The sequence below is a fragment of the Lysobacterales bacterium genome, from assembly GCA_016721845.1.
GTDB lineage: Bacteria > Pseudomonadota > Gammaproteobacteria > Xanthomonadales > Ahniellaceae > JADKHK01.
Genome location: JADKHK010000013.1, coordinates 1,373,280 through 2,268,665 on the forward strand (window position 1 = coordinate 1,373,280; position 895,386 = coordinate 2,268,665).

Sequence of the window (895,386 nt, forward strand, 5' to 3'; positions counted from 1 at the left end):
ACCGGAAGCGCCTTCGCGCATCGTCACCCAGGCGCATTCCGATGCGGTCGCCCGGATCGGCCAGCTTGACCTCGCTGCCTTGCAGCGGCGTCTGCGCGGCGACCTCGACGCGATCGTGCTGAAGGCGCTGCGCAAGCGCCCGGAAGACCGTTATGCCTCGGTCGAGGCCCTGGCGGCCGATCTGCGGCGCTATCTCGCCAAACAACCGGTCGACGCCCGTCGCGGCCGTTGGCGCTATCGCGCGACGCGCTTCCTGCAGCGGCACGCGCTGTCGGCCAGCCTGGCGGCGATCGCGCTGCTATCGCTGCTGATCGGTTTGGCGGCCGCGCTGTGGCAGGCCGAACAGGCGCGCATCGAACGCGATGCCGCACGCCGCGAGGCGATCAAGTCGACGCGCGCGCTCGACTTCATGAAGACGGTGTTCGAGATCGCCGACCCCAGCGAGAACCTGGGTCGCAGCGTCACCGCGGTCGAACTGCTCGCCAAGGGCGCGGCCGACCTCGAATTCCAGTTGAAGGATGAACCGGAAGTGCGCGCGGCGCTGCTGGACACGCTCGGGTCCGCAAACCTCGGCCTGGGCCAGACCGAGACCGCGAAATCGCTGTTCGAGCGCGGCCTTGCCGACGCGCGCCGCAGTGGCGATCCGGTCGCGATTGGGCATGCGCTGCTCGGGCTCGGCTCGGCCTTGACGCGACTGGGCGACATCGCCGCATCGGAGGCACTCGCACGCGAGGCCCGGGCGCTCGCGCTGCCAAGGGACGACCGCGGCGACGAAGTCCGCGCACGCACCGACATCCGGCTGGCCGTACAGGCGCTGACTCGTTCCGACTATGCCGTCTCCGAACCCTTGTTCCGATCCGGCATGGCCACGCTCGAACGCCTCGCCGGCCACCCCGATCCCGAAGTCGCGATCCCGTTCTCGTCGCTGCTGCATGCCACCGGCCGTGCCGCCGAGGCCGAACAGGTCCTGCAGGCGGCGTTGGCCCAGGTGCGCCGTGACTCGCCGCCGATCCATCCCGGCCGTGCCGCGCTGGCCGCACAACTCGGCACCAATTATTCGCGCCAGGGTCGCCCAGCCGAGGCCGAACCGCTGCTGCGCGATGCGCTCGCGATCAAGATCGCGATCTATGGCGAACAGCACGGTTCGGTCGACGTGACCCGCCACAACCTGGCGCGCGTGCTGACCGAACTCGGTCGCTGGGACGAGGCCGAGGCGATCTACCGCGCCGTGCTCGCCGCCGAACGCGCACGCTACAACGGTCCGCACCCCAGCATCGCGGCCAGCGAAGCCGGCCTCGCGCGGGTACTGCTCGACAGCGATCGCGCGGCCGAGTCGGAGCCGTTGTGGCGCTCCGCGCAGGCCACCGCGATCGCGAAATTCGGCGAACTCGATGCGGCGGTCGGCATCACCGCGATCGGGCTCGGTCGCACCCTGCTCGCGCTGCAACGTTTCGATGAAGCCGACGCACAACTCGATCTCGCCCGCCGCGTCTACGAGCGACTGGGCGAGAACGGCACGACCTCACTGGCACGCGTGCAGCTCGAACAGACCCGGCTGGCGCTGCTGCGTTCCGACGCCACGGTGGATTGCCAGGCCGCGGCGGCGGCCGTGACGGCCGCGAGCAAGCCCGATGCAACACGCGGCTATGCACTCGCCGTGCTCGCGGCCTGCCAGCATCGGGGTGGCGCGGCGGCGACCGCCGCGACCACGCTGGCCGAGGCCCTGCAGTTGCTGCGCAGGCATCGCGACGGGCGATTCCCCGAACGTCGCTATGCGGAATCGCTGGCCACGCTCATGCGCTGAACGTGGCTGCGCTGCGGCCTTACTTCGAGTTCGCGACCATGTAGTCGATCGCGGCCTTCACTTCGGTGTCGCTCAGGGTCACGAATCCGCCCTTGGCCGGCATCATGCCCTTCTTGCCGGTAAAGCCCTTGAGCGCATGTTCGAGCAACAGCGCATCGCCCTGTGCGATGCGTGGCCCCCAGTCCGCGGCGTCACCCAGCTTGGGGGCGCCGGCGATGCCGGCGCCGTGGCAGGCCACGCAGGCCTTCTTGAACACCGCGTCGCCATCGACGGCCACTGCGGCGACGGCTGCAGCATCGGTCGGTGCCGAAGTGTCGGTTGGTGACGCCGTTTCGGTGGGCGCCGACTCGGCGACCGGCGCTGCAGGTGCTGGCGCCGGTGCATTGACCTCGGGCGGCAGCGGCGCCGGATCCTGCGGTTTGCAGGCGACCAGGGACAACGCAATCAGGATCGGGACGATGGTCTGCTTCACGGGTGTTTCCCCTCTTCGTTGGGTGTGATGTTGGAATGCTCCGCCACGGCATCGGTGCGGAAGGCCGGCAGGAAGGCATCGGAAAAACAGGCGTTCTCGTCGAGGCCCTGCGCCAGCATCGCCGGAACCGCATTCTCGACCATGCGCACCGAGCCGCAGACATAGACCTCGTGGTCGCGCAGATCCGGGAAGTCGGCGAGCAGTGCTTCGTGCACGAAACCGGTGCGCCCACCCCAGGCATCATTCGCCTCGGGCTCGGACAACACCGGCACGAAGCGGAAGTTCGCGTGCTCGCGCGCCCAGGTCTCGGCCAGCGCCAGCAGATACAAATCGGCCTTCCGACGCACGCCCCAATACAGCCACATCGGCCGCGGCACCCCACGATGAAAGGCGTCTTCGATCAGGCTTTTGATCGGCGCGAAGCCGGTTGCGCCGGCGATGAACAGGATCGGGCGCTGGCCGGCATGCAGGGTGAAGCGTCCGACCGGTCCTTCGAAGCGGATCGTGTCGCCGACCTGCATCGCATCGAACACCGCGGTCGTGAAGCGCCCGCCCGGCACACGGCGCACATGAAGTTCGATCAGGGCATTGTCGTGCGGCGGATTCGCGAACGAGAACGCGCGCTTCTGGCCGTCGTCCAGCAGGATGTTGATGTATTGGCCTGCGGCAAAATCGATGCGCTCGCCGGCGGGCAGCGCCAGGTCCACGCGCATCACGTCGTCGGCGAGGCGCTGCATGCGTTCGACACGCGCGACATGCACTTGCGACGCGGTCGCGGCGCCGGGGCGCAACGAAGCCACGTCGACGTCCAGCTCGACATCTTCCAAGGGCGTCGCGACGCACATCAGCGCCTTGCCGGCCGCACGCATCGCCTCGGTCAGGACACCGGGCTGATAGGCGCCGTGATCGATGCGCCCGTTCAACACGCTGCACTGGCAGACCCCGCAGCCGCCATTGCGGCAGTCGTAGGGCAAGGCCAAACCGGCGCGCAGTCCGGCGTCGAGCAGGGTTTCGCCCGGGCGCGCCGATACGTGCACGGCCCCGGGATGGAAGGCCAGCTGGAATTCCTGCTGCGTCGAGCGATTGCGCCGGCGTTGCAACCACGGCAGCGCCAACAGCAGGACGGTACCGCCGCCGACCACCCACCACGCCGTCGGCGCCGAGCTGGATTCGATCAGCGGCAACACCGGCAGGAAGAACCAGTCGAGACGGACGACCGCGACCGCGCGCGTCAGGTCGGCCATGCCGCCCTGCGTCAACACCGGCATCCACACGGCCAGCGCCAGCAAGGTCGCCAACAGGCTCAGCGCGATCGATCGCGGTGGCTGCGTCTCGGCTTTCGGCACGCGCTGCACGTGTACCCACATCATCAGCAGGAAGATCAGCGACACGCCGATGTGAATGAAGGCCAGCAGCGAGAAGAAGCGATCGGTCATGCTCGCCGGGTAAATGAAGTTGCGCATCGTCGTCGCACCGAACAGCGGCAGCGCACTCATCCATTCGAAGGCCCGCACGGTCACGTACTGCGCGTAGCGATCCCAGGGCAGCATGTAGCCATTGATGCCGACGATGTAGACGAGCCAGATCAAGCCGACGCCGGACACCCACGAGAACCAGCGGAAGCCGCGCAGGCGGTCGAATGCGAACCAGCGCAGCATGTGCAGCAGCATGATCGCGACCATCGCATCGGACGCATAGCGGTGCACGCTGCGCAGGATGCCCCCGGCGAACCATTGGCGGTGCGTGATCGCCTCGACCGACGGGTACGCCGCCGCAACCGCGGTATCGAAGAACGCGTACAGGTAGGTGCCACTGACCGCGACCACCCAGAACAGGAAGAACGCGGTCGCGCCCAGGTGGTACAGCGGGTTGTAGCGGTCGCCGAAGGCACGATTGAACACGCCTTCGACCGCCATGAAGGCCTGTCGCAACAGTCGCTGCAATCCGCCGATCATGCGCCGGACTCCGGCATCGGGCGCGCCCGCATGGCACGCAGCACGACGACCACGAACAGCAAGCCGCCACCGATCGCGATCAACCCGCCAAGTCCCATCACACCCATGCCGGCGATCTCGGACGGCGTGCGCAACACCTGCTCGGCACCCGCGACCTTGCGCTGGACCCCATAGCCCCCGGACCAGACCAGTCCGAGGATGTGCAGGGATTGTCCGACCGCGTAGATCGTCGGCTGCAGGCGCGCGAGGCGAGACTCGGGCGCCACATAACCGAGGCGCGGCAGCAGGAAGTAGACGAGACCCATCAGCGCCAGGGTCACGCCGACGATGCTGCCGTGGTAATGCGCCGGAATGCGCACGTTGTTGCCGGCGATGACGACGCCGATGACGCCGCCGAGCGCGAAGATCGCCATCGACGACCACAATGCCGCACGCAAGGGCCGTTGCGCATCCGACAGCGACCGATGCTGCAACATCGCCTGGATCACGGCCAGCATCACCGGCGCGATCGCGAGGCCGCCGCCGATCCGCATCGCCCAGGTGTGCAGGTTGCGATGTTCGACCGAGGCGATGTCATGCGCGAGATAGGCATAGGGCGTCACGAACACGCTGGCCAGAGCCAGCACGAACATCAGCACCACCAGGCGCGGACTGAGCAGGACCCGACCACCGCAGGCACCGGCCAGCCACAGCCAGGCGAGCAGCATCAGGATCGTCCAGGTGAACTGCAGCGCATGCCCGCCACCCCAGAACAGGACCTCGTAGTAGGCCTTGCCCTCCAGCGACGGCGGCATCACCGCCCAGGACCACGCGAATGCGATCAGCGCCACCGCCATCGCCACGGCGCTGGCATTGCTGCCGAATTGCAGTGCACCGATCGCGGCGGGTGCCTGTCCCGGCCGCGGCGCCGCGATCAGCGCATGCACGACCAGCAACGTGCTGCCGAGGCCGAACAGCACCAGCGCCGCGATGAACACGCGTCCGTCCAGCACCGGGATGTAATTCGCCATCAACGCCTCAGTACTGCCCGCGAACGGCGCGACCAGCATGCCGATCGTGCCGAGTGCGCACAGCGCGATGGCCGACCGCGCCAGCGGCAACGCCATGCTGCGCGCATTCAGGCTCCAGAGCATGCCGGCCATGGCGACAAACCAGACCAATACCGACAGATCGACATGCACGACCAGCGCCAGCCGGAAGAAGTCGGCGACCGGGAACAGCTTCTGCAGGCCCGGCGTTCGCGACACCACCAGCAGGATCGCGAACAGGCCGGAGCCGATCAACGCGGCCATGCCGAGCCACAGCCAGGCGCGCGCAAGACTGCGCTGTGCGGTCGCGATCGGGGCCGGCAGATAGATCGTGCCAGCGCCGGATAATCCGCGCTGACCCGCAAGGTCGGAGGTGGACGCGTTCATTGCAGGGTGATCTCACCGTGTTCGGACGAGAAGTCGATGACGCGTACCTGCAACGGCTCGAACTGCACGACCTCGTCGCGCGCATAGTCGAAGCCGGCGGTGCGCGCACTGTCGCGCAGGCGTACTTGCAGGCGATGCGCACCGGCGGCGACCGGAATGCTGCGATAGACGCTGGCGGCGCCGTCGCGCGACAGTCCCGAAGGTGCGGCGGTCGCTCGATAGAGTGCCTGTCCGTCCAGGTCGACCTCGATCGTGACGGGTGCCCGTTCGCGCGGGCAGCGCGTCGGCGCGCGCATGTTCGGCGGCAGCTTGGCCAGCTCTTCCGGCGTCTGTTCGACGCAGGCCGAGAGGCGCTGCCCATGGTGCAGGAAGCTGATCTTCAGCAGTGCCTGGCCATCCCCCAGCGACCGATACGGCGGCCAGTGCGAGAACAGCGCAATCGTTGCGGCAAACGCGGCATACAGCAGGGCCTGCGCGATCCAGCGGAACGGATGAACCTTCATGCGCAACTCCCGGCTTCGACCACACGTCGACGCAAGCTCGCCAATGCCGCAGGCAGGATCGACGCGTCCGTGCGCCGGCATTCAACCACGTCCCAGCGGGCCGCATCCACCGAACTGCGCAGGATCGGCGCACGCGCACCGGCCAGGCGCTCGACGGTCCAGCGTTGTCCGAGACGGAACGCACATCCGGACTCGGGACAGGTGCCGATGAGCACGCCGCTGGCACCGTCGCGCAGCGCATACTCGATGAAGGAGGGCGGCAATTGGCCGATGCAGGTCAGGCTGAAAGTCGCGACATCGTGCGCTTCGACGGCGTTGACCGGCGTGCCGTGGTCGCAGCCGAACACGACGTAGCGTTGCGCCGCATCCATCGTCGCCAGGCGTGTGCGCAATGCGGTGCGAAGGCCATCGATCGGCTGCTGCGGCATGTCGATGCCGGTGACCAGGGTCGCCATCGACCGAAAGGGCGTCGACGAGGGACACGAACCAACGCAGATGCCGCAGGACGCGCAGGCATCGGCGTCGACCTGGGCCAGGGCGTAGCCGGGTCGCTGCGGGTGCGACACCATCGTGATCGCATCGAACGGACAATCGGCGACACAGCGTCGGCAGCCGCTGCAGTGGCGCGCATGCACCTCGGCCACGGCGGGACGCGCGTGCGCGCGCAACAGCGGCAGTGACAGCAGCACGGCCAACACGGCGAGCACCGCGAGCCAGACCGCAGTCGCCGAAGTTGCGGCGACCAGCGGATGCACGAACAGCAGGATCCAGTCGATCGACAGCACTGCAGGCACCTGCGCCACATCCGCCGGCGCCTGACTGTGCACCGGCACGATCGCAGCCATCGTCAGCAGCGCCAGCAGCAACGACGTCGCGAGCGCACGCGGCGGCCAGACTGCGACATGGGCCAGCCGCCGCAGATGGAACCAGAACCCGAACAGCATCAGCAACGGCACGCCGATATGCACGAACACGAACAATGAGAACAGGCGATCGCTGATCGCCGTCGCGACCAGGAAGTTGCGCGTGAGCGGCGCGCCGAACAGCGGCCACCAGTCCAGCCATTCGGCACTCGCCGTCGCCGAGTACTGACCGAGCTGGTCCCAGTTCAACCAGAAGCCGCCGATGGCACTGACCGCCAGCAAGGGCAGCAAGGCCACGCCGGTCAGCCAGCTCGACGCCGCGAACCCGCGGAATCGCCCCAGCACCCATTCGCGCACCAGATGCGCGAGCGTGATCAACGCGAACAGGTCGGCGGCGTAGCGATGGACGCTGCGCAGCAAGCCGCCGAACCCCCATGGTCCGCGCGACAACCGGTCGATCGATGCGTACGCGCCACCGACCGACGTATCGATCACCACATACAGGTAGATGCCGGTGACAACCAGGATCCAGAACAGCAGGAAGGCGATCGCGCCGAGATGGCGCAAGGGATTCAGCCGCGGCGATACCAGGTCGAGTCGATCTTCCAGGGCACGCCAGGACGTCGCCGCCGGTGTGGATTTCGGCAGCGCGGTCATGCCGGCGTCGCCCGGGCGCGGCGCCGGGCGCGGCGCTGCGTCCACCATTCGCTGATCCCGAACCAGAGCATCGCGACGAAGAACGTCACGCCACCGGCGACCTGCAGGGTCAGGGTGTAGTCGGCCTTGTACTTGCCCGTGGTCGGGTCATAGACCGAACAGAAGATGCGCACGCGTTCGATGAAGTCGGCTGCGGTATGCGTTTCGCCGAGCAACATGCCACGCAGCAGTCGGCGGATCGGCTCGCCGAGGATCTCGGCGCTGAAATCGCCATAGACCTGGCTGCGGATCACGCCCTGCGCGTCCAGCAGCGACACCTGCACGGTGTGATCGAACCCGGCGGGACTCGGACGGAAGCGGAAACCGTAGGCCTCGGTGAGGGCCGGCACGTCTTCCGGACGCGGACTCAGGAACTCCCAGTTCGGTTCGCGGATGCGCAGTTGCGCGGCAAACATCTTCATCGCCAACGGCGAGTCGGTGGGCTGGTTGAAGCCGATGCTGAGGACGTTGAACTGATTCGGTCCGAAGCGGTCGCGCATCGCGCGCACGGCGCCCTGCAAGTCGCGGGTACTGGTCGGACACACCTGGAAGCAGCCGGTGAACACGAAATTGACGATCAGCGGCTTGCCGCGAAAACTGGACAGTGCGACCTCCCTGCCCTCGCGATCACGCAGTACGAAGTCGCCGGGCGTGCTGCCGACCCGGGCACGACTGAAGGCGATGGCCTCGTCGATGTCGAGCGTGGTGCCGGGCGCCCCGAGCACATCCGCCGCGACGACCGCCAGCAGGACCGCAAGCATCCAGTTCGCAAGGTGTCCAGGGCGTCGATGGACGCGGGCAATGCGGGCCGGGGAATCGTCCATGATCGGAACTCAGGCGATGGCCCGGTCAAGGCAGGCCGCGATCAGCAACAGCGACAGCTGCACGATCGACGCGAAAAAGCTGCGCATCGCCTGCGCGCGTTCCGGACGTCGCACCAGCTGCACGGCGCGATGGATGAAATACACGCTGCCGGTCAGCGCGCCGATGACATACACCGGACCCAGGCCGAATGCCGCAGGCAGCAGCGATGCGATGGCCAGCAGCACGGTGCCGACCAGTACGGCGCGTGCGGCGCGCTCGGCACCGACGACGACCGGCAGCATCGGAATGCCGGCATTCGCATACTCCTCGCGATTCGCGATCGCCAAGCTCCAGAAATGCGGCGGTGTCCACAGGAACAGCGCCAGCGCCAGCAGCAGCGGGATCGGCGCGGAGGCCGGCGCCACCGCGGCACCGCCGGCCAGCACCGCGAAGCTGCCGGCCAGTCCGCCGATCACGATGTTCATCGGCGTGCGCCGCTTCAGCCAGACGGTATAGACACCGCCGTAGAACACGGCGCCGAGCAGGACATAGGTCGCCGCAAGCAGATTCGCGGCATACCAGGCGGCAACGAAGGCCAGCAGCAGCATGGCTGCCATCAGCAGCAGCCACCAGGGCGAGCGCGGCAAGGCACCGGTCACGAAGGCGCGTCGCCGCGTACGCACCATGCGCTGGTCCTCGTCGGCTTCGAAGTACTGGTTGAACATGCCGGCACTGGCCGAGGCGACCAGCACCGACAGCGCCAGCATCGCCGTGACCGTGAATCCCGGCAACGGCCCCGGTGCAGCGATCATGCCGACCAATGCGGTGAGCATGATCATCACGCCGATCCGCAACTTCATCAGACCAAGGATGTCGCGCAACACGGTCGGCAGCGAGCGTGCGTGAACCATCGGCACCGTGTTCATCGTCGACCTCCGTTGCTCGCCGCGACCATCGCGGTCTCGCTCAGCTCAGACCCCACAACTGCGACAGGTACTTCCAGTTGATGAAGTAATAGAGGACGAAGGCAGCGAGGAAGATCAGGGCCAGCACGAAGCTGCCGGGCGCGACCATGCCGCTGGAGCCGTAGGTCTGCACCGCAGCGGCGGGCGCAGTCGGCGGTACCGGCGTGGTGCGATCCGACACCGTGCCGATGTCCAGCTTCTTGCCCCACAGCAACGAGCCCACCGTGACATAGATGTAGATCGCGCCACCGAGGATCGCGGCGATGCCGAACACGCCGACCAGGCCCATCATCATGTACGCCGCACCCGGCCATTCGTAGGCCAGCGCCGATCCCTGGAAGGCCATGTCCCAGTGGCGACGCGAAACGCCGAGCGTGCCGGCCCCCATCATCACCAGGCAGAAACCGTACATCGACAGACCGAACAGGTAGGGCTGCCACTGCGCCAGCTTCGGGGCGATCATCTCGCGCTTGAACAACACCGGGATCAGGAAGTAGGTCAGCGCCATGAAGCTGAGCGTGGTGCCGATCACGACCGTGGCATGGAAATGCCCCGGCACGTAAATCGTGTTGTGGATGATCATGTTGAGCTGTTCGGTGCCCATCATCACGCCGGAAATGCCGCCGAGGAAGCCGAATCCGACGATCGAGATGAACACGCCGGAGAACGACGGATTGCCCCAAGGCGCCTTGCGCAGCCATTCGAACAGGCCCTTGTTGTAGCCTTTCTGCCGTTGCGCCACTTCCATCGCGCCCGGCACCGTCAGGCCGTGAATCATCGAGGCCAGCACCGCGAAATACATGAAGTAGCTGGTGTTGACGACCTTCCACTCGGTGCTCATGCCGGGGTCGGCGAGCAGGTGGTGCGCGCTCGCGAGCTGCAGGAACAGGATGTAGAGCAGGAAGGCGCCGCGGCTGACACGCTCGGACATCGGGCGTGCGCCGAACACGATCGCCGCGACCGCGTACCAGATCGAGATGTGTGCGGAGACGTTGATCTGCTGCGAGGAATGGCCGAAGGCCCACCAGATGGTGCGGTAGACCAGCGGATCGACTGCATCGATCACGCCGATCGAGAGCAGGAACGTCGGCACCAGGATGATGGCGCCGGAGACGATCGTGAACACCGCGATGATCGTCGCCGTGATCGCACCGAAGGTCACCAGCGGCACCGAGCCCTGATAGGTCTTTTCGGCCTTCGCCACGACCAGCGTCCCCAGGAACACGAAGCAGGCGATCAATGCGCCGACCGCGAACAGGATCAATCCGAGATAGAACGACGGCGCCGCCATCATCGGCACGTACGACGTCATCATCACGCTCGAACTGCCCTGGTAGACGGCGATGTTGTTCATCACCGCACCGATCACCATCAGCGCGAACGCTGCCCACGCGATCTTGGGCGTCGCGATGCGACAACGCAGCAAGGTCGATGAGCAGAAGTACAGGACCGCGATCTCGAAGAAGATGATCCAGAAGATCAGCATGTCGATGCCGTGGGCGGTGAGCACCATGTAGAAGGTGTCGGCCTCCAGCCAGTGGATCGACGGCCAGCGCGTCAGCACGACGCCGACCGCGAGGATGCCGCCGATCAGCAGGAAGACGACGGCGGCGACGGCATTGGCCAGCATCAGCTTTTCGGCCTGCGATTCGAACTGCAGGCCGGAACGCGGGCAGGTCCGGTAGGTGGTTGCGATGGACATGTCCGGGCTCCTTACTTGACGTAGATGCGACCGACCATCGTGTGATGGCCGATTCCGCAATACTCGTTGCACACCACCGAGTAGGTGCCGCTCTGGTTCGGCGTCACCGTCACCACGTGCTCATAGCCCGGAACGATCTGGATGTTGATGTTCGCCGGCTGCAGCGAGAAGCCGTGGTTGTAGTCCATCGACGTCAGGTGCAGGCGGTAGGTCTGGCCGTTCTCCAGTTGCAGGATCGGCCAGAAGTTCCACAGTCGCGCGATCATGTAGATGTCGCTGCCCGGGGGTGGCGCGACGACGGGATAGGCGCCGTCCAGTTCGCTGCGCACCGTGTACTGGTCGACCATCGCCTGGGTCTTCGCCGTGAACATCTCGGGCGTGGTCTTGTAGGTCTCGGTCGACAGGTTCTGGCTGCCGTACATGTGCCAGTAGACCATCATGAAGAACATCACCATGCACCAGACGAAGGCGATGGAGATCCAGAGTCCCTCGACGCGGTCCAGCGGGTGTTTCCACCAGAGTCGCTCGGAAGGTGGTGAGATGGCAGTCATGGATGCAAACCCCCAAGGATGCAGTGACGTGAAATGCGGAAGGAGCCGGCTCGGCTCACTTGGCCAACGGGATGGTCAGGATGTCGTAGACGCCCCAGGCCGTGTACACGATCATTGGCACCATCACGCCGATGAACAGCAGCACGAACGGGTTGTCCAGCAGCTTCTGCATCATCGGGACGGGTTCTTCATCGTGGCTATCGCTCATTGCCTGACTCCTCACGCGTGTAGCCGGAGCTTAGCGAGGCTTCACCCGATCGTCACACGCACTGCAGCAAAGGCATGACCTAGATCAATCGTCCACGGAATCACGGTGCGGATGCGGCGCGAAGGCCTTGCCGAAATCGTGCTGACGACATCGGCAAGGCCGGATAGGATTTCGTGCTTTCTGCCCTGATGGGAGCGCCGACATGGATCGACCGGAACACCGCCTCGTCACCGTGCGCCGGATGGCGCTCGCCTGCGTCGTACTCATCCTCTGCGTGATCAGCCTCAGCGCTTTCATGCGATTGAGCAATGCCGGGCTTGGCTGCAGCGACTGGCCCGGTTGCTATGGCGCGCAACTGCGGACCGCGACCGCCGCACTGCCCTCGGCCTCCGAACTCGGGATCGCACTGGCGCGCATGCTGCATCGCCTGTCGGCGGTGATCGTGCTGGTACTCGCCCTGACCATGGTCGCGGCAAGCGTGATGTCACGACCGAGGCTGCGACGCGAGGGCGCACTCGCGATCGGATTGGTCCTTCTCGCCCTCGGTCTCGCAGTGCTGGGGCGATTCACACCGGGTGCCAGGCTGCCGATCATCGCGATCGGCAACGTGCTGGGCGGTTTCTCGATGCTGGCCCTCGGTTTCGTACTCTGGCGCGGTGCCACGACCTCCGCCCGCTGGTCGCGATCGGCCATCGTGCTGCTCCTGCTGCTCGTCTTTCAGATTGCTTCCGGCGTGCTTGTCAGTGCCAGTTATTCGGGACTGAGTTGCACCGGTTTTCCCGATTGCGGTCACGCCGTCGACCTGTCCTGGTCCTTGCTGGACCCGAGCCGCGTACCGCAGTTCGACGCCACCCTGCCGATTCATTCGCAAGGTGCATTTGCGCACATGCTGCATCGCGGACTGGCCGTGCTGGTGGCCCTCGCTGCACTGGCCACCAGCATTTCGTCCTTGCATCGCGGCCATCGCACCTCCGCGTGGATGCTCGCAAGCCTGTTGTTGCTGCAGCTTGCGCTGGGCCTGATTCTGGTTTTCGCGTCCCTGCCCTTCGCGGCGGCGCTGCTGCACAACCTCGTCGCTGCGCTGATGCTGCTCGCGGCGGTTGCCTGCCTGCGCGCTTGAAGCAATCATTCCGGCGATGATCAGCCATCGCCACCGTTGCATCTTCGTGCACCAGCGCAAATGCGCCGGCACGTCGATCATTCGCGCCTTCGGGCTGACACCGGAGGATGCCGACTGGCATGTCGCCAACGATGGCGTGCTCAGCCCGGGATTCGCGGAACTGCCGGCCGACTACTTCCGCTTCTCGATCGTGCGCAATCCGTGGGATCGCTTCGTGTCAGGCTGGAAATACTGTGCGAGCACACGCGAACGCAGCTTGCGCGACGTACTTGAACATCCGCCGACCGAAGGCCACGACTATCGGCATGTCACGCGGCCGCAGAGCGCGATCCTGTTTGATGGATCTGGCCGCCTATGCGTCGATGTGGTGCTGCGCTTCGAGCAGATCCAGGCGGACTTCGATCGAATCTGCCGCCGCGTCGGTCTGGCACCGCGGCTCCTGCCAAAAGCCAACACCGGGCAACGTCACCACTATCGCGACTACTTCGACCCCGGCACGCGCGAGCTGCTGGCCCAGCGCTTCGCCGAGGACATCGAACGCTTCGGCTACGGCTATTAGAGATTCAGAACGCGTCGATATCGCCGAGGGCCCGAATCAGGCGCCGCGCCTTCTTGTTCGGCCGCGTGTCCGGCGCCTGATAACCGGCCCGTTCGTCGCGGCGTCGCACGGCTTCCGCGACACGGCGCGTCTTGCCTGCCTCGGTCTCTGCATACAAGGCCAGCGCCGCGCTCGCCGGTCCGCGTACTTCGCTGAGTCCAAGCACGCACAGTTCGAAGCGTTCCTCGCCGCGCTGCACGAGCAGTACGTCATCGAGATGCACCAGCTTCGAGGCCTTGGTGGCCGTGGCACCGCCGATGGCGATCTTGCCGCCTTCGATCGCCTGTTTCGCGAGGCTGCGCGTCTTGAAGAAGCGCGCCGCCCAGAGCCACACGTCGAGGCGGGTGCCAGCAAGCGAATCGATGTCAGGGTTCGAATTCTTCATGATCGGAGGCAGGTTCTTGCATTCGTGCGCGCACTCAACCGTACTTGACCCAGAGGACGACGATGAACGCGACGATCAGCACCACGGTGATCGCCACAGCGATTGCCGGGCCGCGATCGCCCGCCTGCAGTTGCGGTGGTTGTGCGGGCACCCGCGCGCCGGCGCTGAGCATGGCTTGGTACATCGCCTCGTTCGCAGCGAACACGCGACTGGCGCCGAGATAGCCGATCCAGGCGAACGCGGGCACCGCCAGCACGAGCACCGCGGCGCCTTGCTGAAACAGCGCGAGGACGGAGGCGACACTGCCGTTGTCGGCACGGAATCCGCTGCCCAACATCAGCGCGAACACGACACCGCCCACAGCACCGATCAACGCACCGCGCAGCGCGATCGCGGCCGCACCGGGCATGCGCCGGCGCGACCACTGCCACAGGAACAGATCGCGCTGGCGTTCGTTCACGGCCTCAGGCCTGTTTGCCGCGCAGCTTCTGTACGCCCGCGACGCCAGCCAGCACGATGGCGCCGGTGACCACACCGACGACGAGGTCGAACAGCATGCCGAGCAAGGTGCCGAGCGCCTTCGCATGCAGGGATTCAGCGAAGTGATGCAGGATCGCCACACCTTCGACCAGGATGTGGCCACCCACCAGGAACATCGCTGCAGTGCCAGCCACCGACAGGAACTTCATCAGCTTCGGCGCGCCCCACAGCAGGAATCGGCCGAAGCCGCGCTTGATCGTCGCGAACAGCGACGTTGCGACATCCCGCACGCACCAGAGTCCGAGGTCGTCGAGCTTGACGATGGCGCCGACCAATCCGTACACGCCAATCGTCATGATGATGGCGACGCCGACCAGCACGCCGACCTGGACCGCGAACGCCTTCGCAGCCACCGCGCCGAGCGAAATCACGATGATCTCGGCGGACAGGATGAAGTCGGTGCGTACGGCGCCTTTGATCTTGTCCTTCTCCCACCGCACCATGTCGACCGCTTCGTTGTTCACGGCCTTCAACAGATCGGCGTGATGCTGCTCGTCCTCCTTCTTGCTGTGGAAGAACTTGTGGAACAGCTTCTCGACGCCTTCGAAACACAGGAAGGCGCCGCCGATCATCAGCAGCGGCTTGATCGCCCAAGGCGCCAGTGCGCTGATGACCAAGGCCGCCGGCACCAGGATCATCTTGTTGACGGCCGAACCCTTCGCGACCGCCCAGACCACCGGCAACTCGCGATCGGCATTCACACCCGTCACTTGCTGCGCATTCAACGCAAGGTCGTCGCCGAGCACGCCCGCGGTCTTCTGCGTCGCCACCTTCGTCATCACCGCGACGTCGTCGAGCAGGGTCGCGATGTCGTCAAGCAGGGCGAAGAAACTGGAACTGGGCATGGGCGACTACCAAATCGGATGAAGCGCGGATTCTCGCATCGTGCAATGCGAAGCCCAAGCCTTCGTAGCGCCGGGACTCACTGCATCGATGGGCTACGGTGATTCGGTCGGCACTTCGAATGTGCTGTTGTCGGGCGCTTGCACGCCGACCCGCGCGAACCAGTCCGGCCCGAGTTCGGAGCGCGGCAGGTCATCGCAGCGCAGATGGGCAACGGCTTGGCCGCGTCGTTCGACCACGACGCCGGAGCGTTCGACGGTTTCTCCGCCTGCGCCCCAGCGACCGATGCCGGTGTAAACCACGTAGGCATGGTCACCGCGTCGGAATCGCAGCCAGCTCGATCCGCCGCCCGCGTAGGTTTCGACCCGCCCTTCGGCAGCATGCGCGGCCGCTGTCGGCCCCGCCGGCCACACCAGCTCGGGCGCCTGACCGGATCGCCCGAAACGGTATTGAAGCCAGTCCCCGGCTTCCGCCGCGACGAAACAGACGGCCACCTGCTTGGTGCCGACCCGACAGGAGAACGCCGTGTGCTCGCCTTCAGCACAGGCCGGACTTGCCGGCACCGCCATCATCCGGTCGATCAGATTCACGGTGTCGCTGCGCCCGCAATCCACGTCGCCCTCGCAATCCGCCGCGAGCACCTGCGCCTCGGTCCAAGCGAACCGGACCGGCTGGCCGACCAGCCCGGCCTGTTCGCAGATCGGGAAGTCGGCCATCAGATTCTGCGTCTCGCCAGAAACCTCGATCTCGGCGTAACAGGCGACGTCTCCCGCCTGCAGATCGATCAATCGGCCTTGGGTTGGCAAGTCTTCGGCACTCGCCGTTGATCCGAACGCCCACAACAGAATCACCATCGCCCGACGACGCATACGTTTCCCCGATGTCGACGATGTCGACCCAGGCACTGAATGCCATCGATGTCGCGCGCCGGTCAAGCCCACCGCGCACGACACGCGGCAGGCGGATTGACGGAATTACCCCGCGATCAACGCATTCATGCGTTTGACGAAGCCGGCCGGGTCATCGAGTGCGGCGCCTTCGAGCAGCTGCGCCTGTTCGAGCAGCAGGGTTGCGATTTCGCGGGCGCGGTCTTCGTCGGCTTCGTTCGAGGCGCGTTGCACCAGCGCGTGGTTGGCATTGATCTCGAGCGTCGGCGCGGCATCGGGCACGTCCTGGCCGGCGGCCTTGAGCATGCGCTTCAGGTGCGGGGCCATGTCGTATTCGTCGACGACCAGGCAGGAGGCCGATTCGGTCAGGCGCTTGCTGGCGCGGACATCCTTCACCTTGGCGCCGAGCAGCGACTTCAGGCGATCGACGACCGGCTTCGCGGCCGTGTCGGCTTCCTTTTCCTTGGCTTCATCGACGGCGCCGAGCTTCGCGAGATCGAGTTCGCCCTTGGCGACGTTGCGCAGCTTCTTGCCGGCGTACTCGTGCAAGTAACCCATCATCCATTCGTCGATGCGTTCGCCCATCAGCAACACTTCGACGTCGCGCGCCTTCAGCGCCTCGATCTGCGGACTGCCGCTGGCGGCGGCGAAACTGTCGGCGGTGACGTAGTAGATCGTGTCCTGGCCGTCCTTCATGCGACCGATGTAGTCGTCGAGCGACACCTTGGCGGCGCTGCCCTCGCCCTTGGTCGAGGCGAAGCGCAGCAGCTTCGCGATGCGTTCGCGATTGCCATGGTCTTCGGCCGCGCCCTCTTTCAGCACCGCACCGAAGTTCGACCAGAACGTCGCGTACTTCTCCGGCTGGTCGGCCGCGAGCGCATCCAGCAGATCGAGCGTGCGCTTGGTCAGGCCCGAGCGGATCTGCGCGACCAGCTTGTTCTCCTGCAGGATTTCGCGCGACACGTTCAACGGCAAGTCGTCGGAATCGATGACGCCGCGCACGAAACGCAGGTAGGCCGGCAGCAGGTGTTCGCTCGCGTCCATGATGAAGACGCGGCGAATGTAGAGCTTGAGGCCCTTGCGTTCGTCGCGGCCGGAAAACATCAGGTCATACGGCGCCTGGGTCGGCAGGTACAGCAGGCTGGTGTAGCTCTGGTTGCCCTCGACGCGATTGTGGGTCCAGGCCAGCGGTTCGTCGTAGGCATGCGCGGCGTGCTTGTAGAACGCAGTGTAGTCCGCATCCGCCAGTTCATTCTTCGGACGCGCCCACAAGGCCGAGGCATGATTGATCGTCTCGATCTCGGGTTCCGCTTTCTCGCCTTCCTCGCCGAACTTCTCCTTCAGCATGCGGATCGGGAAGGCGATGTGGTCGGAATATTTGCCGACCAGCGAACGCAGCTTCCAGGCATCGAGGAATTCGTCTTCGTCCGGCTTCAGGTGCAGGGTGATGGTGGTGCCGCGACGCGCGTCGGTCACGGTATCGAGTGCATACTCGCTGGTGCCGTTCGAGGTCCAGCGCACGGCCTGTTCGGCCGCCAAGTCTGCGCGGCGCGTGACCAGGGTGACCGAATCGGCGACGACGAAGGTCGAGTAGAAACCGACGCCGAACTGCCCGATCAACTGCGTGTCCTTGCGGGCGTCGCCGGTCAGCGCATCGAGGAAGCGGCGCGTGCCCGAGCGCGCGATGGTGCCGATGTTCTCGATCACTTCCTCGCGGCTCATGCCGATGCCGTTGTCGCGCAGGGTCAGCGTGCGTGCGGTCTTGTCGAACGCGATCTCGACGTGCAGGTCGGCGTCGCCGGCAGTCAGCTCGGGCTTGGCGATGGCCTCGAAACGCAGCTTGTCGAGTGCGTCAGAAGCGTTCGAGACGAGTTCGCGCAGGAAGATTTCCTTGTGCGAATACAGCGAATGCGTGACGAGCTTGAGGACCTGCTCGACTTCGGCTTCGAAGCGACGAGTTTCGGTGGCGGGGGCAGTCGTGGTGGTCATGGCGAATACGTCCGTGCAACGGGGAGACTGCCCGGCGATGGGGGCGTCAGATCACCGTTTCAAGGCGGGACGAGGGACGCGAATCATCCGCCCGCCCCCTACATCGTATGCGTCGGACGCTCGGCGTTGAGGGTGGCGGCGAGGATGGCCTCGATCTTGGACTTCGCGGCTTCGCCATCGGCCGTGTCGTTGAACTGCACGCCGATGCCGGCGGTGCGGTTGCCCTGGGCCCCCGGCGGCGTGATCCAGACGACCTTGCCGGCGACCGGCAGTCGGTCCTTGTCGTCCATCAGCGACAGCAGGATGAAGACTTCGTCGCCGAGGTTGTAGCGCTTGGTCGTCGGCACGAACAGGCCGCCCCCCTTCACGAAGGACATGTAGGCGTTGTACAGCGCGCCCTTGTCCTTGATCGCGAGCGACAGGATCCCCTGTCGCGGCACGCCACCCGTTGCACCCGGTACTGCACCCATCTTCGGCTCCTCAGGCGGCATCCGCATTCATTGCGGCGCGCCATTCGTCCAGCAATTCGATGATCGCGAGGTCCTTGCGCAACGGCGTCGGCAGACGCGCCCGCGCGAGGTTCAGACGATCCCACCACGCCTGCAGCTTGCGGAAATCGGCTTGCGCGGTCAAGCGCGCCATCGCCGCGATGCGCGGCAGGGTCTGCGTCTGCGGCGAGACACGCATCGCCAGCAGGACGAGGCGCGCCAGCAGCGCGAACAGGATGTCGCCATCCTGCTCGCCCCAGCGCGCGGCGATCGCCACCAGTGGCTTGCCCCGCGCGGCATCGCCCATGTCGCTGATCAAGGCATCGATCATGCGCCCGGCATCGGCGTCCAGCAGGGCTTTGGCCGCACCGGGATTGCCATCGGCGAACAGCAGGGCTTCGTCGGCCACGGCTTGCCCGATGCCTTGCGCCGTCAACCAGGCGCTTGCGGAGACAAGATCGGGCGGACGCAATTCGATGCGCTGGCAGCGACTGCGGATCGTCGCCGGCAAACGCGACGGTTCGTCGGCGACCAGGATCAGGGCCGTATTCGCCGACGGCTCCTCGAGCGTCTTCAACAGCGCATTCGCCGCCGCGACATTCATGCGATCGGCAGGATCGACCGAGACCACCTGCCAACCACCGAAGGAGGGTCGCGACGCGAAGCGCGCACCGAGCGCACGAATCTGGTCGATGGTGATCTCGGTGCGCAACTTGCCGTCGTCGCGGGGTTCCAGCGTCACCGTCACCCGGTCCGGGTGCGAACCTGCGGCCCGCAACACGCAGCCGCGGCACAGGCCGCAGGCGTGGCCGTCGGCCCGCGGTGTCGAACACAGCAGGCGCGCGACCAGAGCCGCGACCAGCTCGCGCTTGCCGAGTCCGGACGGACCGGTCAGCAACAGTGCATGCGGAAATCGCTGCGCATCGATGCGTGCGCAAAGCCCGTCCCAGACCGGTTGCAGCCAGGGCTTCATGGGCATGACGTTTCGATCCAGTGCAGCAACTCGGCCTTCACCGCCGCCGCCACATCAGCTTGCGATTGGCCGGCGTCGATCACCCGGAAGCGCGACGGATCCTGCGCAACCCGAGCGTGATATCCCGCGTGCACGCGTTCGTGGAATTCAGCCTGCTCGCACTCCATGCGATCGCGCTCGCCGCGCGAAAACGCGCGTGCAAGGCCTTGTTCGACCGCCACGTCGAGCAGGAACGTCAGGTCCGGCGTCGCCGGCGCAGCCCAGGCCTCGAGCGTGGCGATGCGGTCGATCGGCTGCCCGCGCCCTCCGCCCTGATAGGCAAAACTCGCATCGGTATACCGGTCCGACACCACCCAGCGCCCGGCTTCCAGGGCCGGCAAGACACGTTCGCGCACATGCTGCGCACGCGCCGCGAACACCAGCAGCAGCTCGGTTTCCGGGCGCATCACGCCCGTCCAATGCGGATCCAGTGCCAAGCCGCGGATCGCCTCCGCCAACGGCGTACCGCCGGGTTCGCGCGTCAATTCGTGGACGATGCCACGCTCGGCCAGCGCCGCGGCAATCACGGCCATGACCGTGCTCTTGCCGGCGCCTTCGCCGCCTTCGAGGGTGATGAAGCGACCCGCAGTGCTGCCGATCATCGCAACTGGTACTCGCGCACGGCACGATTGTGCTCGGCCAGTGTGGCCGAAAACGCATGTTCACCATTGCCCTTGGCAACGAAATAGAGCGCGTCACCTTCGGCCGGTTTCGCGACGGCGAGCAAGGCGGCATCACCGGGCAATGCGATCGGCGTCGGCGGCAAACCGAAGCGGGTATAGGTGTTGTAGGGCGTGTCGGTTTCGAGATGCTTGCGCGTCAGGTTGCCGTTGAAACTGTCGCCGATGCCATAGATCACGGTCGGGTCGGTCTGCAGCATCATCGGCAGCTTCAGGCGCCGCACGAACACGCCGGCGATGCGAGGTCGCTCGGCGGCCTGGCCGGTTTCCTTTTCGACGATCGACGCCAGGATCAGCATCTCGTCGGCCGATCCCAGCGGCAATTGCGGATCGCGTTCGGCCCAACGCTTCGCCAGTTGCGTCTGCATCGCACGGTAGGCCCGCTTCAACACGTCGATGTCTTTCTGGCCGCGCACGAAGGAATAGGTTTCGGGAAGGAAACGACCTTCCGGATGCACGCCTTCGGCGCCGATGCGCGCCATCACGTCGGCATCGGCGAGCCCGCCGAGCGTCTGCTCGAGCCTCGGTTCCTTCGCAAGGGCCACACGCAGTTCCTTGAAGCGCCAGCCTTCGATGACGGTGAACTGGTGATGGATGACGTCGCCGTCGGCCATGCGCCGCAGCAGCCGGCGCGGCGACATGTTCTGCGTCAACGCGTACTCGCCGGCGTGCAGGCCATCCAGCACGCCCATTTCGTGTGCGAGCAGGCGCCAGTACCACCATGGTGCATCGTTCCCCGTCGCAGCCTTGATCTTGCGCACGATGCTGCGAAACGACGTACCGAGATTCACGTCCAGTACCAGCTCGTGGACGCCGAGCGCCATCGGCGTGTCGGCGAAGCGGCGATAGTCGCGGTAAAGGTAGACACCGGCCACGATCGCAGCCAGCAACAGCAGCAGGAACAGTCGCTTGATCACGCGCATCTCAGGCGTCCGGGAGTCCGAGTTCGGGATGGAAAGCATGCATCAACGCGACCACGCCTTCGCGCCGCAGATAACGGCGGTCGCCGAGACAGCGTACCGGCATGATGCCGCGCACGGCATTGCACAGGATCAACGCGTCGGCATGATTCAGGGCATCGCGATGCATGGCTTGCACCCTAGCCGAAAATCCCGGCGGCGGCGATTGCAGCAGCATCGATCGCATCACCCCGCTGATCACGCCGCGCCCGGACGGCGGCGTCACCCACGTCGAGCCGAACAAGGCGAACACGTTGGCCGACTGGCCACCGAGCAGGAAGCCGTCGCGATCAAAAGCCAGAAGATCGCGACCGGACACCGCAGGCGCAATCAGCACCTGGTCGAGCCGCGACAGCGACTTGATGCCTGCATCGTGCGTCGACGGAAATTCGACGCGCCGCGCCTCCAGCTGAAGACCTTCGCGATACACCGATGGATCGATCGCCGGCAGGCCGTGAACGAACAGATAGACGTCGCTGACGCTCGGCCAGGCACGTACATAGCCGCGCGCGCCGGCCCGAGGCACCAGTGCAAGTTTGAACACGCTCGCCGCATGGGTCACGCATTCGCGCGCCAGCAAGGCCTCGAGATCCGACCATTCCGGTTCCGACAAATGCAGCGCGCCACACGCATCGCGCAAGCGCTGTCGATGTGCCGGCCAGAACACGACACGGCCGGCGTGCACGCGCATCGTCGTGAAGGCACCGTCGCCATAGTGCGCCGCCCGCGAATCCAGCGACAGTGCATCGATCGGCTCGCCATTGCAGAAGACCGCGATCATCCGGCCTCCTGCACCAGCGCGCGCACCAGACCGCGCGCCTTGGCACGGGTCTCGTCGAGTTCGCGCGCAGCGACCGAGTCGGCGACGATGCCGGCACCGGCGCGGAACTCGATGCTCTCGGGCGTGATGGTCAGGCTGCGTATCAGGATGTTCAGGTCCATGCCGCCATCGACACCGAGGTAGCCGAGCGCGCCGGTATAGAAGCCGCGGCCCTCGCCCTCCAGTTCGGCGATGATTTCCATGCAGCGCACCTTCGGACAGCCGGTGATGGTGCCGCCCGGGAACACGGCGCGAATCGCATCGACCGGACCCAGTTCCGGCCGCAGCCGCGCACGCACGTTCGAGACGATGTGGTGCACGTGCGCATAACTCTCGACCGTCATCAACTCATCGACGACGACCGAGCCGGGCACTGCCACGCGCCCGAGGTCGTTGCGTTCGAGGTCGATCAGCATGATGTGCTCGGCGCGCTCCTTCGGATGACCAACCAGTTCCTGCACGCGCGCGGCATCATCGTCGCCCGGGAAACGCGGGCGAGTGCCGGCGATCGGTCGCGTCTGCAGCAGGCCATCGCGCGCCGACACCAGCCGCTCCGGCGACGAACTCGCCAACGCCCATCCGTGCCATTGCACGAGACCGGCGAACGGCGCCGGATTATTGGCGCGCAACGACGCGTAGATCTCGGCCACGGACAGATCGGCCGGCCGCGTGGCTCGCCAGGCACGCGAGAGGTTGACCTGGAAGACGTCGCCGGCCTCGATGTAGTCGAGCGCCGCGTGCACGGCCCCGTCATAGCGGTTGGCGTCGTCCTCTTCGATGCGCGTGACGCCGCGGCGCGCTGTGACGGGGGCGACGGCGCGCATCGCATCGGATGCGACCAGATCGAACAGCGCCTCGGCGCCGACTTCGCCGATGACGCAGGCATGGCCGTTGTCGCGATCGCTGACGATGGCGACCGGTGCTCGCCAGGCAACGGCGCGAGGGACCGGCAAGGCCGCCGCCGGCAAGCGCAACCGCGGCTCGATCTCGGCGGCCAGTTCATAGCCGAGCAGCACGGCGAACCCGCCGCGAAACGGCACCGCATCGTTCTCGCGCGGCGTCGCGACCGCGTCATGCCAGGCCGCCAACGCGTCGAGGAAACGCCCGCATTCGGCATACGGGCCGGAGAGCTTTCCCTGCGCATCGGCGACCAGGGTTTCGCCGGTCGTCGCGAACAGCAGGTCGTAGCGCGCGCCACCACCGCCGCTGGCGACGGACTCGAGCAGCACCGGATAACGCAGCGGATCGGCCGCGTGCAGCGCGAGCAGGTCGGGCGCACGCGGCAGCTCGCGGGTCAGGCTCATCGCGCGGCAGATCAGAGCTTGCGCATCACCAGTGACGCATTGGTGCCACCGAAGCCGAAGCCGTTGCTGATCGCGACCGAGATCGATTTCTGGCGCGCGACGTTCGGCACGTAGTCGAGATCGCAGCCTTCCCCCGGATTCTCGAGGTTGATGGTCGGCGGAATCACGCCCGTGTGCAGGGCCATCGCAGTGAAAATCGCCTCGACGCCACCCGCGGCACCGAGCAGATGCCCGGTCATCGATTTGGTCGAGCTCACCATGGTCTTGTAGGCATGTGCGCCCAGCGCACGCTTCACCGCCAGCGTCTCGGCCTGATCGCCCAGCGGAGTCGACGTGCCATGGGCATTCAGGTAATCGATCTGATCGGCATTGACGCCCGCATCCTTGAACGCCGCCGTCATGCAACGTGCCGGACCGTCGCCATTCTCGCTCGGCGCGGTCATGTGATACGCATCCGAACTCGCGCCGAAGCCGGCGAGCTCGCAGTAGATGCGCGCACCGCGGGCCTTCGCCGCTTCGTATTCTTCTAGCACGAGAATGCCGGCGCCGTCGCCGAGCACGAAGCCGTCGCGGTCACGGTCCCAGGGACGCGAGGCGCGTGTCGGGTCGTCGTTGCGCGTCGACATCGCGCGCATCGCGCAGAAGCCGGCGACCGAAGTCGAGGCCGAACCGAATTCGGCGCCCCCCGCAACCATCGCATCGGCATCGCCGTACTGGATCAGACGCATCGCCATGCCGATCGAATGGTTCGCGGTTGCGCAGGCCGACACCGCCGAGAAGTTTGGTCCCTTCAAGCCTTTCAGAATGCAGAGCTGGCCGGACACCATGTTGATGATGGTCGAGGGCACGTAGAACGGCGAGACCTTGCGCGGACCACCCTTGTCGAGCGCCAGCGTGGTCTCTTCGATGCCGCGGATGCCGCCGATGCCGGAACCGATGATGGCGCCAATGCGTTCGGCATTGGCATCACTGATCTCAAGACCCGAATCGGCCAGCGCCATCATCGATGCGGCGAGCCCGTAATGGATGAACGGGTCCATTTTCTTCGCATCCTTGGCGGACACGTAGGCGGTCGGGTCGAAATCGCGCACTTCACCGGCGATGCGCGTGTTGTAAGCACTGCAGTCGAAGCTGGTGATCGGACCGATGCCGGAGCGGCCATTCGAGATGCTGTCCCAGGCCTGCGCAATGGAATTGCCGACCGGCGACACGATGCCCATGCCGGTGACGACGACGCGACGCTTCTGACTCATGGCTCACTCCGCAATGCTTGGGACGATGACGCGATCTGCAAAAACGCAAACTGCGCCACGTGGGCGCAGTTCGCATCGAACGATCAAGCCGATCAGGCCTTGACGTGCGCCTTGACGTAATCGATCGCCATCTGGACGCTGGTGATCTTCTCGGCATCTTCATCCGGGATTTCGCACTCGAACTCTTCTTCGAGGGCCATCACGAGTTCAACCGTGTCCAGCGAGTCGGCGCCGAGATCATCGACGAACGAGGCGTTCGCAGTGACTTCGTCTTCCTTCACGCCGAGCTGTTCAACGACGATCTTCTTGACGCGTTCTTCGATGCTGCTCATTGCTTTGAAACCTCCGGGAGAGAAAACCCCGGACGAGGTCCGAGGCTGAAAGCGGCGCGCATTGTAGAGCAAAGATTCGGGTTTGACTCAAACACACGTTGGAGCGAGAGCGTATGGTCGATACCCGAGTCATCGCTTACACCATGTGCATGCCGCCATTCACATGCAGGGTTTCGCCGGTGATGTAGGCGGCCATCGGCGAAGCGAGGAACAACACCGCATTGGCGATGTCTTCCGGCGCGCCGAAGCGGCCCAGCGCGATGGCGTCCATCATCGTCTTCTTGTTGTCCTCGGGCAGGGCCCTGGTCATGTCGGTCTCGATGAATCCGGGCGCGACCACGTTGACGGTGATGCCGCGACTGCCGATTTCCTTCGCCAGCGACTTTGAAAAGCCGATGATGCCGGCCTTGGCCGCGGCATAGTTCGCCTGACCCGCATTGCCCATCACGCCGATGACGGAGGCGATCGAGATGATGCGACCCTTGCGCGCCTTCATCATGCCGCGCATCGCCGCTTTCGACGTGCGATAGATCGAACTGAGATTGGTGTTGAGGATGGCGTCCCAATCCTCGTCCTTCATGCGCATCAACAGACCGTCGCGGGTGATGCCGGCGTTGTTGACAAGAATGCCGATCGCACCGAACTCCTTCGCGATCGATTCGACCAGCGCGTCGACCGATTCGCTGGAACCGACATCGAGCACGCGCCCGACGCCGCCATGCGCGGCCATGCGCGCACTGATCGCGGCGGCACCGGATTCACTGGTCGCGGTCCCGATCACCTTGGCGCCGGCCGCGGCCAGTGCATCGGCGATGGCGGCGCCGATGCCGCGACTGGCACCGGTGACAAGGGCGATCTCGCCCTGGAGATTGATCGGCATGGTTGTGGTCCTCAGGTCCAGTCGGTGCGAGCAGTGTCGAGATCGGTCGCGAGCGCACGACCATCGATCGACTTGTCGATGCGTTTGACGAGTCCGGCCAACACCTTGCCCGGACCGCATTCGCCGATGCGGGTCACGCCGCGTGCGGCGAGTGCCTGCACGCATTCGGTCCAGCGCACCGGCAGATACAGCTGGCGCACCAGCGCATCCTGGATCGCAGCGATCGAATCATGTGCTCGCCCATCGGCGTTCTGCACCACCGGCCGATTCGGCAGCGACCAGGACAGCGTCTGCATCTTCGTCCGCAACGCGTCGGCGGCCGGCTGCATCAAGGCACTGTGCGACGGCACCGAAACCGCGAGCTTGACCGCCTTCTTGACGCCGCGTTCGGCGAGCAGCGCAATCGCGCGATCGACGGCTTCGGCATGACCTGCAATGACGGTCTGGCCGGGACTGTTGAAATTGGCCGGCGCCACGATCTGGCCCTGCGCCGCATCGGTACAGGCTTGCGCGATTACGACGTCATCGGCCATCAGGATCGCGGCCATGGCGCCGACACCGGCCGGCACCGCGTCCTGCATCAGGCGACCCCGTTCGCGCACCAGCGCCGCGCCGTCGGACAGCGACAATGCTCCGGCCGCGACCAGGGCCGAGTATTCGCCGAGACTGTGGCCGGCGAATGCCGCGGGCTGTGCACCGCCACGCTCGTTCCAGACGCGCCACACCGCCACACCCGCGGCGAGCAAGGCCGGTTGCGTGACTTCGGTACGATTCAGTTCCGCCTCGCTGCCGATCTGGCTGATCGACCACAGGTCAAGTCCACAGCCTTGCCCGGCTTCATCGAACGTGGCCCGCACCGTCGCCGACTGCGCCGCAAGATCGGCCAGCATGCCGACTGACTGCGAGCCCTGGCCCGGAAACACGAAAGCAAGATGGGCGGACATCACAGGCGCACCAGCGCCGAACCCCAGGTGAAGCCGCCACCGAAGGCCTCCATCAACACCATCTGGCCAGCCTGGATCTTGCCACTGCGCACAGCATGATCGAGCGCCAGCGGCACCGATGCCGACGAGGTATTGCCATGCTGATCGACGGTCACGATGACGCGGTCCATCGACATGTCGAGGCGTTTCGCGGTCGCGGTGATGATGCGCAGATTCGCCTGGTGCGGCACCAGCCAGTCGATCGCGGATTTTTCCAAATGGTTCGCAGCCAGGGTTTCTTCGACGACAGCGTCGAGCGTCTTGACGGCGACCTTGAACACGTCGTTGCCGGTCATCATCACGCGCACGCCGGCGTTCTTCTCGTCCAGCTTGAAGCCCGCCGAGACACCAACCGGGTTGTACAGCAATTCCTTGTGGGCACCGTCGGCGTGCAGATGCGTCGACAGGATGCCGGGCTCGCTCGACGGCTTCAGCACCACCGCACCGGCCCCGTCGCCGAACAGCACGCAGGTGCCGCGGTCGGACCAGTCGAGCATGCGTGTCAGGGTTTCGGCACCGATCACGAGCGCGCATTTGGAAGCGCCGGTCCGCACGAACTTGTCTGCGGTCGACAACGCGAAGATGAAGCCCGAACAGGCGGCGTTGACGTCGAACGCGGCACAACCATTCGCACCGATGCGGTGCTGCACGAGACAGGCCGTGCTTGGAAAGATGATGTCCGGCGTGGTCGTACCGACGATCAACAGGTCGATGTCGGAGGCGGTGACACCCGCAGCCTCCATCGCGCGCCTGGCGGCCTCGACGGCGAGATCGCTGGTGGTCTGGCCTTCCGCGGCGACATGACGCTGGCGGATGCCGGTGCGTTCGCGGATCCATTCGTCATTGGTGTCGACCAGTTTTTCGAGGTCGGCATTGGTCAGCACTTTCTCCGGCAAGTAGCTGCCGGTTCCCACGATGCGCGAATAGATCACGTTTCCACCCCCGGACAACGGGCGGCGTCACGCGATGCGGTGGCGTCGCCAAAGAAAAACGAACCGGTGCTCGTCACACCGGTTCGGTCTCGATTCGCAGGACTCCTTGCGGAGCCGGCATCAATCTTCGCTGGCGACCTTGTCGGCCTTGGTCGTGATGACCTTCTTGCCGCGATAGAAGCCATCCTTGGTGATGTGATGGCGCAGGTGCAGTTCACCGCTGACCTTGTCGGTCGAGATCTGCTTGGCCGTCAGCGCATCGTGCGAACGACGCATGCCACGGGTCGAGGGGGTCTTGCGGCTTTTCTGAACGGCCATTTCGGATCTCCAACTATTGCTTCTTGAGCGAAGCCAGCGCCGAGAACGGATTGTCCTTGGCACGCGCTTCGGCGTTTTCGGTCGAATAGACGACTTCTTCGGACTCGTCCGCGCCGGGTTTGGTCGGCACGATCGGCAGGGTCAGAATCAGTTCGTCTTCAATCACATCGGACAGGCGCAACTCGCCCTCGCCGCCCACCAGCAAGGCCTCGTAACCCGGCGGCAAGGCCGATTCATCGGCCTCGTTCCGGATCAGTCCCAGACGCGTGCTCAACGACACCGGCCAGGCGAACGCTTCAAGCGTCCGCTGACAGATCAGCGAGAGCGCGCCTTCGACACGCAGCGCGAGGAACGCAACCCCGAGGCCGTCACGCCCGAACTCGAGTTCGTAGCGCAGCTGACCGGAAGGATCGGCGAGACTCTCGCAGAGACGCGGCAATGCGGCGATCGGCAGGCTTCCGTGGAAATGACGCTGGGATGTCACCATCCGCCAGGCGTCGACGGTTTCGGGGAAGGCCGCTGACATAAGGGCGGGGATGTTAGGCAGCGATCCCGTTGAAGTCAATCGGAAATCCGGGTCAGTGACGGATTTCGGTGCAGTCGCTCAGCCTGCCGCTAGACTCGGACGCGATTGAAGAGGTTGCGTCATGTACCTGATTCTCGCACTGATTGCCGTCATCGCCATGGTCGGACTGGGCTTCGCGATCGCTAATTGGCGTCAACACAGCCGCAATGTCGCCATTCAAGCCCTGCTCGACGACGCCGACCGACTGGAAGCCTGCCTGCTGGAAACCCGCACCCGCATGCGCCAACTGGAGGGGATGCTGGGTCGACTGCCGGCCGACATCACCGAGAGCGCCCGTGCCTCGCTGGCCTCGGAGGCCGGTATTCAGGATGCGATGAAGCGCGTGCTCAGCCATCGTCTGTGGATCCGCGAAAACGCCATGTCGGCAACGGTGGCGAAGCTGCGTGAGGTCGGAGAAACCGCGCGCAAGTCATTGGTTCAGCTGCAACAACAGCTTGCGCGACTGGATGGCGCCGGCGTCGAACTGCAGGCCGCCTACGCGCAATCGGACGCGTTGATGGGCGCTACGCAGGCCCAGGAACCAAAGGCCGACGGACTGGCCAAGTGACGCGCCCGCTGGTGCTGTGTTCGACCTCGCGATACCGGCGCGACCTGTTGGCGCGCCTGCACCTGCCGTTCGACTGCGCCGCGCCCGACGTCGACGAGACCCCGTCGCTCGATGAGACCGCCGCGGCGCTCAGCGAACGCCTGGCCGTCGCCAAGGCACGCGTCTTGGCACCCCGCTTCCCCGACGCACTGCTGATCGGCTCGGACCAGGCCGCGAGTTGCGCCGGGCAGTTGCTCGGCAAGCCGGGAACGCGGGCCGCAGCGATCGCGCAACTGCAGTCCGCTGCCGGGCATGAGGTCGAATTCCACACGGCCGTCGCGATCGTCGATGCCCGGACCGGAGAATGTCGCAGCGAACGCGACGTCACCCGCGTGCGCTTTCGCAACCTGTCGAGCCGCGACATCGAGCGCTACCTCGACCTCGAACCCGCGCTCGACTGCGCCGGCAGCTTCAAATGCGAAGGACTGGGCATCGCCTTGTTCGATGCCATCGACAGCCGCGACCCGACTGCACTGGTCGGCCTGCCCTTGATCACGACGGCGCGCCTGCTGCGCGGCTTCGGCCTCGATCCGCTGAGCTGAGTCACTCGACCACGATCTCGCGCAACGCGATGCGCCGCCAGATGCCGTCAGCCTGAACCCGCACCTCGATACGATGTCGTCCCGGCCCAAGATCGCGCCCGACCTCGGCACGCCAGAACCCGATCTTGGGCCAGCGCCGGTCCTGCAGGTCGGGCCAGATGTCCCGCACGTGTTCGGCATCGACGCCATAAGCCGAGCTCATCGCCACATCGTGGCGACCGTCGACCTGCACGTCGAACGCATCGATGCCCTGTGGCTCGCGCAGCACCCACCCGGACAACGCGAAACCCTCGCCCGCACGCACGTGCTGTCCCGACTGAGGCGCATCGAGACGACCGATCGGCGGAAGTCGACACGCGTCCGTGCCGTCGAATCGGAGTTCGAGCCAGACGAAGCGCTTGCCGATGCCGTACAAGGCACGCTCGTCGCGATAATGCGCGGCATCGAAATCGCGGCACAGGCGCCGATAGAACGGCAATGTATCGGCACCGTAGAGCGCATTTTCCTCGACCACCAGCAGCATCCGTGCAGGCGCGAGTGTTCGTAGCGACGCCTGGTCGCGCTGCCAGATCGCGAGTTGCGGCTGACGTCCATGCTTGATGTTGCGCGGATGGTCGAGCACGTAGACCGGACGCGTGCCTTTCAGCGCGAAATCGAGTTGCGCTGCGAGCAGGAAGTTGTCGGCCACGAGGACGGTATCGGCGGGCATCTCCGTCAGACGCTCATCGGTGACTTGCGCCGCCACCTCCCAGCCCAGAAACGGTTCGCCGAGGCGGTGGTCGCCCCCGGGCGGCCACTGTTCATTGGCAAATCGGAAACTGACCAGCATCGCCGCAACGCCCAACCCGACAAGCGCACCTAGCATGCGCGCCAGCGCCGCAAATCGGCGACCGATCGTGGTGTCGGACATCGCCGGAAGCATCATCAGCAAGGACAGATAAGCCGGCAAGGGCCAGTGGAAGCGGGTGCGCTCGGCGTCGGCGAACAGACCTGCAAGAAAGTAGCCGGCGGCAATCGCCCAGGACATCGCGGCGACCACGTCAGTGCCGGGATCGCGCCGCCGCCGCCATGCGCGCGCCATCGCCCAGAGCAACAACGGGTAGAGCAGCAGGCCGACCGTCGCCGCCTGTTCCAGCGGCTGCAGCAGCGACATCGGTTCGAAGGTCCAGTGATGACGTTCGACGGCCTGGAAGCGGAACGCAGCCCAGTCATGCTGCGCGTTGAACCACAGCGTCGGCAAGAGGCCGCACAGCCCGACGATTTGCGCGATCCAGAACTTCGATCCCGTCGCAGCGCGACGCGCCCGCGGGCTGATCGCGAGCAGGAGCAGGCCGACCGGATACAGCATGGCCGCGCGCCAATGCGCCAACCACGCGAACGCGATCGCCGCGCCAAACAGCAGCCAGGGCCGCCACCGGTCTTCATCGAGCGCGCGATCCAGCGCATAAGCGGCCGCAATGAAGGCCAGCGTCAGCGGCGCGTCGGCCGTCGCCAATTGGCCGGACAGCACGAGCAAGGGCAAAGCCAGAACGTACGGCCAGACTTGTCGCGGCGCGATGCCGCGGAAGCGCGCCCAATGCAGGAGCAGCAAGATCGTCGCGAAGCCGCACGCCACGAAGCCCACGCGCAGTCCGAACAAGTGATCACCGAACAGGGCGCAGCCTGCGCGTACCAGCCACGCCGTCAGCAGGGGCAGGTCACTGTATCCGGCGCCGAGATGCCGACCTTCCTGCCAATAGAAGACTTCGTCGCCAAACGGCGGCACCACTGCAGCCAGCAGCAGTTTCGCGGCGAGCAGGAGGATCAGGCCGGTGCGGAACGATGGCGCGACGGATGGGGTCAATGCCCTGCCCCGGCGGTTGTCGCGGCTTCTGCACGTCGCATCGGGCAAGCTAGCATCGGGACAGGGATGAAGGAGTAGAAAACATGAGTGCGGAACCGCTACGCGTCGAACGCCATGATGCCACGCAAGTCGCGTTGCGCGCGGCCATCGAACAGGTGAATCAAGTCGTGTTCGGCAAGCGCGCGCAGATCGACCTGTCCTTCGCCTGCCTGCTCGCCGGCGGCCATCTGCTGATCGAGGACGTGCCCGGCGTCGGCAAGACCACGCTGGCGCATGCGATGGCGACCAGCCTCGGACTGAGCTATCAGCGCATCCAGTTCACTAGCGACCTGCTGCCCTCGGACATCCTCGGCGTCTCGATCTTCGATCGTGATACCGGCCAGTTCCGCTTCCATGCCGGACCGATCTTCGCGCAACTGGTCTTGGCCGACGAGATCAACCGCGCCACGCCGAAGACGCAATCCGCCCTGCTCGAAGCGATGGCCGAGCAGCAAGTCACTGCGGATGGCGAATCGCGTCCGCTGCCGCAGCCCTTCCTGGTCGTCGCGACCCAGAATCCGGTTGATCTGGCCGGCACGTTTCCGTTGCCGGATTCGCAACTCGACCGCTTCCTGATGCGGATTTCGCTGGGGTATCCGGATGCCGAAGGCGAACGCCAGATGCTCGCCGCCAGCGATCGCCGCGAACTGCTGACGCAACTCGGCGCGCGCCTCGACAGCGCGCAGATGCTGGAGATCCGGCATCGCGTTGCCCATGTCACCACCAGTGCCGCCCTGATCGATTATGTGCAGCGGCTGCTCGCGGCGACACGCAGCCATGCGCAAGTCCGTACCGGCTTGTCGCCACGCGCGGGCCTGGCCCTGCTGGCCGCGGCGCGCGCCGTGGCTTTCCTGGCCGGCCGTGCGTTCGTTCTGCCCGAAGATGTGCAGACCGTGTTCGGCGCGGTCGCGGCGCACCGCCTGGTGCCTGCAGCAGAAGCCCTGTTGACGCGCGATACCCTCGCGGCCGACGTGCTGAAGTCGGTTCGCGTCGACTGACATGCTCGCCGCCTGGCGCGACGACCTGATGCGTTTCGCCGAGCGCCGGTTGCCGGCGTTGACGCGTTATCGCCAGCCCGAATCGCTGCCGATTCGCCTGCATCCGCGCCGCGTCTACATTCTCCCGACGCGTTTCGGCCTGGTCTTCGCCGTCCTGCTGGTCGCGATGCTGGTGGGCGCCCTGAACTTCAATAACAACCCGGCCTTGCTGCTGGCCCTGCTGGTCGCGGCGACGACGATGATCGGCTTCCACCACAATGTTGGCCAGTTGAACAAGGTCGAACTGCGCAGCGTCGCGGCCGATCCGGTCCATGCCGGCCAGCCGATCCGGCTGCGTCTGAATTTCCGCACCCTTGGCGGTGCAGAGCGCCCCGAACTCATCCTCGACCAGAGCGAGCTCCGAACTCGTCTGGTGCTGCCGCCCGAGGGCGATGCCGACGCCGTCCTGATGCTGCCGACCGTGCGTCGCGGACGCATGCCGGTCGGGAGATTCCGGATTTGGACCGAATATCCGTTCGGCATCACCTGGGCCTGGTCGGTGCTGCATCCACAGGCACAGGTGCTGATCTATCCGGCACCGGAGCACGGCGCACCGGCCTTGCCGATCGGCGATCCACGTGAACAAGGCCAGCGCCTTCGCTTTCCAGGCGATGACTGGCATGGCCTGCGCGAGCATCGCCCGGGCGATCCGCCCAAACATGTCGCCTGGAAGCCGAGTGCGCGCCAGGAACGTCTGCTGGTCAAGGAGTTCGCCGACCCGCAAAGCCAGGCGGTTCTGCTCGACTGGCACGCCCTGCATCTCGACCGCGAGGCCCGCATTTCGCGGCTGACGCGTTGGGTGATCGATGCGCGTGATCGCCAGATACCGTTTCGTCTGCGTCTGCCGGAAGCGGATCTCGGCCCCGGCAGCGGCCCGGCGTTCGCGGCGCAGTGCCTGCGCGAATTGGCGCTGCTGCCATGACGGCGCCGGTGGATCGCTACCGCTACGGCCTGGTGATCGGGCTGAATGCCCTGATGCTCGGCGGGCATGTCCATTGGATGCCTTCGCTGTATGCCGGCTGGCTGTTCGCGCTGCTGTTATTCGCTGGATGGCGTGCCCGTCATCAAGTGCACGCGGCTTCAGCGCTGATCCGACTGCCCCTGCTGTTCGCGACGCTCGGGCTGCTGATCTACACCGCCGGTTCTCCGATCGGGCGCGAAGGTGGCAGTGCCCTGCTCGGCGGGCTGATCGTGCTCAAGTTGTTCGAATCGACCGGGCGCCGCGACACTCGCGTCGTCACCGCGGCCGCATTGTTCTTCTGCATGATCGGCTTCCTGTTCGGCCAGGGACTCATGCTGACGTTGTATTTCTGCGCCGTCGCCTGGGCCTGCTTCGTGGTCCTGCACGTGGTCAGCAGCGAAGGCGATGGGAGTTGGTCCGGCCTGCAGCGCGATCTGCAGCGTGGACTGCGGGTCGGTGGCCGGGTTGTGGCTGCGTCGATCCCGCTGACGGTGCTGGCTTTCGTCTTCGTCCCGCGGCTGTCGTCGCCGATGTGGGGTGCGCCCTGGGACGCCACGCAGGGCAAGACCGGCATTTCCGACCGCATGCGTCCTGGCGCCCTGAGCCAATTGTGGAACGACGACTCGCCGGCGTTCCGCGTCACTTTTGAGGGTCCGGTACCGCCGCCTGCCGCACGTTACTGGCGCGGCCCCGTGCTGTGGGCCTTCAATGGAGAAGAGTGGTCGCGCGCGGACATGTACCGCGCGACATTACCGCAGGCGCCGACCTACGACCCCGCATCGGTGGTCGACTACGAAGTGCTGATGGAGCCCACCGAACAATCCTGGTGGTTTCCGCTGGACGTGGCATTGAGCGTCGCACCCGATGCCCGGATCACCGGCGATGGACAGGTGGTGTCGCGACGCCCCCTGATCGGACCACGCAAGGCGCGTTTCCAGTCCGCGTGGCGATACACGCTGGATCTACGGGCGGCGTCCGGGCAACGCTGGATGGCGTTGCGGCTGCCGAATTCCGGTAATTTGCGTTCACGCACGCTGGCAGCCGCATGGCGCGAACAGCATGGCCGCAATGACCAGGCAGTGATCGATGAAGCATTGGCCTTGTTCAATCGCGAATTCACTTACACCCTCAGACCACCGCCGCTCGGCCGCGAGACGGTCGACGACTTCCTGTTCAATACCAAGGCCGGCTATTGCGAGTATTTCGCATCGAGCTTCGCCTTCCTGATGCGTGCGGCGAACATTCCCACGCGCATCGTCACCGGCTATCAAGGCGGCATCTACAACGGCATGGGCGGCTACTGGATCGTGCGCAATTCCGATGCGCATGCCTGGACCGAAGTCTGGCTGGACGGCCGAGGCTGGGTGCGGGTTGATCCGACCGCTGCAGTGGCACCAGAACGGATCAACCGCGGCAGCCTCGCCGCCGCGATGCCAGAAGCGGCGTCCTGGTATAGCGAGGGATGGGGTGCGGATTGGCGCAATCGCCTCGACCTGGTCGCGCGCTACTGGCGCCAGGCCGTGATCGAATTCGACGCCATCCGCCAGCAGAATCTGTTGCAGCAGGTCGGACTGGAAGACATGAGCTGGCAGGCACTCGGCGGCGGCCTGCTGATTTTCGGTGGCCTCGGGCTCGCACTCGGTGCCTGGCTCAGCTTGCGCGGACTCGCGCCGCGATCAGGCGACCCGCTGCTGCTCGCCTACCGCCGCTTCAATCAGCGTCTGGCGCGGGCCGGCGTCGCACGCGCCGACAACGAAGGCCCGGTTGCATTCGGCGAACGCGCCGCGACGTCGCTATCGCAGGCAGCCCCGGCCATCCTCGAATTGACGCGCCGTTTCGCCGAGCAACGCTACGGCGAATCCGCGAACGACGCCGACGCCAGCCATCGGCGCCGGCTGGCTCAGGAGCTGCGAGCCTTCCGGGTACCGCGCTGATCAGCCCGGAGGCCAGGTCAGCTGGCGCCCGGCGAGCAAGTGCAAATGGATGTGGTAGACGCTCTGGCCGCCGTCCGGATTGCAGTTGAAGACGGTGCGGTAACCCGCTTCGGCAAATCCTTCGCGTTGCGCATAGGCGGCTGCGGCGAGAACGAGCTTGCCGATCATCACGGCGTCGTCGGCGCCGAGATCGTTCAGGGTCGGCACCGCGCGCTTGGGAATGAACAGCACGTGCACCGGCGCCTGCGGCTGGATGTCGCGGAACGCGAGCACCTCATCGTCCTCGTAGACGATGTGCGCCGGAATCTCGCGGCGAATGATCTTGCTGAAGATGGTGTCGGACATGTGCTGATCCTCAAGTCAGTTCGAGGCGACCGCCGAAGGCATGCGCCAGCGTGCCGCGGTCGATGAATTCGAGTTCCGAGCCAAGCGGTACGCCGTGCGCCAGCCTGCTCGCGCGCACGCCGGCCTGTTTCGCCATCTGCGACAGGTAGTGCGCCGTGGCTTCGCCTTCCACGGTCGGGTTGGTGGCGACGATCAATTCGCGTATCTCCCCTTGCGCGAGCCGGCGCGCCAGCGCGTCGAGACCCAGTTCTTCCGGACCCAGGCCATCGAGCGGCGACAATCGGCCCAGCATCACGAAGTACAGGCCGCGATAACCGGTGGCCTGCTCGATCGCGAGCTGGTCGGTCGGCGACTCGACCACGCAGAGCAGGGTCGCGTCGCGCGACGGACTGCTGCAGACGTGGCACGTCTCGCGCTCGCTGAAGGTGCGGCAGCGGGTGCAATGGCCAATCTTTTCGGCAGCCAACGCAAGCTGGTGCGCAAGCTTCTGTGCACCCGGCCGATCACGTTCCAGCAAATGAAAGGCCATGCGCTGCGCCGACTTCGCGCCGACGCCCGGCAGTACGCGCAAGGCGTCGATCAATGCATCGAGCAGCGGCGAGGCCGTCGTCATCAGAACGGCAGCTTGAATCCGGCCGGCAGGTTCATGCCGCCGGTGACTTCGGCCATGCGAGCGCTCGCCGCCTCGCCGACCTTGTTCACGGCATCGTTGGTTGCCGCGACGATCAGGTCTTCAAGCATTTCGATGTCGTCGCCGAGCAGGGCCTTGTCGATCTTCACGCGACGCGCTTCATGGCGCCCGTTCATGGTGACGCTGACCATGCCGCCACCGGCGCTGCCAGTGACCTCGATATTGGCAAGGTCCTCCTGCGCACGCTTCATGTTTTCCTGCATCTTCTGCGCTTGTTGCATGATGTTGCCGAGGGGTCCGCGCATGGGGCGCTCCTTAGTCGAGAGGTCGTGTGGAATCGGGGATGATGCGTGCGTCGAATTCGGCGATGGCACGGACGACGAAGGGATCGGACGCGATCGCCGCATCGGCGGCCATTTCACGTTCGCTCTTCTCGCGTGCGGCGCGTGTCGCGGCAGTATCGCCCCCGACCTCGGCGGCAAGCTCGACGACGATGCGCGTGCTGCGCCCGTGCGCCGCGAGCAGCGCATCCTGCAGTTTGCGCAGCGCGAATTCGTTGCGCAGGTGATCGAGGCTGGCCGGCAGCGAGACACGAAGTGCTTCGCCGTCGTCGGCGACGAAGCCGAGGTTGCTCGCGAACTCGCGTGCCGGACCGCGCAGGTCGGACTGATCGACGAAGTCGAGCCAGGCCGATGCGTCGAATCGCGGCATCGGCGTCGGCGCCGCAACGGGTGCGATCGAGACTGCCGCCGAAGGCGTCGTCAACGCGGCCCGCGGGGCAGCAGCGGGCTCGGCGACGGGCATCGATGCGATCGGTGCCGACATCGCCGGGCTGCGACCGGACAAGGCCGTCGACGCCGGCGATGAAGCGGGTGTCGTCGATGCAGGTCGCTGTGGCATCGCACGGTGTGCCGGTGCATCGCCCACGGCCGGCGCCGGCTGGAAGGCCAGCATGCGCATCAAGGTCATTTCGAAACCGACGCGCGGACTGGGCGCCAGCGCGAGGTCACGACGACCACTGATCGCCAGCTGATAGAACAACTGCACCGTCTCCGGCGCCATGCGCTGCGCGAAATCGGCGACCGGCCAGGCGGCATCGCTGGCGGCATTCGGGATCAGTTGCTCGACCTGAATCGCATGCATCGCTTCCGCGAAGGCATCGAGGATGGTGGCGTAATCCGGCTGGAAATCGGCCGCCTGCTGGATCAGTACAGCCAGTGCCGCCGCATCGTCGCGCAGGATCGCGTCGAGGAAATCGGTCACCGCGCCGCGATCGATGGTGCCGAGCATGGTCCGCACTTCGGACGCGACCAGCTTGCCGCCGCCGAACGCGATGGCCTGGTCGAGCAGGCTCAACGCATCGCGCAGGCTGCCATTGCCGCCACGCGCGATCTCGCGCACCGATTCCGGATCGTGTTCGACCTGCTCGGCGGCGAGGATGCGATCGACCTGGAACACAATCTGCTCGACGGTCAGCCGCTTGAGGTTGAACTGCAGGCAGCGCGACAGCACGGTCACCGGCAGTTTCTGCGGATCGGTGGTTGCGAGCAGGAACTTGGCGTGACCGGGCGGTTCTTCCAGCGTCTTCAGCAGCGCGTTGAACGCGCTCTTCGACAGCATGTGCACTTCGTCGATCAGATAGACCTTGTAGCGACCGCGCGCGGGCATGTATTGCGCGTTCTCGATCAGTTCGCGCACGTCATCGACGCCGGTGTTGCTGGCGGCGTCGATTTCCAGCAGGTCGAAGAAGCGGCCGCCGTCGACATCGGTGCAGATCGAGCAGACGCCGCAGGGTTCAGCCGAGGTGCCGCGTTCGCAGTTCAGCGACTTCGCGAAGATCCGCGCGATCGTGGTCTTGCCGACGCCGCGGGTGCCGGTGAACAGGAATGCGTGATGGATGCGACCGCTGTCCAGCGCATGGCTGAGCGCGCGGACCACGTGCTCCTGTCCGACCAGCTCGGCAAAACGCTTCGGACGCCATTTGCGGGCGAGAACCTGATACGACATCGCGGCACCGGTGGGGGATGCGCATTGTGCCAACCCCGGCCGCCCGCGACCAGTTGAACTTGAGCCACGCGGCACTTGCGGCTACAGTGCGCGGCCCTTTCCGGCGAGAATGCTTCGGAAAGGTTCCAGTGGAGCGATGTCCGAGCGGTTGAAGGAGCACGCCTGGAAAGTGTGTATACGGCTAAACCCCGTATCGAGGGTTCGAATCCCTCTCGCTCCGCCAGCTTTACCCCGTCTTTCGATGGTGGTCTCCGTCGGTTCCTCGCGACGATAGGTGGAAAATCCCGCCAGGCCCGGAAGGGAGCAACGGTATTCACTGATTCGGGTGCCGAGGGCCAGCCGGCGGAGGCCGCCGCTCTCTGCCCAGTGAGCGCACCTGCGGGTTCGTTCCATCAAGCCCAGGTCACCACTTCGCGCAACACCGTCGTGGCATACGCGCCTGCGGGTAGCGTAAAGCGCGCGATGAGGTCGGGGCCGTCGAAATCGCAGTGGAAATCGCGGGCCATCAGGCGCAGGGAACGGCGTTCCTGATCGAGGCCGGCGGCGACGAGGCCGGCGCAGAGTTCGGGATGGGCGTCGAACACACCGGATTCGAGCGCGCGCACCGCATCGGTCGAGCGCAAGTCGCCGCGGCCGAACATCGGGCCGGTGGGATGGATATCGCCGCGGGCGACGCGATCGCGCAACTCGTCGGTCGTCGACTCGGGGCCGAAGATGGCGGAACGTCCGTCGAGCTGGAACACGTCACCGTCGAGTGCGCGTTGCCACGAGCCATCTGCGACACGCGCCGCCAACACTGCATTGAACAGTTCCGAACGTGCGGCGCTGAGCAGTATCGAGCGCTCGGCGCGTTCAACACGTTTTCCGGCGAACATCGCCAGCGCCTTGTCGACATTGCCGCCGCCTCGCCCGAAGCGTTGTTCTCCGAAATAATTCGGTACGCCAAGGGCCGCGATCGCGGCGATGCATTCGCCGGCGCGAGCGCGATCCCCATCGATCTCGCGCATCCGGATCACGAAGGCATTGCCGCGCAAGGCGCCGCGCTGGATCTTGCGTGCATGCCGCTGCGCGGACAACACCGTCACGCCCTCGATCGCGCACTGCGACCAGTCGCTGTCCCTGCCCTTCTTCGCCAGCACCGAAAACGATTGCCGCGTCACCGCATGGCGGTCCTTCATGCCGGCATAACCGACATCGCGCTCGGTCACGCCCGCGAACGCGGCCAGTTGCTTCGCGACGAATCCGGTATTCGCACCGCGCTTTTCGATATGCACCAGCCAGTGCTCGCCACTGCCAGTAGCTTCGAAGCCGAGCTGTTCGTCAACGAAAAAGTCTTCGGCTTCAGCGCGCAAACGGCCGCGCAGCGGCGCACCGCCATGCGCAAACGGCAACTCGCTCATCGCAGGATCCGGTCGAGCAGGACCACGGCTTCTGCAGCCAAACCTTCGCGGCGGCCGATGTAGCCGAGCTTCTCGGTGGTCGTCGCCTTCACGGAAATGCGCTCGATTTCGATACCGAGTTCGGTCGCGATCGCGGCACGCATGGCATCGCGGTGCGGCCCGATCTTCGGCGCCTCGGCCAGCACGGTGATGTCGGCATTGCTGACGTGCCAGCCGCGTTCGTGCAGCAGTGCCGCGCAATGGCGAACGAACACGCGGCTATCGCAGTCTTTCCAGCGCGGATCGGACGGCGGGAAATGCTGGCCGATATCGCCCAGCGCCAGCGCGCCGAGCAAGGCGTCGCAAAGCGCGTGCAACACCACATCGCCGTCGGAATGGGCATCGATGCCGCGATCGTGCGGCAGGCGAACGCCGCCCAGCATCACGTGGTCGCCGTCCTTGAACGCATGCACGTCGATACCGTGGCCGATGCGATGGGTCATGCCGGCGAGGTCAGAATGAATTCGGCCAGTGCGAGATCGTGCAGCGTCGTGACCTTGATGTTGTCGTCGGCGCCGACCACGAGCAGCGGATGTCCACCCACGCGTTCGATCGCCGAGGCTTCATCGGTCACGGCCGCAGCACTGACGGCGTCGGCGAGTGCACCACGCAGGGCCATGCGCAGACGACCGAAGCGGAACAGTTGCGGCGTCAATGCACGCCACAGTTCGGCGCGGTTTTCGCTGCGTTCGATGCGACCACCTGCAGCACCCCGCTTGATGGTGTCCCGCATCGGTGCCGCGAGAATGGCGCCGTCATCGTGACGCGTGCCCTGCTCGATCAGCGCGTCGATGTCGCCATGACGAATGCACGGGCGCGCGGCATCATGGACCATGACCCAGTCCGAATCGGCGACGGTACCGACCAGCGCATCCAGCGCCGCCAGTACCGATTGCGCGCGCTCCTCGCCACCGATGCAGGTCCGCACCGGCTTGCCTTCGAGTTCGTCGATGCCCGGCCAGTGCGGGTCGTCTTTCGCCAATGCCACCATCAGCCCGGAAACTCGAGGATGCGCGGCGAGGCGATCGAGCGTGCGCACGATCATCGGCTCGGACACGAGCGGTGCATACTGCTTCGGCAAGGCCGCGCCGAAGCGCTGTCCGCGTCCCGCGGCGGGAACCACACACCAGATCATTCGTTCTCCTTGGCCGGTGGTTCCGGCTCGATCACCTGATAAAACACTTCACCGGGCTTGATCATGCCAAGTTCGCTGCGCGCGCGTTCCTCGATCGCCTCGGTACCGGACTTCAAGTCCTCGACCTCGGCCGCGAGCGCATCGTTGCGCTTGTGCAACTCTGCGTTTTCACGCTTTTGCGTCGCGACACGCTCCTGCAGATGCTGCACCTCGGGTCGCCCGCCCTGACCGAACCACAACTTGGCCTGCAGGCCGATCAGCAAGAGGATCAGCCCGACAATCAGCCAGCGATACGGATGGCGCAGCTTCACCGATGCGGATTACTTGAACGCCGGCAGGCTGACGAATGCCGACCGACCCGCATACCGCGCCGTCGCACCGAGCGCTTCTTCGATGCGCAGCAGCTGGTTGTACTTGGCGACACGATCGGTACGGCACAGCGAGCCGGTCTTGATCTGCGTCGCTGTGGTCGCAACGGCGAGATCGGCGATGGTCGTGTCCTCGGTCTCGCCGGAACGATGCGAAATGACGGCGGCATAACGGTTCGCATGCGCCATCGCGATGGCGTCCAGCGTTTCGCTGAGCGTGCCGATCTGGTTGACCTTGATCAGGATGGCGTTGGCGATCCCCTTGTCGATGCCCTCGCGCAGGATCTTCGGATTGGTCACGAACAGGTCGTCGCCGACCAGTTGCACCGTGGCACCCAGGCGTTCGGTCTGGAGTTTCCAGCCGTCCCAATCGCCCTCGGCCATGCCGTCCTCGATCGACACGATCGGGTATTTCGCGCACCAGCCGGCGTAGAACTCGACCATCTGCTCCGACGTGAGCTTCTTGCCTTCGCCGGTCAGGTGGTACTTGCCGTCGTCCTTGTGGAATTCCGACGCGGCGGCATCGAGTGCCAGCCACACGTCCTCGCCAGCCTTGTAGCCGGCCTTCGCGACCGCTTCGAGAATGGTCTCGATCGCTTCCTCGTTTGAGCGCAGGTCCGGCGCGAAGCCGCCTTCGTCGCCGACCGCCGTCGCGAGCCCACGGCCTTTCAGCACCGATTTCAACGCGTGGAAAATTTCGGTGCCGCAGCGCAGCGCTTCGGAGAAGCTCCCGAGGCCGGCCGGCATGACCATGAATTCCTGCAGGTCGACGTTGTTGTCGGCATGCGCACCACCGTTGATGATGTTCATCATCGGCACCGGCAATACCGCTTCACGCGCGCCGGCGAGATGACGCCACAGCGGCAGGCCCTTGGCGGCGGCAACCGCGTGAGCGTTCGCCATCGACACCGCGAGCAGCGCGTTCGCGCCCAACTTTCCCTTGTTCTCGGTGCCGTCGAGCGCGATCAGCGTGTCATCCAGACCGCGCTGGTCGGCGGCATCGCGGCCGGCGATGGCGGCGCGAATCGTGTCGTTGACGTTCGCGACCGCCTTGCGCACGCCCTTGCCGAGGTAACGCGTCTTGTCACCGTCGCGCAGCTCCACGGCCTCGCGCGAACCCGTCGAGGCACCGCTCGGCACCGCAGCGCGGCCGATCTGGCCGGATTCCAGCGTGACTTCGGCTTCCAGGGTCGGGTTGCCGCGCGAATCGAGGATTTCGCGCGCATGCACATGACGAATCTTCATCGGGTCCACGGCCTCAAAAAAGGGCGCGTAGATTAGCAGGGATGTCCCGCCAAGGCCTCGGATTCCCGGCACAATTCAGGTGCTTGCAGCCCTCAGCCCACGTCTGATCATGGCGCTGGCGAACGGAATCGCGACCAGCCAGAGCAACGCCGGCCCGACGGGCGTGCGTGCCCCGAGCAGGTCCGGGGCAGATACCGCGAGCAGCAGGCCGGCAACGGCCCAGGCGCAGAACGGACAGATGGATTGGGACATTGCGGGCTCCTCGATGCGTGGCGAGGAGCTTCGCCGGGCCCCGTCTCAGCGCGCGAGACGGGTCAAGCCGACGCGGGATCGTAGTTCGAGATCGCCAGCTGCAACTGGATCTTGGCCTCTTCGCGCAGCGGAACCGGCGCGACGATCTCGGCATCGGGACCATAGCGCAGCACGTCCATCAGCAATTCGCGCGCATTCGAATACGGCACCCGCAATTCGTAACGTCCATCGTCGAGAAAACGGCCTTCCTGCTTCGAATGCCAGCGTTCGTCGGCGACCCAGCGCGAGGCCTTGGGCGAGAATCGAATCGTCGCCCAGGCCTTGGGCGGGCCGGAGAAGATGCCGTAACTCGATGCCAGATGGCCATCGAGATCGACCTCCTGGACGTCGTCGGCACGCGCGTCCAGCACCTCGGCATCGCGCATGCGGTCGAGCGCAAAACTGCGCAGCGCCTCGCGTTCATGGTCCCAGGCATCGAGGTACCAGTTCTCGCGATAGTGCGTGAGCCGCTGCGGCGACACCCTGCGTTCGGTGACCGCATTGGTCGAACGCGCGCGATAGTCGAACTTCAACCGGCGTCGCTCGAGCACGCTGCTGGCGACGCGCCGGAACACGATCTCGTCGATCACCCGCGACAGTGCCCGTGTCACCCGGATGCGCTCCAGCGGCCAACGCTTGCCGTGCGACTGGTCCGACAGCAGCTTGTCGATGCGCGATTTGAGCGGCGCCAGTGCCCCCGACAACATTTCGCCACCTGTGCGCGCGATCAACTGGTGCATCGCCAGCAACGACTCCAGTTCCGCGCTCGACAGCCACAGGCCTGGCAACTCGAACGCTTCGGCTTCGTCCGGCGCATAGTGGATCGCAGCCTGATCGCGATCGGATTCGATCGGCGCACCGAGCGCGTCGCGCAGAAAGGCGATGTCGCGATAAAGCGTCGCGCGCGAACATTCCAGTTCGTCATACATCGTGGTCAGTGCCACCGGATAACGCGCGGTCTTGAGCAAGCGGTGCAGCTTGAGAATGCGTTCGTAGCGGTCCATGGCATCACGATGCGGGGCGGTGAGGTCGATTGTGCGTTCACGGCCGAGTTTGTGGAAGCCATCGCGATTTAACAGGCATTGAATCCCGGCACCATTACAACGCGCCCCATGATGCATGGAAGCGATGACTGGCCGATTCCGGCCCCAAGAACGCCGGAGGCCACGCACGAGCGCGTCGTGCGAGCGCTGCCGGCCGTGCTCGTCGCGCTGGCCTTGCATGCGATCGTGGCCTGGACCCTGTTGCGCGAAGCGGCCCCCTGGCAGCGCCTACCGGTGACCGTCTCGTCGGCGACGGCCATCGAGATCGAATTCTTCGAACCGACACCACCTGCGCCGGCGATACCGGAGCCGACGGCGACCACCGAACGCGCTGATGCCATTCCGTTCCCGACGACGCGTCCCACAATCGTCGACGCCGCGACCGAAATCCGTGAATCGACGCAACGCGAACCGACCGACACTGCCCCCATCGTGCATGCCGACCGGTTGTTCAGCGACATCGCCGATGCCGCAGCTGACCTGTCGCGGCCGGATACATCGTCGACACCGCGCGGCAATGCACGACTGCCCGGGCGCAGCGACCCGTTCAGCAAGGCACGCATCCGTTTCAAGCCGCCGCCGCTCACGCCTGAACAGATCGCCACCCGAGTCGCGCGCATGCTCGTGAGCACGACGGCCGCCAATTCGACCACCGGCTTGATGGGTACGGTTCCCGGCCGCGATCCAGGACGAGAACTGCAGCGGGGCTCATCACGATGGCATGTATCTGCCGCGCGGCTGCGATGATCCGGACGATCCGAACCTCAGCAACGAATGCATGGGCATTCCCAAGCGCTGACCCGTTCCGATGCCTGCACCCTTCGTGTTGAAATGATGCCATGACCCCAGAAGCCTGGATCACCCTCGCCTTGCTGGCGCTCGCCGTGCTGCTGTTCGTCTCGGAAAAGCTGCCGGTCGACGTCGTCGGCATCGGCGTGCTGTCGGTGCTTCTCCTCGCCGGCATCGTCAGCCCGGCCGAAGGCTTCGCCGGCTTCAGCGGCAGCGCCACGCTCACCGTCGCGGCCATGTTCGTGCTGTCGGCCGGACTGAGCGAGACCGGCGTGCTCGAGCGCGCCGCACGACTGCTCTCGCGCTCGGGCGAATGGCCATGGCTGCTGCTCCTGGTGATGATGTTGCTGGTCGGCGCGATCTCGGCGTTCATGAACAACACCGCTGCGGTGGCGATCTTCCTGCCGCTGGTGCTGGCGTCGGCGCGCCTGCGCAAGATCGCGCCGTCGAAACTGCTGATTCCGCTGTCTTATGCTGCACAGTTCGGCGGTGTGTGCACATTGATCGGCACGTCGACCAACATCCTCGTCAGCCAAATCGCGGAAACCCAGGGCGCACGCGCCTTCACGATGTTCGAACTGGGCCAGGTCGGGTTGCCGCTGACGCTCGCGGGCATCGTGTTCGTGGTCCTGTTCGAACGCTGGCTGCTGCCGAACCATCCTGATCGCAGCCTCGGCGACAGCTACGGCATCGGCGACTACGTGACCGACCTGCGCGTTCGCGCGAGTTCACCGCTGATCGACCTGACCTTGCGCGAATCACGCTTCGCCGAGGACAATGGCGTGACGGTGATCGAACTGCTGCGCGACCGCCGTCGCCTGTGGTCGCGACGCGCCGACGCGATTCGCGCAGGCGACGTGATCCGCGTGGCCGCGCCGCTGGACAAGCTCAACGCGTTGCGCGCGCAGCCAGGGCTGGAGATCGACGCCGAGTTCCAGATGAGCGCCGGCGAGCGTCCGAATGACGGCGTCATGCTGGAAGTGCTGATCGCCCCGCACTCGCGACTGCATGGACGCCCGCTGTCGGCATTGGTCACCGAACTCGGCAGTGGCGCGCTCGTCGTCGCCGTACGTCATCGCGACCAGGTCGCGCGCGGGGCGGCCCTGGACCAGATGCTGCTCGCCTCGGGCGACGCGCTGCTGATGCTGGTGGACGACACCGGACTGGAAACCATCCGCGCCCGCCCGGAATTCATCGTCCTGAAGGAGTGGCAGACGCGCAAGTCGAGCCGGCTGCGCGCACTGTGGTCATTGACGATCATGGTCGCGGTGGTGACGCTGGCGGCGCTCGAATGGGTGCCGATCCAGGTCGGCGCCCTCGCCGGCGCCGCGCTGATGGTGGCGACACGTTGCCTCACGCGCGAACAGGCCTATCGCAGCATCGAGTGGCCGGTGATCATCCTCCTCGCGGCGCTGATTCCGCTCGGCACGGCGATGGAGAAGCATGGCCTCGCCAGCGGCGCCGCGCAGATCGTGATGCAGATGATCGGCGAGCATGGACCTCTGGCGGCACTGGCTGCGGTCTATCTGGCTACCGCTGTCCTGACCGAATTCATGAGCAACAATGCCGCGGCGGTGCTGCTCGCGCCGATCGCGATCTCGACTGCGCAGGCCCTTGGCGTCGACCCGATGCCGTTCCTGATCGCGGTAACGGTCGCGGCGTCCACGGCCTTCGCCACGCCGGTCGGGTACCAGACCAACACCATGGTCTACCAGGCCGGAAACTACCGGTTCGCCGACTTCGCGCGCATCGGCATTCCGCTGAATGTGCTCTTCTTCATGCTCAGCCTATGGCTGATTCCGCGATACTGGCCCTTCTGAACCAACACGAGGAACCCGACCATGCGCCTGATGCTCCTGCCCGCACTCGCCCTCATCGCACTCGGCATCGCCATCCTGCTCGGCAAGATCGAAACGGATCAACGCAAGGACGTCATCAAGATCGGCGAGTTCAAGGCCAGCGTGCAGACCAAGCAACCGCTGGCGCCCTGGATTGGCGGTGTCGCCATCGGCATCGGCGCCGGATTGGCCGTCTTCGCACTGACGCGCAAGCGCTGATGACGCGCGAGGCGATGCATGGCGCCGGCCTTGGCCTGATGGTCTGGCTGGGCTGGCTGATTCCATTTCATCGACTGCCCCTGCCCGAACACTACGCATCGATTGCGCTTGCGCTCGCGCTGACGCTCGCCGTGCCGAGCATATGGCTGCGGCGCGAGCGCAGATTCTGGACCATGAGCGCGATCGTCGCGGCCATGGTGCTCCTCATCCTGTCCTTGAATGCGGCGGCCGCCATGCCGGCTCGCTGGCTCGGACCGGTCATGCTGGTCAGTGCGTTCGCCGGCATCGTGCAAGCCGCAATCGCGCTGACCGGCAACGCGGCATCGCGCGTCGCCCTTGGACTGCGCGACCTTGCTGCAGGCTGCATGGTCGCGGTCGCGCTGCTGATGCTCTTCCTGCCCGTCGCGCGACTGCGAATGCCGATCCTGACGGCGCTGGCGATGTTGCTGATCACGGCCACCGCCCAACGGTTCGCGCGGCGTACGCGACGCTGACTTCATTGTGGGTTCATGCCCCGCGCTTAGGATGGCGCCGGCTTTTGGGTGCCTCGATCTGCAGGCACTTCCCATCCTAGGAGAACAACAATGATGAAGAACATTCTGGGCATCGCCCTGCTTTCAGCGATTTCGCTCGGCGCCCAGGCGCAGGAATGGACTGGCCAGGGCGAATTCGGCCTGGTGCTGTCGAACGGCAATGCCGACAACCTGACCGTGAACGGCAAGCTCGACTTCAAGTACGAGGAAGCCCAGTGGCTGTACAACGTCTATGCGCTGGCGCTGCGCGCCGAGAGCTCGGACGTGAACACCGCGAACCGCTATGAACTCGGTGGCAAGGCCGGGTACAAATTCAGCGAACGCGCCTACATGCTCGCTTCGGCGCGCCACGAAAACGACGACTTCGCGCCCTACGAATACCAGAGCACGGTCGCGGTCGGCTTCGGTTACAAGGCCATCGACAACGACACCACCCAGCTCTCGTTCGAAGCCGGCCCGGGTTATCGTCGGTACCAGCCGGTCGACCTCTTCGTCGCGACGCCGGCACCGGGCCATTTCGTCGAACTCGACAGCGAAGGCGACTTCATCGGCCGCGGCTTCATGGAGTTCAAGCACAAGCTGACCGACAACACGTCGCTCTACGACACGTTGCTGATCGAAGGCGGCAAGGACAACACGTTTGCCCAGAACGACTTCGGCGTGCAGGTCGCGATGAGCGAGAAGTTCGCGATCAAGGCCGGGCTCCAGGTGCGCCACAACACCGACGTGATCGCGCCGATCAAGAAGACCGACACGTTGACCACGGTGAATCTGGTCTACGGCTTCTGATCGAACAACGACAGGCAAAGCGTTGACGAAAGCGGGCTTCGGCCCGCTTTTTTTGGTCAGTGCCCGGGACGCAGCAGTCGATCCGCACCCAGCGCACGCAACTCGGCGGCAACGGCACGACCCAGCGACTCCGGGTCGCCGGCGGATGCGCTCGCTTCGGCGCGCAGGATCTCGCCGCTGGCGGCATCCCCGACCAGGGCGCGCAGATGCAGGTGGTCGTCGGCGAAGGTCGCGAATCCGGCGATCGGCACCTGGCAGGAGCCGTGCAGCGTCAGGTTCATCGCGCGCTCGGCGCGAACGCGCACAGCAGTCGCCGGGTGATGCAGCGGGGCGCAGAGCGCAGCCACGTCAGCGTCGCCATCACGCGCTTCGATCGCGATCGCGCCCTGGGCAACCGCCGGCAGGAATTGCGGTGGTGCCAATTCGGCACGGATGCGCTTGTCGAAGCCGAGCCGTTCGAGTCCGGCACAAGCGAGCACGATCGCCGCGAATTCGCCGGCATCGAGTTTGGCGAGGCGCGTGTTCACGTTGCCGCGCAAATCGCGCAACTGCAGATCGGGGCGCAAGGCCCGGATCTGCGCCTGTCGTCGCAGCGACGAGGTGCCGACCACGGCGCCCTGCGGCAACGCGTCGAAACTCGCGTAGTGATTCGAGACGAAGGCATCGAACGGATTCGCGCGCTCCAGGATCGCCGCCAGCGCGAAGCCGGGATCGAGCTGCATCGGCACGTCTTTCAGCGAATGCACGGCGAGATCGGCACGACCCTCCAGCATCGCCTCCTCCAGTTCCTTCAGGAACAGGCCCTTGCCGCCGATCGCGGCGAGCGAGCGGTCGAGCACGATGTCGCCGCGCGTCGACAGCGGCACCAATTCGATCGCGATCCCGGGATGTGCAGCGCGCAAGCGGGCAGCCACGTGTTCGGTCTGCCAGAGCGCAAGCGGACTCTTGCGCGTGGCGATGCGCAGTGTTCGACCCATGTCGATTCCTCAGAGATGTTTGACCAGTTCGCGCACCGTCGGCAGGCAGCGACGACTGACCTCCAGCGGCTGTTGCGCCCCGCGAATGAGCGCCATCGTACCGCCATCGCCACTGCGCTCCAGCGCCGTAATGCGGTCGATTGCGACCAGGCAATTGCGGTGGATGCGTACGAAGCGCTGACTGAACTCGTCTTCCAGCGACTTCAGCGATTCCTCGATCAGCACTTCGCCGCCCTCATGATGCACGACGACGTATTTGTCTTCGGCGAGGAAATACGCGATCTCGCCCACTGGCACCAGGCGCAGGCTGCCGCGAATCCGTGCGCAGATGTGGCTGCGGCTCATCGGCTTCACTTCGTCGCCAATGCGGCGGATCTGATCGGCCGTGAACTTTCGTGCGCGCTCGATCGCGATGCGGAGGCGCTCGCGCGACACCGGCTTGACCAGATAATCGACCGCATGGGCTTCGAACGCGGCCAACGCGTGTTCGTCGAAGGCAGTGCAGAAGATCACGGCCGGCGGCTGTTCCTGCGCGGCCAGATGGCGCGCCGCCTCAAGGCCGTCCATGCGCGGCATCGCGATGTCGAGCAGGACTACATCGACCGGCGAACTCTCGTGCGCAAGGATGGCATCGACTCCATCGACCGCTTCGCCGGCCACGTCGACGCCGGGCATGCCCAGTTCACCGACCAGGGCACGCAGACGCGTACGCGCCAGGGGTTCGTCGTCCACGATCAGGATTCTCATCGTTCAGGCCCCTCCTGCATCGGCAACCGCATGGTCACGGCATGGTAGTCGGCAGCGGCATCGACCTCCAGCGCCGCCCGTTCGCCATAGCGCATGCGCAGCCGCTCGCGGATGTTGCCGAGCGCGATATGGTTGCCGCCAAGACGGGCAACGGGATGCAGCGGCTTCGGGTTACGCACCGACACGCACAAGTTGCCGCCCTCGCGGTAAGCACTGAGCGCGATGACCCCGCCCTGCGGCAGCGCCTGCACGCCGTGATGGATGGCATTCTCGACCAGGGGTTGCACGCTCAGCGCCGGAATGCGGCAACTGCGCAGCGACGGCTCGATCGCTCGTGTCACCTGCAGGCGCTCACCGAGTCGCAGCGCCTCGATCGCGAGGTAGCGGTCGATCAGTTCGAGTTCGTCGGCGAGCGTGTGGTCGGCGCGTTCCTCGCGCAAGGTCGCACGGAACACGGTGGCGAGATCCTCGACCGCGGTCTCGGCCTTGTCGGCGTCGATGCGGATCAGGCTGGCGATGGCATTGAGGCTGTTGAACAGGAAATGCGGCCGGATGCGAGCCTGCAAGGTCTCGATCCGCGCCGTCGCCTGCGCTTCGACCCCGCGCTGCCATTGCTGCAGGACGAAGATGTAGCGCAAGAGGATCAACCCCACCAAGGCCGCCAGCACCGCGTTCGCGGCAAGAAAAGTCGGCGCCTCGGCGGACGGGATCCAGCCCAGCGCAAGAGAACGGTCGAGTGAACTGGCGATCGCGCTGCAAGCAACGGCCACCAGCGCCGGAATCAGGGTGGCCACCGAACCGCCGACCCAGAAGTCCCTTCGCCCGAGCCAGGGACCAAGCTTGCACAGCAAGGCCGCACTGATCAGCGCGATCCACTGCGCGAGAAAGCTGGCGGCGAACAGGTCGCGCAAGGTCGGCCAACCGCCTTGCCCCGGCGCGATCAAAACGACCAGCACGATCAACTCGACCATCAGCACGACGCTGCCGAGAATGGGCAGGCTGCAGAAATCCGGCATCCAGCCGCGTTCGGACGCAGTGCGGGCGTCGAGTCGGGTCATGCCGATGCGCGCAAACGCTCGTCCAGCCACTGCGTCAGATGGCGGATCTCGTCCATCGACACGCTGTGCGGCATCGGATAGCTGTGCCAGTCGACACGGAAGCCATGACGCGTCAGCCATTCGCGCGACATCAGGCCCAGCCCGATCGGCACCACCGGATCGAGACTGCCATGGGCGAGAAACAGCGGAATGGTGGTCGCGGCGGGCACGAACTCGTGTTCCGTCAAGTCGGCCAACGGCAGATAAGTCGACAGCGCGATCGCGCCGGCCAAGGCCTCGCGCCGGCGGACCAGCACCGACAAGGTGATCGCGCCACCTTGCGAAAAACCCGCGATGAATTGGCGCTCGGGCGGTATGCCCCGCGTCGCCTCGCGGGCCAGCAAGGCGTCGACGTGCTGCATCGACTCGCGAATACCGGTCTCGTCCTGCTTGTTGGCGATCTCGGTGCCCGAAATGTCGTACCAGGCGCGCATGCGCATGCCGCCGTTGACCGTCACCGGTCGCATCGGCGCGTGCGGAAACACGAAACGCAGCGCCGGCCAATCCGGTCGCACCAGCTGCGGCACCACGGATTCGAAGTCATGCCCGTCGGCGCCGAGGCCATGCAGCCACAAGACGCTGAAGCGCGGGCTCGGGCCGGTGTCGATCTCGACGGTTTCGAGCAGATCCATGGGCAGTCCTCGTGTCGGGGCCGGCGATTGTCCCGCGCCGGCCCCGGACTGCCAATCAGGGCGCAGCGCGGGCGTGATCGCCCGCTCCGGCCGTGGTCGCCACGGCGCCGGCCTTGGGCTGGAAGAAAAATTCGCCCGCTTCATGACCGGCGAACTGGATCGGCGCATATTCCGGAATCTGCACCAGCGACGATTCCGCTGCGGCCAGCGCCAGCGACGACGAGACCTCGCGGAACAGGCGCTGGCCTTCCAGCAACTGCGCGTTGTCTTCCAGCGCGGCGATCAGCGCGAGCGCGAAATGCGAGTTGTTGCCGCGACCGGTATCGGGCACCGGCGCCAGACCGCCCGAGGTCAGCGCGGTGCGTGACCGGCTCTGGCTCATCGTCTTCACCCACTGCGACCAGGCCTTGTCCGGCATCGCGCTGCTGAAGGTCGGGACCGCCGCACGCGTCATTGCGCCGGAATAGCAGGAGTCGGCGACCACCAGCACATGCTTCGCGTTCATCGTATTCAAGATGTCGCTGATCGCGCGGTTCGACAGCCACGAGGCCGGCGTGTTCTGGCGGCCATCGGCAGGAATCCAGTAACCCTGTCGGCTCGTGGCATCGACTTCGCCATGACCGGCGAAGTAGACGACCAGGTTGTCCTCCGGACCGAGGGCTTCCCGCTTCGCGTTCAGCGCCGAGAGGATCTCGAAACGGTTCGCGTTCTTCAGCAAGGTCGTGGTGAAGCCATAGCGGCGCGACAACACATCGGCCACCTTGTCGGCATCGTTGGCGGCGCTGCTCAAGGCCGGATAGTCGCTGTACTGGTTGTTGCCGATCACGATCGCGTGATAGCGGCCGAGCGCGACACCACCAGGGACCGCGCGTTGCACGTTGCCAGCCCCGCCGGCCACCACATTCGACGGCAACAGCAGGAATTCGACACCGCTGCGCGAACCGGCACGATCCACTGCGGTGACCGAGACATTGGTGCCGTCGGCATCGACCGGCATCTTGGCGCGGAACAGGCCGTCCGCGCCGACCGGCACCGCCGTGCCATTGATCAGCACCGACTGCAGCCCGCTGCGGGCGATGACCTTGCCGACCACTTCGGTCTGGTCACCCTTCGGCGCCAATGCGGCCGTGCGACCGCGCGTGACGGTCAGTGCCGGTTCGAGGATTTCGACCAGCGGGCCGCTGCCGGCCAGGATCGGCGCACTGCCCGGACCACCGACCCGCTGTTCAAGCGCGCTGATCTGCGCGCGCTGACGCACCACCTCACGTTGCTTCGAGGTCAGCTGTTGTTCGAGCAACAGCAGCAGTTCGCGATCTTCCTTCGATGCGGCGACCGCCGACTGCATCTGCTTGCGCTCGCTGTCGAACTTCTCCAGTTCGGCCTTGATCTGCGCATCCTTCTGCTTGAGTTCGGCTTCCAGCGCCGTCATCCGGCCGATCGCGGCATCGAGTTCCAATGCCAGGTCGGATGCCGCCGCGCGCACGCGCTTCAGTTCTGCGGTGGCCTTTGCGGCCTCGGCGCCGCCGCGTTGCACCTGCGCGTCCAGCGTCGTTTCCTGCGCACGCAGTTCCGTCAGGCGTTTCTGGTCGGCGTCGCGCTGCGCGGCGTGCCGCAGTTGATCCTGTTCGAGCTTGGCGCGCTCGAGTTCGATGCGCTCCTGTTCACCGGCAAGCTTGTCGTTCAAGGCGATCATGTCCGGCGTGGCGGCGCCCAGCTGGGACTGTTTCGCGGCGAGTTCCGCGCGCGCCTTCTGCAGCTCGGCCTGGGCCGACTCCACGGCGCGCTTGCGTTGGCCGAGCTCGCCCTTGAGCTTCTCGTTCTCGGCACGGAGGGCATCGGCAGCGGCCTTCTGTCGTTCGATGTCTTCGCGCAGGCCGGCGATCTCGCCTTCCTTGGCGCTGACCGCGGCGGTCATGGTCGAGGCATAGATCAGGTCATCCCCGGTCAAACCGGACGCTTCGCGATACAGGTTCAGCGCACGGGTCATGTCCTTGGGCACGCCGAGCCCTTGTTCGTAGAGGTAACCGAGATTGATTTTCGCGCGCTTGAGGCCTTGGGCGGCCGCCTTGTCGTACCAGGGCGCGGCACGCGCCGGGTCGGGCGCAGTGCCGAGGCCCTTGTCATAGATTTCGCCGACGTAATTCTGAGCCTCGGCATCACCGGATTCGGCCTGGGCCAGCCACACCTTGAGTGCGGTCTCGTAGTTGGCGCGGTCGTAGGCGACGTATTCGCCGCCGCGGATCTCGCAATCCGACTGGATCGTGCGGATCGGCCGTCGCGCACTCATGTAGGTGCTCATCTTGCCGAGCTTGCGCACGGTGCCTGGCAGCAGGCAATCGACGATCATCATGTCTTCGGCGTTGCGGATGGAGGCACGTGGCGCTTCCACCGGCACCGCGACCAGGACCATCGTCGCCGCGATCGCGACACTCAGTGCATTTGCCTTCAGGGTGTTCGGAACGGCCATGTGCTCGGGCTCCATCGGCTGGGGGAGCGCTGCGCGGCTACCGGCACCGCGTGGCGCTGTAGTAGGCTCGGAGTATAGCCACAGCGTCTGCAGGGAGTCCGTCCGATGACCACGCCCGTCCGCTTCACAGCACCGCGCGTCGCACCTCGTTCCGGACATCGCGTCCTGCGTTCGCTCCTTGCCGCCGCACTCGTCGCCTCGGCATCGCTCACGCAAGCCGTGTGCCTGAATCAGAGCAGCGGCAGTGGCCAGTCGCTGGTGAAAGGTTCCGCGGTGTTCATGCCGCTCACCGCCGGCATCACTACGTCGACGACGCCGGCTCCGGACGAAACCTTCAACTGGATCGCGCCGGCGCCACTGACGTTCACCGGCAACGGCAGCCAGACGCTGTCGGAAACCCTGCCCTGGGTCGTGTCCGGGCCGACCATGTCCGTCGACAGCCTGCAGGGCGTCTACATTCCGCCGTCCGCGCCCACGGGTACTGTCAGCGTGTCGGTGTCGACCACGTCCTGCCCGACGTCGGTGATGAATTACACGATCAATGTCGGCGACCTGCTGAACCCGACCACGACGAAGCTGGCGGGCGACAGTCAGGCCTTGCCGCCGGGCAGTCCCTCCGCATTTCTGGAACTCGGACTGACCCACACCGACCCGGGCGGTGGCCCGACCGTGCTCGGCGCGGTCAATGTGCCGGTGTTCTTCACCACCAACAGCTTGTCGATCGCCAGCCTCGACCCGCTCGTGCCGCTGGGCAACCTCAAGGTGTACACGGACGGCGCCGGCATCGCGCGCATTCCCTTCTTCGTCGATCCTGCGGCACCCGTCGGCTCCAACTTCACGATCGATGCCGTGGCACCCGGCTATCCGCCGCAGACGTTCAACGCCACGGTGATCGCTGCCACCCCGATGATGACCATCGTGTCCGGCAACGCCCAGTCCGGGGAAGCCGGGACGACATCGGCACCGCTGATCGTCGAAACGATGTTGTCGGGAACGCCCTCCAACGTGCCGGTCACCTTCGACGTGGTCGACGGCGACGCCACCTTCGATGAAAACGGCGGCACCAGCTACACGTCGTTTGTCAACGGCAACCGCCAGCAAGCCCACATCCGCTACGGCGACATCATCGGTTCGATCCGGGTCACGGCCAATGCACCCGGATATCCGGGCGTGCAATTCATTCTGAACTCGACACCGCGCGGCGCCGTCGTCGTTACCTCCGGCGACGGCCAGGTATTGGAACCCGGTGCGACCAGCAATCCCGTCGTGGTGGTCGCGCAGAATTCCGATGGCAGCCTCGACGTCGGCCGCACCATCGAATTCTCGGTCGTCGCCGGCGATGCCGTGATCACCGAGAGCGGCACGACCAGCTACACCAGTTTCGATACCATCGAAAACGGATTGCACACGATCTCGCTGACCGCCGGCACGACCCCAGGGCCGATCGTCGTTGCGGCGACTTCGGCCGGTTTCGTGGACGGCAGCATTTCCGCCACGATCCAGTCGGGTGCGCCGCTGGAACCGATCCAGATCGTCGCTGGCGACGGTCAATCGGCCACGATCGGATCGGTCCTGCCGCAAGCACTGAAGGTCCATGTGCCGGTGCCGCTGGGCACAGTCGGCCCGAACGTGACCTTCACCGTCACTTCCGGCGGCGCGCGCTTCGTCGACAACACGCTCGCGACCATCACGGTGCCGCTGGATGCCGCTTCCGATGCGGCGGTGCTACTGCAGTTCGGCAATGTGATCGGCAACGTCGGCGTGCTCGCCAGCGCGCCCGGCTACCAGCCGGTGCAATTCTCGCTGTCAGCACTGGCACCGGGCGGCAGCGGCATCAGCCTGACGCCGGCGTCGACGCCGACGACCGGCACCACCGGCTTCGACAGCGCTCCGCTGATCGTTCTGCTCAGCGATGGCGGCAATGCCGTCTCCGGCGCGACCGTCACCTGGCAAGTCGTGACCGGCGACGCCAGCGTGAACCAGTCGAGCACGACGACCAACGCCAGCGGCCGCGCCCAGACCACCCTGCGTTTCGGTGCCGAACCCGGCGCCGTCGTGGTGCGCGCGACCCATGCGCCGAGCCAAGGCAATGCACCCGTCAGTACCGACTTCAACCTGAGCGTGGGCGATCCCACGCTGGAGATCGTCTCCGGCGACTTGCAGTCCGGCCCGGTCGGCACCGCACTGGACCACCCGATCGTGTTCCGCCTGCGTTATGCCGACGGCAACGGCATCGGCGGACAGCCGCTGTCCTTCATCATCGATGGCGATGCAACGGTGCTGAACCCGACCGTCACGACCGACGCCACTGGCAGCGCCGGCGTGCAGTTGCAGTTCGGCGCAACCGCCGGCCACGTCGGCATCGATGCGATGGCCTTGTCGGGCCGCGTGAAGGTGCTCGCCTCCGCCGTCAGCTTCGTGCCCAGCCTGACCATTCTGTCCGGCAACAACCAAACCGCGACGGCCGGCACCGCCCTGCCTCAGCCACTGGTGGTCAAACTGAGCGGCCCTGCAGCGGCGATGGCGATGGCGAAGGGGCTGGGTGGCCTGACCGTGACCTGGCAAGTGTCCTGCGGCAACGGCAGTCTGGCATCGGCGACCACGACGACCGACCTTGCGGGCGAGAGCCGGAATCAGCTGACCCTTGGCACCTCGCCTGGATGCAACACGGTGCAAGCCAGCATCGCCGGCATCGGCGGCGTCAGCTTCAGTGCGACCGGCACGGTCCCGTCGACCAGCGTGCTCGAGATCCTGTCCGGCAACGGCCAGAACCTGCTGCCTGCAGTCGAGTCGGCCCCCTTGCGCGTGCGCTTGCGCAGTCCCGGTGGCGAGCCGGTTGCGGGTTTGACCATTCGCTTTGCGGCCGATCGCAGTGGCGTCCAGCTCAGTCACGACGAAGTGACGACCGCGGCCGACGGCACCGCCTCGACGACGGCCCGCATGGGCCTGCCGTCCACGTTCAAGGTGATCGCATCGGTACGCGACGTGCCAGCCATCGCCACGGTCGAGTTCACGCTGAATGTCGGCATTGCCAATACGCCCGGGCTGACGCCGCCGCAAGAGCGCCTGGCCGAGATCATCGACACCGCCTGCCCGGCACTCGCTGCGCTGAGCAATCCGACGCCGCGTCAGCTGGATTTGCTGCAGCGCTGTTCGGAGCTGGTGGTCAACGCCCGGAATCACCCCGGTGAAGTGCGCGACGCGCTCGGCAACCTGCTCGCGCGCAAGGGCGACGCACAGAATGCGGCGGCGCTTGCCGCGGCCAACAGCCAGCTCAACAATCTCAAGGCGCGCTTTTCGGCACTGCGCTCCGGCTCGCGCGGTTTCGACCTCGCCGGCCTCAACGTGATGACCGGCAGTGGCGCCCTGCCCTTGAGTCTGTTGCCGAGCGCGATCGCGCTGGCGGTCGGCGAGGAGCCGCCTGCAGAAGTCGGCGATGCGTTCTCGCGCTGGGGCTTCTTCGCGACCGGCACCATCGGCCGCGGCGAACGCGACCCGGACACGCTCGATCCGGGCTTCAAGTACGACAGCTACGACCTCACCGCCGGCGTCGACTACCGCATGAACGACTCGTGGATCCTGGGCGGTGCGCTCGGCTTCAATCGCAACACGACCGATATGCCGGGCGATACGGGCGGCATGGATGCCAGTGGCTGGACCGCATCCGGTTACGCCAGCTGGTTCAACGGTGCGTCGTGGTATGCCGATGCCGTGCTCAGCTACGGCCACAACAGCTACGACCTGGACCGCCAGATTCGCTACAGCGTCGACGGCCTTGCGGGTGGGCGGACCTTGATCGATCAGGTCGCCTCGGCATCGCCGGGTGGAGACCGCCAAGCCCTGTCGTTGTCGCTGGGCCGTGACTTCAGCAAGAACGCGTGGACCTTCGGCCCCTATCTGCGCGCCGCCTATTCGAAGCTGGACTTCGACGCCTACACCGAAACCATGTCGCGTCCCGACGGCCCCGGCGCAGGCTTCGCGCTGTCGGTCGACGGGCGCACGCTGAAGAGCCTGCAAGGCGTGGTGGGCGGCAAGTTCAGCTATGCCGTGAGCACCTCCTGGGGCGTGCTCGTGCCGAACGCCCAGCTCGAATGGGTCAAGGAGTTCGAAGACGACCCTGACCTGTTGGTCACGCGCTTTGCCTTCGACCCGAACCAGACGCCGATCCTGATCGAAAGCGACCGCATCGACACCGACTACGTCAATCTCGGCCTGGGCCTGTCCGGTGTGTTCGCCAGTGGCCGTAGCGCTTACGTGTATTACGAACATGTCGCCGGCCAGGACCGCATGAGTTCGGACAGCCTCGCCATCGGCGTGCGCATCGAATTCTGACGGGGGCTTGGCGGAATGTTCGAATTGGTCATAATCCCAATCCAGATGCGGCAGCAGCCAACATGATCGAATTCGGGCACTCCACCCACGTCGGGCTCCGCCGCGAGCACAACGAGGACACCTATTACGCCGACAGCGAACTCGGCCTGTGGCTGGTCGCCGACGGCATGGGTGGCCACGAGAACGGCGAAGTCGCCAGCGCGCTCGCGCGCGACACCCTCGTGCGCGAAATCAAGGCCGGCGAGGTGCTGTCACGAGCGATCCAGCTCGCCGACGAGGAAATCATCAAGCACTCCAATCGTCGTCCACAGGCCCTGCCGATGGGCACCACGGTCGCGGCAGTGCGCGTGCAGGGCAACACTTACGAAATCGCCTGGGTCGGCGATAGCCGCGTCTACGGCGCCGAAGACGGCGAATTTCGTCAGCTCTCGCAAGACCATTCCTATGTGCGCGAACTGGTCGAGCAAGGTGCGATCAGCCCGGAGCAGGCGCGCACGCATCCGCATCGCAATGTCGTCACGCAGGCGCTCGGCGTCACCGATCCGCAGAGCCTGCGCGTCGAAACCTTGACCGGCACACTGTCGCCCGGCAGTCAGTTATTGCTGTGCAGCGACGGTTTGACCGAAGAAGTCGATGATGGCGACATTGCACGGGTGCTCTCGCGCACCGACCTGTCCACGCAGGAATGCGTCGATCACCTGATCCTGGCGGCGCTGGATGGCGGCGGCTCGGACAATGTCACGGTAATCCTGCTGCGCTGCAAGTGAGTTGTCCGAGCGCTATTGCGCAACGCAATCCTTGTCGCGCAGGACCTGCAATGCGATACGCGCGGGGTCAGCCATCAAACCGCTTTCGGCAAGCAGGTTGCAGCCGGTGATCGAGCCGCGATCCAAGGCGGCGCGCGCCTTCGATTCGTAAAAGTCCGCGATCCGCGCCAACCCCTGGGTGGCTTCGGCATTGCCGGCATCCAGCCGCAACACCTGCTGGTAGATCTCGATGGCATTGTCGCCGGGCGGCGACGACAGCTTGCGTCCGATCACACTCGATTCGTCGCTCGGTGCGATTGCTTCACGCACATACCCGTTCGCCTTCGCCAGCAGACTGCCGACATCGCCCTCGATCACGATCGGTGGCGGCGCATCGGGAACGACGGGATCGGTCACGACGACGGGCGGATCAGGGGCGACCGGGGAATCGACATTCTCCACCGGCTTGCGTCCGAACATCGACCAGGCGAGGACCGCAACGATCAGCGCACCACCGCCCGCCAGTGCCCACAGCCAGGGTTTGGGTTGCGCAACAGTCTCGGCCGTCGACACGCCCTGCGCGATTGCGACGCCGCGCTGGGTCGGCTCGGTGTCGTCGCTCGGTCGCACTGCGGCGCGCGTCGCGGTGCGCTTGCGCGTCGCCATCGCCTCGCGCATCGCCCGGGCCTCGGGCGCGGTGGCGATCAGTTTCTCGCTGGCGATGACGAATTCATCGCCAGTCGCGAAACGCTGGTCCGGCAGCTTGGCCATCAGCCGATTCAGCAGCGGCTGCAGCCACGCCACATTCGGCGGCAGCTTCGGGATCGGGTGCGTCACGTGCATCAGCGCGATCGTGTACGGGTCCGATGAATCGAACGGCGGCGCGCCAGTCAACAACTCGTACATCATCGCACCGAGGCTGTAGAGGTCGGATCGACCATCCACCTTCTCCGCGCGCGCCTGTTCCGGACTCATGTAATGCGGCGTACCGATGGAATTGCCCGCGAGCGTCGCCATCGTGTTCGAGTTCATCGCCTTGGCGATGCCGAAATCGGCCAGCACGGCCGTACCGTTCGCGCGGAACAGCACGTTGGCCGGCTTCACGTCACGATGCACCACGCCCTTCTCGTGCGCATAGGCCAGACCGAGCGCGATGTCGCGCGTGACATCCAGAGTCTCTGGCACCGGCATCACCTTGCCCATGCGTTCGCGCAGCGTGCCACCCGGGATGAACTCCTGGGCGAGGTAGTACACACCGTTGTGCTGGCCAATGTCGTAGACGGTGACGAGATTGGGATGGCTGAGCTTGGCCGTCAGCCGACCTTCCTTGAGGAAGCGGTCGGTGAACTCGACATTCGCCGCAAGTGACGGCGCCATCACCTTCAGGGCCACCTCGCGGTCCAGGGACTCCTGCATCGCCAGATACACCGAGGCCATGCCGCCTTCGCCCAGGCTCCGCAGGATGCGATAGCCGGGGATATCGACACTGTGCATCACCTGGGTCACACTCATTCCGGTCGGCATCCACGCGCGTTCATCACGCAAAGATAGCAAAGCGCGTGCCGGCGCAGGCGGGAAAGTTGCGCTCAGGGTGCTGCGGCACGGGCAGCGCGCAAGGCCTCGGTGAACTTGGTCATCGACCAGGACTCGTCCTTCTCGATGCTCGCATACAGGGCGTCGACCCGCTCCTGCATGCGTTTGGCGGCCGCTTCATCGAGCAGTCCGGCACCTTCGTAGGCGACCACCACCGACTGCACGGCCATCGCGGCCTGCTCGGCGGCAGCGTAATCGCGGAACTCGCCGCGCTCCGCATCGGCCACCAGACTGCCAAGGATCACGCCCAATGATTCCGCGGGAAACTCGGTCGCCTTGGTCGTCTCGCGCAAGGCCATCAGGCGTTCGCGCAGGGCACGCGCAGCGGCGAAGGTCTGCTCGCGATCGACGGTCGTGGCCTGGTGAAGTTTGCGGCTGCTCTCGAACACCTGTTTCGCCGCATTCGCATCGACCGCAGCCAACACGTGACGGAACATCAGCAAGTTGGCATCGTTCAAACGCACGACGCCAGGACCTAGACCCGTACCCTGGCGCGGCCCCCAGGCCTTGCCCGACATCGGGCGATGGCAGGCGTGGCAATCGAACAGCACCAGTTCCGGAAAAATGCCGTGCCATCCGGCCTTCGGGTCGAGCAGGATGTCGAGCGCATTGATCGCCGCCGAGGCCTGGCCCACACCCCAGTCGCGCACGCCGTCGTAGCGGCCCTTGCGCTGCTCGTAATCGTCATCGACGGTGTAATGCGGATGCAGCCAGGTGAAGGTGTCGAGTTCGAACGACAGCCGCGGATGGCCCGCGCCCATGATGCGATGCGTGATCATGCGGTCGCGCGAACCGGCGTGGCAGCTCAGACACAGCGCCGAACGCTGCACCGGATCTTCCGTCGGATAGAGACCGGCGGCGAGATTGTCGGCATGGCTCGCTTCGACATGCGATGCAATCCACGACTCGGCACCGCCATGGCAGGCCTCGCAGCCGACACCGTCCTCGATCTGGAACTTCTCGCCACGCGATGCCGCAGGCACGTGATCGGCGTGGCAATCGAGACAGACGCCCGCCTGCTCGGCCGCGCCCAGTCCGAGCTTCTTCGCGATCGCCTGCGACTCCGCACTCAACAGCGTCTGGTACGACTTGGCATGGGGGTCGAACTCCTGCCAGATGGCGAACTCGTTCATCTGGATCCGGGCTTTCGGTGCCGTCTCGGTCGCCCCGTGACAGACGCTGTTTGCGCAACTCGCGACCCCCAGATGCTGGTGCTCGGCGATCGTCGTACTGACCGGCTGCGCCTGCACCATGGCGACGACTGCGATCAGAGATGCGCCCAAGATCCATGCTTGCTTCACGGAATTCTCCCCAATGTCCGTCGTGCCGACGCATCTTCCACCCGCAGCCCGGCGCTTCGCAAGCGCCTGCGCTCAGGACTGCAATTCGCGCCACAGCGCCGGTTTCTTCGCCGACTTCGCGATCGCATCGAGGCGCGATTCATGCATCGCCAATTCTTCGGCACTGGCACGCAGCACGCGCAGCGCGCCGAGCTTGAGACCGTCGAGCGTCTCGTTCGCGACTGCCGCGGCCACCACCGGCGCTGCGAAACTCATCTCGCCCTGCCCGGCGGTCAAGGCGAGATACACTTCGGACAGCAGGTTCGCGTCGAGCAGGGCGCCATGCAGATCGCGCCCGGAATTGTCGACGCCGAGGCGCTTGCACAGGGCATCCAGCGAATTGCGCTGGCCGGGATAGCGTTCGCGCGCCAGCTTGAGCGTGTCCAGCACCGCACAACGATCACCGATGCGGCCGGCGTCCGGCCCAAGCCGCGACAACTCGGCATCGAGGAAACCGATATCGAACGCGGCGTTGTGGATGATCAGTTCGGCGCCATCGATGAAGGCGATGAAGTCGGCGACGACTTGCGCAAACAGGGGCTTGTCCGCCAGGAAATCATCGGTGAGACCGTGCACTTCCGCGGCGCCGCGATCGACTTCGCGCTGCGGGTTCAGGTACCGATGGAAGACGCGTCCGCTCGGGCGACGCTCGATCAGTTCGACGCAGCCGATCTCGATGACGCGATGGCTGCGTGCGTCGAGGCCGGTGGTCTCGGTATCCAGAATGATCTGGCGCATTCAGCGTTTCTCCAGATTCAGCAGATCGCGGATCGCGGCGCGTGCATGGGCGTCGACCGCTTCGTTCTCGGCGTGGCCATCATGCCCGCGCACCCAGTGGAAATGCACGCGATGCTGGGCCAGCACGGCATCCAGTGCCTCCCAGAGATCGCGGTTCTTCACCGGCTCGCGACCGCTGGTCCGCCAACCGTTGCGCTTCCAGCCCGCCATCCACTTCTCGACGCCGTGTTTGAGATATTGCGAATCGGTGGTCAAGTCGACCTCGCATGGCTTCTTCAACGATTCCAGTGCGCGCAGGGCGGCGATCAACTCCATGCGATTGTTGGTGGTCGCCGGCTCGGCCCCGTTCATCCAGCGCTCGATGCCACGAAAACGCAACAACGCCGCCCAACCACCCGGTCCTGGATTTCCGGAACAGGCGCCGTCGGTAAAGATTTCAACGCGCTCGACCGTCATGCCGCCAACCCGCTGCGCGAAGTCGGCCGGGCAATCCAGCCCGAGGCCGGCGTGACGACGCGACGGCGCGCACGCAACTGACGCACATTCGGCAGTTCACGCCGCTTGCGCGCTTCGATCAGGCACACCCCGGACCACATCCGCGCCGGTGCGAGCACGCGCGCGCCGTCACGGCCGTCGAATTCAATGCGCGATACGCGCAGATCGACGCATCCGCGGGCCGCCAGGGCCTCCAGCAAGGTCCGCGCGGAATGCACCCGCAACCTCGGCGCGCCGCTGTCGCCGAACCACAGCCGGCAACGCGTCCAGCCCCAGGCCCCCACCACCATGAGGGCGATGCTGCGCTCCGGCTTGAGCACGCGCATCGCTTCGTCCAGCAGCGCATCGACGTCACCGACGACTTCGAGTGCATGCTGCAGCACGATGCGATCGACGCTGTCGTCGCGCAATGGCCAAAGCGCGCACTCGGCGCGCAGGTCGCCCTCGAGTGCGCGGACGCCGGCATGCAGGTCGAGTACGCCGATCGCCGCGGCGTCGCTTCGATTCGCCGCCGACGAAATCCAGACTTCCCGTTCATCCGGTGCCGGACTGGCCGCGAGCGCGCGCCGTTCGGCCGCCAGCAATCGCGGCCACCAGCGCGGCGACGCATCGATCGGCATTTCGTTGGACTGGCGCATGGCGCGGCTCGGGTCGGGGGACCGTGATTGTGATACAAGCCGACCTGCATCCGGAAGAATTGCAGTCGATGCCAATCCTTGCGTCCACCCCGCTCGCCCATCTGACCGTGCATACACTGCCCGCGTTCGCCGACAACTACCTGTGGCTGCTTCAGGCCGGAGATGCCGCGGTTGCGGTCGATCCGGGCGATGCCGAGGTGGTCGAGCGCGCGTTGCAGGCACTTGGGCTGAGACTTGCAGCGATCCTGCTCACGCACCATCACCCCGACCACATCGGCGGCGCGGCTGCACTGGCGTCGCGCCGGCCCTGCCCGGTGTTCGGACCGGCGGACGCGCGCATTCCGATGGTGGACCGAATCTGCGTCGATGGCGACCGCGTGCCCGTCACCGGATTGCCGCCGATCACCGCATGGCATCTGCCCGGACACACCCGCACGCACCTGGCCTATCTCGTCGACGGTGCGATCTTCGTGGGCGACACGCTGTTTGGCGCCGGCTGCGGTCGCGTATTCGAAGGCGAGACCGCCGATTTGCATGCGTCGCTGCAGCGCATCGCCGGGCTGCCCGCCGCCACGAAGGTGTTCTGCGCCCACGAATACACGCGCGCAAACCTGGCATTCGGCGCTGCCGTCGAACCACGCAATGCAGCGATCGCGACACGCTTGCAGGCCTTGTCCGATGGCCGCCCGAGCGTGCCCTTCCCGCTGGCCGGCGAATTCGAGAGCAACGTCTTCCTGCGCTGCGACGAAGTCAGCGTGCGCGAGGCGACGTCGCGGCAGTGCGGTCGCGACCTGAACGAACCGGTCGACGTCTTCGTGGCGCTGCGGCAATGGAAGAATGCGTATGCGTGACTGTCGCTCGATCGTTCGCCGACTGGTCGCGTGCTCATGCGCGCTGCTGCTCACCGCCTGTGCGACACCGGTGCGCGAGCCGCGCTCGGTTCCGCCGACCAAGACGGAGCCGCACGTGGCGCCGGCAACCCCGGCCACACCGCCGGTCGCGATCTCATCAAGCCCCGGGAACGACTTGATCCACGCCGACGTCGAAGGCGCCGAAACGGCTGCCACGATTGCACCTGCCACCCTGTGGCAAGCGATCGTCGAACGCCATGCCTTCGTCCAGTGCGACGATCCAGCGCCGGCCGTGCGCCGCTGGCAACGCATCTATACACAGTCGCCCAAGCGTCATGCCGAGGCACTGGCCAACGCAGCGCCATGGATCGGCTATGTCGCAGACGAACTCGCGCGCCGCGGCCTGCCCTCCGAATACGTCTGGCTGCCCTTCGTCGAAAGTCGTTATCAGGCCTTCCGCACCCGCGGCGACCGTCCGGCCGGCGCCTGGCAGTTGATGCCGGCCACGGCGAAATGGCGTGGCCTGCGTATTGCCGACGACTATGACGGGCGCCTCGACTTCGTGGCCGCCACGCGCGCCGCGCTTGATCTTCTGGATTATCTCGGCAACGCGTTCGATCACGACTGGGCGCTGGTGACCATGGCCTACAACGCCGGCGAATATCGCATCAAGGGCGCGCTCGATCGCGCCCGCAAGTCCGGCAAATCGACGCAGGCCGAACATCTCGCGGTAAGCCCGATCACGCATGAACACCTGGTGAAACTGCGCGCACTTGCCTGCGTCGCGGCACGACCGGACACGATGGCCCTGACCCTGCCGGAGGTCGACCGCACCCGGCAACTCGCCCCTGTGGCCGTGCCGCATGCGATGAATGTGGCGCAACTCGCCGCGCTGGCGGGCGTTACGACCCAGCAGTGGATGCAATGGAATCCGGCTTGGCGCCGCGGTCATGTCGATGCCGGCGCCGAGATTCTGCTGCCGCGCGCTTTGGTCGAAACCGGCGCTGGCGCCATTGCGGCGGCAACGCCGGCGCCGATTGAGCCAACGCCGGCGGCATCGCATGCCGATCGCGATCGCGATCGCGTACACGTCGTGCGCAGCGGAGAATCGGCTTGGCAAATCGCGCGACGCCATCGCGTTCCGCTCGCCGCACTGCTGGCGGAAAATGGATTGACGGCGACGTCGGTACTGCGCCCCGGCCAGAAGCTGCGCCTGCCCTGATTCCGCCGCAGAACTCAATACGGCGGCGCATCGTTGCCGCTGCGGAAAGCGCCCGGCTAGACTGCGCGCCCGTTGTCCGTATCGAGAGAATCTCCATGGGTTTCCTGCAAGGCAAGCGTGCACTGATCGTCGGCATCGCCAGCGAACGCTCGATCGCCTCCGGCATCGCCGAAGCGATGCACCGCGAAGGTGCCGAACTCGCCTTCAGTTACCAGAACGACCGCCTCAAATCGCGTGTCGAAGATGCCGCGAAGGAATACGGTTCGTCGATCGTGCTGCCCTGCGACGTTGCCTCGGACACCGAAATCTCGGCGCTGTTCGAATCGCTCGGGCAACACTGGGGGCAACTCGACATCCTCGTGCATTCGGTCGGATACGCACCGCGCGAAGCCATCCAGGGCGATTTCCTCGACAGCATCTCGCGCGAGGCCTTCAGCATCGCGCATGACATTTCGAGCTACAGCCTGGCCGCATTGGCCAAGGCCGCGCGCCCGATGATGCGTGGCCATGACAGCGCAGTGCTGACCCTGAGTTACCTTGGTGCCGTGCGTGCGATGGCGAACTACAATGTGATGGGGCTGGCCAAGGCGTCGCTCGAAGCAAACGTGCGCTACCTCGCACGCTGCCTTGGCCCGGAAGGCATTCGCGTCAATGGCATCTCGGCCGGACCGATCAAGACACTCGCCGCATCCGGCGTCAGCAACTTCCGCAAGATGCTCGACCATGTCGAGGAAGCCGCACCGATGCGCCGTAACGTCACCATCGAGCAGGTCGGCAATGTCGCGGCCTTCCTTTGCTCGGACCTTGCTGCTGGCGTGACCGGTGAAATCACCTACGTCGACTCCGGCTACAACGTGCTTGGCATGACCGGTATCTGACGGCCGGACCGACGCCCGATTCGGCAATGAAAAAGGCGCCTCGCGGCGCCTTTTTCTTTCTCGAATCGCCCCCCTGATTCAGAGGCGGTCTTCGTGGATCACGATGTCGACGCGCTTGCGCAGGGCATCGCGCAACGCAATGTTGTCGCTGGAGGCAAAACCGGACTTCAGGCTGTCGCGGGCGGCGGTCCGCGCGGCTTCATCGAGCGCCTTCGGATCGCCGTCCTTCACTGCGGTCAACTCGATCAACGCATAGCGCTGGTCGCCTCCCTGCACCAGCACCTGGGAGGTCTTGCCTTCGGCCGGACGCGGCAGTTTGAACGCTTCGCTCACGAGCTTGGCATCATGGGTCATGCCGTTGCGGCCCACACCTTCGGCAACCGCGACTTGCACACCCGCAGTAGCCGCCAGCGCATCCAGTGTTTCGCCTGCACGCAGGCGCTTGAACAGCGCATCGGCATCGTCCTTGGCCTGCTTGCCCTGACGTTCCGCTGCAAGCGCGGCCTTCACTTCAGCGATGACTTCGTCGAACTTGCGCGGCGCCGCCGGCTTGTGTTCAAGCAGACGCACGACCACGACATGGTTCTCGCCGATCTCGATGGCCTCGCTGTTGTTGCGCTCAACCAGCACCGGATCCGAAAATGCGGCTTCGCGCACTTTCGGATACACGGCGATGCCGCCACCGAAATCACGGTCGAACAATTCGGTTTTCTGCACCTGTGTTTCCAGCGCCTTCGCCGTCGGCTCAAGCGAGCCCGGGCTGCCGAATGCTTCATCGACCAAGTCGTTGAATTTCTCTCCGAACAGGTGTTCGCGCTCGCTGGTGGCGTATTCGCTCTCCAGTTCAGCACGCACTTCTTCGAAGGATCGGTAGCTGGCCGCACGCGACTCGCGCACGCTGATCAAGTGATATCCCTGATCGGTGCGCACCGGCTCCGACACTGCGCCCACCGCAAGTCCGAACAACGCGTCTTCAAATGACTGCTCGAATGCGCCGGTTTTCTCGATCCAGCCAAGGTCGCCACCGCTGTCCTTCGAGCCCACGTCGTCCGACGACTCGCGCGCGACTGACTCGAAGCTCGCACCGGCGCGAATCTTCGCCAACAGGTCGCCGGCCTTCGCAAGCGCCGCCTTCTGGGCTTCCGCGTCGGCACCCGCAGCCACCGAGACCAGGATATGCGATGCCAGGCGCTGGTCGCCGCTGCCATAGCGCGCCGACTTCTGCTGTTCATATCGATCGCGCAATTCAGCCTCGTCGGCAGGCGGAACGACGATGGTCGCCGCATTCAATTCGACATACTCAAGGGAGACCTGTTCCTTGGTCTCGAATTTCGAGGCATGTTTCTGGAAGTAGTCCTTGGCATCGGCATCGCTGATCTGATCGGCTGTCAGGGTTGCCGGCGTCAGCGTGAGGTAGCGGAAACTGCGGGTCTGGTCGCGCAGACGCACAAAGGCATCGACTTCGGCATCGGTGACCATGGCACTGATCTCGACCTGCGAAGGCAACTCGCGCACGGCGAGATCGCGGCGCATGCGTTGCTCGAATCCCTCGACCGTCATGTTATTGGACTGCCGCACGGCGGTGTATTGGGCGGGATTGAACTTGCCGTCGACCTGGAACGCCTCGAGCTTCATCATCTCGTCGCGCACGCGCGCATCGGACACTGCAACGCCCGCTGCGGCACCGGCTTGAGTCATCAGCTCCTCGTCCACGAGCTGATCGACGACCTGACGCTTGTACTGCGGCGTGCTGAAGAATTCGGCATTGAACGATTCGCCCATCATCGCGCGCATGCGCTGCATCTGCTCGTTCATGCGCTGGCGATACTCGCTGGCCGGGATCTCGGCCTTGCCGACCTTCGCGACACCGTTGTCGCCACCGGCGACGAAGTATCCCTGGATGCCGAAAAACATGAAGGCCGCCATCAACAGCGACAGGATGAAATAGGCGATCTTGGAACCGGACTTGTCGCGAATACTCTGCAGCATGGCTTGCTCTCGATACGGCGCGTGGTCGCGCTTCCCGGGAAAAAACAAAGGCGCCTCGATGGGCGCCCTTGCAGGAGTTGGCGGAGTGGACGGGGCTCGAACCCGCGACCCCCGGCGTGACAGGCCGGTATTCTAACCAACTGAACTACCACTCCGTTTTCTTCTGGTGGGTGCTGAGGGTTTCGAACCCCCGACCCTCGCCTTGTAAGGGCGACGCTCTACCGCTGAGCTAAGCACCCAGCGAAGCGCATTAGTTTATTGCATCCTTGAGCGCTTTGCCAGCCTTGAACGCAGGAATTTTCGACGCCTTGATCTTGATCGTCGCGCCGGTACGCGGATTGCGACCCGTGCGAGCGGCGCGCTTGCGAACGGCAAACGTACCAAAGCCGACGAGCGACACGCTGTCACCCTTCTTCAGCGACTTCTTGACCACTTCGATCATGGCATCCAGCGCGCGACCGGCATCGGCCTTGCTCAGCTCAGCGTGATCTGCAATCGCGCTGACGATATCTGCTTTGTTCATGTGTCACTCCCTCAGGATATCTGGGTAATCGGCTTGGGCTTTATCCCGTCGCGCGTAGCAAGATAGTGCTGCGTCGAATCGGATCCACCACACATGAGTCCGGCGATTCGTTCGCGTCCGTACTCGTGCCATGGGCGCGCTTTTATACCAGTCCAATTCTGGTCACGCAACAAAATAGCGAGGAAAAATGCGCGTTCCGTCAGTGTTTCAAGGGCGCGCCATCACTCTTGACCTCACCTTCGATCTTGGCCGCTGGCACGACTTCCGCCGTCGCTGTGACGACGTCCGCAGTCTGCTTCTGCACCGCCACGAGCGGTCGCTCAAGAGCGATGTCCAGCACTTCATCAATCCAGCGCACCGGACGAATCTCGATGGCTTCGGTGATGTTCTTCGGTATGTCGACGAGATCCTTTCGATTGTCCTCGGGAATGATGACCGTCTTGATGCCACCACGATGTGCAGCCAGCAACTTCTCCTTCAACCCGCCGATCGGCAGCACGCGTCCGCGCAACGTGATCTCCCCGGTCATCGCGAGATCGGAACGCACCGGCACCTTGGTCAGCGCAGAGACCAGCGCCGTGCACATGGCAATGCCTGCACTCGGGCCGTCCTTCGGTGTCGCGCCCTCTGGAACATGAATGTGAATGTCGGACTTCTGGTGGAACTCGGCGTCGATGCCGAAACGATCGGCACGCGCGCGCACGACCGACAGCGCTGCCTGGATCGACTCCTGCATCACGTCGCCCAGCTGTCCGGTGTGGATCAACTTGCCCTTGCCTGCCACGGTGGTGGCTTCGATGCTGAGCAGATCTCCACCGACTTGCGTCCACGCTAGTCCGGTGACCAGTCCGACTTCATTCTGCTGTTCGGCGCGACCAAAATCGAAGCGCCGCACACCGAGATACTTCTCGACCTGCGACGCGCCGACATCGATCATCGTCGACTTGGCCTTGCCGCGCTTTCCCCCGGCCGGATTTTTTTCTCCCGCGAGGAGGATCTCCTTGACCACCTTGCGGCAGATCTTGGCGATCTCGCGATCGAGATTGCGAACGCCGGACTCGCGCGTGTAGTAACGCACGATGTCGCGCAACGCTTCGTCGCGGATGTGCAGTTCGCTGGCCTGCAGTCCTGCCGCCTTCATTTCCTTGGTCACCAGATAGCGCGAAGCGATGCTGATCTTCTCTTCCTCGGTATAGCCGGGAATGCGAATGATCTCCATGCGGTCGAGCAAGGCCGGTGGGATGTTGAGGCTGTTCGCAGTGGCGATGAACATCACTTCGGACAAGTCGAAATCGACTTCGAGATAGTGATCGTTGAAGGTGTGGTTCTGTTCCGGATCGAGCACTTCCAGCAAGGCCGATGAAGGATCGCCACGGAAGTCCGTCGACATCTTGTCGATCTCGTCGAGCATGACCAATGGATTGCGCACGCCGACCTTGGACAGGTTCTGGATCACGCGTCCCGGCATCGATCCGATGTAGGTGCGGCGATGTCCGCGGATCTCGGCTTCGTCGCGCACGCCGCCAAGCGCCATGCGCACGAACTTGCGATTCGTGGCCTTGGCGATCGATTGACCGAGCGAGGTCTTGCCCACGCCAGGGGGGCCGACCAGACACAGGATGGGGCCCTTCAGTTTCTTGACACGCTGCTGGACGGCAAGATATTCGAGGATGCGTTCCTTCACCTTTTCCAGACCGTAGTGATCGGTGTCGAGCACGTGCTCGGCCTGCTTCAGTTCCCGGCGCACCTTGGTGCGCTTCTTCCATGGCGCACCGATCAGCCAGTCGAGATAGTTGCGCACGACCGTGGCTTCCGCCGACATCGGCGACATCTGCTTGAGCTTGTTGAGTTCGTTTCGCGCCTTTGTCGCAACGACCTTCGGCATGCCTGCGGTCGCGATCTTCTTCGCGAGCTCCTCGAGTTCGTTCGGCGCAGCCTCGTCCAGATCGCCCAATTCCTTCTGGATCGCCTTCATCTGCTCGTTGAGGTAGTACTCGCGCTGACTCTTCTCCATCTGCGACTTGACGCGGCCACGGATGCGCTTCTCCATTTGCTGCATGTCGATCTCGCCAGTGACGAAACCGATCAGCAACTCCAGCCGCGCGAAGACGTCGATCGCTTCGAGCACGCGTTGCTTGTCCTGAAGCCGGATCGACAGATGGGCGGCGATGGTGTCGGCAAGGCGACCGGCATCGTCAAGCCCAGCCAGCGTCGTCATCAATTCCGGCGGCACCTTGCGATTGATCTTGATGAACTGCTCGAACATCGACAACAGCGACTTCGACGCAGCCTCGATCTCGCGTTCGTCGCGCTGCGTCGCCAGATCGATCTCTCCGACCGACGCAGTGACGAAACTGCCGGTGTCGACGATCTCCGACACGCGCGCGCGCGCGCCGCCCTCGACCAACACCTTGATGGTGCCATCGGGAAGTTTCAGCAGTTGCAGCACCGTCGCCAGAGTGCCGATGTGATAAAGGTCGTCGGCACCCGGGTCATCGGTGTCTGGACTTTTCTGCGCGAGCAGGACGATCTGCTTGTCGCCCTCCATCGCCGCGTCCAATGCACGAATGGACTTCTCTCGCCCGACAAAGAGCGGAATCACCATGCTCGGGTAAACAACGACATCACGCAGCGGCAAGACCGGCACGTTGGCTTCGTTCGTGGATATGGACTTGAGCGTCATGCGTCTCTCCGGATCAGGAGTGCAAGCGCACCTTGCGCTTGCCGTCATGTTGCGTCAAGTGAGGCCGGCCGTGTCGAATGCAAGCGGGCCGGCAAGACTGGGAGCCGTCAGTCTCCGGAAGCAGCACGCACCGCAGGTTGCGGGATGCTGCTGTAGATCAGGTAAGGCTCGGCCGAACCATTGATCACACCTTCATCGACCACGACCTTGCTGACATTCTCCAGGGACGGAAGGTCATACATGGTTTCCAGCAGTACCTGCTCGATGATCGTGCGCAGGCCGCGCGCGCCAGTGCGGCGCTTGAGCGCCTTCCGGGCAACGGCACGCAGGGCGTCTTCGCGGAACTCGAGCTCGACACCTTCCATCTCGAACAGTTTCCGGAACTGCTTCGCGATCGCGTTCTTGGGCTCGCTGAGGATCTTGATCAAGGCATCCTCGTCCAATTCATCCAGCGTTGCGACAACCGGCAAGCGACCGACAAACTCCGGAATCAATCCGAACTTGATCAGGTCTTCAGGCTCGATGGTCTTCAGCACGTCGCCCACGCTGACACGCTTGTCCTTGCTGCGAATCTCGGCGGAAAAGCCGATCCCGGTCGATTCCGAACGCGACTGGATGATCTTTTCCAGACCGGCAAATGCGCCACCGCAAATGAAAAGAATATTGCGCGTGTCGACCTGCAGGAATTCCTGTTGCGGATGCTTGCGGCCACCCTGCGGCGGAACCGAGGCAATCGTGCCTTCGATCAGCTTCAACAGTGCTTGCTGCACACCTTCACCGGACACGTCGCGAGTGATCGACGGGTTCTCGGACTTGCGTGAAATCTTGTCGATTTCGTCGATGTAGACGATCCCGGTCTGCGCCTTCTCAACGTCGTAATCGCACTTCTGGAGCAGCTTCTGGATGATGTTCTCGACGTCCTCGCCGACATAACCGGCTTCGGTCAGCGTCGTCGCGTCGGCAATCGTGAACGGAACATTGAGCAGACGTGCCAGCGTTTCCGCGAGCAGGGTCTTGCCGGAACCGGTCGGACCGACCAGCAGGATGTTGCTCTTCGACAATTCGATGTCGTCGCTGCGCTGACGCGATTCGAGGCGCTTGTAGTGGTTGTAGACGGCGACGGCAAGCACCTTCTTGGCGCGCGACTGGCCAACCACATACTGGTCCAACGTATCGAGGATCTCGCGCGGCTTCGGCAGGTGGCTGCGCGCCGTCGCCGCCTTCTCTTCCAGTTCTTCGCGGATGATGTCGTTGCAGAGTTCGACGCATTCGTCGCAGATGAACACCGACGGACCGGCAATCAGCTTGCGCACTTCATGCTGGCTCTTGCCGCAGAAGGAGCAATAGAGAACCTTGGTGGATTCGCCGCGGGTGCTTCGATCGTCGCTCATCTTGCGTGTGGTTCCTGACTGCGTCTCGTGTTTCGGAGCGCAGAATAGCACAGCGCATCCTGTGCCCTGTCAGCACCGGATGCGATGATTCGTAAGGGAAATGGTGTCGAGACTCAGCTCGCCTTGACGCTGTCGGTCGGGCGGCTCGCGAGGACCGAATCGACCAGGCCGTAGTCGCGGGCTTCGTCCGCACTCATGAAATAGTCGCGATCGACATCACGCTCGATCTGTTCCAGCGACCGACCGGTGTGCTCCGCCATCATCGCGTTCAACTTCGCCTTGATCGACAGGATCTCCTTGGCGTGGATCGCGATGTCGGACGCTTGACCGGAGAAACCGGCCGAAGGCTGGTGAATCATCACGCGCGAATTCGGCAGGCAGAATCGCTTGCCCTTCGCGCCTGCCGAAAGCAGGAAGGCGCCCATGCTGGCCGCCTGACCAATGCAGATCGTGCTCACGTCCGACTTGATGAACTTCATCGTGTCGTAGATCGCCAAGCCGGCAGTCACCGAACCGCCTGGACTGTTGATGTACAGGCTGATGTCCTTGTCCGGATTCTCGGATTCGAGGAACAGCATCTGCGCCACGATCACGTTGGCCATGTAGTCCTCGACCGGGCCGACGCAGAAGATCACCCGCTCCTTCAGCAGGCGCGAGTAGATGTCATACGCACGCTCGCCGCGCGAGGTCTGTTCGACCACCATCGGTACCAGGTTCAATCCTGTGATCACGTCGATTCTCCTTCAGGTTGCCGGCAGTCGTGGGGGCGAGGCCGCGTCAATTCAACGCGGCGCCTGCATCAGCTGTTGAAAACTCACGAACTGCGGCGCAACCTTGGCATGTTCGAACACCCAGTCGACCACCTCGTCTTCCATCGCACGGATACGCAGGCCAGCCATCAGCTGCTGATCGCGCAGGTACATCTCGATGACCTTCTGCGGTTCTTCATAGGTCGAGGCAATCGTCGCGAGCATCTCCGAAACACGCTGTTGCGTCGGGCGGATCTGATTGCGGATCGACAGCTCTTCCAGCAGCACGCTGGCATGGACGCGATTGCGCGCCACCGTGCGCATCTGCTCGGTCGGTTCCTTCGGCGCTTCCGATTCGCGACCGTTGCGAGCTGCCGCTTCCTGGGTCTGCGCCAGCAATGCCTGTGTCTCTGCCTCGATGCGCGACTGCGGCAAGTCGAAGCCCTTGAAGTTGAACACCAGCGTATCGACCGCGTGAAGCTTGTTGCGGCCATTCAACGTCGTGCGCATTTCCCGTTCGAGGTTGGCGCGGACATCCTGACGGAACTTCTCCAGGCCGCCGGCGATGCCGAAACTCGCTGCAAATGCCTCGTCCACTTCCGGCAGGCTGGCTTCCTGCACACGCACGAGCTTGATCTGCACGTCGGCCGACTTTCCGGCCAGACCGGGATCGCGAAACTCGGCCGGGAAATTGATGCGCGCCTGCTTTTCGTCACCCGCCGACAGGCCGAGCATTGTGTCTTCAAATTCCTTGAACAGGGCACCGGAGCCGATCACGGTCCCAGCGCGTTCAATTCCCGATGCGGGGAAGCGGTAATCGTTGGCCTGTGCCGAGAATTCGAACACGACCATGTCTGCGGCCTGCGCAGGGCGCTCCACCGGCGACCACTGGCGACGCTGCTGGCGCAGGGTCCCGATCATGCGCTCGACATCGGCATCCTCGACCTTCGATTCGAGACGGGTCAGCGCGAGGTTCGCGACATCGACTTCGCCAACTTCCGGCATGACGTCGAAAGTCGCCGTGTAAACCAGCTCTTCCTTTGGTGCGTCGTTGTCGCGGGCGATACGCGGCGACATCGCCGGTCGCAGCTTCTGCTGGGTGATCGCATCCTGGAACGAACCGCCGATCACGTCGCCGAGAATTTCCGAACGAACCTGCTCGCCGAAGCGCTTTTCGATCACGGTCGCCGGCACCTTGCCGGGCCGGAATCCCTTCAACCGAACGTTCTGGCCCAGTTCACGCATGCGATCGCGAACGCGTTCTTCGTAACGTGCTGCGGGAACGCGCACCGTCATCTTGCGCTCGAGCGTGCTGATCTGTTCGACCGAAACTTGCATGAAAACTCCTGAAAGCTGAACGTGGTTGTTTGCGCGCGGCGTCGCTGGTGCGAAAGGAGAGACTCGAACTCTCACGGGTTGCCCCGCTGGAACCTAAATCCAGTGCGTCTACCGATTCCGCCACTTTCGCATGAAGACGCCGACCGCGGTGTGCTGAACCTGAGAGTGAGAGGAGAAGTGGTGGGCCGTCTAGGACTCGAACCTAGAACCTGCGGATTAAGAGTCCGTTGCTCTACCATTGAGCTAACGGCCCACACTGGAAAACTGGGGTGGATAATGGGATTTGAACCCACGACCCTCGGAATCACAATCCGATGCTCTAACCAACTGAGCTATATCCACCATTGCAACAACAATTACTCCGGTGGCGCGCCCGACAGGACTCGAACCTGCAACCGCCGGCTTAGAAGGCCGGTGCTCTATCCGGTTGAGCTACGGGCGCCGAAACCTGGGACCGGTTGGTCGGGGTAGAGGGATTCGAACCCCCGACATCCTGCTCCCAAAGCAGGCGCGCTACCAGACTGCGCTATACCCCGCTGGTTCCAGTCACGTCGCATTCCAGACGATTTCCGAAGCCGCAGCATGGTACGCATCACGCCCACCAACGTCAACGAAGTCCGACTGGAAAACATCCACTCAACCGATATCGTTCAAACGAAGCGGGGCGCTTTCGCGCCCCGCTTCGTCTCAACCATATTGGCGCGCCCGGAGAGATTCGAACTCCCGACCACCAAGTTCGTAGCCTGGTACTCTATCCAACTGAGCTACGGGCGCAAGCAAGGAGCGGAATTATGGATGGCTCCAGCGAACTCGTCAACACTCCGCGCGAATATTTTTCGCACGATGTCGTCACCAGTCACACATAAAACAAATGGCCCACATGGGGCCACTGCATGACTGGCGGAGAGAGAGGGATTCGAACCCTCGATAAGGCTTTTGACCCTATACTCCCTTAGCAGGGGAGCCCCTTCGGCCTCTCGGGCATCTCTCCGGGAATCAATCGTCTTGTGGCACTGCGCCTGCGTCAGTCGGCGCATCCTTGTGCCCTTCCTGCTCGCGACGAATGCGCTGGTAAATCTCCTCGCGATGCACTGCGAGATCTTTCGGGGCATTGATGCCGATCCGTACCTGGTTGCCTTTCACGCCGAGAACGGTGACCGTGACCTGGTCTCCGATCATCAGCGTCTCACCAACACGACGCGTCAGAATCAACATGTCTATCTCCCCCCGGTGCAGACAGAACCGCCGCCTGACCGTGCAGTCCATCGCGAACATCGGCCATTGCCGCCTCGCGATGGATACTACAGACCACATATCCCATCCGCAACGAAAACGAAGGCCGCCCAAAGGCGGCCTCGGAAGTGGCGTCCCCAAGGGGATTCGAACCCCTGTTACAGCCGTGAAAGGGCCGTGTCCTAGGCCTCTAGACGATGGGGACTTGCATTCCTTCGTGGTGGAGCCAGCCGGAGTCGAACCGGCGGCCTCTACAATGCCATTGTAGCGCTCTACCAGCTGAGCTATGGCCCCCGCGAAAGGGCGCGCATAATAACAGTTGATGCCCCGCCGTCAACAGCTGCGGAAGAAATATTTCGGCATTGCACCCTTGCGGTTGCACCTTGCAACTTCATCGCCGACGCAATGTGTTTGCTTGCCCGGATATGACCCCTGTGCTGCAATCCGGACGAATGCCTGCGAGCTGGTGCTTGCGGCCCTGGAATGCGGTAAACGGGAGAAACACGCATGCAGTTCGAGCGCCCCTGGCTGGCCACTTACCCGAAGAACGTGCCGGCGGAAATCGACGTCACCGCTTACGGCTCGATCATCGCCGTGCTTCGCGAGGCCTGCGATACCTATCGCCAGAAACCCGCGTTCACGAACATGGGAAAGACCATCACTTATGACGATCTCGATACGCTGAGCGCGAATTTCGCGTCTTATCTTCTCAATGATCTCAAGCTCAAGAAGGGTGATCGCATCGCGATCATGCTGCCGAATCTGCTGCAGTACCCAGTCGCGATCTTCGGCGCATTGCGGGCCGGCCTGACCGTCGTCAATACCAATCCGATGTACACGGCGCGCGAACTCAAGCATCAGCTCAATGATGCCGGCGCCAGCGCGATCGTGGTGCTCGACAATTTCGCCGCCACACTCAGCGAGGTGTTGAAGGAGACGCAGATCAAGCAGGTGATCACCACCGGGATCGGCGATCTGCTCGGCTTCCCCAAGTCGCTGATCGTGAATTTTGTCGCGAAGCACGTGAAGAAGATCGTGCCCGACTACCAGATCAGTGGTGCCGTGCGTTTCAATGAGGCGTTGGCCGCCGGCGCACGCAAGCCGGCGCCGAAGGTCGACCTCGTGGCCGACGACATCGCCTTCCTGCAATACACCGGTGGCACCACCGGCGTTGCCAAGGGCGCCATGCTCACGCACCGCAACCTGATCTCAAACATGCAGATGGTGTCGGCGTGGTTCGGCGCCAACATCAAGCTCGGCGAAGAAGTGATGATCACTGCGCTGCCGCTCTATCACATCTTCGCGCTGACCTGTAATTGCCTCGTCTTCATCAAGTTCGGCGGCATCAACGTGCTGATCACCAATCCCCGCGACATGCCGGGCTTCGTCAAGGAGCTGTCGAACACGCCCTTCACCGCGATTACCGGCGTGAACACGCTGTTCAACGGACTGCTGAACACGCCCGGCTTTGCCGACGTCGATTTCTCGCACCTGAAGATGAGTTTCGGCGGCGGCATGGCGGTGCAGCGCGCCGTTGCGGAGCGTTGGAAGAAGGTGACTGGTTGCACGCTGATCGAGGGATTCGGCATGACCGAAAGCTCGCCGGTCGCGACCATCAATCCGCTCGAGAATGCCGAATACAGCGGTTCGATCGGACTGCCGGCACCCTCCACGGACCTGTGCGTCCAGGACGAAGACGGCAAGATTCTCGGCATGGGTGACATCGGCGAAATCTGCATTCGCGGCCCGCAGGTGATGAAGGGCTACTGGCAACGTCCGGAGGACACCGCAAAGACCATCGTCGATGGCTGGCTGCGCACCGGCGACATGGGCAAGTTCGACGAAAAGGGATTCTTCTATATCGTCGACCGCAAGAAGGACATGATCCTCGTCTCCGGCTTCAACGTGTACCCGAACGAGATCGAGGATGTCGTCGCGACCATGTCGGGGGTGCTTGAAGTCGCCGCGGTGGGCGTACCGGATGACAAGTCCGGCGAGGCGGTGAAATTGGTGATCGTGCGCAAGGATCCGAGCCTGACCATCGAGCAGATCAAGGCCCACTGCAAGGACAACCTGACCGGCTACAAGCAGCCCAAGATCATCGAATTCCGCGACAGCCTGCCGAAAACCAATGTCGGCAAGATCCTGCGTCGCGAACTGCGCGACGCCGCCAAGCCGAACACCTGAACAGGCAAGCGCTGAATGCCGTCAGCGCTCGACTTCCGGGCGCATGTACGGGAACAGCAGCACATCGCGGATCGAAGGCACGTCCGCGATCAGCATGACCAGGCGGTCGATGCCGACACCGAGGCCTCCGGTGGGTGGCAACCCGTATTCCAGTGCGCGAATGTAGTCGGCGTCGAAATGCATGGCTTCGTCGTCGCCGGCGTCCTTGGCATCGACCTGGGCCTGGAAACGCGCTGCCTGATCTTCAGGATCATTCAATTCCGAAAAACCGTTCGCGAGCTCCTTGCCGCCGATGAACAGTTCGAAGCGGTCGGTGATGCCGGGGTCAAGATCGTTGGCGCGCGCCAGCGGAGAAACTTCGGTCGGATGCGCCGTGATGAAGGTCGGCTGCACCAGATGCTGCTCGACGGTCTTTTCGAAGATTTCGAGCAGGAGTTTGCCCCAGCCGTAGTCCTTCTTGACGTGGATGCCGAGGCGCGCGCAGTGCGCGGCCATGGCTTCACAATCTTGCAGCTCCTCGCGCTTGATTTCAGCATTCGCGGCCAACACGGCATCGTCCATGCGCGTGCGCGCGAAGGCCGGACCGACATCGATCGCACGACCTTCCCAGCTCAACGCGGTCGTTCCGGCGCCGGCAACGGCAGCCGCACGGATCATCGCTTCGGTCATGTCCATGACTTCGTTGAACGTGGCATAGGCCTCGTACGATTCGAGCATCGTGAATTCGGGATTGTGGCGAGTGCTCACGCCTTCGTTGCGGAAATTGCGGTTGATCTCGAAGACGCGGTCCAGGCCGCCGACCACAAGACGCTTCAGGTACAGCTCCGGCGCGACGCGGAGGTACATCTGCAGGTCGAGTGCGTTGTGGTGGGTCACGAACGGCCGCGCCGTCGCACCACCAGGGATCGGATGCATCATCGGCGTCTCGACTTCGACGAAACCGCGCCCCTCCATGAATCCGCGGATCGCGCGAATCGCGCGAGAACGGAGCGCGAACACGCGTCGCGATTCTTCGTTGACGATGAGATCCACGTAGCGCTGGCGATAGCGCTGTTCGACGTTTTCGAGGCCGTGCCACTTGTCCGGCAGCGGGCGCAGCGACTTGGTCAGCAGACGCAGTGCGTCGACCTTGATCGACAGCTCGCCGGTCTTGGTCCGCATGAGCTGCCCTTCGGCCGCAACGATGTCACCGACATCGAATCCCTTGAAGGCTTCGTAGGTATCACCGAGCGTGCTCTGCTGCAGGAACAGCTGGATGCGTCCACTCTGATCCTGGATCTGCGTGAACGCAGCCTTCCCCATCAAGCGTTTCGCGAGCATGCGCCCAGCCACGCGCACGCGGCGCGTGCTGGCGTCGATGGCTTCCGCGGTCCAGCGATCCTTGTCGTTGAATTCGTCCTGCAACGCACCGGCAAACGCGTCCGGATGGAAATCGTTCGGGTACGCATTGCCCTGATCGCGCAGCGCATGCAGCTTGGCGCGACGCTCGGCGATCAGGCGGTTCTCGTCGATGGGCGCGGTAGCGGTCGGATCGGTCATGGCGTTTCCCGTGATCAGGCGTCGGCGCGCTTGGAACCGGCTTCGAGGCCGGATTTGAGACTGGCTTCGACGAACTCATCGAGGTCGCCATCGAGCACTTTCTGCGTGTCGGTACGCTCGACCCCGGTGCGCAAATCCTTGATGCGCGACTGGTCGAGCACATAGGAGCGGATCTGCGAACCCCAGCCGATGTCCGACTTGGTGGCTTCGAGTGCCGCTTTCTCGGTGTTGCGCTTCTGCAGTTCCAGCTCGTACAGCTTTGCTTTCAGCATCTTCATCGCGTTGTCGCGATTCTGATGCTGCGAGCGTCCGGTCTGGCAGGCGACGACGGTATTCGTCGGCACATGCGTGATGCGCACCGCCGATTCGGTCTTGTTGACATGCTGGCCGCCGGCACCGGATGACCGGTATACGTCGGTCCGCAAATCGGCCGGGTTGATCTCGATGTCGATGTCGTCATCGACTTCCGGCGACACGAACACCGAGGTGAACGACGTGTGGCGGCGATTGTCGGAATCGAACGGCGACTTGCGCACCAGGCGATGCACGCCGGTTTCGGTCTTCAGCCAGCCGTAGGCGTAATCGCCTTCGACACGGAAGGTCGCGCTTTTGAGTCCTGCGACTTCGCCGGCAGAGGCCTCGAGCAGTTCAGCTTTCCAGCCGCGCTTTTCGGCGAAGCGCAAATACATGCGCAGGAGCATCTCGGCCCAATCCTGGGCCTCGGTGCCGCCTGCACCCGACTGGATGTCGACGAACGCGGCATGCGCGTCCATCTTGCCCGAGAACATGCGCTGGAACTCGAGCCGCTCGACGCGCGCGGCCTGGGCATCGAGATCGTCGCGCACGGCGATTGCAGTGCTGTCGTCATTCTCGGCAATCGCCATCTCGAGCAATTCGCCCGCCTCAGTCAGGGTATTCGTCAGACCGGAAATTTCGCCGACGATCTTCTCCAGCAAGGCGCGTTCGCGGCCCAACTCCTGGGCACGCGCCGGGTTCTCCCAGATGCTCGGCAACTCGAGCTCGCGGCTTACTTCCTCGAGGCGTTCGCTCTTGATGTCGAAGTCAAAGATACCCCCTGAGCGAGGTGACGCGCTCCAGCAGGTCCGCGATGCGGGCTGCAATCGGATTGGTTTCGATCATGGCGATGGTTCGCTGAAAAACGGCCGGCGAGAATACCAGAGCCGCACTGGAGCCAGCGCACGAATGCCGCCTCAGGCCGGGCTGAAATGCCTGACCAGCAGTTTGACGCGGCGCTCGCCGCGCCACTCGTCCACGATCGGCTGGAACACTGCAACGATGCGTCCTGCAGGCAGCGTGCCGCTGAAGGCACCAAAGGCGATCGCTTCCAGCGTGATTCCCCCGCGATCCGCGAGCCGCATCGCGACATGGCGTTCACCGACGACCCGCGCGGAAACGATGTCGAACTCGCCGTCGAACTGCGGTTCCGGAAATGCCTGACCCCAGGGGCCGCCGTCGCGCAGCGCTTCGGCCAGCGCCAGATCGATGGCGCGACCGTCCAGTTCGCCATCACTCCAGATCTCCGCTGCAAGCGCCGCAGGGTCGACGCGTTCCAGCGCCAGCGCCGCGATCGCCACTCGGAATCGATCGAAATGGGCGACATCGAGACTGAGTCCGGCCGCCATGGCGTGACCACCGAAGCGCAGGATCAGGCCAGGCTCGCGCATGTCGAGTTCCGCGATCAGGTCGCGCAGGTGCACGCCCGGCACCGAACGCGCCGACGCCTTCAGCTCGCTGCTGCCCTCGCCCGCTGACGCGAAAGCAAACACCGGACGATGCACTCGCTCCTTGATCTTCGACGCGACCAGACCGATCACTCCGGGATGCCAATCGGGCTCATGCAGGCACAGCACCGGCGGCAGATCGCCGTCGAGTTGCAGGTGCGCGACTGCCGCCTCGGCCTGATCGACCATGTCCTGCTGCACGCCGCGGCGCTCTGCATTGATCGCGTCCAGTCGCGCGGCCAGCGCACGCGCGGCCGGCGGGTCATCGCTGCACAGACAAGCGATGCCGACGCTCATGTCGTCGAGTCGCCCGGCCGCATTCACCCGTGGACCGATGCTGAAGCCGAGGTCGGTCGCGGTCAGCTCCGCCGCGCGTCGCTTCGCGACCTCGATCAGGGCGGCAATGCCCGCGCTCGCAAGCCCCGCACGAATCCGCTTCAGACCGGCGGACACGAGCACGCGATTATTGTGATCGAGCGGCACCAGATCGGCCACCGTGCCGAGGGCAACGAGATCGAGCAAGCTCGACAGATCCGGTTCGCCGCCGCCCGCATAAACACCGGCATCGCGCAGGGACGCGCGCAAGGCCAGCAGCAGATAGAACATCACACCGACGCCGGCCAGCATCTTGCTCGGAAAACCATCACCGCGCAGATTGGGATTCACGATCGCGTCGGCTTCCGGCAATGCATCCGGCGGCAGATGATGATCGGTGACCAGCACGCGGCATCCGGCCTGCTTCGCCGCACGCACGCCCGGAAGACAGGCAATACCGCTGTCGACGGTGACCAGCAGATCCGGCGCCCCGTCGGCGACGATATCCGCGACCAGTGCCGGCGTCAGACCATATCCGTGGATCACGCGATTCGGAACGCGCACATCGACACGTCGCGCACCGAACATGCGCAGTCCGCGATATGCAACCGCGGCACCGGTCGCACCGTCGCAATCGAAATCGCCGACGATCAGAATTCGGGCATCACGCTCGATCGCGTCGCGCAGCAGCGCGCAGGCCGTACCGAGACCCCCGAGTTGCGAGGGCGCGTGCATGCGTGACAATCGCAGGTCGAGCTGTTCGCGCGACAACACGCCGCGTGCCGCATAAACACGCGCGAGCACCGGATGCAATGCCGCCTCGGCGAGCACGCTCGCATCGGGCACCGCGCGGCGACGCAGGGCCGGTGTCATCGTCATGTCGGCTCGCGTCGCCAGAAGCGCAGCCGATGCCACGATCGCCAGACGAAGCGTTCGCCACTCTCCAATGCGATGTCGAGCGCCGACGACTGCTCGAGCCATCGCGATCGGGCCAATACCGTCGCCACCACATCGTCGCGCGCGTCGACCAGCAGCGCCGGCGTCACATCGGCGAGGTCGTGTCGCACCGGAATACCGGCGACATCGGCACACCCCAGGACCAGCGGATCGCGCGACATCACCGCCGCGACGCGCGTCGACCATGCGTTCGGGGCGACCCCGTCACCGTGCAGCCAAAGGCTGTTGATCTCGGGCAGGCTGCGCTCGCGGCGCGCGCGATTCAGCGCGTGATCATGCAGCGCCATCTGCAACTCATTGAGCCAGCGGCGCGTGACGCGACCGCCATCGCCCGGCGGCAGGGCGTCGTCGATGTAGGCACCAAGCACCTGCTCCGGCGTACCGCCGCCAATGGGCGGATGCAGCGGATCAGGCTGCACGTACCAGCGATCCGGCGTCGCGGCATGGAAACGCCAACCCGCGTCATCGAACAAGGGGCGCAGGGCCGCCTCGAACATCGGCAACTCGTCTTCGGGGATGCGCAGTCCGCCGCAGGCGAGCATGCGCACGCCGGCCGTCTCGACCCGCAGATGACAGGGATCGGCACGCAGCCAGCGCCCGTCGTGATCGTCCGGCGCGTCGACTCGACGCGTCAGTGCCGCGACGGCAGGGAGGTCGGGACATTCGAGAAACACGGTGCTCAGGAGCGCATTCGCGCCGGCCACAGCATCCGGCAGCCGCGTCGCGGTCGACAGCAGCCGCCGCAGCGCCGGCACGCGTCCGACCAGCGCGCCGAGATGGCGTCGCGGCGGCAGCCACAACATCTGCGGCATCGAACTACTCGTAGCGGACCGCCATCACTTCGTATTCGCGACTGCCGTTTGCGGCATGCAGCTCCACGGTATCGCCTTCGCTCTTGCCGACCAGCGCACGCGCCATCGGCGAGGTCACCGAGATCAGCCCCTGCTTGATGTCGGCTTCGAGCTCGCCGACGATCTGATAGGTGACTTCGTTGTTGTTGTGCAGCTCCAGCAGATCGACCGTCGCGCCGAAAACGATGCGCGTGCCGGCATTGAGCTGGCTGATGTCGATCACTTCCGCAAACGACAAGGCAGCCTCGAGCTCGTTGATGCGGCCTTCGGTGAAGCCCTGCTGTTCGCGCGCGGCGTGGTATTCGGCGTTCTCCTTGAGATCGCCATGGGCACGCGCTTCCGCGATCGCCTGGATGATGCGCGGCCGCTCGACCGACTTCAATCGCTCGAGCTCTTCGCGCAAGCGCTCGACGCCGCGCTTGGTCAGGGGAGGTCTTCTCATGCCTGCAGTTCCCGGTGAAGTTCCTGAAGCGCACTGACGCGCTCCGAATTGCGATAGTCCAGCGAATGCAGCAGGGCGCGTGCACCGGCCACGGTCGTCGAATACGTCACGCGCTGCTGCAGCGCATCGCGACGGATCGAGAACGAGTCGGAGATCGCCTGCTTGCCTTCGGTGGTGTTGATGATGAACACGATCTCGCCGTTCTTGATCGCATCGCCAATGTGCGGCCGTCCATCGAGCACCTTGTTGATGCGCTCGCACGGAAAGCCGCGACTGCGCAGATAATCGCAGGTACCGGCGGTCGCCACCATGGAATAGCCGCGCCTCAGCAATTCTTCGGCCACGACCTCGACGCGCGGCTTGTCGGCGTCGCGCACGCTGACGAATACCTTGCCGAGCGGCGGCGCCTTGATGTTGGCGGCTTCGTGCGCCTTCGCGAAGGCCTCGCCGAAGTTGCGCCCCACGCCCATGACTTCACCGGTTGAACGCATCTCCGGACCGAGGATGGGATCGACGCCCTGGAATTTCAGGAACGGGAAGATCGCTTCCTTGACCGAGTAGTAGCCGGGAATGATTTCGCGTGTCGCCCCTTGCGCGGCCAGCGTCTGCCCGGCCATGCAGCGTGCGGCGATCTTGGCCAGCGGCAGACCGGTCGCCTTCGACACGAAGGGCACGGTGCGCGAGGCGCGCGGATTCACTTCGAGCACGAAGATCGTCTCGCCCTGAATCGCAAACTGCGTATTCATCAAGCCCACGACCTTGAGCGCCTTGGCCATCGCCTGCACCTGCTCGCGCAAGCGGTCCTGGATCGATGCCGACAACGAATACGGCGGCAGCGAACACGAACTGTCCCCCGAGTGCACGCCGGCCTCCTCGATGTGCTCCATGATGCCGCCGATCAACGTGTTGCCTTCGGCGTCGGCGATCAGGTCGACATCGACCTCAACGGCATTGTCGAGGAAGCGATCGAGCAGCACCGGCGACTCGTTCGATACGCGCACCGCGTCGGTGATGTAGCGCCTCAGGTCGGCGTCGCCGTGCACGACTTCCATCGCCCGGCCACCCAGCACGTAGCTCGGACGCACGACCAGCGGATAGCCGATCTCCCGGGCCAGGGCGAGCGCTTCATCGGGGTTGCGGGCCGTGCGGTTCGGCGGCTGCAGAAGTCCGAGCTGATTCACCAGCTTCTGGAAGCGTTCGCGGTCCTCGGCGAGATCGATCGAATCCGGCGAGGTGCCGATCACCGGCACGCCGTTCGCCTCAAGTGCGCGCGCCAGCTTGAGCGGCGTCTGGCCGCCGTACTGCACGATCAGCCCCTTGGGCTTCTCCTTGTGCACGATCTCCAGCACGTCCTCCAGCGTGAGCGGCTCGAAGTAAAGTCGATCCGAGGTGTCGTAGTCGGTGGAGACGGTTTCCGGATTGCAGTTGACCATGATGGTTTCATAGCCGTCATCGCGCAGCGCCAGCGCCGCATGCACGCAGCAGTAATCGAACTCGATGCCCTGCCCGATGCGATTCGGGCCGCCGCCAAGCACGATGATCTTGTCGCGATCGCTGGGCGCGGACTCGCACTCTTCCTCGTAGGTCGAATACAGGTACGCCGTATTGGTCGCGAACTCCGCAGCGCAGGAGTCGACGCGCTTGTAGACCGGACGCACGTTTAAGGCGCGGCGCAGATGGCGCACCGCGTCCTCGTTGGTGCCGACCAGTTGTGCGAGCCGCGCGTCCGAAAATCCGACCCGCTTCAACGCCCGCAGGCGATTCGCATCCAGCGCGGCCAGTCCCTGCTGCGCGAGCTTCTGCTCCATGTGCACCAGTTCCTCGATCTGGCGCAGGAACCAATGATCGATGAAACTGAGGTCGTAGATCTGCTGCAGCGTCAAGCCGGCGCGAAAGGCATCGGCGACGTAGAACACGCGATCGGGGCCGGCTTCGCGCACCTGGCGCTTCAGCTCGATCAGCGCATCCTCGCTGGCGAATTCGTCACGCGTGGGATCGAGGCCGACCTTTCCGGTTTCGAGACCGCGCAGGGCCTTCTGCAGCGACTCCTGGAAGTTGCGGCCCATCGCCATCACTTCGCCGACCGATTTCATCTGCGTGGTCAGGCGCGAATCGGCCGCCGGGAATTTCTCGAACGCGAAGCGCGGAATCTTGGTCACGACGTAGTCGATCGCCGGCTCGAACGAAGCCGGCGTCAGCCCGCCGGTGATGTCGTTGCACAGCTCGTCCAGCGTGTAACCGACCGCCAGCTTGGCGGCGATCTTCGCGATCGGGAAACCGGTCGCCTTCGAAGCCAGTGCCGACGACCGCGACACGCGCGGATTCATTTCGATCACGACGACGCGGCCATCGCGCGCGTTCACGCCGAACTGGACGTTAGAGCCGCCGGTGTCGACGCCGATCTTGCGCAGCACCGCGATCGAGGCGTCGCGCAAGCGCTGGTATTCCTTGTCGGTCAGGGTCTGCGCCGGAGCGACGGTGATCGAGTCGCCGGTATGCACGCCCATCGGATCGAAGTTCTCGATCGAGCAGACGATGATGCAGTTGTCCGCCTTGTCGCGGACCACTTCCATCTCGAATTCCTTCCAGCCCAGCACCGACTCCTCGACCAGCACTTCACTGGTCGGCGACAGTTCGAGGCCGCGCTTGATGATCTCGATGAACTCCTCACGGTTGTAAGCAATGCCGCCGCCGGAGCCGCCGAGCGTGAAGCTCGGACGGATGATGGTCGGATAGCCGACGCGGGTCTGGATGTCGAGCGCCTGCTCCAGGGTGCGTGCCACTTCGGCCTTCGGGCATTCGAGACCGATATCGAGCATGGCGCGACGGAACAGTTCGCGGTCCTCGGCCATGCGGATGGCATCGCGCGAGGCGCCGATCATCTCGACGCCGTACTTCTCCAGCACCCCGTGATCGGCGAGATCGAGCGCGGTGTTCAGCGCGGTCTGTCCGCCCATGGTCGGCAGCACGGCGTCCGGACGTTCCTTGGCGATGATGCGTTCGATCGTGCGCCAGTTGATCGGCTCGATGTAGACGGCGTCCGCCATCTCGGGATCGGTCATGATCGTGGCCGGATTCGAATTGACCAGCACGACGCGATAGCCCTCGGCCTTCAGCGCCTTGCAGGCCTGCGCGCCGGAGTAGTCGAACTCGCATGCCTGGCCGATCACAATGGGACCGGCACCGATGATCAGGATGGTCTTCAGGTCGGAACGCTTGGGCATAAGCACCTCGGCCCCGCACTCGCGCGCAGGACGATTCGATGGATGTGGAATGCGGCGAATTCTACCCGGATCGTTGCAACGATTCCCGGCGCCTGCGCGACTGCCCGCGCGCGGCCCGGAAGATGGCCTGGCCTCAGTTCATCACCTTGACTTCGGCCACCGTGCTGCGGGGAATCTCGATATCCATCGCGAAACCGCGACTCATGTCCTGAATCACCAAGACGGCACGATTGAAGCGCTTCAAGGTGCCCTTGCGCGTGGTGTGCAGGTTGGTCCTGACCACGATGGACTTGCCGACCTGGGTCTCGAGTTCGTCATAGGGCACGATTTGTGGCCCCTTGGGCACGACCGGCGCGGCCGGCTCGGGAGCGGGCGTCACCACCATCGGCGGGGCGGGCGCGGCGACGGCCTGCGGCTTGAGTTCCGACTTGGGCTGTGGCTTGGCCGCGGGCACGCTGCGCGCCGTGTCAGGGGGATTCAGCGGGTCGAATACCGGGGCCTTCTGCTGCGCCACGGCAGCCATGGCGAACCCCAACAGTGCAAACAGAATGATTCCAGTCTTCATCTGGGCAAACTCAAGCGACGGCCGCTCGCATGGAAGCAGGATTCGCGCCACGACGCCGATGCATTTCGCGCACGAAGGGATCGAACACGCGCGCGACATCATGCGGACCCGGGCTGGCTTCCGGATGCCCCTGGAAGCTGTAGGCCGGCGCGTCGGTCAGCGCAATACCCTGCAGTGACCCATCGAACAGCGAGCGATGGGTCGCCCGGAGGTTCGCCGGCAGCGATGTCTCGTCGACGGCAAAGCCATGGTTCTGCGAGGAAATCATGACGCGGCCGGATTCGAGCTCGATCACCGGGTGGTTGGCGCCGTGATGGCCGAACTTCATCTTCAGCGTCTTCGCGCCGGCCGCCAGCCCGAGCAATTGATGTCCCAGGCAAATCCCGAACGTGGGCAGGCGCGCCGCGATGAACGCCTTGATCGCGCCGATCGCGTAATCACAGGGTTCGGGATCACCCGGACCGTTGGACAGGAACACGCCATCTGGATTCAAGGCGAAGACATCGGACGCGGACGTCTGCGCCGGCACCACGGTGACGCGGCAACCACGATCGACCAGCATGCGCAGGATGTTGTGCTTGATGCCGAAATCATAGGCGACGACGTGCAATTCGCCGGTCTCGCGCGGCGCGCTGCCGCGATCGAGGTCGAAGCTGCCCTGGTCCCAGACGTAGGACTTCGGCGTCGTCACGACCTTGGCGAGATCCATCCCCTTCAGTCCGGGGAAGGCGCGTGCGGCAGCGAGCGCCGCGTCGATGTCGGTCGCTGCGGCGCCCGCCACGATGCAGCCGTTCTGCGCACCTTTTTCGCGCAGGATACGCGTCAGGCGACGGGTGTCGATGTCGGCGATACCGACAATGCCATGCCGACGCAGGTAGTCCGGCAGGGACACCGTGCTGCGCCAATGATCGCTGTGCTGCGTTGCGCTGCGCACGATCAGGCCGGCCGCGTGCACGCCATCGGACTCGACATCGTCGTCGTTGCAGCCGGTGTTGCCGATGTGCGGATAGGTCAACGTGACGATCTGGCGGCTGTAGGACGGATCGGTGAGGATTTCCTGGTAACCGGTCATCGCGGTGTTGAACACCACCTCGCCGGCAGTCAGGCCGTCGGCACCGATCGAGGTGCCATGGAACAGGCTGCCGTCCGCGAGGGCCAGCAGAGCAGGAAGGGTCGGCATGAAACGCTCCGGGGGCGGCAGAGGCCGCGAGCGGGGGCGGATTCTAGCGCAGGAGCAGGCGCGGAGGCGACGAAAACCTCCGCAGGATCGTCACAGTGCGGCAGCGACCGCCTGGTCAAGCGTGTACCGGCCTGCGGATCGACCCGCCATCCAGCGGGCCGCGACCAGGGCACCGCGCGCGAACACCGCGCGCGTGCTGGCGCGATGGGTGAATTCCAGCCGTTCACCCTCGCCGGCAAACAGAATGGTGTGATCGCCGACGATGTCGCCGCCGCGCACGGTCGCAAAACCGATGTCGCCGCGAACGCGCTCGTCCATGTGCCCGTGGCGGGCGAACACGCCCACCTCGTCCAGCGCGCGCCCGCGCGCCTCGGCGATGGCTCGGCCCAGCGTGAGCGCAGTGCCCGAGGGCGCGTCACGCTTGTGGCGATGATGCGCCTCGATGATCTCGACATCGAATTCGTCACCCAGGACTCGCGCCGCCTCGGCGGCCATGCGTCGCAGCAAGGCCACGCCGATGCTGAAATTCGCCGACCACAGGACCGGAATGCGCAGCGCCGCCTGCTCCAGCGCCTCACGCTGCGCCTCGCTCAGGCCGGTGGTGCCGCTGACAAAGGCCATTTCACGCTGGACGGCGAGCGCCAGCGCCGCATCGAAACTGGCGGCGTTCGAGAAATCGATCAGCACATCGGCGCGCGATTCCGGCTCCAGCGCGCTGGCGTAGGCCAATGCCGCGGCGCTGACGGGCCACACCGGCTCACCCGCCAGGCGTGCACCGGGTCGGACCAGGGCGGCGACAAGGTCGATGTCACGCTGCTGCGGCACCAGCGTGAGGATTTCCTGACCCATGCGCCCGGACGCACCGAACAGGATGACGGGGGTGGCTCGGCTCATGGCCCGATCGTAGTGGCTGCGCGCGCCGACGGGGAAGCAAATGTCTCGACGCGTGACACATTTCGCACTAACGTCGCGCAACTCTGCAGTAGCCCGGGGCGATGGCGCGCATCCCCTGCCCTGCCGCAGATGTCTTGGGGAAGACGATGAAGTCGCGGATTCGCATTATTGGATGGTTTTCGGCGTTCCTGGCGGCCTTGTCGGCTCCGGTATTCGCCGACATACAGATCACGCCGATCGACGCCGCGATGGTGCCGGCGGAAATCAAGGGTGAAGTCGCCGCCCGCCCGAACGTACCCTTCGCATTGCCGAGCGGCTTGCGTTACGCCAAGGCGCCGCTGGGTCAGGGTTATGTCGGCGAAGTGGAGCCGAATGGCACCTTCGGCACGGCGAGTCCGTTGGCCGGCGGCAATCTGGTCGTTCGTGCGCCGCTGTTCCCGAACGGCGACGTCGATTTCTACAGTTTCACCGCCACGGCCGGCGACCGCGTCTATGCCGCGACCATGACCTCGGGTTCCGCGGGTAGTAGTACCGACAGCCAGTTGACGCTGTTGGCGTCGGACGGCACCACGATCGTCGAATTCGACGATGACAACGGCTCTCTCGCCGGTCTCTCTTCGTCGATTGCCGGCGCCATCATCCCGACCACCGGAACCTATTTCCTCAAGGTCAACGACTTCACCGCCGGCACCACGTCCGAGCGGCCGTACGAACTGCATTTCCGCCTCCAGAGCGGCACACCGACGCCGGAAGTGGAAGCCAACGACACGCCGGCGACAGCCAATCCGCTGCCGGCCAATGGTTGGGTCAGCGGTGCACGCGGCGTTGCGTCGGCGACCGAGCAGGACTGGTACAGCCTGACGCTGAACGCCGGCGACACAGTCTTCCTCAGCCTCGATGTCGACCCGGAAGATGACCTGGTGACCTGGAATGGCCGCTTGGGTTTCGCGCTGTTCGGTGATGCCGGCAATCAAATCCTGGTTGTCGACGACGCCGGTACTGGCGATGTCGCACCCAATCCCAACCGTCCTTCCGAAGCCTTCTTCATGACGGTCAAGACCGCCGGCACGTATTTCGCCTTCGTCGATTCGGCCAGTGCCGCAGTCGGCGGTGCGACCGCGACATACAATCTCAGTGTCAGCGTGCATCCTGCCTCCGACGAAGGCGTGAACTGCACGACCTATACCAGCACCAATGTGCCGCAGACGATCGGACCTGCAACCGGACTGGTGTCCTCGACGATCACGATTCCCGGCAGTCCGCGCATCGCCGATGTCGATGTCGATATCGTCCTGAATCACGCTGTCATGGGCCAGATCGACGCACACCTGCGCTCGCCGGCCGGGAACGATATCGGCCTGTTCACCGACATCGGCGCGGCTGCCGCTGGCGGCCAGACGCAGATGGACCTGGTGCTCGATGACGAAGCAGCCGCCCCGCCGTCGTTCACGGTGCTGAAAGGCGTGCGACTGAAACCGGAATTGAACTATCGCCTGTCCTGGCTCGATGGTGAAAATGCCGGTGGCACCTGGACGCTGGATCTGCGCGACGATACCGGCGATGTGAACGGCGGCACGCTGACGTCGTGGAGCATGCGCGTGTGCGAAGCGCCACCGCCGCCGACCTGTGCCCCCGGGTTCACGCCCCAAACCGTTCATGCAGCCGACTTCGAAGCCGGCGCAGCGGGCTATACCCACAGCGGCACGGCCGACGAATGGGCCCTTGGACTGCCGGCCACGGTCGCGACGAATACCGCCAACCCGGTGGCCGGCTTCACCACCTGCAACAGCGGCGTGAACTGCTGGAAGACCGACTTGACCGGCACCTACAACGTCAGCAGCTCCCAGGATCTGTTGTCTCCGAACATCAATCTTGCTGGCCTCAGCGCACCGGTGGTCATCACCTGGGCACAGCAGTATCAGATGGAGTCCGCGACTTTCGACCATCTGTTCGTGGATGCACAGCAGGTGGGCGGTGCTACACCGATCCGCTTGTTCGAGCATCTGGATGCGACGATGACCGATGCGCCGGGTAACCCGGCGGTGAACGTGCCTGCCAGCTCGGGCTGGAGTGTTCGCAGCGCGCGGGCCGACGCCCTCGCCGGTCTCAACTCGGAACTGCGCTTCCATGTCGACGGCGACACCACGGTCAGCTTCGGCGGCCTCGCCATCGATGACGTGACCGTGACCGCCTGCCGTGCGCTGTCTGCGGATCTGTCGATCACCAAGACCGACGGCGTGGCCACGGCGGTTCCCGGCGGCTCGGTGACCTACACGATCACCGCCTCGAATGCCGGCATTGATCCGGTCACCGGCGCCACGGTGGCGGATACCTTTCCGGCCTCGCTGACCTGCAGCACGACCTGCGTCGGCGCCGGTGGCGGTACCTGCGGTGCTGCAGGCCCGTTTGCCGGCAACATCAACGACAGCGGCGTGAATTTGCCGGTCGGCGGCAGCGTGACCTACACGTCGGCCTGCGCGATCTCGGCGTCGGCCACCGGTACGCTGTCGAATACCGCCACGGTCACTGGTTCGATCGCCGATCCGAATCCGGCGAACAACAGCGCCACCGATACCGACACCCTGGTGCCGACGGCGGATCTGGCGATCACCAAGACCGATGGCGTGACCACCGCAGCCCCCGGTGGCTCGGTGACGTACACCATCACCGCCAGCAATCCTGGGCAGAGTGATGCACCGGGCAGCACAGTGGCCGATACCTTCCCGGCCACGCTGACCTGCACGTGGACCTGTGTCGGCGCCGGCGGCGGCACCTGCACGGCGGCCGGCAGCGGCAACATCAGCGATACCGCCAACCTGCCGTCTGGCGGCAGCGTCACCTACACCGCAAGCTGCGCTATTTCCGCCGCAGCGACCGGCACCTTGTCGAACACGGCCACGGTCGCCGCACCTGGCGGCGTGACTGACCCGACCCCGGGCAACAACAGCGCCACCGATTCCGACACCCTGGTGCCGACCGCCGACTTGTCGATCACCAAGACCGATGGCGTGACCTCGGCCGTTCCCGGTGGTTCGGTGACCTACACCATCACGGCCAGCAATGCCGGTCCGAGCAACGCCGCGGGCAGCACGGTCGCCGACACCTTCCCGGCCAGCGAGACCTGCACGTGGACCTGTGCGGGCGCCGGTGGCGGCACCTGCACGGCGGCCGGCAGCGGCAACATCAGCGACAGCGTGAACCTGCCGTCGGGCGGCAGTGTCACTTACACCGCAGCCTGCACCATTTCCGCAGCGGCGACCGGCTCCCTGGTCAACACCGCCACGGTCACGGCCGCGGGCGGCATCACCGATCCGACGCCCGGCAACAACAGCGCCACCGATACCGATGCACTGGGTGCCGAAGCGGACCTGTCGATCACCAAGACCGACGGCGTGACGACGGTCCTGGCCGGTGGCAACCTGGTCTATACCGTGGTGGTCAGCAATCCGGGCCCGAGCAATGTGATCGGCGCTACGGTGGCCGACACGCTCCCGGCCGGCCTGACCTGCACTTGGGCCTGCGTCGGTGCCGGCGGCGGTACCTGCACGGCGGCGGGTAGCGGCAACATCAACGACAGCGTCAACCTGCCGAGTGGCGGCAGCGTCACCTACGCGGCGAACTGTGCGGTTTCCGGCAGCGCGACCGGTGTTCTGTCGAACACCGCGACCGTCACCGCTCCTGGCAGCGTGACCGACCCGACCCCGGGCAACAACAGTGCGACCGACACGACCACCGTGCTGTCGCCTGCGAATGTCAGCGGCAGCAAGACGGTCAGCGGCTTGTTCCAGATCGGCAGCACGGTCACCTACACGATCGTGCTCAACAACACGGGTGCAGGCGCGCAGCAGGACAATGCGGGCAACGAGTTCACCGATATCCTGCCGTTGGGTCTGACCCTGGTCAGCGCCACTGCAAGTTCGGGCACGGCGGTCGCGACCATCGCGACCAACACCGTCACCTGGAACGGCAGCATTGCGGCGGGCGGATCGGTCACCGTGACGATCACGGCCACGATCGCGCCGACTGCCAGCGGCATCATCACCAATCAGGGCTCGATCAGCTATGACGGTGATGGCGATGGGACCAACGAGGCCACCCGTCTCACCGACGATCCGGCGACGACGGCCTCGGGTGACCCGACCGGCTTCGCGGTGCTGTCGCCGGGCGTACCGGTGCCGGCACTGAACTGGTTCGGCATGGCGCTGCTGTCACTGCTGGTCGCGGGCATCGCCCTGCGCCAGCGCCACAGCTGATCGTACGCCGAGTACGGAAATGCAAAACGGCCCGGGCAACCGGGCCGTTTCTTTTTCCATCGATCCGAGTCGCCCTTCGACCGGGCAGTCCTGAGCCTGTCCAAGGACTCAAGAAGAACGGGACATCCTGCTAATCGATATCCGTCGCTTTCACGCTGCGGTCGATCGCCATCAGGGTCTCGAGCAAGCCACGCATCTTGTGCAGCGGCCACGCGTTCGGGCCATCGGACAAGGCCTTGTCCGGATCCGGGTGGGTTTCCATGAACAGGCCGGAGATGCCGACCGCGACAGCCGCACGCGACAAGGCCGGCACGAATTCGCGCTGGCCACCACTGGAGGCACCCTGCCCGCCCGGCAACTGCACCGAATGCGTGGCATCGAACACCACCGGGCAGCGGGTTTCGCGCATCACCACGAGCGAGCGCATGTCGGACACGAGATTGTTGTAGCCGAAGCTGGCGCCACGTTCGCAGACCATGATCTGCTCGTTGCCGACCGCACGCGCCTTCTCGACGACATGCTTCATGTCCCAGGGCGCGAGGAACTGGCCCTTCTTGATGTTGACCGGCTTCATCGTGCGCGCCACGGCCTGGATGAAATCGGTCTGGCGGCACAGGAAGGCCGGCGTCTGCAGTACATCGACGACGGCAGCCACTTCATCGAACGGCGTGTATTCGTGCACGTCGGTCAGCAGCGGCACGCCGAGCTGGCGCTTCACTTCCGACAGGATGCGCAGCCCTTCGGCCATGCCCGGTCCGCGAAAACTCTTGTCCGAGGAGCGATTGGCCTTGTCGAAACTCGACTTGAAGATGAAGGGAATGCCAAGCGCCGAGGTGATTTCCTTGAGCGTACCGGCGGTATCGATCTGCAACTGCTCGCTCTCGACCACGCAGGGTCCGGCGATCAGGAAGAACGGGCGATCGAGGCCGATCTCGAAGTCGAGCAGTTTCATGCCGCGATCTCGCGTGGCTGCCGATTGCGCTGGTGGGCCAGCGCCGCAGTGACAAAGCCGATGAACAGTGGATGTCCCTTGAGCGGCGTCGACAGGAATTCCGGATGCGCCTGGCAAGCCAGGAACCAGGGATGGTCGCGGTACTCGATCATCTCGACCAGGCTGTCATCCATCGACTTGCCGGAAAACACCATGCCGAGTTCGGCGAAACGGTCGAGGTAGCGGTTGTTGAATTCGTAACGATGGCGATGACGCTCGCTGACGACCTCCTTGCCATACAGCTGATAGGCCAGGGTACCCAGCTGCACGCGACAGTCCTGGGCGCCGAGGCGCATCGTGCCACCGAGATCGGAGGACTCACTGCGCTGCTCAACGTCACCGGCACTGGTGCGCCACTCGGTGATCAGGCCGATCACCGGGTTCTGGGTCGAGCGATCGTTTTCGGTGCTGTTGGCATCCTTGAGGCCGGCGACATGGCGGGCGAAATCGACGACCGCCGCGTGCAGTCCGTAGCAGATGCCGAAGTACGGGATCTTGTGGGTGCGGGCATGCCTGGCCGATGCGATCTTGCCCTCGAACCCGCGCTTGCCGAAGCCGCCGGGCACCAGGATCGCATCGACTCCGGCCAGCAGGTCGGTGCCTTCCGATTCGACGCGTTCGCACTCGATCCAGCGCAGGTCAACTTCGACCGACTGCTGCAAACCGCCATGCTTCAAGGCTTCGCCGAGCGACTTGTACGCGTCCTTGTGTTCGACGTACTTGCCGACGATGGCGATCGTGACCTTGCCCTTCGGATGCGCTTCACGCTCACAGATCTCGTGCCAGGCCGGCAACCCCGACAAGGGCTTGGCCGGCAGCTTCAACTGGTCGACGACCAACTGGTCCAGTCCTTGCTGCAGAAACCATTCCGGGATCTGGTAGATCGAAGGCAGGTCGATCGCCGAAAACACGGCTTTCTCCGGCACATTCGTGAACAAGGCGATCTTGCGGCGCTCGGCGTCCGGCAAGGCCTGTTCGCAACGGCACAGCAACACGTCGGCCTGGATGCCGATGTTGCGCAGTTCCTTGACCGAATGCTGGGTCGGTTTGGTTTTGATCTCGCCGGCGGCCTTGATGTATGGCACCAGGGTGAGATGCATGAACAGGGTCTTGTCGATGCCGCGTTCGATCCGCAACTGGCGGATCGCTTCGAGGAACGGCAGCGATTCGATGTCGCCGACCGTGCCGCCAATTTCGACCAGGGCGACGTCGTAGCCCGCAGTCGCTTCCTCTACCGCACGCTTGATCTCGTCGGTGATGTGCGGAATGACCTGCACGGTCGCACCGAGATAATCGCCGCGCCGTTCCTTGCGGATCACGGTCTCGTAGATCTTGCCGGTGGTGATGGCATTGCGCCGGGTCAGACGGGTGTTGACGAAGCGTTCGTAGTGGCCGAGATCGAGGTCGGTCTCGGCACCGTCATCGAGCACGTAGACCTCACCATGCTGATACGGGCTCATCGTGCCCGGGTCGACATTGATGTAGGGATCGAGCTTCATCATGGTGACGCGGAGGCCGCGGGCCTCCAGGATGGCGCCCAGCGACGCCGATGCGATGCCCTTGCCCAACGAGGACACCACACCGCCGGTAACGAAAATCAGGGGAGTCATGAAACACCGGGTCAGCGGAAAGCGGCATTCTACCGGATGACCCTGATCGCCGCCCCGGAACCGCCGTGGCGGAAGCCGGGCAGGCGTCCGCCTTGACCGGAAACGGGTCCGCACCCACCATGCCCGCCCCGCACGCCGTTCCGAGCCCATGATGAGTCGTTACAACGCCGCCGATATCGAAGTCCTGTCGGGCCTGGAGCCGGTCAAGCGCCGCCCTGGCATGTACACGGATACCGCGCGGCCCAATCATCTGGTCCAGGAAGTGGTCGACAACTCGGTCGACGAAGCCTTGGCCGGGCACGCCGACACCATCGAAGTAGCGGTCTTCAACGACGGCTCGGTCGAGGTCATCGACAACGGCCGCGGCATGCCCGTCGACATCCATCCCGAAGAGGGCATCCCGGGCGTCGAACTGATCCTCACGCGGCTGCACGCGGGCGGCAAGTTCTCGAACAAGAACTACCAGTTCTCCGGCGGCCTGCACGGGGTCGGCGTATCGGTAGTGAACGCGCTGTCGAACCTCGTCGAAGTGGTCATCCGTCGCGACGGCAATGTCTACCAGATGGACTTCCGCAATGGCGATCGCGCCACCGACCTCGCCGTCATCGGTTCGGTGCCGAAGAAGCAGACCGGTACGCGCGTGCGCTTCTGGCCGGACCCGAAGTATTTCGACTCGCCGAAGATTTCGCTGTCGCGGCTCAAGCACGTGCTGCGCGCCAAGGCCGTATTGTGCCCGGGCCTGACCGTGAAACTGTTCGACGAGGCCAGCGGCGAACGCGTCGAGTGGCTTTACGAGGATGGCCTGCGCGACTACCTGCGCTCGATGCTCAAGGACCAGGAACTGCTGCCGCCGGAGATCTTCACGGCGGTGCTGAAGAAGGACATCGACGCCGTCGAATTCGCGGTGTGCTGGACGCCCGAGGGCGAACTCACCCAGGAAAGCTACGTCAACCTGATCCCGACCGCCCAGCACGGCACCCATGCGAACGGCCTGCGTTCCGGGCTGACCGAGTCGCTGCGCGAGTTCTGCGATTTCCGCAACCTGCTGCCGCGCGGCGTCAAGATCGCGCCCGAGGACATCTGGGATCGCTTGAGCTTCGTGCTCAGCTACAAGACCGCCGATCCGCAGTTCTCCGGCCAGACCAAGGAACGTCTGTCCTCTCGCAATGCCGCGGCCTTCGTTGAAGGCGCGACGCATGACGCGTTTTCGCTGTGGCTGAACCAGCATGTCGACCTCGGCGAACGCATCGCCATGCTCGCGATCGAACGCGCGCAGGCACGCCTGAAGGCCGACAAGATCGTCGTGCGCAAGAAGATCACGCAGGGCCCGGCCCTGCCCGGCAAGCTCGCCGACTGCATCTCGCAAGACCTGTCGCGCACCGAACTGTTCCTGGTCGAAGGCGATTCCGCCGGCGGTTCGGCCAAGCAGGCCCGTGACAAGGACTTCCAGGCCATCCTGCCGCTGCGCGGCAAGATCCTGAATACCTGGGAAGTCGAATCGAGCGCGGTGCTCGGCTCGCAGGAAGTGCATGATCTCGCGGTCGCCATCGGTTGCGACCCGGGCCACGACAAGATCGACGGATTGCGCTACGGCAAGGTCATCATCCTTGCCGACGCCGACTCCGACGGGCTGCACATCGCGACCTTGTTGAGCGCGCTGTTCCTGCGCCACTTTCCGAGCCTCGTGCGCGCCGGCCACGTCTTCGTCGCGATGCCGCCGCTGTTCCGCATCGACATCGGCAAGCAGGTGTTCTACGCGCTCGACGAGGACGAGAAACGTTCAATGCTCGACAAGATCGAGCGCGAGAAGATCAAGGGCACGGTTTCCGTCACGCGCTTCAAGGGCCTCGGCGAAATGAACCCGCCGCAGCTGCGCGAATCGACCATCCACCCGGATACCCGCCGCCTCGTGCAGTTGATGGTCGAGGAAGACGACGGCACCAGGAAGATCATGGACATGCTGCTCTCGAAGAAGCGCGCCAACGACCGCAAGGAATGGCTCGAAACCAAGGGCGATCTGGCTTCGATCGAGGTGTGACCGCTACAATCGGTCACATGGACTGCGGGGGCGGTCTGTCCTCTCCTAACGGGAAATTCCGATGAAGCTGAACCTCCAGCGCGTCGTCACGGCGACTGCGCTTGCCCTGTCCATGTCCATGTCCCAGACGGCGTTCGCCGAGCGTCTGCCGGCCAAATTGTTTGCCCAGCACGCGCAGTACGCCGATGTGACCTTGTCGCCCGATGGCACCCATCTCGCGATCACGACGCCGGTCGACAACCACACCGACCTCATGATCATCGACCTGAGCGGCAAGGAAGAACCCAGCCGGCTGCGCAGCCTGCCCAAGGAACACGTCGCCGATCCCTTCTGGGCCAACGACAATCGCCTCGTGTTCGGCAAGAACAAGAAGGCCGACTACCTCGAACAGCCCTGGGACCTCGGCGAGCTTTACTCGATCAATCGCGAGATGAAAGAGCAGAAGATCATGTTCGGCTACCAGCCGGACGTAGGCACCCGCCAAGGCCGCAAGAAGGATCAGGGCTGGGCATCGGTGATCGCGCGCCGCGGCGAAGATCGCAGCACGCTGATCGTGCAATTCCAGTCCTGGGATCCGAACGAGAAGAACACCTACATCTATCGCCTGGATCCAAACACCGTCGACCGCAAGCTGATCGAGAAGATTCCACAGGAATCGGCGAACGTCAGCGTGGACCACGACAGCGTGCCGCGTTTCGCAATTTCGGCGGACCTGTACTACAACCCGATTCTCCGCTATCGCCCAACTGCAGACGCCGACTGGCAGCCGGTGCCGAAGTCACTCAGTGGCCGCTGGATGGGCATTTGGGCGTTCGAGAGCGACAACAATACCGCGTGGGCCGAAATTGCCGACGCCGGCGAACCGACTTCCCTGTACAAGGTGAACTTCGCGAAAGGCACTCGCGAGAAAGTGTTGTCGCTGCCTGACCACAACACCGGCGGCCTGATATTTGCGGGCTTCAATCCCGAGCCGTTCGCGATCATCAACTACCTGCCCAAGATCAGCATCCAGTACCTCGATCCGAACTCCGCCTGGGCCAAGCTCCACGCAGGACTGATGAAGCAGTTTCCGGGAAACCTGGTCACACTCGAAGAGTTCAGCCGTGACGACATGAAGGTCCTCGTGAATGTCCAGGGTGACCGAAACCCCGGCCAGTACTACATCGTCGGTCGCGAGAAGAACTCGATCGCGAAGGTTCTCGACAGCACTGAAGGACTGGATTCCGCGAAGCTCGCGCCGATGCGTCCGGTCCAGTTCCAGAACCGAGAGGGCACGACGCTCACCGGCATGCTGACCCTGCCGCTGGAGGGCAAGACGCCTTTTCCGACCGTAGTGATGCCGCATGGCGGGCCGCACGGCGCGTCCGACTATTGGGGCTACGACAACGATGTGCAGTTTCTGGCCAATCGTGGCTACGCCGTGCTTCAGATCAATTTCCAGGGCTCAGGTGGCCGGGGCGAGGACTTCGAGAAGTCGACCCATCGCAAGTGGGGCACCGTCATCATGGATGACATCGCCGATGGACTGAAATGGGCCGTGGCCCAGAACGTCGTCGACGCCAATCGCGTTTGCATCTACGGCGTCAGCTTCGGCGGCTATGCCGCATTGATGAATCCGATCCGACATCCCGACACCTACCGTTGCGCCATCGGATACGCCGGTTTCTATGACATGGAGATGGACTACAAGAAGGGCGACATCAACGATACCCGTCGCGGTCGCAACCAGATCGAGGCCGAACTCGGCACCGACATCGCGGCCATGCGCATGAACTCTCCGGCTCGGCACGCGGACAAGGTCAAGATTCCCGTGATGCTGGTCCACGGCAAGGATGATCATCGTTGCCCCTATGCGCACTACAAGATGATGCTTGATGGCCTGAAAGAAGCGGGCACGCCGGTGACGTCGCTGGTCAAGGATGCCGAAGGCCACGGCTTCTACAAGGAAGAGAACCGCATCGAGCTGTACGAGAAGATGGAAGCCTTCCTCGACGAGCACATCGGCGCGAAGTCGAAGTAAGCGTCGCGGCGCTCGCAGGCTCAATCCTGCGAGCGCTTCACCTTGGTGGCGCCGGACTGTTCCTTGTCGAAGTCGGCGATGCGCCATAGATAGAGACTGGCCGCCGTGCGGTACGGCGCCCACACCTCACCGTGCGCAAACAATTCCTTCGGCTTCAGCATCTCGTCGTGGCCGAGCACGATTTGCGCGCCTTTGCGGATGCCGAGGTCGTCGACCGGCAGGATGTCGGGCCGGCCGAGCCAGAAGATCAGCATCATCTCGACCGTCCAGCGGCCGATGCCGCGTACCTCGGTCAGGCGTTCGACGATCTCGTCGTGATGCAGCCGACGCATCTGCGCGAGCGTCGGCACCACGCCTTGCTCCGCTTTCGCGGCGAGATCCTTCAATGCGGCAATCTTGTTGAACGACACACCACATTCGCGCAGGCCCGTGTCCGGTGCCGACAGCAGTCCGGAGGGCGTGAGCTTCCTGCGCTGGCCGAACCGGTCCAGCACACGACCATGGATCGTCGCGGCGGCCTTGCCCGACAGTTGTTGATAGAGGATCGAACGCGCCAGCGAATCGACCGGGTCGAAACGCTGTTGCCAGCGCGTCTCGAGTTCACCGACGCGCTTCATCCAGCGCCCGAGGGCAGGATCGCGGCGCGCCAGCAGGCGACGCGCCGCGACCAGGTCGAAACCGCGCGCATGATCTGCGCGCGGCGATTTCATTGACTCCGGACTCACGGATTGCCCGCGGGGACGAAGTTGATCGTGCTCACCACCGCCGCCTGGTGCGCGGCCTGATCGATCGGCAAGGGCTTGTACGCATTCACCAGCCAGCGCGGCAATTGCGAGATATAGCCGGGCGAGCCCAGCGCCGCGTTCTGGCCGCCGGGATAGATCTGGTCGGCCACGATCGGCGTGCTCATCTCGCCGACGAAGCGCCGTGCCGGTCCCGATCCGAACATGAATCCGTTCAGCGTGTTTGCGCGCGAACTGTGACTGGATGCATCGACCGCCTCGTAGCCGCCCTGACGCGCGACACCATCCAGCCCGGTGCCGAGATTGGTCAAGCCATACAGGCCCGGTCCCGGAATGTTGAACGGCCCGCCGAGGGCATGCTTGAACACGATGCGATGCAGCTTGCCCCAGCGATAGTCGTTCTGGTTCGTCGAGCGCGCGAACGCCGGTGCGAAACTTTCGCTCGCAGCAAGGTTCAAGGCATCCGACAGCGACTTCAGCAGCACGTAGTCGCGTGCCGCATTGGCGTTCGGCGCACCGGTCACCTGGAAGAAATTCAGGCCGGAAATACCTTTGCCCTGCTGAGTGTCATAACGTTCCAGCAGTCGCTTGAGCGCGATGTAGGACTCGTTGCTACCGGGGAGATAATTGCCCAGCCCGACCCGCGACATCGTCGCATCGATGGTGTTGCGCACGGCCTGGCCGCGCCACAGCGCCCAGATCGTCGCGGCCACCGAATTCGCGACCTCGACATCGCTCGGATCGGCCATCGCTGCGGGATTGTCGCCCGCATCGAAGCCGGCCTTCAGCCCGGTCGGCGAGGAATAGTCCCAGGCGCGCAGACGACCCACGGCCTCGACGATCCGCGCATCCTGCGCCAGCGCCTTCAGTTCCGGCCAACTCGACGCCGCGGCGTTGTCGAAGGCGACGCTGACATGCGGCAGCACGAGTTCGGCATCGAGCAACTGCGTGTTCGCCTGCAGTGTCTTCATCTGCACGGGCGTGACCGGACCTGCGGCAATGGCCGACTGCAGGGCGCGGTCGATGCGACCCACGCGCAGGCTGGAATAACCGAAGCTCAGGTAGTGCAGGCCGCCCCCCGGTCGCAGCTGGTTGAACGCATTGTTGTCGAAGGTGCTGCCGATCGGGTCGTTGTTGGCGTTCGCGATGTAGCCGGAAGCCGGGTTGATCACGTACGGCATTTCGCTTGGCGGCAGGATCTCGTAAGGCACGGCCTGGTTCACCTGCGGGTGCGAGACCGGCAGCCATCCGTTCTTCCGGGCGCCCGATCCGTCGCGGATCAGGAACGGCGGCACGCCATCCACGGTGTTCGACTGCAGATCTTCGCGCACCGGCGCCTCGGCGCTGGTGAAGTAGGCGATCGTGCCGTCGGTGCCGGCGTAACCGAAGTTCTGCGAGCCGACATCGAAGTACGTCAGCGCGGTCCGGAATTCATCGAGGTTGTTGGCGCGATTGATGCGGCGGATCGCTTCCAGTTCGCGCGTCGGACCCCAGCCGGTGTAGGCCACCGAGATGCCGGTGTCATTGGTGATCGACAGCACCGGACCGTGATTGCGGCGCGGAATCGTGATCGTCAAGCCGCCATTGGTGTAGCCGATCGAATTGTCGCGCGCGGCGTTGTCCATCACGCCGTCGAGCTTGTTGACGTAGTAACTCTGGAAGGTCCAGTTCACCGGCTCGGCCACGCCCTTGTACAGCGTGTGCGTCGGCAGGCCGTAGGTATTGAGCAGGAATTTCTCCTGGTAGGTGTCCGACACGTCCATCGGATTGGTCGTCAGACCCCAGCAGAATTGCGGCTTGCAGCCGAGCAGGATCGAGGGGACGCCGGGCGGCGCGAGACCGGACACATTCATCGATTCGGCATAGGCAGGATCGGTCGAGACGATGTGCGCCTCGTGCATGATCGCGGGCAAGTCGAGGCCGAGATGCGGGTCGTTCGACAGGATGGCCTTGCCCGAAGCCGTCTTCGAGCCATGCATGATCCACCAGTTCGAGCCGCCGCGGTTTTCGCGCGGCGCGAGCTTGGGCGCGATCCATTCGTTCGCCAGCAACGAGTCGCGCAGGGCTTCGGTCTGCGCCAGAAACTCCGGCGCGTAGGACGGAATGGCGGAGGCCATCGACTTGCCGTCGTCGGCCAGCGCGCTGGGGTGGAAGTCGGCGGCCGCGATCGAAGCGCGCGTATCGAACGGCTGCACGCGATGGGTGTCTTCGAAGAACAGGGCCTGACCATTGAATCCGGCGGCCGCACCGGCGCTCATGTAGGCGCCCAGCCGCACGGTGTAGTCGATATCGAGATCGAAGCTGAGCTGGAACGCGAGCAACTTGCCGACGATCAGCGAATCGACCGGCGACCAGGGTTCGAACTTGGTGAGTTCGAGCGCGCTGTACTCGGAGGGCAAGGCATGCGTACGCACCCACAAGTTCACGCCCTCTGCGTAGGAACGCAGTTCGCCGCGGGCGATGTCGGGCGTGACCGACCAGCTGGCCTGTGCGGCACGACGCAGGCCCAGCGTGCGCAACTGGATGTCGTTCGCGAGCGCCGGCGCACCCACCAGTTCGGTCAGGGTGCCGCTGGCGGCGCGGCGCAGGTAATCCATCTGCCAGAGGCGGTCACGGGCATGCACGTAGCCCATCAGGAAGGCGGCGTCGTAGTCGTTCGCGGCCTGGATCAAGGGCACGCCTTCGGCGTCGTATCCGATCGATCCCGGCGCACGCAGGCCCGAGGCATTGATGGTTTCTGCGGACGCCAGAGGCGCGATGAAGGCCGACGCCAGCGCGACACACAGCAGACGAAGCGCCGGGCGGCGCGTCGAGGACTTGAACATGATGGATTCCCTCCCGCCCCGGCATGGGGCTTGGGGATTATGCGCTGCGCAGGAATCCCGGCAACTGCAGTGCAGCAATATCGGCATCCGCCAGCACACGCCATTGCGCTTTGGCGAGATCGCCCAAGCGGAGACCGGCAATTGCGACCCGGATCAGGCGCAGCACCGGGAAACCGAGCGCGTCGAGCATGCGCCGGATCTGCCGATTGCGCCCTTCGTCGAGCACGATCTCGAGCCAGCAGTTCTTCGCTCCGCGGCGCAGCACCGTGGCACGCGCCGCACGCCAGAGTTCGCCTTCGACTGCGACGCCGGCCTCAAGCCGCGCCAGGACATCGTGGTCCACCTGCCCTTCCACCTGCACGTGATAGGTCTTCTCGATGCCGTGTTCGGGCTCGGTGATCGCCGCCGCAAAGGCCGGGTCATTGCTGAACAACAACAGGCCCTCGCTGGCCCGATCCAGGCGTCCGACCGGTGCGATCCACGGCAGTTCGGCACCGACGAAGCAGTCGTAGACGGTCGCCCGTCCCTGCTCGTCCGATCGCGTCGTCACCAGGCCGCGCGGCTTGTTCAACATCAGGTGCACCGGCGTCGCCGGTACAGCGCGCACGTCATCGACGACGATCGCGGCGGCCAACACGGTCGGCGATTCCGGGTCGCGCACGATGCGCCCGTCCACGCGCACGCGACCAGCCGCAATCAACCGCCCCGCTTCGGTCCGCGAACACAGGCCTCGCTTCGACAACACACGGGCGAGGCCGTAACGAGCGGTAGGCGCACTCATTCGAAGCTGTCGGCGAAAACGTCTTCGGGTGTGCTCGCATACGCGCCCGCGTCGCAGATGTGGCGCGTGAATCCGCGTTGGTCGATGCGATTGATGGGCGCGCGATTGCAAATGGTGGGATCGCCTACGCCGATGGCACTGCTGCCATCGAGCAAAGCCATGGTACGCGTGAGCCCACCGTTGTCGGTCAGCGGGCCTAGATTGAGATTCGTTGCGCTGGTGATGTTGTCGTGATCCACATTCAATCCAGAGCCTCCGAATGCCGGCAAGGGCGCATTGGCGCCATCGATATTCAGGGCAATGATGTTGTTGGCGATCAGCGCCAGCACAGTTGGCGACTCAGAATAGATGGCGGCAGCGCTGCCGATGTTGTTGATGATGGTGTTGTTGTATGCGGCCAACGTGCTGGTACTGCCTTCGGCAAAAATGGCTGCGCCCAAGCCGCCAGAAGCATTGCCGTAAAACGTGTTGTTTCCGATCTCGGCCTTGATGGCATTTGCCACATGAATCGCCCCGCCGTGATTGAAGGAACTGTTGCCCTCAAAGGTGTTGCCGATAATCGATGGGTTTTGCGCGCGCGTGTAAATGCCGCCCGCGTCGCCTGCGAAACTGTTCTTGAAGCTGGAATTGTTGACGTTGAGTGTTCCAATGTCTTGGCTGATGCCGCCGCCATTCATGAACGACGAGATATTGACGAACTCGCACATCGAGACCGTTAGATTGCCGCTCTGTACCCAAATCGCGGCATCGCTGAAAGGATCGGGGGCGGAGAATCGCACGTCCTCAAAACGTGCGCTCGCACCGCTGCGCACCCAAAAGCCATTGCTGGAATAAAACGTGAGACCGCGAATGTCATAGGCATGCGCAGAACTCGGGTTCACGTCTCGAATGGTTCCGTTGTGCAGGGTCAGCAGGTCACGACCAGGCCCGATCACCGTCAAGGATTTGTCGAACGGGATGGAGAATACGCCGCTGCCGCTGCCTATGATTTGCGGCGTACTGAACACGGACGGGTCGAAGCGCACGACATCTTGTCCCGGTACAGCGGCATCGATGGCATCGCGCAGACTGCAATGGGTGTCACAAACGCCATCTCCAGCGACTTGGGTGTTGTTGACAATTCGGTCGATGGCAAGCGCCGGGGCTATCCACGCGCAGGCCGCCAACGCGAACCCACACACCAGATGGATCGGAGCCAGCGGGTTTGCCATTGAGCCTCCGGGGAGCGACCCGATGCTAACAGCGTGCGAACCGGCATCCAGCGATGTCGGAAAATTTCGTGCGGATGGCCGCTTCCCAGGCGTCAGGGATTTGCACCCTTCACGCTTCACCGGTGTCGCCGGTGCACTCATTCGAAGCCGTCGGCAAACAGCGTCGACACCATAGTCGTACGCACGCAGTCGTAGGTTTCGAGAATCTGCGCGCCGGTATCCAGCACCTCGAAATGATTGAGGTTCACGTCGATCGCACCCGCCGTCAGATCGAACTCGCGCGAGTCGATCTGCAGGTCGGCATCCGCCCATTTCGCCGTCGTGTCGGTGTCGGCCTGGGCCGTCAGCGCGATGTTCCCGCCGTCGGCCAGCACAATGCCGTACTTCTGCATGGTGCGCAGCACGACGCGGGCAGCCGGCGAATAGCCGGTCATGTCGAAGTCGGCGCGCAGACGCAGGCGCGAGCCGTAGGGAATCGCGCCGGTCGGGCCATCCGGACCGCCCGCGTGGGTTGCCGGGCGCACGTAGACCCGATCGCGCAAGCTGCCGCTGTCCGGCCCGTCCGGCAGTGACGCCATGCGGTCGTTGGGCAGGATGAAGCGGATGGCGTGGCCAAGGTGCTGGTCGGCGACATTCAGTCGGGCCAGGGCCGTGCGGATCTCGTCGGCGTTGAACAGCAACGGCGCGATCGGGAAACCGGCGGCATCGGCGCTGGTGCAATGGTCGCCGCGCAACTCGGTCGGATACACCGCATCGAGTTGCCATTTGGCCAGACACAGGGCATCGACCTGAGTCGCCGCGGCGACATCGGCGCCGACATTCGCGGAGTAGGCCTCGAACAGCGTGTTGCCCTGGACGACGATCAGGTGACAGTCGTTGTTTTCGTTGTCGCACTCATAGTTCGTGCTGCCTTCGATGCGGCCACCGGGCGGCAAAGGCATCAAGGTTCCAAGCGGTTCGCAATCCGGCAGGTAGTAGTCCGCGTAGATCGCGTGCTGCGCCATCGGCCGGGTCGGGACACCGGCTGCGGCCTGCATGACCTCGATCGAGAAATCGATCTGCATGCGCCCGCATCCGAACCCGCAGCCAATACCGCAACTGTTGGCTGCATCACCAGCGCAAATCGCCATGTTGGTCGCGATCATGCTCGCCGACTGCGGATGCACGGGCGCCGCACTGATGTCCTGCTGGAACACCGAACCGAACGCGAAGCGCGGCGGCGCCTCGGCACGGACCAGCGCCGCAACCATCATCAAACCCACTACGCCTGCCATTCGCATGATCGACTCCCGAACCCGATGCCGACACTGATGCATGCGGCCACCGCGATCTGCGCGGCGGTTCGCGATTCACATCGCGGACGGATCGGCCATGGCTTCCGCGGCCTCGAACTCACCCGGCTCCAGCAACACCACCAGGCAACGCGGTTCGAGTTCGCCCACCGCTTTGGCGATATCGCTCGCAACGATGCGGAAGTGACCGTCCTGCATGACGATGCCGAGATCGCCGGCATTGATCGCCGCGATCTGGGCCTCGCTGCAATACACCCGCTTGATCTTGCCCTGGTGCTCGAAGTGGCGCGGATGTTCGGCATCGGCCATGTTCTGCGCGCGACCGTCGAGCAACGCAGTCATCTTGATCTTGCGCTCGCGCTTTTCCTGCGCCTTCTTCTCGGCATCGCGTTTCGCCGCTTCGGCCTCCGCGCGCTCGGCCTTCGCGCGCAGCGCGTAGGCCCGGGCCAGGTCGATCTCTTCCTGCGAACGCGCGTCCGCCTTCGGTGCCTGCTGCGGTTTCGCATGCCCATGCGGCCTGCCGTGCGGTTTGCCTTGCGGCTTTCCCTGCCCATGGGGCTTGGCATGGGCCGGACGCGGCTTCGGCGGTTCGGGCTTCGGCGATGCGAAGCCGAGTTTCAACAATTGTTCGCGGAGCGAGTCGGTCATCGGAGCACTGTCGGTTTCGATTCAGTAGTGCGGCGGCGGCGGTTCGTCGCCGATGTCATGTCCGAGCGCAGCGCGCAGCTGCGTCACTTCGCGCCGCAACTGGCGCAGTTCCTCGGCGATGTCGATGATACGCCGCTCCTGAGTCGCGACCTGCGGATTCAGGCTGGTGACGACGTCGTCCTGGAATGCGAAACGCATTTCCAGTTCGGCCAGTCGCTCGTTGATTTCGGATAGCGTCGTGTTCATGCCGCGAAGTCTAGCGGAGCGCGTCGTCTAGGCTTGTGCCAGCGCAGGAAAATGCATCGCGGCGATGCGCGCCGGGCGATGCGCGACCAGTTCCCAGGAGGATGCTTCGCCCAGGATTTCCGCCGCGGCGATGCGCCCGGGTTCGATGCGCGGCGGCTGCCGCACCAGATCATGGGCGTTGCTGGCCAGCACACCGACCCAGCCGCGCTGCAAGAGCGCGCGTGCCGCCTCCTGCGCATACGGACCGCAACCGCCGGCGACGGCATCGGCATCGACCTGCAGCAGCAGCCCCGCTGTCACCAACGGCGCCAGCACCTCGGGCTTGGCCTGCACTTCGCGGATGCGCTCAGGATGCGCCAGCATCGGTCGGATGCGACGCGCACGCATCCATTCGATGGCAGGCACGATCTTCGCCGGCAGCCGCGCGTCGGAAAACTCGATCAACACGACATAGTCATCGTCCCAGCGACCGAGCCAGGGCAGATCGCCGCTCTGGATCGCCTGATGCAGAAAAGCATCGAAGCGGCATTCGCCGGCCAGCGCGACCTCCATCGCCAAGCCGCGATCGACGAGGGCTTCGCGCAACCGGATCAATCGCGAGGACAACCGGGCGATCCGCTCGGCATAGGGCTTGCCGCGAAAATGCGGCGTCAGCACCGCGTGCGCGATGCCGTTGTGGGCTGCCTGCACACACAACTCGACCGCCGCCGACCACGACGCCGGGCCGTTGTCGACGCCCGGCAAGGCGTGCAGATGCAGATCCACGAAGGGATGCTGCGGCGTCACCGCCAGGGCGATTCCGGAGACCGTCGCTGGTCGATGCCGGTCGCGCATGCCCTAGACCGATCCCCCGGCAAGCAACTGGTCGAAATAGGCGATCGTCGATCGCAATCCGGCATCGAGGTCGACCTTCGGCTCCCAGCCGAGCTGCACACGTGCCCGCGTGATGTCCGGCTGGCGCTGCTTCGGATCGTCTGCCGGCAACGGTCGCATCTCGATCGTCGAGCGCGAACCGGTCAATGCGATCACCTTCTCCGCCAATTCGCGGATCGTGAACTCGCCAGGATTGCCGAGATTGATCGGACCCGTGATCGTCGCGTCGGTCGCCATCAAGCGGATGAAGCCTTCGATCAGGTCGTCGACGAAGCAGAACGAGCGGGTCTGCTGGCCTTCGCCATAGAGCGTGATCGGCTGGTGCTTCAAGGCCTGGACGATGAAGTTCGAGACCACGCGGCCATCGTTCGGATGCATGCGCGGCCCGTAGGTATTGAAGATGCGCGCGACCTTGATCTGCAACTGGTGCTGGCGGTGGTAGTCGAAGAACAGGGTTTCGGCGCAACGCTTGCCTTCGTCGTAGCAGGAGCGCGGTCCGATCGGATTGACATGACCCCAGTAGTCCTCGCGCTGCGGATGCTGCACCGGATCGCCATAGACCTCGCTGGTTGAGGCCTGGAAGATCGGCACGCGCAGGCGCTTGGCCAGGCCCAGCATGTTGATCGCGCCATGCACGCTGGTCTTCGTGGTCTGGACCGGATCGTGCTGGTAGTGGATCGGCGATGCCGGGCAGGCCAGGTTCCAGATCTCGTCGACTTCGATGAACAGCGGAAAGGTCACGTCATGGCGCAGGAACTCGAAGCGCGGATGACCGTGCAGGTGCGCGATGTTGCGCTTGGCGCCGGTGAACAGATTGTCGGCGCAGACGACTTCGCGGCCATCGGCGAGCAAGCGATCGCACAGATGCGAACCGAGAAATCCGGCACCGCCGGTGACAGGACACGCTTGGTCGATTCGTAGTTGCGCATGCGCTCAGACCACCTGGGGATGCGACACGGAACGGCCGCGACCGATGCCATAGTAGGCCAAGCCTGCGGCCTCGACCGATTTCGGATCGTAAATATTGCGCCCATCGAAGACGACCGGCGACTTCAGCGCAGCGCGCACGCGTTCGAAGTCCGGGCTCCAGAACTCCTTCCACTCGGTCATGATGACCAGCGCATCGGCACCCTCCAGCGCGGTGAAGGGTTCGTCGCAGATCGCGAGATCCTCGCGCGTGCCGAAGACATGCGCCGCCTCCTTGGCGGCCTCCGGATCGTAGGCGCGTACCGTCGCACCCGCAGCCCACAATTGCGCCAGCAGCACCCGCGCCGGGGCTTCGCGCATGTCATCGGTGTTCGGCTTGAAGGCCAAGCCCCAGACCGCGACGGTCTTGCCGCGCACGTCGCCGAAATGTTGCTGGATCAGGCCGAACACGCGGTGTTTCTGGGCATCGTTCACGGCCTCGACCGCTTCGAGGATACGCGGCGTGTAGCCATGCTGGCGTGCGGTGCGATCAAGCGCCTGCATCCTTCGGAAAACAGGAGCCACCATAGCCGGCGCCCGGATAGATGAACGAATAGCCGATGCGCGGGTCGGAGCCAATGCCGTGACGGACATGCTCGATATCGGCACCGACGCGTTCGGCGATGTTCGCGATCTCGTTCATGAAGCTGATCTTGGTCGCGAGCATCGCGTTGGCGGCATATTTGGTCAGCTCGGCCGAGCGCACGTCCATCAGCACGATGCGTTCGTGGTTGCGGTTGAACGGCGCGTACAGCACTTTCATGCGCTCGACCGCGTGCGTGCTGTCGGAGCCGATGACGATGCGATCGGGACGCATGCAGTCCTTCACGGCATCGCCTTCCTTGAGGAATTCGGGATTCGACAGGACATCGAAGGCGATCGTTGCACCGCGCTTCGCGAGCTCGCCGGCAATCGCTGCACGCACGCGATCCGCAGTGCCGACCGGCACCGTCGACTTGTTGACGATGATGGCGGGCTTGTCGAGATGCTGTCCGATGGTGCGCGCGACTGCTAGCACGTGCGAGAGATCGGCGCTGCCGTCTTCACCGGGCGGCGTGCCGACGGCAATGAAGATGATTTCGGCGCGGCGGATGGCGGCGGCGGCATCGGTGGTGAATTGCAGGCGACCGGATTTGTGGTTCGCCAACACCAGTTCCTCGAGACCCGGTTCGTAGATCGGGATGAGGCCGTTGTTCAGGCCGTCGACCTTGCGCGTGTCGATATCGACGCAATGGATCTTGTTGCCGACTTCGGCGAGGCAGGTGCCGGTAACCAGCCCGACGTAACCGGTACCGAAAATGGTGACATGCATGTCTGCGATTCCACAGGTAGAAAGATGGTGTCGATGTTAGCGGGCGCCCATGGCAGCGACGAGCGCGCGCTGCCGGGTCGGAAAATGGAAACGCCGGCTTGCGCCGGCGTTTCGAGATCGCGGCGCGAGCCTTGATCAGTTCACGATTTCGATCAGTTCGACGTCGAAGATCAGCGTCGAGTTCGGGCCGATCGGACCCGGATTGGCGCGATCGCCATAAGCCAGGTTCGACGGAATGAAGAACTTGTACTTCGAGCCTACCGACATCAGCTGCAGGCCTTCCGTCCAACCGGCGATGACGCCATTCAGCGGGAACTGCGCCGGCTCGCCGCGATCGACCGAGCTGTCGAACTTGGTGCCGTCGAGCAGGGTGCCGGTGTAGTGCACCTTGACCGTCGATTCGGCGGTCGGCTTCTTGCCGGTGCCTTCCTTGACGACCGAGTACTGCAGGCCCGAGGCCGTCGTCTTCACGCCCGGCTTGGTCTTGTTCGCGGCCAGGAACTTGTCGCCCTCGGCCTTGTTCTTCGTCGCCTGTTCGGCCGTCTTGGCCTGCTGAGCGGCCTGCAGCTTGGTCATGAAGGCCTGGCGAACCGTCTGCGATTCTTCCGCCGTCATCAGCGACTTGCCGCCGGCGAGCTGGGTCTTCATCGCATCGATCACGATGTTGAGGTCGATCTCGTCCTTGATCTGGCCGACGCCATTGGCGAGGTCCATGCCGACCATGTAGCTGACTTTTTCTTTTTCGGTGGTCAGCTTGTCGAGCGCACTCGCCGACAGCGGCAGGGCCAGACCGACCGCGACCGCGGCTGCGAGAGTGCTACGAAGGAACTGCTTCATTCTTGTGTGCTCCAGGTTGGAACCGGCAGTCGCCGGGAAAATTGCCGCCAAAAGGCCGCGCATTGTCGTGGCGACTTGGCCTGGACGCAAACGGGCAGGATTTTGAGCCCCGGCAAGCCGCCGAGTTCCCTTGGCCGGGCCGCGTGTTGCCAGCGATTCAACTACGCTGCCTGCACGGAACGATGGGCATGCTCGGTACTCAGGAGAACCACATGGATTATCACGACGCATTGCTGGTGGCACGACGCACCCACCCCCACCCGCCGAAAGAGGCGACCATCGTCGCAGCGATGCAGCGCTTCTCGGACTTCTTCGGGCCACTGACCGAGCAATCGGTGCGCAGCGGCATCCCGCAGGCCTACGCGCCCGCACTTTGGTTCAACGACACGTTGAAAACCATCACCGACCGCGCCGAACTGGAGCGCTACATGGTCGAGACCGCGCACAATGTCGAGCACTGCCGTGCGGTCGTCGATACCTGGTCGCTGAGCCGCGAGGGCGACGTGCTGGTGCGCTGGCACATGCTCATTCGCTTCAAGCGTTTCGCCCGAGGTCGCGATACCGAGTCGATGGGGATCAGCCTCCTGCGTCTTGACGACGAGGGCCGCATCGCATTCCAGCAGGACTTCTGGAACGCCGCCGACGGCCTGTTCCAGCACGTGCCATTGCTGGGCTGGGCGATTCGCGCGATCAAGCGACGCGTCTGAACGCGTCCTTGGATCGCACGCAAAAAAAGAGCCCGCTGGGGTCAGCAGCGGGCTTTGAGTTTCCCTGAAGCAGCACTACCGGCCGAAGAAGCCGGCAGAACAATCGGCCATTAACTCTCGCCGACGACCGACAGCTTGACGTTGCAATGCACATCAGCGTGCAGTGCCACGTGGATGTCGAATTCGCCGGTGCGACGGATCGGGCCTTCCCCGAGGATCACTTCGGCCTTCGAAAGCGGGAAACCCGCGTTCGTGAAAGCTTCTGCGATATCTCGCGGACCGACCGAGCCGTAGAGCTTGCCTTCCGTGCTGGCATTGGCGCGAATCGTGACCGCGGCGGCTTCGAGCTTGTCCTTGCGGGCCGATGCGTCGGACAACAGATTGTTGGCCTTGGCTTCGTATTCCGCACGGCGCTTCTCGAACTCCGCCACGTTGGTCGCAGTGGCCGGAGCGGCCTTGCCCTGCGGGACCAGATAATTACGCCCGTAACCGGGCTTCACATTGACCTTGTCGCCGAGGGCGCCGAGGTTCACAACTTTCTGCAAGAGAATCAGTTCCATGATGATGCGCTCCTCAGTGGCTATCGCAGTACGGCAGCAGCGCGAGGAAACGCGCACGCTTGACGGCAGCCGTCAGCTGACGCTGATAGCGGGCCTTGGTGCCGGTGATGCGGCTGGGAACGATCTTGCCGGTCTCGGTCAGGTACTGGCGCAGGGTGTTGAGATCCTTGTAATCGATCTCCTTCACGCCTTCGGCTGAGAATCGGCAGAACTTCTTGCGGCGGAAAAATTTGGACATGATTGATTCCTCGTGACTCAGGCGGCGTCTTCGAATTCGGCGTCGCTGAAGCCTTCTTCGCTGACGCGACGGCTCGGCTTCTCATCTTTCATCTTGGCGATCGGCGACTGTTCGGTCACCGCGTCGTCGCGGGTGGTGATGAGATGACGCAAGACCGCATCGTTGAAGCGGAACGAGGACTGCAGTTCGTTCAGAACCGGCTGGCTGCACTCGATGTTCATCAGAACATAGTGGGCCTTGCCGAGATCCTGGATCGGATACGCAAGCTGACGACGACCCCAGTCTTCGAGACGGTGGATCGTGCCTTTGTCTCCTTCAATGAGCGACTTGTAACGCTCGATCATCGCGGGTACCTGCTCGCTCTGGTCGGGATGGACCAGGAAAACGATTTCATAGTGACGCATCAAAAACTCCTTGCGGACGTATCGGCCTCCCGAGGTGTTACCGGTGAGGCAAGGTCCTATCGGCCAGCGGCTGACAGGGGTGCGAAGCTTAGCCGAGACGATGCCCATGCCGCAATGCAAAAGTCGTGAAAAATCAGGGGATTAGTTCAGTTTTCCCAAGCCGTATCAGGGACTTAGGTACTCTATCCACAGCTGCAAAATATTTTCCGCCGCAGATTCAGGCAGAAAGCGAGGAACGGCGTACAGCCCACTGTTTTCATGGGATTTTTCTTGCCGCAAGACGGTCGAGTCTCAGACCGTGGTGAAACTTTCCCCGCAGCCGCACTCGGCGGAGACGTTCGGATTCCGGAACACGAACTGGGCGCCGAGCCCCTGCTTGGCGAAGTCGATCTCGGTGCCATCGACCATCGCGAGACTGTCGCTGGCGACGATCACCTTGATGCCTCGCGATTCGAACACCTGATCGTCGGCACCAACCTCGTCGACGAGGTCCACGACATAAGCGAAGCCGGAGCAACCGGTCTTGCGGACGCCAAAACGCAGACCGAGTGCCTCCGGCTTGTCGCGCAGATAGCCGCCGACACGTTCGGCGGCCGATTCGGAAAGTTGGATAGCCATCGCGTTCACTCCATGCCGTCGGGTGCGCGCGCTCGGATATGATCGCGCGCTCTATCGTGACCGATCTGGTCGCGCCCAACGGAGTTTCAAGGCATGAGTGTAGCAAGCGTGCGCGCGGTACTCGCCGGTCGCGTGGCAGTGGGTGACAAAGTCACGGTCCGCGGATGGGTCCGTACCCGTCGCGATTCCAAAGCCGGCATTTCCTTCGTGACCATCAACGACGGTTCGGGCCAGGACTCGATCCAGATCGTCGCGCCGAACACGTTGACGAATTACGACAGCGAAATCGTGCACCTGACCGCCGGCTGCGCCGTCATCGCCACCGGCACGCTGGTCGCATCGCAGGGCAAGGGCCAGAGCTACGAAATCCAGGCCGAGGCGGTCGAAGTCACCGGCATGGTCGACGATCCGGAGACCTATCCGATCCAGCCCAAGCCGCACACGATGGAGTTCCTGCGTGAAGTGGCGCATCTGCGCCCGCGCACCAACACCTTCGGCGCCGTCGCCCGCATTCGCCACAGCATCGCGCAGGCGATCCACCGCTATTTCCACGAGCGCGGCTTCTTCTGGGTGAACACCCCGATCGTGACCGCCAGCGACTGCGAAGGCGCCGGGCAGATGTTCCGCGTCTCGACGCTGGATCTCGCGAACCTGCCGCGCACCGACAAGGGCGCGATCGACTGGAACAAGGACTTCTTCGGCAAGGAGGCCTACCTGACGGTGTCCGGCCAACTCAATGTCGAGGCGTATTGCCTCGCGCTGAGCAAGGTCTACACCTTCGGCCCGACCTTCCGTGCCGAAAACTCGAACACAACGCGGCACCTGGCCGAGTTCTGGATGATCGAGCCGGAAATCGCCTTCGCCGATCTGAACGACGATGCCACGCTGGCCGAAGACTTCCTGAAGTACATCTTCGCGGCAGTGCTGGCCGAGCGCGGCGACGACATGGCCTTCATCAACGATCGCATCGAGAAGACCGCGATTTCGCGTCTCGAAAACTTCATCCGGGCGCCATTCGAACGCATCGACTACACGCAGGCGATCGAGCTGCTGAAGAACTCCGGCGAGAAGTTCGACTATCCGGTCGAATGGGGCCTCGACCTGCAGACCGAACACGAGCGCTGGCTGACCGAGAAGCATGTCGGACGCCCGACGGTGGTGATGAACTACCCGGAGCAGATCAAGTCCTTCTACATGCGCCTGAACGACGATGGTCGCACCGTCGCCGCGATGGACGTGCTCGCGCCCGGCATCGGCGAAATCATCGGCGGCTCGCAGCGCGAGGAACGCCTCGACATGCTCGACCAGCGCATCGCCAAGTTCGGCCTGAATCCCGACAGCTACCAGTGGTATCGCGACCTGCGTCGTTACGGCACGGTCCCGCATGCCGGTTTCGGACTCGGCTTCGAGCGACTGGTCGTCTACGTCGCCGGCCTGACCAATATCCGCGACGCGATTCCGTATCCGCGCGTACCGGGTTCGGCCGAGTTCTGAATCATGGCGACCGATTACTCGCGTCTGCTGCTGTTCGCCGCACTGGGCGATGTCGTGCTCGCGGCCCTGCTCGCGCTGACCGCCGCCTTGCTGCTGCGGCGCTTCATGGGTCAGCTGGTTGAGCGCCATCGCGCCGTGGCACTGCGTCTGATCGAACCGGCCGAAGGCCGCGCCCATCGTCTCTACGCCTACCTGAAAGGCCGCGAATCGCGCCTGCTGAACGACCCACGTGCGCATGCGCTCGCCTTCGGTGCGTATGTCTGCGCCTGGTGCGTGCTGTTCCTGCTGGCCCTCGCACCGCTGACGTTGATCGCCGCCGTGATCCTCTGAATCGCCACAAGGAAATCCGATGTCCGATGAACAATGGTGGATCGTCACGTTTGGCGACATGCTGCACTGGGCCCGCCTGACCATGAACGACGACGGCAATGCCGAAGTCTTCAGCGCCAATGGCGAGACCGAGCGCTTTCCGAATGAGGGCGAAGCCAGGGCTGCATTGCTCGACGCCAACTACCGCGCATTCGACGGCATCGACGACGACGACGCCGAGGAAATGGGCTTCGATCTCGACAGCGTTGCCCCGCCCCGTGCCAACGAGGGCGACGAGGACGACTTGCTCGAACAGATGACGATGAAGTTGCAGCCGCGCTGAGGACGTCACGATGAAACTGGATCTCACCGGCAAGCACGCCCTCGTCTGTGGCGCATCGAAAGGCATTGGTCGTGCGGCGGCAGAAGCCCTGGCAGGACTCGGCGCCGACGTGACGGTACTGGCACGCAACCGCGATGCGCTCGACGCCCTGGCGCGCACGCTGCCGAAGACGCACGGCGCGCAGAAACATGCCTGGCTGAGCGCCGATGTCTCGAACACCGACGGATTGCGCAGCGCGGTCGAGGCCATGGTGTCCGCGCATCCGGTGCAGATTCTCGTGAACAACACGGCCGGGCCGAACCCGGGTTCCGCCATCGCTGCGACCAGCGAACAATTCCTCGACACCTTCCAGCGCCACTTGCTCGCGAATCACACGTTGGTGCAGGCCACGGTCGGTGGCATGAGGTCGGCCGGCTACGGACGCATCATCAACGTGATCTCCACGTCGGTGAAAGAGCCGATCAAGAACCTCGGCGTCTCGAACACCATCCGCGGCGCGGTCGCGAGCTGGGCCAAGACCCTGGCGGGCGAACTCGCCGCACACGGCATCACCGTCAACAACGTATTGCCCGGCTTCACCCGCACGCAGCGCCTCGAACAGATCATCGAGGAACGCGTGGCCGCCACCGGCAAGACGCGCGCCGACATCGAAGCCGGCATGCTCGCCAGCGTTCCCGCCGCCCGCTTTGCCGAAGCCCACGAAGTCGCCGCCGCGATCGCCTTCCTCGCCTCGCCCGCCGCCGGCTACATCAACGGCATCAATATGCCGGTCGATGGCGGGCGCACGCAGTCGCTTTGAATCGCGCGTTTCACCGGCCTTCGGCTAGGCTTCGCGCATGAAACGCATCGCCTACTCCGAATTGAATGCGGTTGAGCATTGGCTGGACGTGGTCGATCCGGCGACGGCCGAGGTGATTGCGCAGGTCAGTGCCGGGACGACGCACGATGTCGAGACCGCGGTGCGGCGCGCGCAAGCGGCGTTTCCGGGGTGGTCGTCGTTGCCGAATTCGGAGCGTGCGCGCTGGCTGGAGAAACTGGCCGATGCGCTTGAAGCGAGGGTGCCGGAGTTTGCCGAAGCGGAAAGCCGCGACACCGGCAAGCCGCTGTGGCTGACGCGCGAGATCGAGATTCCACGGGCAGCCGCGAACTTGCGCTTTTTTGCGCATGCCGCCACCCAGTTCGCTTCCGAATCGCATCATGGCCAGGCCGGATTGAACTACACGCTGCGCCAGCCACATGGCGTCGTCGGGGTGATCTCGCCCTGGAACATGCCGCTGCTGCTGTTCACCTGGAAACTGGCGCCGGCGCTCGCCGCCGGCAATTGCGTGATCGCGAAGCCGTCCGAGGTGACGCCGCTGACCGCACAGTTGCTGGCCGAACTCGCGCGCGACATCGATTTCCCCGAGGGCGTGCTCAACGTCGTGCATGGACTCGGACAGACCGTCGGCCAAGCCATGGTCGACCATCCCGGCATCAAGGCGATCAGCTTCACCGGCAGCACGGCCGTCGGCAAACGCATCGCCGAAAGCTGTGCGCGCGAGTTGAAAAAGTGTTCGCTGGAACTGGGCGGCAAGAATGCCGCGCTGATCTTCGCCGATGCCCCGAAAGACAAGTTGTTCGAACAGATCGTGCGTGCCGCGTTCCAGAACACCGGGCAGATCTGCCTATGCGGATCGCGCCTGCTGATCGAACGCCGTTACTACGACGAATTCCGCGACGCCTTCGTTGCCCGGGCGACGCATCATCTGGTTGGCGATCCGCTGGCGGATGGCACCTTCTCCGGGCCGCTGGTGTCGCGAGCTCACTTCGACAAGGTGATGGCCTATCTCGATCTGGCGCGTGCGGAGGGTGGCCGCGTCATCGCGGGCGGGCATCGCGTCGCGGTGCCCGGTCGATGCACGAACGGCTGGTTCGTCGCACCGACGATCATCGAAGGCCTGGGCCCGCATTGCCGCACGAATCAGGAAGAGATCTTCGGACCGATCGTGACACTGCAAGCTTTCGACGACGAAGACGAAGCGCTCGCGCTCGCGAACGCCACGCCATACGGATTGAGTGCCAGTGTCTGGACCGAGGGCCTGTCGCGCGCACATCGGGTCGCCGCCCGGCTCGACGCCGGTATCATCTGGGTCAACACCTGGATGCAGCGCGACTTGCGCACGCCCTTCGGCGGCGTCAAGCAATCGGGCCTGGGCCGCGAAGGCGGTGCCGAGGCCATGCGCTTCTTCACCGAACCCAAGAACGTCTGCATCGGAGTCTGAGCATGCGCGAAATCGACGAATTGCTGGAACGCAACCGGCAATGGGCCGAATCGATCAAGGCCACCCAGCCCGACTTCTTCCGGCAACTCTCGAAGCAGCAGCATCCGAAATACCTGTGGATCGGCTGTTCCGATTCACGCGTGCCGGCCAACCAGATCCTCGGTCTCGCACCGGGCGAAATCTTCGTGCATCGCAACGTCGCCAACGTCGTCGTGCATGCCGACTTGAACTGCCTGTCGGTACTGCAATTCGCCATCGACGTACTCAAGGTCGAACACATCATGCTGGTCGGCCACTACGGCTGCGGCGGCGTGCGCGCGGTTCTGGATGGCGCCCGTCATGGCCTCGTCGACAACTGGCTGCGCCATGTCGGCGATGTGCTGCAGAAGCATCGCGAAGCCTTCGACGCGATCGACACGACATCGATGAAGCACGCGCGGCTGTGCGAACTCAACGTGATCGAACAGGTCGTCAACATCTGCCAGACCACGATCGTGCAGGACGCCTGGGAACGCGGCCAGAAACTCGAAGTACATGGCCTCGTCTATTCGCTGTTCGACGGTCGCCTGCGCAATCTAGGCATCACCACGCACAGCCACGCCACACTCGCCGAGACCTATGTGCAGTCGCTGGCACGGCTCGGCATCGCCCGCGGGAGCTTCTGATGAGCGACGTGATCCGGGCGGACACGGCACCCCGGGCCGTCGGGTCGTATCCGCATGCACGTCGCGTCGGCCACCTGCTGTTCCTGTCCGGCATCGGCCCGCGGTCCGCGACGGACAACAGCATTCCCGGCAACGCCTACGATGCCGACGGTGGACTTGCCTGTTACGACATCGTCGCGCAATGCCACTCGGTCTTCGCGAACGTGCGCGCGGTACTCGAAGCCAGCGGTGCAGGCTGGAACGACCTGGTCGACGTCACCGTCTATCTCACCGACATGGCCCGCGATTTCAAGGCCTACAACACGGTCTGGGCCGAATATTTTCCCGACCCGGCCCATGCACCCTGCCGCACCACGCTCGGCATTACCGCATTGCCGACGCCGATCGCGATCGAATTGAAGTGCATCGCGGCATTCAAGTCAGCCGTCTGATTCGCGCACCGGGATCTTGCCGCCGTCGCAATTGATGCTCGCATCGACTGCAGCAAACGTCGCCTTGCCCGTGTCGGTCCAATCGCCACTGCGCGGAATGTCGTCGAAGACCAGAAAGCGTGGACCCACACGGGTCGGCGGAAGCTCGAAGGCTTCGTAGATGCGCGGATCGCCGAGAAAATCGAAGCGATACAACCGGCCCGTGATGTCCTGTCCGCACCAGTGCACGCTGCGGCCCTGCAGCGGCCCTTCGACCGGATGGCCCTTGTCGGCAATGATGTCGACCAAGCCGTCGAGGTAATCCTCGGCGTGGATCTCGCTGTCGGGCACGTGCAGTTCCAACTCGAAGTCGCCGCGCTCCAGCGCCCAGGTCGTGTAGTGATCGCGATCGACGCTGAGACGCAGCGGCTTCGGATAGTCGAAGTGGACGCCTGACTGCGAAAATCGGACGCGCTCGGCCAGCGCGGCGGCGCCGGGGGGACCACGCATTTCGTCGAACATCGCGCCGAAAAAGGTGCGGGTCAGCGACGCATCATCGGCGACATTGCTGTCCTGTCCGGAAGAACACGCCGCCAGCCCAAGCAGTAGTGCCATCCACCAACACCGCATCCTGTGCTCCAGGTTCCCGTCGGCGGAAAGGTACACTTGCCGGCATCCCATCGCGAGACCCGCCCATGTCCCTGCCCGGCCCGATCGATTTCCAGCGCTGGATCGATGAGCATCGCCATTTGCTGAAACCGCCCGTGGGCAACAAGTGCATCGTCGACGGCGATTTCATCGTGATGATCGTCGGCGGCCCGAACCAGCGCACCGACTTCCACATCGAGGAAGGGCCAGAGTTCTTCCACCAGATCGAAGGCGACATGGTGCTGCGGATCCAGGAGGGATTTGACGGCGAACGCGGCAGCGTGCGCGATATCCCGATCAAGGCCGGCGAAATCTTCTACCTGCCGCCGCGCGTGCCGCATTCGCCGCAACGCATGCCGAATTCGATCGGCCTCGTCATCGAACGCAAGCGCCTCGCCCACGAGCAGGACGGCCTGATGTGGTTCTGCGAACGCTGCAACCACAAGCTCTACGAGGAATTCTTCGCGCTCGAGAACATCGAAACGCAATTCGGTGCGATTTTCGAGCGCTTCTACCGCTCGCACGCGCACCGCACCTGCACGCAATGCGGTCATCTCAATCCGGCGCCGGCGAAGTACGGCGCGCCAGAGCTGGCCTGATACACCGCTTGTCGATGCCCAGAATGGGCAATATCATGCCCGATATGGGCACCCACTCCCGCCAACATCGCGTCAGCGAAGCCGCCGCGCTCTACGCCAGCGCCAATTTGTCCGATGCGCTGTTCACCACGACCCAGCAGCGGGTGCTTGCCAGCTTGTTCAGTGCGCCGGGGCGCAGCGCGACCGTGAGCGAACTGATCCACAGCACCGGCGCCGGCAGCGGCGCCGTGCAGCGCGAACTGGCACGACTTGCGGGCAGCGGGCTGCTCGTCGTCGAGCAAGTCGGCAACCAGAAGCACTATCGCGCCAATCCCGATTCGCCAATCCATGACGAATTGGCATCCATCGTCCGCAAGACCTTCGGGCTGGCGTCGCCGCTGCGCGCCGCGCTCGCGCCGATGGCGGGTCGCATCCATGCCGCTTTCGTCTACGGTTCGGTCGCCAAGCGCAGCGACAGCGCCGCCAGCGACATCGACCTGATGCTGGTCTCCGACGACCTCACCTATCCCGACGTCATGGCGACATTGCATCCGCTGATGGAACGGCTGGGACGCGAGATCAGTCCCACGATCTTCACCCGCGACGAACTGCGGAAGCGCATCCGCGATGGCGGCAGTTTCGCCGTGCGCATCCTGCAACAGCCCAAGCTCTGGCTCATCGGCAGCGAACATGACCTCGCCGCTTGACGCGCTCTCCGGACCCGGCAAACCGCTGGTGGCAGAGCCGCCGGACGCCACCGAAATCGCAGGTCTGGTTCGCTCCGGCCGCGCCCGCTTGGCCGATGCGGGAATCGCCTCGCTCTCGCTGGAAAGCCGCTTCGACCTGGCCTACAACGCCGCGCACGCGTTCTGCCTTGCGGCCTTGCGCCGCCTCGGCTATCGGCCACGCCATCGCTACATCGTCTTCCAGTCGCTGCCCCACACGCTCGGCCTCGGGCCGGAAGTCTGGCGCGTGCTCGCCAAGGCCCACGACCTGCGCAATCTCGCTGAATACGAAGGCCATATGGACGTCGAAGAACGGCTCGTTCTGGATGTCATTGAAGCGTGTGCGCACGTTTCAACAGTGCTCGCACGGCAGATCTAACGGTACTTTTTCCCCTTCGTCGCCTGTCCCAACCTAGAATCCAGCCATGCTGAAGATCGACACCCATGCGCATCTGCTGCCGAAGCATTGGCCGAATCTCGCCGAGAAGTATGGCGATGCCAGGTTTCCGGTGATCCATCACGCCGAGGGCCGGCACCGGATCTACAAGGATGGCAAGTTCTTCCGCGAGATCTGGCCGAATACCTGGGATGCCGAACTGCGCATCGCCGAGTACGCGAAGTTCGGCGTGTCGGTGCAGGTCGCCTCGACCGTGCCGGTGATGTTCTCGTACTGGGCCAAGGGCCATCAGGCGCTGGAACTGCATCGCGCATTGAACGACCACCTGGCCGAACTCTGTCGCGCGCACCCGGCGCACTTCGCCGGCGTCGGCACGGTGCCGCTGCAGTCGCCACAACTCGCGATCCAGGAAATGGAACGCTGCATCGACCAACTGGGCATTTCCGGCATCCAGATCGGTTCGCACGTGAACGACTGGAACCTCGATGCGCCGGAACTGTTCGAGTTCTTCGAAGCGGCGCAGGAACTGCGTGCCGCCATCCTGATCCATCCCTGGGACATGATGGGCACGGATGCGATGCCGAAATACTGGCTGCCTTGGCTGGTCGGCATGCCCGCCGAACAGACCCGCGCCGCGTGTTCACTGATTTTCGGTGGCGTGCTCGAGCGCCTGCCGAAGCTGCGCGTCTGCTTCGCGCATGGCGGTGGCTCCTTCCCGTACACCATCGGTCGCATCGAACACGGTTACAAGATGCGTCCGGACCTGGTCGCCACCGACAACCACCGCAACCCGCGCGAATATTTCCCGCGCCTGTTCTTCGACTCCTGCGTGCATGATCCGCAAGCCTTGCGCTACCTGCTCGACGTCGTCGGCCACGACCGCGTGATGCTCGGTACCGACTACCCGTTCCCGCTGGGCGAACAGGTGCCGGGCAGCGGCATCGATGCGCTCGGACTGGGCGATGACGCGCGCGCACGCCTGTTCCATGGTGCGGCCCTGGAATGGCTGGGACTGCCCCACGCACGCTTCGCACAGGACTGAACGCGATGATCGAGCCGATTGCCCAGCGCGCCACCGCGCTCGACGCGAATGACGAGCTTGCAGCCTTCCGTGCCGAGTTTCATGTCCCGCAACACGATGGCCGCGATCAGGCTTATTTCTGCGGCAACTCGCTCGGCCTGCAGCCGAAGGCGACGCGCCAGGCCGTGATCGACGAGCTTGACGACTGGGCACGGCTCGGCGTCGAAGGCCACTTCCGTGGTCGCCACCCGTGGATGCCGTATCACGAATTCGTACGCGCAGGCCTCGCGCATGTCGCCGGCGCGATGCCGGCAGAAGTGGTCGCGATGAACACGCTGACCGCGAACCTGCACCTGATGATGGTGAGTTTCTATCGCCCGACCCGCGAGCGACCGGCGATCCTGATCGAACAGGGTGCATTCCCGTCTGATCGATATGCGGTCGAATCGCAGATCCGCTTCCACGGCTTCGACCCGGCCACCGACCTGATCGAGCTCGCACCGGACGAGCCGAACGGCACGATTTCGATCGCGGCCATTGCGCACGCCATCGACCGGCATCGCGATCGCCTCGCGCTGGTGCTGTGGCCGGGCGTGCAATACCGCAGCGGCGAGGTCTATCCGCTCGACGAGATCGCGCGACTGACCCATGCAGCTGGCGCCATCGTCGGCTTTGACCTCGCGCATTCGATCGGCAATGTCCCGGTGAATCTGCACGACAGCCAGGCCGACTTCGCGGTGTGGTGCAGCTACAAGTACTTGAACTCGGGACCGGGCGCAGTCGCCGGCTGCTTCGTGCACGAACGACACGCGAGGACGGATCGTCCCCGCTTTGCAGGCTGGTGGGGCCACGATCAATCGACACGCTTCAAGATGGGCCCGGACTTCGTGCCGACGCCCGGCGCAGAGGGCTGGCAGTTGTCGAATCCGCCAATCCTGGCACTGGCGCCACTGCGGGTGTCGCTGGATCTTTTCCAGCGTGCCGATATCGCGCGTCTGCGCGCGAAGTCGATGCGGATGACCGCGTTCTACGCCGAATCGGTCGACGCCGTGCTGGGCGCGCACATCGCCATCGTCACGCCGAACGATCCCGAGCGTCGTGGCTGTCAGCTGTCCTTGCGCGTGCGGGCTGGACGCGAACACGGCCGCGCCCTGTTCGAACATCTGGAGCAGCACGGCGTGCTTTGCGATTGGCGCGAACCGGACGTGATCCGCGTGTCGCCGACGCCGCTCTACAACCGCTACGGCGACATCGTCCCCCTGCTGCGTTCGGCGTCAGCCTTCCTGGCTTGAGTGTCCGCCGCGCTTGCGCACGATCAGCATCGCGATTTCCAGCGATTGCTCGTAGTTCAGTCGTGGGTCGACGGTGGACTTGTAGGCGCGTTCGAGATCGGTTTCGGTCAAGTCACGCGCGCCGCCCATGCATTCGGTCACGTTCTCGCCGGTGAGTTCGAGATGCGCACCGCCGAGGCGCGTACCGGCTGCGGTGTGGATGTCGAAGGCCTGATCGAGCTCGGATCGGATGTTGTCGAAACGCCGCGTCTTGAAGCCGTTGGCGGTGCTCTCGGTATTGCCGTGCATCGGATCGGCGCACCACAGCACCTGCTTGCCTTCGCGCCGCACCGCCTCCAGCAGTGGCGGCAGAGTCGCCCCGATCTTGGCCGCGCCCATGCGATGGATCAAAGTGAGCTTGCCCGGCTCGTTGAGCGGATTCAGAAAGTCGATGACCGGCAACAACTGGTCCGGCGTCACCGTCGGCCCGACCTTCAACCCGACCGGATTCTGGATGCCGCGGCAATACTGCGCATGCGCGCCGTCCAACGCCGCCGTGCGCATGCCGATCCACGGAAAATGCGTGGACAGATTGAACCACCCTGGATTGCGCGGCACCTGGCGCGTGACCGCCTCCTCGTAATGCAGCAACAGGGCTTCGTGCGACGTGAAGAAGTCGACGCGGGTGAAGCTGCCGAGGGTTTCCCCGGCCAGCGTCTCCATGAATCGGACCGACTCGCCAATCGCTTCGACCATGCGCCGGTACTCGCGCTGCAGCGGAGAATGCTCGACCCAACCCAGGTCCCAGTATTCGGGATGATGCAAATCGGCAAAACCGCCATCGATCAAGGCGCGCACGAAATTCATCGTCATCGCCGAATGCGCATGCGCGTGCAGCAGACGCTCCGGATCCGGCTTGCGCGCCGCCGCGGTGAACTCGGGTGCATTGACGATGTCACCGCGATAACTCGGCAAGGTCACGCCATGGCGCTCCTCGGTGTCGGTGGAACGCGGCTTGGCATATTGGCCGGCAAAGCGCCCCACGCGCACCACCGGCAGCTTGAGTCCATGCACGAGCACGACGCTCATCTGCAGCAGGACCTTCAGACGATTGGTGATCGTCGTCGAGTCGCATTCGGAAAAACTCTCGGCACAGTCGCCCCCTTGAAGGAGGAACCGCTTGCCCTCGGCGGCCTCGGCAAGGTGGCGCTTGAGCGTCAGGATCTCGAGCGACGTGACCAGCGGCGGCAGCTGGCGCAACTGCGCAAGACTACGTTCCAGATGTTCGGCATCGGGATAGGTCGGCTGCTGGGCAGCGGGGCGTTCGCGCCATTGCGCGGGCGTCCAGGGGGTCATCGTTCGTCGCCTGTCGAAGAGGCCGCGCTCAACGCACGCGGCGGAAACCGAAATAGATCGCCGCGACGAAGAACGCGATGAAGAAGAACAGGACCCAATTGGGCATCGAGAGCCCGAGGAAGGTCCAGTCGATCACGCCGCAGTCCTGGTCGCGGATGAAGATCGTCTTCAATACCTTCAATGCATCGAAGTATTCAAGCGCATATTGCAGTGAAGGCGCGCAGCCATCGAGTTCTTCCGGCGACAGGCTCTGCAGATAGACGTGGCGACCCGCGATGTAGACGCCGATGCCGGCCCAGAGCGCGGTGACGGTGCCATAGACTCTCCAGCCCCAGGTCTTCGGGCCGTGAATGGCCGCGACCAGCGCGGTCAGGCCGACGGCACATACAAAGACCCGCTGGACCATGCACAACATGCAGGGCTCGTAGTGCTGCACGTATTGTGCGTAGAACGCATAACCCATCAGGCCACCGCTGATCAGAAAGGCGGCAAGGAACGCGGCGCGGTTGCTCCATGCAAGCGGGTTCAGATTCATGTCGACTCCTCGGGTGTGGATACCGGAAAAACGGAAGGCCCCGGTCTTTCGACCGAGGCCTTCGCGCAGAAGTTCACCAACGAAGCTTAGGCTTCGGCAGCGGCTTCAGTCTGCGGACGATCGACCAGTTCGACGTAGGCCATCGGAGCAGCATCACCATTGCGGAAACCGCACTTGAGGATACGCAGATAGCCGCCCTTGCGCTCGCGGTAACGCGGGCCGAGCTCGGTGAAGAGCACGCCGACGGCCGCCTTGTCGCGCAGGCGATCAAAGGCGAGACGACGGTTGGCGACGCCATCGATCTTGGCGAGCGTGATCAGCGGCTCGGCCACACGACGGAGTTCCTTGGCCTTCGGCAGGGTGGTCTTGATCAGGCCATGCACGAACAGCGAGCTGGCCATGTTCTTGAACATGGCTTCGCGGTGCGAGCTGGTGCGGTTGAACTTGCGACCGGATTTGAGGTGGCGCATAAATAATTTCCTTTGTGCCTCAGCCGAGCATGCCGTGTTGCACGCCGGCCGGGGGCCAGTTTTCGAGCTTCATGCCGAGCGAAAGACCGCGGGCAGCGAGCACTTCCTTGATTTCGGTGAGCGACTTCTTGCCGAGATTCGGCGTCTTCAGCAGCTCGACCTCGGTGCGTTGCACCAGGTCTCCGATGTAGTAGATGCTCTCGGCCTTCAGGCAGTTCGCCGAACGGACGGTGAGTTCGAGATCGTCGATCGGACGCATCAAGAGCGGGTCGATGCCGGTCGCGGCCGGCTTCGCGGCGGCGCTTTCGCGACGCGTGAAGTCACCGAACACGGACAGCTGATCGGCGAGGATGTCGGCCGCGCGACGCACGGCTTCTTCCGCTTCGATGGTGCCGTTGGTCTCGATGTCGAGCACGAGCTTGTCGAGATCGGTGCGCTGTTCGACGCGGGCGTTGTCGACTTCGAAAGCGACGCGGCGGATCGGGCTGAAGCTCGCATCGAGCTGCAGGCGGCCGATCGGACGCGACTCTTCATCGGGGCGACGACGCGAAAGAGCCGGCTGATAGCCGACGCCACGCGAAATGCGCAGACGCATATTGAGCTGCGTGTCCTTGGTCAGGTGGCAGATCACATGTTCCGGATTGATGATCTCGACGCTGTGGTCGACCTTGATGTCGCCGGCGGTGACGACGCCCGGGCCCTTCTTGACGAGGGTCAGGAGCGTTTCGTCGTGACCGTGCATGCGCAGCGCGACGTCCTTGAGGTTGAGCAGGACTTCGATCACGTCCTCCTGCAGGCCTTCAAGGGTCGTGTACTCATGCAACACGTTGTCGATTTCGACTTCAGTGATGGCACAGCCCGGGATCGAGGAAAGCAGCACGCGACGAAGCGCGTTGCCGAGCGTGTGGCCGAAACCGCGTTCAAGCGGTTCGACAGCGACGCGCGCCCGGTTGGGCGAGAGTCGCTCGGCGGTGATGCCGCGGGCGCGCATGACGCTGGTGGCGTTTGCAACCATGGTGATTGGGCTCTCCGATTACTTCGAGTACAGTTCGACGATGAGGTTCTCGTTGATGTCCGACGGCAGGTCCGCGCGATCAGGCGCAGCCTTGTAGGTGCCGGCCATCTTCTTCGCGTCCACTTCGAGCCAACCCGGCGTCAGATCCATTTCCTGCGACAGGGTCAGCGCTTCCTGGATGCGCAGCTGCTTGCGTGCAGCTTCAGCCACCGCGATTTCGTCGCCAGCCTTGACCTGGAAGGAGGCCAGATTGACCTTCTTGCCGTTCACCGTGATCGCCTTGTGGGCCACCAATTGGCGGGCACCGGCACGCGTCACCGCGAAACCCATGCGGAACACGACGTTGTCGAGACGGCTTTCCAGCAGGCGCAGCAGATTTTCACCCGTGGCGCCCTTCTGGTTCGACGCTTTCGCGTAGTACAGACGGAACTGACGTTCGAGCAGACCGTAGATGCGCTTCACCTTCTGCTTCTCGCGAAGCTGGACGGCGTAGTCGGACATCTTGCCCTTCTTGGCAGCACCATGCTGGCCGGGCTTCTGTTCGAGCTTGCACTTCGAATCCAGCGCACGCGCCGGGCTCTTGAGACTGAGGTCGGCGCCTTCACGACGCGCGAGCTTGCAGGTAGGACCGATATAACGAGCCATGGCAATTCTTCCTTAGACGCGACGCTTCTTCGGCGGACGGCAGCCGTTGTGCGGGATCGGCGTGATGTCGATGATGTTCGACACCTTGTAGCCGAGGGCATTGAGAGCACGAACCGCAGATTCGCGGCCCGGGCCGGGGCCCTTGATGCGCACTTCAACGGACTTCAGTCCGTAGTCGAGCGCCGCACGACCGGCCTTCTCGGCGGCAACCTGCGCCGCGAACGGCGTGGACTTGCGCGAACCGCGGAAACCGGCGCCACCGGAGGTCGCCCACGACAAGGCATTGCCCTGGCGATCGGTGATCGTGATGATGGTGTTGTTGAACGAAGCCTGGACATGCGCGATGCCGTCGGTGACGACGCGCTTGACCTTCTTCTTGGGCTTTGCAGCCGCTTGAGTCTTGGCATTCATGATGGGGTCCCGGGTCGATTACTTCTTGATCGCCTTGCGCGGACCCTTGCGCGTGCGCGCATTGGTTCGCGTGCGCTGTCCGCGCACCGGCAGACCACGACGATGACGCAGGCCACGGTAGCAACCGAGATCCTGCAGGCGCTTGATGCTGATGCCGACTTCTCGGCGCAGGTCGCCTTCGACCGTGAACTTGGCGACTTCCTGACGGAGTCGTTCCACCTGGGTGTCCGTCAGATCCTTGACCTTCGTCGTCGGATCCAGGCCAGCGGACGCACAGACCTTCTTCGAACGGGATCGGCCGATCCCGAAAATGCTTTGCAAGCCGATCCACGCATGCTTGTGGACCGGAATATTCACACCGGCGATACGCGCCATCGCGTCTTCTCCAAAACTGTTAGCGCAGGGAACTCAACATTATACATAGATCATCGCCCCACCGGCAGCGCCAGTAGCGACCCGCACATCCTGTGCAGTTGCCTCAGCGGGTAATACCGCTGCGACCGTAGTTCTTGAGGTTGGCCTTCTTCAGCAGACTCTCGTACTGCGACGACACCAGGTGCGCCTGGATCTGTGCGGTGAAATCCATCACCACGACGACCACGATCAGCAGCGAGGTACCGCCGAAATAGAAGGGTACGTTCCAGCTGGTCTGCAGGATCGAGGGCAACAGGCAGACCGAGACCAGATACAGGGCACCGATACCAGTCAGCCGGGTCATCACGCCATCGACGTAGTCCGCCGTGGCCTTGCCGGGACGAATGCCCGGAATCAACGCACCCGACTTCTTCAGGTTTTCGGCGGTTTCCGCCGAATTGAACACCATGGCGGTGTAGAAGAACGAGAACACGATGATCAGGACCGCAAACACGATCATGTACAGCGGTTCGCCGGGGCGCAGCATCATCGACATGTGGTTCAGCCAGCTGACCGACGACAGGCCACCCATCGACGCAATGGTCGCGGGGAACATGATGAAGGACGAGGCGAACACCGCCGGAATGACACCCGACATGTTGATCTTCAGCGGCAAGTGCGAGCTTTGGTTGTTGTAAGCGCGGGACCCACCCATGCGCCGCGCGTAGTTCACCGCGATGCGGCGTTGCGCGCGTTCCATGTAGACGATGAAGGCGACGACCGCAACGACCACGGCCAACACGCCCAAACCGACGAAGATGCTCATCTCGCTCGACGCGAGCTGCTTGAGCATCAGGCCGACCGCACTCGGCAGACCGGCGACAATGCCGGCGAAGATGATCAGCGAGATGCCATTGCCGATGCCGCGCTCGGTGATCTGCTCACCCAGCCACATCAGGAACAAAGTGCCCGCCGTCAGTCCGATCACTGCACTGATGACGAAGGCCGGACCGGGCGCAACGACAACGGGAAAGCCGCCGGCTGCCGTGGTCTGGCTCTGCAACGCGATGGCGACACCAAAAGCCTGGAACGCCGCCAGGCCAACGGCGCCGTAGCGCGTCAACTGGGAAATCTTGCGACGACCCGACTCGCCTTCCTTGCGCCACGCCTGCATCGACGGAACCATCGTCGCAAGCAACTGCACGATGATCGAGGCCGAGATGTAGGGGACGACGTTCAACGCGAAGACCGACAGGCGCTCAAGCGCACCGCCGGAGAACATGTTGAACATGTCGAGGATGGTGCCGCCCTGGCTTTCCATGAGCTGCGTCATCGCTTGCGGATTCACGCCCGGCACCGGCACGAACGTGCCGAGGCGGAACACGATCATCGCGAGGACGACAAAGATCAAGCGATCACGAAGCTCGGTCATGCGACCGAGATTCGCGAGTGGGCCCTGCGCTGGTGCCGAGGGATTCGCCACGCCTTACTCCATTTTGCCGCCGGCCGCTTCGATCGCCGACTTGGCGCCGGCGGTGGCGAGCAGACCCTTGAGCGTGTAGGCACGCTTGATTTCGCCCTTGGCGACGACCTTGCACTTCTTGGCGCGGGCATCGATCAGATTGGCGGCAATCAGCGTAGCCAGATCAACCGTCGTGTCCTTCAGCTGTTCCAGCTGATACAGACGGATCTCGGCAGTGTCGGCCTTGAGCTTCGATCGGAAACCGACCTTGGGCAGACGACGCTGGATCGGCATCTGGCCGCCTTCGAAGCCCGGCTTGATCTTGCCTTTGCCGGTACGGGCATACGAACCCTTGTGACCGCGGCCGGCCGTCTTGCCGAGGCCGGAGCCGATACCGCGACCGACGCGGGTGCGCACGGTGCGCGCGCCGGCGGCGGGTTTGATGGTGTTGAGACGCATGAGATATCTCCTGTGCTACGCGGCGATCAGTTTTCGACGCGGACGAGGTAGTTGACCTTGTTGATCAGGCCACGTACCTGCGGTGAGTCCTTGAGGGTACGAACGCTGTTGAGCTTGCCGAGGCCAAGCGCCTTGACGCTCAGGCGATGGATCCAGGGGCAGCTGTTCGTGCTCTTGACGAGACGGACGGTGACAGTCGATTCGGATTTATTAGTCATGGCTCGGCACCAGGTCTGCAAGCTTCTTGCCGCGCTTCGCCGCGATGTCGGCCGGCGACTGGATCGCCTGCAGGCCCTTGATCGTGGCACGCACGAGATTGATCGGATTGCGCGAACCGACCGCCTTGGCCAGCACGTTGCGCACACCGACGACTTCAAACACGGCGCGCATCGCGCCGCCGGCGATCACGCCGGTACCATCGGAGGCAGGCTGCATGAACACGCGCGCCGCACCATGGTTGGCCTTGACCGCATACTGCAGCGTGCCGTTCTTCAACGACACCTTGACCATCGCCTTGCGGGCGCGGTCCATCGCCTTCGCGATCGCAGCCGGCACTTCACGCGCCTTGCCGTAACCGAGACCGACGCGACCTTCACCATCGCCGACGACGGTCAGCGCCGTAAAGCTCATCTGGCGGCCACCCTTCACGGTCTTGGCCACACGATTCACGGCGATCAGCTTCTCTTGGAGGCCGTCACCCTGTTCACGATCGTTGTTGCTCATATCTCACCTGTGGCTCGCCGCGCACGAGGCGCGGCGGCATGATTTGCGGCTGGGCCGCTTGGAGTTGTGGTTGAAACGTAGTGCTTAGAACTTCAGACCGCCCTCGCGAGCGGCATCAGCGAGCGCCGCAATGCGGCCGTGATACAGGAATCCCGAACGGTCGAAAGCGACCGATTCGATGCCGGCGGCTTTCGCGCGTTCCGCGATGGCCTTGCCGACGGCCGCCGCGGCGGCCTTGTTCTTCGTGCCTTTGACTCCGGCGATGACGTCGTCCTGAAGCGTGTTCGCGACCGCCACCACCTTGCCGTCGGCCGTGAAGACCTGGGCGTAAAGATGCTGGCTGGAGCGATGCACCGACAGGCGCGCGACAGCGAGAGTGCGGATGTGTGCGCGCGTCTTCTTGGCGCGGCGCAGACGGGAAATATTCTTGTCCATGGTGGGTATCCTCAGTCGGCCCGCGATTACGCTTTCTTCGCTTCTTTCAGCGTGATCTTCTCGCCGGAGTAACGAACGCCCTTGCCCTTGTAGGGTTCCGGCGGACGGAAGGCGCGGATCTTTGCTGCAGCCTGGCCCACGACCTGCTTGTCCGCACCCTTGATGACGATTTCCGTCTGGGTCGGCGTTTCGATCGTGATGCCCGCAGGCGCGGTGAACAGCACCGGGTGCGAGAATCCGAGCGAAAGGTTCAGGTCCTTGCCCTGCATCGCAGCGCGGTAACCGACGCCAACCAACTCAAGCTTGCGCTCGAAGCCGTTGGCGACACCGGACACCATGTTGCTCAGCAGCGCACGCAGCGTGCCCGCCATCGCCATATGGTCGCCTTCGGCGGCCAGGGTGACGACACCATTGTCGATCTTGACGTTCACGTTGGCCGGGCGCGCGGTGGTCAGCGTGCCTTTCGGACCCTTGACCGTGACGACGTCACCGGCGACGGAGCATTCGACGCCCTTGGCGAGCGCGATCGGTTTCTTGGCTACTCGTGACATGGGGTTCTCTCCTTAGGCCACGAGGCAGATGACTTCGCCGCCCAGGCCCTTCGCGCGAGCCTGCGCGTCGGTCATGATGCCGGACGAGGTGGAAACGATGGACACACCGAGACCGTTGAGCACGGTCGGCAGTTCGTCCTTGCCGCGGTACTGGCGCAGGCCGGGCTTGCTGACGCGCTGGATGCGGTCGATGGCCGGCTTGCCCAGGTAATAGCGCAGCGCGATGTCGAGTTCTTTCTTGCCACCTTCGAGGTCGCGCACGGCGACGTCGTTGATGTAGCCCTCGTCTTTGAGGACTTTGGCGATTGCCAACTTGACCTTTGAAGCCGGCATTTTCACCGACACCTTGCCGATCGCGAGACCGTTGCGGATGCGGGTGAACATGTCGGCGATAGGATCAGTCATGCTCATGGGATGAAACTCCGTGAGATAGCACCGATATCCGGTACCGATTGTGGAAGGGACTTACCAGCTGGCCTTGCGCAGACCCGGAACGTCGCCACGCATGGTGGCTTCGCGGAGCTTGTTGCGGCCAAGGCCGAACTTGCGATACACGCCGCGCGAACGTCCCGATAGTTCGCAACGATTGCGCTGACGGCACGGACTCGCGTCGCGTGGCAACTTCTGAAGCTTCTGGATCGCATCCATCCGCTCGTCATGCGAGAGCTTCGGATCAATCGACTGACGCTTCAGTTCGGTACGCTTGGCAGCGTACTTCTTAACGGTCTTAGCGCGCTTGATGTCGCGGTTGACCATTGAGGTCTTGGCCATGAATGTCTCTCGGCTCTGATTAGTTGCGGAACGGGAACTTGAAGCCTTCGAGCAGCGCCTTGGCTTCTGCATCGGACTTCGCGGTCGTGGTGATCGCGATGTCCATGCCGCGCAGCGCGTCGATGGCGTCGAAGTTGATTTCCGGGAAAATGATCTGTTCCTTGATGCCGAAGTTGTAGTTGCCGCGGCCATCGAAGGCGCGACCACTGACACCGCGGAAGTCACGGACGCGCGGCAGCGCGATGGTGATCAGACGATCCAGGAATTCGAACATGTGGGCACGACGCAGCGTGACCTTGGCGCCGATCGGCCAACCATCACGGATCTTGAACGTCGCGACCGAAACACGAGCCTTGGTCGAGACCGGCTTCTGGCCCGCGATCTTGGTCATGTCGTCGAGGGCGTTGTCCAACACCTTCTTGTTGGCAGCAGCTTCACCCACGCCCATGTTCAGCGTGATCTTGGTGAGGCGCGGGACCTGCATCGGGTTCTTGTAGCCGAACTTCTCGGTCAGCTGCGGAACGACGACTTCCTTGTAATGCTTTTCAAAGCGAGTGATAGCCATGGTGATTCCTTATGCGTCCACCATTTCGCCGGACTTGCGGAAGACGCGGACCTTGCGGCCATCGTCCAGCGTCTTGAAACCGACGCGTTCGCCCTTTCCGGAGACGGTGTTCAGGAGCATCACGTTCGAGACGTGAATCGGTGCTTCGCGCTCGATGATGCCGCCCGGCTGGTTGAGCTGCGGGTTCGGCTTCGTGTGGCGCTTGATCAGGTTGATGTTCTGGACCACGACCTTGTCTTCGACAACGCGCAGCACTTCACCTTTCTGACCCTTGTTCTTGCCGGTGATCACGAGAACCTGATCACCTTTCTTGATGCGATTCATGGCGAGTCCCTCAGAGCACTTCAGGCGCCAGCGAAACGATCTTCATGAACCGTTCGCTGCGAAGTTCGCGAGTCACGGGTCCGAAGATGCGCGTGCCGATCGGCTCGAGCTTGTTGTTGAGCAGGACGGCGGCATTGCCATCGAAGCGGATCAGCGAACCATCCGGACGGCGCACACCCTTGCGGGTACGCACGACCACGGCGTCATAGACCTCGCCCTTCTTGACCTTGCCACGCGGAATGGCGTCCTTGATCGACACCTTGATGATGTCGCCAATGCCGGCATAACGACGCTTCGAGCCGCCGAGCACCTTGATACACATCAGTTCGCGTGCGCCACTGTTGTCGGCTGCCGCGAGATGGGATTGCATCTGGATCATGGTGTTCTAGCTCCTCAGCCTGCGCGCTCGACGACTTCCACGACACGCCAGTTCTTGGTCTTCGACAGTGGCGCGCATTCTGCAATGCGGACCTTGTCGCCTTCCTGGCACTGGCTGTTCTCGTCGTGGGCATGGACCTTGGTCGTGCGACGCAGGGCCTTGCCGTACAGCGAGTGCGACATCTGGCGTTCGATCACCACCGTCACGGTCTTCTGCATCTTGTTGCTGACCACACGACCTTCGATCGTGCGCAGCGCTTTCTTGGTATCAGTCATGACGTTCGTCTCACTTCTTCTCGCCGAGCACGGTCTTCGTGCGGGCGATCTCTCGACGCACACGCTTGATCTCGTGCGGGTGCGCGAGCTGACCGGTACCGCGCTGCATGCGCAGATTGAACTGTTCCTTGCGCAGATCGCCGACGTGCTTTTCCAGGTCGGCGGCTGATTTATCGCGAAGCTTCTTGATATCCATTAGCGCACCGTACGCGTCACGAAGGTGGTCTGAACGGAAAGCTTGGCCGCGGCCAGACGGAACGCTTCGCGCGCCGTGGCTTCGGGTACACCTTCCATCTCGTAAAGGACGCGACCGGGCGCGATCACCGCGACCCAGAATTCCACGCCGCCCTTGCCGCTGCCCATGCGGACTTCAATCGGTTTGCGCGAGATCGGCTTGTCCGGGAAGATTCGGATCCAGAGCTTTCCGCCACGCTTGACGAAGCGGGAGATTGTACGACGACCGGCCTCGATTTGGCGAGCGGTCAGGTGACCATGAGTCGTCGCCTTCAGACCGTATTCACCGAAACTGACGTTCGCACCATTGTGCGAGAGTCCGCGGTTGCGGCCCTTGAATACCTTGCGGTACTTGGTTCGGGATGGTTGCAGCATGATTAAGCTCCCCGGCCCGAGCGGTCGCCACGGTCACCACGGTCGCCGCGATCCTGACGATCGCCGCGCTCGCGGCTCGGACGCTCCGAACGCTCGTTGCGCTCATTCTTGTCGGCATTGGCTGCTTCAGCCGTCGCCGCGGCGAGGTCAAAGACGTCGCCCTTGTAGATCCAGGTCTTGATGCCGATGATGCCGTAGGTCGTCTTGGCCTGGGCAAAACCGTAATCGATGTCGGCACGCAGCGTGTGCAGCGGCACCCGGCCCTCGCGGTACCACTCGGTCCGGGCGATTTCGGCACCGTTCAAGCGACCCGCGACATTGACCTTGATGCCGAGTGCGCCGAGGCGCATCGCGTTGCCGACCGAACGCTTCATCGCGCGGCGGAACATGATGCGGCGCTCGAGCTGCTGGGCGATCGATTCCGCCACGAGCTGGGCATCGAGTTCCGGCTTACGGACTTCCGACACATTGATGTGCGTCGGAACGCCCATCATGTCGGATACGTCCTTGCGCAGCTTCTCGATGTCCTCGCCCTTCTTGCCGATCACCACACCCGGACGGGCCGTGTGGATGGTGACGCGCGCCGTCTTGGCCGGACGCTCGATCTGGATGCGCGAGATTCCGGCAGCAGCCAGGCGCGTACGCAGCATTTCACGAACTTTCAGGTCGGCAGCAAGGTAGGCGGCGAAGTCTTTCTTGCCCGAATACCAGGTCGAATTCCAGTCCTTGGAGATACCAAGGCGGATGCCGGTGGGATGAACTTTGTGACCCATCGTCGTCCTCGCTTACTTGCCGGAACCCACGACCACAGTGATGTGGCTCGTGCGTTTGATAATGCGCGTACCGCGGCCCTTTGCTCGGGCATGCATGCGCTTCATGGTCGGGCCTTCGTCGACGAAGATCTGGGTGACCTTCAGTTCGTCGATATCGGCGCCCTGGTTGTTTTCTGCGTTCGCAATGGCGGACTGCAGCACCTTCCTGACGATCTGCGCAGCCTTCTTGGTGCTGAACGTCAGGATGTTGGTGGCGCGACCAACCGGCAGGCCACGCACCTGGTCTGCGACCAGGCGCGCCTTCTGCGGCGAAATGCGGGCGGTACGGTGAATGGCTTTGGCTTCCATGATCATCGCTCCTTATTTACCCGACTTCTTGTCGCCGCCGTGGCCCTTGAAGGTGCGGGTCACTGCGAACTCGCCGAGCTTGTGCCCGACCATGTTCTCGTTGACCAACACCGGCACGTGCGCCTTGCCGTTATGAATGGCAATCGTCAGGCCGACCATGTCCGGCAGGATCATCGAGCGACGCGACCAGGTCTTGATCGGACGCTTGCTGCTGGTGGCGACAGCGGTATCAACCTTCTTCGCCAGATGCAGGTCCACGAAGGGACCTTTCTTGAGTGAACGTGGCATGGTCGATTAACCCCTGCGATCGCGGACAATGAAGCGCTGCGTGCGCTTGTTCTTGCGGGTCTTGTAACCCTTGGTCGGCATGCCCCACGGGCTGACCGGATGCGGGTTACCCTGACCGGCGCGGGCCTCACCACCGCCGTGCGGATGGTCGACCGGGTTCATCGCCGCACCGCGAACGGTCGGGCGGATGCCGCGCCAGCGCTGTGCACCGGCCTTGCCGATCTTGCGCAGGTTGTGTTCGTCGTTGCCGACTTCGCCGATCGTTGCGCGGCAGTCCGAAGGAACCTTGCGCATTTCACCGGAACGAAGACGCAGCGTCGCATAACCCTGGTCGCGCGCGATCAGCTGGGCGCCGGCACCGGCCGAACGCGCCAACTGCGCGCCCTTGCCAGGACGCATTTCGATGCAGTGCACCGTGGTACCGACCGGAATGTTGATCAGCGGCAACGAGTTGCCGACCTTGATCGGCGCATCCTTGCCCGCCACCAGTTGGTCGTTCACCTTCAGGCCCTTCGGCGAGATGATGTAGCGACGCTCACCGTCGGCGTAGCAAACCAGCGCGATGTGCGCCGTGCGGTTCGGATCATATTCGATGCGCTCGACGCGGCAGGCGATGCCTTCCTTGTCACGCTTGAAATCGATGACGCGATAATTCTGCTTGTGACCACCACCCTTGTGACGGGTGGTGATGCGGCCGTGGTTGTTGCGGCCGCCAGTCTTGCCCTGCGACTCGGTCAGTGCGGCCAGCGGGCCGCCCTTGTGCAATCCCGGCGTGGACACGCGCACCATTTGGCGGCGGCCTGCCGAAGTCGGCTTGAATGTAATCAGTGCCATGTTCGCTTACCTCAGGCCTTGGCCACGATGTCGATCGTTTGGCCTTCGGCAAGGCTTACGTACGCCTTGCGGAAACCACCGCGACCACCGAGTCGACCCTTGAACGCCTTGGTCTTGCCCTTGACGTTCAAGACGTTGACCGCCTTGACATTGACCTTGAACAATTCTTCAACTGCCATCTTGACGTCGGCCTTGGTTGCGGTGGATGCAACCTCGAAGACGTACTGGTTGGCGCTTTCCTGGATGCGGGCGCTCTTCTCGGAAACGAGCGGCGCGCGCAGCACCTGCAACAGACGTTCGTTGCTCATGCCAGCCACTCCTCGACCTTCTTGACCGTGTCGACGGTCATCACGACGTTGTCGGCGTAAACCAGGTCCACCGGATTCAGGCCAGCGACATCGACCACGCCGACATACGGCAGGTTCTGTGCGGCGAGGAACAGGTTCTGGCTACCGGCCTCGGTAACGATCAGCGTCTTGCCACCACCGAGCGACTCGATCTTGGCGTACAGCTGCTTGGTCTTCGGCGCATCGAGATCGAAATTCTCGACGACCTTGAGACGACCCGTGCGCGCCAGCTCCGACAGAATCGAGGCGATCGCACCGCGGTACATCTTGCGGTTGATCTTCTGCTCGAAGCTGCGCGGACGCGCGGCAAAGGCACGGCCACCGCCCACGAAGATCGGAGCGCGGTAGTCGCCGTGACGCGCACCGCCGCCCTTCTGCTTCTTGAACTTCTTGGTCGTACCCGACAGATCCGAACGCGACTTCTGCGCCTTGGTGCCGGAACGGCCGGCGGCGCGGAACGCGTTCACGACCTGATGGATCAGGTCCTGCTTGTACTCGCGACCGAACACGTCGTCGGAGACGCTCAGCGGCTGCTTGCTGTCAATGATATTCAGTTCCATGTCTGGGCTCCTTACTTCGCGGCCTTGGCCGCGGGACGCACGATCACGTCGCCGCCCGGAGCACCCGGCACCGCACCGCGGATCGCGATCAGACCGCGCTCTGCGTCGATGCGGACCACTTCGAGATTCATCGAAGTCTGGTTGATCGCACCCATGTGGCCGGACATCTTCTTGCCAGGAAACACTCGACCCGGCGTCTGGCGCTGGCCGATGGAGCCCGGCGAACGATGCGACAACGAGTTACCGTGCGTCGCGTCGCCCATCGTGAAGTGGTGGCGCTTGATCGTGCCCTGGAAACCCTTGCCCTTGGTCACGCCGGCGACATCCACCGCCTGGCCGACCTTGAACAACTCGTCCGCCTTGAGCTCTGCGCCGACGGCAAAACTGCCGATCTGCGCATCGTCCACGCGGAATTCCCAGAGACCGCGACCGGCCTCGACCTTGGCCTTGGCGTAATGGCCAGCCAACGGCTTGGTCACAAGCGCAGCGCGCTTCTTGCCAGCCGTCACCTGGATCGCCGAATAGCCATCCGTTTCTTTGGTCTTCACCTGGGTGATGCGGTTCGGTGATGCTTCAATCAGCGTCACCGGTACCGACACACCGTCTTCCGTGAAGACTCGCGTCATGCCGCATTTGCGGCCTACCAAACCGATACTCATGTTCCTGTCCTAATTGCGGCGCTTTAATACAGCTTGATCTGGACGTCCACGCCAGCGGCGAGGTCAAGCTTCATCAGCGCATCTACGGTCTTGTCGTTGGGATCGACAATATCCAGAACGCGTTTGTGGGTACGGGTCTCGTACTGATCACGCGCGTCCTTGTCCACGTGCGGCGAGACCAGCACGGTGTAACGCTCGATCTTCGTCGGAAGCGGAATCGGACCGTGCACTTGCGCGCCGGTACGCTTCGCGGTTTCGACGATTTCGCTCGCGGACTTGTCGATCAAGCGGTGATCGAAAGCCTTGAGACGAATTCGGATTTTCTGGTCTGCCATTGCCGTGTCCTTCTTGTTGACGGACCGCGGGGCGCGCACACCCCGCGATGCTCGTGAATTTCAATCGATGTTTAAACGAGGACCTTGGCGACGACGCCGGCGCCGACGGTACGGCCGCCTTCGCGGATCGCGAAACGCAGGCCTTCTTCCATCGCGATCGGGTGAATCAGCGTCACCACCATCTTGGTGTTGTCGCCCGGCATCACCATCTCCACGCCTTCCGGCAGCTCGCACGCACCCGTCACGTCCGTCGTACGGAAGTAGAACTGCGGACGGTAGCCGCGGAAGAACGGCGTATGACGACCGCCCTCTTCCTTCGACAACACGTACACCTCAGCCTCGAACTTCGTGTGCGGCGTGATCGTGCCCGGCTTGCAGATGACCTGACCGCGCTCGATGTCCTCGCGCTTCGTGCCGCGCAGCAGCAGACCGGCATTGTCGCCCGCCTGACCCTGATCCAGCAGCTTGCGGAACATCTCGACGCCCGTCACCGTCGTCTTCGTCGTCGGACGAATACCGACAATTTCGATTTCCTCGCCCACCTTGATGATGCCGCGCTCGATACGACCCGTCACCACCGTGCCACGACCCGAAATCGAGAACACGTCTTCGACCGGCATCAGGAACGGCTTGTCCACGTCGCGCTTCGGCTCCGGAATGTAGCTGTCCAGCGCTTCCACCAGCTTGATGATCGCCGGCACGCCGATTTCGCTCTGATCACCTTCCAGCGCCTTCAGCGCCGAACCCTTGATGATCGGCGTGTCGTCGCCCGGGAAGTTGTACTTGCTCAGCAGGTCCCGGACTTCCATCTCGACCAGCTCCAGCAACTCGGCGTCGTCCACCATGTCCGCCTTGTTCAGGAAGACCACGATGTACGGCACGCCGACCTGACGCGCCAGCAGAATGTGTTCGCGCGTCTGCGGCATCGGACCATCCGCCGCCGAGCACACCAGGATCGCGCCGTCCATCTGCGCCGCACCCGTGATCATGTTCTTCACGTAGTCCGCATGGCCCGGGCAATCCACGTGCGCGTAATGACGGTTCGGCGATTCATATTCCACGTGCGCCGTCGAGATCGTGATCCCGCGCGCCTTCTCTTCCGGCGCCGCGTCGATCTGGTCGTATGCCTTGAACTCGCCACCAAACGCTCCGCGCCGACCTTCGTCAGCGCCGCCGTCAGCGTCGTCTTGCCGTGATCCACGTGACCAATCGTGCCCACGTTCACGTGCGGCTTGGTGCGTTCGAATTTACCCTTTGCCATGACTGCAAACCCTTAAGAATTGAAAGTCGAAATGAAAGTGGATCAGGCGTTTTTCTTGATCACGGATTCAGCGATGTTGTTCGGCGCTTCGGCGTAGTGATCGAATTCCATCGTGAAAGTGGCGCGACCCTGCGACATCGAACGCATAGAAGTGGCGTAGCCGAACATCTCGCCGAGCGGAACCATCGCGTTGATGACCTTGCCCGACGGCGTGTCATCCGAACCCTGCAGGATGCCGCGTCGACGACTCAGGTCGCCCATCACGTCGCCCATGTAGTCTTCCGGCGTCACCACCTCGACCTTCATGATCGGTTCCAGCAAAGCCGGATTCGCTTTGTGGAACGCTTCCTTGAAGGCCATCGAGCCGGCCACCTTGAATGCCATTTCGTTCGAGTCGACATCGTGGTACGAGCCGTCGACCGCGCGGATCTTGACGTCAACCACCGGGAACCCGGCGAGCACGCCGTTCTTGATGGCTTCCTGGATGCCCTTGTCGGCCGCAGTCACGTACTCCTTCGGAACCACGCCACCGACGATGGCATTTTCGAAGAGGTAACCGCCACCGCGTTCCATCGGCTCCATCTCGATGACAATGTGACCGTATTGGCCACGACCGCCCGACTGGCGCACGAACTTGCCTTCCTGACGCACCGCTTTGCGGATTGCTTCACGATAGGCGACCTGCGGCTTGCCAACATTGGCCTCGACGTTGAATTCGCGCTTCATGCGATCGACGAGGATTTCGAGATGGAGTTCACCCATGCCCGAAATGATCGTCTGAGCCGATTCTTCATCGGTTCGCACGCGGAACGACGGATCTTCCTGAGCGAGACGGCCCAGCGCAATGCCCATCTTTTCCTGATCCGACTTGGTCTTCGGCTCCACCGCCATCGAAATGACGGGTTCCGGGAAGATCATGCGCTCCAGGGTGATGACGTGATCTTGCGCACACAGCGTGTCGCCAGTGGTGACGTCTTTCAGACCCACCGCCGCAGCGATGTCGCCCGCCAGCACTTCCTTGATCTCGTCGCGCTGATTGGCATGCATCTGCAGGATGCGGCCGATGCGCTCCTTCTTCGACTTGACCGGGTTGTACACCTGGTCACCCGCATTCAGCGTGCCCGAATAGACACGGAAGAACGTCAGCGATCCGACGAACGGGTCGGTCATGATCTTGAACGCAAGCGCCGAGAACGGCTCCTTGTCGCCCGGCGTACGGGTCGCTTCCTTGTCGTTCTCGTCGAGACCGCGAACCGGCGGACGGTCGGCGGGTGACGGCAGGAAATGGATGACCGCATCGAGCATGGCCTGCACGCCCTTGTTCTTGAAGGCGGTGCCGCAAAACATCGGGATGATGTCGCAGGTCAAGGTGCGAGCACGAATGCCGCCCATGATCTCTTCCTCGGAGAGGTCACCCTCTTCGAGATACTTGTTCATCAGGACTTCCGACGATTCGGCGGCCGCTTCCATCATGAACTCGCGAGCCTTCTTGGCGTCATCGAGCATGCCGGCGGGCACTTCGCCATAAGTGAAGGTCGTGCCCTGATTCGACATGTCCCAGATGATCGCTTTCATCTTGAGCAGATCGATCACGCCCTCGAAGCTGTCTTCCGCACCGATCGGCAACTGCATCGGAACCGGATACGCGTTCAGGCGCGACTTCAGCTGATCGACGACCTTGGAGAAGTTCGCACCGGTACGGTCCATCTTGTTGACGAACGCAAGACGCGGCACCGAATACTTGTTGGCCTGGCGCCACACCGTTTCCGACTGCGGCTGGACACCACCGACGGCGCACAGCACGAACACCGCACCATCAAGCACGCGCAAGGAACGCTCGACTTCAATGGTGAAGTCGACGTGACCGGGCGTATCGATGATGTTGAACCGGTGCTGCTGCATGGACTTGTCCATGCCCGCCCAGAAGCAGGTCGTCGCAGCGGACGTGATCGTGATGCCGCGTTCCTGCTCTTGCTCCATCCAGTCCATCGTCGCGGCGCCGTCATGGACTTCGCCGATTTTGTGGTTCACCCCGGTGTAGAACAGGATGCGTTCGGTCGTGGTCGTCTTGCCAGCATCGATGTGAGCCATGATGCCGAAGTTGCGATAACGATCGATGGGCGTAATGCGCGCCATTGTCTGAGTCCTGTCCGATTACCAGCGGTAGTGCGCGAAAGCTTTGTTAGCTTCGGCCATACGATGAGTTTCTTCACGCTTCTTGACGGCGCCGCCGCGGCTTTCCGCCGCATCGATCAGCTCGCCTGCAAGCTTGCGCGGCATCGACGTTTCACCACGCTTGCGCGCAGCGTCGATGGTCCAGCGCATGGCCAACGCCATGCGGCGGGCCGGACGGACTTCAACCGGAACCTGATAGGTCGCACCACCGACGCGGCGCGACTTCACTTCGACCGCCGGTGAGACATTGCTCAGCGCCTTGTCGACGAGCGCGAGCGCGTCCGCATTCTTTTCACCGATCACGTCAAGCGCACCATAGACGATGCCTTCGGCGGTCGACTTCTTGCCGCTTTTCATGATCATGTTGATGAAGCGCGCGATCGTCTCGCTCCCGTGCTTGGGATCGGGAAGCAGGGTGCGCTGCGGAGTAGAGCCTTTACGCGACATAAGAATTCAACCCAGACTGGAGTTTAGGATTTCGGGCGCTTGGCGCCGTACTTCGAACGACCCTGGCGACGCTTGGCGACGCCGGAGGCATCGAGCGAGCCGCGCACGGTGTGGTAACGCACACCCGGCAGGTCCTTGACACGACCACCGCGGATCAGAACGACCGAGTGCTCCTGCAGATTGTGGCCTTCGCCACCGATGTAGCTGATCACTTCAAAGCCGTTCGTGAGGCGGACCTTGGCGACCTTGCGAAGTGCCGAATTCGGCTTCTTCGGGGTCGTCGTGTAGACGCGGGTGCAGACGCCACGACGCTGCGGGCAGCTCGCCAGGGCCGGCGATGCGCTCTTGTAGGTTTTCGGACGGCGCGCAGTGCGCACCAACTGGTTGATCGTCGCCATGTGAAAGAGTCCTGAGAAACGAGAGACAGGCCGGCACCAGCCGACCTGTCAGCTTTGAGACTTTAACAGCCAGTTAACCTAGCTGTCAACGACACCACTACCATCCTTGGCCGCGAACACGAGGTGCTTCCTGCACCTCATTTCGTATGTTTAACGGGCCTTAAGCCTCGTCTGAACCGCCGTCTTCCGCGAGGGGTTCCGCAAACGTCACGCTGGACGAACCACGGAACGAATCCAACTCGGCTTCAGTGAGGCCGGCATTCGCCGCGCGACGTTTCGCGTGGTAAGCCAAGCCGGTACCGGCAGGAATCAAGCGCCCAACGATAACGTTTTCCTTCAGCCCGCGCAAGGTGTCTCGCGTACCGCGAACCGCCGCTTCGGTCAGGACACGCGTGGTTTCCTGGAAGGAGGCCGCCGAAATGAAGGATTCCGTCGCCAGAGAGGCCTTGGTGATACCCAGCAACACCGGTTCGTACGTCGCCGTCCGCTCGTTGCGGGTGCGCGCACGGGCGTTCTCGTCGAGCACACGGACACGGTCGGTCTGCTCGTTGCGCAGATAACGGGTATCACCGCCATCCGAGATTTCAACCTTGCGCAACATCTGGCGAATGATCGTCTCGATGTGCTTGTCGTTGATCTTGACGCCCTGCAAACGATAAACGTCCTGGATTTCGCGGGTCAGGTACTCGGCCAGCGGCTCCACGCCCTTGAGGCGCAGGATGTCTTGCGGATTCGGCTCGCCGTCCACGATCGTCTCGCCCTTCTCCACGTGTTCGCCTTCGAACACGATGATCTGGCGGTACTTCGGGATCAGCTCTTCGTGCTCCTCGCCATCGGTCGGTGATGATCAGGCGCTGCTTGCCCTTGGTGTCCTTGCCGAAGCTGATGATGCCGGTGCGCTCCGCGAGGATCGCCGGCTCCTTCGGCTTGCGCGCCTCGAACAAGTCGGCCACACGCGGCAGACCGCCGGTAATGTCGCGCGTCTTCGAGGTTTCCTGCGGGATACGCGCGACGACGTCGCCGACGCCGACCTGGGCGCCATTCTGCAGCGACACGATCGCACCCGGCGGCAGGAAATACTGCGCCGGAATATCGGTGCCGGGCAGCTTGAGCTCCTTGCCCTTCTTGTCTTCGAGGCGAACCAGCGGACGCAAATCCTTCGCCGCGGAACCGCGACGCTTCGGATCGGTCACCACGGCCGACTGCAAGCCGGTGAGCTCGTCGATCTGCTCCTGCACCGTCACACCGTCGACGAAGTCGGAGAAGCGCAACGTACCGGCCACTTCCGACACGATCGGATGGGTATGCGGATCCCAGTTCGCGACGATCTGGCCGGCCTTCACCGCCGCCCCGTCCTTGAGCGCAATGGTCGCGCCGTAGGGAACGCGATAACGCTCGCGCTCGCGACCATGGCCATCCATCACCGACAGTTCGCCCGAACGCGAGACCGCGACCAGGTGGCCTGCGGCGTGCTGCACCGTCTTGACGTTGTTGAACTTGAGCGAGCCATTCGTCTTGACCTGGACGCTGTCGACCGCAGCTGCTCGCGATGCCGCACCACCGATATGGAAGGTACGCATCGTGAGCTGGGTACCCGGCTCGCCGATCGACTGCGCCGCAATCACGCCCACCGCTTCGCCGATATTGACCAGATGGCCGCGCGCAAGATCGCGTCCGTAGCAATGGCCGCAGACGCCGTGGCGCGATTCGCAGGTAATCGTGGAGCGCACCTTGATCGACTGCACGCCAGCCGTTTCCAGCTGCTCGACGCTCTTTTCGTCGAGCAACGAATTGCGCTCGACGATCGGCTTCTCGTCATTGCCCGGCGCGTACACGTCCTCGGCCACGACACGACCGAGCACGCGATCGCGCAACGGTTCGACCACATCGCCACCTTCGACGATCGCCGACATGGTGAAGCCACCGTAGGTACCGCAGTCGATTTCGGTGATGACCACGTCCTGCGCGACGTCGACAAGTCGACGCGTCAGGTAGCCGGAGTTCGCCGTCTTCAGTGCAGTATCCGCGAGGCCCTTGCGGGCGCCGTGGGTCGAGATGAAGTACTGCAGCACGTCGAGGCCTTCGCGGAAGTTCGCCTTGATCGGCGTCTCGATGATCGAGCCGTCCGGACGTGCCATGAGGCCGCGCATGCCGGCCAGCTGGCGGATCTGCGCCGCGCTACCACGCGCGCCGGAGTCGGCCATGATGTAGATCGAGTTCATCGACTTCTGGCTGACCGTCTCGCCCTTGGCGTTGACGACCTTTTCCGTGCCGATGGTGTCCATCATCGCCTTGGCGATGCGCTCGTTCGCACGTGACCAGATGTCGACGACCTTGTTGTAGCGCTCGCCGGCAGTGACGAGACCCGAAGCGAACTGCTCCTGGATGTCCTTCACTTCCTTGTCCGCTTCGCCGACGATGTGCGCCTTTTCCGGCGGGATCGTCATGTCGTCGATGCCGACCGAGACGCCGGCGCGGGTCGCATAAGCGAAGCCGGTGTACATCAGCTGGTCGGCGAACACGACGGTCTGTTTCAGGCCGAGCGTACGATACGACGCATTGATCAGGCGCGAGATGTTCTTCTTCGTCAGATCCTGGTTGATGACCGCGAACGGCATGCCTTCCGGCAGGATTTCCGCCAGCAGCGCACGACCGACCGTGGTTTCCACGATCGACAGCTTGCCGCTGCGGGTGCCTTCCGGGTCCATCAGGCGCACCTTGATCTTGGCGTGCAGCGCGACGGCGCGATTGTCGTAGGCGCGCTTCACTTCGCTGATGTTCGCGAACACCATGCCCTCGCCCTTCGCATTCACGAGTTCGCGGGTCATGTAGTACAGGCCGAGCACGACGTCCTGGGTCGGCACGATGATCGGCTCGCCGTTCGCCGGGCTCAGGATGTTGTTCGACGACATCATCAGTGCGCGCGCTTCGAGCTGGGCTTCGATCGACAGCGGCACATGCACGGCCATCTGGTCACCGTCGAAGTCCGCGTTGAACGCGGTGCAGACCAGCGGATGCAGCTGGATCGCCTTGCCTTCGATCAGCACCGGCTCGAACGCCTGGATACCGAGGCGATGCAGGGTCGGCGCACGATTCAGCATGACCGGATGTTCGCGGATCACCTCTTCGAGGATGTCCCAGACCTCGGCCGATTCGCGCTCGACCAGCTTCTTGGCCGCCTTGATGGTGGTCGCAAGGCCACGCAGCTGCAGCTTCGAGAAGATGAAGGGCTTGAACAGCTCCAGCGCCATCTTCTTCGGCAGGCCGCACTCGTGCAGCTTCAGCTTCGGACCGACCACGATGACCGAGCGGCCGGAGTAGTCGACGCGCTTGCCGAGCAGGTTCTGGCGGAAGCGGCCTTGCTTGCCCTTGATCATGTCGGCCAGCGACTTCAGCGGACGCTTGTTCGTGCCGGTGATCGCACGACCGCGACGACCGTTGTCCATCAGCGCATCGACCGACTCCTGCAGCATGCGTTTTTCGTTGCGCACGATGATGTCCGGCGCATTGAGTTCGAGCAGGCGCTTGAGGCGGTTGTTGCGGTTGATCACGCGGCGGTAGAGATCGTTCAGATCCGAAGTCGCGAAGCGGCCACCGTCCAGCGGCACCAGCGGGCGCAGATCAGGCGGCAGCACCGGCAGCACGGTCATGACCATCCATTCCGGTCGATTGCCGGAATCGATGAAGCTTTCCATCAGCTTGATGCGCTTCGACAGACGCTTGAGCTTGGTCTCCGACGACGTGCTGCCCATCTCCTCGCGCAGGCGCACGAGCTCGGCATTCAGGTCAATCGTCTTCAGCAGCTCGTGCACGGCCTCGGCGCCCATGCGGGCGTCGAACTCGTCACCGTGCTCCTCGACGGACTGGAGGTACTGTTCTTCGGACAGGATCTGGCCGCGATCGAGCGAGGTCAGGCCCGGCTCGGTGACGACGTAGGCTTCGAAGTACAGCACGCGCTCGATGTCGCGCAGGGTCATGTCCAGCATCAGGCCGATGCGCGACGGCAGCGACTTGAGGAACCAGATATGCGCAGTCGGCGAAGCCAGCTCAATGTGGCCCATGCGTTCGCGACGCACCTTGGCCAGCGTCACTTCCGTGCCGCACTTTTCGCAGACCACACCGCGATGCTTCATGCGCTTGTACTTGCCGCAGAGGCACTCGTAGTCCTTGATCGGTCCGAAGATCGCGGCGCAGAAGAGGCCGTCGCGTTCCGGCTTGAAGGTACGGTAGTTGATGGTTTCCGGCTTCTTCACTTCGCCGAACGACCACGAGCGGATCAGGTCCGGCGATGACAAGCCGATGCGGATCGAGTCGAAGTCGAGCGACTGGCGCTGCTGGTTGAACAAGTTGAGCAAATCTTTCATGGCATCAATCTCCTAAAGCTCACTGGCCTTCCAACTCGATATTGATCGCGAGCGAGCGGATTTCCTTCACCAACACGTTGAAGGATTCCGGCATGCCTGCGGTCATCTCGTGATTGCCGTCGACGATGTTTTTGTACATCTGGTTTCGACCGCCGACGTCGTCGGACTTGACCGTGAGCATTTCCTGCAGGGTGTACGCAGCGCCGTAGGCTTCCAGTGCCCAGACTTCCATTTCGCCGAAGCGCTGGCCGCCGAACTGCGCCTTGCCGCCCAGCGGCTGCTGGGTGACGAGCGAGTACGGACCGGTCGAACGGGCATGCATCTTGTCGTCGACGAGATGGTTCAGCTTCAGCATGTACATGTAGCCGACGGTGACCTGGCGATCGAAGGCTTCGCCGGTACGACCGTCGTACAGCGTGGTCTGTCCGGACTCCGGCAGATCCGCGAGCTTCAGCATCGCCTTGATTTCCGACTCGGCCGCACCGTCGAACACCGGCGTCGCCATCGGCACGCCTTCGGTCAACTTGCGCGACAACGCCAGAATCTCGGCGTCGTTCAACTGCGACAGTTTCTCGCGTTCGCCATGTGCTTTCTTGTCGTGGTTGTAGATGGTGTCGAGGAACTTGCGAAGTTCCGCGGCTTTCTCGTTCGCCTCGATCATCCTGCGGATCTTCTCGCCGAGACCTTTCGCGGCCCAGCCGAGATGGGTTTCGAGGATCTGCCCGATGTTCATACGCGACGGCACGCCGAGTGGATTCAGCACGATGTCGACCGGACGACCATCCGCCATGAACGGCATGTCTTCCACCGGCACGATGGTCGAGACCACACCCTTGTTGCCGTGACGGCCGGCCATCTTGTCGCCCGGCTGGATGCGGCGCTTCACGGCCAGATAGACCTTGACCATCTTGAGCACGCCCGGGGCAAGGTCGTCGCCCGCAGTGATCTTGCCCTTCTTCTCGGTGAAGCGCTTGTCGAACTCCGCACGATGCCGCGCAATCTGTTCCTGGGCCTTTTCGATGAACTCGGCGGCGTCCTCGTCCTTCATCCGGATCTGGAACCACTCGTCCTTCTTGAGGCTATCCAGGAAATCGTTCGAGATTTCGGCGCCCTTCTTCAGTCCCTGCGGACCGCCGTTGGCGACGCGACCGAGGATCTGCATGCGCAGACGCGAGAAGATCGCGCCTTCGAGAATGCGGAACTGGTCATCGAAGTCCTTCTTGACGCGCTTGATCTCCATTTCCTCGATCTGGCGCGCACGCTTGTCTTTCTCGATGCCGTCGCGCGTGAAAACCTGCACGTCGATGACGGTGCCGTCCATGCCCGGCGGCACGCGCAGCGAGCTGTCCTTCACGTCGGACGCCTTCTCGCCGAAGATCGCGCGCAGCAGCTTTTCTTCCGGCGTCAGCTGGCTCTCGCCCTTCGGCGTGACCTTGCCGACGAGGATGTCGCCCGCCTTCACTTCCGCACCGATGTAGACGATGCCGCTCTGGTCCAGACGGGTCAGCGCCTGTTCCGAGACGTTCGGAATATCAGCGGTGATTTCTTCCGGACCGAGCTTGGTGTCGCGCGCGACGCAGGCCAGTTCCTCGATGTGGATGGTCGTGTAGCGGTCTTCCTGGACGACGCGTTCCGAGAGCAGGATCGAGTCTTCGAAGTTGTAACCGTTCCACGGCATGAACGCGACCAGCATGTTCTGGCCGAGCGCGAGCTCGCCGATGTCCGTCGACGGACCATCCGCAAGCACGTCGCCCTTCGCGACCATATCGCCAACCTTCACCAAAGGCGTCTGGTTCAAGCAGGTGTTCTGGTTCGAGCGCGTGTACTTGACCAGCGAGTAGATGTCGACGCCGGCATCGTTGTCGCCGATCTCGGCCTCATTGACGCGCACCACGATGCGCGCCGCATCGACCTGTTCGATCTGACCACCGCGGGTGGCGTTGACGACCACGCCGGAGTCTCGCGCAACGACACGCTCGATACCGGTACCGACCAACGGCGTCTGCGCCTTCAGGGTCGGCACGGCCTGGCGCTGCATGTTTGCGCCCATCAGTGCACGGTTCGCGTCGTCGTGCTCGAGGAAGGGCACGAGCGCCGCCGCGACCGAAACCGGCTGCATCGGCGAGACGTCCATGTACTGGATGTCCTTGCGCTGACGCAGTTCCGATTCGCCGCGGTAGCGGGCGGACACGAGGTCTTCGGTCAGGTTGCCCTTTTCGTCGATGTCGGAGTTCGCCTGCGCGATCACCAGCTCGGCTTCCTCGATCGCCGAGAAATATTCGCAGTCGTTGGTGACCTTGCTGTTGATTACCTTGCGGAACGGCGTTTCCAGGAAGCCGTAGCTGTTCGTGCGCGCATAAACCGCGAGCGAATTGATCAGGCCGATGTTCGGACCTTCCGGCGTTTCGATGGTGCAGACGCGACCGTAATGCGTGTTATGCACGTCGCGCACTTCGAAACCGGCGCGTTCGCGGGTCAAACCGCCCGGCCCGAGCGCCGAGACGCGACGCTTGTGCGTCACTTCCGACAGCGGGTTGTTCTGGTCCATGAACTGGCTGAGCTGCGACGAGCCGAAGAATTCCTTGATCGCAGCCGCGACGGGCTTGGCGTTGATCAGGTCCTGCGGCGACAGGTCTTCCGACTCGGCGAGCGAGAGGCGTTCCTTCACGGCGCGCTCGACGCGCACCAGGCCGACGCGGAAGGTGTTTTCCGCCATTTCGCCAACCGAGCGCACACGACGGTTGCCGAGATGGTCGATGTCGTCGACGACACCCTGGCCGTTGCGGATCGAGATCAGCACTTTCAGCGCATCGATGATGTCGGAGAAGTCGGCGCCGTACTCCTTGAACATGCGCTTGCCTTCCTCGTCATTGCGCGTCGAGAAGTACTTCCCGTCGAACAGGACGCCGGTGCCGGTCACTTCCTTGCGGCCGACGCGACGATTGAACTTCATGCGGCCGACGCCCGACAGGTCGTAGCGCTCGAACGTGAAGAACAGGTTCTGGAACAGGTTCTGCGCCGCTTCCTTCGTCGGCGGTTCGCCCGGACGCATCATGCGATAGATTTCGACCAGTGCTTCCAGCGGCGTGCGCGTCGGGTCGATGCGCAGCGTCTGCGAAATGTACGGGCCGCGATCGAGGTCGTTCACGAACAGCGTGCCGATGGTTTCGATGCCGGCCTTGCGGAACTTGGCCAGGTGGTCGTCGTTCAGTTCCTCGTTCGCGGCCGCGAGCAATTCGCCGGTCTTCCTGTCGACGACGTCGTGCGCGAGGATGCGACCAAGCAGGTACTCGTCCGGCACTTCCAGCGCGCCGATCTGGGCCTGCTGCAGGTCGCGCACGTGGCGTGCGGTGATGCGCTTGCCAGCCTCGACGATGAGCTTGTCGCCAATGCGGATGTCGAACGCGGCGGTTTCACCGCGCAGACGCTCCGGGATCAGCAGCAATTCGGCGCCACCCTGCTTGTTCAGGGTGAACTCGTTGCGCTCGAAGAACATGTTGAGCATTTCTTCGTTGTTGTAGCCGAGCGCACGCAGCAGGATCGTCACCGGCAGCTTGCGGCGACGATCGATGCGCGTGAACATGCAATCCTTCGGGTCGAACTCGAAGTCGAGCCACGAGCCGCGATAAGGAATGACGCGCGCCGAATACAACAATTTGCCCGAGCTGTGGGTCTTGCCGCGGTCGTGGTCGAAGAACACGCCCGGGGAACGATGCAACTGCGAGACGATGACGCGCTCGGTGCCATTGATGATGAAGGTGCCGTTGTTGGTCATGAGCGGCAGTTCGCCCATGTAGACCTCCTGCTCCTTCACCTTCTTGATGACCTTCTGGCTGGCCGGGCTCTCGCGGTCGTAGATCACGAGACGCACGTTCACGCGCAGCGGCGCACCGAAAGTCATGCCGCGCGAACGGCATTCCTTTTCGTCGAAGGCCGGTTCTCCGAGGCGATAGTTGACGTACTCCACCGCGGCATTGCCGGAGTAGCTGCTGATCGGGAACACCGACTTCAGGGCAGCGTGCAGACCTTTGTCTTCACGCTTGTTGATGGGGGCGTTTTCCTGCAGGAATTCCTTGTAGGAGTCGGTCTGGATGGACAACAAGTACGGTACTTCGAGTACCGCCTTGCGCTTGCCGAAGTCCTTGCGGATCCGCTTTTTCGCAGTGAACGAGTAGGTCATGGTCGCGCTACCACCCTGGTTGTGCGGGCCGATGTCGGCCCGGAGTAAAGAAACGGGAATTGGAAAAAACGGCGTTGGACTGCCGCGCTTTCCGATGACCGCTCATGACAAGCGGAAAAGGCCGGGGGCTTTCGCCCCCAGCCTTGCGTGCTCGGAAACAGCTCCGAGCGCCAAGTCGGTCTTACTTGAGTTCGACCGCGGCGCCTGCAGCTTCGAGTTCCTTCTTGAACTTCTCGGCGTCGGCCTTGCTGACCGCGTCCTTGACGGTCTGCGGGGCGCCTTCGACGAGGTCCTTCGCTTCCTTGAGGCCCAGGCCAGTGATGGCACGAACGGCCTTGATGACTTCGACCTTCTTCTCGCCGGCGGCCTTGAGGACGACGGTGAATTCGGTCTTCTCTTCGACCGGGGCGGCGGCGGCGGCCGGGCCGGCAGCAGCAACCGGAGCAGCGGCGGAGACGCCGAACTTCTCTTCGATGGCGCGGACCAGTTCCATCACTTCCATCAGGGACTTGCTGGCGATCGCGTCAACGATCTGATCGTTGGAAAGGGACATTGTGATTACCTCTGAATGTTTTCTGGATGATGTGGTTCGAGATGCGAAATCGTTCGATCAGGCTGCGGCGGCTTCTTCGCCACCACCCTGCTTGTCGGCCACTGCCTTGACCGCACGGGCGAACATCGCCGCCGGTTCGGACAGCACGCGCGCCAGCATGGCGAGGGCCTGGTCGCGGGTCGGCAGTGCTGCGAGCACTTCGACATGCGAGGCCGGATACAGCTTGTCGCCGACGACGACGATCTTGGCCTTGAGCTTGTCGTTGGCCTTCGAGAACTCCTTGATCAGACGACCGGCGGCGCCGGGCTCTTCCATGGAGAACGCGTAGAGCAACGGGCCGGTCAGCTCGTCCTTGGCGATCTCGTAGCTCGTGCCGGCCACCGCGCGCGAGGCGAGGGTGTTCTTCACGACCTTGAGAAAGACGCCGGACTCGCGCGCCTTCTTGCGCATCGCCGTCATGCTGCTGACATTGACGCCGGCATACTCGGCGGCAATCAGGGAATGGGCTTTTGCAGCCACGCCCGCGAGTTCAGCAACGACTTCTTGCTTCTGAGACAGATTGAGAGCCATTTCACTCCTCCTGTTGATTTCCGTTCGCGGCTCCTGCCGCCAACGGTCCGAAGCGGCACTGATCCCTCAGCGCCGGGGACGCGGGCGTCCCGGTGGTGGCCGTTCCAGAAAAGCTTGGTTCGGGCGACACCATCTACGCAGGTCGGCTTCCTTCCGATTAAGGCGGCTTCGCGTGGCCATCTTGCGATGGGCGACTCTTGTCGCGCGCGGGCACACCACCTGCGGTCTTTGACGGCCACCCTGCGACGTGAATCGCAGGGAGCCCTCAAAAATCGGCGACCGGTCCCGCCGGTCGCCGTTGAATCGATTACTTCGTGTTGAGCGAGCCCTGATCGACCACGACGCCAACGCCGTGCGTGCTGGTCAGCGAGACCTTGACGAGGTACTGGCCCTTGGCGGTCGACGGCTTGGCCTTGATGACGTCGCCGAGCAGCGCATTGAGGTTGCCCTTCAGCGCTTCGGATTCGAAACTGGCCTTGCCGATCGTGCAGTGGATGATGCCGGCCTTGTCGTTGCGGTAGCGGACCTGGCCCGCCTTCGCGTTGCGCACGGCGCCCGCGACGTCCGGCGTGACCGTGCCGACCTTCGGGTTCGGCATCAGGCCGCGCGGGCCCAGCACCTGACCGAGCTTGCCGACCACGCGCATCGCGTCCGGCGAGGCGATCACGACGCCGTAGTTCAGGTCACCGGCCTGCATCTTCTCGGCCAGATCGTCCATGCCGACGATGTCTGCGCCCGCAGCTTTCGCCGCTTCGGCCTTTTCGCCAGGAGGGCAGAACACGGCGACCTTGACGGTCTTGCCGGTGCCGTTCGGGAGCACGGTCGAACCGCGCACGCCCTGGTCCGACTTCTTCGCGTCGATGCCGAGACGGATCGCGACGTCGACCGATTCATTGAACTTCGACGTCGCGTTGTTCTTGACGATGGCCAAGGCCTCGTCGATGCCATAGGTCTTGCCGGCCACGACGGTGGGGGTCATCTTCTGGATGCGTTTGCTGATCTTTGCCATGTCTTAACCCTCCACCACGAGACCCATGCTGCGCGCGCTACCGGCAATGGTGCGCACCGCGGCGTCCATATCGGCTGCCGTCAGGTCCGGCATCTTCTGGGTCGCGATCGCTTCCAGCTGCGCACGCGTGACCTTGCCGACCTTTTCGGTATTCGGACGCTTCGAGCCCGACTGGATGCCGACCGCCTTCTTCAGGAGAATCGTTGCCGGCGGAGTCTTGGTGATGAACGTGAAGCTGCGATCCGAATAGGCGGTGATGATCACCGGAATCGGAATGCCCGGCTCCATCTTCTGCGTGGCGGCATTGAACGCCTTGCAGAATTCCATGATGTTCAGGCCACGCTGACCGAGCGCGGGACCGACCGGCGGCGAGGGGTTGGCCTGACCGGCCTTCACCTGCAGCTTGATATAACCTACGACCTTCTTTGCCATTGTCTTCTCTCCGGGTAGTAGCGCCTGAACGAATTCGGGCTCCCCATCGGACCAGGGATTGAGCGTGCCCTGGCTTCACGCATTGAATGCTGCTGGTCAGCCCGACTTGGTCAAGCCTTCTCGACCTGACCGAACTCGAGCTCCACCGGCGTCGAACGACCGAAGATCAGCACCGCGACGCGCAGGCGACTCTTCTCGTAGTTCACTTCCTCGACGGTGCCGTTGAAGTCGTTGAACGGACCCTCGGTGACGCGCACCAGTTCGCCCGGCTCGAACAGGACCTTCGGACGCGGCTTCTCGACGCCGTCCTGGACGCGCTGCAGGATCACATCCGCTTCGCTGTCCTTAATAGGCAACGGGCGATCGGCAGTTCCGCCGATGAAGCCCATGACCTTCGCGGTTTCCTTGATCAGATGCCAGGATTCGTCGTCGATGCGGGTTGTCTTCGCATCCTGATGGGTCAGGATCTGGACCAGCACGTAGCCCGGGAAGAACTTGCGTTCCGACTTGCGCTTCTGGCCACCGCGCATTTCCACGACCTCTTCGGTCGGGACCAGCACGTCGCCGAACTTGTCTTCCATGCCGGCGCGCACGATGCGATCGCGCAGCGACTTCGCCACCTGATGCTCGAAGCCGGAATAGGCGTGGACCACGTACCAACGCTTGTTCATGTGGGTCTCTCGCTCAGCCGCCAGCCGTGAACAACCATTCGAAGATCCGCACAAGGATGCTGTCGAACAGGAAGAGAAGCAGGCTCACGATCGCGACGACCACGAAAATGACCAAGGTGGTCTGGCGCGTTTCCGGGCCAGTCGGCCAAACGATCTTGCGCAATTCGAAGTGCGATTCGGTGACGAATTCGCGTACAAATCGGCCAAAGCTGCTGGTGTAGCTGACGCCGAACGCAGCCACGATCGCCGCCAGCAGCCCGACAATGCGGAGCGCCACCGACGTGCGGGAGAAGTAGTAGTACGCGACCAGCCCGCCAACGATCAGCGCAATCGATACGGCCAGACGAACCTTGTCGGTCGCGCCATGTCCGCTGCTTTCGGTATTCGTGCTCATTCAGGATCCAGGCCGCGACAGCGATACATCGCCGCACATACATGAGTGGCACGCCAGGAGGGACTCGAACCCCCAACCTGCGGTTTTGGAGACCGCTGCTCTGCCAATTGAGCTACTGGCGTGTAGTTAACGCACGGAAGCGACGGGCCTCGCGGACCGCCGCTTCGATACAGCACCGCCGGGTTCAACCGGCGGAAAAAAGCTTAAACGAGGACCTTGGCGACGACGCCGGCGCCGACGGTACGGCCGCCTTCGCGGATCGCGAAACGCAGGCCTTCGTCCATCGCCACCGGGTTGATCAGCGTCACCACCATCTTGATGTTGTCGCCCGGCATCACCATCTCCACGCCTTCCGGCAGCTGCATCGCACCGGTGATGTCGGTGGTACGGAAGTAGAACTGCGGACGGTAACCCTTGAAGAACGGCGTGTGACGGCCGCCCTCATCCTTCGACAGCACGTACACCTCGGCCTCGAACTTCGTGTGCGGCGTGATCGTGCCCGGCTTGCAAAGAACCTGGCCGCGCTCAACGTCCTCGCGCTTCGTGCCGCGCAGCAGACAGACCGGCATTGTCGCCCGCCTGACCCTGATCCAGCAGCTTGCGGAACATCTCGACGCCCGTCACCGTCGTCTTCGTCGTCGGACGAATACCGACAATTTCGATTTCCTCGCCCACCTTGATGATGCCGCGCTCGATACGACCCGTCACCACCGTGCCACGACCCGAAATCGAGAACACGTCTTCGACCGGCATCAGGAACGGCTTGTCCACGTCGCGCTTCGGCTCCGGAATCTAGCTGTCCAGCGCTTCCACCAGCTTGATGATCGCCGGCACGCCGATTTCGCTCTGATCACCTTCCAGCGCCTTCAGCGCCGAACCCTTGATGATCGGCGTGTCGTCGCCCGGGAAGTTGTACTTGCTCAGCAGGTCCCGGACTTCCATCTCGACCAGCTCCAGCAACTCGGCGTCGTCCACCATGTCCGCCTTGTTCAGGAAGACCACGATGTACGGCACGCCGACCTGACGCGCCAGCAGAATGTGCTCGCGCGTCTGCGGCATCGGGCCGTCCGCGGCCGAGCACACCAGAATCGCACCGTCCATCTGCGCCGCACCCGTGATCATGTTCTTCACGTAGTCGGCATGGCCCGGGCAATCCACGTGCGCGTAATGGCGGTTCGGCGATTCGTATTCCACGTGCGCCGTCGAGATCGTGATCCCGCGCGCCTTCTCTTCCGGCGCCGCGTCGATCTGGTCGTATGCCTTGAACTCGCCACCAAAACGCTCCGCGCCGATCTTCGTCAGCGCCGCCGTCAGCGTCGTCTTGCCGTGATCCACGTGACCAATCGTCCCCACGTTCACGTGCGGCTTGGTGCGTTCGAATTTACCCTTTGCCATTGCGGACTCCGGTCAATCAGTTTGGTGGTTGGAAGAATGTGGTGCTCACGACGGGAATCGAACCCATGACCTCTTCCTTACCAAGGAAGTGCTCTACCGACTGAGCTACGTGAGCGAAGCAAATTGTGTTCGTGCGAGCAGCCGCCAATGGAGCGGGAGACGGGAATCGAACCCGCGCTAGTAGCTTGGAAGGCTACAGTTCTACCATTGAACTACTCCCGCTTCGGCGCAGTGTTGCCACTGCCCCAGTCGATCCGCCGGTAACGGTCCGACTGGTGGAGGAAGGTGGATTCGAACCACCGAAGGCATGAGCCAACTGATTTACAGTCAGTCCCCTTTGGCCGCTTGGGTATTCCTCCAGCGAACGAGCCCGGCATTCTGACGGCGGGAAGCACCCGCGTCAACGGGGCGCAACGACAAATTATCCGGGCGTCGCGGCTGTCCGTTCAGACATTGAAGCGGAAATGCAGGACATCGCCTTCCTTGACGATGTAATCCTTGCCTTCGAGGCGCAGCTTCCCGACCTGCTTCGCACCCGCCTCGCCCTTGAACTCGATGTAGTCCGAATAGGCAATGGTTTCAGCGCGGATGAAGCCCTTCTCGAAATCGGTGTGGATCACGCCCGCAGCCTGCGGCGCGGTGAATCCCGCCTTGATGGTCCAGGCCCGGACTTCCTTTTCGCCGGCGGTGAAATAGGTTTGCAGACCCAGCAGCTTGTAGCCGGCGCGAATGACGCGGTTCAGGCCCGGCTCGTCCAGACCCATGTCGGCCAGGAAGGCGTGTTTGTCGGCGTCATCGAGTTGCGACAGTTCTTCCTCGATCGCGGCACAGACCGGAACGACCTCCGCACCCTCGGTCGCGGCACGGGCGCGCACGGCGTCGAGGAACGGGTTGTTGCTGAAGCCGTCTTCCTTGACGTTGGCGACATACATCACCGGCTTCAGGGTGAGCAGGAACAGGTCGCGGATGGCGGCTTTGTCTTCGTTCGACAGTCCCGCGCTGCGCGCCGACTTGCCGGTGTTCAGGTGATCACGCACGCGCGTGAGCACCTCCTTTTTCACGATCGCGTCCTTATCGTTGGCTTTTGCCATCTTTTCAGCGCGGTTCAAGGCTTTTTCGACGGAATCGAGATCGGCCAGCGCAAGCTCGGTGTCGATCGTGTCGATGTCGTCCAGCGGATCGATGCGACCGGCAACGTGGACGATGTCGGTGTGCTCGAAACAGCGCACGACATGGGCGATCGCATCGACTTCGCGAATGTGCGCCAGGAATTTGTTGCCCAGACCTTCGCCCGAGGCCGCACCCTTGACCAGTCCGGCGATGTCGACGAATTCGATCAGGGTCGGGATGATCTTGAGTGGCTTGGCGATCGACGACAGCGCCTGCAGACGCTCGTCCGGCACCGGCACGACGCCGATGTTCGGGTCGATGGTGCAGAACGGAAAATTCGCCGCCGGAATGCCGGCCTTGGTCAAGGCATTGAACAGCGTCGATTTTCCGACGTTCGGCAAGCCCACGATGCCGCACTTGATACCCATGGTGATTCCTTGTTGATTCGATTTGATTACTGCGGCGGGCGTGTGCCGGTCGATGGCCGCGCAGCGCCCACGGGCGTATGCAGCAACTTCATCGCACCATTCAGGTCGCCGGCAACCGCCTGCGGCAAAACTTGCAGACCGCGCGCGACGGCGTCGCGGATCGCCAATTCATCATCACGACCAGGACGCCCGAGCACCCAGTTCGTGACTTCGTGCTTGTCGCCGGGATGGCCGATGCCCAATCGCAGTCGGTGGAACTTGCCGTGGCCAAGCGCGGCGATCAAGTCGCGCAGGCCGTTCTGGCCGCCGTGGCCGCCATCGAACTTGAGGCGCGCGGCGCCGGGTGGCAAATCCAGTTCGTCATGCGCGACCAGGCATTCTTCCGGTTCAATTTTGTAGTATCGCAGCGCCGCCGATACCGACTGACCGCTGCGATTCATGAAGGTGGTCGGCTTCAGCAGCCAGACCGACTGCCCCGCCAACTCCGCCTTGGCGGTTTCGGCCAGCAGTTTGCCGTCCACGCCGAAGCGCGCGCCGAGCGACTCCGCCAGCGCGTCCAAAAACCAGAACCCGGCGTTGTGCCGGGTTCGGGAATAGTCGGCCCCGGGGTTGCCGAGACCGACGATCAGGCGCAATGCCGTCATTGGAAGCTCCTTGTGCATCGACGAACGGGCACGACACCCGTTCGCGACGCATCCGGATTACTTCTTCTTCGCCGGAGCCGCCTTGGCCGGGGCTGCGCCCTTGGCCGCAGCGCCACCCTTGGCCGGTGCCGCACCCTTCGCTGCAGCCGCACCCTTGGCCGGGGCTGCGCCCTTGGCCGGAGCCGCGACCTTGCTTGCCGGCACGTCGGCCGCGGCGCCGTCCGCCGTCGCCTCGACTTCGGCCTTCTGCATGCGCGCGATGACCAGCGCCAGATCATGCTCCTTGCCCAGCTTCAACGCCGGAATCTCGATGTCGGCACCGAGCTTCAGGCTCGACATGTGCACGATGTCGCCGACTTCGAGCGTCGACAAGTCGACTTCGATGAACTCCGGGATGTGCTTCGGCAGGCAGTAGATCTCGACTTCGTTCAGTTCGTGGGTAATGACGACACCCACGGTCTTGCCGGCGGGCGACTTTTCCTGGTTCAGGAAGTGCAGCGGCACCGACAGACGCAGCTTCTCGGTTTCCGAGACGCGCTGGAAATCGAGATGCATGAGGATGGTCTTGAACGGATGGCGCTGGATGTCGCGCAGCAGGACCTTCTGGACCTTGCCGTCGAGATTCAGCTGCAGCACCGACGAATAGAACCACTCGTTCTGCGCCAGCAACTGGGTGCTGATCTGTTCGAGCTGGATGTTCTGCGGCGCCTGCTTGGCGCCGTACAGCACCGCGGGGATCTTGCCGGCGTGACGCAGGCGGCGGCTCGCACCCTTGCCCTCGACACCACGCGATTCGGCCTTGATTTCTTGTTTGTTTGCCATGTGATTGACTCTATTGGGAAAAACCCACCTCGCGGTGGAAGGTGCTCCGCCGCGACCAGCGGAGCGGAAACGTCAGTGCGCCTGCATCAATCGATGTAGAGCGAGCTGACCGACTCGCCGAAACTGATGCGTCGCATCGTTTCGGCCAGCAATTCGGCGACGGACAACTGGCGAATGCGCGCGCAGCCCCGGGCCGCCTCGGCGAGCGGGATCGTGTCGGTCACGACCAGCTCGTCCATGGCGGAATTCTGGATGTTCGCGATCGCCGGACCCGACAGCACCGGGTGCGTGCAATACGCGACCACTTTCGATGCGCCGCGCTGCTTCAACGCAGCGGCCGCGGCGCAGAGCGTGCCGGCGGTATCGACGATGTCGTCCACCAGCACGCAGGTCTTGCCTTCGACGTCGCCGATGATGTTCATCACCGTCGCCTCGTTCGGACGCGGGCGGCGCTTGTCGATGATCGCGAGGTCGGCGTCATCGAGGCGCTTCGCGATCGCACGGGCGCGCACCACGCCGCCGACGTCCGGCGAGACCACGACGATGTTCTTCGTGCCGTGGTTGCGCCACACGTCGCCGAGCAGCACCGGCGAGGCGTAGACGTTATCGAGCGGGATGTCGAAGAAACCCTGGATCTGGTCGGCGTGCACGTCCACCGTCAGCACGCGATCGCAACCCACGGCCTGGATCATCTTCGCGGCCACCTTGGCCGTGATCGGCACGCGCGCCGAGCGCGGGCGGCGATCCTGGCGGGCATAGCCGAAATACGGCACGACTGCCGTCACCGACGCCACCGAAGCGCGCTTGAGCGCATCGACCAGCACCAGCAACTCCATGAAATTCTCGGCCGTCGGGGCGCACGTCGGCTGAATGACGAACACCTCCTGGCGACGCACGTTTTCCTCGATCTCGACCTGGACTTCGCCATCCGAGAACTTGCCGACCAGCGCCTTGCCGAGCGGGACGCCGAGCTGCTTGCACACCGACAGCGCCAGCGTACGGTGGGCATTGCCGGCAAATACGAGGATTCCATCGGTCTTCATCGTTCACCCGTCGCGGCGGACCGCGCGTCATGATCAGGAAGCATCCTCGGCCAGCACCACGACGCCCACGCTACGGGGCGAAATGGCTGGGACGGAAGGACTCGAACCTTCGAATGCGGGAATCAAAATCCCGTGCCTTACCGACTTGGCGACGTCCCAACGCGAAACCGAACTCTCAGCCGGCGCGGCCCGCGCGGTAGGCCGAAACGGCATCCGCAAGCGGCGACTGCACCAACCCGCGCACCTTGTAGGCACGCCATTGCACCGGACAACCCGCCACGACCGCGTCGGCCTGCGCCTCGTCGGCCATCGCCGCGAACACGCAGGAACCGCTGCCGCTCATCCGTGCCGGCGCATGACCCGAAAGCCAGCGCAGCGCCGAATCCACCTCACGGTGGCGCGCACGCACGACCGGTTCCAGGTCATTGCGTGTCGGATCATCCGAAACGAAGCGCGCGATTGTGGTTGCCGGCGTGTCCCGTGTCAATTCAGGCGCGGCAAATATCTGCGGCGTTGCAACATGCACCAACGGATGCACGACGACAAAACATTGTTCCGGCAGATCAATCGCTTGCAGCTGTTCGCCAATGCCTTCGGCCCAGGCATTGCGCTGGCGCACAAAGACCGGCACATCAGCACCCAGTTGCAGGCCGATCGCCGCCAATTCGCCGACATTCAATCCTGTTTCCCAGATTTCATTGAGCGCGACCAAGACCGTCGCAGCATCAGAACTGCCGCCGCCCAGTCCGCCACCGATCGGGATGCGCTTGTCGAGCCCGATGTCGGCGCCGAAGCGACTACCCGTCACCCGCTGCAATGTGCGCGCGGCACGCACACCGAGATCGTCTTCGGCAGCAACGCCGGGCAAGGGCGAGACACGGCAAATCTCGCCATCGGCACGCGCCGACAGCGTGATCGTGTCGATCAGGTCGATGAACTGGAACACCGTCTGCAGCAGGTGATAGCCGTCGGTACGGCGACCGACGACGTGCAGGAACAGGTTCAGCTTGGCCGGCGCCGGCCAGAGGCTGGCACCGGTCAGGGTCACGGCAGAACCACCCAGGACTTGATCGCCAGCCGCACTTGGTAAGGCGGCTTGCGGGCACTGATGCGGGTCGGCCGGCCATCGCGAAAGTCGCGATAGCTGATGGCCCAGCCATCTTCACTGAATCCGCTGATCTGGCCGTCTTCGTCGCGTATCACGCTGATATCAGCGCTCATCGGACGACCTTGCAGCCAATCGCGCAGTGCCGCTACTGGCAAGTGCCAGCCGAGCTCGCGTTCAAGCAGCACTTCCGGCGAATCTGCCGTCAACGGATAAGTGCGCAGGCCCTCCAGCGTGCACAAGGCGTCATCGCCGGACAGGCGCCAGCTCTGGCCGCTGATCGGTGCTCGCAGCTGGATCATGTAATACGCGCCATCCTGCTCCCAGGTCACCGTGCCACTGCCGCTGTCGCGCCCGTCCGATACCGCAAGCCGGCCTTCGAGCCGCCAATGGGCGGCGTCGCCCACGCTGTCGATGGTGCCGCGCCGTACGCCGCAGCCGCTCAGCAACAACGCCACCAGGACCAGCACGCCGATTCGCCAGGCCGTCCTCATGGCAGCAACCGGCGCATCGTTTCGCGCAGGGTGCGGTGTTCCGGGTCGCGTGCCGCCGCCTCGGTCCAGATCTTCCGGGCGGCGTCGTGCTCGCCCTTTTTCCACAGCACTTCGCCGAGGTGCGCAGCGACCTCGGGATCGTCGAGCCGGGCATGCGCAGCACGCAGTTTCTCCAGCGCAGCATCGAGATCGCCCCGCCGATACGCGAGCCAGCCGAGACTGTCGAGCAAGGCCGCGCTGTCCGGGCTGATGCGTTCGGCACGCGCCAGCAGCGCGGCAGCTTCGTCGAGCTGACGGTTTGCGTCGACCAGCGAATAACCGAGCGCATTCAGGGCGTCGGCATCGTTCGGATCGAGTTCGATCATGCGCCGCAGGTCGCGCTCCATGTCGTCGTCGCGACCGGCCTCGGCCAGCATCAGCGCACGGGCGTACATCAGTTCGCCATCGTCCGGCAGCATGCGCAGACCGGCATCGAAGACCGCCACCGCCGCCGCGGCATCGTTCGCTTTCTGGCGCACCTCGCCTTCGAGCAGATAGCTGCGCACCAGATCATCGCGACCCAGGGTTCCGCTGGCGCGCAGTTCGGCGATGGTCGCGAGGGCCACGGAGGCGTCACCGGCCGCAAAGCGCAGCGTCGCGATGCGCAACTGCGCCGCAGCATGACTCACGCCTTCGGGCACGTCGCGATACCAGCGCTCGGCCTCGGCATCGAGCTCGACCAGTTCGGCAACGTTGCCCAGCAGCATCAGCCGCTGCGGCGGATGTGGTTCCGGCAAGGCGGCCAGATGCCGATAGGCGGCGCGCATCACGGCCGGATCGTCGGCCCGCGATGCATAGGCGATCTCGGCGGTGACCGACTCATCCGTCGCCGGATCGATCCCGGCCACGACGCCCGCCGCTTTTGCCGCGTCACCGGCAGCGTTGTAGGCATGCGCCAGCGAGAGTCGGATCAGCGCCGACTTCCCGTCCAGCGCCAGCGCCTGCTCGAGATCGGGCACGGCCGCCGCCGGGTCGCGTTCGCGCAACAGTGCGGCGCGCAGGGTGAACACACGGGCATCGCGCGGGAATCGCTGCGTCGCCAGATCCGCCAGTCGCATCGCGACCTCCGGCGCACGGCGGTCGCGGGCGAACGCGGCCCAATGCATCCAGTCTTCGGCATCGGTGCTGCGCGTCACACGCAGCTCGACAAACGGCAGGACGCGCTCGGTCGGCGTGACCCAGCGCAAGGCCTCGGCAAGTCGGCGACGAGCATCCGCAGCATCACCGAGCGCATCGGCGGCCGTGTGCGCCGCCGCGCTGTCGCCGCTGGCGAGCGCCACCGCGGCGACGTAGGCCTGGCCCGCGGGTTCGTTCGGAGCCAATGTCCGCCAACGCGCGAGCAAGGCCTGTGCCGCCACGCGCCGTCCCGCGAACAGGGCCGAGCGCAAGGCGCTCAGGCTCTGCTTCGGGTCGTCGCTGAGCATCGCGGCCTTGGCCAGACGCTCGGCCGCGGCATCGCGGTCGCCGCCCTGCAGCGCATATTCAGCCTGGAACCGCTCGAACAGCGCGAGATCATCGGCCATCAGGTTCGGCGCGGGCGGATGTCCGGGCCGCGCCACGGGCGCGGCAGCACACGCCGCGAGCACCACGCAGATGATTCCCGTCAAGCCGGCGTGCATTGCTGCACGATAGGCTTGTCGCAATCCGTTCTTGCCCATCATGGGCCTGACACCGACAATTCGCATCCGCCAATCTTCGCATGACATGACGCTTCTCGCCCTCGGACTCAACCACCAGACCGCACCGCTCGCACTGCGCGAGCAAGTGGCGTTGGCGCCCGAGCAGACGGGCGCGGCGCTGCGCGAACTGCGGTCCCTCGCGGGCGTGCATGAAGCAGCCCTGGTCTCGACCTGCAACCGCACCGAGTTGTACTGCCGCGTCGCCCCCGGCGCCGAGTCCGTGCCGCAGGACTGGCTGCACCGGCATTTCCAGCTGAGCCCGGGACGCCTCGACAGTTTCCTGTACCAGCACGAGAACGAAGCCGCGGTAAGGCATTTGTTCCGGGTCGCGACCGGGCTGGATTCGATGGTGCTCGGCGAGCCGCAGATCCTCGGCCAGGTCAAGACCGCCTACCACCTTGCGCGCGACGCCGGCGCGCTCGACTCGGCCATGGAGCGGCTGTTCCAGCAGAGCTTCAGCGTCGCCAAGCGCGCCCGCACCGAAACCCGGATCGGTGCCAGCCCGGTGTCGGTGGCCTTCGCGGCAGTACGACTGGCACAGCAGATCTTTGCCGATTTCGCGACCGCCGGCGTCTTGCTGATTGGCGCCGGCGACACCATCGAGCTCTGTGCGCGTCATCTCGCCGAAGCTGGCACCAAGCGGCTGGTGGTTGCGAACCGCACGTTGGCGAACGCACGCGGACTGGCCGACCGCTTCCACGGCCAGGCGATCGCGTTGACCGACTTGCCGGATGCACTGGTGCAAGCCGACATCGTGATCGCCTCGACCGCCGCGCGCGACCCGGTGATCACCAAGGCGATGGCCGCGAAAGCACTGAAGGCGCGCCGCCATCGCCCGCAATTCATGCTCGATCTGGCCGTGCCGCGCGACATCGCCGCCGACGTCGCCGATCTGGAAGATATTTACCTCTACACCGTCGACGACATCGGCCGCTCGATCGACGAAGCGATGCGCTCGCGCCGCGAAGCCGCGAACGAGGCCGAAGAGATCGTGGCGCTCGCCGCCGAACACTTCATGGGCTGGCTGCGCGCCATCGATGGCCCGGGGCCGATCCAGAAGATCCGCAGCGAGGCCGAGCGCCATCGCGACGACGTGCTCGACAAGGCGCGCGCCATGCTGCAGAGCGGCCGCGATCCGGCCGAGGCGCTGAACTTCCTCGCGAATACGCTGACCAACAAGCTGCTGCATGCGCCGTCGAGCAATCTGCGGGCGGCGGCACTGCGCGGCGACGCCGAGCTTCTGCGCAGCGCCGAGCAGCTGTTCATCGCGGACGATCGCAAGCGATGACGCCGTCGATCCGGCGCAAGCTCGAAGCCCTGGCCGAACGCAAGGTCGAAGTCGAACGATTGCTCTCCGAACCCGACGTGCTCGCGAACCAGAAGCGCTTCCGCGATCTGTCGCGCGAGTACGCCCAGCTGGAACCGATCGCCGACCGCCTCGCCGCGATGGACGCGAACGCGAAAGCCATCGATGCCGCGAAACAGATGCAGTTCGACGCCGATGCCGAACTGCGCACGATGGCGGCCGAGGAACTGCAGTCGCTGGAGGCCGAGCGCCAGCACCTGGATGAATCACTCGGCCTGCTGCTGGTGCCACGCGATCCCCGCGACGATGCCCCGGTATTTCTGGAAATCCGCGCCGGCACCGGTGGTGACGAGGCCGCGATCTTCGCCGGCGACCTCTATCGCATGTACTCGCGCTACGCCGAAGCGAAGCGCTGGCGCGTCGAATTGATCTCGGCCAACTCCGGCGAACACGGCGGCTTCAAGGAAGTGGTGGCGCGCGTCGAAGGCGATGGCGTCTACGCCCGGCTGAAGTTCGAATCCGGCACGCATCGCGTGCAGCGCGTGCCGGAGACCGAAGCGCAGGGTCGCATCCACACGTCTGCGGCGACCGTCGCGGTATTGCCGGAAGTGGACGAGATCGAGGACATCGAACTCAATCCGGCGGATTTGAGGATCGACACCTTCCGAGCTTCCGGTGCCGGCGGCCAACACGTGAACAAGACGGATTCGGCGATTCGCGTCACCCATCTGCCGAGCGGCATCGTCGTCGAGTGCCAGGACGAACGCTCGCAACACAAGAATCGGGCGCGCGCGCTCAGCCTGCTCAAGGCGCGGCTGCTCGACGAGCAGCAGCAGAAGCAGCACGCCGCACAGGCCGAACTGCGCCGCGTGCAGGTCGGTTCGGGCGATCGCTCGCAGCGCATCCGCACCTACAATTTTCCGCAGGGCCGCCTCACCGACCACCGCATCGGCCTGACCCTGTATTCGCTCGATGGCATCGTCGAAGGCGACCTCGACCCGGTCATCGATGCGCTGTCTCGCGAGCACCAGGCCGACGAACTCAAACTGATCACCGAGGCCGCATGACCGCACTCGCCCACTTCGTTCCCCTGCGCATCGCCGTACTGACGGTATCGGACACCCGCACCCGCGACAACGACAGTTCGGGCGATTACCTCGAACAGGCGTTGACGGCCGCCGGCCACCGGATCGCGGCACGCGAGATCGTGCGCGACGACATCTACCGGATGCGCGCGACCGTCTCGCACTGGATCGCCGACGCGGCGATCGATGGCGTGCTGATCACCGGCGGCACCGGTTTCACCGGACGCGATTCGACGCCGGAAGCGATCCGACCCCTGCTCGACAAGGAGATGCCGGGCTTCGGCGAACTGTTCCGTGCCATCTCGGTCGACGAGATCGGTACCGCAAGCCTGCAGTCGCGCGCCTTCGCCGGGCTCGCGAACGGCACCTTCCTGTTTGCACTGCCGGGCTCGACCTCGGCTTGCCGCACCGCTTGGGAAAAGATCCTGCAGGCGCAACTGGATGCGCGCACCCGGCCCTGCAATCTGGTCGGCCTGAAACCCCGTTTGCACGAGCACTGAGGAGCACGTCATGGCGATGCTGAAAAAGAAGGACTACGCCGACAAGCTGCAGCCGTTGCATGAGCAACTGTGCGAGATGCAGCGTTGGGTGCAGGCCACCGGCCAGCGCATCGTGGTCGTGTTCGAGGGGCGCGATACCGCCGGCAAGGGCGGCGCGATCACCGCGATCTCGCAGGTGCTCAATCCGCGCGGCTGCCGGATCGTCGCATTGCCGAAACCCAACGAGCGCGAACGCACGCAATGGTATTTCCAGCGCTACGCCGAGCACCTGCCTGCAGCCGGCGAGATCGTGCTGTTCGACCGCAGTTGGTACAACCGCGGCGGCGTCGAGCACGTCATGGGCTTCTGCAACGACGCCGAATACAAGCGCTGGCTCGCGCAGGCGCCGCAATTCGAACAGATGCTGGTCGACGACGGCATCCTGCTGTTCAAGTACTGGTTCTCGGTCGATCAGGTGCAGCAGGAAGAACGCTTCGCCGAACGCCTCGAAGACCCGCTGAAGCGCTGGAAGATCTCGCCGATCGATATCGCGGCACGCACCAAATACGACGACTACACCGTCGCCCGCGATGCCTTCTTCAAGGCCACGCACCGCAAGCATGCGCCGTGGTTCGTGGTCGATGCCAACGACCAGAAGCGCGCGCGCCTCAACATGATCGCGCATCTGCTGGAACAGTTGCCGGACAAGAAAATCGCTGCCGAGCCGTTGAAGCTGCCGCCGTTGCAGCGCAAGCGGCTCGGCAAGGACAAGCTGGGCGCCAAGGCGATCCTGGTGCGCGAACGCTATTGATCAGTTGCAGCGCGACTGGGTCACGCGCTGCAGCGGCGATTCACTGCGCTGGAACGACACGTCGGCATTGCCCGCAGCCAGTGCGAAGGCGGCGCGCAGTTCTGGCTGGGCGCACCAGCCATCGGTGCGCAGCCGCAATTCGCCCAACGCCCGCGCCTGCAGTTTCGCGTCCACGCACCCGATGCACGCCTGCGAATAATCCTGCATCGCCAGCACGGATCCGGCGGCATTGGCACGCGCGGCCCCCATCGCCCAGCGCGGCCAACCTTCGGCATCATGGAAATACAGCACGGCCGACAGCAGCTGTGCATCCCCGTGGCCGGAGGCGACGACCGTCAAGCCCCACCCGGAATCATTGGGGCCGCCGTACCAGGTGCCATTCACATCGGCCTCGGGCACGCCGGCAGACAGCGCCACCGGCTCGATGCACAGGACGCGCGAGCGCCCTCCTTCGTTCACCGTCAGCAAGGCCAGCTGCGTCGCCGCGGCCTTGCGCAGCACGCAGACCGGATGTCCTGCCCCGATGCTGAAATCGATGGAGATGCTGCCGCTTCGCCGCGAGTCGCGTTTCGGTGCCGACAAGGCGGGATCACGGCGCATCAATTGCAGCCCATCCTGGCTCGCGCTGAAGCGGTCGTTCGCGATACGGCCACTGGCGAGATACCAGCGCGACTTTCCGGCATCGTCGAAGGTTGCGAAGACCGCGCTATGCCCGCCTTGAACCGGTTGCAGGTCGAGGGCAAGGCCGGGATGGCTCGGGTCCCACCACAAACCGCGCTGCGGATCGCCTGCTTGCAGCGCAACGCGCAGCACGCGACTGCCGTGCGCGTCGGCACGTTCGGTCAGGACCCACCAGACGCGACCCCGATCACGGGCATCGTCCGAAGCGAGGATCGCGCGAATGCCGCGGTCGTCGTTCAGATCGAGATAGGCGTAGCTGCCGTCGGCGTGGCGCAACATCAGCATGCTGCGGGTCTCGTCCCGCGACGTCAGCATCGTCGGCAACGCCCAGACCGTCGCACCGGTTTCGGGATGCACCAGACTCAGGGCCGCTGCCGGTCCGACGCCAACTTCCGCATCGTCACCGCCATACACCGAACGCAACGCACTGCGCGCATCGAATTCGGCCACGACACCCGCCGCCGACACCCGCACGATCCGGCCTTCGGCGTCGAGCACGAGATCGGCGCCGCCGCCTGAATCCGCATCGGCCAGGCGCGCGATGACCGAGTCGGCACGCGGCCTGGACGCGGCAGCTTCCAGGGCCGCAAGCACAGCATCCAGGCGCGCACCCGCGTAGGGCGCGACCAAGGCATCCTCAAACCGGCGCACCCGCTGCACTTCCAGGGCGGACAGCCACGACCCGAGGCCGGCATCGACGAAAGCCGAATCGGCATCAACGACCGCTTGCAGCCATACCCGAGCACCCGCCGCCCGCGCTTGCCGCGCCAACTCGAAAGCGGCATCGCGCGCCGCACGTCGATCCTGGGGATAGGTCAGCAACATCGCCGGCCAGCGCGGCACGGCCTTCAGTTCCGGCCAGACCGTCGCCGCATCGACATGCAAGGCGATGCCGCGCAGGTCAGGCAGGGTTGCATTCTTCGACGCGAGCAAGGAGATGACCGATTGCACCTGCTCGCCCGTCGCCACCAGCGCGACGCGGGAGCGATCGATCGACGGGCCAGCCGCCAGCAGATCGCGCAGGCCCGCTTCGGTCGGATCCGGGTCGAGCCAGTTCGAATACGCGAATCCCTGGGCGCGCAACAGGCCCGACAGACGCATCGCGGCCTCGTCGTCGGCATCGAATTGCACGACGGCTGGTGCTGCACCGGGCTGCTCGGGAAGGAACCAGGCCGCGGGCGCTGCCCGTGTCGCACAGGCGAGAACGAGCAACAGCGATGCCAGGACGCGGCGCATGCTTCAGCCCGTCACGAAATCACTGAAGGTCGCAGGCACGGGCAGCTCCTCACGGCGCACCTCGGCGACCCGCGCCGTCGGCGGACCTTGCCAGAGCCAGCGCTCGAGTTCGGCCAGCGCATTGCCGGTGCCCACCGCGGTCACTTCGACCGAGCCATCGTCCAGATTCTTCGCCGCGCCCACCAATCCCAGCGCGATCGCGTGATCGCGGGTCGAGGCGCGGTAGTAAACGCCCTGAACCTTGCCACTGACGATGAAGCGGGCCGCGGCCATCATGGCCGCTTCTGGTCGATGCGACGCGCGAGATCGGCACTGGTGATCGGTCCCAGGTATTTCTCGGCGACGGTGCCGTCCGGCGCGATCAGCCAACTGGTCGGCAGGCCGCGCGGCACATCGAAATCCTTGGGCGGATCGAACACGTCGACGCGTGCGATCGGATAGCTGGCCGGATGCTCCTTCAGGAACGCGCGCAGGTCGGCCTCTTCGATTTCCTCGAACGCCAGGCCGACCACGACCACATCATCGCGCGCCTGGTCGAAGGCCGAAAAATCCGGAATTTCCTTCAGGCAGGGCGAGCACCAGGTCGCCCAGAAATTCACCAGCACCCAGTGACCGCGCTGCTTGGCGAGATCGAACTCGCCATGATCCAGGGTCGTCACGATCAGGCTCGGCGACTTCGGCGCGGGAACGACATCGGCCGCTTCCGCGGCTACGGCGAACACGGACGCCAGCAACAGCAACCAGGACTTCATGGGCACTCCCTGCACAAACCGCTACGATGCGGCGCAATTTACCGACAGCGGCATGAACGGAATGTTCCGCTCCCGCAAGTCGCGTTGTTTTCGCGCAACAGGCCATGACCGAAATCCTGATCCTCTATTACTCGCGCCACGGTGCGACCGCCGAACTCGCCCGCCAGATCGCGCGAGGGGTCGGCGAAATCGACGGCGCTTCGGCGCGTCTCCGCACGGTGCCCGCGGTACGCCCGATCCACGATGGCGCGACCGAACCTGCGATTCCGGACGATGGCCCGCCGTTCTGCACGCGCGACGATCTGGCGACCTGCTCGGCGCTGATTCTCGGCAGCCCGACCCGCTTCGGCCAGATGGCCGCGCCGCTCAAGTATTTTCTCGACGGCACCTCGAACGAGTGGTTGTCCGGCACCCTGGCCGGCAAGCCGGGCGCAGCGTTCACGTCGACGTCCACGCTGCATGGCGGTCAGGAATCCACCTTGCTGTCGATGCTGCTGCCGTTGCTGCATCACGGCATGCTGATCGTCGGCTTGCCCTTTACCGAGCCTGCGGTGTCTTCGACTCGCAGTGGCGGCACGCCCTACGGCGCGTCGCACCTCGCCGGCACCCGCGGCGAACGCGAGATCGATGCCGATGAACGCGCACTGGCCCGCGCCTTGGGCAGGCGCGTCGCCGACATCACGTTGCGGCTCGCCCGATGAACCTGCGCGATCGCATTCCGGCACTTGCGCTGTTTGCCCAAGGCTTGCTGCAACTCGTCTGGCATGGCCTGCTGCTGCCCAGCCGGTCGCTGCCCCCCGGGCTGGTGGTGACGGTCGCGCTGCTGCCACTGGTGGCCTTGGCGCCGGCGGCGCGACACAGCCCTCGCCGCGTGTTGTTGGTCGGTGGCATCGTGTCCCTGCTGTATTTCAGCCACGGCGTGATGGAGTTGTGGTCGAATCCCGCCGCTCGCGGCTATGCGGCACTCGAGGTCCTGTTCGCGGTTGCGGCGATTTTCGGTCTGCGCAAGACGCCGAAACCGGCCTGATCCGCGATCCGCGTCGCTTGTCGCGCTGGCGCGCTCCGGCTAAGTTGCTGTCGCTGCACGGGACGCAGCGACGCCCGAGCGTCGGGGAGAATCATGGGTTTCATTCAGACTGCGCCGGTGCTGGCCAACACTTACCTCGACGACCGCGTGCTGCGCTCGTGGTTGCGACGCGTGTTGCCGCCCGCCGTGCTCGCCGATCACGATGGCAAGCTCAGCGAGTTCGGTGAACTGGCCGCGAACGACTGGTATTCGCAGCAATTGGCGCAGCGCCATCTCGAACCGCGGCACGTGCCCTTCGACGCCTTCGGCCAGCGCATCGACCATGTCGAGGTCAGCCCGTTCTGGCGCGATGCACCGGCGATCGCGGCGAAGTGGGGCCTGATCGCGCTCGGCCAGGACGACTGGCTGGCCCAGCACGGCCGGCCGCTGCAATTCGCGTTCAACTACCTGTTCCATCCCTCCAGCGAACTGTTCTCGTGTCCGTTGGCGATGACCGATGGCGCGTTGAAAGTGTTGATGGACAGCGACAACAAGGCGCTGATCGACCGCGCCGTGCCGCATCTCACCAGCCGCGACCCGAAGCAATTCTGGATCAGTGGCCAATGGATGACCGAGACCAGTGGCGGCTCGGATGTCGGCGGCAGCGAGACCATCGCGCGCCAGGACGAACGTGGCCGCTGGCGCCTGTCCGGACGCAAGTGGTTCGCCTCGGCGATCACCAGCGACATCGCCCTGCTGCTGGCGCGACCGGAAAAGAACCCGGCCGGCGCCGATGGTCTCGCGCTGTTCTACATCGAACCGCGCAAGTCTGACGGCCGCCTGCGCAACATCACCATCGACCGACTCAAGGACAAGCTCGGCACACGCAAGCTGCCGACCGCCGAGATCCAACTCGACAACACGCCTGCGGAACTGATCGGCGACAGCAAGCACGGCGTGCGCGCGATCGCGCCGATGCTCAACGTGACACGGCTGTGGAACGCGGTCTGCGCGGTGTCGGCGATGCGGCGCGGGCTGACGCTGGCGCGCGACTACGCGACGCGCCGTGTGGTGTTCGCGCAACCGCTGATCGACCAGCCGCTGCATCAGGAAACCCTGGCCGACCTTCAGGCTGAATTCGAGGGCATGTTCCATCTGACGTTTTACGTGGTCGAACTGATGGGGCGGGTCGAGAACGGCCAGCACGATGATGCCAGCGTGCACCTGCTGCGCCTGATCACGCCGATCGTGAAGCTGGTGACGGCCAAGGTCGCGACGCACAGCCTGAGTGAAGTGATCGAATCGTTCGGCGGGGTCGGCTACTGCGAAGACACCGGCCTGCCCGCTCTGTTGCGGGATACCCAGGTGCTGCCGATCTGGGAAGGCACGACCAATGTGCTGGCGCTCGATGTGGTGAAGGCGCTGAAGCAGATCGGTGGCCTGCAGCACTGGCTGACGGCGATCCGTGCCCTGACCTCGCAGGTCACCCTGCCGGAACTCGAAGGCGTGGTGAAGCAGGTGCGTGAATCCGCGACCGCGGTGGCGGAATGGATCCAGAAGCGTTCGCGCAGCAAGGATGAATTGCCCGCCGGCGCACGCGGCCTCGCGATGACCATGGGTCGCACGCTCGCCCTCGCCCTGCTCGCTCAGCACGCCGAATGGAGCTTCCGCAACGAGCATGACCCGCGCACCTTGCATGCGGCGCGACGCTTTGCGCGCATTGGTTGCGTGCGCCTTGCGGAGACCGTCGCGATCGAAGCGCGCACGCTGTCCAGCGACATCTACGCCTGAGGGGCTGCACCATGGATTACCTGACCATCGTCACGACCGGCGGGACGATCGACAAGATCTACTTCGACGACAAGTCCGATTTCCAGATCGGCGCGCCGCAGATCGGCGACATCCTGACCGCGCTCGGTGTCGGCTTCCGCTTTCTGGTCATTCCGCTGCTGCGCAAGGACAGCCTGCACATCACCGACGACGACCGTGACCTGGTCGCGCGCACGATCGAGGCACAGCCCGGCCGGCACGTGCTGGTCACGCACGGCACCGACACCATGGTCGAGACGGCCCGCGTGCTCACCCGCATCAAGGACAAGGTGATCGTGCTGACCGGCGCGTTGAATCCGGCGCGCTTCCAGGGTTCGGACGCGGTCTTCAACATCGGCTGCGCCGTCGGCGCCGTGCAGACCCTCGACAACGGCGTCTACATCACCATGAACGGCCGCATCTGGGACCCGCTGAAAGTGCGCAAGAACCGCGACGCGAACCGCTTCGAATCGGCTTGATCCCCGCCGCCGTCGGCAATGGCGACATCGAGCCATCTTGCGTCGGGGCCATGATTGTCGCTGCGGGTTCACAGTCGCGAGGACCCTGCGCCGACGCCACGGTGAACGACTTGGGCGTGTTGACGCCCATCGAGGGCGGCAACGGCATCATGACCTTGTTGCCCGCAGCCACGAGCCCGATGATCGACGCGGCAAGCAATTGCCTGGACGCCGATTCCAATGCCGTCACCATCGATGCACGAGGCGCGACGCGCCCGTTCAATGGCGCCTGTGATTTGGGTGCCCACGAATTCGACGGCATCCTCTTCAAGCACGGCTTCGAGTGAGTTCGATGCTGAACGACGTCCCAAAGGGTCTTCGAATAGAACACTGAATATTCGAGTAACGATTCAAGTTGCATTGCAACATCTTCGGAGCGCCCCCCACGGAGACACCCCGATGACCCGAATGAAGTCGGTTCCATCGCTTTGTGCCTTGCTTGGCCTGCCCGCGATCGCGGCGGCCGCGCCACCTGCTCTCGACACCGGCGATACCGCCTGGATGATCGTCGCGACGGCCCTGGTGCTGCTGATGACCATTCCTGGCCTGGCCCTGTTCTACGCCGGGATGGTGCGGTCGAAGAACGTGCTCAGCGTGATGATGCAGTGCTTCGCGATCACCGGCCTCATTACGGTGCTCTGGGTGATCTATGGCTACAGCCTGGTATTCGATACCACCGGCATGGAGAAGGGGGTCGTCAATTTCCACAGCTTCATCGGCGGCTTCGGCAAGGCCATGCTCGCTGGCGTCAAGGCCGACAGCCTGAGTTACGCGATTCCCGAGTCGGTCTTCATTACGTTCCAGATGACCTTCGCGATCATCACTCCGGCGCTGATTGTCGGCGCATTCGCCGAACGCATGAAGTTTTCGGCCCTGCTGGTGTTCATGGCGCTTTGGTTCACCTTCGCTTATGCGCCGGTCGCGCACATGGTCTGGAGCGGCGACGGCGGCCTGATGTGGGATTGGGGCGTGCTCGATTTCGCCGGCGGTACGGTCGTGCACATCAATGCCGGTGTCGCCGGATTGATCGCCGCGCTGGTGCTCGGCAAGCGCAACGGTTACCCGACCACGCCGATGGCGCCTCACAACCTCGGCTACACCCTGATCGGCGCGAGCCTGCTCTGGGTCGGCTGGTTCGGCTTCAATGCCGGCAGCGCTGTCGCGGCCAACGGCACGGCCGGCATGGCGATGCTGGTCACCCAGATCGCAACCGCTGCCGCCGCGCTTGGCTGGATGTCGGTGGAATGGCTGCTGCACAAGAAGCCGAGCGTGCTCGGCATCGCGTCCGGTGCCGTCGCCGGACTGGTCGCGATTACCCCGGCCTCCGGCACCGCAGGACCGGTCGGCGCACTCGCCATCGGCCTGATCGCCGGCGTGTTCTGCTTCTTCACCGCGACCACGGTGAAGCGCAAGTTCGGCTATGACGATTCGCTCGACGTGTTCGGCGTGCATGCGGTCGGCGGCATCATCGGTGCGATTCTCACCGGTGCCTTCGCTGCCCCCGCACTCGGCGGTTTCGGCACCGTCACCGACATCGGCGCGCAACTCTGGATCCAGTGCAAGGGCGTCGGTGCCACCCTCGTCTACACCAGCATCGTGACCTGGCTGATCCTCAAGCTCGTCGACCTCGTGATCGGCTTGCGCGCAGACGCCGAGGACGAAGCCCAGGGCCTCGATCTCGCCCTGCACAACGAACGCGGCTACAACCTCTAAGCGGAGCGCCCAGTCATGAAAATGGTCACAGCCATCATCAAGCCCTTCAAGCTCGACGACGTGCGCGAAGCGCTCAGCGAAGTCAACGTCACCGGCATCACGGTGTCCGAAGTGAAAGGCTTCGGCCGCCAGAAAGGCCACACCGAGCTCTATCGCGGGGCCGAGTACGTGGTCGATTTCCTGCCCAAGATCAAGCTCGAGGTCGCGGTCACGTCCGACCAGGCCGACCGCGTCGTGGAAGCGATCCAGAATGCCGCCAATACCGGCAAGATCGGCGACGGCAAGATCTTCGTCTACGATCTCGATCGCGTCATCCGCATCCGCACCGGCGAAATGGACGGCGACGCGTTGTAGCGCGCAGAGCCGTAGGGGCGTAGCGCGCTACGCCCCTGCCACGCATTCGATCCATTCAGTCGCGGAAATTGTCGTACTGCAATGGCACGTCGAATTCGGACTGGCGCAACAGGGCGATCGCGACCTGCAGGTCATCACGCTTCTTGCCGCTGACGCGCAGCTTGTCGCCGTTGATCTGCGCCTCGACCTTGATCTTGGCCTCTTTCAGCGCCGCGATGATCTTCTTCGACACCGCCTGCTCGATGCCCTGCTTCACGGTGATCTGCTGGCGCGCGCCGGCCAGATTGACCTCCGGATCAGCGATGTCGAGACAGCGCGCGTCGATCTTTCGCGCGACCAGGCGCGCGCGCAGGATGTCCTGCATCTGCTGCAACTGGAACTCGCTCGGCGCCTGCACCTTGACGACGAGCTTGTCGAGCTCGAACGAGGCATCGGTGCCCTTGAAATCGAAGCGATTGGCCAATTCACGGTTGGCCTGGTCGATGGCATTGGTCAACTCGTGCTTGTCGACTTCGGAAATGACATCGAACGACGGCATGACGCACTCCACGGGCTCGGGAAAGCATTCAGCTTAACCGACCGCGGCGAATGCCGGAACTTGCTTCAGCGCAGCTTGCGCGTCGAAATGATCGCTTTCTGGCGCCGCACGTAAGCGATCGCGGCCAGCAGCCACAGCAGTGGCGCGCCCCAATGCGACCACAGCAACAGGCGGTGCTGGAACCCGTAGTGGGCGTGGTGCAGCACGTCCATCGCCAGCGCCGGATTGGCCCGCAAGGTATCCCGCGCCGGGGCGAACATCGACTCGGCATGGGCAGCGGCCGTCGCCTGCCCACCGGTGCGCTCGATCAGCCAACGCCCACCCTGCATGTAGGTCCAGGTCAGTGCGCCTTCGCGCTGGGCGGACGCTTCCGCGATCGGCCCGAGATCGTGCAGCTGAGTGAGCGCGCCCCATCCATACAGGGCGTTGGCGGTCGTCAGCAGGGCCGGCACGGCAATCCACTGGAACATGCGCAATTTCACGGCAATCCTCGTCGATCCCTCGGTCCAGCATAAACGGGAATTCGGCACGATTCCTGCGACATCGGCTGCAGAATCGTTGTTCCAAACCGAACTCGTCGCACTGATAGCATCGCCGCATGACGTCGCCCGCCTTTGCCACCGCCGACGATCCACCCGCCCACGTGCATGCGGAAGCCGTGGTCACGCTGTGGAAGCAGCTGTCGGAACAGTGGTCGCAGGACCAGTCCGAGCAGCTCGCGGAGCATGTCGACGCGTGGCTGGAAGCGGCCGACGGCGCGATGGTGACGCGCCTCGGCGATCTCGCCGCCTATCTCGCCAGCTTCATCGAAACCGGGCGCGCGCCGAACACGGCACAATGCATCCGCATCAACGAGCTGATCGAGCAGCTGGACCAAGCGGTGCCGGCGGTTGCGCAAACGCAACCAGACCGCGGGGAGCCGACCGCCGTCGAGTCGCCCACCGCACGCGACAACATCACGTCGATCCAGGGTGCGCTTGCGGCGGCGAGCCGGCAACGCACCTCTCGCAACACCCTGTGTCTGCTCGGCGTCGGCGACCGACTGGCACCCGGCCTGCAATCCGCGCTTGGCGAACGCGGCTACGAACTGCAGCATTTCGGCGATGCCATCGGCCTGCGCGATTTCCTGAATGTCACCGTGCCCGGTGCCGTGATCATGACGGCGATGCAGTTGCGTGCCCTTCCGGCCCTGATCGCGCGTTGGCGCGATGCACCCTCGCCACCCGCAGTCGTTGTCCTGTCGCCGGACCGCGATCTCACGCATCGCCTGTTGGCGTTGCGGGCGGGCGCGGCTGCGTTCTTCGCCTCGCCGCTCGACAGTTACCGCATTGCCGCGCGCATCGACGAGCTGCTCGGTCGTCAGGATGCACCGCCCTATCGCGTGCTGATCGTCGAAGACGACCGCGAGCTCGCGGTGCAGTGCGGCCAATGGATCGCGGCCGAGGGCATGACGGCGCGCATCGCCCCGCATGGGTCCGCCGCGATGTCGGCACTCGCCGACTTCCAGCCGGATGCGGTGCTGATCGACGACAGTCTGCCCGATGCACGCGGCATCGACCTGGTGCAGGTCATGCGCCAGCAGGCCGAACATGCCACCTTGCCGATCGTGTTGGCAGCGACGGCCGGCGATGCAGCAGAACGTTTCGATGCCATCGCGGCCGGTGCCGACGAGGTGCTGGTGAAGCCGCTCAAGGCGCGCCATGTCGTCGGCGTCATCCGCTCGCGCGTGCAGCGCGCGCAGTGGCTGCGGGCACAGGCAGAAGCCGGGGCGGCGCGAGACCCGAAGTCCGGTCTGTATCCGCGCTCGCTGGTGATCGACCGCATTGCCGGTCGCATCGGCACCCAGGGTTCGGCGCTGATGATGATCCAGTTCGACGACGTCGATGCCCTGCGCGGCCAGATCGGCCTGAGCGCGATGGGAACCATCGACGTCGAGATCGGCACGCGCTTGCGTGATCTGCTGGCGAACCACGACCTGGTCTGCGGCCTGCGTGATTTCGCCTGGCTGGTGCTGCTCACCCGCGACCGTCGCGAACTGCTGACGCAACTCGCCGAACGCCTGCGCTTCGCGATTGTCGAACGTCCCCTGGAGATCCAGAGCAACACGCTGCCGATCAGCGCGAGCATCGGCCTGGTCGCGCTCGACGACGTACCCACCGATGCCGATACCGCCGTGCAGGCAGCCGAGCGCGCCTGTGCCGATGCGCAGGCGCGCGGCGGCAACATCGCGCTGTGGTCGGAACTGGACGACGCCACCCGGACCGACCCGGTACTGGCAGTGCGGGCAGTGCTCAGCCGCCCGCTGGACCAGCGCAACCTGCGCGTGGAATATCGCCCGCTGGTGCCGTTGAAGGGTAGTCTGCACGACCAATTCGACTTCCAGTTCTTCCTCGGCAGTGCGGCAAACAGCGGCACTCGCGGCAGCTATGCCTTGTGCGCCAGCGTCGCCAACGAACTCGGCCAGCGCACGACGCTGGAGCGCTCACGCCTTGAAATCGCGTTCGCAGCGCGCGAGGAGGCGCGGGGCGGTCGCCATGCCCTGCGCTTCCTGATGCCGGTCACCAGCGATTGGCTGCTCGATGGCACCGAAATGGACTGGCTGCTCGCGACCATGGGCAGGCGTCAACTTGCAGGCGGCGGCTTCACGTTCGAACTGACCGGTGCAGAACTGCTCGACCATCGCGAGGCACTGAACGCGCCGATCGCGCGCCTGCGCGATGCCGGCGTGCGTTTCGGCCTCAGCGACTACGGTCGCGACTTCGCCGCAGTCCACGTGCTGACGCAACTGCCGGTCGACGTATTGCGCCTCGATGCCGAATTGCTCGATGCGACCGCTTCGGCCAACAGCACCAGCCCGACCTTGATCGCGCTGGTGCGCAAGGCGCACCAGTTGGGCGCCATGGTCGTCGCGCCCGGCATGAACACGCTGGAACATGCGCACATCTTCATGCGCCTCGGCATCGACTATGGTGTTGGCAACGCCTTCGGGCCGGCATTGGCGCAACCGGAATTCGACTTCAACCGGCCCCTGTGGTGACCGTCAGGCGCGCAGTCGCAGACGTTGGCGCCATTCGTCCGCCCAACCGGCTGCGGCTGTTGTCCACCAGTGGGTCCAGGCCGCTGCGCCGTGGGCAAGCTGCGCAAAACAGCGCCTCGATCCGGCCAGCAAGTCCGCGGGCGCGGGCGTCGACATCGCCGCACGATTGACCGCATCCGCCCGCGCGACGGCGTGAAGCCATTCGGCCGGAGCCTCGCCCGCCGCCAGCTTGACCGATTGCGCCAACGCATCCAGCGCCCCGGCAATCACGCGATTGCGCCACACCGCGACATCGGCCTGCCACTCGGCATCGCTGCACGCGCCCGCGTTTGCAGCCATTGCCGCGATCGCCTGCAGGCGCGCAGCACGGTCGCGTCCGCGCAACTGCGGCGAAGCGTGATGTGCGAAGCCGGATAGATACGTGTTGCCGTCGACCAGCAGTTCGCGAAACATCGCGTCGAGACGATCGCGATGCTCCACCGGCGCATGCCCCATCAGCATCGGCAGCATCGCAAAGCTGCTGTCGGGCGCGATCGCGCTGAGCAGGCCGAGGAAGGCGGTGTCGTCGGCATGCCCTGCGGTGGGCGTGAGTGGCACCAGTTCGCGATTGTCGATCAGGAACGGCGTGTACACGGCCGAGCTCGTCAGGCGCGGCACCGACACCCCTTGCCACAGGTGATCGCCCTGCAATCGATCCAGCACGAACGGCTCACGCAGCAAGTCGCGCAGGCTATGGCTGTCGGTGATGTTCAGATAGAGCGCACTGTTGAACACGTGGCCGCCATGGATGCCGGCGATCACTGCGGCAACACGACGCCCGGCTCTCCAGGACGACAGCTGTTCATGACTCTGCCCGGCGATCTGGCGAATCAGCAGCCCGTCGCGCTGTGCCAGCGCACCCGGCGATTGGCCAAGCACCGTCAGCGCTTCGCGCCAAGGATCTTCGTCCATCTCGGGCAGGTCCGGCATCGCACCGTCGAAAAAGCGGCCCTCGGTGGCCGACGCGTTCTGCATCGACCAATGGCGTTGCCATGCCGGCGGTCTTCGCACCGGCAGAAAACAGTCGTCGTCGATCATCGAGACCGTAGCGCCGGCGGTCAGCAACATCGCCCAATTCCAGGAACGCGCACCACTCGCGGTCGCCAGCACCGCCGGATCCAGCAGGCAGGCAATGCGCGGATCCGCGGTCTCCGGGAGCGTGGCCAGCATTTCGCGACGCTGCACCGGGCCCAGGTACATCACGTCCAGCCCCGCGCGCGCTGCGCGGGCCACCACGTCGACATTGTCGGCGGCATCGACGTCCGTGCGCGCGTCGTCGACCACCAGCCAGGGGCGCGAGACATCGCCGCGTTGCCGACGATCAAGCGCCGAATCGAGAAGTCGCGCCAATGCCTGCGGGCGTCGATAGGTGCGCACCGCAATGACCGGCGCAGGTGCCGGAGGCCGCAATTCGGCATCCCCGATCATCACCGCCGGCGTCACCACCAGGTCCATCGCTTCGAGTCGGACCAGCGCGGCAGTCGCCACGGCGGACGGCATCGACTGTCGCTCCTGTGCTGCGGCGATCAAGGCCGCGCGTGGCTGGAACGGCAACGCCATCTGCCACAGCACCGCTTCGGCGCGACTGAGCAGGGCACTGCGCTGACGATCCGTGGCCACCCACAGGAACTGGTCGCCACCGCTGGGCCAGCAGGCGCCACCGCGGCTCGCAATCCATTGCTGATACTCGGTCATCACGGCGTGCCGCATCGGAAACAGCGGGCATTATAGTGTTGCTCCCAGCCTCGACCGGCGACTGTCACCGTCATGCCCTATACCCCGATCCTCGCCACGCTCGGCTACGTGCTCTCGCCGGACCGCGACCAGGTACTGCTGGTGCATCGCAATGCGCGCGCGCACGACGCCCATCTCGGCAAGTACAACGGCCTCGGCGGCAAGCTCGAAGCCGACGAGGACATCGTCGCCGGCATGCGCCGGGAGATCCGCGAGGAAGCGCAGATCGATTGCAATGAACTGCAGTTGCGCGGCACGATTTCCTGGCCAGGCTTCGGCAAGCACGGCGAGGACTGGTTCGGTTTCGTGTTCCTGATCACGCGTTTCCAGGGCGTGCCGCCGGCCAGCAACCCCGAGGGCGACCTCGAATGGGTGCCGATCGAGCGGATCATGGACTTGCCGCTCTGGGACGGCGACCGCCACTTCCTGCCGCTGGTCTTCGACGCCGACCCGCGCCCTTTCCATGGCGTGATGCCTTATCGCGACGGACGCATGCAGTCGTGGTCGGTGTCGCGCATCTGAGGTAGGCCATGACCGAAGCCCGTCTGCACATCGTCTGTCCGCATTGCGATGCGGTGAATCGGGTGCCCGAGGCACGGCTCGTGGCGCAGCCGCAATGCGGGCGCTGTCATCACGCCCTGTTCGTCGGCCAGCCGCGCGCGGTCGATGGCGCGCAGTTGACGAAGCATCTGGGCCGTGACGAACTGCCGGTCGTGGTCGACTTCTGGGCGCCCTGGTGCGGTCCCTGCAGGCAATTCGCGCCGACGTATGTCGAAGCCGCGCGGCGTCTCGAACCGAAGTTCCGGCTGCTCAAGCTCGATACCGAGGCGCATCCGCAAGCTGCCGCCCCGTTCGGCATTCGCAGCATTCCGACGCTCGTCGCGTTCGGCGGCGGCCGCGAACTCGGCCGCATCTCCGGCGCCTTGCCCTTGTCGCAACTGATGCAGTGGCTGGCGCAACTCACGGCGGACTGAACGATGCAGGGCGCATGACACGTTTTGTTCCCCGGCCGCGTCAGCATCGGCAGGACGACGATCCGCGCCGTCCCAAGCGAGGAACCCACCATGCCCGACGTCCCGAATATCGCCAAGAATCCGCTGCATGACGTGTATGCGCGCTTGTTGTCTGCCGCATCCGCGGGACGCGATGCATCCTGCTCGCGATCGTTGTCCGAACTGCGCGACCGCCTCGGCCTCGCGCAATTTCGCGACGCGACATCGGCTTATTTTGCGGCCCTGTCGCCCTTGGACCAGCGCCGTCTCGCGGTCAGCCTCAGCGTGCACGCCGACAGCACCACGCTTGCGGCCTGAATCCCGGCGATTGCCGCAGGATGCGAGGGCCGGCTAGGCTTCGGGCCCCGCTGCCGGAGGTTCCATGTCACGACTCGCCCTGCCCCTGCTTGCCCTCGCTGCCGTCGTGGCGCATGCCGAAGAAGCGCCGGCCTATCGCACGGTCAACGAGATCGTCGCTGCCTCCGCGCCGGCGGACTGGCGCCAGCCCGACCCGGAGAACACGTTGTATCTGGAACTCGCCAGCGGCCGTGTCGTGATCGAACTCGCGCCCTGGCTGGCACCGAAGCATGCCGTGAACATCCGTGCACTCGCACGCGAAGGCTATTTCGACGGCCTCGCCATCCTCCGTTCGCAAGACAACTATGTCGTGCAGTGGGGCGACCCGGAGGCCGATGACGAAGCGAAGGCGCGTCCGTTCAAGACCGCAAAAGCCAAACTCGAGGGCGAGTTCACGGTGCCCTGGACCGACACGATGTCGTTCACGCGCATCCCCGACGACGACGGCTACGCACCGGTGGTCGGCGTGTCCGATGGATTCTGGGTCGGACGCGATCCGAAGACCCGCGAGATCTGGCTGACGCATTGTTATGGCACGGTCGGCGTGGCCCGCGGCAACGAAACCGATTCCGGCAACGGTGCCCAGCTCTACGTCGTCAGCGGCCACGCACCGCGCCATCTCGATCGCAACATCACCCTGGTCGGACGCGTGCTGAGCGGCATCGAATTGCTGAGCACGATGGCGCGCGGTGCGCCGCCGATGGGCTTCTACGAGAAACCCGAACAACGCGCGCCGATCAAGGCCATGCGCGTTGCCGCCGACGTGCCGGAAGGCGAGCGCAGCGCGCTTGACGTGCTGCGCACCGACACCCCGACCTTCGCCGAGATCGTCGAAGCCAAGCGCAACCGTCGCGATCCCTGGACCAAACTGCCGGCCGGGCATATCGAACTGTGCAACGTGCCACTGCCGGTGCGCGCCACGCCGACGAGCGCGCCGAAATCGTGAGCAAGCATTACGACCAGGCCTATTTCGATCGCTGGTATCGCGACCCGAAGCACCGGGTGAAATCGCCACTGGTGCTCGAACGCAAGGTGGCGATGGCGGTGGCGATGGCCGAGCACTATCTCGGTCGCCCGATCCGTTCGGTCATCGACATCGGTTGCGGTGAAGCGCCGTGGCGCGGCTTCCTGAAACTGTTGCGACCGAAGATCGACTATCTCGGCCTCGACAGCAGCGACTACGTGGTCGAACGCCACGGCCTCGCGCGTGACATTCGACTGTGCCGCTTCGGGGATCTCGAACAACTGCGCTTCGACCGCAGTTTCGACCTGCTGATCTGTTCGGATGTGATGCATTACCTGCCGACGAAGGAGTTGCTGCGCGGCCTCGAAGGCTTCGCCGACCTCTGTCCGGAGGGTTTCGCCTTCATCGAACTGATGTGCCGCGGCGATGAATTCGTCGGCGATCGCGAAGGATTCATCGCGCGCCCGGCCAAGTTCTATCGCAAGGCCTTCGTGCAGGCCGGGTTCACCGCTTGCGGCTCGCATGGCTACCTGAGTCGCGGCTTGCGCGAAGAAGCCAGCGCGCTCGAACTCGGCGCCCGCGATTGAACGTGGTCGACGCGCGATGATTCCGAAGACGATCCACTACTGCTGGTTCGGACGAGGTCCGATGAGCGACTTGAACCGTCGCTGCATCGACAGCTGGCGCCGGATGCTGCCGGACTACGAGATCGTCGAATGGAACGAGGACAATGCCGATCTCGACCACGACTATTGCCGCGCGACCCTCGCTCGAGGTCTTTGGTCCAAAGTCGCGAACTATGTCCGTCTCGACGTGCTGCATCGGCATGGCGGCCTCTATCTGGATACCGATGTGGAAGTCGTGCGCCGCTTCGATGACCTCTTGCCGCTCGAGTGCTTTCTCGGTTTCCAACTGGTGCCGGCGCACGTCGATTGGGTCAACAATGCCGTCATCGGCGCGCGCGCGGGACATCCGTTCCTTGCGCATTGCCTGACGACGCTCCGGCAGACCTATACGCAAAGTCAGTACATCCCGCGCGGCCCTGAATTGTTGACGGCCGTGCTGATGCGTGCCGGGCTGGTGCAGCATGGCCGCCAGGACGTGCGCGGCGTCACCTTGCTGCCCCGTGAATGCTTTTATCCCTATGCCTGGACGGAGACGTACAGCCCGGACTGCATCAGCGCGGAGACCTATGCCGTGCACCATTGGGAGGGCACGTGGTGCGAGCCGAAGCCGGCTTCGCTACCATCGCCGACCGATTCAGGACTGACTGCATGAAAACCCACCCGCACCGCCCTCTTTCTCTGCACCTTGCTGTCGACGTTCGCCCTCGCCGCCGAGAACGCGCCCGCGACCAAATCGAGTTTGCTGAAAAACGGCCAGTTCGAAGAACTGAATGGTCGCGGCGGTGCCGCGAACTGGATCAACAAGCAGCACGCCGGCGTTCGGGCCTACCGCTTCGAAGTGGTCGAGGATCAGGCGCACGGCGGCAAGCGCAGCCTCATGCTGCGCCGAATGACGAAGCAAGTCTGGGGCAAGACCGAACAGTTGCTGCCGGTCACGCCCGATCTGATCGGCAAGACCGTCGAGTTCGAAGTCTGGGTGCGCAGCGACAAGGTCGGCAAGAAAGGCTTTCTGATCTGGCTGGGTGCCTCCGCACGGTCGTTGCTGCTGCAGCATGTGAAGTCGGACCGCATCGGCGGTGACAGCGACTGGACCCGACACGCGTTACGCCTGGACATCCCCGAATACACCACGCAACTCGTCGTCGCTGTGACGCTGGAAGACGAAGGCACGATCTGGATCGACGACGCCAAATTGAGCGTGATCGATCCAGCCGAGTGACTTACGGCGCCGGCACGCGACGGCGCCTGCGGAACCATCCGCTCATGTCGTCGACCACGGTATAGACCGCCGGCACGACGATCAGGCTGAGCAGGGTTGACGTAATCAGGCCACCGATCACGGCGATCGCCATCGGCGCGCGGAAGCTCGAATCGGCGCTGAGTCCGAACACGATCGGCGCCATGCCGGCCGCCATCGCGATGGTCGTCATCACCACCGGCTGCGCACGCTTGCGGCAGGCATCGATCAAGGCATCGTGCTGACTCAGGCCGTGTTCGTCTTCGGCCATCACCGCGTAGTCGACCAGCAAGATCGAATTCTTGCTGGCCACACCGATCAGCATGAGCAATCCGATCAACGCCGGCAACGACAGATAGTTCTGCGTGAGCAGCAACAGACCGAACGCGCCGCCCGCGCACAGAGGTACCGCGGTCAGGATGGTCAGCGGCTGCAGCGCGCTGTTGAACAGCAGCACCAGCACCATGTAGATGCAGATCAGCCCGGCCGCCATCGCCAGCAGGAAGCCGAAGAACAGCTCGACGAACACTTCGGCATCGCCGGTATTGAGGAAGCCGATGCCCGGCGGCAGTTGGGCCACGCTCGGCAAGCGCTCGACTTCGGCCATCACTTCGCCAAGCGGGCGCCCGTTCAATTCTGCAGTGAGGCGTGACGTTGCGGCTGCGCTGGTAACGATCGATCTGCGCCGGGCCGCTGTCGAGACGGATATCGGCGACCGCCGAGAGCGGCACCGGACCCGATTTGCCGGGCACGCGCAGGTCGGCGATCAGCGATTCACTGGCCAGCGCCGACTTCGTCACGCCGACCCGGATCGGCACCTGGCGGTCGGGCAGGTTCAATTTCGCGAGGCGTTGCGAGAAGTCACCGGCCGTGGCGATGCGCGCAGCCTCGGCGATGTCGGCGGTCGCGACGCCCAGATCGGCGGCGCGCGCAGGGTCCGGCACGATCACGATTTCCGGTCGCAGCAAGGCTGCGGTCGAAGTGACGCTGCCCAGTCCCGGCAACGTCCTCAGATCGCGTTCCAGTGCAGCCGCGGCTTCGCCGAGGGCCTTGCCCTCATCGCCCGACAGCACCAGTTGCATCAGCTCGCCCGGCTCGGTGCTGAGGAAACTGATGCGTGCACCGGCGATCCCGGCGAGGCGTGTTCGTACCTCTGCTTCCAACTGCTTCTGGCTACGCCCGCGATGGCGCGCTTCGCCCCAGTCGAGGATCAGGGTTGCCTTGCGAGTTTCGCCGATGCCGGTCTTCGTCGGATCGCCGATGTCGAGCACCGCGCCGATCGACGAGTACACCTGCTTCAGCTCCTTGATCGGCGCGAGCTTCGCACGCGCTGCCTCGGCGACGGCGAACGTTTCCTCGATGCGCGTGCCCGGGGGCAGCTCGATGCTCAGGTTGCTGCGACCCAAATCCGAGGTCGGGATGAAGGTGGCGGGAATGAACGGCACGATCAGCAACGATGCGAAGAACAGGCCGGTCGCGACCACGATGGTCCGCCAGCGATGGCGCAAGGCGGCATCGACCCAGCCGAGATACCAGGTCATGACCTTGCCATCGTTTTCCTGCACCGGCTTCGCACGCATCTGGTAGGCCGCCATCATCGGCGTCAGCAGGCGCGCGACCAGCAGCGAAAACAGCACTGCGGTGGCGGCGGTCCAGCCGAATTCGCGGAAGAACTTGCCCGGGATGCCCGGCATGAACGCGACCGGCACGAACACTGCCGCCAGGGTCAGCGAGGTCGCGATCACGGCGATGCCGATCTCGTCGGCCGCTTCGCGCGCCGCGTCGATCGGTGCCTTGCCCATGCGCAGGTGCCGCACGATGTTCTCGACTTCGACGATGGCATCGTCGACCAGGATGCCGACCACGACCGAGAGCGCCAGCAGCGTGATCAGGTTCAGGCTGAAGCCGAACAGGTACATCACCGCGAAGGTCGGAATGATCGACAACGGCAACGCCACCGCGCTGACCCAGGTCGCACGCCAGTCGCGCAGGAACAGGAACACCACGGCCAGCGCCAGCAATGCGCCTTCCCACAGCATCGTCATCGACGAGGAATACGAGCGCTCGGCTTCCTCGACCGTCGAATTCACCAGCACGAAGTTCACGCCGGGATGCGTCTTCACCAATTGGTCCAGAGCCGCACGCACCTGCTTCGCGACATCGACTTCGCTGCTGCCGCGCGACCGAGAGAGGTCGAAGCCGATCACCGGCTTGCCATTCAGCAACGCGATTTGGCTGGTCTCGGCCGCGCCATCGCGGATGGTCGCGATGCTGTCGAGGCGTACCGAACGACCATCGGGCAGGCTGATCGAATAGGCGCGCAAGGCATCGGCATCGGCGACGGTGCCGACCGTACGCACGACCTGGCGTTCGCCGGCCCATTCCATCTGCCCGCCCGGGCGTTCGACCTGGATGCGCGCAAGTTGCTGCGAGACCTGACCGGCGGTCATGCCGAACGCATTCAATGCCTGCGGATCGAGATCGATGCGGATCTCGCGCTCGATGCCGCCGATGCGCTTCACCGTCGCGATGCCCTTGATGCCGTACATCGCCTTGCTGACCGTGCGATCGACGAACCACGACAGTTCATCCGGCTGCATGCGCTGCGACTCCACCGCGTAGGTCAGCAGGGTGCCGCCGACCACTTCGATCTTGGCGATGATCGGCTCCTGGATGTCGACCGGCAGATCCATGCGGATGCGGCTGACCGCATCGCGCACGTCGTCGAGCGCCACTTGCACGTCGACTTCAAGCTGGAACTCGATGGTCGTGGTCGAGACGCCTTCGTTGACGCTCGACATCACGCGCTTGACGCCACTGATGGTCGCGACGGCGTCCTCGACCTTGCGCGTGACCTCGGCTTCGAGCTGGCTCGGCGCCGCGCCGGGCAGGCTGATCGTGGTCGCCACCATCGGGAAGGCGATGTCCGGGAAACGCGAGATCGGCAGCTTGATGAAACCGTAGATGCCGGCGACGCAGAGCACGAAGAAGATCATCAACGCCGGCAGCGGCCGCCGAATCGCCCAAGCGGAGACGTTGAACATGTCAGCCTCCGCTGCCCACGCGCACCTGGTCGCCGTCGGCGAGAAAAGCGCCGCCGCGACTGACCACGCGCTCGCCGGCCTGCACGCCGGCACGCACCTCGATGCGATCGCCATCGATGCGACCGAGTTCGACGCGACGGCGCTCGACGCGGTCCCTGCCCTTGATCGTGAAGACGTAGGCGTAGCCGTCACGGCGCACGACCGCAGCGACCGGCACGCTCAGCGCATCACCTTCGCCGACGTGAATGCGGCCTTCGGCGAACATGCCCGAACGCAACTGCCCGGGGCCGGGCAGATCGACATGCACGGTACCGGTGCGCGTCGCGGCATCGAGCGCGGGCGACACCGCGCGCACGCGTCCCGGCACGATGCGGCCATCACGCTGGCGCACCTCGACCGCGGCCCCCACCTGCACATCGAGCAGGTCAGCCTCGCTCAATTCGGCACGCCACTCCAGGCGGCCGTCACGGATCATGCTCAGCAATCGCGTCCCCGCCATCACCACCATGCCCGGCTCGGCCGTGCGCGTCGCGATGACGCCATCATCCGGCGCGCGCAAGGTCGCGAAGTCGCGCCGCAGCCGAGCCGCATCGAGTTGCGCCGAGGTCGTCGCTGCCCGCGCCTCGGCTTGCACCATCGCGGCACGCAACAAATCGTGGTCCGACATGCTGATCAGCTTCCGCGATTTCAACGCGTCACCGCGATCAAGCTGACTCGTCGCCAGCAGAATGCCGGCCTGCGCCTCTTGCGCAGCTGCTTCGGCCATTTTCAGCTCGCTGTCGAGCGTGCGCGCATCGAGCGTGACCAGCACATCGCCGCGCTTCACCTCGTCGCCCACTTCGACCTTGACGTCGGCGATGCGCAGTCCGCTCAGTTCGACGCCAAGTTGCATGTCCTGCCAAGCCGCGACCGCGCCCGACACCGTGACTGAACGCACCAGCGGTGCCTGCGTCACTTGCGACAATTCCACCGCCAGCGCAGCGCTTCCGACGGGCATGGCCGTCTTGGCCGAATCCGGTTTGCCGCCACAGCCCGCAAGCGACAACACGACTGCCCAGCCGATGCCGGCAGCGATCGTTCGACGATTCATGATGTGTCCAATGCCAGAGAGAAACCGCTGCGGACCCGACGGCGCCAGCATGCCGCGTCGCCGGTCGAGCCTGCCTATTGACTGCGCATGATAACGTGAGCGGCTGACCCCACCTGTCGTGACTTCCGTCACGGACGGGTTGCCACCGAACCGGAAGACCCATGCCCCTGCTGCAACTGCTCAAGGTCGACCTCGCGGTCGGCGGCCCGAAACTGCTCGACGGCGTCGATTTCACCATCGACAGTCGCGAACGCGTCTGCATCGTCGGCCGCAATGGCATGGGCAAGACCACGCTGATGCGCCTGATCGCCGGCGAGATCCGCGCCGACGACGGCGAAGTCCGCGTCAGCGACGGGGTACGCGTCGCCAAGCTCGACCAGGAAGTGCCACGCGGACTCGACGGCGACGTGTTCGACGTGGTCGCTGCGGCGCTTGGAGATGTCGGCGCACTCGTGGCCGAGTTCCACCATCTGATCGAACACGGCGACACCGCCGGCGCCCGCTTCGGCGAAGTGCAGGCACAGATCGATGCGCGTGGCGGCTGGTCGCTGGACCAGCGCGTGTCGAATCTGCTGGCGCGACTCGAGCTGCCCTCGGACATCGCGTTTTCGTCGCTGTCCGGCGGTATGAAGCGGCGCGTACTGATGGCGCGCGCGCTGGTGGTCGAACCCGATGTGCTGCTGCTCGACGAACCGACCAACCACCTCGATCTCGAAGCCATCGATGCGCTGGAAGCCTCGTTGCTGGCATTCAGCGGCAGCCTGATCTTCGTGACCCATGATCGCCGTTTCCTGCGCAAACTGGCGACGCGCATCGTCGAGATCGATCGCGGCCAGCTCACAAGCTGGCCCGGCGACTACGACAACTACCTGCGTCGCCGCGAGGAACGCCTGCACGCCGAAGCGCAGGCCAATGCGCATTTCGATCGAAAACTGGCCGAAGAGGAAGTCTGGATCCGCCAAGGCATCAAGGCGCGCCGCACCCGCAACGAAGGCCGCGTGCGCGAACTCGAAGCGATGCGCCGCGAGCGCGCGCAGCGACGCGAGCAGCAGGGCAAAGTCAGTCTCTCGGTCAGCCAGGCCGCGCCTTCGGGCAAGCGCGTGGTCGAAGCCCGCGACCTGCGCTTTGCCTACGGCGAACGTGTTCTCGTCGACGGCCTGACGACGATGATCCAGCGCGGCGATCGCGTCGGCATCGTCGGTCCGAACGGCGCCGGCAAGAGCACCTTGATCCGTCTGCTGCTCGGTGATCTGCAGCCGACGTCCGGCGAAGTGATCCGCGGCACCAATCTCGAAGTCGCCTATTTCGACCAGCACCGCATGGCGCTGAACGAATCGCTGAACGCGCTCGACAATGTCGCCGGCGGTTCCGACAGCGTCGAGATCAACGGCCAGCGCAAGCATGTGATTGGCTACCTGCAGGATTTCCTGTTCACCCCTGAGCGCGCACGCGCGCCGATCACCAAGTTGTCCGGCGGCGAACGCAATCGTTTGTTGCTCGCCAAGCTCTTCGCGCGGCCGGCCAACGTGATCGTGATGGACGAGCCCACCAACGACCTCGATATCGAAACGCTGGAACTGCTCGAAGAGCTGCTCGCGAGCTGGCCCGGCACCTTGCTGCTGGTGTCGCATGACCGCGACTTCCTGGATTCGGTCGTGACCAGCACCCTGGTCTTCGAAGGCGATGGCCGCGTCCAGGAATACGTCGGCGGCTACAGCGACTGGTTGCGCCAGCGTGCGGCGGCCGTGCAACGCAAGCTTGAAGCGCCCGCACCGGCAGCGGTGGCCACACCGGCGCCCGCGGCGGCGGCAAAGCGCAAGCTATCGTTCAAGGACCAACGCGAACTTGCCGAGCTGCCCGCGCGTATCGAGCAACTCGAGGCCGAACTCGCCGACTTCGACGCGCGCATGCTCGAACCCGCCTTCTACCAGCAACCCGCAGCGACAATCACCGCAGCGAACAACGAACGCGCGGTCAAACAAGCTGCGCTCGATCTCGCTTATGCGCGATGGCAGGAATTGGACGCCTAGGTCGGGCCACGAGTGGCCCTCCTACAGAGAGCGGGCACCGATGCAATTTGCAGGAGGGCCACTTGTGGCCCGATGGTCGCAAGTAGGCATCATTCCCGTGCGCGGACGTGACCAACCGCCGCTGCATCCAGCCGCAGCACCGGGTACAGCCCCAGGTCCCATTCGCCCCAGGCGGAGCGCAGGTAGAACCAGTTCAAGCGTGCATACGGATTCTTGGCGAAGTCGGGTTCGGCGGCGAGTTTGGCTTCGAACTCGGCCTTGAGCTTCGGGTCCTTCGCCATCAGGTCGCGCGCCAGTTGCTCGGCGACGCGGGCGTCGGCGTATTCGCGCTGTTCGAAAATGATGTTGAAGTCACCCGAGCGCAACGCCGAATCGGGCGCATCCGGTTCGAGGATGTGCAACGCGACATTCGCGAGCGGCTGATCCATCGGCACCAGCCAGTTGCCGGCCCGCACCGGCATCTCGCGCGCCTCGCGACGATGCGTGAATGCGGTGATCGCAACACGGCCTTCGAACGAGGCGGTCGCGTACTGCGGACTTGCCAGCAGTGACACGTCGGCCTTGATGCGCGCGTCACGCTCGACCCGTTCCAAACGCACGCCATGCAGGCGCAAACGATCGATGACATCGGTCCATTGCACCGGGATCACGTAGGCAGCCGGCGGCGTCACCGACTGCGCGACCTTGACCTCGCGATAGAACGGCACCGTGAACGTCTTCGGCTTGCGTGGGTCGTAGCGGATCCAGCGATCGCCGCTGACGTCGCTCTGCGTGAGCGTCCACTCGTAGCCCTTGAACGCATAGTCCTCGGCGATACCGGCATTGACGAGCTGGATCGGATACGTCGCCGTCGTATCGGCTGCGCGCGCGATCGTGTCGGCATCGACCTGTCGGGTCGCGGCCCGCAGCTGGCCCGGATGCGCGGCGATCTCGTCGAGAATGGCGGTGATCACGTCGTAGGTCGCGCGCACCCGAACCGGATACGGTTTCAGCATGTGGGTTTCCAGCAGCAGCCCGACACGGCCGCGTGCCACTGCATAACCGGTCGAATAACGCGGCCCGGCGCCGAAGTTCGTGAAGCCCTTGCTCGGGTCGACCGGATCGTTCAACTCGATGTAGGGCGCGATCAGATGCCCCTCGCGTTCCAGTTGTTTCTGCACCCGCCCGACCAGCACCTGGTTCTGCCATTCGCGCAGGCGCGGGTGCTGAGTCGCATCGTTGTCCATCGACCAGGTCAGGTCGTACTGGTAGTCGGCGCCGTTGGTCGTGTGGCTGTCGATCAGGATGTCCGGGTTCCAAACATTGATCAATCGCAGCAGCGCGCGCATCTCCGGCGCATCGGCCTTGATGTAGTCGCGATTGAGATTCAGTCGCTGACTGGTGGCGCGCCAGCCCATTTCCACCGGTCCGTTCTGGTTGATTCGGTTGAACCTCGAACTGCGTTCGTGGCCGTCGAGATTGAGGATCGGCACGAACACCAGCGTCGCATGGTCCAGCCAGCGCAGCGCCCGCTTTTCGCCCGCCGCGATCTCGGCGAGCAGGATCAGGCCGGCGTCCTTGCCCTCGATTTCGCCGGCGTGGATACCTGCCTGCACGAATACCACTTCGCGATCGGTTCGCGCTTCGCCGGCGATCACGACTTTGAGGGCGCGGCCTTCGGGCGTGGTCCCGAAGTCCTGCACTGCGATGCGATCACTGGCCGCATCGAGCGTGTCGATGAAAGCGAAGGTTGCAGCGGCATCCGGCGTGCGCAGCAGTTTCGCCGCTTCGGCCGGCGTTTCCAGTCGTTTGGCTTGGGCGATGCTGGTCACACAGGCCAGCAAGAGAACGAATTTTCGCATCGTGATCAGCTCCGACGACTTGTTGCGGTTGCAATTCTCAATCGAATCACGGCTCGGCGGCACGGCGTTTCATCGCTTCGGCGACGTCGTGGCCGAGCCAGCCGTCGATCAGCTTGTGGATGCCGTACAGCACCGGCGTCGCGGCCAGCGCGAAGCTCGACTTGTACAGGTAGTTCACCGTGCCGACCGCGAGGAACAGCGACACCGGCCAATGCTGCGGACCAAGCACGAAGGCGATGTAGAGCACGATGAAACTGTCGAAGAATTGCGAGACCAGGGTCGACCCGGTCGCGCGCAGACCGAGCCAGCGTTCGCCAGTCCAGTCGCGGATGCGATGGAACACGGCAACGTCGATCAGCTGCGCGAACAGGAAGGCGGTGACCGATCCGGCAATCGTCCACAGGCCCTGGCCAAACGTCGCGACAAAGGCCGCCTGCATGTCCGGCACGCCCTGGGACTGGCCGGCGCCGATCCAGAAGCCGGCCGGTTCGAGGTGGATGGCGAAATACGCGAACACGAAGCCGTACAGGATCAAGCCCACGGCCAGCCAAGAGATGAAGCGCACGCCGCGGCGTCCGTAGTACTCGTTGATGATGTCGGTCATCACGAACACCACCGGCCACAGCAGCACGCCGGCGGTGAAATTCAGCGTGCCGCTCTGGCCGAACAGCGACCAGTGCACGTCCTCGATGCCGAGGCTCGGTTCCAGCGCGAAGATCTTGACGCCGATGAACTCGGCGAGGATCGCGTTCGCGACGAACACCGCCGACAGGATCAGGAACAGCTTCTGTGCACGCGACAGGTCGGTCATCGCATCGGCTCCTCGTCCTCGCGATAGAAATTCAGGGTCTCCGGCGCCTTGGCACCACCGGAAATGATGAAAGCCATGGCCTGGTCGACGGTCCAGTCGGTCGGCGTCAGCTTCGATACCGGCACCACCTCCAGATAGCCCGATGTCGGGTTCGGCGTCGTCGGCACGTACACCGCGGCGACTTCGATACCGGTACGCGCGTCCTTCAGCACCCGAGTCACCAGACCGATCGTCTTCATTTCCGGCGACGGGAAATCGATCAACACGACGCGCTGCGTTCCATCCGGCTTGGTCTGCAGGGCCTCCAGCAGTTGCTTGGTCCCGCCGTAGATGGTCTTGGCCAGGGGCACCCGTTCCAGGGTCTGTTCGAACAGCAGCAACAAGCGCTTGCCGATCACGCGCCGGCTCAGCCAACCGGTGAACAGGATCAGGGACACGGTGAGCACGACGCCGAGCAGGAATTGCGTGGTCGGCGACGCCAGCCACCCGAACAGTGCCGGATGCGCCCGTGCCAGCGGATTGAACAGTGCCCTGATCCACGGCGCGGAGACCATCGACAGGCCCTGGAACACGAACTTGAAGACGATCCAGGTGAGCCAGATCGGAATCAGCGTCAGCAGACCGGTGACGAAATAGCGTTGCAGCAGACGTCGGATCATGGGCTTCCTCGCAGCCTGCGAGTGTGCCGGTGAAGGCGTGCGCTGACCAGCGCCGCCGCTCGCCGCTATGCTCGCGCCATGACCGCGACCTACCTGCCGCCCGCGCCGAGCGCCCGCCATCCCCACTGGTCGCGCCCGATCGTGGTGGCCTTGATGGGTTTGCCCGGTGCCGGCAAGTCCACGCTTGCGAACACATTGTCCGAACGTCTCGACCTGCGCATTGCCAATCGCGACGTCATTGCGCGCGCCCTGTTCCCGCATTGCAGCTATTCGTTGCCGGAAAAGCGCGCGGCCTTCCATGCCGTGCTGCTCTCGGTCGAGGTGAACGGCGCACTGGGCGAGTCGACGGTGATCGATGGCATGACCTTCTCGAGCCGCGCCGACCTCGACCGCGTCGCTCGCATCGCCGCGAAGTACGACTTGATCCTGATTCCGATCTGGCTGGACCTGCCGCCCGAAGTCGCAAAGGCGAGGATCGGTGCGGATCGCCGTTCCGGTCGTTACCACCCGGCCGACGACCGTACGCCGGCCCTGGTCGATGCAGTGCTGGAACGCTTCGAACGACCGCAACCGACGGTGCCGGTGATCGACGCGATGTTGCCGGCCAATACCGTGCTCGACGTGGCCGAGCAGATCATTGCGCAGCGGGCGCTTCGCGCTCGGTGATGGCTTCGCTGTCACCGCGCTTGCGGCGCACGTAGACCTGCTTGCGCACCTGCGCGACGACAACGCCGGACGCGGTCGTCACATCGATCGTGAACCAGTGCAGGGTCTTGCCCTCGCGATCCGCGCTGGCGCGAATGCTTCCGATCGTCGCGGCATCGAGCGTGAAGTCCGCGTAGACCGGCTCGCGCACCGCCTTCACAAAATCGATCGCCGCTGCCTTGTCCCAGACGATGTAGTCGCCGCCGAGGTTGCGCAGCAGCATGATCATCCACCATGGATCGGTCATCGCGAACAGCGACCCGCCGAAGTGGGTCCCGACATAATTTCGATTGAAGAAGTAGCGCTTGAGCCGTACGACCACACGGCGATAATCCGGATCGATGCGCAGGATGCGGATGCCGGACGCCAGATTCGGCGGCCAAAGATTGATGATCCAGCGCAGTTTCGTCGCGTGTTGCATTCAACGGATCTCGATGTGGGTGTTCAGCCGAGCCAGCGCCACTTCAGCAGCAGCATGCAGACGAAGGAACCGGCGACCGGCACCGCCGCGCACAGCGTCAACACGAGGCGACGCAGCGGACCATGGCCCATGACGGTACTCAAGCGCCAGGTACCGAATGCGGCGATCGCAGCGAATACCAATGCCGTGTACTTGAGCGGCGCACCAGTGACGCTGCCGGCCATCAGCAGCAAGACAAACACCGCCGATGCACCGATCGCGGTCGCCAGCACCGCCAATGCATCTCCGCCAGCAGCGTCTGGCGCGTTGCCCGGCTGAACCACGGGTACGCGTCGCGGTGACGGGGTGGTGGCGCGTGCACCCGATCCATGCAACGACGATGCCGTTCCAGCACCACCGGCGCTCGCGCCGCGTCGTGCAGCCAAGGTGCTCAACAATTTTCCCGGCTGGCTGATTTGCTCCAGCAGATCGACGTACCCGCCGCTGCCGGCCATGATGCCGGCGCGTGCCGCATTGGCGCTGCCCTTGGCGCGACCGAGCAGCAGCAGCGCGTTCGATGCACCGAGGTCCTGCGGCACGCCCGCGCCGTTGCGATACGCCATGCCGAGCATGTACAGACCCTCGGGATGGCCACCGTCGGCGGCCTGGCTGAACCAGTGCAAGGCCTGCGACGCACTTTTCGGCACGCCATCGCCGTTCTGGCAGCAGACACCCAGATTGAACTGCGCATCGATCTGACCGAGCTTCGCGGCTTCGGTGAAGGCCTTCGCGGCCATCGCGAAATCCTGCGCCACGCGCTCGCCGGTGATGTATTCGGCGCCGAGTTCATACCAGGCGTCGCGGTCACCCGACTTCGCGCGTTGCTGCAAATCGTCGAGCGATGGGCGCACATCGGCGTCTGCCGGCGCGGCCATCGGTTCGAGTTCGAGCGTCGGCTTCGTTGCCGCGGGCGCCGCCGGGGCTGCAGGCACGGGCGCTGCGGGTTGCGGGCGCGACTTCTGCCATTGCGCGAATCGCTGATCGAGCACATGAGCCATGCGCTCGAAGTTGGCCCAGGTGTCTGGAATGCTGCAGAGATCATCGGTCGCGTGCCCGGTATCGACGAAGTCGCGCTGGAACACGCGCTCGTAGTCGCGGGTGTAGAACTTTTCGTAATAGGCCGCAGTGAAGGCATTGCCGACGGCGTTGAAATCGTCGTCGGTGAGCTTGCCGTCGCAGCGATCCCACAGCACCTCGGCGCCGGTGATCTCGCGTGCCGTCAGCCGTTGCAGGTGGCCGGCGCCTTCCGGTTCCGAAAAATGTTCACCCCCCAGACCGCGCAGGATCGCCCAGGCGAGGTACATGCCCATGTGCGTACCGGCATCGTCGTTGTCGCGCTCGGTCTCGAAATTCAGGAACAGGTATTCGGCATCGTCGTATTTCATCGTGGTCCTTCACGCACATCGCTTCCGGCCGACCTGCGACTCGGCCACGGCGATCATTCGGGTGATCAATTTCGATTCGCGAGCGCCAGGAAATCCTGACTCACGATCAGGCGCACGGCATCCAGACGGACCCGCGATTCGGGGAGCAGGTCATGCAATTGCTGCTTCTCGTCGGTTGCTGCGGCAACTTCCTCGGCACGCACGCCGGGGTTGACCTGGGCCAGCGCGATCAGGCGCTCGATCTCGGCTTCGAGGCGCTGGTCAGCGGCCAGCATCGCGGCCTCGACCTCTCGTCGCGACAGCCGCTCGACCTTGGCCTGTGCGGTCTTCAGCATCGGTGGCACCAATTGGTTCAGCACCTTGCGCAGCTTGCTCAGGTCGACGCTGATCTCGCCGGACTTGCGCCGTGCTTCTTCGGACGGCTGGAAGTCCGGGCGCTCGGTCAGACGCGAATCGACTACCGCGCGCAACGGCAAGGGCGGCAGAAAGCGGTCGACATGCAGCTTGGCCGGCGCCACGCATTCCAGCAGGAACACCGCTTCGAGCAGGGCGGTGCGCGGCGGCAGCGCCGGATCGACCAGGAAGGCGGCATTGCCGGTTTCGGCGCTGAGCAGCAGATCGAGCGCACCCTGCACCATCGGATGATCGACGCGCAGGAACAGCACGTCTTCGCGGGTCAGTGCAGTGGCGCGATCGAAGGTCGCCTGGCGCGGGCCGTTGTCGAATCCCGGGAAACCTTCCGTGCTGAGGTATTCGGGATCGAGCAGGTGGATGGTGTCGCTGAGATCTTCGGCACTGATGCCGAACTGTTCGAACAGCTTGAGCAGGAACTCGTCGCGCGTGGCATCGCCATCGTCCTCGTGCAAGGCGCGTTGCAGCGTGGCATCGGGCGCCGCGCGCAAGGTGGCGAGTTCGAGCAGCCGATCGCGCCCCTGCTGAATGGCCTTGGCGAGTTCCCGATGTGCGGATTGCGTCCGCTTGATCAGGACATCGAGCGCCTCTTCCGCAGCGGAATGCCCCGCTGCGTATTCACGTGCGACATGCACCAGTTCGGCGCCGAAGCGGCGCAGCAATTCCCGCCCGTCCTGCGGACTGGTGCGGAAGGCGTCGAGACCTTCGTCGAACCAGCGCGCCAGCGCCTCCTGCGCGCTATGCCGGAACTTCGCGACATGCAGGTTCACCTCGCGGCGCTGACCGATTCGGTCAAGTCGACCGATGCGCTGTTCCAATTGATCCGGATCCGGCGGCAGATCCCAGAACACCAGATGATGCGCGAACTGGAAATTGCGCCCTTCCGAACCGATCTCGGCGCACAGCAGCAGGCGCGCACCCTCCGGGCTCTGGAAGAACGCGGCATTGCGGTCACGCTGGACGATGCTCATGCCTTCGTGGAAACGCGCGACCTGCACGCCGCTGGCGGCCCGCAGCGCTTCTTCCAGCGCCAGCACCTTGGCCTGGCTGCGGCAGATCAGCAGGAACTTGTCGGCCGGAAACTCCGCCAGCAACCCGACCAGCCACGCGAGGCGCGGATCCTTCGCGTAATTCAGCGGCAGCGCATGGGCCTGGACGTCGACGTCGCTCTGGAATTCGGCCAGCAAATGGCCGCGCAAGTCGTCGTCGAGTTGTTCGTCGGGCAGCGTGACGATCTGCGGCACGCGCTTCGGAAATCCGCCGACCACGGCACGCCGATTGCGAAACATCACGCGTCCGGTGCCGTGGCGATCGATCAGCGCGGCCAGCATGGCCTCACGCGCCTCCTCGTCCTCGGGCAACTGTGCGGTATCGCCCAGCGTCGCGGTCAGCGTGTGCTGCTCCTCGACGCCGAGCGGACCACCGTCGATCAGGGCCGCCGCCAACGCCGACAGTTTCGCGTACTCGGCGGTTTCGTCCTGGAATGCGGCGAGATCGTGGTAGCGCGCCGGATCAAGCAGGCGCAGGCGCGCGAAATGGCCGGTGCGACCAAGCTGCTCCGGCGTCGCGGTCAACAGCACGACGCCCGGCACACGCTTGGCCAGCGCTTCCGCGAGCACGTATTCGGCACTCTCTTCCTCGGGCGACCAAGACAGATGATGCGCCTCGTCGATCACCAGCAAGTCCCACCCGGCCGTGACCAACTGCTTGGCGCGCTCCGGATTGGCGACGATGAAGGCAGAGTCGGTGATCACCAGTTCATCGTCCTGGAACGGATTGCGCCCGTCAGAATTCAGTTCGATCGCCTCGACGCGCTCGGCGTCGTAAATCGAGAAACTGAGGTTGAAGCGGCGCAGCAGTTCGACGAACCATTGATAGACCAGCGTTTCCGGAACCAGCACCAACACCCGGCCAGCGCGACCGCTGGCGATCTGGCGCGCGATGATCAGGCCCGCCTCGATGGTCTTGCCGAGCCCGACTTCGTCCGCCAGCAACACCCGCGGCGGACGCCGGTCGGCCGCGATCTGCGCGACCTTCAACTGGTGTGGAATCAGGTCGACACGGGCGCTTTGCAATCCGAAGGCGGGGCTGCGACGTGCGCGCGCGCGGTGCATCAGCGCATCGACCCGGAATTCGAACTGGTCGTTGCGATCGACGCGGCCCTGGCTCAGGCGGTCTTCGGCCTTGGAAACATTCTGCAAGTCGTCAAGTGCGGTTTCACGGAAGTCCGAGCCGTGCACGTCGTAGTGGAACAGGCCGTCGCGCAGCTCCACGGCATCGACCCGATGCGGCTTGCCGGACAGCATGATCATGTCGCCGATGCGGAACTGGGCGCGCGTCAGCGGTGCGGAATGGGTGGCGTATTGACGAATGGTGCCGGTGCGGGCGTAGACCAGCTGGACCATGCGACCTTCGACCCGCAAGACGGTGCCGAGGCCGAGCTCGGGCTCGGCATTCGAGATCCAGCGTTGTCCGGGAACGTAATTCGACATGGGGGACAGTGCGTGGCGGCGTTGGATTATGACCGATGCCGCCACGCATCGCGCGCATCGTCATCGCAACATTCGTCACGCGCCCGCCTGCGCCGGTGCCGTTTTCAGTCCGCCGACCGATCGCGCGGTGCGAGGCGCGCCTCGCATTGCACGGCATGGACGCGCGGTTCCGGGCCGAGCTCGAGCGCGGTCAGCTTGCCGCCCCAGACTGCGCCGGTGTCGATGGCGTGAATGCCGAGCCCCTGGAACAAGCCCAGGGTCGACCAGTGCCCGCAGACGATCGGCAGGTCGCGCGGGGCGTGCCCGGGCACTTCGAACCAGGGATACAGGCCGGGCTGCTGCGACCCCGGAGCGCCCTTCGCCTCGAAATCCATGCGTCCGCCGACAGCACAGAATCGCATTCGCGTCATCACGTTGATGATGGCGCGCAGTCGATCGACGCCCTGCAGGCTCTTCGACCAGACCGCCGGACGATCGCCGAACATGTTCTTGAGCAATTTCCGGTAATCGTCGCCCTGCAGCTTGCGCTCGACTTCGGCCGCACGCGCCTTCGCGATGCTGAGGGTCCAGCGCGGCGCGAGCCCGGCGTGCACCATCGCGAAGCCGAGTTCGCGGTCGATGTGCAGCAGGGGGCGATGGCGCAACCAGGCCAGCAACGCATCGCGATCGGCGGCCATCAGCACGCGCGCCAGATCGACATTGGCGCGACGCTGGTCGGATTCCTTGCGCTCGGAGACCGCGAGCAGGCTGAGGTCATGATTGCCGAGCACGACGATCGATTGCGCATCCAGAGATTTGACCAGGCGCAGCACTTCCAGCGAATTGCCGCCGCGATTGACCAGGTCGCCGCAAAACCACAGCCGGTCGCGGGCACTGTCGAAATTCAGGTGCTCGAGTAGACGGGCCAGCGCGTCATAACACCCTTGAACATCGCCGACGGCATAAGTGGCCATCAGTGCAGGGTGCGCGGCACGGACAGCGTGAAGCGCGGGATCAACGCATCGAAGGCGGTGCCGTCGTCGGCGAGCATCTGGTAGCTGCCCTGCATGGTGCCGACCGGCGTCTCCAGGACCGCGCCCGAGGTGTATTCGAACGCCTCGCCAGGCGCCAGATGCGGGTGCTCGCCGACCACGCCGGGACCGCGCACTTCCTCGACCTTGCCGTTCGCATCGGTGATCACCCAATGCCGCGTCAACAGCTTCGCCGGGAGCGCGCCTTCGTTGCGGATGGTGATCGTGTAGGCGAACGCATAACGCCCCTGTGCCGGCTGCGATTGTTCTTCGAGGAAGCGCGGCACGGCAGCGACGCCGATGCGGTAGGACGAAGGAGAGGTCATGCGGCGATTGTCGTGAGCTTGTGCCCGCCGATCAATCACTCCGTCGCGCCCGCTGGCTATGATCGGCCTCCCGACGCCGCGGACCCAGCCATGTCGAAACGCGAATACACCCTGATCGGCGCCGGTCTGGCCGGCAGCCTGCTGGCCTTGTTGCTGGCCCGGCGCGGCGCATCGGTGCGGGTGTTCGAGCGCCGCCCGGATCCGCGCAGCGTCGGCTATCTGGGTGGCCGTTCCATCAACCTCGCGCTGGCCGAGCGCGGCCTGCATGGCCTGCGTCTGGCCGGACTGGAAGGTGCGGTGATGGCCCAGGCGATGATGATGCGTGGGCGCATGGTGCATGAACTGGGTGAAGCCGACCGCTTCATGCGCTACGGCAAGGACGATTCCGAGGTGATCTGGTCGGTCAATCGCGGCCGTCTCAACACCAGCCTGCTGCAGGCCGCCGAGGATGCGGGCGCGCGCTTCCACTTCGACTGCGCGCTGGAATCGGTGGACTTCGAGCGTCGCGAACTGCATTTTGCCAGCAGCGACGGCCTGCGTTGCGAAGCGCGGTTCGACAGCGTGATCGGTGCCGATGGCGCCGGCTCGGCCTTGCGTGCGGCGATGATGAAAGTCGCCGATCTGGGCGAACGCATCGAGTGGCTTGGCCACAGCTACAAGGAACTGGAAATTCCGGCGGCCCCGAAGGGCGGCTTCCTGATCGAACCGAATGCGCTGCATATCTGGCCACGCGGCGGTTACATGCTGATCGCCTTGCCGAACATCGACGGCAGCTTCACCGTCACCCTGTTCCTGGCGAACGAGGGTCGACCGAGTTTCGCCGGTTTGAACTCGGCCGACGCGGCGCGCGATTTCTTCGCCCGCGAGTTCCCGTCCGCAGTGCCGCTGATGCCCGAACACCTGCAGGATTTCGAGCGCAATCCGACCGGCCTGCTCGCCACGCTGCGGCTCGATCAATGGCACATCGACGGTCGCGCGCTGCTGATCGGCGATGCGGCGCACGCCATCGTGCCCTTCCATGGACAGGGCATGAATTGCGCATTCGAGGACTGCGTCGAACTCGACCACCTGCTCGCCGAGCACTCCGACCTGGAGAGCGCATTCGCCGAATTCCACGTGCGCCGCAAGCCGAATGCCGACGCCATTGCCGACATGGCGGTCGAGAACTACGTCGAGATGCGCGACTCGGTCGCCGATGATCGCTTCGTCCTGCTCAAGCAACTCGAACGCAGCCTCGCCGGCCTGCATCCGGAACGCTTCGTGCCGCGTTATTCGCTGGTCATGTTCCGCCGTATCGGCTACGCCGAAGCGCAACGCCGCGGCCGCGTGCAATGGCAGATCCTCGAAGACCTGCTCGGCCCCGCCAGCGATCTCGACGGCATCGACTACGCCGAAGCCGAACGCCGCATCCACGCGGAATTGATGCCGATCGAGTGACGGGATCGGCCTGAGGCCATCGATGGTCTGCCCTGCCTTTGTGTGCTTCAAGCACTTGCTTGAAATTACGAATATCGATAATTTCTCGGAATGAGGGAAGTTCGGTTCCTCGGGTCGTCGCAACAAGACTTGGCAAAGATGCCGGCTTCGGTGCGTTCGCGCGCGGGTCATGAGTTGTTTCTGGTGCAGGTCGGGCGCGAGCCGAGCGACTTCAAGCCGATGGCGAGCGTCGGGAGTGGTGTCTACGAGATTCGCATCCGCGATGTCGCTGGCGCCTTCCGAGTGATGTATGTCGCACGCTTCAAGTTGGCCATCTACGTGCTGCACGTGTTCCAGAAGAAGACCCGGAAGACCCCGCCGCTCGACCTGCAACTGGCGGCGACGCGTTACGCGAAGATCAAGGAGTAGCCATGGCCCGACGCAGCAAACAGAACGTATTCGAAGCGCTCGGTTTTCCGAAGCACGAAGCGGCGGTGATGCTGTTCCGCGCACAGTTGGCGGAAGAAATCCGTGACTGGATCGAACGTGAAGCACTGTCCCAGGTGGCAGCTGCGGAACGCCTTGGCGTCAGCGCGCCGCGCATCAACGAGATCGTGCGCAACCGCATCGACAAGGTGTCCGTGGACTATCTGCTCGGCCTGTGTGCCAAGGCTGGCATCTCGGTGTCACTGAAGCTCGCCGCCTGATCGTTGCCGGCGCCGCCATGATCTCGGTGGCACCGGCGTTCGATCATTACTGGCAGGGCATGTCGACGGTGATCTTCTGCTGGGTGGCATTGCTGCGCGCCCAGGTGCCGGGAACGCCCTGCAACCACCCGATGTTGATGGTCGCGGTGCCGCCGGCCTTGTTCGCGTAATTGCGCGTCAACGTGCCGGCCTGGCTGGTGGTGACGCCGCTGAACGCGCAGGTCGGGCAGAAGCCGCGGTGCTGCAGCAGCGGAATCGTCACGGCCGCGCCCGGCGTCGTCGTGACACCGAGCAACCAGCGCGCCACACCCGCCGAATCGAACACGTAAGCGGCATCGGCTTCCGCCACCGACACCGCGGTGACGCTGAAGCCCCACCCGGATTCGGCCGGATTCGCCCAGGCACCGGAATAACTCACCGGCGCGCCGCCCACCGACGGACAACTCGGGGATGCCGCCATCTGGAACGGCTCGCTGCCGTACTGACCATCGAGCAACCACGAGAACGTGAAGCGCGACGCCGACTCGAACGTCAGCAGCACTTCGCCGACGACATCCGCATAGGACACGCTGCCGTTCCAGGTCAGGCGATACAGCGGTGCGCGCCAGACACCGTCATTGCCGGTCGGCGCCGAGTTCGCGGCCAGGTACCAGGTCGGCGAACCATCTTCGAGATAGGTGTACCAGACCAGGGCCCAGGCACTGTCCGCCTGCGACAGGAACATGCCATGGCCGGAGCGGTTCGGGTTGAAATAGCCCTGCATCACCGGGCGTGCCATGCCCATGCCAAAGTCGAGCTTGCTGGTCAGCGTGAACGTGGCCGCCGTACTGCCGGTGTTGACCGGAGTGACGTACCAGCGCCCCGGCGTCAGCGTGGCGCCCAGCAGATCGACCGCCTCGGTCGCGCCGGCGTGGATCGACGTCCCTGCCGCCGCGCCGCGGGCCGGTGCCGCGGCGAACGTCGGCGGTGTCGGCGCCGCGCTCGCCTTCGCAACATACAGATCGACCTCGCCGCTGCCGCTGGTCGCGACATGCAGGCCGGTGGCGTTCGGCGGCACGTCGATGACGATGCGCTCGTGCGCCACGCCCGCGGCCAGCGTGATCGTCTCGCGATCGCCGAGACCGTTCAGCACCATCGGTGCCGGCGTCGCGTTGCCGGTGCGCTTGATGCGCACGAGCACCTCGCCGAGATTGCCGACGGTGCTGCGGGTGCTGCCGAGCGTGGCGATGGCGTAGGCGGTATCGCCGACATTCAACCAGGGTGCATTCCACGCCACGCGCGCCTTGAACGCAGCCAGTCGCGCAACCACGCGCGGCGCCGTGATCGAGAGATCCGCAGCGCTGTTGGGCGCAGTGGCCAGATGCACGGTCTTGATCGTCACGTTCTCGCTGGCAGTACCGGAGTAGCGCTGCGCATGCACCCAATAACGCTGGCTCGTCGCCGTGAAGCGCGTGTCGATGCGGCATTCCTCGACCGTCCCGGCGCTGGTCGACTTGCACAATTCCTCGCTTTCCTCGGCGGTGCCATCGGCATCGAGATCGATGCCGACGTACAGATCGATGTCGCCGCTGGCGCCGGCATCGGTGGATGCGATCAACACGCCATCGACGCCGACGCCGCCCGCGGTCGGACCGATCAAGGTCGTGAACGTGCCCTGCCCCGTGTTGTACGGGTCATCGGAAGTGGCATCGACGGCGATCGCGCGATCCACCTTCTGTCCGAGCACCAGTTCCGTGTCGGCGAACGTCAGATCGGGCAAATTGACGAGCCCGGAAAGATCGATGTCGCGGAATCCATTGGTCGTGTCGGTCTCGATGTCGATCACTTCCGGCACCGCGCCCGGCGACACGAACACCGACACCGGCAAGACCGTCGTCGCGAGGTTGGCATTGGTCGGCACCAACTTGATCTGGGCATCGATCCAGGAACCGACGAGACTCGCGTTGTCGACATCGACCGTGATGTCGAGGGGACGGGCAACGCCGCTGCCCAGCGAGAATTCAGCGGGTGTGACCGTGATCGCCGCACCTGACGGCACGACCGTCTCGACCCGCCAGGTGCCTTCGACATTCGCCGTGGCCATGCGCGTGAAGCTGCAGCGCTCGAAGCAGTCGTCGGCGTGCACGAAGGGCAGGTTCAACTGTTTCGGCTGGCCACCGCCCAAGGGGTCGGCATCGCGGAACTGCGTCGGCGTGACGTTGAAATAAAGCCCTGCGCGCGCCGCTTGATCCACCTTGGCCCGACCTGCACCGCCCTCGACATAGGCGGCAGCCGAGACGCCGTCCTCGATCTTCAGGGTGTGCGACGCCGTCGTGACCAGGGCCGACTCGACCTGCGCCACGTTCCAGTTCGGATTGCCCGACAGCAGCAGGGCGGCGGCACCGGCGACGTGGGGCGAGGCCATCGACGTGCCATTGAAGACCACGGCACCGTTCGAGCGGTGTGCCGCCGCCGCGATGCTGGTGCCCGGCGCCGCGAGGGTCGGCTTCAGCACGCCGCTGTAAGGCGTCACCGGGCCGCGACTGCTGCTGGCGGCGAGCACGTCGCCAGCGCCGTCGTTGCGCGTGGCGACCGACGAGATCCCCGCCGTGACCTGCGCGCCGGCCACGCGTGCGGATTCGACCAGCGCCTTGAGCGTGCTGCCATCGGCGGCATCGAGGTGCACCGCCGGCAGGAAATGACCGTCCGCCACGAGATTGGCATCGCCACCCGGCAGGTTCGCGAGGATCATGCCGGCGGCGCCCGCAAGCTTGAGGTTGCAGCCCTTTTCGATGCGTGCATATTCACCGCGATCGCAGATCACGATCTTGCCCGCGAGCGAACCCGGTGCGAACGGATTGCTGGCGCTGCTGGTGCAGGTGGTGGTGTTGTTGGTCGCCACGCCGGTGCCGCACAAGGCATTGCCGAAATCCTTGGCGTGCACGATCTGGGCCGTACCGGCACCGGCGGTGATGCCCTCGCCGATCAGGTTGAACGGCGTCGCGATGCCATGACCGCTGATGCCGGTGACTGCGGTCGAAAAGCGACGTCCACTGGACTCGTTCGCGACCGTGATGACCCATGGCGAATTGCCGGGCGACGACACCGTGCTTGCGCCGGGGCCATTGTTGCCCGCCGACACCACCGGCACGATGCCGGCCGCGCGGACATTGAAGAACGCGGCGGCATCGTCGGTGGCGGCATTCGAGCGCACCGACGACCAGGGATCGTAGGCACCGCCGCCGATCGAGAAGTTGATGACGTCGACGGCATCGGTCACGGCCTGGTTCAGCGCCGAAATGATCGCCGAGCCGGAGCAGCCGTCGTCCTGGGCTTCGAAGCAGACCTTGTACGAAATCAGGTTCGCGCGCGGCGCAACACCGGACAGGGTGCGGGTCAGCGTGGTGGTGGGCGCCGACTGGGTCACCACGAACGGATTGCCGACCGCCGTACTCGCGACATGCGTGCCGTGCCCACCGCAGTCCTTGCCGGCCGGCGAACTGCCGGTATCGAAGGTGCAGGTTTCGTTGACGTAGTCGTACAGCCCGATCAGCTTGTCGTTGCAGCGGGTATCGGCGCCCGACGCGCAGGCGCCGTAACGCTGGGCGCGCGGATTGGTGTGGTCGAAGCCATCGATGGCCACGTCCTGAAACGACGGGTGCGAGGCATTGACGCCGCTGTCGACGATGCCGACGACCACGCCCTCACCCTTGGTGCGGATGTTCGACCCCTGCACCGTGCCGTTCCAGACGGCCTCTGCACCGATCCATTGCGGACCGGCATCGGTCAGAAGGTGGCGCTTGAAATCCGGACGCACCGCGACGACGCCATCGATACTCGCCATCGCCCGGGCCTCAGCCGCGCTCAATTCGATCGCGAAGCCGTTCGCGACCATGTCGTAGCGGAATTTCGGCGAAAGCGGCCGCCTGAATGCCGCCGCCGCGGCATCGAGCACCGCATCCTGGCGCTCATGCAGGAATTCGGCGTATCGGCGCACCGGCGCCGCCTTGGCGTCGAACTTGCGCTGCCCGGTCACGGTGATCGCGGTGGGTTCGAGATCCGCGGCGCGCTTGGCATTGCCCAACTGGCCGATGTCCGCGAACACCGTCGCCGGCGGCTCGGCCAATGCGACCAGATAGACCTTGCGTACCTCGGCCGCTTGCGCGGTGCCGACCAAGGCCAGGGAGGCGCACAGGGCAGCGCGAAGGCGAGCGTGGATCATGGCGGATACCTTTCTTTACGATCGTGAGCCGGCGATCATCGCAAATCTTTCTACTCGCCGCATGTGTAGGTCGAATGAAGCCGGACATCGCGCACCTGGACGCCGGCGCGACCGCACGGCTGGCGTTGGCGCGCGATCCTGCGCTTCGATCGCGCCGTCATGGACGCTGCGAACGTCGAATGGGTAGCATAGCGATCCACTTTTCCAGTTCACGATGCCTGATTCCCTTGATGATTCAGTGCCGCTGCTGGCCGCGCGCGGCCTCGCGATGGTGCGCCAGGGCGAACCGATCTTCGGTCCGCTCGACCTTGAACTGCGTGCCGGTGAAGTGTTGCTGGTCGAAGGCGGCAACGGCAGCGGCAAGACCACGCTGTTGCGCGTGCTCGCCGGGTTGCTGAGCGCCAGCCAGGGTCGGATCGAACGGGCCGGCATCGCGTCCGACGAACCGACCACGCCGCTCGGCTTTCTCAGCCATGCGCTCGGCCTGCGCGTCGACCTGTCGCCGCTGGAACAGCTCGACTTCTTCGCCTGCCTGTACGGGATACGCCCGGGCATTTCCGCCGTCGGGGCACTGAAATCGGTGGGCCTCGAAGGGTTCGAGCACATGCCGGTGCGGCGGCTGTCGGCAGGACAGCGCAAGCGCTGTGCGCTGGCGGCCCTGCTGCACACCGCGAACCAGCTATGGCTGCTCGACGAGCCGTACGCCAATCTCGATCGCGACGGCCAGATCCTGGTCGACCGCCTGCTCGAAGCGCACATCGCGCGCGGCGGTGCCGCGCTGATCACCTCGCACGGGCTGATCGAGCCACAGGTGTCGCGGGTGCGGCGCATGCGTCTGGAACTGGCCCATGTCTAAGGGCAGCGTGCTGTCGGCGTTCTTCGGCGTGATGCGCCGCGATGCGCTGTCGCTGTGGCGTCGCCGCGCCGATGCGCTGAATCCGATCTGGTTCGCAGCCATTGTCATCACCCTGTTCCCGCTCGCGCTCGGGCCGGAAGCGGCCAAACTCGCGCGCATCGCCGGCGGCGTGATCTGGGTCATCGTGCTGCTGGCCAGTCTGTTGTCTCTTGACGCCTTGTTCCGCGCCGATCTGGAAGAAGGCTCGCTCGATCTCATGCTGACCAGCGCCCAACCGCTTGCCGTCCTTGCTGCCGCGAAGATCCTGCTGCATTGGCTCGCCACCGGCCTGCCCCTGGTCGCGATCACCCCGATCGCCGCGACCGCGCTCGGGTTATCGCCGAAAGCCTTGCCGACCCTGTTGATCTCGCTTGCACTCGGAACACCGATCATCAGCGTCATCGGCGCCTGCGCCGCGGCGCTGACAGCCGGACTGCGCCGCGCCGGCATGCTGCTGTCGCTGATCGTGCTGCCACTGGTGGTGCCGGTGCTGATTTTCGGCGCAGGTGCGGTCGAGGCCAGTCTCACCGGCACCTCGACGACGCAGCCCCTGTTGCTGCTGGCCGCCGGCCTGGTCGCGTCGATCGCGCTGGGGCCGCTGGTCTGTGCCGCTGCACTCCGACTCGGGAATCATTGATGCCATGAACGCCTTTCTGGTCTGGTTGAACAGCTTCGGCTCCCCCGAGAAATTCCATCGGGTGGCGCTGCGTTTCGAGCGCTGGCTGCTCGGACTTGCGCTCGTCGTCGGCGCCATCGGCCTGTACCTCGGCCTCGTGAAAGCGCCGGGCGACTACTTGCAGGGCGAGTCGGCACGCATCATGTACATCCACATCCCGGCCGCCTGGATGTCGTTGTTCATCTACGTCGTCATGGCGTTTTCCGGGTTCTGCGCGCTGGTCTGGCGCTTCAAGGTCGCGGAACTGATGGCGATGGCGGCGGCACCGGTCGGTGCCGGCTTCACTGCGGTCACGCTGATCACCGGCAGCCTCTGGGGCCGCCCGACCTGGGGCACCTACTGGGTCTGGGATGCCCGGCTCACCTCCGAACTGGTGCTGCTGTTCCTGTTTTTCGGCGTGATCGGGCTCTACAACGCCATCGAAGACCAGCGCAAAGGCGCACGCGCTGCCAGCCTGTTGGCCCTGATCGGGCTGGTGAATCTGCCGATCATCCATTTCTCGGTGAACTGGTGGAACACGCTGCACCAGGGCAATTCGATCAACCTGTTCGCCGGCAAATCGAGCATCCATCCGTCGATGCTTTGGCCGTTGCTGCTGATGGCGCTGGCGACCAAGCTCTGGTTCGGCGCTAGCCTGCTGGCACGGACGCGCGTCGCCCTGATCGAATTCGAATCCGGAAAGGAATGGGCCCAAGTCGCCCTGTTCGGACCGCGGAGACCCACCCCATGAACCACACGCCCTTCATCGTCGCCTCGTACGCGGTATTTGCCGCCTTCCTGGTCTGGGACTTCGTCTCGCCCCGTCTGGCGCTGCGTCGCCTCAAACACGAACTCGGCGCACGTGCGGCACGTGTGGAACGGAGGAAGAGCCAGTGAACCCGATCCGTCGTCGTCGTCTGGTCGCGCTCAGCATCGGTCTGCTCGGCCTCGGCATTGCCGCCGGCTTCGTGGTCTACGCCTTGCGCGAGAACATGCAGCATTTCATCAGTCCTTCCGACATCGCACTCGGCAAGGCGCCGCAGGGCCATCGCTTCCGTCTCGGCGGCGTGGTGCTGGAAGGCAGCGTGAAGCGGTCCGGCACCTCGCTCGACGTCGATTTCATCGTCACCGACCGGTTCAAGGACATTCCGGTGCGCTACACCGGCATCCTGCCCGACCTGTTCCGCGAAGGCCAAAGCGTGGTCGCGACCGGCACGCTCGAAGGCCAGACGCGCTTCCTTGCCGAGGAGGTGCTGGCCAAGCACGACGAGAACTACATGCCGGCCGAAGTCGCGGACGCCATCGCGAAAGCCAAGGCACAGAAGGACGCGACCCGATGATTCCCGAGCTTGGACAATTCGCCCTGATCCTGGCGCTGCTGGTCGCGGTGGTGCAGGCGCTGATCCCGCTGATCGGTGCACAGACCGGGCGCCTGCGCTGGATCGCGGTCGCGCGCCCCGCTGCACTGGCCCAGTTCGCGCTCGTCGGCCTGTCGTTCGCGCTGCTCACGCACGCCTTCGTGGTGCAGGACTTTTCGGTTGCCTACGTTGCGCAAAATTCGAACTCCGACTTGCCGATGCTGTATCGCTATTCGGCCGTCTGGGGCGCGCATGAAGGTTCATTGCTGCTGTGGGCGCTGATCCTCTCGATCTGGACCGCCGTGGTCGCACTGCGCACGCGCGCCCTGCCGGATGCCTTCGTCGCCCGCGTGCTCTCGGTGCTCGGTTTCGTCGCGGTCGGCTTCCTGCTGTTCACGATCCTGACTTCGAACCCGTTCCTGCGTCATGTGCCGGGACTGCCCGACGGCAACGACCTGAATCCGCTGCTGCAGGACCCGGGCCTGATCATCCATCCGCCGATGCTGTACACCGGGTATGTCGGCTTCGCGGTCGCCTTCGCCTTCGCGGTCGCAGCCATGATCGAAGGCCGGGGCGACAACCGCTGGGTGCGCTGGGCACGGCCCTGGACCCTGGTCGCCTGGTCGTTCCTGACCTTCGGCATCGCGCTCGGTTCGTGGTGGGCCTACTACGAACTCGGCTGGGGCGGCTGGTGGTTCTGGGACCCGGTCGAGAATGCGTCCTTCATGCCGTGGCTGGTGGGCACCGCGCTGATCCACAGCATGGTCGTCAGCGACCAGCGCCAGCAGCTGCTGCGCTGGACCTTGCTGCTCGCGATCATGGCGTTTTCGCTGTCCCTGCTCGGCACCTTCCTGGTGCGCTCGGGCGTGCTGACCTCGGTGCATGCCTTCGCCGCCGATCCGACCCGCGGCGTGTTCATTCTCGCCTTCCTCGGATTCGTCACCGGTGGCGCATTGATCCTCTACGCCTGGCGTGCGCAGGGCTTTGCGCACGATGCCGGGTTTGCACCGGTCTCGCGCGAATCGGCGATCCTGCTGAACAACGTGCTGCTCACGTCGGCCGCGGCCATGGTGTTGCTCGGGACGCTGTTCCCGCTGCTGGCCGATGCCTTCGACTGGGGCAAGATTTCGGTCGGCCCGCCGTATTTCGGCACGCTGTTTCCGATCCTGATGGCGCCGGTCGTGTTCCTGGTCGCGTTCGCGCCCTACCTCCGTTGGCGCGGCGACACGCTGGCGCGTTTCGTCGGACAACTGAAACTGCCGCTGATCGTCGCCGTCGTGCTCGCGGCATTCGCGTTCGCGCTGTTCAGTGCGCCCTGGGCGGCGGTGCTCGGCGTGCTCGCCGGTGTCTGGGTGATCACCGCGATGCTGAATTACGTACGCGTGCACCGCGCCGATCCGCAACGCCAGTCGCGTGGCTTCAACCGCGCCACCATCGGCATGCTGCTCGCGCACGCCGGGATCGGCGTGTTCGTGATCGGCGTGTTCGTGACCGAAGCCACCAGCATCGAGAAGGACGTGCGCCTGGTGCCCGGTGAGTCCATCGAGGTGCGCGGCTACCGCTTCGTGTTCGAGAAGCTCGAACATCGCGAAGGCCCGAACTTCGCGGCTGATCGCGGCGTCATCGGCGTGTTCAAGGGCGACCGCCGGGTCGAGACCATGCATCCGGAAAAGCGCCAGTACCGCGGTGGCCAGGTCATGACCGAAGCTGACCTCGATCCCGGTCTGAGTCGCGATCTGTACGTGGCCATGGGCGAGCCGGTCGGAGACAACAACGCCTGGGCGATCCGCATCTATCACAAGCCTTTCATCCGCTGGATCTGGCTGGGCGCGCTGTTCATGATGTTCGGCGGATTCGTCGCGGCACTCGATCCGAAACTGCGCGCGGCGCGTGCCGCCGCACGGCGCCTGTCCTCAGACTCCGCCGGAGCGACCGCCTGATGCGTTACGTCCTGCCGCTGTTGTTGTTCGCCGCACTGGCCATGCTGCTCTTTGCCGGTCTCGGCAAGGACACGCGCTACGTGCCGTCGCCGCTCATCGACAAGCCGGCCGCCGCGTTCACGCTGCCCGAACTGCGCGATGGCACACGCGTGATCGACTCGAAGCAATTCGCCGGCCAGCCTTATCTGCTCAATGTCTGGGGGAGCTGGTGCGTGGCCTGCCAGGAAGAACATCCGGTCCTGCTCGACTACGCGAAGTCGAAGAAGATCCCGCTGGTCGGCCTGAACTGGAAGGACGAGAACGAGACCGCATTGCGCTGGCTCTCCGCCCTCGGCGACCCCTACGACGCCGTGCCGGTCGATGCCGACGGTCGCGTCGCAATCGACTACGGGGTCTACGGCGCGCCGGAAACCTTCCTGATCGACGGCAAGGGCGTGATCCGCTTCAAGCAAGTCGGTCCGCTGACGCCCGACATCATCGCCCGCGAGATCACGCCACGTCTGGCCGGGATGGGAGTGAAATGATGCGTCGCATGGTGATTGCCCTGGCCTTCCTGCTGATCAGCGCGTTGGCGCAGGCCATCGACCCGTTGCCGTTCGCGAACGAGGCCGAGGAACAGCGTTTCCAGCACCTTGCACGCGAGCTGCGCTGCCTGGTCTGCCAGAACCAGAACATCGCCGATTCCGATGCCGGCCTCGCCCGGGATCTGCGCAAGGAAGTCTTCGAGATGATGCGCGCCGGCAAGTCGGACGACGAGATCAAGCGGTTCCTCACCGATCGCTACGGCGACTTCGTGCTGTATCGCCCGCCGTTCAAGGCCACGACGCTGGTGTTGTGGGTCGGCCCGATCCTGATCCTGCTGATCGGCGTCGCGATCGCACGCAACATGATGCTGCGCGCCGGACCGCACCCCGACCTGCCCGGCCCGATCGACGACAAGGTGGAACGATGAGCACTGCATTCCTGGTCTGGGTCGCGCTGATCAGCATCGCGGCCATGACGCCGATCCTGTGGCCGCTGCTGCGCCCGAAGATTGAGGACGAAGACTCGCGCGCGGCCCGCAAGCAGCGCGATGCACTCGCCGCCGCACGTGCGGCCGGCGTGTTGTCCCAGGACGAATACGAGTCCAAGCGGGCCGCATTGCCCTCGCCCGCCGCAGCGCCGGAGCGGCCGTCGCGCCTGCTCGCCCTGCTCCTCGTGGTGTTGGTACCGCTGACGGCGCTTCTGCAATATCGCCAGATCGGGGAGCCGCGCGCGCTCGATCCGAAGGCGCTGGTCTCGGCCGAGGCGGAAATGGCGAGCGCGCCGGACCTGGCTACTGCGGTCTCCGGTCTCGAACAGCGACTGGCAGGACAACCGGACGATGTCGAGGGCCTGCGCCTGCTCGCGAGCGGCTACCAGCAGTTGCAGCAATTCGGCGATGCCCGCGACACGTTGCTGAAGGTGCGCCTGCTGCGACCGGACGATCTCGACGTCCAGGTCGAATATGCCGAAGCGGTGGCCCTGGCGACCGAATCCCGGCGCATCGAGGGCGAGGCGGAGACCCTGCTCGCCGATGCCTTGAGCAAGGACCCGAACCATCAACGCGCCTTGTGGCTGTCCGGCATTGCAGCCGTGCAGCGGGACGACAAGCCCGCCGCACTCGCACACTGGCAACACCTGCTGCCGTTGCTGCCGCCGAACTCGACCGTCTACAACGCCGTCGCCGAACAGATTCGCGGCATTGGCGGCGACGCGCCCGCGGCTGTCGTGCAGGAAGAGGGGCCGGCCGCTTCCGCGGCGCAAGACGATTCGCCCGCCACCGCAAGTGCACCGGCGATCCGCGTCCAGGTCCGCGTCGCGGCCGCATTGCAGGATCGTGTCGCCGCCACCGACACCGTCTACGTGTTCGCGCGTGCGGCCGAGGGTTCGAAGATGCCGCTCGCGATCCAGCGGTTTGCCGCGTCCGAGCTGCCCAGGGAAGTCGTGCTCGATGACAGTTCGGGCATGATGCCGACGCTCAAGCTCTCGCAGACGCCGCGCATCGTGCTCGGCGCGCGAATCTCGAAGTCCGGCAACGCCATCCCGCAATCGGGCGATCTCGAGATCATCGGCCAGGCCATCGAGCAATCCGCGATCTCGACGCCGGTGGTGCTGGAGATCGCCAGCGTCGTGCCCTGAGTCTGCAATGCTTGCCCCCGCGCAATGGCGCGCGTTCGCCCAACGCGATCGCAGCGCAATGAACGCACCGGCAGCGAAACGCACGATCGAACTGCTGGCAGCGATGTCACAGATCGCGCCGGAGTGAGCGCGGATGTCGAGCACTTCGCTTGATGCCGAACGGCTGTGCCAATCCTGCGGCGCCTGCTGCGAATCCTATCGCGTGTCGTTCTACTGGGCGGAAACGCTGGAACTCGGCATTCCCGACGCCATGGTCGAGCAATTGACGCCCTGGAATGCCTGCCTGCGCGGCACCAATTCGGCGATGCCGCGCTGCGCAGCACTGACCGGCACGGTCGGCGAACGCGTCGCCTGCGGCATGTACGCGGCGCGCCCCTCGCCCTGCCGCGAAGTTCAGATTGGTGACGATCGTTGCCGACGCGCGCGCCAGCGCCACGAGTTGCCCGATCTTCCGACGTCCCTGTGGCTCGATGACAAACCTGCACCCTGATCTGCGTACCCGATCGCACCCCCACCACGGAGTGCGCTCATGTCCCGGATCCCGGCCCTGTTGTTCCTGACGATGTCGCTGTTCGCGCTGCCGGCACGCGCCGACTGGGATGCGAAGCTTGAAGCCGAGGAGCAGGCGAAACGCGAAGCCGCCGCGCGCGAGGAACAAGCGCGCAAGGCTGAAGCCGATGCCATGCTGGCGGCCGCACGCGCCAAGGCGGACGCGGCGATGATGGCCGACAAGCGCAAGACGCTTGGCGCCGCGGCGACCGGCAGGTCCGACGCCGAAGTGAACCGCCTCTACGACGCGCACATCGCGCAGAAGACCGCCGAAGCGGACGCCGCGTTCGCGGAAGGTCAGAAAGCCCTCAGCTCGGGCGCCGGCGCCGCCGCGATGAAGCAGGTCACCGGCAAATCGATGCAGGAGCTGCAATCCATGTCCGACGAAGAACTCGAGGCCATGGCCGCGGAAATGGCGGCGAAGTACGGCGGGGAGTGATGCGCTCGACCTTGGGCGTCAGCGCTCAGTGGTGATGACCACCCGCGCCGTGCACGTGACCGTGGGCGACTTCTTCTTCGCTGGCGTCGCGCACTTCGGTGATCTCGATATCGAAGTTGAGCGTCTTGCCTGCGAGCGGATGATTGGCATCGATGTCGACGACCGTCGCACCGACCTTGATCACGGTGACCTGGTGCATGCCTTGTTGTGACTTCAGCACGGTGACCATGCCCGGCTTCAGCTTGTCGCCGTCCTGGAAGTACTTCTTCGGCACGCGCTGGGTGCGATCCTCGTCACGCAGCCCGTAGCCTTCCTCGGGCGGCACGGTGATCACGAACTGGTCACCGGCCGACTTGCCCTCGAGCGCCTTTTCGACACCCGGGATCAGCGAGCCATGGCCGGCGAGGATCGCCAGCGGCTCGCCGCCTTCACGCGACGAGTCGATCTGGTGGCCGGCCGCGTCGGTCAGCGTGTAATGGAACATGACGACTTTGTCTTTCGTGACCTGCATGGCCGACTCCGCAAGCAAAAAATGGGCGCGGATCATAACGGCTGGGCCATCCCGGCGCGAATCGACAACGAATTGTTGACCCCGCGCGCGAACGGCACCGCTACACTCGGCATTCGAACCACCGTTTGAATGGATCGCCATGCGCACCCTCCGACTGTTCACCTTGAGTCTCGCCCTGATTCTGGCGGCCTGCGCCACCGCGCCGCCGAAGCGCATCAATCCGCCCGCGCTGTCGATCCAGCGCCTGGCGATGCCGGATTCCGGCAGCGCGGACGTCGAACTGCGCCTCCAGAATCACAGCGATGTGCCGATGCGCTTCGCCACCATCGACCTGAAACTGCGCTTCGCCGGCGTTGATGCCGGGACGTTGCGGGTCCAGCCCGGCATCGAGGTCGCGCCGCACAATGCCGAAGTCGTGACAGTACCGATCGACCCCACGCACCACGCCGAGATCGCACGGGTGCTGGCGGACCAGCGCGATGGCACCGTGCACTACCAGTTGCGCGGCACGGTCGATATCAGCGAACCCGAACGCCAATACGACATCAACTTCGAAAGTCGCCTGAGCCCGGTGCCGGGCAAGCCCGGCGAGTTCCGCTGAACCCCGCCATTCCGCAACCGACCCCGAAATCCGCAGGAGTCTCCGATGAGCCGCTATGCCGCCCCGCTTCGTGAAATGCGCTACGTGCTGTTCGACGTGCTGCACGGAGAGTCCCACTTCGCCAGCCTGCCCGGCGCCGACAGCGCCAACCGCGAACTGGTCGATGCCGTGCTCGACGAAGCCGCGAAATTCAACGAACAGGTGCTGGCACCGCTGAACAAGACCGGCGACCAGGAAGGCTGCCACTGGAACGCCGGCGTCGTGACCACGCCGAAAGGCTTCAAGGAGGCCTATGCGCAATTTGTCGACGGCGGCTGGAGCGGACTCACCGCGCCGGAAGCCTATGGCGGACAGCATCTGCCGGAAATCGTCGGCGCCATCGTCAAGGAAATGATCGACTCGGCCAACCTGAGTTGGGGCACTTATCCGCTGCTCTCGCACGGCGCCACCGAAGCACTCAAGCACCACGGCGAGGAATGGCAGCGCCAGGTGTTCCTGAAGCCCATCGTCGAAGGCCGCTGGACCGGCACCATGTGCCTGACCGAGCCGCATTGCGGCTCCGACCTCGGCCTGCTCAAGACCAAGGCCGAACCCACGGCCGACGGCATGTATCGCATCAGCGGCACCAAGATCTTCATCACTGCCGGCGAACATGACCTGACCGAGAACATCGTGCACCTCGTGCTCGCGCGCCTGCCCGACGCACCGCCCGGCACCAAGGGCATCTCGCTGTTCATCGTGCCGAAATTCAAGACCGCGCGCGACGGCACCGTGGGCGAGCGCAACTCGTTGTCGTGCGGATCGATCGAGCACAAGATGGGCATCAAGGCCTCGGCCACGTGCGTGATGAACTTCGATGGTGCCGAGGGTTATCTGATCGGCCAGGCCAATCGCGGCCTCAATGCCATGTTCACGATGATGAACACGGCCCGCCTCGCGGTTGGTCTGCAGGGCCTCGGCCTGATCGAGCGCGCCTACCAGAACGCGCTGTTCTATGCGCGTGATCGCCTGCAGATGCGTTCGCTGAGCGGTCCGAAGCGCCCGGACAAACCGGCCGATCCGCTGATCGTCCACCCGGACATCCGGCGCATGCTGCTCACTCAGAAGGCTTTCGTCGAGGCCGGCCGGGCCTTGTCGTATCGCGCCATCATGCTGGTCGACGTGTTCGAGCGCGCCAGCGACGCCGAAGTGAAGAAGAACGCCGACGATCTGCTCGGTTTCCTCACCCCGATCGTCAAGGCAGTGATGACCGAACTCGCCGTCGAATGCACCAACCATGCGCTGCAGATCTACGGTGGCCACGGCTACATCGCCGAGTGGGGCATGGAACAACTCGCCCGCGACGCCCGCATCACCACGATTTACGAAGGCACCACCGGCATCCAGGCGCTGGACCTGCTCGGCCGCAAGACGCTGCAGAGCCAGGGCGCCGGCCTCAAGCTGTTCCTCACCGAAATCGCCGATTTCTGCGCCGCGAACGCCGGCAACGCCGATGTCGCCGAATTCATCCCGGTGCTGACCCAACTCGCGCAACAGTGGCAGGAACTCACGATCCACGTCGGCAAGGCGAGCATGGCCAACCCGGAAGAACTCGGCGCGGCCTCTGTCGACTACCTGTTTTACGCGGGCTACGTCTCGCTCGCGTACTTCTCGGCCAGACTCGTGGCGCACGCTCGCCCGCACGGCGATGCCTTCCTGAAGAACAAGCTCGACACCGCGCGCTTCTATTTCACCCGCATCCTGCCGCGTACCGGTGCGCATGCCCTTGCGATCCGCGCCGGCGCCGCAACGCTGATGGCGATGGACGAGGACGCGTTCGGGTGAGACTGCACCCGGTGCTGGTCGCGATGTTCGTCGCAACAGGCGCGATCGAGGCGGCAAGCTTCGATTGCACCAAGGCGACGACGGAAGTCGAGAAGCTGGTCTGCGCGGACGCTGCGCTGTCGGCGCAGGACGACGCACTTGCGGCGACCTATCGCCAAGCTGCGTCGCTGACGACGCCGGGCGACACTGAGCCGAGGGCGTCGCAACGCGCCTGGTTGAAGCAGCGCAACGCCTGCACCGAGGCCGAGTGCGTGGCGAATGCCTACCGAGCGCGCATCGCCGAACTCAACGATGCGATCGGGCAGGACCTGAACGCGGAGGCCATCGCGGGCAGCTACACCCGTCGCGACCGCAACTACTCCGACGAAGGCGAGCCGTCCGAGATCACCGTGCGTGCCTTGCCCGACGGCCGGGTCACGATCGAAGGCGAAGCGCTGTGGATCGGCAATGCCGACACCGGCAACGTCAATACCGGCACACTCGAAGGCGACCACGAACTGCGCGCCGGCGTCGTCGACTATCGCGATGGCGACGACGAATGGTCCTGCGTGCTGACGTTGCGATTTGGCCGCGACAGCATCGACATCGACGAACCGCGACCCACCTGTGGCGGAAATCACGTCCGCTTCGGTGGTCATTACCGAAAATCGCAGTGATCTCGCAGCGCTGCGCGCTAGGATGGCCGCAGCGTTCGCCGACTCGAGCAGGCTCGCCCGATGGATCCAATCACCGCATTCGCGATTGCGACGTTGATGATGATGCTCAACGGCGCCGTACTCGGCCTGATCCATCGTGATCTGCCGGAGTCCCTGCGTCCGGCCGCGACCAGCTGGCGCTTCGGCACCCTGCTGATGGCCGGCGGTTGTGTCCTGCTCGCGGTCCAGCACGAACTGCCCGCCGGTTTCGTCTTGCCCGCAGCCAACGGCATGCTGTTTCTCGGCTTGACGGCCTATTGGCGCGCATTGCGCCAATTCGACGGCTGGCCGGACCACCCGTTGATCCTGCTGCCCTTCGTGCTGGGCACCGTGGGTGTCGCCTGGTTCGCGATCGTCGACCCGCGACTCGACCGCCGTGTCCTGATCAGCTCGATCGCCTGGACGATCATGTTCGTCTCCAGCGCGCATATCCTGTATGCCGGGCGCCGCCGCGACAACGCGATGAGTCGACGGGTCCTGTTCGTGATCTTCGTGACGCTGGCCCTGTTCATGCTGGTTCGCGCCGGCTACTTCGCGCTGAGCGCCGACCGGGTGACGGATATTCTCGACGGCCGCAGCTGGATGAACATGGCGACGCCGCTGATGGCGTCGGTGCTGCCGGTGGTCGGCACCACGGCCTTCCTGCTGATGTGTTCGGAGCGCATCCGGCGCCAGTGGGAGCATGCGGCCTCGACCGACGCACTGACCGGTCTCGCCAATCGGCGCACGCTCACCCGTGTCGGAGCGGAACGGCTGCAGCGGGCGCGGGCGCAGCGCGATCCGTTCGCGCTTGCCATCGTCGACATCGACCACTTCAAGTCGATTAACGATCGCTTCGGGCACGACATCGGCGACCTCGCGCTGCGCCACGTCGCCGACGCGCTCGCCAAGGCCGCGGCGGCATCGGCATTGCCCGGTCGCCAGGGCGGCGAGGAATTCGTGGTCCTGCTCGCTGCCGACCGCGATCAGGCGCAACAGCAAGCCGAACACCTGCGTGAAGCCGTGCGCAGCGCCCGCTTCCGTTCCGGCGAACAGGAAGTGGCCATCACCGTATCGATCGGCGTCACCAGCACGACCGCCAACGACGATTGCCTCGACGATCTCTTGCGCCGCGCCGATCAGGCACTGTACGCGGCAAAATCCGGTGGCCGCGACTGCGTCGTGCTGGCCTGAAACTCAGGCCACGTAGATCGTCTTGATGTTCATGAATTCGTGGATGCCGTGGCCGGCAAGTTCGCGGCCGAAGCCTGACGATTTGGTACCACCGAAGGGCAGGCGCACATCGCTGCGCACCAGTGCGTTGACGAAGACTGCACCGGCGGCGATGCCACGGGCAACGCGCTCGCCGCGTTCGCGGTCGCGCGTCCAGACGCTGGCGCCGAGACCGAAGCTGGTGTCGTTGGCGACGCGTGCGGCGTCGGCTTCGTCGCGCACGCGCAGGATCGACGCGGCCGGGCCGAACAGTTCCTCGTGATAGGCCGGCATGCCCGGCGCGACATGATCGAGAATCGTCGCCGGATAGGCGGTCGGCAGCGGCAGCGGATCGCCGCCGCACAGCAGCTTCGCACCCGCGGTCACGCTGGCCTGCACCTGTCGATGCACGGCATCACGCAGATCGGCACGCGCCATCGGCGCGAGCGTGGTGGCATCGACGCTCGGGTCGCCGACGGCGAGCATCCGCGCGCTATCGACGAAGCGCTCGATGAACGCATCGGCCACGGCATCGACCACGATGAAACGCTTGGCCGCGATACAGGTCTGCCCGGCATTGCCGAAGCGCGAGGACAGCGCGATCGGCATCGCCGCGTCGAGGTCGGCATCGGCCAGCACCACGAAGGGATCGCTGCCGCCGAGCTCCATCACGCATTTCTTCAGGTGCGCACCCGCCGTCGCCGCGACCGAACGCCCGGCACGCTCGCTGCCGGTCAAGGTCACCGCCCGGATGCGCGCATCGGCGATCAGCGCCGCGGTTTGTGTGTTGTCGACATGCAGCGTCGCGAACACGCCCTCGGGCACGCCCGCCTCGCGCAGGACGCGTTCGATCACGTCGGCGCAACGCGGCACATTGGTCGCGTGTTTCAGCAACGCGACATTGCCGGCCATCAGCGCCGGTGCGAGGAAACGGAACACCTGCCAGATCGGGAAATTCCACGGCATCACGGCCAGCACGCAGCCGATCGGCTCGTAGCTGACGAAGCTGCGCTTCGCCTCGGTCGCGATCATGTCGTCATCGAGATACTGCGCGGCATGCGCTGCGTAGTACTCGCAGCACCCGGCCGATTTCTCGATCTCGGCCAGTGCTTCGCGACGCAGCTTGCCCATCTCCGCCGTGACGAAGCCGGCGATGGCTTCCCGGCCAGCCCGCAAGGCGCGCGCGACCGTGTTCAACACTGCAGCGCGCTCGTCCAGCGTCAGCCCCGACCAGGCCGGGAACGCACGCTCGGCCGCCGCCAGCTTCGCCTCGATGGCGGCGCCATCCATCATCGCGTAGCGATAGTCGACCTGCCCGGTCCAGGGATTCACGATCTCGATGGTCATGGATTCAACCGCCCTGCTGGAGCGCCAGCTGCATGTCGCGCTGACGCTGACGTTCCTCGCGCGCCATCATCCACCAGCCAATGAAGGCGGCGACACTCACGATACCGATCAGCAACGTCGCCAGCGCATTGATTTTCGGACTCACGCCCATGCGCACGGACGAAAACACCTTCATCGGCAGGGTCGTCGACGACGGCCCGGAGACGAAGCTCGAAATCACCAGGTCATCCAGGGACAGCGTGAACGCGAGCAGCCAGCCCGAGGCCAGTGCCGGCGCGATGATCGGCAAGGTGATCAGGAAGAACACCTTGACCCGGTTCGCGCCGAGGTCCATCGCGGCTTCTTCGAGCGACTTGTCGAGTTCGCCCAGACGCGAGGAAATCACCACAGTGACGAAGGCGACGCAGAAGGTCACGTGCGCGATCCAGATCGTCATCACGCCGCGCTCCTGGAACAGGCCGAAGTTCTCGCCCATGGCCACGAACAGCAGCAGGATCGACAGACCGGTGATCACTTCCGGCATCACCAGCGGTGCCGTCATCAGCGCCGAGAACAGCGATTTTCCTGGGAACTGCCGAAAGCGAGTCATCACCATCGCCGCCATCGTGCCGAGCACGACCGAGGCACACGCGGTCATGAACGCGATTTCGAGACTGACCTTGGCGGCGTCGATCATCTGCTTGTCGCGGAACAGCTCGCCATACCACTTCAGCGAAAAGCCGGACCACACCGTCACCAGCCGATTCTCGTTGAACGAGTAGATGATCAGGATGAGCATCGGCAGGTACAGGAACGCGAACCCGAGCAGCAGCGTCGAACGCGTGAACCACGAGGTCTTCGCAACACTCATGTCAGCCGTCCTTCCAGTTCCTTCGACTGGTAGTGGTGGAAGATCATGATCGGCACGATCAGCAGCACCAGCATGACGATCGCCACCGCCGAGGCCACCGGCCAGTCGCGGTTGTTGAAGAATTCCTGCCAGAGCACGCGCCCGATCATCAGGGTGTCGGCGCCGCCCATGAGTTCTGGAATGACGAACTCGCCGACCACCGGGATCATCACCAGCATCGAGCCGGCGATGATGCCGGCCTTGGACAGCGGCAAGGTGATCTTCAGGAAGGCCTGCCATGGCCGGCAGCCCAGGTCGTAAGCCGCTTCGAGCAGGCGATGATCGTGCTTCACCAGATTCGTGTAGAGCGGCAGGATCATGAACGGCAGGTAGGCATAGACGATGCCGATGTAGACCGCGACGGGCGTGTGCAGGATCTTCAGCGGCTCGTCGATCACGCCCAGCCACATCAGGAAGTTGTTGAGCAGGCCGTTGTTCTTGAGGATGCCGATCCAGGCATAGATGCGGATCAGGAACGACGTCCATGACGGCAGCACGACCAGCATCAGTGCCGTATTGCGCGACGCGGTCGGCAGGCGCGAGATCGCGTAGGCGATCGGATAGCCGACCAGCAGGCAGAAGAAGGTCGCAACGACGGCGATCTTCAGCGAGCTCAAATAGGCATTGATGTAGAGCGAGTCGCGCAGCAGAAACAGGTAGTTCGCGATGTTGAACTTGACCGTCAGCGTGTCGCTGGCCCAGCTGGTCAGGCTGGTGTAGGGCGGCATGGCGATCTGGATGTTCGCGAAACTGATCTTCAGCGCGATCGCGAACGGCACCGCGAAAAACAGCAGCATCCAGAAATACGGCGGCGCGATCACCGCCCACTTGCCATCCGGCAGGTAGCGTCGCAGGCGGGCCATCATGAGGTCAGCACCACGCCGGCGTTCTCGCCCCAGCTCAGCCACACCGGATCGTTCCAGGTGAAGCGTTCGGAGGCCCAGCGCTTCGCATTCATGAAATGCACGAGCAGCTTCTTTCCGGTGGCGAGGCGCACGTGATAGACCGAGTGCGTGCCGAAGTAGGCGATGTCCTCGATCGTGCCGCGCGCCTTGTTGCGTTCCTGTGCCGGCTCGTCTTTCTCGATCTTGATCTTCTCCGGGCGCAGCGCATAGGCCACCGCCTGACCTTCGAAGCCGGTCACGCCGTGGCCGACGAAAATCGCATTTTCGAGCACATCGCTGCGGATGGTGACGTGGTCCTTCTCGTCGTCCTCGATCGTGCCTTCGATCAGATTCACCGAACCGATGAACTGCGCGACGAACTTCGACGCTGGCTGTTCGTAGATTTCGTCCGGCGTCCCGATCTGGCGGATCTTGCCGGCATCCATGATCGCGATGCGCGTCGCCATCGTCATCGCCTCTTCCTGGTCGTGCGTGACCATCACGCAGGTGACGCCGAGACGCTCGATGATGTTCACCAGTTCGAGCTGCATCTGGGAACGCAGCTTCTTGTCGAGCGCACCCATCGGCTCGTCCAGCAGCAGCAGTTTCGGACTCAACGCCAGCGAACGCGCCAGCGCCACGCGCTGCTGCTGGCCGCCGGACAGCTGATGCGGCTTGCGCTTCGCGAACTTGCTCATCTGCACCAGGTTCAGCATTTCGTCGACGCGCGTCTTGATCCGGTCTTTCGAGTGGCCGGCCATCTTCAGACCGAAGCCGATGTTCTGTTCGACGGTCATGTGCGGAAACAGCGCATAACTCTGGAACATCATGTTGATCGGGCGATCGAAGGGCGCCAATTCGACGATGCTGCTGCCATCGAGATCGATCTTGCCGTAGGTCGGTTTCTCGAAGCCCGCAAGGCAACGCAACAGGGTCGACTTGCCGCAGCCGGAGGCACCGAGGAGGGCAAAGATCTCGCCCTGGCGGATGGTCAGGCTGACGTCGTCGACGGCACGGAAGCCGTCGTATTCCTTGGTCAGGTCGTCGATGCGAACGTAGTCTTCGCGCAGCGGCTCGGCTTTCGCACTGGCGGTCGAAGCGGCGACGGATGTTGCGGTGGCAGCCATGCACTCTCCCCAAAGAAAGAACCCCTCGCCGTCGGGCGAGGGGTCCGGAGGCTTACTGACCCGTTTTCAGGGTCGTCCAGTGGCGGTTGAACAGACGGTCCACTTCCGGCGGCAGCACCGCCAGCGTGAACAGCTTGCCCATCACTTCTTCGCTCGGATAAACACCCGGATTGCTGCGCACCGACTCATCGATCAGCGGCAACGAGGGCGCCACGCCGTTGGCGTAGGACACGTAGTTCGAGATTCCCGCCATCACTTCCGGGCGCATCAGGTAATCGATGAACTTGTAGGCATTGCCGGGATGCTTGGCGTCCTTCGGGATGGCCATCATGTCAAACCAGACCGGCGCGCCTTCCTTCGGGATCGAATACGCGATCTCGACGCCCTTCGCGGCCTCTGCAGCGCGGTCACGGGCCTGGAAGATATCGCCCGACCAGCCGATCGCGACGCAGATGTCGCCATTCGCGAGGTCGTTGATGTACTGCGAGGAGGGGAAGTAGGTGATGTGCGGCCGCAGCTGCTGGAGGCGATCGACCGCCTTCTGGATCACCGCTTCATCGAAGCTGTTCGGTTCTTCGCCGAGATACTTCAGCACCGGCGGAATCATCTCGGATGGCGTATCGAGCAGGGCAACGCCACAGGCCGAGAGCTTCTTCAGATTCTCCGGCTCGAAGACCATCGCCCAAGTGTCAACCGGCGCATTCTCGCCCAGGATTTCCTTGACCTTGGCGACGTTGTAGCCGATGCCGGTGGTGCCCCACAGATAGGGCACGCTGTAGCTGTTGCCTTCATCCAGCTGGGCGATGGTGCCCATCAGCTTCGGGTCGAGATTGCCGTAGTTCGCGATCTTCGACTTGTCGATCGGCTGGAATACGCCGGCCTGGACCTGACGCGCGAGGAAGGACAACGACGGCACGACGATGTCGTATCCGGTATTGCCGGTGACGAGCTTGGTTTCGAGAATTTCGTTGCTGTCGAACACGTCATAGGTGACCTTGATGCCGGTCTCCTTCTCGAAATTCGCGATCGTGTCCTCGGCGATGTAGTCGGACCAGTTGTAGATGTTCAGGACCTTTTCCTCGGCCGCCGGCTGCGCGGGCGTGGTGGCGGTCGTCGCGGCGTTGTCCGCGGGCTTGTCGCCACCACAACCGGCGAGCGCGCCGGCGATCAGGATGCCGAGCCAATGCTTCTTCATCTGCGATTCCTCCAAGTGAATGACCGAATCCGGGTCGGCCCGATGATACATAGCCATGGCCGCGGTCAGACCGCGGTCGCGACGCCCAATGCCTCGGCGGTGTGATTCAGCGCACGCCACGTCTTCTCGAACAACTCGTCGACCTGCGCCTTGGTGATCACCAGTGGCGGCGACAGCAGCATCGCATCATAGGTCGCGCGCAGGATCAGGCCTTCCTTGAGCGCGAAGTCACGGCAGATCACGCCGACCTTGCCACGCTCGCTGAAGAACTTGCGCTGCGACTTGTCCGGCACCAGTTCCAGCGCGCCGACCAGTCCGGCAATGCGTGCCTCGCCGACCAGCGCATGGGTGCCGAGTTCGGCCCAGCGGCTCGCGAGATAGGGCGCGATCTCGTGCTTCGCGGTCTCGACGATCTTCTCGTCCTGCAACAAGCGAATGTTCTCGAGCGCCACCGCCGCGCAGACCGGGTGCCCGGAATAGGTATAGCCGTGCGCGAGCTCGCCACCCTTCTCGGCCAACACCTTGGCGACGCGATCGTTGAACATCACCGCGCCGATCGGGATATAGCCGGAACTCAGGCCTTTCGCGATCGGCATGATGTCGGCCTGGAAGCCGAAATATTGCTGGCCGAACCATTCGCCGGTGCGGCCGAAACCGCAAATCACTTCGTCCGCGATCAGCAGCACGTCGTACTTGCGGCAGATGCGCTCGATCTCGGGCCAATACGTCATCGGCGGAATGTAGACGCCGATCGCGCCCATGATCGGCTCGCCGATGAAGGCGGCGACGCGCTCCGGCCCGAGTTCAAGGATCTTGGCTTCGAGACGGCGTGCGGCAACGCGTCCGTATTCGTCGGGCGACAGGTCGCCGCCGTCGATGAAGAAGAACGGTTCGTCGATGTGCTGGATGTCGGGAATCGGCAAGCCACCCTGCTTGTGCATGCCCTTCATGCCGCCGAGGCTGGCGCCCGCAACCGTGCTGCCGTGATACCCGTTGTGGCGTCCAATGATGATGTTCTTCTGCGGCTGGTCCTGCACCGCCCAGAAGTGCCGCACCATGCGCAGGATGGTGTCGTTCGCTTCCGAACCCGAGTTGGTGAAGAAGGCGTGGTTCAAGTCGCCCGGAGACAGCTCGGCGAGCTTGGCGGCGAGGCGCACGGTCGGCTCGGTCGTGCACATGAAGAAGCTGTTGTAGTAGGCGAGCTGCTCCATCTGCTTTGCCGCCGCGGCACCGAGCTCCTTGCGCCCATAACCGACATTCACGCACCACAGCCCCGCAAACGCATCGAGCAACTTGTTGCCCTCGGCATCCCAGACATAACAACCCTCGCCCTTGGTCAGGATGCGGGTGCCGCGCTTGGCCAAGGCCGCGTTGTCGTTGAATGGATGCAGGTGGTAGGCGGCATCGAGCTGCTGCAGCTCGCGGATGTTCGGAAGATTCATGGGCACTCCGGATTCAGACATTGAGCAGCAGGAACTCGCGTTCCCACGAGCTGATGACGCGGAAGAAGGTCTCGTATTCCTTCTGCTTCACCGAGATGTAGGCGTTCACGAAGCGCTTGCCGAGCAGGCCTTCAAGCTCCTCGCAGTCACGCAATTGCGACAATGCGGCTTCGAGCGAGCGCGGCAGTTCGTAGCCAAAACTTTGCGCACTGCCGGTCAAGGGTTCGGTCGGCAAGAGTTTTTCCTTGATGCCGAGCCAACCGCAGGCCAGGGTCGCGGCGATGGCGAGATACGGGTTCGCGTCCGACCCGGCGAAACGGCTTTCGACGCGGGTGTTCTCCGGCGTGTCCATCGGCACGCGCAAACCGCAGGTGCGGTTGTCGTAGCCCCATTGCACATTGATCGGCGCGACCTGACCGAGCGCCAGGCGGCGATAGGAGTTCACGTTCGGACCGAAGAATGCCATCGCCATCGGCACGTACTTCTGCAACCCGCCGAGATAATGCATGAACAGTTCGCTGTGCTTGCCGATCTTGCCGCCGGCGAACACGTTCTTGCCGGTCTTCGCATCGATCATCGACTGATGGATGTGCATCGAACTGCCCGGCTCGTTCTCCATCGGTTTCGCAAGAAAAGTCGCATAGATGCCATGGCGCAACGCGCATTCGCGCATGGTGCGCTTGAACAGGAAGACCTGATCGGCGCGCGACATCGGATCGGCATGCTGGAAGTTCACTTCGAGCTGGGCCGCGCCGGATTCGTGGATCAGCGTGTCGACGTCCAGCTCCATGGCCTCGGCGTAGTCGTACATGTCGTCGAGGATCGGATCGAACTCGTTCACTGCGTCGATCGAATACGACTGCCGCGCGGTTTCCGGACGACCGGAACGCCCGGCCGGCGGCGCCAGCGGGAAGTCCGGGTCGGTGTTCTTCTGCACCAGGAAGAACTCGAGCTCGGGCGCGATCACCGGCTGGATGCCGAGTCCCTCGTACAGCGACAACACCCGCCGCAGCACGTTGCGCGGCGCCAGTTCATGCGGGCGGCCATCCTTGGTGTAGCAATCGTGGATGACCTGGGCGGTCGGCGCGCTCGCCCACGGCACCATGCGCACGGTGTCGGCGTCGGGTCGCAGCACCATGTCCGAGTCGGACGGGCTCACGAGATCATCGTAGTTGTCGGGATAGTCGCCGGTGACCGTGGTCGCGAAGATGCCTTCGGGCAGGCGCGTGCCGTAGTCATGCGAGAACTTCGCGGCGGGGATGATCTTGCCGCGGGCGTTGCCGGTGATGTCCGGCACCAGGCACTCGACTTCGGTGATGCGGCGGTCTTTCAACCAGCGCTTGAGCGAGCTTTCGCTCTTCTCTGCCTCGGCGGCCTTGCTGGCCTGTTTTGCTTCGGATCGTTTCTTCGCCATGGGATCAGTTCCGTCTAGCGGCGCGTTCGCGGCAAGCGCTCGCGAAGGCCTGGAAAATGCCCAGATAGAACGGATTCTCGCGAACCTTCCATTCCGGGTGCCATTGCACGGCCAGCAGGAATGGATCGGGTGCATCGAGCCGGATCGCCTCGATCAAGCCGTCACGCGCGCGTGCTTCGACCACGCATCCGGGCGCGAGCTTGTCGATGCCCTGCCCGTGCAGCGAATTGACCTTCTCGACCTCACGCCCGGCAATGCGATGCAGCAGGCCACCCGGCACCAGATCGATCGCGTGCGCCGGCCCGTATTGCACGTCGAGCGGTGCATCCTTGTCTTCACGGTGATCATGGAAGCCCGCCGTCTCGTGCACCTTCTGGTGCAAGGTGCCGCCGAGCGCAACATTCACCTCCTGCAGCCCGCGGCAGACCGCGAGCACGGGAATCTTGATCTCGATCGCGAGTGGAACGATGCGCAGCGTGGTCGCATCGCGCACCGGATCATGCAGGTTGCCTTCCCAACTCGGTTCTTCGCTGTAGTGGTGCGGCTCGATGTTGCTGTAGGCGCCAGTCAGCAGCAGGCCATCGAGTTCGGACAAGACCGTGTGCAGGTCCAGCGCAGGTTCCAGCGACGGAATCAGCAGCGGCAGACACTGCGCGCCATCGACGACGGCGCGAATGTATTTCTCGCCAACCGTCTGGGTCGGATGATGGCCGATCATCCGGCGGTCGGAAGGCAGGCCGACGAGTGGACGCGTACGCATGCTGGGCCTTGCGTGGGGATGGCGAACCCTAGCCGCGCCGTTCGACTTTTTCAACATCAGGGCGGAAATTGGCCGCCGCCGGCCATTTCATGTTGAGTATTTTTTACGGACGCGACATTTCCCGCTAGCATCCAGCGACCTCCACGGCCGGTGCGGCGCATGAAACCGAACGAAATGACCGACGAAGACGATGCCACCCTCGACCTCATCGTCGGCTGCGAACAGATCGACCTGATCCTGCCCGACATGAACGGCCTGCTGCGCGGCAAGCGCGTGACCCGGGACGCGCTCGACAAGGTTTATCAGAACGGCGTGTGCCTGCCGATGTCGCTGATCGGTACCGACGTGACCGGCAATACCGTCGAGGAAACCGGTCTCGGCTACGACATCGGCGACGAAGACCGCATCTGCCGACCGATCCCCGGCACGCTGCGCCCGATCCCCTGGCAGGGCAAGCCGATGGCGCAATGCCTGATCCAGATGGAGGACGGCCAAGGGGGATTGTTCGAAGCGAATCCGCGTGAAGTGCTGAAGCGCGTCGTGGACCGCTACAAGGCCAGAGGATTGACGCCGGTCGTCGCCGTCGAACTGGAGTTCTACCTGCTGGATGCCGAACTGACGATCGAGGGGCGTCCGCAGACCTCGATCAATCCCGCCACCGGGCGTCGCAACACCACGACGCAGGTGTATTCGATGGAAGACCTGAATGACTATCAGGGCTTCACCGATGCCATCAATGATGCCTGCCGCAAGCAGCGCATTCCGGCCGACACCGCGGTCGCCGAATATGCGCCGGGCCAGTTCGAGATCAACCTGAAACATCGCAGCGACGCCGTGCAGGCCTGCGACGACGCGGTGATGCTCAAGCGCGCAATCAAGGCAGTCGCCTCGAAGCAGGGTTTGCTCGCCAGTTTCATGGCCAAGCCCTTTGCCGACCAGGCCGGCAGCGGCACGCATATCCACGTCAGCGTGCTCGACAAGAACGGGCAGAACATCTTCGCTTGCACCCCGGACGCACCTGCGGAAACGCTCAAGCACGCGGTCGCCGGACTGCAGCGCACCTCGACCGACTGCATGCTGATGTTCGCGCCGCATGCGAACAGCTATCGCCGCTTTGTACTGAACGCGTTCGTGCCGCTGAATGACTGCTGGGGCTTCAACAATCGCACAGTCGCGATGCGCATTCCGCACAGCGACCCGGCCAACATCCGCATCGAACACCGCATCGCCGGTGCCGATGCGAATCCGTACCTGGTCACTGCCGCAGTGCTCGCCGGCATGCTCGACGGGCTGGAGAACGGTGGCGATCCCGGCCCGGCCATCGTCGGCAACGCCTACGAACAGACCGAGATGCGCGAGCTGTTCTGGCGCGACACGCTGCGCGACTTCATGAACAGCGACTTCGTCGCGAGCACCTTCGGCGAGAAATTCCGGCATGTGTTCGGGCAACAAAAGCTGAAGGAACTGCGCAGCTTCCAGCGCGAAGTGACGACGCTGGAAATCGACTGGTACCTGCGACTGGTCTGAGCGGAGCCGACCCATGGGCACGATCCGCGACCGCGATGCCGCGCACGACTCCTGGTACGCGACGACGTCCGCTCCCTGGCCATCGCAACCGCGCCTCCAGGGCCGCGAACGCGTCGACGTCGCCATCCTCGGCGGCGGCCTGACCGGGTTGTCGGCGGCGCTGGAACTGACCCAGCGTGGACTCAAGGTCGCGATCATCGAAGCGCATCGCGTCGGCTGGGGCGCGTCCGGTCGCAATGGCGGCCAGGTCATCTTCGGCTATGGCTGCGATCAGGCGAAGATCACCTCGCTCGTCAACATCGACGATTCGCGCAAGCTGTTCGACTGGTCGGTCGAAGGCGTCGATCTGGTGCGCGAACGCATCGCCCGCTACGGCATTGACTGCGACTGGCGCGACGGCCATGCCCATGTCCCGATCAAGCCGCGCCAGGTCGCCGAACTGCGCGCCTGGCAGCAGGACCTGCGGGAGAACTTCGGCTACGCAACCGAGTGGTGGGATCGTGAGCGCCAGCGCGCGGAAATCGCCAGTGATCGCTATCTCGGCGCCCTGTTCGACCCGAAGTCCGGGCACCTGCATCCGCTGAACTACACGCTGGGCCTGGGGCGCGCTGCGCTGGCCGCAGGCGTGTGCATCTACGAACAGTCGCCAGTGATCGAACTGGTGCGCAGTGATGGCGCGACCTCGAAGCCACGCCTGCGCACCGCCGATGGCGAGCTCGAAGCCGACTTCGTCGTGCTCGCGGGCAATGCCTACGTGCACGGCCTCGCGTCCGAACTCGATGCGCGCGTGATGCCGGTCGGCACCTACATCGGCGCGACCGAGCCGATCGGCGCAGCGTGCATGCAGACGCTGATCAAGAACGGCATCGCCGTCGCCGACATCAACTGGGCTCTCGACTATTTTCGTCCGAGCAGCGATCACCGCCTGCTGTTCGGGGGTCGCGCGAGTTATTCGACGCTGCAACCCTTGAACCTGCGCGCAACCATGATCCAGCGCATGACCCGTGTATTCCCGCAGCTCGCCGGCGTGAAGCTCGATCATGTCTGGGGCGGCTACGTCGATATCTCGCTGAATCGCGCCCCGCATTGGGGCCGGCTCACGTCGAACATCTACTTCGCGCAGGGCTTCAGCGGCCACGGCGTCGCGGCCACCGGTCTCGCCGGCCGCGTCATTGCCGAAGCCATCACTGCCCAGACCAGCCGCCTCGACCACTACGCCCGGATCCAGCACCACCCCTTTCCCGGTGGCCGCACCCTGCGCACGCCCCTGCTCGTCGCCGCGATGGCCTGGTACAAGCTGCGGGATGCGTTGTGGTGAACCACGCCGATTCACCGCCCGGAAAATCGCGCCAGCGAGGGAAGACCTCCATCTGGATCCAGCCTCGGGTTCGCAGCAGCGATCCACGCCGACACCTTCATTGCCGATAGTGTTCGCACACCGGCCCTCGGAGTCGCTGACATGCAAAGACTGCACCGCACGATCGCCTTGGCACTGATCGCCGTCAGTCCGATGGCCCATGCGCAGCTCTACGGGACCTCGCCCTTCCAGAACGGTCCGGCGCCCGAGAATGGCAGTCTCTACGTCTTCGACCCGGACACGCTGACCTGGATCGATGGCCAGGAAGTCAGTTTGCCCGGATTCTTCATCACCGGCATTACCGGGCTGACCGTGCATCCCACCCTCGCTCCGCCCAACGACGGCGACAACGGCAAGCTCTATGCCATCCTGAAAGTCAGTGCCGTGAGTGGCCGCGTCTTGGCCACGATCGACTTGGCGACAGGCGTTGCGACCCAGATCGGCAACCTGGGCGACACCTTCTCCTCGCTGTCATTCCGGGAAGACGGCCAACTGTTTGGTGTCACCGACGATGGTGCGTCGATTCCGGAGTCCTTGTTTCTGATCGACAAGGATACCGCCGCCAAGACCATGGCCAGATCGCTCGGCGCAGGAGCGAGCGGCGACATCATCGCCTACAACCCGGTCGACGATTTCTTCTATCACTGGTCAGGCGACGGCACGGTGGTCTATGAGCGGATCATGTCCGAGGCGCCTTACTTGACCACCGATATTCCGGTTGTCCTCGCGACCAGTGGCGAGACGTTGGGCGCCGTCTGGGACCCATGCCAGTCCCGGACGATCGGGGCCGTCACCCGGACAGGCTTCATCGGGTCGAACATCAATTCACGCTTCAACTTCTGGTTCGCCGACGGCACGGTCTCGCCGAGCGTCAGCTTCTCGCCTGACTACGTTCGCGGCGTGGCCTTGCTGGGTGGCTACAGCTGCGATGCCGATCTCGGCATCGGCATCGGCGCGACGGATCCGTCGCCCACCTCGGGCGATCCCGTCACCATCGATATCGTCGTCGACAATGCCGGCGAAGCGCGCGCGATGTCGCCCACCATCCAGATCACGCTGCCGACCAGCATCACCGCCGCGACCACCAATGGCTGCCAGGAAGATCCGAATGGCCTGCCCACCTGCACTCCGAAGATCATGGTGCAGCGCTACGAGACAGGCGCCGCCCTCTACGTGCCCTTCCCGCTGAGCAATCTCTGGAAAGGCCGTTCGGTGACCGTCCGTGTCACGGGCACTTATGACGGCAATGCCGGCGATGTGGTTGCGAGCACCACCTCGAACTCGAACGAGACCCAGGCCGCAGACAATACGAATCGCTTCCGCCTCGGCGATCTGCTGCTGCGAGATTCGTTCGAATAGAGCCAGCACAACATGCCTGCGCCCAGGGGTGCGATCGGCGCCGAGCCCCCACGGTCGGGGCTGACACGATCCAGACACATGGCCATGTCCGGTTTCCGCGGTTTCTCCGTTCCTCCAATCGGGAAGCCACAGATCGGAGACATCGCCATGAACGCAGCAACTGGATCACGCCCTCGCCGCCACCTCGCCGTCGCCCTGATGGGGCTGGCCCTGGGGTGCGGCGCGGCCCAAGCCGCCCAGCACTGCGTCAGCACCGGCACGCAACTGGCCAACGCACTGAATTCCGCCGCCAGCAACAATCAGGACGACGAGATCCGCATCGTTGCGACCACGCTCTCCGGCACCTCCAACCCGGTCGGCAATCCACGCTGGGGATTCACGCCCGGCGCGAATGATCTCGACAAGAACCTGACCATCACCGGTGGCTGGAGCAGCGGCAACAACTGCAACAGCCAGATCTCGACCGATCCCAGTGATACCGTCCTGGACTCGAATTTCAGCGGTCGGGCGCTTCAGTTCCAGGTGCTGACCGGGCCGTTCGAAGGTGATGTCGTCCTCCGCAACTTCACGATTTCACGCGGGTCGTCATCCGTACAGAACTCGGGCACGAGCCTGGAATGGCGCGTCACCGGCTCGGCGGTGTCGTCGCTGCTCGCCGAGAACCTGCTCGTCATCGCGGCCGCCAGCTCGACCGCCTTCACCCAGCCCGTGCTGGTCGAACACAGCGGTTCGGGCAATGCCAAGCTGCGCAACATCATGGTCTTCGGAAACTCGACGCAAGGCACGGGCGGCATCTTCATTCGTGCCAGCGGCACGGCCTTCGCCATCCTCTCGAATGCGAGCATCTTCGACAACCATTGCGCGTGTGCAGCGGCGGGACTGGGTGCCGGCGGCATCGTGACGCTGGCCAACAACGCGGTCGCGGACAACACTTCCAGCGCCGCCAGCAGCTTCCAGTTCCGCTCGGACGCGCCCACCGGCCTCACACTGCGGAACAACCACTTCGGCACGAAGTCGATGGCCGGCAGCCCGAATTCGGAAACCGGCACGACCACGGGTGACGCCCAGTGGACCCAGGTCGGATCGCTGATCATCCCGAACACCATTTCACCCTTGCGCGACAGCGGCATCAACAATCCGACCGGGCAACTGTCGAGCACGGACTTCAAGGGCGATGCGCGCATCGTCAACACCACCGTCGATCGCGGCGCGGTCGAGGCCGAGGCGATCCCTCACATCGGGCCGACGATTTCCGCCGTGGCCCCCACGCCCGGCATCGGCCTGTTCATGCCCGACGGTCTGATCAACACCACGCATACCCGCAGCATCACGTTCGCGGCCACCGGTGGCACCGGCGCCGGCACCACCAGCCTGGTCTGCACCGACAACAACAACGCCGCGACGCTGTCGGCCTCGGCCAGCCAGACGATCGCCGTCGGCGATACCGTCGCGCCGATCGTGGTGACCATGACCTACACGCAAGCGGGCTACAACCTCGGCGTCTTCTGCACCGCGAACACCAATGGCAACACCTACAGCTTCGAATATGCGTTCTTCATGCCCAACGCGAGCCCGCTCGGCCCGCTGGTCCAGCCGGTGTCCCCGCAAGTGGGCAGCACCACCGTGTTGAACGGACAAACCGTCGGCCAACTGGCATCGGGCACCCTGACGTTCACCGCCCAGGGCGGCGCCGTCGGTGGCCAGGCCAGCCTGACCTGTGCGCCGCTCTCGGGTGTCATCGCGGTGACCGGCAACGACAGCCAGACGATCACGGCCGGCGGTACGGTTCTGCCGGTCGAAGTCAGCATGCAGGTGACCGGACAGGCACAGTCCGCGAGTGTGCGTTGCGTGGCCAGTCGCGTCGGTTCGGCACCGGTGAACATGGACTACCTGTTCACGTTGAACTCGCTGGATACGATCCTCGGCAACGGCTTCGAAGACTGATCTCGCCCCATCGGTCCACGCGGGCGGCTGCGAATCGCCGCCCGCAAATCGCCTGATCGGCGTCGTCTGCGCGCCATCGTCGCGCCTCGCGGGGCATCGACAGTCGACACCCCGCCAAGGAGTACACGATGGACGCGACTGCACAGGACACCCTGCCCGCCGACCTGAAACCCTTCGTCTGCGACAGTTGCGACGCGTGGAACGCGGCGCACCCGCCGTTCAAGCTGTTCGGCGGTTCGCACTACATCGGACCGGAAGGACTGAGCGTCGTGGCCATCGATACGGGCGCCGGCGTGATCCTGATCGACGGCGGGCTGCCGCAGTCGATGGACGGCATCATCGCCGGGCTGAAGTCGATCGGTCGCGATGTGCGCGACGTGAAGTACATCGCCGTCTCGCATCCGCATTACGACCACGCCGGTGGCGTGGCCGCGCTCTCGCGGCTAAGCGGTGCCACGGTGCTGTCGACCGACGCCGGCGCCGATGCGTTGCGGAAAGGCGACGTGCCCGATGACGACCCGCAGGCCGGTTACGGCGATTTCATGAAATTTCCGCCCGTCGCGAAGGTGCGCGCGATGGCCGATGGGGAAACCATCACGCTCGCCGACACCACACTGACCGCGCATGCGACGCCGGGCCATACGCCGGGTGGCGCGTCCTGGTCGTGGCGTGACTGCGAAGGGGATCGTTGCATCGACCTGGTGTTCGCCGACAGCCTGAATCCGGTGTCGCACGACGACTTCCAATTCGGCGACGACCCGGAACGGATCGCGACGTTTCGCAGCAGCATCGAGAAGGTGCGCGCACTGCCCTGCGACCTGCTGATCTCGGCACATCCGTCGCAATCGCGCCTGTTCGAACGTCAGGCGAAGGACGCATTGGTCGATGCCGGCGCCTGCCAGACCTATGCCGACGAGGCTTCAGCCCGCTTGGACCAGCGCCTCGCGACGGAGCGCACGCAGGCCCCGATCGACTAGCGCTTCAAGTTCAGGTGGATGACGAAGCGCACGCGCCCGAAGTTCATGTTCATCGTGCTTTCCAGCGTCGCGCCGGCGACCTCGGGTTGCGCCTTGAGGGATGCGAGCAGCACGTCGAGTGCGGCACGATCCGGCAAGGTGCCGGTAAACAGCACGTAGTCGCTTTCGCGACGGAAGTTCAGCAACTGGGCGTCCGCGCCCATCAGCTTCCTGGCGCGGATACGCAGGTCGACGATGCGCGGGTCCTCGTCTTTCTGCAACCAGCCATCGGGATCAGGCGCCGTCTGCGCGCGTTCGTCGAGCGGCAGGTTCTGCACCGTCGGCGTCCAGAACGACGGCACCTCGGCCGGGACGAAGCGCGCCCAGCGGGAGTGCGTGTGGATCGAGTACGGAATGCCGGCACCGGTCTCCGCCCACAGGCTGATGACCTTGCGTTCGGTCTTGTCGAAACGCACCTGCAAGCCGCCACGCACGTCGCGGGTCATCGCGATCTCGGTGTCGTAGTCGCCCTGCTCGACCCACCAGCCGTCGCGACATTCGCCCTTGCGGCCGTGCATGCCCCATTCGGGCACCGGGCCGAGTTGCCTCAGTGTGTCGAACGGCAATTCCCTGCGCACCTTCAACACGCCGCGCATCGGGTCGAACAGCGTCAAGGCCTGCTTTCGCCACGCCGCGTACTCGGCCGGACGTTCCTTGCGAAAACGTTCAATCGCTGCGGCGAACTCGGCCGGGTCGCGATGGAACACCGTGGTCATCGCCGACCCGCCCGAATCGAACAGCGACAGTACCGTCGCCGGCCCGCCCAGCGTGTGCGTGTATGCGGTGTTGCTCCAGTCGACCTGGCTGCCCGCGTCCGCCTGCATCGCGAACGAGCCCGACAGGTCCGGGCAGGTCGTTTCGCTAAGCGGTGTCGGGAAGTCGGGCGCATCGCCGCTGTGGCGGAAGCACCCCGCGGTCAAGCACGCGGTCATCACGACGACGACTCGTGCGAGCGACACGACTCGTCGCACTCGTTCACGCATCGAGATTGATCCAGGTCGCTTTCACTTCGGTGTATTTCTCGAACGCGTGCAGCGACTTGTCGCGGCCATTGCCGCTTTGCTTGTAACCGCCGAAGGGCGCGGTCATGTCGCCGCCGTCCCAGTAGTTCACCCAGACGCTGCCGGCGCGCAGTTTGCGTGCGACGCGATGGGCTTTGCTGATGTCGCGCGTCCACACGCCGGCGGCGAGGCCGAAGTCGCTGTCGTTCGCGTAGCGCAATGCCTGTGCCTCGTCGTCGAACGCAATGACGCTGAGCACCGGCCCGAAGATTTCTTCGCGCGAGATCGTGTGCGTATGCGCGACGTCATCGAAGATCGTCGGTTCGATGTAGCAGCCGCCGGCCACCGGGTGCACACGCTGCCCACCCAGCGCGAGGCGCGCGCCGTCGGCCTGGCCCTGCTCGATGTAGGACAGCACGCGACGCGTCTGGTCTTCGTCGACCATCGCGCCCGTCGCGGCGTCGGGATCGAGCGGATGGCGGGGCTGGTAACGTTTGCCGGCCTCGACCACCATCGCGACGAACTCGTCCTTGATCGAACGCTCAACCAGCAGGCGCGATGCTGCCGTGCAGACTTCGCCCTGGTTGTAGAAGATGCCGCTGGCTGCGGCCTCGGCCGCACGCTGCAGGTCCGGCGCGTCGGCGAAGACCAGGTTCGGACTCTTGCCGCCGCACTCCATGTAGGCACGCTTCATGTTCGAGCGACCGGCGCAGGTCAGCAGATGACGACCCACCGCCGTCGAGCCGGTAAACACGAGACCATCGATGCCCATGTGCAAGGCCATCGGTTCACCGCATTCACGGCCGTAGCCCGGCAAGACGTTCAGCACGCCCGCCGGAATGCCGGCTTCGATCGCGAGTTCGGCCAGACGCAGGGCCGTCAGCGGCGACTTCTCGCTGGGCTTCAGGATGACCGAGTTGCCGGTCGCCAGTGCCGGCGCGATCTTCCACGTCGCCATCAGCATCGGGAAGTTCCACGGCACGATCGCGCCGATCACGCCCAAGGGCTCGCGCGTCACCAGGCCCAGTTCGTCATGTCCGGTGGCTGCAACTTCGCCGTAGACCTTGTCGATCGCCTCGCCGGTCCAACTCATGCAGCGCACGCTGGCGGCGACGTCGACGTTCAACGCATCCATCACCGGCTTGCCCATGTCGAGCGATTCGAGCAGGGCCAGCTCCTCGCGATGGTCGTGAATCAGTTGCGCGAACTTCACCAGCACCTTCTTGCGATGCGTCGGCTTGCTGTTCGACCAGTGGCCCGCTTCGAACGCACGTCGTGCGACCTGCACCGCGCGACCGACATCGGCCTGGTCGCAGCGCGCGACTTTGGCAAGCACGGCGCCGTCGATCGGGCTGAGCGCGTCGAAGGTCGCGCCGCTCAGCGCATCCACGTGTTTCCCGTCGATGAAGGCCTGATACGGAAAGCGCAGCGCGGCGGCCTTGGCCTGCCAGTCGGATTGGGTGGGGATGTTCATGACTCGTTCCCGTTCGTTCGTATTCGGTCTTCCCTCGCTGATTGGACGAGAGGAAGTGCTGATGCTGCTCCCTCGCCCCGCAGCGCGGCGAGAGGGTGGCGCGGAGCGCCGGGTGAGGGGTAAGTCCTTGCCGAAGCGCGCCCCTCATCCGCCTTCGGCACCTTCTCCCCGCTGCGCAGGGAGAAGGAAGAGCTAGAACGTCGGCGGCGTGCTGGCGCTGACGATGATGACGTCGCCCTGGCCGACGTTGCGGAAACGATGCGGGCGCTGGCATTCGAAGTAATAGGCTTCACCGGGACCGAGCACGCGGACGTTGTCGCCGACGGTGATCTCGACCTGCCCCTGCAAGACCACGCCCCCCTCTTCGCCCTCGTGGGTGATCATGGTGTCGCCGGTATCGCTGGCCGGCGGCATCACTTCGCGCAGGATCGTCATCTGGCGGTTGTCGCGGCGCTGCCCGACGAGGAAATAGTGGATGCCGTTGGTGCCGAGATCGGGCATGTCGTCCGGCTGGTAGAACGGACTGTCCGGGCCGCTGACCTCAAAGTCGGCGGTGAAGAATTCGGCCAGCGACATCGGAATGCCGTCGAGCACCTTCTTCAGCGAACTGATCGAGGGGCTGACCTTGTTCTGCTCGATCAGCGAGATCGTGCTGTTGGTCACGCCGACCCGTTTGGCCAGCTCGCGCTGGCTCAGGCCCTTGGCCTTGCGTACCGCCTGCAGTCGCAGCCCGATGTCCACGCCGACGCCTCCGTGATGCGAAATGTTGAACAGTGCGAGCCGTGAGCGTCCAACATCGGCGCGCCGTTGTAAAGTTTATTTGACACTGCTAGCGTGCCCGTTATTTCACGGAGCCTGGACATGCGCAGCGAACTCGCCCCCTTCCACAGCCATTACGCGAACGAAGCGACCTCGTCGCCGGAACAGATGGGGGCGTTCTGGATGCCGTTCTCGGCCAACCGACAGTTCAAGTCGAAGCCGCGCCTGCTCGCATCCGCGAAGGGCATGTTCTACACCTCCGTGGATGGCCGCGAGATTCTCGACGGCACCGGCGGCCTGTGGTGCTGCAATGCCGGCCATGGCCGCGACCGCATCGTCGCTGCCGTGCAACAGCAGATCGCGACGATGGACTTCGCGCCGACCTTCCAGATGGGTCATCCCCTGCCGTTCAAGGTGGCCGAACGCCTGGCCGCGATCTCGCCGGAAGGCATGAGCCGCGTGTTCTTCACCAATTCGGGCTCGGAGTCGGTCGATACCGCACTGAAGATCGCGCTGGCCTATCACCGTGCCCGCGGCGAAGCCTCGCGCACGCGCCTGATCGGTCGCGAAAAGGGCTATCACGGCGTCGGCTTCGGCGGCATCTCGGTCGGCGGCCTGCCGAACAACCGCAAGTTCTTCGGCCCGCTGCTGCCCGGCGTCGACCATCTGCGCCACACGCTCGATATCGGTCGCAATGCGTTCTCGAAGGGCTTGCCACCGAATGGCATCGAACTCGCGGAAGACTTGGAACGGATGGTCGCGCTGCATGACGCCAGCACGATCGCCGCGGTCATCGTCGAGCCGATCGCCGGTTCCGCCGGCGTGGTGATTCCGCCGGACGGTTATCTCAAGCGTCTGCGCGAGATCTGCGACAAGCACGGCATCCTGCTGATCTTCGACGAAGTCATCACCGGCTTCGGTCGCGTCGGCAAGGCCTTCGCGGCGCAGCGCTTCGGGGTGACACCGGACCTCATCACCTGCGCCAAGGGCCTGTCGAATGGTTCGGTGCCGATGGGCGCGGTGATCGCGTCCGACAAGATCCACGACACCTTCATGACCGGACCCGAGGGCGCGATCGAACTCTTCCACGGCTACACCTATTCGGGCCATCCGCTGGCCTGCGCTGCGGCACTGGCGACGCTCGACATCTACGAAGAGGAAAACCTGTTCGAGAAGGCGATCGAACTCGAAGGCTACTGGCAGGACGCGATCCACTCGCTCAAGGGCCTGCCGAACGTCATCGACATCCGCAATTTCGGCCTGATCGGCGCGATCGAACTGGCGCCGCGCGAGGGCAAGATCGGTGCGCGCGCCTATGACATCTTCACGACCTGCTTCCATGACAAGGATCTGCTGATCCGCGTGACCGGCGACGTGATCGCGCTGTCGCCGCCGCTGATTCTCGACAAGTCGCACATCGACAGGATTTTCTCGACGCTCGCGGATACGATTCGCGCCACTGCGTAAGGCGCAGCCGCATTCACGTTTTCGTTCAACGCCCCGGGAGGGCAGTCATGCTGATCGGCGTACCCAAGGAAATCAAGAACCACGAATACCGCATCGGCCTGACGCCGGCCGGCGCCCGCGAACTCACGCATCATGGCCATCAGGTCATCGTGCAGCGCGATGGTGGCAAATCCATCGGCTTGACCAACGAGATGTACGAGAAGGCCGGCGCCCGCATCGTCGATACGGCCGAGGACATCTTCGCCCGCGCCGACATGATCATCAAGGTCAAGGAGCCGCAGCCGGGTGAATGCAAGATGCTGCGTCCGGGCCAGCTGCTCTATACGTACCTGCACCTGGCGCCGGATCCGGACCAGACCGCGGCGCTGGTGAAGTCCGGTTGCACCGCGATTGCCTACGAAACCGTCACCGACCGCAAGGGCGGCCTGCCGCTGCTGGCGCCGATGTCGGAAGTCGCCGGCCGCATGTCGATCCAGGCCGGTGCGCATGCGCTCGAAAAGGCGCAAGGCGGTTCCGGTGTGCTGCTCGGCGGCGTGCCCGGCGTGAAGCCGGCGGAAGTGCTGGTAATCGGCGGCGGCGTGGTCGGCATCAATGCCGCGCGCATGGCCATGGGCCTGAATGCCCGCGTCACCATCCTCGACCGCTCGCTCGATCGCCTGAAGTACCTCGACGAGCTCTACGGCGACAAGATCACGACGCTGTACTCGACCATCGACGCCATCGAAGACCTGCTGCCGATGACCGATCTCGTCATCGGGGCCGTGCTGATTCCGGGTGCCGCAGCGCCGAAGCTGGTGTCGCGCAAGCACCTGTCGCTGATGCGTCCGGGTTCGGTACTGGTCGATGTCGCGATCGACCAGGGCGGCTGCTTCGAGACCTCGAAGGCCACCACGCACCAGCATCCGACCTACGAAGTGGACGGCATCATCCACTACTGCGTCGCGAACATGCCCGGCGGCGTCGCCCGTACCTCGACCTTCGCGCTGACCAACGCCACGCTGCCGTTCGCCGTGCAACTCGCGAACAAGGGCAAGAAGGCGATGCTCGATGACGGCCATTTGCTCAACGGCTTGAACGTGCACGCCGGCAAGATCACCTTCGAAGCAGTGGCGAAGGACCTTGGCTACGACTACGTGCCGGCGGCGGAAGCCTTGAAGTCGTGACCTGGTAGAGCGCCCCTCACCCTGCCCTCTCCCCGCTGCGCGGGGCGAGGGAACGAGAGACGCAATCGATGTCTTTCCTTCGCCCCGCGCAGCGGGGAGAAGGTGCCCGAAGGGCGGATGAGGGGCGCTTTCGCTGATCGTATGTCCAACGACAAATCCCACTTCCCCTCCCGCACCGACCTCGCGTTCACGCGCGAATCGCCCTACGGTACCCAGGCCGAACCGACCTACTCCGGCGCACTCAGCTTCCTGCGCCGGACCTACACGAAAGACCTCGCCGACGTGGATGTCGCCGTGTTCGGCATCCCGTTCGATACCGCCACGACGAATCGACCCGGCACCCGTTTCGGTCCGCGTGCGATCCGCCAAGCGTCCGCATCGTTGGCCTGGTGCCGCCCGTACTCGTGGGATTTCGATCCGCTCGATCGCCTGCACGTCATCGACTTCGGCGATCTCCATTTCGACCATGGCCGCCCCGAGCGCGTACCCGATGCGATTCGCGATCAGGTTGCAGCGATTGTTTCGGCGGGCGTGCTGCCGCTGGCCCTCGGTGGCGATCATTTCGTCAGCTACCCGATCCTCCAGGCGCTCGCCGCGAAACACGGCCCCCTGTCGCTGATCCATTTCGATGCGCACAGCGACACCTGGGAAGACGCCGATGGCCGCATTGACCACGGCACGATGTTCTTCCACGCCGCGAAGCAGGGCCTGGTCGATCCGGCCCGCTCGATCCAGCTCGGCCTGCGCACCTTCAATCCGGAATCGCATGGATACGACGTGCGCGACGCGAACTGGATGCATGCGCATGGCCTCGCCGCGACCCTCGCCGCGATCCGCGAACGCGTCGGCGCGCAGCCCTGCTATGTCAGCTTCGACATCGACTTCCTTGACCCCGCCTACGCGCCCGGCACCGGCACGCCGGTCGTCGGCGGTTTCAGCACGCACGATGCCCTGCACCTGATCCGCGGCCTCGCCGGCCTGAACGTCATCGGCGCCGATGTCGTCGAAGTCAGCCCGCCCTACGACGTCAGCGACATCACCGCGCTGGCCGCCGCCAGCATCGCGCACGAACTGCTCGCAGTCATCGCATCGCGGTATCCGGATCGTCCGGCGCGATGAACTGGTTCATTCTCTTTCTCGCCGGCCTGCTCGAAATCGCGTGGGCGATCGGGTTGAAGTACAGCGAGGGCTTCACGAAGTTGTGGCCGAGTTTCTGGACCGTGATCACGATGGTCGCGAGCATGGTCCTGCTTGCGATCGCGATGAAGTCGCTGCCGGTCGGTACGGCCTATGCGGTCTGGGTCGGCATCGGCGCGGTCGGCACGGTGGTGCTCGGCGTCGTGCTGTTCAACGAATCCGCCGACTTCTGGCGCATGGCCAGCGTCGGATTGATCGTGGCGGGCATCGTCGGGTTGAAGCTGGCAACATCAGATTGACACGGCCGACTGCAGCCCAAACAGCCCCGGCGCTAGACTTCAGCCATGGAGTTCGAATGGGACCCAGCCAAGGCCGCCGCCAATCACCGCAAGCACGGTGTGTCCTTCATCGAGGCTGCGACGGTGTTTGGCGATCCGTTGGCGTACACTTTCCCCGACCCGGATCATTCACGGGGCGAAGCGCGCTGGATCACTTTCGGCATGTCGAAAGGACGACTTCTACTCGTCATCGCCCACGTGGAGCGTGGTTACCGCATCCGCATCATCAGCGCCCGAGAGGCGACCCGGCATGAGCGCAAGATCTACGAGCAAGGCTAAATCGACATCGAACAACAGTCTTCGAGACGAGTACCGGACCGAAGACCTGGGCGTTGGCGTGCGCGGGAAATACCTGCGGCAATTCGAAGCAGGAACGAATCTGGTGTTGCTGGCACCGGACGTCGCCCGTGTCTTCTCCACCGAGCGTGAAGTCAACGATGCGCTTCGATCACTGATCGGTGTCGCCGAGCGCAGCACCCGTCCCACATCGCGACGCACATCATCGGCACCGAAACAATCCAGCAGCAAGAAGTAGGTTCCACGAATCACGCCTGAAGGCGCTCCAACCGTCTCAGCGGCGGAAGCGGACGTAGGCGCGTTTGAGCAGGTACAGCAACTGGCCGGCGAAGCCGCGTTCCTGCGCCTGCAGCAGGCGCGCGTTCTCGGCATAGAGTCTCTGCAACTGACCATCGCGTTGCGCGATCAGGGTGTGCAGGGTCGCGACGTCGATGGCATCGAGCACGCGGCCTTCGACGAAGCGTTCCGGCAACTGCGCATCGACATAGTGTGTGCTGTGCTTGCCCGCGGTTTCCGCAGCCGGTCGATCGTGGCTGTAGAAGTACAGCGCGACCGATTTGCGCGAGCGACCCGATGCCTCCGGCGGCAACGCGATGCGGTCGAAGCCGTGCCAGCTGTGTTCCGTGGTCTCGAAGATCACGCAGCGATTGAAGACCGGCGCGATGCGCTGCATCGGCACGCGGTCGACGTAGGGATCACGGAACAGTTCGAGATGGCCGCCCCAGGCCTCCGACCAAGCTTCGTTCAAGTAGACGATCAGGTTCAATCGCCGATGCCAGCGCTCGCTCGGGTGATAGTTGAAGTCGATGTGCGCCTGCAGACATTGTCCATCGCGGTTCTCGTGGGTGCCGCCACCCAGGTAGAAGGGGTCGTACAACAGGCCGTCGATGCCGGTGATGGCGCCGACGAAGTCGAGGAAGTTGCGGCTGCGGATGACCTCGTCGAGATGCCGGTAAGCGGCACCGATCGACGGCAGGTTCTCCAGCACCGACTTGCCGCCAGGTCGGCCATCGTCGCCGACGCTGTTGCCGGCTTCGAAGCGCGGAAATTCCGTCAGCAGCGCATGCGCGAATTCCGGCACCAGGAAATCGTCGATGACGACGTGGCGGAACGGCTGCGCGGCATCGAACGCGGCACGCCAACACGCGACATCGGACCGCACCGTATCCGAGACGATCGACGCCGGCACCGCGCTCACCAGTCGGTCCGGCCCGGGATCAGTCCGTGCAATTCGGCGTCGGTGAGATTGCGCCACTGGCCGATCTTGAGCGCACCGAGCTTGACGTTGTCGATGCGCACGCGCCGCAGTTGCTTGACGCGATAACCGAAGGCCGCGGCCATCAGGCGGATCTGCCGGTTCAGGCCTTGGGTCAGCACGATGCGGAAGCCGAAGCGGGCGATGCGGGCGGTCTTGCAGGGCTTGGTCATCTGTTCGTGCAGGCGCACGCCCTTGGCCATGCCGCGCAGGAACTCGGGTGTGACCTCGTTGTTCACGCCGACCAAGTATTCCTTCTCGTGGCCGTTCTCGTGACGCAGGATCTCGTTGACGATGTCGCCATTGCTGGTGAGCAGGATCAGTCCCTCGGAGTCCTTGTCGAGGCGCCCGATCGGGAAGACGCGCTTTTCGTGGCCGACGAAGTCGACGATGTTGCCGTTCACCGAAGTATCGGTCGTGCAGGTCACGCCGACCGGCTTGTTCAGCGCGATGTAGACATGCTTGCGCCCGGCCTTCTTGACGCGTGCGCGCAGGCCCTGGCCATCGACCCGCACGTCGTCGCCCTCGGCATACATCGTGCCGACAGCGGCCGGCACGCCGTTGACGGTGACGCGGCGCTCGGACAGCAGCTTGTCGGCCTCGCGGCGCGAACAGAATCCGGTATCGGCGATGTGTTTGCTGATGCGCATGGCGGGGTTTCGATCGAAAACGGGGCGCGATGCTGGCACATCGGCGCCGAGCCGTCACACCGCAGCGTGAAGGCCCGGCACCCCGGACAGGGTCACGGCGCCGGCTTCGCGCCCTTCAGATGCGTGTCGAGGAATTTCAGGATCTCGCCGTAGGCACGGATCTGGTTTTCCTTCTTGGTGAAGCCGTGGCCCTCGTCATCGAACACGACGTATTCGACCGGCACGCCGTTCTTCTTCACCGCCGCCACGATCTCGTCGGATTCCGGCTTGATCACGCGCGGATCGTTCGCGCCCTGCAGCACCATCAGCGGCTTGGTGATCTTGTCGGCATGGAACAACGGCGAGGTGGCGATCAGGAAATCGCGTTGCGTCTCGGGATTGCCGACCTCCTGGTACAACGCCTCGCGGAAACTTTCCCAGTACGGCGGAATGCTCTCGAGCGTGCGCAGCCAGTTGGTGACGCCGAAGATGTCGACGCCCACCTTGAATTCCTCGGGCTGGAAGGCGAGTGCGGCAGCGGTCATGTAGCCGCCGTAACTGCCGCCCATAATGCCGATGCGGTCGGTATCGACGTAGTCAAGCGTCTGCAGGAAGGCCTTGCCATCCACGCAATCCCAGAGCGGTTCACGGCCATGCTTGCCATCGTCCGCGGCAAAGAAGGACTTGCCATAACCTGAACTGCCGCGGTTGTTGATGCCGAGGATGACGTAGCCGTGATTCGCCAGATACTGCGCAGCATAGTTGTAGGCGCGCGTCGTCTGTCCACCGGGTCCGCCATGCACCAGCAACATCGCCGGTGCCTTGTTCGTCGCGGTCGCCTGTTGCGGCTTCCACAGGATGTTCGGGATCTCCAGACCGTCGCGCGCCTTGAAGCGCACCACGCTGGAATCGACCAGATCGGCGGCATCGATGCGCGCGCTCAGCGAGGTGGTCAGGCGCACCGGCTGCGCCTGACCGAAGTCGAGCACGTACAGATCGTTCGGCTGGCGGTCGCCATTCACGTAGAACGCCATGCGCGCTTCCGAACGCGAGATCCGCACATTGCGGATTTCACCTGCGGGCAGGCGCGGCAACGCGACCGGCGTACCGCTGGCGACGTCGAACAGTTCGACGACGGTGGCGCCATCGACGTTGGTCATGTCGATGCGGTACTTGCCGTTGTGCGAAAACGCGACATCGGTGATATCCCAGTTCGCACTGCGCACGTCGCTGTGGGTGCCCGTCGCGAATTCGTAACGGCGGAGGCGCGCGAACTCGCTGCCTTCGTTGCTGGTGTAGTAGAGAAACCGTCCGTCCGGCGCGAAGTCCTGGGCCGAAAACTGCGCATCACCCTGATGTGGCGTCAGGTGCACCACCTTGCCGCTGTCTCGATCGAACAGGTGCAGGTCATTGTCGTTGGTGGTGCGCGTCTTGCCGAGCGCGATGTAGCGGCCGTCGTCGGAAATCTCGCCCAGCTCGTAGCCTGCATCGTTCCGGAACACCAGTTCACGCGCATAGGTCCGGGCGTCGTAGCGATACAGATCGAAGAACTTGGGGTCGCGCTCGTTGCTGCTCAGATAGAAGGCATCGCCCGCATGACTGAACCCGGCGAACGCCGCCTTGAGCTTGTCGCCCGGCGTGAGATCCCGCTCGCGGCCATCCGCCTCGATGACGTAGACATGATTCAGTTCGTTGCCGCCCTGGTCGCGCGTCACCAGCATGCGCGCATCGTCAAAAAAATAGCCGATGGCATAGACGTTGTCGGTCGTCGACTGGGTCACGGCCGTCCACTCGCCGCCTCCGACCGGCATCGTGTAGGCATTCCAGATGCCGCTGCGATTCGACGAGAACAGCAGCCGGCTCTCATCCGGTGCGAACGACGCCCCCGAGACCGAGACGGTATCGATGAAGTCGGCGATGTCGTAAGACTTCGCCGGACGCGCGGGCGCTGCCGCGGCGGCCGATTCGGCGCTCGCCTCGGCGCGCTGCTCGTGCATCGAACAACCGGACGCGAGGAACGCGGCGCAGGCCGCAACGGAAAACAACAGGCGTATGCGATTCGACATGACCATGCTCCGACGGAAAACCAGGGGGACGCTACCACGCGGTTGCGCCGGCGATGAATGCGACACGCCGACGAGGACGATCACGACGAGCCGCCCGACGCCGGCACGCACAACGCCTGCCAGCGCGGATGCGGGCGACCATGCCGGCTCAGCAACAGCGCGCGCGTACCCACCGCGGCGTCGGTGCATTGCTGTCGTGCTTGTGCCTGCAGCAGGTCACGCCAGGCGGTCTGCCAGTCTTCGTTCAAGGCTTCCGGCACGATCGCCTCGATCACGGCCAGCGCTTCGGCATCGGCATGCTGCGCGATCAGGATCCTGGCCTGCACCAGCGCCGCCATGCCGCGCTCGAAATGCCGTGGATCGAGCTTGGAAAGCAGAGGCAGTGCCGCCGCGACGCGGGCTTCAGCCGCATCGGCGCGGTCGGCATACAGATCCAGCTCGGCGAGACCGATCTGGCAGCGCAGCGCCGAAGGATTCGCTTCCAGCGCGCCTTCGGTCGCGCTCCGGGCACAGGCCTCGAACCAGCGCCGGGCCGCAGCGAAGTCCTGTCGCTCCAGGGCCAGCACCCCGGCCACCCGTGCAGCCCGCAGGACCAGCAAACTGTTGGCACCGTACTTCGCGAGCAAGCCGGCATGGGCGGGTTCGATCAGGGCCTGGGCTGCAACGAAATCTCCGGTCGCGGTCAGCACGCCGGCGAGATTGGCCTCGACCACGGCGACCATGTGGCTCTGCGCGCCGTAACGCTCGCGGTTCAAGGCCACCGCCTCCTGCAAATGCAGCAGCGCCTGCGCGGTCTCGCCGGCGCCATATTCGGTCATGCCGAGATTGTTCAGGCGAACCCCGTACTCCGGATGCTCACGGCCCACCACGTCGATGAAGCTCGCGATCGCCAGGCGATGCTGTACCAGGGCTTCGCCGAAACGCCCTTGCATCGCCAACACCCCGGCCAGATTGTTGCGGTCGCGGGAAAGCCGCAGCGGGTCGAACTTGCTGGCCTCGCTGATCCGAACCGCTTCGCGCAAATGTTCCTCGGCCTCGGTCAGTCGTCCGAGGTTTTGCAGGTTCTGGCCCAACTGGCTGTGCACGGACAGGCGCTTGCGCGTCAGTTCCGGACGCGATCCGGCCAGGGCCAGCGCACGCTGCAGCAGGCCCAGACTCTCGTCGCCGCGCCCGAGGAAATTGAGTGCGTTCGCGCGCAGGATCATCACGTCGATGCGGCCATCCGGCGCCAGCGTGCTGGTGCCCAGATCGATGCGATCGAGCAGCGGCCGCGTCAGTTCCTCCGCTTGCGTCTGTTCGCCCGCGGCGTTCGCCACCAGCGCGCGCTTCAGCTCGATCCGCTCGCGCACCACGGCATCGTCGTCGCCGACGAGGCGCTCCGCGAGGCCGAGGTGCGCGAGCGCGGCGTCGCGCAACCCCAGGGTATTTTCGGTGTCGGCGATCTGCGTCAGGAGTTCGGCCCGCAGATCGCCGCTGATGTCGTCCTGCTGCTCGATCCGGCGGGCACCCGCCTCGAGGATCTGGCGCGCGGTCAACTCCTTGCCCTGACTGATCGCCGGATCGGCGCTGGCCAGGACTTCGCTCAACAACTGAAACGACTGTTCGGCGCGGTCGCGCTCGTGCCGCGTCTCTCGCAACTGCATCGCCAGCAGCAGGGTCGCCGCACCCAGCACGGTCAGGACCACCAACGTGCTGGCGACCAGGTAACGATGACGCCCGACGAACTTGCCGAAGGCGTAACGCGCGCTGCCGGCGCGCGCCGCCACGGCGCGGCCATCGAGGAAGGCGTCCAGGTCGTCCGCGAGTTCCGCCGCACCGCGATAACGTGCCAGCGGCGACTTGCGCAGGCATTTCAACAGGATCGCATCGAGGTCGCCGCGCAGCCGGGCACCGGAGGTACCCGAGGTCGCGACGCCGGGATCTCGCGCCACCTGGCTCGGCCGGATCGGGTCGGTGTCGCAGATCGCGCGCAGCTGATCCGGTGTGGCAGACGCGCGTCCGTAAGGTGAACTGCCGGTCAGCAACTCGTACAGGATCACGCCGAGCGCGTAGACGTCGGTCGCGGTCGTGATCGCCTCGCCGCGTACCTGTTCGGGGGCCGCGTAGCGTGGCGTCAGCAGCTGCATGCCGGTCCCGGTCGCGACTTCGGCTTCGACGCTGTCGTCGAGCAATTTGGCGATGCCGAAGTCGAGCAGCTTGGGCGCGCCATAGGCATCGACCAGGATGTTCGCGGGCTTCAGGTCACGGTGCACGACCAGACGCTGGTGCGCCGCATGCACGGCACGACAGATCGCGACGAACAGGCGCAGCAGTTCGCGCAAGTCCGGCCTCGCACGCTCGGCCCAGCCATCGAGCCGCTCGCCCTCGACGAACTCCATCGCCAAGTACGGCGTGCCGTCGGCGAGCGTGCCGCCATCCAGCAGGCGCGCGATATGCGGGTGATCGAGACTGGCGAGGATGCGGCGCTCGGCACGGAAGCGTGCGCGCCGGTCCGGGTCGCGCAAGGCGTCGTGACCGAGCAGCTTCAGCGCCACCTTCTGCTTGAAGTCGCCGGTATCGCGCTCGGCCAGCCAGACCACGCCCATGCCGCCACGACCGAGTTCGCGCAGGATGCGGTAGTCGTCGGGCAACGCGGGCATCACTGGCGCCCCATCGACTCGATCGAGCGGCGCATTGCCGGTGCGGTCGCCCTCCAGCAGGGCTTCGACGTCACGCCTCAGCGCGACGTCGTCCCCGCACGCCTCGGCGAGAAAGGCGGACCGCGCCGATTCGTCGCGCTGCGCCGCGAGCAGGAAGATCGCCTTGGCCTGGCGATAGCGCAGCGCAGCCTCGCTCATGCCGACAGTTCCCGCTTCAGCCAAGCCTTGGCATGTTGCCATTCGCGGTAGGTCGATGACGGATGCTGGCCAAGCACGGCCGCCGCTTCGTCAATGGACAGTCCCGCGAAGTAGCGCAGTTCGACGATGCGCGCCGCCTGCGGATCGAGTGCATCGAGCCGAGCCAGTGCCGCATCGAGTGCGATCAGCTCAGCGCTGTCGTCGATCGCGACACCGACCGCGGCTTCCAGCGCCTCCAGCGTCTGACCACCGCCGCGCTTGTCGGCATGGTGGCGGCGGGCATGGTCGACCAGCACCTGCCGCATCGCACGTGCTGCGGCACCGAAGAAATGCGCCCGGTTCTCGAAGTCCGGTTCGGCGCCGATCAGCTTGATCATCGCTTCGTTGACGAGTGCCGTCGGTTGCAAGGTGCGTGCCGGTGCACCGCCCGAGAGCAGACTGGCCGCCATCTGCCGCAGCTCGCGATAGACCTGATTGAACAGGCGCTCGGCCGCGACGCGATCGCCGCCGTGCCAAGCCGCCAGCCAGCCGGTCAGATCCGCATCGCCGCTGCCGTTCGTCACCGCCCGCCCCTCGCCGCACGACGCCGATTGTGCGCCGGGCGACCCGGGCAGGGAAGTCGCTCGAAGCGGCGAGGGATTCTTGGCGACGACCTCATCCAACTCGTCGGCACCGACGGCTTGGAGTAGCTATTTGCGGCCTGCGCGATGGACAATGACTCCCGATCCACGGAGCCTCCGCATGTCTGCCACGATCAGCAAAGCCACGCCGATCCTGTTCGTCGAACGCATCGAACGCTCGCTGCCGTTCTTCGCGGCGGTCGGCTTTTCCAAGGTCATGGAGGTGCCGCACGGCGACGATCTCGGGTTCTGCATACTCAACGACGGACGGATCGAACTGATGTTGCAATCCTATGGCTCACTCACCGACGACATGCCGCAATTGAACGACGCGGCGCGTGGCAGGAGCTTTCTGTTCGTCGAAGTGCCGGACCTGGCCGCGGTCGAAGCCGCACTGGCCAGGCATACCGTCTACATGCCGCGGCGATCCACCTTCTACGGCTCGGAAGAAACCGGCTATGTCGAACCGGGCGGCCACTACGTCACCTTCGCGCAGTTTGCGAAGGTGCCTTGAGCTCAGCGCTCGCCGTCCTCGTCGTCACGCGCCGATTCGATCGGCACCGCATCGCCATCCTCGATGTCGGGTGATTCGTCACCTGCTGCGGCAGCGGCCTCGGCATTGTTCGGATCGTTCGCCGCCGCCTCGATCATCTGCTGTTCGTCGGTCTGCACGCCGATGTGATACGTCGCGAAGCCGGGCAACACGATCTGGTTCAGGGCCATTCCGATGAGCTTGCCCTGCACCGGCGACACGATCGCGCGTTCGCTGTTCTGCACCGGATCGACGACCTTGCCGAGACGCTGGCCGACACGCACGCGATCACCGAGATTCACCTCGGAGAACAGCATGCCGCCGGCGTCCGAACGCACCCACTTCGCCGAGTAGAACAAGGCTTGCGGCTCCGCCCACATGCGGAAGCTGCGGGTCATGCCCATCTTGTGCAGCAGGGTGTGCAAGGCCTGCACCGCATGATCGATCTCGGCGGGCTCCAGTCGCATTGGTGAGCCCACTTCGAAGGTGATGGCCGGAATTCCCGCTTCGACGGCCGCGCGCCGCAACATGCCGCGCGCACCTGGCGAATGCAGCACGGCGGTGGCGCCGAAGCCGCGCGAGAACTCGAGCACGGCCGGTATGCGCAGATCGCCACGCACCTGCGGCAGGTTCTTGCGATCGAACGAGCCGGTATGGAAATCGACCAATGCCTGGCAATTCACCGCGACTTCGTTGAAAAAACTGTGCGCGATGCGCGAGGCGGCACTGCCGGTGGTCGAGCCCGGGAAGTAGCGATTCAGGTCGCGCCGATCCGGGAGGTAACGCGAACCGCGCGCGTAGCCGAGGAAATTCACGATCGGCACGCCGATGACGGTCCCCGACATTTCCACCGGATCGAGTTCGTTCATCAGTCGGCGAATGATCTCGATGCCATTCAACTCGTCGCCATGCACGGCAGCGGTCAGGCAGATGCGCGGCCCGACCGTCGATCCATGCACGACGATCACCGGCGTGGTCACCACGGTGCCGTCGAAGCTCTGCCCGGAGGCCCAGCGCAACTCTGCGCGCGTGCCCGGCCTGACCGATTGACCCAGCAGTGACAGCGGTGTGGTCTCGGCGCCTTCGGCCAACACCGGCACCGGGGTCACCGCCACGGCATCCATCGTGGGCGAAATCACCGCAGCCGGCGTTCGCGCGACCGGCGATGGCGCGATCGGTGCCTGGTCAGCGGTGTCCGCTGTCGATGGCTTCGCCTTTGCGGGCGCCACCGCTTGCACGGGCTGGGCTGCATCGACGGGAAAGTCTTGGGCCACGACCCCGCTCGCGCCCAGCAGCGCGGCGAGTGCCCACAGCCCCCTCACGTCGCCGCCCCGCGACAGGCGGCGCAGACGCCATGCACTTCCAGCGTCTGCGCCCGCGGCGTGAATCCGAGCGCATGGGCATGCGCGACCAACTGCGTCGCCACTTTCGAATCGCAGAACTCGGTCGCCGCACCGCACTCGTCGCAGATGAAGAACGGTACCGTGTGGCGCTGGTCCGGATGATGGCAACTGGTATAGGCGTTGATCGATTCGAGCTTGTGGATGAAGCCGTGCTCGATCAGGAAATCGAGCGCGCGATAGACCTGGGTCGGGGCCGCGCGCGCCACTTCCGGGCGCAGCTGGTCGAGCAGGTCATAGGCCTTGACCGGCTTGTCGGCGACCGCGATCAGCTCCAGCACGCGCCGACGCATCGGCGTCAGCTTGAGTCCGCGCGCGTCACACGCGGCTTCCACGGCATGCACGAATGTCACCGGCGCATGTGCGTGCTGGTGACCGCCGTGCCGCAGCGGACTCATCTCAGGCAACCTGACGCTGGCAGTGGCGAATCGCGGCATCGATGCGCGCAAGCGCGCGCTTCTGGCCGGTCAGGTAGACCGTCTGGTCGATCGACGGCGATACCTGCGAGCCGGTGATCGCGACACGCAGCGGCTGTGCCACCTTGCCCAAACCGACGCCGACCTGCTCGGCTGCGGCGCGCAGGGCGGCATCGACCGTGGCCGGCGACCACTCGCCCTCGGGAATCGCCGCCAGCGCATCATGCGCCGCCTGCAGCGGCTGCGCAGCGCTGGCGAGCAGGTGCTTCGCGGCCGAATCGGCCTCGTAGCTCTCGAATTCCTCGTACCAGCAGCGCGCCTTCTCGGCCATTTCCTTCAGCGTCTTTACGCGATCGCGCAACGCGATCACGATCTCCGCCGGCTTCGGACCATGCGCCATCGCGTAGTGCAGGTCTTCCAGGTGCGGGATCAGGTGCAGGGCGACTTTTTCGGGCGCATCGGTCTTGAGGTAGTGCTGGTTCAGCCAGGTCAGCTTGTCCATGTCGAAGCGCGCCGGCGCGCGATTCACATCGCGCACGTCGAATTTCTGGACCAGTTCCTCGCGCGAGAACACTTCCTGGTCGCCATGCGACCAGCCGAGGCGCACCAGGTAATTCAGCAACGCGTGCGGCAGGAAACCGTCGTCGCGGTAATTCATCACGTTGACGGCGCCATGGCGCTTGGACAGGCGGGCACCGTCCTGGCCAAGGATCATCGGCAAGTGCGCGAACACCGGCGGTGCGTGTCCCATGGCGTGGTAGATGTTGATCTGGCGCGGCGTGTTGTTGATGTGGTCGTCGCCACGGATCACTTCGGAGATCTTCATGTCGACATCGTCGACCACGACCGCGAAGTTGTAGGTCGGGAAATCGTCCGAGCGCCAGATGATCAGGTCATCGAGTTCCTCGTTCGAAATTTCGATCTTGCCGCGCACCTTGTCGTCGAACACGACGCTGCCGGACTGCGGGTTCTTGAAGCGGATCACCGGCACCACGCCGTCGACCGCCGCGGCACCGTGCCGACACTTGCCGTCGTAACGCGGTTTCTCATTGTTGGCCATCTGTTGCTCGCGCAGCGACTCCAGGCGCTCCTTGCTGCACCAGCATTGATACGCCTTGCCCTCAGCCAGCAGCTGCTGCGCGACATGGCGATATCGATCCATGCGCTCGGTCTGGTAGAACGGACCTTCGTCGTAGTCGAGGCCGAGCCACTCCATCGCATCCAGGATCGCGTTCACCGACTCCTGCGTCGAACGCTCGCGGTCCGTGTCCTCGATGCGCAGGATGAAGGTGCCGTTCTGGCGGCGCGCCTCCAGCCAGCAATACAGCGCCGTGCGGGCGCCGCCCAGGTGCAGCAGGCCGGTGGGACTCGGGGCGAAGCGGGTGCGGTAGGTCATGGATGGAAGCTCGAGAGTAGGCGGCAAGGATAGCAAGGCGAAACCGACGCGCAGGTGACTACGCGGTCTCTCGCCGCGCCGCGTAGAACACCTCGGCAAAGGCCTCGAAACGGTGTTCGGCGATGGCGGCGCGGATGCCCTGCATCAGCTCCTGGTAATAGTGCAGGTTGTGGATGGTGGCCAGCGTCGAGAACAGCATTTCGCCGCACTTGTCGAGATGACGCAGGTAGGCCCGCGTGAAGTTCTGGCAGGTGTAGCAGGTGCAGTCCTTGTCGACCGGCGCGGTGTCGCGTTCGTAGCGGGCATTGCGGATGCGCACGTTGCCGAAGCGCGTGAACAGGTGCCCGTTGCGCGCGTTGCGGGTCGGCATGACGCAGTCGAACATGTCGACGCCGCGGCGCACGCCCTCGACGATGTCTTCGGGCCGGCCGACGCCCATCAGATAACGCGGGCGATCGGTCGGCAGATGCGGCAGGGTCACGTCGAGCACATGCTCGCGCTCGGGCGCCGGTTCGCCCACGGAAAGCCCGCCGATCGCATAGCCATCGAATCCGATCTGTGCAAGACCTTCGGCCGAGCGCTTGCGCAGGGGTTCGTACATCCCGCCCTGGACGATGCCGAACAACGCATTCGGATTCTGCAGCTTGTCGAAGGCGACACGACTGCGCTCGGCCCAGGCCAGCGACAATTCCATCGACTCGCGCGCCTGCATCTCGGTGGCCGGATACGGGGTGCATTCGTCGAAGATCATCACGATGTCCGAATTCAAGGCGCGCTGGATGCGCATCGATTCCTCGGGCGACAGGAACACCTTGCGCCCGTCGACCGGGGATGCGAAATGCACGCCTTCCTTCGTAATCTTGCGCCGCTCGGCCAGCGACCAGACCTGAAAACCGCCGGAGTCGGTCAGGATCGGCTTGTCCCAGCCGATGAAGCCGTGCAGGCCGCCATGCGCCTCGATCACCTCGGTGCCGGGACGCAGCCACAAGTGGAAGGTATTGCCGAGGATGATCTCGGCACCGATGTCGAGCACCTGCTGCGGCGTCATGCCTTTGACGGAGCCATAGGTGCCGACCGGCATGAAGGCCGGCGTCTCGACCGTGCCCTTGTCGAACTGCAGGCGACCGCGGCGAGCGCGGCCGTCGGTGGTATCGAGCGTGAACTGCATCAGGAATCCTTGGGCGGCACGATGAACATCGCGTCACCGTACGAGAAGAATCGGTAGCGCTGGGCCACGGCGTGGGCGTAGGCGGCGAGCACGCGCTCGCGTCCGGCAAAGGCCGAAACCAGCATCAGCAGGGTCGATTCGGGCAAGTGGAAGTTGGTGATCAAGGCATCGACCGAGCGGATGCGATAGCCCGGAAAGATGAAGATCTGCGTCTCGCCCGCGAAAGGCTTGACCTCGCCCTCGCGCGAGGCTGATTCGAGCGCACGCACGACGGTGGTGCCGACCGCGATCACGCGATGTCCGGCCGCACGCGTCGCCCGGATCTGCTCGCACAGCACCGCGCCGACGTTCAACCATTCCGAATGCATCGTGTGCTCGTGCACCGAGTCGACCCGCATCGGCTGGAACGTGCCGGCGCCGACATGCAAGGTCACGTGACCGAACTGCACGCCGCGGGCACGCAGTTCGTCGAGCAGCGGCGCGTCGAAATGCAGACCGGCCGTGGGTGCCGCGACCGCACCCGGTTCGCGCGCGAACACGGTCTGGTAGCGCGCCGCATCTCGCTCGTGGTCGACCTCCTTGATGTAGGGCGGCAGCGGCATCCGCCCGATGCGGTGCAGGACCGACTCCAGCGGTTCCGGCGTCTCGAAGCGGATCCGGAAGAACTCGCCATCGCGGCCGAGCACGGTGGCCGGCACGCCGTCACCGAGTTCCAGCCGCGTCCCTTCCTTGGGTGTCTTGCTGGCGCGCATCTGCGCCCGAACCTCGTGTGTGCCGAGCACGCGCTCGATCAGGACCTCGACTTCACCGCCGGTGCTCTTGCGGCCGAACAGTCGCGCCGGAATGACGCGCGTATCGTTGAACACCAGCAAGTCGCCCGGCTGCAGCAGCGTCAGCAAGTCGCGGAACTGGCCGTCGATCAGACACGAATTCGCCCCGTCGAGCACCAACAGGCGACTGGCCGAACGTTCGGCCAGCGGCGACTGCGCGATCAACTCGGCGGGCAGATCGAAGTGGAAATCGGATTTCTTCACGGAATGGCCCAATCGGGCCGCGCATTATCGCGCAGACGGGCGATTCGCGGGCGAATCCATGCTCAGGCTCGCCGCTTCGTTCATGCGGTGATTCAATACTCGTCCGCCCAGCCCGCCGTGCCGATCCCGTGAGCCTCTATTCCCTCACCCGCCCCTTCCTGTTCGCGCTCGATGCCGAAGCCGCGCATGGCGCCGGCCTGCGCGCCATCGAACTGGCCTATCGCACCGGCCTGAACCCGCTGCTGTCGAGCAGGCCGAAACCGTTGCCGACCCGCGCTTTCGGCATCGAATTCCCGAATCCGGTCGGGCTGGCCGCCGGACTGGACAAGAACGCGGCGCACGTCGATGCATTGGCGTCGCTCGGATTCGGTTTCATCGAGGTCGGCACGATCACGCCCAAACCGCAGCCGGGCAACCCGAAGCCGCGCATGTTCCGCCTGCCCGAGCATCACGCCGTGATCAATCGCCTCGGCTTCAACAATGCCGGCGTCGATGCACTGATGAAGAACCTCGACTGCGCACGCTACACCGGCGTGCTCGGCATCAACATCGGCAAGAACAAGGACACCCCGAACGAGCGTGCCGTCGATGATTATCTGATCGGCCTGCGCGCGGTGCACGAGCGCGCGACCTACGTCACCGTGAACATCTCGTCGCCCAACACCAGCGGCCTGCGCGACCTGCAGGAAGAGGACACGCTGCGCCGTTTCATCGGCCGCTTGCGCGAGGAACAGGAGAAACTCGGCGCGAACGGACGGCGCAAGCCGATGCTGCTGAAGATCGCACCGGACTTGACGGAAGCCGAGATGGACGCGATGGCCGAGGTGCTGCTCGCCGCCGGGATCGATGGATTGATCTGCACGAACACGACGATCGAACGTGATGCAATCAAGGGCCACCGTCATGCCCATGAGGCGGGCGGGCTCAGCGGGGCACCGGTATTCGCGCGCGCCACGGCCGTCCTCGCCGGCATGGCGAATCGCACGAACGGAACACTCCCGATCATCGGTGTCGGCGGCATTCTGGACGGCACCGATGCGCAAGCCAAGATCGCGGCGGGTGCAACCCTGGTGCAGTTCTACACCGGCATGATCTATCGGGGTCCGGCCCTGATCGGCGAATCGGTCGAGGCGATCCGTGCCGGCAGGGGCTTCTGACATGCTTGATCGGACGCTGCGCGAACAGGTGTCGCTGAAGCCGATGAATACCTTCGGCGTCGAAGCCCGAGCGCGCTGGTATGCGGAAGTCGCATCGCCGACCGACCTGTCCGCGCTGCTCGCCGATGAACGCGTCGTGGATCGGCCCGTGCTCGTGCTCGGCGGCGGCAGCAATCTGCTGCTGACGCGCGACCCCGCCGGGCTGGTGGTGCGCTACACCGACGAGCATATTCGCGTCATTGCGCCGGGCCGCGATTCGCACCTGGTCGAAGTCGGCGCCGGCCGGAGTTGGCATGCGTTCGTCGAGTGGTCGTTGGCCAACGGTTATGTCGGCCTGGAGAATCTGGCCTTGATCCCGGGCACGGTGGGTGCTGCACCGATCCAGAACATCGGCGCGTATGGCGTCGAGGTCGAATCGTTCGTCAACGCGGTCGAAGTATTCGATCGCGAGCGCCGCTGCACGACCATCTTCAAACATGACTTCTGCGAATTCGCTTATCGGTTCAGCCGCTTCAAGCGGGACGACGAGCGCGATCGCTACATCGTCGTCAATGTCCGCTTCCGGCTGCCGCGCAGTGGCGGACTGCGGCTCGACTATCCGGGCATCCGCGAAGAACTGGCCACGATGCAGATCGCAGCACCGGGCGCGCAGGATGTCTTCGACGCCGTCGTCCGCCTGCGTCGTCGCAAGCTGCCGGACCCGGCGCAGATCGGCAACGCAGGAAGCTTCTTCAAGAATCCGGTGGTCTCCACCGACGTCGCCCAGGCACTGCTGAGTGCGCACCCATCAGCGCCGAACTTCGACGCCGGTGCGGGCCAGCGCAAACTCAGCGCCGGCTGGCTGATCGACCAGTGCGGGCTCAAGGGCTACCGCGATGGCGATGCCGGCGTTTCGGCGCAACACGCGCTGGTGCTGGTCAATCACGGCAATGCCAGCGGCATCGACATCTGGCGCGTCGCCCAGCATGTTCAGGCCTGCGTGCGCAACCGATTCGCGATCACGCTCGACCCGGAGCCGGTGGTGATCTGAGCTTGTCGGCAGGACGCGGATAGTCGATAACATCGACCCTCGTCCAACCCGACCGAAGGCCGCTCCCATGGCGAACATTCCCGCTGCATCGACCACGCCCACATTGCCGCAACAGGTCTCTCCCGAAGCCCGGCAGGCACGCGCCTTCCAGCTCTCGCTGGCACGAACCGAATACAACTACATGCGCAGTTACCTGGAAGCGGTGCCGATGTCGGCGGACTTGCCCGACGCGGAGAAATTCAGCCTCGATTTCGAAGCCCAGGTCGTCAAGGTCTTCAAGCCGCTGGCCGAGAACTTCAAGAATGCCGTCGAATTCCTGCTCCGGCGCGAACTGGCCAACGACCTGCCGACCGACGCGCTGAAGCGCGTGCATGACGCCTACGAGAAACTGCGCGAAGACTTCAGCCTGCTGCATCCAAAGCGCGACATCGAAGAATTGAAAGCCTTTCTCGAAAGTCTGGCGGCATTGCCGAAGGCGCTGGAAGGCTTGGTCACGTTGCCCAAGGATGTCGAGAAGATGCTCGCCGGCCTGAAGGCGGTGTTCGACGAATTCCTGGCGACCGGGCCGACTGCGTTCCTGAAGTCGACGCTGTTCGACACGCTCAACGCGACCCATGGCCGCGATTACCTGATGCCGCATTCGATCGCCGACTACGAGACGCAGTTCACCGCGATGGCACCACCGATGATGTTGACGCTCGAACGCCAGCCGTGGATGCCGAAGGACGACAAGCCCTGCGAGCAGGACTGGTTCTTCGGACACCTGCAGATCGCCGGTTTCAATACCACCCAATTGCGCGGCGTCGTGCGGGAGGCAGCAGCGGGCAGCCAGGCGATCGTGCTCGCCGACCTGCAGAAGAAGTGCCCGATCAACGATGCGCTGCTGCAGCGCGTACTCAGCGACCCGACGATCACGCTCGACCAAGCGATTTCCACGCGGCGCCTGTACGCCGTCGATTTCTCCCAGTTCGAGGGCGCAAAGGCCGATTGCCTGCACGGCGAGCAGCGCTACCTCTGCGCACCGATCGCACTGTTCTATTGGAATCCGACGCCGCCGCCGGGCTACCCGCCGGGCGGTGCGTTGCAGCCGGTCGCGATCCAGCTGGCGCAGCAGTTCGATGCCGAATCGGCGCCGATCTTCACCCCGAACGACTGCGCCGGCGGCAACGACCCGACGCTGCTGAAGTGGCGCATCGCGAAACTCCTGGTGAATGTCATCAGTGCGATCCAGCACGAGTCGGTGGCCCATCTCGGCGACTGCCACCTGATCATCGAGGCGATGGTGGTCGCCACGCATCGCCAGCTCGCCGACACGCATCCGCTGTTCAAGCTGTTGTGGCCGCATTTCCGCTTCACCATCAACATCAATGATGACGCCATCCACAGCCTGATCGTGCCGGGCGGCGTGGTCGCGACCAATGTCGGTCCGGCCATCGAATCGACCCTCGAACTCGTCGGCAACGCCCACCGGGCCTGGCGCTGGGACGACAATTGCCCCGATCGCGTGTTCGCGTTGCGCGGCGTCGACCAGCTGCCCTCCTTCCCGTTCCGCGACGACACCCTCCTGCTCTGGACTGCGACGCGCAAGTTTGTGGGCGATTACCTGCGCGTCTACTACCGAAATGATCAGGACGTGCGCGATGACAGCGAATTGCAGGGCTGGATCCACGAACTCACGTCACCGCTGTATTGCGGCTTCAAGGGACTCGGCGGACTCGCCACGACCGGCGATCCGCAGCGCCCGTACCGGATCGAACGCCTCGACTACCTGATCGACATGGTCGCGCACATCATCTACACCGCCGGGCCGCAGCACGCTTCGGTGAACTATGCGCAGTATCCGTTGATGTCCTACATGCCGAGCGTCGGCGGCACCATCTACCATGCCCCCCCGACGCGCAGCGACACCTTGAACAGCATCGACGACTGCATGGCCTGGTATCCGCCGCTGGATGTCGCGCTGTACACGTTCTCGTTCGAATACCTGCTGAGCAGCGTGCAATACGACACCTTCGGTCACTACGAGCACAACCCGCGCGATCCGTATTTCGGCGATGCGCGCGTGCAACCGCTGGTCGCCGATTTCCAGGGTGAACTCGCCGCGATCGAAAAGGAGATCCGCCAGCGCAACCGGACGCGGCCGATGCCCTACCCGTTCCAGCTGCCGTCGATGATTCCAAACAGCATCAGCATCTGATCGCTGAAGGCCGTTGACTCAGACCTGGCAGTAGCGATTGCGCCCGCTGCGCTTGGCCTGATAAAGCGCCTGATCGGCACGGGTAATCAGCGATTCGGTGGTCGACTCCGCAGCGACCACCAAGGTGCAGATGCCGATGCTGATGCTGACGTTGGCCCCTACCGGCGACACCGGATGGGGCAGACCGAGCGCCGCGATCGCGGCCAGGCAGGTCTCGGCCAATTGTGCCGCGGATGCGGCATCGGTTTCCGGCAACAGGATCGCGAATTCCTCGCCGCCATAACGCGCGACCAGATCGCTGCTGCGATTGGCCGTGTGCTTCAGCGACTGCGCGACCGCACGGATGCAGCCGTCCCCTTCGTGATGGCCGTAGTGGTCGTTGAACAGCTTGAAGTGATCGATGTCCAGCATCATCAGGGTCAACGGCTGGCCGTTGCGCAGGCTGCGCTGCCACTCGACGCCGAGCCGTTCGTCGAAGCTGCGCCGGTTGGCGATGCCGGTGAGTCCGTCCTTCATCGTCATCTGCCGCAATTCCTCGGTACGCGCCTGCACCTTGCGTTCGAGACTCTCGTACAAGTGCGCATTCACCAGCGAAATCGCGGCCTGCGCGCTGAGCAGCTCCAGCGTCTTCAGGTGCTTGCCGGTGAAGGCGTTCTCCATCAGGTTGTTTTCCAGGTAGATCACCGCGACCAGCTTGCCCTGCGTCACCACGGGAAGGCACAGCACCGACTTCGGGCGATGGTCGTCGAGATAGCGACTCTGTCCGAAGCGCTCGTCGGACGCCGGATCCTTCACCACCAGCGCACTGCGCGACAACTGCACGTACTCGATCAGACCGCTCGGCAGCAATGGATCATGGTCCTTGCGGGTGTCGGCCAGGCGGCGGCCGATGCGACGGCACTCGATCAATCGACCGCCACTCAGCCGGCCCATGACTTCCACCACCAGTTCGTCATCCTCGTCATCGGCGAGGACAATCGCGCCCATCTCCGCGCCTGCATTTTCGAGCAACACGCCGAGCATCTTTTCGAGTAGCGACTCCAAGTGGATTTCCTGCGACAGCAACTGGCTGGCCTTGAGCAGGGACTGGAGATCGAGGAAGCCTGTCTGCTCGGAGCCGTGACGGAAACTGCTGCCGAGATCGGATGCGGAATAACGCAATTCGATCGAACGGAACGGAACCTGTGGCCAGCGTGCCTCGATCTGGCGGCACTTTGCACTCGCGCCCCAGCGTCGATAGTGGAAGTAGGCTTCGCGGATGAAGTTGCTGGCCAACTGTTGCTGATGTTGCGACTGCCAGAACAGGGCATAACGCTCGTTGCACAGGGCTTCGCAATGGACGATGCCGGACTCCGCGGCGGCATCGATGGCCTGCGCGTACAGCTCCATCGCGGCACGATCGTCGCCCCGCACGCGGGCCAATTCCGCGGCAATCAGCAAGGCCTTGTGGCGAAAATTCTCCGGGCAATGATCGGCCCAGGCCTGGAAGCGATGAAGCTGGACCTCGGCGAGCTGCCAATTCGACTCCCGCGTGTCGGCATCGGCAAACGCCGGGTGCAGCAACCCGAGTGCCGTAAAGAAGCTGGCCTCCACCATCGACGGACTGTCCGGCAGGCACAGGCCGATCATCGCCAGTCGCGACGAACTGTCCTGCCATTGTGCGCGATCGTCGAACAGATAGGCATGGCGGGCCATCGCCGTGCTGAAGAAAGCGAGCACGATCGGTGGTGCACTCGCGGCATCGGAAAAATAGCTGCTCACGGCGCATTCCGCGGTGTCGAAACTCGCCGCGTTCAAGGTCTTGCCGAGCAGGGCCAGCGCCGGCTGCATCACCCCGTGGCGCAACATCGCTTCGGTGGCTCGGCTGGTGGCTGCGCTTGAGAAAGGCGAGTCCCTGCTCGCACTCCGCGACCAGTTCGTCGAGCGGCAAGCCGATCGCGAAGCGATTCACCGAACGCAGCAGGGCGCAATAGCCGGCGGCAAGCGGATTGATGCCGGCACGTCCCATCACCATGCCCTGCTCAAGATAGGGAAGGGTTTCGCGCAACGGCTCGCACCAGTGCTGATAGAACCCGCCGAAATACTGGTAGACCGACAGGCGGAAATACGGATTGTCGCGCTGCTCGGAGAGCTTGCGGGCGAGTCGTCCCATGGCGTGCACGGCCGGGTAGGGGCGACCGCTCGCTGCCATCGCCGTCTGGTAGGTCACGTAGGCGATGCAGCTCAGGTCGCACTGACCGTGTGCGAGCGTGGTCTTCACCATCCGGCAGGCGCCCAGCACGTAGCTGATGCCGCGATTGATCTGGTAGGTCGCGTAGGCCAGCCCATAATAGACCTGCATTTCGAGCAGGCGTTCCGGATCGCGCATCTCGGATTGCGTCAGCAAGGCCGCCTCGTCCTGCGCAGCGAGCGTGGCCTCGGTCTCGGCAAACTCGGCGAGATAACACTGCATCGCTTCTTCCTCGCTTTCGGGGAAGTCGCGACCGAGCAAGGCCAGTGCCCGGCACAACACGACGAACGCGTCGGCGAATCGGCCCCGCAAATGCAGCAGCTCGACCAGGGCCAGACACAAGGTCACCTTTGCGGCGACGGCAGGCGCCTGCGCGATCAGGCGCACCAATCGTTGCTCGGCGACATCGAAATGGCCGGCGAGGTATTCGGCCTCGGCAAGATTCTTGTAGACGGTCAACGCGAGCTCGGGCTGCTGCTGCCACGCGTCGGGCGGCAGCAGGCTCTCGCCCTGTCGCAACAGCTCGACCGCCGCCGTGTAGGCCGCCGAAGACTTGGCACGAATCCCGCCGCGCAGGTTGAGTGCGAGCAAGCGGGCGCGCTCGGCAGGGTCGGTCATCAGCTCGATCGCGGCATTGAGCGATTCGAGGATGATGAACAGCCGCTCCTCCAGCTCGGCTTCGTTACACGCCGCGAGCAGCAGCCGTCCGCAGTGCAGCCGCAAGGCCGGGCGCTCGCTGGCCGGCGTCAGTTCGTGGGCGGCCTGCTGCACGCGATCGTGCAGGAATCGGTAGCGGGCCGTCCGCAGCAGCTCGGGGCTGTGCTCGAACTTGTAGCCCTCGTTCAAGGGCACCAACAGATTTTCCTGCAGCGCGGGCCACAGCACCTCGGCGGTGGCAACGGCATCGCGTTCGCCGACCGACATCAGCTGAGCGTGATCGAAGCTGTCGCCCAGATGGGCCGCCAGAGCAAGCAGCGCACGCGTCGCCGGCTCCAGCGCGGCGAGCTTCTGCAGCATCAGGTCGACCACGTTGTCAGTCATGCTGCGCTGGCGGATCAGTGCGAGGTCCCAGCGCCATGCGCCTTCCTTGCGCACGTAGCGGATATCACCCTTGCCATTCAGATTGCGCAGAAACTGGCCGAGAAAGAAGGGATTGCCCTGGGTCTTCTCCAGGCACAGCGCCGCCAGCGGAGCCGCTTCGGCGGGCGCGCAATGCAGGGTGTCGGCGACCAGTTGCTGGACCTCGCGAGCGCCGAGCGGTGCCAGTTGCAGGTGTTCGAGCCGGCCTTGCGCACTCCTGATCGAGGCGATCGTCAGGCTCAGCGGATCGCCCGCGGCGACCTCGTTGTCGCGATAGGCGCCGACGATCAGGGCACTGCATTCGCCGTCATCGCGCACCAGATGTTCGAGCAGGCGCAGCGTCTGCGAATCCGCCCACTGCAGATCATCGAGAAAGACCAGCAGCGGGTGTCCATGCGCAGCCAATGCCTTGACGAAACCGGCGAATGCGATGTGAAAGCGTCGCTCGCTTTCGGCCGCAGGCAACACGGCCAGACTCGGTGGCGAACCAATCAGCAGCGCGAGTTCGGGAATGATCTCGACCACGGCCGCCGCATTGTCCTGCAGCGCCTCGTTCAGGCGCGTCTTCCAGTACTGGCGGCGCTCCGATCCCTCCACGGCAATTTGGCGGATCAGCAGCTGAAACGCCTGGATCAGCGCTGCAAAAGGCTGATTGCGACTGTACTGGTCGCACTTGCCGCGCACGAAATAGCCGCGCCGGGCCACGACCGGACGATGCAACTCGCTGACCAGGGCGGTCTTGCCGATGCCGGAATAACCGCTGATCAGCAACAATTCCACCGCGCCAACGCTGACCCGATCGAATGCTGCGAGGATGGCGCTGCTTTCGGCCTCGCGGCCATAGAGCTTCTGTGCGACACAGAAGCGCTCAGGCACGTCGGCAGTGCCGAGTTCACTCAGCTCGATGCGCCGATACAGGCGCCAGCGTTCGGCGCAGGCCTCGAGATCCTGAAGCAGGCCGAAGCTGCTCTGGTAGCGGTCGTCCGGGTGTTTGGCGAGCAGCTTCTGGACCAGCGCCGAGACCGGCTGCGGGATCGCAGCATCCAGTTCATGCAAGGGCGTCGGCACGGTCGCAATCTGTGCGTGCAGCAGGGTGATCGGATCGCCGGACTGGAAAGGCTTGCGGCCCGCAAACAGCTCGTACAAGCTCACGCCGAGCGAATAGAAGTCGCTGCGGTAGTCGATGTCGAGATTGGTACGACCGGTCTGTTCCGGCGACATGTAATCGAGGGTGCCGCGCAGGAATACATCCTGTGCGTGCCGCTGTTCGGTGTTCAATCGCGTCGACAGACCGAAATCGCAGAGTTTCAGTCCCAGCGTCGCAGCGTCGACCAGCACATTCTTGGGCGCGATGTCGCCATGAATCAGGCGATGGTGATGAACCGCGCTCAAAGCCTTGGTCAGGCGGATCGCCAGCGTCAGCTTGTCGGAAAAATCGAGGGTCTGGCGCGCAATCAGCTGCGCGAGATTGGTCGCGGCGAACGCCTCCAGCACCAGCACCGCACCGCGCCCGACCTGTTCCAGCGCGCGCGCCTTGATGACGAACGGAGAATCGATCGAGCGCAGCACCGCGTACTCATGGCGCCAGCGTGCACTGAATTCGGGCGAGGGGCGGCTGCTGTCGAGGTACTTCAACACGACGCGTTCGCCATTGGCTGACGTTGCCGTGGCCACCACCGTTTCGCCCAATGCATAGATCACGTCATTGACGGTGTAGCCGGCCAGTTGCACTGCGCGTGTTCCTCAATAGTGGTACTGCAATTCGACCGCGACTTCCCTTCCCTTCGCGAGCACGCTCGCGAAAGCGCCACCGGGCGCAAGCGGGATCACCGACGTGAATACATTGTATTTCTCGTTGGTCAAGTTGCTGCCGATCAAGGCCAGGCTCCAGTCGCCCGAATCAGGCGCCCACTGAATCCGGTAGTCGAGCAGTCCGTAGGCCGCCTGACGGGTCTGGCTTTCATTGTCGGAAGCCGTGGCGTGGCTGCCACGATAATTCCATCCCAACGCCTGCCGAATGGTCCAGTCGGTCGCCGAGCGCCAGGTATGTTCCAGCCGCAGGATGCCTTCGACTTCGGGCACGAAGGGCGTGCGATCACCGGACCAGTCGCAGATCGCGGCACCGGTATTCAGACGTTCCGTGGTGCTGCAATTGGCATCGGCAAAACGGTCGTAGTGGAAGTCCAGGTATTCGACGCGGGCGAGCAGACGCAGTTCGTCATCGATGCGCCAGTCGACGTCGACATCGACGCCCCTCGACACCGAACTGGCGGCATTGCCGACCAGGAAACCGATGCCGCCGTCGAAGACCGAGACCTGCAGGTCGTCATAGCGACCATGGAACAGCGCGAGGTTGAGGCGCAGGTCGCGCCAGTCTCTCTTGAACCCGAGTTCGAACACGCTGGCATTCTCGTCGCCGTATTCGACCTGCGCGCGATCATCGCCCTCGTAGAGGAAATCGAAGCCGCCCGCCTTGGCGCCATTCGACCAGTTCGCATAGGTCAGCAGGTCGTCCGACCACTGATAGGCCAGCCCCGCGTGGTACATCGGATGCCGCTCGTCACGCGCGAGCGCATCGAATTCGTGCAGGTCGCCGGTACCCTGCGAGACGATGCTGTAACCGACCAGGTTGTTCGGCGCCAGCACCGGCTGCACTTCGGTACCGTCGGCCAGCACCAGAACGTAGCCGGTCGGATTCGCGAGGTAGCCGTCATTGCCGAGCAACAATGGCGCCAGTGCCGGATCCAGCCAGCGCAGGTCGATCAGATCCCCGGCCGCATCGCGGTGATCGATGTCGGCGACCCGCACGGCCTGCTGCGCATCCTTGCCCAGGCTCAGGTAGCGAAAGCCGAACGTCGCGGTCAGCTGCTCGCTCAGCCCGACATCGACGCTGCCGAACAGGGCCTGCTGGTCGGTGTCCTGATCGAGCAGGATGTGCCGCGAAAACGGCGACAGCAGGCCGCTCACGAGATCGACCGGAGCGCCAAAGGCCGGCGCCAGCAACGCCGGGAGATTGAAGTCGGACAGGTAATCGTTGCGGTAGTTGTCGCGCTGAAGATAAGCACCGAACAGGTAGTCGGTACGATCGGACCAATTTCCGGCGATGCGCAGTTCCTGCGAAAACTGGCTGAAGCGCTCGTCCTGATAGACATTGATAAGCGTTGCCGGAGTGATATCGACGTCTGCCGAGTGACGGAAATCGTAGCTGCCGTAGCCGCTCACGGCGGTCAGTTCGAACGCGTCGAACTGATAACGCAGCTCCAGCATCGACTCGTCCATGTCGGTGCGCAGGAAAGCTTCCGGATATTTGAACGGCGCGCCATTGGCGATGTTCAGGCGGCCATCGTCGATCCCCGTGAACGGCGAGTTCGGCCAGGGGTTGCCGTGGCCGTCGACGTGCTTGTAGACCTCGAAAATATGACCTTCGCGATCGAAACTGCCCTGCTCGTGGCGCATCGACAGCGACAGGCGATCGCTCGGCAGCCAGGACGCACTCCAGCGGAACGCTTCGTGCGCGCTGCTGGGCTCGCTATCGCCGGTGGCATCGTTGGGCGCGATGCCCTCGCCCTGGTCGCGCCAGGTCCCGGCCACCCGCATCGCGAACCGGTCGCTGACCGGCAGGTCGACCGCCGCTTCGATGTTCGGTTCGGCGTATTCGGCGCCGTAACTCAAGCGCACATCGCCGCCGAATTCGAAGCCGGGCCGATGCGTGATCACGCTGATCGCGCCGCCGAGCGAACTGTTGCCGTAGAGCGTGACCTGCGGTCCTTTCAGCACTTCGATGCGTTCGACATCGAACACGCCGATGTACTGCTGATTCATGCGTCCGCGATAGATCCCGTCGACATAGGTACCGACCGATTGTTCGAAGGCATTGTTGTCGCCGGAATTGACGCCGCGCAGGGTCAAGCGGCTGCTGATCGCCAGATCGTTCTGTTGCAAGCCAGGCACTTGCGCGGACAGGTCCTTGAGATCGTGCACACCGAGTTCGACGAGTTCATCGGCGTCGAACACGGCCACACTCATCGGCACGTCCTGCAGCACTTCGGACTTCTTGCGCGCGGTCACCACGACCTCGCCCAGCGTCGATACGGCCGCATTCTTGCCCGCTTCGACATGCGCATCCGCATCGGCCGCGCGCGCGGCCTCGTCAGGTTCGACCAGCCATCGCGCCAGGACCTGATGCGGCAGCACGCACAGCGTGGCTGCAAGCAGCGTTGTGATTCTCATCTGGCTTGCCCCCCGGTGCCGACGTCAACGATCTTACCGCCGCATGACACCGGGACAAGCCTCGACGGCGACGATGGCCGTGGTTGCGAGTGTCAGTTCGCGGCGATCGCAAGCACATCGTCGAGCAGGGCCGCGGCGGTGATGTCGGCGCCCGCACCCGGGCCCTGGATCACCAGCGGACGTTCGCGGTAGCGCGTGCTGTGGATCGTCAGACGATTGTCGGTACCGGCACCGTGCGCGAGTTCGTCGCTCAACGCCAGCGCTTCCAGCCCGACCGTGGCCGCACCATCGCGCCAACGTGCCACCACGCGCAGGCGGGCGTTGCGCGAGCGCGCTGCGTCCAGGCGCAGACGCAGGGGCGCATCCAGCCGCGACAGCGCGGCATCGACCTCGCCACGCTCAAGCTGCGCCAGCGTCGCGTCGAACAGGGGCGTGACCGCGATCTCGTGCTCGTCGAGCGCGATCCCGGCGGCGCGGGCGAGGATCAGCAACTTGCGTCGCACATCGGCGCCGGACAGGTCATCGCGCGGATCCGGCTCGGTATAACCGCGATCGCGCGCTTCCCTCACCAGCTCGGAAAAAGGCCGAGCGCCGTTGTAGTGATCGAACAGCCAGGCCAGCGAACCCGATAGCACGCCGGCGATCGCGGTGATCCGGTCGCCACCCAGGGTGAGTGCGCGCAGCGTGCGCAGCAAGGGCAAGCCGGCACCGACCGTAGCGGCATCGCCATAACGCGCGCGGCCGGACGCTTGCGCCGCCCGAATCGCTTGCCATCGCAACAGGGATCCACCCTGCCCCAGCTTGTTCGCGGTCACGACGTCAATGCCCTGGGCCAGCCAGTGCGCATGGCGCGCCGCGACCGCATCGCTCGCGGTCGCATCGATCACGATGCGCCGCGCCGGCCCCGACGCCGCGAACAGGTCGTCGACCCAGTCGATCGACGTCGCGCGCGACAACGGCGCCACCGGATCGCGCGCCTGCCGCGGCGGCAAGGTCTCGCCGCGCAGGCAGCGGCGGGAATTGGCGACCCCGACCAGCGCAAGGCGCCGACCGATGCCCGCATCCTGCAATTCCGCCAGACGCTGCAACGCCGCCCTGCCGACGCCGCCGGTGCCCAGCAGGCACAAGCGAGCATCAGGCGCGGCGTCGATGGCGTTTGCAAGCACCGCGCTCACACCGCGACCTCGACCGGTTTTCGTGCACTCGCCGTCACGGCAGCGGCGCGATCAAGCGCGGCAGCGAGATCCTGCGTCAGATCGCGCGCATCCTCGATACCGACCGACAGGCGCAGCAAGCCCTCGCCGATGCCGGCCGCGGCGCGCGCTTCCGCACTCATCGAGGCATGCGTCATCGTCGCCGGATGCGCGACCAGGCTCTCGACGCCGCCCAGCGATTCGGCCAAGGTGAAGTGCGCCAGTCCGTCGAGAAACGCGCGCACGGCGTCGACACCGCCCGCCAGTTCGATCGACAGCATCGCACCGAAACCACGCTGCTGACGCAAGGCGAGCTGATGATTCGGGTGCGTGACCAGACCCGGGAAATGCACCGCCGCGACTGCCGGATGCTGTTGCGCCAGCGTCGCGATCTCCAGCGCGTTTTCCTGGTGCACGCGCAGGCGGGCGTCGAGCGTGCGCAGGCCGCGCAAGGTCAGGAAGCTGTCGAAGGGCGAGCCGGTCAGGCCGAGCGCGTTCGCCCACCAGACCAGCTGCTGATGCAGTTCGGCGTCCCGGGCGACGACCGCGCCGCCGACGACATCGCTGTGGCCATTGATGTACTTGGTCGTCGAATGCACGACCAGGTCGGCGCCCAGTGCGATCGGGGTCTGCAGGGCCGGCGACAGGAAGGTGTTGTCGGCGACCACGGTCGCACCGATGCGATGTGCAGCCTCGGCGACGAAGCGCAGGTCGGTCAGCCGCAGCAACGGATTCGACGGCGTCTCGATCCAGACCCACTTTGGCTGTTGCGCCAGCGCTTCAGCCAGCGTGCGCGGATCGGTGAGGTCGGCGGTGATGAGTTCGAACTGGCCCTTTTTCGCCAGCGCATTGAACAATCGCCAGCTGCCGCCGTAACAGTCATGCGGTATGAGCAGGCGCTCGCCGGGCTGGATCAAGGCCAGCACCAACGTGATCGCAGCCATGCCGGTGGCGGTGATGACCGCACCGGCACCGCCTTCAAGCTCGGCCAGGGCCTCGGCGAGCTGGTCGCGGGTCGGGTTGCCGCTGCGCGTGTAGTCGTACTTGCGCTTGCGTTCGAAGCCCTCGAAGCTGAAGTTGCTCGACAACACGATCGGCGGCACGACTGCGCCATGTGCGGTGTCGGAATCAATTCCGGCGCGCACCGCGGCCGTGGCGGTACAACGCGCACTCATGCCGCACCTCCGCAACCGGCCAGCGCATCGACCAGCACCGCCTGCACGCGGGCGTCTTCCTTCAGAAAGGAGTCGTGGCCGAACACCGAGTCGATCTCGTGATAGCGGTGCAGCAACGGCACTGCAACGGCAAAGGCGCGCACATCCTCGACTGGCACGATCTGGTCCGAGCGGGCTGCGAACACGGTCACCGGCACCGGCACGTCGGCGGGGTCGATGTCGTGCAGGTCGATCGATTCCGACAGGCGCAGGAAGGCGGTACCGGCGAATCGGTGGGCGAAGCGCTCGCCCTGGGCGTCGAGATAGGGCTCGGCGGCGCAGCGGGCGACACCGCCATCGAGTGCGACCTTATCGGCAAAGCGCGCGGCAAACTCACCCGGCGTGCGGTAGCTCAGCACGGCGAGTTGCCGTGCCAGTGCAACGGCTTCGTGCGCGGCCTCATGTTCGCTACCGAGACGCACGATGCGGCGCTGGATCGCACGCCAGGCGGACGCGAAAGGATGCGGCCGATGCGCCGCGTTCAACACCACCAGGTGACCGAGTCGCGCCGCAAGCCGCTTGGCCAGATGCAGCCCGACCATCGCGCCGTACGAGGCACCGATGCAGGCCGCCACCTGCTTGATCTGCAGATGCGCCAGCAGGGCAATCAGCGCCTGCGCCTGGTCGTCCGGGTCGATGGCGGCGTCGAGCGCACCGTCGGCACCGATCCAGTCGATCGACAGCAGCTGATAGGCGAACGGGTCCAGCGCGCCGCCACGACGGACCTGCTGCGGCCACCAGCCTTCGGACGCATCGATGGCATTCGCCGCCAACTGGCGATGCGCCGAAATGCCGCCCAGCACGATCAGCAACGGCGCTTCCTGCACACCGAGAATCTGCCAGCGCAGAACCAAGTCATGCGCGCCACCACGGCGAAGGTCCAGACGCAACGGAAACGAGCCGCGCTGCACCGGCACCGGCGCATCGGCGCGGGGCGCGAAAATCGGCGCGGCAAAGGACGCGGTCCGCGGCTCGAAGGTGGGGGTTTCAGCATCGGCAGCGAGCGACATGGCGAACTCCTTCAGGAATCTCGCCCATCCAGCAGCCTGTGAGGATTCGTCGCAACGCCGACCTTGCGGCAACGCTGCGACCCATCTTCCGGAGGACCGAGGTCCGCCGCAGGACTTGGCACCTGGCGCCACGCTTGCGCGTCACGCTGGTTGCCCCGGCATCCAAGGGCCTATCCCTCCGCCGGTCTTGATGGGTATGTGCGGCCAGCATGCCGGCCGCACCCCATGGTGTCAATCTCTTTATCGCGATGAAGAGATATAACTTTTTTTCATCAGCGCGCGGCGCGGTCGTAACTGAGCACGTCGACGCTGAGCGTGTCGTCCGGGTTCTGCGACAGTGACGATTCGCGCGCGATGAACACGTACGACTGCCCCGCTTCCAGCGCGCTGGTCATCAGGCCCTCGGTATGCGGATTCACGTAGACCAGCAGATTGCGACCGTCCGCCGCGACGACGTGCATCGGCGCACCGGCGATCTCGGCATGCGTGTCGTTGATCCACTTGCCCTGCTCGCCTGCCGCGGGATCACGACTGACCAGCTTGCCCTCGAAGCGCACGATCTTGCGCCAGGTCGGGTCTTGCTCCGGCTCGATATCCTGGCCGTTCATGCGCGCCTGCGAGATTTCCTCGAACTTCGCCATCAATTCGGCGAGGCTCTGGTAGCGGATCTGGAAATCCCAGTGGGCGACGTCCTGTGCGATGTGCTCGGCCGCGCCCATCAGCATTTCGGACTGCGCGGCGTTGCAGGTGCCCTTGCAATACGGCAGGCCGATGTCGATGAAGCCCTTGAGGCGATCTTTTTCGAGATCGACGTAGTCGCGCATCTCCAGCATTACGCCCGGCCCCATCGCGACGCCGACCTGTCCTTCGTTCGGGGCCACGACCAGCACCGCGCCGTTGCCGACATCGAGCTTGCCGACGCGAAGCTGGCGCATCATCGCGTAGGCATAGGCGTCGGCGTCGAGGCCGCTCAGGCTCTTGGCAACGATGGTGACGATCTCGACCTGATGCTGCGCAGCGAGGTCATACATCTGCTTCTCGTAGGCGGCGCGCGTGCCGGCATCCAGCACACCGATCTCGTCGATCACGAATCGGCCGAACTTGCTCGGAATCGCATTCGAATCCGGTTTCGGCAACACATCGACCGGACCATGGGCGGTGGCGGTCATCGTCGTCTTCGTCGCCGCCGACTCGGACCGGACCGTGGTGTCGGCCATCGGCACGCGATCCGGCTCCGCCGCCGATGCGACCTTGCCCCCGCAATCTCCGCCTTGCTGCACGCAGGCCTGCTCCCAGCCTTCGGCGATCGCAGTGACGCGCTTGCCGCGACCGGGATGGGTCGGGCCATCGGCTTCCGGCACGAGCGCATTCATCGCTTTCTGCGCGTCGGCCAGCTGCGCGCCCATCTTGTACAGCACGTAGCCGCTGAACTTGTCGGCTTCGAGTTCGGTCGGCGGCTGGCTGCCGCCCGGCTGGATGGTGTGGCCGGACAGATGATGCCCGACCTCGTGCGCCATGATGCTGACCGGCGCCCAGTTGTTGTTCGCGGTCGCCTGCTGCACGTCGGCCATGAACTGCTCGTTGTAGGCAATCACGCGATGCGGCAACTTGTCCTCGCCGACCAGGATGACGGCCGCGGCGTTCGGCACCTGCGGGTGCGGCATCACCTCGAAATTCTGCGGCAACCCGGTGTATTTCATGATTTCGGCGACGACCTGCCGACCGGCATCGTCGTGTCCGGCGGCCATGCCGCGGGCATCGATCGTCACCGGCGAACCGTCGTAGGAACAGGCCTGCAACTGACTGGCGATCGCGTCGACCATCGCCGCCTCGCTCATCGCGCTGCGCGGGGCCGGGTCGTTCGCTGCCAGCGTCTGGCCATTCGGTGCGGCACCATCGCCACTGCCGCAGGCAGCAAGCGCGATCGTCAGGGCGGTGCAGAGCAGCGTGCGTTTCAGGGGAAGGCGCGTGGTCATGACAGGGATTCCGTATCAGTTGGAAGGATTCAGGCGAGTTGGGCGAGCACGATCTTGACCAGCGCATACGAGTACAGGCGCAGGAGCAGAAACTTGAGGGCGACGAACACGACGCCGGCCAACGCCAGGCGCCAGGCATCTCGGCGTGCTTCCAGTTGGAAGAACTGACGGAATGCAACCAGTGCGATCAGGGCCTCGACCCCATCCATGGGCCAGGCCGACCACTGCTGGTGCAGCTTCAGGAACTGCGGATCGCGAAACACGAGGACTGGCAACTGGTTGATGATGTTCGCGACGATGATCAGGAAATGCGCGTAGACACCGAGCACGAGATGCTCGGTCAGATTGAACGGCTGACGCCAGCGCAGCACCAGCATGGACGCGCCGACGATGGCGAAGATGCCGAGTGAGAACGACCAGTTGGCATAGGTCCGGATCAGCGCCATCACCTGATTGAGGTTGGCGTCCTGTGCCTCCAGCCGGCTCGTGTGCGACAACACCAGCACCTGCACGCCAATCGCGATCAGCAGCAATTTCAGCGGATGGACATGGCGGGCGCGCGCGCCGAGCACGAACTCGCGGGCGATCACGCCGGGTGCACGTGCCAGCCGCCAAGCCGCCTGGACGATGCCGAACTCGAACACCCGATAGCTCTGCCAGGCCTCGGCGCGCACGGCACCGAGGTCAAGCCGCGCAGCCCGCTTCTGGCCGCAGCGGCCACAGAACGGCGTGGCCAGTCCGGCCCCGCAGTTGTGGCAGCGCGGCGCGGCGAAATGGTCGGTGCCAGGTCCAGGCAGGGTCATGACGGCGTCGGATGCTTGGCCGCGAGGGCGATCAACGTTCGATCGAACGCAATTCGAAGTCGTCGAACACGGCACTGGTGCCGGCCATCTTCTCGCCCATCACGATCAGGCCGGTGCCCCCGAGCAGATGCGTGCCGTCGTCCGCTTCGGCGACCACGTCGCCATCCAGCATCAACTTCAGCGAGCCACCCTCGCAGCGCGCACCGATGCGCAGATCGGCGATGTTCGGCATCACGCCCTCGAAGCGGCCGCTGGCCAGCGTTTCGGGCTGGCCGGCCTGTACTTTCAGGATGGCGTAGCCATGGCCACCCGAGACCATGAAGGCATAGAAATTGTCGTTGTCGCGATGGCGACAGACCACGCCGGCGGTGCCTTGACCGACGCCGGTATAAAGAAACAATCCGGTTTCGACCTGAACGTCGGCGCCTTTCGCCTGCTTCGGCGCGGGCACGATGCCGAAGGTGGCGTCGTCGATCGGCGTCATCTGGTAGCCGCCCTCACCGTTGTAGAGCGCGATGCCCTTGGCCCGGTGGTCGGCGACTTGAGTATCGATCCAGCCGCTGCCGTTGTCGGAAAAATCGTCCCGGAAGACCGACGTGTCTTTCGCGGCAACCGCCGTCGTCAGGGTGACCAGGGCAAGCGCAGAAACGATGCAGGCAAGGCGGTTCATGGGGAGCTCCGTTCGCGGCAACAGGCCGCGTCTCCCTGCAGTACGCAGGATCGCGACGTTTTCACCGCCGCCTTCGCCGCGTATCCTTCCGCCATGGGGGCAAACTTCGACGACATCACCGGCTGGCTGGTCGACTGGCAACAGGGCGACGCGCTTGCGCGCGACCGTGTCTTCACCCAGCTGTATGCCGAAATGCGCCGTCTCGCCGCCAGCGTGCTGCGTTCGGAATCCGGCCACGACACGCTGCAGCCCACCGCGCTGCTCAACGATGCGCTGATGAAACTGATCCAGGCGCGCGCACCGGAGGTCGAGGATCGCGGCCATTTCATCCGCGTGGTGGCACGCGCGATGCGCCAGATCCTGATCGATCGCGCCCGCCGCAAGCTGGCCGACAAGCGGGGCAGTGGCGCGGTGCCGGAATCGCTGGACGACATCGACGTCGCCGGCATGGGTTCGCCGCACGAACTGGTGGCGCTGGACGACGCCCTGTGCGTGCTCGCGAGGCTCGACCCGCGCGCCGCCGCCGTGGTCGAAATGCGCGTGTTCGCCGGACTCACCATCGAGGAGACGGCGCAGGCGCTGGACATCCATCCGTCCTCGGTCAACCGCGAGTGGACGCAGGCCAGTGCCTGGCTGCGCGAGCAACTCGGCGATGGACGCGACGCCTGACGCGGCGCGTTATGCGCGCCTGAAGGACCTGCACTTCGAACTCGCGGCGTTATCGCTGCCGCAACGGAGCGCCCGACTGTGCGAGATCGAAGCCGCCGAGCCCGAACTCGGCGCAGCACTGCGCAAGCGTTTCGGTGACGGCGCGCGCGACAACGACATCCTCGCTCGCGCCGAACATCGCGAGCGCGACGCTGCGGCGCCGCAACTGCCGCACTACCGCATCGTGCGCGAACTCGGGCGCGGCGGCATGGGCCGCGTCTGGCTGGCCGAACGCGAACTGGACGGCGCGAAGCAACTCGTCGCGCTCAAGCAGATCGCGCAGGCGGGCTGGAGCGACGAGGACGAACGTCGTTTCCAGCGCGAACGGCGCATCCTCGCCACGCTCGACCATCCGAACATCGCTGCACTGGTCGACGGCGGCCGCGACGCCGGCGGTGCGCCCTACCTTGCGACCGCGTTCGTCGACGGGCCGCGTCTCGACCAGTGGTGTCGCGAGCACGCGAGCCCGCGGCGCGAGCGGGTGCGCCTGATCCGCGATCTCGCTGCCGCGATCGGCTACGCGCATCGCAAGCTGGTGGTGCACCGCGACCTCAAGCCGGCCAATATCCTGGTCAGCGCCGACGGGGTGCCGAAGCTGCTCGACTTCGGCATCGCGCGTTTGCTCGACGAGGATGCGATCACCGCCACCGGCCCGAGCCAGATGACCCTGCGTTATGCCGCACCCGAACAGATCCATGGACAGGGGGGCGGCGGGGTCGGCGTCGATGTCTATTCGCTCGGGGTGTTGCTGTACGAACTGCTCGCCGACACATCGCCCTATGGCAAGCCCGAGGGCTCGGCGGCGTTGCTGCGCGCGATCCTCGAGGTCGAGCCATCGGCACCGACGCGCCTGCGCGGAGCGGCCGATGCCGACCTCGACGCGATCTGCCTCAAGGCCCTGCGCAAGCGCGCCGAGGATCGTTACCCGAGTGCCGATGCATTGCTGGCCGACCTGGATCGCTGGCTCGAAGGCGAGCCGGTCGAAGCCCGCCGCGGCGAAAGCGGCTACCGATTGCGGGCCTTCGTCGGACGCCACTGGTTTGCCCTGATCGCGAGCGCCGCAGTCATCGTCGCCGCGATGTCGTTCACCGCCTTCCATGTTGCCTCGCTCGACCGGCAACTCGCCGAAACCGGGCGCGAGCGCGACAAGGCGAAGGCGGTCGCGTCCTATTTTCAGGAACTGTTCGCATCGGCGAATCCGTCCGCGACCCGCGCCGACGAGCTCACCGCCCGGGAACTGCTGGCACGCAGCGTCGAGCGGCTGGAACAGGGCGACACCACCGGCATGGACGATGACGCCCGCGCCTCGATGTTTCACGCCGCGGGTCGCATCATGCGCCAGCAGGGGCTGGCCGAACCCGCGGCGCGCATGTTCGACCGTGCCCTCGAGCTCTGGCTGCGGCAACCGATCGTGCCGGAAGACGATGTCGCCGACGCCTACAACGAGCGCGCGCTGGTGCACTTCGGCCGCGGCGAATATGCGGAAGCGCGCGCCCTGCTGCAGACCGCGCTGGCGCGGCGCGATGCGATCGGCGACCTCGACAGCCTGCCGCGCGGCGGGTTGCTGCAACTGCTGTCGGTGACGCTGCGTTCGCTCGGTCGCAATGCCGAAGCGACCGCGGCGCTGGCGGAATCGGCCGAGGTGCTGGCGAAGCACTTGCCGGACAGTCGCGCGATGTACGCGGTTTCGCTCGGCAATCTCGGCACCTTTCTGGTCACCGAAGGCGATGCCGAGGGCGGCCATGCCAAGCTCACCGAAGCACTGCGGCAACTCGATCTTCTGAAGCCGGAACGCACGCCGACCGTCCTGGCGATGCGGCGCAATCACGCGATGAGTCTGCGCGAACTCGGCCGCTTCGATGAAGCCGATCGCGAATACGCCGCGTTGCTCGCGCGCATGCGCGAATTCTTCGGTGAACACCATGTCGAGATCGCCCGCACCCTGCATTCGCTGGCCCAGACGCGCATGGTCGAGCAACGCTGGGACGAGGCGGAACAGACGCTCGACCAAGCGGAAGCAGTGGAGCACGCGCTGGGCAACGACGACGATCCACGCCTGCTCGCGTATCAAGCCGATCGTGCCCGCATCCACATCGCGCGGGGCGAATTCCAGGCCGCCATCGACCTGCTCGCCCCGGTGCTGGTCGAACGCGATCGCGGCATCTTCAGCGAACGCAGCAATGCCGACGCCGAGCGGGCTGCATCGGCCTACGCGCAGTGCCGGATTGCGCCGAGACCCGAACTGGCCGAGCGCATCCGTGATGCGGTGGCCGCGATGCAACGGACACCGCCGATACCGCGCATGCTGATCGCCCAGGCGCAGGACTGGGCCCGGGCCTGCGGCCAGTCTTGAGGCACGACACGCCGCTCACGGTGCTTCGGGCTAGACTCGGGCCGTGTCCACGCCCCGCCACCCGGTCGCCACCTTTGCGTCGCTGGTCGCCTTGTTCATCGCCGGCGCCTGGCTGGCGACGTGGTTCGTCAGCGGACCCGAGCAAGTCACACTGATCTGGCCGCCGGCCGGCATCGCCATCGGCGCATTGATCGTGCATGGCTGGCGCTGGTGGCCGTTCATTCCGGTGGCCGTCCTCATCTTCCACCTCACGCTCGGCCCGGTGCCGCCGGTGTTCATCCCGTTCTCGATCGCGGCCAACCTGGCATCGGCACTGGTCGCGGCGGCCTGGGTGCAATATCGATCGCCGCGTGCCATCGACCACTTGGCGATGCGCTCGGGCTTCCTGTTCCTCGGTGCGGCGACCATCGCCATCCTGATCGGCGGCGCGATCGGTGCGGCCGGACTGGTCGTGGCCGGCATGGTACCGGCGCGTGATTTCGCCGAAGCGGCGTTTCGCTGGGCGCTCGGGGACCTGTATGGCGTGGTGGCCGTGCTGTCCAGCGTCTTGATCGGCTATCGCTGGCGCGCCTGGAAGAGCGACGGACCGCTGCCCTTCCGCTATGCGGCACGCAGCGAGAAGTGGCTGTGGCTGGCGGTGTTCCTGCTGTCGCTCGTGGTCGTGGCCTGGGTGGCCCGGCGCAGCGGTGCCTATGCACTCGGCTTTGCCAGCCTGCCCTTCGTCTTCGTGATCTGGAGCGCCGTGCGCTTCGAACCGCCGTGGACCGCGTTCGGCACGACCGTCGTCGGCCTGTACCTGGCCACCTTGATCGGCCTCGGCTATGCCGGCCTGGCGCCGCCGCGCGATCTCGGCAGCACCACCATCCTGATCGCCTTCCTGTGCATGATCACGGCCGCACCGCAGATCGTGTCGGCGGCAGCGAACGAGAACCGTGCCGCCAGCGTGCGCGCGTTGCGCCGTGCCACCATCGATCGCTTGACCGGGCTGGTGAATCGTCCGGCCTTCGAGGATCAGGCCAAGCATGCGTTGCAGCGGCATCCCGAGGAAGCGATGGCCATGGCCTATCTCGATCTCGACCAGTTCAAGCTCGTCAACGATACCCTGAGCCACCGCACCGGCGACGAATTGCTGCGCTCACTCGCCGCGGCGCTGGCCAGCGTGATCCGTCCCGGCGACTTGTTCGCGCGTCTCGGCGGCGACGAATTCGCGTTGCTGCTGCGCAAGGTCGAACGGACCGAAGCCCTGCAACTGGCGCAGGAGCTGCGTCGCGTCATTGCCGACTTCCGGTTTGCCCACGAAGGGCGAGTGATTGCGCCGACCACCAGCATCGGCCTGGTGCCTTTTGTCGCGGGCGAATCGGATTTCGCCGGACTGTTCGCACAGGCCGATGCAGCCTGCTTCACCGCGAAGGAACTCGGTGGCAACCGCGTGCAGGTCGCCACGGCGGACGAACGCCATGTCCATGACCGCCGCAATGCCATGGACTGGGCGGTGCGCATCAGTGACGCGATCGAGCAAGGAAGGCTGCGCCTGTTCGCCCAGGGCATCGTGGCGCTGAAGTCCGCGAGCCATTCGGACCTGCGTCATTTCGAGGTGCTGTTGCGCGTCGAAGATCCGACCACCGGCGAATTGCTCGAACCCGGCCCCTACATCGCGGCGGCCGAACGCTTCCGCTTCGCAACCCGCATCGACCGTGCCGTGTTGACCCAGACGCTGGACTGGCTCGACGCCCATCCCGAGCTCGCGACACAGGTCGGCATGGTCGGCATCAACCTGTCCGGCGCTTCGGTCAACGACGACGAATTCGCGCAATTCATCGAAGAACGACTTGCGGCGAGCCGGTTTCCGGCCAGTCGCCTGTGCTTCGAGATCACCGAGACCAGTGCCGTGCGCGACCTTGCCCAGGCACAGCGCTTCATCCAGCGCGTGCGTGCACTGGGCTGCAAGTTCGCGCTGGACGACTTCGGTGCCGGCTTCTGTTCGTTCTCGTACCTGCAATCGCTGGATGTCGACTACTTCAAGATTGACGGCAGCTTCGTGCGCGACGTGCACACGTCGCCGCTGGCGCTGGCCATCGTGCGCTCGATCGCCGAGATCGCCCGCGTGATGCGCAAGCAGACGATCGCCGAATACACCGAGTCCGAGACCATCCGCAGCCACCTGCTGGCGCTCGGAGTGGACTACGCCCAGGGCTTCGCGATCGAACGCCCGACGCCTCTGGCACAGTTGTTCGATCCGTCCGATCCGGCCACAGCCTTGCGTCAGGCGTCCTGAATTTCCAGCAGAAGCGCCAAAAAAAAGGCGCCTCCGGAGAGGCGCCCTTGATATTTCAACATCGACGACCGGATCAGCTGCGGCGTGCGCGCAGTCCGAGCGCGACCATGCCCATCATCAGCGCGGCCAACACCAGCATCAGGCGCGTATCCGAGCCCAGCGCCGGAACCGGCACGCCCGACGCCAAGGCGCTGCCCGCCAGATTGAACACGAACTGCTGTTGACCCGCGCTGCAGTTCAACGTGCCGGTGAAAGCGCCAGTCGTCGTGCTGGTGAACGACACAGTCGTCGAAGCCGAACCACCGGCCGCCACCGGGAAGCTGAGCGGGCTGACCGAGAACGGTGCTGCCGGAGCCACGCAGGTGACCGTCGCACCGACCAGACCCGGATTCTGGAACGCGATCGGTGCCGTCGTCGGTCCGGTGCCGATGACCTGGGCAGGCGTCGTGACCGTGCCACCCGAAGCCGGAGTCGAGGTCAGCGGCACGGCGGTACCGGCCGGGCAAGTGAGGTCGAACGTACGCGTGACCGGCGTGCCGCCCTGGTTCTCGGTACAGGTCATCGACTGCACGACCTGCGATGCACCCAGGACGCAGGAGCCGCTCAGCGGACCGCCCGTGGTCGACACCGCTGCGCCTTCCGCCGTCACCGACTGGCCGAAGCCCGAGAAGCCGACCGGCACCACGCACGTCGTCGTCGTCGTCGCCGACGCACCGGTGCCGAGACCCGGCGTGCCGATCGCGACCGCGATCGAGGCGTTGCCGGTCGAGCCTACGGTCGTGCCACCGGTGAAATTCACCGCACCGCCGGCTGCCGGCGTGTAGGTGAACTGCGGTGCGGCCGTCGAGTTGATCGTGTCCGTGTCCGTCGCCGAGTTGTTGGCCGGATTGACTTCAACGACGCTGCCAATGCCGGTAACCGTGGCGGTATTCGTCAGGCTGCCACTGGCACCCGACGACACCGCGCAGGTCGCGGTATAGGTGACGCTGCCGCCGACCGGCAGGTTCACGGTGTCACTGAGGTTGCCGCTGCCAGCGGCCGTGCAGGTACCGCCGCCGGCACCGACGCAGGTCCAGCCCACGCTGGTGCAGCTGGCCGGGAACGTATCGGCCACGGTCGCGCCGTTCACGACATCCGGGCCGGCATTGCTGGCCGTGATGGTGTAGGTCGCGTTGGAACCGGCATTCACCGAAGCCACGCCATCGGTCTTGGTGATCGACAGGTCGGCCGAGGCCGCGCCCACCAGTTGGCAACCGGTTGCCGTGGTTTCCGTGATCGACAGGGTGAACGGACCGGACGGACCAGGCGGCGTCGCGCCAGTGGAATAGCCATCGGCGACCACGAAATAGTCGGTACCGGCCACGGTGGTCAGCGAAACCGTTTCTGTCGCGCCACCGATGCCGGTGTCGGAGACGCAGCCGCAGTCCGCGAGATTGCTCGAGCACTGGGTCTGGTAGACGATGGCCGCCAGATCCTGCGTGCTCGTCGGATCGATCGTCACATTCAGCGTGCACGCGACATTGGTGCGGATCTTGTACGCGCGGTCCGGCCCGGTGCCGGTACCGGTGTAGATCGCACCGCGCGGCAACGAACCCGCAGGGCCCGCACCGGTGCAGGTCGTGGGTGCTGCACAGGTCGGGTTGGTGGTGTCGGCCGGCAGGTCATAGTTGTCGGTCTGCCCAACCGTCGTGTCCGCGGCCGGATTGAACGGCAGCGTCGACACCTCATTGGTGGCCACGACGCAGGTGTCGCCGGGCGTACGCTGCGGCAACTGGGCCTGCTGTTCCAGCCAGCGTGCCAGACGCTCGCGACGCGCGGCCAGCTGTTCCGGCGTCAGCGAATCGGCGATGGCCTGCTTGATGCGAACCTGATCCAGATAGGCTTCCCAGCTCTCGGCCGCAAAGACCTGCCCGACCATCATCGTGGCGAATACAGTCGCCGAGATCTTCAACAGCCGCTTTCCAATCCTGTTCTTCATGCATATTCCCCCATCACACGACGACGAAGCCACCCCATCACGGGACAGCCACCCAAGCACAAGCGCACGATTGATCCGTGCCAAACGATAGATTAACGAGACACAAGCGTGAATGCCAGCTGTCCGCGTAGCCTGAACGACCCGTCCACCTCGTTGACCCCTTGCGACGACCCATGTCCCGACACCTGCCTGCACTGATCTGGCGCACGACCCTGCTGTCCCTGACGGCTGCAGCCCTCCTGTCGGCCTGCAGCCCGGACGAGACCGCGAAGCCGGACCTGATTCTGGTCAGCCTCGATACCGTACGGGCCGATGTATTCGCCGACGTGGCCGCGACGAACCCGGTCCTGGCACGCGTATTGGCGGCCAGCGTACGCTTCAAGGCGGCAGCGACCTCTGCGCCGCTGACCCTGCCCGCGCACACGTCGCTGCTGACCGGCCTGGATCCGAACCGTCACGGCGTACGCAACAACGGTGACCGCGTCGCGACGACGGTGCCGCTACTCGCAGAACGCCTGCGCGCCCAAGGTTATCGGACGACGGCCGTGGTCAGCGCCTTCCCGCTTGATCGCCAATTCGGACTGGCACGCGGGTTCGATCGTTATGACCAGCCTGCATCTGCTGGCGGACCCGAATCGTCGCTGGCGATCCTCGAACGGCGCGGCGACGCGTCCGTCGATCGTGCGCTGGCCGAGCTCACACCCGCCGCAGCGCCACAATTCCTGTGGCTGCACCTGTTCGACGCGCACGCACCCTATGTCGCCCCGGGCACGCCGGCCGGTGCCGGATTGCGCGAGGCCTATCGTGCCGAGGTCGCCTACGTCGCGCATCAGCTCGGACGTCTGGTGGTCGCGCTGGAGCAACGCCAGCGCCCCTTCGTGCTGGTCGTGGTCGGCGACCATGGCGAGGGTCTGGGCGACCATGATGAACTCGATCACGGCCTGCTGTTGTATGACTCGACCGTGCTGGTACCGATGTTCTGGTATGCGCCCGATCGTTTCCGTCCGGCGATGCCAAAGCAGACGCCGCGCCTGATCGACGTCGCACCGACGCTGGCGGCGATCGCCGGTATCGAGGATGGCGTGCCGACGGATGGCATCGATCTGCAGCCGCTGCTGCTCGCCGCAGGCGACCTGCAAATCCCTCCCGCTTACGCCGAAACCCGCTACCCGGAACTCGCCTATCGCACGCTGCCGCTGCGCAGCCTGCGCGACGGCCGCTGGAAACTCATCGCGACCCGCGACGAGACCGAGTTGTATGACCTCGCCGAGGACGCGGCCGAAACCCGCGATCGATCGGACGAGGAGCGCGCCCGTGCCGATGCCATGCAACTGGACCTGTGGCAACGCCCGGAGACGGCGCCGCAAGAAGCCGTGATGACCCCGGAAGTCGCGCGACAACTGCAAGGCCTCGGCTACGTCAATACGAGTCGCGGTGACGCGATCGTCGCGGGTCATCCGCGCAGCATCGTCGCCTCGCACCGTCGTTTGGTCGAACTGCAGTCGATGCTCGGAAGCGCGGCGCCGGCGCAGGTGCTGGCGCAGGCGCGACAACTCGCGACCGACGAGCCGGGGAACGCGTTCGCCCACGAGTTGCTTGGCAGCCTGTTGCTCGAACAAGGCGATCTCGCGGGCGCCATCGCGGCGCTGGATGCGGCCGCACGCCTCAATCCGGACAACAGCGAGACGCGCTACAAGCTGGCCGAGGCCCTGATGCACGCAGGTCGCCATGTCGACGCGCTCGGGCATTGGCAGATGCTCGAACTGCTGGAGCCGCAGCGTGCCGGCGTGTGGACGAACGAAGCCGCGGCATTGGCGTCACTCGGCAACTGGGCGGAAGCCTGGGCCGCGATTCAACAAGGACTGACACTGGGGGCGAACGACGCGAACACGCTGGACAACGCGGCGCTGATCGCCGAACGCCTGCGCCGATGGGGCGATGCCGCGCGACTGCAGCAGCAACGCGCCGGTCTGGCCGAACCGCCGTTTCGCGACTTCGGCCGACTCGCGCTGAACCAGTTGCGCAGCACCGATACCGAGGGCGCGCGACACAGCCTGTCCGAAGCCCGTGCGCGCGGCATCAATGATCCGTTGCTGGCGCTGGCGAACGTCTTGCTTGCGATTCGCGATGGTGACGGGGTTGCCGCAAAAGCGAATGCCGATGAACTGCAGCGTGCCCAACCACGGCTATGGCAAGCGGCCCAGCGAGAATTTCCGGAGCTCGCGTCGCTGACGCACTGAGCCTATTTCGGAAGACGCGACAAGCGTCCGCGCGCCTGGCGTCCGACCCGCGCCTCGTCGAGCGCCAGCGCCTGTTCGTAGTAGCCGCGGGCGGCGGCGACATCGCCTGCCACGACCGCAAGGTCACCACGCACCACCAGCACGCCACCGTGGCCAGGGTCGCGCTGTGCCGCCAGATCGAGCAGGGGTTGGGCCTCCTCGATGCGCCCCGTCGACACCAGCAACTGCGCCTGGAGCAGGATCGAATCGGCGCTGGGCACGCGGGCATTGACCTGCTCGATGTCCCGCAGCGCCGCATCGCGCCGACCGCTTTGTGCAAGCAGGCGCGCACGCAGATACAGCGCCCCCCGCGCCGAGGGCATCGCGGCGACGGCTTCGTCGAGATGTGCGATGGCTTCGTCGACGCGTCCGGCGGACGCGGCCTCGGCGGCATCCTGATGCGCGCGGACCACGGCCACTGCATCCTTGGGATCGAGGCCTTCCATGCCGAGATCACTGCCGGAGAGATAACCCAGCGAGCGCAAGCGCGCGACCGCATCGGCGTCATCGACGTGCGAAGCGGATTGTCCGACCGCCGGCCAATCCAGCATCAGGTTGTCGAGTCGCTGCACCAATACGTCGGCCTGTGCATCCTCTCCATACACATTTCGAGACTCGTGCGGATCGCGATCCAGCCGGTAGAACTCGGGGCGCGGCGCCAACACGTACTTGCGATCCAGCGCACGCAACGCGTGCAGAGGCGCGAGCGCGAAGTCGTAGTAGGGCAATACCGTTTCCAGGTACACGCTGTCCTCGAGCGAGCGCGGCGCGGCGCGCAAGTCGCGCCCATCAATACCCTCCGGCACCGGCAAGCCGAGCACACCCAGCACCGTCGGCAACAGGTCGATCTGCGACGCCAGCGTCGGATAGACACCGGCCGCGACACCCGGTCCAGCGATCATCCAGGGGATGCGCACCGTGGCGTCGTACACGAACAGTCCGTGCGTGCGTTCGCCATGTTCGCCGAGGCTCTCGCCGTGATCGGCCAGCAGCACGATCAGTGGTTCGCGGCCGTTCGCACTGACCGCATCGAGTAGCCGCCCGACTTCATGATCGACGCGCCGGATTTCCTCGGCATAACGTTCGGCATCCCCGGCGTCGCGCCCAGGCACCGGCGCATACGGCGTGTGCGCGTCGAACAGGTGCACCCAGAGGAATTGGGGCTGAGCGGGCGGGCGCGCCGACCATGCTGCGAGTGCGGCATCAACGGTACCCGTCGCACTGCGCTCATTGCCGGTAGCAGCGAACGGCGAGGTCGCCTGATCGACCCGGTCGTCATACCGATCGAAGCCCTGGTCCAGGCCGAAGCGGTGATCGAGCACGAAGCTCGATACAAAGGCTGCCGTTGCGTACCCGTGCGACTTCAGTCGTTCCGCGAGTGTCGACGCTTCGGGCAACAGGCGCGTTTCGCCGTTGTAACGCGCCCCGTGCGCAGGCGGATAGCGCCCGGTCATCATGCTGGCATGGGCCGGCAAGGTCACCGGTGCGACCGCCAGCGCATTGTCGAAACGCAACGCCCGTGCGCACAGACGATCGATCGCCGGTGTCACGCTCGGGGTTCGGCCGTAGCAGCCGATGTGGTCGCGGCGGGTGGTATCGAGCGTGATCAGGATGACATCGGGCTTCGCCGATGCCACTGCCGCGGTGGGCGCAGCCTGTTGCGAGACGGGGTCCCCGGAGTCGCACGCCGCCAGCACGATTGCGATGAGCAGCACCCCATGCGGAAAAGCGCGACGCAGAATGGACAACACGCGGCGTATCTCCTCAGGACAGAAACGTTTCGGCGAGGCGCGCATGCAAGGCCTCCGCGCCTTGCAGCGTAGCGGCATTGACTTCGCCAGCAGCCAACGGCGCTCCGTCAGCCGCCACGAACTTCGGTGCCCACTGCTCGCGAGTCAATCGCGATGCAAGCGCCTGATCGGCCGCATCCGGTCCGATGAATTCAAGCACGCGCGCCAGTCCGGCCATGGGATCGGCACACAAGGCTTCGTAGGGCACGATGCAGATGCGCGGTGCGAGGCCGGGATCGGCCAGCAACCGTTCGACATGGCCATAGACCGCCATCCATTGCAGCAGCCAGGCGTCGGCCAGACATCCTTCGCGCCGTGCGGCTGCTGCTGCGGCGGTCTGGGCAGGATCGATCCGGATCGGGCGCTGTCTTGGTCCGAACTCGTGGTGTCCGCGCGCAGCGATGTGGCGCAGCGTACGCGCCGGTGCATCGGCATACAGGCGATCCTGTTTCAACGACGAGGCCACCTGCGCCAACGGGCGTCGCACCGGCACGATGAAGCTCGCATCGGGAAATAATCTTGCCAGGTAACCGATGCGTGCCGTGTTGTAGTTGCCTTTGCCGACATAGCGCCGCGCACCGCGCGCGAACACGAGTTTCGCGAGATGGGCCTTGAACTGGCGCTCGAAGGCCGGATGCACGGCATCCGCCCCGAGCACGTCGCTGGCGGCCATGGCGTCGTCGGGAAAGTAATGCGACCAGATCGGTTCCTCGAACGCCTCCGGGCTGTCGCGGGTGACGCGGATGCGATCGCGATGCGCGCGTTCGACCGGCTCGACGCGTTGCTGCGGCAACCTCGCCAGCAGCAGGTTCCACCAATACGGCGTCCACAACAGCGGATAGTCGGAGTAACGATGCGCGGTGAATCCGGGCATCGCGTTCAGCCATTCCAGCAGCATGGTCGAACCGCTGCGCGCGAGGCCGCCAATGAACACCGGGCGATCGACCCGCTGCAGGTCGCAGTGATCTGCAGCAAATCCGGATTCGAATTCGGCCATCCATGGACCGAGCCGCGGGAATTGCCGTTGCCACCATTCGCCGAAGCGGTCCGGCCAGGGGATCCGCCAGCGATCCTCGGAATGGCGACTCATCGCGACTGCGGACGGGTTGCGGTCGCCGGCCGGCCATTGCTGACCATGGCTTTGAATCTGGCGTCGCCGCGCCACTGCGCCCAGTCGTTGTCGATCATCGCCAGACTGATCGCATCCGGCTCCAGCGCCACGGCGTCGCGCAAATGCGCGAAGGCATCATCGCCGGCGCCGGCGATGGCATCGAGGCAGGCCAGGTTGTAGTGCGCCATCCAGCGCTCCGGACGCAGACGCACGGCCTGCTGCAGCCAATCGCGAGCCGACGCGGCGGCATCGGCACGACGCGCGCTCGCTGCTGCCTGGATCAGGGTGCGGTAATCGCCCGGCAGCAGCGCCAGCGCCTTGGCATAAGCGTCGCGGGCATCGGCAAAGCGTTGTTGCTCGAAATACAGATCGCCGAGCAAACGGTGCGCATCGGGAAAATCAGGATCGACCGCCAGGACGCGGTCAAACCAGTTCCTCGCCGCAGCATCGTCGCCACGGATCATCGCGATCAACCCGAGTCCGCTGATCGCCTCCACGAACGTCGGCGCCACCGCCAGCGCGTCCTGATAGTGCCGGGCGGCACCATCGAGATCACCCTGCCGCAACGCGATCGACCCGAGCACGCCGTGGACGCGGAACTCGCGCGGATTCTGCGCAATCAGTTGCAGGTACTGGTCGCGGGCATCGTCGACACGACCCTGATTCAGCAGCGCGACGGCCAGCACACCGCGCGCGGACGCATGCCCCGGAACCTGCGCCAGGATCTCGCGTGAAATCCGCTCGGACGCCGGCCACTGTCCCTGCTGTCCGGCCTTGCGCGCCGCATCCAGCAAGTTGTAGACGTGAATGCCGTCCTTCGGATCCATGCCGGCGACGCTCTCGCGCGCCGCCGCCGACTGCAGGTAGCCCAGCGACTGCAGCATCTCGATGGACTCCTGCGACAGCGGATTGCGCGTCGCACCCAGCGCCTGCTGTTCGGCGCCATCGAGCACCGACTGCAGCGACAGATCGAGCGCATCGGCAAGTTCGCGATGTCCGGGCACCGCAATCAGATTCCGCGTTTCGGCCGGGTCTTCCGTCAGGTCGTACAACTCGGAGCGCGGGGCCCGGATGAAGGTATGTTCGCGTTCGCGCACGGCGTACAACGGTGCCATGCCGAAACCGACTTCCGACAGCAGCGATTCCGAATACAGCGGGCGCGAGGGCTTGCGGGCATCGGCATCGACGCTGGCGAGATCCAGCCCCGGCAGGTTCGGATCGGGCGCCAAGCCCAGCGTCGCCAGGACCGTCGGAACGATATCGATGTGGTGCACCGGCGTGGCCACCCGGCGGTCCGGCGCAAAGCGTCGTGGATAGCGCAGCACCAGGGGCACGTGCGTGGTCGCCCGGTAGACGAAGACCGCATGGGTCTTCTCGGCATGCTCGCCGAGACTCTCGCCATGGTCGGCGGTCAACACGATCAAGGTGCGATCAAGCTCGCCCGACCGCCGCAATGCGTCGATCAGACGCCCGAGCTCGGCATCGGCATAGGCGATCTCGGCGTCGTAGCCGGATGGACTGCGCGCCGAAATCCAACCCGGCGCCTGATGCGGTTGATGCGGATCGAACAGATGTACCCAGGTGAAGAACGGCTTGCGCTGCGCCTGTCCTTTCCAATCGTCGAACCACGCCAGCGCCCGATCGATGGTGTCGGCGGCACGACGTTCGCGGATCATGAACAGCTTCGGGTCTTCCTCGCCCCACAACTCGTCGTCATAGGCGTCGAAACCCTGCTGGATGTTGTATCGCTTGGCCAGCACCACGGCCGAAACAAACGCCTGGGTCGCGTAGCCGACGTCATGCAGGCGTTCGGCCAGGGTATTGGCCGCATCCGGCAACGCATACGCACCGTTGTCGCGCACGCCGTGCGCAGGCGGCAGCAGGCCGGTCATGATGGTGCTGTGCGACGGCAGGGTGATCGGTGCAGCCGACAGCGCTTCCTCGTACAACGTGCCTTCGTGCGCCAGCTGGTCGATGGTGTCGGAATGCGCCAGGACGAATCCGTAGGCGCCAAGATGATCGGCACGCAAGGTGTCGATGGTGACGACCAGGACATTGGGTCGAACGCTTTCTTGCGGCAGCTTGAGCAGCCCGATCGCGACCGCCGCGATCACCACGCTCGCCAGCAGGCCGGCACGCGAAAATTGGGAAGACATGATGCGGACTCCGGAAACGAAAAGCTCCGCCGCAGCGGAGCATTTCGCGACGACCTGCGACGCAGGCAATCAGGCGCGGCGCGCCCTCAGTGCCAATGCACCCAGGGCGACCGTCAATGCCGCCAGCGCAGCCAACACGCGGCGATCCGTGGTCGGCACCGGCACGCTCGGCGCCTGGGTGCCAACGAAATTCACGACCTGCGCGATTTCGGTCGCGCTCATGCAGGCCGTCTGGTTGGCGGTGAACGCCGTGAGTTCGGCGGCCTTCGCGGCCGCTTCTGCGCGAGACGGCTGACCGGTCGCGTAATTCGCGATGATCTTGGTTTCGCCCGGCGCCAGCGTCATCGCATAGTTCCAGAACGGATTGTCGTCGCCGTTGACGAAACTGATGCCTGAAATCTGCGTCGCCGCACCGGGCCCACCGAGCACATGGCCCAGTCGCGGATCCGACGAGGTGGTGCCGGAGAAGTTCTGGAACGAGGCAACCCACAGGTCGGACGTCGAGGCCACGGCATCACCCGAGGACGTCGTGCTGATCGCGGTATTGCTGTCGGAGCCCAGGTTGTTGCCGGTGATCATGTTGAAGCCGATGGTCGCACCGCTGGTGTTGGTGAAGATGTTCAACCAGCGCGCGAACTCGTCGTTCGAAGGCACGAACACCTTGCGCTGGACCGTCAAGCCGCCAATGACTTGCGGCGGCATGATCACCTGACGGTCGCCGCAACCGGCATCCAGCGTCGCCGGGCCATTGTCGTTGTAAATGGTGTAGTTGTTTCCGGTAATGGCCTTGCCACCACCACCGCCCGTGGTGCACGGACCGGTGCCGCCATTGGTCGACACGCACAAGGTGTTGTAGCCGTCGAAGGCATCATTCAGCGTGCTGGCATCGACGCCGCCATTCAAGGTCGACGCGTTGACTGCCTGCGTGTAGGACGCTTCCGATGCCGCACCCGAGGCCGAGCTCGAGGTCGAGAAGGTGATGTCGGTATTGACGAAGTATTCGAGGCCGGACGCATCGACCAGATTCACCGAACCGGTCGCGCTGGGTGCGCGGCCCGAGTCGGCCTTGGCCATCGCCTCGCGCTGCGCCTTGTCACCCAGCTTCACATGGTGCCCATCGCGACCCGCGTCGGCCGCGAGCATCACGACATCGGCGAACGCAGTGGACGACAGCGCGACACCGACCAGAACTGCAAGAGCATGACGAACCATCGGATTTCCCCTAGAGAAGTGGGCGAACAGGAATTTCCGGAAGTGTGACGCAAGACACGCGGCACTGGCAACCCTCTGATTCTGCTCGCCATCGACGGCCGCGCTGGCCGCTATACTGTCAATCTCTCGTCGTCCGGAATCCGTCCCATGTCGCTTGCAGGTCGCTTCCTCGCCTTTTTCGTCCTCGCCTTCTGCGCGCCCTGTGCGCTGGCCTACAACGGCCCCGGATCGGGCGTCAGCTTCCTCGCCGCGTTGTGGTCGGTGCTCGCCGGCTTCTTCGTGGTGTTGTCGGCGATCCTGTTCTGGCCGGTACGTGCGCTCTTGCGCCGCCGCCGCGAACGTCGCAACGCCGCGCGTTCCCAGACCGCCAGCTGATCGTGCGCCGAAGCGGGTGGATCGCCCTCATCGCACTGGCGATCACGGGCACATGGTGGTGGTCAAGTTCGCGCACGCCGCCGCCAAAACCGCGTGGCTCCGATCATCGCGTGATCGTGCTCGGCTTCGACGGACTCGATCCTGCACTGCTCGGCGAAGCACGCGCCGCAGGGCGCATGCCGAACTTTTCCGAACTCGCGGCGCAAGGTCATCTGCAGACACTCGCGACCACCGATCCGCCGCAGTCGCCGGTGGCGTGGTCGAGCTTCGCCACCGGCACCGGTCCAGGCGAGCATGGCGTCTTCGATTTCCTGCATCGCGACGCCGAGCACTATGCCCCGGAATTCTCGATCGCCACCCAGTTGCCGCCGGAAACACTGGACCTGTTCGGCTGGCAGATGCCGATCCGCGACGGCGCATTGGTCACGCGTCGGCAAGGCACGCCGTTCTGGCTTCGGGCTGAAGCAGACGGCTTGCGGACCGCGGTCATGCGCGTGCCGGTCACCTACCCGGCTGACCCGATCACGCACATGCTGTCCGGCATGGGCGTGCCCGACCTGCTCGGCACCCAGGGCACGTACACGCTGGTCGCCAATCACCTGGTCGCAGATGCCGAATCCGGCGGGCGCGTGCTGATGGTCAAGACCAGCGAGGATGGCGTGGTCCGCACCGAACTCGCCGGCCCCGCCAGCCCGACCAGCGGCGAAGCGATGACCGTGCCGCTGACGCTGGCGCCGGCGGGGGACGCCGTCGCCATTGCCCTGGGCGGCCATGATCTCACCTTGAAAGCCGGCGCCTGGTCCGACTGGCTGCCGCTCGATTTCCGCTTCCTCGGGCTCGGCACGGTCCGCGGCATGGTCCGTTTGCACCTCGTCGCCGGGTTCCCGCGCGTGCGTCTGTACGTGACGCCGATCCAGGTCGATCCGACCGCGCCGGTGCTGCCGATCAGCCATCCGCCCGAGGATGCGGCGCGCATCGCCGAACGCATTGGACGCTTTCATACGCTCGGCATGCCCGAGGAAACCTGGTCGATGAACCAGGGCCACCTCGACGAAGTCGCCTGGCTCGCCAGTGTCCGCACGACCCTGGCCGAGGGCGAGGCCCTGCTCTATGACCGCCTCGCCCAGGACGACAGCGACATCATCATCGAAACCTTCGTGCAGCCGGACCGGGTCAGCCACATGTTCTGGCGCGGACGCGACGCGCTGCATCCGCTGCATGCCGAATCATCGGAACTGGCGCGCACCGCGATCGACTGGATCTACGACGAGAGCGACCGCATCGTCGGCGAAGTGCGCAAGCGCATGCGCCCCGGCGACCGCTTGATCATCCTCAGCGACCATGGCTTCACCCACTACCGTCGCAACGTACATCTGAACCGCTGGCTGCTCGACCATGGCTACCTCGCGTTGAAACCCGGCGCGAGCGCATCCGAGCCCCTGTTCGCGAGCGTCGACTGGTCGCGCAGCCGGGCCTATGCGCTCGGACTCAATGGCGTGTTCCTGAATCTGCAGGGCCGTGAAGCCGAAGGCATCGTCGCAGCGAACGCGGGCAGCGCGTTGCTGGACGAGATCGCCGCCGCGATGTCGCAATGGCAGGACCCGGCGAATGGGGAGCGGGTGATCCTGCGCGCCGGCAAGGCGACCGATCTCTACCAGGCGCCGCGACGGCCGACGCTCCCGATCTCGTGGTCGGCTACAACAGCGGCTATCGCGCCTCGTGGCAGACCTCGCTCGGCGGCGTGCCGGGTACGGATATCGAGGACAACCGCCAACTCTGGAGCGGCGACCACTGCGTCGCCTCGGAACTGGTCCCGGGCCTGCTGCTGACCTCGTTCCCGATCGACCAGCCTCTGCCCGGCATCGCGGCCGTGGGTGCATTGGTGCGCAGCGAAGCGCGGCGCGACGGAGCAGGATCGCAATGACACCCGGATGGTTCGACCTGCCCGCGCCGGTGCTCGACGGCGTCGACCAAGTGCTCGCCATGGCGCTTCCGGAGTGGTTGCGGGTGGCGATCTACGGGCTGGTCGTCAGCTATCTCGGCATGGTCATCTATTCACGTGTCTCGAACCAGGGTCGACTGCGTGCCGTGCAACGCCTGACGCGTCGCGTGCGCCGCCGCCTGCACGATCCCGAGATCGCGTTCGACGCCCTGCTCGCGGCCTCGCGGCGCAGTCTGGTGCTGTCGTTGCGACACCTCGGGCTGGTGCTGCTGCCGTCCCTGTTCACGCTGCTGCCGCTGCTGTTCGTGCTGCCGTGGGCATCGAACCGGTTCGGCGCGGCCCTGCCCGCAGTCGGCACGCCGGTGACGTGGTGCGCGCGGCCGATCGAGCGTGCAGCGGCGGTGCGCGTCGGCGATGCGCCGATGGACGAGACCGGGTGCGTCACCGCGCCCTGGCCGGCGGCGCAACAGCCAATCCGGCTCGACGACCACGTCATCGCGACGGCCCCGTGGCGTGGCCCCAGCGAGGTGTTGCACGCGCGACACTGGTGGAATCGCTTCATCGGCAATCCCGCGGGCGAATTGCCGGAGCGCGTCGGCGACCTGGAAATCCACGTCGCGTTTCCGCCGCACCTCGTGCTGACGGTCGGACCTGCGTGGTTCGGGCACTGGTTGTTCTGGTTCCTGGTACCCGGACTGTTCGCCGGCTTCTACTGGCGCTGGCGCTGGAAGCTGGTGTGACGGCGTCGCCGTCGCTGTCGCGATGGAATCGCTAACATCATCGCCATGACCGTCCTCCGCACCTTGCTGTCCTGTCTGGCCCTCGCCGCCGCGGCACTGCTGACCTGCGCCGACGCCGATGCCAAGCGCCTGTACCAGTACCGCGACAAGAACGGGGTGCTGCACGTGACCGACCGCCCGCCGACCGGCGAGGTCGAGGCCGGCGAGGTCAAGGAGACGCTGATTCGCGCCGACGAGCAGGACATCGTCCAGATGTTCACCAACGACGCCGGCAACGAACACACGATGACCTTCGTCAACAAGATCGCCGGACCGGTCGCGGTGCAACTCGAATTCGTCGATGCCGAAAATGTCGCGGCCGAACCACCGCTGCCGCTGCAGACCGTGCTCGGCAGCTTCGAGCAACGCGTGGTCGCCAAAGCCTTTCCGGCAGACCGCTACCAGAATTCGCGCTTCGGCCTGCGCTACGTCGCCGCACCTGGCGACCCGTCGGCCCGCCACGACGATTCGGTGCGCTACTCGGTGCCGTTCGCGGCAGGCACCAAGTTCGTGCTGGCGCAGGGCTTCAACGGACCGTTCACGCACACGGGCGTGCAGTCGCGCTACGCGGTCGACCTCGGCGTCGACGAAGGCACCCCGGTGCTGTGCGCCCGCGAAGGCACGGTAATGATGGTCGAGGAAGACTTTTTCGGCGCCGGGCTCGACAAGGAGCGCTTCGGCAGCCGCGCCAACCATGTCCGCGTGCTCCATGCCGATGGCTCGATGGGCGTCTATGCACATCTGAAGCTCGAGTCGGCGCGCGTGCAACCGGGGCAGCACGTGCGCCGTGGCCAGGTCCTCGGCCTGTCCGGCAACACCGGTTTCTCCACCGGCCCGCACCTGCATTTCGCGGTGCAGGTGAATCGCGACATGGAACTGGCGTCGATCCCGTTCCGCTTCGAAGGCGACGCGATTCCGCTGCAGTGAGCGTGAACGCGGCACCCGCCCGCGTATAATCCGCGCCCCTTTGCCGCCCCGCGGCGGCGCATCGAATCCAGACCATGTCCGAACAACAGACCGAAACGGCGCGGCGGCGCACGTTCGCGATCATTTCCCATCCCGACGCCGGCAAGACCACGTTGACCGAGAAGCTGCTGCTGTTCGGCGGCGCGATCCAGATGGCCGGCAGCGTGAAGTCGCGCAAGGCTGCCAAGCACGCTACGTCCGACTGGATGGCGCTGGAAAAGGAACGCGGCATCTCGGTCACGTCGTCGGTGATGCAGTTCCCGTATGAGGGCCGCATCGTCAACCTGCTCGACACGCCGGGCCACGCGGACTTCTCGGAAGACACCTATCGCGTGCTGACCGCCGTCGACTCGGCGCTGATGGTCATCGACTGCGCCAAGGGCGTCGAGGAACGCACGATCAAGCTGATGGAAGTCTGCCGGCTGCGCGACACGCCGATCATGACCTTCATCAACAAGCTCGACCGCGAAGGCCGCAGCGGCATCGACCTGATCGACGAAGTCGAATCGGTGCTCGGCATCCGTTGTGCCCCGATCACCTGGCCGATCGGCATGGGTTCGCGCCTCAAGGGCGTGGTTCACCTGGTCGATCGCGAAGTGCATCTGTTCGAGGCGGGAAAGAACTTCACGCGCCAGGACTCGACCATCCTGAAGCTGGATGATCCGTCGCTGCCCGAACGCGTCGGTGCCGAGGCCTACAAAGAACTGATGGACGAACTGGAGCTGGTCGAGGGTGCGTCGCAACCGTTCGATCGCGAGGCGTATCTCGCCGGCCAGCAGACCCCGGTGTTCTTCGGTTCGGCGGTCAACAACTTCGGCGTGCAGATCCTGCTCGACGCCTTTGTCGATTGGGCGCCCGGACCGAAGGCGCATGCGACGACGACGCGTCCGGTGCAGGCGACCGAAGACAAGATGACCGGCTTCGTGTTCAAGATCCAGGCCAACATGGACCCGAACCACCGCGACCGCGTCGCCTTCATGCGCATCTGCTCCGGTCGCTACGAGCAGGGCATGAAAGCCTTCCACGTCCGCACCGGCAAGGAGGTGAAGTTCGCGAACGCACTCACCTTCATGGCGTCGGACCGCGAGATCGTCGACAAGGCCTGGCCAGGCGACGTGATCGGCCTGCACAACCACGGCACCATCTCGATCGGTGACACCTTCAGCGAAGGCGAACAGATTTCCTTCACCGGCATCCCGAACTTCGCGCCGGAACTGTTCCGGCGCGCGCGCCTGCGCGACCCGCTGAAACTGAAGCAGTTGCAGAAGGGCCTGGCGCAGTTGTCGGAGGAAGGCGCGACCCAGTTCTTCAAGCCGATCATGTCGAATGATCTCATTCTCGGTGCGGTCGGCACGCTGCAGTTCGAAGTGGTGGCCTATCGTCTGAAAGACGAGTATTCGGTCGACTGCAGCTTCGAACCGGTTCAGGTCGCGACCGCGCGCTGGATCCGCTGCGACAACGACAAGAAGCTGGAAGAATTCCGCGAGAAGGCGGCGATGAATTTGGCGCTCGATGCCGCCGGCAAACTCGTCTACATCGCACCGACCCGGGTGAACCTGCAGCTGACGCAGGAGCGCTGGCCGGACGTGGTATTCATGGCCACGCGCGAACACGCGCACGCGGTCGACGCCGATTGAACATGATCCTGCGCTGGTGGCGCTATTTCTGGGAAAAGCGTGCCGAAGTCGCCGCGCTCGACTGGAAGGATGCGGAACTGGCGCGGATCGTGTTGCGCATCCATCGTCACCGACGCAGCGTCGACTGGCGCCACGTGCCGCTGCGCGCGATCGCACCGATCCATCCGATCAACCGCCCGACCGCGTTGGCGGCGGCGACGGAACGGGCCGAACGCATTCGCCCGATCGCCGAGGTCTTGCGTGCCGAGGGCCGAATCGGACGCGAGCGCCTGCACGAGGTCTTGCCGTCGGTGTCGGCGATCAAGCTGGTCGAGACGGCGCCGGGCCGGTTCGTGTCCTACGAGGGCAATGGTCGCCTCGCCGCGCTGCGGCCAGGTCTTCGTCGACCGACCGGACCTGCAGATCGAATGCGAGATCTACGACATTGCGCACTCACCGCGCCTGCTGCGCCGCATCGCGAAACTGCGCAGGGCCCATGGATTTGACGACGCCAATTGACTCGGATCAGGCTCGGTCACAACTCGGCACACTCGCTGCGCCCGCGTGATCGCATACTGATCGCATCTGCCAACGCGCCGGACCCGCCATGGCCCATGATGTCGAACAACGTCTGCTGGTGCTGCGCTCGATGGCAGCGATTCCGCGCATACCTTGAAAGTTACCCGATCGCACCGCCGGAGACGCCCGAAAGCGTTTGGATGAGCTTGCCGGAATGGCTGGCCGACGGTGACGACTGCGACGAAGAACGCTTCCGGCTGGCGGTTCACCTTGGCTATCCGGCTGCACGACTGGGCCGGTTCGACGATCGCGGTGCATCCGACGCAATCACCCCCGAGCTCGCGCGTCGATTGCGTGCGATCCCGCTGCAGATCGCCAAGGGCCTGGTCGCGGTGGCGCTGGAAGACTGCGAGAACCCCGAAGCGTTGCAGCAGCTGAATTTCCTGATGCGCGACCGCGTCTTGCCGATGATCGCCACGGCGCGCACGATCCGCGACTGCATCAGCCGCTTCTACGATCACGACCAGGACCTCGCGGTCGCACGACAACTCGGGCTTGACCCCGCAGTGGAAACGCCGCAACGCGACATCGAACGCCTCGCCCGCGAGAAGCCGGTCGTGCGCATCGTCGCCGACTTGATCGCCGAAGCGGTGGCGCGACGCGCCTCGGACATCCACATCCGCCCGGGCGAACACGGCGCCGACGTGCTCTATCGCATCGACGACGAACTGGTGCCGGTGCGCCGCTTCATGCGCGCCTTGCTGCCGGCGGTGGTGTCGCGCGTGAAGGTGCTGGCCGACATGAATCTGGCGGAACACCGCAAGCCGCAGGATGGACGCACCAGCTTCGTGCTCGACGATGGTCGCAAGATCGACCTGCGGGTCTCGGTGATGCCCGCCGTGTTCGGCGAATCGGTGGTGGTCCGCCTGCTCGACACCATGGAGAGCCTGTGGAGCGTCGATCAGCTGGGACTGAGCCCGACCGATCGCGTGCGTCTCGACGACGTGATGGCACGCAGCCACGGCATGTTCCTGACCACCGGCCCGACCGGCTGCGGCAAGTCCACGACGCTGTACGCGATGCTGCTGGAACTGCGCAAGCAGCGCATCAACATCCTGACGATCGAGGACCCGGTCGAGTTCTACGTTGAAGACATCCAGCAGATGCAGGTAAATCGCGCCGCGGACTTCACCTTCGCCACCGCGATGCGCAATTTCCTGCGTCACGATCCGGACGTGATCATGGTCGGCGAAATGCGCGACCGCGAGACTGCGGCCATCGGCGTGGAATCGGCGCTGACCGGTCACCTGGTGCTTTCGACCCTGCATACCAACACCGCCGCCGCGACGATCACGCGCCTGCTCGACCTCGGCGTCGAAGCCTATCTGCTGCGCGCCTCGTTGCTCGCGGTGATGGCGCAGCGCCTGGCGCGATTGACCTGCGTGCACTGTCGCGAGATCGAACAGGTCAGCCCGCACATTCGCGAGATCCTCGGCGTCGCGCCCGGTGAAGTCTTCCATGTCGGCAAAGGTTGCTCGCACTGCGAAGGGCTGGGCGTGCGCAAGCGCCGTGCCGTGTACGAACTGATGGTGATCACGCCGGCGATCCAGAAGCTGATCGTGCCCGGAGCCGAGGCCGACACCATCCACCGCACCGCGATCGCGGAAGGCATGACGCCCTTGACGCAGGCGGCCGTGCAACTGGCGCGCAGCGGCGCCATCTCGCTGTCCGAGGCCTGGCGCCTGCGCGCGGATTGAACCTCGCCGGGCTCAGCCGATGTCGATGCGGATGCGTTCGGCGACGCGGCGTGCCTTTTCCCGGGCCGAGAACAGGCTGTCGCCACGCGCCAGCGCGACACCGACGCGACGCTTGCCCTCGACCACCGGTTTGCCGAACAGGCGCAGGTCGGTATCGGCTTCGGTCAACGCATCGGCGACGCCGTGGAATTTCGGGACGCCGTGACCGCTGCCGAGCATCGCCATCGATGCGGCATAGCCGCGCGATCGGATCACCGGGATCGGCAGTCCCAGAATCGCGCGCAAATGCAATTCGAATTCGGACAAGTCCTGGCTGATCAGCGTGACCAGGCCGGTATCGTGCGGGCGCGGCGACACTTCCGAGAACAGCACCTCGTCCCCGTGCACGAACAACTCGACCCCGAACAATCCCCAGCCGCCGAGCGCGTCAGTGACTTTGCGGGCGATCTCGCGCGCCGCGGCGAGCGCCGCTTCGGACATCGGCTGCGGCTGCCAGCTCTCGCGGTAGTCGCCTTCTTCCTGGTAATGGCCGATCGGGTCGCAGAAGCTGGTGCCATCGCGATGGCGCACGGTCAACAGGGTGATCTCGTAGTCGAAGGGCACGAAGCCTTCGACGATCACGCGCCCGGCACCGGCACGTCCGCCCGATTGCGCATAGGCCCAGGCGGCATCGATCTCCTCGTCCTTGCGCACGATGCTCTGGCCCTTGCCGGACGAACTCATCACCGGCTTGATCACGCAGGGCAGGCCCAGTGCCGCGATGGCGGCGCGGTAGTCCTCGACCGTGTCGACGAATCGGTACGGCGAGGTCGGCACGCCCAGGGTTTCCGCGGCCAGACGACGAATGCCTTCGCGATCCATGGTCAGACGCGTTGCCAGGGCCGTGGGCACCACGCGCAATCCCTGCGCCTCGAGTTCGATCAGGGTCGGCGTGTGGATCGCTTCGATCTCCGGCACCACCAGGGTCGGTTGCTCGAACGCGATGACGCGGCGCAGCTCTGCCGGGTCGAGCATCGAAATCACGTGCGCACGATGCGCGACCTGCATCGCCGGTGCGTTCGCATAACGATCGACCGCGATCACCTCGACGCCGAGACGCTGCGCGGCAATGGCCACCTCCTTGCCGAGCTCGCCGGAGCCGAGCAGCATCAGGCGGATGGCCCCGGGCTGGAGCGGCGTACCAAACGGGGTCATGGCGGTTCCTCGACAAGTGGACAGACGGAATCCTCATTGTAATGCGCGCGGTTGCAGATGCTGCGCAATGACTTCCGGCGCATGACCTTCGGCGCTGTCGACCCGCTGCAGCTGCGCTAAAAAGAAGCCATGTCCCGGCTCCGCCTGTTGCTGCTGCTGATCCTGACCGGACCCGTGTTCGCCGCACCGACGCGGGAATGGTTCGCACTGACGCTGGGCGAGCATCGGATCGGCTACATCGAGCGCAGCCGCGAGGTCGCGAACGACATCGTCGAGACCCGCGAATACTTCCGCGCAAGGCTGAACCGCAACGGCATACCGCTGACGGTGACCACCGAAGAGCGCCATCGTGAACGTCGCGACGGCACCCCGCTGCGATTCCACTTCCGGCAGACGATCGGTGAATCGGAGCTGCGCGTATCGGGCGAGCTGATCGATGGCCGGCAACTGCGGCTGTGGGTGCGCAACGGCCGATCGGTCTCGCGCCGTCAGGTCGCCTGGCCCGACGGTGCGCTGTTGATGGAGGGCATCCGTCTGCGCGAGCAGGCCCTACTGGATACGCCCGGACTGCGTCTGCGCTATCGCATGTTCAATCCGGCATCGCTCGAGGGTGTCGACACCGAGGCACGCCTGGTCGGACCGGAAACGCTGCAGGTCGGCGACCGGTCCGTCGATGCCCTGCGCATCGAACACGTGTTGGCACTGGCGCAGAATTCGATGCGGGTCGTGGCGCACATCGATCACGAAGGCCGGCTGCTGCGGACCATGCTGCCGCTGTTCGGGCGCGAGCTGGTGATTTCCCGCGACAACGAGCGCGTGGTCGCGCCGCAGTGGCCGCGTGCCGACATCTACGACTTCACCCTGGTCGCTGCGCCCGCGAGCTTTAGCGATGGGTGGCGGGCGCAGGCGCTGCGGTATCGCGTCGCGTTCGCGCAACACGACGACGGCGCCGGATTGCCTGGCGGCGAACAACGCTGGCAGGCGCTCGGCGACGGCCGCTTCGAGGTGGTGGTCGACCCCGATGCGGCAACCATCGTTTCCAGCGCGCCGTCCCTCTCGCATCTCGCCAGCACGACCTGGATCAATGCCGATGACGCCGGCATCCGGCGACTGGCCGAGCGCGCGATCGCATCCGTCGCTGCGCCGGCCGACCGCATGGCGCGCCTGGAACAGGCCACACGCGCCCGCATCGAACGGCATTCCATGCGTGTCGGTTATGCCAGTGCCCGCGAGGCCTTCGACCGCCGCGACGGCGACTGCACCGAACATGCCCTGTTGCTGGCGGCGATGGCGCGCAGCATCGGCATTCCGGCACGGATCGTGATCGGGCTCGTGTATGCCGAGCAGTTCGGTCGACACGACCGCGTCTTTGCGCCGCACGCCTGGGTCCAGGCCTTCGTCGACGGACATTGGCGCAGTTACGACGCCGCCCAAGCCGGTTTCGGCAGCGACCACATTGCGCTCGCGATTGGCGACGGCAACCCGTCCGACTACTACGCCAGCCTGGAGCGGATCGGCGTGATGCGCATCGAGTCGGTCGAACGCCTGCGCCGGTGAAGGCACGCACATCAGGAACTGGATTCGCGGCACTTGCATAATGATATCGTTTTGATATCTTTATCTCCGAACACCACGGAGACCGCCATGAACCAGAACGCCGAATTCCACGAATCCCGCGCCAGCAGCGCCGCTGGCATCCCGATGATCCTGCTGATGTTGGCGATGACCTTTGTCGTCCTGCCGGCGATGTTTCTTACCGGCTTCCGGCTGTTTGCGGTGCCCGTCGCGATGGTGGTGTTCTTCTGCTGGTTCGGCTTCTTCATGGTCCAGCCGAACCAGGGGGCCGTGATGCAGTTGTTCGGCCGCTACGTCGGCACCGTGCGCGACGAGGGCCTGCGCTGGGCCAATCCGTTCTATTCAAAGAAGGCGGTGTCCCTGCGCATCCGCAACTTCGAATCGAACAAGCTCAAGGTCAACGACCTCGAAGGTTCGCCGATCGAGATCGGTGCGGTCGTGGTCTGGCAGGTCGTGGATACCGCCGAGGCGGTGTTCTCGGTCGATGACTACGAAGATTTTGTGCACGTCCAGGCCGAGGCGGCCTTGCGCCAGTCGGCAACCAGCTACCCCTACGACCTGCACGATGGCCATACCGTGTCGCTGCGCAGCCACACGCAGGAAATCGCCGACCATCTGCGCAAGGAAATCCAGGAACGCCTGACCAGCGCCGGCATGAAAGTGCTGGAGGCACGCATCAGCCATCTCGCCTATGCCCCCGAAATCGCGCAGGCGATGCTGCAACGGCAACAGGCCAGCGCGATCATCGCGGCGCGCACCAAGATCGTCGAAGGTGCGGTCAGCATGGTGCACATGGCACTCGACCAGTTGAACGAGAAAGGCGTGGTCAAGCTCGACGAGGAACGCAAGGCCGCGATGGTCAGCAACTTGCTGGTCGTGCTCTGCGGTGAACGCGGCACCCAGCCGATCGTGAACACCGGTTCGATCTATTGAGCCCGCAGCCATGGAAGACCGTTACCTCACTGCGGCCGGATTGCTGTTGTCCGCCATTCCGGCCGGACTGTTCGCGATCAAGTTCCGATCCGGCGGTGCGCTGCACCTGATCCGCGGCATCGACCTTGGTCAGGTCCGCGATCCGGCAGCCTTGAACGAAGTCGTTGGCTTGCTGCTGATGGCGCTGGCCGGATTGCTGGTCCTCGCCGCCGGTGCCATCGCGGTCCTGCCGGAATCGGTGCTGCCGGTGGTCGTCGGGCTGCTGGTCGCCGGCAGCATCGCCTTTTCCGTCGCGCTCGCGATCAGCCTGCAGCGATACGTGCGCAGGTGACGCGATGAGCGAGAAGAAGGCGTATCCGCTGCGCATCAACGCCCAAGTGCTCGACGCCGTGCAGCGCTGGGCCGATGACGAACTACGCAGCGTGAATGCGCAGATCGAATACGTGCTGCGCGACGCCCTGCGCAAGGGTGGCCGGCTTCCGCGCGATGAGGAGCCGCCGCGCGAGCCGGAACGCTGACGCCCGCGACGCGCCATGCGACTTCGATCCGGCTTCGTTAGCATCCTGCGCATGGCGACACTGCACCGACCCTTCCGCGACTTCCCGCAGCGGCTGCACGGCCCGCGCATCGCCGTGCTCGCGACGATCGCGCAGGATCGTCCGGCACTCAGCACAGTGGCCGCACAACGTCGCGCCAGCGTCCAGTTGCAGCGACTGCGCCTGACGCATCTGTCGCGCGTGCAGTTGCGCAGCCGCGATGGCGCCGAACCCTTCATCGCGCGTGTCGATGTCGCGATTGACCATGCGGGCCGGATCCGCGCCGCGTTCGACACCGACCGCGCCACCAGCGACGCGCTGGCCGGTGCGACCGGAACGGCGCGAATGATCCGACATGTCGGCACGAACCTCCGGAAGCCGCGCGCTTCATCGCTGCGATGGCGCCTGCATCGCGTCGCCTTGCCGACCATCGATCGCGGCGACATCGAAGCACGCGGTTTCGTCCGGCAACCGGAGCCCGCGCGACTGTGCAGCATCGGCATGGACGCTTCGGGCCGACCGATGCTGCTCGCGCCCGCCGCCGCGAGCGCTTTCGTCGCCATGCGCACCGCCGCAGCGCGCAGCGGCGTGGTGCTGCAACCGGTTTCAAGCTTTCGCTCGATCGCCTATCAACGCGGGCTGATCGTCCGCAAGCTGAAGCGCGGCGACCCGCTCGACGCGATCCTGCGCGTGAATGCCGCGCCCGGCTACAGCGAACACCACAGCGGCCGCGCCGTCGACATCGGCACGCCCGGCTGCGCCGCACTGGATGAAGCCTTCGAGCAGACGCCGGCATTCGCGTGGCTGCAGCAGCATGCCGCCGATTTCGGCTTCCACCTCTCCTATCCCCGCAACAACGCGCTCGGCGTCATCTACGAGCCGTGGCATTGGTATTTCGCAAGCTGACTACCGCTGATCCAGCGGTTTCAACTCGCGATGTAGCGCTGCAACTGTTCGATCTCGTGCTGCTTCTCGGCGAGGGCGTGTTTGATCAGATCGCCGACCGAGAGCATGCCGATGACACGGCCGGCATCGACCACCGGCAGATGCCGGAACTTGCGCTCGGTCATCAACATCATGCAGGTCTGCGTGGTGTCGTCCGGAGATACCGTCATGACCGGCGCCGACATGATCTGCCAGACCGGCGTATCCGCAGAGGAGCGTCCGAGCAGGATGACCTTGCGCGCGTAGTCGCGCTCCGAAACGATGCCGGCGAGGTCGCCGTCTTTCATCACCAGCAAGGCGCCGATGCCGTGATCGGCCATCATCTGGATCGCCGCAAGCACCGGTTCATCGGGATGGATCGAAATGATCGCCGGCGGCTTCGCCAGCAGCAACTCGCGCACTTTGGCCATGCTTGCGACTCCGGTTCAGGCGATCGACCGTGAGTTTACGCCGGCCCGGCCGGATGTGTGGCGAAGGTCATGCTTGCGCTTGATTCTTTATTTCCATATATTTCGAATTATGGAATTACAGATCGCCATCGACAGCCTCGCCGCCCTCGCCCACGACTCGCGTCTGCGTGCCTTCCGTCTTTTAGTCCAAGCCGGTCCGGAGGGATTGCCGGTCGGCGACATCCGCGACGCGCTCGACATCCCCGGCGCCACGCTGAGTTCGCACTTGAACGTGTTGCGTCACGCCGGACTGGTCGAAGACCAACGCGAGGGCCGCGTCATCCGCTGCCGCGCGAACTTCACCGCGATGAACGCGCTGATGGCCTATCTGCTCGAGAACTGCTGCAGCGGCGCGGGTTGTGCCCCCGCAACGCTGGGCGCATTGGGAACGGCGTGCACACCGCCGGGCCCGCCTTCGCAACGGAGCAAGAAATGAAGCGCTTTCATGTCCACCTCAATGTCGAACATATCGGCAAGAACGTCGCGTTCTACACGCAACTGTTCGGTGCAGAACCTAAAGTCGTGAAACCCGACTACGCCAAATGGATGCTCGACGATCCGCGCGTCAACTTCGCGATCTCGTCGCGCCCGGCGGCCTTGGGTCTCGATCATCTTGGCCTGCAAGCCGAGAATCCGGACGAGTTGCGCGAGATCGGCGATCGTCTAGAAGCCGCAGACGCGGTCGCGCTGGCCGAGCAGGATGCCAACTGCTGCTACGCCCGTTCGGACAAGTTCTGGGCCGAAGATCCGCAGGGTACGCGCTGGGAGAGTTTCCATACCCATGGCGACGCCACGACCTATTACGCACCGCATGAGGCCGCGGCAAAAAGCGCCGAGAAAGCTGCGCGCGGCGGTGCTTGCTGTGGCCCCACTGCGGCCCACTAAACGAGGTTGAACACGATGAAGCGCCTGTTGTTCGTCTGTGTCGAAAATGCCAATCGAAGCCAGATGGCTCAGGCCTTCGCGCGCCTGCACGGTGGCGACGCCGTGCAGGCGGAATCGGCCGGATCGCGCCCTTCCGGCGTGGTCAATCCGCGCGCCATCGAATTCATGGCCGAACGTGGCTACGACTTGTCGACGCATGCGTCGAAATCGCTGGACGAGATCGGCGACGGCGAATGGGATGCGGTGATCACCATGGGCTGCGGAGACAACTGCCCCTGGGTGCCAGCGAAGCGGCGCGACGACTGGTCCCTGCCCGATCCGAAACACATGGCACCGGACGACTATCGCGCCGTGCGCGACGAGATCGAACGCCGCGTCATCGCACTGATCGCGTCGACATGAGTGCTGCGAAGCGAGCCCTTGCCGCCGAGTTCGGCGGTACCACTGTCCTGCTCGCCATCGTGATCGGCTCCGGCATCATGGGCGAGCGTTTGTCGGGCGGAAACGTGGCCATCGCGCTGCTGGCCAATGCATTGGCGACCGGCCTCGGCTTGTATGTGTTGATCACCAGTCTCGGTCCGATCTCCGGCGCGCACTTCAACCCCCTGGTCACCCTGATGCTTCGACTGCGCGGCGAAGTCACGGCGGCGCCGTGGTTGCTCCTGGTGCTCGTGCAGTTCGGCGGCGCGCTGGTCGGCGTGGCGCTCGCGCACGCGATGTTCGTTCTGCCGATCCTGCAGGTCAGCACCAAGCTGCGCACCTCGACCGGACTCTGGATCAGCGAAGTCGTCGCCACCGTCGGCCTGCTCGCGGTCATCGCGTTCGGCAAGAAGTCCAGCCTCGACAGTATCGCCGCGCGCGTCGGTGCCTACATCGCTGCCGCCTACTGGTTCACTGCCAGCACCTCGTTCGCCAATCCGGCCGTGACCTTCGCACGCATGGGCAGCGACAGTTTCGCCGGCATTGCACCGATCAGCGCACCGGCCTTCATCGCCGCACAACTGGCCGGCCTTGCAATCATGCTGGCCATGTTGCGCCTGACTCAATCGACCAGCACCGGCGCCAGATAGTCGCGCCCGCCGAGTTGGCGCATCTGCCTTTCGATCCATTGCTGTCGCCGCAATACGTAAGGTCCGGGCTTCGCGACGCTGTAGTACTTGGGGTTCGGCAAGACCGCGGCCAGACGCGCCGCCTGAGCTGCGTTCAGATGCGCCGCATCGCGGCCGAAATACTGCTTCGCGGCGGCCTGCGCGCCGTACACGCCGTCGCCGAATTCGGCAACGTTCACGTACATCTCGAGGATGCGCCGCTTCGGCCAACACAGTTCGATCAGGCCGGTGAACCACACTTCCAGACCCTTGCGCACCCAGCTGCGCCCCGACCACAGGAACAGGTTCTTGGCGACCTGCTGCGAGATCGTGCTGGCACCACGCACCTTGCCTTTCTCGCGATCATCCAGCGCCTGCTCGATCGCCTGCAGATCGAAGCCATGATGATCGGGAAAACGCTGGTCTTCCGCGGCGACGACGGCGAGGAACAGTTCCGGTGCGATGTCCGGCTGCGCGACCCAATCGCGTCGGATCGGCAGATTCGCCGCCGCGCCGGTCCAGCCATCGATGCGTCGCGCCAGCACGAAAGCTGTGCTCGGCGGCGGCAGCCAGCGCAACGCGAGCACCAGCATCACCGACAGCACGACGAACACGATCGCGGCCTGCAGCAGGCGCCATGACAGGCGTCGCCACCAGACTTTGCGGACCACGGCCATCACGCGCGCTCGGGCATAATGGCCGCCATGAATGAGTCCCCGTTTACTCCCGTCGATCCCGAAGGCATCCGTCGTTTCCTGTTCGAAGGCGCAGGCGTGCGCGGCGTGATTGTGCGGCTCGAACACAGTTGGCGCCAGATTCGCGGCCGCGACGCCTATCCCGAGCGCGTTGCGCAGGTGTTGGGCGAAGTCACCGCCGCCACTGCGCTGTTCGCCGGGGACATCCAGCTGGCCGGGAGTGTGTCGGTGCAGATGAAGGCGTCGCCGACGTTGCCGCTGGTGTTCGCGGAATGCACGGCGGACGGTCACGTGCGGGGATTGGCGCGCTGGGGCGACGGCGCGGAAGCCAGTGCATTGCGTCCCGACGAATTGCCCGGCGCCGTACTCGCGATCACCATCGAACGTCAGGAGACCGGCACCCGCTATCAAGGCCTGGTGCCGCTCGAAGGCGATGCCTTCGCACGCAGCTTCGAGGCCTATTTCGCGCAGTCGGAACAGTTGCCAACGGCGATCTATCTGGCCTCGGACGAAAATACCTGTGCTGGCGTGCTGATCCAGCAGATTCCGGCCGAGGGAGGCGCCGAGCGTGAGCGCGACGCGCTGACCTTCGAGCACGCGAAGATCCTTGCCGACACGCTGCAGGCCGAGGAACTGCTCAAGCTCGACGCCACCGAACTGCTGCACCGCCTGTATCACGAGGATGATCTGCGCCTGTTCGACGCGCATCCGGTGCGCTTTCAATGCCGCTGTTCGCGCGAGCGCGTGGCCGGCATGCTGCGCACGCTGGGGCGCGACGAAGTCTTCGCGGTGCTGGCGGAACAAGGTCAGGTCGCGGTGACCTGCGAGTTCTGCAATGAACCCTATGGTTTCGACGGAATCGACCTGGAACAGCTGTTTGCCAGCGACACGCTGAATGCTGCACCGCAGCGCGCACAGTAGCGGGAAGTGCCAATTCCAACCCGTTCCGTGACTTGCGGAAATCTTGTAAACTCGGCCTCAATTCAGCATGCGACCGGATCGGAAGGAACCGACCGGCCCCGGGCAAGGTCTCATGCAGGTCCCGAGGTAATCGATGAAACGCGCTCGCTCACCACTGGCTACTGCAATGACCCTGGCGCTTTCAGCGCTGGTGTCGTCGCACGCCATGGCCGACGAATCGCAGCAGATCTGGTCGGCGCGTCCGAGCAGTTTGCGCATCAGCAATGAGCTCGGTGCGGCATTCCCGTTGATCTCGCCGTTGACGAATCCCGGCGAACCGACGAACGCGAGTGGCGTGACCTTCGACAATGCCGGCCGCATCAGCCTCAGTGCCGGAATCGGCAGCGACGCTGCCCACAGCGATTCACTCACCACCTTGCCTTGGTGCGCGGAAGCCTCGGGTCTGCTGCGCATCGGTGCATTCGGTCGTGATTGCCTGATGCAAGGCACGCTGCAACTGGAATTGCCGGGACGCATCGCGACCGCAGGCACGGGTGCACAATGGCGGGGCGACCGCTTCGATCTCTCGCTGGCTTACGGCTTCTCCTGGCTGCTGCCGAGCCCGGGTGAACGCCTGAATACCCCTTACGTCGCGACACAGGACCTCAGCCTGTCTCCCGGCTTCGGAACACTCCCCCTGTTGCCCGGGCTGAGCGGCGAAAGCCAGGGCCTGGGCCTGAACTCGCAGTGGCGACTGACGGCAGAATCCGCGGTGCAACTGAATGCCGCCCTGCATCAGCTGCGCCTGCGCAGCGGCAGCGCGACGCCCGTGCTCGATCTGCAGCAGGCGATGCTCGATGTCGGCATGAACTACGGTTCGTTCAGCGGCAATGTCACCGGCCGCATGAATCGCCTGAACGAACAGCCGGGCTACCCGAATCGCTACTGGAGCGGTGTCGACATCGGTGTGTCCTGGCGTACGCCGTGGCGCGGCGAGTTGACCGTGGGTGCGCGCAATGTCGTGAGCAAGACCGATTCCGACGAACCCTCGCCGGCCGAACGCACGATCAGCGAAACCTCGGCACGCACACCCTACGTGCGCTACAAGCAGGATCTCTGATCTGTTCGCACCACAATGAAGCGCCCGCCATCGGCGGGCGCTTTGCATTCCGGACCCGGCAACTCAGCGCTTGCGCAGATCGACATCGCCGCTGAACGACTCGATCTCGATGCTGGCACTGCCGCTGCCGAGCTTGCCATGCATGGTCGACCCCGGACCATCTTCCTTCTCGACCGCTAGTCCGAAATCGTTGTCGAGATCGCCGCTGAACGATTCGACCGAGACGCGGCCACTGGTATCGGCCGGCAGGGTGATGCTGACATCGCCGCTCATGCTCTCGACATCCATGCGGCCATCAGCCGCCAAGGCACCTTCGAAATCGATGTCGCCGGACACCGACGAGCCTTCGAATTCCTGGACCGTCTGCGCGTGCACGATGGCGCTGCCAGAGACGGTCTCGACCGACACGTCGCCAGAGGCACCGTTGATCCGCAGGTCACCGCTGACGGTTTCCGCGTCGACGCGGCCGGCCTGGCCGTCGAACGTCACGTCACCGGAAACGCTGGAAATCTCCAGCTTGTCGGTGCTTGATCCATGCAGCACCACTTCGCCGCTGACGGATTCGGCTTCGATCGAGGCCGAACCGCGCATCGCCGTCACGTCGATGTTGGCGCTGACCGCCGACAGATCCAGCGACGCACTCGCCGGCACCTTGATCACCAGCACGCTGTCCTCGCGCGGCCCCTTGTTCCAGCCGATCCAGCTGCCGCCTTCTTCGGATTCGACACTGAGCGAAATGCGGCTGGCGCTTTTCTCGACGACGAGCTTGGCGCCAGCGGCGAGCGCGCCGCTCCAGCTCACTTCATTGCGATCCCAGGCGGTGACGCTGATGCGTCCACGCACGTTGGACGCTTCCAGGGTGCCGCGCGCATCGAGTGGCGCCACGGTCTCGGCAATCGGACTGGCGGCGAACGCCGGCGTGGACAGCGCGGCGAGCAGCGCGATGGCGAGCAGATTGGGTTGGATCAGGGACTTCATCGGAAACTCCATCGTCATGTTCATGCGGAAAGTGCTTTCTGGGTGAGGTGCAGGCGCTGGTCCTGAACCTGGCGCAATCGGTTCAGCAGGAATCGCGCATCCGGATCCTGTTCGAGTGCGGCCGTGATTTCGGCTTCGGCGGTATCGAGTTCGGTCCAGGCCGCGACCAGACGTGGATCGGCCTGTTCGCGCAGTTGCGTCCACTGGTTTGACGTTCCCGCCATCAGGGCTGCGTTGTACTCGGCCCGCAGGGCGCGCGCCTCGCGCAACACCGTGGGGGGCTGCTGCGCGACCATCGCAGTGTCGGCCATCGGTCCACGCTGCAAAGCCAGCCACCCGGCAACGATCGCTACGGCGGCGAACCCGGCCGCAGCGGCGAAAGGGAACACACCACGCGCATGACGGCGTCCGTTCGCCGGTCGCGCATCGAGTCGTGCGGCGATGCCTGGAAACAGGTCACGATCGGGCTCGATCGCAGGCGGCAGCGTCTTCAGCAGACGTCGATATTCAAGCTCGTCCATGGGGACCTCCGAGCCATTGCTTGATGAGATTGCGGGCGCGATGCAGCTGCGCCTTGGATGAACCGACGGCCATGCCAAGCTCGCCGGAAATTTCTTCGTGCTTCCAGCCTTCAACGTCGTGCAGCACGAGCACGGCGCGTGCGCGCGGCGGCAACCTCGCGATGACCTTGTCGAGGTCGATGCCAAGTTCGGGCGAGCGCGCCAGGGTGTCGGCAAGGTGGAATCCGGGATCGTCCACGTCCTCGTCCGCACCGGGTTCGCCGCGCGCCGAACGCAAGGCCATCAGCGCCGTGTTCACCGCCAGTCGATGCAGCCAGGTCGAGAACGCACTCTCGAAGCGGAATTCCGGCAGTTTCTGCCAGACGCGCACGAAGGCATCCTGGGTCAAGTCTTCGGCACGGGCACGATCACCGCCCTGCAGGCGGAGGATCACCGCAAACACGCGCGCCGAATGCCGACGGTACAGGCGCTCGAAGGCATGCCGGTCACCCTCGGCCGCTGCGCGGACGAGTGCGTGATCAGCGGTGTCCGCGGGCAGCGCGTTGGGCACGGAAGCGGTCGGCAGTGGATTGATGGCGAACATCATGGCGCATCTGATGTACGCAGGCGCAGAAAGGTTTAAGCACCCCGAGTCATGACTTTGCGGACCGTCGCATCGATAATCGGGCCATGAGCGAACCCGGCCTGATCGCCCGTATCGATGCCCTTCTGCCGCAGACGCAATGCACGCGCTGCGGCTATCCGGCATGCAGGCCCTATGCCGAAGCGATCGCCGAGGGCGAAGCCGGGATCAATCGTTGCCCGCCGGGTGGCGCGGCGGGCATCCGTGCACTCGCCACGTTGCTGGATCGCGCCGAATTGCCGCTCGATCCCGACTGCGGAGAAGAAGCGCCGATGCGCCTCGCCGTCATCCGAGAGGATGAATGCATCGGCTGCGTCAAATGCATCCTGGCCTGCCCGGTCGACGCCATCGTCGGCGCCAGCAAGCGCATCCACACCGTCATCGCCGACCGCTGCACCGGCTGCGAACTCTGCCTGCCGCCCTGCCCCGTCGACTGCATCGACCTCGTCCCCGCGCCCGCGCACCGCGATGCCACCCGCGAAGCCGACGCATCCCGCGCCCGTTACGAATTCCGTCAGTTCCGCCTGCAACGCGACGACGCCGAACGCGACGAACGCCTGCGCGCGAAGCGGGACGGAACGCCAACGGCGGCGCGGGGAAGCAAACCGGGCGGGGCGCGCGGGCCCGCCGGGGCCCCCCCCCCCGCCGGCCCCCGGGGGGGCCCCCCGCCCCCCCCCCCCCCGGTCCCCCCCCGGCCCCCCCCCCGCGGCGCCCCGCGGCCCGCCCCCCCCGCCCCCCCCGGGGCGCGGGGGGGGGGCGGGGGGGGGGGGTCCCGGCCCCCCCCCGGGGGCGGCGGGGGGGGCCGGCGACCACAACCCCAAAGACAAAAAAAGCGCCGAAAAAAAAAAAAAGAGGAAAGGGCCAGGGTCTCGATCAGCCCAAAGATCAGGAACACGAGGCCGCTCAGCCAACAGAACCAAGCAGCAGCGCGAGGCCGAGCAGCACGAAGCCGAAGCTCGGGATCAGGAACAGGAAGGGGATGCCGAACACGACTGAGGCGAGGGACCAGGCGTAGAGGTCGTTGTTGGGTTGTGGCCAGGTTTCGGCGCCGAACCATTTGGCCACGAGGTGATCGACGCTGAGCTTGCCGGGGCCATTGAAGATCAGTGGCAGCAGCATCACGACGAACAGCAAGGGCAGCTTGAAGTTGCCATGACCCTTGTCGGAGATCGCGTAGCCCTTCAGCAGGTCGCTCCACATCGACCACATGTCTGGCCAATGCACGGCCGCGGTGGCGACGAAGGTCAGCACCAGCAGACTGAACGCGAAGAAGCGCGTGCCGAAGCCGATCCACAACGCGACCGCGCCGGCCAGTTCGAACCCGGTCGCGATGTTCCAGCTGAGATTCGCAGGCACCACATTGAACGGATACGGAAAACTCGACTGGATGTCGGCGAACCAGTTCTCCCCGTGCAGCTTCTCGCGTCCGGCTTCGAAGAATTCCCAGCCCATGATCAGACGCAGGATCAGGCGCGGCACGATTTCGCCGATGGCACGCAGGCGCGCGACGAGATCGCTCCACAGGTCGACGAGACGGGAGAGGCTGAGCATGATGTTCCCCTTGCGACGCGCGTGGCGTCAGGTATCGATGAAGGTACCGAGCACGATGTCGCGTTGCCGGAACTCGCGCAGGCTGTGGCAGGCACCCTCGACGATCTGCGCGCGTGGATACTGCGGCAACGCGTCGGCCAATGCCTCTGCCAGCGACAGACCGGGCACGCCCGCGTGTTCTTTCAGCAGATCGAGCAGCACGTTCGCGAGCGGACTCAATTCAAGGAAGGAGATCTCGTCGCGACGATTGCGCACAATGACGAGATGCGTCGGCTGCTGCGGTGCCTGCGTCGGCTGGTACTCGGCACCGAGCCGATGCACCGGCCAGCAATAACTGAACCGCCAGGCCAGCACCGACAACACCGGCGCCGCGGCCACGACATCACCATCGGCGTCGTGTTCCGTGTCGTCGACATCGCGCTCATCCAGCGACAAGGCGAGCTCCACCCATTCGTAGTGCGCGAGTTCGGTCAGGAACGGCGGATCACCGCGGCCGGCATCGACGCGCGTCTCGAGATAACGCTGGAACTCGCGCCCGATCTCGGTGAACAGCGGCGTGTGCGACGCGTGTTCGCGATAGAAGTCGCGCACCAGGCGGTGCCAGCGGGCGTCACCCAGCAACTTGCGGATCACCGGAAAATTGGTCGCGAGCAGACCTTCGATGTTGTTGTAGAACAACTCGCGATAGATCTTCAGGCGCCGTTCTTCGAGGCCATCCGGCGGCGGAAACAGTTCGGGGTCACGCAAGTGGCGCGCGAATTCGCGTTGCAACGCAAGCGTGGCTTCCGCATCAAGCGACATGGGCGCGCATCACGGCGGTGGTCCTGGTCGCCTGCGCCTGCAAGCTGCGGATGTGATCCAGTTCTGCGACTAGCTCGCCGATCGGCGGGAAGTTGAAGTCGCGTTCCAGCAGGGTCGGCTTCGCGCCGAAGCAGCGATAGGCCTCGGCCAGCAAGGCGAAGACCGGCGCGATGATTGCCGCGCCATGGGTGTCGACGATCAGGTCCGGCGCCTCGTCGTAGTGCCCGGCGACATGGAACTGGCTGACGCGCTCGGCCGGCATCGCGCGGATGAACTCGACTGGGTCGTAGCGATGGTTGACGCTGTTGACGTGGACGTTGTTGACGTCGAGTAGCAGGTCGCAGTCGGCTGCTTCCAGCACGGCGCACACGAATTCGCGTTCGCTCATCTCGCCGGCGAGCGGCGTGTAGAAGGACACGTTCTCGATCGCAATGCGGCGCCCGAGCACGTCCTGCACCTGGCGGATGCGCGCGGCGCAGTGGTGCACCGCAGCCCTGGTGAATGGCATCGGCATCAGGTCGTACAAGTGACCGTGGTCGCTGCAGTAGCTCAGGTGCTCGCTGTAACTGGCGATGCCGTGTTCATCGAGAAAACGGCGCAGTTTCAGCAGAAAGGTTTCGTCCAGCAGTTCCGGACCGCCGATCGACAACGACAAGCCATGCGCCGAAAACGGGTAACGCTCGGTGAGGCTGCGGAAGCGGCGGCCAAGACGACCGCCGACACCGATCCAGTTCTCGGGCGCGACTTCCATGAAGTCGATCGCGCCCGCCTGCACGGATTCCAGCGGCGTGAGCAGGCCACGCCGCAGGCCCAATCCAGCACCCGCGACCGGCGCCAGCGCTGATGTCGAGAGGCTGGCGTTCATCGGCTTACTGCTTCGGCGCTTCTACCTTGGCGGCTTCTTCGGCCTTCTTCTCGCCGCACTTGCCCTCGCCACACTTGCCTTCACCGTCGGCCTTCATGCCATCGGCCTTCTTGTCGTCGCCGCACTTGCCTTCACCACACTTGCCTTCGCCGCATTTGCCTTCGCCGTCGGCCTTCATGCCTTCGCCGCACTTGCCCTCGCCGCACTTGCCTTCGCCGTCGGCCTTCATGCCTTCGCCACACTTGCCCTCGGCCTTGGCCTTGTCACCGCCGCAGGAACCCTCGGCCTTCTTGTCGCCGCACTTGCCTTCGCCACACTTGCCTTCGGCGGCTTCTTCGCCGGCGATCTGGTAGCCGAAGCCGAGGTCATTCACCCGGAACAAGTCGCCGGCATTCGCCACAGCGACCGAACCGAGCAGCGCCGCACCGACCGCAACCGTCAGGGAATTGATGACTTTCTTGGACATGAAACTCTCCACATTGTCTGATCAAGACGGGATACGCCCGCCCACGCCGCCGCTGCCGCGGCACCGGATGCAGGGTCGCAGGATGCGACGCCGAGCCCGGCCGAACTTACGCCGGTCGCCCGTGCACGACAACTGCACGAGGTCACCGGTCGCGCAACCAGACCGCCATCGCAACCGATCCCTTACAAACGTCAGGCCCTGTCGTTCGTCAGGGTCATCGCGGAACGCCCGGCGTCTTCGACCGGAAACCGCACAGATCGCGGATCACGCAGGTCGGACACTGCGGCTTGAGTGCCTTGCAGACATAGCGGCCATGCAGGATCAGCCAATGATGCGCGTCCTTCAGGAATTCCGTCGGAACATGCTTGAGCAAGCCCTTCTCGACCGCGAGCGGGGTCTTGCCCTTCGCCAGCCCGGTGCGATTTGCAACCCGGAAGATATGCGTGTCCACGGCCATCGTCGCTTCGCCGAACGCCGTGTTCAGCACCACGTTCGCGGTCTTGCGACCGACCCCAGGCAAGGCTTCCAGCGCTGTGCGCTCACGTGGCACCGCGCCGCCGTATTGCTCGACAAGGATGCGACAGGTCGCGATCACGTTCTTCGCCTTGGCATTGAACAACCCGATGCTGCTGATGTATCGCTTCAGCCCCGCTTCGCCGAGCGCCAGGATCGCTTCGGCCGTATTGGCCACCGGATACAGCCGGCGCGTCGCCTTGTTGACCCCGACATCGGTGGCCTGCGCCGACAGGATGACGGCAATCAGCAGCTCGAACGGGGTCGTGTAGATCAGCTCCGTGGTCGGATGCGGGTTCAGTTCGTGCAGGCGGCGGAACAGTTCATGGCGGTCGGCGGGCTTCATGGCGTGATTCTCGCCTGTCAGGTACGGTGCGACCAGCCGGTCTTTCCCCGATTCGAACAACGACGAGGTCACCCCATGCACAGGACCGGCGGACGCGTGATGGCGTTGATGGTGTTGATGACCAGCGCCGCCGTGCAGGCGGAAACCCCGCAGGTGTTCGGCTTCGCACGCGCCGGCGTGTCGGCCAGCGATGCACCGACCTCCTGGCACGAGGGTGGATGGGGCCGATACCTGGCGGACGAAGACGATGCGTCGATCGACATCGAGGCGCAGTTCGCCCTCCTGTGGGAGCCGAGTCTGGAATGGCGTCTGTTTGCGCAAGCCCTGGTACGCGGCGACGCCGCGGGGCGCGGCGAGCACGCCGGCCTGGTCGAGGCCTATGCCGAGCGCACCATGTTCTTCGGCAACGACCAGCGCCTGCGACTGCGGGCCGGCCAGTTTTTTCTCCCGACATCGCGCGAGGCGGTCGATCCCTTGTGGCAATCGCGCTACACGCTCGGCCTGTCGGCGCTGAACAGCTGGATCGCTGAGGAAGCTCGCCCGATCGGCCTCGATCTGAGCTGGCGCAGCCCGGCCGAGTCCGCACGCGAATGGGAGTTGGCCGCAACGGGTGTCATCGGCAACGACAGCAGCGGCGCACTGCTGGCCTGGCGCGGATTTGCCCAGCATGACCGGCTGAGCGTGCTCGGCGAGGTGCTGCCGCTGCCGGCCCTGGACTCGCTGTCCGACGACGGCGCCTTCGGTCATCAGCGCGACGACGGCACCAAGCCGTTCGGGCCCGATCTCGATGGCCGCACCGGGTATGCGTGGCGCGCCCGGTATGGCGATCCGCATCGGTTCCGCGTGTTGGCGACGGTCAGCGACAACCGCGGCGACCGTGGCCTGCATCGCGGCGAATACGCCTGGCGCACGCGTTACGCCTTGCTGGGCGGCGAATGGCAACCCGGCGAGCACTGGATGCTGGCGGGGGAGTGGATCGACGGCGACAGCGGCATGGGACTGCGCACGGGTCCGCACGTCGACCTCGATTTTTCGGCCGCCTATCTGCTGGCCAGCTGGGCGCCCGATGACGACTGGCGCTGGTCGGCCCGCATCGAGCGTTACGAGATCATCGATCGCGATGCCGTCGCCGAGGACAACAGCGACGACGGACATACGCTGACGCTGTCGCTCCTGCACGGATTCGCCGGCAACTGGCGTGCGGGCCTGGAATGGTTGCATGGCGACAGCGTCCATGCCGCTTCCGCAATGATTAATCAGACCGACGATACCGGCGGCGATCTTTGGCGAATCGAATTGCGGCGCAGCTTCTGAAATTCATGCCGGCGAGGGCTGCGCCCGCTACGCTTGCACGATGACCGACCTGAAACTCGTTTCCGCAGCCGAACTCGCCGACGCCTGCGCGGCACTGCGCCGCGGAGAAGTCGTCGGATTGCCGACGGAAACGGTCTACGGCCTCGCCGGCGATGCCGGCAATGCCGAGGCCGTTCGTCGCATCTTTGCGACCAAGGGCCGACCGGCGGACCATCCGCTGATCGTGCACGTGCACGATGCGGCCCGGATCGACGACTGGGCCCGCGACGTACCGGAGATCGCGCGTCGGCTGGCCGCGGCGTTCTGGCCCGGTCCGTTGACGATGATCCTGAAACGCGCAGCGCACGTGCTCGATGTGGTCACCGGCGGGCAGGACACGATCGGGCTGCGCGTGCCGAACCATCCGGTCGCACTCGCGCTGTTGCAGGCCTTCGGTGGTGGTTTGGCCGCACCTTCGGCCAACCGTTTCGGCCATGTCAGCCCGACCACCGCCCAGCATGTACGCGATGAATTCGCCGATGCCGTGCCGGTCGTGCTTGATGGCGGACCGTGCAAGGTCGGCATCGAATCGACGATCGTCGACGTGAGCGGCGAGATGCCCCGCATCCTGCGCCCCGGACAGATCGGCGCCGATGCGATCGCGCAGGTGCTGGGCGTTCCGGTCACGATCGGTGCGCAGCAGGCCAGTCCGCGCGTCTCCGGTTCGCTCGCGAGTCACTACGCACCCGACACGCCCGCGGAACGGGTGCCGACCGAGCGGCTCGATACCCTGATCCACCAGGCGCTCGGCAGCGGCGAAACGATACGCGTGCTGGCACTGCGACACCTGCCGAATGGGGTGCATGGCCTGATCATGCCGAATGATCCGGCCCAATACGCACGCCACCTTTACGCGGCGCTGCGAAGTCTCGATGCCGAAGGCGCCGAACGCTTGCTGATCGAGACGCCACCGGATCAACCCGAATGGCTCGCGATCCACGATCGCATCGCGCGCGCCACCGTCGCGCCCAGCGACGACGACGCCCCCTGATCGATCAGCGCTTCGACTTGCGCGCCTTGCGCTTGGCCGACGGCTTGGATGCGGCCTTGGCCGCCGGTTCGGCCTCAGCCGTTGCTGGCTGGTCGCCGATGATCGATTTCGCCGGACAGACCGCGAAGATCGGGCAACGCTTGCAGCCGACGGCCAATGCAACAGGACAAATGGTCATGATCGGAACTCCGGTAGCCGTCGCCGCAGTGTAACGCGATACTTCGTGTCCGCCCGATGGAGTTGCCGATGACGACGACGCTGCGTGCCGCAACGCGTGCCGATGTGCCCCTGATCCTCGGTTTCATCCGCGACCTGGCCGAATACGAAAAGTTGCTCGATCAGGTGGTCTGCGACGCCGCGATGCTGGATGCGACCCTGTTCGGCGAGCGCGCGCAGGCCGAAGTCGTGATTGCCGAACACGACGGCCGCGCCGCCGGCTTCGCGCTGTTCTTCCACAACTTCTCGACTTTTCGCGGCCGTCGCGGCCTGTATCTGGAAGACCTGTTCGTGCGTCCGGAATACCGGGGCTTCGGCATCGGCAAGCGTCTGCTCGCGCATCTCGCGGCGCTCGCCGTGGAACGCGGCTGCGCACGTTTCGAATGGTCGGTGCTGGACTGGAACGCTCCTGCCATCGGCTTCTACCAATCCCTCGGCGCACGCGTGCTCGATGACTGGCGCGTGTGCCGACTGGATGGCGAGGCGCTCGCACGCCTCGCCGAACAAGCCTGAGCCTTACGCGAAGGGATCGCGCAATATGATGGTGTCATCGCGGTCGGCGCCCGTCGCGACCAGCGCGATGTGGCATTCGGCCAATTCCTCGACTGCACGCAAATAGGCACGGGCGGCCGGTGGCAACTTGCTGAACTCGCGGATGCCCTGGGTTGGTTCCGACCAGCCCGGGAATTCGAGATAGACCGGCTTGCACTCGTCCCAGCCAGCGGCATCGAGCGGCGCCAGCGTGCGTTGCTTGCCGCGATATTCGTAGGCGATGCAGACCTTGATCGTCGGCATGCCGTCGAGCACGTCGAGCTTGGTGATGGCGAGGCCGTTGATGCCGTTCACCTGCACGGCGCGACGCAACGCGACCAGGTCGATCCAGCCGCAGCGGCGCGGACGTCCGGTGGTCGCGCCGAATTCGTGGCCGCGGGCACGTAGTCCCTCGCCGACGGCATCGTTCAGTTCGGTCGGGAACGGACCACCGCCAACGCGCGTCGCATACGCCTTGCAGATGCCGAGCACATAGTCGATCGCATCGGCGCCGACGCCGCAGCCGGCCAGTGCGCCGCCAACCGTCGTGTTGCTGGAGGTGACGTAGGGATAGGTGCCATGGTCGATATCGAGCAGCGAACCCTGCGCCCCCTCGAACAGGATGCGCTTGCCGGCCTTGCGCAAGTCGACGAGCAAGGTCGAGACGTCGTCGACCATCGGCTTCACGTATTCGCCGAACGCGAGCGCGTCCGCCAGGACCTTGGCGAAATCGACGGTGTCGGCCTTGAGCCAGTGCTCCAGCACGAAGTTGTGATATTCGCAGGCGGCCTTGAGCTTTTCCGCGAGCTGGTCCGGATAGAACAGGTCGGCGACACGGATGCCGCGACGCGCCACCTTGTCCTCGTAGGCGGGACCGATGCCGCGACCGGTCGTGCCGATCGCTTTCGCGCCGGACGCCTTCTCGCGGGCCTGATCGACGGCGATGTGATACGGCATGATCAGCGGCGTCGCCGGCGAGATCTTCAGGCGCGGACGCACGTCCACACCCTGCGCTTCGAGTTCCGCGATTTCGGTCTGCAAGGCCGCCGGCGACAGCACCACACCATTGCCGATCAGGCACAGCGCATCGTCGCGCAGGATGCCGGACGGAATCAGGTGCAACACCGTCTTCTTGCCGCCGATGACCAGGGTATGCCCGGCATTGTGGCCGCCCTGGAAACGCGCGACCGCGCCGACCTGTTCGGTCAACAGGTCGACGATCTTGCCCTTGCCTTCGTCGCCCCATTGCGCGCCGAGAATGACGACCGACTTGCCCATTGCGGTATCCCCGAGATTTTAGAAATTCAGTGTGCCAGCAGCTTGATGCCGATCAGCCCGACCAGCATCGCGCCGACGCCGATCCAGCGCAAACGCGCCGGATCAAGCGTCGCCATTTGGCTCATCATCTTCTGCCAGCCCGCCGGCATGGCCGCGAGCATCAAGCCTTCGAACACGAACACGAGGCAGCCGGCGACCCACAGGGTGTCGCCCAGACTGCCTTCACTCACGGCTTTCCGCCTTCGCCGAAGTACTGGAAGAACTCCGACTTCGGATCGAGGACGAGGATCGAGCCCGGTTCGGCAAACGCCGCGCGGTAGGCCTCGAGGCTGCGCCAGAAGGCATAAAATTCTGGATCGCGATTGTAAGCCTCGGCATAGATCTTGGCGGCTTCGGCATCGCCTTCGCCGCGCAAGCGCTGCGCGTCGCGCTGCGCCTCGGCCAGCGCGATCTGCGCATCGCGTTCGGCGTTGGCGCGGATCTTCTCGGCGGCCTCGGTGCCCTGAGAGCGCAGCTTGTTCGCAACGGCCTTGCGTTCGGACGTCATGCGGTCGAAGACCTTCTGGCTGACCTCATCGGGCAGGTCGATCCGCATCACGCGCAGGTCGACGACCTCGATGCCAAGCTCCTCGACCGCCTTGCTGATGTCCTTGCGCAGATCTTCCATCAGTTCCGAACGCTGATCCGCGACGACTTCCTGCAAGGTGCGCTTGACGATTTCCTTGCCGAGCGCATTGCGGGTGGTCGAATCGAGACGACTCTCGGCCAGGCGTTCGTCACCCGACGAGGCGGTGTAGAAGCTCGCCACGTCCTTGATCTTCCACTTCACGAAGAAGTCGACCAGCACGTCCTTGCGCTCCGACGTGAGATAGCGCTGCGGCTCCTTGTCGAGCGTGACGATGCGGCGCTCGAACTTGCGCACGTTCTGCAAGCCCGGCAACTTCCAGTGCAAGCCAGGGGCATAGTCGGAACGCAGCACGCGGCCGAACTGCAGCAGGACAGCACGTTCGTTCTCGCGCACGACGAAGGCCGAATTGCCGACCAGGATCGCGGCGATGACGACCAGAATCAGGACGACATTCTTCATTGCCGCGGCTCCCGTGCAACACGCGCTGGATCAAAGGCCTCGCGCTCGGGCGCGACCGCACGCGCAGTCGCGGTCACGGCGGCGCCGGCGCCATCCTCGCGCAAGGCCGGCAGTACCGGCAGAACCACGTTCTGCATCAACTTGTCGAGGGGCAGCACCATGACGTTGTTGCCTCCGCCGGCATCGACCATCACCTTCGGGTTGCGCGACAGCACGTCCTGCATTGTTTCCAGGAACAGGCGCTTGCGCGTGACCTGCGGCGCCTTCTGGTACTGCGCCACGAGCAGGCTGAAGCGTGCCGATTCACCCGTCGCCTTGGCGATCGCGCTCTGGCGCTCGCCCTCCGCCAGGGACTTGTTGCGTTCGGCCAGACCGCGCGCCTCCGGCACGATCTTCTGCGCATAGGCCTCGGCCTCGTTCTTGATGCGCTGGTTGTCCTCGCGCGCGGCGATGGCATCGTCGAATGCCTCTTTCACTTCCGCCGGCGGACGCAGATTCTGGAAATTCAGCTCGGTCACGATGATGCCGGTGCTGTAGCGCTCCAGCGTCTTCTGCAATTCCTCTTTTGCCGTGTTCGCCAGCCCGGTGCGCTTTTCGCTGAACACGTCGTCCAGCGTCGATGCGCCGATCACCTGGCGGATCGCACTTTCCGTGGTCTGACGCAGCGTGTCCTCGGGCGCACGACCGCCGTAGAGGAACAGATAGGGATCGCTGGCGGTGTACTGGACGTTGAAGTCGACCATGACCAGGGCTTCATCCTTGGTCAGCATGCGCACTTCGGCGGAATCCGAGCGCACCCGCGTGGTCTCGACGATCTCGACGGTTTCGATCGGACGCGGCCACTTCATGTTCAGGCCGGATCCCATGACGCGCTCGAACTTGCCGAAGCGCAGCACGACGCCGCGCTCGCGCTCGTCGATCGTCTGCCACGAATCCACGGCGAACCATGCTCCGAGCACGCCAAGCACGATCAGCAGCGGGCCGGGGAACCCCACGCCACCGCCACCACCGAAGAAGCGTCCGAATCGGTCCTTGATCTGCTTCAGCGCCGCGTCAAGGTCGCGGTTCTCGCCATCCTGCCAAGGGTCGCGGGGCTTCTTGTTGTTGCCAGGTTCGTTCCAGGCCATGTCCAGCTCCGCGCCGCCACGTCGGCAGCGCTCCAGGGTTCACCAAAATCGGCGCGGCATTGTAGGGGAAGCGCCGGTCAAGGCCAGCACAAAATCCCGTTCCGCACCGCACACGTCGCGATTGATTCAGATGGGTTCCGGCTGCGGCAGGTTCAAGTGCCCGCGCAGACGGGCGCCGTCGCCATCGGTCAATCCGAACAAGGGTTCGATCGCCGCACGCGGTGCATCGATGTCGATCCGCCAGCCGCTGTCATCCGCGTGCTCGCTGGCGACCACGCCCGCCGCGAACAAGCGGGCGCGCAGACGCGCCTGATCGTGGCCAAGCACGATCGACTGGCACACGCGCGTACCGGCAAAGCGTTCGCCGATGGCCTCGCGCAACAGCGCCAGCCCGAGACCTTCGATCGCGCTCACGAACACGCGCTCATGGCCGGCATCGTCGACCCGCTCGCGACGTGGCTGCAGGTCCGGCACCCGGTCGATCTTGTTGAACACCAGCAATTGCGGCACGTCGCCGGCATCGATCTCGGCGAGCACGGCATTGACCTGATCGATCCGCTCGTTGCGATTCGGGTCGGAGGCATCGACCACATGCAGCAGCAAGTCCGCGGTCTTGACTTCCGACAAGGTCGACCGGAACGCGGCGACCAGATCATGGGGCAGGTCGCGCACGAAGCCGACGGTATCGGCGAGGATCGCCGGACCACTGGCGAGTCCGTCGAGTTTGCGCAGGGTCGGATCCAGCGTCGCGAACAACTGGTCGGCCGCAAAGACTCCGGCACCAGTGATGGCATTGAACAACGTCGACTTGCCGGCATTGGTATAGCCGACCAGGGTCACGATCGGCAGATCGCCGCGCTCGCGCTTGCGACGCGCCTGTGCGCGCTGCACCTCGACCTTGTCGAGCCGCGATTCCAGCGCCTTGACCCGATTCGCGATCATGCGTCGATCGAGTTCGAGCTGGGTTTCGCCCGGTCCGCGCAGGCCGATGGCACCGCCACGCTGGCGTTCGAGATGGGTCCAGCCGCGGACCAGCCGGGTCGACAGATGCTTGAGCTGGGCCAGCTCGACCTGCAGTTTGCCTTCATGGGTGCGGGCGCGGCTGGCGAAAATGTCGAGAATCAGGCCGGTGCGATCGACCACGCGTGCGCTCAACGCCTTTTCGAGATTGCGTTCCTGTACCGGGCTCAGGGCCGCGTTGACCAGAATCAGGTCGGCGCCATGCGCTTCCTTGAGTTCGCGCAGCTGCTCGACCTTGCCGGTGCCGAGATAGAAGCGAGAGTTGGGCGCATCGACGCGTGCCGTCAGCGTGTCGACGATGTCCGCCCCGGCCGAACGTGCGAGTTCGGTGAACTCGGTCAGCGCTTCGGGATCCAGGCGACCGGGGGGATGCGGCTGAACGAGCAGGGCCCGTTCACCGCCTTTGCTGCGACCGAAGAAGTCCAAGTGGGCTCAGTGTTCCGGATCAGCCTTCGACGGCCGGCTCGTGATGTTCATGGCCATGCGGGCCATCGCCGACCTTGACGTTGCGTGCCGGAACGACGGTCGAGATCGCATGCTTGTAGACCATCTGGCTGACGGTATTGCGCAGCAGGACCACGAACTGGTCGAAGGATTCGACCGTGCCCTGGAGCTTGATCCCGTTGACCAGGTAGATCGATACCGGAATGCGTTCACGGCGCAGGGCGTTGAGAAAAGGGTCTTGCAGGGATTGGGCTTTGGACATGTTGTGCTCCCGGGGGTACGACCAAGAATGCCGCGCAACCACCACGCTGGCGGTGCGCCGACCGGCCACGTGAGACACGAGGCGGTCCGTAAAGTGCGATCAGTGTAACGGTTCTGCGGCCGCGGCGGCCGGATTCAAGCCCGTCCGAAGCCGTGACTGATGACCCATAAACTAGCCGATTGCCTTTTCGATCAATAACTTGGCATCCGACAACCGATCTGCGTCGAGGGGATCACGGACGAACACATCGTGTTCGGAACGGATCCAGGTGATCTGCCGCTTGGCCAGTTGCCGACTCGCCTCGATACCGGTGCGACGGAAGGTCTCGGCATCGATCTCGCCCCGCAAGTGCTGCCAGGCCTGTCGATAACCGACGCAGCGCATCGACGGCAATTGCGGATGCAACCCGGGCCTTTGCACGAGGGCGCGCACCTCGTCGAGGAAGCCGGCGGCCAGCATCAGGTCGAAGCGTTCGGCGATGCGTGCGTGCAGAACGGCGCGCTCCGGCAACAGCGCCAACTTGAGGATGCGATACGGCAGATCGACCTGCGCCCTGCCCTGCAATGCCGACAATGGTTGCCCAGTCAGGCGGATCACCTCCAGCGCCCGCCCGATGCGCTGCGGGTCGTTCGGGTGGATGCGCGCGCCGGCCACGGCGTCGTATTGGCTCAGTTCGGCGTGCATTGCGGTCCAGCCGCGTTCGGCTGCCTCCGCTTCGATCTGGGCGCGCAAGGCCGGTTCGGCCTGAGGCAAGTCCGACAACCCGCGTCCAAGCGCACGGAAATACAGGCCGGTGCCGCCGACCAGCAAGGGGATCTTTCCGCGTGCAGCGATCGCGTCCATCGCGGTGCGCGCGTCGCGACAGAACTCGGCCGCCGAATACGCCTGTTCAGGATCGAGCAAATCGATGAGCGCGTGCGGATACTTGGCCAACGTCGCCGCATCGGGCTTCGCGCTGCCGATGTCGAGCCCGCGATAGACCAGGGCCGAATCGACGCTGATCAGGCCGAAACGACCGCTATCGGCCAGTTCCAGTGCCAACGCGGTCTTGCCCGACGCAGTCGGTCCCATCAGGAAAATCGCGAGCGGGCGCGTGTCGGCTTTGGCGGCGGCGTGGGGCATCCGGCTAAGCTTGCCAGAGCACACGGAGCAATTGAGCATGATCGGCACCACCATCCTTTCCCACGGACTCGAGTCCGGGCCGGACGCGACCAAGGTCACTGCAATGGCGGCGGTGGCCGAGCAACGCGGGTGGCACGCGATTCGACCCGACTACCGCGATCTGGATGCGGCGCATGGGCTCGAAGCGGCGCCGCAGCGACTGGCGCGCCTGCTCGACGTGGCCAAGTCCGTGCAAGGACCGCTGGTGCTGGCCGGGTCGAGTTTCGGCGCCTTTATCAGCGGTCTCGCCTCGTTGCAGGTCAGTGCCATGGGTCTGTTCCTGCTCGCGTTGCCGCTGCAGCTGCGCGGCCACGACACGAAATTCGACGCCGCCCGGGTGCCGCTCACCATCGTGCATGGCTGGGACGATGAATTGATCCCGTCGCGCGCCGTCATCGACTATGCGGAATCACGACGGGCAACCCTCCACCTGGTGAACGATGCCCACCGACTGACCGACCACGTCGTCGAGTCGGCCACGTGGTTCGGGCACTTTCTCGACCGGTTGCCGCGCTGATGCAGTTCTTTGCCGCCTGCCCGAAGGGCCTGGAAGAACTGCTTGCGACCGAGCTCGCCGCACTCGGTGGCGCCGGGGTCAAGCAGACGATCGCCGGCGTGCATTTCGAGGGCGAACTCGCAACGGCGTACCGCGCCTGCCTGTGGTCGCGACTCGCCAGTCGCGTGCTGATGCCGCTGCTGAAGATCGAGGAGATCAGCGCCGACCGCCTGTATGAAGCCGTCCATGCGATGGCCTGGGAGGAGCACATCGCCGCGAACGGCACGATCGCCGTCGATGCCCACGGCGTGAATGACAGCTTGCGCAACACCCAGTTCACCCAGCAGCGCGTGAAGGATGCGATCGTGGATCGGCTGCGCGAGGTCAGCGGCGAGCGCCCGAACATCGACACCTACACACCCGATTTGCGCGTGCACGTGCTGGTGCGCGGATCGATGGCACAGATTTCGCTGGATCTGTCCGGCGGTCCGCTGCACCAGCGCGGCTACCGTCGCAACACCGGCATCGCGCCGCTGAAGGAAAACCTGGCCGCGGCGATGCTGCTGCGCGCCGGCTGGACGGAAATCGCCGCAAACGGCGGCGCCCTGGTCGATCCGATGTGCGGTTCCGGCACCTTGCTGGTGGAGGGGGCATTGATGGCCGCCGACGTCGCACCCGGCTTGCTGCGCACCCACTTCGGGTTCCTGCGCTGGCGCGGCCACCAGCCGCAATTGTGGCAGTCCCTGCTCGACGAGGCGGAACAGCGCGCCAGTGTCGGCCGCAAGCGCGACAGCGCGCGCTATTTCGGGTCCGACCGCGATGGCACCGTCCTCGCCGCCGCCAAGCAGAATGCGCAGCAGGCGGGCATTTCCGGATTCCTGAGCCTGCATCATCACGAACTCGACAAGACCCATCGACCGGACGGCTTCACGACCGGCCTGGTCATCACCAATCCGCCCTACGGCGAACGCCTCGAAGACAATCGTGCGGCCGCTCCGGCCTATGTCGCGTTCGGTGAATTGCTGAAGCGCGAGTTCGGTGGCTGGCGCGCGGCCATGATCACGTCCGACGAGTCGCTCGCACATGCCGTCGGGCTCAAGGCCGACAAGCGCTATGCCCTGTTCAACGGCGCGCTGCCCTGCACCCTGTATCGCTTTGAAGTGTTCGCGGCCCGCCCCGAACCGAAACCGCAGGCACCCCTGAGCGACGCCGCGCTGGGCCTGCGCAACCGCATCGAGAAGAACCTCAAGCACCTGCGTCCGAAACTGAAGCGCGACGGCATCGAATGTTTCCGCGCCTACGACGCCGATCTGCCGGACTATGCGGCCGCGATCGACGTCTATGTCGATCATCTGCACATCCAGGAATACCAGGCGCCAAAGACCATTCCCGAGGACATCGCCCAGAAGCGACTGCGTGAACTGGTACGCATCGCCAGTGACGTGTTCGGCGTGGCGCGCGACAAGATCGCGATCAAGACCCGCATGAAGCGCGGCAAGCTCGAACAATACGGTCGCCAGGACGAGCGCGGCCATGCGATGACGGTGACCGAGGGTGGGCTGAAGTTCGAAGTGAACCTGTTCGACTACCTCGACACCGGCCTGTTCCTCGACCACCGCCCGCTGCGCGCCAAGGTGCGCGAGCTTGCGCACGGCAAGCGCTTCGTGAATCTGTTTTGCTACACCGGCGCGGTCACCGTTTATGCCTGTGCCGGTGGCGCCGCGAGCACGGCCAGCGTCGACCTATCGAACACCTATCTGGATTGGGCCGAACGCAACCTCGCCCTGAACGGACTGGGCCGTTCGACCGATCGGCTGGTGCAGTCCGATGCGATGGAGTGGATCGAACGCGATCGCGGCGAATATGACCTGATCTATGTCGATCCGCCGACCTTTTCGAACTCGAAGCGCGCCGAGGATTTCGATGTGCAACGCGACCATGTGCGTTTGCTCACCGCCTGTGCCGCCCGACTTGCCCCCGGCGGTCTGATCCTGTTCTCGAACAACAACCGTCGTTTCAAGATCGACCGCGAGGCACTCGTCGACCTCGACATCCGCGACATCACGCCCGCGACCATTCCGGTCGATTTCGCCCGCGACGCCAAGATCCACCACTGCTTCGAGATCCGTCGACGCTGAAACGGCTGAATCGGCGGCAACACCCTTGCTCGTTCAGCTTGGGTGCGGCGAGATTTCAGAAGCGATTCATGCTCGTGGCCGCAAAGTGTGCGCCACCTATGGAGGTGCTCACGATGAATGTTTTGACTCGCTTGGCTTCGGTGGTTGGTCTGGGTGTGGCGGCGATGTTCGCCTCGACTTCGACGGTGCAGGCCGGCGACTGGGGTGTCTCGGTCCACGGTGGCAACTGGAACAATGGCTGGTCGGTGAACTATCGCGATCGCGATCGTCACGGCTATGGCTACGGTCACGGCAACCGCTATTACGGTTCCGCGCCCTATCGCCAGAACTACTATGGCAATGCCCGCTACCGCGATTACGGCTCGCGCAGCTACAGCCGCCGTGATCCGTGGTGCTCGTCGCACCGCACGTATCACGTGCATCACCGCAACGGCGGCTATGCCCAGGGCTACAACAACGGTTACTCGGATGGCTATCGCGACGGACGCTACGAGCGTTCGGACTACGGCAGCGCGGGGTACTACGACCGCGTCGAGGAGATGGCCTACGACACCAGCATCTATTACGGTCGCCGCTGGTAATCCCGTCGACTTTTCGTCTGCAGACGCCCGGCTCATGCCGGGCGTCGTCGTTTCCGGCTTGCAGTGAAGCGCGCGCGCCGTATCATCCGGCGCTGTTCATACGGATTTCACGCATGCCGCTACGCGGAACCAAGATCGGGCGTGTCCTGCGCCAGCGCCGCGACGACGCGGCCATTGCCTGGACGTTTTTCCGGCAATGGCTGAAGGCACCCCTGACGACGGCCGCCGTGTCGCCTAGCAGCAAGGAGCTGGCGGCGGAAATGCTCAGCCAGCTGCCGGACGGGACCGGCAAGGTCATCGAACTCGGCGGCGGCACCGGCGTGTTCACCGAAGCGCTGCTGGCCCGCGGCATCGCCCCCGACAACCTGCTGGTCTTCGAACTCAATGAATCGCTGCACCTGCACCTGACCCAGCGCTTTCCCGGCACGAAGATCGTTTGCGCCGATGCGCTCTCGACCGCGCGCGTGGTGGAGCGAGAGAAATTCGCGCAGCCGGGCGAGGTCGATGCCATCGTCAGCGGCCTCGGACTGTTGTCGATGAGCCAGGAACTGCAGCACGGCATTCTCGAGGCGGCCTTCAGCGTGCTCGCGCCGCAGGGCCGGTTCATCCAGTTCACCTACGGCCCGACCAATCCGGTCAAGCGCGATGTGATGCGCGAACTGCACCTGAGTGCGCGGCGCACCGGCTTTACGGTCTGGAACGTACCGCCCGCGTCGGTGTACGTGATCACGCGCAGCAAGTCGCGTGGCATCAAGCCGACGCGCCCGAAGTGACATGACCGACCTCGCGGTCCATGACTGGCCCTTGCCCTATGTCGACCAGTTGGCGCTGCGCTCGCGCGAAGCCGTGACCGTGGTCGTGATTCACTGCACCGAACTGCCGGACCTGGCGACCGCACGCGAGTATGGCGAGCGCCTGCTGTATGCCGAATCGGGCACCGGCAATTCCGGGCATTTCTACATCGATCGCGACGGCCGCGTGCATCAATTCGTGCCGGTCACGCGCGTCGCGAACCACACGCGCGGCTACAACCCGCAGTCGGTCGGCATCGAACTGGTCAACACCGGGCGCTATCCGCACTGGTTCGATTCGCGCCACCAACAGATGACCGAGCCGTACACGACAGAACAGATCGCAGCACTGCGTGGCCTGATCGAACGCTTGCGCGGGGAACTCCCGAACCTGACGGACATTGCCGGCCATGAAGACCTCGACACCGCCGAAGTCGAAGCCAGCGACGATGCCGGAACGCGCGTCTTCCGCAAACGCGATCCGGGACCGATGTTTCCCTGGTCCGAGGTGCTGGACGGGATGACCTTCGCGCGACTCCGGCCAAACGGCGGATAGCCGGATTGCACGGAATCCATCAGTATTCACGCAAGCACGTCCACATCGACGGGAAATGCCATGCCCCTGAATCGCAACGTCGGATCGCTCGTCCTGATGATGATGTGTGCGGCCTTCACTGCTGGCCGTGCGTCGGCTTACGAGATGGCCGACCCTCGCGGACCGCTTCTACCTGCACCTTCCGGCCATCCGGATGCTGCAGTGATGGCATCGGACATTCCCTGGCTGGGCAAGGCGGCGTTCGTGTCGTCCGGCTATCGCAGCATTCATGTTGAGAGCAACTTCACCGGAAGTTTCCTCTTTCCGTTCCACATTACGTCCGATCAGGACCAGCTGTTCGTTTCCGATGCAACCGGCAACATCGTGTCGATTTACCAAATCATTGCAGGCGGTGGCGTCACATTCGTCCGAAGTTTCGGCAGCAGCGGCAGCGGTGCAGGCCAGTTCAGCGGGCCGGAACAGGTCGCCGTGGTCGGCAACGACGTCTTCGTCGCCGATTTCGGCAACCATCGCATTCAGCGCTTCAATCGCAATACGGGCGCCTACATCAGTCAGTTCGGCGCATTCGGCAGCGGTGCCGGGCAATTCAACAGCCCGTCCGGATTGGCCTACAACGCGTCGAACGGGATGTTGTACGTGTCGGACGTGGGCAACGACCGTGTGCAGATGTTCGAAACGACCGGCGTGTATCGCGGACAGTTCGGAGCTCCCGGATCAGGCAATGGGCAACTCAACAATCCCTATGCCATCGCCATCGACAGTTTCGGTCGCGTCCATGTCGCGGATTCGGTCAACAACCGGGTGTCGGTCTTCAACGCCAGTGGCACCTGGCAACGACACAGCGCCATCGGAATCACCGGCCCGCTCGGCATCGCGATTGACCGCTCGGACATGATGTGGGTGACGTCGACCAGCGGCGACATCTATGCCTATGATGCCCAGGGCAACTACAACGCTTACTACTACGGCAGCCATACCACCTGGGAAGCCGGCTATTTCCTCGGCGCGCGGGGCATCACGGTCACCGCGCCGCTTCCGATCGCGCCCTACAACGGTCGCTCGGCGATCGCCGTGGTGGATGGCACCTCGCAGAACGTCCAGTTGTTTTCGCGTTCTGCACAGGCGATCGTGCATCCACCGATCAACAGCATCACCGGCATCGGCAGTTTCAACGGGCAAGTGGCGTTCGACAGCGCGGAAAACATCTACTTCACCAGCCTTTCGCTCAACCGTGTCTACAAGTACGACAAGTTCGGCAATCTCTTGCTGAGCTGGGGAAGTACCGGGACGGGCAACGGCCAATTCGTGAGTCCATACGGGATCACCGTGGACGACAACAACAATGTCTATGTTGCGGATAGCGGCAATCACCGCATCCAGAGGTTCGACAGCAACGGTGGCTATCTCCTGCAGTTTGGCGCGTTCGGTTCCGGCGACGGACAATTTTCCAGCCCGGCTAATCTCGCGACCGATGGCTCCTGGTTGTATGTCGCCGACGAGAACAATGACCGAATTCAGAAGTTCAGCCTGACCGGCAACTACGTGCGCAAGTGGGGCACCGTCGGCACCGGCAACGGACAGATGAACAACCCACTCGGCATCGCCGTCGACCGAAAACGCAATCAGGTTTACGTTTCCGAGTTCTTCGGCAACCGCGTCCAGCAATTCACGGTGTTCGGCGACTTCATCAAGATCCTGAGCGATTCCACCAGCGGTACCGGCGCATTGTCGTCGCCACGCGGCATGGCAACCGACCAGCATGGCAACTTGCTCGTCAGTGACGGCACGGGTGGCGGTCGCGTCGTGCAATTCAATGACAACGGCACCTACCTGACGAATTTCGCGGTCCCTGCCGCCAATGGGATGGGCATCGATCTGCAGAATGGCCAGATCCATGTCGGCTCGACCATCGGTGATGGCATTCGCCGGTTCGGCGCAACGATCGGCAAGACCGACACCGTTGGGGTGTTCCGCCCCACGAGCGGTGAATTCCTGCTGCGCTTCGCCAACTCGGCGGGCGCTCCGAACTTCTATGCCAAGGTTGCTGGCGCCAATTCGACGGACTTGCCAGTGGTGGGCGACTGGAACGGCGACGGTGTCGACACCCCAGGGCTGTATCGCCCTGCGACATCGACGTTCTACCTGTGGGAGAAGTGGCTGGGCCTGAATATCGCCGCAGCGGATCATGTCTTGAACTTCGGCAGCGCCGGAGATCGTCCACTCAGCGGCGACTGGAACGGCGACGGCATCGACGGCATCGGCACTTACCGTCCATCAACGCAAACGTACTTCCTCAAGAACGACTTCGTCGGTGCGGGCTCGACCTACGCCGTGGTGTTCGGAAGCGCTGGCGATGTGCCCGTCGCCGGTGACTGGAATCTCGACGGCGCCGGCAGCGTCGGCGCCTTCCGTCCAGCGGATGCGCGCTTCCACATCAGCAATCGCAATGTCAGCGCCAGCGTGAGCGAGGATGGACAGTACGCGCTCGGTGCCGCCGGCGATCTGCCCGTGACCGGTGACTGGACCCACAGTGGCTACAACGGCATCGGCGTGTTCCGACCGTCGAACGGCACCTTCTACCTGAAGTACGACCTCGACAATTTGCCGGCAGACGCGACCTTTGCCTTCGGCACATCGGGCGATCTTCCGATTGCCGGCAACTGGGGTGCACCGGTCGATCTGGACCGGGTGTTTCGCGACGGTTTCGAGTAGTCGGATTCCGGCAAGCGGCAAGCGCCGGACTTGACTGGCGCATCACGACTTTCCGCACAAGGCTGCGTTATCGTCCCCGACATGAACGATGCTGCGGACTTCACGACACTGCTCGCCGCCTGGCGCGACGGTCAACTCGTGGCGCGCGACGCGATGGTGAGTCTCGTTTACAACGAGGTGCGGGGGATCGCGCGGCGGCAACTCGCCATGCATCGCGATGCGACCCTGGCGCCAACCGAACTCGCGCACGAAGCGCTGATGCGCGTACTCGGGCAGACCGGCGAATGGCAGAGTCGGCGCCACCTGATGAACGTGATCGCGCTCGCCACGCGGCAAATTCTGGTCGATTCCGCACGCCGCCGGCATGCACAGAAGCGCGATGGCGGCCCGCTGACCGACCTGGATTCGAAGGCCGACCTGGTTGCCGCACCGGTCGGCGGCGACACGCTGCAGGTCGACGAGGCATTGCATGCCCTCGCTGCGGTCGACGCACGTGCGGCCGAGGTCATTTCGCTGACCTACTTCGCCGGCATGGAACGCGAGGAAATCGCGGCATTGATGGTGGTTTCGGCCAGCACCATCGATCGCGCGCTGCGCTTCGGTCGCGCCTGGCTCAAGGACGCATTGCGTGAGCGTGAACCCGGCTGAATCGGAGGCTTCGCTCGGTGACTGGTTCGAGACGCTGCTGGCGCTCGACCCCGATCAACGATTGGCCCGACTCGCCGCCCTGCCGCCGCCACTCGCGTCACGCCTGCGCGCCCTGCTCGACGCCGACGCCGAGTCGGATGCCGGTATCGATGTCGCGTTGCGCCGCGATGCCGCCGCCACGATCGCGCCGGAGCTGAGCGGCCAGCGCATTGGTTCCTGGCGGGTCGTGCGCGAACTCGGATCGGGCGGCATGGGCACGGTGCTGCTGGCCGAACGCGACGAGGGTGGCTTCACCCAGCAGGCCGCGATCAAGCTGATTCGCGGTTTTCCCTCGCAGGACGGCATGCGCCGGCTGCGGCAGGAACGGCAGATCCTTGCCCAGCTCGACCATCCCGATATCGCACGCCTGATCGATGGCGGAGAAACCGAAGCCGGGCAGCCCTATCTCGTCGTCGAATATGTGCGCGGCCAAACCCTGGCCGCCTATCTGCAGGTATGGCAGCCGGATCGCGACGCCCGCATCGCGCTGATCGAGCGCATCGGTGCCGCCGTGCAGCATGCCCACCAACACCTGGTGATCCATCGCGACCTCAAACCCTCGAACGTGATGGTCACCGACGAGGGTGGCATCAAGCTGCTCGACTTCGGCGTCGCCAAGCTCATCGCCGCCGGCGATTCCGACCTAAAGGGTTCGACGCGCGTGTTCACGCCCGGCTACGCGAGTCCGGAACAGGCTGCGGGAAGGACGGTGGGCATCGCCACCGACATCTACAGTTTGGGCGTGATGTTGCGCGAAGCCCTCGGGCAGAAGCCGGTCGACGCGGAACTCTCCGGCATCATCGCGAAGGCAACCGCCCACCAGGTCGCCGATCGCTACGGTACCGTCGCCGCCTTTTGCGACGACTTGTCGCGCTATCGCCGCGGACTGCCGATCAGTGCGGCGGCCGACACCGCCTGGTATCGCACGCGCAAGTTCATCGCCCGCCATCGCATCGCCGCTGCGGCCGTCGTGGTGGCCTTCGTGGTTGCCGCCGGCTTCGTCTGGCGCCTGCAAGTGGAGCGCGAGCGCGCGCTGGCCGCCGAAGCGGTTGCGGCGCAGGAGCGCGACGGGGCGCGCCAGTCGCTCGCGTTGCTGCAAGGCATCTTCGACCGCGTCGCTCCAGGCGTCGCGCTCGGTGTCCCGATCGGCACGCGCGACTTCATCGCAGCGACCGAGGCACAACTGGCGAAGCAACCGATCTCCGACGCGCGCGCCGGCGCATCCGTGCATGCCACCTTGGCGGGCATCTACCAGCAGCTTGGCGAACCTGCCCGCGCAGCCGAGTTGTTGCGCGACGTGCTGGACCGCTGGCCTGCACCCGCGGCTGCGAGCGATGCGCTGGAGCAGGCGGCGCTGCACGAAGAGCTGGCCAGCGCCCTGCTCGGCATCAGCGACATCGACGGTGCCGGACGCGCTTTCGCGGCGGCGGCGGCACTGCGTGCGCAGTGGGCGCCGGAGCAGGCCGAAGGGCGATTCCGCACGCTCCGCAATCGCGGCTGGCTGGCCTATCGGCAGGGATTGAACGAGCAGGCGCGCCCCGACCTCGAAGCCGCGCTGGCCCTGGCAAAGCAGCACCCGGCGCTGCTGGACCTGCGCATCGAGGACACCATCTCGGCCTTGTCCGACATCGCGTTGCGAAGTGGCGAACTCGATGCGGCCGACCGCTATTCGCGCGACCACCTCGCCCGGGTCGAGGCACGCGTGCAGCGCGGCCATCCCGATCTGATCGCGGCGCTGCGCCAGCGTGCCTCGGTGCTGAACCAGCTTGGTCGCTACGACGACGCGCAACGGATGCTGCGCGATGCCATCACGATGCATGAGCAGGTCATCGGCGATCGCGGCGCGCGCTTGTCCGATCTCGAAAACGACCTCGCGGTGAGCTTGAACGATAGTGGCGACGCCCTCGCCGCATTGCCGCATGCCGAGCGTGCGCTGGCACTGACCGATCAGAGCCGCAATTCGCCCCTGGACCGTGCCGTGGTGTTGATCAATCTCGCCTCGACATTCGAGAACGCGGGCGACTATGCGCGTGCCGAGACCTTGATGCAGGACAGCGTGCAGCTGTACCAGGCGAATTCGCCGCCCGATGCCAAGGACCGATTGCGTGCCGAGGGCAACCTGGCGCGTGTCTTCGGCTTGCGTGATCGCTTCGCCGAATCGCGGACGTTGTTCGAATCGGTACGCGCCCGCCACGAACACGCCGATGCGGCGCGCGCCTGGTCCTGGGCGTTCGAAACGGTGCGGCAGGCGCAGATGGAGCGGCGTGCGGGGCGCTTCGATGTCGCGCTGGCCCTGCTCGATCAGGCCGAACCGATCTTCGTCGAGGCGCTGCCGGAGTCGCATCCGGCCCTGGCGCAACCGCATCGCATCCGCGGCCAGATCGCGCTGGCGCAGCAACGTCTCGACGATGCGCAGCACGCGTTCGATCGCGCCGCGGCCTTGATCGGCGACGAGGGTCTCGCCTTCGACCGCGCGATCGTCGGCGCCGAACAGGCCGCCGTCGCATATGCGCGCGGCGACCGCACGACCGCGACCGCACTGTTGAACAAACACCTGCCGATCCTGCACGCGGCGACGCTGCCCACCGAGGTCAATCGACGTCAGGCCGACGTGCTCGCCGGCCGACTCGGCGTGCGGGTTCAGCCCTGAGCGGCGCGCTGCCCGCGCATCGCTCCTCCGCTTCCGATCGCCACCGGCGCCCACGTTGCGAAAGGCTTGCGCACCGGCTTGACGCGGCCGGGGTCCGGGAGTATCCACGACGCCATCCTCCGGGCATGCATGCTGTTCGCCCGGTTCGCTGGTCCAACGACGCAGGTGCCTGACTGTGCCGCCAGTTGCCGAGACCACTGCCAAAACCATCGGGGCCTTGAACGGCCTGCCCGAGCAACTGCTCGATGCGGCGCTCCACTCCGGGCCGATCGCGATGCTGATCGTCGATCACGCCGGCCGCATCCTGCTGGCCAATCGGCAAGCCGAGTTGCTGTTCGGTTATGCCCACGACGAGTTGCTGGGTCAGTCGATCGACCTCCTCGTCCCCGAAGCGGCGCGCGCGGCGCATCCATCGTTGCGCGCCGGATACCTTCGGGACGCCGCCGAGCGTCCCATGGGAGCGGGACGCGAGTTGCACGCACAGCGCCGCGACGGCTCGACCTTCCCGGTCGAGATCGCGCTGAAGCCGATACGGCATGAGGACCAGGTCTACGTTCTCGGCGTCGTCGTGGACATCAGCGCCCGCCGCCGCCTCGAGCGGCGCTTTGAACAGGCCGTCGAGGCAGCGCCGAACGCGATGTTGATGACCGACGCGACCGGGCGCATCGTCCTGGTCAACCGCGAGACCGAGCGTCTGTTTGGCTACGGGCGCAATGAACTGCTCGGCCAATCGGTCGAGGCGCTGGTCCCCATGCGGTTCGTCGCCGGGCATCCCGGGTTGCGCGGCAGCTACACCGAGCACCCGGAGGCGCGACGCATGGGCGCGGGTCGCGACCTGTTCGGACTGCGTCGCGATGGCAGCGAGATCCCGATCGAGATCGGACTGAACCCGATCTCCACGGACGATGGCGTATTCGTTCTCGCTGCCATCGTCGACATCTCGGATCGCATCGAGGCGGAACGCCGATTGCGCCAACGCGCCGAAGAACTCGAGAGAGCCAACCGCGCGCTCGAACAAAGCAACATGGAATTGCAGCAGTTCGCCTACGTCGCATCGCACGACCTGCAGTCGCCGTTGCGTTCGATCGCGGGCTTCGTGCAGTTGCTGGAACGACGTCGCGGCGACCAGCTCGACGAACAGGCACGCGACTGGATTCGCCGCGCCTCCGACGGCGCGCAGCGCATGAACACCTTGATCCGCGACCTGCTCGAGTACGCGCGTGTCGATTCGCGCGCGCGCCCGTTCGTGGCCGTCGATCTCGCCGCAGTGGTGTCGGATGCGCTGACCCTGCTGGACGCCTCGATCGCGGACTCCGGCGCCGTCATCGAATGCGATCCGCTACCAACGGTGCGCGGGGATCGCGCCCAGCTCGTGCAACTGATGCAAAACCTCATCGGCAATGCCGTGAAATACCATGGTGAACGACCGCCGCACATTTCGATCTCCGCGAGGCACACCACCGAAGGCTGCGTGGTGTCGGTGCGCGACAACGGCATCGGCATTCCCCCCGAGGCACGCGAGAAGGTCTTTGAAGTATTCCGTCGCCTGCACTCGGCAAGCGAGTATCCCGGCACCGGCATCGGGTTGGCCGTGTGCCGCCGGGTGGTGCATCGTCACGACGGCACCATCAGCGTGGACGCCGCGCCGGGCGGAGGTTGCATCTTCACCTTCACCCTGAACGTCCTTCAGGAGGCCGGAGTGTCATGAATGCGACGTCGAACGAAAGCGGTCTGCTCAATATCCTGCTCGTCGAGGACAACGACGACGATGTCTGCCTGACCCGCGAAGGCATGACCGAAGCGGGCATCTCCGCGCAATTGCATCACGTCGCCAACGGCTCGGAGTGCATGAACTACTTGCGCCGCCAGGGTCGATATTCGGACCGGAAGCGCCCCGATCTGGTCCTGCTCGATCTGAACATGCCCGTGATGGACGGCCGGGAAGTGCTGGCCGAACTGCGGCGGGATGAAGCCTTGAGCGTCATTCCCGTGGTCATGCTGACCACATCTTCGGCGCACGAAGACATCGAAGCCGCATATCGGCTCGCAGCCAATGCCTACGTGATCAAACCAACCAGCTTCGACGAGTTCGTCCTGGCCCTGCGCTCGATCGGCGCCTTCTGGCTCAACGTCAGTGCGCTGCCGAGCCGACTTTCGGGCAGCGCATCCGACGCTTGACACAACAGCGCAACGCGAGCGGCGCGCGGTTCGATCGGCTTCCGGCCCCGACCACGCCTCGGAACCGCCATCCCGCTGAGAACTGGCGCACTTCGGCGAATCTTGGCTCGGCCGTACGCTCGTCGACCCGGACGTCGAAGCCCGCCGGATCTCGACACTCGGACCGATGCACGCTGGCCCGCATCGCCGACCACGGCAAGCCCGCTAAACTCCCGGTCCTATGACCCAGCCCATCGTTTCCGAGTTGATCGATCTGCTCCAGCTGGAGCGGCTTGAAGTGAACCTGTTCCGCGGCGCCAGTCGTGACATCGGGACCAAGTACGTGTTCGGTGGGCAGGTGCTGGGACAGGCGCTGTCGGCCGCCCAGCAAACCGTGCCACGCGAGCGCCTCGTGCACTCGCTGCATGGCTATTTCCTGCGCGCCGGCGACATCACCGCGCCGATCGTCTACCAGGTCGAGGTGTCGCGTGACGGCAAGAGCTTCTCGACGCGGCGCGTGTCGGCGATCCAGCACGGCCAGCTGATCTTCGGGCTCGCCGCATCGTTCCAGGAACCCGAGCCGGGCGTCGAACACCAGTTGTCGATGCCGGACGTGCCGAAGCCGGAAGACCTCGAACCGCCCGGCGAGATTCCGCCGGACAAGCTCGACCATATCCCGGCCAAGCTGCAACGCTGGCTCACGCGCAAGGGACCGTTCGAGTTCCGTCACGTCTATCCGCGCGACGAGTTGAAGCCACCGAAGCGTCCGCCGTTCCAGCATGTCTGGCTGCGACTGGTCGACCGCATCGGCGATGACGCCGACCTGCACCGCGCCATGCTGGCCTACTGCTCCGACTTCCATCTGATCGGGACGACCACCTTCCCGCACGGCATCTCCTACCTGCAGGACAACGTGATGATGGCCAGCCTCGACCATGCGATGTGGTTCCACCGCCCGTTCCGCATCGACGACTGGCTGCTGTATTCCTGCGACAGCCCGAGTGCGCAGGGCGCGCGCGGTCTGGCGCGCGGCAGCTTCTACACGCGCGACGGCGTGCTCGTGGCCTCGACCGCGCAGGAAGGGCTGGTTCGTGTCATTGACGGCGAAGCGCACTGATGCGCCAGGTCTATGCCTCGCCGCGCAGCGAAAACGTCGATCGGGTCGAAGCGATGTTGAACGAGGCCGGCATCGAGACGCGCGTCCGCAAGCGCGACAAGATCAACCGTGGCCGTTTCCAGCGCTTCAGCTACAACGAAGAAGGCGACAGCAAGGACTGGCCGGCGGTGCAGGTCGTGTTCGCCGAGGACATGCCGAGAGCGCGCGAACTGCTGCGCGCCGCGGGCCTGATGGGCTCGACTCGACCCGATGCCGAAACACCGATACCGCGCTGGGAAGCACCGGGCGACCGGCCGGACGACATGGCCCGACGCATGCGTCGTGTCGCCATGATCGGTGTGCTGCTTGGATTGATCCTGCTGGCTTGGGCGTACCAGACCGCGCCATCGCGCACCGGACCCATTGCGCCGTTGCCGACCTCGAAACCGGCGGTCGCGCAACCGGCGCCAGTCGACGACAACACCGTGCTGCTGCTCGACGACAGCGACAGCGACCCTGAATCGAAGGAAGCCCCATGACCCACCCGACCATCCAGCGCTATCGCGACGAACTCGCCGCCATCGAGGCCCAGGGCCTGTTCAAGCGCGAACGCATCATCACCTCGCCGCAATCGGCCGAGATCACCCTCGCCGACGGCCGCACGGTGCTGAACTTCTGCGCCAACAACTATCTCGGCCTGGCCGATCATCCGGACATCATCGCCGCGGCCAAGCACGCGCTCGACACCCACGGCTTCGGCATGGCGAGCGTGCGTTTCATCTGCGGCACCCAGGACCTGCACAAGCAGCTGGAAAAGACCATCGCGGCGTTCTTCGGCACCGAGGACACGATCCTGTACGCCGCCTGCTTCGACGCCAACGGCGGCCTGTTCGAACCGCTGCTGGGCGAGGACGACGCGATCATCTCCGACGCCCTCAACCATGCCTCGATCATCGACGGCGTGCGCCTGTGCAAGGCCAAACGCTACCGCTACGCGAACTGCGACATGGCCGACCTCGAGGCCCAGCTCAAGCAGGCCAGGGCCGACGGCGCGCGCACGATCATGGTCACCACCGACGGCGTGTTCTCGATGGACGGCTTCATCGCGCCGCTCGACGAGATCACCGCGCTCGCCGCGAATACGGCGCACTGGTGCACATCGACGAATGCCACGCCACCGGTTTCCTCGGCGCCACCGGTCGCGGCTCGGCGGAAGTGAACGGCGTGATGGACCGCATCGACATCTTCACCGGCACCCTCGGCAAGGCCATGGGCGGCGCGCTCGGCGGCTTCACCACCGGCAAGCGCGAGGTGATCGAGCTGCTGCGCCAGCGTTCGCGTCCGTACCTGTTCTCGAATTCGCTGCCACCACACGTCGTCGCAGCCGGCTGCAAGGCCTTCGACATGCTCGCCGCCGCCGGCCACCTGCGCGAACGGCTGGTCGAGAACACCCGTCACTTCCGCGAACGGATGACGCAGGCCGGCTTCGACCTGAAACCGGGTGTACATCCGATCGTGCCAGTCATGATCCACGACGCGCCGCGGGCGCAGCAGATGGCCGCGCAGTTGCTCGACGAAGGCATCTACGTCACCGGTTTCTTCTTCCCGGTCGTGCCCCAGGGTCAGGCCCGCATTCGCACCCAGATGAGCGCGGCGCACACCCGCGAACATCTCGACCGCGCGATCGCCGCGTTCACACGGGTCGCGAAGCGGATCGGCGTGCTGAAATGAGTTCGCCCGATCGCGCGGACGCTTGATCCGGCTCAAGGCGTGTCCCGGCTGCGCCGTCATCATTGATTCCGTCCCGAAACAGGAGCACGCCGTGAGTGACCATCGCATCACCCTGAACTGGCAGCGCAACGCGGCGATGTTCGAGCGCGGCAATTATCCGAAGGACCACCAGGTGCGTTACCTCGGCGGACAGATGCTCGGGGTGTCGTCGGCGGCGGGCTATGGCGGCAATGCGGCGCTGGCCGACCCCGAGCAGATGCTGTTGTCGGCACTGTCGTCCTGCCATCTGCTGACCTTTCTGGCGGTTGCCGCGAACCGCGGCTATGTGGTCGACGAGTACCTCGACGACGCCGAATGCGAGCTGGGCAAGAATGCCGAGGGCGTGACTGCGGTGGTGTCGGCGACCCTGCGCCCGTCGGTGCGCTTCGCCGGCGAGAAGCGACCGGATGCCGAGGAATACGTGAAGCTGCACGAGCGCGCGCATCGCGCATGCTTTGTCGGGCAATCGCTGAAGACCGACGTGCGCATCGACGCCCGCCCCTTGGCGTGAAGCGCAGCAATCGTCGGCAAGTCTTGCCGTCTCGTGGCGGCGCGCTACGCTCGTGGCCTTCCGGCGATGAACGAGCGGCATGAGCGCACGACCTGCTTCCCTGTTGGTGATCTTCGGCGCGACCGGCGATCTGGCGCAGCGCATGCTGCTGCCTTCGATGTACAGCCTGTATCGTGACGGCTTGCTGCCGGACGATGTCCGCATTCTCGGCACCGCACGCAGCGAGCTTGATGATGCCGGCTTCCGTGCCAGCGTCGCCGAGGCGCTGGCCAAGCGCGTGGCCGCAACCGATCGCGATACCGCATCGATCCAGCGGTTTCTGGAGATCGTGCACTACCAGGCCGCCGCCATCGACGATGCCGCTGCAGCGAAGGCGTTGACCGATCGTGTTTGCGCGATGACCCGCGGCGATGTCGTCTACCACCTCTCGACCGCGCCACGCTTCTACGCACCGATCTGCCACCTGCTCGGCGCTGCCGGCCTCGCCGGGCCGGGGACGCGCGTGATGCTGGAAAAGCCGATCGGCCACGACCTCGGCAGCGCGATCGCGATCAATGACGGCGTGACGCGCGTGTTCGACGAGACACGGGTGTTCCGCGTCGACCATTATCTCGGCAAGGAAGGCGTGCAAAACCTGCTGGCACTGCGTTTCGGCAACGCGCTGTTCGAACCATTGTGGAACGCGCGCCACATCGAGCAGGTGCAGATCACCGTCGCCGAGACCATCGGCATCGAAGGTCGCGGCGACTACTACGACCACAGCGGCGCCAGCCGCGACATGCTGCAGAACCACCTGTTGCAGCTGTTGTGCCTGACGGCCATGGAGCCGCCCTCGCATTTCGACCCGAGCGCGGTGCGCAACGAGAAACTCAAGGTCCTGCGCTCCCTGCGCCCGATCGGCGCGAACGAAGTCGCCACGCACAGCGTCGCGGGTCAATATGCGGCCGGCGCCATCGACGCAACCGCCGTTCCCGGCTATCGCGACGAACTCGGACGCGCCAGCCCGACCGAGACCTACATCGCGTTGCGCGCGCACATCGACAACTGGCGCTGGTCCGGCGTGCCGTTCTACCTCCGCACCGGCAAGCGCATGCCGCGTCGTTGCACCGAGATCTACCTGCAGTTCCGCGCCGTGCCGCACTCGATCTTCAAGGGCACCGGCGCGCATGCCGAGCCGAACGCGCTGGTCATCAAGCTGCAGCCCGAGGAACAGATCGAGCTGATGCTGATGCACAAGACTCCTGGGCTGGACCGTTCCGGACTCAAGCTGGCGCAGGTCACGCTCGATCTCGACGTGCACGATGCGTTTGCGCAGTCGCGCCGCCGTCTCGCCTACGAACGCCTGTATCTCGATGCGATCGAGGGCAATGGCACCCTGTTCGTGCGCCGTGACGAGACCGAAGCGGCGTGGCTCTGGATCGACGGCATCCTCGATGGCTGGCGCGCGCAGGGGGTGCAGCCGAAGTTCTATCCCGCCGGCACCTGGGGACCGAGCAGTGCGGTCGCGTTGACCGAGCGCCACGGCCACAGCTGGCGCGAATGAGCAGCGCGGCGATGAACTGGACGATTCACGAACACGTCGACGCCGATGCGCTCGCCGCGAACTGTGCGGCGCGCCTCGGCCAAGCACTCGACGACGCCGTGCATGGACGCGGCACCGCCCTGCTCGCGCTCGCCGGCGGACGGACCTCGCCGCCGGTGTTCCGACGATTGGCTTCACGGTCGTGCGACTGGTCGAGGGTCGCAATCCTGCCGAGCGACGAACGCTGGGTCGCCGCCGACCATGCGGACTGCAATCTGCGCCAGATGCGGGACGCCTTCGCGACCGCCGCTGGCATCCGGTGGCTGGCGCTGGTCCCGGCGCAACCGTCCGCTGGCGTCGATGCGAGTTTCGCGAATGCGATGCTCGCGGCGCACGCACAGCCCTTCGATGCCTGCATGCTCGGCATGGGCGCGGACGGTCATGTCGCCTCGCTGTTTCCGGGTGCACCGAACTTGTCGGACGCACTCGATCCCGCGAACGGCAACGCCGCGGTCGCGATCATCCCTGACCCGATGCCGGACGCCGGCCCGCATCCGCGCATCAGCCTGACCCTGTCCCGCATCCTCCGCTCGCGCCGACTGCTGCTGGTGATCAGCGGTGACGACAAGCGTCGCGTGCTGGAGCGCGCCCGCAGCGGGGACGCCACCTTGCCCGTTGCAGCCCTGGTCGCTGCCACCCATCCTGCGGCCGAAATCCACTGGAGCCCGTGATGAACCTGCATCCAGTCACCGAACGCGTCACCGCGCGCATCATCGAGCGCAGCCGGGCGCTGCGTGCCGCCTATCTCGCGCGGATTGATTCGGCACACGAGAAGGGCAGTGCGCGCGCCCGACTGGGCTGCGGCAATCTCGCGCACGGCTTCGCGGCCTCCGGCGTCGACAAGCCTTCGCTGCGTGGCACACGCAACCCGAACATCGGCATCGTCACCGCCTACAACGACATGCTCAGCGCCCACGAGCCGCTGAAACATTATCCGGAACTGATCAGGATGGCGGCGCGCGGCGTCGGCGCCAGCGCGCAAGTCGCGGGCGGCGTACCGGCGATGTGCGACGGTGTCACCCAGGGCCGCAGCGGCATGGAACTTTCGCTTTTCTCTCGCGACGTGATCGCGCAGGCCACGGCGATCGCGTTGTCGCACGAGATGTTCGACGGCGCCCTGCTGCTCGGTGTCTGCGACAAGATCGTCCCCGGACTGCTGATCGGCGCGCTCTCGTTCGGGCATCTGCCGATGATCCTGGTGCCCGCCGGCCCGATGCCCTCCGGCCTGCCGAATGCCGAGAAGGCGCGGGTGCGCCAGGCCTACGCCGAAGGCAAGGCGACGCGCGAACAACTGCTCGACGCCGAGGCCGCGTCGTACCACAGCGCCGGCACCTGCACCTTCTACGGCACCGCGAATTCGAACCAGATGCTGGTCGAAGTGATGGGCCTGCACATGCCGGGCAGCGCCTTCGTGAATCCGGGCACGGGCTTGCGCGACGCACTCACCGTCGCCGCGGCCGAGCGCGTCTGCGCGATCACTGCATTGGGCGACCACTACACGCCAATCGGACACACGATTGACGAGCGCGCCATCGTCAACGCGATGGTCGGCCTCGCCGCGACTGGCGGATCGACCAACCACGCGATTCATCTGGTCGCGATCGCACGCGCCGCCGGCCTCATCATCGATTGGGACGACCTCGATGAACTCAGTCGTGCCACGCCGCTGCTGGCGCGCATCTACCCGAACGGACAAGGCGACGTGAACCATTTCCACGCCGCCGGCGGCCTGGGGCTCGTGATCTGCGAGCTGCTGGACGCTGGGCTGATGCACGAGGACATCCGCTGCGTGCACGGCGGTTCGTTGCGCGAGCAGGCGCGCGAACCGCATCTCGTCGAGCGGCGACTGCGCTGGCGCGATCCGCCGAAGGCGTCGCTCGATGCGTCGATCCTGCGGGGCGTCACCGATCCCTTCGATGCCGAAGGCGGGCTGCGTCGGCTCCAGGGCAATCTCGGTCGCGCCTGCGTGAAGCTGTCTGCGGTGAAACCCGAACATCGCCTGATCGAAGCACCGGCGCGCGTGTTCGATTCGCAGGATGCGGTGCTGGCAGCATTCAAGGCGGGCGAACTCACCGGTGACTTCGTGGCGGTGGTGCGTGCCCAAGGCCCGCGCGCCAATGGCATGCCCGAGTTGCACAAACTCACGCCGACACTCGGCGTGTTGCAGGACCGCGGCCAGCGCGTCGCCCTGCTCACCGATGGACGCATGTCCGGCGCCTCGGGCAAGGTGCTGGCCGCGATCCACGTGTCGCCGGAATCGGTCTGCGACGGCGCACTCGCAAAGTTGCGCGATGGCGACGTGATCCGGATCGATGCCGAAGCCGGCCGCATGGACGTGTTGCTGGCAGCGGCTGATTTCTCCGCGCGCATTCCGGCCGCCTTCGATCTTGCGGCGAATCGTGCCGGTGTCGGCCGCGAATTGTTCGGTGTGATGCGTGCGCATGTCGGCTCGGCCGAACGTGGCGCATGCAGCCTGTTTTTGGATCCCTGAAGCGGAGTGCCGTTCGCATGACCCAATGGACCATCGAGCAACGCTGCAGCGCAGTCGACCTCATTCTCGCTCGGGCCCCGGTGCTGCCGGTCATCGCGATCCGCGAACTCGCGCATGCCGTTCCGCTTGCCCGCGCACTGGTCGCGGGCGGCCTGCCGGTACTTGAGGTGACCTTGCGCAGTCCGGTCGCGCTCGCCGCCATCACCGCGATGGTGCGCGAGGTTCCCGGCGCGATCATCGGCGCCGGCACGGTGCTCGACGAAGACGCGCTTGATGCCGTCACCCGCGCCGGCGCGCGCTTCGCGATTTCGCCGGGCTGCACCGAGGCCCTGTACCTCGCCGCATCGCGCGCGACGATTCCACACATTCCCGCCATCAGCACCGCCAGCGAATTGATGCGCGGGATCGAGCACGGTCATCGTCGCTTCAAATTCTTCCCGGCCGAATCCAGCGGTGGCGTCGGCACGCTCAAATCGTTCGCGGGCCCATTTGCACAGGTGAAATTCTGCCCGACCGGCGGTATCGATGCGGCGAGCGCGCCGCGCTACCTCGCGCTGCCGAACGTGCCGACCGTGGGCGGATCGTGGATGATTCCGGCCGACGCGCTGGCGGCCGGCGATTTCGAGCGGATCGAACATCTCGCGCGGGCTGCGGCGACCATGGCCGCGTCAAGCTGAAGCCAAGGAGATTCCCATGCACGCCGACCTGACGCCTTACCTGCAGATGATGGCGCAGAAGAACGCCTCCGACCTGTTCTTCACCGTCGGCGCTCCGCCGAACATCAAGATCGACGGCGAGACGATGCCACTGAAGCAGGCGACGCTCGGCGCGGAACAGGTGCGCGATCTCGCCTACTCGATCATGACCGAGAAGCAGCAGAAGGAGTTCGAGGCGACGATGGAGATGAATCTCGCCATCGGCCTGCCGAAGACCGGGCGTTACCGGGTCAACGTCTATCGCCAGCGCGGCGATGTCGCGTTCGCGCTGCGCTACATCACCAGCCAGATTCCCTCGATCGACGACCTCAACCTGCCGCCGATCCTGCGCGACCTGATCATGATTCCGCGCGGCCTCGTGCTGGTGGTCGGATCGACCGGTTCCGGCAAGTCGACGACGCTGGCGTCGATGATCGACTATCGCAATTCGATCAAGACCGGGCACATCCTCACCGTCGAGGAGCCGATCGAATACGTGCACGAGCACCAGAAGTCGATGGTCGACCAGCGCGAGGTCGGGCTCGACACGATGAGCTACGCGAACGCGCTGAAGAACGCGATGCGGGAAGCGCCGGACGTGATCATGATCGGCGAGATCCGTGATCGTGAAACCATGCAGGCGGCGATTTCGTATGCCGAAACCGGGCATCTGTGCCTGTCCACCCTGCACGCGAACAACGCCAACCAGACCCTTGACCGCATCGTCAATTTCTTTCCGGACAGCGCGCACCACCAGCTGTTCGTCGACCTGTCACTGAACCTGAAGGCGGTGATTTCGCAGCGGCTGCTGAAAGGACTGAATCGCAAACGCGTGCCGGCGGTCGAGATCCTGCTGAACACGGCCTATGTCGCCGACCTGATCGCCAAGGGCGAGATCGCACAGATCCGCGAGGCGATGAAACATGGGGCCGAGCACGGCATGCAGACCTTCGACGAATCGCTGTATCAGCTCTATGCCAGTGGTCGCATCAGCTACCAGGACGCACTGGAACACGCGGACTCGCACACCGACCTCGCGCTGCGCATCCGCCTCCAGGGTCCCGCACCCGGGTTTGCCACCCATCACGTCGGCGCCACCAGCGACGGCACGATGGCACTGGAAGACGTGTCGCCATTGGTACCGCGCCCCTGAATCGCGGCATCTGGACTGTCGTCGCACGCCGGTTAGGAAGCACGGCGACCCCTGCATCGGGTCACAGAACCAGGGTGCCTTCAGCGTCTGCCGTCTTCAGTCGCGCCAACGCCAGATTGCCCCTGTCGCGATCGAGTACCAGATAGGCGAAGATGCCAGGCTTTTCGGTCATCGGTCGAATGATGTGGTACTGCTTCCCTAGCGTGATCAGGATGTCTTCGATCTTGTCCTGAAGGCCGAGCGCCTTGATCGTCTTCATCTTCGCGCGTAGCACTTCGGTATTGCCGGCACCGGCCAGGTCGAGATCAATGCCTCCGCCCGCCTTGCCAAGCATCAAGCCGCTGTTGGAGTCGACAATGGCCGCCGCAATGGCGCCATCGATACCCATCAGTGCGATCAAGGTCTCACTCACATTCGCCATGTCTGCACTCCAAGTCGCCCGAATGATACCGGGATGCACATCGCGTATCCCGTCGGGACGTCGTGCCTCAAAAACCGAATCGGCGCCGCAGTCGATCGAACAATCCGGTCGGGGCCGGCTCGGGTATCGCCACATGTGCCCGAGGCGCGAGCGATCGTCCGGCCACCAGATAGCCGCCATCCCAACAGGCCATCAGGAAGGGCACTACTTGCTCCGGCGTCATCGCGCTGACCACGCAAGCCTTTTCGAGGGAAAATTCCCGTCCAGACAGCAGTGCCGACAGATTCAGGTGTTCGACATCGTGCGGGAGGCTGCCGAAGTCCGGCCAGCGCGCCATCCGGAAGGTCGCCGGCAGCTGTGCGTGCGCCGGGCTTGCGCCCTCAAGCGCCGCGACCCAACGCAATTCGCGCAACGGTCGCAAGGCGGTGTCTGGCATGCGCCGTGCCGCATCGCAACTGCTTGTGATGACGAAGCGACGCGACCGCATCGCCGCGCGCAGCCGCGCTGCGGGGATGTCGGAACGATAGCGGCCGCGTTGCGTCAGCACCGACAACTCGCCGAAACCGATGGCGCGGACGTGGGCATCGTGGGCCACTTCCTGGGCAAAAATGCGCAACAGCGCGTGTGCCAGCGTGCCGGTGTGCCCCGGGGTCTCATCGTGCGTCGTCGCGACGCCCGGCAGCGGCGCCCGAACGATGCCGCAGCGTTCGACCCAGAAGACCAGCGCTTCCAGCACCGGCGTCACGCGTAACGGCGCCAGCACCTCGGTATCGTTGGCACGCGCCGGCGATTCGCCTTCCTGGCAATATACGATCACGCCACGTCCCGACAGCACCGCGTTGTGACGGGCATCGCGCAGCCACGATCGCGACACGATCACGACATGGGCGCGATCAGGCGCGACCAGTTGCAGCGGTACGCGCAGTCTCGGTTCAATCACCGGAAGCAGCGACTTGAGTGCAGTGCGGTCCGCCTCGCTCAGTCCGAGCGTCCCGAGCAGGAACGGCGGCGACACCGGCTCCGATCGCCGGAACAACGATCTGCGCCGCTCCGTCACTTGATCACGTCTGCCCAAGTCGAGCTGCATGGCCACCATCCTGGAGGCATCGATCGAACGCCGATTCTCGAGAGAACGAGTTGATACCGTGAACCTGTCGCTTATGACAGCTTGGCGGGCAGCCCGAGCGGAGCTACCGGAGATGTTCGTGACGAGCCCCGATCCGGAACGACGGGCGTGCCCGCGCTTTGACCTGAGGCCCAGTGCTCGCTAGCGTCGGGGGATCATCGCTCCGGAGTTTGTCATGCGCCTGATCCGTTCCCTGCTCGTGTTGGCGGCAAGCGTCGCTTGCCTGCCCCTGACCGCCAAAGACGCGGCGAAGCCCGACGCCGACAAACCTTACGGCGCGCTGGCTTTCCGCTCGCTCGGCCCCCTGGTCGGTGGCCGCATTTCACGCGTCGCCGGCGTGCCCGGCAGCACAATTTTCTATGCCACCGCAGCCCAGGGCGGGGTCTGGAAGTCCAGCAACAACGGCATCGACTGGACTCCGATCTTCGATGGCGAATCCTCGCAGTCGCTGGGATCGATCGCGATCGCGCCGAGCGACCCGAACGTGATCTACGTCGGCGGCGGCGAAGCCAATCCGCGCGGCAATGTCGCGCTCGGCCATGGTCTCTGGCGCTCCACCGATGCGGGCGCGAGTTGGGAACAGGTACTTGAACTCAAGGGGCAGGTCGGCACGATTGCCGTGCACCCGCAGCATCCGGACATCGTCTTTGCGGCCGTACTCGGCTCGCCGTTCGGACCAGGCCCGCAACGCGGCGTCTATCGCTCGCTGGATGGCGGCGCGACCTGGTCCCAGGTACTGAAGGTGAACGCCGATACCGGCGCTTCCGATGTCGCCATCGATCCGCACAACCCGCGCATCGTCTACGCCGGGATGTGGCAGATGCGGCGCACGCCCTGGTCGCTGCAAAGTGGCGGCGAAGGCAGCGGCCTGTACCGCTCCAGCGACGGCGGCGCGACGTTCGAGAAGGTCGAACACGAGGTGATTCCGAAAGGCGTGGTCGGCAAGGTCGGCGTCGCATTCGCGCCCAGTCAGCCGGGCCGCATCTATGCCCTGATCGAGGCCGAGCAGGGCGGGCTGTTCCGCAGCGATGACGCGGGCGGCGAATGGAAGCGCGTCAACGAACATCACGTGCTGACCCAGCGCGCCTGGTACTACATGACGATGACGGTCGACCCGCAGAACGCGGACGTGGTCTGGTTTCCGCAGGTCGCGCTGATGCAGTCGCGCGATGGCGGCAAGACGGTACGCCAGATCGACGGTCCGCACCATGGCGATCACCATGACGTGTGGATCGACCCGAAGGACCCGCGGCGCATGGTCGACGGCAACGACGGCGGCATCGACGTGTCGCTCGATGGTGGCCAGACCTGGACGCATCCGCTGCTGCCGATCGCGCAGTTCTACAACATCGATGTCGACGACCGCGTGCCGTATCACGTCGGCGGCACGATGCAGGACTGGGGTACCGCGAGCGGCCCGTCGCGCAGCCTGCGCGGTCCGCACGCGGTGGCCGACTGGTTCTACGCCGGCGGTGGCGAGGCCGCGGACTTCGTCTACGACCCGTTTCGCCCCGGCCACATCTATGCCGGCGAATACATGGGCTATCTCTCGCACTTCGTCGAAGGCACCGGGCAGTACCGCAACATTTCGGTGTCGCATTACAACGGCTCCGGCATTCCGCCGAAACAGCATCCCTACCGCTTCCAGTGGACCGCACCCGCGGCCGCATCGCCCTTCCGCGATGGCGGCCTCTATCACGGTGGCAATGTCCTGTTCCGCACCCGTGACCAGGGCCAGACCTGGACCGCCATCAGCCCGGATCTGACCCGCGACGACGAGTCCAAGCAATCGTGGTCGGGTGGACCGATTACCGGCGACAACACCGGCGTCGAGGTCTACGGCACGATCTTCTCGATCGCCGAATCGCGCGTTCAGCGCGGCGTGATCTGGGTCGGCAGCGACGATGGCCTGGTGCATGTCAGCCAGGACGACGGAGCAAACTGGGCCAACATCACGCCCAAGGGACTGCCGGAGTGGGCGACGATCGAAGGGATCGAACCGTCACGCAGCGACGCCGGCACCGCCTGGTTCGTTGCGCATCGCTATCGCCTCGACGACCCCAAACCCTATCTGTTCGTGACCCGTGATTTCGGCAAGTCCTGGCAGCAGCTCGGCAAGGGCCTGCCGGCCGACCTGCCCTTGTATTCGGTTCGCGTCGATCCCGAGGACGCACGCTTCGTCTATCTCGGCAGCGAACGCGGCGTCTGGATGTCGCGCGACGGCGGCGCCAGTTTCAGCGAGCTCAAGCTCAATCTGCCGCCGGTGACGGTGATGGACATGGAGATCAAGCATGGCGATCTGGTCATCGGCACGCGTGGTCGCGGCCTTTGGACGCTGGAGCAGATCGCGTCGCTGCGCGAGTTCGATGACGGCGTGCGCAAGCAGGCCGCACACCTGTTCGCGACGCGCCCGACCATTCGCTTCCGCGAAGACGGCACCTGGGCTGAACTGGGCAACGGCACGTTTGAAGAGAGCAACGAGGGTGCCTTGCTGCACTACTGGCTGGCGGAAGTACCCAAGCAGCCGCTGACGCTGACGATCAAGGACGGCGATGGTCGCGTACTGCGCACGCTGAGCAGCGAGAAGAAGCCGGGCAAGTATGCCGAGGATGATCCGGACGAGCCGTCGGGTCCGCCGGAAGCCGATGTGACTGCAGACCAGGGATTCAACGCGACGGTGTGGAACCTGCGCGAGGAAGGCGCGCGCCGCATCGCCTTCAAGGCCGACATGGGTGATCCGGAAACCGGGCCGCTGGCCCTGCCGGGCACCTACACGCTGGAATTGAATGCCGATGGCCATGTCGCGACGACGACGCTGGACATCCTCGCCGATCCGCGTTCGCCGGCCAGCGCCGACGAATTGCGTGCCAACCATGCGCTCGCGATCCGCACCCGCGATGCGCTGACGCGCCTGTCGCTGTCGATCGACCGCGTCCGCGCCGTGCGCGAACAACTCGACGTGTTTGCGAAACATGCCGCAGCGCTGGCGAACGGCGCCGCGCTGCGCGATGCAATCAAGGCCGCAGCTGCACGGGTCGACGTGATCGAGGGCACGCTGCACAACCCGGAAGCGATCGTGAACTACGACATCCTCAGCGGCCGCGGTGGCGGCGCGAAACTCTATTCGCAGCTCGCACCGCTGTATTCCTGGATCGATGATTCCGACCACACCCCGACGCAATCGATGCTCGACCGTGCCGACGTCCTGCTCGCCGAGCTCGCGCAGCGCGAAGCCGACATCCAGACGCTGCGCGACCACGAACTCGCAACAGTCGAAGTCGAGGCCAACAAGCTCGGACTGGCGCGCATCCTGATTCCGTGACGATCCGCCGCCAGCTCAGTCTGTATGTGCCCGAACCGCAACGCAGCACGATCGACGCAGTGCGTGCGGTGCTGGACCCGGTGCAGCACGCGCTGATTCCGGCACACGTGACCTTGTGCCGCGAGGATGAACTCGCGGCGATCGATGAAGCCACGCTGGCCGTACGACTGGCGGTCGCGGCACCGATCACGTTGCGCTTCGGTGCACCGGTGCACTTCGACGGCCACGGCATTCTGATGCCGTGCGTGGAAGGTGAGCCCGGATTCCACGCGCTGCGTCAGCACGTGCTTGGGCGCGACGAAATCCGTCGTGCGTCGCCACATCTGACGCTGGCGCATCCGCGCAATCCGGTGGCGCCGGGCAACGACCTGGCGAATGCAGCGTCGATGCAAAACAGCGTCACGCTTCGATTCGACCGCGTGCATCTGATCGAACAGGTCGACGGCGGCGTCTGGCAGACGCTGGCGACATTCGATCTGGCGAAGCCATCCACTCTGCACATCCGCATCGACGATCTGAATGGGCCGGAGATCCAGGCGCTGCTCACCGAACATCTGCGCAGCATGCACAGCATCTCGCCGCCAGAGAGCGTGCATGCACTCGACCTCGACGGCCTGCGCAATTCGCGCGTCACTCTCTGGAGTGCCTGGCAGGACGACGTACTGCTCGGTTGTGGCGCGCTCAAGCAACTCGATGCGACGCACGGCGAGATCAAGTCGATGCGGACGACACAGGCCAACCGACGTAGCGGCGTGGGGCGCGCAATGCTGGCGCACATCGTCGATGAAGCGAGGCATCGCGGTTACCGGCGGCTGAGCCTGGAGACCGGATCCCAGCCCGAATTCGTGGCGGCGCATCGGCTTTATGCCGACTTCGGCTTCGTCACTTGCCCGCCCTTCGCGGACTATCGCCCTGATCCGCACAGCGTGTTCATGACGCTGGACTTGACGGTTGCGGATGCAGCGCATCGACCCGCAACGGGTTGACGGCGTCGCGACCACCGCCGAGTCTGGTGACCTCGCGCCACCCCCGGAGTCGATCGATGCCCCGCTTCCCGTTCCTCAGCCTGAACCACGGCCTCGCCGTGCTGCGCATCGGCACCGCCTTGTTGTTCATGGCCCACGCGGTCGTGCGCATCGCCAACGGCACCATTCCGCGCTTCGCCGACTTTCTCGGCGCACTCGGCTTTCCGCAACCGCTGCTGTGGGTGTGGGCGATCACGCTGGTCGAGATCATCGGCGGCGGCCTGATGATCCTGGGCATCAAGGTGCGCTGGATGGCGCTCGGCCTGTTGTCCATCGCGGCCGGCGGCATCGTGCTGATCCATGCAAGACAGGGCTGGTTCGTCGGCGAACACGGCACCGGCGGCAGCGAATACAGCGTCTGTTTGATCCTGTGCCTGCTGGTGATCGCGGCGGCGGACGCGGAACGGAGCGCGCGTCGCGACTGATGCGTCAGGCCCGCAGGATCTTCGCCATCGGCTTGCCCTTGGCGAGTTCGTCGACGAGCTTGTCGAGGTAACGGATCTTTCGCATCAGCGGATCTTCGACGTCCTCGACGCGCACGCCGCAGACGAGCCCCTTGATCAGCACCGCGTTCGGATGGAACGCGGGCGATTGCGCATAGAAGGTTTCGAGATCGTTGCTTGACGCGATCTGCTGCTGCAGACCTTGCTCGCTGTAACCCGTCAGCCAACGGATGACCTCGTCCAGCTCGGCCTGCGTCCGTCCCTTGCTCGTCGCCTTCTTGACGTACATCGGATACAGACTCGCGAACTTGATCGCGAAAACGCGGTGCTTGAGCATGTTGACCTCCCCGACGTCGTCCAAATTTACCCGAACAGGCAGGCTGGGTTGAGCCATTGCACGATCAGCGGCTGGTGCAATCCGCGCGCAAGTTCAGGGCCTTGGCGATGTCGCGCCAGTCGAAGGCGCCGACGCCCTGGTCGTCGTGTACGGCATAGAAGACGCCGTTCGGGAAGCGTGTCGTGGCCGACTGGTTCAACCACACGCCATCGGTATTGGCGACGGTGTTCCCTGCGAACGCCCCCAGGTGCTCGAGCGTCACGCGGTCGTAGAGATGGAACACGCTGCGATCGAGAAACTGGTCGGTCGTGATCCAGTAGCCGCTGCCGTCCGCGCACTGCCACAAGGCGATGCCTTCGGCCTGGGCCTTGAAGGTGCCGAGCCCGATCGTGCGGCCGCGATAACTTCCGGCGAGGTCGTATTCGCGCACCGCCGTGCCGACCATCGTGTCCTCTTCGGAAATCAGCAGGCGGTCGTGCGCGACGTCACCCTGGATCGACTCGGGGATGCGGATCGCACCGGCTGCGCTCACATCGCCGAATGCGGCCACGTGCCGCGCGCTTGCACCACCGGCGCTCAAGGTGACGCGATAACGCTGCATCCGGTGATCGAGTTCGGGCAGCGGCGGCGCAATGTCCCAGCCGTTCGGTCGCTTGCCGGCCATGTAGGCATCGGTGACGATCACCTCGAGGTCGCCGGGAGCGAGTTCGCGCACCCACAAGCCATAGGGCTGGGTCAGCTGCTCGCGGCCGAAGCTTGTCAGCGTCGTCAACGCGGGCAAGGACAACACTTGCACACGGTGGTTGTCGCGCTCGACCACGAACAGCAGGTCGCCATGCACAGCGACGCCGTTCGGACGACGGAACTGGCCTGGACCATCACCTTCGCTGCCGAAACGACGCAGGGTCGCGCCGGTGTCGCCGTCGTAGATCACCAGCTGGCCACCCACCTTCGCGGTCGCGAAGACCCAGGTCGTGCCATCGGGCGCTCGCCATGAAGCCGGCGAATCGATGTTGTCGTCCGGCGTCGATGCACTGAGGAAGGCCTCGGACACCAGCGCATGCGGAACATCGTATTCCGACAGCATCGGGTCCTGGTCGCCGTACTGATCCGGCTCCGGGGCGTCCCGCATCGAGGCGCAAGCCGAGAGGGACAGCACGATGGCAATCAGCAACGGGCGACGGAACGGCATGAAGGGACTCCGAGAAAGGACGCGTTATATCCGAGGCCGCGCGCCAGTGCACGTAGAATGCCCGCCCCATCCGACCACCACCGAAACTCGTGAACGCTTCGACCGACGCCGTGCTCGACACCCTGTTCCTGCCGCTGACCGGCGGCGAACTGACGTGGCCGGCTGCGGGTCGCGTGCTGTTCCTGCGCGCGCGCGATGGCGCGGTGTTGCGCCGCTTCCCGGCCGATGCACTGGTCTGCGAGCAATCCTTCAAGCCGGAAGCGCTGCGCCTTGAACGCGTCGGAATGACGCAGACGGCAAGGCCGGACGAGCGCTTCGCACGGGTGCTGGTGTTGCCGCCGCGCAGTCGCGACGAGGCGCGGGCACTGTTCGCGCAGGCGATCTCGCGAACGGCGGAGGATGGCGTGGTCGTCGCGGCGGCCGCGAACAATCAGGGCGCGCGCGCCTTGCAGGACGACCTGGAACGCCTCGCCGGCCCGGCCACGGCACTGTCGAAGCACAAGTGCCGGGTGTTCCGGCTGCACGTGCAGCATGACCGTGTCGATGCGAACGTGCTGGAGGCCTGGGCCCGACTCGATGCACCCTATCCGATCGGTCACGGCCTGCTCGGGCGCTCCGGCGTGTTCAGTGCCGATGGCATCGATCCGGCATCGCGCCTGCTGGCCGAACACTTGCCCGGCGATCTGGCCGGAAGCGCAGCCGATCTGGGTGCCGGCGGCGGTTATCTCGCGCTCGCACTGGTGACGCGCAATCCCGGCCTCGACCGCATCGATCTGTACGAGGCCGAGGCGCGTGCACTCGAGCTCGCGCGACTGAACCTGCGCACCGTGCCGCGTACCCTCGCCGTTGGCTACCACTGGCATGACGTGAGCACCGGCCTGCCCGCGCGCTACGACGTGATCGTCAGCAACCCGCCGTTCCACCAGGGGCGCGCCGATGCACCGGACCTCGGCCGTGCCTTTATCATCGCCGCCGCGCGGGCCTTGAATCCGGGCGGCCAGCTTTGGCTGGTCGCGAATCGGCATCTGCCCTACGAAGCCGCGTTGTCCGAACATTTCGCGCAAGTGCGCGTCATCGTCGTGCGGGATGGCTTCAAGGTCATCACGGCGCGCCTTTCCCCTTGAATCCGGACGCAAGATGAAACTGGTCAAACTGATCGCCAATCTCGGCTACGGCAGCCGTCGCGAAGTGCAGATGATGTTTCGCGAGGGCCGCATCACCGATCCGCAGGGCGAGGTGCTGTATGCGGACGACAAGGTCGCGCACGACGACATCCGCATCGACGACGAGCCGCTCGACCCGCCGGCGGGGATGCTGCTGATGTTGCACAAGCCCACCGGCTACACCTGTTCGACCAAGGATCCGGGACGCGTCATCTACGACCTGTTGCCCCCGCGTTTTCGCCTGCGCGATCCGCTGCTGTCGCCGGTCGGACGGCTGGATCGCGAGACCTCGGGCCTGCTGCTGATGACCGACGATGGCCAGTTGCTGCATCGGATCACTGCGCCGAAGTCCGCACTGCCCAAGGTCTACGTGGCAACGCTCGCGAACGATCTGCGTGGCGACGAGGCGACTGTGTTCGGCAGCGGCACGTTCATGCTGGAATCGGAGACCACACCGCTGGCCCCGGCGGTGATCGAACCGCTGTCGGCACGCGCGGCGCGCATCACCCTGATCGAAGGCCGCTACCACCAGATCCGGCGCATGTTCGCCGCCGTCGGCAATCACGTCGACACCCTGCAACGCCTCTCGCTCGGTGGTTTGACCCTCGACGGCCTTGAACCCGGCCAGTGGCGGGTCCTCGATGCCACCGACCTCGCGCGCGTCTGGCACTGAGCGCGCTACTGCTTTTCCCGCGCCATCTCCTCCATCTTCTTGCGCAAGGACAGCGGGCGCATGTCGGTCCAGATCTCCTTGATGTAGGCCAGGCATTCTTCCTTGCTGCCCTGTTTGCCGGCATCGTTCCAGCCCGGCGCGTTCTCGCGGTCCGCCGGCCAGATCGAATACTGTTCTTCGTGGTTCACGACCACCTTGTAACGGGTGGTGTCTTCCTGTTCGGCCGCGGAACGCTGCTGCAGCGCGGGTGACGGCGATTCCGTTGGCGGCGGCGGTGCCGGTTCCGGATCGGGCACGTCGGCATTTTCCCCGGACGCTGCCGCGTCATCCCCGGACGCGTCGACCTCTGCGGATTCGGCTTCGCCCGATTCAATTTCATCGGACGCTTCCTGGTCGGACGCCTCCTCGCCGGTCTCGTCTGCCGCGACTTCGTCTTCGCCGGTCTCCTCCTCGGCGAAGTCCTCGTCGTCCGCCTCGCCATCGTCCTCGTCCCAGCCGATGTCGTCGTCGTCGACCGCCGCCGCCGCTATCGGCACACTCAGCGACGCCAGCGAGAACGCGCACAACAGCAGGAAATGGCGAATCGGCAAGCGCATGGCGTGTCCTCGTAGGGTGACCGGATGCTACTCCGCAGCGCGGACCGGCCGCAGCCCCTCACGCCGCGCTGACATCGGTTCGTGAAAATGCGAGCCTTCACATCAGTGAAGACGGCTGCAATGCCGTTGGGACCGACAAAACCGCATGAGCCAAGACACCCCCACCACGCCGCACCGCCGTATGGACCGCTGGATCGTCGACGCCGCCAAGGCATTCGCGCGCTGGTTCGATACCGACACCGACGCCGAGCCGGGCGCAGACGCCCACCGCATCGATTGGGTGCGGGTGATTCCGTTTATCGGCCTGCACCTGGCGGCGCTGATCGGCGTCTGGTTCGTGGGGATTTCCTGGTTCGCGTTCTGGACGGCCGTGGTGCTGTACGCCGTGCGCATGTTCGCAATCACCGGGTTCTATCACCGCTATTTCTCGCACAAGACCTTCAAGACCTCGCGACCGGTGCAATTCCTGTTCGCGATCGTCGGCGCCGCCAGCGTGCAGCGCGGGCCGCTGTGGTGGGCGGCGCATCATCGCAATCATCATCGTCATTCCGACACCGAGCTGGATGTGCATTCGCCGGTCACGCGCTCGTTCTTCGTCAGCCACATGGGCTGGTTCCTGACCAAGGCCGGCTTTCGCACCGACCGCGCGGTGATCGCCGACCTGATGAAGTTTCCGGAACTGCGCCTGGTCGACCGCTTCGACGTGTTCGTGCCGATCGCGCTGGCAACCGCGCTGTTCCTGCTCGGCGGCTGGCTCGGCGAACATCGCCCCGAACTGGGGACCAGTGCCGCGCAACTGCTGATCTGGGGCTTCTTCGTCTCGACCGTGGTGCTGTTCCACGCCACGGTGACGATCAATTCGTTTGCGCACCGTTTCGGATCGCGTCGCTACAAGACCCGTGACGACAGCCGCAACAACTGGCTGCTGGCCCTGATCACCTTCGGCGAAGGCTGGCACAACAACCACCATCACTTCCCGGGATCTGCGCGCAACGGCTTCTTCTGGTGGGAATACGACCTCACTTTCTACGTGCTCAAGCTGATGAGCGTGTGCCGACTGGTCTGGGACCTGAAATCGGTGCCGCCGCAATTGAAGTACGCGCGATGAAGATCGCCGTCGTCGGTTCCGGCATCAGCGGCCTCGGCGCCGCGTGGTTGCTGTCGCGCGAACACGAGGTCAGCGTGTTCGAGGCCAACGACTACGTCGGCGGCCATACGCATACCCACGAGATCGCGCTGGGCGACGCCAGCTACAGGGTCGACACCGGCTTCATCGTCTGCAATCCGGACCACTACCCGAACTTCTTCCGCATGCTCGGCGAACTCGGCGTCGAGACCCAGGACACCACGATGAGCTTCGCCGTGCGCAACGAGCGCAGCGGCCTCGAATACAACGCCACCGATCTCGACCGACTCTTCATCCAGCGCCGCAACCTGCTGTCGCCACGATTCTGGTCGATGGTGCGCGGCATATTGAGGTTCTATCGCGAAGCGCCGGCCCTGCTCGACCTTCCCGGTGAAGGCCCGGACCTCGGCGACTATCTCGACGCGAATGGCTACGGCGAGGCCTTTCGCGATGATCATCTGGTGCCGATGGCCTCGGCACTGTGGTCCTCGCCGAGTGCACAGATCCTGAAGTTCCCGGCCAAGTATCTGGTGGCCTTCATGGCCAACCACCAGATGATGGTGACCCGCGATCGCAAGCCTTGGCGCGTGCTGCGCGGCGGATCGAACAGCTACGTTCGGGCCATGCTCGCGAATGCGGCGTTTGCCGTACGCACGAACACGCCCGTGCGCGCCGTGCGCCGGGACGAGAACGGGGTCGCCGTGCAACTCGATAGCGGCAGCGAACGCTTCGACCAGATCGTGCTGGCCTGCCACAGCGACCAGGCGTTGGCCTTGCTCGCCGACGCCAGCGATCGCGAACGCGAGATCCTCGGTGCGATCGGCTACCAGTTCAACGACACCGTGCTGCATACCGACGTGAGCCTGCTGCCAAAGCACCGCAAGGCCTGGGCGGCGTGGAACGCGCTGATGCTCGATGATGTGCGCCAGGCCTGCACCGTCACCTACGACATGAGCCAGTTGCAGGGTATCCAGGCCCCGAAAATTTCTGCGTGACCCTGAACTGCAGCGACCGAATCGACCCGGCACGGATCCTGAAGCGACTGCGCTATCACCATCCGATCTACACGCGAGCCTCGGTCGCGGCGCAGGCGCGGCGCGACGAAATCAGCGGCCAGAAACGCACCTGGTACGCCGGCGCCTACTGGGGCTGGGGCTTCCATGAGGACGGCATGCGCAGCGCCGTCAATGTCGCACGCGCGCTGGGCGTACGCTGGCCGTGACTGGCGAGTTCGCCAGCGCGATCTACCGCGGCCGCGTGCGCCATCGTCGCCATGCCCCGCATCCGCATGCCTTCGCCTACGACATCGCTTATCTGTATCTCGATCTCGACGAGGTCGACACCGTCATGGCGCTGAGTCCTTGCTGGTCCGCGGCCCGTCGCAACCTGGGCGAGTTCCGTCGCAGCGACTATCACGGTGATCCGGCGACGCCCCTGGCCGATGCGGTCCGCGACACGGTGCAGGCGCGGATCGGTCGACGCCCGCCCGGACCGATCCGGCTGCTGACCCAGGCCCGCTACTTCGGCCACTGCTTCAATCCGGTGAGTTTCTATTACTGCTTCGACGCCGACGGCCACACGCTCGACGTGATCGTCGCCGAGATCACGAACACCCCATGGCAGGAACGGCATGCCTATGTGCTGCCGGTGCAGGACGCAGAACGCCACGGCCATGCGCTGCACTACCGGTTCGACAAGCGTTTCCATGTGTCGCCCTTCCTGCCGATGGACCGCCAGTACGACTGGCGCTTCCAGGTGCCGGACGAGCACCTGCGCGTGCACATGGACGTGAATCGCGAGGCCGTTCGGGACTTCGACGCGACCCTCGTGCTCGAGCGCGAGGCAATGTCTCGCAGCGCCCTGCATCGGCTGCTGTGGCGCTACCCGCTGATGACGCTGCGCGTGGTCGCCGCGATCCACTGGCAGGCCTTCATCATCTGGTGCAAACGCAACCCTGTGTACGATCACCCGGCAAAATCAAAGGTCGCGCCATGAACAGCAACTCCGAAGTCATCGAACGCCCCGTCGATACGGCGCCCGAAGCGCACAGTCGCTTCACGCGGTTCCTGCGCCGTCGCTTCCTGGCCTCGCTGGCCGGCCTGCGCGACTGCGAACTCAAACTGCACGACGACGGCGAAACCTTCGTGCTCGGCACGGCTGCAGCCGGAACCGAGCCGCTGCGGGCCGAGATCCACGTCGTGTCGGCCGAGTTCTATCGACGCCTCGCGATGAACGGCTCGGTCGGCGTGGCCGAGGCCTACATGGACGAACTCTGGCGTTGCGACGACCTGACCGCACTGGTGCGCATCTTCGTGCGCAACCGCGGCCTGCTCGACGCGATGGAAACCGGGTCGGCGCGCATCGGCGGCTGGCTGATGCAGGCCTTGCACGTGTTCCGGCGCAACACCCGCGCAGGCAGTCGCAAGAACATCGCCGAGCACTACGATCTCGGCAATGACCTGTTCCGCCTGTTCCTCGACCGGAACCTGATGTATTCCTCCGCGATCTTCGTGCACGAGCACGAGTCGCTGGAGGTCGCGGCGACCCGCAAGCTCGATCGCATCTGCCAGAAGCTGGACCTGAAGCCGGGCGACCACGTCGTCGAGATCGGCACCGGCTGGGGTGGTTTTGCACTGCATGCCGCGAAGCACTACGGCTGCCGCATCACCACCACCACGATCTCGCGCGAGCAGCACGCGCTCGCCAGCCAGCGCGTCGCCGAAGCCGGTCTCTCCGACCGCGTGACCCTGCTGCTGAGCGATTATCGCGACCTCGATGGCCAGTACGACAAGCTGGTATCGATCGAGATGATCGAGGCGATCGGCCACCAGTATCTGGATACCTATTTTGCCAAGTGCTCCTCGCTGCTGAAGGCGGACGGTCTGGCCCTGATCCAGGCCATCACCATCGAGGACCATCGCTACGCGCAGGCGCTGACATCGGTCGATTTCATCAAGCGCTACATTTTTCCGGGCAGCTTCATTCCGTCGGTATCGGCGATGCTGGAAGCCTCGGGCCGCGTGTCCGACCTCAAGCTCACCCAGCTCGAAGACATCGGCCCGAGTTACGCGGTCACGCTGCGCATCTGGCATGAGCGCTTCATGGAAAAGCTCGGCGCAGTGCGCGAACTCGGCTATCCGGATCGCTTCATTCGCATGTGGCGCTGGTATCTCGCCTATTGCGAGGGGGGCTTCATCGAGCGCGCGATCGGCGATGTGCAGATGTTGCTCGCCAAACCCGGCGCACGGCGTGCGCAATATCTGCCCGACCTGAACCCCACGCTATGAACCTGATCGCGAACGCCGCGTTGTTCCAGGTCGTCTGGTTCGCCACCGTGGCCGGTGCCGGTGCCGGTCATTGGTGGACCGGACTGCCAGCCCTCGCCGTCTTCGCGATCTGGCAACTGCGCACCTCGCGCTGGCCGCGCGCCGATGCGGCCACGGTCGGCATCGGCATCCTGCTCGGGCTCGTCATCGATTCGATCCTGATCGCCGGTGGCTGGTTGCGTTATGCAACACCGCTGCCCTGGGTGCAGTTGGCGCCGGTCTGGATCATCGTGTTGTGGGCGGGCTTTGCATTGACGCTGAATCATTCGCTGGCCTTCCTGAAGCAGCACGTGCTGTGGTCGCTGCTGTTCGGTGCGATCGGCGGACCGCTCGCTTACCTCGGGGCCGCGCGCCTCTTCAATGCCGTCGAGTTCACCGCACCGGACATGCAGGTGGTGCTGGCGCTCGGTATTGCCTGGGCAATCGCGACACCGTTGTTGCTGACGATCGCCTCGCGACTGGTGGCACGCGAGCCGGTTCCGGCATGAATCCGCTGCTGCTGCCGCTGCTCTGGCTGGGCTTGATCGCAGCGATCGTGATGACTGCGGTGTGGGCGCTGCAGTGGCGCACCCGCAATGCCGGCTACGTCGATGTCGCCTGGGCCTTGATGCTCGCCAGTGCGGCGCTCGGCTTCGGCTGGTTTGCGCAGGGTGATGTCGCGACCCGGCTGACCGTCGCCGTGCTCGGCGGTCTGTGGGGCTACCGGCTTGGATTGCACCTGCTGCACCGGGTATTGCGTGAACCCGAAGACGGGCGGTATGCACATCTGCGCAATCACTGGCGCGGCGATCAAGGCAAGTTCTTCGGCTTCTTCATGTTCCAGGCCGTGCTGACCGTGTTGTTCGCGACGCCGATGCTGGCGGCGGCGCAGAATCCGACGCCGCTGGACGTGCCGCATCTGGTGGTCGCGGTGGCGATCTGGTGCGTCGCGCTCGGCGGTGAATCGCTGGCCGACGCACAACTCGACGCGTTCCGTCGCCATCCCGGAAATCGCGGCAAAACCTGTCGCGACGGGCTCTGGCGATATTCGCGTCATCCGAATTATTTCTTCGAGTGGCTGCACTGGTTCGCCTATGTCGCACTCGCCTTCGGTTCGCCCTTGTTCGCGCTGAGCTGGATTGGCCCGATCGTGATGTTCGTCGCGCTGAACTGGATCACCGGCATCCCCTTCGTCGAAGCGCAGTCGCTGCGCTCGCGCGGTGATGACTATCGCGAATATCAACGGACCACGAACCGATTCATTCCATGGACACCCCGCGCATGAGCACCTCCATCAGTGAACGCCTGCACGCCCTGACCGGGCACGAACCGGTACTTTCAGGGATCGGGCTTGCAGAACGCGGCGTGCTGCCCGACCCGTTGCTGCGCCTCGCGATGCGCCATCTGTGCGCCGAACGGCTGCGACAGGAATACGCCGGCGACTGGTTCGAGCGCCTGCGCGCCCGCGTCCACGAACTTCGGCAAAGCCCGATCGCGATCGAGACCGAGGCCGCGAACACCCAGCACTATGAAGTGCCGCCCGCGTTCTTCGTGGCGTCGCTCGGGCAGCGCCTGAAGTATTCGAGCTGCTATTACCCGACCGGCCGCGAAACGCTGGACGAGGCCGAAATCGCGATGCTCGATCTGTACCTCGAACGCGGCGAGTTCCGTGACGGACAGGACGTGCTCGAACTCGGCTGTGGCTGGGGATCCCTGACGCTGACCCTGGCCGAGCGATTTCCGAATTCGCGCATCACCGGCGTCAGCAATTCCGCGTTCCAGCGCGAGTTCATCGAAGCGCGCGCCCGCGAACGCGGGCTCGCGAACGTGCGCATCCTGACCCGCGACGTGAATCGCCTCGAACTCGATGCGGCCGCGTTCGATCGCTGTGTCTCGATCGAGATGTTCGAGCACATGCGCAACTATGAGACCCTGCTCGGGCGCATCGCCGCTTGGCTGCGTCCGGGCGGCAAGCTCTTCGTGCACATCTTCTGCCACCGCGAGGTCTGCTATCCGTTCGAGCGCGACGGCGACCACGACTGGATGGCCCGCCATTTCTTCACCGGCGGGCTGATGCCGAGCGCCGACACGCTGTTGTGGTTCCAGCGCGACCTGAAGATCGAGGAACAGTGGCGCGTGCCCGGCACGCATTACGAGAAGACCGCCAACCACTGGCTGCAGAACCAGGACGCGCGCCGCGACACCGTGCTGAAGACCCTGGCCGGTGCCTATGGCGACGACCGCGCCCTGCTCTGGCACCAGCGCTGGCGCATGTTCTGGATGGCCTGCGCGGAACTGTTCGGCTATCGCGACGGCACGGAATGGCTGGTGGGGCACTACCGGTTCGCGAAGCCTTGATCGGCATTCTGTAGGAGGGCCACTTGTGGCCCGACAAGCGTTCCATCGGGCCACAAGTGGCCCTCCTGCAGACAGCGATGGCACACTGGGACATGACCCGTGCCCGCGCCGCTTTTACCGACTTCGTGGTCCGATCGCCACAGCACCGATTCGTCGTTGCACTCAGTGGCGGCCTCGATTCGCGCACGCTGCTGCACGTGGCCGCGTCTCTGCGTCATGAACTGGGGTTCGACCTGCGCGCGATCCACGTCGATCACGGTCTGCATCCGGATTCGGCACGGTGGGCCGAGTGCTGTCGCGACTGGTGCGCCGCGCTGGCCGTCCCGGTCGATGTCGTGCGCGTCCAGGTCGAGCGCATCGCCGAACTCGGGCTCGAAGCCGCAGCCCGCGCGGCGCGACACACCGCGTTTTCGGAACGGATGGGCGAGGATGAGGTGCTGCTGGCCGCGCATCATCGCGACGACCAGGCCGAGACCTTCCTGCTGCGCGCCCTGCGTTCGCCCGGTTACGACGGTCTCGCGGGCATGCGTCCGCTGCGTCGCTTCGCACGTGGCTGGCTGGCACGCCCCTGGCTCGACGTGGCACGCAGCGCGATCCGTGCCGAAGCCGAGGCAGCCGGACTCGACTGGATCGACGATCCGAGCAATGCCGATATCGCGCTCGACCGCAATTTCCTGCGCCACGAGATCCTGCCAAGACTTGCGCAGCGCTGGCCGCAGGCGGTCACGGCACTGGCGACCTCGGCCGAACGCGCGGCCGATCTGCTCGCGCTTGCCGAGCCCGAGGTACAAAGGCTGCTCGCGCATCATCGCGATCTCGATCCCGCGGTGCTCGACACGCGCGTGCTCGACCTGGCCGATGGCAGCGCCTTCGCGGTGATCAAGGCCTGGCTGCGCGATCTGGGTCTGCCGAATCCGCCGCCGTCGGCACTGCGCGAGATGCATCGGCAGATGCGCGACGCGCGCGCCGACCGCGTGCCGGAAGTGCGCTGGCCGGGCGGAGTGATGTATCGCTATCGCGACCGCCTGCATGCCGGCGCACCGATGGCATCGGTCCCGTTGCTGGAGCAAGCGTGGTCGTCGGATGCAGCATTGGTGCTGCCCGACGCGCGCATGCTGCCGGCCCTGCCCGGACTGTTCGACGCGCCGTTGCGAATCGCGCCCCGACGCGGCGGCGAGAAGATCCGGCTGCACGCGAACGCGTCGCGGCGACCGGTCCGCCTGCTGCTGCAGGAGTACGGCGTACCGCCCTGGCGGCGCGACGCGCTTCCGTACCTGTGGCAGGGCGAAACCTTGATCGCGGTCGGCGACCTGTTCCTCGACGCAGGTTTCTCGGCGCGGCTGCGCGAAGCCGGCCGCGTCTGGCGAATTGAAACGCCGGCGCGCTCGGGCTAAGGTGCACGCATGTCTCCCCCCGAATCCAGCGAAGCCAGTCGTGTCGCCGAGTTCGAGCAGTCGCTCGATGAACTCGAGCAATTGGTCGGTCGCATGGAAAAGGGCGAGATGTCGCTGGACGAGTCGCTGTCCGCATTCGAACGCGGCGTCGGCCTGTATCGGCAATGCCGCACCGCACTCGACCAGGCCGAACTGCGCGTGCGCCAGATCATCGACCCGAACGATCTCGATGGCGCGCCCCGCTTCGACCCCGACACGCCGTGACCTCACGCCGGCGCTGATCGCGCTGGCCGCTCGCGCCGAATCCGTCCTTGAACGCTTGCTGCCCGCCGACACGCAGGCGCCGGTCCAACTGCATCGCGCGATGCGCTACAGCACGCTCGGCGGCGGCAAGCGCCTGCGCCCCTGTCTTGCCTACAGCGCGGCGCTGGCCTGCGGCGGCACACTCGAACAGGCCGATGCCGCAGGCGCCGCGGTCGAGATGATCCATGCCTATTCGCTGATCCACGACGACCTGCCGGCGATGGACGACGATCACTTGCGCCGCGGCAAGCCGACCTGCCACATCGCGTTCGGGGAAGCGACCGCGATCCTGGCCGGCGACGCCTTGCAGGCACTCGCGTTCGAAGTGCTCGCGGCCGACCAGCACGCCGACCGCGCCGCGGTCCGGCAGGTCGACATGCTGCGGGTGCTCGCTTCGGCCTGCGGTTCGCACGGCATGGCCGGCGGCCAGGCCTTCGATCTCGACGCCGTCGGACGCGCACTCGATCATGTCGAACTCGAACGCATGCACGCACACAAGACCGGCGCCCTGATCCGGGCGTCGGTGCATCTCGGCGCGCTCGCGGCCGGCGAACAGGATGCGCTGCGCATCGGCGCCCTGTTGCGTTATGGCCATGCGGTCGGCCTGGCCTTCCAGATCCGCGACGACATCCTCGACATCGAAGGCGACACCGCCGTCATCGGCAAGCCGCAAGGCTCGGATGCGGCGCAGAACAAGCCGACCTATCCCGCCATCCTCGGCCTCGCCGAATCACGCTCGCTGGCCGAACACCTGCGCGCCGAAGCCCTCGCCGCACTCGCGATCTTCGACGATCGCGCCGAACACCTGCGCGATCTGGCGCACTATTCGGTCGATCGGGTGAGCTGAAGTGTCGCGGGACGGAGCCCGCTCCCACAAAAGAATTTCGATCAAGATTCGCACACGCCATTGGGGGAGCGACCTCCAGGCCGCGATAAGCTCCCGCCATGAACTCTCCCGCGGTGGACATCGACAGCATCGTGATCGGCGCCGGCGTGGTCGGGCTGGCCGTGGCGAGCGCCTTGGCGCAATCCGGTCGCGAAGTCTTCGTGCTCGAATCCGAAGCGCGTGCCGGCGAAGGCATTTCCTCGCGCAACTCGGGCGTGATCCACGCCGGAATCTACTACGCGCACGATTCGTGGAAGGCCAGACTGTGCGTGCGCGGCCGGCGCCTGCTCTACGACTTCTGCGCGCGGCGCGGCATCACCCATCGCAAGCTCGGCAAGCTCGTGGTTGCGAACGACTGGCTCGAAGCCGAGGGCCTGCGCGTCGTCCTGCAACGTGCACAGGAGAACGGCGTCGAGGGCTTGCGCTACCTCGATGCGGCCGAGGCGATGCGGCTCGAACCATCGCTGCATTGCACCGCCGCGATCGAATCGACGGAGTCCGGCATCGTCGATGTCGCCGACTACGTGATGGCCCTGGTCGGCGAAATCGAACAACGGGGCGGTCGCGTGCAATGCGAGACCCGTGTCGAGAACGTGCATGTCGAAGCCGGTGCCTTCAGCGTCGAAGTCGCAGGCGGCGACCGTGTCCGCTGCCGGCGCGTCGTCAACGCGGCCGGGCTCACCTCCACCGAACTCGCGCGTCGCATCGACGGTCTCGATCGCGCGCATATCCCGACCCAGTTCTACGCCGCCGGCCACTACTACCGCCTGCGCGGCAAGTCACCGTTCTCGCGCCTGATCTATCCGGTACCACAGGCCGCCGGACTTGGTGTGCATCTCGGCCTCGACAGCGCCGGCCACGTGCATTTCGGCCCCGACGTGCGCTGGATCGACGCGCCCGACTATCACTTCGACGACCGCCAGCGCAGCGCCTTCGCCGACTCGATACGGCGCTGGTGGCCCGCGCTGCGCGACGACCAGCTCGAGCCCGATTTCGTTGGCGTGCGCCCCAAGCTCGTCGGCCCCGGGCAACCCAGCGGCGACTTCGTGATCCAGGATGCCGCCGTGCATGGCATCGCGAACCTCGTCAACCTGTTCGGCATCGAATCGCCCGGCCTCACGTCCAGCCTCGCGATCGGGGAAGAGGTGCTGAACCGACTGGCTTAGGCGAACCGTTGATTGCGCCGAGCAATGTGGCGCCTCCATCCATGACGGAGTCTCCAACTTTTCTGATTCAGTCGAGGCAAACGATGAAACTGGTGACCAACTTGGGAATTCGCTGGATCAGCGGCATGACATTGCTGTGCGCGTCGGCAATTGCCGTAGCTTGTAGCTGCCCGTTGGGCCCACTGGACCGTGATGCCGGGGGTGAGGCCAAACACGTGTTCGTCTTCCGCTTGCTGGATGCGCGACTTGAGTCGGACGACGGTGCGCGCAGCAACATCCCCGGACCGGTTCACGGGAGAATTCGTGTCGTCGAGTCTTTGAGAGGCGATGGTCGGCAGTTTGATTCCATCGAGTTCTATACATCACAGTGTTGTGGATCGCGGCTCGATGTCGGCCACTACTACATCGCTTTTGTGGACACCGATGGCGAGTCGTTTCTTGCCAACGCGAGTTCCGTCGCCGAGTTGTACTTCGGATACAGCGAACCGACATCGAGCGCACCGTACGATGTCTGGAAGGCGGCCAGCCTCCGAAAACGACTGGATGGGAGCGTGGTGATGGATCAGACAGTTCGAAACCGTGCGTTTTCCCGAATCAGTCAGCTGCCGCCGCCTCCGCCGCCGTGTCCTGACCGCAAGCCGCAGGTCAAGGAAGACTGAAATGCCAATGCCCACTGTAGCGATTTCTTCCCTTCGACCCGCCGGCGACATCAACGGCTTCTTCGGCTTGGTCGTCGACAACGTGTCGATCCTGGCCTTCATCGCGACCGTGCTGGTCGGCGTGTTCGGCATGCCGGCGGAGATCGTGTACACGAAGATGTTTCCGGGCACGGCGCTGGGCGTGCTCGTCGGCAACCTGCTGTACACGCGTATGGCGATCACGCTGGCGAAACGCGAGGGTCGCAGCGACGTGACGGCGATGCCGCTCGGGCTGGATGCACCGACCTCGATCGGCATGGCCTTGCTGGTGCTCGGCCCGGCATTCGCGGGATTTCGCGCTCAGGGTCTCGATGCCGAGGCCGCGGGCCTGCGCACCTGGCAACTCGGCATGGCGGCGCTGGTGATCATGGGCACGTTGAAATTCGCGCTGTCATTTTTCGGCGACGCCGTGCGTCGCCATGTGCCACGTGCCGGACTGCTCGGTTCGATCGCCGGCATCGCGCTGGTGCTGATGGGTTTCCTGCCGCTGATCGAGATCCTGCGCGTGCCGGTGGTCGGATTCGTCGGGCTGGGACTCGTGCTGGCGCTGCTGCTCGGTGCGCCGCGTTTCGCGAAGCTGCCCTCGGTGCCATTCGCGGTATTGATGGGCACCGTGCTGTATTACGCGCTCGGCAGCAGTGGACTGATCGGCGACGCCTTCCATGCACCCCCGTCGCCGCAGTGGCGCTTCGCCTTGCCATGGCCGAACCTCGGCTTCATCGCCGGCTTCGGCGATGCGATGCCCTATGTGCCGCTGCTGATCCCGTTCGGCCTGCTGATGGTGATCGGCGGCATCAACGTGACCGAAAGCGCGCATGCCGCAGGCGATCGCTTCAAGACTCGCGACATCCTGCTGGTCGAGGCCTGTTCGACCCTGGTGGCCGGCGTCTGCGGCGGCGTCGCGCAGACCACGCCCTACATCGGCCAGCCGTCGTACAAGGCGATGGGCGCGGGCCACCGCTACACGTTTGCGACCGGACTCTTCATCGGACTCGGCGGACTGTTCGGCGTCCTGGCGGCCCTGGTCGAGTTCCTGCCCTTGGCCGTGCTCGCGCCGATCCTGGTCTATGTCGCGATCGGGATCTGCGTCCAGTCATTCGAGGCGACGCCGAAGAAATACTGGGCGGCGGTGGTCATCGCCTTCTTCCCGGCGATCGCGCGCATGCTCGCGATCAAGCTGGGCGATCCGAGCTACATCCCGTTCGATCGCTTCGGCGCACTCTACGCTCCGGGTCCGCATGGCCCATCCGAGCTGTTCACCATCGTCGTGCTTGGCAATGGCTTCATCCTCACGTCGATGGTCTGGGCCGCGACCTTCGTTGCCGTCATCGACGGCAAGGCCTGGCGTGCGTCATTTGCACTGGTCGTCGGCGCCGCGCTGACGGCCTTCGGCCTGATCCACTCGATCCGCCCCGATGCGGCGCTGTACCTGCCGTGGCAGCTCGGCCCGGCCGACCTGACGATGGTCCTGCAGTGGACCGCGGGCTATGCGGGGCTGGCACTGCTGCTGCCGCTGATGCTGCGCGGAGATGCGCGTCGCTGAGGGCGTGATCCGCGCTCGCTCCCGTTGCCGTATGTGCAGGTGAACCCGACCAGGACCCTGCCCCATGCGCGCCCGTTTCCGTTCCTTGCTGCTCCTCCTGCCCGCCCTGCTCCTGAACACGGGCGCCCGCGCGGGCACCGTGGACGGCACCATCAATCCGAACTACGGCAACAACCTCGGGCGTGCGGTTGTCGCCGCCTCGCCTGGCTTCGGCACGGCCAATCCGGGGCTGCGCGCGATGGCAACGTCGGTGAGTGGACGGACCTGGCTGTTCGGCGAAGATCGATCGGGGTTGCAGAACGAATTGCTGCTGATCGCGCGACTGGACGCCGCCACCGGGCAAATCGACGCCGGCTTCGGCGGTGGCGATGGCCTGGTCACGGTCGGCTTTCCGGCCGGCATCAACGGTCCGAAAATCGATGGCGCGTTGATCCAGCCGGACGGCAAGCCGCTGATCTTCGGCTACGCCTTCCATCTGCTCGGCCAGGATTACGAGACCGTCGGCCTCATCTGCCGGCTCAATGTCGCCGGCAATTTCGACCTGAGTTTCGGCAGCAACGGCTGCCGGATGATCACCGGTCTGGCCAGTCATCACGAGTCCTGCACCGTGCGCGACCTGGGCTTCGACAACGACAACAACGGGATGATCGCGGTCGGCGGATGCCGCGGCGACGAAGCCGGCGCGACCAACCCGGTGTTCGTCGCCAAGCTCACCGCGAGCGGCGGCTTCGATCCGGAGTTCACCGGCGGCGGCGTCGGCTTTCCAAGCGTGAGTGGCGGCAAGATCGAATTCATCAACGCCCTCAAGGTCCAGCAAAGTGGACGCTTCGCCGCTGCCGCCACCATCTCCGGCATCGACGGCGACTACGACATCGGCGTGCTCCAGTTCAGCAACGACGGCACGCTCGACCCGACCTGGCACAGCGCCGGCGCGCGCCGCGTCCCGATCGACATCGCCGGGAACCTGCATGATTTCGGCATGGGCATCGCCCAGCGTCCGGACGGCCGCATCCTCGTCGCCGGACTGGCCGACGGTCCCGACTACGACGATGCCGTGGTGCTGGTGCAACTGGAAGCGGATGGCGATCTCGACCCGAGCTTCGGCACCGGCGGCATCGCTACCGGACCTGAGCCGCTGACGTTCTCCGTGCAATTCGCCGACGATGTGGTGCCGCTGCAAGTCCTGCACAGCCTGGCGATCGACGATCTTGGGCGACCGGTCGTGCTCGGACTGCTCGCACTCGCCAACGATGTGCGCGTCTATCGTTTCACCGCGAATGGCGCGAAAGATCCGCAATTCGGCGTCGCCGGGCGCGGATTGGTCGACATCGATCACACCGAGGTTCTGGTCGGTCCGTTCGATTCCGAAGACTGGCCCAAGGGCATGATCGTGGAACGCGACCGCATCGTCATCGCGACGCGCTCGGACCGGAATCTCGACAACTTCGCATTCGTGGCGACCACCCTGCAAGCCGCCAACCTGCTGACCGACGGCTTCGAGTGAACGGGCCCGGGCCGGACGGCCCACAGGCTCTCAGCTGCCCGCGACCATCATCTTCTCGAGCAGGATCGATCCGGTGAGGATCGATCCGCGGCGGTCGATGTCGCTGCCGACCGCGACGATGCGCTGGAACATGTCGCGCAACTGACCAGCGATCGTGACTTCGTCGACCGGGTAAGCGATGACGCCGTTCTCGACCCAGAAGCCCGACGCGCCGCGCGAATAGTCGCCGGTGACGGTGTTGACGCCCTGGCCCATCAGCTCGGTGACCAGGAAGCCGGTGCCGAGTCGCTGCAGCATGTCCGCAAAATCGCCACCATTCGTCGAGACCATCAGGTTGTGGATGCCGCCGGCATTGCCGGTGCTCTCCAGACCAAGCTTGCGCGCCGAATACGAGCCGAGGATGTAGCGCGCGAGCACGCCATCGCGGATCAGTTCGCGATCGACGGTCGCCACGCCTTCGGCGTCGAACGCGGATGAGCCGGCGCCGCGCTTGATGTGCGGTTGTTCGAGGATGTTGAACCAGGCCGGGAACAGGCGCTGGCCGACGCTGTCGAGCAGGAACGAGGCCTTGCGATACAAGGCACCGCCACTGACCGCACCGACCAGATGCCCGATCAATGAACGCGCCACGTCCGGCACGAACAGCACGGCGCATTCCTGGGTCGCGATCTTGCGCGGCGACAGGCGGGCCAGCGTGCGCTCGCCGGCGCGGCGCCCCACCGCTTCGGCCGATTCCAGATCCTCGGCGGCGACACCGGTGGTGTACCAGTAGTCGCGCTGCATGCCGTTATCGTCTTCGCCGAGCAGCGAACACGACAGCGAATGCCGGGTACCGGACTCGCGCCCGATGAAGCCGTGCGTGTTCGCATAGACCGCAACGCCACTGCTGCTCGATACATTCGCGCCATCGGAATTGTGCAGGCGCGGATCGAGCGCACGTCCGGCCGCTTCCGAGGCGATGCCGAGTTCGATCGCGCGGGTCGCGTCCAGCGCCCACGGATGCCACTGGTCGAGATCGGGGAAGTAGGTCGCCATGCGACCGGCCTCGGCCAGTCCGGCGCAGGGGTCTTCTTCGGTGTAGCGCGCAATCGCGCAGGCCTGTTCGATCGTGGTCGTGATCGATTCGGCGCGCACGTCGGCGGTACTGGCCGATCCCTTCCGCTTGCCGAAGTAGACGCTGACCGCGACCCCGCGATCCCGCGTGTGCTCGACGGTTTCGACCTCGCCCATGCGCACGTTGACGTTGAGGCCGGCGTCGAGGTTCAAGCTGACTTCCGCCTGCGAAGCGCCGAGGGCACGGCAGCGTGCGAGCACGTCCTCGGCCAGATTGGCGAGTTCGTCCAGCGAGCGTTCGGGCGAATGCGAATGGGAGAGTTCAGCGCTCACGGGCTATCCTTGGATCATTGAATGCGGAGTTCATCGCGATGCACGACGAAAAAATGGATTGGGACGAGTACTACGGCGGACCCAGCCGGAGCATGGTCAAGCGCGAGGCGCTGGACGTGCTGGTGCTCGCCAAGGAACTGGTCGCGCTGTCCGAGCGCGAACTGGCGCGCGTGCCGCTGAGCGATGCGCTGCGCGATCAGGTGCTTGAATCGCAGCGCATCACCGCGAACATCGCACACAAGCGCCAAGTCCAGTTTCTGGCGAAGCAGATGCGCAAGCACGAGGATGAACTGCCGGCGATCCGCGAAGCGCTGGACGCGCCGAAGCAGGAACGTCGTCGCGCGGCGGCCGCGCTGCATCGCATCGAGGAGTGGCGCGACAAGTTGATTCGCGAAGGCGACGACGCCATCAACGAACTGCTGGCCGCAATGCCCGGCGCCGATCGTCAGCAACTGCGCCAACTGGTCCGCACCGCCAAGGCCGAAGCCGCCGCGAACAAACCGCCCGCCGCTGCCCGCCAATTGTTCCGCGCCATCCAGGCCGCGTATGGCGAAGCGATCGAGCCGCGGGACCTGGACGAGATTGTCGCCGACGAAAGCGATGCGGCCGACAACGCGCGCTGAGGTTCGGCGCACGATCGAAGCGCGCCCCTCATCCGCCCTGCGGGCACCTTCTCCCCGCTGACGCGGAGAGAAGGAAAATGGCCGCATGTTCTTCCTTCTCCCCGTGCCAGCGGGGAGAAGGTGGCGCGCAGCGCCGGTTGAGGGGCAAACCATCAAACCCGCGTCCCGCCGACCGTCAGCGCGTCGATCTTGAGCGTGGGTTGGCCGACGCCGACCGGCACGCTCTGGCCATCCTTGCCGCAGACGCCGACGCCACTGTCGAGCTTGAGATCATTGCCGACCATCGAGATGCGCTGCATGACCTCGGGCCCCGAGCCGATCAGGGTCGCGCCCTTCACCGGCCGGGTGATCTTGCCGCCTTCGATCAGATAGGCCTCGCTCGCCGAGAACACGAACTTGCCCGAGGTGATGTCGACCTGGCCACCCCCGAAATTCGGCGCGTACAGGCCGCGTTCGACCGAGGCGATGATCTCGCCCGGATCGGATTGCCCGGCGAGCATGTAGGTGTTGGTCATGCGCGGCATCGGCAGCATCGCGAAGCTTTCGCGACGGCCATTGCCGGTCGGCGTCACACCCATCAGGCCGGCGTTCAACTTGTCCTGCAGATACCCCTTGAGCACGCCGTTCTCGATCAGCGTCGTGCATTGCGTCGGCGTGCCTTCGTCGTCGATGTTCAGCGAACCGCGTCGACCCGGCAGGGTGCCGTCGTCGACCACGGTCACCAGCGGCGATGCCACGCGCTCGCCCATGCGTCCGGCATAGGCCGAGAGTCCCTTGCGATTGAAGTCGCCTTCGAGGCCATGACCGACGGCTTCGTGCAACAGCACCCCCGGCCAGCCCGGACCGAGCACGACCGGCATCTCGCCCGCGGGCGCATCCACGGCCTCGAGATTCACCAGCGCCGTGCGCACCGCCTCGCGCGCCTGAGCATGCGGGAAATCTCCCCCCAGCAACTCCGCGTAACTGATACGGCCGCCACCACCGCCATTGCCGGACTCGCGGCGACCGTTCTGTTCGACGATGACGTTGACGTTGAAGCGCACCAGCGGTCGCACGTCGGCGGCCAGGGTGCCATCGCTGTGTGCGACCAGCACGGTGTCGAGCACCGCCGACAGACTGCACACGACTTGCTTGACGCGAGCGTCGAGCGAGCGCGTGTAGGCGTCGATCTCGCGCAGCAGGGCGACCTTGCGCTCCACCGGAATCGAATCGATCGGGTCTTCGGGCGCATACAGGGCGCGACCCTGCACCGGCGTCAGCGCGCGCTGGGTGCCGTCCTGGCCGGCCTGGGCGATCGCGCGCGCCGATCCGGCGGCTTCGAGCAGGGCCGGCAGCACGATTTCATCCGAATAGGCGAAACCGGTCTTCTCGCCGCTGATCGCGCGCACGCCGACGCCCTGTTCGATGTTGTGCGACCCCTCCTTGACGATGCCGTCCTCCAGCACCCAGCTTTCGTGGCGCGAATGCTGGAAATACAGGTCGGCGGCATCGATGTTCGGCGACATCAGGCGCGAGAACACGCGCCCGAGCTGGTCGGCCGAGAGCCCGCCCGGCGTGAGCAGGCGCGATTCGGCAAGGGCGAGGGAGTTGGACATGCGGCATCCTTCGAATGCGGATATGCCGACATGGTGCCACGCGCCGGCGATTCAACCGTGTGAATCCGGGATAATGCGGCGATTTCCGCCCACGAACGGCCGCCTTCGCCCATGAATTTCCGTACTCAGCTCGACACCCGCTGGCGCGATGCGCAGTCCCTGCTCTGCGTCGGCCTCGATCCTGACCCGAAGCGGATTCCGGCGCATCTGCGCGGGCAGCCGGACGCCGTGTTCCGTTTCTGCGCCGCGATCGTCGATGCGACCGCCGACCTGGCCTGCGCGTTCAAGCCGCAGATCGCCTATTTCCATGCCGCGCGCGCCGAGGAACAGCTCGAACGCCTGATCGCCCATGTTCACGAGCGGCATCCCGGCATTCCGGTGATCCTCGACGCCAAGCGCGGCGACATCGGCGCGACCGCCGAGCAGTACGCACGCGAAGCCTTCGAGCGCTATCGCGCCGATGCGCTGACGGTGAATCCCTACATGGGCTTCGATTCGGTCGAGCCTTATCTGGCCTATCCGGATCGCGGCCTGATCGTGCTGTGCCGAACCAGCAATCCCGGTGGCTCGGATCTGCAGCATCTCGAACTCGCGAATGGCCGCCGACTCTACGAACAGGTCGCCGACCTGGTGGCAGGCGCGTGGAATCGGCATGGCCAAAACGCGCTCGTGGTCGGCGCCACGTTTCCCGAGGAGCTGGCACGCGTGCGTTCGCTCGTCGGCGACCTGCCCCTGCTCGTACCCGGCATCGGTGCGCAAGGTGGCGACATCGAGGCCACGATCCGTGCCGGCGCAACGACAACGGGCGGCCTGATGATCAATTCGTCGCGCGCCATCCTCTACGCGAGCAGCGGCGAAGACTTCGCCGAAGCCGCACGCCGCGTCGCACTCGACACTCGCGACGCGATTCACGATGCACGGAAGCGGGCCCAGCCATGAGCAATCCACCGATCAATTTCAGCTTCAGCTTCAGTCCGCCGGCCGCACCGGCCAGCAGCGGCAATCCGCTGCAGGACTTCTTCAACCGTCACCAGGGCCGGCTGATGTCGAAGTGGACACACTACTTCGATGTCTATCACCGCCACTTCGCCCGCTATCGCGGCACCCCCTGCACGATCGTCGAAATCGGCGTCTACCATGGCGGTTCGCTGGAGCTGTGGCGCGATTACTTCGGACCGCGCGCACGCATCATCGGTGTCGACATCGAGGACCGCGCACGCGCGCTCGCCGCGCCCGGCACCGAGATCCTGATCGGCGACCAGGAAGATCCGCTGTTCCTGAACCAGATTGCCGAACACGCCGGTCGCATCGATCTCCTGATCGACGACGGAGGCCACCACATGCAGCAGCAGATCAACACGCTGCTGCACCTGTATCCGCGCATCGCGCCGAACGGTGTCTACCTGTGCGAAGACCTGCACACGAGCTACTGGGAGGAATTCGGTGGCGGCCTGCGCCAACCGAATACCTTCGTCGAGTTCTCGAAGAGACTGATCGACAAGCTCAATGCGTTCCATACTCGCGACGATGAGCTGGTGCCGGATGGCTACACCGCCAGCACGAACTCGATGCATTACTACGACAGCATGCTGGTGATCGAAAAACGTCCGCGCCAGCCATCGCAGATGGTGCGTGCCGGCGTACCGTTCTTCCCGGACCTCGAAGAACGCCCGGGCAAGGGGTCGGGTGCAGCATGACCTCCCATCTTCCTATCGCCGCGGGACTTGCGGCCATCGCGTGCGTCGGCGCGAGCGGACTTCGCGCCGAAGTCGTCGAATCGATCGACGACGTCACCTACACCGCCTATCCGACACGCGGCCAGACCCTGCGCCAAGCCTTGAACGCCGCCACCCCGATCCGCGAGGACGGCGAACGCTTCCACGGTCACACCAAGTGGAACATCCGCTGGTCGTTCAAGTGGTGGCGCGAGGCCGACGGCAGCTGCCGCATCACCTCGAGCGAGACACTGCTCGACCTGGTCATCACGATGCCCGAACTCGAAGGCGGCGGCGGCGCGATGCAACGACGCTTCGCCGACTTCCGCGACGCGCTGCACGAACACGAGCTCGGTCACGCCGACATCGCACGCGACGCCGCCCACGCGGTGGACGACGCCATCCTCGACCTGCCGGAAATGGACGACTGCGCAACGCTTGAAGCAGTCGCCAACCGCCGCGCCCACGCCATCGTCGACGCGTCGAAACGCCGTCAGAAACAGTACGACCGCGATACCGAACACGGTCGACGCGACGGCGCGAGTCCGGACTGAGTCCGCGCGACCCGCACCATCGTTCGCCTTACGCGACCTTCTTCTCGACGCCGGGCAACTGCGCGGCAATCCGTGCCGCTTCGGCCTTCAGGGCAGCCGGCGTGCGTGCGCCGAACTCGTCGAAGTAGTCGGCGATCGCTTCGAATTCGCGGGCCCAGCCGTGTTCGTCGATGTGCAGCAGCTGTTCCACCGCATGCTCGCTGATCTTGAGTCCGCCGAGGTTCAAGTCGGCGCGCTTCGGCAAGTGCCCGATCGGCGTCTCCACCGCATCGGCCTTGCCTTCGCAACGCTTCAGCATCCACTCCAGCACGCGCAGGTTGTCGCCGAAGCCCGGCCACAGGAACTTGCCGTCGCTGCCCTTGCGGAACCAGTTGACGTGGAAGATCTTCGGCAGGTTCGCGCCCGGGCGATCGAAACTCAGCCAGTGCGCGAAGTAGTCGCCGAAGTTGTAGCCGCAGAACGGCTTCATCGCCATCGAGTCGCGACGCACGACGCCGACGGCGCCGGTCGCGGCCGCCGTGGTTTCCGACGCCATCGAGGCACCGACCAGCACGCCGTGCGTCCAGTCACGCGCTTCGAACACCAGCGGCACCAGCGACTCGCGACGACCGCCGAACACGATCGCCGAGATCGGCACGCCGCGCGCCTCTTCGGCCTTCGGCGTCCAGCTCGGGCAACGCTGCGCCGACACGGTGAAGCGCGAATTCGGGTGTGCGGCAGGACCGTGGCCGGGTGCGTAGTCGTTGCCCTTCCAGTCCTTGGCCGGGACACGCTCGTCCAGGCCTTCCCACCACGGCTGGTTGTCTGCGGTCACCGCGACATTGGTAAAGATCGCCTCGCGATTCAGCATCGCCAGCGCGTTGGCATTGGTCTTCGCGCCCGTACCCGGCGCGACGCCGAAGAACCCGGCCTCCGGATTGATTGCCCACAAACGACCATCCTCGCCCGGTGACATCCAGCAGATGTCGTCGCCGACCGTCCAGACCTTCCAGCCGGCCTCTCGGTAACCTTCCGGCGGAATCAGCATCGCCAAGTTGGTCTTGCCGCAGGCCGACGGAAATGCGGCGGCGACGTAATGCGTTTCACCCTGCGGATTCTCGATGCCGACGATCAGCATGTGCTCGGCCAACCAGCCTTCCGAGCGGGCCTGCCAGGAACCGATGCGCAATGCGTGGCATTTCTTGCCGAGCAAGGCATTGCCGCCATAGCCGGAGCCGATCGACTTGATCGTCAGCTCCTCCGGGAAATGCATGATGAAGCGACGCGTCGGATCGAGATCGCCGGTCGAATGCAGGCCCTTGACGAAGCGACCCTCGCGCTCGATGCGCGCCAGCGCCGGCGCACCCATGCGCGTCATCAGGCGCATGTTCGCCACCACGTAGGGCGAGTCGGTGATCTCGACGCCGCAACGCGCGATCGGCGAATCGATCGGGCCCATGCAGTAAGGAATCACGTACAGGGTACGGCCTTGCATGCAACCGGCGAACAGTGCATCGACTTCGGCATGCGCCTCGGTGGGATGCATCCAGTGGTTGTTCGGGCCGGCGTCGTCCTGATGCTTCGTACAGACGAAGGTCAGGTGTTCCACACGCGCCACATCGGACGGATGCGACCGGTGCAGGTAGCAGTCCGGATGCGTTTCCGGATTCAGCGCCAGCAGGTCGCCCCGATCCAGCATCAACTGGGTCAGCACCTGCAACTCGGCCTCGCTGCCATCGCACCAGTGGATACGATCGGGCTGCGTCAACGCAGCGACCTCTTGGACCCAGTCGTTCAGGGTCGCGAGTTTGGACGTCATGGCGATTGCTCCGTGCCCGATCGGGCCAGAATGGGAATGGGGGATGCGTGCAGGCTAGCCGTCGATATCCACGAGAGCAAGACAATGAGATTCATTCTTGATTGTAAATGCGATTCATTCTCACTAATATCATGACATTCTCAATGTTCCCAAGGACTTGCCCATGAACACCATCCGCCCTGCCGTGTTGACGGTGGCCATCGCGACCGCCCTGTCCTGGAGCAGCCACGCGGCGGCCGACGCGGCGTCATCGCCGCGCCGCCTCGAGCGCACCGAGGTCAGTGGTGAAGCCCAGCCCGACCCGCGCTTCCCGCAGGTAAGCAAGGACGTGGTCGATGGCCAGGTGCTTGCCGGCAAGAAGAGTACCGACGTCAAATTGGCCGAACAGCCGGCGGTCGCGAACAACGAACTGCGCCAGACCTTCGTGCGCGTTCCTGGCCTGCTCGTTTCCGAACAGCAGATCCCGAGCCACTTCAACGTGAACTACCGCGGCCTCGGCGATCCGCATGAATCCGAATTCGTGATGTTCTTCGAGGATGGCGTGCCGCTCGCGAGCGGCTGGTTCGGTTACCCGACGATGTACTACCTGCCGCCGACCGAGCGCCTCGAACGCGTGCAATTCGTGCGCGGCGGGTCTGCCCTGCTGTACGGGCCGCAACCGGGTCCGGCGGTGAATCTGGTGACGCGCGACCCACTGCCCGAAGCAGCGCTGGCCGCACGTTCACGCCACATCGGCGGCGGCGACGGACTGTATGCGACCTACAACGAAGTCAGCGGCGGCGTCGGTGATCTCGGCTACCGCGTCGAGGTCGATCATCGTGAATTCGATGGCACCCGCGTCAACTCGGACTCGGACGTGGACGGGGCCGCGATCGCGCTGTACTGGCGCGAGAGCGACACGGCGCACTGGCGCCTCGACCTGAATCGCTACGAGAGCGAGAGCGGCGAAGCCGGTCGCTTGCCGACGCCGCTGTACGAGACCGATCCGACACTCACGACGACGCCCTACAACCGCGTCTCGATCGAACGCAAGTCGGCCGTGCTGAGCACGCATCGCGATCTCGCCGACGGCTACCTGCTCGATGCGAAGCTCTGGCATGCGCAACTGGACCGCGACAGCCGCCGCGTCAACGCAGTGTTCCTGCCGGGGCAATTGCCACCCAACCTGCGCTCGAACTTCGACCATCAGGATTTCAGCAGCACCGGCCTCGATGCCCGCCTCACCCACGACTTCGGCCACAACCACACGCTGACCTTCGGCGCCACCGCGTATGCCGAAGACAGCCCGCGCTGGCAGCGTTCGAACGTGCTGCTGGAGGCCGATGCCGGCAACGTCCTGCGCTACGCCCAGGAGCGCGGCACCGACTACTTCTCCGCATTCGCCGAATCGGTATTCCGCTTCGACCGCTGGAGCGTCATTCCGGCACTGCGCGTGGAGTCGCTGGCGCTCGACATCGACGAGACCACGGTGTCATCGACGGTCCTGCGCGATGCCATCGATGCGCGCTTCCATCACCTGGTGCCGCTGGCCGGTCTCGGCCTCACCTACGAATTGCCGGAGCAGCGCCTGCAGGCCTACGGCAACCTGTCGCAGGGTTACCGGCCGATGCGCTATGACGACGTCGGCAACCCGACCTCGAACCTGATCGATGGCAATGATCCGGATCCGTCGAAGACCTTGAGCGCCGAAATCGGTCTGCGCGGCGCGCCGATCGAGGGCCTGTTCTTCGATGTGAGCCTGTTCCACATCGACTTCCGCAACAAGATCGAGCAGATCCAGGTGTCGCCGGGCGAAGTGGAACGCGTGAACTCGGGCGATGCGCGCCATCAGGGCATCGAATTCGCCGCCGAATACGACTTCCTCGCCGGTCGCAACGGCACCCATCTGACGGCGTTCGCGTCGGCCTCCTTCCTCGACGCCGAGATCACTGAATCGTTGACGGCCGACCTGGTCGGCAATACGCCAGCCTATGCGCCCCAGCGTGTCGCCAAGCTCGGCCTGATCTGGCGCGCACTCGACGACCGGCTCAAGCTCGGCCTGACCGGCACCGCCGTGTCCGACCAGTTCTGGCGCGATGCCAACACGGCCACCGGCAATGTCGTGACCTTCGTCGCGGCGGAAATTCCGTCCTACCGGGTGTTCGATCTGAACGGCGAGTGGAAGCTCAACGACCACATCAGCCTGATCGGCGGCATCAACAATCTCGCCGACGAAACCTACACGTCGCGCGTCCGCAGCGACGGCATCGAACCCGCTGCGGAACGCCAGTCCTACTTCGGCATCGAACTGGCGCTGTAGTTCTCAGCCACCGACGCGCAACGACAGCATGAACGCCCGGCCCGATTGCGTCGCGAGATCCACTTCGCGCGCATCGGGCGCGAAGCCGCGCACCGAGCTCCACTGCCAGTAACGGCGATCCCCGAGGTTGCTGATGCCGGCATCGATGCGCAGCGCTGCGGTCGGCGCGTAATGCCAGAACAGGTCGAACACGCCATAGCCGGCCGGCGCGAACAGCGGACCGCGCGATGTGTCGACATCGTCCTTCGCGGCGGCGAAACGACCCAGCAACTCGACGCGATGGCGGCCATCGGCGCTGTCGCGATTCAGGCCGAGCACCAGTCGTGCCGGATCGACCGAGTTGAGCGGCAGCTCGCGCTGCGTGTCCTCGCCCTGCACCCAGCTTACGGACAGGGTCGCGTTGAATGCATCCAGACCCATCCCGGCAAGATTCGCCTCGCCATTCAGCTCGATGCCATGAATGCGCGCGCGATCGCGATTCTGCGACTGGAACACCAGCAGGCCCGATTGCGGATCGCGACCGAGGTTGACGCGCGACTCGATCAGGTCGCGGTAGCGGTTGTCGTAGATCGACACTTCGCCACTCGCGTGCTGACCCGACCAGCGCGCACCGAGTTCGAGGCCCTGGCTGCGCTCCGGGCGCAGGTCCGGATTCGGAATCGCGCTGTAGCCGAATGCGGGAATGTTCAGGCCCAGGTTCACGTCCGAGAACGGCGGCGCCCGGAACCCGCGCGCGTATTGCGCGAACACGCTGAGCGAATCGCTGGCGGCATAGCGCAGGCCGAGCTTGGGGGTGACGCTCTGCGCCCTGCTGTCGACCACATCCGCGGCCGGATTGTCGGCCAGCCACAGGGCATCGGGATCGGCATCGGTGCGGAAACGGTCGTAGCGCAAGGCCGGGATCAGGAACCAGCGCTCGCCGAATTCGATGTCGTCCTGAACATAGAGCCCGAACTCCTGCAGCGTCGAATTCGGGAAATCGCGCACCGGCATGCGTTCACCCAGCAGCACCGGCGTGCTGGCACCGGTATTCAGATTGATCTCGACGCCATCGCGATGCTCATCGATCGCCGTGCGCGCCAGATCGAATCCGGCGACAAAGCGATGGGTCAGCGGGCCCTGCACGGCTTCGCCGGCGATCAGGCCCTCCAGCCCCACCTGCTGGGTGTCGAACACGAACTGACGCAAGCGCCGCGTCGGCGCCGCACTCGCCGTGGCGCCGCGGCGATCCTGCACGGTGCGCTGGTCGACCTCGCTGCGTTGCACGTAGGCCATCAGGTTCCATTGCGCGAATGCGCCCTCGAGCCCGTCGCCGCTCCAGGCCAGCGACGCGCGACCACGCGATTCGGCATCCTGCGCGTTCATCGCCGTCGTCGTCGCATACTGGCCGGGACCGTTGACGAGCGAGCGCACGTCGGTGTCGGTATCGGCCCGATAGGCGTCGAGCCCGAGGCTCAACCGCCCAGGCAGCATGCCTTCGTTGACCAGCTTGGCGAGCAGGAAGCGTTCCTCGCCATCGGCGGGATTGGCGTCGATCCCGCCGGCGCGCGGCATCGTGTCGCGTTCGTGTTCGCGGCGTTCGTTGGCGCTGACCAACATCTGCCAGCCACCGGACACGACCGCGCTCGAAGCGCTGATCGCAGTCGAAGCATCACGCGTGTCGTGCGTCAGGCGCGAACCGACGAACCATTCGCCCGCACCTTCCGCCAGCAGATCGGCAGGATCACGTGTTCGCATCGCGACCACGCCCGCGAGCGCATCGGAGCCGTACAGGCTGGACGCCGGGCCGCGCAGGAATTCGACGCGCTGCAGCAACTCCGGGTCGACCAGGTTGCGCCCCGCGCGCGAGAAGCTGCCGACGGCGAAGCCATCGCCGAGCGGAACGCCATCGAGTTCCACCGCGACGCGATTGCCTTCGAGGCCACGGATCGCGAACCCCTGCGTGCCGAAGCGGCTTGCGTCTTCGTTGACGCTGAGGGTGGCGTCGTAGCGGGCGAGATCGCGGATGTCGCGAATCAGTCGCGTCTCGATCTGGCCGCGTTCGATCAGGGCCACCGATCCGGCGATGTCGCCGATCGGTTGTTCGACCCGGCTGGCGACAACGACGATGGCATCGAGCGAGGTCGGCCGGCTCGTTTCCGCATCGGCGGCGAACACGGCCAAGGGCAGCAGGGACAGGGCGATCGCGGAACTGAGGGGATGGCGGCGCATGGCTTTCTCCGTTGGCAATGGGCGCAGCTTCGGCGCCCACCGCGTTGCCCGCCTTGATCCTCATCAAGCACGCCGTCGTGGTCAATTGCGCTAGGTCAATTGCGCTAACGGAATCGGCATTGCAAAGCGGTCGCTTCGTCGCGCCGCCGGGCCGCTTGACCTAGGTCATGGCTGCTTCTGCCGCACAGGACGACGCTGGCGACATGCAGTCCCGCGACTGCCCCGCGTCAACACAATAGAGGAGATGGCCATGCGTAACCCGAAGCCCCTGCTGTGGATCGCACTCGTACTGAGTGGTGCGGTCGCCGCAGACGACGTCAGCAACGAACGAATCCCGAAGCAGGGCCTGGACGTCGGCAAGGCCGCGTTCCTGGCGAACTGCGCGGCCTGTCATCAACCTGAAGGCACCGGCCTGACCGGGGCATTTCCGCCCCTTGCCGGCTCCGATTTCCTGAAGAACAACGACAAGCAGAAGGTGCTGGCGTCGGTGCTCCAGGGCATCAATGGCGCGCTCACCGTCAATGGCAACACCTACAACGGCGTGATGCCGGCGATGAGCCACCTGACCGATGCCGAGATCGCCAACATCACCACTTTCGTCTACGCCAGTTGGGGCAATCCGGGCGGAAAGGTGACTCCGAAGGACGTCGCGGCCGCACGCAAGACGCTGGCCGTGAGCAGTGATCCGGCACAGGGTGAACGCCACGTCGGCACGAAACAGTCCGAACAGGGCTATCAAGGTGCACCTTCGACTGTTTCGTCGAAGGACGTGAAGATGATCGTGAGCCCGGGTGCGCCCTCGCTCAGCGAGACCGAATTCAACCGCGCCACCGAAATCTTCTTCGAGCGTTGTGCCGGCTGCCACGGCGTGCTGCGCAAGGGTGCGACCGGCAAGCCGCTGACACCGGACATCACCCGCGCCAAGGGCACCGACTACCTGAAGGCATTGATCAACTTCGGTTCGCCGGCCGGCATGCCGAACTGGGGCTCGTCGGGCCAGCTGACCGCCGCTGAAGTGGACATCATGGCGCGCTTCCTCCAGCACGATCCGCCGGCACCGCCGGAATGGGGCATGAAGGAGATGAAGGAGAGCTGGAAGGTGATCGTGCCGGAGTCGGAACGCCCGACCCAGCCGATGCACAAGCGCAACATCGACAACTTCTTCATCGTCACGCTGCGCGATGCGGGCCAGATCGCGATCATCGACGGCGACACCAAGGAAGTCGTGAACACGCTGAAGACCGGCTACGCCGTGCACATCACGCGTCCGTCGCATTCCAAGCGTTACGCCTACACGATCGGCCGAGACGCCAAGATCGACCTGATCGACCTGTGGATGAATCCGCCGCAGATCGTCGCCGAGATCAAGATCGGGCTGGAAGCGCGTTCGGTCGAGACCTCCAAGTACAAGGGCTTCGAGGACAAGCTGGCGATCGCCGGTGCCTATTGGCCGCCGCAATACGTGATCATGGATGGCCCGACCCTGGAACCGAAGAAGATCGTGTCGACCCGCGGCATGACCGTGGACACGCAGGAGTACCACCCGGAACCGCGCGTGGCCGCGATCGTCGCCAGTCACGAGCACCCGGAGTTCATCGTCAACGTCAAGGAAACCGGCCGCATCCTGCTGGTGAACTACGAAGACATCGAGAACCTGTCGGTGACGACGCTCGACGCCGCACGCTTCCTGCATGATGGCGGTTGGGATTCGACACATCGCTACTTCATGACCGCCGCCAACCAGAGCAACAAGATCGCGGTCGTCGATTCGAAGGAGCGCAAGATGGTCTCGCTGGTCGATGCCGACAAGATCCCGCACCCGGGTCGCGGCGCGAACTTCGTGCATCCGAAGTTCGGTCCGGTCTGGGTCACGTCGGCACTCGGCAACGAGAAGATCACGCTGATCGGCACCGACCCGGAACACCACAAGGACCAGGCCTGGAAGGTCGTCGAGACGCTGAAAGGCCAGGGTGGCGGTTCGCTGTTCGTCAAGACGCATCCGAAGTCGAAGCACCTGTACGTCGACACCCCGCTGAATCCCGATCCGAAGATCAGCCAGACCATCGCCGTGTTCGACACCCAGAACCTGGAGGCGGGCTACAAGGTGCTGCCGATCGGCGAGTGGGCCAAGCTGGGCCCGGGTCCGAAGCGCATCGTGCAACCGGAATACAACATGACCGGCGATGAAGTGTGGTTTTCGGTGTGGAGCGGGCAGAAAGAAGAATCGGCGATCGTCGTGATCGACGACAAGACCCTGAAGCTTAAGAAGGTCATCAAGGGACCGAACATCATCACGCCGACCGGCAAGTTCAACGTGACCAATACGGCCGCCGACATCTATTGATCCGTGTCTGATGCCTGTCCCGGGAACGCGCGGGACAGGCATCCGGAGAGCGGTCGGGAAGCGAGCTCTCCCCAGCTTCCCCGCCCGGCCGCTCTTCGCCTTTCCCGAGCCGCAATCCGTTGCGATTCGGGAAAGGCGAATCCGCCAGACCATTCCCGAATGAAGGATTGCTCCCATGCGCAACTACCGATATGCCCTGCTGCCGCTGGCTTTGGCCGCGGCCTGTGCTCATGCTGATGATGCACTGTCGTTGACCGATGCGCTGACCGGCGGCAAGGTCACGATCGACTCGCGCCTGCGCATGGAGAACGTCGGCGACGACGCCGTCGCCAAGGACGCCAACGCACTGACCTGGCGCAACCGTGTCGGCTATCGCACCGCACCGTGGCTCGGTCTTTCGCTGTTCGCCGAACTCGAAGACGTGCGCGCACTCGATGACAGCTACAACTCGACCGCGAACGGCCGCACGCAATACGCCACCGTGGCCGACCCCGAAGGCAGCGAATGGAATCAGGCCGGCATCGCCTGGGATTCCGGGCATGGCACGCAGGTGGTCGCCGGACGCCAGCGTCTCGTGCTCGACAACCAGCGCTTCTTCGGCAACGTCGGCTGGCGCCAGAACGAGCAGACCTTCGATGCCCTGACGGCCACCCAGACGATCGCCAAGAACACCACGCTGCGTTATGCCTATCTGCAGGACGTGCATCGCGTGTTCGGCCATGCCAATCCGAATCCGTTGCTGGCCGAATACGATGTCGACGGGCATCTCGTGAACGTCGCGCACGTGTTCGGTCCGGCGACCCTGACCGGCTACGGCTACTTCGTCGAGAACCAGGACCTGCCGCTGACTTCGAACCGCATCGTCGGCGCCCGTTTCGCCGGCACGCATGCGCTCGCCGAGCCGTGGAAGCTGCTGTACACGATCGAATATGCGCAGCAAGCCAACTGGCGTGATGGCGCACACAATATCGATGCCGATTACACCCTGTTCGAGTTTGGCGCGGCCCGCGGCGCCTACACCGGCAAGTTCTCGCACGAACGCCTGGGCGGCGATGGCCACTATGCCTTCCAGACGCCGTTCGCGACGCTGCACGCCTTCAACGGCTGGGCCGACAAGTTCCTGGTCACTCCGGTGAACGGACTGGTCGATACCTTCGTCAGCTTCAATGGCCCGGTCGGCAAGCTGCAATGGGCCGCGTCCTACCATCAGTACGACGCCGACCACGGCGACGCCGACTACGGTACCGAGTGGGATGCGTCGCTCAGCTACGCCTTCAAGCAACGCTTCACGGCACTCGCGAAATTCGCCAGCTACGACGCCAACACGTTCGCCCGCGACACCGACAAGGTCTGGCTGTCGCTCGAATACAAGTACTGAGGGCGCACCCGCTGGCCGCCGACTTGACCGGTACCACCGATCAGCTTGCGGCCAGTCGGCGCAACGGGAGTTCGCGACGTGCGGTCGCGGGCGTGGCGCGGAAGCGTTCGATGAAGCCGGGCTCGATGGCTCCGTCGGCGGCGTATCCATAGGCACGGTCGCGGCCGTCGTGCTTCGCTTCGAACAGGGCCGCGTCGGCGATTTCAAGGACGTGCGGCCAGGCCAGTGCATCGCGTGATTGCGAGGCGAACGGCAGGCAGGCGAATCCGATCGAACAGGTGCGACGGATCGACACGCCGCCATCCAGCACGAAGATATGGCCGGCCACGGCGGTGCGGAGGCGCTCGGCACAGTGCAGCGCCTGGTCCTCGTCGGCCACCTGCGCGACGATCAGGAACTCCTCGCCGCCCCAGCGCACACCGATGTCGCCGTCGCGCAGTTGTGCATGGATCAAGCGCGCGAACGCCTCGATCACGCGGTCGCCAGCGGCGTGACCATGCTGGTCGTTCACCTGCTTGAACTCGTCGATGTCGACCAGGATCAGGGCCAGACGCCGCCGCAACGGATCACGCTGCGCACCCAACGCCTGCGCCGACAACACGGGCAAGGCGGCCTCCAACGAACGGCGATTGCCGAGCCCGGTCAGCGCATCGGTGCGACTGGCCACTTCGACCCGCTCGTAGGCCTCGCGCAACTCGCGCGTGCGCGCGTCCACCAGGGACTGCAGGCGTGCGGTGCGCTCGCGTTCGCGGGCGTTGAGCCGGCGCACGATGCTCGCCAGCAACAGCACCAGCAGCATGGCCACGGCGATGATCGACGCCGGCCGCTGCCACCAGGCTGGCAGCACGCGAATGTGGAAGACAACGGGCTGCGCGCTCTCGGTGCCCATGGCATTGCGGGCCCGCAAGGCCAGCACATGCTCGCCTGGCCAGAGATTGCCGAAACCGATCTGCCGACGCTCGAGCGGCAGCGTCGTCCACTCGGACTTGCCATCGAGGCGATAGTCGTAGCGCACCAGGTTCGGGGCCAGCAGGTCGCTGCTGGCCAGCTCGAGGCCGAGCTGAGACTGCGCGGGCGAGAGTTCGATTCGTCCCGAGGCCGCCGCCGCGGGTTGCGTCACGTCATCGACGCTGACGGCGCTGACGTAGACCTCGGGCACGTGGGTCCACGGTCGATAGTGGGCCGGATCGACGAAGGCGACGCCCTGGGTCCCGCCAAATACCAGCCAACCGTCCCGGGTACGCGTGGCCGATCCGACCCAGTTGGTGCCGACATCGAAGCCCTCGCTGCGATGCAGTCGCTGCACGCGCAAGGTCTGCGGATCGAGAATCGCGTTCGCCGACCAGAGCCTGCCGGTGTCGTCCTCCATGAGGTTCGATCCGAACGGCGCGTCGGCGTCGCCGGTCGCGACATGCTCGAACACCAGCGGCCGCTGCGCCGGATCGCGCACACGGTCGATGCCCTCGGCGGTGTTCACCCACAGCGTCCCGTCGCGCGCCACCAGTGCTCCGGCGACGTTGTCGCTGGACAGGCTGCTCGCCTGCGCCGGATCGTGGCGCACTTGCTGCAGGCGCTCCTGACCGGGCTCGAGCAGCAGCAAGCCGGCACCCGACGCAACCCAGAGTCGCCCCTCGGCATCCTCGGCCAGCCCCTTGATGATGCTGCGCACCGTCGAGCCGTCTTCGCGCAGCACATCGACGAAGCGATCCGGATCGCGCTGCCAGCGCACCAGGCCATCGGCGCTACCGATCCAGACGCGACCATCGCGACCGACCAGCACCGATTCGATCTGCAGCGTCGGCAATCCTTCGGCGCGACCGTAACTCTGGAAGTGGCTGCTGCCCGGCGCGAGGCGTTGCACGCCGGACTGGAAGGTCCCCACCCACAGCGTGCCGTCGGCGGCCTCGTCCATGCCGCCGATGACGCCATCGGCCAAGGCACCGGGACGTCCGTCCGCGCGATAGCCGCCAACGACACCGAGACGGCGATCGACGATGTCGATGCCATTCTGGGTCGAACCGACCAGGATGCGACCGTCCCGGCGTTCCAGCACGCTCAGCACGTTGCCATAGGTCAACGCACTCGTCTGGCGCACGCTGTGACGCAGGATGCGGAATCCCGCGTTGCGCGGATTGTGGCGCTGTAGGCCACCGCCCCAGGAGCCTATCCAGAGCAGGCCACTGCGATCGACCAGCATCGCGCCGGCGGCATCGAAACTCAGGCCGTCGGCCTGGCTCGGATCTTCGTTGAGCAGATGCCGGACCTCGCCGCTGACGGCATCGACGATGGCCAGCCCCGATCCGTAGCGACTGATCCAGACTTCGTCCGGTGTCGCCTGCGCAATGGCATTGATCCAGGATCGCGACAGTTCCGCCGCCTGCGCATGCGTCGTGCCGACCCAGCGGATCGTGCCGTCGTCGGGGTTCACGATGGCAGCGCCGGATTCGCGCGTGCCGACCCACAGCGATCCGTTCCCGGCCATCATCAGCGAGACGATTTCACGGCCCGCCAGCGACGGCCCGCCTTGTGTCAGAAACGGTTCCACCGCGGTGCTCCCGCGGCGCAGGCGTTGCAGGCCATCCATCGTGCCGATCCAGAGATTGCCTTGCGCATCGAACAGCAGGCTGCGCACACGCTCCTGCGGTTCCGGCAGGTCGCCCTCGACACCGAGCACGATCGGCTCGAACCGGCCACGCTGCGGATTGTGCCGGACCAGGCCGTCGTCCGCGGCGATGAAGACGTCTCCCCCCGGCGCGATGGCGATCGCAAAGATGTTGCCGGGTCCGATGCCGTCGCGGTGTCCGGGCACGTGTTGAAACCGGGTGAAGCGGCCGGTCGCGGGATCGAGCACCGAGACGCCATTGACCTCCGACCCGGTCCAGACGCGGCCATCGGCACCGATCGCCAGCGAGAACACGAAATCGCCACCGATCGAACCGGGATCGTCGCGATCGTGACGGAACCGGGCATAGCCATGGCCGTCGTACCGGATCAAGCCGGACTGGGTACCGATCCACAGCGCGCCCTGCGCATCCTGGGCCAGCGCCGTGACCACGCCGTTCGGAATCTGGTCGTCATTGCCGACCGTCTCGAACACGCGCTGGTCGAAATCGAAATCACGCGACGAGCGCGTCTGTGCCGAGGCCGAGAGGGCGCCGCACAATGCCAGCAATGCGAAGCACACTCGGCCCCCCGCAGTCCTCAAACCGAATTCCTCCCTGGTTGCGTCGAATCAGTTCGAACCGATGCTTACCCGCCACATCGCCAGCCCGCCGCCACCGGCGCACACCGAGCCACTGCTGTCCGGATCGTCGCCCGCGTAGGCGACCACGATTTCCGGAAGCGCATCGCCGTCCACGAGGTTGCCGACGCGCACGTCGAAGGCACTGCAATGCGCGAAGCGTTCGAGCGGCACGGCGATCGCAGCCAGACGATATAGGCCGTTGCGATTCTCGACCAGGCGCAGATTCCCCCGATCGAGCGCCAGCGCAAGATCGAGGTCTCCGTCGCCATCGAGGTCGGCCGGGGCGATGGCCACCGCGACGTCCGTTCCGGCTTCTTGCGACAGCCATTGCATGTCCTGCCGGCGCACGTCATAGACGCCAAGCCCGTTGCAGAAACCGCCGTCGTCAGTCGCCGCGAGCATGGACAACAGGGCCCGCGGTTCGCTCTCCGCCACCGCCGCGATCGCTACAGCGGAGACGGCTGCGCGGGCCGGCAGTCCGACGATATCGATACCGCGAAAGGCACGACCGTCGCCCAGCTGGATCAGCCCCGTCGATGCGGGATCGATCCGCCCGGTGACGAGGTCGGCCCAGCCGTCGCCGTCGAGGTCGCCGGCCGCGATGCTGGTGGAATAGCCGGACAGCTCGGGCACGGGATCGACGCGCTGCCACGCACGACTGCGATTGAGATACACAACGAACGGCTGGCGCGTGGGCTGCCTCGAGAACAGCGCCGGCCCCTCGTTCGCGATCGCGAAATCCATGGTGCCGTCACGATCGAAGTCGGCCACCGCCAGTGCGCGCGACGACACGAAGCCGGGCGCGACGCCGGAACCCGGCAGCGCCAGCATCAGGTCGGTCCCGGCCGGCGCGAAATAACCGCGACCTTCGGCAAGCATCGGCACGACACCTCGCAGATGCGCAGCCAGCACCAGATCGGTCTGTCCGTCACGGTTGAAATCCGCGGCCTTGATGGCGCCGTAATCGAAGGGCTGCGGCGGCCAGTGCGCCTCTGCCCAATAGCGGAAACCGCCGTTGCCATTCCCGAGAAAGATGTTCGGCTGAGGACGACCCTTCCGGGCCGGCCCGAACACGATGTCGAGGTGGCCGTCACCGTCCATGTCGGCGAGATCGAATTCGTCGCGCCATTGCCCGAGCGTCGGCAGCACGGCCTGAACTGGCATCACCTGCCAGGGGCCAGACTGCGCCGTCGGCGGCGCCTCGCACCGCGCCATCGGCGCTGCCGCCTTATGCGGCAGCGGCGCACACGCCGCCAGCGCCAGCATCACCCACAAAGCGGGGCGGCAGCATACGCGCCACCCCGCCCAACACACCGCCATCAGGCCATTCACGCCAACGCGTTGCGCCGACGAACCGCGAACAGGCCGAAGGCGCCCATCAGACCCGTGATCAGCAGCATCCCGAGCGCACCCATTGCCGGCACCGGCTGCTTGTCGACGAAGGGCGGCTCGCCCGCGAGGTATTCGTTGTCATCCCCGGCGCCAGAGCACCCGGGCTCGCTCGGCCAGTCAATGTAGCGATCGTTGTCGTTGTCGATCCCGTCCGAGCACTGCGGCAGCGTGACACCCGCCACTTCGTTGTTGTCGGCCAGCGACTCGCAACCGGGATCGATGGTGGTATCGAACCCGGGCATGCCGTCGAAGTCGTACTGGACGAAGTCGAGGGTGCCGTCGAAGTCGTTGTCGACATGATCGCTGCAGGCCGAGGTTTCGAATTCGTCGTTCGCCGAGGTGCAGAACGGATCCGACGGGAAATCGGCGGTGCCGTTGCCGTCGTTGTCGATGCCGTCCGCGCACTGGCCGGGACCGCCTTCGTTGTTGTCGAAGGGCGTCGGGCAACCCGGATCGTTCGGATAGTCCCGGTAGCCGTCAAAGTCGTCATCGAGGCCGTTGCTGCAGGCCCGCGTCTCGGATGTGGACCAGCCGAATTCGCAGGACGGATCGTTCGGGAAGTCGATGAAGCCGTCGGCATCATCATCGATGCCGTTGTTGCAAGAGGTGGTTTCGGTTCCGGATGTCGCACTCTGACAACCCGGATCATTCGGAAAGTCGATGAAGCCGTCGGCATCATCATCGATGCCGTTGTTGCACAGTGGCGCTTCGTTGTTCGAATCGACGCTGCCGCAGCCGGGGTCGGCCGGGAAATCCGTCAGGCCATCGCCATCGTTGTCGATGCCGTCGTTGCAGAGGAAATTGGTCTCGTTGTTGTCCGCCGCGCTGGAACAGCCGGTGTCGAGCGGATAGTCGGTACGACCATCACTGTCGTTGTCGACGCCGTCGCTGCACTGGTTGGCTTCGGTCGTGTCGGTGAAGTAGCTGCACAACGTGTCCGCCGGCCAATCGACCGTGCCATCGGCATCGTTGTCGACGCCGTCGCCGCATTGGTTGTCGTAAGCGTCCACCTCGGCCATGTCGGCGCGCGAGCGGCATCCTGGATCTGCGGGATAGTCAGCCAGCATGTCAGCGTCATTGTCGAGACCATCGCTGCATTCAGCATATTCCTGGAAGTCCGTCGCAGAGGTGCATCCCGGGTCGGCAGGAAAATCGACGAACGTATCGCTGTCATTGTCGATACCGTCCGAACATTGAGGATTCGCCGGCGCACTGGTGCCCACGACGTAGTTGCCGAGCGACTGCTCGGGATCGGCGATCGCGCGGACGCTCTCGCGGCGCGTGCCGGAGGTGTAGACGTGTGTCACCGCCGCCTGAAACCGCAAGTCGACCAATTGCCACTGGGGCGGCATCACGATCGGCGCAATAAACGGGGCCAATTCGGCCGGACGCTGCAAATGGTAATTGATGCTGCCCTCGGTCACCGCCATGCCGCTGATCGCGGTCACCTGGCTGGCCAGCGGAAACACGAGCTGGGAGGCCGACTGCGCCTCTTCGCGCGCATCAAACGCGTCCATCGCCAGCACGCCGAGACTCGGTGGCGAGCCGCAGGCGAACGGTGCCGCCTGGCCAGGATCTCGCCACACGATCGCCGAGGTCGCGGTGATCGCGCCCGCCGTCTGGAACTTGCCCCAGTGCGCGCTCAGCAGGCGCTCACGGTCGTCCACCGCGGTGGTTTCGCCACGAATGCGGCTGTAGAACGTCATGTCCTGCAGGCCGGTGCCCGAATCCGCGGTGCCGTCGACATTGGCGTCCGTCGTGCTGGCCTCGATATGCATCAGGGCATCGCCGTGCGCCCATCCGGCGCCGGGATTCACCATCGCGTATTCGCCCCACAAGACGTTGGCGTCGCTGCCGATGCCCGTGCCGCCATCGGCAAAATAGGCAGGATCGCGCGGCGTCAGCGCGGTGCAACTGTTCACCGCATCGATGGTGACGAAGCCGCGGGCATGCCCGTCGCCACGGGAACTGCCGCCGCATTGCCCGCCGGTCAGCGTCGACGCTGCACCGGTCAGGGCATTGCGCACGTTGGTGATCGTGGTCGGCGTCCAGTTCGCGAGCGGGAAACTGCAGCCAGTGCCTGAACCGCTCGACACCGGCAGGACGCCGGTGCGCAGGACGGTCCCCGAGAGCGATTTCGGTCACGCCATTCGCGGCCAGGTTGAGGTCGAACGTGGTCACCGGGATCCCGACATCGGTCCACAGGGTGACGTGCGCAAGCTGGCTGGCGTTCGAGCGGTTGCCGACCGTGAGCACGGTCTTGTGCCCGTTGCTGCTGTTCATGTCGACATCGAAATGCGGCAGCAGCAGAGTGGCAGCGGGAACGTTGTCCTGGGCGCCGAACTTGGCCTGGACATCCAGGCCGAATACCGCCAAGACGAGCGCCGGAATCAGTGCAATCTTCTTCATGTGCATGTGCTCCGGTCGATTACGGCACGATGGGATCGGCGAGGTCGGCCGCATTGCCGAGCTGGATGCCTTCGACGGTGTAGGCGAAACCGGAGGTCGCCGGCGTGGAAGACGGATACTGTTCGAAGGTCAGCCAGGACTGGCGAATGGTGTTCCAGTCGTTCGCATTCATCGGGTCCGGGTCGGTGGTCGAGTTCAGGTTGGCGAACAGCCAGCCAGGCGACGCCGCAAGCGACAGCGCCGATCCCGCCACGCGTCCGCTCGCATACGGGAACAGCGCGCCGGCCGGATTGGCGGTATTGGTGCCGTTGCCGGAAAACACCGATAGGTCACGAAGCGGCAGCGGGAACGCCGCCGGAACGGCACATCCGGCCACCGGCGTGATCTTCTGGCCGGGATCGCGCCAGTAGTTCAGGTCCGTCTTGCCTGCGACGGCACGACCGGCCCAAGCCGTCGGCAGCGCCTCGCGCTCGGACACGGTCGAGTAATTGGTCAACGACGAATACAAACCGTAAGACGGCGCCGGCCCGGCGACGTATCTTGATTCGACGTGGACGGCATTGGCGGCGACCATCCGGCTTCCGTTGGCATTGCTGATGACGTAGCTGCCCATCAAGATATTGCGCCGGTCTGCGATCCCGCCGGGGAAAAACGCCGTCTCGTAGGGCGAATCGGTCGTGCACTGTGTCACTGTGTCGATCGTGACGTAACCGCGTGCAATGCCATCGCCGTAATTGATGGCGCCGCAACTGCCGCCGAAGTAGTTGAGACTGGCCAAGCCGGTATGCGCCGCCTTGACGTCATAGGTGATCAGCAACTCGATGTCCGAAGGTGCAGCGCTGCAGGGCGGCACCGCTCCGGGGAAATTGATGTCCTGCGAAAAGTCGCCCTTGTTCGAGATGCCATCGTCGGGATTGCTGGTGTCGCCTGTATCCGAGCCCGCGTCGGCTGTCACCGGCGGAAAGCGGTTGAACACGTTTTGCAGATCGATCGTCTGCTGGTCGTAGCCGGTCAGGTAGATGCCGAAGCGTGCGGTCGGCAGCGCCTCGTCGGTCCACAGCGTGACTTGCGCCACGGCGGCCGAAGCACTCGCATTCGTCAACGTGATCACGGTGTTGACACCCGTGCGATTGAGCGTATCGACCTCGAAGTGCGGAATCAGCAGCGTCGCCGCCGGCACGTCGTCGATGGTGCCGAACTCGGCGTGGGCCTGCAGAGGCAGCAGGGCAAACAGCAAAGCACCCAATTTTCGTAAAGACACGATCCACTCCCCATTCCATGACCCAGATCAAGGATAGCCGCGACCCGATGCGGCTGCAACGACTCCAGAAGCATAACGCTGAGCGTCAACTGAATGAAAGCGCGGACATCGTCGCGACCCCGGGGTGAAGGCAGGGTGCGCCGCTGCGTGCCGGCAACCAACCCCCTGCCCGAAGGTACGGCTGGAATCCGCGCGCAACCCGTTAAGATCGCGCCCTCACGATGGAGAATGCGATGTCGTTATCGACACAGGCCGCGCCCGCGCGCGGCAAATCGAAGGTGTATCCGGATGCCGCGACAGCGCTGCGCGATCTGGTGGCCGATGGCCAGACGCTCGCGGTCGGCGGCTTCGGCCTGTGCGGCATTCCCGAAGCGCTGATCGCTGCCTTGCGCGATTCCGGCGTCAAGGGCCTGACCGCGATCTCGAACAATGCCGGCGTCGACGGCTTCGGCCTCGGCCAGCTTCTGGCCACTCGCCAGATCAGGAAGATGATTTCGTCCTACGTCGGCGAGAACAAGGAATTCGAACGCCAGTACCTCTCCGGCGAACTTGAGCTCGAATTCAACCCGCAAGGCACGCTGGCCGAACGCCTGCGCGCCGGCGGTGCCGGCATCCCCGCGTTCTTCACGCGTACCGGTTACGGCACCATCGTCGCCGACGGCAAGGAGACGCGACAGTTCGACGGCCACTGGTACGTGCTTGAAACCGCGCTCAAGGCCGATGTCTCGCTGGTCAAGGCATGGAAGGCTGACCAGGCCGGCAATCTCGTGTTCCGCAAGACCGCACGCAATTTCAATCCGGCCTGCGCGATGGCGGGCAAGGTGTGTGTCGCCGAAGTCGAACAGGTCGTCGAGACCGGCAGCATCGACGCGGATGCGGTGCATCTGCCCGGCATCTACGTCGACCGCATCGTGCTCAATGCCTCGCCCGAGAAGCGCATCGAACAGCGCACCGTTCGCCAAGGAGACAAGTGATGGCCTGGACCCGCGACGAAATGGCGCAGCGCGCCGCGCAGGAGTTGAGCGACGGCGCCTACGTGAACCTGGGCATCGGCCTGCCGACCCTGGTCGCGAACTTCATTCCCGAGGGCATGGACGTGTGGCTGCAGAGCGAGAACGGCCTGCTCGGCATCGGCCCGTTCCCGACCGAAGCCGAAGTCGACGCCGACCTGATCAACGCCGGCAAGCAGACCGTGACCGCGGTTCCTGGCGCCAGCTATTTCGGCAGCCACGATTCGTGGGCGTCGTCAACCGCATCATCACCGAACTCGCGGTGATGGACGTGACGCCGCAAGGACTGAAGCTGGTCGAAACTGCGCCGGGCGTCACCCCGGACGAACTGCGCGAGAAGACTGGCGTCGCCCTGCTCTGATCTCACCCGCCAGTTGCACTGCCCGTGCCGCCGTGCACGGGCGCAAGCGCCCGGCCGCCGCTGGCAACCGGCGCTGAACAGTGCGTGCCGGAGCCGCTAAAGTGCTGCGGCCGCACGGCGATGTCGCTATAGTGCGCGGCCGTTTTTATCCCTCCATCCGAATCAAAGGATATATGCCTCGATGAGCAGCTATCTCTTCACCTCCGAATCCGTTTCCGAAGGCCACCCGGACAAGATCGCCGACCAGATCTCCGATGCCGTGCTCGACGCCATCCTCGCGCAGGACAAGCGCGCCCGCGTGGCCTGCGAAACGATGGTGAAGACCGGCGCGGCGATCGTCGCCGGCGAAGTCACCACCAGCGCCTGGGTCGACATCGAGGCGCTGGCGCGCAAGGTCATCAACGACATCGGCTACAACAATTCCGACGTCGGCTTCGACGGCCACACCTGCGCCATCATCAACATGCTCGGCAAGCAGTCGCCGGACATCAACCAGGGCGTCGACCGCAAGAAGCCGGAAGAACAGGGCGCGGGCGACCAGGGCCTGATGTTCGGTTACGCCTGCAACGAAGCCCCGGAATACATGCCGGCGCCGATCTACTACTCGCACCGTCTGGTCGAGCAGCAGGCCAAGATGCGCAAGAAGAAGAATTCGCCGCTGCCGTGGCTGCGCCCGGACGCGAAGTCGCAGGTCACGCTGCGTTATGACGGCAACAAGATCGCCGGCATCGACGCGGTCGTGCTCTCGACCCAGCACGACGAGGACGTGAAGCAGAAGCACCTGGTCGAAGCGGTGATGGAAGAGATCATCAAGCCGGTGCTGCCGACCAAGCTGATCGACAAGAAGACCAAGTTCCACATCAACCCGACCGGCAAGTTCGTGATCGGCGGTCCGGTCGGCGACTGCGGCCTGACCGGTCGCAAGATCATCGTCGACAGCTACGGCGGCATGGCGCGCCACGGCGGCGGCGCGTTCTCGGGCAAGGATCCGTCCAAGGTCGATCGTTCGGCCGCGTATGCCGCACGCTACGTGGCGAAGAACATCGTCGCCGCCGGCCTCGCCGACAAGTGCGAAGTCCAGGTCAGCTATGCCATCGGCGTGGCCGAACCGACCTCGATCTCGGTCACCACGTTCGGCACCGGCAAGATCGGCGACGAACAGATCGAGAAGCTGATCCGCGGCCACTTCGATCTGCGCCCGTACGGCATCATCCAGATGCTCGACCTGATCCATCCGGTCTACCAGGCGACGGCCAGCTACGGCCACTTCGGCCGCAAGCCCTACGAGCACGACTACACAAACAAGGATGGCAAGAAGGTCAAGGCGACCGCGTTCTCGTGGGAGAAGACCGACCGCGCCGAAGCCCTGCGCAAGGCCGCCGGCCTCAAGGGCTAAGGTGGAAGCAGGCTCCGCCCCGCGATTTCCCCCGACAAACGGCCCGCTCACGCGGGCCGTTTGCGTTGCAGGGCTCACACCTCGGCGAAACGCCGCAACAGATTCGTGTGGGTCTTGTTGATTCGCTCGAAGGTCGCGCCGCGGCCTTCGCGGGCGAATACGTCGTCGCGAGCCTGAGCGAGATCCCACAGCATGGCTCGGACGGAAGCGTCGCGGATGAAGCTCTGGATCCAGGCGACCACGACCAGCCGCTCGCCGCGCGTGACCGGGCGCACCTGATGCGCGTCGCCCGTGTCGTAGGCGATGAGGTCGCCCGCGGCGAGCTTGACGGCAACGTTGCCGGCGCCGGTCTGAAGTTCCAGTTCGCCGCCGTCGTAGTCATCAGGCTCCGACAGGAACAGGGTCAGCGACAGGTCGCTGCGAAACACCTGGGCGTCGCCCATCAAGGCGGCGTCGACGTGCAGGCCGTAGGCCATGCCGGGGCGATAACGCGCAAGCATCAGGCCATGCAACTGGTTCGGGCACGTCGCGTGCCGGAATGCGTCGTTGCGCTTCAGCGCCGCGAGCACGATGCGGGTGATCTCGGGCATCGCCGGATCGCCGTGTGCGACTTGCTCGTTGCGCTTGATGTCATGCAGGCTTGCAGCCGCCGTCGTACGCCCGTCGATGAAGCGTGCCGACGCCGCGAGGGCTCGCAATTGCGTCAGCTCGACGGCGTCGAGCACTTGCCTAACGTGCAGCAGCATCGTTACTCGAATCCGTCCATGAAAATGTCCTTGCAGGGCGTCGTCAAGTCCGATCGACTGGTGCCGTAGACATCATGGTTGTTGGTGTCGGTGCCCGCTTGAGACGGCGCAGAGTTGCCGCTGAAGGAGACGCTGCATCCGCTCACGATCGGGAGGATGGCGGGCATGCCTTGGCGACTGGCACCGATGATGGCGTTGTGGGCGACCTGCGCAGCTTCATCGAGCACGAAAATGGCGCCGCCGAGCCGGGTCGCCGCGGCATTGCCGGACACGCTGTTCGAACTGAACAGGCTGTTGCTGATCGCCACCACGCCCGAACGCACGAACAAGCCACCGCCGAACGCTGCGCCTGCGCCGCCCGAGTTGGTCGTCGCTGCCGTGGCGCCAAAACCGGAGACACCATTCGTCGCCGGCGTGCCCAGCTCGGCATAACCCTTGGCACCGCCACCGGCACCGAATCCGCCTGCCCCGCCGTTGCCCGCACTGCCGAAACCGGAGCTTCCGCCGCGCCCGCCGCCGCCGGCGAAACCCCCGTCTCCGCCGTTCCCCGCGAAGGCCGAACCGCCGGAACTGGTATTGGTCGCGCCACCACCGCCACCACCGCCACCGAAGCCCCCCATGGCGCCATGCTGTCCACCCTGCGCCCCCAGCAGGGACGCGCCGCCGCCACCGCCACCGCCGAAACCGCCGGCACCCGGCATAGGCACGAAACCTGTACCGGTACCGCCATTGCCGCCGTTCGGCGCACCGGCGGCGCCGCCCGGAATGATGCTGGCCGTGGAAGCGTTGGCACCGCCGCCACCGCCGGATCCGATCGTCGCCGAGTTCGACGCTGTCGCGCCGGCGTTCGCACCCGCACCGTGCAGGCCGGCACCGCCGGCACCGCCGCTGTTCGAGACCACCGAACTCGCCGCACCGCCACCGGCCTGTGCACTGACGATGCTGATCCGATCCAGCCGAACATCGCCGTCGTAGACAAACAACGCACCGCCCATGCCGGGCGAGCTGCCCGCGCCATCGGCTCCGGCACCACCGACGAAACTGCAGAACTGGATCCCGAAGCGTTCGAGCACAACCGTCGGTGCAGATGTCTCGTCGCCGATGAACAGCGGCTGGCCACCGCCTTCGCAGCCAATGACACTGGTGCCGAGCGCGTGGCCGCGGATGGTGAGATCGCCGGTAATCGGCGGCGGTCCGGCACCCGCGCCGGTCAGCGTCGGATAGTGCGCATTCGGTGGCAACAGGATCACGTCAGCCCCCGAACCGGCGCTGCAACTGCCCACGGCGCTATCGGTATTGGCCGAATGGATCGCATCGACCAGGTCACAGCCATTCACGTTGTTGTCGACCTGGATGGTCGCCGCCGGTACCGCCTGCGCGACGCACAGCGCCAGCGAAACGGCCGCACTCAGGCGCGCGCGGCGCATCGGAACTTGGATCATGACTTCCCCCGGGAATCGACGGCAGCGAGTGTAGCCTCGGGTCGGCACGGCCGCGATGGCCGGGGCATGCGATGATGCCGCAATGACCTCCTTTTCCGAACTGAAACTCAGCGAGTCGCTGATCAAGGGCGTGGCTGCGCTCGATTACCACGAGATGACGCCGATCCAGGCGGCCGCGCTGCCGCTGATCCTCGCCGGCCATGACGTGATCGCGCAGGCGCAGACCGGCAGCGGCAAGACCGCGGCGTTCGCCCTCGGCATGTTGCAGATGCTCGATACCGCGGCGGTGCAACTGCAGGGTCTGGTGCTGTGCCCGACGCGCGAACTCGCCGACCAGGTGAGCAAGGAAATCCGCCGCATCGCAAGGCCATTGCCGAACGTGAAGGTGCTGACGCTGTGCGGCGGCGTGTCGCTGCGCCCGCATCTCGCGTCGCTGGCGCACGAGCCGCACATTGTCGTCGGTACGCCCGGACGCATTCTGGAACTGATCCGCAAGCAGGCGCTGCCGCTGAAGGCCCTGCAGATGCTGGTGCTGGACGAAGCCGACCGGATGCTCGACATGGGCTTCGCCGCCGACATCGAGGCCATCGTCAAGGCGACACCGAAGCAGCGCCAGACCCTGCTGTTCTCGGCCACTTACCCGGAACAGACGCGGGCGATCGCCGAGCGCCATCTGCGCGATCCGGAAACCGTCACCATCGATCAGGGCGATGCCGGTCCGGACATCGAGCAACGCCTGTATGAAGTCGCAGACGGTTCGCGCAAGCTCGATGCACTGGTCGACCTGCTGGTGACGCAGCGGCCGGAAGCCGCCATCGTGTTCTGCAACACCCGCAACGACACCCGCGATGTCGCCGAGTCGCTCGATCGCTGCGGCTTTTCGGTGCTGGCACTGCACGGCGAACTCGACCAGCGCGAACGCGACGAGATGCTGGTGCGTTTCGCGAACCGCAGCTGCACCGTCCTGGTCGCGACCGATGTCGCCGCGCGCGGCCTCGACATCAAGGAACTGCCGATGGTGGTCAACTTCGACGTGGCCAGCGATGCCGACGCCCACATCCACCGCATCGGCCGTACCGGACGCGCCGGCGCGCGCGGACTGGCCATCACCCTGACGACGCCACGCGAGTCGTCACGCATCGGCGCGATCGCGGAACGCATGGGGCAGCCGCTCCAGCGCCAGCCGCTGCCGCAGGTGAACGGCAAGCCACGCCCCTTGCTGAGCACGCACCTGACCATCGCGGTCGATGGCGGCCGTGCCGACAAGCTGCGTCCCGGCGACCTGCTCGGTGCCCTCACCGGCGACGCCGGCCTGCCTGGCGACGCGGTCGGCAAGATCGACATCTTCCCGACTCGCAGTTATGTCGCGATCACGCGCAACCACGCCGAGACCGCCCTGCAACGTCTGCGCGAAGGCAAGATCAAGGGCCGCAGCTTCCGCGTGCGCCGTATCGGGCACTGAACCGCCCGGCGCCAATCACGCTGCTGCGGTGCCAAGTCCCGCGACGAACTTCGCCGCCGGTTGCGGTCTCCCGAACAGGAAGCCCTGGGCGAGATCGCAGCCCATGTCGTGCAGGCGCGCCAGTGTCGTCTCGTCTTCGACGCCTTCGGCCACTGCCGTCAAGCCGAGGTGATGCGCAAGATCGATCATCGAATGCACCAGTCGCGCCGAGCGTGCATGCACGCCGATGTCGAGCACGAATTCCTGATCGATCTTGAGTTCGGTGGCGGGAAAACGCTTGAGGTAGGCGAACGACGAATAGCCGATGCCAAAGTCGTCGATCGAGATGCCGAAGCCGTGATCACGCAATTGGCCGAGCACGATGGCACTCAGGCTCGGATCTTCCATTACCGAACTCTCGGTCACTTCCAGCACCACATCCTCGGCGGGCACGTCCCAGATCGCCAACGCGTTCTGGAATTGCTCGACCAGTCCCGGTTCGTGGAACACGCGCGGACTCAGGTTGATCGAGAAGCGCAGCCGATGCCCGGCCGCGCGCGCCATGGCGCAATGACGCATCGTCGTGTTCACGCTCCAGCGCGTCAGTGACTCGATCAACCCGGTCTGTTCGGCCAGCAGCACGAAATCGGTGGGGCTGATCGCGCCATGCACGTCGCTGTGCCAGCGCGCCAACGATTCGGCACCGACCACCCGGCGATGGCCGATGTCCCACAACGGCTGCAGGAACACCTCGAGGCGGTTGTTGATGATCGCCTCGCGCAAGTCCACGTAGGGCGGCTCGGCGCGCCCGCTGTCCGGCTGGAACAGCTGGTACCGATCGCGCGAGTTCAGGGCCTGCGCGAAGGCGCTTTCGGCTGCACGGCACAGGGATTCGGCCAGGTCGCCATGCTCGGGAAACATCGCGATGCCGATCGTCGGTACCGCCTGCTGCAACCGGTCGCCGACCAGCAGGGGTTCGCGGAACGCGCGCACCAGGCGGTTCGCTGCCAACAGGGCGTGGCCGCTCTCGCGCAGGTTCGGCAACAGCAGGGCAAACACGTTGTCGCCGACCGGAAGAATGCGATCTTGCGGTCGCAAGGCCGCGCGAATGCGGGTACGCGCCGCCGCGCTCAGGAAGTCGCCGAACAACTGGTGTTCTTCGCGATGCCGTTGCACGCGCACCAGCAGGAACGCGAAGTGCTCGTGCGCCTCGCCGGCACGCACGCGCTCGGCCTCCAGTTCGCGCAAGACATCGGTGCGGTTCAGCATCCGGTCGGCGCCTGCATCATCCGAGGTACAACTCGGTGGGATCGAGCCCGTAAGCGCCGGGCTCGAGAATGGTGGTGATCTCGCGCAGCGTGCCCTCGTCCTCGTTCTGGCCCATCAGGTCCAGTTCGATGAAATTCTCGCGCAGGACCTTGTCGGCGGTCATCAGCAGCATCACCCGCGGACGCAGCCGGCGCGCATGGTTCTGCGCCATCACGATCGCGACTTCGCCATTGGAAAGCTCGACCAGCGACCCGGTCGGATAGACGCTCAGGCATTGCATCAGCTGTTCGACCACTTCGCGCTGGAACAGCTGGTCGCCGTGCCGGTACAACTGCTGCAACGCATGGTGCGCCGAGGCGGCCTTGCGGAACACGCGCGTGCTGGTCATCGCGTCATAGGAGTCGATCAGCCCGGCCATGCGCCCGAACAGCGGGATCTGGTTGCGCATCAACTTGTCGGGATAGCCGGAGCCATCGTGGCGCTCGTGGTGGGTCAGCACCATCTCGCGCACATCGGCATGATGGATGCCGGCTTCCTCGATGATGCGCAGGCTGTTCTCGACATGCTTGCGCACTGCTTCGGTCTCGTCCGCCGTCAGTGCCTCGGGCTTGGCGAGCAGGGATTCGTCGATCTCGGTCTTGCCGATGTCCATCAGCAAACCGCCGGTCGCGAGGTTCACCAGCACGTCCTCGGTAAACCCCATGTGCCGGCCGAAGGCTGCCGCCAGCAGACTGCAATGGACGGCATGACTGTATTCGTAGGCGTCGCGCTTGCGCAGGCTGGTGACCCAGAAATAGGCATCGGCGTTGCGCAGCACCGACTTCACCACCGGCACCACGGCGTTGCGCACGTCTTCGACACTGATCTTGTGTCCGGCCTTCACGTCGCTGAGGATCTTGGCCGCAAGATGCGATGCCTGATCATGGGCCTCGCGGGCACGCGGCAGCTCCTCATGCAGGGTGACGCTATCGACATGCTTGACGACGGTCCGCTGCCGCTCGTGTTGTCGCGGGTGCGCCATGTAGGCACGGATCGGAATCTGACTGCGCTGGACATCGACGAAGACGTGGTCGCAGTGCTTGCGCAGCACTTCGATCTGCTTCGCGTTCTGCACCATGAAGCCTTCGAGCGGGAAGGGCAGGCCCAGCCACGGCCGATCGAGCCGGTAGACGTACATCTCCGGCTTCAGATGGTCGACGTGCACCTGTCGTTCTTCGAGTTCCATGCGCCGCCCAAGCCCAGGGTCCGCGGGTCCGCGCGAGGATGCCACGATTCCGGATGCCCGTGCGCACTGCCACTTCCGACAGGTGCGGCGCGATGAACGGACAATTCACGCTTTGCCGATGAATCGTCGCTAGAATGCCGGCCGCTCAGCCCGTCGAGGGGCGCTGCAAGCCCGGCCAAGCCCGGGAACAGGCTCGACGGATGACTTTCCAACGGCGCCCGCTCATCCACTGGAGTCCACCGATGAACGCAGTCGTTCAAGCCATGCCGTTTAAAGATTTCAAGGTCCGCGACCTGAGCCAGGCCGAATGGGGCCGCAAGGAAATCGCCGTCGCCGAGCACGAGATGCCGGGCCTGATGTCGGTCCGCAAGAAGTACGCGAAGCAGAAGCCGCTCAAGGGCGTGCGCGTCACCGGTTCGCTGCACATGACCATCCAGACCGCGGTGCTGATCGAGACCCTGGTCGACCTCGGCGCCGACGTGCGCTGGGCCTCCTGCAACATCTATTCGACCCAGGACCATGCCGCGGCCGCGATCGCTGCCGCGCAGGTGCCGGTGTTCGCCTGGAAGGGCGAGACGCTGGAGGAATATTGGGACTGCACGCTCGACGCCGTCACCCACCCGGGCCAGACCGGTCCGGAACTGGTCGTCGATGACGGCGGCGACGTCACCCTGCTGATCCACAAGGGTTACGAACTCGAACAGGGCTCGGACTGGGTCAACACGCCCAGCGGTTCGCATGAAGAGCAGATCATCAAGAACCTGCTGAAGCGAGTCGCCAAGGAGCGCCCGGGTTTCTGGACCAAGGTCGTCAAGGACTGGAAGGGCGTCTCGGAAGAGACCACGACCGGCGTGCATCGCCTCTACCAGATGCTCGAACAGGGCAAGCTGCTGGTGCCGGCGATCAACGTCAACGACTCGGTCACCAAGTCGAAGTTCGACAACCTTTACGGCTGCCGCGAATCGCTGGCCGATGGCCTGAAGCGCGCGATGGACGTGATGCTGGCCGGCAAGGTCGCGGTGGTCTGCGGCTACGGCGACGTCGGCAAGGGTTCGGCGCACAGCCTGCGTGCCTACGGCGCGCGCGTCGTGGTCACCGAAATCGATCCGATCAACGCGCTGCAGGCGTCGATGGAAGGCTTCGAAGTCAACACCGTTGAATCGACGCTGGGTCGCGGCGACATCTACGTCACCACCACCGGCAACAAGGACGTGCTGACGCTCGAGCACATGGCGGCGATGAAGGACCAGGCCATCGTCTGCAACATCGGTCACTTCGACAACGAGATCCAGGTCGACAAGCTCAACGCCTCGGACGCGGTCAAGCTCAACATCAAGCCGCAAGTCGACAAGTACACCTTCAAGAACGGCAACAGCATCTTCCTGCTCGCCGAAGGCCGCCTGGTCAACCTCGGTTGCGCGACCGGCCATCCGAGCTTCGTGATGTCGAACAGCTTCAGCAACCAGACGCTGGCGCAGATCGACCTGTGGGCGAACAAGGACACGTACGAAGCCAAGGTCTACATCCTGCCGAAGAAGCTCGACGAGGAAGTCGCGCGCCTGCATCTGGAAAAGATCGGCGTGAAGCTGACCGTGCTGACCGACGACCAGGCCGCCTACCTCGGCGTCGACAAGAACGGCCCGTACAAGCCCGAGCACTATCGCTACTGATCGACCGCTTCATCGTGACGAACGAACGCCGCGCCGAAAGCGCGGCGTTTTCGTTTCTGCGCTGGGTCACTCGAAACTGGATTCGAAGACGGCGTCCATGGTCACCGAGACGCGCACGGTGCCAGAGGTGGTCCCGCAGACATCGGTCGCGCCGACGCTCAGCAAGTACTGGGCCTGTTGACCCAAAGCAGCCGGGTTGGCCACACGCAGAACGCCGTCGCTGCCGATCGAGAACACGTTCGCCACGGTGTTCCCCGCGGTGATGTTGAAGCCGCTCGCGTGCCACAGGGTCGCGCCGACCGCGCCGACCTCGGTCCCCACCGGGTGAAACTGGCCATTGCTGCCGAACGCGTCGATCGTCAGATCCTGGATGGAGGGCATGGTCGGCGACTGGCAATAAGTCGACTCGATGGCGCCGCGATCCGGGATGCCGTGCACCACTCGCGCGCGTCCGAAGACATCGACGCTCGGATTCGCGGCGAGGATCAAGCCCGAATCCTGGGTCTGTCCGAATTGCGGCTGCTTGACGGCGTATCCAGCGATGGTGACCGCCTCGACTTGCGGCACGCCATTCGTCAGTTAGTGCATGTCGATGGTGTAAAGGAAGTTGATGTTCGCCGCACGGAAATGGTTGTTGTCGGTCTGCGGCACATTCTCGATGTTGTCGGCGAACAGGCAGGCATCGGTCTTCGGCTGGCCATCGGTGGTCTGATTGCCGAAGGCCAGATTGTTGGCGATGATTTTCACGCCGGTCAGCCGCAAGGTGCAGTAGTTGTTGTTGATCGGATCGAGCAGGTTGTCGTAGACCGATGAATAGACGATGCGCGAACCGCCGCGCGAGGGCGTCAGCTCGACGATGTCATTGCCACCGGTGACGCCGGTCGCCAGCAGATGGCTGACGTCGATGCGCCCGCCATACAGATAGACCGTGCTGGTGCCGCCGCGTACCTGGACGCGGTCAAGCACGAATTCGGCCGTGCTGCTGGTCGTCGAGATCAGAGAACGGATGCCGTTCTTGCCGCCGCCGGCGCGGGTGACGGTCAGGTTGCGGATCGTGTAGCTCGCCTTCGGGTCGACGAAGTAGGCCGAGTGCCGCGACACGATCAGCACGACCGCGTCCTGGTTCTGTCCATCCAGCACGGTGTGCTGGGCACCGGGCGTCATCGTGGTGCAGTTGGCGTTCCAGCCGCCACTGATGACCAGGTCATTGTCCTCTTCCGCGGTGGTCGTGATCTGGTAGCCCCAGATATGCGGAAAGCTGACCGGGACCGCAAAGGTCTTGGTGCCACTGGTGATGCGGATGTCGTCGTCCTGATCGTTGCCGGCGGCTACATCCAGTGCCTGCTGCAACTGGCTGCCATCCTGGGCACAGAACTGGGCCGCGTCGGCCGATGCCGTCAGCACGAGCAACAGGAACAGCAATCGACTCGCGCGCACGTCATTTCTCCGATGCAGGTTGTAGTGACAGGTACGGAATCTACGCCCAAATCCGGACAATGCCGTCCGGTGCGTCGTGCCGAAGCCATTCGCCACGCGACTGGGGTATCGTTGCCGGCGCGTCGAAGGGGGATGCAATGGCGTCGCCACAGGCATTCGCGGAACTGGCTCGGGCCATGCACCACGCGCGCTATCGCGAGGCCCTGGCCTTGGTCGACGCGCTGATCGTACGGATGCCCGAATCGGCCAGCCTGCGCCGGCAACGCGCCGAGTGCCTGGCGGCGATCGAGCGCGACGAAGCCGACGAACACGGTTCAGACATGCCGGCCCATGCGGTCGGCGGACCGACGCTGATCCGCGTCGATGCCACGTTGTTTTCGTTCGACCAGCAACGCGACTGCAACGCGCCGACCGCCGACCTGCGTGCGCTCAGCTTCACGCCGATGCTGGATGCCGCGTCACCCCGGTTCTCGACCTTGAGCCTCGCGCCGGTGCTGATTCGCTTCTTCGGCGACGACAGCGGCGATGGCATCGTTGTCTGCTTCTCGGCCCACCTGCGACAGCATCCCGTGCGCCTGCTGGCTTGCGTGTCGGCCTTCGATGACGGCAGCTTCGTGCTGACGCATCGCGACGGCGAATTGCCGATCGCGTCCAATGCCCAGGTCCTGGTCTGCACCCTGCCGCTGCGCGCCAGCCTGACCGAACTGGTGACGCGTCACGCCGGGCAATGCGCGATGCGCTTGCGCAACCACGGTGGCATTGCGCTGCGCCCCCTGCGAACGCTGGGGGACTGCAACGCCGTCTGGCAAGCCATTGCCGGTCACTGAACGGGAAAACCCTGGCCGCACCGCCGTTCAGGAGTGAAATAGCGCCTTCGGTCCAGGCTAGCCTCTTGTTTCTGCGTCAGTTTCGGCTAGGTTTGTGGTTTCCGTCACATTCCGACACAGAGCATGAGCCTGCCACCCGATTTCACCCGCTTCGCCACGGCCTTCCAGCACGCCCGTTACGACGAAGCGCTGGCCCTGATCGACACGCTGATCGGCATGCATCCGCATGCCGCTGCGCTGTATTGGCATCGCGCAAACTGTCTGGAGAAGCTCGAGCGATACGGTGATATCACGCCGGTACTGGACCAGCTGCTGAGGCTGAAGCCGGATCATGTGCCGGCCATCGTCAAACGCGCCCAGTACGACGGCGATGCCGGCGAGGCCGAACTGCGACGCGCGCTGACGCTGGACCCGAATCACGTCGAAGCCATGTCCCTGCTGTCGCGCACGCTGCGCCATCGTGACGACGGCGACACGCACCGAGCCGAGGCCGATGCCCTGCTCGACCGCGCGATCGAACTGGCGCCGATGCGCGTCGATCTGCTCGAAGCCCGCGCCACCCTGCGCCGCAGTGCCGCGACGCGCTATGACGATGGCCCGGACGATGCCGACACGCTGAAGTCCTGGAACGGCCTGCGTTACTCGCGCAGCCGGCTTGAGGACGCGCTTGACGATTATGCGACCTGCCATGCGCTGAGCGGCGAATACCGTTATGCCGTCCGCATGGGCATGATCCTCCACGACCTGGGTCGCTACGACGAGGCGCTCGCCAGTTACGACACCGCGCTGGCAACAATGGCGGCCGACGATCCGAAGCGCGAATTCATCATCGAGACGCGCGCCAAGTCGGAGAATGGCGGCGCCGGCGAGCGCGAGCAGATGGCACGCCTGATCGAATCGGGCCTGATCGGCGACGGCGGCAACCGCAGCATGAACGAGGATGTCGCGGCGCAAGCCTTGCTCGCGGCTGCGAATGCCATCCGTGCCGGCAAGTCGGTACAGGAGGCCATCGAGACGCGTGTCAGCGACGATCCGGACACGCTGATGGCCACCAATATCGCGCAGCAGATCCTGAACGTCGCGCACGAACCGGCGCCGCGACTCGAAGTCGTCGATGCGGCCGCGTATCCGGCTTATCAGCGCAGGTTCGTCGACGCCGCGGCCCGCGACATCAAGGCCTTGGGCCTGCGCCATGTCGGCGATGCCGAGGCCAGGGGCATGTTCCTGATCCTCGGCCAGCACGTGCTGCTGCGCTTCTTCGCCGACGAGAGCGGCGAGATCGGGGTTGCCAGCTTTGCGATGAAACCGAAGTGGCCGGGCTGGATCGGTTTCCTGGTCCTGCTGCTGACCGGCAAATGGAAGGTGAATGCGATGGTGGAATGCGTCAGCCAGTTCGATGACGGCACCCATTTGTCGACGCAACTCGACAGCCCTTCGCCTTTCGAATATGGCGGCTGCATCGACATCGAGCGCATGCCGCGCAAGACCTCGATCCGGAACCTGGTCGCCCGCCACATCGAGCGCGTCGCCGACTTCAAGCGCGCGCACCCGGCCAATGTGGCGATGGTCGCCGACGATATCGAAGGCATGGACCTGCGCTGGCGCGAGGGCCAGCGGGTCAAGCGCGACTATCGCGCCTCGATCGGCTACATCACCGAGAACGAGCTCAAGCGCCTGCTCGGCGCCCACCATGCGCGTTTCGGCGACAAGGTGAAGACACAGCTAGCGATGCTGGCCGAGGATCTGGCTGACCGCGCTTGACGTCGCGGCCGAAGCGCGGCTGATGCGGTCGCGCCCGCCGCCCTTGGCGCGATAAAGCGCGCCATCGACCTCGCTGAGGAAATGATCGGCATTGCCATGGCGCGCCGCGTTGAATTCACCGACGCCGATGCTGACGCGCACACGCAGTTCGGCCAGTTCCGGAACCACCGCGACCGCACCGAGACCGATGCGAAACGCATCCGCCCGTTCGGCCGCCGCCGCTTCATCGTGATGCGGCACGATCACCGCGAATTCCTCGCCGCCGAGGCGCGCACAGAGTTCGTGCTGCCCGGCGAACACGTGCCGCAACTGGTCCGCGAACGCGACCAGACAGCGGTCCCCGACGCTATGGCCATGGGCGTCGTTGATCTGCTTGAAATGGTCGATGTCCAGTTCGAGCAGCGACAGGCGGGAATGCTCGCGCTGGCAATCGGCGATGCGCCGCTCCAGCTCGGTGACGAACTGGCGGCGATTCGCCAGGCCGGTGAGGTCGTCGGTACGACTCATCCATTCGAAGCGGTCACGCTGCTGGCGCAGCGCTTCCTCGAAATCGAGGCGGCGATGGAAGTCGCGGTGGCTGCGCACCAGCGAGCTGATCACGTAGACCAGGTAGACCGTCAGGCTGAAGGCCACGGCGCGATCATGGCCCGGCATCCACATCAGCAGGGTGCTCGGCAGGTAGATGACCATGATCGCCAGCATCGACGGCCAGAAGCGCATGCAATAGGTGTGCGCGATCGCGGTCGCGAAACCGGCGGCGCCGATGATCAGCGCAACGCGTGCATCGACCAGCACGGGGTCGATCAGGGTCCAGAACACCACACCGCCCCAGGTCGCCGCAGACAGCTGGATCACCAGCCATTGCAGATCGAGCCAGTGCGTCATCACCTCGGCCCCGCCTTGCACCGGCGGACGCAGCACGACCCGAGCGATCGCGAGTCCGACAAAGATCGCCGCCAATGTCGCCGAGGTCAGCGGATGGATGCGTACCACCGGGGTGAACAGGCAGACCAGCAGCCAGCCCAGCACGTAGAACGAGCCGCCGATGACCATGCGCCGTCGCGTTTCGGCGACTTCCTGCGCGAGTCGGCGCAAGTTCAGGCCAGACGAGTCGAGATCGCGTTCCATGGGCAGAAGTGGCCGGGGCGACAGCCTCACGGCCGTTGGCGCGCGACATTCCTCCAATTGTCACGTGGCGTCAACCGAGTCCGTCCGGGTCATTCCATCGCTTCATCCGGACAGAAAGATATACTCCATCGACCTTCTTCCGGAATGCCGCGATGACCGCCATCAGCTTCGAATTCTTCCCGCCCAAGACCGACGAACAGCGCGAGCAACTGGAGCGCAGCGTCCAGAAGCTGAAGGCGCGCTCGCCCGAATACGTCTCGGTGACCTTCGGCGCCGGTGGTTCGACGTTGTCCTACACGCCGGAGACGGTGCGCCACCTGCGCCAGGAACACGGGCTCGATGTCGCGCCGCACCTGAGTTGCGTTGGCGGCACGCGCGCGGAGATCGCCAACCTGCTGCAGTTGTATCGCGCGCTCGGCTGCAAGCGTCTGGTCGCGCTGCGCGGCGACATGCCTTCGGGCATGGCTGCGTTCGGCGACTTCCGCTACGCCAACGAACTGGTCGAATTCATTCGCGCCGAAACCGGCGACTGGTTCCATATCGAAGTCGGTTGTTATCCGGAAACGCACCCGCAGGCCGACGACGCCTTCGCCGATCTCGCCAACCTGAAACGCAAGTTCGAGGCTGGCGCGAATGGCGCGATCACCCAGTATTTCTTCAATGCCGACGCCTACTTCCGCTTCGTCGCGGACGCACGCCGCGCCGGCATCACCCAGCCGATCGTGCCCGGCATCATGCCGATCGGCAATTTCTCGCAACTGAAGCGCTTCTCCGATCTCTGCGGCGCCGAGATCCCGCGCTGGATTTCGAAACGCATGCTGGCCTATGGCGACGATGCCGAGTCGGTGCGTGCGCTCGGCGTCGAAGTGGTCGCAAACTTGTGTCGGCAACTGATCGACGGTGGTGCCGAGGCCCTGCATTTCTATACGCTGAATCGCGCCAAGACCACGCTGGCCGTGATCGACGCGATCGGCTGAGTCTCACCATGCCGATGTCCGACGCCGCCCGCGCGCAGTGGCAGATCCATCTCTGCGTGCTGCTCTGGGGTTTCACCGCGATTCTCGGGAAATTGATTTCGCTGGCGGCGCTGCCGCTGGTGTGGTGGCGCATGGCCCTGGTCACGGCGCTGCTCGCGTTCGTGCCGCGCTTGTGGCGGGCGTTGCGCACGATGTCGGCGCGCCGGATCGCGGCGCTGATGGGCGTCGGCGTGGTCGTCGCGCTGCACTGGCTGACGTTCTACGCCTCGATCAAGCTGTCGAACGCCTCGGTCGCCGCGACCTGCATGGCGCTCGGTTCGGTGTTCACCGCGTTGATCGAACCGTTCGCGGCGAAGCGTCGTTTCGCGTTCGGCGAAGTGCTGCTCGGCATCGCCGCGATTCCGGGCGTGGTGCTGGTGGTGGGCGGCGTGCCAAGCGGCATGTGGACCGGTATCGCGGTCGGCGTGTTGTCGGCCGCACTCGCAGCCTTGTTCGGTTCATTGAACAAGCGCTACGTCGACGGCGCCGATCCGCTGGCCATGACCTTCCTCGAAATGGGCGCAGGCGTGTTGATGCTGAGTGTCGCCGCCCCGCTCGTGGCCGGCGTCATTCCGCTGTTCGACGCGCCCCTGCTGGTCTGGCCCGATGCGCGCGACTTCGGCTTCCTGCTACTGCTCGCCGTCGCCTGCACCCTGCTGCCGTTCGCACTGTCCCTGGTCGCGCTCAAACACATGAGCGCCTTCAACGCGCAACTCGCGATCAACCTGGAGCCGGTCTACACCGTGCTGCTCGCCATCGTCCTGCTCAACGAACAACGCGAACTCACCCCCATGTTCTACCTCGGCGTCGCCCTGCTCGTCGCCTGCGTCTTTGCGCCGGTGGTGTTCCGGGCAAGAGTTGCTGCAGCGGCCTAACGTTGCGCCATCAGGGTCGGTGAATGCGAATCTTCTTGCCAGTCAGGACGACAAAGCAACGCTGCCAACGTTCGAGCTCCGGAACGATCGCGCTCACGGCGCCGAGCAAGGGCGTCGACGAGCCGGCGCGGAATGTTCTCGTCGAGCTTGACCTTCATGCGACTTCGGGCAGCGGCAGGCAGGTCTTCCTCGGCGGAGGCCGCCGCGAACGCAATGACCGCACGCACGGCGTCCCGACTCAGGCTCGGGAAGTCGAACAGGATGCTGTCCACTTCTGCGCCTTCGGCCAAACTCGCAAGCACGGTACGAACGGTGACGCGCGTTCCGGCGATGACCGGCTCACCACCGCAGATGGCGGGATCGCGCTGGATGTAGGCCTTGTAATCGATGCTCATGGAGTCCTCCACGGAATCAGTTTCGCCCGCTCATCGTAGCGAGTTGAAGAAGTGCGTGGCACTCTTCCAGTCCGCGCGAACTCACCCCCATGTTCTACCTCGAAATCGCCCTGTTCGTCGCCTGCGTCTTCGCGCCGGTGGTGATTCGGGCAAGAGCAACTGCAGCGGCCAGCGTTGCGCGATCACTGCGAGCACGGCATCGCGACTCAGGCTAGGGAAGTCGGCCAGGATGCTGTCCACCAAGGCACGATCAACCGTCCCACCTTCCCAACGTCACCCGATCGCGGTCTTCCATGTCGCGGATAGTTTCGACGTTGCTGTAGCCGTCGCGTTCAAGGATGTGGCGGACGGCGGGGCCCTGGTCGTGGCCGTGTTCGAAGAGTAGCCAGCCACCGGGCTTGAGGCGGGCGCGGGCGTCGTGGCTGATCTCGCGGATGGCAGACAGGCCATCGCCTTCGGGCGTGAGCGCCATGCGTGGTTCGAAGCGCAGGTCGCCTTGCAACAGATGCGGATCGTCGCCGGCGACGTAGGGCGGGTTCGACACGACCAGGTCGAAGCGCAAATCGGATTCGAGCGAGCGTTCCCATTCGCCGGGAATGCCCCAGAACCAGCTGCCGAGCACGAAGCGCAGGTTGGTTAACCCGAGACGCTTGGCGTTCTCTTCGGCGACGGCAAGCGCGGCATCGCTGGCATCGACGGCATGCACGATCGCGCGCGGACGCTCCTTTGCGAGTGCGAGCGCAATCGCGCCGCTGCCGGTGCCGAGATCGATCAGGCAGAGATCGCGATCGGTCGGCAGCCGCAGCAAGGCCTGCTCGACCAGCACCTCGGTTTCCGGTCGCGGCACCAGCACCGCCGGGGTGACCTTCAGCGGCATGAACCAGAACTCGCGCACGCCGGTGATGTAGGCGATCGGCTCGCCGCGCACGCGTCGCGCCAGCAGCGCATCGACTTTCGCCTGTGCATCGGCATCGAGCTCGTCGCGCAACCGCGCATACAACGCGGCGCGCGTGAGCTCCAGCACATGCGTCAGCAGCAACTCGGCATCGAGCCGCGCCGACTCGGTATTGAGCCGAGCCGCCGCGGCACGCAGCCACGCATCGATCGTCATTCGGTCGCCTTCGCAGGCACCGGCTCGAGCGGTGGCGGCTCGGCGGCGGGCGCCTTCGCCTTCGGCGCCGACCACTTCGACCACGCCCCGCCCGACGTCCAGCTTTCGAACACGAAGCGACCGATGCGGATCAGGAACCAGGCCATCCAGAATGCCCAGGCCAGCATCAGTGCGCGGTACATCCACATCGGCAGCACCCACGCGCTCGCATCGGGCAAGCGGCCCGCAGTCTGGTCGGCGAACCAGCGCAGGTTGGTGGCCGTCGAACTGTGGCCAGTGACGTGCAGATCCGGATAGCCAAGCAGGCCGCCGTTCAAGGCTGCGAGCAAGGCGCCAGCAGCGACCAACGCTGCAACCACCAACGCGAGCTGCACCAGATTGAACAGCGCATGCCGACCTTCGCGTGGCCAGCGCGCACGCCACGCGAACGCCGCCAGCACGGCCGCGAACAGCACCAGCGACCACCACGACACCGTCGAGAATCCGATGCCGAGCAGGAAGGCCTCGTGCAACTTGATCGGCAGGAAACCACTGCGCGCGATGGCGAAGGCGAGCAGCAGCATCACGATCAACTCGCCCCAGTACAACACCGCCGGACCGATGCGCGGACCACTCGTGACCAGCACCCAACGGTCGGACGGCAACTGCATCGCCAATTCGATGTTCGACGCATGCGTGCCGAGATCGATCATCGGCAAGCGCGGATGCAGGCCCGGCTCCTCATTGATGCGCAAGCCGACTTCGACGGTGTTCACGCCGGGCCGCAGCGGCAGTCGCAACACGCCTTTTTCGGGACGCAGATTCAGCGTCTCGCCACGCACCACGACCCGCAGCACTTCGGCATTCGCCGGAAGGTTGAGCGCATGCTGGCCGCCCTGGGTCGCACGCAGGCTCAGCGTCAAGGTGTGTTCGCCGGAACGCTTGCCGAAACTGCTGGTCAAGGCGACCTGGTCGATCGCAACCACGCGCCCGGCAATGGCTTCGGGACGCGAGACCGCCAGCGTCAATGCTTCTCCCGGCAGCGGATGAAACTGCTGCAACGTCGCATCGTCATCGGGATGCACGCCGGGCACGCCTTCGGCGCGCACGTTCCAGGTCGGGCTCGCGACGAGCTTCCAGATTTCCGCACGCTGCGCGAGTTCGGGCGCCGACAGCGTCAACGCATCGACCGCTTCCAGCCGCGACACCCAGCCGAGCGCACCGTCGCCATCGGCGAAACGCACCTGCACGGCACCGTCAACCACTTCAAAGCCTTCGCTGGTGACGCGTTCGCCGGTCAGCAAGGGAACGGCGATCGAGAACGCACCGGACTCGGGCGCGATGCGTTGCACCGTGGTCGCGACTTCCCAGTCGAGATCGAAGCGCAACTCGCGGGTGACCACGACATAGGGCTCGAAACGCTGCGCGACGCCGCTGCGCGGCGCTTCGGTACTGGCCGACAGGCGCGTCAGTTCCAGCGTGCCGTTCGGCAGCCGTCCCTGTTCGATGCCCGCGGCTTCCCAGCCGTCACCGCTGAAGCGCACATGGGCGGGCGCCATCGGGAACGCCAGCGCGATCTGGTCGGCTGCCGCAGTCGAGAAGCGCAACGCCGCGCGATGCACGCCACGCGGAACGTCGATCCAGGTCGTGCCCGCAGCATCGCGATACAGCGCGTTCACGGCCTGGGCATCGAGCTGCACGCCATCGAGCGCCAGCAATTGGGCATTGCCGGGCAGGGGCAGGCCGATGCGCTCGGCCGCGTGCAGGGTCAATGCCACCTCGATGCGGCTGCCCGAAGCCACGACCTCGGCGCTCGCGATGTTCCCGCAGGCCGGCATGCACTCGGGGGCTTTCAGCAGGCGTTCGCGCAGTTCCTTGATCATTTCGGCATCGGGCAGGGATTGCGCTTGCGCGCTGCCGCCGAACGCGAGCCCGGCGAGCAACAACGCTGCGGCACTGCGCTTGAGCGGCAGCTTCGGCGTCCACACAAACGCGATGCCAACCAGCCGCACCGCGATCAGCGCGAACAACGCGGCGATGACGAAGCGTGCGAGACGCGTCAGCCAGGGTGGCGACAGCCACAGCCGCACTTCCTGGGTCTGCAGCACCGGCCCGGCCAGCTCGATCGAATAGCTGCGCCAGTTCCATGACGGCTCGCCGCCGCCGGCCTGGATCATCGTGTTGCTGGCGTAGCGCTTGAGCTTCTTCGGCAGGTAAGCGTTGTCGGACTTCATCCGCGCGCCCGTCACCACGACGGATTCCAGCGATTGCGACTGCTCCACCGGTGCCGGTGCAGGCATCGACGCCGGCATCGGCGCTTCTTCGGCGACATTCTGGTCGTACATCGGCGCATTGTCGGCTTGCTGCGGAACCATGCCCGCCGCCATCGTGTTGCGACCGTAATAGTCCGAATACGAGGTACGGCCGTATTCGGCTTCCAGCTGCGGATGCAGGCCGAGACGCAACTGCGTCGCGACGAACGGCACGGCCGCGAGCAGCGGCAGGATCAGCACGCCCTGCGCGACACGCATCGACCAGCGCGGCAACTTCTCGCGCCAGCGCGGCGACAGCAGGATCGCCGCCACGATCGCCAGCATCAGCGACCATTGCGGCACGTCGGGCTCATGCCAGGCCAGCAGCACGAATGCGGCCGGAATCAGGCCCGCGACCTTGCCGAATCCGACCACGAACAGGAACACGATCAGCGCCGCGACGAACACGTCCATCAGGTTCCAGCGATCCAGCCAGGCCGACGGTGCACGATCGGCCCCGGTCGCGGCGATCAATTCGAAGCCCGGGGGCACATTCAATGTCGTCTGCACCGACTCGAAGGCCTGTTGCCAACCCGTCGCCGGCAAGACCGATGTAGCGGCGTCGATGCGCGCGGTCGCACTGAGATTCAGATCACGCGAACGCAATTCGACGCCGCTGAAACCCGGATGGGCCCCCGCGGTGATCAACACCGGCTCGCCATTCTCGCTGGCACGCATGGCCTTGTAGGGCGGCGCCAAGTCGAGACGCCAGTCGCGCAGCATGCGGCCACTGACCTGGTCACGCGCGGTGTAGCCATCGCCATCGTGGTCGAGCCACAGCGTACGGTTCAAATGCAGACGATTCTGGTCCTGCAGGGACAGCCCGCGCGACCGCTCGGCGATGCTCAGGCCCTGTCCGGGTTCCAGCGCGAAGGCCGGCAGCTCGCGCCAATCGTTCGGCACTTCGGCCAGGGCCGGATCGATCTGCGCCGCGCCTTCCGGTTCGGTCACGCGCAACTGTGTCTGCGCGCGGTAGCTCCAGATCTCTGCTTCAGGCCACGGCGCCGGCAAGGTCCGCGTGGTCACTGCCGCCAGCGGCGCCGTCGCGCGCGCCACCAGGCTCAGCCAATGCTCGCCGGAACGCACCTGCAGGGCGAGCGTGCCATCCCCGTCGAGGCGTGCATTCAGATCGCCGGACAACGAGACCGGCACGAATCCTTCGGGCAACACCAGCGCAAGCTGTTCTTCGCGACCCTTGCCGGAGACGGTGAACTTGAAGCGCGTTTCGAGGCGGGCCGGAACCCGGTCTTCGAGCAGACGAAAGACATCGACCGCGAGGCTGTCGCGCTCGGCCACGGTGGCCGCCACACGACCGAGCCAGAGTGCGTCGTCGTCGCGTTGCACGAAGGCCTGCGCCACGCCGTCGAGACTGAGCGCGATGCGCGCGATCGAGGCCGGCAACGCGATCGACTCCGGCCGCTCGTCCCAAACGAACCGACCTTCGATGCGGTACTGGCCCGGCGCCAACCAGACCACGGGTACGCCGTCGTCGTTGGCAACCACGGCGAGCGAGCGACCCTCGCTGCTCACCTCCAGCGGCCAGACGTCCGCGTCGCCGGGCAGAGGCACGGCTGCGCGCGCATGCACGGTCACCGGCAACGCGAAACTCGCACCGTCATCGCGCGCCGCGAACTGCAGCTCTCCCGGCCACAAGCAGGCGTATGCGGCATCGTCGTCGTCGACACCGGCCAGGCGTGGACAGCGTACCCGCTCCTGGCCTTCCAGCGCCCACGGCACCCATTCGCGCAGGGCGTCGGGGATCGGCGTGGGTGCGGCGGCCGAGGCAACGCCGATCGACGCCATGAGGAAGCTGAGGCACCAGAACCAGTGTGCGCGCATCGATGTTCTCCGGGTGGGTGACGCCGCTGCAACGCGAGGCCACGGGGGTCGGGGTTAGCGGGACAGCACCATCACCATTTCGGTGAGGCCGGCGACGACGAAGCCGCTGAGCAGGAAGATGTAGGCCCAGCGCAGGTACGGATACTTGTAATGCGCAAGGTAGTAGCCGAGGCTGTACAGATCGTTCGCCATCAACTGATACGCGGAACCGTCGGATTTCATTCGCAGCGCGACTTCATCGAGAAAGCGTTCGCGCGGGATCTGCGCGAAATGGCCGAAGAACAGGATGTTGAACTCCGACGGCAAGGACTGCCCGGGCACCTTGATCGCCTTGAACTTCGGCAGCACGGCGAGAATCGCGAGGATCAGCGCCAGCATCGTGAACACCGCGAGCACCAGCGCGCTCGGACCATGCAGCTCGTCGCGGCTGCGACCGAGCGCCATGGTCAGCACGATCGAGGACACGGTGATGATGATGTTGGCCTTGGTGTCGGCCATCATGCTCATCTGCACATGGTGCTGCTGCGCGGTGCGCAGCACGTTGTCGCCGGTGTTGCGTTCGGGAATCTCGGAGAACTGCTGCAAGTTCGGGTCCATGTGCATCCTGACACTCGGTTCATCGCTGGTTTTGTAGCATTGTGACCGGAAAGGAATGCCCTGGAACCCACCCCCATGATCCGCCTGCTGCTTGCCCTGCTGGCCGTCGCGTTGAGCGGCTGCCACCAGGCCTATTTCGGAACCATCAATGTCGGTGCCGACGCCCCCCTGGTCGAATCGCGCTCGGTCGTCTTCGACAGCGACCATGCGCTCTCGGTCGACATCTATCGTGCCACCGACGCGCCCGACCATGCGCCGTTGATCCTGTTCTTCTACGGCGGCACGTGGCGCTACGGCGAACGTGCCTGGTATCGCTTCGTCGGCGAATCACTGGCAGACCACGGCTTCGTGGTGATGATCCCGGACTACCGCACCGCGCCCGATGTCGCCTTTCCGGCCTTTGTCGAGGATGCCGCGCGCGCCGCCGCGTTCGCAAGATCACAGGCCGAGCACTACGGCGCCGATCCGGCACGCATGGTGTTGATGGGCCATTCCGCGGGCGGCCACATCGGCGCCTTGCTGGCGACGGACGCGCGCTGGCTCGCCGCAGTGGGCATGAAGCCGCGCGATTTCCGCGCCTTCATCGGCCTGGCCGGGCCCTACGACTTCCTGCCGATCTGGAACCCGCGCATGAAGCAGGTGTTCCCGGACGAAGCGAACGGCGCCGACACCCAGCCCATCCATTTCGTCGATGGCGACGAACCGCCGATGCTGCTGCTGCGCGGCGACCAGGACATCATCGTGTTGCCGCGCCACAACGAGGAAATGGCCGCCCTGCTGCGCGCGGTGGGCGTTCCGGTCGAATCCAGGACGTATGAAGGCGTCGGCCATTCGCAGATCGTCACCGCACTCGCCCGCGACCGTTCCGATCTGGCTCCGACGCTGCAGGATGTCGTCGCCTACGTGAAGCAGATGAGCGACTGATCCCGGCTTCGGGTCAAGCGGCCGGAATCAGCGTCTCGACGACATGCCCGACATAGGCGTCGAATTCCTCGACGCTCATGCGCGTGAGCTTGAGTTGCAGCATCAGTTGCAGGAATCCGACGTAGGCGGAATAGGCGAGCCGGGCGCGGTTCATCGCGTCCTTGCGCGAGAAGTTCAGCGACCGGTAGGCCTGCATCAGGAAATGGATGCGGCGCTGCGAGACGCGCGCCATCACCGGCTGCACCACGGGATGGTCGAGCGCCTTCAGCAATTCGCTGTAGAGCACGTGCGAACGCATTTCCTTGCTGGTGCGCACGAACAGTTCGCGCAGGCGCTCGGCCGGGTCGGCGATTTCTTCCAGCGGCTCGAACACGGTTTCCTCGTCGAGCTTCTCCCAGCGTTCCAGGGCCGCCTTCAACAAGGCTTCACGCGACGGGAAGTGCCAATAGAAGCTGCCCTTGGTGACACCGAGACGACGCGCCAGAGGTTCGACCGCCACGGCGGAGACTCCCTGTTCGGCGAGCAGATCGAGGGCACCGGCTTCCCAGTCGGCGCTGGACAGGCGAGCGCGGTCAGCGCGGGGATCGGCGATCTGGGTCTGCGGCATGGTCATCGGCGCACGGTGAATCCGGTGCGCGAGCGTAGCACCATACGCTGCCGTATTGACAAGCGCGGCGCAATACGACCATACTTCGCCGTATGGTGAATCATGCCGCCCTTGCTGCCTTGCCCGAAGCGCCGGTTGCGCGCGCCGTGCATCGCTTCGCCACCGCCGACGGCCTGCGACTTGCGGTCGAGCATTTCGGCGACGCCGATGCACCCGCACTCGTGTTCGCGCACGGCTTCGGCCAATCGCGACTGGCCTGGACCGGCGCCGCCGAGCATCTGGCGCGCGAAGGATTCCACTGTCTCGCACTCGATGGTCGTGGCCACGGCGAGAGCGGCTGGCACGACGCCGAGGCCTACGAACTCGAACGATTCGTCGATGACGCGAAGGCCCTGGCCCGCACATTGCCGCGGCCGCCGGTCTGGATCGGCGCCTCGATGGGCGGGTTGATCGGCATGATGGCCGAAGCCGCTCAGCCCGGCCTGTTCAAAGCCCTGGTGTTGGTCGATGTCACGCCGCGCTGGGAGACCGCCGGGGTCAATCGCATCCTCGACTTCATGCGCGCCCACCCGGAAGGATTTGCTTCGGTCGAAGAGGCCAGCGCTGCAGTCGCGTCGTACTTGCCGCATCGCGCCCAGCGCAGTGATCCGGGCCGCTTGAACAAGATGCTGGTGCCGATGGCCAACGGCCGGCTGCGCTGGCACTGGGACCCGCGCCTGCTCGACACCGTCGCCGACAATGGCGAGCGCTATGTCGCCGGGCTCACCGAAGCCGCACGCGCGCTGCGCCTGCCGGTCCTGCTGATTTCCGGTGGCCGCAGCGACGTCGTCTCGGACCACACCATCGACGAATTCCGCGCGCTCGTGCCGCAGGCCGAACACGAGCGCATCGACGATGCCACGCACATGGTCGTCGGCGATGCCAACGACCGCTTCGTCGACACCATTTCCCGCTACCTGCGTCGACTGCCGACGCACACCGCCTGATCCACCGGAGACTCCGATGAACAGCACCCTGCCCTTCCTTGCGATATTGCTCAGCACGGTCCTCGTCGCACACCTGCGACTCGGCCTGCTGGCGTGGACCGCCCTATCGGCCATCGGCCTGGGTGCCGCGACGATGTTCGCCGGCGCGCACCCGCTTGCGCTTTACGCGGCGTGGGCCGTGTTCGCACTGGTCGCGGTGCCGTTCAACATCGGACCGCTGCGCCGCGCGATCTTCAGTGGCCCTTTCCTCAAGGTCTATCAGCGCATCACCCCGCAACTGTCGGACACCGAGAAAACCGCGCTTGAAGCCGGCACCGTCGGCTGGGAAGGCGAGTTGTTCTCGGGTCGCCCGGACTGGCGCAAGCTGGCCGCGCAGCCGAAACCGGTCCTGAGTGCGGAAGAACAGGCCTTCCTGGATGGCCCGGTCGATGAACTGTGCCGCCTGCACGACGAATGGGACGCCACCCACGTGCGCGCCGACCTGTCGCCAACGGTGTGGGACTTCCTCAAGAAGAACCGCTTCTTCGGCATGATCATCCCGAAGGAATACGGTGGCCTCGGCTTCTCGGCGCTGGCGCATGGTGCGGTCGTCGCGAAATGCGCGAGCGTGTCCGGCACCTTGTCGTCGACCGTCTGCGTGCCGAATTCGCTCGGCCCCGGCGAACTGCTGCTGCATTACGGCACCGATGCGCAGAAGAGCCACTACCTGCCGCGACTTGCCCGCGGCGAAGACATCCCCTGTTTCGCACTGACCAATCCGCACGCTGGTTCCGATGCCACCTCGATCCCGGACTTCGGCATCGTCTGCAAGGGCCAGCACAACGGTGAAGAGACCCTCGGCATCAAGCTGACCTTCGACAAGCGCTACATCACGCTGGCGCCGATCGCGACGATCGTCGGCCTCGCCTTCCGCCTGCATGACCCGGACGGGTTGCTGGGTGCGGAGAAAGACCGCGGCATCACCCTCGCACTGATCCCGCGCAACACCGCCGGTCTGGAAATCGGCCGTCGCCACATGCCGCTGAACGTGCCATTCCAGAACGGCCCGGTGCGCGGCAACGGCGTGTTCATCCCGATGAGTTACCTGATTGGTGGCGAGAAGATGATCGGGCAGGGCTGGCGCATGCTGGTCGAATGCCTGTCGGTCGGTCGAGCGATTTCGCTGCCGTCGACCGCCGCTGGCGGCTGCCGCATGGGCGTCGCCGCGACAGGTGCCTATGCGCGCATCCGCAAGCAGTTCCAGATGCCGATCGGTCGTTTCGAAGGCGTCGAGGAAGCACTGGCCCGCATCGGCGGCCTGACCTATGCCATCACCGCGCTGTCGCGCATGACCGCGGCCGCGGTCGACATGGGCGAGAAGCCGTCGGTGCCGAGCGCGATCGCGAAGTACCACGCCACCGAAGTCGGTTCGCAAGTCGTGAAAGACGCGATGGACATCCACGGCGGCAAGGGCATCATCCTCGGCCCGCGCAATTACCTGGGTCGCGCGCATCAGGCCGCACCGATTTCGATCACCGTCGAAGGCGCGAACATCCTGACGCGCAGCATGATCATCTTCGGCCAGGGCGCGGTGCGTTGCCATCCGTTCGTGCTGAAGGAAATGCAGGCGGCGCAACTCGCCGATCCGAAGCAGCGTCTGGCCGAGTTCGACCAGCTGCTGATGGGCCACATCGGCTTCGCGATCAGCAATGGCGTGCGCTCGCTGTTGCTCGGTGCGAGTCATTCGGCACTGGCCAAGGCGCCGATCGGCGACGCCAGCACCGCCAAGTTCTACAAGAAGATCACGCGCTACTCGGCCAATCTGGCGCTGGTTGCCGATACCGCGATGCTGACGCTGGGCGGCAAACTCAAGGTCAAGGAGAAACTGTCGGGACGCCTCGGCGACGTGCTTAGCCAGCTCTACATCATGAGTTCGATGCTGAAGCGCTGGGAGGACCAGGGCCGTCCGGTCGCGGACTATCCGCTGCTGGCCTGGGCGATGCACGACGCCGTGTACAAGATGCAGGACGCGCTCGACGGCGTGCTGCGCAACTTCCCGATCCGCCCGGTGGCGTGGATGCTGCGCGCCCTGGTGTTCCCGATCGGCCTGCGCGAACGTGCGCCGTCGGACCGCCTTGGCCATCGCGTTTGTACCCTGTTGCTGGCGCCGAGCGAGACGCGCAATCGTCTGGTCGAAGGTGTCTACCTGACGCCGAACGCGAACAATGTGCCGGGCCGCATGCATCATGCGCTCGACAAGGTCATCGCCTCGGAGCCGGTGGAACGCAAGGTCGTCAAGGCGATCAAGGCCGGCCAGATCGGCGCGCTGGAAGCGACGGCGCAACTCGATGAAGCGGTGCAGAAGAACGTGATCACCGCGGCCGAACGCGACCTGCTCGCCGAGGTGCGCGTGCTGACCAACGAGTTCATTGCCGTCGACGACTTCGACTCGGCCGAGCTCGAAGCCGCCAGCGCCGCCAAGCGCGCCGCCCTCAAGGCCGTCGCCTGATGAGCAAGGTCCTCAAGCAATGGCAGCGACTGAAGGACAAACCCTTCGGTCGCTGGCTGTTCACGAAGATCGTCTGCTGGCAGGCGCCCTATTTCGGTTCGATCCATCCGCGCATCGAGGAGATTGAATCCGGGCGCATGGTGGTGCGCATCCGGCAGCGCCGCAGCATCCAGAACCACATCCAGACCATTCATGCGATCGCCCTGTGCAATGGCGCGGAGCTCGCGGCCGGCGTCGGCATCGAGGCGACGATCCGTCCGGAATGGCGCTGGATCCCGAAGACGATGACCGTGCGCTACCTCGCCAAGGCGACGCGCGAAGCCCGCCTGGAGTCGACCATCCAGTTGCCCGACGACATCGGCAACGGTTACGACTGCGTGATCCCGGTCGTCGCCACCGATCCGGACGGCACGCGCGTGTTCGAAGCCGACATCACGATGTGGGTGACGCCGCGCAAGCGTCCGGGCTGATCGCGAGTGCGTTCATTCGGCTTCGAAATCGTTGCCGAACACACGATCGACGACGGCTTGCGGTGTCGCGTAGTACCCGGCTTCACCATTGCCGAGCACGCCATGGGTGTTGTCACCCCAGCATCTCGCGCTGCCGTCGCTGATGCGGGCGCAGGTATGGGATCCGCCGGCGGCCAGGTCGGTTGCATTCAGTCCGGCCAGCCCGAGCACGGGCGCGGCCACACCGCGGTCGACGGTGCCGCCATCGCCCAGTTGCCCCGCATCGTTGTAGCCCCAGCACCGCAGCGTTCCGTCCGTCATCCTCGCGCAGCTGTGGTATTCGCCCAGGGCGAGCCCGCTCGTGCCCGGCCCGCCGAGGCCTGAAACGACGACGGGCGCGGTGCGCGTCTGCGTGGAGTTGTCGCCGAGCTGTCCCGAATCGTTGTTGCCCCAGCAACGCACGGCGCCGTCGCTGAAGCGTGCACAGCTGTGGTACCCACCGGCCGTGATGGCATTCGCGGCCAGCCCTGCGAGTCCGCTGACCGGAACGGGCGACGTGCGATCGGTGGTCGTGCCGTCACCCAGCTGCCCGGTGTAATTCGAACCCCAGCAGCGCAGCCTGCCGTCGCCGAGCCGCACACAGTTGTGCCAACCGCCCGCCGCCAGGGTCGAGACCGTCGTGCCGGCAAGGCCGACGACCGCCACTGGCAACGGACGATCCGTATTGGTGCCGTCGCCGAGCTGGCCATCGTCGTTGCGGCCCCAGCAACGCACGACACCGAGATGGTCCAAGGCGCAGGTGTGTCCGGCGCCGACGCCGACCGCAACGATCGTGACACCGGCCAATCCGCCGACCAGCACCGGCGCATTGCGATCGACGTTGCTGCCATCGCCGAGTTGTCCGCGGTCGTTGCGCCCCCAGCAGCGCAGGCTGCCGTCGACGATGCGCGCGCAGGCGTGCGATTCGCCGGCGCTGATCGCGGTCACGGTCAAGCCGCCCAGCCCCGAGACCAGCGTCGGTGTCGGACGCGGGCTGTTGCTGCCGTCGCCAAGTTGACCGTATTGGTTCCGGCCCCAGCAGCGCACGGTACCGCCACTGATCAGTGCGCAACTGTGCCAGGCCCCGGCGGCGAGCGCAGTCACCGGCAGACCGGCGAGGCCGCTCACACGCACGGGCAACGGCCGCTGGAGCACGCCACCGATGCCGAGTTGCCCCTCGGTATTGCCGCCCCAGCAGCGCCAGCTGCCGTCGCTGATCCGGGCGCAACTGTGCCGATCGCCGGTCCCGAATGCAGTCACGACGGTGCCGGCCAGTCCGACGACGGCGACCGCGGACAGGCGGCTTGTGGTCGTTCCGTCCCCCAGCTGCCCATATCCGTTTCCACCCCAACAGCGCAGGGCCCCCGTGCTGCTCAGGGCACAGGCATGAGACTGACCCGCGCTCACGGCAATCGTGGTCGTGCCCGAGAGACCGGTCACGGTCACCGGCGCATTGCGATGGACCGTGCTGCCATCGCCAAGTTGACCGGTGTCGTTCTTGCCCCAGCAACGCACGGACCCGTTGTTGATGGTGGCGCAGGTCTGCATGTCGTCGGCCGTCAGCGTGGTGACACTCACGCCCGCGAGACCGGCCACCAGCACCGGGACAGGGGAACTGTTGTTGCTCCCGTCACCGAGTTGGCCGTAGCCATTCCAGCCCCAGCAGCGCACCGACCCATTGCTGATCCGGGCGCAGGTATGGCTGTGGCCGGCCGCAACCGCGGTCACGATCAGACCCGGCAGCTGCACGAGAACCGGCGTGTTCTGCTGCGTGGCACCGCCGTCACCGAGCTTTCCCCAGTCGTTCGAGCCCCAGCAACGCAGACCGCCGTTGCTGATCAGGGCGCAGGTATGCGCATCGCCCGCCGCCAGTGCGGTCACGGCCAGGCCGGTGAGACCCGTCACGGTCGTCGCGGTCAGCCGGGTCGTGGTTGTCCCGTCCCCGAGTTGCCCGTGCCCATTGCCACCCCAACAACGCACGCTGCCATCGGCGATCAGTGCGCAGCTGTGGTAACTGCCCGCCACGACGGCGACGGTGGTGAGACCGGAAAGGCCGCTGACCGCGACCGGCGTCCGGCGCGTCGTCGTGGTGCCGTCGCCCAGCTGCCCGGAGCCGTTGGCGCCCCAACACAGGACGACGCCACTGCCGTTCAGGCCGCAACCGTGATAACCGCCCGCGTCGAGCACATTGGCTTGCGCGCCCACTGGGGCCAGCGTCGTCCACGCCGCCACGGCCAGGACCAAGGTCCATATCCACCGATTGCCACTCATGTTGCCCATCCCCCTGCTCGGCCTCCCGTTCGTGGCGGCCTTCAATCCCTCATACGCAGGGGAATCGGAAATCTTTCAGTTCCCGTCGGCCGTTGCGTTTGCGCATTGACCTTCCCATCATGGCAACCCGTAGCCTGCGCTTGTCCGTCAAAGGAGCAAGCCGATGAATACGCAGATTTCCATTCCCCCCGGTGATGCCGCCGCCCGCTTCAAGTTCGGCATCGAAGGCATGACCTGCGCCTCCTGCGTCGGCCGCGTCGAGCGGTCGCTGAAGCAGGTACCGGGCGTGGTCGATGCGAGCGTCAACCTCGCGACGGAATCGGCCACCGTCCAAGCCGGCGCTGAAGTGACCCGCGACGTGCTGGTCGCTGCGGTCGCCGATGCCGGCTACGAAGCCACGACGGTCGCATCCGATGCGCCGCCATCGGACGATCCGCATGCGCTTCATCACGATGCGCACGGCGATCGCGAACGACGTCATCTGATCCTCGCGGCACTGCTGTCGCTGCCGCTGATCCTGCCGATGATCGGCTTGCTCTGGGGCGAGCACTGGATGCTGCCGGGCTGGCTGCAACTCGCGCTCGCGACGCCAGTGCAATTCTGGCTCGGCGCACGCTTCTACCGCGCCGGCTGGTCCGCATTGAAGGCCGGCACCGGCAACATGGACCTGCTGGTCGCGCTCGGCACCAGCGCGGGTTACGGCCTCAGCCTTTGGCAGATGTTCGTCGCAGGAACGCATCATGGTCCGCAGCATCTCTACTTCGAGGCGTCGGCGGTGGTCATCACCCTGATCTTGATGGGCAAGTGGCTGGAAGCCCGCGCAAGGCGCCAAACCACGGTTGCGATTCGTGCGCTGCAGGCCTTGCGTCCAGCCACTGCACGCGTGCGTCGCGATGACATCGAGGTCGACGTGCCGATCGCGCAGATCCGCGTCGGCGATCTCGTGATCGTGCTCCCCGGGGAACGCATCGCCGTCGACGGTCTCATTGTCGAAGGCGCCAGCCACAGCGACGAGTCGATGATCAGCGGCGAATCCTTGCCGGTGCCGAAACACGCGGGCGACCGCGTCACCGGCGGCGCGACCAATGGCGAAGGCCGACTGGTCGTGCGCACTGCGGCGATCGGCGCGGAAACCAGCCTGTCGCGCATCATCCGCCTGGTCGAAGACGCACAAGCGAAGAAGGCGCCGATCCAGCGCGTCGTCGATCACGTCAGTGCCGTGTTCGTGCCGGTCGTCGTGCTGTTCGCCATCGCGACGCTGTTGTACTGGGGTCTCGCCGCCGGCGACTGGCCGCAGGCAGTGCTGAATGCCGTCGCGGTACTGGTCATCGCCTGCCCGTGTGCGCTCGGCCTGGCGACGCCAACCGCGATCATGGCCGGCACCGGCGTCGCGGCCCGCGCCGGCATCCTGATCAAGGACGCCGAGGCACTGGAGACCACGCATGGCGTGCGCATTGTCGCGTTCGACAAGACCGGAACGCTGACCGTCGGCCAACCGCGACTGGTGCATGTCGATGCATTCGATGGTGAAGAGGTGCAACTGCTGCGACTCGCGGCTGCCGTGCAGTCGGGCAGCGAGCATCCGCTCGCGAAGGCGGTGCTGGGCGCCGCAGCGGAACGCGGGCTGCGCGTCGAGCCGGCGTCCGGGGTGCGCGCGCTGTCCGGGTTGGGCGTGCGCGGTCAGGCCGACGGTGTCGACGTGTTCATCGGCAACGAACGACTGATGCAAACCGAAGACATCGACGTGACCGACGCGCGCGCGGCAGCACTGGCACAGGCAGCGCAGGGCCGCACCGTCTCCTGGGTGGCGACACGCGATGCGTCCGGCGCCCGCGTGCATGGCCTGTTTGCCTTCGGCGACAGCGTGCGTCCGGAATCACGTGAGGCCATCGCGGCCCTGCATGCGCTCGGCCTGCGCACCGTGCTGATCTCGGGCGACAACGCCGGCGCCGCAAACGCAGTGGCACGCGCCGTCGGTATTCGTGCGGACGACGTGCACGCGAACGTGTTGCCGGGCGACAAGGCCGAGGAAGTCCGTGCCCTCGCGGCAATCGATCGGGTCGCCATGGTCGGCGACGGCATCAACGACGCACCCGCGCTGGCGGCGGCCGATGTCGGCATCGCCATGGGCAGCGGCACCGATGTCGCGATGCAGGCAGCGGGCATCACCCTGATGCGTCCCGATCCGCGGCTGATCGTCGACGCCATCGATATTTCTCGGCGCACCACCCGCAAGATCCACCAGAACCTGTTCTGGGCCTTCATCTACAACATCGTCGGCATTCCGCTCGCTGCCGCCGGACTGCTGAACCCGGTGATCGCCGGCGCGGCGATGGCCTTCTCGAGCGTCAGCGTCGTCACCAATACCCTGCTGCTGCGACGCTGGACGCCGCGGGCCCAACATCGCATCGAAGGAGCCTGACATGCGCCACGTCGTCCGTCCCGAACTGTCCGACGCCAGGCAGCAGGGCCTGCACAATATCGGCGAAGCCGCCGCGCTGAGCGGCGTGTCGGCGAAGATGATCCGCCATTACGAAAGCATCGACCTGATTCCGCCCGCGGGCCGAACCTTTGCGAACTACCGCCTGTATTCCGACGCCGACCTGCACCGACTGCGCTTCATCAAGCGGGCGCGCTCACTCGGCTTCTCGATGAAGGAGATCGCGCAACTGCTCGCCCTCTGGTCGGACCCGAAGCGCAACAGCAGCGAGGTCAAGAAACTGGCGCAGTCGCACGCCGCTGAACTTGGCCGCAAGATCGCCGAGATGCAGGCGATGCAGCGCACGCTGGCCGATCTCGCGCGGCAATGTCACGGGAACGACCGCCCCGAATGCCCGATCCTCGACGATCTCGCGCGTCCCGAACCGGCCAAGCGCGGCAAGGCCAGCGCCTGCCATTGAACTCAAAAGCGAAACGACAACCCGACCGTGAAGATCGCGTCGCCCCAGCCATCCTGGCCGGGTTGGCCGGTGTCGTTGAGGTCGTAGCGGACGCGAACATCGCCGCGCAGGAGCAGCTTGCCGTTCTCGGTGACTTCCCAGGAACCGCCGGTGCCGATCTGCATCATCGCGTCGCGGCCTTCAGTGATGCCGCTCGGGGCATCGAATTCGGACACGCCGAAGCCGATCAGCACGTACGGATCCCACAACGGCTCACGATTCACTTCGACATAGTTCACGGCCACGGTCTTGTGGCGCAGACCATAGTCCATCGAGAAGTCGAGCTGGTCGGCGCCGAACTCGAGCTCGACGCCACGCGTTTCGCCAAGACGGCGCGTGATCGTCAGGAATTCGGCCGAACCGTCGAGGCGCACTGCATTGTCGGTGATCATGCCGCCGACACGCACGCCGAATTCCCAGTCGTCGCGAGCGGACGCCCGCCCGATCGTGCTTACGGACAACAACAGCAACAGGCACAGCAAGCGGATCATTCGTTGCTCCGATGGGCATCGGCGTAACGCACCGCATGCCAGGAAAATAGCGCGGATGCAGCCGACGCGAGCACGGCCATCGCCGCGAATGCGGGTACGCCAAAACCGATCGCGCGCAATCCGTTCATGCCGAAACTGGTCATGACGTCGCCGGCGCGCCAGACCGCGGTATCGATGAACGCCTTGGCCTTGTAGCGCAGTTCGCGTGGCACCCGCGTGTACAAGCCTTCGCGCGCCGGCTGCAGCAGTCCGTAGGCACCGGCACGCGACAGGACCATCGCGATCATGGTGATTTCGGCACCCGGAATGAACCCGACCAGCGACAACACGATCACGTTGAGCGCGCAGTGCAACAGCATCGCCGCGAGCGGCCCGAAGCGCACGAGCAACAGCGGTGCGACAGCGATCTGGTAGACGAAGGTCAGCAGGTTCGCGGCGAAGTCGATGCCGGCGAAATACTCGGTGCGCTGCACGGCGGTCGTCAATGTGTCTCGGGCGATGTCGGAATTGAGCGCATACAACATCGTGCCGATCACGTCGGCGAGCAGCATCAGGATCGCCATCGCACGCATGAACGGGTCGGCCCAGACGGCCTTTGCGCCGGCCCACCAACCACCACCCATCGGACGCTCCGCGACCGTCGCATCGCGTCGCCCGTAGCGCTTCGCCCATCGCGACAACAGCAGCACGCAGACGAGGGCGGCGAGCAGCGCACCCGAGGACAACCACAACAGCCCCGACACGCCGATGTCGCCGACCAGCCATTTCGCCGCCGACGGCCCGGCCACAGCCCCAACGGTGCCACCGATGCCGATCGGCCCGAACAGGCGCCGCGCCTGGGCATCCGTGAACACGTCCGCCATGAAGCTCCAGAACACCGCGACGACGAACAGGTTGAACACGCTGACCCAGATGTAGAACGCGATCGCCATCCACGTGCTCGGATGATCGCTCGATGCAATCGTCGAGAACGCGACCATGCCGATCGCGAAGAATGCGTAGGCAATCGGAATGAAGATGCGACGCGGAAAACGCGCGACGATCGCGCCATAGAACGGCGTCAACACGACCGTCGCGATGAAGGTGCCGGTCCACAACCACGGCAACACGTCGGAACCGCCTGCGGCCGCACCCAATTGCTCGCGCACCGGGCGCACGACGTAATAGGAGCCGAGCACGAAGAAGAAATAGACGGCGGCAATCAGCGCGGCCTGGACATCGCGTGCCGAAACGGCATACGCCGTCGATCCAGAATCCTGCGCCTGCTGCGATTGCGTCACGTGCCAGCCTGTGTCCCGACGACCGCCGGAGTGTAGCGGCCCCGTCCAGCACGTACACTCCGCGAATGAATCTGTCCTCGATCCATCTCTACCCGATCAAGTCGATGCGCGGCTTCGCCGTGCAGGAAGCCGAGGTCGAAGCGCGCGGACTGCACGGCGACCGCCGCTGGATGCTGATCGACGCCAATGCACGCTTCGTCACCGCACGCCAGCATCCGACCTTGTTGAAGTGCGCCGCTGAATTGATCCGCGATGGACTGGTGGTCTTCACGCCCGCCGGCAGCCGGCGCGATGTCGGCGAGCCGCCAATTTCGGCCGCGACGATCGAGGTCGGCATCTGGAAGTCCTCGAGTCGCGCGCGCGCGGCCGACGACGCGATCAACGCATGGTTGTCGCTGCAACTCGGCATCGCCGTGCGTCTCGTGCACATGGCCGACGACTGCGTGCGCAGCGTCAGCCGCGACTGGTCAAAGCCCGGCGACATCGTCAGCTTTGCCGACGGATTCCCCTTGCTGCTGATCGGCACGGCCTCGCTCGACCTGCTGAACTCGAAGCTGGCGCGACCGGTGTCGATGGCAAATTTTCGTCCCAATCTGGTCGTGAAGACGGACACACCGCACGTCGAAGACACCTGGAAACGCATTCGCATCGGCGACACCGAGTTCGCGCTGACGAAACCGTGCACGCGCTGCGTCCTCACCACGATCGACCCGGACAGCGCCACGCCGGCCACCGATGGTGAACCCTTGAAGACCCTGACGAGTTATCGACGCGAGGCGATCGGCGTCACCTTCGGCCAGAACCTGCTGGTGCGCCGGACCGGGATCGTACGCGTCGACGCGCCGGTCGAAGTCCTCGAATAAATGCTCTAAGTCGGCTACCTAGGGTGCCTGCGCCCGCTGTGTTGCGGGCGACGCGCCATCGGGTGCGCCGCGCCCCGTTGCAAGCGAGGGACTGCACGTGAAGTACGACTACATCATCATCGGCGCGGGTTCCGCGGGCTGCGTGCTCGCGAATCGGCTCTCGGCCAACCCGAACACGCGCGTGCTGCTGCTCGAAGCCGGCCCGCGCGACTGGCACCCGTTCATCCACATGCCGGCCGGCCTCGCGAAATTGGTCAGCCGCAAGGGTGTGAACTGGGACTACAACACCGAGCCGGAACCGCAGCTCGATGGCCGTCGCCTGTGGTGGCCACGCGGGAAAGTGCTCGGCGGATCCAGCTCGATCAATGCCATGTGCTACATCCGCGGCCACGCCCGCGACTACGACGAATGGGCGGCACTCGGCGCCACTGGTTGGGATTGGTCGTCGGTCCTCCCGTATTTCAAGCGCAGCGAACACAACGAGCGCGGCGCCGACGCGTTTCACGGTGTCGATGGCTTGCTCAATGTCGCCGACCACCGCTATCGCAACCCGCTGTCGCCGGTGCTGCTCGATGCCGCCCGCGAAGTCGGCTTCCCGCTGAACCCCGACTTCAACGGCGCGCAACTGGAAGGCTTCGGCTTCTACCAGGTGACGCAGAAAAACGGCCAGCGCTGGAGCACCGCGGCCGGCTATCTCAATGCGGCACGCGATCGCGACAACCTGACGATCAGGACGCGCGCCATGGTCGAGCGCCTGGTGATCGATCACGGCCGTGCCGTCGCAGTCGAGTTCCGGCACAAGGGCGAGCGCGTGCGCGCCGAGGCGGAGCGCGAGATCGTGCTGTCGGGCGGTGCGATCAATTCACCGCAGACCCTGATGCTGTCCGGGATCGGCGCGGCCGACGACCTGCGCAAGCACGGCATTACGCAGCGGCATGAACTGCCGGGCGTCGGTCGCAACCTGCACGACCACCTCGATGCCTGCACCATCTTCCGCTGCAAGCAGCCGATCACCTACGACAAGACCAACGACGTCTGGATCGCGCTGCAGTATGCGCTGTTCCGCAAGGGACCGGGCACCTCGAACATCGCCGAAGCCGGTGGCTTCGTGCGCTCGCCGCTGGCACCGGACGAACGCCCGGACCTGCAGTTCCATTTCGTGCCGGCGATCCTCGACGATCATGGCCGCAATCGCCTTCCCGGCCGCGGCATGACCTTGCACGCCTGTCACCTGCAGCCGCGCTCGCGTGGCCATCTCGAACTCGCCAGCGCCGACCCGACCGCGAAACCGAAACTGTTCGCGAATTACCTGAGCGACGCCGAAGGCTTCGACCGCCGCGTGCTCGTCGAAGCCGTGCGCACCTCGCGCCGATTGTTCAAGTCGAAGGCCTTCGATGCCTATCGCGGCGACGAGATGTTTCCCGGCGACAATGACGATTCCGAGGCCGCAATCAGCGCGTTCCTGAGCCGCAAGGCCGAGACCGTGTACCACCCGGTCGGCACCTGCAGGATGGGCAGCGATGCCGGTTCGGTCGTCGATCCGAACTTGCGCGTGCATGGCCTGCAGGGTCTGCGCGTGGTCGATGCGTCGGTCATGCCGAAACTGGTCAGCGGCAACACCAATGCGCCGACGGTGATGATCGCGGAGCGCGCGGCCGACCTGATGCTCGCGGGCTGATCAGCGCGCCAGCAGCGGCGGCAGCGGGCAATGCAGCGCCGCGCAGGCGACGCGCAACAGTTCCGCTTCCGCCACCGCGATGCGCCCATCGTGACTGATGGTGGTGACCATCGCCTCGATCAGCAACTGCTTTCCGGCCGAGTCCAGCTGGTCGAGCTTGCTCAGCGCCGGCACCAGGGAGGCATGCCAGTCGCTGCTGTCCGGCATGGCGATCGAACGCTGTCCGTAGAGCAACTGCATGCCGGCCTGGAATCCGCGCTGGGCATCGACCGTGCTGTCGTGCCCGGCGTGCGCGAGCACCGCGAACAACAACGCGATCTCGGCCTCGCATTGCACCAGCTTGCGCCGCCCGATCACTCGCGCCCGCGCCGGATCCAGCGCTTCCATGACGTGAATCGCGACCAGGCGAGCCAGACAGAATTCGAACAAGGCCTGCTGGCCGTCGGCATGGATCAGCTGATCCAGCAATTGCATGAATCCCTGCAGCCACGGCCGCGGGTGCCGACGCAGGGCCGGAAACGCGATCGCTGCCAATGGCATGCGCTGCATCGGGTGCAAGGCCTCGACCGCCTCGCGCAGCAGCAAGGTCTCCGTCTGCGCTTCCGCACCGCCGTGCGCAACGATCATCGCCAACTGGCGCGCACGGATATCGGCGTTCGCATCGAGCAGGAGTGCATAGATCACCCGATCGGCCGAGCGCTGCGCGCGCGCGGCCTCGAGCAACAGCGGCGGAATGCGATTCTGGATGAGGTCGGCGGTCGCGAAGTCATCCTGCTTCGGCGCGCCGACGTGATTCGACACCGAACGGGGCTGCACCGCGATGTCACTGCGCACGTCCGGCAACGGCGGCGGGGCTGCTGCCGAGGTCGCCGCCGTCTCGAGACCCAGTCCCTGGTCGAGTCCGAGTTCGGCATCCAGCGCCAGCACGTCGACCGGCTGCGACCACTGCTTCGCGATCGCCGCGAACTGTTCCGCCTTGAAACTCTTGTCGAGGCGCTGGATTCGCTCCAGCAGCGGCGGATGGGTCGCGAACATCGACGAGAAATTCATGCCCGACCCGAACAGCATGTGGCTGACTTCCTCGACCTCGGGGTTCTCGATCTTCGATCCTTCCGGCAGTCCGCCGACCTTCTTCAACGCGCCGGCCAGTCCGACCGTCTGGCGAGTGAACTGCACCGCCGAGGCATCGGCCAGGTATTCGCGCGAACGCGACACGCCAGCCTTGATCCAGCGCCCGAAGAACACGCCGACATAGCCGATGATCATGATCGCCAGCGCGATCAGGAAGATCGGCACGGTGCCCTTGCTGTCGCGTGCATGCCGCATGCCCTCGAGGATCTTGCGACCGATGATGCCGATCACGAGAATGCCGAACAGCAGACCCATCAGACGGATGTTGAGGCGCATGTCGCCATTCAGTACGTGACTGAACTCGTGCGCGATCACGCCCTGCAGTTCGTCGCGCTTGAGCTTTTCCAGCGCACCGCGGGTCACCGCGATCGCCGCGTCCGCAGGCGTGTAACCGGCCGCGAACGCATTGATGCCGGACTCCTGTTCAAGCACGTAGATTTCCGGCACCGGCACGCCGGACGCGATCGCGATTTCCTCGACGACGTTGCGCAGGCGGCGATGGTGCGGATTGGTGGTCTCGGCCGAGATCAGCGTGCCGCCCAGCGACTGCGCGACGGCCGCGCCGCCGGACCGGAGCGCGCCGATCTTGAACAACGACGCCAGCGCGATCACCGCAGCGACGATCAGACTGACCGCCAGCAGCGTGCTGGCGTGCTGGGCAAGTGTCTCGCCTGCCGTCAGGCCAGCGGCGGCATCGCCGGCATTGGCCAGCATCGCCGCGACGACCACCAGGTCGATCGCGCCAATGATCGCGATCACCGCGAGCACGAACAACAGCACCAGTCGCTTCGACTGCTGGCGTGCCTGCTGCTGGGCTTCGAAGAAGTTCATCGGCGGACCGGAACGCGCGCCGCAATTCGCGGCGCGACTGCGCTCAGTCGAACTTCACCTTGACCGCTTCGCGCTTGACCGCATCCTCGATCTGCAGCAAGGCGGCTTCCTTGAAGTTGAACATGCCGGCGATCAGATTGTTCGGAAACACGTCACGAGCGACGTTGTAGCCCATCACCGAATCGTTGAAGGCCTGGCGCGCGAATGCGACCTTGTTCTCGGTCGAGGTCAGCTCTTCGCTGACCTGCATCATGTTCTGGTTGGCCTTGAGGTCCGGATAGGCCTCGGCCACCGCCATCAGGCGGCCGAGCGCGCCGGTGAGTTGACCTTCGGACGCGGCCAGCGCCTGCATCGCTGCAGCGTCGCCCGGATGGGCCTGCGCCGCCTTCAGTCCATTCATGGCCGAATTGCGCGCGGCGATCACGGCTTCGAGCGTGCCGGCCTCATGCTTCATGTAGGCCTTGGCGGTCTCGACCAGATTCGGGATCAGGTCGTAGCGACGGGTCAGTTGCACGTCGATCTGCGCGAACGCGTTCTCGTAGCCGCGGCGGGAGCGGATCAGCCCGTTGTAGATGCCGACCACCCAGAATCCGAGTACCGCGACGACCACCAGCAGAATCAGCAAACCCAGCATCGCACCGCCCTCCGCGTGTAAGAAATGGCCCGCGTTCAGCATCGCTGCTTGATAGAATCGCGGTGTCCGGACGAGCATAACATGGCCGTTTTACGAAACTTTGCAAGCTACCCGTGGGTCGCGATGAGCATCGCGTTCGCGGCTGCGACGAGCGTCTGCGCCGCGGCCGACAGCATCGACGAGCAGACCCGCACCGCCAACATCGTCGCCGAATTCGAGCAGCTGACCGATGCGGTGCTGCGCACCGGGCAGACGCCCGCGCTGGCGGCGGTCGTGGTCAAGGACGGCGTGATCGTCAGCGTGCGCGGCATCGGCGTGGCCGAGAACGGAAAGCGCATCGCGGTCGGCCCGGACACCGTCTTCCGGGTCGCGTCGCTGTCGAAGTCGTTCGCTGCCTCGCTGGCCGCGCTGCTGGTGAACGAACGCGCACTGCAGTGGGAGGACCGCGTGCAGGACCTGGTCCCGGCCCTGGTGCTGAAGGACATTGATGGCGCCGGCAAGCTGCGCATCGACGACCTGCTCAGCCATCGGGTCGGACTGCCGCACAACTCGCTGGACCGCGCGCTGGAGGCCGACTCGCCCTACCCGTTGCTGCTCGAACAGCTTGATGAAGTGACTCCGGTGTGTTCGGTCGGCAGCTGCTACAGCTACCAGAACGTCGCCTTCAGCCTGATCGGCGATGTGACCTTTGCCGTCACCGGCGACTTCTTCACCCATCAGGTCGAGAAGCGGATCTTCCATCCGCTGATGATGGAGACCGCGACCTATGGCCGCGACGCGCTGGAGGCGAGCGGCGACTGGGCACATCCGCATGTGAAGCGCTCGGGCCGCTGGCAGTCGGTGCTGCCGAAGCTGACCTACTACCGGATTCCGCCGGCCGCCGGCGTCAACGCCAGCGCGCGCGATCTGGGCCAATGGATGCTGGCGCACCTCGGCCACGCACCGGATGTCTTCGATACCGAACTGCTGAACATCCTGCACACCTCGCAGATTCCGACCCCCGGCGAAGTGCTGGGTTCGCCCTGGCGACGCGAGCGCGTGCGCACCGCCTCGTATGCGCTGGGCTGGCGGCTGTTCGACTACAGCGGACACCGCATGATCTTCCACGCCGGTGCCGTGCAGGGGTATCGCGCAGCGCTGGCGATGCTGCCCGACCAGGACTTCGGCGTGGCCCTGCTCTGGAACAGCGAGTCGGCCGTACCCGCCGGACTGCTGCCGACGATCATCGACCGCGAACTGGAGCTGCCCGCACGCGACTGGCTGCAACTCGACCGCCTGACGCCACGCCCTGCCGCGAAAGTCCGCCGCAGCCGCTGACACCACATGATTCTCGCCGAGCGACTCTGTCTGTTCGGTTTCGATCCGCAGGGCGGCGGCGAGCGTCCGCAACTTGATCGCGATGCACTGCATGCCGCGATGGCCGGCTTGATGCTCACCGACCTCGTCTGCGGGGGGCGTTTCGCCATCGTGGGGGATCGCATCGAACAACTCGACACCCTGCCGCTCGCCCACCCGCTGCTGACTGAAGCTGCGACTTTGCTGTCGCGACTGAAATCGACGGCACTGGCTTCGGCCTTGCAGCAGTTGCGGGCTGCATCCCCTCGCTGGCACGGGCGCATGCGCAAGGCACTCGCCGAACGTGGTGTCCTGGAATTGTGGATTCCGTTTCCGTTCCTGCGCCGCTATCGATTGCGCTCACGCCAAGCCTGGAACGAATCGGCTCATCTGCTGGATGCAGCGATGACGGACGCGCCGATGGACCGCATGGCGCTGGCTTTTGCCACACATCGCTGCGGGTGGCTCGCCGACACGGTCAGCAGTGACGTCGCCCGGCAACTTCTGGCACGCATCGACGCGGTGACGCGCAGCGACGATGTGCGACTACGCCAGCTGCCTTCCTTGTTTGCGCACGCCTGAAACGAAGACGGCGCCGATGGGCGCCGTCTTCGTCGCGACGCGGGGCTGCGCTACTGCGCCTTCAACGCGAACTCGATCCGGCGCGTGAGCTGACGCGACACGGCCTTGCCGTTGTCCATCGCGGGCTCGAACTGCCATTGCGACACCGCACGCGTGGCGTCGCGATCGAACACGCCTCGCGGTTGCGCACGCACGACATTGACGTCGGACACCGACCCATTGGTGTCGACGGTAAACGACACTTCCACCCAGCCTTCCTGCTTGCGACGTGCCGCCGCGGCGGGATAAGTCGGGCGCACCTGTCGCGTCAGCACCGGCTCACGCGTCTCTCCGACAGGCTGCGCCGGCGGCGGCGGTGCGGCTGGTTCGGCCGGCTTCGGTGCCGCCTCGACCGGACGTGGCTCGGCTTGCGCGGTACGGGTCGGCTGCGCCGGCGCTGCAGCCGGCGGCGGTGCCGCGGCGGCTTGCGATGCCGCTTGTTCGCGCTGCTGGGCCGCTGTCTCCTGCGCGAGACGACGCTCTTCCTCTCGCTGCAACTGCGTGCGCGCGGCATTGAGCTTCGACTTCAGCGTCGACACCGTATAAGAGCCCGGACTGGCCTGATCAAGCAGCGCCACGATTCGTGTCGCCTCGTCGAGATTGCGATTCGCGATTTCACGCTCGGCATTGCCGGCCGCCAGCGGAAACAAATCGACCAGGGCCTGTGTCGCGCTGACGTTGTTGGCCTCCTTGGCCAGCACCTGAAGATAGATTTCGATGGCGTTGTCACCTGCGGGAGTGACAAGACGCTCCTCGTTCATCGCGCGCGTCGCTGCGGCCAGCAGGTCGGCGACCGTGACTTCAGGGGCAGCGGGCGCCACGACCTGCGGTGAAGCACCGGCAGCGGGCTGAGCAGCGGTTGCGGGCGCTGCCGCCTGTTCCTTCTTGCCGCAGGCAGCGACCGCGAGCAAGCAAGCCACGATCAGCAATGCGGCGCGGACGCGGATTTGAACTGGATTGGCGTGGATCTCGAGCGGCATTTCACATCCTCGTTGATTCGTGGTCGGACCGGCGCGCGGGATCGGCAACGACGGCCATGACGAAGGTCACACTGCGGTTTGTACCGCAATTCTGACGCGCGTTCACGCAACTGCAACATCCGGCAGCCGTTCGGGACTGCCGCGATCCGGGCGAATACGGCGCAAATGCACGTGCGATACCGCTTCCGCAGTCCGAATTTCAATGCAAAGGATGGTGTCCGGAACGTGGCGGAAGCGTCTGCATCATCGGAAACCTTGCGTCTCCGGAACCGCTTCCATCCAAAGTGACCATCGCACGCCGGGCGGCCGTGCGATGGTCTGACCCTGAAAAACGTGTTGCTGAATTACTTATTTCTTAGCGGCTTTCTTGGCAGCGGCTTTCTTGGCCGGAGCCTTCTTCGCTGCAGCCTTCTTGGCCGGAGCTTTCTTGGCGGCGGCCTTCTTGGCCGGAGCCTTCTTCGCTGCAGCCTTCTTGGCCGGAGCTTTCTTTGCAGCGGCCTTCTTGGCCGGTGCTTTCTTCGCTGCGGGTTTGGCGGCGGCTTTCACCGTGCCAGCTTTCTTCTTGGTAGTTGCTGCTTTCATTGTAGTGCTCCTCTTGGTTTTGGCAGTGATCGCCCGGTGAAATCGATCAAGCACCGCGTGCGTGGACTGCCGACGCACACACACGGCTGGAGAGTACGACTCGACGCGTCGTCGGGAGCATCATTGGGTTTGCGTCGTGGTCGCGGAAGTTGGGGTACATGCGGGAGAGGCGGAGACTCGATCGCGACATCTGCGAGGAAGTGTTTGCGGTCGATGTTTCGATGTCTCTATTGCCACTCATTTCCGAAGCATGCTTGTCACGCTGCGGCAAAACTAATCGCACACGCGTTGACTGTCAACACGTTTTGTGAGCGCGGAAATTTTCGTGCGTGTCGTCGAAGCGAATCGGATCGATGTCGTGATCGATGTCGTGATCGCGCGCATGCATGTGATGACGATCTCGCATCGCTCGAATGTCGCGCACGCGGACCAAACTCGGGACAAAAAAAACCGGCTGCTGATGGCAACCGGTCTGTTGAAGCGCTGCGACGCGATTGAATTCAGTGGTCTTCGCTTTCGATCATCTCGGCGTAATCGTCCGGGCTGAGCAGCTCGTCGAGTTCACTGCGGTCGGACGGCATCACGACGAACAGCCAACCATCACCATAGGCATCGCCATTGATGGTTTCCGGCGCATCGACCAGCTTCTCGTTCACCGCGACGACCTTGCCCGAGATCGGGCTGTAGACATCGGAGGCCGCCTTCACCGACTCGACGACAGCCGCGCCATTGCCGGCCTGCACGTCATCGCCGACACCGGGCAATTCGACGTAGACGAGGTCGCCGAGCGCCGCCTGTGCGTGGTCGGAGATTCCGACGGTGACGTGTCCATTGTCTTCGGCACGCGCCCACTCGTGGCTCTTCAGGAACTTCAGATCGCCTGGAATTTCGCTCATGACTCGGTCCTCGTGGTCGGTGATGACGGATTGTACTGGGGTTAAAGACAACGATCGGTTTCAGATGCCGGCGCAGGCTTGGCCGTCGCGCACGAACGGGAACTTGACCGCGCGCACCGGCATCGCCTTGCCGCGGATGTCGACCGCGAGCGTGCCCGCTGCGGCACCGGTCGGCACGCGCGCGAGCGCGATCGACTTGCCGAGCGTGGGCGAGAACGAACCGCTCAGGACCTCGCCGTCGCCTTGATCAGTGATCACGCGCTGGCCGTGCCGCAGCACACCCTTGTCGTCGAGCACGACGCCGATCATTTCGCGCGACACTCCGCCCTCCTTCTGCGCGACCAGGGCGGTGCGACCGATGAAGTCACGCTCCGCCGGTTCGAGTGCGATGGTCCAGGCCAACGCGGCTTCCCAGGGCGACACCGTCTCGTCCATGTCCTGACCGTACAGATTCATGCCGGCCTCGAGGCGCAACGTGTCGCGTGCACCCAGTCCCGCGGGCTTGACGCCGGCAGCGACGAGCTGGTTCCAGAACACCACCGCATTCGCTTCCGGCACCATGATTTCGTAGCCGTCCTCGCCGGTGTAACCGGTGCGGGCGACGAACATCCCATCGATCTCGGCGCCCACGAACTTGCCGAGCTTTCCGGCACGTGTCGCGCCATCCGGCGACAGCAGCCCGTGCACACGCGACCGGGCAGTCGGCCCCTGCACGGCGATCATCGCGAAGTCGCGGCGTTCGGCCAGCGTGATCCCGAAGCGACTGCCCTGACGCGCCATCCAGTCGAGATCCTTGTCGCGCGTCGAGGCATTGACGACCACCCGGAAGAACGACTCGTCGATGAAGTAGACGATCAAGTCGTCGATCACGCCGCCGCGCTCGTTGAGCATGCAGCTGTACAACGCCTTGCCCGACGTCTTGAGCTTGTCGATGTTGTTGGCCAGCAGGTAGCGCAGGAATTCACGGACGCGCGGACCGCGAACGTCGACGATGGTCATGTGCGATACGTCGAACATGCCGGCGTCGCGGCGAACGACATGGTGCTCGTCGATCTGCGAACCGTAGTTCAGCGGCATGTCCCAGCCGCCGAAATCGACCATGCGCGCGCCCAGGGCGCGATGCGTGGCATTGAGGATGGTCAGGTTCAACATGAGCACTCCGCGCCGACAATCGAGGGCGCGGAGCATAACGACTCAGGCTTCGGTTTTCTCGACCCGAAGGATCAGGCCATCGGTTCGACAGACGCGCACGCGGGTCCCGACGGCGAGATCCGGGCCTTCGACGGTCCACAACGCGTCGCCGATCTTGAGCTTGCCGCGACCAAGCGAGATCGGTGCATCCAGCACGAACTCGCGACCGATGATCTGGTCGGCCTTGCGGTTCAGCAGCGGCTGGTCGCTCGGCGCCTCATGGGTACGGAACCATTTCCAGTACACCGCGACCGAAGCGATCGAGCAGACCCCGAACACCGCGACCTGCCCGAGCAAGGGCAAGTCCGGCACGAAGTACACGACGACGCCGACGATGAAGGCGGCGATGCCGAACCAGAGGATGCTGGCCCCCGGAATGATCGTCTCGATCGCGAGCAGGGCGAGCGCGATCGCCCACCAGGTGTAGACGAGCTGTCCCATCTCAGGCTCCCGGCAACTTCGGCGCCTTCAAGGCACCCGCGCCCTTGTCGAGCGCGCTCTTCGACAACTCGGCAATCCCCGCGATCGAACCGAGCAGCCCTGTGGTTTCGAGCGGCATCAGCAACACCTTCTGGTTCGGCGAGGTCGCCAGCGCCTTCAGCGCCTCGACGTATTTCTGCGCGACGAAGTAGTTGATCGCCTGCACGTCGCCGCGTTCGATCGCCTGCGACACCATCATCGTCGCCTTGGCTTCGGCCTCAGCCAGACGCTCGCGCGCCTCGGCATCCTTGAATGCCGCCTCGCGACGACCCTCGGCTTCCAGTACGGCGGCCTGCTTCTCGCCCTCGGCGCGCAGGATTTCCGACTGGCGCGAACCTTCCGCTTCCAGGATCTGCGCACGCTTCTCGCGTTCGGCCTTCATCTGGCGTGCCATCGAATCGACCAGGTCGCGCGGTGGCTGGATGTCCTTCAGTTCGATGCGATTGACTTTCAGGCCCCAGGGATGAGTGGCTTCGTCGACCACGCGCAGCAGCTTGTTGTTGATCTCGTCGCGCTTCGACAGCGACTCGTCGAGATCCATCGAACCGATCGCGGTGCGGATGTTGGTCATGACCAGCGCGACGATGGCCTGTTCGAGATTCGACACCTCGTAGGCGGCTTTCGCAGCATCCAGCACCTGGAAGAAGACGACGCCGTCGACTTTCACCACCGCGTTGTCCTTGGTGATGACTTCCTGCGACGGGACGTCGAGCACCTGCTCCATCATGTTGATCTTGCGACCGACATTGAAGACATAGGGAAGGATGATGCCGATGCCGGGGGTCTGGGTGTGCGTGTATTTGCGGAAACGCTCGACCGTGTACTCGAAGCCTTGCGGCACCATGATGACCCCCTTCCACAGCGTAAAGATGATGAAGGCGAGCAAAAACAGCACGATCGGTTCCATGACGTTCTCCGAGTACGGGGTACGGAGTATAGGCAGGCGGCGCGACACGCGCAGCGTTTGGAAAGCGTTATGATCCGGCCGCTCGCCCCGAGCGACGAATCATTCAACGCTGAGAGGAGAACCCATCATGAAGAAGATCCTTCCCCTGGCCATCGGTGCCGCGCTGTTGACGGCTGCATCCAGCGCATTCGCGATCACCGATGAGGAAGGCAATGCCTCCCTCCAGTTCAATTTTTCCGCGCCGGGCGCGCGCTCGCTGGCGATGGGCGGTGCCTTCATCGGCCTCGCCGATGACGCGACCGCTGCCTTTTCGAACCCGGCCGGACTGGTGCAGCTGGCCGCCAAGGAAATCTCGTTCGAACAGCGCATCAACGACTACAGCACCGAGTACGTGCGCGGCGGCAACTACACGACCGATCCGTTCAGTACCGACAGCCTGCGTTACGACGTCGCCGAGAGCGATACGCGCAGCCCGTCCTTCCTGTCCTTCGTCTGGCCGCACGAGAATTGGGCGGTGGCGGTCTATCGCCACGAGTTCCTGAACTTCGATACGGCATTCGATTCGCTCGGCGCGACCGGCGACGACGGTGGCCGCGTCTTCCCGTTCGCGGCGGACATCGACGTCCGCATCACGAATTTCGGCTTGTCCGGCGCCTTCAAGGCCACCGATGCCCTGTCACTCGGCATCAGCCTGAACAACTACAACCTCGACCTCGATTCGAGCACCCGCCGCTTCACCAACGTCGGCGATACCCTGGTGCGCTTTTCGACGCAGCAGCAGGGCAACGACGGTGCGTTCGGCTTCAGCATCGGTGGCCAGTATCGAATCAACGACCAGTGGCAGACCGGCCTGGTCTACCGCCATGCACCCGAGTTCAAGTACACCGCCAGCATCGTTCCGGGAAGCATCGCCTTCACCCGGATCGACAAGGCCGCGTATTTCAATACGCCCGACCTGTTCGGTGCCGGCGTGGTCTATCGCCCGACCGATGCACTGACCGTGGCGCTCGACGTGTCGCACATCATGTATTCGGAATTGACCGACGACATGCAGTCGAATTTCATGCTCGATGACAGTGGTGCCGCCGCTCGTGCGGCGCTTGATCCGCTGCAGATCGACGACGGCGTCGAAATCCGTCTCGGCATGGAATACACCTTCACCGAACTGAAGGTGCCGTTCTCGCTGCGCGCCGGCATGTGGCGCGACCCGGAACACACCGTGCGTTTCGTCGGCGAACCGGCCAATGCCGGCGATGCGCTTGCGAACGCCGTGCTGTTCTCGACCGGTGACAACGAGTTGCACACGTCCTTGGGCTTCGGCTGGGCCTTCGAAAAGGTGCAGATCGACGCCGCGTTCGACGGCTCCGACCGCAACGAAACCATCGCACTGTCGGGCGTGGTCCGCTTCTGACCGGTCACGACTCCGGGTTCGATCGACAACGCCGCGCCCTGCGCGGCGTTGTCGTTTTCAGCGCACGCTGGTGAAGAAACTGCGGAAGCGTGGCGAATGGAACCCGGCGTCCGGTGCGAGCGTCGGCACGGCACGCCGTGCGTTGCGCACCTCCTGCTCGGCGCTGGCACGCAGCGTCGCCGAATTCGCCGGTTCGATTTCCGACTGGGCGAAGAAGGCGGCTGCCCGCAGCAGATGCAGATGGGCCAGCGACTTGCCTTGCAATCCGGCGGTCGGTGCCGCAATCACGGCGCGGTAGCGCCCGGCCAACCAGTTCTGCAATGCCCCCTGCAGTGCGGCCGCCACCACCGGCGTGGACTGGGCCGAAGGAGCAACCGGCGGGACCGGCGTGTTGCCGGGCTGCACCGACACCGGGGGCTTCGACGGCGTGGCCGGTGGCGGATTTTGCGTTACCACCGGTGGGGCGACGACGGGCTTCTCGATAACGGCCGGCTTGTCGACGGCCGGCTTGTTTGTCGCAAGCCGGGTGCCGCAATCGCCGCGCGCGGCATCAGCCACGCCCTTGAACTCGGGCACCTGCGCGATGATCGACGCGGCGGTCGCATCGCCGAACCAGCGCAAGGCACCTGCGCAATCGTTCTGGCGATAGGCCGCCAGTCCCAGGTAGTACTGCGGGACGTACGGCGCGAAGCGCTGGCCGTAAAGTTTGACGCGGACCTTGGGTGCGGGATTCGCGGCCAGCGATTCCTGCATTGCCGCTTCGACTTCGGACCACTTGCCGTCTGCGGCAGCCTCCTGACCGCGGGCGTAGGCGCGGTAGTCGGCCAACGCGATCGACGGCAGCCAGAGCGCTACCCAGATCGCGATGACCTGCAGTCGCTCAGAAGCCCGCACGACGCAGGTACTCCTTGGCATCGAGGGCCGCGAATGCCGCCGAACTGATCGTCTCGGCCCCGGCTTTGACCGTTGCTTGCGCAGTGCTGCGCGCACCGCTCGGATGCTTGAAACTGACGCGATAGACACCGGCCGGCAGGTGCAGGCGCAAGGGTGTGACGCGATCGACCGGCAATGCCAGCGTCGACTTGCGCTGCAGGTCGGTCACCGACTCGACTTCTCCCCAGGGCAGGGCCAGCAGCACGAGATCCCCTGCCGTTGCGGCTAGACGCACGCGTTCCTCCTGTTCGAGTCGCGCGCGTGCGGCAGTGACCGTCGCGGTCATCTCGGGATCCTCGCCGAAGCTGCGCCGGTAATCCGCAAACAGGGCATCGAGTCCGCCGAGGCCTGGCAGGTCGGTCGCACTGTCGGCCGACTCGCGCAAGGCATCGAGCAGACGCTGACGTGCCGTACCGGCATCGACATCCTTGGGATTGCGCTTCAGCAGCGTGGCGACGTCGACCACGCCGGCCTTGAATGACTTGGCATCCAGCGGGCGCTGCGCTGCCGCTGCGAGTACCCGGTCCAGCACGACCGTCCGTTGCGCCGCCGCCGCAGCGGCCAACTGCTGACGCTGCAATTGCTCGACCAACGCCGGAGCGCTGCGATCGGCCGGATAGCGCTGGCGCACCTGGTTGGCCAGCGCCAACGCGTCCTCGATGCGCTCGGCCTGAGCCAGCGCGCGCGCCGCATCGAGCGCGCCGCTCGCCAAGCCGTCGCGCAGGCGTCGCGCCTCGGCATGCGCCGCGTCGAGCTTCAGCAACTCTTCCAGCAACTCGGCCGCGTTCTGGCCCGCCGGCGCGAAGTAGCGACGTTCGGACAGCGCCTGCTGTGCCTGTCCGAGCAGTCCGGCGACACGGCGCTGATCGGCGCTGAGCTTGCCCTCGACCTCACGTTTGAACGCCACCGCATCGACCGCATCCGGCCGCACGCGCAAAGCCAGTTCCACCGTCGTCAGCGCCGCCGAAGCATCGCCGCGTCCGAGCAGTGCGCGTGCATCCGCGAGCAGGGCGTCGCCGAGCGTGGCACCACGCGCATCGGCGGCCGCGGCGTCGAGCTGGCGCAATGCATTCAGCGATTCCAGGGCATTGTCGCCGACGGGTTCGGCATAACGTCGCGCGCGCAACTGGGCATCGAACTGCGCCTGCAGCGTCGCTACGCGGGCCGCGCGGTCGGCGACATCACGCGCACCGGCAATCTCGTCGCGCAACTTGCGCCACTCCGGATCGTTGCCCAGCGCCGCCGCCAAGGCATCCAGTCGCGACTGCGCCGCGCCGACATCGCCGGCCTGCAGTGCCGCACGACTCGGCGCCAGCAAGCGCGCCAACAGCTTCTGCTGTGCGGCACCGAGGGCAGGATCCGCCGGCGCGAGCTGCGCCGCCTGACGCAACAAGGCGTAGGCGCTGTCGGCGCCAAGATCACGACCGGCTGCACTCGCGGCATCGGCCTTGACCAGAAGTTCCCTGACCTTGGCCGCCTGCTCGCTGCGCGTGCGCGCCTCGGCAATGCCGGCGCGCAGTGTCGCGATGCCGGCATCTTCGGGCGCCAGCGAACTCGCGAATCCCAGCGCCGCTTCGGCATCGATGAATTCGCCGCGCTCCTTGCGCGTCTGCGCCTCAGCCTTCAACGCGGCGACCAGCGACAAGGTGCGCTGCGTCGTGCCCGAGTAGTTCGGTGCACGCTGTTGCACGGCCTGGAGCAGGTCGAGCGCGTTGTCGCCGATCGGCGGTGGCGTCAGCTTGTGGTCGCCGATGTAGCGGTCGATCACGACCAGGCGCGCATCCACTTCGCCGCGAATGCGCGGGTCGATGTCCTCGCGCGGTCGCAAGGCCCACCACGCGGCAGCGGCCACCCCGAGCGCCACCAGCGCTCCGACGCCGATCCACAGACCGCGACCGCTGCGCGCTGGCACCCGTGTCGCGGGGCGCAGGGCGGGATTCGAGATCTGCGTCGCCGCGGCCGGATCGACCTTCGGCCTGGCCACCTGGGTCGCGGCCACCGGTTGTTGCGGTTGCGGCAGCTGGCGCTTCGAAGGCACCCCCTGCTGCACCGGATCCAGCGCAGTCGAGGAACTGACCGAAAAGCCCAAGGCCCGCAACTGCTCGGACGAACTCTGGTTCGGATCGGCCTGCAACCGCTCCCACAGACGGTCGTTGTTGACGACGATCGCCTTCAAGGCCTTGGTGAATTCCTTGAGGTTGCCGTAGCGTTCGTCACGCCCCTTGGCCAGCATGCGGTCGAGGATCGGCTGGAACTCGCCGAACTGCGGTGGCAGCGGCGGCGGCGGACTGGTCAAGTGCGCCATCAGCACCGCGATCGGCGTCTCTCCCTGGAACGGCGGACGTCCGGTCAACAGCTCGTAAAACATCACGCCGAGGCTGTAGAGGTCGGATCGACCATCGACTTCCAGCGCATTGATCTGCTCGGGGCTCATGTACGTCGGCGTGCCGACGAGCATCCCGGTCTGGGTCAGACGCGTCTGCGACGCATCCTGCTGACGCGCGATGCCGAAGTCGGTCAGCACCGGCGTCAATTCATCGCGGAACATGATGTTCGCGGGTTTCAGGTCGCGATGGACGATGCCGTGGTCGTGCGCGAACTGCAGCGCGCCGGCGATTTGCACGACGATGGCGACCGCTTCGGCCAGCGACAGGCCGCTGCGCATCTTCTCGTGCAGCGTGCCACCTTCCAGATACTCCATCGAGATATAGGTCGCGGCATCGCTCTTGACGATGTCGTAGACCGCGACGATGTTCCGGTGCGGCAGCTTCGCGAGGGTCCGCCCCTCGACCAGGAACCGGCGCTCGAACTTCTCGGCGTCGTCGATGTTACGGCGCATCACCTTGATCGCGACCTTGCGATCCAGCGAACTCTGGATCGCCAGATGGACCGTCGCCATGCCGCCCACCCCGAGTTCTCGGATCAGCTCGTAACCGGGGATGTTGAAGGCGGGCGCTGAGCTCATCGGGGTGACAGGACGGGATGCGCCGGATCATAACATCGCGTCCCGGCGCGCCAAGCCGGTGCTTGCCGAGTGAATGCTCGAGCCGATTCCGGATTACACTCGGGGCGAGACTCTGCGGGATCCGTCATGCGGCGTCCACCCATTGCCCCAATCACCGGAGGTTCGACATGCACAAGAAATCACTGTTCGCCCTGGCCCTGCTCGCCGCCCTGCCGTTCGCCGCTTCGGCGCAGGATGAGGAAAGCGAATCCTCGGGACCGTTCACCTTCTCCGCGTCCGCCACGCTGACCAGCGACTACGTATTCCGCGGCATCTCGCAGTCGCAGGAAGACTGGGCGCTGCAGGGCGAACTCGCGTTCGAACACGAATCCGGCTTCTACGGCGGCATCTGGGGCTCCAGCGTCGACTTCATTCCGGACGACGCCTCCTACCTCGACGAAGACGGCGCCAACCTCGAACTCGACCTCTACGTGGGTTACTCCTGGGACCTCGCCGACAAGTGGGTCGGTGACGTGCAAGTCGTGCGTTACGTCTACCCGGGGACGAACGAAGGCGTCGACTACGACTACGCCGAGCTGATCGGCTCGGTGTCCTACGACGAGATGATCACGGCCACCATCGGCTACTCGAACGACGTCTACAACCTCGATGACGACGGCATCTATTTCGGCCTCTCCGGCAGCTACGGCCTGCCGTGGTGGGACCTCAGCCTCGACGGCGAAGTCGGCCACTACTCGATCGGCAGCGGCGAAGCCCTGTACGACGAGCACGGCGATTTCATCGGCGCCGACGACTTGAACTACATGCATTACTCGATCGGCCTGTCCAAGGAGTTCGGTCAGGTCAGCACCAGCCTGACCTGGTCGGACACCGACGACAACGCCACCGACTACTACGGCGAAATCGCCGATCCGCGCCTGTTCTTCTCGGTCACCCTCGCGACCGACCTGTAAGCAGCTGCAAGCAAGGCCGAAAACGCCGCGGACATCCGCGGCGTTTTCTTTGGGCGACAGTCCGTTGCGCGCTTGCGACCAAATCGGACCGAGGCGCATCCTAGGTTCCGTGAGCAGCCACTTCGCCATCGATGTTCCCGGGAGCCTGATCGAGCGCGGTGCGCACGGCGATGTTCGCGCCTTCGAACAGATCTACCGATTGTTCGAGCGCCCGGTCTACACCCTGGCGCTGCGCATGCTCGGTGATGCCGACGAGGCCCAGGACATCCTGCACGACGCCATGTTGCAGCTGTTCCGCAAGCTTGGCCAGTTTCGTGGCGACGCGCCGTTCTGGGGCTGGCTGCGCCAGATCGCGGTGAACGAGGCGCTGATGCGCCTGCGCCGCCGGGGCGTCGTCGAGACCGTCGACGAAATGCCCGAACCCGAGGACTGCCACTCGCCATCGCCGGAACACCAGCGCGATCTCGAACGCGCCTTGAGCGGACTGCCGCAGGTCACCCGCAGCGTCGTCTGGCTGTACCACGTCGAAGGTTATTCGCACGAGGAGATCGCCGAGAGCTTCGGCAAGTCGGTCAGCTTCTCGAAATCGCAACTGGCGCGCGGCACGCAGAAATTGCGCGCGCTCTACGAGGCGCCGCAGGCGCGGGTGGCTTATGCCTGATGACCGTTTCCCGATCCATGCCGATCATGACGACCACGCGTTGCGCTCGGCCTTGCAGGCCTTGCCGCTGGTCGCGCCGAAGCGCTCCGTTTTCGCGGAACTCGAACGCGAGCTCGCGACGGCGTCGCCTCCGATGTCTGCAGCGATGCCGAGGCGACGTCGCGGCGCCTGGATCGCACTCGCGGCGACCCTGGTCGCGGCCGTCGTCGGCGTGCGCCTGTTGCATTCGCCGGTCGCTGCGCCGACGCCCGTGACCAGCGCGTCGCCGTCGGCCAACACCCTGGCGCTGATCGCACAATCGCAGCAACTCGATGGCCTGCTGGCGACCCTGGATGCGCGCAGCGTGCCGATCGATGCCAGCGCGGCAATGGCCAGCGCCGAACTTGAAGACCTGATCGGCCTCACCGACCTGCAACTCAATGCCGTCACCCGCGACGACGAGGCGCAGGCGCTGTGGTCGCGCCGCGTCGACCTCATGAGCCGACTCGCCGCAACTCGCGCCGGCAGCCGCTACGACACCCTTTCCGACAACGGTGGCGCGTACCTGCAGGACGCGAACTACCGGGTCGATTGACCGCTACCCGCAAGGAGATTCCGATGACACTGAAACCGACCCTGATGGCCGCCGCGCTGATGCTTGCGCTCGGCAATGTTTTCGCCGCCGAACCCAGCGCGGCCGAACAGGCCGCCGCACGCAAGGAGCTCGACGCCGCGCGCAGCGAGCTGCGCGAACTCACCCGCCGCATCGCCGACCTGTCGATGCAACTCGGCGACCATGGCCCGCGCGCGTTCGCCTTCGAGTTTGCCGGCGAACCACGTCGCGCCCTGATCGGCGTGGTGCTCGCGGCCGACGACAAGGGCGCGAAGATCGCCGCGGTGACGCCGGGCGGCCCGGCTGCGAAAGCAGGCCTCAAGGCCGGTGATCTGATCGTCGCGGTGAATGGCAAGGCCATGGGTCAGAGCAAGGCCGCGGTCGACGGCGTGCGCGACACCATCGGCGCGCTCGAGGCCGGCACCCAGGTGACGGTGCGTTACCTGCGCGATGGCAAGTCCGCGGACGCGAAGATGATTGCGGAACGTCGCGACGCCGGCGACTGGGTCGGCATGCTCGACCTGCCAAACCGCGCGCCGATCGCCAAGATCGAGGGCTTGCCGGAACGCATCGAGCGCGATGTCCAGGTCATCATCAATGGCGAGGGCGGTCCCGGCCTGCGTGCGCTGCACGAACTCGAGCGCGGCCCGATGGGCGAACATCTGCGCATCATCGCCGGTGGCGGTCTCGACTTGAACCTGACGAGGATCAATGCCGGGCTCGGCCAATATTTCGGTGCGACCAGCGGCGTGCTGGTGCTGGAGAACGAGGGCGGCAAACTGCCGCAGATCAAGGCCGGCGACGTGATCCAGGTGATCGACGGCCAGCCGGTCGACAGCGTGCCCGGCGCGATGCGCCTGCTCACGTCGAAGGCGCCGGGACAAGTCTTGAACGTCGAAGTGCTGCGCGACCGCAAGAAGCTGGTGCTCGCCGTGGAAGCACCGGAACGCGACGAACTGTTCTTCCGGACACCGCCTCCGACACCGCCCGCCCCACCGACCCCGCCGGCTGCGCCCGCACCACCGGCACCGCCGACTCCGCCGGCGGAAGCCGCTCGGGACACGGTCCGGTCCATCGAGTGGGCCAGGCCGGCACCGAAGGCAGAACTGCGCATCACACGCCGCGATGCACTCGTCGATGCGTGACGCGTTCGACCTTGCCTAGATCAGCGGAAAACACGATTCGATGCGCGCCATCAGGTCCGTGTCGAGTCGTTCGGCCAGCGCCAGCGCGGCAAAGTTCTCGTCGAGCTGGCCCCGTTTCGTTGCACCGAGCATCACCGTCGACACCTGCGGCTTGTTCAGGCACCAGGCCAGCGCGAGTGTCGATTGCGAACTGCCGATCTCCCGCGCGAGCGCCGCAAAGCGCGCCAGTCCGGCACTCAGTTCATCTCGTCGCGACAACAGGCGCGCGCGCAACCACTCGTAGCCGGGCGTATTCAAGCGCGAATCCGCGGGCACACCGTCCGCGTACTTGCCGCTGAGCAGACCGGAGGCGAGCGGCGACCAGACCGTGGTGCCGAGCCCGTGTTCTCGGGCCAGCGGCACCAGTTCGCTCTCGAAGCGGGCGCGATGCAGCAGGTTGTATTGCGGCTGTTCCATCTGCGGCGCAAACAGTCCATGCGCTTGCGCGAACGCGATCGCTTCGCGGATCTGTTCGGCCGACCATTCGCTGGTGCCCCAGTACAGCACCTTGCCCTGCCGAATCAGCAGGTCCATGGTCGTCACCACTTCCGCGACCGGCACCTCGGGATCGTGGCGATGGCAGAAATACAGATCGAGATAGTCGACGCGCAACCGCGCCAAGGCCTGGTCGCAGGCATCGCGAATGTGCTTGTGCGACAGCCCGCGTTGCGTCGGCTTCGGGTCATCGACGGCGCCGAAAAACACCTTGCTCGACACGCAGAACGCATCGCGCGGCACACGCAGGTCGACCAGCACGTCGCCCATGATGCGCTCGGCTTCGCCATTTGCGTAGGTCTCGGCGTTGTCGAAGAAATTGACGCCGGTATCGAGGCACTGCGCGATCAACTCGCGCGCCTCGCCCCGTCCGAGCTGGTTGCCGAAGGTGACCCAGGCGCCGTAAGACAATGCTGACAACTGCAGGCCGGATTGGCCGAGGCGCCGGTATTGCATGATCGTGTCCCCGCGTGGAAAGCGCACATTCAAACACAGCCGGCGGATGACTCGCATGAAGGACCGGGCATTACCGATGCGGCGTTGCAGGTTGCGGCTGCTGGCAGCGACCCGCTAGCCTGCGGCAGTCTTTGTGTCTGGGGAGTGGATCGTGATTTTCAGCATTCTGTTCGGCCTGTTCGGATTGGCCTGCCTGATCGGCATCGCCTGGCTGTTCTCGAACAACAAGGGTCGCGTGAGCTGGACGCTGGTCGCCACCGGCGTCGGGCTGCAGATCGCGTTCGCGAGCCTGGTCCTGCTCGTGCCCGGCGGCAAGGACGTGTTCCAGTGGCTGAGCAATGTCTTCGTCCAGGTTCTCGGTTTCGTTGCGGCCGGCTCGAACTTCGTGTTCGGCGGGCTGATGGACATTCCGAAGTACGGCTTCATCTTCGCCTTCCAGGTGCTGCCGACGATCATCTTCTTCGCGGCGCTGATGAGCGTGCTCTACCACCTCGGCGTGATGCAGGCCGTGGTGCGCGCGATGGCCTGGGCGATTACCAAGGTCATGAAGGTGTCGGGCGCCGAGACCACCTCGGTCTGCGCCAGCGTCTTCATCGGCCAGACCGAGGCGCCGCTGACGGTGCGTCCGTACATCGGCCGGATGACCGAATCGGAACTGATCACGATGATGATCGGCGGCATGGCCCACATCGCCGGCGGCGTGCTCGCCGCCTACGTGCTGATGCTCGGCGGCCCTGATGTCGCGGCGCAGGGTTTCTACGCCAAGCACCTGCTCGCGGCCTCGATCATGGCCGCACCCGCAACCCTCGTCATCGCCAAGATTCTGGTGCCAGAAGTCGGCGAACCGCTGACCCGCGGTACCGTGCGCATGGAAGTCGAACACACCACGTCGAACATCATCGACGCCGCCGCCTCGGGCGCAGCCGACGGCCTCAAGCTGGCGCTGAACATCGGTGCGATGCTGCTCGCGTTCATCGCGCTGATCGCGATGATCAATGCGCCGCTCACCTGGTTCGGCGAATGGAGCGGGCTCGCCGCACAACTCGGCAAGCCGACCGACCTCGCCAACCTGTTCGGCTACATCCTGTCGCCGATTGCCTGGCTGATTGGCGTGCCCTGGCAGGACGCGAACACGGTCGGCTCGCTGATCGGGCAGAAGGTCGTGATCAATGAATTCGTCGCTTACCTGCAACTCGCCGACATCGTCAACGGCAAGACGCCCGGCGTCACTCTGACCGAACACGGCTCGCTGGTCGCGACCTACGCCTTGTGCGGCTTCGCCAACTTCTCGTCGATCGCGATCCAGATCGGCGGTATCGGCGGCCTCGCACCGGAGCGTCGCAGCGACCTCGCCCGTCTCGGCCTGCGTGCCGTGCTCGGCGGCTCGATCGCGACCTTCATGACCGCGACCATCGCCGGCGTGCTCTCGCAGTTCGCCTGAGGACACCGACATGAATGGCGTGATCGTGGTCGGCTCGTACAACCAGGATCACGTCTGGGTCAGCGACGAATTGCCCGCGCCCGGCGCGACGCGCAGCGGTCGTTATCTCGGCGGCCCCGGCGGCAAGGGCTTCAATCAGGCCGTGTCCAGCGCTCGCAGCGGGGCATCGACGACCTTTCTGGTCGCGCTCGGCGACGATGTCGCCGCACAACACGCGCGTGCACTCGCGACCGGGCTCGGCATCGACCTCGTCGACGAAATCCACGGCGACATCGCCACCGGCACTGCCGGCATCTTCGTCGATGCGCGTGGCCGCAATGTCATCGTCATCGCACCAGGCGCGAATGCCGCGCTGTCGACCGCATTCATCGACGGCGAAGCGGCGCGTATCCGCAAGGCCGCCGTCACGCTGGCGCAGCTCGAAGTCGACCGCGATGCGATCTTCCGGGCCTTGTCGATCGCACGGGACGCCGGCCGGCGCACGATCCTCAATCCGGCACCGGCCGATGCGCCGGTCGACGAGTCCCTGCTCGAACTTGCCGACCTGGCGACGCCGAACGAGACCGAATTTGCCTCGCTGTGCCTGCACATCCTCGGCGAGCAGATCCGCGCCGAAGACGTGGCATCGACGCCGAGCAGCGAATTGCATGCCTTGTGCCGCCGCCTGCACAAGGGCGGCGTGGTGATCACGCTGGGCTCGGCCGGCTGCTTCGTCTCGCATGCCGATGCGGGATCGTTCAACGACATCGCGGCGAGCTATCGCATTGGCGCGATCAAGGCGAGCGCGATCGACACCACCGGCGCCGGCGACGCCTTCAACGGCGCACTCGCCGCCGAACTGGCACGCGATCCGACCCTGCCACTCGCGGCCGCGATCCGCTACGCCAGCGCGTATGCCGGCGTGTCGACCGAACGCCGCGGCGCTGCGCTCGCCATGCCGACTCGCGACGAGGTCGCCGCGCGCATCGCATCGTGAGTGTTGCGCGTGAGCCACAGCGCTTTCGTCGCAATCTGGAACTTTTCGGCCTTCGCAGGCGTATTGTCCTCCGCACTCGCGACGTGATCGTTCGCGACCGCGAGTTGCATGCAATCGATCGGGCGCAGACCCGGCGACATCGACCATGACAACGGAGTGATCACATGAATGCAGCGATGAAGCATCGCCTGGGCCTGCTGTTCGGCCTGCTGGCGACGGGCATGGAAGTGGAAGCGGCGGAATGGACCCAGACCATCGACATCTCCTCGACCTCGGGCGATCGAACCGCGGATGCGCTGATCTTGACCGGCGCCCACGGGTTTTCGGTGGGCACCCACTTCGCGATCGACCGCGACGGGCGACGGGTCGGGCCATACGACATTCCGGAACAGTTCGGGGTGCAGGAGCGCTCGCTGTACAGCTCGCGGCGCGGGCTGCTGTGGCGCAACGACGACTACAACGCCGCAACCATGCGTGCCGACGGCGCCGGCAATCTGTGGGTCAGCAAGTACTCCGACTTCTTTTCCGGCGTGGGCTCGGTCGACCGCCTCGCCCAGGACGGGGCAACGCGCTTGCAGGTCGAGATCGCGCTTGATCGCGATCCCCCGGCGAGTGCGCCATTGGTCGACCGCGATGGTGCGCTGATCGCCGGATGCCTCAGCTTCGATGGCGCCTCCGGCGGCAGCGTCAGGCGCATCGATGCCCGCGGTCGGACACTGGTGCGATGGGACACGGGCAGTTGCGCCACGGTCGTCGTGGATGACCTCGCGGGCGGCGCATGGGTCGCCGTCAAAATCCCGACGAACATCAGTCACCGACTCACTCACTTGCTGGCCGACGGCACCCAGTGGCCACAGGCGTTATCCATCGGCGGCGAATTTCCGGTACTGGCGACCCGCGAAGGCGGTGTGGTCGCCACCCATTTCGTCAATTCCCAGTACGCGGGACTCCAGTATCTCGACGCGAATCGCAGCGTGCGCTTCCGTCTCGACGGCGTCGCCCTATCGGCCCTGCACGCCCATGATCATGGATTCTGGCTTGAAGCCGCCGATCGCCGGAGCCTGACCCATATCGACTTCCATGGCGCACGCACCATCGTCCCGTTGCCTCACGACATGGTTGCGCTGGATGTGCTGGACAACGGACTCGCACTGGTCACGTCCTCGCAGGGACTTTCGCTGTATTCACCGAACGGCCAACAGGTGGCCGACGAGCAGGCATTGCGCCTCGATCCGGCGAACACGCCGGTGCGTGCCTTCGACGGTCTGCTGACGCGAGGTACGAGCGTGCTGCTGGCGGATGAAGACGCGTCCGCCTGGATCCAGCTGCAGTCGCCCGTCCTTTATCCGAAGATCGATGAGGTTCGTGCAGGCGCGCATCGGATCTGCGTGGCGAGTTCCTTGCCGACGACCCCGATCCCGATCGGAAGCATCGACTGTTTCGATCGACGCAGCGGCGTCTTGCTGAGCAGCCTTGCCTCCCATCACGGCCGCATTCTCGAGGTCGACGGCGATCTGCTCATCCACGACGCCAATTCTGGGGCAGTCCTTGCCTACGATGCTGCAGGCACGCAGCGCTTCTCCCTTCCCCCGACAGACTTCGCGGCCGCCGACAGCCGATTCGGCATTGTCACCCGCGCCGATTCAGGCATCGTGCTCTACGACCTCGCCGGACAGCCACGATCCCGCGTCGGGATCCCCACGGGGATCATCCTCCAGAAGGTGCGCTGGTCGGACGATGGCAGTCTGCTGGTCAGCGGATTCAGCAACAGCGAGGGCCTGCTCGTCCGGCTCTCCGCCGATGGCGAAATGGTCGGGACACATCGGTTCGCGAATGGCCAACGCATCGGCGATGCCATCGACACCGGAACCTCGGTACTGGTCGCGACACGATCCGAGGAAGGGCGCGGACCGCCGCAGATGCAGGCACTGTCGCGCGATTTGAGCACGGTCCTGCACTCGGAACCCGCCCCAGGCATCGACCTCCGCTTCTGGAAGTCGACCCTCGGCGGCGCCTGGCTGACCGGCACCGCGGCGGGCAGTGTGTCCCTGCTGCACCTCGATGCCGACGGCACCGTCTTGCAGAGGCAGGCGCTCGCGCTCGAACGTGGAACGGTGCTGCATGTGGCCGGCGATGGACGGCTGCAAGCGACGGATTCCGATACCTTGGCGGATCGCTACCAACTGCGCCGCTACCAGCCGGCAACGCCGACGTTCTCCGGCCCGATCCGCCAGTCGGCGCTGGCCGGCGCCTGGTTCAATCCGGCATCGACCGGCCAGGGTCTGCTGCTGCAGCTGCTGAACGGCAACGTGCTGTTCGGCGCGTGGCACACCTATGCGCCCGAGGGCGGCAATGCGCTGTCGAAGCAGCAGTGGCTCACCGTCAGCACCGAGTTGTCGAACGAGCACGGCCGGGTCACGCTGCCGATCTATCGCAATGCCAACGGCCGCTTCGATCTCGCGGGCGTGACGCCGGCGACCGCTGTGGGCAGCGCCGAACTCGTATTCACCGATTGCGACCACATGGAATTCTGGTACCGCATCGGCGACGAGACGGGTGTCCTCCCGCTGCAACGGCTGACGCCGCGGACCCGGGCCTGCGACGACGGCACGAGTTCGCAACCCGCCGGCGATGCACCCAAGGGACTCGCGATCGACGGTGCCTGGTTCGATCCTGCGCGCAGCGGCCAGGGGCTGACTTTCAATACCACCGGGGCGCGTTTCGGCCGCTATCTGGCCGGCTGGTTCACCTATGACACCGACCACGGCGTCGACGACGATGCTGCGCAGCACTGGTTCACGCTGCAGGGTGACACGCCGATGCATTTCGGTGCAGCGGTGACCGCGCAAATCCATCGCACCACCGGCGGCTCGCGCACCGGCGAACCCACACGCAACTCGCACCAGGTCGGCGTCGCCACGCTGACCGTGCACGACTGTGCGCACGCGACCCTGAGTTACGTCTTCGACGACAGCATCCTTGCCGGAACCTTCGCGAACCTGCAACGCAGCATCGCGCTCACGCGACTCGGCGCCTGCCCCAACTGATCACGGCACGGCCCGCGACCATGGGTGCGGGCCGTGCCCTCAGGGCTTGATGTGCGCTTTCAGCAATCGCGTCCAGCTGCGGTCGAGTTGCGCGTATTCGCCTTCACAGCGCTCGGCGCGTTCGGCCGGCAGATGGCCTTCGTCGACCAGCACCGCATACCCGTCCGGATCGCTGCCGTAGACCCAGCAAATCATGTTGTAGAAGCGCTGCTGGTCGAGTGAATGTTCATCAGCGAACGAGCCCTGGTCGACCGCCTGTTCGGCCTCGTCGCCGGCGTAGAAGCTGATCGCGGCATCGAGCACGGCCTTGTCGCCTTCCTCGCCATCCAGCAGCACCCAGGCCGAGAGCTGATCCACCGCATCCTCTTCGCGACCCGTGATCGGCACGTCCAACACGTCGACGAGGGCATGGCCGATCTCGTGGAAGAACACGAACAGGAACGCGCCCGCGACGGCATCGTCGAGTTCGTCCTCGGTGTCGTAGGCCCCGGCCATGGTCTCGTAGTAGGACTCGATCAACTCGTAGCAAACCGAGACCTGACGCGTCTCCGAATCGTAATAGGCATTGGGCTCGCCGCATTCGGCGAAGCGCAGGCCGAGCGTCACTTTCAAGGCGACCAGTGAATTCAGTTCCTTGGCGATGTCAGCGAGCAGGCCGGACTGATCGAGTTCCTTGGCCAGCGCTCGGTATTCGGCACTTTTCACCTCGCTGCGCTGGACCACGAAACCCGCACCGAATCCGACTCCCGACAGCAACAGCAACAGCATCCCAAGCAACGCTCGCAACATGGACGAATCCCCCTGAATGCATGCGAGGCTAATCGCGCCGTGCCCGAACTACAATGCGCGCATGCAGCTCGGTCGACACACCATCACCCCAATTCTGGTCCTCGCGCCCATGGCCGGCGTGACCGACAAGCCATTCCGGCAACTCTGCAAACAATTGGGCGCGGGGCTCGCGGTCTCCGAAATGACCATCGCCGACCCCAAACTATGGCACACGCGCAAATCTCGACTGCGCATGGACCACGACGGTGAACCGGCGCCAATCGCGGTGCAGATCGCCGGCTACGACCCGCAGATGCTGGCCGACGCCGCGCGCTACAACGTCGACCACGGTGCCGAAATCATCGACATCAACATGGGCTGCCCGGCCAAGAAGGTCTGCAACGTCTGGTCGGGCTCGGCCCTGCTGCAGGACGAGGCGCTGGTCGCACGTATCTGCGCGGCCGTCGCGCGCGCGGTGGACGTGCCGGTGACATTGAAGATCCGCACTGGCTGGGACCGCGCGAACCGCAACGGCGTGGCGATCGCGAGAATCGCCGAGGCCGCGGGCATCGCGGCCCTCGCCGTACACGGTCGCACGCGCGAAGACCTGTATCAGGGCGAAGCCGAATACGACACCATCCGCGCGATCAAGCAATCCGTTTCGATTCCGGTCTCGGCCAATGGCGACATCGATTCGCCGGAAAAGGCGAAACGCGTGCTCGAACTCACCGGCTGCGACGCCCTGCTGATCGGGCGTGCAGCGCAAGGGCGGCCGTGGATCTTCCGCGAGATCGCACATTACCTGAGCACCGGCGACTACCTGCCAGAGCCCTCGCCGCAGGTCGTGCGCGACATCCTGCTTGGCCATCTCGACACCCTGCACGCGTTCTACGGCGAGCCGCAAGGCGTTCGCATCGCCCGCAAGCATCTGGGTTGGTACGCGAAGGATCGCGCAGAGAACGAGGCCTTCCGCCAGATCGTCCAGCGTGCCGAAACCGCGGCGGAACAGCGCCGGCTGACGATCGACTACTTCGACCGGTTGCCTGAATCGGACGCCCGCCGCGCCGCCTGATCGTTCCCGCTGGCCGCAGATTCGTCGGCCAGCGCATTGCGCGGCTCGAATGCCTGCAGGACCGACTGGCTGATCCGCGCCACCGACACGGCGTCGACGCGCGGGCGCGGCAACTGCTCGACGGGGTGCACCGTGGTCCAGCGCCCGGCCAGATCGCGCGCGATCACGAATGAGAAGAAGTAGTCGGGCGCCATGCCCATGCGCAGATCGGTCAACACGGCACTGGTCGCCCGTTGCTCGATCGCGACAAAGCCGTGCGTGAACCAGTCCATGCGCTGCACGCTCGGCAGGCGCGCGAAGCGCCTCGCGAATTCCGGATCTTGCGGATGAAACCGCAAGGTAATCGGCCGGTCCGGATACAACGCACTCGCGAAGCCCTCGAAATAGCCATCGTGCTGCATCAGTACGACACGCCAGCCCAGCGAGTTGAACGGCGTCGGTACCGACAGCAATGGTGCCGACTCCAGCCCGAGCCGCACCAGCATCGGCTGCAGCGCCGCTTCGATCCGATGCTTGGCGATCCAGCCCCAACCGAGATAGGCGCTCGACAACAGCAGCCCGATTCCCAACGCGCGCCCCGAACCGGCGGACCCTCGCCAGCGCCACGCGCACCCACAGGCGACCAGCAGCGGGATCGTGTACAGCGGATCGATGATGAACACCGTCGACCACATCACCGGCGGAGTCGTCAGCGGCCAGAACAACTGCGTGCCGTAGACCGTGTGCGCGTCGAGCAACGGATGCGTGATCAATGCGAGCTGGAAACCGACCAGCCAGCGCCCGCGATCCGCGCCCGACCACGACCAGCGCCGCCGCGCCCACCACCACAGCAACAGACCGAGCACGGGCAGCACGAACAGCGAATGCGTCAGCGTGCGATGCCAGGTCATGAACATCACCGGATCGCTGACCGCAAGCAGCGGCAACACGTCGAGATCCGGCAAGGTCCCGAGCACCGCGCCGAACACCAGCGCCCGGCGCCGCTCTCGTGCCGGCGCCACGCCGGCCACACACGCCGCACCGAGGACGATTTGCGACAGCGAATCCATGCGCCTTACTCGCCCTCTACGCCGGCAAGATCGAGTACGTGCTGAGGCACCGCGGGTTCGCCTTCGTAGAAGACCTTCGGTTTCTGCTCGGCCATCGCCCAGCGGTGCAGCCACGAAATACCGGCGCGACCGCGGTAGCCATCCGCATGCCGATAGGCGGGATCGGCGAGCGCTGATTCAAGCGTCACGAAGTCGTAGCCGCGCTTGCGCAGGCGGTCGAGCAGGGCCGGCAAGGCATCAGCATTCAGCGCATTGGCATGGAACAGCAGGATCTGGACGATCTCGCGCCCGAACAACCGCTTGCTGGCCTGCTCGAAGAACTGGCACTTGGCCTCGATGTAGTCGATGTATTCGGGAATCAGCGCGCGCGCCTCATCGTGTCGGCCGGCATTGAGCAACAGCACGTAGGCGCGGGCATAGATCCATTCGCCGTTGTCGACCGTGACGGGTGCGATGCGATAGCCATGCCGCGCGAGAAATCCGTCGAGCCGCGCGCGCACCGCGTCGTCCTGCCCCGCCTGCAGATAGGGATGACGAAACCAGCGAGGCTCGCGTCCGAATTCGGCGAGCAGCGGTCGCAGGACGCGCTCGCCTTCGAGAATCGAGCGTTCGTAGTCGTCGATCGGCGTCGCATGCAAGCCGTTGTGATTCAACGTGTGATTGCCGAGCTCGATGCCGGCGACCAGCCAGTCGCGCAACCACTGCACGCGCGCCGAGACCACAACGCCATCGACTTCGAGCTTCTGCTCGTTGACGAAACCGATCGCGTTCGTGCCTTTCAAGGCCGCGATGATACGGGCGTTGCGGGCCGCGAGATCGGCGTCCGTGCTCAGCGCCATCTCCTGCGACGGCAGATCGTCGATGGTCAGGGCCATCTGGCGGGGCGGCACCGCTGCACTCGCCAGACCCGCGATCAGGAACAGGACCAGCAGCAGGCATCCACGCATCACGCACTCCGTCGAATCGGCGCCGAAGCATGCCACGCGGCTCCATGAACGGCGATTCAGGCTGGTCGCCGATATCGGTTTACAGCACGCGCGGCAGTGGTCAGACTCCACCTCGAATTCTTCCGGTGGTCGAATTCCCAGTGCTCGTATCACTCCTTCGGTAAGCCGATCGACGTTCGAGAGCCATCCATCACCGGACCCATGGCGCGCAAGCGCCCTGTCTCGTAGCGCGGTTTTGGGAACGCTCCGGGTTTTCTTCTGGAGCCAATCCATGTCCTTTTCTTCGCTCGGGCTGACGCCCGCGGTTTTGCGTGCGCTCGCCACCCTGGGCCACGACACCCCCACCCCGGTCCAGCTGCAGGCCATTCCGCTGGTGCTCGACGGCCACGACCTGCTCGCCGCCGCGCAGACCGGCACCGGCAAGACCGGTGGCTTCGCGCTGCCGGTGCTGAGCCATCTGTTTCCGGAAGGCGCACCGCGCCATGCCGGCCGCGCCCCGCGGGTGCTGGTGCTGACGCCGACGCGCGAACTCGCTGCCCAGGTGCACGACAGCTTCAAGCAATACGGCGCGCACGTGCCGCTGCGTTCGACCACGATCTTCGGTGGTGTCGGCATGCAGCCGCAGGTCGATGCCCTGCGTCGCGGCCTGGACGTCGTGATCGCCACACCCGGTCGCCTGATCGACCACATGGGCCAGCGCACCGTCGACCTGCGCGAGATCGACGTGCTGATCCTCGACGAGGCCGACCGCATGCTCGACATGGGCTTCCTGCCGGCGCTCAAGCGCGTGCTGCAGGCGTTGCCGCAGAAGCGCCAGACGCTGATGTTCTCGGCCACGTTCTCGGACGAGATCAAGCAGCTCGCCAGCCAGTTCCTGCGCGATCCGCGCGAAGTGTCGGTGACGCCGCGCAACACCATTGCCGAAACCATCCAGCACATCGTGCATCCGGTCGACGCCAGTCGCAAACGCAACCTGCTGATCGACGTGATGGCCCAGGACTCGCGTCGCCAGACGCTGGTGTTCGCGCGCACCAAGCACGGCGCCAACAAGCTGGCCGAATCGCTCGATGCGGCCGGCTTCAAGTCCGCCGCAATCCATGGCAACAAGAGCCAGAGTGCGCGCACCAAAGCATTGGCCGACTTCAAGTCGGGGCGCATCACGGTTCTGGTCGCGACCGACATCGCCGCACGCGGACTCGACATTCCGCAGCTGCCGGTGGTGATCAATTTCGATCTGCCGATGGTCGCCGAGGACTACGTGCACCGCATCGGCCGCACCGGCCGCGCCGGTGAAACCGGCCAGGCGATCTCGCTGGTGTCGCATGACGAATCCGGCCTGCTCCACGACATCCAGCGCAAGATCAAGCAGGACATCGTGATCCAGAATTTCGAAGGCTACGTCCCCTCGGGTCCGCTGCGCATCGATGCCGGCGCACCGCGTCCGATCATGGGTGGTCGCGGCGGCCAGCGCGGTGGCGGTGGCGGTGGCGGTGGTGGCGGTCAGCGCAGCAGCGCGAGTAAGCCGGGCGCGCATCGTCCGCACCACGCCAAACCCGCTGGCACCGGTGCCAATCCCGGCCAGCGCCGCAATCAAGGCGGCGGTCGCGGCAATGCCGGCGGCGGCAGCCGTTCGGGTTGGTCATCGCGCGCCTGATCGCGGCCGATCGCTTGCATGGGCGCTGATATGCTGCACCCATGCAACTGATCCGATTCAACGCGCGTCTGGCCGAGCGTTTCCGCGGCTTTCTCCCGGTCGTGGTCGACGTCGAGACTGGCGGTTTCAACGCCGACCGCGATGCACTGCTGGAAATCGCGGCAGTGCCGATCGTGATGAATGCGGTCGGCGATGTCGTGCGTGGCGAGACGGTGTCGACCCACGTCGTGCCGTTTCCCGGCGCGAACATCGACCCGCGTGCACTCGAAATCACCGGCATCGACCCGACGCATCCGTTCCGCGCCGCGCTCGATGAAAAGCTCGCGCTCGAACATGTGTTCGCGCCGCTGCGCAAGGTGATGAAGGCGACCGACTGCACGCGTGCCGTGCTGGTCGGTCACAACGCGCACTTCGATCTCGGCTTCGTCAATGCCGCGATCAAGCGCACCGGGCACAAGCGCAGCCCGTTCCATCCGTTCTCGTGTTTCGACACCGTATCGCTGGCCGGCCTCGCGCTCGGCCAGACCGTGCTCAGTCGCGCCGTACAATGCGCCGGTCTGCGCTGGAATGCCGACGAAGCGCACTCCGCGGTCTACGATGCCGAGAAGACCGCGGATCTGTTCTGCCTGATCGTGAATCGCTGGAAGCACTTCGCCGACACCGCACCGGATGCCGCACCGATGATCGCCGGCACAGCCGACACCGACGCCGACATCGCCGCGGCGACGCTCGAAGAACCTTGATCCGGCAAGCCTCGGCCATCACATCGCACTGCGAGAGGAGAACCGTCATGCCGATCTACGAATACGCACCCGTCACCCTCGGTTGCAGCGACTGCGCACCGAGCTTCGAGGTCCTGCAGAAGATCGCTGATCCTGAACTCACCCACTGCGAGACCTGCAAGCAACCGATCCGCCGCGTCATCTCGGCCAGCGCAGTGATCGTCGGTGGTACTCACCACCTGCGCGAAGGCCACTTCTCGAAACACGGCTTCACCCAATACCGCAAGGTCGAGAAAGGCAAGTACGAGAAGACCGCCGGACCGGGACCGGACACGATCAGCGGCGACTGACCATCGGGTCAACCCGGCCTACGCGTCACGTCACGTTGAACTCGGCCTTGCGAATACGGCTCACGCCAATCCCGCGTACACCGTCTGCACTTCGTCGTCTTCATCCAGCGCCTGCAGGAAGGCTTCGACTTCTTCGAGTTCGGCGCCCTCCAGGCTGACCGGGTTCTTGGCGCGATAGCCGAGGTAGGCCTTCTGGACGGTGTAGCCGAAGTTCGGCAGTGCGCGCTGCACGGCGTCGAGGTCGGTGGGGTCGGTGAAGAAGGTGACGCCGTCGTCAGTGGTCACGTCCTGCGCGCCGGCTTCGATGGCGGCGAGTTCGGCGTCGGCGCTGGCATCGTTGGCTTCGGCCTCGATCATTCCGAGGTGATCAAAGTCCCAGCTCACCGATCCGGAACTACCCAACTGACCCTTGCGGAACAGGACGCGAATGGCCGAGGCGGCGCGGTTGGCATTGTCGGTCAGGCATTCGACGATCACCGGCACACGATGCGGTGCGAAGCCCTCATAGGTCAGCTTTTCGTACTGCGCACCGCCATCGAGCAGACCCGCGCCCTTCTTGATCGCACGCTCGACGGTGTCGCGCGGCATCGACAGCTTGCGCGCCTGTTCAACCGCGAGTCGCAGCCGAGAATTCATCGCCGGATCGGAACCTGATCGGGCCGCTACTGAAATTTCGCGCGACAGCTTGGTGAACAGGCTGCCTTTGGCATTGGCCGCCAATTCCTTGCCTTTTGCTTTCCACTGCTTGCCCATCGCGCCGGTTCCTGGATTTCGAGGGCGGGCATTCTAATGGCTGTGCAGCCGATTCCGGCACATTCGCCATCGGCAATTCGCCTCGCCTTGACCTGGGCCAAGCACCCGCTCCAACCACGATTCCGGTCGCCCCGTCCCAGCCTCACTGGCAGCAGCGCCGGAATTGCGTAATCTCCGCGCCTCTTTGCCGGAGATTCCCGATGTCCAAGCGTTCCCCCGCCGTCGTCGCCCTGACGATCGCCATCGCCGCCTCACTCGCTGCCTGCGGCGGTTCCCAGGAAGCCGACGCACCGACGACCGCCGCGGTCGCACCTGCGACGATCGCCTATCCGAGCGCGCGCACGGTCGAACAGACCGACGACTACCACGGCACCCCGGTGAGCGATCCCTATCGCTGGATGGAGAACCTCGACGATCCGGAACTGCAACCGTGGATCGCGGCGGAGAACAAGCTCGTGGCCGACTTCATCGGCGACGTGCCGAACCGCGACAAGATCAAGTCGCGCCTGACCGAACTCTGGGACTACGAGCGTTTCGGCGTGCCGGAAGTGCACGGCGGCAAGTACTTCTATTCGCGCAACGACGGCCTGCAGAACCAGTCGCCGATCTACGTGCAGGACACGCTCGACAGCGCACCGCGCCTGCTGATCGACCCGAACACGCTTTCGGCCGACGGCACGATTGCACTCAGCGAAACCGAAGTCAGCCCGGACGGCAAGTTGTACGCGTACTCGTTGTCGGACGGCGGTTCGGACTGGCGCACGATCAAGCTGCGCAGCGTCGAGACCGGCGAAGACCTGAGCGACGAGATCCGCTGGGCGAAGTTCACGAACATCGCCTGGACCAAGGATTCGAGCGGCATCTTCTACAGCCGCTTCGACGCGCCGGAAGGCGAAGACCCGCTCAAGGCGGTCAACAAGAACCAGAAGCTGTTCCTGCACACGATCGGCAAGGCGCAGACGGACGACACGCTGGTGTACGAACGCCCGGATCAACCGGACTGGGGTTTCGGCGCGGTCGTGTCCGACGATGGCGAGTTCCTGGTCATCAATGGCTCGCAGGGTACCGACGTGCGCAATCGCGTCTTCTACAAAGATCTCGCCAAGGCCGATGCGAAGGTGGTGCCGCTGATCGAGGATCTGGTCGGTTCGTATGATTTCGTCGGCAACGACGGCAGCGTGCTGTATTTCCTGACCGACGACGGCGCCGAACGCAATCGCCTGATCGCCATCGACACCGCGAACCCGGCGAAGGACAAGTGGCAGACCCTGATCGCGGAAAGCGACGCGCTGTTGCAACAGGTCTCGCTGGTCAACGGCCAGTTCGTCGCCAGCTATCTGCGTGATGCGCGTTCCGAGATCAAGCTGTTCGATGCCGCCGGCCAGCCGAAGCAGGACATCGCCCTGCCCGGCCTCGGCACCGCGACCGGCTTCGACGGCGCCGTCGAAGACAAGGAAACCTTCTTCGGCTTCGGCAGCTGGGCGGTGCCGGACACCGTGTATCGCCTTGACCTCAGCACCGGCACGACCAGCGTGTTCAAGGCGCCGACAGTGAAGTTCAACGTCGACGACTACGAAACCACGCAGGTCTTCTATCCGAGCAAGGACGGCACGAAGGTGCCGATGTTCATTACCGCGAAGAAGGGCTTCGTGCGTGACGGCAACCACCCGACCATCCTCTACGGCTATGGCGGTTTCAACATCGCGGTGACGCCGAAGTTCAGCCCGGCCATCGTCGAATGGATGGAACTCGGCGGTGTCTATGCCGTCGCCAACCTGCGCGGCGGTTCGGAATACGGCCGCAGCTGGCACGAAGGCGGCATGAAGTTGAACAAGCAGAACGTGTTCGACGACTTCGCGGCCGGCGCGGAATATCTGATTGCCGAGAAGGTCACGCAGCCGTCGAAACTCGCGATCTCGGGTCGCAGCAATGGCGGCTTGCTGGTCGGCGCGACGCTGTTGCAGCGTCCGGAACTGTTCGGCGCGGCGTTGCCCGCGGTCGGCGTGCTCGACATGCTGCGGTTCCGCGAATTCACCATCGGCTGGGCCTGGGAATCCGACTACGGCTCGGTCAAGAACGCGGATGAATTCGCGGCCATCCACGCCTATTCGCCGCTGCACAACATCAAGGCGGGAGCGAAGTACCCGCCGACGCTGATCACCACCGCGGAACGCGACGACCGCGTCTTCCCGGCGCACAGCTTCAAGTTCGCGGCAGCGATGCAGGCGGCGAACCCGAACGGCCCTCCGGCCCTGATCCGCATCGAGACGCGTGCGGGCCATGGCGCCGGCAAGCCGACCTCGAAGACCATCGAGGAATACGCCGACATCTACGCCTTCCTCGCGAAGACGCTGAAGATCGACGTGAAGTGATCGGGAGCTATGGTCGCGACGGCAACATCGCCGTCGCGATCGCGAAGTAGATCAGCAGGGACAGCAGGTCCTGGATGACGGTGGCGAGCGGGCCGGACGCGAAGGCAGGATCGATTCGGAAGCGCGCGAGCGTGACCGGCAGGATCAGCGCGACGCCGGTGGCGACGACGCAGGCCGAGAACAGCGACAGGGAGACGATCATTGCCAGCGTCGCGTCATGCCAACCGATGCGCACCAGCGGATACACCGTGCAGGCGGCCGCCAGGCCGATCAACGCACCGGTAGTCGCCTCGCGCATCAGCATGCCCCGGACATCGATGCCGATCGACAAGCCGCGCACGATCACGGTTTCGGTTTGCGTGCTCAAGGCATCGGCGAAATAGACGATGCCGGGCACGAAAGCCGACAACACCAGCATCCGGCCCAGCGTGTCCTCGTATCGTCCCATGATGCCCGCGGCCACGAATGCGCCCGCCAGTCCGATGAGCAGCCACGGCAGCCGATGCCACAAGCGCTGCGGCAAGGCTTCCTCGGTGGCGTGGCGTGCCTGCTCCGCGCTCTTCATGAAGCCGCCCAGACGCGAGAGATCTTCATCGTGTTCGGCGAGCAGGGTCTCGAGCAGACGATGCGGCGGAATCAGGCCGAGGTAACGACCATCGTCGTCGACCACGACCAAGGCCGACTCGCGATGCTGCACGGCCTTCCAGGTCACCTGCTCGCGATCGACGCCGTGTGCGATACGCGGCGGATCGGCGTCCATGACGGCCGCGATCAGGGTGTCGTCCGCGGCACTGACGGCGTCCTCGATCTGCACCAGCCCGACCAGCGCGCCACCTTCGCGCGAGACCACCGGAATATCGGACACGCAGGTGTAACGTCGCGCCGCGAGACGCGCCCGCAGGACCGCGATGGTGTCGTCGGGATAGGCCAGCGGCACATCATCGGTGGCCAGCGACGCAGCCGATTCGAACGCGGCATCGCGGCCGATGGCCAGCACGCGCGGATCGGGACTCATGCGTCTTCCTCGGTCAGGCGCCGCAGATACTCGTCGACATCGACCTCGACCGTGCGCGGCCGGCGGTTCAACAGGTCCTGGATGCGTTCGTTCTCGCTGGCATGCACTTCCGCGACCGTGCCGGTGACCAGCACGTCGCCCTGATCGAGCACGGTGATGCGGTCGGCGATGCGGAACGCCGATTCGAGTTCGTGCGTGACCACGACGATGGTCATGCGCAAGGCGTCGCGCAGGCGCAGGATCAACTCGTCGAGTTCGGCGGACACGACCGGATCGAGCCCGGCGCTGGGCTCGTCGAAGAACAGCAGCTCCGGGTCCATCACGATCGCGCGCGCCAGGGCGGCGCGCTTGGTCATGCCACCCGACAGCTGCGAGGGCATCAGGTCGTGGAATCCGCCGAGATTGACGAACTCGAGCTTCAGGCGCGACATGATGCGCACCGTGGTCTCGTCCAGTTGCGTGTGTTCGCGCAAGGGCAGCGCGACATTGTCGCCCACCGACATCGAGGTGATCAGCGCCCCGCCCTGAAACGAAACGCCGAGCCGGCGCCGCACCGCCAGTAGATCCTGCGCACTGGCGCGACCGACATCGACGCCGAGGATGTTGACCGTCCCCGACACCGGGCGCTGCAAACCGATGATGTGCCGCAGCAAGGTCGACTTGCCCGAACCGGAGCCGCCCATGATCACGCGGATCTCGCCGCGCTTCACGCTGAAGTCGATGCCGTGCAGGATGCGCCGACGCCCGTAGAAGGCTTCCAGCCCGACGACATCGATCAGCGGTGCGCCAGGGTCGTTCATCGGTTCAGGAAGAAGCTGAAGACCATGTCGGCGATGACGATGGCGGTGATCGACATGACCACCGCGCGCGTGGTCGCACGGCCCACGCCCTCGGCGCCGCCGGTCACCGAGAACCCGGTGGCAACGCCGATCACCGTGATCAACAGCGCGAACACGACACTTTTCGACAGGCCTTCGTAGACATCACGCGGCGTCAGTTGCGCCAGCGTCTGGGCCAGGTAGGTCTGCACGCTCATGTCGAGCATCGGCGCCGAATACAGCGCGGCGCCGAGGATCGCGGCAAAGTCGCTGAGGAGGGTCAGTACCGGCAGCATCAGCAGCATCGCGATCAATGCCGGCGCCACCAGGTAGCGCACCGGATCGATGCCCATCACGCCCAGCGCATCGACTTCCTGCGACACCGACATCGAACCGATGCGCGCCGCGAATGCGGAGCCGGAACGTCCGGCCACGAGGATGCCGGTGATCAGCACGCCGAATTCGCGCGTCACCGATTTCGCGACCGCCAGCACAACCTGCGACTGCGCGCCGAATTCGCTCAGGGTCGCGATGAACTGGATCGCCAGCATCAGCCCGACGGTGAACGACAGCAGCAGCACGATCGGGATCGCGTCGGCTCCGACCTGGCGCATCTGTTCGACCACGGCCGCCAGCCGGACCGGTTGGCCGCGACGCCGACCGGCAACCACGAAGGCGAGCGACTCGCCCAGCAGCCCCGCTGCATAGCCGACCGCATCGACCGCTGTCACGGTGCGACGCCCGAGCCGGTTCAGCAATCGCAGCGCGGTGTTCATCATGCCGCGCGTGCGGCCGCAAGGTCGACGAAGATCGGGAACACGCGATCAAGGCGCGCCAGCTCGAGAACGGCCCGCACCGATTCACTTGGCGCCAGCAGGGCAAAGCGGCCGCCCTTCGCACGCGCGTGCTGAAAGCCCTCGACCAATGCGGCGATGCCCGACGAATCGATGTAGCTGACCCCGTCGAGCTGCACCGCCAGCGACTTCACCCGGGCGTAGGCGTCGAGCACCTGCTTGCGCACGTCCTGCGACCACGACAGGTCGACCTCGCCCCAGACGCGCAGGATTGCCCAGTCACCGTCGCGTCCAAGTTCACATCCCTTTTCCATCATGCATTCCTCGCCTGCAGTCGTCGCACCATCGTCAGCACATTGCCGCAACGGCGCTTCAGCGGTCGCAGCCGCCAGTAGTCCATGGTTTCATCGATGATGTTGATGCCGAGCCCGCCCGGTCGGCAGACACTCAAGTCGCGCGGTTTCAGGCACCCGGGATCGACCGCCGGCGCATGATCGCGCAAACGGAAGCGCAGGCGACCGCGATGGCGTTCGATCCGCAACTCGATGCGGCCTTCGCTGCAGCCTCGGTAGGCGTGGCGGATGATGTTCGCGCAAGCCTCGTCGATCGCCAGCACGATGCGCGCGAGAACGCGTGCATCGACGGCCAGCGCCAGCAGGGTGCGATTCACCGCAGCGCGGACCTCGGCCAGCGATTCGGCGCGCGCCGGAAACTCGACGCGCAGCAGCGGCGGCGCGCTCATGCGGCGGCCTCGATCATCAGCAAGGTCGTGTCGTCGCCGAGCTGGCGTCGGCGCAGTTCGCCGACAATGCGCCGCAGCCGTGTTTCCGGACGCCATTGCGCATGGCGCGCAACCAGATCGACGACACCATCGACGCCGAGAATCTGTCGCCGCGCATCACGTGCATCGGTCACGCCGTCCGAAAACAGGTACAAGCTCCGGTCATCGAGCTGCGCCTGTTGCGACGGAAATTCCATGCCGGGCACGATGCCGAGCGGCGGACCTTCGGCACGAAACAATTCGCTGCCGCCGCGACCGTGCAGCAATACCGGCGGAAACCCGGCATTCGCCCAGATCGCGGTCCGCGTCGTCGGGTCGAAGTAACCTACGGCTGCGCAGACGAAGGTACCTCCGGCCACGGTCTCGCACAGGTCGTCATTCGCGCGCGCCAGCCAGACCGATGGCGACAGCCCTTCCTTGCCGGCGAATCGCAGCAGGCTCGCGCAACGCACCATCAGGAATGCGGCATCAAGGCCCTTGCCGGCGACATCACCGACAGCGAAACCGATGCGTCCATCGGGCAGGTCGAAGAAGTCGTAGAAGTCGCCGGAGATCTCGCGCGCCGGGCGATTGATCGCGAGCACCGGAAAGCCGCCGCGGCGGCGCATCGGCAGCAATGAACGCTGCATTCGCCGCGCCAGCTGCAATTCGCGACGAATGCGATCGTGCTCGATCAGGCTGCGGGTGAGTGCCGCATTGCTGGCGGCGAGCGCGGCCGGTGCCGCGAGCGCCCGCAACAGATCGCGGTCGGATTCGTCGAACAGCGCACCATCGCGCTTGTTGATCACCTGCAACACGCCGATCGGGCCCTGCGCGGTCATCAGCGGTGCGCCGAGCATCGACAAGGTGCGTACGCCGGTGATGCGATCGATCGCACCGGTGAAATCCGGATCGGACAACGCATCGCGCACGATCTGACATTGCCCGGTGCTGAAGGCACGCCCGACGATGCCGCGATCGGCGGGAATGCGCACTCCATGGATATCGACCGGACCCGCGCAGGCGTGGCAGACCAGTTCGTTGCTGGCGGCATCAATCAGGAACACCGCACCGCCCTGCGCGCCGAGCACGCCGACGATGCGCGACAAGGCCAGATTCAGCGCGGCATTCAAATCCAGCGACGACGCCAGCGCCTGTGCCAAGTCGGCCACCAGGGCCAGCGCCGTATCGTTGCCGCGCCGACCCGAGCTGCGTTCAAGGATCGGCGGCGCGTTCATGCATCAAGGCGCCGCAGGACGCTCGCGCCGCTTGCGCATGCCCCAAAGCGTCAGCAGCGGGCCATGCGCGACATACACCACCGCGATGCCGAGCAGCACGCGCGGCGGATCGATCACCAGCAGCACGATGATGCCGAGCGCCAACGGGATCCAGATGAAGGGCACTCGCTCCGATTCGGGCTTGGTCTTGAAGCTCCAGTAGCGCAGACGCGACACCATCAGGATCGCGGCGACCACGGTCACGCCGAGCGCCACGAAGGCGACGCTGGAGCCGGAGATGGCATGGTCGTTCATGGTCCAGACGAAAGACATCATCAGCGCGGCCGACGCCGGACTCGCCAACCCCTGGAAGTAGCGCTTGTCGATCACCCCGACCTGGGTGTTGAAACGGGCCAGGCGCATCGCGGCGCAGGCCGTGTAGACGAACGCTGCGGCCCAGCCGACCTTGCCCATTACCGGGCCGTAGCCTTTCAGTGTGGACAAGGCCCATGCGTACATCACCATCGCCGGCGCCACGCCGAAGCTGACGAGATCGGCCAGCGAGTCGTACTGCACGCCGAAGTCGCTCTGGGTATTGGTCATGCGGGCGACGCGACCGTCGACGCCGTCCAGCAACCCGGCGATGAAGACCGCGATCGCCGCTTCGGTGTAACGGCCGTTGAAGGCCGAGATGATCGCGAAAAAGCCGCCCATCATGCCGGCGGTCGTGAACAGGTTCGGCAGCAGGTAAATGCCGGGGTGACGCGCGGGTACGATCGGGGATTCGCTCATGCCGTCAGTTTAGCGAAGCCGGCCTTGGTTCGCGTTACCATTCGCCGATCGAAGGAGATCAGTCGATGAAAGCGCAGCTCGCAGTCAGCCTTTTCGCCACGATGTTGCTGGTCGCACCGGTCCACGCCGAGAAGTTCTACAAATGGCAGGATGACCAAGGCACCTGGCATTACAGCAAGACGCCGCCCAAGGAGGTGGACGCCAAGGCGCTGGACGTGCGCGCGAAGGGCGCCACGCCGACGGAAGCCGAACTGGCTGACAAGGCGGCCGCCGAGAAAGCCGCGGCCAGCAAGGCAATGACCAGCGGCAGCGACTCGGCCAACTGCAAGCGCGCCCGCGACAACCTCGCCATCCTGCTGAACAACACCCAGGTCCAGAAAGACACTGACGGCGACGGCAAGGAAGAGATCCTGTCCGAGGACGAACAGATGGCCGAGGTCTCGGCCACGCGCCGCCAAGTCGAGAAATACTGCGGCAATTGATCGATGGAACTGGAGACGCGCCACGTGATCGGCGGCGTGCTGGTCGCACTCGCGATCGGCGGCGGGTATGCCTGGTACCAACGCAGCCCGCAGCCGGATCAGACCAGCGCGCCGGCCCAGTTCCCTGCGGCGTCCGACCCCGGCCAGGATGACCGGGCACCCGTCCTGTACAAATGGCAGGACGACGGCGGCGTCTGGAACTACACCGACCAGCCGCCCGCCGATCGCCCGTTCGAGCGCATTACCGGCACCCCGAATGTCAATTCGGTGCCCACCGTGGTGCCGGACAGCGGCCTGGTTGAACCGAGCCCGCCACCTGCGCACTAGCGGCTAGAATCGGGGGCTCTGCCTCATTCGAGTCCGTCCGATGCGCCTTTCGCAGTTCCATCTCAGCACGACCAAGGAAACGCCCGCCGACGCCGACATCGTCAGCCACCGGCTGATGTTGCGCGCCGGCATGATCCGCAAGCTCGCCGTCGGCCTGTACACATGGACGCCGCTCGGCCTGCGCGTGCTGCGCAAGGTCGAACAGGTCGTGCGCGAGGAAATGAACGCCGCCGGCGCGCTGGAAATGCTGATGCCGTCGATCCAGCCCAAGGAGCTGTGGGAAGAGACCGGTCGCTGGGCGAAGTTCGGCGGCCAGCTGCTGAAGATCAAGGACCGCAAGGAGGCCGAGTATTGCTACGGCCCGACGCACGAGGAAGTGATCACCGACTTCGCACGCAACGAATTGCGCAGCTACAAGCAGTTGCCGATCAATTTCTACCAGATCCAGACCAAGTTCCGCGACGAGATCCGCCCGCGCTTCGGCGTGATGCGCGCGCGCGAATTCCTGATGAAGGACGCGTACTCGTTCCACATGACGCCGGAATGCATGGCGCGCGAATACGACAACATGTATGCCACGTATGCGCGCATCTTCACCCGCCTCGGACTGAAATTCCGCGCCGTGAACGCCGACACCGGCGCGATCGGGGGCAGTGCGTCGCATGAATTCCACGTGCTCGCCGATTCCGGCGAAGACGCGATCGCCTTTTCGACCGGCTCGGATTACGCCGCCAATGTCGAAATGGCCGAAGCGCTGGCACCCGCGCCGCGCGCCGCCGCCACGGAATCGATGCGCAAGATCGACACGCCGACGCAGAAGACCTGCGACGACGTCGCCGCCTTGATGGGCATCGCACTCACGCGCACGGTCAAGTCGGTCGCGATCATGACCGCCGACAACGCCTTCGTGCTGGCCCTGGTGCGCGGCGATCATGTCGTCAACGAGATCAAACTCGCGAAACTGGCCGGCCTGGGCGACTACCGCCTCGCGACCGAAGCGGAGATTCTCGACCACCTCGGTTCAGAACCGGGCTTCCTCGGCCCGATTGCACCGCGCAAGACCATTCGCGTGGTCGCCGATCGCAGCGTCGCCGCCATGTCCGACTTTGTCGTCGGCGCCAACGAACGCGGGTTCCATATCGCCGGCGTGAACTGGGGCCGCGACCTGCCCGAACCGGAAGTCGCCGACATCCGCAACGTCGTCGAAGGTGACCCGTCGCCCGATGGCCAGGGCGAAATTCGCATCGCCCGCGGCATCGAAGTCGGACACGTGTTCCAGCTCGGCCAGAAATACGCCGAAGCCATGGGCGCCACGGTCGCCGATGAACAGCAGAAAGCGCGTGTCTGCTACATGGGCTGCTACGGCATCGGCGTCAGCCGCATCGTCGCCGCCGCGATTGAACAGAATTTCGACGACAACGGCGTGATCTGGCCAGAGCCGATGGCGCCTTGGCGTGTCGCCGTCTGCGTGATCAATCCGAAGAACGATGCCAAGGTCGCGGAAGCGGCGAACGCGCTGTACGCCGAGCTGAACACGCGCGGCATCGAGACCCTGCTGGATGATCGCGGCCTGCGCCCGGGTGCCATGTTCGCCGATATCGAACTGATCGGCATTCCGCATCGTGTCGTGGTCAGCGAACGCGGACTGGCTGCCGGCACGTACGAATATCGCTCGCGTCGCGCGACCGAGGCGGAGCAACTCGACCATGCGGGACTGATGGCGAAGCTGGGCTGAAAAGCATCGCGGCCAGGAGGCCGCGATTCCAACCCTTACTTGTCTTTCTTGCCGAACAGGCTGCCGATCTTCTGGAACAGGCCGCTCGGGCTATCCGACGGCTTGCCACCCTGAGGCGGAATCGGCGTCGCCACCGCGGCTTGTTGCCCGGTGACCGCCTTTTGCTGACCGGTCGCAGGTTTCGGAAATTCGCCGGTAATGGCCTTGAAGCTGCCGGTAATTCGATTGCCTTGCTGCGCCTTCTTCAGTCGATCTTCCTCGGCCTTCTGCGCTTCGGAGATCTTCTGTTCCCATTCGCGACGCGTCTGTTCCTGCTGCAGCTTGGAGCGCCAGGCTTCGCGGTTCTCGTCGGAAATCGATTCGCGCAGGATGTAATTCTGCTGCAGTGCGATGTACTTGCCGATCGAATCGAAAAACTCGTCGTTCAATTCCGAGATGCGCACGGTCTGTTTGCGCGTGCCGAAGGAATCGAAGTTGGTGAACTCCATCTTCAGCAGGTCGGACTGCATTTCAGCCGTGAATACCGCCGTCATCGGGACCTTGCCCCAGGCTCGGAAATGGGCCTTGGTCAAATCCCCTTTCTCGTTCTTCTCGGCCCGCTCCATCGCTTCGAATCCGTAGCGGCGGAACAGCTCGATCATGGCCTCGATGCGGCTCGCTCCCTCGATCATGATCGTCGGCGACTGCGAGGCGTCGACGATGCCGGTGCAGGTCAAGGTGTAGGTTCGGCCGTACATCGGTACCTGCGCCTGCACATTCATGTCGTTGTCGCAGCGGGTCACGACTTCGCCGTAGCCGGTGATCTGGTAGCGACCCAGGCGCGGCGCCTTCAGGAAGTTCAGTGACTTGGTCAGGCGCGTCAGATAGTCGTACAGATTCTCCATCACCGGCAACGTGGTGCCCTTGAAGAACTCGCGCTTCTGCTTCAGCACCTCTTCCTTGCTGTCGCGCTCTTGCTGCGCCTGTTGTTCAAGATCGTCGAGAAGACCCATGGTGATTCCGATTCCTGATCTGGATGCTGCCTTTGTGATGCACATTGTACGCGCGGTCAAGCTCACGCCAAGTTCCCAACGCCGATTTGGCGTACGGACGCCGGGAAGACCGGGTAAATCTTGGTCACGCCCGCGGCTGCCGGCACGAACGTGATCGGCATCACACTTGCGATTTTCGTGATTTTCGCGATGATCGCGACCTTACCCGGGGAAAACCATGGCCATCGACCTGAAGAAACTGTCTCAAACGCAACTCAACGACCTGATCGTGCGTGCCGAGCGGCGCAAGGAAGAAATCGCGACCGAAGGCGTCCAGAAAGTGCGCGATCGTATTCTCAAACTGTTGTCGGACGAAGGATTCACGTTCGAACAGGTCTTCGGCACGAAGCGCGGCCGCGGCAAGGTCAAGGGCAGCAAAGTGAAGCCCAAATACCGCAATCCGGCTGATCCCTTGCAGACGTGGGCCGGCCGCGGCAAGCGTCCGCGCTGGTTCGCCGATGCGCTGGCCGCAGGAAAAAAAGAAAAAGACCTGCTGATCGGCTGATACTGCAATTCCATTGCATGAAACAGGGCCGGCCATGCCGGCCCTGTTCGTTTTCCGGCAGCTGTAATCAAATCGACCGGCGCGGCGGCACCAGCAAATTGCCGAACAGCAGACCTGCGACCAGCGCGATCAGAATCGCCAACAGCGAAAATGCGGTGTCGAGGCTGAGATAAACATCCCGCTCGAACGCGAAGAAAAGACTGCGAAAACCCACCGAACCCGGCACCAGCAGGATGATGCCGGGCACCCGCACCAAGGCGCCGGGACGCGAACGCCAGCGCGCGTAGACATTGGCCGCGCTGCCCACCGCCACACCACCGAGAAAAACCCCGAATTCGGGGCCGGCCCAGGCGCTGGCGTATTTCGTGGCCAGATACCCCAGCCAGGCGGAAGCCATGACCAGCGGATAGTCCCGTTTCGAGGCCTGGAACAACACGGCAAACGAGTAACTCGCGGCCGCCAGTGCAGCCCATTCCGCCCACGCCGGCACCGGCAGTGCCTGGGACGGCAAGGCCGTCCAGCCAAACGCGCGGGCCAGCTGGACCGCGGCGATGGTGCCCAGCGACAACTTCAACAGCGTCGCCGCCGCACCCATCAGTCGAACCGTGCCGGCGACCAGATGCTGGGTCGAGAGTTCGGTCACGGCGGTCGTCAATGTCAGCCCCGGCATCAGCACGATGATCGAGGCGATCAGGACCGAACGCACGTTCAGCGGCACCAACGACGACGCGATCAGCGACGCGAAAAACATGGCGAGGAACGCCGCAACGGCCTCGAACGAGGGCGCGAAATTCGACCGACGTTCGGCCACCAGGGCCAGCAGGCCGATCAGCAGGCCGATGCTGCCCGCCGCGAGCACATCCGCCGAACTGCCCTTGAGCAAGGCGGCGACGGTGGCGCCGGCGATGCCGAAGCTGAGCACCTGCAAGCCCACGCCCTTCACCGACAAGCCGGTGCGCAGCGCGCGCAGTTCCGCCAATCCCTCGGTGATGCCGATCTGCTGCGCGAGCACGCGCTCGGCAATGGCATCGACTTCGCACAGGCGGCGCAGATTCACGTCGCCCGGATTCACGCGCATCACCATCGTCCTGCGCGGCAAGGCCAGTTCGCCGTCGTCCGGATCGACGAAGGACAGCGTGATCGACGTCGGCGTTGACAGGCTGGTCGGCAGCAGGCCGAGGCGCGCACTCACGCCGTCGATGGCGCGCTCCAGACGCGGCGCCGACGTGCCGTACTGATGCAGCCGTCGCGCCAGTTCCGCCACGAAGCGGACGCGCGCGTCGAACTCGTCGGGACTCATGTCGCGACCGAGGTCCGCAACAGGCCCCGCGCGACCAGATCGGCGAGAAAGCGATCGAGGTCCGCACCGGCCCGATCCGCTTCGACGCGATGCGTCGCGACCACGTCGGCCAGCAGCTCGTCACGGCGGGCACCGTTCCGGCATGCGCGAAGAATCAGGCTGGCGACCGGATTGGCGGCGAAGTAGCGACCGAGTGCCTCGTCGAGCAGGACCGCCTCGTCCAGGTCGAACTGGGCCAGCACATGCGGCGCGAGCAGGTAAGTGGTGTGGCGATTCATCGGCGCGACTGTCCCTGAAGCCGATGCCCGCCGCAAGTCACCACGCCGACAATCTGGCCAGCGCGGCCGCAACCTGCCCGGGAATCGCCGCTTCCGCACACTCCGGCCACGACATGCGCAGCGCCGGAACGCCGCGCGTGAATGCGGTGACGGCATCGAGATGCCAGCGCAGCAGCGCACGCGGAAACAGGCGCGCCGCCACCGAGTGCCGGATCAGCCGCAAACGCGTCTCGGCCGCAGACAATGGCTGCACACCCAAGGCGGCGGTACCGCGCTCGACGAACACGATTTGATCGATGCCGATGGCGCGATCGGCGCCCGACAGCGGCTGTGCCCACTTCAGTTGCGGAAAGCGCGGCAGCAACTGCGGCGTCGGCGCGATCCGGCAGGGCGCGATGTCGTCCACCAGCGTTTCCGCACCGCAAGCCGCCGCCAGGCGCGCAATGCTAGACTTGCCGCTGCCGGAAACACCGCAGAACAGGATCGTGCGTCCGCCATGGGCAATCGCCGAAGCATGCAATGCGAGCACGCCGTCCATCGCCAGCAGCAGCAGCAGTCCGGGTCCGAGCATCACTTCCGGACGTGCGGCGGACGGCACATCGGCATCGACGACAACCACGCGCCGATCGGCATCGACCTCCAGACCGCCCAGACCGGAGAACACCAGTCGTCGCCGTCGCCCCGACGATCGGACATCGACACGCCGCAATTCGCCGACGAGAAAGCCTTGCGTCGTCAGCTCGTCCTGCCAACTCGTCGGCGCATCCGCTGCCGCGACGACGGCCGATTCATCAGCCCGCCCGAATCCGTCAATCGCTTCGCTGCAAAACACGCGCACACCGGCGATACGGGTGTCGTAACACGCTTCGATTTGCCCGGCGACGGCAAGGACGAGGTCAGTCCGTGCGCACACCCCATCCCCCAACCCGATGGATATCAGGTGCGCTGCCCCTGTCCCGGACGGTTCATTGCCCGATGCGTACCCGAACCGCCCGAATCGCCGGTTCCCGGTGATGCGCCGAGCGTCAGGTCACGCACATCGCCCAGATCGCGCAACTCGGGAGCGACATAGCTCGCACGCGCATCGGTATCCGCAGGTTCAACGATGTGTTCGACATGACCGGGCATGGCACTACCTGTTTTCGGAAGAAAGCTGGCGGGATGCTAACACGGCCGGCCCTGCTGCCCAATGCGCCCGCCACCACAGCTCGAACGAGATCGCCAGCCAGATCGGCAGCAATTGCGCGTCCGATTCGGGGCTTGCGAGTGCCCGCATCAACGCATCGCGATCGATGTAGCGCGGCCATCGCGCATCGGCATCCAGCAGCAGGCGTTCGACCTCGGCGCGATGACGATCGAGCACCCCACTGGAACAGCGGCGTCAGGCTGCAGAGCTTGGGGCGCAGGCGAACCGACTCCGGCACGCGCCCGGACAACACCTGCCGACTCAACCATTTCGGCCCGCGCGCCGAATCCGAATAGTGCGCAGGCAGACCGAGAACGAACGCCAACAGCGCCGGGTCGCGATACGGAAAACGCAGTTCCAGACCATGCGCGTTCGCGTAGCGGCGCGCCAGTTCGGCGTCCTGCGCGCTGGCGCGTCCGAAGGCTTCCTCGACCCGCCGCGGCCAGCCGCGCCGTTCGGCGGTGTCCGGCAAGCGGTCCCTTGCGGTATCCGTCAACCAGTCCGGCACCCATGTGCGACTCGGGCGCAGCCACGACAGCAGGCCGCGCACGCCCGGGTCATGCCGCAGCGCGAACCGCTGACGGGCCGTCTGGACAACCAACTCGGCGACGAAGGCAAGCATGCCGCGTTCGCGCACGAACGAGGCCGGCCAGTCGCGGCCATCGGCATAGATGTGATCGCCGAAATTGCCCGACAGCAGCACCGTGGCGCCTTCGGCACGTGCCGCGGCGAACAGCGCCTGATTGAGGCGACGATACGGATTCGCCAGCGGTGCCTCGTCTTCCATCGGCCAGCTCGGCAGATCGGAGAGCGGTTCGTGGCTTCCGTCCGGCGCGCGCACATGACGCAACCGCAGTTGTGCAGCCGTCGCGGCGGCCAAGGCCGATTCGTCGCAATCGGGCAGATGCGGCACCGCCCAGCTCACCGCCAGCGAACGCGCCGGATCGAGACAGGAGGCGAGCAAGGTGGAGTCGATGCCGCCGCTCAGCATCAGCGCCGATGTCGCGGCGTCGGCACCGGCACGGGCCACTGCCTGCGCAACCGTATCGCGCCAGGCGTCTGCCGCCGCGTCGTCGCTGCGAAAGCGCAACGGCGACGACGGCAGCGCGGGCACAATGCGCGTTTGCCGCTCGCGACCATCGTCGATGATCAGCAGGCCGCCGGCCGGCAATTCGCGCACGCCGTGCATCCACGCCACGTCGTCCGGCGGCGCGCGCAGGGCGAAGAAATGCGCCATCGCCGTGTCGTCCGGTTGCAGGCGTTCGCCGCGCAGCGCCAGCAGCGCACTGCCGCGGCTCGACACGAACAGGCGGTCGCCCTCGCGCACGTAACGCAGGCCGCGCTCGCCGAGCGGGTCGCGGTACAGCACGACGCGACGCCGTGCCGGATCGAGCAGCACCAGCGCGAGGTCGGCGTCGAGGTCGTCGAACAGATGCACGTCGCGATCGGCGTAGGCGCGCAGGAGGGCTTCGGCATCGCCGCAGCCGTCGTCGATACGGTGACGCCGACGAAACGCGGCACCATCACGCAGGCGGCCATCCAGTGCCAGCACGCATCCACGCCATTCGGCGACACCGGTGCCATGAAACGACCGCGCCACCCACCATCGCGCGGCAGGTATCCGCAACTCGTCCGCACCGAACGGTGCGAAACCGCCGAGCGAACGGATACCCGCAGCCATGGCCTCATCGGACACGGTCGCCACGCCGGCCAACGCGACGACGCCAAGCACGGCAGTCATGGTCCGAGCATAGCGGCGTGCTTCATTGCCCCGCGACCGTTCCGACCGGGATAATGCCGACCTTTGCGGAACAGGACGGTGCCATGAGCGAACGCGAAATTATGCAATACGACGTCTGCGTCGTCGGCGCCGGTCCGGCCGGGCTCGCGTTCGCGATCCGGCTGAAGCAGCTGAAACCCGAAACCAGCGTCTGCGTGATCGAGAAGGCATCGACCGTCGGCGCCCATATCCTCTCGGGCGCGGTGATCGAAACCGGCCCGCTCGACCAATTGCTGCCGGACTGGCGCAAGTCGCCGCCGCCGATCTGCGTCGACGTGGCCTCGGACGAGTTCTATCTGCTCGGCCAGAAGAAGCAGTGGAAGCTGCCGCTGCCGCCGCAGATGAACAACCACGGCAACGTCATCGTCTCGCTCGGCGCGTTGTGTGCGTGGCTGGCGCCGCAGGCGGAAGCGCTGGGCGTGGAGATCTTCCCCGGCTTCGCGGCCAGCGAGCCGGTGTTCGACGACAAGGGCGCAGTCTGCGGCGTACGCATCGGCGACATGGGCGTGGCCAAGGACGGATCGCACAAGCCGAGCTACACGCAAGGCATCGACATCCACGCGCCGATCACCGTGTTCGCCGAGGGCGTGCGCGGCCACATCAGCAAGCAGCTGATCAAGCGCTACGAACTCGACAAGTACTGCGACCCGCAGACCTACTCGGTCGGAATGAAGGAACTGTGGCAGGTGCCCGCGGGCCGAGTAACGCCGGGCCGCGTCATCCACACCTTTGGCTGGCCCTCGGACAACGCCACCTACGGCGGCAGCTTCATCTATCACCTGGACCAGGACCGCATCGCCATCGGCTACGTCTGCGGCCTCGACTACCAGGACCCGAAGCTGATGCCGTTCGAGCTGTTCCAGCAGCTCAAGCACCATCCGCTGATCCGCCCGATGCTGGAAGGCGGCACGATCCTCTCGGGCGGCGCGCGTGCGATCTCGGCGGGCGGCTTCCAGTCGCTGCCCCAGGTCGAGATGCCGGGTGCGATCCTGATCGGCGACACCGCCGGCACCCTGAACGTGCCGAAGATCAAGGGCACCCATCAGGCCATGCGCGGCGGCATCATCGCCGCCGAACACATCGCGCGCACCAACAGCGTGGTCGGCTTCGACGCCGCACTGCGGGCGTCGCCAGTGGTCAGCGAATTGAAGAAGGTGCGCAACATCAAGCCCGGTTTCCACGGCGGGTTGTGGATGGGCATGATCAATGCCGGCTGGGAGACCGTCACCGCGGGTCATTCGCCGTGGACGCTGCGCAACCATGCCGACCACGCGCAACTGAAGCGCGTCAACGAAATCGGCGACATCGACCGGCACTGGGTTGATCGTTCTCTGCCGCCGCGCGATCGCCTGGCCTCGGTCTACTTCGCCGCCACCGAGCACGACGAGGACCAGCCCGTCCACCTGCACGTCGCCGATACCAATGTCTGCATCACGAAGTGCGCGGAAGAATTCGGCAATCCGTGCACGAAGTTCTGCCCGGCCGGCGTCTACGAGATGGTTCAGGACGAGGCCGGAAAGCGCCTGCAGATCAATGCCGCGAACTGCGTGCACTGCAAGACCTGCGACATCAAGGACCCCTACCAGATCATCACCTGGGTGACGCCGGAAGGCGGCGCGGGGCCGAACTACCAGAATCTCTGATCGACGACGAAGCAAGCAAAAGGCCGCGCCGTTGCCGACGCGGCCTTTCTGTTTGTTGCGCCGGACTCAGCGAACCGGTTGTGCCGGGTCGCCGAGCAGGGTGGCCGCGTTCAGGATGTCGGCGTGCGTCGTGCCTTCGGTCGCCAACTGCATCTTCGCCAGGCGCAGGGCGTCGCCGATGCGCGTGCCGACCGACAGTTCCGGATACAGCGCCGAACCGAGCGCTTCATGTGCGGACAGTTCGGTGAGGCTGCTCACGCCGATGACGCCGGCCGCGCCGTGGCCCGCCGTGTTCAGGAACTTGTGCGCCAGCGAGTTCGCGTTCGGCGACACGAAGTAGCTGTTCCAGCAACCCCACTGCACGACCAGATCGACCGGCGTACCGGTGGTGGAAGCGATATCGGTCGCGCTCAGGATCGCATTGGAACCCCACTGCAAGGCCGCCGAGTGGCCGACGTAGCTCACCATCTGCACGTTGCCGTTCAGCGCGCCCAGCAGCGCAGAGCGCGCACCGGCCGTGCCCAGATCGTCGGCATAGGCACGGCTGGTTGCCCAGGTATTCGGCAACTGCGCGGCGAAGGCATCGCTGATGCCGGCGAAGTCTTCCTCGCCGTCCGCCGCCTGTGCCACCAGCATCAGCTTGCGATCCGGCACGCTGCCGTTCACCGCCACGAGCTTCGCCGTCAGCGCCTGCAATTCGGCGATGGAACGCACCGGCAAACGACCCAGCGCGAACTCCGGCGCACCATCGCGATCGGCATCGGCATAGAACGCATCGACCGGCGCGAAGGTGATGACATCGCCAAGCTTCGTGTACTGCGTCGGGACCAGCGAGATCGAACCGGTGCCGAGGTTGTTCTTGTAGTCGTAGGTGTCGCCGCCGACCAGCAGCACGTACTCGACGCCCATGGCCGGCACCGCCGCATCGAGGAAGCGCTGGATCGCCGCCGCTTCCGGCACCGAGTCGTTGAACTGGTCGTAGATCTGTTGCAGGTCAACCACGCGCACGTTCAGCCCGCGCGACTGCTGCAAGCCGACCAGTGGTTGCAGTTCGTCGAGGAACAGCGTCGGGCTGATGATCAGGTAGTCGGCCTGACCGGCAATCAGCGGCGCAGCCGATTCCAGCGGTTCGATCTGCGGCGCGCGCAGGCCCGACACGTTCGACACCCAGTACGAGGAACCGGTGTCGGACGGCAGCAGGGCCGTACCGCCCGTGGCCTGCACGGAATGGGCGATCCACTGCCAGTCGTCGCCGCGACCGACATAGGCGACGATTTCGCCGTCGGCCAGTCCATCGACGCGGAATCCGGCCACGCTGTCCGGGCCTTCAAAGCCGGACAGGAAGCTGTGCAGGATGTCGCCGTCGCCCGCGCCTTCGACGAAGAACGCATGGCCGCTTTGCAGTGCGTCGATGAACAGACGCTCGCCGTCCGCGACCGGCAGGCGCGGATAGCGCAGGTTGATGCGGTCGATGTAGGCCATGTCGAACTCGAAGCCGGTGTCGCCCGGCAGCACCACGCCGACGTCGAGCTGGCCGGCACCGAACAGCGGCAGACGCAGGCGCACGCTGTGCCCAACGCTGCCGTCGAAGCGCTCGTCGGCCACGGTCTGGCCGTCGATTTGCAGCAGCGCATGGTGATCGGCTTCGCCGCCGTCGAAGTTGGTCAGACCGATCAGGTCGGCTTGCAGTTCGGCGATGTCGCCGACATCGGTCGCGACCGCCGATACCGGCAGCGACACCGAACGGCTCACTGGCTGGTTCGCGTAGGCGAGCAGTTCGTCGGCATGCCACGGGTCGCCCGTCGGCGAGGAATGGTTGTACTTGTTGTCCGGCGCGTAGCGCGATTCCGCCCAGTACCAGGCCGAGGTTTCGGTATCGGCCACCCAGTTGTTGCGGTCGATGGCGACGACGCCGATCGCGTCGCCGCGCACCAGGTACGGGAACGCCTTGGTGTAAAGCGATTCGTGCGTGCCGGCGAGGAAGTCGATGTACGAGTTCGCGCCGAAGTTGCCGCTGTCCGGAACGATGCGGCGCGGCACGCCTTGGCCACGGAAGGTGACGGCGATCCGTTCGACCGGCACGCCTTCAAGGTGCACGCCGGCCGCTGCAAGCTGCGTGGCCGTCACACGATGGAAGCCGGCCTGTTCGACCCAGAGCTTGCCGGCGTTCGACGAGGCCGTGCTGCGTGCCAGCGCCTTGAGTTGGGCGATGGCATTCGCGGTGTCGTCCCAGCGGAAGCGTTCGGCGGAACTGTCGATGCCGAAGTTCGCGCCCACTTCAAACGGGCCGTGTACGGCGCGCGCGCCGCTGCTCGAATGATCGACCAGGTAGAACTTGCCGGTCGCAGGCACCGTCGCAAGTTGCGTGGCGTAGCTGCTCGCTTCGGCGGTGTTGTTGCGCTGGCTCGCGATCATCGACGACGCGGCCACGGGCACGAAGCGGCCATCGGCACCGCGTTCTTCCACGGTGAAGCCGATGTTGTCGATTTCGCTGGCGGTGCCGAAGCGCAGGTCGAGCTTGCCTTCGACGATGCGCGAGCGCACCCACGACAGCGTGACGGGCAAGGTATTGGCCGGAATGCGATGGTCTTCCACTTCGCCGTCGCTGGCGAGGCCGACGGGCGACGGTGACGAGTCGCTCATGAAGGAGCTGTCGGTGGTGATGCGCAGGCGCAGGTAGGTGTCGCTGTTCAGGTTGGCACCGGGCAGGCCGGACCACACCAGCACACGCGTCACGTTCGTCGTGCCGTTCGGAATGTTGGCGGTGGTGAAGGTGGTGTCGCCCGAAGGTGCTGTGGTGAATCCGCCCAGACGCGGCAGGCTGCGTTCGTTGGCGTCGAGGAAGTCGCCGTCGTCGTTCATGTCGAGCCAGCCGACGAGCTGGGCGCCGGTGCCGGAATTGTTGGTCACGTTCACGGTGACGCAGTATTCGCCGGGCGCGGTCGAATAGGTGCCGCCCGACCAGGTGCATTGGTAATGCGGGTTGCCGCCGCCTCCGCCCACATAGGTCGGCAGCGTCAGCGAACCGTTTTCGTCGGCGCCGTCGCTGTCGGCGTTCGTGTCACCGATACCATCGCCTTCGCCATCAGGCATGGTGCCCATGTACACGTTGCGGTTGCCCAGCGTATGACGGGCACCGCCGTCGTTGAAGTTCGTGTCGTAGCTGTCCGGCGCATCGCCGAAATCGAAGCCGCAGAAGCTGACAGTACCGATGCCGACTAGCTGATTGCCGGAATTGTTGTTCGGCTGATCGCCCTGCGCATAGGTGACGCGCACGCGCCGAACCGGCTTGGTGAACGTCCAAGTGGCGTTGCCATCGGTGCTGTTGTCGTCAACATTACTGTCGCCTTCCACCCAATCACCTGCGTAGCTCAACTGACTGTTGGCGAGCACCGACTGACGCGGCACCTGAATGGTCATGGCGGTATCGTCAAAGCCCTCGACACGCATGTAGTCCTCGAACTGAGCTGAGGACGAGTCGGTGTCCAGCGTCGAGAAGCTCAATCCATGCACGGGCACGTCGAAGTTGAAGACCGCCCATTCCATGCCGTTGGGCTCGGGATTACCCGATGTCGAAAGGTTCATGTAGAACCGGTAATAGCCGCCGGTACTATTCCCGGTTTGACCGGTACTGGTGCGGAAACTGGGGTTTGAGCCGGTGCTGGTATCACCCGTGGCTTCCCCGCTCGTGGACGGCTGCGTCATCGTGATGCCGTTGATCGCACCGGTGGTGCTGAACGCAACGTTGTTGCCGTTGCTGCTCCAGGCGTAGGTGCTCTTGGTGCCGCAGGACGCCGGCGCGACTTCGGACTGATTGCGCAGCACCAAGCGCACGCTATTGAACGTGCCCACGTCGCTGTTCGCTGCATCGCAGACCGAGATGACCCAGTTGCCGTTGACGGGGTGATTGGTGTTGGTGTCGTTGAATGGGCCAACGCCACCACCCGTGTTGGTGTACTGCACTAGGCGGCGATAGCGAACAGGCTGTCCGGCCAAATCGTTACTGCCATCGTTGCTCGACGCCGTGGTGTCGTCATTGGTGGACACCATGATGCGGAAGTTTTCGTTGGCGTCACCGGTGATGCGATCCAAGAAAATCTTGTTTGCTTCGCCGGCTTCCGGCGGATCGACTTCCAGCCTCAGATCACCACGATAGGTATGCGTTACATCGACTCCGATGGCGACGTGCGCGTTGCCGACATTGAAGGTGTCGGGCACGTTGATGGTGACCGAGGTGCAGGCGTTGTCATTGATCGTGGTGGAAGTCGGCACGGCATCGTAGGTGTAGATCACCTGCGCCATCGAGGCCATCGGCAGCAGCAGCGACAACAGTGCGAGACAACGGCCGGCGCTACCGGGGAGACGGGAGTGTTGTTTCATGTTCGAGCCCATTCGATGTCGCCCCCAGGGAAATGTGACGCAAGTCAACAAATTGCCATTTGGATGTCAGTGTAGCGGAACCCGGCGCGATTCTGCGCAAGGCCGCCCCGCGCCCGCATCACGCGCCCGCCTGCACACGCGCAGCGCAGCCGGCCGGTTCGTCGCGCACATCGATTGCAGACGACCGAACCTGTGACCCACTTAGCACAATCCGCGCCAGCACTTGCGCTCAGACACACACGCCATCCAAGACGAAATGAACGTGAAGGCCGCGAAAACGCCCTTGACGCCGGGAACCGTGCGGCCGCCTGAATGCGCCATCGCCGGCAGTTTCACGATTGTTGTCCGCCGCCGAACGGCGATGCGTCCGATCCGGGCCCGGGCCCGAATTCACGACACGACGCCGGCACGGCGCTAGCATGACGCCGTCATCACTGGGGATCGACCGATGCGGCTTGCGCGTTTCTGGTGTGTTCTTGCAGGACTGGGCCTGTCGACGGCGGCCCTCGGCGGTGATGCCCAATGGACGACGGCCGGACCGCTCGGCGGGCGCGTGCACGAGATCGTGTTCGACCCGACCGACCCGGCCAAGGCCTACGCGACCACCAACGGCGGCGTGTTTCGCTCCGTCGACGGCGGCGGCACCTGGGCGGCCGCCGACCATGGCATCGTCGCCGACACGATTTACGGCTTGCCGCTGATGCTCGATGCGGAGCAGCCGGCCACGCTCTACACCTTCGATTCCTGGTCGCGGATCTATCGCAGCGACGATGCGGGGTCGACCTGGGCCATCCTGCCCGAGAGCCTGCCGAGCGACGTCCATCCCACCGCATTCGCCGACAAGGCCGGCATCGCCTGCGTGCTGCTGCTCGGCACGGGCACCAGCGGCAGCGGCCGCGGACCGATGCTGTTCAAGAGCACGAATTGCGGCCTCGACTTCTTCCAGATCGGGACCGGACTGCCGGCGGACCGCGCGGTCACGTCGATCGCGTTCGATCCGGCCAACCCGCTGCGCGTGTTCGTCGGCCTGGTCGACGGCGGCGTGGGCAACCAGCCGCTCTATGTCAGCACCGACGGCGGCGCCAACTTCACGGCAACCAGCCTGTCCGCCAGCGGCAGCATCGACCGCCTGTCGTTCGGCATCGACGGCGACCTCTGGACGGTGGTCGGCAGCTACGACGTGTTCCACAGCAACAACGGCGGCGCGACCTGGACCCTGGTCGGTGCCGCCGGCGTATCGGTCACCGCCGATGCGACAACGGCCGACCGCGCCTGGATCGCCAGCACCGAAGGCGTCTACCGCATCGATTTCGACGGCGCCTCGCTGTACACGCCCACCGCCGTGTTCGACGGCCTGACGCCGAACGCCAGCTATACCGCGACCGGCGTGCCGGTATCGGCCGGCGCCCGTCATCTGGTCTGGAGCAGCGGCGCCTCGCCCCGGTTGTTCGCGTCCACGACCGGTGCCGGCATGTTCAAGCTGAACCCGACCGGCACCCTCTGGTCGCCTGTCGCTGCGTCGCCGGCGTCGGCCGCCATCCGCGCCCTGGCCGTCCATCCGAATCCGGCGACGACGAGCAACGGCGTCAGCCAGCGCATCTGGGCCGGGCAGGCGAATTTCTCGATCGCATCGGCGGCCTTGCACGCCAGCGTCGACGGCGGCAACACGTGGAGCGCGGCCAACAACGGACTGCGCGCCGTCGACATCGAGGCCCTGACGATCGATCCGACCACCACCGGCAGCGTCGCGGCCACCACGATCTACGCCGGCGGACGCGCCGCCTCCAACGGCAACACCGGTTACGTCAATTTCGGGCTCTACCGCAGCGACGACGGCGGCGCGAACTGGGGCACCCTCGACGGCAATCTGCCGGTCTCCAACAGTTATCTCGGTCCGCTGCGCGCATTGGCGCTCGACCCGAATTCCTGCGCGTCCCCCCTGCACCACCGCGAACGGGCCGTTGCAGCGCGTCTACGCGGTCGGCCACGGACGCGCGCCGGACGACCAGTTGATCGCCGACCAGACCCATCGCGTTCTTCGCAGCAACGACCGCGGCGCCACTTGGACCGACTTGAGCGTCAATCCGGGATTCCCGCGCAGCAATTTCCGGGTCAACGAGATCCTGCAACGGGTGACGCCCACCGTCGTCGCGGTCGATCCCGCCAACGCGCTGCGCATCTATGTCGGCACCGAAGCGGAGTTCTACGACCTCGACAGCGGCGACGCCATTCCGCTCGACACCGCGCGCGAAAGCGGACTCTTCAAGAGCACCGACGCCGGCGCGACCTGGTCCCGCGTCACCGGCTTGCCCGCGAAGATCAATGCCGCCGTCTATCCGAACGCCTCGCGCGACGTGGTCGACCTGCTGGTCGATCCCGGCAACCCGCAAGTGCTCTGGCTCGCCATGCGCGACCTCTATGCCTCGGGCACGTCGACCGTCCTGCGCAGCAACGACGCCGGCGCCACCTGGGCCGAATTCGCGAACGGCATCAACGCCAGCCTGGAACTGCGCGACCTCGCCTTCGACCCGCAGAACCCCAACATCCTGTACGCCGCGGCCGGCGGCAATGGCGCCAACCCCGGTGCGGTTTATCGCGGCCTGTGGAATTCCGGGACGCAATCGATCCAGTGGCTCTCGATCAGCATCGGACTGCCCGCTGAATCGGCCTACACCGTTGCGGTCGATCCGAACAATCCGAACCAGCTGCATGCCGGTACCGACACCGGCGTCTACAGCATCACCCGCCGCACGGATCAGGATGGCGACGGCATTCCCGACGACGTCGAGGACCAGGCTCCCGACGTGCCCGGCGGCATCGTCGGTCCCGGTGACGGCAATGGCGACGGGCAGATGGATTCGGCGCAACGTGATGTCGGCACGTCGGTCATCGTGATTCGCGATACGACAGGTGGCGCGGCGATCACGAGTGCCATCGTCTCGGGAACCGGCCCCGGCGCGTCGGCATGTACGCAAGCCGTCGATGTCTCGGCGATCGCAACCACCGAACTCTCCATCGACATCGATCCCGACACCGGCCAGACGCTGCTGCACCCCTTGCCGGCCCGTCAGTTCGATATCTCCAGCTGTGCCAGCGTGGTGGTCGACATCACCTACCATGGCGAAGACTTCTCGGCGCCGGGCTGGCGCTTCCGTTATTTCGGTCCGGCCGAAGCGGGAGAACAGGGCAGCATCGGCTGGCATATGCTGCCAAGCGTCACTCGCATCGGCACATCGACCTGGCGCGTAGCCCTTGCTGCAGGTGAGCCGGGCAGCTACCGGCCGGAAGACGATGCCATCCGATTTGTCGGCGCACCTGCGTGCATCGATGATCGCCTGTTCGCTGACGGACTCGAAAGCAACCCGACGCTCATGGCAAGTTGTGCGCCATGAACGCCTCTCGATAGAAAGCTGACAGGACGGTGACCGTCATGACCGGATCCACTTTGGCAAGAATTACGGCATGCTTCTTGTTGGCCGCGACCACGACCACATGGGCAGGCAACGGCAGTTGGACCAGCAACGGACCCGATGGCGGCACCGTCTACGAAGTCCGCTTCGACCCCAACACGCCGACGACGATGTATGCGACCACGCGCGGCGGCTTCTTCCGCTCCGAAGACGGCGGCATTACCTGGAATGCCTCGAACGACGGGCTGGTCGACGTCACCAACAACCCGATGGTGATCGACGCCGAAGCTCCCGGCCACCTGTACGTGTTCGACTTCGGCAATCGCCTCTATCGCAGTACCGACTACGGTCAGTCCTGGATTCCGACCGGCTTCGTGATTCCGGCCGGACATTACCCCTGGCAAGCGACTGACGAACCCGGCTCGACCGGCCGATTCTTTCTGACGCTTTCGAACGGGGTGATTACGCCGCCGACTTCCCCCCTGCTGCTCAAGACGATCGACAGTGGTGCAACCTTTGCAACTGCGGGGACCGGACTACCGAATGCCCGCTTCTACGGCATTGCCATCGAATCGGGCAGCCCGAACCGATTGCTGGCCGGCGTCGAGTACACCGACACCGGGTCCTCGCCGGTGCTGTATCGCAGCCTCGACGGAGGCACGACCTGGTCGGCCGTCGGTCCCAATGCAAGCTACAGCTATGACATCAGCTTCGGTGCCGGAACTTTTCCGAACCGCACGGTGTACGCGTCGATCGACGGAATGCTGCACAAGAGCGTCGACTCCGGATCCACCTGGACGGCGACCACACGTGAAGCCATGCAGGTCCTCGCCCATCCGTCGCTGTCCGCAACCGTGTTCTTCTCGGACGAAACCTTGTCGGTTGGGCCGCAGGTCTCGAACGACAGCGGAGCCACGGCCACTGTCATCACTTCGGGATTGACTTCGAATCCCACCTACACCGACCTGTCCGGCAAGGCGGCGATCGTCCAGCCTTTCATGTTCAATTTCAGCCCCGGGTTCCCGGCGCCGGGCACCGCGATCTGGCTGTCTACGCAGGGGGATGGATTGTTCCGGAGCATCGATGGCGGAACGACCTGGGCCAGCAGCCACGTCGGTATGCGAGCCAGCAACATCCGCGCCCTGGCCGTGCATCCGAACGCATTGACGATCGGCCCAGGCGGTGCAGGCAAATACTTGTTTGCCGGTTTCGGCGACTCGTTCTACTCGTCTCCAGCCATGTTCCGCTCCGTCGATACCGGCAACAACTGGAGCGTGCTCAACAGCGGATTGCGGGCCAGCCAGATTCGCGCCATCACCTTCGACCCCACGACCGCGGGAGTCGGGTCCGCGTCGCCACCACCCGCGATCAATAGCGCCACGATCTATGCATCGGGCCGATCCTCGGTGGCGGGCTTCCCAACCTATCGCTATCGCAATGCCGGTCTTTACAAAAGCACCAATGGCGGCCTGAACTGGTCGGTGATCGATGGTGGGCTGCCGCGGTTCGGTGTCGTGCCAAACGACTACAGCGACCTCGGCACCGTGCGCGCCATCGCGATCGACTTGCGCTCGTGCACGTCGCCGCCTCCGAGCGGGCCATGCAACAGTGGACCACTGCAACGGCTCTTGGCCACAGCCGACGGCTTCCGCAATCCGACGGTCGTGACCGTGGACACCAGCGTGACACCAAACATCAAACATTCGCGTGGCATATACAGCCACAAGATCATCGTGACGAATAACGCGGGATCAACGTGGGCGGCGCTCGACACTGCCGGCAACGGGCTTCCGGAACGGTGGACCGGGTCGGCTTGTCCGGTCAGTACCACGGGCACGAATCCCCCATGCACCGCCCAGCCAACGCCAGAACGTCAACTTGCATCCCTGTTACCGGTCGTCATCAGCCCGCAAAATGGCAACACCTTGTACGTGGGAAGCTACATCGGCACCAACGGACTGCTGCCAACATCACTTGACCCGATCACCGGCGTCTTCAAGAGTACCGATGGCGGGGCAACGTGGAGCCAGACAAGCACCGGCTTGCCAAAACAACTGGGCAAGACCAACGTCGTGCACGATGTGCTGTCGATGGCGATGCATCCGACGAACGATCAGGTGTTGTGGGCGACGACGGTCGATTTCGCTGTGCCCAATTCCGGCACGATCTACAAGACCGTGAATGGCGGTGCCACCTGGACGGAGTCGGGCGAAGGTCTCAGCGGCAACGCCGATATCCGCGCCATTGCCGTGGACGCTTCCGATCTCAGCGGCAACACGCTCTATGCGTCGGGCAGCGGAACACCTGCCAATCCCGGCGCCATCTACAAAAGTGAGAATGGTGGCGCGACATGGCGCTCGATCAGCGTCGGCTTGCCCGCCGATGCCGCCCTGTCTCTCGCCGTCGATCCGTTCAACTTCAACGTCATTCACGCCGGCACGAACACCGGGGTATGGAGCCTGACGCAGGTACCGGATGCGGACGGCGACGGCATCCCCGATGGCACCGAAAACAATGCCCCCAATGGTGGCGATGGCAACGGCGACAACCAGGCCGATGCCGTGCAACGCGACGTCGGCTCGACCGTCATCGTGATTCGTCAGCCCGAAGGTGCCGGTGGATTCTTCACCAGCGATATCCAGACGGCACTGTCGACACCGTCCGAACCCGGTGGCTGCCAGCAGGCCGTGGACGTGCAAGCGCAGCCAGCATCGCAATTCGGCCGCGACTTTGTGGCTGGCAGCACCTACTACTTCAAGTATCCGCGCGATGTTGCGCGATTCGAAGTTCTGAACTGCAGCCGCGTGATCGTGGACATCAAGTTCCACAACGCGGCCTTCGGCTCGGAGTACGGATGGAGTTTCCGCTTCTTCGGGCCGCTCTCACCAGGCGATGACGACAGTCTGCGCTGGAGTGACTTCTCGAGCCGCGCCCAGCGACTTCCGGGCAGCCCCGCCACCTGGCGCCTGACGCTGGACGCCAATCAGTTCGGCAGTTATCGCCCCCTGAACGACTCTATTCTTTTCGTCGGCGGACCTGCCTGTTACGACGATCGCCTGTTCCGGGACAGCATGGAGAACAGTCCCGACTCCGGCCCCGCCACCTGCGACCACTGAAAGTTCAGGGCCGAAGCGCTTCGGAAAGTCGCTCCGGCTTGCCCCATTCACGGTACAGCCGTTCGAGGCGATGCTTGGGCACGTCGTTGCGCGGATCGTTCTCAGGCAGCACTTTGCGAATGATTCGAAAGCTGTCGATCAACAGCGGCTCCGCTTCGGCGAACCGCTTCAGTTCGACCAAGGCCAGTCCGTAGTTGCCCTGGATCGCGCCGATGGTCACGTTGCCTTCCGGAAATGCGGCTTGCGCTACCTTCAGCAAGGACGCATAGGATTCTGCAGCCGCTTGCGGTTCGCCAGAATCCCGGAGTGCAGCGAGATAATTGTTGCGGATGACGATCGACTCTGGATGGGTCGGCCCATTGGCGCGCTCGTACAACTCCGACGCCTGACGCAGCAACGTGGTAGCGCGCCCATAGTTCTTCGCATCGATCGCCATGACGCCGAGAACACCGAGAACGCGCAAGGTCTCCGGATGGGTTTCGCCGAGCACGCGGCGACGACGCTGATAGACGTCATCCAGATCCCTTTCAGCTTCGGCAGATCGACCGACTGCCCTGAGCGAGACGCCGTAGTTCATTCGCATCATCAGAACATCCGGGTGATCGGGACCGAGGAGCGCGGTGCGTGGACCGATCAATTCATCGAACAAGACGATGGCTTCCTTGTTCTTGCCGGAGTTGGCAAGCGCCACGGCGACATGTGCCCAGGCGCGCAATGTTTCCGGGTGTTCCCGACCCAGGACTTGCTCTGCACTTTGCGCTGCCTCGCGATAGCGTTGTTCGGCCAGCACAAAATCGGCGCGCCGGAAGGCCAGCGTCGCCGAATTCGCAAGCAACTGGAGGACCGAAGGATGGGCTTGGCCAAGTCGCTGACGTTCGGTGTTGTAGGCATCGGTGATCAGGCGCTCGGCCTCATCCCAGGAACCGCGTTCTCCCAGAACGTCGGCCAAGGCAGCCTTGGCGCCACTGGCTGCAGCACTGAACTCCCCATCACCCGAAATCGCCCGCTGCAGGTTTTCTCTCGCCAGCGCTTCGGCCGCATCCCCCTCGCCCAGTGCCGCAAGTGAATTGGCAGCGGCACGACGGACTTCGTCGATCGTCTCGGCGGGCAATCCATCAATGGCTGAAATGCCGGGCAACAGCTGATCGAAGACCTTTTTCGCCTCGGCATGCTCTCCCTGCTCGCTCAACAGCAGGGCGCGCTCGAGCTCCGCTCGCATGCGCGGCCCCGCCTGGGCCGCATCGACCTTGCCCAGGTCGGCCACAGCCGCATCCAACTGCTCGCGAGCGGCATCCAGCTGCCCCAGCCGCCGCAGGGTGCGTCCGAGCATCGTCGCGATTTCGCCGCGCAGCGCGGGGTTGTCGGCGAGTCCTTTTTCGAGATTGGCGGCGGCCGTTTGCAGCGCTTCGACAACGCGCACGTTGCGGGTTTCCGGCGAGCCGCCCTGAAGCTTCCATGGGTCCGGCGCGGCGATCATTTCCTCGAGGAAGCTGCGCGTCGCGATGGCGCGTGCGCTCTCGGCCTCGGCGCGGTCGCGCTGTTGCTGCGCATCCTTCAAGGCCGCCTCGGCGCGGGCGCGTTGCTGCTGCGCCTCGATCGTCATGTAGCTGGTGCCGATGATGCCGAGGATCAGCGACAACACCACGGCTGCCGCCGCACCAACGGCAAGCTTGTTGCGGGCGACAAATTTGCGGGCGCGATACAGCTTGCTCGGTGGTCCCGCCAGCACGACCTCGCCGTCGAGGTAGCGGCGCACGTCCGCCGCCAATTCGGATACCGAGGCGTAACGCTGGTCGCGCTCGCGCTCCAACGCCTTCAGCGTGATCCAGTCGAGGTCGCCCTTGAGCGTTCGCGACAGGGCCGGCGCGTCGCTGGCCATCGCACGCTTCCAGTCGGCCTGGTTGACCTTGGCGTCCTTTGCGATTTCCAGCACCTTGCGGCTTGGCGGGCGGATCGTCGCTTCCCGCAACACGCGCGCGAGATCGCTGTCGATGGCCTTGGCGATGGTGTCGGCGGAAATCGGCAGATCGTGCGTGATCATCCGGTACAACACGACGCCGAGCGAATAGACATCGGTACGCGTGTCGATCGCGGCCAGATCACCCGCGGCCTGCTCCGGGCTCATGTACGCAGGCGTGCCGATCGGGACACCGACACGGGTCGAGCCAGTGTCGCCACGGCCATGAGCGTCCATCGACTTGGCGATGCCGAAGTCGATGACCTTGACCAGCAGTTGCCCCTGGTAGTCGGCGACCATCAGGTTCGAGGGCTTGATGTCGCGATGGATCACGCCCTTCTGATGCGCGTGCTGCACGCCTTCGCAGATCTGAAGGAACAATTCCAGACGATGCGCGATGTCCATGCCGCGGCGATCGCAGAACTCGTTCACCGGCACGCCCGGCACGTATTCCATCGCGAAATACAGGCGCCCTTCCGGCGTCGCGCCGACGTCGAGCACCTGGGCGATGTTCGGGTGACTCATGCGCGCCAGCAGTTCGCGCTCGGACTGGAAGCGCGCGAGCACGTCCTCGCTGTCCATGCCGGCCTTGATGACTTTCAGCGCGACCTGACGCCGCACCGGCTCGAACTGTTCGGCCAGATAAACGGCACCCATGCCACCGGCCCCGAGTTCGGCCTGGATCTTGTACGGCCCGATCCACTTGCCGATCAGGCTGAGGTGCGACTCGGTTGCTTCGTCGCGGAGGTCGACCTTCATTGACGATGCGGATTTCACGTCGGCGCCGTGCGCGACCACAAGCGTCCCGTCCGGCACCGGCGGCCCGGCGCCCGAAGATGGCTTGTGCTGGATTTGGGTCGGCAGATCGGAATCTGTCGGTCGTTCGCCGCTCATGCACTGCCCTGTATGTCCTCGCGATCATCGCGGGTCGCGGCACGGGCGGCAACCGCGCGTCGATGCACGTGTGCCGTCACGCCCGCATCGCTTAGCATGCGCGTTCTCACGCCCGGATGCCGACATGCCCAAGATCGCCCTCGTCACTGCCCAGGAAGCCCGCTCCCTCGACGAGGATTTGCCACCACTGATCGACGCGTTCGGCAGCGATGCGGTCGCCGTGTGCTGGGATGATTCCGGCGTCGACTGGTCGACGTTCGATCTCGTGTTGCTGCGTTCGGCCTGGGATTACGTGCCGCGTCTGGCCGAGTTCCTGGCCTGGTGCGAGCGCGTGTCGGCGCAGACGCTGCTGCTGAATCCGCCGTGCCTGGTGCGCTGGAACACCGACAAGCACTATTTGGCCGACCTTGCGGCACAGGGGCTGGCGACCGTCCCGAGTCATTTCCTAGAGCCCGGAACGCACGGCGCCACGGATCTGCAAGGCATCGTTGCGTCGCTCGCGACCGATGAGTTCGTGGTCAAGCCCGCGGTCGGTGCAGGGTCGAAAGATGCACAGCGATATCGGCGGCGCCAGATCCAGACCGCGATCCGCCATGCCGATGTCTTGCTTGCCGATGCCCGCAGCGTGCTGGTGCAGCCCTATCTCGATCAAGTCGATTCGGCCGGCGAAACCGCGCTGATGTTCTTCGACGGCAGGTTCAGCCATGCCATTCGCAAGGGACCCCTGCTGCGGCTGGACGAGGGTCCGACCGAGAAACTCTTTGCGCCCGAGGAAATCACCGCACGTACGCCGAGCGTCGACGAGATCGGTCTGGCGACCCGCGTGGTTGCAGCCATTCCCGGCGGCGCACCGCTGTATGCGCGGGTCGACCTGCTGCGCGCCGGCGACGGTTCGCCCTGTGTGCTGGAACTGGAATTGACCGAGCCGTCGCTGTTCTTCCCGTTCGGCGAGGGCTCGGCCGAGCGTTATGTTCAGGCAGCTCGTCGACGTCTGCCGGGATGAATCCGGCGGCCGGACGCCGCTTCGCGTAAGATTGCGCCCAGTTTCATACCGCTTGCGCCGCCTGCGTTCCAACGCGGCGCCCTCCTCGCTTCAACCACTGCGCCAGTGTTTGCGCCGTTTCCTACCGGGGAGACCTCATGTCCGATCCTACCCAGACCGACGGTTATCCGACCGACCCCTACGCCGAGAGCGTCGACCCCAGCGTGTCCTGCAGCGACTGCGAAGCGGTCTGCTGTCGCCTGACCGTGGTGCTGATGCCGGAAGATCGGATCGCGCCGCATCTGATCGAACGCAGCGCAGCCGGCTATGACGTCATGGCTCGCGGCGAAGACGGCTGGTGCGTCGCGATGGATCGCAGCCGCATGTGCTGCGGCATTTACGAATCCCGCCCCAGCGCCTGCCGTCGCTTCGCGATGGGCGGCCCCTATTGCCGGGCGGAGCGCGAGGATTATTTCGAACACGGCACCAAGGACATCCCGTTCACCTTGCGCTGCTGACTGGTCAGCCGTCCTGCTGACCGCATCTGCCGCGCCAAGTGCGCGTTCTCACCTCAAGGAAACTCGACCTATGGCGCACGTTTTCGCACCTGGCCTGGTGCTCTACATGTATCCGGACGAACTGGTGAAACACGGGGCCGAATGCACCGCCGACGCACGCGACGCGGTGACCGCCCAGCACTACTTCGTCTGCCTCGAAGTGGATGCCCGCGCCGGGCTGTGGACGCCCTTGTTCCAAGGTTCCGGACGCGACCTGAAGATGATTTCGGAAGCCGCCAAGTCCGGCCACGCACGCTGGACCCGCGGCCCTTCGTTCTACGACGTGAATCAGCTCTGGCGAGTGCCGCACAAGGCCGCGCAACGCGCTGCCGCGGCTGCCAACGATGCCTCGCTGCCCAAATCACCGAACACGGTGGCGCCGAACGCCTTGCCGCCACGCGCGGATTTCCCGGCCGACAACGCCTTTCTTCCGAACTAGGCGCCGGCGGTCAATCGCGCTCTTCGGCTTCCTTGCGGCCCTGCTCGCGAATCAGCGCTTCCTGGCGCGCGTCCTCGATCGACAGCATCACCGACTTGACGTTGGCGCGGCGCTGATCGAACACGAACTTGCCGGTGAGCAGGGTGTCGGGTTTCAGCTCGCCCTTTTCGTACAGCGCCCACATTTCCTCGCCGTAATGGGTGCTGGCGAGTTCGGGCGCAAAGCGCGCGAGACAGTCGCGCAGGTTGTGCACGTCGCGCAGCAGCATGCGACGTGCATTGTTGTTGCCGCTGGCGCTGACGACCTGCGGGAAATCGATGATCACCGGCCCTTCCTCGGCGACCAGCACGTTGTACTCGGACAGGTCGCCATGGATCCAGCCGAGGCAGAGCATGCGCACCACGTCCTGGATCAGGTCATGGTGGAACAGGCGGGCGATTTCCGGCGGCAGATCGACCTCGCCCAGCCGCGGCGCACTGTGGCCCGATTCATCGACGACCAGATCCATCAGCAGCACGCCGTTGAAGTAGCCGTGCGGCTTCGGCACATGCACGCCGGCTGCGGCGAACTGGTAAAGCACGTTGACTTCGGTGTTCTTCCAGGCGTCCTCGGCTTCGCGCCGACCGAACTTGCTGGCCTTGCCGATCGCCCGCGCCTGGCGTGACCCGCGTACGGCCCGCCCTTCCTGATACTGCACACGCGCCTGAAAGCTGCGTTGCGCCATGTCCTTGTAGACCTTGGCACAGCGGATGGCGTCTCCCGAGCGGACGACGTAGACCGAGGCTTCCTTGCCGCTCTTGAGCGGCCGCAGGACTTCATCGATGACGCCGTCGTCGAGCAACGGTTGCAAGCCTTTGGGGGTTTTCACGATGTCCCCGGGTTGGCCGGCGTTGGAAAGGCGGCATTATTGCCGATGCCCGGGCAGGGTGTTAGCACGGGAGCATTCGAATAGGCCTTCACACGGCTTCCGGCTAAACTGCGCGCCCTTTGCCGGCGCTGGCCGGTGGATTCGAGGACTCCCGAATGAAGATCCTGGTCGCCTACAAGCGCGTGGTCGATTACAACGTGCGCATCCAAGTGAAGCCGGATGGTTCCGGCGTCGTCACCGACGGCGTCAAGCTGTCGCCGAATCCGTTCGACGACATCGCGCTCGAAGAAGCGCTGCGCCTGCGCGAGAAGGGCGTGGCCAGCGAAGTGATCGTCGCCACGATCGCGCCGGCCGATGCCCAGGCACACCTGCGCAACGGCCTGGCGATGGGCGCGAACCGCGCCATCCATGTCACCACCGATGGCCCGCTGCAGCCGCTGACCGCGGCCCGCGCGCTGCTCAAGCTGGTCGAGAAGGAACAGCCCGGTCTCGTCATCCTCGGCAAGCAGGCGATCGACGATGACTGCAGCCAGACCGGCCAGATGCTCGCGGCGCTCTGGGGCAAAGCCCAGGCGACCTCGGCCTCGAAGGTCGAGGTCAATGGACAGGTCGTACGCGTCACGCGCGAAGTCGACGCCGGCCTGGAAGTGCTCGACGTCGATCTGCCCGCTGTCATCACCACCGACCTGCGCCTGAACGAACCGCGCTTCATCAAGCTGCCGGACATCATGAAGGCGAAGTCGAAGCCGCTGGAAACGATCACGCTCGATTCGCTCGGCGTCGAATCCGGCGACCATCTGAAGACCACTCAGTACGCCCCGCCGGCCAAGCGCAGCAAGGGCGTGATGGTCAAGGATGCGGCCGAACTGGTCGCTGCACTGAAGTCCAAGGGACTGCTCTGAGGAGCCCGCCATGACCCAGATTCTCATCATCGCCGAACACGCCAACGACCAGCTCAACCCGAGCACCGCCAAGACCCTGACCGCTGCGAAGCAGATGGGCGCCGCGCGCATCGACATCGCGGTGTTCGCCGCCGATCCGGCGCCGGTCGCCGCCCAGGCCGCGCTGCTCGATGGCGTCGGCCGCGTGCTGACCATCGCCAATGCGGCCAATGCAAACGCGCTCGCCGCGGTGCTGGCGCCGCAGGTCGTTGCACTGGCCGCGAACTACACGCATGTGCTCGGTCCGAGCACGACCTTCGGCAAGGACCTGATGCCGCGCGTCGCAGCATTGCTTGGCGAGGCCCAGGTCAGCGACATCATGAAAGTGCTGGGTAGCCACAGCTTCCAGCGTCCGATCTACGCCGGCAATGCCATCATCACGGTGCAAGCGCCCCAAGACCGCAAGCTGGTCGCGACGGTGCGCAATGCCTCATTTGCCGCGACTGCAGCGGGTGGCTCGACTGCGCCGATCGAAGCCGCTTCACTCAGTGCCGACCTGCCGACGCACACCCGCTTCGTCGAACTGCAAGCCGGGGCCAAGGATCGACCGGACCTGCAGACCGCGAGCCGCGTCGTCTCCGGCGGCCGCGCGTTGGGATCGGCGGAAGCGTTCAGCGTGATCTATTCGCTCGCCGACAAGCTCGGGGCCGGCGTCGGGGCCTCGCGCGCGGCGGTCGATGCCGGCTACGTGCCGAGCGACATGCAGGTCGGCCAGACGGGCAAGATCATTTCGCCCGAACTCTATGTCGCGATCGGCATTTCCGGCGCGATCCAGCATCTCACCGGGATCAAGGATGCCGGCACCATCGTCGCGATCAACAAGGACGGCGAAGCGCCGATCTTCGAAGTCGCCGACATCGGTCTGGTCGGCGACCTGTTCAAGCTCGTACCGGAGATCGAAGCGCTGCTCTGAACGCGGGGGTTCGGCGACTACCTCACCAGCACTCGGCGGCGCCGAGTGTGCCGGTGGCGCCTTTGACGCCCGCATCGGTCAGCGACAGGTTGCCGCACTTGGTGTCGGCCTCCTGACCATTCTGGGCCGTCGCGGTCAACGTGTAGGCACTTCCGTCGCCTGCCAGCGAGAGGCTGTAGTAGCCATTCTCGGAGTTGATCGACGCACTTGCGGCGCCGAGCCCGGAGCAGGTGGATTGGGCCCCGTTCAGTGTCGAAGCATAGCGATTGCAGTTCGTGTAGAAGCGTTCCTGCGCCGTCGCAAAGCGCATGAGTTCCTGGCGCGCATCGGCACGCCGGGTCTTGCGGATCTGCTCCTGGTACGAAGGCATCGCGATCGTCGCGAGAATCGCGACGACCGCCACGGTCACCATCAGCTCGATCAGGGTGAATCCGCGCGCAGCGTGCATGTTCAGTCTCCCTGCAATTCGGTGCGATCACGGAACGAGCGGCGGCGCCATTCGAACTCGCGCGTTTTCACCGTCGTCGGCGTACCCTCGCCATCGCTCGGCGGCACCACGATGCCGCCGACGCCGCCGCCTGGCGGCAAGATCGACGCCACGCCGGGTACCAGCGTATTGATTTTCTTGCCGACTGCGCTGGCGTCATCGGTGCTGGTGATGTCGCCATCGCCATTGGTGTCGAAGTAGGCGTAGTTGTCGAACGCGGTCCCGCCGTTGCCGAAGTCGGCGAACATCAGGAAGCTGGTGCCGCCTGGCAGACAGGGATCGTCACCGGATGGAATCAGGGTAGTGAAGATCACGCGGCGCCCCACGATGCGCAGCGAGGCCGGGGCGATGACGCGCTCACCGGCGTAGGCCGCTTCGTCGAACACGATCTGCCAGCCCTTCTCGGCCCGCGACGTTGACGCCGCCGCGGTCGAGACCCGACGAATGCTGCCGGTGCTGACCGTGGTTCGGGTCGCCAAATCGGCTTGTGTCACAGTGCTGCCGTCGTCAATGATGCCGTAGAACGCCTGTGCCGGAATGCCGGTGGTGCGGTCCGACTTCTCGATGTATTTGCCAGTACCCACGAACACCATCGGCTGCTTGGTATCGGGATGACGTTCGGCCCGCGGTTGCGCCGTGATCGGACGCTCGAACGGCGTGGTCGGCTCGAACAGCTTGGTGGCCGTCCAGCTGCGCACCGAGGTCGAGGTCAGGTCGAAGCGCCAGACGTTGCCGGCGAGATCGCCGGCGTAGGCCATCTCGGCGATGTCGTCATTCTGCAGATCGATCGCGATCGGCGCCGCCAAGCCGCGCGCATTGCGGTCGATCGCGCCGAGATCGAACTTGTGCAACTTCGCGCCGGTCTCGGCATCGAGCACGTAGAGCACTGCATTGCCCGAACCTGCAGCACCGTCGGCCACATTGCTGTTGTAGGAGCCCGGGACCAGCACCACCCACTTGCCGTTGGCAAGGCGCGTGATGAAGGGCTGCCCATAGGTGTAACCCAGGTCAGCGCCGTCGCTGCTGCGGTCCGAGAACTCCCACTGCACGACGCTGCCGGCATTGCGCTCGAGCACGCCGGGATTGGTCACGTCGAGCGCATACACCGACTGGCCGCCGCGGCGCAGGGTGCCCACGAGCAGGCTGCGCCAGGCGCCATTGGTGTAGACATCGCGCACGGTCACCGCGTTGTCGACGGTCGGCTCGAACTGGTACATCGGATCGGTGAGCTTGCCCAGATTCGCAAAGGTTGCATACGGCACATAGGCGAAACGCTCCGCACCGGTATTGCCATCCAGCGCGTGCAACATGCCGTCGTTCGCGCCTACGTAGACGGTCGTCGCACGATTCTGGTTCGTCGCCGCGAAATCCTTGTACTTGACGCTGGAACGCGCTTCCGGAGAACCGGCCGGCCACAGGGTGTCGTCGTATTCGTCCTTCGCCGGCGCGCCGATGACAATGGCGGCGGAGTGCACGACCGCACCGAACAGCGAACTGCGGTTGCGCAGGCTGCCACCGAGCCGGCGTTCACGGCTGCGATCGCCGCGCAGGTAATTGACGCGCTCCGCGGCCTTGCCGTCGTTGTCGACCGCGACCGTCGCGGGATTGTCGTTCAATGCGGCCAGCTGCGCCGTCGACAGATTGCCCAGGCGGAAGGCCGCGCCGGCACTTCCGGTTGCCGCACTCGACGTCAGGATCTGGCGACCGGTGTCCCAATTCGGCGCCACCAGATTGGTCTGCGACGTGGTCAGGCAGTCACCGCCGGTCAACAGGCAGCCCGCATCCCAGAGGGGCGTGCCAAAGTTCTGGTTGGCATCGACCGCGCGTGCGATCACGCTGCCCGACCAGTCCGTCGAGTCGAACTGCGTCTGGTAGGCCAGGGTGCCGGAACGGATGATGCCGGTCGATACCGCGACCGCGGTGCTGGTGCCCTTGCGCTGCACCACGCTGGCCAGGATGTCGCCGAGCGCATCGACGATCTCGTTCGGGTCGGAGGCGCCGAAATAGGCACCGCGACTGGCCAACGCACCATGCCAGGAATCATCCACGCCGGACGGATCGAGGTTGCGCGGACGCGGCCAGCGCTCTTCGCCCTTGCGCAACTTGGTGTACATGGCCGGCGAATATTCCAGTCGTCCGGAGATGCCGAAGCCGATGAAGAATTGCACGACATGCTGCCAGCTGGCCGGATCATTCTCCGGATTCCAGTAGATCTCCGGAATCGTCCGCAGGTCGGCCACGGTGCTCACGTCCTGCGCGGTGCCGGTCACGCCCGTGGTGCGATTCGGGAAATACATCGGCACCTTGTTGTCGAGATCGGAGCGCAGGTCGGTCGACCAGTAGTGGAAGGCGAGATCGGAATACGAGGGTTCGCAGGCGCGTGTCGCGGTGACGTCGCCGTCGCGATTGCGCGTCGACGTGCAGTCGCTGGACTGGCGCGACTCTTCGTTCCACACGTAACGCGAATGCAGGCCATCGCTGCTCGCCGTAGTCGAGAACGACTTGCCATCCGGCAAGGTCTTGCCGGTGGTGATCGAGTTCGACGCGCTGCTGGTCGGCTGCGTGGTCTCGTTCCAGTAGCCGTCGCTGACCAGCACGTGGAAGTTCTGGCGACACATCAGGTCACGGCCGCGCGACGTGTCCCAATAGGGATTCAACGCGCTGCTGCCTGAGCGCGTGAAGAAATCGCCGGCGCGCATCGTCGCGCGCAAGGTCGGCGTGTTGCCGTCGTAGGGTGAAGCGAACAACCAGTTGAAGAAATCCGTGCGCGTGCTGCTGGCAAAGCTGCCCATGGCGTCGCTGGCATCGAGCTTGTTGTCATTCATGTTTTGCCAGGCGACGCGGATATCGTCGCCCAGCACGCCGAACGAACGCGACACGGCCGACTTCAATGCATGGCCGCGCACACGGTAGTAGGTGAACCAGTTCGCGAAATTGGTCTGTTCGCCGGCGGCAATTGCGCGGCAGCTGTAGGTGCTGTCGAGCTTGAGGTCGAGTCCGGTGCTGGTCGGCAGGCAGACGAAGGCCGAGGCCGAGCCGGTCGGGAATTCGAAGCTGCGCGATGTCCGGGTCGAACACGATGAATGACTGGTGGCGCCTGCCCGATGGACGACACGGTCCGGAGTCGCATCCTCGGCATACGAGACGAAATAGGCGTTGGACAGATTGACCGTCGTCGCCGAACCATTGAAGCCGTTGATCAGTGCTGCGGTGTAGCTTTGGTCCGGCATGCGCGAACCATCTGCGCGCAACGGCGGCTCGTAGTTGATGGCCGGATTGAAATACTGACGGTTGAAGGCCGGCGAATAGAAGCGCTTGTAGCGCCAGTCGCAATCGCCGTCGTCGACATTGTCCGGGGTATAGCCCCAGGCCATCGAGCCGGAATCGTCGAACGTCACCATCAGGTTCGGGTCGACTGCGCCGTTCAGGAACAACGGCGGCTTCGAAAGATCGAGGGTCTGCGCAGCCAGTCCGCCGGCAGCAACGGAGACGGCGAGGACAATCCAGTGTTTCAGGTTGCGGTTCATGGCGCGCTCCTTCAATGGCCCATCGCGTAGACGCTTTCATTGCTGCGGATCACCCGGGCATCGCCACCGGTACTGCGTGCGGTCACACGGAAGTAGTCGGTCATGCCGACGGCGCCACTGCCCGACCCGCCGCCACCGCAGTGCGCTTCGAGGCAGCCGGTACCCGGCAGACGTTCGATGATGAAACGCGGGTCGCGATCGAGCCGGCCGCTGCCGGCATTGCGGGCGATGGCGTCGTAGTCGATCAGCGCATAGGCTGCGCCGGCGCTGGTCCAGCCGGTCGCTTCGCGGAAGGCATGTGCGTCGCTGCTGAGCGGCTCGGCGGCAAAGGTACCGTTCGGCGCATCGCGACCGTCGCTGTTGATATAGGTATTCCACAACGCCAGTTCGGCGCCACGCAGCGCGCTCTCGGCGCCTTGCTGGGCCAACGAATCGTTGCGCTGGCCGCCGGTCATCCGTTCCTGGAGCACCGTCGAGCCGATGGCGACGATCGCGATGACCGTCGTGATGACCAGAAAGATCAGTCCGACCAGTAATGCGGCGCCGCGTTGACGGGAAGGTTGCGCAAAGGCATGCATCTGATTCATCGGATCCTCAACGACTCAGGTTGCGGAAGCCCGCGTAGACGCGGAATTCGCGGCGCAGGCGATTGCCGGCCGACAGTCCGGACGGCAGGGTCGCGTTGGTCGCGTAACTCTGCACGGTGTCGCCGTCGGGGGAATAACGGAAGGCTTCGTCACCGCGCGGGCCGCTGCGCGTGGACACCACGAGGATTGACACATCCACCGCCTGCACGCCGCGCCACAGGCAGCCCGGGTCGCCGGCCGGCGGCGTCATTGCGACCGGTGGACAGGCCAGTGCACCGGGATTCGTCGCGACCTGATTGGCGTTGAGGTAATGCGTGCCACCGCGACCATCGAGCACGATGTAGGTCACATCGAAGCGCTCGACGCCTTCGATCAACTCTTCCGCGTCGCCACCGTTCTCGATTCGGAACAGGGACGAGATCAGCTGGCCGGGATTGAGGTTGTCTTCGCGCAGTCCGACGTAATAGGTGACCGAACGGAAATCACGGCTGAAATTGAATACCCGTGAATCTCCGGCCACGGTATAGGCATCGCCCAGGGTGCCGACCAGATTCCCTTCATCGACCCGGTGGCGCAGCTTGGTCCCGGCCGTTCCCACCGAAAAAATCTCGGCCGATGAGCAGTTCGCGATCATCGCCATCTGGCCATCGCTGAACTCGAGTGGCGCGCCACTCACGTTGAGGCCGACGTCGACTTCGGTCGCGCCACCGGCATTGGCCGCGATCGACACGCCGTCGGTCGCGAGATAGCGCACTGTCAGCACGTCGGTGCCCAGAACCCGATTGCCGTCGCCGGTGCCCGAAGCCGGCACGACATTGATGTCGTTGGACGCCGTCGCCAGCGCCGGCCGGCAGGTGCCGCCGTTGTCGCAGTCGCTTCCTCGCACGAAACGGCCCGGATCGAGCATGTAGGGCTTGGCCGGCGTCGGCGGCGTCGGCATCCATTTCTGCAGGGAAGCGGTGTTCGCGACACGAATCAGCGGTGCACGAAGCAGGTTGACGCCGCTGTCGGCCGGCAGCGCATTGGCATAGGAAGCGCAATACTGGCTGCCGGTCTTGCGCAACTCGTCGGCCAGTACCTGCGCACCGTAGCGGCCATTTTCCAGCACCTGCGACAAGCGCTGCTGGTTCATCGCGGTGGTGCTGGAGGTCATGAACATCGCGATGACGCCGCCGACGACGAACAGGCCCAGAGTGAGGCCGATCATCAATTCGATCAGCGTGAAGCCGCGGATATTGGATCGATTCACGGCTGCACCACCAGTTCGAACGACTGCGTGCCGCTGAAGCCGGCGGCATCGACATCGCGCTTCTCGTTCCAGCCGATGCTGATGCGACACTGGCCATTCACCGGCGAAATGCCGAAATTGCGCACGGGCGCGGTACCGGTCGTGGTGCAGGTGACCGAACCCGCACCGAGCGGCAGGTGCTGCGCGAGCTGGCGCGCGATCGCGGCGCGGTCGTAGCCGGCCACCTGCGCGGGTGTGCAGCCGCCGGCCCCACAGGTGGGCGCCGCCGGCGTCGCGCTGCTCAAGACCCCGTTGTAATGCCCGCCCCAGATCGCCAGCGGATTTGCGCGCATCCGCTCGACCAGCGAATCGGCGATGAAGCTGGCTTGCGAGCGCAGGTAGGAATTGTTGCTGTTGCGGACCGACGTCAGCAGCATGCCGGCGGCGCCGAGCAGACCGACGGTGAGCACCAGCAGTGCGATCAATGCTTCGATCAGGGTGAATCCAGCCACGACGCGTCGCATCGACATGCTCCTCAGCTGCAGCTCAGTCCGCGGTTCGAACCCTTGCCCTTGGCCGACTCGGCGCGGCCATTGCTGGAGACGCGAAGGTTCCGGGCGTAATCCTTGTCCTTGTCGGCACGCCAGTTCGGCGCACAGATCAGCACCGCCAAGGTGCCGCGTCCGACCAGGGCACCGCGGCGATCGAAGCCGACACCGGCCTTGGGATTGCCGGCACCCGTGGCCGCGGCCATCGTGTAGCCGCCGGTCATTTCGCCCTGCTCGCGCAGCGTGCGTTCGCTGCGATCGAGCACCTCGTCGGCATCGGTGTCCTCGAACACCACCCAGCCGTTGGTCAGTCCGCCGGGCTTGGCCGCCAGCGCGACATTACCCTGCAGCTTCACCGCCTCGGCGCGCGCGTAGGCCAGATCTTCCTGCAGCGCAAAGCTGCGCGAGGACAGGCGCTGATTGCGCATGGTGTCCGAGAAACTCGGCGCGGCCAGGGAAACGGCGATGGCGAGCACCGATACCGCCACCACCAGTTCGATCAGGGTCACACCCAGGTTTTGCTTGCGAGAGTTCATGGAATCTGGCGCCCCAACGCCGCGGATCGGACAAGAGGTTCCTGCCGGCGTCCATTGCCGGGCTGGAACCCCGTGATGACGGAATGCGTGTCAGCCGGATCTGTGTCCGACTTTTTACATTGTGTCACGTCTGAAACAATTCGCAAGCGGCCCCGTACGGGTACCCGGCCATCGCCCGACCAGCGGTAATCCGGGGCGATCAACGGCAGGAAACAGGCGTATGCGCCTGATCCAGCGCCGGAAATGCAACGGGCGCCCGAAGGCGCCCGCTGCTGCCCGGATCGTGACGGGACTTATTGCAGCATCGCGTTGACGGCCTTGAGGTCGGCCACGTCGATGGTGCCGGCGGCCTGTTTCAGGCGCAGGTTGGCGAGGATGTAGTTGTGGCGGGCGCGCGCATACTCACGTTCGGCGGCGAATTGCTGCTGCTGGCTGAGCAGCACGTCGACGATGGTGCGCGTGCCGACTTCGAAACCGGCCTCGGTCGCTTCCAGCGCGCTCTTGGCCGACACCAGCGCCTGCTGGCGTGCCTCGACCTCGCTGATGCCGGCGGCGACGCCGCGAAAGGCACCTCGGGTCTGGCGCACGATGGCGCGACGCTGCTGTTCCAGCCGGTCCTGGGCGGCATCGCGGTCGTACAGCGACTGCTTGTAGCGTGCATTCGTGGCACCGCCGGAGAACAACGGGATACTCAGGCTCAACGACAGCGAATTGTTCTTGGGATCGCGGGCCGAAAACGGACCGACATCGCCGCCGGAGTCCTGTTCCGAGTAGTTGCCGCTCAAACCCAGCGAGGGCAAATGATCCGACCAGGCCGCCTTGGCCGAATAGTTGGCCGCATCGACCGTCTTCTGCAACGCGGCCAGCGCCGGATTGCTGCCGATCGCGGTATCGACCCACTGATCCAGGCTGTCCGGCTGCGGACGCGCGAGTTCGATCTCTTCCTTCAATGGCTTGACCGCCTCGACCTCTTCACCGGTCAGTTCGATCAGGCCTTCGAAGGTGTCGTCCAGCGCATTGCGCGCGAGGATCACCGCCGCGCGCGCACCGTCATAGCGTGCACGGGCTTCGTGCACGTCGGTGATTGCTGTCAGCCCGACCTCGAAGCGCTGCTCGGCCTGCTCCAACTGACGCCCGACCGCCTTCTCTTCCGCCTCGGCCGAAGTGAGATTGGTCTGCGCGGTCAGCACGCCGAAATAGGCCTCGGCGACGCGGACCAGCAAGGCATCGGAGGCGGCATCGTAATCGGCACCACCGCGTGCCGCCTGCGCCTTGGCGGCGCGCAGGTTCATGTAGCTGCCATGGTCGTAGATCGATTGCTGCAGTTGCAGCGACTTGCTGCTGTTGCGGCTGGTGGTGCTGAAGGTGACGTCGCGGTTGAGCTCTTCCGAGAAAATGGTGCCCTCGGATTCCGAACGGTTCTTGTTCCAGCTCGCCGACAATTGCGGCAACAAGGCCGATCGCGCCAGCGGCACCCCCTGTTCGGCCGCCAAACGACCCGCCTCGGCGGCAGCGAACTGCGGGTCGCCGGCACGCGCCTTGTCGTAAACCTCCATCAGGTCGGCGCCGAAGGCCGAGCCGGAGATCGCCAGCGCCAATGCGCTCAGGCGGAGAATGAATCGTTGGGCCATGGGTATTCCTCAATCCTTGTCGAAGGGGACTTACAGCACGAAGCGCTTGGGGGGCGCAGCGTGCATCAGATAGGGCAGGTCGGTCTCGAACAGGCTTTCCTCGCGGTAGGCATTGGCGCCGACACGCGTGATCAGGACCGCTTCCATGACCGGCGATTCGCCGCGGATCAGGAACAAGCGCCCGCCGACCGCCAGCCAACCGCGCAATTGTTCCGGCTCGCGATAGACCGCCCCGGTGACCGCGATCGCATCGAAGCTGCGGCTCGGCGCATAGCCTTTCAAGGCATCGCCCACCTGGACGCGAGTGTTCGCGACACCGGCGCTCATCAGCTTGCATTCGGCGGAAGCAGCCAGGTCCGGATGGATCTCGACCGATACGACATCGCGCGCCAGCGCCGCGAGGCAGGCGGTCAGGAAACCCGACCCGGTGCCGATCTCGAGCACGCTGTCGCTGTCCGATACCGCCAGAGCCTGCAGCACGCGCCCTTCGACGACCGGCTTCATCATGCATTCGCCGTGACCGATCGGCAGCGAGACGTCGGCAAACGCGAGCGCGCGACTGGCTTCAGGCACGAAGTCCTCGCGACGCACGCGTCCAAGCACGTCAAGCACCCGCGGATCGACGACATCCCAAGGGCGCACCTGCTGTTCGACCATGTTGAAACGGGTGCGTTCGATGTCCAGGTTCATGTCGCAAATCCGCAAAGAGAAAGGGGCCTAGGGTAGCAGTTCCACCCTGAGCGCCCTCTCGAACCGGTGCCTCCGGGGCAGCTGCCCACCCGCGCCGATCCAAGGTCGTCAGCGTCGCAGTTCGGCGCCGTATGGCCTGAGTGCCGGAAGTCACCGGAACACGATGACCTTCGTCACACGGCGCCGCGCCCGGCATAATGGCTGGATGAAGCGCGATACCGTCAATTACACCGTGGTCGGCGCCGTGGTCCTCGTGGCCCTCGCGTTGCTGTTGTTCACCCTGCTGCGCATCACCGGCACCCGTACCGGAGAAGTCGAGTACACCGCGCGCTATGACAACGTCACCGGCCTCGCCTTCGGCGCACCGGTGTTCTACGAAGGCTTCCGGGTCGGCCACGTCAATGGCATCACCCCGGAACGCAAGAGCGGGCGCACGCGCTACCGCGTCGATCTGGCGATCCGCGGTGACTGGCCGATGCCGGACGACTCGGTCGCGAAGCTCGCCTCGACTGGCTTGCTGGCCGATATATCGGTCGCGATCAGCGAGGGTGAGTCGACCACGATGCTGAAACCCGGCGCCGAGATGAGGTCGCAAGGTGGTGGCGATCTGTTCGCGGCGATGAACGAACTCGCCGGCGAAGTCACCGCGTTGAGTCGCGAGCGCATCCGCCCGCTGGTGGATTCGCTGCAGGACAACGTCGATCGGATCGGCGGCGAGCTTTCCGACGCCACGCCGCAACTGGTGGCCGACGCCAAGTCGCTGCTGGCGCGACTCAATACCGCCTCGGCGGCGATGAACGACGTGCTGTCGCCGACCAATCGCGCCCATGTCGCAACCACGCTGGCCGATCTCGCTACCACCGCCGACAACGCCCGCGAGCTCTCCGCCGAGTTGCGCCAGACCCAGCAGAAACTCGACGCACTGATGGTCGAGGCCAACGCCAGTGTCAGCGAGAATCGCCCGGTACTGAAAGATGCCATCGCCGACCTGGCGCAAATCACCGGGTCGCTGGCGCAACGCATCGACGGCATCGCCCAGAACCTGGATTCGGCCAGCCGCAACGTCAACGAGTTCACCCGCGAGATCCGCAAGAATCCGAACCGACTGTTGTTTACGCCACCGGCCGACAAGGTCAAGGTCGAGGAAGAATGATGCGCCCCCTGTCCGTGCTCGCCCTCGTCGTCGCGCTGTCGGGCTGCAGCGCTCCGGCGGTACCGGACCAGTCCTACTTCCGCATGCCGCCCGTGGCCATCGCATCGGCGACCGGGCAAGCGCCGCGTTCGACGCTGCCGATCGTGGTCGAGCCGTTTCGCGCGAACGGCGTCTACAACGACCAATCCATCCTGTACGCACTGAACCCGGAAGGCAGCATCAAGGCCTACCACTATCAGTTGTGGGACGAGGCCCCGAGCATCGTGCTGCAGCGTCGCCTGATCGCCGACCTGCGCGCGCGCCATGCGGCCGACCTGGTCACCCATCGCCTGCCGGCCGCCCTGCCGGCCTTGCGCATCAGCGGCAGCATCGAGCAATTCGAGCGCGTGCAAACGGCATCCGGCTGGGTGGCGCGCGTGCGCATGGAGATGCGCGTCGAGCGCGATGCGCAGTCCGTGCCACTGCTGCTGCACACCTATGCGGCCGAAGTGGCGGCGGAGAGTGACAGCATCCAGTCCAGCGTGCGCGCCTTCGCACGGGCGATCGATCAGTGCAATGCCGAGTTCTGGTCCGACCTGCCGGGGATGACTGCGCCATGATGGCCGCGCCGCGTCTCGACGACCATGAACGCGACCGCCTGCTGGGACTGATCGGTATCGAGCGTTACGTACGTCGAAGCAGCTTGCCCGTTGCCGTGATCGAACTGGAAGCTGCAGCAGCGATAGCGGCACCTGCCCGGACGCCGGCGACACGAAAATCCTCGACCGCCATGCCGGCGCCGGCGTCGCGTGTCGCAGAGACGACCGCTCCAAATCGTCCGTCGCTGATCGACGAGCTCGGCCTCGATGCGCGCTTGCCGCAAGTGCTCGTCTTCGTCGAAGCGCCGCGTGCCCCCGACCCGCGCGGCGTGCGTCTGCTCGATGCCATTTGTCGCCTGTTGCCGCCGCACCAGCGGCTCGATGCCAATGACGCGCCGGCACGCTGGACCGCCACGGCCATTGCGCTGGGCGGACAGATCAACGCGCCCGAAGGCACCCAGTTGATCCAGTCGCTGCCGCTGCATGAGTTGCGCCAAAACGTGGCCGCGAAACGCGCTTTGTGGCAGTCGATCAAGCGCCTTCGGCGCGGGCTGAATTCGCGCTGACATGGCCGCCGCCTACGATCTGGCTGCACAGATCCGCGCGATGACCGACGCCGACCTGGCCGAAGTGGTCAGCGTCGAAGCGCGCGCCTACGAATTCCCTTGGAGCATCGGCATTTTCAAGGACTGCCTGCGCGCCGGCTACGGCTGTTTCGTGCTTGCGACGAACGCCGAAATCATCGGCTACTTCGTGCTCTCGGTCGCCGCCAACGAAGGCCATGTCCTCAACGTCTGCATCGATCCTAGCGAACAGGGCAACGGCTACGGTCGCCGCCTGATGAAGCGCCTGCTCGACCTCGCGCGCTGGCACCGCTGCGAGCGCGTGTTCCTGGAAGTGCGCCCGAGCAACCCGCGCGCGATCGCGCTCTATCACGACCTCGGCTTCAACGAGATCGGCCGCCGCCCGCGCTACTACCCGGCGAAGAACGGCCGCGAGGACGCGCTGGTGATGGCGATCGAACTGGTCGAGATCGATTTCAAGTCGCCGCCCTGAGAGAGCGTCGCGGGGCGGAGCCCGCTCCCACAAAAGCCGCAATCGACTGAGTTGTGGGTGCTTCTGTGGGAGCGGGCTCCGTCCCGCGATCTTTTCAACCCAACTTCGCGCGCTGCGAACGCAGGCCGTCGAGCTGCACATTCCAGTCGCCGAGGCGCGCACGTTCCTGTTCGACGACGGCCACCGGTGCATTGGCGACGAAGGTCTCGCTGGCGAGTTTGCCCTGGCATTTCTTGATCTCGACTTCGACGCGGGTGATCTCGCGATCGAGCCGCTTCTTCTCCGCATCGAGATCGATCAAGCCGGCGAGCGGGATCAGCACGCGCAACGTACCGACGATGGCCGACGCGGACGCAGGCGCTTCTTCGGTCGCCGCGAGCAACCGCAGCGATTCGGACTTCGCGAGAAAGGCGATCTGCGCCGAAAACTTCGCGACACGACGTGCGTCGTCGCCGTCACCACCTGCAAACAGCATCGGGATCGCCTTGCCCGGCGCGATGTTCATTTCGCCGCGGATGCGGCGCACGCCCATCAGCACGTCCTTCAACCACTGCACTTCTGCGGTCGCGGCCGGATCGACGGCGATATCAGCGGCCTGCGGATAACGCTGCGTCGCGATGAACTGGCCACTCGCGACGCCGAGCTTTGGCGACACGTGTTGCCAGATCTCTTCGGTGACGAACGGGATCAGCGGGTGCAGCGCACGCAGCACGGTTTCGAGCACGTACAACAGGGTATGACGCGTCGAGTTCGCGGCATCGACATCGTCGCCCGCGAGCGCCGGTTTGGCGAGTTCGAGGAACCAGTCGCAGTATTCGTTCCAGGTGAATTCGTACAGCGCCTGCGAGGCCAGGTCGAAGCGGTAGTCGGCCAGTTGCGCATGCACGACGTCGATCGTGGCGGCCAGGCGCGTGAGGATCCAGCGTTCGGGTTCGGTCGTCGCCACCGGGGTGCCTGCCGGCGCGACGAACGACTCGGTGTTCATCAAGACGAAGCGCGCGGCGTTCCAGAGCTTGTTGCAGAAATTCTTGTAGCCCTCGCAACGATTGAAATCGAACTTGATGTCGCGGCCGTGCGAGGCGAGCGAGGCGAAGGTGAAACGCAGCGCGTCGGCGCCGACGGCAGCGATGCCTTGCGGGAATTCCTTGCGCGTGGCCGCTTCGATGCGCGCCGCGTCCTTCGGCTGCATCAGGCCCGAGGTGCGCTTGGCGATCAGGTCATCGAGGGCGATGCCGTCGATCAGATCCAGCGGATCGAGCACATTGCCCTTCGACTTCGACATCTTGTTGCCGTCGCGGTCGCGCACGAGGCCGGTGATGTAGACATGCTTGAACGGCACCTGGCCGGTGAAGTGGTCGGTCATCATGATCATCCGGGCGACCCAGAAGAAGATGATGTCGAAGCCGGTGACCAGCACCGAGGTCGGCAAAAAGGTGTCGAAACCGAACTGCTTCATTGCATCGGCATCGGGCCAGCCGAGTGTCGAATGCGACCACAGCGCCGACGAGAACCAGGTTTCCAGCACGTCGTCGTCGCGCGTCAAGGCACCGCGATAGCCTGCTGCTTCGGCCTGGGCCCGCGCACCGGCTTCGTCGCGTGCGACGAAGATCTCGCCACCCGCGCCGTACCAGGCCGGAATGCGATGGCCCCACCACAGCTGGCGCGAAATGCACCAGTCCTGGATGTTGCCGAGCCAATGGCGATAGGTGTTGATCCAGTTCTCGGGCACGAACTTCACGCTGCCGTTCTCGACCAGTTCGAGACCGCGCGCCGCAAGTCCGTCCATCTTCACGAACCATTGATAGGTCAGGTACGGCTCGATTACCTGTCCGGTGCGATCACCGCGCGGCACCTGCAGCTTGTGCGGTTTCTCTTCGACCAGCAGTTCGAGCGCAGTGAGGTCGGCGAGCACCGCCTTGCGTGCGACGTAGCGATCCAGCCCGCGATATTTCTCGGGCGCGGCGTCGTTGATCGTCGCCGTGGGCGTGAAGATGTTGATCATCGGCAATGCGTGGCGCTTGCCGATTTCGTAGTCGTTGAAATCGTGGGCCGGCGTGATCTTCACGCAGCCGGTGCCGAAGTCCTTGTCGACGTAGGCATCGGCGATGATCGGAATCTCGCGCTCCGTCAGCGGCAGTTTCAGCATCTTGCCGATCAGCTGCGCGTAACGCTCGTCCTCCGGATGCACGGCCACGGCGACGTCGCCGAGCATGGTTTCCGGGCGCGTGGTCGCGACCACGAGCTGGCCCGAACCGTCGGCCAGCGGGTAAGCGATCGACCAAAGCTTGCCGTTTTCTTCCTCGCTGACCACTTCAAGGTCGGAGATCGCAGTCAGCAGCACCGGGTCCCAGTTCACCAGACGCTGGCCGCGATAGATCAAGCCCTCGTCATGCAGACGCACGAAGGTTTCGACCACCGCTTTGGAAAGACCTTCGTCCATCGTGAAGCGCTCGCGCGACCAGTCGCCGCTGACGCCCATGCGCCGCATCTGGCGGCTGATGGTGCTGCCGGATTCTTCCTTCCATTGCCACACGCGCTCGACGAACTGTTCGCGCCCGAGCGCGTTGCGCGTCTGCCCTTCGCGTTCAAGCAGGCGGCTGACCACCATTTCGGTCGCGATGCCGGCATGGTCGGTGCCGAGCTGCCACAGCGCGCGCTTGCCGCACATGCGCTGATAGCGAATCAAGGTATCCATGATGGTGTGCTGGAACGCATGCCCCATGTGCAGGGTGCCGGTCACGTTCGGCGGCGGCAGCATGATCGTGTAGGGCTCGCCATCGCCGCTTGGTGCGAAATATCCGCTCGCCTCCCACTGCGGATACCAGCGTGATTCGATCTCGGTCGGTTGGAAGCTCTTGTCCATGCATGACACCTCTGCGCCACGACCGGGGCCGCAGCGATGGATACGAACGGAATGGGCCGCACAACCGCGGCCGAAGGCCGACTAGGCTAGCACGGACGTGTCGTGCAGCCTCGTGATCCGGATGCGGCGCGCCCTTCTGCCGGGAAATAATGCACGCGGCGGATGCGTTCGCCATCAAACTCGTAAACGGCGACGCTGCTCTGTTCGCGCAGACCATGTTCGCCCTGCCAGTAAGCCAGTTCGATCGTCACCACGCGCTCCGGCCCGGCGCTGATCTGTTCGATGCGCGAACGGCAACTTGGGCAACTGCGGAAATAGTCGGCCATCTCGGATTGCAGCTGGGCGCGACCCGAGGTTTCGACGGTGATGCTGCGGCCATCCACGCTCAGCCACTCGACCTGCGGACTCGCCAGCGCCGCCATGCGCGTCGCGTCATGCGCATTGAACGCGGCGACAAAGGACTTCACGACGTCGATCCGTGCATCGGTGGATTTCATCGGAACCTGCACGCGCCCGCTGGCGCAGGCCGCGAGCACGAGGATCGACAGGACGGCCAGATGTTTGCGCATGATGAGTCTCAGTTGCGTCGATTGTCGCTGTCGCGACGGGCACCGGCGATCACGAAGCGATGGGACTCGCCGAAACGCTGGACATGGTGGCCGAACTCTTTCGAGCGTGCGACGAAGTGATCGTAGTTCTCCGGCCGGACCAGGAATAGCCGCTTGCCTTCGGACTCGAGCAATTCGTTCTCGAGCGTATCGTCGTAGCGCACGTCCTGATTGTCGTACAAACCCACCCACTCGGTCGGACAATCCAGATAGAAGCCGAGGCCGTAACGCGGTGACTCGTCGATGAAGACCACTTCCTTCGGCGTGTACGGGACCATCCGATCGATGACCTTGGCGAAGTGGCGCATGTCCTTGTTGTTTTTCAGGTGCGCCGATCCGCCCTTGATCAAGACCAGCGCCACGGCCACGATCGGGATCCACCAAATCCGACGCGCCAATTTCGCGGGCTCCAGCAACCACAGTCGCGCGATCACCAGCGCGATCGCCGGAAACAGCGGCAGCAGATACAGCGGCAGCCGCGATCGGGCGAGCATGAAGATCACTAACGGCAGGGCGATCCAGGTGGCCAGGAATTTGGCATCCGTCGACAGCGCGGACCAGCGTGCCGGCGTTACTGGCCATTGGAACGCGCGCTGCCACAGCGTCGGCAACCAGGGCAACGTACCGAGCAGCAACGTGAATCCGTAGACGTAGAAGCCGCCCCACCACTCCGGGAACCGACCATGTTCCGACGAAGCCACACGCGCCACGACCTCTTCTTCGACGAGATAGGTCATCAAGCCCGGATTGCGCAACACCACGGCCAGGTACCAGCTCAGACCAAGCACGGCGAACACCAGCAGACCGCGCGGATCGAACAATTGCCGCGTGCTGCGCTGCGGCTGCAGGGCGTCGAAGAGGATGATGGCTGCGAGCGGCAATAACCCGGGCGGCCCCTTGGTCACGAAGGCAAGGCCAAACCCGGCCCACATCAGGACGATCCATGGCCAGACCCGATGGCCCTCGCGCAGCGGCCAGCGCGCACCGACATAGCCGAACACACCGAGGGTGGTCATCAGGGTCAACAGCGTGTCGGTGGTCACCAGATTCGCCGCGAAAAACGACAGCGCCGTGGTCGCATACAAGGCCGCCGGCAAACCTGGCAGCGCCGGCGTCAGTCGGCGCCCGATACCGAACAACAGGCCCACGGTCAGCCCGAAGGCCAGTGCGGACGGTGCGCGAACGGCCCATTCGTTGCGACCGAACTGGGCCACGCTGGAAGCGATTGCCCAGTAGGTCATCGGCGGTTTGGTCGGGTGGATGTGGTGGCGGTGACGACGCGGCGTGATGAAGTCGCCCGAACGCAGCATCTCCATCGCGACTTGCGTGTAGCGGCCCTCGTCGGTTTCCCACAATCCGCGCGAGCCCTGGAAGGCGAAGCCGAACGCCAGCGCGAACGCGACCGTCAGCCAGAACGACTGCAGCATGCGCATCAGGCCACGGCCTGGCGCAGTCGTTGATGTTGGCGGATCGATCGAGGTGACGGACATGCAGGGCCACGTGATGGCAAAGGGCGCACATTATCGAACGGGACGTTCGGTCGGCGTTAGTCCGTCCGATACCTGCGCAAACGATTGTCCGGCGCGATGTCCGCTTCCGCCCGCTTTCCGCGTATCCAACGACAGAACCCCGGGCCGGCACGGATGGCTTTCCCTGTCTCTGCGCACCTTGGCCGGCCCGGGGTTCCCCTTTTCCCATGGAGTGAGTCGATGAAAGCGCGAACCGTCATCCAGGTGCAGTCGAGCTTCGCGCAGGTCGCGGCGATCGCCGACACCGCTGCGGCGCTGTTCTACACCCATTTGTTCGAACGCGATCCTTCCCTGCGCACGCTGTTCCGCGGCGACATGAAGGCCCAAGGGGCCAAGCTGATCCAGATGATCGCGGTCGCCGTGAATCGCCTCGGCAATCCCGAAACCCTGGTGCCGGTGCTGGAAAACATGGGCCGACGCCACGCCGACTATGGCGTCGTCGATGCACATTACGACACCGTCGGTGCCGCCCTGATCGACACGCTCGCCGATGGCCTCGGCGACGCCTTCACAGCGGACGTTCGTTCCGCCTGGATCGAGGTCTACGGTTTCATCGCCGCGACCATGAAGGACGCCGCGAATGCAGCGGCGCTGGCCGCGTAAGGCCGTGAATGGCTGAGACCGAGTGGCTAGAATGCGCGTCCACCCGAGCCCGGAGCGCACGCATGGCCATGCAATACCCCGAACAGATCTGGTTCAACGGCAAGATCATGCCGTGGCGCGATGCCACCGTGCACGTGATGGCGCATGCACTGCACTACGGCTCGTCGGTGTTCGAAGGCATCCGTGCCTACGACACGCCGAACGGCGCCGCAGTGTTCCGCCTGACCGATCATCTCAAGCGCCTGTACCTGTCGGCGAAGATCTACGAGATGCCGATTCCCTACACGCTGGACGAGTTGATCGCCGGTACCCGCGCCGTGATCAAGGCCAATGCTCTCGGCAAGTGCTACATCCGCCCGGTCGCGTTTCGCGGACTCGGTGGTTTCGGGCTGTCCGCAGACTGTCCTACCGATGTCGCGATCGCGGCCTGGCCGATGGGCGAATACCTCGGCCACGCCGTGACCGAGACCGGCATCGACGCGATGGTGTCGAGCTGGCAGCGCTTCGCGCCCAACACGATTCCGGCCGGCGCCAAGGCCGGTGGCAATTATCTGAGCGGCCAGTTGATCGCGCGTGAAGCGCGTCGCCTGGGCTTCGGCGAAGGCATCGCGCTGGCCAGCACCGGCCTGCTGTCGGAAGGCGCTGGTGAAAACCTGTTCCTCGTCATCAATGGCGAACTGCACACCACGCCGGTGTCGGCGGCGCTGCTCAACGGCATCACCCGCAACACCATCATCACGCTCGCCAAGGCGGCGGGCATGACCGTGGTCGAACGCGATCTGCCGCGCGAATACCTTTACCTGTGCGACGAACTGTTCATGTGCGGCACGGCGGCCGAGATCACGCCGATCAAGTCGGTCGATGGCAAGCCCGTCGGCAGCGGTCAGCGCGGTCCGATCACCACGCAGATCCAGAAGCTGTATTTCGATCTCGTCGGCGGGCGCGCGCCCGATCCGCACGGTTGGCGCGAGATGGTGTGACCGCAACTCGGCCCGCGCTGGAACCAGGCGCGGGCCGAACCGTCACGACACGCGTTCGGACCAGCGGCCATCGACGACGAACTGCGTGCCGAAACGCTGCAGCCTGGCGTCGTCACCCACCGCAGCACGCGCCTGCGCCTCGTTCGAAAACCATACGTTGATGCTGGCCGGCCAACGGTCGGTCATGTGCGCTTGCGTGACCTGCTCGGGCGTGAGTGTCCGCAGTGCATCGCGATAGCCCTCCCAGCGGACATGCCCCGCTTCCACCGCAAGCGCATGCAGCAGATGCTTGCGCTGCAACTGTGCGCGCTTGCGGTAAAGCGCCGCGACGCCAAGTTCAGGGAACAGCCCGGCGGCATGAATGCGCCGGACCACCGGCATGGCCGCCGAAATCGACGTCGAACGTGCGGCGCGATGCAAGCGGCGGGCGTGGTGCAGCACGCGGTCGAGCGTGTCCGTCGCGAGGGAAGAATCAGGAACCGCCGAGTTCGACTCGGCCACCAACGATGCATGAGGATGCATACCTACTCCGTACAAGGCATGGCCGTTCTCGCCGGTGGCCATTGGAGGGTATGCAAGCTTGGGGCTTGCGATGCAGGTGCGACGGCTTTCGCGAGGCGGGCGTCCTGACAGCCCGGCGCGCAGCGTAGCAGGTGGGCACGACGACATCGGCGTGCCGTGTACCTTCGTACAGTGGGCGGACAGGGACTTGGGCGGGACACTGGGTGCCGCCCTGGTCCGGAGCCGGCATGTCGTTCATCGTTGTCCTCGCCGCACTGTGTTTCCTGATGTGGGTCGCGTATCGCGGCCACAGCGTGATCTTGTTCGCGCCCATTGCAGCACTCGGCGCCGTGCTGCTGACCGATCCGAGCCTGGTCGCGCCGATGTTCACCGGCCTGTTCATGGAAAAGACCGCCGGCTTCCTGAAACTGTATTTTCCGGTGTTCGTGCTCGGCGCGGTGTTCGGGAAGCTGATCGAACTGTCCGGCTTCTCGACCGCGATCGTGACTGCGGCCATCCGCGTGTTCGGCAAGCAGCGCGCGATGCTGTCGATCGTCGCGGTCAGCGCGCTGCTGACGTATGGTGGCGTGTCGCTGTTCGTCGTGGTGTTCGCGGTCTACCCGTTCGCAGCCGAACTGTTCCGCCAGGCCGACATCCCGAAGCGGCTGATCCCGGGCACGATCGCGCTCGGTGCGTTCACGTTCACGATGGACGCACTGCCGGGCACGCCGCAGATCCAGAACATCATCCCGACCTCGTTCTTCGGTACCAATGCCTGGGCTGCGCCGTGGCTGGGCGTGGTCGGTGCAGCGTTCATCTTCATGCTGGGAATGAGTTACCTCGAATGGCGCCGCCGTGCCGCGCACGCGAAAGGCGAAGGCTACGGCAGCGGCCATGGCAACGAACCCGCACCGTTTTCCGGCGAACACCTGCCGCATCCAGTGTTGGCCTTGCTGCCGCTGGTCCTGGTCGGCATCAGCAACAAGTGGCTCACCGGCGCGATCCCCAAGCTGTATGGCGAGTCGCACAGCTTCGATCCGGCGGTCATCGGTTCGGCCGCACCGGTGGTCCAGGAAGTCGCCAAGGTCTCGGCGATCTGGGCAGTGCAGGCGGCCTTGCTGATCGGCATCCTCAGCGTCATCGCGCTGGCCTGGAAGCCAGTGATGGCGGCATTCGCGGATGGCACCAAGTCGGCCATCGGCGGCGCCTTGCTGGCATCGATGAACACGGCCTCCGAATACGGCTTCGGTGCCGTCATCGCGGCTCTGCCCGGCTTCCTGATCGTGGCGAACGCCTTGAGCGCGATCCCGAATCCGCTGGTCAACGAAGCGGTCAGCGTCACCGCGCTGGCCGGCATCACCGGCTCGGCCTCGGGTGGCATGAGCATCGCACTGGCGGCGATGTCGGAAAGCTTCATCGCCAATGCGAATGCCGCCGGCATTCCGCTCGAGGTCCTGCATCGGGTCGCGGCGATGGCCTCCGGCGGCATGGACACGTTGCCGCACAACGGCGCGGTGATCACCCTGCTCGCCGTGACCGGACTCAGTCACCGCCAGTCCTACGCCGACATCTTTGCGATCACCCTGGTCAAGACCAGTGCCGTGTTCGTCGTGATCGGCGTGTATCTGGCGACCGGACTGGTATAGCGGCTACACCACCGCCCAGCGTCGCAGCAGGTTGTAGTAGATGCCGGTGAGCGCAACGATGTCGCGATCGGCGCTGTCTGCGCGCGCCGACAGCGACTGGATGCTGCGGTCGAGATCATGCAACAGGGTGCGCTCACCCTCGTCGCGCACCATGCTCTGGATCCAGAAGAAGGCGCAGACCCGTTCGCCGCGCGTGACCGGCGTGACCTGATGGAGACTGCTCGATGGATACAACACCATCGATCCGGCCGGCAATTTCACTGCCTGCGCGCCGAACGGCGTTTCGATCTGCAGCTCGCCACCGTCGTAGTCGGCCGGATCGGTCAGGAACAAGGTGGCCGACAGGTCGCTGCGCATCGTCAGGTTGGCATCCGCGATGCGCATGATCGCGCCGTCGACATGCACGCCGAAGCGACCGCCACCGGCATAGCGATTGAACTTCGGCGGATGGATGCGCTCCGGCAGCGCCGCCGACAGAAATCCCGGATGCGTGCCGAGCCGGCGCAGGATCACGTTGCCGAGCTCGATGGCCTGGGGTGCGTGGTCATCCAGCTGCTGGTTGAACTTGACCGCGCGCGACAACGTGCCCGCATTGACGACGCCGTCGATCCAGTCGGCGTTCGCAAGCGTGGCGCGAAAACGCTGGACGGTCGGGGCGTCGATCACCTCGTCGAAAGTCAGCAGCATGAGGTCAGAACCCGGCGCTGAAGCTGAGTTGCGCGCTGCGCGCATCACCGATGTAGGTGAAGGCGCCACTGCGGTATGCGGCCAGGTAATAGTCCTTGTCGAACAGGTTGCCGATGTTCAGGCGTGCCACCAGCGAACTGTTGATGGCATAACTCGCGAAAGCATCGAAGGTCGTGTACGACGGCACGCGGTACGAATATTCGCCGGTGTTCGCGTCGAAACCCGCCGCGGTATCGGGCTGGCCCGCGTACATCTCGCTGGAATACGTCGCCCCGCCGCCGATCGCCAGCTTCGGCGTCAACTGGTAGCGCAACTGGGCGTGGGCGCTGCGGTCGGCGAAGTTGCTCAGCGTCTTGCCGATCTGGTTGGCGGTGAAGGCCTCGAGCACTTCGGCGTCCATGACGCTGGCGGCGAACTGGCCGCTGAGCTTGTCAGTGAGATTGCCGACCGCGCCGAACTCGACGCCGCGCACGCGGTTCTTGCCGGTGTTCAGCGTGCCCAGCGTCTCGTAGGCGTTGCCGACGCTTTCCATCACATCGTCCTTGGTGATCTGGAAGGCCGCCGCGCTGAGCAGCAGGCGCTCGTCGAACAGATTCCACTTCGTGCCGACTTCGATGTTCTCGACGGATTCCGGCTGGCTCAGCACGACCTGATCCGCCGTGCCGCACAGACCGCCGTAACCACAGCTGCCGCCGACGTCGGACTCGCCGCCGTTGATGTCGCTCGCCGTCGCGTAGCTCAGGTAGACGTTGCCGATATCGCTGAGGTCATGGACCAGTCCGGCATTGCCGTTCCACAACGAATCGGAATAGGCGTAGACGGTTTCGACACCGGCGTTGCTGCGCAATTGGTTGCGGTAATCGAAGTCGTCCCAGCGCAGGCCGACGGTCAGATGCCAGCGCTCACCGAAGTTCACTGTGTCCAGGGCATACAGCGACCAGGTATCGATGGCGTAGTCGGCATCGTAGGCCCCGCGCACGATGCTGCGATCCATCAGCGCACCGAGGTTCGCGACCGGCTGGCCGTCTGCACCCAGCATGCAGAAGTTCGGCGTGCCGGCACCGGCGCCGGTCAGGCAATTGCGCGTACCGTTGTTGGTGACGACGTAGTTGCCGTTCAGCACGCCGTGGTCGGTGTATTCGGTACCGATCACGAGATCATGATGCAGCCCGCCGAGCTCGCCTTCCCAGAAGGCGTTGAGCTGGTCGGCGAAGTAGTCGACCTCTTGCCAACCCTGGTGCGTGCTCAAGGTGATGGTTGCGGCACTCGGTGCCTGCGGGTCATTGGCGTTGCGCGCGCCGCCGCGTGCACCGGTCAGTACGTAGCCGTTTTCGGTATCGCCGCTGCGCATCGCGTTCTCGACGCGCCAGTCGCCAAACCCGGCGGCGACACGCAAGGTGCCGATGCCGACCCGCGACTCGAGAAAATCCTCGTCTTGCTGATAGACCGGCAGATCGGCGACCGGACGACCGCCGCCAGGCACGATGTAGGTGCCGAGATCCGCCGCACCGGCAGCGTCGAGGTAGTAGTAGTCGCCGCTGACGGACACGTGATCCGTCGCGTTGACATGCAGCGACAGCGCCGCGCCGTCGCGTTCGCGTTCGGAAGCATTGCGGTCCGGCACCTCCTCGAAGGCATGCAGCAGGTTCGCGCGCAGCGCCACGCGTTCACCGAGCGGCAGGTTGCTGTCCAGCGTCACGCGACGATAGGCATCGGTGCCGACGGCGGCTTCGAGTTCGTGGAAGTCGTAGTCGCCGGTGGCCTGCTTGGTGATGCTGTTGATGGTGCCGCCCGACGCGCCGCGCCCGGCATAGGTCGAGTTCGGACCCTTCGAGATTTCCACCTGCTCGACCGCGAAGGTTTCGCGCACGGTCATGCCCGGATCGCGCAGTCCGTCGATGAACACATCGCTGCGCGCTTCCTGGCCGCGAATCACGTAACGGTCACCGAAGGCGTTGCCGTTCTCGCCGGTGCCGATGGTGATGCCGGGCTGGGCGCCGACGATGTCGCGCAGGTCGGATTGGCCGGACTCCTTGATCTGCGTTCGGGTGATGATGCCGATCGTCGCCGGCGTGTCGGCGATGTCCTGGGTGCGGCGACGGTCACCCGACACCTTGGCCTTGTACGGCGCGTTCTTCTCGGCGTAGGGATTGCTGTCGGCGGCGCGGTCTTCGACGCGCAAGACGTCAAGCTCGACCGATTCCTCATCGTCGCTCGCGCCATCCTCTGCGATGGCGGGGCCGGCGATCAAGGCGGCACTGATACCGAGCGCCAACAGGCGCGCGCCGGAAGTCGCGCCATCGCGCAGGCTGAGCGGACGAAGCACGGAGGCGGAACGTCGAGTCATGGGCAGGAAACCTTCAGTCGGTGATCAATGAAAAATCGATGGGCAAGGTCACGCTCAAACGACTGCGTTCGAGCGCCTTCGGAAATTTCGGCATCGGGTCGGCACGGCGCAGCACGTCGAGCGCTGCGGCATCCAGCAATTCGATGCCGGCGCTGCGGTGCACGGCGGCACTCAGCAGGTGGCCGTCGCGATCAATCGCGAAACGCACCTGCACGATCCCTTCGAGCTTTTGTTTCTTCGCTGCCGCCGGATACACGCGATGACGCGCCAGCCACAGCATCAGTTCGCGCAGGTATTGCGACTGCGCGCGTTTGCCGCGTGCCGTCAGCGGTCGATCCGGCGCGGGCAGCGGCGGCGACGCCGGTGCATATGCGCTGGGCGGTTGCGGCGTGACTGCGGCGACGAGCGGCGGCGTCGGGACCGGTTCGGGCACAGCTTCCGGCAAGGGCAACCGGACGTCGGGCTCGGCCGGCGTCCGGGTTTCGACCCGCGGCACGTCAGCCACGACCGGCTTCGGCTGCGCCGCCGGCGGGGCAGGTGCAACCGGGACCGGCTCCGGTGCAGGTTGCAGAAACTCGATTTCCAGCGCATCGACCTCGGATTCACCCAGCGCGGTCGGCCGTTCGGGGTCCGCGGCGCCGAGCAGCAGCGCCAGAGCCAGCAGGTGCAGGGCGATACTGGCCGAGAGGCCCAACACGCGCGGTCCGTTCAAGCCGTTCGCCGTGACCGCCGGGGGGCGGCGCGACCATCCCGCCAGCGCTGCGGCCGGATCCTCGCCATCTCCCGCCACTGGCGCGGTCGCGGGTGGAAACGGCCATGCCGCTTCGACGTGGAGACTCAGATGGACCAAAGGTGGCAACGACATGATCACATTCGCTAAGACAAATGCGATTCAATCGTATTTGCATCTATTTCGTCAAGTCGCCGTGTCCGCCATGGGGTACGGCTTGATCAGTCCGGGCGATGAAGGGCAATCAACGGAAGCGCAAGCGCGCCACGGCGCCGCGGGTTTCTCCCGGCGACAAGCTGACGGTCCAGCCGTACAGATCACACAACCGTTTGACGATGGCGAGGCCCAGACCCGCACCTTTTCCACCCGCACCGTCGCCACGCACGCCGCGCGCGAACAGGCGTTCGGCATCCTTGGCATCGATGCCCGGCCCTTCGTCCTCGACGCGCACGCCATTGGCCTCGACGATCACGCGGATCTCGCCCTGCGGGGTATAGCGAATTGCATTGCCGATCAAATTCGCCAACGCCACCGAGAGCACGGCGGCCGGCGCATCGACGGCCACCGCGTCACCGCCGACGCGCGACACCGTCACGTCCAGCGGCTTGGTGCCGATCTGCGCACGCTGGGTTTCGACGACCTGGTCGACCACGGCGACGACATCGGTCGCCTCGGCATGGGCCGGGGCCTGACGTTCGTTGCGCGAGAGCAGCAGCAATGCTTCGATCAATTCATTCGACTGCCGGGCAGCGCGATCGATGCGAAGCAGGCGCTGCCGCGTCTTCTCGGGCAGATCGTTCTGCGCCAGCAACAATTCCGCGGCACCGCGGATCACCGCGATCGGCGTGCGCAGTTCGTGCGAGACGTCGGCATTGAATTCGCGATCGCGGATCACCAGCTCGGTCAACTTGGCCGAATAGTCGTCGAGTGTCGCCGCGAGCTGACCGACCTCGTCGTTGGCGAAATGCGGCGCCAGATCCTCGGGGCCGCCGCCCTTGCCGAATTGCGACAGGCGCGCGGCGAGATCGGCCACCGGACGCATCACCCGCGATGCCGACCAGAATGCGATCAAGGCGGACAGCCCGGCAAACACGAACACGACGATCACCAGACCCCAGGTCAGGCGATTGCGCAGGCGCAGCTCGTGCGAGATGTCGTACTGCAGGAAGTACCAGGTACTGCCGGTCTTGCGCACCGCCAACTTGTAGGCGACCGGCCCGCCGCTCTGGGCATCGTCGGTGATCGTGTACACACCGTCGGACAGGTCGCGCCATTTCAGCGGCACGTTCGCGCGCTTGCGCTCGGAGAACGAAAAGCCCTCGATCCGCGAAAATGCGGGCTGCGCGTTCGGATCACGTTCCAGCGCGCGCGCGTGGTTCTCCAGTTCGAAACTGAGCTGGCGCCCGATCAGCTGATCTTCGAGATAACCGCGCAACAGCACGGCCGACAGCGCGAACGCAGCCGTCAGCAGGCTGCCGAACAGGAAGAACGACAGGATGATTCGGCTTCTAAGCCGGCGTCGATACCGCATCCGGATCGCTCAAGCTGTAACCGATGCCATGCCGCGTGTGGATCAGCGCCTTGCCGAAAGGCTTGTCGATGGCCGCGCGCAGGCCGTGGATATGCACACGCAGCGAATCGCTGTCGGGCAACTCTTCGCCCCAGACACGCAGTTCGAGTTCGCGCCGGGTCACCACCGACGGCGAGGACTCCATCAGGCATTGCAGCAGCTTCAGGCCAATCGGGTTCAGCGTGATCGATTTGCCGCCACGCGCGATCTGCAGCGTGTCGAGATTGAAGTTCAAGTCACCGACGCTCAGCACGCGCGAACTCGGCACCCGACCGCGCTTGCCGAGCACATTCAGGCGCGCTTCGATTTCCTGCAGCGAGAAGGGCTTCACCATGTAGTCGTCGGCCCCGCTGTCGAATCCCGCGAGCTTCTGGTCGAGTGCGTCGCGCGCCGTCAGCATCAGCACCGGCGTGTGTCGATGCGACTCGGCGCGCAGACGCTTGCACACCTGCAGTCCGTCCATGCCGGGCAAGGTCAGGTCGAGCACGATCACGTCGAACGGCTCGCGCAAGGCGAGATTGAGGCCGCTGACGCCGTCGCCGGCGAAGTCGACGACGTGGCCCTTGTCCGCCAGATAGTCGCCGAGATTGGCGGCGAGGTCGGAATTGTCTTCGATGACGAGGATATGCATGGGCCAAGGATAGGGGTGCGGCGGACGAATCCGGAAGAGGCACCAAAGAAAAAGCCCGAGGAGGTTCTGAGAACCGCCTCGGGCTCAAGCTACTGCCCCGATTACCGTAATCTGCTCGCCATCCGGTTGGAAGGAGTGTGTGCAGGTCTTGGTGGAGGCATCCTAGGTCGCCCGGGATTAAATCGATGTTAAGCGCGCGAACGCCGTTTTGTCGCCGATTTCTTCACTGTCTTCATGGCCTTGCCGGTGTTCGCAGGGACTGCAGCACTGGCGCGGGTCGCCTTCTGCGGCAGCGTGACGCGGCGACGTTCAGCGCGCGTTTCGGCTTGCCGCACGCGGCGTTCAAGGTAGGCGATGATTTCACCCGCGACGTCGATGCCACTGGCCGCTTCGATCCCTTCGAGCCCGGGCGACGAATTCACCTCCAGCACCAGCGGTCCGCGCTTCGCACGCAGCAAGTCGACGCCGGCAATGCCCAGACCCATCACCGCAGCGGCGCGAATTGCGGCATCGGCCTCCGCCGGCGTGAGCCGGGTGGCTTCGGCACTCCCGCCACGATGCAGGTTCGAGCGGAATTCACCGGCCTTGGCCTGGCGCCGCATGGCCGCGACCACCTTGCCGCCGACGACGAAGCAGCGCACGTCCGCACCCTTGGCCTCGGCGATGAATTCCTGCACCAGAAAGTTCGCGTACAGACCGCGGAAGGCCTCGATCACCGAGCGCGAACCGGACTGGCTCTCGGCCAGCACCACGCCCTGCCCCTGGGCACCTTCGACCAGTTTGATCACGTGCGGCGGCTTGCCGAGCATGGCCAGCAGGTCGGTGGTGTCGTCCGGGTTGTCGCCGAACACCGTGCTCGGCAAGCCGAGTCCCTGCTGCGCCAGCAACTGCAGGCAGCGCAGCTTGTCGCGGGCACGCAGCACCGCGTCGGACTTGTTCGGCGTGAACACGCCCATCATCTCGAACTGGCGCAGCACCGCCGTACCGTAGCGGGTGATCGATGCGCCGATGCGCGGGATCACCGCATCGAATGGATGCAGGTCCTTGCCCTTGTAATGCATCTCGAAGCGACCGGCATCGATACGCATGTAGCAACGCAGCGGATCGAGCACGCGCACGGTGTGATGGCGCTCGCGCGCGGCCTCGATCAGCCGATGCGTGGAATAGAGCCTGCTGTTGCGCGACAGAATCGCGATCTTCATGTGCTGCCACCCGACTTGCGCCTGCGTCCACGCGGTTTGTCGCCGAGCTCGAAAGATCGTGCCGGATCGACAATGATGCGGCCGGCCAACGCGGTCCGGCCGAGCAGCATCGGAAACATCATGCCATGACGATTGGTCAGATTCGTTTCGATCTCGAAGGCCGCGTCGCCGATGCGCACGTGTGTGCGGATGAACGGACGCAATGCCGAACTGCCGCCGGAGTCGGTGACCTTGCGCCGATCCGCGAGCGGGGCTTCGAACCAGCGCGCGCGACGCCCGGAACGGGTCTCGGCATCCAAGGCGAATCGCACCCAGGTCGCGCCGTCATGCAGGAATTCCTCGATCGCTTCGACATGCAGGCTGGACGATCGCGCGCCGGTATCCAGCTTGACCTTGATCGCCACGCCGCCGAAGTCCGGCAGTACCAGCCATTCGCGCCAGCCCAGCACCCGCGGTGGCTGCAGCCCGGTGACCGCTTGCGAAACTGCCGATGTCACGATGCCCGTCCGCACGACCTTGGGGCGCGCACCTTGGCGCGGCGAACCGGTCGCGTCAATGCCGCAGCGCATGACCCAGGTCAATCGCCGGAGCGGTCTGGCTTGAACACTTGCCGGCGATCACCCATGTTGCCGAGAAGGGGGATAGGCATGACGACCGGATCGGCGCCGGAGCAACCACTGAACGAACGCTTGCGTGCCATCGCTGCACGCATGGCGCCCGTCCTGCTCGGATTCGATCTCGCCGCCAGCGAACGCCTGCAGCAACACCGCGTGCTCAGGCAGCGACTGGTGAGCATGGCGGTGATCGTCACCATCGGCCTGCTCGCCTGGATACCGATCGACCTGCAGACCTTGCCGACGCCAGTGGCGTCGCATCTGCTGGGCCTGCGCCTCGGACTCGGCGCACTGGTGTTGCTGATCGCATGGACGCAACACGGCGCGACACGCCTGCCCCCCGTCGTCGCGATCGCGCTGTTCATTGCGCTGCAGGCCGTCGGTTTCGCCTGGATGGAGGCCGAAATACCGAAAAATGCCGACCCTTTGCTGCGCCTCGGCTATGGCCTCTTCCCGTTCATCATCGCTGCGCAGATCGCGGTGTTTCCACTGCCGCTGGCGGTCACGCTGACGCTGTCGGCTCCCGCGATCGGCCTGTTGCTGCTGCTGCTCGACCTGATGCGCGCACGCAACGACGCCGCCCATGATGGCCTGACCGGGCTTGCGAACCGCCGCAGCGCGATGGCGAGGCTGGCGGCCGAAATCGCGCAAGCGCAACGACGAAAACAGTCCCTGGCGCTGCTCGCGCTCGATCTCGATCACTTCAAGCAGGTCAACGACCGGCATGGACATGCCGCCGGCGACCGGGTCCTGATCGAATTTGCGGCCACCTTGCGCGACAGCCTGCGCCAGGGCGACCTGGGCGCGCGCGTCGGTGGCGAGGAGTTCATTGCGATCCTGCCGCAGACCGACCGAGAGGCGGCCGCGATCGTTGCCGAGCGCATCCGCGAACGCTGCGAAGCCCTGCAGGTTCGCCGCGACGACGGCGTCGTGATCCGCTTCACCATCAGTATCGGACTGGCCATGCTCGACGGCTCGGACGTCACCGGATCACTGCTCGCCCGGGCCGATGTGGCGCTGTATCGCGCCAAGCGCGAGGGCAGGAATCGAGTCGCGCTTGCAGGGTGACTGGAGCGGGTGAAGGGAATCGAACCCTCGTCAGTTGCTTGGGAAGCAACAGCTCTACCATTGAGCTACACCCGCTTCGCACCGGCATTATCGTGACAAGTCCGACACCAGCGCAATGACTTGGCGGCGCTGCTGTCCGCGGCCAGAATGCGGCCATGCCCTTGCTGCTACGCGTCGTCCTGCTGCTGTTCTTCGCCGTCCCGGTCCATGCGGTCGAATGGTCGACCGTGGTCAGTCCGCGCGGGCAATTGTTTCCTTCGCTGGTGTTGGCGACCGCGAACATGCCTGGGCCGGCACGTCCGAAATCCACGGTGATCGGCGATCCCAGCGGACTGATCGGCGTACGCGTGCGCGCCGAGCGCGACAACCAGCCGGTGCGCGTCACCATCAAGCTGCCGGGCTGGCTGCGCGAATCGTCGCTGGATGTGCGCCTGGCCAAGGCCGGAACGATGTATTCGCTGTATCCCGTGCTCGAGTGGGAGTTTGCGTTGCTGCGCGATTTCGACCATGCCGCACCGGAAACCATCCGCTTCGAACTGCAACTCGACGACCGACCGAGCGAGAGCAAGGTCGAGCGCGTGCGCCTGCATTCGATCAATGAAGCGCCGTACTTCGTGCAGGACGACAAGCGACCGACCAATCTCGCCTGGATGTTCGCGGCTTATGTCGACGAGGATCATCCGCAGGTTCGGCGCATCGTCAGCGAAGCACTGAAAAACGGCGCTGTGAAGCGCTTCGACGGTTACCAGTCCCGCGATTCAAAACAGGTGATGAAGCAGGTCTATGCGGTGTGGCGCGCATTGCGCAGCCGCGGCATCCGCTACAGCTCGATCACGCGCACCGGCAACGGCAAATCCGAAGTCCTGTCGCAGCACGTTCGCTTCATCGACGAAAGCTTCGGCAACGCCGAAGCCAACTGCGTCGACGGCACCGTCCTGCTGGCTGCAGTCCTGCGCAAGATCGACCTGAACCCGGCCCTGGTGATGGTGCCCGGACACATGTTCCTGGCGTTCGAGCTCAGCCCCGGCGGCGAGCGCAGCTATCTCGAGACCACGCTGATCGGCGATGGGCTCCCCGCCAAGGGCAAGGAATCCGACGACGCCGCCTTCGCCAACTTCCGCCGCGCCAGCGAACGCGGTCACGCGCTCTTCCAGAAGTCGCGCGCGAATTTCAGCGACCGCAGCAAGCCCGAGTACCAGATCATCGATATCGGCGCCGCCCGCGACCTCGGCGTCGTGCCGATCGGCGCGAGGCGTTAAGGTGTCGACATGCACCTGATTTGCAAACGGATCGTCATCGCCATCGCTGCCTGGGCAGGCACGGGTGTTGCGCATGCGGCCTGCCCGCGCGCCGTGTTCTTCGATCTTGGCGACACGCTCGTTCAAGCCGGCCCCGGCGGCCTGTTCGTGGTCAAGCCCGGTGCCCAGGCCATGGTCGACCGGCTGCAGGCGAACGGCACTCGCGTGGGCGTGATCACCAACGTGCCCGCCGGTTTCACCCGCCCGCAACTCGACGCGCTGCTGGCCGACCCCGCCTTCCTCAATGAATTCGAAGTCGTGCTGATGTCCTCGCAAGCACCGGCGCCGAAGCCGAATCCGGCGATCTACACGCATGCCCATGGGCTGCTCGCGAACCCGCCGTCGATCACCGAGACGGCCTTTGTCGGCGAGACCCTGTCCGAAATCGCCAATGCGCAGAATGCGCCGACCAGCGGTGCCCGCGCCGCCGGCATGATCGGCATTCACCTTTCCGGCAATGCCCCGAGCGCACTCGCCGACTTCACGATTCCACCCACCGACCTGGCGCAACTGGTGACCTTGATCGAAGACCAATGCCGGCTGCACGCGGATGGCTTCGAAGCCGCTGCGCGCGCCGCAGTCGCCGCCGCAGTCACATCCCGCGACACGCTTGTGCGCTCGCCGGAGCCGATGCGAGACTGATTCGCGATTCATCGACTGGAGGCGACGACGCGATGACTTGGAACAACGGACTCCTGGGCCGGTCACTGATGTGGGCGATGGTGTTGTGGCCTTGCGGCCATGTGCTCGGCGCCGAATGTTCCGACGGCCTCGACAACGACGGCAACGGGCAGATCGACAGTGCGTCGGTGTACTGCAAGCTTCCGGGCGACAACGACGAATCCAGTTTTCGTTCCGGCATTCCGGGAGACGACGGCAACCTGCCGCGCAGTCTGGATACCTTTTTCGATCTGAATGGCGGCAGCGGCGACGACAGCTGCAACCTCCACGCGTGCTGCATGATCGCGGGCGCTTGCCCGGCCGACTTGGAACCCGGGCTCTTCAACCCGTCCTTGTGCATCGCCGCTGTGGCCTGTGTCGACAATACGAAGCCGGTCATCCAGCCCGGCTGCGATGCGTTCGGATGCTGCGAGATGCACGACACGATCACATCCACCGATCGGATCGTCTTCATCAATCCGGTGGTCTCTCCGAATTGCACGATCGCGACCATCGGCGACGGCGCATCCTGTCGCGCGTGCACGCCGAATCCGGAGACCTATCTGTCGATCCGCTTGTTCAGCGACGGATTCGAATAAGCCGAAGATGCACACGCCTACCGCGCTGGCGCGACATCACGAGGCCCGCACCCCGCGCTCGACTTCGGTCAGCGCAACCTTGTCGCGCAGGTAGGCGGGCAGCGCGAATTCGGGCGCGACGCCGTGGCCGCGCTGCCAGCGCGAGACCGCGAGCTGGGCGATCCGCGAGGCGCGCGGAAAGCGCTCGCCGTCGGCGAATTCCGGCGCGCCGATGCGCGGCGCCCAGTAATCCGGGTAAGCGCTCCAGCCAGTACCGATGACGCCCCAGCGTTCGGCGCGCGCCAGCGGCACGCTGTGCGCCGGGCCGACACATTCGTCACCGATCAGTTGCACGCCATGCTGGGCATCGAAGCGATAGCAGCCGGCATAGACCTCGCCCATGCGCGCGTCGATGGTGGCGAGCACGGTCAGGGTCGGATCGACTTCGATCACCTCGGCCGCGAGCGCTGCAAGCGAGGAGATCGGCAACACCGGCACATCCAGCCCGAGCGCGATGCCCTGCGCCACCGAGATGCCGAGGCGGACGCCGGTGAAGGCGCCGGGGCCGCGTCCTACGGCGATTGCGCCGATCTTCGACTTTGCGACGCCGGCCTCGGCCAGCACCTCGTCGATCATCGGCAGCACGAGTTGCGCCTGCCGTTTCGGCGCGAGTTCGAAACGCTCGTAACATTCCGCCGCGCGCAACAGCGCCACGGACACGGCTTCGGTCGAGGTATCGAGGGACAGCAGCCAGGAACTCATGAGGTGTGCTCCGCCGAGGTCGGCAGTTCGGGGGGGACGGATGCGCCGAAGGCATACCAGTCGATGCGGCGCGTGAGATACATGGTCGCGCCGATCAGGGCAAGCACGAGGCCGCTGCCGGCCAGCAGCGCATAGTCCTCGGCACCGACCAGCACATACAGCGTGGCGTACAGCAGGGCCAGCCACAACGCGATGACGACGCCATGGCGCGGCCTGCGCAGCACCGCCCCGGCGTAACCGGCGATCATCGCGATCAGCACGACTGCAGCGATCAGATAGGCGAGCCCGAAACGCAGATGCTCCGACGCCGCGAGCAGGACCAGGAAGAATGTCGCCAGCGCCACGCCGACCAACAGATACTGCACCGGATGCAGGCGCAACGCGCTCAGCGTCTCGAACAGGAAGAACACGCCGAAGCTGAGCGCGATCACCAGCAATCCGTATTTCAGCGTGCGCTCGTTGCGCTGGTAGACATCGCCCGCCTCATACAGGGCGACACCGAACGCCTGCTCTCCGAGCCGCGCCGCATCGATCTCGCCGCTCGCAAACGTGGCCGGCAGATTGCGGTTGAATTCGAGCACTTGCCACGATGCTTCGGAAGCATTCGCGTCGATCCGCGAGTGCGTCGGCGAGAACGCGCCGGAGAAATTCGGGTCCGGCCAGGGCGCGCGCAGATGCGCGCGATAATCACGCGCCAGCGGCAGCCAGTCGAAGCGACGGGAACCCGCCAAGCCGAGTTTCAACTGGCCCTCGATCGGTGCATCGGCACCCTCCAGCGACAGCGACGCCAGGCGAAACAGCGCCAGGCCGCCCGGTCCTTCGCCCAGAGATTCGGCGCGTGCCGCCTTGATGTCGCCGAACAGCGGCTCGATGCGCCGCAGGCCGCGCGGATCAGCGACGCCGAAGACCAGTTCGGCCTGGTTCCAAAGCACCTCGCCTTCGCCCGCGGCGAACATCTCGCGCGGATGCGCGAACGTGACCGCGAGGGTGACATCGGCCTGGTACACGGGCAGTTCGAAAATGCCGCGACGGCGTCGCTCGACCGTCAGCACCGCGTCGGCATCGACGCGATCCGGCACCTGGTAACGCCAGTATCGATGCGGCACCACGACGCCGTCGCTGCGGGTCTCGCGGACGTCCACCGGCACCCGCAGCAACGGCGCACCGACGCGCTGCGCGTCGCCGAAACTGCTGGCCAGTGCTTGTTCGGCCTCGCTGCGCCGGCTTTCGCGTTCACGCCGCAAATCATCGAGCATCGACAACGGAATCGCCATCAGCAGCGCGAGGAAGCCGACTGCGAGCAGCTTCAGCGTGGCCGAGCGATGAAAGGCGGGACGAGGGACGGACATCGGCAACTCCGGGTAGCGGGCGGCGGGTAACGGATGGCTGCAGCAGACACCGTCGCCGTGGCCGAAATCGGCGCGAATGTGGCGGACGCGGCACCAATCGGGCCCGTCCGCGGGCAACGCATCGATCTTCAAACGCCATGCCAGCGCGCTGAAACATCGATCTGGTCAATCGACATGCCTTATTGTCGGAACGAACCGACCGAGGGAAGCACGATGAACCTGCGCGACTTGCACTACCTGGTGGCCCTGGCCGACCTGCGCCATTTCGGACGCGCGGCCGAGGCCTGCTTCGTCAGCCAGCCGACACTGTCGACGCAACTGAAGAAGCTCGAGGAGGAACTCGACGTCACCCTGATCGAACGCAGTTCGCGCCAGGTCATGCTGACCGACATCGGTCGCGAGATCGCCGAGCGCGCCCGTCTGGTGCTGCGCGAAGCGGACCAGATCCGCGAACTCGCCAAACGCACCCGCGACCCCGAAGCCGGCACGGTGCGCCTCGGCGTCTTTCCGACGCTGGGCCCCTACCTGTTGCCGCACGTCGTGCCGCGCGTGCGCCAACGCTTCCCGCAACTCACCCTGCTGCTGACCGAAGACAAGACCGAGGCGCTGTTGCGCGGCCTGCGCGAAGGGCGTCTCGATGCCGCAGTCATGGCTTGGCCGGTGCATGACGCGCAGCTCGCACATGCCGACCTGTTCGAGGAAGACTTCCTGCTCGCGTTGCCGATCGGGCATCCACTCGGCAAGCGCAAGCGCATCGAGGTGTCGGCGCTATCGCGCAGCGAGTTGTTGCTGCTCGAAGACGGTCATTGCCTGCGCGAACAGGCGCTGGACGTCTGCCAGATGGCGGGCGCCATCGAGACCCGCGGCTTCCGGGCCACGAGCCTGGAAACCCTGCGCGCCATGGTCGCCGCAGGCGTCGGAATCACCCTGCTGCCGGCACTCGCGGTCGCGCCGCCCGTGCCGACCAGCGAACACCTGCAACTGCTGCGCTTCAGTGGCGACGTGCCGCATCGGCGTATTGCGCTGTTCTGGCGCCGCAGTTCGGCGCTGGGCCCGTTCCTCGAACGATTGGCCAGGGAACTGGCGGCGGTCCCCAAGTCGGCGCTGACCGCACGCGGCGGCAGTTGACCGACTGCGCCGCACTGCGCACAGTGGCGGCATGTCGCGTCGCCTGATCCTGCTGCTCACCCTGTTGTGCCCGGTGCTTGCCCACGCCGAGGTCTCGGTTATTCCGTATGCCGCCTTGTACGAATCCCTGCGTCCGGCGCTGGAGATTGACGGCCATGATCGCCTGCTCGCGCGCATCCGCATCCTGAGCAAGCGCAGCGACGTCGCGCCGGAGCAGATCCGTCTCGATATCCAGAGCCGCAACGGCGTGCGCAGCATCCACGTCGCCGCGAACGGCGATGTGCATTTTCCGCTTGATCCGCAACTGCGCGAGGAGAACCCGACGGTCGCATCGAACCAGCCCAAGGGTTCGCTGACCTTGTCGGTCGCGATCGTGTTGAAGCCGCCGCGCGGCCTGCGTTTCCCGTATCGGGAAATCGCCCGCGGCATCGACCAGATGCGTGCCGTCGTGACCGCCGACGGTGTCGCCGACCAGTTTCGCGTGCGTGGCGTCGAACTGTGGTTCGACCCGGCTGCACAGGCGCAATTGAGCATCAGCGGGCGCATCGAACACCTGCTGATGGCCGACCGTGCCGGTCGCATCGTGCTCGACGACAGCGCCGAACTGCGCGAGGACGGTGTGATGCTGATCTTGTCGGCCGCGCCACGCGAAATCGCGCCGGTGATCGGCATGGGCGCACCGTAAATGGCGACCCGGGGACGCTACGGTGCCTGGCTCGGCCTCGCTGGCGTTGCACCGGACGAGCCGGCGCGCGCGCGCCGCGTCAGCGAATGGTTCGAATGGGTGCTCGTGCCGCTCGCGTTGTGGCTGCCGATCCAGTGGTCGCTGGAAAGCAGCGGCCAGATTTCAGCACCGACGGCCAATCTGGTCGCATGGCTGACCTGGGCGTTGTTCGTCGCCGAGGCGGCCGTGGTCGGGGCACTGGTCGACGACCGTGCCCGTTATTTCCGCAGCAACTGGCTGAACCTGCTGATCATCGTCACCGGTCTGCCTCTGCTCTGGGAGCAAGGCAGTTGGGCTCGTGCGGCGCGGGCCTTGCGTCTGCTGCTGATGTTGTCGCTGCTGACCAATGTCGCGCGCGTCGTGAGGCACATGCTGGCGCAGAACCGGCTCGGCCCGATCCTCGCGGCGATCGTCATCGTGACCACGCTGGGCGGTGCCGTCATCGGATACTTCGACCCGGCCTTCTCGCGCCCGATGGATGGCATCTGGTGGGCCTGGGTCACGGTCACCACGGTCGGCTACGGCGACATGGTGCCGCAGACGCCGGCGGCACGCGTGTTCGCGGTCACGCTGATGCTGCTCGGCGTATCGATGATCGCGCTGCTGTCGGCCTCGCTGGTGGCGTTCTTTCAGGAAGACGAGGAACGCGAGGCTCGCCACGTGCGGCGCATGATCTGGATGAAGCTGCAGCACATGGAGGACGATGCCGAAGCGCGCGCCAGGCACCATGACGAACTGCTGGCCCGCCTCGCCTCGATCGAACTCGCCTTGCTCAAGGCGGTCGAGGAACGCAGCGCGCTGGAACGCAAGCTGGAGCGTCTGCTCGCACACGTCGCCGCGCCGACGGCCGACGACGCGCCGAAAGATCCTGCACCGAACAACGGTCCCATCGCTTGAATCCGACACCAGGGAACCCCAGCACATGGCGATGCTTGATCTGCCCGAACCCGACCAGGCCCTGCCCGGCCGATCCACGCCGATGGCGGTGGTGAACGCGCACCACGTCCATGGCCGACCGATTGCCGGCGACTTTCCCGGATTGGCGCGCGTCCAGTTCGGCATGGGCTGCTTCTGGGGCGCGGAGCGCAAGTTCTGGTCCCTCCCCGGGGTCTACACGACGGCCGTCGGCTATGCCGGTGGCTACACCCCGAACCCGACCTATCGCGAAGTCTGCTCGGGCCGGACCGGGCACGCGGAGGTCGTGCTGGTCGTGTTCGATCGAGCGAAGCTCGGGCTGGACGCGTTGCTCCGCGTGTTCTTCGAAAGCCACGACCCGACCCAGGGCATGCGCCAGGGCAATGACCGCGGCAGTCAATACCGCTCCGCGATCTACGCGTACACGCCAGAGGATCTCGCGATCGCCGAGCGGATGCGCGACGCGTATGCCGGAGCCCTGCGCAACGCAGGCTATCCGCCGGTCACCAGCGAGCTCCGCCTCGCGCCGCCGTTCTATTACGCCGAGGACGAGCACCAGCAGTACCTGTCGAAAAATCCGCGTGGCTATTGCGGCCTGGGCGGCACCGGCGTGGCCTGCGCGCTCTGAAGTGCGGCGCGCATCTCGCGCACCCTGAGGGTACGCGGATGATCGTTCCCCATCGATGCCACCAGCACCGATTCGGCCTCGGCATAGGCCGCGTCGGCAGCACCGACATCGCCCATCGCCTGCAGGGTCTGCGCACGCCCGACCTCGAACAAGCCCACTTGCCAGGCCTCGCCACCGAGTACCTTGCGCGCCCGCGCCAGCACTTGCACGTGCAGCGCCAGCGCGTCGTCCAGGCGCCCCTGCTTGCGATACAGGCCGGCGATGTTGTGCATCAGCGCCAGCGTGTCCGGATGACTCTCGCCGATCAATTCGGTCTCGATGCGCAAGGTGCGCTCGTACAGGACCGCCGCGGCATCGAGTTTCCCCGACAGCGACAGCAGCAGGCCCAGATTGCTCATGCTGTTGCGCGTCAGGTGGTGCTGCTCGCCGTAGAGGCGCTCGCGCACGGCCAGGGCCTCGCGGAACAGCGGCTCCGCGTCGGCGAAGCGCTTCTGCTCCTGATACACCGTCGCCAGTTCGTTGATGGTCGTCAGCGTTTCCGGATGCGCATCGCCAAGCACGACCCGGCGCCGTGCAAGCACGTCGACGAGTACCGCGACGGCCTCGTCGAAGCGGCCAAGATGCCGCAACACGACGCCGCGATCGTGGCGCAGGCCCAATCGGCGCGGATGGTCGTCGCCGAATTCACTGCCCAGCGCCGCCAGCGAGCGGTCGAACAGACCCAGTGATGCCTCGTGCTCGCCGAGCATGCGCAGCGCCTGCGCGAGCGGCTGCATCGCTCCGACATCACGCACCGAAACGATGTCGGTGTCCTTGAAGTAAGGCCGCAATACATCGGCAGCCGCCGCATAGTCGCCATGCTGGTAGGCGAGTCGAGAACGCAACGAATCGCGCGACAACGACGCGCCCGACGTTGCAGTGATCAGGGCCTCGGCCTCGTCGAGTCGATCGCGGTCGATCAACACGTCGGCCAGCTCGAGTCGCAACGGCTCGACCTGCGCCGGCAACCATTCCTCCGCCAGCGCCAGCGCGGCGCGTGCGTGCGGCTCGGCCTGGTCGGGTGCACCCAGTGCCTGATACAGCCGACTCAGGGTAAGCCGGACTGCCGCTTGCTCGGCCGGTGCTTGATCGAAGCGACGACCCACTTGCCGCGAAGCGAGATCCAGCGCCTGGCGCACCGTCATCTCGTGGCCGGGCATGGCAGCCGGGTCGGCCGCCGCCAGCAGATCGTCTTCGAGGAAGGCGAGCACGGTGCCGGCGACGCGCGCGCGCTCGTCGGCGCGATCGCGCTCGGCAGCGATGCGCTGGATCGACAAGGCGATGCCGGCGGCAGCGGCGATCAGCACGCCCACGCTGGCCGCGCTCGCGAACGGGTGTCGTGCCAACCAGCGGCCGAACACATGCAGCGGATCGTGCCGGCGCGCGGCGATGGGACGATTCGCGAGAAACGCCTGCAAGTCGAGTTGCAGTGCCGCCACCGTCGCATGGCGGGCATCTGGCGCATCGGCCGTCGCCCGCTGCACGATCAGGCGCAGGTCTTGCGGCAGGCCCTCAGGCAGGATCAACCCCGCATCGGGCTCGCCAGCCTGGCCCAGCAAGGTGCGGTGCTCGTTCGCATCGCGCGCCAGCAACGCCGCCAGCAGGCAGCCGAGCTGGTAGAGATCGCCAGCCACGGTCGCGGCTTCGCCACGGCGTTGTTCCGGGCTCGCGAATCCCGGCGTGAACGCGACCGGTGCGGTGTCCTCGCCCGCATCGGCGAGGGCCGCGATGCCGAAATCGAGCAGCTTGGCGCGACCGTCGGCATCGACCATCACGTTCGATGGCTTGATGTCGCGGTGGAGCACGCCGCGTGCATGCGCGTAAGCGACCGCATCACACACGTCGAGGAACAAACGGATGCGCTCGCGCAAGGGCAAGGCCCGTGCGACGCAGTGGCGATCGAGGGTGTCGCCCTCGATCAATTCCATTGCCAGCCACGGCCGCCCGTCCTCGCGCTGGCCACCATCGACCAGTCGGGCGATGTTCGGATGCCGCAATGCCGCCAGCGTCTGGCGTTCGCGCCGGAACAAGGCTTCGCTGACCGCACCGCGGCCGGTCAACCACTTCAAGGCGACCTGTTGCTGAAACTGGCCGTCGTCGCGTTCGGCCAGCAGCACCGCGCCCATGCCGCCGCGCGCCAGTTCGCGCACGATCCGGAACACGCCGACACGCGCACCGGCGGTCGGCACATCGTCGACGGATGCCAGCAGGTCGCGGAACAGGGCACCGGAAAACAGTCGCCCCGGCTCCAGCAGGTCGAGGGCTTTCATGGGCAAGGCAGGATCGTCGGCATGGGTGTCAGAACCCGGATCGGCCACCGAACCCGCCATCGTTCAAGCCGCCAGCAACACGGCGAGGCGGGCACGCGCATCCGCCCACACGCGCTGCGAGGTGCGCAGGGACTCACCGATCGCGTCCGCCGTTTCCTGTTCGGTCAGGCCCGCGAACACGCGGCATTCGACCACGCGCACCCATTGCGGATTCTCGGATTCCAGACGGTTCAGGGCGCTGTCGATATCGATCAGATGCTGGGCTTCGACCGCGACCGCCTGCTCGCGCGCATCGATGTCGGTATGCGCGGCACCACCGCCACGCTTTTCGGCGATGCGGTCGCGGGCGTGGTTCAACATCAGCTGGCGCATCGCGCGCGCCGCCAGGGCCAGGAAGTGCGCACGGTTCTGCACGGCTTCGGCGCCACCACGTTCGAGGCGCAGATAGCACTCATGCACCAATGCGGTTGGATTCAGCGTGCCCTGCCCGCCACCGAGCACACCGCGGGCGATGCGCTTGAGATCGTCATAGACGAGGGCGACGGCCTGATCCCAGGCGCGGTCGTCGCCCGATCGGGCCTTGTCCAGCAGTTCGGTGACCTGACTCATGCGACGCCTTGCGATTCCCTCCTGCGAGCATAGCCCGGTGCTGGCGGGATCGGACAGCGTTCCGGGTATCGAATCGCAACAGCGGAGCTCAGCCATGAATCGTGTTGTCGTTTTCCTGATCAGCTTCGTCCTGAGTGCGATGTCGACCGCGGCGCGCGCCGGCGATGATCCGCTGGCGCCGCTCGGCAGCAACCTCGGCGGCGTGACCGACTTCAGCGACGAATTCCCGTTCGTGAACCTGATGAAGTCCTCGCGCGACTGGATTCCCGGCCGCGCCGGCTGTTTCGACTGCCGCGACAACCCGAGTTGCGGCGGCGTCTGCCCGGTGACGCTGGATCGCGACACCGATGGCTACGTGCAAAGCCTGCTGCCGAACCAGGAAGCACGCAGCGTGATCTACGCCGGCGCCGGACTCGCCACCGGTCGCCTGCCCGCCGGCACCTACACGATGCTGTTCGACGGCAACGGCAGCGTGAACTTCTTCGGCGCGAGCAATGTGCAGAACCCGCAGCCGGGTCGCATTACCTTCGACATCGGCGCCAGCAATACGAATATCGGTTTCAACCTCACCGCGACGACGCCCGGCAACCACCTGCGCAACATCCGCATCCTGCCGCCCGGCGGCGTCTGTTCGAACGATGAACGCCGCGCCTGCGATGTCGGCAATCCGTGCAGCGGCGGCACCTGCAACCTGTACACCGCTGCCGGCGTCGTCGACGCCCAGGTGTTCCAGCCGCGCTTCCTCGCCAACGCCGCGCCGTATCGGCTGCTGCGCTTCATGGACTGGATGGAGACCAATTCCTCGTCGGTCGTCCAGTTCGCCGACTATCCGACCCCGACCAGTGCCTTCTGGCACCGCGTGCCGCCGCAGATCCTGGCCGAACTCGGCAATCGCCTCGGTTCGGACCTGTGGATCAACATCCCGCATCGCGCCAGCAACGCTTTCGTCGATCAGTTCGCGACTGTGTTGCGCGACGACTTTCGCGCCGACCGCAAGCTCTTCATCGAATACGGCAACGAGAACTGGAACGGCATTTTCAGCCAGAACCTCGAGATCCCGCGCGACGCCTGCCCGGGATTTCCCGATCTCGCCGCAAATTGCCAACTCGACGGTGTGCCCGGCAATGGCATCGCCTGCGAGATCGATCCGAACACCTTCAGCGTGCCGGCCCCCGCAGGCGCCGCCTGCTTTCAGGCGCTGGTGCGGCGCTGGGGCGATCGCTCGGTCGAGATCTTCGATCGCGTCGATGCCGTGTTCGGCGCCAACGCGCGCGACCGCGTCGTGCGCGTGGTCGCCGCGCAGGCCGCGAATCCCGATCTCGGCCGACAGGTGATGGTGCGCACGGTCACGGCCGGCGGCACGACCGTCGCCGCCAAGACCGACGCGTACGCGGTCGCGCCCTACTTCGGCACCGAATACTGCACGCCGAGCGCGGGCGTCAATCCGGACTCGAATCCGAACGTGTACGCCAATCTCGACAACTTTTTCGCCGACCTGAACGCGCGCGCGTTGCCGACTGCGATCGGCTTCATGACCGGCAACAAGAACATGCTTGCAAACAACTTTCCCGGCGCCGGCATCCGCCTGATCGCCTACGAAGGCGGCCAGCACTTCGCCGGTATCGGCGGCTTCACGTTCAACACCACCTGCAACGCGATCTTCGATGCCGCGAACGCCGATGCACGCATGGGCACGCTGTATGCCGACTATCTTGCCGCCTGGAAGCAGAACGGCGACGAATTCACGCACTTCTACAACGTCGGGCGCTGGGGCCCCTTCGGCCGCTGGGGCGCGCTCGAATTCCAGGATCAGGCGACGGCGACCTCGCCGAAATACACGGCGCTCACGACGTTCTCGACCTCGAACGCGTGCTGGTGGCCGAATTGCGCGCAAGGCCCGAGCGCACCGATCGATGACCTGTTCGGGGACAGCTTCGAAGGCAACGGCCCACCACCACCGACCTGCACGCCGGCCCAATTGCTGAGCGACAGCGGCCTCGAAGCCAGCAACCCGGGGACCGGCGCCAATCCGTTCTGGGCCTCGACCTCGCTGGAGTTCGGCAGCGCGATCTGCACCAGCAGCATCTGCCCCGACGACGCCGGCACCGCACTGCCGCGCAACGGCAGCGCCTGGGCCTGGTTCGGTGGCATAGCGAGCGCGGAGACCTCGACCCTGTCGCAGTCCGTGGTCATTCCGCCCGGCAGCCCGCGCCATCTCAACTTCTTCCTGCGTCGCGGCTTCATCAGTCCGCCGCTCGATGCCGTGCTGCGCGTCAAGGTCGACGGTACGACCGTACGCACCTTCGACGAACCTGCCAGCGCCGAATCGACTTACGTCGCGCGCAGCGTCGACCTGAGCAGCTTCGCCAACGGCGCCAGCCATGCGATCCAGTTCGAATACGTCAATCCGACCAGCAGCGGCAAGTCGAACTTCGTCGTCGACGACCTGACGATCGATTGCAGCGCAAACGGAAGCTGAGACCTTGGCGGGATCGGTCATCAATCGGGGTTTGGAGAAGCCGAACCCCACCGGAGAACGGCCATGCATCGCATTTTACTTGCCCTCGGATTGACGACGCTGGTCATGCCCACGGATGCAGCCACGCTGCGCTATCACGGGGAATTGCTGGATCGGAGTGCACCTGCGAACGCACGCTACGATCTGCGGCTGACGCCCTACGCCGACGCCGGCGGGAAACAGGCGCTGGCATCGGCCGTCACCTTCGAAGACGTGCTGGTCGAGGACGGTTTTTTTCTGCTCGAACCGGACTTTGGCGCCGGCATTCTCGACCATCACGACGTATGGATCGAGCTGGCGGTTCGCGACGCCGACAGCACACTCGGCTTCGCTGCCATCCAAGGCCGCGAGAAAGCCGTGCTCGCGCCATTGGTCGGTCAATGCTGGAGCACCACCGGCGACAGCGGTGTCAGTGCGGCGACGAACTTCCTCGGCACCACCGATGGCGCCCCCTTGGTGCTGCGCTCGTCCGGCGGCATTGGCATCAACACGTCCGACCCTCGTGACCTGTTGACGCTGCGCGGCCCCAGCAGCTATCTGGATGGACCCACGATCAACCTCACCGGCACAACGTCGGACCAAGCCGAATCGGGGCGCATCCGCTTCGTCGAGGGTACGGCCACCGGCAACTTCCGCGGTGCGTACGTCCGTTACGACGGTGCCAACAACGTGTTTGCCATCGGTGCGCACAACAACTCGGACAACCTCCCGGCGAGTGATGTCGATCAGATCGTGATGTTGCGCTCGGCAACAACACGCGTCGGTATCGGAAGGTCGCCTGAGGAAGAACTCGACGTCGATGGCGACATCCGCGTCAACGGCGGCGTGAAATACGCCAACGTCGCACAGCACTCGTTGATGATCCACAGCAGTGCCTTCAGCGAGATGCAGGACAACGACTGCACCAATGCCGTCGACCTCCGGAAGAACTCCAACTTTGGTGCGGGAAACTGTGGCGCCGTGGCCCCAGTGTCACTTCCCGACAAAGCGGTCATCCATGCGCTCTCCGTTCGCTTCTCGATGGGCAACGGCACCTCGACCGGTGACTGCACGGTGGCCCTGAAGCGCCGAGAGTTCACCGAAACAGGGGACGTCACCGAGATCGCGAGTGTCTCTGGGGTCGGCAGCGCCGGCGTCGACTTCGTACTTGCGAGCAATCTCAACACTCGTGTGAACACCGACCTGCATGCGGATTTCCTGGAAGCGATCTCGCGCGAAACCACCTGCGGCATCGGGATCGTGCGCATCGTCTACACCTTGCCTGATGGTTTCATCCCGTGAGCGTGGCGCGTCGTATGGCCGCCATCGGCATGCTCTGTGCGCTCCAACTCGATGCATCGGCGTCCGATCGGTTTTCAATACGTCGGGCAGACGCGGCCGTGGTCGACCGCTCGGCCGACGCACGCTTCGCTGTCCGCACAGTGGCGGAATTCCGATCTTCTCCGGCCGACCCGCCGCGCTTCACGCTCAAGTCCACGAACGCCACGTGCGCGCCCTCGCCTGATCCGTTGTTCTCGAACAGTTTCGAATAGGCGCTCAACGCGCCGCCAGCAACCGGCTCATCAGCGACTTCAGGGCCAGCGGCTTCACCGGCTTGTGCAGCAGGTGATACCCGGCCGCGCGCACGGCATTGCGCACGGCATCGGAGTGGTCGGCAGTGATGATCACGGTCGGCGCAGCGCCGACCAGTTCCTGCAGCTGCGCGCGCAGCTGCAGGCCGTCGTGGCCACCGTCGAGGTGGTAATCGAGCAACAACAGGTCGGGCGGCTGGGCATCGGCGAAGATGCGCGCATCATCGGCGTCGCGCGCCGCATGGACCTCGCACTGCCAGCCGACCAGCAAGGTCCGCATCGCCTTCAGCACGGCGGCGTCATTGTCGACCACGAGCACGCGGGCGCGTGGCGGCTGTTCGGTGACGACGGCGACCGCCGCAGCCGGCTGGGTCGAAGGGCTTGCGATCGGCAGTTCGACCGCGAACATCGTGCCGCGCCCAACCTGCGAGTGCAGGCGCAGCCGATGCCCGAGCAGGCGGGTGATGCGATCAGCAATCGCGAGGCCGAGACCCAGCCCCTGGCTACCGCGATCGAGACGCCGGAACTCCTCGAAGATCACTCGGTGCTCGGCTTCCGGAATGCCGGGTCCGCTGTCCCAGACTTCGATCGAGAGCATCGCGCCATGGCGTCGGCAACCGATCAGCACCCGTCCGCGCTGGGTATAACGCACCGCGTTCGACAGGAAGTTCTGCAGCACCCGGCGCAGCAGTTGCGGATCGCTCTCGACCCAGGCGCGGGTATCGACGCAGCGCAATGCCAGGCCGCGCTCGGCCGCGAGCACGCGAAACTCGCTGGCCAGGTGCTGCAGCACATCGCCCAGCGCGAACGCCCGGACCTGCGGTGTCATGCCGCCGGCGTCAAGGCGCGAGATATCGAGCAATCCGGCGAGCAACGCCTCCGCCGAATTCAAGGCGCCGTCGATCTGCTGCACGCCTTCGAGATACTCGCCGTGCTTTAGCGACTGCGCCAGCGCGTGCGTGAACAGGTGGGCGGCGTGGATCGGTTGCAACAGGTCGTGGCTGACCGCCGCGAGAAAACGCGTCTTGGCCTGATTCGCTCGTTCGGCTTCGGCGGTCGCATGCGCCAAATCCTCGGTGCGTTCGAAGACGCGCTGCTCCAGGGTCTCGGCGGCACGTTTCAATCCGGCCTCGTTGGCGCGGAATTCGGTGACATCGGTGAAGGTCGCGACGAAGCCGCCACCCGGCATCGGGTTGCCGCGAATCTCGATCACGGAACCGTCGGGAAAACGGCGCTCGGTCACGTAGGGCGTGCCCGCGCGCATGTGGTCGATGCGGCGTTCGAGATCGCTGGCGCCGACCTGCTGGCCGGTCAGGCCACGATCGATGTTGAAGCGGAGCAGGTCCGCCACCGGCGTGCCAACGCGCAGCAATGCCGGCGGATAGTCGAAGCGTTCGGCATAACGTCGATTCCATGCCACCAGACGCAGATCGGCATCGACGACGCTGATGCCCTGGCTCATGTTCTCGAGGGCGGCTTCGAGGATCTGCTGGTTGAAGCGCAGCGTCTGCGACGCTTCACCGACGAACTCCGCAACGCGTTCCAGCGCCGCAGCCGGCGTACGCCGCGCCGCATCAACCAGTAGTCGCGCACTGGCCGCACCGATCACCGGCGCCAGTTCACGCTCCACCCGCGCGATGCGCTCCGCCCCGGCATACGGCTCGGCCTCGTCGAACAAGGCCGCGCTCTGCGCCTCGGGCAGGAAGCGTGATGCGAGCGACCGCAATACCGAACTCTCGATGCGGCCAGTCGCGTAGTCGTCGCCGACGTGCCCGTGTCGCGCCCACCACAGCATCGCCGCACTGCTCGCGAGCAGGCTGACCAGGGTGCCGCGCGCGAGCCGGTCCAGCCCGCCGAGACCCAGAAACTGCGTCGGTTCCAGCCATGCCAATCCGACCGGGAATCGCAACCGTCCCAGCCCGACCAGTTCGCTCGCCAGCGGCAGCAGGATGATCCAGCACCACAACGCGATACCGACCAGCAAGCCACCCTGCACCGCACGCGCCGGCAGCTGCGGCCGATACACCGCCGCGATGATGGCCGGCGCCAGCAAGGCGAGTGCGGAAAACGACAAGGCGCCGATATCGGCCAGGGCCTCGCTCGCCGCCATCGCGCGGCTGTACGCCCAGGCGAGCAGCACGACGAAGGCGATCGCGTAACGACGATGACGCAACACGACCACCCGCAAATCGCCGGACTCGGCGCCGGCACTGCGCACGACGCGCGGCGCGAACCAGTGGTTCGAGATCATGATCGACAAGGTCAATGCCACCAGGATGACCATGCCGGTCGCTGCCGACACGCCGCCGAGAAAAGTCAGCAGGGCGAGCGCGTGATGGCCTTCGGACAGCGGCAGGGCAAGCACGTACAGATCGGACGGGACCAGGTCACCGAATGCGACACGCCCGGCCCAGGCCAGCGGCAGGATCGGTGCCGCGATCAGCAGCAGGTAGAGCGGAAACAGCCAGCGCGCCGTGCGCAGATGCTGCCGGTCCCGCAATTCGACGACTCCGAGATGAAACTGGTGCGGCAAGGTGAACATCGCCACCGCACCCAGCGCGACCAGGGCGAAGAAGCCGCTGTCCGGACGGCCCGTGAAGCCCTGCGGCACGCGCGCCGCCAGCGCAGCGAGGCCATCGTTCATGCCGAACACCGCGAACAGTCCCACCGCGATCATCGCCGCCAGCTTGATCAGCGATTCGAACGCGACCGCGAGCACCAGGCCGCGATTGTGCTCGGTCGCGGCGGCGCGGCGGGTGCCGAACAGCATCGCGAACAAGGCCATCACCAGCGCGATCCAGAACGCCGCATCCTGCCAGGCCGGCACCTGCGCGGCACCACCGGTCAACATCGCGTAACTCATCGCCACCGCCTTCAGCTGCAAGGCGACGTAAGGCACCATGCCGATCACCGCCACCGCCGTGATCAGCGCGGCGAGGCGCGGGTCCTTGCCGAAACGCGAGGCGATCAGGTCGGCCAGCGAGGCCGAATTCTGCGCCTGCGCCAGCGCTGCGAGCCGGCGCAGGAAGGGCATCGCGAACAGGAACAGCAGGAGGGTCCCGATGAAGGTAGGCGGGATCGGCGTGTTCCAGCGCGCCGCCTGGGTGACCGTGCCGTAGAAGGTCCAGGCGGTGCAGTACACCGCCAGTGACAAGGCGTAGATCGCCGGCCACAGGCGCGCGAAACGTTCGGCACGACGTTCGCCGTACAGCGCCACCGCAAACAGCAGCAGCACCCAGACCAGGCCCGCGACCACCACCGTGGACGCGCTCAGCATGGGCGCCGGATCCGCGTCAGATGACCACGCCGAAATGCGCGAATACCCGCATCAGCCAGCGCATCTGGGCGCCGTCGCGGGTGTCGTAGTCGCGGCCGGTATATCCCCACCAGTCCCAGCATGCTTTCGGATTCAACGGCATCAGGCTTGATCGCACCTGAGGATACAGCACGACCACGCCGACGCTGTCGGCCCAGCGGTTGTAGCCGGCCTCGGCGACGAAACGCGTGCCGATCCGGTCGGCCTGCATCTCGCAGCCATGGAACGCGACGTGCAGTCCGCAGGCCTGTTCGCGACATTGCGGCGGCACGTACAGGTAACCGCGATCGGACAAGCGCGGATCGTGGTCGTCCTCGGCATAGGCTCGCTGATCGAACGCGAGCAAGTCACCCCGCGCGGTCGTGGCCGCCTCGGCCTGCGCGTCAGCCAGATGCCGGAGGATTTCACCGGCGAGATCGATGCCGCACGCCGCCATGTGGGCATCGTCGGCGACGCATTCGCCCGGCATGGCCATCGGGAAGACATGCGCGAAGTCGCGATCGTCGTCCTGCGTGACCTCGACGGTATCCGCGAGTCGCCGATACAGATCGGTCGTTGTTGCGGATACGGCAGCCGCGACCGTGCCATCGGCACGCCCGTGCACCACCAGCACGCGATCGCCTTCAAGTCCGGCCAGTGCATCGATGCGACCCGCTGCGGCACGCGCACGCACCTCGGCGGCCAGCATCGGCACGTCCGGCGACGACGTCGTCGGGTTCATGCAATCGGCCAGCGCGGTTTGCAGGTCGCCGCGCGCGCACCCGTACGGACCACCCGCGATCAGGGCCGCGCCATGGATCGAGCGCGAGAACACCAGGTGGACCTGATGCGCCATGTAAGCGCCCGACGAAATGCCCGATACGCTGATCCGGGCGGCATCGATCGGCAATGGCGGCAAAGGCGGATCCGCCTCGTCGCAGCCGCCGAGCGCGATCAGCAGCGCAGAAACAACGAACCGCGCGAGGCGCGGTCGGTGCTTGCGAAAGGTCCCCGCGCCCGCTCCGGCGGGGAGAGCATGCCGGAGGCGGGCGAGGGACAGGGCGTCGTGAAGCAAGTGGATCAGTCGAAGCTGTAGGTCGCGGCCAGCGTGTACTGACGCGGTGCGCCGTAGAAGCCGGTCAGGATGCCGAGCACCGGGATGTTGTAGCCGGTGGTGCGGTATTCCTTGTCGCCCAGGTTTGAGCCCTGCAGCGAGAACGACCACGGACCCTCGCCACGCCAGACCAGACCGGCGTTGAACAGGCTGTAGCCGGACTGCGCGATCACCTCGCTCAAATCGGTGGTCGGATAGACCTTGGACTGGTAGCTGGTGGTCGCACGCGCCATCAGTTCGCCGCCGAACGCGGGCCAGGTATAGGCCAGCGTCAGCGCGCCGGAACGCTTCGGCGCATTGGTCATGTACTGCGAGTCGGCGATATCGGTGCCGCGCGACACGAACTCGTCATAGGCCGCATCGAGCCACGCCGCGTTGCCGCTGATGCTCAGACGGTCGGTGGCGAGCCATTGCAGTTCCAGTTCCAGGCCTTGCACCGTCGCCTGGCCGGCATTGGTGAAGTCGCCGAAGAACGAATCGTCGGTGCCGTCGCCATTCGAGTCGTAGGCACTGAACACCGACAACTGGATGTCCTCGTACTTGTTGTGGAACAGCGCGGCATTGAGGAACAACGAGTCGTCGTTGAACGACTTCTTGGTGCCGATCTCGAAACTGGTCACCGACTCGTCGTCGAACGGCAGCGCCGACGCCGGTACCGCCGTGGCATTGGCGCGGATGTTGAAGCCGCCGCTCTTGAAGCCGCGGCTGATCAGGCCGTAGACGAGGGTGTCGTCATCGAGCTGCCAGTCGAGCGAAACCTTGGGCGACAGGTTCTTGAAATCGACCGAATCGGTGAAGTCCGACGGCGTCGCGATCACCGTGGTGAACTGGGCGTTCGAGAAGAACTGGTTGAGCACGTCGGCGCTCTTGGTTTCGTCGGTCCAGCGCAGGCCGGCGGTGACCGACAGCGTGTCGCTGATCGGGAACGTGCCTTCGCCGTACAGCGCGACGGACTCGGTGTCGACGGTACCGTTGGTGGTGCCGAACTGGACGTTGAAGAAGTTGTTGTACACGGTGCCGCCAGCTTCGCCATCGAACCAGAATGCGCCGAACACGCCACTCCAGTTGTCGCTGGCGTAGTTGAACTGGAATTCCTGGCTCAGCTGCTCGTCGGAATACAGCGCGCGCACGTCGGCGATCTTGTTCGGCAAGGTATCGAAGTCGATGCTGGTATCGGTGTCCGACTGGCGATAGGCGGTGACCGACTTGAACCACCAGCCATCGGCGAGGTTCCAGTTGATCGTCGCCGAGGCCCCGTCCATCGCGGTGTCGTTGACGTTGGACATGCCGTTGAGCACGTCGTAACGATCGTTCAGCGGCGGCGTGTGGGTCGGATCGGCCGGGTTGAAGGCATTCAGGCGCTGGGCGCCGCGCACGCCACCCTGATCATCCAGCCAGTCGGCGCTGAGGACGACGCTGACCGCGTCCGAAGGATAGAACCCGAGGGTGCCGCGCGCGACCAGGATTTCCTTGTCCGATACCGGCGCGCCGGTGCGACGGTTCTCGCCGAAGCCATCGCGATTCAGCGAGGCCAGCGAAATCCGGCCGACCACCGCATCGGAGCCGAGTGGCAGGTTCAGGCTGGTCTTCACGTCGAGCTGCGAATGCGAACCGACTGCGACCGAGGTGGTCGAACCGAAGTCCGGCGTCAATACCTTGGTCACGTACTTGATGGCACCGCCGATGGTGTTCTTGCCGTACAGCGTGCCCTGTGGACCGCGCAGGACTTCGACGCGATCGATGTCGATGACATCAAGCAGCGCGCCTTGCGGACGCGCGATGTACACGTCGTCGAGGTAGACGCCGACGCCCGGATCGACGCCCCAGAGCGGATCCGACTGACCCACGCCGCGGATGTACGCGGTCACGGTCGAGTTCGAACCGCGTGCGGCGTAGACGGTCAGGTTCGGCACCTGCGCATCGAGGTCACCCATGTCCTGCACGTTGAGGTTTTCCAGCGCCGTCTCGGTGAAGGCGGTCACTGCGACCGGCACTTCCTGCAAGGTCTCCTCGCGCCGGCGCGCGGTGACGGTGATCTGCTCCATGGTGGCGGTCTTGTCGGACTTGGCCTCGTCGGCGTCCTTCTTCTCGTCCTGCGCCAGGACCGGCAAGGCGGCAAACAGCGAGAACGCGATCGCCAGGGCCAGCGGTGAACGGATGTGCTTCGACATGTGGTTTCTCCCCGGCACGACATGCGCCGATCTTGGCCGCCAATGTAGAAACGGAAAGTTCACGACGCACCTGTACCTTGGTCCAGTTCGCGCCGCCGGATTCAGCGGCGCACCGCCAGACGCAGGGCGGCGAGCAGGATGGCGGTCGAGACAAGCATCCAGATCAGCGCCCACCAGGTGGCAGGCAACCAGGTCAGATCGGCCATGGTTTCAGCGTCGCTGCGCACGCCGCCCTGTCGCGACAGCGCGAACACGGTGAACAGGCTGTCGTAGCCGTCGAGGATCAATTGCAGCGCAAGCACGTCGACCAGCAGATCGCGCATCGCGAGGTTCAACTTCATCGCTGCAGCTCCCAGGGCGAACGTGATCGCCAGCGCCGCCGCGACACCGAACAGGTTGCGCACGAACAGCAGGCACAACAGGCCGAACACGACACCGAGTCCGAACAGCAGGGTGCGCGAGGACAGCAGCCGCGCGTGCAACACCAGCAGTGCGCCGCCGAAGACTGCGCTCCCGATGTAGCCGGCGCTGGCGACGATCATGCGCAGGCCGCCCGCCGAATGCGCGACCCCGGACAAATCTGGAGACACCGCGAAGCGCACAAAGTCACCGCCAGTCGCGATCGCCGCGAGTCCGTGGCTGAGCTCGTGCACGAAGGTGCCGAACACGCGGAACGGATACACCAGCCAGCCCAACCAAGGCACCTGCCAGAGGCCGATCAAGGCCAGTGCGAGGAAGGCCAGACCGAACCAACGCCGCCAGCCGCGATCGGCAATCACGTGGTCGGGGCTTGATCCGGGTCCATGGGCATCCATGTCGGCGTTGATAGCATAGGTCCCACCATGAGTCCCGCCGCCACCCCGATCGCCGAGCGCCTGAATCGCAATTGCCATTGCATCGGCACCGACATCGAGGCGCTGCGCGCGCGGATCGAGCATGACCTGTCCGCGCGTGGACTGGTGCGGCCGATCATCGAATCGCATCCGCACCTGTTCTCGACCCTGCCGGTATTCGTGGCACGCGCTCACACCGACGGCATGCAGCGCATCGTCGCCGCGATCGAGTCGGTGATTGCGTCGCAGTCCTGGCGCACGGCGGTGCTGGCCGACGCAGCACCGATCGCGCGTCACGATCCGCACGCGCTCGGCGTGTTCATGGGCTACGACTTCCACATCGGCGACCAGGGTCCGCAGCTCATCGAAATCAATACCAATGCCGGCGGCGCCTACCTGAACGCGGCGCTGGGCCAGGTGCAACGCGCCTGTTGCCCGGAAGTGCGCGACTGGGTGACGACGCCGGCCGACATGCAGTCGATCGAGCAGGGCTTCGTCGCGATGTTCGCGAATGAATGGCGCCTGGCGCGCGGCGCCCGGCCGCTGCGGCGAATCGCGATCGTCGATACCGCCCCGGCCTCGCAATACCTGTATCCCGAATTCCTGCTCGCGCAGCAGGCGTTCGAGTCACGCGGCATCGCTGCGGTGATCGCCGATCCAGCAGGGTTCGCGCTGCGCAACGGGCACCTCGAATACAACGGCGAGACGATCGATCTGGTCTACAACAGACTCACCGACTTCTACTTCGACGACCCTGCGCACGCGCTGCTGCGCGAAGCCTATGTCACCGATGCCGCGGTCTTCACGCCGCACCCGCGGGCGCATGCGTTGTATGCGAACAAGCACAACCTGGTCTTGCTGACCGATGCCGCGCTGTTGCGCCGCTGGGGTATCGACGAAGCGACCATCGCCACCCTGATCGCGGGCATTCCGCGTACCGTGCGCGTGCGCGCCGAAGACGCCGAGTCGCTGTGGGCCGATCGCAAGCACTGGTTCTTCAAGCCCGCCGGCGGTTTCGGCAGTCGTGGTGCCTATCGCGGCGACAAGCTCACGAAGAAGGTCTTCGCCGAAATCCTGGCATCGGACTACGTCGCGCAAGCGATCGCCGTTCCCGGTGAACGTCACCTCACCCCCGAACAGCCACTGAAGATCGATATCCGCAACTACGTCTACGACGGCCAGGTGCAACTCGTCGCCGCCCGTCTCTATCAGGGCCAGACCACCAACTTCCGCACCCCCGGTGGCGGCTTCGCGCCGGTCTATCACCCGCCCCGGCACGCGCCGGACTGAAGGCTGCGTCGATCGGGCGGTACCTACATTGCACCTGGATGCGTGGTCGATGCATGGATCGACGCTGCGAGGCGTGGTGTCGCTATGTGTGCCGCCGTACCGACCGGGCGACGGGTCAAGCGCACACTGTGGCCGGCGATGGGACGCGATCCCGAACGCCACCGCGCGCTCTGCCCAACTCCTTTCCTCGCACCGGAGACCAACCGATGAACGCATTCAAGACTCTGGCCTTCGTGCTGATCACGGCCGGCGTGCTCGCACTCGCTTACGGCGGCTTCACCTACACCCGTGAAACCCACGAGACCCGCGTCGGACCGATCCATCTGTCGGTCTCCGACAACGAGCGCGTGAACATCCCGGTGTGGGCCGGCGCCTTGTCCATCATCGCCGGCGTCCTGCTGCTGGTCGTGCCGCGCAAGCGTTGATCGCCTTCGCGCCACTGCGTTCGCTGGCGTACAGATCGCTGCGCATGCGGCGACTAGGGTGAACGTCCTCCGCTGCTCTCTTGCAGCCCCTGGTCGCAGCGCCGTGCGCGAGCCACCCCACACCACCGGAGATCGCCCCATGAACGCCAAGCCCCTCACCAGCGAAACCGCCCGCGCCGCCGCCAACAGCGGCCGCCAGAACCTCTCGCGCGAATTCCACGACCTCGTCGCCGACATCGAGGACTTGGTCAAGCAGACCGCATCGCTCAGCGGCGAAGAGCTCAACCTCGCGCGCGCCCGCCTCGCCGAGCTGATTGCATCCGCCAAGACCTCGGCCGAAGACATGGGCAGCGCCGTTGCCCAGCGCGCCCGCCGCTCGGCCGCGGCCACCAACGAATATGTGCACGAGCAACCGTGGAAGGCGATCGGCATCGCCGCCACCGTCGGCCTGCTGTTGGGCGTCGTGCTCGCGCGTCGCTGAGCGCCGGCCGATAGCGACTGGCAACGAGCCGCCGCGATGTCTGAACCCAAGCCCTCGAGTACCCGCGATGATTTCACGCCGGACCACGCGGCCGGGGCCATCCGGCTGCTGCGTGGCCTGAACCGGCTGCGCCGAGCCGGCGGTGCCTTGCTCACGCAGGCGTCGTTGCATGGCCAACTGGCGCGCATCGAGTGGCAGCAGGAAAAGCAGCGTCTCGGCGCGCTGCTGTTCACGCTGATCCTCGGCACCGCCAGCCTGCTCTGCGTGATGCTGTTCAGCGGACTGCTGGTGCTAGTGCTCAGCTGGGCCACGCCGTACCGGGTGGTCGCGCTGGTCGCGGTGATCATCGTCTACACGATCGCCACCCTGCTCGCGTGGCGCAAGCTATGCGCACTGGTGGCGCTCGGTGCCGACAGCTTTGCAGCGACCCGCGAGGAACTGGCATCCGATCTCGCCGAGCTCCGGAGCGCGCTGTGAACACGACGCCGAACCTGCACGACCAACGTTCGCTGCTGCGCGCACAACTGCTGCTGCAGCGCGGCCTCATCCACGAACGCCTGCATCCCGCACCAGCGCCGACGGCCGGATTTCCGCGCAGCCGCAGCATGCGCCTGCTCACGCAACATCCGCAGCTGGCGCTCGGCATCGCAGCCGCCGCAGCCACGCTGCTGGTCCGGCCACAACTGCTGAAGCACGCCTCGCTGTTACTCGGCGCCGCCCGCATCGCACGCATTGCGTTGCTCGCGCGCTGAGCGCGAGCGTTCGTTGCCGCACCGACCGCGCTCACCGTTGCCGGCAAGCTGTCGGGCATGGGTGCGAGCCGTATCGGGCGCGCCGCTCGGCGCAACAGCAACTTCCTGCAGGACATCGAAACATCATGAACCGTTTTCCTGAATTCGTCCGCGCCGCCCTGCGTCGCTTCGTAACGGTGTCGGCCCTGGCGACACTCGCGCTGCCGACGCTGGTCTGCGCGCAGCTGCCGGACCCGCTGCCGACGCCCAACATCGACCTGTGGACGAATGGCTCGGTCACGGCGATCGCGCGTGCGGCCGATGGCAGTGTCGTCTTCGGCGGCTACTTCCTCGCCGTGAACGGCGTCAAGCGGAACCATATCGCCCGCCTGCTGCCGAACGGCACGCTGGATCCGGACTGGAATCCGATGGCGAACAGCTCGATCCATGCCATCGCAATCGACAGCGATGGCGCGATCTTCGTCGGCGGCTTCTTCACCGAGATCGGCGGTCTTCCGCGCGAACGCATCGCCAAGCTGTCGGCGAGCGGCAATGGGCTCGCCGATCCCGACTGGAATCCGGGTGCGAACGCCTCGGTCGAAGCACTCGCGCTTGATGGCAAAGGCACAATTTACGTCGGCGGCACCTTCACGATGATCGCCGGCGAAGCACGCGGCCGATTGGCCAAGCTGGCCACCTCTGGACCGGCGCTGGTCGATCCACTCTGGGACCCGAATGTCGGAGGCAACGTGCTCGCACTCGCCCATGACGCCGTGGCGGATGCGCTGTTCGTATCCGGCGATTTCAGTGCGGTCTCTGCGACGCCGCGCGCTTCGCTCGCCAAGGTCGCCGCCAGCGGCCTCGGCAACGTCGCCCTCGACTGGAATCCGGGCAGCGACGGCATCGTGACCAGCCTGCAGCTTGACGGTCTCGGCAGCTTGTATGCCGGTGGCAGCTTCGGCAGTTTCGCGAGCCAGCCGCACCTGCGTCTCGCCCGCGTCGACACGATCACCGGCGTCGGCGATGCGGCATGGTCGCCATCGATCAACGGTGGCGATGTGTACTCGATCGCGCTTGATGGCAGTCACATCTACGTCGGCGGATCGTTTACCGAGGTCACCGGCGTCCTGCAGCCGCGGCTGGCGCGGGTATCGACGGTCGATGGCACCGCCGACACCAGCTTTGACCCGCAGCTGAACGCAGCGGTCCATCGCGTCGCCCGCTTCGGCAACGGCATCGTCTACCTCGGCGGCACCCAGCTCACCGACATCAATGACGAGGTCCGCCTCGGCTTCGCGCTGCTCGACGCCAGCGGCAGCGTGCTCGCCGCGATCGATGTCCTGCACCCGGGCTCGGTCTACGCGCTGACGCGCCTGCCTGGAAATGGCGGCATGCTGGTCGGCGGCAATTTCTATTTCGCCAACGCCAGTTCGCGCCGCAACCTGCTCAAGCTCGACAGCAACGGCTTGCTCGATCCGACCTGGATTCCGCGCACCGACGGCGCGGTATTCGGATTGACGCTCGATGCACCGGGCAGCGCGGTCTACGCGACCGGCGCATTCTTGAACGTCAATGGCGTGTCGCGACCGAGCCTCGCGAAGATCGCCACGGGCGATGTCGGCGCAATCGACGCCGGCTGGAATCCGGCGCCCGGCGGCGGTGTCGAGACGGTCGCCGTGGCCGCCGATGGCGCAGTCTTCGTGGGCGGTTCGTTCACACAGATCGCCGGCTTCGCGCGCGACCGCATCGCCCGGGTCTCGGCGCAGACGGCACTGCTCGATACCAGCTGGAACGCGGCCGGCGCGGACGGCCCGGTCAAGACACTCGGCATCGCCCCCGATGGCAGCCTGTTCGCGAGCGGCCCGTTCTCCACGATCAATGGCGCGGCCCGCGAAGGTTTCGCCAGGATCGACCCACTGTCCGGCGTCGTCAACGCAGCGTGGAGCGCCGATCTCGACAGCACGCGCTTCGCGCGCAGCATGGTGTTTGCGAACGATGCGATCTACATCGGCGGCGGCTTCACCACCGTGGCCGGAGTGCCGAGGACGAGTCTGGCGAAGGTCAGCATCGCGAGCCCGGCGGTCGTCGACCCGGTCTGGAATCCGCTCCCCGACGCCGAAGTCGAAGTGCTGGTGCTGGGTGCCGACGACCGCCTTTTTGTCGCGGGCGGCTTCACCATGATCGATGGACAGAACCGGCAGTACGTCGCCAAGCTGTCGACGCTCGACAGCGGCACGCTCGACAGCACCTGGGCGCCGACGATCCCTGGCTCCTATGTCGGCGCCATGGCGCTCGACGCCACCGGAAACCTGGTCATCGGCGGCTACTTCCAGCACGTCGGAACTCAGCCGCGCCAGAGCATCGCCGCATTGCCGCAGGTGGTGCCGCCGCCGATCGCGCTGTTCAGCGACAGCTTCGAATAGGACTGCGGGCGGAAACACCGCTGGTGGCGCCTGCCCGCCTGTGTGTGTTGCCGCACCGAGCGCACCGCGTCCGCCGGCCACACTCCACTTACACCAGAAGGACGTCCATGAACACCCTGCCCGATCAAGCCTCCACGGCGCTGCGGCCCCGAGCTTCGCGGCCCGGCGATGGCCTGCACCGCCTCGCGTCACTGACCCTGCTGTCTGCCCTCGGTCTCTTCGGCCCGGCGGCGGCGCAGACCGTCGACCTCGGCACCGCCGGCGGATTCGCCGTATTGGGCGCCTCGGCAGTGACCAACACCGGCCCGACGATCGTCAATGGCGACCTCGGCATCTCGCCGAACAACGCCAGCTCGGTCACCGGGTTTCCGCCCGGCATCATCAATGGCAGCACCCACTTCGCCGACGCGCTCGCGCTTTCGGCGCAGAATGACACCACCACGGCTTACAACACCCTCGCCGGGCGCGCCTGCAACGCCACCATCTCCGCCGATCTCGGTGGCAGCACGCTGGTCCCGGGCGTCTACTGCTCGGCCTCGACCATGGGTCTGACCGGCACGCTGACGCTGGACGCGCAAAACGATCCCGATGCTGTCTTCATCTTCAAGATCGGCAGCACGCTGACCACCGCCAGCGCCTCAAACGTGCAAGTCATCAACGGCGGCCAGCACTGTAATGTCTTCTGGCAGGTGGGAAGTTCGGCCACGCTCGGCACCGGCAGCAGCTTCATCGGCAACATCCTCGCGCTCGCGAGCATCACCCTGACCACCGGCAGCAGCGCCAGCGGCCATCTGCTCGCCCGCACCGGCGCGGTGACCCTCGATGATGGCCTGGTTTCAGCGTGCACGCTGGTTCCCGGCGGCGCGAATCCACCGACGATCAGCAAGTCGTTCAGTCCGGCCGCGATCAATGTCGATGGTCAGTCGACGCTGACCGTCACCTTGAGCAACGCCAACGCGACCGCGGCGACGCTGACGGCCGACCTGGTCGACCACCTGCCCGCCGGTGTGTTCGTCGCGGCGCTGCCGAACGCCGCCACCAGCTGCGATGGCGTTGGAACGCCGATCGCCGCGGCTGGCGGCAGCACTCTTGCGCTGCCCGCAGGGCGCATCATTCCGGCGAACACCAGCTGCACGGTGAGCGTCAACGTCACTTCGGCGGTGCCTGGCTCGCATCTGAACACGATTCCGACCGGCGCACTGACCACCACTGCCGGCAACAATCCCGAGCCGGCCGAAGCCACCCTGGTGGTGATTGCGCACGCGGTCACGCATCCGGTCCCGACCCTGTCTGGTGTCGGGCTCGCGTTGCTCGCGCTTCTGTCCGGACTGGTTGCAGCAGCAGCGATGCGCGCACGATGAGGCTCGAGAGGGGGCCAGTCCGCCGCCTTTCCGGACGGGATGCGCGCGCGCAGCGACCCCTCGTCATGGCGACTGCGGCCCTTGATCAACGCACGTCGTCGAGTAGGCGACTCAGTTCGTTCTTCACCACGGCGTAGCATTCGCAGACGCGCTGCTCGAGCGCCCAGCGGTCGAGGACGGCGATGTGGCCGCGGCGATAGCGGATGCAACCGGCGTCTTGCAGTCTGCCCGCGGCTTCGGTGACGCTTTCGCGGCGCACGCCGAGCATGCTGGCGACCAGGTCCTGGGTCATGATCAGGTCGGGCGAGGCGACGCGGTCCAGCGTCAGCAGCAGCCAGCGGCAGAGTTGCTGCTCGACGCTGTGGTGGCGGTTGCAGGCGGCGGTCTGCATCATCTGCGTCATCAGCGCCTGGGCGTAGCGCAGCAGCACGCGCTGCAGCAGGCTGGCGCGCTGGAACTCTTCCTTGAAGCGGCCGCGTTCCCAGCGCCAGGCCTCGCCTGCGGTCTGCACCACCGCCGAACTCGGCGTGGTATTTCCGCCCATGAACAGCGCGACGCCGAGCATGCCTTCGTTGCCGACGCCGGCGGCTTCCGCCGACGCACCGGTCGCCATCACGTAGTGCAGCGAGATGATCGCCGTCGTCGGAAAATAGGCGTACTGCAATTGTTCGCCGGGCTCGTACAGCATTTCACCGAGACGCAGCGGCACTCGCTCGAGCTGGGCCTCGATGCGCGCGAAGTCTTCCGTGGGCAGTGCCGCAAGCAGATGGTTCTGCGGGGACGTCATGGCGGCATGAAGGTTACGAACGAGGGTCGCCATGTCATTTCCGCGGCGTGCAGTCGACGCCGACGCCGCGATAGCCAATGAAGCGGCACGACTGGCTGAACATCGGTTCGCCGCTGACGCGGAAATGTTGCGTGCTGCCGTCGGCATTGCGGCGGCTGAAGCCGAAATCGATGAAGGGCTTGCGCGCGGCAATGGTTTCCCGCAGCAACTTGCGTTCGGCTTCGTCCCAGCCCGGAACTTCGTGCGTCCCGGACTCGCCGGCGAGCGCGTCGACGCGGATGCCAAGCATCTCCAGCACCGGGCCGGAGACCCTGGTGAAGTTGTCGTTCTCGTCTTGCTCCCAATACCAGTCGGAGGCGAGTTCGGTCAGGCTGCGATATCGCGCCTCGCTCTCGCGCAGCTCGGCGGTACGCTCGTCGACGGCCTGCTCCAGATCGCGGCTGTAGTTCTCGAGCTTGCGATACAACAGCCGCACCTCGAGCATGTTGCGGATGCGCGTCTTCACCTCGACCAGGTCGAACGGCTTGCTGATGAAGTCCTTGGCCCCGACCTGCAACGCCCGCAACTTGTGGCCAGGCTGCGCGGTCAGCACGATCACCGGCAGGTAGGCGTCGCGGGCATTGGTCTTCAGGCCCTCCATCACCTGGAAACCGTCCATGCCCGGCATTTGCAGATCGAGCAGGATCAGGTCATAGGGGTTGCGGCGGTGCAGCGCGCAGACCTCGCCAGAATTCTGCGTCGATGCCAGGTTGCGGTAGCCGGCCTCGCCGAGCAACTGCTGCAGCAGTTGCACATTCGTTTGCTGGTCATCGACGATCAGGATGCGGGCGTCGAGGATCTCGGATTCGTCGAGTTTCATGTCGGTTCCCTGGGCTGGCGGTGGTTGCGCCGGGCCTGCGCGAGTTTCAGCGCGAGATCCAGCGTCTCCATGAATTCCTTGACCTTGATCGGCTTGGTCAGATAGCGGAAGAATCCGGCCTGGAGGCCGTGCTCGATGTCGCTTGGCATGGCATTGGCGCTCAGCGCCACGACCGGAATGCTTGCGGTGTTCGGGTCTTCGGCGAGGCGCGCCAGCGCCGCGATGCCGCTGATGCCAGGCAAGTTGATATCCATCAGGATCACGTCCGGACGCTCCGCACGCGCGAGCTCGACACCGCGATGGCCGTCGGTGGCACTGAGCATGCGCAGGTCCGGCCGGCGCGAGATCAGGTCTTCGACCAGCATCAGATTCGCCGGGTTGTCCTCGACATAGAGCAGGGTGCGCAAGGGCGCACCGCTCGCGACCCGCAGCGAGGCCAGTTCGCCGCCCGCGACGCCCGGTTCATCCTGCAGTTCGTCGGTCAGGTTCAGTTCGATCCAGAACACGCTGCCCTGGCCCGGCGTGCTCTCGACGCCGATCACGCCGCCCATCATGTCGACCAGTCGCTTGCTCACGACCAGGCCGATGCCGGTGCCCTCCTCGCCGCTATTTTCCTTGCCGAGCCGATTGAACGGCTGGAACAGCTGAGCCTGCTGTTCCGGCGTCAGTCCTTCCCCGGCATCCTCGATGCAGATGCGCAAGCGCTTCGATGCACTGGGCTCGCAAGTGACGACGACGCTTCCGCCCGGACGGTTGTACTTGATCGCATTCGACAGCAGGTTGATCAGCACCTGCTTGACGCGGGTGCGGTCGGCCATCACGCGACAGGCCATGTCCAGCTTCGGAAACGCCAGGCCGATGCCGTTGGCGCGCGCCTGTGGCTGGATCATGCTCTGACACTCGCGCATCACGTCGACCAGCGCGATCGGTTCCATCGATAGCGTCAACTTGCCCGATTCGACTTGGGCGAGATCGAGGATCTCGTTGATCAGATCCAGCAGATACCAGCCGGCCCGCAGGATCTGATCGATGCTGCGCTTCTGTGCCGGAGTCGGTGGCGGCGTGCCCGAATCGATCAACTGGGCAAAGCCGAGGATCGCACCGAGTGGCGTTCGCAACTCGTGGCTCATGCTCGAAAGGAAGTCGGACTTCGCGAGATTCGCTTTCCTTGCTGCCGTCATCGCCATCTGCAGTTCGGCATCGATCCGGTGCCGCACGGAGTTGTCGCTGCCGATCAGCAGGTAACCGATGACCTTGCCCTGATCGTCGCGCAGCGCGGTGATCGAAATGACTGCCGGGAAGCGCGTGCCGTTCTTGCATACATAGGTCAACTCGTACACGTCCTCGATGCCGCGCGAGGCCTTGTAGGCAAGCGCCTCGAAGCCTGGTGCAATCGCCGTTGCCAGTTCCGCGCTCAAGGCCAAGGCACGCGCGCGAACCTCCTCGCCATCGTGCATGTCGCTCGGGCTGATCTTGTTCACGACTTCGGCCGAAGAGTAACCAAGCATGCGCTCGGCACCGGCATTGAACAGCTGGATGATGCCGCGCTCGTCGGTAGCGATGATCGAGAAACTGGCGCTGGTCAGGATCGCGTTCTGCAGCATGCCGGCCTTGACCAGCACTTCCTGGCGGCGCAGTTCGGCGGAGTTTACGGCGGGATCGGCGGGCACGCTGGCGGGTCTCGATCTGCTCATGTGCGATTCCACGAAGCTATGGCGATGGTGCAGGTTGCGCCGGAACAGCCGTCGGGCAGCCACGCTCCGCTCATTCGCATTTCGCGAGGTGGCCCCGACCCGCATCCGGGCGACGAGCCGCATCATCGACACAGCGCCGACCTGAGTCGGTGCGGCAGGACTCATAGCACGGATCGACACGGTGCGTGCGACGGCCGTCGATACGAACCGAGTCCCGACTCAACGTCCTGCGTACGCTGACGCACCGACGTTGTACGCCGGCGCCGACAGCATCAACGGCATGGGCGCGGCATGCTCCACGCGCCATCCCTTCCCGATACCGAGGCAAGCACCCCGTGAACGCCGACCAGCCCACCGCGACCGCGAGCGAACACGACTGGGGCACGCGCATGCATGTGCGCACGCTGGTGCTGACCTTGATGACCGCCCTCGGCCTCTACCTTTGCTACCGGATGTCGTTGCCGTTTCTGGCGGCGCTGGCCTGGGCGCTCGCGCTGGCGGTGCTGTTCACGCCCTTGCAAGCCTGGCTGGAGCGGAAAATGGAGCGCAGCCTGGCCGCACTCGGCGCGGTGCTGCTGATTGCATTGATCGTGGTCGTGCCGGCGGTGCTGGTCGGCCAGCAACTGGTGCAGCAGGCGGCGCAAGGCGCGACCCTGGTCGAAACCCGGATGGCCACCGGCGAGTGGCGGCGCGTCCTCGCGACCCAGCCGCGTCTGGCCCCGCTGGCCGAACGAATCGAACAACAGCTGGACCTGCCCGGCGCCGCGAAGGACATCGCCAGCTGGCTCAGCTCACTGGCCGGAACCCTGCTCAAGGGCTCGGTGGTCCAGTTGCTCGGCATTTGCCTGACCTTCTATCTGCTGTTTTTCTTCCTGCGCGATCGCGCCCTGGTGCTGCATGCAATACGCGCGCTGTCGCCATTGCGCGAGGCCGAGTCCGATGCACTGTTCGCGCGTGTCGGCGACACCATTCACGCGACCGTATACGGCACCCTCGCGGTGTCTGCGGTGCAGGGACTGCTCGGTGGCCTGATGTTCTGGTGGCTGGGGCTGTCCGCGCCCCTGCTCTGGGGTCTCGTGATGGCGGCGCTCGCGGTGTTGCCGGTGCTGGGTGCGTTCGTGGTGTGGTTGCCGGCAGCGTTGTTCCTGCTGCTGGCCGGCAGTTGGGTCAAGGCCTTGATCCTGACCCTGTGGGGTGTGCTGGTGATCGGCACGATCGACAATCTGCTGCGGCCGATCCTGGTCGGCAACCGCCTCAAGCTGCATACGATCCTTGCCTTCCTGTCCGTGATCGGCGGGATCGTGCTGTTCGGTCCCGCCGGCCTGATTCTCGGGCCGGTCACCCTGACCATCACCACCGAACTGCTCGCCATCTGGGCGACGCGCGCACGTACCGAGAACGGATCGACGACCGCAAACGAGGCATGATCCAGATCTGCAACCGGCCCGCCACGACCACCACGGATGCCCACCACCAGCCCGCTTGACCAGGCAACGCGGCGCTTCGGCGCAGTCATCGCCGCGGCTGCACGGCGTTTCCTCGACATCGATGGCACGCAATGGGCAGCGGCGTTCGCGCATTTCACGTTCTTCGCGCTGTTTCCCCTGATCGTGCTGTCGGTGTCGGTCGCGTCCGCATTTGTCGACCGCGGCGCGGCCGGCGGCGAGATCATCGCCTACGTCGAAACTTTCATTCCGATCGATGGCGCCAACCGCAGCTACATCTTCGACACGGTTTCCGGCGTCATTGCGGCGCGCGGGGAGGCGAGTCTGTTCGCGCTGATCATGCTCGCCTGGGCCGCCCTCGGGTTCTTCTCCACGCTGATCCGCGCGACCAACCGCGCCTGGGGCGTGGACGCGCACAACTGGTGGCAGCAGCCGCTGGCGAGTCTCGCTTTCCTCGCCATCATGGTGGTCGCCGTGTTGCTCAGCATCGCCGTGCCGATCTCGGCGCGGATGGCGCGGTCCTGGCTGGCACCGACCCGCGATTTCGCCGACTGGGTGTACGCGCTTGCCCATTCGCTGGTCCCGATGCTGGTCGTGTTCATCGCATTGAGCCTGTTCTACCGACTGGCGCCACGGCGGCAAACGCGCCTTGCCGAAGTATGGTTCGCGGCCGTGTGCGCGACCCTGTTGCTGCAGGTGTCGGATCGTCTGTTCGTCGTCTACCTGCAACACGTCGTTTTCCTGAACGCGGTCTACGGCACGTTCGGCGGCATCATCGCGCTGCTGCTGTGGATCTATGTCGCCGGCTGCATCTTCGTGTTTGGCGCCTGCCTGTGCGCGGAGCAGGCGCGACTGCGTCAGGCAACCGCGCTTACAGATGCGCCGATCGACAGCGACTGACCGCAAGGATGTCGATGGCAGTCCAGAACGCGGCCACCCGTTGATGACGGTGGCTCGACCGAAGCCCATTGGCACCGGACCGATGAGCACCTCATATCGGCGCCGCGTCGCGACCACGACGACCCGCTAAGCGCTGCAGCGCACCGACGCCCGCTGCGCTTCGCGTCATCGTGCCTGACCGATCCACCCCGACGCCACGCAATCCCGCGCGGGCACCGGGTTCAACACCAGACCCATGGAGCACGACACATGAACATGCCAAGCAGCGACGAAATCAAGGGCAAGTGGAAACAGCAGATGGGCGCCGCGAAGATCGCCTGGGGCAAGTTGACCGACGACGAATTGCTGCAGGCCGAAGGCCATCAGCAGAAGCTGACCGGTCTGGTCCAGGAACGCTACGCAATTACCCGCGACGAAGCGGAACAGCAAGTCACGAAGTTCTTCGAAAGCAACAAGGCCTGAGCCCATGGCGACCGTCGCGCATCGATGCGGCGGTCACCTTCTGGCCTCAAGCGGACGCGCGCTGCGTACGCCAACGCACCGACCGCGGCACTGCCGCTGCCTAGCATCGGTTGCGGATCGCAGAGCATGCGCTCCGAGCAACGGGAACCGCAGCACGGCGCATCGACGCCGCGCGGTAGGAACCCAACCAGCCAACGATTGAGATGGAGTACCCCATGAACACGAACATCCGCAAGTCTTTCCTGATCCTGCTGGTCGCCGGCTTCGCCGTCAGCGTTGGCGCCTGCAAGACCATGCATGGCATCGGCGAAGACACCGAAATCGTCGGCGAGAAGATCCAGAAGGAAGCTGACCAGCACACCAAGGACGACGACAACCAGGACAACCGCGCGCACGACCGGTCGTAAAGCGTCCGAAGGCGATGACCACCCTGTGTCTATGCGACTTCGTCGACGTGGCCGCGGATCGGAAACTTCCGTTGTTGCCGGCTGCGCTGGCCGCACCACAGACTCAAGGCACCGAAACCTTGGTCGCTGCGGGCATCGCCCCGCAGCTGCTGCCGCGCAACGCGCCAACCCACACATCCCAGGAATGCCACCGATGAAGCTGATCCAACTGATCCCGACCGCAGCGATTGCCGCACTCGCCTTGGCCGGCTGCCAGGAAACTGCGTCCGACACCGCCCAGGACGTCGACAAAGCCCGTGAAGAATCCGCCGAAGACGTGGGTGCCGCGTTCGATGAAGCGAACAAGGACGTGGCCGCAGCAAATGCCGATGTCGCCTCGGCCCGGCAGACCTATGCCGCCAACACCATCGACGCGCGCAAGAAACTGACCGCGGCCGAGGCCGAAGCGATGGTCACATCGGCGCAGGCCGAATTCGATGTCGCCAGCACCCAGGCCGACGGACGCCACAACATCGCCAGGGAAAAATGCGATGCGCTCGCCGGTGTCGACAAGGACGCCTGCCTGAGCACCGCGAAGGCCGCTTTCGCCGACGAACAGGCTGCTATCACCGCGACTCGCGACGCCGCGCTCGTTGCCGCCGAACACCACGACTGAAACAACCGAACTGCATCGCGACCCGAAGGTCGTGATGGCGCCAAACAGCAACGCGCCGGCTGATCAGCCGGCGCGTTGCTGTGCGAGACACGGAATCGGCAATCCAACAGATCACGATCCCGGAGCCGATCGCGTGTCATCAACCTCGGCCGGCTCGGCGAGACGCGCCGCATCGGTCTTGGCTTCGGCCTTGCGTGGCGTGTCGCCGATGGACGGCAGCCGGGTCGGCGAGTCGAGCAGCAAGTAGGGATCGATGCGGGCGCCGAGCCAGCGCATACCCAGATGCAGATGCGCACCGGTCGAGCGGCCACTGGAACCGACATTGCCCAGCGTCTGTCCACGCTTGACTTCGTCGCCGGCAGCTACTGCCAGTTCCGACAGGTGGAAATTCATGCTGATCAAGCCGCCACCGTGATTCACGAACACCGAGTGACCGGTGAAGAACTGTTCCTCGGCGAGCAGCACGGTTCCGTCGGCCACCGCCTTGACCGCACTGCCGAACGCGACCGGTGCATCGCGACCCGTATGCTGGCTCTTGCGTACGCCGTTGAACAGGCGGCGGCTGCCAAAGTCGTTTTCGCTCGCCGGGGTCGACGTGGCCGGTTGCGACAGCGGCAGTGAGAAGCGCGCCGGGGCGGTGTCTTGCTTGAACAACGCGAGTACGCGCTTGCGCTCCTCGAGATGGCGCGCAAGATCGGTGGCGGACGGATGCACGAAGCGGTCGTCGGGCAAGGTGATCTCGACTTCCGGGAACACCGACGCTTCGACGGTCAGCGAACCGAGATGCTGCTTGCCGTCCTGGTCATACAACGCGATCTCGTGCACGCCGGTCTTGGCGCGCAGATCGATCGGGTAGTAGCAGACGGCGTCGACCGCAGGATAGCGCTTGCCATGGAAGCCGCAGTCTGCGGCCGCGAGCCCGGCCCAGCGCGCGACGCCACCCTGTGACGCGACCACGTTCGGGCGCTCGGACGCACTGGCGTTGGCGAGCAACGCCAGTGCCAGCGCGGCGGCGTGCGTGCGCCTGGATGTCGGCGTGTGCGCCATGACTAGATCTTGCCGAGCAGCAACAGCACAATCAGGACCGCGACGACGAAGCCGAGGCCGCCACTTGGGCCGTAACCCCAAGACCGGCTATGGCCCCAGTTGGGCAAGGCGCCGACGAGCATCAGGATCAGGACGATCAATAACAGGGTGCCGAGTGACATGGTGGTTCTCCTTCCAGGATGGGTCGGGCCGCACGCAAGCGCGGCGGCGGACGAGGTCGGGCGGCGCTACTCGGCGCAGCCCGACGCGAATGAGCACGCTCAGTTCAAACGCATGCCGCCGGCTCCGACGATGCCGAGCACACCGATGACGATCAGATAGATCGCGACGATGTAGTTGAGCAGGCGCGGCGTCACCAGAATCAGGATGCCGGCGAGCAATGCGATGATCGGCGCGAGACCGAGTTGGATGTTCATGTTGCGCTCCTCAGTGGTTTGGCTTGCAGGTGACCTGTCGCTTGAGCATTCACGCAGCATCTTTGTCCGGATCGTTTCGCTTGTCCTTGTCCTTGTCCTTTTCCTTGTCCTTGTTCTTGCCCTTGCGCGGCTTGTCGCCGGCGTCGGCTTTCTGATCTGCTTCGGCGTCCGCGTCAGCCTCAGTCTTGCTGTCCGCGGCCGCGGGCAGCGGCGATTGTGCTGCCGCTTCGCGCTCCCTAGCCGCGCGCTTGACCGCTGCCGCGGCCTGCTGTTCGCTCGCCGTCAGGCGCTGCGTCTCGCGACGCTCACGTGCCTGTTGCTGCTCCAGCGCCTGCTGCTGTTTCAGGTCTAGCGCGTCCTTTTGTTGCTGCTCGCGTTGCTGTTGCTGCTGCAGTTCGACACCTCGCTGGCGTTCGATTTCGGCATCACGCTTTGTGTCGTCGGCCTGACGTTGGCGCTCGGCCTGCTGTTCGACCTGTTCGACCTGACGTGCGCGTTGCTTCTCGTTCTTTTGCGCCTGCGCCTCGTCCTGGCGTTGGCGCTCGCGTTGCTGCTGTTGCTGCTCACGCGCACGCTGCGCCTCACCCTGCTGCTTCTGCACCGCGCTCTGGTGTTCGCTCTCGGCTCGTGCGCTTTCGACCGACTTCAATTCGCGCGCCGCTGCCTGATCGCCGGCCGCCTTTTCGCGCGCGGACTTGTCGCCCGCCGCCTGATTGGCGTCACCGCGTGCACGATCGGACTGGACGCGGCCACGGCGCTCGTCGTCGGCGGGCGCCGAACGATCGAGTGCCGGCAAAGCCGTGGTCGGTGTGGTCGCTTTCGCGCCGTCGCTGGTACGACGCGTCGAACCGGCTTCGCGCGCATTCAGTGCGGCACGCTGGTCGCGGATCACGCGGATCTGCTGCGACGTCTGCAGCGCCTTGGTGTGGCCTGCGTCCGGACGCGATTCGAGCGGACGGCCCGGGTTGCGCTTCAGATCACGCTCGCGCTCGGCGAACGAAGCTTCACGCGGCGGCGGCGTGTTGCGTGCCAGGACACTGCGTTCCAGCGCGGCGCGCGAAGGTCGCACGTCGCTCGCCTTGGCCGCGCCGAACACGCTGCGCTGGCTCGGTGCGACCGACGCAATGCGCGAGATCTCGCCGCTGCTGAGCGCACGTCGATCGATGGTCATCGCGGCCTCGCGCACCGGACGCGCATTCGTGAACACCTCGCCCGGCACCGCGGTCACGGCACCGGCAATGGCGCGGTTGACGTAGCCGCTCTGGGTCACGACGTTGTTGCCGCTGGCGAAGTTGTTGTAGATGTTCGTGATTGTGGTGTTGTTGATCACCGTGTTGTTGACGTTGACGCGGGTGAAGTAGTCGCGGCTCGCGCGGTAGCTCGGCACGTAGGCCTCGCGTGGTCCGAGCGGGAACCAGCCGACCGGGGCACGGTCACCGAACGACAGCGACAGGCTCCAGTTGCGGCCGCCGACGAAAGCGACCAGCGCCGGCGCATAGATCGCCCGAACATTGCGCGGACCCGGGATCCAGCCCCAGCGATTCGAGACGTGCACCCAGCGCCCGTAATGCGACGGCGCGAAGCCCCAGGGTGCATTGTCGACCCAGGTCCAACCCCATGGTTCCTGCCACGCCCAGTGGCCATCGCGATACGGTGCCCAGTCGCGCCCGACGTCATTCGGAAACCAGACGTTGCCGTAGTTTCCGACTCGGCTCCAGCGGCCGTATTCGTCGAGGTCGCTGTAGCCGATGACATCGTCGGACAGATAGTTCAGGGACTCCGAGCGATCGAGGCGGCGGTCGCGATTGACGCAGTAGCGGTCGAAGTCGTCGGCACGCGGCAGGCCGTACGCCTGATGGTCACGCAAGTCGGTGTCGTAAAAGCGTACGCTGTCGCCGCCGCGCATCGGGAAGTTGGCACCGTCGCCGTAAGCAATGCCGGCCCCCTGCCAGACCACGATTGTGGTCTGGTTGTCATAGGGATCGACGTCGATGCGGTAACGCCCGGCACGTTGGATGACGAAGGCCAGCGTCGGTGTAGCGATCTCGATCGACTGCCCGCGGTAAAGGCGGCGCACACCCACATCGATCGTGCCCTCGCTGACTTCAAGCTGGGCGATGCGATCGTTCAGGTCAAGGATCTGGAAGCTGGTCTCCCCATCGAGCCGGATCGCGGCGCTGCCGAGTTGCAGTTCCAGGCGCGCGCCCTGCTCGGTCCACAGGCGGTCGCCGCTGGTCAGCGGGCGATTGCGCTGGACCTGCAGCCATTCGTCCTCACCCGCGGGCGAGTGGCTGACGTCGCCGCGCACGTCGCTCAGCCGCGCCACCCGCCCGGACGGGTCGGCGAACGCGGCGCGTGCCGGCAGTACGAAACACAGACCGACCAGCAGCGTGCCGGTCAGTACAAGCAGTCGGTGGGACAGGGACATGACGTTCTCCTTCAAGCGCTTACCTGAAATGACGAGCACGCCGGCGGTGTTCCTTTCCGGCGCAGCCCATCGGGCGAGTTCATGAATGACGCTTCGCGGAAGCCGGAGTGCATGCGGCGAATGCACGCTCATGTCCGTCCGCGTCGGCCCAGCAGCAGCGAGACGACGAACAGGACGATGAAGACCAGGAACAGGATCTTTGCGATGCCGACGGCAGAGCCGGCGATGCCGCCGAAGCCGAGGACGCCGGCGATCAGCGCGATGAACAAGAAGACGACGGCGTAGTACAGCATGAGGTTTGCTCCGTTGCGGTGGCCAGCCCTGTGGCCATGGACCGGGCTGGAGCCTATGCCCGCCGCGAACGGCGGTCGGTACGGCAACACACACTGGCATTCGCCCCGCCAGCAACGCGGCGATGTCCGGCCCGGCGTGCGCAAGCGCACCGACGGCGCAATCCAGCGCGCGCAAGCTCTCCGGCGAACCCACGGAGAACGTCATGCGCAACACCTTGCTCCAATCCGCAATGCTCGCCGCCGCAGCGCTCACGCTGGGCGGGTGCGCGAGCCAGCCGCGCTACGCACAGTCGGGGCATAGCGACGACGGTCGCTACGACTCGCGCTACGAACAATCGCGCCACGATGAGCGCTGCAACCAATGCGGCGCGATTGCCAACATCGAACAGGTCTGGATCGACGACCGTCATGTCGGCGGCGGCACTCTGCTCGGCGTCATCATCGGCGGCGCAATCGGCAACCAGGTCGGCTCCGGCGACGGACGCCGCGCAGCGACTGCGGCCGGCGCGATTGCCGGCGGCGTGATCGGTCACGAAGCGGAGAAGAACCACCGCGATCAGCAGCGCGGCTACCGCATCGAAGTGCGCCTCGACGACGGCCGCTACGGCCATGTCGTACAGCTGCAGGATCCGCAACTGCGCATCGGTGATCGTGTCGTCATCCGCGACGAGCGCGTCTACGCGCTGCGTTGAATTTGATGCCGACGCTGCGCCCGGGCAAGGTTCGCAGCGCCGGTGCATCACCCGCCGCGCGTCACGGTGACGGCTTGAAGCTCAGGCGCGCACGCGCTTCGGGAAACCGACCATGCGCCGCAAGTCTTCGTCCCAGAGTTTCAGCTGCGCGCACCTCAGGCTGGTCCACAAGGTCAGGCGGGGCGACAGCTGCAGCAGCGGGCTGGATTCGAAGGCCTCGCGCAAACGGTAGTTCGGAATCCGGCTGGCGAGATGGTGGATGTGGTGGTAGCCGATGTTGCCGGTGAACCAGTGCATCACCTGCGGCAGGTCGAAATGCGACGAACCACGGATCGCCGCCTGGGTCGCGTCCCATTCTTCCTTGCGCGCCCAGTAGCTGGTCTCGAAATTGTGCTGCACGTAGAACAGCCAGACGCCGCCGGCACCCGCGATCAGCACCACCGGCAGATGCACCATGAACACGGTATGCCAGCCGATCAGATAGCCGAGCACGCCGCCGCACAACAGCAGCAAGCCGTTGTTGACCCACACGCTGGCCCATTCCTTCTTCCACGAGAACGGCATGTCGAAGGGGAAGCGGTGCTTGATCACGAACTGGTAGGCCGGGCCGATCACCAGCAACACGAAGGTGCTGCGATAGAAGCGATAAGCGAAGCGCTTGCTCCAGGACAGCGCCTGATATTCCGCGACCGTCAGCGTTTCCATGTCGCCGACGCCGCGACGATCGAGATTGCCGGAACTGCCGTGGTGGATGTTGTGCGTCTTGCGCCAATAGCCGTAAGGGAACAGCGTGATCAGCCCGAGCACGCCGCCGACGATGTTGTTCGCACGTTCGGACTTGAAGAACGAGCCATGGCCGCAATCGTGCTGCACGATGAACATGCGCACGTACAAGCCCGCAGTCGGCAAGGCCAGCAGCAGCACCCAACCATAGTTCCAGTCATGGGTGACGCCATAGGCCATCAGCGCCCACAGCGTGATGAACAGCGGCACGGTATTGATCAACTGCCAAAGCGCACGACCGAAGTGCGGCTTCGCATAGACGGCACAGAGCTGGCGCAATTGCGCGGCACTGGTCGGAAGCGAGGTCGGATGGGCCAAGGGAATTCTCCTGTGAAGGCGGGCATTGTCGGGGCCTGGGCGGCGGCGCGCAAATTCAATCGTTCGCTTCAATGATTCTTCACCGCCGATGTGACGAACCGTGGTCAGCGCGACAACACGTCCATGATCTCGGGCGGGCAACTGTATTTGGCCTGATCCAGCAGGGGCGTGCCGTCGTGCGTGGTCACGTCCGGATCGGCACCGAGCCCGCGCAGGTACTCGATGATCGCCTTCAGTCCGGCCGCAGCCGGCGGAATGCCGCAATAGTTCACCGCGACCACGATCGGAACCGGCGGCGTCCCTTGCATCTGCGGATAACGCACCGGCAACTGCACATTGCCGGCGTTCACGAGTTTCTTCACTGCGGCGACATCCCCCTTGGCGACGGCCGCATACAAGGAAGCACCGTCCGCGCCCTTGCCCGCGGATCGCTCGACGGCAGCTGCAGCGACCGCCGGGGCGACCGAAGCGGCCGGTGCCGCGACGCCGCGGGCATCGCGCTCGCGCCACGCCGGCTCGATGCGCGTCAAGGCCGCTTCCGCCGCCTGCACCACGCGCGGGTCAGCGTGATGGCGTTCGGCCCGGACGCTGCCCGCAGCAGGCGCGGCGCGCGCCCACATCGATTCGAGGCTGCCGAGAAACACGACCTTGGCCTCGACGTAGGTATTCGATGCCAGCCACGCAGCGATCAGGCGTGCGCGCTCGCCGTCGTCGGCGACGATGTAGCTGCTGTCGTTGCGGCAAGCCTTGAAGGCCTCGTCGACATCATGCGTTTTCAGGATCGGCGTGCAGACCTGTTCCCAGTGTTTGCGCGCCACTGCATGAACGCTGGCGAGGCCATCGCGATCGGAGGTGTCCGCGGCATCCGCGAGGATCTCGATTGCGCGCACGCGATCTTCCGCATCGGCCGCCGCATCGTTCGCCAATGCGGCCAGTTCCGGCAAGCCGTGCGCGCTGCGCCCCGCCGCATCGGACAGGGCCGACAGCGCGACCCGACGCATGTCGCGATCGGCCAGCAAGCGCGCCGCCTTCGGCGCCCAGCGCTCGAGCGACGCCGCATCGCGCTGGTCGCCGAGCAAGTCCCAGGCGCGCTCGCGCGTGTCGGGATAGGCGTTGTCGGTGTAACGCAGCAAGGTGTCGGTCCAGCCTTCCGGCTTTGGATCGAACTGCGCGAGCAACTTGAGCAGGTACGGCATCGCCGGCGGTGTCACATCAAGCGAACGCGACAGTGGCGCAATCAAGCCGCGGTCCTGGGTCGCGACCAGTTTCGCCAAGGCCTTTTCGCCGAGTTCGACATTGTCGTCCGAGCCACCGCGTTCCTCGGCCTCGACTGCATCGAGGTAATAGTCGACAAGGTACGGCAGCAGTGGCGGCGCCGGATCGATCCCGACCAGGCCGCGCGCCGCGAGGAAGCCGACGTAACCGCGCACGCCATTCGCCAACACGCTACGGCGGGCGGCGGCCAGTTCGGATTCCGGCACATCCATCGTCGCCAACGCACCGGCCGCATTCATCGCGACCGCGGCATCGGCATCGGCGAGCGCGCTACGCAACGCCGGCTGGGTCGACACGAACGCCTCGGGCTTGCGCGATGCCTGTTCCCAGAGTTGTTCCGCGGCGGCGAGTCGTACGACCGGGTCGGCATCGGCCAGGTGCTTCGCCAGCAACGGCGCGGTCTGCGCCGCGAAATCGGGGCCGAGCCGTCCGGCCGCTTCCACTTGCTTCGCCGGCGTGCCGCGCTCCAGGTCGCGCAGCGCATCCTGATTCTGCTTGGCGATGAACTTTGCGGCGAAATCATCGGCCGTCGCCGGATGGGCCGCAGCCAGCAGGACGAACACGAACAGCGAACGGACCAGCATGGGCGGACTCCGGCAACGTTGATCGGTGCCGGAACGATAGCGCAGGCTCAGTGCGTTTGCCGTTCGGCCAGCATCGCGACGAATTCGGAGGCGAAGCGATGCGCATCGCCCGGCCAGCGCGCCGACAGCCAGTTGCCGTCACGAACGACGAAACCCGGGGTCAGGTCACTCGTCGAATCGCGGCGCAGGCTGCGCGGACCGGGATCGAACTGCGAGACGTGGGCGAGCGCGTCGGTAACCTCGTCCTCGACCCACTGCAGATAGGTGCGGTAATAGTCCCCGAGCCACAGGCAGGTGAGCATCCACGCCGAGCGTTCCATCGATTTCGGCAATGCCGTGGTTCGACGATTGAACAGCAAGGACTCGCCGTCCGGCCCGAGTGCCCGTGCCGCGACCAGCACGCCGTGGCAGATCGCGGCAACCGGCTTGCCGGCGAGCAGCAATTCGGCGGTCTTCTGCTGCAGGTCGACCGATTCCAGATACGGCCGCACCGCCGGTGCGTGACCACCCGGCAACAACAGCGCGTCGAAGGCCCCTGACAGTGCCGCCTTCCAATCGATCGGATTGCGGAACTCGGGACTCTGCGCCATCGCCGCATAGGCGACGCGCGCGTCCTGGTTCGCCATCAGCAGCGACTTGAACGGCCCGAAGCCACGCCCGCTGATCAGGCGCGGATCGCATTCGCCAGGCAGTCCGTCCTGGGTCGCGAACACCACTTCATGACCGGCGGTTCGCAGGTACTTCCACGGAATCGCCGACTCGCTCGGATCGAAATCGTCATTCGGGATCGCGATCAATACCCGCGCCATCGCCGCACCTCAGCCACCGTTGCGGCGATGCTATCGGAAGCGCATGCCGGCCGTTCAGCCGGCCGGTGTTGCCGACTCCGGCGTGGCAACGACCGTGCTGCCACGCTGGTAAACGATGCGCTTGGTACCGCCATCGCAGCTGCCGACGATCTTGCCGTTCGCATCGGCCTCGGCGGCAGCATCGATGATCGTCAGCGTGAAGACCGGCACACCCTTCGCCTTGATCTTCGCATCGATCTCCGATTGCAGTTCTTCGCAAGGCTTGCGCGCGGCCACCGGCAGTGCGCAAGCCAACAGGGTGGACAGGATCAGCAGGCGCTGGACAGTCATGGCGATACGCTCAGGTCGTCGAGGGGCCTGCAGTCTCGCTGCCGACCGGGCCGCAGCCATGGCCGATTCGGGCGTTTTCACGGCCGCGCTGACACCGACCTGGCGCCTCGGCGGCTTCGCCTAGTCGGCCCCGATGCGTTCGAGCGCCGTTGTCGCCGAATTCAGGGTCGGATCCAGCGCCAGCGCTTTCTCGTAGTGACGCCTGGCCGCCGCCCGGTCGCCGGCAAGCAGACTGGCTTCGCCGAGACTGTCCCAGGCATTGCCGGACGCCGGGAACAGCTGAGTCACCAGCGCCAGCACCTGCACGGCAGCCGGATAGCGCTTCTGCCCGATCAGTCGGTAACCCTGCGTGTTCAGATAGGCCTCGGAAGCGACGACATCGCCGGACGCCGCGAGCTTGCGATAGTCATCGACGACACTGGCATCGTCCGCGTACACGCGTTCGCGCAACGACCGCTCATTGTCGCGATAGCGTGTATGCGATTCACGACGGCCATCCGGATAGACGAAGGACAGCTGCGCGACATCGGCGGCATCACGGCCGAGTTCGATGCTCAGGCCGGTCGTCGTCGCGACAAAACGACCGTCGCCGACCGGCGTCAGGAACAGCGCTTCCTCGCCGCCGTATTCGAACGAGAGGTCGTCACCGGCTGCGTTGACCCGAATGAATTGCTCGGCGTTGTAGGGATACCGACCGGGCAGGTCGGCGCGCTGCGCCGCGGTCATCGGCACCCGCTTCTCGGTGCGATAGCCCGGCCAGCCGAACTCGAACGCGACGGCGCGACGCAGCTCCTGCATCAGGGCCGGCTGATTCGCGTTGATCATGATGGCGACGCCGTTGCCCTCGCGGTTCGCGAGCAGATGCGAACTGAAGCCTTCATTCCAGCCGTCATGGCCGAAATAGGCCACGCCATTCTCGTGCACGATGCCGAAGCCGAGTGCGTAATGGTCCGGGCCAGGATCGCGCAACATGCGCTCGGTCGTGTCGCGGCCGAGCAGGCGACTCTCGCCCTGCACGGCCTTCTGCACATCGATGGCGAAGCGCGCGAGATCGGCGGGCGTGGTCCACAAGCCGGCCGCGGCCGACTCCGGATGCACCTTGCGCTTGCCCGGAACGTCCCGGCCATCGGCCAATACGCCTGCAGCGGCGCGCTTCATCCGCCGCGCGGACAACGGGTACTCGAACGTGCTGTCGCGCATGCCGACGGGTTTCAGCACCTCGCGACGCATCAGTTCCGGGAAGGAACGGCCCGCGACATCGCTCATCACGGTCTGCGCAATCGTGTAGCCGCCGCCGGAGTAACGGAAGCCGAGCCCGGGTGCCTGTTCGACCCGCACCGCCGGGCTGTTCGCCGGTGGCTGCCCGTCGAGGATCTGCACGATGCTCGGCAGCGCTTTGCCGCTGTCATAGCCGAGAAAGCCGTGCACGCCGAGTCCGCCGGTGTGGCTGAGCAGATGCGCCAGCGTGACCGGCCGGGCGCGCGTGGCGTAGGTCTCGGGAATCTTCCAGGACGTGAGCGACGCATTCACCGGCGAATCGAGACGCAGTTGGCCGCGCTCGACCATGCGCATCGCAGCGAATGCCGTCACCGCCTTGCTGATCGACGCCGCCTGCATCAGCGTGTCGGTGCGCATCGGCTGACGCGTCTGACGATCGGCCAGACCATGGGCGCGGGTCGCGACGACGCGCCCGTTTTCGATGATTGCGAACGACAGGCCGGGCACGCCGTAATGCGTCATGCGTTCGGCCAGTGTCCAGTGCTCACCGCCTTCCAGGCTGATGGGCGGACGCAGGTCGCGTTCGATGCGGTCGATCCGGGCATCCATCGACTCCGCGGCACCGGCGTGCATGGACGCAGCGAACAGGCAGACGATCAGGCCGAGGCTGCGGGTCATGGGCGACTCCTTGTGCGTGGGTCGCGGATCATCGCCACGTTTGCACGCGGACACCACTGCCGAAGGACCCGGGCTGGCCGCATCCGGACGAACTGCGTATCGTCGCGGCATCCGACTTGAACGGAGCTCCGTGATGCGCCCGATTCTGCGAGTGTTCCTGCTGTCGTTCTCGATCCTGCTCACGGGTTGCGGGCAACCCAGCGACGTCCTCGATTGTTCCGGCACCGGCACCGCGCGTGGCCATCACGAAGAAGCCAACAGCGGCAAGCTCGACTTCAAGCACGCGGTGGCGTTCGCGCTCGGCGACGGCTACACCGTGCTCTTCACCGATGACCCGACGCTGGCCGAATTGATGCGCAACAGTCCGGCACCCGAGCACGAGGCCGCACTGGCGGGGTCGATGTTCAACCGCCTGCTGGTCGGCTTCCGCTTCGATGCTGCGGGACAACTGACCGAACACCTGACGCTCGGCAACAGCACCTCCAGCGGTACCGACGGCAGTGATCGCGGCGCGATGACCGCGGACACCGACGGCTGCGCGCGAGGCGACGTCCGCCGCAAGTACTACGGCAACGCCTATTTCGCGGTTCCGCTGGCGCATCCGGAACGACGCGGCGCCGAATTGGCCGTCGAATACGGCACCGACTCCAGTGCAACGATAGCGGCCGCCTCCGACGACGACCCGATCGCACGCTGGACAACGGCACACGAGCGACTGACGAACCTGCATCCGGTCACCGCCGTGCAGGCGATGGGATTCAGCGCCTCGGCCGCGACCGTGCTCGCCGCCGACCCGCGCACCCAGGACGTACTCGAGCGCGTGCGCACGCAATGCGTCGATCCGGCCCAGGCGACGCTCAACGAATACGGTGAAGTCGTTGGCCCTTCCATCTCGCACCATGGCAACGTGTTCCAATCCACCGTCGTCACGGAAACATCGGGCAGCGGTGAATTCCTCGCCAACTGCTATGTCATGCATCGCAACGACGAAGCCCTGGAACAGTGCTGGCCGCTGCGGACCGACTGCAGCAAGGTGCCGCGCTACCAGGCCGAGCACTGAATCGCCGCGAACTCAGCGCAACGCAAGCACGGCAATCACCGGAACAATCAATATTGCGATGACACCCAAGCAGCCACTTCGTTTGTGGCGGCCTCGATTGCGTTCACGATATTGATGCTCCATGACTGGAATGCGATCTTTCAGCTGCTGTCCGTGCTTCGATTGCGCGTCAAGGGACCATCCCTCGGACTTCCCTTCAGCGCTGGACGTCGTCGCCGAATCAGGTCGCGCGTCAATCCATTTCTTGTGACAGCCATTGCAATAAATGCGACGCGACCCTTTCTCCCATGCAACGATCGTGCGTCGCGAGTGATTGAACTGCTTTGAGCACTTTGCACAAGTGAAGCGAACGTCTTGAGGCCCGGAATATTCGGATTTCTTGAAGTCGATTTTCGTGCGCCCCAAGGACCGGCTGAGCACGAGGACAACTGAAACCACTATTAGTAGCGGGCCAAGCAGCCATTCAATAGGCATCTCGAATACGTCCATAATAATCGTCCCTGTCGAATGCCTAATCGACGATGGGAGTACCCGCGCGCTGGGTTGCCAACCAGCGCGTGACCTTCGCATCGAGCACATCCAGCGGCAGCGAGCCGTCTTCGAGCACGGCGCGGTGGAATTCGCGTGGATCGAAGCGGTCGCCGAGTGCCTTCATCGCGCGCTGGCGCAATTCCTGGAGCTTGAGTTCGCCGATCTTGTAGGCGAGCGCCTGGCCCGGCATGGCGATGTAGCGTTCGACTTCGATGGTCGCATTGGTTTCGCTGATGGCCGAGGTGTTGCGCATCTGCGCGATCGCCTGTTCGCGGGTCCAGCCTTTCGCGTGCAGGCCGGTATCGACGACAAGTCGGTTCGCGCGCCAGATCTCGGCGGCGAGGCGACCAAAGTATTGATACGGATCGGTGTAGACGCCGACGTCGCGGCCGAGCGATTCCGCGTACAGGCCCCAGCCTTCGGCGAAGGCGGTTTCGCCGCCGAAACGGCGGAACGCCGGCAGACCGGCGAGTTCCTGCTGCAACGCGATCTGGAAGTGATGACCCGGAATCGCCTCGTGCAGAAAGATGCTTTCGGTCTCCCAGGTGCGGCGCGAGGGCAGATTGAACGCGTTGGCATAGAACACGCCGGGACGGGTGCCGTCCTGGCTCGGCCCCTGGTACGACGCCGCCGGAGCGCTGGCGGCGCGGAAGGGCTCGACCAGCTTCACCTCGAAGCCGGCCTTTGGCAGCAACGAGAACTGCAAGGGAATGTTCGGCTCGATGCGGCCACGCAGCGCGTTGTATTGATCGAGCACATCCTGCTCGTTCTTGAACGCGAAACGCGCATCCTCGTTCATGAACTTGAAGAAGGCCTGCAAGTCGCCCGCGAAACCGACTTGTGCCCGCACCTTGTCGAACTCGGCGGTGATGCGCGCCACTTCGTTGAGTCCGATCTGGTGGATGTTCTCGGGCGTGAGGTCGGTGGTCGTGTAGCGCTTCGCCAGCTCGGCGTACCAGGCGGCGCCGTTCGGCAGCGCCGACAGACCGACCGATGTGCGCGAGGCCGGCAAATAGTCGTCGCGCAGGAAATCGCGCAGGCGCACGAAAGCCGGCAGCAACTGCGTGCCGATCAGATCGCGATAGGCGGCGGTCAGGCGCTCGCGATCCGCCGCCCCGAAGCTCTCGGGCATCTTCGCGACCACGCCCCACATCAACGTGTCTTCGGGCTTCTCCTTGATCAGCGCATCGAACTGCGGAATCGTCTTCTCGACCAGCACGCGTGGCTGCACCACGCCGGCCTGCATGCCCGCGCGCAGGTTCACGATGGTCTGATCGAAGATCGGCACGAAGGCGATGCCACGCTTCAGCCACGCCTCGTAGTCGGCCACGGTCGCGAACGGCTGGCCACGCGAACCGGCACCCAGCTGCGCGACCGTCGCGGCCGGATTGCCGAGTTGACTCAGCGCCAGCATCCAATCCGGATACTGCGCCATCGCGATCGCGCGCTCGCGCTGCGACACGAAGATGTCGCGACTGAGCTTCGCCTGTGCGTCGAGCGACGCCGCATCGACGGCTTGCACGCGCGCCAGCCATTCCCGGTCCAGGCGTTCGCTCTCGGCGCGGAATTCGGGTGTCAGGGTGTTGGTCAGTTCGCCGTGGTAGCGCGCGTCGCCGAGCGCGGTCGCACGCAACGGGTTGCGCTTGAGCTGTTCCTCCCAGTACGCGGCATACAGCGATTCAAGCTGCGCGGCCGCGGAAATCCCGGCCGAGGGAATCGCATCGGCCTGCGGTCGCGTCGCCCTGGTCGCACAGCCCGCCATGAGTGCCACCGCCACCACAATCGCCAGCATCTGCTTCATCGTTCGCACTCCGTGATTGATTCCGATGTGTATACGTTCATCGACCCGTCGCGCGCAAATCCGATCAGACGCATTCCGCAACGCTTCGCCCCATCGATCGCGGCGGAGGTCGGTGCCGACAGCGCGACCAGGGTGCCGACCCCGGACGTCGCCGCCTTGTGCACCAGCTCGTAGGAGGCTCGCGAACTGACGATGACGTAGCCGTTGCGCGCATCGATACCGGCGCGCACCAATGCGCCGACCAGTTTGTCGACAGCGTTGTGACGACCGACATCCTCGCGCATGACCCGCACCCCGACCGCGTCGCACCAGGCCGCGGCATGGGCGCCACCGGTCCTGGCATTGAGCGATTGCAGCGACGGAAACCGGCACAAGGCCTCCGCGATCGACCGTGCATCGAAGGCCGCCGGAACGACCTGCGGCAGCGGTCGCAACGCCTGCTGCAACGCTTCGCTGCCGCACAGGCCGCAGGCACTGCTGCCGAGCGTGCGGCGCGCATGTTGCGCCAAGGTATCGAAGCGGACCTGCGGGATCGCGAGTTCGAGCACGAGACCACCCTCGCGCGGCACGACCTCGATGAAGCGCAATTCGTCCGCGGTGGCGACGATGCCTTCATGCAGGGAAAACCCGAGCGCGTAGTCTTCAAGCTCGGTGGGCGTCGCCATCATCACCGCATGGCCGACCCCGTTGTAGCTGAATGCGATCGCCACCTCCTCGACGACCGCGTCCTGGTCGGCACGCACGCCGCCACCGCGCAGCCGCAGCAACGCGACGGATCGCGAACCCGGAACCGCCGTTGCGCTCATGACGAGCGCGTGCCCACGGCGCTGCGCGTCAATCGCACCGGAATCGATTTCGAGGTCGGGGTGCCGGCGCGTTCGGCGACGCTGCCAAGCGGCACCAGCGGATTCGTCTCCGGGAAATAGCTCGCGAGATTGCCGCGCGGAATATCGTATTCGACCAGAGTGAACCCGCTGACCGAACGTTCGCCATCGTGCCAGTACGAGTGCAGGTCGACGCAGTCACCGGCACTGAAACCCAGCATTGCCAGATCCTCGCGGTGGATGAACACCACGCGTCGCAGGCCGCGCACGCCGCGATAGCGATCATCGAGGCCGTAGACCGTGGTGTTGTACTGGTCATGCGAACGCACGGTCATCAGCCGGAACGGCGCCGCGGGATCCGGCGTGCCATCGCGCAGCGGCTGCGGCACCAGCAATGCGCGCCCGCTGACCGTCGGAAAGCGTCGCTCACGCGCTGGATGCGGCAGGTGGAAGCCGCCGGGATGGCGCACACGGGCATTGAAATCGTCGAAGCCGGGCACGACGCGGGCGATGCGATCGCGGATGCGGTCGTAGTGCGCGATCAGCTCGCGCCATGGCGTCTTCGATGCCGGCAGTGTCGCGCAGGCGAGCCGCGCGACGATGGCCGGTTCCGACAACAAATGCTCCGATGCCGGCGCGCGGATGCCGGCGGAGAGATGCACCATGCTCATCGAATCTTCGACCGTGACGGCCTGCCGGCCTTCGGCCTGTTCGTCGAATTCGCTGCGCCCGAGACAAGGCAGGATCAACGCCTCGCGACCGTGCACCAGATGAGACCGATTGAGCTTGGTCGAGACGTGCACCGTCAGGTCGCATCGACGCAGTGCTTCAGCCGTGCGCAGCGTATCCGGCGTGGCAGCCGCGAAGTTGCCGCCCATCGCGAAGAACACGCGCGCCTCGCCCGTCGCCATCGCATCGATCGCGGCGACGACATCGAAGCCTGGCGGTCGCGGCGGCGCGAATCCGAACTCGGCGCCGAGACGGTCCAAAAATTCCGGCGCGGGCTTCTCGTAGATGCCCATGGTGCGGTCGCCTTGCACATTCGAATGGCCACGCACCGGACACGGCCCGGCACCCGGCTTGCCGATATTCCCGCGTAGCAGCAGCAGGTTCATCAGCATCTGGATGGTCGCAACGCTACGGCGATGCTGGGTGATGCCCATGCCCCAGCAGACGATGGTCGCCGGGCTATCGATGTAGACCTGCGCAGCATCATCAATGGCCGCGCGCGACAGTCCGCTGTCGGCTTCGATGTCCGCCCAGTTCGCAGCCAGCACGGATTCGCGCAAGGCGTCAAAGCCGTCGCAGCATTGCGTGATGAAGTCGTGGTCGATGGCATCGCGTTCAAGCACGATCTTCGCGAGGCCGATGAGCAAGGCGAGATCGCCGCCGATACGCGGCTGAAAATAGCGTGATGCGATCTCGGTCTGGGTGCCGAGCAGCATGTCCGACGGCGATTGCGGATGCGCGAAGCGCTCCAGGCCGCGTTCGCGGAGCGGATTGAACACGACGATGCGGCAACCGCGCTTCGCCGCCGCGCGCAGTTCGCCGAGCATGCGCGGATGGTTGGTGCCGGGGTTCTGCCCGAACACGAAGATTGCCTCGGCCTGCTCGAAGTCCTCCAGCGTGACCGAGCCCTTGCCGCTGCCGATCTGTTCGGTCAAGGCCACCCCCGAGGCCTCGTGACAGAGGTTCGAACAGTCCGGCAGGTTGTTGGTGCCGAACTCGCGGATGAAGAGTTGGTAGAGAAACGCCGCCTCGTTCGACGTACGCCCCGAGGTGTAGAACACCGCACGATCGGGCGAATCGAGGGCGTTCAGTCGGGCAGCGACCAATGCGAAGGCCTCGTCCCAGAGGACCGGCACGTATCGATCACTTGTGGCGTCGTAGCGCATCGGCTCGGTCAGGCGGCCCTGCGCCTCCAGCCAGAAATCGTCCTGCCCCGACAGTTGCGTCACCGTGTGTTGCGCAAAGAAATCACGGGTGAGGCGCTTCGCGGTCGCCTCCGCGGCCACCGCCTTGACGCCGTTCTCGCAGAACTCGAAGGTCGAATTTGGGTTGCGATCCGGCCAGGCGCATCCCGGACAGTCGAAACCGTGATCCTGGTTGGTGCGCAGCATCGCGCGCGCACCGGCACCGACGATGCCTTCATCGCGCAGCGCCTGGTATGAACGCTTCAGCGAATCCCAGCCGCCGGCGGCCTTGTCGTAGCGTTTGATGACAGGATCGGACATGCACCGATGCTAGCGCGCAGTCCGCCTGCAACGACACGCGGCCGGACGAGCCGGCCGCGTGCGCCCCCTGTTCCCGCGTCTCCTATTCGAAGCCATCCTTCAGCAGCACGTCGCTGATGCGCACGTCGCCGTTGCCGGACCGACCATGCGGACGCCGCCATGGACCCACGCGACCGACCGGCGGCACGATGCCCGACTGCGTCACCGAGTACGGCGCATAGACCACGCGCGCACGCCAGCGCTGCAGGCTACCGAAGGCCAGGCCACCGGTTTCCGCCGCGAGGCTCGTACCCCCCGCACTGACGCCCAGATCCGTCCAGGACGGCGAGCGTGTCATCTCGCATTCCGGCGCACCGAATGCCTTGCCGGTCGGACAGGATTCGACTTCCAGCTTGCCGCGTTCGCGCGCTCGCGGACTGTGGCCCGCCATCCCGACGAGGTAGCCGTCACCGTCGCCGCTTCGGTTCCACGCGTCGATCGAACCGAACGGCAGCGGGCGGTACGTCTGCGCTGCCACCGGCCGACCGGCGCCCTGATGCGTGAAGACGAACACGCCGCCCTCGTCGCTCTGGCCGTTCGCGAAAGTGAATGCACCACCCGCAACATCGATGTCGCCGTCGCCATCGAAATCGCCGGACGCGATCGCTGCGCCCAGCCGCGAGAATCCCGCCGCCTGAGTCAAGTTGCGATCGGCGACCGTATCGAACGGACCCGCACCGCCGAGGTACAACTGGATCAAGCCCGCGGCCGAGGTGCCGCCGTTGGCCCACATCGGCGCTCCGACCCAGAGATCGGCAAAACCGTCCCCATTCACGTCGCCGGCCGCGGCAACGGCTGCCCCCAGGGTGCCCAGGCCGAAGGTGGACGTGACCCGGAGCGTTGCCGCCGGATTCGTCCCGGGATTGATTGCCCCCAGGAATACGTAGGCGGCGCCCTGGTCTTGCTGGGTGTCGTCCTCGTTGAATGCACCGGCCACGACATCGTCGAAGCCGTCGCCATTGACGTCACCGCCCCCTGCCACCGCCGAGCCCATGCGCCCGTCGGTCTGGGTGCCGATGTAGGCGCGATCCACCACCGTATCGACGGTCTGACCGCCGAACCACACATACACGGCGCCGGCATTGGCGTTCCCCGCGGCATCGAGTCCAATCGCCCCCGCAGCCATGTCGGCGTAGCCATCGCCATTGATGTCGCCGATGCCGGCCACGCTGTAGCCCAGATACGCTGAGCCCTGGTTCACGTCGAAGATCGCGTCGGCATCGCCGTTCATCGACGTGCCGCCGAGGAACAGGAACATCGCGCCTTCGTCCGTGCTGCCGTTGTCATAGAAGCGCGAACCGACCAGCAGGTCGCCCAATCCGTCCCCGTTCACGTCGCCCGCGAATGCGACGCTGTAGCCGAATTCGGCGCTGAGCTGGTTCGACTCCATGGCCACGTCAGGTGTCGTGTCGAATGCGCCGGCACCACCGAAGTAGATGTGCACCATGCCTTCGGAACCGCTGCCATTGGAGCGTCTGGGCGAGCCGACGATGACGTCCGCGACCCCGTCGCCATTGACGTCACCGGTGGCGACGCTGCCGCCGAACTGGCCATTGGCCACGCCGGTCTCGAGGTTCACGCCGGGCACGGCGCTCAAGCCGGCCGCACTGCCGAAGTGCAGACTCACGCGGCCAGCGCTGGTGGCGGTGGCGTTCCAGGTCGGCTGCCCGACCAACAGGTCGGCATAGCCGTCACCGTTCACGTCACCCGTCGCGACACTCGATCCGGCTTGCGCGTTGACCTGGTTGTACTCGATCGTCACGTCGCTGCTGGTGTCCATCAATCGACCCTCGGCGCGGTAGCCGAAGACCAGTCCGCCCGCGGCGAAGGTGCCGGTGGCACCGGGAAGTCCGGCCACGAGTTCGCTGCGCCCGTCGCCATCGTGATCGATCAATGCCAGACCCATGCCCATGCCGGCGTCGGCGCGATTGCTTTCCGGAGACGCGAACGGCATCGGCATCAAGCCCGTCGGCGATCCCAGATAGACGTAGACCCGACCTTCGCCGACCTGGCCGTTCGCGAACAGGGGCGAGGCGACGGCGACATCGCCGAACCCGTCGCCGTCGATGTCGCCGGCACCCGCAACGCGCAGCCCGAACTGGGCGCCTGCGATATCGCCCTGCACGGACAGATCGGCCACGGTGTCGAATGCGCCACTGCCACCGAAGTAGACATGGACGACGCCTTCGTCGACCTGACCATCGTCGAACAAGGGTGCCCCGACGACGATGTCGCCGTAGCCATCGCCGTTGACATCGCCGCCCGCCGCGACGGCGCTACCGAGTGCCGCATTGGCCTGGTCGTTCTGCAGATGCGCATCGGTCCCGATATCGAACGCGCCCGCACCCCCGAGGTACAGGAAGGCTGCACCTTCGTTGGTCTGACCCTGGTCGTACTCCATCGCGCCGATCACCACGTCGGCATAACCATCGCCATTCACGTCGCCGACGCCGGCCACGCTGCTGCCCATGCGTGCGCTGGCCTGCGACGAGGTCAGGTTCGCATCGGCCGTGGTGTCGAAGCTGGCGCCGCCGAAATAGATCAGCGCGACGCCGGAATTGGTCGCCCCGCCGTCGTGGCCGATGCCGCCGATCAGGATGTCGGCGTAACCGTCGCCGTTCACGTCGCCGGCGCCGGCGACGCTGCCGCCGAGATACGAGGCGTTCTGATTGGTCTGCAGGACTGCAGACGACGTGGTCGAAATCGTCGGACCACCGAAATAGAGGTAACCGAGGCCCTCGTCGGTCTGGCCGTTGTCGGCGAATTCGGCGCCGACGACGAAGTCGCCGTAACCGTCGCCATTCACGTCGCCGACACCGGCGACGGCCGAGCCGTATCGGGCGCCGGCCTGTGCCGCGGCCACTTGCCAGTCGGGCGTGGCCTCGAAGCCCTCGGCCGAACCGAAGTACAGGAAGGCCGCACCGGCGTTGACGGCGTTGAGGTCACTGCCCGGCGAACCGACCAGCAGGTCGTCGTAGCCATCGCCATTGAGGTCGCCGGCATTGGCGAGGCTGTGGCCGTACTCGGCATCGACCGTGCCGCCTTCGAAGGTGCGATCAGGCACACCGCTGCCAATGGATTTCAGGGTCGGCGCCCCGTCTTCGGCGGAGGCGATGGACGCGGCCAATGAGCCGAGGACGAGAAACAGCAAGGACGTTCGCAACATGAGGACCCCGGGGGACGGTGATGTGATCCTTTGCCGCAGGCCGAATCGGTCCGGCGCATGCGTCGGATCCGCGGCGCGTGTCGGCCGGTGCGGCAAAGGGGTCGCCAGTCTCGGCAACCGCCCGACCCGCGCGCATCCCATGGACAGGTGGGGGCGGCGACCGGCGGCGACGGTGCCCGACGGATGGCCACATCGGTTGCCCGCTCGCCGACTTCAGCCTTAGGCTCGGGCTTCCCCTGCGGTCTGCACGATGCGCCTCGTCCTCAAGCTCGGTTCATCCACGGTCACTCGCGACGGCACGCTCGATGCGCCGCGGCTGATCGATTACGCCCGCGTCATTGCCGCCCTGCGCGACGCCGGCCATTCGGTTGTACTGGTCAGTTCCGGCGCCGTCGCGGCCGGACGCGCGCTGATGCGCGCGCACACGTCCGACCCGGCGGTCATCGGCAAGCAGATGCTCGCGGCCATCGGCCAGCCGCGACTGATGGCCCTGTACGGCGAACTGTTCGGTCACTACGGCATGACCGTCGCGCAGGTGCTGCTGACGCGAGCGGACCTCGACGACCGCCGCCGCTATCTCAATGCCCGCAACACCTTCGAGGCCATGCTCGCGGCCGGCGTGCTGCCGATCGTGAACGAGAACGACACCGTGGCCACGGAAGAAATCCGCGTCGGCGACAACGATCAATTGTCGGCCCTGGTGTCGTCCCTGGTCGATGCGCGCCTGCTGGTGCTGATGACCGACCAGACCGGCCTGTTCGACGCGAACCCGCGCAGTCACCCCGAGGCGACGCTGATCGCGCGCGTCGACGAGGCCGAGATTCCGGCCGCGATCTGGGCCGCGGCGGGCAGCGGTGCCGGCGTTCTCGGCACCGGCGGCATGCAGACCAAACTCAAGGCGGCCGAGATCGCGCGTCGCAATGGTGCCGACGTGGTCATCGCCGATGGTCGACTGCCGCAGCAACTCGCGGCGATCGTGCGGGGCGATGCCATCGGCACGCGCTTCAGCGCCACGGCGCAGGCGCGCGATGCGCGTGGCCGCTACATCCTTGCGGGCCTGCGCGATGGCGTCGGCGTGCGCGTCGATGCCGGCGCGATTGATGCCTTGCGCGGCGGCCGCAGCCTGCTCGGCGTCGGCGTGTGCAGCGTCGATGGCGAATTCGACCGCGGCGATACCGTCGCCGTGCACGATCGGGAAGGCCGCGTGATCGCGCGCGGCATCGCCAATTACGGCGCCAGCGAACTGCGTCGCATCGCCGGCAAGCGCTCGTCCGATGTCGCCACCCTGCTCGGCTACGACTTCGGCCCCGAATTCATCCACCGCGACGATCTGGTGATGTGGTGACCACGACCGACCTGCACACGCTCGCGAGCGCCACGCGCGCCGCGTGGAAGACGCTGAAGCGCAGCAGTCACCCGCAGCGCAATGCCGTCCTCGCCGCCATGGCCGACACGCTGACGGCACGCAGCGCGGTGATCGCCGCGGCGAATGCCGAAGACCTGATCGCGGGCGCGAACGCCGGACTCGATGCCGCGCTGCTCGACCGCCTGCGCCTCGATGCACCGCGCATCGCCGCGCTCGCGGCCGACGTGCGCGCATTGATCGCGCTGCCCGACCCGCTCGCCATGCGTTTCGACGAACGCGTATTGTCGAACGGCCTGAAGCTGCATCGCCGGCGCGTGCCGATCGGCGTGCTCGGCGTGATCTACGAGTCGCGCCCGAACGTGACGATCGATGTCGCCGCACTCGCGATCAAAAGCGGCAATGGCGCGATCTTGCGCGGCGGCAAGGAGTCGCTGCGAACGAACCTGACGTTGATCGATGTCGTGCAGGATGCGTTGATGCAGGCCGGACTGCCGGCGAGCAGCGTCGACCTGATTCGTTCGGCCGATCGTGCGCAGGTGCTCGAACTGCTGAAGCTCGACGCGTTCGTCGACCTGATCATCCCGCGCGGCGGTGCCGCCCTGCATGCCTTCTGCCGCGAACACGCGCGCATGCCGGTGATCACCGGCGGCATCGGCATCTGCCATCTTTATATCGACGAGCACGCCGATCTCGTGCGTGTCATTCCGGTCATCCGCAACGCCAAGGTGCAGCGGCCGACCGTCTGCAACGCGCTCGACAGCGTGCTCGTACACGCGGCGGTCGCGGCGCAGGTGTTGCCGGACCTGGTGCGCACGCTGGCCGCGGATGGCGTCCAGTTCCGGGTCGATCCCGCTTCGCACACGCTGCTCGACACCGCGATCGCGGAAGCGGATGTGCGTGCGCGCATCACCGCGGCCGGTCGCGACGACTTCGACACCGAATGGCTGTCGCTGGTGCTGGGCATCCGGATCGTGGCGGACCTCGACGCGGCCATCGCCCATATCGATGCCCATTCGAGCGGACACTCGGACGGCATTCTCACGGAAGACGGCGAACGCGCCCGCGATTTTCTCGAACGGGTCGACTCTGCCGCCGTCTACTGGAACGCCAGCACTCGCTTCACCGACGGCGGCCAACTCGGCCTCGGCGCCGAAGTCGCGGTCTCGACCCAGCGCATCCACGCGCGCGGGCCGATGGGTCTGGAAGAACTCACCAGCTACAAGTGGGTGGTCGAGGGCGATTACCACGTACGGCGATAGCCGAACTCAATACGTCGCGACCGGCCCGTAGACGCCGACGTAGCCGGTCGCGCAACCGGTGGTGCAGGTCGTCGACAGCATGCGCTGGAGGATCACCCCGGTATTGGTCTTCGCGCGGAAATGGCCGACGCCGTTGGACAGGTCGCCGCCACCGGTCTGATACGGGCTGCCGTCCTGCCAGTTCCAGTCGACCGAACCGGCCGTGGATCCGGCGCCGACCATCAGCTGCGCCTTCACGTTGCTCGCGGTGTTGAACTTGCTCATCAGGTCGCAGCCGGACCAATAGGTGTAGGACGAGCAGCCGACCTGGTCATGGGCACCGGCCGCAATGGTGTAGAACGAGACGCCGGTCGCGAGCGCCGGCAGGGCGCGCAGCGAGCCCGAACCGGAGCCGGTCCATACGTTGTAGTAGCTGACCGAGTAGCCGCCCGGGTAGAAACCGAAGATGTCGCTGTTGTACCAATTCTCCGAGCCGCAGGTGGTCGCGTACGGATTCGCCGCGCCGGTGTACAGGCAGCTGTAGATGCCGCGCAGGCCGCCGGCGATGTTGACGAAGCGGCGCACCTTGCCCCACTTCGCGCCGTAGTCGAGGGCAGCCAGTGCCATCGTCGATCCGAGCGAATGCGCGACGATGTCCACCTTGGTCGCGCCGGTATGCGCCAGCACCTTGTCGATGAAGGTGTTGAGGATCGTGTACTTGCTCGGCTGGTGATAGTTGGACTGTGGCGACGAGCGTTCGCTGCTGCTCAGGTAGGTGACGCCGAACAGTTCGCAGTCCTTGTAGCCGTTGGCCCTGAACTCGTCGTAGACCGAGTTCGGCGGCGGCGTGTAACCGGCGACGGTGGCCGGCGGCATGTCCCAGCTGATGGCGTTGTCGCCATTGCCGTGCAGGAAGATCACCGGCGTCTTGGTCGCGGTGCAGGCAGTCGCGCCTCCGAAGCCGCCGTAACCGACTCCGGGACTGAATCCGCCGGCGTATTGCGTCGCGGTGCCTTGGCAAGTCCAGCCGTTGTTCGCACCACAGGTCAGGGCGGACGCACCGCCCGCCACCATCAGCGCGACCAGCGCCGCACCGGAACGCATCAAGGTATGCATCATCACCTCTCCCAAGGCGTCGCGGGCGAAGGCTTCACCGCGCGATGCAGGGATTGGATCGATGTGCGGATGCACAAGACACTGGACCTTGGTCCGGGGTCGTCGGGCCATGCCAGAATCCGGCGACCTGTTCATAGGATCGACGATGTCCACCACTCCGGTTCCGCAACTCTCGTTCCGCGCCGTCGTGCTCGCGGTGATCCTGGCCACGATCCTTGCCGCCGCGAATACCTATCTCGGCCTGTTCGCTGGCCTGACGATCGCATCCGCGATTCCGGCTGCGGTGGTGTCGATGGCGGTGCTGCGCGCCCTCGGTGGCGGCCACATCCTCGAAAACAACATCGTGCAAACCGGCGCCTCGGCGGGTTCGTCGATCGCGACCGGCGTGATCTTCACCGTGCCGGCCCTGGTCATGCTCGGCTACTGGCAGGACTTCAAGTACGGCTGGGTGCTGGCGATCGCCGGCCTCGGCGGATTGCTCGGCGTGCTGTTCTCGATCCCGCTGCGACGCTCGATGATCATCGAGCAGAACCTCGCCTTTCCCGAAGGCAAGGCCGCCGCGGAAGTACTGAAGGCCGGTGAAGGCCAGGGCGGCGTCAAGGTGCTCGCCTTCGCGGGCCTGCTCGGCGGATTCGGCAAGCTGGCCGCCGCCAGCGGGCTACGCCTGATTCCGGACACCGCCGCGATTTCGTCCTGGGTCGGCAAGGGCGTGGCCTATCTCGGCACCAATCTGTCGCCGGCCTTGCTCGGCGTCGGCTACATCGTCGGCGTGAACATCGGCATCGTCATCGCGGCCGGCGGCGTCATCGCCTGGCACGTTGCCATCCCGGCCTGGCTCGCGTTCTTCCGCGACAGCGACCCTGCGCTCGCGGCCACGGTCGCCGGGCTCGACGCGACCAGCGCCGCCTTCGCCGTGTGGTCCGCGAAGATCCGCTACCTCGGCGTCGGCGCGATGCTGATCGGCGGGCTGTGGACGATCTTCGCGTTGCGCGGCTCCCTGCTGACCGGCATCCGCAGCGGCCTGCAGGCGGCACGTGCCAGCGGCGTCGACACCCGCGCCGAAACCGAGCGCGACGTGCCGATGCGGCTGATGCTGATCGGACTGGTCCTGTTCACGCTGCCCTTGCTGGCGCTGTACCAGGCCATCGTCGGCCAGTGGAGCGTCAGCATTCCGATGACGATCATCATGATCGTCGCCGGCTTCCTGTTCGTGTCGGTGTCGGCCTACATGGCCGGCCTGGTCGGATCATCGAACAACCCGGTCTCGGGCATGACGATCTGTACCATCCTGTTCGCGGCCATCGTGCTGATGCTGATGCTCGGCCGTGATTCCGAGATCGGTCCGATCGCCGCGATCATGATCGGCGCCGTGGTCTGTTCGGCCGCCTGCATCGGCGGCGACAACCTGCAGGACCTGAAATGCGGCCAACTGGTCGGGGCCACGCCATGGAAGCAGCAGGTCATGCTCGGGATCGGCGCGATCTCGTGCGCGCTGGTCATGGCGCCGGTGCTGAACCTGCTGCAGCAGGCCTACGGCATCGGTGCCGCCGATGCCGCCCATCCGAATGCACTCGCGGCACCGCAGGCGACCCTGATCGCGTCGGTCGCGAAAGGCATCTTCGGTGGCCAGTTGCCGTGGACGATGATCGGCATCGGTGCCGCGATCGGCGCCGCCATCATCGCGCTGGACGAAGCCCTGAAGCGCAGCGGCAAGGGCTTCCGCACGCCGGTGCTGGCCTGCGCCGTCGGCATCTACCTGCCGATGGAAATGACGATGCCGATCTTTCTCGGCGGCCTGATCGCCTGGTGCGTGGAACGCCGACTCGGCGTCAAGACCGAGGCCGAGCGCGAACATGCGCACCAGCCCGGCGTGCTGTTTGCGGCCGGCCTGATCACCGGCGAGGCCTTGATGGGCATCGTCATCGCCATTCCGATCGTCGTTTCCGGCCGCGGCGACGTGCTGGCCCTGCCAGCGCAGTGGCAGTTCGGGCAGGGGCTCGGACTCGTCCTGGTCGCCGCCGTGGCTGCGTTCCTGTTCCGCGCCTCGACGCGCCCGCGCCTGAGCTGAGCGCTAACGCGGCCCGGGAAAACTCTCGACGTACTTGATGGTGAAGTCGGGAAAAGACTCGACGATCTGGATCTTGTAGTCCGGGAAGGACTCGACCATCTGCCAGCGCCCGGGCTTGTCCGGGAAGCTTTCGACGACCTGCACGTGCAGGTCGGCGAAGCTGTCGACCACCTTGACCTTGAAGTCCGGGAACGAGGTGACGAACTGGATGCGTCCGTAGATCGTCGCGACATCGGGCTTGCTGTCGGCCAATGTCACTGGGGCGATCAGCAGCAGTGCGACCCAACAGCGAAACCCGATCATCGGACGCTCCATCATGAAGTTGCGCGAGACTACTCCGCCACCACCGCGACCGGTGCGGCCTCGCCCGACAGGGTTTGCGCACGGTTCACGAGTTGCAGGAACTCGCTCTGATAGCCGAATCGGTCGTCGTTGCGCGCGCCGTTCGCGAGTCGGGCGATCTGCGCAAGATCGAACTGGCCGAGATGTTCGCCGCCTCGCAGGCGGTCCGCGAAGGCCGCCACCGCCGCCGCGAATTGCAGACGCGGGCTCGCTTCCGTCGCGATCTCGCTGCGCTTGATCGGGCGTTCGATCAGCGTGCTGGTCTCCGCATCCGGCTGCTTGAAGCGCAACTTGACGAAGGCGAGCTCGTCGCCGGAATGTTTGACCGTCGCATTCGCGCCATAACGCAGCGGATCGACCGATTCGGCGTCGCTGCCGGCCAGCACCACTTCGTAGATCGCGGTGACGTCGTGACCGGCGCCGATCTCGCCGGCATCGATCGCGTCGTTGTTGAAATCCTCGCGCGCCAGCATCCGGTTCTCGTAGCCGATCAAGCGGTATTCGCTGACCACGGCCGGATTGAATTCGATCTGGATCTTCACGTCCTTGGCGATCGTGAACAGGGTGCTGCTCATTTCCTCGACCAGCACCTTGTGGCCTTCGTTCAAGGTGTCGATGTAGGCATGGTTGCCATTGCCGATGTCGGCGAGTTGCTCGCTCAACTCGTCGTTGTAATTGCCCTGTCCGAAGCCGAGCGTGGTCAGCGAAACACCGCTGCGGCGCTGTTCGGCCACCAGGGTCTTCAAGGCTTCCATGTCGACGGTGCCGACGTTGAAATCACCGTCGGTCGCCAGGATGACGCGGTTCACGCCGCCTTCGATATACGCGCGCTTGGCCTGTTGATAGGCGAGTTCGATGCCCGCCGCACCATTGGTCGAACCGCCGGCCGAGAGACGATCGAACGCCGAAAGAATGGTCTCGTGATCGGCGCCCGAAGTCGGCGGCAGCACCAGTCCGGCCGAGCCGGCATAGACGACGATGCTGATGCGGTCCTGCGCGCGCAGCTTCGGCACCATCGCCATGAAGCTCTGCTTGAGCAGGCCGATCTTGTCCGGCGACTCCATCGAACCCGAACTGTCGATCAGGAACACGATGTTCGCGGCCGGGATCTCGGCCGCGGCGATCTCGTAGCCCTTGATCCCGACCAGCATCAGCTGGTGCTTGGGATTCCACGGTGCCGGCGCGACTTCGGTGTGCACGGCGAACGGCGTCTTGCGGTTCGTCGGAGGCGCGTAGGCATAGTCGAAATAGTTGATGAATTCCTCGGCACGCACGGCGTCGCGCGGCGGCAACTGGCCGTCATTCAACATGCGTCGCACGTTCGTGTAGCTGCCGGTGTCGACGTCGATGCTGAAGGTCGAGACCGGCTGCTCGGCGACACGCATGACCGCGTTGTCCTCGTGATCGGCATACTTCTCGGTGTTGATGTCGCCAGCTTGCGGCTGTGCGGCCGGCGCAGCGGCAATGGCGCCGCCGACCGCGGTGGCTTCATTCGTGGCCATGGTCTGTGCGGCCGGACGTGCCAACGATCTGGGCAGCTCGGCCTTCATCTCGGTCGCCGAATCCAGCAGCGGCGGCGCCGGTGGTGCGGGGGGCGGGGGCGGCATCGGCGGTGCCGGCGGCGGCTCGATCTGGGCCACATCGATCGGGTCATCCGCCGAAAGCTTGTCCTGCCTGCCTTCATCGCGCTCCGCGACGGCAGCACGATCATCCTTGCCTGCCTGAGCCTCCTGCTTTTCCTTCGATTTCTCCTGCATCGAGCAGGCGCCGATTCCGAATAACAGGCCGGCGGTGATCGCCAGCGTCAGGGACTTGCGTGCGTACATGACATCGCTCCTTGGGTTGGGTGAGGCGATGCGTGCAACGCGAGGGTGGCGGAATCGGGGTTTGCGGGATGGAAGCGCGTCAGTAGCCATCCCTGACGCGCCAGCGCTTCAGTCACCCTTTCCGGAACTGCAGCGCCCCGTTGAAATTGTCGACGACGACGTTGTCGCCGCTGACGAACTGGCCCTGCAGGATCTGCTTCGCGAGCGGGTTCTCGAGCTGGCTCTGGATCGCGCGCTTGAGCGGCCGCGCGCCGTAGACCGGATCGAAACCGGCGTTGCCGAGCAGGTCGAGGGCGCTGTCGCTGATCTCGAGCTTGATGCCGCGTTCGGCCAGGCGCTTTGCCAGATGCCCGGACTGGATGCGCGCGATGCTGCGGATGTGTTCGCGACCGAGCGGATGGAAGACCACGAGTTCGTCTAGGCGATTGATGAACTCCGGCCGGAAGTGCGACTGCACCACATCCAGCACCGCCGACTTCATGCCGGCATAGTCGTTGCGTGCCGCGAACTCCTGGATCAGCTGCGAGCCGAGATTGGAGGTCATCACGATCACGGTGTTGCGAAAATCGACGGTGCGCCCCTGGCCGTCGGTCAGGCGGCCGTCATCCAGCACTTGCAGCAGCACGTTGAAGACGTCGCCGTGCGCCTTCTCGACTTCGTCGAGCAGGATCACGCTGTAGGGCCGACGTCGCACCGCCTCGGTCAGATAGCCGCCTTCCTCGTAACCGACATAACCCGGGGGCGCACCGATCAGGCGCGAGACACTGTGTTTCTCCATGAACTCGCTCATGTCGATGCGCACCATCGCATCGGTCGAGTCGAACAGGAATTCGGCCAGCGCCTTGCACAACTCGGTCTTGCCGACGCCGGTCGGGCCGAGGAACAGGAACGACCCGTTCGGTCGATTCGGATCAGACAAGCCGGCGCGCGAGCGGCGGATCGCGTCCGCAACCGCGACCACGGCCTCGTCCTGGCCGACGACGCGTCGATGCAGCTCGGCTTCCATGCGCAACAGCTTGTCGCGTTCGCCTTCCAGCATCTTGCTGACCGGGATGCCGGTCCAGCGCGACACCACTTCGGCGATCTCATCCGCGGTCACGCGTTGCTGCAACAGCTTGAAACCCTTCTGCTCGGTCTCCTGCGCCGCAGCGAGCTGCGCTTCGAGCTGCGGCAGCTTGCCGTACTGCAGTTCGCTGACTTTTGCGAGGTCGCCGCGACGCATGGCCGCGTCCATCTCGTTGCGGGTGCGTTCGATGTCCTCTTTCAGCTTGGTGCTGCCTTGCACGGCCGCCTTCTCGGACTTCCAGATCTCTTCGAGATCGGAGAACTGGCGCTCGAGTTTCTCGATCTCGACTTCGAGATCGGCCAGGCGCTGCTTCGTTTCGGCGTCCTTCTCCTTCTTCAGCGCCTCGCGCTGGATCTTGAGCTGGATCAGCCGGCGCTCCTTGCGATCCATCTCCTCGGGTTTGGAATCGATTTCCATGCGGATGCGCGAAGCCGCCTCGTCCATCAGGTCGATGGCCTTGTCCGGCAACTGTCGATCGGCGATGTAACGATGGCTCAACGTCGCTGCAGCGATGATCGCCGGGTCGGTGATCTCGACGCCGTGGTGGACCGCGTACTTCTCCTTGAGTCCGCGCAGGATCGCGATCGTGTCCTCGACACTCGGCTCGCCCACGAAGACTTTCTGGAAGCGACGTTCGAGCGCGGCGTCCTTCTCGACGTACTTTCGGTATTCGTCCAGCGTGGTCGCGCCAATGCAATGCAGCTCGCCGCGGGCCAGCGCCGGCTTGAGCATGTTGCCGGCGTCCATCGACCCTTCGGCCTTGCCGGCGCCGACCATGGTGTGCAGTTCGTCGATGAAGAGAATCACGCCGCCTTCCTGCTTGGCGAGATCGTTCAGCACCGCCTTCAGGCGCTCCTCGAACTCGCCGCGGAACTTGGCACCAGCAATCAGCGCGCCCATGTCGAGACTGAGCAGGCGCTTGCCTTTCAACCCTTCCGGCACTTCGCCATGGATGATGCGCTGGGCGAGGCCTTCGACGATCGCGGTCTTGCCGACGCCGGGCTCGCCGATCAGCACCGGATTGTTCTTGGTGCGACGCTGCAGCACCTGGATGACGCGACGGATTTCCTCGTCACGGCCGATGACCGGATCGAGCTTCGCGTCTTCGGCTCGCTGGGTGAAGTCGATCGTGTATTTGTCGAGCGCCTGGCGATGTTCCTCGGCATTCGCATCTTGCACGGCTTCGCCGCCGCGCAACTGGTCGATGGCGGTGGCGAGCACCGCCTTGGTTGCGCCGTGATTGCGCAGCAGCTGACCGAGCTCGCCCTTGTCATCGGCAGCGGCGAGCACGAACAATTCGCTGGCGATGAACTGGTCGCCGCGTTCCTGAGCGAGCTTGTCAGTGAGATTGAGCAGGCGTGTCAGGTCGTTGCCGACGTTGATGTGGCCCTCCTGCCCTTTCACTTTCGGAAGCGCATCGAGCATCGCCGCAAGGCGCTGCCGGATCACTGGCACGTTCGCACCGGCCTTGGTCAGCAGCGGCCGCACCGATCCGCCCTGCTGTTCCATCAGCGCGGTCAGCACGTGCACCGGCTCGACCATGTTGTGATCGCGGCCGACGGCCAGCGATTGCGCTTCCTGCAAGGCCTGCTGGAAACGCGAAGTGAGTTTGTCCATCCGCATGGGAGTCCCCGAAGTCTGTGGCGGCGTGGCCGCGAGCTGTTCGGGAATTGCGGGCAGGGCGACGCGATTCAAGCGCCGGCGATCGGAGAAGCGTCTCGGCACGATGCGCGGCGGCGTAGTCCGCGCATCGTGCCGGGCGGGTCCTGCATCAGCGGTCGAGGTCGTAGCTGAGGCTGAGCCAGTAGCTGCGCGCCGGCAGGCGGTAGTACTGGGCGTCGCCGAGTTCGCTCTCCGAGGCAGGATCGCGGCGATCGGTCAGGTTGCTGCCATCGACGCGCAAGGTCCACGCCTTCGCACGCCAGCCGAGACCGGCATCGACCGTCGCATAGCCGGCGGCCGGCGCGGTGTTGCGCTTGTTCAGGTAGCGATCGCCGACATAGTTCGAACTGATGAAGGCGAACGGGCCGGCGGCCGGCTGCCAGATCAGGCCGAGACCGGCGAGATGGTCCGGCGACAGTTCCTGCTGGTTCCCGCGCAACTGGCGCGGCGTGTCGCCGAACAGGCGCACGTAGTCGCCGAACTGCGAGTGATGGTAGGCCCAGCTGGCCAGGACCTGGACATCGTCGCCGATTCGGTAGCGCGCTTCGCCCTCGAGACCGCGGAACATCAGGTTGCCGGCATTGGTCAGGCCCGGCCGACCGTCGACGGTCTGCGGCACGACGAGGTTCGCGAAGTCCATGTAGAACCCGGCGACCTCCCAGCTCAAGCGGCCTTCGAGGTTCACGCCGCGCAGTCCGACTTCACCGCTCGTGGCTTCTTCTGCTTCCAAAATGTCGGTCTCGGCTTCCGGTCCGAAGTCGACCACGGCCGGCTTGAAGCTGTCGCGATAGTTCGCGTAGGCGGTCAGGTAGTCGGCCTGGTCGGGATCGGTCCACAAGCGGTACGAGGCCCCCAGCGCACCGGTCAGGCGGGTATCCCGGCGTTCGTCGCGGCCAAGCTCGACGCCGGCCACGCCGGTCTCGATCAGGGCGGTGTCGCGGTCTTCCCGGGTGTGATTCAGGCGCAGGCCGGCATCGAGATGCAGGCGCTCGCTCACGTCGTGCTGCAGGTCGGCATAGGCGCCGAGGAAGTCGCGGCGGTCGTCGGTGCCCGTGACCTCGTCGATCGGGCGCGTGCCGGCGCGCGGCGGGTCGCGTCCGTCGAGTGCGACGCTGTATTCGAAGTTGCGGCTTTCCTGATCGCCATTGCCGTGCAGCCAATCAGCGCCCCAGACCACGGCGGTCGCGTCGCCGATCTTCGAAACCACATGGGTATCGGCATACAAATCGGTACTGCCCCGGGTCTGTTCGTAGCCATCGGCATTGATTGCCGGCGCAGCGCTGAACCCCTCGCGCAGGAAACCGCGGATCAGCTCGCCGTCGGTGCGCGCCAGTGCGATGCGCGTCTGCCACGGACCCAGGGTCGTGTCGCGCTCGTAGCGGGTCGACACCTGCAGGCGGTTTTCATCGAGGTGCGCCCCGCCCGGATTGTGGTTCGCATCGAGCGGCGTGCGCGGCGTCAGTCCGGCGCCCTCGCGCATGTGCGGGCTGTTCGGGTCCTGGCGCAGCAGGCTCAGGTCGACATCCAGGCCGAAACGGCCGGTCTCTGCCTCGATGTCGGCACGATAGAGCAGATGACTACGGTCGTAACCGGCACGATCGGCGGCCAGTTCCTGATGCTCGGCATTCACGACCAGCGAATCCTTCCAGGCACCCCGGCTCGACAAGGGAGCCGCGAATTCGGCGCGCAGACTGCCGCGCGATCCGTAACTGAATCCGACCCGCGACGGGCCTTCGCCAGCGGCGTAATGGATCACGTGGATGACGCCGACGAAAGCGGTGGCGCCGTAGCTCACCGGCGCCGCGCCCTTCATCACCTCGATGCGTTCGACATTCGTCAGGTCGAGACTCGCCAGCGCGGGGACGAAGGCACCGCCGGCCGGGACGCCGTCCACCAGCAGCAGGAAAGCATCGAACTCGCGCAGACCCCACAACGCCGGCACCGACGAGGCCGGGCCGCCATCACCCCCCGGTGACGCTTCGACGCCCGCGACCAGGGCCAGCGCAGTGCGCAGGTCAGTGGCTCCGCGGGCACGCAGTTCTTCGCCGCCGATCACGGTCACCGTGGCCGAGGATTTGTCGAGCGCGGTGTCGATCTTGCTGCTGGTCACTTCCACCGCGCCGAGCGTGCTCGGTTCGGCCGCGCGGACAGATGCAGCCGCAAAGGCGGCGGTGATGGACAGCACGAGCATGGAACGACGAAGCAGCATGAAACCCCCTGCAAGAATGGACGCGCAGCCTAGGCGGATGCCGCCGCGGTGGCCTCCGTCCCGGGACCGAGCCGCGATGCACTATCGTCGGCACCCCGAACCGAACACCGCCGATGCCGACTCTGCTGCGCCCCTCCGGACTGCTGCTCAAGCTCGCCGCGTTCTTCCTGCTCTGCGGCGTGCCCGCCTTGCTGGCGATGGACGCCGCGCGCACCGTGCTCGAGTTCCGGCAGATCGTGCGGGTGCTGGATTCGGCACGGATCGGCGACGAGATCAGGCGCGAGGCGCAGGCGATTGGCCGGCACCGGCGCGAACGCGGATTGAACGGCATCGGCCTCACCCGTGATCTGGAGCGCTGGCTGCTCACGCTGACCCAGCCGAGCCGCTCTCCGTTCGGAGAAACCGCATTCTCGTTGCTCGAATACGGGCCGCAGCCCTTTGTCGCGATGCTGGTGGACGCCAACGAGCGTCCGCTCGCCACCACACGTGCCGATTTCGTGCCACCGTTGCCGCTCGGTCCGGCCGATGGCGACGGCCTGCGTTCGGCGGCCACGAATTCGCCGCACCTGCAGCGCCTGTATCACGCGCCGCTGCAGGGACCGAATGGTGCAGCGGAGGCGCTGGTGCTGTGGGTGGATTTGCCGCGCCCCAGCGAGCGGATCTGGCGCAGCCTCAGTTTCGAGTGGCCGATCGTCCTGGTCGGTGCCCTGGTATTTGCGACCGTGGCGGCCGTGTTCCTGAGCGCCTGGGTGACGCGTCGACTGCGCCGCATCGCAGCCACCGCGGATGCGTGGCGTCACGGCCGCTTCGACTTGCGCATCGATGATCGAGCGCGCGACGAAATCGGCGAACTCGCGCAGCAACTCGACACCATGCCGAGCGCGCTGGCCGAACTGGTCGAACACCGCAGCGAGCGCGCCGGACGACACGAGCGCGAGCGCATTGCCCGCGACCTGCATGACACCATCAAGCAACAGGCGTTTGCGCTGTCGATGCAGTTGGGCGCACTGCGCGCCGCGTTGCCGGAAGCCCAGCGCGATCTGTCAGCACTGGGCGAGGCGCGTGCGCTCGCCGAACAGATTCAGCGCGAACTGGCCGAACTGCTCGGCGAATTGCGTCCGCTGCGTCAGGCCGAGTGGCAGGCGCATCTGGTCGCGCGCGTCGAGGACTGGTCGCGACGCAGCGGTATCCCCGCGCACATCGAACTGGACGCGACCGAACTGATCGCCGCCAGCCGGCATGACGTGCTGATGCGCGTGATCGACGAAGCGCTCGCCAACATCGCGCGCCACAGCGGCGCCGACCGCGCGCTCGTACGCCTGTCGCACGAGGCGCGGCGATTCTCGCTGTGCGTGCAGGACAACGGTCGTGGCGGCATCGTCGAAGGCAGTGGTCGCGGCTTGCAGCATCTGCGTGAGCGCGCCGCCGCCCTGCCCGAAGGTTGCTTCGACTGGTACAGCGACCCGCAGGGCGGCAGCCGTATCGAATTGCATTGGACCGAGACCGTGACATGAGCGACGAACGCATCCGCATCGCAATGGCCGACGACCACCCCGTGGTGCGCCGGGGCTTGCGCGCCTTCCTCGAATCGCAGCCGGAATTCGAGGTCGTGATCGAGGCCGGCGATGGCCCCGCGCTGGTCGACGCATTGCCGGGCACCGACATCGACGTGATCCTGCTTGACTTGCTGATGCCGGGCGGCGGCGCAGCGCTGATCGCACGCCTGGGAGAGGTCGCGGCCGATGCACGCGTGCTGGTGCTCACCTCCAGCGAAGACCCGCGACTGCTGCACGAGGTGCTGCAGGCCGGCGCGATCTCGGCCCTGCTCAAGGACAGCTCACCGGAGCAGTTGCGCGACGCGATCCTCGCCACGCATCGTGGGGAACGGGTGCTGCATCCGCGCATCGCCAGCCTGGTCGCCGGACAACGTGCACAGACCCCGCTGCGCACCGCCTTGAGCGCACGCGAACACGATGTGCTGCGCCTGATCGCGCAGGGCCTCGGCAACGCCGACATCGCCGCGCGTCTCGGCATCGGGATCAAGACGGTGAAGACCCACGTCAGCCACCTGCTGCTCAAACTCGACGTCAATGACCGCACCCAGGCCGCGGTGCGTGCGCTCAAGGAAGGACTGGTCTGAATCCTGTTCGGATGACAGCACGCGCGAAAACACTGCGCGGCAACGCACAGTTCGATGCATCCGAATGCAAACAGATGTCTCAAACAAGCGTTTGACGCACTGCAGCGTGCGAAAAACGAGAACTAGTGCACACTTCACATCGCGCCACACTTGAGCTCAGGGGCTCAGGCAGCGGGGGACTCGATCCGGCGCACACCTATCCACGCATCGAACGCGCGTTCCCGCATGCGCGCACACCAAATCTGGGAGGGTTTCGTGATCAAGCGTCGTACCGGTTTCCTGTTGTCTCTCGCTGCTGCGGCAGTCCCGTTCGCGTCGGTTTCGGCCGCTCAACTGGCGGCCAAGCAACTCGCCGGTCCGCCGTCCGAATTCGCCGACATGGCTGCGGTCGAACCTGCCCGCACCGCCGTGCATTCGAAGTCGGCCCTGTTGCCGGTGCAGCTGGAGAAGCTGGCGAATGGCCGTTACGGCTGGCAATCGACGCTGCCCGTGGAGGGCGAAGACCTGCGCCTGCTCAGTTTCTCGGGTGCGAAGTCGCAGTGGGATCTCGGCCTGCGTGACCCGATGGGCACGCGTGCGAAATCGGTGCGCGACATGGCCCAGGAACTCGATCGCACCAATTTCACGCTGGAAGGCCAGAGTTTCCCCGCGGTGCGCTACGGCTTCAAGGCGATGATGCCGGGTGACTGGACCTTGTCGGTGGAGTCCGATTCGGCTGCCGCCGGTTTCGTGCTCGTCGAAGGCGCCGGCAAGACGCGCCTGATGGCGCACCAGACCAGTTTCAATCAGCAGGTCGGCAAGCGCCTCGGCTTTGTCGCCTCGGTGTACGACGAAGAAGGTGGCGATAGCGTGCCGCAGATCGCCGGCGCCAAGCTGCGCGTCACCGGCCCGGACGGCATCGCCGAGTACCCGATGTTCGACGATGGTCTGCATGGCGATGCCAAGGCGATGGACGGCTTGTTCGGCGCCGACTTCTCGCCGCGCGCTTCCGGTGATTTCACCGCGCAGGTGATCGCGACCGGTCGCACCGGCGACGGCAAGGGCTTCGTGCGCAGTGCCGAGTTCGCGTTGCCGGTGATCGCCGACCAACTGAGCGTGCGCAACAGCGTCGTGTTCGCGAAGACGGTCTCGGATCGTCGCATCGCGCTCGACCTCGATGTCTCGATCGCCAAGGCGAGCAGCGATCACTACCGCGTGATCGGCGAAGTCTGGGGCAAGCGCAATGGCCGCGATGTCGCCATTGCCTGGATCGGCGGCATGAGCGAACTCGATGGCGGCCGACTGCCGCTGTCGCTGGACGCCCGCTGGATCGCCAGGGCGAAAGCGGTCGGCCCGTTCACGCTGCGCAACCTGCGCATCGAAGACCCCAACCACTTCGTGCCGCTGGCCAAGATCGCGGAACTGCCGATCGACATCGGCGTGCTGCCGAAGGCCGCGTTCTCGCGCGGCGCGGCCATCGACGACGAGATGCGCCAAGGCGCACGCCCGACCAATCTGGTCCAGGGCAAGGGCGTCGGCACCAAATTGCTGCTTGTGCACGGCTATTGCTCGGGCGACGCCTGGGGTCCGGTGGCCGGCCAGTTCGCGAACTCGGCCGTGTTCAAGGACTTCAACCAGAACCGTTCGCATGACCAGTTCGCCAACCTGATCAAGAACTTCGGTGCGACCTGGAATTCCTATGGGATCGTTGCGCACAGCCAGGGTGGTGCGGCGGCACTGCACCTCTACACCTACTACTGGTCGGGACTCGACTACGCCACCGGTGCACGCCTGATCCAGTCGGTCGGCACGCCCTATCAAGGCACAGCGCTGGCCGGCAATGCCGCGGTGCTGGGCTCGGTGTTCGGCGTCGGTTGCGGCACCAATGCCAACCTGACCTACAGCGGTGCATCCAGCTGGCTCGCCGGCATCCCGAGCAGCAGCCGCGCCAAGGTCAATTACTACACGACCTCGTTCAAGCTCACCAACTGGTACACGAACGATTACTGCAACATGGCCACCGACCTGTTGCTCAATGACCCCGAAGATGGCACCACCGAACAGACCAAGGGCCAGTTGAGCGGTGCCTACAATCAGGGACACAAGACCGGCTGGTGCCACACCAGCGGCATGCGTGACCCGGCCCAGGTCACCGACAGCAGCCGCAACAGCACGATGAACGCGAACGCGGCGCGCTGATCCAGCCATCGCTTCGAAGCCAAAACCGCGGTCCGTAGGGGCCGCGGTTTTTTTGTCGCCGGGTGATGCGCGCGACCGGACGCCACGGGTGTGCCGAATGATTCCCGACCGATGCCTCCTGCGCAGACTCGGTCGTGGCGGCACAGCCACCTCAGGCAACCGCCGGATTTGCAGCACGACGATGCGAGCCCGCCTTGATGGTGCAGTCGCGACCCGCTCGCCAATCGCGGCTTTCAGGTTCGATCAGCACCATCGCCGACCGACTCGGGGAAGCGACTTCAGCGCGTGACGGGAATTCTGCGATGCAAGGGACCATCGCCCCGGTCGATCCAGGCCCGGAATCCAATCGACGCCAACCGCGGCAACGACACGAAAGAAGAGACCCCGCCGCAGCGGGGTCCCTTCGACCTGAGCTCAGTCAGCCGCACGCGGCGGCGGCGGTGTTTCAAAGCCGTCGGCGAACAAGCCCACCGGCAGCACCGTGACCGTGAATGACTGATTGGCCGACAAGGGCTCGGCATCGCTCGCCGTGACCGTAATCGGATACGTGCCCGGGACTGACGCACCGATCGGCGGCGTGCCCGAAATCACGCCGGTACCGGGGTTGATTGTCAGCCATGCCGGCAGACCGGACGCGCTGTAAGTCAGGCTGGCGCTGTCGACGTCGTTGAATGCCGATGCAGTCGTGATTGACAGTAGCAACGTCTCCGGACCCGACACGTTCGCAACGCTGCCAACTGCAGTCGGCGCATCATTCACGCAGGTCACCGTCACGCTCACCGTTGCACTGCTGCCACCGGTGATCGTGTAGGTGAACGAATCGGGGCCGCAGTAGTTCGCGTTCGGCGTGTAGGTCGCGTTCGCGCCGGCGGGACCGACGGCGGTGGTGCCGTTGGTCGCTGCACCCACGGCGGTCACGAGCTTGGTGCCGCCGTCGACATCGGTGTCATTGGTCAACACCGTGATCGACTTGGCGCCGCTGTCTTCATTCACCGTTGCGCTATCGGCCACGGCCGCTGGCGCGTCGTCGACGCAAGTGACAGTCACGGTCACGGTCGCCGTTGATCCACCAGTGATCGTGTACGTGAACGAATCCGGGCCGCAGTAGTTCGCGTTCGGCGTGTAGGTCGCGTTTGCGCCGGCGGGGCCGACGGCGGTGGTGCCGTTCGTCGCTGCACCCACGGCAGTGACCAGCTTGGTGCCGCCGTCGATATCGGTGTCGTTGGTCAGCACGGCAATCGTGTTGGCGCCGCTGTCTTCGTTCACCGTTCCGCTGTCGGCCACAGCGACCGGGGCGTCGTCGACGCAAGTGACAGTCACGGTCACGGTCGCCGTTGATCCACCAGTGATCGTGTACGTGAACGAGTCCGGGCCGCAGTAGTTCGCGTTCGGCGTGTAGGTCGCGTTCGCGCCGGCGGGTCCGACGGCGGTGGTGCCGTTCGCCGCTGCACCCACGGCGGTGACGAGCTTGGTGCCGCCGTCGATATCGGTGTCATTCGCCAACACCGTGATCGTGTTGGCGCCACTGTCTTCATTCACGGTCGAACTGTCGGCCACCGCCACTGGATTGTCGTCGACGCAGGTCACGGTGACGCTGACGGTCGCACTGCTGCCACCGGTGATCGTGTACGTGAACGAATCCGGGCCGCAGTAGTTCGCGTTCGGGGTGTAGGTCGCGTTCGCGCCGGCCGGACCGACGGCGGTGGTGCCGTTCGCCGCTGCACCCACGGCGGTGACAAGCTTGGTACCACCGTCGATGTCGGTGTCATTCGCCAACACCGTGATCGTGTTGGCGCCACTGTCTTCATTCACGGTCGAACTGTCGGCCACAGCGACCGGGGCGTCGTCGACGCAGGTCACGGTGACGGTCACCGTCGCACTGCTGCCACCGGTGATCGTGTAAGTGAACGAATCCGGGCCGCAGTAGTTCGCGTTCGGGGCGTAGGTCGCGTTCGCGCCAGCGGGTCCGACGGCCGTCGTGCCGTTTGTCGCTGCACCCACGGCGGTGACGAGCTTGGTGCCGCCGTCGATATCGGTGTCGTTGGTCAGCACGGCAATCGTGTTGGCGCCGCTGTCTTCGTTCACCGTTGCGCTGTCGGCCACAGCGACCGGGGCGTCGTCGACGCAGGTCACGGTGACGGTCACCGTCGCACTGCTGCCACCGGTGATCGTGTAAGTGAACGAATCCGGGCCGCAGTAGTTCGCGTTCGGGGCGTAGGTCGCGTTCGCGCCAGCGGGTCCGACGGCCGTCGTGCCATTGGTGGCCGTGCCGACGGAGGTGACGAGTTTGGTGCCGCCGTCGACATCGGTGTCGTTGGTCAGCACGGCAATCGTGTTGGCGCCGCTGTCTTCGTTCACCGTTGCGCTGTCGGCCACGGCCATTGGCGCGTCATCGACGCAGGTCACGGTGACGGTCACCGTCGCACTGCTGCCACCGGTGATCGTGTAGGTGAACGAGTCCGGACCGCAGTAGTTCGCGCTCGGTGTGTAGGTCGCGTTCGCGCCAGCCGGCCCGACGGCCGTCGTGCCATTCGTCGCTGCACCCACGGCGGTGACGAGCTTGGTGCCGCCGTCGATATCGGTGTCGTTGGTCAACACCGTGATCGAATTGGCGCCGCTGTCTTCGTTCACCGTTGCGCTGTCGGCCACGGCCACTGGCGCGTCGTCGACGCAGGTCACGGTGACGGTCACCGTCGCGCTGCTGCCACCGGTGATCGTGTAAGTGAAGCTGTCCGGGCCGCAGTAGTTCGCGTTCGGGGTGTAGGTCGCGTTCGCGCCGCCAGGACCGACCGCCGTGGAGCCATTGGTTGCCAAACCCACGGCGGTCACGACAAACGCGGTCCCGTCCGGGTCCGGCGTATCGTTGCTCAACACCGAGACTGCGTTGGCGCCGCTATCTTCGTTCACGGTCGGGCTGTCGTTGACAGCGGTTGCCGGTCCGTCGTCGACGCAAGTCACGGTGACACTGACCGTGGCCGAAGATCCACCAGTGATCGTGTACGTGAACGAGTCCGGGCCGCAGTAGTTCGCGTTCGGGGTGTAGGTCGCGTTCGCGCCGGCCGGACCGACAGCGGTGGTGCCGTTCGTCGCTGCACCCACGGCGGTGACGAGCTTGGTGCCGCCGTCGATATCGGTGTCGTTGGTCAACACCGTGATCGAATTGGCGCCGCTGTCTTCATTCACCGTTGCGCTGTCGGCCACGGCCACTGGCGCGTCGTCGACGCAGGTCACGGTGACGGTCACCGTCGCACTGCTGCCACCGGTGATCGTGTACGTGAACGAATCGGGGCCGCAGTAGTTCGCGTTCGGTGTATAGGTCGCGTTCGCGCCGGCCGGACCGACGGCGGTGGTGCCGTTCGTCGCTGCACCGACGGCGGTGACGAGCTTGGTACCACCGTCGATGTCGGTGTCATTCGCCAACACCGTGATCGTGTTGGCGCCACTGTCTTCATTCACGGTCGAACTGTCGGCCACGGCCACTGGCGCGTCGTCGACGCAGGTCACGGTGACGGTCACCGTCGCATTGCTGCCACCGGTGATCGTGTAAGTGAAGCTGTCCGGGCCGCAGTAGTTCGCGTTCGGCGTGTAGGTCGCGTTCGCGCCGGCCGGACCGACCGCCGTCGCGCCATTGCTGGCCGTGCCGACGGCCGTGACCAGCTTGGTGCCGCCATCGACATCGGTATCGTTGGTCAGCACGGCAATCGTGTTGGCGCCGCTGTCTTCGTTCACCGTCGCACTGTCGTTCACTGCAACCGGCGGATCATCGACCGCTGCCACGGTCACCGTGAAGCTCGTCTCGGTGAATAGACCGCCGCCATCAGTCACACGCAACGTGATGGTCGTCACGCCACTTTGATTGGCGGCAGGTGTGATCGTCACGGTACGGTTCGCACCACTGCCGCCGAAGCTGATGTTCGCCACGTTGTTGGGGACCAGCGTCGTATTGCTCGATGTTCCGGAGAGACTCAAACTCGCCACGGCGGTTTCTGCGTCACCGACGGTGACCGCGAGTGCGCCGGTATTGGCATCCTCGTTGATGTTCTGGTTCGACGGTCCGGTGATGGTCGGCGCCGTGTTCGGCGTGCTCGTCAGCGTCGTCGCAAACACACCACGCCCATGCGTGAACGCATAGAGTTTCCAATTGCTGGCATCGACCTGATGCAGATCGAGATGCTCGGTGAACACGTTGGCGAAACCGGTATTCTCGCGGGCCCAATTGGCGCCACCGTCCAGGGTCACGAAGACACCGAGGTCGGTTCCCACCCAGAGCGTGCTGGCGGAACGCGGATCGACGAGCACCGAATGGGCCGGGATGTCCGGCAAGGCATTGACGCCGACGCCATCGATGGCCGACCAGGTCGCGCCGCCGTCGGTGGTCTTCCAGACGTGCGAGCCGGTGAAAGTGGCATAGGTCGCGTAAGCGATCAGCGAATTGGCCGGATCGAACGCGAACGACGATACATACCCCGTTCGCGGCTGCACACCCGACCACACCGTCGTGCCGACGGTGGTGGTGGCTGAACTGCTGCGATAGATGAAGCCGCAATCGGTGCCCGACAATGCACGATCGGAATTTCCTGGCGCAATGGCATGCGCCGAGAAGATCTGCCCGGCACAGGCGGCATTCACCGACGCACTCGCGGCGGTCCAGGAGTCGCCACTGTTGGCGGTGCGCCACAGCCGCTGGCCGCCAGTCCACAGACGCGTGGCCGTATTCGGGTCCATCACGAAGGGATTGATGAACTGGAAACTGTCGGTAATGCCGGTGATCTTGTTCGCCCAGGTCGCACCGCCATCATCCGATCGCTGGATGCTGATGTCGTAGTTCTCGGCAAACAACTGGTTGGTGTTCGACGGATTGACGGCCACGTAGCCGCCATCGCCACCGAGGATTTCGGTCCAGCCGTTCAAGCCGGCAGCGTCGGTGCCGCGATTGGTGCCATTGTCCTGGGTGCCGCCGAAGTAGGTCGTGCCATTCGGATAAATGTCACCGTGATAGAACTGGGTAATGCCGAGGCTCAGATTCTGGTTGTTCCAGGTCGCCGAGCGCAGGTCGCCGTAGACGCTGGGATTGAATGCCGTCTTTGACTGCGCGCGCACCGCGGTGTGCGCGTCCGAGGCCTGCTGGATTCCACCGTCATTGCCGATGAAGAAGCGCGTCTCGGTGGTGCCGTTGTAGCCGGGATGGAATATGTATTTGTGATGGTCGGCGTGGGCGTAGTACTGCTCGTCCGCCACGGGATCCAGCCACCAATACGACAAGCCGCCCCAGGTCGCACCGCCATCGTCCGAGCGGAACAAGTCGATACCGCCGGCGAAGATCTGGTCGCGATTGGTTGGATGAACCGCCAGCGTATTGTCATACCAGCCCTGTCCGTAGATCGAACCATTGATGGCCGACACCGGATTGGAAAAGATCAGGTTGCCCCACTGGTAACCAGGTGGGTTGAAATTGGCCGAGAAGTCGTTGGTGAAGCGCGTAGTCCAGGTCGCGCCGCCATCGATCGAGCGGAACACCTTGTAGACGCCATCTTCGAAACTGCCGCAAGCCACCGCACCCGACGAACTGCAGGCGAACACGGCATACGCATAAGTGTTGTCGGATGGCGCATAGGACACCGAGGCCCGCGCTTGACCCGCAGCAGCCGCGATCACCGCCGCGAATGTGCCGCCACCGCGCGCATTGGTATTGCGGTACAGGGCCGACGTGGGCTTCGCGAACGACGCCGAGTAGAAACTGCCACAGGCAGCCAGCACGGTATCGGCCGGCCCGGAACCCGGTCGCGCAGAGAGATCGAAACAGCCGCCCACATGCCCTTGGGTCTCGGTAAATGCCGTCCAGCTGGTGCCGGAATCGGTCGACACGAACACGCCGATCCGCGTCGCGGCATACAGCGTGTTGGCGTCGTTCGGGCTCTGGATCAGATCGTTGACGCGCTGGAAGTTCGTCACGTTGGTCGACGCCAACTGGTTCCACGTTGCGCCACCGTCTGTGGACAAAAAGATGCCGGCGCCGCGCTGGGCATCGACGTTGAACATGCCTTCACCGGTACCGGCCCAGATGCGATTCCCGTTGGTTCGATCGACGACGATCTGGGAGACCGCGAGATTCGCCATCAGGTCGCCGATCGGCGCCCAGGAATTGCCGCCATCGGTGGACTTGAAGACACCGCCCGCCACGCCGCCGACGTACATCGTGTTCGGCGTCACCGGGTCGAACGCGATCGCACGGGTACGTCCGCCGATATTGCCCGGTCCCTTTTCTGTCCACGTCACTGCCGTCGGTGCACGGCCGGCCGGAAAGATTTCACGCGCAGCACCATCAGCGACCGGCATTCGATTGGCGTGGCTGCGCGCATCGACGTAGCGCTGGTAAGGCAAGCTGCGCTCGCCTTGAGGCAAGCGCTTCTTCAGCGCGAATTCTTCGGCCAAGTCGGGCTGGTCGTAGCGCTTGTGCTCCTCGCCTTCCTCCCGCAGCTTCTCGTCCACTGCTGCACGGGAGATTCGGGTTTCCGGCGTCACGCTTCGGACTGACCGGACCGCTCCCTCGGTGGAGTCGGACCAAGCCGGAGAACCGACGACACACATCAGAGCAGCAAGCACAAGGCGCTTCATATCAATCCCCCGTCACGATGGTCGGGATGCTAGCTCGTCGAGTTTCCGGGCATCGGCCAGATCGGTCGGAAATTGGTCAACAATCTTGCAGCATCAAGGCGTCTGCACCTGCCACACCAGCGTCGCCATTCGACCCGTGCGCTGGTCGCGGCGATGCGAATAAAACTGCTGCGGCGCAACATGCGTGCACAGAGCGCAATCGGCGATGCGAACGAGACCCAGTTTCATCAAACGCAGGCGCGCGAGCATCGCGAGATCGCACAGAAAGTGGCCGGGGCGTGCACTCGGCTTGAAGGCTGCGAAGGCGAGCCTGTCCGCGACCACGAACCGCTCCCGGACTTCCGGACCGACCTCGAACGCCGCTTGGCGAATGCCGGGGCCGATCCACGCGTGAATGCGCGACGGGTCGTGCCGCATCGCGGCAACAGTCGCTTCCAGCACCCCGTCCGCAAGCCCGCGCCAGCCGGCGTGCGCAGCGCCGATCGACGACGCATCGTCGGCCGCGAACACGACTGGCAGGCAATCCGCAGTGAGAATCGCCAGGACCCGTCCGGGCTCGCGCGTGACCGCGGCGTCGGCTTCAGGAACCTCGCCAGGCGCGACGACGTCAGCGTCTGCGACCTGTGTGCCATGCACTTGACGCAACCACAATGGCTCGGCGGGCAACGCGAACGTCTGCCACAATGCGGCGCGGTTCGCGACGACCGCCGCCGGATCGTCACCGACGTGATCGCCGAGATTGAACACATCGAACGGCGGCTGCGACTCACCCGGCCCTCGGCGCGTCGTCGTGAACGCCTGCACGCGCGCAGGGGCCTGCCAATGCGCGCGAATGACGGTGTCGATCACGCCGATTCAGGCGGCGAAGCGCGACGCAGGAACGCGATCAGTTCTTCCATGTCCTCCGGCATCACGGCGCTGAACGCGACCGGCTTCTTCGTGCGCGGATGCTCGAATGCGAGTTCGGCCGCATGCAGGGCCTGACGCTTGAAATTTCGCATGCACTCGACCAGCGCCGGCGGCGCCGCCTTGGGCAGCTTGAGGCCAGGGCCGTACAACGGATCACCGACGATGCCATGGCGAATGTGGTTCAAGTGCACGCGGATCTGGTGGGTGCGCCCGGTTTCGAGCTGGCAGCTGAGCAAGGTATGGGCGCGAAAGCGTTCAAGCACGCGGTAATGCGTGATCGCATCGCGGCCACCTTCGACGACCGCCATGCGGATGCGGTCGCGCGGATCACGGTCGATCGGCGCGTCGATCCGGCCTCCGGCAATCAAGGTGCCATTGACCAGGGCGACATAGCGCCGATTGACCTCGCGCTCGGACAGCTGCGCGACCAGGGCGGCGTGTGCCTCCATCGTCTTCGCCACGACCATCGCACCGGACGTGTCCTTGTCGAGGCGGTGCACGATTCCCGCTCGCGGCAAGTCGCGCAGGTTGAGGTCATGATGCAACAGCGCATTGACCAGCGTGCCGCGCGCATTGCCGGCGCCCGGATGCACGACCAGGCCCGGCGGCTTGTTGAGGACGAGGACATCGCGGTCCTCGAACAGGATGTCGAGCTCGATCGCTTCGGGTTCGTCGCTGATCTGGATGTCACGCTCGGCGTTCACGACTACGGCATCGCCGGCGTGCACGCTGTCCTTGGGTCGCACCGCGGCACCATTGAGTGTCGCGCGGCCGTCCTTGATCCAGCCGGACAGGCGCGAACGCGAAAACTGCGGCAGGGACTCGGCCAAGGCCTGGTCGAAGCGTTTTCCGGCCTGTTCCGGGCCGATGCGGAAGTCAAAGCGCTCGGTGGCAGGCGCGTCGATCTCGGTGTCGATCATGTCGTTCATGTGGTTTCCGGGCGCGGGGGCGACTGAACCCCGCGCGAATCGTGATGGGTGGCCCGATCCCGGCACGCGGCGGGGATGGGCTATGATGCGCGTCTCATTCTAGGACGGTTTTGTCCCCGTGCGCCTACAGATCCCTGTCCGACTGCTGTTCATCGCCCTGATCCCCCTGATCGCTGCCTGCAGCGGTCGCGTCCGCATCGAAGCCGCGGAAACGCTGCCGGTCGATGCCATGTACACCGAAGCCAAGACTGCGCTGGACGAAGGCGAAATCAAGCGCGCCGTGAAGTTCTACGAGCGTCTGGTCGCCCGTTTTCCTTACGGCCGCTATCACGAACAAGCCCAGATCGAACTGGCCTATGCCCTGTATCGCGACAGCAAGCCGGATGAAGCCCTGTCTGCGATCAACCGCTTCATCAAGATCTACCCGACACATCCGCGCATCGACTACGCCTACTACTTGCGCGGGCTGGTGAACTTCAACCGCCGGGTCGGCCTGCTTGAAAAGTACTTCTCGGACGACATCACCCGTCGCGACCTGCAGTACGTGCGCCAGAGCTTCCAGGATTTCGGCGAACTGGTGAACAAGTATCCGGACAGCAGCTATGCACCGGACGCACGCCAACGCATGGTCTACCTGCGCAATGGCCTGGCCAACGCGGAACTGATGGTCGCGAGTTACTACTTCCGCCGTGGCGCTTATGTCGCCGCCGCCGGCCGGGCCAAGTTCCTGCTCGAGACCTATCAGGAATCGCCGTCGACCGGCGATGCGCTCGCGATCATGGCCGAAAGCTATCGTCGCATCGGTCGCACCCAGCTCGGTGACGAGACCGAACAGGTGCTCAAGCTGAACTACCCGGAGCACCCGTATCTGGCGGGCAACTGGCCGGCCAAGCGCAGCAAGTGGAAGCAGCTGAACCCGTTCAGTGGCTGATCAACGCCAGCCGGACGTGATCGGATAACGCCGGTCGCGTCCGAAGGCCCGCTGGGTGATGCGCGGGCCCGGCGCCGACTGGCGGCGCTTGTATTCGTTGCGCAACACCATGCGCACGACCCGTTCGACGATCGCGGCATCGAAGCCTTCGGCGATGATTTCGGCGCGCGAGCGGTCCTGTTCGATATAGCGCTTCAGGATCTCGTCGAGCAACTCGTACGGCGGCAGTGAATCCTGATCCTTCTGGTTGTCGCGCAATTCGGCCGACGGCGGACGCGTGATCACGACCTCGGGAATCGCCGGCGCAATCGCGTTGCGATGGCGGCACAGGTCCCAGACTTCGGTCTTGTAGACGTCCTTGAGTGGCGCATAACCGCCGCACATGTCGCCGTACAGCGTTGCGTAGCCACAGGCCATCTCGCTCTTGTTGCCGGTGCTCAAGACCATCGCGCCGAACTTGTTCGACAACGCCATCAGGATCATGCCGCGGATGCGCGCCTGCAGGTTCTCCTCGGTCACGTCCGCTGCGCGCCCGGCAAACAGCGGCTGCAAGGTGCCGACCATCGCGTTGAAGGCGTCCTCGATCGGTGCGACGTGATAGTTCACGCCGAGCAGCTTCGCTTGCGCGGCCGCTTCGTCGAGTGACAGCTGCGAGGTATAGCGCGTCGGCATCATCACCGCGGTGACTTGCTCGGGGCCCAGCGCATCGACCGCCAATGCCAAGGTCAGTGCCGAATCGACGCCACCCGACAAGCCGAGCAATACGCCGGGAAAGCGGTTCTTGCGCACGTAATCGCGCGTGCCGCGCACCAGCGCGTTGTAGACGCGCGCGTCGTCGCTGGTCTCGCAGGCCGGCCAGTTCACCGGCACAAACCGGCGCGCCTCGATGTCGTAATCGAGCGGGAGAAGATGATCCTCGAACGCCGGCGCCGGTGCCGACATCTGGCCATCGCGATCGACCACGAAGGCGCCGCCATCGAACACCAGATCGTCCTGACCTGCCACCAGGTTCACATAGGCGATCGGCACGTCGTGTTCGCGTGCGCGCCAGCTCACCACGGTGTGGCGATCGATACGATTGCGCGGATTGAACGGCGAAGCATTGATCACGATGAACGCGTCAGCGCCGGCCTGCAGCGCACGTTGCGCCGGTTGCGGGTCCCAGATGTCTTCGCAGATCAGCGGCGCGAAACGCACGCCGTCGAGCTCGACGGTCGCGGCCTGATCACCCGCCGCGAAGTAGCGCTTCTCGTCGAACACGGTGTAGTTCGGCAGCGCCTGCTTGCGATAGCGGACCAGCACGTCGCCGTCGCGGATCCAGCTGAGCGCGTTGTAGCGGCGGTCACCTTCCTGTACCGGATGGCCGACGATCAGGTCGATGCCGCGCACGCGTTCGGCGATCTTTGCGAGGTACTCGTCGCAGGTCCTGATGAAGCTCGGACGCAGGATCAGGTCTTCGGCGAGGTAGCCGGACAACGTCAGCTCGGGAAAAACGATCAGGCGTGCACCGAGGGCGTCGCGCGCTTGCTCGGCGAGCGCGACGATGCGGTCCGCATTCTCGGAAATGGCCGCGACCGGAAAATCGAATTGCGCGAGCGCGATGCGGATCGTGGCCATGGGATCAATGAATATGCAATGTAGGAGCGAGCCCCGGCTCGCGACAGTAGCCTGCGTCGCGAGCCGGGGCTCGCTCCTACAACGGCATTATTTCCGGGCCTTCAGCGCCGCCTCGATGGCGCGACCGAGGTCTGCCGGCGACTTCACCGTAGTCACGCCCGCCTTCTCCAATGCCGCGAACTTGGCCGCCGCCGTGCCCTTGCCGCCGGAAATGATCGCGCCGGCGTGGCCCATGCGCTTGCCCGCAGGTGCGGACGCCCCGGCGATGAACGCGACGACGGGTTTGCGCACGTATTCCTCGATGAACTCGGCCGCTTCTTCCTCGGCCGAACCGCCGATTTCACCGACCATGATGATGCCTTCGGTCTGCGGATCGTCCTGGAACATGCTCAGGCAGTCGATGAAATTGAGGCCGTTGATCGGATCACCGCCGATGCCGATGCAGGTGCTCTGGCCGAGGCCGGCATTGGTGGTCTGAAACACCGCTTCATAGGTCAGCGTGCCCGAACGCGAGACGATGCCGATCTTGCCAGGCTTGTGGATGTGGCCCGGCATGATGCCGATCTTGCACTCGCCCGGCGTGATGATGCCGGGACAGTTCGGCCCGATCAGAACGGTGTCCGGATAGTGCGCGAGTGCATTCTTGACCCGCAGCATGTCGAGCACCGGAATACCTTCGGTGATCGCGACGATGACGCGAATACCGGCATCGGCGGCTTCGAGGATGGCGTCGGCCGCGAACGGCGGCGGCACGAAGATCATCGACGCATCGGCGCCGGTGTCATCGACCGCTTCGGCGACGGTGTCGAACACCGGCAGGCCGACATGCTGCGAACCGCCCTTGCCCGGCGTGACGCCACCAACCAGCCGGGTGCCGTAATCCAGTGCCTGTTCCGAATGGAAGGTGCCCTGGCTGCCCGTGAAGCCCTGGCAAATGACCTTGGTGTCCTTGTTGACGAGTACGCTCATGGTCGCTGCTCCTTAAGCCTTGACTGCCGCGACCGCTTTCTGCGCCGCATCGTTGAGATCCGTCGCCGGAATGATCTTGAAGGCGGAGCCGGCCAGCAGTTCGCGGCCCTTCTCGACATTGGTGCCTTCGAGGCGCACGACCACCGGGATGGTCACGCCGACCTCCTTGACTGCGGCGATGATGCCTTCGGCAATCATGTCGCAGCGGACGATGCCACCGAAGATGTTGACGAGGATCGCCTTGACCTTGTCGGAACTCAGGATCAGCTTGAACGCTTCGGTCACGCGTTCCTTGGTCGCGCCGCCGCCGACGTCGAGGAAGTTCGCCGGCTCACCGCCCGCGAGCTTGATCACGTCCATCGTCGCCATCGCCAGGCCGGCACCGTTGACCATGCAGCCGATGTTGCCGTCCATCTGCACGTAATTCAGGTGATGATTCACTGCTTCCGCTTCGGCCGGGTCTTCCTGGTGGATGTCGCGCATCGCCGCCAGCTTGGGATGGCGGAACTCGGCGTTGTCGTCCGAATTCAGCTTGCCGTCCAGCGCCATCAGGTCGCCCGAGGCGACGATCGCCAGGGGATTCAGTTCGATCAGGGCCATGTCCTTTTCCATGAACAGCTTGTAGACGCCGGTCATGATCTTGGTGAGTTGGCCGACCTGCTTCATGCTCAGGCCCATCGCGAAGCCGACCTTGCGGCACTGGTAGGGCTGCAGGCCCTGCACGTAGTCGACGATGACCGTATGGATCGCTTCCGGATTGTCCTTCGCGACCTGTTCAATATCGACACCACCCGAGGCCGAGACGATGAAGGATACGGCCTTGGTCGCGCGGTCGACGAGGCAACTCAGGTACAACTCCTGGTCGATGTCGTTGGCTTCCGAGATCAGCACGGTGTCGACCGGCAGCCCACGGCCCGCAGACTGATAGGTGACCATCTTGCTGCCGAGCATCTTGCCGGCGGCTTCCTTGACGCCATCGATGTCACGGACCAGCTTCACGCCGCCGGCCTTGCCGCGGCCACCGGCATGGATCTGCGCCTTCACCACCCACTGCTCGCCACCAATGGCACGCGCCGCTTCCGCGGCCTGGTCGATCGTCGTGGCAATACGTCCGGCGGGAACCGGGATGGCGTAATCGGCGAACAAAGCTTTCGCTTGGTACTCGTGGAAGTTCATGAGTCACCTGATGGGAGGGAACGATGAGCCGGTCCGCAGCAAGGCAAACCGGAAAATGGGCGCGTATTGTGCCAAACCCGGCCGGCAAACGCGAAAGGTGACTAGGCGACGGCGGCGAGCATCGAGATCAACGAAGGTCAGCAATCACGCGAACCGCGAAGTCCTTGGCAAACTCAGCAGACTGCCCGGAGCGGATCAGGCCATCTTGCAACCGTTTCGAGAGTCGAGCCTTCTGGAAGAAGTTCAGCTTCTCTTGACGACCGAAATCGACGGCACGGCGGTGCAGCGCGGTCAGTCCCATTTCGAGTCGATCCTTGTGCTTTGCAGCCTTCTTTGGCTTGCTGCCTTTCGGTTCCGGCCCCGAGATCATGGGCGACACATCCCGCAGCAAAACGACTACAAACTGATCCACGAAGTCAACGGAAAACCAACGTCCAAGCATCACCCTACTTCCGATCTACCGGCATTGCGGCAAGTTGTGCGATCGTAGTCCCACTAAGATGGAATTGTCGCGCTCAGACAGCAATCGATCGTCAACCTAGTGGCAATCAGCAACCGGAATAGAGTCGATGGGCTTCTTGAAACGCATCTTGAGTACCTTCCGTTCAACTCCGAGCTCGTTTCCCACCAATCAGCGCTCAGTAGCGGCGCTGCAGCTGATTGACGAGGGGCAAGTTGAGGAAAAGGCAGGGCGACTCGACGAAGCGGCGCGTTGTTACAGGGAGGCAATTGCAAAAGATCCGGGTTTGGCCAAGGCGTACATGAATCTCGGAAATGTTCATCGTGCGCGATCCAACCACGAGAGCGCACTCTTGCTCTATGCGAAAGCGGTCGACCTTGACCCAAAATCAGCAGACGCGCACTACAACCTCGGCAACGCCCATTGGGACTTGCGCCAGAACGAACAGGCGGTATCCGCGTATCGAATGGCAACGACCATCTCTGCTGATCATGTTGCAGCATGGATCAGTTTGGGTCATGCGCTTGCTTCTGTCGGGCTGCATACCGAAGCTGTTGAGGCCGGTCGGAACGCAGTCGCAGCAGCTCCAAATAATGCCGAGGCACACTTCGTGCTAAGCCTGGGCCTGAAGAACTCGGGACAACTGGACGAATATCTTAATGAAATTCGTCAAACCATTGCGATACAACCAGATCATTTTCCAGCAATCTCAGACCTCGCGACCTTCCAGACAGATGCCCTTGACCTCGAAGGCGCGCAAGCAACCTACAGAAGCGCGCTTCGCACAACGCCACACGAGTGTCATCTTCAAGCGTCGCTGATATTCCTCATGAGTCATGATCCCTCGATCGGTCCAGATCAATTGTTCAACGCTCATCTTGAATTTGGCTCAATTGCTGAGCGCCACGCGTCTGGCCGAAAAAAGACGCACAATAACTCCCGTGATCCCAACCGACCGCTCCGCGTAGGATTCGTCTCAGCCGACCTGCGCAACCACGCGGTGTCACATTTCGTCGAACCGCTATTCCGATGTTTGTCAGCCAATCGAACATTTCTTATGTTCGCGTATCACAATCACTATCTTGAGGACGAAACCAGCAAATCGATGAAGGAGTACTTTTACGCATGGCGATCGATTTCTCAATTATCGGATGACCAAGCTGCGGACCTAATCATGGGCGACGAGATCGACATCTTGATCGACCTGTCCGGGCACACCTACAGGAACCGGCTTGAACTATTTGCTCTTAGGGCTGCGCCGATCCAAGCGAGTTGGATTGGCTATCCAGGAACCACCGGCCTTAAGTCAATGGATTACTACTTCGCCGACAAGTACTTCCTGCCCGAGGATCCATTCAGCAAATATTTCGTAGAGAAGTTCATTTACCTGCCAACAACTGCTCCTTACCTTCCATATCCAAATGCTCCTGAAATCTCGCCTCTTCCTGCGCTCAGTTCTGGCTCGGTCACATTTGCAAGTATGAATAGACACCCGAAGATCAACCGGCGCGTAGTCTCGCTTTGGGCACGGCTACTACACAAGGTTCCGAATTCGCGCATTATAATTGGGGCAATGAACGAGCAGAAACAAGCCGACAAGCTTGCTAAATGGCTAATAGAAGAAGGCATCCGGTCGGACCAATTCTCATTCAAGTTCCGAATCGATCCATTCAACTACTTGCTGTTGCATCGAGAGTTTGACATGTGTGTGGACACGTTCCCCTACGCTGGAGGAACCACGATACGTCACGCTTTGTGGATGGGCGTGCCGACCCTGACGATCGCCGGGACGACACCCGCAAGTCGCCAAGGATCCTCGATTCTGGAGGCCGCCGGCCTTGGCGGTTTCGTAGCGAGGTCCGACGACGAATTCGTCGCAATTGGTTCGAACTGGGCAAGTCGCCTAGAAGAACTCGCTCAGATCCGTAGTTCGCTACGTCATCGACTCGAAGCATCGCCACTGCGAAAACCGGAACTGATCGCGCAGGCGTTCGAGCAGGCGACGCGCATCATGTGGCAGCGATGGTGTCGGCGCGACAACGTTGAGAACATCGATATCACCCAACCTACACAATGCCCGAATCAGCCATGAGCCTCCTGCAGCGAATCACCGAAGCTCTTCGACTCAAGCCGCGAGCAAGCGCCAACGACCCTCAGTCAGTTGCGGCACTCGATCTGATCGAGAAAGGGCAAGCGGCCGAAAAGTCCGGGAGCTTTGACAAGGCGCGCGACATATATGTGCGAGCAGTCGAACTCGCGCCAAGACTTGCGAAAGCGCACATGAACTTGGGTAACGCATACGTTGCTCTCTTCGATATTGAACGGGCGATGGAGTGTTACCGCACTGCCGTCGCGCTGGAGCCTAAATCCGCTCCCGCTCACTACAATCTTGGAAATGGCTACTGGTACAAGAACGAGTTTGAGCCGGCCCTGCACTCTTACCTGGCTGCGACTGATTTGGATCGAAGTTTCGTGATGCCTTGGGTTGCTATCGCAAATATGTGCGCCAACGTCGGTCGTACTGAGGAAGCGATTGATGCATGTCGGCACGCTATCGCCATTGACGAAAATCACGCTGAGGCATATTTCGTTCTAGCCTTGATTTATAAATCGCTGGATAACGTGGAAGATGAAAAACTCAACCTGAAGCGAACCTTGGAACTAGATCCAAGTCATTTTTCAGCACATCTATGTCTTGCCATCAATGCAGATGAAGCTCTTGATTTTGAGGAAGGCATCCGAATCGGCGAGATTCTTTCCGAGAAATTTCCTTCATCTGTTATCGCCCAGACGCAATACGTTCATCGACTGAGCTGGAGCCCCGCAACCGGAGCAGCAGAACTATTTCGTCGCCTTCGAATAGCAGGCGGACGTATCGAGAAGGCCGAGGTGGAGCGAAGAATTGCGCATGCTCCAAGCGGCGATGCGACGAAGGTATTGCGCATTGGATTTGTTTCAGCAGATTTTTTTGGCCATGCTGTATATTATTTTATCGAGCCAATATTAGAAAAACTTTCTGAGCACAAAAGTATTATTTTATTTGGATACTACAACAATACCATTATATCGCCGGAGACTGATCGAATCCGCGGACATTTTCACTACTGGAGAGATGTCAAACTATTGCCGGACGACGTGTTCGCCAATGGAATTTTGGCGGACAAGATTGATATCTTGATCGATCTCTCAGGATTTACTGATGGGAATAGATTGAGCATTTTCGCTAGAAAGTTGGCGCCGGTCCAGGCAAGCTGGATTGGATATCCAGGGACGACCGGGATGAACGCAATGGATTACTATATTGCCGACCCCCGCTTCCTGCCGAGAAAGGACTTCGCCGATCAATTCGTCGAAAAACTGGTATACCTGCCCTCCACCGCCCCATATCGGCCGATCGCTACGGCCCCAGCAATAAATCGCCTTCCAGCATTGGATTCATCTAGGTTTACATTCGGAAGCTTCAACCGCGCAAACAAGATTCATTTTCGAGTTGTTGCGCTATGGGCGCGCGTCCTGCATGCGGTTCCAGGTGCCAGAAGGATTTTGGCAGCGATGTCAAATCAAGGCCAGATTGACACTCTGAAGCGCTGGTTCTCAGATGAGCGCATTGATGACAGCAGGCTGGTTTTCGAACGACGCAGCTCGATCGATTCATATCTACGACGACATCACGAAGTCGACCTCTGTCTTGATACTTTTCCTTACAGTGGCGGAACGACAATCCGACATGCAATTTGGATGGGCGTACCGACCGTCACAATGGCTGGCTCGACCCCAGCAAGTCGACAAGCGTCATCCATCATGGAACTCATGGACCTTGGTGGATTTGTTGCATCGTCGGAAGAAGAATTCGTTGCAGTTGCGAAAAGCTGGGCATGCCGCCTTGATGAACTTGCAGGTATCCGTGCTGACATGCGTGATCGATTTTCCGGGTCTCCACTCGGAAAGCCGGAACTTGTTGCGTCGACTTTCGTCAAAGCGACACGCATCATGTGGCAACGGTGGTGCGCCGGTGAGCCGCCAGAATTCATCGATGTCTCAGAACCGGACGAGTGACGCCAGAAGTTGGGCGTCGCTGCTCGGAATCATCGTTTCCTAACCGCCGGCACACCTGCCATCAGCGCATCCGGTTCGACGGACTTCGTCACGCAAGCACCAGCTGCAATGACCGCACCATCGCCAATCACAATTGGCGCCTTCGCGCTGCCATTGATGATATTTGCACCAGTACCAATGAATACATCGCGGCCAATCTGGACATGACCTGACACATGCACACCAGGCGACAGCGTGGAAAAATCGCCGATACAGACGTCGTGACTGATTGTGCAGCCGACGTTGACATGAACGTGTTCGCCAATCACGACGTTTGTGGTGAGGATGCTACCCGCGCAGATCACGCTGCCGGCGGCAATCTCCACGAAGCGCGATACTTCTGCACGAGGGTGCACGAGAATTGTCGGCAAAAGGCCGGCCTGCAAGCACCCAAGTGATGCCCTCCGCCTAAGCGCACTATCGCCGACTGCCACAACAAATCGTTCGCTTTCTGTGGCGTCGACGCAGCTAAGCAAGCGCACACTTCGACCATTTACGGCTGGGCAAAGGTAAACTGGATTGTCGACGAGAAACTCGACTTCGACTGCCTCACCCCAACATTGTTCGACAAGCCAGGCAATTTCGCGCCCATGTCCACCCGCACCAAACACGAACAGGTGCTTGAAGCTTGGCTGCAGGGCGCAATATGGATTGCCAGCCATGGTCGCTTTCAATGAACGTGACGAATAACGTTTGCAATCATTTCCGGCGCAGCATCGGAAATGGCGGTACCCGTCGGCAAGACAATCACACGCTCCGCCACCTCGCTTGTATGCGGAAGCAATACGCCTGCATTCGGGAACAGCTCTCGATAGGGCTTCATTCCATGACATCCAGGCCAAAAATACTTGCGCGCCAGAATATTTTCCGCGTGCAATGCAGCCAGGATGGCGTCGCGTCGCCGCGCACCACCCTCAGTCAGCTCTAACACGACATACTGAAAATTGTTCCGCTGGCTCAACTCGTACTCGAGCAGTCGCAACCCATCGATCCCGTTCAGCGCAACACAGTATGCCTCGTGATTTCGACGGTTGGCATCGACTACGGTATCGATGTAATCAAGATTTGTGAGACCCATCGCCGCACATACTTCGACCATCTTGCCATTAGTGCCCGGATGGATGACGTTGTCGAACCCCGCGAATCCGAAATTCCGCATCAGGCGCAGTGTTTCCGCAAGGTCATCTTCATTGGTGACGACCGCGCCGCCCTCCAGCGTATTGAAGAACTTTGTCGCGTGGAAACTGAGCACTTCCGCTCGCCCGAAATTGCCAATCATTCGCCCGCCATGTGAACAACCGAATGCGTGTGCCGCGTCGAACATCAATTGCAGACCGTGCTCATCCGCGATGGTCTGCAGGGCCTCAACAGGAGCTGGCCGCCCCCATAGATGCACACCGATGATCCCGGTGGTTCGCGAAGTAATCATCCTACGGACGGCCGAGGGATCCAAGTTATGCGTCGCCGGATCGATGTCGGCGAATACGGGTGTAATGCCCTGCCAGTGCAAAGCGTGCGCGGTTGCGACGAACGTATACGAGGGAATGATCACTTCACCCGTCATACCCAGCGCGCGAATGGCGATTTCCAGCGCAATGGTGCCGTTGCACATGGCAATGCAGTGCTTTGCGCCCAAGTAGTCCGCGACTCGCTTTTCAAATTCCTGAACCAACGGGCCATTGTTGCTGAGCCAGCGACGATCGAACATCTCTGCGGCGAGACGCAGAAAGTGTTCACGATTTCCAATATTGGGTCGGCCCACATGAAGCGGCTCCGCAAACATCGGAACGGCGCCGTTAATCGCGAGATCGGCAGCCGAGTTCACGGCCTTCTGGGGTGCAGGGTGCATGTTGAAATACCGGCATCGTGTATGCAAGTAGGTTAGCGGGTGTCAATCGACTTGTGCTAATAACTCGAGAAGCCCAAGAGCACGCCGCCTTGTTCGACCGCACTCTTTCCCGTTATAGCGACCGCAGTCTGGTGCAGCGAGAGACCTATTTCTTCTCGCTGTATCGGATCCTCCAGGCCAACCTGCTGGCTGGGTTGCTGTTCACGCCATTCGGCAGCCGATTGGTCTTGGTCAACGAGCCGCAATTCGCGCGTGCGGTCTCAATTGGATACTTGTTGGCGGCAATCGTGCTCCTTTACTGGGGCAGCATCAGCGACCACACGCGGCGCATGCCGGTCTACATCGGCATTGCGGTCGACATTCTCGCAACACTTCTGACGTTGTATGCGACGTCGAATCTCGATGCCGGCATCGCGACCCTGATCCTGATCAATATTGCCAGCGCCGCGACCCTGGTGCCCTATCGCTCGGCCTTTGCGTTCGCCCTGATCGCGGGTATCGGCGGATTTGTCGAACGGATGCTGAGTGTGTTCTCCACGGGAGAAAGCGAGCGCAGCATCGGTGAAGTGCTGCTGTTCGGCCTCGCGTATGTCGCGGCCGCCGGCCTGAGTCAGTTGTTGCGTACCGAAGTCACGCAACGCCAGAAGTTGATGGATCGGCAGGAGTCCGACCTCGCAAGCTTGTCGCAATTGAATGAACTGATCATCCGGCGCATGCGTTCCGGCGTGATCGTGGTCGATGACCGGAACCAGATCCAGCGCATCAACGAATCCGCCTGGCACCTGCTTGGCCAGCCCTCGCCGACGCGCAAGGATCTCAACGGGATCAACCCGACCCTTTCGATGCGCGTGAACGAATGGCGTGCGGGTCATGCCGCAAATCTTCAGCCGCTGTGCCTGGCCGAAGGTCAGCCGGAAGTGATTCCGCGCTTCGTCGCGGTGCCGCAGTCGGATGCCCACCTGTGCATCGCGTTCCTCGAAGACACATCGCTGATGACGCGCCAAGCGGAGCAACTGACCTTGAGCTCGCTCGGACGACTCTCGGCCAGCATCGCCCATGAAGTGCGCAATCCACTGGCGGCGATTTCCCACGCATCGCAGTTGCTGGCGGAGTCCGAGGAGTTTCCAGCCTCCGACCGGCGGCTGCTGGAGATCATCCGTGGCCAGTGCCTGCGCATGAATGCGATCGTCGAGAACATTCTGCAGTTGTCGAGACGCCAGCACTCGAAGCAGGAACTGGTGATGTTGCCGCGCTGGGCCGAGGCCTTCGTCGATGAATTCCGCACGGTACAGCCGCTGGGGCAGGACGAACTCAAGCTGACAATACAGGCGACCGGGGTCTCGGTGATGTTCGATCCCGACCAGTTGCAGCAGGTCGCGTGGAATCTCGTCAAGAACGCGTTGCGCTACGGACGCATGCCGAACGAACCGGCACGTGTCGCCGTGGTCGTGCGCCGCCTGCCTGATACCCAGCAGACGGTGCTCGAGGTGACCGACCGCGGCCCGGGCATTCCGGCCAAGCAGGTCGCGCACATCTTCGAGCCATTCTTTACCACCAGCGAAATGGGCACCGGTCTCGGTCTCTACATCGCCCGCCAGTTATGCGAGACCAATCAGGCCACACTGGATTACTATTCGCTGGCCGGTGGCGGCAGTTGTTTTCGTATCAGCTTTCACGGCCAACCTGGCGCCGCCATCGCCTGACCGACATGGAATGACGCCACGATGAGTCGACAGACCGCCCTCGTCATCGACGACGAACCGGACATTCGCGAACTGCTGGTCATGACGCTCACACGCATGGGCCTTGCAGTGGATACGGCCGCGACCCAGGCGGAAGCGTTGTCACGGCTCGGCGAGCACGAATACGACCTCTGCTTCACCGATATGCGCCTGCCCGACGGCAACGGCCAGGAGATCGTCGCGCACGTCGCCAAGCACCGACCGCAGACACCCATCGCGATGATCACCGCCTTCGGCAATGTCGATGCGGCCGTCAACGCGCTCAAGGCTGGGGCCTTCGATTTCGTCTCCAAACCGGTCGACCTCGCGGTCCTGCGCCGACTCGTGCAGACCGCGCTCAAGTTGGGCGAGGAGCGTAAGGCCGAGACCCAGGGCTCGAACGACAAACTGATCGGCCAATCCGCCGTGATGCAATCGGTTCGGGCGACCATCGCCAAAGTCGCGCGCAGCCAGGCGCCGGTCTACATCCGCGGTGAATCGGGCACCGGCAAGGAACTGGTCGCGCGCATGATCCACGATCTCGGCCCGCGCGCGGCCGGTCCCTTCGTGCCAGTGAACTGCGGCGCCATTCCTTCCGAACTGATGGAATCCGAGTTCTTCGGCCACAAGAAAGGCAGTTTCACCGGTGCCGGCGCCGACAAGGAAGGCCTGTTCCAAGCCGCGGCGGGCGGCACCCTGTTCCTCGACGAAGTCGCCGACCTGCCCATGCACATGCAGGTCAAGCTGCTGCGCGTGATCCAGGAAAAAGCGCTGCGCGCAGTCGGCTCGACCGCCGAAATCCCGATTGACGTGCGTGTGCTCAGCGCCACCCATCGCGATTTGTCCAAACTGGTCGAACAAGGGCAGTTCCGGCAGGACCTGTTCTATCGGATCAACGTGATCGAGGTGAAAGTGCCGCCGCTGCGCGAGCGCATTGAAGACATCCCGATGCTGGCCGAACGCTATCTCGACCGAATTGCGCCGGAATGGGGCATCGAGCGCCCGCAACTCACGGACGCCGCGCTCAAGGCACTCTCGGTCTACGGTTTTCCCGGCAACGTGCGTGAACTCGAGAACATCCTCGAACGCGCGGTCGCCATGTGCGACAACGGTCGCATCGAAGTCGACGACTTGCGCCTGCCGGAATCCAGCGTCGGCGAGCCCGCGTCCGCGTTGAAAACGGGTTCGGCGACCTCAACTGGCGCGAATGCGACGGACGCAGGTGGCAGCGCCAACCTGATTGACTACATCGACAATCTCGAACGCGACGCCATCGTCAAGGCGCTGGAGGAATGTCGTTACAACAAGACCAAGGCCGCAGGGAAGCTGGGCATCACCTTCCGGGCCTTGAGGTACAAACTGAAGAAGTTGGGGGTTGAATGATGCGAATTCGCGATTTGAACCGTTGGCAGGCATTCGCCGGACACCTGAGTTTCAGCTTGTTGCTGGGAATGGTTGTGTTCGCGTTGTTCCGTTTCCTCTGGTACCCCGGCGCGCTGTTTACTCTGGCCGGCGCCGGCAAACTGATGCTGCTGGTGGTCGGAATCGATGTCATTCTGGGTCTATTGTTGACCTTGATCGTCTTCAACCCCGGAAAGAAGTCCTTGATTTGGGATCTAGCGGTCATTCTGGTGGTGCAGGTATCCGCGCTCGGATACGGCGTATGGGTGATGGCACAATCGCGGCCGGTGTTCCTGGTTGGCGCTACCGACCGGTTTGAACTAGTTACGGCCAATCAGATTCGCGCAGAAGATCTGGCGTCAGCATCCAAGCCCGAATGGCAACGGTTGTCATGGGCCGGACCGGTAGTCGTTGGAGCACGTCCACCTTCGGATCCGGATGAACGGATGAGCATGGTCTTGGGCGCCATGGAAGGCGGACCCGACTTGACCCAGCTACCTAGGTATTATGTGCCGTTGCCTGAGGTCATGGAGAAGTTGTTGAAGGAATCGAAGCCTCTGGCGCATTTCGAGTCGATCGCGCCGCGTGAAGTCGCAGATCTGCGCGCATGGCTGCAAAAGCGCAACTTTGACGAGTCGAACGTGGCTATTTTGCCGCTCAAGGCACGAAAGGGGATGGGCGCGCTGATGATTGACCGCCCATCTGCAACACCGTTGCGAACCGCCACGTTTGACGGTTACGGCAAGGTATCCAAGGACGCCGTAGAGTCGAAACAGACCGGTGCGGACGGAGAATCGCCAACGCTGTCACATTCCGGCCGGGAGGGGTTGCCCATTGGCACAGCCTATGCTTCCATCCCATGGCACGCTTGCCGTGCTGGCCCGAGGGCCAGGGATCAAGGCCAACTGCCAGTCCCGCGAGCGTGAAAGTTGTTAGCTAACCAACTGAATAGGGGTTCCCCATGAAGAAGACTCAACAAGGCTTTACTCTCATCGAGCTGATGATCGTTGTCGCCATCATCGGCATTCTGGCCGCAATTGCGCTCCCGGCTTATCAGGACTACACGATTCGCTCGCGCGTCTCGGAAATTATCTTGGCAGCCAGCTCGACTCGCACCTGCGTTACTGAAGCGTCGCAGTTGGCAGGGCAAGCAACCGGCGGTACCTGCTCTGCTCCTGCGGTTGTGGGCAAGATCTCCGCAGCCACTTTGGCGCCTGCGACGGGTGTCGTCTCAATCTCCTGCGCTGCCGATGCAGTGACCTCGTGCGGCGCTGCCGTGACGGTCACGCTGACCCCGACCTGGGCCACGAGCACTGTGACGTGGGCCTGCACGGGAGCCCCGGCTCGCTACGTGCCGCAGTCCTGCGGCTGATCTTCGGATCAATTTCAACGCCTTCACAAGCGTTGTCGGAAAAGCCCCGCTTTGGCGGGGCTTTTTTTTGGATGAAGTTCAAGAACTTTGGCACAGTAAGTGCTTGAAGCACCAATGTGCCTCACCCGATAGGTTGCGGCCACGATATGCATCGCCCAACCACATAAATTTGACGGGCACCAACGATTGGACCCGACTGCTGCTGAGGTCTCCGATGAATCATGCCGAACGCGGGTTTACTTTGATTGAACTAATGATCGTCGTTGCCATTATCGGAATCTTGGCCGCGATTGCCTTGCCTGCCTATCAGGACTATACGATCCGATCGCGTGTAACCGAGATCATCATCGCTGCGGCCGGTGCAAGAACCTGTGTCACTGAAATTTCTCAAATGTCGAATGCTGCAGTGGGCGGCACGTGCCAAGCACCAGACGTAGAGGGCAAGGTGTCAGCCTCGTCAATTGACTCAGCCAACGGTGAAATCACGGTTTCGTGCTCGGCAGATGCGACTACCTCCTGCGGTGCAGATGTGACCATCACTTTGGCGCCGACGTATGCATTAGGGTCGGTGACCTGGGCTTGCTCGGGGACCCCGGCTCGTTACGTGCCCCAGTCCTGCGGATAATCGTTTGACTACCCGTCTATTCTTTGCACGTTGGCCGGCGAATTTGGAAGCATTGTAAATATCTTATTCTTCGCTGATTCTTTGATAGCCCAATGGATCGTGGCGTGCTTATATTTTGGTCGCGTATTTGCTTTTCTAATTGGGCGACAGGCATCCCAAGTGAACAGCCAACTCCGCGAATGTGAAGTTGCTAGAAGTCCAACTGAATAGGGGTTCCCCATGAAGAAGACTCAACAAGGCTTTACTCTCATCGAGCTGATGATTGTCGTCGCCATCATCGGCATTCTCGCCGCGATCGCGCTGCCGGCCTATCAGGACTACACCATTCGTTCCCGTGTGTCGGAAATTATCCTGGCAGCCAGCTCGACTCGCACCTGTGTCACCGAAGCGTCGCAGCTTGCAGGTTCCGCAACTGGCGGCACCTGCTCTGCTCCGGCAGTCGTCGGCAAGATCTCGGCAGCCACTTTGGATGCAGCGACGGGTGAAGTCACGATTTCTTGTGCTGCCGATGCAGTGACCTCGTGCGGTGCCGCCGTTTCAGTGACGCTGACGCCGACCTGGGCTACGAGCACCGTAACTTGGGCCTGCACGGGAGCCCCGGCCCGCTATGTACCTCAGTCCTGCGGCTGATCGTTGAAGAGACACTCTCGACAATCACGTTGATCAAAACGCCCCTCGCGTGAGGGGCGTTTTAGTTCTGGGCAGCTTTAGCCTTCTGGAATGATGAACCCGGCCTGGTACAGCATGTTCAGGATTTGGATGAACGGCTGCTCCGGCACATCGAATTCCTCGATCCAGTCCGATACCTTGAATTCGGCGGCGACGCCGCGGCCAAGATTGCGCAACATTTGCGTTACCCATTGGTGCGACTCCGGGACATTGATTGCTGCGACGGTAGCTCCAGCACCAAGGAGAACAACTCGTTGGACACCGCCTTCTTCCGGCGCGAACAGAATCTCGGCCTCGGCCGGCAGGCGAAGACGGTCATCGCGACGCCAAGCGTGGCTGGCAAGTACAGGCTCGGCTGAATACAACTGGCGCACGTCGTCCCAGAGCAGGTCGCCGAGTTCGGTCAATTGACTGGTACGACCTCGCACAGCACTGAAGTTCTCGTCGAAATCGATCTGGCATTGGCGCACGAAGATGACCACGGCGATGCACTCGAGCAGCCTCCAGCTGTCATCATAGAACGACCCGCTACGCGCCACCGTGCGGCGTAGCTGGGAGATGAGCGCATTCGCGTCGAATGGACCGTCATCGATGTCGAGGTACTTCTCGATGAATGGCTCCGCGACCCGCCGCAACATCTCGTACACGACGATTTGTATCGAGCGTTGATCGTCGGTGCTGACAAATGGAACCTTGGGATGGTTCCGGTCGTACGTGGGCAATCGACGCGAGAGCGCATCCCTCACAATTGACTTGTTCCAGAACAATTCCGGATGCAACGACGCCGGAACGGACGCCAGCAACTCAACGAGATGGTGATCGAGGAACGGAACCCGGGCCTCCAAGCTCTGCGCCATGCTGGTGCGATCCTCGTGCCACAAGTTGTAGCACTGCAGCTGGTGGATCTGCAGTTGCATGAACTGGTGATAGGGATCGGTACTGGAATTCGACGTACTCCGCGCCAGTGCGCTGAATCGGTCCGGCATGCCCGCTGCGACGGCAGCAAAACGTCTCAAACCAGAGCGCACTTCTTCGTCCAAGTATTGAGCCCAATTCGCGCTGGGGCGATCGATTCGATGCGAATACCCCCCCGCAAACTCGTCCGCACCTTGTCCAAGCAGAACGACCTTGAGCTGCGGATGCTCTCGTCGCGCAAAGCGATGGAGCTCCTCCTTGAGTATCCACTCTGGGTTGAAACGCGGCGAATCCATCGTCGCGACCGATTGTTCCAGACGCGCCAAATCGAACTGAATGTCATCAAGAAGAGTTCGGAAATCGAACATGACCGGATGCCAAGGCAAACCCAGCGTTTCCGTCAGGCGTCGTGCAGAGTCCACGTCACCGGCACGGAATGATGTTCGCTCAACGACGGTGAAACAAGCGAGATCGGCCTTATGTCTTGCAGCAACTGCGGCGATCAGCGAAGAATCGGTGCCACCGCTTAGATGCAACCCGACGGGCACGTCGGAGAGCAGATGCGAGACGATCGCCTTTTCGACACGATCGTCATAAGCCTCACGATAAGCGCGAGCCTCATTGCCAAACGGAGTACTCGCGACATGATCATCGATTCGCCAATATGCGTCACTGCGTAACCCATTGGCGTCAAATCTCAGATAGTGTCCTCCGGGGAGATGCTCGACATCTCGGACATATGTCGGGACCGGCGTCCGCATGAGAAACGTTGGTTGCTCCAGCGACTTCCAGTCAATTTCGCGCGGGCACTGGGGATGCACCATGAGTGCCTTCAATTCGGAGCCGAACAGCACTCCGTCGGGCAACTTTGCGACATATAGCGGCTTGATGCCCATTCGATCGCGCGCGAGCAGCAGTTGGCGTGCCTCGCGGTCCCAGATCATCAGTGCAAACATGCCGTCGAGCATCGTGAGTGCGGAAATACCGTCGCGCTCGTAGAGATGCATCGGTACTTCGGAGTCCGAATGGGTCGCAAACGCATGACTTGCGTCAAAGCTTCTGCGAAGCTCTTGATGATTGTAGATCTCGCCGTTGACGACAGTCAGCAGATTGCCGCGCGCGTTTTGGATGGGCTGCTGCCCCCCGGCCAGGTCGATGATTGAGAGCCGACGAAATACCAGTGAGAGCGTGCCATCGTCGTAGAACTGCTCATCATTCGGTCCTCGGTGCGCGATTGCCTTGCTCATGCGAGTGAGGATCGCCGAACGGATATTCTGATCTAGGCGAGATTGCCCAAAGGCCACAAATCCGGCGAATCCACACATCAAATTCTCCTAAAAGAGGGCATCGCCGCGCTTCACCTGCACCCAAAGCCAAGTCTCAACTACGAATCGAGCCAGAGACATAGCCCAACATTCGGAAGTATTGGATGAACGCGCTATCCTGTTTGCGGTAAAGTCTAGCCGGTTCCCCTAAGGACTCGATCAATGGCGACCCCCAGCTCCAATTCGCTCGCAGGCATGCCCGGCATTGCCCGACGATTGGCTGCCGAGGGTGTGGTACCAGAGGAAGCGGCGCGCAAGGCCGTCGAAGAATCCTCAAAGCAAAAGATCCCGCTGGTCAGCTATTTCGTCCAGAACGGCATTGCCCCGGCCGCGGCAGTGGCGAATGCAGCATCAATCGAGTTCGGAATTCCGCTGATCGATGTTCGTGCGGTCGATCCACGAGTGATGCCGATCAAACTCGTTGAGGAGAAGCTGATCCAGACGCACAAGGCGCTGCCGCTGTGGAAACGTGGCAATCGCCTGTTCGTCGGTATCTCGGACCCGACCAATTTGCGCGCACTGGACGACATCAAGTTCGCTGCGAACATGCCGGTCGAGCCGATCCTCGTGCCTCTCGACACCCTGGAGCGCATGATTGACACCGCACTGGCCGGCGCCGACCAGTTGAACGCCGGTGGCGACGATGACGACGAAGGATTGACCGATCTCGAATCCGAGAGCGGGGATCTCGATGACGATGGGGGCAGCGGTTCCGGTGTCGACGCCGGTGGCGACGACACGCCGGTCGTGCGCTTCGTCAATAAGGTGCTGCTGGATGCCCTGAAACGCGGCGCGTCGGACATTCACTTTGAACCTTTCGAAACCGCCGTGCGCGTGCGCCTGCGCATTGACGGCATGCTGCGCGCAGTTGCAAATGCTCCGGTCAAGCTGTCGCCACGCATTTCGGCGCGCCTCAAGGTCATGTCCGGCCTCGATATCGCCGAACGGCGAGTACCTCAGGACGGTCGCATCAAGCTCAACATCTCGAAGACGAAGTCGATCGACTTCCGCGTCTCGACCTGTCCAACCCTCTTCGGCGAAAAGGTCGTGTTGCGCGTGCTTGATGCCTCCGCAGCCAAGCTCGGTATCGAGAAGCTCGGCTACGAGGAAGAGCAGCGCAAGCTGTTCCTCGACGCGATCCAGAAGCCTTACGGCATGGTGCTCGTGACGGGACCCACCGGTTCCGGCAAGACGGTGTCGCTGTACACCGGCCTGAACATTCTGAACACCGAGGCCGTGAACATTTCGACGGCCGAGGATCCAGTCGAAATCCGAGTGTTTGGAATCAATCAGGTGCAGCAGAACGCCAAGAAGGGTATGACCTTCGCGGCGGCGCTTCGCTCCTTCCTTCGCCAAGACCCCGACATCATCATGGTCGGTGAGATCCGCGACCTTGAGACCGCCGAGATCGCGATCAAGGCCGCACAGACGGGCCACTTTGTGCTCTCGACCCTGCATACCAACGATGCGCCGCAAACCATTGCGCGCCTGATGAACATGGGCATCGCGCCCTACAACATCACGTCGGCGGTGACCCTGATCACGGCGCAGCGGCTCGCACGCCGACTGCACGACTGCAAGCGCCCGCTCAAGATTCCGAAGGAAGCGTTGCTCGCAGAAGGGTTCAAGCCGGAAGACATCGACACCATGACGATCTACGAGGCCGTCGGCTGCTCCGGCTGCAACGACGGCTACAAGGGACGCGTCGGCATCTATCAGGTGATGCCCATGACCGAAGAGATCCAGAGCATTATCCTTTCCGGCGGCAACGCCAACCAGATTGCCGAAGTCTCCCTTCGCATCGGCGTCAACGATCTGCGACAGTCGGCACTGAAAAAATGCAAGGACGGTTTTACAAGCCTCGCCGAGATCAACCGCGTGACCAAGGATTAAGCCATGGCAACTGCGACTGCACCCAAGACCGCAACGCGAAAAGTGCATACCCCCGTGCAGCGCGGCGAGACCATGCCGATCTTCAAATGGGAGGGTACCGACAAGCGCGGAAAGAAGATGCACGGAGAGGTTCGCGCCAAGAACGCGAATCTGGCCAAGGCCGACTTGCGCAAGCAAGGCATCAATCCCAGCAAGGTTGCCGAGCGCAAGGCCGGCATGTTCGCCAAGAGGGGCAAGATCACTGCCCAGGACATCGCGACCTTCAGTCGCCAGATTGCAACGATGATGTCGTCGGGTGTACCCATGGTGCAGGCCTTTGACCTCATTGCTTCGGGCACCAAGAACGCGGCTTTGGCCGACATGCTGAACGACATCAAGTCAAACATTGAGGGCGGCTCGAGCCTGCACGAGGCGATCGGGCGGCACCCTTACTACTTCGACGAGTTGTATCGAAATTTGGTAAAGGCCGGCGAGTCGGCGGGCGTGCTCGACACCGTGCTCGATACCGTCGCCAGCTATAAGGAAAATATTGAAGCCCTGAAAGGCAAGATCAAGAAGGCGCTGTTCTACCCTGCAGCAGTGATCGCGGTCGCGATCATCGTCAGCGCGATCCTGCTGATCTTCGTTGTGCCCCAGTTCAAGTCAGTGTTCGCGAGCTTTGGTGCGGATTTGCCGGCGTTCACATTGATGGTCCTACATCTCTCCGAGTTCGTGGTCGGCTACTGGTGGGCCATTCTGGCGATCGGATTTGGCCTAAGTTACGCCTCCGTGCAACTCTACAAGCGCTCGGATTCGTTCCAGCACACGATGGCGCGATTGATGCTGAAGCTGCCGGTCATCGGTGGCATCCTGCATGCATCAGCCGTGGCGCGTTTTTCTCGCACGCTAGCGCTGACGTTCAAGTCCGGTGTGCCGCTGGTCGAAGCACTGGAAACCGTCGCCGGCGCAACCGGCAACATCATCTATTCGCAAGCTGTGCTTAAAATGAAGGAAGATGTCGCGGTCGGCTATTCGCTGGCGATCGCGATGCGGCAGGTAAACCTGTTTCCGACCATGGTCGAACAGATGACCTCGATCGGCGAAGAAGCGGGTGCCTTGGACACGATGTTGTTCAAGGTCGCGGAGTTCTACGAGCGCGAGGTCAACAATGCTGTCGATACACTGACCAGTCTGCTTGAGCCTTTCATCATCGTCATCATCGGCGGCATGGTCGGCAGCTTGGTCATTGCCATGTACCTACCGATCTTCAAGCTCGGCGCAGTGGTTTGATTCGACATGCTGGAGTTTGGGTGGCTGTTTGAGAACACGGCGGTCCTCGTGACCGCCGTGTTCGTTCTGGGCCTGTTGATCGGCAGTTTCCTCAATGTCGTGATCCTGCGTACGCCGCCGCGGCTTGAGTTTGCGTGGAAGCGCGAGGCACGCGAAATTCTGGAGTTGCCGGAGTCCGACGAGGCACAGCCGCCAGGTCTGGTCGCCGATCGCTCGCGCTGTCCGAAGTGCGGACACCAGCTGTCCTGGTACGAGAACATTCCGGTGTTCAGCTATCTGGTGCTGCGCGGGCGCTGTCGGTCGTGCAAGTCGCCCATTTCGATCCAGTACCTGTTGGTGGAACTGCTGACCGGCGCGGCGTCGGCTGCCGTCATTGCGCATTTCGGACCCGGCTGGGAAGGCGGCATTGCCTTGCTGCTGACCTGGATCCTGGTCGCCGCCTCGGGTATCGACTTCCGGACCACGCTGCTCCCCGATCAGTTCACCTTGCCGGCCCTCTGGCTGGGTCTTCTGGCAGCGGCAACGGCGTCGCTGTACGTGTCACCGGTGCAGGCGATCTGGGGCGCGGCCTTGGGTTACTTGAGCCTGTGGAGCGTGTACTGGCTGTTCAAGCTGGTCACCGGCAAGGAGGGCATGGGCTTCGGCGATTTCAAGCTGTTGGCCGCGCTCGGTGCCTTTGTCGGCCCGCAGGGCCTGATCCCGATCGTGCTGATGTCATCGCTGGTCGGCGCGGTGATCGGCACCGCCATCCTGATCGCGAAGGGACGCGACCGCCAGACGCCAATTCCGTTCGGTCCGTTTCTGGCGATCGCCGGCTGGCTGCAGTTCCTTTACGGCGACTGGATCATCGCGACTTACAAGCACGCGATGGGCTTCTACTGAACCATGGCAGCGTATGCGATCGCACTGTCGGGCGGCATTGCCTCCGGGAAGACGGCGGTCACCGAACGCTTGCAAGAGCTCGGCGCGCAGATTCTCGACGCCGACCAGATCAGTCGCGAGGTCGTCGCACCCGGCACATCGGGCCTGAAGGAAATCACGACGCGTTTTGGACCCTCGGTCCTGCTTGCTGACGGCTCACTGGATCGTCGCGCCATGCGCGAACACATCTTCGCGAGTGCCGACGAACGCCGAGCGCTGGAAGCGATCGTGCATCCGCGCGTGCGCGAAGCGCTGAAGCGCGGCGCATCCGACCGCAACGGCATCGTCGTCCTGGCCATTCCATTGCTGGTCGAGAGCGGGCACTACGACTGGGTCGATCGCACCGTGATGGTTGATGCCCGCACGGCGACCCAGCAGGCAAGACTGATGCAGCGCGACAAAGTCGATGCCGCGCTCGCGCTGAACATGATTGCTGCGCAGGCGCCGCGTTCGCGCCGACTGGCCATCGCCGACGAAGTGCTTGCGAACGATGGCACGCTCGCGGAATTGCAGTCGAGGGTTGATGCCGCGTGGGTCGACTGGCAGGCCGCACTCACCAGAAAGCACTGATACCGGCCACACCCAGGGCACCCTGCGCACGCGCGTCGTCCAGATCGCGAGGCGCGACGCCTCCCAGTGCATAGGCCGGCAAGTCGCTGTCATCGTGCAATGCGCGAAATCCATGCCATCCGATCGGATGATCGTGGGCATGTGACACCGTAGCGCGGATCGGCGAGATCACCACGAAATCTGCGCCGATGGCCGCTGCTTGCAGCAGTTCGCGTCGACTGTGCGTCGATGCGGCGACCAGGAATCCTTCGGGGCGCGCACAGGGTCGAGACAGCGCCATCAGCCGCGCAGTGTTCAGATGCACGCCGTCGGCGCCGAGTTCGACCGCCAGATCGGGCGTCGCGTTGAGCAACAAACGGGCACCGCATGATCGCGTCAGCCTGCGCAGTTCGATCGCGACGTCTCGGTACATCGGGGCAGCCAGCGACGGCGCGCGCCATTGCAGCAGGCGGATACCGCGACGCAATCCGGCCTCGATCCGGTCCAGGTAATCGGCAGCGAGATCGGCACCGGGATCCGGCGTGATCGCGTAGGTCGTCGGCCAACCCGCGGCGCGACAGATCGGTTCGTCGGCCTCGCACAGGGACAAGGACAACGCATCGCGGGGAAACCGCCAGCGCAATGCGCTGTGCTCGTGTGCAACCGGTTCGCCTCGCCAACTGGACACGCGCCAGGCTTCAAGCACGAGCGCGCCAACCGGACGCGACCGACGGACGCACATGAAGCGCGCCGCAGCTGCGACATCGATCCCAAGCTCTTCTCGCAGCTCGCGGCGTACGGCTTCGAAGCCGGATTCACCCGATTCGATCTTGCCGCCCGGAAATTCCCAAAGACCAGCGTCCGTCTTGCCCTGCGGACGCTGCGCAAGCAGGACTCGGCCCGAAACATCCTCGAGTACGGCGGCGACGACACGCATGGCGTGATCGCCGCCGTCAGGCGTTCAGGCCAGCTGGCCGTGGCACTGCTTGAATTTCTTGCCGGAACCGCAGGGGCAAGGGTCATTGCGCCCGACCTTGGGCAGATTCGCCGCACCCGCCGCCATTGCCTGCGCCTGCTCGGCCTCTTCGTCGACGCCATAGTTTCCGGTGTCGGGATGCTGGAAGGCCATGCCTTGCTGCTGCTGACGCGCCTGCGCCTGTTGCTGCTGCTCCATGCGGGCGACTTCGTCTTCGCTCTGCACACGCACGCGCGCGAGGATCGTCACCGTCTCCTGCTTCACGCGATCGAGCATCTGCGTGAACAGTTCGAAGGCTTCGCGCTTGTATTCCTGCTTCGGCTGCTTCTGCGCATAGCCGCGCAAGTGAATGCCCTGACGGAGGTAATCCATGTTCGCGAGATGGTCGCGCCACTGCGTATCGAGCACGCGCAGCAGGAAGTGCTTCTCGACCGCGCGCATGAACTCGCTGCCCATGGTCGCTTCCTTCTCGCGGAAGTAGCGATCGACGTCCTCCTGGACTTTTTCGACCAGCGTCGATTCTTCCAGGTCTTCGTGCGCATCGAGATGACGCTTCACGTCGATCTGGATGCCGAGATCGGTCGTCAGCGCGTGCTCGAGTCCGGCGATATCCCACTGGTCGGCAATGCTGTTCACCGGCACGAAGCGGCGCGCGAGGCCCTCGACCACGTCGACACGCAGACTGTCGACCGTATCCTTGATGTCGTTCGGTTCCAGCAATTCGTTGCGTTGCGCGTAGATCACCTTGCGCTGGTCGTTGGCGACGTCGTCGTATTCGAGCAGGTTCTTGCGCACGTCGAAGTTGTGCGCCTCGACCTTGCGCTGCGCCTTCTCGATCTGGCGCGAGACCATGCGGTCCTCCAGCGCGTCGTCGTCCTTCATGCCGAAGATCTGCATCCACTTCGTCACCCAGTCGGGGGCGAAGATGCGCATCAGGTTGTCCTGCAGCGACAGGAAGAAGCGGCTCGAACCGGCATCGCCCTGACGACCGGAACGGCCACGCAGCTGATTGTCGATGCGGCGCGACTCGTGACGCTCACTGCCGATGATGTGCAAGCCGCCGGCGGCGAGCACTTCATCATGGCGCTTCTGCCATTCGGACTTGATCCGGGCACGATCGGCGTCGCTGGCGTCGGCCGGCAGCAGGGCCAGTTCGGCATCGAGATTGCCGCCCAGCACGATGTCGGTGCCGCGACCCGCCATGTTGGTCGCGATCGTCACCGCACCGGGACGTCCCGCCTGGGCGACGATATGCGCTTCGCGCTCGTGCTGCTTCGCGTTCAGCACCTGATGCGGGATACGCAGCGCTTCAAGGCGTTCGCCGAGCATCTCCGAGACTTCGATCGACGTCGTGCCGACCAGCACCGGTTGCTTGCGCGCATGGCAGACCTTGATGTCCTCGATGATCGCGGTCCACTTGGCGTCGGTCTTCAGGAACACCAAGTCCGGATGGTCCTTGCGGACCATCGGTCGATGCGTCGGGATCACCGCCACTTCAAGTCCGTAGATCTGCTGGAACTCGTAGGCTTCGGTGTCGGCCGTGCCGGTCATCCCGGCCAGCTTCTTGTACAGGCGGAAGTAGTTCTGGAATGTGATCGAGGCCAGCGTATGGTTCTCGCGCTGGATCGGCACGCCTTCCTTGGCCTCGACGGCCTGATGCAGGCCATCGGACCAGCGGCGGCCGGAGAGCGTACGACCGGTGAATTCGTCGACGATGATCACTTCGCCGTCGCGGACGATGTAGTCGACATCGCGCTGATAGAGGTTGTGCGCGCGCAAAGCGGCATTGAGGTGATGCACGACCATGATGTTGTGCGCGTCGTACAGACTGTCTTCCGCGCCGATAATGCCGGCCGCACGCATCAGCGCCTCGGAATGCTCCATGCCGGCTTCCGACAGGTGCACCTGCTTCTGCTTCTCGTCGACGAAGAAATCGCCCTCGCCTTCCTCGGTTTTCTGGCGGGTGAGTTGCGGCACGACCGCGTTCACTCGCAGATAAAGCTGCGGCGACTCGTCCGCCGGACCCGAAATGATCAGCGGCGTGCGCGCCTCGTCGATCAGGATGGAGTCGACTTCGTCGACGATCGCGAAGAACTGTCCACGCTGGTGGCGATCGTCTGCAGACAGCGCCATGTTGTCGCGCAGGTAGTCGAAACCGTATTCGTTGTTGGTGCCGTAGGTGATGTCCGCGGCGTAGGCGGCGCGCTTGTCCGCGTGGTCCATGCCCGGATAGACAACGCCCACCGACAACCCCAGCCAGTTGTAGACGCGGCCCATCCAGGCGGCGTCGCGTTTGGCCAGGTAATCGTTGACGGTGACGACATGCACACCCTTGCCGGCCAACGCATTCAGGTACACCGGCAGGGTGCCGACCAGGGTCTTGCCCTCGCCGGTGCGCATCTCCGCGATCTTGCCCTGGTGCAGGACCATGCCGCCGATCAGCTGGACGTCGTAGTGACGCATGCCGAGCACGCGCAGGCTCGCTTCGCGCATGACCGCGAAGGCTTCCGGAAGCAGCGCGTCCAGCGTCTCGCCTTTCTCGATTCGAAGCTTGAACTCGGCGGTCTTGGCCTGGAGTTCGGCATCGGAGAGTTGTTGCATCTTGGGCTCAAGCGCGTTGATCTGCTGCTTGGTCTTCTCGTAGCCCTTGAGCAGGCGTTCATTGCGACTGCCGAACAGGCGGGTCAGGATCTGATTGAGCATGGTCTCGACGCGTAAGGTATGGAATCCGGAAACGAAAAGGCCGCCCGGGCAGGCGGCCCCACGAAAGCTTCACGTTTGGGGTCGGTCGCGGCGATTACAAGCGCGCTCAGCCCGGCTGGCGCACGAATTCGTTCGGATTGATGACACGACCGTCGCGCCAGACTTCAAAGTGTACATGCGTTCCGGTCGATCGACCGGTCGAACCCACCTTGCCGATCACGTCGCCGTCACGGACCGGATCGCCGACCGCCACGAGGTTCTTCGAGTTGTGACCGTAACGGGTGACGTAGCCGTTGCCGTGGTCGATCTCAATCGTGTTGCCGTAGCCCGGTTTCACCCCGGAGAACGAGACCACGCCAGAGCCAACGGCCAGGATTTCGGTACCGTAGTCACCGTCGAAGTCGATGCCGGGATGGAAATCCGGTGCACCGGTCAGGGGATCGGAACGATAGCCGTAGCGCGATGAAATGTAGCCCGAGCGAACGGGGGTGCCCGAAGGCATCAGGCTGGCATCCAGCTGGCGACCGGCCAGCAGCTCTTCAAGCACGCTGAGCTGCCGCGACTGCGACGCCATCTGCCGCTCCAGCCGACCGATCTCGGTCGAGATCTGGGCAGGCGCCGAAGTGATCATGAGGCCGGCATGTTCCGGGCCGCCGAGATCGGGTTCGGAACCGAAATTGAACTCGCCGTCTTCGAGATTGCCGAGCTTCGCCAAGCGACCACCGAGTGCATTCAGGCGCGTGGTTTCGGCCTGGATGCGGCCAAGGCGCAGGGCCAACGCGTTCATGTCACGGGAAACGACACCGTTCAAACGCTCCACTTCGCCTTGTTGCTGAACCAGTTCGGTGCGCGCGCCGCTCAACTGGTCGCGCAGATGGCGCGGCCCGATGAACGCAGCGCCAAACCATGCCCCCAGCGCAAACAGACCGAACACGACGACACCGGCGGCGATGCCTGCTGCAGCGCGCACGCGCTTGTCCGACAGACTGAAGACGCGGGTACCGGCATCGGGTTTTGCGACAATGATGATGTTCATTCGTTTAACCTGTCGGTATGGCCATGCCCACGGATACGAGCCGCAAGTCCCTCTCCCATGTCGTTGACGCATCGCGTCAGGCACGGTCGCCTTCGTTGCACTCGCTGATCGAACGCGCCGCACTCTTGCAGCTGCTCGACTCCCGGTTGCGTCGCCAGCTTTCCGAACCCTGGGCGACATGGTTTTGTGTCGCCAACGTGCGTTCGGATGCACTGGTGCTGGTCACCGGCCAGCCTGCAGTGGCAGCCAGACTGCGAACCGAGCAATCGCGATTGCTCGCGCTTGCCGCCGCATTCTGGCCAGAACCACTGACCAAGCTGGTGGTGAAAACGGCGCCGGAGTTCTCCGTTCCATCGGAGACACCCGCGAAACCGCTTTCCCCGGCCGCCGCCAAGCACCTCAGTGCCGCGGCAGCCGCGACAACCGATCCCGAACTGCGGGAACTGCTGTCGCGTCTGGCATCCCTTGCCGAATGATGATTCCTGCGCCGATCTTCCGGCGTGCCGCACAAGGCGGCATTGATTCAAGTCTCGAATTCGAAATCAGATCGCCTGCGCCGGATGGGCGTAGGAAATCGGGGCGTCCGCCGAATCGGTGAACGTGATTTCTTCCCAGGCCTTGCTGTCCGCCACCAGCGTGCGCAGCAGCAGGTTGTTCAATTGGTGACCGGATTTGTAGCCGTAGAAGGCACCGATCAAGCTGTGCCCGAGCAGATACAGATCACCGATCGCGTCGAGGATCTTGTGCTTCACGAACTCGTCCTCGTAACGCAGGCCGTCCTCGTTCAGTACACGGTAATCGTCCAGCACCACGGCGTTGTCCATGCTGCCGCCGAGCACGAGGTTGCGCTCGCGCAGCATCTCGATGTCGCGCATGAAACCGAAGGTGCGGGCGCGGCTGACTTCCTTCACGAACGACGTGGTCGAGAAGTCGATCTCGGCCGAGGACGTCTTGCGGGTGAAGATCGGGTGGTCGAAGTCGATCGTGAAGCCAACCTTGAAGCCATCGAAAGGATCGAACCTGGCCCACTTGTCGCCGTCGCGCACGGTGACGGACTTCTTGATCCGGATGAAGCGCTTGGCGACGTTCTGCTCTTCGATGCCTGCGGATTGCAGCAGGAATACGAAGGGACCGGCGCTGCCATCCATGATCGGCACTTCGGAAGCACTCACATCGACGTAGGCATTGTCGATGCCGAGGCCGGCCATCGCCGACAGCAAATGCTCGACCGTCGAGATGCGCACCCCATCCTTGAGCAGGGTCGTCGACATCGCCGTTGCACCGACGTTTTCCGCACAGGCCTTGATCTCGACCGGTTCGGCGAGATCGACGCGGCGAAACACGATACCGGCATCAGGCGCCGCCGGACGCAGGGTCAGATAGACCTTTTGTCCGGTATGGATACCGACGCCGGTCGCGCGGATGACGTTCTTGAGGGTGCGTTGCTTGATCATGCGAAAGAAAGCCTCGTCCGAGGGACGACATATTTCGGCAACCTTAGCATGACGATTTCGGCCCTTGGAACCGGGCCGCCAGCGAAAAGACACGAGTTTGTTGTGTTTTTACAACAATCGTCCGCCGCGGACGGGAGTCTGAGCCCCGGGCTGCGGCGACAGCCCGGGGCGGAGGCAGGTTTCCCGTTGCGGCGGACGCGCCGCCGTCGCGGGATCAGTCGGCCTGGCGACGCAGGAAGGCCGGGATGTCGAGGTAGTCGTCCACGGGTGCACGGGCAGGTTCGCTGCCGGCCACGGCCGCGGTCGCCACTGCAGCAGCCGCAGAGGCGCGCCCGCCCATGCCCGCCACCATGCGCGCCGGCTGCGGATAGTCGGACTCGACCGGGCGCTGGCGTCCGACCAGGGACACGCGAGGCTGGGTCACGACCGGAGCGACCGGCGCCGTCATGCGTGCCGGCTGCACGCGGTTCAGGCCGGTGGCGACCACGGTCACGCGGATCTCGTCGCGCATTTCCGGATCGAGCACAGTGCCCATGACCACGGTCGCGTCCTCGGCCGCGAACTCGGAGATCGTGCGACCGATCTCGTCGAACTCGTGCATGGTCAGGTCCATGCCGGCGGTGACATTGACCAGGATGCCGCAGGCGCCGGACAGATTGATGTCCTCCAGCAACTTGTTGTTGACCGCGAACTCGGCTGCCGCCGTGGCGCGATCGTCGCCGCGGGCCACGCCGGTGCCCATCATCGCCATGCCCATCTCGGACATCACCGTGCGCACGTCGGCGAAGTCGACGTTGATCAGGCCCGGACGGGTGATCAGGTCGGCGATGCCCTGCACCGCGCCGAGCAGCACGTCGTTGGCCGACTTGAACGCGCTCAGCAACGAAGTCTCGCGACCCAGCACCGAGAGCAGCTTTTCGTTCGGAATGGTGATCAGCGAATCGACGTACTGGGACAGGGCGTCGATGCCGGCCAGTGCGATCTGCTGACGCTTGCGGCCTTCGAACGGGAAGGGCTTGGTCACGACCGCGACGGTCAGGATGCCCATCTCCTTCGCCAATTGTGCGACCACGGGCGCCGCACCGGTGCCGGTGCCGCCACCCATGCCGCAAGTGATGAAGACCATGTCGGCGCCGGTCAGGATCTCGCGCATGCGTTCGCGATCTTCCATGGCGGCCTGCTTGCCGACTTCCGGATTCGCACCTGCGCCGAGCCCCTTGGTGACGTTGCCGCCGAGCTGGATCGTGGTCTTGGCCGGACAATTGCGGAGCGCTTGCGCGTCGGTGTTGGCGCAGATGAATTCCACGCCCTCGACGCCGGCATTGACCATGTGCGCAACGGCGTTTCCGCCGCCGCCGCCCACCCCGATGACCTTGATGACCGCGTTTGGTGCTGGTGTTTCGACGAATTCAAACATTTCCCTACCTCCAGTGCTGCTTCTCTAGTTGTGACCGGATCGCCGTCCGGCTCCGTTTCCGCTGTTCGCGGAATCCCTGCACCGCCGCGTCGCGCGCGCCGGTGTCGTATCTCAAAATTCGCCCGTCACCCATTTGCGCAAGCGTCCCCAGAGCGAGCCCACAGCTTCACCCGCGGGATTCGAATGGGTGCGCAGCGACGGGTGCTTGCTGCCCGCGAGCAGCAGGCCGACGCCAGTGGCATGCACCGGGTTGTTGATCACGTCGCCGAGGCCGGTGACGTACTGCGGCACGCCGATGCGCACCGGCATGTGGAACAGCTCCTCGGCCAGTTCAACGATGCCTTCCATCTTTGAGCCGCCGCCGGTCAGGACGATGCCGGCCGCAACCAGCTCTTCGAGGCCGGAGCGGCGCAGTTCCGCCTGCACCATCTCGAAGATCTCCTCGTAGCGCTTCTGCACGACATCGGCGAGCAGCTGGCGCTGCAGTCGGCGCGGGGCGCGGTCGCCGACCATCGCGACTTCGATGGTCTCTTCGGGCCGCGCCAGCTGGGCCAGCGCACACGCATACTTGACCTTGATCTCTTCGGCGAATGGCGTCGGCGTGCGGAACGCGAAGGCGATGTCATTCGTCACCTGGTCGCCGGCGATGCCGAGCGACGCGGTGTGGCGCATCGCACCCTGCGTGTACACCGCGATATCCGTGGTGCCGGCGCCGATGTCGACCAGGCAGACACCGAGATCGCGTTCATCCTGGGTCAGGACCGACTGCGCCGACGCGAGCTGCGACGGAATCAGGTCATCGACCTTCAAGCCCGCCCGCGACACGCACTTGGCGATGTTCTGGGACGCCGACTGCGCGCCGGTGATCACGTGCACGCGGGCTTCGAGGCGCACGCCGATCATGCCGACCGGATGCCGGATGCCTTCCTGCTCGTCGAGCACATATTCCTGCGCCTGCACGTGCAGGATGCGCTGGTCGGCGGGAATCGCGACCGCGCGCGCGGCATCGAGTACGCGTTCGACGTCGTCGTCCATCACTTCCTGGTTGCGGATCGCGACCACGCCCTGCGAGTTGAGCGAACGAATGTGGCTGCCGGCGATCGATGCGAACACCGAGCGGATTTCACAGCCGGCCATCAGCTCGGCCTCCTCGATCGCGCGCTGTATCGCCTGAACGGTCGACTCGATATCGACGACGACGCCGCGCTTCAGGCCTTTGGACGCAGCCGTGCCGATGCCGATGACTTCGACACCTTCGCCCGGTGCGTACTCGCCGACGATCGCCGAGACTTTGGCGGTGCCGATATCGAGGCCGACGAGCAGCGCCTTGTCAGACTTGCGGTTCATGCAGGCTCCTCGATTCGGTTTCCGGCGTGGCGGGTGCGGTGGATGCAGGTGCAGTTTCGACCGCGCGCCAGACCACGGCGAAGCCGTTCGCGAAGCGCAAATCGGCGCGCGCGATACGGCTGTGTTCGGCGGCTGGAAGGCGGCGCATCGCCAGAATGAAGCGTTCGAGGCGGGCGTCGGTCTGTTCGCGACCGAGCACGAACTCGGCGCCATCGGCCGCCAGGACCATCCACGCACCACGCTGATTCATGCGCGTCGCACGGATCTCGATGCCGATGTCGGCCAGACGTTCGCGCGCGTGTCGATGCTGTGCCCAGACCTCGGCCGCGCGCGCATCGGGACCATCGAGGTGCGGCAGGTCTGGCGACACCCGGGCGAGCTCGGCCGCGAACACGTCGCCACGCTGGCTGAGCAGGCGATCGTCGCCCCAAAAGGCGATCGGGACACGTTCCTCGACGCGCACGTCGATGCGATCCGGCCAGTGCTTGCGCACCTCCGCACTCTCGACCCAGGGCAGGGCCTCGACCGCCGTCTTGACCGCATCGAGCTCGACCGCGAAGAAGCCGGCACGCACCTGCGGCGCCACGACTGCACGCACGCTGGCCTCGTCGACCTGTACAAAACGTCCCTGCACGACCAGGCGCCGGATCGGCCAGCGCTCGTCGGCCAACCAGCCATTCAGCGCCGCGATGATCGGCGTCGCGACCAGCGCGAGCGCGATCATCCAGGCAGCGATGCGGGCGAGGCGTGGATTCACGCGCGGCCCTCCGCGAACGACGATTCGAGAATGCGCCAGCACAGCGTCGGGTAGTCGATGCCGACCTGCGCTGCGGCCTTCGGCACCAGCGAACGCTCGGTCATGCCCGGCGCGGTATTCACTTCGAGCAGGAACAGGCGACCATCGCGGTCACGCATGAAATCGATGCGTCCCCAACCCGAGCAACCGATCGCGTCGAAGGCGATCAACGCGAGGCGCTGCATCTCCGCTTCCGACTCGCCCTCGGCGCCAGGACAAATGTATTGCGTGTCGCCGGTGACGTATTTCGCGGCGTAGTCATAGAAGCCCTTGGCCGGAACGATGCGAATCGACGGCAACACCTGACGATCGAGAATCGACACCGTGAACTCGTCGCCTTCGATGAACTGCTCGATCAGTAGATCGCCATCGTGCTGGCGCGCCGACTCGATTCCGGCTTCGAGCTCCGCCAGCGAGAATGCACGCGCGATACCGACGGTCGAACCTTCGTGCGAGGGCTTGACGATCAGCGGCAGACCCAGTTCGTCGACGATGGCCGGCGCCGAGCGCGGGTGCAGCGCATCGATGACCGCGTACTTCGCGGTCGGCAAGCCCAATGTCTGCCACACCTGCTTGGTGCGGATCTTGTCCATGCCGAGCGCGGACCCGAGCACGCCGGACCCGGTGTAAGGCACGCCCAATGCTTCGAGCGCGCCCTGCAACACACCATCTTCGCCGCCGCGACCATGCAGGATGTTGAACACGCGCGCGAAATGGCCTGCACGCAGCGCGTCCAGCAAGGCCGGAATACCGTCCACCGGATGAGCATCGATGCCCCTCGAACGCAGCGCATTCAATACGCCGCTGCCGGAACGCAACGAGACCTCGCGCTCGGCGGAGTTCCCGCCCATCACCACAGCCACACGTCCGAATGCGCGGGGGTCGCCGATCTTCATGCCTTGCCTTCCTTCAGATGTCCACGGGTGCCGACTTCCTGTGCGACCACGCCGATGTCCCCGGCGCCCGCCATCAGCACGAAATCGCGATCCCGCAGCAGCGGCGCGAGTGCGCCTGGCAGTTCGCGCGCGTTCTTCACCAGCACTGGGTCGATGCGGCCACGGGCGCGCACGGCGCGCGCCAGCGCCTTGCCGTCGGCACCAGCGATCGGCGCTTCTCCGGCCGGATAGACCTCGGTCAACACCAGTACGTCGACAGTCGACAGCACTTCAGCAAACTCGTCGAGCAGGTCGCGCGTGCGCGTGTAGCGATGCGGCTGGAAGGCCATGACCAGGCGACGATCCGGCCAACCGCCGCGCGCAGCCTCGATGATCGCGGCGAGTTCACGCGGATGGTGGCCGTAGTCGTCGACGACCAAGGCCTTGCCGTCCGCGATGTCGAGTTCGCCATGCAGATGGAATCGCCGACCAACGCCGCGGAAACGGGCGAGTGCGCGCACGATCGCGTCGTCGTCGACGCCGAGTTCCCAGCCGATCGCTGCCGCTGCGAGTGCGTTCAACACGTTATGGCGCCCTGACAACGCCAGCTCGACCGCCACCGGCGCGGCGCGCTCGGGCAGCCACAGGTCGAATCGCATGCGGCCCGATCCGGCGCGGATGTTGGTCGCGCGGACATCGGCCTCCGGGTGTTCGCCATAGGTCATCACGTTGCGCGGCGTCTCGGCCGCGAGGGCCGCGACTTCCGGATCGTCCAGGCACAACACCGCGAGGCCGTAGAACGGCAGACGATGCAGGAAATCCGCAAACGCCTTCTTCACCCGATTGAAATCGCCGCCATAGTTTTCGAGGTGGTCGGCATCGATGTTGGTAATGACGGCGAGCATCGGGCTCAGCAACAGGAACGAGCCATCGGACTCATCCGCTTCGGCCACCAGATATTTGCCGCTGCCGAGGCGCGCATTGGTGCCGGCGGAATTGAGCATGCCGCCGATCACGAACGTCGGGTCGAGCCCGCCTTCGGCGAGCACGCTCGCGAGCAGGCTGGTGGTCGTGGTCTTGCCGTGCGTGCCGGCGACAGCGATGCCTTGCCGGAAGCGCATCAGCTCGCCGAGCATTTCCGCACGCGGCACCACCGGAATGCGGCGCGCCTTCGCGGCCAGCAGTTCCGGGTTGTCGGGCTTGATCGCACCCGAAACGACCATCGCATCGGCATCGCCGAGATGTTCAGTGGCATGACCGCGCTCGACGCGAATGCCCATCGCTGCGAGACGGCGCGTCGTCGCGTTGTCGCCGAGATCGGAACCGCTGACTTCGAAGCCGAGGTTGTGCAGCACTTCGGCGATGCCGCACATGCCGGTGCCGCCGATGCCGACGAAGTGCACGCGCCGATACACCTGCATCAGGTCCGGACGCGTGCCGATGCGACGCAGGGTCATGGCGACACCTCCAGGCAATGTTGCGCAACGACGCGATCGGCATCGGGCTTGGCGAGCGAGCGCGCGGCTTCGGCCATCGCCAGACGCCGCGCAGCGTCCTGCGCGAGCGCGCGGATGCGGGTCGCAAGATCGGTCGTATCGAGTTGCGTTTCGGGAATGCACTGCGCTGCACCGGCCTCGACCAGCACGCGCGCATTCGCGGTCTGGTGATCGTCGACCGCATGCGGGAACGGCACCAGGATCGATCCGACGCCAGCCGCACAGAGTTCGGCCAGCGTCAGCGCACCGGCACGCGCGATCACCAGGTCGGCCTCGCCGTACGCGGCAGCCATGTCATCGATGAACGGTTCGACCCGCGCATCGACCTGCGCCTCGGCGTACGCCGCACGCGCGTCGTCGAGCATGCGCGCGCCGCACTGATGGCGCAGCGTCAAGCCGAGATCGCGCAACTGCGAAAACGCCTGAGGCAGCACACGATTCAAGGCACGCGCACCTTGAGAACCGCCCAGCACCAGCACGCGCAATCCGACTCGACCCGCGAAGCGCGCGTGCGGCGGTGGCAGCGCCGAGATCTCGGCACGTACCGGATTGCCGACCCAGATGCCATTCGGCAACGCATTCGCGAAGCCGCACAGCACGCGCCTTGCGAGCTTGGCCAGCACCTTGTTGGTCAAGCCCGGCAGACGATTCTGTTCGTGCACCAGCAGCGGTCGGCGTGTCAGCCACGCCGCCAGCCCACCCGGACCCGCCGCAAAGCCGCCGAAACTGATGACTGCGCGCGGCTGGTGGCGACGCAGCACGCCGATGGCGTCGATCACCGCACGCGCCAGCCGCCATGGTGCCGCGACCAGCGCCAGCGCGCCCTTGCCGCGCAGCGCGCTGATGCGCAATGTGTCGAGCGTAATCCCGGCCTTGGGTACAAGCTGGTTTTCAAGTCCATGCGCCGAACCCAGCCAGACCACCGGCACCGACTGCGCTTGCAGCGCACGCGCGACGGCGAGCCCCGGGAAGATATGTCCGCCGGTTCCTCCGGCCATGACCAGCACGGGGCGCTCAGCGGTCATCGCGCACCCCCGGATCCGGCGTGACGGCGCTGACTGCATCGTGACGCGTCAACTCGTAGCTGATGCGCAGCGCGACACCAATGGCAGCGCAAGTCATCAGCAAGCTTGATCCGCCCGAAGAGATCAGCGGCAGGGTCAAGCCCTTCGTCGGCAACAAGCCGAGGTTCACGCCAATCGATACCGTCGCCTGTACCGACAGCCACACCGCGATGCCGTAGGCCACATACGCGGCGAAGCCGAGCCCGCGTTCCTCGGCGCGGCGGCCGAGCACGAACAGGCGCCCGCACAACAAGGCGAACAAGCCGACCACGAGGCACACGCCGAACAGGCCGAGTTCCTCGGCGATGACCGCGAGGATGAAGTCGGTATGCGCCTCCGGGAGATAGAACAGCTTCTGGATCGAACCACCGAGGCCGACGCCAAACCATTCGCCGCGACCGATCGCGATCAGCGCCTGGGTCAACTGGAAGCCGTCGTTGAACGGATCCTTCCATGGATCCAGAAACGAGGTGAGGCGCTTCACGCGATAGGACTCGCTGAGCGCGGCCCAGGCCATCACCGGCATGGTCGCGGCGGCAAGGCCGAACAGGTCGCGCGCGCGCGCGCCGCCGAGCCAGATCATGCCGAGCACGATCGCGAGAATCAGCGAGGCCGAACCGAAGTCCGGCTGCTTCAGCAGCAGCAGCACCACTGCGCCGGCCACCAGCAGCGGCTTCATCGTGCCCTTGAAGGCGTGCTGCACTTCGCCGCGGAAGCGCACCAGGTAACTTGCCAGCCAGATGATCACGAACAACTTCACGGCCTCTACCGCCTGGAAGTTCGAGATGCCGAGGCGCAACCAGCGCTTGGCACCGTTCACGCGCACGCCAACGCCGGGCAGGAATACGGCGACCAGCAACAGCAATGCGAGCAGCAGGAACAGGCGCGCATGCCGCTCCATCCACGCGAGCGGCAGCAACGCGAAGCCGATGCCGAGCACGGCACCCATCGCGAGAAAGATCAGGTGCTTGATCAGATAGTGGTAGGGCGAACCGCCTTCGCTCTCGGCGATCGCGATCGAACTCGACGCGACCATGACCACGCCGAACAGCGCCAGCGCCAAGGCCGCGGCGAAGAGCCAGCGGTCGTATCGACCCGGGATCTCGTCGCGGCGCAGGGCCTGCAGGGGCGTGGTGAGGAAGCTCATGCTCAGCGCACCTTCAAGGTCGCGAGACCGAGCAGCACCAGCACGACCGAAATGATCCAGAAGCGCACGATCACGCGCGGCTCGGGCCAGCCCTTGAGCTCGAAGTGGTGATGGATCGGCGCCATCCGGAACACGCGCTTTCCGGTGAGCTTGAACGAGGCGACCTGGATCATCACCGACAGGGTCTCGATCACGAAGATGCCGCCCATCAGCACGAGCACCAGTTCCTGTCGGGTGATGATGGCAACCGCACCGAGCGCCGCGCCGACCGACAGCGCACCGACATCACCCATGAAGACCTGGGCCGGATAGGTGTTGAACCACAGGAAGCCGAGCCCGGCGCCGCCGAGCGCGGCGCAGAAGATCGCGATCTCGCCGGCACCCGGAATCGACGGGATGCCGAGGTAGGTCGCGAACACGCTGTGACCGGCGACGTAGGCGAACACGCCGAGACCCGCCGAGACGAGCACCGTCGGCATGATCGCCAGACCATCCAGGCCGTCGGTCAGGTTCACCGCGTTCGAGAAGCCGACGATCCAGAAATAGGCGACGACGACGAAGCCGATGCCCATCGGCCAAGCGAAGCTCTTGAGTATCGGCAGGTACAGCGTGGTCGCGGCCGGCACATCGGCGCTCCAGTAAAGCCACAGTGCAGCGACCAGCCCGAAGATCGATTGCAGGGCGTACTTGTATCGTGCGATCAAGCCGCGGCTGTCTTTCAGAACCAGCTTCTTGTAGTCGTCGATGAAGCCGATCAGGCCGAAGCTCAACAGGACGAACAGCAGGATCCAGATGTAGCGATTGCGCAGGTCGGCCCACAGCAGCGTGGCCGCCGCGACGGCGAACAGGATCAGGGTACCGCCCATCGTCGGCGTGCCGGCCTTCGAGAAATGCGACTGCGGACCGTCGTTGCGGATGGTCTGACCGACCTTGTACGCGGCCAGCTTGCGGATCATCGGCGGACCGATCAGCAGCGACACGACCAGGGCCGTGATCGCGGCGAGGATGGCGCGCAAGGTGAGGTAGCCGAACAGATTGAAGCCGCTGATATAGGGCTTCAGCAACTGGAACAACTCAAGCAGCATGGCTGCCTCCCGTGTCGTTGCCGGAGGGCGTGCCGTTCGCGAGCATGGCGTTCGCCACGCGATCCATCGCCGACGAGCGCGAACCCTTGATCAAGAGCGTCACACCTGCACCCAGCTCGGCGCGCAAGGCGTCGATCAGGTGCTGCTGGCTGTCGAAATGACGCGCGGCCGCGCCGAAACCCGCACAGGCGTCGCGGGACAGCTCGCCCACGGCGTACAGCCGTTCGATGCCGCGCTCGCGCGCATACGCGCCGATGCCGTGATGCAGCGTGGGGCCTTCAGACCCGAGTTCCTTCATGTCACCGACGACGAGCCAGCGCGGCGACGGCTGCAGTTGCAGGGTATCGATGGCGGCGCGCATCGACGCCGGATTGGCGTTGTAGCTGTCGTCGATCAAGGTGGCGCCCATCACGAGCGGCTTGCGCACGAGGCGCCCGCTGACCGCGTGCGCGGTTTCGAGTCCGAGCCGGACCTGATCCAGCGTTGCCCCGGCGGCCAGCGCCAGCGCAGTCGCGGCCAGCGCATTCAGCGCATTGTGCCGACCCGTCAAGGACAGCGTGAGCGAGATGCTGCCGGCCCGGGTGTCGATGACCAGACGTTGCGAGGCCGTGTCGCTGGCCAGGATCTGGCCGCGCACATCGGCCGCACGATCCAGCGCGAAGGTGACGATGGCACGCTTGCCTGCCAGTCCACGGAAATAGCTCGCGAAGTCGTCGTCGGCATTGATCACGGCGATGCCGTCGGAAGGCAGCCCGGCATAGACCGCGCCCTTGGTCTCGGCGACGCCGCGCGTGCTGCCCAGGCGCTCGAGATGCGCCGCGCCGACGTTGTTCACGATGCCGATCTGCGGTGCGGCGATTCCCATGAGATAGGCGATGTCGCCCGGCTTGCCCGCACCCATCTCGCAGACAGCGAAATCGGCATCGGTGGCGAGTGCGCACAGGGACAGCGGCAGACCGATCTCGTTGTTCAGGTTGCCGGGATTGACGTGGCAACGACCGGCACGCGCCAGGATCGAATGGGTCAGCGTCTTCAGGGTGGTCTTGCCATTCGAGCCGGTGATGGCGATCACCGTCGCGCGACACCGGGCGCGCCAGACACGCGCGATCGCGGCCAGCGCCTGCTCGACGTTCGCGACCACGAGTTGCGGCAGGGCGGCATCAATCACGCGCTCGACGACGGCCGCGGCGGCACCCCGCGCCGCGACCTCGGCAACGAAGTCATGGCCATCGACGCGTTCGCCGCGCAATGCGATGAAGAGCTGGCCAGACTCGAGCTTGCGCGAATCGGCGACGACGCCCGCGAACACGCGATCGCCACCGTGCAGGCGGGCGCCGATCAGGGACGCGAGTTCGGCGAGCGACATCCGGATCATGCAGCCTCCTTCAGCAGCGCGGCGGCAATCTGGAAGTCGTCGAACGGACGCTTGACGCCATCGACCTCCTGGTAGGGCTCGTGACCCTTGCCGGCAATCAGCACGACATCGTTGGCGGCCGCCATGCCGATCGCGCGGGCGATCGCGCGGGCGCGGTCGCGTTCGACCTGCACGGCGTCGGGCCGCGCAAGTCCGGCGCGAATGTCGGCGATGATCAGGTCGCCATTCTCGCCACGCGGATTGTCATCGGTGATGATCACGACATCGGCTTTCCGTTCGGCCATTGCGGCCATCTGCGGACGCTTGCCGGCATCGCGCTCGCCGCCGCAGCCGAACACCACGATCAAGCGCGCTGCAGCATGGTCGCGCAAGGTCGACAAGGCCTTGTCGAGTGCGTCAGGCGTGTGCGCGTAGTCGATGATGACCAGCGGCTGCTGGCCGTCGCCGCCCAATCGGCTCATGCGGCCTGGCACCGGATCAAGCGCAGCCAATGCTGCGGCGATGCGTGCGCCCTGCCAACCGCGGGCGTGCAGCACGCCCGCCACGCCGAGCAGGTTCGAGACATTGAAGCGACCGATCAGGCGCGTCGATACGGCATGCCGCTCGGCTTCGATCCAGAGCGTGAAGCACAGACCGGCAGCATCGGTCTGCACGTCGCTGGCATGGATCTCGACATCCTGGCGCTGCACGCCCGTGCGAATCAGGCGAATGCCGCTCCGCAGCCGATCCGCCAGTCGTGAACCGAATTCATCATCGACATTGATCACCGCCGTGCGCAGCGACGGCCGAGCGAACAGCTGCGCCTTGGTCGCGCCATAGGCCTCCATGCTGCCGTGAAAATCGAGATGATCGCGGCTCAGGTTGGTGAAGACCGCGATTTCGAAATCGAGCGCATCCACACGCCCTTGCGCCAGCGCGTGCGAGGTGACTTCCATGGCGATGCTGGCCGCGCCCTGCGCGCGCATGCGCGCGATCGCGCGATGCACGGCGATCACGTCCGGCGTGGTGCGCTCGCCGGCTTCAAGTTGACCGACCAGGCCGATGCCGAGCGTGCCGATGCTGCCGCTGCGCTCGCCGGCGTCGGTCAAGGCCTGCGCGATCATCTGCACGCTGGAGGTCTTGCCATTGGTGCCAGTCACGCCGATCAGGCGCACGCTTTCGCTGGCGCGGCCGTAGAAACGGTGTGCGATGTTGCCGAGGCGGCCGCGCAGGTCATCGATCACGACGACCGGCACATCGAGCTGCGCGATGTCCGGTAGCGGCGCTTCGGCCAGCACGATGGCGGCGCCGCGCGCAACGGCTTCGGCCGCGAACTCGATGCCATGGCGCTGCGTGCCACGCAACGCGACGAAAGCCGCGCCCGACACGATCGATTTCGAGTCCAGCGAGAGTTCGGCGATGTCGCGATCCAGCCGCGCGTCGATCGCGATCACGCCGCGCAACAGGTCGGCGAGGCGCATGCTCATGGCATCACCCCTTCGGCGAACTGCGCGGGCGTCGGTACGTCGCCGGCCAGCAGCTGCGGCTGCAGATTGTCCGGCGGCACGTTCAGCAGTCGCATCGCATCGTCCATCACCGCACCGAATACCGGTGCCGCGACGAGACCGCCGTAGTAAGCACCGCCGCGCGGATCATTCACCACCACGACCGCCGCGAGGCGAGGCTGCGAGACCGGCACCACACCCGCGAACACACTGACGTAGCGACCTTCATAGCCTCCGGCGACCGCGCGGCGCGCGGTACCGGTCTTGCCGGCGACGCGGTAGTTCGGCACCGCCGCTTTCGTGCCGCTGCCACCCGGGCCGGTCACGGTTTCGAGCATCAGTAGCACGTCATGGGCGATGCCGGGGTCGAGCAGGCTGCGCGCGTCGGCATGGACGGCTTCGTGGACGAAACGCGGCGGACGCAGGCGGCCACCGTCGGCGAGCGCGGCATAAGCCTGCGCCAGCTGCAGGGCATTCACCGAGAGGCCGTAGCCGTAACTCAGTGTCGCCTTCTCGACCTGACCCCAGCCATTCGGCTCGGGCAGCACGCCGGGGGCTTCGCCGGGGAAGCCGCTGCCGGTCAGTTCGCCAAAGCCGAAGCGGTGATACATGTCGTACAGATGCGCGTTGTCGAGTTCGAGCGCGATCTTGGTCGCAGCGACATTGCTCGACTTGGTCAGCAGGCGCGTCAGGTCGCACAGCCCGTAGTTGTGGACGTCGCGCACGATGTGGTTGCGCACCAGCAACGTGCCGGGATTGGTATCGATCACCGTGTCCTTGGTGAACTTGCCGCTTTCGAGACCGGCCGACACGGTCAGCGCCTTGATCACCGAGCCCGGCTCGAACAGGTCGGTGACCGCGCGATTGCGACGTGCGGCGATGTCGCCATTGCTGCGCGCATTCGGATTGAACGACGGGTAATTCACCATCGCCAGAACGTCGCCGCTCGGGATGTCGAGGATCACCATCGAGCCACTCGACGCCGAGTGCTCGAACATCGCTGCCTTCAGTTCGCGATAGGCGAGGTACTGGATGCGCCGATCGAGCGTCAGTGTCAGCGTGTGGCCGGGCTCGGCGGCACGCACTTCCTCGACGTTTTCGACGATCTCGCCGCGACGGTTCTTGATCACGCGCTTCACGCCGGGCGTACCGACGAGCTGGGCGTTGTAGGTCAGCTCCAGACCCTCCTGGCCAGCGTCGTCGATATCGGTGACGCCGAGCACGTGGGCGAACACTTCTCCGCCCGGATAGAAGCGGCGGTATTCGCGCTGGCCATGCACGCCCGGGATCTTCAGTGCCAGCACGCGCTCGGCCTGGTCCGGCGGCAGGTGCCGCGCCAGATACATGAACTCGCGCGAACGACGTTCGTGGATGCGCGCACCGAGCACATTGGCGTCGAGCTGCATCGCCTGCGCCAGTTGTGCCACGCGGGGCGGACTCTCGAGCAGGGTCTCCGGATGCAGCCACAGCGAAACCATCGGTGTCGAGATCGCCAACGGCTCGCCATTGCGGTCGGTGATGGTCCCGCGCGACGCCGGCACTTCGATGTCGCGCAGGAAGCGGGCATCGCCCTGGTCCTGGTAGAACTCGCGCTTCATCACCTGCATCTGGAACGCACGCGCGACCAGTGTGAACGCACACAGCGCCAGCGCGACCAGCACGACCGTCAGGCGCAGGCGCGGCATCACGGTGGCGGGGCGGACGTTACGCATGCATGCCTTCCGACGCGCGAATCGCGGACAACAGAAAGCGCGCGCGTCCCGTTTCCCGGTACGCACGACGATCCGCGCCCATCGCGAACGACGGACCACGGCGGCACACCGGCAGTTGACGGCCCTGCCGGGTGTTGGCGTGAGTCTTCTTCCCCCTCACAGCCACAGCTTCCTCAGTTTCTGATCACCACGGTTTCCGCAGGTCCTGGAAACACCATGCCCAGTTGCCCGCGGGCGATCTGCTCGAGTCGATTTGTGTCGGTCCAGGTCGCCTGCTCGAGCTGCAGTCGCCCAAACTCCGTATTCAATTCGTCGCGTTCGTTCTCGAGTTTCGACAACTCGATGAACGCGTGCCGGGCTTGTTGCCTGGCACTGACGACGCTGATGCCGCTGGCCACACAGGCAACCAGCAACATCGCCATCACCGCAGCACGGTCGCTCATCGCACCCGCTCCGCGGTCCGCAACACCGCGCTGCGAGCGCGCGGATTGACGGACAACTCCGCATCACCGGCGGTCACGGATTTCCCGATCACGCGGAAACGCAGCACGGCTTCCGGTGCGGGCGGCAAGCCGCGTCGCACCGGTACTTTTTCGGCATCGCCACGCATGAATCGCTTGACGATGCGGTCTTCGAGCGAATGGAAGCTGATCACCGCCAGCCGTCCACCTGCCTTCAATCGCGAAGCCGCGCCGTCGAGGCCGGCTTCGATGTCCTGCAGTTCGCGATTGACCGCGATGCGCAGCGCCTGGAATGTGCGCGTCGCCGGATGTTTCGCCATCCAGCCGCCACCGCCGAGCGCCTTCGCCACCACCGCAGCCAATTGCGCGGTCCGCGTGATCGGCTCGACCTGGCGTGCCGCCACGATGCACTTGGCGATGCGCCGGCTCTGCTTCTCCTCGCCCAACGTGAACAGCACATCGGCAATCTCGCGCTCGCTGGCCCTGCCGATCCACTCGGCCGCGCTCTCGCCCCGGGTGGGGTCCATGCGCATGTCGAGCGGCCCGTCATTCTGGAAACTGAATCCGCGCTCGGGCTGGTCGATTTGTGGCGAAGAAACGCCCAGATCGAGCAACACGCCGTCGAGTCCAGCCGCAGTCGCGTCCCAATCGGCCAGCGTCGCGAAACTGTCGTGTCGATACGCGACACGCGGATCACGCGCAGCCCATTCGGCCGCGACCCGGATCGCTTCCGGGTCCTTGTCCATCACCAGCAGGCGACCGGCCGGTCCGAGCCGCGCGAGGATCTCGCCCGCATGCCCGCCGCGCCCGAAGGTGCCGTCGAGGTAAACCCCGTCCGGCCGGACCGCGAGCGCTGCGAGCGTCTCGTCCCGCAACACCGGTACGTGCACGCCCATCTGCCCTTCCTTCCGTCCGACGTCGCGTTTGATCGCGCCGCCGTTCACAAACTCAGCTTCGACATCTCGGGCGTGACCGCGCTCTCGCCGATCGTCATCGCGATCTGGCGCTGATGCGCTTCTTCCGCCCACAACTCGAATTTCGATCCCATCCCGAGCAGCACGGCGTTCTTGCCGAGACCGGTCGCGCCGCGCTGGCTCGCCGGCACCAGCACACGACCATTGGCGTCGACATCGACATGCATCGCCGCACCGACCAGCTTCAATTGAAGATTGCGATGGGCGGCCACGGTGCGGCTGAGGCTGTTCACTTCGTCGCGGACCTTTTCCCAGTCGCGCACCGGCAACAACCACAGGCAGCCCTGCTCGAACGGGTTGTAGGTGAAGACCAGGCGATTCCCGCACTGCGACGCAATCAGCTCGCGATGGGCCGTCGGAATGGACATCCGGCCCTTGTCGTCGATCGTGATGGCAGTCTCGCCCTGGAACATATCGGCCCACTAAAACCCACGGAATTCCCGTTTTTCTCACGGGAACCCACCTTAGACCCGTGAGAAGAGGGCGTCAAGAACTGTGGCAGGGAATTTTTGCGGCCAAAAAAAGAAGGAGCGGCTGAAGGCCGCTCCTTTGGGATGAAGTGCGAAGCCGGCCGATAAGCCGGGTCCTGTCGTGGACCGTCATTCCTCTGGGCAACGTGTCACCACGTACCTCAAGCGATCTACCCGGGAACACGACGGGCCGCCGTATCGTTCCCCTATTTGATCTTGCTGCGGATGGGGTTTGCCATGCCACGCGGCGTTGACCCCGCGCGCGGTGCGCTCTTACCGCACCGTTTCACCCTTGCCACGCGCGCCTCGCGGCGCCGTTCGGCGGTCTGTTCTCTGTGGCACTTTCCGTCGGCTCTCGCCGCCCAGACGTTATCTGGCACCCTGCCCTGTGCAGCCCGGACTTTCCTCGATGCTTGCGCACCGCGACGGTCTGGCCGACTTCGCCCGCGCAGTGTAGCGATGTCGTGGCCCGGTTTCCCCCGCGGCTTCGTGTGCGCAGTCAACGGAGGTTGGCGATGGCATCAGGATCGACGTGCATTTGATGATCGGTGACGCAGGCCGGCATTCGCCTTCGGCGGACCCATGGCAACATCGGCCCGGTCCGGGAGCGCATGCATGGGTGAAATCACAGAGTGGCTGGGGCAGGCGTTTGCCGGCGATCGCGTCGCCGCCGATCGCGTCTTCAAGCGCATCTACACCGATCTGCACGACATCGCCGCGCGCCAGTCCAGGCAAGGATCCGCAGCGCGCAACCTCGCTGGTGCATGAGGCGTGGATGCGTCTCGCCGCCGCGGAGCATGTCGAGATGAATTCGCGCGCGCACTTCTTCGCGATCGCGGCACGTGCGATGCGCCAGATCACGATCGATCGCATGCGCCGGGAGCACGCCGAGAAGCGCGGCGGCGGCCTCGACATCACCGCGCTCGACACCTTGCTTCACGATGCCGCCGACCTGTCCGACGATGGCCAGCTGTTCGAGCTCGACCGCGCCCTGGCGGCACTCGAAGCGATCGATCCGGAGGCGGTGCAACTGGTCGAACTGCGCTATTTCGCCGGCTTGCCGCTGGATCAGATCGCGCCGCTGCTGGGCACCTCGGAGCGGACCCTGAAACGTCGCTGGCGCACGGCGCGCGCATTCCTGCATCGACAACTGGCGGGCGGCGCCGATGCCAGCGCCTGAATCCGGCGTCGACGCACGCCGCGCATTGCAGGAATTCGAGCGGTTGTCGGAACTCTCGACCGAGGCCTGCGCAGAGGCACTGCAGGCGTTGGCCGAGACGTCCCCGGCGCTGGCGGCCGAAGTGCGCGCCCTGCTTGCGGCCGATGCCGCGCAGGGCTTGCTCGATCGCGCCGCGCCGCTGACCGCGGTGGTCGAACACGAGTCGGAACATGCGCGGCTCGACCGCAGCAACGAACGCATCGGCTCCTATCGGCTGGTTGAACGCATCGGTCGCGGCGGCATGGGCGATGTCTATCGTGCCGTTCGCGATGCCGACGGCTTCAATCAGATCGTCGCGCTGAAGCTGCTGCGCCGCGGTCTCGACTCCGAGGACATCGTGCGCCGGTTCGTGCAGGAGCGGCGCATTCTGGCGCGCCTCGAACATCCGGGCATCGCGCGCATGATCGATGGCGGTCTCAGTGGCGACGGGCTGCCCTGGTTCGCGATGGAGCTGGTCGACGGCATTCCGATCACCGAGTTCGCGCGCGGCCGCTCGCTCGGGCTCCGCTCGCGCATCGAACTGCTGCTCGCCGTCTGCGATGCGGTGGACTATGCGCATCGGCGCCTGATCGTGCATCGCGACCTGAAGCCGTCGAACGTGCTGGTCACCATGGACGGCGCCCCGCGCCTGCTCGACTTCGGCATCGCCAAGCTGCTCGATCAGGACGAGACCAGCGCGCTCACTGGCACCGGCGTGCGACTGCTGTCGCCGGCTTACGCGACTCCCGAACAGCTGGCCGGCGAGCCGGTCGGCATCACCACCGATGTGTATGCGCTCGGATTGATGCTCTACGAGCTACTCACCGACACCCTGCCGCAAGCACGGCGTGACGGCACCCTCGCGACTTTGCATCAGGCAGTGCAGGTCTCGCCGGTGGCACCGAGCGCCTCCGGAACACAGGGGCAGACCAGCATTCGCCTGCGCGCGCTGGCCGGCGACCTCGACACGATCACGCTCAAGGCGCTCGCGCTGGAGCCCGACCGTCGCTATGCCTCGGCGGCCGCGTTGGCGGACGATCTGCGCCGATACCTCGATGGCCATCCGATCGCCGCCCGACCGGATACCTTGAGCTATCGCGTCGGCAAGTTCGTGCGGCGTCATCGTGGCGGGGTGGCTGCGGCACTGGTGAGTGTGATGGCGCTGGTCAGCGGCCTCGGCTTCGCGCTCTGGCAAGCCGACCTCGCCCGTGCGCAGGCGCATCGCGCCGATGCCGAGGCACAACGCGCCGAAGCACATCTGCTGCGTGCGACGGAACTCGGTGCGCGGACGAAGCGCGTCAAGGAGTTCCTGATGTCGGTCTTCCAGCAGGAGGATCCGCTGCGCCGTGACGAACGCGGTGCCTTGACGATGACCGAAGCCTTCGAGGATGCACTGAAGCGCATCGACACCGAACTGGTCGACGACCCCAGCCTGCGCGTCGACCTGCTCGATGACTTCGGCGAGATCCTCGCCAACCAGGGCCGGTTCGACGAGGCCGAAACGCTGTTCAAGCGTGCGCTCGCGCTCGCGGAGAAGACCCACGGGCCTGACCATCCCGCGGTCGCCGAGTCGCTGTTGAACCTCTCGGTGGTGGCACATTTCCGCGGTCGCGACGACGGCAGCAAGCAGCGGCTTCAGCGCGCCATCGGCATTCTCGAACAGAGCGCCGAGACCGACCCGGAAGCGCTCGCCAACGCCCTGAGTTCGATGGCGGCCGTCCAGCGCGGCGAAGGCGACCTCGTGACCGCCACGGCGAACACGCGGCGTGCCGCCGACCTGCTGTCCAAGCATCGCAGTGGCAGCACCGTGCATCTGGCAGCGCTGTACAACCTGTCGATCCTGCTGATCGACCAGGAACAATATGACGAGGCCGAGCCGCTGATCCGCGAGGTCGTTGCGCTCACCGAGGCCAATCAGGGCAAGAATGCGGCGCCGCTGGCGATGCTGTTGTCCAGCCTTGAACAGGTGCTCGCGCACCGTGGCGCGTTCGACGAAGAGTTCGCCGTCGGCGCGCGGCGGCTCGAGATCGCGCGCAAGAATCTTCCCGCAGATCATCCCTGGCTGGCCGGCGCCCTGGCCAGCCATGGCTGGCAGTACGTGCAGAAAGGCGACTGGCCGCAGGGCGAGCAGATGCTGACGGATGCGATCGCGATGCTCCGTCGCAATGGCGACACCGACACCAGTCTCCTCGGTGCCCTTCGCCAACTCGGCGAAAGTCAACGACGTCGCGGCGAAGTCGGCTTGGCGTTCGCGACATTCGAGGAAGCCTATGCCCAATGTCGCGAAACCGGTGCGACCAACAACCTGATGTGCGCGACCATCCGCGCCAATCGCGCAGGCGCCGACGCCCTGCGCGGCAATGGCGCAGCTGCTCTGGCCGAAGCCGACCTCGCGCTCGCCGAGCTGCGCGAACGATTCCCCAATTCCCATGACGAACAGGCGCAGGCCCTGGAATCCCGTGCGGCGGCCTTGTTCGCGTTGTCTCGCCACGACGACGCCGTAACGGCACAGCGAGAAGCCGTCGCGCTGTTTCAGCAGATCTACGGTGGCGCCACGCGCCCGGCCGCCCAGGCCAGCCTTGACCGTTACCTCGCGGCTGCAGCGGCTGCAAATTGAAGGAAGCCCTGTCGGCCGGCATGCAAGGCGCCCGTTCAGGCGGCCGAAAGGACAACTCAAGTCATTGATTCGAGAATATTTTTTTCTGCCCGATGAGTGGCACGCGATGTGTTGCATCGTGTTCGCGACCTTCATCGGAGGCAACGACCATGAACCGTCCACTGCAGTCCTTGATCTTGGCCCTGCTCGCGTCCGCAGGAACGATCTCGGCATCGGCGACCGCACTGTTCACGATCAACGCGGAAGCGGCGAAATCCTCGCTCACGCAAGAGCGTGCGTGGGTCGTCACCGTCGATCCCGGGCTCGATCTCGCCGCTGCCCACACACTGACCTTGAACCTGCCCGGCCACGCACCGATCCAGGCCGACCGGCTCGACCAGCAAGTGCACGACGGCGGCTTGACCTGGCATGGCCGCGCCGGCGGCAAGCCGGTGACCTTGACGACGCAGGGTGGCCGACTGCACGGCGACTTCCACGTCGGACTTGACCACTACGTCCTGTCGTCGGAACGCGGTCGGACCGTGCTGTCGCTGAGCAGCCGCTTCGACACGCACCGCGATGTCGAGACCCCCGCACCGCGCATCCAGACCCATTCGCCGACGCAACCGGCGCCACCGAAATCGCTGAGCCAGGCGATCGACATCCGCATCCTCGTGGCTTACACGGGTGCAGTGGCGACCGCATCGGGCAGCACCTCCGACCTGGCCTCGGCGGCGCAATTCATGGTCGGACAATTGAACACCATCTACGCGAGCAGCGTGGCGTCCGACATCCAGTTCACGCTGGCCGGCCTGCATTACGTCGGCTACGACGACGGCATCGACAGCGCCGTCCTGCTCCAGCAATTCGCCAATGACGCCAGCGTTGCCCAGGCGCGCGATGCGGCCGGCGCCGACATCGTGGTTCTGCTGGTGGAACACAGCGACTTCAGCGGCCGTGCCTACATGCCGAATACCGTCAGCGTCGACAATGCGCCCTTCGCGTTCGCGCTGGTCACGCGCAGCTACGGTCTGAACTACTACACGTTTGCGCACGAAGTCGGTCACGTGATGGGTCTCGACCATGGCGGCAGCGGCCCGAGTGGCGGCGCCTATGCCTGGGCTCAGGGCCATATCGGATATGTCGACAGCGCCGCGGGCTATCCCGAGGGATTCGTGACCGTGATGGCCAACATCGGGCTGTGCGGCGGCACCCCGCCCTGCCATCAAGTGCCGTACTTCTCGAATCCGGAATTGACCGATCCCGAACCACCGGTGCGCGGTCGCGCGCTCGGCGTCAGCAATGTCGCCGACAGCGCCAGGGTCCTGCGCGATGTCGCCAGCACCGTGGAGATGTATCGCGGCGCATGGACCGACGATGAGCTGTTGTACGCAAACTTCGAGGAGTCCGATCCGACGCATTGACGCCGGATCGGGACGCCGGGCGGCGGTCTCTGCCGCGCCCGGCGCGACGTCGTCAGACGCGGAAGAAGCGCAGCAGCCCGAGCAGCACCGCACGCACCTGCGCGGGCGCCGTGGCGGCATCGAGGGTCTGTCCGTTGACGACCAGCTGGCCCGACAGGTCCGGGCCTTCCTCGGCATTCTTCACGATCTTCAGATCGACGAAGCTGATCGTGACCTGCTGCGAATTGCCGTTGCCGTTGTTGCCGCCGGCATTTCCGGACAGGGTGATCGCGCCATCGTAGGTCACGGTCACCAATTCTCCGTCGCGCACCACTTCGCGCGAGACGGTGCCATCGACGAAGCGGGTCTCGGCGCGCGGATGGAAGTTGGTGAAGCGGGCTTCCGCGACGCGGCTGCCGCTGTCTTCGCCGAGCGCACCCGCCGACTGGATGATGGCGCGGCCATTGAAGTCATCGCTGATCGTGGTCGTGCGCTCGAACGTCAGCGCGCTGGCCGTCAGGGACGCGGCGGCCAGCGCCAACGCCAACAAGGTCTTATTGAACATGATCGTTTCTCCGATTGTGGGATGACGAAGCGACCTTGGCCTTCGGTCGGCTTCGAACACCCACAACGCGGACGATCCGGATCGGTTGACGAGCGCCTACCCGTTCACGGTGTTCGCTTGCGCACCGCCTCGTAATAGGTGCCACCCAACGGGCGCGGGACGTAGCGGCCGTGGCCGCGTTGGGCGCGGAGGTCGCCGTGGATCCAGGCGAGGTGGCCGCGGGTGAAGGTGTGCGTGGCGATGCCCTGGACGGTACGGCCTTCGAAGATGTTGTAGTCGACGTTCTGGTGGTGGGTCTTCGCCGAGATCGTGCGCGAGCCGTTCGGGTCCCAGACCACCAGGTCGGCATCGGCGCCGATGCGCAGCGAGCCCTTCTTCGGGTACAGGTTGAAGATCTGTGCCGCGTTCGTACTGGTCACCTTGACGAATTCGTTCGGGGTCAACTTGCCGCTGTTCACGCCGTAATGCCAGAGCACCGACATGCGGTCCTCGATGCCGCCGCAGCCATTCGGAATCTTGGTGAAGTCGTCCTTGCCCGCTGCTTTTTGCGGCGCGCAGAAGCAGCAATGGTCGGTCGCGGTCGTGTGCAAATGCCCGGCCTGCAGGCCTTGCCACAGCGCCTTCTGGTGCTCGGGTGCGCGGAACGGCGGGCTCATGACGTGTGCGGCGGCACGAGTGAAATCGCTGTCGCGATAGACCGAGTCGTCGATGACCAGATGTCCAGCCAGGACCTCGCCGAACACGCGCTGACCTTCGTTGCGCGCACGCACGATGGCTTCGAGCGACTGCCGCGCCGAGTTGTGCACGATGTACAGCGGCGCGCCGAGCACTTCGGCGATGCGGATGGCGCGGTTCGCGGCTTCGCCTTCGACCGATGGCGGCCGCGACAACGGATGCCCCTCCGGCCCCGTGATGCCACGCGCCAGCAACTGCTTCTGCAGGCGAAACACCAGTTCGCCATTCTCCGCATGCACGGTCGGCAAGGCGCCGAGTTCGAGGCAACGCGTGAAGCTGTTCACCAGCACTTCGTCGTCGCACATGATGGCGTTCTTGTAGGCCATGAAGTGCTTGAAGCTGGACACGCCGTGTAGCGTGGCGAGCTCACCCATCTCGCGATGCACCGAATCGTCCCACCAAGTCACCGCGACGTGGAAGGAGTAATCACCGGCGGCTTTCTCGGCCCATCCGCGCCATTCACGGAACGCCGCCAGCAGCGACTGCTGCGGATTCGGAATGACGAAGTCGATGATGCTGGTGGTGCCGCCGGCCAGACCCGCCGCGGTGCCCGAGTAGAAGTCGTCGGAGGCCACCGTGCCCATGAACGGCAGTTCCATGTGCGTGTGCGGATCGATGCCGCCCGGCATCACGTACTGGCCACCGGCATCGATCACTTGCGCGCCATTCGGTGCCTCGAGGTCTTCGCCGACCACGGCGATCACGCCATCGCGGATCAGCAGGTCGCCGCGCACGCTCAGTTCGGCATCGATCAGGGTGCCGCCACGAATCAGGGTGTCCATCATTTCTCTCGCTTCGAAAACAGAAGATAGATTGCCGCAGCGACAAACAGACCGACGAACCATGCATACGCGTAGATCGCGTCGAAGATCGCAGGCACCGTTTCGACGAATCCGGCAGCGTGCAGGAAGCCGGGCAGGTTCGGCAGCACGCCGAGAATCAATGCGAGGAAAGCGACCGGATTCCAGCCGCCGCGATAGCTGTAGCGGCCGCCTTCCTTGTAGAGCTCTTCGGTATCCAGCTGCATGCGACGGATCATGAAGTAGTCGACGAGCATGATGCCGGCGACCGGGCCGAGCAGGGCCGAATAGCCGATCAGCCAGGTGAAGATGTAGCCGTCGGTGCTGGCCAAGATCTTCCAGGGCATCGCCAGCAGGGCGATGCCGGCCGTGATCAGCGCGCCGGCCCGATAGCTGATGCGGCGCGGCGACAGGTTCGAGAAATCGTAGGCCGTACCCACGAGATTGGCCGCCAGGTTGCAGCACATCGTGTCCAGGGTCAGGAAGAACAGCGCCAGCACGACGGCGAGGCCGGAAAAGCGGCCGGCGAGCTCGACCGGGTCCCAGATCGCGCTGCCGAACAGCACCACCGTCGCCGCCGTGACGATCACCGACATCAGCGCAAGCAGGGCCATCGGCAAGGGCAGACCGATGCTCTGGCCCACCAGTTGGTCACGCTGCGAACGCGCGAATCGCGTGAAGTCCGGAATATTCAGTGCCAGCGTCGCCCAGAACCCGACCATCGCCGTGAGCGACGGCCAGAACGTGTGCCAGAACAGGCCTTCCTTTTTGCCGCCCGGCTCGAACTGCGAGGGTGCGGCCATGATCTCGGAGAAGCCTCCGGTGGCATTCAATGCCCACCACACCACCAGCGCGCAGATCACGATCTTGATCGGCGCGGAAATCGATTCCAGCCAGCGGATCGATTCCGTCCCGTGCACGACGAAATACAGCTGCAGCAACCAGAACCCGACGAAGCAGCCGAGCTGTCCGGCGTCGATGCCGAACCAGGGCAAAGGTGCACCCTTCAGCGCATCGAACGCGAGAATGTTGACCAGCGTGTAGATCGCCAGACCGCCGAACCAGGTCTGGATGCCGTACCAGCCGCAGGCCACGATGGCGCGCAACAGCGCCGGCACCTTGGCGCCCTGCGTGCCGAACGATGAACGCACCAGCACCGCATAGGGAATGCCGTACTTCGCCCCGGCATGGCCGATCAGCAACATCGGCACCAGCACGATGGCATTGCCGAGCAGCACGGTCGACACCGCTTGCCAGGGCGACATGCCCTGGTCGATCAGGCCAGCCGCCAGCGTGTAGGACGGGATACACATCACCATGCCGATCCACAACGCGGTGTAGTGGTACCAGGTCCAGGTCCGGTCGTTCTTCGCGGTCGGCATCAGATCCTGGTTGATCAGATCCAGACTGACCGGCGGCGCCCTGTCGTAGTCCATCGCCTTCGACCGCATCAGGCCTTCTCCGCCATCGGATTGTTCGGGTGCGTGGTCCAGTTCTGGAACGAACCATCGTCGACGCGTTCCATCGTGATGCAGTCGTCGACCGGGCAGACGTGCATGCACAGGTTGCAGCCGACGCATTCAGCGTCGACCACCTCGAAATGGCGCTTGCCGTCCTTCTCGCGCAGGATCGCCTGATGCGCGGTGTCCTCGCAGGCGATGTGGCAGAGCCCGCACTGGATGCACAGATCCTGGTTGATGCGCGCCTTGATGTCGTACTTCAGGTTCAGGAATTTCCAGTCGGTGACGTTCTTCGTGGCGCGGCCGCGGAAGTCCTCGATGGTCTTGTAGCCCTTGCTGTCCATCCAGTTCGACAAGCCGCTGATCATGTCCTCGACGATGCGGAAGCCGTAATGCATCGCTGCGGTGCAGACCTGCACGTTGCCGGCGCCGAGCGCGATGAATTCGGCGGCGTCGCGCCAGGTGCCGATGCCGCCGATGGCGCTGATCGGCAGACCCGCCGTCTGCGGATCGCGCGCGATCTCGGCGACCATGTTCAATGCGATCGGGCGTACCGCCGGTCCGCAGTAACCGCCATGCGTGCCCTTGCCGTCGACGGTCGGGGTCGGCGCCATCAGATCGAGGTCGATCGTGGTGATCGAATTGATCGTGTTGATCAGCGACACCGCATCGGTGCCGCCCTTGTGCGCCGCACGCGCCGGCCAGCGGATGTCGGTGATGTTCGGCGTCAGCTTGACGATGCAGGGCAGCTTCGAGTGTTGCTTCACCCAGCGCGCGACCATCTCGATGTATTCGGGCACCTGCCCGACCGCCGCGCCCATGCCGCGTTCGCTCATGCCGTGCGGACAACCGAAATTCAGCTCGACCGCATCGGCACCGGTGTCTTCGACCATCGGCAGGATGTATTTCCAGCTCGCCTCGTCGCAGGGCACCATCAGCGACACGATCATCGCGCGATCCGGCCACGCCCGTTTCACCTCGCGAATCTCGTCGAGGTTGGTGCGGAGCGGACGGTCGGAAATCAGCTCGATGTTGTTCAGACCGGCCATGCGCTGGCCGTTCCATTGCACGGCGCCGTAGCGCGAACTCACGTTGACCACCGGCGGGTCGAGCCCGAGCGTCTTCCAGACCACGCCACCCCATCCGGCCTCGAAGGCGCGGATGACGTTGTAGGCCTTGTCGGTGGGCGGCGCGGACGCCAGCCAAAACGGATTCGGCGATGTCACGCCGACGAAATTGCACGATAGATCGGCCATGTGACGTTCCTCAGGCCTGGGTCAGATGGGCATGGATCGCGGCGGCGGCATGCTTGCCATCCGCCACCGATTGCACGGTGAGATCGGTCTTGCCGCCGACGCAGTCGCCACCGGCATAGACGCCGGCGAGACTGGTCGCGAAGTTCGCGTCGACGGCGATGCGGCCCTTGTGCAGGCGCAACAGTTCGACGCCTGCTTCGGACAGTCCGTCGCTGCGCATCACCTGTCCGATCGCCTTGAGCACGACATCGGCATCGAGGTCGAAGAATTCGCCGCAACCGATCAGCTTTCCGGCGTCGATGCGCGTGTGTTCGAAGCGGATGCCGGCGACCACGCCATGGCGTTCGATCAGTTCGGTCGGCTGCGCGTAATGAATCACGTGCACGCCTTCGGACTGCGCGAACGCCTGTTCGTGGTCGGTCGCGCTCATCGCGTCGGCGCCACGGCGATAGACCAGGGTCACGCGTTCGGCGCCGAGCCGCTTGCTCTGCACGGCCGCGTCGATCGCGGTGTTGCCGCCTCCGATCACCACCACGCGTCGCCCGACCGGCAACGCCGCCTTGTCCGCGACCTGACGCAGTTCGGCGATGAAGTCGACCGCATCACGCACGCCGGGCAGCGATTCATCGGCGATGCCGAGCGCGTTCACGCCGGCAAGGCCAAGCCCGAGGAAGACGGCATCGTATTCGCGGCGCAGTTGCGACAATTGCAGGTCGCGCCCGAGCGCCTTGCCGTATTGCACGCGGATGCCGCCGATCGACAGCAACCACTCGACTTCACGCTGCGAGAAATCGACGACCTTGTAGGCCGCGATCCCGTATTCGTTGAGACCCCCCGGCTTCGGGCGCGCCTCGAATACTTCGACCTCGTGCCCGCGCAGTGCCAGCGCATGCGCGCAAGCCAGCCCGGCCGGACCCGCGCCCACCACGGCGATGCGCTTGCCGGTGCGTTCGGCGCGCGTGAACAGCTGCACGTCCTGCTCGAACACCCAGTCGGTCGCGTACCGCTGAAGCGCGCCGATCTCGACCGGCTTGTCTTCCGGATCATTGCGCACGCATTCGCCTTCGCACAGGATCTCGGTCGGGCAGACACGCGCGCACTGGCCACCGAAAATGTTGGCGTCGAGGATCTTGCTCGCCGCACCGACGAGATTGTCGGTGCTGATGGCGCGGATGAAGCCCGGGATGTCGATCGCCGTCGGGCAGGCCTGGATGCAGGGCGCGTCGTAGCAGAAGTGACAACGACTGGCCTCGATCAGTGCGCGTTGCCGATCGAGCGGCGGCGCCACGTCGGAAAAATTCGTCGCGAGTTGTGCCGGCATCAGCCGACCGGCCGCGATGTCCCCGGTTTCCTTTCTGGCCATGTTCCCTCCGCAATGGCAAAGAATGTTTTTATTCGCAATGTGCCATTGGCGCAAGCGGCGTCGCAATGCACGACGGCCATCGACACACGCACGAGCGCACTCCAGAATCGGCCCCTACCTCCATGGGAGAAACGTGCATGCACCGGTTGCGACGTGGCGCACTGGTCGGCCTGCTGCTGGCGGCGTCGGGTACTGCGGCCCTGGCACGCTCGGCATCCGCCGAGCCGGCCGAGTCGATCCGCGCGCTGATCGTCGAAGCCGAAGCCGCCGGAACACGCGACCTGACTGCCGCTGCGGAGATGGCCAGGCAGGCCTACGACCGCGCCGAAGCCATCGCCGATCGTGGTCTCATGGTGTACGCCCAGTTGACCTGGGCGGACGCGCTGCTGAAGGCGCGCAAGCTCGACGAGGGCGACGCGCTGCTGAAGAGGATCGAAGCGAGTCTCGCGCATGGCACCGACCCGGCCACCGAAGCCCGCGTGGTCGTGCTGCGCGCGCGCTGGTTGCGCGACCTGAACCGGATCGACGACGCCGAGGCGGCCTTCGAGCGCGCGACGGCATTGGCCGAACGTGCCAAGGACGAAGGGCTGGTCGCGATCGTGCTGAACAGCCACGCCGCGATGTTGTGGCGGCAAGGCCATCCCGAGCGCGCGATGCCGATGCTGGAACAGGCGCTGACGACCAACCAGCGCCTCGGTCGCGAGGGCGAAGCAGTCAAGAACCTGTCGTACCTGTCCTTGATCGCGCGTGACCGCGGCGACTACGACCTGTCGCTGAAATTGAATCGCGACATCCTCGATATCAGCCAACGTCGCGACGATGCGCGGGGCGTGGCGGTGGCCGCGAACACGATCGGCCTGCTGCTGGTGCATCAGGATGAATTGCGCGCCTCGCTCGACTATTTCGAACGCGCGGCCGAGGCCTATCGTCGCGTCGGCGACCCCTCCGGCGAAGGCCCGGCGCTGGCCAATGTCGGCACTACCCTGGTGAAACTGGGCGATCTCGACGCCGCGCGTCCGCCGCTCGATCAGGCGCTGTCGCTGAGCCAGCACACCGACGACCCGACGGCGGAAGTGATCGCGCGCAGCGGTCTGGCAGAACTTGCGCTGCGCAAGCACGACATGGCCGAAGCCGAGGCGCAGTCGCTGGGCTCGCTGGCGGCGTCCAAGCGGCAACCTGCGGCATCGCCGAATGTCTCGGCGCTGCGCGTGCTCGCCGCGGTCCGACGTTCGCAGCAGCGCACGGAGGAATCCGTGACCCTCGGTCGCGAGGCTTTGGCATATGCACGTCGCCAAGGCCGTCTGCGTGACCTGCGCGACACCCTGCAGGAATTGGCCGGCGACCTGTCGGCGACCGGACGCCATGCCGAGGCCTACCAGATGCAACTGGAAGCGACCGGCATCATCGGTGCGATGCGCGATGCCGAAGTGCGCCGCGAAGCCGCGCGTATCGAGAGCGAGTTCGAAGCGCATCGCCAGGAAGCCGAATTGAGCGCGCAGAAAATGCGCATCGGCGCGCTGGAACAGCAGGCTTCGCAGCAACGCTCGATTCGGCTGTTGCTCGCGGTGGCGCTGGTGAGCGTGGCCTTGCTGGTGCTTGCCTTGCTCAGCCGGATGCTGATGAAGCGTCGTGGTGAACATCTGCTGCGGGCCCAACACGCCGAGATCGAGCGGGCCAACCGCGAGCTCGCCGAAGCCGCCGACACCGACGTGCTGACGCGCGCCCGCAATCGCCGATACTTTCATCTGCAGTTGATGCCGATGCTGCTGCAGCGCGCCGCGAATGCCGAATCGTTTTCACTGATGTTGATCGATGCCGACCGTTTCAAGTCGATCAACGACAATCACGGTCACGACGTCGGTGACCAAGCACTGATCGCGATTGCGCAAGCCTGGCGCTCGGTGCTCGGCGCGACGGACACACTGGTGCGCTGGGGCGGCGAGGAATTCCTGATCGTCAGCCAGAGCGATGAGTTGGCGACGGCATCGCTGATCCAGCGCGGCCTCGCAGCGACCCGCGACACCCGAGTCGATGCACTGCCGACCTTGCAGCTGTCGGTGTCGGTCGGCTGGGTCGCGGGGCCCTGGCGGGACGCCGAGGTCTCGACCCTGCTGCAGATCGCCGACCGCGCCATGTTGCTCGCCAAGCGCGAAGGCCGCGATCGTGCCATCGGCGTGCATCATGAATCGCCCTTGCGACTCGACAGCGGCGTCATTCCCGAAGACTTGACGATGGTGCCGGGCGTTGTGCTGCGGCGCATGCAGTAGGGCGAAAGACGATCACTCAGTGACGGCCTGTCCTTCGTCGGTGGTGTCGGCGCCAGTGCCGGGCTATCGTCGCGACACTGTTCGCAACAGGAGTGCCGCGATGCGCAACGAATCTTCCACCGCGTCCCTGGGCTGGCGCGTGCTGTTCGCACTGACGGCCTCGCTGGCCCTGATCCCGATGGCGTTCGGGGCGGCACCGCAAACCGTCATCAACGGCCCTCTGGGCAGTGGCAAGTTCGGTGACCGCGTGGTGATCCTGCCGAATGGCAATCTGGTGGTCGTCGATCCAACCTGGAACACCGTCGGCGCCGTCTACTTGTTGCGCCCGGATGGCACCCAGATCAGCGTCGTCACCGGTGGTACGCCGAACGACTTTGTGGGACAGGAGGGCATCACGGTGTTGCCCAGCGGGAATTTCCTGATCAAGAGCATCAACTGGCAGAACGCCGGAGCACCGAGAGTCGGGGCAGTCACCTTTGTCGATGGCCGAAGCGGGCTCAACGGCGTCGTGTCGGCCGCCAATTCGCTCATCGGAAATGCTGCCGAGAGCCGCGTTGGCGTCGGCAACGTGATCGTGCTCGTCAACGGCAACTATGTGGTCGTCAGTCCCAACGCCGTGATCGCCGGCATCACCAATGCCGGCGCCGTGACCTGGGGCAGTGGCCAGACCGGCGTAATTGGTACCGTCTCGGCCGCCAACTCCCTGGTCGGCGGCAGCGATGGTGACTTCGTTGGCCTTGATGGCGTCACCGGATTGACGCAAGGGCACTATGTCGTTCAGTCGCCACTGTGGACGAACCCGACGACAGGCATCGATGGCGTCGGCGCAGCCACCTGGTGCAATGGCAACATCGGCTGCGTTGGCCCGGTGACGAGTGCGAATTCACTGACTGGCAGCCAAGGGGCCGACCTGGTTGGAACCGACGTGCTCGCTCTTCCGAACGGCAACTACGTCGTGGGCTCATCGCGATGGGCGAATGGCGGCACGCTCGAAGCTGGCGCGGCCACTTGGTGCAATGGTGCCAGCGGCCGTACCGGGGTGGTCAGCGTCAGCAACTCGCTGGTCGGCAGCAACCAGTCGGATGCAGTCGGCGCATCGCTTCGCACCCTGGCCAACGGCCACTACGCCGTCTTGAGCGCAGGTTGGAGTAATGGCGCAGCGGGCGGCGCCGGGGCCGTCACCTGGGGCAACGGCAGTACGGGGACCAACGGTGTCGTCAGCACCGCCAATTCAATCGTCGGCACTTCGCCGGGCGACCACGTCGGCTTCAAGTTTCTGGCGCTGAGCAATGGCCACTATCTGGTCGGTTCGGACGATTGGGACAACGGCGCAGAATTCAATGCGGGCGCTCTGCGTTGGGCCAATGCTGACGGGAGCAGTGTCGGGGCGCTGACGGCAGCCAATGCATTGGTCGGTACTCGAGCCGGCGACTTCTCTCAGAGTTCCGTGATCGAAGTAGGTGTCGGCAATTATCTGATTCTCGCGCCGAGTTGGGACAACGGCCCGGCCGCGACCAACGCCGGCGCGGCAGTTTGGGGCGACGGAACATTCGGAGCCATTGGTGCGATCTCGGCAGCGAATGCGCTCGTCGGCGTACGCAGCAACGACGTCGTCGGCACCGGCGCGGTTCGTCTCGCCACCGGCCATTACGTCGTGCGATCGCCCGGACTCAGCACGGCCACGACCAGCGCGATCGGCGCCGCAACCTGGGGCAACGGCAGTAGTGGAACGACCGGCATCGTCTCGTCGGCGAACTCGCTGGTGGGGGTGCGCAGCAATGATCGAGTGGGGTCCGGCGCAGCCGTATCCCTGGCCAATGGCCACTACATGATTGGCTCAGAAAACTGGAACAGCGCTACCAACACGGGGGTGGGTGCGGTCACCTGGGGCGACGGCGTCACCGGGACGATCGGCGAAGTCGCTGCCACGAACTCCCTGACCGGCAGCAAGATCAGCGACGCCGTCGGCAGCCTGCTGACGCCGCTGCCGAACAGCCGCGTCCTGGTCGGCAGCGGCTTGTGGGACAACGCATCGCAGATCAACACTGGCGCGTTCACGTTGCTCGATGGCAATACGCCAATTTCCGGATTCAGCGTCGGTGTTGGAAACTCGTTCATCGGCACGGCGGCAGAGAACAGGGTCGGAAACGTTGGCCAGATCGTTGAGGGCGACAACCGCATCCCCGCCCGTGTTCCACTATGGGATACCGGGGTCGTACCAGTGAATACCGGAGCCGTCTGCCTGCTCGACGGCAACGCGCCGCTGATCGGCGCGGTCAACGCATCCGACTGCGTGCTCGGTACGGTGGCGGGCGGCGGCGCGTCAATGAATACTGCCTACGAACTGACACAGCAGATGCTCGTCGTTGGCATACCGGCCGAGAACAAGATCGTGATCTTCGGCAATCGTCTGCTCAGCGACAGTTTCGAGTAAGCCGTCTCAGCGCGCCGCACGCCCGAGCATGGCATGCAGCAAAATGTTGCCGCCGGCTTCGATCCATTCCGGCGTGGCGTCCTCGACTTCGTTGTGGCTGATGCCGTCCACGCACGGCACGAAGATCATCGAGGTCGGCGCCACCTGCGCGAGATAACACGCATCGTGGCCCGCGCCCGAGACCATGTCGCGGTGCGAGTAGCCGAAGCGCACCGCACCGGCGCGCACCGACGCCACGCAATCGGCATCGAAGGTCACCGGCTTGTAGTAGAAAATCTGTTCGAAGCGCGAGACCTCGACCTTCGTTTCGGCGGCGATACGCGCCACGCCTTCTCGGACCTTGCGGTCCATCTCGGCGAGCACGGCGTCCTCGGGATGGCGGATGTCGATGGTGTGGAACACGCGCCCTGGAATCACGTTCCGCGAGTTCGGATAGTTCTGGATCATGCCGACGGTTGCGCACGCGAACGGTGCGTGCTCGTGACCGATGCGGTTGACCAGGTCGATGACGCGCGCGGCGGCGAGCAGCGCGTCCTTGCGGCGCGGCATCGGCGTCGGCCCGGCATGCGATTCCTGACCGATGTATTCGACCTCGTACCAGCGCTGCCCTTGCGCATGCGTGACCACGCCGATGGTCTTGCCCTCGGCTTCGAGGATCGGCCCCTGCTCGATGTGCAGTTCGAACGCGGCATGGATCGGCTTGCCCATCGGCTGGTCGCCGGCGTAGCCGATGCGTTCGAGTTCCTGGCCCATGGTCACGCCGTTCATGTCGGCGCGCGACAAGCCGTAATCGAGCGTGAACACGCCGGCGAACACGCCGGACGCGACCATCGCCGGCGCGAAGCGCGAGCCTTCCTCGTTGGTCCAGATCACGACTTCGATCGGGCGGTCGGTTTCGATGCCATGGTCGTTGAGCGACCGGATCACTTCCAGCCCGCCGAGCACGCCGTAGATACCGTCGAACTTGCCGCCGGTGGGCTGCGAGTCGGCATGCGACCCGGTGACGACGGGCGTCAGTGTGTTGTCCTTGCCGGGGCGGCGCGCGAACACATTGCCCATGCGGTCGATGCTGATCGTGCAACCCGCTTCCTTCGCCCAACGCACGAACAGGTCACGGCCCTGCTGGTCGAGATCGGTCAAGGCCAGACGACAGACGCCGCCCTTCGGCGTCGCGCCGATCTTCGCCATCTCCATCAGCGAATCCCACAGGCGCTGGCCATTGATGCGCAGATCGGTGGACAGGACGGGCTTGAGCTGGGCGTTCATGGCAGGCCTCCGCAGTGAGGGTCGGTGGATCGCTTACGAATTGGTCGGCATCACGAACTGCGCACCACCGCGGATGCGGGTGGGCCAGCGCGTCGCGACGGCCTTGAGCTTGGTGTAGAAGCGCACGCCTTCGGGGCCATAGACATGCTGGTCGCCGAACAGCGAGGCCTTCCAGCCACCGAAGGAATGGAAGGCGGCCGGGACCGGAATCGGCACGTTCACGCCGACCATGCCGACCTGGACGCGCGCGACGAAGTCGTGTGCGGCGTCGCCATCGCGGGTGAAGATCGCGGTGCCATTGCCGAACTCGTGCGCATTGACGAGTTGCAGGGCCTGTTCGTAGTCGGCGACGCGCACGACGCAGAGCACCGGCCCGAAGATTTCTTCCTGGTAGATGCGCATCGATGCCGTCACGCGATCGAACAGGCAACCGCCAAGGAAATAGCCGCTCTCGGCACCGACGACCACATGGTCGCGACCATCGACGACCAGCGCCGCGCCTTCCTGCACGCCGAGGTCGACATAGCCCTTCACGCGGGCCCGATGTTCCTTCGTCACCAGCGGCCCCATGTCCATGCCCGGCGTCATGCCGTCGCCGATCTTCAGCGCGCGCACGCGCGGCGCCAGCTTCGCGACCAGTGCATCCGCGGTGTCGTCGCCGACCGCGACCGCGACCGAAATCGCCATGCAGCGTTCGCCGGCCGAACCGTACCCGGCGCCCATCAATGCATCGGCGACCTGTTCCATGTCGGCATCCGGCATCACCAGCATGTGGTTCTTGGCACCACCCAGCGCCTGCACACGCTTGCCGTGGTGCGCGCCGGTCTCGTAGATGTATTTCGCGATCGGCGTCGAACCGACGAAGCTGACCGCCTTGATGTCGGGATGCGCGAGGATCGCGTCGACCGCGACCTTGTCGCCATGCACGACGTTGAATACCCCGTCGGGCAATCCGGCCTGCTTGAGCCAGTCGGCCAGCAGCAACGACGCCGACGGATCACGTTCGGACGGCTTCAGGATGAAGCAGTTGCCGCAGGCGATCGCGACCGGCGCCATCCACAACGGCACCATCGCCGGGAAGTTGAACGGCGTAACGCCGGCCACGACGCCGAGCGGCTGGCGGAATGAATGCGCATCGATGCCGCCACCGACGTTCTCGGTGAACTCGCCTTTCAGCAACTGCGGAATGCCGCTCGCGAATTCGACCACTTCCAGTCCGCGCGCCACTTCGCCAAGCGCGTCGGAATGGGTCTTGCCGTGTTCGGCGGTGATCTGCGCCGCGAGCTGACTGGCATTGGCCTCGATCAGCTCGCGCAGCTTGAACATCACCCGCGCCCGCCGCGATGGCGAGGTGGCCGCCCAGGCCGGAAACGCCGCCTTCGCCGAAGCGACCGCCGCATCGACATCGGCCTGCGCCGCAAGACCGAGCACGCCGGTCTGTCCGCCCGTCGCCGGATTGAACACGGGCGACGTGTGTTCGCCGACGCCGTTCGTGCGTTGGCCCTGGATGAAATGCGGAATGCGGACGGGTTCGGACATGATCGATCTTCGCGGTTCGGGGCTGTCGTTTTACCACCATCGCGGCGCACGCGGCGCGCCTACAATGTCACGCACCACCCGATGGAGCACCCATGGACCTGATCCTGCGCAACGCGAACATGCCCGACGGGCGGACCGGCATCGACATCGGCTTGCGCGCGGGCCGCATCGCCGCGGTGCAGCCGAAGCTGCAGGCGACCGCGCGCGAGGAAATCGATGCCGGCGGACAACTGGTCACGCCGCCCTTCGTCGATGCGCATTTCCATCTCGACTCGGCCCTGAGTTACGGCCTGCCGCGCGTCAACCAGAGCGGCACCTTGCTGGAAGGCATCGCGTTGTGGGGCGAGTTGAAGCCGCTGCTGACCCTGGACGCGATCGTCGAACGCGCGCTGCGCTATTGCGATCTCGCGGTCAGCCAGGGCCTGCTCGCGATCCGCTCGCATGTCGATGTCTGCGACGACCGTCTGCTCGCGGTCGAAGCGTTGTTGCAGGTGAAACGGCAGGTCGCGCCGTATCTGGATCTGCAATTGGTCGCTTTCCCGCAGGATGGGCTGTACCGCTCGGCCACGGCCGAGAAGAACCTGTTGCGAGCACTCGACCTCGGCGTCGACGTCGTCGGTGGCATCCCGCATTTCGAGCGCACGATGGCCGACGGTGCGCGCTCGGTCACGCGCCTGTGCGAAATCGCCGCCGAACGCGGATTGCGCGTGGACATGCACTGCGACGAGTCCGACGACCCGATGTCGCGCCACATCGAGACACTGGCCTCGGAAACGCATCGGCTCGGTCTGCACGGACGCGTCGCCGGCTCGCATCTCACCTCGATGCATTCGATGGACAACTACTACGTGTCCAAGCTGCTGCCGCTGATGGCCGAATCAGGTGTCGCGGCGATCGCGAACCCGTTGATCAACATTACCCTGCAGGGCCGGCACGACAGCTATCCGAAACGCCGCGGCATGACCCGCGTGCCGGAACTGCTGGCCGCCGGGGTGAATGTCGGTTTCGGCCACGACTGCGTGATGGACCCCTGGTACGCCTTCGGTTCCGGCGACATGCTCGAAGTCGCCCACATGGGCGTGCATGTCGCGCAGATGACCTCGCAGGCCGCGATCCGTCAGTGCTTCGACGCCGTGACGACGAACTCGGCGCGGATTCTCGGACTCGACGGCTACGGCCTCGAGCCCGGCTGCCACGCCGACTTGGTGGTGCTGCAGGCGGAAGATCCGTTCCACGCGATCCGGCTGCGCGCCAACCGCTTGTTCGTGATCCGTCGCGGCAAGGTCATCGCGCGCAATGCGCCGCGCGAGACGTGGCTGAATTTGTCGGGACGTTCGTCGAGTCAGTAGGGGCGTAGCGCGCTACGCCCCTACGCCGCTACGCACGACGGAGACGACAACCTGCCCCTCAGCGCCAGCCGCCTGCGGCCAGCGCGGCGATGCCGATGCCGATCAGCACGATCATGCCGAGCATCAGCAGTCCCACCAGAATCAGCACCGTGATCGCGACACCGCCCAGCTCGTCGCGCTGCAGTTCCGGGTGCGCGGTGAAGGCGTGCTTGTCGACCACCAGCGTGTCGCACATCAGGTCGTGCAAGGCCTGCTTGCGCTCGGTGAATGCCGCCATGATCAGGCCGATCATCAGCAGCATCGAACTCAGCATGTAGGCGAAATAGCGACCGAAGGCACGCAGGAAGCTGATGCGTTCGCCGTCCGTGCGCACGACCTTGATGCCGACCGCCATCTTGCCGAGCGTGGCCTGGCTGGACGAGGAATGCATCCAGGCCATGTAGAACAGCGGGATCGCGATGCTCATCAGGTAATACAGCACGGTCAGCAGCACATTGGTGCCGTCGTTGATCGTGGCCAGTTCGCCGATGCCGGCGCCAAGCACGATGAACATCGGGATCATCAACGCCCACATCGCGAACGAGGTGACGAATCCGTCGATGATGACGGCCGCCACGCGCTTCCAGAAGCCGGCATACACGATCGAATGGCCCTGCACCACGAGGCCTTCGTCATGCAAGGCCGCGCGCGGCGGCGCATAGGGTGATTCGGCGGCTGCACCTTCGCCCGGCGGCGGCGGGATCGGCGCCGCTGCAGCCACCACCTCGTGCATCACCTCACGCCAGGCGGTCCACGCCGGCAAGCCCTCGCGCCAGACCAGGGTTTCCGGGCGCAAGCCGCCATTGCCGTGCAAGGCCGCGAGTGCGTCTGCGGGCACCGGACCCTGGCGTTGATTGTCGGCATCGGCGTAGTACCAGTCGGTCATGTCGGGTTCCTTGCGGGATTCGGGTTCAGGTGTCGGTCAATGCACGATACAACACGTTTTTCGAAGCGCCGCTGATCTCGGCGGCGAGCTTGACCGCGCGACTCGCCGACATCTCCGTGGCCAGTCGCCGCGCCAGTGCGATCGCGTTGCGATCGCGTCGCGCATCCACTTCGGCGCGTTCGGCCCCGGCGATCATCACCACGAACTCGCCGAGCTGCTGCTCCGGATCGGCGGCGACACGCGCCTCGAGCTCGGACAGCGTGCCGCGCAGGACGGTCTCGTGCAGCTTGGTCAGTTCGCGACCGATGGCGGCGCGGCGGTCACCGCCGAAAGTCGCGACCGCATCGGCCAGTGATTCGACGATGCGATGCTTGGCCTCGAAGAAGATCAGGGTCCGGGTGGCGTCGGCCAATGCCGTGAAGACCTCGCGGCGCGCGCCGGACTTCGCCGGCAGGAAGCCTTCGAAGCTGAAGTGATCGCTGGCCAGACCGGAGACCGACAAGGCCGCGATCGGCGCACTCGGCCCGGGAATCGGCACCACGCGCACGCCAGCCGCGATCGCCGCCTGCACCAACCGGAAGCCGGGATCGCTGACCAGGGGCGTGCCGGCATCGGAAATCAGCGCGACGTGCTCGCCGGCGCTCATGCGCTCGACCAGCTTCGCCGCCGCCTGCGCTTCGTTGTGCTCGTGCAGCGCGACCAACGGCGCGGCCGCCCCGATCGAGGCCAGCAAGGGCGCGCTGTGACGCGTGTCCTCGCAGGCGATGCGATCGGCGCGCTTGAGCGTCGCGATCGCGCGCGCGGACAGATCGTCGCGGTGCCCGATCGGCGTCGCGACCACATACAGGCAACCGGGCTCGCGGGGCGCGTTCGATGACATGGCTTCGCTATCATCGCGGCCTTGCCTTCCAATTGCGAGCCTGTGCATGCCCCGTCTGCTGCCCTCCTGTGTCGCGCTGACCGCGCTGCTGCTCGCCGCCTGCCAGTCCGTTCCGCCGGTTCCCGACCAGATGCAGGAAAGCGGCGCCCGCGAGCGTCTGGAAGCCGGCGACTTTGGTGCCGCCGGGGCGGAGTTCGAACATCTCGCCGACGAGAAGCGGGGCTTGCGCGATTACTACCTGCTGCGGGCCGCCGAGGCCTGGCGCGAGGAGGCCGAGCTGGATGACGTCGCGCGCTTGCTCGGCGAGATCAAGCGCAAGAAGCTCGATCCCGAACAGAACCTGCGATTTGACCTGCTGGCGGCCGAAATCGCGTTGTCGCAACAGCAGGCCGCCCGGGCCTCGACCTTGCTCGCGATCGACGACGCGCGCATTCCCGCAGCGGTGCGCGAACGCTGGCTGGAACTGCAGGCACGCGCCTTTCTGGCCGAAGGCCGCTACGTCGATGCAATGCGCACGCGCCTGCGACTGATCGCGGTGTTGCCCGTGGCCGAACGCCGCGACGCACAGCGCGAACTGCTGGACATGGTCGCGGCACAAAAAACCGAATCGCTGCGCGCCGATCTCGTGCCGATGCGGGCGGATGACCCGCTGCGGCCCTGGCTGGAACGGGCACTGCGGGCTGCCGGTGAAGCACCGCGCGCGCGCCGATCACGGCCACCGAAGCGGTCGGCACGATGCTGGCCGGCAGCGACGGTCAAATGCATCGCGAAGGCTTCAAGCCGGTGCGCAAGCTGGCCCTGGTGCTGCCCGTCAGTGGCGAATACGCCGCGGCCGGCAAGGCCATCCTCGACGGCTTGATGAGCATGCACTACCAGCTCGCGGCTGCTGAATCGCTGCAGGTCTACGACGCCGGCGGCACGCGGCGCAGTGCGATCGAGGCGTATGCGCTTGCGCTCAAGGACGGCGCCGATGCCGTCCTGGGCCCGGTGGAACGCGACCAGGTCGATGCGATCCTCGAGGCCAGCGACGGCCGCGTGCCGCTGCTGACCTTGAATCACCCGGAGCCGAAGACGATCGCCGCCGACGGCAGTTTTCGCTTCGGCCTGATGCCGGAAGAAGAAGCGGCACTGGCGGCCGAACAATTCATCGCCGAAGGCGCGAAGCGGATCGCGGTCTTCGGGACCAACGAAGACTGGAGCGAACGCGCGATGGCGGCCCTGGACGCTCAGCTGCGTGCGCTGGGCGGCTCGATCAGTGGCCGCCGTATGCTGCGTGACAGCGATGTCGACTTCGCGGAGTCGCTGGTCGCGCTGATCGGCAGCCCCGACGCCGCCATCGAGACACGCAAGGCCGATGGCATCTTCATCGCCGTGCGTCCGTCGACCGCGCGTCTGTTGCTGCCGCAGTTGCGCGCTGCCGACTTCACCCAGTTGCCGATGCTGGCCACCTCGCACGTCTACGGCGGCGCCCTGCAGACCCTGCAGGACAAGGACCTCGACGGTCTGGTGTTCATGGACGCGCCGTGGACGCACGGGGGTGCGGTCGGCCTGCCGGCGCGCAGCGATCTGGCGCGCGATCTGGCCAGTGCCGCGAACAGCCCGCGCCTGTTTGCCTTCGGTCTCGATGCCTACCAGTTGCTGCCGTATCTCGACTTCCTGCGGGCCAAACCCGGGCGTTACATCGACGGTGCCAGCGGCTTGCTGTTGTCGGATGCCTTCGGCCGCATTCGTCGCCAACCGCAGTTTTACCGCTTCGTCGATGGCGTGCCGCAGCCGGCCACAGCCCTGCGCCTCGTCGTCGAGCCCGCGCCGCTGCCGTGAGCGGTCCCCGTGCCATCGGTGACGCGCTGGAGGCCGCGACCGAGCGCTGGCTGGTTGCGCAAGATCTGCGCCCGTTGGCGCGCCAGGTGCGCTTTCGCCTCGGCGAGATCGACCTGGTAATGCTGCATGGCGAGGTGCTGGTCTTCGTCGAAGTGCGTTACCGCGCCAGTGCCAGCCATGGCGACGGCCTCGATTCGGTGACGACCGCCAAGCAGAAGAAGCTCGTGCGTGCGGCTCGCCTGTTCCTGCAGGGCCAGCCGCGTTATGCGAACACGCCATGCCGATTCGACGTGGTCTCGGTCAGCGGTGCGAGCACCGAACCGAGCTTCGACTGGTTGCGCGATGCTTTCCGGGTGGACGGATGAGCCGCGCCATCGACACCCTCGTGTCGCGCCTCGGCGGCGTGCTCGATGGCGATGCACTGCGCTTGGATGAGGCCACCCGCATCGCCTACAGCTACGACAATTCGCGCCGCAGCGTGCTGCCAGATGCCGTCGCACTGCCTGAATCCATCGAGCAGATCGCTGCCGTCGTCGCGCTGTGCGCCGAACTGCATGTGCCGGTGATCGCACGTGGCCGCGGCACCAACACCACGGGTGCGAGCGTGCCGGTCGCCGGCGGCATCGTGGTCTCCTGCGAGCGGATGGATCGCATCATCGAGGTCGATCCCGACGATCGGGTTGCGGTCGTCGAGTCCGGCGTGCTGAATGGCGACCTGCAGGTTGCGGCTGCGCGACACGGGTTGTTCTGGGCGCCTGATCCGACCAGTGCACCGTTCTGCACGGTCGGCGGCAACCTCGCCTGCAATGCCGGCGGGCCGCGCGCGGTGAAGTACGGCGCGACCCGCGACAACACGCTGGCGCTGCGCTGCGTCGATGGCCGCGGGGTCGTGCATCGACTCGGCTCGCGCACGACGAAGGGCGCGACCGGCTACGACCTGATGCGCCTCGTCATCGGCTCCGAGGGCACGCTGGCGCTGATCGGGGAGGCGACGCTGAAACTGCTGCCGCAACCGGAAGCCGTGCGCACGCTGCGCGCCCTGTATCGCGATGTCGCGTCCGCCGCCGCCGCCGTGGCCCGGCTGATGCGCCAGCCGCAGGTGCCCTGCGCGCTCGAATTCATGGATGCCGAAGCTCTGCGGCTCGCGCGCGAATTCGGCGGCGCCGACATCCCGCCGGCCGGCGCCTTGTTGATGATCGAAGTCGACGGTGCCGAAGCGGCCATCGCCCATGCCGTCACGGCGGTCAGCGCCGCAGCTCAGGGGGATGGCCTGCTGCAGATCGATGCCGCGCAATCGGCCGACGAGGTCGCGCGCCTGTGGGCCGCGCGCAAGGCATTGTCACCGGCCCTGAAACATGTGGCGCCGAAGAAGATCAACGAGGATGTCGTCGTGCCGGTATCGAAACTCCCGGCCCTGGTCGCGAAGACACGTGAGCTGGCCGCCGAGAGCGGCATCGCCATCGTCTGTTTCGGCCACGCCGGCAACGGCAACCTGCACGTGAACCTGATGTTCGACCCGGCCGATGCGGCTCAGTCGGCACAGGCGCCGCGCGTGCTGTCGGAACTGTTCGCGACCACGCTGGCGCTGGGCGGCACGCTGTCCGGCGAACATGGCATCGGCCTCGACAAGCGCGACTTCATGCCGCAGGCCATCGCCGCACCGACGCTGGACCTGATGCGTGCCGTAAAGGCGCAGTTCGACCCGACCGGCATCCTGAACCCCGGCAAGTTGCTGCCGCCGTGATTGTCCGGTCTGTCCCCGCTTCGCCGTAACCGAGTGCATCCGATGGAGTCTTTCGATGCGCCGCCGCGTCCTGCCCTTGTCCACGTTCCGCCGCCGCATTGCCCGACGCAGCCGCGCGCGGCTGTTGGCGCGACACATGCTGCGCCTGCTGACTCAGGGCAGCACCGCCCTCATGCATCCGGATCTGGCGCGTGCCCGCAGCGCCGGAACACCGCTGCTGGCGCGCATGGGCCTGATGCTGATGCGCGCCGGAACCGCGCCCCGAATCTGCCATGGGGCGACGACCTTGCCGCATTGAACCGCCGGCGTGCCTTTCGGCACTGACGGCGACCTGGCCCTGACGCTTTGATGGCGACATGAATTCGCTGCTGCACCGCTGGATCTGCCTCTGGATCCGTTGCTGCTGGGTCGTGCTGGCCGTGTCCCCGGCTGCCGCCCGCGCCGGCGATGAGCCCTTGCGTGTCGTTTTCGTCGGCAACAGCTACACCTACACCAATGACCTGCCGATGCTGTTCCGGGCCCTGGTCCACAGCCAGAATCCGAACCGCGATGTCGAGACCGAAGCCTTCGTCACGCCGGGCGGCTTTCTCAACGAGCGCTGGCGCGAAGGCGTCGTGCAGCGATACCTGAAAGCAAATCGGGTCGACGTGCTGGTGCTGCAGGAAGCCGGTGGCTGGCTGCGCTGCGCCGAGCATCCGTCACTGCGCTCGACCTTTGCCTGCACCGACAGCTTGCGCACGCACAAGCGTTTTGCCGAGTTCGCGGCCAAACTGGGTGTGCGCAGCGTGGTGCTGGGCACCTGGGGCGTGGATCTGCGCGAACAATTGACGATCAGCCGCGTCACCCGACGCTTGTCGAAAGCGATCGGTGCCCTGCCGGCCGATACCGGCGAAGCCATGACCGCCTTGCGCAAGCTCGATCCCGATGTCGCGCTGTTCACCGACCGCACCCTGCATCCGACGCCCGAGGTGTCGATGCTGGCCGCGATCATGCTCTACACCCGCATCGACGGTTGGCTGCCCGAGGCGCGCGCCGTGGTGCCGGGCCAGCCGCTGATCAGCGTCACCGCCCTGCCGGATGCGCGACTGCCGCTCTCGATGCAGTACAGCACGCTGCCACGCAGCGAATTCGCCGGCTTCAGCGCCGAACGCATGGCGGTGCTGCGTGCCGCCGCCGAACGCGCGCTCGGCAACCAGGCTCACTGAGTCAGCGGTGATCGTCAACCGATCCAGCGATGCAGCCACGGCCAGGCGCAGAGCATCAGCGCCGAATAGACCCCGGCGATCGCGTCATCGGCCATCGCGCCGAAGCCGCCGTGCAATTCGCGATCGGCCCACGACGCGGGCCAGGGTTTCAGGATGTCGGTGAGGCGGAACGCGAAGAACGCGAGCGTGCATTCCAGCCACAGGGGCGCCGTGTAACCCAGCAGCGGCCACAGCGTCAGTGCCGGCAGCAGGGTAATCCAGGTGCCAACCCATTCATCGATGACGACCACGCCCGGGTCCTCGATGCCGGTCTTTGCGATCACCCAGTTCGCCGCGAGCACGCCGAGTGCGAACGCGATGACGATCGCGGCCACGACGACCATCCAGCCGAACGGTCGCAACCCGAGGTACACCAGCACTGCCGAAGCGGTGCCGACCGTGCCCGGCGCGAACGGCGACAGGCCGGAGCCAAAGCCGCTCGCCAGCCAGCCCCAGGGATGTCGCAGCACCACGAACTTATTCGCCATCGTCGTTTCCGAAATGATTGAAGCCGACCCGCGCCGGCACATGATCGCCGCCTTCACGCGTGACCACGGACACGCCCGCGCCCGGCACGACCACGCCGATCGCGTGCAGCTCGAGTCCGAGCGCGGCGACGCGTTCGCGCAGTTCGGGCAGACGATCGGCTGCCATCGTGAAGGCCAGCAGGTAATCATCGCCGCCACCGAGCGCGAGGTCGATCACCGCGCGTGCATTCAAGTCGAGCGCCTTGCCGAGGTCGAACGGTGGATGCGGGACCGCATCGAGATCGAGTCGGATGCCGACGCCGCTTGCGGCCGCAACATGGCCGAGATCGGCGACGAGTCCGTCGGAGACATCGATGCACGCGCTCGCGATGCCGACCAGAGCCTGGCCGAGCGCGAGTTGCGGCTCCGGGCGGTCGAGGCGGGCGATGCAATGCGCGAAGGCCGGGTCGTCGCGCCGCTGCGCCTGCACCGCGAGCAATCCGAGCGCCGCCTCACCGAACACGCCGGCCACGCAAACGCGATCACCGACCTGCGCGCCGTCACGTCGCAAGGCCGCAGCGGGTGCGACCGCGCCAAGCGCCGTGACCGTGATCGTCAACGGCCCGCGCGTCGTATCGCCGCCGACCAAGGCGACGCCGCTCATCTTGGCCAGCGTCGCGAACCCCGAGCCGAAACGCTCGACCCACACCGCATCGCGCTCCGGCAGGGTCAGTGCCAGCAAGGCCCACTGCGGTGTTGCACCCATCGCTGCGAGGTCCGACAGATTCACCGCCAGCGCCTTCCAGCCGATCGCGAACGCGTCGGTGTCCTCGGGAAAATGCCGCCCCGCCACCAGCGTGTCGCAGACCGCCACCAACTGCGCACCACGCACAGGTTCAAGCACTGCGCCATCGTCGCCAATGCCGAGTACGACATCTTCATGCACGCCCCGCTGCGTTGCAGCCAGTCGCCGGATCAATTCGAATTCGTCGGGCAAGTCATTCATGGCGGTGGGCTTGCACTGGGACGCGCGATTGAGACGCAGCCAATACAACCCGCCCACCTGCCCACAAACCCAGGGCAACCGAATGGGGCGACCAACAACGCTCGTGATCAGCGCCGATATTCGGCGCCGCGAACCTGTTTCGCGAGTTTGTCGAGGACGCCGTTGACGAAGGTGTGGCCGAAGTCGGCACCGAAGCGCTTGGTGGTCTCGATGGCTTCGTTGATCACGACGCGATAGGGCACGTCGAGGCGATGAATCAGCTCGTAGGCACCGAGGCGCAGCACGGCGCGTTCGATCGGATCGACCGAGGCCATGGCGCGGTCGAGGTGCGGCTGGATCGCGTCGTCGAGGTCCTTGCAGTGCTTCTCGATGTTGACCAGCAGATCCTCGAAATAGTCGAGGTCGGCGATCTCCATTTCCTGCTCGTGCTTGAACTGGTCGATGATGCCGCGCATGCCGGTCCCGGACACTTGCCACGCATACGTCGCCTGCAGCGCGCGACGGCGGGCGCGGCTGCGCGCTGCCAGATCGACGCCATCCGGCTTGCCGTGTCGGTGATCGTTCATCGCTGGGCTCCGCGTGGCAGATCGTTGTTCTGGATGTTGTCGAGCAAGCCGTCGAGTTCGTCGCCCAGATCAAAGTGTTCCGGCAGCAGGCTGCGGATCAGGCCAGCGGTCTCGATCGCGGCCAGCGCCGCTTCGCTGCCCTTGTTGCCGAGTTCACCGCCGCAACGTGCGATCGCCTGCTCGATGTTCTCGACCGCGAGCACACCATTCGCCACCGCGATGCCCGCCTTCAGCGACAGGTCCATCAGCGCGCGCGCCGACTCGTTGACGATCACGTCGTAATGCGAGGTCTCGCCGCGGATGACGCAGCCGAGCGCGACGATCGCGTCGATCTCGCCGGAATCGGCCATCGCTTGCGCCACCTGCGGCAGCTCCCAGGCGCCGGCGACGCGCGCCAGCACCACATCGTCGCCACGCACATCGTGCTCGGCCAGGGTACGCAGCGCGCCTTCGAGCAGTGCATCGACGACATCGCCATTGAACCGGGCCGCGACGACGCCGACGCGCAGTGCGCCTTCGGCGGGCTCGACGCGCGCGAGCTTGAAACGGGCCAGGTCGACAGGCTGGGCGCGAGAAACGGGATGGGAAGGCATGCGGGAACCTCGGGCCGCGCCGCGTCAGGCGCTGGCGGGCCGATCAGGATTCGGAGGGTGCGTAGTCTACCACTTCGAGTCCGAAGCCCGAGAGGCCGAGGAAACGCCGCGGCGTACCAATCACGCGCAGGCGACGCACGCCGAGATCGGCGAGGATCTGCGCACCGAGGCCGCTCTGGCGCCAGTCGCTGGCGGCGGCAGGCGGCGGCAGCCCGGTCTCGGTCAGGCGCGCGAATTCGACTTCGGGATCGCGCGCATCGCCGAGCAGCACGAATACGCCATGGCCTTCCTGCGCGATCGTCGCCAGCGCCTTTTCGGCCGAGACACCGAGATCGTCGCGGTCGAGCATCAGCACGTCGACCAGCAGGTTCTTCGTGTGCACGCGCACCGGCGTCACCGCTTCCGCTTCGATCGCGCCACGCACCAGCGCGTAGTGCAGGCCCGACCCGAACCGGTCGCGGTAAGCGACCAGGCGGAACGGGCCGTGCCGGGTCACGACCGCGCGCTCGAACACGCGCGTGACCGTGGCTTCGGTCTGCATGCGGTAGCGGATCAGGTCGGCAATCGTGCCGATCTTGAGGCCATGCCTCGCCGCGTACTCCTCCAGCTCCGGTCGCCGCGCCATGGTGCCGTCGGCGCTCATGATCTCGACGATCACGCCGGCCGGTTCCAGTCCGGCCAGCAGTGCGAGATCGACCGCCGCTTCGGTGTGTCCGGCACGCAGCAACACGCCACCCGGCTGCGCCTGCAGCGGAAAGACATGACCGGGCTGGTGCAGATCCTCGGACTTGGCATTGGGCCGCACCGCGGTGCGGATGGTGTGCGCGCGGTCGTAGGCAGAGATTCCGGTACTTACGCCTTCGGCGGCCTCGATCGAGACCGTGAACGCCGTGCGGTGCTTGGACGCATTGTCCTGCACCATCGGCGGCAGTCGCAGCTGCCGGCAGCGCTCGGCGGTCAGCGACAGGCAGATCAGGCCACGCGCCTCGCGCGCCATGAAATTGATGTCCTCGGGCCGCACCAATTCCGCGGCCATGACCAGATCACCTTCGTTTTCGCGGTCCTCGTCGTCGAGCATGACGATCATGCGGCCGGCACGGATCTCGTCGATCAGTTCGGGAATCGGGCTGAAACTCATGGCGAAAACACGTGGCATCCGGGGCGCGCAGCATAACCGCTGGACCCGTGATCACCGCGTGGCCAGACCCGGGCGACGCAGGTCCTCGCGTCGGCGCACGTGGCCGCCACGGGCAAGCCAGTCGAAGATCGAATCGACCGTCACCACCTCGTACTCGCCGGACAAGCGGGCCGCCAGCGGATGATCGGTGAAATGCGCATTCGCCGAGAACAGGCCGCCGGCGATGCGCTTCGTGTACGCGATGTGCAAGCGCGTCGGACGATGGCCGCTGGCCTCGGCCCAGTCCTGTGCGGCAACCCGGTCGGGCAACGCATCGTGCTGCATGGCCGACGCCAGCGACGCCAGCACCCAGGCCGTGCTGTTCTGGAAGCGTCGGCTGTGCGGATGTGCGATGACGTTGTAGTTCGGCTCGTGCAATCGCGCAGCCGCATGGCGCTGCAGGGTTTGCACGAGCGCGGCGGCAAGTTCGTCGTCGAGCCAGACGATCGCGGTATCGAGTGATACGCGGGCATCGGCGTAGTAGTCGACCAGGCCATCCGCATACAGGCCGCTGGCATCGGTGCCGCAGGTGTTCAGCAGGTGGATGACCGTCCAGGGTCCGTCCTCGGCATCGCGGAGCACGAAGCCGACGTGGCTGTAGCGCAGTCCATGCGCCGACAGGTCGGTGCCGACGCGCGCGACCAGAGCCACCGGTGCATCGTCGGCAGCCAGCCGATCGATCACCGCCAGCGCCTGCGCCGCGGCCTCGGCCTGCCGGTCCGGCGCGAGGACTTCGCTGCGACAGTCCTGCCCAGCCTGCACGAACGACGCGACCGCGAGCAGGAGGAAGGCGAGCGGGATGCGCATCACGGCCAGTGGCGGTGGTGGCGATGGATCGCCGCGCCCGGATTCAGCAGGAAGGCGATGCTTTCGCCACCGGGGATCAACACGTGTCCGGCGCCGGTGGCGACCGTCTCGATCACTGCGCCGACGGATGCCGCGAGCATGCGCGCCGTAGCCGCACTCACCCTCAGCGATACCGTCACCGAACCGTGAGCACCCTTAAGCAGCAGGTGTGCCGATTCACCGGCCAGCTCGACCGCGGCCAGCGTCAGTTCACTGCCGGCACCGATGAGGACTGCACTGCCGTCGATGATCTGCGCCGAAGCCTGCACGCTGGACCGCGACGCGGCACTGGGATCGGCCGCCTGCACCGCGCCCAGCGCGAGGACGCCGAAGATCGCCGGGAACCATCGTCGATACCGCATGCGCCTGCTCCGCCCCGACCGCCATCCGGCCGCTGCCGAGGATCGACCTTGCTGCGGCCCGGGCGACGAAACCGTTACGATGGCGCGACTTCCAATACTGTCGGTAGCAAGGATTCGCGATGGCTCTGCGCTTTGAACTGATCGACGCGATCAAGCGCCTGTTGAAGAGTCGCGGCATGACCTATGCGCAGCTCGCGACCAAGATCGACCTCAGCGAGGCCTCGGTCAAGCGCATGTTCTCGCAACAGACGATGACGCTGGCGCGCCTCGAGGAGGTCTGCGAGGCGCTCGGCATCGGCCTGACCGAACTGGTCGAACATGCGCGCCCGGAACGAGAACCGCTGTCGGCATTGAGCGAGGAGCAGGAAGAAGAGCTGGTCTCCGATCCACGCCTGTTCCTGACCCTCTATCTGGCGCTGAACCGCTGGCGCGAAGAAGACGTGCTGCGCCGCTACAGTTTCAGCAAACCGGAATGGATCGGTCTGCTGGTGCGGCTCGACCGCATGGGCATCATCGAACTGCAGCCGGACAATCGCGCCAAGCTGCGTACTGCGCGCAATTTCCGCTGGCGTGAAAATGGCCCGGTGATGCGCTTGTTCGCGAAGAAGCTGATCCCGGAGTTTTTCGCGCGTCCGTTCGCGGGCGAGAACGAGCAGATCCTGTTGCTGGCCGGCATGGTGTCGCGCCCGACCGGGCAACTGCTGAAGCAGCGCCTGCAGGAACTGGCGCGCGAGTTCGATGCCCTGATGGCGCGCGACAGCGTGCTGCCGGTGGCCGAACGCGTGGGCCTGAGCCTGGTGCTGGGCGTGCGCCCATGGGGCCTCCCCGACTTCGAGAAATTCCGCCGCAAGAACGATTCGAACCCCGCCTGACGGAGACGCCATGAGCACCACGCCCCTGCTGCGCTCGATCCCGATGTTCGCCGGCCTCAGCGACGACGACGTCGCGGCACTCTCTAAGGCGGTCGTGCCACGCGAGTTCAAGGCCGGGAAGATGATCTTCGCGCTCGGTGATGCCGGCAATGCGATGTACATCGTCGAGCGTGGCGACGTGAACATCCACCTGCCTGGCCAGAACTCGCAGCGCATTTCGTTGAAGGACGTGAGCCGCGGCGAATACTTCGGCGAACTCGCGCTGTTCGACGAAAAGCCGCGCAGCGCCAGCGCGGTCGCGACCAGCGACACGGTGCTGCTCGAACTCAAGCACGACACCCTGACGTCCTATCTGGAACGACGCCCTGCCGCAGCCATGGCCATCCTGCGCACGATCAGCGAGCGCCTGCGCGAGACCAATGAGCTGCTCTCCGCCCGCGCCGCCAAGAACGTCGATGCCGAATTCGACAAGAACCTGTCGTGGAGCGAACGGATGGCCGACAAGGTCGCCGAACTCAACGGTTCCTGGGCGTTCATCCTGTTTCTGCTGCTGCTTACCGCGGTGTGGTGCAGCATCAACGTGTTCGGCGTGCTCCCGAAGCCGCTGGATCCCTACCCGTTCCAGTTCTTCAATCTCGCGCTGGCCATCCTCGTCGGCCTGCAGGGGCCACTGATCGTGATGAGCCAGAACCGCCAATCACTCAAGGACCGCGCCCGCGCCGAAACCGACTACAAGGTCAACCTCAAGAACGAAGTCAACATCGAAACCCTGATGCGCGAACTCGCCGAGATGCGCAACGAAGTCAAAGGCGTGTCCATCCACCAGGACGATCGCCGCGGCACGACCGCGGACGCGACCGAAGGCTAACGCGCGGGGGGCGCCCCGTGCTTCGAGTCGGTCAGGAGGTGGTAACGCGCGAGGCCAGGTGGACTTCGCGAGGCGAAGGTTCATCGCCGCGCTGCTTTGGAGCGACGAGCGGTTTGCGGGCGAGGAGGGGGCGGTGAGCGATTTGGCTTGGCGGAACCACCCACAGGCGCGGATCAGCGCCGTTCAGGGGTCGGTAACGCACCGACGGTCACGCTTGACGGCGGTGTGAAGGCCGTGACGCCATCGGAATCCGCGATCGAACCCTTCTCGGCAACGAAGCGCGACAGGGCACGCGGCAGCGCGAAGCGCCAACGTGTTGCGCGCGCATCCGCCTCGATCGAGATCACGCGACCGAGGCCATCGACATGGCCGCTGACCAGATGGCCACCGACACGATCACCGAAGCGCAATGACTTCTCGAGATTGACGCAGCGCCCAACGACCCACGTGCCGAGCGTCGTGCGCGAGAGGGTCTCGGTCGAAACATCGGCATCGAAGCCGCTGGCATCGAACGCCACCACGGTCAGGCAGACGCCGTTGACGGCAATGCTGTCGCCAAGTTGCACGTCGGCAAGGCCGAGGGTGCCGGACGCGATGCGCAGACGCACATCACCACCCTTCGGTTCGATCGCGGCAACACGGCCGGTGGCTTCGACGAGTCCGGTGAACATGATTCAGTCCTTGCGATCCGGGCGCAGCACGAGACGACGGTCCGGCCCGATGCGGCGCTCGTCGACGAGATTCCAGTCCATCATCGCCGCCAACGCGTCGACAAACAGTGGGCGCGCAGCGGGGCCCCGCAGGCGATGCGCCTGGTACAGCACACATTCGTCGACCAGATCCGCCCGCAACAACCCGCCCGCCAGCGATGCGCCGGCTTCGACATGCAATTCGTTGACCTGCCGCTGCGCGAGCAAGGACATCAGTGCATGCAGATCGATGCGCGCACCAGACATGGGCAGCGCGATGATCTCCGCACCCGTTGATTCCAATACACGTCGTCGTTCGCCATCAGCAGCTTCGCCACAGACGATCAGCACACGCGACGCGGCGTCGTGCAACAGACGTGCCGTCGGGGGCGTGCGCAGCCGCGTATCGGCGATCACACGCAGTGGCGCCGCATGCGTCACATCGATCCGCACGGTGAGTTGAGGATCATCGGCGATGATCGTGTCGACGCCTGTAAGGATCGCCGACGCGCGTGCGCGCCAACGATGGCCGTCGCGCTGTGCCGATGCACCCGTGATGGCGAGTCGCGTGCCGTCCATGGGCGCGGTGCGTCCATCCAGCGTCGCTGCCAACTTCACGCGCACCCAGGGTCGGCCGCGTTCGATGCGCGAAAAGAAGCCGATGTTGAGTTCGCGCGCCGCTGCGGCCATCAGCCCAGGATCAACGGTGACGCCGGCAGCGCGCAGGCGCGCGAAGCCCTCACCCGCCACGCGATCGAAGGGATCACCGATCGCGGCGACGACGCGCGCCACGCCCGCGCGCAACAGCGCATCGGCGCAGGGCGGCGTGCGCCCGTGATGCGCGCAGGGTTCGAGCGTCACGTAGGCGGTGGCACCGCGTGCCGATTCAGCGGCTTCGCGCAGTGCGAACACTTCCGCATGCGGGTCCCCGGCGCGTTCGTGGAAGCCGCGGCCGAGCACGCGTTCGCCATCGGCGATCACGCAGCCAACGCGCGGATTCGGGGTCGTCGTGTACAAGCCGCGCGCCGCCAGTCGCAGCGCTTCGGCCATGTGCGCATGATCGATCGCGCTGAACGCGGTCACGCCGCCGCCAAGGCACGCGGCGCGATGCCCATCACCGTCGCGCAGACGCCACGCAAATGGACGGTGGCGACGTCCTGCCAACCCAGCTTGCGATAGAACGGCTCCTGCCCCGAGGTGTAGAGGTACAGACGTTCGACACCGAGTCGATACGCCATGTCTTCGCAGCGTCGCACCAGATCGATGCCCAGACCGCGGGCGCGCTGGTCCGGACGCACGTACAGACTCGCGAGCCAAGGCGAATACGCGCGAATGTCGTCGTGATCGTTGTCGAGCAGGCTCACCGAACCGATCAGTTCGTCATCCTCCAGCGCGACCAAGGTCGTGGGAATCTTCAGGCCGCCATCGTGCGTCGCGAACTCGGCGATCATGGCCGGCACATTGAAGCCCTGGATCAGCGGCGACCACTCTGCAACATGCCATTCCGCAAGTTGCTGCATGTGATGCGGCACCTCGCTCAACCAAGCGTGCCGAAGACTCACGGCTTGCGGCCTTCCGGCGCTGGATCGTCGAGCAGCGACAGCTGCTTTTCGGACAACGAAGGCAAGTCGCGCTCGAGCTGCTCGACCTCTTCACGGAAGGCCTGCACATCCTCGAATTTGCGATACACCGATGCGAAGCGGACGTAGGCGACCTGGTCGATGCGACGCAGTTCGCTCATCACCCAGTCGCCGATCCGCCGCGACGGCACTTCGCGGTCGACGACCGCTCGCAACCGCCGGGTGATCGCTGCGATCGCGGCATCGATGCTGGCGGCCCCGGCAGGACGCTTGTGCAGGCACTGCTCGAGACTGGCGCGCAGCTTCCCGGCATCGAACGATTCGCGCCGGCCATCGGCCTTCACGATCATCGGCAGCTTGAACTCGACCGACTCGAACGTGGTGAATCGCTCATTGCAGCCCTCGCATTGCCGCCGCCGACGCACCTGCGCGCCGTCGTCGGTCAGACGCGAGTCGACGACGCGGGTATCGGGCTTGTGGCAGAAGGGGCAGTGCATCGATCAGCCGCTCAGGCGTAGACCGGGAACTGCTGGCACTGCTTCGTCACGTTGGCACGCGCGCCGGCGATGACGTCGGCGTTGGCCGGGTGATCGAGCACGTCGCAAATCCAGTGCGCGAGCGCGACGCAGTCGGGTTCCTTGTAGCCGCGCGTGGTCACCGCCGGGGTGCCGATGCGCAGGCCCGAGGTCACGAAGGGCGAGCGCGGGTCGTTCGGCACCGCGTTCTTGTTGACGGTGATGTGGGCGGCGCCGAGTGCGGCCTCCGCGTCCTTGCCGGTGACATCGCGACCGATCAGGTCGACCAGGAACAGGTGGTTCTTCGTGCCCCCCGAGACAATCCGATAGCCGCGGCTGATGAAGGTGTTCGCCATCGCCTGCGCGTTCAGCACGACCTGGTGCTGATAGGTCTTGAACTCGGGCTGCAGCGCTTCGAGGAAGGCGACGGCCTTGGCCGCGATCACGTGCATCAGCGGGCCGCCCTGCGTGCCCGGGAACACCATCGATTGCAGCTTCTTCTCGATCTCGGCGTTCGCCTTGGCGAGGATGATGCCGCCACGCGGACCACGCAGCGTCTTGTGGGTGGTCGAGGTCACGACATCGGCATGCGGCACCGGGTTCGGATACTCGCCCGCCGCCACGAGACCGGCGACGTGCGCCATGTCGACGAAGAAATAGGCGCCCACGGCCTTGGCGATGTCGGCGAACTTCGACCAGTCGATGACCTGCGAATAGGCCGAGAAACCGGCGACGATCATCTTCGGCTTGTGCTCGCGCGCCAGGCGCTCGACTTCGGCGTAATCGATCAGTCCGGTATTCACGTCGATGCCGTATTGCACGGCGTTGAAGATCTTGCCCGAGAAGTTGACCTTGGCGCCGTGGGTCAGATGACCGCCATGCGCGAGGCTCATGCCGAGGATGGTGTCGCCGGGACTCAGCAGCGCGAGATAGACCGCGGCATTGGCCTGCGAACCCGAATGCGGCTGCACGTTCGCGTAGTCGGCGCCGAACAACTGCTTGACGCGTTCGATCGCCAGGTTCTCGGCGATGTCGACGAATTCGCAGCCGCCGTAATAGCGCTTGCCGGGATAACCCTCGGCGTACTTGTTGGTCAGCACCGAACCCTGCGCCGCCATCACGCGCGGACTGGCGTAGTTCTCCGACGCGATCAGTTCGACGTGGTCTTCCTGGCGCTGCACCTCGGCCGCGATGGCCTTCGCGAGTTCGGGATCAAAGGCGTCGATCGACGTGGTCTGGCGATACATCGGCGGGCTCCGGAGCAGGAAACGGGAAGTGCGTGATGTTAGCGCAGCACTTTCCCGGCTCGCCGGCGCTGCCCAAGGGCGCTAGTCTTCCGCGCCCATCTGCCCTCGTTCCGCCCGATTCAGGCCTGCCGTCGATGAGCCCGTCCCTTCCCCCTGCGGTGACACCGATCGATGCCCTGCTCGGCCGCGGGCAAGCGGTTGCCGCCGAGGAGGCGCTGCAGCACCTGCGTCGCGAGCTGACGGTGCAGGATGCGACCGTGGCCATCAATGCCTTGCTGCAGCGTCACCCGGACTGGATTCCGGCACTCGCCGAGCTCGGACGCTGCATGCTGCAGATGCGGGAACATCGCGCCGCCTTCAACGTCGGCGCGCACATCGTGCAGCTCGATGCGGCGGACGCGCGCGGCGTCGAGCTGCAGGTCGTCGCGATGGAACATGAAGGTGCCCCGGCCTCGCAGGTGCTGCCACGCCGCCGCCGTCTGGCGGCCTTGCAGCCGGATTCCGCGCCACACCAGTTCATGCTTGCGATCACCGCGTCGCGTCTCGGCTACTACGCCGAAATGCATGCCGCACTCGATACCGCGCTACGTCTCAATCCCGACCTGCTGCTGGCGCGCTGGGCAAAATTCCTGACGCCACGCGACAAGTTCTTCGCCAGTCGCGCGGAGATCGAGCGCTACATCGCCGATTGGGACGCGGGTTGCGCGGCGTTCGCGGCGCGCGATCTGGAAGCGCCGGCATTGCGGCCGCGCCTCGAAGGCCTGCTGCTGGCGCAATGCAATTTTCATCTCGCCTACAGCGGCATCGACGTGACCTCGCGCCAGATCGCGCTGGGACAGATCCTGCGGCGCATGGCGACGTCGGCCTTTCCGCAATTCGACGCCCCGCCCCGCCCCGCGCCGCTGACTGGCCGCAAGCTGCGCATCGGCTTCCTGACCGCGACCCTGCGCCATCACACCGTGCTCAAGCTGTTCGGTGGCCTGATGCGGCGATTGCCGCGCGACCGTTTCGAAATCCACGCCTATGCACTGGAAACCGGCAGCGATGCAGTGACCGAGCAGCTGCGGCGCGAGCTCGATCTCGTCCGGACCGATATCGGCCCGCTGGCGGTGATGGCGCAGCGCATCCGCGACGATGCCTGCGATGCATTGGTCTACATCGACATCGGCATGCATCCGCGCACGGTCGCGCTGTCGGCGCTGCGGCTTGCACCCTTCCAGGCGATGCTGTGGGGCCACCCGGTCACCAGTGGTGTCGACAGCATCGATGCCTTCATCAGCAGCGCCCTGATGGAACCCGCAGACGGCGCCCACCACTACGCCGAGACCCTGATGCCACTGCCGGGACTCGGCTGTTGGTACGACCCGCAGCCGCTGGCGCTGCAGCCACAACAGGTGGTGCGTGCGGCGGACGCCCCGCCCCGCATCGTCTGCGCCCAGAACGGCCTGAAACTGCTGCCGGAGCAGGACGCCGTGTTCGCGCGCATCCTCGCGGCCGTGCCGGACGCGCAACTGGTGCTGCTCAGTGGCCTGCAATCCGGCATCGAGGCGAACCTGCTGCAGCGCATGCGTCCGGTGTTCGCGGCGCACGGCGTCGACCTGGACCGACGCGTGCGCGTCGTCGGCCATGTCGACGAACCCACCTTCCTGCGCGAACTCTGGCAGGCCGACCTGGTGCTCGACGCCTTGTCCTGGTCGGGCGGTGTCACCGCGCTCGAGACCTTCTGGGGCGACGTGCCGGTCCTGACCCTGCCGGGCGAGTTCATGCGCGGTCGCCACTCCACCGCGATGCTGGCGCTGATGGAACTGCCCGAGCTGATCGCCGCCGATGTCGACGACTTCGTCGCCCGGGCCGCGGCACTGGCGTGTGACGGTGCCGAACGAACCCGGTTGCGCGGCTTGATCGCCGCGCGCAAGCACCGGCTGTATCGCGACGATGCGGTGATCGATGCGTTCGCCCACCTGATCGAGCGCGAAGTTCACACGCGGGGCCTCGCCGCGCTGGACTTGCCACAGCCATAGCCCGACAATCGGCGGTCTTCCCTTTGTCGTATCAGGCCCAGCCCATGCAATACATCTACACCATGAACGGGGTGAGCAAGATCGTTCCCCCGAAACGCGAAATCATCAAGAACATTTCGCTGAGTTTCTTTCCGGGCGCGAAGATCGGCCTGCTGGGCCTGAACGGCGCCGGCAAGTCGACCGTGCTGCGCATCATGGCCGGCGTCGACAAGGACTTCAACGGCGAGGCGCGGCCGGCACCGGGCATCAAGATCGGTTATCTGGAGCAGGAACCGAAGCTCGATCCCGAGAAGACGGTGCGCCAGGAAGTCGAGTCGGCGCTGGGTGAAATCTTTGAAGCCAAGGACAAGCTCGAGGCGGTCTATGCCGCCTATGCCGACGAAGGCGCGGATTTCGATGCACTGGCCAAGGAACAGGAACGCCTCGAGGCGATCCTGTCCGCGGGTGATGCCGATACCTTGAAGCAGCAGCTCGAAGTGGCCGCCGACGCGCTGCGCCTGCCGCCTTGGGATGCCGTCATCGGCAAGCTCTCCGGTGGCGAGAAGCGTCGCGTCGCGCTGTGCAAGCTGCTGCTGTCGAAGCCGGACATGCTGCTGCTCGACGAACCGACCAACCATCTCGATGCCGAGTCGGTCGAATGGCTGGAGCAGTTCCTCGCGCGCTTCCCGGGCACGGTCGTCGCCGTCACCCATGATCGCTACTTCCTCGACAACGCCGCGGAATGGATCCTCGAACTCGACCGTGGTCGCGGCATTCCGTGGAAGGGAAACTACACGGACTGGCTGACGCAGAAGGACGAGCGCCTGAAGCAGGAAGAGAACCAGGAAAAGGCGCGCCAGAAGGCGATCCAGAAGGAGCTCGAATGGGCTCGCCAGAACGCCAAGGGCGGCCGCAGCAAGGGCAAGGCGCGCCTGGCGCGCATCGAGGATCTGCAGTCAGTCGACTACCAGCGCCGCAATGAAACCAACGAGATCTTCATTCCTCCGGGCGAACGCCTCGGCAACTCGGTGATCGAGTTCAAGAATGTCTCGAAATCGTTCGGCGACCGCCTGCTGATCGAGGACCTCGCGTTCAGCGTGCCGCCGGGGGCGATCGTCGGCATCATCGGTCCGAACGGCGCCGGCAAGTCGACATTGTTCAAAATGCTGATGGGCATCGAGAAGCCCGACAAGGGCGAGATCGGCGTCGGCCCTACGGTCAAACTGGCCTATGTCGACCAGAGCCGCGACAAACTCGAAGGCGACCACAACGTCTTCCAGGAAATTTCCGGCGGCCTCGACATCCTCAACATCAACGGCATCGAGATCCAGTCGCGCGCTTACCTAGGCCGCTTCAACTTCAAGGGCCAGGACCAGCAGAAGATGGTCGGCAACCTGTCCGGCGGTGAACGCGGCCGCCTGCATCTGGCAAAGACCCTGCTGCAGGGCGGCAACGTGCTGCTGCTCGACGAACCGTCCAACGACCTCGACATCGAAACCCTGCGCGCGCTTGAAGATGCCCTGCTCGAATTCCCGGGCAATGTCTTCGTGATTTCGCATGATCGCTGGTTCCTCGACCGCATCGCCACGCACATCCTCGCATTCGAAGGCGATTCGCACGTCGAGTTCTTCCAGGGCAACTACCGCGAGTACGAGGAAGACAAGAAGCGCCGACTCGGCGCCGATGCCGACCAGCCGCATCGCATCCGCTTCAAGGCTCTGAAGAAGTAAGAGGCGATGGACGCGGCCTTGTCGGCACTGAAGCGCGAGGCCGCGCTGCATCCGGAACAGCCAGGGTTGTGCGGACGCCTGCTGGATCGAGCGATGCGCGTGGCCGGCCCTGAAACCCGGTTGCCGATGCCGCCGGACCTGCCTAGCCTCGCGATCGTCTGCTGTTCGATCAAGCCGGACATTGAGGCACGCTTCCGTGCCGAGATCGCGCGCACATTCGCGGGCTGGCCCGCGCTTGAGCTGATCGTGCTGAACGACGCGCGCTCGCTGGCCGAGGCCTACAACCGCGGCGCGGCGAAGACGCAGGGCGACTGGATCGTGTTCTGCCACGACGACATCCGCTTCCTGCGCGACGATTTCGCGGCGCGGGTCGCGACCGCCATGCAGCGATTCGATGTGTTCGGCCCCGCCGGTGCGACTCGGGTCGATGGCCCGTCGGCATTGTGGGGCGGGCCGAGCAGTGGTCGCGCGCAGGTCAGCTATCCGCTGCCGGACGGCCGCATTGCCGCCACGCTCTGCGGCATCGATGCCGCGCACGTGCCGGCACAATTGCTGGATGGCGTCTTCATCGCCGTGCGCCGACCGGTCTGGTCGCAGGTGCGCTTCGACGCCGAACGCTTCGACGCCTTCCATTTGTACGACATCGATTTCAGCTACGCCTGCCATCGCCAGGGCCATGCCGTCGGGGTCGCCCAGGACCTGCATCTGCTGCACGACTCCGATGGACTGTTCGACGAGCGCTGGTCCGTCTACGCCGACCGCTTCCTCGGCAAGCACGGCCTGAGCGCCGGCGCTGCCCATCCCAACCCGACCAGCGGCTTGATCCTGCGCACCACCGCTGGCATCGGCGCGATGTACGACGCGCTCAACGCCGCCTGATCAGCCGCGCGCCGAACTGCAGCAGCAGACGCGCGCCGAGCATCATCAACAACAGGGCACCGCGTGGCGTCCATGCGTGCAGGCGTTCATGTTTCACGAAGTAGCGCCACAGACTGCGATGCTTGTGCCAGACCACGAAGAACGGCCGCGACCGACTCGATGTGCCCTGCACGTGCATCACCGGCACGGCGTTCGCTACCACGACCTGACGACCGGCATCGCGCACTCGGCGACACAGGTCGAGATCCTCGGCATGCAGGAAATAGCCTTCGTCGAAACCGCCGATGCGGCGAAACAGTTCGCGCGGCATCAGCATCAATGCCCCGGAAGTCGCGTCGACGACGCTCAAGGCCTCGTCGCGCGGCAACAGTTCCAGCCCGTGCGCGGCCCATGCGCGGCCGCCGGGCAGCCGCGCCCATTGGGTTGCCCACAATCGCGCCAAGGTCGGATCACGGCGGCGCGCGGCCGCTTCGCGCTGACCGCTCGCATCGCGGACATCGGCACCCAACAGGCCGATGTCGGGTTGCCGCTGAGCGATCTCCAGGAGCCGCGTCAAGGTATCGGCCTCGACCAGGGCATCGGGATTCAGGAACAGCAGCCAGGGCGAGGCGCTCAAGGCGGCGCCGCGATTGCAGGCCGCCGCGAAACCGGCATTGTGACCCATGCGCTCGATCCGCACGCGCGGATCGTCCAGCACAGCCACGGCGTCGAGGGCGCCGTCGCGGCTGGCGTTGTCGACGACGAGCACTTCGCGACAGGCGGCATCGACCAGCACGCGGGTCACGCACTGCGCGAGCAGCGGTCCGCTATCGTGCGCAACGACGATGACCGCGATGCCGGTCACGTGCGGATCACACCAATCGACCGCGACCGCCCAGATCGCGCGCCGCCTGCCAGATCTCGGGCCAGGCCCGCATCATCGCCGCGAAGCGCTGGAGGTCACGGCGCAGGTGGGCCGCGCACCCCGCCGCATCCAGATCGACCGGCCAGCCGGCAAGGCGCGGCGGACCGTCATACAACAGGGCCTTGGCATTGGCCTTGACCACGGACTGAAGGTCTGCCATCCAGTAGACGGGCGCCTTCGGACCGGCCGCGTTCGCGACCGATTGCAGTCGCTGGATGTGTCCGCTGTAGGTCGCCTGGAGATAGTCGCTGAGCATGCGCAGCAAATCGCGATCGGTTGCGGCCGCAAGATCGTCGAGCCGTGCTGCAGTCGCGGCAAGACGCGCCTGCGGCGTGCCGGCAAACAGGTCGTCCTCGCAACGCGCGAGGAAATCGACCAGGAAGTAGTTGAAGTTGCGCGCGACCGCGCCGCTGCCGGGTGCGTTGAACTTGTGCTCGCTGTCGCGCAGGTGACCGATGCTGGTCGGCAGGTGCAGCACACAGGAGGTGCCATCGAGGATGCGCGTGATCGCACCGAAGGTGCCATCTTCGCCGCGCTCGTCCGGCGCAACAAACGCCGGCAGCCGCGACAGGTCCTGCGCGAACGGCGTGAACGGCGTCGAGATCATCGTGGTCGCGCGATCCGGCCCCATCCAGACCTTGCCGGATTCGATCACCCGCAAATAGCGGTTGCGGTCTTGGTAGAGATCATGCGAACTGGCCGGATCGAGCAAGTACATCCAGTCGCTTGACACTGAGCCACTATGGCCGCGGTGACCGTTCATGGTCGCGACAATCCGCGCCTCCGGCACCAGGCGCGGCAGCCGCGACGGCGCGATGCGCCGCCATTGCTCGCGCGTCGGCACCAGATGCGACGCCTGTTCGAAGGCTCGACCGACTGGCGCACCGCAAAGATCGAGATGCCATTGCAGCAAATCGAAGTCGCCGTCATGACCACTGGCCATCGCGGTCTCGGTATCGGTGTAGAAGCGCACCGTCGACATCTCGTGCGCCTCGAACTCGATGCCATCCTGCAGGTCCGGATGCAACTTGAGCGGCAGCACGAAGTCGTCGTCGCCGAACAGGATGCGGCGACCGGCGCCGAGCAGCAGCGACAGATTCCAGCCACGGCCCGGACCGGTGCGCGGCTTGCCGTCGCGACTGCGCCCGATCAGGTCATCAAGCGCACCGCGATGCTGCGGCACGGCTGCTGCCAGGGTGTCGTGAATGCGCAGCCAGGCGTTCGCATCGACATGGCGCACGCTGGCACCACTGCGCTCGCCCTGCTCGCGCAACAGTCGCGCCTGCGTCGCTGCGGCCTCGGGCGAGCGCGAGTCGTCGACCACGGTCAGCGCCTGCGCCGCGTGCCCCCACTGCGTGTGCTGGTGCAGGGACTCGAGCAATCGCTGCAATTGCGCGGGACGATCGCAGGCGCGAACGTACAGGCCACCGGCCTCGGCCGGGCCCGGCGCGCTGGCGGCCGCTTCGATGTAATGCGACGCAAAATCCTCGGCGGCGACGATCAGCCCGCGTTCGACCAGTCCGTTGAAGACCCGGCGGATGCCGTCGACCGGCGCACCCGGCGTCGCCTGGCGGATCGCCTCGACGTGTTCGTCGGCGCTGCGGAACTCGCGACAGCGATCCAGCGCCGCGAGCACCTGGTGCGTCATCACGTGCGGCGCGTCTTCGTGACGCGGCCGGAAGATGCACTCGCCATTGCCGAGGTCGGCGACCTGCCCGGGCACAGTCGCGAACAGGGTCGCGTTCGGGTCGATCCTCGGCTTGGGGGTGACATCGAAATCGAAGCTGAATTCCATGGCCTGCGGGTCCGTCATTGACGGCCGAAGGGCCAGAAGCGCGAGGACCTGCGCGCACTGGCCGCAACGGCGGATTCGAGTTCCAGGATGCGCGTCCGCGCCTGTTCAAGCGCGGCCCGCGCCTCGGCCAACGCAGCGTCCTGCTCGGCCAGCACGACGCGGGCGCGCATGTTGCGGCGGGTTTCCTGCCGATAGTCGTCGTAGACCGACTCGGTTGCGTCGGCGAACAACGCGAGGCCCGGCAGCGCCGGCAAGTCGGCTTCGCGCTGCGCGCAGGCCGCGATGAAATACATCGGCGGCGCGCAGGCGTCGTTGTCGTAGCGGCCATCGGCGTGCGCGGTCTGCATCGCGGCATGCGTGCGCGGCCCGTCCAGCGACCAGACGGTCGAGTGGAACATCAGTCGCTGTCCATAGAGCCGCACGCAACGAAAGTGTCGCGACAACAGGGCGAGCAATTCATCGCGATACAACTCGCGGACGTGGAATTCGTTCTGGTAACCGGTGGCGTCGCTGTAGACCGCCTTGTCGGGCGAAGAGATCAGCGCGCAACCGCCCTCGGCAAGGGCGGCCGCGATGCCGCCGACCAGGCCATCCTGAGCCTCGACATGCTCCAGGGTCTCGAACGACAGCACCAGATCGAAGCGCTCGGCACCGGCGTCGAAGCGGGTGGCGTCAGCTTCGCGGAAGCTCAGGTTCGGCAACAGGCTGTAGCGGGATCGGGCATGCGCGATCGCTTCGGCGCTGACATCGACACCGGTTACCGTGCGCGCGACCGGTGCCAGGATCGCCGATCCATAGCCTTCACCGCAGGCGATGTCGAGCACGCGCTTGCCGGCAGCAATGGGGCGTGCCAACGCATAACGATGCACATGTTCATACCAGATCTCGCGCACGCACTCGGGCGTGAAGCGTTCACCGGTGAAGGGCATTTCTGGCACAACGGATTCCTTGGCTGCAGGTGGCGCGCGCGCTCAAGTCGCGGCGAGGTCAAGCCGGGCGGCAACCCGGGCACGAAGTTCGGCCAGCGGGTCGCGGGCGATGAAGTCGGCGACCCGCGCATTGTAGCCGGGATAACGCGCGGCCAAGCGCCTCAGGTTCTCTCCGCCGGGGCGCTCACCGGTCGCTGCGAATGACGCATGTCCGACATGGGCGACGTAGACCGACGGGCACAACACATTGCGCCAGCCATGGCCCGCCGCACGCTGGCACCAGTCATTCTCTTCGCCGTAGCCACGACCGAAGGTGGCCGCATCGAAGTCGCCGATCGCATTGATCGCGGCGCGCCGCATCCACATGCAGAAACCGACTGCAGTCGGCAAGTCCACCGCCACCGCTTCCTCGACTGCAAACGCGCCGGCCCAGGCATCGACGTCCGCTGGCACCGGATTGGCCAGGCAGAACAGCGGGAACGAGCAGATCTCGGCATGGTTCGAGAACGGCGTGACCGAAGCGATGCGGGGATCGGTCGCGGCGCAGGACGCGATGCGCGCCAGGAATCCGGGCGTCGGCACGGTGTCGGAATTCAGCAGCAGGACGTCGCCCTCGGTCTCCGCCAGTCCGCGGTTCACGCTGCCGACGAAACCGAGATTATGCAGATTGCGCAGCAGTCGCGTGCGCGGGCGCGAAGCGGCAAACGCGTCAAGCAAGGGCACGATCGCGGAATCGGTCGAAGCGTCGTCGATCAGCAACACCTCGGTGTCGGCGTCGACGGCGCGCGCCAAGGCCGCGAGGCAGGCCGATGTCTCGTGGATCGCGTTGTAGACCGGAACCAGAATCGCGGTCACGCGCGATGCCAATGGTGCGAGAGACGAACCAAGCCGACCTCACGGCTGCGCCCGGTCACGACGATCGTGCGCTCAACGGTGTCGAACAGGCGGATCGCCTCCGGATCCATTGCGTGCAAAGCCACGACATACGTGCCGGGCAGCAAGGCCAGATCGGGATAGCGGATGGAGAAGCGAAATGTGCGTTCGCCGATCCGGATCGGCGTGACGCCTTCGAGTTCGCTGGAGACGCCGTACACCGGCGTACCGTCATGGCGTTTCAGACCCACGGCCAGCACCGGGACACGGCCATCGGCGCTGTACACGGTCACGTCGACATCGAGCAGGGCCTGCATCGGAAGGACCACCGGCACGTCCAGCGGCTCGCCGTTGATCGCGACCTCGGTGACCGCATAGTCACCGGTCGCCGTCGCCTGTCGCGCCTCGGCGCGCTGCTGGGCCGACTTGCGTTCGTGCCAGGCCAGATAGCGCTGGCTGACCTCGAACACGTCGCCATAGGCCTCGACGCGGCCATGATGCAGCCAGAGCGCATGTTTGCAGAGCTTCTGCACGTGGTACATGCTGTGGCTGACGAGGAGCAGCGTGCCGCCTTCGCGCAGGAAGCCCTCGATCCAGGCGATGCATTTCTTCTGGAAGGACTCGTCGCCGACCGCGAGCACTTCGTCTGTGATCAGCAGGTCCGGTTTCGCCGATGCGACGACGGCAAATCCGAGTCGGACCTTCATGCCGGAGGAATAGTGTTTCACCGGTTCATCGATGTAATCGCCGAGCTCGGCGAACTCGATCACCTGCTGCACCTTGGACTCGATGTCGCCGGCGGCCATGCCCAGCAGGAGCGCATTCATGCGGATGTTGTCGCGGCCGCTGTAGTCCGGATGAAAGCCGGCACCGAGTTCCAGCAAGGGTGCAACACTGCCATGCAACTGCACGGAACCGGTGCTGGGTTCGGCGATGCCGCAGATCATCCGCAGCAGGGTGGATTTGCCGGCACCATTCTCGCCGATCAGTGCCAGCGATTCGCCGCGCCGCAGGGTGAAGCCGATGTCATCGAGGATCTGCGTGTGCAGCCGGTACGGTCGACCGAGAATGGCATCCCAGACTGAACTGATGCGGTCGCGACGCCGATGCACGCGCGGATAGCGCTTGCCGACCGCGCGCACGGCCAGCAGCACGTCGTCGCCACTCACAGGAAATCCTCGATGCGGGCGAGGAAGCGGCGCGCCGTCAGTGTCGCAAACAAGACCAGCATTCCGGTGAAGACCGCTGGCCCCCAAAATGCGGACAGGTTCGTCTCGCCGTGCAGGAGTCCGGCCCGCAGCGCCTCGATCAGGCCGGTCATCGGGTTGAATGCCAGCCATTGCCCGAGATCGGGGCGCAGCGTGCTTCGATCGAAGAAGATCGGCGTCAGCAGCATCCAGAACGTCAGGACCTGCGGCAACAAGGTGCCGACGTCGCGGAAAAACACGTTCAAGGGCGCCAGCACCATGCCCAGCGCGGACGCGTTCAACACGATCATCAGATAGGCGGCCAGTGCGGTCCACCAGCCCATTCCGAGCACCGTCTTGCCCATCAGGGTCAACATCACGACGACCAGTGCGAAAGAAGCGGTATGTATCAGCGCGGCGCCCAAGGTCGGGACCAGCACCAGCCAGCCGCGCGGGATTGCGATCTGGCCGATCAAGGCAGCGTTTCCGCTCAGCGCCGTGGTGCCGCGCGACAGTGAGTCGGCGAATGCATGCCAGGGCCACATGCCGATGGCCAAAAACGCGATCACGTCACCGCCGACGCGATTACCGAAGCGCGCACCCAGCAGTTCCACGAACACAAAGGCGTAGATCGCCAACAGCAACACCGGCGTGATCAGCACCCAGGCCAGACCGCCGAGCGTGCTCAGGTAACGCTCGCGCAATTCACGACCGAGCAACGCCAGCGCGAGCTGTCTTGAGTTCAAAGGGATCGCTCCAATTCGCGCAATCCAGGCGGAAGTGCAATCCGGGAACAGACAGCGCCGAGTACCGTCTGTTCCCCGCCTCGGACCGGATTACTTGGCGTCGGTCTGCTCCGGCTCAGACGGCGCAGGTGCGGCGGCCGCCGGAGCCATCTCGATCTTGCCGTAGCGCTCACGCAACGGCGCCACGCTCTCCTCGCTCGCTTCGACAGGAAGCGACTTCAGCTTGTCGACGTGATCCGCCTGCGCCTTGCGAAGGAAGTTCTCGCGCTCGTTCGCCACCATTTGTTCCTTGATCTCTTCCCAGGTGTAGGGCTTGCCGGGGATGCGACTGCGCAACTGGATCAGGTGATAGCCAAACTCGGTCTTGACGGGTTCGGACAAGTCACCGGGATTGGCGAGACCATGCACGGCCGCGGCAAACTCCGGAACGAAGTTGTTCGGATCATAGTTTTCGTACAGACCCTTGTTGCTGGCAACGCCCGGATCGTCGGAATTGGCCTTCGCCAAATCTTCGATGGTGGCTTTGCCGGCGGCGATGTCGGCCTTCCACTGCTGCAACAGGGCCTTGGCTTCCTCTTCGGTACGTTTGCTGGTGTCGAGCAGGATATGCGCGACCGTCACGGTCTCACGCGTCTTGTATCCATCGCGATTGGAGAGGTACTTCTCCTTCGCGAGCTGCTCCAGATTCGGCACCGCGGTGTGCTCGCGAACATAGTCCAGCTGATGGCGCATCAAGACCACTTCTGCCGCCTGCATCAGCTCACGCTGAACGATCGGGTCTTTGTCCAAACCCAACTCACGCGCTTCGATGGCGAGATTGCGGCGCAACAGCAAGTGGCTGAGCAGTTGCTGGATGCGCTTTGGGCTGTCAATGAAGGCTGGCCGCTCCTTGGGTGGCATCGACGCCAAGTGCGCGTCGACGTCGATGGCCCATACGTCCGCCTTCCCTTGTTTCGCGATCAGATAGTCCTCTTGCTGCGGAGCGCTTGCTGCAGCGACCAACTCATCTGCCCGCGCTGCGCCGAACGACAGCGCAGCGATGACAAGAACGATCAACCGCATCAGTTAGCTCCCACCGCAACCAGCCACGTGCAATAGGTAGCCGCACAGGTGTTGGTCGTCCAGGTTCCATGATCCGCCGCGACCACGTTCAGATAGTAGGTCTTGTTCGGATCCAGATAGCAGTACCAGCCGGGATTGCTGGCAGGCTTCGTCCCGATTTTCCAAGTGATGCCGCCGGTTTCCACGCCACTGGCTTTGCAGTTGGCGTCAACCACCCAATCGAAGTCGCCGGGGCACGGACTGATTTGCGCCGAGAACGTGGCCGCAGAGGCCGCCGCCCACGAAATGCCGCCGGTCGATCCGATCGAAGCATTTGCGCCAGTCGTCGTGAAGCTCATCGCGGCATACTTGCCTGCGTCCAGGAACAAGCGCGCAACTTCGCTGGGCGAGTTGAAATGATCACCCATCAAAGGCACGTAGCCGGTCAGGCTGATTGTGCTGTTGAGCGGGAACTCGCTGTTCTGCTGATTCAGCGTACCGCCCTGATTGTAATTGACCATCGAGCTCTGCAGGAGCAGTCCCGTCGGCGGAGGACGATTGGTGCACTCTGTGTTGGGCGGAATCGTCTGCGTGGCAACGTTGACCGATACCGTCGAGCTCGTTGTCGAGCTGACCGAGTTGGTGCAGGTCACCGAGAACGAGTAGCTGCCCGAGGCCGTCAGATTGATGGTGGTCGGACTGGTGACACTGTTGCCGTTCCAACCGCTGATGCCGCTGGAGGACGCGGTGCAAGTCGGTGTCGGGGTACCCGTCACCGTCCAGCTCAAGGTCACGGATCCGCCGCCGAACGGGAGGGACGCCGAGCTAGGCGTCAACGGCGAAGTAAATGCCGGCGCACCCACCTGGACTTGCCCCGCCGGGCACCAACCATCGCTGGATGTGCCGACATCGGCGACCGGGTCAACCGTGATGTCGCCGGTGGCCGGACTAACCGTCACGCTGCCGGTGACTGGAATGCGGTGATAACGATAATTGCCGGCTGTGCCGAGCTTCAGGACAAGGTCTCCTGCCGTAGCGGAGCCACAAAACGCCAGCAATACAAGGGCTTTTGCGCGAATATTCATGTGTTACCTCTCTGATCTGGGGAGATCATAGCAGTTGAAAGTTAAGCGAACATTAGCAGGAGTCAAGGGGAATCAACTTATTGCAAGCACCAATGGCTGGGCGCCATCGGTCGATTCAGTCGAATGACGCATTTCGGCACCGCATCCCCCAGCGGAGCCCATCACCCATTCGCTTCAATTTCCCCCAAAAAAAAGCCCCGCCGAAGCGGGGCTTTTCATGACTTCCAACTTCGCTCAATTACGGAGCGACGGGGGTCGTCGGGCAAGCAATAGCGGCAGTCGCGCCACTCGGAACCACGCAGCGCGAAGCCTTGTGGCGCCAGATACCGGCGAAGTTCGCCAGCACGCTGGTGGTCTGGGTGTTTTCAGCCCAGAAACCGGTGACCGGCATACCGGTGTAACGGGTACCGTTCGCGTCAGGACGGCTGAGGTGCAGGTTCATCGGGGCGGCAGAGTCGTCCCAGAAGCGCATCTTCATCCAGCCTTCGGTGAAGCCGTAGTCGCCGACCGGAACGTTGGCAGCGAGCTTCGAGCCCAGAACCAGCGTTTCGCCAGTGATGGCAAACGTCGCATCAAAACCACTCGGCTGGTCGAAGGTCACGACCTGCGCTTCCCAATACAGCTGGGGAGTGGTGATGGTGCCCGGCAGCGTCGGCGAGAAGTCGACGCAACCATCTTCGCCGCCATCCAAGCAATCTGACGAACCGTCGTCTTCTTCACGGTTGTAGACAGCCAGACGGATATCGACCGGTGCCTTACCTGCGCCGTCCGGCGAACCGGCGAACACATTCTGGAACGGAACGATGGCCGGAGACGGCTTGTCGACGTAGCGGTTCTTGGTCGGGAAGGTCACAACCCATTCCGAAGCCAGGATCGGCGTACCGGTGCTGTCTTTCAGCACGGCGTATTCATTGAAGATCGCGTCGTGCATGTAGACGGCCGAGACTGCATCGATGGCGTTAGCCGGCGAGTGCGAGGTCTGGACCAGGCTGCCGTTGTCGAACACGGTCGCGTCAGCACCCGACGAGGTCGGGAAGTTGGCGTCGGCCAGCGACGGCTGCGTGGTACCCGGAGCGCGATGCAGACGGGTCACGGTGAAGCCATCGATCGCGTCCGGCGCGTAGGTCAGCTGCGTGCCGTTGGCGAAGTCGACGATCGCGGCTGCGCCGAACAGGCCGCCACCACCGTTTTCGACGGTCGGAGCAACGACGTCAGCTGCACCATTCGACTCGCTCCAGTAATCGGCCGCCGAACTCGAGTTCGTCCAGGCCGTCACGACCTGCGGGCAATTGTCCGGAATACCGAGGCCGTCATGGGTGATCGCGGCCAGGCTGCCTTCGGCGTAGCCGTTGGCTGCATTCAGCACGATGCCCATTTCGATGACTTCAAGATGACCTTCGCGGGTGCGATCCAGACCATTCGGGCCGGCGTCATTGAAGTTCGAACCGCCGAAAGCAACCAGGTTGTTGTACTGGAAGTTACGGAAGGCGACATAACGGAGGCCGTTGTTGATCGGCAGCGTCGTGTTGGTCTTGATCGCCGGGACCGTGCAGCTGTTGTCGTTGGTCGTCAGGTTCGCCGGACCGGTAGCGGTAATGGAGAACACGCCGCCCGTCCACACGTCATACGGCGACAGGTAGAGGTTGAAGTCGAGTACTTCGCGGCTGTTACGGCCTTCAACGAAGCGGACCTTGACTGCCTTGCCGTGTTCCGTCGTGTTGACGATCGACACAAGCGTCTGGTTGCCACCGTTGACGGTGTAGTAGGGGTAAATCAGAACCTGGCCGAGGCCATCGGGGTTCAGGTTCACGGCGTTGGCGACGCTCGCGATGCCCGCCACACCGGCGATGCCCGCGATGACCGCGTTCGTCAGGGCGTTCTTTTTCATCACAACACTCCTAAATTTGACCACAGGGCTTTTGCTTGCGACTGACTCGTCCTGATCAGCTTCTTCGGCCGCCAAGGAACAGAGCTACGCAACAGCAATCGTAATGCTAGAGGAAGGCTCGGATCAATGCAAGCCACCTTATCGAGCATTCTTGGGCAGATGGTACCAGACGCCATCGAACTGCAACCATTTCTCCTCGATGACGGAGGACGCTTCCTGCACGCCGGGGATTCCCGGCAGTTTGGTTTCCGCCACGATTTGCACACTGACCGTGCACGTGCTGGCGTCGTCACATTGGCGATCCATGTACTTGCCGGCAGTCCACTTGATCTGGCGGGCCTTCAGCCAATCGGCGTATTGGGCTGCGGTTTCAGTCTGGCGATAACCGGGGGTCAGGTAGGTATAGGCGCGAGCGGCGTCGCCGGCCACCAACAACTTCCAGCGGTCGGTCACGCGGCGCTCGATCGGCGCCGTCGGGTCTTCGGAAACCGCATTGGTGTCGTTGCCAATCGGCGCTGCCGTGGCGTCCGAACTCTCGGTCTTCGTCGCCGGCGCGGATGCGCAAGCGGACAACAAAGCAATTGCTGCGGCGGCGGCCAGTACACGCAGATTGATGGCTTGATTCATGTCGTGATCCTCTTGTGGTTCGGGCTTCAGGGCAACTTCTTGAGCAGCGGCTTCAGGCCCTTGAAGCGTTCGCGATAATCGTCGGTCAGGGCCTGAGCAGACTCGGCACTATCGATTACAGTGGGCGTGATCAGCACCAGCAACTCCTGGCGCAGATAGTTTTTTCCGGAGCTCCCGAAGAGCTTGCCGATCAGTGGAATTCGGCTCAGTCCGGGAACGCCGGAGTTCGATTCGCCAGTAGTTTCGCGAATCAGTCCGCCAAGCAGCACGGTCTGCCCGCTTTGAACGGCAATCTCGGTGTCGATGGTGCGCTGGTTCACGGCCACGTTGCCGGTCGCATCCGCCGTACCTTCGGGAGTGCTTTCCTCCTGCGAAATCTCCAGATAGACCAATCCACCCGGATTGACGCGCGGCGTGACATCAAGCTTGATGCCGGTATCGCGGAACTGGACGTAGCTCTGGTTGTAGTTGCCGGTGACACCGCCCGTGTTGGTGCCGGTTCCGTTGTCGGTGCCCAATCCGGAATTGACGCCATAGGGATTGAAGACCGCGCTCACGACCGGGATCTGCTTGCCGACGTTGATCGACGCATCCTTGTTGTTGAGCACAACCAGCGAAGGCGCCGAGAGGACTCGGGTGTTCGTCATCTTCTGCAAGGTCGACAGCAATGCCTCGGTCTCGATATTGAGGAAGGTCCAAGCGAGACCATTGGCCCCGCTGGCTGAACCGGCAAAACTGTTCCAGGCATCGCGCGACGGATTGCTCCGGCGTCCATTGCGGTAAGCGCTCTCCGGACTGCCGTTGCTGGCATTTTCGAAGAACCATTTCACACCGAAGGCAAGGTCATCGGTGAGATCCACCTGCAGCACCTTGGCCTCGATGTGCACCTGCAGCGGCACGATATCGAGACGCTTGATCGCGCCGAGAATGGAGTCGTATTCGCCCGGGGTGGCGCGAATCATCAAGGCGTTGCTCTCTTCGATCGAGGTGATGCGGATCTCGTCGCTCTGCACGATCGAGATGCCGTCATTGCCGCTGGCCGGGCGCGGTGCACTCGCCGGCTTGGCTGCATTGTTCTTGTTGTCGGAGGTTTTGATCTCGACCGATTCGACGCCCGGAACGACGCCGCCGACACCGCTCGGCCCATTCGACGACGTGCGCGAACTGGTCTGGCCAGTAAAGATCTCGGTCAGCTTCTCGCTCAGATCGACCGCTTTCACGTTCTTCACGTAATAGACGTAGAGCTGGCTACCGGATTCACTGCCACCACGGTCGAGCTTGCGCAACCAGGCCTCGGCATCGTCGAGGTAATCGGGCTGCGGCGTGATCACCAGCACGGCATTGATGCGTTCGATCGGCAGGAAGCGGAACAATCCAGCCAATGGCGTCGGGCCGCCTTCGCCGAAGATCTTTTCGATCTCGGGCACGACCGTGCTGGCCTCCACGCGCTCCAGCGGGAACACGCCGACCGACATGCCGGCCAGCCAGTCGACATCGAAGATCTCGATGGTCTGCAGATAGGCTTCGAGGTCGGCACGGGTGCCGGCGATCAGGATCATCGCGCGGGTATTGTCGGCCTTGATGATCGAACCCTGGCGCGCGTAAGGCTGCAGCATTTCCTGCATCGCCGTGGCCGAAATGAACTTCAGCGGCACTGCGCGGATTTCATAGCCGCGCGCTTCCAGCGCCGGTCCGGTGCGCGGGATCAGATTGCCGGGAATCGCCTGCGACACCGGCAGCACCGTGTAGCGGCCGTCCTTGTAGACGAGCGTGGCGTTGTTCCACGCCAGCAGCATTTCCAGCACGCCCATCGCCTGGTCCATGCTGATCGGCTTGGCCGTCGCAAACGTGACCTGGCCCTGGACGCCCGGCGCAACGACATAGTTCTGGCCCAGCAGGTCGCCGAGGATGGCCTTGATCACCGCCTGCAGCGATTCACCCTCGAAATTGAAGACGACATCGCCGCCTTGGGCGGGATCGGGTGGACGCCGACTTGCAGCAGATTCATTGATGAAGATACCGGTGCCGCGCTCAACAGCACGGCGCGAGTCCTCAGCCGGCGTCTCGTCGGTGTCGACTGTCGCTATCGCGCCGTTCTCGGGCACCGCGATCGCCGCTGGGGGTGTTGCCGTCGTCGCCGGTGCAGCATCCTTCGGCTCGGGAACGGGAACGATGGCGGCAGGCGCGATCGGCGCTTCCTGCGCGGCGGCCGGTGCCGCCGGTACCGGTTCGGCTACTACCGCTGGCGGCAATTCGGCCGGAAGTTGGGCAACCTCGGTTGAACCGGAAGCAACCGGCTGCGCGACTTGGCCCACGGCGGGCTGCTCGGCCTCGGTCGGCGCAGGCGCCGACGGCATGCCGTCGGCCCAGGCCGCGACCGACCAGACCAAGGCCACGCCTGCCAGCGTCAGGTTTCGGATTACGAGTTTCGGCACGTCTCTACTCCATCAATTCGTCTGTTCCGAGCGCATGCGCTCGGCTTCCTCGCGCAACTGGCGCCGACGCTCTTCAATGCGACGACGGATTTCTTCGGCGTGTGCCTGGCTCGCCGCATCGTTTTCGACGGCGGGCGCAGTCGCTGGTGGCTGATTGATCGGCGAAACCGGCGCATCCTTGGCCGGCTCGGGGCCCGCCGCCGGCACCTTCTGGACGCCCGAGGACGATTCGTTCACGGCCAACTCGAGCGCCTGTCGACCGAGCCCCTGGCCCTCGAACGTCGCACCTCGGGGACTGACTTCGACCAGCTTCCAGCCATTTTGTTCACCGGCCAGCGGACGGCCGATGCGGATGACCTCGGATTCGCCGGTGTCATTGTTCTTGACGATGGCCAGCTTCACGTCCGGGGTCATGATGATGCTGGTCAAGGTCGCATTGAGCGGCTTGGCCGTCGCCTCCCCCGCCGTGTCGCTGGCGTTCGCATCGGCGCTGACCGGCGTCGGCTTGCGATCCTCGTTGAAGATCGGGCGATCCAGCACGACCGCATAATCGCCCCAGGCTTCCAGCTTGAAGGTCTCGCGTTTCAGCGTCAGTGGCGCCGCCGGTTCGCCGCGCACCGATTCGGGCAGGGCATAACCCGCGCCCAAACCGAAGCGCTGCGCCAGATCGAGTCCACCGAAGGTGCCGGCCAGCGTCAACAGGCCGATGCTGATGCGTCGCGCCGGTGTCATGACTTGCGGTCCTCCGCCGTCTTGGCCGGACCCGGCTTGCGGATGAAGCCGAACAGGTCGAAGCGGATGTCGAGGTAATTGCTGAGCTTGTTCTGTCCGGGCACCAGATAACCCTGCTGGCGGAAAATCGCGAGTTCTTCGATGAACAGGACCGGGCTCGCGCTCTCCAGGTCATAGAGGATGCCGGCGAACGGCTCTAGGTCGCAGCGCAGGCGGACCTTGATGACCACGCGTTCGAACGGATCCGGTTCGGTCGAACGCGAATACTGATTCATGATGATCTGACAGCGCTGCGGATCAGGCGCATGGCTGCTGACGATCTGCTTCAGACGCTGGGTCAGGCCCGCGGCCGCGGCATCGAAATCGCCTTCAGGCAGGAACGCCGGATTGCCGGCCTCGAACTCGCGCACGTCCGCCAGTTGGCGATCGATCAGCGGCTTCTGGTCGGCCTTGGCCTTGAAGCGCGCATATTGGTCGCGCAGGTCGGACATTTCCGACGCGATCTCGAGATGGCGTTCGGTGAACCACCAGTGCACGCCGAACAGGTAGACCACGGCGGCGGCGATCAGGGCCAGCAGCAACGCGAGGAAGCGACCGTTCTCAGCCTTGGGCAGGAGCTGCATCAGCGCCCTCCGCGGACTTCACGCGGGCGCGCGCCTGAATCATGAACTGTTCCTTCTGGGTGCGCTGGTCCGGCGTGATGGCGCCCTGCAGGGCCGGTCCTTCGATCAGGGTCGACTTCTGCAGGATCGTGATCAGGGCCGAAGCTTCGGCGCTCACGCCCTGGATCTGCACTTCGCCGCGATTCACCGACAACCGCTGCAGCGCGGTATTTTCCGGCAGACGTTCGGTCAGGTCGCGCACCAAGTCGATGGCGACCGGATGCGTCTGCTTCATTTCGGTCAGGAAATTTGCACCCGAGACCGCCTCCGCAAGCTCCTTTTCCAGCGCGCCGACACGACGTGCCTCGACCTTGATGCCGTCGACCTCGGCCTGCAGGTCTTCGAGCGCCCGTTCGCGATTGCGGATCGACGTCGACATGGCCGTCCAGGCCAGCACGACGACCGCGGCCGCGAGCATCCAGTTCAGGAAACGGTCGCGTTGCGACCGTTCGCCACGCGCTTCCTGCGGCAACAGGTTGTAGCCGTTGCGGCGTCCATCGGAGGCCAGCGTATCGATCGCGTCCAGCGCCAGTCCGGCCGCTTGCACCGGCGCCAGCGCCGCGTCCACGGCGGCACGCGGTGCGATCAGCAGATCGATGCCGATCTGTCGGCCAGTCACGTCGCGACGCACGATGCGGTGATCGAAGCGCACCTGCTCCGGCTTGAACGGTGTCTGCCGGTCCATCTCGAAAGCCAGCACCTGGGCCAGATTGTCCTCGGCCGCCAGCGGCAGCGACAAATGCCGTTCGAGCACCCCGCGACCCGCCAACACCAGCACCAGATCGGCCGGCACTTCGCTGCGCGCACGCAAGCGCGTGACTGCGGACTGCCAGTCTTCCGGCGCGGCATCGGCGGGCAGCGCGATGCCGTCGGCCGCGTCATCACCCGGGATGCGCCGAACCGTCCAGCCGCCTTCCGCCACTCGCTCGACGCGCAACTCGTCACGCCGCTCGACCAAGGCCGAACGCAGGCGTTCCGGCAGCAATGCAGCCAGTTCCTGGCCCCACCAGTCGAGGAACCGGCGCAGCCCGCTATTGCGGTAAGCGGTTCGCCAGCGGGCGAGTCGCTTGCTGAGAATATTGTCGGGCATCAACCGGCGCTCCCTTCGCGCCATTGCAGAATGGTGTAGGCACGCGCACCAGCGGCACCGCCCAATCGGATCGTGGCGTCCACCTGGGTCCACGCCCCATTCGCCAGAGTGGCTTTGGATCGGACAGTATAGGTGACGCCGCCGCCGCCGGTCAGCAGGGGCGTGCCATCGGGCAGCGTCAGGGTGGCCCCGGCCGGGTCACCCGGCTGGATTTGCGAACGCATCGCGATCATTTGCTCGGCCATTTGCGGGCTCATGCCCGGAAAGCTGGACAACACCGCCAACGAGGCCGAGCCGGCGTTCGGCTGCGCCGACCCGCCCCAGATCGTCAGATCCGGCTCCAGTCGGCGGTACAGCTCGTAGTCCATGCCCATCACCTGCTGCAGCTCGCCCACGGTCTGGAAACCGTTGTCGGCGGCACCGTAGGGATAGCCCTCGCGCTCGTAGTCGACATCTTCGGCCCCCATCGGCTGGGTCAGATCATCGGCGTCGCGCCAGTCGAGCACGGCGTCGGCGATTTGCTGGGCGAACTGTTCATCCAGTCCGGATGCCACCAGGAATCGCTGCAGCACCGGTCCGTCCACCGCATTGAGGTCGATCTTGCCGGACTCGTCCTGGACGGCGACATTGATCTTCGCGCCCTCGAACTCGAAATCGTAGCCGCGGCCATCGCTGGCCCAGCGCGTCAGCGGGTCCGGATTGCGCAGCTCCCAAATCGCCCGCGAGATCCCGACTTCGGCCATGTAGCGGGCACGCGTCGATTCGGCCAGATGGCGCGCCTGCAAGGCCTCGGTCCGGGCGATGACCGCGAAACCGGCCAACAGCACGGCCAGCAGCAGCAGTACCCAGATGACCACGATGAACGCGATGCCGCGGGAAGCAGAGCGCATCGGTCAGCCTCCGGGCTTCAACGAGTCGTAGAAGGGGTCGTAGAAGCCGGCGTTGGCCGAGTTCGCCAGCACCGGGACGACGATCTCGGGCCAGACGTAACCGCTGTCCGCGTCCATGTCGAACTTCATCCGCACCAGCACCGGTTGCGTGCCGGGTTCGTCCCATTCTTCTTCCCAGTCGCCGAGCTTGCCGGTCTCGTCCAGCCCGCGATACTCGAAGCGGGCGCTGCGGATGCCTTCGATCAGCACCACCGGATCGCGCTCGGCGTCACGGTGCTGGTCGGGGTCATAGCCGTTGAGCAATTCGTGCGCGAACACCAGTTCGCGGCCACCGCCGCGACCGGGACGCAATTCCAGCGTCTGCAGATAGGCACCGCCGCGACTCAGATAACCCGGCATCGGCGCGACGAAGCGCATGACATCGGCGTCACCCTCGAAGGTGCGGGTTTCGCCCGTGCTCTTGTCGACCGGATACGGCAGGGCCAGGGCGTTGCGGATCTGGCGACGGATGAATTCCTGCGCCACGCGCACCCGATTGGTACGGTCGATCAAGGCTTCGCCGCTGCGCGCGGCCTTGGTCGCCGTGGTGATGCCCGCCCAGGCGCCGGCGATCAGCATCCCGAGCAGCAGGATCGTCAGCAGCAACTCGATCAGTGTGAAGCCGCGCCTGCGCATCAACCACCGATCCCGGGCTGGACTGCCCGCACCGTCACGAATTTCGAGGAGCGTTCGGTCTGCCCATTGCCCCACCGCACCACCACTTCGATCCGGTACAACTCGAGCGGTGCAGCCCCCTCGAAGCGCGCGGCGTCAGCCGGCGGCTCCCAGTCGCTGACCTGCATGTCCCAACGGTATTTCCGGTCGAACTTGCCGCTGCTGGCACCGGGTTCGATCTTGGCATCGATCCCGGCCGCGTCCATCAGGCTCTGTGCCCACAGTGCTGCTTCGGTCTGCTCGGCGGCGCGACGGGCGTTGCGCATGCCGCTGGAGGCGACGTCCATCATCACCGCGAACCCGAGCGCGAACACCATGAATGCCGCGAGCATCTCGATCAAGGTGAAGCCCTGCTGGCGCACATCGCCACGCATCAGCGATCTTCCTCGATGCGCACTTCGCCGGTGAGCCAGGCGATTTCGATGCGCCATTCGCGACGATCGCGGGTCAGGGTGATGCGGCCGCCGCTGGAACTGCCGTCCGGAAAGAACCGGATCTGGCCCTTGCTGTCGCCGGTCTGCTCGGTGGCTGCAGTCAACAATTTCATTTGCAGCTCCTCGGGCAATTGCACCGGCGCCTTGTCGGGCACCCGGTAGGTACGTGCTTCGACATCGATTTCGAGCGATCGTTCCTCACCCTTCACGATCGCGAGGCCGCGCGTCTGGCGCAGTGCCGCGGTCAGGTCACGCACGGCCGCTCGTGTTTTCGCACCGCCGAGGTTGCCGCCAATCACGGCCGCCGCCACGCCCGCGATCAACGCGATCAGCGTCAGCACGGCCAGCATTTCAATGAGCGAGAAGCCGCGACGCCTGCGCATGATCATGATCCCGGTCATCCAGCGCCGAGACTCACTCCCAGTTGCCGATGTCCTGATCGTTGCCCTCGCCGCCCGGCTTCTTGTCGGCGCCCAGCGACATCAGATCGAACTCGCCGTGCTCGCCCGGCGCCTTGTAGATGAATTCTGTGTTCCAGCCGTCCTTCAGATCGGACTCCTTCACGTACGGTCCGTTCCAGTCTTCGGCATTGCCCGGCTTGTTGATCAGGTCCTGCAACTGCTGCGGCACTTCGCCGACGTCCAGCGCGTACATCTCGACCTTCGAACTGGTCGCCGCAAGCTTGGCCTTGGTCGCCTTGACCTTGCCGGTGCCGAGGCGATCGAGCACGTTCGGCGCGACCACGCCCATGATGATGCCGATCAGCACCAGCACCGCGATCATTTCCACCAGACTGAAGCCCTGGGCCCGGGCACCGCTGAAACTGCGCATCTTCATCTCGTCACTCCACCAAAGTACTCATCGTCAGGATCGGCTGGACGATGGCGAGCATGATCAAGCCGATCAGCACCGTCATCACCGCCGTCAACAAAGGGACCATCGCCGCGATCAATCGTTCCACGGTATTGCGGACATCGACATCGTAGGTGTCGGCCACTTTCATCAGCATGCCGTCCAGCTCGCCCGCCTCCTCGCCGACCGCGATCATCTGCAGCGCGAGCTTCGGGAAGCGCTTGGTCGAACCGAGCGCGAAGGCCAGGCCGGAGCCGGTCTTGACGTCCTGTGCCGCCACGTCGACCGCGGCCGCCAGCACGGTATTGCCCATCACGTTCTTCGCGATCGACAGCGCCGTCAGCAGCGGCACGCCGTTTTCGAGCAGGGTGCCGAGCGTGCGCGCAAGGCGCGCGGTCTCCACTTTCTGCAGCAGCTCGCCGATCTTGCCGAACCTGAGCAGACGGTTTTCCCAGACGGTGCGCGATTCCGGCATCGCCCACTGCTTCGACATCCACCAGATGAAGCCGACGATCGACGCCACCAGCAGCCACCAGAAACTCTCGAGAAATCCGGCCACGGCCAACACGATCTGGGTCAGCAGCGGCAGCTTGTCGCCCAGCTCCTCGAAGATCGGCTCGAAACTCGGCACCACGAAGACCATCAGCGTGATCACCGCGAAGATCACCATGCACACCAGGATCAACGGATAGATCAGCGCATTGATCACCGTGCCCTGCAGCTGACGGGATCGCTCCAGGTATTCGGCCATGCGCTTCAGGGTGTCGGTGAGCGAACCCGAAACTTCACCGGCACGCACCATGTTCACGTACAGGCGCGAGAACACGCCGTGTTGCTGTTCCAGCGCCGAAGACAGCGTGGTGCCACCGCGCACCGCCTCCTTGACGCGGTCTACCAGGCGCCGACCCTCTTCGCTGTCGGGCTGTTCGGACAGCATCTGCAGCGCGCGGTCGAGCGGCTGCCCGGCACCGAGCAGGGTCGCGAGTTGCTGGGTGAACATCACGATCTGGATCTGGTTCATCGCCGGACGGCGCAACAGCTGTTCGAGGCTGAAGCCGCCACCCGCCCCGGCCTCGACCGCTTCGATCGGCAGGTTGCCGCCGTCCTGCAGGCGCATCACCACTTCGTCGCGCGACGCCGCTTCCATCTGCCCGGCCAGGGTCTCGCCGGTCGGCGCCACGGCCTTGTACCGGTACAGGGCCATCAGCGCGCTCCGTCACGCGCGTCGGCGCGCGGCATCGGATCAGGCGTCCTGGCAGACACGCATCACTTCCTCGATCGTGGTCGTGCCGGACAAGGCCTTGATCAAGCCATCCTCGTACATCGTGCGCATGCCTTGCTCGCGCGCAGCCTGCTCGATCACGCCCATGTCGGCGTGCTTCATCACCAGACGACGCAGCGGATCGCTCATCACCAGGAACTCCATGATCGTGGTGCGGCCGAGATAACCGGTCGGTGTCAGGTTCGACGGCGTCGGCTTGAACAGACGGATCGGCCGGTCTTCGGTGTACTGCTCCAGCTTGAATTCCTGGACGACTTCCGGCATCGCCAGATAGGGCTGAGCATGTGTCGGTTCGACACGGCGCACCAGGCGCTGCGCGAGGATGCCGTTCACGGTCGACGACAACAGATAGTCCTCGACGCCCATGTCGAGCAGGCGGGTGATGCCGCCGGCGGCGTTGTTGGTGTGCAGGGTCGACAGCACCAGGTGTCCGGTCAGCGCCGACTGGATCGCGATCTTCGCGGTTTCCAGGTCGCGCATTTCACCGATCATGATGATGTCCGGATCCTGGCGCACGATCGAACGCAGCGCGTGCGCGAAGTCGAGGCCGATCTGCGGTTTGGCCTGGATCTGGTTGATGCCCTCGATCTGGTATTCGACCGGATCCTCGACGGTGATGATCTTCACGTCCGGCGTATTGATCTTGCTCAGCGCGGTGTACAGCGTCGTGGTCTTGCCGGAACCGGTCGGGCCGGTGACCAGCATGATGCCGTGCGGCAGGTTCAGCACGTCGAGGAAGCGCGGCAGGAACTGGTCGGTGAAGCCGAGCTTGTGGAAGTCGAGCACCACCGATTCGCGATCGAGGATGCGCATGACCACCGACTCGCCATAGCTGGTCGGCATCGTGCTGACGCGCAGGTCGAGCTCCTTGCCCTGCACGCGCAACATGATGCGGCCGTCCTGCGGCAGGCGGCGCTCGGCGATATTGAGCTTGGCCATGATCTTGACGCGCGAGATCACGGCGGCGGTCGAACTGGCCGGCGGCGACTCGACTTCTTCGAGCACGCCGTCGATGCGGTAGCGCACCTTGAGCCGGTTCTCGAACGGTTCGATGTGGATGTCGGACGCGCGCGCCTCGACGGCACGCTGGATCACCAGGTTGACGAGACGGATGACCGGCGCTTCCGACGCGAGATCGCGCAGGTGCTCGACATCGTCTTCGGAGCGGGTCGCGTCATCGGACAGGTTCTCGACGATCGTGCCCATCGCCGAACGGCCGGAACCGTAGTAGCGCTCGATCAGATCGTCGATTTCCGAACGCAGGCCGACACGCACCTGCACGTCCTTGCCAGTGGCGAGCTGCATCGCCTCGGCCGGATACGGGTCTTGCGGCTCGGCCACAAGCAGGCTGACCTGGGTCTCGTCCTCGCCGATCGGCACGACGTGGTACTGCTTCAGGAAGCGCGTCGAGACCTGCACGTTCGGCGGCGGTGCATCCGGGCATTCCTTGGCCGAGAGCAGCGGCAGCTTCATCACCTCGGCCAGGGCCTCGGCAGCATCGCGCTCGGAGACCAGACCGAGCCGGGTCATCAGCGAGATGAAATCGCCTTCCGGATTCTCCTCGTGCAGTCGGCGGGCGCGACCGAGATCGGCCTCCTTGAGACGACCGCGGGCGATCATCTGCGCACTGATGCGCTCGTCGAAGCTCGGTTCGGCGCGGACGGGCGCTTCCGGCGCTGCGGTATCGGTATCGGTGTCGATCTCGGTCATGGCGAACCCGGGGGTGGAGACTGCGTTGGACCATTCTGACCGGGCGCGGGTTCCGGCTCGGCCAGCGCACTGCCTTGCAGCGCCCGCAGGAACGTACCATTCAAGGCGATCCAAAGCGCGACCGGCGCAAGAACGGGCACGATCAGCGTGCCGAACTGCGACCAGATCGCGATCAGTTCGAGATTCATCCAGTGGCTGGAGAGGATGGCGACGACGTCGTTGTTCGCGGCCAGTGCGACCTGCTGCGCGACCGCGGGTGCAACCCCGGCATCGACCAGGCCGGTGGACGCCGCCGAGGTCATCTCGAAGCCCGCGACCTTGAGCGCATTGCCGACCAGCGCGAATACCTGGGTGATCGGCAACACCACCAGACCGACCAGGATCTTTGGCCAGTAGCGGTCGCTCCACAAGGCCGTCGCGGCGGTCAGGCCGACATAGATCGGCAATCCGTAGCAAAACTTCAAGGCGTCGAAGCTGATGTCGACGATGAACTGCGAATCCGGCAGTCCGCCGATCGCATGTGTCGCCGCATACAGCGACAACTTCACCTGCTGATAAGACTGCGTCGCCGCCTGGAACAACTCGGGCATCCACGCAGTCAGTACCCAGTGCGCGGCGCGGATCACCGGGAACACGATCATCGTGCGCAACGCAAACCAGACCGCGAAGGAGAACGCGAGCCACATCACCGCCACGGCGAAGAACGTGCCGAGCCGAATCGAACGCGCGGCGTCTTCGGTCGACACTTGCTCGATGGAATCCTGCTCGCTCATCACGTCAACCCAACCACACGCGCGCATTGCGGAACATGCGCAACCAGGGACTTGCCTCACCGAACGAGCGCGGCGCCCAGCTCATTTGCGCCGAGCGATGCACGCGCTCCGGATGCGGCATCAGGATCGTGACACGACCGTCGGGAATGGTGAATGCCGTGGCCCCGCCCGGCGAGCCGTTCGGATTGGCCCGGATAGCGCTCGGTGGCAAGCCCGTCGGCATCGACGAAGCGCATCGCGGCGAGTGCCTGCGTCGCATGCTCGGGCGCGTCGAACTCCGCGCGGCCCTCGCCATGCGCCACGGCGATCGGTGCCCGCGTACCCGCCATCCCGGCGAACAGGATGGACGGCGAATCGAGCACTTCGACGGCGCTGGCGCGGCCTTCGAATTGTTCCGACCGATTGCGCCGGAAGCGCGGCCAATGTACGGCGCCCGGCACCAAGTGCTTGATCGACGCGAACATCTGGCAGCCGTTGCAGACGCCGAGCGCGAACTTGCCGGTGTCGGCGAAGAAGGCACCGAACTGAGCGGCGAGATCGCCGTGATAGAGGATCGACGACGCCCAGCCGCGCCCGGCGCCGAGCACGTCGCCATAGCTGAAACCGCCGCAGGCAGCGAGACCGTGATAGTTCGCGAGGCGGTCGCGGCCTTCGATCAGGTCGGTCATGTGCACGTCGTAGCAGTCGAAGCCGGCGCGCGTGAACGCGGCCGCCATTTCGACTTCCGAGTTCACACCCTGCTCGCGCAGGATGGCGACCTTGGGGCGGGCGCCGGTGGCGATATACGGTGCCGCGACATCGTCTTCAGGGTCGAACGGCAGCACCGCCGACAGGGCATGCGCACCGCCGATCACCGATGCCCGTTCCTCGTCGGCGCAACGCGGATCATCGCGACGCACTTGCATGGCGTGACTGACCGAGTGCCAGATCGCGAGCAGGTCGGCAAGCGCGTGCTCGGACAGGACGTCGCCGCCGCGCGAGACGCGGATGCGCGGCGTCGCGCAAGGCGTGGCGAGCGGACGCGCGAGGGACGCGAGACCATGCTTCGCCAACAGGGTTTCGAACGCGCCGCGGTCTGCATCGGCCACTTGCACCAGCACGCCGAGTTCTTCGTTGAACAATTCGGACAAGGCATCGCGGTGCACAGCGATGTCGAGACCGCACCGGCTCGCGAACGCCATCTCGCACAGCGCCGCGAAGGCGCCGCCGTCGGAACGGTCGTGCCAGGCGCGCAACACTGGGCGCAGATCGGCGAGCGCGTCGAAGAAGCCGCGGAACCGAGCAGCATCATCGAGATCGGGGGCGACGTCTCCGAGCTGGTTGAAACACTGTGCGAGGATCGACCCACCCAGTCGCGTCTGGCCGGCGCCGAGATCGAGCAACCAGATGGTGCTGGCGCCGAGATCGGTGCGCAGCTCGGGCGTCAACGCGGCGCGGACATCCCCGACGCGTGCGAACGCGGACACGATCAGGGAGACCGGCGCGACCACGCGCTGCTCGCGTTCGCCGTCATGGAAGCTCGCCTGCATCGACAGCGAATCCTTGCCGACCGGGATCGACAGCGACAGCGCCGGACAGAGCGCCATGCCCACCGCTTTCACGGCCTCGAACAGCGCCGCGTCTTCGCCCGGATGACCGACTGCCGCCATCCAGTTCGCCGACAACTTGATCTCGTCGAGTGCCGCGACCGGCGCCGACAGGAGGTTCGTCAAGGCCTCGCCGACAGCCATGCGCGCGGAAGCGGCGGCATCGATCAGCGCCAATGGCGTGCGTTCACCCACCGCCATTGCCTCGCCGGCGTGACCGGCAAAATCGAGCAGGGTCAGCGCGGCATCGGCGACCGGCACCTGATACGGCCCGACCATCGGATCACGCGCGCACAGTCCGCCGACCGAACGGTCGCCGATGGTCACAAGGAAACTCTTGCCGGCCACCGACGGGTGCGCGAGCACACGCGGGATCGCTTCTTCCAGCGTCACGCCGGAGAGGTCGAGCGGTTTCAACTTCGGCGCGACATGGCGCGTATCGCGGTGCATTTTCGGCGCCTTGCCGAACAACACGTCGAGCGGCAGATCGACCGGCGTAGCACCAAGCAGCGGATCGGCGACGGTCAGATGACGCGCCGCGGTGGCGTGACCGACGACCGCATGGATGCAGCGTTCGCGCCGGCAGATCGCCTCGAATTCGGCGAGGCGTTCGGGCCGCACGCCGAGCACGTAGCGTTCCTGCGCCTCGTTGCACCAGATCTGCATCGGACTGAGGCCGGGTTCGTCGTTCGGAATCTTGCGCAGGTCGATGCGGCCGCCGACTTCCGAGTCGTTCAGCAGTTCCGGAATCGCATTCGACAAGCCGCCGGCACCGACGTCGTGAATGCTGACGATCGGGTTGTCGGCGCCCATCGACCAGCAGCGATCGATGACCTCCTGGCAACGCCGCTCCATCTCCGGGTTGTCGCGTTGTACCGAGGCGAAATCGAGCGCTTCGCTGGACGTGCCCGATGCCACCGACGACGCCGCGCCGCCACCGAGGCCGATCAGCATCGCCGGGCCGCCGAGCACGATGACCGCGTCGCCGTCCTGCAGGCGCAGCTTTTCGACATGTTCGGCCTTGATGCTGGCGAGGCCGCCGGCGAGCATGATCGGCTTGTCGTAGCCGCGCGTCAGCGTGGCGTGTTCGGGATGCTCGAAACTGCGGAAGTAGCCGAGCAGGGCCGGGCGTCCGAATTCGTTGTTGAACGCGGCGCCACCGAGTGGACCGTCGCGCATGATCTCGAAGGCACTGGCCATCCGCGGCGGCGTGGCCCGCGCCTGCTCCCACGGGGCCGGTGCGCCGGGAATGCGCAGATGCGACACGGTAAAGCCGGTCAGGCCGGCTTTCGGCTTCGCGCCGCGGCCGGTCGCACCCTCGTCGCGGATCTCGCCGCCGGCGCCGGTACTCGCGCCCGGGAATGGCGAGATGGCGGTCGGGTGGTTGTGGGTTTCGCACTTGATCGCGAACGCCGTGTCTTCGCCGAGCGCGCGCCAGCGCCGCGTCGCCGGGTCGGCCTGCATGCGTTCGGCCATTCCGTTGGCGATGACCGCGGCATTGTCGTGATACGCCGACAGCGTGTGCGCCGGTGTCGTGGAATGGGTGTGCTTGATCATCTGGAACAGCGACTTCGGCTGCGCCTCGCCGTCGATGCGCCAAGTCGCGTTGAACACCTTGTGGCGGCAATGCTCGGAATTCGCCTGCGCGAACATCATCAGTTCGGCATCGCTCGGATCGCGGCCGAGACGGCCATAGGCGTCGGCCAGATAGTCGATCTCGTCGCCGCTGAGCGCCAGCCCGAGTTCGGCATTCGCCGCCATCAGCGCGGAACGCGCATCACCCGCCAGCGCCACACGCGCCAGTGGCCGTGCCGATTCATGCCGGAACAGCGCGGCGACGCCCTCGGCACTGCGAAACAGCGACTGCGTCATCGGATCATGCAGGGTCTTCAGCACGCGCGCCCGGGCCGCATCGTCCAGCGCCGACAAGCCCTCGACGCGATAACGCATGCCGCGCTCGGCCCGATCCAGCGTCAGGCCGGCGCCTCGCAGGATGTCGGTGGCCTTGCTCGCCCACGGTGAAATGGTCCCGAGCCGCGGCAGGACGAGCACGTCGTCGGCCGTCAGCGCGGCCGCCACACCGACCGCATCGAGCAGCGTCGCAAGGCGCGCATCCGCAGCGGCATCGATCCCGTCCAGTGCATAGACGACCCGGGCCGCGGTCACGCACACCGGGCCGCCGCTGCCGCCGAGACGCTCGTTCAAGCGGTCACGGCGGAACGCGGACAGGATTTCGCGGCCGTCGAGCAGCATCATCGCGGGAACACCTGAAAAAATGGGCGGCAAGGATAGCCGATCACCCGGAACCGCCGTCAGGCGCGGGTCTGCAGAAAAAATGACGCCGCCCGGGGGCGGCGTCGGCAGGCCTGTGGTCCAGGTCGGCTGTTTACTTGGTGGCGTCGATCGCGACCAGACGCTCCAGCATCTGGGCCGGCGGCACGTAGCCGCCGATCTGCGAACCGTCGCCGGCCACGATCATCGGGGTACCGTTCACGCCGAGCTTCTGGCCGAGCGCAAAATCGTCCGCCACCGGGTTGTCGCAGGTCTTCTTTTCCTGCTCCATGCCGGCCTTGGCGTCGGTGAACGCCTTCTGCTTGTCGGCCGAGCACCACACCGTGACGGCCTTGTCGAACGAGGGCGTGTTCAGACCGGAGCGCGGGAAGAACAGGTAATCGATGGTGATGCCGAGGTTGTTGTACTCGGCGATCTGCTGATGCAGCTTGCGGCAGTAGCCGCAGTCGATGTCGGTGAAAATGGTGACGCGATGCTTTTCGCTCTTCGCCGGGAACGAAATCATGCGGTCCCTCGGCACGCCGGCCAGCGCCGCCTTGCGCATGATCGACTTCTTTTCCTCGGTCAGGTCGCGCTTGTTGGCGATGTCGTAGACCATGCCCTGGACGAGGTACTTGCCGTCGGCGCTGACGTACAGCACCTGGCCGGACAAGGTCACTTCGTAGAAGCCGGTGAGCTTGGACTCGCCGATCGAATCGATCTGCGCGCTCGGCACCAGCGCCTTGATGGCTTCGCGGACCTTGGCTTCGCTGGCGGCGTCGGCCTGGACCGTGGCGCTGGCGGCGATCGCCAACGAAAAGATGACACGCTTGAGCATCGGGGAATTCCTTGTAGGTGGGACGCCGTCTGCTGCGGCACCGACCCTAGACCGGCACCGGCGCGGAAAGTTCACGGCGGAACCGGCATTGTTGCAGAGGCAGGAGGGCTCGGCCAAGCCAAGGCTGTCGCACCGCCTGCGCCCCACAGCTGGCGCGGCCGGCCACGCCCGAGAAGCTCACGCCGACCGGCGCCTTGCCGCCGGTGATCTGGCCGTTGCCGTCGTACGTGTACGTCCAGACGTGGCCAAACACGTCCTGCACCGAACTCAGGTTCGTGCCCGTCCAGGTGTAGCTCACCGAGCGACCGGCACGATCCGTGATCGTTGTCGGCTGGCCGTTCGTGTAGGTGAACGCCAGCACCAGCGCGTCGCGGTCGTCGCGCACTGCGCTGATCAATCCGTCCCCATTGCGCACGAAGCGCACCGACACGTCGTGGCGATCGCCATACGCGACGATCTTCCCGTCCGCGTCGTAGTCCACCCAGTCGCCGCCGGTGTTGCTCCAGCGCCAGCCGCTCACCGGCTCGCCGTTCACTTCCTGCGTCGTCTTGCGCATGAAGAAGCGATCGTCGAACACGAACAAGTCGCCCGAGCCTTCGAACACCGAACCGGCACGGTCGATCGTCTTCACCGACCCGTCCAAAGCGTCATACGTGAACTGCAAATCCGCCCACGCCGGGTTCACGTACCAGCGGCCGTTCAACCACGAGCGCTCCACCGATACCGCACCGCCCAGCACCTTCACGCTCAGATCCGTGTGCGACTCCTTGTACTCGCCATTGGGACCAGTCACTTGGCCCGCTTGGGCGAGGGTGGCGAAGAGCAGTAGCAGAAGTGTGAGGAGGCGAATAGCCATGTGAATCAGCGAGGAGCGGCGCTCAATCGTCAATCTTGCTCGTCTTCAGCCTTCCGAGAAAGTTTATCGACAGAATCCAATAAATTGATCCCGAGGCCATCAATAAACTGAGAGTCAATTGTGTTCATTATTTTTGATATTGCTCTAATTGCTTTTATATTTCCACCATTAATTCTAATTTGGCATGCCGCTCCGTTCAATTCAAACATGAATTTGTTCGCCGCATCGGACAATTTTTTGACCAATTCAAAATCAAGATTTTCTATCGACATCCCGCCTTCTCCATGCATTCTGCCCAGCAAACACGATAAGGAACGCCCTGATCAAATTTGTCTGTTCCTAATAAATGTTCGCACTTTTCAAAGCACCTATCGTCCTCTTCTTCGCAGTCAACAGACATCGCATCTGAACATGCATCCGCAATCGACTCCATCATCGCCTGACAAGCGCCAGTCGCGTAGCACAGCACTGCTGCCGCAGTTGTAACCACGATCGCACCGACACATGAAACCTGCCCAACGATTGGCACGAAACATGTAATAACGATTGCTCCCGCGGCATTTCCGTCTTGATCGATGAGAATCACCGGCGCACCATTGGAGTACCAATATGAATTGACCCCACCTTTCAACCCAATCGGATCACTCTCCCTGTATCGCCCAAGTCCGGGCTCGTAGTCGCGATGGAAGTTGTAATAGTTCTCGGTCTCGTCATCCTCCATCTGCCCCGCGAAGCGCAGCGGTAGCGATTCGCCGTTGAGTTCGGTCTGCCCGAACGCATTGGCGCGCAGGTCAGTGGTTTCGGTGCCCGCCTTGCTGATCAGTCCATGCGGGGTACCAAGGTGGTCGGTTTCGGGGTAGCGCCAGCCGGGCGTGTCGCCGGTTTGCTGGATCGCGACCGGTTCGGTCGACCACAGGCCTTGCGGGGCGAACAGGTAGAGCTGGCTCAGCGTTGGGGTGATGCTGGCTTCGCTGTTCGGATGGTTGCCGTTGTGGGTGTACTCGGCCGCATAACCTTCATCGGTGTAGTACAGGTACGTCGTCTTCGGACTGGCGCCGTCGTTGCCGGGTTGGTTCGGCGCGACCGTCTTCCACAGGCGTCGTCCGAACGGGTCGTAATAGTACGTGGCGATGGTCGTGCCGCTTTGGTCCTTGACCTCAGCCAGGCGTTCTTCCGTGTTGTAGACGTAGCGCTGCTCGATCTGTTCGTTCGGCGCCTGCTTCTCGACCGTGCTGCCGTTCTCGTTGTAGGCGTACAGATTCAGGCCCGAGTTCAGCAGCTCGTTGTTGGCGTTGTACTGCCACGGCGCCGTCGTCGTCTGCGCCTGGTCGGTCAGGCGATTGCCGAGCAGGTCGTAGCTGAACTGGTCGTCCTTGAACGGGAACGTGTTCGGTTCGAAGCTGTCGTTGATCTGGTCGTTGTTCTGGCCGTTCGGATAGTCGGCGCGGATCAGGCGATCGAGCGCGTCGTAGCCGTAGTGGTACGGCCCATGCTCGGTGGTCTTCTGGGTGATGTTGCCGACCGCGTCGTAGTCGTAGCCATAGGCCATCAGGGTCGCGTTCTGTGCGTTCTTCACCGTGATGCTCTGGGTGCGCATCAAGGCATCGAAGGTCTGCGTGCGCACGATGTTGCCCGGATAGGTGATCGTCTGCGGGCGGCTCCACTGGAAGTTGCTGTAGGCGATCGTGCCCTCGTCCGGGATCGTGATCGCGGCGAGCTGGCCGTGGTCGGTGTAGTCGTAGCCGAACGGGGTGCCGTCCGGCGCGGTGTAGCTCGCCTTCTGGCCGTTGGCCTTGTAGGTGTAGCTGTGGCCGAGATTGAACGGGCCGTAGTCGACGGTTTCCGTGGTCTTGCGTCCGAGTTCGTCGTAGCCGTAGCTCGCGCTCGTGGTCTGATCGTTGTAGCCGCTCAGCAGGCCACGGTCGTCGTAGCTGAACGTCACCGTCTTGTGCGCGACCTCGCTGTTGGCTTCGAAGTATTCGACCTGGCTGCGCTGGTTCGCGTCGTCATAGGTCGTGACCGAGCGCTGGTTGCGCGCATCGATCTTCTCGACCAGATTGCCGTTCGCGTCGTAGCGGTACCGGTACGTCTGACCCATCGGCCGCGCTTCCGTGAGGACGCGGTTGCGGCGGTCGTAGGTGAACCGGTGCGTGTTCTGGTTCGCATCAGTCAGGCTCAGCAGGTTGTCGCGCAGGTCGTAGCCGTAACCGGTCTTGCCGCCCAGCGCATCGGTGGTCTCGATCAGGCGGTTGAGGCGGTCGTAGCGATACAGCGTGCTGCGGCCGAGCGCGTCGGTGCTGCTGATCGTGTTGCCGTTCGCATCGAACCCGCTCGCCGTGGTCTCGCGGCGGCTCTCGCTCAAGACGCGGATCGTCTGCGTGCGCCGGCCGCGCGGGTCGTATTTGTATTCCTCGCGATAGGTCGGGTACTGCATCGCCGCGACCAGGCCGGTCAGCGCGTTCTCGGCGGTGCCGTACACGGTCTCGGTGACGTTGTTCGCGCCGTCGATCACCTTCCACAGGCGGCCGCGGGCGTCGTACTGCATCGTCGTCTTCTGTCCGCTCGGATCGGTGCGCTCGGTGATCAGGCCGTCCGGGGTGTACACCGTCGTGCTCTCGCCCTGCTTCGCATCGGTGGTCTTCACCAGACGATTCGCCGGCATCGTTGTAGCTGTTCGTCCAGACCTTCTCCCGGCCATCGGTCGTGGTCTCGACCTGGCCGGTGACGTGGTGCGTGTAGCGCGTGGTGATCTGCTCGGCATCGGTGATCGTCGCGACGTTGCCGTGGTCGTCGTAGCTGTAGGTGGTGGTTGCGTCTTCTGCCTCGGCCGCGCCCTTGATCGTCATCGACGTCATCTGGCCGAGGTCGTTCCAGACGTAGGTCGTGGTGCGTTGTTCGGGTTCGCCGACCGCCTCGATCTTCTCGATCAGGTCGCCGTGGTCGGTGTAGCGATACGTCGTCTTCGTGCCGCGCGCATCGACGTGTTCGGTCGGGAACGCGAAGCGCGGGTGGTACACCCACGACTCCGACGTGCCGTCTGGATAGCTGATCTTGGTGACGTTGCGCGTGCTGTCCAGTTCGCGGCGGGTGATCTGGCCGCGTTCGTCCTTGCTGTACTCGACGCGGTCGCCGTCCTTGGTGCGGTCGTAGGTGACCGCGCTGCCTTCTTCCTGGCGCACGATGCGGCCATCGAGGTCGTACACGCTGGCTTCGCGACGGCCCGACGGATATTTGCGGATGAAGCTCCACTGGCGCTTGCCGCGGTCGTAGTCGTACTCGTAATTGAACGTGTGTCCGGCTTCGTTCTTGAACGTCGCCACGCGGCTGATCCGGAAGTCGCGGCCGGCCACGCCCGAGAAGCTCACGCCCACCGGCACCGCGGCGCCGGTCACCTTGTAGCTCGCGACATAGGTCAGCGACCACGCGCGTACCACGCCATCGTCGCCGACCGGCGCCTTGCCGCCGGTGATCTGGCCGTTGCCGTCGTACGTGTACGTCCAGACGTGGCCAAGCACGTCCTGCACCGAACTCAGGTTCGTGCCCGTCCAGGTGTAGCTCACCGAGCGACCGGCGCGATCGGTGATCGTCGTCGGCTGGCCGTTCGTGTACGCGATGCTCAACACCAGCGCGTCGCGGTCGTCGCGCACCGCGCTGATCAACCCGTCCCCGTTGCGCACGAAGCGCACCGACACGTCGTGGCGATCGCCATACGCGACGATCCTGCCGTCCGCGTCGTAGTCCACCCAGTCGCCGCCGGTGTTGCTCCAGCGCCAGCCCGTCACCGTCTCGCCGTTCACTTCCTGCGTCGTCTTGCGCACGAAGAAGCGGTCGTCGAACACGAACACCTCGCCGGAACCTTCGAACACCGAGCCCGCGCGGTCGATCGTCTTCACCGACCCGTCCAAAGCGTCATACGTGAACTGCAAATCCGCCCACGCCGGGTTCACATACCAGCGACCGTTCAACCACGAGCGCTCGACACTCACCGCACCGCCCAGCACCTTCACCGACAGGTCCGTGTGCGATTCCTTGTACTCGCCGTTCGGGCCCGTCACTTGGCCGGCTTGGGCAACGGTGCTGAAGAACCACTGCAGTAAGAGGAAAAATATGCCGAGCAGGAGCCGTGACATCTTCACTCCATTCCTCGACCACCTGATCTTGCAGCCAAAATTGCCAACTCTTCTAGCCCGCTACGACTTAACGCATCTTGCAGTGCGCCAGAGTCAAGCCAATCAATGAACAATTTACCAATACCAATGGTCTTGGGAAGATGCTCAAGCATGCCAGTCTCAATTGCAAGTCTTACTGATTCGTCACCATTTTCGAAAACAGGTCTAACCCAATCAACTCCCAGAAGAAAACTCGGCCTAGGGGCGGAGATTTCCCCAGATATCCATCTTGCCGCATCCCAGCAAGCAGAGTATCTGGAGTCAGCGAATTGCGAATCCGGGTTGACTTCAATACACAGTTGAAAATATTTCTTTATGAAAAAAATACAAACATCCCAATCGACGTTAAGCTTCGTATCGAAGTTTTCTCCTGTGTCAATCAGAAAAGCATATGCCACCCCTAGGCAAGATATATTTCTTATTGAAATTGATCTATTAATCGCATCTAATATATCGATCTGGCCCGATTCAATGAGCTCCGCCATACGCGTGGCATAGTCATCATCGACATGCCAATCGGTGACTGCAATTTCGCCAAAGTTCATGCTTCCCTCGGTGGCGAGTCATTGCCATAGCTTTCACATCCAATTCCGCTTGTTAGGCATGGGTGAACGATTATTGGAATGCTAGGTAACGGAATTTTGATTTTCTTGCATGCGTCACCGCACTTGTCATATGCCATCGAAAGACACTTAGCGTACTGAGTCCACAAGTCAGCAATTTCGGTAGCGTGGCGGGCACTGCCTGCGCGCCGATCCCATAACGTATGACTCGTTATCATCGTCGCCAAGACCCACAATTTTCCAATTATCTTCGTACACGAGTCGCCTGGTCGACACTTTGTGGATACGTTATTTGGCGGATGGTAGGGGCCGCCTGGTCGAGATCCAGAAAGACCGAGAGAGTCGTGCGAGTTTTCAGGATTTCCATCGACATAACCAAACATATTGATCCCACCCCTCAACCCAATCGGATCACTCTCCCGATACCGTCCAAGGTCGGGCTCGTAGTCGCGATGGAAGTTGTAGTACGCACCGGTCTCGCGATCCTCCATCTGCCCCGCAAAGCGCAGCGCTAGCGGTTCGCCGCTGACCTCGGTCTGCCCGAACGCATTGGCACGGAGGTCGGTGGTTTCTTCACCCGCCTTGCTGATCAGCCCATGCGGGGTGCCGAGGTGATCGGTTTCGGGGTAGCGCCAGCCGGGCGTGTCGCCGGATTGTTTGATCGCGACCGGTTCGGTCGACCACAGGCCCTGCGGGGCGAACAGGTACAACTGGCTCAGCGTCGGCGTGATGCTGGCTTCGCTGTTCGGGTGGTTGCCGTTGTGGGTGTACTCGGCCGCATAACCTTCATCGGTGTAGTACAGGTACGTCGTCTTCGGTGAGGCCGAGTCGTTGCCGGGTTGGTTCGCAGCGACACATCGAGACTGAATCGTAGATCGAGAGAAATGCATGCCGTCAACCTCTCGGGTGATGCTCGGCATGGATGCGTTTGAGGCCCTCGCGGGCGACCAGGGTGTAGATCTGGGTGGTCGACAGGCTGCTGTGGCCGAGCAGCATCTGCAGCGCGCGCAGGTCGGCGCCGTGGTTCAGCAGGTGGGTGGCGAAGGCGTGGCGCAGGCCATGCGGGGAAATCGGGCGGTGGATGCCGGCGCGCGCCGCCAGCTTCTTGACGATGACCCAGAAGGTTTTGCGCGACAGTGCCGTCGCACGTCCCGTGACGAACAGAACGGTGCTCGTCCGCCCTTTCAGCAGCAGCGGGCGAGACTCGGCGACGTAGCGGGTCAGCCAGTCGATCGCGACTTCGCCGATCGGCACCAGGCGGTCCTTGCCGCCCTTGCCACGCACGCGCAGCACGCCCTGGCGCAGGTTCACCTGGTCGGTCGTCAGCGTCACCAGCTCGGTCACGCGCAGGCCGGTCGCATAGATCAGTTCCAGCATGGCGCGGTCGCGCAGGCCCAGCGGCGTGTCGAGTGCAGGCGCGGCGATCAGCGCATCGATCTCGGATTCGCCCAGCGCCTTCGGCAGCGGCTTCGGCAACTTCGGCGCGTCGATCAGGGCGGTGGGATCGATCGCAACGCGGCCGCTGCGCAGCAGGTGCCGGAAGAACAGGCGCAGCGACGACAGCATGCGGGCACTGCTGCGCGCCGAAATGCCGCCGCGACTGCGCTCGGCCAGGACCGCGAACAGGTCCTCGCGACTGGCCTCGATCAACGGACGGCCGCGCGCCGCGAGCAGGCGATCGGCCGCGAGCAGGTCGGCGCGATACGAAGCCAGCGTGTTCTTGGATAGCCCCTGCTCGGACCAGAGCTGTTCCAGCACCGCGCGGATCAACGCATCGTTCGGGCTGGTCGTGCGAGTCGCTACCATGCGCGAAACGATAGCAGTCCGAGCCCTCGCCCTTGTCCACTGAAATCCCTGTTTACGCGCCGCTGTGGCGACGCCTGCTGGCCGCGCTGTACGACCTGCTGCCGCTGGCCGGCTTGTGGATGATTGCGACCGCACTCGCCGTCCTGCTCACCCGCCTGCTGGTGCCGGTGGACCGCGTCGATCTGGTGCTGCGCGGTGGTTGGCCGCATCTGGCATTGCAGATCTGGCTGGGTGCGTTGACCCTGGCGTACTACGTGATCTCGTGGCGCCGTGGCGGCCAGACCATCGGCATGCGCGCCTGGCGCATCGCGGTCCGCGCGGACCATGGCACCTTGTCGCTGAAAAGCGCCTTGCTGCGGGCATTGGTCGGCCTGTTCCTGCCCGGACTGTTGTGGTGCCTGTTCGATCCGCGCCGCCGCGCACTGCACGATCGCGTCGCCGACAGCGCCGTCGTGCACCTGCCGAAACGCTGAGTCAGAAGCTGCGCCGCAACCACAGCCACGCGCCCACGAGCGCGAGCAGCGGCGGCGTCAGGTAGCCGATCGGCAACGGGCCGTCGGCCAGCTCGACCATGTTCACGAAGGCACTCTGCAGGTAGTAGAAGGCGATCGAGATCACCAGCCCGACGAACAGGCGCTTGCCGAATCCGCCCGAGCGCAGCGCCGAGAACGCGAACGGCATCGCCAGCAGCGCCGTCGCCAGAATGCCGAGCGGATAGAACACTCGCGCCCAGAACGCCGATCGGAACTGCTGCGCATCGAGGCGATTGCGCTCCAGATAGCCGATGTGTTCGCGCAGCTCGGTCAATGCCTGATAGCGCGGGCGCACCACCGACATCGCGATCAGGGCCGGATCCAGGGCCACTTCCCAGCGCCACTCGGGCAGGCTTTCGGTGGCGACGGCGTCGGGCTCGAAGCGGAACTGGCGCACCGTCGTGAAGCGCCAGCCCCCCGGTTCGTGCCGGGCCTTTTCGCCACGGGTGATCGACAACAGCCGCCCGCTGTCGTCGAAGCGAAACAGGCGCGCATCGATCAGTTCGACATCGCCCTCGATCAGCGCGCCGCGCTTCGCATTCAGCAGGTCCTCGCCATCGCGGGCCCAGATGCCCGACGAATTCGTGGTCACCAGATCCTGCGACTTCGCACCGATCGCGACCCCTTGCGCGGCGCGCTCGCCCCATGGCCCCAGGGTTTCGCCGATAGCGAAGACCAGCACCGACGCCACCAGCAAGGGCATCAGCGCGCCGACGCAGAGACGCAGCTTGGACCAGCCGGCGGCGCGCAGTGCAGTCAGCTCCGAGGTCGGCGCAAGTCCGCCCAACCCCATCGCGGCACCGATCGCGGCGGCCATGGGGAACAGTTCGTAGATGCGCCGCGGAATCGTGTAGGCGATGTAGGTCACTGCCATCATCAGCGTGTATTTGCCGTCGCCGATCTCGTCGATCTCGCGAATGAAGGCGGACAGCGCATCGATGCCGATGAAGATCGCGAGCGCGAGCAGGGTTGCGCCGAGCACCTGGCGCGCGATCAGGCGGTCGGTCCGGGTCAGTCCGATCATGCGCGCACCGCAGCTGGCTTCGGCAGGCGCGCGCCAAGCAGGTACAGCAACCCGAACAGGACCACACCGAGGCCATGCACCCACCACAGCCCGGCCGACATCGGCAGGCTGCCGTCGGCGAGCCAGCCGCGCCCGAGCGCCAGCAGGTTCACGTAGACGATGTAGGACAGCACGGCGATGATGAGCTTGCCGAAGCGCGGCTCGCGCGGTGCCGAACGCGCCAGCGGGAAGGCCAGCAGGGCCAGGACCAGCGCCGATACCGGCACCGCCAGCCGCCAATGCAGCTCGGCGCGATCGGCACGCTTGCTGCTGGCGAGCAAGGCCAGGGTGTCGTTGCGGGTCTCGGCACGCTTCGGCCCTTCGGCCTCGGGTTCCGGCAAGCGGATGTCATTGCGCGCAAAGCGCATGGCGCGGAAATCTGGCGCGTCGAGCGTGCCTTCGACGCGAAACCCGTCCTGCAGGCGCAGATAGCGCTCGCGCCCGGCCCGGTCGTTGTACAGCTCGCCCCTGGCGGCGGTGATGATGTCGAGGCGACCGTCATCGTCGGACTGCACGAACAGGCGGTTGAACTGACGCCCGTCGTCGCTCATGGTGCCGATGTAGATCACGCCCATGCCGCCGGGCAGATCGACAAAGCGCCCGGCCTCGAGCCCGGCCACGAGCAGGGACCGATTGGCGTCCTGCACGAGCTTGTCGGCCAGCGCGAGCGCGCGCGGACTGGCGATGAAGGTGATCCCGCCCAGCACCAGCAGCAAGGGCAGGGCCAGCCAGAGCACCGGCTTCAGCATCTCGCGCAGGCGCAGGCCGGAGGCCGCCAGCACCGCGACCTCGCTGTCGCGATAGAGCCGGCCGTAGGCGAGCAGGACGGTGAGGAACATGCCCAGCGGCAGGATGATCGCCAGCGCATCGAGCGAACGCAGGCCGACTTGGGCCAGCAGCAGCGTCGCCGGCAACTTGCCGCGCGCGATCTTGTTCAGCACGTCGGTGAGCACGCCACCGAAGGTGACGAGCAGCAGCACGGCATTGACCGCGACGAAGGATCGCGTCAATTCGCGCAGCAGATAACGGTCGATGATGCGCATCCGGTGCTTCGGCTCGTCGGGGCTCGGGACCGGTTTGCTAGACTGCCGGCCGTGGCGTCGCCCCACGCGGGGCGGCGCGAGTCTATCAGGCGGCATCGCGCTGCCCTCTCCTCTCACATGAACGGAAGCCCACGGTTTCCGCAGGACGATGCATGAATATCGAAGTCGTTTCGCTCAAGGCCCAACCGGCGCAATGCGTCGCCGATGTGCTCGTGCTCGGCGTGTTCGATCGCGGCGCCCTGCCGGCCGCGACCGCGGAAGTCGATCTCGCCAGCGGCGGCGCGATCAGCGCCCGTATCGACGCCGGCGATGTCGGCGGCAAACCCAAGCAACTCACCCGCCTGTACGACCTGCCGAACGTGGCCGCGAAGCGCGTGCTGCTGGTCGGCCTCGGCGAGCCCGGTCAACTGAATGCGGCGCGCTACATCGATCTGTTGCGCGAAGCCTTGCGCTCGTTGCGTACCGGGCCTTCGAAGTCCGCGGCGAGCTGGCTGGCCGAATTGCCGGTACAGGGTCGCGATGCCGCCTGGGCGGTGCGCGAGCACGTGATCGCCGCCGAGGCCGCGCTCTATCGCTACGAGGCGACGCGACGCAAGCCGGAGAAGCCGGATGGACTGGCCGAACTTGCGATCGCCACGCACGACGAGACCAGCGTGCAGTCGGGTCGCGCCATCGCCCACGGCATCCGCCGCACCCGCGAACTCGGCAACCTGCCACCGAACATCTGCACGCCGCTGCACCTCGCGGCGGTTGCGAAACAGATGGCGCACGATCTCGCGAACGTCGATGTCGACGTGCTCGACCGCGCCCAGATGCAGGACCTCGGCATGAATGCGCTGCTCGGGGTCGCGCGCGGCAGCGCCCATCCGCCACAGCTGATCGTGCTGCGCTATCGCGGCAGCCGCGAACGCAAGCCGGTGGTGCTGGTCGGCAAGGGCGTGACCTTCGATACCGGCGGCATCAGCATCAAGCCGGCCGCCGGCATGGACGAGATGAAGTACGACATGTGCGGCGCTGCCTCGGTGTTCGGCGCGATCGAGGCGAGCGCGCGGCTCGGCCTGCCGATCGACCTGATCGGCATCATCCCGGCCGTCGAGAACATGCCGGACGGTGATGCCTCGCGTCCGGGCGACGTGGTCACGAGCATGTCCGGCATCACCGTCGAAGTGTTGAATACCGACGCCGAAGGCCGCCTGATCCTGTGCGACGCATTGACCTATGCGCGCCGCTTCGAACCGGAAACGGTGATCGACATCGCCACGCTGACCGGCGCCTGCATCGTCGCCCTCGGCAAGCACGCCAGCGGCCTGATGACCAAGCACGACGACCTCGCCGAGGAACTGCTCGCGGCCGGTGCCGAAGTGCACGATCGTGCCTGGCGCCTGCCGCTTTGGGACGACTATCAGTTGCAACTCGAAACCGGTTTCGCCGATGTCGCCAACATCGGCGGCAAGAATGCCGGCGCGATCACGGCCGGCTGCTTCCTTGCGCGCTTCACCGACGGCCTGCGCTGGGCCCATCTCGATGTCGCCGGCAGCGCATCCGACGAGGGCCGCAAGGGCGGCGCCACCGGGCGTCCGGTGCCGCTGCTGATGCAATGGCTGATGCAGCAGGTCGCATGACGTGGCGCGTGCCGACTTCTACCTGATCGACAAGCCGCGCTTTCGCGAGAACCCGCTGCTGCTGGTCTGCGAACTGGCGAAGATGGCCTACGCGCAGCAGATCCCGACCTTGATCCACGCGCGCCACCAGGAACAGGCCGAAGCGCTCGACGAACTGCTCTGGGAAATCGATCCCGACGGCTTCATCGGTCATCAAATCGCCGGCGACGAAGATGACGATGTCACCCCCGTACTGATCGTCCCGCCCGAATTCGACAGCCCGCTGCGCGCGCTCGTCATCAACCTGCGCGACAGCACCGTTCCCGGCACACCCGAATCGGTCAAGGAAGTCATCCCGGCCGACCCCGCCGAACGCGACGGTTCCCGCAGCCGCTGGACCGACTACAAGGCCCGCGGCTTCGAATTGCGCAAGTTCGATATGTAACTAGGGCGCCGTGCCCGCCATCACCGCCGCGACGATTTCGACGCAGCGGGTGACGGCGCCGCGCTCGCGTTCGACGGCCGCGAGGGCGTTGGCCGACATGCGGTGGCGGGTGGCGGGGTCGCCGATCAGGCGCGACACGGTGTCGCCGAGTTCGACCGCGTTTTGCACGCGCAGCGCGGCACCGTCGCTGATCAGGTTCTCGGTGACTTCGGCGAAATTGAAGGTGTGCGGGCCGACCAGCACCGGCTTGCCGACCGCCGCCGGTTCCAGCACGTTGTGCCCGCCGATGCGCTCGAAGCTGCCGGCCACGAATGCGACTTCGGCGGCGGCGAAGAAATTCAGCAGCTCGCCCATGGTGTCGACGACGAAGGCCTGGGTGTCGAGATGGGCCACGGTGTCCTCTGATCGCGACAGCGTACGCAGGCCATAGCCGCGACAGAGCTTGATCACCGGCTGGAAGCGCTCCGGATGCCGCGGCGCGATCACCAGCAGGGCTTCGGGAAAACGCCGCAGCACGCGCGTATGCGCTTCCAGCACGGCGGCCTCTTCGGCTTCATGCGTGCTCGCCGCGATCCACACCGGGCGCGACTCGCCCCAGTATTCGCGCAAGACCTTGCCGATGCGATCGAGTCCGTTCGGCACGCGCATGTCGAACTTGACGTTGCCGACCACGCGCATGTGCGTCGGCCGCGCGCCCAGTTGTCCGAGGCGCACCGCATCCTGCTGCGATTGCGCCGCCACGAAGGCGACCGAGCGGATGGCTTCGCGCGCCAGTGGCCGCACCGGACCATAACCGTTGAGCGAACGCTCGGACAGGCGCGCATTGGCCAGCACGATCGGAATCCGGCGGCGCGCGCATTCGTAATACAGGTTCGGCCAGATCTCGGTCTCCATCACCACCGCCAGCGATGGATTGATGCGGTCGAGAAAGCGCCGGATCGAGGCGGTCAGATCATAGGGCAGGTAGACATGGAAGACCCGTTGCCCGAACAACTTCTGCACGCGCGCGGATCCGGTCGGGGTGACCGTGGTCACGACGAAGCGGCGACCTTCGAAGCGCTTCATCAAGGCTTCGATCAGCGGCGCCGCGGCATTCATTTCGCCCACCGACACCGCATGCACCCAGATCGTGTCGCGCAGGTCCGGGTCGGCAAAGAAGCCGAAGCGCTCGCGCCAGCGTCCCCAGTAGTCGCGGTAACCAATGCCGCGCCACGCCAGGCGATACAGGATCACCGGCGTCAACAGGTACATGATCAGGGTATACAGCGCGCGCAGCAGGAACATTCAGGGCTCGTCTTTCGAGGGCGAAGCATAGCGAGCGAGCGCGGCCCGATAGAATGGACGGATGTCCGATCCCCTGCCTTTTCCCCGTACCCTGCTCGCCCCGCAACATTGGCCGGCCTGGCTCGGCATCCTCGTGACGGCCGGCGTCGCGCGACTGCCGGCGATCGTGGCGCGGCCGTGCGCACGCGGCTTCGGTGCCCTGCTGGGCGTGCTGATGCGCGGTCGCCGCAAGGTCGCACGACGCAATCTCGAACTCTGCTTCCCGGAACTCGATGCCGCCGCGCGCGAGATCGTCGTGCAACAGAGCTTCCGCTCGCTCGGCGAGGGCGCCTACGAATTCGCCCGCGCGTGGTGGGGCTCGGTCGAGCACCTGCGCTACACGATCGACGGACTGGAACACATCGAACGGGTCCGTGCCGAGGGTCGCGGCGTGCTGCTGCTGTCCGGACATTTCCTGACGCTCGAGATCTGCGGCCGCCTGCTCTGCAAGCACATCCCGCTGGCCGGCATGTATCGCCGCCACGGTGCGCCGGCCTTCGAATGGGCGGTCAAGCGCGGGCGGCTGCGTTACGCCGCAGCCATGTTCGCACGCGAGGAGCTGCGCGCCGCGGTGAAACACGTGAAGGCCGGGGGATTGCTCTGGTACGCGCCGGATCAGGACATGCGCGGCAAGGACACCGTATTTGCGCCGTTCTTCGGCGTGCCGGCCTCAACCATCACGGCGACCTTCCAGCTGGCGCGACTGACGGGCGCGGCAGTGATTCCGTTTTTCCATCATCGCGATGGCCGCGGCGGCTACGTGCTGCGCATCGGCGCGCCACTGGCCGACCGCGATGGCGAGGACGACACCGCACACACCGCACGCGTCAACGCACTGATCGAGCAGATGGTGCGCGAGGCGCCGGACGAATACCTGTGGATCCACAAGCGCTTCAAGTCGCGCCCGGACGGAGCGCCCGGTCTCTACTGAACGCGACTACCGGTGCCGGAATCCGCGACCGCAGCGTCGCGCCCGTCGCCAGACGTGAAGGATTCGGCAAGAATCGGGCGACCACTGGGGAATATACGCATGGCTTGGCTGTTCGGATTCTTGGGTCTGTTCCTGGGCGCAACGCTCGCCGCCATCGACAAGGCGGCCCTGGGTGCGGTGCTCGGCGCGGCCATCGGCGCCTTGATTGGCGCGCTGCTGTCATTGCGTGCCCGCGTCGTCGAATTGGAAGCGCGCGTACGGCATGCTCAGTCGGCACGTGCCATCGAGCCCGTTGCCCCGCGTGCCGTCGAACCCGCTGCCCCGCGTGCCGCGGCGGTCGAAGCGCCATCTGAACCCGACCTCGCGCCGGCGCCGCGGCCGCAGCCGCCACCGATGCCGGTGCGACCTGAGCCAAGCGTCGCCTCGCTTTCGGAAGCGGTCGCGCAACACACGGCGGACCTGCCGTCGCGCCGCCCGCCGCCACCGCTGCCGCGGCGCGAACCGGCGCCGGCCGTCGCGAGGACCAGCGAGCAATCGGCGCTGGCGAAGTGGCTGTTCGAGAGCAGCTGGATCGCGAAGGTCGGCATCGCGCTCGTGTTCATCGGCGTTGGCGCGCTGCTGCGCTTCGCGGTCAAGGAGGGCTGGCTGGATTTCCCGATCGAGATGCGTCTCGTCGGTATCGCTGCGGCGGCGCTCGGCGCACTCGCCGTGGGCTGGCGCCAGCGCGAGAAGAAGCGCATCTTCGCGCTGAACCTGCAGGGCGGCGCCATCGGCGTGTTGATGATGGTGGTGTTCGCTGCCTACCGGCTGTACCACTTGATGCCGGCCACCGCGACCTTCGCGATGCTGATCGTGCTGGTGACCGGCACCGCCCTGCTCGCGATCCGCCAGAACGCCCTGGGCCTGGCCGTGTTCGGCGTGGTCGGCGGGTTCGCGGCGCCGATCCTGGCCTCGACCGGCAGTGGCAATCACGTCGCGCTGTTCTCGTTCTACGTCGTGCTCAACCTCGCCATCCTTGCGATCTCGTATGCGCGCGGCTGGCGCGTATTGAATGCGATCGGCTTCCTGTTCACCTTCGTCATCGCGACGTTCTGGGGCGTGCTCAGCTACGCGCCGGACAAGTTCGCGACCACCGAACCCTTCCTGATCACCTTCTTCGTGTTCTATCTCGCGATCCCGCTGCTGCCGACGCTGCGTGGCCTCGACCCCTCGCGCCGCGACCACGTCGAAGGCTCGCTGGTGTTCGGCACGCCCCTGGTCGGCTTCGCGCTGCAGAGCGCGATGCTGCACGACAACCGCCCGGCGCTCGCGCTCACCGCTCTGGTGATGGCGCTGATCTACGTGCTGCTGGCGATGTTCGTCTGGAAGCATGGCCGCCTGGCGCGCTGGCGTGCGGCCTATGCGGGCCTGGCACTGGTGTTCACCACCCTGGTGTTCCCGCTCGCCTTCACCAGCGGCACCACGACCGTGCTGTGGGCGATCGAGGGCGCGATGCTGGTCTGGATCGGACTGCACCAGAACGAGCGCCGCCTGCGCTGGGCCGGCATCGCGCTGCAAGCCATCGCCGCGATCGCGCTGATCGACACGCCGGCGCCTGCCGCCGATGCCGTGGCCGTCATGAATCCGCGCACGCTCGGTGCACTCGCCATCGCACTCTCGGCGTTGTTCAGCGCCTGGCGATACACGTTGGCGCATGCCAGCCATCCGCTGATCGGCTTGCTCGCCGCGTATGGTTTCGGCACCTGGTACATCGGCGGCGTACTCGAAGTCGATCGCCTCGTCGACCATCCGAACGAATCGCATGCGGTGCTGGTGTTCGTCGCGATGAGCGCGGCCATCGCGGCGTCGTTGCGGGCGATCAGCGGGCTGCGCGCGCTGTCGTGGCCGGGTTTCCTGTTCCTGTGCACATTGCCGCTGTTCGTGCCGATGACCGCCGATGACGCGAAGTCGCCGCTGTCGCACGCAGGCCTCTGGGCATGGCCGTTGGCCTATGCCTGCGCGTACGCGACCTTGCGCGCGTTGCGCGATCCGTGGCCGCGCGGCCTGGGCTGGGCACACATGATCGGCTGGCTCAGCCTGCCCTTGCTGGCGTCGCTGGAGGTGTATGCGCGCAGCGGCCTGTATCCGGAGATCCCGGGCGGCCTGCTGGCCGGACTCGGCGGCGACTGGCGCTTCCTGCTGACCTCGCTGCCATGGTGGTTGGCGCTGGCCGCACTGCTGTCCTACAGCGATCTCTTCGGTTTGCCGCTGCGCGACGAATTCCCGCAATACCGCCAACGCGCGATGTGGCCGCTGGTGATCCTTGCGCTGGGCTTCGTGTTCGCGGCCTGCTTCCTGCCCGGCCAGGTGCCGCCGATCGACTACCTGCCGCTGTTGAATCCGCTCGAACTCAGCCAAGTCTTCGTGCTGTTGCTGCTGGTTCGCTTCGCCGCGCATGAACTGGGCCGCGGCGCCGACGCCTTCCGCGTCGTCCTCGCCCTGCTCGCGTTCGGGGTGCTGTCGGCAGCCGTGCTGCGCGGCGTGCATCACTTCGGCAATGAATCCTGGAGCCTCGACCTGCTGGCGCGACCGAAGGCACATGCGGCCTTGTCGTGGACCTGGACGATTGTCGGCGCCGCCGCAATGGGCTTCGGTGCACGTGCGCTCGTACGCGGCGCCTGGATCGCCGGTGCGGTCTTGCTCGGCATCGTCGTGCTGAAGCTGCTGCTGATCGACATGCGCTTCCTCGGCACCTTGTCCGGCATCGTCTCGGTGCTCGGGGTCGGCGTGCTGTTCGTCGCGCTGGGCTACTTCGCGCCGATGCCGCGCGAGGAAGCGGAGGCGACGTCATGAAGCGCACTGCCCTGCTGCTTGCGCTGGTCGCGAACACTGCCGGCGCCGCGACACCAGACGACTACGCCTGGCAGTTCCCGCTGACGATCGGCAAGGGCGACGTGCACGAACTGGTGCTCACGCCAGAGCTGTACGACGCCATCGCCCGCAGCGACGCCCGCGATCTGGCACTGTTCACCCGCGACGGCCGCAGCGTCAGTTTCGGGCCCTTGCCCGCGGCCCCCGACACGCCTTGGCGCGACGCGCCGTACGCACTGGAAATCGGCGCCGAGACGCGCGAGCCGACCTCGAGCCGCGATGTACCGGTCGCCTTCCCGAGCCCGCAACGATTGTCCCTGGCCCTGCGCTCGCGTGTGCCCGAGGCAGCCACGATGCGCGCGCTGCGCGTGAGCTGGCGGCATCGCGCGGCACTGCCCGCGGATGCGAACTGGCGTATCGAAGGCACACGCCGGCAAGGTGCGGTGCATGCCGAAGTGATGGCGCATTCGTATTCGCTGGCCACCGGTGTCGGCGAGACCCGCCTGGCCTTGTCCGACTTCGATGGCGACGCGTTGCGACTCAGCGTCGCGCCGATTCCGCCGGATCTCGAGATCATCGGCGTCCTCGCCGAATACGACACGCCGCCGGGCCAGACCCGGCAATACCGACGCGCCGCAATGGTCGTCGACGCCACGAGCGAGCACGCCTATCGCTTCCACCTGCCGCCGGCGTTGCCGGTCAGCGCCGCGCGCATCGATCTCGGCGACGGCGGTGCGCTCGCCACGGTGTCGCTGTCGGTGCGCGAACAGGAATGGTGGCGACAACTCGCCAGCGACACCGCATTCGATGTCGCCGTCGGCGATGCCAACCTCGTGCGCAATCGCCTTGCCTTCCCGACCACGCGCGCGCAGCGCTGGCGGCTCACGGTCGAGCCGGACATCGGCACGCCGATCGTCGACGTCGGCTATCGGCCGGACGTGTACCTGATCGCGTTTCAGGGGCCTGCGGAACTCGTGCTGGTCGCCGGCAGTGCACGCGCCGAGCGCGCCGACTTCCCGATCGAACCGCTGATGCGCGAGTTGCGCGCACAGTTCGGCGCCAGCTGGACACCGCCGCGCGCGACGCTGGGCGCACGCAGCGAACGCACCGGAAAATCGGCACTGAAGCCGGCGCCGCCCGCACCGCCCTATCGTGCCTGGGCGCTTTGGTCAGTGCTGGTCGCGGCCGCGCTCGGGATCGCCTTCCTCGCCATCCGCCTGCTGCGCGAGCCGCCGCGCGAGTGAGCCGGCATTGCGTCGTTGCGCGTGCACTTCCAGCGCCTTCGCATCCTTCAGGAACGCGTAATAGGCCTGGCTGACCGAGGCGATCCAGCCCGCCCAGCCGTTCATGAACTGGCGTTTCAGCACACCCTGTTTCAGCAATACCAGGGGTGGATAGAACAGCAGCCGCAACTTCAGACGCCAGGGCGAACGGCGTGCCGCCAGGACCTCGGCCAGACCGCTGGAATAGCGATCGATGCGCTGCACCTTGCTGTGGATGTCGGGCTCGCCCTCATGCACGAACATGGCGTCGAGCCGTTGCACGCGCCCGACGCGACGATCCGGCGCCGCATGCACCGGATCATGCGCATTCATGCGATGCACGCGCCGGTCGAACAGGCGCAGATGATGGTTGTGCTTGCTCCACGGATGCTGCCAGCGCCAGAACATGCGCTCGCGACGAGGCAGCTCGAATCCGGTCGCCGAAGGTTCATGCAACGCCGCCTCGACCATCTCGGCGGCGCCGGCCGTCAATGCCTCATCGGCATCGAGCAACACGACCCAGTCATGCGCCGCCTGATCGATCGCACTCTGCTTCTGCGGCCCATATCCCTTGAACGCCTCGACCAGCACCCGCGCACCGTGCCGTCGCGCGATCTCGACCGAACCATCGCCACTGCCGGAATCGAGCACGAGCAATTCATCGGCAAACGCCAGCGACGCGAGACAGGCCTCGAGCGTGGCGGCGTTGTCGAAGGTGGTGACCACGGCCGACAGCGGCAGTCGGTTCATGGGCGCGCATCGCGTGGCGGTGCGGCATGCGCGATCCAGACCAGCAGCAGCCAGAAATAGAGGTTCGACCAGAAGCTCGAATAGAACGCGAAGTGGGTGTTGAGCGGGAACAGCATCGCCAGCAGGGCAATGCTGTACGGCGCGGCGGCGTGGCGGCATTCGCGCGACCAGCATCGCCAGTGTCGCCACAACAGGCCCAGCAATGCGATCCAGCAGGCCAGTCCGAATGCGCCGGTTTCCGAGGCGACTTCGAGCAGCCACTGGTGCGCGTGGAACGCGCCTTGTCCGGGGTTCATCGCCAGCCACTGGTCGTCCGCCGCGGCATGGGCGATGTAGTCGTAGCGGAAGGCGCGCACGCCGACACCGTTGAACGGATGCGCAAGACTCATGTCGAGCGCGGTCTCCCAGATCGATGCGCGGTACGCGAGCGCGTTCTCCAGACCGGCGCGGGTCCCGTCGAAGACGGCCAGCGTGCGATCGACGCGCGCCGCGAAGCGGTCCGACAGCGCATAGGTCACGCTGCCGGCCGCGGCACCCACGAGACTGGCGACGAGCAAGCCCATTGCGAAGCGTCGCGGTGTCTGCGCGATACGCCAGAGCAAGGCCAGCGTCACGACCGCGAAACTGATCCAGCCGCCGCGCGCACCCGCCAGCAGCACCGCGATCGCCGCGAGCAGCCACACGAGGGCGGCGACCCGGCGACCGTAGCGATCGAGCGCGACCAGCACCGGCAACGGCGACAGCACCGCCAGCACCGGACCGAGCTTGAGATTGTCATCCCCGAAGATGCCGCTGACGCGATCGGTTTCGAGTGCGCCGCCGAAACCGACGCCGAATGTCGATTGCAGCAAGGCATCGAGGATCCAGAACGCCAACAGCAAGGCGCTCCACCAGACCAGCTGGCGGCGCACCGGCGTGGTCGCGAGGGCGTCGACCGTGAACATCGCGAACGGGACGTAGCGCAGGTCGGTCGCGACCTCCATCCAGCTCTTGTCGCGCGCGATGCTGTCGAACGCCGAGACGAATTCGGGCAGCCAGTACGCGGTGACCGCGAGCAGGGCCAACCGATAGCGCGGCGCGAGGATGCGACGCGGCTCGCGCGCCCAAGCCGCGAGCGCATACAGCGCGCCGATCAGAATGGGAATTTCCGACGCGCGCCCGAACGGCAGCAGGAACAGCACCGACCACAGGCACAACGCAGCAGCGAGTTGACGACGTCCGGGATTCATCGACGCGGCGCTTCCTGCAATTCTCGATAGACCGCGAGGGTCGCGGCCTGCATCTGCTGCAGGCGATATCGATCGAATGCGGCGGGCCGTTCGCCACCGCTGATGAGCGCGCGCGCACGTTGTGCCAGCGCATTGCGATCACCCACGACCACGGCACCTTGCGGAAACAGGTCGCGCAACTGCTCGCCGACACCGGCGAGGTCGAAGCCCAGCACCGGCACCCCCAGGTTCAGCGCCTCGACCACGGTGCGACCGAAGGCTTCCGGTTTCGGCGACAACTGCAGGACCAGCGCGCTCGCCGCCATCACGTCGCGCACATCGCGCCGCGGCGACGTCATCACCACCGCGTCGGCGACCCCCTGGCGCTGCGCCTGGCTCCGCAATTCGTCGACATAGTGCTCGCGACCGGGTTCGCGCACGCCGAGCAGGATCAGCCGCGTCTCGACACCGGACTCGCGCAGGTCGGCGACCAGCCGGATCGCGTGTCCCTGGCCCTTCATGCGGGTGCCGCGTCCTGCCAGGCACAGCCATGGCGCCGGCCCGGACAGGCCAGGATGCTCGGCGACGAAGCGTTTGCGCCAATCGCCGTCGGGACGATGGCCATGCGGAAACTCGACCGGATCGACCGCGCGCGGAATCACGCGCAGACGGGCCGGATCGGTCTTCGGATAATGCTTGAGGATGTGCTCGCGCACTGTCTGCGACACGCAAATCACGCGCTCGCCGCGCGCCATGACGCTGGAATAGAGATTCACCGAATTCAGTCCGTGCATGGTGGTGACGAAACGCGGTCGCGTCGCGCGATCCATGCCGCGCCAGGCCAGCAGGGTCAGCCAGGCGGGCAGCCGCGAGCGGGCATGCACGATGTCGGCGCCGAGCTCGACGAATCGGCGCCGAAGCTTCGGCACCAGCCACAGACTCGCGATCGACTTGCGACCGATGTCGAGTTCGATGTGCTCACTGCCACCTGCGACCAGCGGCTCGACCAGCCGGCCCCCGGCCGAGATCACCACCGAGCGGTGCCCGTCGGCGACCAGCGCCCGCGCGATTTCCAGCGTGCCGCGCTCGACGCCACCGGCTTCCAGCGCCGGCAGCAACTGCACCACGGTCAGGGGCCGCGACATCGGTCGCGCCTCGGAATCAGTCGAGCAACTGGTAGACCGCGCCGCAATACATGCAGCGCGCTTCCTTCTGCTCTTCGAGCGGCAGGTAGACGCGCGGATGCGAATTCCACAACGCCATGTCCGGGCTCGGGCAGGACACCGGCAGGTCGGCGCGCTTCACCTGATAGACGCGTTCGGTGTTGGCGGGTTTCGTGGCGTTCGCGGACATGGGCGCACCTTCGGGATCAGGCGCGCATTGTAGGCGCGCGGTGCAGCGCGCGCGAGCGGTACGCCGCCCTCAGTCCCACCAGACGCGCAGGGTGCGGTCGAAGATCGGGTCGACACTGAACTCGTCGGCCTGCAGTTCGTCGACGAAGACCTTGCGCAGTTCGTCGACCATCTTCGCGTGCGCCTTGGCGTCGATGCGTTCGCCGCGGTCGCCATCGGGCGAGTGTTCGCGCTGGCTCGTCCAGTACGGCAGCGCGATGAGCAGCACCGGCGACTGATCGCGGCCAAACCGATAGTGATCAATGCGTCCCTTGAAGCGTCCGAGTGCGGCCGCAACCTTGGCGCCATCGTAAGCGTTGTATTGATCGACGAGGGCGACGACGGCCTGCGCCGTATCGGTATCCAGTTCGTCCGTCAGGAAATTCAGCGAACGGAACTCGGCCTGGACCTGATCGCCATAACCCAGCTTGACGAAGGCGATGGCATCGTCCCTCAGCGTGCCTGCGTTCACGGGCGAACCCAGCATCGCCACACCCAGGCCGACCAGCACGCATTGCCGCATCCGGGCGGAGAAAATCATGGGTGCACATCCGTTCGGAGTCGGGAAAGGAGGCGCATGGTGGCGCCTCCGGGTCCCGGACTCAACGACCCCAGACCTCGACGCGGGCCTGGTCCAGCGACAGTTCGGTGTCGCCGATGAGGCCAATGGCCCTGACGCAACGTTCGCCACCGCGCAGGTCGATCCAGCGCGAATGACTGCCCTGGCCGATGCGATCCTTGACCGGCAAGTAGTCGACGCCACCCTTGGCGTAGCGCACCCACAGCTTCTCGATTTCGACCTGACCGCGTTCGATGCGCAACTGCACGGCGTTGATGCCGCGCCGGCATTTCTGGAAGCGGATCACGTCGGTGTCGTTCTCGACCTTGGTCAGGCGCGTGCTGCCGAGCAGGCGTTCGGCATCGGCGCGACTCGCGGACGGCACCAGCGAGGCCGTCACGAACACGGCGGCGGCGAGCAGCGTGGACAACGTCAGATTCATGGAGGACTCCCGATCCCGACCCCCATCGGGTCGGTCGGGAGCCTACAACGCGTGAACGGCGGACCGGTTGACCGACCCGGTCAGGGCAGATCGAACAGCAGGAACTCGGCGTCGTTCGCGGCTTCGATGCGCAGCCCGGTTTCACCTTCGATCGCGGCACCGTCACCCGCGAACAGGCGCTGGCCGTTCACCGTGACCTCGCCGCGCGCCACCTGCACCCAGCCGCGGCGGCTCGGCGCGAACGCGTGTTCGACCACATCGCCCGCCGCCAGCACGCTGCCGAACAGATCCGCGTTCTGACGCATCGTCAGCGCGCCGTCACGGCCATCGCCGCTGGCCAGCAGGCGCAGGCGCCCGCGCCGCGCATCGGCATCGAAATGCTTCTGCTCGTAGCCGGGCGCGATGTTCAGCTGGTCGGGCTGGATCCAGATCTGCAGAAAATGCACAGGTTCCATTTTCGAGGCGTTGAACTCGCTGTGCTGGATGCCGCTGCCGGCGCTCATGCGCTGCACGTCCCCGGGTCGGATCACCGAACCGGTACCGAGGCTGTCGCGATGTTCCAGCGCCCCGCCGAGCACGACGCTGATGATTTCCATGTTGGCGTGGCCGTGCGTCGGGAAGCCGCCGCCCGGTGCCACGCGGTCCTCGTTGATCACCCGCAACGGACCGAACCCCATGTGCGCCGGGTCGTAGTAGTGACCGAACGAAAAGGTGTGGCGACTGTCGAGCCAGCCGAAATTCGCGATGCCGCGGTCGCGGGACTTGCGCAGGGTGATCATGGATTCCTCGTCAGGTACGGCGCGACCGCTTCGGATCGCGCCGCAGGTGGATTTACGACTTTGCAGCTTCGGCGGCCGCCGGTGCGGCCTGGATGGTTTCGCTATCGATGCGGATCTTCACCACGTCGCCGATGTTCGGAATGCCGTAATTCATGCCGAAATCGCTGCGCTTGATCGTGCCTTCGGCATGGAAACCGATGGCCGGGCGCTTCGCGAACGGATGCGCAGCGACCTTCTTCATGGTCACGTCCAGCGTGACCGGCTTGGTCACGCCGAGCAGGGTCAGGTCGCCGGTCACGGTCAGGCCATTGTCGCCCTTGGCTTCGACCTTGGTGCTCTTGAAGGTCAGCTTGGGCTGATTCGTGGCATCGAAGAAGTCCTTGGTCTTGAGGTGCTCGTTGAGCTTGTCGACATCCATGTCGATGCTGGCGGCATCGATCGACACGTTGACGCTGGACTTGCTGATATCGGCATTGTCGATCAGCAATTCGCCGTCGAAGGCGCGGAACTCGCCCTGCATTTCCGACAGGCCCATGTGCTCGACGAAATAGAGGATGCTGGTGTGCGCCTTGTCGAAGTCGTAGCGGTCGGCGGCGGCGAGCGGGGCCGAAGCGAATACGGCGGCGGCAATCAGGGTGGCAAGGGTCTTCTTCATGGTGAGGCTCCGTGTGGGGTGCGTGGGGTCAAACGATCGTGCAGGCATCGGCAAAGGCGAGTCGCGGGCTGCGCGGATGCAGGGTGTCGCGACGGCCATAGCCGAGGTTGATCAGGAAACTGGACTTGATGGCAGTGCCGGCGAAGAACTCGGCGTCGACCTGGGCGGCATCGAAGCCACCCATCGGACCGCAGTCGAGACCGAGTGTGCGCGCCGCGATGATCAGATAGGCCCCCTGCAGCGAACTGTTGCGCAGCGCGCCCGGGAACAGTGCCGCCTCGCTCTTGCCGGCGAACCAGCTGCGCGCATCGGTATGCGGAAACAGGTAGGGCAGCTTCTCGTAGAACGCGAGATCAGTACCGATGATCGCGGTCACCGGTGCCGACATGGTCTTGTCGACATTGCCGGCGTCGAGCGCAGGCTTGAGCCGGGCCTTGGCCTCGGGTGTGCGCACGAACACGACCCGCGCCGGCGACGAGTTCGCCGCGGTCGGGCCCATGCGCGCGAGGTTCCAGATCTGTTCGAGCTGGGCATCCGACACGGCGCGGTCCTGCCAGGGATTCGGATTGCTGGCGAAGGTGCGCGCCTCCAGGAAGATCTGGTTCAAGGCATCCTGCGACAAGGGCTGATTCATGGTCGACTCCGTGCTGTGGCGATGACACAGAGTCGGGGCAGCCCGGTTTTTGTGCAAGGCACCACGACGCAATCGCGTCTTGCAGCCCTGCAAGGCTTTGCGGCGCGGCTGCGGCGGGCTAGGCTCGGACGGATGACTTCGCACCGTTTCGCCACCGTGCTCTCCCTGAGCGACCACACCGCCGGCAATCGACGCCAGGCGACGGCGCTCGCGCAGGCCCTGCGCGCCGATGCGCATCACGCCGAGGTGGCATTCCCGCATCTGGCGCGCTGGCTGGCGCCGTACCTGCCGGAACGGGCGTTCCACGCGCTGCCGACCCACGCGCGCGACGCCGAGGGTCCGTTGCTCGCGATCGGCTGCGGTCGCCAGGCCGCACTGGCCTTGCGTGCGCTCAAGCGGGCGCGCGGCCGCGATGTGTTCACGCTGCAGATCCTCGATCCGCGCTGCAAGCTCGACGATTTCGACTTGCTGGTGGTGCCCGAACACGATGGCCTGGCCGGCCCGAAGGTATTGCGCACGCTCGGCGCCCTGCATCCGGTCGACGAGCGCTGGCTGTCCCAGGCGCGCGAGAACTTCCGCGATTTCGCCGGCCGGCCGACGCCGTGGACCAGCGTGTTGATCGGTGGCCCGAACCGCGCCCAGAGCATCGACGCGCATTGGCTCGAACGCCTGTTCGACCAACTGGCCGGACAACGCCCGGACATCGGCACCCTGGCCGTCAGCGCGTCACGGCGCACGCCACCAAAGCTGCGCGAATTGATCCGCCGCCATGCGCTGAAACTCGACGCGATGGTCTGGCTGGACGAACGCGATGGACCGAATCCCTACCCGGCCCTGCTGGCCTATGCCAACCGCATCATCGTCTCGCCGGACTCGGTGAACATGATCTCGGAGGCCATCGCGGTTGGCGTACCCGTGCACACCTTGCTGACGCAGCCGCTCAAGGGCAAGCTGCAGCGCTTCCACGCCGCGCTGCGCGAACGCGGCCTGCTGCACGATCTGGCTGCCCGCGGCTGGCCACGCCCGCCGCTGCGCGAACTGCCGGCCATCGTCGACGAAGTGCGCGCGCGCCTGACCCACACCCTGGCTTAGGCCCAATCCCCGCGCAACGCGCGCACCCTGGCCTCCAGTGCCGCGGCACTGGCCTGTGCGGGCGCGACCGGGTCGCCGACGACCAGCGCGATATGCGACCAGAAACGGCGCGGCAGGCGGGCGCGGCCGAGCGCGGTGTCCTTGCGCGAGAACAGCGAACCCCAAAGACCGCGCAGCGCGATCGGCACCACCGGCACCTGGCGTGCGGCGAGAATGCGTTCGATGCCCGGGCGGAACGGCAACATCTCGCCGGTCCGCGTGATCGCGCCCTCCGGAAAGATGCCGACCACCTCGCCCGCCGCGAGCGCGCGATCGACTTCGGCATAGGCGCGTTCCAGCAATTGCGGATCGACCTTGGCCGAAGCGATCGGGATGGCTTTCGCGGTGCGGAAAATAAAGCTCAGCACCGGAATCCTGAAGATGCCGTGGTCCATCACGAAACGGATCGGCCGGCGCACGCTGCCACCGATGATCAAGGCGTCGACGAAACTGACGTGGTTGGCGACGACCACGCACGCGCCTTCGTCCGGCACCTTGTCGAGCCCCTCCACCTTCAACCGGTACAGGGTGTTGACGATGATCCAGACCAGGAAGCGCATCAGGAATTCGGGCACCAGGGTAAAGATGTACAGCGCGACGATCGCGTTCAGGACCGCCGTCGTGAGCAGCAATTGCGGGATCGAGAGCTTGAAGACATTGAGCAGCACCACCGCGACCACCGCGGCCGTGACCATGAACAACGCGTTGAGGATGTTGTTCGCTGCAATGATGCGCGACCGCCGTTTCGGGTCGGAGCGGCTTTGCACCAGCGCGAACAGCGGCACGATGAAGAAGCCGCTGAAGATGGCCATGCCGACCAGGTCGATCAGCACGCGCCACGCACCCGGCTGGGCCAGGAACGCGCGAATCGCGAGGTTCTGCTCGCCGACCGGATTCGGCCAGGCGAAAAACAGGTCGGCCCCGAACAGGGTCATGCCGATCGCGCCGAATGGCACCAGACCGATCTCGACCTTGTGCCCGGACAAGCGCTCGCACAGCATCGAACCGAGGCCGATGCCGATCGAGAACAGCGCCAGCAGCATCGTGTAGACGCCGGGTGCGCCACCCAGCACCTGCTTGGCAAAGGTCGGCAGCTGCGTGAAATACATCGCGCCGAAGAACCAGAACCAGGAAATGCCCAGACAGGACAGGAACACGGTGCGGTTCTCGCCCAGCAGTTTCAGCGTGCGCCAGGTTTCCTGCGGGATGTTCCAGTTGATCTTCAGTCCCGGATCGACCGGCGCCACTGCCGGCATCGCCCAGGCGGACGCCAGCCCGAGCAGGGCCAACCCGATCGCGACCCCGGATACCCAATACGGTCCGATCCCGGGAATCTGGATCAGCCCGGTGCCGAGCAGTGTGCCGAGCAGGATGGCGAGGAAGGTGGCCATCTCGATCAGGCCATTGCCACCGACCAGTTCCTTGTCGTCGAGCACCTGCGGCAGGATGCCGTACTTGAGCGGTCCGAACAGGGTCGAATGCAGGCCCATCATGAACAGCAAGGTCAGCAGCAGCGGAATATTGCCCTGGGTGAAGCCGACCGCTGCGACCACCATGATCGCGATTTCCAGCAGCTTCACCGCCTGCGCCAGCCGGGCCTTGTCGAACTTGTCGGACAACTGCCCGGCCGTGGCCGAGAACAGGAAGAACGGCAGGATGAACAGCGCTGCCGCGAGATTGGTGAGCGTGTGTTCCTCGGCATCGCTGAGTCCGGCCATCACGTAGGTGATGAGCACGATCAGCGCCTGCTTGAACACGTTGTCGTTGAATGCCCCCAACGCCTGGGTCAGGAAGAACGGCAGGAAGCGGCGTTCTTTCAGCAATGCGAACTGGTTCGGCGTACTCATGCAGGCTCCGGAATCTCACCCGGACGTTAGCAAACCCGACGCATGCATGGACATGCCGGGCGCGGAGTGTCGACTTCCGCGCCCGACAGCATCAACCGATCAGGCGAATCGGCGCGACCAGAGGGCGACACCGGCCAGCAACAGGACCAGCAGGCCAAGGCCCAGCACGGACAACGCCGGCACCGGCACCGAAGGCGCGAGCGCCGTACCCGTGAGCGAGAACGTGCCGCCAACGGCATTCGTGGTGACCGTCATGAACTGGCTCGACCCGGGGCCGCTGGTCGGCGCATAGGTGTACAGCAGGGTGCAGCTGGCGCCCGCTGCCAGAGCGAACGGGGTCGAAGCCGAGCAGGTCCCGCCGCTGCGGGCAAACGGTGCGGCCGCCGCCGTCAACGCAGTGACGTCCAGCGATCCGGTACCGGTGTTGGACAAGGTCACGGCCTGCGCTGCGCTGGTCGAACCGACGAGGACGCTGCCGAAGTCGATCACTGCCGGCGAGATCGTCAGGTTGCCCTGGGTGCCGTTGCCGCTGAGCGCGATCGAGCCGCTGCCCGTCGTGTTCGCGGTGACGGTCAAGGACTGGTTCGCCGCACCGGTGGCGGCCGGCGTGAAGGTGTAGTCGAGGGTGCAATTGGCGCCCGCGGCCAGCGTGATCGGCAAGGAGCCGCTGCAGGTACCGCCGCTGCGCGCGAACGAGCCCGAAGCCGCCGTCAGCGCGGTGACATCCAGGGACACGGTGCCGTCATTGCCCAAGGTGACGGTCTGCGCCGCACTCGTGGTTCCGACATTCTGGTTGCCGAAATTGATCGCGGTCGGCGTGATGGTCAGGTTGCCGGAACCGGCCACCGTCGGCGTGCCCAGCACATTCATCACGATGTGCATGTTCGGGAAGCCGACGGTGGCCAGACTGGTCGGCGCGGCAATACCGCAATCCGACGCCTGAATGTATCCGGGAGCACTCTGCCCACCGTTGTTGGAGCCGATGAAGAACGAATGGCCGGCAGTTTGCCCGCTCGGAGAAAAGACTTCGGCGACCAGCTCGGCGCCGGCAGGCACTGCCGCCGTCACCGGCGCTTCCAGGATCGTCAGGGTCTGATCAGCGACCGACACCGCCGCCGTTCCGACCAGCACGCGGGTTCCGGCCGGAAACGTACCGCCGGTGTTGGCGTAGATGTTCACCGTGACCGGCTGCGTCGTCGCCGGATCGCCGGCATTGGCCTGTTCAACACCAAACTGCAGTGCGCAGACATCGAAGCCGTTGGGAAACGCGCCGAGCGAAAACGCACGGAAATAGCTGTTGTTGGTGTGCAGACCGGTGGCGTTGCAGGAAATGCTCCCGGCCACGATCGACTGCGAGGTCGACTGCGTCAGCGTCGTCGTGCCGCAGCCGCCCAGCGCGCGCTGCCCTGCCGGCACGGCATTGACCACGCTGCTGCCGGAAAAGCTGGCTGCGGAAACCACGGATGCGAGGCCAAGCAAGGCCCCGCCGGTAAACAGGCGTCGAATCAACATGGAATCTCCCGAAAGTGTGATGGTGTTCAAGTCGAACTTGGGGAGCGTATCAAGAAATGCCGGATTCCGGCGAAACCGCCGGCACCACGTCCATACGCATCGAACGCCCGTTTCAAGCGCCGATTTAGCGCAAATCGCCTGCGATTCTGCGGCTAACTGGACAGGATTGTGTCGCGCCTGCAGACTACGGATTCTTTGACGGAAGCACCGTGGCGAAGATCCTGCTGCTCAATGGCCCGAACCTCAACCTGCTCGGCACGCGCGAGCCGGCGGTGTACGGACATGCGACGCTGACCGAGATCGAGCAGCACCTGCGCCGCCTGGCGGTGGCGAACGGCCACGAACTGGCGGCGCTGCAATCGAACAGCGAACTGGCCTGGATCGAGCGCCTGCACCTTGCGCGGACCGATGGAACGTCGTTCATCATCGTCAATCCGGGCGCGTTCACCCATCAAAGTGTCGCCATCCGCGATGCCATCGTCGCGACCGGCCTGCCCTTCGTCGAAGTGCATTTGTCGAACGTGCATGCGCGCGAACCGTTCCGGCATCGCTCGCTGTTTTCCGATCGCGCCACAGGCGTCATCGCCGGCCTCGGGCCGGAAGGCTATGAATTCGCATTGACCGCCGCGTTCCGCCGACTGCAACTGGTCGCGGCAAACGGCATCCAGACGGGGATCTGAGCCTGGCGCTCGGATGCATTGAACACGGGAGGAACACCATGGATCTTCGCAAGATCAAGAAACTCATCGACCTGCTTGAAGCCAGCGACCTGAGCGAACTGGAAATCAAGGAGGGCGAGGAAGTCGTGCGTCTGGCGCGCATGCCGAAGAACATGCCGGTGATGATGTCCGCGCCCGCCGCGGCCGCTCCGGTGACGCATGTGCATGTCGAACAGCGTCCGAGTGCCGGCGGCCAGCACCACGCGCATGTCGAGGCCAGCCACGGCGGGGGCGGTGGTCGCGAACTGCCGGATGGTCACGTCATCCGCGCACCGATGGTCGGTACCTACTACGCCTCGCCGAACCCGGAAGCACCCGCTTTCGTCAAGGTCGGCCAGCAGGTCAAGGCCGGCGATGTGCTCGGCATCATCGAAGCGATGAAGATGTTCAACCAGATCGAGGCCGACATCTCGGGCACGGTCACCGCCATCCTGTCGACCAGCGGCCAGCCGGTCGAATTCGACGAACCCATGTTCGTGATCAGCTGAGCGCGCCCCGATGCTCAACAAGGTCGTCATCGCCAACCGCGGCGAAATCGCGCTCCGCGTGCTGCGCGCCTGCCACGCGCTGGGCATCAAGACCGTCGCGGTGCATTCCACCGTCGACCGCAATCTCAAACATGTCGGCATGGCCGATGAATCGGTCTGCATCGGCCCGGCGCCGGCCTCCGACAGCTATCTCAACATTCCGCGCATCATTTCCGCCGCCGAAGTGACCGACGCCGAAGCCATCCATCCCGGCTACGGTTTCCTCAGCGAAAACGCCGACTTCGCCGAACGCGTCGAGAAATCCGGCTTCGTCTTCATCGGCCCGACCGCGGACGTGATCCGCCTGATGGGCGACAAGGTCGAGGCGATCAAGGCAATGAAGGCCGCGGGCGTGCCCTGCGTGCCCGGATCCGGCGGTCCGCTCGGCGAGAACACCGAGGAAAACGCGAAGTTCGCGAAGGACATCGGCTACCCGGTGATCATCAAGGCCGCCGGCGGCGGCGGCGGTCGCGGGATGCGCGTCGTGCACACCGAAGCGGCCCTGCACAATGCCATCAGCACCACCAAGGCCGAAGCCAAGGCGGCCTTCGGCAACGACATGGTCTACATGGAGAAATTCCTCGAAAACCCGCGCCATATCGAGATCCAGGTGCTCGCCGATGGCCAGGGCAACGCGATCCATCTCGGCGAACGCGACTGCTCGATGCAGCGCCGCCACCAGAAGGTCGTCGAGGAAGCCCCCGCCCCCGGCATCACCCCGGAACAGCGCGAGGAGATCGGCAAGGTCTGCGTCGAAGCCTGCATCCGCATCGGCTATCGCGGCGCCGGCACCTTCGAGTTCCTGTACGAGAACGGCCGCTTCTACTTCATCGAGATGAATACGCGCATCCAGGTCGAACATCCGGTGACCGAACTCGTCACCGGCGTCGATCTGGTCCGCGAGCAACTGCTCATCGCCAGCGGCCACAAGCTGTCGATCCAGCAGAGCGACATCGTGCTGCGCGGCCATGCCATCGAATGCCGCATCAATGCCGAAGACCCTGACACCTTCATGCCGAGCCCCGGCCTGATCAAGCGTTTCCACGCACCGGGCGGTCCGGGGGTGCGGGTCGACACGCATATCTACGACGGCTACCGCATCCCGCCGAACTACGATTCGATGATCGGCAAGCTGATCGTGCACGGCGCAACGCGCGAACAGGCGATCTCGCGCATGCGCGTGGCGCTGGCCGAAATGGTCGTGGACGGCATCAAGACCAATGTGCCGCTGCAGTCCCGGATCATGGCCGACCGTGGCTTCCAGTCCGGCGGCATGAACATCCACTACCTCGAAAAACGCATTGCCGAACGCAAGGACAAGCCGATCGGGCTGTAACGGAGACGCAAGGATGGCCTGGCTGGAATTGTCGATCGAGGTCGAGCAACGCTCGCTGTCGCGGGTCGAGGCGGCCCTGGAAGATCTGGAAGCGGCATCGATCACCCTGCTCGATGCCGAGGATCACCCGATCCTCGAACCCGGCCCCGGCGAAACGCCGCTGTGGCCGCAGGTGACGATTCGCGCACTGTTTCCCGACCACGTCGACCGCATCGGCCTGTTCGACGCGCTGCAGATCATGGTGCCGTGGCTGACGCCGGAAAAGATCACCGCGCGCGGGGTCGCCGACGAGGACTGGACGCGGGTCTGGATGGACACGTTTCAGCCGATGCAGTTCGGCCGCCGCACCTGGATCTATCCGTCCACCAGCGAACCGCCGGCGGACGCCGAGGCCGCGATCGTGCGCCTCGACCCCGGCCTCGCCTTCGGCACCGGCACGCATCCGACGACGGCCCTGTGTTTGAGCTGGCTCGACGGCCTCGACCTGCGCGGCAAGACCGTGCTCGATTTCGGTTGCGGCTCCGGCATCCTCGCCATCGCCGCACTCAAGCTGGGTGCGACGCGCGCGATCGGCATCGACAACGACCCGCAGGCGATCATCGCCAGCCGCGACAACGCCGAACGCAACGGCGTGGTCGGGCAACTCGATCTCTACCTGCCGGAGGACGTTCCGTCCGACCTGACCGCCGATGTCGTCGTCGCGAACATCCTCGCCGGCGCGCTGATTGCGCTGCAGCCCGTGATCACCGCCCATTGCCGCGCCGGCAGCCCGCTCGCCTTGTCCGGGGTCTTGGGCGATCAGGCCGAGGAAGTGGCGGCCGCCTACCGTGGCGACTTCGACGACTTGTGCGTGACGGCACAAGAAGACTGGGTACGGATCGGCGGCGTCCGTCGCTGATCGCGCTGCGGCATAATCGCCGCGATGTACACCCAGTGTCCCGAATGCCTGACGATCTACCGGATTCCGGTCGATGCGCTGACGCGCGCGCACGGGCGTGCGCGTTGCGGTGTGTGCCGGGCCGAATTCGATGCGCTGGCGACCCTGGCGGATCATCTGCCGACGGAACCGGTGAACAAGCTGGAACGCCATCAACCGGGACCGTTGCCGATCCTCGACGTACCGGCGATGCGGCCCAAGGCTGGTCAGCACGACCTGTTCGCGATCGACGAGGATGAGGAGATCGCGCCAGCACCCAGTTTCGTGCACGAGCCGCGGCCAACACCGCGCGGCAGCCGCATGCTGCGCTACGCCAATCTGCTGTTGCTGCTCGGCCTGCTCGCTCAGGCGACCTATGCCGGGCGCAGCTGGTGGATGAACGAGCCGCGACTGCGACCCTGGCTGGATGCCGCCTGCCTGCGCTTCGACTGCCGGCTGCCACCGCGCACCGACCTTGGCCAGATCGCGCTGGTCTCGCGCGATGTGCGCCCGCACCCGAGCCAGGCCGGCGCCCTCATCATCTCGGCAACGATGCTGAATCGCGCCGCATTCACCCAGCCCTACCCGATCGTCGAGATCACCCTGTCCGATCTCGACGAGCAACGCGTCGCGATGCGCCGGGTCGCGCCGCAGGACTATCTGGTCGATGCGCGTGCGCTGGCGCGCGGACTCGCCCCCAATGCGACGGCAACGATCGATCTCGAAGTGCAAGACCCCGGCCGCAATGCGGTCGCGTTCGAGTTCAAATTCCGTTAAAGGCGGAATGTTTCCTTGCCGCACGCAAACAGCGCCGGCTATAACGCGCCTTCGCCTTTGCTGCCGTACATGAAGAACCCGTTCCGATCCCACCCCAGTTCGACGCCGATGATCGTGCAGGCGCACGATCCTGCCGGCACGCGCCGCGCTCGCATCGCGCTGGTCGCCGGCTGGCTGCTGAGCCTGGCGGCGACCTGGCTGATCGCGTCCTATCTGGCCGCGCCCGGCCTGTTCGACATGCGCCAGCGGCTGACCCAAGCCGAGTCGGAACGGGACCGCAGCCGCGACGAACTCGAGCAGGCGCGCGCGAAGCTCAGCATCAGCGAGCGCTCCGATCAGGTATCGCGCAGCGCCAACGAGGTCCTGCAGGAATCCCTGACCGCGAGCGAGGATGAGATCGCCTCGCTGCGCGCCGACCTGGCGTTCTATCAGCGGCTGATGGGCGGCAAGGCGCCGCGCCAGGGGTTGACGGTGCAGCAACTGGCCCTGCGCCGCATCGGCGACGGCGACGGTTACGAGATGCGCGCGACACTGACCCAGAACCTGCGCAAGGGCGAGATCACCAGCGGTTCGGCCAGCATCCGCGTCGAAGGCATGCTGAAGGGCGCACTGCGCGCGCTCGAATGGAACGAACTGCCCCAGCACAAGCCGGCACAGGCGCCGGATTTTTCCTTCAAGTATTTCCAGGAACTCGACGTCAGCTTCGTGCTGCCGGAAGGCTTTACCCCCAACCGCGTCGTGCTCGTGATGAAATCCGCGCAGGGCGACCAATTCGAGCGCAGCTTCCCCTGGGATCAGACACTCGCCACCGGAGCAGATGAGCATGTTTGGAAGTAACAAGAACAGCAACAACCGGCCGACGATGACGATCGACACGCTGATCGGCGCCAAGACCAAGATCAAGGGCGACATCACGTTTTCCGGTGGCTTCCGCGTCGACGGCTGCGTCGTCGGCACCGTCAGCTCGGACGGCGGTCCGGACTCGGTCCTGTCGATTTCCGACCAGGGTTCGGTGGAAGGCGAAGTGCGCGCCCCGCACGTGATCATCAACGGCGTCATGAAGGGCGACGTGATCGCCAGCGAACGGGTCGAACTCGCGGCGCAGGCGCGCGTGCATGGCAACGTGCATTACAAGGTGCTGGAAATGGCTGCGGGCGCGCAGATCACCGGCCGCGTCGTGCGCGAGGACGAACCCCGCAAGCAATTGCCGAAGCCCGAGCCCAAAGCCGACGTCGCCGCCGGCGACGGCGAATCGGCGATCGACGTGCGCGTCGAGCCCAGGGACAAGTCCAAGGTCGACGCCAAGCGCAACTGACCGGTTGAATCACGCGTGCGCCAGCCCGATCTGAAGGTGCAGCCAGGAGTTCGTCATGAACGAGATCGCCACCCCGAATTACCAGACCAGTGCCGCTTCGGCGCTGAACTTCACTGCGTCAGCGGCGCGCAAGGTGCGCGAACTGATCGATGAAGAGCAGAACCCGGCGCTGAAGCTGCGCGTCTACATCCAGGGTGGCGGCTGTTCGGGCTTCCAGTACGGCTTCAGCTTCGAGGAAGCGGCCGAGGAGGATGACCTCGCGGTCGAACGCGATGGCATCACCCTGCTCTGCGACCCGCTCAGCCTGCAATACCTCGGCGGCGCCGAGATCGATTACAGCGAGAGTCTGCAGGGTGCGCAGTTCGTGATTCGCAATCCCAATGCGAAGACGACTTGCGGCTGCGGTTCGTCGTTCACGGTCTGAGCATGGACGTCGCGTTCATCGGCGGCGCGCTGGACCGTAACGGCGAATCGCGCGATGACGCTCGCTGGTTGCGAGCGCGCTTCGACGATGATCTCGCCCAGGTCATCGTGCTGCGCGGCCATCGCGATGTGCTGCTCGCGCAACCGGAACCGCGTCTGCTCAGCATCCCGCTGCCGCTGCTGCGCGACCGCTTCGAATTCGAACGCTTCAACTACCTCGGCCAGCAGGATGTGCGCACGCTGTTCGCGCTCGCGTTGCGCGATGACGAACACGATGAGTTCGCGGCGATCCACCAGGCCGTCGCCAGCGAGTTGCGCGCCGCTGCGATGAACCTGCCACCGCATGAGGCTGGCCTCGCCGCATTTGCGAGCTCGCTCGCCTACTGGCAATCGCGCTCGCGCCATTGCAGCGTCTGCGGTTCACGCACGATCTTCACCGCCGGCGGCCATCGCGCCCTGTGCAGCAACGGCGATTGCGGCGCAGCGTTCTTCCCGCGCACCGATCCCTGCGTGATCATGCTCGTGCACGACGGCGAACGCGCCTTGCTCGGACGCCAACCGTCCTGGCCGGAAGGCCGCTATTCGACCCTGGCCGGTTTCGTCGAACCCGGCGAAACCCTCGAAGATGCGGTGCGCCGCGAGACCTTCGAGGAGGCAGGGATCCGCGTTGGCGACTGTCACTACCAGGGCTCGCAACCCTGGCCATTTCCGGCCTCGCTGATGCTCGGATTCCGCGCGCAGGCCCTCTCCAACGACATCCGCATCGGCGCGGAAATGGCCGACGTGCGCTGGTTCACCCGCCACGAACTCCGCTCCGGCGCCGTCAAGCTCTCGCCACGCTTCTCGATCTCGCGTCATCTCATCGACACCTGGATCGCCGGCGAGGCCACGACCGAGCATCACCCGCAAACAGGTGCTTACGTCCAGATGCCATAGCGTTTGAGAATGGCCACGGTCGCATCGGTCCACGCCTGCAGGTCCGCATCGCGCGCAATCACGCGCGGGCGCAGATCGAGGCTGCAATCGAGGGCGCGACTCAGGCATTCCTGATGGGTACGCAGCAGCACCGCCTGCGATTCGCCGTCGAGCACGCCGACGGCATGCAATGCGGCAATCAGTTGCGGCGTACGACCGATCGTCGCCAGTCCCGAGTGGACATGCGCATGCGCAAGCACCAGCGCCTGCAGCAGGAATTCGATATCGACCAGGCCGCCTCGGCCCTGCTTCAGGTCGAAGCGGTCGGCACTGCTGCGATCCAGCTCGGTGCGCCAGCGCTCGCGCATGCGCGCGACTTCGGCAAACACGGCGGCGGGATCGCGCAGGGTCTCGAGCACATCGCCACGAACTCGGGCAAATCGCGACTGCAAGTCCCCCGGCCCGGCCACCGCACAGGCGCGGACCAGGGCCTGGTGTTCCCACAGCCAGGCGCGCTCCCGTTGATAGTCGGCGAACGATGCCAGCGAGGACACCGGCAGCCCTTTCGCGCCGTCGGGGCGCAGGCGCATGTCGACATCGTAGAGATTGCCGGCCTGCGTCGTCGTCGCCAGCCAATGCAGCACGCGTTGGGCAAGTCGCGAAAACCAGCGCAGCGCTTCGAGCGGACGCGCCCCGTCGCTGCTGCGCTCGGCCAATCCTTCATCGAACACGAAGACCAGATCGAGATCCGAGCCGAAGCCGAGTTCGCGCGCGCCCAGGCTGCCGTATCCGACAATCAGGAACCCTTCGCCCGGCGTACCATGGGACACCGCCAGATCGCGCGTCGCCAGCGCCAGCGCATGCCGCAAGGCCGCCGAGGCGACGTCGGCCAGCGCGGTCGCGGCGTCGACGGCGTCGATCCGCCGCGCCAGCCAGGCCAGGCCGATGCGGAATACCAGACTCTGACGGGCGTCGTGCAAGGCCGCGAGCTCCGCTTCGACATCATTCGTGGTCGCCCGCGCGAGTTGCCGCGCGAAGGTCTCGGTAATCGCCGCCGCATCCGGCACCGCGTCGTCGAAGCGTTCGTCGAGCAGATCATCGAGCAACAGCGGATGCGCGATCACCCGCTCGGCGAGGAAAGCACTGTGCGCGAATACCTCGACCAGGCGTGCGCGCGCACCGCGCTTCTCGGACAGCAAGGCGAGGTACGCGGTGCGTCCGGCGATCGCGTGCAGTAACCGCACCACGCGCAGCGCGGCCGCTTCCGGTTCGGCCAGCGTCCGCACTTCCGCAAGCAGGCGCGGCACCGCGCGCTCGAAACGCTCGCGCGCGCGACTGTCGAGTCGACGCACGCCGAGACTGCCCATCAGGCTTTGCAAGGCCTCCGTCACCGCCGCGGACCAGCCGCCCAGCGCATCCTGCGCGCGCGTCTCGAATTCGTCGGCCACATGCAGGCCCTTCGCCCGCGTCGGCGCCTCCAGCGTGCGTGCGAACAGATCTGCGACCCAGGCGCGTTCGATCGTCAACGCCTCGAGCATCGCCGCGCTATCGGCAAAGCCGAGCGTGGCGGCGATGCGCGCACGCGCCAGAGCATCGTCCGGCAAGCTGTGCGTCTGTTCGTCGCGCAGCATCTGCACGCGATTCTCGGCGCGGCGCAGGAACAGATAAGCGCGGCGCAACCGCGCCGCGGTGTCGGCATCGAAATGTCCAAGCTGCTCGGCCGCGGCCAGCGCGTCGAGCAGACGCGGCGTACGCAACTCGGGTTCGCGGCCGGCACGAATCAGTTGCAGCAGCTGCACCGTGAATTCGACCTCGCGGATGCCGCCCGGACCGAGTTTCAGGTCCTGTTCGCGCTCGCGCCGTTCGACTTCGGCATCGATGCGCGCCTTCAGTTCGCGCAGGCCTTCGATCGCGGTGAAGTCGAGGTACTTGCGATACACGAACGGCCGCAGGCTCGTGATCAGTTCAGCCCCGGCCTCGCGATCACCGGCGATGCAACGCGCCTTGGTCCAGGCATAGCGTTCCCAGTCGCGGCCCTCGCGCTGGTAGTACTGCTCCATGGCCGCGAACGACAACGCGACGCGGCCGGCCGAACCGAACGGCCGCAGCCGATAGTCGACGCGCAACACGAATCCCGACGCCGCGACTTCGGACAGCAACTGCGCCAGTCGCTGGCCGACGCGGGCATGGAATTCCTCGGCGCTGATCGGGCGTGCACCGTCGGTGTCGCCGTGGTCGGCAAACGCCAGGATCAGGTCCACGTCGGACGAAAAATTCAACTCTCCGCCACCGAGCTTGCCCATGCCGATCACGCTCATGCGCGCGACCGCGCCGTCGCTGCGCCGCGGCCAGCCATAGCGCGCGGCTTGCTGCTGCTCGACATGGCGCAGCGCGCATTCGATGCAGTCTTCGGCGAGGCGGGTGGCGCGCGCCAGCGTGGCCAGCGTCGTTTCGTCGTCGCCCAGGTCATCGACCAGGATGCGCAGGCTGGTCGCACGACGAAAGCGGCGCAGCGCTTCGGCGAAATCCTCGCTGCGCTCGAAGCCGTACGGATCGGGCAAGGCCGGCGGCGTCTCCGCAACCACATCGTCGAGGAACTGCTGCGGCGCGCGCAGGGCGGCTTCGATCAGCCAGTCGCTCATCAGCAAGGCGCGGTCGCCGCATCGTGCCGACCAGGCCGAGGGCGGCCAGACCAGACCGTCTTCCACGAACCGGCGCTCGAGTTCGTCGTGGCGCTGGCCGAGGAAGGCACTCAGTTCGGGAATGCGTCGGGGATCGGTCATCGGCGCAGTTTCGCACGCCGGAAATTAAAAGCCCGCCGCGATCCGGGATCGCGGCGGGCTGCCCTCCCCTTCGGCCTTCCGGCCGGGGCCGCGCGAACATAGCGGCATCCACGAAGCAGTCACGCGGCGCTGCAACAATGCGAGAATGCGCCCATGAGCAAACCTCTGATCACCGCACTGCTGTTGATTTTCGCGCTGCCCGCCATCGCTGCGGACAATCAGTCGATCGTTCGAATCAATGACGGTGATGGCGCCTGGCGGCAACGCCTCGGCGAACATTTCGGCCACCTGCCGCGCGATCGCAAACGCGGCGAGATCGTGCTGCAGGTCGATGCCGCCGACTGGCGCTGGTTGCAGACGCAAGGTTATGCGCCGCGCTTCGATGCCGCGTTGAGCGCGCAGCTGCAGACCACGCTGGCCAAGACCATTCCCGGTTACAGCTGCTACAACACCGTCGAAGAGACCGATGCCTTCATCGACACGCAGGTGTCGACCCATCCGACGCTCGCGAGCATCGTCGACATCGGCGATTCCTGGGAGAAGACCTCACCCGGCGGACTTGCCGGATACGACCTGCGCTTGCTCAGGATCAGCAACAGCGCCGTCGTCGAGGACAAGCCGAAGATGATGGTGATGAGCGGCCTGCACGCGCGCGAATACACGCCGGTGCAGTTGAACCTGAAGTTCGCGGAGTGGCTGCTCGCGAACTACGGCACGAATGCGGAAGCAACCTGGCTGGTCGATCACAACGAATTCCACGTCTTGCTGCAGGCAAATCCGGATGGTCGCAAGATTGCCGAAGGCGGTTCCTCGCAGCGCAAGAACCGGCACTACTTCGGTTCGTGCAGTGGTACCGGCATCGGCGTCGATCTCAATCGCAACTTCCCGTTCTACTGGAACCTGGTGCCGGGTGGGTCCAGTGGCTCGCTGTGCAGCGACACCTATCGCGGCCCGACGCCCCGTTCGGAACCCGAGGCGGCCGCCGTCGACGACTACGTCACCTCGATCTTTCCGGACGCACGCACCGGCAGTGAGAACGACCTCAACGATGCGGCCAACGCGAACACGCCGACGATGTTCATCGACCTGCACAGTTACGGCGGCACCATCCTGTATCCGTGGGGCGTGGCCGTCACGCCGACGGCCGCAGCCAATGATGCGGCGTTCAAGGCGATGGCACGGCGCATGACCTGGTTCAACAACTACGACCCGGGGCAGTCCGGGTCGGCCCTGTACCTGACCGACGGCGCCTCCGATGACAACGCCTACGGCAAGCTCGGCGTGCCGGCCTTCACCTGGGAACTGGGCAGCAGCTTTTTCGATTCCTGCACGACCTTCAACAGCGAGTGGCCGGGCAACCTCGACGCACTGCGGTACGCCGCGCGTATCGTCCAGGCGCCGTACCTGCGTGCCGCCGGACCGGACGTGCACACGGTCGCGGCGATGCCGGCCGCAGTCGACCAAGGCACGCCGGTCACCATCTCGGCCACGGCCACCGATGCGCGGTTCAACCAGACCAGTGGCAGCGAGACGATCCAGAACATCATGTCCGCCCGCGCCTATGTCGACGTGCTGCCCTGGCAGTCGGGTGCCATGCCGATCGCGATGGCTGCGGCCGACGGCTCCTTCAACAGTGCAACGGAAGCGCTGAGCCTGAATCTCGCGACCGCGTCGCTGACCGACGGCCGGCATGTCGTCTACATCGAAGCCAGCGATGCCTCCGGTCGCGCCGGTGCAATCGGCGCAACCTTCCTGCAGATCAGCAGCGGCTTGCTGTCCGACGGCTTCGAATGAGCACACGCCGCAGCCGCATCGACGCCTTCCTGACCTGGCTGCGCGACGTCAAGCGGCTCGCGCCGAGCACGCTCGCCACGTATCGCCACGATCTTGAACGACTCGATGACTGGCTCGGCGGTTCGATGCCGATGGCCGACTGGGCGGAGCTGAAGCCGGACAGCGTGCGCGCGCACGTCGCCAACGAATTTCGCAACGGACTGTCCGGCGTGTCGTTGGCGAAGCGTCTGTCCGCCATCCGCAGTTTCTACCGCTGGTTGCTGCGCGAAGGCCATGCCCATGTGAATCCGGCCGACGGCATCCGCGCACCGAAGTCGTCGCGCAAGCTGCCGAACGTGCTCGACGTCGATGAAATGCAGGCCTTGCTCGACCATCCCGGCAACGCCACTCCAGCCTCCATCCGCGACAGGGCGATGTTCGAACTGCTGTATTCGTCGGCCTTGCGCGTGTCGGAACTGTGCGCGCTGCGCTGGCCCGATGTCGACTTCGGGCAACAGCTGGTCCGCGTTGTCGGCAAGGGTGCGAAGACGCGCGTGGTGCCGTTCGGGTCTCAGGCGGGCGCGGCTTTGCGCGCCTGGCGCGAGTTGGGCGTATCCGCGGCCGATGCCGCGGTGTTTCCGGACCGCACGGGCGCACCGGTATCGACCAACACGGTGCGCGAGCGACTCCGGAAGTGGGCGCAGTCGGCAGGGGTGTGGAAGCGCGTGCATCCGCATCTGCTGCGGCATTCCTGCGCCAGCCACCTGCTCGAATCCAGCGGCAATCTTCGTGCGGTGCAGGAGATGCTCGGCCATGCCGACATCGGCACGACGCAGATCTACACGCATCTCGATTTCCAGCACCTCGCCAAGGTCTACGACGCGGCCCACCCACGCGCACGCAAGAAACCGGAATGAGCCTGACCGATCTCGCGCTTGCTGCGCTGTTCCTGATCATCGCCGTGGCCTATGCCTCGGTCGGCCACGCCGGCGCGTCCGGCTACATCGCCGCGATGAGCCTGTTCGGACTCGCGCCCGCCACGATTCGTCCGGTCGCACTGGCGTTGAACGTGCTGGTCGCGAGCATCGCCGTATGGCGCTTCCATCGCGCCGGCTTGGTGGACTGGAAGCGGATGTTGCCCTTCGTGCTCGGCTCGATGCCGACCGCCTTCCTCGCTGCGAAGTACCTGCATTCGCCGGAACTGATCAAACGCGTGCTCGCAGCGGTGCTGCTGTTCGCCGCCATCCAGTTGTGGCGCACCGCCAGCGGTGCCGTGCGCGATGACGCCGCTGCGCGTGCACCGAATCCGCTGTTCGCGTCCGCTGCGGGCGCGACCATCGGCGTGGTGTCCGGGCTCACCGGCACCGGCGGCGCCATCTTCCTGACGCCGCTGCTGCTGTTCGCACACTGGGCAAAGACGCGCGAGGCCAGCGGCCTGTCCGCAGGCTTCGTGCTCGCGAATTCGCTGGCCGGTTTGGCCGGATTGAATGCAGCGGCGATCCAGTTCCCGCCGGCGATGCCCTGGTGGTTTGGCGCAGTTGCACTCGGCGCCGTGCTCGGTGCGCGCCTTGGCACGTCGAGGCTGCCGGTGCCGATGCTGAAGCGTGTGCTCGCCGTCGTGCTGGTGGTAGCGGCAGGAAAACTCGCGTTCACTTGACGCGCCCGTGAACGCCCCCATCTCCCCGCTTCCCACGGGAGATTGAGATGTCGAAACCCGAAACCTTTCATGCCACGACCATCGTGTCGGTGCGTCGCCATGGCCGCGTCGTGATCGGCGGCGACGGCCAGGTCACGCTCGGCAACACGGTGATGAAGTCGAACGCGCGCAAGGTGCGCCGACTCGGTCGCGGCGACGTGCTGGCCGGATTCGCCGGTGCCACCGCCGACGCCTTCACGCTGTTCGAACTGTTCGAGGCCAAGCTCGAAAAGCACGGCGGCCAACTCGTCCGCGCTGCCGTTGAGCTGGCGAAGGACTGGCGCACCGAGCGCCGCTTCGGCCGACTCGAAGCCCTGCTCGCGGTCGCCGACAAGCACACCTCGCTGATCATCAGCGGCAATGGCGACGTGATCGAACCCGAACACGGCCTGATCGCGATCGGCTCCGGCGGTCCGTTCGCGCAAGCGGCCGCGCGTGCGCTGCTCGAACACACCGATCTCGACGCCCGCAAGATCGCCGAGGCCGCGCTCAAGGTCGCGGGCGACATCTGCATCTACACCAACGGCCACACGTCGTTCGAGGAGCTGTGAGCATGGATCATTACACCCCGCAGCAGATCGTCGCCGAACTCGACAAGCACATCGTCGGACAACATGCCGCCAAGCGCGCGGTTGCAATTGCACTGCGCAATCGCTGGCGGCGGATGCAGCTTGCGCCCGAGCTGCGCAATGAAGTCACGCCAAAGAACATCCTGATGATCGGCCCGACCGGCGTCGGCAAGACCGAGATCGCGCGCCGCCTGGCGACGCTGGCGGAAGCGCCGTTCGTCAAGGTCGAAGCGACCAAGTTCACCGAGGTCGGTTATGTCGGCAAGGACGTCGAGGCGATCATCCGCGACCTGATCGACGTATCGGTGAAGATGGTCCGCGAGAAGGCCAAGGCCGGCGTACGCGCTCAGGCCGAAGCGAATGCCGAGGAACGTATCCTCGACGCGTTGCTGCCACGTCCGCAGGCGGTGCGCGTCTGGGGCGAGGAACCGAAGCACTCGGAAGAATCGAATGTCACCCGCGAGAAATTCCGGCAGATGCTGCGCGAGGGCAAGCTCGACGAACGCGAGATCGAACTCGAAGTCAACTTCAACGTCGGTGTCGACATCATGGCGCCGCCCGGCATGGAGGAAATGGGCGCACAGCTGAAGCAGATGTTCTCGCAACTCGGCAACCAGAAGTCGCAGAAGCGCAAGCTCACCGTCGCCAAGGCGCGTCCGCAACTCATCGAGGATGAGGCGTCGAAACTGTTGAACGAAGATGACGTGCGCGCACAGGCGCTGGAAGCCGCCGAACAACGCGGGATCGTCTTCATCGACGAGATCGACAAGGTCTGCCAGCGCTCGGACTGGGGCGGAGCGGGCGTCTCGCGCGAAGGCGTGCAACGCGACCTGCTGCCACTCGTCGAAGGTTCGACGGTAAGCACCAAGCACGGCCCGGTGAAAACCGACCATGTGTTGTTCATCGCCAGCGGTGCCTTCCACGTCGCCAAGCCGTCCGACCTGATCCCGGAGCTGCAGGGACGTTTCCCGATCCGCGTCGAATTGAACGCGCTGTCGGTCGACGATTTCGAGCGCATCCTCGCCGAACCACAGGCGGCGCTGACCAAGCAGTATTCGGCCTTGCTCGGCACCGAAGGCGTGCAACTCGATTTCCGTCCGGACGCGGTGCGCCGCCTCGCCGAGCTCGCGTTCGCGCTGAACGAGCGCCAGGAGAACATCGGTGCACGCCGCCTCTCGACTGTGCTCGAACGCCTGCTCGACCAACTCAGCTTCGAGGCCCCGCAGTCGGAAACCAAAACCGTCGTGATCGATGCCGCTTATGTCGATGCCGAACTCGGCGAGCTCGCCGGCAACCCGGACTTGAGTCGCTACATCCTGTAGGAATTCGCTGTGGTTGAGGAAACACTCGGCCACGAGCGGGTAGAATGGACGCATGACCAAGATCGTCGAACTCAAACCCAAGTCCATTCCGGCGCGGCTGCGCGAGGCGATGCGTGAACGCACCCTGGTGCGCGTGTGGCGCGAGAACCTGGAGCCCGGCAGTTTCACCGGCTATATCGCGACCGTGGGACAGGACCGTTTCCTGCTCTGGGCCTTGGGCGACTACATTGGTTTCGACGGCCTGTTCGTGCTGCGTTATCGCGATGTGACCCGGCTGGAGACCCCGGATCATCATGCCGATTTCCTGGAGAAGGCGATCACGCTGCGTGGCCTCACGCCCGAGCTGCCGATCACGTTCCCGCTGGATGACCTGCAGCAGATTCTGGTCGCGGCGGCCGAACGCGCACCGGCCATGAGCATCTATGTCGACACCGAAGCCGAGAACGAGATCTGCTACATCGGCAAGCTGCTCGGCTTCGAAGCCGATGGTTTCACCGTGCAGGAAGTCTCGCCGCATGCGGAATGGCTGCGCGAACCCTCGTTCTTCGGCTGGGACGAGGTCAGCTGCATCAGCATGAACGAGCCGTATGCGCTGGCCTTGTGCGAAGTGGCCGGCACGCCGCCAGCGCTCGAGAAGACCAGTATCGACACGCGCACCAAGCACTGATGGCCGTGTCGGCGCCGAGCCCGACGGCGATCACCCTGCATCGGGCCTCGCGTCTGCTGGAAGTCGGCTTCGACAACGGCGAGGTGTTCAGGCTCGATTGCGAATACCTGCGCGTGCATTCACCCAGCGCGGAAGTTCAGGGCCACGGGCCGAGCCAGCACATTCTGCAACTCGGCAAGCGCGGCGTGAACATCGTCGAGATTCGTCCCGTCGGGCAATACGGCGTCACCCTCGTGTTCGACGACGGCCACGACACCGGCATCTACAGTTGGGACACGCTGTATGCGCTCGGCCGTGACCATGCCCGCAACTGGGCGGAGTACCTCGCTGCAGTCGAAGCCAGCGGCGGATCGCGCTAGGCGCGCTCGATCCCCAGACGCTGCTCGACCCATTTCGTCGCGACATCGAGGCCGCTGCGCTCGGTCGAGGAGAACAGTTGCACACTGGCCGCGGCACGATGATCGGCCAGCCCCTTGCGGACTGCATGCAGCACGTTGGTCCCGGCGCTGCGACCAAGCTTGTCGGCCTTGGTCAGCAGGATATGCACCGGCAACACCCGGGCGCGGGCGAAAGCGAGCATGATCTGGTCGTATTCGGTCAGCGGATGGCGCACATCCATCGCCAGCAACAGCCCAGACAACGACTGACGCTCACGGAAGTATTCGTCCAGCGCACGATGCCAGACCTCCTGGATCTCGCCCGGCACTTTGGCGAAACCGTAGCCGGGAAGGTCGATCAGGCGGCGCTCGGCGTCGATCTGGAACACCACGAGCTGCTGCGTGCGCCCCGGCGTCTTCGACACGCGCGCCAACGCACTCTGGCCGGTCAGCGCATTCAATGCACTCGACTTGCCGGCATTCGAACGGCCGGCGAAGGCGATCTCGGCGCCGCGGTCCGGTGGCAGATGCTGCGGTGTCGGCGCGGACAGCAGGAACGTGGCCGCAGCGAGTGCCTTCGACGGCTTGAACTCGGGCTTCGGTGCGGGCTTGGACTGGGTCGATTTCTTGGGGGCGTAGGTCATGCGCGCAGTGTGGGTGCCGCAGCCCCGCCGTGGCAAGCGCCGTCCGATCCCGACATTCTCCCGCTTCGTCCCGTTGCCCGCGGCACCCGTGACTTTCCGCCCGCTGCAGCGGGTCGCGCGCGCCTAGACTCGATGGCATGCGAGCCGAACGATGACCGATCAACGCGTGCGACTGAGCGTCCTGGAAGCGCTGACCCTGGTGCGCGGCGACGAGCGCGTACAGCTTGCGCTCGCGTTCGTCTATTTCTTCTGCGTGCTCGGTGCCTACTACGTGCTGCGACCGATCCGCGACGCCATGGGGATCGCTGGCGGTACCGACGACCTGCCCTGGCTGTTCCTCGGCACCTTGCTGCTCACCCTGATCGTCAGCCCGATCTTCGCAGCCCTGGTCGCGCGCATGCCGCGGGCGCGCTTCGTCACCTGGTCGTATCGCGGGCTGATGCTGTGCCTGCTGCTGTTCTTCGTGCTGATCGGGCAGAGCGATCCGTCACAGCAGCTGTGGATCGGCCGCATCTTCTACTGGTGGACCAGCGTCTTCAGCGTGTTCGCTGTGTCGTTGTTCTGGGCGGTGATGAGCGATGTATTCACGCCCGACCAGGGCCGGCGTCTGTTCGCCGTGGTCTCCGCGGGCGGCACGCTCGGCGGACTGGTCGGCGCCGGCATCACCTCGCTGTTCGCGACGGCATTCGGCGTCCTGCCCTTGCTGCTGGTGTCGGCCCTGATGCTGGAGGTCGGCCTGCGCGCGATGCGCGCGCTGGCGGCACGCGCGGCAGCGCGCAGCGAGGTCCAGCGCGAGCGCGAGCGTGAAGTGATCGGCGGATCGGCGCTCGCCGGCTTCCGGCTGATGCTCGGCTCGCCGTACCTGATGGGCATCGCCGGCTTCATGGTGCTGTACACGATCGGCTCGACCTTTCTGTATTTCCTGCAGGCCGGCATCGTCGCCGACGCGGTCCCCGATCGCGATGCGCGCTCGGCGCTGTTTGCACATATCGATGTCTGGGCCAATGCCGCGACGCTGTTGATGCAGGTCTTCGTGTCGGCGCATCTGTTGAACCGATTCGGCATCGCCGTCGCCTTGTGCGTGTTGCCGCTGCTGTCGACCCTGGGGTATCTCGCACTCGGCGTTGCGCCGGTCATCGGGGTCGTCATCGCCTTCCAGTCGATCCGGCGCATGGGCAATTTCGCGCTGACCCAACCGGCGCGCGAAAACCTGTATTTCCCGCTGCCGCGCGAGACCCGCTACAAGGCCAAGAACCTGATCGACACCTTCATGTTCCGCGCTGGCGACCAGATCGGCGCATGGACACACACCGGCCTCGGCCTGCTCGGCCTGACCGCCAGCGGCATCAGTTTCGTCGCCGCGCCGATCTCGGCGCTGTGGCTCCTGCTCGCGATCTGGCTCGGTCGCGCGCATCGTCGTCTCGTCGCGGCACAAGCCGCATCCACGCCACTCCCGACCCAAGAGGCAAACCATGCACACCACGCGTCGTGATCTCCTGAAATTCGCCAGCGTCGCCGCTGCCGGTGCGATGCTCACGCCCGCGTTGCGGGCTTATGCGGGCGAGCTCAGGCACGTTCCGAAAGCCGCGAAGCCCTTGAACCTCCTGATCCTGGGCGGCACCGGCTTCACCGGCCCGTTCCAGGTGGCGTACGCGCTGGCGCGCGGCCACAAGGTGACGCTGTTCAATCGTGGCAAGCGGCCGTCGCCGGAATGGCCGGGCGCGGTCGAACAGTTGCTCGGCGATCGCAACAACGACCTGAAGGCGCTGGAGGGCGATCGCACCTGGGACGCCTGCATCGACAACCCGACCAGCGTGCCGGTATGGGTGCGCGATGCCGGCAAGGTGCTGAAGGGCCGCGTCGGGCAATACGTCTTCATCTCGACGATTTCGGTTTACGCCGACAACAGCACGCCGGGCATGGACGAAACCGCCGCGCTGGCCGTCTACAAGGGCAAGGACGCGATGGCGGAGACGCGCGAGACGCTGATGGCCGACATCGAGCATCTTTACGGGTCGCTCAAGGCGCTCAGCGAAGCCGAGGGCGAGAAGTGGTTCCCGGGCATCACCACGGTGATCCGTCCCGGCTACATCGTCGGGCCACGCGACGATTCCGATCGTTTCACCTACTGGCCGCTGCGCATCCGCGAAGGCGGCGAGGTGCTGGTGCCTGGCGACGGCTCCGACCCGATGCAGGTGATCGACGCACGCGATCTCGCCGAGTGGACCATCCGCATGGTCGAAAACAAGACGTTCGGCATCTTCAACGCCACCGGTCCCGATTTCGAACGCAGCACCGATGCCACGCTGTACGGCATCCAGGCCGCGACCGGCGGCAATGCGAAGCTCGTGCACGTGCCGATTGATTTCCTCGAAGCACAGAAGATCGTGGTCGGCGGCGACCTGCCGATCTTCGCGCCGGGCACGGGCGAGTCCGCCGGTTTCCATCGCGTCAGCGTCCAGCGCGCGATCGACAAGGGCCTCACCTACCGCCCGCTCGCGACCACCATCACCGATCTGCTCGACTGGTGGGACAAGCTGCCCGCCGAACGCCGTGCCAAGCCGAATTCCGGCATCACCCGCGAACGCCAGGACGAGTTGCTGAAACTCTGGCGCGCGAGGAAGGCTTGACCGCGCGCACACATCGCTTCGACATCCCGGGTGCAGACTCCACCTGTCCACGTGGAGTCCACCCATGCTCGACACGATCCGACTGACCTGTCCCTGGTGCGGCGAACGCTTCGAGACCGTCGCCGACCCCTCCGCTGGCGACGCCGACTACATCGAAGACTGCCCGGTCTGCTGCAAGCCGATCACCGTCCATCTCAGCACCGACCTTGACGGCGAACTGACGGACTGGCGCGCGGACGACGATCGCTGAGTACGCCGGTAACACATCCCCCGCCCTTGCCGTAAGTCGCCAAGCCTGCGTTAGGCTGCGCGGGCTGTCTGGTGTCCCGCGCGTCTCGGTACGAGGCGTTCGGGGTGAAACGGGAAGTCGGTGCAAGACCGACGCTGCCCCCGCAACGGTAAGCGAGTTGGAACGTCTGAACCACTGTGCGCTGCATGGGAAGGTGACGTTCCGGGGAAACCCGCTCGCGAGCCCGGAGACCGGCCCGATGGCATTCACCAGCGCTGCGTGGGGCGGCGGGGGCTGATGCACATCGCGAATTCCGCTTGCTGCCGCAGACCGCACGGTCCCGCGTGGCGTCTCCCCATCACCGGCACGGGTGCGTGCCGAACGAGGAAGACTCCATGCTCTCGAAGAACCCGAACTCCGTTTACCTGTCCGTCGCGATCGCTCTTGCGCTGGCCACCTCTTGCGCGACCGCGGGCAATGCGGCGAACACCACACGCGGCCCGACCGTCGAAGTGACCGCGCGTCGCGAATCGACCGCAATCGACGCATCGCTCGCTGCCGTGCGCGTGATCGACCGCGCCGAGATCGAACGTCGCCAGGCCGGCGACCTGATGGAACTGCTGCGCACCGAAGCCGGCGTCGACATCACCCGCAGCGGTGGCGTTGGTCAGGCGACCACGCTGTTCCTGCGCGGCTCGAATTCGAACCACACGCTGTTCCTGATCGACGGCGTGCGCGTCTCGTCGGCGAACTCGGGCCTGTACGACCTCGCCCACCTGCCCCTCGCGAATGTCGAACGCATCGAGATCGTGCGCGGACCGCGCGCGGCGTTCTGGGGCTCGGACGCGATCGGTGGCGTCGTGCAGATCTTCACCCGCAAGGTCGAGGGGTACGCCGGCCGCGTGATGGCCGGCAAATACGGCCGACTCGGCGTCGATGCGAGCTTCGGCGGCCAGGGTGAGCGCGGCGAATTCTCGCTGACGGTCGGCCAGGAACAGACCGACGGCTTCTCTGCGACCAACGAGAACGCCTACGGCTTCAACCCGGACAAGGACGGCTACGAGAACAACCACGCGCGCCTGAACATTGCCTCCAGCATCGGCGAGCAGATGCTGCGTTTCGCCGCACAGGGCACCCAGGCGGAAGTCGACTTCGACCAGGGCGTGACCGACGCCGAGAACGCCTCGGCCGTGTTGTCGATCGAAGGCGCGCTTGCGGATCGCTGGACGCATCGCCTCGACCTCGGCCATTCGCGCGAGGACCTCGACACGCCCGCTTATTTCGGTGCCTACGAGGCGCGTCGCAACACGCTGGACTGGCATCACCAGTACGCACTGAACGATGCCACCACGCTGTCCGGCGGGCTGAACCACGCGCGTGAACGCGGCGCCGAACTGGAGACCTTCGGGAACACCGAAGTGTTCGGCGCACGTCGCCACAACTCGGCCCTGTATGCCGGCGTCGCGCATCAGGTCGGCGACCATGATCTCGAACTCACCGGCCGCTACGACGACAGTTCCGTCTTCGGCGGCGAAGCCACGTTCCAGGCAGCCTGGGGCTGGCAGTGGACCGACGCGACGCGGCTGCGCGCCAGCTACGGCGAAGGCTTCCGCGCCCCCAGCCTGAACGAGTTGTACTCGCCCGGTTTCGGCGGCCTGTTCGCCGGCAACCCGTTGTTGCAGCCGGAACAATCGGACAGCCTCGAACTCGGCCTGCATCATGCATTCAACGCGGACCATGGTCTCGAGGTGAGCGCCTACCGGACCCGCATCGACGACCTGATCAGCTTCAGCGGCGGCGAGTTGTACCAGGCCGTCAACATTGCCCGGGCCGATATCGACGGCATCGAGTTCGATTACAACGGCCGCGTCGGCGGGTTCTCGATCGCCGCGAATGCGACCTTGCAGGATGCCGAGAACCGCGACACCGGCAGCGACCTATTGCGACGCCCAGGGCGCAAGGGCAGCGTGCGCGTCGACTACGGGTTCAACGGCGGCGCCCGCATCGGCAGCGAAGTATTCGGCTCGGGCACGCGCGAGGACTTCGATGGCAGGCTCCCCGGTTATGGCCTGGTGCATCTGGTCGGTTCGCTGCCGTTCGGCGAGCGCTGGCGTGTTGGCCTGCGCGTCGAGAATCTGCTCGACCGCAACTACGAGGTATTGTCCGGTTACAACACGCCGGGTCGCGGCGCCTACGTGACCCTCGCCTGGGGCGAATGAGCACGGCAGCGGACGCTTTTTCACATACGCTGGCGAGATTCTTGCATGTGAACTGGATCACACTTGTGCCGGGCCTGCCCGGCATGGGCAATCGATTCGGAGGTCAGCATTCATGGAAGTTCCCAGCCCCGGTCGCGGCCGACCGGCCGCCAAGCGCGAGCCGCTGCTGACCCTCAAGTCCCGCCCGTTTCCCGGGCGGGTACGCGCCATTCTGGATACCTTGCTGGGACAATTGTCGCCCTTTCTGGAACACGGCATGATCGACGCGCTCGATGCGCTCGAGCAGAGCCTGTTCCGTCGGGCCGAACAGGCGCGCAGCAACGAGGAGCAGCAACGCTGCTTCGAATCGCTGCGCGAGGTGCGGCGCATCCGCTCCGACCTGGCCCCTGCGCTGATCGCATTGTTCGAATCGAGCCTCGCCAGCCTCAATGAGCCGCGGCGGCAGTCCGCCCTCGCCAAACCTTTGCGCGGATTGCGCAGCGAACTGTCCCTGGTCGAATCGTCCGACCTGGAGGAGTCGCTGGTCCTGGTCGAGGCCGCGAACCGTGCCGAAGTGCGTTCCAGCCAACCGCTGTTCGCACTTGGCATGCGCTTCGCGACACTGGCCGAAGCGCCCTTGTTCGAACCCGAAGACCTGCCGATCGGCCCGCACCGGCTGAGCGAATGCGTGCGTCAGGCCGCCGAGCGACTGGAGTTGCCGGCCGAACATCGCGTGCAGTTCTTCCGCTGCATCGACCAGAGCCTGTTCACGCGCCTCGAGGGCTTCATCGATGAGGCCAATCGCATCCTGATCGACAGCCGCGTGCTGCCCGATCTGTTCGTGCTCAATCCGCGCGCGCGCCGAAACGAAGCGGTCAGCCATGACGGCGATCGCGAGTTGTCGCCCGCCGCGGCTGCAGGACGGGCTGGCGTCGCGCGGACGCCCGCTGATGCCGACACCGGCCTCGGCACGCCGGAACCGGCCCATCCGGCCGAGCATCTGCCGCGCCAGACTGCCCTGCCGGAAGTCGCAGCACCGGCGCCCGTCATCGCGGCACCGACCGCACCCCCGCCTGCGTCGATCGCTACGCCGCACAGCGAGGCCAGTGCACGCTTCCAGCAACGCTCGCAGCAGACCCGCTTCGGCCTCACGACACCGGCCGCGACCACGGTGGCCGAAGCCGAGACCGGCGACAGCGGTCGCTTCGGCGGTTTCGCGCGACCGATGACCGGATGGCCGGGCGTACCAGCCAACATGCCCGCGGTAGCGCCCGGCAGCGCGACCGCTGCACGCGAGAACGCGGGCAATGATGGTCAGGACCGGCAGATGTTCGAGACCATGCGCGAACTGCTCTCCGGGCGCCGTCAGGCGCTTGGCCTGGGCGCGGCGCCGGCACCGGACGCGAATGCTTTCGCGGCGCGCAGCGACGACGTGCAATCGGTGCTCGGGGTGCTGCAGCAAAAGCCGGCGATGCCCCTGTCGGTCGGCGGCAAGCTGATGCCGCGCGCGATCAGCCACGTCAAGCAGGACATCCTCAACCAGTTGCGTCAGGTCACGCCGGAAGGCCGCATTCCGCGACTGCACGAGGAAGATGCCGACACCATCGATCTGGTCGGCCTGTTGTTCGAGAACCTCGCCAAGCATGGCGCGCCGAATCCAACGGTGTCGCAGCTGATGACCAAGCTGCAGATTCCGTTGCTGCGCGTGGCGTTGCGCGACAAGAGCTTCTTCACCCAGCGCGCGCATCCGGCGCGACAGCTGCTGAACGCCGTCGCCGAAAGCGGCCTGTACTGGCTCGATGAGGGCGAGGACGATCGCCAGCTGGTCGAGAAGATGCAGAGTTCGGTCGATCGCGTGCTGTCCGAATTCCACGATGATCCGGTGGTGTTCGAGCAGGTACTGAGCGACCTGTCGCGGCATCTGCACACGCAGGCAAAGAAGTCCGAAGTCGCCGAGCGCCGCCACGTCGATGCGGCGCGCGGTCGCGAGAAACTCGAATCGGCGCGACATACCGCGACCCGCGCGATCGCCGAACACATCGGCAGCAGCAAGCCGCGGGCACTGATCCGTACCCTGCTGGAACAGGCCTGGACCGACGTGCTGGCCCTGACCGTATTGCGCCAAGGCGAAGACTCGCCGGTATATCGCGAGCGCATCGGCTTCGTCGATGCCTTGCTCCGCTACGGCCGTGGCGAAGCCGCCGACATCACGCCCGCCAAGCGCGAGGCCCTGCGCGAAGCCCTTGAAGGCGGGCTGAGCCAGATCGGTTTCCACATCGAGGACATCCAGTCGGTCGGCGATCGCCTGTTCGGTGTGCGCCATGGCACGCCGGTCAGCGCCGCGAACGATGATCCGGCGACCTTGACCGAGGTCGCTGCGCGCCTGAAGGCGCACAGTCGCTTTGGCGAGGAAGGCGATCATCACGCGCATCATCATGCGCACAAGCCGCATGTCGACCCGCCACTCATTGCCGCCGAGCAATCGCTGCTGGCGCGCCTGAGGACGCTGCCTTTCGGCACCTGGTTCGAAATCTCGTTGCCCGGCCAGAAAGAACCGGTGCGCCGCAAGCTGTCCTGGTTCAGCACGCTCACCGGACGTTGCCTGTTCGTCAACCAGCGCGGCGCCCGGACCCACGAGAATTCGCTGGAACAGTTGGCGCGCGACATGCACGAGGGCCGGGCCAAGGTCTACGAGGAGCCGCAAGAGACCCTGATCGATCGTGCCTGGCATGCGATCGTGCGCAAGCTGAAATCGTTCACCGGCCAATCCGCCGAAACTGCCGAGGCCCAATGACATGCGTGAACACCGACGCTCGAAACGCCGCGATCCCGAAATTCCGGTGCAGGTCGTGAACACCATGAGTGGCGAACCGATCGGCCAGATCGGCAACCTGTCGCCGGACGGCATGATGCTGATCGCGAATCGCGAACTGCGCGCCGACGCGCTCTACCAGTTCAGTTTCCCGCTGCCGATCCACAACCATGCGCCGATCGAGATCGAGGTCGGCATGCACGAACAGTGGTCGGAGCCGGCCGGCGTTCCCGGCCAGTATTGGTCGGGCCTGCGCATCGTCTCGATTTCGGCGGAAGACCAGGAACTGCTGGCGGAGTGGGTGGACGGCGGCGTCAACGCCTGATCGCGTTCACTGTCGACAGGCAGCGGGCTCGGGCAGAATGAGCACCCCGCAGTGGAGTCCGAGATGAGCGAACGCCTGGCCGAGTTGTACCCGAACCATCTCGCGACCGTGGTCGGGCGCGCCGAGCGTGCGCTCGCCTTCGGCGGCTTCGACCATCTGCTGATCGCCTCGGGACGCGAGCAATACCGTTTCCTCGACGACCGACCGCTGCCCTTCGTGTCGCATCCGCCGTTCAAGGCCTTCGTGCCGCTGACACAGCAGACCGATTCCTGGATCGTCGTGACGCCCGGGCGCAAGCCGGTGCTCGTGTATTGCCAGCCGGACGACTACTGGCATCTGCCACCCGCGCCGCCGCACGGCTACTGGGTCGAACACTTCGATATCCGCGTCATCCGTCAACCCGACGAAGCGGTGCAACACTTCCCGGCATTCAGCGATCGCCTCGCCATCATCGGCGAAGCGCACGACGCGGTCGGTGCCTACGTGCCGAACAATCCGGCGCGCGTGATCTCCTCGCTGCATTACACGCGCAGCGCCAAGACCGACTACGAACTCGCCTGCATGCGCCTCGCGCAAGCGCGCGCGGTGCGCGGCCATCGCGCCGCGGAGTCGGCGTTCCGCGGCGGTGGTTCGGAACTGGAGATCCATCGCGCCTATCTCGAAGCGACCGGTCACAACGACTTCGACCTGCCCTATACCAACATCATCGGCCTGAACGAGCATGCGGCGGTGCTGCACTACCAGTACCAGCGCCATGATCGCCCGAGTGAACATCGTTCGTTCCTGATCGACGCCGGTGCGCAGGTGCACGGCTACGCCTCCGACATCACCCGCACCTACGGCAATGGCGACGCCGACTTCGGCGCCCTGATCGCCGGTGTCGAGCACGTGCAGCAGCAGTTGTGTTCGAAGGTGCGTGCCGGCCTGAACTATCCGGAACTGCATCTCGAAGCGCATCGTCTGCTGGCCGGCGTGCTCGCCGAACAGGACATCGTGCGCATGAGCCCGGAAGCCATGGTCGCCGAAGCTGTCACCTCGACCTTCTTCCCGCACGGCCTCGGCCATCCGATCGGCCTGCAGGTGCACGATGTCGCCGGCTTCCACGCGAATGAGGCTGGCGACACGATCCCGCGCCCCGCCGGCCATCCGTTCCTGCGCATGACCCGCACGCTCGAAGCAAACTTCGTCGTCACCATCGAACCGGGCCTCTACTTCATCCCGATGCTGCTCGCCCAACTGAAGGCCGGCCCGCACGCCGCGCACGTGAACTGGTCCAAGGTCGACCACCTCACCAAGTTCGGCGGCATCCGCATCGAAGACGAAGTTCGCGCCACCACGGGCATCCCCGAGAACCTGACGCGGGATGCGTTTGCAGTGGCGTGAGCGCTGTCTGTAGGAGGGCCACTCGTGGCCCGATCGATGTCTCGATAGCTCCTGGTCGGGCCACGAGTGGCCCTCCTACAAATCTTCAGCGATTCGCGAGGATGGCTTCGATCGCGTCGGGTTCTTTCGGGACGGCATGGCTGAGCACGTCGGGGCCGGTGGCGGCGATGACGACGTCGTCTTCGATGCGGATGCCGATGCCTTTCCACTTCGCGTCGATGCCGGTTTCATCGGGCGCGATGTAGAGGCCGGGTTCGACGGTGACGACCATGCCGGGTTCGAGGATGCGCGGCTCGTCGTCGACGCGGTAGTCGCCGACATCGTGCACGTCGAGCCCGAGCCAGTGGCCGGTCTTGTGCATGTAGAAGCGCTTGTAGGCGCCCGATTTCAGGTTCGCGTCGAGTGAGCCTTCGAGCAGGCCGAGCTTGATCAGGCCGCGCGTCAGCGTGCGCACGGCGGCGTCGTGCATCGCGGTGAACGGCTGGCCTGGGCGCGCCTCGTCGATGGCGCGGTACTGCGCCTCCAGCACCAGCTCATACAGCGCGCGTTGCGGCGCGCTGTAGCGGCCATTGACCGGCCAGGTACGGGTGATGTCCGAGGCATAACACTGGAACTCGGCGCCGGCATCGACCAGCAGCAGGTCGCCGTCGCGCAGCACCGCGTTGTTGGCGCGGTAATGCAGGACGCAGGCGTTGGCGCCGCCGCCGACGATCGGTTCGTAACTCGGCACCGCGTGGTTCGTGTGGAAGGCGTGGATCAGTTCGGCCGCGATCAGCGCCTCGCTGGAGCCCGGCCGCGTCGCGTGCATCGCGCGCAGGTGCGCCTCCGCGGCGATCTGCGCCGAGCGCGCCATCACCCGCAGTTCGGCGCGCGACTTGAACAGGCGCAGGTCATGCAGGATGTGCGAGAGCGCGACGAACTCATGCGGCGGCCGCGCACCCTGGCGCATCTGCGCGCGCACGCGGTTGACCCAGCCGATCAGCTTCTGGTCGAACTCGATCTCGCGCCCGAAGTGGTAGTAGACGCGCTCGCGGCCTTCGATCATGCCGGGCAGGATGTCGTCGATGTCGTCGATCGGAAACGCGTCGTCGAGTGCGAGCTGGTTGACCGCACGCTCGGGCCCCAGTCGCGGGCCATCCCAGCGTTCGCGTTCGGCGTCGCGCTCGCGGCAGAACAAGATCACTTCGCCGGCCTTGCGACCGGGCACCAGCGCGAGCACGGCATGTGGCTCATCGAGCCCGGTGAGGTAATGGAAATCGCTGTCCTGACGATACGGATAGTGCGCGTCGTTGTTGCGGATGCGCTCGGGCGCCGCCGGCAGGATCGCGATGGCGTCGCGGCCGATGATGCGCATCAGCTGCCGGCGACGGCGCTGGAACTCGGTCGACGCGATCATCGGCGCCGGCGTCATGCTCAATGCCGCTTCGCCGCTGCGGCGCATTCATCGCGCAACAGCAGGGCCGCGACCCGCACGAATTCGAGGATCTCGGCATAGGCCTGCTCGTCCGCCTCGCCCTCGTCGACGCTCAATTCGCTGGCGGCGATGCGACCGAGATCGGCGATCGCTTCCTCGGCGTCCTCGGACAAGGCGCCGCGCGCACGCGGATTGGCAAGGCCGATGCCGCCGAGGAATCCGCGACACCAGGACACCAGCGCATCGGCGCGCATCGCCAAGGCCACTTCGTCCTCCGGCATCAGCGGCGTGAAGGCATCGTCCGGATCCGCGAGCGCGTCGACCGTGGCCTCGAACAGGGCCCGCAGATCGTCGGCGTCGCCACCGCGCTCCAACTGGGCGTCGTGCAGGGCATCCAGGGCCAGGGCCTCACCCCAGGCGTCAGGGCGACTGCGTCCGCCTGCGCACAGAAACCCGGCCAGCGCGCCATGCACTTCGGCGGCATCGACCCCGGCCTGCAGCCGGACCAGCAATTGTTCGAGTAGCTCGTGATTCAGTGCGCTCATGGCCGGATTGTAGCGGGCACACTGGGCCCGCACTGACGCGCCGACCATGAACGGATATGCTCGCGCCAATGGAGCCCATCACAGTGGCGATCAAGCCGTCGCCCGAACGTCGTCGCCTTGCGACGGCGGCGTTGTTGTTCGGGCTGATGCTGGTCGCCGGCCAGGCCACCGCCTTCGAGCGCAGCCACTACTTCGCGCCGATGAGCGGCAACGAGGAACTCGCGCAGGGCACCGTGAACGCCGTGCTGCAGGACCACAGCGGATTGATGTGGATCGGGACCCAGGGCGGCCTGCATCGCTACGACGGCCAGGAACTGCTGGCCTACCAGCACCAGGCCGATGTCGAAGGCAGTCTGCCCGAGAGTTTCATCACCGCCCTGGCCGAGACGGCCGATGGCGACCTCTACATCGGCACGAATCGCAGCGGCGTGGTGCGACTGGACCGTGGCAATGGCCAGTTCGTGCGCATTGCCGGCGCCGACGTTGCCGGCGCTGCGCACGACATCGTCACCGCACTGGCCGCCGATGCCAGACATGGCCTCTGGATCGGCTCGCAGTTCGGCCTTGAGCTGCTTGGAAGGGACGGTGCCCGGGTATCGGTGCTGGCGCTGTCGGGCGATGCCTTCCGGATGGTGCGCGACCTTGCGGTATGCGAGGACGGGAACGTACTCGCGGCGACCGCACGCGGTGTCTACCGCGTCGGTGCCGAAGCGCGCGAGGCGATCCGGGTCAACACCGATGCGAGTGTCGGCGACGACATCGTCGCCGTGCATTGCGGTCGCGACGGCTCGCAATGGTTCGCGACGCCACATGCCCTGTTCCATCTGTCGGGCGACGAGGTCCGGCCGCGCTGGACAGCGCAAACGGACGATCGCGGGACGATCCTCGACATCGCCGAAGACGCGCGCGGCGCCCTCTGGCTGGCCCGCCACGGCGACGGCCTGATGCGGATCGATCCGCAATCGGATGACGCGCTGCTGCTGGCGCACGACCCGCGCATCGCCGGCAGCCTGCCGGAGAACTCGATCCGTACCTTGTTCGTCGACCGTTCCGGACTGCTCTGGGTCGGCGGCGATCTGCGCGGCCTGTCCAGCACGGAACCCGGTGGGGCCGTGTTCGGCTACCTGTTCGACAGCTCGGGCGCCAGCGACGAGTTGCCCGGCAACAATGTGCGCGCACTGCTTGCCGATGGCGAGCATGGCCTGTGGATCGGCACCGAAGGGGAGGGCCTGAAGCACTACGACTTCGCCAGCAGGACATTCACCGCGCATCGCACTGCCGCGATGGTTGCGGCGGGCACCGACGGCTCACAGGCTCAGCGCGTCACCGCGCTGGCCGACGCCGGCGATGGCCAGATCTGGGTCGGTACGCCGCTGGGACTTGCCCGATTCGACCCGGGCACCGGACTCGGCACGCGCCTTGCCGTCGACCCGGCCCGCGGCGACGCCCTGCCGGACGCCGATATCCGCGCGCTCGCACGCGGTGCCGACGGTTCGCTGTGGATCGGAACCCTGGCGGCCGGGCTGGTCCGCTACGAGCCGGACCGGCATCGCTGGGAACGTTTCGCTGCCGCCTCCAGCGGTGATGCGGCCGGACTCTGGAGCAGCGCCGTGATGGCCGTGCATGAAGATCGCGGCGGCCGCGTCTGGATCGGCACGCTCGGCGGCCTCAACGTCTACGAGCGCGCCACCGGTCGCCTGTACAAGATCGCGCCACGCAACGGCGACAATGCCGGACTCGCCGGCGACATGGTGCGCAGCATTCTCGAAACCGGCGACGGCGGCATCTGGATCGGCACACACAGCGGCTTGAACCAGCTCCTGTCCTACGAGAACGGCGTCGCCCGCTTCCGCGCCTATCGGATCTCCGACGGGCTCGCGAACGACACCATCTACGGCCTGCTCGACGACGGCGACGGCCGGATCTGGGCCAGCACCAACCGAGGCGTGCTGATGCTCGACCCGCGCAGTGGCGAGATCAGCAATTTCACTGCCCGCGACGGATTGCAGGGCCCGGAATTCAACGGCGGCGCGCAGGCCCGGATCGGCGGCGGGAAACTGGCCTTCGGGGGTACCCGCGGCATCAACTGGCTGCTGCCCTCGGCCGCCGAAATCAGTCGCTACGATGTGCCGCTCGCGTTCACCTCGGTGCAGATCGGTTCGAAACGGCGCCGCATCGACGACCCCGTTCATTTCCGCGAAGTCCGGCTGACCGCGGACGATCGCGTGCTGATGCTCGGCTTCGCTGCCCTGGATTTCGCCGCGCCCGAGCGCAACCGCTACCGCTATCGCCTGCTCGGTTACGACGAGCAATGGGTCGATCTCGGCACGCGCCGCGAAGTCGCGTTCACCAATCTCGGGCCGGGCAGCTACGAACTGGAAGTGCTGGGCAGCAACCACGACGGCCATTTCGGCACACAGCCGCTGACCGCGCGTGTCAGTGTCGCGCCGATCTGGTGGCAGACCACGGCGGCGCGTCTGGCGATGGGCGGACTGGTCGCGCTCGGCGTGCTCGGCTATGCGATCTGGCGCCGGCGCACGCTGGCCTCGTTGCGCGCCCAGCACGATCAGCTGAAGCTCTACAGCGATCGCCTGTCGCTGGCGTTGTGGGCCAGCCGCGACGGCTTCTGGGACTGGGACATCGTGGCCGACCGCATGTTCCTGTCCGGCCCGGAGGAATTCCTCGGCGGCCAGCGCGAAACCACGGTGTCGGCCGACGTCTGGCGCAAGCACGTGGTGCACAAGGACGACCGCGACCGCGTCATGGCGGCGCTGGAAACCCATGTCGCCGGCGAACGCGACCATTACGAAGCCGAATACCGCGTCTACACCACCAATCGCCGCATTGCCTGGATCGTCGCCCGCGGCCGCGCCAGCGAACGCGATGCCAATGGTCGCGCCTTGCGCATCGCCGGCACCTTCCGCGACATCAGCCTCGAACGCGAACGCGACCGTGATCGGCGCATTGCCCAGGAAGTGATCCGCAGCATGGGCGAAGCGGTCTGCGTGACCGGTCTCGACTACCGCTTCACCTCGGTCAATGCGGCGTTCTCGCGCATCACCGGTTATGCCGACCACGAAGTGATCGGCGTCGATGCCAGCATCCTCGACAGCGAGCAGCATCCGCGCGAGTTCTTCAACGAGCTGCGCACGACCATGAACCAGCGCGGCCACTGGAGCGGCGAGCTGTGGCAACGGCGCAAGGACGGCGAGCAGTTCCTGTCCTGGCTCGAAATCAACGAAGTACGCGACGCCGGCGGCGAACGCACGCACTGGGTCGCGGTGATCTCGGACATCACCGACCGCAAGCGCGCCGAGCAGGAACTGCGCTATCTCGCGAACTACGACACCCTCACCGGCCTGCCGAACCGCACCTTGTTGAGCGAACGCCTGGCACATGCGCTGATCCGCGCGCGCCGCCTCGGCACCAAGGTCGCGGTGCTGTTCCTCGACCTCGACCGGTTCAAGCACGTCAACGATTCGATGGGCCATGCCGCCGGTGACCGCCTGCTGAAGTCGGCGGCGGCACGCATCGTCACCAGCGTGCGCGAATCCGACACCGTCGCCCGCCTGGGCGGCGACGAGTTCACCGTGATCCTCGAAGACCTGCGCGATGCCGACGAGGCCGAGCGGGTCTCGCAAAAGATGCTGGTGGCCTTCGGCGCGCCGCTGGAAATCGATGGCCGCCAGGAAGTGGTGATCACGCCATCGATCGGCATCAGCCTGTACCCGGAACATGGCCAGCTGCCGACCGATCTGCTCAAGCACGCCGACACGGCGATGTACCACGCCAAGGATCGCGGCCGGAACACCTACCAGATCTACGACGACGCAATGGATACGCAGGTGCGCCTGCGCGCCAACCTCGCCAGCCAGCTTCAGCGCGCGATGGAGCGCAAGGAGTTGTCGCTGGTGTTCCAGCCGAAGATGTCGCTGGGCGAAAACCGCATCACCGGTGCCGAGGCGCTGCTGCGCTGGAACAACGGCACGCTGGGTTCGATCCCGCCCAACACCTTCATCCCGATCGCGGAGGAAACCGGCCTGATCGTCCCGATCGGCGACTGGGTGCTGCGCGAAGCCTGCCGCCAGATCGGGCGCTGGACCGAGGCCGGCCTGACCCTGCACACGATCGCGGTCAATGTTTCGGCCCTGCAGCTGTTCCGCGGCGACCTGGTGCGGCGTCTGCGCGAGATCCTGGCCGAGGCCCGGGTGCCGGCGCACCGACTGGAACTGGAGCTGACCGAATCGATGCTGATGGCGAATCCCGAACAGTCGATCGCCACGCTCACCCAGATCAAGGCGCTGGGCGTGCACCTGTCGGTCGACGATTTCGGCACCGGGTATTCGTCGCTGGCCTACCTGAAGCGGCTGCCGATCGACACGCTCAAGATCGACAAGACCTTCGTCGGCGACCTGACCACCGATCCGGACGACGAGGCGATCGTCTCGACGGTGATCATGATGGCGCACTCGCTCGGCCTCGATGTCATCGCGGAAGGCGTCGAGACCAACGACCAGCTGCGCTATCTGGCCGAACAGAAGTGCGACGAGGTGCAGGGCAACCTGATCAGCGCGCCGCTCGATGCCGATCGCATCCTGCAATTCCTGCTCGATCGCCGCGCCCAGGCCGAACGCCGCATTCGCGGGCGCTTCCCGGCCGCGAGCAGCGATTGACCCCGCTTCGACGTTTGCCCTAACGTCGCCGCATGGAACCCTCGCCGACCCGCGAAGAACTGAAGGCCATCGCCACCCGCGTCGATCAGCTGATCGCGCTGTGCCAGCGCCTCGCCGAGGAAAATCGCAGCCTGCGCCAGAACCAGGAAGCGATGGTCAGCGAGCGCGCGAACCTGCTGGCCAAGAACGAACAGGCGCGTTCGCGCGTCGAGGCGATGATCGCGCGACTCAAATCGCTGGAGCAGAACCCGTGAGCGAACCGGTGTCGGTGTCGATCCTCGACCGCGAATATCTCGTGGCCTGCCCGCCCGAAGAGCGCGATGGCCTGCGTTCCGCGGCCAGCCTGCTGGATGGCCGACTGCGCGACCTGCGCAATGCTGCGCGCAATGCCACGCCGGAACGCATCGCCGTGCTGGCGGCCTTGAACCTCGCGAACGAATTGCTGCAGCTGCGTTCGAAGTCGGGTTCATCCAATCATCTGGTCGACGCCGAACTCGCCGCGTTGCGCATTCGACTTGATGCGGCGCTGGGCAGCCTCCACAATACCCGGGCACCGTAACTGCCGTGCCGTTGCGCGGACATTTATTGCCTTGTCCCATATAGAAACCCCGGGGTCGCAGAGTTCGGTCGGTGTGCATGTCCGCTACGTGCGGAAAGCCTGAAGACCGACGCGCCATCCCACCTGATCCTCGGGATCAAGGGTTTGTCCGTGTGCGGTATCGGCGTTGCGGTGCACTTCTTCTCCCCGCCGTGAGCACGGACCGCCTGCAATGAGCCACGGTGAACGCGACGAACTGCGAGACCGGATGCGTGAGCGACGCATGGCGCTGTCGCCTGCGGAGCGCATCGCGGCCGCGCGCGGCGTCGGCGAGCAGCTCGAACACCTGCCCGAATTCCTCACCGATCTGCGCATCGGCGCGTACTGGGCGGTGCGTGGCGAATTGCCCTTGAGTCATGCCCTGCCGTCCCTGTTCCGACGGGGACAGATCGTGTTCCTGCCGGTGCTCGGCGCCGACCAGCGACTGCGTTTCGCACCTTGGTTGCCAGGTCAGGATCTCGCCGCAAACCGTTACGGCATCCCCGAACCCGAACAGAACGCCGCGAACGCGGTCGATCCGCACGCGCTCGATGTCGTGCTGGTGCCGCTGCTCGCCTTCGACCGTCGCGGCCATCGCCTCGGTTCGGGCGGCGGCTGGTACGACCGCAGTTTCGCGTTTCTGGCCGACCTGCCGCGGCCTGCGCATTGCGTGCTGGTCGGCGTAGGCTACGCGTTCCAGGAAGTGCCGATGCTGCCGGTCGAGGCGCACGACGTCCGCCTCGACTTCATCGCCACCGAACGCGAACTGATCGACTGCAACCCGGCCACGCACTGAATCCGCATGAACCACTGGCTCATCAAGTCCGAACCCGACGAATTCTCGATCGACCGCCTCGCCAAGGTGAAGCGCGAACCCTGGAGCGGCGTACGCAACTACCAGGCGCGCAACTACATGCGCGACGGCATGCAGCTCGGTGACGAGGTGTTCTTCTACCACTCGAATTGCGACACGCCCGGTATCGTCGGCTTGTGCACGGTCGCGAAGCTCGCCTATCCCGATCCGACCCAGTTCGACCCGGCGAGCGACTACTACGACGCCGCCAGCCCGCACGACAACCCGCGCTGGCTCTGCGTCGACGTCGCGTTCAAGCGCAAGCTCAAGCGCACCATCACGCTCGACGAGTTGAAGGCGATGGACGGGCTGGGCGAGTTCGCGCTGACGCGTCGCGGCAACCGCCTGTCGGTGCTGCCGGTGACCGCCGTGCAATGGACAAGGATTCTTTCGGTGGAGCAAGCATGAGCGTCGACAAAGAGAACGAGAAGCGACTGTCCGCCGAAGCGGCGATCGAATTCATCGAAGAGGGCATGACCGTCGGCGTCGGCACCGGTTCGACCGTAGCCTATTTCATCGAGGCGCTGGGCCGGATCAAGTCGCGCATCGAAGGCGCGGTATCGAGCAGCGACCAGAGCACGGCGAAATTGAAGGCGCTCGGCATTCCGGTGCTGGACCTGAACCACACCGGCGACCTTGCACTCTATGTCGATGGCGCCGATGAATGCGACCCGCACAATCGCCTGATCAAGGGCGGCGGCGCGGCCTTGACGCGCGAGAAGATCATTGCCGCCGCGTCGAAGAATTTTGTCTGCCTGATCGATGCCGCCAAACAAGTGAACGTGCTGGGCAAGTTCCCGCTGCCGGTGGAAGTGATCCCGATGGCGCGCAGCTATGTCGCGCGCCAGATCGTGAAGCTGGGTGGCCAGCCGGTGTGGCGCGACGGGGTCGTCACCGACAACGGCGGCCTGATCCTCGACGTGCACAACCTGAGCATCACCGATCCGCTGAAGCTCGAAGCCGAGATCAACCAGATCACCGGCGTGATCGCGAACGGACTGTTTGCGAAGCGCGCCGCCGACGTGGTGATCGTGGGCGGCAAGAAGCGCTAGTAGTGCCCTTGTGGGAGCGGGCTCTGTCCCGCGATTCGATTCGATCTACCGCTGCTTCATCATCGCCGCCAGACCACCCTGTAGCGCAAAGGCCGCGAAGCCGACCTTGCCGAGGATGAAAGCGGCCGCGGCGCTGCGTTCACCGGTGTTGCAATAGACAATGACGCTGCGGGTGCGATCGAGTTCATCGATGCGGTCGCGCAGGTTCAGCAAGGGGATGTTGAGCGCACCCTTGATCGCCGCCTCCTCGAATTCGTCCTCGGTCCGCACGTCGAGCACCTGCGCCCCGGCGCGGCTCAACTCGGATGCCTTGGCCGAATTCACCCAATCAACCACCGGCGGCGTCAGGATTTCGGCGAAGTCCTTGTTCGACAGGCGCATCAGCTTGCCGTCGGTCTTCATCGACACGGTGGCATTGCGCACCGACTTGGTCAGCAATGCGTCCTCGCCGAAGGTGTCGCCGCGGACCAGATAGGCGACCACCGATTCGTGGCCGTCGATCTGCTTCGAGACCTGCGCCGACCCTTCCTTGATGACGTAGAAATAGTCGGCCTCGTCGCCTTCGCGCACGATGATCTGGTCCTTCACCGCGATCACTTCTTCGAGGCGCTGGAACAGGCGCTCGACCGCGCCGGTCGGCATCTTGTGCAGGGCACGGTTGTGCAACAGGCGGAATACCCAACGGTTGCCGCCCGGATCCTGCGCGTAGTGCTTGAACCCGACCGCCTTGGTGAGCTGATCGAAAATCATCACTTTCTCGGCATAGCGCCGGTCCAGCTTGAGCAGGGTCGCGGTCAGCGACTCGACCGTGGCCGTGAAGCGCCGCGGCTGCAGGTCGCCGAGCGCATAGCGGCCCTGCAGCGAGCTGCCGTCGGTGCTCTTGGTCTTGCCGTCCGGATAGTCGCCACGAACGACGCCGGCAGCGACATAGATGGTGTGGTCGTCGGTGTCTCCGGCGCGAAACAGCACGCTGCCCTTGCCGACTTCGATCTGTTCCGCTTCCTTCGCCAATTGCTCGATGCACTCGCCACCGAGCTTGTCGAGCGGGTAGAACTTTGCGAGCACTGCAGCATCGACCGCCATCGGGCGCTCCCTGTCATCAGCCGGGTGATGGGCCGAGTGTAGACGCGCGACCGTAGGTGCGGAAGCCGTGGCGGCGTCGCGACCGCGAATATCGGTTGCATGAGCTAGTCTGCACGCCTTGCCGCGCGAGTCCGATGCTGCACATTCCGCTCTATCAACCCGATCTCTCGGGCAATGAACGCGCCTACCTGCTGGAGGCGTTCGACAGCGGCTGGATTTCGTCGAAAGGTCGCTTCGTCGCCGCATTCGAGTCGGCGTTCGCGGTCCAGGTCGGCTTTGCTCACGCAATCAGCGTCTGCAACGGCACGGCGGCCCTGCATCTGGCCCTGCTCGCGCTCGGCATCGGGGTGGGCGACGAGGTGCTGGTGCCGACCCTGACCTATGTCGCGACGGTGAATGCCATTCGCCATGTCGGCGCGACGCCGGTATTCGTCGATGCGGATGCGCAAACCTGGCAAATCGATGTCGCCGACGCGCGCCGTCGCATCTCGCCGCGCACCCGGGCCGCGCTTGCCGTGCATCTTTACGGCGGCAGTTGCGACCTGCACGCGTTGCGGTCGCTGTGCCGCGACCACGACCTGCGCCTGATCGAGGACTGCGCCGAAGCGATCGGCAATCGGTTTGACGGCGAACATGTCGGTCGCGGCGCCGATGCCGCGACCTTCAGTTTCTTCGGCAACAAGACGCTGAGTACCGGCGAGGGCGGCATGGTCGTGTGCATGGACGACACCGTGGCCGATCGCGTGCGCCGGCTGCGCGGACAGGGGCTGGTGCCTGGGCACGAGTACTGGCACGACATCGCCGGCTACAACTACCGCATGACCAACCTCTGCGCGGCGATCGGGCTCGCGCAGCTCGAGCGGATCGCGACGACCTTGGCCAGCAAGCGGCGGCTCGATGCCCGCTATCGGTCGGCACTTGCCGGCAGCGCCTTGCGCTTCCAGTGCCACCACGACGACGACCAGCCCTCGCACTGGATGACCAGTGTGCTGACGCCCGAACCCGGGCAGCGTGATCCCCTGCGCGCGGCCCTGGCAGCCGCCGGCATCGAGACGCGGCCGTTGTTTTCGCCGGTGCATCTGATGCCGATGTACGACGGTCGGCGCGGCGCGTTTCCGGTCGCCGAGGATCTGTCCGGGCGTGGCCTGAATCTGCCAAGCTGGCCCGATCTTTCCGAGTCGCAGGTCGCCCACGTGACCGCGACCATCCTCGACCACTTGGAGCAACAGGGATGCGGGTGATGTTCGGTTCGCGCGGCTGCGCGCGCGATGCAGGCTGGCTATTGCACGAATCGCACCCCGATGCGCGGCTCGACGCGTTCGTCGCAGCCGATGGGGCGGCAGAAATCGGTACTCGCATCGGCGATGTCGCCATCATCAGCGAGCGCGACTGCTTCGAGCGCTGGGGTGAGCACGGGATCGACATCTATCTCGGCATCGGCACATCGGCATTGCGCCGCGCCATCCGCAACAAGTGCCGGCATGCGCTGCCTGCGGGGCGGTATCCGAGCCTGGTGCATCCCTCGGTGCGCTTCGATCGCCGCGATGGCGCGACGCGAATCGGCGAAGGCGCGATGATCTGTGCCGGCTCGACACTGACCACCGAGGTCACGGTCGGCGACTTCGCACACATCAATCTGCATTGCACGGTGGCGCACTGTGCCGAGATCGGCGCCTTCGCGACCCTGTCCCCGGGCTGCCATGTTTCGGGCGGCGTCCACATCGGCGAAGCCTGCTTCCTCGGGGCCGGCGTGGTCGTGGCGGAAAACGTACGCATCGCGGCTGGCGCGATCATCGGCGCCGGCGCCACGGTCTTGCGCGACATCGACACCGCCGGCACCTACGTCGGCACGCCGGCGAGATTGATGCAACGATGAAAATCCTGATCCCCCTGCACAACTTCATCACCTGGAACGGGGGTGTCGACCTGATCCGCCTGATCGTGACGGCGCTGAGCTCGGTCGCGGACGAACAACCGCTCCAGCTGGTTTTCGCGATGCCCGAGGCTTGGCCGGGAGAGACCCGCGAAGCGACCCAACTGCGCACGATGACGCACGAGTTCACGCAAGGCTGGCCGGTACTCGATTGTGGCGATGACGGACGCAGCGTCAGCCGACTCGCGGTCGAGGTCGGCGCCACGATCGTGTTCCCGAGCATGCAGCCGATTCGCGGCAGTCATGTCCGCAAGGTCGGCTACATCTACGACTTCCAGCATCGCGATCTGCCCGGAAATTTTTCCGCGGCGGAACGCGCGCAACGCGATGAACAGTTCGCCGCCATCGCGGCGAACTCGGACGCGATCTTCACGACATCGCGCTTCGTGGCCGAGGCGGTGCAGCGGCACCTCGGCGTCCCTGCGCAACGCGTGCTGACGTTGCCGTTCACACCGTATGCCCAACCGTCCTGGTTCGCCACCGCGTCGGCCGACGCGCAGACGCGGCATGCCACCGGCGAGCGCTACGCGATGATCTGCAACCACTTCTGGATCCACAAGGACCACGCCACGGCCCTGCGCGCATTTGCACAGGTCGTGCAACGGCCGGAGCATTCGGACCTGAATCTGGTCATGACCGGCGCCACCTCGGACTTCCGCGATCCCGCACATTTCGAGGGCATCGTCGCGCTCATTCGATCCCTCGGCATCGAGTCGCGCTGCCGCATCCTCGGCCTCATCCCGAAGGGCGACCAGATCGCGCTGTTGCGCGCCGCTCGTGTGCTGATCCAGCCGACGCGCTACGAAGGCGGGCCCGGCGGCGGTTCCAGCTACGAAGCGATCGGCCTCGGCCTTCCCGCCGTGCTGTCGGACATCCCGGTCAATCACGAGGCGCGCGCCGATGGCGTTGACTATTTCCGGGTCGGTGACGTCGGCGATCTCGCGGACACATTGCTGCGCGTGCTGGCACTGCCGCGCCACGAGCCGGCCATCGACGCCTTGCTCGAACAATCGCAAGCGCGTCTTCGGCATGCCGGCCGCAGCCTGCTCGCCGGACTGCAAGGCCTGATGCTGCCACGCGTGGCATGAGCCGGCTCAACGGCTGAGGTGATGCCGCCGCAACGCCGACGTCGCAGCCCCTGAGACGCCCATCGGCCACACTGCCCTTCCCGACCGGAGCGCTTCGATGCATGTGATCTACAGCGACTTGATGATGGCGCCGGCGCAGGGGTCGTCGCCAAGTGCGGCCAAGCCGCGGCCCGTGGTCGAAGCCTGGATGGACCTCGATCCAGACCTGCGCATCCTGCCGCCGAAAGCGGTGACGATCGACGATTTCGCGCGAGCGCATGAACGCCGTTTCGTCGAGGACGTGTTCGCGCAGCGCATCGCGAACGGCTTCGGCACGCGCTCGGCGGACGTGAACCGTTCGCTGCCGTTCACCACCGGCGCGATGCTCGATGCGGCGCGGCTCGCGCTGTCGCAGCACACCGCGGTGGCGGCACCGGTATCGGGCTTCCATCATGCGCGCTGGAATGAGGCGGCGGCCTACTGCACGTTCAATGGCTTGATCGTGACGGCGATGGCGTTGCGCGCCGAGCATCCGAAGCTGCGCGTCGGCATCCTCGACTACGACTACCACTATGGCGATGGCACCGACGACATCATCAATTGCCTCGGGCTGCACTGGATCTCGCACTACACGGCCGGCCAGAAATTCCTCTGGCCGGAGCAGGCAGGCGCTTTTCTGGACGCCATTCCAACGCACGTGGCCTTGATGGCCAGCTGCGATGTCGTGCTGTATCAGGCCGGCGCCGATCCACACATCGATGATCCGCTCGGCGGATTTCTCACGACGGCCGAACTCGCCGAGCGTGATCGCCGCGTGTTTCAGCATCTGCACGACCGCGGCATTCCGCTGGCATGGAATCTGGCCGGCGGCTATCAGCAACCGCTGAGCAAGGTCGTCGCGATCCACCGAAACACCTATCGGGCGTGCAAGACGATTTACGACGTGCCGATGGCGCGCGTCGCGCCGTGACATTCCGCCATGGCGGCACCCCGGGTGCGGATTGATCGAACAGTGGCCGATCAGCCGCGCCGGTCGCCGATGTCACCGCACTCGTCCAGCACCAGCGAACGCAGCCAGCGATGCGCCGGATCGGCGTCGAGGCGGGGATGCCAGAACAGCGACAGCATGAACTCCGGAAGCGGCAACGGCAGGTCGACGCGCTGCATGTCGGCGTGCAGCGCTCGCGTATGTTTCTCGGGCACCGTGGCGACCAGATCGGAGGCTTGGGCCAGGGCGATGGCGGTGGCGAATCCGCTGACCGTGGCGGCGATGTTGCGGCGTAGTCCCAATGCGTCGAGCGCCTCGTCCAGCTGACCCGTTCCGAGCCCGCGCCGCTGGATCATCACGTGGGCAGCGGAAGCGTAATCCTCGGGCGTGATCCTGCCGCGACCCAGCGGGTGTCCGGCGCGAACGACGGCGACCAGACGGTCGCGAAACAGCCCGACAGTGCGCAGTTCCGGACCCATCGCGGCGCTGATCACGCCGGTTTCAAGATCGACCGTGCCATCACGCAACGGCGTGCTGTCCTTGTCCGGCTTGGCATGGAACCAGAGTCGGGCACGCGGCGATTCGACCGCCATGCGCGCGATCAGTCGTGGCCCAAAGGTTTCGGCGAATCCTTCGCTGCACCGGATCGAGTAAGTGCGCTCCAGCGACGCGAGGTCGATCGTCAGCGCCGGGCGCACGACCGATTCGGCCGCATCGACAACCTGACGCACGCGGTCGCGCAATTCGAGCGCACGCGGTGTCGGGACCAGGCCGCGACCGGCCCGCACCAGCAGCGGATCGCCGATCGCCGTGCGCAATCGGGCCAGTGACCGGCTCATCGCCGATGCACTGAGTCGCAGGCGCCGAGCGGCACCCACGACGCTGCCCTCTTGCAGCAAGACGTCCAGCGTCACCAGCAGGTTGAGGTCGGGGGTCGACACGCCGGCAGCAATACCACGTTCATCGCAGACATGGCGTTTCGTGCACGAATTCATTTCATCCAATGCGTCTACCGCCTGTTTTCGGTCGCGCGTAGCGTGGCTGCATCGCCCACACGCACTTCCGAGCCCGATATGACCGCCGCCTCTGAACCGACCACCGATGTCCGCCGCGAGGCGTCACGGGTGAACTGGACCCTGGCCAGCCTGGCACTGACGATGCTGTTGTCGTCGCTTGGCACCAGCATCGCCAACGTCGGCTTGCCGACCCTGGCCCGGGTATTCGACGCATCCACCGCGTCCGTGCAATGGGTGGTGCTCGCGTACTTGCTGGCAGTGACGTCGCTCGTGGTCAGTGCCGGTCGACTGGGCGACCTGTTCGGGCGTCGCCGCCTGTTGCTGGCCGGAATCGCCCTGTTCACCTTGGCATCGACCCTGTGCGGCAGCGTCGAAGACCTGGTCTCGCTGATCGCAGCGCGTACGGCCCAGGGCGCCGGCGCCGCCCTGATGATGGCGCTGGCGCTCGCCGCGGTCGGCGCCAATGCCGGACGTGGCCGGGTGGGCCGCGCCATGGGTCTGCTCGGCACCGTGTCGGCGATCGGCACCGCCCTCGGACCCACGCTCGGGGGTTGGCTCATTGCCGACTTTGGCTGGTCGGCACTGTTCTTCGTGAACCTGCCGCTCGGCGTGATCGCGTTCGCGCTGGTCTGGCGCCTGCTGCCGCCGGATCTGCCATCGACGCCTGCTCGCTTCGATGGGACCGGCGCCCTGCTGCTGACGCTCGCACTCGTGGCCTACGCGCTCGCGATGACCTGGGGCGGTGGCCACATCGGTGCGGCCAGGGTGGCGCTGCTGGTCGCCGCCGTGTGGATCGGGTTCGGCTTCATCCGCCACGAAGCGTCGACGCGTTCGCCGCTGTTGCAGCCCGAACTGTTGCGTAACCGCCTCATCCGCCGCGGGTTCGCGAGCGGTGCCCTCGCAGCGACGGTGGCGATGACAACACTGGTGGTCGGCCCGTTCTACCTGTCCGGTGCCTTGCACCTCGATGCCACCGGGACCGGCCTGGCCATGTCGGCGGGGCCACTCGTCGCCGCGATCGCCGGCGTCCCGGCCGGACGCAGTGTCGATCGCTGGGGCGCGGAGCGGATGATCGTCGTCGGACTGGTCGCGATGGCACTCGGTGCGTCCGCCCTTGCCGCGGTCGCCACGACGACGGGCGTGCCCGGCTACGTCGTGCCGCTGATGTTGCTGACCACCGGCTTCGCGACATTCCAGGTCGCGAACAACAGCGCCGTGCTGGGCGCCGCCGACAGCGCGCAGCGCGGTGTGGTGTCCGGCCTGCTCAACCTGTCGCGCAACCTCGGCCTGGTGACCGGCGCATCGGCCATGGGCACCGTCTTTGCAGCTGGCGAGAGCATCGTGTCCGGCACGCGCATGACGTTCGCGCTTGCCGCCGCATTGATCGCGGTCGCCCTCGTCATCTGCATACTTCCGGCCCGCGTCCCGCCAACCAGGTTGCAGCAGACTTCAGCACCCGCCGCCGTGTCGAGATCACCGTGATCCAACCCTTCCTCGATCGCCACCGCAAGCTTCGCAATGGTTGGTGGATCCTCATCTTCTTCCTCGTCCTCGGCGCACTGGTCGTACCCGCGACGGTCTTCGCAAATGCACGCGGCATCGAACTCGGACCCGGCGCACAAGCCGTGCTGGCAGCAATCGCCACCGCGATCTGTCTGGCCCTACGGCGCGAAGCCGCAACCACCGTCATCGGCCCGTGGTCGAGTTGGCGCCTCGGCGTACCGCTCGGACTCGCACTCGGGTCCGCCGTATGGGTGACCACGGCCCTGGTGCTGTGGATCGGCGGCCATGTGCACTGGTCCTGGAACGGTCCGGCCGCGATGCTTGCCGCAGGCTTGCTGGATTGCTTGGCCGTCGCCGTCGTCGAGGAACTGGTGTTCCGGGGCTTCGTGTTCCAGCGACTGATCGCGGGAATCGGCGCATGGCCCGCGCAGATCGCGATGGCCGCGTATTTCGTACTGACGCATTCCGAGGGCATCGCGTCCGCAGGTGTCGCACAGCCCATCGCGATGCTCAACATCTTCCTCGCCGGATTGCTGTTCGGCGCCGCCTGGCTGCGCACGCGTTCGCTGTCGATGCCGATCGCATTGCACTTCATGCTCAATTTCGTGCAAGGACCCATTCTCGGCTTCGGTGTCAGCGGCAACGAGTCGGCGGGATTGCTGCAGCCGACCGTCGGCGGCGCCCCCGCATGGTGGACCGGCGGCACCTTCGGACTGGAGGCAAGCCTGCCGGGCACCCTGGTCGTCCTCCTGGCCCTGTGGCTGGTTGCAGGTTCGCCACAGGTTTGGCGCGCCGGGAAATGACCCCATCGCAAAAGCAAAAGGCCCGCATCGCTGCGAGCCCTTTGTTGGATTGGCTGGGAGACTAGGATTCGAACCTAGATAGGCAGAGTCAGAGTCTGCAGTCCTACCATTGGACGATCTCCCAAAAGCGGGATTAGCGCTTCGAGAACTGCGTGGCGCGGCGTGCCTTGTGCAGGCCGACCTTCTTGCGCTCGACTTCGCGGGCGTCGCGGGTCATGAAGCCGGCCTTGCGCAACTGGCCCTTCAGCGAGTCGTCGTAGGCGACCAGCGCGCGCGACAGACCGAGGCGGATCGCGCCGGCCTGGCCGGTGATGCCGCCGCCGGAGACCGTCACCAGCACGTCGAACTGCTCGGTCATGTTCAGGGCTTCGAGCGGCTGACGCACGATCATGCGCGCCGTCTCGCGACCGAAGAACTGGTCGAGCGGTTTGTCGTTGACCACGATCGAGCCCTTGCCCGGGCGCAGGAACACGCGCGCAGCAGAGGACTTGCGACGACCGGTACCGTAATTCTGCGAAATCGCCATGATTGCGTTCCTATCAGCCGATGTTCAGCGCTTGAGGCTGCTGAGCGGTGTGCGGGTGCTCGGCACCCTTGTAGACCTTGAGCTTGCGCGCCATGGCGCGGCCCAGCGGATTCTTCGGCAGCATGCCCTTGACGGCGATCTCGATCGCGCGTTCCGGGTGCGTAGCCAGCAGGTCGCGCAGCGACATCGTCTTCAGGTTACCGATGTAACCGGTGAAGCGGTGGTACTGCTTGTCCTGCAGCTTGTTGCCGGTGACGGCAACCTTTTCCGCGTTGACCACGACGAGGTAGTCGCCGGTGTCGCAATGCGGGGTGTAGACAGGCTTGTGCTTGCCGCGCAGGCGATGCGCGAGCTCGCTGGCGAGACGGCCGAGCGTCTTGTCCGTGGCGTCGACGATGTACCAGTCGCGCTTGACGGTCTGCGCATTGGCGCTGACGGTTTTCATCTGCGTGCTCCGAAGAGGGTCGGGGTCAAAAAAGGCCGACGACTATAGCCGGCACGGCCGGCTTTTGGCAAGTCACCCCGACATCCAGCCGATTCAGGTCGACGGCTCGGGCCGCCCGAAGCGCGCTCGCAAAGCCGCACCGAGCCACGGAATCCGGGATTTTCGCGGCCTAAACGGGCGCCCGGATTCGTCGACATTGTGGCAGCCGCCGGGGTGTCCGGCCAAGTCTGCGACCGCCCTCCTGCCACCGCGCTGGTGCCGCTGTTAGCATCGGGCTTTCGTCGCAACGGAGGCTGCCATGGCCGAACTCTTCGATGACCGCCGCCAGGAAACGCGCTTCGCGACCCAAGGGGAAGGCGAAGTCGACATCCAGGGCAAGTCCGTCCGCGGCACCCTGGTCGACCTGTCCATCAACGGCCTGCGGATGGTGCGGCCGCCGGAGTTTTCGCCGCCGGACGGCAGCCGTTTCGCATTGACCCTGCTGATTCCCGGCGCCGACCCGTTCCGAGCCGAGGTCGCGATGATCCGGCTGGATGCCCAGGCGTTCAGTGTCGAATTCATGGACATGTCGCCCAAGGACTTCGGGCTGCTTACCACCTTGATCGAGCGTTTTGCCCACCTCAGCGCGCAGGCGCGGATGCAGCAGTCGGAATGAGTCCGGTGCGCCCGACCACTCTTTTCGCCCTGCTGGCACTGACGCTGGTCGGGTGCGCCACGGGCAGCGGCGCCCAGGTCGAACTGAAGGGCCACCGTTTCGGTGTTGAAATTGCCGACAACGACGACGAGCGCTCGCGCGGCCTGATGTATCGCGAATCCATGGACCCCGACCACGGCATGCTGTTCGTCTTCGAGGAAGACGCACCGCAGGCGTTCTGGATGAAAAACACCTCGATCCCGCTGGACATCATGTATTTCGACGGTGAACGCCGCTTCGTCAGCGCGCACTATCGGGTGCCGACCTGTAAATACGGTGGCAACAACTGCCCGAGCTACCCGAGCGAAGGCGATGCCCGCTACGTGCTGGAATTGAACGCCGGTGTCGGTGCCGCGCTGTCGCTTCAGTCGGGCGATGTGATCACCTTGCCGGGCAATCTGAACAAAGCGCGCTAGCTTGCTTGACGCCCGACCGCGACGCCCCTATCAAGCGGTCATGGACACCACACTCGCCGCTTTGGACGCCCAGGCCAGCTGGCAATTCCTCCGCAGTGCCCGCGATGAGGACATCCCCTTGCTGTGGGCGGCGCTGCAGATCGCCCGCGACGAATATCCGGCCCTCGATCCGGTCGCCTACGAAGCGGTCGCCACGGCACATTCACAGGCGCTGCGCGCACGCATCGGCAACAGCACCGATTCGCTCGACGCGCTGCGCGCACTGCACGGCCTGCTGTTCGAGGAGCAGGGCTTCAGCGGCAACGACCAGGACTACTACGACCCGCGCAACAGTTACCTCAACGAGGTGATCGAGCGCCGCACCGGCAACCCGATCGCGCTTGCGGTGCTGGAACTCGACCTCGCGCGCCGCGTTGGGCTGCCGCTGCAAGGCGTCTCGTTTCCGGGCCATTTCCTGATTCGCCTGCCGGTCGACAACGGCCTGCTCGTGCTTGACCCATTCAACAAGGGCCGCTCGCTTGATGCCAGCGAGTTGCGCGTGCGCGCCAAACCGCACGTCCCGGGTCGCTCGGTCGACGACGAACAGCTCGGGCGCATGCTGGAACCCGCGCCCACCCGCGCCATCCTGACCCGCATGCTGCGCAATCTGCGCCAATGCTACGTGGAACGCGAGGAATTCGAACGCGCGCTGCGCTGTGCCGATCGCATCGTCTGGCTCGACGATCGCGACCCGGACGAGATCCGCGAACGCGGCCTGCTCTACGCGCGCGTCGGCCATGTACAGGCCGCGCGCGAGGACTTGCGGACCTATCTCGCGGCGCTGCCGCAGGCCGAGGACAACGAACGCATCCGCCAGATCCTGGTCGAGCTGGGCGGACGCGGGGGGCGCCTCAACTGACCTCGGTCATTTCGAAGTCGGCCTTGCCGACGCCACAATCCGGGCATACCCAATCTTCGGGAACATCGTCCCAGCGCGTGCCAGGCGCGAAGCCTTCTTCGGGCAAGCCTTTCGCCTCGTCGTACAGGAAACCGCAGACCACGCAGACGTAGACGCGGAACGGCGTATCGGCAGCCACACTCATCTTTCGATTCCGGAAACGAACAAGGGCGACATTGTGGCAGGCAGCAGCAACCAGCGTCACCGCGTTCGCGGCGTCTATCTGCTGACGCGCGAGATGGCGGACACCGCGACCCTGTGCACAGGCGTCGAAGCGGCATTGCGCGGCGGCGTGCGCCTGCTGCAATACCGCGACAAGAGCGGTAACGCGACGCGCCATCGCGAACAATCACGGGCGCTGCGCGACCTGACGCAACGCCATGGCGCACTGCTGATCATCAACGACGATGTCGCGCTCGCCGCCGACTGTGGCGCGGATGGCGTACACCTCGGCGAACACGATGGCGCCGTCGCTGCGGCGCGTGCGGCGCTCGGCACGCACGCGATCATCGGCACCTCCTGCTACGACGATCTCGTCCGGGCCGAAGCCGCTGCGCGCGCGGGTGCCGACTACCTCGCCTTCGGTGCGTTCTTCGATTCCTCCACCAAGCCGGCGGCACGCCGCGCCGACGTGACCTTGCTGCACCAGTCTGAACGCTTCGGATTGAACCGGGTGGCGATCGGCGGCGTGGATGCGCACAATGCCGGCCCGTTGATCGTCGCCGGCGCCGATGCCATCGCCGTGCTCGGCTCGATCTGGGATGCGCCGGACATCGAAGCCGCCGCCCGCGTCCTCACCGACCTGTTCCCATTTCCGGAGTCCCCATGAACCGCAATGCCGACCTGTTTGCCCGCGCCCAGCAGTTGCTGCCCGGCGGCGTCAATTCCCCGGTGCGCGCGTTCAAGTCGGTCGGTGGCGAACCGTTCTTTGCGGTGCGTGCCGAAGGCCCGTATCTGTGGGATGCCGACGGCGAGCGCTACATCGACTACATCGGCTCCTGGGGCCCGATGATCCTCGGTCACGCCCATCCGGATGTGCTGGATGCAGTCGTGCGTACCGCCGCGCACGGACTTTCGTTCGGCGTGCCGAATCCGCTCGAAGTGACCATGGCGGAACGCCTGGTCGAGCGCGTGCCCGGCCTGGAGATGGTGCGCATGGTCAATTCCGGCACCGAGGCGACGATGTCCGCCATCCGTCTGGCACGTGGCTACACGAAGCGCACGCGCATCGTGAAGTTCGAAGGCTGCTATCACGGCCATGGCGACGCCTTCCTGGTCAAGGCCGGTTCGGGCGCGTTGACACTGGGCCTGCCGAATTCGCCGGGAGTGCCGGCCGCACTCGCCGACCTGACCCTGACCCTGCCCTACAACGATTTCGATGCCGCCGAGCAATTGTTTGCGCAACACGGCACCGACGTCGCCTGCCTGATCGTCGAGCCGATCGTCGGCAATGCCAATCTGATCCTGCCGCGACCGGGCTATCTCGAGCATCTCCGTGAACTGTGCACTCGCCATGGTGCCTTGCTGATCTTCGACGAAGTGATGACCGGCTTCCGCGTCGCGCCCGGCGGTGCGCAAGACCTCTATGGCATTCGTCCCGATCTGTCGACCTTCGGCAAGATCATCGGCGGCGGCATGCCGGTGGGCGCCTACGGCGGTCGTCGCGAGATCATGCAGATGATCGCGCCGAGTGGCCCGGTCTATCAGGCCGGCACCCTGTCCGGCAATCCGGTGGCGATGGCCGCGGGCCTCGCCACCCTCGACCTGCTGGCCGAGCCCGGTTTCTACGCACGACTGGAAGCGCAGACGAACGCGCTGTGCGACGGACTCGAAGCGGCCGCAGCGGAAGCCGGCGTCGCGTTCAGCACCAATCGCGTCTGCGGCATGTTCGGCCTGTACTTCACGCATGAACACGTCGAAACCTATGCCCAAGCGATCGCCAGCGACAGTGCACGCTTCAACCGGTTCTTCCACGCCATGCTGGAACGCGGCGTCTACTTCGCGCCGTCGGCATTCGAAGCGGGCTTCATGTCGATCGCGCACAGCGACGACGTGATCGAGGAGACGCTGGCGGCCGCGCGCGAAGCCTTCGCCCTGATCGCCTGAATCAGCCGCGCGCCGACCCCGCGCGCCGCCATGCCAGCATCTCCGCGACCGGCATCGGCCGGGCCAGATGGAAGCCCTGCGCGTAGCGGCAACCGATGGCACCCAGGGTTTCCGACTGACGCGCGTTCTCGACGCCATGGCCGATCGTGGTCAACGCCATCGCCCGACCGAGCCCGAGCAGGGCTTCGACCAGCGCGCGCGCCGCCCGCTCGTTCGGCGCACCAAGGCGCGCGACGAAATGGCGCGAGATCTTCATCGTGTCGAAGGGCAGGCGCTCGATCGTGGTCAGCGCCGCTTCGCCGATGCCGAGATTGTCGATCGACAGGCGCACCCCGAGGTCCTTGAGTTGCATCAAGGCCGGTCGCAACTGCTCGCCACGACGCTCGCCGATGCGTTCGTCGAACTCCAGCACCAGGCGTTCGGCCGGCCAACCGTTCGCGGCCAGCATCGCGGCGAGATCGCGCACGAAATCGACGTCTTCGAGTTGCAGTACCGAAATGTTGACGGTCAGCAACAGCGCCGGCGCATCGAGTTCTGCGGCGAGACGGCCGGCATCGCGCAGCGCATGCACCAGGACATGGCGGCCGAGTGCGTCGATCAGGCCGGCCTCTTCAGCCGCAGCGATGATGTCACCCGGCGCCAGCGGCTCGTCGCCCTGCGACCAGCGCAGCAACGCCTCGACCCCGATCAGCGCGCCATCGTCGAGCGCGACGATCGGCTGGTAGTGCAACGCGAATTCGTCGCGTGCCAATGCCCGCCGCAGCGCCTGATGCAGTTCCAGCCGAGTGCCGACAGCCTGCTGCATGGCCGGCTCGTACACCGCAACGCGCGCCCTTCCACCGCTCTTGGCCTTGTACACGGCGAGGTCGGCATTGCGCATCAGCGCGTCGGCGCTGTCGCCATCCTGCGCGAACGCGACGCCGACACTGGCGCCGATCACGGTCGGTCGCGCATCGACCACCAGTGGCATCGACATCACGTGCAACACGCGCCCGGCCACGCCGATGACTTCGTTCTGCGAACCGGCATCCTCCAGCAACACCGCGAATTCGTCGCCACCGAAGCGCGCGACGGTATCGACCGCGCGCACGGTATCGACCAGGCGTTGGCCGATCAGCCGCAGCAGATGATCGCCGGCGAGATGGCCCAGCGACTCATTGATCAGCTTGAAATGATCGAGGTCGAGAAAGAGCACGGCGACACTGCCACCCAGGCGCCGTCGTCGCACCAGGGACTGCATCAGGCGATCGATGAACAAGGCACGATTGGCCACGCCGGTGAGCGGATCGTGCAGCGACTGGTGGCGCAAGCGCTCTTCCAGCGCCACCCGCTCGCTGATGTCGCGCACGTTCACGACCAAGCCCTGCACGGCGGCGTCGTCGAGCTGGTTCGAGAGCGCGTTCTCGCAGGTCAGCCACTGATCGTCGGCGCGGGCGATGCGCCATTCGACCGTGGTGTCACCACCGCCGCGGCGGATCTCGTCGAGCGCCGTGCGTGCCCGCATCTGGTCGGCGGGATGAATCAGGTCCAGCAAGGCCGCCCCGACCGCCGGCGTGGTCGCATTGAACAGGCGCGCCGTGCCGGGACTGGCGTAGCGCACGCGCAAGTCCGGGCCGAGCAGGAAAATGGCTTCTGCCGATCGCGATACCAGGGCCGCCAGCCGGCGCTCGGCGAGCTGGCGCGTGTCGGCAAGGGCCTGGTCCTGATGGCTGCGCGCCGCCAGCCACTGGCGCAGGAACACGGTGCCGGCGAGCGCCGCGCCGATCAGTGCCAACGGCACCAGGTCGCGCGCTTCCGACAGGATCCCGACCACCAGGACGCCCATGCCGGTGGCGATCGCGAGATACGGCATCAGGCGCGTGAATTCACGCGACAGATACGTACCACGCACGAAATCCGCGTGACGCTTGCCTCGCCAGGCCATTTCGGTGGCGGCCAGGAACAGGCAGGCGCCGATCAACCAGCCCAGATCGCCGAGGTCACCGGTGTCGTAGTTTTCGAGCAGGGCCAGGATCGACCAGGCCGAGTCGGCACAGAGATAAAGCGCGATTGCCGCACACAGCAATTGGTAGGGCCGACGCTCGACGCCTTCGGGCAGGCGCATCATCAGGCTGGCCACGCCGAACAGGGTGATCGCGCCGAGGAACGGGTAGAGGGTCAAGGTCAGCACCTGCAGCAGGCCATGCGGCCCGCTGTGGTCATCGAGAATCGGATGCACCACGAATTCGGCCAGCAGCATCGCGCCGGCCAGACCGACTGCAACGACATCGAGCGCGAACAAGGGGCGTTCGGCACGGGTCTGAGAGGGCGGCGTCAACAGCAACAGCCCGGCGAACATCGCGATGAAATAGGCGTAGAACGGCAGGTTGACCCAGTTGTAGGTCGGGTCGATGCCGAGCACCGCCTCGTACCAGCCGAAAGCGGCGAAACCGAATCCGTCGCACAGCAGCGCCAGTGCGACCAAAGCCCAGCCGCGACGCTGACGCGAATCAAGATGGGCTAGGCGCGCCAGGCGGGCGGCGTAGACCGCTGCAAGCAGCACCGGCGGCACCGTGGCCCAATTGCCGATGGCCAGTCGCAACGCCGGCGGAAGCGCGATGCCGAACATCAACAGCAGCCACAGCAGCGGCAGCGCGAACATCGCCGTGGCCACCGGTCCCGGCCGCGTAGCCGCAACACGCTTCAGGGCGAACGCTTCAGCCATCGCGGACGCCATCGTCGCTGAGCGCACGCAGGGCATCGGCATGCTGCTCCCAATGTTCGCCGTCGAAGGGCGTGACCGTCAGCTTGCGCACGCTGCCGCGATCGAGCGCGCGCACGTTCACGTCGATGCCATCGGGATTCGAGCGCGGCACATAAAAACCCTTGACGCCGCAGACGCGGCAGAACAAGTGGCGCGCGACCCCGGTGCCGAAGCGGTATTCGGTCAGCTCGGACTCGCCGGCCATCAGCCGGAATGCCGAACGCGGCACGATCAGATGCAGAAAACCGCTGAGCCGGCACATCGAGCAGTTGCAATCGAGCGCCTCGATCTCGGCCGGCGCCTCGACTTCAAAGCGCACGCGCCCGCAGTGGCAAGCCCCACGATGCGTCACGACGTCTGGATTTGCGCTCATGCGTGCATACATCGGACAGGCTGCACCCCGCAGCATCGGGATTGTCGCTCATGGATCCGGCCATTGGATATGCATTCGCACTGGTCTTCATCCTGGTCGGGCTGGCCGGCATGGTGCTGCCCGCCCTCCCGGGCGTGCCGCTGGTATTCGCCGGCCTGCTGCTCGCGGCCTGGAGTGACGGTTTCCAGCATGTCGGCGGCTTCACCGTACTGCTGCTCGCGGCCTTGACCCTGTTCGCGGTGGCAGCGGACCTGGTCGCGAGCGCATTTGGCACGCGCCTGGCAGGCGCCAGTGCCTGGGCGTTCGCCGGTGCCGGCGTCGGCGCCGTCATCGGCTTGTTCTTCGGCATCCCCGGCGTGCTGCTGGGGCCGTTTCTCGGTGCATTGCTCGCGGAATGGCTGGTGTTCCGCAATCTCGGGCGAGCGGCCAAAGCCGGCGGTGGCGCCGCAATCGGCCTGCTGATCGGTGTCGCCGTGAAGATCGCCGTCGTGTTCACGATGCTCGGCGTGTTCGCGCTGGCCTGGTGGATCGACTGATCAGCGACCGCTCTCCGAAAGGCGTCCGCCCAGCCACGGCAAGAGGTGCTCCAGCGCCATCGGCTGAGCCAGGGCGGTGCCGATGCCGTAGAGGCAACCGAGCTCGCTGAGTGCGTCGCGAATCTCCGGGGTGTCGACGCCGGTCGCGATAGCGCGTGCACCGAGTGCTTCGGCCAGCGCCACGACGCCGCGCACCAGCGTGTGGCCACGCCCCCCCACCTGCAGCCCCTGACTCAAGCCACGCGACAGGATCAGCGCATCGAACAGCGGTTCGTGCAGCGCCGCGAGCGATGAAGCGCGACTGCCGAAACGCGCCAGTGCCAGACGCACGCCGATGCCGCGCAACTGCCTGAGCGGCCGCAAGGCCAGTTCGCTGTCTCCGCCAAGCGCTTCTTCGCTGACCGCGACCATCAGGTTCACGGCCGGCATCCCGAGCTGGTCGAGCAGGGCGGATACACGCGCGACCAACCCGGCTTGCTGCAGATGCCGGGCGTCGAGCGGAATCAGCAGCGATAGCGCCCCGGCGGCCGGCTGATAGCGCATCAGGTTCGTGTACTCGCGTTGCGCCGTGGCCAATACCCATTCGCCCAACCGGAATGCGACATCGGCGTCGTGCACCACTTCGCGCAAGCGTTCGATCGGAAACGGCGCCGTCGCCGGATCACGCCAGCGCAGACGCGGCCGCAGCGCGATCGGATAACCGTCGACCAGACCGACGATCGGCTGCAACTGCACGGTGAAGCGATCGTTGTCGAGCGCGTCCGGCACCGCCGCCTGCAGCGCCAGGCGTTCGACCACGCGTGCATGCAGGGCCGGCTCGAAGATGTGATATCGATTCGGACCGGCCTGCTTGGCCGTGCTCACGGCCGTGTCGGCGTCGCGCAGCAAGTCGTCGGGACTGGCGCCGTCGCGTCCCACCGCGACGCCGATGCCGGCGCTCAGGCGCAGGCTGTGGCGCCCGATCCGGAACGGCCCCTGGAAACTCGCGAGCACGCGCTCCAGACGTGTGTTCAACAGGCCCGGATCGCCGACATCGTCCAGCATCATGGCGAATTCGTCGGCACCGAGGCGGGCCAGCGAATCGCCGCTGCGCAGGCTGCTCTTCAAGCGCTCGGCGACCAGCACGATGACCTGATCGCCGGTGGCATGGCCGAGACTGTCGTTGATCAAGCGGAACTGATCGAGATCGAGCACGGCGACGGCAACCCGATGCCCGTCGCGCCGCGCATGGCTGTCCGCGCGCCCGACCCGGTCGAGGAACAACTCTCGGTTCGGCAACTGTGTCAGCGCATCGTGCAGCGCCTCGTGCTGCATCTGCTCCTCGAGCCGGTGGTGTTCGGTCACATCGCGCACGTTCAGCACGACGCCCGCAAGGTTGGGATCATGGCGTTCGTCGGTCACCGTCGTTTCGGTCTGGGCATGGCTGCCGTTGTCGGCGGCAAAACGCAGCATCAACTTGCCGCCGCGACGACCGGTATCGCGGTCGAGCCCGGCGAGCAGGGTTCGCAAGGACTCGGCATCGTCGGGCGGCAGGAAATCGGTGATCGGCAGACCGATCAGCCGGACCGGCCGGGTCGCCAGCAGGCGCAGCGCGGACGGACTGGCATAGACGATACGGAAATCCTGGTCGAGCACGAAGATGCCGTCGGCGGCATTTTCGATCAGCTTGGCGAGCCGGCTTTCACTGGACAGTCGCGTGCGCTCGCTGAGCAAGCTGGCGTTCTCGCGGCTGGCCAGGGTCTGGCGTGCGACGACGCAGGCGATCAGCACCGCCCCCCAGGCCAGCAGGCTGGGCAGCGCATCGCTTCGCATCGGACCAGCATCGATGGCGACGGCCGCGATCAGCGCATAGCCGGCCGCCAACGCCAGGTAGGGCAACGCCGCAAAGCGACCGATCCGTTCGCCGCGGCGCTCGTTGAAGGCATGCGCGCGCCGCCGCGCGGTGTCGGCCATCAGCACGAAGCACAGCGCCTGCGCGAACCAGAGCAGTTCGGCGAACACGCCGGACGCACCCGCGAGCAACTGCAGCAGGATCCAGACCAGGTCGCCCGCGAGACTGGCCGCGAGGGCGAGGCCGAGCAGCAGATAGACGCTGCGCGTCGGCCCGGTGGGCAGGCGCAACCACACGGTGGCGATGCCCACCAGGGTCAACAGGTCGCCAACCGGATAGGCAATGGCGACCCAGGCGACGAGCGGATCGGCATGGCTGTTCGCAATCAATGCGGGACGAATGCCGAGATGCCAGACGAACATGCCGCCGCCGACCGCCACGGTGGCGCAATCGAGCAGGAATTTGGCGAGGTCGCTGCGGCCGCTGAAGACCCGCGGCAATTGCAGCAGACCGGCCAGCATGAGCGGGAAATAGCTCAGATAGAAGGCATCGGAGAGGCCGAGCACGGGATTGGGGTCGCCGTGCAGGCTGGTCAGCGCGCGATTCGCTTCACCGAGGAAGATCGCGGCAATCGCTGCCCCGATGCACAGCCAGGAGCGGCGGACCCGTCCGGGGTGCAGGTGCGCCAGGGCGTGATGCAAGACCAGGGTGGCGGCGACCAGCAGCAAGACCGCACGCATCAGGGCATAGACCACTTCCGGACGCGGCGTACCGGCCAAGGCCGGCAGCAATACGAAGGCTAGCCACAGGATCGCCACCAGGCACGCGAACACGCTCGCGCGATAACCGCGCAACAGCCCGACGGGCTCGCTCCGATTCGTGCTCCGGTCTGCGTCCTGCTGCGTCGCATGTGCCATCGGCTGCCTCCTGCCAACCTGTCCGATGGTGCCATCAGCGCCGGTCAGGGCCAATCACATGGGCGATCCCACGGCGGTCAATCTTTGTGCTGCATCGGGGCGGGCCGATCAGGCGGCGGGTGCGGCGCCGATCAGTTGCCGGATCAACGCCGCGATCTCGTCCTTGCCGCCGGTCACGGTCATGAACGTGTCGCGGGTGAATGCCGTGCCGAAGGTGACCGCGTATTCGACGCGATCGTTGCCGTCCTCATCCATGCTCGGATACGAATCCGGCTTGCTGACATAGGCGATGCGGTTGGCGTCGATGATGTTGCCGTTCGGCAATTTGACCCAGCGGGCGGCCATGGCGAGTCCTCGTGATCAGGTTGGCGATCAGGCGAGCATAGCGCCGCGATCACTCAATCGGCCGCATCCGCGGCGGCCAGCAGATTCAGGCTGAAGCCGGCGACGTTCACGAAGAAGTCGGGATCGATCGCCGCGTAGGTATCCGTCGGTCGATGGTAATCGGCGTGATCGGGAACCCCGAGGTAGAGGAAGGGCACGCCCGCATCGTGGAATGGACCGTGGTCCGATGCCGACACCCAATCATCCGGGTCCCAGAACGGGCGTGGCTGGTCGTGGCCATAGAGCACGACGATGGGCGCATGGGCACGCAGCGGATCGGTCAACGCCTTCAGCTCCGGATGTTGCCAGGTGCCGGTGACGAACAGTTCGTGGTCGACACTGCGCGAGAGCATGTCGAGGTTGAGGACGAGCCGGATCTGCCCGATCGGGACCAGACCGCTGGCAACGAAGTGCCGGGCGCCGGCGAGGCCGGTTTCCTCGCCATCGAACAACGCAAATACGACGCTGTGGCGGGGCGGATGCGCGCGCAGACGGGCGGCGGCCGCCAACACGGTCGCGACGCCCGAGGCATTGTCGTCCGCACCCGGATACATCTGGCCGCCGCGCTCGCCGAGATGGTCGTAATGCGCGCTGAGCACGAGGTAGTCATCGGGCCGCTCGCGGCCGCGAATCACGCCGAGCAGATTGACGCCATGCGTCTCGATGCCGCCAGTCCAGAACTGGCGGATACGCCGGCGCGTGAACGTGAACGGCTGGCGATAGTCCGGCACCATCGGCGCGATGCCGATCTGACGCAATCGTGCGACCAGATGTTCCTGCGCCAGGCGTCCGCCCGCGGTATCCACTCGCCGTCCGGCATACTTCGGCGACGCCAGTTCACGGACATCGCCGAGCAGGGTCTCGCGATCCAGCACATTCCCGGACGGATGCACGGTCCGCTCCGCCAGCATCGCCCGCTGACCCGGCCAGTTTTCACGTTCCGGCGAGAACGAATGCGCGTAGATCACCCCCGCAATGGCCACGACCAAGGCCAGGACCAGCACCCGTTTGAGACGTCGCCACAACCACGCGCGCACACGCTGCCCACGCGACCGCTCCACGATGACCTGCATCCCGATCTCCCGCAAACCGCCACCTTAGCCGGCTTCCATGCCCGCCTTCATCCGCCGGAAGTCTCGCCGCCTCGATATGCTCGCCCCAACCTCAGGAGCGCGCCATGACCATCACCCCGATCTACGCCGGCCTGCTGGCCATCGTCTACTTTCTGCTGAGCTGGCGCATCATTTCGATGCGCGGTCCCGGCGGACCGAGCTTCGGCGACGGCGGCGATCCGGTGCTGCTGCGGCGCATCCGCGCCCATGGCAACTTCGCCGAGTACGTGCCGTTCTTGCTGATGATGATCGCCCTGCTCGAACTCGGCCATCAACCCGCCTGGCTGCTGCACGGCCTCGGCGCGACCCTCGTCATCGCGCGCCTGCTGCATGGATACGCGCTGTCCTTCACCGCCGGCTTCAAGTTCGGCCGCTTCTGGGGCACGGCACTCACCTTCCTGCTGCTGCTCGTCTGCGGTGGACTGTGCCTGTGGCAAGCCTATGCCGCATACGCCGCCTGAGCGGCCATGAGTCGCGCGATCACCGCCGCGGTCGCATCGGCGGTGGTGGCGCTGCCCCCGAGATCGCGGGTGCGAATGCCATCGCGGATCGCTGCGTGCACGGCGGCTTCCAGCGCCACTGCGGCTTCCGGCGCACCCAACGATTGCCGCAACATCATCGCCGCACTCTGGATCGTGCCGTAGGGATTCGCGAGGCCCTGGCCGGCGATATCGGGGGCGGAACCGTGGATCGGTTCATAGACGCCCGGACCCGAATCGCCCAGCGACGCGCTCGGCATCAGCCCGAGCGAACCCGACACCGCCGCGCATTCGTCGGTCAACACGTCACCGAACAGGTTCTCGGTGACGATGACATCGAAGTCGCGCGGGCGACTGACCAGGTACATCGCCATCGCATCGACCAGCAGGTGTTCGAGCTGCACGTCCGGGAATTCGTCGCGAACGACACGCGTGACCACGTCGCGCCACAGTCTTGATGTCTCCAGCACATTGGCTTTGTCGACCGAGGTGAGCTTGCCGCGACGACTGCGCGCAAGCCGCGCGGCGGTGCGCACCACGCGTTCGACTTCGGCCACGGTGTAGGCGCATTCGTCGGTCGCACGCGTATCGCTGCGCGTGCGTTCGCCGAAATAGATGCCGCCGGTGAGTTCGCGCACGACGACCAGGTCGACACCGTCGATGCGCTCGCGCTTGAGCGGCGAGGCATCGACCAGGGCCGGATGCACTTGCAGCGGCCGGATGTTCGCGTACAGGCCGAGCTCGCTGCGCAGCCGCAGCAATCCGGCTTCGGGACGAATCGCCGTCGGCACATTCGCCCACTTCGGACCACCCACGGCACCCAGCAGGATGGCGTCGGCGGCCCGACACGCGGCCAGCACCTGCACCGGAAACGGATCGCCATGGGCATCGATGGCGGCACCGCCGAACGCATGCGCTTCGAAGCTCAGGCCGAGCTGCCGCTGCGCATCGAGTGCGCGCAACACCTCGACCGCGGAAGCCGTGACTTCAGGCCCGATGCCATCGCCACCCAGCACCACGATGTGGCGGCTCATGCCCGCATTCCTTCGAACCGCGCGATCGCATCGGTCCGTGCCAGCAGATAGCCGAGTTCATCGACGCCATCGAGCAGGCATTGCCGCGCAAAGGCGTTGATCGTGAAGTCGATCGGCGCTTGGCCGATCCGTCCGATCCGTTGCGCGCGCAGATCGATCGTCAATGTCTCGCCCGCGGCGGCGAGCAGGCTCGCGTGCTCGGCGGGCGAGACGACGATCGCGAGCAGCCCGTTCTTCAACGCGTTGCTGCGGAAGATGTCGGCGATCGCGGTGCTGATCACGGCGCGGATGCCGGCATCGAGCAGGGCCCAGGGCGCGTGCTCGCGCGAGGAGCCGCAACCGAAGTTGTCACCGGCGATCAGGATGCCTGCGCCTGCGTTCTCCGGGCGGTTCAGCGCAAATTCCGGGTTCGCGCTGCCGCCCTCGCGCCAGCGCCAATCCTGGAAGGCATGCCGACCGAGGCCGGCCCGCGACGTGGTGGTGAGGAAGCGCGCCGGAATGATCTGGTCGGTATCGATGTTCGCGATCGGCAAGGCGACGCTGCGCGACGTGATGAAGTCGATGCCGCTCATGCCGCGATCTCCTGCTGATAGGCCCGAGGATCCGCGACGACCCCCGCGACCGCCGACGCCGACGCCGTCGCCGGACTCGCCAGCACCGTGCGCACACCCTTGCCTTGTCGTCCTTCGAAATTGCGATTGCTGGTGCTGATCACCAGTTCACCCGGCTTGGCGATGTCGCCATTCATGCCGAGGCACATCGAACAGCCGGGCTCACGCCATTCGGCACCGGCCGCGCGGAAGATGCGATCCAGGCCTTCCGCCTCGGCCTCGCGCTTGATGCGCTCGGAGCCGGGCACGACCAGCATGCGCACATGCGCGGCAATGCGGCGGCCACGCAGGATGTCTGCGGCATCACGCAAGTCGTTGATGCGGGAATTCGTGCAACTGCCGATGAAGACGACATCGACATGCGTACCCGCCATCGGTGCGCCCGGCGTCACGCGCATGTAGTCGAACGCACGCGCATTCGCAGCGGCGTGAGCCGGAAGCGCAGCATCGATCGCGACCACCTTGCCGGGGTCGGTGCCCCAGGTCACCGTCGGGCTCACCGCGGTCGCGTCGATATCGATGCTCCGGTCGAAGGTGGCGTCCTCATCCGTACGGAATGCGCGCCAACGCTTGGCAGCCGCGTCGAAGGCATCACCTTGCGGGACCTGGCGACGGCCGCGCAACCATTCGATCGTCGTGCTGTCGGCGCCGATCAATCCGGCACGCGCACCCATCTCGATCGACATGTTGCACAGGGTCATGCGCTCTTCCATCGTCATGGCGCGGATCGCATCGCCGCGGAATTCGATGACATGGCCGGTGCCGCCCGAAACGCCTACCTGTCCTGCGATGTGCAGCGTCAGGTCCTTCGCACTTACCCCGGCGGGCAAGCGGCCATGCACGTTCACCGCCATGGTCTTCGGCTTGTGTTGCAGCAGACATTGCGTCGCCAGCACATGCCCGACTTCGGTACTGCCGATGCCGAACGCCAGCGCACCGAACGCGCCGTGCGTGCTGGTATGGCTGTCGCCGCAGACGATGGTCATGCCGGGTTGGGTTGCGCCGAGTTCCGGCGCCATCACGTGCACGATGCCGCGGTCCGGTGATTCGTATCCGTGCAGGGTGATGCCGAAGTCGGCGCAGTTGCGGATCAGCGCATTGACTTGCGCTTCGGTCGCGGCATCGAGGTAATCGCGCGAACCATCGGCGCGTGCCGGCGTCGTCGGGGTCGAGTGGTCCAGCGTGGCCAGCGTTCGCTTCGGCTGGTGCACGCGCAAACCGCGTTCGCGCAATTGCGAAAACGCCTGCGGTGAGGTGACTTCATGGACCAGGTGCAGATCGATGTAGATCACCGCCGGCAGACCAACCGCATCTGCTTCGACCAGATGCGTCTGCCAGAGTTTTTCGAACAAGGTGGTGGCCGTCATGGCTCAGCTTCCCGTGGCTGCAAGTTGTGCCTGACGCTCACGCGCGGCGTTGACGCTACTGATGCGATTGATGGCTTCGAGCAAGGCCCGCGCCGAGGCTTCGATGACATCGGTGCTGACCGCCTGGCCGCGATACTCGCGGCCCTCGTGCAACACCCGCACGCTGGCGCGACCCTGGGCGTCGCCGCCGCTGGTCACGCTCTGCAGCGCGAAGTCCTGCACACTGATGCGCACGCCGGTGGCGCGCGTCAGCGCATTCGCGATGGCATCGACCGGACCGTCGCCGACCGCCGCCTCGCGCACCGTGCGCCCGGCGCTGTCGCACAGGGCGATGCTCGCGGTCGGCTCGTTGCGTGTGCCGATCGCGGTCGCAACATGCAATGCATCCATCGTCCATGGCTGTTCGGCACTGTCTTCGACGCCCAGCCACAAGGCTTCAAGGTCGGCGTCGAACACCTCCTTCTTGCGATCGGCCAGACGCTTGTACGCGACCATCAGCGCATCGAGATGGCTGTCATCGATGGCGTAACCCAGCGTGGCCAATCGATCGCGCACGGCGGCGCGACCGCTGTGCTTGCCGAGCACCAGGGAGGAGCCCGGCACACCGACATCCTCGGGCTTCATGATCTCGTAGGTGCTGCGGTCCGCGATCATTCCGTGCTGGTGGATGCCGGATTCGTGCGCGAATGCGTTCTCGCCGACGATCGCCTTGTTGCGAGGAATGGCGTGCCCGATGAACGACGCCAGCAGCCGCGCGCTGCCATACAGGCGCGGCGTGCGGATATTCGTGAACACCGGGTAGCGATCCGGGCGCGTGCGGACCGCCATGACGATCTCTTCGAGCGCCGCATTGCCGGCCCGCTCGCCGATGCCGGTCAGCGTGCATTCGACCTGGCGCGCACCCGCTTCGACCGCCGCCAGCGAGTTTGCGACCGCCAGACCGAGATCATCATGGCAATGCGTGCTGAGGGTGACGCCGTCGATGCCGCGCACCTCGCACTTCAACCGCCGGATCAGTTCGAAGTATTCACCGGGCGTGGTGAAGCCGACCGTATCCGGCACGTTGATCGTGCGGGCACCGGCCTCGATGACGGCGCCGAACAACTGGACGAGGAAGTCGGGTTCGGAGCGCGTCGCGTCTTCGGCCGAGAACTCGATGTCCTCGCACAGGGCACGCGCTTGGCGCACGCCGGCGATCGCACGCTCGATGACCTCGGCCTTGCTCATGCGCAGCTTCATTTCGCGATGGATCGGGCTCGACGCAATGAAGACGTGGATGCGCGGCTGCGCGGCGTCCTTCAGTGCTGCGGCCGTGGCGCGGATATCGGCCTCGTTGCAGCGCGCCAACCCGCAAATCTGCGCATCGCGGACACTGCGTGCGATCGCCTGCACGGCGTCGAAGTCGTCCTCGGATGCATTCGGGTAACCGGCTTCGATCACGTCGACGCCGAGCGATTGCAGCGCTTCAGCGATGCGCAGCTTCTGCGTCCGGTTCAAGGTGCAGCCGGGACTCTGCTCGCCATCGCGCAGGGTCGTGTCGAAAATCCGCAGGCGCTCGCTCATTGACGTCGACTCCGCACCGGAATGGGTCGCAGGCGCGCACGGGGCGCCAGGAAGGTCGCGAACACGCGGTCGATCAGTGCGAGCAGAAGGTTCATGGGTCGGTCCTCGTGGTTCGATTCGGGGCGAAAAAAAACCCCGCGCCGTTGCCGGTGCGGGGTTCTGGATTCCTGATTTCGTCGCTGCTGTTCTAGGTCGAAAAGGCGCCATCCCGCAATGTCGGCGGAATAAGAAGCAGCCCGAGAAGTACCGCGCACACGACCGTTCGCGCGGTGTCGCGCGAAGGTTTCGGGTCGTGGTGCAGTGCAGTGCTCATGGACCGAAGCTCGCATGCGTTCGCGAGAGCTGTCAAGCGCAGGGCAGATGACGAAGCGTCATGTGGCGGGATCACTTCGACCTTCTTCTAAGGTTCGCGCGAGCGCATGCGTGCGAGCTCGGAGACGCCGGTCGCCGCCATGATGCACTGCGACAACTTCTCGCTTGACAACTCCAGAACTTCGCATCTAGGTTCGGGCTCATGACGAACGTCCTCGCCACCACGAACCTGCGCCACGACATCGCGATGTCGTCGGTGGCCGTGGTCGCCAACCGCCGTCTCAACCTCGTAGTACTTATTCGCAGCTTTGCCGAGCGGGATGAGTGCCAGCCCTGATGTAAGACGACGAAATCAGGACTCCACGAAAACCCCGCTCCGAAAGGAAGCGGGGTTTTCGCGTTCTTGGGGTCCGGTTTCTCCACTGCAGAGAGATCCGGATGCGTAGCAATGCCATCAAGCACGGCCCCGACCACGCCCCCGCCCGCGCGATGCTGCGCGCGACCGGGCGCGATGACGCGGCCATCGCCAAGCCCTTCGTCGCCGTCGTGCATTCGTGGTCGGATGTGTCGCCGTGCAACTTCACGTTGCGAGCCGCCGCACAGCACGTGCGCCGCGGCATCGAGGCGAACGGCGGCACCGCGATCGAGTTCAACACCGTCGCAGTGACCGACGGCATCGCGATGGGCACCGCCGGCATGCGTGCCTCGCTGGTGTCGCGCGACTGGATCGCGGATTCGATCGAACTCGCGGTGAACGGTCACAGCCTCGATGCCATGGTCATCCTCTGCGGTTGCGACAAGACCATTCCGGCGGCGGCGATGGCAGCGGCGCGCATCGACGTGCCGACGGTGATCCTCTACGGCGGCTCGATTGCGCACGGCGTGCACCACGGCAAGCCCATCACCATCCAGGAAGTGTTCGAGGCGGTCGGCGCGCATTCGGCCGGCAAGATAAGCGACGCCGAACTGCTCTCGGTCGAGAAAGACGCCTGCCCCGGCGCCGGGGCTTGCGGTGGCCAGTTCACCGCGAACACGATGGCGATGGTGATGACGGCGCTGGGCCTATCGCCGCTCGGTGCGAACGACCTGCCGGCGATCCATGTCGATCGCGCCCGTGCCGGCGAGGACTGCGGCAAGCTGGTGATGGACTGCTACCGCCGCGGCTTTACGCCGCGCCAGGCGTTGACGCCGGCGGCGTTTCGCAACGCCGCGCGATTGGTCGCCGCGACGGCCGGCTCGACCAATGCCGTACTGCATCTGCTCGCGATCGCGCACGAGGCGCAGGTGCCGTTGTCGATCGACGACTTCGACGCGATCTCGGCGATCACACCGGTCATCGCCGACCTCAAGCCCGGCGGTCGCTACACCGCGATCGAGCTCAGCGCAGCGGGCGGCACCACACGCGTCGCGCAGATGCTGAAGGACGGAGGCATGCTCGAAGACCATCCGACCGTCGAGGGGGATTCGATGCTGGCGCTGCTGTCCGAGATCGAACTCGACCCGCAGCCGGAGCCGGTGGTGTATCCGTTGACGCAACCGCTGAAGCCACGCGGCGGCTTCGCGATCTTGCGCGGCTCGTTGGCGCCCGAAGGCTGCGTCGTCAAGCTCGCCGGTCATGGCCGGATGCGCCACGAAGGTCCGGCGCGCGTGTTCGACGGCGAAGCCGCTGCATTCGCGGCCGTGCAAGCCGGCGCGATCCGCGCGGGCGATGTCGTCGTGATCCGTCACGAAGGCCCGGCCGGCGCGCCCGGCATGCCGGAGATGCTGGCGGTGACTGCGGCGCTGATGGGTCGCGGTCTCGGCAGCGACGTCGCCCTGATCACCGACGGTCGCTTCAGCGGCGCCACGCACGGACTGATGGTCGGCCACGTGTCGCCGGAAGCCGCGCGCGGCGGGCCGATCGCGGCCATCGCCGACGGCGACACGATCGTCATCGATGTCGAGACACGTCGCCTCGACTGCCTCGCCGACCTCACGAATCGCATTCCGAAACCGCTGCCCCCACGCGCCACGACCGGCGTGCTGGCGAAATACGCCCGACTGGTCGGATCCGCGTCGCAGGGCGCGATCACGAATCCCTGAATTCATTCCCACCGAACCCCCGAGGAGAAACGCAAGATGAGCCCGATCAACGCCCCGCTGAAAGAACAAACCATCGCCGTCATCGGTTACGGCAGCCAGGGCCGCGCGCATGCGCTGAACCTGCGCGACTCCGGCTTCAAGGTCATCGTCGGTGCGCGCAAGAACGGCCCGAGCTGGCATCAGGCCCAGGCGGACGGACTGGCCGTGTTCGAGCCGGGCGACGCTGCAGGCAAGGCCGACCTGATCGCGCTGCTGACGCCCGACATGCAGCAGCCGAAAGTCTTCGAAGAGTCCATCGCGCCGAACTTCAAGCCCGGCGGCGCGCTGCTGTTCGCGCACGGCTTCAACATCCACTTCAAGCAGATCGACGCGGGCGAAAAATGGGACATCATCCTGGTCGCGCCGAAAGGCCCGGGCGCCCTCGTTCGTCGTGAATACGAGTCCGGCCACGGCGTGCCCTGCCTCGTCGCCGTGCACAAGGATGTCTCCGGCCAGGCACTGACGCGCGCGCAAGCCTATGCGCACGGCATCGGCGGTGCCCGCGGCGGCCTGATCACCACGAGTTTCGCCGAGGAGACCGAAACCGACTTGTTCGGCGAGCAGGCGGTGTTGTGCGGCGGCGTCACCGAACTGGTCGTGCAGGGCTTCGAGACCCTGGTCGAAGCCGGCTACCAGCCCGAAGTCGCCTATTTCGAGTGCATGCATGAACTGAAGTTGATCGTCGACCTGCTGCACGAAGGCGGCATGGCCAAGATGCATCGCTACATCAGCGAGACCGCGCAATACGGCGACCTGACGCGCGGCCCGCGCATCGCGAATGCGGCGACCCGCCAGAACATGCGCGACATCCTGCGCGAGATCCAGAACGGTCAGTTCGCGCGCGAATGGGTCGCGGAATACCGCAGCGGCAATGCCAACTACAAGGCGCTGAAGCAGGCCGATCTCGACCACCCGATCGAAACCGTCGGTGCCCGCCTGCGTGCCCGCATGCCCTGGCTCGATCCGGCCAAGCGCGCGGCACATGCCGAAGCCGCCCCTGCCCCTGCCACCGCGAAAGAACCTGCGACCGCCTGAGCCCGAGCCATGACCCAACGTGACGAGCACGACGAGATCCGAAGCGGCGCCGAATGGCTGATCCATGCCCTCGAAGCCGAGGGTGTGGACACGCTGTTCGGTTATCCGGGCGGCGCCATCATGCCGGTGTACGACGCCCTTGTCGGCTCGAAGCTGCGTCATATCCTCGTACGCCATGAACAGGGCGCGGCACTGGCGGCGGTCGGTTATGCGCGCGCCAGCGGTCGCGTCGGCGTGTGCATGGCGACCAGCGGACCCGGTGCGACCAACCTGCTGACCGGCATCGCCGATGCGTACCTCGACTCGGTGCCGATGGTGGCGATCACCGGTCAGGTGCCGACGCACCTGATGGGCACCGATGCGTTCCAGGAAGTCGACGTGTTCGGCATGTCGCTGCCGATCGTGAAACACAGCTTCGTCGTGCGCCGCACCGAGGACATCGTCGCGACCGTTCGCGAAGCCTTCGCGATCGCCGCCGAAGGCCGACCCGGACCGGTGCTGATCGACCTGCCGAAAGACGTCACCGTGGCGAAGGCGAGGTCACGGGCCAGCACGCGCATCGAGCAGCATCCGGGCGCGCCGCATGGCCGCGACATCGCCCAGGCGCGCGCCTTGCTCGCCGCCGCGCAGCGCCCGGTGATCTATGCCGGCGGCGGCGTCGGCATCGCCCATGCGGAAGCGGCCCTGCAGAAGTTCCACCACGTCACGCGCGCACCCGCGGTGTGCACGCTGAAAGGCCTGGGCGGCGTCGACGCGAACGATCCGCTCTATCTCGGCATGCTCGGCATGCATGGCAATCAGGCCGCGAACTTCGCCGTCGACGAGGCTGACCTGCTGATCGTCGTCGGCGCACGGTTCGATGATCGCGCCACCGGCAAGCTGGATACGTTTGCCCCCAAGGCCCAGGTCATCCATCTCGATGCCGACGCAGCGGAGATTGGCAAGCTGCGCCGCGCCGATGTCTCGCTGCATGGCGATCTGGCGCGCAGTCTGGACGCGATCGCGATGCCGTTGAAGATCGACCCGTGGCGCGCGCATTGCCAGGGTCTGCGCGCGAAACACGCGTGGCGCTACGACGCGCCCGGAGAGGACATCTACGCGCCGCTGCTGCTCAAGCAACTGAGCGACATGGGCGGGCCGCAGATGATCGTCAGCTGCGATGTCGGCCAGCACCAGATGTGGGTCGCGCAGCATTGCCGCTTCGCGCGTATCAGCCATCACCTGTCCAGCGCCGGGCTCGGCACCATGGGTTTCGGCCTGCCGGCAGCGATCGGCGCCAAGCTCGCGTGTCCGGAGTCACCCGTGGTCTGCGTCAGCGGCGACGGCTCGATCATGATGAACATCCAGGAGCTGGCGACCCTGTTCCGCTACGGCATCCCGATCAAGATCGTGCTGCTCGACAATGCCGGCCTCGGCATGGTGCGGCAGTGGCAGACGCTGTTCTTCAACGATCGCCACAGCGAAGTGGACCTGTCCGACAACCCGGATTTCGCAGAACTGGCACGCGCCTTCCGTATTCCGGCCGCGACCATCACCCGTCGTGACGAGGTCGAAGGTGCGTTGCGCACCTTGCTGGATGCACCCGGCGCGTTCCTGCTGCACGTGAAGATCGACGCCAAGGCGAACGTCTGGCCGCTGGTGCCGCCGGGCAAGTCGAACGCGCAGATGATCGAGGCGCAGGCGACATGACAAAGCTTCATGAACCGTATCGAACAATCCGCTTGACAGCACTACACGACCAAACATAGCTTCGGACCCATGATGAATTTCCGCGCCACGATGCAGCAGATCGCGAACACCGCTCCGGTGTCGGCGGTTGTTGCGTCGGTCGCGAAGCTCGTTGCGCTGGTACTCGTACTTGTACTCATTACGCCCTCACCGGAGCGGGACGAGTGCTTGACCTGACGCAATAGACCACCCCATCAGGACAACAACCGAAACCCCCGCTCCGAAAGGAAGCGGGGGTTTCGCGTTTTGGGGTCCCGAAAGAATCGCAATCGACGCATCACACTGACCGGAGAAGCACGATGAACGACAACCATGCACTGGGACTGGTTCTGAGCCGCAGCGAAGGCGCCCTGTTGCGTCTGCTCGGCACCGTGCAACGTCGCGGCTTCGAGATCGCCGGCCTGACCACGCAGCCACGCGACGCCGACACCTGGATCGTGCTGATGCAGCTCAGCTCCTCGCGCGACGTGCAGACGCTGAAGCGTCAGGTCGAGAAGCTCTACGACGTCGTCGGCTTCCTCGATACCGAAACCCAACCGCGCCGCATGCCGCAACTCGCGGCCGTCGCCTGAACCCTGACCACGAGGCTTTCGCCATGTCCTTCAAAGCCACCCAATACATCTGGCACAACGGCCACTTCGTTCCCTGGCAGGACGCGAAGATCCACGTGCTCTCGCACGGCCTGCACTACGGCTCGTCGGTGTTCGAGGGCATTCGCGCCTACGCGACGCCCAAGGGCACCGCGATCTTCCGCCTCACCGATCACCTCGAGCGCATGTACGAGTCGGCGCGCATCCACCGCATGAACATTCCTTACGGACTCGGTGACCTGCACGAGGCCTGTCGCCAGATCGTGCGCAACAACCGCCTGACCAAGGGCGCCTATCTGCGACCGATCGCCTATCGCGGGATGATCGGCTATTCGCTGGCGCCGAATCCGGATGCGCCCGTCGAAGTCGCGATCGCCGCGACCGAGATGGCGGCCTTCCTCGGCAACGAGGCGCTGGAGAAGGGTGTCGATGCCTGCATCTCGTCGTGGCAACGACCCGCCGCGAACACCTTGCCGGTGTCGGCCAAGGCTGGCGGCAACTATCTCAGCAGCCAGCAGATCAGCATGGAAGCCGCGCGCCACGGCTACCACGAAGGCATCGCGCTGAACGTCGACGGCATGCTCAGCGAAGGCGGCGGCGAGAACCTGTTCCTGGTCAAGAAGGGCGTGCTGTACACGCCGCCGACCGGCGCCGCCATTCTCGCCGGCATCACCCGCGATTCGATCCTGCACCTGAGCCGCCAGCTCGGCTACGAGGTGCGCGAGCAGGCTTTGCCGCGCGAAGCCCTGTACGTCTGCGACGAGGCTTTCTTCACCGGCACGGCCTGCGAGATCACGCCGATCCGTTCGATCGACGGACTGACCATCGGCAACGGCAGCCGTGGCCCGATCACCGCGGAGATCCAGGACGCCTTCTTCGGTCTGTTCAACGGCAGCACACATGATGCATGGGGCTGGCTCGAACACGTCGGTGGCGGCGAGATCGAAGTCCACCACGACCTCGCCACCGCGCTCGCATGACGGATCCGGCGGCCACCGTCGCACCCGTTTCGCCCTCCCCGGCGACGGTGGCCGCCGACTATCTCGGTCGCGTGCTCAAGGCACGCGTCTACGATGTCGCGATCGAATCGGCGTTGGAGCGTGCGCCACGCCTGTCGAAGCGGCTCGGTGCGCTGGTACTGCTGAAACGCGAGGACCAGCAGCCGGTGTTTTCGTTCAAGCTGCGCGGTGCGTTCAACAAGATCGCCACGCTGGATGCGACGGCGCGTGCGCGCGGCGTCATTTGCGCTTCGGCCGGCAACCATGCCCAGGGCGTCGCGCTCGCGGCGCGCCGACTCGGACTGCGCGCGGTCATCGTGATGCCGACGACGACCCCGCGCATCAAGATCAACGCGGTCGGTGATCTGGGCGGCGAGATCGTGCTGCACGGCGACGACTTCGACGCCGCCTACACCCATGCACGCGAGATCGAACGGCGCGACGGCCTCAGCTTCGTGCATCCGTTCGACGACCCGGACGTGATCGCCGGCCAGGGCACGATCGCGATGGAAATCCTGCGCCAACGTCATGGCGACGAGATCGGCTGCATCGTGGTGCCGGTCGGCGGCGGTGGTCTGATCGCCGGCATCGCCGCGTACACCAAGGCGCTGTATCCGCACATCCGCATCATCGGCGTTGAATCCGAAGACGCACCGACGCTGCACGACGCGCTGGCCGCCGGCCGACCGGTGCGCCTGCCGCGCGTCGGCGTGTTTGCCGATGGCACCGCGGTGCGCGAGATCGGCCATGAATCCTTTCGCATCGTGCGCAACTTCGTGGACGAGATCGTGCTGGTGTCCACCGACGAGATCTGCGCGGCGATCCAGGACATCTTCGAGGACACCCGCGTCGTCGCCGAACCCTCGGGTGCGCTCGCGGTTGCGGGACTGAAACGCTGGCTGCAAACACACGACGGCGGCGAACGCGCCTGCGTCGCCGTGGTCAGCGGCGCCAACATGGGCTTCGATCGTCTGCGCCATGTCGCCGAACGCGCCGACCTCGGTGCCGAGCGCGAGATGCTGCTCGCCGTCACCATCCCCGAGCAGCCCGGCAGCTTCAAGCGCTTCTGCGAAGTCATCGGCACGCGCGCGGTGACCGAGTTCAACTATCGCTACAGCGATGCCGGCGCGGCGCACATTTTCGTCGGCCTCGCCATCGACCCGGGCAGCGACGACCGGAATCATGTCGTTCATGCGATTCGCGCCGCCGGCCTGGCGGTGGAAGACCTCAGCCGCAACGAGATGGCCAAGCTGCATGTGCGCTACATGGTCGGCGGCAAGGCCGCGGGCATCGCCGACGAGCGCCTGTTCCGCTTCGAGTTCCCGGAGCGCCGCGGCGCACTGCTGAAGTTCCTCGACGCGATCGGCACCGACTGGAACATCAGCCTGTTCCACTACCGCAACCATGGCTCGGACTACGGCCGCGTACTCGCCGGCATCCAGGTGCCGGCCGGCACCCGCGAGGCCTTCGCACAACATCTGGCCGACCTCGGCTATCCGCATGTAGACGAGACAATGAATCCGGCGTATCGCGCATTTCTTTAGCGCGGTCGCGCCGATTTCATGCGACGCTATGGCGATCGAAGGAGATACGTCATGCGCCGCTACCTGCACACCTTGATCGCTCTTGTTGCATTCATGATGGCCGGTACAGCAAGCGCCCAGGCCACGCGCACCTGGGTGTCCGGGGTCGGTGACGATGTCAATCCCTGCTCGCGCACGGCGCCGTGCAAGACCTTTGCCGGCGCGATCAGCAAGACCGCGGCCGGCGGCGAGATCAGCGTGCTCGACCCGGGCGGCTATGGCACGTTGACGATTACGAAGTCCATCACGCTGCAAAGTGACGGCGATCTCGGCAGCATCCTGAATGCGAACACGTCAGGCGTCATCGTCAATTGTGCTGCGGCGTGCAACGTGGGACTGCGCAATATCCGACTGAATGGTGCCGGCACGACGATCGGCACGTTCGGTGTGCGAATTCTGGCGGCAAGCAAGGTGACACTGGAGGACGTGATCATCGAGACCAGTGACATCGGCGTCGAAATCGCGACCTCTGCCGCGACCCAGGTCTCGCTGCTGCGCACCACGATCCGCAACGTGGCGGACACGGCGGACGAAGCGGCGATCCGGGTCGCGCCGACTGCGAGCAGCGTGGTCCTGACGATCAACGATAGCCAGATCGACACCCTGAATCGCGGCGTCCTGGTGACGGGTGCCGCCGAGGTTTACCTGCGCAACACGACCCTGAGCGGCGGCCTGCAGGATGGCCTGCTGCTGCTGCCGACGGTCCCGTCGCCCGGCCCGGTGATCAGCGTGATGGTCGAGGGCAGCCGCATCACCGATTTCGGCGCGGCCGGCATCAGCGCGTCGGGGGGCAACACCATCGTGCGAGTGGGTGACAGCACGATCAGCGGCAATTCCACCGGCGTGATCACCAGCAACAATGCCGTGGTCAATTCCTACGGCAACAATCGAATCATCGGCAACGTCAGCAATGGCAGCGTGTCGCCGACATCGATGCAATAGCGCGCTGGGCGCTCACTCGAAACCGTCCTTGAACAGGCCGGGCGCGTTCAACACCGCCAGCGTCGCCTGCCAGTTGCTGGTCGACGCAGGTGCGATGCCGATCAAGGCGGCACCGCTGACATCGCCCTGATGGGCGACACGCAGACACAGATTCAGTGCTGCATTGCACGCACCCCCGTCGGACACGGCGGTACCGGGGGTCAGCGTCAACGCATTCGGATTCGCCTCGAAAATGAAAGCGGCGATCGCCATGCCGCCCGCAACCGATTGCTTGCCATCGACGACCGGGGAGTCGGCGGCCAGTCCCTGCGCCTGCCCGTCGGTCAGATTGGCTGAACCACCGGAGATGAAGCTCGTATAACGCATGCCGCGCACACAGACGGACCTTGCGGCTTCCACCTGACTGAATCCGAGCGTGAACCCGGCGCCAGAGGCGACCGCCTGCGTCGCCGTGCCACGCAGCAACAACACGCTGCGATCACTCGTCTCCGACTTGTGTCCGCCCAGCGTGCTCCAGGCGACGCCCGCAGGGCCACTGACGACAAGATCCGGCGCATCGGCCGAATCCACCGCCACCGCCAGCACGATGCTCTGGCCGGCGATCAGCGACTGCGCCGTGTTGATGTTGACGAGGCGATTGGCCGGGATGGCCGGACAGGCCGAGGCCACGATCGACACCGGTGTCTCGGCCGCCAGGGCCCACCCGGAGGCGGTCAGCGCGAGCACCGAAACAGCACGAAGTTTCCAGCGGCGCGGCGTAGTGGAGGTCATGGCGCGAGGCTAGCATCGTCCGTTGTCGCCTGCGCGGCGCCACCGCGCTCCAGCGACGTCAGTCGTTCCGACAGCTCCGCGACCATCTGCTCCAGCGCCGCAACGCGTGCAGACAACGATCCCGCACTCGCGGCACCGGCCTCGTCGTCGCGCTGCTCGGCCCGGACCTGCGCCTCGACCGGCCCGCAGAACAGTTGCGCAAATCGATCCTCGCGCTGCCCGGCCGCACGCCCGACATTGGCGACGAAACCGCGCTGCTGCAGCCGCTCCAGCACCAGTTTCAGCTCGTCAAGCGAACCGATGTCGGCGAGGCGCTCGCTGCGCGTCAGCAGCTCCGAGGCGGACTGCGGTCCACGCAACATCAGCAGGCACAGCAGTGCGCGTTGCGGTCGCGTCACGCTGAGCTTGTCCTCGATGCGATGCTCGTAACGGTGTGCGCGCGACCCGTGCACGACACGCACCCAGCTGCGATCCTCGAGTTCGCGCAAGGCATGCCCGACCTCGCCCTCTTCGATCGACATGATCGGTTCTCGACTGGTCTTCTGGTTCGCCGCCAGCACCAGCGAGTTCACCGTCAGCGGATACGATTCCGGCGTGGTCACCGCCTTCTCGATCAGGCAGCCGATGATGCGGGCTTCGGCGGGGGTCAACTTCAGCGATTCATCGAGGGTGTCGGACATGCGCATCTCCAGCAACGAAGACGCGCAGTCTGACAAGTCAGCCCGCTCACGGCATCAAGTCGTTCGCAGTCGTACACACTTGTCCGGTGGATTCACCTGCGCCCGGAAATCGATCGGCCAGGCCGACGTCCGGCCCACTTAAGGTTTCAGCGGGCAGGTAGTGAGACCGAGCAGCATGTACAGCGGGCAAAAGCCGACCGCAGCGGTGGCGAACGGAATCAATGCGGCGAGGCCGATCCAGCGCATCGGGCCTTCGAGCGTGAAGGCGAACCCGATGATGGCCAGGCCGAGGACGATGCGGACGATCGCATCGACGGAACCGACGTTCTTCTTCATGGCGATTGCTCCCGAGAGGTGGACCCGATTCTGCGCCGAACCGGAGATTCGGAATTGACCCGCATCAATCCGACGGCGGGGCAATCGCCTGAGCTAGCATCCGCACATGTCCCGCACGCCACGCACGACGGCCGAACACACGCCACGCGGTTTCGAGATCGTCGAGCCGGTGCCCGGGTTCCTGCGTTTCCTGTCGATCGTCGCGCTGCTGCTGCTGGCGATCCCGACCTGCTCGATGTGGCTGGATGGCGGGCTCGACGACACCGCGAAGGCCGTCACCTATGTGTTCGGCGCGCGCACGCTGATCGCCGCAGCCACGTTGTTCGCCGTGCTGCTCTGGTTCGACCGCCACGGCAGCCTGTTGTACCGCTTCGAATGCGATCAGATGGTGCGCCTGTATCGGATCGGGTCGGTGACGATCTGGCGCAGCACGTGGCAGCCATCGGCCGTGACCGGCGCCGAAGCACTCGTCGCCCGAATGCCGCCGGGGCTGCGCCTCAACTACTCGGGCAAGCAGCATTCGACGATCAGCTTCGTCGGCGGCAGCGATGGCGAGGTGCACGCCGCCCTGGCCCAGATCGAAGCGTGGCGCGCAAATCCTTCGGCGGCACCGCGCGCGCGCGAACATCAGTCCGCACCGGCGTTGATCGCCGAGACCGCCGCGGCGAGCGTGTTGATGCGGCTCAGGTTGGCCCCGGCCTTGCTGGTCGTTGCCATTGCTCTGGTGGTCGTCGGCAATGGCGTGCATCTGCTGCGCAGTCCGGAACAGGCCCTGGTCGAGCAGACGCCCTATGACGCGACCGCAGCCGGCGAATTGATTCGTTACCGCATCCTCGTGCGCGCGCCGAATGCCGAGGAGCGTGCGCTGCACCACAGCGATGGCAAGGCCTGGATCGAACTCGGCGTGCGTTGGCAGGACGACAGCGGTGGTTCACACGAGAACTGGTGGCGCAGCAGCGAGGACGTCGATCTGTGGATGCTGCCCGAATCGCGACTGTGGCCACTGGCGCGCTCGATCGGCCTGCCCTGGCTCGAATTCCAGATCCCGGCGGAAGCGGCACCGGCCTGGCGCAACGCGAACGGACAACTCGACTGGACCGAGATCGACACGCGACCCAGCAGCGATGACAAGACACTCGCGTCGCAACGCGATCTCGTGAGAGCCGCCGACCAGCCGATCGACCATCTTGCCGTGCTGCAATTCGCGGCCGCCCCAGACTGGACCATGGCCTACAAGCACGGTGATCCATCATCGGCCATGCTGAAGCGCTGGGCCGATGCCGAACGACAGGCGCAGCGCGAGGTGCCGCTGGCGGCGCTGATTCCGCTGCTGGTGATGGGTGCCTTCGTGGCCGTCATCGCGGGCGCGCTGTGGCTGTTCGGCGGCCGCATCGGGCTTGGTGCGGTCGTGATGACCGCGCTGGTCGCAGCTTCGCCATGGTGGGCGGCGCACTCGGCGCGCATTCCGCAATGGCTCGGCTTCGATACCGATCTCGCCAGCGCCGTCGTCATCGTGTTCCGCAGCGCGGCGCCACTGTCGGCGCGCCAGCACGAGTATCTGGTGCCGCTCGCCACGCCGACACCGGAGCGACCCGACCTGTTGCTGCGCTGGACACCGCAAAGCGCGCGCGCGGCGGAACTGCTGCAGCGACTCGGCCTGACCGATGCCGAACTCGCGGCCGACCCGGTCGACTTCGGCCACAAGGACCACGACCGCGCCCTGAAGCTCGCGACCGCCGCCCTGCTCGCCCCGGTCCATCGCCGCATCCTCGCCTGGAGCGACGCGGAACTGGTCGATTTCCTGGGCGTGCTGCACGAAGGCCGCCACGACCGCTTCAACGCCATCCTGGTCGTCATGCCCGACTGCGCACTCGCCGCGCAGACCGAACGCTCGCAGAACACCCGTGAATGGATCACGGCGGTGTTGCATCCGGATTGCGCATCGTCGCCCTGACAAACCGATCACGCCGACACGACAACGCATTCACCTGACAGATGCTGGACTAGTGCGCCTCTCTTTCAGGACTCCGTCATGCGCCTCGTCCAACTCATCTACTGCAGCCGCGTCGTGACCGGCGTGCACGGCACGGCCATCACCTCGATCGTCGATGTGTCTCGCTTCAACAACGCCCGCGACGGGGTCACCGGTGCGCTCTGCTTCAACGCCAACTTCTTCCTGCAATGCCTGGAAGGCGAACGCGGCGCGGTGAACGAGACCTACCATCGCATTCTGCGCGACCCCCGTCATGAGGGCGCGCTGCTGCTGCGCTACGACGAGGTTTCGAAGCGCCAGTTCGGCGACTGGTCCATGGGTTACCTGAGCAGCCAGGCGATGGCGCCGGACCTGCTGCTGCAGTACGGCAGCAACGATCGCTTCGACCCAGAGCAACTCGGCGCCGACGCCGCCCTCGATTTCCTGCTGGCCTTGAAGTCGCGCTCGATCCGGCTGCGCGACGCAGCGTGAAACGATCTGCCGACAAGCACAAAGCCCGCTGATCGCGGGCTTTGCGTGGCACGAGCAATCCCGCGTGCCGGCGGGTGACATCAGTATCGCCGCGCCGCGTTGCAGCGCGATGACGACGGTGTCTCAGCCGCGCTTCATGAACTTGAAGAACTCGTCGTTGGTCTTCGTGTCCTTCATCTTGTCGAGCAGGAACTCGATCGCCGAGAGCTCGTCCATGGGATGCAACAGCTTGCGCAGGATCCAGATCTTCTGCAGCAGGTCCGGATCAATCAGCAGCTCTTCGCGGCGCGTGCCGGAGCGGTTGATGTTGAATGCCGGATAGACGCGTTTCTCGGTGATGCGACGGTCGAGGTGCACTTCCATGTTGCCGGTGCCCTTGAACTCTTCGTAGATCACTTCGTCCATCTTCGAGCCGGTTTCCACCAGCGCGGTCGCGATGATGGTCAGCGAACCGCCTTCTTCGATGTTGCGCGCGGCGCCGAAGAAGCGCTTCGGTCGCTGCAATGCATTCGCGTCCACGCCGCCGGTCAGCACCTTGCCCGAACTCGGCACCACCGTGTTGTAGGCGCGCGCGAGGCGGGTGATCGAGTCGAGCAGGATGATCACATCGCGCTTGTGCTCGACCAGGCGCTTGGCGCGTTCGATCACCATCTCGGCGACCTGCACGTGGCGCGATGCGGGTTCGTCGAAGGTCGAGCTGATCACTTCGGCGCGCACCGAGCGCTGCATCTCGGTCACTTCTTCCGGGCGCTCGTCGATCAGCAGGATGATCAGGTGCGCTTCCGGATGGTTGTGCACGATCGCCTGGGCGACGTTCTGCAGCAGCATCGTCTTGCCGGCCTTGGGCGGCGAGACGATCAGGCCGCGCTGGCCCTTGCCGATCGGCGCCATCAGGTCGAGGATGCGGCCGGTGATGTCTTCGGACGAACCGTTGCCGCGCTCGAGATGGAACGCTTGGCGCGGGAACAGCGGCGTCAGGTTCTCGAACAGCACCTTGTTCTTGCTGGCTTCCGGCGGTTCGCCGTTGATCTCGTTGACCTTGAGCAGGGCGACGTAGCGTTCGCCGTCCTTCGGCGAGCGGATCTTGCCGGTGATGTAGTCGCCAGTGCGCAGGTTGAAGCGGCGGATCTGGCTCGGCGAGACATAGACGTCATCCGGCCCGGCCAGGTACGAGGCTTCGAACGCGCGCAGGAAGCCGAAGCCGTCCTGCAGGATTTCCAGCACGCCCTCGGCATCGATGCCCTCCGGCGTACGGGTCAGGACCTTCAGGATCGAGAAGTTCACATCCTGGCGACGCGCGCGGGCCACGCCTTCCTGGATGCCCATGCGTTCGGCGAGATCGATCAATGCGGCCGGCGACAGGCGCTTCAGCGCCGTCAGGCTGGTCGGTGCATCGGTCGGAATCGTGTAGTTCGCGCGCAATTGCGGCGGCGCGTAATCACGTTCACCGTTGCCGCCATTGCCGGCGCCTTCGCCGTCGCCCTGGTCGGCCGGGATGCCGTCGTTGTTATTGTTGCTGCGCGGACCACGATCGCGATCCTTGTCCTTGTCTTTGAAGCGCTTGCGAAAGCGTTCGCGCCGCGACATGCGCTGCCCGGCGCTCTCGCCGGCGTCGCCACCCTCGCCGCCTTCCTGGCGCGGGCTGTTGTCTTGGGATTCGCTGCCGCCCTGGGCAGCCTCGGAAGTCGACTTGCGCGACTCGGAAACGGGCGTATCGGTGTCTGGCACCGGAGTATTTTCGGACACGGGAGTCTCGCGCATCAGCGCTGATAGGTTTCGTGGGGAGTTGGAGCAGCGGAACGTCTCGTTCCGGTCAACGCAGCCACCCTCTGCGGCTGCGTCACGCGCGACGGTGTCGTCGCGTTCAGACGGGAATGAACACTAGCACCGCCATTGCGGCGGGCACAAGCGGCCCGGCCCGAAGGCCGGGTCGGTACAAGGTCAAAGGTTCTTGTCGATCAGGCTGGTCAATTGCGACTTCGACAGTGCGCCGACATGGGTCGCCTGCACCTTTCCGCCCTTGAACAGCAGCAACATCGGAATGCCGCGCACGCCGTAGTTGCGCGGGGTCTTCTGGGCGATATCGGTGTTCACCTTGACGATCTTCAGGCGCCCGGCATAACTCTCGGCGACGTCGTCCAGGATCGGCGCGATCATCTTGCAAGGCCCGCACCATTCGGCCCAGAAATCGACCAGAACCGGTTCGTCGGATTGCAGGACGGTGGCGTCGAAGGTGTTGTCGTCGGCATGGGCAATGCGGTCGCTCACAGAAATCTCCTTGATGGGCGCGGACTTGCGCCGGACTTGCGGTACACTCGGCGGGTCGCGCGACGGCCTTGATCCTCTGGATCGGCACCGCGCGCTTGCCGGGGGCGTCGGATTGTCGCCCCCACCCGGGGACCGATCAAGCGCGTCCCCGACCTGCCCGCGGAGTTGCGGGCGATTCCGCGCCGAACAAGGCCGCACCCGAAAGGCAACAGAAAAAGAATGTCCGACAAACCACTGACCGATGTCTGCTTCGAGAATTTCAGCCTCCATCCCGATCTGCTGAAGGGTCTCGAAAGCGCCGGCTTCATCCGCTGTACCCCGATTCAGGCGATGTCGCTGCCCATCACCTTGCAAGGACGCGACGTCGCCGGCCAGGCCCAGACCGGCACCGGCAAGACCGCCGCCTTTCTGGTCTCGATGTTCAATCGGCTGCTCACCAAGCCGGCCCGCGCCGACCGCAAGGACAACGAGCCGCGTGCCGTGATCCTGGCGCCGACGCGCGAACTGGCCATCCAGATCGAGAAGGATGCGCAACAGATCGGCCGCGAACTTGGCCTGCGCATGGCGCTGATCTACGGCGGCGTCGACTACGACAAGCAGCGCAGCCTGCTGGCTGGTGGCGTCGATGTGGTCATCGCCACGCCCGGCCGCCTGATCGACTTCGCCAAACAGCATGTGGTGTCGCTGCGCGCCGTCGACGTCGTCATCCTCGACGAGGCCGACCGCATGTTCGATCTCGGCTTCATCAAGGACATCCGCTTCCTGCTGCGACGCATGCCCGACCCGCACGAGCGCCAGAACCTGCTGTTTTCGGCGACATTGAGCCATCGCGTGCTGGAGCTCGCCTACGAGCACATGAACGAACCGGAAAAGGTCGTCATCGAATCCGAGTCGGTGACGGTGTCGCGCGTGCGCCAGGTCGGTTACTACCCGGCTGCCGACGAAAAGATCCCGCTGCTGCTGCATCTGTTGCACCAGGTCGGCAATCCGCGCGGCATGGTCTTCGTGAACATGAAGATTGCCGCCGAACGCGTCGCGCGCAAACTCGAAGCGCAGGGCTGGAAGGTCGGACTGCTCAGTGGTGACGTACCGCAGAAGAAGCGCGAGTCGCTGCTGAACCGGTTCCAGAAGGGTGAACTCGAACTGCTGGTCGGCACCGACGTCGCCGCGCGTGGCTTGCACATCAACGGCGTCACACACGTCTTCAACTATGACCTGCCGCATGACGCCGAAGACTACGTGCACCGCATCGGCCGCACGGCTCGCCTAGGCGCCGAAGGTGATGCGATCAGCTTCGCCTGCGAGGACTACGCGGTGTCATTGCCCGACATCGAGAAATTCATCGAGCAGAAGATTCCGTTCGAATCGATCACGCCGGAAATGCTGGTGGCGCCGCCGAAGCGCGAACGTGCACCGGGCGAAGGCCGGAGTGAATTGGCGGAAGTGCTGGATGCCGCCGCAGCCAAGCGCCGCGAAGACCGCGACCGCAAGAACCGCGATGGCAAGTCCGGAGGTAGCCGTCGGTCGTCGACGGGTTCCTCCGGGTCGACGGGCAGCGGTCCGCGCGGCGAACGCAAATCCGGCAGTGGCGAACAGCGCCGCGATGGCCAGAAGCCGCGTCATGAAGGTCCTCGCCCGCAGTCGCAGCCGGCACCGCTGCCGCGAGCAGACGACGCCGCTCCGAATGAATCGCCAGCCGAAGCCGAGCGCCGTCGCAATCGCCGCCGCCGCAAGCCGCGTGGCGAGCGCGTCGAAGCCAGCGGTTCGGTCGCGATCCAGCAACCGATCACCGCCGAGATTCCGGTGGTGTCCGATCAGACCCCGTTCTTTGCGCGTCTGAAGCAGAAGATCAAGCAGATCGTGCAACGCCTGCCGATGCCGGGCCGGCGCCGCTGACCGCCATCGCCGTCTGCGAGCATCGGTTGCGATCACCGGTCCTCGCGACGCCCCCCGATTCGCGGGGCTGACACCGTACGGGGCGATGGCCAGACTCTCGGCCAGCCTCCGGAGCGTGTCATGCGTCTGCGATTGATCGGTATACGACTTGTTCGCCTGACGTTGCTGGCCCTGTTCGCCGGCAACGCCCAGGCGGAGATGGTCGGCATGAACCTGGTCATTCGCGACCCGATGGGCACGGGCACCTTCGGCAGCGGTGGCATCAACAGTGTCGGATTGACCGCGATCAATGTTTCCGGCGCCACCCTGACCCCACCGATCACCTTTCGCATGACCCTGCCCGCGGGCGTCAGCTTCACGCCGGGATCCGGTGGCGGCAGCGGCGGATTCGCCTGCTCCGCGCCGGTGACGCCGCGCGACGTGGTGTGCGTGCGCAACACCAACTGGACCACGGCGCTCTTCTCCGCTTCTCTGGGTTTCGAGGTCGACATCGCCGACAACGCACCAATCGGTGCGACCGAATTCACCGGCACCATGGAAAATGCGCAGTACCCGTTGCCGGTCCCGCTGAGTTGCGTGACCACCAATGGCGGCACCACACAGTGCGCGAAAGACCATCATCACCATCGTGCAGTCGCAGGTCTACGTCGACCAGATCACCATCGACAACGACAACATCCTGACGGCGGGCGACGACGAGCGCGCGCGCGTACGGGTGCGCAACATCGGATTCGACCAAGGCAATGCGCCACTCACGATGAAGCTCCACTGGCCGACCGGCGTCACCTACCTCAGTCACATCAACGTGGCACCGGCGACCTGGACCTGCAGCGGTGCCAGCACCACGACCTGCACGACGAACAACGGCATCGTCGGCAGCAATCAACCGATCTTCAACATCCGTGTCGCCGACACCATCCCGATCCCCGGCCCGTTGACGATCCGAACCGAGATAGGAAATCGCGAACCGCAGCCGATCCCGACCGATTGCCTGGTGAACCCGTCGCAACTCGGCTGCTTCTCGGCGTCGTTCACGACCGAGCCGGCACCCGCGGCACGTCTGGACATTCTCAGCATGGCGCACGCCGCCGCGGTGATGCCGATCCAGAATGACGCCGGCACCATCACGGTCAACTACAAGAACAACGGCAATCTCGGTGCCGGCAATTCCTACATGTCGCTGCAGTTGCCACCGGGCTTCGGCTATTCATCCATCCAGGCGGGCAGCGGCTACGCCATGACCGCCTGCGTCGCGAGCGGCACCGTCGCGCTCGGCCAGACCGTGAAATGCAGCCGCAGTGCCGGCCTGCCGGTCAATGGCAGCGGCTCCGGCATCGTGCGGGTGAACATCGCGCGCGGCGTCGTGTCGCGCCAGGGCGGCGACCCGCTGGTCATCGCATCGATCGCGACCGCCGCCGCCGACACTGCCAATCCCGACATCCTGCTCGACTGCGCGTCGACGCCCGATGCCGCGCACTGCGAACATCATGCGATTCCGGTCAGCGGTCGCTGCATGGACTACGCCGAAGACATCTATTGCGACGGTTACGAATCCGTGCAGTGAGCACGATGCAATCGCGTCAGGGCAACAGCACGCGCACCTCATCGTCACGATGACGATAGAGAGCGCGGCCGCGGCCTTGCGCCTTGGCCTCGTAGAGCAGGGCATCGGCTTGCTGCAGCGCCGACTCGGCATGATCCTCGGCCGTCGGCAGGACCGTCACCGCACCGATGCTGACGGTCACGTGCGCCGCATTGACCGACGCACTGTGCGCGATCGCCAATGCCTCGACCGCCGCCAGCATCGCCTGCAACATCCGGCCGACCGGCACCGCATCGGCGTCCGGAATGATCAGCACGAACTCCTCGCCGCCATATCGCGCGACGAGGCCGCCGGCCGGGCAGGCCCCGGCGATCGCCTGCGCAACCCGGCGCAGGCAGACGTCGCCGGCCCCGTGTCCGTAATGGTCGTTGTAGCGCTTGAAGTGATCGACATCGATCAAGACCAGCGTGATTGCCCGCGCACCGTCCTGGGCAGCGCGCCAGCTCTGCTGGAGCGCGATCCCGAACTGGCGCCGATTGGCCACGCCGGTGAGCACGTCCTCGCTGGCGATCCGCGACAGTTCGTCTCGCGCCGCCACCAGATCCTGGGTGCGCAGCGCGACCTCGTTCTCCAGCACGCGGTTGCGCTCGGCCAGCACCCGCACGCGCCAGTGCACGAGGACGCGTGCCAGCAGAGCGAGAAGCAAGGCATACCCGGCATACGCCCACCAACTCAGCCAAGGGGCCGGCCGGATCGTGAATGCGAACCCGACCGGTCCGGAGACGAAGCCGCCGGCATCGCGCGCCCAAGCCACGAAGCGATACTGCCCGGCACCGAGATTCGTGTAGTCCTTGCGCCGTGCTTCCTGCCATGCGCCCGGCTGCGGATCAAAGCCTTCGAGCTGGAAGCGATAGCGGATCCGTGACTCGGCGCGATGCGCCAGCAACGATGCCGAAAAACTCAGGTTGCGCTGGCTGTGGTCGAGCACGTCGTCGCCACGCAATTGCAGGCGCCCGTCGGACAGTTCGACGCGGTCGATCCACAACGGCTTCGCACGATCATCCGGTCGTTCCAGCCGCGGGTCGTACATCGCCAGTCCGCGCGCAGTACCAAACCAGATGCGCCCATCGGCATCGACCAGGCGCGCGCCTTGCTGGCAATCACTGCTCGGCAGTCCGTCTTCCAGCGAAATCAGCTCCAGACCGAAGCGCGACCCATCGAGGACGTCCGGTGTCCGCGGCGTCAATCGAGCGACGCCACGCGTCGTGCAGAGATAGATGCGCCCGGACTGATCGGCAGCGATGCTTTGCACGGTGTCGCTCGGCAAGGCCGGCGTACCCCGGGTCGAAAACACCTCGGGCGGCGCGTTCGGATCGTCCACGCGGAAGCGCAAGGCACCGCCGGACAGCGTGCCCGCCCACAACCAGCGCACGCCGCCAGCGTCGGTCGCGAGTTGCAGCGACAGGATGTTGTCGCTGGCCAAACCGTCGTTGCGATCAAAGGTGTCCCATGCCCCGCGATGCAGACGCGCCACGCCCTTGCTGGTCGCCACCCAGAGCGTTCGCGAGCCATCGTCGGCGGTGGTCTCCAGCACCTGGGTCACGATCGTGCTGGGCAATTCCAAGCCTTCGCGAAAGGTTTTCCAGACGCCCTGCTCGAGCTTGGCGAGTCCGCCCTCGGTCGCCGCCCAGAGCACGGTCGCACCGTCGTCGGCCTGCGATTCGACCAGTTGGTAGACCCGACGGTTCGGCAGTCCACGGGTGTCCAGCAAGGTCCATCGGCCGTCCTCCAGACGGCCGATGCCGCCTCCGAACGACGCCACCCACAACACCGGCGCACCCGCTGCATTGCGCGTTTCCAGCAACGAAAACAGGATGGTGTGGCGTAACGGCTGCGGCAGCGGGACCGGCACGAAGCGGTCACCGGACCATTTCGCCAACTCACCGTCCGACGTTCCCGCCCAGATCACGTCGGCGCCGGCCGCATCGCGGGTCAGCAGCACCGAGGTCACGGCGCCGCTGGGCAAGCCGCTGGCGGCGTCGAAGGTGCGCCAGACATTCGGCGACAGGCGCACCACGCCGCCGCCCCACGTGCCCAGCCACAAGGTGCGCAGCCCCCCGGCGACACCGTCTCCATGACCTTCCAGATGATGCGGATCGGCAGGCCGCTGCGCTCGTCGTAGCGCGTGAACCGACCATGCTCGAAACGCAGCAGTCCACCCTCGGAGCCGATCCACAGCGCCGGCGAACCATCGTCGGCCTTGAGACGCCGCAAACACTTCAACATTGCTTGGCAGTCCCGATGCGGTATCCAGCATCGTCCACGCACCCGCCTCGTAAATGGCGATGCCGCCGCCATACGACGCCAGCCACAATGCCGGACCGCCGGACAAGCCCGGGGCCTCGATGATGTCGTCGATGCGATGGCCATGCAGCGACTCGGGGACCGGCACCGATACGAAGCGGGCGCCATCGAACCTGGCCAGGCCCGCGGCGGTGCCGACCAGCAGTTGGCGCGGACCGCCGAGACGATCACTCTCGATCATCGCCTCGCAGTCCAGGTTCGGCAGCCCTTCGTCCAGCCCGAAGACCTGCAACTGCCCCTGGCGTGATCGCGCGACGCCGCGATCGGTCGCAATCCACAGATCAGGTGTGTCGCCCTCCCCGGTCTCGAGCAAGCCGCGGATGCGTCGGCTCGGCAATGCCGCGTTCTGCGCGAACACCTCCCAGCCACGTCCGGTCCATCGTGCCAAGCCGCCGTCGAACGTGCCGATCCAGAGTCCGCCGCCACGTGCGGCCCGCATGACCCGCGGATAGTTCGAATGCATCTCGGGCGGCAAGGTCAAGGTGTCCCAATCCTGGCCGTTGAAGCGTGCCGCGCCATCCTGGGTGGCTGCCCAGACGAAGCCGCGTTCGTCGGTGACCAGATCGACAATCGTGTGCTGAGGCAGGCCGCTGCGTTCGTCGAAGCTGACCCAAGGCAGGCGACCGGGTGGCGCCAGCGCGATGTCCAGCTGCACTGTCCGTGCCGGCGCATGGACCGTTTCGGCGCGCACCAGCGGCATGCCTGCAAGCAGCACGATGCCGATCCCGGCCCATGCGCGGATCAGGGCGCGCACGAACATCGCAGACGACTTCCGGGCATCCATCGCGTATGCATCCCCCTTACCGCGGCGCGGTCTCCGGATTTAACGACCGAACGAGCGCGATGGAAAGGGCCGTGCGCCGACGCCGTGAGAGCGCCGGTCGTCGCATTCGCCGCGACGACCAGGCTTCAATGCGGATTCGTCATCACCTTCGTCTTCGGCGGCATCGATCGCATCCATCGCGGCGTCGTCCGCATCGTGGCCCGACAACGCCCGTTCATGCGCGATCAACCCCGTCGCAACAGCGACTTGAGATTCGCGAACGGGTTGGATGTGGCGCCCGCCGTCGGTGTCTCGCGGACGCCGGTGGCGCCTGCGTCATGTTCGATCTGGCGCTGGTGCTCGTTGTCATGGCAATACAGGCACAGAAGTTCCCAATTGCTGCCGTCCGCCGGATTGTCGTCGTGATTGTGGTTGCGATGGTGCACCGTCAATTCGCTCAGGTTCACCCGCGTGAACTCGCGCGCGCAGCGTCCGCAGATCCACGGATACAGGCCGAGCGCGCGCTCGCGATAACCGCCCTCACGCTCGCGCTTCGCCTTCGCTGCATCGGCGACGATCTTGTCGAGCTTGGCTTCGTCGATGGGTTTGTGGGTGGACATGGGTGTACCTCAGAACGATGAACCGGGTTGTTTCAGGAATTCAATTTCTTCGACCGTTGATGCCCGCCCCAAGATCGCGTTCCGGTGCGGATACCGACCGAAGCGGTCGATGATGGCTTGGTGCTTCAATTCGAAGTCATGGTTCCCGGGCAACGCGAACTCGCGATACAGGCGCTCGGCCTCGACATGAACCCGACGCGACTCGCTGTGCATGTAGGGCAGGAACAGGAAACCACGCTCGACCGGAATCAGCGATTCGTGCGCGCTCGCTGCCACTGCTTCCTGCGCCAAAACCAGTGCCATACCGTCCTGCGCAAACGCGCCCGGCGTGCCGCGGAACAGGTTCCGCGAGAACTGGTCCAGCACGATGATCTCGGCCAATCGTCCTTGCGCCGTCGCCCGCCAAGCGAACAACTCGCCCGCCGCCGCCTGCCGATGCAGGTCGAGAAAACGGCTGCGAATCAGTTCATCGAACGCCGCATCGACCCGCCACCACTGCGCCGGATCGATCTCGCGGAACCAGAAATCGAGAACAGGATGGTGCATTCGCGGTGCCCCGGACAACAACGGACGCGGCGCCGATCAACCCGCCAGCTTCACCAGTTCTTCCAAGGTTTCGAAGTACCGGCGATGGGTCTTGCGGATGTGCGCTTCGGAAGGCGCCTGCAAGATGACGACTTCGCGAATCCGACCAGCGGCGTTGTGTTCCAACTCCAAGGTCAGACGCTGCGAACGGGCAAGTGCGGCTTGATTGGCGTCGAAAGGAGTCATCGACATCAACTTGCCTGCACTGCGGTCGTAGTCGATCAGGAAATACATCGAATCACCTCGCCTCTCTCCTCGCGAGAGCGAAGATACTTGATCACACACAACGAAGTTACGCCCCTCGGAATCTGGCGAAGAACTCACCGTCAACATCGTGAACAGTGCGGGGCTTCACACCAAGTTCCTTCTCGATAAACAACGCGACCAGTTGCTCACCATCAATAAGTTCGATAGGGCTGCGTCCTGGCATCGTTGCCTCGGCGCGCGCGTCCTTTGTAAATCGACCCGTCGTGATGATGACGCCCTTCTCGGCCAACCCCGAAATGTCGTTGCGAAATTGAGCTACGACTTCGCGCCCAACGACATCCTTGTACCGCTTGGCCTGAAAGGCGACACGAACGGTCACGACGGGATTCAATCGTAGCGTTCCAAATCCATCGATTCCGAAGTCCCGAGACTGTTGGGTAGCCTCGACCGATTCGAGTCCGCATCGGCGCAAGAGCTGAACACAAACGAGCTCGAATCCTCTAGCCGGGAGCCCGCGCAACGTGGCGAGCAAAACATCCTCGAAGACCTCCTCATCCGGTATGGCGGCTAAATCTGCAGAATCACTGGGCGTCTGCTTAGACTCTTCTGCTCTTCTTGCATCCGCGTGGATCTTTCCCCATCTAGCAGCGATTCCGCGCGACTGATCCGGCGTGAGGTGAACCTTCCACCCGCTCGATGTCAGTGACCAGACCCCTCTACGAGATCCATCGAGCAAACCCTCCCAAACCAGAAACTGTCGAGCCCAGGCCACTTGGTTAGCGAATCGAGACCGCTTGTTCTGATTGATTTTTGCGAGCTCTTCTTCCGGAACCTTCAATTTTCCGGCAATCCATTCACCAACTTCTGCGGGCTTCGCTTCACCACCAAGCGCACGGAGCGCATCCAACAACGGTCCCATCCATTGGAGGAATTCTGCTCCGGACTTGATCTTGGACTGCGCCATTTTCACACCCCCATCGGATTCGCCTTGTCGATGTCGATGCCGTAGAGCTTGATGGCCTTGGCGACATCCGCGCGCTTGAGCTTGCCTTCGTCGGCGAGGGCGCTGATCGCGGCGTGGGCGATCCAGTGGCGGTCGACTTCGAAGAAGCGACGCAGGTTGGCGCGGGTGTCGGAGCGGCCGAAGCCGTCGGTGCCGAGCACGGTATAGGCCATGCCCTTGGGCAGATAGGCGCGCACCTGGTCGGCGTACTGGCGCACGTAGTCGGTGGCGGCAATGGCCGGGCCGTCGCGACCTTGCAGTTGCTGCGTGATCCACGCGCTGCGCGGCTCCGATTCCGGATGCAGGCGGTTCCAGCGCTCGACATCGGCGCCGTCGCGGCGCAATTCGTTGTAGCTCGGACAGCTGTGGATGTCGGACTTCACGCCGAAATCCTTCTCCAGCAGTTCGGCCGCCGCAATGACTTCGCGCAGGATCGTGCCGGACCCCATCAACTGCACGCGCAATTCGTTCTTCTTCGACTTGCCGGCGTCCTTGAGCAAGTACATGCCGCGGATGATTCCTTCGGCCGCGCCTTCCGGCATTTCCGGGTGCGCGTAGTTCTCGTTCACCAGGGTCATGTAGTAGTAGCAATCTTCCTGCTCGGTGAGCATGCGACGCATGCCGTCCTGCAGGATCACCGCGACTTCGAATGCGAAAGTCGGATCGTAGCTCTTGCAATTCGGGATCGCGCTGGACAGCAGGTGCGAATGACCGTCCTCGTGTTGCAGGCCTTCGCCATTGAGCGTCGTGCGACCGGACGTGGCACCGAGCAGGAAGCCGCGCGCGCGCATGTCGCCGGCGAGCCAGGCGAGATCGCCGACGCGCTGCATGCCGAACATCGAATAGAAGATGAAGAACGGCAGCATCGGCAGGTTGTTGGTGCTGTAGCTCGTTGCCGCCGCCAGCCACGAACACATCGCGCCGGCCTCGGTGATGCCTTCCTGCAACACCTGCCCGGCCGCGTCTTCGCGGTAGTACATCAACTGGTCGGCATCGACCGGCTTGTACAACTGACCGAACGGCGCATAGATGCCGATCTGGCGGAACAAGCCTTCCATGCCGAACGTGCGCGCCTCGTCGGCGACGATCGGAACCACGCGCGGGCCGACGGCCTTGTCGCGCAACACCAGGTTCAAGGCCTGCACGAAAGCCATCGTCGTCGAAATCTCGCGCTCGCCCGAGGATTTCAGCAGTCGATCGAAGGTCGCGAGTTCCGGCACCGGCAGCGACTCGTCGGCCTTGCGGCGACGCTGCGGCAACGACCCGCCGAGCGCGGCACGGCGCGACTTCATGTACTGCACTTCGGGCGAGTTCTCGCCCGGGTGGTAGAACGGCACCGTTTCCAGATCCTCGTCCTTGATCGGCAGCTTGAAGCGATCGCGGAAGTGGCGGATGGAGTCGGTATCGAGCTTCTTCTGTTGATGCGTGATGTTTTGCGCCTCTCCGGCCTCGCCCATGCCGTAGCCCTTCACGGTCTTGGCGAGAATCACCGTCGGCATGCCCTTCTGGTTGGACGCCGCGTGATAGGCCGCATAGAGCTTGTGCGGATCATGCCCGCCGCGATTGAGATGCCAGATGTCGTCATCGGACAAGTTCGCGACCAGCGCCTTGGTTTCGGGGTATTTGCCGAAGAAATGTTCGCGCGTGTACGCGCCGCCGAAGGCCTTGTAGTTCTGGTACTCGCCGTCGAGCGTCTCGTTCATCAGCTTGCGCAGCACGCCGTTCGGGTCACGCTGCAGCAGCGCATCCCAATGGCTGCCCCAGACCACCTTGAGCGCATTCCAGCCGGCGCCGCGGAACACGCCCTCCAGCTCCTGGATGATCTTGCCGTTGCCGCGCACCGGGCCATCGAGCCGCTGCAGATTGCAGTTGATCACGAACACCAGATTGTCGAGCTTCTCGCGCCCGGCGAGCGCGATCGCGCCCAGCGATTCCGGTTCGTCCGACTCGCCATCGCCCATGAAGCACCAGACCTTGCGGTCGGATACCGGCATCAGGCCACGATGTTCGAGGTACTTGAAGAAGCGCGCCTGATAGATCGCGCTGATCGGGCCGAGCCCCATCGAGACCGTCGGCGTCTGCCAGAAATCCGGCATCAGCCAGGGATGCGGATAACTCGAGATGCCGCGACCATCGACCTCCATGCGGTAGTGGTCGAGCTGGTCCTCGCGCAGGCGGCCTTCGAGGAAGGCGCGGGCGTAGATGCCCGGTGAACTGTGGCCCTGGATGTAAAGCAGATCGCCCGGATGGGCATCGCTCGGCGCACGCCAGAAGTGGTTGAAGCCGACGTCGTACAACGTGGCGCTCGACGCGAACGACGAGATGTGGCCGCCAAGTTCACCCGGCTTGCGGTTCGCGCGCACCACCATCGCCATCGCGTTCCAGCGCAGGATCGAACGGATGCGCCATTCCAGCGCCGCATCGCCATCCGGCTTCGCCTCACGCGAGGGCGGGATGGTGTTGATGTAATCCGTCGTCATCGGGAACGGCAAATGGCCGCCGGCGCGACGAGTCTCGTCAACCATGCGTTCCATCAGGAAGTGCGCGCGCTCGGCCCCGTCACGACCGATGACGGCACTGATCGCCTCCATCCATTCGCGGGTTTCGCTGGGATCGAGGTCGTCGTTCAACAGGTCGTGGATCTGGCTCATCGCTGCGCTCTCTGCTGGCGGCCCAAGGGCCGTGTGGTGTTCCAAGCGGCGATGCTAGCGAAGTTGGCGCGCGCGCCCCATCCTCGTGCGTTTGAATGCACCAATAACGTGCAAATACCGAGGCGCTCAGCGACGCAGCGCGCCCGCGGCCTTGCATGCGCCCGTGGCCTGCATGGCCGCGAGACCGGCGCCATGTTCGAACGGCGGCTTCCAGTAGGCGTCGAAACAGGCTTTCGGGCAGCAATCGGCATGCTGGTCCGGACCACAGGTGGCAATGCTACTGATGCACTCCTCGCGTTCCACGCCGACCGCCGAGTAGCGATTGCGGCACTGGTCGATCTCGGCACTGCAGACCTCGATGCCGTTGCGGATCGGCTTCGCGGCGCGCATCACCGGATCGTCGGCATCGACCACGCCATCGCGACGCACAAGACCATTCGGTTCGATCAGGGTTTCAAAAGCGTCACCGCCCGGGAAGAACGCACAGACGCGCAACACGCCGCCGCTGCCGATTTCCGCCAGCACCCGCGACGCACCCGCCGAATTGAGCCGACCGAACGCTTCGACCTCGACTGCGTGCGCCTGCGCCGGCGTCATCTTCGCGGCGATCTGGACCAGTCCCGCGCCCGTTGCCTCGACGCGTTCGCAGGGGCTGCGGTACGCCGGCGCGGTGCTGCTGCCGCTGCTCAGTTTCGCATCCGGTTCCGCACCCTTGGCGCAGGGCGTGTTCGATACCACCACGCTGCCGTCCTTGTTCTTGCACTTGTAGACGTTGGCGGCATCGACCGCTTGTGCAAGGCACAGGGCCGCCAGCGTCATGCAGAGACTGGCGATGCGTGACAGATTCGGTTGCATGTCGGTCTTCCCCCAACGTGGCGGCGATTATGCCGCGAGACTCAGTGCGTGATTTCGCCGTCGACGCTCGGCGGAAACTGGATGTGGAAACCGCTCGCGGCCAGATTCGCGCGAACCACGGCGGCATCGCCGCGCGCGAGCTTGCGCTCCGGGGTCAACGCCACTTCCAGCACGAAACTGAGCGCCCCCAGGCTGGCCGCGAGATTCGCCGGCAACAATCCGAAGGCGTCGCGTTCGCGCAGATAGACATAGGTATCACCGCGCTTTTCGCTGCGATAAACGTAACACTGCATCGTTCGGCTCCTCGATTTCGCGGCGCGCGCATTGGCGGCCCCGGTACGACGCGGCAGAATAGCGGCATGCGCAAGAAACCGCTGTACAAGATCAGTTTCCTGAACCAGGGCAAGAGCTACGAGCTGTATGCGCGCTCGGTGCATTCCTCGGACCTGTGGGGCTTCACGACGATCAGCGATCTCGTGTTCGACGAGGCCAGCAGCGTGATCGTCGATCCGTCCGAAGAGAAACTGCGTGACGAGTTCAAGGACACGAAATCCCTGCACCTGCCGATCCAGGCGATCCTGCGCATCGAGGAAGTGGAACGCCGCGGCACCGCGTCGATCCGCGATGCCGCGAGCGGCGACAAGATCACGCCCTTCCCGATGCCACCCAAACCGGGTTGATCAGAACGAAATCTGCGCGGCGATGGTCAGGCCACCGTCACCGCCGCCATTGAAATCGAACCATTCGTAGCCGCCGCGCAGCGAGAACGTGTCGTTCGGCGTCCAACGCACGCCGCCTTCAAGCATCAGGCCATCGTCTGAATCGTTGACGCGTCGCGAGCCGGCGATGGTGGTGCTCTCGCCCTCGATATCGGCGGTGAAATAGCCGATCTTGGTGTACGGGGCCCAGGCGGCATCGCCGTACTCATAGACGATGCCGAGCGACCAGCCATCGGCTTCGAGGTCGTAGCCGAGATCGGGGAAGGGACCGAGCTTGCGCTGGCCGAAATCGTGGTAAGCCGCCTCGACCGCGAAGTTCTCGTTGATCCAGATGCCGCCGAAGGCTCGCGCGAACGCGTCATTGTCTTCTTTCAGCGTGGCACCCGGCCCGACCCGAACCTGGTTGGCGTCGGGTGCCTGGGTGATGCCGACGCCGACATAGCCATCGAGGGCATGGGCGGACGTGCTTGCGGCCAGCGCCGCGATCAACAGCAAGGGGGAATAGCGCATGGAACGTTCCTTTCTTCGCAGGCGGCGCGGCGGCCATCGCCACGCCCTCCCCGCATCATCGCCGGCGCCGATGAATCCGTCACGAACAGCGCGACCCCCAATGACCTTTGGCGCTGTCGTCGGCTCAATTCCCGTGTGTCTTGAAACTGACGCGCGTCAGCCCCTCGTTTTTCAGCGTGCCCAGCACATCGACGATGTGGGCATAGGCGACCGCGTCGTCGGCATCGATCTCGATGCCCGGGGGCTGCTCACGCGCCGCCAGAAACGCGATCTCGGCCGCCAGGACGTTGGCGCTGATGCGTTGCCCGTCGAGCGCCAGCGCCCCGTCGCCGGCAATGCGCAAGCGCAACGGTTCCGGTGGTGGTGGCGGCTGGTGCTTGACCGGTTGCGGCAATGTCAGCACCAGACGATCGGTCAGGGTCGGTGCGGTGATCATGAAGATGATCAGCAGCACGAGCAGGACGTCGACGAGCGGCGTGACATTGATCTGGGCGATGGGTGCGGCGTTCTGCGACATGGGGGTTCCTCCCGACCGGATGGTCGAGACGGACAACGGCGCGAGTGACGAATCGGGGTTCCGCAGTGGCGTAACGAACCGTTCATCGCACACTTCGGAGAATGCGCGCCTTCGAGGGACGAATGATGCGACAGACGATGGAATGGCGAGCGGCTTTGCTGTTGGTGGTGGCAAGCCTGTGTGCGACGGCGCAGGACACCCCCGAAGTCACCCGGCAAATGGATGCGGTCGAGGTATCGGGCCTGCAACCCGGGCCGAGCCTGTGGCGGGTCAGCCGGGGCGAGAACGAGATGTGGATTCTCGGCACGCTGACGCCGGTACCGAAACGCATGCAATGGGAAGCGGCCGATGTCGACAGCATCATCCGCGATTCGCAGCAGGTATTGCTCGGTCCGACCATCAACGTGCGCTCCGACATCGGCTTCTTCGCACAACTCGCGCTGGTGCCGAAACTGTTCGCGATCCGCAAGAATCCGGGCAAGGAGACGCTGCCGGACGTGCTGCCCCCCGAGGTCTACGCGCGCTGGAAAGCATTGTCGAAACAGTACTTCCGGTCGACCCGCGGACTGGAGAAGCGCCGACCGATCTTTGTCGCGCAGGAGTTGTACAAGGAGGCGATCGACGTTGCCGGACTGCGCGACAACGACGGCGTGATCGAACGCGCGAGCAAACTCGCGAAGAAGGCCAAGGTTCCGGTCGAATCACCCAAGGTCATCGTCATGGTCAAGGACATGAAGGGCCTGCTCGCCGAATTCGCAGACACCACGCTCGACGACGTCGCCTGCCTCGACAAGACCATGACCTATGTGGAGCACGACCTCGACACCATGCGCCGGCGCGCGAACGCCTGGGCCGCGGGCGATGTCGATGCGTTGCGCGCGATGGCTTTTACCGACAGCTACGACACTTGCCTGCGCAGTCTGTTCGGTGCCCCAAACCTCGAGAAATTCGGTTTCGTGAACCTGCGCGAGCGCGCCCGCGACGCTTGGCTGGAAGCGGCGGAAAAAGCACTGAAGGCGAATCACAGCACGTTCGCAGTATTGCCCATGGGCCAGTTGCTGCGCGAAGACGGTTACGCCGCCGAACTGCGCAAGCGCGGCTACACCGTCGAGGCGCCGGGTGAAGAATCCGCCATCGACGCGAGCGCGATTCCTTGAGTGTTCAACTTCGTCTGACCAGACCGAGTGCATCGAGGGCCGGCGCGAGCTTCTGTGCCGCGAGATCGATATTCGCGCCGAACGGGCAGTCGGCCAGCAGCGGCGCGTCGAGCTCCTCGCGCACCGACGCGACCACTTCGTCCGGATAACGGCAATCGGGGTCGACGCGATTCGCGATCCAGCCCACCAGTTCGCACTTGTCGGCCCGGATCGCGATTTCGCTGAGGATGGCGTGGTTGATGCAGCCGAGGCGGATGGCGACCACCAGCACCACCGGCAACTTCAGGGCGCGCACCAGATCGGCCTGCATCAAGTGATCGGAATAGGGAATCGCCCAACCGCCGGCGCCTTCAACAACGATCGCATGCGCACCCAGCGACAGCGCCTGATGGGCAGCCAGCAAGGGCGGCAACTCGATCTCGCGCCCGGCATGCGCCGCGGCGAGATGCGGCGCAATCGGTTCCGGCAACGCGATCGGATTCATCAAGGCGAGATCGGGCGTCGGTGTGGTCGAATAGGCGCGCAGCTTCTCGGCGTCGTCGCTGATCCATTCCTCGCCGCGGCGTTCGCAACCGCTGGCGACTGGCTTGTAGCCGTAGGCCTTCAGCGCCCGGCGCCGGATCGCCAGAAGCAGCGCGCTGCTGATGTGGGTCTTGCCGACGCCGGTGTCGGTGCCGGTGACGAAGAATGAGATCGGCGATGTCATGCGCGGAGCTTATCGGCTCACGCTGTTAAACTGCGCGTCCTGCTGGACTGGAAAGCTGCCGTGTTCGAAGCACCGACCCTCACCACGACCGACAAGCCGACGCTGTATCGCGAACTCGTGGCGCAGGCGCGCGCGCTGATGGCGGACGAGCGCGACCGCATCGCGAATGCCGCGAATTTCGCGGCGCTGGTCTATCACGCGCTGCCGCAATTGAACTGGTGCGGCTTCTACTTCTACGACGGCTGCGAACTGGTGGTCGGTCCGTTCCAGGGCAAGCCGGCGTGCGTGCGCATCGCGCTCGGCGAGGGTGTCTGCGGCACCGCCGCGACCACCAGGCAGACCCAGCTGGTGGCCGACGTGCACGCGTTTCCCGGCCACATCGCCTGCGACTCGGCCTCCGAATCCGAGATCGTGGTCCCGATGTTCGACGGCCATGGCTTCCTGATCGGCGTCTGGGATGTCGACAGCCCGGTGCTGAACCGCTTCGACGAGGACGACCGCCGCGGCATGGAAGCCCTGGTCGAGACCTGGATCGAACTGAACGACCCCACCCGCTTCGAGGCTGCCGCATGAGCACCGTCAAGATCCGCAACGTCGGGCCGAAGTCGGCGGCGTGGTTGCGCCAGGTCGGCATCAAGACCGACGACGAGGTGCGCGCGATCGGCGCACTTGAAGTCTTCATGAAGGTCAAACGCGCCGGCTTCAAGCCGAGCCTGAACCTGTTGTATGCACTCGAAGGCGCGGTGCTGGATTGCCACTGGACCGCGCTCACGGCCGAACGCAAGAGCGAACTCGTGCTCGAGGCGAATGCGCGCGACGCCGGCCTGCCGAAGAAGAACTACACCTGGTGGCGCCAGGCCCATGCCGGCGCCGGCCCGGTATCGCAGACCGACAGCGAATCCGCACCGCGCGAAGAGCGCGAAGACGATCACGGCGTGCAGGAACTCGGCACGCCCGACTTCGGCGGCGGCGGCTTCGACTCGCACGACTGATCGGCAGCAGAGCAATTGCTCCACAGCGACCCACACACCCTGCCACGATGAGTCACGCCCATTCCCTGCGCGAAGAAGTCGCCAATGCGTTGACGCACGGACTCGGCGTCGTCGCGGCACTGTGCGGCTCGTCGGTGCTGATCACGCTGGCGGCGATCCATGGCGATATCTGGAAGCTCGGCAGCGTCATCGTCTATGGCGTCACGCTGGTCCTGCTCTATGTCGCCTCGACCCTCTACCACGCCGTGCCGCACGCGAAGGCCAAGGCGCGACTCAAGGTCTTCGACCATTGCGCCATCTATCTGCTGATCGCCGGCACCTACACGCCGATTTCGTTGATCGCCCTGCGCGACAACTGGGGCTGGTGGCTGTTCGGCGCAATATGGACCCTGGCCATGCTCGGGGTGATCTTCAAGCTGTTCTTTACCGGCCGCTTCAAGCTCGCGTCGACGATCATCTACGTCGCCATGGGCTGGCTGGTCGTCGTCGCGATCAAGCCGGTGCTGCAGAACCTCGACAACTGGACGCTGGGCTGGCTGTTCGTGGGCGGTGTGTTCTACACCGGCGGCACCTGGTTCTACATGCACCAGAAGCTGCGCTATGCGCACGCCATCTGGCACGTCTTCGTGCTGGCCGGCAGCATCAGCCACTACATCGCGGTGATGTCGCTGGTGCTGCGGCCCGTCGCCTGACGTCGATTGGCGCTGGCGGCGTGCAATCGGGATAATGCGGTGTTGCGGCGCCTGATTCGATCCCGATGAATTTCAATTCCTGGACGTTCGTCCTGTTCTTCCTCGTCGTGTACGCGATGGTGGCGCCGATGCGTCGCTATTCGACACTGCACAAGTGGGTCCTGCTGCTGGCCAGCTGGTACTTCTACGCGTCGTGGAACTGGCAGTACCTGGGCCTGATCCTGTTCTCGACCGTGTTCGACTACTGGGTCGGGCTGCATTTCGCGAAAACCCTGCATCCGAAGCGACTGATCACGATCAGCGTGATCGGCAACCTGGGCGTGCTTGCCTTCTTCAAGTACGCGAATTTCGTGATCACCAGCGCCAACGACGTCGCGGCGGCAGCCGGCACTGCGCTGCACTTCAGCGCCATTGATGTGCTGCTGCCGGTCGGCATCTCGTTCTACACGTTTCAGAGCATGAGCTACACCATCGACGTGTACCGTGGCGAACTCAAACCGCGTCGCAGCCTGCTCGACTACGCTCTGTTCATCGCGTTCTTCCCGCAACTGGTGGCCGGCCCGATCGTGCGCGCCAGCGAGTTCTTCCACGAACTCGACCATCCCAAGCGCCTGCCGTGGAAGGAGATCGCGTACGCGATCACGCTGATCATGTTCGGCTTCGTGAAGAAGGTGGTGTTCGCGGATTCGCTCGCGGCAGCCACCGACCCGATCTGGAACAACTTGTCCGGCAGCGATCCCGCAGCGGTACTGCTGGCGATCTATGGTTTCGCTTTCCAGATCTATTTCGATTTTTCCGGCTATACCGACATCGCCATCGGTATCGCGCTGCTGTTCGGCTTCCGCTTTCCGCAGAATTTCAATTACCCGTATATCGCGACCAGCCTGCAGGAGTTCTGGCGGCGCTGGCACATGACGCTGTCGCGCTGGTTGCGCGACTACCTGTACATCGCACTCGGCGGCAATCGCAACGGCCCGACGCGCACCCAGGTCAATCTCATGTTGACGATGCTGCTCGGTGGCCTTTGGCACGGCGCGAGCTGGAATTTCGTGATCTGGGGCGGCATTCATGGCCTCTGGCTGGCCATCGAGCGCAGCCTGCTCTTCCGGATTCCGGGCTGGCAGTCGAACGCCCTCGGCATGCGAGTATTCCGCTGGTTCCTGACCTTCCACCTGGTCTGCTTCGCGTGGATCTTCTTCCGCGCGCCCGACCTCGCGTCCAGCCTTTTGGTGCTGGACAAGCTCGGCGACCTGTTCGACGCCTCCGCCGGCCTGGCGGCGCTGCAAATGCTGGCCCTCGCGCTCGCCGCCTTCCTGCTGCTGCATTTCGCGGGCGCGCGCTACCGACTGAAGCATCGTATCGGCGAGGGTCCGCTGTGGCTGCATTCGAGCGCGACACTGGCCTGCCTGCTGATCATGATCTTGTTCACGCCGCAGTTTTCGGCACCGTTCATCTACTTCCAGTTCTGACATGCGGCCGATCCTGTTCCGACTTCTGCTTCCCGCCATCGGCCTCGTTGCCATCGAGGCGGCGTTCCGCCTTGGTGCGTGGGATCCGCTGGTGCCACCGCAAAGCCATTCCGGCACCACCATCCGCATGCGCGACGCGGTACAGGATCACCGTGACCGCATCGACATCGCCACGCTCGGCAGTTCGCGCGCCGAGTACGGTCTGGACCACGCCGCACTGGCGGCAGCTGCCCGCGGCCATGGGCTGGTGCACGCGAACCTGAGCATGCCGGGTTCGCACTGGATGACGATCATCGAACAGTCGCGCTGGCTGCGGCGCGAACGCCCGGACGTGCAAGGTGTCGTGATCGCACTATCGGCGGCCGACATGACCTGGACCAGCAATGGCAGCTACGAACTCGCGATCGTGCAGCCCCTGCAATCGCCCTGGCAGGTCGAGGACGATGTGCGCGCGCAATTCGTGCCCGGCGACCTGAGCACGTACGGTGCCTATTCGGCCCTGTTCGGCTATCGGCAGGCGGTGCAGTTCGCGCTGCAATCGCCCCGCGAATTGTTTCGGACGCTCAACTGGTTCCGCAGCTACGGCCAGCATCCCTTGTTCGACGGGCCGCACATCGAGCAGGACCTGTGCGGACTGCCGATGGCCACCGTCGCAGAATGCGCCGGGGCCACGGCAGCGACGCCCGAGCAGCAGACGCCGATCGATCAATGCAAGTCGCTGCTTCCGAGCGTCGGCCTGTCGCCGGACTGGAGCGGCCTGCGCGCCGACACGCTGGGCGAGGAACGGCGCGCCCTGCTCGAACTGCGCCAGACCCAGATCCGCGACATGGACTGGCCGCAGCCGCCGGTCGTGGTGCTGATGCCGATCACCCATGTGTGGCGCAAGGAACTGCTGCCCAAGGGCAGCATCGCCTGGGCGCACATGGTGCTGGATCCGCTGGCCGCGTCCGGCGAGATCGTGCTGATCGACGTGAGCACGACGTTCGACGACGGCGACCGCACCCGCTGCGATCTCTTTTTCGATCTTTACCACCAGAACCAGACCGGCGCGCAGGTGCTCACCCGGCAAATCCTGCCGCAGATCGAGCGTGCGCTGTACACGCCGACACGCGGCTGAGTCAACTCGGCTTCAAGGCCGCGAACGCACGTGCGTCTTCCGGCCACGCATCGCTGGCGCGGATCACCGGCAGGACATCCTCGACCGTGTCGACGAACTGCCATATCGCCGCATGCGCCTCGCCCATCATGCGTTCGCGGATGGTGTGCTGCAGGAAATCGCGCAGGCCGTCGTAGTAGCCCCGCGTGTTCACGAACACGATCGGCTTCAGGTACAGGCCGAGGCGCTTCAGGGTAATCGCCTCGAACACTTCCTCCAGCGTGCCGCAACCGCCGGGCAGGGCGACCACGGCATCCGATCCGGTCAGCAGCCGATGCTTGCGCTCGCGCATGTCCTCGACGATGTCGAGCGTCGCCAATCCGGGATGCTGCCATTCCACTTCGGTCATGAAGCGCGGAATGATCCCGACCACATGACCTTGCCGGGACAACGCGCCGTCGGCTAGGGCGCCCATCGAGCCCATGCCGCCGCCGCCATACACCGTGGTGCAACCGGCGTCGGCCAGCAATTCGCCGAGGCGGAAAGCCGAGCGGTGGTAGTCCGGATCACATTGTGCGCTGGACGCGCAATAGACGCAGATGCGCATGGCCATCTCAACCGCGACCGACCGGCAGGCCGGCACCGACCCAGGCCATCAGCCCGCCCTGCAGATTGACGGCGCGTTCGCCCAAGTTCGATTGCAACCGGGCGCAGGCGCTGCCCGAGCGTGCACCGCTGCGACAGATGATCAACACGTCGCCATGGCCATGGGCGAGACCGGCGCGCTCAAGCGCGGCCATGCCCTCGCGATCGATGCAGGACAGCGGAACATTGACTGCGCTGGCGATGGAGCCCTGTGCGAATTCCTCGGGCTCGCGCACATCCACCACCTGGGCACCGGCATTGATGCGACGTACCGCCTCCTGCGGCGTGACTGCGTTGCCGCCCAGACCCAGCAAGGATTTGATTTGCGAGAACATGGGTAATGACTCCTCAGGAACAGATGCGAGCGGGCGTTGTGCCCGGACAATAGACATCGTGCAGGGTACGGATGACCTCAAGGGCCGGGCCCGCAGCAAGGCTGTAGAACACCGTCTGCGCCTCCTTGCGCGTCGCCACGAGGCCTTCGTCGCGAAGTTTCGCGAGGTGTTGCGACAAGGCCGACTGGCTGAGTTCGATGTCGCGGTTGATCTCGCCCACCGAACGTTCGCCCTCGACCAGCAGGCAGAGCACCCGCAGTCGCTGCGGATGCGCCATCGCTTTGAGCAAGTCGGCGGCCAACTCGGCCTGTGCGGCCATCGCGGCCGCCATGGTCGGTGCCGATGCGGCAACGCGGCGAGTCGATCGGGTCATGCGTGGCCTCCTTTGCCCGCAGATGCAGGCGACACTTGCATTCTAAATTAGGCATCTCTATATTAGCAATATCTAATTCACATACAGCCCGGAGGGAGGGCCTCATGAAGCGGATCGTCGTACTCGGTGCAGGCATTGGTGGCATGAGCGTGGCTTACGAGCTACGCGCAGCGCTCGGCAAGGACAGGGCAGAGATCACCGTCATTGGCGAGGGCACGAAGTTCAGCTTCACGCCGTCGAATCCGTGGGTGGCCGTGGGCTGGCGCAAGGCGGCCGACATCCAGATCGATGCACCCGTCCATCTCGCGAAGAAAGGCATCGGCTTCGAAGCTGCCGGCGCCGAGCGCGTCCTGCCAGAGTCGAACCAGGTGCTGCTGCGCGACGGCCGCACGCTCGACTACGACTATCTCGTCATCACCACCGGCCCGCGGCTCGCCTTCGATGAAGTGCCCGGCCTCGGGCCGTCCGCGCATACCCAGTCGATCTGCACGACCGACCATGCCGTGACCGCCTGGGCTGCCTACGAACAGTTCCTCAAGGACCCGGGCCCGATCGTGATCGGCGCCGCGCCGGGCGTGAGTTGTTTCGGCCCGGCCTACGAGTTCGCGATGATCCTCGACGCCGACCTGCGCAAGCGCAAGCTTCGCGACCGCGTGCCGATGACCTACGTGACCAGCGAACCCTATGTCGGCCACATGGGGCTCGGCGGTGTCGGCGACTCCAAGGGCCTGCTCGAATCCGAACTGCGCCAGCGCCACATCAAGTGGATCACGAACGCGAAGATCACCGAGATCGGCGCGAGCGAGGTGAGAGCGCAGGAACTCGACGATCGCGGTCAGCCGGTCAAGGAACACGCTCTGCCGTTCAAGTACGCGATGGTGATGCCGCCGTTCACCGGCGTCGATGCCGTGCGCCAGGCCAAGGACCTGTGCAACCCGCGCGGCTTCGTGCAGATTGACGCACACCAGCGCAATCCGAAATATCCGAACGTCTATTCGGCCGGCGTCTGCGTCGCGATTCCGCCGGTGGAAGTCACGCCGGTGCCGACCGGGGCGCCGAAGACCGGCTTCATGATCGAGTCGATGGTCACCGCCATCGTCAGCAACATCAAGGCCGACATCGAAGGCCGCGCCGTCGCGGCAAAGGCGACCTGGAACGCGATCTGCCTCGCCGACATGGGCGACACCGGCGCGGCCTTCGTCGCGATCCCGCAGATCCCGCCACGCAACGTGACCTGGGCCAAGGTCGGACGTTGGGTGCACCTCGCCAAGATCGCCTTCGAAAAATACTTCCTGGCCAAGATGCGCTCCGGCAATACCGAACCGATCTACGAAAAATACGTGCTCAAGGCGCTCGGCATCGAGCGACTCAAATAATCCTGACATTCCCCACTCAAGGAGACATCCCATGAACCTCGACCGTGCCATGTTCGCATTCGCCGGCAGCATGATCCTGCTCAGCGTCCTGCTCACCTATTTCATTTCACCGTGGTGGCTGCTGTTGACCACCTTCGTCGGGTTGAATCTGCTGCAATCTTCCTTCACCGGATTCTGCCCGGCGGCGACGATCCTGTCGAAGCTCGGCTTCAAGGCCGGCTGCGCTTTCAAGTGAGAACGACATGCGACTGACCCGACTTGCAGCACTCGCTGCCGCCCTCGCCCTGGCGGCCTGCGGCGACGATCCGCCGACTCCGCGCAACGCAGCACCGGTCGGCTTCGCGACCTTGACGGTGGCGAAGCAGTCGGCCACGCAGGAGCGACTTTGGGACGGTGTCGTGGATGCGGTGAACAAGGCGACGCTGTCGGCGCAGACCGGCGGTCGCGTCACCGAGCTTCCATTCGACGTGAACGACTACGTCAAGGTCGGCGACGTCATCGTGCGCTTCACCGATGTCGAACAGCAGTCGGGGCGCCGTCAGGCCGATGCGGCATTGCGGGCGTCCGAGGCCAATGCGCGCGAGGCGCAGCTGGCCTTTGACCGTGCCAAGGATCTGATTGCGAAGAAGCTGATCGCGCAGGCCGCTTACGATCAGGCGGTCGCGCGCCACGACGCGGCGAAAGCGGCACTCGAAGCCGCGCGTGCCGGTGTGCGAGAGGCCGGAGAACAAGTCGATTACACGGTCGTGCGCGCGCCCTACAGCGGCATCCTGACCGAGCGCCATGTGCAGGTCGGCGAAACCGTGCGCCCGGGCCAGGCCCTGATCTCGGGCCTGTCGCTGGCGCAACTGCGGGTCGAGGTGGAAATTCCGCAAGGTGATCTCGCCGCGATCCGCGAGCATGCCCACGCTGCGATCCTGCTCGATGACGGCCGCCGCATCGACGCCAGCGCCGTCGTCATCTTCCCGTACGCCGACGCCAGGACACACAGCTTCCGTGTGCGACTCGAGTTGCCGGAGACGGAAACCGGACTGCAGCCCGGCATGACCGTCAAGGCCGCCTTCGCGATCGGTCAGGCCGAGCGCGTGCTGATTCCCGAGGCGGCGCTCGTGCGTCGCAGCGAAGTGACTGCGGTGTACGTGGTCGATGCCGCGAACCGCGTGGCGCTGCGCCAGGTGCGACTCGGGCATCGCTTCGGCGAGCAAGTCGAAGTGCTGGCGGGTCTCGCCGCGGGTGAGCGCATCGCGGCCGATCCGCTGGCGGCCCTCGCCCACATCACCGGCACCGGCAGGAACGCCGAATGAACACGCCCCCGACACTCGGCCTGTCCGGGCGACTGGCGCGCGCCTTCGTCGCCAACCCGTTGACGCCGGTACTCGCCATCGCCGGCTTCCTGCTCGGCCTCGTGGCGGTGATGGTCACACCGCGCGAGGAAGAACCGCAGATCGACGTGACCATGGCCAACATCATGGTGCCGTTCGCGGGAGCGCCGGCCGAGGACGTCGAGAACCTGGTGAGTTATCCGCTGGAACAGGTGTTGTCGGAAGTGGAGGGGGTGAAACACGTCTACTCGGTGTCGCGCCCGGGCATGGCCGTGCTGACCGTCGAGTTCCAGGTCGGCGTGCCGCGTCAGGATGCGCTGGTGCGCCTGTACAACCAGGTCTATTCGAACCAGGACTGGGCGCCGCAGCGGCTCGGGGTCGGATCGCCCCTGGTGCGTCCGATGGGCATCGACGACGTGCCGGTGATGAGCCTGACCCTGTCCAGCGACGACGCCCGTGGCGCCACCGAACTGGCCGAAGTCGCGCACACGCTGGAGACCGAACTGAAGCGCGTGCCGGGTACCCGCGACGTCTACACGATCGGCGCGCCGGAGCGCGCAGTGGTGGTCGAACTCGATGCCACGCGCCTGGCCGCCTACGGGATGGCGCCGTCCGATCTGGCCGGCGCACTGGCCGCAGCCAATGTCGTGCAACAGGCTGGCGAACGTGTTGCACCAGGCACGCAAGTGCCGGTCACTGCGGGTGCCTGGCTGGCGGACGCCGACGAGGTCGCGAACCTGATCATCGGACTGCGCGACGGGCGTCCCTTGCTGCTCGCCGATGTCGCGCAAATCCGTCGCGGCGCCGATCTGCCGCGTCAATACGTCTGGCAGGCCAAAGCCGGCAAGACCGCGGGCACCTTGGCCATCGCACCGGCCGTCACCATTGCCATCGCCAAGAAGCCGGGCGCGAACGCCGCCGACATCACCCGCGGCATCCTCGCCCGGCTCGATGCCCTGCGCGCCACGCACGTGCCTGAGGGCGTGCAAGATCACGACCACGCGCGACTACGGCTACACCGCCAACGACAAGGCGATGAAACTGATCCAGAAGCTGGTGTTCGCGACCCTGTCGGTGGTGCTGCTGGTGCTGTTCGCGCTGGGTTGGCGCGAGGCCATCGTGGTCGGCACGGCCGTGGTGCTGACCCTGGCGATGACCCTGTTCGCCAGTTGGGCGATGGGCTTCACGATCAATCGCGTGTCGTTGTTCGCGCTGATCTTCTCGATCGGCATTCTCGTCGACGACGCCATCGTCATCGTCGAAAATATCCACCGCCACATGGCGCTGGGCGCGAAGAAATTGCTCGATGCGATTCCGCCGGCCGTCGATGAAGTCGGTGCGCCGACCATTCTCGCCACATTTACGGTGATCGCCGCCTTGCTGCCCATGGCCTTCGTCTCCGGGCTGATGGGCCCGTACATGCGTCCGATCCCGATCAATGCGTCGGTTGGCATGCTGATCTCGCTGCTGATCGCGCTGACGGTCACGCCCTGGCTGGCCTACAAGTTGTTGTCGCGTCATGTCGCAACGGGCGGCGGCGCAGATGCAGCGCACGGCAACGGTCGGCTGTCGCGCCTGTTCAAGCGCGTGCTCCTGCCCTTTCTCGATCGCGAACGCGGCGGGCGCCGGCGCCTGATGCTGTTCGGCGGCATGGTCGCGGCGGTGCTGCTCGCGGCCCTGCTCGCGGTTGCGCAACTGGTCGTGCTGAAGATGCTGCCATTCGACAACAAGTCGGAATTCCAGGTGGTCGTCGATCTGCCGGAGGGCACGCCGCTGGAGCGCACCAATGCGTTGCTGATCGAACTCGCGCAGTCGCTGACCGATGTCCACGAAGTGATGCACGTCCAGGGTTATGCCGGCACCGCGTCGCCGGTGAACTTCAATGGCCTGGTCCGCCAGTACTACCTGCGCAGCGGTGCCCATGTCGGCGACCTGCAGGTGAACCTGGTCGACAAGCACGCGCGTTCGCGCAAGAGCCACGACATTGCGCGTGCCCTGCGTCCGCGCCTTGCCGCGATCGGCGCGACCTACGGCGCGTCGGTGAAGATCGCCGAAGTGCCGCCGGGACCGCCGGTCATGGCGCCACTCGTGGCCGAGGTCTACGGGCCCGATGCGGCGCGCGCACGCGCCATCGCCCACGACCTGCAGGCAATGTTTGCGGCGACTCACGGCTTGGTCGATATCGATACCAGCATGGAATCCGCGGCACCACGCGAGGTCGTGGTGGTCGATCGCGAACGCGCGGCGCGACTCGGCATCAGCCAGACACAGATCGCGGACGCGTTGACGTTGGCGGTCTCCGGCGTCGACGCCAGCTATCTGCGTGATGGCGCGTCGAAGTATCCGGTACCGATCCGGCTGCGCCTGCCCGCGGGTGAACAGGCCAACCTCGCGCAATTGCTCGCCATTCGCCTGCGCGCGAAGGACGACCGCCTGGTGCCACTGTCGGAAATGGTGCGGGTCGAACGGCAGCCCTGGGAGCAGACGCTCTATCACAAGGATCTGGCGCCGGTGGTCTACGTCACCGCCGACGAAGCCGGTGCGCTCGATTCACCGCTGTACGGCATGTTCAAGGTCGTCGCGCAATTGCGCGAGCGCCCGCTCGCGGGCGAACCGGTCGACCAGTACTTCTTCGCGCAACCGACCGACACCTCGCGCTTCGCGGTGAAATGGGACGGCGAATGGCAGATCACTTTCGAGACCTTCCGCGACATGGGCCTGGCCTACTCCGCCGGGTTGCTGCTGATCTATCTGCTGGTCGTCGCGCAGTTCCGCAGCTACCTGGTGCCGCTGATCATCATGGCGCCGATCCCGCTGACCGCGATCGGGGTGATGCCGGGCCATGCCCTGCTCGGTGCGCAGTTCACCGCCACCTCGATGATCGGCATGATCGCGCTGGCCGGCATCATCGTGCGCAATTCGATCCTGCTGGTCGACTTCATCAACCACGCGCGCACGCAGGGCATGGTGCTCGCCGATGCGGTGATCGAGGCCTGCGCGGTGCGCGCGCAGCCGATCGCATTGACCGCGGTCGCGGCCATGGGCGGCGCCTTCTTCATCCTCGACGACCCGATCTTCAACGGTCTGGCGATCAGCCTGATCTTCGGCATCCTGATCTCGACGGTGTTGACCTTGGTGGTCATTCCGCTGCTTTACTACGCGCTGTTGCTTCGCACCGAGACGAGCGCAGGCGCGAACGCGTGATGACAGCCACCAACCTGCCCATGGCCATCGTCTTTTGCGAGTCCCGTCGATGTGGCTGGCGCTGATCGGCGCACTCGCGATCGGACTGACACTCGGGCTGCTCGGTTCGGGCGGCTCGATCCTGACCGTGCCGGTGCTGGTCTATCTGGTCGGGCAGCCGGAGAAGGTCGCGATCGCCGGCTCGCTCGCGATCGTCGGCGGCGTTGCGCTGGCCGGCGCCCTGCCGCGCATGTTCAAGCGCCAGGTCGACTGGCGCAGCGTGCTCTGGTTCGGGCTGCCGGGCATGTTCGGCAGCTTCATCGGATCGGCGGTATCGACGTACATTCCCGGGGTCGTGCAATTGTTCGTGTTCGCGCTGGTGATGCTGGTCGCCGCAACGATGATGGCGCGCCCCACGCCGGTGCGGACAGTGCCGCCGCCACCTCGTGCGCGCCGCTGGATCATCCTTGACGGCCTCGCGGTCGGCATGCTCACCGGACTGGTCGGCATCGGCGGCGGGTTCCTGATCCTGCCGGCCCTGGTCCTGCTCGGCGGCCTGGCGATGCATCGTGCGATCGGCACCAGTCTCGCCATCATCGCGCTGAATGCGTTCAGCGGATTCGTCCAACATGCGAGCTTGCTGGCGGCTGCCGGGATGGCCCTGGACTGGCGCCTGATCGGGCTGTTCACCGCGATCGGCGCCGGTGGCAGCCTGATCGGCGGACAATTGGCCGAGCGCTTGCCGCAGCATCGCCTGAAACGCATCTTCGCCTTCTTCCTGGTGCTGATGGGCCTGTTCATCCTGGTCCGCACCGCACCGCAACTCTGGCTGCATCGAGGTTCGCCATGACGCCGACGGTCACTCCGTTCTTCCACAAGGACAGCTGCACCTGGACCTATCTGGTGCGCGATCCGGCCTCGCAAGCGGCCGTGGTCATCGACCCGGTGCTCGACTTCGATGCGAAGTCCGGGCGCACCGCCACGCACAGCGCCGAGCGGGTGCTGGCCGCGGTGCGCAGCCAGGGCCTGACGGTATCGTGGATCCTCGAAACCCATGCCCACGCCGATCACCTGAGTGCCGGCCATTGGCTGAAGCAGCAGTGGCCGGACGCGACACTCGCGATCGGCGCCGGCATTCGGACGGTGCAGAAGACCTTTCGCACGATCTTCAACCTCGGCGAACATTTCCCGGTCGATGGCTCGCAGTTCGATCACCTGTTCGCCGACGACGAGGAATTTCGCGTCGGCTCGATCGCGGCCCGGGTCATGCCCACGCCGGGCCACACCAACGACAGCGTCAGCTACCGGATCGGCGATGCGCTGTTCGTCGGCGACAGCCTGTTCATGCCCGATGGCGGCACCGCGCGCTGCGATTTTCCGGGCGGCAGCGCGTCCGTGCTTTATCGCTCGATCCAGCGCCTGTACGCACTGCCCGGTCAGACCCGCGTCTTCGTCTGCCACGACTATGCCCCCGGCGGCCGCGAGTATCGCTGCGAAACCACGATCGCGGCGCAAAAGGCCGGCAACATCCATGTCCGTGACGGCGTCGATGAAGCGGCCTACGTGCAGGTGCGCGAAGCACGCGACGCCACGCTCGACATGCCCGCCCTCCTGCTGCCGTCGGTGCAGGTCAACATCCGCGCCGGCGCGTTGCCCGAACCCGAGGCGAATGGCGTGAGTTACCTGAAGTTGCCGGTCAATCAGTTCTGACGCTGGTCATCACTCACCCTGCCGCCTCCGGAGCACCGCATGAAAACTGCACAGGACCTCGTAGTGGATGCCAAGACGCGCATCCGCGAGATCGGCCACGAGGAATTGCTCGCGCTGCAACGAGGCGGCGCGCCGATCGTCGACGTGCGCGAGCCGGACGAATACCATGCGGGTCATATTCCCGGATCGATCAACATTCCGCGCGGCGTGCTCGAATTCCAGGTCGACGGCCATCCCGCGGTGAACTGCCTGCAGGATCCGGCCCTCGCCCATCGATCGGCCGCCATCGTGCTCAGTTGCCGCAGCGGCGCGCGCTCGGCACTGGCCGCCGACGCCCTGCGCCAACTCGGTTTCGCCGAACCGGTATCGTTGGCAGGCGGTTTCAATGGCTGGTCGGCCGCGGCACGTCCCATCCACACCGGTGACCAGCCCTGATTCCTGCGGGAGCGCACGATGAGCAAGATCGCCACTCGATTCATGAATACCTTCGCGGCCCTCGTGTTGCTCGCCGTCGCCGCCCTGCTGCCGGGTCTGCACGATGCGGCCGCAGCCAAGTCCTCACGCACCGTGGTTTATCACATCGACGACAGCGCACGCGCGGTTCGCATGCTGCGCAACATCACCAACCATCGCCACGCCGATGCCGATATCCGCGTCGTCGTCGTCGCGATGGCCGGTGGCATCGACTTTCTGCTCGATGGCGCGCTCGACGAGCAGGGCAATTCCTACGACGCGCAAGTCGACCCGCTGATGCTGGAGGGCGTCGAATTCCGCGTCTGCAACAACACCCTCAAGGGTCGCCACATCGACAAGGACAAGCTGCTGCCGGACGTTCAGATCGTGCCCGCCGGCGTGGCCGAACTGGCCCGCCTGCAACTGGACGAAGGCGCGGCCTACATCAGGCCCTGAGCGGTCGCCCTCGCGGCGGACTCACGTCCGGCATTCGACCTGACGCGACCGGCGTCGCTCGATGGCACAGCGCAGCACCATGCCGGCCAGCATCGACAGGACGAAGGCGATGATCTGCGGCGAACCGGTGGCGAGCCCGGCAATGGCCGGACCGGGACAGAATCCGGCGATGCCCCAGCCGATGCCGAACAGCGCCGCACCGATCAGCAGATCAGCGTCAATGCGTGTGCGCTCCGGCAGGAAGTAGCGCTGGTCGAAGACGGGCTTCGATGCCCGCAGCGCGAACTGGAAGCCGGGCATGCTGACGGCCAATGCACTCGCCATCACCACGGCCAGCGTCGGATCCCAGTGGCCGAACACGTCGAGGAATCCGATCACCTTGGCCGGATCGGTCATGCCCGCGATGGTCAGTCCGGCGCCGAACAGCGTGCCGCACAGCAATGCCAACAGCGTCCTCATGCCGCCCACCCGCCGTGGCGCAGCAACGCCACCGTCAGCATCGCGACCAGCATGAAGACCGCGGTCGCAATCAACGAGCGGGGCGACAGCCGCGCGATGCCGCAGATGCCATGTCCCGACGTGCAGCCGCAGGCCATGCGCGTGCCGAAGCCGACCAGCAACCCGGCGCCGATCATCCCCGGCCAAGCGGTCTGCAGATTCACCTGCGCGGCCACGGGATGCAGCGCACGCACGATCGCGCTCCCCAGCACCACACCGACGATGAAGGCGACGCGCCACGCGCTGTTGCCGCGCCCGCGATCGAGAACGATGTCGCCGAACAGGCCGCTGATGCCCGCGATGCGTCCGTTCAGGCGGAAGAACAGCACCGCGGCGGCACCGATCATGGCGCCACCGAGCAATGCAGCAGACAGGTCGAGATCAGGCATCGGCGGGTCCCCAACCGAGATTGCCGGCAAGGCCGATCAGCTTCGGCTGCTGCAGATGGCGCATCGACACCCGCTTCTTGTCCTTCAACCAGGTCGAGACCACGTCCCAGATCGGTTCGCCCTGCGCATTCGCGGCCACCGGTGCCCAGCCCGCGACCTTGTAGGTCTTCCCGGCGTCGATCGGCTTGCCCGCGAGTTGCATGTCGCGGATGCGATCGCCGGCCTTCGCATCGGGCGCGATCGCGTAGGCCATGCCACCGACACGCACCATGTCGCCACCCTGCTGGTAATACGGATCGGCATTGAACAGGTTGTCGGCGACATCCTCGAGAACGGCCTTGATCTTCGCCCCGGTCATCGCCGTCAGCGTCGTCTGCGGATAGCTGATCGCGGTCTGGTCCATCAGGTCTTCCATGCGGATGGTGTCGCCCGGCAACAGGCTCGGCCCCCAGCGAAACCCGGGGGAGAACGCGATCTCGGCGTCTTTTACCTCGCGCAGTGCATCGAGGATCAACTGGTCGAAGCTGCCGTTGAAGTTGCCGCGGCGATAGAGCAGATCATCGGTCACCGCGAGCGGCTCGTCGAGCCGGTCGCGGTAGGGAGCGCGCACCCGCTCGATCAGGGCCTGCATGGCGTGATCGGGTGCGAGTGCATTCGCGAACACCGGCAGCAACCGGTATTGCCAGCCCGCAACCTTGCCGTCGCGCACCTTGAAATCGAGCACGCCGAGGAACTTGCCGTTGCTGCCGGCATTGGTCACCAGCGTCTGTCCGCCGGCATTCCTGACCAGCGTCGGCATCGGCAGGCCGTCGTGGGTATGGCCACCGAGAATGGCGTCGAGTCCGCGCACCCGCGACGCCAGCTTGAGATCGACATCCATGCCGTTGTGCGACAGCAGCACCACGATCTGCGCGCCCTTGGCGCGCGCCGCATCGATCGTCGCCTGCAGGTTCTCTTCCTGGATCCCGAAGCGCCAGTCGGGGATCAGATGCGCCGGATTGGCGATCGGCGTGTACGGAAAGGCCTGGCCAATGATCGCGACCGGCACGCCATTCATCTCGCGCATCGAAAACGGTGCGAACACGGCGTCGCCGAAATCACGGGTAGCGATGTTCTGCGCGACGAAATCGATCTTGCCGGCGAAGTCTTTCGTGATGATCTCCTGAACGCGCTCGGCACCGAGCGTGAATTCCCAGTGCCCGGTCATCACCTCGACACCCAGCAACTTGCAGGCCTCGACCATGTCCTGGCCACGCGTCCACAACGCCGTCGCCGAGCCCTGCCAGGTATCGCCGCCATCGAGCAGCACGGCACCGGGTCGCGCATCACGCATCTGCTTCACCAGCGTGGCGAGGTACGCGAAGCCGCCGACCTTGCCGTAGTCGCGGGCCGCATCGACGAAATCGAGCGAGGTGAAGGCGTGGGCTGCGGGCGTGCCGGAACGCAGTCCGAATTGTTTCAGGAAGGCCTTGCCGACCAGGTGCGGCGCACGATTCGTCGCCTCCGCGACGCCGATGTTCACCGTTGGCTCGCGGAAGTGGATCGGCTGCAGCTGCGCGTGACAGTCGGTGAAGTGCAGCAGGTGCACATTGCCGTAGGCCGGCAGGTCGTAGAGATCGCGAAACGCACGCGCCGGTTTCGCCGACGCCCTGCCCGACGCGGACACGGCGACGGCCGCAGCCGCGAGGGTCTGCAGGAATTCACGCCGTTGCATCACGGTGCGCTCTGCGCCGCCTGGTTGACCGGCGATGCCGGATCGAACAGGTAGGCCATCACGTCCTTCAATTGCTGCTCGCTCAGGATGCCGGCGTCGCCGAAGCGCGGCATGTGCGAACAGGCATTGTAGGCATGCGAGTTCCACAACCGCGTCCAGGTGTATTTCAGGATCGGCTCGCTGCGGCCGCGCAGCGCGCCGTACCGATCGAGCGGCGGCCCGAGCGTGCCGAACGCGAGTTCGGCCGGCGCCATCTGGTGGCAGGCATAACAGTTGCCGCCATTCGGCTGGGCCGGATCATCGTTGGCTTGCAGTCCGGTGCCGGTCTTCGCGATCCACTCGCCGTTGCGCCAGTTGCCGAAGTACTGGCCGTCGGCCGGGAAGCGCACCGACGCGGTGGCCGCATCGATGATCTGCTGCGCGAGTTCGTTCGGCAGCGGCTGACCTTCGTGGTCGCTGCAAATCCGTTGCATGTCGCTTTGTTTGAGGCGGTCGAGCCCCGCCTGACCCCTGGCCTGGAACGAACCGACGATGCTGGCCTGACGTGCGACGGCAGGATCGGTGCCACTGCCGGGCGCTTCTTCCGGCGTGCTCGCGCATGACACTAGCGCGGCCAGAGCGACCAGGGCGAACCCGGCGCGGGTGATCGGGACAGGCCTCGACATGGACATCTCCTAACGCTTCAACCCGGGGGCATTCATGGCTTCGCCATTGGCCTGCACGCCGAGATAGGTGATCAGGTCGATCGCGATCGCCGACCCGTGCAGCAGGGCCGGCAGGCGCTGCTGGCGTGCGCAATCGGCCATGCGCCATTCGATCGTGCGCACCGTCCCTTGCGACAGCCGATAGGCCGGCCACGTCGAGAAGGCGGCTTTCGCGCCCTCCGGTCGATTCAGGCGCAACAGCGATTGCAGGCGAATGCGCTTGCCATCCTGGCTGTGGCACGTCGCACAGGAAAAATCATGCGGCCCGGCCCGGAAGTTGAACTGACGACGTCCCGATTCGAAGGCGGCGCGCTCGGCCGGATGCGTCTGCGGCACCGCCACCGGCAGCCCCCGCGACTGCGCTGCGAGATACGCCGACAGGGCCTCCAGATCGGTCTGCTGCTGGCCTTGTTCCGAGTACGGCTGCTGGTGCAATGAGGTGACGTCGAGCCCCTGCAACCGGACCATGCAGTGCAGCAGGCGCGTCTCCAAGTCCATGACCCGGCCGGCATCATCGAACCAGCGCGGCAGTTGCGCGTAGGCACCCCTGACCACACCCGGACCGAGACCGAGATCGCAGCCGTTCAACGCAGCCTGCTTCGGGCCGCGGACCGCGTTCCACAGCGCCTCGCCCTGCATCTCGACCAGTTCCGCCGGATTGTCGTCACCGAACATGGCGCGGTATTCGGCGAAGACATCGTCCGCGCGCGTCTGCGCCGCCACAGGCAGAAGCAGGACCAGCGCGACGATCACGCGCGGCAGCGGATTGCGGATCATCGCGTCCTCCTTGCAGTCGGGGTCGTGGCTGGGCTCACGCCAGGGTGACTTCATCGTCGCGGCGGTCGCCCGTGTCGTCGACCCAGCCGATATGGACCTTGTCGCCCGGTACGCCGCCCTTGAAGCGGAATTGCAGGAACGGATTCTGCGATACGGCGGCGCCCCATTCGGCCGTCAGCACGATCCGATCATTGTGTTTCGCGGTCACCGTGGTGATGTGATACACCGGCACCGGATTGCCGCTGCTGTCCTTGCGCAGGCCGGTTTCCATCGGGTGCGACATCAGCACTTTCACTTCGGTCACGCCATCGCTCGTGGTGGCGCGGATTCGCATCGGATTGCCCATGATCGTTCTCCTGTCTGTCCGTGCCGCGCTTCAGCCGCCGCAGCCGCCGAGCGTGACCTTGGTCTCGCGCGACGTGCCGTAGAGTTTGCCGTTCGCACGCACCACGGCGTGCAGCTTGCAGGTCTGCGACACCTTGACGCGGGTCTGCACCGAAGCCTCGGTGCCGTCGGCGAAAACGAACAGCGCCGCGAGCGGATTCGGATTCATCTCGACCAGGATCGCGATCTCGGTCGTACCGGGAATCGTGCTGGTGACGTTCACCGGCACAACCGCGCCATTCTCGGCGATCTCGGGCGTGATGAAGCTGATGTCATTGCTCGGTTCGGGCGTGCCGCCCATCGCGGCGAACGCGGATTCCAGCCCCTTGGCCTCGAAAGCCGCCTGCGGACGTACCCATTGCGCGAACGCGCGCCATGGCCACAACGCTGCAGTGACCGCAGCAGCGGTGACGGCAAGGAACGATCGACGATGCAGGTTCATGCGGATTCCTTCAATCAGTGAACGGGTTCAGCGCGGCGCGCCATCGGTCAGCCAGCGCGCAATCAGGTCAAGGTCGGTGTCGGACAGGGTCGATTGTGGCGGCATCGCGACCTCGCCCCAGCGGCCGGCGCCACCGCTGCGAATGCGCCCCTTGAGGTACCCGGCGGCATCGGCCTGGTCCCGGTACTTCTCGGCGATCTGCCGGAAGCCCGGCCCGATGATCTTGCCCTCGATGCCATGGCAGCCGAGACAGCCGTTCGCGCTCAACGGCGCGGTCGGCGCCTTCGCCGCCGCAACCGTCGCGTCTGCGGATTCGGGCAACGTACGCGTGCCGCGGATGGTGCCGTATTCGCGATTCTGCTTCGACAGTTCGCCGTGCGCGGTCTTGGCGAATTCGGGCAGCGACGATGACACCGCGACGTCGGCGTCGCAGCGCTTCATGCAGGCCGTGTTGTGCGTGTCGGGCACGCCGTCGATGTCCCATAGACCATGGTCGCGGGTCATGCCGTCGCGGTTCGGCATGCGCGACTGTACCCACGCGATGTTCTTCTCGCTGAGCACGAAGTCGGCCGGCACGATTTCGGCGAGATTCAGCAGATAGGCGAGCACGGCGTAGACTTCGTCGGGCGTCAGCGATTTCGGCTTGTCCCAGGGCATCGCGCGGTGGATGAAGTCCCACAACGTGGAAACTGTCGGCATCTTCATGATCGTCGTGCGCGCGGTGCCGCCTTCCTTCAGCGCCAGGACCCGGCCTCGCTCGATGTCCTGCGTCGTGGTGTTGCCGATCAGCGGCGGGAACACGTGGTTGGCATCGCCGAAATCGCCGTGGCACGAACTGCAGCGCTCGATCCACAGGGTCTCGCCATCGGCAACGCTGCCCGAACCTGCGGGCAATCCGACGAAGTCCGGGCGCACGTCGATGTCCCAGGCGGCGATCTCGGCCGCGGTCGCCGCACGACCGATGCCCTCGTAAGCCGGCACGGCCTCGCTGATCGTGGCGCACGCCACCACCCAGGTGGACAGCCAGTACCACCGACGATCAGGCGACCTGGACATTCGTCACCTCGCCCGACGCGGCGACACGCCACGACTGGATCGCGTTGTTGTGATAGACCGAGCGGGTGCCGCGCACGGCGCGCAATTGCGCATAGGTCGGCTGCACGAAACCGGTCTCGTCGATCACGCGGCTTTGCAGGATCGCGGGCTCGCCGTTCCAAATCCAGCCGATGTTGAAGCGGGTCAGCGCCTTGCTCAGGATCGGCGTTTCGAGGCGCGCGGTCTGCCAGTGGTCGCCGCCGTCGAACGACACATCGACGCGCTTGACCTTGCCGCGCCCCGACCACGCCAGCCCGGTGACGTTGTAGTACCCCTGCTCAAGCAGCGTTTGTCCGCCGGACGGCGAGGTGATCACCGACTTCGCTTCCTGGATCGAGGTGTATTCGCGCATGCGGCCATCGGGCATCAGGTCGGCATAACCTGAGGTTTCGTCCTTGGCCCCGTAACGCTGGTCGCCCACTTCCAGGCGACGCAGCCATTTCACCCAGGACACGCCCTGCACTCCCGGGACCACGAGACGCAGCGGATAACCGTTTTCGGGGCGGATCATTTCGCCATTGCCGGCGAACGCGACCAGGGCGTCGTCGAGTGCACGCGCAATGTCGATGGTGCGGGTCAGGCTCGAACCGTCCGCACCTTCGGCGAGCAGATATTTCGCGCGCTTCAGGTCGATGCCGCAATCGTCGAGCAGGGTCGACAGCAGCACGCCGGTGTACTCCGAGCACGACAGCATGCCGTGCGTGTACTGCACCGTCGGCACCGCGACATTGCCCCACTCCATCGCGGTATTCGCGCCGCATTCGATGAAATGGATGCGCGACACCTGCGGCAGGCGCATCAGGTCATCCATGGTGTAGACCTTCGGCGTCTTCACCAATCCGTTGATCATCAACCGATGCCGGGACGGATCGATCTCGACCCAGCCCTGATGATGGCGTTCGAAATGCAGACCGGACGGCGTGATGATGCCGAACAGGCCCTGCAGCGGCGTGAACGCGACCGAGGCCTGCGGCACGCTGGCCAGACCCGGACTCTCGCGACGCTGCAGGTTCGCTTCGTAACTGGCCGGCTGGCCGTAGCCGCGATGCGCGACGGGCAGCCCGAGCGAGGTCGTCCACGGCGGCAACTGCAAGATCTCCGGATCACCGGCGGTGCCCGACTCGGCCGCACGCGCAGCGCCGACGCCGGCGACACCCGCCGCAGCCGCGGCGAATGCGGTGCGCATCCAGTGACGACGCTGCGCATCGAAGCCGTCCTTGTTGACGCTGGCGACGAAGTCCTGCCCCAGGAACGACTCCGGTGCACGCAGCAACCGGCCTCGACGCTGGATGTCATCGTGCTGCGTCATCGACGTCACTGCAGGCTGCTGACGAGCGGGCGACCGAGTGTCGTCCACTCGTGCATCGAACCGTCGTACAGGCGCGCGTCGGCCACGCCCATGACTTCGCTGAGCACGAACCATGCGCCGGCGGCCATGTGGCCGGTATTGCAGTAGACGATGGCATGACGCTTCGGCGTCACCCCGATGGCGGCGAGCACGTCGCGATACTGCACGGCACTCATCAACTTCTGGGCACGACCGTTTGGGCGAGTCTGCAGGTCGGGCGGGAAACTCACCGCGCCCTGCACGTGGCCCGGCGCGGTGACCGCCGGCAGCTTGTGGAACAGGCCGAGATATTGCGGCAGCGGGCGCGCGTCGATGATCTGGGGCGACCGCTTGCCCGGACGCAGATCGTCGCGCTCGGCCAGCCAACGCGTGTCCAACCGCGTCGCCTGCCAATCGCCCGGCGCGAGCTGTGGCGTGGCACCGACCGCCATCTCGTACCCGGCAGACTGCCAAGCCGCATTGCCGCCATCGAGCAGGGCCATGTCGCGCTGACCGTAGGCCTTCAAGGTCCAGTAGAACCGCGCGGCCATGTCGAACTCGTCGAAGGTCTCGCTCTGCGCGGTGATGACCAGGGCATCGCCGTGATTCACACCGAGCGCACGCAACAGCGCTTCGATCTCGGTCCCGTCGGGCAACATCTTGTCGATCTTCCTGCCTTCGACCATGCGGCTGACCCGAGTCTTCTCGAAGTCGACCAGACGTGCGCCCTGGATGTGTCCGCCCAGTGTCACGAGGACGGTTGCGCCGGTCTTCGGGTCGGTGCCGAACTCGGGGGCCGCGGCAAACGCGTCGAGGTCGCTGCGCACGTCGAGCACGACGACCTCGCTGCGATGCGCGTTCAACCACGACGCCGACACCACGTTGCCGGGCAACTCCGCCGCGGACAGCGGCAGCGCCAGCACAGCCAGGCAGGACACGAGGATGCGGATCGATCTCATCTTGGACTCCGGTTCAACGTGGCGCCGGCGTGCGCCGCGCCAGCCATGCGAATTGGCGGGACAGATCGATCCGGCACTGCGACAACACGGCGCTGCGTCGATCTTCGAAGAAATTCGGGCGTGCGGCACATGCGGCCTGCCAGCGGGCATCTCGGCGCGCGAGCAGCGCGTCGATCTGCGGGCGGAACAGACGTACCAGCGCGGCCAGCCAGCGATGCACGGCGGCGAGGCGCGATGGCGCCGTCACCGCGAAGCGCGCGACCAACTTCCGCACGACCGTGGCCGGTTGCCAATGCTCGTCGGTGACCCAGCGATTGGTCGTGAACAGGCGAAGTGGCAGACCCCGTGGCGACATCGACACCGCGACCAGGTGGGTGAACCGCTTCGGCTGGCCAGGCGAGCGCGCGAACAGGTGGAAGTGACCGTGTTCGTCGCGCGCACGCGGGCCGGGATGCGAGTGGTAGAAGTAGCGATAGCCAGTGCCGGCATCGACGATGTCGTGTTCGGGATAATGCGCCCATTGCTGCGGGGCCAGCCCATCCGCGAACAGCGGCGACAGCACGTGACGCCGACGCCGTTGCAGCGCCTGCATGGTGTCGAGCAGGCACGCGCCGGCATCACGCAGTCCGGCCAGGTCGCGGCGGCGTAACGGCGGTCGCGATTCGAGCAGCGTCATGGGATCAGGCGCAGGGATTCTTCGGCTTCTTCTTCGACTTCGGCGCGCACGGATTCTCCGGCTTGGTTTCTGCCGTCGGTGCAGCGGCCGGCACACTGGCGGCATCGGTGTCGGTCGTCGCTGCAGGGGCCGGTTCGCTGGCCGCGGGCGCTTCGGCCTGCGCCGCCGTCTCGGCTTTCGCGGCGCCTTGCGCCATCGCTGCGGGCACCACTGCCAGGCCGCCCGCAGCAAGCAACAGCGTCGACCAGCGGGCGCACAGCAGGCGCGCCGAAGAATTAGTGCGTCGTGTGCTCATCGTGATGCTCCATGGGTGCAGAAAGCGAATGGGGTCAGATCCGTGCAGCAGGTTTCGTGGTCAGCCAGCCGACCGCAGCCGCCACCGCGGTCAGCGCCAGCAGCACGACCCAGTCCGGAACATGCAGCAGCTGCGACAAGGTCTGACCCTCAGGTCCGGGCCGGGCTTCGAGCATCGGCGTCAGCCCCTCATAGGCGCCTGCAAACACCCAGGTGCCGATGACGATGCCGATGAGAAACACCAGGCCGTCGATCTTGCCCGACATGAATCCCACTACCGACGTGCCGGGGCAATAGCCACCGATCGCCATGCCGGCACCGACGCCAACTCCGCCGAGCAAGGTGGCCCACAGATACGTGGTCGGCACGTAGATCTCGTCCGCGGCCAGCACGCCGGCCAGACGCAGCAGCCACAGCCCGACAGCGCAGACGAGGATGGCCGTGAACATGACGTTGAACACGGCCCAGTCGCGGAAGCGCAATTGCGCGGTGAGTTTGCAGGCACTCGCGAAGCCGGCCCGCTCCAGCGCGAAGCCGAAAATCAGGCCGCAGACGAGGCCGGACAGCAGACCGGTGTCACCAAGCGGGAAGCTCATTGCCACAGCCTCCGCGTGGCCATGCCAAGCAGTCCACCGGTGACGAAGAATCCACCCAGGAAAACGAAGCCCGCGGTCGCCAACGTCGCCGCGCCGCTCAGTCCGAGGCCACTGGTGCAGCCGAGCGACACGCGAGCGCCGAATCCGGCGATGACGCCGCCGATCAAGGCCATCGTCAGGCGTCCGGTCTTGCCCAGACGGGTTGGACCATCGACGCTCCATTTGAATCGGCGTGCGCTGATCGCGCCGATCAGTGCACCGATCGCGACCCCGATCACCTGCCAGGTGATCCACGCATCGAGCGGATTGCGGCCGCCGTCGACCATCGGCCCGAGATAGGCATTGCCGGCGGTCGCGACCGGTGCCACGACGTGCGCAGCAGACGCGGCCACCGCCGTGGTGAAGCCACTGCCGCCCAGGCCATGGCCGGTCAGCACGAAGGTCAGCAGCAGTCCGACGCCGAGCAACGCGCCTGCGGCGTGCGGCTTCCACAATGGCTGGGATTGATCGCTCACGTCACCCTCCCCGGTGCAGCTTCGGCGTCGCCCGGAGAATACTGCAGGCGCGGCTGTTCGATACCGAACTGGTTTGGCTGCGGCTGGTGTTCCTGTTCGCCGCGACATGGCACAGTGCGCGCCGCAGCCACGGCCGGACGCTCGCATGACGCAGCACGACACCCGCACCATCGTCGCGACCTTCGCCGTCTACCTGGCGATCTGTCTCGCGCTCGGTTTCGTCGCGTGGCGGCGCACGACCAACCTGAAGGACTTCATCCTCGGCGGACGCTCGCTCGGCCCCTGGGTGACGGCCCTTTCCGCGCAGGCCACCGACATGTCCGGCTGGTTGTTGCTTGGCCTGCCCGGCTTCGCCTATCTCGCCGGGGTCGAATCGGCCTGGCTGGTCGGCGGCTTGATCGTCGGCACCTGGCTGAACTGGCGCTTCGTCGCGCAGCCACTGCGCGAACGTACCGAAGCCCTGGGCGATGCGTTGACCTTGCCCGCCTATTTCGAGCGCGCCTTCAGCGACACGCTGGGCCTGTTGCGGCCGCTCACCGCCTTCTTCATCCTGGTGTTCTTCATTCTCTACGCGAGTTCGCAGTTCGTCGCCGCCGGGCGCTTGTTCGAATCGCTGTTCGGACTGCCCTATGCGTGGGCGGTGTTCTGGGGTTCGATCGTGATGCTCGCCTACACCTTCCTCGGCGGCTTTCTCGCGGTGTCGTGGTCGGATGTCCTGCAGGGCACGCTGATGTTCTTCGCGCTGGTGCTGGTGGCGGCGATGGGCGTGCATCTGGTCGGCGGCTTCGATGGTCTGCACGCGACCCTGAATGCCTTCAATGCCGAACTGTTGAACCCGTGGACGAATGTCGAAGGCGCGCCCTTGGGCTGGATCGGCATCACCTCGTCGCTGGCCTGGGGACTCGGCTATTGCGGCCAGCCGCACATCCTCGCGCGCTTCATGGCGATCCGCGATCCGCAGGCGATGCACGTCGCGCGCCGGGTCGCGATGACCTGGCAGATCGTGGTGCTGATCGCGGCGATGCTGGTCGGCATGACCGCGCTCGGTGCCTTGCCGGTGCGCCTTGAAGGCGCAGAAGCCGAGAAGGTTTTCATCCAGATGAGCGCGCAGTTCTTCCCGCCGTGGATTGCCGGGATCTGCCTGGCCGGCGTGCTCGCGGCGATCATGAGCACGGCCTCGGCGCAGTTGCTGTTGTCCTCGGCCGCCTTCGCGGAAGATTTCTATCGCGGCCTGATCCGCAAGCAGGCCGGCGCGACGGAATTGCTCTGGGTCGGCCGACTCGGCGTGCTCGGTGTCGCCGCGGTCGCGTTCGTGCTCGCGCTCGATCCGGGCAGCACCGTGCTGGCGCGCGTCGGCGACGCCTGGGCCGGCTTCGGCGCCACCTTTGGGCCGGCGATCGTGCTGTCGCTGCACTGGAGGCGCATGACCCGCGCCAGTGCCTATGCCGGCATCCTCGTCGGCGGCCTCACGGTCGTCGCCTGGATGGCCCTCGCCGACCGCGGCGGCATCTTCGCCCTCTACGCCATGGTCCCCGGCTTCGTCGCCTCGTTCCTCGCGATCCTGCTCGTCGGAAGCCTGAAGCGACGACGCTGACACCGTCATGGACATCCCGAGCACTTGCTGAAACCGCGTGTGGATGATTATCGGTCGCCGGCCACGTCGGTGTCATCCCGGACCCGCTGCACGCGCTTGCGGTACTCGCTCACGTTGTCGCCGGAGATGCGCGTTTCCCGCGTGCCCTTCACCACGTCGACCTTGCGGTCCGAGCCAGTGACCGGTTTGGCGTCGACGGCGGTCTCATGCTCGAAGGCGTGTGACTTGTCGGTGTTGCGGTAGTGCCGGTACAGCCCCCAGTACAGCGCGGTCGCGCCGGCCGGTCCGAGCAGGAGGAGCCAGAGTCCATTGTCGTCGCTCATGACTAGATCACCATCCAGAGTGCGAGGCCTTCGAGAACCGTGCCGGCGGTGAGCGCGGCCAGCAGCAGCTTCCATTGCTGTACCGGCACGCTGCCCATGGTCTCGCCGGTACGGCCGTTCACCGCGATGTAGTGCAGCATGCCGCCATTGCTGCCCGGCTGGTGGTACGAATACAGCCAGACCGGCAGGTACATCGAGACCCAGCGGGTGCCGTGGACATCGAGGCGTTCCTGTTCCCAGCGCACGCCGCGGTCGTAGCGGTTCACCGACGCCTTCACCTGCGCGCGGGCGATCGAGAGCAATTGGTCCTCCAGGCGCGGGCGCAGCTGTTCGACGTCGCGATCGCGCTTCTCCGTGCTGTGGCCCGACAGGTAGGAGGCGTTCCACTTCACCGCGTTCTTGGTGTCGAACGGCAGGATGGTGTTGATGATGTTGTTGGTATTGGTCCGCGTGTCGAGGTTGCCGCGTTCGCCGGACGATTCCAGCGTCAGGTCGTCCACGGTGAAGTCGACGTGCCGATCCACCTGGTACACATCGGCATCGTAGTAGGTCACTTTCTTGTCGCCGCTGCCCTGCGTGTACTCGCGCGTCTTGATCTCGCCATGGCCGGCGACGTCGGCGCTCACGTTGCCATCGACGATCATGTAAGGCAGGTAGACGCCGATGACGTTCTCGGGCGTGAACTGTTCCTTGAATGCCTTCAGCGCGAACAGGCGTCGCTTGTCGACGAACTGGCGGATCCGGGCAATCGCATCGTCCTTCTTGATGTGGAAGGGCAGCACCGCATCGGGCACCGCGCCATTCGCGACTTGCTCATTGACGCCGAAAACGTGGCGGCACCAGTGACAACGTGCGGTCATCGCGTTGGCGGTGTTGACCGTCACCTCGGCGCCGCAGCCGGTGCACTTGAAGGTCATGAGGCTGGCGGCATCGGCCTGGATGTCCTGTGCGCCGGACGCGACGATCGTGCCCTTGAGCTGGTCGAGGCCCTCGCCGAACCCGAATTCTTCCTCGACCCGCTCGCCATGCCATTCGTTGCGGCAGAACTGACAGATCAGCAGGTCGCTGCCGGGCTTGTGCCGAATGTCGGTCGCGCCGCACTTCGGGCAACGATTGAGGCCATCCTTGAGTTCTGCGGCCGAGGTGTCGATGGCGACCGGGTCGGGCGCCGTCAACTCGTCGCGGATCGGCTCGGGCAGCGTGGCCGGGTCAATCGGAAAACTGCCGGGCAGCGGCGGCACGTCCTGCGGCGACCCGGGGCCGATGCCGGGGGGCAACGGCGGCGGAATGTTCGAGTTCGACATGATGGTTGCCCGCCTGGCGACTTACAGACCCAGTACCTTGGCTTTCAGCGCGTCGAAGTCGGCCTGCGTGATCAGGCCGAGATCGAGCATTTCCTTGGCCTTCTTCAGCTTGGCGATCGGGTCCTCGGCCGCCGGCGCAGCAGGAGCAACCGGCTGCTGCAAATTGCCGAGGCCGCCCATCATGCCCGAGGCCATGCCGATGCCCATCATGCCCGCCGCACCGCCGTTCTCGCCCGCCGACTGCATGCCGGCTGCGACGCTGGCCTGCAGATTGGAATTGCCGCGCGAACCCGACAGTGCGTCGGCCCGCTGCACGGTCTTGAGCAGCTCCTTGGTGTTCGCGTCGTATTCGATGGAAACGATGGCGGTCTTGGCGATGACCAGGCCGCGATCGGACTTCCATTGATAGGCGTTCTCCACCGCAGTAGACAGACTCCTGGCGAAGCCGAGCGAATCCTGCTGGAGCTTGGTGATGCGATTGCCCTTGCCCGGGTCGTTCGTGTAGAGGCTGAAGGCCGGCGCGAGCGAACCGACTACTTCGTTGAAGAGTTGACTGGCCGCGGCGTTGTCCATGTCGGTGAAGTCGAACACCTTGCCGGGCTGCAGGTAGGCGGCCGGCACGAAGTTCTTCACGAACAGGATCGGATCGACGATCTTGAGGGTGTAGGAACCGCGCGTCACCGCGCCGACCTGCGTATTGAGGAAACCGTCGTCCCAGTAGATTTCGGATTGCGTACCGAAACGGTTGTCCGGGAGTTCCTTCAGCGAGACGAAGAACGCGGCCTGCTGCGAGCCCGGCTGGCCACCGAACTTGAAACGCTCCCAGCTCTGCTTGATCAGCGAATCGACGAGACCATCGCCCGAGAAAATCGACTTCGAATTGAGGTCATCCGACCGCCATTCGTAACCGCCCGGCTCGGCTGCGAAGCCGGTGACCTTGCCATCCTGGAACAGCAGCAAGCCATAACCTTCGGGCACGACGATCTTCGAACCATTGGTGATGATGTTCGAAGAACCCTTGGTATTCGAACCACGTCCGGCATTGGTGCCCTGCGGTACCGCGGCAAACAGCGCCGCCGTCGCTGGCAATCCACTCGGCACCGTGTAGAAATCCTTCCACTGGTCGGCCAGCACACCACCGACCGAACCCACCACTGCTTGAACAAGACCCATGGCATCTCTCCGTGAATGTCACCGGGCACCGTACCCGTCTCCGGAAACTATACATTCCCGAAGGACCGGACTTGGGCGATCACATCCCCGCTAGCGCTGGCAACCCGACGAAGCGCACCCCTTACACCGACAGTCCGGCATCGCCCTCCAGCACGGTCTGCTTCATCTCCGGGTGTTCACCGGCGCGCCAGAGCGGGACTTCGTGGCGAACGCGATAGCGCAGGGGGCCGCCGTCCACGCCGGGGCTACGTGCGATGGGACGCGGAATGCAGACGAAGTCGGTCTTCATCGTGGTCGCGTCGACGCGGACCGTCGCGTAGCCGTGCCCGCCCATGTCGACGAAGGACAGATGCGGGGCCATCTCCGGATTGCGGGCGGCGCGTGCCTTCGCCAGATCACCACTGCTGGCGTATTCCAGCGCTGAACGTACGCCATGGCGCAACAGCAGGTTCACGGTGGGCTGCGACGTCCCGCCGCCGGGCTCGGCAATGAACAACGGGCGCAGCGGGTTGTTTTCCTTTTTCTGGGTGTACTCGTTCGCTTCGGCCATGCCCGGCGAGGAGATCGACCCGCCGACGAAGCTCACGCCCACCGGCTCGAACTTGGCGGGCGGCAGGGCCTTTGCGGCGAGGCCGGCCCAGAAACTGTGGCGATCGCCCGCGACAATGGCGAAACCGGTGATGCCGGCATCGCGCACCACATCGAAGATCTGGCCACGTTCGTGATACACGCCACCCCAGTCGCCGTTGGCCAGCACGGCGTAGCCGTCGGTCCATTCGCCCATAGCAGTCGGCATGTGTTGCGGATCGATCCGCCAGTCCGGCGTGCCCAGCGACGTGCCCCAGATCTTCCAGGTCGCGGTCGCTGCGCAGGCGCTCGAGGAACCAGGCTTTCTGCTTCGCGCCCAACATCGACTGCGCCGGTTCGGTTGCAGCGTAATTGGCGATGGATCGGTCGCCGAACACGAGCTTCTCTGGCGGATGGCCATCGGCGAAGTCGCGCCCGCCGTCGAGCTGCATCGACAGCGTCTCGGGGAAGAAGCTGAAGGGCTGACCCTCGAACAGCGGGCCCAGCTCGGCGCGATCGGACAGGTCCGGCCCGCGAAAACTGCGCTGGTCGGTGATGATCAGGTCGATATGCCGGCCCCAGCGCAACGCGCGATATGCGATCAGGCTTTCGATCGCAGCGATGTTGTTGGGCTCCAATCCCAGCCCGGTGTCGTCAAACGTCGTCACCGGCGTGTCGACCACGTGCGGCGCTTCGAAGGTATCGATCTGTCGGCCCGGCGGCGTCACCCGCATCGGCTGGAATTCGAACCAGGCCTGGTTCGCCGCCACCTTGAGGGACTGCGCGGGAATCGGGGCCGCCTCACCGGGGAACACCTGGATCGACTGCCAGGCCAGCCAGGAAAATTCGTGGTTGTCCCACATCGCCACGAAGGGCCAGCGCGCACGCGCATCCTGAAGGTCTGGATCACTCAGATAGGCGTGGTAAAGCGCGCGATAGTCGTCCAGCGAGCCCGGCACCATGAAGCGGTTGTTGGCGACCGCCCTGCCATCGGCAAACTTCTTCACCGGGAAGGTGATGGTGCGGTCGTAGCGTTTGCCACCTGGCCGACCTGCTCCGGATATTGCACAACCTCGTAGATGAAGTCGCCCAAATGCAACACGAAGCCGAGCCGTTCGTGCGGCGCCGCCCGCTCGTCTTCGAAGATCATCTTGCGATAGGCGTTCATCGCGCCCTCGGGGAGACTCTGGCAACTGACGAACGCGAAGCGCGCCGGGCGCGGGTCGTCCGGCGCAGGCGCAGTCAGCGTGCGCCCGATCCGGCTGCCATTGCCATCTTCGTCAACAAAGCGATACCAATATTCGCCGGCCGACGGCAGTCGGCCACCAGCACGCGACAGGTCCAGTCGGCTTGGGCCAGCACCGGTGCGGTCGCAGTGGCGATGACGCGGGTGAATGCGGGGTCGTCCGCCACTTCGACCCATAGCTTGGCGCGCTCGCGCCCGTCCGCATACGGCCGTCGCGTCCACAGCAGGACGCTGTTGTGGTCGGGGTCACCGGACGCAACACCCTGCGGATACAGATCGCGGCGCTCGCGCCAGCCGCTCGACGACCGCTGCACCGACGCGCAGCCCCAAACCAGGGTCGCACCCAACGCGGCGGAAAGATTCAGGAACTGTCGTCGGTCCAGGTTCGGCATATCGCCCCCTTGCTGGCATCCGATCGAGATGATCGCGGTGTAGCGACGTTAGATTCGTGCACGCTTCGGGGCAGCGTGCTGGAAGTCATCACGTGGGACGAAATGGCGGGTGCGCGATTCATCTCGTGGCATCGACCCAAAGCGAACAACGAGACCTTCAGCGCAAGTTCGCTGGCACCTTCATGCCGCCCAGGCTTCCGGTATCGCGCGCTCACCAGACCAGGTCGTCGGGCACCTTGAACTGCGCGTAATACGCATCGTCTTCGGAGGTGGTGGCGGAGGGTTCGGCGCCCTCGCCCTGACCATGATCGAGCACGATCATGCTGGCGTCGCGTTCGCGCACTTTTTCGACGGCCGCGCGCGGCAGCAGCTCGAAGCGTTCGTCGATGCGGACGATCACCAATGCGCCGGCGGACAACTTCTTGCGCAGGTCGTCATTGACCAGCACGCTGCGGATGCTGTCGTCGACGGAAAACCGGTATTCGCTGTCTCCTGCGCGCGGCACTTTCCTGTCCTCGATGATCTGCCGCGCCTGGGCGCGAAGCTCGAGGGTGCGCGCCCTGGCCTTGCGCTCGGCTGCGAGTGCGCGGTCACGCTCGACCTTCTCGGCGCGCACGCGCTCGGCTCCAGTTCGATCTCGCCGGGTGTCGATGATCCTTTGGCATAGCGCCTTGTTCTGCGCATGCGCCACCTCGACCACCCTGGCCTTCTTGACCAGGCCCGCCTTGAGCAGTTGTTCCTGAAGCGGATTGACCTTCGCCATGCGCAGTTTCGTCCAAGGGATTTCTGACCCATCATAGCCGCCGATGGACACCCTGAAATATTTCGCGGGCTATCCGCCGCACCTGCAGACTCAGGTCCGTGAGCTGATCCGGCAGGCCGGCTCGGCGCGATGCTGGCCGGGAAATACGGCGAAGCGCACGCCGTGCGCAACGACGGATTGCTGCACGACTACGTCCAGGCACTCAAGGATCGGCATCTGCGCAAATCGGTGCCTCTGGGCAAAGTGATCTACGACAGCACGCTGCAGGTGATGAAACATGCGCTCGGCACCCACACCACGATCACGCGCGTGCAGGGCGGCCGACTGAAGACGCGCCGCGAAATTCGCATCGCCACCGTGTTCCGCGACGCGCCCGCCGAGTTCCTGAAGATGATCGTGGTGCATGAATTGGCGCACCTGAAGGAAGCCGAGCACAACAAGTCGTTTTACCAGTTGTGCACGCACATGGCGCCCGACTACCACCAGCTGGAGTTCGACCTGCGCCTCTACCTGACGCATCAGGATCTCGGACAGGGATAACGCGTCACGCGATCGATCGACGTCAACACCCGACGCACGGCCGCGGCGCGATCCTTCCGCGCGTTGCACGCCTTGCACATCCGCTCTCGGGCCCCATCTCCTCGATCTCGCCCAGTCACCGCCCATATTGTCGACCACGCCACGCGCGTGCCTTCCCTTCGAACTGACCATGGAGGCCTGGACCTCGCGAGCACGCCCAAACTCTTTGAACCGCTCACCGTCGGCGCATTGCAGCTTGCCAATCGCATCGTCATCGCGCCGATGTGCCAGTACTCCGCCGAGGACGGACGGATGACCGACTGGCACCTGATCCATCTCGGCCAGCTGGCGCTGTCGGGCGCAGCGCTGTTGACGATCGAAGCCACCGCGGTGCTGCCCGAAGGGCGCATCTCCTGGGGCGATGTCGGACTGTGGGACGACACCACCGAAGCGGCAATGGACCGCGTGCTCACGGGCATCCGGCGCTGGTCGGCCATGCCCATCGCGATCCAGTTGGCACACGCCGGCCGCAGGCGTCCACCGATTTGCCCCGGCACGGCGGCACGCAGCTCGCGCCGGGGCAAACCCATGGTTGGCAAACGGTGGCGCCGTCGGCACTGCCGTTCAACCAGGACGACCATGCCCCCGTCGCACTGACCCGTGCGGCGATGAACGATGTGCGCGATGCCTTTGCCGCGGCTGCACGCCGCGCCGCGCGCCTCGGCATCGACGCGATCCAGATCCATGCCGCGCACGGCTACCTGCTGCACGAGTTCCTGTCGCCGCTGTCGAATCAGCGCAACGACGAATACGGTGGCTCGCTCGAAAACCGCCTGCGTTTTCCGCTGGAAGTGTTCGATGCGGTGCGCGCGGCCTTTCCGGCCGAACGCCCGGTCAGCGTGCGCCTGTCGGGCACCGACTGGGTCGCGGGCGGTTGGGACATCGAACAAAGCGTGGCCTTCTCGCAGGCGCTGGAAGCGCGCGGCTGCAGCAGCATCCACGTCTCCAGCGGCGGACTGCATCCCGCGCAAGTCATACCGGTGGGTCCGGGCTATCAGGTGCCGCTCGCGCGCAGCGTGAAGCAGGCCGTCCGCATCCCGGTCGTGGCCGTGGGCATGATCACCGATTTCGATCACGCCGAAGCGATCGTCGGTACCGGTGATGCGGACTTGGTCGCGATTGCGCGCGGCATCCTCTACGACCCGCACTGGCCTGGCACGCCGCGGCGCACCTGGGGCCAGCGTCGTGGCGCCGCCCCAATACCTGCGCTCGCAGCCACGGCAATTCCCGAACCTGCTGGTGCGCAGCGGCACCTGATCACGTCACAGTTCCCGCGAGCGCCGCTCAGTCTCCAGCGCAGCCGATGTCCATCGCCGGGCGCTGCGACGGGCCAATGTCGTCATGGTGCATGAGCTGGAACGTGCTGCAGAAGCTGCGCGCAACGCCGGTGAGCGGATCGATGAACGACAACCGCTTCGCCAACAACTGGAGCGGCGCCGAGTAGTCGTCCGGCGCGCGCTGCCGCAGGGACGGATAGGTCCGATCATGCGCAATGGGCGCTCCGAGCGCGGCCATGTGCACGCGCAACTGGTGCTTGCGCCCGGTGATCGGCGTCAATGCGTAGCGCCAGTAGTCCGCGCCACGCGCGACGACCTCGATTCGGGTTTCGCTGTTCTCCGGCCCTTCGATCTCCGCATGCGGAAGAACGGCTCGCCGGCGACGATGCGGCTCGAGCGCGTGCATGGAAATTCGATGCGGGGCAAGGCCGGTGCAATCGCTTCGTAGCGCTTGTCGATCCGTCGCTCGCGGAACAGCGCCTGGTAGTGCGCGCGACTCAGCGGGTTGGCCGAGAACAACACCAGCCCCGCCGTGTCGCGATCGATCCGGTGCAGCGGGACCAGCATCGGATTGCCGGTGCGGCGGATCAATCGGCCCAGCAGCGTTTCATGGACGTGCGCCCCGGCCGGCATGACCGGCAGGAAGTGGGGCTTGTCCGCTACCAGTACCTCGGTGTCGACATGCAGCACGACTTCATCGAACGGGATCGCCGCTTCGTCGGACACTTCCCGGTAGTAGTGCACGTCGAGTCCGACCCGGAACGGTGTCCCGGCGTCAACCATTGCCCATCGCCGTCGACGACACGCCCGCGTGCCATGCGCGCCAGCCACTGCCCGCGCCCCACCGCCGGAAGCGCTCGCACAGGCAGTCGAGCACGGTCGACCACGGTCCCGGCGGCAGCTGCAGCGTGCTCGCAGAGAGTCCATCGATGCTGGGCGGGCGACGTTGCATGCCGGCAGTGTGCCAGCCCGGCACTCGTCGGCAACGACAACCGCCGCCGTTCGATCGACTGAGCGCGATGCCCTCTTCACCAGCCAGGCGTCGCGAAGGCACCGGCGAAAGTCCACCATCCGCCGCGTCTTGACGGGCAGTGCGCTTGCGCGTGGGATACACGACGTGGATACCGATGGTCATGGCCCGGAATTCCGGCATCAGTTCGACCAGCGTGCCGCGTGCGAGATCCTGCGCGACCAGGAAATCGGGCTGCAGGACGATGCCCCGTGGTCGAGCGCTGCGGCGCGGCAGGTGTCACCGTTGTTGGCGTGGATGCGCGCGTGGATGCGCACCGCGATGGGTTCGCCTCAGGACGAGAACGCCCATTCGTCGCGGGACGACCAGTAGCTGTAGGAGACGACGGCAAGCTGCGCAAGCTTCGGCGGGATGCCGCGGTCGGCCGTGGCGCGCGAGGTAGTTCGGAGACGCGCACAACACCATGCGCGTGCTCGCGATCTGGCGGCTGACCAGTTGCGAGCTCGGCAGGTTGGTAATGCGCACGGCGAGGTCGTAGCCCTCGTCGACCAGATCGACGACGCGGTCGCTCAGCGAGATGTCCAGAGTCACCTTCGGGTGCAGGGCGGCGAAACGGCCCCACAGTGGTGCCAGATGCAGAATGCCGAAGGTCAGCGGCACATTGATGCGCAGCAAGCCGCTGGCCTCGCCGCTGCGCGAGCTGATCTCGGACTCGGCCTCGTCCAGCGTTGCCAGCAAGTCCTTGGCGCGGACCAGAAACTGCTGGCCATCGTCGGTCAGCGACAGTCGTCGCGTGGTCCGGTGGAGGAGTCGGACCGCGAGCCGCCGCTCGAGGTCGGCGACATGACGCGACACTGCGGCCTTGGATAGTCCGGTGGCCTCGGCGGCCGCGACGAAGCTGCCGGCGTCCACCACGGCGACGAAGCTGGACATCTCCTGGAATCGGTCCACGGCCCCTCCATTGTTCCGAATTTAGAGATAGTTAGTTGCTACAGAAGCAGTTTATCCATGGCGATGCAGCCAATACAGTGTTTCCACGCCGGATGTTCCGGGCCCCACAGGAGACCCTCATGAACATCACGCTGATCGGCGCCGGCAACATGGGCTCGGCATTCGTCAAGCAACTGACCCGCGCCGGCCACGCCGTGCGCATCACCGCGCGCGACCTGGCCAAGGCGCAGACCCTCGCAGCCGCGCATCCGGGCGCCACCGCGGCAGCAGCAAAAGAAGCGCTGGCCGGCTCGGATGTGGTCATCGTCGCGACCGGCTACGCCGACGCGGTGCCCGCGCTGCGCTCACTCGGTTCGCTCGACGGCAAGGTCGTCATCGACATCACCAATCCGCTGACCGCCGACTACATGGGCTTGACGCTCGGCCACTCGACCTCGGCTGCCGAGGGAGATCGCCAAGGCGCTGCCGGGCGCCGAGGTGGTGAAGGCGTTCAACACGCTGTTCGCGCAGGTGCTGGCCGATGGCCCGGGCTTTGCTGACGGGCAGGTCGCGCCGGTATTCGTCGCCAGCGACAGCGACCGCGCGAAGCAGACGGCCAAGGCGCTTGCCGAAAGCCTCGGCTTCGCCGTCATCGACGCCGGCGGCTTGAAGAATGCGCGCTATCTCGAACCCCTGGCCGGATTGAACATCTACCTCGGCTACGGCGCCGGCCTCGGCACGAGCATCGCGCCGACCTGGATCCGCAAGGCGGCTTGAAGCCGCACCCACCTCGCAGCGGGCGCACTGGCGCCGCTGCCTCGACAAGGAATCGCCATGGCGCCGTCGTTGTTCATCTCACGGTTCACCGATGTTCGCCGTCGAGCCCGGCCTGCTGGGTCCGAATTTGTCGACACTGGGACGTTCGCTCGACGACATCGCGGCGGTGCTGGTGGTCTCGCCACACTGGCAGACGCGCGGCGTGCGGGTAGCCGCGACCGCGGC

Annotated in this window: 803 protein-coding genes, 19 tRNA genes, 3 other RNA genes, 17 pseudogenes and 3 riboswitches (1 of these 845 cut by a window edge); of the genes and pseudogenes, 356 read left to right on the forward strand and 486 right to left on the reverse strand. The window is 65.2% G+C overall.

Translation table 11 applies throughout. From position 1 onward, the window contains the following. Nucleotides 1–1,804, forward strand: partial view of a serine/threonine protein kinase gene (locus IPP28_13575; GenBank protein MBL0042041.1) — the 3' portion only. The gene continues 923 nt to the left of window position 1, outside the view; only the last 1,804 of its 2,727 coding nucleotides appear in the window; the start codon falls outside the window, past its left edge; the stop codon is at nt 1,802–1,804. 19 nt (nt 1,805–1,823) lie between these two features. On the opposite strand, the gene IPP28_13580 is transcribed toward IPP28_13575, so the two are convergent. From IPP28_13580 to IPP28_13625, 10 genes are read right to left on the reverse strand one after another with little or no spacing between them, the layout of a single operon-like run. Next, nucleotides 1,824–2,276 (reverse strand): cytochrome c5 family protein, encoded by a 453-nt coding sequence (locus IPP28_13580; GenBank protein ID MBL0042042.1) that lies wholly within the window; start codon nt 2,274–2,276, stop codon nt 1,824–1,826. Next, nucleotides 2,273–4,231 (reverse strand): cytochrome b N-terminal domain-containing protein, encoded by a 1,959-nt coding sequence (locus tag IPP28_13585; GenBank protein MBL0042043.1) that lies wholly within the window; start codon nt 4,229–4,231, stop codon nt 2,273–2,275. Before IPP28_13585 ends, IPP28_13580 begins: the two co-directional genes overlap by 4 nt. Beyond that, on the reverse strand, nt 4,228–5,646 hold the full coding sequence (locus IPP28_13590) for a cbb3-type cytochrome c oxidase subunit I (GenBank protein MBL0042044.1): 1,419 nt from the start codon (nt 5,644–5,646) through the stop codon (nt 4,228–4,230). The genes IPP28_13585 and IPP28_13590 overlap by 4 nt, the downstream gene beginning before the upstream one ends. Beyond that, entirely contained in the window at nt 5,643–6,149 is a 507-nt protein-coding gene (locus IPP28_13595) for a hypothetical protein (protein ID MBL0042045.1), read from the reverse strand. The genes IPP28_13590 and IPP28_13595 overlap by 4 nt, the downstream gene beginning before the upstream one ends. Next, on the reverse strand, nt 6,146–7,714 hold the full coding sequence (locus IPP28_13600) for a hydrogenase iron-sulfur subunit (protein ID MBL0042046.1): 1,569 nt from the start codon (nt 7,712–7,714) through the stop codon (nt 6,146–6,148). Before IPP28_13600 ends, IPP28_13595 begins: the two co-directional genes overlap by 4 nt. After that, a complete protein-coding gene (locus tag IPP28_13605) occupies nt 7,666–8,532 on the reverse strand; it encodes an SCO family protein (protein ID MBL0042047.1) in 867 nt (288 codons plus the stop codon). The genes IPP28_13600 and IPP28_13605 overlap by 49 nt, the downstream gene beginning before the upstream one ends. Nucleotides 8,533–8,541: 9 nt before the next feature. Beyond that, entirely contained in the window at nt 8,542–9,438 is an 897-nt protein-coding gene (gene cyoE / locus IPP28_13610; GenBank protein MBL0042048.1) for a protoheme IX farnesyltransferase, read from the reverse strand. Nucleotides 9,439–9,478: 40 nt separating this feature from the next. After that, nucleotides 9,479–11,179 carry a cbb3-type cytochrome c oxidase subunit I gene (locus tag IPP28_13615; protein MBL0042049.1) on the reverse strand — a complete coding sequence of 567 codons (1,701 nt, stop codon included), beginning with the start codon at nt 11,177–11,179 and terminating at the stop codon, nt 9,479–9,481. Between the two features lie 11 nt (nt 11,180–11,190). Beyond that, nucleotides 11,191–11,730 (reverse strand): cytochrome C oxidase subunit II, encoded by a 540-nt coding sequence (locus IPP28_13620; protein ID MBL0042050.1) that lies wholly within the window; start codon nt 11,728–11,730, stop codon nt 11,191–11,193. A 55-nt stretch (nt 11,731–11,785) separates the two neighbouring features. After that, nucleotides 11,786–11,938, reverse strand: a complete 153-nt coding sequence (locus IPP28_13625) for a hypothetical protein (protein ID MBL0042051.1) — start codon at nt 11,936–11,938, stop codon at nt 11,786–11,788. 202 nt (nt 11,939–12,140) lie between these two features. Here IPP28_13625 and IPP28_13630 point away from each other — a divergent pair, with 202 nt between their 5' ends. Continuing rightward, the gene (locus IPP28_13630; protein ID MBL0042052.1) at nt 12,141–13,058 is read left to right on the forward strand and encodes a COX15/CtaA family protein; all 918 of its coding nucleotides are present in this window, start codon (nt 12,141–12,143) and stop codon (nt 13,056–13,058) included. Nucleotides 13,059–13,074: 16 nt separating this feature from the next. After that, nucleotides 13,075–13,617 carry a sulfotransferase family 2 domain-containing protein gene (locus IPP28_13635; protein ID MBL0042053.1) on the forward strand — a complete coding sequence of 181 codons (543 nt, stop codon included), beginning with the start codon at nt 13,075–13,077 and terminating at the stop codon, nt 13,615–13,617. Nucleotides 13,618–13,621: 4 nt separating this feature from the next. Here IPP28_13635 and IPP28_13640 read toward each other — a convergent pair whose 3' ends face one another. The 18 genes from IPP28_13640 to IPP28_13725 form a co-directional block, all read right to left on the reverse strand. Next, complete coding sequence (locus IPP28_13640; protein ID MBL0042054.1) at nt 13,622–14,041, reverse strand: RNA-binding protein; 420 nt, start codon at nt 14,039–14,041, stop codon at nt 13,622–13,624. 34 nt (nt 14,042–14,075) lie between these two features. Beyond that, a complete protein-coding gene (locus tag IPP28_13645; GenBank protein MBL0042055.1) occupies nt 14,076–14,501 on the reverse strand; it encodes a hypothetical protein in 426 nt (141 codons plus the stop codon). A gap of 4 nt (nt 14,502–14,505) precedes the next feature. Beyond that, nucleotides 14,506–15,426 carry a DUF808 domain-containing protein gene (locus IPP28_13650; protein ID MBL0042056.1) on the reverse strand — a complete coding sequence of 307 codons (921 nt, stop codon included), beginning with the start codon at nt 15,424–15,426 and terminating at the stop codon, nt 14,506–14,508. A 93-nt stretch (nt 15,427–15,519) separates the two neighbouring features. Next, nucleotides 15,520–16,293: a hypothetical protein gene (locus IPP28_13655; GenBank protein ID MBL0042057.1), complete on the reverse strand. Its 774-nt coding sequence runs from the start codon at nt 16,291–16,293 to the stop codon at nt 15,520–15,522. A gap of 105 nt (nt 16,294–16,398) precedes the next feature. Further along, entirely contained in the window at nt 16,399–18,300 is a 1,902-nt protein-coding gene (gene htpG, locus IPP28_13660; GenBank protein MBL0042058.1) for a molecular chaperone HtpG, read from the reverse strand. Nucleotides 18,301–18,398: 98 nt separating this feature from the next. Next, the gene (locus IPP28_13665; protein MBL0042059.1) at nt 18,399–18,770 is read right to left on the reverse strand and encodes a PilZ domain-containing protein; all 372 of its coding nucleotides are present in this window, start codon (nt 18,768–18,770) and stop codon (nt 18,399–18,401) included. Nucleotides 18,771–18,780: 10 nt separating this feature from the next. Further along, a complete protein-coding gene (holB, locus tag IPP28_13670) occupies nt 18,781–19,767 on the reverse strand; it encodes a DNA polymerase III subunit delta' (GenBank protein ID MBL0042060.1) in 987 nt (328 codons plus the stop codon). Continuing rightward, a complete protein-coding gene (locus tag IPP28_13675) occupies nt 19,758–20,402 on the reverse strand; it encodes a dTMP kinase (protein ID MBL0042061.1) in 645 nt (214 codons plus the stop codon). Before IPP28_13675 ends, holB begins: the two co-directional genes overlap by 10 nt. Then, nucleotides 20,399–21,403: an endolytic transglycosylase MltG gene (mltG, locus tag IPP28_13680; protein MBL0042062.1), complete on the reverse strand. Its 1,005-nt coding sequence runs from the start codon at nt 21,401–21,403 to the stop codon at nt 20,399–20,401. The genes IPP28_13675 and mltG overlap by 4 nt, the downstream gene beginning before the upstream one ends. 1 nt (nt 21,404) lies before the next feature. Next, nucleotides 21,405–22,220, reverse strand: coding sequence for an aminotransferase class IV (locus IPP28_13685; protein MBL0042063.1), 816 nt, complete (start codon nt 22,218–22,220; stop codon nt 21,405–21,407). After that, nucleotides 22,217–23,563 (reverse strand): aminodeoxychorismate synthase component I, encoded by a 1,347-nt coding sequence (locus IPP28_13690; GenBank protein ID MBL0042064.1) that lies wholly within the window; start codon nt 23,561–23,563, stop codon nt 22,217–22,219. Before IPP28_13690 ends, IPP28_13685 begins: the two co-directional genes overlap by 4 nt. Nucleotides 23,564–23,574: 11 nt before the next feature. Beyond that, nucleotides 23,575–24,816, reverse strand: coding sequence for a beta-ketoacyl-ACP synthase II (gene fabF / locus IPP28_13695; protein MBL0042065.1), 1,242 nt, complete (start codon nt 24,814–24,816; stop codon nt 23,575–23,577). Between the two features lie 92 nt (nt 24,817–24,908). Further along, nucleotides 24,909–25,148 carry an acyl carrier protein gene (acpP, locus tag IPP28_13700; protein ID MBL0042066.1) on the reverse strand — a complete coding sequence of 80 codons (240 nt, stop codon included), beginning with the start codon at nt 25,146–25,148 and terminating at the stop codon, nt 24,909–24,911. A gap of 136 nt (nt 25,149–25,284) precedes the next feature. Next, on the reverse strand, nt 25,285–26,028 hold the full coding sequence (gene fabG / locus IPP28_13705; protein ID MBL0042067.1) for a 3-oxoacyl-ACP reductase FabG: 744 nt from the start codon (nt 26,026–26,028) through the stop codon (nt 25,285–25,287). 11 nt (nt 26,029–26,039) lie between these two features. After that, nucleotides 26,040–26,972, reverse strand: coding sequence for an ACP S-malonyltransferase (gene fabD / locus IPP28_13710; protein ID MBL0042068.1), 933 nt, complete (start codon nt 26,970–26,972; stop codon nt 26,040–26,042). Further along, nucleotides 26,972–27,940: a ketoacyl-ACP synthase III gene (locus tag IPP28_13715; GenBank protein MBL0042069.1), complete on the reverse strand. Its 969-nt coding sequence runs from the start codon at nt 27,938–27,940 to the stop codon at nt 26,972–26,974. The genes fabD and IPP28_13715 overlap by 1 nt, the downstream gene beginning before the upstream one ends. A gap of 123 nt (nt 27,941–28,063) precedes the next feature. Next, a complete protein-coding gene (gene rpmF, locus IPP28_13720) occupies nt 28,064–28,261 on the reverse strand; it encodes a 50S ribosomal protein L32 (protein ID MBL0042070.1) in 198 nt (65 codons plus the stop codon). 13 nt (nt 28,262–28,274) lie between these two features. Further along, nucleotides 28,275–28,787: a DUF177 domain-containing protein gene (locus IPP28_13725; GenBank protein MBL0042071.1), complete on the reverse strand. Its 513-nt coding sequence runs from the start codon at nt 28,785–28,787 to the stop codon at nt 28,275–28,277. A gap of 121 nt (nt 28,788–28,908) precedes the next feature. On the opposite strand from IPP28_13725, the gene IPP28_13730 reads away from it, so the two are divergent. Together IPP28_13730 and maf are read left to right on the forward strand one after the other, a co-directional pair. After that, nucleotides 28,909–29,394 carry a hypothetical protein gene (locus IPP28_13730; protein MBL0042072.1) on the forward strand — a complete coding sequence of 162 codons (486 nt, stop codon included), beginning with the start codon at nt 28,909–28,911 and terminating at the stop codon, nt 29,392–29,394. Continuing rightward, nucleotides 29,391–29,975 carry a septum formation inhibitor Maf gene (gene maf, locus IPP28_13735; GenBank protein MBL0042073.1) on the forward strand — a complete coding sequence of 195 codons (585 nt, stop codon included), beginning with the start codon at nt 29,391–29,393 and terminating at the stop codon, nt 29,973–29,975. Before IPP28_13730 ends, maf begins: the two co-directional genes overlap by 4 nt. A 1-nt stretch (nt 29,976) precedes the next feature. On the opposite strand, the gene IPP28_13740 is transcribed toward maf, so the two are convergent. Continuing rightward, nucleotides 29,977–31,818, reverse strand: a complete 1,842-nt coding sequence (locus IPP28_13740) for a glycosyltransferase family 39 protein (GenBank protein MBL0042074.1) — start codon at nt 31,816–31,818, stop codon at nt 29,977–29,979. An 83-nt stretch (nt 31,819–31,901) separates the two neighbouring features. On the opposite strand from IPP28_13740, the gene IPP28_13745 reads away from it, so the two are divergent. From IPP28_13745 to IPP28_13755, 3 genes are read left to right on the forward strand one after another with little or no spacing between them, the layout of a single operon-like run. After that, nucleotides 31,902–32,855, forward strand: coding sequence for an AAA family ATPase (locus IPP28_13745; protein MBL0042075.1), 954 nt, complete (start codon nt 31,902–31,904; stop codon nt 32,853–32,855). A 1-nt stretch (nt 32,856) separates the two neighbouring features. After that, on the forward strand, nt 32,857–33,816 hold the full coding sequence (locus IPP28_13750) for a DUF58 domain-containing protein (protein MBL0042076.1): 960 nt from the start codon (nt 32,857–32,859) through the stop codon (nt 33,814–33,816). Further along, on the forward strand, nt 33,813–35,789 hold the full coding sequence (locus IPP28_13755; GenBank protein ID MBL0042077.1) for a DUF3488 domain-containing transglutaminase family protein: 1,977 nt from the start codon (nt 33,813–33,815) through the stop codon (nt 35,787–35,789). Before IPP28_13750 ends, IPP28_13755 begins: the two co-directional genes overlap by 4 nt. Here the strand turns inward: IPP28_13755 and IPP28_13760 are convergent, their stop codons facing one another. Genes IPP28_13760 through dnaX form a run of 4 tightly spaced genes read right to left on the reverse strand, consistent with a single transcriptional unit; the run spans nt 35,790 to nt 38,772 of the window. Then, complete coding sequence (locus IPP28_13760) at nt 35,790–36,134, reverse strand: histidine triad nucleotide-binding protein (protein ID MBL0042078.1); 345 nt, start codon at nt 36,132–36,134, stop codon at nt 35,790–35,792. 10 nt (nt 36,135–36,144) lie between these two features. After that, nucleotides 36,145–36,747, reverse strand: coding sequence for a recombination protein RecR (gene recR / locus IPP28_13765; GenBank protein ID MBL0042079.1), 603 nt, complete (start codon nt 36,745–36,747; stop codon nt 36,145–36,147). After that, a complete protein-coding gene (locus IPP28_13770; protein ID MBL0042080.1) occupies nt 36,747–37,070 on the reverse strand; it encodes a YbaB/EbfC family nucleoid-associated protein in 324 nt (107 codons plus the stop codon). The genes recR and IPP28_13770 overlap by 1 nt, the downstream gene beginning before the upstream one ends. Before the next feature lie 10 nt (nt 37,071–37,080). Continuing rightward, the gene (gene dnaX, locus IPP28_13775) at nt 37,081–38,772 is read right to left on the reverse strand and encodes a DNA polymerase III subunit gamma/tau (GenBank protein MBL0042081.1); all 1,692 of its coding nucleotides are present in this window, start codon (nt 38,770–38,772) and stop codon (nt 37,081–37,083) included. 130 nt (nt 38,773–38,902) lie between these two features. Here dnaX and IPP28_13780 point away from each other — a divergent pair. Continuing rightward, nucleotides 38,903–38,995 (forward strand) — tRNA-Ser (locus IPP28_13780). Nucleotides 38,996–39,023: 28 nt separating this feature from the next. Further along, nucleotides 39,024–39,121, forward strand: an RNA gene (gene ffs / locus IPP28_13785) — signal recognition particle sRNA small type. A 43-nt stretch (nt 39,122–39,164) separates the two neighbouring features. Here ffs and truD read toward each other — a convergent pair. The 7 genes from truD to IPP28_13820 all read right to left on the reverse strand — a co-directional run bounded on the left by truD (nt 39,165) and on the right by IPP28_13820 (nt 44,254). Continuing rightward, on the reverse strand, nt 39,165–40,172 hold the full coding sequence (gene truD, locus IPP28_13790; GenBank protein MBL0042082.1) for a tRNA pseudouridine(13) synthase TruD: 1,008 nt from the start codon (nt 40,170–40,172) through the stop codon (nt 39,165–39,167). Further along, a complete protein-coding gene (gene ispF / locus IPP28_13795; protein MBL0042083.1) occupies nt 40,169–40,654 on the reverse strand; it encodes a 2-C-methyl-D-erythritol 2,4-cyclodiphosphate synthase in 486 nt (161 codons plus the stop codon). The genes truD and ispF overlap by 4 nt, the downstream gene beginning before the upstream one ends. Then, nucleotides 40,651–41,346 carry a 2-C-methyl-D-erythritol 4-phosphate cytidylyltransferase gene (locus tag IPP28_13800; protein ID MBL0042084.1) on the reverse strand — a complete coding sequence of 232 codons (696 nt, stop codon included), beginning with the start codon at nt 41,344–41,346 and terminating at the stop codon, nt 40,651–40,653. Before IPP28_13800 ends, ispF begins: the two co-directional genes overlap by 4 nt. After that, entirely contained in the window at nt 41,343–41,630 is a 288-nt protein-coding gene (gene ftsB, locus IPP28_13805; protein MBL0042085.1) for a cell division protein FtsB, read from the reverse strand. The genes IPP28_13800 and ftsB overlap by 4 nt, the downstream gene beginning before the upstream one ends. Nucleotides 41,631–41,666: 36 nt before the next feature. Beyond that, entirely contained in the window at nt 41,667–42,959 is a 1,293-nt protein-coding gene (gene eno / locus IPP28_13810) for a phosphopyruvate hydratase (GenBank protein MBL0042086.1), read from the reverse strand. A gap of 75 nt (nt 42,960–43,034) precedes the next feature. Further along, the gene (locus IPP28_13815; GenBank protein ID MBL0042087.1) at nt 43,035–43,211 is read right to left on the reverse strand and encodes a hypothetical protein; all 177 of its coding nucleotides are present in this window, start codon (nt 43,209–43,211) and stop codon (nt 43,035–43,037) included. A 62-nt stretch (nt 43,212–43,273) separates the two neighbouring features. Continuing rightward, a complete protein-coding gene (locus tag IPP28_13820; protein ID MBL0042088.1) occupies nt 43,274–44,254 on the reverse strand; it encodes a YafY family transcriptional regulator in 981 nt (326 codons plus the stop codon). Between the two features lie 177 nt (nt 44,255–44,431). Between IPP28_13820 and IPP28_13825 the strand changes: the two genes are divergently transcribed. The 5 genes from IPP28_13825 (at nt 44,432) to IPP28_13845 (ending at nt 48,461) form a co-directional block, all read left to right on the forward strand. Then, nucleotides 44,432–45,040: a hypothetical protein gene (locus tag IPP28_13825; GenBank protein MBL0042089.1), complete on the forward strand. Its 609-nt coding sequence runs from the start codon at nt 44,432–44,434 to the stop codon at nt 45,038–45,040. Between the two features lie 92 nt (nt 45,041–45,132). After that, complete coding sequence (locus IPP28_13830; GenBank protein MBL0042090.1) at nt 45,133–46,902, forward strand: SLC13 family permease; 1,770 nt, start codon at nt 45,133–45,135, stop codon at nt 46,900–46,902. 21 nt (nt 46,903–46,923) lie between these two features. Then, nucleotides 46,924–47,139, forward strand: a complete 216-nt coding sequence (locus tag IPP28_13835) for a hypothetical protein (protein ID MBL0042091.1) — start codon at nt 46,924–46,926, stop codon at nt 47,137–47,139. Next, entirely contained in the window at nt 47,139–47,633 is a 495-nt protein-coding gene (locus IPP28_13840) for a hypothetical protein (protein MBL0042092.1), read from the forward strand. The genes IPP28_13835 and IPP28_13840 overlap by 1 nt, the downstream gene beginning before the upstream one ends. Nucleotides 47,634–47,726: 93 nt before the next feature. Beyond that, nucleotides 47,727–48,461 carry a DUF481 domain-containing protein gene (locus IPP28_13845; GenBank protein ID MBL0042093.1) on the forward strand — a complete coding sequence of 245 codons (735 nt, stop codon included), beginning with the start codon at nt 47,727–47,729 and terminating at the stop codon, nt 48,459–48,461. Nucleotides 48,462–48,517: 56 nt separating this feature from the next. Here IPP28_13845 and hemC read toward each other — a convergent pair whose 3' ends face one another. From hemC to IPP28_13870, 5 genes are read right to left on the reverse strand one after another with little or no spacing between them, the layout of a single operon-like run. Continuing rightward, a complete protein-coding gene (gene hemC / locus IPP28_13850; GenBank protein MBL0042094.1) occupies nt 48,518–49,438 on the reverse strand; it encodes a hydroxymethylbilane synthase in 921 nt (306 codons plus the stop codon). A gap of 9 nt (nt 49,439–49,447) precedes the next feature. Beyond that, nucleotides 49,448–50,185, reverse strand: a complete 738-nt coding sequence (locus tag IPP28_13855; protein MBL0042095.1) for a response regulator transcription factor — start codon at nt 50,183–50,185, stop codon at nt 49,448–49,450. Next, nucleotides 50,182–51,243 carry a histidine kinase gene (locus tag IPP28_13860; GenBank protein ID MBL0042096.1) on the reverse strand — a complete coding sequence of 354 codons (1,062 nt, stop codon included), beginning with the start codon at nt 51,241–51,243 and terminating at the stop codon, nt 50,182–50,184. Before IPP28_13860 ends, IPP28_13855 begins: the two co-directional genes overlap by 4 nt. Further along, nucleotides 51,240–51,914: a carboxylesterase gene (locus IPP28_13865; GenBank protein ID MBL0042097.1), complete on the reverse strand. Its 675-nt coding sequence runs from the start codon at nt 51,912–51,914 to the stop codon at nt 51,240–51,242. Before IPP28_13865 ends, IPP28_13860 begins: the two co-directional genes overlap by 4 nt. A 55-nt stretch (nt 51,915–51,969) precedes the next feature. Beyond that, nucleotides 51,970–54,396 (reverse strand): caspase family protein, encoded by a 2,427-nt coding sequence (locus IPP28_13870; GenBank protein ID MBL0042098.1) that lies wholly within the window; start codon nt 54,394–54,396, stop codon nt 51,970–51,972. 90 nt (nt 54,397–54,486) lie between these two features. Between IPP28_13870 and IPP28_13875 the strand changes: the two genes are divergently transcribed. Together IPP28_13875 and IPP28_13880 are read left to right on the forward strand one after the other, a co-directional pair. Continuing rightward, nucleotides 54,487–58,713, forward strand: coding sequence for an autotransporter domain-containing protein (locus IPP28_13875; GenBank protein MBL0042099.1), 4,227 nt, complete (start codon nt 54,487–54,489; stop codon nt 58,711–58,713). A 62-nt stretch (nt 58,714–58,775) separates the two neighbouring features. Next, nucleotides 58,776–59,480: a serine/threonine-protein phosphatase gene (locus IPP28_13880; GenBank protein MBL0042100.1), complete on the forward strand. Its 705-nt coding sequence runs from the start codon at nt 58,776–58,778 to the stop codon at nt 59,478–59,480. A gap of 12 nt (nt 59,481–59,492) precedes the next feature. Here IPP28_13880 and IPP28_13885 read toward each other — a convergent pair whose 3' ends face one another. The 5 genes from IPP28_13885 to IPP28_13905 form a co-directional block, all read right to left on the reverse strand. Next, on the reverse strand, nt 59,493–60,971 hold the full coding sequence (locus tag IPP28_13885; protein ID MBL0042101.1) for a serine/threonine protein kinase: 1,479 nt from the start codon (nt 60,969–60,971) through the stop codon (nt 59,493–59,495). 74 nt (nt 60,972–61,045) lie between these two features. Next, nucleotides 61,046–62,353, reverse strand: coding sequence for a hypothetical protein (locus IPP28_13890; GenBank protein MBL0042102.1), 1,308 nt, complete (start codon nt 62,351–62,353; stop codon nt 61,046–61,048). Between the two features lie 72 nt (nt 62,354–62,425). Then, nucleotides 62,426–63,130, reverse strand: coding sequence for a DNA polymerase III subunit epsilon (gene dnaQ / locus IPP28_13895; GenBank protein ID MBL0042103.1), 705 nt, complete (start codon nt 63,128–63,130; stop codon nt 62,426–62,428). After that, the gene (rnhA, locus tag IPP28_13900) at nt 63,131–63,586 is read right to left on the reverse strand and encodes a ribonuclease HI (GenBank protein MBL0042104.1); all 456 of its coding nucleotides are present in this window, start codon (nt 63,584–63,586) and stop codon (nt 63,131–63,133) included. Beyond that, entirely contained in the window at nt 63,583–64,263 is a 681-nt protein-coding gene (locus IPP28_13905) for a methyltransferase domain-containing protein (GenBank protein ID MBL0042105.1), read from the reverse strand. The genes rnhA and IPP28_13905 overlap by 4 nt, the downstream gene beginning before the upstream one ends. A 68-nt stretch (nt 64,264–64,331) precedes the next feature. On the opposite strand from IPP28_13905, the gene gloB reads away from it, so the two are divergent. The 3 genes from gloB (at nt 64,332) to IPP28_13920 (ending at nt 67,214) form a co-directional block, all read left to right on the forward strand. Beyond that, nucleotides 64,332–65,114 carry a hydroxyacylglutathione hydrolase gene (gloB, locus tag IPP28_13910; protein ID MBL0042106.1) on the forward strand — a complete coding sequence of 261 codons (783 nt, stop codon included), beginning with the start codon at nt 64,332–64,334 and terminating at the stop codon, nt 65,112–65,114. 115 nt (nt 65,115–65,229) lie between these two features. Continuing rightward, nucleotides 65,230–66,336, forward strand: a complete 1,107-nt coding sequence (locus IPP28_13915; protein MBL0042107.1) for a transglycosylase SLT domain-containing protein — start codon at nt 65,230–65,232, stop codon at nt 66,334–66,336. A gap of 95 nt (nt 66,337–66,431) precedes the next feature. After that, nucleotides 66,432–67,214 carry an enoyl-ACP reductase gene (locus IPP28_13920; GenBank protein MBL0042108.1) on the forward strand — a complete coding sequence of 261 codons (783 nt, stop codon included), beginning with the start codon at nt 66,432–66,434 and terminating at the stop codon, nt 67,212–67,214. Nucleotides 67,215–67,292: 78 nt separating this feature from the next. Here IPP28_13920 and IPP28_13925 read toward each other — a convergent pair whose 3' ends face one another. From IPP28_13925 to IPP28_14010, 18 genes are all read right to left on the reverse strand, one after another. Next, a complete protein-coding gene (locus IPP28_13925) occupies nt 67,293–69,203 on the reverse strand; it encodes a SurA N-terminal domain-containing protein (protein MBL0042109.1) in 1,911 nt (636 codons plus the stop codon). A gap of 78 nt (nt 69,204–69,281) precedes the next feature. Beyond that, nucleotides 69,282–69,358 (reverse strand) — tRNA-Asp (locus IPP28_13930). Between the two features lie 9 nt (nt 69,359–69,367). Then, a tRNA-Val gene (locus tag IPP28_13935) sits at nt 69,368–69,442 on the reverse strand. Nucleotides 69,443–69,453: 11 nt separating this feature from the next. After that, on the reverse strand, nt 69,454–69,726 hold the full coding sequence (locus IPP28_13940) for an HU family DNA-binding protein (protein ID MBL0042110.1): 273 nt from the start codon (nt 69,724–69,726) through the stop codon (nt 69,454–69,456). A 199-nt stretch (nt 69,727–69,925) separates the two neighbouring features. Beyond that, complete coding sequence (lon, locus tag IPP28_13945; protein ID MBL0042111.1) at nt 69,926–72,409, reverse strand: endopeptidase La; 2,484 nt, start codon at nt 72,407–72,409, stop codon at nt 69,926–69,928. Between the two features lie 107 nt (nt 72,410–72,516). Then, the gene (gene clpX, locus IPP28_13950; protein MBL0042112.1) at nt 72,517–73,800 is read right to left on the reverse strand and encodes an ATP-dependent Clp protease ATP-binding subunit ClpX; all 1,284 of its coding nucleotides are present in this window, start codon (nt 73,798–73,800) and stop codon (nt 72,517–72,519) included. Nucleotides 73,801–73,913: 113 nt separating this feature from the next. Next, nucleotides 73,914–74,504, reverse strand: coding sequence for an ATP-dependent Clp endopeptidase proteolytic subunit ClpP (gene clpP, locus IPP28_13955; GenBank protein MBL0042113.1), 591 nt, complete (start codon nt 74,502–74,504; stop codon nt 73,914–73,916). A gap of 78 nt (nt 74,505–74,582) precedes the next feature. Continuing rightward, complete coding sequence (locus IPP28_13960; protein ID MBL0042114.1) at nt 74,583–75,887, reverse strand: trigger factor; 1,305 nt, start codon at nt 75,885–75,887, stop codon at nt 74,583–74,585. Between the two features lie 45 nt (nt 75,888–75,932). Further along, nucleotides 75,933–76,017: transfer RNA gene (locus tag IPP28_13965), tRNA-Leu, on the reverse strand. A gap of 48 nt (nt 76,018–76,065) precedes the next feature. After that, a tRNA-Lys gene (locus tag IPP28_13970) sits at nt 76,066–76,140 on the reverse strand. 12 nt (nt 76,141–76,152) lie between these two features. Then, nucleotides 76,153–76,229, reverse strand: a tRNA-His gene (locus IPP28_13975). A 23-nt stretch (nt 76,230–76,252) separates the two neighbouring features. After that, a tRNA-Arg gene (locus IPP28_13980) sits at nt 76,253–76,329 on the reverse strand. Between the two features lie 17 nt (nt 76,330–76,346). After that, nucleotides 76,347–76,423, reverse strand: a tRNA-Pro gene (locus tag IPP28_13985). Between the two features lie 161 nt (nt 76,424–76,584). Further along, nucleotides 76,585–76,661, reverse strand: a tRNA-Arg gene (locus IPP28_13990). Nucleotides 76,662–76,785: 124 nt separating this feature from the next. Continuing rightward, nucleotides 76,786–76,878: transfer RNA gene (locus IPP28_13995), tRNA-Ser, on the reverse strand. A 5-nt stretch (nt 76,879–76,883) separates the two neighbouring features. Next, nucleotides 76,884–77,102, reverse strand: coding sequence for a carbon storage regulator CsrA (gene csrA / locus IPP28_14000; protein ID MBL0042115.1), 219 nt, complete (start codon nt 77,100–77,102; stop codon nt 76,884–76,886). Between the two features lie 147 nt (nt 77,103–77,249). After that, nucleotides 77,250–77,325, reverse strand: a tRNA-Glu gene (locus IPP28_14005). Between the two features lie 13 nt (nt 77,326–77,338). Next, nucleotides 77,339–77,414 (reverse strand) — tRNA-Ala (locus tag IPP28_14010). 213 nt (nt 77,415–77,627) lie between these two features. On the opposite strand from IPP28_14010, the gene IPP28_14015 reads away from it, so the two are divergent. Next, nucleotides 77,628–79,307, forward strand: a complete 1,680-nt coding sequence (locus IPP28_14015) for an AMP-binding protein (protein MBL0042116.1) — start codon at nt 77,628–77,630, stop codon at nt 79,305–79,307. Nucleotides 79,308–79,328: 21 nt separating this feature from the next. Here the strand turns inward: IPP28_14015 and lysS are convergent, their stop codons facing one another. The 9 genes from lysS to IPP28_14060 form a co-directional block, all read right to left on the reverse strand. Next, the gene (gene lysS / locus IPP28_14020; GenBank protein MBL0042117.1) at nt 79,329–80,846 is read right to left on the reverse strand and encodes a lysine--tRNA ligase; all 1,518 of its coding nucleotides are present in this window, start codon (nt 80,844–80,846) and stop codon (nt 79,329–79,331) included. 14 nt (nt 80,847–80,860) lie between these two features. After that, nucleotides 80,861–81,986 (reverse strand): peptide chain release factor 2 gene (prfB, locus tag IPP28_14025; GenBank protein ID MBL0042118.1). Its coding sequence is split into 2 segments (ribosomal slippage): nt 80,861–81,910 and nt 81,912–81,986, totalling 1,125 coding nucleotides; the frame shifts between segments, so codons are not numbered across the junction. Between the two features lie 71 nt (nt 81,987–82,057). Continuing rightward, entirely contained in the window at nt 82,058–83,782 is a 1,725-nt protein-coding gene (gene recJ / locus IPP28_14030) for a single-stranded-DNA-specific exonuclease RecJ (protein ID MBL0042119.1), read from the reverse strand. Then, complete coding sequence (locus IPP28_14035; GenBank protein MBL0042120.1) at nt 83,779–84,672, reverse strand: hypothetical protein; 894 nt, start codon at nt 84,670–84,672, stop codon at nt 83,779–83,781. Before IPP28_14035 ends, recJ begins: the two co-directional genes overlap by 4 nt. A gap of 4 nt (nt 84,673–84,676) precedes the next feature. After that, a complete protein-coding gene (gene greA / locus IPP28_14040; GenBank protein ID MBL0042121.1) occupies nt 84,677–85,153 on the reverse strand; it encodes a transcription elongation factor GreA in 477 nt (158 codons plus the stop codon). Beyond that, nucleotides 85,150–88,377, reverse strand: coding sequence for a carbamoyl-phosphate synthase large subunit (gene carB, locus IPP28_14045; GenBank protein MBL0042122.1), 3,228 nt, complete (start codon nt 88,375–88,377; stop codon nt 85,150–85,152). The genes greA and carB overlap by 4 nt, the downstream gene beginning before the upstream one ends. A gap of 133 nt (nt 88,378–88,510) precedes the next feature. Continuing rightward, the gene (locus IPP28_14050; GenBank protein ID MBL0042123.1) at nt 88,511–88,993 is read right to left on the reverse strand and encodes a hypothetical protein; all 483 of its coding nucleotides are present in this window, start codon (nt 88,991–88,993) and stop codon (nt 88,511–88,513) included. Beyond that, a complete protein-coding gene (carA, locus tag IPP28_14055; protein MBL0042124.1) occupies nt 88,953–90,122 on the reverse strand; it encodes a glutamine-hydrolyzing carbamoyl-phosphate synthase small subunit in 1,170 nt (389 codons plus the stop codon). The genes IPP28_14050 and carA overlap by 41 nt, the downstream gene beginning before the upstream one ends. Nucleotides 90,123–90,212: 90 nt before the next feature. Further along, nucleotides 90,213–91,016, reverse strand: coding sequence for a 4-hydroxy-tetrahydrodipicolinate reductase (locus IPP28_14060; protein ID MBL0042125.1), 804 nt, complete (start codon nt 91,014–91,016; stop codon nt 90,213–90,215). A gap of 146 nt (nt 91,017–91,162) precedes the next feature. Between IPP28_14060 and IPP28_14065 the strand changes: the two genes are divergently transcribed. Then, nucleotides 91,163–95,269, forward strand: a complete 4,107-nt coding sequence (locus IPP28_14065; GenBank protein MBL0042126.1) for a DUF11 domain-containing protein — start codon at nt 91,163–91,165, stop codon at nt 95,267–95,269. 130 nt (nt 95,270–95,399) lie between these two features. Here the strand turns inward: IPP28_14065 and kdsA are convergent, their stop codons facing one another. Next, a complete protein-coding gene (kdsA, locus tag IPP28_14070; GenBank protein MBL0042127.1) occupies nt 95,400–96,221 on the reverse strand; it encodes a 3-deoxy-8-phosphooctulonate synthase in 822 nt (273 codons plus the stop codon). Beyond that, nucleotides 96,218–97,870: a CTP synthase gene (locus IPP28_14075; GenBank protein ID MBL0042128.1), complete on the reverse strand. Its 1,653-nt coding sequence runs from the start codon at nt 97,868–97,870 to the stop codon at nt 96,218–96,220. The genes kdsA and IPP28_14075 overlap by 4 nt, the downstream gene beginning before the upstream one ends. Before the next feature lie 148 nt (nt 97,871–98,018). Here IPP28_14075 and parE point away from each other — a divergent pair, with 148 nt between their 5' ends. Beyond that, nucleotides 98,019–99,908 (forward strand): DNA topoisomerase IV subunit B, encoded by a 1,890-nt coding sequence (gene parE, locus IPP28_14080; protein MBL0042129.1) that lies wholly within the window; start codon nt 98,019–98,021, stop codon nt 99,906–99,908. Nucleotides 99,909–99,969: 61 nt separating this feature from the next. After that, nucleotides 99,970–101,928, forward strand: coding sequence for a S9 family peptidase (locus IPP28_14085; GenBank protein ID MBL0042130.1), 1,959 nt, complete (start codon nt 99,970–99,972; stop codon nt 101,926–101,928). 20 nt (nt 101,929–101,948) lie between these two features. Here IPP28_14085 and IPP28_14090 read toward each other — a convergent pair whose 3' ends face one another. The 11 genes and pseudogenes from IPP28_14090 to IPP28_14140 form a co-directional block, all read right to left on the reverse strand. Next, the gene (locus tag IPP28_14090; GenBank protein ID MBL0042131.1) at nt 101,949–102,638 is read right to left on the reverse strand and encodes a DNA-3-methyladenine glycosylase 2 family protein; all 690 of its coding nucleotides are present in this window, start codon (nt 102,636–102,638) and stop codon (nt 101,949–101,951) included. 11 nt (nt 102,639–102,649) lie between these two features. After that, complete coding sequence (locus tag IPP28_14095) at nt 102,650–105,496, reverse strand: penicillin acylase family protein (GenBank protein MBL0042132.1); 2,847 nt, start codon at nt 105,494–105,496, stop codon at nt 102,650–102,652. Nucleotides 105,497–105,533: 37 nt separating this feature from the next. After that, nucleotides 105,534–106,277, reverse strand: a complete 744-nt coding sequence (locus IPP28_14100; protein MBL0042133.1) for an rRNA pseudouridine synthase — start codon at nt 106,275–106,277, stop codon at nt 105,534–105,536. After that, nucleotides 106,274–107,488 carry a right-handed parallel beta-helix repeat-containing protein gene (locus IPP28_14105; protein MBL0042134.1) on the reverse strand — a complete coding sequence of 405 codons (1,215 nt, stop codon included), beginning with the start codon at nt 107,486–107,488 and terminating at the stop codon, nt 106,274–106,276. The genes IPP28_14100 and IPP28_14105 overlap by 4 nt, the downstream gene beginning before the upstream one ends. Nucleotides 107,489–107,625: 137 nt before the next feature. Further along, nucleotides 107,626–108,762: a hypothetical protein gene (locus tag IPP28_14110; GenBank protein ID MBL0042135.1), complete on the reverse strand. Its 1,137-nt coding sequence runs from the start codon at nt 108,760–108,762 to the stop codon at nt 107,626–107,628. A gap of 75 nt (nt 108,763–108,837) precedes the next feature. After that, nucleotides 108,838–109,428: a DUF2058 family protein gene (locus tag IPP28_14115; protein MBL0042136.1), complete on the reverse strand. Its 591-nt coding sequence runs from the start codon at nt 109,426–109,428 to the stop codon at nt 108,838–108,840. Nucleotides 109,429–109,449: 21 nt separating this feature from the next. Further along, the gene (locus IPP28_14120; protein MBL0042137.1) at nt 109,450–109,674 is read right to left on the reverse strand and encodes a SlyX family protein; all 225 of its coding nucleotides are present in this window, start codon (nt 109,672–109,674) and stop codon (nt 109,450–109,452) included. A gap of 27 nt (nt 109,675–109,701) precedes the next feature. Next, the gene (locus tag IPP28_14125) at nt 109,702–110,508 is read right to left on the reverse strand and encodes a capsular biosynthesis protein (protein MBL0042138.1); all 807 of its coding nucleotides are present in this window, start codon (nt 110,506–110,508) and stop codon (nt 109,702–109,704) included. Between the two features lie 3 nt (nt 110,509–110,511). After that, nucleotides 110,512–111,462, reverse strand: coding sequence for an SDR family oxidoreductase (locus IPP28_14130; protein ID MBL0042139.1), 951 nt, complete (start codon nt 111,460–111,462; stop codon nt 110,512–110,514). An 18-nt stretch (nt 111,463–111,480) separates the two neighbouring features. Next, nucleotides 111,481–112,825: pseudogene (locus IPP28_14135) on the reverse strand (UDP-glucose/GDP-mannose dehydrogenase family protein). 135 nt (nt 112,826–112,960) lie between these two features. Continuing rightward, nucleotides 112,961–113,662, reverse strand: coding sequence for an FKBP-type peptidyl-prolyl cis-trans isomerase (locus tag IPP28_14140; GenBank protein MBL0042140.1), 702 nt, complete (start codon nt 113,660–113,662; stop codon nt 112,961–112,963). 212 nt (nt 113,663–113,874) lie between these two features. Between IPP28_14140 and IPP28_14145 the strand changes: the two genes are divergently transcribed. Beyond that, nucleotides 113,875–114,369, forward strand: coding sequence for a hypothetical protein (locus IPP28_14145; protein MBL0042141.1), 495 nt, complete (start codon nt 113,875–113,877; stop codon nt 114,367–114,369). A 110-nt stretch (nt 114,370–114,479) separates the two neighbouring features. Here IPP28_14145 and rplI read toward each other — a convergent pair whose 3' ends face one another. From rplI to IPP28_14165, 4 genes are all read right to left on the reverse strand, one after another. Then, the gene (gene rplI, locus IPP28_14150; protein MBL0042142.1) at nt 114,480–114,929 is read right to left on the reverse strand and encodes a 50S ribosomal protein L9; all 450 of its coding nucleotides are present in this window, start codon (nt 114,927–114,929) and stop codon (nt 114,480–114,482) included. A gap of 13 nt (nt 114,930–114,942) precedes the next feature. Further along, entirely contained in the window at nt 114,943–115,167 is a 225-nt protein-coding gene (locus IPP28_14155; protein ID MBL0042143.1) for a 30S ribosomal protein S18, read from the reverse strand. A gap of 17 nt (nt 115,168–115,184) precedes the next feature. After that, nucleotides 115,185–115,574 carry a 30S ribosomal protein S6 gene (rpsF, locus tag IPP28_14160; protein MBL0042144.1) on the reverse strand — a complete coding sequence of 130 codons (390 nt, stop codon included), beginning with the start codon at nt 115,572–115,574 and terminating at the stop codon, nt 115,185–115,187. Nucleotides 115,575–115,862: 288 nt separating this feature from the next. Then, a complete protein-coding gene (locus IPP28_14165; GenBank protein MBL0042145.1) occupies nt 115,863–116,189 on the reverse strand; it encodes an iron-sulfur cluster assembly accessory protein in 327 nt (108 codons plus the stop codon). Nucleotides 116,190–116,282: 93 nt separating this feature from the next. On the opposite strand from IPP28_14165, the gene asnS reads away from it, so the two are divergent. The 7 genes from asnS to IPP28_14200 are packed head-to-tail and all read left to right on the forward strand — an operon-like array spanning nt 116,283 to nt 121,692. Then, nucleotides 116,283–117,683, forward strand: a complete 1,401-nt coding sequence (gene asnS / locus IPP28_14170; protein ID MBL0042146.1) for an asparagine--tRNA ligase — start codon at nt 116,283–116,285, stop codon at nt 117,681–117,683. Between the two features lie 3 nt (nt 117,684–117,686). Then, entirely contained in the window at nt 117,687–118,013 is a 327-nt protein-coding gene (locus tag IPP28_14175; GenBank protein MBL0042147.1) for a hypothetical protein, read from the forward strand. A 19-nt stretch (nt 118,014–118,032) separates the two neighbouring features. Then, entirely contained in the window at nt 118,033–118,335 is a 303-nt protein-coding gene (locus IPP28_14180; GenBank protein ID MBL0042148.1) for a hypothetical protein, read from the forward strand. A 10-nt stretch (nt 118,336–118,345) separates the two neighbouring features. Beyond that, nucleotides 118,346–119,134, forward strand: coding sequence for an SDR family oxidoreductase (locus IPP28_14185; protein ID MBL0042149.1), 789 nt, complete (start codon nt 118,346–118,348; stop codon nt 119,132–119,134). A 37-nt stretch (nt 119,135–119,171) separates the two neighbouring features. After that, nucleotides 119,172–120,596 carry an aldehyde dehydrogenase gene (locus IPP28_14190; protein ID MBL0042150.1) on the forward strand — a complete coding sequence of 475 codons (1,425 nt, stop codon included), beginning with the start codon at nt 119,172–119,174 and terminating at the stop codon, nt 120,594–120,596. Nucleotides 120,597–120,598: 2 nt separating this feature from the next. Further along, complete coding sequence (gene can / locus IPP28_14195) at nt 120,599–121,261, forward strand: carbonate dehydratase (GenBank protein MBL0042151.1); 663 nt, start codon at nt 120,599–120,601, stop codon at nt 121,259–121,261. Continuing rightward, nucleotides 121,261–121,692, forward strand: a complete 432-nt coding sequence (locus tag IPP28_14200; GenBank protein ID MBL0042152.1) for a RidA family protein — start codon at nt 121,261–121,263, stop codon at nt 121,690–121,692. The genes can and IPP28_14200 overlap by 1 nt, the downstream gene beginning before the upstream one ends. Here the strand turns inward: IPP28_14200 and IPP28_14205 are convergent. Then, nucleotides 121,681–122,286 carry a hypothetical protein gene (locus IPP28_14205; GenBank protein ID MBL0042153.1) on the reverse strand — a complete coding sequence of 202 codons (606 nt, stop codon included), beginning with the start codon at nt 122,284–122,286 and terminating at the stop codon, nt 121,681–121,683. The two genes, IPP28_14200 and IPP28_14205, sit on opposite strands and share 12 nt — an antisense overlap. 80 nt (nt 122,287–122,366) lie before the next feature. Here IPP28_14205 and IPP28_14210 point away from each other — a divergent pair, with 80 nt between their 5' ends. The 5 genes from IPP28_14210 to kynU are packed head-to-tail and all read left to right on the forward strand — an operon-like array spanning nt 122,367 to nt 126,332. Continuing rightward, nucleotides 122,367–122,918: a 3-hydroxyanthranilate 3,4-dioxygenase gene (locus IPP28_14210; protein MBL0042154.1), complete on the forward strand. Its 552-nt coding sequence runs from the start codon at nt 122,367–122,369 to the stop codon at nt 122,916–122,918. A 44-nt stretch (nt 122,919–122,962) separates the two neighbouring features. Further along, nucleotides 122,963–123,604 carry a transcriptional regulator gene (locus IPP28_14215; protein ID MBL0042155.1) on the forward strand — a complete coding sequence of 214 codons (642 nt, stop codon included), beginning with the start codon at nt 122,963–122,965 and terminating at the stop codon, nt 123,602–123,604. After that, nucleotides 123,588–124,001, forward strand: a complete 414-nt coding sequence (locus tag IPP28_14220; GenBank protein MBL0042156.1) for a hypothetical protein — start codon at nt 123,588–123,590, stop codon at nt 123,999–124,001. Before IPP28_14215 ends, IPP28_14220 begins: the two co-directional genes overlap by 17 nt. 46 nt (nt 124,002–124,047) lie before the next feature. Further along, nucleotides 124,048–125,061, forward strand: coding sequence for an amidohydrolase (locus IPP28_14225; protein ID MBL0042157.1), 1,014 nt, complete (start codon nt 124,048–124,050; stop codon nt 125,059–125,061). 5 nt (nt 125,062–125,066) lie between these two features. Beyond that, nucleotides 125,067–126,332: a kynureninase gene (gene kynU, locus IPP28_14230; protein ID MBL0042158.1), complete on the forward strand. Its 1,266-nt coding sequence runs from the start codon at nt 125,067–125,069 to the stop codon at nt 126,330–126,332. Here the strand turns inward: kynU and IPP28_14235 are convergent. The 54 genes and pseudogenes from IPP28_14235 to IPP28_14500 form a co-directional block, all read right to left on the reverse strand. Further along, a complete protein-coding gene (locus IPP28_14235; protein ID MBL0042159.1) occupies nt 126,315–127,667 on the reverse strand; it encodes a 3-deoxy-7-phosphoheptulonate synthase class II in 1,353 nt (450 codons plus the stop codon). The genes kynU and IPP28_14235 overlap by 18 nt on opposite strands. Before the next feature lie 28 nt (nt 127,668–127,695). Next, nucleotides 127,696–128,202, reverse strand: coding sequence for a disulfide bond formation protein B (locus IPP28_14240; GenBank protein MBL0042160.1), 507 nt, complete (start codon nt 128,200–128,202; stop codon nt 127,696–127,698). A gap of 86 nt (nt 128,203–128,288) precedes the next feature. Continuing rightward, nucleotides 128,289–128,672 carry a 50S ribosomal protein L17 gene (gene rplQ / locus IPP28_14245; GenBank protein ID MBL0042161.1) on the reverse strand — a complete coding sequence of 128 codons (384 nt, stop codon included), beginning with the start codon at nt 128,670–128,672 and terminating at the stop codon, nt 128,289–128,291. Nucleotides 128,673–128,691: 19 nt separating this feature from the next. Beyond that, complete coding sequence (rpoA, locus tag IPP28_14250; GenBank protein MBL0042162.1) at nt 128,692–129,687, reverse strand: DNA-directed RNA polymerase subunit alpha; 996 nt, start codon at nt 129,685–129,687, stop codon at nt 128,692–128,694. Between the two features lie 18 nt (nt 129,688–129,705). Next, nucleotides 129,706–130,332 (reverse strand): 30S ribosomal protein S4, encoded by a 627-nt coding sequence (gene rpsD / locus IPP28_14255; GenBank protein ID MBL0042163.1) that lies wholly within the window; start codon nt 130,330–130,332, stop codon nt 129,706–129,708. Between the two features lie 12 nt (nt 130,333–130,344). Then, on the reverse strand, nt 130,345–130,743 hold the full coding sequence (gene rpsK, locus IPP28_14260; protein MBL0042164.1) for a 30S ribosomal protein S11: 399 nt from the start codon (nt 130,741–130,743) through the stop codon (nt 130,345–130,347). 18 nt (nt 130,744–130,761) lie between these two features. Further along, nucleotides 130,762–131,118, reverse strand: coding sequence for a 30S ribosomal protein S13 (gene rpsM, locus IPP28_14265; GenBank protein MBL0042165.1), 357 nt, complete (start codon nt 131,116–131,118; stop codon nt 130,762–130,764). Between the two features lie 103 nt (nt 131,119–131,221). After that, entirely contained in the window at nt 131,222–132,580 is a 1,359-nt protein-coding gene (secY, locus tag IPP28_14270; GenBank protein MBL0042166.1) for a preprotein translocase subunit SecY, read from the reverse strand. A gap of 3 nt (nt 132,581–132,583) precedes the next feature. Continuing rightward, nucleotides 132,584–133,018 carry a 50S ribosomal protein L15 gene (rplO, locus tag IPP28_14275; GenBank protein MBL0042167.1) on the reverse strand — a complete coding sequence of 145 codons (435 nt, stop codon included), beginning with the start codon at nt 133,016–133,018 and terminating at the stop codon, nt 132,584–132,586. Between the two features lie 26 nt (nt 133,019–133,044). Continuing rightward, nucleotides 133,045–133,236 (reverse strand): 50S ribosomal protein L30, encoded by a 192-nt coding sequence (gene rpmD / locus IPP28_14280; GenBank protein MBL0042168.1) that lies wholly within the window; start codon nt 133,234–133,236, stop codon nt 133,045–133,047. Then, nucleotides 133,229–133,741, reverse strand: a complete 513-nt coding sequence (gene rpsE / locus IPP28_14285) for a 30S ribosomal protein S5 (GenBank protein ID MBL0042169.1) — start codon at nt 133,739–133,741, stop codon at nt 133,229–133,231. The genes rpmD and rpsE overlap by 8 nt, the downstream gene beginning before the upstream one ends. A gap of 84 nt (nt 133,742–133,825) precedes the next feature. Further along, complete coding sequence (gene rplR / locus IPP28_14290) at nt 133,826–134,176, reverse strand: 50S ribosomal protein L18 (protein MBL0042170.1); 351 nt, start codon at nt 134,174–134,176, stop codon at nt 133,826–133,828. 26 nt (nt 134,177–134,202) lie between these two features. Continuing rightward, nucleotides 134,203–134,727 (reverse strand): 50S ribosomal protein L6, encoded by a 525-nt coding sequence (gene rplF, locus IPP28_14295; protein MBL0042171.1) that lies wholly within the window; start codon nt 134,725–134,727, stop codon nt 134,203–134,205. Nucleotides 134,728–134,739: 12 nt separating this feature from the next. Next, entirely contained in the window at nt 134,740–135,138 is a 399-nt protein-coding gene (rpsH, locus tag IPP28_14300) for a 30S ribosomal protein S8 (protein MBL0042172.1), read from the reverse strand. A gap of 54 nt (nt 135,139–135,192) precedes the next feature. Beyond that, nucleotides 135,193–135,498, reverse strand: a complete 306-nt coding sequence (gene rpsN, locus IPP28_14305) for a 30S ribosomal protein S14 (protein MBL0042173.1) — start codon at nt 135,496–135,498, stop codon at nt 135,193–135,195. Nucleotides 135,499–135,517: 19 nt separating this feature from the next. Further along, on the reverse strand, nt 135,518–136,063 hold the full coding sequence (gene rplE / locus IPP28_14310) for a 50S ribosomal protein L5 (GenBank protein MBL0042174.1): 546 nt from the start codon (nt 136,061–136,063) through the stop codon (nt 135,518–135,520). Nucleotides 136,064–136,072: 9 nt separating this feature from the next. Beyond that, complete coding sequence (rplX, locus tag IPP28_14315) at nt 136,073–136,387, reverse strand: 50S ribosomal protein L24 (GenBank protein MBL0042175.1); 315 nt, start codon at nt 136,385–136,387, stop codon at nt 136,073–136,075. A gap of 10 nt (nt 136,388–136,397) precedes the next feature. Further along, nucleotides 136,398–136,766, reverse strand: a complete 369-nt coding sequence (gene rplN / locus IPP28_14320; protein ID MBL0042176.1) for a 50S ribosomal protein L14 — start codon at nt 136,764–136,766, stop codon at nt 136,398–136,400. Nucleotides 136,767–136,780: 14 nt separating this feature from the next. Then, complete coding sequence (rpsQ, locus tag IPP28_14325; protein ID MBL0042177.1) at nt 136,781–137,041, reverse strand: 30S ribosomal protein S17; 261 nt, start codon at nt 137,039–137,041, stop codon at nt 136,781–136,783. 10 nt (nt 137,042–137,051) lie between these two features. Further along, nucleotides 137,052–137,237, reverse strand: a complete 186-nt coding sequence (gene rpmC / locus IPP28_14330; protein ID MBL0042178.1) for a 50S ribosomal protein L29 — start codon at nt 137,235–137,237, stop codon at nt 137,052–137,054. Beyond that, on the reverse strand, nt 137,237–137,650 hold the full coding sequence (rplP, locus tag IPP28_14335; protein ID MBL0042179.1) for a 50S ribosomal protein L16: 414 nt from the start codon (nt 137,648–137,650) through the stop codon (nt 137,237–137,239). The genes rpmC and rplP overlap by 1 nt, the downstream gene beginning before the upstream one ends. 2 nt (nt 137,651–137,652) lie before the next feature. Beyond that, the gene (gene rpsC, locus IPP28_14340; GenBank protein ID MBL0042180.1) at nt 137,653–138,423 is read right to left on the reverse strand and encodes a 30S ribosomal protein S3; all 771 of its coding nucleotides are present in this window, start codon (nt 138,421–138,423) and stop codon (nt 137,653–137,655) included. A 12-nt stretch (nt 138,424–138,435) separates the two neighbouring features. Beyond that, the gene (gene rplV / locus IPP28_14345; GenBank protein ID MBL0042181.1) at nt 138,436–138,771 is read right to left on the reverse strand and encodes a 50S ribosomal protein L22; all 336 of its coding nucleotides are present in this window, start codon (nt 138,769–138,771) and stop codon (nt 138,436–138,438) included. 12 nt (nt 138,772–138,783) lie between these two features. Continuing rightward, nucleotides 138,784–139,059 carry a 30S ribosomal protein S19 gene (gene rpsS, locus IPP28_14350; protein ID MBL0042182.1) on the reverse strand — a complete coding sequence of 92 codons (276 nt, stop codon included), beginning with the start codon at nt 139,057–139,059 and terminating at the stop codon, nt 138,784–138,786. Between the two features lie 6 nt (nt 139,060–139,065). After that, nucleotides 139,066–139,893, reverse strand: coding sequence for a 50S ribosomal protein L2 (rplB, locus tag IPP28_14355; GenBank protein MBL0042183.1), 828 nt, complete (start codon nt 139,891–139,893; stop codon nt 139,066–139,068). A gap of 11 nt (nt 139,894–139,904) precedes the next feature. Continuing rightward, the gene (rplW, locus tag IPP28_14360) at nt 139,905–140,201 is read right to left on the reverse strand and encodes a 50S ribosomal protein L23 (GenBank protein ID MBL0042184.1); all 297 of its coding nucleotides are present in this window, start codon (nt 140,199–140,201) and stop codon (nt 139,905–139,907) included. Next, a complete protein-coding gene (gene rplD / locus IPP28_14365; protein MBL0042185.1) occupies nt 140,198–140,800 on the reverse strand; it encodes a 50S ribosomal protein L4 in 603 nt (200 codons plus the stop codon). The genes rplW and rplD overlap by 4 nt, the downstream gene beginning before the upstream one ends. 11 nt (nt 140,801–140,811) lie before the next feature. Then, nucleotides 140,812–141,459, reverse strand: coding sequence for a 50S ribosomal protein L3 (gene rplC, locus IPP28_14370; protein ID MBL0042186.1), 648 nt, complete (start codon nt 141,457–141,459; stop codon nt 140,812–140,814). A 23-nt stretch (nt 141,460–141,482) separates the two neighbouring features. Further along, nucleotides 141,483–141,794 (reverse strand): 30S ribosomal protein S10, encoded by a 312-nt coding sequence (rpsJ, locus tag IPP28_14375; protein ID MBL0042187.1) that lies wholly within the window; start codon nt 141,792–141,794, stop codon nt 141,483–141,485. A 71-nt stretch (nt 141,795–141,865) separates the two neighbouring features. Continuing rightward, nucleotides 141,866–143,055, reverse strand: a pseudogene (gene tuf, locus IPP28_14380) (elongation factor Tu). A gap of 42 nt (nt 143,056–143,097) precedes the next feature. Further along, entirely contained in the window at nt 143,098–145,191 is a 2,094-nt protein-coding gene (gene fusA, locus IPP28_14385; GenBank protein MBL0042188.1) for an elongation factor G, read from the reverse strand. An 18-nt stretch (nt 145,192–145,209) separates the two neighbouring features. Further along, the gene (rpsG, locus tag IPP28_14390; GenBank protein ID MBL0042189.1) at nt 145,210–145,677 is read right to left on the reverse strand and encodes a 30S ribosomal protein S7; all 468 of its coding nucleotides are present in this window, start codon (nt 145,675–145,677) and stop codon (nt 145,210–145,212) included. Nucleotides 145,678–145,700: 23 nt separating this feature from the next. Beyond that, complete coding sequence (gene rpsL, locus IPP28_14395) at nt 145,701–146,075, reverse strand: 30S ribosomal protein S12 (GenBank protein MBL0042190.1); 375 nt, start codon at nt 146,073–146,075, stop codon at nt 145,701–145,703. Between the two features lie 160 nt (nt 146,076–146,235). After that, a pseudogene (rpoC, locus tag IPP28_14400) lies at nt 146,236–150,439 on the reverse strand (DNA-directed RNA polymerase subunit beta'). Between the two features lie 19 nt (nt 150,440–150,458). After that, nucleotides 150,459–154,619 (reverse strand): DNA-directed RNA polymerase subunit beta, encoded by a 4,161-nt coding sequence (gene rpoB / locus IPP28_14405; protein MBL0042191.1) that lies wholly within the window; start codon nt 154,617–154,619, stop codon nt 150,459–150,461. A 181-nt stretch (nt 154,620–154,800) separates the two neighbouring features. Then, a complete protein-coding gene (gene rplL, locus IPP28_14410) occupies nt 154,801–155,172 on the reverse strand; it encodes a 50S ribosomal protein L7/L12 (GenBank protein MBL0042192.1) in 372 nt (123 codons plus the stop codon). A gap of 57 nt (nt 155,173–155,229) precedes the next feature. Continuing rightward, nucleotides 155,230–155,742, reverse strand: coding sequence for a 50S ribosomal protein L10 (gene rplJ / locus IPP28_14415; GenBank protein ID MBL0042193.1), 513 nt, complete (start codon nt 155,740–155,742; stop codon nt 155,230–155,232). A gap of 307 nt (nt 155,743–156,049) precedes the next feature. Next, entirely contained in the window at nt 156,050–156,751 is a 702-nt protein-coding gene (rplA, locus tag IPP28_14420; GenBank protein MBL0042194.1) for a 50S ribosomal protein L1, read from the reverse strand. A 3-nt stretch (nt 156,752–156,754) separates the two neighbouring features. Continuing rightward, nucleotides 156,755–157,183, reverse strand: coding sequence for a 50S ribosomal protein L11 (gene rplK / locus IPP28_14425; protein MBL0042195.1), 429 nt, complete (start codon nt 157,181–157,183; stop codon nt 156,755–156,757). A 110-nt stretch (nt 157,184–157,293) separates the two neighbouring features. Further along, a complete protein-coding gene (gene nusG, locus IPP28_14430) occupies nt 157,294–157,854 on the reverse strand; it encodes a transcription termination/antitermination protein NusG (protein ID MBL0042196.1) in 561 nt (186 codons plus the stop codon). A 13-nt stretch (nt 157,855–157,867) separates the two neighbouring features. After that, complete coding sequence (gene secE, locus IPP28_14435) at nt 157,868–158,248, reverse strand: preprotein translocase subunit SecE (protein MBL0042197.1); 381 nt, start codon at nt 158,246–158,248, stop codon at nt 157,868–157,870. A gap of 46 nt (nt 158,249–158,294) precedes the next feature. Beyond that, nucleotides 158,295–158,370: transfer RNA gene (locus IPP28_14440), tRNA-Trp, on the reverse strand. A gap of 81 nt (nt 158,371–158,451) precedes the next feature. Then, nucleotides 158,452–159,643, reverse strand: a pseudogene (gene tuf / locus IPP28_14445) (elongation factor Tu). Between the two features lie 39 nt (nt 159,644–159,682). Next, nucleotides 159,683–159,758, reverse strand: a tRNA-Thr gene (locus IPP28_14450). A 33-nt stretch (nt 159,759–159,791) separates the two neighbouring features. Continuing rightward, a tRNA-Gly gene (locus IPP28_14455) sits at nt 159,792–159,865 on the reverse strand. Between the two features lie 51 nt (nt 159,866–159,916). Then, a tRNA-Tyr gene (locus IPP28_14460) sits at nt 159,917–160,002 on the reverse strand. An 87-nt stretch (nt 160,003–160,089) separates the two neighbouring features. Further along, the gene (gene ychF, locus IPP28_14465; GenBank protein ID MBL0042198.1) at nt 160,090–161,181 is read right to left on the reverse strand and encodes a redox-regulated ATPase YchF; all 1,092 of its coding nucleotides are present in this window, start codon (nt 161,179–161,181) and stop codon (nt 160,090–160,092) included. 26 nt (nt 161,182–161,207) lie between these two features. Beyond that, a complete protein-coding gene (gene pth / locus IPP28_14470; protein ID MBL0042199.1) occupies nt 161,208–161,825 on the reverse strand; it encodes an aminoacyl-tRNA hydrolase in 618 nt (205 codons plus the stop codon). A gap of 57 nt (nt 161,826–161,882) precedes the next feature. After that, nucleotides 161,883–162,647: a 50S ribosomal protein L25/general stress protein Ctc gene (locus IPP28_14475; protein ID MBL0042200.1), complete on the reverse strand. Its 765-nt coding sequence runs from the start codon at nt 162,645–162,647 to the stop codon at nt 161,883–161,885. Between the two features lie 86 nt (nt 162,648–162,733). Then, a complete protein-coding gene (locus tag IPP28_14480; GenBank protein MBL0042201.1) occupies nt 162,734–163,690 on the reverse strand; it encodes a ribose-phosphate diphosphokinase in 957 nt (318 codons plus the stop codon). Between the two features lie 83 nt (nt 163,691–163,773). Beyond that, nucleotides 163,774–163,849 (reverse strand) — tRNA-Gln (locus tag IPP28_14485). A gap of 16 nt (nt 163,850–163,865) precedes the next feature. Beyond that, entirely contained in the window at nt 163,866–164,738 is an 873-nt protein-coding gene (gene ispE, locus IPP28_14490; GenBank protein ID MBL0042202.1) for a 4-(cytidine 5'-diphospho)-2-C-methyl-D-erythritol kinase, read from the reverse strand. After that, on the reverse strand, nt 164,735–165,289 hold the full coding sequence (lolB, locus tag IPP28_14495; protein ID MBL0042203.1) for an outer membrane lipoprotein LolB: 555 nt from the start codon (nt 165,287–165,289) through the stop codon (nt 164,735–164,737). The genes ispE and lolB overlap by 4 nt, the downstream gene beginning before the upstream one ends. Then, entirely contained in the window at nt 165,286–166,989 is a 1,704-nt protein-coding gene (locus IPP28_14500; GenBank protein MBL0042204.1) for a tetratricopeptide repeat protein, read from the reverse strand. Before IPP28_14500 ends, lolB begins: the two co-directional genes overlap by 4 nt. Before the next feature lie 43 nt (nt 166,990–167,032). Here IPP28_14500 and IPP28_14505 point away from each other — a divergent pair, with 43 nt between their 5' ends. Genes IPP28_14505 through ppk2 form a run of 4 tightly spaced genes read left to right on the forward strand, consistent with a single transcriptional unit; the run spans nt 167,033 to nt 170,688 of the window. After that, on the forward strand, nt 167,033–168,295 hold the full coding sequence (locus IPP28_14505) for a glutamyl-tRNA reductase (GenBank protein MBL0042205.1): 1,263 nt from the start codon (nt 167,033–167,035) through the stop codon (nt 168,293–168,295). Then, nucleotides 168,292–169,380 carry a peptide chain release factor 1 gene (prfA, locus tag IPP28_14510; GenBank protein ID MBL0042206.1) on the forward strand — a complete coding sequence of 363 codons (1,089 nt, stop codon included), beginning with the start codon at nt 168,292–168,294 and terminating at the stop codon, nt 169,378–169,380. Before IPP28_14505 ends, prfA begins: the two co-directional genes overlap by 4 nt. Next, nucleotides 169,377–169,898 (forward strand): molybdenum cofactor biosynthesis protein B, encoded by a 522-nt coding sequence (gene moaB / locus IPP28_14515; GenBank protein MBL0042207.1) that lies wholly within the window; start codon nt 169,377–169,379, stop codon nt 169,896–169,898. Before prfA ends, moaB begins: the two co-directional genes overlap by 4 nt. A gap of 10 nt (nt 169,899–169,908) precedes the next feature. Continuing rightward, on the forward strand, nt 169,909–170,688 hold the full coding sequence (ppk2, locus tag IPP28_14520) for a polyphosphate kinase 2 (protein ID MBL0042208.1): 780 nt from the start codon (nt 169,909–169,911) through the stop codon (nt 170,686–170,688). Here ppk2 and IPP28_14525 read toward each other — a convergent pair whose 3' ends face one another. Genes IPP28_14525 through IPP28_14535 form a run of 3 tightly spaced genes read right to left on the reverse strand, consistent with a single transcriptional unit; the run spans nt 170,689 to nt 173,357 of the window. Continuing rightward, entirely contained in the window at nt 170,689–172,605 is a 1,917-nt protein-coding gene (locus IPP28_14525; protein ID MBL0042209.1) for a hypothetical protein, read from the reverse strand. Between the two features lie 3 nt (nt 172,606–172,608). Next, nucleotides 172,609–172,878, reverse strand: a complete 270-nt coding sequence (locus IPP28_14530) for an acylphosphatase (protein MBL0042210.1) — start codon at nt 172,876–172,878, stop codon at nt 172,609–172,611. Further along, nucleotides 172,878–173,357 carry a TlpA family protein disulfide reductase gene (locus tag IPP28_14535; GenBank protein MBL0042211.1) on the reverse strand — a complete coding sequence of 160 codons (480 nt, stop codon included), beginning with the start codon at nt 173,355–173,357 and terminating at the stop codon, nt 172,878–172,880. The genes IPP28_14530 and IPP28_14535 overlap by 1 nt, the downstream gene beginning before the upstream one ends. Nucleotides 173,358–173,461: 104 nt before the next feature. Between IPP28_14535 and wrbA the strand changes: the two genes are divergently transcribed. The 7 genes from wrbA to IPP28_14570 all read left to right on the forward strand — a co-directional run bounded on the left by wrbA (nt 173,462) and on the right by IPP28_14570 (nt 178,757). Beyond that, complete coding sequence (gene wrbA, locus IPP28_14540) at nt 173,462–174,058, forward strand: NAD(P)H:quinone oxidoreductase (protein MBL0042212.1); 597 nt, start codon at nt 173,462–173,464, stop codon at nt 174,056–174,058. After that, nucleotides 174,055–174,384 carry a DUF2069 domain-containing protein gene (locus IPP28_14545; GenBank protein MBL0042213.1) on the forward strand — a complete coding sequence of 110 codons (330 nt, stop codon included), beginning with the start codon at nt 174,055–174,057 and terminating at the stop codon, nt 174,382–174,384. Before wrbA ends, IPP28_14545 begins: the two co-directional genes overlap by 4 nt. Before the next feature lie 93 nt (nt 174,385–174,477). Beyond that, nucleotides 174,478–176,154, forward strand: a complete 1,677-nt coding sequence (locus IPP28_14550) for an acyl-CoA dehydrogenase family protein (protein ID MBL0042214.1) — start codon at nt 174,478–174,480, stop codon at nt 176,152–176,154. Nucleotides 176,155–176,165: 11 nt separating this feature from the next. Continuing rightward, nucleotides 176,166–176,651: an asparaginase gene (locus tag IPP28_14555; protein ID MBL0042215.1), complete on the forward strand. Its 486-nt coding sequence runs from the start codon at nt 176,166–176,168 to the stop codon at nt 176,649–176,651. Between the two features lie 116 nt (nt 176,652–176,767). Next, nucleotides 176,768–176,977: a hypothetical protein gene (locus IPP28_14560; GenBank protein ID MBL0042216.1), complete on the forward strand. Its 210-nt coding sequence runs from the start codon at nt 176,768–176,770 to the stop codon at nt 176,975–176,977. A gap of 112 nt (nt 176,978–177,089) precedes the next feature. Continuing rightward, entirely contained in the window at nt 177,090–178,403 is a 1,314-nt protein-coding gene (locus IPP28_14565; GenBank protein ID MBL0042217.1) for an ammonium transporter, read from the forward strand. Between the two features lie 15 nt (nt 178,404–178,418). Next, the gene (locus tag IPP28_14570) at nt 178,419–178,757 is read left to right on the forward strand and encodes a P-II family nitrogen regulator (protein ID MBL0042218.1); all 339 of its coding nucleotides are present in this window, start codon (nt 178,419–178,421) and stop codon (nt 178,755–178,757) included. A 55-nt stretch (nt 178,758–178,812) separates the two neighbouring features. On the opposite strand, the gene IPP28_14575 is transcribed toward IPP28_14570, so the two are convergent. Together IPP28_14575 and IPP28_14580 are read right to left on the reverse strand one after the other, a co-directional pair. Then, a complete protein-coding gene (locus tag IPP28_14575; GenBank protein ID MBL0042219.1) occupies nt 178,813–179,295 on the reverse strand; it encodes a YajQ family cyclic di-GMP-binding protein in 483 nt (160 codons plus the stop codon). A 65-nt stretch (nt 179,296–179,360) separates the two neighbouring features. Beyond that, on the reverse strand, nt 179,361–179,777 hold the full coding sequence (locus tag IPP28_14580) for a hypothetical protein (protein ID MBL0042220.1): 417 nt from the start codon (nt 179,775–179,777) through the stop codon (nt 179,361–179,363). Between the two features lie 116 nt (nt 179,778–179,893). On the opposite strand from IPP28_14580, the gene IPP28_14585 reads away from it, so the two are divergent. Continuing rightward, entirely contained in the window at nt 179,894–182,332 is a 2,439-nt protein-coding gene (locus IPP28_14585) for an EAL domain-containing protein (GenBank protein MBL0042221.1), read from the forward strand. 3 nt (nt 182,333–182,335) lie between these two features. Here IPP28_14585 and IPP28_14590 read toward each other — a convergent pair whose 3' ends face one another. Next, complete coding sequence (locus IPP28_14590; protein ID MBL0042222.1) at nt 182,336–184,081, reverse strand: hypothetical protein; 1,746 nt, start codon at nt 184,079–184,081, stop codon at nt 182,336–182,338. 57 nt (nt 184,082–184,138) lie between these two features. Between IPP28_14590 and IPP28_14595 the strand changes: the two genes are divergently transcribed. From IPP28_14595 to IPP28_14625, 7 genes are all read left to right on the forward strand, one after another. Then, nucleotides 184,139–184,627 (forward strand): 8-oxo-dGTP diphosphatase, encoded by a 489-nt coding sequence (locus IPP28_14595; GenBank protein MBL0042223.1) that lies wholly within the window; start codon nt 184,139–184,141, stop codon nt 184,625–184,627. Nucleotides 184,628–184,635: 8 nt separating this feature from the next. Then, nucleotides 184,636–185,079, forward strand: a complete 444-nt coding sequence (gene trxC / locus IPP28_14600) for a thioredoxin TrxC (protein MBL0042224.1) — start codon at nt 184,636–184,638, stop codon at nt 185,077–185,079. A 90-nt stretch (nt 185,080–185,169) separates the two neighbouring features. Next, a complete protein-coding gene (locus IPP28_14605; protein ID MBL0042225.1) occupies nt 185,170–185,415 on the forward strand; it encodes a hypothetical protein in 246 nt (81 codons plus the stop codon). A gap of 64 nt (nt 185,416–185,479) precedes the next feature. Continuing rightward, the gene (locus IPP28_14610) at nt 185,480–186,400 is read left to right on the forward strand and encodes a peptidylprolyl isomerase (protein ID MBL0042226.1); all 921 of its coding nucleotides are present in this window, start codon (nt 185,480–185,482) and stop codon (nt 186,398–186,400) included. Then, nucleotides 186,397–187,005: a class I SAM-dependent methyltransferase gene (locus IPP28_14615; protein ID MBL0042227.1), complete on the forward strand. Its 609-nt coding sequence runs from the start codon at nt 186,397–186,399 to the stop codon at nt 187,003–187,005. The genes IPP28_14610 and IPP28_14615 overlap by 4 nt, the downstream gene beginning before the upstream one ends. Nucleotides 187,006–187,021: 16 nt before the next feature. Beyond that, nucleotides 187,022–187,696, forward strand: a complete 675-nt coding sequence (locus tag IPP28_14620) for a hypothetical protein (protein MBL0042228.1) — start codon at nt 187,022–187,024, stop codon at nt 187,694–187,696. A 33-nt stretch (nt 187,697–187,729) separates the two neighbouring features. Then, a complete protein-coding gene (locus IPP28_14625) occupies nt 187,730–188,263 on the forward strand; it encodes a hypothetical protein (GenBank protein MBL0042229.1) in 534 nt (177 codons plus the stop codon). Nucleotide 188,264: 1 nt separating this feature from the next. Here IPP28_14625 and IPP28_14630 read toward each other — a convergent pair. Together IPP28_14630 and IPP28_14635 are read right to left on the reverse strand one after the other, a co-directional pair. Then, a pseudogene (locus IPP28_14630) lies at nt 188,265–191,325 on the reverse strand (efflux RND transporter permease subunit). Between the two features lies 1 nt (nt 191,326). Next, nucleotides 191,327–192,415, reverse strand: coding sequence for an efflux RND transporter periplasmic adaptor subunit (locus IPP28_14635; GenBank protein ID MBL0042230.1), 1,089 nt, complete (start codon nt 192,413–192,415; stop codon nt 191,327–191,329). Between the two features lie 161 nt (nt 192,416–192,576). Between IPP28_14635 and IPP28_14640 the strand changes: the two genes are divergently transcribed. Continuing rightward, the gene (locus IPP28_14640; protein ID MBL0042231.1) at nt 192,577–194,445 is read left to right on the forward strand and encodes an ATP-binding cassette domain-containing protein; all 1,869 of its coding nucleotides are present in this window, start codon (nt 192,577–192,579) and stop codon (nt 194,443–194,445) included. A gap of 89 nt (nt 194,446–194,534) precedes the next feature. On the opposite strand, the gene IPP28_14645 is transcribed toward IPP28_14640, so the two are convergent. The 3 genes from IPP28_14645 to IPP28_14655 are packed head-to-tail and all read right to left on the reverse strand — an operon-like array spanning nt 194,535 to nt 197,756. Then, the gene (locus IPP28_14645) at nt 194,535–196,286 is read right to left on the reverse strand and encodes a M14 family metallopeptidase (protein MBL0042232.1); all 1,752 of its coding nucleotides are present in this window, start codon (nt 196,284–196,286) and stop codon (nt 194,535–194,537) included. 46 nt (nt 196,287–196,332) lie between these two features. Further along, entirely contained in the window at nt 196,333–197,097 is a 765-nt protein-coding gene (locus tag IPP28_14650) for a queuosine precursor transporter (GenBank protein MBL0042233.1), read from the reverse strand. Next, complete coding sequence (locus IPP28_14655) at nt 197,094–197,756, reverse strand: DUF502 domain-containing protein (protein MBL0042234.1); 663 nt, start codon at nt 197,754–197,756, stop codon at nt 197,094–197,096. The genes IPP28_14650 and IPP28_14655 overlap by 4 nt, the downstream gene beginning before the upstream one ends. Before the next feature lie 78 nt (nt 197,757–197,834). On the opposite strand from IPP28_14655, the gene IPP28_14660 reads away from it, so the two are divergent. Then, nucleotides 197,835–198,422 (forward strand): AAA family ATPase, encoded by a 588-nt coding sequence (locus IPP28_14660; GenBank protein MBL0042235.1) that lies wholly within the window; start codon nt 197,835–197,837, stop codon nt 198,420–198,422. Here IPP28_14660 and IPP28_14665 read toward each other — a convergent pair. The 5 genes from IPP28_14665 to apaG form a co-directional block, all read right to left on the reverse strand. Further along, on the reverse strand, nt 198,391–198,882 hold the full coding sequence (locus IPP28_14665; GenBank protein MBL0042236.1) for a DUF4442 domain-containing protein: 492 nt from the start codon (nt 198,880–198,882) through the stop codon (nt 198,391–198,393). The two genes, IPP28_14660 and IPP28_14665, sit on opposite strands and share 32 nt — an antisense overlap. Before the next feature lie 23 nt (nt 198,883–198,905). After that, the gene (locus IPP28_14670) at nt 198,906–200,306 is read right to left on the reverse strand and encodes a sel1 repeat family protein (protein MBL0042237.1); all 1,401 of its coding nucleotides are present in this window, start codon (nt 200,304–200,306) and stop codon (nt 198,906–198,908) included. A gap of 65 nt (nt 200,307–200,371) precedes the next feature. Next, the gene (gene rapA, locus IPP28_14675; protein ID MBL0042238.1) at nt 200,372–203,209 is read right to left on the reverse strand and encodes an RNA polymerase-associated protein RapA; all 2,838 of its coding nucleotides are present in this window, start codon (nt 203,207–203,209) and stop codon (nt 200,372–200,374) included. A gap of 104 nt (nt 203,210–203,313) precedes the next feature. Next, on the reverse strand, nt 203,314–204,162 hold the full coding sequence (locus IPP28_14680; GenBank protein ID MBL0042239.1) for a symmetrical bis(5'-nucleosyl)-tetraphosphatase: 849 nt from the start codon (nt 204,160–204,162) through the stop codon (nt 203,314–203,316). After that, nucleotides 204,162–204,545 (reverse strand): Co2+/Mg2+ efflux protein ApaG, encoded by a 384-nt coding sequence (apaG, locus tag IPP28_14685; protein ID MBL0042240.1) that lies wholly within the window; start codon nt 204,543–204,545, stop codon nt 204,162–204,164. Before apaG ends, IPP28_14680 begins: the two co-directional genes overlap by 1 nt. A gap of 90 nt (nt 204,546–204,635) precedes the next feature. Between apaG and IPP28_14690 the strand changes: the two genes are divergently transcribed. The 3 genes from IPP28_14690 to IPP28_14700 all read left to right on the forward strand — a co-directional run bounded on the left by IPP28_14690 (nt 204,636) and on the right by IPP28_14700 (nt 206,668). Further along, complete coding sequence (locus tag IPP28_14690; GenBank protein MBL0042241.1) at nt 204,636–205,982, forward strand: FAD-dependent monooxygenase; 1,347 nt, start codon at nt 204,636–204,638, stop codon at nt 205,980–205,982. A gap of 90 nt (nt 205,983–206,072) precedes the next feature. Continuing rightward, complete coding sequence (locus IPP28_14695; GenBank protein ID MBL0042242.1) at nt 206,073–206,390, forward strand: type II toxin-antitoxin system RelE/ParE family toxin; 318 nt, start codon at nt 206,073–206,075, stop codon at nt 206,388–206,390. A gap of 2 nt (nt 206,391–206,392) precedes the next feature. Beyond that, complete coding sequence (locus tag IPP28_14700) at nt 206,393–206,668, forward strand: XRE family transcriptional regulator (protein MBL0042243.1); 276 nt, start codon at nt 206,393–206,395, stop codon at nt 206,666–206,668. Between the two features lie 46 nt (nt 206,669–206,714). On the opposite strand, the gene IPP28_14705 is transcribed toward IPP28_14700, so the two are convergent. Next, on the reverse strand, nt 206,715–210,869 hold the full coding sequence (locus IPP28_14705) for a S8 family serine peptidase (GenBank protein ID MBL0042244.1): 4,155 nt from the start codon (nt 210,867–210,869) through the stop codon (nt 206,715–206,717). Nucleotides 210,870–211,083: 214 nt separating this feature from the next. Between IPP28_14705 and ccmA the strand changes: the two genes are divergently transcribed. The 11 genes from ccmA (at nt 211,084) to IPP28_14760 (ending at nt 218,865) form a co-directional block, all read left to right on the forward strand. Next, entirely contained in the window at nt 211,084–211,725 is a 642-nt protein-coding gene (ccmA, locus tag IPP28_14710) for a heme ABC exporter ATP-binding protein CcmA (protein ID MBL0042245.1), read from the forward strand. Further along, nucleotides 211,718–212,401 (forward strand): heme exporter protein CcmB, encoded by a 684-nt coding sequence (ccmB, locus tag IPP28_14715; protein ID MBL0042246.1) that lies wholly within the window; start codon nt 211,718–211,720, stop codon nt 212,399–212,401. The genes ccmA and ccmB overlap by 8 nt, the downstream gene beginning before the upstream one ends. 4 nt (nt 212,402–212,405) lie before the next feature. Then, nucleotides 212,406–213,170, forward strand: coding sequence for a heme ABC transporter permease (locus IPP28_14720; protein ID MBL0042247.1), 765 nt, complete (start codon nt 212,406–212,408; stop codon nt 213,168–213,170). After that, nucleotides 213,167–213,316, forward strand: coding sequence for a heme exporter protein CcmD (locus IPP28_14725; protein ID MBL0042248.1), 150 nt, complete (start codon nt 213,167–213,169; stop codon nt 213,314–213,316). Before IPP28_14720 ends, IPP28_14725 begins: the two co-directional genes overlap by 4 nt. Next, nucleotides 213,313–213,759: a cytochrome c maturation protein CcmE gene (gene ccmE / locus IPP28_14730; protein MBL0042249.1), complete on the forward strand. Its 447-nt coding sequence runs from the start codon at nt 213,313–213,315 to the stop codon at nt 213,757–213,759. The genes IPP28_14725 and ccmE overlap by 4 nt, the downstream gene beginning before the upstream one ends. Further along, nucleotides 213,756–215,717: a heme lyase CcmF/NrfE family subunit gene (locus IPP28_14735; protein MBL0042250.1), complete on the forward strand. Its 1,962-nt coding sequence runs from the start codon at nt 213,756–213,758 to the stop codon at nt 215,715–215,717. Before ccmE ends, IPP28_14735 begins: the two co-directional genes overlap by 4 nt. Continuing rightward, on the forward strand, nt 215,717–216,241 hold the full coding sequence (locus IPP28_14740; GenBank protein MBL0042251.1) for a DsbE family thiol:disulfide interchange protein: 525 nt from the start codon (nt 215,717–215,719) through the stop codon (nt 216,239–216,241). The genes IPP28_14735 and IPP28_14740 overlap by 1 nt, the downstream gene beginning before the upstream one ends. Before the next feature lie 8 nt (nt 216,242–216,249). Beyond that, nucleotides 216,250–216,669: a cytochrome c-type biogenesis protein CcmH gene (locus IPP28_14745; GenBank protein MBL0042252.1), complete on the forward strand. Its 420-nt coding sequence runs from the start codon at nt 216,250–216,252 to the stop codon at nt 216,667–216,669. Continuing rightward, on the forward strand, nt 216,666–217,877 hold the full coding sequence (locus IPP28_14750; GenBank protein ID MBL0042253.1) for a hypothetical protein: 1,212 nt from the start codon (nt 216,666–216,668) through the stop codon (nt 217,875–217,877). The genes IPP28_14745 and IPP28_14750 overlap by 4 nt, the downstream gene beginning before the upstream one ends. A gap of 133 nt (nt 217,878–218,010) precedes the next feature. Further along, nucleotides 218,011–218,367, forward strand: a complete 357-nt coding sequence (locus tag IPP28_14755) for a YkgJ family cysteine cluster protein (GenBank protein MBL0042254.1) — start codon at nt 218,011–218,013, stop codon at nt 218,365–218,367. A 39-nt stretch (nt 218,368–218,406) separates the two neighbouring features. Then, nucleotides 218,407–218,865: a hypothetical protein gene (locus IPP28_14760; protein MBL0042255.1), complete on the forward strand. Its 459-nt coding sequence runs from the start codon at nt 218,407–218,409 to the stop codon at nt 218,863–218,865. A 25-nt stretch (nt 218,866–218,890) separates the two neighbouring features. Here the strand turns inward: IPP28_14760 and IPP28_14765 are convergent, their stop codons facing one another. Then, nucleotides 218,891–219,376 carry a peptidylprolyl isomerase gene (locus IPP28_14765; protein ID MBL0042256.1) on the reverse strand — a complete coding sequence of 162 codons (486 nt, stop codon included), beginning with the start codon at nt 219,374–219,376 and terminating at the stop codon, nt 218,891–218,893. A gap of 139 nt (nt 219,377–219,515) precedes the next feature. On the opposite strand from IPP28_14765, the gene IPP28_14770 reads away from it, so the two are divergent. From IPP28_14770 to IPP28_14785, 4 genes are read left to right on the forward strand one after another with little or no spacing between them, the layout of a single operon-like run. Then, nucleotides 219,516–219,977, forward strand: coding sequence for an LEA type 2 family protein (locus IPP28_14770; GenBank protein MBL0042257.1), 462 nt, complete (start codon nt 219,516–219,518; stop codon nt 219,975–219,977). A 45-nt stretch (nt 219,978–220,022) separates the two neighbouring features. Beyond that, on the forward strand, nt 220,023–221,801 hold the full coding sequence (locus IPP28_14775; protein ID MBL0042258.1) for an acyl-CoA dehydrogenase C-terminal domain-containing protein: 1,779 nt from the start codon (nt 220,023–220,025) through the stop codon (nt 221,799–221,801). Then, nucleotides 221,798–222,457, forward strand: a complete 660-nt coding sequence (locus IPP28_14780) for a DUF1311 domain-containing protein (GenBank protein ID MBL0042259.1) — start codon at nt 221,798–221,800, stop codon at nt 222,455–222,457. The genes IPP28_14775 and IPP28_14780 overlap by 4 nt, the downstream gene beginning before the upstream one ends. Before the next feature lie 60 nt (nt 222,458–222,517). Then, a complete protein-coding gene (locus IPP28_14785) occupies nt 222,518–223,669 on the forward strand; it encodes a GGDEF domain-containing protein (GenBank protein MBL0042260.1) in 1,152 nt (383 codons plus the stop codon). A 3-nt stretch (nt 223,670–223,672) separates the two neighbouring features. On the opposite strand, the gene IPP28_14790 is transcribed toward IPP28_14785, so the two are convergent. The 8 genes from IPP28_14790 to IPP28_14825 form a co-directional block, all read right to left on the reverse strand. Then, nucleotides 223,673–225,034, reverse strand: a complete 1,362-nt coding sequence (locus IPP28_14790; GenBank protein ID MBL0042261.1) for an NAD-dependent succinate-semialdehyde dehydrogenase — start codon at nt 225,032–225,034, stop codon at nt 223,673–223,675. A 4-nt stretch (nt 225,035–225,038) separates the two neighbouring features. Further along, nucleotides 225,039–225,884 carry an ABC transporter permease subunit gene (locus IPP28_14795; protein MBL0042262.1) on the reverse strand — a complete coding sequence of 282 codons (846 nt, stop codon included), beginning with the start codon at nt 225,882–225,884 and terminating at the stop codon, nt 225,039–225,041. Further along, nucleotides 225,881–226,789 carry an ABC transporter permease subunit gene (locus tag IPP28_14800; protein ID MBL0042263.1) on the reverse strand — a complete coding sequence of 303 codons (909 nt, stop codon included), beginning with the start codon at nt 226,787–226,789 and terminating at the stop codon, nt 225,881–225,883. Before IPP28_14800 ends, IPP28_14795 begins: the two co-directional genes overlap by 4 nt. Further along, nucleotides 226,786–227,934, reverse strand: a complete 1,149-nt coding sequence (gene potA / locus IPP28_14805; protein MBL0042264.1) for a polyamine ABC transporter ATP-binding protein — start codon at nt 227,932–227,934, stop codon at nt 226,786–226,788. The genes IPP28_14800 and potA overlap by 4 nt, the downstream gene beginning before the upstream one ends. Nucleotides 227,935–227,986: 52 nt before the next feature. Beyond that, nucleotides 227,987–229,129, reverse strand: a complete 1,143-nt coding sequence (locus IPP28_14810; GenBank protein MBL0042265.1) for an extracellular solute-binding protein — start codon at nt 229,127–229,129, stop codon at nt 227,987–227,989. Between the two features lie 65 nt (nt 229,130–229,194). After that, a complete protein-coding gene (locus tag IPP28_14815) occupies nt 229,195–230,571 on the reverse strand; it encodes an aspartate aminotransferase family protein (GenBank protein ID MBL0042266.1) in 1,377 nt (458 codons plus the stop codon). 13 nt (nt 230,572–230,584) lie between these two features. Further along, nucleotides 230,585–231,985, reverse strand: coding sequence for a glutamine synthetase (locus IPP28_14820; GenBank protein ID MBL0042267.1), 1,401 nt, complete (start codon nt 231,983–231,985; stop codon nt 230,585–230,587). 4 nt (nt 231,986–231,989) lie between these two features. After that, nucleotides 231,990–232,745: a gamma-glutamyl-gamma-aminobutyrate hydrolase family protein gene (locus IPP28_14825; GenBank protein ID MBL0042268.1), complete on the reverse strand. Its 756-nt coding sequence runs from the start codon at nt 232,743–232,745 to the stop codon at nt 231,990–231,992. 174 nt (nt 232,746–232,919) lie between these two features. On the opposite strand from IPP28_14825, the gene IPP28_14830 reads away from it, so the two are divergent. The 5 genes from IPP28_14830 (at nt 232,920) to bla (ending at nt 239,909) form a co-directional block, all read left to right on the forward strand. Next, nucleotides 232,920–234,272, forward strand: coding sequence for a glutamine synthetase (locus IPP28_14830; protein MBL0042269.1), 1,353 nt, complete (start codon nt 232,920–232,922; stop codon nt 234,270–234,272). A gap of 13 nt (nt 234,273–234,285) precedes the next feature. Beyond that, entirely contained in the window at nt 234,286–235,590 is a 1,305-nt protein-coding gene (locus IPP28_14835; GenBank protein MBL0042270.1) for an FAD-binding oxidoreductase, read from the forward strand. Between the two features lie 141 nt (nt 235,591–235,731). Then, entirely contained in the window at nt 235,732–236,988 is a 1,257-nt protein-coding gene (locus IPP28_14840; GenBank protein MBL0042271.1) for a hypothetical protein, read from the forward strand. Nucleotides 236,989–237,135: 147 nt separating this feature from the next. Next, nucleotides 237,136–238,932, forward strand: a complete 1,797-nt coding sequence (locus IPP28_14845) for a hypothetical protein (protein ID MBL0042272.1) — start codon at nt 237,136–237,138, stop codon at nt 238,930–238,932. Nucleotides 238,933–239,060: 128 nt separating this feature from the next. Further along, nucleotides 239,061–239,909 (forward strand): subclass B3 metallo-beta-lactamase, encoded by an 849-nt coding sequence (gene bla / locus IPP28_14850; protein ID MBL0042273.1) that lies wholly within the window; start codon nt 239,061–239,063, stop codon nt 239,907–239,909. Here the strand turns inward: bla and IPP28_14855 are convergent. The 3 genes from IPP28_14855 to IPP28_14865 form a co-directional block, all read right to left on the reverse strand. Continuing rightward, a complete protein-coding gene (locus IPP28_14855) occupies nt 239,906–240,931 on the reverse strand; it encodes a hypothetical protein (protein ID MBL0042274.1) in 1,026 nt (341 codons plus the stop codon). The two genes, bla and IPP28_14855, sit on opposite strands and share 4 nt — an antisense overlap. Beyond that, nucleotides 240,924–242,423 (reverse strand): aldehyde dehydrogenase, encoded by a 1,500-nt coding sequence (locus IPP28_14860; GenBank protein MBL0042275.1) that lies wholly within the window; start codon nt 242,421–242,423, stop codon nt 240,924–240,926. The genes IPP28_14855 and IPP28_14860 overlap by 8 nt, the downstream gene beginning before the upstream one ends. 192 nt (nt 242,424–242,615) lie before the next feature. Continuing rightward, nucleotides 242,616–243,164, reverse strand: a complete 549-nt coding sequence (locus IPP28_14865) for a cupin domain-containing protein (protein ID MBL0042276.1) — start codon at nt 243,162–243,164, stop codon at nt 242,616–242,618. Nucleotides 243,165–243,284: 120 nt separating this feature from the next. On the opposite strand from IPP28_14865, the gene IPP28_14870 reads away from it, so the two are divergent. The 6 genes from IPP28_14870 to IPP28_14895 all read left to right on the forward strand — a co-directional run bounded on the left by IPP28_14870 (nt 243,285) and on the right by IPP28_14895 (nt 247,822). Next, a complete protein-coding gene (locus IPP28_14870; protein ID MBL0042277.1) occupies nt 243,285–244,649 on the forward strand; it encodes an aspartate aminotransferase family protein in 1,365 nt (454 codons plus the stop codon). 47 nt (nt 244,650–244,696) lie between these two features. Continuing rightward, a complete protein-coding gene (gene ald, locus IPP28_14875; protein ID MBL0042278.1) occupies nt 244,697–245,812 on the forward strand; it encodes an alanine dehydrogenase in 1,116 nt (371 codons plus the stop codon). Nucleotides 245,813–245,953: 141 nt separating this feature from the next. Further along, entirely contained in the window at nt 245,954–246,931 is a 978-nt protein-coding gene (speB, locus tag IPP28_14880) for an agmatinase (GenBank protein MBL0042279.1), read from the forward strand. After that, nucleotides 246,928–247,248 carry a quaternary ammonium compound efflux SMR transporter SugE gene (gene sugE, locus IPP28_14885; GenBank protein ID MBL0042280.1) on the forward strand — a complete coding sequence of 107 codons (321 nt, stop codon included), beginning with the start codon at nt 246,928–246,930 and terminating at the stop codon, nt 247,246–247,248. Before speB ends, sugE begins: the two co-directional genes overlap by 4 nt. Before the next feature lie 45 nt (nt 247,249–247,293). After that, complete coding sequence (locus IPP28_14890) at nt 247,294–247,566, forward strand: BrnT family toxin (GenBank protein ID MBL0042281.1); 273 nt, start codon at nt 247,294–247,296, stop codon at nt 247,564–247,566. Beyond that, nucleotides 247,538–247,822, forward strand: a complete 285-nt coding sequence (locus IPP28_14895; GenBank protein MBL0042282.1) for a hypothetical protein — start codon at nt 247,538–247,540, stop codon at nt 247,820–247,822. Before IPP28_14890 ends, IPP28_14895 begins: the two co-directional genes overlap by 29 nt. 36 nt (nt 247,823–247,858) lie before the next feature. Here IPP28_14895 and IPP28_14900 read toward each other — a convergent pair whose 3' ends face one another. The 5 genes from IPP28_14900 to IPP28_14920 all read right to left on the reverse strand — a co-directional run bounded on the left by IPP28_14900 (nt 247,859) and on the right by IPP28_14920 (nt 254,934). Then, complete coding sequence (locus tag IPP28_14900; GenBank protein ID MBL0042283.1) at nt 247,859–248,782, reverse strand: 2OG-Fe(II) oxygenase; 924 nt, start codon at nt 248,780–248,782, stop codon at nt 247,859–247,861. Then, nucleotides 248,779–249,489 (reverse strand): pseudouridine synthase, encoded by a 711-nt coding sequence (locus IPP28_14905; GenBank protein ID MBL0042284.1) that lies wholly within the window; start codon nt 249,487–249,489, stop codon nt 248,779–248,781. Before IPP28_14905 ends, IPP28_14900 begins: the two co-directional genes overlap by 4 nt. Nucleotides 249,490–249,581: 92 nt before the next feature. Next, complete coding sequence (locus IPP28_14910) at nt 249,582–251,534, reverse strand: S9 family peptidase (protein ID MBL0042285.1); 1,953 nt, start codon at nt 251,532–251,534, stop codon at nt 249,582–249,584. An 80-nt stretch (nt 251,535–251,614) separates the two neighbouring features. Beyond that, entirely contained in the window at nt 251,615–254,371 is a 2,757-nt protein-coding gene (locus IPP28_14915; protein MBL0042286.1) for a protein kinase, read from the reverse strand. Further along, nucleotides 254,368–254,934 (reverse strand): sigma-70 family RNA polymerase sigma factor, encoded by a 567-nt coding sequence (locus tag IPP28_14920; GenBank protein MBL0042287.1) that lies wholly within the window; start codon nt 254,932–254,934, stop codon nt 254,368–254,370. The genes IPP28_14915 and IPP28_14920 overlap by 4 nt, the downstream gene beginning before the upstream one ends. 178 nt (nt 254,935–255,112) lie before the next feature. On the opposite strand from IPP28_14920, the gene IPP28_14925 reads away from it, so the two are divergent. Further along, nucleotides 255,113–255,505, forward strand: coding sequence for a hypothetical protein (locus IPP28_14925; protein MBL0042288.1), 393 nt, complete (start codon nt 255,113–255,115; stop codon nt 255,503–255,505). A gap of 2 nt (nt 255,506–255,507) precedes the next feature. On the opposite strand, the gene IPP28_14930 is transcribed toward IPP28_14925, so the two are convergent. Genes IPP28_14930 through queA form a run of 5 tightly spaced genes read right to left on the reverse strand, consistent with a single transcriptional unit; the run spans nt 255,508 to nt 260,937 of the window. Beyond that, nucleotides 255,508–256,797, reverse strand: coding sequence for a succinylglutamate desuccinylase/aspartoacylase family protein (locus IPP28_14930; protein ID MBL0042289.1), 1,290 nt, complete (start codon nt 256,795–256,797; stop codon nt 255,508–255,510). A gap of 44 nt (nt 256,798–256,841) precedes the next feature. Then, a complete protein-coding gene (locus IPP28_14935) occupies nt 256,842–257,321 on the reverse strand; it encodes a transcriptional repressor (GenBank protein ID MBL0042290.1) in 480 nt (159 codons plus the stop codon). A gap of 1 nt (nt 257,322) precedes the next feature. Next, a complete protein-coding gene (gene gltX / locus IPP28_14940) occupies nt 257,323–258,735 on the reverse strand; it encodes a glutamate--tRNA ligase (GenBank protein MBL0042291.1) in 1,413 nt (470 codons plus the stop codon). Between the two features lie 58 nt (nt 258,736–258,793). Continuing rightward, complete coding sequence (gene tgt, locus IPP28_14945; protein ID MBL0042292.1) at nt 258,794–259,903, reverse strand: tRNA guanosine(34) transglycosylase Tgt; 1,110 nt, start codon at nt 259,901–259,903, stop codon at nt 258,794–258,796. Beyond that, nucleotides 259,903–260,937, reverse strand: coding sequence for a tRNA preQ1(34) S-adenosylmethionine ribosyltransferase-isomerase QueA (queA, locus tag IPP28_14950; protein MBL0042293.1), 1,035 nt, complete (start codon nt 260,935–260,937; stop codon nt 259,903–259,905). Before queA ends, tgt begins: the two co-directional genes overlap by 1 nt. A 128-nt stretch (nt 260,938–261,065) precedes the next feature. Here queA and IPP28_14955 point away from each other — a divergent pair, with 128 nt between their 5' ends. The 3 genes from IPP28_14955 to IPP28_14965 all read left to right on the forward strand — a co-directional run bounded on the left by IPP28_14955 (nt 261,066) and on the right by IPP28_14965 (nt 265,321). Next, nucleotides 261,066–262,094, forward strand: coding sequence for a quinone-dependent dihydroorotate dehydrogenase (locus tag IPP28_14955; protein MBL0042294.1), 1,029 nt, complete (start codon nt 261,066–261,068; stop codon nt 262,092–262,094). A 1-nt stretch (nt 262,095) separates the two neighbouring features. Then, complete coding sequence (gene murB, locus IPP28_14960) at nt 262,096–263,124, forward strand: UDP-N-acetylmuramate dehydrogenase (protein MBL0042295.1); 1,029 nt, start codon at nt 262,096–262,098, stop codon at nt 263,122–263,124. Nucleotides 263,125–263,191: 67 nt separating this feature from the next. Then, on the forward strand, nt 263,192–265,321 hold the full coding sequence (locus tag IPP28_14965; GenBank protein ID MBL0042296.1) for an arachidonate 15-lipoxygenase: 2,130 nt from the start codon (nt 263,192–263,194) through the stop codon (nt 265,319–265,321). An 18-nt stretch (nt 265,322–265,339) separates the two neighbouring features. Here IPP28_14965 and IPP28_14970 read toward each other — a convergent pair whose 3' ends face one another. From IPP28_14970 to IPP28_15010, 9 genes are all read right to left on the reverse strand, one after another. Continuing rightward, on the reverse strand, nt 265,340–266,365 hold the full coding sequence (locus IPP28_14970) for a diguanylate cyclase (protein MBL0042297.1): 1,026 nt from the start codon (nt 266,363–266,365) through the stop codon (nt 265,340–265,342). Beyond that, nucleotides 266,283–270,362, reverse strand: a complete 4,080-nt coding sequence (locus IPP28_14975; GenBank protein ID MBL0042298.1) for a serine/threonine-protein kinase PknK — start codon at nt 270,360–270,362, stop codon at nt 266,283–266,285. Before IPP28_14975 ends, IPP28_14970 begins: the two co-directional genes overlap by 83 nt. A 12-nt stretch (nt 270,363–270,374) precedes the next feature. Then, on the reverse strand, nt 270,375–272,861 hold the full coding sequence (locus tag IPP28_14980; protein ID MBL0042299.1) for a TonB-dependent receptor: 2,487 nt from the start codon (nt 272,859–272,861) through the stop codon (nt 270,375–270,377). A 92-nt stretch (nt 272,862–272,953) separates the two neighbouring features. Further along, entirely contained in the window at nt 272,954–274,036 is a 1,083-nt protein-coding gene (locus IPP28_14985) for a homoserine dehydrogenase (protein ID MBL0042300.1), read from the reverse strand. Continuing rightward, nucleotides 274,033–275,229: a cystathionine gamma-synthase gene (gene metB / locus IPP28_14990; protein ID MBL0042301.1), complete on the reverse strand. Its 1,197-nt coding sequence runs from the start codon at nt 275,227–275,229 to the stop codon at nt 274,033–274,035. The genes IPP28_14985 and metB overlap by 4 nt, the downstream gene beginning before the upstream one ends. Beyond that, the gene (locus IPP28_14995) at nt 275,226–276,278 is read right to left on the reverse strand and encodes a homoserine O-succinyltransferase (GenBank protein ID MBL0042302.1); all 1,053 of its coding nucleotides are present in this window, start codon (nt 276,276–276,278) and stop codon (nt 275,226–275,228) included. Before IPP28_14995 ends, metB begins: the two co-directional genes overlap by 4 nt. Before the next feature lie 78 nt (nt 276,279–276,356). Then, nucleotides 276,357–276,475: riboswitch (SAM riboswitch) on the reverse strand. A 75-nt stretch (nt 276,476–276,550) separates the two neighbouring features. After that, entirely contained in the window at nt 276,551–278,254 is a 1,704-nt protein-coding gene (locus tag IPP28_15000; protein MBL0042303.1) for a TPM domain-containing protein, read from the reverse strand. A 29-nt stretch (nt 278,255–278,283) separates the two neighbouring features. Further along, entirely contained in the window at nt 278,284–279,057 is a 774-nt protein-coding gene (locus IPP28_15005) for a DUF3667 domain-containing protein (GenBank protein MBL0042304.1), read from the reverse strand. A 31-nt stretch (nt 279,058–279,088) separates the two neighbouring features. Beyond that, on the reverse strand, nt 279,089–279,727 hold the full coding sequence (locus IPP28_15010; protein ID MBL0042305.1) for a hypothetical protein: 639 nt from the start codon (nt 279,725–279,727) through the stop codon (nt 279,089–279,091). 93 nt (nt 279,728–279,820) lie between these two features. Between IPP28_15010 and IPP28_15015 the strand changes: the two genes are divergently transcribed. Genes IPP28_15015 through IPP28_15025 form a run of 3 tightly spaced genes read left to right on the forward strand, consistent with a single transcriptional unit; the run spans nt 279,821 to nt 285,063 of the window. Then, entirely contained in the window at nt 279,821–280,396 is a 576-nt protein-coding gene (locus IPP28_15015) for a sigma-70 family RNA polymerase sigma factor (GenBank protein ID MBL0042306.1), read from the forward strand. Continuing rightward, complete coding sequence (locus IPP28_15020) at nt 280,380–282,788, forward strand: serine/threonine protein kinase (protein MBL0042307.1); 2,409 nt, start codon at nt 280,380–280,382, stop codon at nt 282,786–282,788. The genes IPP28_15015 and IPP28_15020 overlap by 17 nt, the downstream gene beginning before the upstream one ends. 43 nt (nt 282,789–282,831) lie before the next feature. Next, nucleotides 282,832–285,063, forward strand: a complete 2,232-nt coding sequence (locus IPP28_15025) for an EAL domain-containing protein (protein ID MBL0042308.1) — start codon at nt 282,832–282,834, stop codon at nt 285,061–285,063. 73 nt (nt 285,064–285,136) lie between these two features. Here IPP28_15025 and IPP28_15030 read toward each other — a convergent pair whose 3' ends face one another. Further along, nucleotides 285,137–287,041 carry a DUF11 domain-containing protein gene (locus tag IPP28_15030; GenBank protein MBL0042309.1) on the reverse strand — a complete coding sequence of 635 codons (1,905 nt, stop codon included), beginning with the start codon at nt 287,039–287,041 and terminating at the stop codon, nt 285,137–285,139. 173 nt (nt 287,042–287,214) lie between these two features. On the opposite strand from IPP28_15030, the gene IPP28_15035 reads away from it, so the two are divergent. Beyond that, nucleotides 287,215–289,281 carry a sulfatase-like hydrolase/transferase gene (locus IPP28_15035; GenBank protein ID MBL0042310.1) on the forward strand — a complete coding sequence of 689 codons (2,067 nt, stop codon included), beginning with the start codon at nt 287,215–287,217 and terminating at the stop codon, nt 289,279–289,281. Nucleotides 289,282–289,283: 2 nt separating this feature from the next. On the opposite strand, the gene IPP28_15040 is transcribed toward IPP28_15035, so the two are convergent. From IPP28_15040 to IPP28_15055, 4 genes are all read right to left on the reverse strand, one after another. Further along, complete coding sequence (locus IPP28_15040) at nt 289,284–291,071, reverse strand: sulfatase-like hydrolase/transferase (GenBank protein ID MBL0042311.1); 1,788 nt, start codon at nt 291,069–291,071, stop codon at nt 289,284–289,286. Between the two features lie 13 nt (nt 291,072–291,084). Next, nucleotides 291,085–292,200 (reverse strand): sulfotransferase, encoded by a 1,116-nt coding sequence (locus IPP28_15045; protein MBL0042312.1) that lies wholly within the window; start codon nt 292,198–292,200, stop codon nt 291,085–291,087. After that, nucleotides 292,197–294,377, reverse strand: coding sequence for a sulfatase-like hydrolase/transferase (locus IPP28_15050; protein MBL0042313.1), 2,181 nt, complete (start codon nt 294,375–294,377; stop codon nt 292,197–292,199). The genes IPP28_15045 and IPP28_15050 overlap by 4 nt, the downstream gene beginning before the upstream one ends. A 69-nt stretch (nt 294,378–294,446) precedes the next feature. Next, nucleotides 294,447–295,589: a hypothetical protein gene (locus IPP28_15055; protein MBL0042314.1), complete on the reverse strand. Its 1,143-nt coding sequence runs from the start codon at nt 295,587–295,589 to the stop codon at nt 294,447–294,449. A 147-nt stretch (nt 295,590–295,736) separates the two neighbouring features. Between IPP28_15055 and IPP28_15060 the strand changes: the two genes are divergently transcribed. The 7 genes from IPP28_15060 to IPP28_15090 all read left to right on the forward strand — a co-directional run bounded on the left by IPP28_15060 (nt 295,737) and on the right by IPP28_15090 (nt 303,543). Further along, nucleotides 295,737–295,964, forward strand: a complete 228-nt coding sequence (locus IPP28_15060) for a hypothetical protein (GenBank protein MBL0042315.1) — start codon at nt 295,737–295,739, stop codon at nt 295,962–295,964. A gap of 110 nt (nt 295,965–296,074) precedes the next feature. Further along, entirely contained in the window at nt 296,075–297,793 is a 1,719-nt protein-coding gene (locus IPP28_15065) for an alkaline phosphatase family protein (GenBank protein MBL0042316.1), read from the forward strand. Between the two features lie 91 nt (nt 297,794–297,884). Next, nucleotides 297,885–298,646: a hypothetical protein gene (locus IPP28_15070; GenBank protein ID MBL0042317.1), complete on the forward strand. Its 762-nt coding sequence runs from the start codon at nt 297,885–297,887 to the stop codon at nt 298,644–298,646. A gap of 45 nt (nt 298,647–298,691) precedes the next feature. Further along, the gene (locus tag IPP28_15075; GenBank protein MBL0042318.1) at nt 298,692–299,612 is read left to right on the forward strand and encodes a M23 family metallopeptidase; all 921 of its coding nucleotides are present in this window, start codon (nt 298,692–298,694) and stop codon (nt 299,610–299,612) included. Between the two features lie 74 nt (nt 299,613–299,686). After that, nucleotides 299,687–301,288 (forward strand): peptide chain release factor 3, encoded by a 1,602-nt coding sequence (locus IPP28_15080; protein MBL0042319.1) that lies wholly within the window; start codon nt 299,687–299,689, stop codon nt 301,286–301,288. 2 nt (nt 301,289–301,290) lie between these two features. Next, nucleotides 301,291–301,773, forward strand: coding sequence for a hypothetical protein (locus IPP28_15085; protein MBL0042320.1), 483 nt, complete (start codon nt 301,291–301,293; stop codon nt 301,771–301,773). 213 nt (nt 301,774–301,986) lie between these two features. Beyond that, nucleotides 301,987–303,543: a type II/IV secretion system protein gene (locus tag IPP28_15090; GenBank protein MBL0042321.1), complete on the forward strand. Its 1,557-nt coding sequence runs from the start codon at nt 301,987–301,989 to the stop codon at nt 303,541–303,543. Nucleotides 303,544–303,555: 12 nt separating this feature from the next. Here the strand turns inward: IPP28_15090 and purT are convergent, their stop codons facing one another. Continuing rightward, nucleotides 303,556–304,737: a formate-dependent phosphoribosylglycinamide formyltransferase gene (gene purT / locus IPP28_15095; GenBank protein MBL0042322.1), complete on the reverse strand. Its 1,182-nt coding sequence runs from the start codon at nt 304,735–304,737 to the stop codon at nt 303,556–303,558. 129 nt (nt 304,738–304,866) lie between these two features. On the opposite strand from purT, the gene IPP28_15100 reads away from it, so the two are divergent. From IPP28_15100 to IPP28_15120, 5 genes are all read left to right on the forward strand, one after another. After that, on the forward strand, nt 304,867–306,294 hold the full coding sequence (locus IPP28_15100; protein ID MBL0042323.1) for a transglutaminase domain-containing protein: 1,428 nt from the start codon (nt 304,867–304,869) through the stop codon (nt 306,292–306,294). Between the two features lie 87 nt (nt 306,295–306,381). Next, nucleotides 306,382–307,245: an SPFH domain-containing protein gene (locus IPP28_15105; protein MBL0042324.1), complete on the forward strand. Its 864-nt coding sequence runs from the start codon at nt 306,382–306,384 to the stop codon at nt 307,243–307,245. Between the two features lie 10 nt (nt 307,246–307,255). After that, on the forward strand, nt 307,256–307,576 hold the full coding sequence (locus IPP28_15110) for a hypothetical protein (protein ID MBL0042325.1): 321 nt from the start codon (nt 307,256–307,258) through the stop codon (nt 307,574–307,576). Between the two features lie 4 nt (nt 307,577–307,580). Then, nucleotides 307,581–307,763: an Arc family DNA-binding protein gene (locus tag IPP28_15115; protein MBL0042326.1), complete on the forward strand. Its 183-nt coding sequence runs from the start codon at nt 307,581–307,583 to the stop codon at nt 307,761–307,763. 363 nt (nt 307,764–308,126) lie between these two features. After that, complete coding sequence (locus tag IPP28_15120) at nt 308,127–308,687, forward strand: D-alanyl-D-alanine carboxypeptidase family protein (protein ID MBL0042327.1); 561 nt, start codon at nt 308,127–308,129, stop codon at nt 308,685–308,687. A gap of 20 nt (nt 308,688–308,707) precedes the next feature. Here the strand turns inward: IPP28_15120 and IPP28_15125 are convergent, their stop codons facing one another. Beyond that, nucleotides 308,708–309,136 carry a CBS domain-containing protein gene (locus IPP28_15125; protein ID MBL0042328.1) on the reverse strand — a complete coding sequence of 143 codons (429 nt, stop codon included), beginning with the start codon at nt 309,134–309,136 and terminating at the stop codon, nt 308,708–308,710. A 109-nt stretch (nt 309,137–309,245) separates the two neighbouring features. On the opposite strand from IPP28_15125, the gene IPP28_15130 reads away from it, so the two are divergent. The 4 genes from IPP28_15130 to IPP28_15145 are packed head-to-tail and all read left to right on the forward strand — an operon-like array spanning nt 309,246 to nt 311,130. Beyond that, complete coding sequence (locus IPP28_15130; GenBank protein ID MBL0042329.1) at nt 309,246–309,611, forward strand: helix-turn-helix transcriptional regulator; 366 nt, start codon at nt 309,246–309,248, stop codon at nt 309,609–309,611. Then, a complete protein-coding gene (locus IPP28_15135) occupies nt 309,608–310,060 on the forward strand; it encodes a VOC family protein (GenBank protein MBL0042330.1) in 453 nt (150 codons plus the stop codon). The genes IPP28_15130 and IPP28_15135 overlap by 4 nt, the downstream gene beginning before the upstream one ends. A 15-nt stretch (nt 310,061–310,075) precedes the next feature. Then, nucleotides 310,076–310,462: an arsenate reductase ArsC gene (locus tag IPP28_15140; protein ID MBL0042331.1), complete on the forward strand. Its 387-nt coding sequence runs from the start codon at nt 310,076–310,078 to the stop codon at nt 310,460–310,462. After that, nucleotides 310,459–311,130 (forward strand): aquaporin, encoded by a 672-nt coding sequence (locus tag IPP28_15145; protein MBL0042332.1) that lies wholly within the window; start codon nt 310,459–310,461, stop codon nt 311,128–311,130. The genes IPP28_15140 and IPP28_15145 overlap by 4 nt, the downstream gene beginning before the upstream one ends. On the opposite strand, the gene mtgA is transcribed toward IPP28_15145, so the two are convergent. Next, entirely contained in the window at nt 311,103–311,825 is a 723-nt protein-coding gene (mtgA, locus tag IPP28_15150; protein ID MBL0042333.1) for a monofunctional biosynthetic peptidoglycan transglycosylase, read from the reverse strand. The two genes, IPP28_15145 and mtgA, sit on opposite strands and share 28 nt — an antisense overlap. A 27-nt stretch (nt 311,826–311,852) precedes the next feature. Here mtgA and IPP28_15155 point away from each other — a divergent pair, with 27 nt between their 5' ends. Continuing rightward, nucleotides 311,853–312,764 carry an Hsp33 family molecular chaperone HslO gene (locus tag IPP28_15155; GenBank protein ID MBL0042334.1) on the forward strand — a complete coding sequence of 304 codons (912 nt, stop codon included), beginning with the start codon at nt 311,853–311,855 and terminating at the stop codon, nt 312,762–312,764. A gap of 133 nt (nt 312,765–312,897) precedes the next feature. Further along, nucleotides 312,898–313,863 (forward strand): hypothetical protein, encoded by a 966-nt coding sequence (locus IPP28_15160; GenBank protein ID MBL0042335.1) that lies wholly within the window; start codon nt 312,898–312,900, stop codon nt 313,861–313,863. A gap of 63 nt (nt 313,864–313,926) precedes the next feature. On the opposite strand, the gene IPP28_15165 is transcribed toward IPP28_15160, so the two are convergent. From IPP28_15165 to IPP28_15175, 3 genes are read right to left on the reverse strand one after another with little or no spacing between them, the layout of a single operon-like run. Continuing rightward, on the reverse strand, nt 313,927–314,841 hold the full coding sequence (locus tag IPP28_15165; GenBank protein ID MBL0042336.1) for a DUF4097 family beta strand repeat protein: 915 nt from the start codon (nt 314,839–314,841) through the stop codon (nt 313,927–313,929). 20 nt (nt 314,842–314,861) lie between these two features. Next, nucleotides 314,862–315,362, reverse strand: coding sequence for a hypothetical protein (locus tag IPP28_15170; protein MBL0042337.1), 501 nt, complete (start codon nt 315,360–315,362; stop codon nt 314,862–314,864). Further along, nucleotides 315,349–315,927: a sigma-70 family RNA polymerase sigma factor gene (locus IPP28_15175; GenBank protein MBL0042338.1), complete on the reverse strand. Its 579-nt coding sequence runs from the start codon at nt 315,925–315,927 to the stop codon at nt 315,349–315,351. The genes IPP28_15170 and IPP28_15175 overlap by 14 nt, the downstream gene beginning before the upstream one ends. A 104-nt stretch (nt 315,928–316,031) precedes the next feature. On the opposite strand from IPP28_15175, the pseudogene IPP28_15180 reads away from it, so the two are divergent. Then, nucleotides 316,032–316,544, forward strand: a pseudogene (locus IPP28_15180) (RnfABCDGE type electron transport complex subunit B). A gap of 343 nt (nt 316,545–316,887) precedes the next feature. Here IPP28_15180 and IPP28_15185 read toward each other — a convergent pair. The 5 genes from IPP28_15185 to nth form a co-directional block, all read right to left on the reverse strand. Beyond that, entirely contained in the window at nt 316,888–317,535 is a 648-nt protein-coding gene (locus IPP28_15185) for a DoxX family protein (protein MBL0042339.1), read from the reverse strand. A gap of 27 nt (nt 317,536–317,562) precedes the next feature. Next, nucleotides 317,563–318,336, reverse strand: a complete 774-nt coding sequence (locus tag IPP28_15190; protein ID MBL0042340.1) for a putative DNA-binding domain-containing protein — start codon at nt 318,334–318,336, stop codon at nt 317,563–317,565. After that, the gene (locus IPP28_15195) at nt 318,326–319,201 is read right to left on the reverse strand and encodes a DUF692 domain-containing protein (GenBank protein ID MBL0042341.1); all 876 of its coding nucleotides are present in this window, start codon (nt 319,199–319,201) and stop codon (nt 318,326–318,328) included. The genes IPP28_15190 and IPP28_15195 overlap by 11 nt, the downstream gene beginning before the upstream one ends. A 4-nt stretch (nt 319,202–319,205) precedes the next feature. Further along, nucleotides 319,206–319,667, reverse strand: coding sequence for a hypothetical protein (locus IPP28_15200; GenBank protein MBL0042342.1), 462 nt, complete (start codon nt 319,665–319,667; stop codon nt 319,206–319,208). A 214-nt stretch (nt 319,668–319,881) separates the two neighbouring features. Then, nucleotides 319,882–320,526 (reverse strand): endonuclease III, encoded by a 645-nt coding sequence (gene nth, locus IPP28_15205; protein ID MBL0042343.1) that lies wholly within the window; start codon nt 320,524–320,526, stop codon nt 319,882–319,884. A 75-nt stretch (nt 320,527–320,601) separates the two neighbouring features. Here nth and IPP28_15210 point away from each other — a divergent pair, with 75 nt between their 5' ends. After that, nucleotides 320,602–321,840 (forward strand): hypothetical protein, encoded by a 1,239-nt coding sequence (locus IPP28_15210; protein MBL0042344.1) that lies wholly within the window; start codon nt 320,602–320,604, stop codon nt 321,838–321,840. Nucleotides 321,841–321,880: 40 nt separating this feature from the next. After that, nucleotides 321,881–322,870, forward strand: a complete 990-nt coding sequence (locus IPP28_15215) for a threonylcarbamoyl-AMP synthase (protein ID MBL0042345.1) — start codon at nt 321,881–321,883, stop codon at nt 322,868–322,870. A 4-nt stretch (nt 322,871–322,874) separates the two neighbouring features. Here IPP28_15215 and IPP28_15220 read toward each other — a convergent pair whose 3' ends face one another. Further along, a complete protein-coding gene (locus tag IPP28_15220; protein MBL0042346.1) occupies nt 322,875–323,048 on the reverse strand; it encodes a hypothetical protein in 174 nt (57 codons plus the stop codon). Nucleotides 323,049–323,116: 68 nt separating this feature from the next. On the opposite strand from IPP28_15220, the gene IPP28_15225 reads away from it, so the two are divergent. After that, the gene (locus tag IPP28_15225; GenBank protein MBL0042347.1) at nt 323,117–323,599 is read left to right on the forward strand and encodes a GNAT family N-acetyltransferase; all 483 of its coding nucleotides are present in this window, start codon (nt 323,117–323,119) and stop codon (nt 323,597–323,599) included. Nucleotides 323,600–323,602: 3 nt separating this feature from the next. Here IPP28_15225 and IPP28_15230 read toward each other — a convergent pair whose 3' ends face one another. The 7 genes from IPP28_15230 to miaA all read right to left on the reverse strand — a co-directional run bounded on the left by IPP28_15230 (nt 323,603) and on the right by miaA (nt 329,957). Further along, entirely contained in the window at nt 323,603–324,895 is a 1,293-nt protein-coding gene (locus IPP28_15230) for an adenylosuccinate synthase (GenBank protein MBL0042348.1), read from the reverse strand. A 26-nt stretch (nt 324,896–324,921) separates the two neighbouring features. Beyond that, nucleotides 324,922–325,056: a DUF2065 domain-containing protein gene (locus IPP28_15235; GenBank protein ID MBL0042349.1), complete on the reverse strand. Its 135-nt coding sequence runs from the start codon at nt 325,054–325,056 to the stop codon at nt 324,922–324,924. A gap of 65 nt (nt 325,057–325,121) precedes the next feature. Further along, complete coding sequence (gene hflC, locus IPP28_15240) at nt 325,122–325,982, reverse strand: protease modulator HflC (GenBank protein ID MBL0042350.1); 861 nt, start codon at nt 325,980–325,982, stop codon at nt 325,122–325,124. Beyond that, complete coding sequence (gene hflK / locus IPP28_15245; GenBank protein ID MBL0042351.1) at nt 325,979–327,109, reverse strand: FtsH protease activity modulator HflK; 1,131 nt, start codon at nt 327,107–327,109, stop codon at nt 325,979–325,981. The genes hflC and hflK overlap by 4 nt, the downstream gene beginning before the upstream one ends. Nucleotides 327,110–327,235: 126 nt before the next feature. Then, on the reverse strand, nt 327,236–328,555 hold the full coding sequence (hflX, locus tag IPP28_15250; protein ID MBL0042352.1) for a GTPase HflX: 1,320 nt from the start codon (nt 328,553–328,555) through the stop codon (nt 327,236–327,238). 19 nt (nt 328,556–328,574) lie between these two features. Then, a complete protein-coding gene (gene hfq, locus IPP28_15255) occupies nt 328,575–328,835 on the reverse strand; it encodes an RNA chaperone Hfq (protein MBL0042353.1) in 261 nt (86 codons plus the stop codon). Nucleotides 328,836–329,006: 171 nt separating this feature from the next. Further along, nucleotides 329,007–329,957 (reverse strand): tRNA (adenosine(37)-N6)-dimethylallyltransferase MiaA, encoded by a 951-nt coding sequence (gene miaA / locus IPP28_15260; GenBank protein ID MBL0042354.1) that lies wholly within the window; start codon nt 329,955–329,957, stop codon nt 329,007–329,009. Between the two features lie 37 nt (nt 329,958–329,994). Here miaA and IPP28_15265 point away from each other — a divergent pair, with 37 nt between their 5' ends. From IPP28_15265 to IPP28_15355, 19 genes and pseudogenes are all read left to right on the forward strand, one after another. Beyond that, entirely contained in the window at nt 329,995–330,513 is a 519-nt protein-coding gene (locus IPP28_15265) for a hypothetical protein (protein ID MBL0042355.1), read from the forward strand. Then, on the forward strand, nt 330,510–332,630 hold the full coding sequence (gene rlmKL, locus IPP28_15270) for a bifunctional 23S rRNA (guanine(2069)-N(7))-methyltransferase RlmK/23S rRNA (guanine(2445)-N(2))-methyltransferase RlmL (GenBank protein MBL0042356.1): 2,121 nt from the start codon (nt 330,510–330,512) through the stop codon (nt 332,628–332,630). Before IPP28_15265 ends, rlmKL begins: the two co-directional genes overlap by 4 nt. A 113-nt stretch (nt 332,631–332,743) precedes the next feature. Continuing rightward, entirely contained in the window at nt 332,744–333,211 is a 468-nt protein-coding gene (locus tag IPP28_15275) for a hypothetical protein (protein ID MBL0042357.1), read from the forward strand. 113 nt (nt 333,212–333,324) lie between these two features. Then, a complete protein-coding gene (locus tag IPP28_15280; protein ID MBL0042358.1) occupies nt 333,325–333,984 on the forward strand; it encodes a hypothetical protein in 660 nt (219 codons plus the stop codon). Between the two features lies 1 nt (nt 333,985). Continuing rightward, complete coding sequence (locus tag IPP28_15285; GenBank protein MBL0042359.1) at nt 333,986–334,558, forward strand: N-acetylmuramoyl-L-alanine amidase; 573 nt, start codon at nt 333,986–333,988, stop codon at nt 334,556–334,558. 60 nt (nt 334,559–334,618) lie between these two features. Continuing rightward, nucleotides 334,619–337,270 carry a hypothetical protein gene (locus IPP28_15290; GenBank protein ID MBL0042360.1) on the forward strand — a complete coding sequence of 884 codons (2,652 nt, stop codon included), beginning with the start codon at nt 334,619–334,621 and terminating at the stop codon, nt 337,268–337,270. Between the two features lie 81 nt (nt 337,271–337,351). Beyond that, on the forward strand, nt 337,352–337,918 hold the full coding sequence (locus IPP28_15295; GenBank protein ID MBL0042361.1) for a sigma-70 family RNA polymerase sigma factor: 567 nt from the start codon (nt 337,352–337,354) through the stop codon (nt 337,916–337,918). Beyond that, the gene (locus IPP28_15300) at nt 337,899–340,607 is read left to right on the forward strand and encodes a serine/threonine protein kinase (GenBank protein ID MBL0042362.1); all 2,709 of its coding nucleotides are present in this window, start codon (nt 337,899–337,901) and stop codon (nt 340,605–340,607) included. The genes IPP28_15295 and IPP28_15300 overlap by 20 nt, the downstream gene beginning before the upstream one ends. A 175-nt stretch (nt 340,608–340,782) precedes the next feature. After that, nucleotides 340,783–342,315, forward strand: a complete 1,533-nt coding sequence (locus IPP28_15305) for a PAS domain S-box protein (GenBank protein MBL0042363.1) — start codon at nt 340,783–340,785, stop codon at nt 342,313–342,315. Then, on the forward strand, nt 342,312–342,785 hold the full coding sequence (locus IPP28_15310) for a response regulator (protein MBL0042364.1): 474 nt from the start codon (nt 342,312–342,314) through the stop codon (nt 342,783–342,785). The genes IPP28_15305 and IPP28_15310 overlap by 4 nt, the downstream gene beginning before the upstream one ends. A gap of 220 nt (nt 342,786–343,005) precedes the next feature. Beyond that, nucleotides 343,006–343,881 (forward strand): acyl-CoA thioesterase II, encoded by an 876-nt coding sequence (gene tesB / locus IPP28_15315; GenBank protein MBL0042365.1) that lies wholly within the window; start codon nt 343,006–343,008, stop codon nt 343,879–343,881. Next, a complete protein-coding gene (locus IPP28_15320; protein ID MBL0042366.1) occupies nt 343,881–344,399 on the forward strand; it encodes a hypothetical protein in 519 nt (172 codons plus the stop codon). The genes tesB and IPP28_15320 overlap by 1 nt, the downstream gene beginning before the upstream one ends. After that, nucleotides 344,396–345,591 (forward strand): annotated as a pseudogene (kbl, locus tag IPP28_15325) (glycine C-acetyltransferase). The gene IPP28_15320 and the pseudogene kbl overlap by 4 nt, the downstream one beginning before the upstream one ends. Nucleotides 345,592–345,682: 91 nt before the next feature. Then, the gene (locus IPP28_15330; GenBank protein MBL0042367.1) at nt 345,683–346,141 is read left to right on the forward strand and encodes an OsmC family protein; all 459 of its coding nucleotides are present in this window, start codon (nt 345,683–345,685) and stop codon (nt 346,139–346,141) included. 79 nt (nt 346,142–346,220) lie between these two features. Continuing rightward, nucleotides 346,221–347,684 carry a glucose-6-phosphate dehydrogenase gene (gene zwf / locus IPP28_15335; GenBank protein ID MBL0042368.1) on the forward strand — a complete coding sequence of 488 codons (1,464 nt, stop codon included), beginning with the start codon at nt 346,221–346,223 and terminating at the stop codon, nt 347,682–347,684. 11 nt (nt 347,685–347,695) lie between these two features. Beyond that, nucleotides 347,696–348,394 (forward strand): 6-phosphogluconolactonase, encoded by a 699-nt coding sequence (gene pgl, locus IPP28_15340; protein ID MBL0042369.1) that lies wholly within the window; start codon nt 347,696–347,698, stop codon nt 348,392–348,394. Next, nucleotides 348,394–350,214 carry a phosphogluconate dehydratase gene (locus IPP28_15345; protein ID MBL0042370.1) on the forward strand — a complete coding sequence of 607 codons (1,821 nt, stop codon included), beginning with the start codon at nt 348,394–348,396 and terminating at the stop codon, nt 350,212–350,214. Before pgl ends, IPP28_15345 begins: the two co-directional genes overlap by 1 nt. Nucleotides 350,215–350,231: 17 nt before the next feature. Continuing rightward, nucleotides 350,232–350,891: a bifunctional 4-hydroxy-2-oxoglutarate aldolase/2-dehydro-3-deoxy-phosphogluconate aldolase gene (locus tag IPP28_15350; GenBank protein MBL0042371.1), complete on the forward strand. Its 660-nt coding sequence runs from the start codon at nt 350,232–350,234 to the stop codon at nt 350,889–350,891. A gap of 16 nt (nt 350,892–350,907) precedes the next feature. Next, the gene (locus IPP28_15355; protein MBL0042372.1) at nt 350,908–352,062 is read left to right on the forward strand and encodes a PilT/PilU family type 4a pilus ATPase; all 1,155 of its coding nucleotides are present in this window, start codon (nt 350,908–350,910) and stop codon (nt 352,060–352,062) included. Between the two features lie 61 nt (nt 352,063–352,123). On the opposite strand, the gene IPP28_15360 is transcribed toward IPP28_15355, so the two are convergent. Together IPP28_15360 and IPP28_15365 are read right to left on the reverse strand one after the other, a co-directional pair. Further along, complete coding sequence (locus IPP28_15360; GenBank protein ID MBL0042373.1) at nt 352,124–352,483, reverse strand: hypothetical protein; 360 nt, start codon at nt 352,481–352,483, stop codon at nt 352,124–352,126. Nucleotides 352,484–352,550: 67 nt separating this feature from the next. Further along, nucleotides 352,551–353,519: a hypothetical protein gene (locus IPP28_15365; GenBank protein ID MBL0042374.1), complete on the reverse strand. Its 969-nt coding sequence runs from the start codon at nt 353,517–353,519 to the stop codon at nt 352,551–352,553. A 265-nt stretch (nt 353,520–353,784) separates the two neighbouring features. Between IPP28_15365 and IPP28_15370 the strand changes: the two genes are divergently transcribed. Genes IPP28_15370 through IPP28_15380 form a run of 3 tightly spaced genes read left to right on the forward strand, consistent with a single transcriptional unit; the run spans nt 353,785 to nt 358,381 of the window. Beyond that, nucleotides 353,785–356,931 (forward strand): glycosyl hydrolase, encoded by a 3,147-nt coding sequence (locus IPP28_15370; protein ID MBL0042375.1) that lies wholly within the window; start codon nt 353,785–353,787, stop codon nt 356,929–356,931. Further along, nucleotides 356,928–357,917 carry a GNAT family N-acetyltransferase gene (locus IPP28_15375; GenBank protein ID MBL0042376.1) on the forward strand — a complete coding sequence of 330 codons (990 nt, stop codon included), beginning with the start codon at nt 356,928–356,930 and terminating at the stop codon, nt 357,915–357,917. Before IPP28_15370 ends, IPP28_15375 begins: the two co-directional genes overlap by 4 nt. Before the next feature lie 56 nt (nt 357,918–357,973). Next, entirely contained in the window at nt 357,974–358,381 is a 408-nt protein-coding gene (locus IPP28_15380; GenBank protein ID MBL0042377.1) for a DoxX family protein, read from the forward strand. A 4-nt stretch (nt 358,382–358,385) separates the two neighbouring features. Here IPP28_15380 and IPP28_15385 read toward each other — a convergent pair whose 3' ends face one another. Both IPP28_15385 and IPP28_15390 read right to left on the reverse strand, forming a co-directional pair. Beyond that, on the reverse strand, nt 358,386–358,736 hold the full coding sequence (locus IPP28_15385; GenBank protein ID MBL0042378.1) for a DUF2200 domain-containing protein: 351 nt from the start codon (nt 358,734–358,736) through the stop codon (nt 358,386–358,388). Between the two features lie 64 nt (nt 358,737–358,800). After that, on the reverse strand, nt 358,801–359,928 hold the full coding sequence (locus tag IPP28_15390) for a phytase (GenBank protein ID MBL0042379.1): 1,128 nt from the start codon (nt 359,926–359,928) through the stop codon (nt 358,801–358,803). 89 nt (nt 359,929–360,017) lie between these two features. On the opposite strand from IPP28_15390, the gene IPP28_15395 reads away from it, so the two are divergent. Then, a complete protein-coding gene (locus tag IPP28_15395; GenBank protein ID MBL0042380.1) occupies nt 360,018–361,052 on the forward strand; it encodes a class I SAM-dependent methyltransferase in 1,035 nt (344 codons plus the stop codon). A gap of 13 nt (nt 361,053–361,065) precedes the next feature. Further along, nucleotides 361,066–361,764: an rRNA pseudouridine synthase gene (locus IPP28_15400; protein ID MBL0042381.1), complete on the forward strand. Its 699-nt coding sequence runs from the start codon at nt 361,066–361,068 to the stop codon at nt 361,762–361,764. A 5-nt stretch (nt 361,765–361,769) separates the two neighbouring features. Here the strand turns inward: IPP28_15400 and IPP28_15405 are convergent, their stop codons facing one another. Continuing rightward, a complete protein-coding gene (locus IPP28_15405; protein ID MBL0042382.1) occupies nt 361,770–362,006 on the reverse strand; it encodes an MbtH family protein in 237 nt (78 codons plus the stop codon). A gap of 535 nt (nt 362,007–362,541) precedes the next feature. Between IPP28_15405 and IPP28_15410 the strand changes: the two genes are divergently transcribed. The 14 genes and pseudogenes from IPP28_15410 to IPP28_15475 all read left to right on the forward strand — a co-directional run bounded on the left by IPP28_15410 (nt 362,542) and on the right by IPP28_15475 (nt 376,643). Beyond that, a complete protein-coding gene (locus IPP28_15410) occupies nt 362,542–363,468 on the forward strand; it encodes a fatty acid desaturase (GenBank protein MBL0042383.1) in 927 nt (308 codons plus the stop codon). Then, nucleotides 363,465–364,708: pseudogene (locus IPP28_15415) on the forward strand (FAD-dependent oxidoreductase). The gene IPP28_15410 and the pseudogene IPP28_15415 overlap by 4 nt, the downstream one beginning before the upstream one ends. Then, nucleotides 364,705–365,481, forward strand: coding sequence for a DUF1365 domain-containing protein (locus IPP28_15420; GenBank protein MBL0042384.1), 777 nt, complete (start codon nt 364,705–364,707; stop codon nt 365,479–365,481). Before IPP28_15415 ends, IPP28_15420 begins: the two are co-directional and overlap by 4 nt. Further along, on the forward strand, nt 365,478–366,773 hold the full coding sequence (locus IPP28_15425) for a class I SAM-dependent methyltransferase (GenBank protein MBL0042385.1): 1,296 nt from the start codon (nt 365,478–365,480) through the stop codon (nt 366,771–366,773). Before IPP28_15420 ends, IPP28_15425 begins: the two co-directional genes overlap by 4 nt. Continuing rightward, nucleotides 366,770–367,300 carry a DUF2878 domain-containing protein gene (locus IPP28_15430; GenBank protein ID MBL0042386.1) on the forward strand — a complete coding sequence of 177 codons (531 nt, stop codon included), beginning with the start codon at nt 366,770–366,772 and terminating at the stop codon, nt 367,298–367,300. Before IPP28_15425 ends, IPP28_15430 begins: the two co-directional genes overlap by 4 nt. Before the next feature lie 8 nt (nt 367,301–367,308). Beyond that, a complete protein-coding gene (locus tag IPP28_15435; protein MBL0042387.1) occupies nt 367,309–368,076 on the forward strand; it encodes a DUF1295 domain-containing protein in 768 nt (255 codons plus the stop codon). Then, nucleotides 368,073–369,149, forward strand: coding sequence for a class I SAM-dependent methyltransferase (locus IPP28_15440; protein MBL0042388.1), 1,077 nt, complete (start codon nt 368,073–368,075; stop codon nt 369,147–369,149). Before IPP28_15435 ends, IPP28_15440 begins: the two co-directional genes overlap by 4 nt. Nucleotides 369,150–369,226: 77 nt before the next feature. Then, the gene (tilS, locus tag IPP28_15445; protein MBL0042389.1) at nt 369,227–370,543 is read left to right on the forward strand and encodes a tRNA lysidine(34) synthetase TilS; all 1,317 of its coding nucleotides are present in this window, start codon (nt 369,227–369,229) and stop codon (nt 370,541–370,543) included. Between the two features lie 9 nt (nt 370,544–370,552). Further along, the gene (locus IPP28_15450; GenBank protein ID MBL0042390.1) at nt 370,553–370,807 is read left to right on the forward strand and encodes an exodeoxyribonuclease VII small subunit; all 255 of its coding nucleotides are present in this window, start codon (nt 370,553–370,555) and stop codon (nt 370,805–370,807) included. Next, nucleotides 370,773–371,693 carry a polyprenyl synthetase family protein gene (locus IPP28_15455; GenBank protein MBL0042391.1) on the forward strand — a complete coding sequence of 307 codons (921 nt, stop codon included), beginning with the start codon at nt 370,773–370,775 and terminating at the stop codon, nt 371,691–371,693. Before IPP28_15450 ends, IPP28_15455 begins: the two co-directional genes overlap by 35 nt. 98 nt (nt 371,694–371,791) lie before the next feature. Then, nucleotides 371,792–372,898, forward strand: a complete 1,107-nt coding sequence (locus tag IPP28_15460) for an NAD(P)/FAD-dependent oxidoreductase (GenBank protein MBL0042392.1) — start codon at nt 371,792–371,794, stop codon at nt 372,896–372,898. Between the two features lie 83 nt (nt 372,899–372,981). Next, entirely contained in the window at nt 372,982–373,557 is a 576-nt protein-coding gene (locus IPP28_15465; GenBank protein MBL0042393.1) for a hypothetical protein, read from the forward strand. 7 nt (nt 373,558–373,564) lie between these two features. Next, nucleotides 373,565–375,139 (forward strand): hypothetical protein, encoded by a 1,575-nt coding sequence (locus IPP28_15470; GenBank protein MBL0042394.1) that lies wholly within the window; start codon nt 373,565–373,567, stop codon nt 375,137–375,139. Nucleotides 375,140–375,203: 64 nt separating this feature from the next. Next, nucleotides 375,204–376,643, forward strand: coding sequence for a hypothetical protein (locus IPP28_15475; protein ID MBL0042395.1), 1,440 nt, complete (start codon nt 375,204–375,206; stop codon nt 376,641–376,643). A 30-nt stretch (nt 376,644–376,673) separates the two neighbouring features. Here IPP28_15475 and pmbA read toward each other — a convergent pair whose 3' ends face one another. Continuing rightward, the gene (gene pmbA, locus IPP28_15480) at nt 376,674–378,029 is read right to left on the reverse strand and encodes a metalloprotease PmbA (protein ID MBL0042396.1); all 1,356 of its coding nucleotides are present in this window, start codon (nt 378,027–378,029) and stop codon (nt 376,674–376,676) included. Nucleotides 378,030–378,067: 38 nt separating this feature from the next. Here pmbA and IPP28_15485 point away from each other — a divergent pair, with 38 nt between their 5' ends. Continuing rightward, nucleotides 378,068–378,652, forward strand: coding sequence for a DUF615 domain-containing protein (locus tag IPP28_15485; GenBank protein MBL0042397.1), 585 nt, complete (start codon nt 378,068–378,070; stop codon nt 378,650–378,652). A gap of 152 nt (nt 378,653–378,804) precedes the next feature. Here the strand turns inward: IPP28_15485 and tldD are convergent, their stop codons facing one another. Then, on the reverse strand, nt 378,805–380,247 hold the full coding sequence (gene tldD / locus IPP28_15490; protein MBL0042398.1) for a metalloprotease TldD: 1,443 nt from the start codon (nt 380,245–380,247) through the stop codon (nt 378,805–378,807). A gap of 111 nt (nt 380,248–380,358) precedes the next feature. On the opposite strand from tldD, the gene pyrF reads away from it, so the two are divergent. The 3 genes from pyrF to IPP28_15505 are packed head-to-tail and all read left to right on the forward strand — an operon-like array spanning nt 380,359 to nt 382,516. Further along, entirely contained in the window at nt 380,359–381,186 is an 828-nt protein-coding gene (gene pyrF / locus IPP28_15495) for an orotidine-5'-phosphate decarboxylase (GenBank protein ID MBL0042399.1), read from the forward strand. Next, complete coding sequence (locus tag IPP28_15500; GenBank protein ID MBL0042400.1) at nt 381,183–381,944, forward strand: class I SAM-dependent methyltransferase; 762 nt, start codon at nt 381,183–381,185, stop codon at nt 381,942–381,944. The genes pyrF and IPP28_15500 overlap by 4 nt, the downstream gene beginning before the upstream one ends. Further along, nucleotides 381,941–382,516: a DUF922 domain-containing Zn-dependent protease gene (locus IPP28_15505; GenBank protein ID MBL0042401.1), complete on the forward strand. Its 576-nt coding sequence runs from the start codon at nt 381,941–381,943 to the stop codon at nt 382,514–382,516. The genes IPP28_15500 and IPP28_15505 overlap by 4 nt, the downstream gene beginning before the upstream one ends. Before the next feature lie 28 nt (nt 382,517–382,544). On the opposite strand, the gene IPP28_15510 is transcribed toward IPP28_15505, so the two are convergent. Beyond that, complete coding sequence (locus tag IPP28_15510) at nt 382,545–384,314, reverse strand: phosphoenolpyruvate carboxykinase (GTP) (protein MBL0042402.1); 1,770 nt, start codon at nt 384,312–384,314, stop codon at nt 382,545–382,547. Between the two features lie 163 nt (nt 384,315–384,477). On the opposite strand from IPP28_15510, the gene IPP28_15515 reads away from it, so the two are divergent. Continuing rightward, entirely contained in the window at nt 384,478–386,613 is a 2,136-nt protein-coding gene (locus IPP28_15515; protein ID MBL0042403.1) for a TonB-dependent receptor, read from the forward strand. A gap of 3 nt (nt 386,614–386,616) precedes the next feature. Here the strand turns inward: IPP28_15515 and IPP28_15520 are convergent, their stop codons facing one another. Then, the gene (locus IPP28_15520; protein MBL0042404.1) at nt 386,617–388,824 is read right to left on the reverse strand and encodes a TonB-dependent hemoglobin/transferrin/lactoferrin family receptor; all 2,208 of its coding nucleotides are present in this window, start codon (nt 388,822–388,824) and stop codon (nt 386,617–386,619) included. A gap of 250 nt (nt 388,825–389,074) precedes the next feature. On the opposite strand from IPP28_15520, the gene IPP28_15525 reads away from it, so the two are divergent. After that, a complete protein-coding gene (locus IPP28_15525) occupies nt 389,075–391,168 on the forward strand; it encodes a c-type cytochrome (protein MBL0042405.1) in 2,094 nt (697 codons plus the stop codon). 175 nt (nt 391,169–391,343) lie between these two features. After that, entirely contained in the window at nt 391,344–392,546 is a 1,203-nt protein-coding gene (locus tag IPP28_15530) for a hypothetical protein (GenBank protein ID MBL0042406.1), read from the forward strand. Between the two features lie 40 nt (nt 392,547–392,586). Here IPP28_15530 and IPP28_15535 read toward each other — a convergent pair whose 3' ends face one another. From IPP28_15535 to IPP28_15550, 4 genes are all read right to left on the reverse strand, one after another. After that, on the reverse strand, nt 392,587–395,730 hold the full coding sequence (locus tag IPP28_15535; GenBank protein MBL0042407.1) for a diguanylate cyclase: 3,144 nt from the start codon (nt 395,728–395,730) through the stop codon (nt 392,587–392,589). Between the two features lie 48 nt (nt 395,731–395,778). Continuing rightward, the gene (locus IPP28_15540; protein MBL0042408.1) at nt 395,779–397,059 is read right to left on the reverse strand and encodes a VCBS repeat-containing protein; all 1,281 of its coding nucleotides are present in this window, start codon (nt 397,057–397,059) and stop codon (nt 395,779–395,781) included. Nucleotides 397,060–397,118: 59 nt separating this feature from the next. Beyond that, nucleotides 397,119–399,278 carry a hypothetical protein gene (locus IPP28_15545; GenBank protein ID MBL0042409.1) on the reverse strand — a complete coding sequence of 720 codons (2,160 nt, stop codon included), beginning with the start codon at nt 399,276–399,278 and terminating at the stop codon, nt 397,119–397,121. A gap of 332 nt (nt 399,279–399,610) precedes the next feature. Continuing rightward, nucleotides 399,611–400,852, reverse strand: coding sequence for a hypothetical protein (locus tag IPP28_15550; GenBank protein ID MBL0042410.1), 1,242 nt, complete (start codon nt 400,850–400,852; stop codon nt 399,611–399,613). Between the two features lie 233 nt (nt 400,853–401,085). Here IPP28_15550 and IPP28_15555 point away from each other — a divergent pair, with 233 nt between their 5' ends. The 3 genes and pseudogenes from IPP28_15555 to IPP28_15565 all read left to right on the forward strand — a co-directional run bounded on the left by IPP28_15555 (nt 401,086) and on the right by IPP28_15565 (nt 403,619). Beyond that, complete coding sequence (locus IPP28_15555) at nt 401,086–401,826, forward strand: CoA transferase subunit A (protein ID MBL0042411.1); 741 nt, start codon at nt 401,086–401,088, stop codon at nt 401,824–401,826. Then, nucleotides 401,826–402,223 (forward strand): annotated as a pseudogene (locus IPP28_15560) (hypothetical protein). Before IPP28_15555 ends, IPP28_15560 begins: the two are co-directional and overlap by 1 nt. 181 nt (nt 402,224–402,404) lie before the next feature. Further along, on the forward strand, nt 402,405–403,619 hold the full coding sequence (locus IPP28_15565; protein ID MBL0042412.1) for a methionine adenosyltransferase: 1,215 nt from the start codon (nt 402,405–402,407) through the stop codon (nt 403,617–403,619). A gap of 74 nt (nt 403,620–403,693) precedes the next feature. Here IPP28_15565 and IPP28_15570 read toward each other — a convergent pair whose 3' ends face one another. Next, on the reverse strand, nt 403,694–404,365 hold the full coding sequence (locus tag IPP28_15570) for a Fe2+-dependent dioxygenase (protein MBL0042413.1): 672 nt from the start codon (nt 404,363–404,365) through the stop codon (nt 403,694–403,696). A gap of 2 nt (nt 404,366–404,367) precedes the next feature. After that, a complete protein-coding gene (locus IPP28_15575) occupies nt 404,368–405,807 on the reverse strand; it encodes a hypothetical protein (GenBank protein MBL0042414.1) in 1,440 nt (479 codons plus the stop codon). A gap of 82 nt (nt 405,808–405,889) precedes the next feature. Here IPP28_15575 and dbpA point away from each other — a divergent pair, with 82 nt between their 5' ends. Continuing rightward, nucleotides 405,890–407,269: an ATP-dependent RNA helicase DbpA gene (dbpA, locus tag IPP28_15580; GenBank protein ID MBL0042415.1), complete on the forward strand. Its 1,380-nt coding sequence runs from the start codon at nt 405,890–405,892 to the stop codon at nt 407,267–407,269. Between the two features lie 15 nt (nt 407,270–407,284). Here the strand turns inward: dbpA and IPP28_15585 are convergent, their stop codons facing one another. Both IPP28_15585 and IPP28_15590 read right to left on the reverse strand, forming a co-directional pair. Further along, a complete protein-coding gene (locus IPP28_15585) occupies nt 407,285–408,517 on the reverse strand; it encodes an EAL domain-containing protein (protein ID MBL0042416.1) in 1,233 nt (410 codons plus the stop codon). Between the two features lie 16 nt (nt 408,518–408,533). Next, nucleotides 408,534–409,742: an HD-GYP domain-containing protein gene (locus IPP28_15590; GenBank protein ID MBL0042417.1), complete on the reverse strand. Its 1,209-nt coding sequence runs from the start codon at nt 409,740–409,742 to the stop codon at nt 408,534–408,536. 149 nt (nt 409,743–409,891) lie between these two features. Further along, a riboswitch (S-adenosyl-L-homocysteine riboswitch) is annotated at nt 409,892–409,969 on the forward strand. Nucleotides 409,970–409,984: 15 nt separating this feature from the next. On the opposite strand from IPP28_15590, the gene IPP28_15595 reads away from it, so the two are divergent. Continuing rightward, a complete protein-coding gene (locus IPP28_15595; GenBank protein MBL0042418.1) occupies nt 409,985–411,412 on the forward strand; it encodes an adenosylhomocysteinase in 1,428 nt (475 codons plus the stop codon). Nucleotides 411,413–411,478: 66 nt separating this feature from the next. On the opposite strand, the gene IPP28_15600 is transcribed toward IPP28_15595, so the two are convergent. Then, nucleotides 411,479–411,979 carry a cadherin repeat domain-containing protein gene (locus tag IPP28_15600; GenBank protein ID MBL0042419.1) on the reverse strand — a complete coding sequence of 167 codons (501 nt, stop codon included), beginning with the start codon at nt 411,977–411,979 and terminating at the stop codon, nt 411,479–411,481. A gap of 12 nt (nt 411,980–411,991) precedes the next feature. Then, nucleotides 411,992–412,849, reverse strand: coding sequence for a hypothetical protein (locus IPP28_15605; GenBank protein MBL0042420.1), 858 nt, complete (start codon nt 412,847–412,849; stop codon nt 411,992–411,994). 137 nt (nt 412,850–412,986) lie between these two features. On the opposite strand from IPP28_15605, the gene IPP28_15610 reads away from it, so the two are divergent. Then, nucleotides 412,987–413,676 carry a hypothetical protein gene (locus tag IPP28_15610; GenBank protein ID MBL0042421.1) on the forward strand — a complete coding sequence of 230 codons (690 nt, stop codon included), beginning with the start codon at nt 412,987–412,989 and terminating at the stop codon, nt 413,674–413,676. Nucleotides 413,677–413,799: 123 nt separating this feature from the next. Beyond that, complete coding sequence (locus IPP28_15615; GenBank protein ID MBL0042422.1) at nt 413,800–415,437, forward strand: hypothetical protein; 1,638 nt, start codon at nt 413,800–413,802, stop codon at nt 415,435–415,437. Here the strand turns inward: IPP28_15615 and IPP28_15620 are convergent. Then, nucleotides 415,399–416,565: a GGDEF domain-containing protein gene (locus tag IPP28_15620; protein ID MBL0042423.1), complete on the reverse strand. Its 1,167-nt coding sequence runs from the start codon at nt 416,563–416,565 to the stop codon at nt 415,399–415,401. The two genes, IPP28_15615 and IPP28_15620, sit on opposite strands and share 39 nt — an antisense overlap. Nucleotides 416,566–416,717: 152 nt before the next feature. Here IPP28_15620 and metF point away from each other — a divergent pair, with 152 nt between their 5' ends. Further along, nucleotides 416,718–417,542 (forward strand): methylenetetrahydrofolate reductase [NAD(P)H], encoded by an 825-nt coding sequence (metF, locus tag IPP28_15625; protein ID MBL0042424.1) that lies wholly within the window; start codon nt 416,718–416,720, stop codon nt 417,540–417,542. Nucleotides 417,543–417,550: 8 nt separating this feature from the next. Next, nucleotides 417,551–418,456 carry a DMT family transporter gene (locus IPP28_15630; protein ID MBL0042425.1) on the forward strand — a complete coding sequence of 302 codons (906 nt, stop codon included), beginning with the start codon at nt 417,551–417,553 and terminating at the stop codon, nt 418,454–418,456. On the opposite strand, the gene IPP28_15635 is transcribed toward IPP28_15630, so the two are convergent. The 4 genes from IPP28_15635 to IPP28_15650 form a co-directional block, all read right to left on the reverse strand. Next, complete coding sequence (locus IPP28_15635; GenBank protein MBL0042426.1) at nt 418,453–418,851, reverse strand: DUF433 domain-containing protein; 399 nt, start codon at nt 418,849–418,851, stop codon at nt 418,453–418,455. The two genes, IPP28_15630 and IPP28_15635, sit on opposite strands and share 4 nt — an antisense overlap. A gap of 250 nt (nt 418,852–419,101) precedes the next feature. Next, nucleotides 419,102–419,962, reverse strand: coding sequence for a peptide chain release factor N(5)-glutamine methyltransferase (gene prmC, locus IPP28_15640; protein ID MBL0042427.1), 861 nt, complete (start codon nt 419,960–419,962; stop codon nt 419,102–419,104). Beyond that, nucleotides 419,959–424,092, reverse strand: coding sequence for a hypothetical protein (locus IPP28_15645; protein MBL0042428.1), 4,134 nt, complete (start codon nt 424,090–424,092; stop codon nt 419,959–419,961). Before IPP28_15645 ends, prmC begins: the two co-directional genes overlap by 4 nt. A gap of 54 nt (nt 424,093–424,146) precedes the next feature. Continuing rightward, nucleotides 424,147–424,689, reverse strand: a complete 543-nt coding sequence (locus IPP28_15650; GenBank protein MBL0042429.1) for a hypothetical protein — start codon at nt 424,687–424,689, stop codon at nt 424,147–424,149. A gap of 75 nt (nt 424,690–424,764) precedes the next feature. Between IPP28_15650 and IPP28_15655 the strand changes: the two genes are divergently transcribed. Continuing rightward, nucleotides 424,765–425,613, forward strand: coding sequence for an alpha/beta hydrolase (locus IPP28_15655; GenBank protein ID MBL0042430.1), 849 nt, complete (start codon nt 424,765–424,767; stop codon nt 425,611–425,613). A 13-nt stretch (nt 425,614–425,626) separates the two neighbouring features. On the opposite strand, the gene IPP28_15660 is transcribed toward IPP28_15655, so the two are convergent. After that, entirely contained in the window at nt 425,627–426,226 is a 600-nt protein-coding gene (locus IPP28_15660) for a TetR/AcrR family transcriptional regulator (GenBank protein MBL0042431.1), read from the reverse strand. A gap of 86 nt (nt 426,227–426,312) precedes the next feature. Here IPP28_15660 and IPP28_15665 point away from each other — a divergent pair, with 86 nt between their 5' ends. From IPP28_15665 to IPP28_15675, 3 genes are read left to right on the forward strand one after another with little or no spacing between them, the layout of a single operon-like run. Then, nucleotides 426,313–427,206 carry an alpha/beta hydrolase gene (locus IPP28_15665; GenBank protein MBL0042432.1) on the forward strand — a complete coding sequence of 298 codons (894 nt, stop codon included), beginning with the start codon at nt 426,313–426,315 and terminating at the stop codon, nt 427,204–427,206. Nucleotides 427,207–427,222: 16 nt separating this feature from the next. Next, on the forward strand, nt 427,223–429,694 hold the full coding sequence (locus IPP28_15670; protein MBL0042433.1) for an acyl-CoA dehydrogenase: 2,472 nt from the start codon (nt 427,223–427,225) through the stop codon (nt 429,692–429,694). Then, on the forward strand, nt 429,691–430,164 hold the full coding sequence (locus IPP28_15675) for a DUF4442 domain-containing protein (protein MBL0042434.1): 474 nt from the start codon (nt 429,691–429,693) through the stop codon (nt 430,162–430,164). Before IPP28_15670 ends, IPP28_15675 begins: the two co-directional genes overlap by 4 nt. Before the next feature lie 12 nt (nt 430,165–430,176). Here IPP28_15675 and IPP28_15680 read toward each other — a convergent pair whose 3' ends face one another. Next, nucleotides 430,177–432,453: an RCC1 repeat-containing protein gene (locus IPP28_15680; protein ID MBL0042435.1), complete on the reverse strand. Its 2,277-nt coding sequence runs from the start codon at nt 432,451–432,453 to the stop codon at nt 430,177–430,179. Between the two features lie 163 nt (nt 432,454–432,616). Here IPP28_15680 and IPP28_15685 point away from each other — a divergent pair, with 163 nt between their 5' ends. Both IPP28_15685 and cueR read left to right on the forward strand, forming a co-directional pair. After that, nucleotides 432,617–434,875, forward strand: a complete 2,259-nt coding sequence (locus IPP28_15685; GenBank protein ID MBL0042436.1) for a copper-translocating P-type ATPase — start codon at nt 432,617–432,619, stop codon at nt 434,873–434,875. Between the two features lies 1 nt (nt 434,876). After that, nucleotides 434,877–435,353 carry a Cu(I)-responsive transcriptional regulator gene (cueR, locus tag IPP28_15690; GenBank protein MBL0042437.1) on the forward strand — a complete coding sequence of 159 codons (477 nt, stop codon included), beginning with the start codon at nt 434,877–434,879 and terminating at the stop codon, nt 435,351–435,353. Between the two features lie 2 nt (nt 435,354–435,355). On the opposite strand, the gene IPP28_15695 is transcribed toward cueR, so the two are convergent. Together IPP28_15695 and IPP28_15700 are read right to left on the reverse strand one after the other, a co-directional pair. After that, on the reverse strand, nt 435,356–435,883 hold the full coding sequence (locus IPP28_15695; GenBank protein ID MBL0042438.1) for a hypothetical protein: 528 nt from the start codon (nt 435,881–435,883) through the stop codon (nt 435,356–435,358). Then, entirely contained in the window at nt 435,880–437,163 is a 1,284-nt protein-coding gene (locus tag IPP28_15700) for an MFS transporter (GenBank protein ID MBL0042439.1), read from the reverse strand. Before IPP28_15700 ends, IPP28_15695 begins: the two co-directional genes overlap by 4 nt. A 65-nt stretch (nt 437,164–437,228) precedes the next feature. Between IPP28_15700 and IPP28_15705 the strand changes: the two genes are divergently transcribed. Both IPP28_15705 and IPP28_15710 read left to right on the forward strand, forming a co-directional pair. Then, nucleotides 437,229–438,026, forward strand: a complete 798-nt coding sequence (locus IPP28_15705; protein MBL0042440.1) for an MOSC domain-containing protein — start codon at nt 437,229–437,231, stop codon at nt 438,024–438,026. 97 nt (nt 438,027–438,123) lie between these two features. After that, nucleotides 438,124–439,704 carry a choline dehydrogenase gene (locus tag IPP28_15710; GenBank protein ID MBL0042441.1) on the forward strand — a complete coding sequence of 527 codons (1,581 nt, stop codon included), beginning with the start codon at nt 438,124–438,126 and terminating at the stop codon, nt 439,702–439,704. Here IPP28_15710 and IPP28_15715 read toward each other — a convergent pair whose 3' ends face one another. Beyond that, entirely contained in the window at nt 439,705–441,666 is a 1,962-nt protein-coding gene (locus IPP28_15715; protein ID MBL0042442.1) for a M48 family metallopeptidase, read from the reverse strand. Between the two features lie 43 nt (nt 441,667–441,709). Next, nucleotides 441,710–442,300 carry a LemA family protein gene (locus tag IPP28_15720; protein ID MBL0042443.1) on the reverse strand — a complete coding sequence of 197 codons (591 nt, stop codon included), beginning with the start codon at nt 442,298–442,300 and terminating at the stop codon, nt 441,710–441,712. 123 nt (nt 442,301–442,423) lie between these two features. On the opposite strand from IPP28_15720, the gene IPP28_15725 reads away from it, so the two are divergent. Beyond that, a complete protein-coding gene (locus IPP28_15725) occupies nt 442,424–443,617 on the forward strand; it encodes a beta-lactamase family protein (GenBank protein MBL0042444.1) in 1,194 nt (397 codons plus the stop codon). A gap of 6 nt (nt 443,618–443,623) precedes the next feature. Next, nucleotides 443,624–444,217, forward strand: a complete 594-nt coding sequence (locus IPP28_15730; protein ID MBL0042445.1) for a GPP34 family phosphoprotein — start codon at nt 443,624–443,626, stop codon at nt 444,215–444,217. 50 nt (nt 444,218–444,267) lie between these two features. On the opposite strand, the gene IPP28_15735 is transcribed toward IPP28_15730, so the two are convergent. From IPP28_15735 to IPP28_15760, 6 genes are all read right to left on the reverse strand, one after another. After that, complete coding sequence (locus IPP28_15735; protein ID MBL0042446.1) at nt 444,268–445,236, reverse strand: energy transducer TonB; 969 nt, start codon at nt 445,234–445,236, stop codon at nt 444,268–444,270. 348 nt (nt 445,237–445,584) lie between these two features. After that, complete coding sequence (locus tag IPP28_15740) at nt 445,585–445,818, reverse strand: hypothetical protein (protein ID MBL0042447.1); 234 nt, start codon at nt 445,816–445,818, stop codon at nt 445,585–445,587. Between the two features lie 500 nt (nt 445,819–446,318). Next, a complete protein-coding gene (gene gcvH, locus IPP28_15745; GenBank protein ID MBL0042448.1) occupies nt 446,319–446,714 on the reverse strand; it encodes a glycine cleavage system protein GcvH in 396 nt (131 codons plus the stop codon). Nucleotides 446,715–446,774: 60 nt separating this feature from the next. Continuing rightward, a complete protein-coding gene (gene gcvT, locus IPP28_15750) occupies nt 446,775–447,866 on the reverse strand; it encodes a glycine cleavage system aminomethyltransferase GcvT (protein MBL0042449.1) in 1,092 nt (363 codons plus the stop codon). A 42-nt stretch (nt 447,867–447,908) separates the two neighbouring features. Then, nucleotides 447,909–448,346: an NfeD family protein gene (locus IPP28_15755; protein MBL0042450.1), complete on the reverse strand. Its 438-nt coding sequence runs from the start codon at nt 448,344–448,346 to the stop codon at nt 447,909–447,911. Nucleotide 448,347: 1 nt separating this feature from the next. After that, entirely contained in the window at nt 448,348–449,292 is a 945-nt protein-coding gene (locus IPP28_15760; protein MBL0042451.1) for an SPFH/Band 7/PHB domain protein, read from the reverse strand. A 127-nt stretch (nt 449,293–449,419) separates the two neighbouring features. Here IPP28_15760 and IPP28_15765 point away from each other — a divergent pair, with 127 nt between their 5' ends. After that, the gene (locus IPP28_15765; GenBank protein MBL0042452.1) at nt 449,420–450,703 is read left to right on the forward strand and encodes an outer membrane protein transport protein; all 1,284 of its coding nucleotides are present in this window, start codon (nt 449,420–449,422) and stop codon (nt 450,701–450,703) included. A gap of 57 nt (nt 450,704–450,760) precedes the next feature. On the opposite strand, the gene IPP28_15770 is transcribed toward IPP28_15765, so the two are convergent. Both IPP28_15770 and IPP28_15775 read right to left on the reverse strand, forming a co-directional pair. Further along, on the reverse strand, nt 450,761–451,597 hold the full coding sequence (locus IPP28_15770) for a hypothetical protein (protein ID MBL0042453.1): 837 nt from the start codon (nt 451,595–451,597) through the stop codon (nt 450,761–450,763). After that, nucleotides 451,584–454,601, reverse strand: coding sequence for a protein kinase (locus IPP28_15775; protein MBL0042454.1), 3,018 nt, complete (start codon nt 454,599–454,601; stop codon nt 451,584–451,586). The genes IPP28_15770 and IPP28_15775 overlap by 14 nt, the downstream gene beginning before the upstream one ends. A gap of 167 nt (nt 454,602–454,768) precedes the next feature. Between IPP28_15775 and IPP28_15780 the strand changes: the two genes are divergently transcribed. The 4 genes from IPP28_15780 to IPP28_15795 all read left to right on the forward strand — a co-directional run bounded on the left by IPP28_15780 (nt 454,769) and on the right by IPP28_15795 (nt 457,952). Continuing rightward, a complete protein-coding gene (locus IPP28_15780) occupies nt 454,769–455,554 on the forward strand; it encodes a hypothetical protein (protein ID MBL0042455.1) in 786 nt (261 codons plus the stop codon). A 97-nt stretch (nt 455,555–455,651) separates the two neighbouring features. Continuing rightward, nucleotides 455,652–456,215 (forward strand): sigma-70 family RNA polymerase sigma factor, encoded by a 564-nt coding sequence (locus tag IPP28_15785; protein ID MBL0042456.1) that lies wholly within the window; start codon nt 455,652–455,654, stop codon nt 456,213–456,215. Further along, nucleotides 456,208–456,789 (forward strand): hypothetical protein, encoded by a 582-nt coding sequence (locus tag IPP28_15790; GenBank protein MBL0042457.1) that lies wholly within the window; start codon nt 456,208–456,210, stop codon nt 456,787–456,789. Before IPP28_15785 ends, IPP28_15790 begins: the two co-directional genes overlap by 8 nt. A 23-nt stretch (nt 456,790–456,812) precedes the next feature. Next, nucleotides 456,813–457,952 (forward strand): PDZ domain-containing protein, encoded by a 1,140-nt coding sequence (locus IPP28_15795; GenBank protein MBL0042458.1) that lies wholly within the window; start codon nt 456,813–456,815, stop codon nt 457,950–457,952. A 15-nt stretch (nt 457,953–457,967) separates the two neighbouring features. On the opposite strand, the gene IPP28_15800 is transcribed toward IPP28_15795, so the two are convergent. Continuing rightward, a complete protein-coding gene (locus tag IPP28_15800) occupies nt 457,968–458,942 on the reverse strand; it encodes an aldo/keto reductase (GenBank protein MBL0042459.1) in 975 nt (324 codons plus the stop codon). 148 nt (nt 458,943–459,090) lie between these two features. Here IPP28_15800 and IPP28_15805 point away from each other — a divergent pair, with 148 nt between their 5' ends. The 3 genes from IPP28_15805 (at nt 459,091) to IPP28_15815 (ending at nt 464,406) form a co-directional block, all read left to right on the forward strand. After that, a complete protein-coding gene (locus IPP28_15805) occupies nt 459,091–460,383 on the forward strand; it encodes a NupC/NupG family nucleoside CNT transporter (protein ID MBL0042460.1) in 1,293 nt (430 codons plus the stop codon). A 10-nt stretch (nt 460,384–460,393) separates the two neighbouring features. Then, complete coding sequence (locus tag IPP28_15810) at nt 460,394–461,359, forward strand: ribokinase (GenBank protein MBL0042461.1); 966 nt, start codon at nt 460,394–460,396, stop codon at nt 461,357–461,359. A 164-nt stretch (nt 461,360–461,523) separates the two neighbouring features. Further along, entirely contained in the window at nt 461,524–464,406 is a 2,883-nt protein-coding gene (locus tag IPP28_15815) for a hypothetical protein (GenBank protein ID MBL0042462.1), read from the forward strand. A 39-nt stretch (nt 464,407–464,445) separates the two neighbouring features. On the opposite strand, the gene IPP28_15820 is transcribed toward IPP28_15815, so the two are convergent. Further along, nucleotides 464,446–465,195: a DUF4344 domain-containing metallopeptidase gene (locus IPP28_15820; GenBank protein MBL0042463.1), complete on the reverse strand. Its 750-nt coding sequence runs from the start codon at nt 465,193–465,195 to the stop codon at nt 464,446–464,448. A gap of 61 nt (nt 465,196–465,256) precedes the next feature. Here IPP28_15820 and dusB point away from each other — a divergent pair, with 61 nt between their 5' ends. Continuing rightward, nucleotides 465,257–466,246, forward strand: coding sequence for a tRNA dihydrouridine synthase DusB (dusB, locus tag IPP28_15825; GenBank protein MBL0042464.1), 990 nt, complete (start codon nt 465,257–465,259; stop codon nt 466,244–466,246). On the opposite strand, the gene IPP28_15830 is transcribed toward dusB, so the two are convergent. Both IPP28_15830 and IPP28_15835 read right to left on the reverse strand, forming a co-directional pair. Continuing rightward, nucleotides 466,201–467,295: a metal-dependent hydrolase gene (locus tag IPP28_15830; GenBank protein ID MBL0042465.1), complete on the reverse strand. Its 1,095-nt coding sequence runs from the start codon at nt 467,293–467,295 to the stop codon at nt 466,201–466,203. The two genes, dusB and IPP28_15830, sit on opposite strands and share 46 nt — an antisense overlap. A 5-nt stretch (nt 467,296–467,300) precedes the next feature. After that, on the reverse strand, nt 467,301–468,242 hold the full coding sequence (locus tag IPP28_15835) for a polysaccharide deacetylase family protein (GenBank protein ID MBL0042466.1): 942 nt from the start codon (nt 468,240–468,242) through the stop codon (nt 467,301–467,303). A 271-nt stretch (nt 468,243–468,513) separates the two neighbouring features. Between IPP28_15835 and IPP28_15840 the strand changes: the two genes are divergently transcribed. From IPP28_15840 to IPP28_15850, 3 genes are read left to right on the forward strand one after another with little or no spacing between them, the layout of a single operon-like run. Further along, on the forward strand, nt 468,514–469,896 hold the full coding sequence (locus IPP28_15840) for a DEAD/DEAH box helicase (GenBank protein ID MBL0042467.1): 1,383 nt from the start codon (nt 468,514–468,516) through the stop codon (nt 469,894–469,896). A 41-nt stretch (nt 469,897–469,937) separates the two neighbouring features. After that, complete coding sequence (rnt, locus tag IPP28_15845; protein MBL0042468.1) at nt 469,938–470,639, forward strand: ribonuclease T; 702 nt, start codon at nt 469,938–469,940, stop codon at nt 470,637–470,639. Nucleotides 470,640–470,686: 47 nt separating this feature from the next. Continuing rightward, nucleotides 470,687–470,968 (forward strand): zinc ribbon domain-containing protein, encoded by a 282-nt coding sequence (locus tag IPP28_15850; protein MBL0042469.1) that lies wholly within the window; start codon nt 470,687–470,689, stop codon nt 470,966–470,968. A 60-nt stretch (nt 470,969–471,028) separates the two neighbouring features. Here IPP28_15850 and IPP28_15855 read toward each other — a convergent pair whose 3' ends face one another. Further along, a complete protein-coding gene (locus IPP28_15855) occupies nt 471,029–471,721 on the reverse strand; it encodes a YebC/PmpR family DNA-binding transcriptional regulator (GenBank protein MBL0042470.1) in 693 nt (230 codons plus the stop codon). A gap of 200 nt (nt 471,722–471,921) precedes the next feature. Here IPP28_15855 and IPP28_15860 point away from each other — a divergent pair, with 200 nt between their 5' ends. Next, entirely contained in the window at nt 471,922–474,093 is a 2,172-nt protein-coding gene (locus tag IPP28_15860) for a S9 family peptidase (protein MBL0042471.1), read from the forward strand. 7 nt (nt 474,094–474,100) lie between these two features. Here IPP28_15860 and IPP28_15865 read toward each other — a convergent pair whose 3' ends face one another. From IPP28_15865 to IPP28_15895, 7 genes are read right to left on the reverse strand one after another with little or no spacing between them, the layout of a single operon-like run. Continuing rightward, nucleotides 474,101–475,108: a magnesium transporter gene (locus IPP28_15865; GenBank protein MBL0042472.1), complete on the reverse strand. Its 1,008-nt coding sequence runs from the start codon at nt 475,106–475,108 to the stop codon at nt 474,101–474,103. Next, nucleotides 475,105–475,908 carry an ABC transporter ATP-binding protein gene (locus IPP28_15870; GenBank protein MBL0042473.1) on the reverse strand — a complete coding sequence of 268 codons (804 nt, stop codon included), beginning with the start codon at nt 475,906–475,908 and terminating at the stop codon, nt 475,105–475,107. Before IPP28_15870 ends, IPP28_15865 begins: the two co-directional genes overlap by 4 nt. Beyond that, a complete protein-coding gene (locus IPP28_15875) occupies nt 475,905–476,702 on the reverse strand; it encodes an ABC transporter permease (protein ID MBL0042474.1) in 798 nt (265 codons plus the stop codon). Before IPP28_15875 ends, IPP28_15870 begins: the two co-directional genes overlap by 4 nt. Further along, nucleotides 476,702–477,034: an STAS domain-containing protein gene (locus tag IPP28_15880; protein MBL0042475.1), complete on the reverse strand. Its 333-nt coding sequence runs from the start codon at nt 477,032–477,034 to the stop codon at nt 476,702–476,704. Before IPP28_15880 ends, IPP28_15875 begins: the two co-directional genes overlap by 1 nt. Beyond that, complete coding sequence (locus IPP28_15885) at nt 477,034–477,462, reverse strand: ATP-binding protein (protein MBL0042476.1); 429 nt, start codon at nt 477,460–477,462, stop codon at nt 477,034–477,036. The genes IPP28_15880 and IPP28_15885 overlap by 1 nt, the downstream gene beginning before the upstream one ends. Next, on the reverse strand, nt 477,459–478,718 hold the full coding sequence (locus IPP28_15890; GenBank protein MBL0042477.1) for a SpoIIE family protein phosphatase: 1,260 nt from the start codon (nt 478,716–478,718) through the stop codon (nt 477,459–477,461). The genes IPP28_15885 and IPP28_15890 overlap by 4 nt, the downstream gene beginning before the upstream one ends. Nucleotides 478,719–478,721: 3 nt before the next feature. Next, nucleotides 478,722–479,489, reverse strand: coding sequence for a phosphatidylcholine/phosphatidylserine synthase (locus IPP28_15895; GenBank protein MBL0042478.1), 768 nt, complete (start codon nt 479,487–479,489; stop codon nt 478,722–478,724). Between the two features lie 65 nt (nt 479,490–479,554). Between IPP28_15895 and IPP28_15900 the strand changes: the two genes are divergently transcribed. The 3 genes from IPP28_15900 to IPP28_15910 are packed head-to-tail and all read left to right on the forward strand — an operon-like array spanning nt 479,555 to nt 482,033. After that, nucleotides 479,555–479,971 (forward strand): DUF4124 domain-containing protein, encoded by a 417-nt coding sequence (locus IPP28_15900; GenBank protein MBL0042479.1) that lies wholly within the window; start codon nt 479,555–479,557, stop codon nt 479,969–479,971. Nucleotides 479,972–479,974: 3 nt separating this feature from the next. Further along, complete coding sequence (locus IPP28_15905; protein MBL0042480.1) at nt 479,975–480,298, forward strand: DUF4124 domain-containing protein; 324 nt, start codon at nt 479,975–479,977, stop codon at nt 480,296–480,298. 40 nt (nt 480,299–480,338) lie between these two features. After that, entirely contained in the window at nt 480,339–482,033 is a 1,695-nt protein-coding gene (locus tag IPP28_15910) for a proline--tRNA ligase (GenBank protein ID MBL0042481.1), read from the forward strand. A 35-nt stretch (nt 482,034–482,068) separates the two neighbouring features. Here the strand turns inward: IPP28_15910 and IPP28_15915 are convergent, their stop codons facing one another. Next, nucleotides 482,069–483,025: a hypothetical protein gene (locus tag IPP28_15915; GenBank protein MBL0042482.1), complete on the reverse strand. Its 957-nt coding sequence runs from the start codon at nt 483,023–483,025 to the stop codon at nt 482,069–482,071. A 217-nt stretch (nt 483,026–483,242) separates the two neighbouring features. Between IPP28_15915 and IPP28_15920 the strand changes: the two genes are divergently transcribed. Further along, on the forward strand, nt 483,243–483,569 hold the full coding sequence (locus IPP28_15920; GenBank protein ID MBL0042483.1) for an H-NS histone family protein: 327 nt from the start codon (nt 483,243–483,245) through the stop codon (nt 483,567–483,569). Nucleotides 483,570–483,636: 67 nt separating this feature from the next. Here the strand turns inward: IPP28_15920 and IPP28_15925 are convergent, their stop codons facing one another. The 5 genes from IPP28_15925 to IPP28_15945 are packed head-to-tail and all read right to left on the reverse strand — an operon-like array spanning nt 483,637 to nt 488,074. Beyond that, nucleotides 483,637–484,869: a threonine/serine exporter family protein gene (locus IPP28_15925; protein MBL0042484.1), complete on the reverse strand. Its 1,233-nt coding sequence runs from the start codon at nt 484,867–484,869 to the stop codon at nt 483,637–483,639. Further along, nucleotides 484,866–485,147, reverse strand: coding sequence for a PqqD family protein (locus IPP28_15930; GenBank protein MBL0042485.1), 282 nt, complete (start codon nt 485,145–485,147; stop codon nt 484,866–484,868). Before IPP28_15930 ends, IPP28_15925 begins: the two co-directional genes overlap by 4 nt. Nucleotides 485,148–485,184: 37 nt before the next feature. Next, nucleotides 485,185–486,060 (reverse strand): hypothetical protein, encoded by an 876-nt coding sequence (locus tag IPP28_15935; GenBank protein ID MBL0042486.1) that lies wholly within the window; start codon nt 486,058–486,060, stop codon nt 485,185–485,187. Between the two features lie 23 nt (nt 486,061–486,083). After that, complete coding sequence (locus IPP28_15940; protein ID MBL0042487.1) at nt 486,084–486,203, reverse strand: hypothetical protein; 120 nt, start codon at nt 486,201–486,203, stop codon at nt 486,084–486,086. After that, nucleotides 486,173–488,074 (reverse strand): asparagine synthase, encoded by a 1,902-nt coding sequence (locus tag IPP28_15945; protein MBL0042488.1) that lies wholly within the window; start codon nt 488,072–488,074, stop codon nt 486,173–486,175. The genes IPP28_15940 and IPP28_15945 overlap by 31 nt, the downstream gene beginning before the upstream one ends. An 83-nt stretch (nt 488,075–488,157) precedes the next feature. Here IPP28_15945 and IPP28_15950 point away from each other — a divergent pair, with 83 nt between their 5' ends. After that, on the forward strand, nt 488,158–489,756 hold the full coding sequence (locus IPP28_15950) for an electron transfer flavoprotein-ubiquinone oxidoreductase (protein MBL0042489.1): 1,599 nt from the start codon (nt 488,158–488,160) through the stop codon (nt 489,754–489,756). A gap of 66 nt (nt 489,757–489,822) precedes the next feature. Here the strand turns inward: IPP28_15950 and IPP28_15955 are convergent, their stop codons facing one another. The 3 genes from IPP28_15955 to IPP28_15965 all read right to left on the reverse strand — a co-directional run bounded on the left by IPP28_15955 (nt 489,823) and on the right by IPP28_15965 (nt 495,891). After that, nucleotides 489,823–494,136 carry a hypothetical protein gene (locus tag IPP28_15955; protein MBL0042490.1) on the reverse strand — a complete coding sequence of 1,438 codons (4,314 nt, stop codon included), beginning with the start codon at nt 494,134–494,136 and terminating at the stop codon, nt 489,823–489,825. A 229-nt stretch (nt 494,137–494,365) separates the two neighbouring features. Next, nucleotides 494,366–495,325: a hypothetical protein gene (locus IPP28_15960; protein ID MBL0042491.1), complete on the reverse strand. Its 960-nt coding sequence runs from the start codon at nt 495,323–495,325 to the stop codon at nt 494,366–494,368. A 221-nt stretch (nt 495,326–495,546) separates the two neighbouring features. Then, nucleotides 495,547–495,891, reverse strand: coding sequence for a hypothetical protein (locus IPP28_15965; protein MBL0042492.1), 345 nt, complete (start codon nt 495,889–495,891; stop codon nt 495,547–495,549). 206 nt (nt 495,892–496,097) lie between these two features. Between IPP28_15965 and IPP28_15970 the strand changes: the two genes are divergently transcribed. Together IPP28_15970 and IPP28_15975 are read left to right on the forward strand one after the other, a co-directional pair. After that, nucleotides 496,098–497,528: a hypothetical protein gene (locus IPP28_15970; protein MBL0042493.1), complete on the forward strand. Its 1,431-nt coding sequence runs from the start codon at nt 496,098–496,100 to the stop codon at nt 497,526–497,528. A 29-nt stretch (nt 497,529–497,557) separates the two neighbouring features. Further along, on the forward strand, nt 497,558–500,662 hold the full coding sequence (locus IPP28_15975) for a hypothetical protein (GenBank protein MBL0042494.1): 3,105 nt from the start codon (nt 497,558–497,560) through the stop codon (nt 500,660–500,662). Between the two features lie 4 nt (nt 500,663–500,666). Here IPP28_15975 and IPP28_15980 read toward each other — a convergent pair whose 3' ends face one another. After that, the gene (locus IPP28_15980; protein MBL0042495.1) at nt 500,667–503,378 is read right to left on the reverse strand and encodes a tetratricopeptide repeat protein; all 2,712 of its coding nucleotides are present in this window, start codon (nt 503,376–503,378) and stop codon (nt 500,667–500,669) included. A 259-nt stretch (nt 503,379–503,637) separates the two neighbouring features. Between IPP28_15980 and IPP28_15985 the strand changes: the two genes are divergently transcribed. The 3 genes from IPP28_15985 to IPP28_15995 all read left to right on the forward strand — a co-directional run bounded on the left by IPP28_15985 (nt 503,638) and on the right by IPP28_15995 (nt 505,491). Then, nucleotides 503,638–504,516, forward strand: coding sequence for a hypothetical protein (locus tag IPP28_15985; protein MBL0042496.1), 879 nt, complete (start codon nt 503,638–503,640; stop codon nt 504,514–504,516). 137 nt (nt 504,517–504,653) lie between these two features. After that, nucleotides 504,654–505,013 (forward strand): YkgJ family cysteine cluster protein, encoded by a 360-nt coding sequence (locus IPP28_15990; GenBank protein MBL0042497.1) that lies wholly within the window; start codon nt 504,654–504,656, stop codon nt 505,011–505,013. A 70-nt stretch (nt 505,014–505,083) separates the two neighbouring features. Then, nucleotides 505,084–505,491: a hypothetical protein gene (locus tag IPP28_15995; protein ID MBL0042498.1), complete on the forward strand. Its 408-nt coding sequence runs from the start codon at nt 505,084–505,086 to the stop codon at nt 505,489–505,491. A gap of 10 nt (nt 505,492–505,501) precedes the next feature. Here IPP28_15995 and IPP28_16000 read toward each other — a convergent pair whose 3' ends face one another. Next, the gene (locus IPP28_16000) at nt 505,502–506,359 is read right to left on the reverse strand and encodes a serine protein kinase RIO (protein MBL0042499.1); all 858 of its coding nucleotides are present in this window, start codon (nt 506,357–506,359) and stop codon (nt 505,502–505,504) included. Between the two features lie 155 nt (nt 506,360–506,514). On the opposite strand from IPP28_16000, the gene IPP28_16005 reads away from it, so the two are divergent. Continuing rightward, nucleotides 506,515–507,261: an electron transfer flavoprotein subunit beta/FixA family protein gene (locus tag IPP28_16005; GenBank protein MBL0042500.1), complete on the forward strand. Its 747-nt coding sequence runs from the start codon at nt 506,515–506,517 to the stop codon at nt 507,259–507,261. A 10-nt stretch (nt 507,262–507,271) separates the two neighbouring features. Continuing rightward, on the forward strand, nt 507,272–508,213 hold the full coding sequence (locus tag IPP28_16010) for an electron transfer flavoprotein subunit alpha/FixB family protein (protein ID MBL0042501.1): 942 nt from the start codon (nt 507,272–507,274) through the stop codon (nt 508,211–508,213). Between the two features lie 22 nt (nt 508,214–508,235). Here the strand turns inward: IPP28_16010 and IPP28_16015 are convergent, their stop codons facing one another. The 8 genes from IPP28_16015 to IPP28_16050 form a co-directional block, all read right to left on the reverse strand. Then, nucleotides 508,236–508,661: a type IV pilin protein gene (locus tag IPP28_16015; protein ID MBL0042502.1), complete on the reverse strand. Its 426-nt coding sequence runs from the start codon at nt 508,659–508,661 to the stop codon at nt 508,236–508,238. 2 nt (nt 508,662–508,663) lie between these two features. Continuing rightward, a complete protein-coding gene (locus IPP28_16020) occupies nt 508,664–512,227 on the reverse strand; it encodes a hypothetical protein (GenBank protein ID MBL0042503.1) in 3,564 nt (1,187 codons plus the stop codon). 11 nt (nt 512,228–512,238) lie between these two features. Next, nucleotides 512,239–512,814: a hypothetical protein gene (locus IPP28_16025; GenBank protein ID MBL0042504.1), complete on the reverse strand. Its 576-nt coding sequence runs from the start codon at nt 512,812–512,814 to the stop codon at nt 512,239–512,241. A gap of 7 nt (nt 512,815–512,821) precedes the next feature. Beyond that, nucleotides 512,822–514,063 (reverse strand): PilW family protein, encoded by a 1,242-nt coding sequence (locus tag IPP28_16030; GenBank protein ID MBL0042505.1) that lies wholly within the window; start codon nt 514,061–514,063, stop codon nt 512,822–512,824. Beyond that, a complete protein-coding gene (gene pilV / locus IPP28_16035; protein MBL0042506.1) occupies nt 514,060–514,566 on the reverse strand; it encodes a type IV pilus modification protein PilV in 507 nt (168 codons plus the stop codon). The genes IPP28_16030 and pilV overlap by 4 nt, the downstream gene beginning before the upstream one ends. Nucleotides 514,567–514,577: 11 nt before the next feature. Continuing rightward, the gene (locus IPP28_16040) at nt 514,578–515,126 is read right to left on the reverse strand and encodes a GspH/FimT family pseudopilin (protein ID MBL0042507.1); all 549 of its coding nucleotides are present in this window, start codon (nt 515,124–515,126) and stop codon (nt 514,578–514,580) included. A gap of 293 nt (nt 515,127–515,419) precedes the next feature. Then, a complete protein-coding gene (locus IPP28_16045; protein ID MBL0042508.1) occupies nt 515,420–516,757 on the reverse strand; it encodes a TolC family outer membrane protein in 1,338 nt (445 codons plus the stop codon). A gap of 30 nt (nt 516,758–516,787) precedes the next feature. Continuing rightward, nucleotides 516,788–517,447 (reverse strand): protein-L-isoaspartate O-methyltransferase, encoded by a 660-nt coding sequence (locus IPP28_16050; GenBank protein ID MBL0042509.1) that lies wholly within the window; start codon nt 517,445–517,447, stop codon nt 516,788–516,790. 205 nt (nt 517,448–517,652) lie between these two features. Between IPP28_16050 and IPP28_16055 the strand changes: the two genes are divergently transcribed. Genes IPP28_16055 through rimI form a run of 4 tightly spaced genes read left to right on the forward strand, consistent with a single transcriptional unit; the run spans nt 517,653 to nt 520,234 of the window. Further along, complete coding sequence (locus IPP28_16055) at nt 517,653–518,600, forward strand: MCE family protein (protein MBL0042510.1); 948 nt, start codon at nt 517,653–517,655, stop codon at nt 518,598–518,600. Next, complete coding sequence (locus IPP28_16060; GenBank protein ID MBL0042511.1) at nt 518,600–519,199, forward strand: membrane integrity-associated transporter subunit PqiC; 600 nt, start codon at nt 518,600–518,602, stop codon at nt 519,197–519,199. The genes IPP28_16055 and IPP28_16060 overlap by 1 nt, the downstream gene beginning before the upstream one ends. Further along, a complete protein-coding gene (locus IPP28_16065) occupies nt 519,196–519,744 on the forward strand; it encodes a DNA polymerase III subunit psi (GenBank protein ID MBL0042512.1) in 549 nt (182 codons plus the stop codon). Before IPP28_16060 ends, IPP28_16065 begins: the two co-directional genes overlap by 4 nt. Nucleotide 519,745: 1 nt before the next feature. Continuing rightward, nucleotides 519,746–520,234, forward strand: coding sequence for a ribosomal protein S18-alanine N-acetyltransferase (rimI, locus tag IPP28_16070; protein ID MBL0042513.1), 489 nt, complete (start codon nt 519,746–519,748; stop codon nt 520,232–520,234). Nucleotides 520,235–520,328: 94 nt separating this feature from the next. Here the strand turns inward: rimI and IPP28_16075 are convergent, their stop codons facing one another. From IPP28_16075 to IPP28_16085, 3 genes are all read right to left on the reverse strand, one after another. Next, nucleotides 520,329–523,106, reverse strand: a complete 2,778-nt coding sequence (locus IPP28_16075; protein ID MBL0042514.1) for a valine--tRNA ligase — start codon at nt 523,104–523,106, stop codon at nt 520,329–520,331. A 77-nt stretch (nt 523,107–523,183) separates the two neighbouring features. Further along, complete coding sequence (locus IPP28_16080; GenBank protein ID MBL0042515.1) at nt 523,184–523,666, reverse strand: nuclear transport factor 2 family protein; 483 nt, start codon at nt 523,664–523,666, stop codon at nt 523,184–523,186. An 8-nt stretch (nt 523,667–523,674) separates the two neighbouring features. Next, nucleotides 523,675–525,195 carry a glycosyltransferase family 39 protein gene (locus IPP28_16085; GenBank protein ID MBL0042516.1) on the reverse strand — a complete coding sequence of 507 codons (1,521 nt, stop codon included), beginning with the start codon at nt 525,193–525,195 and terminating at the stop codon, nt 523,675–523,677. Between the two features lie 219 nt (nt 525,196–525,414). Here IPP28_16085 and IPP28_16090 point away from each other — a divergent pair, with 219 nt between their 5' ends. Together IPP28_16090 and IPP28_16095 are read left to right on the forward strand one after the other, a co-directional pair. After that, nucleotides 525,415–525,837, forward strand: coding sequence for a hemin receptor (locus tag IPP28_16090; GenBank protein ID MBL0042517.1), 423 nt, complete (start codon nt 525,415–525,417; stop codon nt 525,835–525,837). Nucleotides 525,838–525,899: 62 nt separating this feature from the next. Beyond that, nucleotides 525,900–526,817, forward strand: a complete 918-nt coding sequence (locus IPP28_16095) for a branched-chain amino acid transaminase (GenBank protein ID MBL0042518.1) — start codon at nt 525,900–525,902, stop codon at nt 526,815–526,817. Between the two features lie 42 nt (nt 526,818–526,859). On the opposite strand, the gene IPP28_16100 is transcribed toward IPP28_16095, so the two are convergent. Then, a complete protein-coding gene (locus tag IPP28_16100) occupies nt 526,860–527,339 on the reverse strand; it encodes a hypothetical protein (protein ID MBL0042519.1) in 480 nt (159 codons plus the stop codon). Nucleotides 527,340–527,566: 227 nt separating this feature from the next. Between IPP28_16100 and IPP28_16105 the strand changes: the two genes are divergently transcribed. Continuing rightward, nucleotides 527,567–528,964 carry a GntP family permease gene (locus IPP28_16105; protein MBL0042520.1) on the forward strand — a complete coding sequence of 466 codons (1,398 nt, stop codon included), beginning with the start codon at nt 527,567–527,569 and terminating at the stop codon, nt 528,962–528,964. A 3-nt stretch (nt 528,965–528,967) separates the two neighbouring features. Here IPP28_16105 and IPP28_16110 read toward each other — a convergent pair whose 3' ends face one another. The 7 genes from IPP28_16110 to IPP28_16140 form a co-directional block, all read right to left on the reverse strand. Then, nucleotides 528,968–529,651 (reverse strand): Fe2+-dependent dioxygenase, encoded by a 684-nt coding sequence (locus tag IPP28_16110; GenBank protein ID MBL0042521.1) that lies wholly within the window; start codon nt 529,649–529,651, stop codon nt 528,968–528,970. A gap of 4 nt (nt 529,652–529,655) precedes the next feature. Beyond that, on the reverse strand, nt 529,656–531,998 hold the full coding sequence (locus tag IPP28_16115) for a TonB-dependent receptor (GenBank protein ID MBL0042522.1): 2,343 nt from the start codon (nt 531,996–531,998) through the stop codon (nt 529,656–529,658). A gap of 13 nt (nt 531,999–532,011) precedes the next feature. After that, entirely contained in the window at nt 532,012–532,863 is an 852-nt protein-coding gene (locus tag IPP28_16120) for an energy transducer TonB (GenBank protein MBL0042523.1), read from the reverse strand. 109 nt (nt 532,864–532,972) lie between these two features. After that, a complete protein-coding gene (locus IPP28_16125) occupies nt 532,973–534,259 on the reverse strand; it encodes a HAMP domain-containing histidine kinase (protein MBL0042524.1) in 1,287 nt (428 codons plus the stop codon). Then, nucleotides 534,237–534,929 carry a response regulator transcription factor gene (locus tag IPP28_16130; protein ID MBL0042525.1) on the reverse strand — a complete coding sequence of 231 codons (693 nt, stop codon included), beginning with the start codon at nt 534,927–534,929 and terminating at the stop codon, nt 534,237–534,239. Before IPP28_16130 ends, IPP28_16125 begins: the two co-directional genes overlap by 23 nt. A gap of 188 nt (nt 534,930–535,117) precedes the next feature. Continuing rightward, nucleotides 535,118–536,131, reverse strand: a complete 1,014-nt coding sequence (gene rimK, locus IPP28_16135; GenBank protein ID MBL0042526.1) for a 30S ribosomal protein S6--L-glutamate ligase — start codon at nt 536,129–536,131, stop codon at nt 535,118–535,120. Next, nucleotides 536,128–536,700 (reverse strand): ATP-dependent zinc protease, encoded by a 573-nt coding sequence (locus IPP28_16140; GenBank protein MBL0042527.1) that lies wholly within the window; start codon nt 536,698–536,700, stop codon nt 536,128–536,130. Before IPP28_16140 ends, rimK begins: the two co-directional genes overlap by 4 nt. Before the next feature lie 78 nt (nt 536,701–536,778). On the opposite strand from IPP28_16140, the gene IPP28_16145 reads away from it, so the two are divergent. Next, nucleotides 536,779–537,813, forward strand: a complete 1,035-nt coding sequence (locus IPP28_16145) for a GGDEF domain-containing protein (protein ID MBL0042528.1) — start codon at nt 536,779–536,781, stop codon at nt 537,811–537,813. Between the two features lies 1 nt (nt 537,814). Here IPP28_16145 and IPP28_16150 read toward each other — a convergent pair. Then, nucleotides 537,815–537,888 (reverse strand) — tRNA-Gly (locus IPP28_16150). An 80-nt stretch (nt 537,889–537,968) separates the two neighbouring features. On the opposite strand from IPP28_16150, the gene IPP28_16155 reads away from it, so the two are divergent. Genes IPP28_16155 through IPP28_16165 form a run of 3 tightly spaced genes read left to right on the forward strand, consistent with a single transcriptional unit; the run spans nt 537,969 to nt 540,370 of the window. Then, nucleotides 537,969–539,072 carry a hypothetical protein gene (locus tag IPP28_16155; GenBank protein ID MBL0042529.1) on the forward strand — a complete coding sequence of 368 codons (1,104 nt, stop codon included), beginning with the start codon at nt 537,969–537,971 and terminating at the stop codon, nt 539,070–539,072. 9 nt (nt 539,073–539,081) lie between these two features. Next, nucleotides 539,082–539,753, forward strand: a complete 672-nt coding sequence (locus IPP28_16160; GenBank protein ID MBL0042530.1) for an HAD hydrolase-like protein — start codon at nt 539,082–539,084, stop codon at nt 539,751–539,753. Between the two features lie 32 nt (nt 539,754–539,785). Then, nucleotides 539,786–540,370, forward strand: coding sequence for a hypothetical protein (locus IPP28_16165; protein ID MBL0042531.1), 585 nt, complete (start codon nt 539,786–539,788; stop codon nt 540,368–540,370). A gap of 36 nt (nt 540,371–540,406) precedes the next feature. Here the strand turns inward: IPP28_16165 and tsaB are convergent, their stop codons facing one another. Continuing rightward, nucleotides 540,407–541,111, reverse strand: coding sequence for a tRNA (adenosine(37)-N6)-threonylcarbamoyltransferase complex dimerization subunit type 1 TsaB (gene tsaB, locus IPP28_16170; GenBank protein ID MBL0042532.1), 705 nt, complete (start codon nt 541,109–541,111; stop codon nt 540,407–540,409). Next, nucleotides 541,108–542,460, reverse strand: a complete 1,353-nt coding sequence (locus tag IPP28_16175; protein MBL0042533.1) for a cell envelope integrity protein CreD — start codon at nt 542,458–542,460, stop codon at nt 541,108–541,110. The genes tsaB and IPP28_16175 overlap by 4 nt, the downstream gene beginning before the upstream one ends. 213 nt (nt 542,461–542,673) lie before the next feature. Here IPP28_16175 and IPP28_16180 point away from each other — a divergent pair, with 213 nt between their 5' ends. The 4 genes from IPP28_16180 to msrA are packed head-to-tail and all read left to right on the forward strand — an operon-like array spanning nt 542,674 to nt 545,855. Beyond that, the gene (locus IPP28_16180; protein ID MBL0042534.1) at nt 542,674–543,588 is read left to right on the forward strand and encodes a LysR family transcriptional regulator; all 915 of its coding nucleotides are present in this window, start codon (nt 542,674–542,676) and stop codon (nt 543,586–543,588) included. Nucleotides 543,589–543,619: 31 nt separating this feature from the next. Continuing rightward, a complete protein-coding gene (locus tag IPP28_16185; protein ID MBL0042535.1) occupies nt 543,620–544,273 on the forward strand; it encodes a hypothetical protein in 654 nt (217 codons plus the stop codon). Then, nucleotides 544,274–545,209 carry an ion transporter gene (locus tag IPP28_16190; protein MBL0042536.1) on the forward strand — a complete coding sequence of 312 codons (936 nt, stop codon included), beginning with the start codon at nt 544,274–544,276 and terminating at the stop codon, nt 545,207–545,209. It abuts the gene before it with no gap. A gap of 25 nt (nt 545,210–545,234) precedes the next feature. After that, complete coding sequence (msrA, locus tag IPP28_16195; GenBank protein ID MBL0042537.1) at nt 545,235–545,855, forward strand: peptide-methionine (S)-S-oxide reductase MsrA; 621 nt, start codon at nt 545,235–545,237, stop codon at nt 545,853–545,855. Here the strand turns inward: msrA and IPP28_16200 are convergent. After that, entirely contained in the window at nt 545,813–548,224 is a 2,412-nt protein-coding gene (locus IPP28_16200; GenBank protein ID MBL0042538.1) for a tetratricopeptide repeat protein, read from the reverse strand. The genes msrA and IPP28_16200 overlap by 43 nt on opposite strands. 3 nt (nt 548,225–548,227) lie before the next feature. Next, the gene (locus IPP28_16205; GenBank protein MBL0042539.1) at nt 548,228–548,773 is read right to left on the reverse strand and encodes an RNA polymerase subunit sigma; all 546 of its coding nucleotides are present in this window, start codon (nt 548,771–548,773) and stop codon (nt 548,228–548,230) included. A 94-nt stretch (nt 548,774–548,867) separates the two neighbouring features. Between IPP28_16205 and IPP28_16210 the strand changes: the two genes are divergently transcribed. Together IPP28_16210 and IPP28_16215 are read left to right on the forward strand one after the other, a co-directional pair. Further along, nucleotides 548,868–551,252 (forward strand): hypothetical protein, encoded by a 2,385-nt coding sequence (locus IPP28_16210; protein ID MBL0042540.1) that lies wholly within the window; start codon nt 548,868–548,870, stop codon nt 551,250–551,252. Between the two features lie 63 nt (nt 551,253–551,315). Beyond that, entirely contained in the window at nt 551,316–552,572 is a 1,257-nt protein-coding gene (locus tag IPP28_16215; protein ID MBL0042541.1) for a hypothetical protein, read from the forward strand. A gap of 255 nt (nt 552,573–552,827) precedes the next feature. Here the strand turns inward: IPP28_16215 and IPP28_16220 are convergent, their stop codons facing one another. From IPP28_16220 to IPP28_16235, 4 genes are all read right to left on the reverse strand, one after another. Further along, a complete protein-coding gene (locus IPP28_16220) occupies nt 552,828–556,139 on the reverse strand; it encodes a PAS-domain containing protein (GenBank protein MBL0042542.1) in 3,312 nt (1,103 codons plus the stop codon). A 16-nt stretch (nt 556,140–556,155) separates the two neighbouring features. After that, complete coding sequence (locus IPP28_16225) at nt 556,156–557,076, reverse strand: hypothetical protein (GenBank protein ID MBL0042543.1); 921 nt, start codon at nt 557,074–557,076, stop codon at nt 556,156–556,158. Between the two features lie 161 nt (nt 557,077–557,237). Then, a complete protein-coding gene (locus IPP28_16230) occupies nt 557,238–559,442 on the reverse strand; it encodes a TonB-dependent receptor (protein ID MBL0042544.1) in 2,205 nt (734 codons plus the stop codon). A 101-nt stretch (nt 559,443–559,543) separates the two neighbouring features. Next, a complete protein-coding gene (locus IPP28_16235; protein ID MBL0042545.1) occupies nt 559,544–560,257 on the reverse strand; it encodes a M50 family metallopeptidase in 714 nt (237 codons plus the stop codon). A gap of 27 nt (nt 560,258–560,284) precedes the next feature. Between IPP28_16235 and IPP28_16240 the strand changes: the two genes are divergently transcribed. The 7 genes from IPP28_16240 (at nt 560,285) to IPP28_16270 (ending at nt 566,986) form a co-directional block, all read left to right on the forward strand. Next, complete coding sequence (locus IPP28_16240) at nt 560,285–561,565, forward strand: hypothetical protein (protein MBL0042546.1); 1,281 nt, start codon at nt 560,285–560,287, stop codon at nt 561,563–561,565. A 206-nt stretch (nt 561,566–561,771) separates the two neighbouring features. Continuing rightward, the gene (locus IPP28_16245; protein ID MBL0042547.1) at nt 561,772–561,990 is read left to right on the forward strand and encodes a hypothetical protein; all 219 of its coding nucleotides are present in this window, start codon (nt 561,772–561,774) and stop codon (nt 561,988–561,990) included. 139 nt (nt 561,991–562,129) lie between these two features. Beyond that, a complete protein-coding gene (locus IPP28_16250; protein ID MBL0042548.1) occupies nt 562,130–562,471 on the forward strand; it encodes a DUF883 domain-containing protein in 342 nt (113 codons plus the stop codon). A 36-nt stretch (nt 562,472–562,507) separates the two neighbouring features. Then, complete coding sequence (locus IPP28_16255) at nt 562,508–562,948, forward strand: phage holin family protein (GenBank protein ID MBL0042549.1); 441 nt, start codon at nt 562,508–562,510, stop codon at nt 562,946–562,948. Next, a complete protein-coding gene (locus tag IPP28_16260; protein MBL0042550.1) occupies nt 562,945–563,223 on the forward strand; it encodes a hypothetical protein in 279 nt (92 codons plus the stop codon). The genes IPP28_16255 and IPP28_16260 overlap by 4 nt, the downstream gene beginning before the upstream one ends. A 125-nt stretch (nt 563,224–563,348) precedes the next feature. Beyond that, nucleotides 563,349–565,625, forward strand: coding sequence for a hypothetical protein (locus tag IPP28_16265; protein MBL0042551.1), 2,277 nt, complete (start codon nt 563,349–563,351; stop codon nt 565,623–565,625). 107 nt (nt 565,626–565,732) lie between these two features. Then, the gene (locus IPP28_16270) at nt 565,733–566,986 is read left to right on the forward strand and encodes a DUF3494 domain-containing protein (GenBank protein MBL0042552.1); all 1,254 of its coding nucleotides are present in this window, start codon (nt 565,733–565,735) and stop codon (nt 566,984–566,986) included. A gap of 85 nt (nt 566,987–567,071) precedes the next feature. Here IPP28_16270 and IPP28_16275 read toward each other — a convergent pair whose 3' ends face one another. From IPP28_16275 to IPP28_16285, 3 genes are read right to left on the reverse strand one after another with little or no spacing between them, the layout of a single operon-like run. Next, nucleotides 567,072–567,773, reverse strand: coding sequence for a Crp/Fnr family transcriptional regulator (locus tag IPP28_16275; GenBank protein MBL0042553.1), 702 nt, complete (start codon nt 567,771–567,773; stop codon nt 567,072–567,074). 34 nt (nt 567,774–567,807) lie between these two features. Then, a complete protein-coding gene (locus IPP28_16280) occupies nt 567,808–568,632 on the reverse strand; it encodes a response regulator (protein ID MBL0042554.1) in 825 nt (274 codons plus the stop codon). Further along, complete coding sequence (locus IPP28_16285) at nt 568,629–570,326, reverse strand: response regulator (protein ID MBL0042555.1); 1,698 nt, start codon at nt 570,324–570,326, stop codon at nt 568,629–568,631. The genes IPP28_16280 and IPP28_16285 overlap by 4 nt, the downstream gene beginning before the upstream one ends. Before the next feature lie 335 nt (nt 570,327–570,661). Here IPP28_16285 and IPP28_16290 point away from each other — a divergent pair, with 335 nt between their 5' ends. The 5 genes from IPP28_16290 (at nt 570,662) to IPP28_16310 (ending at nt 574,195) form a co-directional block, all read left to right on the forward strand. Continuing rightward, a complete protein-coding gene (locus tag IPP28_16290; protein MBL0042556.1) occupies nt 570,662–571,753 on the forward strand; it encodes an AI-2E family transporter in 1,092 nt (363 codons plus the stop codon). Nucleotides 571,754–571,789: 36 nt separating this feature from the next. Beyond that, on the forward strand, nt 571,790–572,671 hold the full coding sequence (locus IPP28_16295; GenBank protein ID MBL0042557.1) for a YihY/virulence factor BrkB family protein: 882 nt from the start codon (nt 571,790–571,792) through the stop codon (nt 572,669–572,671). A 249-nt stretch (nt 572,672–572,920) separates the two neighbouring features. Next, nucleotides 572,921–573,133 (forward strand): CsbD family protein, encoded by a 213-nt coding sequence (locus IPP28_16300; GenBank protein ID MBL0042558.1) that lies wholly within the window; start codon nt 572,921–572,923, stop codon nt 573,131–573,133. Between the two features lie 215 nt (nt 573,134–573,348). Continuing rightward, on the forward strand, nt 573,349–573,540 hold the full coding sequence (locus IPP28_16305) for an entericidin (GenBank protein MBL0042559.1): 192 nt from the start codon (nt 573,349–573,351) through the stop codon (nt 573,538–573,540). 193 nt (nt 573,541–573,733) lie between these two features. Next, the gene (locus IPP28_16310) at nt 573,734–574,195 is read left to right on the forward strand and encodes a hypothetical protein (protein MBL0042560.1); all 462 of its coding nucleotides are present in this window, start codon (nt 573,734–573,736) and stop codon (nt 574,193–574,195) included. A 111-nt stretch (nt 574,196–574,306) separates the two neighbouring features. On the opposite strand, the gene IPP28_16315 is transcribed toward IPP28_16310, so the two are convergent. The 5 genes from IPP28_16315 to IPP28_16335 all read right to left on the reverse strand — a co-directional run bounded on the left by IPP28_16315 (nt 574,307) and on the right by IPP28_16335 (nt 578,379). Beyond that, nucleotides 574,307–575,242, reverse strand: a complete 936-nt coding sequence (locus tag IPP28_16315; GenBank protein ID MBL0042561.1) for a M23 family metallopeptidase — start codon at nt 575,240–575,242, stop codon at nt 574,307–574,309. A gap of 2 nt (nt 575,243–575,244) precedes the next feature. Then, on the reverse strand, nt 575,245–575,403 hold the full coding sequence (locus IPP28_16320; GenBank protein ID MBL0042562.1) for a DUF3309 domain-containing protein: 159 nt from the start codon (nt 575,401–575,403) through the stop codon (nt 575,245–575,247). Between the two features lie 99 nt (nt 575,404–575,502). Continuing rightward, the gene (locus tag IPP28_16325; GenBank protein ID MBL0042563.1) at nt 575,503–575,658 is read right to left on the reverse strand and encodes a DUF3096 domain-containing protein; all 156 of its coding nucleotides are present in this window, start codon (nt 575,656–575,658) and stop codon (nt 575,503–575,505) included. Between the two features lie 49 nt (nt 575,659–575,707). Further along, nucleotides 575,708–578,086 carry a hypothetical protein gene (locus tag IPP28_16330; protein ID MBL0042564.1) on the reverse strand — a complete coding sequence of 793 codons (2,379 nt, stop codon included), beginning with the start codon at nt 578,084–578,086 and terminating at the stop codon, nt 575,708–575,710. Between the two features lie 128 nt (nt 578,087–578,214). Further along, nucleotides 578,215–578,379, reverse strand: coding sequence for a DUF1328 domain-containing protein (locus IPP28_16335; protein MBL0042565.1), 165 nt, complete (start codon nt 578,377–578,379; stop codon nt 578,215–578,217). Nucleotides 578,380–578,582: 203 nt separating this feature from the next. Here IPP28_16335 and IPP28_16340 point away from each other — a divergent pair, with 203 nt between their 5' ends. Then, the gene (locus tag IPP28_16340; protein ID MBL0042566.1) at nt 578,583–579,071 is read left to right on the forward strand and encodes a glycine zipper 2TM domain-containing protein; all 489 of its coding nucleotides are present in this window, start codon (nt 578,583–578,585) and stop codon (nt 579,069–579,071) included. 81 nt (nt 579,072–579,152) lie between these two features. On the opposite strand, the gene IPP28_16345 is transcribed toward IPP28_16340, so the two are convergent. The 5 genes from IPP28_16345 to IPP28_16365 form a co-directional block, all read right to left on the reverse strand. Next, complete coding sequence (locus IPP28_16345; protein MBL0042567.1) at nt 579,153–580,172, reverse strand: fatty acid desaturase; 1,020 nt, start codon at nt 580,170–580,172, stop codon at nt 579,153–579,155. Between the two features lie 104 nt (nt 580,173–580,276). Next, nucleotides 580,277–582,031, reverse strand: coding sequence for a hypothetical protein (locus IPP28_16350; protein ID MBL0042568.1), 1,755 nt, complete (start codon nt 582,029–582,031; stop codon nt 580,277–580,279). A gap of 47 nt (nt 582,032–582,078) precedes the next feature. Next, a complete protein-coding gene (locus IPP28_16355) occupies nt 582,079–582,840 on the reverse strand; it encodes a DJ-1/PfpI family protein (protein ID MBL0042569.1) in 762 nt (253 codons plus the stop codon). A gap of 54 nt (nt 582,841–582,894) precedes the next feature. After that, nucleotides 582,895–583,170 carry a DUF1161 domain-containing protein gene (locus IPP28_16360; GenBank protein MBL0042570.1) on the reverse strand — a complete coding sequence of 92 codons (276 nt, stop codon included), beginning with the start codon at nt 583,168–583,170 and terminating at the stop codon, nt 582,895–582,897. Between the two features lie 120 nt (nt 583,171–583,290). Next, nucleotides 583,291–585,066: a serine hydrolase gene (locus IPP28_16365; protein MBL0042571.1), complete on the reverse strand. Its 1,776-nt coding sequence runs from the start codon at nt 585,064–585,066 to the stop codon at nt 583,291–583,293. A 133-nt stretch (nt 585,067–585,199) separates the two neighbouring features. Here IPP28_16365 and IPP28_16370 point away from each other — a divergent pair, with 133 nt between their 5' ends. Continuing rightward, the gene (locus tag IPP28_16370; GenBank protein MBL0042572.1) at nt 585,200–586,126 is read left to right on the forward strand and encodes a hypothetical protein; all 927 of its coding nucleotides are present in this window, start codon (nt 585,200–585,202) and stop codon (nt 586,124–586,126) included. A 12-nt stretch (nt 586,127–586,138) separates the two neighbouring features. Here the strand turns inward: IPP28_16370 and IPP28_16375 are convergent, their stop codons facing one another. The 5 genes from IPP28_16375 to IPP28_16395 form a co-directional block, all read right to left on the reverse strand. Beyond that, complete coding sequence (locus tag IPP28_16375; protein ID MBL0042573.1) at nt 586,139–586,615, reverse strand: hypothetical protein; 477 nt, start codon at nt 586,613–586,615, stop codon at nt 586,139–586,141. Nucleotides 586,616–586,637: 22 nt separating this feature from the next. After that, on the reverse strand, nt 586,638–588,458 hold the full coding sequence (locus IPP28_16380; GenBank protein ID MBL0042574.1) for a DUF885 domain-containing protein: 1,821 nt from the start codon (nt 588,456–588,458) through the stop codon (nt 586,638–586,640). Next, nucleotides 588,455–589,264 (reverse strand): formate dehydrogenase accessory sulfurtransferase FdhD, encoded by an 810-nt coding sequence (gene fdhD / locus IPP28_16385; protein ID MBL0042575.1) that lies wholly within the window; start codon nt 589,262–589,264, stop codon nt 588,455–588,457. Before fdhD ends, IPP28_16380 begins: the two co-directional genes overlap by 4 nt. Further along, nucleotides 589,261–591,516, reverse strand: a complete 2,256-nt coding sequence (locus IPP28_16390) for an FdhF/YdeP family oxidoreductase (GenBank protein ID MBL0042576.1) — start codon at nt 591,514–591,516, stop codon at nt 589,261–589,263. Before IPP28_16390 ends, fdhD begins: the two co-directional genes overlap by 4 nt. A gap of 82 nt (nt 591,517–591,598) precedes the next feature. Then, nucleotides 591,599–594,721, reverse strand: a complete 3,123-nt coding sequence (locus IPP28_16395; protein ID MBL0042577.1) for an FG-GAP repeat protein — start codon at nt 594,719–594,721, stop codon at nt 591,599–591,601. Nucleotides 594,722–594,971: 250 nt separating this feature from the next. On the opposite strand from IPP28_16395, the gene proB reads away from it, so the two are divergent. Together proB and IPP28_16405 are read left to right on the forward strand one after the other, a co-directional pair. Further along, the gene (gene proB / locus IPP28_16400) at nt 594,972–596,066 is read left to right on the forward strand and encodes a glutamate 5-kinase (protein ID MBL0042578.1); all 1,095 of its coding nucleotides are present in this window, start codon (nt 594,972–594,974) and stop codon (nt 596,064–596,066) included. Nucleotides 596,067–596,077: 11 nt separating this feature from the next. Further along, entirely contained in the window at nt 596,078–597,346 is a 1,269-nt protein-coding gene (locus IPP28_16405; GenBank protein MBL0042579.1) for a glutamate-5-semialdehyde dehydrogenase, read from the forward strand. A 6-nt stretch (nt 597,347–597,352) separates the two neighbouring features. Here IPP28_16405 and IPP28_16410 read toward each other — a convergent pair whose 3' ends face one another. Further along, a complete protein-coding gene (locus IPP28_16410) occupies nt 597,353–598,552 on the reverse strand; it encodes a lipase (GenBank protein ID MBL0042580.1) in 1,200 nt (399 codons plus the stop codon). A 34-nt stretch (nt 598,553–598,586) separates the two neighbouring features. Here IPP28_16410 and IPP28_16415 point away from each other — a divergent pair, with 34 nt between their 5' ends. Then, entirely contained in the window at nt 598,587–600,509 is a 1,923-nt protein-coding gene (locus IPP28_16415) for an oligopeptide transporter, OPT family (protein MBL0042581.1), read from the forward strand. 3 nt (nt 600,510–600,512) lie between these two features. Here the strand turns inward: IPP28_16415 and IPP28_16420 are convergent, their stop codons facing one another. The 4 genes from IPP28_16420 to IPP28_16435 all read right to left on the reverse strand — a co-directional run bounded on the left by IPP28_16420 (nt 600,513) and on the right by IPP28_16435 (nt 607,614). Beyond that, nucleotides 600,513–600,812, reverse strand: a complete 300-nt coding sequence (locus tag IPP28_16420) for a hypothetical protein (GenBank protein MBL0042582.1) — start codon at nt 600,810–600,812, stop codon at nt 600,513–600,515. A gap of 29 nt (nt 600,813–600,841) precedes the next feature. Further along, complete coding sequence (locus IPP28_16425; GenBank protein ID MBL0042583.1) at nt 600,842–602,458, reverse strand: VWA domain-containing protein; 1,617 nt, start codon at nt 602,456–602,458, stop codon at nt 600,842–600,844. 331 nt (nt 602,459–602,789) lie between these two features. Further along, nucleotides 602,790–605,366, reverse strand: a complete 2,577-nt coding sequence (clpB, locus tag IPP28_16430; protein MBL0042584.1) for an ATP-dependent chaperone ClpB — start codon at nt 605,364–605,366, stop codon at nt 602,790–602,792. A gap of 148 nt (nt 605,367–605,514) precedes the next feature. Continuing rightward, the gene (locus IPP28_16435; GenBank protein MBL0042585.1) at nt 605,515–607,614 is read right to left on the reverse strand and encodes a TonB-dependent receptor; all 2,100 of its coding nucleotides are present in this window, start codon (nt 607,612–607,614) and stop codon (nt 605,515–605,517) included. A gap of 113 nt (nt 607,615–607,727) precedes the next feature. On the opposite strand from IPP28_16435, the gene IPP28_16440 reads away from it, so the two are divergent. From IPP28_16440 to IPP28_16450, 3 genes are all read left to right on the forward strand, one after another. Further along, entirely contained in the window at nt 607,728–609,128 is a 1,401-nt protein-coding gene (locus IPP28_16440) for a HAMP domain-containing protein (protein ID MBL0042586.1), read from the forward strand. Next, nucleotides 609,125–609,754, forward strand: a complete 630-nt coding sequence (locus IPP28_16445) for a response regulator transcription factor (GenBank protein MBL0042587.1) — start codon at nt 609,125–609,127, stop codon at nt 609,752–609,754. The genes IPP28_16440 and IPP28_16445 overlap by 4 nt, the downstream gene beginning before the upstream one ends. Before the next feature lie 279 nt (nt 609,755–610,033). Further along, complete coding sequence (locus IPP28_16450) at nt 610,034–611,932, forward strand: conditioned medium factor (protein ID MBL0042588.1); 1,899 nt, start codon at nt 610,034–610,036, stop codon at nt 611,930–611,932. 414 nt (nt 611,933–612,346) lie between these two features. Here the strand turns inward: IPP28_16450 and IPP28_16455 are convergent, their stop codons facing one another. The 3 genes from IPP28_16455 to rluD form a co-directional block, all read right to left on the reverse strand. After that, nucleotides 612,347–618,421, reverse strand: coding sequence for a tandem-95 repeat protein (locus IPP28_16455; protein MBL0042589.1), 6,075 nt, complete (start codon nt 618,419–618,421; stop codon nt 612,347–612,349). A gap of 219 nt (nt 618,422–618,640) precedes the next feature. Beyond that, nucleotides 618,641–619,396 (reverse strand): peptidoglycan editing factor PgeF, encoded by a 756-nt coding sequence (gene pgeF / locus IPP28_16460; protein ID MBL0042590.1) that lies wholly within the window; start codon nt 619,394–619,396, stop codon nt 618,641–618,643. Next, complete coding sequence (gene rluD / locus IPP28_16465) at nt 619,393–620,385, reverse strand: 23S rRNA pseudouridine(1911/1915/1917) synthase RluD (protein ID MBL0042591.1); 993 nt, start codon at nt 620,383–620,385, stop codon at nt 619,393–619,395. The genes pgeF and rluD overlap by 4 nt, the downstream gene beginning before the upstream one ends. 118 nt (nt 620,386–620,503) lie before the next feature. Between rluD and IPP28_16470 the strand changes: the two genes are divergently transcribed. After that, the gene (locus IPP28_16470) at nt 620,504–621,316 is read left to right on the forward strand and encodes an outer membrane protein assembly factor BamD (GenBank protein MBL0042592.1); all 813 of its coding nucleotides are present in this window, start codon (nt 620,504–620,506) and stop codon (nt 621,314–621,316) included. On the opposite strand, the gene IPP28_16475 is transcribed toward IPP28_16470, so the two are convergent. From IPP28_16475 to IPP28_16490, 4 genes are all read right to left on the reverse strand, one after another. After that, on the reverse strand, nt 621,317–622,933 hold the full coding sequence (locus tag IPP28_16475; GenBank protein MBL0042593.1) for an NAD+ synthase: 1,617 nt from the start codon (nt 622,931–622,933) through the stop codon (nt 621,317–621,319). An 87-nt stretch (nt 622,934–623,020) separates the two neighbouring features. After that, the gene (gene sucD / locus IPP28_16480; protein ID MBL0042594.1) at nt 623,021–623,902 is read right to left on the reverse strand and encodes a succinate--CoA ligase subunit alpha; all 882 of its coding nucleotides are present in this window, start codon (nt 623,900–623,902) and stop codon (nt 623,021–623,023) included. 12 nt (nt 623,903–623,914) lie between these two features. Further along, entirely contained in the window at nt 623,915–625,078 is a 1,164-nt protein-coding gene (gene sucC / locus IPP28_16485) for an ADP-forming succinate--CoA ligase subunit beta (GenBank protein ID MBL0042595.1), read from the reverse strand. Between the two features lie 127 nt (nt 625,079–625,205). Continuing rightward, on the reverse strand, nt 625,206–625,520 hold the full coding sequence (locus IPP28_16490; GenBank protein MBL0042596.1) for a hypothetical protein: 315 nt from the start codon (nt 625,518–625,520) through the stop codon (nt 625,206–625,208). 127 nt (nt 625,521–625,647) lie between these two features. Here IPP28_16490 and IPP28_16495 point away from each other — a divergent pair, with 127 nt between their 5' ends. Together IPP28_16495 and IPP28_16500 are read left to right on the forward strand one after the other, a co-directional pair. Beyond that, complete coding sequence (locus IPP28_16495; protein MBL0042597.1) at nt 625,648–627,630, forward strand: tetratricopeptide repeat protein; 1,983 nt, start codon at nt 625,648–625,650, stop codon at nt 627,628–627,630. Then, nucleotides 627,627–629,594, forward strand: coding sequence for a tetratricopeptide repeat protein (locus tag IPP28_16500; protein ID MBL0042598.1), 1,968 nt, complete (start codon nt 627,627–627,629; stop codon nt 629,592–629,594). Before IPP28_16495 ends, IPP28_16500 begins: the two co-directional genes overlap by 4 nt. Nucleotides 629,595–629,623: 29 nt before the next feature. Here IPP28_16500 and IPP28_16505 read toward each other — a convergent pair whose 3' ends face one another. Then, nucleotides 629,624–630,295: an acetyltransferase gene (locus IPP28_16505; protein MBL0042599.1), complete on the reverse strand. Its 672-nt coding sequence runs from the start codon at nt 630,293–630,295 to the stop codon at nt 629,624–629,626. An 8-nt stretch (nt 630,296–630,303) separates the two neighbouring features. Then, the gene (locus tag IPP28_16510; protein ID MBL0042600.1) at nt 630,304–631,482 is read right to left on the reverse strand and encodes an aminotransferase class I/II-fold pyridoxal phosphate-dependent enzyme; all 1,179 of its coding nucleotides are present in this window, start codon (nt 631,480–631,482) and stop codon (nt 630,304–630,306) included. An 89-nt stretch (nt 631,483–631,571) separates the two neighbouring features. Here IPP28_16510 and IPP28_16515 point away from each other — a divergent pair, with 89 nt between their 5' ends. From IPP28_16515 to IPP28_16540, 6 genes are all read left to right on the forward strand, one after another. Next, the gene (locus IPP28_16515) at nt 631,572–633,185 is read left to right on the forward strand and encodes a two-component sensor histidine kinase (GenBank protein MBL0042601.1); all 1,614 of its coding nucleotides are present in this window, start codon (nt 631,572–631,574) and stop codon (nt 633,183–633,185) included. Between the two features lie 21 nt (nt 633,186–633,206). Beyond that, entirely contained in the window at nt 633,207–634,586 is a 1,380-nt protein-coding gene (locus IPP28_16520; protein MBL0042602.1) for a sigma-54-dependent Fis family transcriptional regulator, read from the forward strand. After that, entirely contained in the window at nt 634,583–635,530 is a 948-nt protein-coding gene (locus tag IPP28_16525) for a hypothetical protein (protein MBL0042603.1), read from the forward strand. The genes IPP28_16520 and IPP28_16525 overlap by 4 nt, the downstream gene beginning before the upstream one ends. Nucleotides 635,531–635,565: 35 nt before the next feature. Next, entirely contained in the window at nt 635,566–635,976 is a 411-nt protein-coding gene (locus tag IPP28_16530) for a pilin (protein ID MBL0042604.1), read from the forward strand. A gap of 214 nt (nt 635,977–636,190) precedes the next feature. Further along, a complete protein-coding gene (locus IPP28_16535; protein MBL0042605.1) occupies nt 636,191–636,601 on the forward strand; it encodes a pilin in 411 nt (136 codons plus the stop codon). Nucleotides 636,602–636,820: 219 nt separating this feature from the next. Beyond that, nucleotides 636,821–637,231 (forward strand): pilin, encoded by a 411-nt coding sequence (locus IPP28_16540; protein MBL0042606.1) that lies wholly within the window; start codon nt 636,821–636,823, stop codon nt 637,229–637,231. A 77-nt stretch (nt 637,232–637,308) separates the two neighbouring features. On the opposite strand, the gene asnB is transcribed toward IPP28_16540, so the two are convergent. After that, on the reverse strand, nt 637,309–639,510 hold the full coding sequence (gene asnB / locus IPP28_16545) for an asparagine synthase (glutamine-hydrolyzing) (GenBank protein ID MBL0042607.1): 2,202 nt from the start codon (nt 639,508–639,510) through the stop codon (nt 637,309–637,311). Between the two features lie 162 nt (nt 639,511–639,672). Here asnB and pilB point away from each other — a divergent pair, with 162 nt between their 5' ends. From pilB to IPP28_16565, 4 genes are all read left to right on the forward strand, one after another. Beyond that, nucleotides 639,673–641,403 carry a type IV-A pilus assembly ATPase PilB gene (pilB, locus tag IPP28_16550; GenBank protein ID MBL0042608.1) on the forward strand — a complete coding sequence of 577 codons (1,731 nt, stop codon included), beginning with the start codon at nt 639,673–639,675 and terminating at the stop codon, nt 641,401–641,403. 72 nt (nt 641,404–641,475) lie between these two features. Further along, entirely contained in the window at nt 641,476–642,672 is a 1,197-nt protein-coding gene (locus IPP28_16555; protein ID MBL0042609.1) for a type II secretion system F family protein, read from the forward strand. A 6-nt stretch (nt 642,673–642,678) separates the two neighbouring features. Next, the gene (locus IPP28_16560) at nt 642,679–643,554 is read left to right on the forward strand and encodes a prepilin peptidase (GenBank protein MBL0042610.1); all 876 of its coding nucleotides are present in this window, start codon (nt 642,679–642,681) and stop codon (nt 643,552–643,554) included. A 3-nt stretch (nt 643,555–643,557) separates the two neighbouring features. Then, entirely contained in the window at nt 643,558–644,163 is a 606-nt protein-coding gene (locus tag IPP28_16565) for a dephospho-CoA kinase (GenBank protein ID MBL0042611.1), read from the forward strand. Here IPP28_16565 and IPP28_16570 read toward each other — a convergent pair. From IPP28_16570 to IPP28_16580, 3 genes are all read right to left on the reverse strand, one after another. Continuing rightward, nucleotides 644,147–645,079 carry a Nudix family hydrolase gene (locus IPP28_16570; GenBank protein MBL0042612.1) on the reverse strand — a complete coding sequence of 311 codons (933 nt, stop codon included), beginning with the start codon at nt 645,077–645,079 and terminating at the stop codon, nt 644,147–644,149. The two genes, IPP28_16565 and IPP28_16570, sit on opposite strands and share 17 nt — an antisense overlap. 24 nt (nt 645,080–645,103) lie before the next feature. Continuing rightward, nucleotides 645,104–647,821: a preprotein translocase subunit SecA gene (gene secA / locus IPP28_16575; protein ID MBL0042613.1), complete on the reverse strand. Its 2,718-nt coding sequence runs from the start codon at nt 647,819–647,821 to the stop codon at nt 645,104–645,106. A 106-nt stretch (nt 647,822–647,927) separates the two neighbouring features. Further along, entirely contained in the window at nt 647,928–648,857 is a 930-nt protein-coding gene (locus tag IPP28_16580) for a M23 family metallopeptidase (protein ID MBL0042614.1), read from the reverse strand. Between the two features lie 125 nt (nt 648,858–648,982). On the opposite strand from IPP28_16580, the gene IPP28_16585 reads away from it, so the two are divergent. Further along, nucleotides 648,983–649,333: a DUF721 domain-containing protein gene (locus tag IPP28_16585; protein ID MBL0042615.1), complete on the forward strand. Its 351-nt coding sequence runs from the start codon at nt 648,983–648,985 to the stop codon at nt 649,331–649,333. Between the two features lie 66 nt (nt 649,334–649,399). Here IPP28_16585 and IPP28_16590 read toward each other — a convergent pair whose 3' ends face one another. The 16 genes from IPP28_16590 to rnpB form a co-directional block, all read right to left on the reverse strand. Then, nucleotides 649,400–650,311 (reverse strand): UDP-3-O-acyl-N-acetylglucosamine deacetylase, encoded by a 912-nt coding sequence (locus IPP28_16590; GenBank protein ID MBL0042616.1) that lies wholly within the window; start codon nt 650,309–650,311, stop codon nt 649,400–649,402. Between the two features lie 214 nt (nt 650,312–650,525). After that, nucleotides 650,526–651,728, reverse strand: coding sequence for a cell division protein FtsZ (gene ftsZ / locus IPP28_16595; GenBank protein MBL0042617.1), 1,203 nt, complete (start codon nt 651,726–651,728; stop codon nt 650,526–650,528). 111 nt (nt 651,729–651,839) lie between these two features. Next, the gene (ftsA, locus tag IPP28_16600) at nt 651,840–653,075 is read right to left on the reverse strand and encodes a cell division protein FtsA (GenBank protein ID MBL0042618.1); all 1,236 of its coding nucleotides are present in this window, start codon (nt 653,073–653,075) and stop codon (nt 651,840–651,842) included. Then, nucleotides 653,059–653,832, reverse strand: coding sequence for an FtsQ-type POTRA domain-containing protein (locus IPP28_16605; GenBank protein MBL0042619.1), 774 nt, complete (start codon nt 653,830–653,832; stop codon nt 653,059–653,061). Before IPP28_16605 ends, ftsA begins: the two co-directional genes overlap by 17 nt. Beyond that, nucleotides 653,829–654,767, reverse strand: coding sequence for a D-alanine--D-alanine ligase (locus tag IPP28_16610; protein ID MBL0042620.1), 939 nt, complete (start codon nt 654,765–654,767; stop codon nt 653,829–653,831). Before IPP28_16610 ends, IPP28_16605 begins: the two co-directional genes overlap by 4 nt. Next, on the reverse strand, nt 654,764–656,203 hold the full coding sequence (locus tag IPP28_16615; protein ID MBL0042621.1) for a UDP-N-acetylmuramate--L-alanine ligase: 1,440 nt from the start codon (nt 656,201–656,203) through the stop codon (nt 654,764–654,766). The genes IPP28_16610 and IPP28_16615 overlap by 4 nt, the downstream gene beginning before the upstream one ends. Further along, nucleotides 656,200–657,267 (reverse strand): undecaprenyldiphospho-muramoylpentapeptide beta-N-acetylglucosaminyltransferase, encoded by a 1,068-nt coding sequence (gene murG / locus IPP28_16620; protein MBL0042622.1) that lies wholly within the window; start codon nt 657,265–657,267, stop codon nt 656,200–656,202. The genes IPP28_16615 and murG overlap by 4 nt, the downstream gene beginning before the upstream one ends. Beyond that, complete coding sequence (ftsW, locus tag IPP28_16625; protein MBL0042623.1) at nt 657,257–658,453, reverse strand: putative lipid II flippase FtsW; 1,197 nt, start codon at nt 658,451–658,453, stop codon at nt 657,257–657,259. Before ftsW ends, murG begins: the two co-directional genes overlap by 11 nt. A gap of 2 nt (nt 658,454–658,455) precedes the next feature. After that, a complete protein-coding gene (locus IPP28_16630; GenBank protein MBL0042624.1) occupies nt 658,456–659,538 on the reverse strand; it encodes a phospho-N-acetylmuramoyl-pentapeptide-transferase in 1,083 nt (360 codons plus the stop codon). Further along, nucleotides 659,528–660,913 (reverse strand): UDP-N-acetylmuramoyl-tripeptide--D-alanyl-D-alanine ligase, encoded by a 1,386-nt coding sequence (locus tag IPP28_16635; GenBank protein MBL0042625.1) that lies wholly within the window; start codon nt 660,911–660,913, stop codon nt 659,528–659,530. The genes IPP28_16630 and IPP28_16635 overlap by 11 nt, the downstream gene beginning before the upstream one ends. Next, a complete protein-coding gene (locus IPP28_16640; protein ID MBL0042626.1) occupies nt 660,910–662,379 on the reverse strand; it encodes a UDP-N-acetylmuramoyl-L-alanyl-D-glutamate--2,6-diaminopimelate ligase in 1,470 nt (489 codons plus the stop codon). The genes IPP28_16635 and IPP28_16640 overlap by 4 nt, the downstream gene beginning before the upstream one ends. Further along, entirely contained in the window at nt 662,376–664,109 is a 1,734-nt protein-coding gene (locus tag IPP28_16645) for a penicillin-binding protein 2 (GenBank protein ID MBL0042627.1), read from the reverse strand. The genes IPP28_16640 and IPP28_16645 overlap by 4 nt, the downstream gene beginning before the upstream one ends. A 173-nt stretch (nt 664,110–664,282) precedes the next feature. Next, on the reverse strand, nt 664,283–664,552 hold the full coding sequence (gene ftsL, locus IPP28_16650; GenBank protein MBL0042628.1) for a cell division protein FtsL: 270 nt from the start codon (nt 664,550–664,552) through the stop codon (nt 664,283–664,285). Next, on the reverse strand, nt 664,549–665,466 hold the full coding sequence (gene rsmH / locus IPP28_16655) for a 16S rRNA (cytosine(1402)-N(4))-methyltransferase RsmH (GenBank protein ID MBL0042629.1): 918 nt from the start codon (nt 665,464–665,466) through the stop codon (nt 664,549–664,551). The genes ftsL and rsmH overlap by 4 nt, the downstream gene beginning before the upstream one ends. 44 nt (nt 665,467–665,510) lie before the next feature. After that, complete coding sequence (mraZ, locus tag IPP28_16660) at nt 665,511–665,957, reverse strand: division/cell wall cluster transcriptional repressor MraZ (protein MBL0042630.1); 447 nt, start codon at nt 665,955–665,957, stop codon at nt 665,511–665,513. A gap of 146 nt (nt 665,958–666,103) precedes the next feature. After that, an RNA gene (gene rnpB, locus IPP28_16665) (RNase P RNA component class A) lies at nt 666,104–666,456 on the reverse strand. 173 nt (nt 666,457–666,629) lie between these two features. On the opposite strand from rnpB, the gene IPP28_16670 reads away from it, so the two are divergent. From IPP28_16670 to IPP28_16685, 4 genes are all read left to right on the forward strand, one after another. Further along, complete coding sequence (locus tag IPP28_16670) at nt 666,630–666,782, forward strand: hypothetical protein (GenBank protein MBL0042631.1); 153 nt, start codon at nt 666,630–666,632, stop codon at nt 666,780–666,782. Between the two features lie 7 nt (nt 666,783–666,789). Next, nucleotides 666,790–667,194, forward strand: a complete 405-nt coding sequence (locus IPP28_16675; GenBank protein MBL0042632.1) for a sigma-70 family RNA polymerase sigma factor — start codon at nt 666,790–666,792, stop codon at nt 667,192–667,194. Then, nucleotides 667,181–669,829 (forward strand): tetratricopeptide repeat protein, encoded by a 2,649-nt coding sequence (locus IPP28_16680; GenBank protein MBL0042633.1) that lies wholly within the window; start codon nt 667,181–667,183, stop codon nt 669,827–669,829. The genes IPP28_16675 and IPP28_16680 overlap by 14 nt, the downstream gene beginning before the upstream one ends. Nucleotides 669,830–669,978: 149 nt before the next feature. Next, a complete protein-coding gene (locus IPP28_16685; protein ID MBL0042634.1) occupies nt 669,979–671,232 on the forward strand; it encodes a hypothetical protein in 1,254 nt (417 codons plus the stop codon). Between the two features lie 52 nt (nt 671,233–671,284). On the opposite strand, the gene IPP28_16690 is transcribed toward IPP28_16685, so the two are convergent. The 5 genes from IPP28_16690 to IPP28_16710 form a co-directional block, all read right to left on the reverse strand. Further along, nucleotides 671,285–671,776: a hypothetical protein gene (locus IPP28_16690; GenBank protein ID MBL0042635.1), complete on the reverse strand. Its 492-nt coding sequence runs from the start codon at nt 671,774–671,776 to the stop codon at nt 671,285–671,287. Between the two features lie 104 nt (nt 671,777–671,880). After that, complete coding sequence (gene hydA / locus IPP28_16695; GenBank protein MBL0042636.1) at nt 671,881–673,293, reverse strand: dihydropyrimidinase; 1,413 nt, start codon at nt 673,291–673,293, stop codon at nt 671,881–671,883. Continuing rightward, the gene (locus tag IPP28_16700; GenBank protein MBL0042637.1) at nt 673,293–674,762 is read right to left on the reverse strand and encodes an NCS1 family nucleobase:cation symporter-1; all 1,470 of its coding nucleotides are present in this window, start codon (nt 674,760–674,762) and stop codon (nt 673,293–673,295) included. Before IPP28_16700 ends, hydA begins: the two co-directional genes overlap by 1 nt. Beyond that, complete coding sequence (gene preA, locus IPP28_16705) at nt 674,762–676,027, reverse strand: NAD-dependent dihydropyrimidine dehydrogenase subunit PreA (GenBank protein ID MBL0042638.1); 1,266 nt, start codon at nt 676,025–676,027, stop codon at nt 674,762–674,764. The genes IPP28_16700 and preA overlap by 1 nt, the downstream gene beginning before the upstream one ends. 10 nt (nt 676,028–676,037) lie before the next feature. Then, nucleotides 676,038–677,390, reverse strand: a complete 1,353-nt coding sequence (locus IPP28_16710) for an NAD(P)-dependent oxidoreductase (GenBank protein ID MBL0042639.1) — start codon at nt 677,388–677,390, stop codon at nt 676,038–676,040. A gap of 137 nt (nt 677,391–677,527) precedes the next feature. Between IPP28_16710 and IPP28_16715 the strand changes: the two genes are divergently transcribed. Together IPP28_16715 and IPP28_16720 are read left to right on the forward strand one after the other, a co-directional pair. Next, the gene (locus tag IPP28_16715; protein MBL0042640.1) at nt 677,528–679,657 is read left to right on the forward strand and encodes a diguanylate cyclase; all 2,130 of its coding nucleotides are present in this window, start codon (nt 677,528–677,530) and stop codon (nt 679,655–679,657) included. A gap of 100 nt (nt 679,658–679,757) precedes the next feature. Then, nucleotides 679,758–682,091: a hypothetical protein gene (locus IPP28_16720; protein MBL0042641.1), complete on the forward strand. Its 2,334-nt coding sequence runs from the start codon at nt 679,758–679,760 to the stop codon at nt 682,089–682,091. A 6-nt stretch (nt 682,092–682,097) separates the two neighbouring features. Here the strand turns inward: IPP28_16720 and IPP28_16725 are convergent, their stop codons facing one another. Beyond that, nucleotides 682,098–683,357: a Zn-dependent hydrolase gene (locus IPP28_16725; protein MBL0042642.1), complete on the reverse strand. Its 1,260-nt coding sequence runs from the start codon at nt 683,355–683,357 to the stop codon at nt 682,098–682,100. Nucleotides 683,358–683,390: 33 nt separating this feature from the next. Next, a complete protein-coding gene (locus tag IPP28_16730; protein MBL0042643.1) occupies nt 683,391–684,896 on the reverse strand; it encodes a CoA-acylating methylmalonate-semialdehyde dehydrogenase in 1,506 nt (501 codons plus the stop codon). Nucleotides 684,897–684,988: 92 nt separating this feature from the next. On the opposite strand from IPP28_16730, the gene IPP28_16735 reads away from it, so the two are divergent. Further along, nucleotides 684,989–686,245 (forward strand): amidohydrolase family protein, encoded by a 1,257-nt coding sequence (locus tag IPP28_16735; GenBank protein ID MBL0042644.1) that lies wholly within the window; start codon nt 684,989–684,991, stop codon nt 686,243–686,245. 58 nt (nt 686,246–686,303) lie between these two features. On the opposite strand, the gene IPP28_16740 is transcribed toward IPP28_16735, so the two are convergent. Together IPP28_16740 and rsmI are read right to left on the reverse strand one after the other, a co-directional pair. Continuing rightward, nucleotides 686,304–687,170: an RDD family protein gene (locus tag IPP28_16740; protein ID MBL0042645.1), complete on the reverse strand. Its 867-nt coding sequence runs from the start codon at nt 687,168–687,170 to the stop codon at nt 686,304–686,306. A gap of 25 nt (nt 687,171–687,195) precedes the next feature. Continuing rightward, the gene (rsmI, locus tag IPP28_16745; GenBank protein MBL0042646.1) at nt 687,196–688,050 is read right to left on the reverse strand and encodes a 16S rRNA (cytidine(1402)-2'-O)-methyltransferase; all 855 of its coding nucleotides are present in this window, start codon (nt 688,048–688,050) and stop codon (nt 687,196–687,198) included. A 46-nt stretch (nt 688,051–688,096) separates the two neighbouring features. Here rsmI and IPP28_16750 point away from each other — a divergent pair, with 46 nt between their 5' ends. Genes IPP28_16750 through IPP28_16775 form a run of 6 tightly spaced genes read left to right on the forward strand, consistent with a single transcriptional unit; the run spans nt 688,097 to nt 692,820 of the window. Then, the gene (locus tag IPP28_16750) at nt 688,097–688,909 is read left to right on the forward strand and encodes a penicillin-binding protein activator (protein MBL0042647.1); all 813 of its coding nucleotides are present in this window, start codon (nt 688,097–688,099) and stop codon (nt 688,907–688,909) included. Continuing rightward, nucleotides 688,810–689,871 (forward strand): penicillin-binding protein activator, encoded by a 1,062-nt coding sequence (locus IPP28_16755; protein MBL0042648.1) that lies wholly within the window; start codon nt 688,810–688,812, stop codon nt 689,869–689,871. The genes IPP28_16750 and IPP28_16755 overlap by 100 nt, the downstream gene beginning before the upstream one ends. Beyond that, nucleotides 689,868–690,236 carry a YraN family protein gene (locus IPP28_16760; GenBank protein MBL0042649.1) on the forward strand — a complete coding sequence of 123 codons (369 nt, stop codon included), beginning with the start codon at nt 689,868–689,870 and terminating at the stop codon, nt 690,234–690,236. Before IPP28_16755 ends, IPP28_16760 begins: the two co-directional genes overlap by 4 nt. Beyond that, nucleotides 690,233–691,615 (forward strand): FAD-binding protein, encoded by a 1,383-nt coding sequence (locus IPP28_16765; protein ID MBL0042650.1) that lies wholly within the window; start codon nt 690,233–690,235, stop codon nt 691,613–691,615. The genes IPP28_16760 and IPP28_16765 overlap by 4 nt, the downstream gene beginning before the upstream one ends. A 55-nt stretch (nt 691,616–691,670) precedes the next feature. Next, nucleotides 691,671–691,913, forward strand: coding sequence for a hypothetical protein (locus IPP28_16770; GenBank protein ID MBL0042651.1), 243 nt, complete (start codon nt 691,671–691,673; stop codon nt 691,911–691,913). A gap of 58 nt (nt 691,914–691,971) precedes the next feature. After that, nucleotides 691,972–692,820 carry a hypothetical protein gene (locus IPP28_16775; GenBank protein MBL0042652.1) on the forward strand — a complete coding sequence of 283 codons (849 nt, stop codon included), beginning with the start codon at nt 691,972–691,974 and terminating at the stop codon, nt 692,818–692,820. A gap of 14 nt (nt 692,821–692,834) precedes the next feature. Here the strand turns inward: IPP28_16775 and IPP28_16780 are convergent, their stop codons facing one another. From IPP28_16780 to IPP28_16810, 7 genes are all read right to left on the reverse strand, one after another. Further along, nucleotides 692,835–693,347: a phosphatidylglycerophosphatase A gene (locus tag IPP28_16780; protein MBL0042653.1), complete on the reverse strand. Its 513-nt coding sequence runs from the start codon at nt 693,345–693,347 to the stop codon at nt 692,835–692,837. After that, on the reverse strand, nt 693,337–694,332 hold the full coding sequence (gene thiL / locus IPP28_16785; protein MBL0042654.1) for a thiamine-phosphate kinase: 996 nt from the start codon (nt 694,330–694,332) through the stop codon (nt 693,337–693,339). Before thiL ends, IPP28_16780 begins: the two co-directional genes overlap by 11 nt. 107 nt (nt 694,333–694,439) lie before the next feature. Further along, nucleotides 694,440–694,898, reverse strand: a complete 459-nt coding sequence (gene nusB / locus IPP28_16790) for a transcription antitermination factor NusB (GenBank protein MBL0042655.1) — start codon at nt 694,896–694,898, stop codon at nt 694,440–694,442. Beyond that, entirely contained in the window at nt 694,895–695,491 is a 597-nt protein-coding gene (locus IPP28_16795; GenBank protein ID MBL0042656.1) for a 6,7-dimethyl-8-ribityllumazine synthase, read from the reverse strand. The genes nusB and IPP28_16795 overlap by 4 nt, the downstream gene beginning before the upstream one ends. A 43-nt stretch (nt 695,492–695,534) precedes the next feature. Further along, a complete protein-coding gene (gene ribB / locus IPP28_16800) occupies nt 695,535–696,629 on the reverse strand; it encodes a 3,4-dihydroxy-2-butanone-4-phosphate synthase (GenBank protein ID MBL0042657.1) in 1,095 nt (364 codons plus the stop codon). A gap of 51 nt (nt 696,630–696,680) precedes the next feature. After that, nucleotides 696,681–697,478: a DUF2145 domain-containing protein gene (locus tag IPP28_16805; GenBank protein ID MBL0042658.1), complete on the reverse strand. Its 798-nt coding sequence runs from the start codon at nt 697,476–697,478 to the stop codon at nt 696,681–696,683. Continuing rightward, nucleotides 697,475–697,876, reverse strand: coding sequence for a hypothetical protein (locus IPP28_16810; GenBank protein MBL0042659.1), 402 nt, complete (start codon nt 697,874–697,876; stop codon nt 697,475–697,477). Before IPP28_16810 ends, IPP28_16805 begins: the two co-directional genes overlap by 4 nt. Nucleotides 697,877–697,995: 119 nt before the next feature. Here IPP28_16810 and IPP28_16815 point away from each other — a divergent pair, with 119 nt between their 5' ends. Then, entirely contained in the window at nt 697,996–698,748 is a 753-nt protein-coding gene (locus IPP28_16815) for a helix-turn-helix transcriptional regulator (GenBank protein MBL0042660.1), read from the forward strand. 10 nt (nt 698,749–698,758) lie between these two features. Then, nucleotides 698,759–699,616, forward strand: coding sequence for a DUF1003 domain-containing protein (locus tag IPP28_16820; protein ID MBL0042661.1), 858 nt, complete (start codon nt 698,759–698,761; stop codon nt 699,614–699,616). A 173-nt stretch (nt 699,617–699,789) separates the two neighbouring features. Here the strand turns inward: IPP28_16820 and IPP28_16825 are convergent, their stop codons facing one another. From IPP28_16825 to IPP28_16845, 5 genes are read right to left on the reverse strand one after another with little or no spacing between them, the layout of a single operon-like run. Then, on the reverse strand, nt 699,790–700,287 hold the full coding sequence (locus tag IPP28_16825; GenBank protein ID MBL0042662.1) for a riboflavin synthase: 498 nt from the start codon (nt 700,285–700,287) through the stop codon (nt 699,790–699,792). Between the two features lie 3 nt (nt 700,288–700,290). After that, nucleotides 700,291–701,355: a bifunctional diaminohydroxyphosphoribosylaminopyrimidine deaminase/5-amino-6-(5-phosphoribosylamino)uracil reductase RibD gene (gene ribD / locus IPP28_16830; GenBank protein ID MBL0042663.1), complete on the reverse strand. Its 1,065-nt coding sequence runs from the start codon at nt 701,353–701,355 to the stop codon at nt 700,291–700,293. 29 nt (nt 701,356–701,384) lie between these two features. Beyond that, nucleotides 701,385–701,825: a GNAT family N-acetyltransferase gene (locus IPP28_16835; GenBank protein ID MBL0042664.1), complete on the reverse strand. Its 441-nt coding sequence runs from the start codon at nt 701,823–701,825 to the stop codon at nt 701,385–701,387. A 38-nt stretch (nt 701,826–701,863) separates the two neighbouring features. Beyond that, the gene (nrdR, locus tag IPP28_16840; protein ID MBL0042665.1) at nt 701,864–702,382 is read right to left on the reverse strand and encodes a transcriptional repressor NrdR; all 519 of its coding nucleotides are present in this window, start codon (nt 702,380–702,382) and stop codon (nt 701,864–701,866) included. A gap of 11 nt (nt 702,383–702,393) precedes the next feature. Then, entirely contained in the window at nt 702,394–703,647 is a 1,254-nt protein-coding gene (locus tag IPP28_16845; protein MBL0042666.1) for a serine hydroxymethyltransferase, read from the reverse strand. A gap of 134 nt (nt 703,648–703,781) precedes the next feature. Here IPP28_16845 and IPP28_16850 point away from each other — a divergent pair, with 134 nt between their 5' ends. The 3 genes from IPP28_16850 to IPP28_16860 are packed head-to-tail and all read left to right on the forward strand — an operon-like array spanning nt 703,782 to nt 708,256. Continuing rightward, the gene (locus IPP28_16850; protein MBL0042667.1) at nt 703,782–705,668 is read left to right on the forward strand and encodes a hypothetical protein; all 1,887 of its coding nucleotides are present in this window, start codon (nt 703,782–703,784) and stop codon (nt 705,666–705,668) included. A 44-nt stretch (nt 705,669–705,712) separates the two neighbouring features. Beyond that, a complete protein-coding gene (ettA, locus tag IPP28_16855) occupies nt 705,713–707,377 on the forward strand; it encodes an energy-dependent translational throttle protein EttA (protein MBL0042668.1) in 1,665 nt (554 codons plus the stop codon). A 6-nt stretch (nt 707,378–707,383) separates the two neighbouring features. Continuing rightward, the gene (locus IPP28_16860) at nt 707,384–708,256 is read left to right on the forward strand and encodes a glycosyltransferase (protein MBL0042669.1); all 873 of its coding nucleotides are present in this window, start codon (nt 707,384–707,386) and stop codon (nt 708,254–708,256) included. On the opposite strand, the gene IPP28_16865 is transcribed toward IPP28_16860, so the two are convergent. The 29 genes and pseudogenes from IPP28_16865 to xerD all read right to left on the reverse strand — a co-directional run bounded on the left by IPP28_16865 (nt 708,243) and on the right by xerD (nt 742,994). Further along, nucleotides 708,243–709,100: a glycosyltransferase family 2 protein gene (locus tag IPP28_16865; protein MBL0042670.1), complete on the reverse strand. Its 858-nt coding sequence runs from the start codon at nt 709,098–709,100 to the stop codon at nt 708,243–708,245. The two genes, IPP28_16860 and IPP28_16865, sit on opposite strands and share 14 nt — an antisense overlap. A gap of 7 nt (nt 709,101–709,107) precedes the next feature. After that, entirely contained in the window at nt 709,108–710,955 is a 1,848-nt protein-coding gene (locus IPP28_16870) for a hypothetical protein (protein ID MBL0042671.1), read from the reverse strand. 14 nt (nt 710,956–710,969) lie between these two features. Beyond that, nucleotides 710,970–711,893: a class I SAM-dependent methyltransferase gene (locus IPP28_16875; GenBank protein ID MBL0042672.1), complete on the reverse strand. Its 924-nt coding sequence runs from the start codon at nt 711,891–711,893 to the stop codon at nt 710,970–710,972. Nucleotides 711,894–711,926: 33 nt separating this feature from the next. Beyond that, nucleotides 711,927–712,739 carry a glycosyltransferase family 2 protein gene (locus tag IPP28_16880; protein MBL0042673.1) on the reverse strand — a complete coding sequence of 271 codons (813 nt, stop codon included), beginning with the start codon at nt 712,737–712,739 and terminating at the stop codon, nt 711,927–711,929. Continuing rightward, nucleotides 712,736–714,097 carry an ABC transporter ATP-binding protein gene (locus tag IPP28_16885; GenBank protein ID MBL0042674.1) on the reverse strand — a complete coding sequence of 454 codons (1,362 nt, stop codon included), beginning with the start codon at nt 714,095–714,097 and terminating at the stop codon, nt 712,736–712,738. Before IPP28_16885 ends, IPP28_16880 begins: the two co-directional genes overlap by 4 nt. A gap of 683 nt (nt 714,098–714,780) precedes the next feature. Then, complete coding sequence (locus IPP28_16890) at nt 714,781–715,752, reverse strand: peptidylprolyl isomerase (GenBank protein ID MBL0042675.1); 972 nt, start codon at nt 715,750–715,752, stop codon at nt 714,781–714,783. After that, the gene (locus tag IPP28_16895) at nt 715,752–716,816 is read right to left on the reverse strand and encodes a hypothetical protein (GenBank protein ID MBL0042676.1); all 1,065 of its coding nucleotides are present in this window, start codon (nt 716,814–716,816) and stop codon (nt 715,752–715,754) included. The genes IPP28_16890 and IPP28_16895 overlap by 1 nt, the downstream gene beginning before the upstream one ends. Nucleotides 716,817–717,054: 238 nt before the next feature. Beyond that, the gene (locus IPP28_16900) at nt 717,055–718,779 is read right to left on the reverse strand and encodes a hypothetical protein (GenBank protein MBL0042677.1); all 1,725 of its coding nucleotides are present in this window, start codon (nt 718,777–718,779) and stop codon (nt 717,055–717,057) included. A 63-nt stretch (nt 718,780–718,842) separates the two neighbouring features. After that, a complete protein-coding gene (locus tag IPP28_16905; protein MBL0042678.1) occupies nt 718,843–719,331 on the reverse strand; it encodes a hypothetical protein in 489 nt (162 codons plus the stop codon). 26 nt (nt 719,332–719,357) lie between these two features. Further along, entirely contained in the window at nt 719,358–721,766 is a 2,409-nt protein-coding gene (gene gspD, locus IPP28_16910) for a type II secretion system secretin GspD (protein ID MBL0042679.1), read from the reverse strand. Nucleotides 721,767–721,778: 12 nt separating this feature from the next. Then, nucleotides 721,779–722,498 (reverse strand): hypothetical protein, encoded by a 720-nt coding sequence (locus tag IPP28_16915; GenBank protein MBL0042680.1) that lies wholly within the window; start codon nt 722,496–722,498, stop codon nt 721,779–721,781. After that, complete coding sequence (locus IPP28_16920; protein MBL0042681.1) at nt 722,495–723,121, reverse strand: hypothetical protein; 627 nt, start codon at nt 723,119–723,121, stop codon at nt 722,495–722,497. Before IPP28_16920 ends, IPP28_16915 begins: the two co-directional genes overlap by 4 nt. After that, nucleotides 723,099–724,250 carry a PilN domain-containing protein gene (locus IPP28_16925; protein MBL0042682.1) on the reverse strand — a complete coding sequence of 384 codons (1,152 nt, stop codon included), beginning with the start codon at nt 724,248–724,250 and terminating at the stop codon, nt 723,099–723,101. Before IPP28_16925 ends, IPP28_16920 begins: the two co-directional genes overlap by 23 nt. Continuing rightward, nucleotides 724,250–725,140 carry a general secretion pathway protein GspK gene (locus IPP28_16930; GenBank protein ID MBL0042683.1) on the reverse strand — a complete coding sequence of 297 codons (891 nt, stop codon included), beginning with the start codon at nt 725,138–725,140 and terminating at the stop codon, nt 724,250–724,252. The genes IPP28_16925 and IPP28_16930 overlap by 1 nt, the downstream gene beginning before the upstream one ends. A 3-nt stretch (nt 725,141–725,143) precedes the next feature. Continuing rightward, the gene (locus IPP28_16935; protein ID MBL0042684.1) at nt 725,144–725,815 is read right to left on the reverse strand and encodes a prepilin-type N-terminal cleavage/methylation domain-containing protein; all 672 of its coding nucleotides are present in this window, start codon (nt 725,813–725,815) and stop codon (nt 725,144–725,146) included. Further along, nucleotides 725,815–726,228 carry a type II secretion system protein gene (locus IPP28_16940; protein MBL0042685.1) on the reverse strand — a complete coding sequence of 138 codons (414 nt, stop codon included), beginning with the start codon at nt 726,226–726,228 and terminating at the stop codon, nt 725,815–725,817. Before IPP28_16940 ends, IPP28_16935 begins: the two co-directional genes overlap by 1 nt. Continuing rightward, entirely contained in the window at nt 726,228–726,671 is a 444-nt protein-coding gene (locus IPP28_16945) for a GspH/FimT family pseudopilin (GenBank protein ID MBL0042686.1), read from the reverse strand. The genes IPP28_16940 and IPP28_16945 overlap by 1 nt, the downstream gene beginning before the upstream one ends. Before the next feature lie 31 nt (nt 726,672–726,702). Next, complete coding sequence (gene gspG / locus IPP28_16950; protein MBL0042687.1) at nt 726,703–727,125, reverse strand: type II secretion system major pseudopilin GspG; 423 nt, start codon at nt 727,123–727,125, stop codon at nt 726,703–726,705. A 4-nt stretch (nt 727,126–727,129) separates the two neighbouring features. Beyond that, nucleotides 727,130–728,344, reverse strand: a complete 1,215-nt coding sequence (locus IPP28_16955) for a type II secretion system F family protein (GenBank protein MBL0042688.1) — start codon at nt 728,342–728,344, stop codon at nt 727,130–727,132. 39 nt (nt 728,345–728,383) lie between these two features. Continuing rightward, on the reverse strand, nt 728,384–730,132 hold the full coding sequence (gspE, locus tag IPP28_16960; GenBank protein MBL0042689.1) for a type II secretion system ATPase GspE: 1,749 nt from the start codon (nt 730,130–730,132) through the stop codon (nt 728,384–728,386). Next, nucleotides 730,129–730,905, reverse strand: a complete 777-nt coding sequence (locus tag IPP28_16965) for a hypothetical protein (GenBank protein MBL0042690.1) — start codon at nt 730,903–730,905, stop codon at nt 730,129–730,131. Before IPP28_16965 ends, gspE begins: the two co-directional genes overlap by 4 nt. Nucleotides 730,906–730,909: 4 nt before the next feature. Further along, nucleotides 730,910–734,747: pseudogene (gene purL / locus IPP28_16970) on the reverse strand (phosphoribosylformylglycinamidine synthase). A gap of 130 nt (nt 734,748–734,877) precedes the next feature. After that, entirely contained in the window at nt 734,878–735,600 is a 723-nt protein-coding gene (locus IPP28_16975) for a DsbC family protein (protein MBL0042691.1), read from the reverse strand. 46 nt (nt 735,601–735,646) lie between these two features. Further along, on the reverse strand, nt 735,647–736,489 hold the full coding sequence (locus tag IPP28_16980; GenBank protein ID MBL0042692.1) for an RHS repeat protein: 843 nt from the start codon (nt 736,487–736,489) through the stop codon (nt 735,647–735,649). After that, the gene (locus IPP28_16985) at nt 736,486–736,728 is read right to left on the reverse strand and encodes a hypothetical protein (protein MBL0042693.1); all 243 of its coding nucleotides are present in this window, start codon (nt 736,726–736,728) and stop codon (nt 736,486–736,488) included. The genes IPP28_16980 and IPP28_16985 overlap by 4 nt, the downstream gene beginning before the upstream one ends. Continuing rightward, the gene (locus IPP28_16990; protein MBL0042694.1) at nt 736,719–739,100 is read right to left on the reverse strand and encodes an RHS repeat protein; all 2,382 of its coding nucleotides are present in this window, start codon (nt 739,098–739,100) and stop codon (nt 736,719–736,721) included. Before IPP28_16990 ends, IPP28_16985 begins: the two co-directional genes overlap by 10 nt. Before the next feature lie 1,488 nt (nt 739,101–740,588). Continuing rightward, on the reverse strand, nt 740,589–741,170 hold the full coding sequence (locus IPP28_16995; GenBank protein ID MBL0042695.1) for a hypothetical protein: 582 nt from the start codon (nt 741,168–741,170) through the stop codon (nt 740,589–740,591). Beyond that, nucleotides 741,167–742,108, reverse strand: a complete 942-nt coding sequence (locus tag IPP28_17000) for an RHS repeat-associated core domain-containing protein (protein MBL0042696.1) — start codon at nt 742,106–742,108, stop codon at nt 741,167–741,169. The genes IPP28_16995 and IPP28_17000 overlap by 4 nt, the downstream gene beginning before the upstream one ends. Further along, nucleotides 742,083–742,994: a site-specific tyrosine recombinase XerD gene (gene xerD / locus IPP28_17005; protein MBL0042697.1), complete on the reverse strand. Its 912-nt coding sequence runs from the start codon at nt 742,992–742,994 to the stop codon at nt 742,083–742,085. The genes IPP28_17000 and xerD overlap by 26 nt, the downstream gene beginning before the upstream one ends. Before the next feature lie 32 nt (nt 742,995–743,026). Here xerD and IPP28_17010 point away from each other — a divergent pair, with 32 nt between their 5' ends. After that, nucleotides 743,027–743,467, forward strand: a complete 441-nt coding sequence (locus IPP28_17010) for an RDD family protein (protein MBL0042698.1) — start codon at nt 743,027–743,029, stop codon at nt 743,465–743,467. A 1-nt stretch (nt 743,468) separates the two neighbouring features. Here the strand turns inward: IPP28_17010 and lptG are convergent, their stop codons facing one another. Then, the gene (lptG, locus tag IPP28_17015; protein ID MBL0042699.1) at nt 743,469–744,551 is read right to left on the reverse strand and encodes an LPS export ABC transporter permease LptG; all 1,083 of its coding nucleotides are present in this window, start codon (nt 744,549–744,551) and stop codon (nt 743,469–743,471) included. Further along, nucleotides 744,548–745,633: an LPS export ABC transporter permease LptF gene (lptF, locus tag IPP28_17020; GenBank protein ID MBL0042700.1), complete on the reverse strand. Its 1,086-nt coding sequence runs from the start codon at nt 745,631–745,633 to the stop codon at nt 744,548–744,550. Before lptF ends, lptG begins: the two co-directional genes overlap by 4 nt. Before the next feature lie 152 nt (nt 745,634–745,785). Between lptF and IPP28_17025 the strand changes: the two genes are divergently transcribed. Both IPP28_17025 and IPP28_17030 read left to right on the forward strand, forming a co-directional pair. Beyond that, nucleotides 745,786–747,255, forward strand: coding sequence for a leucyl aminopeptidase (locus tag IPP28_17025; protein ID MBL0042701.1), 1,470 nt, complete (start codon nt 745,786–745,788; stop codon nt 747,253–747,255). A 1-nt stretch (nt 747,256) separates the two neighbouring features. Continuing rightward, nucleotides 747,257–747,679 carry a DNA polymerase III subunit chi gene (locus IPP28_17030; GenBank protein MBL0042702.1) on the forward strand — a complete coding sequence of 141 codons (423 nt, stop codon included), beginning with the start codon at nt 747,257–747,259 and terminating at the stop codon, nt 747,677–747,679. Here IPP28_17030 and waaA read toward each other — a convergent pair whose 3' ends face one another. Beyond that, a complete protein-coding gene (gene waaA / locus IPP28_17035) occupies nt 747,680–748,963 on the reverse strand; it encodes a lipid IV(A) 3-deoxy-D-manno-octulosonic acid transferase (protein MBL0042703.1) in 1,284 nt (427 codons plus the stop codon). Between the two features lie 61 nt (nt 748,964–749,024). Between waaA and lpxL the strand changes: the two genes are divergently transcribed. The 3 genes from lpxL to IPP28_17050 all read left to right on the forward strand — a co-directional run bounded on the left by lpxL (nt 749,025) and on the right by IPP28_17050 (nt 754,027). Then, a complete protein-coding gene (gene lpxL, locus IPP28_17040) occupies nt 749,025–749,933 on the forward strand; it encodes an LpxL/LpxP family Kdo(2)-lipid IV(A) lauroyl/palmitoleoyl acyltransferase (protein MBL0042704.1) in 909 nt (302 codons plus the stop codon). 99 nt (nt 749,934–750,032) lie between these two features. Continuing rightward, nucleotides 750,033–752,765: a DUF2339 domain-containing protein gene (locus IPP28_17045; GenBank protein ID MBL0042705.1), complete on the forward strand. Its 2,733-nt coding sequence runs from the start codon at nt 750,033–750,035 to the stop codon at nt 752,763–752,765. Then, nucleotides 752,762–754,027 carry a DUF3999 family protein gene (locus tag IPP28_17050; GenBank protein MBL0042706.1) on the forward strand — a complete coding sequence of 422 codons (1,266 nt, stop codon included), beginning with the start codon at nt 752,762–752,764 and terminating at the stop codon, nt 754,025–754,027. The genes IPP28_17045 and IPP28_17050 overlap by 4 nt, the downstream gene beginning before the upstream one ends. Here IPP28_17050 and IPP28_17055 read toward each other — a convergent pair. The 9 genes from IPP28_17055 to IPP28_17095 form a co-directional block, all read right to left on the reverse strand. Further along, complete coding sequence (locus IPP28_17055) at nt 753,953–754,795, reverse strand: glycosyltransferase family 2 protein (GenBank protein MBL0042707.1); 843 nt, start codon at nt 754,793–754,795, stop codon at nt 753,953–753,955. The genes IPP28_17050 and IPP28_17055 overlap by 75 nt on opposite strands. Beyond that, the gene (locus IPP28_17060) at nt 754,792–756,024 is read right to left on the reverse strand and encodes an O-antigen ligase family protein (protein ID MBL0042708.1); all 1,233 of its coding nucleotides are present in this window, start codon (nt 756,022–756,024) and stop codon (nt 754,792–754,794) included. Before IPP28_17060 ends, IPP28_17055 begins: the two co-directional genes overlap by 4 nt. Then, nucleotides 756,021–757,148, reverse strand: coding sequence for a glycosyltransferase (locus IPP28_17065; protein MBL0042709.1), 1,128 nt, complete (start codon nt 757,146–757,148; stop codon nt 756,021–756,023). Before IPP28_17065 ends, IPP28_17060 begins: the two co-directional genes overlap by 4 nt. Nucleotides 757,149–757,164: 16 nt before the next feature. Next, on the reverse strand, nt 757,165–757,356 hold the full coding sequence (locus tag IPP28_17070) for a zinc-finger domain-containing protein (GenBank protein ID MBL0042710.1): 192 nt from the start codon (nt 757,354–757,356) through the stop codon (nt 757,165–757,167). A 69-nt stretch (nt 757,357–757,425) separates the two neighbouring features. After that, nucleotides 757,426–757,935 (reverse strand): hypothetical protein, encoded by a 510-nt coding sequence (locus IPP28_17075; protein MBL0042711.1) that lies wholly within the window; start codon nt 757,933–757,935, stop codon nt 757,426–757,428. A gap of 61 nt (nt 757,936–757,996) precedes the next feature. After that, nucleotides 757,997–758,395 carry a DUF2541 family protein gene (locus IPP28_17080; GenBank protein MBL0042712.1) on the reverse strand — a complete coding sequence of 133 codons (399 nt, stop codon included), beginning with the start codon at nt 758,393–758,395 and terminating at the stop codon, nt 757,997–757,999. Nucleotides 758,396–758,475: 80 nt separating this feature from the next. Next, a complete protein-coding gene (locus tag IPP28_17085; GenBank protein MBL0042713.1) occupies nt 758,476–759,174 on the reverse strand; it encodes a pirin family protein in 699 nt (232 codons plus the stop codon). A gap of 52 nt (nt 759,175–759,226) precedes the next feature. After that, complete coding sequence (locus IPP28_17090) at nt 759,227–759,829, reverse strand: polyisoprenoid-binding protein (GenBank protein MBL0042714.1); 603 nt, start codon at nt 759,827–759,829, stop codon at nt 759,227–759,229. A gap of 28 nt (nt 759,830–759,857) precedes the next feature. Continuing rightward, nucleotides 759,858–760,463: a malonic semialdehyde reductase gene (locus IPP28_17095; GenBank protein ID MBL0042715.1), complete on the reverse strand. Its 606-nt coding sequence runs from the start codon at nt 760,461–760,463 to the stop codon at nt 759,858–759,860. 132 nt (nt 760,464–760,595) lie between these two features. Between IPP28_17095 and IPP28_17100 the strand changes: the two genes are divergently transcribed. Continuing rightward, nucleotides 760,596–761,555, forward strand: a complete 960-nt coding sequence (locus tag IPP28_17100) for a mitochondrial fission ELM1 family protein (GenBank protein MBL0042716.1) — start codon at nt 760,596–760,598, stop codon at nt 761,553–761,555. Here IPP28_17100 and IPP28_17105 read toward each other — a convergent pair. Together IPP28_17105 and IPP28_17110 are read right to left on the reverse strand one after the other, a co-directional pair. After that, a complete protein-coding gene (locus IPP28_17105) occupies nt 761,552–763,441 on the reverse strand; it encodes an MFS transporter (protein ID MBL0042717.1) in 1,890 nt (629 codons plus the stop codon). The genes IPP28_17100 and IPP28_17105 overlap by 4 nt on opposite strands. Nucleotides 763,442–763,540: 99 nt before the next feature. Continuing rightward, a complete protein-coding gene (locus IPP28_17110) occupies nt 763,541–764,953 on the reverse strand; it encodes a choice-of-anchor D domain-containing protein (GenBank protein MBL0042718.1) in 1,413 nt (470 codons plus the stop codon). 209 nt (nt 764,954–765,162) lie between these two features. Here IPP28_17110 and aroQ point away from each other — a divergent pair, with 209 nt between their 5' ends. The 9 genes from aroQ (at nt 765,163) to nudC (ending at nt 771,902) form a co-directional block, all read left to right on the forward strand. Beyond that, nucleotides 765,163–765,633 carry a type II 3-dehydroquinate dehydratase gene (aroQ, locus tag IPP28_17115; GenBank protein MBL0042719.1) on the forward strand — a complete coding sequence of 157 codons (471 nt, stop codon included), beginning with the start codon at nt 765,163–765,165 and terminating at the stop codon, nt 765,631–765,633. Nucleotides 765,634–765,671: 38 nt separating this feature from the next. Next, a complete protein-coding gene (locus IPP28_17120; protein ID MBL0042720.1) occupies nt 765,672–766,160 on the forward strand; it encodes an acetyl-CoA carboxylase biotin carboxyl carrier protein in 489 nt (162 codons plus the stop codon). A gap of 10 nt (nt 766,161–766,170) precedes the next feature. Further along, the gene (accC, locus tag IPP28_17125) at nt 766,171–767,535 is read left to right on the forward strand and encodes an acetyl-CoA carboxylase biotin carboxylase subunit (protein ID MBL0042721.1); all 1,365 of its coding nucleotides are present in this window, start codon (nt 766,171–766,173) and stop codon (nt 767,533–767,535) included. A gap of 13 nt (nt 767,536–767,548) precedes the next feature. Then, nucleotides 767,549–768,433 carry a 50S ribosomal protein L11 methyltransferase gene (prmA, locus tag IPP28_17130; GenBank protein ID MBL0042722.1) on the forward strand — a complete coding sequence of 295 codons (885 nt, stop codon included), beginning with the start codon at nt 767,549–767,551 and terminating at the stop codon, nt 768,431–768,433. Nucleotides 768,434–768,457: 24 nt separating this feature from the next. Further along, nucleotides 768,458–769,228 (forward strand): zinc-ribbon domain-containing protein, encoded by a 771-nt coding sequence (locus IPP28_17135; protein ID MBL0042723.1) that lies wholly within the window; start codon nt 768,458–768,460, stop codon nt 769,226–769,228. A gap of 69 nt (nt 769,229–769,297) precedes the next feature. Next, nucleotides 769,298–770,065 (forward strand): hypothetical protein, encoded by a 768-nt coding sequence (locus IPP28_17140; protein ID MBL0042724.1) that lies wholly within the window; start codon nt 769,298–769,300, stop codon nt 770,063–770,065. Beyond that, entirely contained in the window at nt 770,052–770,543 is a 492-nt protein-coding gene (locus IPP28_17145) for a polymer-forming cytoskeletal protein (protein MBL0042725.1), read from the forward strand. Before IPP28_17140 ends, IPP28_17145 begins: the two co-directional genes overlap by 14 nt. A gap of 55 nt (nt 770,544–770,598) precedes the next feature. Beyond that, a complete protein-coding gene (gene erpA / locus IPP28_17150) occupies nt 770,599–770,967 on the forward strand; it encodes an iron-sulfur cluster insertion protein ErpA (protein MBL0042726.1) in 369 nt (122 codons plus the stop codon). A 2-nt stretch (nt 770,968–770,969) separates the two neighbouring features. Then, the gene (gene nudC, locus IPP28_17155) at nt 770,970–771,902 is read left to right on the forward strand and encodes an NAD(+) diphosphatase (GenBank protein MBL0042727.1); all 933 of its coding nucleotides are present in this window, start codon (nt 770,970–770,972) and stop codon (nt 771,900–771,902) included. On the opposite strand, the gene glnE is transcribed toward nudC, so the two are convergent. Next, nucleotides 771,884–774,664 (reverse strand): bifunctional [glutamate--ammonia ligase]-adenylyl-L-tyrosine phosphorylase/[glutamate--ammonia-ligase] adenylyltransferase, encoded by a 2,781-nt coding sequence (gene glnE, locus IPP28_17160; GenBank protein MBL0042728.1) that lies wholly within the window; start codon nt 774,662–774,664, stop codon nt 771,884–771,886. The two genes, nudC and glnE, sit on opposite strands and share 19 nt — an antisense overlap. Nucleotides 774,665–774,817: 153 nt before the next feature. Here glnE and IPP28_17165 point away from each other — a divergent pair, with 153 nt between their 5' ends. The 7 genes from IPP28_17165 to IPP28_17195 are packed head-to-tail and all read left to right on the forward strand — an operon-like array spanning nt 774,818 to nt 781,050. Then, nucleotides 774,818–776,458 carry a peptidase M14 gene (locus IPP28_17165; GenBank protein ID MBL0042729.1) on the forward strand — a complete coding sequence of 547 codons (1,641 nt, stop codon included), beginning with the start codon at nt 774,818–774,820 and terminating at the stop codon, nt 776,456–776,458. Then, a complete protein-coding gene (gene xerC / locus IPP28_17170; GenBank protein MBL0042730.1) occupies nt 776,455–777,354 on the forward strand; it encodes a tyrosine recombinase XerC in 900 nt (299 codons plus the stop codon). Before IPP28_17165 ends, xerC begins: the two co-directional genes overlap by 4 nt. Further along, complete coding sequence (locus tag IPP28_17175; GenBank protein ID MBL0042731.1) at nt 777,351–778,094, forward strand: sulfite exporter TauE/SafE family protein; 744 nt, start codon at nt 777,351–777,353, stop codon at nt 778,092–778,094. The genes xerC and IPP28_17175 overlap by 4 nt, the downstream gene beginning before the upstream one ends. Before the next feature lie 41 nt (nt 778,095–778,135). Next, nucleotides 778,136–778,684 carry an ATP-dependent protease subunit HslV gene (gene hslV / locus IPP28_17180; protein ID MBL0042732.1) on the forward strand — a complete coding sequence of 183 codons (549 nt, stop codon included), beginning with the start codon at nt 778,136–778,138 and terminating at the stop codon, nt 778,682–778,684. A gap of 2 nt (nt 778,685–778,686) precedes the next feature. Further along, nucleotides 778,687–780,024, forward strand: coding sequence for an ATP-dependent protease ATPase subunit HslU (hslU, locus tag IPP28_17185; GenBank protein ID MBL0042733.1), 1,338 nt, complete (start codon nt 778,687–778,689; stop codon nt 780,022–780,024). 52 nt (nt 780,025–780,076) lie between these two features. Further along, nucleotides 780,077–780,691 (forward strand): hypothetical protein, encoded by a 615-nt coding sequence (locus IPP28_17190; protein MBL0042734.1) that lies wholly within the window; start codon nt 780,077–780,079, stop codon nt 780,689–780,691. After that, entirely contained in the window at nt 780,691–781,050 is a 360-nt protein-coding gene (locus IPP28_17195) for a DUF971 domain-containing protein (protein ID MBL0042735.1), read from the forward strand. The genes IPP28_17190 and IPP28_17195 overlap by 1 nt, the downstream gene beginning before the upstream one ends. On the opposite strand, the gene IPP28_17200 is transcribed toward IPP28_17195, so the two are convergent. Then, complete coding sequence (locus IPP28_17200; GenBank protein ID MBL0042736.1) at nt 781,047–781,712, reverse strand: YihA family ribosome biogenesis GTP-binding protein; 666 nt, start codon at nt 781,710–781,712, stop codon at nt 781,047–781,049. The genes IPP28_17195 and IPP28_17200 overlap by 4 nt on opposite strands. A gap of 151 nt (nt 781,713–781,863) precedes the next feature. On the opposite strand from IPP28_17200, the gene IPP28_17205 reads away from it, so the two are divergent. From IPP28_17205 to pepQ, 7 genes are all read left to right on the forward strand, one after another. Then, nucleotides 781,864–783,204 (forward strand): MFS transporter, encoded by a 1,341-nt coding sequence (locus IPP28_17205; protein MBL0042737.1) that lies wholly within the window; start codon nt 781,864–781,866, stop codon nt 783,202–783,204. Then, nucleotides 783,185–784,342, forward strand: a complete 1,158-nt coding sequence (locus IPP28_17210; GenBank protein MBL0042738.1) for a twin-arginine translocation signal domain-containing protein — start codon at nt 783,185–783,187, stop codon at nt 784,340–784,342. The genes IPP28_17205 and IPP28_17210 overlap by 20 nt, the downstream gene beginning before the upstream one ends. Before the next feature lie 64 nt (nt 784,343–784,406). Further along, on the forward strand, nt 784,407–784,592 hold the full coding sequence (locus tag IPP28_17215) for a CPXCG motif-containing cysteine-rich protein (protein ID MBL0042739.1): 186 nt from the start codon (nt 784,407–784,409) through the stop codon (nt 784,590–784,592). 52 nt (nt 784,593–784,644) lie between these two features. Further along, nucleotides 784,645–784,846, forward strand: a riboswitch (cobalamin riboswitch). A 120-nt stretch (nt 784,847–784,966) separates the two neighbouring features. After that, nucleotides 784,967–786,790 (forward strand): TonB-dependent receptor, encoded by a 1,824-nt coding sequence (locus tag IPP28_17220; protein MBL0042740.1) that lies wholly within the window; start codon nt 784,967–784,969, stop codon nt 786,788–786,790. 112 nt (nt 786,791–786,902) lie between these two features. Next, nucleotides 786,903–789,563 carry a DUF1631 domain-containing protein gene (locus tag IPP28_17225; GenBank protein ID MBL0042741.1) on the forward strand — a complete coding sequence of 887 codons (2,661 nt, stop codon included), beginning with the start codon at nt 786,903–786,905 and terminating at the stop codon, nt 789,561–789,563. Between the two features lies 1 nt (nt 789,564). Next, nucleotides 789,565–789,906 carry a PilZ domain-containing protein gene (locus tag IPP28_17230; protein ID MBL0042742.1) on the forward strand — a complete coding sequence of 114 codons (342 nt, stop codon included), beginning with the start codon at nt 789,565–789,567 and terminating at the stop codon, nt 789,904–789,906. A 63-nt stretch (nt 789,907–789,969) separates the two neighbouring features. Beyond that, nucleotides 789,970–791,289, forward strand: a complete 1,320-nt coding sequence (gene pepQ / locus IPP28_17235; protein MBL0042743.1) for a Xaa-Pro dipeptidase — start codon at nt 789,970–789,972, stop codon at nt 791,287–791,289. 85 nt (nt 791,290–791,374) lie between these two features. Here pepQ and IPP28_17240 read toward each other — a convergent pair whose 3' ends face one another. Together IPP28_17240 and IPP28_17245 are read right to left on the reverse strand one after the other, a co-directional pair. Next, nucleotides 791,375–792,700, reverse strand: a complete 1,326-nt coding sequence (locus IPP28_17240; protein ID MBL0042744.1) for an aminopeptidase P N-terminal domain-containing protein — start codon at nt 792,698–792,700, stop codon at nt 791,375–791,377. A 2-nt stretch (nt 792,701–792,702) separates the two neighbouring features. Then, nucleotides 792,703–793,248, reverse strand: coding sequence for a UPF0149 family protein (locus IPP28_17245; protein ID MBL0042745.1), 546 nt, complete (start codon nt 793,246–793,248; stop codon nt 792,703–792,705). An 83-nt stretch (nt 793,249–793,331) separates the two neighbouring features. On the opposite strand from IPP28_17245, the gene IPP28_17250 reads away from it, so the two are divergent. The 7 genes from IPP28_17250 to rpiA all read left to right on the forward strand — a co-directional run bounded on the left by IPP28_17250 (nt 793,332) and on the right by rpiA (nt 800,403). Next, a complete protein-coding gene (locus tag IPP28_17250) occupies nt 793,332–797,921 on the forward strand; it encodes an EAL domain-containing protein (protein MBL0042746.1) in 4,590 nt (1,529 codons plus the stop codon). 32 nt (nt 797,922–797,953) lie between these two features. Beyond that, nucleotides 797,954–798,175 (forward strand): TIGR02449 family protein, encoded by a 222-nt coding sequence (locus IPP28_17255; protein MBL0042747.1) that lies wholly within the window; start codon nt 797,954–797,956, stop codon nt 798,173–798,175. Further along, a complete protein-coding gene (locus IPP28_17260; protein ID MBL0042748.1) occupies nt 798,172–798,480 on the forward strand; it encodes a cell division protein ZapA in 309 nt (102 codons plus the stop codon). Before IPP28_17255 ends, IPP28_17260 begins: the two co-directional genes overlap by 4 nt. Then, a non-coding RNA gene (gene ssrS, locus IPP28_17265) (6S RNA) lies at nt 798,475–798,659 on the forward strand. The genes IPP28_17260 and ssrS overlap by 6 nt, the downstream gene beginning before the upstream one ends. Nucleotides 798,660–798,691: 32 nt before the next feature. Then, nucleotides 798,692–799,294, forward strand: a complete 603-nt coding sequence (locus IPP28_17270; GenBank protein MBL0042749.1) for a 5-formyltetrahydrofolate cyclo-ligase — start codon at nt 798,692–798,694, stop codon at nt 799,292–799,294. Between the two features lie 6 nt (nt 799,295–799,300). Beyond that, nucleotides 799,301–799,759, forward strand: a complete 459-nt coding sequence (locus IPP28_17275) for an EVE domain-containing protein (GenBank protein MBL0042750.1) — start codon at nt 799,301–799,303, stop codon at nt 799,757–799,759. Beyond that, nucleotides 799,756–800,403 carry a ribose-5-phosphate isomerase RpiA gene (rpiA, locus tag IPP28_17280; protein MBL0042751.1) on the forward strand — a complete coding sequence of 216 codons (648 nt, stop codon included), beginning with the start codon at nt 799,756–799,758 and terminating at the stop codon, nt 800,401–800,403. Before IPP28_17275 ends, rpiA begins: the two co-directional genes overlap by 4 nt. 45 nt (nt 800,404–800,448) lie before the next feature. Here the strand turns inward: rpiA and IPP28_17285 are convergent, their stop codons facing one another. Beyond that, complete coding sequence (locus tag IPP28_17285; GenBank protein MBL0042752.1) at nt 800,449–801,486, reverse strand: cyclic nucleotide-binding domain-containing protein; 1,038 nt, start codon at nt 801,484–801,486, stop codon at nt 800,449–800,451. 134 nt (nt 801,487–801,620) lie between these two features. Between IPP28_17285 and IPP28_17290 the strand changes: the two genes are divergently transcribed. From IPP28_17290 to IPP28_17305, 4 genes are all read left to right on the forward strand, one after another. Beyond that, the gene (locus IPP28_17290) at nt 801,621–802,727 is read left to right on the forward strand and encodes a DegT/DnrJ/EryC1/StrS family aminotransferase (protein MBL0042753.1); all 1,107 of its coding nucleotides are present in this window, start codon (nt 801,621–801,623) and stop codon (nt 802,725–802,727) included. Continuing rightward, nucleotides 802,727–803,362: a hypothetical protein gene (locus tag IPP28_17295; GenBank protein MBL0042754.1), complete on the forward strand. Its 636-nt coding sequence runs from the start codon at nt 802,727–802,729 to the stop codon at nt 803,360–803,362. The genes IPP28_17290 and IPP28_17295 overlap by 1 nt, the downstream gene beginning before the upstream one ends. Then, nucleotides 803,359–804,507 (forward strand): glycosyltransferase, encoded by a 1,149-nt coding sequence (locus tag IPP28_17300; protein ID MBL0042755.1) that lies wholly within the window; start codon nt 803,359–803,361, stop codon nt 804,505–804,507. Before IPP28_17295 ends, IPP28_17300 begins: the two co-directional genes overlap by 4 nt. Before the next feature lie 97 nt (nt 804,508–804,604). Beyond that, a complete protein-coding gene (locus tag IPP28_17305; protein ID MBL0042756.1) occupies nt 804,605–805,456 on the forward strand; it encodes a hypothetical protein in 852 nt (283 codons plus the stop codon). Nucleotides 805,457–805,506: 50 nt separating this feature from the next. Here the strand turns inward: IPP28_17305 and IPP28_17310 are convergent, their stop codons facing one another. After that, nucleotides 805,507–806,415, reverse strand: a complete 909-nt coding sequence (locus IPP28_17310; GenBank protein ID MBL0042757.1) for a LysR family transcriptional regulator — start codon at nt 806,413–806,415, stop codon at nt 805,507–805,509. A gap of 132 nt (nt 806,416–806,547) precedes the next feature. On the opposite strand from IPP28_17310, the gene IPP28_17315 reads away from it, so the two are divergent. Both IPP28_17315 and IPP28_17320 read left to right on the forward strand, forming a co-directional pair. Beyond that, nucleotides 806,548–807,972: an MFS transporter gene (locus IPP28_17315; protein ID MBL0042758.1), complete on the forward strand. Its 1,425-nt coding sequence runs from the start codon at nt 806,548–806,550 to the stop codon at nt 807,970–807,972. Then, complete coding sequence (locus IPP28_17320; GenBank protein MBL0042759.1) at nt 807,969–808,796, forward strand: CPBP family intramembrane metalloprotease; 828 nt, start codon at nt 807,969–807,971, stop codon at nt 808,794–808,796. Before IPP28_17315 ends, IPP28_17320 begins: the two co-directional genes overlap by 4 nt. A gap of 50 nt (nt 808,797–808,846) precedes the next feature. Here IPP28_17320 and IPP28_17325 read toward each other — a convergent pair. From IPP28_17325 to rplM, 3 genes are all read right to left on the reverse strand, one after another. After that, nucleotides 808,847–808,920: transfer RNA gene (locus tag IPP28_17325), tRNA-Gln, on the reverse strand. Nucleotides 808,921–808,929: 9 nt separating this feature from the next. After that, nucleotides 808,930–809,322 carry a 30S ribosomal protein S9 gene (gene rpsI, locus IPP28_17330; GenBank protein MBL0042760.1) on the reverse strand — a complete coding sequence of 131 codons (393 nt, stop codon included), beginning with the start codon at nt 809,320–809,322 and terminating at the stop codon, nt 808,930–808,932. A 13-nt stretch (nt 809,323–809,335) separates the two neighbouring features. Next, a complete protein-coding gene (gene rplM, locus IPP28_17335; protein ID MBL0042761.1) occupies nt 809,336–809,767 on the reverse strand; it encodes a 50S ribosomal protein L13 in 432 nt (143 codons plus the stop codon). 298 nt (nt 809,768–810,065) lie between these two features. Between rplM and IPP28_17340 the strand changes: the two genes are divergently transcribed. The 3 genes from IPP28_17340 to IPP28_17350 are packed head-to-tail and all read left to right on the forward strand — an operon-like array spanning nt 810,066 to nt 811,775. Next, nucleotides 810,066–810,422, forward strand: coding sequence for a PilZ domain-containing protein (locus IPP28_17340; GenBank protein ID MBL0042762.1), 357 nt, complete (start codon nt 810,066–810,068; stop codon nt 810,420–810,422). Then, nucleotides 810,419–810,877 (forward strand): DUF192 domain-containing protein, encoded by a 459-nt coding sequence (locus tag IPP28_17345; GenBank protein MBL0042763.1) that lies wholly within the window; start codon nt 810,419–810,421, stop codon nt 810,875–810,877. The genes IPP28_17340 and IPP28_17345 overlap by 4 nt, the downstream gene beginning before the upstream one ends. A 40-nt stretch (nt 810,878–810,917) precedes the next feature. Beyond that, nucleotides 810,918–811,775 carry a tetratricopeptide repeat protein gene (locus IPP28_17350; protein ID MBL0042764.1) on the forward strand — a complete coding sequence of 286 codons (858 nt, stop codon included), beginning with the start codon at nt 810,918–810,920 and terminating at the stop codon, nt 811,773–811,775. On the opposite strand, the gene IPP28_17355 is transcribed toward IPP28_17350, so the two are convergent. Then, on the reverse strand, nt 811,768–811,959 hold the full coding sequence (locus tag IPP28_17355; GenBank protein MBL0042765.1) for a rubredoxin: 192 nt from the start codon (nt 811,957–811,959) through the stop codon (nt 811,768–811,770). The genes IPP28_17350 and IPP28_17355 overlap by 8 nt on opposite strands. A gap of 93 nt (nt 811,960–812,052) precedes the next feature. On the opposite strand from IPP28_17355, the gene IPP28_17360 reads away from it, so the two are divergent. Together IPP28_17360 and hemL are read left to right on the forward strand one after the other, a co-directional pair. After that, complete coding sequence (locus tag IPP28_17360) at nt 812,053–812,643, forward strand: thiamine phosphate synthase (GenBank protein ID MBL0042766.1); 591 nt, start codon at nt 812,053–812,055, stop codon at nt 812,641–812,643. After that, nucleotides 812,640–813,920 carry a glutamate-1-semialdehyde 2,1-aminomutase gene (gene hemL, locus IPP28_17365; GenBank protein ID MBL0042767.1) on the forward strand — a complete coding sequence of 427 codons (1,281 nt, stop codon included), beginning with the start codon at nt 812,640–812,642 and terminating at the stop codon, nt 813,918–813,920. Before IPP28_17360 ends, hemL begins: the two co-directional genes overlap by 4 nt. A gap of 1 nt (nt 813,921) precedes the next feature. On the opposite strand, the gene IPP28_17370 is transcribed toward hemL, so the two are convergent. Together IPP28_17370 and IPP28_17375 are read right to left on the reverse strand one after the other, a co-directional pair. Next, complete coding sequence (locus tag IPP28_17370; protein ID MBL0042768.1) at nt 813,922–816,624, reverse strand: EAL domain-containing protein; 2,703 nt, start codon at nt 816,622–816,624, stop codon at nt 813,922–813,924. Then, nucleotides 816,617–817,036, reverse strand: coding sequence for a GFA family protein (locus IPP28_17375; protein ID MBL0042769.1), 420 nt, complete (start codon nt 817,034–817,036; stop codon nt 816,617–816,619). Before IPP28_17375 ends, IPP28_17370 begins: the two co-directional genes overlap by 8 nt. Nucleotides 817,037–817,086: 50 nt before the next feature. Here IPP28_17375 and IPP28_17380 point away from each other — a divergent pair, with 50 nt between their 5' ends. Then, nucleotides 817,087–817,572: a DUF456 family protein gene (locus IPP28_17380; protein MBL0042770.1), complete on the forward strand. Its 486-nt coding sequence runs from the start codon at nt 817,087–817,089 to the stop codon at nt 817,570–817,572. Here IPP28_17380 and IPP28_17385 read toward each other — a convergent pair whose 3' ends face one another. From IPP28_17385 to IPP28_17395, 3 genes are all read right to left on the reverse strand, one after another. After that, entirely contained in the window at nt 817,573–820,320 is a 2,748-nt protein-coding gene (locus IPP28_17385) for a diguanylate cyclase (protein MBL0042771.1), read from the reverse strand. A gap of 108 nt (nt 820,321–820,428) precedes the next feature. Then, on the reverse strand, nt 820,429–820,665 hold the full coding sequence (locus IPP28_17390) for a hypothetical protein (GenBank protein MBL0042772.1): 237 nt from the start codon (nt 820,663–820,665) through the stop codon (nt 820,429–820,431). Nucleotides 820,666–820,718: 53 nt separating this feature from the next. Further along, nucleotides 820,719–821,777, reverse strand: a complete 1,059-nt coding sequence (locus IPP28_17395; protein MBL0042773.1) for a M20/M25/M40 family metallo-hydrolase — start codon at nt 821,775–821,777, stop codon at nt 820,719–820,721. A 104-nt stretch (nt 821,778–821,881) separates the two neighbouring features. Here IPP28_17395 and IPP28_17400 point away from each other — a divergent pair, with 104 nt between their 5' ends. After that, nucleotides 821,882–822,277 (forward strand): MAPEG family protein, encoded by a 396-nt coding sequence (locus IPP28_17400; protein MBL0042774.1) that lies wholly within the window; start codon nt 821,882–821,884, stop codon nt 822,275–822,277. Here IPP28_17400 and leuB read toward each other — a convergent pair. The 4 genes from leuB to IPP28_17420 are packed head-to-tail and all read right to left on the reverse strand — an operon-like array spanning nt 822,256 to nt 826,870. Then, nucleotides 822,256–823,329, reverse strand: a complete 1,074-nt coding sequence (gene leuB, locus IPP28_17405) for a 3-isopropylmalate dehydrogenase (protein MBL0042775.1) — start codon at nt 823,327–823,329, stop codon at nt 822,256–822,258. The genes IPP28_17400 and leuB overlap by 22 nt on opposite strands. Beyond that, nucleotides 823,326–823,901 carry a 3-isopropylmalate dehydratase small subunit gene (leuD, locus tag IPP28_17410; GenBank protein MBL0042776.1) on the reverse strand — a complete coding sequence of 192 codons (576 nt, stop codon included), beginning with the start codon at nt 823,899–823,901 and terminating at the stop codon, nt 823,326–823,328. The genes leuB and leuD overlap by 4 nt, the downstream gene beginning before the upstream one ends. After that, nucleotides 823,898–825,307: a 3-isopropylmalate dehydratase large subunit gene (gene leuC / locus IPP28_17415; GenBank protein ID MBL0042777.1), complete on the reverse strand. Its 1,410-nt coding sequence runs from the start codon at nt 825,305–825,307 to the stop codon at nt 823,898–823,900. The genes leuD and leuC overlap by 4 nt, the downstream gene beginning before the upstream one ends. 3 nt (nt 825,308–825,310) lie before the next feature. Beyond that, nucleotides 825,311–826,870 carry a 2-isopropylmalate synthase gene (locus IPP28_17420; protein ID MBL0042778.1) on the reverse strand — a complete coding sequence of 520 codons (1,560 nt, stop codon included), beginning with the start codon at nt 826,868–826,870 and terminating at the stop codon, nt 825,311–825,313. 750 nt (nt 826,871–827,620) lie between these two features. Here IPP28_17420 and IPP28_17425 point away from each other — a divergent pair. The 7 genes from IPP28_17425 (at nt 827,621) to IPP28_17455 (ending at nt 836,179) form a co-directional block, all read left to right on the forward strand. Continuing rightward, nucleotides 827,621–829,264 (forward strand): dihydroxy-acid dehydratase, encoded by a 1,644-nt coding sequence (locus tag IPP28_17425; GenBank protein MBL0042779.1) that lies wholly within the window; start codon nt 827,621–827,623, stop codon nt 829,262–829,264. Between the two features lie 36 nt (nt 829,265–829,300). Continuing rightward, entirely contained in the window at nt 829,301–830,338 is a 1,038-nt protein-coding gene (ilvC, locus tag IPP28_17430) for a ketol-acid reductoisomerase (GenBank protein ID MBL0042780.1), read from the forward strand. A 9-nt stretch (nt 830,339–830,347) separates the two neighbouring features. Further along, nucleotides 830,348–832,027, forward strand: a complete 1,680-nt coding sequence (locus tag IPP28_17435; protein MBL0042781.1) for an acetolactate synthase 2 catalytic subunit — start codon at nt 830,348–830,350, stop codon at nt 832,025–832,027. A 338-nt stretch (nt 832,028–832,365) separates the two neighbouring features. Continuing rightward, nucleotides 832,366–832,638 (forward strand): ACT domain-containing protein, encoded by a 273-nt coding sequence (locus IPP28_17440; protein MBL0042782.1) that lies wholly within the window; start codon nt 832,366–832,368, stop codon nt 832,636–832,638. 23 nt (nt 832,639–832,661) lie between these two features. Beyond that, nucleotides 832,662–833,636, forward strand: a complete 975-nt coding sequence (locus IPP28_17445) for a branched-chain amino acid transaminase (GenBank protein MBL0042783.1) — start codon at nt 832,662–832,664, stop codon at nt 833,634–833,636. A 47-nt stretch (nt 833,637–833,683) separates the two neighbouring features. Next, nucleotides 833,684–835,198 carry a threonine ammonia-lyase, biosynthetic gene (ilvA, locus tag IPP28_17450; protein MBL0042784.1) on the forward strand — a complete coding sequence of 505 codons (1,515 nt, stop codon included), beginning with the start codon at nt 833,684–833,686 and terminating at the stop codon, nt 835,196–835,198. A gap of 51 nt (nt 835,199–835,249) precedes the next feature. Further along, nucleotides 835,250–836,179 (forward strand): right-handed parallel beta-helix repeat-containing protein, encoded by a 930-nt coding sequence (locus IPP28_17455; GenBank protein MBL0042785.1) that lies wholly within the window; start codon nt 835,250–835,252, stop codon nt 836,177–836,179. Nucleotides 836,180–836,191: 12 nt separating this feature from the next. On the opposite strand, the gene IPP28_17460 is transcribed toward IPP28_17455, so the two are convergent. The 3 genes from IPP28_17460 to IPP28_17470 form a co-directional block, all read right to left on the reverse strand. Next, nucleotides 836,192–836,950 (reverse strand): hypothetical protein, encoded by a 759-nt coding sequence (locus IPP28_17460; GenBank protein ID MBL0042786.1) that lies wholly within the window; start codon nt 836,948–836,950, stop codon nt 836,192–836,194. Next, complete coding sequence (locus tag IPP28_17465; protein MBL0042787.1) at nt 836,947–837,630, reverse strand: DUF480 domain-containing protein; 684 nt, start codon at nt 837,628–837,630, stop codon at nt 836,947–836,949. Before IPP28_17465 ends, IPP28_17460 begins: the two co-directional genes overlap by 4 nt. 138 nt (nt 837,631–837,768) lie before the next feature. After that, complete coding sequence (locus IPP28_17470) at nt 837,769–837,966, reverse strand: DUF2892 domain-containing protein (GenBank protein MBL0042788.1); 198 nt, start codon at nt 837,964–837,966, stop codon at nt 837,769–837,771. Nucleotides 837,967–838,072: 106 nt separating this feature from the next. Here IPP28_17470 and IPP28_17475 point away from each other — a divergent pair, with 106 nt between their 5' ends. Beyond that, entirely contained in the window at nt 838,073–839,920 is a 1,848-nt protein-coding gene (locus IPP28_17475) for a hypothetical protein (protein ID MBL0042789.1), read from the forward strand. A 78-nt stretch (nt 839,921–839,998) separates the two neighbouring features. Further along, entirely contained in the window at nt 839,999–840,430 is a 432-nt protein-coding gene (locus IPP28_17480; GenBank protein MBL0042790.1) for a BLUF domain-containing protein, read from the forward strand. Nucleotides 840,431–840,553: 123 nt separating this feature from the next. On the opposite strand, the gene rho is transcribed toward IPP28_17480, so the two are convergent. Both rho and trxA read right to left on the reverse strand, forming a co-directional pair. Further along, complete coding sequence (gene rho / locus IPP28_17485) at nt 840,554–842,191, reverse strand: transcription termination factor Rho (GenBank protein MBL0042791.1); 1,638 nt, start codon at nt 842,189–842,191, stop codon at nt 840,554–840,556. A gap of 180 nt (nt 842,192–842,371) precedes the next feature. Next, on the reverse strand, nt 842,372–842,698 hold the full coding sequence (gene trxA, locus IPP28_17490; GenBank protein ID MBL0042792.1) for a thioredoxin TrxA: 327 nt from the start codon (nt 842,696–842,698) through the stop codon (nt 842,372–842,374). A 219-nt stretch (nt 842,699–842,917) separates the two neighbouring features. Between trxA and rhlB the strand changes: the two genes are divergently transcribed. After that, a complete protein-coding gene (rhlB, locus tag IPP28_17495) occupies nt 842,918–844,594 on the forward strand; it encodes an ATP-dependent RNA helicase RhlB (GenBank protein ID MBL0042793.1) in 1,677 nt (558 codons plus the stop codon). Nucleotides 844,595–844,626: 32 nt separating this feature from the next. Here the strand turns inward: rhlB and IPP28_17500 are convergent, their stop codons facing one another. Beyond that, complete coding sequence (locus IPP28_17500; protein MBL0042794.1) at nt 844,627–845,178, reverse strand: hypothetical protein; 552 nt, start codon at nt 845,176–845,178, stop codon at nt 844,627–844,629. A gap of 2 nt (nt 845,179–845,180) precedes the next feature. On the opposite strand from IPP28_17500, the gene IPP28_17505 reads away from it, so the two are divergent. Next, nucleotides 845,181–846,158: a hypothetical protein gene (locus tag IPP28_17505; GenBank protein MBL0042795.1), complete on the forward strand. Its 978-nt coding sequence runs from the start codon at nt 845,181–845,183 to the stop codon at nt 846,156–846,158. A 16-nt stretch (nt 846,159–846,174) separates the two neighbouring features. Here the strand turns inward: IPP28_17505 and IPP28_17510 are convergent, their stop codons facing one another. From IPP28_17510 to IPP28_17545, 8 genes are all read right to left on the reverse strand, one after another. Next, the gene (locus tag IPP28_17510) at nt 846,175–849,285 is read right to left on the reverse strand and encodes a diguanylate cyclase (GenBank protein ID MBL0042796.1); all 3,111 of its coding nucleotides are present in this window, start codon (nt 849,283–849,285) and stop codon (nt 846,175–846,177) included. Between the two features lie 224 nt (nt 849,286–849,509). Further along, nucleotides 849,510–849,884: an HNH nuclease family protein gene (locus IPP28_17515; protein ID MBL0042797.1), complete on the reverse strand. Its 375-nt coding sequence runs from the start codon at nt 849,882–849,884 to the stop codon at nt 849,510–849,512. A gap of 9 nt (nt 849,885–849,893) precedes the next feature. After that, nucleotides 849,894–850,430 (reverse strand): DUF924 domain-containing protein, encoded by a 537-nt coding sequence (locus IPP28_17520; protein ID MBL0042798.1) that lies wholly within the window; start codon nt 850,428–850,430, stop codon nt 849,894–849,896. 36 nt (nt 850,431–850,466) lie between these two features. Further along, nucleotides 850,467–850,703 carry a hypothetical protein gene (locus IPP28_17525; GenBank protein MBL0042799.1) on the reverse strand — a complete coding sequence of 79 codons (237 nt, stop codon included), beginning with the start codon at nt 850,701–850,703 and terminating at the stop codon, nt 850,467–850,469. A gap of 58 nt (nt 850,704–850,761) precedes the next feature. Continuing rightward, nucleotides 850,762–851,586 carry a restriction endonuclease gene (locus IPP28_17530; GenBank protein MBL0042800.1) on the reverse strand — a complete coding sequence of 275 codons (825 nt, stop codon included), beginning with the start codon at nt 851,584–851,586 and terminating at the stop codon, nt 850,762–850,764. 56 nt (nt 851,587–851,642) lie between these two features. Next, nucleotides 851,643–854,330, reverse strand: a complete 2,688-nt coding sequence (gene aceE, locus IPP28_17535; protein MBL0042801.1) for a pyruvate dehydrogenase (acetyl-transferring), homodimeric type — start codon at nt 854,328–854,330, stop codon at nt 851,643–851,645. A 126-nt stretch (nt 854,331–854,456) separates the two neighbouring features. Then, nucleotides 854,457–855,185 (reverse strand): DUF4124 domain-containing protein, encoded by a 729-nt coding sequence (locus tag IPP28_17540; protein MBL0042802.1) that lies wholly within the window; start codon nt 855,183–855,185, stop codon nt 854,457–854,459. A gap of 41 nt (nt 855,186–855,226) precedes the next feature. After that, the gene (locus IPP28_17545; protein MBL0042803.1) at nt 855,227–855,478 is read right to left on the reverse strand and encodes a YcgL domain-containing protein; all 252 of its coding nucleotides are present in this window, start codon (nt 855,476–855,478) and stop codon (nt 855,227–855,229) included. Nucleotides 855,479–855,544: 66 nt separating this feature from the next. On the opposite strand from IPP28_17545, the gene IPP28_17550 reads away from it, so the two are divergent. Next, complete coding sequence (locus tag IPP28_17550) at nt 855,545–855,865, forward strand: DUF1820 family protein (protein ID MBL0042804.1); 321 nt, start codon at nt 855,545–855,547, stop codon at nt 855,863–855,865. On the opposite strand, the gene IPP28_17555 is transcribed toward IPP28_17550, so the two are convergent. Continuing rightward, nucleotides 855,866–856,414: an outer membrane beta-barrel protein gene (locus tag IPP28_17555; GenBank protein ID MBL0042805.1), complete on the reverse strand. Its 549-nt coding sequence runs from the start codon at nt 856,412–856,414 to the stop codon at nt 855,866–855,868. Nucleotides 856,415–856,538: 124 nt separating this feature from the next. Then, a complete protein-coding gene (locus IPP28_17560; protein MBL0042806.1) occupies nt 856,539–856,910 on the reverse strand; it encodes a biopolymer transporter ExbD in 372 nt (123 codons plus the stop codon). Between the two features lie 143 nt (nt 856,911–857,053). On the opposite strand from IPP28_17560, the gene IPP28_17565 reads away from it, so the two are divergent. Beyond that, complete coding sequence (locus IPP28_17565; protein MBL0042807.1) at nt 857,054–858,088, forward strand: TraB/GumN family protein; 1,035 nt, start codon at nt 857,054–857,056, stop codon at nt 858,086–858,088. A 4-nt stretch (nt 858,089–858,092) separates the two neighbouring features. Here the strand turns inward: IPP28_17565 and bioD are convergent, their stop codons facing one another. Continuing rightward, entirely contained in the window at nt 858,093–858,794 is a 702-nt protein-coding gene (bioD, locus tag IPP28_17570) for a dethiobiotin synthase (protein ID MBL0042808.1), read from the reverse strand. A gap of 138 nt (nt 858,795–858,932) precedes the next feature. Here bioD and IPP28_17575 point away from each other — a divergent pair, with 138 nt between their 5' ends. The 5 genes from IPP28_17575 (at nt 858,933) to IPP28_17595 (ending at nt 863,064) form a co-directional block, all read left to right on the forward strand. Then, complete coding sequence (locus IPP28_17575) at nt 858,933–859,367, forward strand: GAF domain-containing protein (protein MBL0042809.1); 435 nt, start codon at nt 858,933–858,935, stop codon at nt 859,365–859,367. Further along, a complete protein-coding gene (locus IPP28_17580; protein ID MBL0042810.1) occupies nt 859,364–859,786 on the forward strand; it encodes a TfoX/Sxy family protein in 423 nt (140 codons plus the stop codon). The genes IPP28_17575 and IPP28_17580 overlap by 4 nt, the downstream gene beginning before the upstream one ends. A gap of 47 nt (nt 859,787–859,833) precedes the next feature. Then, the gene (locus tag IPP28_17585) at nt 859,834–860,478 is read left to right on the forward strand and encodes a hemolysin III family protein (protein ID MBL0042811.1); all 645 of its coding nucleotides are present in this window, start codon (nt 859,834–859,836) and stop codon (nt 860,476–860,478) included. A 65-nt stretch (nt 860,479–860,543) separates the two neighbouring features. Then, the gene (locus IPP28_17590) at nt 860,544–861,947 is read left to right on the forward strand and encodes an MBOAT family protein (protein MBL0042812.1); all 1,404 of its coding nucleotides are present in this window, start codon (nt 860,544–860,546) and stop codon (nt 861,945–861,947) included. Between the two features lies 1 nt (nt 861,948). Beyond that, complete coding sequence (locus tag IPP28_17595) at nt 861,949–863,064, forward strand: hypothetical protein (protein MBL0042813.1); 1,116 nt, start codon at nt 861,949–861,951, stop codon at nt 863,062–863,064. 1 nt (nt 863,065) lies between these two features. Here the strand turns inward: IPP28_17595 and IPP28_17600 are convergent, their stop codons facing one another. The 3 genes from IPP28_17600 to IPP28_17610 are packed head-to-tail and all read right to left on the reverse strand — an operon-like array spanning nt 863,066 to nt 864,342. Next, the gene (locus IPP28_17600; GenBank protein ID MBL0042814.1) at nt 863,066–863,650 is read right to left on the reverse strand and encodes a TIGR00730 family Rossman fold protein; all 585 of its coding nucleotides are present in this window, start codon (nt 863,648–863,650) and stop codon (nt 863,066–863,068) included. A gap of 7 nt (nt 863,651–863,657) precedes the next feature. Beyond that, nucleotides 863,658–864,023 carry a rhodanese-like domain-containing protein gene (locus tag IPP28_17605; GenBank protein MBL0042815.1) on the reverse strand — a complete coding sequence of 122 codons (366 nt, stop codon included), beginning with the start codon at nt 864,021–864,023 and terminating at the stop codon, nt 863,658–863,660. Between the two features lie 13 nt (nt 864,024–864,036). After that, nucleotides 864,037–864,342 carry a winged helix-turn-helix transcriptional regulator gene (locus IPP28_17610; GenBank protein ID MBL0042816.1) on the reverse strand — a complete coding sequence of 102 codons (306 nt, stop codon included), beginning with the start codon at nt 864,340–864,342 and terminating at the stop codon, nt 864,037–864,039. 158 nt (nt 864,343–864,500) lie between these two features. Here IPP28_17610 and IPP28_17615 point away from each other — a divergent pair, with 158 nt between their 5' ends. The 8 genes and pseudogenes from IPP28_17615 to IPP28_17650 all read left to right on the forward strand — a co-directional run bounded on the left by IPP28_17615 (nt 864,501) and on the right by IPP28_17650 (nt 872,896). Beyond that, on the forward strand, nt 864,501–865,772 hold the full coding sequence (locus IPP28_17615; GenBank protein ID MBL0042817.1) for an FAD-dependent oxidoreductase: 1,272 nt from the start codon (nt 864,501–864,503) through the stop codon (nt 865,770–865,772). Between the two features lie 31 nt (nt 865,773–865,803). Then, entirely contained in the window at nt 865,804–866,007 is a 204-nt protein-coding gene (locus IPP28_17620; GenBank protein ID MBL0042818.1) for a DUF2892 domain-containing protein, read from the forward strand. 7 nt (nt 866,008–866,014) lie between these two features. Continuing rightward, a complete protein-coding gene (locus IPP28_17625; protein MBL0042819.1) occupies nt 866,015–867,076 on the forward strand; it encodes an efflux RND transporter periplasmic adaptor subunit in 1,062 nt (353 codons plus the stop codon). After that, a pseudogene (locus IPP28_17630) lies at nt 867,073–870,298 on the forward strand (efflux RND transporter permease subunit). Before IPP28_17625 ends, IPP28_17630 begins: the two are co-directional and overlap by 4 nt. Nucleotides 870,299–870,347: 49 nt before the next feature. After that, the gene (locus IPP28_17635) at nt 870,348–871,127 is read left to right on the forward strand and encodes a sulfite exporter TauE/SafE family protein (GenBank protein ID MBL0042820.1); all 780 of its coding nucleotides are present in this window, start codon (nt 870,348–870,350) and stop codon (nt 871,125–871,127) included. Continuing rightward, nucleotides 871,124–871,987: an MBL fold metallo-hydrolase gene (locus IPP28_17640; protein ID MBL0042821.1), complete on the forward strand. Its 864-nt coding sequence runs from the start codon at nt 871,124–871,126 to the stop codon at nt 871,985–871,987. The genes IPP28_17635 and IPP28_17640 overlap by 4 nt, the downstream gene beginning before the upstream one ends. Nucleotides 871,988–872,026: 39 nt before the next feature. Next, on the forward strand, nt 872,027–872,422 hold the full coding sequence (locus IPP28_17645) for a sulfurtransferase (protein ID MBL0042822.1): 396 nt from the start codon (nt 872,027–872,029) through the stop codon (nt 872,420–872,422). 18 nt (nt 872,423–872,440) lie between these two features. Further along, nucleotides 872,441–872,896: a DsrE family protein gene (locus IPP28_17650; GenBank protein MBL0042823.1), complete on the forward strand. Its 456-nt coding sequence runs from the start codon at nt 872,441–872,443 to the stop codon at nt 872,894–872,896. A gap of 21 nt (nt 872,897–872,917) precedes the next feature. Here IPP28_17650 and IPP28_17655 read toward each other — a convergent pair whose 3' ends face one another. Genes IPP28_17655 through IPP28_17720 form a run of 14 tightly spaced genes read right to left on the reverse strand, consistent with a single transcriptional unit; the run spans nt 872,918 to nt 883,374 of the window. Further along, nucleotides 872,918–873,355 carry a YeeE/YedE family protein gene (locus IPP28_17655; GenBank protein ID MBL0042824.1) on the reverse strand — a complete coding sequence of 146 codons (438 nt, stop codon included), beginning with the start codon at nt 873,353–873,355 and terminating at the stop codon, nt 872,918–872,920. Further along, the gene (locus tag IPP28_17660; protein ID MBL0042825.1) at nt 873,352–873,783 is read right to left on the reverse strand and encodes a YeeE/YedE family protein; all 432 of its coding nucleotides are present in this window, start codon (nt 873,781–873,783) and stop codon (nt 873,352–873,354) included. The genes IPP28_17655 and IPP28_17660 overlap by 4 nt, the downstream gene beginning before the upstream one ends. Continuing rightward, entirely contained in the window at nt 873,776–875,497 is a 1,722-nt protein-coding gene (gene soxB / locus IPP28_17665) for a thiosulfohydrolase SoxB (GenBank protein MBL0042826.1), read from the reverse strand. The genes IPP28_17660 and soxB overlap by 8 nt, the downstream gene beginning before the upstream one ends. Further along, on the reverse strand, nt 875,497–876,162 hold the full coding sequence (gene soxX / locus IPP28_17670; protein MBL0042827.1) for a sulfur oxidation c-type cytochrome SoxX: 666 nt from the start codon (nt 876,160–876,162) through the stop codon (nt 875,497–875,499). Before soxX ends, soxB begins: the two co-directional genes overlap by 1 nt. A 9-nt stretch (nt 876,163–876,171) precedes the next feature. Further along, entirely contained in the window at nt 876,172–876,978 is an 807-nt protein-coding gene (gene soxA, locus IPP28_17675; protein ID MBL0042828.1) for a sulfur oxidation c-type cytochrome SoxA, read from the reverse strand. Between the two features lie 34 nt (nt 876,979–877,012). Beyond that, a complete protein-coding gene (gene soxZ / locus IPP28_17680) occupies nt 877,013–877,324 on the reverse strand; it encodes a thiosulfate oxidation carrier complex protein SoxZ (GenBank protein ID MBL0042829.1) in 312 nt (103 codons plus the stop codon). A gap of 30 nt (nt 877,325–877,354) precedes the next feature. Beyond that, a complete protein-coding gene (gene soxY / locus IPP28_17685) occupies nt 877,355–877,804 on the reverse strand; it encodes a thiosulfate oxidation carrier protein SoxY (protein ID MBL0042830.1) in 450 nt (149 codons plus the stop codon). 27 nt (nt 877,805–877,831) lie between these two features. Further along, nucleotides 877,832–878,860 (reverse strand): c-type cytochrome, encoded by a 1,029-nt coding sequence (locus IPP28_17690; GenBank protein ID MBL0042831.1) that lies wholly within the window; start codon nt 878,858–878,860, stop codon nt 877,832–877,834. Beyond that, nucleotides 878,844–880,208: a sulfite dehydrogenase gene (soxC, locus tag IPP28_17695; protein ID MBL0042832.1), complete on the reverse strand. Its 1,365-nt coding sequence runs from the start codon at nt 880,206–880,208 to the stop codon at nt 878,844–878,846. Before soxC ends, IPP28_17690 begins: the two co-directional genes overlap by 17 nt. 5 nt (nt 880,209–880,213) lie before the next feature. Beyond that, complete coding sequence (locus IPP28_17700) at nt 880,214–881,185, reverse strand: sulfurtransferase (GenBank protein MBL0042833.1); 972 nt, start codon at nt 881,183–881,185, stop codon at nt 880,214–880,216. 13 nt (nt 881,186–881,198) lie between these two features. Further along, nucleotides 881,199–881,861 (reverse strand): hypothetical protein, encoded by a 663-nt coding sequence (locus IPP28_17705; protein ID MBL0042834.1) that lies wholly within the window; start codon nt 881,859–881,861, stop codon nt 881,199–881,201. Between the two features lie 4 nt (nt 881,862–881,865). Next, nucleotides 881,866–882,156, reverse strand: coding sequence for a hypothetical protein (locus tag IPP28_17710; GenBank protein ID MBL0042835.1), 291 nt, complete (start codon nt 882,154–882,156; stop codon nt 881,866–881,868). A gap of 34 nt (nt 882,157–882,190) precedes the next feature. Beyond that, on the reverse strand, nt 882,191–882,751 hold the full coding sequence (locus IPP28_17715; protein MBL0042836.1) for a YeeE/YedE family protein: 561 nt from the start codon (nt 882,749–882,751) through the stop codon (nt 882,191–882,193). Further along, nucleotides 882,748–883,374: a YeeE/YedE family protein gene (locus IPP28_17720; GenBank protein ID MBL0042837.1), complete on the reverse strand. Its 627-nt coding sequence runs from the start codon at nt 883,372–883,374 to the stop codon at nt 882,748–882,750. Before IPP28_17720 ends, IPP28_17715 begins: the two co-directional genes overlap by 4 nt. Nucleotides 883,375–883,411: 37 nt before the next feature. Here IPP28_17720 and putP point away from each other — a divergent pair, with 37 nt between their 5' ends. Beyond that, nucleotides 883,412–884,860: a sodium/proline symporter PutP gene (gene putP, locus IPP28_17725; protein ID MBL0042838.1), complete on the forward strand. Its 1,449-nt coding sequence runs from the start codon at nt 883,412–883,414 to the stop codon at nt 884,858–884,860. A gap of 47 nt (nt 884,861–884,907) precedes the next feature. Here the strand turns inward: putP and IPP28_17730 are convergent, their stop codons facing one another. The 5 genes and pseudogenes from IPP28_17730 to IPP28_17750 all read right to left on the reverse strand — a co-directional run bounded on the left by IPP28_17730 (nt 884,908) and on the right by IPP28_17750 (nt 890,628). Beyond that, a complete protein-coding gene (locus tag IPP28_17730) occupies nt 884,908–885,183 on the reverse strand; it encodes a hypothetical protein (protein ID MBL0042839.1) in 276 nt (91 codons plus the stop codon). 2 nt (nt 885,184–885,185) lie between these two features. Then, on the reverse strand, nt 885,186–886,487 hold the full coding sequence (locus IPP28_17735; protein MBL0042840.1) for a TFIIB-type zinc ribbon-containing protein: 1,302 nt from the start codon (nt 886,485–886,487) through the stop codon (nt 885,186–885,188). A 21-nt stretch (nt 886,488–886,508) separates the two neighbouring features. Further along, nucleotides 886,509–887,660, reverse strand: a complete 1,152-nt coding sequence (locus IPP28_17740) for an SPFH domain-containing protein (protein ID MBL0042841.1) — start codon at nt 887,658–887,660, stop codon at nt 886,509–886,511. A 121-nt stretch (nt 887,661–887,781) separates the two neighbouring features. Then, nucleotides 887,782–889,865 (reverse strand): annotated as a pseudogene (locus IPP28_17745) (alkaline phosphatase D family protein). 211 nt (nt 889,866–890,076) lie between these two features. Continuing rightward, nucleotides 890,077–890,628 (reverse strand): DUF2058 domain-containing protein, encoded by a 552-nt coding sequence (locus IPP28_17750; GenBank protein ID MBL0042842.1) that lies wholly within the window; start codon nt 890,626–890,628, stop codon nt 890,077–890,079. A 43-nt stretch (nt 890,629–890,671) separates the two neighbouring features. On the opposite strand from IPP28_17750, the pseudogene IPP28_17755 reads away from it, so the two are divergent. Both IPP28_17755 and IPP28_17760 read left to right on the forward strand, forming a co-directional pair. Beyond that, nucleotides 890,672–891,168: pseudogene (locus tag IPP28_17755) on the forward strand (M48 family metallopeptidase). Nucleotides 891,169–891,429: 261 nt separating this feature from the next. Continuing rightward, nucleotides 891,430–892,464 (forward strand): annotated as a pseudogene (locus IPP28_17760) (NADH:flavin oxidoreductase/NADH oxidase). Between the two features lie 27 nt (nt 892,465–892,491). Here the strand turns inward: IPP28_17760 and IPP28_17765 are convergent. Together IPP28_17765 and IPP28_17770 are read right to left on the reverse strand one after the other, a co-directional pair. Next, nucleotides 892,492–893,302, reverse strand: a pseudogene (locus tag IPP28_17765) (pseudouridine synthase). A 210-nt stretch (nt 893,303–893,512) separates the two neighbouring features. Next, nucleotides 893,513–894,405: pseudogene (locus tag IPP28_17770) on the reverse strand (LysR family transcriptional regulator). A 119-nt stretch (nt 894,406–894,524) separates the two neighbouring features. On the opposite strand from IPP28_17770, the pseudogene IPP28_17775 reads away from it, so the two are divergent. Together IPP28_17775 and IPP28_17780 are read left to right on the forward strand one after the other, a co-directional pair. Further along, nucleotides 894,525–895,161, forward strand: a pseudogene (locus IPP28_17775) (NAD(P)-binding domain-containing protein). Nucleotides 895,162–895,252: 91 nt separating this feature from the next. Then, nucleotides 895,253–895,386: dioxygenase (locus IPP28_17780; GenBank protein MBL0042843.1), on the forward strand; the 134-nt coding region annotated here is incomplete at its 3' end.

Bases quoted from the DNA above. Each gene is read 5' to 3' on its own strand.
- IPP28_13585 (MBL0042043.1), bottom strand. From the start codon at position 4,231: ATGATCGGCGGATTGCAGCGACTGTTGCGACAGGCCTTCATGGCGGTC.
- IPP28_13590 (MBL0042044.1), bottom strand. From the start codon at position 5,646: ATGAACGCGTCCACCTCCGACCTTGCGGGTCAGCGCGGATTATCCGGC.
- IPP28_13595 (MBL0042045.1), bottom strand. From the start codon at position 6,149: ATGAAGGTTCATCCGTTCCGCTGGATCGCGCAGGCCCTGCTGTATGCC.
- IPP28_13605 (MBL0042047.1), bottom strand. From the start codon at position 8,532: ATGGACGATTCCCCGGCCCGCATTGCCCGCGTCCATCGACGCCCTGGA.
- cyoE (MBL0042048.1), bottom strand. From the start codon at position 9,438: ATGAACACGGTGCCGATGGTTCACGCACGCTCGCTGCCGACCGTGTTG.
- IPP28_13615 (MBL0042049.1), bottom strand. From the start codon at position 11,179: ATGTCCATCGCAACCACCTACCGGACCTGCCCGCGTTCCGGCCTGCAG.
- IPP28_13620 (MBL0042050.1), bottom strand. From the start codon at position 11,730: ATGACTGCCATCTCACCACCTTCCGAGCGACTCTGGTGGAAACACCCG.
- IPP28_13625 (MBL0042051.1), bottom strand. From the start codon at position 11,938: ATGAGCGATAGCCACGATGAAGAACCCGTCCCGATGATGCAGAAGCTG.
- IPP28_13630 (MBL0042052.1), top strand. From the start codon at position 12,141: ATGGATCGACCGGAACACCGCCTCGTCACCGTGCGCCGGATGGCGCTC.
- IPP28_13635 (MBL0042053.1), top strand. From the start codon at position 13,075: ATGATCAGCCATCGCCACCGTTGCATCTTCGTGCACCAGCGCAAATGC.
- IPP28_13640 (MBL0042054.1), bottom strand. From the start codon at position 14,041: ATGAAGAATTCGAACCCTGACATCGATTCGCTTGCTGGCACCCGCCTC.
- IPP28_13650 (MBL0042056.1), bottom strand. From the start codon at position 15,426: ATGCCCAGTTCCAGTTTCTTCGCCCTGCTTGACGACATCGCGACCCTG.
- IPP28_13655 (MBL0042057.1), bottom strand. From the start codon at position 16,293: ATGCGTCGTCGGGCGATGGTGATTCTGTTGTGGGCGTTCGGATCAACG.
- htpG (MBL0042058.1), bottom strand. From the start codon at position 18,300: ATGACCACCACGACTGCCCCCGCCACCGAAACTCGTCGCTTCGAAGCC.
- IPP28_13665 (MBL0042059.1), bottom strand. From the start codon at position 18,770: ATGGGTGCAGTACCGGGTGCAACGGGTGGCGTGCCGCGACAGGGGATC.
- holB (MBL0042060.1), bottom strand. From the start codon at position 19,767: ATGCCCATGAAGCCCTGGCTGCAACCGGTCTGGGACGGGCTTTGCGCA.
- IPP28_13675 (MBL0042061.1), bottom strand. From the start codon at position 20,402: ATGATCGGCAGCACTGCGGGTCGCTTCATCACCCTCGAAGGCGGCGAA.
- mltG (MBL0042062.1), bottom strand. From the start codon at position 21,403: ATGCGCGTGATCAAGCGACTGTTCCTGCTGCTGTTGCTGGCTGCGATC.
- IPP28_13685 (MBL0042063.1), bottom strand. From the start codon at position 22,220: ATGATCGCGGTCTTCTGCAATGGCGAGCCGATCGATGCACTGTCGCTG.
- IPP28_13690 (MBL0042064.1), bottom strand. From the start codon at position 23,563: ATGAGCCTGACCCGCGAGCTGCCGCGTGCGCCCGACCTGCTCGCGCTG.
- fabF (MBL0042065.1), bottom strand. From the start codon at position 24,816: ATGAGTCAGAAGCGTCGCGTCGTCGTCACCGGCATGGGCATCGTGTCG.
- acpP (MBL0042066.1), bottom strand. From the start codon at position 25,148: ATGAGCAGCATCGAAGAACGCGTCAAGAAGATCGTCGTTGAACAGCTC.
- fabG (MBL0042067.1), bottom strand. From the start codon at position 26,028: ATGCCGATCAATCTCCAGGGCGAGATCGCCCTTGTCACCGGTGCCAGT.
- fabD (MBL0042068.1), bottom strand. From the start codon at position 26,972: ATGTCCGCCCATCTTGCTTTCGTGTTTCCGGGCCAGGGCTCGCAGTCA.
- rpmF (MBL0042070.1), bottom strand. From the start codon at position 28,261: ATGGCCGTTCAGAAAAGCCGCAAGACCCCCTCGACCCGTGGCATGCGT.
- IPP28_13725 (MBL0042071.1), bottom strand. From the start codon at position 28,787: ATGTCAGCGGCCTTCCCCGAAACCGTCGACGCCTGGCGGATGGTGACA.
- IPP28_13730 (MBL0042072.1), top strand. From the start codon at position 28,909: ATGTACCTGATTCTCGCACTGATTGCCGTCATCGCCATGGTCGGACTG.
- IPP28_13745 (MBL0042075.1), top strand. From the start codon at position 31,902: ATGAGTGCGGAACCGCTACGCGTCGAACGCCATGATGCCACGCAAGTC.
- IPP28_13750 (MBL0042076.1), top strand. From the start codon at position 32,857: ATGCTCGCCGCCTGGCGCGACGACCTGATGCGTTTCGCCGAGCGCCGG.
- IPP28_13755 (MBL0042077.1), top strand. From the start codon at position 33,813: ATGACGGCGCCGGTGGATCGCTACCGCTACGGCCTGGTGATCGGGCTG.
- IPP28_13760 (MBL0042078.1), bottom strand. From the start codon at position 36,134: ATGTCCGACACCATCTTCAGCAAGATCATTCGCCGCGAGATTCCGGCG.
- recR (MBL0042079.1), bottom strand. From the start codon at position 36,747: ATGACGACGGCCTCGCCGCTGCTCGATGCATTGATCGACGCCTTGCGC.
- IPP28_13770 (MBL0042080.1), bottom strand. From the start codon at position 37,070: ATGCGCGGACCCCTCGGCAACATCATGCAACAAGCGCAGAAGATGCAG.
- dnaX (MBL0042081.1), bottom strand. From the start codon at position 38,772: ATGTCGTATCAGGTTCTCGCCCGCAAATGGCGTCCGAAGCGTTTTGCC.
- truD (MBL0042082.1), bottom strand. From the start codon at position 40,172: ATGAGCGAGTTGCCGTTTGCGCATGGCGGTGCGCCGCTGCGCGGCCGT.
- ispF (MBL0042083.1), bottom strand. From the start codon at position 40,654: ATGACCCATCGCATCGGCCACGGTATCGACGTGCATGCGTTCAAGGAC.
- IPP28_13800 (MBL0042084.1), bottom strand. From the start codon at position 41,346: ATGATCTGGTGTGTGGTTCCCGCCGCGGGACGCGGACAGCGCTTCGGC.
- eno (MBL0042086.1), bottom strand. From the start codon at position 42,959: ATGAAGATTCGTCATGTGCATGCGCGCGAAATCCTCGATTCGCGCGGC.
- IPP28_13815 (MBL0042087.1), bottom strand. From the start codon at position 43,211: ATGTCCCAATCCATCTGTCCGTTCTGCGCCTGGGCCGTTGCCGGCCTG.
- IPP28_13820 (MBL0042088.1), bottom strand. From the start codon at position 44,254: ATGGACCGCTACGAACGCATTCTCAAGCTGCACCGCTTGCTCAAGACC.
- IPP28_13830 (MBL0042090.1), top strand. From the start codon at position 45,133: ATGACCCCAGAAGCCTGGATCACCCTCGCCTTGCTGGCGCTCGCCGTG.
- IPP28_13835 (MBL0042091.1), top strand. From the start codon at position 46,924: ATGCGCCTGATGCTCCTGCCCGCACTCGCCCTCATCGCACTCGGCATC.
- IPP28_13840 (MBL0042092.1), top strand. From the start codon at position 47,139: ATGACGCGCGAGGCGATGCATGGCGCCGGCCTTGGCCTGATGGTCTGG.
- IPP28_13845 (MBL0042093.1), top strand. From the start codon at position 47,727: ATGAAGAACATTCTGGGCATCGCCCTGCTTTCAGCGATTTCGCTCGGC.
- hemC (MBL0042094.1), bottom strand. From the start codon at position 49,438: ATGGGTCGAACACTGCGCATCGCCACGCGCAAGAGTCCGCTTGCGCTC.
- IPP28_13855 (MBL0042095.1), bottom strand. From the start codon at position 50,185: ATGAGAATCCTGATCGTGGACGACGAACCCCTGGCGCGTACGCGTCTG.
- IPP28_13860 (MBL0042096.1), bottom strand. From the start codon at position 51,243: ATGACCCGACTCGACGCCCGCACTGCGTCCGAACGCGGCTGGATGCCG.
- IPP28_13865 (MBL0042097.1), bottom strand. From the start codon at position 51,914: ATGGATCTGCTCGAAACCGTCGAGATCGACACCGGCCCGAGCCCGCGC.
- IPP28_13870 (MBL0042098.1), bottom strand. From the start codon at position 54,396: ATGGAGCCCGAGCACATGGCCGTTCCGAACACCCTGAAGGCAAATGCA.
- IPP28_13875 (MBL0042099.1), top strand. From the start codon at position 54,487: ATGACCACGCCCGTCCGCTTCACAGCACCGCGCGTCGCACCTCGTTCC.
- IPP28_13880 (MBL0042100.1), top strand. From the start codon at position 58,776: ATGATCGAATTCGGGCACTCCACCCACGTCGGGCTCCGCCGCGAGCAC.
- IPP28_13885 (MBL0042101.1), bottom strand. From the start codon at position 60,971: ATGAGTGTGACCCAGGTGATGCACAGTGTCGATATCCCCGGCTATCGC.
- dnaQ (MBL0042103.1), bottom strand. From the start codon at position 63,130: ATGCGCCAGATCATTCTGGATACCGAGACCACCGGCCTCGACGCACGC.
- rnhA (MBL0042104.1), bottom strand. From the start codon at position 63,586: ATGACGGTCGAGCGCGTTGAAATCTTTACCGACGGCGCCTGTTCCGGA.
- IPP28_13905 (MBL0042105.1), bottom strand. From the start codon at position 64,263: ATGCGCCAGTCCAACGAAATGCCGATCGATGCGTCGCCGCGCTGGTGG.
- gloB (MBL0042106.1), top strand. From the start codon at position 64,332: ATGCCAATCCTTGCGTCCACCCCGCTCGCCCATCTGACCGTGCATACA.
- IPP28_13920 (MBL0042108.1), top strand. From the start codon at position 66,432: ATGGGTTTCCTGCAAGGCAAGCGTGCACTGATCGTCGGCATCGCCAGC.
- IPP28_13925 (MBL0042109.1), bottom strand. From the start codon at position 69,203: ATGCTGCAGAGTATTCGCGACAAGTCCGGTTCCAAGATCGCCTATTTC.
- IPP28_13940 (MBL0042110.1), bottom strand. From the start codon at position 69,726: ATGAACAAAGCAGATATCGTCAGCGCGATTGCAGATCACGCTGAGCTG.
- lon (MBL0042111.1), bottom strand. From the start codon at position 72,409: ATGACGCTCAAGTCCATATCCACGAACGAAGCCAACGTGCCGGTCTTG.
- clpX (MBL0042112.1), bottom strand. From the start codon at position 73,800: ATGAGCGACGATCGAAGCACCCGCGGCGAATCCACCAAGGTTCTCTAT.
- clpP (MBL0042113.1), bottom strand. From the start codon at position 74,504: ATGGTGGTCGAACAGACCTCGCGCGGCGAGCGTGCGTATGACATCTAC.
- IPP28_13960 (MBL0042114.1), bottom strand. From the start codon at position 75,887: ATGCAAGTTTCGGTCGAACAGATCAGCACGCTCGAGCGCAAGATGACG.
- csrA (MBL0042115.1), bottom strand. From the start codon at position 77,102: ATGTTGATTCTGACGCGTCGTGTTGGTGAGACGCTGATGATCGGAGAC.
- IPP28_14015 (MBL0042116.1), top strand. From the start codon at position 77,628: ATGCAGTTCGAGCGCCCCTGGCTGGCCACTTACCCGAAGAACGTGCCG.
- lysS (MBL0042117.1), bottom strand. From the start codon at position 80,846: ATGACCGATCCGACCGCTACCGCGCCCATCGACGAGAACCGCCTGATC.
- recJ (MBL0042119.1), bottom strand. From the start codon at position 83,782: ATGACGATGACACCGGCCCTGCGTCGCCGCGCGGTGCCCGATGCGAGC.
- IPP28_14035 (MBL0042120.1), bottom strand. From the start codon at position 84,672: ATGCCGCAGATGTTGTGGCTGCCGCCGCGACGCCATCTCGGCGCGCTG.
- greA (MBL0042121.1), bottom strand. From the start codon at position 85,153: ATGAGAAGACCTCCCCTGACCAAGCGCGGCGTCGAGCGCTTGCGCGAA.
- carB (MBL0042122.1), bottom strand. From the start codon at position 88,377: ATGCCCAAGCGTTCCGACCTGAAGACCATCCTGATCATCGGTGCCGGT.
- carA (MBL0042124.1), bottom strand. From the start codon at position 90,122: ATGCCGACCCTTCCTGCTCTGCTGGCCCTCGCGGACGGCAGCCTGTTC.
- IPP28_14060 (MBL0042125.1), bottom strand. From the start codon at position 91,016: ATGAGCCGAGCCACCCCCGTCATCCTGTTCGGTGCGTCCGGGCGCATG.
- IPP28_14065 (MBL0042126.1), top strand. From the start codon at position 91,163: ATGAAGTCGCGGATTCGCATTATTGGATGGTTTTCGGCGTTCCTGGCG.
- kdsA (MBL0042127.1), bottom strand. From the start codon at position 96,221: ATGAAACTGCTCGACTTCGAGATCGGCCTCGATCGCCCGTTCTTCCTG.
- IPP28_14075 (MBL0042128.1), bottom strand. From the start codon at position 97,870: ATGACTCCCCTGATTTTCGTTACCGGCGGTGTGGTGTCCTCGTTGGGC.
- parE (MBL0042129.1), top strand. From the start codon at position 98,019: ATGATGAGTCGTTACAACGCCGCCGATATCGAAGTCCTGTCGGGCCTG.
- IPP28_14085 (MBL0042130.1), top strand. From the start codon at position 99,970: ATGAAGCTGAACCTCCAGCGCGTCGTCACGGCGACTGCGCTTGCCCTG.
- IPP28_14090 (MBL0042131.1), bottom strand. From the start codon at position 102,638: ATGAAATCGCCGCGCGCAGATCATGCGCGCGGTTTCGACCTGGTCGCG.
- IPP28_14095 (MBL0042132.1), bottom strand. From the start codon at position 105,496: ATGTTCAAGTCCTCGACGCGCCGCCCGGCGCTTCGTCTGCTGTGTGTC.
- IPP28_14100 (MBL0042133.1), bottom strand. From the start codon at position 106,277: ATGAGTGCGCCTACCGCTCGTTACGGCCTCGCCCGTGTGTTGTCGAAG.
- IPP28_14105 (MBL0042134.1), bottom strand. From the start codon at position 107,488: ATGGCAAACCCGCTGGCTCCGATCCATCTGGTGTGTGGGTTCGCGTTG.
- IPP28_14110 (MBL0042135.1), bottom strand. From the start codon at position 108,762: ATGGCAGGCGTAGTGGGTTTGATGATGGTTGCGGCGCTGGTCCGTGCC.
- IPP28_14115 (MBL0042136.1), bottom strand. From the start codon at position 109,428: ATGACCGACTCGCTCCGCGAACAATTGTTGAAACTCGGCTTCGCATCG.
- IPP28_14120 (MBL0042137.1), bottom strand. From the start codon at position 109,674: ATGAACACGACGCTATCCGAAATCAACGAGCGACTGGCCGAACTGGAA.
- IPP28_14125 (MBL0042138.1), bottom strand. From the start codon at position 110,508: ATGCGCGACCGGCATCGACCAGCGACGGTCTCCGGAATCGCCCTGGCG.
- IPP28_14140 (MBL0042140.1), bottom strand. From the start codon at position 113,662: ATGAAGCAGTTCCTTCGTAGCACTCTCGCAGCCGCGGTCGCGGTCGGT.
- IPP28_14145 (MBL0042141.1), top strand. From the start codon at position 113,875: ATGGATTATCACGACGCATTGCTGGTGGCACGACGCACCCACCCCCAC.
- rplI (MBL0042142.1), bottom strand. From the start codon at position 114,929: ATGGAACTGATTCTCTTGCAGAAAGTTGTGAACCTCGGCGCCCTCGGC.
- IPP28_14155 (MBL0042143.1), bottom strand. From the start codon at position 115,167: ATGTCCAAATTTTTCCGCCGCAAGAAGTTCTGCCGATTCTCAGCCGAA.
- IPP28_14165 (MBL0042145.1), bottom strand. From the start codon at position 116,189: ATGGCTATCCAACTTTCCGAATCGGCCGCCGAACGTGTCGGCGGCTAT.
- asnS (MBL0042146.1), top strand. From the start codon at position 116,283: ATGAGTGTAGCAAGCGTGCGCGCGGTACTCGCCGGTCGCGTGGCAGTG.
- IPP28_14175 (MBL0042147.1), top strand. From the start codon at position 117,687: ATGGCGACCGATTACTCGCGTCTGCTGCTGTTCGCCGCACTGGGCGAT.
- IPP28_14180 (MBL0042148.1), top strand. From the start codon at position 118,033: ATGTCCGATGAACAATGGTGGATCGTCACGTTTGGCGACATGCTGCAC.
- IPP28_14185 (MBL0042149.1), top strand. From the start codon at position 118,346: ATGAAACTGGATCTCACCGGCAAGCACGCCCTCGTCTGTGGCGCATCG.
- IPP28_14190 (MBL0042150.1), top strand. From the start codon at position 119,172: ATGAAACGCATCGCCTACTCCGAATTGAATGCGGTTGAGCATTGGCTG.
- can (MBL0042151.1), top strand. From the start codon at position 120,599: ATGCGCGAAATCGACGAATTGCTGGAACGCAACCGGCAATGGGCCGAA.
- IPP28_14200 (MBL0042152.1), top strand. From the start codon at position 121,261: ATGAGCGACGTGATCCGGGCGGACACGGCACCCCGGGCCGTCGGGTCG.
- IPP28_14205 (MBL0042153.1), bottom strand. From the start codon at position 122,286: ATGGCACTACTGCTTGGGCTGGCGGCGTGTTCTTCCGGACAGGACAGC.
- IPP28_14210 (MBL0042154.1), top strand. From the start codon at position 122,367: ATGTCCCTGCCCGGCCCGATCGATTTCCAGCGCTGGATCGATGAGCAT.
- IPP28_14215 (MBL0042155.1), top strand. From the start codon at position 122,963: ATGGGCACCCACTCCCGCCAACATCGCGTCAGCGAAGCCGCCGCGCTC.
- IPP28_14220 (MBL0042156.1), top strand. From the start codon at position 123,588: ATGACCTCGCCGCTTGACGCGCTCTCCGGACCCGGCAAACCGCTGGTG.
- IPP28_14225 (MBL0042157.1), top strand. From the start codon at position 124,048: ATGCTGAAGATCGACACCCATGCGCATCTGCTGCCGAAGCATTGGCCG.
- kynU (MBL0042158.1), top strand. From the start codon at position 125,067: ATGATCGAGCCGATTGCCCAGCGCGCCACCGCGCTCGACGCGAATGAC.
- IPP28_14235 (MBL0042159.1), bottom strand. From the start codon at position 127,667: ATGACCCCCTGGACGCCCGCGCAATGGCGCGAACGCCCCGCTGCCCAG.
- IPP28_14240 (MBL0042160.1), bottom strand. From the start codon at position 128,202: ATGAATCTGAACCCGCTTGCATGGAGCAACCGCGCCGCGTTCCTTGCC.
- rplQ (MBL0042161.1), bottom strand. From the start codon at position 128,672: ATGCGCCACCTCAAATCCGGTCGCAAGTTCAACCGCACCAGCTCGCAC.
- rpoA (MBL0042162.1), bottom strand. From the start codon at position 129,687: ATGGTTGCAAACGCCACCAGCGTCATGCGCGCCCGCGGCATCACCGCC.
- rpsD (MBL0042163.1), bottom strand. From the start codon at position 130,332: ATGGCTCGTTATATCGGTCCTACCTGCAAGCTCGCGCGTCGTGAAGGC.
- rpsK (MBL0042164.1), bottom strand. From the start codon at position 130,743: ATGAATGCCAAGACTCAAGCGGCTGCAAAGCCCAAGAAGAAGGTCAAG.
- rpsM (MBL0042165.1), bottom strand. From the start codon at position 131,118: ATGGCGCGTATCGCCGGTGTGAATATTCCGGTCCACAAGCATGCGTGG.
- rplO (MBL0042167.1), bottom strand. From the start codon at position 133,018: ATGCGTCTCAACACCATCAAACCCGCCGCCGGCGCGCGCACCGTGCGC.
- rpmD (MBL0042168.1), bottom strand. From the start codon at position 133,236: ATGACTAATAAATCCGAATCGACTGTCACCGTCCGTCTCGTCAAGAGC.
- rpsE (MBL0042169.1), bottom strand. From the start codon at position 133,741: ATGAGCAACAACGATCGTGAACAGGGTGACGGCCTCCAAGAGAAGCTG.
- rplR (MBL0042170.1), bottom strand. From the start codon at position 134,176: ATGGACAAGAATATTTCCCGTCTGCGCCGCGCCAAGAAGACGCGCGCA.
- rplF (MBL0042171.1), bottom strand. From the start codon at position 134,727: ATGTCACGAGTAGCCAAGAAACCGATCGCGCTCGCCAAGGGCGTCGAA.
- rpsH (MBL0042172.1), bottom strand. From the start codon at position 135,138: ATGAGCATGACTGATCCTATCGCCGACATGTTCACCCGCATCCGCAAC.
- rpsN (MBL0042173.1), bottom strand. From the start codon at position 135,498: ATGGCCAAGACCTCAATGGTCAACCGCGACATCAAGCGCGCTAAGACC.
- rplE (MBL0042174.1), bottom strand. From the start codon at position 136,063: ATGGCTATCACTCGCTTTGAAAAGCATTACAAGGAAGTCGTCGTTCCG.
- rplX (MBL0042175.1), bottom strand. From the start codon at position 136,387: ATGAATCGCATCAAGAAAGGTGATCAGGTTCTCGTGATCACCGGCAAG.
- rplN (MBL0042176.1), bottom strand. From the start codon at position 136,766: ATGATCCAGATGCAATCCCATCTCGCGGCAGCCGACAACAGTGGCGCA.
- rpsQ (MBL0042177.1), bottom strand. From the start codon at position 137,041: ATGACTGATACCAAGAAAGCGCTGCGCACGATCGAAGGTCGTGTGGTC.
- rpmC (MBL0042178.1), bottom strand. From the start codon at position 137,237: ATGGATATCAAGAAGCTTCGCGATAAATCAGCCGCCGACCTGGAAAAG.
- rplP (MBL0042179.1), bottom strand. From the start codon at position 137,650: ATGCTGCAACCATCCCGAACCAAGTACCGCAAGGTATTCAAGGGCCGC.
- rpsC (MBL0042180.1), bottom strand. From the start codon at position 138,423: ATGGGTCACAAAGTTCATCCCACCGGCATCCGCCTTGGTATCTCCAAG.
- rplV (MBL0042181.1), bottom strand. From the start codon at position 138,771: ATGGAAGCCAAAGCCATTCACCGTACCGCCCGCATTTCGCCGCAGAAG.
- rpsS (MBL0042182.1), bottom strand. From the start codon at position 139,059: ATGCCACGTTCACTCAAGAAAGGTCCCTTCGTGGACCTGCATCTGGCG.
- rplB (MBL0042183.1), bottom strand. From the start codon at position 139,893: ATGGCACTGATTACATTCAAGCCGACTTCGGCAGGCCGCCGCCAAATG.
- rplW (MBL0042184.1), bottom strand. From the start codon at position 140,201: ATGAGCAACGAACGTCTGTTGCAGGTGCTGCGCGCGCCGCTCGTTTCC.
- rplD (MBL0042185.1), bottom strand. From the start codon at position 140,800: ATGGAACTGAATATCATTGACAGCAAGCAGCCGCTGAGCGTCTCCGAC.
- rplC (MBL0042186.1), bottom strand. From the start codon at position 141,459: ATGAGTATCGGTTTGGTAGGCCGCAAATGCGGCATGACGCGAGTCTTC.
- rpsJ (MBL0042187.1), bottom strand. From the start codon at position 141,794: ATGGCAGACCAGAAAATCCGAATTCGTCTCAAGGCTTTCGATCACCGC.
- fusA (MBL0042188.1), bottom strand. From the start codon at position 145,191: ATGGCGCGCATTACGCCCATCGATCGTTATCGCAACTTCGGCATCATG.
- rpsG (MBL0042189.1), bottom strand. From the start codon at position 145,677: ATGTCGCGTAAAGGCTCTACTCCGCAGCGCACCCTGCTTCCCGATCCC.
- rpsL (MBL0042190.1), bottom strand. From the start codon at position 146,075: ATGGCGACGATCAACCAGTTGGTGCGCACTGCGCGCCGTCCGAAAACC.
- rpoB (MBL0042191.1), bottom strand. From the start codon at position 154,619: ATGACCTACTCGTTCACTGCGAAAAAGCGGATCCGCAAGGACTTCGGC.
- rplL (MBL0042192.1), bottom strand. From the start codon at position 155,172: ATGTCCCTTTCCAACGATCAGATCGTTGACGCGATCGCCAGCAAGTCC.
- rplJ (MBL0042193.1), bottom strand. From the start codon at position 155,742: ATGGCTCTCAATCTGTCTCAGAAGCAAGAAGTCGTTGCTGAACTCGCG.
- rplA (MBL0042194.1), bottom strand. From the start codon at position 156,751: ATGGCAAAGATCAGCAAACGCATCCAGAAGATGACCCCCACCGTCGTG.
- rplK (MBL0042195.1), bottom strand. From the start codon at position 157,183: ATGGCAAAGAAGGTCGTAGGTTATATCAAGCTGCAGGTGAAGGCCGGT.
- nusG (MBL0042196.1), bottom strand. From the start codon at position 157,854: ATGAACAAGCGTTGGTACGTGGTCCACGCCTATTCCGGCTTCGAGCAT.
- secE (MBL0042197.1), bottom strand. From the start codon at position 158,248: ATGAGCACGAATACCGAAAGCAGCGGACATGGCGCGACCGACAAGGTT.
- ychF (MBL0042198.1), bottom strand. From the start codon at position 161,181: ATGGGTATCAAGTGCGGCATCGTGGGCTTGCCGAACGTCGGAAAATCG.
- pth (MBL0042199.1), bottom strand. From the start codon at position 161,825: ATGACGGCATTGCGCCTGATCGTCGGTCTCGGCAACCCCGGGGCCGAC.
- IPP28_14475 (MBL0042200.1), bottom strand. From the start codon at position 162,647: ATGGCAAACAAACAAGAAATCAAGGCCGAATCGCGTGGTGTCGAGGGC.
- IPP28_14480 (MBL0042201.1), bottom strand. From the start codon at position 163,690: ATGAAGACCGATGGAATCCTCGTATTTGCCGGCAATGCCCACCGTACG.
- lolB (MBL0042203.1), bottom strand. From the start codon at position 165,289: ATGAGGACGGCCTGGCGAATCGGCGTGCTGGTCCTGGTGGCGTTGTTG.
- IPP28_14500 (MBL0042204.1), bottom strand. From the start codon at position 166,989: ATGATGGGCAAGAACGGATTGCGACAAGCCTATCGTGCAGCAATGCAC.
- IPP28_14505 (MBL0042205.1), top strand. From the start codon at position 167,033: ATGACGCTTCTCGCCCTCGGACTCAACCACCAGACCGCACCGCTCGCA.
- prfA (MBL0042206.1), top strand. From the start codon at position 168,292: ATGACGCCGTCGATCCGGCGCAAGCTCGAAGCCCTGGCCGAACGCAAG.
- moaB (MBL0042207.1), top strand. From the start codon at position 169,377: ATGACCGCACTCGCCCACTTCGTTCCCCTGCGCATCGCCGTACTGACG.
- ppk2 (MBL0042208.1), top strand. From the start codon at position 169,909: ATGGCGATGCTGAAAAAGAAGGACTACGCCGACAAGCTGCAGCCGTTG.
- IPP28_14525 (MBL0042209.1), bottom strand. From the start codon at position 172,605: ATGCGCCGCGTCCTGGCATCGCTGTTGCTCGTTCTCGCCTGTGCGACA.
- IPP28_14530 (MBL0042210.1), bottom strand. From the start codon at position 172,878: ATGGCCGCGGCCCGCTTCATCGTCAGTGGCAAGGTTCAGGGCGTTTAC.
- IPP28_14535 (MBL0042211.1), bottom strand. From the start codon at position 173,357: ATGAAGTCCTGGTTGCTGTTGCTGGCGTCCGTGTTCGCCGTAGCCGCG.
- wrbA (MBL0042212.1), top strand. From the start codon at position 173,462: ATGACCGAAATCCTGATCCTCTATTACTCGCGCCACGGTGCGACCGCC.
- IPP28_14545 (MBL0042213.1), top strand. From the start codon at position 174,055: ATGAACCTGCGCGATCGCATTCCGGCACTTGCGCTGTTTGCCCAAGGC.
- IPP28_14550 (MBL0042214.1), top strand. From the start codon at position 174,478: ATGGGTTTCATTCAGACTGCGCCGGTGCTGGCCAACACTTACCTCGAC.
- IPP28_14555 (MBL0042215.1), top strand. From the start codon at position 176,166: ATGGATTACCTGACCATCGTCACGACCGGCGGGACGATCGACAAGATC.
- IPP28_14565 (MBL0042217.1), top strand. From the start codon at position 177,090: ATGACCCGAATGAAGTCGGTTCCATCGCTTTGTGCCTTGCTTGGCCTG.
- IPP28_14570 (MBL0042218.1), top strand. From the start codon at position 178,419: ATGAAAATGGTCACAGCCATCATCAAGCCCTTCAAGCTCGACGACGTG.
- IPP28_14575 (MBL0042219.1), bottom strand. From the start codon at position 179,295: ATGCCGTCGTTCGATGTCATTTCCGAAGTCGACAAGCACGAGTTGACC.
- IPP28_14585 (MBL0042221.1), top strand. From the start codon at position 179,894: ATGACGTCGCCCGCCTTTGCCACCGCCGACGATCCACCCGCCCACGTG.
- IPP28_14590 (MBL0042222.1), bottom strand. From the start codon at position 184,081: ATGCGGCACGCCGTGATGACCGAGTATCAGCAATGGATTGCGAGCCGC.
- IPP28_14595 (MBL0042223.1), top strand. From the start codon at position 184,139: ATGCCCTATACCCCGATCCTCGCCACGCTCGGCTACGTGCTCTCGCCG.
- trxC (MBL0042224.1), top strand. From the start codon at position 184,636: ATGACCGAAGCCCGTCTGCACATCGTCTGTCCGCATTGCGATGCGGTG.
- IPP28_14605 (MBL0042225.1), top strand. From the start codon at position 185,170: ATGCCCGACGTCCCGAATATCGCCAAGAATCCGCTGCATGACGTGTAT.
- IPP28_14610 (MBL0042226.1), top strand. From the start codon at position 185,480: ATGTCACGACTCGCCCTGCCCCTGCTTGCCCTCGCTGCCGTCGTGGCG.
- IPP28_14620 (MBL0042228.1), top strand. From the start codon at position 187,022: ATGATTCCGAAGACGATCCACTACTGCTGGTTCGGACGAGGTCCGATG.
- IPP28_14635 (MBL0042230.1), bottom strand. From the start codon at position 192,415: ATGAATCGTCGAACGATCGCTGCCGGCATCGGCTGGGCAGTCGTGTTG.
- IPP28_14640 (MBL0042231.1), top strand. From the start codon at position 192,577: ATGCCCCTGCTGCAACTGCTCAAGGTCGACCTCGCGGTCGGCGGCCCG.
- IPP28_14645 (MBL0042232.1), bottom strand. From the start codon at position 196,286: ATGCGAAAATTCGTTCTCTTGCTGGCCTGTGTGACCAGCATCGCCCAA.
- IPP28_14650 (MBL0042233.1), bottom strand. From the start codon at position 197,097: ATGACCGACCTGTCGCGTGCACAGAAGCTGTTCCTGATCCTGTCGGCG.
- IPP28_14655 (MBL0042234.1), bottom strand. From the start codon at position 197,756: ATGATCCGACGTCTGCTGCAACGCTATTTCGTCACCGGTCTGCTGACG.
- IPP28_14660 (MBL0042235.1), top strand. From the start codon at position 197,835: ATGACCGCGACCTACCTGCCGCCCGCGCCGAGCGCCCGCCATCCCCAC.
- IPP28_14665 (MBL0042236.1), bottom strand. From the start codon at position 198,882: ATGCAACACGCGACGAAACTGCGCTGGATCATCAATCTTTGGCCGCCG.
- IPP28_14670 (MBL0042237.1), bottom strand. From the start codon at position 200,306: ATGAAATACGACGATGCCGAATACCTGTTCCTGAATTTCGAGACCGAG.
- rapA (MBL0042238.1), bottom strand. From the start codon at position 203,209: ATGTCGAATTACGTTCCCGGACAACGCTGGATCTCGAATGCCGAGCCC.
- IPP28_14680 (MBL0042239.1), bottom strand. From the start codon at position 204,162: ATGGCCACTTATGCCGTCGGCGATGTTCAAGGGTGTTATGACGCGCTG.
- apaG (MBL0042240.1), bottom strand. From the start codon at position 204,545: ATGACCTCTCCTTCGTCCTACCGCATCGGCGTCGCTGCCGTGCCGCGC.
- IPP28_14690 (MBL0042241.1), top strand. From the start codon at position 204,636: ATGTCGAAACGCGAATACACCCTGATCGGCGCCGGTCTGGCCGGCAGC.
- IPP28_14695 (MBL0042242.1), top strand. From the start codon at position 206,073: ATGAGGGAAGTTCGGTTCCTCGGGTCGTCGCAACAAGACTTGGCAAAG.
- IPP28_14700 (MBL0042243.1), top strand. From the start codon at position 206,393: ATGGCCCGACGCAGCAAACAGAACGTATTCGAAGCGCTCGGTTTTCCG.
- IPP28_14705 (MBL0042244.1), bottom strand. From the start codon at position 210,869: ATGATCCACGCTCGCCTTCGCGCTGCCCTGTGCGCCTCCCTGGCCTTG.
- ccmA (MBL0042245.1), top strand. From the start codon at position 211,084: ATGCCTGATTCCCTTGATGATTCAGTGCCGCTGCTGGCCGCGCGCGGC.
- ccmB (MBL0042246.1), top strand. From the start codon at position 211,718: ATGTCTAAGGGCAGCGTGCTGTCGGCGTTCTTCGGCGTGATGCGCCGC.
- IPP28_14720 (MBL0042247.1), top strand. From the start codon at position 212,406: ATGAACGCCTTTCTGGTCTGGTTGAACAGCTTCGGCTCCCCCGAGAAA.
- IPP28_14725 (MBL0042248.1), top strand. From the start codon at position 213,167: ATGAACCACACGCCCTTCATCGTCGCCTCGTACGCGGTATTTGCCGCC.
- IPP28_14735 (MBL0042250.1), top strand. From the start codon at position 213,756: ATGATTCCCGAGCTTGGACAATTCGCCCTGATCCTGGCGCTGCTGGTC.
- IPP28_14740 (MBL0042251.1), top strand. From the start codon at position 215,717: ATGCGTTACGTCCTGCCGCTGTTGTTGTTCGCCGCACTGGCCATGCTG.
- IPP28_14745 (MBL0042252.1), top strand. From the start codon at position 216,250: ATGGTGATTGCCCTGGCCTTCCTGCTGATCAGCGCGTTGGCGCAGGCC.
- IPP28_14750 (MBL0042253.1), top strand. From the start codon at position 216,666: ATGAGCACTGCATTCCTGGTCTGGGTCGCGCTGATCAGCATCGCGGCC.
- IPP28_14755 (MBL0042254.1), top strand. From the start codon at position 218,011: ATGTCGAGCACTTCGCTTGATGCCGAACGGCTGTGCCAATCCTGCGGC.
- IPP28_14760 (MBL0042255.1), top strand. From the start codon at position 218,407: ATGTCCCGGATCCCGGCCCTGTTGTTCCTGACGATGTCGCTGTTCGCG.
- IPP28_14765 (MBL0042256.1), bottom strand. From the start codon at position 219,376: ATGCAGGTCACGAAAGACAAAGTCGTCATGTTCCATTACACGCTGACC.
- IPP28_14770 (MBL0042257.1), top strand. From the start codon at position 219,516: ATGCGCACCCTCCGACTGTTCACCTTGAGTCTCGCCCTGATTCTGGCG.
- IPP28_14775 (MBL0042258.1), top strand. From the start codon at position 220,023: ATGAGCCGCTATGCCGCCCCGCTTCGTGAAATGCGCTACGTGCTGTTC.
- IPP28_14785 (MBL0042260.1), top strand. From the start codon at position 222,518: ATGGATCCAATCACCGCATTCGCGATTGCGACGTTGATGATGATGCTC.
- IPP28_14790 (MBL0042261.1), bottom strand. From the start codon at position 225,034: ATGACCATCGAGATCGTGAATCCCTGGACCGGGCAGGTCGACTATCGC.
- IPP28_14795 (MBL0042262.1), bottom strand. From the start codon at position 225,884: ATGAGTGTTGCGAAGACCTCGTGGTTCACGCGTTCGACGCTGCTGCTC.
- IPP28_14800 (MBL0042263.1), bottom strand. From the start codon at position 226,789: ATGATGGCCCGCCTGCGACGCTACCTGCCGGATGGCAAGTGGGCGGTG.
- potA (MBL0042264.1), bottom strand. From the start codon at position 227,934: ATGGCTGCCACCGCAACATCCGTCGCCGCTTCGACCGCCAGTGCGAAA.
- IPP28_14810 (MBL0042265.1), bottom strand. From the start codon at position 229,129: ATGAAGAAGCATTGGCTCGGCATCCTGATCGCCGGCGCGCTCGCCGGT.
- IPP28_14815 (MBL0042266.1), bottom strand. From the start codon at position 230,571: ATGAATCTTCCGAACATCCGCGAGCTGCAGCAGCTCGATGCCGCCTAC.
- IPP28_14820 (MBL0042267.1), bottom strand. From the start codon at position 231,985: ATGGCGAAGAAACGATCCGAAGCAAAACAGGCCAGCAAGGCCGCCGAG.
- IPP28_14825 (MBL0042268.1), bottom strand. From the start codon at position 232,745: ATGCGTACGCGTCCACTCGTCGGCCTGCCTTCCGACCGCCGGATGATC.
- IPP28_14830 (MBL0042269.1), top strand. From the start codon at position 232,920: ATGACCGACGAAGACGATGCCACCCTCGACCTCATCGTCGGCTGCGAA.
- IPP28_14835 (MBL0042270.1), top strand. From the start codon at position 234,286: ATGGGCACGATCCGCGACCGCGATGCCGCGCACGACTCCTGGTACGCG.
- IPP28_14840 (MBL0042271.1), top strand. From the start codon at position 235,732: ATGCAAAGACTGCACCGCACGATCGCCTTGGCACTGATCGCCGTCAGT.
- IPP28_14845 (MBL0042272.1), top strand. From the start codon at position 237,136: ATGAACGCAGCAACTGGATCACGCCCTCGCCGCCACCTCGCCGTCGCC.
- bla (MBL0042273.1), top strand. From the start codon at position 239,061: ATGGACGCGACTGCACAGGACACCCTGCCCGCCGACCTGAAACCCTTC.
- IPP28_14855 (MBL0042274.1), bottom strand. From the start codon at position 240,931: ATGCGTGAACGAGTGCGACGAGTCGTGTCGCTCGCACGAGTCGTCGTC.
- IPP28_14860 (MBL0042275.1), bottom strand. From the start codon at position 242,423: ATGAACATCCCCACCCAATCCGACTGGCAGGCCAAGGCCGCCGCGCTG.
- IPP28_14870 (MBL0042277.1), top strand. From the start codon at position 243,285: ATGCGCAGCGAACTCGCCCCCTTCCACAGCCATTACGCGAACGAAGCG.
- ald (MBL0042278.1), top strand. From the start codon at position 244,697: ATGCTGATCGGCGTACCCAAGGAAATCAAGAACCACGAATACCGCATC.
- speB (MBL0042279.1), top strand. From the start codon at position 245,954: ATGTCCAACGACAAATCCCACTTCCCCTCCCGCACCGACCTCGCGTTC.
- sugE (MBL0042280.1), top strand. From the start codon at position 246,928: ATGAACTGGTTCATTCTCTTTCTCGCCGGCCTGCTCGAAATCGCGTGG.
- IPP28_14890 (MBL0042281.1), top strand. From the start codon at position 247,294: ATGGAGTTCGAATGGGACCCAGCCAAGGCCGCCGCCAATCACCGCAAG.
- IPP28_14895 (MBL0042282.1), top strand. From the start codon at position 247,538: ATGAGCGCAAGATCTACGAGCAAGGCTAAATCGACATCGAACAACAGT.
- IPP28_14905 (MBL0042284.1), bottom strand. From the start codon at position 249,489: ATGCGCATCAGCAAACACATCGCCGATACCGGATTCTGTTCGCGCCGC.
- IPP28_14910 (MBL0042285.1), bottom strand. From the start codon at position 251,534: ATGTCGAATCGCATACGCCTGTTGTTTTCCGTTGCGGCCTGCGCCGCG.
- IPP28_14915 (MBL0042286.1), bottom strand. From the start codon at position 254,371: ATGAGCGAGGCTGCGCTGCGCTATCGCCAGGCCAAGGCGATCTTCCTG.
- IPP28_14925 (MBL0042288.1), top strand. From the start codon at position 255,113: ATGTCTGCCACGATCAGCAAAGCCACGCCGATCCTGTTCGTCGAACGC.
- IPP28_14935 (MBL0042290.1), bottom strand. From the start codon at position 257,321: ATGAGTCCGCTGCGGCACGGCGGTCACCAGCACGCACATGCGCCGGTG.
- gltX (MBL0042291.1), bottom strand. From the start codon at position 258,735: ATGACCTACCGCACCCGCTTCGCCCCGAGTCCCACCGGCCTGCTGCAC.
- tgt (MBL0042292.1), bottom strand. From the start codon at position 259,903: ATGCAGTTCACGCTCGATACCACCGACGGCCGCGCTCGCCGCGGTCGC.
- murB (MBL0042295.1), top strand. From the start codon at position 262,096: ATGCTTGATCGGACGCTGCGCGAACAGGTGTCGCTGAAGCCGATGAAT.
- IPP28_14965 (MBL0042296.1), top strand. From the start codon at position 263,192: ATGGCGAACATTCCCGCTGCATCGACCACGCCCACATTGCCGCAACAG.
- IPP28_14980 (MBL0042299.1), bottom strand. From the start codon at position 272,861: ATGAGAATCACAACGCTGCTTGCAGCCACGCTGTGCGTGCTGCCGCAT.
- metB (MBL0042301.1), bottom strand. From the start codon at position 275,229: ATGAGTGCGCGTTGTACCGCCACGGCCGCGGTGCGCGCCGGAATTGAT.
- IPP28_14995 (MBL0042302.1), bottom strand. From the start codon at position 276,278: ATGTCGCTCGCTGCCGATGCTGAAACCCCCACCTTCGAGCCGCGGACC.
- IPP28_15000 (MBL0042303.1), bottom strand. From the start codon at position 278,254: ATGACCACGCGCCTTCCCCTGAAACGCACGCTGCTCTGCACCGCCCTG.
- IPP28_15005 (MBL0042304.1), bottom strand. From the start codon at position 279,057: ATGACCCTGCCTGGACCTGGCACCGACCATTTCGCCGCGCCGCGCTGC.
- IPP28_15010 (MBL0042305.1), bottom strand. From the start codon at position 279,727: ATGAACCGCCTTGCCTGCATCGTTTCTGCGCTTGCCCTGGTCACCCTG.
- IPP28_15015 (MBL0042306.1), top strand. From the start codon at position 279,821: ATGGGGGCAAACTTCGACGACATCACCGGCTGGCTGGTCGACTGGCAA.
- IPP28_15020 (MBL0042307.1), top strand. From the start codon at position 280,380: ATGGACGCGACGCCTGACGCGGCGCGTTATGCGCGCCTGAAGGACCTG.
- IPP28_15030 (MBL0042309.1), bottom strand. From the start codon at position 287,041: ATGAAGAACAGGATTGGAAAGCGGCTGTTGAAGATCTCGGCGACTGTA.
- IPP28_15035 (MBL0042310.1), top strand. From the start codon at position 287,215: ATGTCCCGACACCTGCCTGCACTGATCTGGCGCACGACCCTGCTGTCC.
- IPP28_15045 (MBL0042312.1), bottom strand. From the start codon at position 292,200: ATGAGTCGCCATTCCGAGGATCGCTGGCGGATCCCCTGGCCGGACCGC.
- IPP28_15050 (MBL0042313.1), bottom strand. From the start codon at position 294,377: ATGTCTTCCCAATTTTCGCGTGCCGGCCTGCTGGCGAGCGTGGTGATC.
- IPP28_15055 (MBL0042314.1), bottom strand. From the start codon at position 295,589: ATGGTTCGTCATGCTCTTGCAGTTCTGGTCGGTGTCGCGCTGTCGTCC.
- IPP28_15060 (MBL0042315.1), top strand. From the start codon at position 295,737: ATGTCGCTTGCAGGTCGCTTCCTCGCCTTTTTCGTCCTCGCCTTCTGC.
- IPP28_15070 (MBL0042317.1), top strand. From the start codon at position 297,885: ATGACACCCGGATGGTTCGACCTGCCCGCGCCGGTGCTCGACGGCGTC.
- IPP28_15075 (MBL0042318.1), top strand. From the start codon at position 298,692: ATGACCGTCCTCCGCACCTTGCTGTCCTGTCTGGCCCTCGCCGCCGCG.
- IPP28_15080 (MBL0042319.1), top strand. From the start codon at position 299,687: ATGTCCGAACAACAGACCGAAACGGCGCGGCGGCGCACGTTCGCGATC.
- IPP28_15085 (MBL0042320.1), top strand. From the start codon at position 301,291: ATGATCCTGCGCTGGTGGCGCTATTTCTGGGAAAAGCGTGCCGAAGTC.
- IPP28_15090 (MBL0042321.1), top strand. From the start codon at position 301,987: ATGAGCTTGCCGGAATGGCTGGCCGACGGTGACGACTGCGACGAAGAA.
- purT (MBL0042322.1), bottom strand. From the start codon at position 304,737: ATGACCCCGTTTGGTACGCCGCTCCAGCCCGGGGCCATCCGCCTGATG.
- IPP28_15100 (MBL0042323.1), top strand. From the start codon at position 304,867: ATGTCCCGGCTCCGCCTGTTGCTGCTGCTGATCCTGACCGGACCCGTG.
- IPP28_15105 (MBL0042324.1), top strand. From the start codon at position 306,382: ATGAACCAGAACGCCGAATTCCACGAATCCCGCGCCAGCAGCGCCGCT.
- IPP28_15110 (MBL0042325.1), top strand. From the start codon at position 307,256: ATGGAAGACCGTTACCTCACTGCGGCCGGATTGCTGTTGTCCGCCATT.
- IPP28_15115 (MBL0042326.1), top strand. From the start codon at position 307,581: ATGAGCGAGAAGAAGGCGTATCCGCTGCGCATCAACGCCCAAGTGCTC.
- IPP28_15120 (MBL0042327.1), top strand. From the start codon at position 308,127: ATGATCCGACATGTCGGCACGAACCTCCGGAAGCCGCGCGCTTCATCG.
- IPP28_15125 (MBL0042328.1), bottom strand. From the start codon at position 309,136: ATGGCCAAAGTGCGCGAGTTGCTGCTGGCGAAGCCGCCGGCGATCATT.
- IPP28_15130 (MBL0042329.1), top strand. From the start codon at position 309,246: ATGGAATTACAGATCGCCATCGACAGCCTCGCCGCCCTCGCCCACGAC.
- IPP28_15135 (MBL0042330.1), top strand. From the start codon at position 309,608: ATGAAGCGCTTTCATGTCCACCTCAATGTCGAACATATCGGCAAGAAC.
- IPP28_15140 (MBL0042331.1), top strand. From the start codon at position 310,076: ATGAAGCGCCTGTTGTTCGTCTGTGTCGAAAATGCCAATCGAAGCCAG.
- IPP28_15145 (MBL0042332.1), top strand. From the start codon at position 310,459: ATGAGTGCTGCGAAGCGAGCCCTTGCCGCCGAGTTCGGCGGTACCACT.
- mtgA (MBL0042333.1), bottom strand. From the start codon at position 311,825: ATGGCCGTGGTCCGCAAAGTCTGGTGGCGACGCCTGTCATGGCGCCTG.
- IPP28_15155 (MBL0042334.1), top strand. From the start codon at position 311,853: ATGAATGAGTCCCCGTTTACTCCCGTCGATCCCGAAGGCATCCGTCGT.
- IPP28_15160 (MBL0042335.1), top strand. From the start codon at position 312,898: ATGAAACGCGCTCGCTCACCACTGGCTACTGCAATGACCCTGGCGCTT.
- IPP28_15165 (MBL0042336.1), bottom strand. From the start codon at position 314,841: ATGAAGTCCCTGATCCAACCCAATCTGCTCGCCATCGCGCTGCTCGCC.
- IPP28_15170 (MBL0042337.1), bottom strand. From the start codon at position 315,362: ATGGACGAGCTTGAATATCGACGTCTGCTGAAGACGCTGCCGCCTGCG.
- IPP28_15185 (MBL0042339.1), bottom strand. From the start codon at position 317,535: ATGCTCAGCCTCTCCCGTCTCGTCGACCTGTGGAGCGATCTCGTCGCG.
- IPP28_15190 (MBL0042340.1), bottom strand. From the start codon at position 318,336: ATGTCGCTTGATGCGGAAGCCACGCTTGCGTTGCAACGCGAATTCGCG.
- IPP28_15195 (MBL0042341.1), bottom strand. From the start codon at position 319,201: ATGAACGCCAGCCTCTCGACATCAGCGCTGGCGCCGGTCGCGGGTGCT.
- IPP28_15200 (MBL0042342.1), bottom strand. From the start codon at position 319,667: ATGTCCAAGAAAGTCATCAATTCCCTGACGGTTGCGGTCGGTGCGGCG.
- nth (MBL0042343.1), bottom strand. From the start codon at position 320,526: ATGAAGCCCGCCGACCGCCATGAACTGTTCCGCCGCCTGCACGAACTG.
- IPP28_15210 (MBL0042344.1), top strand. From the start codon at position 320,602: ATGCACAGGACCGGCGGACGCGTGATGGCGTTGATGGTGTTGATGACC.
- IPP28_15215 (MBL0042345.1), top strand. From the start codon at position 321,881: ATGACCGACCTGAAACTCGTTTCCGCAGCCGAACTCGCCGACGCCTGC.
- IPP28_15220 (MBL0042346.1), bottom strand. From the start codon at position 323,048: ATGACCATTTGTCCTGTTGCATTGGCCGTCGGCTGCAAGCGTTGCCCG.
- IPP28_15225 (MBL0042347.1), top strand. From the start codon at position 323,117: ATGACGACGACGCTGCGTGCCGCAACGCGTGCCGATGTGCCCCTGATC.
- IPP28_15230 (MBL0042348.1), bottom strand. From the start codon at position 324,895: ATGGGCAAGTCGGTCGTCATTCTCGGCGCGCAATGGGGCGACGAAGGC.
- IPP28_15235 (MBL0042349.1), bottom strand. From the start codon at position 325,056: ATGCTCGCGGCCATGCCGGCGGGCTGGCAGAAGATGATGAGCCAAATG.
- hflC (MBL0042350.1), bottom strand. From the start codon at position 325,982: ATGAAGAATGTCGTCCTGATTCTGGTCGTCATCGCCGCGATCCTGGTC.
- hflK (MBL0042351.1), bottom strand. From the start codon at position 327,109: ATGGCCTGGAACGAACCTGGCAACAACAAGAAGCCCCGCGACCCTTGG.
- hfq (MBL0042353.1), bottom strand. From the start codon at position 328,835: ATGTCCAAAGCCCAATCCCTGCAAGACCCTTTTCTCAACGCCCTGCGC.
- miaA (MBL0042354.1), bottom strand. From the start codon at position 329,957: ATGCCCCACGCCGCCGCCAAAGCCGACACGCGCCCGCTCGCGATTTTC.
- IPP28_15265 (MBL0042355.1), top strand. From the start codon at position 329,995: ATGATCGGCACCACCATCCTTTCCCACGGACTCGAGTCCGGGCCGGAC.
- IPP28_15275 (MBL0042357.1), top strand. From the start codon at position 332,744: ATGAATGTTTTGACTCGCTTGGCTTCGGTGGTTGGTCTGGGTGTGGCG.
- IPP28_15280 (MBL0042358.1), top strand. From the start codon at position 333,325: ATGCCGCTACGCGGAACCAAGATCGGGCGTGTCCTGCGCCAGCGCCGC.
- IPP28_15285 (MBL0042359.1), top strand. From the start codon at position 333,986: ATGACCGACCTCGCGGTCCATGACTGGCCCTTGCCCTATGTCGACCAG.
- IPP28_15290 (MBL0042360.1), top strand. From the start codon at position 334,619: ATGCCCCTGAATCGCAACGTCGGATCGCTCGTCCTGATGATGATGTGT.
- IPP28_15295 (MBL0042361.1), top strand. From the start codon at position 337,352: ATGAACGATGCTGCGGACTTCACGACACTGCTCGCCGCCTGGCGCGAC.
- IPP28_15310 (MBL0042364.1), top strand. From the start codon at position 342,312: ATGAATGCGACGTCGAACGAAAGCGGTCTGCTCAATATCCTGCTCGTC.
- tesB (MBL0042365.1), top strand. From the start codon at position 343,006: ATGACCCAGCCCATCGTTTCCGAGTTGATCGATCTGCTCCAGCTGGAG.
- IPP28_15320 (MBL0042366.1), top strand. From the start codon at position 343,881: ATGCGCCAGGTCTATGCCTCGCCGCGCAGCGAAAACGTCGATCGGGTC.
- zwf (MBL0042368.1), top strand. From the start codon at position 346,221: ATGAGCGCACGACCTGCTTCCCTGTTGGTGATCTTCGGCGCGACCGGC.
- pgl (MBL0042369.1), top strand. From the start codon at position 347,696: ATGAACTGGACGATTCACGAACACGTCGACGCCGATGCGCTCGCCGCG.
- IPP28_15345 (MBL0042370.1), top strand. From the start codon at position 348,394: ATGAACCTGCATCCAGTCACCGAACGCGTCACCGCGCGCATCATCGAG.
- IPP28_15350 (MBL0042371.1), top strand. From the start codon at position 350,232: ATGACCCAATGGACCATCGAGCAACGCTGCAGCGCAGTCGACCTCATT.
- IPP28_15355 (MBL0042372.1), top strand. From the start codon at position 350,908: ATGCACGCCGACCTGACGCCTTACCTGCAGATGATGGCGCAGAAGAAC.
- IPP28_15360 (MBL0042373.1), bottom strand. From the start codon at position 352,483: ATGGCGAATGTGAGTGAGACCTTGATCGCACTGATGGGTATCGATGGC.
- IPP28_15370 (MBL0042375.1), top strand. From the start codon at position 353,785: ATGCGCCTGATCCGTTCCCTGCTCGTGTTGGCGGCAAGCGTCGCTTGC.
- IPP28_15380 (MBL0042377.1), top strand. From the start codon at position 357,974: ATGCCCCGCTTCCCGTTCCTCAGCCTGAACCACGGCCTCGCCGTGCTG.
- IPP28_15385 (MBL0042378.1), bottom strand. From the start codon at position 358,736: ATGCTCAAGCACCGCGTTTTCGCGATCAAGTTCGCGAGTCTGTATCCG.
- IPP28_15390 (MBL0042379.1), bottom strand. From the start codon at position 359,928: ATGCCGTTCCGTCGCCCGTTGCTGATTGCCATCGTGCTGTCCCTCTCG.
- IPP28_15400 (MBL0042381.1), top strand. From the start codon at position 361,066: ATGAAACTGGTCAAACTGATCGCCAATCTCGGCTACGGCAGCCGTCGC.
- IPP28_15410 (MBL0042383.1), top strand. From the start codon at position 362,542: ATGGACCGCTGGATCGTCGACGCCGCCAAGGCATTCGCGCGCTGGTTC.
- IPP28_15425 (MBL0042385.1), top strand. From the start codon at position 365,478: ATGAACAGCAACTCCGAAGTCATCGAACGCCCCGTCGATACGGCGCCC.
- IPP28_15430 (MBL0042386.1), top strand. From the start codon at position 366,770: ATGAACCTGATCGCGAACGCCGCGTTGTTCCAGGTCGTCTGGTTCGCC.
- IPP28_15440 (MBL0042388.1), top strand. From the start codon at position 368,073: ATGAGCACCTCCATCAGTGAACGCCTGCACGCCCTGACCGGGCACGAA.
- tilS (MBL0042389.1), top strand. From the start codon at position 369,227: ATGGCACACTGGGACATGACCCGTGCCCGCGCCGCTTTTACCGACTTC.
- IPP28_15450 (MBL0042390.1), top strand. From the start codon at position 370,553: ATGTCTCCCCCCGAATCCAGCGAAGCCAGTCGTGTCGCCGAGTTCGAG.
- IPP28_15455 (MBL0042391.1), top strand. From the start codon at position 370,773: ATGGCGCGCCCCGCTTCGACCCCGACACGCCGTGACCTCACGCCGGCG.
- IPP28_15460 (MBL0042392.1), top strand. From the start codon at position 371,792: ATGAACTCTCCCGCGGTGGACATCGACAGCATCGTGATCGGCGCCGGC.
- IPP28_15465 (MBL0042393.1), top strand. From the start codon at position 372,982: ATGAAACTGGTGACCAACTTGGGAATTCGCTGGATCAGCGGCATGACA.
- IPP28_15470 (MBL0042394.1), top strand. From the start codon at position 373,565: ATGCCCACTGTAGCGATTTCTTCCCTTCGACCCGCCGGCGACATCAAC.
- IPP28_15475 (MBL0042395.1), top strand. From the start codon at position 375,204: ATGCGCGCCCGTTTCCGTTCCTTGCTGCTCCTCCTGCCCGCCCTGCTC.
- IPP28_15485 (MBL0042397.1), top strand. From the start codon at position 378,068: ATGCACGACGAAAAAATGGATTGGGACGAGTACTACGGCGGACCCAGC.
- tldD (MBL0042398.1), bottom strand. From the start codon at position 380,247: ATGTCCAACTCCCTCGCCCTTGCCGAATCGCGCCTGCTCACGCCGGGC.
- pyrF (MBL0042399.1), top strand. From the start codon at position 380,359: ATGAATTTCCGTACTCAGCTCGACACCCGCTGGCGCGATGCGCAGTCC.
- IPP28_15500 (MBL0042400.1), top strand. From the start codon at position 381,183: ATGAGCAATCCACCGATCAATTTCAGCTTCAGCTTCAGTCCGCCGGCC.
- IPP28_15505 (MBL0042401.1), top strand. From the start codon at position 381,941: ATGACCTCCCATCTTCCTATCGCCGCGGGACTTGCGGCCATCGCGTGC.
- IPP28_15510 (MBL0042402.1), bottom strand. From the start codon at position 384,314: ATGACGTCCAAACTCGCGACCCTGAACGACTGGGTCCAAGAGGTCGCT.
- IPP28_15515 (MBL0042403.1), top strand. From the start codon at position 384,478: ATGAACACCATCCGCCCTGCCGTGTTGACGGTGGCCATCGCGACCGCC.
- IPP28_15520 (MBL0042404.1), bottom strand. From the start codon at position 388,824: ATGCGCCGCCATCCCCTCAGTTCCGCGATCGCCCTGTCCCTGCTGCCC.
- IPP28_15525 (MBL0042405.1), top strand. From the start codon at position 389,075: ATGCGTAACCCGAAGCCCCTGCTGTGGATCGCACTCGTACTGAGTGGT.
- IPP28_15530 (MBL0042406.1), top strand. From the start codon at position 391,344: ATGCGCAACTACCGATATGCCCTGCTGCCGCTGGCTTTGGCCGCGGCC.
- IPP28_15555 (MBL0042411.1), top strand. From the start codon at position 401,086: ATGTCGTTATCGACACAGGCCGCGCCCGCGCGCGGCAAATCGAAGGTG.
- IPP28_15565 (MBL0042412.1), top strand. From the start codon at position 402,405: ATGAGCAGCTATCTCTTCACCTCCGAATCCGTTTCCGAAGGCCACCCG.
- IPP28_15570 (MBL0042413.1), bottom strand. From the start codon at position 404,365: ATGCTGCTGCACGTTAGGCAAGTGCTCGACGCCGTCGAGCTGACGCAA.
- IPP28_15575 (MBL0042414.1), bottom strand. From the start codon at position 405,807: ATGATCCAAGTTCCGATGCGCCGCGCGCGCCTGAGTGCGGCCGTTTCG.
- dbpA (MBL0042415.1), top strand. From the start codon at position 405,890: ATGACCTCCTTTTCCGAACTGAAACTCAGCGAGTCGCTGATCAAGGGC.
- IPP28_15585 (MBL0042416.1), bottom strand. From the start codon at position 408,517: ATGCTGAACCGCACCGATGTCTTGCGCGAACTGGAGGCCGAGCGCGTG.
- IPP28_15590 (MBL0042417.1), bottom strand. From the start codon at position 409,742: ATGGAACTCGAAGAACGACAGGTGCACGTCGACCATCTGAAGCCGGAG.
- IPP28_15595 (MBL0042418.1), top strand. From the start codon at position 409,985: ATGAACGCAGTCGTTCAAGCCATGCCGTTTAAAGATTTCAAGGTCCGC.
- IPP28_15610 (MBL0042421.1), top strand. From the start codon at position 412,987: ATGGCGTCGCCACAGGCATTCGCGGAACTGGCTCGGGCCATGCACCAC.
- IPP28_15615 (MBL0042422.1), top strand. From the start codon at position 413,800: ATGAGCCTGCCACCCGATTTCACCCGCTTCGCCACGGCCTTCCAGCAC.
- IPP28_15620 (MBL0042423.1), bottom strand. From the start codon at position 416,565: ATGGAACGCGATCTCGACTCGTCTGGCCTGAACTTGCGCCGACTCGCG.
- metF (MBL0042424.1), top strand. From the start codon at position 416,718: ATGACCGCCATCAGCTTCGAATTCTTCCCGCCCAAGACCGACGAACAG.
- IPP28_15630 (MBL0042425.1), top strand. From the start codon at position 417,551: ATGCCGATGTCCGACGCCGCCCGCGCGCAGTGGCAGATCCATCTCTGC.
- IPP28_15635 (MBL0042426.1), bottom strand. From the start codon at position 418,851: ATGAGCATCGATTACAAGGCCTACATCCAGCGCGATCCCGCCATCTGC.
- prmC (MBL0042427.1), bottom strand. From the start codon at position 419,962: ATGACGATCGATGCGTGGCTGCGTGCCGCGGCGGCTCGGCTCAATACC.
- IPP28_15645 (MBL0042428.1), bottom strand. From the start codon at position 424,092: ATGCGCGCACACTGGTTCTGGTGCCTCAGCTTCCTCATGGCGTCGATC.
- IPP28_15650 (MBL0042429.1), bottom strand. From the start codon at position 424,689: ATGGACCCGAACTTGCAGCAGTTCTCCGAGATTCCCGAACGCAACACC.
- IPP28_15655 (MBL0042430.1), top strand. From the start codon at position 424,765: ATGATCCGCCTGCTGCTTGCCCTGCTGGCCGTCGCGTTGAGCGGCTGC.
- IPP28_15660 (MBL0042431.1), bottom strand. From the start codon at position 426,226: ATGACCATGCCGCAGACCCAGATCGCCGATCCCCGCGCTGACCGCGCT.
- IPP28_15665 (MBL0042432.1), top strand. From the start codon at position 426,313: ATGGTGAATCATGCCGCCCTTGCTGCCTTGCCCGAAGCGCCGGTTGCG.
- IPP28_15670 (MBL0042433.1), top strand. From the start codon at position 427,223: ATGAACAGCACCCTGCCCTTCCTTGCGATATTGCTCAGCACGGTCCTC.
- IPP28_15680 (MBL0042435.1), bottom strand. From the start codon at position 432,453: ATGAGTGGCAATCGGTGGATATGGACCTTGGTCCTGGCCGTGGCGGCG.
- IPP28_15685 (MBL0042436.1), top strand. From the start codon at position 432,617: ATGAATACGCAGATTTCCATTCCCCCCGGTGATGCCGCCGCCCGCTTC.
- cueR (MBL0042437.1), top strand. From the start codon at position 434,877: ATGCGCCACGTCGTCCGTCCCGAACTGTCCGACGCCAGGCAGCAGGGC.
- IPP28_15695 (MBL0042438.1), bottom strand. From the start codon at position 435,883: ATGATCCGCTTGCTGTGCCTGTTGCTGTTGTTGTCCGTAAGCACGATC.
- IPP28_15705 (MBL0042440.1), top strand. From the start codon at position 437,229: ATGAATCTGTCCTCGATCCATCTCTACCCGATCAAGTCGATGCGCGGC.
- IPP28_15715 (MBL0042442.1), bottom strand. From the start codon at position 441,666: ATGAACTTCTTCGAAGCCCAGCAGCAGGCACGCCAGCAGTCGAAGCGA.
- IPP28_15720 (MBL0042443.1), bottom strand. From the start codon at position 442,300: ATGCTGGGTTTGCTGATTCTGCTGGTGGTCGTCGCGGTACTCGGATTC.
- IPP28_15725 (MBL0042444.1), top strand. From the start codon at position 442,424: ATGAGCATCGCGTTCGCGGCTGCGACGAGCGTCTGCGCCGCGGCCGAC.
- IPP28_15730 (MBL0042445.1), top strand. From the start codon at position 443,624: ATGATTCTCGCCGAGCGACTCTGTCTGTTCGGTTTCGATCCGCAGGGC.
- IPP28_15735 (MBL0042446.1), bottom strand. From the start codon at position 445,236: ATGCCGCTCGAGATCCACGCCAATCCAGTTCAAATCCGCGTCCGCGCC.
- IPP28_15740 (MBL0042447.1), bottom strand. From the start codon at position 445,818: ATGAAAGCAGCAACTACCAAGAAGAAAGCTGGCACGGTGAAAGCCGCC.
- gcvH (MBL0042448.1), bottom strand. From the start codon at position 446,714: ATGAGCGAAATTCCAGGCGATCTGAAGTTCCTGAAGAGCCACGAGTGG.
- gcvT (MBL0042449.1), bottom strand. From the start codon at position 447,866: ATGTTGAACCTGACCATCCTCAATGCCACGCATCGCGCCCTGGGCGCG.
- IPP28_15755 (MBL0042450.1), bottom strand. From the start codon at position 448,346: ATGGGACAGCTCGTCTACACCTGGTGGGCGATCGCGCTCGCCCTGCTC.
- IPP28_15760 (MBL0042451.1), bottom strand. From the start codon at position 449,292: ATGGAACCGATCGTGCTGTTTTTGCTCGCCTTCATCATCTTTACGCTG.
- IPP28_15765 (MBL0042452.1), top strand. From the start codon at position 449,420: ATGAAGAAGATCCTTCCCCTGGCCATCGGTGCCGCGCTGTTGACGGCT.
- IPP28_15775 (MBL0042454.1), bottom strand. From the start codon at position 454,601: ATGAGCTCAGCGCCCGCCTTCAACATCCCCGGTTACGAGCTGATCCGA.
- IPP28_15780 (MBL0042455.1), top strand. From the start codon at position 454,769: ATGCACAAGAAATCACTGTTCGCCCTGGCCCTGCTCGCCGCCCTGCCG.
- IPP28_15790 (MBL0042457.1), top strand. From the start codon at position 456,208: ATGCCTGATGACCGTTTCCCGATCCATGCCGATCATGACGACCACGCG.
- IPP28_15795 (MBL0042458.1), top strand. From the start codon at position 456,813: ATGACACTGAAACCGACCCTGATGGCCGCCGCGCTGATGCTTGCGCTC.
- IPP28_15800 (MBL0042459.1), bottom strand. From the start codon at position 458,942: ATGCAATACCGGCGCCTCGGCCAATCCGGCCTGCAGTTGTCAGCATTG.
- IPP28_15810 (MBL0042461.1), top strand. From the start codon at position 460,394: ATGAATGGCGTGATCGTGGTCGGCTCGTACAACCAGGATCACGTCTGG.
- IPP28_15815 (MBL0042462.1), top strand. From the start codon at position 461,524: ATGAATGCAGCGATGAAGCATCGCCTGGGCCTGCTGTTCGGCCTGCTG.
- IPP28_15820 (MBL0042463.1), bottom strand. From the start codon at position 465,195: ATGTTGCGAGCGTTGCTTGGGATGCTGTTGCTGTTGCTGTCGGGAGTC.
- dusB (MBL0042464.1), top strand. From the start codon at position 465,257: ATGCAGCTCGGTCGACACACCATCACCCCAATTCTGGTCCTCGCGCCC.
- IPP28_15830 (MBL0042465.1), bottom strand. From the start codon at position 467,295: ATGGATTCGCTGTCGCAAATCGTCCTCGGTGCGGCGTGTGTGGCCGGC.
- IPP28_15835 (MBL0042466.1), bottom strand. From the start codon at position 468,242: ATGCGTGGATGCCTGCTGCTGGTCCTGTTCCTGATCGCGGGTCTGGCG.
- IPP28_15840 (MBL0042467.1), top strand. From the start codon at position 468,514: ATGTCCTTTTCTTCGCTCGGGCTGACGCCCGCGGTTTTGCGTGCGCTC.
- rnt (MBL0042468.1), top strand. From the start codon at position 469,938: ATGCAACTGATCCGATTCAACGCGCGTCTGGCCGAGCGTTTCCGCGGC.
- IPP28_15850 (MBL0042469.1), top strand. From the start codon at position 470,687: ATGCCGATCTACGAATACGCACCCGTCACCCTCGGTTGCAGCGACTGC.
- IPP28_15855 (MBL0042470.1), bottom strand. From the start codon at position 471,721: ATGGGCAAGCAGTGGAAAGCAAAAGGCAAGGAATTGGCGGCCAATGCC.
- IPP28_15860 (MBL0042471.1), top strand. From the start codon at position 471,922: ATGTCCAAGCGTTCCCCCGCCGTCGTCGCCCTGACGATCGCCATCGCC.
- IPP28_15865 (MBL0042472.1), bottom strand. From the start codon at position 475,108: ATGAGTCCCGATCCGCGCGTGCTGGCCATCGGCCGCGATGCCGCGTTC.
- IPP28_15870 (MBL0042473.1), bottom strand. From the start codon at position 475,908: ATGAACGACCCTGGCGCACCGCTGATCGATGTCGTCGGGCTGGAAGCC.
- IPP28_15875 (MBL0042474.1), bottom strand. From the start codon at position 476,702: ATGAACACCGCGCTGCGATTGCTGAACCGGCTCGGGCGTCGCACCGTG.
- IPP28_15880 (MBL0042475.1), bottom strand. From the start codon at position 477,034: ATGGAAAAGGGATGTGAACTTGGACGCGACGGTGACTGGGCAATCCTG.
- IPP28_15885 (MBL0042476.1), bottom strand. From the start codon at position 477,462: ATGAGCGCGCCGCCGCTGCTGCGCGTCGAGTTTCCGGCGCGCGCCGAA.
- IPP28_15890 (MBL0042477.1), bottom strand. From the start codon at position 478,718: ATGAACGCGCCGCCGATCCTTGAACGCAGCTCGGGTCGGCGCGGCAAC.
- IPP28_15895 (MBL0042478.1), bottom strand. From the start codon at position 479,489: ATGAGCGAATCCCCGATCGTACCCGCGCGTCACCCCGGCATTTACCTG.
- IPP28_15900 (MBL0042479.1), top strand. From the start codon at position 479,555: ATGAAAGCGCAGCTCGCAGTCAGCCTTTTCGCCACGATGTTGCTGGTC.
- IPP28_15905 (MBL0042480.1), top strand. From the start codon at position 479,975: ATGGAACTGGAGACGCGCCACGTGATCGGCGGCGTGCTGGTCGCACTC.
- IPP28_15910 (MBL0042481.1), top strand. From the start codon at position 480,339: ATGCGCCTTTCGCAGTTCCATCTCAGCACGACCAAGGAAACGCCCGCC.
- IPP28_15915 (MBL0042482.1), bottom strand. From the start codon at position 483,025: ATGGGTCTTCTCGACGATCTTGAACAACAGGCGCAGCAAGAGCGCGAC.
- IPP28_15920 (MBL0042483.1), top strand. From the start codon at position 483,243: ATGGCCATCGACCTGAAGAAACTGTCTCAAACGCAACTCAACGACCTG.
- IPP28_15925 (MBL0042484.1), bottom strand. From the start codon at position 484,869: ATGAGTCCCGACGAGTTCGACGCGCGCGTCCGCTTCGTGGCGGAACTG.
- IPP28_15930 (MBL0042485.1), bottom strand. From the start codon at position 485,147: ATGAATCGCCACACCACTTACCTGCTCGCGCCGCATGTGCTGGCCCAG.
- IPP28_15945 (MBL0042488.1), bottom strand. From the start codon at position 488,074: ATGACTGCCGTGCTTGGCGTCGTCGCGTTGGCCGGCGTGGCGACCGTG.
- IPP28_15950 (MBL0042489.1), top strand. From the start codon at position 488,158: ATGAGCGAACGCGAAATTATGCAATACGACGTCTGCGTCGTCGGCGCC.
- IPP28_15955 (MBL0042490.1), bottom strand. From the start codon at position 494,136: ATGAAACAACACTCCCGTCTCCCCGGTAGCGCCGGCCGTTGTCTCGCA.
- IPP28_15980 (MBL0042495.1), bottom strand. From the start codon at position 503,378: ATGAAGGTCGACCTCCGCGACGAAGCAACCGAGTCGCACCTCAGCCTG.
- IPP28_15985 (MBL0042496.1), top strand. From the start codon at position 503,638: ATGCCCAAGATCGCCCTCGTCACTGCCCAGGAAGCCCGCTCCCTCGAC.
- IPP28_15990 (MBL0042497.1), top strand. From the start codon at position 504,654: ATGTCCGATCCTACCCAGACCGACGGTTATCCGACCGACCCCTACGCC.
- IPP28_15995 (MBL0042498.1), top strand. From the start codon at position 505,084: ATGGCGCACGTTTTCGCACCTGGCCTGGTGCTCTACATGTATCCGGAC.
- IPP28_16005 (MBL0042500.1), top strand. From the start codon at position 506,515: ATGAAGATCCTGGTCGCCTACAAGCGCGTGGTCGATTACAACGTGCGC.
- IPP28_16010 (MBL0042501.1), top strand. From the start codon at position 507,272: ATGACCCAGATTCTCATCATCGCCGAACACGCCAACGACCAGCTCAAC.
- IPP28_16015 (MBL0042502.1), bottom strand. From the start codon at position 508,661: ATGCACGCTGCGCGCGGATTCACCCTGATCGAGCTGATGGTGACCGTG.
- IPP28_16020 (MBL0042503.1), bottom strand. From the start codon at position 512,227: ATGAACCGCAACCTGAAACACTGGATTGTCCTCGCCGTCTCCGTTGCT.
- IPP28_16025 (MBL0042504.1), bottom strand. From the start codon at position 512,814: ATGAATCAGATGCATGCCTTTGCGCAACCTTCCCGTCAACGCGGCGCC.
- pilV (MBL0042506.1), bottom strand. From the start codon at position 514,566: ATGCGACGCGTCGTGGCTGGATTCACCCTGATCGAAGCATTGATCGCA.
- IPP28_16040 (MBL0042507.1), bottom strand. From the start codon at position 515,126: ATGAACTCTCGCAAGCAAAACCTGGGTGTGACCCTGATCGAACTGGTG.
- IPP28_16045 (MBL0042508.1), bottom strand. From the start codon at position 516,757: ATGGCCCAACGATTCATTCTCCGCCTGAGCGCATTGGCGCTGGCGATC.
- IPP28_16050 (MBL0042509.1), bottom strand. From the start codon at position 517,447: ATGAACCTGGACATCGAACGCACCCGTTTCAACATGGTCGAACAGCAG.
- IPP28_16055 (MBL0042510.1), top strand. From the start codon at position 517,653: ATGAAGCGCGATACCGTCAATTACACCGTGGTCGGCGCCGTGGTCCTC.
- IPP28_16060 (MBL0042511.1), top strand. From the start codon at position 518,600: ATGCGCCCCCTGTCCGTGCTCGCCCTCGTCGTCGCGCTGTCGGGCTGC.
- IPP28_16065 (MBL0042512.1), top strand. From the start codon at position 519,196: ATGATGGCCGCGCCGCGTCTCGACGACCATGAACGCGACCGCCTGCTG.
- rimI (MBL0042513.1), top strand. From the start codon at position 519,746: ATGGCCGCCGCCTACGATCTGGCTGCACAGATCCGCGCGATGACCGAC.
- IPP28_16080 (MBL0042515.1), bottom strand. From the start codon at position 523,666: ATGCGCAAACATCTGGCCGTCCTGTCGATCCTCGTGCTCGCGGCCTGC.
- IPP28_16085 (MBL0042516.1), bottom strand. From the start codon at position 525,195: ATGTCCGTCACCTCGATCGATCCGCCAACATCAACGACTGCGCCAGGC.
- IPP28_16090 (MBL0042517.1), top strand. From the start codon at position 525,415: ATGAAAGCGCGAACCGTCATCCAGGTGCAGTCGAGCTTCGCGCAGGTC.
- IPP28_16095 (MBL0042518.1), top strand. From the start codon at position 525,900: ATGGCCATGCAATACCCCGAACAGATCTGGTTCAACGGCAAGATCATG.
- IPP28_16100 (MBL0042519.1), bottom strand. From the start codon at position 527,339: ATGCATCCTCATGCATCGTTGGTGGCCGAGTCGAACTCGGCGGTTCCT.
- IPP28_16105 (MBL0042520.1), top strand. From the start codon at position 527,567: ATGTCGTTCATCGTTGTCCTCGCCGCACTGTGTTTCCTGATGTGGGTC.
- IPP28_16110 (MBL0042521.1), bottom strand. From the start codon at position 529,651: ATGCTGCTGACTTTCGACGAGGTGATCGACGCCCCGACCGTCCAGCGT.
- IPP28_16115 (MBL0042522.1), bottom strand. From the start codon at position 531,998: ATGACTCGACGTTCCGCCTCCGTGCTTCGTCCGCTCAGCCTGCGCGAT.
- IPP28_16120 (MBL0042523.1), bottom strand. From the start codon at position 532,863: ATGTCGTTGCCACCTTTGGTCCATCTGAGTCTCCACGTCGAAGCGGCA.
- IPP28_16125 (MBL0042524.1), bottom strand. From the start codon at position 534,259: ATGCGGTATCGACGCCGGCTTAGAAGCCGAATCATCCTGTCGTTCTTC.
- IPP28_16130 (MBL0042525.1), bottom strand. From the start codon at position 534,929: ATGCATATCCTCGTCATCGAAGACAATTCCGACCTCGCCGCCAATCTC.
- rimK (MBL0042526.1), bottom strand. From the start codon at position 536,131: ATGAAGATCGCGATTCTGTCGCGCAACAGCAGGCTCTATTCCACGCAT.
- IPP28_16140 (MBL0042527.1), bottom strand. From the start codon at position 536,700: ATGCGCTGCGGCATTGACGCGACCGGTTCGCCGCGCCAAGGTGCGCGC.
- IPP28_16145 (MBL0042528.1), top strand. From the start codon at position 536,779: ATGACGACCGGATCGGCGCCGGAGCAACCACTGAACGAACGCTTGCGT.
- IPP28_16155 (MBL0042529.1), top strand. From the start codon at position 537,969: ATGCCCTTGCTGCTACGCGTCGTCCTGCTGCTGTTCTTCGCCGTCCCG.
- IPP28_16160 (MBL0042530.1), top strand. From the start codon at position 539,082: ATGCACCTGATTTGCAAACGGATCGTCATCGCCATCGCTGCCTGGGCA.
- IPP28_16165 (MBL0042531.1), top strand. From the start codon at position 539,786: ATGACTTGGAACAACGGACTCCTGGGCCGGTCACTGATGTGGGCGATG.
- tsaB (MBL0042532.1), bottom strand. From the start codon at position 541,111: ATGAGTTCCTGGCTGCTGTCCCTCGATACCTCGACCGAAGCCGTGTCC.
- IPP28_16175 (MBL0042533.1), bottom strand. From the start codon at position 542,460: ATGTCCGTCCCTCGTCCCGCCTTTCATCGCTCGGCCACGCTGAAGCTG.
- IPP28_16180 (MBL0042534.1), top strand. From the start codon at position 542,674: ATGAACCTGCGCGACTTGCACTACCTGGTGGCCCTGGCCGACCTGCGC.
- IPP28_16185 (MBL0042535.1), top strand. From the start codon at position 543,620: ATGTCGCGTCGCCTGATCCTGCTGCTCACCCTGTTGTGCCCGGTGCTT.
- IPP28_16190 (MBL0042536.1), top strand. From the start codon at position 544,274: ATGGCGACCCGGGGACGCTACGGTGCCTGGCTCGGCCTCGCTGGCGTT.
- msrA (MBL0042537.1), top strand. From the start codon at position 545,235: ATGGCGATGCTTGATCTGCCCGAACCCGACCAGGCCCTGCCCGGCCGA.
- IPP28_16200 (MBL0042538.1), bottom strand. From the start codon at position 548,224: ATGGCGGGTTCGGTGGCCGATCCGGGTTCTGACACCCATGCCGACGAT.
- IPP28_16205 (MBL0042539.1), bottom strand. From the start codon at position 548,773: ATGAGTCAGGTCACCGAACTGCTGGACAAGGCCCGATCGGGCGACGAC.
- IPP28_16210 (MBL0042540.1), top strand. From the start codon at position 548,868: ATGAATCGTGTTGTCGTTTTCCTGATCAGCTTCGTCCTGAGTGCGATG.
- IPP28_16215 (MBL0042541.1), top strand. From the start codon at position 551,316: ATGCATCGCATTTTACTTGCCCTCGGATTGACGACGCTGGTCATGCCC.
- IPP28_16220 (MBL0042542.1), bottom strand. From the start codon at position 556,139: ATGCTGAGCGCGTCCACGGTGGTGGTCGCGGGCCTGGTCTGGGTGCTG.
- IPP28_16230 (MBL0042544.1), bottom strand. From the start codon at position 559,442: ATGTCGAAGCACATCCGTTCACCGCTGGCCCTGGCGATCGCGTTCTCG.
- IPP28_16235 (MBL0042545.1), bottom strand. From the start codon at position 560,257: ATGGATGCCCATGGACCCGGATCAAGCCCCGACCACGTGATTGCCGAT.
- IPP28_16240 (MBL0042546.1), top strand. From the start codon at position 560,285: ATGAGTCCCGCCGCCACCCCGATCGCCGAGCGCCTGAATCGCAATTGC.
- IPP28_16245 (MBL0042547.1), top strand. From the start codon at position 561,772: ATGAACGCATTCAAGACTCTGGCCTTCGTGCTGATCACGGCCGGCGTG.
- IPP28_16250 (MBL0042548.1), top strand. From the start codon at position 562,130: ATGAACGCCAAGCCCCTCACCAGCGAAACCGCCCGCGCCGCCGCCAAC.
- IPP28_16255 (MBL0042549.1), top strand. From the start codon at position 562,508: ATGTCTGAACCCAAGCCCTCGAGTACCCGCGATGATTTCACGCCGGAC.
- IPP28_16265 (MBL0042551.1), top strand. From the start codon at position 563,349: ATGAACCGTTTTCCTGAATTCGTCCGCGCCGCCCTGCGTCGCTTCGTA.
- IPP28_16270 (MBL0042552.1), top strand. From the start codon at position 565,733: ATGAACACCCTGCCCGATCAAGCCTCCACGGCGCTGCGGCCCCGAGCT.
- IPP28_16275 (MBL0042553.1), bottom strand. From the start codon at position 567,773: ATGACGTCCCCGCAGAACCATCTGCTTGCGGCACTGCCCACGGAAGAC.
- IPP28_16280 (MBL0042554.1), bottom strand. From the start codon at position 568,632: ATGAAACTCGACGAATCCGAGATCCTCGACGCCCGCATCCTGATCGTC.
- IPP28_16285 (MBL0042555.1), bottom strand. From the start codon at position 570,326: ATGAGCAGATCGAGACCCGCCAGCGTGCCCGCCGATCCCGCCGTAAAC.
- IPP28_16295 (MBL0042557.1), top strand. From the start codon at position 571,790: ATGCCCACCACCAGCCCGCTTGACCAGGCAACGCGGCGCTTCGGCGCA.
- IPP28_16300 (MBL0042558.1), top strand. From the start codon at position 572,921: ATGAACATGCCAAGCAGCGACGAAATCAAGGGCAAGTGGAAACAGCAG.
- IPP28_16305 (MBL0042559.1), top strand. From the start codon at position 573,349: ATGAACACGAACATCCGCAAGTCTTTCCTGATCCTGCTGGTCGCCGGC.
- IPP28_16310 (MBL0042560.1), top strand. From the start codon at position 573,734: ATGAAGCTGATCCAACTGATCCCGACCGCAGCGATTGCCGCACTCGCC.
- IPP28_16315 (MBL0042561.1), bottom strand. From the start codon at position 575,242: ATGGCGCACACGCCGACATCCAGGCGCACGCACGCCGCCGCGCTGGCA.
- IPP28_16320 (MBL0042562.1), bottom strand. From the start codon at position 575,403: ATGTCACTCGGCACCCTGTTATTGATCGTCCTGATCCTGATGCTCGTC.
- IPP28_16325 (MBL0042563.1), bottom strand. From the start codon at position 575,658: ATGAACATCCAACTCGGTCTCGCGCCGATCATCGCATTGCTCGCCGGC.
- IPP28_16330 (MBL0042564.1), bottom strand. From the start codon at position 578,086: ATGTCCCTGTCCCACCGACTGCTTGTACTGACCGGCACGCTGCTGGTC.
- IPP28_16335 (MBL0042565.1), bottom strand. From the start codon at position 578,379: ATGCTGTACTACGCCGTCGTCTTCTTGTTCATCGCGCTGATCGCCGGC.
- IPP28_16340 (MBL0042566.1), top strand. From the start codon at position 578,583: ATGCGCAACACCTTGCTCCAATCCGCAATGCTCGCCGCCGCAGCGCTC.
- IPP28_16350 (MBL0042568.1), bottom strand. From the start codon at position 582,031: ATGCTGGTCCGTTCGCTGTTCGTGTTCGTCCTGCTGGCTGCGGCCCAT.
- IPP28_16355 (MBL0042569.1), bottom strand. From the start codon at position 582,840: ATGGCGCGGGTATTGATCGCGATCCCGAATGACGATTTCGATCCGAGC.
- IPP28_16360 (MBL0042570.1), bottom strand. From the start codon at position 583,170: ATGACTGTCCAGCGCCTGCTGATCCTGTCCACCCTGTTGGCTTGCGCA.
- IPP28_16365 (MBL0042571.1), bottom strand. From the start codon at position 585,066: ATGACCCGCAGCCTCGGCCTGATCGTCTGCCTGTTCGCTGCGTCCATG.
- IPP28_16370 (MBL0042572.1), top strand. From the start codon at position 585,200: ATGCGCCCGATTCTGCGAGTGTTCCTGCTGTCGTTCTCGATCCTGCTC.
- IPP28_16375 (MBL0042573.1), bottom strand. From the start codon at position 586,615: ATGGACGTATTCGAGATGCCTATTGAATGGCTGCTTGGCCCGCTACTA.
- IPP28_16380 (MBL0042574.1), bottom strand. From the start codon at position 588,458: ATGAAGCAGATGCTGGCGATTGTGGTGGCGGTGGCACTCATGGCGGGC.
- fdhD (MBL0042575.1), bottom strand. From the start codon at position 589,264: ATGAGCGCAACGGCGGTTCCGGGTTCGCGATCCGTCGCGTTGCTGCGG.
- IPP28_16390 (MBL0042576.1), bottom strand. From the start codon at position 591,516: ATGTCCGATCCTGTCATCAAACGCTACGACAAGGCCGCCGGCGGCTGG.
- IPP28_16395 (MBL0042577.1), bottom strand. From the start codon at position 594,721: ATGTTGCGAACGTCCTTGCTGTTTCTCGTCCTCGGCTCATTGGCCGCG.
- proB (MBL0042578.1), top strand. From the start codon at position 594,972: ATGCGCCTCGTCCTCAAGCTCGGTTCATCCACGGTCACTCGCGACGGC.
- IPP28_16410 (MBL0042580.1), bottom strand. From the start codon at position 598,552: ATGGCCCGACGACCCCGGACCAAGGTCCAGTGTCTTGTGCATCCGCAC.
- IPP28_16415 (MBL0042581.1), top strand. From the start codon at position 598,587: ATGTCCACCACTCCGGTTCCGCAACTCTCGTTCCGCGCCGTCGTGCTC.
- IPP28_16420 (MBL0042582.1), bottom strand. From the start codon at position 600,812: ATGATCGGGTTTCGCTGTTGGGTCGCACTGCTGCTGATCGCCCCAGTG.
- IPP28_16425 (MBL0042583.1), bottom strand. From the start codon at position 602,458: ATGCCGCCCCCGCCCCCCGCACCACCGGCGCCGCCGCTGCTGGATTCG.
- clpB (MBL0042584.1), bottom strand. From the start codon at position 605,366: ATGCGGATGGACAAACTCACTTCGCGTTTCCAGCAGGCCTTGCAGGAA.
- IPP28_16435 (MBL0042585.1), bottom strand. From the start codon at position 607,614: ATGCTGCTTCGTCGTTCCATGCTCGTGCTGTCCATCACCGCCGCCTTT.
- IPP28_16440 (MBL0042586.1), top strand. From the start codon at position 607,728: ATGCCGACTCTGCTGCGCCCCTCCGGACTGCTGCTCAAGCTCGCCGCG.
- IPP28_16445 (MBL0042587.1), top strand. From the start codon at position 609,125: ATGAGCGACGAACGCATCCGCATCGCAATGGCCGACGACCACCCCGTG.
- rluD (MBL0042591.1), bottom strand. From the start codon at position 620,385: ATGAACGACATGATCGACACCGAGATCGACGCGCCTGCCACCGAGCGC.
- IPP28_16475 (MBL0042593.1), bottom strand. From the start codon at position 622,933: ATGGCCACGATCCGCATCGCGCTCGCGCAATTCGATTTTCCGGTCGCG.
- sucD (MBL0042594.1), bottom strand. From the start codon at position 623,902: ATGAGCGTACTCGTCAACAAGGACACCAAGGTCATTTGCCAGGGCTTC.
- sucC (MBL0042595.1), bottom strand. From the start codon at position 625,078: ATGAACTTCCACGAGTACCAAGCGAAAGCTTTGTTCGCCGATTACGCC.
- IPP28_16490 (MBL0042596.1), bottom strand. From the start codon at position 625,520: ATGCTTGGACGTTGGTTTTCCGTTGACTTCGTGGATCAGTTTGTAGTC.
- IPP28_16495 (MBL0042597.1), top strand. From the start codon at position 625,648: ATGGGCTTCTTGAAACGCATCTTGAGTACCTTCCGTTCAACTCCGAGC.
- IPP28_16500 (MBL0042598.1), top strand. From the start codon at position 627,627: ATGAGCCTCCTGCAGCGAATCACCGAAGCTCTTCGACTCAAGCCGCGA.
- IPP28_16505 (MBL0042599.1), bottom strand. From the start codon at position 630,295: ATGGCTGGCAATCCATATTGCGCCCTGCAGCCAAGCTTCAAGCACCTG.
- IPP28_16510 (MBL0042600.1), bottom strand. From the start codon at position 631,482: ATGCACCCTGCACCCCAGAAGGCCGTGAACTCGGCTGCCGATCTCGCG.
- IPP28_16520 (MBL0042602.1), top strand. From the start codon at position 633,207: ATGAGTCGACAGACCGCCCTCGTCATCGACGACGAACCGGACATTCGC.
- IPP28_16525 (MBL0042603.1), top strand. From the start codon at position 634,583: ATGATGCGAATTCGCGATTTGAACCGTTGGCAGGCATTCGCCGGACAC.
- IPP28_16530 (MBL0042604.1), top strand. From the start codon at position 635,566: ATGAAGAAGACTCAACAAGGCTTTACTCTCATCGAGCTGATGATCGTT.
- IPP28_16535 (MBL0042605.1), top strand. From the start codon at position 636,191: ATGAATCATGCCGAACGCGGGTTTACTTTGATTGAACTAATGATCGTC.
- IPP28_16540 (MBL0042606.1), top strand. From the start codon at position 636,821: ATGAAGAAGACTCAACAAGGCTTTACTCTCATCGAGCTGATGATTGTC.
- asnB (MBL0042607.1), bottom strand. From the start codon at position 639,510: ATGTGTGGATTCGCCGGATTTGTGGCCTTTGGGCAATCTCGCCTAGAT.
- pilB (MBL0042608.1), top strand. From the start codon at position 639,673: ATGGCGACCCCCAGCTCCAATTCGCTCGCAGGCATGCCCGGCATTGCC.
- IPP28_16555 (MBL0042609.1), top strand. From the start codon at position 641,476: ATGCCGATCTTCAAATGGGAGGGTACCGACAAGCGCGGAAAGAAGATG.
- IPP28_16560 (MBL0042610.1), top strand. From the start codon at position 642,679: ATGCTGGAGTTTGGGTGGCTGTTTGAGAACACGGCGGTCCTCGTGACC.
- IPP28_16565 (MBL0042611.1), top strand. From the start codon at position 643,558: ATGGCAGCGTATGCGATCGCACTGTCGGGCGGCATTGCCTCCGGGAAG.
- IPP28_16570 (MBL0042612.1), bottom strand. From the start codon at position 645,079: ATGCGTGTCGTCGCCGCCGTACTCGAGGATGTTTCGGGCCGAGTCCTG.
- secA (MBL0042613.1), bottom strand. From the start codon at position 647,821: ATGCTCAATCAGATCCTGACCCGCCTGTTCGGCAGTCGCAATGAACGC.
- IPP28_16580 (MBL0042614.1), bottom strand. From the start codon at position 648,857: ATGAACATCATCATTGTCGCAAAACCCGATGCCGGTACCCGCGTCTTC.
- IPP28_16590 (MBL0042616.1), bottom strand. From the start codon at position 650,311: ATGATCAAGCAACGCACCCTCAAGAACGTCATCCGCGCGACCGGCGTC.
- ftsZ (MBL0042617.1), bottom strand. From the start codon at position 651,728: ATGTTTGAATTCGTCGAAACACCAGCACCAAACGCGGTCATCAAGGTC.
- ftsA (MBL0042618.1), bottom strand. From the start codon at position 653,075: ATGAACCGCAAGTCTGACAAGGCGCTGCTCGTCGGCCTCGATATCGGC.
- IPP28_16610 (MBL0042620.1), bottom strand. From the start codon at position 654,767: ATGAAGATCGGCGACCCCCGCGCATTCGGACGTGTGGCTGTGGTGATG.
- IPP28_16615 (MBL0042621.1), bottom strand. From the start codon at position 656,203: ATGACCCTGCGTCGCATCGGCACGCGTCCGGACCTGATGCAGGTGTAT.
- murG (MBL0042622.1), bottom strand. From the start codon at position 657,267: ATGACCGCTGAGCGCCCCGTGCTGGTCATGGCCGGAGGAACCGGCGGA.
- ftsW (MBL0042623.1), bottom strand. From the start codon at position 658,453: ATGAGCTTCCTCACCACGCCCCTGCAGGCCCTGCGCCGCGACGAGATC.
- IPP28_16630 (MBL0042624.1), bottom strand. From the start codon at position 659,538: ATGCTGCTTGAGTTGTTCCAGTTGCTGAAGCCCTATATCAGCGGCTTC.
- IPP28_16635 (MBL0042625.1), bottom strand. From the start codon at position 660,913: ATGATCCGGATGTCGCTCGCCGAACTCGCGTCCCTGATCGGCGCCCGC.
- IPP28_16640 (MBL0042626.1), bottom strand. From the start codon at position 662,379: ATGAGCATGCGCCTCGCCGACCTGTTGCGCGGCGTGATCGCGATCGAC.
- IPP28_16645 (MBL0042627.1), bottom strand. From the start codon at position 664,109: ATGCGTAACGTCCGCCCCGCCACCGTGATGCCGCGCCTGCGCCTGACG.
- ftsL (MBL0042628.1), bottom strand. From the start codon at position 664,552: ATGAGCGACCGTGCTGCGGTGATGGCGATGTTGCTGGTTGCCTGTGTG.
- rsmH (MBL0042629.1), bottom strand. From the start codon at position 665,466: ATGGGCGTGCACGTACCGGTGTTGCGGGACGAGACGCTCGCAGCGCTC.
- mraZ (MBL0042630.1), bottom strand. From the start codon at position 665,957: ATGTTCCAGGGCGAGACTGCCATCACGATCGACGACAAGGGCCGGATG.
- IPP28_16670 (MBL0042631.1), top strand. From the start codon at position 666,630: ATGGGTGAAATCACAGAGTGGCTGGGGCAGGCGTTTGCCGGCGATCGC.
- IPP28_16675 (MBL0042632.1), top strand. From the start codon at position 666,790: ATGCGTCTCGCCGCCGCGGAGCATGTCGAGATGAATTCGCGCGCGCAC.
- IPP28_16680 (MBL0042633.1), top strand. From the start codon at position 667,181: ATGCCAGCGCCTGAATCCGGCGTCGACGCACGCCGCGCATTGCAGGAA.
- IPP28_16685 (MBL0042634.1), top strand. From the start codon at position 669,979: ATGAACCGTCCACTGCAGTCCTTGATCTTGGCCCTGCTCGCGTCCGCA.
- IPP28_16690 (MBL0042635.1), bottom strand. From the start codon at position 671,776: ATGTTCAATAAGACCTTGTTGGCGTTGGCGCTGGCCGCCGCGTCCCTG.
- hydA (MBL0042636.1), bottom strand. From the start codon at position 673,293: ATGGACACCCTGATTCGTGGCGGCACCCTGATCGATGCCGAACTGAGC.
- IPP28_16700 (MBL0042637.1), bottom strand. From the start codon at position 674,762: ATGCGGTCGAAGGCGATGGACTACGACAGGGCGCCGCCGGTCAGTCTG.
- preA (MBL0042638.1), bottom strand. From the start codon at position 676,027: ATGGCCGATCTATCGTGCAATTTCGTCGGCGTGACATCGCCGAATCCG.
- IPP28_16710 (MBL0042639.1), bottom strand. From the start codon at position 677,390: ATGGCCAGAAAGGAAACCGGGGACATCGCGGCCGGTCGGCTGATGCCG.
- IPP28_16715 (MBL0042640.1), top strand. From the start codon at position 677,528: ATGCACCGGTTGCGACGTGGCGCACTGGTCGGCCTGCTGCTGGCGGCG.
- IPP28_16720 (MBL0042641.1), top strand. From the start codon at position 679,758: ATGCGCAACGAATCTTCCACCGCGTCCCTGGGCTGGCGCGTGCTGTTC.
- IPP28_16725 (MBL0042642.1), bottom strand. From the start codon at position 683,357: ATGAACGCCCAGCTCAAGCCCGTCCTGTCCACCGATCTGCGCATCAAT.
- IPP28_16730 (MBL0042643.1), bottom strand. From the start codon at position 684,896: ATGTCCGAACCCGTCCGCATTCCGCATTTCATCCAGGGCCAACGCACG.
- IPP28_16735 (MBL0042644.1), top strand. From the start codon at position 684,989: ATGGACCTGATCCTGCGCAACGCGAACATGCCCGACGGGCGGACCGGC.
- IPP28_16740 (MBL0042645.1), bottom strand. From the start codon at position 687,170: ATGACCGACTGGTACTACGCCGATGCCGACAATCAACGCCAGGGTCCG.
- rsmI (MBL0042646.1), bottom strand. From the start codon at position 688,050: ATGTCATCGAACGCGCCCCGCGAGCCCGGTTGCCTGTATGTGGTCGCG.
- IPP28_16750 (MBL0042647.1), top strand. From the start codon at position 688,097: ATGCCCCGTCTGCTGCCCTCCTGTGTCGCGCTGACCGCGCTGCTGCTC.
- IPP28_16755 (MBL0042648.1), top strand. From the start codon at position 688,810: ATGCATCGCGAAGGCTTCAAGCCGGTGCGCAAGCTGGCCCTGGTGCTG.
- IPP28_16765 (MBL0042650.1), top strand. From the start codon at position 690,233: ATGAGCCGCGCCATCGACACCCTCGTGTCGCGCCTCGGCGGCGTGCTC.
- IPP28_16770 (MBL0042651.1), top strand. From the start codon at position 691,671: ATGCGCCGCCGCGTCCTGCCCTTGTCCACGTTCCGCCGCCGCATTGCC.
- IPP28_16775 (MBL0042652.1), top strand. From the start codon at position 691,972: ATGAATTCGCTGCTGCACCGCTGGATCTGCCTCTGGATCCGTTGCTGC.
- IPP28_16780 (MBL0042653.1), bottom strand. From the start codon at position 693,347: ATGGCGAATAAGTTCGTGGTGCTGCGACATCCCTGGGGCTGGCTGGCG.
- thiL (MBL0042654.1), bottom strand. From the start codon at position 694,332: ATGAATGACTTGCCCGACGAATTCGAATTGATCCGGCGACTGGCTGCA.
- nusB (MBL0042655.1), bottom strand. From the start codon at position 694,898: ATGAACGATCACCGACACGGCAAGCCGGATGGCGTCGATCTGGCAGCG.
- IPP28_16795 (MBL0042656.1), bottom strand. From the start codon at position 695,491: ATGCCTTCCCATCCCGTTTCTCGCGCCCAGCCTGTCGACCTGGCCCGT.
- ribB (MBL0042657.1), bottom strand. From the start codon at position 696,629: ATGAGTTTCAGCCCGATTCCCGAACTGATCGACGAGATCCGTGCCGGC.
- IPP28_16810 (MBL0042659.1), bottom strand. From the start codon at position 697,876: ATGCGGTATCGACGATGGTTCCCGGCGATCTTCGGCGTCCTCGCGCTG.
- IPP28_16815 (MBL0042660.1), top strand. From the start codon at position 697,996: ATGGCTCTGCGCTTTGAACTGATCGACGCGATCAAGCGCCTGTTGAAG.
- IPP28_16820 (MBL0042661.1), top strand. From the start codon at position 698,759: ATGAGCACCACGCCCCTGCTGCGCTCGATCCCGATGTTCGCCGGCCTC.
- IPP28_16825 (MBL0042662.1), bottom strand. From the start codon at position 700,287: ATGTTCACCGGACTCGTCGAAGCCACCGGCCGTGTTGCCGCGATCGAA.
- ribD (MBL0042663.1), bottom strand. From the start codon at position 701,355: ATGGCCGAAGCGCTGCGACTGGCGGCGCGCGGCTTGTACACGACGACC.
- IPP28_16835 (MBL0042664.1), bottom strand. From the start codon at position 701,825: ATGCAGCAACTTGCGGAATGGCATGTTGCAGAGTGGTCGCCGCTGATC.
- nrdR (MBL0042665.1), bottom strand. From the start codon at position 702,382: ATGCACTGCCCCTTCTGCCACAAGCCCGATACCCGCGTCGTCGACTCG.
- IPP28_16845 (MBL0042666.1), bottom strand. From the start codon at position 703,647: ATGTATCGCCAGACCACGTCGATCGACGCCTTTGATCCCGAACTCGCG.
- IPP28_16850 (MBL0042667.1), top strand. From the start codon at position 703,782: ATGAGCCCGTCCCTTCCCCCTGCGGTGACACCGATCGATGCCCTGCTC.
- ettA (MBL0042668.1), top strand. From the start codon at position 705,713: ATGCAATACATCTACACCATGAACGGGGTGAGCAAGATCGTTCCCCCG.
- IPP28_16860 (MBL0042669.1), top strand. From the start codon at position 707,384: ATGGACGCGGCCTTGTCGGCACTGAAGCGCGAGGCCGCGCTGCATCCG.
- IPP28_16870 (MBL0042671.1), bottom strand. From the start codon at position 710,955: ATGGAATTCAGCTTCGATTTCGATGTCACCCCCAAGCCGAGGATCGAC.
- IPP28_16885 (MBL0042674.1), bottom strand. From the start codon at position 714,097: ATGGCTGGCATTCAACCCGATGACCGGCCTGATCGAGGCGCTGCGGGC.
- IPP28_16890 (MBL0042675.1), bottom strand. From the start codon at position 715,752: ATGCGGTTGATCGTTCTTGTCATCGCTGCGCTGTCGTTCGGCGCAGCG.
- IPP28_16895 (MBL0042676.1), bottom strand. From the start codon at position 716,816: ATGAATATTCGCGCAAAAGCCCTTGTATTGCTGGCGTTTTGTGGCTCC.
- IPP28_16905 (MBL0042678.1), bottom strand. From the start codon at position 719,331: ATGAATCAAGCCATCAATCTGCGTGTACTGGCCGCCGCCGCAGCAATT.
- IPP28_16915 (MBL0042680.1), bottom strand. From the start codon at position 722,498: ATGACACCGGCGCGACGCATCAGCATCGGCCTGTTGACGCTGGCCGGC.
- IPP28_16920 (MBL0042681.1), bottom strand. From the start codon at position 723,121: ATGCAGCTCCTGCCCAAGGCTGAGAACGGTCGCTTCCTCGCGTTGCTG.
- IPP28_16925 (MBL0042682.1), bottom strand. From the start codon at position 724,250: ATGCCCGACAATATTCTCAGCAAGCGACTCGCCCGCTGGCGAACCGCT.
- IPP28_16930 (MBL0042683.1), bottom strand. From the start codon at position 725,140: ATGCGCTCTGCTTCCCGCGGCATCGCGTTCATCGTGGTCATCTGGGTA.
- IPP28_16935 (MBL0042684.1), bottom strand. From the start codon at position 725,815: ATGCGCAGGCGCGGCTTCACACTGATCGAGTTGCTGCTGACGATCCTG.
- IPP28_16940 (MBL0042685.1), bottom strand. From the start codon at position 726,228: ATGCGTGGCGATGTGCGCCAGCAGGGCTTCACCTTGATCGAGATGCTC.
- IPP28_16945 (MBL0042686.1), bottom strand. From the start codon at position 726,671: ATGCGCAGGCGTCGCGGCTTCTCGCTCATTGAAATGCTGGCCGTGCTG.
- gspG (MBL0042687.1), bottom strand. From the start codon at position 727,125: ATGAAGATGCGCAGTTTCAGCGGTGCCCGGGCCCAGGGCTTCAGTCTG.
- IPP28_16955 (MBL0042688.1), bottom strand. From the start codon at position 728,344: ATGGCCCTGTACCGGTACAAGGCCGTGGCGCCGACCGGCGAGACCCTG.
- gspE (MBL0042689.1), bottom strand. From the start codon at position 730,132: ATGACCGAGATCGACACCGATACCGATACCGCAGCGCCGGAAGCGCCC.
- IPP28_16965 (MBL0042690.1), bottom strand. From the start codon at position 730,905: ATGAGCGAGCAGGATTCCATCGAGCAAGTGTCGACCGAAGACGCCGCG.
- IPP28_16975 (MBL0042691.1), bottom strand. From the start codon at position 735,600: ATGCTCAAGCGTGTCATCTTTTCGTTGGCGATCGCCGCCAGCGCCACG.
- IPP28_16985 (MBL0042693.1), bottom strand. From the start codon at position 736,728: ATGTCGATAGAAAATCTTGATTTTGAATTGGTCAAAAAATTGTCCGAT.
- IPP28_16995 (MBL0042695.1), bottom strand. From the start codon at position 741,170: ATGAACTTTGGCGAAATTGCAGTCACCGATTGGCATGTCGATGATGAC.
- IPP28_17000 (MBL0042696.1), bottom strand. From the start codon at position 742,108: ATGCCGAGCATCACCCGAGAGGTTGACGGCATGCATTTCTCTCGATCT.
- xerD (MBL0042697.1), bottom strand. From the start codon at position 742,994: ATGGTAGCGACTCGCACGACCAGCCCGAACGATGCGTTGATCCGCGCG.
- lptG (MBL0042699.1), bottom strand. From the start codon at position 744,551: ATGATCGGACTGACCCGGACCGACCGCCTGATCGCGCGCCAGGTGCTC.
- lptF (MBL0042700.1), bottom strand. From the start codon at position 745,633: ATGCGCATCATCGACCGTTATCTGCTGCGCGAATTGACGCGATCCTTC.
- IPP28_17025 (MBL0042701.1), top strand. From the start codon at position 745,786: ATGAATATCGAAGTCGTTTCGCTCAAGGCCCAACCGGCGCAATGCGTC.
- waaA (MBL0042703.1), bottom strand. From the start codon at position 748,963: ATGTTCCTGCTGCGCGCGCTGTATACCCTGATCATGTACCTGTTGACG.
- lpxL (MBL0042704.1), top strand. From the start codon at position 749,025: ATGTCCGATCCCCTGCCTTTTCCCCGTACCCTGCTCGCCCCGCAACAT.
- IPP28_17045 (MBL0042705.1), top strand. From the start codon at position 750,033: ATGGCTTGGCTGTTCGGATTCTTGGGTCTGTTCCTGGGCGCAACGCTC.
- IPP28_17050 (MBL0042706.1), top strand. From the start codon at position 752,762: ATGAAGCGCACTGCCCTGCTGCTTGCGCTGGTCGCGAACACTGCCGGC.
- IPP28_17055 (MBL0042707.1), bottom strand. From the start codon at position 754,795: ATGAACCGACTGCCGCTGTCGGCCGTGGTCACCACCTTCGACAACGCC.
- IPP28_17060 (MBL0042708.1), bottom strand. From the start codon at position 756,024: ATGAATCCCGGACGTCGTCAACTCGCTGCTGCGTTGTGCCTGTGGTCG.
- IPP28_17065 (MBL0042709.1), bottom strand. From the start codon at position 757,148: ATGTCGCGGCCCCTGACCGTGGTGCAGTTGCTGCCGGCGCTGGAAGCC.
- IPP28_17070 (MBL0042710.1), bottom strand. From the start codon at position 757,356: ATGTCCGCGAACGCCACGAAACCCGCCAACACCGAACGCGTCTATCAG.
- IPP28_17075 (MBL0042711.1), bottom strand. From the start codon at position 757,935: ATGATTTTCTCCGCCCGGATGCGGCAATGCGTGCTGGTCGGCCTGGGT.
- IPP28_17080 (MBL0042712.1), bottom strand. From the start codon at position 758,395: ATGAATCTGACGTTGTCCACGCTGCTCGCCGCCGCCGTGTTCGTGACG.
- IPP28_17085 (MBL0042713.1), bottom strand. From the start codon at position 759,174: ATGATCACCCTGCGCAAGTCCCGCGACCGCGGCATCGCGAATTTCGGC.
- IPP28_17090 (MBL0042714.1), bottom strand. From the start codon at position 759,829: ATGAAGAAGACCCTTGCCACCCTGATTGCCGCCGCCGTATTCGCTTCG.
- IPP28_17095 (MBL0042715.1), bottom strand. From the start codon at position 760,463: ATGAATCAGCCCTTGTCGCAGGATGCCTTGAACCAGATCTTCCTGGAG.
- IPP28_17100 (MBL0042716.1), top strand. From the start codon at position 760,596: ATGACTTCGCACCGTTTCGCCACCGTGCTCTCCCTGAGCGACCACACC.
- IPP28_17105 (MBL0042717.1), bottom strand. From the start codon at position 763,441: ATGAGTACGCCGAACCAGTTCGCATTGCTGAAAGAACGCCGCTTCCTG.
- IPP28_17110 (MBL0042718.1), bottom strand. From the start codon at position 764,953: ATGTTGATTCGACGCCTGTTTACCGGCGGGGCCTTGCTTGGCCTCGCA.
- IPP28_17120 (MBL0042720.1), top strand. From the start codon at position 765,672: ATGGATCTTCGCAAGATCAAGAAACTCATCGACCTGCTTGAAGCCAGC.
- accC (MBL0042721.1), top strand. From the start codon at position 766,171: ATGCTCAACAAGGTCGTCATCGCCAACCGCGGCGAAATCGCGCTCCGC.
- prmA (MBL0042722.1), top strand. From the start codon at position 767,549: ATGGCCTGGCTGGAATTGTCGATCGAGGTCGAGCAACGCTCGCTGTCG.
- IPP28_17135 (MBL0042723.1), top strand. From the start codon at position 768,458: ATGTACACCCAGTGTCCCGAATGCCTGACGATCTACCGGATTCCGGTC.
- IPP28_17140 (MBL0042724.1), top strand. From the start codon at position 769,298: ATGAAGAACCCGTTCCGATCCCACCCCAGTTCGACGCCGATGATCGTG.
- IPP28_17145 (MBL0042725.1), top strand. From the start codon at position 770,052: ATGTTTGGAAGTAACAAGAACAGCAACAACCGGCCGACGATGACGATC.
- erpA (MBL0042726.1), top strand. From the start codon at position 770,599: ATGAACGAGATCGCCACCCCGAATTACCAGACCAGTGCCGCTTCGGCG.
- nudC (MBL0042727.1), top strand. From the start codon at position 770,970: ATGGACGTCGCGTTCATCGGCGGCGCGCTGGACCGTAACGGCGAATCG.
- glnE (MBL0042728.1), bottom strand. From the start codon at position 774,664: ATGACCGATCCCCGACGCATTCCCGAACTGAGTGCCTTCCTCGGCCAG.
- IPP28_17165 (MBL0042729.1), top strand. From the start codon at position 774,818: ATGAGCAAACCTCTGATCACCGCACTGCTGTTGATTTTCGCGCTGCCC.
- xerC (MBL0042730.1), top strand. From the start codon at position 776,455: ATGAGCACACGCCGCAGCCGCATCGACGCCTTCCTGACCTGGCTGCGC.
- IPP28_17175 (MBL0042731.1), top strand. From the start codon at position 777,351: ATGAGCCTGACCGATCTCGCGCTTGCTGCGCTGTTCCTGATCATCGCC.
- hslU (MBL0042733.1), top strand. From the start codon at position 778,687: ATGGATCATTACACCCCGCAGCAGATCGTCGCCGAACTCGACAAGCAC.
- IPP28_17190 (MBL0042734.1), top strand. From the start codon at position 780,077: ATGACCAAGATCGTCGAACTCAAACCCAAGTCCATTCCGGCGCGGCTG.
- IPP28_17195 (MBL0042735.1), top strand. From the start codon at position 780,691: ATGGCCGTGTCGGCGCCGAGCCCGACGGCGATCACCCTGCATCGGGCC.
- IPP28_17200 (MBL0042736.1), bottom strand. From the start codon at position 781,712: ATGACCTACGCCCCCAAGAAATCGACCCAGTCCAAGCCCGCACCGAAG.
- IPP28_17205 (MBL0042737.1), top strand. From the start codon at position 781,864: ATGACCGATCAACGCGTGCGACTGAGCGTCCTGGAAGCGCTGACCCTG.
- IPP28_17210 (MBL0042738.1), top strand. From the start codon at position 783,185: ATGCACACCACGCGTCGTGATCTCCTGAAATTCGCCAGCGTCGCCGCT.
- IPP28_17215 (MBL0042739.1), top strand. From the start codon at position 784,407: ATGCTCGACACGATCCGACTGACCTGTCCCTGGTGCGGCGAACGCTTC.
- IPP28_17220 (MBL0042740.1), top strand. From the start codon at position 784,967: ATGCTCTCGAAGAACCCGAACTCCGTTTACCTGTCCGTCGCGATCGCT.
- IPP28_17225 (MBL0042741.1), top strand. From the start codon at position 786,903: ATGGAAGTTCCCAGCCCCGGTCGCGGCCGACCGGCCGCCAAGCGCGAG.
- IPP28_17230 (MBL0042742.1), top strand. From the start codon at position 789,565: ATGCGTGAACACCGACGCTCGAAACGCCGCGATCCCGAAATTCCGGTG.
- pepQ (MBL0042743.1), top strand. From the start codon at position 789,970: ATGAGCGAACGCCTGGCCGAGTTGTACCCGAACCATCTCGCGACCGTG.
- IPP28_17240 (MBL0042744.1), bottom strand. From the start codon at position 792,700: ATGACGCCGGCGCCGATGATCGCGTCGACCGAGTTCCAGCGCCGTCGC.
- IPP28_17245 (MBL0042745.1), bottom strand. From the start codon at position 793,248: ATGAGCGCACTGAATCACGAGCTACTCGAACAATTGCTGGTCCGGCTG.
- IPP28_17255 (MBL0042747.1), top strand. From the start codon at position 797,954: ATGGAACCCTCGCCGACCCGCGAAGAACTGAAGGCCATCGCCACCCGC.
- IPP28_17270 (MBL0042749.1), top strand. From the start codon at position 798,692: ATGAGCCACGGTGAACGCGACGAACTGCGAGACCGGATGCGTGAGCGA.
- IPP28_17275 (MBL0042750.1), top strand. From the start codon at position 799,301: ATGAACCACTGGCTCATCAAGTCCGAACCCGACGAATTCTCGATCGAC.
- rpiA (MBL0042751.1), top strand. From the start codon at position 799,756: ATGAGCGTCGACAAAGAGAACGAGAAGCGACTGTCCGCCGAAGCGGCG.
- IPP28_17285 (MBL0042752.1), bottom strand. From the start codon at position 801,486: ATGGCGGTCGATGCTGCAGTGCTCGCAAAGTTCTACCCGCTCGACAAG.
- IPP28_17290 (MBL0042753.1), top strand. From the start codon at position 801,621: ATGCTGCACATTCCGCTCTATCAACCCGATCTCTCGGGCAATGAACGC.
- IPP28_17295 (MBL0042754.1), top strand. From the start codon at position 802,727: ATGTTCGGTTCGCGCGGCTGCGCGCGCGATGCAGGCTGGCTATTGCAC.
- IPP28_17300 (MBL0042755.1), top strand. From the start codon at position 803,359: ATGAAAATCCTGATCCCCCTGCACAACTTCATCACCTGGAACGGGGGT.
- IPP28_17305 (MBL0042756.1), top strand. From the start codon at position 804,605: ATGCATGTGATCTACAGCGACTTGATGATGGCGCCGGCGCAGGGGTCG.
- IPP28_17315 (MBL0042758.1), top strand. From the start codon at position 806,548: ATGACCGCCGCCTCTGAACCGACCACCGATGTCCGCCGCGAGGCGTCA.
- rpsI (MBL0042760.1), bottom strand. From the start codon at position 809,322: ATGGCGATTTCGCAGAATTACGGTACCGGTCGTCGCAAGTCCTCTGCT.
- rplM (MBL0042761.1), bottom strand. From the start codon at position 809,767: ATGAAAACCGTCAGCGCCAATGCGCAGACCGTCAAGCGCGACTGGTAC.
- IPP28_17340 (MBL0042762.1), top strand. From the start codon at position 810,066: ATGGCCGAACTCTTCGATGACCGCCGCCAGGAAACGCGCTTCGCGACC.
- IPP28_17345 (MBL0042763.1), top strand. From the start codon at position 810,419: ATGAGTCCGGTGCGCCCGACCACTCTTTTCGCCCTGCTGGCACTGACG.
- IPP28_17350 (MBL0042764.1), top strand. From the start codon at position 810,918: ATGGACACCACACTCGCCGCTTTGGACGCCCAGGCCAGCTGGCAATTC.
- IPP28_17355 (MBL0042765.1), bottom strand. From the start codon at position 811,959: ATGAGTGTGGCTGCCGATACGCCGTTCCGCGTCTACGTCTGCGTGGTC.
- IPP28_17360 (MBL0042766.1), top strand. From the start codon at position 812,053: ATGGCGGACACCGCGACCCTGTGCACAGGCGTCGAAGCGGCATTGCGC.
- hemL (MBL0042767.1), top strand. From the start codon at position 812,640: ATGAACCGCAATGCCGACCTGTTTGCCCGCGCCCAGCAGTTGCTGCCC.
- IPP28_17370 (MBL0042768.1), bottom strand. From the start codon at position 816,624: ATGGCTGAAGCGTTCGCCCTGAAGCGTGTTGCGGCTACGCGGCCGGGA.
- IPP28_17375 (MBL0042769.1), bottom strand. From the start codon at position 817,036: ATGAGCGCAAATCCAGACGTCGTGACGCATCGTGGGGCTTGCCACTGC.
- IPP28_17380 (MBL0042770.1), top strand. From the start codon at position 817,087: ATGGATCCGGCCATTGGATATGCATTCGCACTGGTCTTCATCCTGGTC.
- IPP28_17385 (MBL0042771.1), bottom strand. From the start codon at position 820,320: ATGGCACATGCGACGCAGCAGGACGCAGACCGGAGCACGAATCGGAGC.
- IPP28_17390 (MBL0042772.1), bottom strand. From the start codon at position 820,665: ATGGCCGCCCGCTGGGTCAAATTGCCGAACGGCAACATCATCGACGCC.
- IPP28_17395 (MBL0042773.1), bottom strand. From the start codon at position 821,777: ATGCAGGTCATCGTGGAGCGGTCGCGTGGGCAGCGTGTGCGCGCGTGG.
- IPP28_17400 (MBL0042774.1), top strand. From the start codon at position 821,882: ATGACCATCACCCCGATCTACGCCGGCCTGCTGGCCATCGTCTACTTT.
- leuB (MBL0042775.1), bottom strand. From the start codon at position 823,329: ATGAGCCGCCACATCGTGGTGCTGGGTGGCGATGGCATCGGGCCTGAA.
- leuD (MBL0042776.1), bottom strand. From the start codon at position 823,901: ATGAGCGGCATCGACTTCATCACGTCGCGCAGCGTCGCCTTGCCGATC.
- leuC (MBL0042777.1), bottom strand. From the start codon at position 825,307: ATGACGGCCACCACCTTGTTCGAAAAACTCTGGCAGACGCATCTGGTC.
- IPP28_17420 (MBL0042778.1), bottom strand. From the start codon at position 826,870: ATGAGCGAGCGCCTGCGGATTTTCGACACGACCCTGCGCGATGGCGAG.
- IPP28_17425 (MBL0042779.1), top strand. From the start codon at position 827,621: ATGCGTAGCAATGCCATCAAGCACGGCCCCGACCACGCCCCCGCCCGC.
- ilvC (MBL0042780.1), top strand. From the start codon at position 829,301: ATGAGCCCGATCAACGCCCCGCTGAAAGAACAAACCATCGCCGTCATC.
- IPP28_17435 (MBL0042781.1), top strand. From the start codon at position 830,348: ATGACCCAACGTGACGAGCACGACGAGATCCGAAGCGGCGCCGAATGG.
- IPP28_17440 (MBL0042782.1), top strand. From the start codon at position 832,366: ATGAACGACAACCATGCACTGGGACTGGTTCTGAGCCGCAGCGAAGGC.
- IPP28_17445 (MBL0042783.1), top strand. From the start codon at position 832,662: ATGTCCTTCAAAGCCACCCAATACATCTGGCACAACGGCCACTTCGTT.
- IPP28_17455 (MBL0042785.1), top strand. From the start codon at position 835,250: ATGCGCCGCTACCTGCACACCTTGATCGCTCTTGTTGCATTCATGATG.
- IPP28_17460 (MBL0042786.1), bottom strand. From the start codon at position 836,950: ATGACCTCCACTACGCCGCGCCGCTGGAAACTTCGTGCTGTTTCGGTG.
- IPP28_17465 (MBL0042787.1), bottom strand. From the start codon at position 837,630: ATGTCCGACACCCTCGATGAATCGCTGAAGTTGACCCCCGCCGAAGCC.
- IPP28_17470 (MBL0042788.1), bottom strand. From the start codon at position 837,966: ATGAAGAAGAACGTCGGTTCCGTCGATGCGATCGTCCGCATCGTCCTC.
- IPP28_17475 (MBL0042789.1), top strand. From the start codon at position 838,073: ATGTCCCGCACGCCACGCACGACGGCCGAACACACGCCACGCGGTTTC.
- IPP28_17480 (MBL0042790.1), top strand. From the start codon at position 839,999: ATGCGCCTCGTCCAACTCATCTACTGCAGCCGCGTCGTGACCGGCGTG.
- rho (MBL0042791.1), bottom strand. From the start codon at position 842,191: ATGCGCGAGACTCCCGTGTCCGAAAATACTCCGGTGCCAGACACCGAT.
- rhlB (MBL0042793.1), top strand. From the start codon at position 842,918: ATGTCCGACAAACCACTGACCGATGTCTGCTTCGAGAATTTCAGCCTC.
- IPP28_17505 (MBL0042795.1), top strand. From the start codon at position 845,181: ATGGCGGCACCACACAGTGCGCGAAAGACCATCATCACCATCGTGCAG.
- IPP28_17510 (MBL0042796.1), bottom strand. From the start codon at position 849,285: ATGGATGCCCGGAAGTCGTCTGCGATGTTCGTGCGCGCCCTGATCCGC.
- IPP28_17515 (MBL0042797.1), bottom strand. From the start codon at position 849,884: ATGTCCACCCACAAACCCATCGACGAAGCCAAGCTCGACAAGATCGTC.
- IPP28_17520 (MBL0042798.1), bottom strand. From the start codon at position 850,430: ATGCACCATCCTGTTCTCGATTTCTGGTTCCGCGAGATCGATCCGGCG.
- IPP28_17525 (MBL0042799.1), bottom strand. From the start codon at position 850,703: ATGTATTTCCTGATCGACTACGACCGCAGTGCAGGCAAGTTGATGTCG.
- aceE (MBL0042801.1), bottom strand. From the start codon at position 854,330: ATGAGCCAGATCCACGACCTGTTGAACGACGACCTCGATCCCAGCGAA.
- IPP28_17540 (MBL0042802.1), bottom strand. From the start codon at position 855,185: ATGCAACCGAATCTGTCACGCATCGCCAGTCTCTGCATGACGCTGGCG.
- IPP28_17545 (MBL0042803.1), bottom strand. From the start codon at position 855,478: ATGCAGTGTTACGTTTATCGCAGCGAAAAGCGCGGTGATACCTATGTC.
- IPP28_17550 (MBL0042804.1), top strand. From the start codon at position 855,545: ATGCGCAAGAAACCGCTGTACAAGATCAGTTTCCTGAACCAGGGCAAG.
- IPP28_17555 (MBL0042805.1), bottom strand. From the start codon at position 856,414: ATGCGCTATTCCCCCTTGCTGTTGATCGCGGCGCTGGCCGCAAGCACG.
- IPP28_17565 (MBL0042807.1), top strand. From the start codon at position 857,054: ATGATGCGACAGACGATGGAATGGCGAGCGGCTTTGCTGTTGGTGGTG.
- bioD (MBL0042808.1), bottom strand. From the start codon at position 858,794: ATGACATCGCCGATCTCATTCTTCGTCACCGGCACCGACACCGGCGTC.
- IPP28_17575 (MBL0042809.1), top strand. From the start codon at position 858,933: ATGGCGGACGAGCGCGACCGCATCGCGAATGCCGCGAATTTCGCGGCG.
- IPP28_17580 (MBL0042810.1), top strand. From the start codon at position 859,364: ATGAGCACCGTCAAGATCCGCAACGTCGGGCCGAAGTCGGCGGCGTGG.
- IPP28_17585 (MBL0042811.1), top strand. From the start codon at position 859,834: ATGAGTCACGCCCATTCCCTGCGCGAAGAAGTCGCCAATGCGTTGACG.
- IPP28_17590 (MBL0042812.1), top strand. From the start codon at position 860,544: ATGAATTTCAATTCCTGGACGTTCGTCCTGTTCTTCCTCGTCGTGTAC.
- IPP28_17595 (MBL0042813.1), top strand. From the start codon at position 861,949: ATGCGGCCGATCCTGTTCCGACTTCTGCTTCCCGCCATCGGCCTCGTT.
- IPP28_17600 (MBL0042814.1), bottom strand. From the start codon at position 863,650: ATGCGCATCTGCGTCTATTGCGCGTCCAGCGCACAATGTGATCCGGAC.
- IPP28_17605 (MBL0042815.1), bottom strand. From the start codon at position 864,023: ATGTTCTCGCAAATCAAATCCTTGCTGGGTCTGGGCGGCAACGCAGTC.
- IPP28_17610 (MBL0042816.1), bottom strand. From the start codon at position 864,342: ATGGCCGCACAGGCCGAGTTGGCCGCCGACTTGCTCAAAGCGATGGCG.
- IPP28_17615 (MBL0042817.1), top strand. From the start codon at position 864,501: ATGAAGCGGATCGTCGTACTCGGTGCAGGCATTGGTGGCATGAGCGTG.
- IPP28_17620 (MBL0042818.1), top strand. From the start codon at position 865,804: ATGAACCTCGACCGTGCCATGTTCGCATTCGCCGGCAGCATGATCCTG.
- IPP28_17625 (MBL0042819.1), top strand. From the start codon at position 866,015: ATGCGACTGACCCGACTTGCAGCACTCGCTGCCGCCCTCGCCCTGGCG.
- IPP28_17635 (MBL0042820.1), top strand. From the start codon at position 870,348: ATGTGGCTGGCGCTGATCGGCGCACTCGCGATCGGACTGACACTCGGG.
- IPP28_17640 (MBL0042821.1), top strand. From the start codon at position 871,124: ATGACGCCGACGGTCACTCCGTTCTTCCACAAGGACAGCTGCACCTGG.
- IPP28_17645 (MBL0042822.1), top strand. From the start codon at position 872,027: ATGAAAACTGCACAGGACCTCGTAGTGGATGCCAAGACGCGCATCCGC.
- IPP28_17650 (MBL0042823.1), top strand. From the start codon at position 872,441: ATGAGCAAGATCGCCACTCGATTCATGAATACCTTCGCGGCCCTCGTG.
- IPP28_17655 (MBL0042824.1), bottom strand. From the start codon at position 873,355: ATGAGGACGCTGTTGGCATTGCTGTGCGGCACGCTGTTCGGCGCCGGA.
- IPP28_17660 (MBL0042825.1), bottom strand. From the start codon at position 873,783: ATGCCTGATCTCGACCTGTCTGCTGCATTGCTCGGTGGCGCCATGATC.
- soxB (MBL0042826.1), bottom strand. From the start codon at position 875,497: ATGCAACGGCGTGAATTCCTGCAGACCCTCGCGGCTGCGGCCGTCGCC.
- soxX (MBL0042827.1), bottom strand. From the start codon at position 876,162: ATGTCGAGGCCTGTCCCGATCACCCGCGCCGGGTTCGCCCTGGTCGCT.
- soxA (MBL0042828.1), bottom strand. From the start codon at position 876,978: ATGATCCGCAATCCGCTGCCGCGCGTGATCGTCGCGCTGGTCCTGCTT.
- soxZ (MBL0042829.1), bottom strand. From the start codon at position 877,324: ATGGGCAATCCGATGCGAATCCGCGCCACCACGAGCGATGGCGTGACC.
- soxY (MBL0042830.1), bottom strand. From the start codon at position 877,804: ATGAACCTGCATCGTCGATCGTTCCTTGCCGTCACCGCTGCTGCGGTC.
- IPP28_17690 (MBL0042831.1), bottom strand. From the start codon at position 878,860: ATGTCCAGGTCGCCTGATCGTCGGTGGTACTGGCTGTCCACCTGGGTG.
- soxC (MBL0042832.1), bottom strand. From the start codon at position 880,208: ATGACGCAGCACGATGACATCCAGCGTCGAGGCCGGTTGCTGCGTGCA.
- IPP28_17700 (MBL0042833.1), bottom strand. From the start codon at position 881,185: ATGAGATCGATCCGCATCCTCGTGTCCTGCCTGGCTGTGCTGGCGCTG.
- IPP28_17705 (MBL0042834.1), bottom strand. From the start codon at position 881,861: ATGACGCTGCTCGAATCGCGACCGCCGTTACGCCGCCGCGACCTGGCC.
- IPP28_17710 (MBL0042835.1), bottom strand. From the start codon at position 882,156: ATGAGCACACGACGCACTAATTCTTCGGCGCGCCTGCTGTGCGCCCGC.
- IPP28_17715 (MBL0042836.1), bottom strand. From the start codon at position 882,751: ATGAGCTTCCCGCTTGGTGACACCGGTCTGCTGTCCGGCCTCGTCTGC.
- IPP28_17720 (MBL0042837.1), bottom strand. From the start codon at position 883,374: ATGTCGCGGCGAACAGGAACACCAGCCGCAGCCAAACCAGTTCGGTAT.
- putP (MBL0042838.1), top strand. From the start codon at position 883,412: ATGACGCAGCACGACACCCGCACCATCGTCGCGACCTTCGCCGTCTAC.
- IPP28_17730 (MBL0042839.1), bottom strand. From the start codon at position 885,183: ATGAGCGACGACAATGGACTCTGGCTCCTCCTGCTCGGACCGGCCGGC.
- IPP28_17735 (MBL0042840.1), bottom strand. From the start codon at position 886,487: ATGTCGAACTCGAACATTCCGCCGCCGTTGCCCCCCGGCATCGGCCCC.
- IPP28_17740 (MBL0042841.1), bottom strand. From the start codon at position 887,660: ATGGGTCTTGTTCAAGCAGTGGTGGGTTCGGTCGGTGGTGTGCTGGCC.
- IPP28_17750 (MBL0042842.1), bottom strand. From the start codon at position 890,628: ATGGCGAAGGTCAATCCGCTTCAGGAACAACTGCTCAAGGCGGGCCTG.